The organism is Arthrobacter sp. AG1021, assembly GCF_003633665.1.
Classification (GTDB): Bacteria; Actinomycetota; Actinomycetes; order Actinomycetales; family Micrococcaceae; genus Glutamicibacter; species Glutamicibacter soli.
In genome coordinates this window covers 282197-1119656 of record NZ_RBLB01000006.1, presented here as the reverse complement: position 1 = coordinate 1119656, position 837460 = coordinate 282197, and the positions used below count along the sequence as shown (strand labels likewise).

The window sequence follows — 837460 nt, the reverse complement described above, 5'->3', positions numbered from 1 at the left end:
GTAGTCGTAGCCGGCGGTCAGGGCGGTGAGTTCTTCGATGGCGGCGGCGCAGTCGGCGGTGCTGCCGCATTCGAGGGTGCGGGCGAGCCCGGTGGCCAGGGCGGTGAGCACCGCGGTGCATTCGGTGTGGACCGGTGGTACGGGCGGGCGGTGGCGTTGCTGCATTGCTTCGTACATGTGTTAATTGTACGGCGTTTGATCGAATAAAGATTCGAATATTGCCTGTGAATCTCGAGTCCAGATTGCGAGGCCCTGCGGCTGGAAGGCACTCGGGCCCGGCACCCTGAGGGTGCCGGGCCCGGGAATCTACCGCTGCAGGTAGGAGGAGCAGACCGGGTCGACCGGGATGCCCCGGTGGAGCACCAGGATGCCCTGGTCCTCCGGGGCCACCGGCTTGAACCCCAGGTCGGTGGCGCGTTTCAGCGCCTGGTCCGGGGTCAGCGGATCCCATCCGCCCAGCTCCTCGACGTTGAAGTCGATGATCATCCAGCTGGAGAGGTCGTCGCCGATATCCCCGTGCAGCCCGACATAGGTGCGGGTGGTGAGGTGGGGGACGACGCTGTCGGCGGCCTCGATGCACACGCCGTCCGGGATCATCGCGACGGCCTTTTCCTTGGCGGCGATCAGTTCGGCCGGCGGCCAGCCCTGGCCGGTGACGGTTTTGCCCAGCGGGAAGACCATCGGGAAGAACAGGGTGGCGATGACCGAGATCGACAGCAGCCAGGCCGGGCCGATGAGGCGTGCGCGGCGCCAGTTGAAGCGCACGGCGAGCTTGCCCAGCACATGGACCGCGGACATGATCAGGATCGGGGCCATGATCGAGTCGTACTGGTAGACCGGGGCCCAGGTGTTCAGCCGGTCGTTGAACAGGCGAGAGAGGAACAGCGGGGCGCCGAGGATCACGTACGGCGAGGCGAAGGGCAGCAGCGCCAGCGGCACGAAGGTCAGCAGCCACAAAGCCCACTTGAGCTGGTGGTCGAACAGGATCGCGATCGACTGCAGCGGGTGGGTGACCAGGAAGAGCACTGCCGCGCCTGCGGTGGCGCCCAGGGCGGTGTACTGCCAGTAGGAGAATTCGCCCTCGGGGGAGAACAGCGGGATGAGGTAGCCGGTGACCGCCAGGTACCCGAGCAGGCCGAGCGCCGCAGTGAGCGCGGCCTTGAGCCACTGGCGGTGGAAGAGCAGCACGATTCCCACGGCCACCATGGTGATGCCCATGTCCTCGCGCACCAGCAGCAGGCTGGCGGAGAGCCCCGTAACCAGCCAGTAGCGGCCCTTGTCGAAGGCCCAGATGATCCACGCCATGATCGGCACGCCGAAGGCGATCTCGTGGAAGTCCCAGTTCACGATGGCCTGGAACGGCCACCACAGCAGCAGCGCGGCGCTGGTCAGCAGGGCGCCGAGGTGCCCGAAGCGCGGTCGGGTGAACAGGTACACCGGGATCGCGGTGGAAACCAGCAGCAGCGCCAGCACGATGCCCAGCATCCGCGGGTCGTTCCAGATCCAGTAGAAGGGCGCGAGCACCGCGAGGATGGGGTGGAAGTGGTCGCCCAGCAGGTTGAAGTCGACCCCCTTGACCGGCACGATCGGCGCCTTGAACATCGCGTACTGGCGCACCGCCTGGTCGAAGATGCCCAGGTCGTACCCGCGCGACTCGAAGCGCGCGAAACGCAGGGAGGAGTGGACGACGTACAGGATTCCTGCCGCGAGCATGACCAGGCCGAGCTGCAGCTTGTGGGCGCCGGTCATGGGCGCGGGGGACGGGGTAGACATGGACTACAGCTTATCGACTCGCCGCGGCAATGGGTGCATCGCCGGCCCGCCGCAGCCGGTGGCGCGGGCGGAGATTGCTCACGTTGCACCTGCCGGGGCGGGCAGAGTCCCCAGTCAATCCGCCGAAGCCATGGCGGAAATTCCCAGCGACCTTCCAGTGCCGGGGCGGCGCCCGGGGTGCGGCAGGAGGCCCGGGGTGCGGTTAGATGGAGATATGAACAGCATGATCTGGCCCGGAGCGGTTGCCATCCTCGGCAGCGTCCTCTTCCTGGGCGTCGCCGGCATCTTCCTGCTCGCCCTGCAGTACCGCCGCCACGGGCGCCTGTCCTGGCGCCGCACCATCACCACGGCGGCGGCAGCGCTCTACGGATTCGGCCTGTTCAGCTACACCATGCTGCCGCTGCCGGCCACGCGCGACGCGTTCTGCAGGCCCGGCGTCGCGGTCCCGCAGCTGACCCCGGGGCACTTCCTGAACGACTTCGCCGACGTCTACGCCCAGGTGGGCCTGCGCGGCCTGGCCACCAGCTTCACCCTGTGGCAGGTATTGTTCAACATCATCTTGTTCATGCCGCTGGGCATCCTGGCCGTGCGCTGGCTGCGCGGCAACATGTTCACCGGCATGGTGCTGGGCCTGGTCGCCAGCCTGGCCATCGAGCTGACCCAGTACACCGGCGTCTGGGGGCTGTACACCTGCGCCTACCGCGTGGCCGACGTCGACGACCTGATCATGAACACCTTCGGCGCGCTGCTCGGCGCGATCATCGCCTACCTGCCGGTCTTCGCCTTCCTGTCCTCCCCGCGCGAACCGCGGGCCGAGGATGCCCCGCCGCGCCCGGTCACCCGGACGCGGCGCGCGCTGGCCGACTTCTTCGATTCCTCCTTCACCGGCGCCGCGGTCTTCGTGATCGCCGCAGGCCTGAACCTGGTGGAGAAGCTCGGCGGCCCTGAGGTGGACCCGGGCCTGGTGAACATCTGGGTGCCGGCAGTTGTGGTGCTGTTCGTGTTCCTGCTGCCGAGCCTGGCCCCGGGGCGCGCGACGCTGGGCCAGCGCTGCGCCTGGATCCGCATCACCGGCGGCGACGGACGCGGCGCCGCGGCCTGGCGGGCCGGGCTGCGCACGATCCTGGGCTTCGGCGGCATCACCTTCGTCTTCCAGATCTCCACCAGCATCAACGACAATCCGGACCTGCTCTGGCTGAGCTCGGCGGTCATGCTCTACGCGGTGCTCAGCGCCCTGTGCTTCTGGCTGATCCCGCGCGCGCGGGCGCTGGCCGGGGTGCTCACGGGCACCGGATTCGCCGATCGCCGGGCCTGATCTGCGAAAGTGTGTGGACGAACACTGCGCACCCGGCGGGGTTAAACGCTAAAATGGATCCGGTGCCCGGTGTGCAAGCCATGCCGGCCGGCCCGACTCGCGTCAACTGAACGTCCCCGATAATGCGAAAGTACAGGTTCCAAGCGAAGCATGGAAGACAAGAAACCAGAAGTTCCGAACGAACCGCATAAGGCAGTGCTCGGAACCGCAGTCGGCGCCACCGTCCTGATCGCGATCGGCGCATTCGTGCTGTCCTTCGCGGCCCTGACCGATTTGGCCGAGCGCTCCGGCATCCAGTCGAATCTGGCCTGGATCTGGCCGATCATCATCGACGGCATGATCGTCGCCGCCACCGTGGCCATCGTGGCCCTGAACGGGTTCAACCGCCGCGCCATGATCTACCCCTGGTCCCTGCTGTTCTTCGGCGCGATCGTCTCGACCGCCGCGAACTCCACCCACGCCATCCTGACCGTCGACTCGATCGTGGACGGCGTGCCACCGCTGGTTTCCGCGCTGGTCGCAGCCATGCCGCCGATCGTGCTGCTGGCCATCACCCACCTGACCGTGCACATGTACCAGAAGAAGTCCGAGGCCGCGAAGCTGCGCGCCGAGCTGGAGTACGACGAGGAAAAGGAAAACGCCGAGAAGTACGGCGTGGCCTATGACGACGGCTACAACGCCGCGCTGACCGACGCGAAGACCGCCGAGGACGAGCGCTTCGCCCAGCTGGAGCAGGACCACCAGGACGACCTGGCCCGCGCCCGCGCCGAGGCGATCGCCGCGGCCCGCAACGACGCCAAGGTCACCCCGATCAAGCCCGCCGCGCCGGCCAACCAGACCGCCAAGTCCGCTCCGGCGGCCAACAGCGACGCCAAGGCCCCGTTGTACGAGGACATGGCCAAGCGCCTGACCCGTCCGTAACCAGGCATTCCCGCCACCTGCGGGAATCACCACCTCAAGTCATTCCCGAAGGGGCGCGGCCCGCGGGCTGCGCCCCTTCGGCTCTCCCCGTATAGGCCGCAGCGCCAGGTGTTCCAGGAGGCATCAGTGATGGATCCACAGCAGGAGACGACCGGCGACGGGTTCTCCGCGCAGATCGCCGCCGCGGTCGCGCAGTACGGCACCGTCAGCGGCGAGCTGCACTCGGTGCTCAACGCCATGAAGGCGAAGATCCGCCGATTGTTCGCGGGCAGCGAGGTGAAGCCGCTGTTCATCACCGGCCGGGTGAAGTCCACCGAGTCATTCCAGGCCAAGGCCTCGCGCCGGCTGCAGGAGAACGCCGACAGCGACCCGGTGCTCGAATTCCCCAACCCGCTGCGCGAGGTGCACGACATGGTCGGCATCCGCATCATCGTGATGCTGCCGCACGAGATCCAGCAGGTCGCCAGCCTGATCAAGTCGCACCGCGAGGCCTTCGACTGCCGCAGCGACCGCGAGAAGGACATCGGCTCGGTGGAATCAGGGACCTACGGCTACTCCTCCCGCCACCTGCTGCTCAAGACCCGCAACGAGCCCACCGTCCGCCGTTTCCAGGAGGCGCTGGGCAAAACCGTGGTGCCCAGCGGCAACTTCATCTTCGAGGTGCAGATCCGCACCATCCTGCAGCACGCCTGGAGCGAGATGGAGCACGACATCCGCTTCAAGCACCCCGGCGAGGCGGCCTGGAACCCGCAGATCGACCGCCACTTCACCGCCACCGCGGCGATGCTGGAAACCGTGGAGAACTACTTCACCGACATCGACGAGCTCTACCACCGGCTCAACGGCTACCACGACAAGAACGGGCTGGGCGCCGCGAAGCTGACCGGCGAGAAGATCGGCGAGATCTGGCAGACCCTGCTGCCGCACGTGGACCGCAAGCGCGACGACGACTGGTCCTGGGCCGCGGAGCTGCTCGGCGCCCACGGCATCGACGCGACCTGGCAGTTGGTCGGGCTGCTGGATGCGGAGGTGGTGCGCGAGGTGCGTGCCGCGCTGGACCACCGCTATTCGCCGGGTCCGGATCGGCTGCTGGACGACGTGCTGCTCTGGCGCTTCGGCAAGGCACACATCGAGAAGACCAGCGGATCAGACCTGCGCCGCGAGGCGTCGCTGAGCCGCCGGCTGATCCAGATGAACGACTACCGCTCGTCGCTGAACGGCTGAGGCCCGGGCTCGGGGCCGGCCGGGTTCCAGGCGTAGAGGACACCTGCCACCGGCAGGAACGCCAGCGCCGGCACCCACGCGAATACCGCCAGCGCGATCAGCGCGGCCGCCAGGACCACCAGTGCCGCCAGGTTCGTGCTCATGGTGCGCCTTCCTCTCAAGGTGGTGCAGATCATACCCCATGCGGCGGCCAAACGCCGGGGTGCGGCTGTCGAATCAAACACAGTTCGCCCCACCAGGGCCGTTGCACGGCTAAACTAGTTAAGTTGCCCTGTTGACGGGGCGCCAAAGTTTTTGCCGGACCCGCTGAAAGGCCCACCCTATGATTTCCGTAGCCAACCTCGAGCTACGCGTCGGCGCCCGCCTGCTGATGGACGAAGTGAACTTCCGCATCGACAAGGGCGACAAGATCGGGCTGGTGGGCCGCAACGGCGCCGGAAAGACCACGATGACCAAGGTGCTGGCCGGCGAATCGCAGCCCACCATCGGCGAAGTCACCCACAAGGGCTCCATCGGCTACCTGCCGCAGGACCCGAAGACCCCCGACATGGAGCAGCTGGCCCGCGACCGCATCCTCGGCGCCCGCGGCCTGGACATCGTGCTGAACAAGCTGGCCCGCACCCGCGAGGAAATGGCCAGCGAGGACGCCGCCGTCTCCGCCAAGGCGATGCGCCGCTACGACCGCTTGGAGGCCGAGTTCATCGCCGCCGGCGGCTACGCCGCGGAATCCGAGGCCGCGGCGATCTGCGCCAACCTGGATCTGCCCGAGCGCATCCTGAACCAGCCGCTGCGCACCCTCTCCGGTGGCCAGCGCCGCCGCGTGGAGCTGGCCCGCATCCTCTACTCGGATGCCGAAACCCTGCTGCTCGACGAGCCCACCAACCACCTGGACGTTGACTCCATCGTGTGGCTGCGCGACTTCATCAAGAACTACGCCGGCGGCGTGCTGATGATCAGCCACGACACCGGGCTGCTGGACGAGACCGTGAACAAGGTGCTCTACCTGGATGCCAACCGAGCCACCGTGGACGTCTACAACATGAATTGGAAGCGCTACCAGGTGCAGCGCGAGACCGACGAGCGCGCCCGCAAGCGCGAGCGCGGCAACATCGAGAAGAAGGCCTCGGTGCTGCTGGCCCAGGCCAACAAGATGAAGGCCCGCGCCTCGGGCGCTTCGGCGGCGCAGTCCATGCTCAAGCGCGTGGACCGCATGCTCGCCGGCCTGGAAGAGGTCCGCGCCCACGACAAGGTTGCCGCCCTGCGCTTCCCGGATCCGGCCCCCTGCGGCAAGACCCCGCTCATGGCCGAGGGCCTGTCCAAGGCCTACGGCTCGCTGGAGATCTTCACCGACGTCTCGCTGGCCATCGACCGCGGCTCCAAGGTCGTCATCCTGGGCCTGAACGGCGCCGGCAAGACCACGCTGCTGCGGATGCTGGCCGGCGTGTCCGAACCCGACTCCGGAAGCATCGTGCCAGGCCACGGCCTGAAGATCGGCTACTTCGCGCAGGAGCACGACACCCTGGACCCGGAGGCGACGGTGCTGGAGAACATGCGCCGCAACGCCCCGGAGCACCTGGGCGACGCCGACGTGCGCTCGATCCTGGGCTCCTTCATGTTCGTGGGCGACGACGTGTCCAAGCCTGCCGGGGTGCTCTCCGGCGGCGAGAAGACCCGCCTGGCCCTGGCCACCATCGTGGCCTCCAGCGCGAACGTGCTGCTGCTCGACGAGCCGACCAACAACCTCGACCCGGCCTCCCGCGCCGAGGTGCTCGGCGCGCTGTCCACCTTCCCGGGCGCCGTGGTCATGGTCAGCCACGACGAGGGCGCCGTGATGGCGCTGAAGCCCGAGCGCGTGGTCATCCTGCCGGACGGCGACGAGGACCTGTTCAGCGAGGACTATCTGGAACTGGTCACCCTGACCTAGTAGCATGGCCGCATGACGGCCTCTCGCAGCGCAAGCGGCGCCGCCGGGATCCTCTTGGCGGCGCTGTTGTCTTCCGGGTGCTCCGCGGCGGAGGTTCCGGCCGAGGAACCCAACGCGAACTGGTCGCTGCTGGGGGGAAAGTCCCCGACGCCTCAGGACACCACCTTGGAGCTGGGTGTCGTGCGCGCGGCCTGCGCCGGAGGCGAAACCGGCGACGTGGCGTCCACGGACATCGAATTCGGCACCGAGCAGGTGGTGGTCACCGTCTACGTCCAGCCGCTGCCCGAGGGCGCCTACGACTGCCCGATGAACGACACCGTGCCCTATATCCTGGACCTGGGCCAGCCGCTGGGGGAGCGCGCGCTGGTGGACGGGGCCTGCCGGGATGCGGCGCTGTCCGGCACCCCCGCCTGCAGCCAGGACGGGCTGCGCTGGAAACCGTAGGCCGATACCTTATTAACGCCGAAACCGGCGGGAAGAAGCTTCTTCCCGCCGGTTTCGCGCGTTCAGCGTGCGTCGGTGGCATCCTGCTGGTCGAGCAGCGCGTCCTCGATGGCCTCGTCGGTCAGCGAGCCGTCGCGGCGATGGACCTTGGGGCCCTTGGCCCGGACCTTGCGCACCGTATGCACCGGCTCGTCGTAGCCCAGCGCCTGGGCCTCGGCCAGCTCGGCGGCTTCCTCCGCGTTGATCTTCTTCTGGGTGCGCGCCGCGTACCAGAAGCCGACGAACGCCAGTACACCGAAGATGTACCACTGGATCTCGTAGGACAGGTGCGGGCCCTCGTCCATGTCCGGCGGGTCCAGCTGCTGCGGGGCGCTGGCCGGGGCCGGGCTTTCCTCGTACATGATGCCGTAGGAGCCCTGCGCCAGCGGGTAGCCCAGGGCCGCCGAGTAGTCCTCCAGCTGGATGGTGGCCAGCTGGCCCTCCGGGGCGCCGCGGTCGAGCCGGATCTCGCCGGGCTTCAGCCGCGCCTTCACGGTGACTTCGCCGGCCGGTGGGGCCGGGATTGCGTCCGGGTGGCCGTTTTCCTGGTTGCCGATGGGCAGGAAGCCGCGGTCGATCACCACGACCTCGCCGGAGGTGGTCTTGAAGGGCACCAGCACCTCGTAGCCCGGGGCGCCGGCCTTGATGCGGTTGCGCACGATCCGGGTGTCCTCGGCCAAGTAGCTGCCGGTCAGCTCGACGGTGCTCCAGATCTTGTCCTCGGGCAGCGCCTCGAAGTAGTCCAGGGCGGCCTGGCCGGTCAGCGGTTCGGCGAAGTAGTTCTTGTTCACCCGCTCGATGCCGGTGAGCACCTCCTGGCGCCGGTCGGCCTGCCAGTTGCCCAGGGACACGCAGGCCACGGCGAAGACGGCGACCAGCAGCAGCCAGCCGATCCAGCGTGAGCTGGCCAGAAAACGATACATCTAGTGCTGTGCTCCTTCGGCGTCGTGCAGCGGCAGGGTTTCCTTGTACAGCAGCCGGTCCTTGAGGTAGGACTCCAGCCACTGGCGGTGCTCCGCGCAGGCCAGCCAGGTCTTGCGGCGTTCGGGGGTATGGATCTTCGGGTTGTTCCACAGCAGGCGGTACTCGGCGTCCTGGCGGCAGCCCTTGCGGGAGCACTTCACCGGAGCCTGGGCCTGCTGGCCCGACAGCGATCCGAGCAGGTCCATCAGTTCTCCTTGCCGTTCGCGGTATCGTCCCCCGGATCCCGTGGCGGCTGCTCATCCTCGACCAGCGTGCCGTCGATGATCTCGGCGCCTTCCGGAGCCGGGGCGACGTTTGCGTGCCCGCCCTCCAGGGCCTCGGGACCGGTGGGCTCGTAGAACTCGGCCGGCGGCTGGCGGCGGGTAATATCCGCGCCGCCGTTGGCGATCACCACTGCCACGTAGGGCAGGAAGATCGCGCCGATCAGGAAGAACCAGCGCAGCCAATCCGTGGTGAAGAACGCCAGGACGAAGCAGACCACGCGCACCGTCATCGTGATCGTGTATTTGCGCACACGGGTATCCTGCTCGACGGTGTGGGATTCGCGGGCTTCGGTAATGCGATGCACGTGGGGCTCGTCCGAGCCGTGGTGCGCGTGCTGGTGCGACATTGAGTGGAACTTCACTTCATCGGGGCTGGGGTCGTTCCATTGTCTCACTCACGGCTGCGAGAATCGAATTTCTACCGTACGTCGAAGCGGTAAAACCAGCTGGTAACTAATAGGATTGAATTCAGAAGCAGCTACTTACCTAGGCACAGCGCACACCACGGGTCCGTCCGGCGGCAGCCGGAACGGCATTTCGGCGTGCGTGAACGGAGATATACATTGACTACTGAACCAGAAACTGGCCGCAGCGTCCTGGTGACCGGCGGAAACCGTGGAATCGGCTTGGCCATCGCCCGCGCCTTCGAAGCCAACGGCGACAAGGTCGCCATCACCTACCGCAGCGGCGAGGTCCCTGCCGGGCTGCTGGGTGTGAAGGCCGACGTGACCGACGCCGAGTCCATCGACGCCGCGTTCAAGGAAGTTGAAGCGGCCCACGGCCCAGTTGAGGTTCTCGTCGCCAACGCGGGCGTCACCAAGGACACCCTGCTGCTGCGCATGAGCGAAGACGACTTCACCTCGGTGATCGACACCAACCTGACCGGCGCCTTCCGCGTGGTCAAGCGCGCCGCCAAGGGCATGATCCGGCTCAAGCGCGGCCGCGTCGTGCTGATCTCCTCCGTGGTGGGCCTGTACGGCTCCCCGGGCCAGATCAACTACGCGGCCTCCAAGTCCGGTCTGGTGGGCATCGCCCGCTCGCTGACCCGCGAGCTTGGTTCGCGCGGCATCACCGCCAACGTGGTCGCCCCGGGCTTCATCAACACCGAGATGACCTCGGTGCTGCCGGAGGAGACCCAGAAGGGCTACCTGGCCAGCATCCCGGCCAACCGCTTCGCAGAGCCGGAGGAAGTTGCCAACGTCGTGCGCTGGATCGCCAGCGACGAGGCCGGCTACATTTCCGGCGCGGTCATTCCGGTTGACGGCGGCCTGGGCATGGGCCACTAGCCCGTAGCCCCCGAATTTTTCCCCATTTTAAGGAGTATGTGAAGTTGAGCGAATACAAGGGTGCAATCGTCACCGGTTCTTCCCGCGGCATCGGCGCTGTCACCGCGCAGCTGCTGGCCGAGCAGGGTGTCGGCGTGGTGGTCAACTACCGCGCCAAGGCTCCGCGCGCGAACAAGATCGTCGCCGCCATTGAGGAGAAGGGCGGCCAGGCCGTCGCCGTCGGTGCTGACCTGACCACCGTCGAGGGCCGGCAGGCGCTGGTTGACGCGGCGGTGGAGAACTTCGGCTCGCTGGATGTCTTGGTGCTCAACGCCTCCGGCGGCATGGAGACCTCGATGGGCGAGAACTACGCGCTGCGCCTGAACCGAGACGCGCAGGTCGAAATGCTGCAGGCCGCGCTGCCCAAGCTCAGCGAGGGCGGCCGCGTGGTCTTCGTGACCAGCCACCAGGCGCACTTCATCAACGAGGTCTCCACCATGGACGCCTACGACGCCGTGGCCAAGTCCAAGCGCGCCGGCGAGGACGCGCTGCGCGAGCTGATCCCGCTGCTGTCCCAAAAGGGCATCACCTTCGTGGTCGTCTCCGGCGACATGATCGAGGGCACCATTACCGCGACCCTGCTCAACCGCATGGAGCCGGGAGCCATCGAGGCCCGCCGCGAGCAGGCCGGCAAGCTGTACTCCGTGGAGGAGTTCGGCGCAGAGGTCGCCAAGATGGTCTTCGCCGACGTCGAAACCGGCCACACCGAGCTGGTCGGCGGCGCCGAGGATTTCCTGAAGCAGTCCGGCAAGTAGCCCGAGATGCCCTTGGCCACGGGGCGTCCGACCGTCACGGCCGGACGCCCCGTGGCCATTTAATGCGGCTCTACTGCGGCCTGTTGGTCAGCCGTGCGAGAACCTGCAAGTCGCGCCGCAGACGGTCGTAACGGGCCGAACCCAGAGCCTGGCGCCATTCGCGGTCGATCCGCTGGATTTCCGCGGCCGCCACCTTGCCGGCCGCCAGGCCGCGCTCGTCGGCAATGACCAGGCTGGCCCGCGCGTCCACGGGATCGGGCACACGCCGCACATAGCCGTTGCGTTCCATGGAGCTGACCAGCACGCTGGCGGTCTGCTTTGTGATGTAGACGCGGCTGGCCAGCTCGGTGATGCGCGAGCCCTCGGCGGAGATCCGCTGGAACAGCCGTGCCTGGGGCAGGGTGATGTCGGTGTAGCCGGCGTCCTGCACCGCAGCGAACACCCTTTCCTCCAGTTCCCGGTAGGGAATGAAAAGCAGCAGTCCGACGTTGAATGGCCCCGGATCCGTGGATTTTTCCCCTTGCATGTGGTCAGTGTAACGAACTAATATTAGTCAGTAAAGCTGACCTTAAAGCTAGTGAAACGGGTGCCGCGATGCAACGGAATCGGATGTGGGAGCTGGTCGCCGAGCAACGCCTGCTGCTGGCTGGGCTGCTCGAAGGCCTGGACGAGGAGCAATGGAACGCCGATTCGCTGTGCCCCGGATGGCGGGTGCGCGACGTGGCGGCCCATGCGATCGCGCCGGCCACCACCGGCCTCGGCACGGTCCTGCGAGAGATGAGCCGGACCCGCGGCGATTTCAACAGCATGGTCTTTTTCGACGGTAGGCGCCGCGGCGACGCGCCGGTGGAGCAGATCGCGGCGGACTACCGGCGATTCGCCACGTCGCAGCGCCGTGCTCCCGGCGCGGTTGGCGCCACCCCGCTGATGGACATCATGGTCCATGCTAGGGATATTTCCATCGCGCTGGACGCGGACTACCCGTCCATGCCGGTGGCGGGCGCGCAGGCCGGCGCCGAATTGGTGTGGAGGCTGCCATTCCCCTTCTACGCGCGTCGCAAGCTGGCCGGATATCGGCTGCAGGCGAGCGACGCCTCGTGGTCGGCGGGGGAGGGAGCCTTGGTTGAGGGGCCGATGGAGGCCCTGCTGCTGCTCCTGACGGGCAGGCATGCCTGGCTGGGCCGGTTGGATGGCCCGGGCGCGGAGCGCTTGCGATTGGAGTCATGAGGCCAGGGAGACGGCCATGGAAACACTAAATGTTGCGGGGCAGCTTGCGGCCCTCGTCAGCGCGCTGATCCTGATCGTGGTCGCGCCGCTGGAAATGTTCTTCTACGGGCGGCCCAAGGTGGCCAAGTTCCTGAGCGTCGATCCGGAACATGCCGATTCGGTGAAGCTGTGGTCCTTCTGCATCGGGGCGCGCAACTTGCTCTCGGCCCTGGGAGCGATCGCAGGCCTGGCGATGATCCGCTGGGGCGACCCGCTGGTGGGCACCGTGGTGGTGCTGTGCTTCTGCTGGTACATGCTGTTGGCCAGCCTGGCCATGGCCGCCGCGGACGCGATGGGCTACTGGAAGCCGCGCGGCGGCAGCCTCAATGGCACCGTTTCATCCAGCGTGCTGCCGCTGGTAGTGGTCGTGTCGCCGCTGTTCGCCTGAGAACGCTCGACGCGCAGCAGGGGCCGCGATTCCCGCCGATGTGGCGGAAGTCGCGGCCCCTGCACGATGGTGCCTAGTCGCAGACGATCTTGTTCCATGGGCTGTAGGTCCAGGACTTGGTCTCCGCCGGCAGCTTCTTGGAACCGTCGACGGTTTCCCGGTAGCGGGTGATGTCGATGCTGAAACCCTTGCGTCCGCCCGATTCGGGGATGCACTTCTCGGCCTTGTTGTGCACGGTCTTCGGGTCGGTCTGGTTGTACTTGCCGGAGCTGTCCTGGGTGACCTTCCAGTACTTGGTGGACCACAGGCGGGTGTGCACCGCGTCCCCGGAAACCCAGGCTTCGATCATCACGCCGTAGGGAGTGTTGTTTTCCCAGATCATGTCGACCTGTCCCTCCCACAGGGTGGCTTCGCGGCCGGCCGGGTAGCGGTCGAACCAGCGCGAGTGCGGCTTGTGGGTGATGTCGTCGTAGCCGGCCAGGAAGCCGACGTTGTACATCTGGGTGGAGATCTGCGACAGGCCGCCGCCCACCGCTTCGGAACTGAAGCCGTTCTCCACCACGCCGGAGCTGTAGTAGCCGTTGGCGGTGGTGATCGGGCCCAGCGCCTGCAGCAGCGAGAAGCGTTCGCCCGGCTTCACGATGGTTCCGGTGATGCGCGCAGAACCCGCCTTCAGGTTCTTGGTGCGCACGGTGTCCGAGGCGGGATAGGGGGTGGAGAACTCGACGATCTCCTCCTTGATGCCCAGCTTTTCGGCGTCGGCGGTGGTGAAGTCCGCATCGCTTTCGGCCATCGCGACCTCGGCCTTTCGCGTTTCGGTCTGGCTCGCGGCCAGCACCTTTGCGCCCAGGTCCTTGGTTTCCAGCGAGATGCCCTTCACGGACTTCACGATGGTCGGCTTGCCGCCCTTGAGCACGATCTTCGCATCCTTGGCGGTGCTGGAGAGATCCGAGTTCTTGGTGGCCGCGAGGTAGAGCTTCTCGTCGTCCAGCGCCAGCTGCGGCTCGCCGTCCTTGGCCGAGTAGCTCGCGGCGGCGGCCATGGAGGCCGGGGAGATGGCGGTGCTCTTGTCCCCGGAAACCAGGGTGACGTCCTTCTTCAGCAGGGAGGCGACCTGCGTGTCGTAGAAGGCTTGCAGCTTCTGCGCGGAGACCTCCGGGCTGGTGACCTCGGCCGGCAGCTCCATGGCCGGACCGGCGATTTCCCAGTCGGTGGCGATCTTCTCGGCGGACTTCTCGACGTCCAGGGCGACCCCGTCCACGGGCTTGGACAGTGTTGCCTGGGCGTCCTTGAAGGTGATGGTGCCCTCGGTGACCTTGGCGTCGGCCTTGGCCGCCAGCTTCCCAAGCTGGGCCGTCAGCTTGTCCTGGTCCACGTCGATGACCGCCTCGGCGGAGAAGTCTCCGGTCAGCCGTTCATAGAGCTTCACGGGGTTGGCTTCGAAATCGGTCAGGTCCGCAATGGTCTGCTCGACATCCAGGCTCAATCCGGCCTTGGCGGGGTCGAGTTCGTAGCCCTTGCCGTTGACGGTGGTCTCGATCGGCTCCTGCGCCAGCGGCACCACCTGGTTCTCCAGGGCGGTACGCGCTTCGTCCTGGTTCAGCGAACCGATGTTGACGCCAGCGATCGTGGCGTTCGCCGGAACCTGGGAACTGATGAAGGCCGCCGCGCCGAAGTAGGCGGCGGTCGCCGCGACAACACACGAACCGGCAATGATCCACGGTTTGGCCGTGCTCTTCCGCTTGCCGTCCTTGGGGTTTCCGGCAGGCGTGGCCGGCTGGACGACGTTGGATGAATTCTCCGGTGTTGGGGTCTGCACTGGTCTATTGGCTCTTTCGAAAAGCGGTCAGATTACGGCACATACCCCGACAAGCTGCCTGGGTCAAGGGTTGCGTCACCTGAAATACTATCGGCTGGAACAACCAACAAGCCGATAACCAGCGTTTTCCGGGCTAATCGTTATCGACTTGTTGGATTTGGCCTAGTTCAGATCGTCCAGAACCAGGTCGGCGATGACGTCCAGGCGCGAGAAGTTGATCTGGGCCCCGGCCTTTTCCTTCAGGGCCGGCTTCGCGTTGAAAGCGACACCCAGGCCTGCGGCCGTCACCATGTCCAGGTCGTTGGCGCCGTCGCCGGCGGCGATCGTGGCGGCCATGTCGATGCCGTGCCCGGCCGCCCAGGAACGCAGCATCTCCTCCTTGGCGGCGCGGTCCACGATCTTTCCGTGCACGGTGCCGTCCAGCACCGCGCCCTCGATGCCCAGGGTGTTGGCCAGCGCGTGGTCCAACTGCAGTTCCTCGGCCAGCGGGTCCAGGATCTGCTGGAAGCCGCCGGAGACGACGCCGACCTTGTGCCCCGCGGCGTGGAAGCGCTTGACCAGTTCCCGGGCGCCGTCGGAGAAGATGATGCGTTCGCCCACCTCGCCGAGCACGGTGGCCGGCAGGTCCTTCAGCGTGGCCACGCGCTGGATCAGCGACTGCGCGAAGTCCAGCTCGCCGCGCATGGCGGCCTCGGTGACCGCGGCGACTTCCTTTTCGCGTCCTGCATGGGCGGCCAGCAGTTCGATGACTTCCTGCTTGATCAGGGTCGAATCGACATCCATGACCAGCAGCAGCTGCGTGGCCCCGGTCAGGGCCGCGTCGACGACGGCGAGGCACACGTCGGACTCGGCCACGGTTCCGGCGGCCACCTGAGCGGCAAGGTACTCTGCGGCTGCCTGCCGCGCCCCAGCGCTCCGGGACTCGTCCAGCGCCACCTTGGCGACCAGGCGCTCGGAACTGGTGCGGATCGAGACTTCAGCGCCGGCGGGGACCAGCCCGGCGGCGCGGGCGCCGTCCAGCAGCCTGTCGAAGACGTTGCGGGGCAGCAAGGGGCGGGAGACGAAAACAAGGGTAGAGGCCATGGTTCCATTTTCGTCGGCGTGCGCCGTGCGACCAAAAATGACGTCTCGAGCCCGGGCACCCTCTGGTGTAGCCAACGTCATAGTCGGGCATGGCCGCGGCCGGCCCCGGGCTCGCACGGCGTTAAAGACGAAGCTAATTAGTGATTCGCGGGGTCGGAAGTCTAGGCTTAAATACCATGAGCGAAGTGCTAAGTTTCAATGATGTCAGCGTGGTGCGCGGGCGTAAAGACCTGCTCAAGGACGTTTCCTGGCAGGTCAACGAGGGCGAGCGGTGGATCGTGCTCGGCCCGAACGGCGCCGGCAAGTCCACCCTGATGAACATTGCCTCCACCCGGATGCACCCCACCCGGGGCACCGCGGGCATCCTGGGCGAGACCCTGGGCCGGGTGGACGTCTTCGAGCTGCGGCCGCTGATCGGCCTGAGCTCGGCCCTGGTCGCCAACTCGATCCCCGGCAGGGAGACCGCGTTGAATGTGGTGCTGACCGCCGCCTACGGCATGACCGGGCGCTGGCGCGAGAAGTACGAGAAGCTCGACGAGCGCCGCGCCTTCGGCCTGCTGCACGACTGGGGCATGTCCACCTTCATGAACCAGTCCTTCTCCAAGCTCTCCGAGGGCGAACGCAAGCGCGTGCTGATCGCCCGCGCCCTGATGACCGACCCGGAGCTGCTGATCCTCGACGAGCCTGCCGCCGGCCTGGACCTTGCTGGGCGCGAGAACCTGGTCGCCAAGCTCGGCGAGCTTGCAGCCGACGAGTACGCCCCGGCCCTGGTGCTGGTGACCCACCACCTGGAAGAAATCCCCGAGGGGTTCACGCACATCCTGATGATGCGCGAAGGCCAGGTGGTCGCCGCCGGCGAGATCGAGGCAACGCTGACCGAGGAGAACCTCGAAGCCACCTATTCCATGCCGTTGGCCCTGCGCCGCGAGGGCGGCCGCTTCTCGGCGTTCGCGCGCCGCTAAGAGACACCGCACCTAAGGGGAGTACCGCACCATGATCGAATTCTGGCGTGAAGCCCTGGTCTTCTTCGGAGGGCTGTGGGCCGGAACCATCAATACCGTCGTGGGTTCGGGCACCCTGGTGACCTTCCCGATCCTCGTGGCGCTGGGCATCGCCCCGGTCAACGCGGTGGTCTCCAACGCCATGGGCCTGGTCGCCGGGGGATTCTCCGGCGCCTGGGGCTACCGTCGCGAGGCGGCCAGCGTCAAGGGCACGCTGCTGAAACTGGTTCCGGTCTCCCTGGTCGGCGGCCTGATCGGCTCGCTGCTGCTGCTGAACCTGCCCGAATCGGTGTTCGGCGTGGTCGCCCCGATCCTGCTGGTGTGCGCCCTGGTGCTGGTGATTTTCCAGCCGCGGCTGGCCGCCTGGGCCAAAACCCGGCAGGCCGCGCAGGGCGGCACCGACCCGGACGCGGCGGACAAGGCGAAGATCCCGCTGATCCTGTACATCCTGGTGTTCGTCATCGGCGTGTACGGCGGCTACTTCACCGCCGCGCAGGGTGTGCTGCTCATGGCGGTGTTCGGCGTCTTCCTGCAGGCCTCGCTGCAGCAGTCCAACGCGATCAAGGTGATCCTCTCGCTGATCGTGAACCTGGTCGCAGCGCTCATGTACCTGGTCATCGCGCCCGAGCGCATCCACTGGATCATCGTGCTGCTCATCGCCGTCGGCTCGCTGATCGGCGGGTTCATCGGCGCCAAGGTCGGACGCAAGCTCTCCCCGGGCTGGCTGCGCACCGTCATCGTCATCCTGGGCCTGGTGGCCCTGGCGAACATGGTCTACAAGCTGGTGGCCGGTGCCTGAGTTCCCCGCAGAAATCCTGAACCCCGAGCGGATCCTGCACGTCGCGGACCTGCAGGACGAGCGGCTGGACGAGTACCTTCGCCTGTCCGAGGCGCACCTGCGCATGCGCACCGACGTGGAAAACGGCCTGTACATCGCCGAGAGCACCAAGGTCGTGCAGCGCGCGATCAACGCCGGGCACAGCCCGCGCAGTTTCCTGCTCGCGCAGAAGCACCTGGGCCAGCTCGTGGCGGAGTTCAACCGCTTCCCTGACGCGCCGATCTTCATCGGCGACGACGCGCAGCTGCAGGACCTGGTCGGCTTCCACCTGCACCGCGGCGCCATGGCCTCGATGAACCGCCCGGCTCCGCTGGACCTCGATGAGGTGCTGGCCGCCAGCTCCCGGGTGGCGATCCTGGAGGACATCGCGGACCACACGAACCTCGGGGCGATCATCCGTTCGGCCTCGGGCCTGGGCATCGACGCGGTGCTGCTCACCCCCAAATGCGTTGATCCCTGGTACCGGCGCAGCGCCCGCGTCTCCATGGGCACCGTGTTCGACCTGCCCTGGGTCCGCTTGGAATCCTGGCCGCGGGATATCGAGCGGCTGCGCGCCCACGGCTACCGGATGCTCGCCATGGAGCTGACCGAAAACGCCGTGCCGCTGAACGAGATCCAGCTGTCAGCGGGCGAGAAGGCAGCGATGATCCTGGGCAACGAAGGCCGCGGAGTGACCGACGAGGCGTTGGCGGCGGTCGACACGACAGTGATCATTCCGATGCACCGCGCGGTGGATTCGCTGAACGTCGGCGCCGCCAGCGCCATCGCCTTCTGGCATTTGTGCTCTTCGCCACGCTGAGCGGTTTTTGCCCAGCCCGGTGCGTGAGCTAAGATGGAATGTCTGTGTGTTTCGATCCACCCGGTGGGCCGTGCGCAGGCGCAATTTTCCGAGTAATCAGCTGCTGGCAAAATCCAGTGGCCACAAACAAAAAGGTGTATAGCTATGAAGGCTGATATCCATCCGCAGTACGGCCCAGTTGTCTTCAACGACCTGGCTTCCGGCGAAAAGATCTTGACCCGTTCGACCGCTACCTCGAACAAGACCATCGAGTGGGAAGACGGCAACACCTACCCGGTCATCGACGTCGAAATCTCGGCAGCTTCGCACCCGTTCTACACCGGCAAGCAGCGCATCATGGACACCGCCGGTCGTGTCGAGCGCTTCAACGCCCGCTTCAAGGGCTTCGGCGGCAAGAAGTAATTCTTCGCCCCTCGCAGGCTTTCACGGCGTGTTTCCAGATTTTCTGGAAGCACGCCGTTGCTGCTTTAACCGCAGATGCCCGCATTCTCCAAGGCGTCCCGGGATTAGCCGCATGCTCGCCGGGCAATCAGCCGGGGAGGTTGCCCGGGGCAACGGCCATTGGCTAGAGTCGTCGTATCGTGGTGCTTGCCGGACTTATCGGCTCTGGGCCACCGTTGGATGCTTGGGCGCGACAGGGCCCGGATAACCACACGATCCATGCACCGACCGGGTAGCAAGTCAACAGGAGTGGAACATGCGCGCACTGCTCATCGAGTCCAAGGGCGCCGCGGCGCATCTCACGGATGCCGATCCGGGCCTTCTTGCCGGCCCCGTCGAACTAGACGTGCTGTACTCCAGCCTGAACTACAAGGACGGGCTCGCCCTGACCGGGCAGGGCATTGCGCGCTCCTGGCCTTTGATCCCTGGAATCGATATTGTCGGACGTGTCACCCGGTCGGAAAGTCCCGAGTGGAACTCCGGCGACACCGTCATCCTCAACGGGTCCGGGATTGGCGAAAGCACCCATGGCGGGTATGCAGAGCAAGCGCGGGTCGCACCCGACTTCCTCGTCAGGCTTCCCGGCACGCTCGCCGCGCATCAAGCCGCGGCGATTGGCACGGCCGGGTTCGAGGCCGCGATCGCCGTGCAGAAAATCCTCGACTCGGCAGTGGCTCCCAGCGACGGCGAGGTCCTGGTCACCGGCGCAGCCGGCGGCGTGGGCTCGATCGCCTGCGCGCTGCTTGCCCGCCATGGCTACCAGGTGGTCGCCTCCAGCGGGCGCGGCGACGAGGAAGCAGCGTACCTTAAGGAGCTCGGTGCGCAACGGATCATCGACCGCGCGACGCTGGCCGGCGACGCTGGCGGCCCACTTCAAAAACAGCTCTGGGCCGCCGCGATCGACGTGGCCGGGGGCACCACCCTGGCCAACGTGCTGGCCCAAACCTCGTACGGGGGACTGGTGGTCGCTTGCGGCATGGCCCAAAGCGCGGAGCTGTCCATTACCGTCTTCCCGCACATTCTGCGCGATGTCACCCTGGCCGGGGCCGACACCGTCAGCGCGCCGCTGGCCACCCGGACCCGGGCTTGGGAGCTGCTGGCCGAGGATCTCGATCTCAGCTTGCTTGCAGGGATGAGCACCACCATCGAACTCGAGCAGGTGCTGGACCGGGCCGAAGAGATCCTCGCAGGCCGCGTGCGCGGACGCACCGCGGTGCGCCTCACCGCGTGAGCGCCAAGGCCCAACCGCTCGTCGAGCTGGTGGTCAGGGATAGAATAGCTGCATGATGCATCACGGTGAATACAAGGTAGTCGGCGGCAAACTGGTCGTTGTGGATCTGGATACCGCGGATGAGGTGATCACCGCCGCTTCGCTGAACGGGGACTTCTTCCTTGAGCCCGATGACGCGTTGGAAGACCTGAATGCAGCTCTCACCGGGTTGCGCACCGATGCCAGCCACTCCACCATCCGCGACGCGGTCACCGCAAGACTGCGCGAGGGCGCGGTGATGTTCGGTTTTGATGCCGATGCAGTGGCCCGGGTGGTGCGCCGCGCGCTGGGCCACGCCACCAAGTGGGAAGACCATGACTGGCAGATCCTGGGCCCGGAGATCATACCGGTGGCCGAGCAGGTCGCCCTGGACGAGGTGCTGACCCGGCAGATCGCCAAGGGGGAGCGCAAGCCCACCATCCGGTTCTGGGACTGGGACGAATCCGCCGTGGTCATCGGCTCGTTCCAGTCGCTGCGCAACGAGGTCGACAGCCAGCAGGCCGAACATCACGGCATCAAGGTGGTGCGCCGCATTTCCGGCGGCGGGGCCATGTTCATGGAGGCCGGCAACTGCATCACCTATTCGCTCTACGCCCCGGAATCACTCGTGGACGGCATGAGCTTCGCGGACTCCTACCCGTTCCTGGATTCGTGGGTCATGGAAGCGCTGGCGAAGATCGGCATCACCGCGCACTACAAGCCGCTGAACGACATCGCGACGGCGGCGGGAAAGATCGGCGGCGCCGCGCAGAAGCGCCTGGCCAACGGGGCCATGCTGCACCACGTGACGATGAGCTATGACATCGACGCCGAGAAGATGACCCAGGTGCTGCGCATCGGGCGCGAGAAGATCTCCGACAAGGGCATCACCTCCGCGGTCAAGCGCGTGGACCCGCTGAAGTCGCAGACGCAGCTGACCCGTGGGAAAATCATCGAGGTCATGATGGACACCTTCGCGCAGCGCACCGGCGCGGTGCGCGCCGAACTGGACGAGAAGTCCCGCCAGGCAGCCCGCGAACTGGCCGCGACGAAGTTCGACACCGAGCAGTGGACGGCCAGGGTTCCGTAACCCGGACGCGACGCCGGGCGCGGTATTCGCTGGCGAGCCATTGGGCATCGAGCCGCCCTGTACTCCCGCATTTTGTGATTTGTGGGAATGTAGGCGAAGTTCATTCTCAGATCTTGGAAGGTGCCTAGCCAATGGTCCGTTCACCGCGGCCCGGAATCCAGGGTGAAATGCCGTCCCACATGGCCAGCTCTTGCCTTTGAGGAGATCGCGTGGCTGGTAGCTGCGGATGCGACGCATTGGCCCGGTAGCGACTGTGCGCCCGCGGCCCCCTCTAGGGCCGCAGTTGTTCCGCAGATCGCGGATTGCGACCCGCGGGTTTCAGGGCGAACCTCTGCGCTGGTCGAAGAAGCCACGATCGAGACCGTTCGCTTCGACCGTGATCTGGGTGATGCCGCCGCACCGTTTGCCGCACTGCTGCTCCGAAGCGAGTCTGCAGCCAGCTCGCAGATTGAGAACTTGACCGTTGGCGCGCGGCGCCTGGCCTTCGCTCAATTGGGGGACCGCTCCAGCGTCTATGCTGCCTTGGTCGCTTCCAATATTTCCGCCAGGTCGGCGGCAATCGACCTCGCGGAAAACCTCTGCAGCGAGAACATCCTGGCCATGCACCGCGGGCTGCTTGAGAGCTTCGAGCCCCAGCTAGCTGGACGCTACCGCGCTGAAGCGGTGTGGATTGGCCGGAATTCCCCGCATTCAGCCATGCTTGATCCTCCGCACAAGGACAGGGTCGGCCCGGGCATCGCCGATTTGGTGCGGTTCATGCAGCGTGATGATATTCCCGCGCTGACGCAGACGGCCATTTCCCATGCGCAGTTCGAGACCATCCATCCCTTCCCGGAGGGCAACGGTCGAACCGGCCGCGCGCTGGTCGGGTCGATGCTGAGGAATAAGGGAGTTACCGAAAAGGTCACGATTCCGGTGTCATCCGGCTTGCTCACCGATACCGCGGCATATTTCGATGCACTCGGAGCCTACCGCGAGGGCGACATCGAACCCATCGTGGATATGTCCGCTAAGTCCACTTTGAGGGCGACTGGCAACGGCAGGAAGCTGGCCGCGGACATCCGAAATGACCGCGAACAGGTTCTTGCGGGGTTCCTTCGGCCACCCGGCGAAAGCTTGAAGCAGGCAACGGAACTGATATTCCGCGAACCGGCCATGACCGCCCAGCTGCTCATGCACGCCACCGGCCAATCCTCCAGTACCGCCTACCGGAATATCGAACGCATTGAGCAGGCAGGTGCATTGAAGGCCGCGGGCCATGTCAACGGGCAGAGGGCGTGGATCGCACCCAAAGTGATCGCTGCGCTTGACGACTTCGCAGCCAGGGCTGGTCGGCGCGTGCGCGGATGAAATTGACGGCAGCCCCCGGGCCATTGGCGCCGAGTGCTCAGCGCAAGGCCCGGAGGCTGGCGGGTCGCTACCGGCTGGTGCGGCTGAAGGCCTGGGCGTTCAGCGCGCGCTGCAGCGCATCGCGCTCCTCGATGAGGATGCGGCGCAGGGCCTTGGGGGCTGAGTCGTGGCGTTCAAGCCATGCGGTGGCGTCGGCCAGCGCGGTGTTCTGCTCGATCGCGCCCTCCAGGTCCTGGTTCATCGGGTACAGGCCCTCGATGACGCGGGTGGCGAACTCCATGCTCATGGTCTCGAAGACCGGCTGGATCGCCGCCCAGTAGCGCTGCTCGAACGGGGCCAGCAGCGAGGCCGAACCCATCGAGAAGCCCAGGGCCACCGCCGAGAGCGCGTCGTTGGACAGCGCGCCGTCCTCGTCGCGGGCCATCAGCACGGTGTCGAAGGCGTGCTCCTTGACCTGGGCGTCCGGGCGGGCGGCCAGCGCGGTGCGCACCGCGTTCAGCGCCACGCTGGTCGGGTTGGCCTTCGCGGCGGCGTGCATACGCTGCTCGGCGGCCTCGTCCAGCCGGCCGGAGGCCGCCAGCGCCACGTAGGAGTCCCAGAGCAGCTGCTCGTCCACGGGAACCGCGTACTGGTTTTCGCCCTCTGCGAGGAATGCGTCGACGACTTCGCCGGCCACCCCTGCACGGGCCAGCTTGACCAGGGTGCGGGCGGTGGTCATCTGCTGGTCGCTGCCTGCCTCGAACCGGGTGAGCCAGCCGGTCAGCACGGCGGCGGCGCGGTCGCGCAGCCCGGCGCGCAGTTCCGGCGCGGCGTAGTGGGAGATCGTGGACACCAGCTGGTCGGTGAGCACGCCGAACACGCCGGCGTCGGCGACGGTGTGCGCGTGGTCCAGGATCGCGCCGGCGTAGCTCTGCGCGTCCAGGGTGGCCGAGCGCACCGCATCCCACAGCGAGGCCCAGCAGGTGGCGCGCGGCAGCGAATCGGTCAGGCCGGAGAGGTTCGCCAGCAGCGTGGCCCTGGAGGCGGGATCGAACTCTATCAGCGCGTAGGTCTCGTCCCCGTCGTTGGGCAGGACCAAGGCCGGAGCCGGCTGGCCGACCAGGAAGTCCAGCGGCGCGCTGGCGCCGGTAAGCTCCACCGACTGCACCGCGCTGCGGGTCAGCGCGCCCTCGGCGAGGGCGTAGGCGCCGACGGTCAGCACGTGCGGTCGGCGGATCGGCTCGCCGCTGATCGGGTCGGTGCCGAACTGCACTAGGGTCGCCTCGGTGACCAGCCCGGCTTCGTCCACCGCGTAGTCCACGCGCAGCTTGGGCACGCCGCTGGTCTTCAGCCAGGCATCGGCCCACTGGCCCATGTCGCGGCCGCTGGCCGATTCAAGAGCCTGCAGGAAGTCATCCAGCGAGGTGTTGGAGTAGGCGTGGGCGCGGAAGTAGCTGCGCGCGGCGTCGCGGAAGGCGTCCGCGCCGACGAAGGCCGCCAGCTGCTTGAGCACGGAGGCGCCCTTGGCGTAGGTGATGCCGTCGAAGTTCTGGTCGGCTGCCAGCAGGTCGGGAATGTCGGCGACGATCGGGTGGGTGGTCGGCATCTGGTCGGCCACGTAGGCCCAGGCCTTGCGGCGGGCGGCGAAAGTGGTCCACGCGGTGGTGAAGTCGGTGGCCGCATCGTTGGCCAGGGTGCCGATGTAGTCCGCGAAGGACTCCTTGAGCCACAAGTCGTCCCACCACTTCATGGTGACCAGGTCGCCGAACCACATGTGCGCCATCTCGTGCATGACGGTGTTCGCGCGCTGCTCGTGCTGGCCCTCGGTGGCGTGCGAGGTGAAGACGTAGCGTTCGGTGAAGGTGACCAGGCCGGGGTTTTCCATGGCGCCCAGGTTGTACTCGGGCACGAAGGCCGAGTCGTACTTGCCCCACGGGTAGGGGTAGTCGAACAGCTCGTGGAAGTAGGCCAGCCCGCGGCTGGTCAGCTCCAGGATCTCTTCGCCGTCGAAGTGCTCGGCCAGCGAGGCGCGGCAGGTGGCCGCCATCTCGATGACCAGTTCCTCGCCGTCGGCCAGCTGCTGGACGTGCTCGTCGCGCACCACGTGGTACGGGCCGGCCAGCACGGCGGTGATGTAGGAGGAGATTTTCGGGGTGGGGGAGCAGGCGACGGTTTTGGTGCCGTTCTCGTGGAAGACCTCGTCCACGATCGGCTGGTTGCTTGCCAGATGCCAGGCCGAGGGGCCGGTCAGGGTGAAGCGGTAGCTGGTCTTCAAATCCGGCTGCTCGAAGCAGGCGAAGACGCGGCGGGCCTCGGAGGGTTCGAACTGGGTGTAGAGGTAGGTTTCGCCGTCCTGCGGGTCAACGAAGCGGTGCAGGCCCTCGCCGGAGCGCGAGTAGATGGCCTTGCCGGTGATCTTCACGGTGTTCGGCGCGTCGGTGCGCAGCCCTGACAGGTAGATGCGGGCGTCGAGCACTGCGTCGTCCAGGTCGATCGGATTGCCGTTGACCAGGACCTCCTGCACGGACTCGTGGATGAAGTCCACAAAGGTCTCGCCGCTGGCGGTGTCGAAGTTCAGCGTCGTGACCGACTGGTAGCTGGTGGCGGCCGGGTCGACCGCGTTGGAAAGATCCAGCTGGACCTCGGCGAAGTGCCAGGTGATGTCGGCGGCGCGCAGCGCGGCCTCGTCCCGGCGGAGGTTTTCATTCGGTGCATAGCGTTCTAGTGTGTCCACCACACCAGCTTAGCTGTGAAACAAGTGTTTGAGACTACTTGCACGGCAGAATTTTGGCCGGCCGCTTCAGCCTACCGCATGCCGCGGGGCGTGCAAGGCGCTGATTCGCCACCGATTCGGGGGTCGAATAGGGTTAAGCCAGAGAACGCAGGACAAGCAGGAACGGGAGTACCAGTGGACACCTTTATCAAGGGACCCTCCAAGCGCGACGTGGCAGGCATGAAGGCCGCCTTCGGCACGGTGTCGGCGGGCGACGTCGTCTCGGTGCTCTACAAGACCGCGCGCTTCGGCAACTTCCTGATCAGCGGACAAGCCCACGCCACGGTGCTGGACGACCTGATGGTCGGCGGGCTGAACGCCGCCGCGGCCAAGAAGACCGCCAAGGGGTCGGACGGCGAGGAGAGCGCGGTACGCCAGCCGGACAAGGATGTGCGCGCGTTCCCCGCGGAATTCGACGGCAGCTTCGAGCCGCAGGCCGTCGAGGCGGCGGATCTGACGCACGGCGACCTGGTGGTTGCCTCCTTCAGCCAGGAACCCTACGGCGACTTCGTGGTCACCGGCGTGGTCACCGAGGCGGAAAACGACCACTCCTACCTGATGGTCGGTCCGTGGATCCTGCACACCGCGGAAGGCAACGCCCCGCGCCTGCTTGAGGTCCAGCTGGTCTCGACCGCCGGCACCCACGTGGCACCGGTGCCGACCCGCCGCGGGCTGGTCGAGGTCGCCGAACTCGACGGATAGTCCGACACCGCAACCGGGAGGCGCCACCGATGAAACTCCACCACGTGCAGCTGTCGATGCAGCCCGGTAGCGAGCAGCTCGCCCGCGAGTTCTACGCCGGCGCGTTGGAATTCACCGAGGTGCCCAAACCGGAGGCTCTGCGCGGCCGTGGCGGGTGCTGGTTCCGCGCCTTCGACGGCGGCGCGGTCAGCGCCGAACTGCACCTGGGTGTCGACCCGGGGTTCGAGCCGCCTGCAAAGGCGCACCCGGCACTGCTGGTGGCCGGCCGCGCGGAGCTGGAGGCCCTGGCCGACCGCATCCGCGCGCTGGGCTGCCCGGTGGATTTCAGCGAGCGCACCAGCTTTGAAGGCTATGAGCGCTTCCATACGCGCGACCCCTTCGGCAACCGGCTTGAATTCCTCGCGCCGCTGCCTGCGGACCGGGTGAAAGGGGAATCGTAGTGGCCAAGTGGGACCTGCGCGGCTACGACCGCTCCTGGGGCTGGGGGACCGTTGCCGGCACCGCCCTGGTCTCCGCAGGGATCAGCCTGTGGTCGGTGATGTCCGCCGAACGGCTGCCGGAGGAACTGGCCACGCAGTGGAACGAGCAGAATATCGCCGGCGGCTTCGAACCGCTGTTCGGGATCAACCTGCTGCTTTCAGCCACTGCCATCGTGTTGTGCGCCCTGGTCTGCGGACTGGCCATGGCCCGCCAGGCAGCCTCCGCGCTGCTGGCCAGGGTCGGGGTAGGCCTCGGGGTGTTCTTCTCGCTGGGCGTCAACGCGATGCACCTGACGCTGATCGCCTCCCAGCTGCATGTTCCGGACCCGACGCGCGTGATCATGGATCCTGCGCTGATGGCCCCCACCCTGGGACTGGCGGCCCTGGCCGGGCTGCTCGCCTTCGTCTTCTATCGGCCGCAGCCTGCTACTTAGCGGCTGAATTGCTCAGGCGGCGCGCTGCTTGCGGCCGAACAGAGCCAACGCTGCGCCGAGCGTGGCCCCGAACATCACCAGCACCGAGAAAAGGTAGAAGAACGTCGTATTCGCGGCGATGAACTGGGTTGCCCGCGGCCCGGTCTCCGGCATGTAGTCGGCGTAGGGCGCAGGCGTGGAAACCGCCAGCAGCAGCACGAAGCGCAGCACAAACGAGGCGGCGGCGATACCCAGCAGCACGATCAGCGCCTTGCGGGAAGGCAATCCCTTGGCGCCGGTGTCTGCGGGGAGCCGTTGGGCGGACATGATGAACAGAATGGCGCCCAGGGTCAGGCAGATGAACTGCAGGACTGCCGAGCTCGTGGTGAACATGGAAAGCAGTGCCGCCCCGACGCCGAGCCAAGCCAGCTGCCGCGAACGAACCATTTCCGGTTGGGGATTCATGGGGAGCCTCTTCGTTGTCGAACCACGCGGGTGACCACCGCGGCTGTCGAGGTCAGCCTACGTGGGTTCGGCCGCGAGGCGAAGCTGGACCAGCGTCATGCTGTGGTTGCGGTTCACAATCTCGAAACCTTCGGCCCGGAAGCTGCTGAGCACGCCGGTGAACAGCCCGGCGCTGTTTTTCGCATTGATCGCCGTGTCGGTGGGGCGGGCGCGCAGGAACTCGGCCCCGGCATCCCGCGCATGCCCGATCGCCGCGCGCAGCAGTTCGCGGGCAACCCCGCGTTTCCGGTAGCCGTCGCGGACCACGAAGCAGGTCAGCGCCCAGATTGAGTGCGCCGCCTGGTGGCCCCGCGGCTTGAATCGGGGATAGCGCGTGCTCGGCCCGACCTGCACCCAACCGGCGGGCTCGCCGTCCGCGTAGGCCACCAGACCGGCCGGGACCTCCTGGGTGCAGACCTGCGTCTGCAGCGCCAAGTCGTTGGCATCGGCGCCCTGGTTCCAGTTCTCGTCGATAAAGTACTGGCACTTGCACCAGGAAGGATCGCCGGTCATGCCGAAAATCTGCCGGATGTCGTTCAACGGCTCGGCATCCGCCGGAAAGATCTCGATGCTCATTCTGCCTGCCTGTTTCTCGTCTGGGAGCCGCCGAATCTGCTTGGACCCGTCGCACCGCGGGCGTAGCATGAGGCGCAATAACCTGCGCCTAAAGTACCGGAAACCCCGTGGAGAGGGAAGAGCCATGAGCCATGCACCAATGCCCCAGATCAAGAGGTTCGACCATGTCGGCGTCACGGTGTCGAACCTGGAAGCGGTGACCGAGTTCTTCGTGGAGCTGGGCCTGGAGGTCCAGGGAAGCCAGGAAGGCATGGAGGGGGAGTTCCTCGACACCGTCTGCGGCATCCCGGATTCGCGCACCAATATCGTGATGCTCGCGGTGCCAGGAACCGAAGTCTGCATCGAGCTGTCCAGCTTCGACCGCCCGGCGCCGGGGCCCGGGCAGCCTCGGGCGATGGCCAACGAACTGGGTCTGCGCAGCCTGGCCTTCGAAGTGGAGGACCTGCCCCTGCTGGTGGGCCGGCTGCAGGAACGCGGCTACGGGCTGATCGGGGGCATCGGCGAATACGAGGGCATCTGGTCCATGGCCTACATCCGTGGTCCCGAGGGGTTGATCATCGCGTTGGCGCAACGACTATCGTAGGGCGACGTCCTATGCGGTGAATATCTTTTCAAAGACTACTTCGGGATTGCCCGAGCTGCAGTTAACAAGCTTCAACAATTCAAAGCATCGAGGCTCTGCTCCTCGACGCGTTGGCGTGGCATTGCCGCCTTTCCTTGGGCGGCAGCAATCAACAGCCGACCTGCTGTGGTGGAAGTTCGCTTTCTGGTATTTCTGGATCTCAGTGGAAGCACAGTCCCTTTTGGGCATCACCCGCGATGGTCCAAAGAACTACCATGTATCGCACTCAGGAAGCCTGGATCATTCGTCCAATCAACGGCCTAGATACGGTCCAGCAATAGCACCTCCTGGAGACGGTTCCTGTTGAGCCGCCTAAGATATAGCGTGCTCAGCGGATTAGCGCTTCTGCTTTCCGGTATTTGTGGTCGATATTCCCATTAGCGATGCGCGGGATGATAAATTTCTGGCCCAATCTCGTTACACCGATATGCAGACAAATTCTAGGTTCCATGGAATACGGTATTGCCATGGACTCGGCTATCGCTGCAACTTTGGCAGTACAGCCGACAGTGCGGATTCATCCTGAGAATGATTAGAAGCGTCCCCCAGCACTTCGGTCGGGTTAAGAGAATTCCATTCGTCCTGTCTTTGCTGGCTTTCATTTTTTGGTTTTGCCCTGGCAAGGTAGCTGCCGCCATTTGTTCTGGATGATTCTTTCTGGCGGTCATTTTGGTCTGGGCCGCCAGCTGCAGGCATCTTCGCAGTGGCGGCCGCGAGTGTCGCGTACGCGGCAACGGTTTACTGCTCCAGTGTCACGAAGGCAACAGCGGCGGAAGAAAGCGCCAGAAAACAAGTTGAATGGGCAATCGACATGGCTGTGTCGGATTCGAGCGCCAAGCGCATAGTCGGACTTAGCTTCATCGACGTGCTGCTTGGGAAGCATGGTCCTGTCTTGGAAGAGTTAATGTACCAAGTGGTCCTGCAAGGTTCGGGATCGGTTGTAGACGATGAAGAGGCAGCAGGCGATAATGAACGTGAGGCAGATGATGACTATGCGATCTAGCGAAATAGGCTTTCTGAGCCAGCGAATTCAGTCAGGTCAGGCCGAACCGATTTCGGATTTCGAAAAAGAGCTGGCAGAAAAGATCATGCTCAAATACGAAGACAAGTACGGCCAAAAGAAGACTGCGGGATTCGTCGATCGTGAACGCCGTCAGGTTTTGCATCGAGCCAGCTAGTACTACGTCAACCGGTTTCGAGCCGCAATTCCACGAGCTGTCCTAGTTTGAGGGGTCTCGCTTCCTCATCCAGGAGCCATGGCGCAAAGAGCCGAGAGGAATTCTTTCCGGAGTTAGCGCCTCGACAGGCATATTGGATATCGGTCTTCTTTCTGCCCGCCTAATACCTGCTTGAAGTAACGTCCGACGTCGGTTGGCTGCTTGGCAGGCGCTACACGTACCCCTAAGCACTTGCGGGCCCCGCCATCCGGGAGGACGGCGGGGCCCGCAGGCATTCACGCGGTTCGGCGGTTCAGGCTAGGCCTTGGCGCCGCTCTTGCGCAGGGACTTCTCGCTGACCGGGGCGTTGTCGCTGGCGCGCAGGCGGCGGAAGTATTCCATCGCTTCGTCCTGGCGCTGGGCCTCGATTCCGGAGGAGATCTCCGCGCGCAGGTGCTCCTGGGTGTAGCCGAAAGCGTCGACCAGGTCCTGGGCGTGCGGGCGCAGTCGGGCGAGCAGCCGGTTGACGTACTCGGGCAGGGTGCGGGCACGCTGCATGGACAGGCGCCCGTTGGCCAGGAACCAGCCCAGGTCGTCCTCGATCACGGTCAGCGCGAAGACGTCGCGCAGCCAGGTCAGCACCTCCTTGGTGGCCGGATCCTGGATCTTGGCCAGGGCGGCGGTGAAGGCCTCCCAGCGCAGCAGCTGTCCGTGGTCGCGGGCTGCGGAGATGAGCAGGTCCTGGTTCTCGTTGAAGGCATTGGCCGCCTTCACCGGGTCCTTGCCCGCGGCGCGCAGCGCGCCGGCGACCTCGACGACCTTGGCGTTGATGCGCTCGGTGAGCAGCGCGCGCTGGTTGGCGGGGTCCTTGAAGAAGTTCGCGCTCTTGCGCTCGTCGCTCACGTCGGCGAAGGACTGGCCCACGCCGCGCAGCCCGAAGCGGTGCAGGGCGGTGCTGCCGACCTGTTTGGCCACGTAGCGGGCCACCGCGCCGGTATCCAGCTTGCGGAACTCCGAGGCGTAGTCGGTGAGCAGGCGCTTGCCCACCAGCTGCAGCAGCACGTTGTTGTCGCCCTCGAAGGTGACGTAGATGTCCAGGTCGTTGTAGAGCTGGTTGAAGCGGTTCTTGGCCATGTAGCCCGAGCCGCCGCAGGCCTCGCGCGATTCCTGGATGGTGTCCAGCGCGTCCCAGGTGCTCAGCGGCTTCAGCGCCGCGGCCAGGGTCTCCAGGTCCTGCCGGTCCTCGTCGGTGTCCTCGCGGCCGGAGAAGACCGCGTCGAACTTGTCCAGCAGGTCGTCGTGCGCGAAGGAGGAGGCATAGGTGCGGGCCACACGCGTGAGCAGGCGGCGCTGGTGGCGCTGGTAGTCGAGCAGCGTGGTCTCCTCGGTGTCCGAGGTGGAGTTGAACTGGCGGCGCTGGTTCGCGTAGGTCACCGCGATCTGCAGGGCGATCTTCGAGGCGCTGGTGGCGGCGCCGTCCAGCGAGACGCGGCCCTGGACCAGGGTGCCGAGCATGGTGAAGAAGCGGCGGCCCGGGGAGGCGATCGGGGAGCTGTAGCTGCCGTCGGCGGCGACGTCGCCGTAGCGGTTGAGCAGGTTGGTGCGCGGCACACGCACGTTGGTGAAGTGCAGCCGGCCGTTGTCGATGCCGTTCAGCCCGCCCTTCAGGCCGTCGTCCTCGCCGCCGACGCCGTCCAGGAACTGCCCGTCCTGATCGCGGATCGGCACATAGAAGCAATGCACGCCGTGGTTCACGCCCTTGGTGATCAGCTGGGCGAAGACGGTGGCTGCCTTGCCGTGCAGCGCCGCGTTGCCCAGGAATTCCTTCCAGGCGGCCTTGAACGGGGTGTGGATGACGAATTCCTCGGTGTCCTCGTCATAGGTGGCGGTGGTGGCGACGGCTGCGACGTCCGAGCCGTGGCCGATCTCGGTCATCGCGAAGGCGCCGGGGGTCTTCAGGCTCATGGCGTCCGGCAGCCACTTGGCGTGGTGCTCCGCGGTGCCCAGGTGCAGGATCGCCCCCGCGAACAGGCCCCACTGCACGCCTGCCTTGATCTGCAGCGACGGGTCGGCGGCAACCAGTTCCTCGAAAGAGGCCAGCGAGCCGCCGTGGTCGTCGTGGCCGCCGAACTGTGCCGGGAAGGCGCGCTGCACCGCCTGCTCCTGGACCAGGATGCCCAGCTGCTGAAGCACGCGGGCGCGGTGCGCGTCCATCGGCAGCGAGGGGTCGCGCTGCAGCTCGGGGCGGGCGGCGCGGGCGCGCGAGGCCTTGCGGACCTCGGCGTAGGGGCCGAGCAGCTGCTCGGCCAGGGCCTTGACGTCGATGCGGGTCTCACTCATGTCGGTACCTTTCGTTCACTGCACAATGTTGACGGGTTGGGTGTCGGGATGGTTGCTAGCGGGCGGCGATGCCGTGGACCAGCCAGCGGCTCAGTTCGTCGGCCAGTGCGGCCAAGCTGGGTTTGCCGCCGCTCTCGGGCAGGCGCAGCCACTGCTCGCCGGCGGCGCGCACCATGCCCAGCGCCGCGCGTGGCCAGAGGCTGATCGCGGTGGCGCCGGCGGCGGCCGGCAGTCCGGTCAGCCGCTGGGCGATCAGCGAGCTGATCTCCTCGAAGAAGTCGTTCAGCGCGCCGGAGGCGTCGTCGGTGGCACCGGAGTCCCGGGGGACTGCGGTGACGAAGAAGTAGAGGTTGGGGGAGTTCGCCGCCAGTTCCAGGTAGGCGGTGACCATCGCGTGCAGCGCGCTGGCCTCGTCCTGCTTGGCCAGGCCCGCGGCGATCACCCGCTGGCGGAAGTCGTTGATGACCATCGCGCCCAGCGCCTGGCGCAGCCCTTCCTTGTCCCCGAAGTAGCGGTAGTAGACCGGCTTGGAGGTCTTGGCGTGGTTTGCGATCTCCTGGATGGAAACCTGCGGGCCGAGCTGGTGCACCGCCTTGCGGGCGAGCTTGAGCAGCTCCTCGTGGCGGGCGGTGCGGTGGGCCTCCCAGCGGGAGGCGCGGCCGTCGGCTGCCGGGTCGAATACTTCGGTGATCTTGTTCACGTTACTCACAGTATCATGTACTCTTGGTTACAGTAATACCTGTCACATCAAATTCCCTTTAGGAGTTCAACCCAGATGAGCCAGCCCTCAGTGCGCAATGCCGTGATCATCGGTGGCAACCGCATCCCGTTCGCCCGGTCAAACACCGCCTACGTCAACGCCTCCAACCAGGACATGTTCACCGCCGCGCTGGAAGGCCTGGTGGCGCGCTTCGGGCTGCAGGGGCAGCGCCTCGGCGCCGTCGCCGCCGGCGCGGTGCTCAAGCACTCCAAGGACTTCAACCTGGTCCGCGAATCCGTGCTGGGCAGCTCGCTGGACCCTGCCACCCCTGCCTACGACGTGCAGATGGCCTGCGCCACCGGCATGGAGGCCATCGGTTCGCTGGCGAACAAGATCAAGCTGGGCCAGATCGAATCCGGCATCGGCGGCGGCGTGGACACCACCTCCGATGCGCCGATCGCGGTCTCCGAATCGCTGCGCGGCATCCTGTTGGAGCTCTCCCGCGCCAGGTCCACCAAGGCCAAGCTGGCGGCGCTGGCCAAGATCCGCCCCTCGCACCTGGCGCCCAGCGCCCCGGGCACCGGCGAGCCGCGCACCGGGTTGTCCATGGGCGACCACCAGGCGTTGACCACCAAGGCCTGGAACATCACCCGCGAAGCCCAGGACGAGCTGGCGCTGGCAAGCCACCTGAACCTGGCCGCCGCCTACGATCGCGGCTTCTTCAACGACCTGCTGACCCCGTTCAAGGGGCTTTCGCGCGACAACAACCTGCGCGCCGACTCCACCCTTGAGAAGCTGGCCAAGCTCAAGCCCGCCTTCGGCAAGAACCTGGGCGAGGCGGCCACCATGACCGCCGGCAACTCCACCCCGCTGACCGACGGCGCCTCCACGGTGCTGCTGGGCAGCGAGGAATTCGCCGCCGCGCACGATCTGCCGATGCTGGCGAACTTCGTGGACTTCGAGGCCGCCGCGGTGGACTTCGTGCACGGCGCCGAGGGCCTGCTCATGGCCCCTGCCTACGCCACCGCCCGACTGCTGGAGCGCAACAACCTGGCCCTGCAGGACTTCGACTTCTACGAGATCCACGAGGCCTTCGCCGGCACCGTGCTCGCCACGCTGGCCGCCTGGGAGGACGATACGTTCTGCCGTGAGAAGCTGGGACTGGATGCGCCGCTGGGGGCCATCGACCGGGGCAAGCTGAACGTGAACGGCTCCTCGCTGGCGGCCGGGCACCCGTTCGCCGCCACCGGCGGGCGCATCATCGCCAGCACCGCCAAGATGCTGGCAGAAAAGGGCAGCGGCCGCGCACTGGTTTCCGTGTGCGCCGCCGGAGGCCAGGGAGTCGTCGCGATCGTGGAGGCACGCAAGTAATGGCAGACAAGTACATGGAACTGGTCAACACCGGCATGACCAAGAAGCTCGCGAAGCTGCTGGGCCTGCCGCGCCCGCCGCGGCTGCGCCGCTACGGGGAAACCACCCCGCTGCTGCCCGGCCCGGTGCTGGTGCTGGGCAGCTCGGCCCGGGCCCAGGAACTGAGCGACACGCTGATGGGCTGGGACCTGGACGTGCGCCGCCACGACGCCGGGGACGCGAAGCTGGGCGGGCTGGTGCTGCTGCTGGACGAGCTCACCCACCCCGAGCAGCTCTCGCCGCTCATGCTCGCCGCCGGCGCGGCGCTGCGCAAGCTGGTGCCCGGGGCCCGCGTGGTCTCGATTTCCCGCCCGGCGCTGGACACCGACGCCCCGGCCCTGGCTGCGGTGCGCCAGGGCATCGACGGCGCCATGCGCTCCTTGGGCCGCGAAATGCGCGGCGGGGCCACCGCCAACGGCATCGTGCTCACCGAGGGCACCGACCTGCTCAGCCCCGGAACCCTGGGCGCGCTGCGCTTCTTCTTCTCCGGACGCAGCGCCTACGTGGACGGGCAGTTCCTCACCGTGCGCAGCACCGACGGCGAGCTGCCTGCCGACTTCCGCAAGCCGCTGGCCGGCAAGGTCGCCGTGGTCACCGGCGCCGCGCGCGGCATCGGCGCCTCGATCGCCCGCACCCTGGCCCGCGACGGCGCCCAGCTGGTGGTGGTGGACATGCCCGCCGCCGGCGAGGCGCTGGCCGCGGTAGCCAACCAGATCGGCGCGACCACCCTGCAGCTGGACGTCACCGCGAAGGACGCCGCGCAGCAGATCATGGACCACGCCATCGGCCGCCACGGTTCGCTGGACATCGTCGTGCACAACGCAGGCATCACCCGCGACAAGCTGCTGGCCAACATGGACGCGGCCCGCTGGGATTCGGTGATCGCGGTGAACATCGCCTCGCAGCTGCGCATGAACGAGGCGTTCCTCGCCGCCAAGCTGCCGGGGCTGCGCGTGGTCTCGCTGGCCTCCACCTCCGGCATCGCCGGAAACCGCGGGCAGACCAACTACGCCGCCTCCAAGGGCGGGGTGATCGGCATGGTGCGCTCCAGCGCCAAGCTGTTCGCCGAGCAGGGCGGCTCCATCGCCGCGGTGGCCCCGGGCTTCATCGAAACCGAGATGACCGCCAAGATCCCGCTGGGCACCCGCACCGTGGCGCGCATGGTGCTGCCCTCGCTGATGCAGGGCGGGCTGCCGCAGGACGTCGCCGAGGCGATCTCCTTCCTCAGCTCGGACGCCGCCGCCGGCCTGAACGGCCAGGTGCTGCGCGTGTGCGGGCAGTCGCTGGTGGGTGCCTAGATGGGCGCCGAACTGGTCGAGCAGATCCCGTCCATGGGCTCGGTATACGCCAAGGCGGTGAAGACCTTGGGCCGCAAGGGGCGCAATCCGGTGCTGCCCTCCACGGTGCTGGTCCACCGCTCGGCCGCGGCCGACCCCGGCGGCCTGGATGCGTTCCGCCGCGCGGTCGGCGCCCCGGCCAACGGGGTGCTGCCCAGCCTCTACGTGCATTCGCTGGCCTTCCCGCTGGCCATGTCGCTGATGCTGCGAGGCGACTTCCCGCTGCCGCTGCTGGGCATGATCCACCTGCGCAACCAGGTGGCAGTGCGCCGGCCGCTGGCCGAGGACGAGGCCTTCGACGTGGAGGTGCGCAGCGAGAACCTGGCCGCCCATCCCAAGGGCGCGGCCTTCGACCTGGTGGTGCGCATCGTGGTGGACGGGCAACAGCGGATGGAGCTGCGCAGCACCTTCCTGGCCAAGGGCGTGAAGCTCGAAGGCGCCGTGCCGGAGAAATCGGTGCATGCTGCCTTCGTTCCGCCGCAGCGCACCGCGTCCTGGACGCTGGATGCCGGGACCGGGCGGCGCTGGGCGGCGGTGGCGGGGGACTACAACCCGATCCACCTTTCCGCGCTGAGCGCCAAGGCGCTGGGCATGCCGCGGGCCATCGCCCACGGCATCTACCTGGCCGCCCGCGCGCTGTCCGGCATCGAGCCGGCGGCGGGCGAGTACCGCTGGAGCATCGAGTTCAAGACCCCGGTGGTGCTGCCGGCCAGCGTCGATCTGGCCTTCACCCGCACCGAGGCGGGCTTCGAGGTGGCGGCGTGGAGCCCCCGCAAGGGCAAACCGCACTTCGAGCTCACGCTACAAACGCAGGCCTAAGACAAGCAGCGTTGGCGCAGGACCTCTACGGTCCTGCGCCAACGCTGCTTGTGCGGGGGCTCAGCCGATCAGGGCGCTTTGCGCCATGCGGTAGCTGGCCAGCGAGGCCACCGCGGCCCGCTCCCAGGTGAACTCGCCCGAATGCTCCAGCGCGTCGTGCCCGGCCTGGGTGACCATCCGCGGATTCTCGGCCAGCTCGACGAGCTTCTGCGCCCACAGCTGCGGGTCCGGTTCAGGCATGAGCCATCCGGAGTAGCCGTCGCGCACCGCGTAGCCCAGCCCGCCAACCGCGTTGGCCAGCACCGGGGTGCCGCAGGCCTGGGCCTCGGCGGCGACCAGGCCGAAGGTCTCAGACAGCGAGGGCACGGCGACCACGTCGGCATTGGCGAAGACCGCCGCCAGCTGCTGTGGCTTCAGCGGACCGAAGAAGCGCACCAGGTCGTCCAGGCCCTCTCGCTGCACCAGCGCCTGCAGGTCGTAGTCGGCGCTGCCGGAGCGCGCCCCGAACAGCGAGGCGGTGATGCGCAGCTGCGGATGGCTGCGCCGGGCCCGGCCCATCGCCTCCAGCATCACGTGCGCGCCCTTGAGCGGCTGCAGGCGTCCGGCGTAGACCAGGTGCAGGTCGTCGGGGCCCAGCGGGCGGCAGAGCTTGTCCTGCTCGGGGTGGAAGATGCGGTGGTTCACCCCGGGCAGCACCACGTCCAGCTTCTGCCGGTCCACCTCATAGAAGCGGGCCAGCTGGCGGGCCTCCACCGGGGTGTTGGCGATGACGCGCGAGGCCTCGGCCAGCAGCTGCTTCTCGGCCTCCTTGCGCGGCCCGGGCTCCTCGATGCCGGATTCGAATTCCTTTGCGGCGGCCGAGGTGTGCATCGAGACGATCAGCGGGGCGGAGAACTCGCGGGCCAGCTGCAGCCCCACCATGCCCGAGAGCCAGTAGTGGGCGTGGATGATGTCGATGTCCAGGCCGTGCAGGTGCGCGGAGATTGCGGTCGCGGCCGGGTCGATGATCTGCGGCAGGTCTTCCTTGTCCAGCTGCTGGTGCGCGGCGATCTGCACCTGGTGCATCCACACGCCCTCGGCGACCTGCCGGGATTCGGAGTCCGCGGCGGTGCGCGTGATCATGTGCACCTCGTGTCCTAGCGCGCCCAGCGCGAAGGACAGATTCTGGATGTACACGTTCATGCCGCCGGCATCGCCCGACCCGGGTTGCTGCATGGGGGAGGTGTGCAAGGAGAGCATGGCAATGCGCATCGGAGGGCTCCGGATTTTCTAATGAACGAACAGGCCGCGGCAGCGGCCCACCCTTGATGCTATCAACTGAGCCGATCGAGCATCGTGTTGTTGGCGGACTCCCAGTGAGCCGTCATCTGCTCCCCGCCGTGCCCGTCGTGCTCGCAGATCACCAGCTGCGAGCCGGGCCAGCGCCGGTGCAGCTCCCACGCGGTGCGCAGCGGGCCTGACACGTCCTGCCTGCCGTGGACCAGGATCCCCGGGAGGTGCTCGATGCGGTCCATCCGCTCCAGCAGTGGCGGGTCGTTGAATCCCGCGTGCGACCAGAAATGCGTGGTGAGCCTGGCGAAGGCCTGGCGGAAGCGGGCATCGTCCCAGCGCGGGTCGCGCACCACCGGATCCCGGCCCAGGGAAACATGCGTATCCTCCCACAGCGCCCAGGCTTGCGAAGCCGCGTCGCGCAGCTGCCCGTCGGGTGAGGCCAGCAGGTCGGCGTAGGCCTTGACGATGCGGCCGGAGCCGCGGGTGTAGGAGGGATGGTGGATTTCGGCGAAGCTCGCGAACTCGTCCCAGGCCTCGGGAAAGACCGCACCGACCGTCTCGGTGATCCAGCGGACTTCAGCCTCGCTGGTGGAAGTGACCGCGAAAAGCACGAGGCCCGACACCCGTTCGGGATGGGCCTGCGCGTAGGACAGCGCGAGGGTGGATCCCCACGAGACGCCGTTGAGTACCCATTGCTTGATGCCCAACGACCTGCGCAGCCTTTCGATGTCGCTGATGAGCTTCGCCATGGTGAAGTCCAAGAGCGGCACCAGGGGATTGGCGGCGGAGGGAGTTGACCTGCCGCAGCCGCGTTGCTCGAAAGCGACGAGCCGGGTTCGTCCCAGGTCCCAGCGGTGGCGATAGCCGCTCGCGCCCAGCGTTCCGCCCGGGCCGCCGTGGAGGTACATCACCGGTTGGCCGTCGGGATTGCCCCATTGCTCCCAATACATCTGGTGCCCATCGTCCAGGGGGAGCATGCCCGAGACATCGGGCATGGCTGGCTTGTCGTGGTGACCGCTCATGTCGCTCGCTCCTGGGCCCAAGTGTGGTGGATTGCCGGAATCGCTGCCAGCTTACGTCCGCAGGAGCGGAAAACTGTTAATTCCGGCCAAAATGTTGTGACCCTTGACACGAATTTGCGCCGCGATCGCTGAAACTGCCTACTCAACCCCGTTTATTCCGCGAAATTCCGGGAGTTTCGGCCTCTTCGGGCCGGCTGGCGCCCGATTGGAATTCATGCGAAAGCGGTGGTAAAGTTTTACTTCGTTGCCAGCGATAACAACGCGAACAACAGACAACCTGCGCGGGTGGCGGAATAGGTAGACGCGCCAGCTTGAGGTGCTGGTCCTCGAATAGAGGGTAGGGGTTCAAGTCCCCTTTCGCGCACAGGTAAATCCCCGGTTGACTTCGGTCAACCGGGGATTTTTTATATGCCCCGAACGGGGCTTATAGGCAAGAAACGGTGTCTGGCCCGGGCGCGTTCCCGGGCCGGACGTGCTTCAGAAGCGATGGTGCCACGCGGGGTGCAAACCCGATTCGCGAACTTCTCAAGAATCAGGCCTTGCCGCCCTGGGCGGCCGCCAATTCATTCTGAACGCTCGTTTCCTGGGCCGCGCTGATTCCGGCGCGGCGGCCGAAGAAGCTTCCATCGCCCAGGCTCGTGCCACTGGCGTAGCCTCCGGCGCAGACTCCCGAGGTGCAACGACCCGCCGCGAAAAGTCCCGGGATCGGTGCGCCCGAAACGTGCAGGACCCGTGAGTCGGCATCGGTCTGCAGCCCACCCAGGGTGAATCCTCCGGTGCGGCCGCGCAGGTCGATCGCGGCCAGTGCGCCCTGCAGCGGCTTGACCCACTTCTGGTTCTTGCCCAGCAGGGGATCAGTGCCCTGCACTGCGAACCGGTTGTACTGCTCGATGGTGGCCTGCAGGCTGCCCGCGGGCAGTCCCATCTCGGCTTCCAGCTCAGCGGCGGACTCGGCCACCCAGCTCGGCTGCATCAGCAGCTCCGGGCTGGAGGTCTCGCTGGCTGAGCCTTCCTCGAAGGCGGCCTCGTCGATGACCAGGAACGCCTGGTTCTCCTGGTGGAACAGCGTCGCCTGGCCGATCCGGCCCGGGTAGGTGTCCTCGGTGATGTAGCGCTGGCCTCGGCCGTTGACCAGGATGCCGCGCACCAGCAGCTGCGGATCGCAGAAGAACGCCACCTCGGTGGCGTCCATGTGGGCGGTGGCGGCGCCGATCGACTGGCCCATCGCGATGGCGCGCCCGTCGTGCGCCTCGATGGATGCGGCCGGGCGGCCAAGGATGCGCGGGGCGTTGGCGCGGACCATCTGATCGTTGTAGACGAAGCTGCCCATCGCCAGGACCACGCCTTGGCGAGCCAACACGAAGACGTCCTCGCCGTAGCGCTTGGCCCCGACGCCCACCACGCGCCCGTCCTGATCGATGACCAGGCACTGGACGCGCAGATCGTATTCGGCGCGCACGCCCAGGGCCTGCGCGGTGTCGACCAGCGGCTTCATGAGCATGTAGCCGCCGCCCTGCTCGCCGGTCTTCTTGCCGGACATCTGCGGCACGTGCCCGCGCGGGGCCGGGGGAATCGTGGAACTGAACGGGGCGGCGTTCTCGCCCCCGGAGTACATCAGCCCGTCGTCGTAGGGCGGCTCCCAGCCCGGCTGGCCCCAGAAGGACTCCTTGAAGACGACGCCCGCGTCCACCAGCCAGTTGTAGTGCTCCACGCTGCCTTCGCAGTAGGCGTCGATCTTGGCATCGTCGGTCCCCGGGCCCAGCGCTGCCTTCATGAAGGCCTTCATGTTCTCTGTCGTGTCCTCGAAGCCCAGGGCCTGCTGCAGGGGAGTGCCGCCGCCGAGGTAGATGAAGCCGCCGGCCATGGACGCGGCGCCGCCCCAGCCGCCTGAACGCTCAAGCACCAGCACCTCGGATCCGGCGCGGGCGGCCTCGATGGCGGCGCTCACCCCGGCGATGCCGTAGCCGGCGACGACCACGTCGGCCTCGAAATCCCAGCTGTCGATGCTGCTGGCTGAAATGTTAAACGTGCTGGTGTCGGACATGCGTGGGCATCCTCTCGAAACGGACCAAAAGTAACCAGAAGATTAGCTGTGCGCGTTCGACTCAGCGGGACCCAGTCCCGCTGGATGGAACCGTCTTGTCCGAGCAGCTGGGTTACCCGTCGGCCCCGACCAGCCGGCGCAGGCTCTCGGCGTCCAGCACCTCGTTGAAGACCGGGCCCTGCGGTTCCAGCATGCGTCCGGCGGCCAGGTTCTTGAGGATCACCGGCGCGAAGCCGAGCTTGCGGACCAGCTGCGCCACCGCTTCGGCGGCTTCGGCATCGTCCGAGGCGACCCCCAGGGCGCGCTGGGCGCTGCGCCGGGAGGCCTTGTCCGCATCCAGGTCCCAGTGGCTGATGTGGTTCAGCGCCTTGACCACGCGGCAGCCCGCGAAACGGGCGGCGATGACCTCGCTGCTGGTAAGCCCGGATTCCAGTCCATGCTCGAACCACTGCGGCAGCGGTTCGTCCTCCCAGCGGTTGGTGGCATCCACCAGGATGGTTCCGGCCAGCGTCTTCGGGTCGACGTCCTCCAGCTCCTCCTGGGGCACCATGAGCACCACGAGGTCCACACCTTGCGCCACGTCCTCGGCGGAAACTGCCCGGGCCTTGGTGGCGTACTGCGCCAGGTGGTATTTCATCGCGCTCGGCGTTCGGGTGGAGGCGATCTGGACCTCAAGGCCTTGCGCCGCGGCGACCCGCGCCAACGCGGTGCCGGCCCGGCCGGCCCCCAGAATTCCGAAATGCTTGATATCCATGGGATCCATTCTGGGTGTTTCACGGCCCGCCGGCCCAATCGCGCGCCCGTCGATTAAGACAGAAGGCTGCCGAACCATGCTTGGGGGCACATGGTTCGGCAGCCTGGGGAAACTGGAAGCTAGCCGCCGAAGAGCGGCGAGAGAGACTTCCAGAGCTGCTGTCCACCCAGGATGATGAACAGGATCGCGGTCACGGCCAGCGCGCCGTTGGTGTGCCAGCGGTTGGCCCATTCCTTGGGCACGCGCTTGCCGTTGAGCAGGCCGAGCAGGGTCACGGCCAGGAACGGCATGAACAGGGCGCCGAGCACGCCGTAGGCCAGGATCAAGGCGATCGGCTTGTCCAGCAGGAACAGCACCATCGGCGGGAAGGTCAGCCAGAGCACGTAGAACTTGAAGTACTTGCCGCCGGTCATGGTGTCCGGGTGGTTCGCTGGCTTCTTGCGCATGTGGCCCCAGAAGTCCGCGAACATCAGCGAGACGCCGTTCCACACGCCGATGATCGAGGAGAAGGACGCGGCCCAGAAGCCGACCAGGAAGCCGTTGCCCACCACAACGCCGTAGCGCTCGCGCAGCACGTCGGCCAGTTCCAGCAGGCCCTCGTCGCCGCCGGAGATGGCGACGCCCGCGGCGCGCAGCACCTCGGCCCCGACGATCAGCATGGCGATTACGAAGATGCCGGTCATGACATAGGCCATGGTGTTGTCGATGCGCATCACGCGCATCCACTTCGGGGTGTACCAGCCCTTTTCACGCAGCCAGTAGCCGTAGGCGGCCAGGGTGATGGTGCCGCCGACGCCGCCGGCCAGCGCCAGGGTGTAGACGATGCCGCCCTCGGGGATCATCGGGATCAGGCCGGAGAACATCTCAGGGATGTTCGGCGCGGCGATGACGGCCAGTCCGACCACGGTGACGAACATGATGCCCACCAGCACCGCGGTGACCTTCTCGAAGAAGTTGTACTTGCCGAACCAGACCATGGCGAAACCTGCCAGGCCCATCAGCACCGACCAGATCTTCAGGTCGATGGCGGGGAACAGCGCCGCCAGCGGCATCGCCGCCGAGCTCATCGCGGTGGCGCCGTAGACGAAGCCCCAGATGATGATGTAGGGGCCGAAGTACCAGGTGGTCCAGCGTCCCAGCGTGCGCCAGCCCTCGAAGATGGTTTTGCCGGTGGCCAGCGTGTAGCGTCCGGCGCCCTCGACCAGCACGATCTTCAGGATCACGCCCAGGATGACCGCCCAGAGCAGCGCGTAGCCGTACTGGCTGCCGGCCACGAGGGTGGCGACCATGTCGGCCGCGCCCACGCCGGTGGCGGCGACCACCAGGCCGGGGCCGACGATTTTCCATTTCGGCGGTGAACCGCCGTCGAGATCCGCATTCAGCGATCGCGTGCTTTCTGACATGTGAGCCAGTCCTTTACGAATGTCGATCATTGCCGGACCGCAGCCCGGCACCTCGGTCAGCCGCTGCGGCAGGAGTTCACCATTGAATGGCCGCGGGCTGGAAGAACATCTCCAAATCTAGGAGTGATGCCGGTTACGGCCAAGCTGGACGCGAAGAACTAACACTTCCTTAGGAAAGGACGTGACGCAAAGTACACGCAGGCCCCCGGCTGATAGAATTGACCAATTCAGAGCCCACTTATCCGAGGAACCACCGTGCACCTAATGGTCGTCGAAGATGACGATGCCGTCGCGCTGGCGCTGATCGATGCCGTGAACGCCGCCGGCCACGAGGCGTTCCGGGCGGCCCGCGGTGCCGACGCGCTGCTGCGGCATCAGCAGGCGCAGCTGATCCTGCTGGATCTGGGCCTGCCGGACATGGATGGGCTGGAGGTCCTGCGCAAGCTGCGCCAGGTTACCGAGGTGCCCATCGTGATCCTCACCGCCCGCAACGACGAACGCAGCGTGGTCCGCGGCCTGCGCCAGGGTGCCGACGACTACCTCGTCAAGCCGATCGGGCTGGCCGTCCTGCTGGCGCGCATCGAGGCTGTCGCCCGCCGCTCCCGGGTTCAAGCGCCCGACGCGGGTGTCCTGGCCGTCGGGGACCTGCAGGTGGACACCGGCAAGCGCGAAGCGGCCCTGGCCGGGCGCGAGCTGTCGCTGACCGCCAAGGAATTCGACCTGCTGGCGCTGCTGGCCCAGCATGCAGGATCCGTGGTCACCCGCGAGCAGATCCTGGATTCGCTGTGGGGCGACGCGTTCATGGCGGTCTCCCGTTCCCTGGACGTCCACCTGACCGGGCTGCGCTCCAAGCTGGACCGGCCGGGCATGATCGTCAACGTGCGCGGGGTCGGCTACCGCATCGAGGCCGTGGACGCGTGAGGCTGCGGGTTCTGGGGGTGCTCGGCTCGCTGCTGTGCCTGATCGCCGTCATCCTGGGCACGTTGATGCTGCAGAGCATCAGCCGGAACACCACCCAGGACGTCCAGCTCAGCCGGCTGGCTTCGGTGAACCGCTTTGTCGAGCTGGGCACCCACGCGCAGGATGCCACCGACCACGAGGAACTGCAGCTGGAAATGGACGCGTATTCGCAGCTGTTCGACGAGGGCCTGCTGATCAGCCTGGGCGGGCTGCAGTTCACTTCCGGCGGCGTCGACCCGCTGGATCCGCAGGTCGACGCAGTGCGGCGCCGTGCCGCCCTGAACCTCGACCAGACCGGGATTCCCCAAATCAGCCCGTTCTCCGAGGAACCTGCCCTGATCGCCCGGCCGTTCGGGAACTCGACCCAGGTGCTGGGCTCGGTGGTCATGGAGGTCAACCTGGACGATGCCCGGCAGGCGATCCTGCAGAGCTGGGGAGCAGTGGTGCTGGTGTCGCTGAGCGTCTGCGCAGGCATGCTGCTGCTCGCCGAGCGGCTGACCGCCTGGGTGCTGCGGCCGGTGCACCGGCTGAGCGACGCGGTGGCCGAGCTGGCCAGCACGCAGATCCCCGCCCCGCTGCAGGAAGCAGGCCCGCCGGAACTGCGGGCGCTGTCCCGCTCGTTTGAGAACATGGCGCAGATCGTCACCGACAGCCTGGCCCAGCAACGCGAGCTGATCGCCGAAACCTCCCACCAGCTGCGCAACCCGATCGCCGCGCTGCGGCTGCGCGTGGACCTGCTGAAAATGCGGCTGGGGGAGAAGGCCGACCCGGATGGAGTCGCCGCTGTGGAACGCGAACTTGAACGTGTTGAAATGCTGCTGGACGGGGTGCTGCGCCTGGCCAGCGCCGAGCACCGGCTCTCCGAGCGCAGCGCCGGCGGGGCAGTCCCTGCCGGCGCCGACGCCGGGACCGTGATCCCGGCCAGGCTGCTGACCGAGGAGGTCGAACGCCAAAGCGCGGCGGCCCGGGAACGCGGAATGCTGCTGCGGCTGGACCTGGATGCTCCCGGCAGCCGGACGGCCCGCGCGTTGTGCAACGGATTCGAGCTGCAGCAGATGATCGCCGAGGTGCTGGAAAACTGCTTCAAGTACGCCTCCGGGAGCCAGGTTGACCTCTCGGTGGCGGCCCGCGGGAGCGTCGTTGACGTGGTCATCCGCGACCACGGGCCGGGCCTGCCGGCCGCCGAGCTGGAGGCCGCGACCGAGCGCTTCTGGCGGGCCGAGACCTCCCGGCAGTCCCCGGGCACCGGGCTGGGCATGGCGATCGTCGACCGGCTGGTCCGGGCCAATGGCGGCGAGCTGCTTCTGGAAATTGCGGCGGGCGGGGGACTGCAGGTGACGCTGCGGCTGGCCGGGACCCAAGACGATGCTGGAGCGCAGGAGGCTTGAGATGAGCGGAATTCCCACCCGGCGCGCGGTGCTGGGCTACGCGCTGGCCGCCCCGGCCGCCGCGTTGCTTGCAGGGTGCACTCCGGGACCGCGCCATGACCGGCTGGACATCGCCGCCGGCGAAAGCGGCGGAATGTACTTCGAATTCGCCACGCTGCTTTCGCAGGCGCTGGTACGCTCCAACATCGCCGAGCACTCGTCCGCGCTGCAGACCGAGGCCAGCGCGCAGAACCTGCACCTGCTGGCCGAGCACGAGGCTTCGCTCTCGCTGGCACTGGCCGACACCGTGGCGCAGTACCGCGCTGCCGCCAATGAGGGCAATCCGCTGGCGCTGGGCCGCGTGTACCAGAACTACTTCCACTGCATCGTGCGGGCCGACGCTCCCATCCGCACCCTGCCCGACCTGGCCGGGCGCCGGCTGGGAACTGGCGCGGCTGGATCAGGGACCTGGGTGACCGGGCAGCGCATCTTGGAAGAAGCCGGGCTGAAGTCGGGCGGAAATGCGCCGAGGGAAACCAAGCTTGGCTACGGCGACGGGCTTGCGGCGCTGGAATCCGGCCGGATCGATGCGCTGTTCCTCTTCGGCGGCATGCCCGTGGGTGCCGTGTCGGAGCTGGCCGCGCGGGTGGAGCTGCGGCTCATCGGCCTGTCCTCCGTGCTGCCCGGGCTGCGGTCGCGGTATCCCGGCCTCTACGACCGGGTGATGATCCCGGCCGGAACCTATCCCGGCGTTGGACAGGCGCAGAGCCTGGGCGTCGCGAACCTGCTGATGGCGCCGGCCAGCTTTCCCGCGCAGACCGCGGGGCAGGTGGTCATGCTGCTGGTTGAACGCGCCCAGGAGCTGATTCCGCCAGGCAGCGCCGGCATCCAATACCTGACCCCGCAGACGCTGATCAGCACCGCAGGGCAGCCGCTGCACCCCGGGGCCATCCAGGCCTATCGGGAACTTCATGGCTAGGCTGACGTGGTGTCATTTGTTGCGCGTATCGTTTAGCGCACTAGTGTTGAATCCACAAGCACCCGTTCGCGAGAGGAAGGCCTTCCATGCCGAAGCCTGCAGCTGTAGAACTCATGGAGAACGAAGCGGTCGACTTCTGCCGCCGACTGATCCAGATCGACACCACGAACTACGGCGGCAACAAGGGGGCCGGCGAACTGGAGGCGGCGCGCTACGTTGTCTCGCTGCTCGAAGAGGTCGGGCTGCGGCCGGAACTTTATGAATCCGCGCCTGGACGCGCGAATGTGGTGGTGCGCCTCAAGGGCTCGGATTCCTCGCTTCCGGCGCTGGTTGTGCACGGGCACCTGGATGTGGTCCCGGCGATCGCCGAGGACTGGAGCGTGGACCCGTTCGGCGCCGAGCTCATCAACGGCATGATCTGGGGCCGCGGGGCGGTGGACATGAAGAACATGGACGCCATGATCATCGCCGCCGTCCGCCACCTGTGCCGGGAGCGGATCGTCCCGCAGCGGGACCTGGTCATCGCGTTTTTCGCCGATGAGGAAGCCGGCGGCGACTACGGGGCCGGATGGATGGTCCAGAACCACCCGGAGCTCTTCGACGGCGCCACCGAAGCCATCAGCGAGGTCGGCGGCTTCTCCGTGGAGATCAATGGCCGCCGCGCCTACATGCTGCAGACCGCCGAGAAAGGCATCGCCTGGCTGAAGCTCACCGCGCACGGCACCGCGGGTCACGGTTCGCAGATCAATACCGAGAACCCGGTGACGCGCCTGGCCGACGCGGTTTCGCGCATCGGAGGCCACCAGTGGCCGCTGTCCTATACGAAAACCACCCGGGCGCTGATGGAAAACGTCGCCGAGCTCGCGGGCCTGGAATTCACCGAGGAGGACCCGGCCCCGCTGCTCGAAGCGATGGGCAACGTCTCCCGGTTCGTCGGCGCGACGCTGCAGAACACCGCCAACCCCTCGGCGCTGGAGGCCGGCTACAAGCACAATGTGATCCCCGGCCATGCCGAAGCGCTGGTCGACTGCCGTACCCTGCCCGACGAGCACGAGCAGGCGGTCGCGAAAATCAAGGAGCTCGCCGGGGAGCACGTCGAGCTGTCCATGGTGCACGAGCAGGATTCGCTGGAGGTCCCCTTCGCCGGTTCGCTGGTGGACTCCATGGTCGAATCGCTGCTGGCGGAGGACCCGGACGCGGTGGTGCTGCCGTACATGCTCTCCGGCGGAACGGACAACAAATGGCTGGCAAAGCTGGGGATCACCGGCTACGGGTTCGCGCCGCTGCAGCTTCCGGCCGAACTCGATTTCACCGGCATGTTCCACGGGGTCGACGAACGGGTTCCGGTCGACTCGGTCAAGTTCGGCGTGCGTGTGCTTGAAAGCCTGCTGCGCAGCTACTGACACCCAGATTTCCAGACCACCGGATTCACAGGAGGAATACCTTGTCTATTGAAACCGTGCTCAGCGACGAGCTGCTTGAGCGTTTCCGCCAGCGTGCGGCCGGCTACGACACCGAGAACAGCTTCGCGGAGGAGGACTTCCAGGAGCTGGCCGCGGCGGGATACCTGCGGGCGCTGGTTCCGGTCGAACGCGGCGGGCTCGGCTGGGATTTCCAGCAGCTGGCCCTGGCGCAGAGGCGGCTGGCCTCGGCCGCCCCGGCCACCGCGCTGGCGGTGAACATGCACCAGGTCTGGGCCGGGGTGGCCCACCTGCTCGCGGCCCGGGGCGACCGCCGCCTGGACATGGTGATCGACTGGGTGGCCAAGGGCGAGGTCATGGCGTTCGGCATTTCGGAGCCGGGCAACGACGCGGTGCTCTTCGATTCCAAAACCAGTGCGGTGACCCATTCCGACGGCTCGGTGTCATTCACGGGAACCAAGATCTTCACCTCGCTGTCGCCGGCGTTCACGCGTCTGGGGATTTTCGGCAAGGACACCGTCTCCGGCGAGCTGGTCCACGCGTTCGTCGAGCGCGGGGCCGGCGTGCGCTCGCTCGGGGACTGGGACACGCTTGGCATGCGCGCGAGCCAGTCGCACACCACCAAGCTGGAGTCGGCCACCGCTCCGGAGGCCTGGGTGCATTCCCGGCTGCCGGTGGGCCCGAACCCGGATCTGCTGGTTTTCGGCATCTTCGCGTCCTTCCTGACCCTGACCGCCAGCGTGTATGTCGGCATCGCCGAGCGCGCGGTGCAGCTCGCCACGGACTCCCTGGGCAAGCGGGTGCACCATGACGGCGTGAAGTATTCGCAGGACGTGCGGGCCCGGGGAATCCTGGCCGACGCCGCGATGCGGTCGCTGGCCCTCGACGCGTTGCAGCGATCCGTGGCCGGAGATCTGGAATCCGGTGTCGACCACGGTGCGGCCTGGTTCCCCAAGCTGGTCACGCTGCGCACCCTGGCTGGGCAGACTGCCCGGGAAAACGTCCAGGACGCCGGGCAATTGCTCGGCGGCGGCGCGTACTTCCGGGGCAGCGAATTCGAGCGGCTGTACCGCGACGTGCAGGCCAGCTGGTACCACCCGTCGAATGCGGCATCCGCGGCCAATACCGTGGCCAGCTGGCTGGTCGGGCCGCTGGAGTCATGACGCGCGGCAGTCGGCAAAACGGCGCTGATGCGGCTAGGGGAGCGGGGGCAGGGTGCTCTGGATCCGCATGACCCGGCGGCGCAGCCAGTACTTGTAGGCACCGCCCTCGTAGCGGCAGGTGCGCATCAGTTCCCACTTGCCGTTGTCAGCATGCTCGCGCAGCGCAGCGCGCGCGACGTGCTTGGACTCGCCGGGAAAAGCGGTGATCACCATGTATTCGTAGCGAGAATCGTTTTCCTGGTGCAGCGGCGCCTTAATGACTTCCTGAAGCATCGAACCCCCTATCGGAATAAATGATTGCGTTGTAGCGTGATGCCATGAGTACTGATCCGAGCTACGCACTGCAGGCGCTCATCGCGCATTTGGAGCAACACCTGGCTGTGGTTTCCCAAAGCAGGGGATCGGCCGATGCCGCCATTGATACGGCTTTCGGGTCGCTCGCCGATGCTTTCGAAGACTACGAAGATGCGCTATACGAACAGTATTCCGAACTTCTGCCGTTCACGATACCTTCGGATGACCAGTGAGCACGACCACGGTATGAATTTTTCCCGCTCAGGTGTTTCCAGTGCGCTGCGCGCCGGGCAGGTGAAGTAATGTCGAGGGGTGAATTGGTTTGAAGCAGCTTTCCTTGGACTCATCCAGGGCCTGACAGAGTTCCTCCCGATCTCGTCCTCAGCCCACCTGCGCATCGTCGGCGAAATCCTTCCCAACGCCCAGGATCCCGGCGCCGCCTTTACCGCGATCACCCAGCTGGGCACGGAGACCGCCGTGGTGGTTTTCTTCTGGCGGGACATCGTGCGCATCATCGGCGCCTGGGGCAAGGCGCTGGTCGGCAAGGTCCCGCACTCGGATCCCGACGCGAAGATGGGCTGGCTGATCATCGTCGGCTCGATCCCGATCGCGGTGCTCGGCCTGCTGCTGGAAGACTACATCGACACCAACTTCCGTTCGCTGTGGATCGTTGCGACCACGCTGGTGGTCTTCGGCCTGATCCTGGCCATCGCCGATCACTACGGCCGCCAGACGCGAACCCTTGACACGCTGACCCCGAAGCACGGCATCCTGTTCGGCTTAGCGCAGGCGCTGGCCCTGATCCCCGGCGTCTCCCGCTCGGGCGGCACCATCACCGCCGGCCTGCTGATGGGCTACACCCGCGAGGCCGCGGCGCGCTATTCGTTCCTGCTGGCCATCCCCGCGGTGTTCGCCTCGGGCCTGTACAAGCTGGCCAAGTCCTTCGACGAGCCCGGCGTCTACACCCTGGCGCAGACCGGCCTGGCCACCTTGGTGGCCTTCGTGGTCGGCTTCCTGATCGTGGGCTGGTTCCTGAAGTTCGTCTCGCACCACTCCTACCGCGTCTTCGTCTGGTACCGCATCCTGCTGGGCCTGGGCTTGTACGTCGTGCTGGGAATGGGCCTGATCAACGCCTAGAATCCGCCAGCCGCAGGTGTCCGTGAAGCGATTCACGGACACTTCGCAGTTAACGGGAATAAACCCAACTCTGCTTGACTTGGACTTAAAGAACTCAATCGTCGCATCTGCGAAAGGACGTACAACAGTGCACGCGTGGAAATCCCCGGAAGTACCGCACATCGTGGGCTCCGCCCCGATCCTGGAGGTCTTCGACACCTCATCCGGTACCCTCCGGGCCACCGCCGAGGCGGCCAAGGCCAACGAGCCGGCCAGCCTGTATGTCTGCGGCATCACCCCCTACGACGCCACCCACATGGGGCATGCGGCAACCTATGTCACCTTCGACCTGCTGCACCGCACCTGGCTGGATAACGGCCGGACCGTGACCTACACGCAGAACATCACCGACGTGGACGACCCGCTGCTCGAGCGCGCCGAGGCCACCGGGGTGGACTGGCGCGAGCTGGCGGCCTCGCAGATCGAGCTGTTCCGCAGGGACATGGAAGCGCTGAACGTGATCCCGCCGCACCACTACGTGGGCGCCGTGGAATCCATCGACTGGCTGGTGCCGGTGGTCGAGCAGCTGCTGGACGCCGGACTGGCCTACACCGTGCCGGCCGGGGCCGACGGCGTCGAGGGAGACGTGTACTTCGACTCCATCGCCGCGCAGAACGACGCCTGGAAGCTGGGCACCGTCTCGGGCTACGACCGCGAAACCATGCTGGGCTTCTTCGCCGAACGCGGCGGCGATCCAGACCGCGCCGGCAAGCGCGACGCGCTGGATCCGCTGCTGTGGCGCGCGGCCCGCGAAGGCGAGCCGTCGTGGGAGGGCGGCAGGCTGGGCGCAGGCCGGCCGGGCTGGCATATCGAATGCTCCGTGATCGCCCGCCGCACGCTGCCCGCGCCGTTCACGGTGCAGGGCGGCGGCTCGGACTTGATCTTCCCGCACCACGAATTCTCCGCAGGGCACGCCGCAGCCGTCGACGGCAAGGCGCTGGCCCAGGCCTACCTGCACACCGGCATGGTGGGCCTGGATGGCGAGAAGATGAGCAAGTCGCTGGGCAACCTGGTGCTGGTCTCCAAGCTGCGCGCCGCAGGCGTGGAGCCGGTGGCCATCCGCGCCGTGCTGCTCTCCCAGCACTACCGCTCGGACTGGTTCTGGACCGACGAGCTGCTGGCGCAGGCCACGGAGCGCATCTCCGCCTGGCGTGAGCGTCTGGCCGGCACCGGGTTGGCCGAAGCCACCGCCCTGCTGACCCGCATCCGCGCGCGCATGGCCGAGGACCTGAACGCGCCGGCCGCGCTTCAGGCCATCGACCAGTGGGCCGCCACTGCGCCGGAAGGCGACGGCGAAGGCGAAGCGCTGCTGGTGGACGGGCTGGACGCGCTGCTGGGCCTGAAGCTCAAGTAGCCAAAGCGCACCGCCACGGGGCCCGGCTCCGGGATCCTAGATCTCGAAGTCGGGCCCCGAGCCGTCGGTGCGGTAGCGGCCGCGGCGGCGCAGGTAGCGTTCGAACTCGCGGGCGATGGTCTCCCCGCTGGCCTCGGGCAGCTCGCTGGCGTCGGTGGCCGCCTCCAGCTGCTGCACGTACTTGGAGACCTCCGGGTCCGAAGCGGCAAGCTCGTCCACCCCGAGCTTCCAGGCCACGGCGTCCTCGCGCAGCTGCTGGGCCGGGATCGACACCGGCAGCAGCTCTTCGAGCAGCTCCACCAGCGCCAGCTGCACCCGCGGGCTGGGCGCCTGCGCCACGTAGTGGGACAGCTGCGCCCACAGCGACATCGTCGGGATCCCGCTGCGCTGCAGCTCGATGCCCAGCACCGAGGGGATGCCGGTGGGCCCGGCGTAGCTGGAGGCGGTGATGTTGAAATGCTCCTGCAGCCCGGGATCGTCGCTGGCCATGGAGGTCGGCACCGGGCGGGTGTGCGGCACGTCGGCCAGCAGCGCGCCCAGGGTCAGCGCCGCGCGCACGTTCTGCGCGGCGGCGTGCTCCAGGATCCGGGCGCAGAATCCCTGCCAGCGGAAGGTCGGCTCCACCCCGAGCACCACCACCAGGTCCGCGTCGGCCCCCGGCTGCGCGATGCGGTAGATGTCCGTCTGCGGCCACTGCACCTCGCGGCCGCGCTCGGTCAGCTTCGAGGTGGGCCGGGTGAACTGGTAGTCGTAGTAGTCGTCCAGGCCGATGGTTGCCACATGCTCCGCGGCGCTGGTGTCAAGGATGCTGCGCAGCGCATCGCTGGCGGCCGAGCCTGCGTCGTTCCAGCCTTCGAAGGCGGCGACCAGCACCGCCGGGCGGCGCTCGTGATCGCCACCCGCGATGAAACCGTTGAGCGTCGGTACGTGGTATTGATCGGTCAACCGGGACTCCTTTGCGGGTTTCCTGTGAGGTTTCGGGCTTTCCCGGCGGGGGTGCCGAAACGGCTTAGCCCCACTCTTCCATCTAGAATGGACTCATGCCAAGCACCAGTTTTGCCTTTGACACAAATCTGCCGCCCGAAGGCCCGCACGCCGTGCTGTGGGACATGGACGGCACCCTGATCGACACCGAACCGTACTGGATCGCCGCCGAAGGGGAACTGGTGGCCGCCCACGGCGGCACCTGGGGCGGGGAGCAGGCCCACGCCCTGGTCGGCAGCGCGCTGCCGGACGCCGCCCGGGTGCTGCAGGCCGCCGGGGTAGACCTGCCGGTGCGCGAGATCATCGACACCCTCAGCGCCCGCGTGGCCGCCGGCATCCGCGAGCAGCTGCCGTGGCGCCCCGGGGCCCGCGAACTGCTCACCGCGCTGCACGCCGCCGGGGTGCCGCAGGCGCTGGTGACCATGTCGGAGCGCAGCATCGTCGCGGACCTGCTGCCGCTGCTGCCCGAGGGCATCTTCCAGGCGAGCGTGACCGGCGAGGAAGTCGCCCAGGGCAAACCGCACCCCGAACCCTACCTGCGCGGGCTGCAGCTGCTCTCCGAGCTGGCCGGCGCGCCGCTGGATCCTGCCCGCTGCATCGGCTTCGAGGACTCGGCCCCCGGCATCACCGCCGCCAGCGCCGCCGGCCTGCACGCGGTGCTCATCCCCAACGCCACCGACCCCGGGCACGGGCCGTGGCGCCGGATCGACTCGCTGGCGGGCCTGGATCTGCAGACCATGGCCTCCTGGCTGGCCCAGGTGAACGCATGAGCGAAGAAACCCGCAAGGCGCCGGGCCTCAAGCTCGGCAAGATCGGCGGCGTGCCGGTCTACCTGTCCTCCTCTTGGTTCATCATCACCGCGGTGATCACCGTCTCCATGGGCGTGCAGCTCTCGCAGACCGCGCTGATCCCGGCGGCCGGCGCCTACCTGCTGGGTTTCGCCTGCGCGGTGGCTATCGCGCTGGCGGTGCTGGTGCACGAGGTCGCCCACGCCATGGTGGCGCGCGCCTTCAAGTGGCCCGACGCGCACATCGTGCTCACCCTGATGGGCGGGCACACCCAGTTCGGCTCCTTCAAGGCCAGCCCCGGGGCCTCGCTCTGGGTGGCGCTGGCCGGGCCGCTGTCCAACTTCGCGCTGGCTGGCCTGGGGTGGGGGATCGGCCAGCTGGTCGAGCTGAACATCTACCTGCAGCTGCTGCTCGACTTCGGCGTGTACGCGAACCTGCTGCTGGGCGCCTTCAACGCGCTGCCCGGGCTGCCGCTGGACGGCGGCCGGCTGGTCGAGTCGATCGTCTGGAAGGCCACCGGATCCCAGTACAAGGGCACCATCGCCTCGGCCTGGGCGGGCCGGGCGATCGCCGTCGCGGTGGTCTTCTTCTTCGTGGCCTGGCCGTTTCTGCGCGGCCAGCAGGTGCAGATCATCACCGCAGTGGTGGGCCTGATGGTGGCCGTGTTCATGTGGCAGGCGACCACCGCGCTGATCGGGCATTCGAAGCTGATGCTGAACCTGCCCACCGTGATCGCCTCCGATCTGATGCAGCCGGCCAGCGCCATGGCCTCGGCCGCGTCCGTGGCCGACGTGCACCTGCGCCGGGCCCAGCGCGGCGGCCAGGTCATCCTGGTCGACCCGCGCGGCATGCCCGTGGGTGTGGTCGACGAGGCGGCGCTGGCCCGGGTCGATCCGGCGCACGCCGCGCAGGCGCCCGCGCTGGCGGTCTCCCGGGCGCTGGGCGAAGGCGCCGTGGTGGCCGAGGACTCCGACGGCCGCGAACTGATCGACTACCTGGCCAGCGTGCCCACCGCCGAATACGCGGTGATCTCCAGCCGCGGCGTCGTGGTCGGGCTGCTGCACCAGACCGACATCGTCAACGCGGTCACCGGCCGCAGGAAATAACCCCATTAAACTTCCAAGCACCAACCAATGAAGGACAACACCGTGAGCCAGAGTTCCGAGCAGCCCCAGCCAGCCGCCGCCCCGCACGGCGCGCACGCCCGCCGCGGCCCGTTCCGCGTGGGCGACCGCGTGCAGCTGACCGATGAAAAGCGCCGCATCAACACCATCACCCTGCAGCCCGGCGGGGAGTTCCACACCCACAAGGGCGTGCTGCCGCACGAGGACATCATCGGGCTGCCCGAGGGCTCGGTCATCGAGAACGTGGACGGCTTCCGCTACCAGGCGCTGCGCCCGCTGGCCAAGGACTTCGTGCTCTCCATGCCGCGCGGGGCCACCGTGGTCTACCCGAAGGACGCCGCGCAGATCGTGCAGTTCGGCGACATCTACCCCGGAGCCCGCGTGGTGGAGGCCGGCGTGGGCTCCGGCGCGCTGTCCATCTCGCTGCTGCGCGCGGTGGGGGATGGCGGCTACCTGCACTCCTTCGAACGCCGCGAGGAATTCGCGGACATCGCCCGCGGCAACGTCTCCACCGTCTTCGGCGGGGAGCACCCGGCCTGGCAGATCTCCATCGGCGACTTCCAGGACCGCGTGGTTCAGCTGGAGGAGCCGGGCAGCATCGACCGCGTGGTGCTTGACATGCTCAGCCCCTGGGAGTGCCTGGATGCGGTGGCCACCGTGCTGGCCCCGGGCGGGGTGTGGACCAACTACGTCTCCTCGGTGACCCAGATGTCGCGTGTGGTGGAGGCCATCCGCGAATCCGGCCAGTTCACCGAGCCCGAGTGCTTCGAGACCCTGCTGCGCGGCTGGCACGTGGACGGCCTGGCCGTGCGCCCGGACCACCGCATGGTCGCGCACACCGCGTTCCTGATCACCACCCGCCGGCTGGCCGACGCCGCGGACGGCATCCCGAAGGCCAAGCGCATCAAGGAGCACTCCTACTCGGCCGAGGACCTGAGCGCCTGGACCCGCGACCACTCCGAGGAGGAGTGGACCGCGCAGGCCCTGGGCGAGCGCGGCCTGTCGGACAAGAAGCTGCGCCGCGCGGCGCGCGATGCGAACCAGGCGGTGCGGGTGCGCGCCGCCCACGCCGAGGACGCCGCGGTGGCCGCCGCGGAGCAGGACTAGCCGGTGAGCGGTCCGTCATCTGAGACGTTGCGTCTCAGATGGTGAATCAACGGCCCCGGGTGCGCTGAACCCGGGGCCGTTGTCCGTACGATGGAGATAGCCGCACGCGGCGCGAACGAGTGTAGGGAGAAGTAACGTGAGCGAAAGCCTTGAGGCGCAGCAACTGGCGCAGCGCCTGCAGATGACCGAACGCCAGGTCAACGTGCTGCGGGACAAGAACCGCGCGCTGGACAAGCAGCTGGCCGGGATCGGCGGCAACAACCAGCGCCTGGTCGCGCTGCTGGAAACCACGCGCGAGCAGATCATCAACCTCAAGGCAGCCCTGGAACGCGACGGCGACGCCCCGTTCAGCTACGGCACCATCACCGCCAAGCACCCGCGCCGCCACCCCGAACCGGGGCTGGGCATCGAATCCACCGCGATCCAGGCCGTGGACGTCATGTACTCCGGGCGCAAGATGCGGGTGACTATCTCCCCGCTGCTCGACTTCGAGAAGCTGCACGTGGGCCAGCAGGTGCTGCTCAACGAGGCGCTGGTGGTCATCGCCGGGCTGGGCTACGAGCAGACCGGCGAGCTGGTCACCATCAAGGAGCTGCTGGAGGACCACCAGGCGGTGGTCATGGCCCGGGCCGACGACCAGCGGGTGATCACCCTGGCCCAGCCGCTGCGCGAGCAGCACCTGCGTGTGGGCGACCAGCTCACCCTCGACCCGCGCACCGGGCTGGCCATGAGCCGCGTGCAGCTGACCGACATGCAGTCCCTGGTGCTGGAGGAAGTCCCGGACATCGCCTACTCGGACATCGGCGGGCTGAACTCGCAGATCGAGGCGATCCAGGATTCGGTCGAGCTTCCCTTCTCCCACCCGGAGCTCTACCGCGAGCACGGGCTGAGCGCCCCCAAGGGCATCCTGCTCTACGGCCCTCCGGGCTGCGGCAAGACCCTGATCGCCAAGGCCGTGGCGCACTCGCTGGCCCAGCGCGCCGCCGAGCGCAACGGCGAAGGCGCCACGCGCAGCTACTTCCTGAACATCAAGGGCCCGGAGCTGCTGGACAAGTACGTGGGCGAAACCGAACGCCACATCCGGCTGATCTTCGCCCGCGCCCGCGAGAAGGCGCTGCACGGCGACCCGGTCGTGGTGTTCTTCGACGAGATGGAATCGCTGTTCCGCACCCGCGGCACCGGCGTCTCCTCGGACGTGGAAACCACCATCGTGCCGCAGCTGCTGGCGGAGATCGACGGCGTGGAGCGGCTGGACAACGTGATCGTGATCGGCGCCTCGAACCGCGAGGACATGATCGACCCGGCCATCCTGCGCCCCGGGCGGCTGGATGTGAAGATCAAGATCCGCCGCCCGGACGCCGAGGGCGCCGCGGAGATCTTCGGCAAGTACCTCACGACCGACCTGCCCATCCACCCCGAGGAGCTGGCCGCCGACGCCGACGCGCAGGCCACCATCGAGCGCATGATCCGCGGCACCGTCGAGGCCATGTATTCCACCGCTCCGATCAACGAGTTCCTGGAGGTCACCTACGTGACCGGCGCCTCGGAGATCCTCTACTTCAAGGACTTCGCCTCCGGCGCCGTCATCCACAACGTGGTGGACCGGGCGAAGAAGCACGCCATCAAGGCGCTGATCACCGGCGGCGAGCGCGGGCTGAAGATGGAGTACCTGCTGCGCGCGGTGCGCGAGGAGTTCGCCGAGCACGAGGACATGCCCAACACCACCAACCCCGACGACTGGGCCCGGATCTCCGGGCGCAAGGGGGAGCGGATCAGCAACATCCGCTCGCTGGTGAACCAGCGGGGCGCCAAGTGAGCGCCCGCCGGCTGGTCGGGCTGGAGACCGAATACGGCATCATCCGCCCCGGCATGCCCAAGGCTAACGCCACGGTGCTTTCCGCGCAGATCGTCGACTCCTACGCCCAGCTGGTGGCCCAGGGGGATGCGCGGGTGCAGGGTGCGCGCTGGGACTACGCCGACGAATCCCCGCTGCAGGATGCCCGCGGCTTCGCCATCAACCGCGCCGACGCCCATCCCAGCCAGCTCACCGATGTGGAGCCGGATCAGCAGGAGGGCATCTGGACCGCGGAGTCCATCGCGCTGTCGGGCAATGACGCGCGCATCGGCTCCACCCTGTACCAGGAGAAGGACACCACCGACGTGGTGATGAACATGGTGCTGGGCAACGGCGCGCGCCTGTACGTGGACCATGCGCACCCGGAGTACTCCAGCCCCGAATCCACCTCGCCGCGCGCCGCGGTGCTCTGGGACCAGGCCGGCGACGAGGTGATGCGCCGCGCCGCGGACTCCGCGCAGCGCTTGGGCGGCGGGCAGCTGCTGCTCTACAAGAACAACACCGACAACAAGTCGGTCTCCTACGGCGCGCACGAAAACTACCTGGTGCCCCGCGCGGTGGAGTTCTCCGCACTGGTTTCCGGGCTCACCCCGTTTTTCGCCACCCGGCAGATTTTCTGCGGCGCCGGGCGCGTGGGCCGGGGCATGCTGGGCGAGCGCGCCGAATTCCAAATCTCGCAGCGCGCGGACTTCTTCGAGGCGGAGGTGGGGCTGGAAACCACCATCAACCGCCCGATCATCAACACCCGCGACGAGCCGCACGCGGTCTGGGACAAGTACCGCCGGCTGCACGTGATCATCGGCGACGCGAACCTGGGGCAGATCTCCACGCTGCTGCGCGTGGGCACCACCAACCTGGTGCTTAGCCTCATCGAGGCGGGCCTCGCGCCCGCGCTGGAGCTTGAGGACCCGGTGGCGGCGCTGCAGCAGATCAGCCACGACCCGAGCCTGGCAACCGCGGTGCGGCTGCGCGGCGGGCGGCGCCTGAGCGCCATTCAGATCCAGCGCGAATACCTGCTGGCGGCCCAGGGGTACTGCGCCTCCCGGGGGATCGAGGACGCCGACACCGCCGAGATCCTGCAGCGCTGGGAGGCCGTCCTGGATCTGCTGGAGCGCGATCCGCTGCTGGCCGCGGACCAGGTCGACTGGATCGCCAAGTACAAGCTGGTCACCACCTTCGCGCAGCGCCACGGTTTGGGCCTGGATGACCCGCGGATCGGGCTGATGGACCTGCAGTGGGCGGACCTGCGCCAGGACAAGGGCCTGTACTACCGGCTCGCCGCGCGCGGGGCCATGCAGAGCCTGTTCAGCCAGGAGCAGATCAACCAGGCGGTCGCCGCCCCGCCGGAGGACACCCGGGCCTACCTGCGCGGCATGACCCTGCAGCGCTACGCCCCCTATGTGGTCGCGGCCAACTGGGACGCGCTGACCTTCGCGGTGCCCGGGGCGCGCCGGGTGAACCGGGTGTTCCTTTCCGAGCCGCTGGGCGGCTCGCGCAAGGACGTGGGCCGGCTGTTCGAGGCGAACCTGGAGATCGACGAGTTCATCAATAAATTGGCGCCGCGCGCCTAGAGCGAGCAGAATAAGAATCACTGCCGGTGCGTAATTCGCGGCAGCGCAGTTTCAAGCAGAAGGAGAGGGCCATGACCCAGGAAAGCTTTTCGTCCCGCCGGCAGAGCGAGACCCAGGAGCACGCCGAGCAGATCCAGGTCAACACCACCGGCCAGTCCGCCGGCGTCGACGACCTGCTCGACGAGATCGACTCGGTCCTGGAATCCAACGCCGAGGAATTCGTCCGCGGCTTCGTGCAGAAGGGCGGCCAGTAGCCTTCCGGGCTGCCGCCACCATCCATAGGCGCCGGACCAGGCGCCGCAGCTGAAGGGAAGTACTTTCGAGTGGATCGCAGAATCTTCGGGCTGGAAACCGAATTCGGGCTCAACTACGTGCCGTCCGACGGACGCCGGCTGACCCCGGAGGACGCCGCCAGGCACCTGTTCCGCCCGATCGTGGCCTGGGGCCGCAGCTCGAACGTCTTCCTGGAGAACGGCTCCCGGCTCTATCTGGACGTGGGATCCCACCCGGAGTACGCCACGGCCGAATGCGACCAGCTGCTGCAGCTGATCGCCCACGACCGCGCCGGCGAGGCGCTGATGCTCGACCTGGTGGACCAGGCCGAGGACCACCTGGCCGAAGAGGGGCATGAGGGCAAGATCTTCATGTTCAAGAACAACGTGGACTCCGCCGGGAACTCCTACGGCTGCCACGAGAACTACCTGATCCCGCGCAAGATCGAATTCAGGCGCCTGGCCGACATGCTCATCCCGTTCCTGGTCACCCGCCAGCTGCTGTGCGGCGCGGGCAACCTGGTGCAGGTGGACGACGAGACCAGGTACGTCTTCTCGCAGCGCGCGGACCACATGTGGGAGGGCGTCTCCTCGGCGACCACCCGTTCGCGCCCGATCATCAACACCCGCGACGAGCCGCACGCGGACGCCGAATACCACCGCCGGCTGCACGTGATCGTGGGCGACTCCACGATGAGCGAAACCACCCAGCTGTTGAAGATCGGCGCCACCGACCTGGTGCTGCGGCTGATCGAATCCGGGGAGATCTACCACGATCTGCGCCTGGAGAACCCGATCCGCTCCATCCGCCAGGTCTCGCACGACTTCACCGGGCAGACCGTGGTGCGCCTGATGGGCGGGGACGAGCCGACGGCGCTGCAGATCCAGTGGGTGCTCTTCGAAGCTGTCAAGGAATTCGTGGAGCGCCACGGCGCCCACCACGACCGCGTCGAGCAGATCCTGGAACTCTGGGAGCGGGTGCTTACCGCCATCGAGTCGCAGGACTTCTCCGCCATCGACAGCGACATCGACTGGGCCATCAAGCGTAAGCTGCTGCTCGGGTACGCGCAGAAGAACTCGCTGGAGCTCTCCTCGCACCGGCTGGCCCAGCTGAACCTGACCTACCACGACATCGACCCCGCCCGCGGGCTGTTCCACCTGCTGGCCAAGCGCGGGCTGGCCACCTCCGTGGTGTCAGACGAGCAGATCCGCGACGCCGTGGTGAATCCGCCGTCCACCACCCGCGCAGCGCTGCGCGCCAAGTTCATCCGCGCGGCCCGCGCCACCGGCCGGCGCTACAGCGCCGACTGGGTGCACATGAAATACGAGGAAGGCGCCGGCGGCATCGTGCTGGCCAAGGACCCGTTCGCGACCAGCAACCCGCAGGTCGACGAGCTGATCCAGATCATGAGCCAGCCTGTCTAGGGAGCTGGTGGAAAGACTTTTCACAGCAAGCCGAACTAGGCTTGCAAGCGAGCGCGTTCCGCTGACACGCAGGTTCGCCGCGCAATTTTTGAAATACCGGAAGAACGAAAGTAGATTCGTGCGCAAAGTTTTGGCAGCAGCCGCCACCGCTTCAATCCTCGCCCTGGCCGCCTGCGGCTCCTCGAGCAGCAGCGAACTGGCCGACATCAAGGTCACCCCGGCCAAGGACGCCAGCACCGCTCCAGAGGTCAGCATCGACGCCCCCTTCCTGACCGAGAAGGACGAGGCGGTCAACGTGGTCAAGGGCGAGGGCGCCGAGATCAACCCGGGTGACACCATCCAGGTGAAGTCCGGGCTCTACAAGACCATCGACGGCAAGCTGACCAACGAGAACTTCACTGGCCAGGCCGCCCCGATGGTGCTGGACGACCAGTTCAAGCAGACCATGCCCTCGCTCTACAACGTGCTGATCGACGGCCACGTCGGCGACTGGGTCGCCTACTCGGCGATCGAGAGCGTCGACGCCAATGGCGCGCAGAAGACCCCGGAGCCGGGCAGCCGCGCCGAGCGCATCATCGTGATGACCATCGAGGGCACCACCCCGGCCAGCTCCAAGCTCTCCGAGGAGGAGACCGCGAAGCTGAAGAAGGAAGGCAAGCTGCCGACCGTCAGCTTCAAGGACAAGCAGCCCACCATTAACATCCCGAAGGATGTCGAGGCGCCCAAGGGCCTGGTCGTGGACGTGCTGGAGCAGGGCACCAAGGGCGAAGCAGCCACCGAGACCTCCACGGTCAAGGCCAAGTACCTGGGCGTCACCTACGCCGACGGCAAGAAGTTCGACGGCAACTTCGACGCCGACGCCACCCAGTTCGGCCTGAACCAGGTCATCAAGGGCTGGACCCAGGGCCTGACCGGCCTGAAGGCGGGCTCCAAGGTCATGCTGACCATCCCCGCCGATCTGGCCTACGGTGATTCCTCTACCGGCGGATCGCCCACCGGAACCCTGGTGTTCTACGTAGAATTGACCGAGGTATCCGCCGCGGCCGGCTAACAGCCAGCCGGACAACGAATATAGAAAGGCCGTGAACATGTCGTTCGGAGAACGCAACTACGACCGCACCAAGCCGGAAATCGACTTCCCGGGCACCGATGCACCCACCGAGCTGGTCATCACCGACCTGATCGAGGGCACCGGCGCCGAGGTCACCCCCGGCACCACCGTCCAGGCCCACTACGTGGGCGTCGCCTGGTCCACCGGCGAGGAATTCGACTCCTCCTGGGGCCGCGGCTCGACCCTCGACTTCCCGGTCGGCGTCGGCATGGTCATCCAGGGCTGGGACCAGGGCCTGCTGGGCATGAAGGTCGGCGGCCGCCGTCGCCTGGAAATCCCTTCGCACCTGGCCTACGGCGAACGCGGCGCCCCGGGCGCCATCGCCCCGAACGAAGCGCTGATCTTCGTGGTTGACCTGATGGGCACCAAGTAGCCAGACCGCTTGACGCAAAAAGCTGTGGCCCCGACATCTTCGGGGCCACAGCCGTCTTAAAAGTCTGCGGTCAACGCCAAAAATCGCTAGGGTTATCTCGTGAGCACAAAGCAATCTTCAGGACCGAGCAAGGCCGAGCGCCTGACCAGCCTCATCTACGCGTTGGCCACCACTCCGCGGAAATTCACCACCGCGATGATCGGGGAATACCTCACCCCCGAGGGAAGCGACTCCGCCCGCGAAAAATCAGTGGAACGGCTGCGCGAAGAGATCCGCAACGACTTCGGCCTGCGCCTGATCGCCGACGACGTCGACGGCGAGATGCGCTACAGCATCGACACCAGCGACTGGTTCCTTCCCGAGGTCAGCTTCACCCCGGCCGAATCGGCGATGATCTCCCTGGCCGCGAGCCTGTGGAAGGACTCCAAGCTGCAGGCCCTGGGCCTGAAGGCCGCCGCGCGGATCACCGGTTCCAGCGCCCCCGCGCCGGTCGCCCCGTTCGCAGGCTCGCTGCTGCCCCGGCTCTCGCTGGACGAGCCGAACTTCCGCGAATGCGCCCTGGCAGTGTTCAACCGCAAAACCGTCAAGTTCAACTACGTCACCGCCGGCAACGTCGAATCGGTGCGCGAGGTGGACATGTGGGGGATCGGCCAGCGCTTCGGCAACTGGTACTTCACCGGCTTCGACCACACCCGCGACGCCCAGCGCGTCTTCCGTCTCTCGCGCGTGGTGGGCAACTTCAAGACCACCATTCGGCGCGGCGGCACCAGCAGCGCCGGCTACCGGCCGCGTCCGGCGGACTTCAGCATGTCCCAGGTGCTGCTGGACTTCGACCTGCGCAATCCCGGGCACCTGGCCACCGTTGAAATCCGCGACGACGCCGCCACCCCGCTGCGCGTGCGAGCCCTGAACGGCGCCTCCAGCCAGAACCCGCTGCACATCGCCTATGCCGACCCCGAGTCCTTCGCCTCCGAGCTGGCCGCCTACGGCCCCGCGGTGAAGGTGCTCGAGCCCGCGCCGCTGGCCGAGCAGGTCGCCGCCACGCTGCGCGCCGCCCGCGACGCCCAGGTGCAGCTGGCCGGGGACCCGCGCATGCACAATGCCTCCTTCAGGGCGCAGCGCGCCGCCGGGCGCGGAACCACCGCCACCCAGGTGCTGCGCAACATCGACATGATCCAGTACGTGGTCTCCCACGGGGTGGTCGAGATCAAGGAGCTCGCCGATCGCTACCAGATGCCGGTGGACAAGGTCCGCGAGGAACTGGCGATGATCATGATGTGCGGCGTACCGGGAGGCCAGCACGACGAGCTGATCAACGTCAACGACGGGGACCTGGAGGCTGACACCGTCACCATCTCCAACGCCGCGCTGCTGGCCGAGCCGCAGAAGCTCGCCCCGCTGGAAGCCGTCGCCGTGCTCGGCGGGCTGAACGCGCTGGCCAGCATCCCCAAGTTCGAGCACCGCGAGGTGCTGGCCTCGGCGCTGGAGAAGATCAACGCTGCGGTGGCCCGCTTCGACGGCTGGAACGGCTCGCTGGGCTTCGCCCTGTCCCAGGTGCGCGAGCACGACATCCCCGCCCAGCTGGTGGATGCGGTGCTCGGCTCCCAGGTGCTCTCCATCGACTACTACTCCGCCCACTCGCAGGCGCACCAGCGCCGCGAGGTGGAGCCGGTGCGGCTGGTGGAGGACGGCGCGACCCAGTACCTGCGCGCCTGGTGCCGCACCCGCGAAGACCTGCTGACCTTCCGCGTGGACCGCATCCTGGATGCCGAGACCACCGGAGAGGTCTTCGAGCGCGGGCCGCGCCACCGTGACGACGAGGAACTGGACATGCGCTACCGCGGCTCGGCCGAGGACCTGCAGGCGGTGCTCTACGTGGACGACGAGGAGCTGCCGGCAGTGGAGTCCTTCCAGCCTTCGGAATGGTCGAGCTCGAAAATCGGCAACGGCTACCTGGCCAAGGTGCGGATCTCCTACGATCTGGTGCCTGCGCCGCTGGTGGCCCGCCACGGCGGTAAGATTGCAGTGATCTCTCCCGACGCTACGCGCGAACGCGTGCGCGAGTGGTTGGACGAAGCTATCCGGATGTATGAGGATAAATAAATGCTCCCTTGGTGGTTCTGGACCTTGCTGTGGACGGTACTCGTCCTGGCGACCCTGCTCTGCGCGGTGCTGGCCGGCTTCCGGCTGTTCCGCCAGGGCGTGAAGGTGTTCGACACCCTGGGGGAGGCCTCCGAGCAGCTGGGCGCCGAATTCGCCAAGCCCGGCACCGTCGTGGAGTATGCCGCGGTGGGCCGCCGCTACCCGCACGGTACCGCGGCAACCCACGCTGACCCGAAGAAGATCAAAAAGCTTTTGCGCAAGGGCAAGGCAGAACGCATCGAAGCGCGACGGGTGCGCCGCGTGGCGCGTCGCGCCAAGCGAGGCCAGGCACAGAACATGCGGGACTTGGGCCTGTTCTAACGTAGACTTGAACTTGAGAGAAGGGAATCCACATGGGTGGCTTGCAGGGATGGCACTTGGTCATCATTATCGTTTTGGCGCTGCTGCTTTTCGGCGCGCCGAAGCTTCCAGGACTGGCGCGTTCAATGGGCCAGTCGCTGCGCATTTTCAAGTCGGAAGTCCGCCAGATGAAGGACGACGACCCTAAATCGGAGACCATTGACGGAACCGTCAATGACTCGAATCCCAACGAAAAGAACAACTCGTAGACCTTTTCAGTGGGAACTAACGCTAAGAAACCCCCGCGGACGAAGAAGAAGCGGGTCAAAAACGACGAAGGGCGGATGTCTCTCAAAGAGCATCTCGTCGAGGCACGCAACCGGCTGTTCAAGTCGCTGATCGCTCTGGCGCTCGGCACCATCGCCGGCTTCTTCCTCTACGACCAGCTGCTGGCGTTGATCATCGCCCCGGTGAACGCCGCGGGTGGCGCGGTCAACTTCACGGCAGTCATGTCGCCGTTCGACATCATGATTAAGGTCGCGCTGTTCGTCGGCCTGGTGATCTCCTCGCCGGTCTGGATCTACCAGATCTGGGCGTTCATCGTCCCGGGGCTGAAGAAGAAGGAACGCCGCATGTCGATGGCCTTCGCGGCCGTCGCGGTTCCGCTGTTCCTCTTCGGCGTGTCCATGGCGTACTTCATCCTGCCGTTCGCGCTGCACTTCTTCATCGGCCTGACCCCGGTAAACTCCGAGATCCTGGTCACCGTCGACAGCTACCTGCCATTCGTCTTCCGGCTGCTGCTGGCCTTCGGCCTGGCCATGCTGGTGCCGGTACTCATGGTGGGCCTGAACATGGTCGGCGTGCTGTCTTCCAAGGTGATCCTGAAGAACTGGCGCATCACGGTATTCCTGATAGCCCTGGTCGCCGCGATGGCGGCCCCGGGCGGCGACGCAATCACGATGTTCGCGCTGGCCGGCCCGCTGTTCATCACCTTCGCCGCAGCCACCTTGTTCTGCTACATCAATGACAAGAAGCGCGCCAAGAAGCAGAAGATCCAGGACGCGGAGAACGAACGCCTCGCCTCCGGCGCGGTATCGGACATCGACGCACCAAGCACCATCGAGGAACCGAACTCCAAGCTGTAGCCTCCGCTGCGGCGCACACCACCACCTCGTGTTTTCGGAAGCGGGTGACACCGTTTCCAGAAAGTGAACGGCCCCTGTGACTTCCCCCGCGGAACGCTACGCGAATTCCAAGGCGCGCCAGGTCGAATTCGGCACCAGCCTGCCGGACTTCCGGGCAACCCTCTCCTTCGATCTGGATCCGTTCCAGGCCGAGGCCTGCCGCAAGGTCGCCGAGGGACACGGCGTCCTGGTGGCAGCTCCGACCGGAGCCGGCAAAACGGTGGTGGGGGAGTTCGCGATCTTCCAGGCCATGGCCGAGAACCGCAAGGCCTTCTACACCACGCCCATCAAGGCGCTGAGCAACCAGAAGTTCACCGAGCTGGTCAAGGTCTACGGCCCGGAGAAGGTGGGCCTGCTCACCGGCGACACCTCCATCAACTCCGAGGCGCAGATCGTGGTGATGACCACCGAGGTGCTGCGCAACATGCTCTACGCGGACTCGCAGACCCTGGACGGGCTGGGCTACGTCATCATGGACGAGGTCCACTACCTGGCGGACAAGTTCCGCGGCGCGGTCTGGGAAGAAGTGATCATCCACCTTCCCTCCAACGTGCAGATCATCTCGCTGTCCGCCACCGTCTCCAATGCCGAGGAATTCGGCGGCTGGCTGGACACCGTGCGCGGGGACACCGACATCATCGTCTCCGAGGTGCGTCCGGTGCCGCTGTTCCAGCACGTCATGGTCGGCCCGAACCTGGTGGACCTGTTCGCCGAGGACGTCGCGTTCGACAAGGTCGCCGAGGGCGACATCAAGGCCAGCGTCAACCCCGAACTGCGCAAGCTCGTGCGCAGCCACAGCCCCGGCGGGCGTGTGCAGCGCGGACGCGGCCGGGGACCGGCCCGCGGGCTGCAGCGCGCGCCTGGGCTCAGCCAGCGCGTCTCGCGCTCCTCGGTCATCGCCAGGCTTGACCGCGCCGGGCTGCTGCCGGCCATCTTCTTCATCTTCTCCCGCAAGGGCTGCGACATGGCGGTGCAGCAGTGCGCCATGGCGGATCTGCGCCTGACCACCAACGAGGAAGCCGCCGAAATCGCGCAGGCGCTTGACGAGGTGGCCTACCGGATCCCCAACGAGGACCTGGACGTGCTCGAATTCTGGAGCTGGCGCGACGGGCTGGTGCGCGGCTTCGCCTCCCACCACGCCGGCCTGCTGCCGATCTTCAAGGAAATTGTCGAGGACCTGTTCGCCCGCAACCTGGTCAAGGTAGTGTTCGCCACCGAAACCCTGGCCCTGGGCGTGAACATGCCGGCCCGCTCGGTGGTGCTGGAAAAGCTGGTCAAGTTCAACGGCGAATCCCACGTGCAGATTTCCTCGGGGGAGTACACCCAGCTCACCGGGCGCGCCGGACGGCGCGGCATCGACGTGGAGGGCCACTCCATCGTGCTGTGGAACCCCGACATGGAACCCGAGGCGCTGGCCGGCCTGGCCTCGCGGCGCACCTACCCGCTGAACTCCTCGTTCCGCCCGACCTACAACATGTCCACGAACCTGTTGGCGCAGTTCGGCCGCGAGCAGACCCGCCAGATCCTGGAAAGCTCCTTCGCCCAGTACCAAGCGGACCGCTCGGTGGTGGGCATGGCCCGGCAGGTGCGCTCCAAGGAAGAGTCCCTGGCCGGCTATGCCAAGTCCATGGAATGCCACTTGGGCGACTTCACCGAATACCTGAAGCTGCAGCGCGAGCTGGCGGCGCTGGAGAAGACCGCCGCGAAGTCGCGGCGGCACGAGAGGCGCTCGGCGGCCGAGCGCTCCTTGCAGGCCGTGATCCGCGGCGACGTGGTGGACCTGCCCGGCGGGCGCCGCTTCGGCCGCGCGGTGATCGTCGCGCTGGATGAGGCCATGTACAACCCGAGACACACCGTGCTGACCGAGGAAGGCCAGCTGCGCCGGCTCTCCTCCGAAGACCTGAACGGGCCGCTGCAGATCGTCTCGCGCATCCGCATCCCCAAGGGATTCACCGGCAAGAGCCCCAAGGAGCGCCGCGACCTGGCCTCCTCGCTGCGCAACGCGATCTACGATCACCGCCCGCCGCGCCAGGACGCGCAGAGCTTCGACTTCGACGGCTCGGATTCCTTCGAGCGCGAGATCGAGAAGCTGCGCCTGGAACTGCGCGACCACCCGTGCCACGCCTGCTCCGAGCGCGAGGACCACATGCGCTGGGCCGACCGCTACTGGAAGCTGAAGAAGGACACCGACAAGGCCCGGCGCAACATCCGCGGCCGCACCAATACGATTGCCACCCAGTTCGACAAGGTCTGCAAGGTCCTGGAACAGTTCGGCTACCTGGTCCCGAGCTCCGGCGGGGAGGACTTCAGCATCACCGACGCCGGCCGGCGCCTGCGCCGCATCTACGGCGAACGCGACCTGCTCACCAGCCAGGTGCTGGAAACCGGCAAGCTGACCGGGCTGAAAGCCGAGGAGCTGTGCGCCGTGGTCGCCTTCCTGGTCTACCAGGGCCGGCGCGACTACGACAGGCCGGACCCGAAGATGCCCACCGAGAAGATCGCCGACATCTTCACCCAGACCATCAACATCTGGGGCCCGCTCTCGGACGCCGAGGAGGCGCTGGGCCTGGAGCCCACCGCCCCGCCGGAGTCCGGGCTGATCTGGCCGATGTACAAGTGGGCTCGCGGCTCCAGCCTGAACAGCGCGCTGCGCGGCACCGACCTGGCCCCGGGCGACTTCGTGCGCTGGGCCAAGCAGGTCATCGACACCCTTGACCAGTTCGCCAAGAACACCGACCTGCCTCCTCAGCTGGTGCGCGGCGCCTACCAGGCAGCGGACAGCATCAAGCGCGGCGTCGTCGCCTATTCGAACGTGCTGGACTAGCGCGCCGCACCCGCAGATTTTTCGCGCCGGGCCCGCCCCGGCGGCTTGCAATGAAAAGGAAGTTAGCTCATGGCAAAAACCCTGTACCGCAATGGTTCGGTGTACTCGGCCGCTGACCCGTTCGCGACCTCGATGGTCGTGGACGGCGACACCGTGGCCTGGATCGGCGGTGAAGAGGCCGCGGACCGCCACGCGGAGACCGTGGACGAGGTCATCGACCTGTACGGCGCGCTGATCACCCCCGCCTTCGTGGAGTCGCACACCCACCTTGCCGCGCTGGGCCGCACCCTGGCCGGAGCCGACCTTGGCACCGCCGACAGCGCCGCCGCGCTGCTGGCGCTGGTTTCCGAACGCGCCCGCGCCTCGGCCTCGCTGGTGCTGGCCCAGGGCTGGGACAACTCCTCGTGGGCCCAGCCGGAGCTGCCGGGCGAGGCGGAGCTGACTGCCGCCGCCGACGGGCGCGGCTATTACCTGGTGCGCCGCGACGTGCACAGCGCCCTGGTCAACCGGAAGCTGCTCGACGAGCTGGACCTGGGCGACATCGCCTCGGGTGTGGTGCGCGGCGCCGAGCACGACGCGGTGCGCGAGGCCCTGGCCGGCACCGCCGCCGACGCCGACTACCAGCGCCTGGCCCTGGAGCACTACGCCTCGCGCGGCTTCGGCACCGTGGTGGAAATGGCGGCCCCGCACCTGGAAGGCCGCGCCGCGCTGGATGAGCTGCTGGCGCTGGACAACGGCGAACTTCCTGCTGTCTACGCATTCTGGGGCGAACTGGTCTCCGACGCCGAGCGCGCCGACGAGCTGATGCGCGGCTTCCCGGCCGGCCGCGTGCTGGGCCTGGGCGGCGACCTGCGGGTCGACGGCTCGCTGGGCAGCCACACCGCCTACCTGCGCGAGGAGTACTCCGATGCTCCGGGCACCCGCGGCACCCTCTACCTGGAGCGCGAGCAGATTGCCGCCCACTTGGTCGCCTGCAGCCAGCGCGGCATCCAGGCCGCATTCCACGTGATCGGCGACGGCGCGCTGGACACCCTGCTGGACGCCTTCGACCTGTCCGCCGAGCAGATCGGCACCGCCAAGCTGCAGATGTGCCGCCACCGCATCGAGCACGCCGAGATGGTGGACGACACCGCCCGCCAGCGCCTGCTGCAGTACTCGATCATGGTCTCCATGCAGCCTGCCTTCGACGCCACATGGGCCGGCGAGGGCGGCATGTACCAGGCTCGTCTGGGTCAGCGCGCGCAGGGCATGAACAACCTCTCCGCGATGCTCTCTTCCGGCGTGCCGCTGGTGCTGGGCTCTGACGCCCCGGTCACCGAGGTGGACGGCTGGAAGATCGTGCGCGCCGCGATGAACATGGCGGACGCCGAGTCCCGCATCTCCGCCCGCGCCGCCTTCCTGGCCCAGACCCGCTCCACCTACCGCGCCATGGGGGAGAACAACCCGCTGGCCGGCCAGCTGGTCATCGGCGCCCCGGCGACCTTCGCCGTGTGGAGCGCCTCGGAGCTGGCAGTGCAGACCCCGGACGTGCGCATCAGCTCCTGGAGCACCGACGCCCGCGCCGGCACCCCGATGCTCCCGGTCGTCGATGAGCAGATCCCCGCCTGCCTGCGCACCGTGCGCGCCGGGCGGATCCTGTTCGACCAGCTGGAAGCCGCGGCGGGAGCCTCGCTGTAGCCGCTGCGGCGGGTCTGCGGAAAATTCGCAATATTTTGTCTGACTTGAAGATATTGGACGAAGATTCTGGTCACCAGTCGGTTGACAGCCTGGGTGGGTCACCCATTAGGCTGTACTAAGCGCCTCTTCGTGATGCACCCAGCATTGTGTTCGAAATGACGCAATTTGAATAGCGATCCCCGGTGACCTTAGATAACATTTCCCAAGTTTTCCAACCTGTGAAATAGGGCCGAAGTCACTGGGGATCGTTGCGTTTTCCTGTGTCTGGGGCGATGCCCGCCGTGCCGGGTGAGTATACTTTGAATTTGGATCAGCCCTCATACCGCAGTATTCCGGGCATGCCCCCATGCCCCGTGAGGGCTCATTGCAGCCGTTTACCAAGAAAGGTGCCGCCGAGTGCGCGTCATTACGATCATTCCGACCTACAACGAACTGGAATCCCTCCCGCTGACGGTCGGAAGGCTCCGGAGTGCTGTTCCTGACTCGGACGTACTGATCGTCGACGACAACTCGCCCGACGGCACCGGCGAACTGGCCGACAAGATGGCCGCCGAGGACAGCAACATCCACGTGCTGCACCGCACCGGCAAGGACGGCCTGGGCGCCGCCTACATCGCAGGCTTCGAGTGGGCTCTGGCCCGCGACTACGACGTGCTGGTTGAGATGGACGCCGACGGCTCGCACATGCCCGAGCAGCTTCCGCGCCTGCTGGAAGCCAGCGCCGCCGGAGCGGACCTGGTCATCGGATCGCGCTGGGTCAAGGGCGGCGAGGTCGTGAACTGGCCGCTGCTGCGCAAGATCATTTCCCGCGGCGGCTCCTTCTACTCGCGCACCATGCTCGGCCTGCCGCTGCGCGACATCACCGCCGGCTACCGTGCCTTCAAGCGCCAGACCCTGGAGGAAATCGACTTCGACGCGGTCGAGTCGCGTGGCTACGGATTCCAGGTGGACATGACCTTCCGCGTGGCCATGATGCGCAAGCGCATCGTCGAGGTCCCGGTGACCTTCGTGGAGCGCGAACTGGGCGCGTCGAAGATGAGCGGCAACATCGTTTTCGAAGCGATGTGGAACGTGACCCGCTGGGGTCTTGGCGCCCGCTGGAAGAAGCTGACTTCCCGCAAGTAGCATCCCCTCCCAAACCACTCGCGGCGGCCGCGAAGCCCAGGCTTCGCGGCCGTCGCATTGTTGCGCCCGGCCATGCCGGGCATTAAAAGACTGCGGGCCGGTTCCCCTTCCGAATCGGAAGGGGAACCGGCCCGCAGTGCCGCTGCTGCCTAGACGGCTTCGCCGCGCGAGGTGCGCAGCTGGGTCAGGCGGTCGGCCAGAATCTTCTCAAGTTCTTCTTCGCTGCGGCGTTCCAGCAGCATGTCCCAGTGCGTACGCACAGGCTTCTCGTTGCTGGCTTCCTCGGCCTTGGCCTCGCCGTGCACCAGCTTGGCTTCCTTGCCGGTCTTGGTGGTCCAAGTTGCCGGGATCTCTGCCTCGGCGGCAAAGACGATGAAGACGGTTTCACCCTCTTCGGTACGGTATTCGACGCGCTGACGGGCAGCCGGCTCCACACCTGCCTCAGATTCCATGCTCTGTGCACCCAGGCGCATGCCTCGTAGGCTGCGATCGCTCATGTTTTCCCTCCGCGATGTCTAAAAAATTCGCTACACGTACCAACGTTTGGCGCGCTGAAATAATTCCATCCCAAGTGGGGGAAGATAAATTTTCGCACCAAAACATCCATTATACGCGTCTGCGGCGAGGTGCAAGCTTCGCACCTCGCCGCTGCGTGGTTATTGATCTGTTCGGATCACCCGGGGAATCAGATTCCCTCGGTGGTACCCGGAGCGGTCGGGCTCTTGTCAGCACCCGTTCCGCCCAGTGCTCCGCCGATGCCCTTGAGCGCTTCGGTCAGCTCGCTAGGGATCACCCACAGGGTGTTCGAGGTGCCTTCGGCCAGCTTCGGCAGGGTCTGCAGGTACTGGTAGGCCAGCAGTTCCTGGTCCGGGCGGCCGGCGTGGATTGCGTCGAACACCTTCTGGATGGCCTGGGCCTCGCCGTCGGCGCGCAGGATCGAGGCCTGCGCGTCGCCCTCGGCCTTGAGGATGGCCGCCTGGCGCTCACCCTCGGCCGTCAGGATGTCGGACTGCTTGGTGCCTTCTGCCGTCAGGATCGCGGCGCGGCGGTCACGCTCGGCGCGCATCTGCTTCTCCATGGAGTCCTGGATCGACAGGGGCGGATCGATTGCCTTCAGCTCGACGCGCGAGACGCGGATGCCCCACTTGCCGGTGGCCTCGTCCAGCACGCCGCGCAGCTGGCCGTTGATCTGGTCGCGGCTGGTCAGGGCCTCTTCCAGGTTCAGGCCGCCGACGACGTTACGCAGCGTCGTGGTGGTCAGCTGCTCAACTGCCTGGATGTAGTTGGCGATTTCGTAGGTGGCCGCACGCGGCTCGGTGATCTGGAAGTACACCACGGTGTCGATGGAGACGACGAGGTTGTCTTCGGTGATCACCGGCTGGGGCGGGAAGGACACAACCTGCTCGCGCAGATCCAGCAGCGGGAGCAGCCGGTCCACGAAGGGAATCAGGAGGGTCAGACCCGGATTGAGGGTGCGGTTGTACTTGCCGAGGCGTTCCACAATGCCCGCTCGTGCCTGGGGCACGATACGCACACTGCGTAGTAGCACGACGATCACGAAGATCGCCAGAACGACAAGGACGATGGTCAAGCCAAAGCCATTACCGGACATGGTTTGTACTCTCTTTCCTTGTGCTTGAGTGATAAATCATGGGGCGGAAAGCCGCTATGGAGGGTCAGCTTTCCGGGGCCTGGGGCGCGGGCTCCAGAAAAGCGGTGGCGCCCTGGACGCGCCGGACCACCGCGTAGGTGCCGGGCATCATGGTGGGCGAGTTCGCCTCGGAGCGGGCCGTCCAGATTTCTCCGTGGATCTTTGCCGAGCCGGACAGGCGCGAGGTTGGCTCCAGGATCAAGGCGTCCTCGCCGATCAGGCGTTCGATATTGGTCCGGAAACCGTCCGGGGACTTTTTCAGGTGTCTCACGGCAATGGGTCGGACCAGCAGGATCATCAGCAGGGAGATACCGCAGAAGACGACGACCTGAAGCCACATGGGGCCGCCCAAGAGCGCGACCGCGACACCGCCAAGGGCCCCGACGCCGAGCATGATGAAGTACAAGTCGAGCGAAAGCATCTCGATGATCGCCAGCAGCAGGAACACCGCGAGCCAGATGACCCATGCGTTGCTGACGATCCATTCCGCCGTTGTCATGGCTTCCACCTTTGCTCAAATAGATCAAGGGCCAATTGCGAGTGGCCTTTTCTCCATTCTGCCGTAATCAGCAGGGGAAAGGTGTAGTCATTTTGGGGTATTTTCTAGCCCTGCGGGACGAATAAATGTACGTCGAAGGATGCTGTGACGGTGCGACTTCCGAGGGATGCGGCCTTGGCGCGCAGCACCTCGGGGGACAGGTGGTGCCCGGCTGGTCCCATGAAGGCCAGATTGAACAGGTCCTCCGGATCAAGTTCCATGGCGTAGCTCAGGTTTCGGGATCCCAGATGGGCCAGCTGCTCCGTGCCGAACTTCTCGACCAGTGCCTCCTGCTTGCCGCCAGCAATCGACAGCATGTCCAGCGGCTCACGGACTTCTTCCAGATGGTCAGCGGCTCCGGTGACGACAAGGCACAGCCCTTGCGGGCGCAGGACGCGGCGGAACTGCGCCGGGTTGTGCGGCGCGAAGCAGTTGAGCACGACGTCGCGGGACTCATCCCGGCTGGGGATCTCGCGCCAGACATCCCAGACGACGGCCAGCGTGTCCGGCAGCTTGGCGGCCCGGCGCATGGCGAAGCGGGAGATGTCCATGGCCAGCGCGTCCTTGCGCGTGGCCGGATGGCGGTCCAGGATTTCTCCCAGGTAGTAGCCGGTGCCGGCGCCGGCGTCGATGATATCCAGCTGGTCTGCGGGATGGTGCGCTGCGACCAGGGCTGCGAGTTCGGCGGCCAGCGGCGCGTAGTGCCCCCGGTGCTGGAAGGCCTCGCGAGCCAGCACCATCGGTGAGGTGTCTTCGAGGAAGTTCGTGCCCTTGCCGGTCAGGAAGTTGAAGTAGCCCTGCTTGGCCGCGTCATAGCGGTGGCCGGCGGGGCAGGCCAGTGTGCGGCGGGGTGCGATGGACAGCTCCAGCGCTCCGCGGCAAAGGGGGCAGAGCAGCGTGGTGGCGTCCTGCATCAGAATCCCAGGGTTTCCCTGGCGGAGGCCACCGAGAGCCCTTGGTGGCGCCACAGTTCGGTTTCATTGATGAGCGAACGGGTGGCCGCCTTGTCGATGTAGACGGTCCCGTACAGGTGGTCGGTTTCGTGCTGCACGATCCGCGCCTGCCAGCCGGAGAAGTCGCGGACTACCTGTTTCCCGTCGCGGTCCTCGTAGTTGGCCCGGATGTCGGCTGGCCGGGTCACGACTGCCTGGAATCCATCGAAGGACAGGCAGCCTTCGTAGAACTCGGCCGTGCGTGCGCCGCGCGCCTCGTAGCTCGGATTGAAGATCTCGAAGTATTCCAGCGGCTCTCGCTCGCGTTCGGCGGCCATGTCTTCTGGCAGGTTGTAGAGGTCTTCGAGCACGGCAATCTTCAGGGGGATGCCGATCTGCGGGGCGGCCAGGCCAACGCCGGGGGCGTCGTACATGGTGTCGCGCATGACGGCCAGCAGCTCGTCGAGCAGTTCCTTGGGCAGCTGCCCGGTGTAGCTGACGGCCGGCTGGCGGAGGACGGGGTGTCCCAGCTGGACGATCGGCACCACATTGTCTTCGGCCTGGCTGAGCACCTCGACGACCAGGTTTTCGAGTTCTTCGGGGGAGTAGGTGATGCTCATGGTTACAGGCCCATCCGTTCAAGTTCAATAAGTTTCAGCTGCGCCAGGCGTGAGGCCAGCCGGTCGCGTTCGGTGTCGTGGAGCATCGAGCCCAGGTGTTCGAGCCGGTCAGCGGTGTACAGGTGCAGCTCGATGTCGCGGTCGTAGAAGATGTCCAGGACGTTCGCCAGCCGGCGCTCCTCGTCCATGGGCAGGCCCAGGCTGGCCGGGATTCCCGTGATGTGCCAGCGGGTGAATCGCTGGATCAGCTCGAGGTAGTCCGCCGTGTTGCGCCGGGTGCCGCACAACTGGGCGAAGCTGATCCAGATGGTTTCACCCACCACGCAGGCAGGGCCGATCTCGTCGTAGCCGATCCGGATCAACTCGCGCAGCTCGGAGCCCGGTTCGGCGTTGATTCCCACCGACAGGGTTCCCGCACGGTATCCGTGCTTAAATTCCTGATCATCAGAATCCAGCGTGCGGTAGTCGACGGCTCCATTGAGTTCGAAGACCGCAAAGTTCTCGCGGATCGCTGCGATGGTGGGCTGCACCAGGTGGTGGAAGGCGTCGTCGTCGAGCAGCTTTTCCGGTTCGTAGTTCGAGGTGGCAACCAGGAAGATCGAATGTTCCGCGCAGTATTTGACCAACCGCACCATCAGCATCGCGTCGCCGGGTTCGGTGCAGTGGAACTCGTCGAAGACCAGGATCTGCAGCCCCTTGAGCTCACGCGCCAAGCCTTGGCTGAAGATCGCGCCCAGGCGCTGGCCTGGCACACGGTTTTTGGGGGAGTTCAGGTTCTGGAAGAACTCGTGGAAGTGGAACCTCGCTGTAGTTTGCGGCGGCAACGAGGCAACCAGCGCATTGATGATCAGCGTCTTTCCACGCCCCGGCGGGCCGTAGATATAGGCGCCGTGTAGGTCGCCCGAGAATCCGCTGGCCGCGGTAGAGCTGAGAGTGCCGATCAACCGCAGCTGCTGTGCGTCCGGGGACAGCTGATGGCCTTCGATACTTTGTAGAATCCGGGCCTCGAGCTCTCTGGCCGGTGCTGTTTTCGGGGGCATGGAGGGCATATATAAATCTTCCCATCTGGCGCGAGGTTGGCCAATTTACGTGCTCCGTGCCACGCCGATCGAAACCTAGAACACCCAAAGAACGTCAAGAGCGCAGAAACGCAGTCGTCAGAGTCGTATTACGTTAATTCGAACAAGAAGATTTATTTAGGGGAGTAGGTGCGGGAGAGCTGAATACAGTGACGGTTCCTAAGATCTCTGCCTTGAACCTATCGCTTTATCCGCTTGCGTGACCATAATGGACTCACTTGCGAACGGGAAGCATGTATCGGCTCCGGGAAGGTCTCGGTGCCATTTGGATGATTGGGAGCGCGCGTCATGACCAGTGAATCTGTGGCTGAACCGATGCGCGACCAAATTATCGACAGCGACCTGCTGGATATGTCCGTGCTGGTGCTCAAGACGCTTTCCGATCCGGCGCGGCTGCAGATCCTGTGGGCGCTATGCCACGAGGACCGTACGTTGTCCGAATTGGCCCAGCAGGTTGGCGTGACGCCGTCGACCGTCAGCCAGCTGCTGACACGTCTGCGGACGGCTGGAGTCTTGCAAGCCCGCAAGTCCGGGCGTCACATGATCTATTCGATGCGTGACGAGCGTGCACGAGAGTTCATCCGCCAGACTTTGGACTTTGCGCGGTACCGCATGGAGCAGCAGGCAGATGGTGAAGCTTCGTAGCGCGTATTCATTCACGTTGCTGAAACGCGACAAAATCAGGGGATGTAGTGGCTTCTACGGACATTGCCGATAAGCCGATAATCTACATTATGTAAAGTAGTGGAAATCTGACGCTCCCCAACCGACCAGGTACTGCCGGTTTAACCGTGCATGCGAGCATCGATTGGCGACGGCCTCAGGTCAGTGGATTCCTGCGCATAGTGATTGATCGGCAGCGACGATCCAGCGCTGTCGCCAGGCAGCCGTGCCGCTGTGATCCTGGGCCGCACAGTTCACCATCCCGGAACAAGAACTGCGTCCTGCGTTCAGGAATTCACAGATCGCTGGTAGGTCAAGATGGCGACGCCAGCTGGTGAAATCAGCGAGCCTGACAAGATAAAGTCCGTGCGGTGGCGGTCAACGCCGAAAAGTCGTTTGCCGGATCCGAGGACGATCGGGTACTGAAGTAACGTGTATTCATCGATCAGGTCGTTTTTCGCCAGGGCCTGCACCAGTTGGCCCGAACCGAAGACGACCAGCCTACCTTCGGTTGATTCCCGGACCTCGCGGACTCCAGAGGCCAGGTCTCCCCCGAGCCGCCGGCTGTTGGCCCATGCAAGCCGGTCGGTGTTCCGGGTGACGACATACTTGGGCATTCGATTCATTGCCGCGATGGAAGGGTCGGCGGCATCCGCCTGAGACCAAGCCTCGGTGAAGATGTCATAGGTCCTTCGGCCCAACAGCATGCCAGCTGCGGAGGTCGTCAGCTTGCGCATGACGGCGTCCACGGTGTCGTCACCTGCGGCTGCGGCCCAGCCTCCAGCAGTGAACCCACCGTCACGGTCTTCCTCTGCCGACAATGGCGCTTGCATGACCTCGTCGATACTGACGAAATTCACGGCGACTATGCGACCTATGCGAAGCTCCTTGTACGGTGAGTTGGATTACAGGCTTCCAGATGCCTTGAAGCCCCGCCAGAAGACGCCCAGTAACTCGCGTCCACGTACCGACCGGGGCCAGAAAGCAACCATGAACGTGTGGCAGTTGCGAATTGCCGGATGCGGGTTTCCAGGATGCCGCGACAACCGGTCCATGCGCTCAACCCGCAAACCGGTACCTACCCATCGTCACTCCCCCGTCGAAGACTCGGGTTTCCACGAGTTCGAGGTGTATATACCGGTCGATCAAGGCGAAGAACGGGGTGCCGCCTCCGACAAGCACCGGATGCGTGACCAGGGTGTATTCATCGATCAGGCCCGCGCGCATGGCAGCGGAGGCAAGCGATGCACCGCCGATGCGGATGGAGCCGATGAACTGTTTCTTGAGCCTTCGGATTTCCGCTACTGCATCACCGGTAAACAGCCTCGTATTCCAATCAAGCGGAAGGCTGTCGGAAGCGAACACCATTTTGGGAGTGTCCCGCCAGTTGCGGGCATATTCAACCTGGTCTGGCCGGGCATCGGGGGCCTGGTCCCCCGTGGGCCAATACGAGCTCATGGTTTCCCACAGTTTGCGCCCGTATAGCATGAGGCTCATCGACTGTTCTTCCTCAAGCCACCATCTGAATAGCTCCTCGGTGGAAACGCCCCATGAAATATCCCCGTCGGCATCGGCGATGTAGCCGTCCAGACTCACATTCATGCCGTAGATCAGGCGGCCCATGGCTGGTACTCCCCTCTGATTGGTCTGCCCAGTCTAGACCCGTCGGACGGGTATTCAGCCAGGGCGGCTGGATCCGCCGAGGGCGGTCAGGAATTCGATGAACTGCCCAGACCGAGCTTCTCTGGAATCAGTCGAGGCACCACCTTGACATAGATCAGCATTCCGAGAAGCTCGATGATCGTCTGTGCCACTACAACGGCAGGCACCAGGGCAAATGGCTCAGGCATGGCCAGGGCCAACGGCAGGACGACCAGCGAATTCCGCGTGGCACCGGAGAAGACTAGTGCACGCCGAGCTGGCACTGCGAGCTTGAAGATGCGTGAGATTCCCTTTCCCAAGGGCAGCATGATGACCAGGAAAAGCACGTAGAGAGGCACGACCGCCAACAGACGGGAGAAATCGGCCTTGACCGAACTGACCTGTGAAGCCACCACCAGGAACAGTACGAGGATCATCAGCGGCACCATGAGCAAATCCATCAGATCCTCGAGAACCTCGGCCGATCTAAACCTGCGGGCCAAAAGCTGCACCAGCATGGCTGAAACCAGCGGAACTGCTATCAGCCACGTGAATGCATGGACGAACGGTTCGGGGGTGACGACCTCACCCAATGCTCCGCCGGCAAACCAGGACAGATAGACGGGCAGTAGGACCACCTGGAGCAGCATCAATACAGGCGTGGCCGCCAGCAGCTGGTGGCCCGCTCCCCCGGCGATCCGGGTGAACACAATGACGTAGTCGACACACGGTGCGAGCAACACCAGCAGCAAGCCGATCAGCAATTCGGCATCTGCGGCAACCACGCGGCTCAGCAGCCAGCCAACCAGCGGAACCGCAAGAAAGTTCAGGATCACCACGGCCAGGAGGAACCGGATGTTGCGCAAAGCTCCGACGAGCCGGGTCAGCGGAATGGCGAGAAAGGTCGCGAAGAGCAACAGGCCGAGAACCGGATTGATTCCTGAATCCAGCTCGGCGGCCGCCTGAGGTCGCATCAGGCCGAACGCCGCGGCGGCCGCCACCGCAAGCAGGTACAAGGGCACCTGCCACTTTTGAAAAGTACGATTGGTGCGCTCCAACACTCGGGGATCCGCCTCTCTTGCCTGTGCCGTGATTCCGGCCTCTGCCGCCGCACCGCAACACCGTCCGGGCAATCAATTGATTCGTTGTTGCTGGAAGAAGAACCTAGGATAATTTCATGGCTCAAAAAATCCGTCAGTGGCCCGCTTGGGTTGCCATTGACCTTGTACTGATCGTTATCTTCGCCCTGCTCGGCCGCCGCGAACATGAGCACGGGCTCTCGCTTGGCGGGATCTTATGGACGGCACTTCCATTCTTAATCGGCTACGCGATCGTGACCCTGGCCTCGCGCCCGTGGAAAACCATTAACAACCTATGGCCCAGCGGAATCCTCATATGGATTGGAACCGTGGCTTTGGGCATCGCGTTGCGACTTGCGTTCAACGACACGGCTGCCGTGGCCTTCATTATCGTTGCCACGCTGGTACTCGGACTGTTCCTGCTGGGCAGGCGCCTAGTCACAGGGCTGATCGCCAAGCGCTCAGCTAAGCAACAGGCCTAATCCGTAAGCGCCGGCCGCTACAAGCCCGCTGGCGAAAGTCCCGAGGATGAACTGTTCGGCAGCTTGGTGGTTTTTCAGTTCAGCGAATCGGCCAAGCCCCTTGACGGCCAGGACGACCGCAGTCCCCTCGGGCCAGCCGGCCCAGAGCGTCCCCACGATCGCCGCACGTTCAAGAAGTCCGATCCACAACCCGCCACGCAGCGGCGACGGATCGGACTTTTCTTGTGCCGAGGGATCGGGATTTCGAGAGGCCAAGGTGAAAACCAATTCGGTGAACGGACCGCCGAAGGCCAAGGCAAAGAGCACACTCAGCGAAATCGCCAGGGTGGCCGGTACTGGCTGGTTGCCGTCGACCGCATGACCCATGAGCCCGAAGACCAGCGCAGCCAGCACGAGTATTGCGGCGGCGATGCTAAGCCAAGTTCGGATCGAAGCGCGGCGTCCTTTTGCGTAGCTGAGAAAACTCGCCGCAACAGACAGGCCGGTGGCAGCGATCAAAATGACCCAGGCAGTCCAGAACACGTGCGCTACTCCCCTATCCGCTTTAATTGGCGGCCAAGCGACTTGGCCGCCTCATCCATCATGCGGTTCGCCTCGAACCACAGGGCTGCTGACAGCCTAGACGAAACGGCCTGCTGCGTGATGCCAAGACGTGCGGCGATCTGTTGCTGGGTCATGCCTTCATCAGCCAGCGTTCCAGCCTCCCACGCCGTGGCGCGACGCTTGGATACGACCGCAGCTGTCAATTGCAACTCCGCTTCCAACCGAGTCGCTTCATTGGTTGGCCCATGCACTGCTAGATGCGCATTGGTGTTCTTGGCCCGCTCAACTGCCACCCTGGCGAATTCGAAAGCGGGACCGCGACCTGCGCGCGTTTCGGCAGGCAAGGGCGTTTCAACCTGACCGAAGCCGATGCCAACGCTCCAGTCCCCCGAAGCCGCCATCATCACCGCAAGACGAATCGCTTCCGAAGCATCATCCATCACGGCTTGGATTTCGTCGCCGGCGGTTCGCTGGAACGGGCGGACCACCGATACGGTAGCATTGGCCTGTTTGACCAGTGCTTCAACCTTGTCGTCAGAGGAACGCGAACGCCTCTGATCAATAGTCAAGACAATCATGGAACAATGTTAAAACATTGTCTTTTATTTCACAAATCTTAAAACTTGTACCTCGGTAATTCTGGTCGTACTCGAAAAGCTGGAGTCTGACCCAACGTCGACTAAGGTTGAGTCAAGAGGATGGCCCAAAAGTAGGCGGGTCACGAGCTTTGAGAGGTATCAATGGTTACCGCATTCGTAATGATTCAGACGGCTACCGACAGCATTCCTGAGTCCGCCCAGCAGATTTCGGAAATCGAAGGCATTCGCGAGGTCTACTCCGTTGCCGGCGATTGGGACCTGATCGCGATCGCACACGTGCACAAGCATGAAGACCTGGCTGAGGTTATCGCGAACAAGCTTTCTAAGATCCCTGGGATCAAAGCGACCCAGACGCATATTGCGTTCCGCGCGTACTCCACGCACGACCTGGATGCTGCGTTCTCCCTGGACTTGGGCGACTAAGCGCACCATCCAAAAGAGGCCTTGGTTCAACGCTTGTAATGCGTTGAACCAAGGCCTCGATTTGTTTTCCGCGGTATGTGGCTACCTACCGACTATCGCAGTGGTGGTTTGGGACCAAGTGGTTAGCACCTTGGCCGCGGCACCAGAGTCGATTGACCGCTTGGCCATGTCCAGGGCGGCTGCCATTCGGTCTTCGAAGCTACCCTCGGCCTGTTCATTGAACGCTACGATGCCAGCGGCCGCGTTCACAAGAACCGCGTCGCGCACCGGACCCGTGGAACCGTTGACGATGTCGCGTACAACCTGAGCATTATGTTGAGCGTCGCCACCGCGAAGATCCTCGAGCGTCGCTGGAGCGATGCCAATATCCTGAACATCGAAAGTGAACTCGTTGACCTGCCCATCGCGGACTTCCCAAACGCGATTCAGCGCGGTGGTGGTCATTTCGTCTAGCCCGTCCTCGCCCCGGAATACCAGGCCTCGAACACCGCGACTAGCCAAGACGCCTGCCATGATCGGTGCCATTAGAAGGTCTGAACAACCAATCGCTGAAGCACTGGGGAGCGCTGGGTTGGTGAGCGGCCCCATGAAGTTGAAGGCTGTCGGGATCCGGAGCTGACTCCGCGCGTTCGCCACATGCCGCATCGAAGGATGGAAGATATTGGCAAAGCAGAACGCAATCCCAACTTTGTCGTAAACCTCCACAAGCCGCTCGATTGGTACATCAAGTCGCACGTCGAGGGCTTCGAGCACGTCAGCGGAACCGGAGGATGACGACGAGGCGCGGTTGCCATGCTTAACGATATTGACCCCGGCGCCAGCGCAGACGAGCGTCGCCATGGTTGAAATGTTGACCGTATTCTGTCGATCACCACCAGTTCCAACAATGTCCAGAGTTGGTGCTTTGATGCTCAATGGGCGTGCATTTGCCACCATGGAGTCGACCAAACCAGTCAATTCGCCCACTGTTTCGCCCTTGGCGCGCAGTGCGACTAAAAAGCCAGCGATTTGTACGTCGCTTGCTTCGCCGTTCATGATTTCGTTCATTGCCCAGCCGGCTTCATCACGGCTGAGATCGCCGCCTGAAATCAGTGTGGACAGCAGATTTGGCCACGTTGGGAACTTTTCGTTTACAAGGCTCGTTGACACGTATGTAAGCCTAACGAGAAGCACGGAAATCGTTCTACTTCATGTCTTAAGAAGTTGTGTCTCCGGCCTCTGAAAACGGCACTTTGCAGGGAAAAATTACGCAACACAGGTGTTGCATAAGTAAATGTTTCGTGTGACTCGCCGAATCAAGCTCTACGAATTGTAGAAAGAGTTTGATTCGAACTTCCGCGTGTTTCCGCGGTTGTTGCGCTGATGTGGTGGAAGAAACCACTGTCAGACCCTTTTTGTATTGGTATCTGAGGGCCGTTTAGAGACATAATGTCAGTGTGACAACTGCGACTCATGCCCCAAATACGACGGCGCCACATGCGCCGAACCGCCCAAACATGGTGTCGGTGGGAACGATGGTGTGGCTCTCCAGCGAGCTCATGTTCTTCGCCGCCCTCTTCGCCATGTACTTCAGCCTCCGTGCTGCCGCGCCCGATCTCTGGGCGACTGAAACTGCCAAGCTGAACGTACCGTTCGCGCTGGTAAACACCTTGATTCTGGTGTCCAGCTCGTTCACGTGCCAGATTGGTGTTTTCAAGGCCGAGGCATTTAAGCCTCGCCGCACCGGCGGAGTGTTCAACCTCAAGGAATGGGGAATGATCGAATGGTTCATTCTCACCTTCATCCTTGGGGCTATCTTCGTTTCGGTCCAGGCCTACGAATACGCCGTCCTCGTTCATGAGGGCGTTGCTCTGAACTCGAACGGCTATGCTTCGGCGTTCTACATGACTACCGGCTTCCACGGCATTCACGTTGCCGGTGGCCTGATTGCATTCCTGCTGATCATTGGTCGTGCGATGCTCGCGAAGAAGTTTGGCCACTTCGAAGCAACCGGCGCCATCGTCGTGTCCTACTACTGGCACTTCGTTGACGTTGTCTGGATTGCTCTGTTCGCGATCATCTACTTCTTGAAGTAGGCAACTAACAATTCATCAGTTGCCTCCACAGAAGTACGGCAACACCACACCAAGAAATTAAGTGAGGAATCAGCAAGTGAAGGCTCTTTCGAAAAAGCGCCGCCACCCGCTCGCCGCTGTGGCCCTGCTGTTATTCGGATTGCTGATTACCGGCAGTCTCTACACTGCAGCGGGAAGCATCAGCGAAGCGAAGGCTGCGGACACCACCACTGCCTCGCAGTCGGATGTAGATGAAGGCGGAAAGCTTTTCGTCGCCAACTGCGCGACCTGCCACGGTATGAACGCTGAAGGAACCAACTCGGGTCCGTCGCTGATCGGCGTCGGCGCCGCATCGGTCGACTTCCAGGTTGGTACCGGCCGCATGCCGATGCAGATGCAGGGCCCGCAGGCCCAGGCGAAGCCAGTGCAGTTCACCGATGAGCAGATCTCGCAGCTGGCAGCATTCGTTGCCAGCCTCGGCGCAGGACCGGCAATCCCGGATGAGGAAAGCTTGGATACCACCAAGGGCGACGCCGCTCACGGTGGAACCGTGTTCCGCGTCAACTGCGCAATGTGCCACAACGCCGCTGCTGCCGGTGGCGCCCTGACCCGCGGTAAGTTTGCTCCGACCCTGGCTGGTGTCAGCGAGAAGCACATTTACGAAGCAATGGTTACCGGCCCACAGAACATGCCTGTGTTCAACGATTCGAACATCACCCCGGACGAGAAGCGTGACGTAGTCACCTTCCTGAAGACCATTGAAGCTAATGGTTCGGCCGGCGGCGTTGCTCTCGGTTCGCTTGGCCCAGTGGCTGAAGGCCTGTTCGTCTGGACCGCTGGTCTGGGTATCATCATCGCCTTCACCATTTGGTTGACCTCGCGTCCTTCCTAAGGCACTCGCGGCGTAGCGCCGCAAACATCACTACGTACAAAAATTCCTAACAGAAGGATGAGAGAGAAACATGGGCGACCATAGTCACGGCAGTCCCGAAAACTCGGGCACCGTTGCTAAGGCTGACGATGTGGCTCAGGACCGGTTCCCGGATCCAGGACTACCTCCGCACCGTCCGCGTCTCGCAGACCGCGATCCGCGCGCAGCCAAGCGACACGAGCGCCAAGTAGCGCTCCTATTTACCATCTCCATCATCGGCACGCTGTTCTTCTTCGTGTCCTACTTCGTCCTGGGCCACCTGGGCGACATGACTTTCGCTGAACTTCGTGTTCAGAACGCAGCTCTGGGCCTCGGCACCGCATTCGCGATGCTGGGTATCGGTGTCGGCATCGTTCACTGGGCCAAGACCCTGATGCCGGACCACGAACTGGTCGAGAGCCGCCACGAGATTCGCACCGAAGCAGATCGCCAGGATGCAGTCGAAATCGTTGACACCATCATCGAAGAGTCTGGCATCAAGCGCCGTCCGCTGATCCGCAACAGCCTGATTGGCGCCATTGCACTGGCTCCGATCCCTGCGATCTTCATGTTCCGCGACCTTGAGCGTTCCGGAAAGACCGCTGGCGAAATGGTCGAACAGCTGCGTCACACCATGTGGGACACCGGCGTTCGTTTGACCCGCGACCCATCGGGTACCCCGATCAAGGCTTCGGACGTACAGATCGGCTCGGCTTTCCACGTCATTCCCGAGGGTCTGAACGAGGCCGAGGACGTACTGAACGAAAAGGCCAAGGCCGTTGTTCTGCTGATGCGTATGGATCCACAGGAGATGAACATCTCCGAAGGCCGCGAAGACTGGAATGTCGACGGCATCGTCGCCTATTCCAAGATTTGCACCCACGTGGGTTGCCCCATTGCTCTGTACGAGCAGCACACCCACCACCTGCTGTGCCCTTGCCACCAGTCCACCTTTGACCTCGCCAACGAGTGCAAGGTTGTCTTCGGTCCGGCAGGTCACGCACTTCCGCAGTTGCCAATCATGGTTGACGCCGAAGGCTACCTGGTAGCCCGCAGCGACTTCCACGAACCGGTTGGCCCGGCTTACTGGGAGCGTGGTCAGTAATCATGGCGACTACTAACGAATACACTCCGTCGACCGCGACCGGCCGCTTGGCCAACTTCGTCGACACCCGCGTCGGAGCTTCGACCATCGTCAAGGAATTCGGTCGCAAGATCTTCCCTGACCACTGGTCCTTCATGTTCGGTGAAGTTGCGCTGTACACCTTCGTACTGCTGCTGCTTTCCGGCACCTTCCTGACCTTCTTCTTCGATCCTTCGATGGCCCACGTGGTCTACGAAGGCTCGTACGTACCGCTGAAGGGTATCGGCATGTCAACCGCAATGGCGTCGACGCTCGATATCTCCTTCGACGTGCGTGGCGGTCTGTTCATGCGCCAGGTACACCACTGGTCCGCACTGCTGTTCGTTGCTTCCCTGTCCGTGCACATGCTGCGCGTGTTCTTCACCGGTGCGTTCCGTCGCCCGCGTGAGCTGAACTGGGTCGTCGGCGGCGTGCTGCTGATCATGGGCCTGGCTGCTGGCTTCACCGGCTACTCCCTGCCAGATGATCTGCTGTCCGGTAACGGTCTGCGCATCATCGACGGCGTGATGAAGGCCCTGCCTGTTGTGGGCACCTACCTGTCGATGTTCTTCTTCGGCGGAGAGTTCCCTGGCGAGCACGTGATCCCGCGTCTGTACTCGCTGCACATCATGATCGTGCCTGCGGTCATTATCCTGCTGCTGGTTATCCACCTGTTCATGGTTGTGACCCACAAGCACACCCAGTACCCTGGTCCGGGTCGCACCAATGACAACGTTGTTGGCTTCCCAGTGGGTCCTGTGTACGCGGCCAAGGCTGGCGGCTTCTTCTTCATCGTCTTCGGCATCGTTGCTTTCATTTCGGGTATCTTCCAGATCAACCCGGTCTGGAACTATGGTCCGTACGACCCGTCGCCGGTGTCCGCTGGTACCCAGCCTGACTGGTACATCGGATTCGTTGACGGCGCGCTGCGCCTGATGCCGGGTGTCCTGGGCGACTTCAGCTTCGTGTGGAACATTCCGTTCCCATGGGGCGACAACTCCCTGGTCCTCTCGGTGCTGCTGCCAGCCCTGGTTCCTGCAGGTGCCCTGTTCACGGTCATGTTCGCATGGCCATGGATCGAACGCTGGGTTACCAAGGACAACCGCGAGCACCACTTGCTCGACCGTCCGCGCAACGCACCGTTCCGCACCGCAATGGGCGCCGCTGGTGTTGTCTTCTACTGCGTGATGTGGGCAGCTGCCTCGTCCGACTTGATTGCAACCCACTTCCACGTCGCACTGAACGATGTCACTTACTGGCTGCGCGCGCTGTTCTTCGTCGGCCCACTGGTGGCCTTCTGGCTGACTCGCCGCATCTGCCTGTCGCTGCAGCGCAAGGATCGCGAGATCGTGCTGCACGGCCGCGAAGCCGGCATCATCCAGATGTCGCCGGAAGGTGGCTTCTCGGAGAAGCACGAGGAAGTAGATGTCTACAAGCGTTACCTCCTGACCAACTTCAACGACAACCAGTACATCCCGGCCCAGCCGGATGCTGCCGGGCACATCTCCCGCAAGGAGAAGCGTCGTGCGAAGATCTCGAAGTTCTTCTTCGAAGATCGCGTCGCCCCAGTAACCCCGTCGGAGCTCGCAGCTGCCAAGGCAGCCCACGGCCACCACGAGGTTGAAGGCGAGAAGCAGGACTCGATCGAGAAGTAATCTCGACTCGCGTTAGTCACAAAACGAGGGACATACCGAAAGGTATGTCCCTCGTTTCGTTAACCCGCAACCCTGCAGGCCGCAGAATGACCGCTGAGGGCCTCAACAGTAGCCAAGTGGGTTCCTCGTCGGCCGGCGGCGTTCTGACCCTGCTACACGGGCACCAGGAGCTGTTGGCCATGGCAAGCGTTGACCGGACTGCCGACATCGTCGAGTCCGAGCTGAGGGCTCAGCGCGGGCCTCCCCCCGCCGTAAAGTGCAAAACTGGGACTTCGGCTCTCATCGGCAGGATACCCACCGCTGATCTGCTAGTGGCCAGGAATCGCCACGCTCCGGATGTATCGACAGGACTGATCTGGTCCCGCGCTGCTGGGGTTCCCGCACCTCGCGCTAATCGGAGGTTTGTAGATGCTCCGGGAGAACTTTCCAAGCGGAGGCTCCTGCGCAAGGGACGGTACAGCACCCAGAGTCGGATGGAGCACTCTCCCCGCCCGTGCGCCTGTCCATCAGGGTCCGCGACTAGACCGTGTCGGTATAACGCGGTGTGCCGGTTCCGAGGCGCTGCAGCGGCACGAACAGCTTGTAGCGGTCCGAACGGTACAAGGAGATCGAGTAGTCGGCCAGGCGTTCGCCGATGTAGGCGTAGCGGGTGATCTGCAGCAGGGGGAAACCGGGTTCCACGCCCAGCAGCTGCGCCTGTCGCTTGCTGGCGGCGGTGCTTTCGACCTGGTCCTCGCCCCACTCCAGAAGGATGCCATAGCGTTCGTGCAGGGCTTGGTAGAGCTTCGAAGGAGGCTCGCCGTCGACGAATCCGGGCACCAGATCGGCTGGCATGTAGTTTTCATCCAAGCTCATGGGGGTGCCGTCGGCCAGCAGGAGGCGCTTGAACTGCACGACACCGGTTCCCTCCTCGACCATGAGCTGGGATGCGAGGTTGGGGTTGGCCTTGATTTCGGAGAATTCCAGTACGTGGGCGTCTGGCACCATGCCTCGGCGCATCATGTCTTCCGAATAGGAGTGCAGACGTACGCGCAGGTCGAGCTTCTCAGGCACAACGAATGTTCCGATACCCACAACACGCTTGAGCACCTGTTCATCGACCAGCGCGTCGATTGCCTGCCGGATGGTCTTGCGGGCCACTCCGAAGTGTTCTGCGAGCACACGTTCTGGCGGGAGGCGGTAGCCGGGCTTGCAATCCTCGCGGGCATGGTTCTTGAGGATTTCTCTGATCTGTCGGTATTTGCTGACCTTGCTGTCCGGATCAAGAACTGCCTGCACGATCGGCTGCGGAGCATGGCGCACCGGGAACTCCCCCTCATCAACGCGCCTGGATATCAAGCGGGTAGGAATACTGCTGTTAAAAGACTAACGGGGTGACAAGCAATATTGCTTGTCACCCCGTTAGGGTTAGTGCCTAGTGTGCGTGGTCACCGCGGCTGTATTCGTAAACCCAACCAACCAGTGCGATCACTGCCAGGCCTGCGCCTACGAAGAACACCCACCATCCAACGGCAATGCCGAGGAAGCCGATGGCTGCAGCGCCGGCGAGTACCAGTGGCCACCAGCTCCATGGGGAGAAGTGTCCAATGTCGCCTGCGTTCTCGTGGATCTCACCGTCGACGCGGTCCTCTGGACGAGGGCCGACACGGCGGGCGGTGAAGTACAGGTACCAGCCGACCATGCCGCACAGGCCGCCGGTCAGCAGCAGTGCAGGGAACCCGACTAGTTCCTGCCAGTTGGTCATGTAACCGTAAACGAAAGCCACTGGGATGAAGAAGAAAATTCCTCCCAGGAACATCCATGCTTCAACTTTCATCTTTACAGGTCCTTCTGATCAGCGGGGCCAAAGATCTTCGCTACCGGAGACTCTGGGGTGACGCGGCCGCTCAATTCCGGGTGGTGCAGATCCAGAGCTGGACGCTCCGAACGGATGCGAGGAATCGAGTGGAAGTTGTGACGTGGTGGAGGGCAAGAGGTTGCCCACTCCAGCGAAGCGCCGAAGCCCCATGGATCATCAACTTCAACCTTCTTGGCATTGCGGTGGGTGATCCAGACGTTCCAGAAGAATGGAATCATCGAAGCGCCCAGGATGAATGCGAAGACGGTGGAGACCTGGTTCATGGCAGTGAAGTTGTCTTCAGGCATGTAGTCGGCGTAGCGACGTGGCATACCCATGACACCCAGCCAGTGCTGGATGAGGAAGGTTCCGTGGAAGCCAACGAACAGCAACCAGAAGTGGATCTTGCCCAGACGCTCGTTGAGCATGTGCCCGGTCCACTTTGGCCACCAGAAGTAGAATCCAGCGAACATTGCGAAGACAACGGTACCGAAGACCACGTAGTGGAAGTGAGCCACAACGAAGTAGGTATCGGAAACGTGGAAGTCCAGAGCCGGAGCCGACAGGATAATACCGGTCAGGCCACCGAACAGGAAGGTGATCATGAAGCCGATGCTCCAGAGCATCGGGGTTTCAAAGGTGATCGAGCCGCGCCATAGCGTGCCGATCCAGTTGAAGAACTTCACACCGGTCGGAACCGCGATCAGCATGGTCATGAAGCCGAAGAACGGCAGTGCAACCGAGCCGGTGACGTACATGTGGTGTGCCCACACGGAAATCGACAGGGCAGCAATCGAGATGGTCGCGAAGACCAGGCCCTTGTAGCCGAAGATCGGCTTGCGGGAGAAGACCGGGAAGATCTCTGAAACGATGCCGAAGAACGGCAGCGCGATGATGTACACCTCAGGGTGGCCGAAGAACCAGAACAGGTGCTGCCAAAGAATGGCACCGCCCGTTTCCGGATCGAAGATATGCGCGCCGAAGCGGCGGTCAGCACCCAGTGCGAACAGAGCAGCTGCCAGCGGCGGGAAAGCCATCAGGATCAGCAGCGAAGTGATCAGGGTGTTCCACGAGAAGATCGACATACGCCACATGGTCATACCTGGTGCACGCAGGCAGATGATGGTGGTAATGAAGTTCACTGCACCAAGGATGGTGCCGAAGCCCGACAGAGCCAGACCGAAGACCCACAGGTCTCCGCCGATGCCCGGCGAGAACGTGGTGTTCGACAGCGGTGCATAAGCGAACCAGCCGAAGCTGGCTGCACCCTGCGGGGTGAGGTAGCCGGCCAGCGCTACGGTCGAACCGAAGGCGAAGAACCAGAAAGCTAGTGCGTTCAAACGTGGGAAGGCCACGTCCGGCGAGCCGATCTGCAGCGGCATCATGACGTTGGCGAAACCTGCGAACAGCGGGGTTGCGAACATCAGGAGCATGACGGTGCCGTGCATGGTGAACAGCTGGTTGTACTGTTCCTTGGTCTGCAGGATCTGCATACCTGGTTCGAAAAGCTCTGCACGGATCAGCAGCGCCATAACGCCACCGATGCAGAAGAATACGAACGACATGATCAGGTACATGTACCCGATCTTCTTGTGGTCGGTCGAAGTAATGAAGTCGACGAAGAGGCGACCCTTGGACTTCGGCACAACGGCTGGGGCAATCGACTTCACGTCGTCAGTTGCATATTCAAACGTAGTCATAGCGATTACTCTCCTTCCCCTTCGTGCTTAACGATCACGCTGTTCACGGTGTCCGGACTGCGATCGTATTCTTCACCAATGTGTCCATCTTCCAGCTTGGCCATCTGAGCCTTGAACTCTGCCTCGCTGACAACCTTCAAGTTGAAGAGCATCTCGGAGTGGTACTCGCCGCAAAGCTCGGCGCACTTACCGTCGAAGGTACCTTCAACCTGTGGGGTCAGGTAGATGTGATTGGTCTTACCTGGGATCATGTCCAGCTTCTGAAGGAAGGCCGGAACCCAGAACGAGTGGATGACATCGCGGCTGTTGAGCTGGAACTCTACCGACTTGCCAACTGGCAGGTACAGGGTTGGCAGAGTTTCCTGAATGCCCTCGGAGCCATCTTCGTTCAGGTGAGCCTGAATGCCGGCGTAGTGCTTCTCCTGGCCACCATCGAAGGTGTAGTTGAAGTCCCAAGCCCACTGCTTGGCGCGAACGTCGACGACGATCTCCGAGTCAACAGGCTTGTTGATGCTGTTAACCAGGTTGTTGTTGAAGCTAAAGAAGACCAGAACAAGGACCAATGGAATGGCCGTGTAGAAGATCTCCAATGGCAGGTTGTAGCTCAGCTGACGTGGGTAGCCAGTATCGTTCTTGCGGCGACGGTAGGCGATGATGCACCACAGCATCAAGCCCCAGGTCAAAACACCGATGACAACCACTGCAATCCACGAGTTAACCCAGAAGTCCTGGATTGCTGCAGTGTGGTTGGTGGTGTCGCGGTCCACGTTCGGAAGCCAACCGCGTTGAACTTCCGCTGAACATCCCGTCAACAGCAATGCGCTGGTGCCGACCAAGGCCAATACTTTGGCCTTGGCTTTACCGCGACTGCCGGTTCGGTCTTGCGAACTCACAGACGGCCCTTCCTCTTTGTTGGTGCAGAATGTGGTCTCCATAAGTCACCTCGCGAATTACTGCTTGCACGGTGAGGCGGCTTATGAAGCGAAACATAGTTTTACTACTTAACGTAGAGCTTACCCTCTCAGGGCCCAGAATACCGAAAAACGCCGCTGTTCAAACGAGAAATTTCTTCAACGTTTGAACAGCGGCGTTAGTTCCCTAGGGCCTAGTGGAAGGAATCTCCACAGGCGCAGGAGCCGGAGGCTGCGGGGTTGTCGATGGTGAAGCCCTGCTTGGAGATGGTGTCTTCGAAATCGATGGAGGCGCCGGCAAGGTACGGAACGCTCATCTTGTCGACGATAACTTCCACGCCGTCAAAGTCGCGGACCGCATCGCCATCGAGCATGCGCTCATCGAAGTAGAGCTGGTAGATGAGGCCCGAGCAGCCGCCTGGCTGAACGGCGATGCGCAGGCGCAGGTCATCGCGGCCTTCCTGCTCCAGGAGCGAGCGAACCTTGGCTGCTGCGACATCTGAAATATTGACGTCGTGAGTTGGGACCTCGGTTGGATCACCCTTGGTCTGGTCTACGGCTGCAGTCATCATTTCCTCCCAAACTGCTTGGTTAGGCGCCAGGGTTCATCATTGTGACGGGCACCTGAGGCCTTTGTTCTTAGTTCTATCCTACGTCGGGGACCCAAATAAAGCTCCCCCATGAACTGCGTCTATGACGCGGCTCATAGACCTTCGGAGTCAATCCGTGCCAGAAGCAGCGCCTCCGCCTCAATTGCATGCTGGAAATCTCCCAAGTGCAACGACTCGTTTGCCGAGTGGGCTCGCGAGTCCGGATCTTCCACGCCGGTCACCAGAATCTGAGCTTCCGGGAAAACGTCCGAAAGGTCGGCGATGAACGGAATGGATCCGCCCAGCCCCATGTGAACCGGTACAACTCCCCAGGCTTGTTCCAGGGCCCACGAAGCGGTGCCATTGGCTGAGGCAGCCAGATCCGCCAGATAGGCATTGCCGGCTTCAACCGCCTTGAACTCCACTTCGGCTCCCCTGAGGTCCACATTCATGACGTGTTCCTCGAAGGCTTCCAGGGCCTTGGCTGGATCCTGCCCGGGTGCCAACCGCATTGAAACCTTGAAGCGCGCCTGCGGAATCAGGGTGTTCGAGGAGTGGTCGACACTCGGCATATCCATACCAATGACACTGAGCGCTGGTTTATTCCACAGGCGATCGGTGATCTTTCCCGTTCCAGCCAGCGAATAGGAATCGAGCGCACCGGAATCCCGGCGGAATTCAGCTTCATCGAAGTCGACATCCGCCGCGTCGTTGGACACGAGGCCCGCGATGGACACGGCACCGTCCTCGTTGTGGAAGGTGGAGATGAGTTTCGCCGCCAGGATCGGGGCGTCGAGTATCGGACCGCCGAACATGCCGGAATGCACCGCATGGCGAAGCGAGCGCACGGTGATCTCCGCAGCACACATACCACGAAGGGAGCTTGTAAGCGCCGGGGTTCCTACGGCCCAGTTGCTGGAATCGGCGACGATGATGACGTCTGCCGCCAGTTTGTCCTGGTGGGCTTCGAGGAAGTTTCGGAAGGACGGCGAACCGGCTTCTTCCTCGCCTTCGAAGAAGTACGTCACACCGACGCCGAAGTCCGCCACCGAGTCCAGGACGGCGCGCAGGGCGGCGATATGGACCATGATGCCGGCCTTGTCGTCTGCGGCTCCCCGGCCGAAGAGCCGGTCTCCCACTCGGGTGGCCTCGAACACCGGCGTGTTCCAGTCCGCTTCATCGCCTGGGGGCTGTACATCGTGGTGGGCGTACAGCAGAACGGTTGGTTTGCCGGGCGCCGCCGGGCGGCGGGCGACAACTGCAGGAGCTCCCATGGCGCCCGAATCGGTGGGTTCGCGCAGGATCTCAACGCTTGGCATGCCGGCGTCCTTGGCCAGAGCCGCGACCGCTTCGGCAGATTTTTCGAGGTTCGCTGGGTCGAAGGATTCCCACGCGATGCTGGGGATGGCAACCAACGAGGTCAACTCTTCGAGGATCTGCTCGAAGTTCGACTGGATGTGGTTCTTGAGGCTAGCTACGTCCACACCATGTGCGGAGGCCTCAGGCATTGAATTTGATGACATGCTTTCAGCCTAGCAATTCTTGTGGTTGCGAATGTCACCTGATGATTCAATCCCCGCTAGGATAGAGGGGTGTTTGGACGTAAGAAGGATGAATCTCAATCCCAAGTAAATGTGGAGCCTGTTGAGCAGGCTTCTGAATCGACTGACGGTCGTAAGGCTGGCCCGACGCCCAAGCGCAACGCGCAGCAGGCGAATCGCCAACGTCCGTTGGTCCCGACCGACCGCAAGGCCGCGAAGGAAGCTGAGCGCCAACAGCGCATCGAGGCCCAGAATCGCCTGCGTGTTGCCAACGAAACCGGTGATGAACGCTACCTCATGGCTCGCGACAAGGGCCCGCAGAAGCGCTATGCACGCAACTTCATCGACTCGCGGTGGATGGTAGGCGAATTCATGATGTTTTTCATCCTCGCCTTCCTCGTTGTTTCGCTGACTTTCAGCGGTAATCTGGCCGTACAGATGTACGTCCAGGGCGCCCTCTGGGTCCTGATTGCCGTGATCATCATCGAGGCAATCGTCACGACTTCGATCTTGAAGCGTCGTCTCGTCGCCAAGTTCGGCTCGCTGGATCGCGGTGTTCGCATGTATGCCACGATGCGCGGAATGCAGTTCCGCAAGCTGCGCCTGCCTAAACCGCAGGTCAAGCGCGGAGCATCGATCGACTAATCGATCCCGACAACTTCAAAGGGCGGATTCCACTCGGAATCCGCCCTTTTCTCTTGACCGAAATCGACATATTCCGCACGCGGCGCAACCTTTGGAGGGCCTCCCTGAGGATGATTTCACCAGCTTTAAAGTTTGTCCTGTCACCCTTTCGCAGGCAGGCTGGCGACCATTTACAAGGTCAGGGCTTTGATGGAGGCTGGAAATTCGTGAGCGCTATCAACGTCAGGCGCGCTTGGCCAGAGCTGACGGAGTCTGACGACGCGAAGTGCGCGAAAATTGCTGGTTCGGCGCAATTTTCTTGTACCCGTGGTTACAAGTTCTCGTGCGCACGTTTGAACAGAAATCGGCAAACAAGCTTTCAATCTTGTTTATTGGAAGACAAGACCCTTCGCGTGTCGATACTCCCCCGCATCCATGCAGCGTGGCCACATCGCCCAGGAGTGAACCAGCGGCGTTCAGTCTCCACGCTCTATAAAACGACGTAGCTTCGAACCAATTCGGTTCGAAGCTACGTTGTAGTGTTTGGCTGTGCCTTGGTTAGAGCATTTGCTCCAAAGCACGGTTGATCGAGCGCGCCCAGAAAGGCCCCTCGTAGAGGAATGCGGTGTAGCCCTGCACAAGGTTTGCACCTGCATCCAAGCGGGCTTTCACGTCTTTCGCGTCGGTCACGCCGCCAACGGCGATGATTGCCATCTCGGATGGAACCAAGGCTCGAAGCTGGCGCAGGACTTCCAGGGAACGCTGCTTCAGCGGGGCGCCGGACAGGCCTCCGGCCCCGATCTTCTCGACCATCGCCGCGGAACTCTTCAGCCCTTCGCGTCCGATGGTGGTGTTGGTGGCGATGATGCCGTCGAGTTCCAGCTCGGTGGCGAGCTTTGCTACATCGGCGATGTCTTCGTCGCTCAGATCCGGTGCGATTTTGACGAGCAGCGGTACGTGCCGGCCTGCAACATGGTCGGCGAGTTCGCCGACCTCGGTCAACAGGGGACGCAGCGTTTCAACACTCTGTAGCAGACGCAGCCCCGGGGTGTTCGGGCTGGAGACGTTCACGACCAGGTAGTCGGCGTGGATGGCCAGCTGTCGGGTTGAAGCGAGGTAATCCCCCACCGCGTCGCCAAGCTCGACGACCTTGGTCTTGCCGATGTTGACGCCCACCACCGGACGATTTGCCGCGTAGTCCGACTTCAACTGCTGGCGAGCCTGCGCCACCCGCGCGGCAACAACCTCGGCGCCTTCGTTGTTGAATCCCATGCGGTTGATGACCGCGCGGTCTTCAACCAGACGGAACAAGCGAGGCTGCGGGTTTCCTGGCTGGGCTTGTCCGGTCACTGTGCCGATCTCGACATGGCCGAAACCAATGTCGCTCAAGGCCATGATGCCGGTAGCGCCCTTGTCAAAACCTGCGGCCAGGCCGAAGGGCGAGGGGAAATCGATCCCCATCACGGTACGCTTCAGCTTCGGAGCGGGAGCGAAGAATTTGCGGGCTGCCTTGGTCAATCCAACGCGCTGGGCGATCTTGATCGCATCGAAAGCGAAGTGATGGGCCTTTTCAGGATCCATCTTGGCGAAAACGTGCTTGAAGACCAAAGGATAAATGCGCATGGTTCCAATCTTCCCGTGAAATGGGGTCTGTAGACAACTTGAGGTCGGTAAGCTGATTTCATGACGGTCGCAGAACTTCTTCCCGCAGCGAGATGGCCTGAATTCCTGCCGTCCACACCGCCGGGTGTCTGGGTGCCCGATCCGCTGGGACCGGGCTACGAGTACCAGACCTTGGACTTCGGGTCCGACGCCGAGGGGCCGCTAGTCGCGACACTGGTGCGGTATGCGCCCTCCGGCTGGTTCCGGAAACTGGGCCGCCGGGCCAAGGGCGTGGTGTTGTCGGTTCACGGCTGGAGCGATTATTTCTACAACCGCGAACTTGCCGAGTTCTGGCACCACCGGGGCTACCACTTCTACGCCCTGGATCTGCGCCACCACGGTCGCAGCCTTCGCAAGGAGCACGAGCTTCCCGGATACATTTCGGCCCTGGAAGACCTCGACCTCGAGCTGGACGCGAGCCTTGGCATCTTGCAGCGCGAACATCCCGAACTGCCGGTGGTGGCGCAGGGGCATTCCATGGGCGGTCTCATCCTGAGCTTGTGGATCTCGCGCACTTCGCCGAACATCAAGGGCCTGGTGCTCAACGCGCCGTGGCTGGAGTTCCAGGGCACGGCGTTCCTGCGCGTGCCGATCAACGGGCTGATGGAAGCGATGTCGCGCAGCAATCCGCGGCGCAAGGTGTTGGCCAACCAGTTCGACCACTACTGGCAGTCGCTCAGCGACCAGGCCAGCGGCCAGTGGGATATCCATCCCATCTGGCGCCCCACCTTGGCCTTTCCCACCACTGCTGGCTGGCTGCACACGATCCTCAAAGGCCACGCCCAAGTGGCCCGGGGACTGAACCTGAGCCTTCCGATCCTGATGCTGACCTCGAAGACCTCGCATTTCAGCACCTCGTATTCCGAGCAGATGCAGCATACCGATTCGGTCATCGACGTCACCCAGACGCGCCTGCGCGCGCTGAAACTCGGCAGCTTCGTGACGCTCTCGGAACTCGACGGTGCCATGCACGACGTCTTCACCTCGGCGGAGCCTGCCCGCGCCACCGCGTTCAGGGATCTGAACCTGTGGCTGAAGATGCTTGACTGCTAGGCGCCGGGCTTGTCGATCGCGCCGCCGTAGCGGCGGTCGCGCTTGGCGTACTCTTCCACCGCGGTGAACAGGGTGCGGCGGTCGACGTCGGGCCACAACTGGTCAAGGAACACCATCTCTGCATAGGCGGACTGCCACAGCAGGAAGTTGCTGGTGCGCTGTTCGCCGCTGGTGCGCAGGAACAAATCGACGTCAGGCAGCTCCGGGGCGTGAAGGTACTTGCCGATGGTCTTCTCCCCGACCGAGGAGGCGCGCAGCTTGCCCGCGGCGACGTCCTTGGCGATGGCCGCCATGGCATCGCCGAGCTCGGCCCGGCCCCCGTAGTTCACGCACATGGTCAGCTGGCAGCCGGTGTTCTCGCGGGTCAGCTCCTCGGCTTCGCGCAGCTCGTTGATCACCGACTTCCACAGCTTCGGCTCGCGGCCGGACCAGCGGATGCGCACGCCCCAGGAATTCAGGGTGTCGCGCTGGCGGCGCAGCACGTCGCGGGAAAAGCCCATGAGGAAGCGGACTTCCTCCGGGCTGCGCTTCCAGTTCTCGGTGGAGAACGCGTACACGGAGACGTATTTGATGCCCATTTCCACGGCGCCCGCCATGACGTCCAGCAGCGCGGCTTCCCCGGCACGGTGCCCCTCGGTGCGCGGCAGGCCGCGCTGGTTGGCCCAGCGGCCGTTGCCGTCCATCACGATGGCGACGTGCTCCGGGATCAACTCCGTCGGGATCTGCGGCATGACCGGGTTCTGGGGGTGCGCGAAAGGTGCGACCGGACCGCGGCGGCCGGTGATCTTGGGCAGCTTCTTCATGATCTCTCCACATGGCGTAGGGACTTGACGGCACGCTCCAGGTGCCATTGCAGATAATTGGCGGTGATCTCCGCCGCTTGCTTGCGGGCGCGCGGCCCGGCCAGGGCGACGGTGTCCCAGTCCCCCTCCAGCAGCGCCTGCAGGTACTGGATGGTCACCGGGTGCGGCGAGAGCGACCCCGGCGGGCGGCAGTCGGAGCAGACCACGCCGCCAAGCTGCACATGCAGCGCCTCGTGCGGGCCGGGCTTCCCGCAGCGCACGCAGTTGGTGAAGGACGGGGCCCAGCCGGCGATGGACAGGGCACGCAGGATATAGGAGTCCAGCACGGCGCCGGGCTCCGCCAGGTGCTTGGACAGCAGCGCGATCGCCCCGTGCAGCAGCCGGTACTGGCGCAAGTTCGAGTCGCTGTCGGCTTCCAGCAGCTTTTCGGCGATCTCCACCATGGCGGTGGCCACGGTGTAGCTCGGGTAGTCGGCGACCAGCAGCTGGCCATAGGCGTGGCGCAGCTGCGCCTGGGAGACGATGTCCAGGTTGCGCCCCATCACCAGCTGGGCTTCGACCTCCATGAACGGTTCGAGGGTGGCCCCGAGCCGCGAGGAGGTGCGCCGCACGCCCTTGGCCACCGCGCGCACGATCCCGTTGGGGGTCAGCAGCGTGATGATGCGGTCGGCCTCCCCCAGCTTGTGGGTGCGCAGAACGATGCCGCGGGTGCGGTAGCTCTTGGAGGCGAAACCTGATCTTGACACGTGCTCAATTCTCCCACCTGGCCACCGACAGAATGCCCAACGCCACGGCCAGCGAGGATGTGCCGGCCGTGGCGTTGATGACGTGCGCTTGCGGTAGCGGCGGCTACTTCGCGTCGCGGATCGCGCGGTTGACCGCGGAAACCACTGCCTTCAGCGCCGCGATGTTGGTGTTGGTGTCCAGGCCGACGCCCCACAGGATGCGGTCGCCCACGGCGCACTCGACGAACGCGGCGGCGCGGGCGTTTCCGCCCTCGCTCATGGCGTGCTCGGAGTAGTCGAGCACCCGCAGGTCCACGCCGTCCTCGTTGAGCATGTGCACCAGCGCGGAGACCGGGCCGTTGCCGCCGGCGGAGCGCTCATGCGGCGCGCCGTCGATGACCAGCTTGGCGTCCAGCTGGAAGCTGCCGTCCTCGTCGGAGGTCGCGGTGGCCGAGGCGATGCGGTAGTGGCCCCAGGTCTTCTGGTCCGAGCCTTCCTCGGCCGGCAGGTACTCGTCCTGGAAGACGTTCCAGATGGTCGAGGAGGAGACCTCCCCGCCCTCGGTGTCGGTCATCTTCTGGATCACGCTGGAGAACTCGATCTGCGCGCGGCGCGGCAAGTCCAGGTTGTAGTCGTTCTTCAGCAGGTAGGCCACGCCGCCCTTGCCGGACTGCGAGTTCACGCGGATCACTGCCTCGTAGGAGCGGCCGATGTCCTTCGGGTCCACCGGCAGGTACGGCACGGCCCAGACCAGTTCGTTCAGATCCTTGCCCTGCTCGCCGGCCTTGGCCTCCATGGCCTCCAGGCCCTTCTTGATCGCGTCCTGGTGGGAGCCGGAGAACGCGGTGAAGACCAGGTCGCCGCCGTATGGGCTGCGTTCCGGGACCGGGAGCTGGTTGCAGTACTCGACGGTGCGGCGGATGTGGTCCATGTCGGAGAAGTCGATCTGCGGGTCCACACCCTGGCCGAACATGTTCATGCCCAGGGTCACCAGGTCCACGTTGCCGGTGCGTTCGCCGTTGCCGAACAGGCAGCCCTCGATGCGGTCGGCGCCTGCCAGGTAGCCCAGCTCCGCGGCGGCCACGCCGGTGCCGCGGTCGTTGTGCGGGTGCAGCGAAAGGATGATCGAATCGCGGTTGGCCAGGTTGCGGTGCATCCACTCGATCGAGTCGGCGTACACGTTCGGGGTGGCCATCTCCACGGTGGCCGGCAGGTTCAGGATCATCTTGTTCTCCGGGCTGGCCTCCAGCACCTCGGCCACGGCCTCGGAGATGCGCTTGGCGAACTCCAGCTCGGTGCCGGTGTAGGACTCCGGGGAGTACTCGTAGGTGATCTTGGTGCCGGTCATCTGCTCTTCGTACTTCTTGCACAGGCGCGCGCCCTGCACGGCGATGTCGACGATGCCGTCCTGGTCCTGGCGGAAGACGACTTCGCGCTGCAGGATCGAGGTCGAGTTGTACAGGTGCACGATGGCCTGCTTGGCGCCTTCCAGCGCCTGGTAGGTGCGCTCGATCAGGTGCTCGCGGGACTGGGTGAGGACCTGGATGGTGACGTCCTCGGGGATGCGGTTGCCCTCGATGAGCTGGCGCACGAAGTCGAAGTCGGTCTGCGAGGCGGACGGGAAGCCGACCTCGATCTCCTTGAAGCCCATCTGCACCAGCAGGTCGAACATCTTGTGCTTGCGCTCGGGGCTCATCGGGTCGATCAGCGCCTGGTTGCCGTCGCGCAGGTCGACCGCGCACCAGCGCGGCGCGGTGGTGATGTACTTGTCTGGCCAGGTGCGATCGGGAAGGTTGACTTCGATCTGGTCCTGGAACGGAACATACTTGTGGATCGGCATGTTCGAAGGCTGTTGCATGTTCTGCATTTCGGTTGTCCCCTAGACAAAAATTGGTGCTTAGTTGTGTGGGGCCAGACAAGAGCTTACTCCGCAACGAGGGGTCGGCCGAGGGACCACTAGCGGTCCGTTGGATCCTCGCAGCGGCTGAGTAGTAGTAGAAGCTCGAAATGCACGTGTTGAGCATAACACCGGCCCGCTGCGCGCACTGAAACTGTTGCGCGGTTGTGTCACATTATGGACACGGGGCCGGAGACGCACGCCTGTTGCCGGGCGGGCGCAGCTGGCATGCTGGTGGGTGTGAAGACCCGGCAGGCCGATCCGCGGCGCACCGCGCTGGGCGTGAGAACCGTCCCGGCCGCCGCGCTGCTGGACCGCGAGCTGGCCCGGCATCTGGGGCTGGCAGCGCTCGGGCTGGTTGCGGTCGGCGCGTTCCTCTGGGAGATCGGCTACCAGGCCCGGGGCCCGGCGCTGGCCTTCCCCTTCGCCCTGCTGCAGGCTGCACCTTCAAGCTCACCGATTCGCTGACCTACGTGGTGAGCGTGCACCTGATCTTCGACGCGGTGCTGTTCCTCGCGCTGGTGCACGCGCACAACCCGCAGTGGCTGCCGGTGTTCCTGCACTGAGCAGCGTCCAGCTGGCTGAGCGTCGACTAAACGGCGGATCCGCCCGGCCCGACGCAGGGTCGGAGCGGGCGGATCGGAACGTGGCGCGGGGCTCGGCGGGCTAGAAGCCCAGGCGCCCAAGCTGCTTCGGGTCGCGCTGCCAGTCCTTGGCGACCTTCACGTGCAGGTCCAGGTATACCTTGGTGCCCAGCAGCTTCTCGATGCCCTTGCGGGCGTTGGTGCCGACCTCGCGCAGCCGGGAGCCGCCGCGGCCGATCACGATGGCCTTCTGGCTGGAGCGCTCCACGTACAGCGAGACGTGGATGTCCACCAGCGGGTTGTTCTCGCTGCGTCCCTCGCGCGGGACCATCTCCTCCACGACCACTGCCAGCGAGTGCGGCAGCTCGTCGCGCACGCCTTCCAGCGCCGCCTCGCGGACCAGCTCGGCGATCATCTTCGCCTCGGGCTCGTCGGTCAGCTCGCCGTCCGGGTATAGCGGCGGTCCGGCCGGCATCTGCTGCACGAGCACGTCGGCGACCTCCTGCACCTGGAACTCCTTGACCGCGGAGACCGGGACGATCGCGGCGAAGCCGTTCGGGCCGAAGTTCTGGTTGCCCAGCTCGGTCACGGCGATCAGCTGCGCGGCCAGCGCCTCGCGGTCCACCAGGTCGGCCTTGGTCACGATCGCGACGATCGGCTTGCGCTGCAGCTGCGCCAGCTGGGTGGCGATGAAGCGGTCGCCGGGGCCGATCTTCTCGTTGGCCGGCAGGCAGAAGCCGATCGCGTCCACCTCGGAGAGGGTCTCGGCGACCAGGTCGTTCAGGCGCTGGCCCAGCAGCGTGCGCGGGCGGTGCAGCCCCGGGGTGTCGACAAGCACCAGCTGCGCATCCTCGCGGTGCACGATGCCGCGGATGGTGTGGCGGGTGGTCTGCGGCTTCGCGGAGGTGATCGCCACCTTCTGGCCCACCAGGGCGTTGGTCAGGGTGGACTTGCCGGCGTTCGGGCGGCCCACGAAGGACGTGAAGCCGGAGCGGAAGCCATCGGGCCATTCGCCCAGGGCGCGCGGGGTGTGGTTATCGCTCATCAGAGGATTCCTCGTCGTTCTCGATATGGTCTAAAGCGTCCTTGGCCAGACGCTCTACATGGATCTTGCCGATGCGGTTGCGGCGCCCCGCCAGGGCGACCACGGTCAGGCGCAGGCCGTTCACATCCGCGGTGGAGCCGAGCACGGGCACGGACTCCAGCGCCTTGGACAGCAGCCCGCCCACGGTGTCCACGTCCTCCTCGTCGATGAGCAGGTCAAAATGGTCTGCCACGTCGTCGATGGAGGCGCTGGCCACCGCGAACAGCGAGCCGTCCGGGTTTTCCACAAGCTCGGTGCGGCTGCGGTCGTATTCGTCGTCGATCTCGCCGACGATCTCCTCGATCAGGTCCTCCAGGGTGACCAGCCCGGCGGTGCCGCCGTACTCGTCGACCACGATCGCGAAGTGGATGGACTCCTGCTGCAGCTCCTGCAGCAGCTCCGCGGCGGACTTGGACTCCGGCACGAAGCGCACCGGGCGGGCCAGCTCGAGCAGGTCCTTGGCCTGCTGCAGGCCGTGGATCTCCCCGATCAGGTCCTTGAGGTAGATGATGCCGCGGATATCGTCGGAGTCCTCGCCGATCAGCGGGATGCGCGAGTAGCCCGAGGCCATGAACAGGTCCAGCGCGCTGTGGAAGGTGTGGTCGGAATCCAGCACCACCATGTCGGTGCGCGGCACCATGACCGCGCGCACGTTGGTTTCCTCCAGGTCGATGACCCCGGAGATCAGCTCCGCGGATTCCTCGTCCAGGTCCTCGCCCTCGCTGGCCCGGTCCACCAGGTCGCGCAGGCGCTCCTTGCCCAGGTAGCCGTCCTCGTCGGTGCCTCCGGGGCTCAGCGCCTTGGCGATGTTCGCCAGCCAGTTCGCCACCGGGCCCAGGGCGCGGCGCAGCAGGCGGACCATCGGGGCGGTGGCCTGCACCACGCGCTGCGCGTTGGAGCGGCCGTAGCGCCGCGGCGACATGCTCACCAGCACGAAGCCCAGGGCGGCCATGGCGATCGTGGCGATCAGCCCGGCGAGCCAGATGTTCTGAACCCGGGTGGACACCAGCAGCGCCACGGACACCGCGGAGGCGGTCTCGAACCAGACGCGCCAGAACTTGATGGCCTGGGCGTGGGATTCGGTGTCGTCCAGGATGGCGCTGAGCGCCTTGGATTCGGAATCCGCCCGCAGCCGTTCGGCGGCGTGGCGGGAAAGTGCGTAGAAGGCCGAGTCCGCGGCCGTGAGCACCGCCGAGCAGGCGATGAAGACGACGGCGAGAATCAGCAGGAGTATACCCACGGCGGTTATTCCACCGTTTCCTTCGGCGCCGGGCGCCCGGTGTAGGACTCCAGCAGGCGGCGCTGCAGGGAGAACATCTCTTCCTTCTCCTCGGGCTCCATGTGGTCGAAGCCCATCAGGTGCAGCAGGCCGTGCGTGGCCAGCAGCAGGATCTCGTCATGGGTGCTGTGCCCGCCGGCTTCGGCCTGCGCCTGCGCGACGCTCGGGCAGATCACGATGTCGCCCAAAATCCCCGCCTCCGAGGGGGCGTGCTCGCGCCCGGGGCGCAGCTCGTCCATCGGGAAGCTCATCACGTCGGTGGGGCCCTCCAGGTCCATCCACTCCACATGCAGCGCGCTCATCGCGTCCTCATCCAGGAAGACGATGGACACCTCGGTCTCCGGGTGCAGGTACATGGCGCTCATCACCGACTGCGCCAGCTTGTTCACGTCGGCCAAATCGACGTCGAGCTCGGTTTCGTTGTTGACTTCAATGCTCATTGCTTCGCTGCTCACTTCGTATGTCGCGGCCGTTGGCGGCCCTTGCGGCGGTCGTCGTCCCAGCGGTCGTAGGCGGAGACGATGTCAGCGATCAGCCGGTGGCGCACCACGTCGCTGGCGTCCAGCCGGCAGATCGAGATGTCCTCGATGCCTTCCAGCACCTCGCTGGCCATGCGCAGCCCGGAGACCGCGTTGCCCGGCAGGTCGACCTGGGTGACGTCCCCGGTGACCACCATCTTGGAGCCGAAGCCCAGGCGGGTCAGGAACATCTTCATCTGCTCGCTGGTGGTGTTCTGCGCCTCGTCGAGGATGACGAAGGCGTCGTTCAGGGTGCGCCCGCGCATGTAGGCCAGCGGGGCGACCTCGATGGTGCCCGCCTCCAGCAGCCGCGGGATCGAATCCGGATCCACCATGTCGTGCAGCGCATCGTAGAGCGGACGCAGGTAGGGGTCGATCTTCTCGCTCAGGGTGCCGGGCAGGAAACCCAGCTTCTCCCCCGCCTCGACCGCCGGACGGGTCAGGATGATGCGGTTGACCTGCTTGTCCTGCAGCGCCGCGACGGCCATGGCCATGGCCAGGAAGGTCTTGCCGGTGCCTGCCGGGCCGATGCCGAAGGTCACCGTGGAGTCCTCGATGGCATCCACGTAGGATTTCTGGTTCACCGTCTTGGGCCGGATGGAGCGCCCGCGGCCGGAGAGGATCTTCAGCCCCAGCACGTCGGTGGGGGCGTCCCGGTTCCCGGCGCTGAGCATCTTGATGATCTGCTCGATGGTTTCCGCGCTCATCCGCGAGCCGCGCTGCGCCAGCGACCTGGCTTCCTCGGTCACCCGCTGCGCCTTGCGCACCTGGACCGGATCGCCCAGGAGGCTCAGTGTCGACCCGTTGGGGCGGAACTGCACGTCCGGGTAGGCGCCGGTGAGGATGCGCAGCAACTCGTCGTTCGGGCCCAGGGTTGCGATCATCAGCTCGGGAGTCTCGAACGTGATGGCCAGCGTCGCCGGCCCGGTCTCGGATTGCCTCTGGTTCTGTTCAACCTGCATGCAGTGCTTCGTGCCCCTTTTGAGCTCGGAAAATAAAAAAACTTGCGCAAGTCCAGTCTAGCTAGTCCCCGGCTCCCAACGCGATACGTAGCGCTCCGCCGAGCGCTGAAAATTCTGAAACTAGTATGAAATGAATCTAATCCGAGCAGGTCGCAAAGGTATAGATTTGGTTACGGATTGGTAGGTTTGGCGAATTTCGGCCTCATCGCACACCTTGATGTGGCACGCTAGATGAGCGCGCGGAACCACGTTCTCGTTCCGGGCGCCCAAGAATCCCCGCAGAACAGATGGACTGGTCCCAACGTGCAGCAGTGGTACAAGCGCCGAATCCCGCGACGTTTCGCGGCGACCGGCGTCATCGCAGCGGTGGCCCTGGTGGTCGGCTGCGGACTTGCCGCGCGCGACGACAGCTTCGAGATGCCTGCAAACTCCGCCGCCGCGGCGGAGGGTGTCCCGCAGGCCACCGACTCGATGGAACAGGCTTTCCCCGGGCAAAAGATGCCGGTCTACTGGCTGGAGAACACCGACTCGGGGGTCTACCTCTACCGCGAATACGCCACCGACACCCGCCACCAGGAGCCGATAGGCGACGCGATCGCCTACCTGCTCGCCGGGAAGCCGGCCGACCCGGCCTGGTACACGCACCTGAAGTCCACCGACGACGTCGGGGTCTCCATCGACAACCAGAACCTGATCACGCTGGACCTTCCGGCCAAGGTCTTCAGCGCCACGCTCGACGAGGGCCTGTCCGAGCGCGCCATCCAGCAGCTGGTGTTCACCGCGACCGCCGCGGCCTCCAACGCGGGCATCCTGGTCGGCGACACCCCTGCCAGCGTGCGCATCCTGGTCGACGGGAAGCAGAACGCCACCGTCTTCGGCGGATACCGCCTGCAGGACGTCTACCAGCGCGACGCGAAGTACATGGCCCCGATCTGGATCATCGACCCGCAGTTCGGCACCACCACCGCGGCGGGCGCCGTGAAGTTCCACGGCCGCACCTCCAGCTTCGACGGCGGCACCTTCTACTCCCTGCAGGCCAAGGCCGCCGACGGCCAGTCCAAGGTCATTACCGCCGCCAACCGGATCAACGACGAGAGCGTGGAGCCCGACGGATCCTTCACGCTGACCACCCGGCTGCCCGCCGGCAGCTACGCGCTGAGCGTCTGGGGCGAGGAAGCCGGCAGCAAGGCCAAGGTCGGCGAGATCAGCTCCGAGTTCACCGTGCGCTGAGCGCCGGCGCCCGCCCACCACCGAATAAACAGCGAATGCCGCAAACCCCTCGGGGTTCGCGGCATTCGCTGATTAATCCGGCTAGAGCTCGCCGAGCAGGTGGCGCACCAGGACCAGCGCGGCAGGGCCGGCGGTGGAGGCGCGCAGCACATGGCGTCCGAGCAGCGCCGGATGCGCTCCGGCGGCCACGAACGCGTCGAGCTCTGCATCGCTGATGCCGCCCTCGGGGCCGACGACCAGCACCACGCCGGTACCCGGCGCCGCCTCGGGCAGCCAGCCGGACACGGCTTGGGCCACCGAATCCCGCGCCTGCTCGTGCAGCACCAGCACCAGGTCGCCGGCGGCCGCGTGCGCGGAAATCGCCGCGGCCAGCGACTTGCTGGAGACCAGCTCCTTCACCTCGGGTTCGAAGCTGCGCCGGGACTGCTTCTGCGCCGAGCGCACCTGGGCGCGCCACTTGGCAAGCGCCTTGTCCGCCTTCGCCGCGTTCCAGCGCACGATCGAGCGCTCGGCCTGCCACGGGCGGACGGTGAAGACGCCCAGCTCGACGGCGGATTCCACGGCCTGCAGGTCGCGGTCCCCCTTGGACAGCGCCTGGATGAGCGTGGCTGGATGCTCCGGGGGCTGCTCCTGCAGCCGTTCAAGCACGGTCACCGTGAGCAGCTCCTTGGAGGCGGCTGCCACCTCGACCACCAGGCGCAGCCCGGTGCCGTCGAGCAGGTCCAGCTGCTCGCCGGCCTGGGTGCGTTTGACCGCCACCGCGTGGTGCGCCTCCGGCCCGGTCAGCGCCAGGGTGTCGCCCACGCGGGCCTCGGCCCCCTGCTGCGGGTCGATCACGAAACTGTGGTTGCTCATGGCCTAGCGCTGGTTCAGCTTGTCCCGCAGGCGCGAGAACATGCCGCCTGAATGCTCGACGCGTCCGGCGCTCAGCTCTTCGCCGCGCAGCGTGGCCAGCTGCTCGAGCAGCTCGCGCTGGGCGGCGTCCAGCTTGGTCGGGGTCTCCACCTGCAGGTGCACGATGATGTCCCCGCGCTTGCCGCCGCGCAGGCGCGGCACACCCAGGGCCGGCAGGGTCAGGGTGTCCCCGTCCTGGGCCCCCGGCTCCACGTTCAGGGTCTGCTCGCCGTCGAAGGTCTCCAGCTTCAGCTCGCAGCCCAGGGCCGCGGCGGTCATCGGGATGGTCATCTTGGCGTGCAGGTCGTTGCCGGAGCGCTCGAACACCTTGTGGCGGCGCACGTCGACCTCGACGAACAGGTTGCCGTTCGGACCGCCGCCCGGGCCTGCCTCGCCCTGGCCGCGCAGCTGGATGCGGGTGCCCGAATCCACGCCGGCCGGCACGTTCAGCGATTTGGAGACGTGTTCGCGTACGCGGCCCTCGCCGTTGCACTCGATGCAGGGATCCGGGATGGTGGTGCCGAAGCCGTGGCAGGCGGCGCAGGTTTCCACCGTCATCATCTGGCCCAGGAAGGAGCGCACCGGGCGCTGGACCTGGCCAGCGCCGTGGCAGATGGTGCAGGTGACCGGGCTGGTGCCCTCGCGGGTACCGTCGCCGTGGCAGGTCTTGCAGGTGACGGCGGTTTCCATCTCCAGCGGGTAGACGGTGCCCTTGACGGCGTCTTCCAGGTCGATGGTGATGGTGATCAGCGCGTCGCGGCCCGGCTGGGTGCGGGACATCGGCCCCTGCGCCTGGCCGCCGCCGAAGAACTGCTCGAAGATGTCGCCGAAGCCGCCGAATCCGGCGCCCCCGCCGAAGCCCGGCTGGCCGTTGCCGTTCTCGTCGCCGGTGGCGTCGTAGTTGGCGCGCTTCTTCTCGTCGGAAAGAACCTCGTAGGCGCGGGTGACCAGCTTGAACTGCTCGGCCGCGTCCTCGCTGGGATTCACGTCCGGGTGGAGTTTGCGCGCCAGCTTGCGGTAGGCGCTTTTGATTTCCTGCGGGGTCGCGTCCTTGGCGACACCCAGGGTCTCGTAATGCGAGCTCACGATCTTCGCCGTGTCCTTTCCTTTAAAATTTCACTTCTCAAGTTGTGCTGCGAACCGGCCGCGCGGCTAGTTCGCCAAAATCTTCGACAGGTAGCGGGCCACCGCGCGCACCGAGGCCATGGAGGAGGAATAGTTCATCCTGGTCGGGCCGAGCACGCCGAGCTTGCTGCGCTGGTCGGTGCTGTAGGTGGTGGCGATGACCGCCGCGTCGGTCAGCTGCCCGTAGTGGTTCTCGGTGCCGATGGCCACGGCCAGGCCGCGCGAATCCGCCTCCAGTTCGGAGAACAGCTTCAGCAACACCACCTGCTCCTCCAGCGCCTCGAGCACCGGGGTGATGCTCAGCGGGAAGTCCCCCTCGACGCGGGCCAGGTTCGCGGTGCCGGCCATGACGATGCGCTGCACGTTCGCCGCCTGCGCCATTTCCTCCAGCGACCGCAGCACGCTGCCCACCAGCGGCGTCTCGTGCTGCGCCGGAACCACTGCCTCGTTGCTCAGCGGGCCGACGAGGTCCGCCAGCCGGTGGCCGCCGAAGGAAGTCAGCAGCCACTGCTTGAGGTTGTCCAGCTCCTCGTCCGAGTACGGCCGGGTCACCGCGATCATGCGCTGGTCCACGGTGCCGTTGGAGGCGATCATCACCATTAGCACCTGGCCCGAGCCCAGGCCCACCAGGTCGAGGTTGCGCAGCTCCGCGGTGTCGTAGTGCGGCACCTGGATCATGGCAACCTGGTTGGTCAGCCGGGCCAGCAGGCGCACGGTGCTGTGCAGCATCTCGTCGAGGTCCTGCGAGCTGTCCAGGATCTTGTTGATCGCCTCGCGCTCGGCGCGCGACAGCGGCTTGAGCTCGCCGATCTCGTCCACGAAGCGGCGGTAGCCCTTCTCCGTGGGGATGCGCCCCGAGGAGGTGTGCGGGGCGGCGATCAAGCCCTCCTCTTCGAGCAGGGCCATGTCATTGCGGATGGTGGCGGCGCTGACCCCGAGGTTGTGCCGTTCGCGCAGCGCCTTGGAACCCACGGGCTCGCGGGACTGGACATAGTCCTCCACGATGGCGCGCAACACGTCAAGACGTCGTACTTCGCTCACGAAAACACCTCCCGGGAAACCACGCCCGCACAATTGGCACTCTAACCTGTCAAGTGCCAAGTCTAATACCTTCGGCAGTTGCTAGCATTGGATTTCGAGCGTATTCGATCACAGCGAAAGGCAGTCCGTGTCCAATTTCTCCTGGGGACCGCAAGACCTGAGTGCTCCGGCACCCAAAAAACTCCGCCAGGTGCCCGTTGAACGCGGCATGATCCTGGAAGATGCGGTCTCCGGCTGGGTCGGCGAGGTCGTCAAGACCGAGAAGTCCGGCGGCATGCGCGTGATCGTGCTGGAGGACCGCCACCGCAAGACCCGTTCCTTCCAGGCCGGCTTCGGCTTCCTGCTGGAGGGCGAACCGGTGGAGATCGTCGAACCTGTCGCGAAGGCCAAGGCGCCGAGCACCATGATCTCCGCCTCCGGCTCGCGCGCGGTGGCAGACCTCAAGGCCCGTACCGCCCGCGCCAGCCGCATCTGGGTCGAAGGCAAGCACGACGCGGAACTGGTCGAGAAGGTCTGGGGCCACGACCTGCGCGTGGAGGGCATCGTCGTCGAACCGCTGCATGGCGTCGACGACCTGGCCGGGGCCATCCGCCAATTCAACCCCTCGCCGACCCGCCGCCTGGGCATCCTGGTCGACCACCTGATTTCCGGAACCAAGGAAGAGCGCATCGTCGCCGAGGCCATGAAGGTCCCCGGGGCTGCGGGCAACGTGCTAATCCTCGGCCACCCGTACGTGGATGTCTGGCAGGCGATCAAGCCGAACACGCTGGGCATTAAGGCCTGGCCGGTCATCCCCCGCGGGACCGACTGGAAAACCGGCGTGCTGCGCGCCTTCGGCTGGCCGCATGCAACCGCCGAGGATATCGGCATCGGCTGGCAGCGGATCCTGTCCACGGTCAAGCACTACGGACAGCTGGAACCGGCGCTATTGGGTAAAGTTGAGGAACTAATCGATTTCCTTACCACGGAAGATTACGGTTTCCTAACAATTGACTAAGATTTGGACTTTCAGGGTGCCATTGGGCGGGGCGTCAGCGGAAGCTCGATATCATGGTGGAGAAGCCGCACCGTAAGACAAGGACATTTCCGTGACATCTCGCCAGGTACCATCATCTGAGAATTCGCGTTTCGAGGGATCAAACGTGTCCGCGCTGCCGCTCTCCCCGTCGGAAGACCGCCAGTGGGCCATGATGGCGCATTTCGGCGCGATCCTCGGCTGCATTCCCTCGGCCATCATCTTCGCCGTCTACCGCGACCGCGGCCCCTTCACCGCCCAGGAATCCAAGGAAGCGTTCAACTTCACCTTCCCGCTGACCATTCTGGCGATCGTGCTGAACATCCTGAACCTGCTGCCGGGCATCGGCTGGCTCTTCGCGGTCATCGCCGTGTGCCTGTGGGTCTTCATGACCCTGATGGGCGCGTATGCCGCGATCCAGGCAAACAAGGGACGCCCCTACCGCTACCCGATCAACCTGCGGTTGATGAAGTAGCGGCAGGGACGCCAGTGCTTGCGAACGTCCTAGAAATCCAGCAGTTCACGCACCACGAGGTCGGCCAGGAGCCGGCCTCTTTGCGTTAGCACGATGCGTCCGGCGAACGCTGCCTTGGCATCGATCAGCTCGTCGGCGATCAACCCGGCGACCTTGGTGCGGCCGGCGGATTCCAGTTCGCTGATCTGCATGCCGGAGCTGAGCCGGGTGAGCAGCATGGTGCGTTCGAGCTGAACTGCCTGCGCGTCGGGGAACTCGCGGCCGTGTCCGGGCGAGATGCCGCCGTCGATGCGCTGCTGGTAGGCGGCCGGGTGCTTGACGTTCCACCAGCGCAGCCCGCCGACATGCGAGTGCGCGCCGGGGCCTGCGCCCCACCAGTCCCCGCCCTGCCAGTAGGCGATGTTGTGGCGGCAGGCATGCCCTTCGCCGCGCGCCCAGTTGCTCACCTCGTACCACTGCAGGCCGGCGGCCTCGAACAGCTGATCGGCCAGCTGGTACTTCTCCGCGTGGTCGTCGTCGTCAATGTCCGGAACCTCGCCGCGGCGGATCTGCGCGGCCAGCTTGGTGCCGTCCTCGATGATCAGCGCATAAGCGGAGATATGGTCCGGCTCGTAGCTCAGCGCGGCCTCGATGCTGGTACGCCAATCCGCCAGCGACTCCCCCGGGGTGCCGTAGATCAGATCGACGCTGACATCCAGCCCTGCTTCGCGGGCCCAGGCCACGGCCTGCGGCACGCGCGCCGGGTCATGGGTGCGCTCGAGCACCTTCAGCACATGCGGCACGGCTGACTGCATGCCGAAGGACACGCGCGTGAACCCGCCGTCGGCCAGCTGACGCAGGCTTTCGCGGCTCACCGAGTCCGGGTTGGCTTCGGTGGTGATTTCAGCGCCGGGCTTGATGCCGAACTCGTCGCGGATCCGGCCGAGCACCGAAACCAGGTCCGAGGCGGGCAGCAGGGTCGGGGTGCCGCCGCCGAAGAAGACCGTGTCGATTTCGCGGTGCGGTACCCCGGAACGGTCAAGCACGCCGCGGGCGAAGCCGATCTCCTGGCCCACCGTGGCAGCGTAGGTGGACTGGCTGGAGCCATTGCCCAGCTCGGTTGCGGTATACGTGTTGAAATCGCAGTAGCCGCAGCGCACCGTGCAGAACGGAATGTGGACATAAAAGGACATGGTCCGCTCCGCCGCACCGTGCGCGCACGCTGCGGGGAGCAGACCATCGGCCGGAGCCGGATCGCCGTCAGGCAATACTGAGGGCATCTAGCTACTTCTTCTTCGGCTCATCGGTGGACAGCGCGGCGATGAACGCCTCCTGCGGGACCTCCACGCGGCCAACCATCTTCATGCGCTTCTTGCCTTCTTTCTGCTTTTCCAGCAGCTTGCGCTTGCGGCTGATGTCGCCGCCGTAGCACTTGGCAAGCACGTCCTTGCGGATCGCGCGGATGTTCTCGCGGGCGATGATGCGCGAACCGATCGCGGCCTGGATCGGCACCTCGAACTGCTGGCGCGGGATCAGCTCGCGCAGCTTCGAGGTCATCATGGTGCCGTAGCTGTAGGCCTTGTCGCGGTGGGTGATCGCGGAGAACGCGTCGACCGTATCGCCCTGCAGCAGGATGTCGACCTTGACCAGGTCCGCGACCTGCTCGCCGTCGGCCTTCCAGTCCAGCGAGGCGTAGCCGCGGGTGCGGGACTTGAGCTGGTCGAAGAAGTCGAACACGATCTCGGCCAGCGGCAGGTGGTAGCGCATTTCCACGCGGTCCTCGGAGAGGTAGTCCATGCCGCGCATGGTGCCGCGGCGGGACTGGCACAACTCCATGACGGCGCCGATGAACTCGCTCGGGGCCAGGATGGTCGCGGCGACCATCGGCTCGTGCACCTCGAGGATCTTCCCGTCCGGGAATTCCGAGGGGTTGGTCACCGTGATCAGCTGCTTGTCCTCGCCCATGACCTCGTACACCACGTTCGGGGCGGTGGAAATCAGGTCGAGGTTGAATTCGCTTTCAAGGCGCTGGCGGGTGATTTCCAGGTGCAGCAGGCCCAGGAAGCCCACACGGAAGCCGAAGCCCAGGGCCACGGAGGTTTCCGGTTCGTAGATCAGCGCGGCGTCGTTCAGCTGCAGCTTGTCCAACGCGTCGCGCAGCGCCGGGTAGTCGGTGCCGTCCAGCGGGTACAGGCCGGAGAACACCATCGGCTTGGGCTCTTCGTAGCCGCCCAGGGAATCGGTGGCGGGCTTCAGCGAGTTGGTGACGGTATCGCCGACCTTCGACTGGCGCACGTCCTTCACGCCGGTGATCAGGTAGCCCACCTCGCCCACTCCCAGGCCCTTGGACGGGATCGGATTCGGGGAGGAGACACCGATTTCCAGCAGTTCGTGGGTGGTGCCGGTGGACATCATCTGGATGCGCTCGCGCGGTTCCAGCTTGCCGTCGACCACGCGAACGTAGGTGACCACGCCGCGGTAGGTGTCGTAGACCGAGTCGAAGATCATCGCGCGGGCCGGGGCGTCGGCCTCGCCGACCGGGGCAGGCAGCTGCTTGATGACTTCGTCAAGCAGCGCCTCGACGCCTTCGCCGGTCTTGCCGGAGACCTTCAGCACTTCCTCAGGCTCGCAGCCGATCAGGTTCGCCAGTTCGGCCGCGTACTTCTCAGGCTGCGCGTTGGGCAGATCGATCTTGTTCAGCACCGGGATGATCGTCAGGTCGCCCTCGATCGCCAGATACAGGTTCGCCAGCGTCTGGGCTTCGATGCCCTGGGCGGCGTCCACCAGCAGGATCGCGCCTTCGCAGGCGGCCAGCGAGCGGGACACCTCGTAGGTGAAGTCCACGTGGCCCGGGGTGTCGATCATGTTCAGGGCGTAGGCCGTGCCGTCGGCCTCCCATGGCATGCGAACCGCCTGGGACTTGATGGTGATGCCGCGCTCGCGCTCGATATCCATGCGGTCCAGGTACTGCGCTTTCATTTCGCGCGCAGAAACCACGCCGGTCAGCTGCAGCATGCGGTCGGCCAGGGTGGACTTGCCATGGTCGATATGCGCGATGATGCAGAAGTTACGGATAAGCGACGGATCGGTCGCGGCAGGCACCGGAGCGGTGCGGGCCAATGGAGACACCTAAACAGACCTCACTAGCAATGAGCAGACATGATTGAATTACGCCTATTCTGTCATGATTTGCGGGTGAGGACATATTCCCCGCGGCGCGCACTGATAGTTTGTGGTGCATGGCTTTGAATGCACAGAAGATATTCGACTTCATCCTCCGCGCGGTCAAGGAACTGAGTTCCTCCAGCACCAAGAGCACCAAATCGGGCGGTGCCAAGCCGCAGCGAAGCGGCGCCTCGACCTCCCATCGTCCCGCCGCGCAAAGCGCTCGACCCGCCCACCACGGCCATCGACCCGCCCCGGCGGCGGGCACCAGCACGGACTACCCCGGGGACTTCACCGGAACCGTCCGCTACGAGTACAACCCCAGCATGGACGGGGATGCAGACCCGGGAGAGATCGTCTGGGGCTGGGTTCCCTACGAGGAGGACCACTCCCAGGGCAAGGACCGGCCGGTGCTGGTCATCGGGCGCGAGGGCGGATGGCTGCTGGGCCTGATGCTCACCAGCAAGGACAAGAACAACTCGCAGCACCACAACCCGAACTACCTGGACATCGGCACCGGCTCCTGGGATCGCGAACGGCGCCCCAGCGAGGTGAAGCTCGACCGCATCATCCGGCTGTCCCAGGACGCGGTGCGGCGAGAAGGCGCAATCCTCGACGAAGACCGCTTCCGCAATGTGGTGAAGGTCCTAAACAACCGCCGCTGACCGGTCGCCGTTGGGGGCCCGTTCTGCTAGAGTTAACTCTTGTGTGTCGCGCAGGTTGGGCGACACGCCCCCTTCGGGTCGCCATAGGTGCCCCACACCGCTCAGTCGATGGCCTGAAGGATGAACCCTCTACCGACCGTATAAGACGATAAACGAGAGAGTTTATTAAGTGGCAAACATCAAGTCCCAGAAGAAGCGCATCCTCACCAACGAGAAGGCACGCCTGCGTAACGTAGCTGTCCGCTCCGAGGTCAAGACCGTTATCCGCAGCGTGAACGAAGCTGTGGTTGCCGGTGACAAGGACAAGGCAACCGACGCACTGCGTCTGGCCGGCAAGAAGCTGGACAAGGCTGTTAGCAAGGGTGTTCTGCACAAGAACAACGCCGCTAACCGCAAGTCGGCCCTGGCCAAGAAGGTTAACGCCCTCTAAGCGCAGCTAGACTTTGCAACTCCCCCGGAACTTCGGTTCCGGGGGTTTTGTTTTGCCCTCTGTGTGCTGCACTCCGGGCAACCTGCAGCCGCTGCAGCTGTTCAGCCGGACTACGACGAAGGCGCCGCCAGTTTCTGGCAGCGCCTTGGTGCGTTCAGGCTAGTGGCGCGGGGCCTTGCCCGCGATGAACAGGATCGCGCGTTCCAGCGCGTAGCCCGGCGACCGTCCCCCGCCCTTGACCATGCGGTCGGTCTGCGCGATCGTCTCCACGCAGGCCGCCAGATCCGAGCGCTTCCAGCCCCGGGCCTGCTGCTGCGCCTGCTGCACCTGCCACGGGGCCATGCCCAGCTGGGAAGCCAGCACTGCGGCGGGTTCATTCACGCCCAGCACCTTGGCCAGCTGGCGCACCTTCATGGCCAGCGTGGCGACGATCGGGATCGGGTCGGTTCCGGTGCTCAGCGCGTGGCGCAGCGTGCGCAGCGCAACCTGGGCGTTGCCGGCGATCGCGGCGTCGGCGACCTTGAAGGCAGTGGCTTCCACGCGGCCGCCGTAGTACTTGTCGACCACGTCCTGGTCGATGGTGCCGGTGGTGTCCTGGATCAGCTGCGAGCAGCTGGAGCCGAGCTCGGCCAGCGAATTGCCGACCGCGGCGACCAGGGCCTTGACCGCGTCGTTGGTGATGCGGCGCTTGGCGGCCTTGAACTCGGCGGTGACGAACTCGATCTTCTCCGCGTCCTTCTTCACCGGCTGGCAATTCACGATCACCGCGCCGGCGGCCTTGATGGCGTCCAGCAGCTTCTTGCCGCGGGTGCCGCCCGAGTGGTGCATGATCAGCACGTTCTCCGGCGCCGGGCTCTTCAGGTACGCCAGCGCGTCCTTCAGGAAGTACTCGTTCATGCTCGCCAGGTCGTGGATCTCGACCAGGTTCGCGATGGAGAACAGCGAGGCGCTGGTGGCCAGCAGCAGCTCACCGGGCTCGTAGCTCTGCGCGTTCAGCCGGGTGTGCGCGATGTCCTCGCGGGAGGCGGCTTGGGCGCGCAGCAGTTCGAAGGCCCGGGAGGCGAGGTACTGCTCCGAGCCGGAGAGCAGGATCAGCGGCTGCGGGGTGAGGTCTCGCCAAGAGATCCCGGGATTGGCCTGGGCGCGTGCCATCGAACTCCTTAGTGCTGGGGCAATACTTCGATCCTACCGAACCGGCGCCCCCAGCGAGGCCGCGTGCACGCCGTCGGCATCCAATGTGAGCAGAACGGTGCCCAGCTGGTCGGTGCGCAGCACCTGGGCGCCCAGGCGCTGCGCGGTGTCGATGATGCCCTGGTTGGGGTGCCCGTAGGTGTTCTCCGCGCCGACCGAGACCAGGAACACCCGGGGCCGGGCGGCCTCGATCAGCTCCTGCCCGCCGTTGCGGGCGCCGTGGTGCGAAGCCTTGAGGATCGTGGCGTTCCCCTGCGGGCTGGCGGCGAGCAGCCGGTGCATGGCCTGCTCCTCCATGTCCCCGGCGGTGAGGAAGTCGATCTGCCGGTCCCCGCGGGTGAAGCTCAAGCGCAGCACCAGCGAGATGTCGTTCGGCTCGGCCCCCGGCACCAGGGCGGGATCCGGCCCGATGACCCGGTAGGACACGCCGTGCCCCTGCCCGGTGTCCCCCGGAACCAGCACCCGGTGCGGCTGCCAGAGCGCCTCGGGGAAGCCGGCGGAGACCAGGCGCTCCCCCAGCGTGATGCCCGAGGACTCCAGCTCCGGCACGCCGCCGAAGTGGTCGGCGTCCTGGTGGGTCATGAACACCTTGCTCAGCGTGGTGATGCCCAGCTGACGCAGGCAGCCGGAGAGCCCGCCGCCCGGCGGCCCGGCGTCGATGAGCCAGCCGGAGGATTCGCCGTCGCGGACCACCAGCGCGTCGCCCTGCCCGACGTCGCACATGGCGATGGTCCACGGATCGTGCAGCGGGGGCTTCCAGAACAGCGTCGCCGGCAGCACCAGCGCGGCCAGGAACACCGCCAGCACCCCGAGCAGCGTCAGGCAGGTGCGGCGCACGCGCAGCCGCTCGGTCTGGCTGCCGGCGATGAGCAGCACGCAGAAGACCACCGCGATGCCCGCAGCGATGACGATGCCCGGCAGCCCCTCGGGCCACGGGCGGCTGGCCCCGGGAAGCCGCACTGCCAGGTGGGCGAGCTGCCCGATCGCCTCGGCCGGCCAGCCGATCAGCCAGGCCAGGACGTGCGCTGCGCCGGGAATCACGGTGCACAGCAGCAGCGCGGCCACCCCGAGCGCCGTGATCACCGGCAGCAGCGGGGCCGCGAGCAGGTTCGCCGGCAGCGAGTAGAGGCTGAAGTCGGCGTTCAGCGCGATCACCACCGGCAGGCAGGTGAACTGGGCTGCGACGCAGATGGCCGTGGGTTCGGCCAGCAGCGCGGGCAGGATGCGTGCTGCCAGTTCGGCCAGCGGCGGGGCAAGCATGATGATGCCGGCGGTGGCAAGCACCGACAACGCGAACGCCGGCTCGGCGGCCAGCGATCGGTCCACGAGCAGCAGCACGGCGGCGCTGAGCCCCAGGATGCCCAGCGAGCCCTGGCCGCGCCCGGAGAGCAGCGAGAACACCGCGATCGCGCCCATCAGGCCGGCGCGCAGCACGCTGGGATCGGGCCCCACGAAGGCGACGAACAGCCCCAGCCCGGCAGCCATCAGCACCCCGGCCAGCACCCGGGGCACGGCGAACAGCCGCAGCAGCACCATCAGCATCGAGCCGACCAGGGCGATGTTCGACCCGCTGACCGCTGTCAGGTGGCTCAGCCCGCTGCCCTTCATCGCCTCGCCCAGGGCCTGGTCCTGCCCGGAGCGGTCCCCGTAGAGCATGCCAGGCAGCAGCGCCCTGGCGTTCGGCGGCAGCCCGACCAGCTGCGCGGCGAAGCGCTCCTTGAGATTCGAGGCGGGGGTGGGCAGCTGCCAGCTGGTGACCTTCGGCTCGCTGTCGGCCCGGGCCCACCAGGTGAAGCTGCCGGAGTCCTGCGCCGGCTGCAGCGAGGCGATCACGGTGAACTCCCGCGCGTGGCCCGGCAGCGGGGCGGCCAGGGCCAGGTGGATCGGGATCGGGCACCGCTGCCAGTGCCCGCGGTGCTGGTAGCCGGTCAGCAGGGCGGCGCCGGCGACCCCGCCGCCGTCGGCGGGCCGCGGCGGGTCCTCGAAGTGCGCGGTGATGCGGCGCTGCTGGTCCCCTGGTTCGGGCAGGGTGCATTCGGCGGCGCCGAGGTTCGTGCAGAGCACCGCCAGCGCGCCGAGCAGCAGCACCAGCGGGCCGGTGAACCACGGGGCCGCATGCGGCGCGTCGTGCCGGGCGCGCAGCAGCAGCGCGAACAGCCCGGCGAAGGCGCCCAGCAGGGCCAGCACCGCCCACCCCGGGGGCTGCAGCAGCGCGGCGAGCCAGGCCCCGGCAAGCAGCCACAGCCCGCGGAAGTCGGTGCGCACTACAAGCACCTCATGGCTGCACCAGCTCGCGCAGGTTGCCCAGCACCGCCGGGCCGATGCCGGAGACCGCGTCCAGCTCCTCCACGGAGGCGAACGGCCCATGGGCTTCGCGGAAGTCGATGATGCGTTGGGCCAGCGCGGGCCCGATCCCCGGCAATTCCTGCAGCTGCTGCGCGTCGGCGCTGTTCAGCGAGATTTTCCCGCCGGCGGCGCCGCCGTCCGTGCCATCCACCGGAGCGCTGGAGCCGGCGGCGGAGGGCGGGGCTGCCTGGGCGTCCGCGCTGCCGGGCAGCACGATCTGCTGGCCGTCGGCCAGCCGGGCGGCGAGATTGAGCAGTTCGGGGCGGGCGGTGCGCCGCATGCCGCCGGCCGCCTCCAGCGCGTCGACGATGCGCGCCCCGGCGGGCAGGGTGTACACCCCGGGCTTCTTCACCGCACCCACCACGTGCACGGTCACCGCGCCCTCGGAGTTCCCCGGCGCGGCGGTGCCCGAAGGCAGGGCGCCAGCAGCCGCCGTGCTCGGCGTTGCGGCGCCGGGCGGCGGCGAGGGGTCGGAGACCAGCGGCACGGTCTCAAGCTGCGTGGTGGTCGGCGGCGGGGCCAGCAGGATGGATAGCCCGATCCAGGCCAGCACCACCAGCACCAGCACGAGCACCGCCACGCGGCTCACGGCAAAACGCAGCCGCGAGGCACGTGGCGCGTACCTGCTGAAGAAGTCATGGCGCCCCATGGACCCCAGTCTGGGCTAGCCGGAGGCCGCAGGCCCCTGGTGCGGCGCGGGCTGTGGATACAGCGGGGCCACTGCCACGCCGAGCACCCCCATGCCGGTGTGCGCGGCCAGCACCGCCGGCAGCGACTCGATGAGCACCTCGCCCTCGCAGTAGGGGTTCAGCTCGGTGGCGATCTCGGTGGCAAGTTCCGCGGCGCCGAAGTGCATCACGCCCAGCCGCACCGGGCCCGTCGCCGCGGCGGCGTCGCGCTGGGCCAGGGCCACCAGCCGCGCCTGGGCGCGAGCGAAGGAGCGCGGCTTCTCCAGCGGGGCGATCACCCCGCCGGCGATGCCCAGGATCGGCTTGACGTTCAGCAGGTTGCCGAACACCGAGGACACCGCGCTGATCCGCCCGCCGCGGCGCAGCTGCTCCAGGGAGGGCACCGCGAAGTACACGCGGTTCACCGCCGCGCCGGAGGCGATCTGCTCCAGCAGGCCCAGCCCGGCGCCGGCGTCGCGCGCGGCGAGCACGTCGGCCACCGCGAAGCCCTGGGCCATGGCCACGGTGCGCGAATCGATCACGCTCACCGGCACCGGCGCCTCGGAGGCGGCCAGCCGGGCGGCGTCGACGGTTCCGGACAGCCCCGCCGAGAGGTGGATGGAGATGACCGCCTGGCAGCCGGCCTCGGCCAGCTGGCGGTAGGCGCGGGCGAACTCGCCGGGGGCCGGGCGCGAGGTCTTCACCGCCTGCCCCATGGCAAGGCCCATCATCAGCGCGGTCGTGTCCTCGCCGTGCACATGGTCGTCCACGATGATCGGGATGCCCAGCTGGATGAAGTCCGGGGCCTGCAGCAGGGCCGGCGGCAGGCAGGAGGCCGAATCGGTCACCACCCCGATCCGGGTGCCAGAAAGCCCACGCGGGGCCAGCAGCTTGTGCAGCCAGCCCGTGCGTGGGCTCTTGGATCGCTCAGTCATGTCTTGAGCTTACGGTACGCGTCGGGCCGGACCTACGGCGCCGGGACCACGTTCACGAGCTTCGGGGCGCGCACGATCACCTTCAGCGGCGCCTTCCCGTCGAGCATGCGCACGACGGCCTCGTGGGCCAGCGCCTGCTCGCGCAGCGCGTCCTCGGAGATGTCCACCGGGACCTCAAGGCGCGCGCGCACCTTGCCCTTGATCTGCACCACGGCGGTGACGGTGTCGTCCACCAGCAGCGACTCGTCGACCGTCGGCCAGGCGCTGGTCACGACGCTCGGGGCGTAGCCCAGCGCCTGCCACATGTCCTCCGCGGTGTACGGGGCGAACAGGCTCAGCAGCTGCGCGATAACGGTGGCCGCCTCGCGCACCGCGGGATCCGCGGCGCCGGCGCCCGAGTCGATGGCCTTGCGGGTGGCGTTGACCAGTTCCATGGTCTTGGCGATCACCACGTTGAACTTGCCCGAGTCCAGCAGCGCGGCGGACTCGTGCACGGTGCGGTGGGTGACCTGGCGCAGCGCCTTGTCCCCTGCCGCGTAGTCCGCGTCCGGCCCGCTGGCCACGTCCTGGGCGACGCGCCAGGCGCGGGCCAGGAACTTCTGCGAACCGTACGGCGAGACGTCGGCCCAGTCCACGTCGTCCTCCGGCGGGGAGGCGAAGACCATGGTCAGGCGCACGGCGTCGACGCCGAACTTGTCAAGCTGCTGGCCCAGGTCCACGCCGTTGCCCAGCGACTTGCTCATGGCCTTGCCCCCGTTGAGCACCTGGCCCTGGTTCAGCAGCGCGCTGAACGGCTCCTGCACGTCGATCAGCCCCAGGTCGTAGATGACCTTGGTGAAGAAGCGGGAGTACAGCAGGTGCAGGATCGCGTGCTCGACGCCGCCGACGTACTGCCCGACCGGCATCCAGTCGCGCACGGCCTTCGGGTCGAAGGGGCCCTCGGTGTAGTTCGGGGAGACGAAACGCAGGAAGTACCAGGAGGAGTCCACGAAGGTGTCCATGGTGTCGGTGTCGCGCTTTGCGGCGCCGCCGCAGGTCGGGCAGGACACGTTGACCCAGTGATCGGCGGCCGCCAGCGGGCTGGTGCCCTTCGGGGCCAGCTGCTCGCCGCGCAGGTCATCGGGCAGGCGCACCGGCAGCTGGTCCTCGGGAACCGGCACCTCGCCGCAGGCCTCGCAGTGGATGATCGGGATCGGTGTGCCCCAGAAGCGCTGCCGGGACAGCAGCCAGTCGCGCAGGCGGAAGTTCACGGTGTGCTCGCCGGTGCCGGCGGCCTGGACGATCTCGATGGCCTTGGCGATCGCGTCGGCCTTCTCCAGGCCGTCCAGCTCACCGGAGTTCACCAGCTTGCCCTCGCCGGCGGTGGCGATGCCGGTCTCGTTCGGGTCTTCCAGCCCGGTTTCGACGACCACGCGCACCGGCAGGTCGAAGGTGCGGGCGAAGTCCAGGTCGCGCTGGTCGTGCGCGGGCACTGCCATGATCGCGCCGGTGCCGTAGTCGGCCAGCACATAGTCGGCTGCCCAGATCGGCAGCTTTTCCCCCGAGAGCGGGTTGATGCCAAAGCGCCCGGTGAACACGCCGGTCTTCTCGCGCTCGGTGGACTGGCGCTCGATCTCGGACAGCGCCTTGACCTGCTCCTGGTAGGCTTCCAGGGCTTCGCGGTGCTCGTCGGTGACCAGTTCTCCGGCCAGGTCCGCGTCCGCGGCGACCACCATGAAGGTCGCGCCGTACAGGGTATCCGGGCGGGTGGTGAAGACCGGGATCTTCACCGCAGGCTTCTCATCGTGCGCCTCGATCTCGAAGGTCACCTCGGCGCCCTCGGAGCGGCCGATCCAGTTCTTCTGCATCAGCAGCACGCGCTCGGGCCAGTGGCCCTTGAGCTGCTCCATGTCCTCCAGCAGGCGGTCGGCGTAGTCGGTGATCTTGAAGTACCACTGGTTCAGCGACTTCTTGGTCACCTGCGTGCCGCAGCGTTCGCAGGCGCCGTTGACGACCTGCTCGTTGGCCAGCACGGTCTGGTCCTTCGGGCACCAGTTCACCGGGTGGTCCTTGCGGTAGGCCAGGCCCTTCTCGTAGAACTTGGTGAACAGCCACTGGGTCCAGCGGTAGTACTCCGGATCCGAGGTGTGCAGGCGGCGGTCCCAGTCGGCGGAGATGGCGTAGCGCTTGAAGCTGGCGGCCTGGGTGTCGATGTTGGTGTAGGTCCAGTCCGAGGGGTGCGCGTTGTTCTTGATCGCTGCGTTTTCCGCGGGCAGGCCGAAGGAGTCCCAGCCGATCGGGTGCATGACATCGTAGCCGCGCAAGCGCCAGTACCGAGCCACGACGTCGCCCATGGCGAAGGCCTCGGCGTGGCCCATGTGCAGGTCGCCCGAGGGGTAGGGGAACATGTCCAGGACGTAACGGCGTTCACGCGTGCCGTCGTCGGCCGGCTTGAACACCTCTAGCTCGTCCCAAACCGGTAGCCACTTGGACTCAATGTCCTTGAAGTCGTAGGTTCTGGTCTCGTTCGTCGATGATGTCACTGAGCTCTTCTCACAGATTCGCGGAAAAATTTCCTGACGGAAAACTGGTTTCTGCTTCCAGACACAACAAAAGCCCCCAAATTTCCACTCGGGGGTACGGCCGTCAGGCCGCTCTTAGACTAGGTCGCGCTGGGAATACATAGGGTGATTCTATCGCACCCCGGGCGGTGCATGCCGCATCGATGAAGCGCAAGCTTGCCCACAGTCCGCGCCGCGGCGCCTTCGCGCCTGAAACATCGATGCGGTCGATCGCGCCATCGGCCACAATGGGCTCATGATCCCATGCTTCCCGCGCCGTGCGCGCCGCGTCCTCGCCCCGGGCCTGCTGCTGCCCGTCGGCGCGCTCCTGCTCTCGGGCTGCGCCATGCTCGGCACCTACGAAGGGCACACCTGCGACGGCAGGAAACCTGTCGCCTCCCTGGAGCAAGCCGGCCGCCAGCTGGTCCAGGCCGCGTACGACCAGGACGTGGAAGCCGCCTGCCGGGTGGCAACCCCCTACGCCGGCGTCGAGCTGGAGCCGAGCATGCTCGGCAGGACCCGGGAGCTGCTGGCAGGCGCCGGGGTCACCCCGCAGAATGTGCAGGTGCTGGTCGGCGAGCAGATGGGCAGCTCCTATTCCGTGCTGCTGGGCAGCACCGAGGGAGAGGGCCGGGTCGCCGTCACCGGCCACGCGGTGTGGGACGCCGGCTTCACCATCTCGCTGCCCGACGACGCCTATCCGGAGCTGCCGCCGGCGCCTGGGGACCCTGCCTCGCCACCCTCCTCCGCGGCGCCCTAGGCCGCAGCCGGAAAATCGGCTGGCCGGGTTATCCACACTGCGCAGGCGCCTGCCCCCGCGCCGCCGGCTTCGGCCCGAGGCTGGATTCATGACCACCGAAGCCCTGCTCACCGCGCTGCACACCTTGTGCACCTCCCCGAAGCATCTGGGGACCCAGCTCACCGCTGGCATGCTGGTGCGCCTGGGCGCGCTGTGCCTGGCACTGTTCACCGCGCTCGGCCGGCTGGTCCACGAGACGCGCGATCCCCGCCTGGTCCTCTCCCATGCGCAGCTGGTGGAGCAGTTCGCCCAGCAGGTGCACCGCGAGCAGCTGGCCGGCGCGCTGGAGGCCGAGGTCACCGGCGCGGCCGGGCTCAGCCTGGCCACCTACGATGCGTTGCGCGCCGGAACCTGCGATCTGGAGGTCGAACCCGAGTTCGCCACCGGGCGGGCTAGCTACAAGACCGCCGGCGATCTGCTCGCCGCATGGCTGGGCATCACCTATTTCGAGGCGCAACGCCGGATCGACGACGCGCACCTGCTCATCGGCCGGCGCACCGCCCAGGGCACCATCTGCGCGCCGCGCTTCGAGCACCTGGCCAGCATCTACGCCCAGGGCCAGGCCGACCGCCGCGCCATCGCCGGCACCGCCCGCAGCCTGGAGAAGCTCGAAAAACCGGACACCACCTTCGACGGGGTGCCCTGTTCGCTCACCGCCCGCGCGGCCGACGGCAGGCTGCTGGAGGAGCATGCAGCCGACGCGCTGCGCGAGCTCGGCCCGATCGAGGCGCGCAAGCAGATCGGCACGCAGATCAAGACCTACAAGGAGCTGCACGAGGAAAAGCTCCCGCCGGACCTGGGCCTGTTCATCGGGCCAGTCGTCCGGGGTGTGCACACCTTCACCCTGCGCACCCTGGCCGCCCACGCGGAGTACCTGCGCTCGGTAGCGGCCCAGTCCGGCAGCAAACGCACCAAGGCCGGCAAGCACGCGCGCAAGCCCGACGCGGATCAGGCCGTTTCGCCCGAGCCCCCGGACTCCCCCGCACAACAGGAATCCCCCGCAGCGGAGAATGAGGGCACCGCGTCCGGCGATCAGCGGCCGACGCCTGACTGGCTCCAGCCCGAGGGGCCGATGCCCGACTGGGCCGCGGAAGACCCGGAGCCCTCCAGCAGCGCGGACCAGCAGCCCGATCAGGAGTCCCCAGCGGGCGCCGCAGCGGATGATGACGGCCCGAAGCCCGATCCCGACGCCGAACCACATGAAAACGACACCGAGGAGCCGGCCGCCGAGGAGCCGAACGCCCCGCTGCGCCGGCTGAACGCGCTGATGGCCATCCTCACCACGTCGTTCACGGGGAGCGCCGCGAAGCCGATCGTGCCGAAGATCCTGGTCTACCTGCGGCTCAAGGACCTGCAGAACCTGGCCGAGGCCCATGGCATCAGCGCCCACGGGGTGGACATCCCGCCGGGCGAGCTGAGAAAACTACTGGTCACAGCCCGGGTGATCCCGCTGGTGCTGGGCGGCAACAGCCAACCGCTGGACGTCGGACGCTCCAGGCGCTTCCACCAGGGATACATCAAGATGGCGGTGATGGCCCGTGATCGCGGGTGCATTGTGCCCGAATGCACGACGCCCCCGGACCTGGTGGAGATCGACCACTACAAGAAGCCATGGGCGGAAGGCGGCACCACCAGCGTCGACTCCGGGGCGGCGATGTGCTCCAACGAGCACCACGGCCGCCACTCCGGCCAGCTCAAAGTGGTCGACGTCAACGGGCTGCCGCATGTGCTGCTGCCGCCGCACCTTGATCCCGAGCAGAAGCCCCGGCGCAATACCTACTGGGGCGCCCTGCAGCTCGACGACGACCCGCCCGGCGGCGCTGGGCCCCCGGCCACGGATCCTCCCGCGGACCGGCGCGGGTGAACGAAAAAGGATCCCGGCCAACCTGGTGGTTGACCGGGATCAGTGGTCGGCCGACTGCTGGGCCTTCGGGAAAACGCTAGGCCTTGGTGTCTTCGTCGACCCAGTCGAAGGTGCGGGTGACGGCCTTCTTCCACAGCCGCAGGCTGCGTTCGCGCTCTTCGGCACCCATCACAGGCTCCCAGCGCTTGTCCTCTGACCAGTTCGCCTCCAGCTCGCCCAGGTCCTTCCAGAACCCGACGGCCAGGCCGGCCGCGTAGGCGGCGCCCAGCGCGGTGGTCTCGGTGACCTTCGGGCGGACCACGGGCACGCCGAGGATGTCGGCTTGGAACTGCATCAGGTGCTCGTTGGCGACCATGCCGCCATCCACCTTCAGCTCGGTCAGCGGCACCTCGGCGTCGGCGTTGACCGCGTCCAGCACCTCGCGGGTCTGGAACGCGGTGGACTCCAGGGCCGCGCGGGCGATGTGGTGCTTGTCCGCGAAGCGGGTCAGCCCGACGATCGCGCCGCGCGCGTCCGAACGCCAGTACGGGGCGAACAGTCCGGAGAACGCCGGCACGATGTACACCCCACCGTTGTCCTCGACGTGGCTGGCCAGTTCCTCGATCTCCGGGGCGCTGGCGATCATGCCGATGTTGTCGCGCAGCCACTGCACCAGCGACCCGGCGACCGCGATCGAGCCCTCCAGCGCGTACACCGGGGCGGCGTCGCCCAGCTTGTAGGCCAGCGTAGTGATCAGCCCGTTGCTCGAGGAGACGATCTCCTGCCCGGTGTTGAAGATCAGGAAGCAGCCGGTGCCGTAGGTGTTCTTCGCGGTGCCCGCGCCGAAGGCGGCCTGCCCAAAGGTTGCCGCCTGCTGGTCGCCCAGGATGCCGGCGACCGGCACCTCGCGCAGCAGCTGGTTGGAGGCGACCGTGCCGTACACCTCGGAGGAGGACTTGATCGCTGGCAGCATCGAGGCGGGAACCCCGAAGTCGGCCAGGATCTGCTCGTCCCACTGCAGGGTTTCAAGGTTCATGAACAGGGTGCGCGAGGCGTTGGTGACGTCGGTGGTGTGCACGCCGCCCTCCGGCCCGCCGGTCAGATTCCACAGCACCCACGTGTCGGTGGTGCCGAACAGCAGGTCGCCGGCCTCGGCACGTTCGCGCGCCCCGTCGACGTTCTCCAGGATCCACTTGATCTTGGTGCCGGCGAAGTAGGTCGCCAGCGGCAGCCCGACACGGTCCTTGTAGCGCTCGATCCCGCCCTCGGCGGACAGCGCGTCGACGATGTCCTGGGTGCGGGTGTCCTGCCAGACGATCGCGTTGTATACCGGCTCACCGGTGTGCTTGTCCCACACCACGGTGGTTTCGCGCTGGTTGGTGATGCCGACGACCTCGATGTCGTGGCGAGTCAGGTTCTCCTTGGCCAGCGCGGTGCCGATGACCTCGCGCACGTTGTCCCAGATCTCGATCGGGTTGTGCTCCACCCATCCGGCGGCCGGGAAAATCTGCTCGTGCTCCTTCTGCCCCACGGAGACGACCTCTCCGGCGTGGTCGAAGACGATGGCGCGGGAGCTGGTGGTTCCCTGGTCAATGGCGATGACGTACTTGTTGCTCACTGTCGATCAACTTTCTCTAGTGGGTGCGGCATTACAGCAGGACGGCGACGGCCAGGCCGCCCAAGGCTCCGCCGGCCAGCGGACCGAAGACGGGAACCCACGAGTAGGCCCAGTCCGAGGACCCCTTGCCGGGGATCGGCAGCACCGCATGCGCAAGACGCGGGGCGAGGTCACGTGCTGGATTGATAGCGTATCCGGTTGCTCCGCCGAGGGATAGGCCGATCGCGACGACCAGCAGGCCGACCGCCAGCGGGCCGAGCCCGTGCGGCGTCCCGCCGAAGCCGCCGATCACGAACACCAGCACGAAGGTGCCGATGGCTTCGGAGACCACGTTCCACCCGTAGGAGCGGATGGCCGGGCCGGTGGCGAACACTCCGAGCACCTTGCCCTGGTTGGCCGGCTCGTCGAAGTGCTTCTTGTAGGCCAGCCAGGCGGTGACGGCGCCCAGGAAAGCGCCGATGAACTGCGCGGCCACGTAGACCAGCGCGGTCGCTGCCGACTTCGGGATGCCTGGGGCCAGCTCGGTTGCTTCGGGGTTCACCATCAATCCCAGGGTGACCGCGGGATTCAGGTGGGCGCCGGACGGGGCCGAAACCCAGACACCGGAGAAGACGGCCAGGCCCCAGCCGAAGCTGATGGCGACCCACCCTGCGGCGCTGCCCAGGGTGCCCTTCAGCGAGACGTTGGCGCAGACGCCGGCGCCCATGAGAACGAGGATAAAAGTACCGGTGAATTCGGAAATGAACACTTGCATGGGCATCTTTGACCTTTGAGGTGATATCACATCCTGCCGGCGGCGATCTGCCGCCGGCAGCAACGGCAGGCTCAGTCCAGGTCGACCCCGTGGCTGCCTGCCAGGACCGAGATCGTATGGGCGATCTCGGCCTGGGTCTGGGTGTCATCCCAGCCCATCGGCCCAGCCAGGCAGCGTGCCGCCTCGCTGACCAGATCCTTGGTGACCAGGCCTCGGAAGGCCAGGTTGGTGCGGCGGATGAAGACGTCGATCAGGCGGCCTACCTGCTCGTGGGCGGCCATGTAGGCCAGCTCCTGGCAGGACAGCTCGTCGGAGTGCTGCAGCGCGGTGTCCTCGCCAAGCTGGGCCAGCACCGCGTCCGCTCCGGTGCCGTAGCGCTCGAGCAGCACCCGCAGGCGGTCGCGCCCGGCGGCGTTCTCGCGCGCGGCGTACCAGGCGGCCAGCTCGCCCTCGTTCATCGGGAAGTCCTTGCCGCCGCCGATCGGCACGCCGGCGGTGGAGCGGATCTCGCGCTCCCCCAGGAATTCCAGCGCCTTGCCGCCCAGGTTCTCGCTCAGTGCCCGGAACGTCGTCCACTTGCCGCCGATCAGCGAGAGCATCGTGGTGGTGTCGGTGAGCCGGGTTTCGCGCACCTGGTAGTCGCGGGAGACGAAGCCGGGGGCGGTGTCGTCGTGGTTCGGCAGCGGGCGCACGCCGGAGAACTTGTAGACGATCTGCTCGCGGCGCACGGTGATGCGCGGGAAGACGTGGTGGACCAGCTCGAAGAAGTAGTCGACCTCTTCCTCGGTGCACACCGCCGGCTCGGCCATGTCGTGCTCCAGGTCGGTGGTGCCCACCAGCACGCGCCCGAGCATCGGGTAGATCAGCACGATGCGCCCGTCCTCGTGCTCGAAGAAGATCTCGCGTCCGCCGGTGGCCGCGAGCAGCTCGGGGTGGTCCAGCACGATGTGCGAGCCCTTGGTGCCGCCGGTCCACTTGGTCTTCCGGCCCAGCTGCTCATTGGTCACGTCGACCCAGGCGCCGGTCGCGTTGATGATGACCTCGGCGTCGAAGTCGAAGCTCTGCCCGGTCAGCACGTCGCGCAGCTGCGCGGTGCCCCCGTCGACCCCTGCCAGTTCCACGTAGTTGCTGGCGCGGGCGTCCGGGTTGGCGCGCAGGCCTTCCTGCAGCACGTCCAGGGTCAGGCGCTCAGGGTTGTGCACCGAGGCGTCGAAGTAGGTCGCGGTGTACTTCACGTCGTCGCGCAGGGCCGGCAGGTCCTTGCGGGCCGCGGCGCCGGCCTTGAAGTTGTGCCACGGGGTGTTGCGCCCGCCGACTCCGGCGAACACGTCGTACATCACCAATCCGGCCTTGATCAGGGCGGCGCCGCGTTCGGTCGGCTTGCCGGATTTGTGGGTCACAAAGCGCATCGGAGCGGAGAGGATCCCGGAGAAGGTGGAGAAGATCGGGATGGTGGTCTGCAGCGGCTTGACGTAGTGCGGGGCGATCTCCAGCAGCGAATTGCGCTCCTGCACCGACTCGTGCACCAGACGGAACTCGCCGTTTTCCAGGTAGCGGATGCCGCCGTGGATCATGTGCGAGCTGGCGCCCGACGCGCCTTGGCAGTAGTCTCCGCGTTCGACCAGCGCGACGTCGATGCCCTGCATGGCAAGGTAGCGGAAGGTGGCGACACCGTTGATGCCGCCGCCGACGACCAGAACCCGTGCCTGGGGCCGTTCGCGCAGTTTGGCCAGCTGTTCCCGATTCACGACGTGTTGCCCCTTTGTAACGATTGAGTAGTTCTACGGGTTAGTGTTGTCGGTAGTTTGCAAAGCGGTCAAATGAATTGCACAAACGTGCAGAAATGGTCAGATTGATGCAGAAACCACCCCCTGCAGGGCCCTACCGGCGCCCTGCGCATGACACATCCGTGCAGTACGGCACCCGTGAGAAGGACGCGCTGCGCGCCGCCCAGCTGTATTACCTGCAGGATTTGAAGATGGAGGTCATCGCCCGCGAGCTGGGCACCTCCCGTTCCACCGTCTCGCGGCTGCTCACCCACGCCAAGCGCACCGGCATGGTCTCGATCAGCATCTCCCCCAGCGCCGGAATGTCAGCCCAGCTCTCCGGCCGGCTGGCCGAGCGCTTCGGCATCAACGTGCAGGTGGTGCCCACCGACGGCTCCATGGACGACGCGGAACTGCTCTCCCGCGTCGCCGCGCACGCGGCGCACCAGCTAGGTGCGATGGTCTCCTCCTCGATGACGATCGGGGTGGCCTGGGGTTCGACCATGCAGGCGGTGTCCACCGCGCTCAGCTCCCACCCCACCCACGACACCGTGATCGTGCAGCTGAACGGCGCGGCGAACCCTGTCACGAGCGGCGTGCGCTACGCCAGCGAGATCCTCACCCGCTTCGGCGAGGCGTTCACCGCGCGTACCGAGCAGTTCCCGGTGCCGGCGTTTTTCGACCGCGCGTCCACGCGCCGGGCGATGTGGCAGGAAACCTCGGTCAAGCGCGTGCTCAAGGTGCAGTCGGAGATGAACCTGGCGGTGTTCTCGCTGGGCGCGGCCGGGTCGGATGTCACCTCGCAGGTCTACCGCGGCGGCTACCTGAGTAAGCAGGAGACCGCGCAGCTGGCGAAGATCGGTGTGGTGGGCGACGTGGCGACGGTGTTCTTCGACCGGCACGGGCACAGCTCCGGGATCGGGATCAACGCCCGCTCCACCGGGCCCGCGCTCGATACCCTGCGCCGGGTGCCGCAGCGCTTCTGCGTGGTGGCCGGCCGGGGCAAGATCGATGCCGTGCGCGGGGCGCTGAACGGCGGGCTGATCACCGATTTGGTGATCGACGAGGGCGCGGCCCTGGCGCTGCTGGACGGGTAGGATTTGAGGCATGAGCCCACGCACGCAACTTGTCAGCACGCACCGCCTCTTCGGCTCCGCCACCAAGGTCTTCACCTACCGGGCCGTGCCTGCCGAATCGCGCGGCGTGCTCTTCGCGGTGCACGGCTTCCGCGGCGACCACCACGGGCTGGACCGCATCATCGCCCAGCTTCCCGGCTACACCGTGGTGGTGCCCGACCTGCCCGGCTTCGGCAGCTCCAGCTCCATGACCCAGGCCCCGCACGACGTCGAGGGCTACGCCCGGATGCTCGACGTGCTGGCCGACGAGCTGCAGCTGGGCCCGGCCACCCACCTGCTCGGGCACTCCTTCGGGTCCATCATCGCCGCCAGGCTGGCCGGCGGGCGCGACTTCGCCTCGTTGACCCTGCTCAATCCGATCTCCGAACCGGCGCTGGAATCCTCCCAGGCGCTGCTGGCGCAGCTGACCAGCGGCTACTACGCCCTGTGCGCGGCGCTGCCGGCCGGCATCGGCGAGCCGCTGCTGCGATCGCGGCTGTTCACCGACGGCATGTCGCTGGTGATGACCAAGAGCCGCAACCCGCAGATGCGCCGCTACGTGCGCGACCAGCACCGCGCGTACTTCGGCGGGTTCCACTCCCGCGACACCCTGGCCGAAGCCTACCTGGCCTCGATCAGCCACACCGTGGGCGAATACTCCCGGGGCATCGGCATCCCGACGCTGATGGTCGGCGGGCAGCAGGACGAGCTGGGTTCCCCGGCCACCCAGGAGGCGCTGCGCGCCACGTTCGCCGACGCGCGGCTGCTGATGCTGCCCGACGTCGGCCACCTGATCCACTATGAGAAGGCGCCCCAGGCTGCGGCCGCGGTGCGGCGCTTCCTGGAGGGGCTCGGCGGTTAAACACGCAGCTGGGGCGGCGCCTGTCCGCGGCCCTCGTCATGAAGGTGTGACCCGCCCCGCCAGGCGCTAGAGTACCAGGCCGGCCCGCTATCTGCGTTCGCGGGTTTGGCCGGGGAAATGGGGGCGCATGGCATAGGGGGAATTAGCTGGGTCGCTGCGGCGGTGCCTGGGCCTGGTCCGCGCGCGGCTTTCACAACGCGGCATCCGAGCGTCGGACACCGGTCCCACGGCCAGCTCCGGCAGCGCGCGCGTCGCGGTCATCGTCCCGGTCTTCAACGCGATGCCCTACCTGGGCGAACTGCTCGACAGCCTGGTGGCGCAGGACCTGGATCCGGAGCACTTCGAGCTCATCCTGGTCGACGACGGCTCCACCGACGGCGGGCCGCAGCTCATGGACCGATTCGCCGCCGCGCACCCGCGCACCCGGGTGATCCGCCAGCGCAACAGCGGGTGGCCGGGCCAGCCGCGCAACCGCGGGCTGGCGGCCACCGAGGCGGACTACGTCTTCTTCGCCGATGCCGGCGACATGCTGGCCAGCCACGCCCTGCGCAGCATGCTGGACTACGCGCAGCTGCACCAGGCGGACATGGTGCTCCCGCGCATCGCCGGGCTCAACGGCCGCCCGGTGAACCGCACGCTGCTGGCCAAGAACAACCCCAAGGCCGAGCTGCGCGAGGTTTTCGCCACCCTCGCCCCGCAGAAACTCATCCGCCGCGCGCTGATCGAGCGCCTGGAGCTGCGTTTCCCCGAGGGGCGGGTGCGGCTGGAAGACGGCATCTTCATCACCGCCTGCTATCTGGCCGCCGAGCGCACCGCGGTACTGGCGGACGACGACTACTACTTCCTGCGCGCCCGCCAGGACGCCAACAACATCAGCGCCCGCAAGGCCGACCCGGAGGGCTGCACCCGGTCGGTGGCGCGCATCGCCGAGCAGGTCCGCGCCGCGCGGCTTCCGGCCGATCTGGAACAGGGCATGGTGCTCGACCTCTACCGGCGCAAGATTCTGCGCACCTACCGGCCCGGACGCTGGCTGGGGATGGGCCGGTGGCGGCGGCGCAGCTGGCTGCGCGCCCACGCGGGCTTCGTCGCACGCTTCATCCCAGCGCAGCAGGAATCGCGGCTTGGCTTCCCGCACCGGCAGCGCTCGGCGGCGCTGCGCACCGGGGATGCCCGGCAGATGCAGGCGTGGGCGCTGCTCGAGCAGCTGCTGGCCGCGCACTGGAATGTGCGGCAGGACAGGCAGGGCGGGCAAGCCGCAGGAGTCCCGCACTTCGTTCCTGCCGGCCCGCCGCCGCAGCTGGCCGAGCTGATCCTGCGCCCACGCCACGGCGGCGCGGACGCGGCCCTGCCCCTGCGCCCCGCGGCGGACGCGTTCGCGCTGCACGGCGGACAGGAGCTGCAGCCCTTGACCCCGGACATCTACGACGTGTACGTGCAGGCCAGCCACCGCCAGGTGCAGGGCGAACCGCGGCGCGTCCGGGTGGGCCGGCGCGACTGGGCGGGACACCGCTTCTACGCGACGGTCAACGGCTACCTGAGCCTGGACGCCCGGCCGCGGGATGGGCAGGCCGTGGCCTAGAGGACCTCGTCGGGATCGACCGCGATGGTCGCTACCGGTTCCTTGGCCGCTGACATGCGGGCGCGCAGGGCGCGCAGCGCTTCTGTGACCGCCTGGCCGTGCGCGTAGCTGAAGAACAGCACGTAGCGGTGCTCCACGGGCGGTCCGTCGATGATGCTCGGCCCGTGGATCGCGACCAGCGCCCGGATGTCATCGTCCAGCGCGGCGACCAGCCGTTCGGCACCGGGCCCGGAGACCAGGGCGCTGCGCACGGCCGGCGGCAGCCCGACCTCGCGGCGTTCGGCCAGCTCGCGGTCGGCGAATCCGGCGGCATCCCAGCGCACCAGCGCGGCGCCGGCCGGGCTCGGGCTGCCGGTGAGCACCACGACCCCGCTGCTGCGGGCCAGGCAGGCGGCGGTGAACCAGCGTGCGAGCACCTCCTCGGTGTTGCGCAGCGAATCGTAGGCGAGCATCTTGTCGGCATCCAGCAGCAGCACCGCGGCGTACCCGCCCTCCACGACGGGCTCGACGCCAGGGGTGGCGACCACCAGCGCCGGCTTGTCGCCCAGGCTCGCCAGCGGCTTGGCCCCGGTGGAGGAGAGCACCTTCACCTTGGGGAAGGCCAGGCCAAGCTCCTCGGCGGTGCGGTCGGCGCCGATGCTGGCGGCGCGCACGCGCGGCGAGCCGCACTGCCCGCAGCGGTAGTCGTGGAACTGCTCCCCGCACCAGCGGCAGCCCACATGCGACTGCTTCCCGGCTAGCTGCAGCGGTCCCTGGCACAGCCGGCAGCGCGCCGGAGCCCGGCAGTCCTGGCAGGCCAGCGCCGGCATGAATCCGGTGCGGGCGACCTGCACCAGCACCGGGCCGGTTTCCAGCGCCTTGGTGGCTTCGCGCCAGGCCAGCGACGGGATGCGCACCCGCGCCAGCAGCGGGTCGCGCCCCAGCTCGAAGTCGTTGGTGGTGGCCACCACACGAGGGGTGTGGGCACGCAGCGTGTCGCGCGGCAGCTTCAGCTCGCTGGCCCAGCCGGTGGCCACCAGCCGCTGGGCCTCCACGGAGCGCGACGGGGAAGCCAGCAGCAGCGAGATCCCCGCCTGCTGGCTGCGCAGCAGCGCGACCTCGCGGCTGTGCTGGTAGGGGGCGCGCAATTCGCGGTGCGAGCGGTCGGCGTCCTGCCAGATGATCATCAGTTCCAGGTCCGGCACGTGGCACAGGGCGGCGGAGCGGGTACCGACCACCAGCTGCACGTGCCCGCCGATGGCGCGCAGGAAGTTGCGGTAGCGCGGGGTCGGGCCGTCGTCGGCCTGCAGCCGCGCGTAGGACTGGGCGCCGAGCTGCTCGTCCAGGTGCGCGCACAAGAGGTCAAGGTCGCGCGCGTCGGGCACCACGATGAGCACCCGCGCCCCGCGCTGAAGCACCGGCCGCGCGGCATCCAGCAGGAACCCGGGCCAGGAGCCGTGGAAATTCGGCGCCCAGCTCGCCACCGCGCGCCGGGTGGCCCCGTCGGCCCAGTCCTGCAGCACCGCAGAACCCTGCTCGTAGTGCTCCAGCTGGTTCGGGGCGTCCCCCAACGCCAGCGCCGGGGCGGTCACCAGCTCCTCGGCCTCGACCTTGGCCGCGCGGGTGGGCACTGCCAGGCGCACCACGTCCCACAGGGTCCCGGCGTAACGCGCGGCGACCAGCGAGGCGGCGGCCAGGACGTCCGGGTGCAGCACCACCCTCTCGGAGATGATTTTCGACAGCGGGCGCAGCTTCATCGCCGGCTGGTGGTCCTCCAGCAGCTCGACGATGAACCCGGCCAGCTGCTGCGGGCCGAAGGGCACCTTTACGCGCACCCCGACCTGGGCTGCCGCGTGCATGGACTCGGGCACCTCGTAGTCGAAGAGGCGGTCCAGGTGCGGGACCGAGGAATCAATCAGCACCCGGGCGACCCGCTTGAGGCGGGCCTGGCCGGGTGCTGAGATGAGGGCGTCTTGCTCCACTGCTGCTAGGCGTTGAACCAGCTGCGCAGAGCGTCGACGCGGTCCAGCTTCTCCCAGGTGAAGTCGTTGTCGTCGCGGCCGAAGTGGCCGTGCGCGGCGGTCTTGCGGTAGATCGGGCGCTTGAGGTCAAGGTCCTCGATGATGCCCAGCGGGCGCAGGTCGAACACCTCGTTGATCGCGGCGGTGATTTTCGCCGGGTCCACGGTCTCGGTGCCGAAGGTCTCCACGTACAGGCCCACCGGACGCGCGACGCCGATCGCGTAGGCCACCTGGACCTCGGCGCGGCTTGCCAGCCCAGCGGCCACGACGTTCTTCGCGACCCAGCGCATGGCGTAGGCGGCCGAGCGGTCGACCTTCGACGGGTCCTTGCCGGAGAAGGCGCCGCCGCCGTGGCGGGCGAAGCCGCCGTAGGTGTCCACGATGATCTTGCGGCCGGTCAGGCCCGCGTCGCCCACCGGGCCGCCGATGATGAACGGTCCCGAGGGGTTCAGGATCACCTTGGTGCTGGAGATGTCCAGCTCCGAGCGCTCCAGGATCGGGGTCACGACCTCCTCGAGCAGGTCGGCCTTCAGGGTGTTCAGCTCGTATTCGGAGGCATGCTGGCTGGAGACCACCACGGTGTCCACGGAGACCGGCGTGTCGCCGTCGTAGCCGATGGTGACCTGGGTCTTGCCGTCCGGGCGCAGCAGCGGCATGCGGCCGTTCTTGCGCATCTGGGTCAGGCGTTCGGACAGGCGGTGCGCCAGGAAGATCGGGGTCGGCATCAGCGAGGCGGTCTCGTTCGAGGCGTAGCCGAACATCAGGCCCTGGTCGCCGGCGCCCTGCATGTCGCGCGGGTCCTTGGCGATGCCTTCGCGGGACTCCAACGAGTTGAACACGCCGTCGTGGATCTCCTGGGACTGCTGGCCGATCGAGACCGACACGCCGCAGCGCGCCCCGTCGAAGCCGTTGGCCGAGGAGTCGTAGCCGATGTCCAGGATGGTGCGGCGCACGATCTCCGGGATCTCGACGTAGCCGTTGGTGGTTACCTCGCCCGCCACGTGCACCAGGCCGGTGGTGGTCAGGGTTTCGACGGCGACCTTGGAATCCGGGTCCTGCGCCAGCATGGCGTCGAGGATCGCGTCGGAGATCTGGTCGCAGATCTTGTCCGGGTGGCCCTCGGTAACGGATTCCGAGGTGAAAAGACGTAGTTCAGGGGTTGTTGAAGTCACCTTTGTACTCTATCTGGTCGTATCGACCGGTTGGCAGAACTTGCTGCGTTCGTGACCAAGCGCTATATGGCGCGGCTCACTTTGCGTCGGCAACATGTCCGTTTATTTCGGCGGCGAGCTGCCCGATGACGACGCGGGCCACCTCGATTTTGCTTCCGGCGGCGCCCACAGCAGGCTTCCCGTCGGCGAACAGCACCTGCACGGTGTTGCTGTCGGTCCCGAAGGTCAAGTTGGCGCCGACCTCGTTGACCACCAGCAGCTCGCAGCCCTTGCGCGCGAGCTTCGCCTTGCCGTAGTCCAGCACGCTGCCCTGGTCGTCGCCGGTTTCCGCGGCGAAGCCGACGATCACCGGCGGCAGCTGGTCGTTCGCGCCGCGGGCGCAGACGATCTCTGCCAGGATGTCGGGGTTGCGCACCAGTTCGATGACCGGGGCGGAATGCTCGTCGCGCTTCTTGATCTTCGAGCCCTCGATAGTCGCCGGGCGGAAGTCGGCGACGGCGGCGTTCATGATCAGCGCGTCCTGCCCCTCGGCGTGGGCGAAGACCGCCTCGCGCAGCTCCAGCGCGCTGGAGGCGTGCACCAGCTCCACCCCGTGCGGGGCCGGCACCTCCAGGTGCGTGGCGATGAGCGTGACCTGGGCGCCGGCGTCACGGGCGGCCTGCGCCAGCGCCACGCCCTGGCGCCCCGAGGAGCGGTTGCCCAGGAAGCGCACCGGATCCAGCGGCTCGCGGGTGCCGCCGGCGGTGATCAGCACCTTGCGACCGGCCAGGATCGGCTCGGAGAGCAGGTCCTGGATGGACTCGAAGATCTGATCGGGCTCGGGCAGGCGGCCGGGGCCGCTGTCCTTGCCGGTCAGCCGTCCCGAGGCCGGTTCGATCACGCGCACCCCGCGCTCGCGCAGCACGGCGGTGTTCGCCACGGTGGCCGGGTGCTGCCACATCTCGGTGTGCATGGCCGGGGCCATGACCACCGGCGCGCGGGTGGCCAGCAAAGTGCCGGTGAGCAGGTCGTCGGCCAGCCCGGAGGCGGCGCGGGCGAGGATGTCGGCGGTGGCCGGCACCACGAGCACCAGATCGGCCTGCTGGCCCAGGCGCACGTGGTTCACGGTATCGACGGCGTCGAAGACGTTGGAGGTCACCGGATTGCCGGAGAGCGCCTCCCAGGTGGCGTTGCCGACGAAGTTGGCGACGTTCCCGGTGGGGATGACGTCGACGTGGTGTCCGGCCTCGCGCAGCAGGCGCAGCAGGAGCACGGATTTGTAGGCGGCGATCCCTGCTGAGACGCCTAAGACGATTCGCTTCACGCAGCTCTTCCTTGGATGGTTGGGCGGTCGCAGTGATTTTCACCGCACCGCGGAGCATCGACCCGTTGCGGGCGTGTTTTTTGGTGCTTAACGAAAAAGAAGGCGCCCACTAATGGGGCGCCACCTTTTCGACTAGTCCTCGGTGACCTCGGCCGGAGTCACCTTCAGGAGGTTCTCATCCAGCTCGCGCAGGGCGATGGTCAGAGGCTTCTCGTTCAGCTTGGTTTCCACCAGCGGACCGACGTACTCGAACAGGCCTTCGTTAAGCTGTGCGTAGTAGGCGTTAATCTGGCGGGCACGCTTGGCCGAATTCAGCACGATCGCGTACTTCGAGTCGTTCGTCTCAAGCAACGAGTCGATCGATGGGTTGATGATTCCCTCTAGGTTGGACACAAGACTCCCTTTAGTCATTCTTCAGCCCCATGAGGGCCACAAGCTCTTCGGCGGCACGTGCGACATCGTCGTTGACGATGGTCACGTCGAATTCTGATTCCGCCGCAAGTTCTAGTTTAGCGGTTTCCAGCCGACGCTGCTGTTCTTCGGGCGTTTCGGTGCCGCGGCCAATCAGGCGGCGGACCAATTCGTCCCATGACGGCGGGGCCAGGAAGACGAATTTTGCCTCGGGCATCGACTCCTTGACCTGGCGGGCACCCTGAAGATCGATCTCCAGCAGCACCTTCTTGCCCTCGGCTACCGCGTCTTCCACCGTTGAGCGGATGGTGCCATAGCTATTCTGGCCGTGGACCACGGCCCACTCCAGCATCTGGCCCTCGTCGACGAGCTGGTGGAACTTCTCGGGGCCCACAAAGAAGTAGTGGACTCCGTCGGTTTCACCGGGTCGTGGATCGCGTGTCGTTGCCGACACCGAAAGCCAGACGTCTGGATAGTTATCTCGGATGTAGGTGGACACGGTGCCCTTACCTACAGCCGTGGGGCCGGCTAGAACAGTTACCGACGCAACGGTCATTGACTACACTTTCGTTTTTGGCGGGCTTTGCTTGAAGTGCTCGGTAATTGCGGTGCGTTGCTTGCGTCCCAGTCCGCGCAGCCGGCGGGATGGGGAAATGCCAAGTCGCTCCAGCAAATTCGCCGCGCGTACTTCACCAACGCCCGGTACCGATTCCAGAAGGTCCATGACACGCATGCGTCCCACGGCCTCATCTTCGTATACCAAGTCTAGTACCTCGGTGATGGAAATTTTGCCGGCACTGAACTGGGCCTTGATTTCAGCACGACGGGTGCGGGCAGCAAGTGCTTTGGCGCGTGCCCGGATGCGGTCTTCGTCAGAGAGTTCTCGCAGAACCATCGTTCAGCCATCCTTAATGTGTAGTGGACTAAGGCTATGAACCGAACATAGCTTTCCAACACGCGTTTGGCAAGACTAATCGCGTTGTGGCCAGTAGAAACTCTATCGGCCACAACGCGATTGGGTCGCATATTTAGTTGTCGCTACTTCGCTGCGAGCAGTTCGTCGCGCACGCTGCGCGCCTTGTCTCGAAGCTCGTTCACGTCCGGGCCTGCCTTCAGGATGTCGCGGCTGCTGGTCCCCAGTACCTGGCGGTAGCTGGAGGCGAACGCCGTTGCGATGTCCTGCGCCGTCGCCCCCTGGGCGCCGAGGCCCGGGGTAAGCAGCGGAGCCTTGGAAGCGCTCAGGTCAATGCCAAGTTTCGCGGGTGCGTCGCCGATGGTCGCACCGACCACCAAGCCGACATGCCCCAAATCTTCGGCATCTGCATTTTCCACGCTGACCTGCTCGATGATTGATTTAGCAACTGACTTATCACCGCCGACATGCTGCACCGAAGGGCCCTCCGGGTTGGAGGTCAGCCCCAGCACGAACACTCCCCTGCCGGTGGCCGCAGCCAGGTCGATGGCGGGGCGCAGTGACTCGTAGCCCAGGTACGGGCTCAGGGTCACGGCGTCCGAGGCCAGCGGCGAGGAATCGTCCAGCCAGGCGGTCGCGTAGGCTGCCATGGTGGAGCCGATGTCCCCGCGCTTGGCGTCGGCCAGCGTCAGCAGGTTGGCAGCCTTCGCGGCCTGGAGGGTCTCCTCCAACGCCGCGAAGCCGGCCGAACCGAAGCGCTCGTACAAGGCCACCTGCGGTTTCAGGATGGCGGCCACGCCGGTCATCGCCTCCACCACAGTGAGCGAAAACACGCGCACGCCCTCGGCCGTGTTCGGCAGTCCCCAGGCCTCCAGCAGCCCCGGGTGCGGGTCGATGCCCACGCACAGCGGTCCGCTGGAGTCCATGGCCGCCCGAAGGCGGGTCCCGAATGGCACCGGACTAGGCATTGCGCGCTGCTTCCAGTGCGGTTTCGTGCTCCTGCAGGCTGGTGACGTCCCAGGCGTATTCGCGCAGGGCGTCGATGGCCTGGACGGCCGCGCCGAACTCCGCCACGGTGGTGATCACCGGGGTGCCGACGCTGGTGGCTGCAGCGCGGATCTCGTATCCGTCGCCGCGGGCATCGGAACCCGACGGGGTGTTCAGGATCAGCCCGATCTCGCCAGCCTGGATGAGGTCGACGATCGACTCACCGCCCTCGTGCAGCTTGCCCACGATCTGGGTCGGGATGCCGTTGCGGCGCAGCACCTCGGCGGTGCCGCCGGTGGAGATGATCTCGAAACCGCGGTCGGCCAGGTGCTTGACCGGCATCACGATCGAGCGCTTGTCGCGGTTGGTGACCGAGACGAAGACCTTGCCGCTGGTCGGCAGCGGGTTGTTCGCCGCGGCCTGCGACTTGGCGAAGGCGGTGTCGAAGTACTTGTCGATGCCCATGACCTCGCCGGTGGAGCGCATCTCAGGGCCGAGCAGCGAGTCGACGACCTTGCCCTCCGGGGTGCGGAAGCGGGCGAACGGCATGACCGCTTCCTTGACCGCGATTGGTGCCGAGTCCGGCAGGTTCGCACCGTCGCCCTCGGCAGGCAGGTAGCTGCCGCGCAGGTCGGCCAGGGTCTTGCCCACGCCGATCAGCGCCGCGACCTTGGCCAGCTGCACGCCCGTGGCCTTGGAGGTGAACGGCACGGTGCGCGAGGCGCGCGGGTTCGCCTCGATCACGTAGAGGATGTCGGAGGCCAGCGCGAACTGGATGTTGATCAGGCCGCGCACGCCCACGCCCTCGGCGATGGCGCGGGTTGCTTCCTTCACGCGGGCGCGCACGTCAGGGCCCAGGGTGATCGGAGGCAGGGTGCAGGCCGAGTCGCCCGAGTGGATGCCGGCCTCCTCGATGTGCTCCATGATGCCGCCGACGTAGAGGTCGGTGCCGTCGAACAGGGCGTCGACGTCGATCTCGATGGCGTCTTCCAGGAAGCGGTCGACCAGGACCGGGTGGTCCACGGTGATCTCGGTGGCGTTGGCGATGTAGCGCTCCAGCGAGGCCTCGTCGTAGACGATTTCCATGCCGCGGCCGCCCAGCACGTAGCTCGGGCGCACCAGGACCGGGTAGCCGATCGAGTCCGCGATGGCCTTGGCCTCAGGGAAGGACACTGCGGTGCCGTTCTTGGGGGCGATCAGCCCGGAGTTGTCCAGCACGCGCTGGAAGGCGCCGCGGTGCTCGGCCAGGTCGATGGCTTCCGGGGAGGTGCCCAGGATGTTCACGCCGGCCTCCTTCAGCTCTGCTGCCAGCTTCAGCGGGGTCTGCCCGCCCAGCTGCACGAACACGCCCAGCACGCCGCCGGTCTCCTCTTCCGCGTGGATGATCTCCAGCACGTCTTCCAGCGTCAGCGGCTCGAAGTACAGGCGGTCGGAGATGTCGTAGTCGGTGGAGACGGTTTCCGGGTTGCAGTTGACCATGACGGTCTCGTAGCCCTCGGCACGCAGCGCCATCACCGCGTGGACGCAGGAGTAGTCGAACTCGATGCCTTGGCCGATGCGGTTCGGGCCGGAGCCCAGGATGATCACGGACTTCTTCTCGTGCGCGACCAGCTCGGTCTCCTCGTCGTAGGAGGAGTACATGTAGGGGGTGAAGGCCTCGAACTCGGCGGCGCAGGTGTCGACGGTCTTGTAGACCGGGCGCACGCCCAGCGCATGGCGCACGCCGCGCACCACTGCCTCGGACTTGCCGGTGAGCTTGGCGATCTGCGCGTCGGAGAAGCCGTGGCGCTTGGCCTCGCGCAGCACGTCCTCGCCCAGGTCCTTGTTCTGCGCGATCATCGCGGCGGTCTCGTTGATCAGCGCCAGCTGGTCCAGGTACCACGGGTCGATGCCGGTGGCCTCGAACAGCTCCTCGACGCTCTTGCCCGACAGCAGCGCGCGCTGCACCAGGGACATGCGCTCGGTGGAGCCCTTCTCGATGTGCTTCATGACCGAGTCAAGCTCGTCGGCGTCGATCGGCTCGAAGGACAGCTCGCTGCCCTTCTGCTCCAGGGAGCGCAGGGCCTTCTGCAGCGCCTCGGTGAAGTTGCGGCCCAGGGCCATGGCCTCGCCGACGGACTTCATGGTGGTGGTCAGGGTGGCGTCGGCGGCCGGGAACTTCTCGAACGCGAAGCGCGGCACCTTGACGACGACGTAGTCCAGCGCCGGCTCGAAGGAGGCCGGGGTCTTCTGGGTGATGTCGTTCGGGATCTCGTCCAGGGTGTAGCCCAGGGAGAGCTTGGTGGCGATCTTCGCGATGGCGAAGCCGGTGGCCTTGGAGGCCAGCGCGGAGGAACGCGACACACGCGGGTTCATCTCGATGACCACCACGCGTCCGGTGTCGGGCTCGATGGCGAACTGGATGTTGCAGCCGCCGGTGTCCACGCCCACCTCGCGGATCACGGCGATGGAGATGTCGCGCAGGTTCTGGTACTCGCGGTCGGTCAGGGTCATCGCAGGGGCCACGGTGATGGAGTCGCCGGTGTGCACGCCGACGGGATCGAAGTTCTCGATGGAGCAGACGACCACGACGTTGTCGTTCTTGTCGCGCATCATCTCCAGCTCGTACTCCTTCCAGCCGAGGATCGACTCCTCCAGGAGCACCTCGGTGGTCGGCGAGTACTGCAGGCCGGCGCCGGCGATGCGGGTCAGGTCCTCGGCGTTGTACGCCATGCCCGAGCCCAGGCCGCCCATGGTGAAGGACGGGCGCACGACGACCGGGTAGTTCAGCTCCTCGACGGCGGCGAAGGCCTCGTCAAGGGTGTGCACGATAACCGAGCGGGCCGATTCGGCGCCGCAGCGCTCAACGACGCCCTTGAACTTCTCGCGGTCCTCGCCCAGCTCGATGGCTTCGATGTTCGCGCCGATCAGCTCGACGTTGTACTTCTCCAAGGCGCCGGACTTGTCCAGCGCGATGGCGGTGTTCAGCGCGGTCTGCCCGCCCAGGGTCGGCAGGATCGCGTCGGGGCGCTCCTTGGCGATGATCTTCTCAACGACCTCCGGGGTGATCGGCTCGACGTAGGTGGCGTCGGCGAATTCCGGGTCGGTCATGATGGTGGCGGGGTTGGAGTTGACCAGGATGACCCGCAGGCCCTCCTCCTTCAGCACGCGCAGCGCCTGGGTGCCGGAGTAGTCGAACTCGGCGGCCTGGCCAATGACGATTGGACCCGAACCGATGACGAGAACTGAGTTGAGATCGGTGCGCTTAGGCATTACTTGGCGTCCTTTTCTGCGGCGGAATCCATGGCGGAGACGAAACGGTCAAAGAGGTAGGCGGCATCGTGCGGGCCGGAGGCTGCCTCTGGGTGGTACTGCACGGAGAACGCAGGGATGTCGAGGCAGCTCAGGCCCTCGACGACCTGGTCGTTCAGGGAGAAGTGGGAGACCTCGACCTTGCCGTAGCGCTCGATCGGGGCGGTGAAGCTGCCTTCGATCGGGGCGTCGACGGCGAAGCCGTGGTTCTGGCTGGTGATTTCCACGCGGCCGGTGGCCTTGTCCATCACCGGCTGGTTGATGCCGCGGTGGCCGAAGCGCAGCTTGTAGGTTTCCAGGCCCAGCGCGCGGCCGAGCATCTGGTTGCCGAAGCAGATGCCGAAGTACGGGATGCCCGCGTCGAGCACCGAGCGCACCAGCTCGACCTGCGCGGCGGCCGCGGCGGGGTCGCCCGGGCCGTTGGAGAAGAACACGCCGGTGGCCCCGGTGGCCTTGATGTCCTCGAGGGTGGCGTTGTACGGCAGCACGTGCACGCGCAGGCCGCGCTCGGCCAGGCGGTGCGGGGTCATCGACTTCATGCCCAGGTCGATGGCGGCGACGGTGTGCTTGGCCTGGCCCTCATAGCCGTGGTCGGCCGGTTCGACGACGTAGGCCTCATCGGTGGAAACCTCGGCGGAGATGTTGCGCCCTGCCATCGGCGGCTGCGCGGTGACCTGCGCGATGAGGTCGGCCTCGGATGCCGCGGCCGCGTCGCCGGAGAAGATGCCGGACTTCATGGCGCCGGCGTCACGCAGGTGGCGGGTCAGCGCACGAGTGTCGACCCCGCGGATGCCGACGATCCCGTTGCTGAGCAGGTCGTCTTCCAGGGTGCGCTCCGAGCGCCAGTTGCTCGGGCGTCGGCTGGCCTCGCGGACCACGTAGCCGGCGGCCCACATGCGCTTGGACTCGTTGTCCTCGTCGTTCACCCCGGTGTTTCCCACGTGCGGGAAGGTCTGGGTGATGATCTGGTGCGCGTAGGACGGGTCGGTCAGCGTCTCCTGGTAGCCGGTCATGCCGGTGGTGAACACTGCCTCGCCCAGCGCGGTGCCGATCTTGCCGTAGCTGCGGCCGCGGAAGATGCGGCCATCTTCGAGGACCAGCACTGCGGGTAGGTTGCTCAGGGAATTCACTTGTTTGTCTCCTGCTCGGCTGCGCCGCGGTGGTGCGACGCCAGCAACTGATAAATCTTGGGGGTGTCCTCGGCGAACCGGGGGCGGAAGCCGGTGTCGAAGGCGAAGCCGTCCTTCTCCCAGCTGATCACGATCAGGCCGTTCTTCTCGACGAACTTCCCGATCATGCCGGAGGAACGGCTGACCTTCTCGAAGGCGCTCCACGGGACGTGGAGGTCCCGGGTGCCGGGGCGGACCAGGTGCAGGCCCGCGGCGCCGAGCTGCAGCTGCGCATTGCTGCGGACCCCCAGATCGTGCACCGCGATGCGCTCCAGCCAGTCCTCGTACTTCGTGGTGGCCACGTACATCCCGGAGAACTCGTGGTCGACCTTGTCGGCGAAGGGCTCGAAGGGCTCGGGCACGTTCGCCTGCCGGGCTTTGAGGTTGCGCCAACCGAGAAGGATCAGCGCGCAGGCGCCGACGATGACCAGCACCGTGATGAGCACCGGCACGATGGCTTCCCTAGGCATCGGCAGGCCTCGGGGTGGCCAGCTGGCCGTCGAGCACCGTGGGGTGGCCGTGGAAGAAGGTCGCGCGCACGCTGCCAGGCAGTTCCATGCCGGCGAACGGCGAGTTGCGGCCCTTGGTGGCCATCGCGTACGGATCCACGATCCAGCGCGCGGCCGGATCCACGAGCACCAGGTTTGCAGGCTCGCCCACGGCGATCGGGCGGCCCTGGTCCGCGACGCGGCCGATCTGCGCCGGGGTGGTCGAGGTGATGCGGGCGACGTCTGCCCAGGACAGCAGCCCGGTGTCAACCAGGGCGTGCTGCACGATGGACAGCGCGGTCTCCAGCCCGGTCATGCCCATGGCGGCCGCTGCCCACTCGCATTCCTTGGATTCGGCAGGGTGCGGCGCGTGGTCGGTGCCGATCACGTCGATGGTGCCGTCGGCGACCGCTGCGCGTAGCGCCATCACGTCTTCCTCGCGGCGCAGCGGCGGGTTGACCTTGAAGACCGGGTCGAAGGTGCGCACCTTCTCGTCGGTGAGCAGCAGATGGTGGGGGGTGACCTCGGCGGTGACCTGGATGCCGCGCGCCTTGGCCCAGCGGATGATCTCCACCGAGCCGGCGGTGGACACGTGGCACACGTGCAGGCGGGCGCCGACGTGCTCGGCCAGCAGCACGTCGCGGGCGATGATCGACTCCTCCGCCACGGCAGGCCAGCCGGGCAGGCCCAGCACCGAGGAGACTTCGCCCTCGTTCATCTGGGCGCCGTCGGTCAGGCGGGGCTCCTGGGCATGCTGGGCGATGACGCCGTCGAAGGCCTTCACGTACTCCAGCGCGCGGCGCATCAGCAGCGGGTCCGAGACGCAGATGCCGTCGTCGGAGAACATCTTGACCTGGGCGCGGGAATCGGCCATGGCGCCGATCTCGCTCAGCTGCTTGCCTTCCAGCCCGACGGTGACAGCGCCCACCGGGCGCACGTCCACCCAGCCGGCCTTGCGGCCCAGCTCGTAGACCTGCTCGACGACGCCGGCGGTGTCGGCCACTGGGGTCGAGTTGGCCATCGCATGCACCGCGGTGTAGCCGCCCTTGGCGGCGGCGCGGGTGCCGGTTTCCACGGTCTCGGCGTCTTCGCGGCCGGGTTCGCGCAGGTGGGTGTGCGGGTCGACCATGCCGGGTAGCAGCACCAGACCGCGGCCGTCGACGACCTGCACGCAGTCCGCCGGCGCGATGGAGCCGAGCTGGGCGATGCGCCCGTCGGCGATGAGCACGTCCTGGGGCTCGCCGCCCAGGATGGAGGCCTGTTGAATGAGGTAGTTCATGGGTTCTTCCTTAGATCAGGTCGCCGGAGAGGAGCATGTAGAGGCTTGCCATGCGCACGGCCACACCGTTGGTGACCTGATCGAGCACGGTGGAGCGGGGGGAATCGGCCGCCGCGGAGGAGATCTCCAAGCCGCGGTTCATCGGGCCCGGGTGCATGATCAGCGTTTCGGCGCCGGCCGCGTCCAGCGTGCCCAGGCGGGCGTCGTCCAGCCCCCAGTAGCGCGAGTATTCGCGCGGGTTCGGGAAGTAGGCGGCCCTCATGCGCTCGCCCTGCACACGCAGCATCATCAGCGCGTCAACACCCTCGGCGATGACCTGGTCCAGGTCGTAGCTGATGGTGCACGGCCAGGACTCGGCGCCCACGGGCAGCAGGGTCGGCGGGGCGACCATGGTCACCGAGGCGCCCAGGGTGTTCAGCAGCCAGAGGTTCGAGCGGGCCACGCGGCTATGCAGGATGTCTCCGACGATCGCGACCTTCAGCCCGTCCAGGCCGAGCCCGGTGGCGGAGACCCCGCCGCGCAGGGCCAGCTGGCGGCGCAGCGTGAACGCGTCCAGCAGCGCCTGGGTCGGGTGCTCGTGGGTGCCGTCGCCGGCGTTGATGATCGGCAGGTCGATCCAGTCGGTGGCGGCCAGGCGGGCCGGGGCTCCGGAGTCCGGGTGGCGGATGACCACGGCGTCGGCGCCGATGGCCAGCAGCGTCTGCGCGGTGTCCTTCAGCGACTCGCCCTTGGACACCGAGGAGCCCTTGGCGGAGAAGTTGATGACGTCCGCGCTCAGCCGCTTGGCGGCCGCCTCGAAGGAGATGCGGGTGCGGGTGGAGTCCTCGAAAAACAGGTTCACCACAGTGCGCCCGCGCAGGGCCGGGAGCTTCTTGACCACGCGGGTTCCGGCTTCGCGCATCTCGCCGGCGATGTCGAGGATCTTGACCGCTTCCTCGCGCGAGAGGTCGGCGGTCGATAGCAGGTGTTTCATTCAGCAGCCTCGATCATCACTTCATTGGTTCCGTCGATCTCTTCCAGGTGCACGCGCACCTTCTCGCTCTTCGCGGTGGGCAGGTTCTTGCCCACGTGGTCGGCGCGGATGGGAAGTTCGCGGTGTCCGCGGTCCACCAGCACGGCCAGGCGCACGATGCGCGGGCGGCCCCAGTCGGACAGGGCGTCCAGGGCGGCGCGGATGGTCCGGCCGGAGTAGAGCACGTCGTCCACCAGCACCACGACCTTGCCGTCGATGCCGCCGGCGGGCAGCTTCGTGGGCTCTGGGGTGCGGGTGGTTGAATGACGCAGGTCATCGCGGTACAGGGTGATGTCGAGCTGTCCGACCAAGGATGCCGGATCGATGGGGGTGTCGGCGGAAGCCGCGATGCGGGCCGCCAGGCGCTGGGCTAACGGGAAGCCGCGGCGCGGGATGCCTAGGAGAACGAGGTCCTCGATGCCTTTGTTGGCCTCGATGATCTCGAAGGCCACGCGGGTCAGTACACGTTCGATGTCGTCCCCGGTAAGAACCGTACGGGCACCGTCCGACGCTGAATTTTCATTCATGCTGTGCACCTCTCCCTTCTCCGCCTCACGGGACGGTCTTAAAGGAATATTGCTACTTCAAATTATCACGGGTGAAGACCGATTCTCGAGCGCAAGGGTATGCATGAGGGTGAATACGGCGTGAATTGCGCCACGGCGTCGCAAGGCGGCGCCGCCAACCCTCGCGCAATCCCGGGCAACCTGCAGGATTCAGCGCAGTGCCGGGGGCTGTTGTCGCATTCACCACATGCCCGGCGGTGCGTTCCAGCGCTGCCGTGCGCTAGCGTCCAGGCAGCGACAGGGCATGAAAAAGCCGCAGCCCGAACCCCCGGGAACGGGGGTTCAGGCTGCGGCGTGAAGACGTGCGGAGTGCTAGTCGATCAGGGTGTCCTTGACGCTCTGGATGCGGCCCAGAACGCCGTTGACGAATTCAGGCGACTCGTCGGTGGACAGCTCGCGAACGTTGATGACCGCCTCGGACACGGCAACCGCGTCGGGCACGTCGTCGTTGTAAAGCAGTTCCCAGACGCCGATGCGCAGGGCCGCACGGTCGACGGCGGGCATGCGGTCGATGGTCCAGTCCTTGACATAGCTTTCCAGCACCTCGTCAATGCGGTCCAGATGCGCCATGACCCCTTCAAGCAGGGTCATCGAGTACTCGTTCAGGCTGATGTCGGAGTTCTCGCGGCGTGCGATGGCCACCTTGATGGGGTCAACATCGCGCGCCTCGGCCTCAAAGAGGAATTCGAGGGCGCGGCGTCGGGCTTTGGCTCGGGCTCGCACTAGTTGACACGACCCAGGTAGTCGCCGGTGCGGGTGTCGACCTTGACCTTGGTGTTCTGCTCGACGAACAGCGGCACCTGGATCTCCTTGCCGGTTTCCAGGGTGGCTGGCTTGGTGCCGGCCGAGGAGCGGTCGCCCTGCAGGCCCGGCTCGGTGTAGGTGATCTCCAGGACCACGGAGGCAGGCAGTTCCAGGTACAGCGGGCTGCCGTCGTGCATGGCGATGGTCAGTTCCTGGTTTTCCAGCATGTAGCCTGCGGCGTCGCCCACGGTGGCGCCGGCGACGGTGATCTGGTCGTAGTCGTCCAGGTTCATGAAGACGAAGTCTTCGCCGTCCTGGTAGAGGTACTGGTAGTCGCGGCGGTCGACGGTGGCCAGCTCGATCTTGGTGCCGGCATTGTAGGTCTTGTCCAGAACCTTGCCCGAGATGACGTTGCGCATCTTGGTGCGGACGAACGCGCCGCCCTTGCCCGGCTTCACGTGCTGGAAGTCGATGATGGTCCACAGCTGGCCGTCGATCTTGATGACCTGGCCGTTTTTGATGTCGGTTGTATCCGCCACGGTTCCTCAATCCTCTATTTTCGCCTGCGCAGGGCCGGCATTGTCAAAAATCCATTGACCAGTTTACCCCATCAGGGGCCCGCTGGCGTGTGTTCGTGCGGTGGCGCGCATTACGCGCGACCGCGCAGCGCCCGTTCGGGGCACTGGCGGCTACGCTGCGGCGCGTTCCTCGGCGATCTGCAGGCAGGTGCTCGAGGCGTTGACCAGGTAGGCGTCGTCGTTCATGGCGATGCGCTGCTCCATGGCCTTGCGGAAACGGGTCGCGGCGGCCTTGTAGTCGCCCTTCGCGAAGAAGCTGAAACCGAGGTGCTGGTGCATCAGCGGCTCGTAGAAGGTGCCGGCGAACTCCTCGGCCAGCTTGCGCAGACGGTTGATCGCGCGGTCGAAGTTGCCCTGCATGCGGGTCAGCTCGGTGTCCAGCACACGCAAATGGGCGTTCGTCGGATCCAGCAGGCGCGATTCGGCGATCAGCTCGCCGGCCGCGGCTAGTTCGCCGCGGGCCAGCAGGATGACGACCCGGTCGGTCGGCGAACCGACCTGCATCTGCTGCTCGGCGGCTTCCGCGTCGGCGATGTACGGCTTGAGAGTTTCAGGATCGATCAACACGCCGTTGATCGAGGTGCCGACGCCCTCGCGGTTCACCGATGCGACGTCGATGGCGTATGCGGTGTAGTCGCCCATGCTTATTCCCCGATTTCCTGGTAGGCCGCGAAGAGCAGCGAACTGTCCGGCACTTCGTAGATGCGTGGACGGCCGATGTCCTCCAGCACCACGAAGCGCAGCTGGCTGCCGCGCGCCTTCTTGTCGCGCTTCATGCCGTCCAGCAGCGAAGCCCAGCGGTCGTTGCGGTAGGTGGTCGGCAGCCCCAGGGATTTCAGTATGCTCTGGTGGCGGTCGGCGACCGCGTCGGAGGTGTAGCCCACCGAGCGGCCCAGCTCCGCGGCGAAGCACAGGCCGATGGAGACCGCTGCGCCATGGCGCATCTGGTAGCGCTCGGCCAGCTCGATGGCGTGGGCCAGGGTGTGGCCGTAGTTCAGGAATTCGCGGTCGCCCGATTCCTTCAGGTCGCGGGAGACCACCTCGGCCTTCACCGCGATGGTGCGTTCGATCAGCTCGCGCAGGCGCTCGCTGGAAGGGTCGATCGCGTCCTGGGGGTCCTCTTCGATGAGTTCCAGGATGCGCTCGTCGGCGATGAAGCCGGTCTTCACGATCTCGGCCATGCCGGTGACAAGTTCGTTCTTCGGCAAGGTGGCCAGCGCATCCAGATCGGCCAGCACGGCGGCCGGCGGATGGAAGGCGCCGACGAGGTTCTTGCCCTCGGCGGTGTTGATGCCGGTCTTGCCGCCCACGGCGGCGTCGACCATGGCCAGCAGCGAGGTCGGGATGTGGACGACCTTCACGCCGCGCAGCCAGGTGGCTGCCACGAAGCCGGCGACGTCGGTGACGGCGCCGCCGCCTACCGAGACGATGGCGTCGGAGCGGGTGAAGTCGTTCTTGCCCAGGACTTCCCAGCAGAAGGAGGCGACCTGGATGTGCTTGCCCTCTTCGGCATCCGGGATCTCCGCGGTCAGCGCTTCGAGGCCGGCCTTGGCCAGGTCGTCACGCACCACGTCGCCGGTGGCCCGAAGCGCGCGGGGGTGGATCACCAGGACCTTCTTGACTGCGGGCCCGAGCAGCTCGGGCAGCTGGGCCAGCAATCCGGTGCCGACCAGGACGGGATAGGATTCCGCCGGGGTGGTTCCGGTGACCTGCAGTGTGGTTGGTGCTAAAGGCATCAGTTTAAAACCTCCTGATGGTGCTGATTTTTCAAGCGTAGCCCTGCACACGGGCAGATATGCCATCTCGTGGCACTAATCACATACGCCCAAGTCGGGCCGCGATCTCTTCGACAATTTGTAGAACTGGCTTGCCGTCGACCAATACGCGCACGTCAGCGATTGATTCGTAAATGTCCTTGCGGGCCGCCAGCAGCGTCTTCCAGGCGTTGAGTGCCTGATCACCTGCCAGAAGCGGACGGGTGGAGTCGCCCTTGATGCGCGCGGCGGCGCCGTCGGCGGTCATCTCCAGGTAGACCACGGTGCCGCCGGCCAGGACCTTGCGGTTCGACTCGCGCAGCACCGCGCCTCCCCCGGTGGCGATGACGCCCTCGGGGACGCCCGCCAGGGTTTCCTCTTCCAGGTCGCGGAAGCGCTGCTCGCCGTGGGCGGCGAAGATGGAGGCGATGGAGCCGTGGGCGGCGACGATGAGCTCGTCGGTGTCCACGAAGGGCAGCGACAGCGCGGCGGCCAGCGACTTGCCCACGGTGGACTTGCCGCTGGCCATCGGGCCAATGAGGTAGATCATGCGGTTGTTGTTCCTCGGGCGCGCCTAGACGCCAGTCGATTCCAGGCTGTCCGGGATGCTGGCCAGGTAGGTGTCGATGTTGCGCTTGGTCTCGGTCACCGAATCGCCGCCGAACTTCTCCAGCAGCGACTGGGCCAGCACCAGGGCGACCATGGCCTCGGCGACGACACCGGCGGCCGGCACGGCGCAGACGTCCGAACGCTGGTGGTGCGCGGTGGCGTCCTCGCCGGTGGCGGTGTCCACGGTGCGCAGGGCGCGCGGGACGGTGGCGATCGGTTTCATGGCCGCGCGCACGCGCAGCACCTCGCCGATGCTCATGCCGCCCTCGATGCCGCCGGCGCGGTTCGAGGCGCGCCGGATGGTGCCGTCGTCGCCGCGCACGATCTCATCGTGGGCCGCGGAGCCGCGCCGGGCAGCGGTGGCGAAGCCGTCGCCGACTTCCACGCCCTTGATGGCCTGGATGCCCATCAGGGCCCCGGCCAGGCGCGCGTCCAAGCGGCGGTCCCAGTGCACGTAGGAGCCGATGCCCGGGGGCAGGTGGTAGGCGAGCACCTCGACCACGCCGCCGAGGGTCTCCCCCGCCTTGTGCGCGTCGTCGACCTCGGCCACCATCGCGGCGGAGGTCTCCTTATCGAAGCAGCGCAGCGGATCGTCGTCCAGGGCCGCGACGTCCGCGGCGGTGGGCAGGGCAGCGTCCTGCGGTGCGGACACCGCGCCGACGGCGGTGGTGTGGGAGACGAGCTGGATGCCCAGGTCGGCCAGGAAGCGGGAGGCCACCTCACCCAGGGCGACGCGGGCCGCGGTTTCGCGGGCGCTGGCGCGCTCGAGCACCGGGCGGGCGTCGTCGAAGCCGTACTTCTGCATGCCGGTGAAATCGGCGTGCCCCGGGCGCGGGCGGGTCAGCGGCGCGTTGCGGGCCATCGAAGCCAGCTCGTCCAGGTCGACCGGATCGGCGCTCATCACCTTCTGCCACTTGGGCCATTCGGTGTTGCCGATCTCGATCGCGATCGGGCCGCCCTGGGTCTTGCCGTGGCGCACGCCGCCGAGGAAGGTGACCTGGTCCTTTTCAAACTTCATCCGGGCGCCGCGGCCATAGCCGAGGCGCCGGCGCGCGAGGGCATCGCGCACTGCTTCACTGTCCACCGAGACTCCGGCGGGCAGACCTTCAAGAATTCCTACAAGGGCGGGGCCATGAGATTCGCCCGCGGTCAACCAACGCAACATGTCCACCATTTTGCCATGACCTGCACGCATTAACCGTGTCGATGAAGCCCCAGGGAGTCATACATCGCATTTGTGACGTTCTCGCGCTGCGCCTGATCGAAGTCGATGCGGCTGAAGGCCCGGGCCTGCTCGACCGCCTGGTGCACCAGCATGTGCAGCCCGGAAATGATGGTTCCGCCCCAGGACGAGGCGAGTGCCGAGGGCCACGGATCATAGGCGACATCCAGCAGGATGCCGGCGCCGGGGCCGAGCTTGTGAATCCAGCCGTCCGCGGCGCGCGGAGGCAGGGTGCTGAACACCAGCTCGTCCTGCTCGACCGCCTGGCCGTCCAGTGCGGAGATCTCCAGCACCTGCGGCTCGATGCCCAGCGAGCTGGCCAGGGCGGTGGCGCGGTTCGCTCGGGAGGCGTCGCGCACGATCAGCTTCAGCCGCCGGGCGCCGAGCTCGGCGCAGGCCTCGATGGCGGCCAGCGCGGTATTGCCCGACCCGAGGATCGTGGGCTGCTCGCAGCGCGTGAGCCCGAAGTCCGCCAGCGCGAGCACCAGCCCGTCCACGTCGGTGTTCTGCCCGAACAGGGTCCCGTCCTCGCGCACGACGATGGTGTTCAGCGCGCCGAGCCGGGCCACGCGGTCGGAGAGCTCGTCCATGTAGGGCACGAACACGTCCTTCAGCGGCATGGTCACCGAGCAGCCGGCCCATCCCCCGGCGCGCACGCGGGCGATGTGCTCGGCGGCCTGCGCGGGGTCCAGCTCGATCGCCTCGTAGCGCACGGGCGCGCCGAGCAGCTCATAGGCCGCGCGGTGCAGCACCGGCGACTTGGAATGCCCGATGGGTTTGCCCAGCACGGCTGCCTGCAGCGGCTGGATCGGCTGGTTGTCCTGCGGCTTGTCCTGCGGCGGCTGCGCTGGGTGCACCATGGCGTGTCCCGGATCTTTCTGCCCCGGGCCCGGTGCGCGCGGGGGCGCGGCGGGCAGCGGGGCCGCTTGGAGGGGTTATTGGCAGACGTCGGCGTTCGCGGCGCACCAGGCGCGGAATTCGGCCTGGTTCTGCTGGTGCTCGGCGTAGGTGGCGGCGAACTTGGTTTCGCCGGTCTGCGTATTGACCGTGACCCAGTAGTAGTAGTCGTTCGGCGCGGGGTTCACCGCGGCCTTGATCGCGTCGTTGCTGGGCGAGCCGATGGGGGTGGGCGGCAGCCCGGGGTGCACGTAGGTGTTGTACGCGTTGGACTTGTCCGCGCGCTCCTCGGCGCTGAACTGCAGGGTGTAGCGGTCCAGCCCGTAGATCACCGCGGAGTCGACCTGCAGCAGCCCGTGGGTTTCGGTGTTGTCCTTGTGCAGGCGGTTCTCGATCGCGCCGGCGACGGCTGGGTAGTCGTTTACGGTGGCCTCGGCCTGCATGATCGAGGCGACCTTCAGGGCGCGGTAGCCCTTGGACAGGTCGGGCTCACCGGCGGCCTTCAGCGACTTCTTGGTCGCGTCGACCAGCGACTGCAGCACCTTCTGCGCGCTGGTGTCCAGCGCGAAGCGGTATTCGCCCGGGTGCAGCCAGCCTTCGAGGTTCTTCACCTCGGCGGGCAGGCCGAACTTCTGGGGCTGCGCGGCGAGCTTGGTCAGCTCGGCCAGTTCCAGGCCCGAGCCCTTGGCGATCTCCTCCAGCGCCGCCGGCATCCGAAGGTTCGCCTTCAGCGCGACGTAGAAGACCTTGTCCGGCTTGTTGTTGATGAGCTCGCCGGCGGCGTCCGCGGCGCGCATCTGCTTCTTGAGCAGGTAGTTGCCCGGGTGGATGACCTTGCTGGGCGCGGTGGACTGCTCCACGGCCTGGGCGAAGAGCTTGTCGCTGGAGACGACGTCCAGCTCCTCGAGCTTGCGGGAGATGACCTGCACACCCCAGCCGTCCTCGACGGTGAATTCAACCGCTTCCCCGCCGGGGCCGGGGTAGTCGTCCGGGTTGAACTGCTTGAGCACTGACTTCACGGTCAGCACCGAGCCGGCGACTACCAGCGCGAACACCAGCACCACGGCGAGCATCACCAAGTTGCGGCGGCGTTTGGTGCGCTTGCGGCGCTGCTTCTTGCCGGCCTCGGCCTGCGCGTCCAGCGGTTCCCCGACCAGGTCCGCGGCGGGCGCCGAACCCCCGGCGTAGTCGTCGTAGGACTGCTCGTTGCGCGGCTGCTGTTCGGGGTCTGCCGCCTGGCCCTCGGCGGGCGCGGCGACTGGAATGTACTCGGTGGCCGGCTGGGCGCCGGAGGCACCCGCGGTGCCGGAAGTTTCCGGGTCGACCGGCTGCAGCTGGTAGTAGCCCAGCCCGGTCAGCTCCGGCGCGGAGGGGGCGGCGAGAGGGTCCGGATGCGAGGACGAGCCCGCGGCGAAACGCTCGTACAGCGCCCGTTGGGTGGCGCGCTGCCGTTCGGCGCGGGTCGTCTCTCGCATCAACTCTCTTTTCTCCGGTGGGTTCCCGGGTTGCCGGGTTCGGGCGCTACTTCAGCACCACGCGGCTTGCCTGCACACGCACGCTGTTGCGTCGCATGTCCAGCACCTGCTGCAGGATCTCGATCGCGGCGGCCTGGTCGACGACCTCGCGGTGCGAAGCCATCTTCTTGCCTGAGGCATGCAGCGCACGGTGGGCGCTGACGCTGCTCAGGCGCTCGTCGACCAGGAAAACCTCAACCTCGATGCTAGCCGCATTTGCCTCTTCGACCAAGGCAATGGCGTAGTCACGTGCCATTTTGGTGGATTCCGTGGCGTTCCCGGACAGGGCCTTGGGTTCGCCGATGTAGACCTCGGACACACCGCGGTCCACGATCATGCGCAGCAGCAGGCGGCGGTCGGAGTTCTTCTTCGCGTCGCGGCGCAGCGTCATCACCGGGGTGGCGAGCAAGCCCGAGGGGTCGGAGACGGCGACGCCGACGCGGGCCAGGCCCACGTCGACGCCGAGCGCGATGCTAGCCATTGGCCAGCGCCGCGCGGATCGCGTCCAGGGCGTCGTCGATGCGCGAAGCATCCTGCCCGCCGCCCTGGGCCATGTCGTCCTTGCCGCCGCCGCCGCCGCCGAGCACGCCGGTGGCGGTGCGCACCAGCGCGCCGGCCTTGAAGCCGTTGGCGCGGGCTTCCTCGTTGGTCACCGCGAGCACCAGCGGGCGACCGTTGGACACGCCGATCAGCACGATCACCGCGGCGTCCGAACCCAGCTTGCCGCGCAGGTCAAGGGCCATGGTGCGCAGTGCATCGGCCGAATCGACCGCGCCGGCGTTGTGCGCCAGCAGGCGGGTGGCGCCGATGGTGACGACCTTCTCCAGCAGCTGCGCGGACTGCGCGAGCATCGCGGCGCTCTTGAGCTCCGCAATCTGCTTCTCCGCTGCCTTCAGCTTGGCCACGGTCTCGTTCACGCGCTCGGAGACCTGGTTGCTCGGCACGCGGAACAGGCCCGAGAGCTCGGAGACCAGGGCGCGCTCGGCGGCACCGTGGCGGAACGCCTCCATGCCCACCAGCGCCTCGACGCGGCGGTTGCCCGAGCCCACGGAGGCCTCGGAGAGCAGGGTCAGCTGGCCGATGCGGGCGGTGGAGTCCACGTGGGTGCCGCCGCACAGCTCGCGCGACCAGGCGCCGTTCATCTCCACCACGCGCACGTCGTTGGAGTACTTCTCGCCGAACAGGCTCATCGCCCCCAGCTTCTTCGCCTCGGCCAGCGCCATCTCGTTGGTGACGACCTGGTGGTTGGCGGCGATCGCCAGGTTCACGACCTCTTCGACCTCGCTGCGGGCGGACGTCGACAGGGCCTCGGCCCAGGAGAAGTCGAAGCGCAGGTAGCCTGCCTTGTTGAAGGAACCGGCCTGGGTGGCGGTGTCCCCCAGCAGCTGGCGCAACGCGGCGTGCACCAGGTGGGTGGCCGAGTGCGCCTGCTCGCCGGAGTGGCGGCGGATCGCGTCGACCTGGGTGCGCACCAGCGCCTCGGCGGGCAGCTCGCCCTCGCGCACGATCACCTTGTGCACGTTCAGGCCCTTGACCGGGGCCTGCACGTCGGTGACCTCCAGCACGAAGCCGTCGCCGGTGATCAGGCCGACATCTCCGGCCTGGCCGCCGGACTCGGCGTAGAACGGGGTCTCCTCCAGCACCAGGTCGATTTCCTGGCCCTGCTCGGCGAACGGCACCACGGCGCCGTCGCGGATGATGCCGCGGATCTTCGACTCGCCGGCCAGGGTGTCGTAGCCGGTGAAGTGCACATGGCCGGCCTCGGCCAGCGCGGTGTACACCGACAGGTCGGCGTGGCCCGACTTCTTGGCCTTGGCGTCCTTCTGGGCGCGGGTGCGCTGCTCGTTCATGAGCTCGCGGAAGCGCGCCTCGTCGACCGCCAGGCCCGCCTCGGAGGCGATCTCCAAGGTCAGGTCGATCGGGAAGCCGTAGGTGTCGTGCAGCGCGAACGCGTCGTCGCCCGAGAGGTCGTGGCCCTCTGCCTTGGCATGGGTCAGCGCTTCGTCCAGACGGGTGGTGCCCGAGGCGATGGTGCGGCGGAAAGCGCGCTCCTCGGCGTAGGCGATGCGGGCGATGCGCTCGAAGTCCTCTTCAACGATCGGGTAGACGCCCTTCATGGCGTCGCGGGAGACCGGCAGCAGCTCGGGAAGCACCTCGGTGTCCACGCCCATCAGGCGCATGGCGCGCACGGCGCGGCGGATCAGGCGGCGCAGCACGTAGCCGCGGCCTTCGTTGCCCGGGGTGACGCCGTCGGAGATCAGCATCAGCGAGGAGCGGATGTGGTCGGCGATCATGCGCAGGCGCACGTCGTTGGCGTGGTTCGGATCCTCGGGATCCTCGGTGGAGGTGTAAGTGATCGCGGCGAGTTCCGCGGCCTTGTCCAGCACCGGGCGGACCTGGTCGGTCTCGTACATGTTCTCGACGCCCTGCAGGATCATCGCCAGGCGCTCCAGGCCCAGGCCGGTGTCGATGTTGCGCTTGGGCAGTTCGCCGGCCACGTCGAAGTCGGTCTTCGAGCGCACCGCCGAGAGCTGGTACTGCATGAACACGAGGTTCCAGATCTCGATGTAGCGGGTCTCGTCGACCGCCGGGCCGCCCTCCTGGCCGTACTCGGCGCCGCGGTCGTAGTAGATCTCCGAGCAGGGGCCGCCGGGGCCGGGCTGGCCGGTGTTCCAGTAGTTGTCTTCCTTGCCGGTGCCGACGACGCGCTCGCGCGGCAGGCCGATTTCCTCTTCCCAGATGCGGCGGGCCTCGAGGTCCTTCTCGTCGCCGTCCTCGTAGACGGTGACCCACAGGCGGTCCTTCTCCAGGCCGTAGCCGCCGTCCTCGAGGCTGTTGGTCAGCAGCTCCCAGGCGAAGTGGATGGCTTCCTTCTTGAAGTAGTCGCCGAAGGAGAAGTTGCCGCACATCTGGAAGAAGGTGCCGTGGCGCACGGTCTTGCCGACTTCTTCGATGTCACCGGTGCGGATGCACTTCTGCACCGAGGTGGCGCGAGTGTACGGCGGCTCTTCGCGCGCGGTCAGGTAAGGGATGAACGGGACCATGCCGGCCACCGTGAACAGCAAGGACGGGTCGGCCGAGACCAGCGAGGCGCTGGGCACGGCGGTGTGGCCCTTGGAGACGAAAAAGTCGACCCATCGACGGGCAATTTCCTGCGTTTTCATCGTGTTACGGATGATCCCTTCATTTAGCTGAGTCCACGCCGAGGGCGGAACGTAATTCTTCTTCGCGTGCATGCATTGCGGTGCTGAATGCCTGCGCGATCTCCGAGACGCGGTCGGCGTACTTGCCGACCTGGCGGTTCAGGGCCGCCCCGGAGGAAACTTCGGTGTATTTTTTGGACGCCAGCACGCCAATGCCGACGCCGATCGAAACCCACAAGAGCTTTTTCATTCTAGTCTCCTTGCCTGAGAGGCAGTTGGTCGTCTGCGGTTAGCGGCTGCGGCGGGCCTTGCCTGAGGGCTTGGAGTTCATCGCGGCCTTGACGCCCTCGGTGAAGGCGGCGACCTTGATCAGCGGTTTGCCGACGGTGGCGGCGACCAGGGAGGACAGCGCCGAGACGTTGGCGGTGGCGTCGGAGACGTTGGAGGTGATCGCGTCGACCTTCTTGAGCTGGTCGTTCGTGGTCGCGACGGTGTTGGTGACCTCGCCGATCAACGGGGTGGTTCCGTCTGCCAGGTCCTTGATCGAGTTGCGCAGCTCGTCGAACACCTTGCCCAACTTGATGATCGGCACCGCGAGGATTGCCACCAATATGACGAACGCTCCAGCGGCGATGAGCCCTGCGATATCCGAACCCGACATGTGCTTCCTCTTCTGCTTGGGTTTTTGCTGCCAGTCCACCTTATCGAAGTGTGAGCCTGAACAGGTAGTTAAGCGGATGGCCCGCAACCGGAAATCGGTTGCGGGCCATCTGGCGCACGGGTTTAGCGTGCGTAGTACTCGACCACGAGGTTCTCTTCGCAGGTCACCGGGATCTCGGCGCGCTCAGGAGCGCGCAGGAAGGTGGCCTGGAGGGATTCCAGCTTGACGTCCAGGTAGGCAGGAACGGCTGGCAGCACCTGTGCGTGCTCGCCGGCTGCGGCCATCTGGAACGGAACCATCTTCTCGCTCTTCTCGTGAACGTGGATCAGCTGACCCGGCTTCACGCGGAACGATGGGCGGTCCACGCGCTGGCCGTTGACCAGGATGTGGCGGTGCACTACCAGCTGGCGGGCCTGCTGGATGGTGCGGGCGAAGCCGGCACGCAGAACGAGGGCATCCAGGCGGGACTCGAGCAGAGCCAGCAGGTTGTCACCGGTCTGGCCGCCGAGGCGCTTGGCTTCCTTGAAGGCGTTGAGCATCTGTACTTCGCGGATGCCGTACTGGGCGCGCAGACGCTGCTTCTCGCGCAGACGCACTGCGTAGTCGCTGTCCTGCTTCTTGCGGGCGCGGCCATGCTGACCTGGACCGTACGGACGACGCTCCATGTACTTTTCAGCTTTAGGGGTCAGGGCAAGGCCGAGGGCGCGCGAGAGGCGCACGGTACGGCGGGCACGGGCATTAGCCATTGATGTGTCCTTTTCATTTAAGCGACGGAGTCTACTGGCCTCCCGGACGGAGAGTGCTTGGGCGTCGCGTCCCGATGAAACACTGCAACCGCATAGGCCCCGGTCGCCCGGGGAGAATGCGGCTTGCCAGCCAAAGTTCAAGTTTACACGAATGAGCCTGCGCCCGCGGTGAGGTTTGCCCCACATCCGCGGCCGGGCGGAGCTCAGCGTTTGCGGCGCGGGTCCTTGGCCCGGATGATCTCGCGCAGCCGGGACAGCCTGGCGCCGATGGTCTTCTCCGCCCCGTTGGCGGTGGGCGTGTAGTAGTTGGTGCCAAGCAGGTCGTCGGGCAGGTACTGCTGGGAGGCGATCGAATGCGGGGCGTCGTGGGCGTAGAGGTAGCCGGTGCCGTGGCCCAGCGCCGTGGCGCCCGGATAGTGGGCGTCGCGCAGATGGTCGGGGACCAGCGAGCCGCGGCCCTCGTTCACGTCGGCCAGCGCGGCGTTGATCGCGTTGTACGAGGCGTTGGACTTCGGAGCGGTGGCCAGGTGCACGGTGGCTTGGCCGAGCATGATGCGCGCCTCTGGCATGCCGGTCAGCGCCACGGACTGGGCGGTGGCCACCGCCAGCGGCAGCGCGGTGGGATCGGCCATGCCGACGTCCTCGCTGGCGGAGATCATTAGGCGGCGGGCGATGAAGCGCGGGTCCTCCCCCGCGGCCAGCATGCGCGCCAGGTAGTGCAGGGCCGCGTCCACGTCCGAGCCGCGGATCGACTTGATGAACGCGGAGATGATGTCGTAGTGCTGGTCGCCGTCCTTGTCGTACCGCTGCACGGCCTGGTCCATGGCCAGGTGCACGTGGGAAGCCTCGACCTGCACCGGCGGCGCCACGTCCTTGCCCGCGGCGTTCCAGGCGACGGCGCCGGCGGCCTCCAGCACGGTGAGCACGCGCCGGGCATCGCCCTGGGCCAGCCGGACGATCGCCTCGCGCTGCTCGGGATCCAGTGCGACCTGGCCGTCGAAACCGCGCTCGTCGGACACGGCCCGGTCCACCAGCTCGGCCAGGTCCGCGTCGGTCAGCGGGCGCAGGGTCAGCAGCAGCGAGCGCGAGAGCAGCGGGGAGATGACGGAGAAGGAGGGATTTTCGGTGGTGGCGGCGACCAGCACGACCACGCGGTTCTCCACCCCGGGCAGCAAGGCGTCCTGCTGGGCCTTGTTGAAGCGGTGGATCTCGTCGAGGAACAGCACCGTGGTGACCCCGCGCAAATCGCGGTCGTCCTTGGCCTGCTCGATGACCCGGCGCACGTCCTTGACCCCTGCGGTGATCGCGGAGAGCTCGACGAACTTGCGATCGGTGGCGCGGGCGATCACGTGGGCGATGGTGGTTTTGCCGATGCCCGGCGGGCCGTAGAGGATCACGCTGGCGGGCCCTGCCGGTCCGGTTTCCGGGTGCTCGGCCAGCTGGCGCAGCGGCGAGCCGGGGCCGAGCAGGTGCTGCTGGCCGACCAGCTCGTCCAGGGTGCGCGGGCGCATGCGCACCGCCAGCGGCGGACGCGGCCGATTGATTGCGCCTTCGCTGCGCGCGGCGGCAAAGTCATCGTCATCCAGGGCATCGAACAAATCGCTCACCCACCCAGCCTAGCGATACTCTGGAGGCTGCGCCCGCACGCCGGGCGCCGCCACCCCGCCGCTTTGGAAAGGATCACATGCGCGCCGTCATCCAGGTCGCCAGCACCGCCCACGTCGAGGTCGAGGAATCGATCGTCGGCGAACTGCCCTCCCCGGGGCTGGTGGTCCTGCTCGGGGTCACCCACGAGGACGACGAGGCGACCGCGCGCAAGGTCGCGGAGAAGATCTGGCGCCTGCGCATCCTCCAGGACGAGGCCAGCGCCGAGTCGACGAACGCGCCGCTGCTGGTGATCAGCCAGTTCACGCTGTACGCCTCGGTGCGCAAGGGCCGGCGCCCCTCGTGGTCCGCCGCCGCGCCGGGAGCGGTGAGCGAACCGCTGTACGAGTACTTCGTAGGCTGCCTGCGCCAGCTCGGGGCGCATGTGGAAACGGGGCGCTTCGGGGAAATGATGAACGTGTCGCTGGTGAACTCCGGGCCGATGACGATCATCGTGGATTCGGTGGACTTGGCGTAGTTCTCAGTTTTCACCCACGACAAGCTTGGCGAAGTCCGCAAAGAGCCGCAGCTGCCGGGCGAGCTGTTCCCGCCCTGCCGGTGTCAGCTCGTAGACCTTGCGTCCAGGTCCGCCCTGGCCTTCTTCCCACGTCGTGCTCACTGCTCCGGAAGCTTCGAGTTTTGCCAGCGCGGGATAGAGCGCTGCACCCTTGGGCGGGTCGAATCCCCCGGCGGCCAATGCCTTGGCAATTGCATAGCCATGGGCGGGACCGTTCTCGAGCTGGGTCAGCAGCAGCGTTGGCAGCACGGCTCGCTGCCAACCGGCAGGAAAATGTGAATTGCTTGTCATGCCCGGCCTGTTCTGGCGCGACCGTTGCTGCTTGTAAAGGGTTCTACAAACACTAGATATTGTCCTGGCGTTCGCTGACGGCATCGGCTGCCTGTTGCAGGGCTCGCAGCTTCGCCTGAACATGCTCTCCACGCTGCGAGGGAAGCAGTCTGGTAGCGAAGTAGGCCAGCAGCAGCATGCACAAAAAGGCGAGGAAGGCAGTCCACCACGAGATTCCGTTGGTGGATATTTCGCCTATATTACCGGACAGGTAGTAGCCGAATAGCAGCAGCAGCGCGCAATTCTTGAGCATCCAGCGACGATGCACCGCGGCTGCATTGCCCGGCGCCGCCTGGATGGCGAATTCGTTGGGTGTGCCCAGATCGTTGACGATGTCCGTGGTGTTCGCGTCCTGGGAGTTCTCGTGCCAGCCCTGCCTGGCTTCTTCCAGCACAGAGGCAGCTTCCCGCCGGGTGAATCCGTAGCGGCCGCGAAGGATTCTCCTGGTCTGAGCAAACCATAGACCTGGATCCAGATTCAGGGCCGCCTCGTCGGCTGGGGAATGCGGCTTCGCGCTCGCCTCTGGCAGGAAGAAGACGCCCACTGCGAGCAGCAGGCCAAGCATCGGGACAACGGCATTGGGTGCTGGGATCGCCGCATCCTCCCCGGCCATCATGAACAGCGGCACTGCCACCAGGACGGTCGTGGGAAGCCCTACGGACAACAACAGCCATGCCGCCTTGAAACGCGAAGCGAGACGCAGGTAGGCGAAGCCCGTTCCAATGAGGGCTAGGGAGCCTCCCGCGATGAAGCAACCCAGCTGCCAGTACGTCCAACTCCAGGCGAGCCAGCCGTCCCTGAATGCGATCCAGAGGCCGAAGCCGACGGCCATGGCACCGATGGTGAGGCCGAATCCCAGAACGAGCGTGCGGAAGCTGTCAACGGGCAGTTCATTCTGGCCAAGCTGTTGGGGGGATTTGATTTCGCGCACTCGATGCTTGCCAAAAATCCAGCCGTTGCCCAGGAGCTGCTCGGCGGATTCGCCACTGGCATGGATCCACTCGCGCTGGGCGAGCAGCTCTTCTTCGCACTGCGCCGGCGTGGCATCGGCGATGACCATGGCCGCATGGAATTGCTCGGCCCATTCGCGGTCGCCCGCTGGGTAGGAGTTGATGATTTTCGCGGTTGTGCTGAGTTCTGGATTGCTGCCCATCGCCGCCTCGCCGAAGTCGTCCTACTAGATCAGTTTTCAACCTAGTGCAGTTTTTTTCCCATGGCAAGCGCCAGCACGGGCCCGGCTTAACGGCAACGGGGCCGGGAGGATCCATGCGGATTCTCCCGGCCCCGTCCAGGCAGCTTGGGCCAAGGCTATTTGGCTTCTGCCTCAGCCTTCGACTCGGCGTCGGCCTTCTTCTTCTCGGGCTTGAAGTCGATGCCGGCCTCCTTGCGCTGCTGCGTGGTGATCGGCGCCGGAGCTTGGGTCAGCGGGTCGAAGCCGCCGCCAGTCTTCGGGAAGGCGATGACGTCGCGGATGGACTCCGAACCGGTGAGCAGCTGCAGCACGCGGTCCCAGCCCAGGGCGATGCCGCCATGCGGCGGGGCGCCGTACTTGAAGCCCTCGAGCAGGAAGCCGAACTGGGTCTGCGCCTGCTCCTCGCTCACGCCCATCAGCTTGAAGACGCGTTCCTGCACGTCGCGCTGGTGGATACGGATCGAGCCGCCGCCGATTTCGTTGCCGTTGCAGACGATGTCGTAGGCGTAGGACAGGGCCGAGGCAGGGTCGGTGTCGAAGGTGTCCAGGAACTCTGGCTTCGGGCTGGTGAACGCGTGGTGCACGGCGGTCCAGGCACCGGCGCCCACTGCCACGTCGCCCGAGGCGACCGCGGCGGAGGCAGGTTCGAACATCGGCGCGTCAACAACCCACACGAAGGCCCAGTCGCCGTCCTTGATCAATCCGGTGCGGTGGCCGATCTCCACACGGACCGAGCCGAGCAGGGCGCGGGATTCGGCCTTGTCGCCGGCGGAGAAGAAGATGCAGTCCCCCGGCTTGGCGCCGGTGGCGGCGGCCAGGCCCGCCTTCTCCTCCTCGGAGAGGTTCTTGGCCACCGGGCCGGCCAGCTCGCCGTCTTCCTTGAGCAGCACGTAGGCAAGGCCCTTCGCGCCGCGCTGCTTGGCGAATTCCTGCCAGGCATCCAGGGTGCGGCGGGGCTGCGAGGCGCCGCCGGGCATGACCACGGCGCCGACGTAGGCCGACTGGAACACCTTGAAGGAGGTGTTCGCGAAGTACTCGGTCATCTCGGTCAGCTCGAGGCCGAAGCGCAGGTCCGGCTTGTCCGAACCGTACTTCTCCATGGCCTCGGCGTAGGTCATGCGGCGGATCGGGGTCGGGATCTCAACGTCGATCAGCGCCCAGATGGCTTTGACCAGCTTCTCGCCCAGGGCGATGATGTCGTCTTCCTCGACGAACGAGGCCTCGATGTCCAGCTGGGTGAACTCCGGCTGGCGATCGGCGCGGAAGTCCTCGTCGCGGTAGCAGCGCGCGATCTGGTAGTACTTCTCGAAGCCGCCGACCTGCAGCAGCTGCTTGAACAGCTGCGGGGACTGCGGCAGCGCGTACCAGCTGCCCGGGGACAGTCGGGCGGGAACGACGAAGTCGCGGGCGCCTTCCGGGGTGGAGCGGGTCAGCGTCGGGGTCTCGATCTCCACGAAGCCCTCGTCGTGCAGCAGGTTGCGGGCCACGCGGTTGACCTCGGAACGCAGGCGCAGGTTGCGGGTCGGGGTCGGGCGGCGCAGGTCAAGGTAGCGGTGGCGCAGGCGCGCCTCCTCGCCGACCTCGACGTGCTCATCAACCTGGAACGGCAGCGGCGCGGCGGTGTTCAGCACGATCACCTCGTCGGCGATCACCTCGATTTCGCCGGTGGGCAGGTTCGGGTTCTCGTTGCCTTCCGGGCGGCGCTCGACGGTGCCCTTGATCTGCAGCACGAACTCATTGCGCAGCGGGTGGAAGTCCTCCTCGTCGCGCACCACGACCTGGGCCACGCCCGAGGCGTCGCGCAGATCCAGGAACGCCACTCCACCGTGGTCACGGCGGCGGGCGACCCAGCCGGTGAGGGTGACCTGCTGTCCAATGTGCTCGGCGTTTAGCACGCCCAGCTGATGAGTGCGTAGCACTACGATCCTTTCGGTCGATTCGACAAAGTGCGAAGTTCTTCTTCGCAAGAGTTTAGTGCACCCGGTGCGGGTGCAGGGCGGCCGGAGCCTAGCCGACGGTGTTGTACAGGTCCTGCGCCGGCGGGGCCCAGACGGCCGGGTCGGCGGAAACCTGCTCGCCGGAACGGATGTCCTTGACCTCGTGGGTGCCGTCCGCGTGGGTGAACCAGACGAACGGAATCCCGCGGCGATCTGCGTACTTGATCTGCTTGCCGAACTTCTCCGCGCTGGAGGCCACCTCGCAGGCGATCCCCCGTCCGCGCAGCGCGGCGGCGACGTCCTGCGCCTCGTGCCAGGAGTCGTCGTGGGCGAGGGTGACATACACCACCGAGGGCACCGAACGCGCGGCCTTCACCGTTTCCTCGGCGAGGATGCGGGAGATCAGGCGGGTGACGCCGATGGACAGGCCAACACCCGGGTAGGTCTTCTTGCCCTTGGAGGCCAGCGACTCGTAACGTCCGCCCGAGCAGATCGAGCCCAGCGATTCGTGGCCCACCAGCACGGTCTCGTAGACGGTGCCGGTGTAGTAGTCCAGGCCGCGGGCGATGGACAAGTCGGCCATGACCTTGCCCGGGGCGCGCTTGGAGGCGGCGGCGATGACCTGCGAGAGCTCGTCCAGACCGGTGTCCAGCAGCTCGTGCTCGACGCCCAGGGCGCGGACCTGCTCGACGAAGGAGGTGTCCATGGTACGGATCTTGGCCAGCGCCAGCGCGGCGGCCGCCTGCTCGGCGGTGGCGCCGACGTCCTCGATGAGGATCTTGGCCACGGCGTCGTCGCCGATCTTCTCCAGCTTGTCGATGGCGCGCAGCACCGCGTCCGGGTCGTCGAGTCCCAGGCCGCGGTAGAAGCCCTCGGCGAGCTTGCGGTTGTTCACGCGCAGCCGGAAGTCGCCGATCGGCAGGGCGGAGAGGGCGTCGGCGATGGTCAGCGCCAGCTCGACGTCGTAGCTGAAGGGCAAGGTGCCCTCGCCGACCACGTCGATGTCGGCCTGGGTGAATTCGCGGAAGCGGCCGTCCTGCGGGCGTTCGCCGCGCCAGACCTTCTGCATCTGGTAGCGGCGGAACGGGAAGGCCAGGTGGCCGGCGTTCTCCACCACGTAGCGGGCGAAGGGCACGGTCAGATCGAAGTGCAGGGCCAGCGCGTTCGGATCGTCCTTGTCGTCCTCGGCGGCCAGGCGGGAAAGGCCGTAGACCTCCTTGTCGATCTCGCCCTTGCGCAGCAGCTGCGCCCGGGTTTCCACGGCGCGGGTCTCGATGTTCGCGAAGCCGTGCAGCTCGAAGGTGCGGCGCAAGGTATCGAGCACATGCTGCTCGACCACCCGCTCGGCCGGAAGCCATTCGGGGAAACCTGATAGGGAGGCCTTGCGTGCCATGAAACTCCTTGGTGCATCGTGCTGTAGGCAAAAACTGCGCGCAAACCGCCGTGCGAACGCGCCACCTACCCATCTTATAGCGCCAACACGAAGAAACCTGCGCACGTCGGCTTACTAAGAAGCGGAGGTCACAGGTAGAGTTGGCTGAGCAAGTACAGCGCAAAAAGTGAAAGAGTTTCAGCGGTGACCACCAGTCAGCAATCCGACGACAGCCAGAAGACCCCCGTGCCGCAGGCCGTAAAGCCTGCCGCGAAGCCGGTCGTAGCCCAGCCAGTCGTGCATTCCACGCCCCTTGACGAAGCGGCCAAGTTCGCCCGCGTCGCCGAGGACGGCCACGTATTCGTCATCATCGACGGCGCCGAGCACCCGGTCGGCCAGTACCCGGACGCGACCGCCGAGGAGGCCCTGGCCTACTTTGTGCGCAAATATGACGACGTCTTCTCCCAGCTGATGCTGCTCGAGCAGCGTGTGGCAGCCAAGGCCCCGGCCGGCGAGATGGGCAAGACCATCGACGCGCTGGCCGCCGCCGTGGCCGAGCGCCACATGGTCGGCGACATCGCGCTGCTGGAATCCCGGCTGGAAACCGTGCGCGTGGCGGTGCAGGAGCTGTCCGCCGCCCAGCGCCAGGCCAACGAGGCCGCCCGCGCCGAGCAGCTGGCCGTGCGCGAGGGCATCGTCGAGCAGGCCGAAGCCATGGCCGCCAAGCGCCCTGAGCAGATCCAGTGGAAGACCGCCTCGGCGGCCATGAACGAGCTGTTCGAGAACTGGAAGGCGACCCAGCGCTCCTCGGTACGCCTGCCGCGCGCCACCGAAGACGCCCTGTGGAAGCGCTTCCGCGCCGCCCGCACGACCTTCGACCGCCACCGCCGCGCCTACTTCTCGCAGCTGGATTCCACCAACGCCGCCGCGAAGGCAGTCAAGGAGGAGCTGATCGCGCGCGCCGAGGCGCTGCAGAACTCCACCGACTGGGCCGCTACCGCCGCAGAGTACCGCAAGCTCATGGACGAGTGGAAGAAGTCGCGCCGCGCCTCGCGCAAGGACGACGACCAGCTCTGGGGCCGCTTCCGCGCCGCCCAGGACGTGTTCTTCCAGGCCCGCGCCGAGGCCAACGCCGCTGTGGACGCCGAATTCGCCGCCAACCTCGTGGTGAAGGAAGCCCTGCTGGAGGAAGCCCGCGCGCTGCTGCCGATCAACGACCTGGCCGCCGCCAAGGCCAAGCTGGATTCAATCCGCGGCCGCTGGGAAGACGCCGGAAAGGTGCCGCGCGGGGACCTGCAGCGCATCGAGTCGGCGCTGCGCCAGGTGGAGGACGCCGTGAAGAGCGCCGAGGAAGAGCAGTGGCGCCGGTCCAACCCGGAGACCAAGGCCCGCTCGAACTCCATGCTCTCGCAGCTGCAGGAGACCATTGCCGCACTGGAGGCCGACCTGGCCGCCGCGCAGGCGAAGGGCAACGCCAAGCAGATCGCTTCGGCCCAGGAAGCCCTGGACGCCCGCCGCATGTGGCTGAGCACCCTGGAGAAGTCGGCAGCCGACTTCGAGTAATAATCCACAGTTCGCACGAGCACCGCCAACGCGGCGGCGTCACCTGCTTCAGTAGCCCTATGGAGAATCTACATCCCACGGCTTCTGGACGGTGCGCCGCCGCGTTGCGCATTCCGGAGGATCTGCTGATTGCCGGCGAGCTGTTCAGCCGCAATGAACTCGGGGCCATGGCCGGGCGCGGCCTGGTGCGCGAGGCGATGGGCAACTGCTTCGTGCCCATGTTCTTCAGGTACGACGCCGGGGTGCGGGCGCGGATCGCCGCGTTCGTCTCCGGGCGCCAGCTGCAGCGCCACGACGTGATCTGCCGCGAGACCGCCGCCTGGGTGCACGGGCTGCTGCCCTACACCTTCGCGCTGCGGATCAATTCGCCCGGCTACCGGCGGCCCTATCGCCCGGGCAACGGGCTGCAGGTGAGCTTCTCGCAGCTCGAGCTGGCCGAGGAGGAGATCATCTTCCGCCAGCGGGTGAAGGTCACCAGCCTGCTGCGCACGGTGTGCGACTGCGCGGCCTACGATCCGCTGCCCAGCGCCACCAGGGTGCTGGCGGAGGTGGTGCGGCTTCAGGACAAGTTCCTGCATCTGGATGCGGTGGCGCAGCGGCTGGCGCAGTATCCCGCGCAGCCCGAGGTGTCCCGGGCGCTGCGGCTGGTCGAGTCCTTCGCCCCGGAGCGCCAGCTGGACGGGGACCGGCCGGCCGCGGCCTAGCTACCGCCGGGAGCCTGCGGTGGTGCGGTAGACGTCGTACACGCCGTCGATCCGGCGCACCTGGTTCAGCACGTGGCTCAGGAACTTCGGGTCGCCCATCTCGAAGGAGAAGCGGGAAATCGCCACACGTTCCCTGCTGGTCTGCACCGAGGCGGAGAGGATGTTCAGGTGGTTCTCGGAGAGGATCCGGGTCACGTCTGAAAGCAGCGACTTGCGGTCCAGCGCCTCGACCTGGATTTCCACCAGGAAGACTCCGTTGTGCTTCGAAGCCCAGGAGACGTTCACGATGCGGTCCGGCTCCCCGGCCAGCTGCGCAAGGTTCAGGCAGTCGGTGCGGTGCACCGAGACGCCGGCACCGCGGGTGACGAAGCCCTGGATCTCATCCGGCGGCACCGGGGTGCAGCAGCGGGCCAGCTTGACCAGCACGTCGCCCACGCCTTCCACGATCACGCCGGCGTCGTTCCCGGTCCGCTTGGTGGGGGCGTTGACCTTGACGTCGGCTTCTTCGTCGACCTGCTCGGCCTCCGGAGGGCCGATGAGCGCGGTGAGGTGCTCGATGACGTTCTGCGCGCTGGTGTGCCCGTCGCCGACCGACTGGTAGAGCGCGGAGATGTCCGAGTGGTGCAGTTCGCTGGCCACCGCGGAGAGCAGGTCGTGCGTCATCAGCTTCTGCAGCGGCAGCTGGTTGCGGCGCAGCTCCTTGGTGAGCAGCTCCTTGCCCTTCTCGATCGCCTCCTCACGGCGCTCCTTGGAGAAGTAGCCGCGGATCTTGGCCTTGGCGCGCGGGGACTTGACGAAGTTCTGCCAGTCCTGGGAGGGCCCGGCGCCCTCGGCCTTGGAGGTGAAGACCTCCACCACGTCGCCCTGCTTGAGCTCGGTGTGCAATGGGACCAGCTTGCCGTTCACGCGGGAGCCAATGGTGCGGTGCCCGACGTCGGTGTGGATGGAATAGGCGAAGTCCACCGGGGTGGCGCCCACCGGCAGCGACATGATGTCGCCCTTCGGGGTGAAGACGTAGACTTCTGCGGAGCTGATGGTGTAGCGCAGCCCGTCCAGGAACTCCTCGGAGTCCTCGGTGTCGGCCTGCCATTCCATCAGGGAGCGCAGCCAGTCCATGTTCTGCTCCGGGGAGAGCATGGAGTTCGCGTTCTGCCCGTGCTTGTACTGGAAGTGCGCGGCCACGCCGTATTCGGCGCGCACGTGCATGTCGTGGGTGCGGATCTGGATCTCCACCGGCTTGCCCTCGGGGCCCATCACGGTGGTGTGCAGCGACTGGTACAGGTTCAGCTTCGGGATCGCGATGTAGTCCTTGAAGCGGTTCGGCAGCGGGTTCCACTGCGCGTGCACCACGCCCAGGGCGCCGTAGCAGTCCTTGACGTTGTCCACCAGGATGCGCACGCCCATCAGGTCGTGGATGTCGTCGAAGTCCTTGCCGCGCACGATCATCTTCTGGTAGATCGAGTAGTAGTGCTTCGGGCGGCCGGAGACCGACGCGTGGATCGCCACTTCGCCGAGATCCTTGTCCAGCGTCTGGCGGATGTTGGCCAGGTACTTCTCGCGTTCGGGGGTGCGGTCCCCCACCATGCGCACGATCTCCTGGTAGACCAGCGGGTGCAGCGCGGCGAAGGACAGGTCCTCCAGCTCCCACTTGACGGTGTTCATGCCCAGGCGGTGGGCCAGCGGCGCGAAGATCTCCAGGGTTTCCTTGGCCTTGCGCGAGCTGGATTCGGGCGAGACGTAGCGCCAGGTGCGGGCGTTGTGCAGTCGGTCGGCCAGCTTGATCAGCAGCACCCGGATGTCGCGGGACATCGCCACCACCATCTTGCGCACCGTCTCGGCCGGGGCCGCGTCGCCGTAGGTGACCTTGTCCAGCTTCGTGACGCCGTCCACCAGCATCGCGATCTCCTCGGAGAATTCCTTCTTGACCGACTCCAGGGAGTACTCGGTGTCCTCCACGGTGTCGTGCAGCAGGGCGGCGGCGAGGATCGAGCCGGTCATGCCCATTTCGGCCAGGATCGTGGCCACTGCCACCGGGTGGGTGATGTAGGGGTCCCCGCTCTTGCGCTTCTGCCCCTCGTGGTACTTCTCGGCGACCTCGTAGGCGTGGACCAGCAGGTCCAGGTCCGCCTTGGGGTGCTTGGACTTCACGGTGCGCAGCAGCGGTTCCAGCGTCGGCGAGGTGCTCGGGGTGCTGCCGCGGCCTGCGAAGCGCACCAAACGTGAGATCGAGCGTCGTTTCCCATTGTTCAGGTTAGGCGTGTTGGCCATGCCCCGCTCCTTCCACGTTGCACCGGTCAAACAGAGACGGCGTCGCGCACGGCGAGATGATCGCCAGGTGCCGACGCCACTGCCTGCGTTCGGTCGAGATCAGTGCCGCCACGGGGGTTACCGCGGCTACCAGTAAAAACACGTTCTCCAGTTTATTCGTTATAGCACGTGAACCCGGTGTCCACGAATTCCGCGGTGTCACGGGTTAAGAAAATCGGCACCCCGCCACACAGGTGGCGGGTGCCGATTTTCTTCGGGCCGGGGGCCGGCGGACTAGGCCGCGGCGGCTTCCAGCTTCTTGGTGTGCGCGACGACCTCGGGGTCGTTGCGGCGCAGCCACGCGTACAGCGGGGCCTGGACGAAGATCGTGGACAGGGTGCCCACGATGATGCCGACGAACAGGGCCAGCGACAGGTCCTTGAGCGTACCGGCGCCCAACAGGTAGGAACCGATGAAAAGGATCGAGGCGACCGGCAGGACCGCCACCACGGAGGTGTTGATCGAGCGCACCAGGGTCTGGTTGATCGCCAGGTTCACCTGCTGCTCGAAGGTGCGTTCATTGCGCTTGGAGAAGTCCTTGGTGTTTTCGCGGATCTTGTCGAACACCACGACGGTGTCGTACAGCGAGTAGCTCAGGATCGTCAGGAAGCCGATGATCGCGCTCGGGGTGATCTCGAAACCGGTCAGCGAGTAGATGCCGCCGGTCACGATGATCACCGTGAACAGGCCGATGATGGCGGCCAGCGACATCTTCCAGGTGCGGAAGTACGCGGCCATCAGCAGGCCCACCAGCACCACGAAGACCAGCAGGCCGACCAGGGCCTGGCGGGAGACGTCCTGTCCCCAGGTCGGGCCGATGAAGTTGCTGGTGACCTCGTCGGCGCTCACGCCGTAGCCGGCGGCCAGGTCCTTGGCGATGGCCAGGGTCTGGTCGTCGGACAGGCGCTCGGTCTGGATGCGCATGGTGCCCGGGGCGATGTTGGTGACGGTCGCCTCGGCCTCCGGCGCGACGGCCTTGACTGCCTCCTCGCCGATGCCCTGCTCGGTGTGGGTCGTGTTCGACACGGTGAACTCCGAGCCGCCGCGGAAGTCGATGCCAAGGTTGAAGCCGCCCTTGACGACGGGCAACAGTATGGACAAGACCACCAGGACCGCCGCGATGCTGAACCACAGGCGGTGCTTGGAGGTGAACGGGTAGGAGCGTTTGCCCGTGTAGAGCTCGTTGCCCCACGTGACCAGCTTATTCATTGTTCTCCTCCTGCGCCTGGTCCTTGGCGGCCTTCGCCTTGGTGGAGGCGGAGACCGCTTCGGCGCGGCGGCGTTCGGCGATGGTCATGCGCTTGGCGGCCTCTGCGCCCGCCTTCTGGTTCTTCTTCCCGCGGTTCGCATCGACGTTGTCGGTGAAGCGGCGGATCTGGCCCGCGCCCTTGTACAGCGGCTCGGCGCCGAGCAGCGAGGGGTCCAGGCCGGAGAAGCGGTGGCCCTCGGCGAAGAACTTCGTGCGTGCCAGCAGCACCAGCGTCGGGTGGGTCATGCCGTACACGACCACGAGGTCGATGATGGCGGTCAAGCCCAGGGTGAAGGCGAAGCCTCGCACGTTGCCCACGGCCACGATGTACAGCACCACGGCCGCCAGCACGTTGACCGCCTTGGAGGCCAGGATGGTGCGCTCGGCGCGCTTCCAGCCGATGGCCACGGCGCTTGCCAGCGGACGCCCGTCGCGCAGCTCATCGCGCACGCGTTCGAAGTACACGATGAACGAGTCGGCGATCAGGCCGATGGCCACGATCAGGCCTGCCACGCCGGCCAGCGACAGGCGGTAGTTCATGCCCCAGCCCAGCAGCACCAGCGCCAGGTAGGTCAGCACGCCGGAGGCGATCAGCGACGCAATGGTCACGAAGCCCAGCGCGCGGTACTGGAAGATCGAGTAGATGAACACCGCGAACAGGCCGATGATGCCGGCGATCAGGCCGGCCTTGAGCTGGTCGGCGCCGAGGGTGGCGGAGACCTGCTGCTCGGACTGGATGTCGAAGCTGATCGGCAGGGCGCCGTACTTCAGCTGCTCGGCCAGCGCCTGGCTGGTCTCTTGGGTGAAGCCGCCGGAAATCTGCGGGCGGCCGTCGGAGATCACGGCGTTGGTCGTCGGGGCGGAGATCGTGTTGCCGTCGAGCACGATGGCGAACTGGTTGCGCGAACCGGTCAGCGAGATCAGCCGCTGGGTGGTGTCGGCGAAGGTCTTGGTGCCTTCGGAGTTGAACTCGATGACCACAACCCATTCGCCGGTGACCGAGCCGTTCACGCCGCGCGCCAGCTGGGCGTAGGCGTCGGCAATCTGGTCGCCGGGGATCTCCTGCGGGCCGAGGATGTACTTCACGCCCATGCGCTCATCGCACGAGATCATCGGCTTGGCAGGATCGTGCGTGGTGGTGCTGGCTTCCTTCAGCTCGGTCGGGCAGTCGTAGGCCTCGAACTGCTTGTACAGGTCTGCGCTGATCCAGTTGGTATCCGAAGGGTTCTCCGGTTTGCCGGTCGGCTTCGGCAGGTCCTTGGCAGGGGTGCGGTCGGCCTCCGGGGTGGCGGTGAACGCGCCGGTGATCAGCACCGGGCGGAACTCCATGTTCGCCGAGGCCTGGATCAGGTCGCGGGTCTCCTGGCTCGGAACACCCGGCATCGAGACGACGACGTTGCGTCCGGACTGGGTGGTGATTTCCGATTCGGTCACGCCGGCGCCGTCAACGCGCTGGCGGATGATCTCCACCGCCTGGTCCAGCTGCTCCTGGCTGATTGCCTGGTCGCCCTGGACACGCGGGGCCAGGATCATCTGGGTGCCGCCCTCCAGGTCCAGCGCGAGCTTCGGTGCGAAGCTCGTCTTGCCGCTGAGCACGCCGCCCACCAGCACGCCGGAGGCGATGAGGAAGACCACCAGCAGCCACAGCAAGGCTTTGCGTGCCTGCTTCACAGGTCTAATTGATGACATCTAATGTGCTTTCTCGTCTAGGCGGACCGATGCGGACCGCCGCGAATCGGCCTGGCTAGGCGTTGCGCTCATCCTTGCCTTCGTCGTTCAGGCGACGAAGGGACTCCTCCGGGGTTTCCACGGTGGACGACGGGGCATCGGCCTCGGCCACAGCAGGGGCGGCCGCCGCGGCAGCAGCGTCGTTGTCCAGGAAGGTTGCAATGGCCTGGCGGTGCAGGGTCAGCACCACGCCGTTGGCGACTTCGACCTGCACGCGGTCCTCGGCGTCGATACCGACGACGGTGCCGAAGATGCCCGAATTGGTCATGACCTTCGCACCCGGGACGGTGTTGTTCTTCAGTTTCTCCTGCTGGGCTGCCTGCTTCTTGCGCCCGCGGAACATCATGAAAATCAGCACTGCGAACAGCGCGATCATCAGGATCATCGAGGGGTTGAAGCCGCCGCCGGCGGCTTGGGCGATCACCAGAGAGTTCACGTAAATTACCTGCTAACGATTCGTTGCGAATGCTGAAAATTCGGGATGCTGCGGGCGTCAGCGACGCGCAAAACAGCAAAGACGCCCCACCCAGGCCCTGTCGAGGGCATAGGTCAGGCGTCTTTAGTCTAATGGGTGCGCGACTACGGGCGAACCATTTACGCGTCCGGTGAAGCGATGCTGGTCTAATCCTCATCGTTTTCATAGCTTTGGGCGCTGGCGAAAATGGCGTCCTTGGGCATGGCGATCCCCAGATGCTGCCAGGCGCTGGGCATTGCGATTCGCCCGCGCGGGGTGCGTCCCATCAAGCCCTCGCGCACGAGGTATGGCTCGGCGACGGTCTCCACGGTTTCGGTTTCCTCACCGACCGCAATGGCCAGGGTGGACAGGCCCACCGGTCCCCCGCCGAACTTCAGGCACAGCGCCTCGAGCACCGACCGGTCAAGTCGGTCCAATCCCCTGGAGTCGACCTCGTACATGTCCAGCGCGGCTGCCGCGGATTGGGCGTCGATCTCCTCGAGCTTGTGCACCAGCGCCCAGTCGCGCACGCGGCGCAGCAGGCGGTTGGCGATGCGCGGGGTCCCGCGGGAGCGTCCGGCGATTTCGGAGAAGGCTGCCGAGGTAACCCGCAGGTCCAGCATCATGGCCGAGCGGCGCAGCACCAGCTCAAGCTCCTCGACGGCGTAGAACTCCAGATGGCCGGTGAAGCCGAAGCGGTCGCGCAGCGGGCCGGGCAGCAGGCCTGCGCGGGTGGTGGCACCCACCAAGGTGAACGGCGGCAAATCCAGCGGGATGGCGGTCGCGCCGGCGCCCTTGCCCACGACGATGTCGACGCGGAAGTCCTCCATCGCCATGTAGAGCATTTCCTCGGCCGGCCGCGACATGCGGTGGATCTCGTCCAGGAACAGCACTTCGCCTTCGGTCAGCGAGGACAGGATGGCGGCCAGGTCGCCGGCATGCTGGATGGCAGGTCCCGAGGAGATGCGCAGCGGCGCGTTCATTTCCGCGGCGATGATCATCGACAAGGTGGTCTTGCCCAGCCCCGGAGGGCCTGAAAGCAGCACGTGGTCGGCGCTGCGTTCGCGGATCTTGGCCGCTTCGAGCACCAGGGAAAGCTGCTGGCGCACGCGGGACTGGCCCACGAAGTCGTCCAGGTTGCGCGGGCGCAGCGCGGCTTCCAGCGCATGCTCCTCCGGTTCGCTTCCGGCGTGGGTCAGCGGTTTGGAATCAGACACGGGGTAATCCTATCGGGCGCGGTTGGCGCTGGACATGCTGCGCAGGGCCGCGCGCAGGATGTCGGCCACGTTGCCGGTGGCGACGATGTCGGGATCCGCCTTGGACAGCGCCTTGAGCGTGGCGGTGGCATCCTTCTCGCTCCAGCCCAGCCCGGTGAGCGCCTCGATGACCTGCGGTTCCCAGACCGAGGCGGAACCGGCAGCTGCGGATCCGGAGGGCACCGGGGCGCCGGTGGGAACGAGCTTGCCGTTCAGCTCCAGCACGATGCGGCTGGCGCCCTTGGGGCCGATGCCGGAGACCTTGGTGAAGGCGGCGGTGTCCTTGGTGTTGGCGGCGATGCGCACTTCTTCGGGGGTGTGCACGGCGAGGATGGCCAGGCCGGTACGCGGCCCGATGCCGGAAACGCCGATCAGCACCTCGAAGACGTCGCGTTCCTCGGTGGTGGCGAAGCCGAACAGGGTCATCGAGTCCTCGCGCACCACCATGGAGGTGTGCACGGTGGCCTCGCGTCCCTGGTGCAGGGTGGACAGCGTGCCGGGGGTGGCATTGACCAACATGCCAAAGCCGTTCACGTTGAGCACGGCGGTGTTCAGGGACACCGCTTGGACGGTGCCGGTCAATGAGCTGATCATGCCACTCCTTGGGATATATGTTCGATCCCAGACAGTTTATCGAAGATACCTACGAAGCGCGACGTCTGCCTGTCGCGGGTGAGTCTCAGCGCCGAGCGGCGCGGTGCTTGGCCGAAGCCTCGGCGGCGATCCAGGCGCGTTGGGCGGTGGTGAGCTGCCGGGACCCGGAGGAGCTGGCAGCGGAGGCGGAGGCATTGGAGCCGGCGGCCGCGCCGCGCCATGCGTGGGCGATCGCCAGGGCGACCGCGTCGGCGGCGTCAGCTGGTTTGGGTGGCTCGTCCAGGCGGCAGATCTTGGCAACCATCTTGCCGATGGCGGCCTTGGTGGCCTGCCCGGAGCCGGTGACCGCGGCCTTGACCTCGGTCGGGGTATGCAACGCCACGGGGATGCCGCGGCGGGCGGCGGCGGTGATGACGATGCCGGTCACCTGCGCGGTGCCGATCACCGTTGAGACGTTGACCTGGGCGAAAACCCGTTCGATGGCCAGCACGTCCGGCTTGTGGGTATCCAGCCAGGCGTCGATCGCGTTCGCGATGGCCAGCAGGCGGGCATCCAGCGGGGTGCCCGGCGGCGTGCCCGCGACGGTGACGTCGACGAGTTCTACTTGTCGGCTTGCAGAAACGTCGACCACGGCCAACCCGCAGCGGGTCAGGCCGGGGTCGACGCCCACGACTCGAAGGGACAAACCCCTAGTTCTCCTCGTCCAGCGCTGCGCGAACCTCGTCGGACAGGTCGGCGTTGGTGTAGACGTTCTGCACATCGTCCAGCTCTTCCAACGCGTCGAACAGCTTCAGGAACTTGCGGGCCCCGTCCACGTCCAGGTCCACCTTCATGGACGGCAGGAATTCCATTTCGTCGGACTCGTAGGCGATTTCGGCCTCATCCAGCGCAGCTGCCACGGCGCGCAGGTCGCTTGGCTCGCAGACGATGGCGAAGCTGTCGTCCTCGTCCAGGATCTCGTCGGCACCCGCGTCCAGGACAACCATCAGCAGGTCGTCTTCGGTCAGCTCGCCCTTCGGCAGGCGGACAACGCCCTTGCGGGCGAACAGGTAGCTCACGGAGCCCGGGTCGGCGATGGAGCCGCCGTTGCGGGTGATGCCCACGCGGACCTCGGAGGCCGCACGGTTCTTGTTGTCGGTGAGGCACTCGATCAGCAGTGCGGAGCCCTGCGGACCGCGCGCTTCGTAGATGATTTCGGTGTAGTCGACGACCTCGCCGGTCAGGCCCGCACCACGCTTGACGGCGCGGTCGATGTTGTTGATCGGCACGGAGTTCTTCTTGGCCTTGCTGATCGCAAGTTCAAGAGCAGGGTTGCCGGCCATATCGGCACCGCCGGCACGGGCTGCTACTTCAATGCCCTTGATGAATTTCGCGAAGGCCTTGGCGCGCTTGGCGTCAATGGCTGCCTTCTTGTGCTTGGTTGTTGCCCATTTGGAGTGGCCTGACATGCTTTAAGCGTCTCCTCGCGTAATTTTGATGAAGAATTCATGGATGGCAGCGCTTCCGGATACCTCCGGATGAAAGCTGGTTGCCAACAGATTTCCCTGACGTACTGCAACGATTCTACCTTGTGACGACGGATCCGCTCCGGGTACGGTGCTGATCACTTCAACGTCCGGGCCAACCTGCACCGCTTCAGGGGCTCGGATGAACACCGCTTCGAGGTTGACGCCGTTGAAATCCAGTCGGTTCTCGAACGAATCGACCTGCCGTCCGAAAGCGTTGCGACGAACCGTCATGTCGATCCCGCCGAAAGTCTCCTGGACCGCGCCATTGCTGGCAACGGCGGGATTTTCCAGACGATCAGCCAGCATGATCATTCCTGCGCAAGAACCATAGGCCGGCATGCCGTCGGCAATACGTCGGCGAATCGGATCAGCGAGACCATAAATGCGCGACAGGCGGTCAATCACCGACGACTCGCCGCCAGGAATAACTAGCGCGTCGATCCGCCCCAGATCTTCGACAGTGCGCACGGGCACAGCGACTTCACCAAGTTCTGTCAACGAAGCCAGGTGTTCACGAAAATCACCCTGCAGGGCAAGGACACCGAAGAGCGGCATGGTTCTACCTTCATAATTGAATCGATCCCCCACGGACTCGACGCTCAAAAAACGGAATCCATCGGGACAGCGCGCAGGCAATCCAGCAAGCGCCGGATCAACGTTATTCCTCCCCCACTGCTCATACAGGTTTTATTACCAGGCGTGTCGCGATTCTTTCGCATCTCCAGAAGCGCTCGAAACAACTATCTGCGTTGCCCACTTCCGCACTTGACTACCACTAGTGGGCTCGCGGTCTGAATTGCATACCAGCAGCTTTGAGTAGATTCCGGAATTTTCAAGTAAGCACGACTGCATCGCTTTGCGCCAGTTATCCACAGATTTGAGCAAAACTCTCCCAATCTTTGAGCGCCGGGCATAGGATGACGCTCACTACGGCATCCTAGTGACTACGGAGAGTTCCTATGAGCGCTCGGAAAATTGCATGTGTAGCGCTGCTTGCAGCCAGCTCGATCGCACTCGCAGCATGCGAGTCCGGCCCCGAAACGCCGCCTACTCCAACACCAGCCCAGAGTCAGGAAAAACCGAACAGCAGTGCAGCCCCAACCCAGTCATCATCCAGCTCACCAAAAGAGACGGAAGAATATAAACCCGCCTCAGCAAAAGGTCCTGCTGAAAACGTGCCGATTCCGAAAATGCCAGCACAGGCAAGTGAAAACACTGCTGAAGGTGCCGCACATTTCGCCGAATACTACTTTGAATTAATTAACTATCTTGTTGAATCGAATGACTCAACGCCCCTAAAGAGAGTCACTTCGCGAGCTTGTGAACTCTGCGGCGAATACTTGATCGACCCTGCAGCGAGAGCGCAGGTCTCAGGCAAATGGCAAGTAGGGGGGAAACACAAATTCAGAGTTACAGATTCATATATGTCGGCGAAGAATAAGGCTGCCGTATCAATGGCCTATTCGATTGATGAAGCAGAATTTTATTTCATACCAAACGAGTTGGACTCCACTGAGAAATCCACTGATTCGATGAGGTTGACTCTGGCTATCGAATACGCCAATGGATGGAAAGTTCAGAAGATCATAATTATTGAGGATCGTAAGTCATGATCACGAGACTACTTTCCACAACCGCAATTGCGGTAACTTTTCTAACCTTCAATGTTGGGGCATCCCCAGCACTGGAACTGCCAGATTGCGAGCGTGACAAAGTGTCGATGAAGGGAGAAGATGCAAGCCATATTTGCGATGAGACTAAAATGATTCAAATTGATGAGTGGCACATCGAATCTCCCGAGGATAAATACAAACCGATTGATGGGCCTAGATACAAAATAAGGGACTATGATCCTTGCGTTCTTGGGCGACAAGAAATTCTCGGATGCGACGCCAACCCAGACTTACCGCAATGCGATGATGGCTCATATCCAATTAGTCGTCAAATATTTGACTTAGATGGAAATCTGTTACGTGACCTAAGCTACTGCCCGGGAGATCCGCCTGCAATTAGGATTCCTGATGATCAAATCATAAAGGAAATAATAATCTCACCCAATAAGTTTCGAACCTTTCCGATTAAAGCTTCTAAATTGAGCAGTGACCCGAACGGCTTTACACTGCGCAACGGAAACACACATTTCTGGGCAAGCCATGATTCTCAAGAGTTCAACTCGAACTTATCTGGTGCAGATGTCAAGATCAGAGCAATCCCTGTCCAATGGAATTGGAACTACGGAGACGGAACTACCCGAAAGCTGCATTCATCTGGGCAACCGAGTCCAGAACACACATTGCATGATGAGACGCCTACAAGTCACATCTTCGAAGAAACGGGGAAGTTCAGCGTCGGTGTCACCACACTATATCGCGGTGAATTCAGCGTGGATGGGGGTCCGTGGCAAAGTATTCCAGGACAAGCGGCCGTACCCAGCACTCCAATAACGATCGACGTTTGGAGAACCAAGAAAGAATTGATCGCAAATGAATAAGGGAGCGGAAGCCCACTAAGGCAGGGTCCACTCCTCCAATCCATCATCAACGGCTCCGTAGGCATCAACGGTCTTCAGCGTCCGTTGAAGTGACGCATTAGCATCCGCATCGGATACGCATGTTTCTGTGGTGGCGACCTGGCACCATGCCACCGGCGCTTTGCTTAGCTGGTGCGGAACCCACTGAAGTTTTGACACGTCCCAGTTCTCGCCGTCGCGAGCAAAAGTTGCCTTTACACTGATCCCCTCACGATTCAGGATCGTAGGGGTGGCATGCTTTGCGACCGAGTTCCCAAGACCGTACACGATCCACGTTCCCTTGTACTTCTCGATCGGCAGGACCGAGTGCGTATGGTGCATGTAGACGAAATCGAACTCCCCCGAGCTGGCCAATGCTCGGCCGAGTTTTCGCTGGGACTCAGTTGGCGCACTCGTGTACTCCGCGCCGTCGTGCACCGCAGCCACCACAATGTCAGCCCCGGCCTTACGTGCAGATTTCGCACGATCAATGAGTTTCGATGAGTTGACCCCCGTGTCGACTCTCCAATCAGAATCAGCGCGCATCCCGTTCAACGAGTACGTTGTGGCAACAACACCGAGCTTCACGCCACTGATGTCCATAATGGGTGGCTGCTCGGAGTCCTTCTTGCTCTTATAGCTTCCTGTCGAGAACATTTCATTCATTGCCAGAGTGTCAAGGGTTCGGATGACTCCTTTGGTGCCCGCGTCCACGGTGTGATTCGTCGCGGTGGTGCACCCGTCATAGCCGATAGCGGCGAGATCGGAGACGATTTGCGAGGGAACAGTGAATAGCGGGTATCCGGAATAAGGAGGGGTGCCGATCGGCGTCTCCAGATTGCACAGGGCTACATCTGCGTCCTGAACGTATGGCTTGAGGCCAGCCAAGAGTGGCTCGAAGTCGAAGTCCTTGCCATTGCCGTCGGATTTCCCGGCAGCGGTTTCTGCTTCATCTAGCAACTGCGGGTGGAGCAGCACATCCCCGGTCACCATGAGGGACAACTCCTCGGGTCGATCCATTGGTGTTTCCTTCGGGCCATCCTGGTCCTTTGCTGGCTGCGAAGCTTCAACGGTCGGTGCGGCAGATGTCGATGTGAGCGCGCCTGATTGTGTTTGCGGCGCAACGCTGCATCCAGATGCCAGGGCCGCAGGAAGTGCAATTGATACGGTCAGCGCAGCGAAGCGAATGGGCAAGGGAAAGCTCATACGCCACAGCATACCGGTGGATCGCAGTTCGCCCTTGGCATGACATTGGCGTCAATGCAAGCTGGGTCACGTTCAATATGGGAACCTTAGGGCATGTCGAATCAGCTCCTTTCTCCTAGCCAAAATCCTTATCAATGGCCCGAATTCCAGTCGCTTACCGCGGAAGACTATGTTGTTGCAGCGCGCCAGGGCGCCGCATTGCAGCATGAGGAGCTGGAGGCGATTACGTCCAATAATGAACCTGCGACATTCGATAACACGCTGGTAGCTCTCGAAGCCTCAGGTCAGGTGCTTCGTCGGACGCTGATGACATACTTCACCGTGCTCTCCGCCCACGGAACCGAGGACCTGCGTGCGATCCAAAGCGAGATGTCGAGCATCATGACACGCCAGCAGGACGCCATTCACCTGAACGAAACTTTGTTTTCTCGTTTACAAGCTTTAAACCTTGATTCTCTGGTAGGTGAGGATGCTCGACTGGCCGAACAGACCCTCAGGGAATTTGAACAGGCAGGAGCGGCCTTGGGATCAGAGGCCAAGGACAAGCTCTCGAAGCTGAACGAACAAATTTCGGAGCTTTCCAGCCAGTTCTCGAATCTGGCATTGGAAAACCAGAATAAGCATGCGGTGCATTTCGCCGACGCAGCGGAGCTTGAAGGATTGGGCGACGCGGCAATAGCTGCGGCGGCCAAGGCTGCTCTTGACGCCGGGTATCCAGACGGCTTCTTGCTGCCTCTGGTTTCGCCTTCGCAGCAGCCTGTGCTTTCCCAACTGGCTCGCTCGGAATCCCGCCGCAAGGTTCACGAGGCGTCGCTATCCCGCGGCCTGAAGTCGACCTTGGAACTCGCGGCACAAATGGCATCCCTGCGTGCAGAACGAGCCTCGGTACTCGGCTTCGCGAATCACGCCGAGACGGTGCTCGCCGATGCAACGGCGCCGAGCACCGCAGCCGTAGCCGAACGACTCGCGGAGCTGACAGCCCCAGCCGTGCGCAATGCAAACGCCGAGGCTGGGATACTTTCCGGCCTTGCCGGCGGCCCGATCAATGCATGGGACTGGCGCTACTATTCGGAGAAGGTGCTTCAGGAGAAGTTCTCGGTAGATACGTCGGCGCTTCGCGAGTACTTCGAGCTTGAGCGGGTCCTGGTTCAGGGCGTCTTTGCCACCGCGACCCGATTGTACGGAATCACCTTCACCGAGCGATTCGATCTACCGGGCTACCATCCTGATGTACGTGTCTGGGAGGTCTTCGACGCCGATGGCAGCGCACTGGCGTTGTACAGCGGAGATTTCCTGGCTCGGCCCACCAAGAAGGGTGGCGCATGGATGACGACGCTGCGCGACGGCGCATCGTTCCTCAATGAGCGCCCCATCGTCACCAACACCTTGAACATCGCCCCGCCAGCGGACGGAGAACCGGTACTGCTGACGCTGGACGAGACCAACACGCTGTTCCACGAGTTCGGGCACGCCTTGCACGGGATGTTCGCGAATGGGAAGTACGCCTCGCTCTCCGGAACTTCGGTGCCACGGGACTTCGTGGAATTCCCTTCCCAGGTCAACGAGATGTGGGCGCTGCATGAAGACGTGGTCGGCGGATATGCCAAGCACTACGCGACCGACGAGCCGTTGGATCCATCCGTGCTGGAAAGCTTGCGGGCCTCGGAATTGTGGGGGCAGGGCTTCGCGACGACCGAATACCTGGCCGCGAGCGTTCTCGACTGGGCCTGGCATACCATCGAGCCGGGAACCGTCATCGCCGATCCGGAAGCGTTCGAACAGCAGGTGCTGGTGGAGGCCGGATTCGATCCGCAGATGATCGCGCCGCGCTACCGCACCGGTTACTTCCAGCATATCTTCGCCAACGGCTACTCGGCCGGGTACTACTCCTACATCTGGAGTGAGGTGCTCGATGCCGACACTGTGCAGTGGTTCGCGGAAAATGGTGGCCTAATGCGGGAAAATGGTAATCGGTTCCGTGAGGAGCTGCTGTCGCGCGGCAATACGCGCGATCCCCTTGAGTCCTACAGATTGTTCCGCGGACGCAATGCAGAGGTCGAACCGCTGCTGCGCCGTCGAGGATTGGTGAACGCAGAATAATGACGACGATTGCCTCCGCACAGGAAGCGTTGAGCCACTGGCATCAGGCGCTGGCCGTTGCCACTGGCGGCAAGATTTTTACCACCCACGGCTGCTCATGGGCTTGGCAGCCGGTGCGCCGACGCCTGGTACTGCTCTTCCCGGAAAACCCGGAACCTGCAGGCCTGCGCCCCGCCCTGGCCGAAGGCATGCGGCTCGGCGCCCGACGGGTGGAAGCCTGGGTGAATTCGGGCGCGGATGCCACGCAGCTGAAGGCCGCCGGGTTCAGCGATAACGCCCAGGTCTCCTGGCATGCGGGGCCGCTGGCCATTCCGATGGACCGCTGGGACGGAAAGATCCGCCTTGGCAACAATGTTCCGGAAGCCACCGGAGCCGACGCCGCTGAACTGGCAGTCACGAATCTGTGGAGGGAAGCCTCACCCCAGCTTTCCAGCGGCCACCCGGCGTTGCGCCGGGTAGAGCATGCGGTTGCCCGCACCGAGGAAGGCAACATTGTCGGCCGCGGTTTCGCCCAGCAGGGTCTCGGCGGACAGTTGATGGTCCATGCGCTGGCCGTCGGCAGCGATTTCCGCCGTCAGGGCATCGGCACTGCACTGCTGCACGGCCTGTCGCGTTCGATGATCAACCCGCTGGCTCCCGTCGAAGACGAGGGCCCGACCGAATTGCTCGCAGCGGCCACTCCGTCCAGCGCCGATTTCTTCACAGCCAACGGCCTGAAGCTCCTTGGGCGAGGCCGTCATATGGTGCTGCGTTCTTGGGCCTAGAAGCTGCTTGAGACCTTGTAGATCGGCAAGGGCCGGAATCGGTGTCGATCCCGCCGCTTTGCATCCCTTGACGCAGCTGCGGCCGAACTTCATTCCCTTTTGAGCACCCGGTACCGCAGCCTCGCGAACGGTCCGGCTTGCCGTGCTTCCACGAGCTTGAGACGGTCGCTGCCTATCGCACGAGGCAGCAGTGACGCACCGGCAGCAACGGTTGCCGGTGCGATCGTTAGCGCCAGCTCGTCGAGCTCGTCGATGTCAAGGAACTGCCCGAGAAGCTCTCCGCCGCCCAGCACCCAGATATTGCCGGTGCCTGCGGCATTGCGGATGTGGTCCAGATGCTGGGCTACCGCACCACGCAGCAGCCGGACATCTGCCCCCTGCGGGATTGGCAAGTCGCGATGCGTAAAGACGTACGTGGGCCGGTCCCCGTAATAGGTGTGCCATTTGGCGGGGTGCTCCATGAATTTCTCATGCTCAAGCACCCAGAGGTACGTGTTGGCCCCTTCAACATGTACGGACACGTCCCGCGGCAACAGATCCGGGTCTGGTTGTTCATCCCCTCCGACGTCGAATAGCCATTGGAGGCTGTGGTCGGCATCGGCCAGATAGCCATTGAGCGTGGTTGCGGCATCAAAGATTATTTCACCCATGGACCAAGTCTAAACACGCTGCCGGCTCCGGGCGGGCCCCTCAGGAGTCGAGGTTGATCGGCATAAAGCGCGCAGGCTGGCCGGTTTCCAGGATCCCGATCGACGCGCTGGGAACTTCCCGCCATGTATGCCTGCTCCAGTGCAGTTCGAGGGGCTCGGAAACCACCAGCTGTGCATTTTCAGGCAAACGATCATTTTGGCCATCGACCGTCAGCAACATGGTGGGGCCAGTTGCGTGGTAGAGCGACGGGGCTTGGACGCCCTGCGCATCCGGGCTGACCCAGCGCAGGACTATCAATTTCTGCCCGTTGGATACGCACATGGTAGCGGTGAACGGATCGGCGATCCCGTGCTCGTTGCGTGCTCGTTCCACCCGTGCCACCATGCGCGACATGCCCGCCACAGGATCCTGATCCAGTCCATAGGTCAACGCTAGGAAAAAGCAAACCTCGGTGTCTGCATTGCCAAGGATGGAGGGGTAGAGCGCCGGGTCGACGTCGAAGGTGAGCTCGCGTTTGAGTGTGGCGAATTCCGGGATCGTTCCATTATGCTGAAACATCCAGCTGTCGTGGACGAATGGGTGGCAGTTCTGCTCGGCGATCGTACCGCCGGGCGCGGCCCGGACATGAGCAAGAACGCAGTTGGATTGAATCTGCTGTGCCAGATGGCGCAGGTTCTGGCTGTCCCATGCCGGGCCGATCTGCCGATACCGCCCCAGCGTTCCCCGCAACCCGGCCCACGCCATGCCGAATCCATCCCCGTTCGTGGGGAACGCATGAGCTGCAAAGCCCTCGGCTAGCCGGTAGTGGGGCAGGTACAGTTCGCGCGCGTGCAGGCTCTGGTCGATCAGCGAGTGATTGGGGCGCAGCAGGATGTCTGCGATGTCTATTGGCGAACCGAGATAAGCGAGCCAACGGCACATGGTCCCCCCTTGAAACGTCCGATGGACTTTACGATATCGTTGCCAGTCTGAGTGGACAAGGAATCGCAACCACAGCAATCGTTCGTGCGGAGAGCAGGCACACCCGCGTTCAAGGCACACCGCTATTCAGGAGACGACGAAACCCCCAAGGTGGCCTTGGGGGTTTCAATCAGATAGAGCAGGTGTTTACCAACCGCGCTCAGCCAAACGGTGAGGCACAGGAACATCGGCGACGTTGATGCCGACCATGGCTTCGCCCAGGCCGCGCGAGATCTTGGCCAGTTCGTCCGGGTTGTCGAAGAAGGTGGTGGCCTTCACGATGGCTTCGGCGCGCTGCACCGGGTTGCCGGACTTGAAGATGCCCGAGCCCACGAACACGCCGTCGGCACCCAGCTGCATCATCATGGCAGCGTCGGCAGGGGTGGCGATACCGCCCGCGGTGAACAGCACTACCGGGAGCTTGCCGGTGGCCGCAACTTCCTTGACCAGCTCGTATGGAGCCTGCAGTTCCTTGGCGGCAACGTACAGCTCGTCTTCCGGCAGGGCCGAGAGCTTTGCGATTTCCGCGCGGATCTTGCGCATGTGGCCGGTGGCGTTGGAAACGTCGCCGGTGCCTGCCTCGCCCTTCGAGCGGATCATCGCGGCACCTTCGTTGATGCGGCGCAGAGCTTCGCCGAGGTTGGTGGCACCGCAGACGAACGGCACGGTGAACGGTTGCTTGTCGATGTGGTTCTCGTAGTCGGCTGGCGAGAGGACCTCGGACTCATCGATGTAGTCGACACCCAGCGACTGGAGGATCTGGGCCTCGACGAAGTGGCCAATGCGGGCCTTGGCCATCACCGGGATGGAGACCTCGTTGATGATGCCGTCGATCATGTCCGGATCGCTCATGCGGGATACGCCGCCCTGGGCGCGGATATCGGCAGGAACCCGCTCCAGCGCCATGACAGCGACCGCGCCTGCATCTTCAGCGATACGTGCCTGCTCCGGGGTGACAACGTCCATGATGACGCCGCCCTTGAGCATTTCAGCCATGCCGCGCTTAACGCGGTCCGAACCGATAACTGGGTTCTGGGAGTTCGAAGACATGGGGAGAACTGGTTCCTTTCAATACTGCATAAAAATGTCGCTTGGCGCCCGAGATCCTACCGTGGAATGCGGGGAGCGACGAGGTAGTACCCATTCATCGTAGGATCAGCGAAGTTCATTACCTTGAGTGTTGCGTAACATTGTTACGTTAGGAGATTTATCCCTTAGATCAGGTTTCCGACGTAACAATTGGTTCTCCGCGTTACCTCTGGTCAAAGGGTATTTTCACGAGTTTGTTACGACATTTCCGGACGCTAGATGAGTTGTCATAGGGCAAAACCGCAGTGTCACATTCTGGGCTCCAATGCCACGCGGGCCGATGCTGCGTTTCGGGCATCCAAGACTCTCAGCAGCAGTCTTGGTAGCTTCCGACATTCGGCGGCAAATTTTCACTGCCCAGTCAGTGCAACCCTGTTGATGACCAGCTTTCGACAACGTCGTCTGCCGGGCTCGCGGGTCGTGTTCGTTTCTGGTTTCGCAAGTTTTTAGCGCGGGCCGATGCGTCGGTCCACGCACGTTTCGTGCGCATTGCATATATGCAGAAGGCACCGCCATTCGGTGAGCGTGAGCTTCGGAATGACGGTGCCATGGATCTGCTGGTTATGCAGGAATCTCGGCCACGATGTCGGCTATCCATGTTTTGGCGGCTGCCGGATCATCGGCGCATACCGCGGCGGCTCCGATGGCCAGCGCCCGACGCACGTCGTCCGGACCGCGAAGCGGCCAGAGAGTAGGCAGGTATCCCCTACGGTGGAGCTCCTGCACCGCGGCATCGCGCACGGCGTTGACGTTCAGGTGAACAAAGCTCGCTTGGTTTTCGTCGAGCAATCCGAACAGCGCGTCAACATCGTCGGTCAGGGTGGTGGTGCCTCCGAGGATGAATCCCCGCGAAACCTGCGGGCACAATGTCTTGATCTGCACCAGAGCCTCATGGTTGAAGCTCGTGAACTGCAGCCGCTCGAAGTCCTGCGGCCTGGCGTTGACGATCGCAGCAGCTGCCGGGACGACACGGGGATCCTTGATCTCGATCTGGATGGCGGTGGTCGTGGCGTCCAGTGCCTCGGTGAGCGTAGGAATACCCAGCCACTCCCCCAGATCGACACCTCGAAGTTCTTCCAGGGTCAGGGTAGCTACATTGATGCCGGCGAGGGCACCCGGTGTGGGGGCAACCCGGTCAATCGTCTCGTCATGCAGGATGAACACCTCGCCGTCGGCAGACAGCCTGATATCCAGCTCGATCTCGGCAACACCCAGCTCTTCGGCATAGCGGTAGGATTCCAGCGTATTTTCCGGGCGATGGGCCATGGCGCCGCGGTGCCCGACAAGTCGCATTCCATTCATCTGGCTCATGGTTAGGCAACCTTCTCTTCGTAGGTGGCGCGGATCTTGTCCGCTTCGGCGCGCAGCTTCGCAGCTACCGGCTTCACCAGCTCCTCCGGCTTGACGTTGGAGGTGTAGTTCTTCTGCACCATCTGCTTGAGCTCCGAAATGGCGGAGGTGACGTAGCGGCGCACATCGTCCGGACCCGAGGCGATCTGCAGCTGGTCCACGGCGACCTGGTAGTTCGGATTCTTGCCCATCAGGTCGGTGACGAGCTTGGAGCTGGTTGCCCCCTTGGTCACCGGAAGGTACCCGGTGCCGACGGTCCACTGCGAGGAGATTTCGTCGCTGGCCAGGAAGCGCAGGACCTCGACCGCATCGGCCTTGCGCTCGTCGCTGATCTGACGCAGGACGGACAGGCCGCCGCCTCCGGTAGGAGTTCCCGTCCCGGCAGGTCCCTTGGGCATGAAGCCGGTGCCGACCTCGAACTTGGCTGCCTTGGTGACGCTGGTCAGCCCGCCGGTGGACTGGGTGACGGTGGCGCATTGGCCGTTGCTGAAGTCGTTGACGAAGCTCTGCGCCAGGTACATGCTCTTGTCCTCGTGGACCAGCTGGCGTTCGAAGTCCACGGCGGCCAGCGACTCGGCGCTGTGCAGACGCACGTCCAGCCCGTTGGAGATCGCGCCTCCGAAGGCCCAGAGCAGTCCGCTGAAGTACCAGTCGTCGGCGCCGGTCAGGGCGCGCATTTTCATGGTGTTGCCCTTGAACTTCACACCGGTGACTTCCTTGCCCCAGCTGCGGAATTCATCCCATGTTCCCGGGGCTCGATCGGGCAGGCCTACGCTGGCGAAGAGGTTCCGGTTGTAGTAGAACAGCGGAGTCGAACGGGCGAAGGGAACCCAGTAGGACTCGTCGCGCACGGTGCCTTCCCTGTAGAAGTTCTCCGTGTATACCGATGGGCCGAAACTGGAGTCGTGGTACTTGTTCAGTGGCTCCAGCGCGTCGGAGAGGAAGTAGCGGTTCCAGTGGATGTCGGAGAGCACCGCGAGATCCGGAACCTGCTTGGCCCGCAGGCCTGCAGTGAGCTTCTCGCCCACTCCGTCATAGCCGTCGAACTGCTGGACCTCGGCATAGATCGCAGTCTGCGACTCGTTGAACTTCTTGATCAGGTCGGCGAACATCTTGCCGTTGTCGCCTCCCCAGGAGCTCCAGATCACGACGTTGCGGCGGCCGGCGAAGCCGGCGGGCACCTTTGTGGCCGGCTGCGCGAAGGTTGCGGTGGAGGAGTTCCCGCAGGCCGCCAGTGCCGGAATGGCCAGGGCGGTGAGGCCGAGGGCGCCAAGGAAGCTGCGGCGCGACGATGATTTCTCCAGTGTGCTGGCAAGCGGGTTGTTCTGCATGGTTGGGTCCTTTGTGATTGCGGTGAAATGCGGGTGGTTTGCGGATTTCGAGGTTTACGGCCTAGCGGCGCACTGCGGCGCCGGCCATGCCGTTGATGATGTACTTCTGGGCGAAGAGGAAGAGCAGCAGCATGGGCAGGACAATCATCAGCGTCGCGGCCATGATCATGCCCCAGTCGTCCAGTCCCTCGGATTGCTTCAGGAACATCAGGCCGATGGGCATCGTGCGCATGTCGAGGGTGTTCGTGACCAGCAGCGGCCAGATGAAGTCGTTCCATTCGTCGATGACCGCGATCAGCGCCACGGTGATGACCGCCGGCTTGGACATCGGCAGCACGAAGGACCACAGCTTGCGCAGGTGGCCGGCCCCGTCGAGTTCGGCCGCTTCCAGCACTTCCTTGGGCAGGCCCATGAAATGCTGGCGCAGCAGGAAGGTTCCGAAGGCGGAGCCGAGCCCCGGCAGGATGATGCCGGCATAGGTGTTGATCAGCCCGAGGTTGCTGATCGTCGAGTAGTTCAGCAGCAAGGTGACATGGCCCGGAACCATGAGCGCGCCGAGCACTCCCAGGAACAGCCATTTCTTGCCGGGGAAGGGCAGAAATGCGAAGGCGTAGGCGGTGAGGGCCGCGAGCGCCACTTTCACCGTGGCGCCGACGGTGGTGACCAGCAGCGAATTCATGAAGAACTGGTCGAATGGCGCGGCGGCCAACGCCGCCGAGAAATTCTCGGTGGTTGGCTCACTGGGCCACGGCGTGAATGGCCACTGGTAGATTTCGTCGTTGGGCTTGATCGCCGCCAAGACCATCCAATAGGCCGGCACCAGGAAAACCAGTGCGATCAGGCCCAGCATCAGGTAGCTGGCGAGATGGGGCTTCCGGCGCTTGGCCGGTGGACGACCGCCGGCCGCGGTTGTCGTCTCACGTGTAGGGGATGCCAGGGCGCTCACGAGTAGTGCACCTTTCGTTCTGCGAATCGCATCTGCACCGCGGTGACCACGAGCAGGATGATGAACATGAAAACCGAGGAGGCTGCCGCGGATCCGATATTGAATTCCTGGAATCCTTGCTCGTAGATGTACCAGCTCAGCGTCGTGGTTGAACCTGCCGGCCCGCCGCTGGTCATCATGGCGATCAGGTCGAATGCCTGGAAGGCGCCAATGATCTGGGTGACGCACAGGAAAAAGGTTGTCGGCGTCAACAACGGCCAGACGATTTTGCTGAAGGTCTTCCATCGGCCAGCGCCGTCCAATTGCGCCGCTTCAATGACGTCACGTGGAATCGACTGCAATGCGGCCAGGTAGACGATGGCCACGAAGCCCGCACCCTTCCACACTGCAACGATGATCAGCGCGGATAGCGCCATGTCCGGATCGGTTGTCCAGTGAGGCGAGTCCATGCCGATGGCGTTGAACAACAGCCGCGACAGACCGTAGTTGGGGTCGAAGACGAACAGCCAGACCGCCGCCACCGCAGCACCGGAAATAACGTGTGGCGTGAAAGCCAAGGTGGACACGGCCTTGGTGCCCTTGGCACCGCCGTTGAACAGCAGCGCCATACCCAGACCAAAAACGAGGCTGGCTCCGACCACTGCCACGACCCAGATCAGTGTCCGCCGCATGACGTCGACGAAGCCGGGGTCCGAGAAGAGCGTGGTGTAGTTGTCCAGGCCGACGAAATTCGGGAACGGGGAGATCATGTCCCAGTCGGTGAGGCTCAAGAGCAGATTTCCCAGGATCGGCCAATAGGCGAAAACTGCAATCAGCAGCAGGTTGGGAAATGCGAAGAGCGCAAACAATAGGTATTTCCGGCCGTTCCTTGTTTGCGGTTCCGCGGGAGTCTCTATCGGGGACTCGGTATGAAGGTCTTTGGTTGCGCCAGCGGTGGGCGACGTTCGGTCGGTTTCGAGAACCGTCATTCTCATGCCTCTCAAATTTCACATGACTTCTTGAGATTTCACGTACTCGAGAACGATAGTTTCACTCGGCCCACAGGCGGTCAACTCACCCATTCCATGCGATTCAGATCACAAATGCATTTACTCAAATTGCAGGAATTCGCATATTTACAGGGCAGTCTTACATTTTTGTTCAACATCGCGCCCGTCGGTCAATCTGCACGACATGAAGGTGACAAGCCAATTTCAGGCGAAGTTCATTTAGGGTTCATAACTATTTTTAAGTGAAATCACTGGATGGGGTAAGTTGTTATAAACCCCTGAAAGGCAGGCCATGAGCACACCTAAGACCGGAACCCGGCCACAGCGGCTTGAAGAAATTCTCCAGTTGCTACTGGACGATGAAAAGAGCTCGGCGCAATCCCTCGCGGCTCGTTTCGACGTTTCCGTCATGACCATCCACCGCGACCTCGACGAGCTGCAACGCCGCGGGATGGTGCGCAAATTCCACGGCGGCGTCTCCGTTGCCCGCACGGGGAACCATGAGATCGCCGCCTCGCTGCGGCGCAACATCGCGACCGAGAGCAAGCAGCGTCTGGCGCAGTGCGCGGCTGGTTTGCTCACTCCGGGGCAGTCGCTTTTCCTTGACGACTCGACCACCGTGGCATTCATGGCGCCGGCAGTCGCCAACATCGACGGGCTTGGCATTTCGACGAACTACCTGCCATTGCTCAACACGCTGGCCGCGGCCGGTGCCGCTGAGGTGCGGGCCATCGGCGGAACCTATGACCACAGCCACGAGTCGTTCCTGGGGCTGGCTGCGGTGCGTGCAGTGCAGGAGCTGCGCGTCGACATGGCCTTCGTTTCCACCAGCACCGCCGATGCCGATGGCTTCTACCACCAGGAGGAGGCGATCGTCGAGTTGAAGATGGCGATGCTGCGCTCGGCGCGGCGCAGGGTGTTGCTCATGGATTCGAGCAAGCTCGGCCAGAGCTCCATGCACCGCCTTGGCGGGTGGGACAACGTCGACGACCTGATCACCGATGCGCTGGCGCCGGCGGACTTCCTGGGCCAGCTGAAAACACTGGGCGTCCGGGTGCACGTGGCCCCCGACGCGATGGAGGGAATCACCGAATGAACCAGGAACTTCCACGCGCGGTGCTGTGGGACATGGACGGGACGCTGGTCGACACCGAACCCTACTGGTTCCTGGCGCAGTGCGAACTGCTCGGCCGCTACTCGATTGCGTGGACCCAGGAGCAGGCGCATGCGCTGGTCGGCAGCGCACTGCCGGATTCGGCCGCGTTTTTCCAGCAGCTCGGAGTTCCGCTGCCTGCCGACGAGCTGATCGGTACGCTGATCGGCGAGGTGGCGGCCCGCACCCGGGCCGAAATCCCGTGGCGGCCGGGCGCCAGACGGCTGTTGCAGGAGCTGGACTCCTTGGGTGTCCCCTGCGCGCTGGTCACGATGAGCCGCGGCCCGCTGGCCAAGGTGCTGCTCGATGCGCTGCCGCCGGATACCTTCGACGTGGTGGTGACCGGCGAAATGGTGCGGCGCGGCAAACCCGATCCGGAACCGTACCTGCTGGCAGTGCAGCAGCTGTGCCGGAGGCACGAGCTGCCGCAGGAGGCAGCCCGTGCCATGGTCGCCGTCGAGGATTCGCCGCCCGGAGTGCGCTCCGCCCTGGCGGCTGGGCTGTGCACCGTCGGAGTGCCCAACATGGTGCCACTGGAAGCGCTGCCCGGACTGGTGCGGTGGGACAGCTTGGCGGGCCGGTCGGCCGCCCAGCTCGGTGCACTGGTGGGCCGGCCGGTCCCGGCAGGCTAGTTCGTCAGCACGTCGCGGCGGTTGAATCGGGCCATGCCCGCAGCTCCGAGTGCCAGTGAAATCAGCAGCAGCACCGCCGGCGGGGTCCAGCTGAAGTCCTCTGCCGGAACCCTCGGGATGGCACCGAACGGCGTGGCGCGGATGACGTCTTCCGACAGCGAGAATAGCCCGCCGAACATCGCCGCCATCACCGAAATGCCGTAGACGGCCCAGGTGATCGCGGTGGTGGATCGCGGCAGGTAGCCGAAGGTCAGCAGCTGCAGTCCCAGCATGGAGAGCACCGCCGGCCAGAAAGCCAGGGCTGCGCCCGCGAGCTGTCCGGGATCGGCCGACCCCTGCGAGGCTGCGCCGGTAAGGTATCCACCCAGCACCAGCATGAACCCGGAGCCGAGCACGGCGATCAGCAGGTGCGCGCCGAGCCAGGTACCGCGGGACAGGGAGCCTGCCAGCTGCTGCTCCAGCCGTCCGCCTTCCTCCTCGCTGCGCGCCGCGCCCAGGCACTGGATGGCGAAGGCTCCGGCCAGCAGGGCGTTGAAGAGCACGAAGATGCCCAGCACGCCGTCGAGCATGCTGTGCCCGGTGCCCACGAAGTTGCGGGCGAACGGGTTCTGCGGATCCAGCAGCGAGCTCATGGCCTGCGCCACGGAGCCGAAAAACAGGCCCGAGACGGCTGCTCCGATGAACCAGCCGACCAGCGAGGAGCGCTGCAGGCGCAGCGCCAGTCCCAGCGCGGTAGTGGTGAAGTTGCCGGCCGCGGCGGGACCCCGGCGTTCGGGCAGCAGTCCGGCGCCCAGGTCGCGGGTGCTTTCAAGGCGCAGGGCGAACAGGCATCCGGCCAGGCCCAGGCCGACCAGGGCGAGCAGCGGCCACCAGTTGTCCTCGCCGAAGGCGCGCATGTTCTGCGCCCAGCCGACGGGCGAGAACCAGCTCAGTGCGGTGGGGTCGACCCCGTCGGCCTGCAGGTCGGCGGCGGCGCGGATGAAGTAGAACAGCCCGATCAACGCCACGCCCAGCGAGTTCGCCCCACGGCTGGTGGAGGCCAGCTGGCCGCAGATCGCGCCCAGGCCGATGAAAGCAAGGCCGGTGCCGGCGATGGACGCTCCCATGATCCAGCTGCCGTTTGTCGGCAGCGCCACCGACAGGCACAGCAGGCTGATCAGCAGGCCCGTGACCGCACACAGTCCCGCGGCAACCAGATAGTTTGCCGTCGGGTAGGCATGGCGCCCCAGCGCGGTGGAGCGCAGCAGTTCGGTGCGCCCGGCTTCCTCATCGGCCCGGCCGTTGCGGGTGACCAGGAAAACCACGGCGAAGCCCAGTGCCACCGCGAGCGTCATCCAGATCTTGATGACTAGGATGCCTCCCAGCGAACCAGCCGCATAGGGCAGGCCGGTCATGGCGGCCACCGCAGGGGTGTTGGCCACCTGCGCGTAGGCGTCGCGCGCGGCCTGCGTGGGGAACGCCTGCTGCTGCGAGTCGTAGACCACCGGGATCATCGAGGCCAGCACCAGCGCCCAGATGGCCAGGCGAAGCCAGTTGCGGCGCAGGATGAACAGCGCCGCGGTGCCGGCCCCGGTCAGGGTGCCGGTGCCGCGCCTCGAGGCGGTCGGGTGCACCAGGTGCTCGGCCGGCGCATGGCGCCCGCGGGCGGTTCCGGTGCTCATCACCGCTCGCCTCCCCGGGCAGCGGCCGGCTGGGCCGGCGCGTCGGAGTAGTGGCGCAGGAACAGGTCCTCCAGCGAGGGCGGGGCGCTGACGAGGTTGCGCGGCGAATGCGCCGCCAGTGCCGCCAGCACACCCGGAAGCTGCGCCGGATCCACGCTGAAGTTGGCGGTGGCGCCGGCCAGCTGCAGCTCCTCGATGCCCGGCACCGCGGCCAGCTCGGCGGGGTTGCCGGAGATCTCCACGCTGACCTGGGTGCGCTGCAGGTGGCGCAGGTCGGACAGGCGGCCGGCTTCCACGGTCTGCCCGTCGCGGATGATCGTGACGGTGTCGCAGAGCTTTTCCACCTCGGCGAAGATGTGGCTGGAAAGCAGCACGCTGCGTCCCTCGGCGGCCGCTTCGCGGATGCAGGAGGTGAAAACCTGCTCCATCAGCGGATCCAGCCCCGAGGTCGGCTCGTCCAACAGCAGCAGCTCCGCGTCGGAGGACAGCGCGGCGACCAGGGCGACCTTCTGGCGGTTGCCCTTGGAGTAGCTGCGGGCCTTCTTCGTGGGGTCCAGATCGAAGCGCTCGAGCAGTTCGGCGCGGCGGCGCTCATCACTCTGGCCGTGCAGCTTGGACAGGATGCTGATGGCCTGCCCGCCGGTGAGGTTGGGCCAGAGGTTCACTTCGCCGGGGACATAGGCCACCCGGCGGTGCAGGGCGACCGCATCTTTCCAGGGGTCTGCGCCGAGCATGCGTGCTTCTCCCCCATCGGCCTTCAGCAGGCCGAGCAGGATGCGGATGGTGGTGGACTTTCCCGAACCGTTCGGCCCGAGGAATCCAGCGACCTGGCCTGTTTCTACTCGCAGGTCCAGGCCCGTCAGGGCGGCGGTGCGCCCGTAGTTCTTTGTCAGTCCGCTCACTTCAATGGCCGGGATGGTGGTGGCCATGGTGTGCTCCTTACCGGGATACGGTGTCTCCCGCGGATCCCGCGGGCGGGATATGCGCTGCGTCGGAGGCCAGGTACTCGTTGAGGTATCCCGGGTCGGCGAACAGCCCTTCGGTGTACAGCTCCAGCGTGGGCAGGGCGATTTGTCCGTAGTAGTCCTTGACCACGGTGGAAAAGTCTTCCGGATCCTTCGGCGGGTACAGCGCAAAGTAGAGCACCAGCGCTCCCAGCGACTGCAGGATCAGGTAACGTGCCCGGGCCGGCTCGTTGCGGCTCGGGACGATCAGGCCGCTGGATACGGCTTGGTCCAGCAGGGCGAGAGCCTCGTTGATCAGCTGTTCGGTGAACTGCCTTCCGGCCTGCGCGCCCTCGCGCGCGGAGCGCAAGATGTACAGCAACAGAACCCCGCTCTCCCGCGAGGTAGGCAGGTGGTTGAGCACCTGGCCGGGATTGACGCGCAGGGACTCTTCCTTCAGCCGGCGGTAGCGTTCGAGTACCGTGGCATCGCACTCGGCGCGCAATGCCTGTTTGGACCCGAAGTGGTGCCGCACCAGCCCGGCGGTGACCTGTGCGCGGGCGGCGATGGCCCGCAGGGATTCGTCGAATCCCTGCGCGGCGAAGGCCTCGATTGCGGCGTCGCGCAACCTGGCCCGTGCGGTCAGATCATCCTGGGCTGTACTCACGTATAGGAGGCTACTCCGGTGTATAGGAGTTGGCAATGGGTTTTTCCTACGGGTTTCAGTCCCTTGTTTCGCCCCGGTTCAACCGGTCTCAGCGAACCGCCGCGGCACGCAGCTGGGTGAGCGCCATTCCCGCGAAGAGCAGGGATTTTCCTGTGTCACCTGCGACCAGGCCGGAGGGCATCGCTCCGGCCCAGTGCCAGCCGTGCCGTGCCGCCAGCTGTTGCAGGTTCTCCAGGTTGCTCCGGTGCAGGACGGTCGGCTGCGCGGGGTAGCTTCCCAGCAGCAGGGTACCGGAGGCGAATCCGCGGTTCACGGCCGCCTCCAGGGTCAGTGCGGTGTGGTTCAGGGTTCCGAGGTCCGGGCGCGAGACCACCACCAGCGCGGCCCCGAGCGCTCGGGCCAGATCCGCGATGTTCTCCCCTGCCGCGGTGAGTTCCACCAGCAAACCGCCTGCGCCTTCGACCAGCACGGTGTCGTAGTCCGCGGCCAGCTGGGTGATGCGTGCCAGATGGTCGGCCAGCACCGGAAGCTTCGCCACGGCGGCGGACCCGCCCTCGACCAGCGCTGCGTCCACCGGCGCCATGGGCTCGCGCAGCCGGATGCCTTCGGCAACCACCAGGCCGGTCGGATGCCCGAGCCAGGCGGCGATGTTCTGGGCATCGCCGGCCTCCCCTGGCTGTACCCCGGTCTGGGTGGGTTTGTAGACCGCGACGCGGCGTCCGGCGGCAAGCTCCCGGGCGGCCAGGGCGGCGGTGGCGACGGTTTTGCCCACATCGGTGTCGGTTCCGGTGATGACGTGGATCATGGCTGGGTCCTTTCGAAAGTGGCGCGGCGAACGCGGACTGTAGTCGGTGATTGGAAGGAAACCAGATGGCCCCAGGGTTGGTTGCTGTCGACGAGTTCCAGTTTGGGCCATGCTTCGGCGGCGGTGCGCAGCACCACCTCGGTTTCCATGCGGGCCAGTCCAGCGCCCAAGCAGCGGTGCAGCCCGAAGCCGAAGACCAGGGAATCGTCCCCCAACTCGGCCAGTTGGCCGCCGGACAGGCGCAGCACCAGTTCATCGCCCGGGGCGAAGCGTTCACCGTCCAGCTCCGTATCGACCCGGGTGATGCGGCGCCAGGTGGGGACCGAGCTCGCTTCCAGGAGCACCCGCTGCACTACCCTGGCACTGACGGAGTCGCCGGTGGCCGGATCGGCGCAGTCGGCCCAGTCGCCGTCGTGCAGGGCGCAGAACAGCGCGCTTTGGATGAGCATTGCGGTAGTTTCTTGCCCGGCGATGCCCAGGAAGTAGGCCAGCGAGACGATGCGTTTGGCGTCCACCCCGGCCCGGTGCAGCGCGGCGTAGAGGTTTTCGTCGTCTCGCGCCAAGGCATCGGCCACCGTGCCGCGCAGCCAAGCGTGGTATTCGACGGCGCTGCGGGCCAGCTCCTGCTGGCGCTGCGCATCAGGCCAGCCCCAGAACAGTTCCAGCGAGTCCCGGCTCCATCGTTTGAGCTTCTCAACCGGCGGCACCGGAGTTCCGGTCAAGCGGGCCATGACCTCCGGCGGGATGACGGCGGCCAGCTCGACGGCCAAATCCAGCTCCGCTCCGGCATCGAGCTCTTCGCGCAGCTGCCGGCACAGCTGCCCGGTGCGTGAGGTGATGAACTGAGTCTGCGCGGCGACCTTGGCGGGGCTGAAGAAGCCGGCGACCACCCGGCGCACGGCCAGGTGTTCGGGGCCGGTGGCGCTGGCGAGCACCGGCGGCAGCGCGAAGCGTCCGCGGGCCAGGATGCGCAGCGTGGCAGGAGCCAGTTCGACCGCTGCATGCAGCGCGTTGGCCGGGGTGAAGTCCTCTGCGCGGCGCAGGATTTCGCGGACCGTCGCAGGGTCTTCGATGCTGCGGTAGCGTCCGGTTACCGCATTCGGCAAGACCTCCTGCAGCGGCCGGGCCAGGGGTGCGCCGGACGCTGCCGACAGGGTTCCGGCGTAGGGGCAGCTCATGCTTCAACCTCCAGGATGGCGCCGATGACGCTGCGCAGCGCGGCGGCCAGGGTGTCGGGATGGTGGTGCGCGTGGGCGGTCAGCCGCAGCCGGGACACGCCGTCGGGCACGCTGGGCGGGCGGAAGCAGTTCACTGCGTAGCCGCGGTCGCGCAGCAGCGCCGCGGCGGCCGCGGCCTGCGCGGGAGTGTTCATGCGCACCGACTGCACGGGGCCCGCCGAGGCTTCAATACGGTCGGCCAGCCGCGGCTCGGCGGACAGGGTGTCGCGGATCAGCCGGGTGTTGGCCGCCAGTTGCGCGATCCGCTCGTCGGTGGCCAGGCCCAGCGCGGCCAGCGCCGCGCCCGCGGCGGCCGGGGCCAGCGCGGTGTCGAAGATGAAGGTGCGGGCGGTGTTCAGCAGGTGCTCGCGCCACAGTTCGGCGTCGTCTCCGCCGAGCAGCACCGCGCCGCCCTGGGCGCCCAGCGCCTTGGACAAGGTGGCGGTGGCCAGCACGTGTCCGGTCTGCTCCAGTCCCGCCGCGCGCACGGCGGATCCACCGGGCACCGTCGCCAGCGAATGCGCCTCGTCGACCAGCAGCACCGCCCCGTACTCGGCGCACAACGCGGCAGCCTGCTCCAGCGGTGCGGCGTCGCCGAGCACCGAGTAGAGCGATTCGAGAACGAGCACCACGCGCGGCTTGGGGGCCGCGGCGTCGCGGTTGGCGCGCAGCAGCTGCTCGGCGGCGTCCAGGTTGTTGTGCTCGAAGCTGTGCCAGGCGGCGCCGGAGAGCTTGGACCCGTCGAGAAGGCTGGCGTGGGCGTGGGCGTCGAGCAGGAACAGGCTGCCCGGTCCGCCCAGCGCGCCGAGCACCCCGAGGTTCGCGGTGTAGCCGCTGGAGAACACCAGCGCCTGCGAACGGCCGGTGTAGCTGCACAGGGCGGTTTCCAGCTCGCGGTGGATTTCCCAAGTGCCGGAGGCGACCCGGCTGGCCGAAGCGCCGGCGCCAGCGATGCACAGCGCGTTGATGGCCCCGGTGCGCACCACCGGGTGCGCACCCAGGCCCAGGTAGTCGTTGGAGGCCAGGTCGTAGCGGGTGGAGCGTGCGCTGTCGGTGCGTCGCATGTCCCGCTTGGCGCGCACCGCTGAGCGTCCGCGCAGCCAGCCTTCCCAGGCCGTGGTCGCAGGAGCGAGCGTCAGTTCAGCCACCGTGGACCTCCGATACCGCGCCGGTCAGGGCCGTGCCCAGGGTCTGCAGCTGCCCGTCGGTGCAGATGTACGGCGGCATCACGTAGACCAGGTCGCGGAACGGGCGCACCCAGGCGCCGCATGCAACGGCGGCGCGGGTCACCTCCGCGACCTTGACCGGTTCGTGCAGCTGGATCACCCCGACCCCGCCGAGTACCCGCACCTGCCGCACGGCCGGCAGCTTCCGGGCGCCGGCCAGCGAGCTGTTCAGCCCGCGTTCAAGCCGGGCCACCTGGGCCTGCCACGGCGCAGGTTCGGAATCGGCCGCGCCGGGGCCGGCGAGCAGGTCCAGCGAGGCGCAGGCCACGGCGCAGGCCAGCGGGTTTCCCATGAAGGTGGGACCGTGCAGCAGCGCGGATCCGGCGGTGGCTCCGCCCGAGGCCAGCGCCCGGGCGATCTTGTTGGTGCAGAGCATCGCGGCCAGGGACAGGTAGCCGCCGGTCAGCGCCTTGCCCACGCACATGATGTCCGGCTCGATGCCTGCGTGCTCCACGGCGAAGAGCTTGCCGGTGCGCCCGAAGCCGGTGGCGATCTCGTCAACGATCAGCAGCATCCGGTGCTCGTCGGCGATCTCGCGCAGCACCTGCAGCACCCGCGGCGGGTAGATGAACATGCCGCCGGCGCCCTGCAGCAGAGGTTCGCAGATGATGCCGGCCAGCTCTGCGGCGTGTTCGGCGGCCAGCCGGCGGGCCCGGGCTGCCCAGAGCTCCAGTTCGTCCTCGTCGCAGAGCCAGTCCCCGGCGATGGTGCGCTCGGCGGCGGGCGGGCGCGGCAGGAACAGCTGCTCGCTCGCCAGCGGGGCGAAGGCGGCGTGCATGCCGTCGACCGGGTCGCACACGCTCATGGCGGCGAAGGTGTCTCCGTGGTAGCCCCCGCGCAGGGCCAGGAAGCGGCGGCGTTCGGGCCGTCCGCAAGCGTCCTGGTACTGCAGGGTGAGCTTGAGCGCTACCTCGACGCTGATGGATCCGGAGTCGGCCAGGAACACGTGGCGCAGTCCTTCCGGAGCGAGCCCGACCAGCCGTTCGGCCAGCTCGATGGCGGGTTCATGGGTCAGCCCGCCGAACATCACGTGGCTGAATGTATCGATCTGCGCATGCGCGGCGGCGTCCAGCACCGGGTTGCGGTAGCCGTGCACCATGGACCACCAGGAGGCCATGCCGTCGATGACCCGATGTTCGGCGCCGCGGGCATCGCGCAGCGTGAGCTCGGCCCCGCCGGCCTCGCTCACCGCGTAGAGCGCTCCGGCATGCAGCGGCGCGTAGGGGTGCCAGAGCAGCCCGGCGTCCCTGCTCAGCAGGCCGGTTGCGGTGCTCATGCGTTCGGTCCCTGCTGGGTTCCGGCGCCGCGGCGGCGCAGCACCGGTTCGCGCGCGGCGCTCGGTCCGCAGCCGGTGGCGGCACTGCCGCATCCGGTGCCGCAGCCGCTGGCGCAACCGCCGGCCGGGGCTTCGTGGGCGGAGGCCGCGTGGGCCGCGTGCTGCAGGCGGCGAGCCACCTCGGCCGGGCTGGAGGCCTCCTGGCCCAGGACCACGAAGCCGGCGTCGGCGATCATGTCCAGGTCCTTGGCCGCGCCCTGGCCTTCGCTGGTGAGGTAGTCGCCCAGGAAAATCGAGTTGGCGACCTCCAGCGCGGTGGACTGCAGCGAGCGCAGGTGCATTTCGCGGCCGCCGGCGATGCGCAGCTCCTTGTCGGGGCAGGTCAGGCGCACCAGGGCCAGGATCCGCAGGCAGGCCAGCGGGGTCAGCAGCCAGGTTCCCTCCATCGGGGTGCCGTCGAAGGGCATCAGGAAGTTGACCGGGATGGAATCCGAGCCCAGCTCGCGCAGTGCGAACACCGCCTCGACGAGCTGCTCCGGGGTTTCGCCGAGGCCCACGATGAGCCCGGAGCAGGAGGACAGCCCGGCGGACTGCGCCTGCTGCACGGTGTCCACCCGGTCCTGGTAGCTGTGCGAGGTGCAGATCTCCGGGTAGAGCGATTCGGAGGTGTTCAGGTTGTGGTTGTAGGCGTCCGCCCCGGCGTCCTTGAGCCGCGCGGCCTGCCCGTCCTTCAGGATGCCCAGGCAGGCGCAGACCTCGACCTGCGGGTGCTCTTCCTTGAGCTGCTCGACCATGGTGGCCACGCGGTCCACGTCGCGGTCGGTGGGGCCCTTGCCAGAGGCGACCATGCAGACGCGGGAGGCGCCGCCGGCGATGCCGTAGCCGGCCTGGGCGACTGCCTCGTCGGGCTTGAGCCAGGTGTACTTCAGGATTTCGGCCTTCGAGCCCAGTCGCTGGGAGCAGTAGGTGCAGTCTTCCGGGCACAGGCCCGACTTCAGGTTGACCAGGTAGTTGACCTTGACGGTGTTGCCGAAGTGCTTGCGGCGCAGGGTGCCGGCGGCGCCGACCAGCGGCAGCGTGGCGAAGTCGGGGGTGGCCAGCACCGCCAGCGCCTCGGCCTCGGTGAGGCGGTGCCCGGCGGCGATGCGGGCGGCGAGCTGGTCTGCGTCGAGCGCCGCCGGTGCGGCGGTATCTGCGGCTGCGGTGTTCAAGGTCATGGCGGTGCCTTTCGATCGCGAACCCGTTCCGGAGCGCTGCGGGGGCGCGAGTTTTTACCCGCCACAGCTTCCTTGAACGGTGTTCAATGTGTATTGATTACACACCGTACACCCATGCCGGAGTTTTCTTGAACACCGTTCAACTGTGTGTCGTGAAGATCCGAAACCACGCGGACTTTCGCAGCTGGCCCGGATCACCCGGGGCGCAAGAGCGCGGCAGACGCTACGCGGTGAGGTCATTTTCCCTTGATTTTGGCGGAATTCGACGGTTCGCCGGCGCGCTTCCCAGTCCCTGCAGGATGCGCCGCCCCGTGGATCCGCCAAGCCCCAGGGCTCGCCGCGTCCACGCACCGACTTGCCGAACTCGATCACCCCTCCATCCGGCGTCGATCACTCGCGCCCCGGTTGTCGGGCAGCAAAAAGCGCGCCGCGGTCCGAGGGATTTCACTCTCGGGCCGCGGCGCGCTCATTCAACGTTGCAGGCCTGCTTGCAGCCGGCCTTCGGCCTATTCGACCTCCAGCCAGGCGGCGGCGATGGCTTCGCGCACCTCGCCGAGGGTCTGCGGGATCGCCTTGGTGCGGGCGATGATCGGGAAGAAGTTCCCGTCGCCGTTCCAGCGCGGCACCACGTGCTGGTGCAGGTGCGCGGCGATGCCAGCTCCCCCTGCCTCGCCCTGGTTCATGCCCAGGTTGAAGCCGGCCGGGTTGGACACCGCGCGCAGCACACGCATCGACTTCTGCGCCAGGGCCGCCATTTCAGCGGTCTCCTCCAGCGTGATGTCGGTGTAGTTCGGCACGTGGCGGTACGGGCAGATCAGCAGGTGGCCCGGGTTGTACGGGAACAGGTTCAGGATCACGAAGCAGGTTTCCCCACGGTGCACGATCAGCGCCTCGCTGTCGGTGCGGTGCGGACCAGCGCAGAAGGGGCAGCTCGCCTCGTCCTTGACCTGGTCCTGGCCGCCCTTGATGTAGGCCATCCGGTAGGGAGTCCACAAGCGTTGGAACGAGTCGGGCACGCCGGCGAGTTCGAAGTCGTCGGTGACCTGTGCGTCCTGCGGATACTGCATGCTGGTGGACTCCCTATTCCGGTGTGCTTAGTTGTTGTTGTCGCGGCTCTTGATGGCTTCGACGATGCGGGCAACCGCCTCGTCAACAGGAACCTGGTTGTCCTGGCTGCCGTCGCGGAAGCGGAAGGAGACCGCGTTGGCTTCGGCATCCTCGCCGCCAGCGATGAGCACGAACGGGATCTTTTCCTTGGACGCGTTGCGGATCTTCTTCGGGAAGCGGTCCGAGGAGTCATCCAGCTCCACACGCACACCCTGAGCCTTGAGCTTCGCGACGACCTCGGCGAGGTAGTCGTTGAAGGCCTCGGCAACCGGGATGGCGCGAACCTGCACCGGGGCAAGCCAGGCCGGGAAGGCGCCGGCGTAGTGCTCGGTGAGCACACCCAGGAAGCGTTCGATCGAGCCGAACTTGGCGGCGTGGATCATCACCGGCTCCTGGCGGGAGCCGTCGGCTGCCTGGTACTCCAAGCCGAAGCGTGCCGGTTGATTGAAGTCGTACTGCACGGTGCCCATCTGCCAGGTGCGGCCGATGGCGTCCTTGGCCTGGACCGAGATCTTCGGGCCGTAGAACGCGGCGCCGCCCGGATCGGCGACCAGTTCGACGCCGGTTTCGGTGGCAACGCGCTCCAGCACCGCGGTGGCTTCCTCCCACTGCTCGTCGGAGCCGATGAACTTGTCCGACTCGGGATCGCGGGTGGACAGCTCCAGGTAGAAGTCGTCCATGCCGAAGTCCTTGAGCAGGGACAGCATGAAGTTCAGCAGGTGCTCGACCTCGGAGGGGGCCTGCTCCTTGGTGACGTAGGAGTGCGAGTCGTCCTGAGCGAAACCGCGCACGCGGGTCAGGCCATGGACCACACCGGACTTCTCGTAGCGGTAGACGTGGCCGAACTCGAACAGGCGCAGCGGCAGTTCGCGGTAGGAACGTCCGCGGCCGCGGAAGATCAGGTTGTGCATCGGGCAGTTCATGGCCTTCAGGCGGTATTCCTGGCCCTGCTTGGTGATGTTGCCGTCTTCATCGCGCTCTTCATCGATGTGCAGCGCCGGGAACATGGTGTCCGCGTAGTACGGCAGGTGGCCCGAGGTGTGGAACAGCCCGTCCTTGGAGATGTGCGGGGTGCCCACGTACTGGAAGCCCTCTTCCACGTGGCGGTCGCGCACGTAGTCTTCCATCTCGCGCTTGATGATGCCGCCCTTGGGGTGGAACACCGGCAGGCCGGAGCCCAGCTCGTCAGGGAAGGAGAACAGATCCAGCTCGGCGCCCAGCTTGCGGTGGTCGCGGCGCTCGGCCTCGGCCAGGCGCTCCTGGTAGGCCTTGAGGTCCTCCTTGGTCGGCCAGGCGGTGCCGTAGATGCGCTGCAGCTGCTTGTTCTTTTCACTGCCCAGCCAGTAGGCGGCGGCCGAACGGGTCAGCGAGAAGGCGTTCTTGATCAGCTTGGTGTTCGGCAGGTGCGGGCCCCGGCACAGGTCCTTCCAGAGCGTTTCGCCGGACTTGCGGTCCACATTGTCGTAGATGGTGGTTTCGCCGGCGGCGACCTCGACGGTCACGCCCTCGCCGGAGGTGTCGGCCGAATCAGCCTTGGCCAGCAGCTCGCACTTGTACGGCTCGTTGGCCATCTCGGCCTTGGCCTCCTCCGGGGAAACCTCGCGGCGGGAGAAGAGCTGGTTCTGGTTGACGATCTTGAGCATCATCTTTTCCAGCTGCTTCAGATCTTCGGGAGTGAACGGCTCAGCGACATCGAAGTCGAAGTAGAAGCCGTCGGTGATGTACGGGCCGATGCCGAGCTTGGCATCGGGACGCAGCTGCTGCACCGCCTGGGCCATCACGTGGGCGGTCGAGTGGCGCAACACCTCCAGACCCTCAGGATCGGCGATGGTTACCTGGGTGACAGTGGTTCCGGCTTCGAGTTCGCGGGACAGGTCTCGCAGTACGCCGTCGACGTGCATGACTACAACGTCTTTGTCCTTGGCGAAGAACTGCAAACCAGTCGTTCCCGCGTCCACCTGTACCTGCTCGCCGTCGATGGTGAGAGTCAGCTGCTCGCTCATGAGATCGGGTTCTACCTTTCAATCTGTGATGGCTTCATAGCTTGTGGCATACCTTGGCCACAGCCAGCCAGAACCCAGTTTAGTTCAGCATTGCGCTGCGCAACCGGTTCACTTCGGCTTTTGTGCCGTTTGTCCGCCCGAGTGTGACCCGTTCAACAGCTCATCGGCCGACAACAGCCCCGAATAGTGCCACAGCTTGCGCTCGGAGGCCGGCTGCGAGCTGGCGATCTTCCCGTTCTTCTGGTCCTCGCGGAAAGCCGGGATCACCGCATCCAACCGGCGCTGCAGCTCCTGGCGCTCGTCCTCAGTGAGCATCAGGTTGCTGGTGCTCAGCTGCGCCAGGTCAGCCCTGGCCTCGCCGCTGTCGTACCAGCGCTGGGCGTGGGCCAAGGTGGCTTCGAGGCGGCGCTGCTCGTCATGGATGACCTGCCCGAGGTAGGCGTTCATGGCGGTAGCCGAGCCATCCTCGGTGCGGTCGGCGGGCTGGCCGGTGGTGTAGCCGGTGGCGGCCGGGCGCCAGACGCGGTCGCGCTTGTCGCGCGCCAGCTCGGGAGCCTCCTCGATCATCTCGGCCTTGGCCAGCTCGCGCAGGTGGAAACTGACCTTGTTCGGGGCAAGGCCCAGCAGCTCGCCGATATCCGAGGCGCGCCCGGTGCGCATGGCCGCCAGCGCATCGAAAATCTGCCGGCGCAGCGGGTTGGCCATGGCCTTGAGCATGGGCGTGGTGAACGTGACGTTCGACTGAGCTTGAGTCATGGATTCAGCATAGCAATTGCTCAAATAAAATTGCGCAAGTTCTATTGCGCAACTTTATTTGCAGGTCTATGGTTGGTGCATGACCACGGACCAGACTCCCCTGCTTCAGTCGCAGACGGCCGACGCCGGCGCACAGCGGCTGCCGGCGTTGCGCCACCAGCGCAGCTACCGCATCTGGTGGGTCGCCGACACCACGGCCCTGCTGGCCGGCGGCATCTACGCCTTCGTGCTGCCGCTGATCCTGCTGGCGCTGACTGGTTCGCCGGTGCAGGCGGGCACGCTGGCCGCCGTGGGTCTGGCCGCGCGGGCCAGCCTGACGCTGCTCGGCGGCTCCGTGGCCGACCGTTCCGACCGGGCGCGCATGATGCTCCTCGGAGGGATTTGCGGTGCGGCGCTCACCTCGGCACTGGCAGTGGCCAGCATCAGCGGGTCACTGAGCGTCGCGGTGCTGTGCGTCGCCCACTTGCTCATGGAACTGCGCGGAGGCTACTTCGGCACGGTCACGAATGCTGCGCTGAAGGACGTGGTCCATCCCAAGCAACTGGGACGAGCCATGGCCTCAAACCAGGGGCGCGATTCGGTGCTCATGCTGGGAGCCGCCCCGCTGGGCGGACTCCTGCTCGGACTGGGCGCGGCATTTGCCCTGCTTGCCGTCAGTTTCCTGCAGCTACTCGCCGCCGCCTCGGGGTTCGCACTGCGCGGGCCGTTGCGCGCGGCAGAGGCCGACTCCAAGCCCGTGGAAAATTCGCCTGCCGGCAGCGCACCGGTCTCCCCCGGCATCGCGGCAGGCATGCGGTGGTGTTTCGCCAGGCCGCAGCTGCGCAGCCTGCTGATCCTGATCACCGTCATCAATATCGGAACCAACGGGCTGAACACGACGTTGATCTACGGATTGCAGCAACGCGGCGAAACCCCCTGGGTGATCGGCTTGGTATCCACCTCCATGGGGCTGGGCATGTTCGCCGGCTCGCTGTTCGCCGGATGCCTGATCGAGAAGTTCCGGAGCGGGGTGCTTGCCTGCAGCTGCTTGAGCGTTCTGGGCGGCGCGATGCTGCTCATGGGATTCAACACCAACCTGATCTGGCTGGGCGCCATGCTGCTGATCGCCTACCTGAGTGTTCCGGCGCTAAACGCGTCGGTCGGAGGCTATTTCATGGCAGTGGTGCCGCGGGAGATGGCAGGACGCGCCAACTCCCTGATCTTGTTCATGGCCCTGTCGGCTTTGCCGCTGGCGCCGTTTTTCACCGGGCTCGGCCTGCAATGGCTGGGCATGGGGCCGACGCTGGTGTTCTTCAGCTCCCTGGTGATCGTTGCAACCGTCGCCGCCTGGTGCTCACGGCATGTGCGCGGCATCCCGCACCCGGATCGCTGGATCAGCGAACCGGCGAGCGCAAATTCTCAGATCGAAGCGGCGGCGAGGGAATCTGCGGACGTGGTGTCTGCAGAGGGCGAGCTGCCGCAGGCTCAAGGAGAACCGAGCATGAAAAACCATCCAGCATCAAGGTCGTCAGTTTCTGCCGGGAGGCTTGGCTTGCGCCGCATCCCCAGCAGTGAACAGCGCAACCATCACACGCCGCGCAGTATCGATCAAGAGTTCCGTGCCCAGCGTGAGCGCGATCTGTCTTCGCCGCGCAATGAGCAGTGGATCTACCTGTAGCGGGTCGATAAACTTTCTGCGATTCCAGATGAATCACCGACCAAACGAAGCATGCCAGCGACCAACCCAGCGGTTTCATGTCGGTCACGTCAATAACAGCCACTAAATCGAAAAGGCGAGCCGGACTTTGGACAATAGGAGTGTCTAAGCTTCTAATCAACCTTATTCAAGGAGCATCTTTTCGATAATCTATCCTACGCTGGGTTACCCCGTGCCACGAGTAGAACTCACCGGTCAGCAGCTGATCCCGCGCGCCGGGCTGTCCACCATCGGCAACTTGCTTAACGCACTGGACGTCCGGGCCTTGCGCGAATTCCAGTTCTCCTAGTTCGCCCCCGAACGCAGAGACGCATCCGCCTGATGCTCTTGCTGGCCGACGGCTGCGAGATAGACATCTGACGCATCAGCGCAGGCGTGTCTCCGACCCGCTATCTCCGAAGCCACTGTCAGCCAGCTCATGGGACGGTTCAAAACCATGCCCGAGGCCTTCGCCTACGGATACCAAACGATGAGCAAACCTTGCGCACGAAGCTCTGGAACGCTGTAGGCAAGCAGAATCCCGCCAAACGCGCCATCCGGCTTAAGCCACTGATCATCGAGATCGACGCAACGCTGCTCCAATACCACTTAGAGAAACAAGCGGCAGCCGGAAATTTCAAAGGAGGATATGGCTTCGCGCCGATGGTTGACAGTCTGGATTACAGCCGAATCTGCGGCACTGGCGAAATCTTGGCAGCGCTCCTGCACCTGGGTAACAAAGGCGCGAACTCGGCGAAAGTTCATATCGAGGTCCTCTGGTGGATTTTGGCAGTCTTGCCGGATGATCTCGCCCAAGAGGACAGAACACTGCAATGTGAATTGGTCCTGGTGCATTTCTGAAGCCTGCGGTGCTTCATGAGAATTCCTCAACCTTCTCTACTCGCTAGAAATTCAGTTCAGCACCTCGTATTCCTTGACTGTCATCGAAGAACAGGAACTCGGGTAGATGAGCGCGAAGAAGTACTGGGAACCAGCGACTTATCGACGAGGCAAGCTGCTACCGGATGTGTCGGTGGTGTATGCCACCGCAATGCTGAAGCTGAATGATTACCCACCGAGTACCAGAGCCTACGTACGAGCCCAGTCCCTGCACTCCGGCGCGAAAGACACGTTGTTTGATTATGACGAGCACAGGATCACCGCGCGCTTGACGATTTCTCCGTATTACGTGATTCCGGAGTTGGAACGCCGGCTTCAGGCCCGGGTGCGGTGCGAGAACAGTATCAATTCCCCGAGGCATTCGGGATTCAATAAGTTGCCGTATTGGGAATACGCTGCGAATCAGGCTCGGACACTGCTGGCAGCGTTGGCCATGATTCTGCTTGCCTGGATGCAACTGGTTGCGATGCCCCTGGGTACGAGGCAGGAGGCTCAAGCGATGGTGGTACTGACTGTTCAGCATCGCCGGGAAACTGGTGCGCAGCGGCACGCAAACACGGTCGCTGGTCTCTGAACATGCTTTGAAATCTGAGTTGTTCACCGTAATTGACGATGCCTGCCTTGCCTTGCATCTGCGGTGGCACCAAGGAGTCGCCACAGCCTGAACAGAAGGGCTGTTTCTGACCGAGGTGAATTCGGGGACCGTCAATTTTTCGAGGACGTGGACCTCGACGTCTGCAGGCTGTCGCACCAAGCCAGCTTCATCACGTTCAATACGTGAAGGCCCACCGAGCCTCGAAGAAATCCTGAGTCTCAGCGGCCTGTACATTCAAGATGAAAGCGCCGGGCTAGTGCGTTGATTTTCCAGGCTGTTTCATAAAACATCAAGGTTAATTCAATATTTGGACCAGCACTCGCGGCCAACACGTACCGAACAAGAGCTATACTCGACATTGCAGCCGCTGTTTAGAAATCAATGATTTAGTGATTTTGCCCCTCCGAAGCGCATTATTTTGAATAAAGCGGGAATGGAATCGAACCCACAATGGCGGTACATAGCTTCAAGCTGCACGTTCTTCGATAACTTAGAATTTGTTTTATGTGTAGCTAAGTCGAGAGTTGATACGCATGAAACCAGACGGTACGTCTAACTATGAGAAAATGATCGCACGACATTGCACAGAATCATCGTCTTCATCCTTGGCTGGAACTCCAAGAGTTATGCTCTCGTTGTCACGAATCGTAGAAGGCAGTTGAGCGATGGATGAACGTCAGAGACGAGTTTTAGATACGCTCATAAACCGGGGTCCAAAATTAGCAGGCATGTACAGAATGGCTTTGGTCATGATTGCCCAAGAAGCCATCTCTGGCTGCGAGTCCGCACGAATCTCAACGGTTTGTCATTGCATGCGCGAGTTGATGGCCGGTCTCCCAGCCGTAATGTCGGACATTTCAATTCCCCGGCCGAATCCATCGTCAAGTTCTTTGTTGAAGCTACTTCCTGGACTGCTCGCGGCTCATCCCGATGCCGACTTAGGTGTTGAACAAGATCTCGTGCCAGTTCCTCGCGCGGTTGCCCGAGTGCTTGAAAGTCTCGTCAGTACGGTTATCAAAGAGGAGGGCCGTAACCGCGCTAATACTGCGGCACTAATGACCGGAGACGTAGATGCGAAACATCCGGCGATCACCCAGTGGATAGATGTCTACCAGTTTTTCTTAAGCTGGACCCACCTTGATCGTAATTACGATCATGACAGAGTGCTCCCAAGCAACAACGAGCTCCTAGCAAAGGTTCGGATTGTTGAGGATGTCATCGAAGTGAGAGGCGCCTTCTTCTTTGAAAACCTGCGTGCAATCGAGGACTTACTGTCTGTGATCAACAATATCGATGAGGGAAGCTAACAATGGCAGAGTATAAGAAACCCACTCCTGAACAGGTAAATGAGGTTCTGCGCCGTATCCCGACGCCTTCACTACGTCGGGCGTTCTTCGAAGGTCTTAAGAATCCGCTATGGGTGGAGCCGCTCGCAAAAGTTGGCATGTTCAGCGATCCGCCAGAGCCAGAAAAGACAAATGATGGTTTTTTAAAAGACCATTATTGGCCGGAAATCGATTATCTTATTCGTGTTGCATCAGCTTCACCCAAGCCGGTTGTAGATGTTCTACTTAAGCTTGCTGATAGCAACAACGCCTGGGTACGGAGAGCTGTATTCGCAATTGGCGCAACCATCCAGACAACCGAAGCGGTACGCCTCTTTCCGATGGTGAAGTCTTGGAAAGAAGGTGGTTTCGGTTGGCGGGTAGACCCGCGCGATATGGTTGGTTTCGTTGTCAACTTACTGCAGGGTGGCGAGCTAAAGGCAGGTAAGGCGATGGCTAATTTCTTGTTCCGCCCCGTAGAATCGGAAAACCCTCACAAACCAGCGTTCGGGCTTGACGAATATTGGTACCAGGATGGCCTGCCACGCGTTGTTGAGGCTTTGGGAGACGAAGGCCTAAAGACTGTTCTGCCATGGTTGGAAGAGTTCGAACGTCATACGAAACGTTTTACCGATACGTACGATATTACAGACATTTCGCGCGAGTCGATCCGTGAAAGGGGTGACCACTATCCGTCTATTGAGCATTCTCTAATCGACGCAGTGCGAGATCTAGCTTCTAGCGCGATGATACGAAATCCGAGAGCTACAGTCGTTGTGCTCGCTAAGAGCCCCATGATTTTGTCCTGCAAGATCACCCTTCATGCAACTATGGATGCGCTTCGAAATTTGAGTTCTGTACCCAGCGCTGAAACCAATCACTTAATCGCCGTTGCCGCGTTGCTTGTGGCCGACAGGAAGTTTCAAAATGACTCGTTTCGAATTGAATTCGCAGAGCTTGCACGTGAAGTAGCACTGCACAGACCTGCTGCCCTAGAGTCACTCACTGAGTTCATACTTTCTGGTCCTCCTGGCAACCGGGAACAACTGCGAGATCGTCTGCGGTCAGATGAGAGCGAAACCCTCGAAGATCTTGACACACGAGTTGAAGAAGTGGTTGACACTTGGAGGCATCGATGGCTTTCTGCTATTGGCAGCGAATCTATACCATCCACTCTCAAGCCTCTACTGCAAGAACTTGACACAAAGCGAGGAGTCATCGAATCACCTCTTACTCCTATGACGAGAGTGACTAGTTGGAGCGGACCGAACAGCCCAATTTCTCAGGACGAGATGTCTGTCATGAGCTCTGCTGAACTTGTGGCGCATCTTTCAACTTGGCATGATACTGGTGAGGAGTGGGGGCCGAGACCGTCTCATGAAGGCCAAGGACGGGAACTCTCCTCACTCATTACAACGAACCCGAGGGCCATCAACGGAGTCGACGATCTCGTGAATAGATTGCGACCCACCTACCTTCGAGCGATCCTCCAGGGCTGGGAAGCCGCCATAAAAGCCGGCATCTCTCTCGAATGGCATTACGCAGCGAACCTTATCTGCAAGATACTGATTCACAGCAACGCATCGCCGTTCCCCCCGGAAGGCCGGGATTTCGACGACGATGTTGACCTACTTGGTGCAAAAAGAGCCGCTGTGAATCTTCTCGAAGAACTTGCCCAGAAACGCGAGAATCTCGAAATCCCGACTGAGGCGCAACAACTCTTTGCTGATTTGCTGATAAATGAGGCAGATAGTGATAGTGCTTGGGATAAATACGACGCTGATGAGTCCAGTAGTAGCATGGATCCACTTACCATCTCACTTAATTGGCAGTGGCCGACTCGTGTACGAGGACTGCTCAACTTAGTCCTCCATGGTCAAGATACGAGCTGGTACAACAGTTCAAAGCTAGCTCTTGAACGCGAATTGGAGCGAGTGGATAGGCGAGGCGCTTCGAGAGCGATCATTGGCCAAGAATTAGGGCGATTATTGACAATCGACCCCGACTGGATAAAGCCTAGAATTGAAGATTATTTCGGGTCGGCCAATGGTATTTCATCATCTCAGCAAATCGCATTGACCACTGCAATAATGATTCATCATTATCACATAGAATTATATGAGCTTCTAGCCCCGGCCATGCTTGCGGCTATCAGCTTGCGCGAGCCGCTCATATCAGGCTGGAAGGGGCAGTCTGACCCGATGCAGCACATTGGCGAGTGGGCGGTTTCCGCTTTCATTCGCGGTCATAAGAATTCTAACGATCCAGTATGTGAAGCATTCTTTAGTTTAGCGGAGCCCAAAGTTCGAGGGGCAGCCATTGGTCGCATAGCTTGGTCATTCATGAACGCCGAGTCTGTCGAGCAAAGCATACGGGACCGGTTCGCAGATTTTTGGGATTCTCGAGTGCAACATGTCCAAGTACATCCCAAGGACAAGAACGAACTCGACGAGTTCTATTGGTTTGTGAAGAGCGAAAAATTTAGGATTTCGTGGTGGCTCCCTCGACTAAAAGAAGCCATAGTGCTCGATTCCGACCTGGCGAGTGGGCGCTGCCTGCTAGGTAAACAACTTGCAGATGCTGCTGACGTTGATCCGCAAGGAGCATTGGAAGTGACGCAGCTGCTCATCGAAAAAAATGAAGATGATGATAGGTATAGTTGGGATCTCGCTCGAAACGCTGTGCCGATTGTTATCGCTAGATCGATAGCCTCTGGTAATGAACAGCTCAAGCAGGCTGCGATCTATTTCATGAATAAGCTAGGCGAGAATGGTAATCAGAATCTTGAGAGAGAGGTTCAAGAAGTGCTGGACGGCAAGATCACACAAGACGATATAAGCGACTAGTTAGGTCTTTCTTTAGGAAATATCATAGTCTAATTAATTGAACTTTTGAAAGTGGATTTTTCGACCTTAAAAACCATATATGAAAAATATTCAGCCAGCCTAGATATTTCAGGAAACTGTCTGAAAGTACCGCACTAACCTCCTCAGAGGGATAAATCGTGAGCAGCGTCCCCACAAAGAAGGCGCGGCGAGATATCCGTCCCTCAGGTTGTGCTCCCCCATCGTGTTTTCCACTGAACACAGTGATACCTTATGCTTGGGTCTTTCAATCTCCAAGCGGGCTGGCAGGGGCTCCAACCCGCCGGGTTCACGTTCGCAACGGTGATCTGGCTCTGCCAAGGCTTGAACATTCGGAGCTTTGGGGCCACTAAAATTCCGAGTGCGAGCCATCCGATATTGCAGTTCAGAAACTCCTAATTTTTCGTTCAGAGCCATCATCCGCCCGGGCATGCTTCACGGTCTTCGCAGCGATCGCAAACAGCCAGCCCGCAGCTTCATAGGCTCCCGCCGCGCCGCTTGACGCCCATGAAGGCCAAGTAAATTGCGGCCACGCAGTGACCCAACCGGCAAGAAAAGTGCCCCAGATCCACCACGGATTCTTCGCCCACTGCTGGTACGGGAAATTGTGCAGTCCAGTGTCTTTTGCGTTGCGGATTCATTCCTCACTCCGCGCCTCGTCCGGCGCCTCTGATCCAGCACGGCCGTGTTGGAGTGTTGCTGATTCGTTAGGAACAACGCGTATCGGAAACTGCCATCCACCGCAGTGGTGAACAGCGTGTACTCATCGTGCAGCTGTTTCGGGCATGCTGGGGTCCGGGATGCGACGGCTCGCGCCGGACGAACAAATCTTGAGCCTTAAGTAGTGCGGTGAAGCCAATGGTTTCGTTCATGCTGATTTTAGACCTATCATTCGAGGTCAACGCCCCCTAGGCTGGTCATATGAACAAGTCGGCCCCGCCGACCATCAGCGCGATCACCCTCGGCGTGCGTGATGTCGGTGTTTCAACCAGGTTCTATACCGAGGGACTGGGTTTCGAGCTGGTGCAGCCAGCCCATCCGGAGATTGCCTTTGTCCGCGCCGGGCATTCCTTGATGCTGGCCTTGTGGGACATTACGCAGATGCCCAACGAGTATGGCGACATCGGGCACGGCGAGAAGGCTCCCCCTGTTTCGCTGGGGCACAATGTGCACACCGATGCGGAAGTTGAACAGCTCTACCGGCGAGCGCTCGACGCCGGGGCCCAGTCCATTACGGCTCCTACCGTGCAGCCGTGGGGCGGGATGAGCGCCTGCGTTGCCGATCCGGACGGGTTCCGCTGGGATTTTGTGCACAATCCGTCATTTGTCATTGATGCGGACGGCCACGTGTCCTCGGTGTAGCGGGTTCACGTTTACCTGGTTCTTCCCAGCGCGGGGGAAGATGAACCTATGCCCCCGCACGTTTATTTTGATTTCTTTGGCACCTTGGTGCGTTATGACCCGTCGGTCCTGCCGAGCGCGTTCAACGCGCCGCTGGAATTTGCGCTCAGGGCTTCGGTTCGGGTGGGCCAGGCAGAGGCCGATACGTTGTGGACTCGCGCATGGGATGAGCTGGATTCGGCGGCGTACCGCTCCGGGCGTGAGTGTTCGATGCTTCAGATCGCCCGGCGCTATTGGGAGCTGCTGGGTTCTCCTCCCGTAGCCGAGAATGAGCTTGTCCGTCTGGTGCGGGAGTATCTTGCCGTATGGAGCGCTCAGGTTGCCCCCGCCGCTGATGTCCGGACGTGCTTGCAGGATCTCTGCGCAGATCATGTGCTGAGCGTGGTGAGCAATACCCATGATGCGGCGTTGGTGCCACGGTTGCTGCGCGAGCTGCAGTTGGACGCGTACTTCGACCGGGTCTTCACCTCCATAGAGCTGGGATGGCGCAAACCGCACCGGCAGATCTTCGAGTTGGTGTTGGACGCGCACGGGATTCCCGCGCAGGATGCGGTGTTCGTGGGAGATAACTGGGATTCGGACATCCAGGGTCCGCAAGCGGTCGGGATGCGCGCGTTCTATGTCGGCGCCCCGGGACTTGGCCGGGAACCGGTTGCGCTCGCGCTGTTGCCCGGCATGGTACGCGGAGCCTGACGCGCTGATCCCCCGTATTCGAGGCTCCCCCTACATGTTTTGCGCTCCGCGCTGGTCCAGGCCTTCGGCGTTCATGCGGCGGGCGAGTTCTCCGACGGTTTCGGTGGGGCTCTGTCCGAGCTTGGGCCGGCAGCTGGGGCGCGGGCGGGCTGCGGAGTCCAGGTATCCGGCGGCGGGCAGGGTTTCGGGCTGGTGCAGGTCCCAGGCGTTCAGCGCCTGCAGCGAGATGCCGCGGGGTCCGGTGCGCCGGGTGATGCCGTGGATGAGCAGCATGCGGGTGGAGAACAGCAGCGGTCCGGTGCGTTGCTGGGTGTCGTCGAAGAAGGTGGCGTCGATGCAGCCGGTGCCGTCGTCCACGGAGATGAACACGACGCGTTTGCCTCCGCGCATGGGCGGGGTCTGGGTGGCCACGCGGACCCCGGCGACCAGCACCTCGGTGCCGTTGCGCAGGTGCAGCAGCTCGATGGCCTGGGTGATCGGCAGGTGGGCCAGGCATTGCCGGTAGGAGGTGATGAGGTGTCCGCTGGCGTCCAGGTGCATGAGGTCCAGTTCGGTGCGGATGATCTCGGCCGGTTCCAGCTGCGCCCCGGTGTTGGTGATGTGTTCGATCTGCCCGAGGTCGAGGGTGAGCTGCCCGGGGCCGGGCCGGTATTTGGCCGGCAGGCTGGTGCGGGCCATGGATTGGGTGTGGGCGATGGTGTCCGCCCGGCTGGTGCCGGTGAGTAGGGAGTCGAAGACACCCAGGGCCGCGAGGTTCTGGTAGGTGCGCCGGGACAGGCCGGCGCGGTCGCGCACGTCGGCCAGGTGCTCGTAGGGCTGCCCGGCGACCAGGCGTTCGACCTCGCGTTCGCTCATCTGGTGGATGTCGCGGAAGGCCAGGCGGACACCATAGCGTCCGGGGCGCAGGGTTCCGGGCGCGCGGGGCACGGCGGGGGCCGCGGCAGGAGCGTATTCGAAGATTCGTTCGACTCGGTAGTGCCCGGTGGAGCGGTTGATGTCCAGCGGCAGGATGGGGATGCCCATGCGCCGGGCCTCGGAGACCAGCAGCCGCTTGGGGTACATGCCCGGGTCGTGCTCCCAGATGCCGGCGAGGAAGGCTTCGGGGTGGTGGGCCTTGAGCCAGGCCGAGTGGTAGGTGGGTACGGCGAAGGCGGCCCCGTGGGCCTTGCAGAAGCCGAAGGAGCCGAAGCCCGCCAGCACCGTCCAGACCTTGTCGATGGTTTCCGGGGTGTAGCCCTTGGCGGCGGCGCTGGCGCGGAAGTATTTTTCGACCGCCGGTTCCTGGGCGGGGTTGCCCAGGTGGCGGCGGTAGACATCCGCCATGCCCAGACCGCAGCCGGTCATGGTGTCCAGGATGCGCAGCACCTGTTCGTGGAAGACCACTACCCCGTGGGTTTCGGCCAGCGCGGGCTTGAGTTCCTGGTGCAGGTACTGTTCGGGGGCGAAGCCGTGGCGGTGCTCCAGGTAGGGCTTGACCATGTTGGACTGCATGGGGCCGGGGCGGAACAGCGAGATATCAATGATCAGGTCGTTGAATTCGGCGGGGGCGAGCTTGCCGATCAGCTCGCGCTGGCCCGGGGATTCGATCTGGAAGCAGCCCAGGGTGTGGGTGGAGCGGATCAGTTCGAAGGTGGGGGCGTCATCCAGCGGGACCCGGGCCAGGTCGATATGCCCGGCCGGGTCGATATAGCTGGTGGTGGCGTGTCCCCCGGCGCGGGCGACCGCGGCCGCATCGGGGTGCAGGCGCGCGATCTCCTGAAGGGTGTAGGCGATGGCCGACTGCATGCGCACCCCGAGCACGTCGAGCTTGATCAGCCCCATGAGGTCCATGTCGTGCTTGTCGAACTGGCTCATCGGCAGGGCGATGCCCGAGGGCTGGACCGGGGTGCGGTCCAGCAGCGAGGCGTCGGAGAGGATGACGCCGCACGGGTGCATGGAGATGTGCCGCGGCAGCCGGTCCAGGCGTTCGGTGGCGTCGATCAGGATGTCCAGCTGGGAGTCCTCGGTGAGGCGTTCGGCCAGTTCGCCCAGCTCCGGCTTCTCGGCGAGCGCTTCGCGGAAGGAGGAGGCGGAAAAGCGCCACAGCTGCTTGGCGATGCCGTCCACCTGTCCGTCCTCCAGGCCCAGGGCGGCTCCGGCATCGCGGACCGCTCCGCGGGCCCGGTAGGCGTTCTGCATGCTCATCAGGCTCACGCGTTCTTCGCCGAAGCTGGCGAAGATCTTGCGGTAGATCTCGTGGCGGCGGGCTGATTCCACGTCGATGTCGATGTCCGGCAGGGTGGTGCGGGTGTCGGAGAGGAAGCGTTCGAAGACCAGGTCGTGGGCCAGCGGGTTGACCTGGCTGATGCCCAGCAGGTAGTTGACCAGCGAGGAGGCGCCGGAGCCGCGGGCCGCCACGCGCACCCCCAGCCCGGTGATGAGCTTGACGGTTTCGGCGACGGTGAGGAAGTAGCCGGCGAAGTCCAGCCGGTTGATGACCCCGAGCTCCAGGGACAGCCGCTGCTCGACGGTGTGCTTCGTCTCGTTGGGCAGCAGCCGGGGCACGGCGGCGTAGACGCGTTCGGTCAGCTCCTGCATGGCCGGGCGGTGCAGGCCCAGCACCGAGGCTTCGGGGATGACAGGTTTTTTCCAGCCCAGGTCGCCGGCGGGGTTCAGGGCGGCGAAGCTGGCGACTGCCTCGGTTTCCCGCAGCAGCTTGCGCATCCAGCCGCGTTCGGTGGCGCGGGCGATTTCGGAGGCCAGCTGGCGCATCTCCTGCGGGGACTTGAGCCAGCCCTGCCCGTTGGGCTGGCAGGAGTCCATTTCACTCAGGCTGTTCAGGGTGCGGGCGGAGTCCAGCAGGTCGGCGGTGACCGCGCCGTCGGGGTCGGCGTAGCGCACGGCGTTGCTCAGCACCGCCTTTAGGCCCAGTTCCTCGGCGTAGCGCAGCATCCTGCCGGCTTCCCCGAGGTTGTAGCGGGATCCGGGGGTGGACAGATGGGTGGTGATTTCCACGCGCAGCATGGGGCCTGCCAGCTTTTTCCAGTCGGCCAGCAGTGCGCGGGCCTTGGCGTACTGCCCGCGGGCCAGCGCCCGGGCCACGTCGGATTCCCCGCCGACCAGCAGCATGAGGTTTCCGGAGGCCACCCGGTGGGCGAGCTGGCGCCGGGTCAACCCGGGAATGCCGCGGGGCGCCTGGTGGGCTTGGCTGATGCTGCGGCATAGGGCCGCGTAGCCTGCTCCGTTGCTGTGCCCGCGGGCCAGCAGGATGACCCGGCCAGCTGCATGGCCCGGGGTGTCGAGCAGTGCCAGGTTCACGCCCAGCAAGGGTTGTAGCCCGTGTTCCATGCAGGCGGCTACGTGCTTGACCGCCCCGTAGAGCCCGTCGCGGTCGGTGAGGGCCAGCGCTTCGGCGCCCATGGCGTGCGCGGCGGCCGCCAGCTGGGGCGGGGTGGAGACCCCGTAGTGGGCGCTGTAGGAGGAAGCGACATTCAGGTGCGTGAAGCTCATGCCATCGCCTCGAACATGTATTCGAGTGGCGCCTCAGGCGCTGCGGGCATGCTGCTCGTGCAGGCGGACCAGGCGCCAGCGGGTGCTCTGCGCATCGAAGCTGACATCGATGCTGAACGGCTCCGAACGGCCCGAGGAGTCGGCCAGTTGCAGTCGCCACATCTCATAATCGGCCACTCCCGCCCCTAGTCCACGCGGGATTCTCATGTTCTCCTCCCACCACTTGCGGCGTTCGAACCAACGTTCGGGTTCAGCCACCAGGCGGTAGTCTTTCCCTCGCCAGGTAACGCGCAGCGGTATTCCGTTCGCTGCGCGGGTGACCTCAATCGGCTCGGTGAACATGCCCACGTGTGCGCTCCTTACTCAACAAATTCATTCTATTCGAACATGTGTTCGATCGGTAGCTACACTAGTCAGCCCGGCCGACAGTTTGGCGCGGGCCCGGTTTCGTGAACAATTTTTTTGATCAGTTCACCGCTTGTGGCGATGCTGCGGAAGGCACGGCAAAGGCCCGGAGCCCGAGCGGATGATCCGCTCGGCCTCCGGGCCTTCGACGGGCGCCGCTAGGGTGCCGGAACCTCCAGGAACTCGCCCTCGGTGATCTGCGCGCTCTCATCAAGCGCGCGGGTCATCGACCAGGTGTCGGTGAAGCGGCAGGCGGACATCTTCCACTGGCCGTCCACCAGCACGTATTCGTCGTCGTATTCGCCGGTCTTCAGGTACTCGGTGCGTTCGGCCAGGTTGATCTGGCGGAAGCGCAGCGTCCAGCGTCCCCGGGCGGTGGTGGGGCTAATCAGCGTGATGTCCGGGTGCATGCCGTGGTGCATGTCGAAGATCACGTGCTTCCCGTCGACCTTCGCCAGCGCCACCTGGGTAAAGATCTCGGCCATCGGCTCCACGTCGTCGAAGGCGCCCATGGGGCCGTAGTCGATGATCGCGCCGCGTTTGATGAAGCAGTCGCGGAATCCCTGCGGGTCTTTCCCGTCACAGGCGCGCCAGTAGCGGTGCTTGAGCGCCTTGATCTCTTCGATCGCTTCCAGCGCGGCAAGGCGTTGTTCCAAATCCATGGATTGTTCTCCTGAAAAAGTCGTGTCGAGCGGATAGTCCGTTGGCGAATTAGCCGATGACTGCGTCGGAAAACACCGGCGGGTTTCCAAGCATGGGGCGGTGGGAGACCGGCTGCGCACCGTTCACGTCCTGCACCCCCAGTTCCGCGGCCACTTCCGCGGCGATCAGCACCTGGCCGCTGCGCTGCATCAATTGCGGGTCGCGGTGCAGTGCGTCGATGACCCGGCCGGGGAATTCCGGGGATTCGGCGGTGGCTTCCAGGTCCCCGTACTGCTCGGGGCTCTTCGCCAGCTCGGCCAGGGTGCGCTCGGTCTTCAGCATCCCCATCCACAGGGAGATGACGGCAACGCCGTGCGGCTTGAAGTCCACGGCCATGTCGCTGGCCATCTTGTCCACGGCCGCTTTGCCGGCCCCGTAGGCCGGTCCGTGCATGTAGCAGGTTCCGCCGAAGGAGGAGGTGTTCACCACCAGCCCGCCGCCGGCGATCAGCAGCGGCGCGGCGTAGTAGCTGGCGACGTAGCTGGAGCGCAGTCCGACGTTGAACACCTCAAGCAGGTCCAAGGACTTCTCCCAGAACGCTCCGGAAAGCGTCAGCTCCGCCGGGACCGCGTAGGCGTTGTTGACCAGGATGTCGATGGCCCCGTCTTCGGCGGCGATGCGTTCGAAGAGCGCCTTCACCTGGGTGTCGTCGGTGTGGTCGAGCACCACCGGCACGCCGATCCCGCCGCGGGCGGTGATTTCCCCGGCGGTGGCGAAAACGGTTCCCGGCAGCGGAGCCTCGCCTTCGGTGGTGGTGCGCCCGGTGACGTAGACCTTGGTCCCGGCTTCGCCCAGCGCCAGCGCGATCCCCTTGCCCGCCCCGCGGCTGGCTCCAGTGACAACTGCGACGCGTCGGGTTTTCTGGGTCATCGATTTCCTCCCGTGATTCTGGCGCGCTCGAGGTCCCGGGCGCGCGTGGCTCGATTACATCCCGCCCGCGCGCCGCCGAAATCCGCCCGTCCCGCTGAACGGGACGGGCCGCCGCGCCGCCCCGGCGGCACGAAGGCCCGGAACCAGCCGGTCGACGACCAGCGGATTCCGGGCCCTTGGCAGGAGACCGAGGTTCTACTCCACCCGGTTGCCCAGCTCGTGCAGCGGGGTCTTGAAGGTTTCGCGGGCCCAGATGGCTCCGATGGCCGCCACGATGGAGGATCCGGCAACGATCCAGGCCGCCGGGCCGTAGTTGGCAGGGATCCCGCCGACCAGCACGGTGGCGATCATCGGGGTGAACCCGGCGCACAGGATGCCCACCTGCAGGCCGATGGCGACACCCGAGTAGCGGACCTTGACGTGGAACAGCTCGGAGAACCAGGCCGGGTAGATCGCGTTGGACACCGCGTAGCTGCCGGCGGTGATCGCGATGCTCAGCAGGAAGACCAGCGCGATGTTGGAGGTGGAGATCGCCCAGAAGTACACCCAGATCAGCACGCCGGAAGACAGGATGCCCGTGATGAAGATCGGGCGGCGGCCGAAGCGGTCCGAGAGGTAGGCGCTCAGCGGCTGAGTGAAGATCGCCAGCACGTTGCCCACGATGCTGACCACCAGCATGGTGGCCGCGGGGATGCCCACGCTGACCGCGTAGGCCAGGCCGAAGGCCTGCATCAGGGTGTTGGTGACGCATTGGAAGGACATCAGCGAGACCTGGAAGAACTGCGCCGGGTGGGTCTTGAGCATCAGCAGGAACGGCAGCTTCTCCTTGGCGTCGCCGGTCTGCGCCTTGACCTCGTCCTCGAAGACTTCAGGCTCCTCGAGCGAGCGGCGCACCAGCATGGCCACGATCATGACGACCACCGAGAGCAGGAAGGGAACACGCCAGCCCCACGACATCCTGGCGGTTTCCTCCATCGCGGCGACCGGGATGAATGCCAGCGAGGCCAGCACGATGCCCGCCGAGATCCCGCTCATGGCGAAGGACGGGAAGAACCCGCGCCGCCCCACCGGGGATTCCTCCATGGTCAGGGTCGAGGACCCCGCCGTCTCTGCGCCGGCGGACAGGCCCTGGAGCAGCCGCAGGGACACCAGCAGGGCCGGAGCCAGGTAGCCGGCCTGCGCGAAGTTCGGCAGCAGGCCGATCGCGAAGGTCGACCCTCCCATCAGCATCAGGGTCAGCACCAGCGTGTTCTTACGCCCCAGTCGGTCGCCCAGGTGGCCGAACACGATGGCCCCGAATGGGCGGGCCACGTAGGCGACGCCGAAGGTGGCGAACGAGGCCATGAGGGTAATCGTGGGATCCCCCGCCGGGAAGAAGATATGCGAGAAGATCAGCGACGCGGCGGTCGCATAGATGAAGAAGTCGTAGTACTCCAGCATGCCTCCGAGGAACGCGGCCAGCGCCGCTTTCTTCGCCCGCTTCATCCGGTAGCTCTGCTCGACACGCGAGAGATCTGTACCGACAACTGCGCTGCTCTGGTCAATCGCCATGGGGAACCTCCAAGTAACAAGAACCGATGTGCACGCTATCCGAACAGTGGTACGTTTTGCGCACACTTGAGTGTACTCCTGCGTGATCCGCAACACCTAGGGAAATTTCAAAGAAAATTCGCCGATCCGAAAATCTCCCGCAGGCGCTCGGCGCCTTGCAGGTCAACGGCGATTTGCCGTGTGCAGGCCCCCGTTAACGCGGCAAAGGGCCGCCCCGAGGGGCGGCCCTGGTCTGCGCGAGGGAGGTTAGTGGCCGAAGAAATCCGCATCCAGGCGCGGGCCGGCACCGGTATCCAGCGCATCGATCGCCGCCAGCTGCTGCCCGGTCAGGGAGAAGTCGAAAACATCAAGGTTCTCGCGCTGCCGCACATCGCTGGCGGACTTGGGCACCGCGATACGCTCCGAGTCCAAATGCCAGCGCAGCACCACCTGCGCCGGGGTCTTGCCGTACTGCTCTGCCGGAGCGGTAATCGCCGGATGCGACAGGAAATCCCCCGCGCGGCCCAGCGGGCTGTAGGCGGCGGTGACGAGCTGGCGCTGGGCATGGGCCTGAAGCTGCCCGCGCTGCAGGTGTTCGGGGTCGACCTGCACCTGGTTCAGCGCCGGGCGCAGCCCCGCGTCGTAGACCGCCTGCAGGTGCGCCGGCTTGAAGTTGGACACGCCCCAGGCGCGCAGCTTGCCTGCCTGCACCAGTTCCTCCAGCCCGTGGCAGGCCTCGACATAGGCACCCTGCTGCGGGTTGGGCCAGTGCACCAGATACAAGTCCAGGTAATCCAGCCCCATCAGCTCGCAGGCGCGCTCGTAGGCGGCGGCCACGCCGTCGCGCGAGTGGTCCTCCTTGTTGAACTTGCTGGTCACCCACAGCGTCTCGCGCCGCACCCCGGCCCGCGCGATGCCCTCGCCGACCGCCTGCTCGTTGCCGTAGTTCGCCGCGGTGTCCACGTGGCGGTAGCCGTTGCCCAGCGCCCGGGCCACCGCATCAGCCGCTTCCTCGCCGGTCAGCGGCCAGGTGCCCAGCCCGATGGCCGGAATCCGCAACCCCGGCGCCAACTCGATCGTGTGCTGTTCCTGCATTCCTGCTCCCTCGTTCCTGACCTGCGCTTATCGTCTTGGCTAATCCATTCAAGTATTAAGCGGCCCCCGCGCAAAAGTCCACGACCAAACACGTCAGCGACTATGTAGGATTCCGGGACAATCGGCGAATCGGCCGCACAGCGCATCCATCCCGCGCCACACTTGGTCATTTGGCGCGCGGCTCCTAGATTCCCGTCTGCCGCACCGATAGCATCGGGTCAGAAGCACAATCCACCACAAGGAGCTCACTGACATGTCCCACAAGGTCAAAGCGGTCATTTCCCGCGCCAAAGACGCCCCGGTCGAGGTTGTCGACATCATCGTTCCGGATCCGGGACCGGGAGAGGTCGTGGTCGACGTGCTGACCACCGGCGTGTGCCATACCGACCTGCACTACAAGCTCGGCGGCATTGGTGACGACTACCCCTACCTGCTGGGCCACGAGTCCACTGCGGTGGTCAGCCAGATCGGCGAGAACGTCACCAACGTCAAGGTCGGCGACCGCGTCATCCTGAACTGGCGCGCGGTCTGTGGCCAGTGCCGCGCCTGCGCCAAGGGCGAGCCGAAGTACTGCTTCAACACCTTCAACGCCACCCAGAAGATGACCCTGGAAGACGGCACCGAACTGTCCCCTGCGCTGGGCATCGGATCCTTCGCCGAAAAGACCCTGGTCCACTCCGGGCAGTGCACCATCGTGGACGAGGACGCTGATCCGGCGGCCGTGGGCCTGCTGGGCTGCGGCATCATGGCCGGTATCGGCGCGGCCATCAACACCGGAGAGATCAAGCGCGGGGAATCCGTAGCGGTCATCGGCTGCGGCGGCGTGGGCTCGGCGGCCATCGCCGGCGCCCAGCTGGCCGGGGCGACCACCATCATCGCGGTGGACGTCAACCAGGACAAGCTGGAAACCGCCAAGCGCTTCGGCGCCACCCACACCGTGAACTCCGCCCAGGTGGACGCGGTCACTGCGATCCAGGAGCTCACCGGCGGCTTCGGCGCCGACGTGGTCATCGACGCGGTGGGCCGCCCGGAAACCTACAAGCAGGCCTTCTACGCCCGCGACCTGGCCGGACGCGTGGTGCTGGTGGGCGTGCCGACCCCGGAGATGACCCTTGAGCTGCCGCTGCTGGACGTCTTCGGCCGCGGCGGTTCGCTGAAGAGCTCCTGGTACGGCGACTGCCTGCCGAGCCACGACTTCCCGATGCTGGTCCAGCAGTACAAGCTCGGCCGCCTGGACCTGGATTCCTTCGTCACCGAGCGCATCGGCATCAACGACGTCGAGGCGGCCTTCGACAAGATGCACGAGGGCACCGTACTGCGATCGGTGGTGGAAATCTAGTGGCCGCGCGCATCGAGAACATCGTCACCTCCGGCACCTTCAGCCTGGACGGCGGCACCTGGGAAGTGGACAACAACGTCTGGCTCATCGGGGACGACGCCGAGGTCATCGTGATCGACCCGGCCCACGACCCGCAGGCCATCCGCGAGGCCATCGGCAAGCGCGAGGTGATGGCGGTGCTGCTCACCCACGGGCACGACGACCACATCCGCGCCGCCGCGCAGTTCTCCGACGAGGTCGACGCCCCGCTGTTCCTGAACCCCAAAGACCAGATGCTCTGGGACGCGGTGTACCCGGAGCGCGATATCGACGCGGAAATCCACGAAGGCGACAGCTTCACCGTCGCCGGGACCACCTTGACAGCCCTGCACACCCCGGGGCACTCACCGGGATCCACCTGCTTCTACTCGGAGGACCTGGGGGTGCTGTTCAGCGGCGACACCCTGTTCAATGGCGGGCCCGGCGCCACCGGGCGCAGCTACTCGAGCTTCGAGACGATCATCGACTCGATCCGCTCCAAGCTGCTGACCCTGCCGGCGGAAACCGTGGTCAACACCGGCCACGGCGCCGCCACCACCATCGGCGACGAAGCGCCGAACCTGGATGAGTGGATCGCCCGCGGGCACTAGCCCCATAGCGGTGCGCAACGCTGAGCCCAAGCCGGGGTGGAATGAGCAATTCCATCCCGGCTTGGGCTTTCGTGTGGAATGATGAACCCATGCCTGAATCCTCTGCCCGCGTGCGCTCGGCGAAAATCCCCGGCTGGATCGGAACGCTGTCCATCCTGGCCGGCAGCGTGCTGCTCTGGCGCGACAGCCAAGCCGAGTACCTGCTGTATTCCGGCGGCACCGAACCTCAACCGGTCGACACGTTTTCCATCGGCCCCTCGTTGCTGCAGGTCTCCGGCGAGCTGCTGCTGGCCTTCGGTTTCGGGGCGCTGTGCCTGAGCCTGGGACTGATCCTGGCACGCCGCATGCTCAAAAGCAGGAAGCACACGCTCACCACGCGCATCATCTGGCTCGCCGGGCTGCTGGTGCTGGCCGGCGGAACCGGCCTGCTGATCTGGGATGCGGTGCAGGTCAAAAGCTTCGGCTGGTTCGCCTACGCGCCGCTGGACAACTCCACCTTCTCCCCCGCCCCCTGGGTGACAGGGACGCAGATTCTCGGCAAGCTGCTCAGCGCACTGGGCCTGGGGGCCATCGGCCTGGGCTTCGGGCTGCATGCGGGAGCGCGCTCCCGGAGCGCGGACTCCTAGAACAGCGAGCGATGCGGTTCGATCAGCTCCGGGCCGTCGTTGCGCACGTTTCCCACCGCTGGATCCACCTCGTGCATGGTCCAGGTCGAGGCCACGTCGAAGGCCTCGGACCGGATCTGCTCGATCAGCCCTTCGCCGTCCTCCTGCTCCGGATCCAGCCAGCGTGCCATCATTTCCCGATCCAGCGGAATCGGCAGGCGGTCGTGGAGCCCGGCCAACTCGCCGAGCACCCCCGGCTCTTCGCTCGATGGCGAATCCATGGTCATGATCGAGGTGGACAGGATCCAGCTTCCGTCCTTGTCCTTCCACCATTCGTACAGCCCTGCGAAGAAGATCAGCTTGCCGTCCTCGCGGTGCACGAAGAAGGGGCGCTTCTTGCTGCCTTCCTTCTTCCACTCGTAATAGCCCTGCACTGGCACCGCGGCCCTGCGCTTCTTGACCGCCGAACGGAACGTCGGCTTGGAGGAGGCGGTTTCGCTGCGCGCGTTGAAGGCGCGCACCCCCACCGACAGCTCCTTGGCCCAGCCGGGAACCAGGCCCCAGCGGGCCACATGGACCTGGCGGTGCAGCTGCCCGTCGATCATCCGCTCGAGCACCACCGGCACGTCGGTGGTCGGCGCGACGTTCCACGACTGGCGAAGCTCAAGGTTGGCGTCCGCCTCCGCTTCCGCCTCGGCAACCAGGTCGCCGATGGCCTTGGCCATGACGTAGCGTCCGCACATGATGAACCCCCGCAGATTTGTTCGAATTTTGTTCCCAGTGTAGTCCGACGAGCGGCGGAAAACAGTGGTGGCAGCCGGGTCAGGCGGAACAAACGGGCAGGTCGCGTGGTTACATGAAGTATGAGCAACGAATTGAACCTTGAGAAGTACGTTCCTGCCGCCGGCGGAGTCACCATGTTCACCACCAGCTGGTGCGGCTACTGCCGCAACCTGAAGCGCCTGATGGACCAGAAGGGCGTGGCCTACACCGAGGTGAATATCGAAGAGGTCGAGGGCACCGCGCAGATCGTCGAGTCGTTCAACAACGGCAACCAGACCGTCCCGACCCTGATCTTCCCCGACGGCACCGCTGCAACCAACCCGCGCATCGAGGAAGTCGTCGAGCGCGTCGGAGCGTAGTTTCGCCTTAAATGCACAGTTCCCGGAACCTTGAGGGTTCCGGGAACATCGTGTTTAACCGGCCGTCTGCTCCGGGACGGCGACATGCTCCCGGTATTCGGCCAGCAGCGCCTCGATGAAGGTTTCGGTCGTGAGCCCTGGCGCCAGGTCGTCACCGGCACCCACCGTCGCGGGATTCATCGGGACTTCCATGGCCTGGTAGACGGCATCCAGCACGCGTCGCAGAGGCTCGGAATTCTCCACCACGAAAACGCTGGAGAACAGCCAAGCTCCGGAAATCACCCGCTGCGCGGTGCCCACCAGCTTGACCGCATGCCCGATCGCGGAGCCAGCCCCAGGCACTCCGTGCACCGAATGGTCCCCGACGCAGTACTCGCCGTCGATCGGCCCTACCTCGGCTTGAACCCCGGCCCTGCGGAATGCATCGGCATAGAGCCGGGCGAAAATCTCGAACCGCTGCTGCTGGTGCATGATCGCTTCGGCCTGCGGCTCGATATGGTCGACGATCAAGGTGCCACGGTGGTAGGCGGCTGCCCGGCCGCCCGCCTTGCGCACCAACGGTGCAAATCCCTGGTTCGCGGCCGCCCGGCTGGCCAGCTCGAAGCCCGGGAGGCGAACATCACGCTGGCCGAACGCCAAGGTGGGGTCCGGCCGGTACAGGCGCAGCAGCGGCCCGCGCTCACCGGACTGGACTTCGCGCAACAGCTGCACCCCGCGCTCCAGATCAGCACCGGGATCTCCGCTGGGTTCCTCGCGCAGCAAGGTCAACGGAGCATCAGATTGGCGATTCCACAAGGTCATGGTCATGAGTCTAATTCAGCCGGCGAAGCCGCTTCGAACGTATGACGCCCAGTCACCGGCTGGGTGAGGTGAGGGTGAAAATTACTGGGCGTTGGACGCAGTAGGACATAATTGGTCGTGTGCCTTCTTCATCTACACCAGTAATTCTCATCGGCGGACCCTCAGGCTCAGGCAAGTCATACCTTGCAGCTCGGTTCGGAAATCCGCATCTTCCACTCGATGAGTTCTACCGCCAGCTTTCCGAAGACGGGCACCCCGAGGCATTCCCCCGCACTCCCTACGGAGAAGTCGACTGGGACCACCCGGGCACCTGGAACATGGACGCAGCGTTGAAGGCAGTCAACGAGCTATTGGAATCGGGCAGCACCATGGTGCCGAACTACTCCATCTCCACCTCAAGCTACGACGGGCATCGAAAGATCTGCGGCAATGGCGGCCCCATCATCGCGGAAGGGATCTTCCTCTCGGAAATCCTCGAGCCGCTACGCGCCCAGGGAATCGATGTCCAGGCCTACTACGTCGACGAGCCGGCGCTGCTGACGACGATCCGCCGCTTCGTCAGGGACGTCTCCCAGCGCCGCAAGCCGCTGCTGTTCCTCATCAAGCGAGGCTATGCGCTCTTCAAGTCGCATGCCTCCGACAGGGAAAACTACCGGGCCAAGGGATTCACGATCATGCCGAAGCCCCAGCTGAAGAAGCTGCTGGCAAACCTCAGCCCGGTTTCCTAGCGCGAGCGGACCGTTAGGATCTGCTCTGCTCGTCCGAACGGCCCGCTTTCATCGTGCAGAACCGTCGAGGTCAGCCCAATGCCATCGGTGCCGTAGCTTTGCTGTGCCTCCAGCCCCAGCCATTCTCCCGCCGGGGCACGGTACATGTGGATCTGCAGATCGAGGTTCGGGAACATCCACTCGCCGGCGCCGGGTTCCACCCGCGGAGCGACACCATTGGCGGTGTCGACAAGCCCAATCAGGCGGGACATCGACGAGGCATTGTGGACGTCCACCAGATCGTAGGGAGTGCGCAGCCAGGCAAGCCCCTTTCCCTTGCGGCGACCCTCAGCGGCACGCATTTCAACGGACTTGATGTATCCCCCGGGCCAGAGCTTTGAAATCTCCAACGCTTCGCAGTCCTGCGGCCCAACCACCGGTGCATCCTCAACACCCGCAACAGCCGAGGAGTCCCCGGTAATCACGCGCCAAGCCTGCGCAACAATGCTCGTCAGGCCCTTGGCCTTCATTTCGGCTTCGATCAATTCGATCGTCCGGCCCGGGCGCACCATGCGCGTGGTGATCTCGAATTCGCCGGCATGGATCAGGCCATGGATTTCAAAGCTCAGTCGCGCAATGCGCATGTCGCTTCGAGGCTGGAACTGCTCCAGTTCATGCGCCATGATCCCCGAAGCCGGCGCCATGTGCTGCTCGTGCGCATTCCACGCACCCTGGGCATGCCACGAAGAACGGTAGCGCCCCTCGCCCAGCGACTCGAAGTAGAAGTCCCCCGACGCAAGAATCTTGTCCAGGTCCTCGGTGAGCTGATGCGTCATTGCTGCCCTCCAGGCATGTTCGCGCGGATGTGTCGTTGATCCCAGCGTATCCAATGGGTGAGCCAAACCACTAAATCATCCACCACGCCGGATCAGCTCGGTCGATCACCGTGATGCGCTCGCCGGCCTTCGTGATCCATGATGCTGAGAATTTCAGCAACCCCGTTCACTGCCCAGATGACGTGCGGGGTCAACGTGTCGAATTGGGCCGCTTGCCCGGCGACGACGTGGTAGGTTCTTTCGCCGAGCTTCAACTGCACTTCGCCGGAGAGCACAGTGAACCATTCCTTGCCCTGATGGATCCTAGCCTCGCTGGGCGCCGGGGCGGTCGCGGAGTCATAGCGGATTTTCGACACAGTCACGCCGTTGACCGCATCCTCATTCGTCAGTTTCCAAATGGTCATTCCCGGCAGGTCAACTGGCTCGGGCCTGATGACGACGTCTTCCCCGGCCGTCGCCACCAATTCGTCAAGCGTGGTGCCCAGGGCGCGGGCGATGGGCACCAGCTGGTCCAAGGCGATACGCCGAGAGCCGGTTTCGATGCGGCTCAGTGTTGAGACGCTGAGCTTCGCCTTGGTTGCCAAGGACTCCAAGGACCAGCCCCGGCTTTGCCGCAGCGCGCGAATCCGCTGGCGAATCGTGCTGTCCACATCAAGTTCTTGCGTCATACGCAAAACAATACTCCTAGGAAGCAATTTCTCTCTACGGTAGTTCTCACAACCACCCGAAAGGACACAGCAATGGAACACTACGACGCAATCATCATCGGTGGTGGCGGCGCTGGACTTGCAGCGGCGGTAGCGTTGGGGCGTTCTCGCCGGACGGTTTTAGTCATCGACACGAACCAGCCGCGAAACGCTCGCGCATCACACGCCCATAACGTCTTGGGCCAAGAAGGAAACAGCCCGCAGCATCTCTTGGAGCTCGGGCGAAGCGAAGCCGAACACTACGGCGCACGGATCGTCCACGAGGAGGCGGAGCGCCTGACCGGATCCGTCGAGGACGGATTCACCGTCAAAACCGGCGCCAGCGAGTACTCCGCCTCGCGCATCGTGCTGGCCACCGGACTCACCGACAACCTTGCAGAGATCCCAGGGTTGCGCGAAGCCTGGGGCATCTCCGCCATCCACTGCGCGTACTGCCACGGATGGGAGGTGCGGGATCAGGCAGTCGCCGTTTTGGGGGTCGGTCCCATGAGCACCCACCAGGCCCTACTGTTCGCACAACTCAGCAGCCACGTGGTATTCATCAACCACCAGCCAGATGTTCTTTCCGAGGAAAACCGGGCAACACTTGAAAAGCTGGGTGTGCCAATCCTGGAGCGCAGGATTGCGAAGCTTCGAGTGGACGGCGACGGGCAGCTCAAAGGCGTTGAGCTGAGCAACGGCGATCTGGTTAAGGCCCAAGCAGCCGTTGTAGCCAGCAGAATGAATGCCAATGCAGACCTATACCAGCAGCTCGGCGGCAGGTTGCAAGAGCATCCTCTGGGCACGTTTATCCAGGTAAGCGAAATGGGGCTAACGGGTATTCCCGGGGTCTACGCAGCTGGCAACGCAGTGAACTTGGGCGCCATGGTCATGGCCGCGGCTGCATCTGGCACCATCGCTGGAGCGGCACTCAACGCAGACCTTGCCATGGCGAGCATTAGTTCGGAGCCGACCAAAATACACTCCTAACGGCTACAGGTCTTGCGGTGGTTACACTCAGAGCAACCATCGCGAGGCCTTTGACGATCGAGTTGCTCGACGAAAAGTCGTGGAAATCGCCGAGTCCGCTCATGGCTCCTTCTTCCAACAAGTAATCTCTGAAGTTGCCGGGCACTTCACCAAATCTCATTACGAGCGGTCAATCGAGATCGCAGCCAGAACAGGCCTTGACACCCGCCCGTAACCGCCAGCAACCACACTCTGCTCCGGTCCCAGCGGTCCGTTAGGAAGGTCACGAAGACATCCTCGGCTCCAGATGGTAGAGTTATTGAGTTACCTCGGCGCTTGATGGTGTGACTCACCCGCCAGCAAGCGTTAGCAGTATGGATTTGTAGCACAGCCAACAAATCGTCTGTGCAGCACATATCGGCTGGTCAGATCCTGGATCAGATCAGCTCCTAACCGAAACGAATTCTTCATCTTCTCTTCTTCACTGCAAACTGGTTATCCAGACGCATCAGTGCGTCCGATGACAAACGATTCCGTGTTCTACTTCGATCGGACTGGTTCATCACCGTCCGTCTCCCGGAATCTCGCGGATAACTAATCCAGTGCAGCGACATCCGTTTTTGGCCGATACCGGCAAAATCAGTAATCGATCCCCCGTATCGACGGCAGGCGAATCGTTTCGGATGGCACTGCCCGAGGTAACCTCAAAAATTTCCGATTCGAATCTCCGGATCGGCACTCAGGCCACGCTGTGGCCAACCAATAATAAGGAAATAACACTATGGCCACTGGCACCGTGAAATGGTTCAACGCTGAAAAGGGCTTCGGCTTCATCGCTCCTTCGGATGGATCGGCTGATGTCTTCGCACACTACAGCGCTATCCAGAGCTTCGGATTCCGCAGCCTCGAAGAAGGCCAGACCGTTGAGTACACCCTGGAAGCCGGTCCAAAGGGCCCACAGGCAACCAACATTCAGGCCCGCTAAGAGTCTTTGAAATAACGGCGTGGACTTCATCATTTGATGAAGTCCACGCCGTTATTGTTTTCAGGCCCGTCCCCCCGGCTCAGCGGGCCGGAGGCTTCGCACCAGTCTAGAGAGCCACGCGTTGGCTCGACTTCAGTGCATCGCGATTGGCAAAAATCACGACTACTGCCAGAGCCAACAGCAGCAGCGCCAACCCGTGGAACCCGAAGAGCGCCAGCAGAGGCCCCGCGCTGAGGCCACCCAGTGCACCGGCGAGGTTCATCAGCAGGTCGCTGGTGCCCTGGAGACTGGTGCGTTCGTGAATCGGCGCAGCTGCCGAAACCATGGTCGAGCCCGCCACCGTAGAGGCGGACCAGCCCAGGCCCAGCAACGCCAAGGCAACAGTCACCACGACGTGGTCCTCCGGGTTGAACCAGACGAAGAGGCTCGACCCGATCAGCAGGACTTGCCCCATCAGTGCAACACGAGACCCGCCGAGCCGGTCAGTGAGCCAGCCGAAGAGCGGCGACAGCGCGTACATGCCCAGCACGTGAAGCGAAATGGTGAATCCGATGAGCGTCAGCGTTGCCCCATGGTGCTGCATGTGCACGGGGGTCATGGACATGAGCGCCACCATGTAGGCATGGCTCAGCGCAACGGTCACCACGGCCCGACGAGCCGCAGGCCTCTCACGCAGGAGATGGAAACCCCCGCCACGGCGCGCGACAGCCGGTACGCTACCGCTGTTTTGCTGCAGGGCGACCTTCATCGGGTCCGGCCGCAGCCCAAGGAGGTAAATGCTCATGCCAGCCAGCTGCGCCGCCATCGCAATCAAGAATCCTCCGGTATAGGCGGGCAGTCCCAATGCGGTGGACACTACTTCGCCTGGCGCGAAGAGGTTCGGACCGATCACGGCACCGATGGTTGTCGTCCACACCACCAAGGACAAATCCCGGCCCCTGGTCTTCTCGTCCGACAGGTCGGTCGCAGCGAAACGCGATTGCAGGTTCATCGCCGAAGCGGTTCCCAGCACCAGCATTCCGAGGAATAGCAGCGGCACCAAATCAAGCATCGCCGAGGTGACGATCAGCAGCGAGCCGAGAACCGCGATCAAGGCGCCGGTGGAAAGCGAGATCCGGCGCCCAAAGCGGCGCGCCAGCATCGCCAATGGGATCGCCATGATCGCCGCACCGAGGGTGTTCATGGTCGCGGCCATGCCGGCCAGCGAGTCGAGGCCCGAAACATCAACGATGAGCAGGGAACCCAGTGTTATCGTCGCGCCGCCGCCGAGCCCTCCCAGTATCTGCCCCAGAGCGAGCACTGAAATAGACCGCCGGCGAATTGCGCGGATCTGAGGCTCGCTCAACTGCTCGGCTCTGGCATCTGACTTTGTAATGATTTCTCCTTGGTACGTCGCCCAGCTGGGTTCACCGTATTCTATAGCTTCGGGTGCATCGCCATGGCTGAGCGATTAGCTCGCGTGAGGCTCCCCGGGTTTCAGGGTCCACAGCGGTAAGGCGATCTGATCAACTAGTTCAACAATGAACCGGTCGGTAACCTTCCCAAAACTGATGAAACGCTGCTTGAACAGTTCGGTGGGGACCCGAAGCAGCAGTTCGGACGGGATCTCCGCCAGTTCCCCGCGCGCCTGAGCACGTTCAGCAACCAGATGCATCATGTTGGGGCCCATCCCCCACGACATGTCTGCCATGCTCGGCGCTTGTTCCGACAAACTCGCGATGACCAAGCCCCGCAACAGCTCGCCAATCGGTTCGTCGATCTGCGCTGCCATCGAGCGCAGCACCAGGAGCAAGTCTTGGCGAAGTGTTGCAGCCTGTTCCGGCAGGACCGGCATGACGGCTTTATGCGCCGCGACGGCCCGCACCAATTCAATCTTGTTCGGCCACCGCCGGTAGATGGACACCTTGGACGCAGAGGCCCGACGTGCCACTGCTTCAACGCTCAGGGCGGCGAATCCGGACTGCGCCAGCTCCAACGCCGCGGCATCGAGTATTGCAGTGACAAGTTGCTCCCCGCGCCGTCGTGGGCCTGATCGATAATCTTTCTGGTCAGCCATGTTCTGGCTCCAACACGAGACCACGGTCGCCGTCAACGATGATTTGCTGGCCATCGGCCAATACGGTGGTGGCGTTAGCGCATCCCATGACCGCTGGGATCCGGTATTCACGGGCAACGATAGCTGCGTGGGAGACGGCAGAACCGTGATTGACCACCACCGCCGCGGCCCGGGAGAACAACGGAGTCCACGACGGGTTGGTAGCAGGACAGACCAGGACTTCTCCGGGCAGCAGCTTTTCGAACTCTTCTGGAGAATTGATTATGCGAACGCTTCCGCTGGCCCTGCCTCCGCCGGAACCGGTGCCGTGCAGTAATGCCCCTGGCACCGGTGACAGATCGTAGAGGGTGGCTGGAGAAATCATCGGTGCACCGCCCAGCTCATCATGGCGCCGTCGACGGCCGGCCGCAATCTGGGCAAGTTGGCCACCGCTGAGTGCAGCGGCACCGGGCGCGCGGCGCAGGAGGTCATAGTTCACGAACCAGATATCTCCTGGGTCTTCCAAGGCCGAGGCATCGTGCAGTCGGCGCCCCATTTCATTGATGGCGGAGCGTACTGCCGGCATGGTCCGGGTGATTTCGAAATGCGTGTCTTCGCGCACGGAGATGAATCCACGCAGCCCCTTGACCCATCGTCTGATTCGCGGTTCCAGCCACCGGCTGCCAAGCAGCGGGTGGGATATCAGATTTTCCAAGGCGTCTATTTCCCCTCCTTCTGCGCCAGTTCCATCGATCAGCATGCGCAGCAGGTTGATTACCGGGGATGGGTCGGCTCCCCAGGTCGCTGCTCGCGGCAGCAGCAAGCTGGCTGATTCCCTGTGGCCGTAGCGAGCAAGAAATTCATCGATCTGGTCAGCGATTTCGTCCATGTGCGGTTGCGAGCGCAGCGCCTGGATTGTTGATTCTGGCTCCGTATCCCGCAGAAGCTGGGTGCCTCCGGGCATCTCGGCGATCAGTTTAGCAATACGTTGCAGATCGTCGTTGATTCGGTGGGTCTCGGTATCAGCAGTCACGCTCAGCGGCGCAAACTGCGACAGCTTTCCGGTTAACGCCAGTACCAGGATCAGCTTGATTCCCGCAGGGATCGCCTGGCGTAGGTATTTCACTCGCAGCTCAGTCACAAGTTGCATGCTGGTGGTGGCCCTGCTTGGAATCTCCGACAGTTCCTTCCAGGACAGATCCGCCACTTGGAGTTCGTTGAGCTGTTGGCAGTTGCGCAGGTACTCGTCATACAAGGGATCTTTTCGCCACGATCCGGTCGGAGCTTTCTGCGTAAAGGCTTGAACGATTTTCCGCGGCGTTGCCGCTGATGGTTTCGGCGTGACGGGAATGAATTCGGTGACGACCCCGTTCTCGCGCTTCAACCATGCGGAGTAGTCCACACGAACCCCGGCGATTCCGTGCAGCATACCCGCGACCAATGGGGCGATGCCGGCATCGATCCATGCTTCGGTTTCCAAAATAGTGGGGCGCTGCGGCAGCAACTCGTAGAGCATCGGTGCGATTTTCCGTGCCAGCGGGCCGATATTGCGCGGGGCTGGAGGCAAGGCTGTCATCGGCCTGGCCTGCAAGATCAGGAGATCGCCATTGGCTACAGCCCATTCGATGTCCATGGGTCGGCCGAAACCTTCGCGGATGCGAACGCCGGCTTCCGCAATCTCGCGCAGTGTCTCCTCGGGAACCTGCTGGTTTTCCTCGGGAGTCTCATTTCTGGTTCCACCGTCGGAGTTCAGCTTGATGACAGGGCCGGCCAGCCCGGCTCGGCGCTCGATGATCCTCCCCTTGGAATCAATGACCGCCCGATCTGCGGTCACCATTCCCGAAACCACTGCTTCGCCCAAGCCCGGGTTAGATTCCACCACGATGTGGTCCCTGCCCCCGGTCACCGGATCAGCGGTGAACATCACCCCGGCGAAGTCTGCATCCACCATTGACTGAACCACGACGCCCATCGACATCACCGATTCATCGATCTTTCGCTCACTTCGATACGCTCGGGCGCGGTCGGAGTACAAGGAAGCCCAACAGTCTTCAACAGCCCGGAACAGCTGCCTCTCGCCCGAGATGCCCAGGTATGTCTCCTGTTGTCCGGCGAAAGCGGAACCCGGAAGGTCTTCTGCCGTCGCGCTGGAACGGACGGCAACCAAAGGGCTTCCTAGTTCTCGGTAAGCTGCTCCGATCACTTCGGCCAGTTTTGTTCCGCTGAGCGCGGTGGAGGAACCAGCCGACCGGAATTCTTCGTAGGCATCCGTCGTCACGACAAATCCCGGAGGCACGTTTTCCCCCAGCTTGATCAGTTCGCCCAAACCTGCGGCCTTGCCTCCGACGACATTCAGGTTGTCTTGGGAAGCTAATGCCAAAGGCAGGATCTGCGGTTTTTCCATGAGGCCATGCTACAGATTAGAGAACGATCCGTACACTACTTTTTAAGCTGAAGCTGTCGACAGAAATTTCTAAGCAAACTTACAAGGGAAGCCATGCAGCGTCTCGGGACCACAAGACGACAAAACCCGAACCCACGAAACGCGGGTTCGGGTTTTGGATTTGGCTAGCTATCCGTGAATTGGGGAAAGCTTAGAAATCCCAGTCTTCGTCTTCGGTATTCACTGCCTTGCCGATGACATACGAGGAGCCGGAGCCGGAGAAGAAGTCGTGGTTCTCATCGGCGTTCGGGCTCAGCGCTGCCAGAATGGCTGGCGACACATCTGTCACGGTGGACGGGAACATGGCCTCGTAGCCCAAGTTCATCAGCGCCTTGTTGGCGTTGTAGTGCAGGAACTTCTTGACGTCCTCAGCCAAGCCCACTGGATCGTACAGATCATGGGTGTACTGAACTTCGTTCTCGTACAGCTCGAACAGCAGCTCGAAGGTGTAGTCCTTCAGTTCCTGCTTGCGCTCTTCACTCAGGCCTTCAAGACCCTTCTGGAACTTGTAGCCGATGTAGTAGCCGTGAACGGCTTCGTCACGGATGATCAGGCGGATCAGGTCAGCGGTGTTGGTCAGCTTGGCGTGCGAGGACCAGTGCATCGGCAGGTAAAAGCCGGAGTAGAACAGGAACGATTCGAGCAGGGTCGAAGCGATCTTGCGCTTGAGCGGGTCGTCGCCGTAGTAGTAGCTCTCGATGATCTGCGCCTTCTTCTGAAGGTTCACGTTCTCAGTCGACCAGCGGAAGGCCTCGTCGATTTCCTTGGTGGAAGCCAGGGTGGAGAAGATCGAGGAGTAGCTCTTGGCGTGCACCGACTCCATGAAGGCAATGTTGGTGTACACGGCCTCTTCGTGAGGGGTGATCGCATCCGGGATCAGCGACACTGCGCCAACGGTGCCCTGCAGGGTGTCGAGCAGGGTCAGGCCGGTGAAGACGCGCATGGTCAGCAGCTTTTCGTCTTCGGTCAGGGTTCCCCACGACTGGATGTCGTTGGACAGCGGCACCTTCTCCGGCAGCCAGAAGTTATTGACGAGTCGGTTCCAGACCTCCACGTCCTTGTCATCCTGGATACGGTTCCAGTTGATCGCTTCAACCTTATTGGCGAGCTTAAGCTTCTCGGTCATTGCCCCTCATCGATTCGAGACTGAATTATGGTTAGTCGCTTAAATCCTACCGCCACCGGAGCGCAAAACATAATAACTTGACCAACGACACCATCAACTATTTTCCGCTCTGACTAGGCATTTAACGACAACAAGCTGTCGAACCCGCGAGGGTTCGACAGCTTGTTTCGAGTTGCAGTATTGCACTGGTCAGCACCGCATTTCAGGCATTAAAGCATGCAGGAGACGCAGCCCTCCACCTCAGTGCCTTCAAGGGCCAGTTGGCGCAGGCGGATGTAGTACAAGGTCTTGATGCCCTTGCGCCATGCGTAGATCTGGGCCTTGTTGATGTCACGGGTGGTTACGGTGTCCTTGAAGAACAGGGTCAGCGACAGGCCTTGGTCGACGTGCTGGGTAGCAGCGGCGTAGGTGTCGATGATCTTCTCGTAGCCAATTTCGTACGCGTCCTCGTAGAACTCGATGTTCTCGTTGGTCATGTACGGGGCCGGGTAGTAGACGCGGCCGATCTTGCCTTCCTTGCGGATTTCGACCTTCGCAGCAACAGGGTGGATCGACGAGGTCGAGTTGTTGATGTAGGAGATCGAACCGGTTGGCGGCACTGCCTGCAGGTTCTGGTTGTAGATACCGTGTTCCATGACCGACTTCTTCAGCGCGATCCAGTCTTCCTGGGTTGGAATGTGGATGCCGTCGAACAGTTCGCGCACACGCTGGGTGGCTGGAGCCCATTCCACGTCGATGTACTTGTCGAAGAATTCACCCGATGCGTACTTGGAGTTCTCGAAGTTGTCGAAGACCTCGCCGCGTTCAATCGCGATCTTGTTCGACGCGGTCAGCGCGTGGAACAGAATCGAGTAGAAGTAGATGTTGGTGAAGTCGATGCCTTCTTCGGAACCGTAGTAGATGCGCTCACGAGCCAGGAAGCCGTGCAGGTTCATCTGGCCCAGGCCGATGGCGTGCGACTTCCGGTTTCCGTCCGCAACCGAAGGAACGGAGTCGATGTAGGACATGTCGGAGACTGCGGACAGCGCGCGGATGGCGATGTCCACGGACTTGGCCAAGTTCTTGCCATCCATGGCCTTGGCGATGTTCATCGAACCCAGGTTGCAGGAGATGTCCTTGCCCACGGTCTTGTAGCTCAGGTCGTCGTTGTACTCCGACGGCGAGGAGACCTGCAGGATTTCCGAGCAGAGGTTCGACATGGAGACGCGGCCCTCGATCGGGTTGGCCTTGTTCACCGTGTCTTCAAACATGATGTACGGGTAGCCGGACTCGAACTGGATCTCCGCCAGGGTCTGGAAGAACTCGCGGGCGTTGATCTTGGTCTTCTTGATGCGCGAATCATCAACCATCTCGGTGTACTTCTCGGTGACCGAGATTTCGCTGAACGGCTTGCCGTAGACGCGCTCGACGTCGTACGGGCTGAACAGGTACATGTCCTCGTTCTTGCGAGCGAGTTCGAAGGTGACGTCAGGAATGACAACACCCAGCGACAGGGTCTTGATACGGATCTTCTCGTCGGCGTTTTCGCGCTTGGTGTCGAGGAAGCGGTAGATGTCCGGGTGGTGGGCGTTCAAGTAGACCGCGCCGGCACCCTGGCGTGCGCCAAGCTGGTTGGCGTAGGAGAAGGAGTCTTCCAGAAGCTTCATGACAGGGATGACGCCGGAGGACTGGTTCTCGATCTGCTTGATCGGTGCACCGTGCTCGCGCAGGTTGGTCAGGGCCAGGGCCACGCCGCCGCCGCGCTTGGACAGCTGCAGCGAGGAGTTCACGGCACGGGCGATCGATTCCATGTTGTCTTCGATGCGAAGCAGGAAGCAGGAGACCAATTCGCCGCGCTGGGCCTTGCCAGCGTTGAGGAAGGTCGGGGTAGCAGGCTGGAAACGGCCTTCGATGATTTCGTCGACGAGCTGGGTGGCCAGTTCTTCGTTGCCGCGAGCCAGGTGCAGGGCAACCATGCAGACACGGTCCTCGTAGCGCTCCAGGTAACGCTTGCCGTCAAAAGTCTTCAGGGTGTACGAGGTGTAGAACTTGAAGGCGCCCAAGAAGGTTTCGAAACGGAACTTCTTGGAGAAGGCGTGCTTGAACAGGTCGCGGATGAAGTTCATCGAGTACTGGTCGAGGGTTTCACGCTCGTAGTATTCGTGCTTGACCAGGTATTCGAGCTTCTCATCCAGATCGTGGAAGAACACGGTGTTGTTGTTCACGTGATCCAGGAAGTACTGGCGAGCCGCGTAGCGATCCACCTCGAACTGGATCTTGCCGTCTGGACCGTAGAGGTTCAGCATGGCATTGAGGTCGTTGTAGCTCAACCCCTGGAACTGCGCGGGGAGCTCTTTCGAGTCCTTCATCGTTCCTGCTGCTTCTGCGACGCTGGTTTCCAAAAGGTTTCAAGCCCTTCTTTGACTTTGAGAACATCTTCCTGCGTTCCCATGAGTTCGAATGTATAAAGCACGGGCACATCGCATTTGGCCGCGATTCGCTTGGCCGCAATGCAGTAGTACTCGCCGAAGTTTGTATTCCCTGCTCCGATGACACCGCGTAGGTTCTTGCGGTTCTCTTCATACCCGAGAAATTTCATGATCTGCGGCAGGATTGATCGTTTGCCGCCGTCTCCCCCATAGGTGGGAATCAGCAGGACGTACGGAGCTGTGGTGATGAGTTTCGGCTCGTACCCGTAAAGCGGAATCCGGGCCGAATCCATCTGAAGTTTTTCGACGAACCGCCGGGTGTACTCCGATATCGAAGAAAAGTAGATCAACTTCGAATCGGTGTACACCACTGGTTCGTGCGCCTCAGCGTGTTGCCTGTCGGCAAGAGCTGTCGGTGGCATGGTATTTCGCCTCCACTACAAAAGAGCGGATTTAGTACCGAATGGGCTCGGTATCTGGTTAGTTTGCCGGAGCCAGCAGAGCGATCTTGTCCGGGCGGAAGCCCGACCAGTGATCGTTGTCGGTCACGACAACCGGTGCCTGCATGTATCCAAGGCCACGCACGTGCTCCAAGGCATTAGCATCCTGAGAGATATCGACCTTGTTGTACTCGACACCCTTCTTGTCCAACGCGCGGTAGGTGGCGTTGCACTGTACGCAGGAAGGCTTCGTGTAAACCGTGATGGACATAGTCCCTGATCCCCTTTAAAAAGTCCTAGTTTCGGTCCGTCTTCTCACCGTTTTCACGGCGGTGCGGACCAACCTCTCGGATGCCCCAAAGTTCACCTTCGGGGTGTTTTCGGCGTTTATCGCGCCATCGGATTCAATACTACATCTTGTGTCTGGCCGGTCAAGCGGCCACAAGATGATGTATTACAGCTATGTGATTCCCCCACAAGGGAGTCCACAGGAATTGTGGATACCGGCCCCTGATTAAACCCCGATTTCTCGCGGTACAGCCTGGTTTGTCCACAGCTTGGGATATCGAACTTGTGGGTTAAAAATACTTGGTGTGAGAAGTTCCTCGGCGTGTTTCCCCTCCGTCGACTTGTGCCATGGCTGAAGTGTCTGTACCTACATGTAGTATCCGCCAGGGAACCGACACTTTAGGACGGTTCAAGGCAGGGTGTGGACACACCCGTGGAATGGATACAAAGGCGCGCTACACCGACGACGTCCCACACCGCCGCTGCCAGGCTTGCAAGCATCCAGGAATGCCTAGGCGGGGTACTGGCGGGCCCCGAAGATCCCCTGGCCCACACGGACGACCGTGGCGCCTTCCTGGATGGCGATCTCGAAGTCGCCGCTCATGCCCATGGACAGCTGCGCGAATTCCTCCGGGGCTCCGGCGGCCTGCAGCTCGGCGAGCGTCTCGCGCAGCAGGGTGAAGCTGGCGCGGATGGAGGACTCGTTGCTGGTATTCGCCGCCATGGTCATCAGGCCGACGGGCTTCAGGCGGTCCAGCGGCTTCAGCGCGGCCAGCAGGTCGGCGGCTTCTGCCGCTTCGATGCCGGACTTCGATTCCTCCCCGGAGGTGTTCACCTGGATGAAGACATCCAGGTGGCGGCCTTCGGCTTCCAGCCGGCTCTGCAGGGTTTCGGCGAGCCGGAGCGAATCCAGGGCATGGAACTCGTCGGCGAACTGCGCCACGAACTTCGCCTTGTTGCGCTGCAGCGGACCGATCACCGAGTAGCGCAGATGCGGGTAGTCCTGCTTGAACTCCTCGTGCTTGGCTTGCGCCTCCTGGACCTTGTTCTCCCCCAGCGTGTCCACGCCGGCGGCAATGGCCAGGCGCAGCCGCTCGGCCGGGATGGTCTTGGTGACCGGCAGCAGGCGCACCGCTTCCGGGTCCCGGCCCACCGAGCGGGCCGCGCGGGCGATCCGCTCGCGCACCGCAGCCAGATTGTGGGAGAAGTCCTCGGTGGTTGCCGCGTGGGCCGCGGCAGGTTGCGAAGTCAAAGCGCCTACGCCTCTTTCTGAAGTTCACATGCAAAATGCCGGCGCCGCATTCACGGCACCGGCATTAAGCATAGGCAATTAATTCCTAGAACATCTGCCGCCAGTTGGTCTTGGCCAGATCCAGCAGCTCGTCGCCGCGCCCGGACATGACCGTGCGGATCGCGTAGAGCGCGAAACCCTTGGCCTGTTCCAGCTTGATCGACGGCGGCATGGACATCTCCTGGCGGTCGGTCACCACGTCCAGCACCGCCGGTCCGTCGTGGGCCAGGAATTCCTTGATGGTGTCCTCCAACTGGGAGGAGTCCGTCACGCGGTAGCCCTTCAGCCCCGCGGCGTTGGCCAGCGCGCCGAAGTCGGGATTCTGCAGGTCGGTGGCGTAGGTGACGAATCCGGCGGCCTTCATTTCAAGTTCCACGAAGTTCAGCGAGGAATTGTTGAAGACCACCACCTTGATCGGCAGCTTGTTCTGCGTGGCGGTGAGCAGCTCGCCGAGCATCATGGCCAGCCCGCCGTCGCCGGCGAAGGCGATCACCTGGCGGGAGCGGTCGATGGCCTGGGCGCCCAGCGCGTGGCACAGTGCGTTGGCCATGGAGCCGTGGTTGAAGGAACCCAGCACCCGGCGCTTGCCGGTCATGCTCAGGTAGCGGGCCGCCCAGATCACCGGGGAACCCACATCCGCGGTGAAGATCGTGTCCTCGTCGGCCGCCTGGTCGATCAGCCGGGCCAGGTACTGCGGATGGATCGCGGTGCCCGGCTTGGACCCGGTGGCCAGCTCGTCGAGCTTGGTCCGGGTCTTGCGGTAGTGCTCCAGCGCAGTGTCCAGGTGCTTGCGGTGCGTCTGCACCGGCAGCAGCGCCGCCAGCGCGGCGGCGGTATCCTTCACGGTGCCCACCAGGGGCACATCCACCCGGGTGCGCCGGCCGATCTGCTCGCCGCGGATGTCCACCTGGATGATGGTCGCCTGCTGCGGGTAGAACTGCTGGTACGGGAAGTCGGTGCCCAGCATCAGCAGCACCTCGCATTCGGCGATGGCCTTGGCGCCCGAGGCGAAGCCGAGCAGGCCGGTCATGCCCACGTCGAAGGGGTTGTCGTATTCGATGTGCTCCTTGCCGCGCAGCGCGTGCACGATCGGGGCGCCCAGCTTGTCCGCCAGGGCGATGACCTCGTCGTGGGCGCCGGCGGTGCCGGCCCCGGCGAGGATGGTGACCTTGCGCGAGGATTCAAGGATCTCCGCGGCGCGCTCCAGCTCCTGCTCGTCGGGCAGGATGCGCGGGTTGGTTTTCACGATCTGGTGGGTTTCGCTGCGCTCCATGCTCGACAGGGCCACGTCCCCGGAGACCACCAGCACTGCCACGCCGCGTTTCTCGATGGCCTCGCGCATCGCGATGCGCAGCATGCGCGGCATCTGCTTGGGGTCCGAGACCTGTTCAGCGTACACCGAGCAGCCGCGGAGGACTTCCACGGGATGGGTTTCCTGGAAGTAGTTGGAACCGATTTCCTCGGTGGGGATGTGCGCGGCGATGGCCAGCACCGGAACCCGTGAGCGCTGCGCGTCGTACAGCCCGTTGATCAGGTGTAGGTTGCCCGGCCCGCAGGATCCGGCGCAGACGGCCAGCTCCCCGGTGATTTCAGCCTCCGCCGCGGCGGCGAACGCCGCGGCTTCCTCGTGGCGGTGGTGGATCCATTCGATGCGGCCGTTGACCCGCAGCGCGTCGGTCAGGCCATTGAGCGAATCGCCGGGAATGCCGTAGATCCGGCGGACCCCCTGGGCGTCGAGCTGGTCGATAAGGTGTTCGGCAACGGTAGGCAAGACAGCTCCTTTGGAACAGTGACGGTGTCACTTTCACCCTACTGCGCCAGCGCCCTGCGGGCTAAGTGTTTTTGCAGATACCCCGCTGCCTCTCAGGTCACAGGCGTGTCGGCCGGGGCTCAGCCGGCGAATCCGGGCCAGTAGTGCGAGTCCGGCAGCGCGCGGGCCCCGAAGATGCCCTGCCCCACGCGCACCACTGTGGCGCCCTCGGCGATGGCCAGCTCGAAGTCGCCGCTCATGCCCATGGACAGTTCCGCGATCCGCTCGTCGGCCTCGCGCACGGTGTCACGCACGGCCCGCAGCTTCTGGAAGCAGCGGCGCACCGCCACCTGGTCGGTGGAGAAGATCGCCAGGGTCATCAGGCCCTTGACGTGCAGACGGTCGAAGGCCGGCAGCTGCTTGACGAAGCCGGGCGCCGCTTCCGGCGGCATGCCGAACTTGGATTCCTCGCCGGAGGTGTTCACCTGCACGAATACGTCCAGGGTGCGGTCCTCCAGCTCCAGGCGGCGCTGCAGCGCCTCGGCCTGGCGCAGGTTGTCCAGCGCCTGGAACTCGTGGGCGAAGCGCGCCACGTACTTGGACTTGTTGGTCTGCAGGTGCCCGATCACCGAGTACTTCAGCTGCGGCAGGTCCGCCAGCTCCTCGGATTTCTGCAGCGCTTCCTGCACCTTGTTCTCCCCCAGCCAGTCCACCCCGGCGGCGATCGCCAGGCGCAGCCGCTGCGAGGGCACGGTCTTGGTGACCGGCAGCAGGCGCACGCTGCCCGGCGCGCGGCCCGCGGATGCTTCCGCGCGGGCGATCCGCTCCCGCACCGAGGCGAGGTTCGCGGCGAAGTCCGCCTGGGTCTGGGCGTGGGCTGCTGCGGAGGGGTGTTCACTCATGATTCCATCCTACGACCGCGTCCACGGTGCGCGGTTATGCTGGGTGCACAGATGACATCCGCGCACCGGCCCGAATTCCGGCGCTGAACAGGAGCTCCCGATGACCAGCATGCCCCCGGTCCCGCGCCGCATGGCCAACACCGCAGAGCTCGCCGCCCAGGCGGACGGCCGCAACGGGGCGCTGTGGAAACTTGAACCGGGCCGGCGGGACCTGGACGCGAACGTGATCGCGCTGGCACCGGGAGCCGAAATCGGCGAGCACGTGGGCCCGGAGCTGGACGTGCTGCTGCACGTGGTCGCCGGCTCCGGCCTGCTGCACGGCGAGGGAACCACCGTGCAGCTGGGTGCCGGGGACATCATCTACCTGCCGGCCAGGGCCCGGCGACACTTCGTCGCCGGCGAGCAGGGGCTGTCCTACTTCTCTGTGCACCAGCGCAAGAAGACCGCCGGGCTGATGCCCGCGCACCGGCCCAGCGAGACCTAGTCCTCCCAGATCCCCTCGGCCAGGAAGCGCTCCAGCACCGCGGTGTGCGGGGCCAGGTCAAGGCCCTGGTCTGCCAGCCAGTCGTCGTTGTAATAGGTGTTGGCGTAGCGCTCGCCGGAGTCGCAGATCAGCGTGACGATGCTGCCGTGCTCACCGCGCTGGAGCATGCCGGCGATGATCTGGAATGCGGCGTAGAGGTTGGTGCCGGTGGAGCCGCCGGCGAAATAGCGGGTCTTGGCCCGCAGCAGGCGCATGGCGGCCAGCGAGCCGGCGTCGGGGACCTGGATCATCTCGTCGATGACCCCGGGCACGAAGGACGGCTCGACGCTCGGGCGGCCGATGCCCTCGATCCGCGAGCCCACGCCGGTGGAGTAGCCCATGTTCCCGGTGCGCCAGCCCTCGTAGAAGGAGGAGCCTTCGGGGTCCGCCACGGCGACCTTCGTGTCGTGGCGCTTGTAGCGCACGAAGCGGCCGAAGGTCGCGCTGGTGCCGCCGGTGCCGGCGCCCACCACGATCCAGCTCGGGATCGGGTAGCGCTCGGCGCTCATCTGTGCGAACACCGATTCGGCGATGTTGTTGTTGCCGCGCCAGTCGGTGGCCCGCTCGGCGAAGGTGAACTGGTCCAGGTAGTAGCCGCCGGGGCCGGCGGCCAGCTCGCGGGCCGCCGCGTCGACCTGCCCGGCCTGGTCCACCAGGTGGCAGCGCCCGCCGTAGAACTCGATGAGCTCGATCTTCTCGGTGCTCGTGGACTTAGGGACCACGGCGATGAATTCAAGTCCCAGCATGCGGGCGAAGTACGCTTCGGAGACTGCGGTGGAGCCGCTGGAGGCCTCCACCAGCGTGGTGCCCTCCTGGATCTTGCCGTTCACCAGGCCGTAGAGGATCAGCGACCGCGCCAGACGGTGCTTGAGCGATCCAGTGGGGTGCACCGATTCGTCCTTCAGATACAGCTCGATCCCCCATTGCTTGGGCAGTTCGAAGCGGTGCAGATGCGTATCGGCGCTGCGGTTTGCATCGGCGTCAAGCAGGGAGATGGCCTCGCGGACCCACTGGGTTGATTGCGTCATCAAACCAGCTTATCGCCACCTGTCGCGCCATCAAGCAATCTCCGTACAGCCGTGGTAGTTTCAGACTCGAGACGAAGTATCGGATAAGGGATGCCATGGCCAAGGCCCGCCAAAATGCGACACCACTAGTGTCGATCTGCTACGCACTGGTCATTTTCGCGGCCTTGAACTGGGCGGTGTTCGGCACGGGCTCGATCCGCGGATCGCACCTGGGCCAGATCGCCGGCGGCTGGCTGGAACCCGACGCCACGGTGATGGCGGTCCCGCTGGTGGCCCAGCTGCCGTGGTTCGCCCTGATGGCAGGCTTGGGCATCTACGCGGTGTGGCAATGCATGCCCACCGCCCGGCACACGGACCTGCACGGCAAGCTGCGGCCTTGGGTGCTCGCGCTGGTCCTGTTCAATGCCTTGTGGCTGCAATTGCTGCAGCGCGACCGGATGGGCTACAGCCTGCTGTTCGCGCTGCTCATGCTCCTGGTGCTGACGCGGATCACCGTGATGATCGACCGCACCATGCTGCGCAACAACATGGACCGCTGGATCACCCGGTCCAGTTTCGGCTTGTTCACCGGTTGGCTGGTCATCATCGTGCTCGGCGAGGCGGCGGCCTGGCTGGCGGCCTTGGGTGTGGATTCGAACCGGCTGATGTTCAAGGGAATCGCGGCCCTGGTGCTGCTACTGGTCAGCCTCGCCCTGTGCACGCTGACCTTCAAGAAACCCATCGGGCTCTACATGAATGCCGGGGCCCTGTGGGTCGTTTTCTGGATCACCATCGACCGCTACACATGGCAGGCCTCCTCGCCCTTGTTCGCCGGGGTGGCGAGCGTCGCCACGCTGTTGCTGCTGCTGTGCCTTGCCAGCGCGCTGCGAACTCGGCTGCGCCAGCTGCGGCGGCCTGGGGAGCCTGCGGATGGCGAGCCCGCTGCGTAAGCTGCGCCCGTGAAGTCTCTGGGAGTTCGCACTGAGCGCAACCAACGGTGCTTGAGCGGGTTATCGGTGCTGGCTAGGCTGGAGACGTGACCGCACGGCGTCCCATCCATGGGCGCGGGCCAACCGAGAGGAAGTTATGTCGAAGACCGCCAAGAATTTCAAAGAAGTAGAGAAGTCGCTGGCCAAGCTCGCCAAGTCCGCCAAGGAAGAGCTGCCTGACGAGTTGCGCGAAACGTGGAACAACGCGATTTCCGGCGTGAACGTCGAAGCGATCAGCCATGCAGGTGCGAATCTGGTTGAGAGCGTGACCGGCAAGTCCAAGGCGGCCAAGCGCACCCGTGCCTCGGTGGAGAATGCAGTAAAGAGCGCGCAGAAGTCGCTGGCTCCGAAACAGAGCCACAAGGGCCGCAATTTCCTGATCATTTCGCTGATCGTTGCCGCGGTGGCCGCAGTGGTCCTGAAGAAGAAGACTGCCTAAGGCTTGAGAGCTGAAGGGCATCTGGGGTGCACCCGGATGCCCTTTTGCATGTCTGCAATGTGGCCTGGACCCCAGCGGCTCGTTCTTCGCCTCACAGAACGTTGCAGCTGGCCCACGGGTGTCGCCCAATGAAGTTACCAGTCAGTAACTTACTGGTTGGCGGCACGGCGGCCGTAGCGCCGAAAACCATTGCCGGCCCCGGCCGGCGGAAACGGGGCGTTCCCATGATCCTCACCAACACAACAGTTCTGGGCACCGGAGTGCTGGGAGCGCAAATCATCTTCCAGACCGCCTACCACGGCCTGCCCGTCGTGGGATACGACATCACCGAACAGGCACTGGAGGCCGCCAACCACCGTCTGGATTCACTGGTGCAGACCTACGCGGATTTCTTCGACGCAGGAGACCGCTCCAAGGCCCAGGCAGCGCGCGAATCCATCCGGCTGACAACGGATCTGGCCGATGCGGTCAAGGACGCAGGCTTCGTCATCGAGGCAGTCCCGGAATCCCTTGCCATCAAGCAGAACACCTATGAAGCACTGGCATCCGTGGCTCCGGAGCGTACCGTCTTCGCCACCAATTCCTCCACCCTGCTACCGTCGGCCATCGCTCCGCACACCGGGCGTCCGGAGAAGTTCCTTGCCTTGCACTACGCCAACCACGTCTGGCAGAACAACACCGGCGAAGTCATGGGCACCGCGCTTACCGGCAGCGAAGCCTACGAAGCAGTGGTCGACTTCGCCGAACGCACCGGCCTGGTTGCCATTCGCGTCCTCAAGGAGCAGCCGGGCTATCTGCTCAACTCCCTGCTGGTCCCGTTCCTCCAAGCCGCAAGCCACCTGCTGGTCAACGGCGTGGCCGACGCTCCGACCATCGACAAGACGTGGAAGCTGGGCACCGGTGCCCCGAAGGGGCCCTTCGAGATCTACGACATCGTGGGACTGAACACCGCCTACAACATTTCCAGCATGGGTGATGAGACCAGCAAGAAGTTTGCCGCCCTGCTCAAGAGCGAGTACATCGAAAAGGGCAAGCTGGGCGCAGCGACCGGCGAAGGCTTCTACAAGTACAACTAGCCGCGCGGCCAGCTGAACAGTTCGGGTAGCTGCTGGCCGTGCTCGATCTGCAGATCGACTTCGATGCCATCGCTGTCATAGTCCACCCCAGCGGGCAGCGCGGACAGCGAACGCCAGAGGCGGTGCACAGGCGTGCCATCCGCCCGCGATGGATGGATCACCAGCTCGCGGATCGCCACCACTGAACCGAGGACCCTGCGGGTCTTCGCACCGTGGTAGGAGAACTGCTCGTGCGAATCACGCATGTAGTAGGGCTGGCCGCCGCGCGTGGCGTAGGCGAGCATCCATTCGACGCGCTGGCCGAGGCTTAGCATCCCGCCGCAGCAGGCTTGCTCGGCGGGATCGAGGAGTATGGTGATCTGCATGCTGCCAGTATAAAAGCCTGCAGCACGGGGACCGGGGCGGCTGCCGTTGGTGGCCGCGGTGAGGCCTTCAAGTTTTTCCTGGGTCCGCCGTTGGTCCGTTCCAGCACCGGAAGGAGGTCCACCGCCAGCCGCTTCTGAACCAGCTGCACCGCATCGCCCTTCGCAGTGGCCGCGGCTTCGGGCACCACGAACTGGCACACCGCTTTCAGCTTGGCGTGCTCCCCCTACGCGTGTCGCGCTCAATCACCGCAAAGTTGCCATCCGAGGGACGGGTGATCTCCGAGTCCCCGGTCCAGCTCCCGTCATCCGCGGCATCTTCCGGCTGGTAGCGGCGCCAAGAGAATTCGCCGCTGGTCGGCTGGTCGAAACGCAGCGTCCAATACGGATGAAATCCTCGTCTGGCACCCCGCGTTGCAGGGTGAACCCCACTTCTTCCTGGCCCCTTCACCATGAGCGGCGATCCGTCCAGTCCGCGGCCCTTCAGCATCCCCACAAGGCCCAGGGGCAGCTGATACTACAGCAGGCAAGCAGCAGCTAAGCCCAGGGGTTGAACGCGCCGTTTCGAGCCAACCGGTCTCCGACGGGACCGATGATCGAGAAGGATTCCTGCGCGGCAATTCCCTGCGCCGTGTCCCGCTGGGTCAGGGTGGAGCCATCGGTCAATTCGATGCTCATTTCAAGGACCAGGCAGGCGCCCATCGCCCGCTGCCTTTCGCGGACCCGTCCGGCCGCGACCGCCTCCACCATCTGCTCCAGCTGCCTTATGGACGCAGTATCCGGCAGATAGGTGAATTCGACACCGGCAATCTCCACTACCAGCTGTACCGGGGTGTCGGTGAAATCCAGCCGCCACTGCACGTCGCCAGCGCCCCTTGCCCGCGGCAGCAACGAGGCCTGTCCAAGAACATCGGATCGCACCTTAGCCAGGTGGCCGTAGCGCCGGGCCAATTCCTCCGCGAGTTCCCGCAATTGGGCCGCTGCGCCGCTGAGCGCGAATTCCTCACGGGCGGCGGCTTCGCGTATTCCCGTCTCCGCAGGGCAATCCAGCTGCGGATCCCAGTCGCAGATGTCCGGCAGCTGCCCGGGGTCCTGCAGCTGCAGGGTGGCATGGATCAGATCGTGGTCGAAGTCCGTGCCCGCCGGAACGCTGGACGTCGGAGTCATCCGGGCAGGCTCCCCCGTCGGCAGCAGGTGGCGAGCAGCACCCATGGCCGGCTCGTAGTGGTGATCGATGTAGTGGATTTCGGTAACCGTGCCGTCCACCGCCGCCACCGGCACCCCGGATGCACTGAGCGTGCCATGGTCGTCCAGCTCGTAGACCACGGTGCCATCCGGATGGCGCAGCCGGGCGATCTCCCACTGCACCTGCTGGCCCACCTCGAAGCCAGGGTGGCAGCAGGCGTGAAGCGCCCCGTAGATTTCCAGCTCGATCTGCATGGCACCACGCTAACTCAACCGGATCACCGGCGACGGGAGCGAACCGTCCAAAGCCCGATAAGATTGCCAGGTGGCTCATATTGACGTGACTGACATCCAGTATTTCCTTTCCGACGGCACCCAGCTGCTGGGCGGGGTGACCTTCAAGGTCACCGCCGGTTCCAAGACGGCGTTGATCGGACCCAACGGCACCGGCAAGACAACCTTGTTCAAGATCATCGCAGGCGACCTGAAAGCCGATGAAGGCTCCATCAACCGCACTGGAACTTTGGGCATCATGCGCCAGTTCGTCGGGCAGGTGCGCGACGAGTCCACGGTGAAGGACCTGCTGCTGTCCACTGCCGCCCCTGCGCTGGCCCAAGCCGCCGCGAAGGTCGCCGAGTACGAGGAAAAGATGCTCACTAGCGAGGACGAGAAAGTCCATATGCGCTATGCCGAAGCGATCATCGAGTGGGGCGACGCCGGAGGCTACGAGCTGGAAACCACCTGGGACAAGGTTTGCATGGCGGCACTGGGCATCGGCTTCGACAAGGCCGGCGACCGACTGGCCCGCACACTCTCCGGCGGAGAGCAGAAGCGGCTGGTTCTCGAAGCGCTCTTCGAGGGCAATGACGAACTGCTGCTGCTCGACGAGCCGGACAACTACCTGGACGTGCCCGGCAAGCGCTGGCTTGAGGACACGATGTCCCGCTCCAACAAGACCGTGCTGTTCATCAGCCACGACCGCGAGCTGCTGAACAACGCCGCCACCCGCATCGTGACCCTGGAACCAGGCCACGGCGGCGCCACCGCCTGGGTGCACGGCGGCGCGTTCGGCTCCTACGTGGAAGCCCGCAAGGAGCGCAACGAACGTTTCGAGGAGCTGCGCAAGCGCTGGGACGAGGAGCACGCCAAGCTCAAGGAGCTGGTGAACATGTACAAAACCAAGGCGGCGTTCCGCTCCGACATGGCCAACCGCTACCAGGCGGCGACCACCCGGCTGGAGAAGTTCCTGCAGGCCGGCCCTCCGCAGGCCATCCCGCTGGAGCAGAACGTGAACATGCGACTGAAGGGCGGGCGCACCGCCAAGCGCGCAGTGGTCGCGGAGAAGCTTGAGCTGACCAACCTGATGAAGCCCTTTTCCACCGAGATCTGGTTCGGCGACCGCGTGGGTGTGCTCGGCTCCAACGGCTCGGGCAAGTCGCACTTCCTGCGCCTGCTGGCCTCCGGCGGCACGGATCCGGAGCGCGAGCACCTGCCGGTGTCCGACGTGGTCATCGAGCCGGTTCAGCATGCCGGCACGGTGAAGCTCGGCGCCCGCATCCGCCCGGGCTACTTCGCCCAGACGCACTCGCGCCCGGATCTGTTCGGCCGCACCCTGCTGGACATCCTGCACCGCGGCGACGAGCACCGTTCCGGCCTGCCGCGCGAGGCGGCCGCCGGCGCGCTGGACAGCTACGGGCTGGCAGGCCAGTCGGAGCAGAAGTTCGATTCGCTCTCCGGCGGCCAGCAGGCGCGCTTCCAGATCCTGCTGCTGCAGCTCTCCGGCGCCACCCTGCTGCTGCTCGACGAGCCCACCGACAACCTCGACCTGCATTCGGGCGAGGCACTGGAGCGCGCCATCGACGCGTTCGAGGGCACGGTGCTGGCAGTCACCCACGACCGCTGGTTCGCCCGCGGATTCGACCGCTTCCTGGTCTTCGGCTCGGACGGCAAGGTCTACGAATCCGACACCCCGGTGTGGGACGAGACCCGGGTGCAACGCGACCGCTAAACCCGGGCCACCGCTCAAGGGCATGGGTTCGGCACATCAGCGTGCCGGGCCCATGCCCTTTGTTGCAACCTCTGCATTCTCCGGCACCGATGCGGGCCGGACTAGTGCTCGGGGTGCAGGTGCGAGTGCGGCGCCTTGATCTGGTGCAGCAGCTGGTGCACGCCGGGGTGCACCAGCTCCCAGCGCCGGTACTTCCCATCGCGCTGCACCTGCACCATTCCGGCTTTGTGCAGCGTGGCCAGCGACTGGGTCACGGTGTTCGGCGAGAGCTGCGCGGCGGCTGCCAGCTGGGTCACCGAGGACTGCGGGGCCGCGTGCATGGCGATCAGGATCTTTATCCGGGTCGCGTCCGCGCAGAGCGCGAAAACGTCGATCCATTCCTGCAAAGATTCCTGCACTTCTTCCAGCGCGCTGGCGGCCACTTGGCCGCGTTCGGACTCAGGCATGATCCACCCCGCGCGGGACCGAATCCATGTTCATGACACGCCCCTCATCTGTTTGGCCAAACACCTGTATCCTGTGAACATCTGCTACTTGCTCCCATGTCCCGCGAAAGGATTTTCTCCCCGTGCACAGCTATGCCCGGCGTACCGCGACGCTGTTGATACTGCCCATGATACTGGCCAGCGTCGGATGCCAGGATGCCACCGAGCGCACCGCGGGAAGCCAGTCCTCCGACGTGGTGCTGCTGACCCCCGCGTTGCCCGAAACCCTGAATCCGCTGGCGGGCTTTGACAACAACGGCACGGGCAAAATCAACGAATCGCTGTACACCCTGGACGGGGCGCCCGACAGCCTACCGGATCTGGTGCCGCTGCTGGCCGACGGGGAACCGCAGATCTCCGAGGACGGGCTGCGCTGGAAAATCACGCTGAACCGCGGCATCAGCTTCAGCGACGGCAGCAGCTTCGACGCCGGTGACGTGGCCGCCAGCTACCGGGCCATCCTGGACCCCGCCAGCGCCTCGCCCATCGCCGGGGTGCTGGAGAACCTCGAATCAGTCACCTCACTGGATGAGCACACCGTTGAATTCACGCTGAAGGAACCGCAGGTCTCCTTCAAGACCGCTCTGCTGATCGGCATCGCCCCCGAAGAGCTGATCCACGAGTCAGAACCGGTCAGCGCCTCCAGCCTGAACCGCACCCCGGTGGGCACCGGCCCCTACACGGCTCAGAAGTTCGATTCCTCCCAGCTGGTTCTGACCGCCAACCCCGACTACCGTTCCGGGGCACCGGAGGTTTCCCGGGTGGTCTACGAACAGTCAGCCGATGACAACGCCCGCTCGCAGGCACTGGCCGGCGGCGGCTACACCGGCACGGTGCTGCCCCCGCGGCTGGCGGCCAGCTTCGCGGACCGCGAGGGTTTCGAGGTCGTCACCGCGACCTCCGCGGACTGGCGCGGCATCTCGCTGCCCGCCGACCACCCGTTCACCTCGGATCCTTCCGTGCGCCTGGCGCTGAACCTGCTGGTGGACCGCCAGGCGCTGATCGACGGAGTGCTGGCAGGTTCCGGGCGCCCCGCCTACACCTTCGTGCCGGCCCAGTACGGTAAGGCCTACAACCCCGACGCCGTCTTCGCCCACGACCCGCAGCAGGCCGATGAGCTGTTGGAGAAGGCAGGCTGGATTTCGGACGGCGCGGTGCGCTCCAAGGACGGCCAGGCGGCCGCGTTCACCATCATGTACAACCCGGGCGACACGCTGCGCAGGGACCTGTCGCTGGCGCTGGCCGCCCAGCTCAAGGAGCACGGCATCGCCGTCGAGGTCCTGCCTGCCACCTTCGACGAGGCCGAGCCGCGCATCGGCACGGACGCGCTGATGCTCGGCGGCGGCGACACCCCCTACGACGTGGATACCCAGCTGTACAAGATGCTGCATTCAAGTTATCCGGAAGACGGCGCCTACTACGACAACCCCAGCCGCTACGCGGATGCGGCGATGGACCGGCAGCTGCACATCGGGCGGACCAGCACCGACCCGGCGGCGCGCGACGCGGCCTACCGCAAGGTCCAGGAACTCTACGTCAAGCAGCCCTCGATGCTGCTGCTGGCCTTCACCGACCACAACTACGTGCAGCGCAGCGACGTCCACCAGATGTGGAACACCGCCGGAACCCTGCTCGAACCGCATGACCACGGCACGGCGTGGGGCCCGTGGGTGAAAATCGGCCAGTGGACCGGAAAGTGAGCCAGCTCGTCCTGCACCAGCGGCGCGCACCGCGGCTGCGCAGCGCCGGCCTGCTGCTACTCCGGCGGATGCTGCTGGCCGTCCCGCTGACCGCGGGGCTGACCGCCGTGGTGTTCTTCCTGGCGTCCATCGCCCCGTTTAATCCGCTGGCCGCCTACCTGGGCAGCCGCTACGAGCACACCGGCGCCGAGGAGCGCGCGGCCCTGCGCGCCGAACTGGGCCTGGACGACTCCTGGTTCAGTTCCTGGGTCGACTGGCTGGGCTCGGCCCTGCACGGCGACTTGGGCACCTCGCGCATGCTGGCTCGGCCGGTCACCGAGGTGCTCGCCGAGCGCCTGCCATATACCCTGCTGCTCATGGGCGCCGGGCTGCTGCTCGCGGTGGTGCTCTCGCTGCTGCTGGCCTGCGCCGCGGGCCTGCACCGCGGCGGGTTCGCGGACCGCGCCACCACCTGGATCGCCCAGCTGGCCCAGGCCATCCCGCCCTTCGTGCTGGCGCTGGTGTTCATCGCGGTGTTCTCCCTGCGGCTCGGGCTTCCCACCGGCGGCGTGGCGCCGCCAGGGCAGGAACCGACCGCCGGGTCGCTGGCCGTGCACCTGCTGCTGCCGGCCACGGTGATGGCCATCAGCCTGCTGCCCTGGCTCGTGCTGAACCTGCGGGCATCAGTGCTCGACATGCTGGACTCGGACGCGGTGCTCGCGGCCCGGGGCCGCGGCGACAGCGCCTTGCGGATCATGGCGTTCGAGGTGCTGCCCGGGGCCCTGCTACCATTCATCACTGTCATCGGATCCCGCCTGGGCGAATTGATCACCGGCGCGCTGCTGGTCGAAACGGTGTTCGCCTGGCCAGGGATCGCCTCCGCGGTGATCGACTCCGCGGTGTCCGCTGACTTTGCGCTGCTGGCCGCGGTGACCGCCTGCTCGGCACTGGCGGTGTTCCTGGGCAACGCGCTGGCCGATGCCGGCTACCTGCTGCTTGATCCGCGGGTGGACGATGTCTAGATTCATCCGCCCATCCCGACTGCTGCCGCTGGGCATCATCCTCCTGGCCTCGGTTTATGCGGCGCTCGTCCCGTTCTTCTCCCCCGAGGCCGTGGACCATATCGATCTGGCCGCCGTGTACCTGCCGCCGGGGGCCGAGCACTTCTTCGGCACCGACCAGCTCGGACGCGATGTGTGGGTGCGGGCCGCGGCCGCGCTGCGCCTGTCGATGCTGCTCGCCGTCGCCTCGGCGCTGTCCTCCACGCTGCTGGGGGTGCTGGCCGGAACGCTGGCCGCCACCGCCGGCGGCCTGGTGGACCGTTTCATCACCCGGCTGGTCGACAGCGTCAACGCGATCCCGCATCTGCTGCTGGGTGTGGTGGTTCTGGCGCTGTGGCCCGGACAGGGGTGGGCGATCATCCTGTCCATCGCGCTGACCCACTGGACCCAGGTGGCGCGGATCGTGCGGGCCAGGCTGCTGGCCGAGCGGGAGGCAGGCTACGTCAAGCTGGCCCTGGCTTCCGGCGCCCGGCCACTAGCGCTGTGGTGCACGCACCTGATTCCAGCGGTGCTGCCGCAGGCGGGCATCGCCCTGGTCCTGCAGCTGCCCCATGCCATCTGGCACGAATCCGCGTTGTCCTTCCTGGGTGTTGGCCTGCCGCCGCAGTCAGCGTCGCTGGGTTTGCTGCTGGAGGACGCCCGCGCCGGCATCCTGGTCGGCGCCTGGTGGATGCTGGTGTTCCCGGCCGGCCTGCTGGTGCTGCTCAGCTGGTCCTTTGCTTCCCTGGCGCACCCGCAACCGCAACGCCGCCGTCCCGCAGGGCGCCGCGTTTCCCGTTCTCCGCAGCAACAGGGTGGCCCCGCAGGACGCGTAGACGGGCAGCCTGTTCCACAGAGTGCAGGCTTGGTCGTGCAGGGACTGTCGGTATGGAGCGAGGATGGTGCCGGAGAACGCACCATGCTGCTGGACAATATCAACTTCACCGCCACCGCTGGCGCGGTCAACGTGGTCATGGGTGCCTCGGGCGCAGGAAAGACCATGCTGCTGCGCGCGGCCGCCGGACTGCTTCCCGAGTCGCTGGACTCCACCGGCAGCGTGCTCGTGCCGGGAACCACCGGAGGGTCCTGCCATGCTCCCAAGCTGGGCGAAGATCTGGTGTTCATTCCCGGGTCGGCGGCCACGGCGCTGAACCCGGTGCTCCGCGTGGGCACCGCCCTGCGCCGCGTACGCCGGCGCCACGGGCTGGACAGCTCGGCGGCCACGCTGGCGGCGGTGTTCAAGGAATTCGAGCTGGCTCCCGAATTACTCCGCCGCTACCCGCACGAGCTGTCCGGGGGCCAGGCCCAGCGTGTGGTGCTGGCCCTGGGCTTGGCAGCCCGGGCCGGCTGCGTGGTGCTGGACGAGCCCACCAGCGCCCTGGATGCGGATACCGCGGCGGCCATCGCCCGGATCCTGCGCCGCGTGGCGGACACCGGGTGCACCATCGTGATGGTCACCCACGACGCTGATCTGGCCGCAGAACTGGCCGACACGCTGACCGTGGTCAGCGACGGACAGGTGCTCGACGACGCCGCCAGTGCCGGGCAGTTCATCCCGGAATTGGAGGGCAGCGCCCCATGAGCCTTGAACTGTCTGCGGTGAGCCACAGCTATGCCAAGGACGCCCCGAAGATTCTGGATCGAGTGGACCTGGAGGTGCCGTCCGGCTCGGCGATCGGCCTGGTCGGCCCCTCGGGTGCCGGGAAGTCCACCCTGCTGGCCATTGCCTCGCTGCTGCTGGCCCCATCCGAGGGCAAACTGCGCATCGACGGCCAACCGGTGCCTGCACGAGGGCGCGTCCCGGCCACACTGCGCCAGCGCATCGGCATCCTGCCGCAAAACCCGCGCAGCTTCGCCAATCCCCGGCTCACCCTGGGCGCGACCATGGCCGAGCCGCTGGCCCTGCGCGACGGACTGGTGCTCCCCCGCCCGGGCCGCTATCGCCGCGAGCTTGAGGAACTGGCCCGGGAGGCGAGCCTCGATCCGGAGCTGCTGGCGCGGAAGCCCGCGCAGGTTTCCGACGGGCAGCTGCAACGAGCCCTGCTGGGCCGGGCGTTGGCATTGGACCCGGCGCTGCTGGTGTGCGACGAGCCGACGGCGGCGCTGGATCCCGGCACCACAGCGCAGATCTTCACGGTGCTGCGCGAGCGGGCCAGCGCCGGGGCGGCGGTGCTCATCGCCTCGCACGACCGCGCCTCACTGGCCGAACACTGCGATAAGATTCACCAGCTGTCGGCGCTGCAGCGCGCAGACGAGGCGTCACTACCTGGGCTGCCCGCCCAGATGCCAAGCGATGATGTCGAGCGCACGTAGCGGTGCAATCGGCACGTCGGGCTGTTCCAACTGGGTCACTTCCAGCCGGAATTCGTAGTGGCGCTGCAGATCAGCCTGCGCACTTGGCGCTCAAAGAGCGGAATCAGCTCTGGAGTCTTCCGCTGCACCATCTTGGCCAGGGTGGTCGGATTGACTTGCGGGGTCCGGTGCTCGTCAAGGGGGCCAAAAAGATCAGCAATAGCGTCAATCTGCGGTTGGCCCGCTTCGCCCCGTTTTCCGGCCGGGCGCGGCTCAGCATTTGCTGGCGATTCACCTCGGCGCACCACCGCACTGCGGCCTCGCCGCGATGCGAAACGGCCGCCGAAATCCCCTGTGGGAGGAACTTAGGCGGCCGTCGGACCCAAGCTGGAAACCGGGTCAGTACTTGCGCAGGTTCACCGGCTGCTGTCCGCGCAGCTCGATGCGCAGCTGGTTGACGATGGCGTACAGCACCGCGTTCGCCGATTCGGTGGAGCCGCCCAAAGTGCGCACGGCGAGGCCTGGCACCGGGGCCTGGGAGATGCCCACCGTCATCTGGTCGGGTTGCTGCCCGGCGATCTCATAGGCAAGTTCGCGCAGGCGCGTGACCATTGCCGCGTCGATGCGCGGGTCGATGGCTAGCATCATGCCCACGTGGGTTGACTCCTGCAAATAGAGCAGCGAGTCGATGGAATCCGAGGCCGGCTTCACCCACAGGTTGTCCAGCGCTCCAAGCCGCCCATCCACGTGCACCTCGGTGCGCAGGCGCAGCTGCTCGTAGCTGAATCGGCTGCCGTCCGGGCTCCAGCCCGGGGTGAGCACCTCGCACAACACCAGCGACGCGTCGGCGGCCATGTGCACCTCGGTGCGCTGGAAGTAGCTGGCGTCCTTGTAGGCGATGAGCTGGTCCGGCAGGTATTCGAGCAGCGCGCCGGAGCCCAGGGTAATGAGCATGTCCTGCTGAGCCGGGCCCTGCGGGGTGCGGTAGACCTTGGTGGCGGACTGGGTGGTCAGCAGCAGGCTGCTGCCCTCGGCCACGCGGATCTCGATCCCGTATTCGTCGGCGCCCAGGTAGCCGCCGCCGGGGTTCACAATGGTGTAGCAGACCTGGGCCGTGTCATCGAGGTAGTGCGGGCGCAGCACGCGCAGCGCCCCCTGGTGGTACTGCCTGACCGCGATGTCCTTCCCGGCCCGCGAGCCTACGTGCAGGCGAAGCTCGCCGACCAGATCGCCATTGAACGGGCTGGGCTCCAGTCCGGACAGCAGGCCCGGGCCCGAAGCGGCCACTAGGCCAGGTCCGTCATCAGCACATCGTGCTTGAGCCAGGCGATGACGTGTTCCAGGCCCTCGTCGGTCTTCAGGTTGGTGAAGCAGAACGGCTTGTCGCCGCGGAACTGCTTGGAATCCGATTCCATCACGGACAAATCCGCGCCCACGTAGGGGGCCAGGTCGGTTTTGTTGATGATGAACAGGTCGGACTTGATCATGCCCTGGCCGGCCTTGCGCGGGATCTTCTCGCCCTGGGCCACGTCGATGATGTAGATGGAGAAGTCGACTAGTTCCGGGGAGAAGGTCGCCGAGAGGTTGTCTCCCCCTGACTCGACGAAGATGACTTCCAGGTCCGGGTGCTTGGCCTTCAGGTCCTCGATCGCGGCCGAGTTCATCGAGGTGTCCTCGCGGATCGCGGTGTGCGGGCAGCCGCCGGTCTCGATGCCGACGATCCGGTCCAGCGGCAGCACGCCGTTGGCGGCCAGGATCTTGGCGTCCTCGATGGTGTAGATGTCGTTGGTGATCGCGGCCATGGAGATTTCCCCGTCCAGCGCGCGGGTGATGCGTTCGACCAGCTGGGTCTTGCCGGCGCCCACCGGGCCGCCGACACCAATGCGAATAGGTTCCATCGGGTGTACTCCTTCATGCCGCGCCAGAGCGCGGCGGTTGGATCGGATGTGGATTCTCAGGACATGAACATGCGGGCGCGCAGGTGCTCGTGGCGCATCTGGGCGATCTCCAGTCCCGGCGCCGCGGCGCCCAGGTCCTGCTCGTGAAGCGCGTAGATCTGCGCGGTGGCCTGCGCGACCGGCTCGTGCATCAGGCTCAGCACCCGCTGCCCGGCGTTCTGTCCCAGCGGGATGGCGCGGATGGCGTTCTGCGTCAGGCTGGTGACCGTGGAGAACAGGTAGGCCGCGACCGCGTCGGGTCCCGGCGCCCCGGCGGCCCGGGCGCCCAGGGCGAAGGCGATGCCCGGGTGCCCGGTGCACTGCCCGGAGCCGACCAGCTGCGCATAGTCCTCCAGCTGCTGCGTGGGGCGCACCGTCTGGGCGACCGCGAGCATGCGGGCGCCCATCTTGGCGGCGGCGTCGCGCAGCTGGCGCGGCAGCGCGGAGGCATGGATCAGCTGGTCGATCCGGGTGATCCGCTCCATCGAGTCGGCTTCGTGGGCCAGGCGCACCACCAGGCCGTCGGTGTAGGCCAGCGACTGGGACAGGAACAGCTGCAGCCAGGCTGCGAAGCTGTGTTCGTCGTGCACGTGTCCGGTGTCCAGGTAGCTTTCCATCCCGAAGGAATGGCTGAACGCGCCGGTGGGCAGGGCCGAGTCGGAGAGCTGCAGCAGCGCCAGCAGGTGGCTAGTGGCTGTGTTCTGCATGGCGGAAAGGCACCGGCATCACACGTTCCTGCCGGCTGTAGGGGGTGCGCTGCGACTCCAGGTAGCTGACCACGGTGTGGTCGTACTGGACCACCATGACCTCGGCCTGGTAGTCGGAGTCAGCATCGAAGAACTGGGCCTGCAGGTGGCGGTTGCCCAGCGCGTGGGCGACCTGGCCCATTTCGAAGATGGTGCGCGGGGCGATCACCAGCACGTCGGTGGCCAGCACCGACACGGTGATCAGCTCGGTGTCCGAGAGGTACAGGATGTCCCCGTCGCGCAGGTCGGGGCCGGGGGCCAGCCGGATGCCCAGCTGCCGGTCGTGGTCGCTGGTGACCCGCTGGATGCGCTTGACCAGCGCGGCGCTGGGCAGCACCACCTTTTCGTGGTGGCGCCCGGCGTAGGCGTCGGCGGGCAGGTCGTGGATGTTGCCCGCCAGGGTCTCGATGATCATTGATCTCCTAGTGAAGTCGGCCGTGCGGGGCACGGCGGCGGCCGGTGCGAACCGGCGGCTAGAACAGGAAGTAGCGCTGGGCCATGGGCAGCTCGGCGGAGGGTTCGCAGGTGGCCAGCTCACCGTCGACGAATACCTGGTAGGTCTGCGGGTCCACAGTGATCTGCGGGGTTTCGCCGTTGTGCTTCAGATCCCCCTTGGTCAGCTCGCGGATGCCGTGGCAGGGCCGAATGAGCTTGCGCAGGCGCAGGCGTTCGGGCACGCCCTCCTCGATGGCGGCCTTGGACAGGAAGGTGATGGAGCTTGACTGCACGGCGCTGCCCAGCGCCCCGAAGTTCAGCCGCAGGGTGCGCGGCTGCGGGGTCGGGATGGAGCCGTTGGCATCACCCATGAGCGACTGGATGATCTGTCCGCCCTTGATCACCATTTCCGGCTTGACGCCGAAGAACGCAGGGTCCCAGAGCACCAGGTCGGCGAACTTGCCTTCCTCGACGCTGCCGATGGAGTCAGCGATGCCGTGGGCGATGGCCGGGTTGATGGTGTACTTGGCCACGTAGCGCTTGAGCCGGGCGTTGTCACCGACCTGAGGGTCGCCGTCCAATTTGCCGCGCTGGCGCTTCATCGCGTCGGCCACCTGCCAGGTGCGCAGCACGACCTCGCCCACGCGGCCCATGGCCTGCGAGTCCGAGGAGGTGATGGAGAAGACGCCCATGTCGTGCAGGACGTCCTCGGCCGCGATGGACTCGGGGCGGATGCGCGAGTCGGCGAAGGCCACGTCCTCCGGGATGTCCGGGTTCAGGTGGTGGGCCACCATCAGCATGTCCAGGTGCTCGTCCACGGTGTTCGTGGTGTACGGCAGGGTCGGGTTGGTGGAGGCGGGCATGACGTTGGGCAGCGCGGCCATGCGGATGATGTCCGGGGCGTGCCCGCCGCCGGCGCCTTCGGTGTGGAAGGTGTGGATCACGCGCCCGGCGATGGACTCGATGGTGTCCTCCACGAAGCCGCACTCGTTGAGGGTGTCGGAGTGGATGGCCACCTGGATGTCGAATTCGTCGGCGACCTTCAGCGAGTTGTCGATCGAGGAGTGGGTGGCGCCCCAGTCCTCATGGATCTTCAGCCCGATGGCCCCGGCGCGGATCTGCTCCGCCAGCGGGGCGCGGTCGCTGGCGTGTCCCTTGCCCAGCAGCCCGATATTGATCGGCAGGTCCTCCACCGCCTGCAGCATGCGGGAGATGTGCCACGGGCCCGGGGTCAGGCTGGTGGCCTTGGAACCGTCCGAGGGCCCGGCGCCGCCGCCGATCAGCGTGGTGGTGCCACCGGCCAGGGCCACTGGCACCTGATCCGGGGAGACGAAGTGGATGTGGGTGTCGATGGCCCCGGCGGTGAGGATCTTGTGCTCGCCTGCGATGATGTCGGTGGCGGCGCCGATGACGATGTCCACGCCGTCGGAGATGTCCGGGTTGCCTGCCTTGCCGATCTTGAAGATGTGCCCGTCGCGCAGCGCCACGTCGGCCTTGTAGATGCCGGTGTAGTCCAGCACCACGACGTTGGTGATCACGGTGTCCGGCACGTCCTGGTCGCGGGTCAGCCGGCCGTTCTGGCCCATGCCGTCGCGGATGACCTTGCCGCCGCCGAAGACAACCTCTTCGCCGTAGGTGGTGTAGTCGTGCTCGATTTCCGCCAGCAGCTCGGTGTCCGCAAGCCGGATGGCGTCTCCGGTGGTGGGGCCGTACATTTCCGCATACTGCTTGCGGCTGAGTTCAAATCCCACCGTCTACTCCTTGGTCTCTGGGTCGTTTGTGCCGGTTTCGGCGGAGTCCGCCTCTGCTTCGGCGGCGCGGCGCGCCTCGTGCGGCTGCGGGGGCAGCGATTCGTCCACCGGATCCACGCCGAAGCTGGTGCTGAAACCTACCTCGTCCTCGCCGCGGTTGGGCAGGTCGATGTCGTAGTCTTCCACGAGCTCCGGTTCACGCTGCGGGTCGATGCCGGCGGTGCCGCCGATGGCCTCGGTTTCCACCACCGGAACCGGCTTGCCCAGCGGGCCGTTGACGCGGCCCTGGAAGCCGTGCACCTCGCGTGCGCCGGCAAATTCGACCAGGTGCACGGTGCGGGCGTCGCCCGGCTCGAAGCGCACCGCGGTGCCGGAGGGAATGTCCAGGCGGAAGCCGCGGGCGGCCACGCGGTCGAATTCAAGGTCGTTGTTGACCTCCGCAAAATGGTAATGCGATCCGACCTGCACCGGGCGGTCCCCGCGGTTCACAAGGTTCAGGATGCGGGTCTGCTGCTGCTGGTTGCAGGCAATCGGTTCCTGCCGCAGCAGGTACTCACCGGGAATCATGCTCACTCCTCTTAGGACTCGTGCGGGTTCAGCGGATCGGGTTGTGGACGGTGACCAGCTTGGTGCCGTCGAGGAAGGTCGCTTCGACCTGGACCTGGTGGACCATTTCGGGGATGCCTTCCATGACGTCCTCGCGGGTGAGGATCGTGGTGCCGTAGCTCATCAGTTCCGCCACCGTGCGCCCGTCGCGGGCTCCTTCGATCAGCTCGTAGGTGATCAGTGCGACCGCCTCGGGAAAGTTCAGTTTCAGCCCCCGTTCCCGGCGTCGGCGCGCCAGGTCTGCGGCGACGACAATCATGAGCTTTTCCTGCTCGCGCGGCGTTAAATGCATCGACAGTCCCCTTTAAAATTTTTGCGTCGTTGGGTGCCCACATCGATCTTGACAACCGGCCAGAAAATTACCGGGAAGCTGTGGCTATGGCTATGATAGCAGAGTGTTCAGGGCCACTTTGCACTTCCTCGGAACCCGCTAAAAGCGCTTGACGTTCCGGCGTTTCCGGCCCGCCTTTTTCCGGTGGCACAAGGCCCCCGCACACCGGGTGTGCGGGGGCCGAAATGCTGCGTTCCTACTCGACGAGTTTTCCTTCCTGGGAGACCTCGGTGATCAGTTCCGCGATCTGCGCCGGAACTTCGGGAATCGGTTCGCGGGTGATCCCGGTGCTCGGCGACCAGACGAGGTTCACCTGCAGCGCCGGGTCCATGGCCGGGTAGTCGCTGCGGTTGTGGCAGCCTCGGGTTTCGCGGCGTTCCAGCGCCGCTTCCAGCGTGGCGCGGGCGGCCAGCGCCGAGGACTGCAGGTCGAAGGCGTGGGCCAGGTCCTGGTAGCCGGCGATGTCCGGGTGGATTCCCACGTTGGCCATGCGCTGCTCGATGGCCTGAAGCTTCGCCAGGCCTTCCAGCAGCCCGGCCTCGTCGCGCACCACCCCGGCGTGCTCGGTCATCAGGTCGCGGATGGCGCGCTGCAAGTTGCGCACGTTTTCCTGTCCGCGGGATCCGAGCAGCTCGGCGATGTGGGCGCGGGCGGCGGCGATGGCCTGCGCCGAGCGCGGCTGGGAGGCCAGCGACGCGGAGTACTGCGCCGCGTGCTGTCCCACGATGCGTCCGAAGACCAGCAGCTCGATCAGCGAGTTGCCGCCCAGCCGGTTGGCCCCGTGCAGCCCGGAGGAGGCCTCGCCGATGGCGTAGAGTCCGGGAACTTCGGTGGCATGGGTCAGCGGGTCCACCCAGACCCCGCCCATGGAGTAGTGCGCGGTCGGGGCGATCTCCATCTTCTGCGAGGTGATGTCCAGCATCTGCAGTTCCATCATGGTCTGGTAGACCCGCGGCAGGCGCTTCATGACGACCTCGCGGTCAAGGTGCGAGACGTCCAGCCACACCCCGCCGTTCTCGGTGCCGCGTCCTTCGCGGATTTCGGTGTAGGCGGCCAGCGCGACCCGGTCGCGGGTGGACAGCTCCATGCGCTTGGCGTCGTAGCGGGCCATGAAGCGTTCGCCCAGCGCATTGGTCAGGATGCCGCCTTCGCCGCGCGCGGCCTCGGAGACCAGGGTTCCGGCGTCGCTTTCCGGTTCGATGATGCCCGAGGGGTGGAACTGCACCAGCTCGGGGTCGCGCAGCCGGGCGCCGGCCTGGACGGCCAGGCGGAACGAGTCGCCGGTGTTCTCATCGCGGCGCGAGCTGCTGCGGCGCCAGATGCGGTTGTGCCCGCCAGCGGCCAGGATCACCGCATCGGCGTGGATGAGATAGCCGGTGCCGTGGTTCACGTCGAAGCCGTAGGCGCCGAAGATCTGCCCTTCGGCGGTGAGCAGCTCGGTGATGTACACGGTGTCGAGGATCGGCACCTGCAGCTGCTCGGCCCGCTTGATCAGCGTGCGCTGGATCTCCAGACCGGTGTAGTCCCCGGCAAAGGCTGTACGGCGGAAGGTGTGGGCGCCGAAGAAGCGCTGCGAGATGCGGCCGTCCACCTCGCGGGCGAAGTTCATCCCGTAGCGTTCAAGGTCCTCGATGCCGCGGGCGGCGCCCTGGGCGACCACCTGCACGGTGCGCGGGTCGGCCAGGAAGTAGCTTTCCTTGATGGTGTCGGCCGCGTGCTGCTGCCAGCTGTCTTCCTCGTCCATGGTGCCCAGCGCCGCATTGATGCCGCCGGCGGCCAGGGAGGTGTGCGCGTCGTGGCGCGGGCGCTTGCCCACCGCCAGCACGTCGACGCCCTGCTCGGCCAATTCGATCGCGGCGCGCAGGCCGGATCCTCCGGTGCCGATGACGAGGACTGACGTGGAAATCTGCTGTTCTGGTTTCATGCTTTCCAGCATCTGCCCGGCTCAACGATACGTCCAATGAATTATCCTCATCATTTCCATAGCGGTAGGCTATGCACCATGAATCTAGAGCAACTTCGTGGGTTCGCCACCATTGCCCGCGTGGGGCACTTCACACGCGCGGCCGAGGCCCTGCACCTCTCCCAGCCGTCGCTGAGCCGGCAGATCTCCACGCTGGAGCACGATCTGGGCACCACGCTGGTCAACCGCACGCGCGGCAACCTCACGCTGACCGCCGCGGGGCGCGCTCTGCTTCCGCTGGCTACCCGGATGCTGGCAGATGCGGAGTCGATTCGCGTGGAGATGGCCGAACTGGCCGGATTGCGCCGCGGCCGGGTGCGCTTGGGCGCGCCGCCGACGCTATGCGTGTCGCTGGTGGCAGAGGTGCTGGAAACCTATCGCGCGACGTATCCCGGCATCGAGTTGCAGATCTCCGAGGCAGGTTCCCGGACGCTGCTGGAGCAGCTCACCGGCGGCCAGCTCGACTTGGCGCTGATCGTCACCAGCGAGCACGCGGTGACCGAGCCAAGCCTGGCGCACACCGAAGTGCTGGTGGAGCAGCTGGTGGTGGCCGATTCGATGCAGCATCCTCGACTGGGCCAGGGTCCGGTGGAATTGCGGGACCTTGCAACGGTGCCGCAGATCGCCTTCTCCCCCAGCTACGACCTGCGGGCGGCGACACAGAGCGCCTACCGCACGCTGGGGCTGAGCCCCAACGTGGTCATTGACGGCGGTGAAATGGACGCAGTGCTGCGCTTCGTCCAGGTCGGACTGGGCGTGGCCATCGTGCCGGCCACGGCCCTGGTCGGACGGAGCCAGCTGCACGGCAGGGCGCTACGCAGCACTCCGCGCAAGGACACGGATCTTTCCCAGCCAAACCTTGAACGCACCATCGGGCTGGCGCATCGCCGCGACACCCCTCCCGGGGCAGCGGCCATCGCGATGCGCGAGCTGCTGTTGCAGACCGCGGGCCAGTTGGCCCAGCGCCACCCGCAGATCAGCCTGCGATCTTGATACCCAGATGGTCGGCCAGCTGCGGCGCCAGCGACATGAGCTGCAGCTGCGTGACCTGCGCGCCGCGCAGCCCGGTCACCCCGTCGACCATATCGAATTCAAGGCCCGTCAGGTCCACCGAACTCAGCTTCGCCTGATGGGCCGCCAGCACCTTGGTCCGCGAACTGGTGAAGCGCACCCGTTGCAGGGTGCCCAAATCCAGTTCGTCGAACTGGCAATCGCGGAACTCCACATCGCGCAGCGTGGCGCCGCGCAGGTTCAGCCAGCCGAACTTGCAGTTCTCCACCAGCAGCGAGTCGACGCTGGACTCGGCCAGGTCGGCCGAGCCAAAGCGGCTGTGCGAGATGCGCACCTCGTCCAGGCGCACGCCGGCGGCGGCCAGCACCGGCGCGGAGACCCGGTTCAGCTCGCTCTGCAACACCCGGGCATTGCACAGCGCGAAGCGGTCGGCGTTCAGTCCGGAGAATTCGCACTGCTCGAACCGCACGTCGTCGGCCGCGATCTCCCCGTCCAGCCCGGCAAAGCGCAGCTGGTCGAGGTAGCCTCCGGCGTCCAGATCCCCCGCGTAGCCCTCGGCCAGCTCGGGCAGGATGAACGGACGGATCTTGGGGGCTGGCATGGTGCTCCTGGCGTGCGGCGTAAATGGTACTGACACCCCACTGTACGCGCCCGATCCCCTAGAACTCGTCGATCACCAGCTTCTTCATGCCCATCATGTGCTCAAAGGCATTTGGCCTGGACATGAGCTCACCCAAGTTGGCGGGAACAATTTGCCAGCTGACCCCGAACTTGTCCGCGAGCCAGCCGCACTGCTCCGCTTCGGGCACCGCGCTCATGGCATCCCACACCCGGTCCAGCTCCTCCTGCCCGTCGCAGGGCCACTCCAGCGAGACGCCGGGAGTGAAGGAGAAGTCCTGTTCGACACCGGAGTCCATGGCGGTCACCCAGTCGTCGTCCAACGCGAAGTCGGAGAACATCACCGATCCGGCGGCCGCCGGCCCGGTGGGCTCGGGATAGGTGACGAACATGCCCTCGCGGGCGCCGAACACTTCCTTGTAGTGGGCCACCGCTTCCGCCGCGCGGTTCTGGGCCGCTCCGCCGAAGAGCAGGCTGGGCATCACGAAGGGACGCGGATCACCCTCTGGGCCGCTCAGGATCAGCTGCCAGGACACGTTGTACTTGTCCTGCACCCAGCCGTAGCGGGGGCTGTAGGGGTATTCGCCCAGCTCCATCAGCACCTGCCCGCCGGCCGACAGCTTGGCCCAAGTGGCGTCCAGGTCGGCCCGGGCCGCGTCGACGCTGCCCTCGTAGTCCGCCGGGTCGAAATTCAGCATCAGCGAGATCGAGGGGTTGGGGGTGAAATCGGGGCCGGCATTGACCAGGGTGATCCGCTGGCCGCGCACGTACACCGCAACCGTCAGGGCTTGGCCTGCCAGCGGCTGCTGGAAGTCCAGCAGGCCCTCTGTGGGGTAGCGCGATTCCACCTCCATGGAGCTCCCGGGCAGGGCATCGGCATAGAAGTTTCCGGCTTCCTCGCCGGTGCCGTTCATCCACAAATTGACTCTGAGCTTCTGCATGACTGGTCCTCACGAATGTGCGCTCTTGCGATGCCGATCTGCCCACCGGCATGCCGGGGTATGGCCAGGTCGCGCGGCCGCGGCGGATGCCGTCCGCGCACCTGATGCTACCTGCTGCGCAGCGCGCGCGGAATACTTCGAGACCGATTCCCAGTTCGGGTTTGCCAGCCCTACACCGCGCTGTTGCCCGGGGTTTGCGCCGGACGCCCAGCCACCGGCGCCCGTCCGGAAAATTCGTCCATGGAGTGGTAGATGCCCAGCACCTTTTCGGCCAGCAAATCCCAGGCTGCCCGCGGCAGCACCCCGCGCAGCGCCTGCCCCAGCTTGCTGGTCCACGGCAGCAGCACCATGGGGGTGGCACGCAGCATCGCATCCCACGCGCGGTCCGCCACCTGCTGCTTCTGTAGCATCGGGGTGAAGAGCATACGCCGGGCCCCGGCGAACATTCCGGTATCCACGTAGGTCGGGCAGAAGGTGGTCACCGCCAGGTTTCTTCCCGGCTCCCGCTCGAGCTCGAGGCGCAGCGAGTCGCTGAAGCTGGCGGCAGCGGCCTTGGACGCCGCGTACACACTCATGTTCGGGTTCGATACCAGCGCCGCGGCCGAGGCGATGGTCAGGATGCGGCCCGGCCGCCGCACTCCCAGCTGCGGCAGCAGCGCATGGGTCAGGTACATCGGCGCCAGCGCATTGACCGCCATGGCGGAGTGGATCTGCCCGGTGCTGTGCTGGGCGAAGGGCTTGCCGGTCACCACCCCGGCGTTGTTGACCAGGATGTCGATGCCGCCGGCCGCCAGCGCCTGCGCTGCGCCCTCGGCGATCTGCGCGGGTTCGGCCAGGTCCACCACCCGGGTCTCGATGGCGGTCTGCGGGAATGCCGCGCGCAGGGCATCGGCGGCCTGTTCCAGCAGCAGCTCGTTGAGGTCCCAGAGGACCACCCGCGCCGCCTTGTCGACGCAGGCCCGGCGTGCGAACAGCTCCCCCATGCCCTGGGCCGCTCCGGTGACCAGCACCGCCAGTCCGTCGACCGATTCCAAAACCTGCCTGCGCGCCATGATGCACCTTTCCCCGGGGGTCTGAAAAGGCCAGAATATCTTGTGAGATGCCCCATAGCCGCGAGGCTGTCCCGGGACCCCGGGCAGGCGGCGCGCCGCGCTAGCCTTGAATCTGCGGGATCGCTCCGCAGCCTATGCAGCCGAAGACGAAGTGAGGACCGAATGCGCATCGACCAACTGGATGCAGACCTGATTGAGCTGCTCACCGACTCCCCCATGCTGCCGGTCATGGAATGCGCCCGCCGCCTCGGGGTGGCCCGCGGCACCGTCAGCAGCCGGCTGGCGCGGCTCCACGAGGCGGGGGTGATCCGCGGCATCGTGCCGCGCATCGAGCCTGCGGGATTCGGCTACACGCTGGTGGCCTTCTGCTCGGTGGAGATCATCCAGAAGTACGGGCACGATCCGGTGGCCACCGCCTTGGAGGAAGCGATCCCGGAGATCGTGGACATGTACACCGTCACCGGCGCCTCGGATCTGCAGCTGCGCGTAGTGGCCAGGACTCCCGAGGACCTGCAGGACATCTTCAACCGGATCAACACCGTGCCCGGGGTTGCCCGCACCTCCTCGTCCTTCGCCCTGCACGAGCATTTCCAGGGACGCACCCTTCCCCTGGTAGAAGCCTGTGCGAAAGCTGGTTCGGGAACTGTGCAGACTGACCAGTAAAATGGGGTGTTGACCAATTTACGCTATGCAGGTTGCATAGCGGTGCGCGCGGCGATTGAAACGGCCTGATCTGCCACTCTAGAGTCGAAGCTTGTGAATCGCGACACGCGAGGATATGAGCGGGGCCACCCGCACCCCCATTTGTGCCCATGGTCTTCAGAGAGGAACCCATGACCCTTCACCAGCGCCCTTCCTTGCAGGCAGTCCCCGCTTACAAGCAGGGAAAGCCCGCCGCCGCTGGAGCCTCGAAGCTCTCGTCCAACGAGTCGCCGCACGAGCCGCTGCCGTCGGTGCTCGACGCCATCCGCGACGGGATCCAGAGCATCCACCGCTACCCGAGCATCGCCGCCCCGCAGGTCACTGCGGAACTGGCCGCGCTGCACAACGTGGATCCGGCGCACCTGACCCTGGGCGCAGGCTCCGTCGAGGTGGCCGCGCAGCTGATCCATGCGGTCGCCGCCGAGGGCGATGAGGTCATGTACGCATGGCGCTCCTTCGAGGCCTACCCGTCGCTGGTGCGCATCGCCGGGGCAACCCCGGTCGAGGTGCCGCTGGACGCCGACGCCAAGCACGACTTGGATGCCATGCTGGCCGCGGTCACCGAGAAGACCCGTCTGATTTTCATCTGCAACCCGAACAACCCGACCGGCACCGTGGTGGAAGCCGAGGCGCTGGAGCGCTTCATCGCTGCCGTGCCGCGCGATGTGCTGATCGTGATCGACGAGGCCTACGTGCACTTCGACCGCTCGGCAGTGCGCGCCGACGGCGTGGAGCTGTTCAAGAAGAACCCAAACGTCGCGGTGCTGCACACCTTTTCCAAGGCCTACGGCCTGGCCGGCCTGCGCATCGGCTACGCCATCAGCCCGCTCGAGGTGGCCGAGAACCTGCGCAAGGTCGCCATCCCGTTCGGCGTCTCGGATCTGGCCCAGCGCGCGGCAGTCGCCTCGCTGCAAGCCGCCGATGAGCTGGCCGTGCGCATCAACGAGGTCGTCGCGCAGCGCGAGCGCATGTACGCGGGCCTGGCCGCCGCCGGCTACCCGGTCGTCGCGTCTGAAGCCAACTTCGTATGGATCGCCGCCGGCGACGCCACCGCTGACATCGAGGCCCGACTTGAGGCCGGCGGCGTGGTCGCCCGGGCCTTCCCGGGCGAGGGCCTGCGCATCTCCTCCGGTTCCGAGCTGGACGTGGACCGCGTGCTGGCAGCGCTGGGCGCCGATTCCGCCGCCGTGGCCGCAGTCGAAGGTGCCATCGCGTGAGCGCGGCATTGAAGGACCAGTCGCAGCAGCATCTGCATGCGGGGCTGACCCGCCGCCAGATCTCCATGATGGGCCTGGGCGGCGCGATCGGCGCCGGCCTGTTCGTCGGCTCCGGCCAGGCGATCTCCATCGCCGGCCCGGCCGTGCTGGTCTCCTACCTGCTGGCCGGCACCGTCATCATCGTCATCATGGCGATGCTGGCCGAGATGGTCGCCGCCAACCCGTCCTCCGGCGCGTTCAGCACCTTCGCCCACAAGGCGATGGGACGATCGGCCGGCAGCACCTTGGGCTGGCTGTACTGGATCCAGCTGGTTGTGGTGGTGGCCGCCGAGGCCACCGGCGCCGCGGCCATCGTCGCCGGATGGTTCCCCAGCGTCCCGCAATGGGGCTGGGTCCTGCTCTTCGTGATCGCCCTGTCCGGCGCAAATCTGCTGGGCGTGCGCAACTACGGGCGCTTCGAATACTGGTTCGCGGTCATCAAGGTCGCGGCGATCATCGCCTTCCTGGTGCTCGGCGCTCTGGTGCTCAGCTACATCATCCCGACCGATCAGCCGGTGGGCCTGGGCAATCTGGCCGCGCACGGCGGTTTCGCCCCGGGCGGCATGGCAGGCATCGCCGCCGCAGTGCTGATCGTGATCTTCTCCTTCGGCGGCACCGAAGTGGTTGCCATCGCCGCGGCCGAGTCCAACAACCCGGCTGACAACATCAAGCGCGTGGTGCGCTCGGTGATGGCTCGAATCCTGGTCTTCTACCTGGGCTCCATCCTGGTCATCGTCGCCGTGGTGCCGTGGAATGATCCGGCCATCGTGACCGGGCCGTTCGCCGCGGTGCTCAGCGTGCTGAACGTCCCGGGTGTCGAGGTCGTCATGAACGCCGTAGTGGTCATCGCGCTGCTCTCGGCCATGAACGCCAACATCTACGGCTCCTCGCGCATGCTGTATTCGCTGGGCAAGCGCAAGCTGGCCCCGGTGGCAGTAACCCACGTGACCGGCAAGGGCGTTCCCGCCAAGGCCGTGATCAGCTCCGTTGCCTTCTCCTTCCTGGCCGTTGGCCTGAACTGGATCTGGCCGGAGAAGGTCATGCCGATCCTGCTGAACGTGGTCGGCTCCACGATCATCGTGATCTGGTCATTCATCGCTGTCACGCAGTACATCCTGCGCCGCCGCGCCGACCGGAACGGCGAGCACCTGCCGGTGCGCCTGTGGGGATTCCCGTACCTGTCCATCGCGACCATGGTGGTCCTGGCAGGCATCATCGGTGTCTCCATGACCGATGCGGCGGCCCGCACCCAGCTGCTGCTGACCGCGGGGCTGACCGCAGTGATCTGGATCGTTTCCAAGATTGCGCTGCGCAACGTACCTGAGGTGATCGACGTGGAGCACGTCGACGAGGTCGCCTAGGCCCCCTGGCCAATGGCTCCGATCCGCACTGCGGGTCGGAGCCATTGTCGCTTTCAAGGTGGTTTTCACTTGGCGCAATGCCCGATTTCGCGTTCCCGGAATTGTGTTCTATGATTATCAAGTTGCCTCATCAGGTAGCAATCCTCACGGGGGTATGGCGCAGTTGGTAGCGCGTCTGCATGGCATGCAGAAGGTCAGGGGTTCGAATCCCCTTACCTCCACGAAAATTAATCTCAGGATGCACCAGCATCCTGAGATTTTTCTTTACCCGGATTCAAAAACCTACCGCAACGGCAGATTCATTCAAGCTGCAGACATTTCGAGCTCGACTCGTTACCCTTGGCTCTACAGCTCTCACCGAGGTTCCGAGTTCAGCGCGAACAAGCACGGAGAGAACCCATATGGCTCGCAACAGCGATCATCACCGAGGAGCCGGCATGAGAACACCGAAACCCACCGGGCGCGTGGAGAAAAATGCGAACGGAATCGACCTTGTCCTGACACGAATGCTTCCTGTTGGACTTCAGGAGGCATGGACGGCACTCACCGAGCCCGAAAGCACAGCTCGATGGATCGGACGGTGGGAAGGAACCGGGGCCCAGGGGCAGACCATCAAGCTTCAGATGGGCTTCGAAGAAGGCAGTTCCTGGTCAGACGTCGTCATCGCCGAATGCCGGGCCCCGAATTTCCTGCGGGTCCAGACCATCGATGAATCCGGCTCATGGGATCTGTCCATCGAGTTGACCGCAGCAGCCCACGCGACCGAGCTGCGTTTTGTGCACCATGGTCTCCTGCCAGGAGCAGTCGGGGACATTGGACCGGGCTGGGAGTACTACCTCGACCAGTTGCTCGCTTCAATCACGGGTGGGCCGCTTCCCGTCTGGGATGACTACTACCCCGCCCAACGGAATTACTTCCAAGGCCAGGAACGCTGAGTGATTCCATTGACGCCCTGGGCGCCGTAGTCGGCTTCGCATTTGCGGCTGGCGGGCTCAGGAACCTGAATCATGGGCGCGCCCGGTTTTGCGTTGAAAGCCCATCGGAGTAGTGTTTACCCAGTAGGGGGCTATAGCTCAGTTGGTAGAGTGCTTCGTTCGCAATGAAGAGGTCAGGGGTTCGAATCCCCTTAGCTCCACGGATTCCCAGCCGGGTTCATGAATCATGAGCCCGGCTGTTTTCGTATCATGCGCTTCCACAATCAGACGTCGGCAGGTTCGATAGAGAACCCAGCAAAGAGAGTGGGGTCTCGTCCCTTGGCAGGTAGTCTCCCCCGCCGGTCGCCGAAGCACCGCACGCCAAGCCGCGTGCCGGCCATCTTCCGTTTCATCCAAGATGGAGCGATCGTTGAAGCTCCCAAGGATGCCGATATCGCGTCGGTGCTGGAATTCTCCCAGCCGGAGGCAAATCGGGTTGGCCTGGGAATCTACCCGGTCCCCGCTCGCGAAGACATCCACGAGTTGGCTCGGGCTTGGCAGCTGCACCCAGTTTTAGTTGACGACCTGCTCCATGCCGGGCAGCGCCCAAAGCTCGAACGCTACGGGGACGTGACTTTGCTGGTCGTCCGATCTGCGTTGTACCTTGACGAGGCCGAAGAAGTCGAGCTTTCGGAATTCCATGTGCTGCTTCGACCCGGCGCGCTGGCGATCCTGTGCCAGGATAACCGCTGGATTGATGGGACCCCGGGGCGCGACTGGGCCGAGGACATAGGCGGCAGCCAGGCGGTTCTGGACAAGCAGCTTCTGGCAAACCAGGCGTTGTTGAAGTTGGGGGCCGAAGCGATTCTCTACCGGCTGTTGGACGAAATTGTCGACGGTTACGTCCCTGCCCTGCAGGGACTCGGCATCGACAAGGAGCAAATCGAGCTGCAGGTATTCGGCGGCGATGCCACGGTCACCGAGCGCATCTACCGGCTCAGCCAGGAAGTCATCGACATGCAGCATGCGACCTCCTCTCTCAGCGAGGTCGTCCGTTCGCTGGCTTCCGGCTTCGAGAAGTACAACGTGCCCGGCGAACTGCAGACCTACCTCCAGGATGTCTCGGACCACCTGACCCGCGCCCACACCCAAACGCAGGAGTACCGGGACGCGCTGTCCCAGATCCTCAACGTGAACTCCACGCTGGTGGCCCAGCGCCAGAACGAGGACATGAAGAAGATCTCCGGTTGGGCGGCAATCTTGTTCGCTCCGACGCTCATTGCCGCCATCTACGGCATGAACTTCGACAACATGCCGGAGTTGCATTGGGCGCTGGGGTACCCCGTGGCGATCGGGGGCATGGTGCTGTTTGCCGCCGGGCTTTATGGTGTCTTCAAATGGAGAAAGTGGTTCTGATGGACAAGATCGATTTCAAGAAGACCGATTCCTATCATGCGCCCAAGACGTTCCAGTCCATCGATGTGCCGCAGATGCAGTATCTCATGATTGATGGACATGGTGACCCGAACACCTCACAGGCTTACCAGGACGCACTGAAGACCCTCTACCCGGTGGCCTACAAACTGAAGTTCGCCAGCAAGCTGGCGGGTCGGGACTATGTGATGCCGCCATTGGAAGGTCTCTGGTGGGCCGAGCAGATGGAATCGTTCACGGTGGCGCGGGACAAGTCCCAGTGGGACTGGACGATGATGCTGATGGTTCCCGAATGGCTTGGCCCGGATGACGTCGCGCAGGCGTTGGACACCGCACAGTCCTCGGGCGAACTTCCCGCCGGAGACAAGATCCGGCTTGGATGCCTTTCCGAAGGCAGTTGTGTCCAGGTGCTGCACATCGGCTCCTATGACGAAGAAGCACCCGTATTGGCTCGAATGCATGAATTCATCAATGAGCAAGGCATGGACCTGAGCGGGAAGCAGCACGAGATCTACCTCTCCGACCCTCGTCGAGTTCAACCAGAGAAGCTTCGTACCATACTTCGCCAGCCGGTGGTCCTGGCCTCGCGCAAATAACCCAAGGAAACTCAAGGAGCAAGTCATGAGCACTGTCCTGACGCCGCAGAGCACGGTGGCCGAGGTTCAAACGGCTCTCGCCGAGTTGGACGACCCGCGCATGCGTGCAGTCAATGAAAAGCATGGTGATGACCTCGGCGTGAATCTCACCAAGCTTCGCGGCCTGGCGAAAGCCCTGAAAAGCAATCAGGAATTGGCGGAGCAGCTCTGGGCAACCCGTGAGACGGCCACCCGACTGGTCGCCATCCTGATCTGCAAGCCGCGCGTATTCACCCTTGATGATTTGGAGCGATGGCTCCGTGAAGCCAGGACTCCGAAGGTCCAAGGCTGGTTCGTGAATTACGTGGTGAAGAAAAGCAAGCATCTGGAAGACCTCCGTAGGATGCTCGTTGAGGACGCGGACCCAATTGTTGCCAGTGCCGGCTGGGAATTGACCGCGCATCAGGTCGTCAAGGCACCGGAGAATCTGGAGCTTACGAATTTGCTGGACACTGTCGAAGCCGAAATGAAGACAGCACCCGAACGCTTGCAGTGGGCGATGAACAACACCTTGGCCCAAATCGGTATCGAACATGAGCCATTGCGGTCGCGCGCCCTGCAAATCGGCGAGGATCTGCAGGTCCTGGCCGATTATCCAACACCTCCGGGATGCACCTCGCCTTTCGCACCCATCTGGATCACTGAGATGGTCAGCCGCAAATCTGCCTCGTAGGACTAGTCTCCGAAACGGCGCTGCGCGCCCGGGAATTCACGACCGCAGCCCCCAGGCTCGGAAGGCTGAACGGGTTACCGACCGGCCGGTGGAATTCTACGCCAAGCGGCCACGATGGAGTGTGGTTGACGCAAGCCAGAAAATTGTCTGGGCGGCCACTACGGTCACGGCGCCCATCGCAACGGTTCCGATGGTCCAGGCGCCCCACACCGTACCGAGTCCTATCAATCCAACGGTCGCCGTTGCCACGACAACGGCGGCCAACAGAATGAGTCGCTTAGCGGTTTCCAAGTTCTCCGCACCATGCTTCCACCCTGCAAACAGCTCTGTGGCCTGTACCAGCGCAACACCGATGCCCGAACCAGTTGCGAACGCAATGACGCCAGGGTCCGGCGCGGCAGTTTGAATCGAGACAATCACTACTGCTGCAATAACCAAGATCGCAACAGCATCGATAACGGATGCGATTACCCGCCACCTCCCTGCTCCCTCGTTGAGTTGGCGCTTGCGCGGGATGTAATCCCACGCTCGAGCAATAAACCAACGGCTTGAGAGCAAGCCGATGGCCAGGGATCCAGCGGGTGCGACTAGGGCCGCAAACAGATCGTTCGTGGCGACCCATACGACTGCCCCAATGGCGACAAGCACCGGTACTGAATTCAATCGTGCAAACCACCATCCACGCAAGTAAAGTGCGCGTGCCTCCGCCACGTCGAGGGGATGCAAGAACTTTTTCTTCGAGAAATCTGGCAGATCTACAGCTTCGTTCATCTCATTCATTTCGAGCTCCACGGCGTGGTTTTTATGAAGTCGGTGCCTACACTGCCTTTGGCGAGTTCGTAGACTTTCTGCCTGGCCACACCCAGAGAGCTGGCCACGGTGACTGCGCTGTATTCCTCCAGCAACGCTTCAATGCTGGCTGCACGTATGCCCGCCGCGCGAGCGACTAGATGTGAAGCAAGTGCGCTAACTTCCGCAGCGATAAGAGCGACTACGCGGTCTCCCCCAAATTCAGCGGCCCACGAAACCCGTCCGGAAGCAGCGGCCGCGTAGAGTCGATCCCCGGCATCCTGGAGATGGGACTCAACACTTCCTGGGGTGACACCGGCCGCGCGAAATCGCTCAATTACAGCTTCCAGGACAGCAACTGGTTCGCGCTGGCGATGTGCGAGCACACGTAACCATTCCGGATCAGCACGAACATCGAAACTGTCCAGAGATATGTCACCCCCGGGATTACACTTCATGTATTGAATGATCAACTCCGTCAGCTGCGCTGTCAATAGGTGTTGGCCCACGGATCTTCCAGCAATGCCAAAGTCTCTCGTGGCAAACGGCTGGACAGGAAATGTTGTTGACATGATTCACGCAAGTCGGTGTCGAAGTCGATTTCAGAGAATATTATTGGGAGCCACTGCATCACGGAAACATTGCATCCGCATCCACACTTTCGAGCAGGGAGCGTCTCATGAAGTAGGACAGCGCCTACAACATCGTGCAGGACTACCACCGTGCGTGGACCAGCGGCAATGTGGATTTGGCGATGAGCTACGTCTCCGATGACATCACCTGCCGATCCCCCGGGGCGGATTTCCAGGGCAAAGACGCCTACAGGAGCTTTATCGCCGGTTTTGCTCCGACGCTCGTCGGCATTGGGGAGATCGCGGAGTTCGTCGACGGGGACCGCGTGGCGCTGTTCTATTACCCCCAGACTGCTGCGACTTCCACAGCACCCGCAGCAGAATTATTCACCATCACTGACGGCAAAATTGTAGAGAACATTCTGATCTTCGATCGGCTCTCCTACGGTCCTCCCAAGCGGATTTAGCCGAGGTAGACGAGATGACGCCCGAGCAGACTGTGATCGTCCAGCGCATCCGTACCCTGCTGGCCGACGAACCGGAACTTCGCGAAGTATCGATGTTTGGAGGCAGGTCAATCATGGTGAATGGCAAGATGGTCGTGAGCGTTCGAAAAGGCGGGACCCTGCTTGTACGCGTCAATACCGATCAGCTCGAAGAGTATCTGGAACGGCCGGAGGCAACAAAAGCACTCATGGGATCTGGTCGCGAAATGGCGCCGGGGTGGATCGAAATCGCAGCGGACGCATTGAGCGAAGGTGGTCCACTGTCTTTCTGGGTCGGTGCCGCGATGGACTACAACCGATTCGTGGCGCGCGGAAAACCCTGAATCAGATCGATGTGACCCGCAACCGCGAGTTCCGGAACTGCCACAACCACATCGACAAGGACGGGAAAGTGACCCTGAGACACGACGGGAAACTGCGCCACCTGGGGGTCCGCAATATCCACGGACGCAAGAAAGTGGTGATGCTGATCGACACCGAAGAAGTCACCGTGCTGGACCCGCAGACCTCGGAAATCCTCAGCCGGCACCTGATCGACCCGGCCCGGAACTACTGGCCGGATAAGCAGAAATCCCCCGGCCGATGGCCGGGGGATTCTGATCAAATTTTGTCAAGGTTCTCTCGACTCTTCACATTTGTGGAGGTAAGGGGATTCGAACCCCTGACCTTCTGCATGCCATGCAGACGCGCTACCAACTGCGCCATACCCCCGTGAGGATCGCTACCTGATCAGGCAACTCATCTATCATAAATGAATGTCTGAACAGGATGCAAATCCATCTCGACTAGTTCTTTTTGCCGTCGGCAGCAGGCAGCTCGATCACCGGGCAATCGGACCACAAGCGCTCCAGCGCGTAGAAGACCCGGTCTTCCTGGTGCTGTACGTGAACTACCACGTCTCCGTAGTCGAGCAGCACCCAGCGGCCGAGGCCGAAGCCTTCACGGCGAACGGGGCGCAGGTCGAACTTCTCGATCACCTTGGCCTGGATCTCGTCCACAATGGCATTGACCTGAGGCTCGGAACCGCCGGAGACGATCAGGAAGGCATCGGTGATGCCCAAACGTTCGGCCACGTCGAGTGCGACCATATCCTCGGCAAGTTTTTCTGCGGCGGCCAGTGCCGCGGTATGCACGAGGGCAATTGAGTCTGCGTGTGCGCCCATGAAGTTGGGTGCCTCCTTTAGGAAGGGGTGGATCAAGGACTTAATTGTCCTATAAAAACTAGTTGGTCAACAACATGATCAGGCCGGCCACTAGGGCCGCGCCGCCAACGCCCAAGGCCACGATCATGGCGATAAGCATGTTATTGGCACGGCGTACACCGTGAGTCTGCACGTCAAGCGGCTGTAGACCTTGGGCATCAACTGCCTCGATACGAGGTAGTTCGACGACCTTGTTTTCGGACGCTGATGCCGGCGCGGGCTTGGCCGCGACAGGGGCCTTGGCAACCGGTGTCGGCTTCGCGGCCGGACCCGGCTTTGGAGCCGGTTTCGCAGCAGGCTTTTGCTCTGGCTTTGCAGCTGGTTTGGCTGCCGCCGGTTTCGGTGCAGGTTTGGCAGGAGCTTTCGCTGCAGGCTTCGGCGCAGGCTTGGCGGCGGGCTTCACGGGAGGCTTGGAAGCGATCTTCCCCTGGGCATCCAACGACAGCGAAACGCTTTCGGTTTTCGGCCCGGAGATACCAGTTTTGGCGATCCGCTCTTCGACTTCGCGAATGTTGCCCATCGCGCCAGTGAATGGGTCGGAAGCAACTTCTTCCTTGCCCTGCTTGGAATTTTCCACGCGCAGGCGCTCACGCTCGGCAGCACGGCGCGAAATAATTGCGGCACGCGCAGCCATTTCGCGCTGATGGGCCAGAACTTCAAGATCGATTTCGGAGTCGTCTTCGCCCAGCAGGATCGGTTCGACCGGAGATTTCGGGTCGTGTGCACGTCGTGCGGCCAACGCGTCCTCGACGCTCATGACAGTTGTATCAGGCGCGCCCTCCGCTCCTGGCTGCTTTGCAGGCTTGGCAGCCTGGACAGGTTTGGCCGCAGCGGCTCCCTTGTTCTGGTCGGCCAATGCCTGCAAGCGCAGCTGCCGGCGGGTCAGCGGCTTCGGATCATCGGCAGGCTCCACGGTTGGGACATGGCTTGTCAGCGAGCCGACTTCTTCCTGAAGGCGGCGGCGCTCACGCAAGGCTTCGCGGTCACGGGCGCGACGCAATGAGGCGCGCTCCCCCAATGCTTCAGGCTTCTGCGCTGCGGGAGTAGATGCAGCTGCCTTGGAAGCGGCAGTCTCGCTCTCTTCGGGCTTGGACTGCGCCGGCTTGTCCGGTGCGCTCTTGACCGGTGCTGATTTGGCTTCAGCGGGCTTAGGTGCCGCAGGCTTGGAGGCTGCCGTCTTGGCCGGCTGGGGTTTGGGCGCAGATTTGGCGGCCGGGGTTTTCTCGGCAGGCTTCGCGGGAGCCTTCGGGGTACCGGAATTGGCTGCCGGTTTCTTGGCAGCAGTTGCCGGCTTGGCGGCAGGCTTGGATTCCGTTGTCTTGGCAGGCGCAGGCTTGGAATCAGCAGGCTTCGATGCAGATGGTACGGGTTTAGCCGGAGCAGAAGAGCTCTTGGAATCGGTCTTGGCGGATTCAGCCTTGGCCTTCTTGTCCGCCTGTTCCTTGGCGGCCTGTTCAGCCTTGCTATTGGCGAGCAGCGCCTCCATTTCGGCGCGTCGCTTTTCACGCAATGCCCGCCTACTGGAAACTGGCTGCGAGTTATCGCTCATCTGGTGCTACTCCCGACCGCATAGACAAATACCGTCACCTTAATCGATTATGCCGTGTATTACGGCTCAATGTGAGGTTACGACTCGGTATAGAGCCCATATTTTGCAATGTACTGCACCACACCATCGGGTACCAGGTACCAGACGGGCTTGTCCTCGGCGACGCGTTCGCGGCAGTCGGTGGAGGAAATCGCCAGTGCAGGAATCTCCAGCTGGGAGACGTTGTCCCGGCCCAAATCGGAAATCACGTACCCCGGACGGCTAACGCCTACGAAATGCGCGAGGTCCCAGACCTGGTCGATGTCCCGCCAGCTCATGATCTGGCTCATGGCGTCGGCACCGGTGATGAAGAACAGCTCGGCGTCGGGGCGCTGGGCGCGCAGGTCGAGCAGCGTATCACGGGTGTAGGTGGCGCCCTCGCGGTCGATATCCACGCGGCTGACGGTGAAGCGCGGGTTCGACGCCGTGGCGATAACGGTCATCAGGTACCGGTGCTCGGCATCGGTGACGCTGCGGTCGGCCTTCTGCCAAGGTTCGCCCGTGGGCACGAAAACCACTTCGTCCAGGTCGTATTCCGCGGCGACCTCGCTCGCGGCAACCAGGTGGCCGTTGTGAATGGGGTCAAAAGTACCGCCCATCACGCCGAGGCGCAATGGGCGGTTCTTGACTTGTTCGTCCGCCAAGATCAGTGGTGCTCAGCGTGGGTCTTGAACTGGCGGTGCTCGTCGAAATCGTCAGGCTTGATTTCGTGGCGCAGGCCTACGTTGGTGTAAGAAACGGTGACCAGCAGCAACAGCATAAATGCCAGGAAGATGCCGCCGCCAATGATCAGGGCCCAGGTATGCGAATCCAACCCAGTGGTGCTTGCGGCTGCGGAAGCCATAATCAGCGCGTTCAAGATATTTCTCCAGTTGTTTTCCTCGTTGCCTGCCGCGTCGGGGGCTAGCCCGGGCAGTGGCCCGAAAGGTCACGGTAGCGTTCTTCTACATGGTACCGAATTAGGCGGTCAGAAACTATTTACGGACATGTCCGTCGCCTTGGACGATCCACTTGGTCGTGGTCAGTTCGGCCAGTCCCATGGGTCCCCGGGCGTGCATCTTCTGGGTGGAGATGCCAACTTCGGCGCCCAGGCCAAGCTGGCCGCCATCGGTGAAGCGGGTCGATGCGTTGACGATGACCGCGGCGGAGTCGATTTCAGCGATGAAGCGCTCTGAATTGCGCAGCGAGGAGGTGATGATCGCCTCGGTGTGGCCGGTGGAGTAGGCGCGGATGTGCTCCAGCGCCTGGTCCATGTCGTCCACCACCTTCACCGCGATGTCAAGGTCGAGGTACTCGTTGGCCCAGTCGTCCTCCCCCGCCTGCACCGTGGCAATCTCCGGCACCAGCTGGGCGGCGCGTTCCTCGGCGTGCAGGGTGACCCCGGCGGCCGACAAGGCCTGCAGCACGCCGGCGGCGGCCGCGGCATTCTGGTGGATCAACAGGGTTTCCACGGTATTGCAGACGCTCGGACGCTGGGTCTTGGCATTGAGCAGGATGTCGGTGGCCATTTCCAGGTCGGCGCTCTCATCCAGGTAGATGTGCACGTTGCCCTCGCCTGTTTCGATGACCGGCACCTTGGCGGTGGTGACCACCCGCTGGATCAGCTCGCGCCCACCGCGCGGGATGAGCACGTCGATCTTGCCGCGGGCCCCCATCATGGCGTCGGCGCCTTCGCGGCCGTATTCGTCCACGGAGATGACCAGGTCGCGGGGCAGCGACACGGATTCCAGGGCGTCGCGGATGAAGCCGACCAGCGCCAGGTTGGAGTTCAGGGCCGCCGAGCCGCCGCGCAGCAAGACCGCGTTGCCGCTCTTCAGCGACAAACCGGCGATGTCCACGGTGACGTTGGGACGGGCTTCGTAGATGGTGCCGATGACTCCCATGGGCACGTTGACCTGGCGCATGCGCAGGCCGTTGGGCAGGGTTTCGCCGCGCACGACGCGGCCCACCGGATCGGGCAGGCCGGCCAGTTCGTGCAGGGCGGAGATCAGCGAATCGATGCGCGGAGCATCCAGCTTCAGGCGGTCCAGCATCGCCGCCGAGGTCCCGTTGGCCTTGCCGGCCTGAAGGTCCTTGGCATTCGCGGCGATGATCCCTGCGCGGTTGGCGTCGATGGACGCCGCAATGGCGCGCAGGGCCTTGTCCTTCCAGTCGCGGTTGGCGCGGGCCAGCACGCGCGAGGCGCGGCGGGCCCGGTCGGCCAGCTTGTGGACGGCTGCATCGGTCTCGGAAACGGTGAGGGTCATGCACCCATTGTAGGTTCCGGAACCTAGATCAGCGCCAAGTCATCGACATGTACTACCGGTTTTTCGTAACCTTCGCCGAGGTCGGCCAGCAGCGTGGAGGTGGAGCGGCCGAACATTGCCGGCAGTTCCAGCGCGGCGTAGTTCACCAGGCCGCGGGCCACCACGGTTCCTGAGGCGTCGCAGATCTCCACCGCGTCCCCGGCTTCGAAGTCCCCGGTAGCCGAGGTGATGCCTGCGGCCAGCAGCGACTTCTCGCCGCTGCGGATGGCGCGCACCGCGCCGGCGTCCAGCATCAGCCGGCCGTGGGCCACCGCGAGGTGGGCCAGCCAGACGTCGCGGGCCGAGCGGCGGGTGTTGCGCGCGGCGAACCAGGTTCCCACGTCCTCGCCGGCCAGCGCGCGGGCGGCGTTGGCGGTGGAGGTGACCAGGGCCGGGATACCGGCCGAAGCGCTGAGCGTGGCGGCCTGCACCTTGGTGATCATGCCTCCGGTGCCCACCGAGGAACCCGAGGTGCCCAGGTCGATGGCGCTGATCTCGTCCGGGTGGCCGACCAGCGGAATGCGGCTGCCGCCCTGGGCGGGATGCGCATCGTAGACGGAGTCCACGTCGGAGAACAGCAGCAGCGCATCGGCCTTGACCAGGTGGGCCACCAGCGAGGCCAGGCGGTCGTTGTCGCCGAAGCGGATCTCGTGGGTGGCGACCGTGTCGTTCTCGTTGACGATCGGCAGCACCCCGAGGTTCAGCAGCCGCACCAGCGCGCGCAGCGCATTGGTGTAGGTGGTGCGGCGCATCAGGTCATCGGCCGTGAGCAGCACCTGGGCGACGGTGATCCCCTGCTGCGCGAACTGCGCGGTGTACTGCGCCAGCAGCAGGCCCTGCCCCACCGAGGCGGCCGCCTGCTGGGTGGCCAGGTCCTTGGGGCGCTTGGCCAGCGCCAGCGGAGCCAGGCCGGCGGCGATGGCGCCCGAGGACACCAGCACCACCTCGGTGCCCGCGGCCACCGTGCGCGAGAGCGTATCCACCAGGAAGTCGAGCCGCTCCTGGGAGATGCCGCCTTCCACGGTGGTCAGCGAGCTGGAGCCCACCTTAACGACCAGGCGCTTGGCCTGGGGCAGCTGGGCGCGGGAGGACACCGCGGAGAGGGTCTTGGTGGTGTTCACTGGTCTTCCTGGGCGCGCTGCTTGGCCTTGCGCTCAGCGGCCTTCGCATGCACGGACTCGGTCCAGATGCCTGCGCGGCGCTCTGCCTCCAGCTCGTCGCGGGCAGCGGCCTTGGCCGCCTTGCGGTCCTCGTGCTCGGCGCGCTTCTCCTCGCGGGTCTTGCGGGCGCCGCGGTCCTCCAGGCGCACGTCCTCGCCGCGGCGGCTGCCCAGCAGCTCCGCACCGGCGGCCATGGTCGGCTCCCAGTCGAAGACCACGGAGTTCTCCTCCACGCCGATGACCACCGCGTCGCCCGGCTTGGCGCCGGCCTTGAACAGCTGGGTCTCCACGCCGAGCTTGGCCAAGCGGTCGGCCAGGTAGCCGACGGCCTCGTCGTTGCGGAAGTCGGTCTGCATGATCCAGCGCTCCGGCTTCTCGCCGATGACGCGCCACAATGGTTCGAGGTTCTGCTCTTCGCGGCGGATGTAGAATTCCCGCTTGTTGACCGAGCGCGGGCGGATCACCGGCACCTCGACCACAGGGGTTTCCACGACACGCGAGGCGCGGGCCTCCTCCACCAGCTTGGCCATCGCGAAGGACAAATCGCGCAGGCCGTCGCGGGCCAGCGCGGAGATCTCGAAGACCTGGTAGCCGCGGCTCTCCAGCTCCGGGCGCACGAAGTCGGCCATGTCCTTGCCGTCCGGCATGTCGACCTTGTTCAGGGCCACCAGCTTGGGGCGCTCGACCAGCGGGACGATGGTGCCGTCGGTGCCGGCGAAAGTGGAGTCGGCCTCGTAGCTGGCCAGCTCGGCTTCGATGGTCTCCAGATCGGTGATCGGGTCGCGGTCGGATTCCAGCGAGGCGCAGTCCAGCACGTGCACGATGGCCGCGCAACGCTCGACGTGGCGCAGGAACTCGTGGCCCAAGCCCTTGCCCTCGGAGGCGCCAGGGATCAGGCCCGGCACGTCGGCCACGGTGAAGCGGACCTCGCCGGCCTGCACGACGCCAAGATTCGGCACCAGAGTGGTGAAAGGGTAGTCGGCGATCTTAGGGCGCGCGGCGGAAACCGCGGCGATCAGCGAGGACTTGCCGGCCGAAGGATAGCCCACCAGCGCGATGTCGGCCACGGACTTGAGCTCCATGACGACGTCCTGCTCCTGACCGGGAATACCCAGCAGCGCGAAGCCCGGGGCCTTGCGCTTGTCGGAGGCGATCGCGGCGTTGCCCAGCCCGCCCTGGCCGCCGGCGGCGGCGAGGAATTCATCGCCCACGTTGACCAGGTCGGCGAGGATGTCGCCGTCGCGGGTCTTGATGACGGTGCCTGCAGGCACACCCAGGATCAGGTCCTGGCCCTGCTTGCCCGGGCGCAGGCCGCCCTTGCCCGGCTCGCCGTTGCCGGCCTTGCGGTGCGGCAGGTGGTGGAAGTCAAGCAGCGTGGTGACCTGCGGGTCGACACGCAGGATGATGTCGCCGCCGTTGCCGCCGTTGCCGCCGTCGGGGCCGCCCAGCGGCTTGAACTTCTCACGCTTGATGGACACACAACCGTGACCACCGTTGCCTGCGGTGGCATGAAGGGTAACGCGATCAACGAATGCAGCCACGGGGCCATCTACTCCTAGAAAAGGGGTGCGAACTTTTGCTCGCTTAAAAGTCTATCTACGCACGCAAGGGGCGGACCGGAATCGGCCCACCCCTTGTGTACTAAAAATGCTGTTGCGTGCCTGAGTTAGGCAGCAGCCACAATGTTCACCACGCGGCGACCACGACGGGTGCCGAACTCGACTGCACCGGCAGCCAGAGCGAACAGGGTGTCGTCCTTGCCGCGGCCTACGCCGGCGCCTGGGTGGAAGTGGGTGCCACGCTGGCGAACGATGATTTCGCCTGCCTTGACTTCCTGACCACCGAAGCGCTTTACGCCCAGGTACTGTGCGTTGGAATCGCGACCGTTGCGAGTGGAACTCGCACCTTTCTTATGTGCCATGATTTAGCCTCTTTCGCTACAAAAAATGGATAGTACGAGCGCCTAATTAGGCGATCGAGGTGACCTTGACCTTGGTCAGAGCAGCACGGAAACCCTGGCGCTTCTTGTAACCGGTCTTGTTCTTGTACTTCTGGATAACGATCTTCTGACCGCGGAGGTTTTCAACGACCTCGGCGGTGACCTTGACCTTAGCCAGGTCGGCAGCGGCGGAAGTTACCTTCTCGCCGTCCACCAGCAGCAAGGCAGGAAGCTCAATGGAGCTACCTGGGGCAGCCTGAAGACGGTCAACGGTGATCAGGTCTCCAACGGAAACCTTTTCCTGGTGGCCGCCTGCGCGGACAATTGCGTACACCACGTGGGTACTCACTTCTACTCGACGTTTATTGTCTTACCGGCGCAGAAATCAACCCGCAAACCTTGTTCAGGTCCGTTACGCAGGGATCTCATGCGCTTGTGCCTTGACGCCGAGCGGACCAAAAGTCCGTGATCTTGGCGTTTAGCACCGATCAACTAGATTACGCTAGTCCACGCCACTGGGGCAAATACAAACTGCCCCAGTGGGTGAACCGTGACCAAGTTCATCTATTTCAGTTCGCGAACCGGAACTCCGACACCGAACATGACCGGAGCACCGGCCGGTTCGGCAGGCTTTTCAGCCCGTGAACTGGCGGTATCCATCTGGACTACCGAACCGGTAGCAGCGGATACCTCGACCACTTCCACCGCCGCGTTCGCATCGCCCTGGACCGAGGTGGCCCGACGGCTGCGTCGCTTTGGTTTGGTGGAACTCTGTGGGGCCGCCGAAGCGGCGGCGGCAGGCGCAGCAGGTGCTGCGGTCTGCTCGGCAACGGGGGCCTGGGAAGCCGGCAGGGCCAGGCCGGTCAGGACCGGCTGCTCCCCCGAGGAGGCCTCCTGCGGACGCGAGGCGCGGCGCGAACGGCTGCGGGCAGGCTTCGAGGAAACCTGTTCTGCTGCGTTCTCCGGCTCGGCGGCAGCCTGCTGCTCTTCGGCCTGAGACTCGGCCCCCTGCTGCTCGTCCTGGCCGCGGTTGCGGCCGCGGGAACGGGAGCGGCGCCGTGGCTTGCGCCCGGAGTCGGACTGCTCGCCCTGTCCTTCGCCTTCCGGCAGCGCTGCTTCCAGCGATTCCAGGGTGAGGGACGAGTCGGCGGAGCCGGTCTCGACGTGCTTCGGCATCGGAACCTCGTCGTCGCCGATCTTCACGGCATGCTCGGCCGGGTGATCCAGGTGCGAGGCCGCGGCGATGTTGGCCAGGGCATGGCGCGTGGCTTCGGTCTTCTCCTCGACGACCTCGGTGTGCTCCTGCTCTACCGGCTTGCTCTCGTCCTTGTCCCCGCCGCGGCGGCGGCGGTTGCGCGAAGGCTTCTCGGCGTACTTCTTCGAATGGCTCTCGCCATGCGAGTTGAAGGACTTGCGGGATTCAACAGGCTCCTCGTGGGTGATGACACCCGCGCCGGCGCAGTGCTCGCACTCCTCGCCGAAGACTTCCAGCAGGCCGGTGCCCATGCGCTTGCGCGTCATCTGCACCAGGCCCAGGCTGGTCACCTCGGCCACCTGGTGCTTGGTGCGGTCGCGGCCCAGGCACTCGACCAGTCGGCGCAGCACCAGGTCGCGGTTCGATTCAAGGACCATGTCGATGAAGTCGATGACGATGATGCCGCCGATGTCGCGCAGGCGCAGCTGGCGCACGACTTCCTCGGCCGCTTCCAGGTTGTTCTTGGTGACGGTCTCTTCGAGGTTGCCGCCCGAACCGGTGAACTTGCCGGTGTTCACGTCGATCACCGTCATGGCTTCGGTGCGGTCGATGACCAGAGAACCGCCCGAAGGCAGGAAGACCTTGCGGTCCAGCGCCTTGGCGATCTGCTCGTCCACGCGGTAGTTGGCGAAGATGTCCTCGTCCTGCTCCCACTTCTCCAGGCGGCCCATCAGATCCGGCGCCACGTACATGACGTAGGCCTCGATGGTGTCCCAGGCCTGCTCGCCGGAGACGATCAGCTTGGTGAAGTCCTCGTTGAAGACGTCGCGGACGACCTTGATGGTCAGATCAGGCTCGGAGTACAGCAGCTCAGGGGCCAGGGTCTTGGTCGAGGTCGACTGCTCCTCGATGCCTTCCCACTGGGCACGCAGGCGGTTGATGTCATTGGTCAGCTCCTCTTCCGAGGCGCCTTCCGCTGCGGTGCGCACGATCACGCCGGCGTTCTCCGGCAGGTGGTCCTTCAGGATCTTCTTCAGGCGCTGGCGCTCGACGTCGGGCAGCTTGCGGGAGATGCCGGTCATGGAGCCGCCCGGCACGTACACCAGGTAGCGGCCCGGCAGGGAGACCTGGCTGGTCAGGCGGGCGCCCTTGTGGCCCACCGGGTCCTTGGTGACCTGCACCAGGACCGAGTCGCCGGCCTTCAGGGCGTTCTCGATGCGGCGCGGCTGGCCTTCGAGGCCTGCCACGTCCCAGTTGACCTCGCCGGCGTACAGCACGGCGTTGCGCCCGCGTCCGATGTCCACGAAGGCGGCCTCCATGGACGGCAGCACGTTCTGCACCTTGCCCAGGTAGACGTTGCCGATCAGCGAATCCTGCTGGGTCTTGGACACGAAGTGCTCGGCAAGCACGCCGTCTTCCAGCACGCCGATCTGGATGCGGTCCTCGCGCTGGCGCACAATCATCTTGCGCTCAACCGACTCGCGGCGCGCCAGGAACTCGGCCTCGGTGATCACCTGGCGGCGGCGGCCGGTCTCGCGGGATTCGCGGCGGCGCTGGCGCTTGGCTTCCAGGCGGGTGGAACCGCGCACCGAGGCGACCTTGTTGTTCACGCTGGCGTGGCTTTCGATGCCGGCGCGCGGGGCGCGGACACGGGTGACGGTGTTCGGCGGATCGTCCTGCGAGCCGCCTTCGAGTTCCAGGTCCACGTCTCCGCGGCGGCGGCGACGACGGCGGCGCGAGGTGACGTCTTCGCCCTCGGACTGCTCGTCGGCTTCAGGGCGCGGCGTGGTGCGGGTCTTCTTCGCGACGGCCTGGGCCAGCACCGAGTGGGCCGATTCAGGGATCGCAAACGGGTTCATGATCATGGTGTTGCCGTGCTCGGCCAGCAACGCGCCGGTGCGGTCTTCGGGCTCGTCGTGCGCCTCGGCCTCGATGGCTGCTTGGGCGATGGCCTCGACGGTTTCCAGCGAAGCTGCCGGTGCGGCCGCCTCGACGGTTTCGGCGGCCGAATCCTGCGGCTGCTCGGAAGCGGCGGCCTCGGCTGCCTGCTGCTTGGCAGCCTGCTCGTTCACTGCCTCGTCGGCGGCTGCGCTGCGCGCGCCCTGGGCGCGGCGGTCAGCCTGGCGGCTGGCGCGCTTGCTGGAGTCAGGGGTGGACACCTGGGTGCGGCGGGTGGCCCGCCAGCGGTACTGGGTATCCTCGACGCCGGCAGCGGCGTTCAGCTCTGCCAAGGTCATGGCACGGCGCAAAGGACGGGCCGGAGTGGTGGACACCTGGGTGCGGCGGGCGCGCGTCGAACGATTGCCTCGCTTGTTTCCCTGCGCCCCACCCTTTCGCTGATTTGATGCGCTCATTTAATTTCGCGTACTCCTACTAATGTCCAACGTCGGCATCCTCCACAGACGGCGCCTTGGCTGAATCTACAATCATGACGTGCGGCTCGGCCTTCTTCTATGAGTCGGCCGGACGCAAAAGCTCTATATATTCCGCAGCTATCCACGCCGCGGGTCCGGTTTACCGATCCCGACGCAGCAACTGCGGCTCAACGCGGCCCTTTCAAACCAGCTGCTTTCCTTTGCAGCCCTTCGATCCGCGGTATTCCCTCGGGAGGCGCACATATTGGGCACTCAACCGAAGCGATGCATCGCCTGACGATCTGTCGTTTCGAAAGTCTCTCGTTGGGTTGAAAGCAGACTGTGGATCCGCGAACAACCATTCCCATTCTCTCATATTTCGTTCACATCGCGTTCACGGGCACATATCCGTTGCACAGAAAATCTTTCTAGGATGAGAACGCACACGGCGGAGACATCCGCTTTCCTAGGAACATATGGAATAGTCAAAGCATGGTTTCATCACTTGAAAATCAACAGGCCCCGGGCGTGTTGCCCTGGTGGGCGAGGGATCGCGGGTTCGGCCTGTTCACCATCATCACCGGCTTCATCGCTTGGGTCGCGGCCGGAATCCTGGTTCTGGAGCGGATCGAACTCTACAAGAATCCCGACTACGTCACCAGCTGCGACGTCAATCCATGGATTTCCTGCGGCACGGTCATGAAGACCGAGCAGGCCGGCATCTTCGGGTTCCCCAACCCGTTCTTCGGCATCGTCTGCTTCGCCGTCGTGGTGACCATCGGCTTCACGCTGCTGGCAGGGGCCACCAAGCTGCAGCGCTGGTTCTGGATCTGCTTCCAGCTGGGCATCACCGCGGCGTTGGGCCTGGTCATCTGGTTCTGGTACCAGGCACTGTACGAAATCAACGCCCTGTGCCTCTACTGCATGGTCGTGTGGACCATGGTCATCCCGCTCTTTGTCTTCACCACCGGACGCAACGTGCTCAACGGCGTGATCCCCGCCGGCGACGGAGTCAAGAAGCTGTTCCGCGAATGGAGCTGGATCATCACCGCCATCCTGTGGCTGCTGGTCGCTGCGACCGTCATCCTGCGTTTCCCCAACGCCTTCTTCGGATAAGCATGGGCAGTGTTTCCGCACGCCGACTGACCTTGGGGATCATCGCCATCGCGATGGTCCCCGTTGGTTTAAGCGCAAGATACCTGGCCGACGGGCTGGCCGCAGACCTCTCCGGCGGGGTGCTGTACGCAGCATTGTTCTACGTGTTGCTCGCCTTCATCTTCGTCAGGCGTTCCCCGTGGCTACCAGCCTCCCTGGCTTTCCTGTGGTGCTTCGGGATCGAATTCCTGCAGCTCACCGGCCTGCCAGCGCTGATGGCTTCCATGCTCCCGGCAGCCCATCTGGTGTTCGGCTCCGGATTCGCTGCGCTGGATCTCGCGGCCTATGCGCTGGGGATCCTGCTGTCTGCAGCGCTGGATTTCTGGCTGGGCAAACACTCGAAGTCCGCGCCCAAGCCCCGGTGAGCGACTCCGGCGTGTCCAGCGCATCCCACCGAAGCAATTCTTTAGCTTAACTCCTAGCCAAACCAGCTTTTCCGTTGCGTATACGTTGATCCAGCCGCAGCTCGTTTCCAGGAACGTGAAATACGCAACAGGGTAGATTGGATGCATGGCCAGTGACATATGGAACACAGAGAACGCCCAGGACTACGGAATCAATCTGCTGATTTCGGAGCACATCCGACTGCGCGAACTGCAGGACGATGACCTGCCAATCCTTACCCAGTGGTGGAATAGCCCGGAGTTCATGGCGCTGCAGGGCTCCCTGGTGCTCCCGCATCCGGGAACCGAAGCCGCCGAGCTCTTCAAGGGCCGCAGCCTGAACCGGGGCACCACCGACGGGGTGGGCTTGTGCATCACGCTGCCCGACGACACCCTGATCGGCCACACGGCGCTGTACAACTACAACGCCCCGGCCCGCTCGGCCGAGCTGATGATCATGATCGGCGGCTCCAACGTGGGCCAGGGCTACGGCACCATGGCAACCAAGATGATTATCGATTTCGGCTTCCGCGAAATGGGGCTTAACCGCATCGGACTGAGCGTCTGGGCCTACAATGAGCGTGCGCTGCGCACCTTCAACCGGGCAGGATTCCGCGAAGAAGGACGCGAACGCCAGGCTGGCTTCCATGATGGCCAGTTCCACGATCGGATCATCATGGGACTGCTGGCCAGCGAATACTTCGGACCGCGTTCCTAGCCCCGATCATCCACCCAGAGCACGAGCAAGTCATCACTGAGCTGGCAAAAGATCATCCTCACGGTGTTGATCAACCAGCTATTCATTTCGCTAGCCTATTGTTGGAGCTATCACAAACGGCATAGAGGAGCGAGTATGAGTTTGTTTCGCAGGGCGAAACCCTCGACGAAGGAGAGGGCGCCAAAGGTGAAGGCCGACGCGGCGTTGGGCTTGAGCGCCGAGCAGCCGCCGGAATTCACCGTCAGCGGGCTGTGGACCGACCTGCTTGGACGCATGGGAATCCGCAGCGCGCAGATCCTGGTTGTCGGCGCGTTGGCCGGGTTCATCATCGTCGGCATGCTCAGGCTCACCACGATCGTCATCCCGACATTGCTGGCAATCATCATCGCCTGCGCGTTGTGGCCACTGGTTGTCAAGCTGCGCAAGGTCTTCAACGCCTTGCTTTCGGCGTGGATCGTTTTCCTCGGTTCCCTGCTCGTGCTCGGCGGCATCGGCACCGGGTTGGTGTTCTCCGTAACCAACGAATGGTCGACGCTCGTCGACAAGGCGGTCCAGGGCTTCAACCAGCTCAACGAGATTGTCCAGAAAATGCTGGTCGACATTCCGTTCACCATCGACCAGGAGCAGATCGACAAGGCAGTCCAAACCGTCACTGGATTCCTGACCAGTTCCCAGTTCGGCACCGGGGCGCTGAATACGATCAGTGCCGCCGGCAGCTTCATCACCGGGCTGATCCTGCTGCTGGTCATCCTGTTCTTCTTCTTGAAGGACGGCGACCGCATTTGGGCCTTCGCGGTCTCCTGGACCCCGAAGCACTACCGCAACAAGTGGATCCTGTCCGGCGACCGCGCGCTGCACACCTTCGGCGGCTACATCCGCGGCACCTCGATCGTGGCGGCAGTCGACTCGATCGGCATCACCGTCACCTTGCTGGTCCTGCAGGTTCCGCTGGCCATCCCGCTGGGTGTCATCGTCTTCTTGGGTTCCTTCGTGCCAATGGTCGGCGCGACGGTAGCAGGCGTGCTGGCCACCCTTGTCGCCCTCGTCACCAACGGGCCGGTGGTTGCCCTGATCGTGCTGGCCGCGGTCATCATCGTGAACCAGCTGGAAGGCAACTTCCTGCAGCCGGTCGTCATGGCCAACGCCCTGAGCCTGCATGCGCTGGTCGTCTTGATGGCGCTGACCGCCGGCACCGTGCTGGCCGGCATCATCGGAGCGGTACTCGCCGTGCCCCTGACGGCCGCTGCATGGGCCGTGATCAAGGTCTGGACAGGACGCGAGAAGAAGGATCCAGCGGTCGAGGCGAAACAGGACATCCTCGCGGAGGTCGCGCTCGATGAGGAGGAATCCGCACTCGAACGCCTCGACGCCAAGGAGAAGGCCGCCAAGGAGCGGGCGCCTCAGGACAAGGCGGAAGCAGCCAAGCCTGCTCATCCGGCCTCCGACGAGGTGAAGGACACCGCCGAGTAGTTCAATACCGCGCACTGCCCGCTATGTACGTCCAAGGGGTCCAGCTTCCATCATCCGGAAGCTGGACCCCTTGTTTTCTCCCGCCTGCGCCATACCCTGCTACTCACCCGTGAAAGGGAAACCGAACACCGCATGGAACCGCTCAGAGAACACCTGTTGCCCAATGGCGGCCGCCTTGCCCTGCGCAGCTTCACCCTGCGGGACATCGATGCCGTACATGCCTATGCCTCGGATCCACTGGTCTGCCGGTACGTCGACTTGGGCCCGAACTCCCGCCCCGACACCGAGGCGTTCATCAACGAGGCCATGGCCTCCGCCGCCGGCGCGTTGAACCTTGCGGTGACGCTGGACAACGAGGCCATCGGCGCTGGCGCGGTATCGACCGCGAGCGGGCAGCATGCATGCGGAGAACTGGGCTATGCCATGAACAGCACGTGCTGGGGCCGGGGGTACGCAACGGTCGTGGCGGGATTCCTGCTCGACTTTGGTTTCAGCGACCTAGGACTGCAGCGCATCGAGGCCACCTGCGCGCCGGAGAACACCGCCTCGCGCAGGGTGCTTGAAAAATCCGGGTTCAGCTACGAGGGGCTTTTACGAGCCCACAAGCGCACGGCAACGGGTCGCCGCGACTCGCTGCTCTTCGCCAGGCTCGCCACGGACTAGTCCCATCGGTTCACGCTGCGTCAGGGGCAGCGTCCTGCGGATCTTGGAACCTTGCCACCGCGGCGGCATCGATACCGCCAGCGGCAATCCACGGATTCATCAATTCGTGTCACAAAATAATGCTGAAGATTGTATTGCCCGATGTTTGTGTGTTTAATGTGACTCATGTGAATTACCTGGAGCGATGCAGAGAACATACTCCCCGGACGGCCACTTGGCCGTTTAGTACCGTGGCCTTCATCCACGGTGCAGGCATCGCCCCATCCTCGACGCTTTGAGCACATGACACCAGGAGGAATCTGCATGCTGAATTTCAGCTATGAAGAAGCCCTACAGAATTTTCCGCACCTGCTGGACAACGTGGCGACCGGCCACGAGGTCATCACCGTCCAAGGTGCTAACCATGAATCGGTGGTCCTGATCTCCAAGGACGACTTCGATTCGATCAGCACCGGCGGCCTCCCGGCCCCCACGCTGGCAGCCCCTCCTCCCGGAACCAACAACAACCTCGATGGCTGGTTGTAGGCATCCCCTTTAAACACGCAATCCCAGGGACCCCGAAGGGTCCCTGGGATTGCGTGTTTCATCGGCTAGTTGCCGAACCAGATGCCGATCTCGCGTGCTGCAGACTCTTCCGAGTCCGAGCCGTGAACCAGATTCTGCTGGACCTTCAGGCCCCAGTCGCGGCCCAGGTCGCCGCGGATGGTGCCCGGAGCGGCGGTGGTCGGGTCGGTGGTGCCGGCCAGCGAACGGAAGCCGGTGATCACGTTGTGGCCCTCGGCCACAATCGCGACAACCGGGCCGGAGAGCATGAACTCTACCAGCGGCTCGTAGAACGGCTTGCCTTCGTGCTCGGCGTAGTGCTGGGCCAGCACTTCGCGGGTCGCGGTGACCTGCTTCAGCTCGGCGATGGTGTAGCCCTTGGCTTCGATGCGGGCGATGATCTGGCCGGTCAAGCCGCGCTTGACGCCATCCGGCTTGACCAGGATCAGGGTACGTTCAGTCATGTGACTACCTCTTCGTATCGGTGGTTGAAACTTCGTGGTCGAACGGGCCTAGGCCTGTTCGGGGTGGGCCTTGTCCCAGGCTTCCTGGGCGGCGGCGCGCTGGGTGTTCTCGCGGTCCATGCTTTCGCCCTTGGACAGCGCGTACCACCAGCACAGGGTGAATGCGCTGGCCAGGTAGAACATGTCCACCAGGATGAAACCGCTGAGGAAGAACACCACCTGCAGGGCCCAGCCGATGATGAAACCGATCTTCTTGGTCAGCAGCGCGCAGGTCACGATGCACAGCACCGCGACCGCGGCGCCCAGGCTGAGGATCACCGCCGGCTCGCCGCGCTTGAGCCCGAAGGCCGCCAGCGTGACGAATACCGCCAGCAGGGCCTCGCAGACCAGCACGGTGGAGGCGAACATCGTTTTAACCGAGCGCTGCTTTTTCTGCATGCCCGGGCGCCACTCGCGCTGGGCGCGGGTCAGCTTGGCCATGACTAGGCTCCTCCCTTGAGCAGGGTCGTAATCTCGCCCACCAGTGTAATCGAGCCGGTCACCAGCACGCCGCCGGACAGGTCGTTGCCTGCCTCGGCGCGGCCGACGGACCACTCGATGGCGTCTTCCAGGTCTTCGGTGACGTGGATGTCTTCTTCAGGCCAGCCGGCGGCCAGCGCCATGTTTGCCAGTTCCCCGGCCGGGATGGCCCGCGGCGAGGAGGACTGGGTGATGCACAGGTCCTCCACCAGGTCGCCGTACTCCTCGCGCATGGTGTAGAGCATGGCTTCGGCGTCCTTCTCCTGCAGGATGCCCACCATGAGCACCAGCCGGGAGAAGCCGAAGGATTCGCGGATCGCCTCGGCCGAGACGCGGATGCCGTCCGGGTTGTGCCCGGCATCCACCAGGATGCTCGGCGCGGTGCGCACCAGTTCCAGGCGTCCGGGGCTGGAGGTCTCGGCGAAGCCCTCGCGGACCAGGTCCGCATTCAGCTCGCGCTCTCCCCCGCCCAGGAACGCTTCCACGGCGGCCAGCGCCACCGCGGCGTTCTGCGCCTGGTGGGCGCCGAACAGCGGCAGGAAGATCTCGTCGTAGGTCGCGGCCTGGCCCTGGATGCTCAGCAGCTGGCCGCCCACGGCGACCTGGCGGTCCAGCAGCTTGAAGTCCAGGGACTCGAAGGCCGTGGGGACCTCCAGCTCGCGGGCGCGGGCCAGCAGCACGTCGGCGGCGTCCACCGGCTGCACCGAGGAGACGAGGTAGCCGCCGGGCTTCAGGATGCCCACCTTCTCCTGGGCGATCAGCTCGGTGGTGTCGCCCAGCAGGTCGGTGTGGTCCAGCGAGATCGGGGTGATGACCGAGACGTTGCCGTCGGCCACGTTGGTGGCGTCGGTGATGCCGCCCAGGCCCACCTCCAGGACCACCACGTCCACCGGCACCTCCGCGAAGATCGCGAAGGCCAGGATGGTGACTGCCTCGAAGTAGGTCAGGCGGGTTTCCCCGCGCTCGTCCAGCTCGGCGTCGACGATCTCCAGGAACGGGCTGATCTCGTCCCAGACGCGCACGAAGGTTTCCTCCGATACCGGTTCGCCGTCCACGCTGATGCGCTCGGTCACGGAGACCAGATGCGGCGAGGAGTAGCGGCCGGTGCGCAGGTCGTGCGCGCGCAGCAGGGACTCGATCATGCGAGCGGTCGAGGTCTTGCCGTTGGTGCCGGTGATGTGGATGACCGGGCAGGCCTTCTGCGGCTCGCCCAGGATCTCCATGGCGCGGAACATCGGGTCCATGCGCGGTTCCATCTTGTTTTCCGGCGCACGGTCCAGCAGTTCGCGGTAGACGCGGCTCAGTTCGCTCACTTGGCCGCGTCCTGCATCACGACGACGGTGACCTGCTCGGATTCGACCGAGTCGTCGACCAGCAGCTCCAGCTGCGCGGTCAGCGTCTCGCCGGCCACCAGCTCGCGGTTGGCTTCCAGCGCCGCGATGGTTTCCGCCTTAGCGGTGACCACGGTGCGGATGCGGTCCGAGACCTGCAGGTCCGCGTCCTTGCGGGCGGACTGGATGGAGCGGATCATGTCACGGGCGGTGCCTTCGGCGGCCAGCTCGGCGGTGACCTCGGTGTCCAGCACCAGGAAGCCTCCGTCGATGACCGCTGCGGCGATGTCCGCTGCGTCGTCCACCACGGTGTCCAGCGTGTACTCGCCCTCGGCCAGTTCCAGGCCGCCGGCGGTGACCACGCCGTCGGTGACCGACCAGTCGCCGGACTTGGCGCCCTTGATGGCCTGCTGCACGTTCTTGCCCAGGCGCGGGCCGGCGGCGCGGGCGTTGACGACCAGCTGCTGGCTGATGCCGTAGCTGGCGGAGTCCACTCCGGCCGCATCGATCAGGGTGACCGACTTCAGGTTCAGCTCCTCGGCGATGATCGACTCGTAGGTGCCGGCCAGGCGGGCGGCGTCGGTGAGCACGATCTTCAGCTCTGCCAGCGGCAGGCGCACCCGCAGGTTCTTGGCCTTGCGCAGCGAGGAGCCCACCGAGCAGATCTTGCGGGTGGTTTCCATGGCTTCCAGGGCCGTGGCGTCGGTCGGGAAGTCGTTGGCGTCCGGCCAGTCGGTCAGGTGCACCGAGCGCTGACCGGTCAGGCCGCGGTAGATCTCCTCGCTGGCCAGCGGCAGTAGCGAGGCGGTCACCTTCACCAGGGTTTCCAGCGCGGTGTACAGGGTGTCGAAGGCCTGGGTGTCCTCGTCGAAGAAGCGCTGGCGCGAACGGCGCACGTACCAGTTGGTCAGCGTGTCCATGTAGCGGCGCACTGCCTCGGTGGCGTCGGAGACCTCGTAGGAATCCAGCGCTTGCGTGACCTCGCGCACCAGCTGGCCGGTGGCGGCCAGCATGTACGTATCCAACGGGTCGGTGGAGGCGGTGGAGAACTTGGCCTCGTAGCCGGCGCCGTTGTTCGCGGCGTTGGTGTAGAGGTTGAAGAAGTGCCACACGTTCCACAGCGGCAGCAGGACCTGGCGCACGCCCTCGCGGATGCCCTGTTCGGTGACGATCAGGTTGCCGCCGCGCAGGATCGGGCTGGCCATCAGGAACCAGCGCATCGCGTCGGAGCCGTCGCGGTCCAGGACCTCGGTGACGTTCGGGTAGTTCTGCAGGGACTTGGACATCTTCTGCCCGTCCGAGCCCAGCACGATGCCGTGGGAGATCACGTTGGTGTAGGCAGGGCGGTCGAACAGCGCGGTGGCCAGGATGTGCATGGTGTAGAACCAGCCGCGGGTCTGGCCGATGTACTCCACGATGAAGTCCGCAGGATTGTGCCCGCCGTCGAACCATTCCTGGTTCTCGAACGGGTAGTGCACCTGGGCGTAGGGCATCGAGCCGGAGTCGAACCAGACATCCAGCACGTCCTCGACGCGGCGCAGGGTGCCGCCGGCGGCGCAGCCGGCATGGGCGGCGGTCAGCTCGTCGATGAACGGGCGGTGCAGATCCGGCTGGCCGTCGTGGTTCACCGGCAGGCGTCCGAAGAAGTTCTTCAGTTCGTCCAGCGAGCCGAAGACCTCGCGGTGCTCGCACTCCACGCCGTCGCATTCCCAGACCGGGATCGGGGAGCCCCAGAAGCGGTTGCGGGAGATCGACCAGTCGCGGGCGTTCTCCAGCCACTTGCCGAACTGGCCGTGCTTGACGTTGCCCGGGATCCAGTTGATCTGCTCGTTCAGCTCCAGCATGCGGTCCTTGATCTTGGTGACCTCGACATACCAGGAGGAGATCGCACGGTAGATCAGCGGGGTGCGGCAGCGCCAGCAATGCGGGTAGGAGTGCTCGTAGGAGGCCTGCTTGACCAGTCGGCCGTCGGCCTTGAGCACGTTGGTGATGGTCTTGTTGGCCTCGAAGACCTGCACGCCTGCGATGTCGTTCAGCGGGCCGCCGGTGAAGACCGGCAGGAACTTGGCGCCCTCGTCCACGGAGAGGATCACCGGGATGCCGTTGGACTCGCAGACCTTCTGGTCTTCCTCGCCGTAGGCGGGAGCCTGGTGGACCAGGCCGGTGCCGTCCGCGGTGGTGACGTAGTCGGCGGTGAGGATCTGCCAGGCGTTTTCGGTGCCGTACTTCTCGGTGTCGGTGTAGGTGTCCCACAGCGGAGCATAGCGCACGCCGGCCAGCTGGGCGCCGGTGTAGCTGGCGGTGATGGCAGCGGCGGCGGCCTTGGCGTCCTTGTAGCCCAGGTCCTTGGCGTAGGAGCCCAGCAGGTCCTTGGCCAGCAGGAACGGTCCGGCGGCCTCGGAGGCCTTCACGCCGTTCTCTCCCGCGGGCACCACCACGTATTCGACGTCCGGGTGCACGGCCAGGGCTTCGTTGGTCGGAAGGGTCCACGGGGTGGTCGTCCAGGCCAGGGCCTGCACGCCGGCCAGCTCGGCCGAGACCGGGTTCTCGCCGGCGAGGATGGTGAAGCCCACGGTGACGGTCTGGTCCTGGCGGTCCTTGTAGACGTCGTCGTCCATGCGCAGCTCGTGGTTGGACAGCGGGGTCTCGTCCTTCCAGCAGTACGGGAGCACGCGGAAGCCCTGATAGGTCAGGCCCTTGTCGCTCAGCTGCTTGAAGGCCCAGATGACCGATTCCATGTATTCGACGTTCAGGGTCTTGTAGTCGTTCTCGAAGTCGACCCAGCGCGCCTGGCGGGTGACGTAGTCCTGCCATTCGTCGGCGTACTTCATCACCGAGGTGCGGCAGGCGTCGTTGAACTTGTCGATGCCCATCTCAAGGATGTGCTGCTTGTCGTTCATGCCCAGCTGCTTCATGGCTTCCAGCTCGGCTGGCAGGCCGTGGGTGTCCCAGCCGAAGCGGCGCTCAACGCGCTTTCCGCGCTGGGTCTGGTAGCGGGCGACCAGGTCCTTGACGTAGCCGGTCAGAAGGTGGCCGTAGTGCGGCAGGCCGTTGGCGAATGGAGGGCCGTCGTAGAAGACGAATTCTTCGCCCTTGCGCTGGTCGATGGAGGCCTGGAAAGTGTTGTCGTTCTTCCAGTAGTCGAGTACGCGCTTCTCAATTTCTGGGAAACGCGGCGAAGCCGGGGTCGAACCGGTTGGGTCAGTAGTGACCTTCGGGTAGAAGCTCATCGCTTTGGCCGTCCTTCAAGCGTAGGGTCGATAAATCCTTGCCTACGAGGACGACGCATGCGCCGCGGTACCACCCCGCTTATCCCCCTCCTGGTGCTGTGGGCACTGGCGGAAAATCGCTTCTCTTCAGCTGTGACGGGCTGGACCCGGTCGGTTCTACTTGGCGTTCGGCGAACTTGATCGAAGAACGCTGTTCTTCCGACGACTCCCCGGTGATGGCCGGTTCAAAGTCATGGTTCATCTATCCTATCGCGACTTGGGCACTGTGAAAATTCCCGGCACCCAACAATCTGCCGAGTGAGCGCACTGTCACATTTCGGACACGATTGCATCTGGATCGATGTCTCGCGTTACTTCTGCGACTAGTTTCCAGTCAGTGGCGCCACGAATAATATGCGACAGCTCGGATGCAGACAACGGTATACGGCTCTGACCCGGTCCAGGAAAAGGCAGGACGAGGATACCCGCATATTGGCCCCTGTTATTGAAAGCTTGCCGAGTGTCTGGACGCGGGTGCTCGTCTTGTCGCATGGTCGGATATACGAGGAATGCCGGAACGCCCCACAAGTTGGCGTATGCGTAAATCTGGTATTGGTCACTCATTTGCGCAGATCCAAGCAAACCCGGAGACGGTTTGTATTTGGCGTCCAGCACCAATACCGTCCTGGATGCATCCGTAGAGTTCTCCTCCTCGCTATTAGGGAGCGATACAGCGATATCAACACTCTTGCGTTGACCTCCATGGAATAGACTCCGGCCTAATTCAGGCTTGGCGGCGCAGAAGTCACTAGTGCCCGCGATTGCCTGGATAATCAGGTCTTCCCACAAATCGCTGCTGGCAATTTTGAAAGTGAAGATCAGTCCGTCAAAAATCTCCCCAATTGGTTCGGCCAGCAGCACTTCACTCCTTAAAATACTCAGCGCCATGCGGTATAGCTTCTGCAAATCACGGTCGTGAATCGCGGGGTCGACCATCGGTTCCAACCTGAGTATCTCGTGGACCGGTTCCATTGACACGTCGCTCAATCTGGCGTCGATCTCCACCGCCAACTCAAGCACATCGGGAACACCGACCACCTCGTGAGAGCAATGAGCCACCGCTGCCCTTAAGGCCTGCCAGACACGAGTGTTGGCGTCCAGCGAATCGAATTCGCACCAGATTGCCACGCTGCGTCGCATCGCCCGTTCGACAAGCGAGTCAACTACTATCCGCCCCCTGACCGCATTCAAAGGTTCGCGTGTCGATAAAAAGTGCGGTCTACGACGAGCTACCTGCTCACCAAATAATCTGAGAAAAAGCTCCAGAAACAGTTTGCGGGCTGACGGTTCGTGCAGCATCAGTCGAGCGCCTGGAGGCGGATCCGAAATCAGCGGCACGACGCGTTCTCGAACCAGCTGCCAAAAACCGTCGACTGATTCGCGGCTACCGACCGGTTGCAAAGACATTGGGAAATCGCCACCGGAGTTCAAGGGAGAGACAATTTCCGCCCATAGCATGTCGCTGGCACCGGTGGAATGGTCCGTGTCGCCCCACGTTTCCCCGTTAGTCGGAGATGATTGCGGTGGTACGGGACTGAAGTCCTTCTCGTTGGAGAACGTCGCGCTACGCAGGCCTGCAGCCCATGTGGAAGGCACCCCGAGAGCGTCGCGCTCGAACAACACAAGAGTCACGCGCGGGTCAGGGAGGTCAGACTCGATCAGGGTGTACCTGCTGCAGGTTTCTTGCGTTCTCGATACTTCACGCCAGAACTTGGGCAGAATGTATATGAAAAGCACCTGATGCATGTCATAAGCACCATTGAAGACGCGAATTGCGGTCAAGCCGATGCCGTTACCCCGTCCACTTGCCTGAAACCACACCAGATCGACAGGCGTGAGCGAATCATGCAGAGTTTCAGCCATCTGCTGCAACTTTCGCAGAGACGTTCATGAATCTCTTGCCAAGGCCACGCCCATGTTGGTGCAGTTTCAACCCCTTGGGCAGCGTCGGGGCTTGCTCTCCGAATAGCTTCTGAATTAGTTGCTCATCGAAGTTGAACGTATGCGCCACTTCCGCAAGCTGATTCACCAACGCTTCCGCTACATCTTCGGCTGAAGAGTTGGCGGAGAAGAAATACGAATGGCCCAACATGGCGTCGGGCCCCACGTTCTCTCTTAACACCCGATTTGCCGACGCATGCCACTCGATGACCGTGTGAAGTTGTTCAGCGCGGTGTGGTCCCAACAACTGAGCCAGCTGCTGGCCGTACAAGACCTCCGCCGTGATCCAGCTAAATCTGCGTCGCAATGCCAGATCGATGGTTCCCACTGATCGATCCGTAGTATTCATCGTTCCGAGAATATGCAGGTTGGAAGGGACGATCAGATGTTTTCTGCCACCCAAGGCTCCGGTCGGCCCGTCCAGCGCGGTTTGCAATTGAACGCTACTGATTCGCCCGCGCACAGCCAGTTCCTGATCCGTCAAAACTGAACTGAAGTCCTCGGGGCGCCAAGTCCAAAACGGTGACTCATCGTTTCTGACGTTGTCTTGCGAGGACGACAACGCTTGGACACGTTTAGAGCTTTCGATAACCATCAAGAGGTCCCCGAGGACGCGCGCAGTGTTGGCCCGGTTGATCTCATCAATAAAAATCAGGTAATCATGATTCGGATCGCGGGTGGCGCGTTCACACATTAGAAGAAAAGAACCAGGTACCGCCGAAAACTCTGCGCCGATCGGTCGCAGGCCAACAACGAAGTCTTCATAGGAAGTAGACGGATGAAAGACCAGAACCGAGACACGATCATGATAGTGAACTTTTAACGCGTCCAAACTGTGGGTTTTGCCGCTTCCGGCCACGCCTTCCAATATGACATTCTTGTGCTTGCCCAATTGAATGACCAGCTGTTCGACCAGAGCATTACGTTCATCCCCGCTTCCGACCATGCCCGAACTTTGATTCGCGGATTCCGAAGCTCCGCGTTCTCGCCAACTGTTAAAGAGCCAGGTGCACGTATCAACGTCTTCTGCTGTGCCTTGCAATGCCGTCGGCGCATGCTGCAGCCACATGTAGGATGCAGACGATGGCACTGAGCCTGTGTTCTTTTCCTTGAGATCTTCAATGATCGCACCGGCCGCCAGCAAGACCGGCAAGCTAATTGTTGCCAACTCCCATAATTCACTGATGTCCTTAGGAGACTTCCGGTGTGGAGCGTCCCACTCCCGATTCGGGTCTAGATAGCGAAAGAACGCGCTGAGGTCTCCTCGAAGAATGAATAGGCTGCGTAATTCGTTACGAGGGTCGGCAACAAATTCGGCACGTGCGGGAGGGTACTCTGTGCAACGTGCAATGAAGTCTGCTTTTTCGCGCCCATCAGCAAATTGAAGCAACAGGAATACTGAAGCCCTCAACTGTTCGCGGAGTCCACCCTCCACTGTCAGTTGTGCATAACGGTCTCTAAGTGATTTTTCGTCAAGATCCAGAATCTCCATTGCATTCCTCCCACGTATCGTTAGCTCGATACTATGCACCAGACGCAGTCGGTTCTGGGGACACGCGTAGGAAAATGCTCAACCCGAAGAAACCATTAGCAATGAAGGTCATCCAAGTTGAGTGCGGTCATCGGATGTTGAAGCTTCTTGTCATGGGTCTGGCCAAGTATTGTTTGGGTCTGACCTGAGGCTGCAAGGTCGGCTTTTGTTCATCCCAACCCCAAGTGAATCACCATGACGCATTACCGCCATGGGCATTCCGATTTGATGTTCAAAAAGCATCACCCAAGCAATGCCTATCGTGGATGATGAAGGACTGGCCTGGCGCGGTTAGCTGTTCTGTCGCTGCAGCAAAGACAACGATTGCCAGCGAATACAGTTCGAAATTCTTTCTTGTGGCGCTTTCGCGCCTTAGACGACGCTGACCGGAGCTGAAATCATTCCCCGCATTTTCAGAATAGCCCACTGATACCCCCTTGCCGCAAGGCCCCGGGCAGGGCGCATAATCGATGTTTGCCCCGCCAGTTTGATGCAATTCCAGGAGTTCTTGTATGCCCTATTCCCCTTCAGCCGCCAGCGCGCCACTACCCGAGTTTTTCGCGCTGTCTGACACGCAGGCCGGCCACGTGCCTGCAGGGTCGCTCGACGCGGACAATGAGCGACTGCAGGAAATTTGGCAGCGTGTGGAGCACCTTCGAACCCAAACCCGGCACCGGCTCATCGAGCGTGGGTCCGACAGGGCAGGGGTACTGCAGCAATCCCTGGAACGGGACGTGGAAGTCAGCGAGCTGGGCGACCGGCTGGCGCAACTGAACCGTGTCGGCCCGCAGGCATGTTTGGGATTCATGCAGACCTCTTCCGGCGAGCGCCTTTTCATCGGACGCCTGGGCCTGAGCGACGAGCAGGGCAACCAGTTGATGGTCGATTGGCGGGCACCGGCGGCGGAACCGTTTTTCGCTGCAACCCATGCGAACCCGATGGGATTGGCCATGCGCCGGAGGTACCGCTGGCGCAAGCAGTTGATTGCCGGCTACTTCGACGAGGTATTCGACCTGGACCATCTGGGCGACAGCACCTCGCTGGATTACCATTCGGCTTTCCTTGCTTCGTTGGGTGAGCAGCGCACCGGGAAGATGCAGGATGTCCTGGCCACGATCCAAGGCGACCAGGACGCGATCATCCGACGTCCCTCGGCCGGGGCCCTCGTGGTGGATGGGGGCCCGGGGACGGGCAAGACCGTAGTAGCACTGCATCGCGCCGCTTATCTGCTGTATTCGGACGCTCGGATGAAAAGCCGGGGCGGACGGGTGCTCGTGGTGAGTCCGCATGATTCCTACACGGCCTACGTTTCCGACGTCTTGCCGAACCTGGGAGAGGACGAGGTCCTGGTTTCAATACTTTCGAACATGGTTTCGAATGCAGGTGTTGTCGGCGTGGATCCCGACCCTCATATTGGCAGGATTAAGTCCGACGCCGCCATGGTCGACGCCGTGGAACGAGCCGTGCAGGTGTTCGAGCAGCCTCCCGTGCTGCCGCTCGTCGTTGAAACCCCGTGGGATGATCTCACGCTCTCCCCTGCCCATTGGGCGGCTGCGGTGGATTCGCTTGAATCGGGTTTGGACCATAACGCCGCGCGCTCCCAGTTGCGCGAGATACTTGTCGACCAGTTGGCTGCGAGGCTATCCGGCGACGAGGTCAGCGTTTCGGAAGCCAGGCATGCAGTTGCTACCAGCGACCAGCTGGATGCCTGTCTGGCAGAGTACTGGCCTGTCTTGGATCCGGAGCATCTCCTGCGGACCCTGTATTCGAACGCACACTTGCTGCGCTATTGTGCCCGGCAGCTGAGTTTGGAGGACATCGACGCGCTGCTGGAAGCAGGGGCCGGGACTGCGTGGACCGAGTCTGATGTGCCGTTGCTGGATGCGGCACGGGCGCTGGTTGGCGACCCGCACGGTGAACAAGTCCGTTTGCGGCGTGCTGCCAAGTTCGCCTCGGAGCGCAGGCTGATGCGACAGGTCATTGACGACCTGATCGCTTCCGCCGACGACAAGGAAGACCTGTCCTCGCAGCTGATGAATACCGACTTGCAGGATCGTTTGGTCAGGCACCAAGCCGTCGAGGAGCCGGCTGGCGATGCCTTGGCAGGGCCTTTCTCCCACGTGATTGTCGATGAAGCCCAGGATCTGACCGATGCCCAGTGGGCCATGGTGCGCAGGCGCTGTCCCTCGGGCAGCCTGACGATTGTCGGCGATCGGGCGCAGGCAACTGGAGGTTTCCGCGGGAGCTGGGCAGGGCGCCTGGCCCGGGCAGGGATACGGGACGTCCATGTGGCACAGTTGAACATCAATTACCGCACCACCGCCCAGGTTATGGACGCCGCGGCAAGTGTCATCCGCCAGCAAATGCCTGAGGCGAATGTTCCCGTGTCCATTCGCTCCGATGGCGCACCGGTACGTTATGTGCACCCCGATGAACTGGAGCCGATTCTCGATGTCTGGCTGGAAAACCACGCTGAAGGTATCGCCGCGGTCATTGGCCACAATACGTTCGCGCCGCGGCCGAGGGTGGCCGTGTTGAGCCCTGAGCAGGCCAAGGGGCTGGAATTCGACCTTGTCCTGCTCTACCGGCCCGAGCGCTTCGGCTCAGGAGTGGAAGGTGCCGTGCGACGCTATGTCTCCATGACCCGAGCCACCTCGCAGCTTGTGGTGCTGTGCGATGCTGCTGGAACAGGCACCCTATGAACCGACGAGGCATCGAGAGAAGGCCGGCGGATTGCGGGAAACGATGACGAATGGCAGAAAATTCCTACGGCTCGATATCTTCCCATTCGAATCGGGTGACGGTTCCGCTGGACCAGTCGTCACGCAGGATCGAGTAGGCGATCGAGGCCATGGGTCGACCATCCGTCGTTGGCCATCCCATTCGGTAATGCGCCTCCTTAAGAAATCCAGAGCGAATAAAGGTCTTGCGCATGGCGATGTTGTCTTCCCTCGTCTGTCCTTCGAAGCGAAGAGTCTTCGGCATGGATTCGAAAACCAAGTCACATAGGGCCCGCAGTACTTTCACCCCGATGCCTTGCCCTCTACACGATTCGGCCAGACGCAGATCGAACAGCGGAGATTCGGCGTCCTGCAAGTCCTCCAAGACAACCATGCCAAGGCGTTGTTCCCCTTGTCTTACCCAGTAGCCTTGCCGATCCTCATTCCAGTAATAGCTGCTTCCGATTCTTGCCCGCACGTCTTCTTCGCGAGGTGTCTGCTGGACATGGAACGGAAATTGATTGGCGGTCAGGAACGTGAGCAGGTCGTCGGCATCACTGGCCGACATCTGGACGAAGGTTATGCACATGTACTGAGCATAGTTGGAGGTGTTTTTCCTATGTCCCCTTTTGCCTTGCCCCATTCGGGCAGCAACTTTGCCGAGGTATCAGACATCGGATTGGAGCCAGTGAAATCGGCGAGCGCACATACCTTCCCTTCCTCAGAAGAGGGACACGGCCAACCAAGGTTGTTAGGTAGTCTCAAGACATGAGTCTTTACCCGTCTTCAGCACCATATCTGGAATCAGGACACCAGCTGATCACTTCGCCGGCGATCCTGCGCTGGGGCCAGCACGTGGTCACTGCCATCCTTCTCGCGGTGGTGGTGCTGCGCGGCCTTTCCACGGAAGCCAGCCTCTGGCCGGTGCTCTTGGCGGCCACGCTATTTGCCGGGTGGTACGTAGCCGGCTTCGTCCGCATGGCGATGCGCGGGGAAGCCAAGCTTCCTTCCTGGTGGATTGCCGTGCTCCTGGCCATCTGGGTGGGAAGCCTGTGGACGACCCCGGAGTTCATGTGGCTGGCGTTCAGTCTGTGGCTGCTGCTGGGGCACCAGCTGCCCTTGCTTCCGTCCATCTTGTGGTCTCTGGTGCTTTACGCCTTCACCATCATGACCCCGTACCTGCACAACGGTCAGTCCTCCTTGGCGTCCGTCGTAGGGCCTTTGGTTGGCGGATTATTCGCCTGGGGCATCTCCCGCGGCTACCTGCAGCTTGAACGCGATGCGGAGATCCGCAGCAAGCTGGTTGATTCGCTGATGCGCGCCCAGCAGGAAATGGCGGACCTCCAGGAAGAACTGGCCCGCTCGCAGCATGAGGCGGGTATCGCTGCCGAGCGCACCCGCTTGGCGCGGGAGATCCACGACACCGTGGCCCAGCAGCTTTCCTCGATCGGGCTCCATGCCAAGGCGGCCACCGCAGCCGCGGATCCGCAGGCTGCCCTTGACGCGTTGGCGCGCATTGATGAGCTCTCAGGCCAGTCGCTCAACGACTTGCGCCGGATCATCGCTGCACTGGCCCCGGCGGAACTGGACGCCCAGGCGCTCGCCGGAGCCTTGGAACGTGTTCTGGCGTCATTCGAAACTGATTCGAAAGTCGCGACTCGCTTGAACATCGAGGAAGGCATACCCGCGCTGGATCCGGGCATCCAGATTGCGTTGCTGCGTACGGCGCAGTCAGCACTGTCCAACGTCAGGCGCCACGCGCAGGCCACGCGGGTCAGCCTGAACCTTGGGGTGCTTGCCAACGAGGTGCGCATGGATATCGTTGATGACGGCATAGGATTTGATGTCGAGTCACCGCGACACGGGGCAACACCAGCCGGCGGCTTTGGTTTGACCGCAATGACCCAGCGATTGGGCGAGCTCGGTGGCGGTCTGGACATTGAAAGCTCACCAGGTGAAGGCACCGCCCTGTGCGCGCACCTGCCAATGACTCCTCGGAAGGATGCACAGTGATCAAAGTGCTGCTGGTTGATGACCATCCCATTGTCCGCACCGGACTGCGGGCGCTGCTGGCCAATTACCCGGAAATCTCAGTGCTCGGGGAGGCCTCCAGCGGCGAGGAAGCGGTCGCGATCACCCAGAAGGATCCGGCGGATGTGGTGCTGTGCGATCTGCGCCTGGGCGACGGCATGAACGGCGTGGCGACCACTGCTGCGTTGCGGGCGATGCCTAATCCCCCGCAGGTGCTCATTCTGACCACCTTCGACAAGGATGCCGAGATCATCCAGTGCATCGAGGCCGGAGCGGCAGGCTACCTGCTGAAGGACGTCTCGTCCCAGACCATCATCGACTCGATCCGCCAGGCTGCGGCAGGGCAGCTGGTTTTGGCACCTGAAATGACGCAGCGGGTGCTGGCTGGGATGCGCCGTCCCAAGGTGGAACTCACCCAGCGAGAGTCCGAAGTGCTGCAGCAGCTGGCGACCGGTGCCAGCAACAAGCAGATCGCCAAGACCCTCTTCGTCTCGGAAGCGACAGTCAAAACCCACTTGGTGCATATTTTCGACAAGCTCCAGGCAAGCTCCCGCACGGGGGCAATCCATGCAGCCAAGGACCTCGGCCTGCTCTAACCAGGCGGAAGCCATGGCGACTCGCCCGAGGCCGGCTCAACCGTTCGGTTGATCTTTGAATCAGCACAAGCCACGATGGCAGACACGGTTATTCCGAGTTGACTGGAAGTATGAAAGTTCCAGTCATTTCCCGCGTCGCCAGTTCGCTGACTTCCCGGCGTTCAGCCCGTTGGTGGACCGTGGCCCTGCTCGCCGTGGTCGTGTTGCTCTTTGGCGCTTTGAGTGGGGTGGATGCCCCCAAGCGCGCAGACAGTTCGCTCGTTGCCGGCTCAGATTCCGCCAAGGTCGCCGAACTGCTGGCACAGAACAGCGACAGCACCACAACCTCCGCCATCCTTGTCGCCAATGGTTCCACTGGGCAAGCGTTGAGCAGCAGCCAAATCGATCAGGTCACCAAGCTCGCCCCGCAGATGGCTTCCGACCTGGCGGTCAAGGCAGGTCCAGCTCTTCCCAGCGAGGACGCCAAGGCCGTGATGGTTCCAGTTTCCTGGGACACCGTCGACCTGGACGCCGACAAGCAGACCCTGACCGAGATCCGCGACTGGCTGGGCGCGCACGAGTTGTCCGGCGTCCAGCTGCAGATGACTGGTTCAACCGCTTTCGCCACTGACGTCAGCCAGGCTTTCGCCGGCGCCGACTTCACCCTGCTGGCAGTCACCGTCGGCATTGTGGCGGTGCTGCTAATCGCCACCTACCGCTCCCCCATTCTCTGGCTGATTCCGCTGGCCGTGGTGGCACTGGCCGACCGCAGCGCCTCGATGGTCGCCAACGTCCTTGGCAACGCCTGGGACCTGCATTTCGATCCCGGCGTGCTCAGCGTGCTGGTCTTCGGCGCGGGCACCAACTACGCGCTGCTGCTGATCTCCCGCTACCGCGATGAACTGCAGAAGAACGAGGACCACCGCAAGGCGCTGGCCAAGGCCTGGGCCGCCAGCTTCGAAGCAATCCTCACTTCCAACCTCACCGTAGTCCTGGCTCTGCTGACCTTGTCTCTTGCCGTCATGGAAGACACCCGCGGCTTGGGCATCGTCTGCGCCGCCGGCTTGCTCATCGCAGCCTTGTTCGTTTTCCTGCTGCTGCCGCCGGTCCTCGCACTGTGCGGACGCAAGGTGTTCTGGCCGCTGGTTCCCAAGCCGGGCCAGCCGAACACCCGCGGCAAGTACTTCGGCAAGGCCGCCACCGCGGTCATGCGCAAACCGAGGGCCAACCTCGCAGCCCTGGTTGTGCTGCTGCTGGTCTTGGCGGGCGCGCTGACCGGAACCCGTCTCGGTCTGGACCAGACCCAGCAGTTCCGTACCCCGACCGAATCGGCGAGCGCCATGACCGTGCTCTCCGAGCACTACCCGGCCGGCGAAGCACAGCCAATCACCGTGCTGGTTGATGGATCCGACACCACTGTCCTGCAGGAGCGGCTCAAGGGCCTCGGCGGGGTGCTGCGCGTCGGCGAAGCCCGCGAACTCGGGGATTCCTCCTGGCAGCAGTTCTCCGTGATCTCCTCGGATGATCCTTCCGGCTCCGAGGCCATGGATCTAGTCGCCCAGATCCGTTCGACCGCCGACGAGGCAAGCACTGCCACGGTCTTGGTGGGCGGGCAGAGCGCATCGCAGTACGACTCGCATCAGGGCCACCTACGCGACCTGTATGTCATCGCTCCGATGATCATGATCATCTGCTTCGCCATGCTCGGCTGGCTGACCCGTTCCTGGCGTACGGCCCTGTCTCTGGGTTTGGTCAACCTGCTCAGCGCCGCGGCGGCCGTGGGACTCGGCTCCTTGATCTCGTCGATGGTCTTCGATGTCTCGGCATTGGACGTCCAGGTTCCGCTGCTGGCCTTCGTGTTCCTGGTCGCTCTGGGTGTTGACTACACGATCTTCTTCACCCAGCGAGTCCGCCAGAACTCCGCCACGTCCTCGCTGACAGATGCCGTGGCCAATGCGGCACGCAGCACCGGCTCGGTAATCACCAGCGCCGGCCTGGTCCTTGCCGGAGTCTTCGCAGCCCTGTCCGCCCTGCCGCTGATGGTTCTGGGACAGCTGGGACTCATCGTGGGCCTCGGCGTCCTGTTGGATACCGTCGTGGTCCGCACCCTGCTGCTGCCGGCACTGTTCGCAGTCCTCGGTTCCAACAACAAGCCGGTCTTCGGCAAGGGTTCAGGCGTCCAGTATGCCGTTGAATCCGAAACTTCACCTTCGACAGAAAGCTCCATCAATGCGTAAGCTCGTCAATCTTTCGTTCATCTACATGGCCGTCGGTGTGGCCTCCGGCTTGTTCTACCGCGAATTCACCAAAATGAACGACTTCCCGGAAGGCGGCTGGACCCAGCTGTCAGTCGTCCACACCCACCTGCTGGTGCTCGGATTCATGGTCCTGCTCATGGTCCTGTTGCTGGAGAAGGCGTTCAACATCAGCGCCCATGCCAAGCTCTACGCATGGTTCATGTGGACCTACAACATCGGTGTCGTCCTGACCGCGGCCATGCTCACCGTGCACGGATCGCTGACCGTATTGGGCAAGGAATCCAGCGCCATGATTGCAGGTATCGCCGGGCTGGGGCACATCGCGCTGACGGTCGGCATGGTTCTGCTGTTCGTCATGCTGCGCCGCAGCGTTCCTGCCGCCAAGGCTTCGAAGGCTGTTGGCGCCTAAGGGCCTAGCACCCGCCGACTAAATAACGCCGCGGCCGTTCCCCCGATTCAGCCGGGAACGGCCGCGGCGTTTGTTCGGCTCAGGAAGACTTGCCCCATGCCATGGCGGCGGCATAATGCCTTCGGTAGGCAACCGCCCCGCGGATGGCTGCGCGGTCCCGGGCCGCCCGCTTCTTGAGCAGCACCTCCATCGCATCGCCGTCGTATCGTCCCAGCGGCTGCGGAGGCAAGCTGCCCGGTGCAAGCCATCTGCGAACTAGCAGCAGCACCAGCACAAAAACCAGGAGCAATTCAATGCCAAGGAAGAGCAGGTACGCCAGCGACGTTTGCCGATTCTCTTCGTTCATCCACAGCGCCGGCAGCGCGGCCATGGCCGCGGTGGCGAGGACCTTGGCGCCCATGGCCATGAGCGCGAAATACGTTTCCGGATGCGAAACCCATCTGCTGTGACGGCTCCCCCTGGTGTGCCGTATCGCCAGCAGCGTCATAAGGACCGCGTCGATGATCAAGAGGTTCACCACCGACGCGGCAGCGGACAGGAACAGCACCGTCGCCCAGTGGCGGGCCAAGCCCGCGGTTCCGTGGACAATCGCAATGTAGGCCACGAGCACACCCAGATGAACCAGCATCATCAGCGCGATGATCCAGAGCTTGCGGCGAACCAGCGAAGCCCGGGCGCGGACCCGTCCACCGGCTCTTGGCCTCCCCCATTGCTTGGCATACCACTGGTCGTAGGCCTGCAGCGGTTCTTCCCCCAGAAGTCCAAGCACGGCGTCGGCCTGCGCCGCGTTGACCTCGTCAAGATGGCCCAATTGCAGCAGCACAGCGCCAATGGCAACACAGACGATGTGTTCAAGGCGCTCAATGCCGGAAGTAAAGAGCATCCCGATCGCGCCCATACCGATCATGCTGCCCAGGAAGAGCCGGCAATTGTGCAGGATGCGGATCTTCACCGGCCGCTCCACAGGGTAGGGCGCCAGCGGCGCAGTGGCGGCCAGGCCCGGAGCTGCCAGGGCCAACGCGATCACGATGGCAACAATCACCGCATAGCCTGCCAGAATCAGCCCGGGACCCGGTACCGTCACGGCTTCAACCCACGCGGAAAAGCCGATCCAGACTCCCTCGCGCAGCAGCGGCAGGGTCAAGGGAAGGTAAATGCTCAGGGCGAGAATGGCCGCCATCTGCCCTGGTTGGTCCCGGCCATACAGCCGTGTCCCCTCGGCGAGGTGGCGCAGGGATGAAGGAAAAGCGTTGCGCATAAACGGTACACCATCCATTTCATGCCGAGGCCTGGGGCGTCGGGATCGACCTGAACGAAAAAGCGACTGTGAACTGATCATATGTGAACCCCAGGGTTTCAGCCACGCGCATCCGGTGGGCAGAATGGGAGTTACCGGATTCAGCCGGAGAAAAGTACAGGGGGAAATATGAAAATGGCCAGCGGAGTCTTCTCCGTCCTCGACACCGAGACCACCGGGCTGTTCCCCGGCGGACATGACCGGATCGCGGAGATCGCCATCGTGAGAATGAACCGCGACGGCGAAGTGCTGGACCGCTGGGAAACGCTGGTCAACCCGCAGCGGGACCTGGGCAAGCAGTCGCTGCATGGAATCCGCAGCTGTGATCTGCTCGGTGCCCCGACGTTCAGCGACCTGGCCGCAGAACTGGCATGGCGGCTGTCAGGCACCGTGCTGGTGGCCCACAACCTCTCCTTCGATGCACGGTTCCTGGACGCGGAGTTCCGCCGGGCCGGCATGCCGGTGCCGGGGCACTTTCTAGAGCATGGGCTGTGCACCATGCGCATGTCCCATCAGTACCTGCACGGCGCCGGGCGCTCGCTGCAGGACTGCTGCGATTCCTTCGGCATCGAGCTCCTGGAAGCCCACAGCGCGGCCGGGGACGCGGCCGCCACCGCAGTCCTGCTCTCGCGCTACATGGAACTCGATGAGCAGAATCCCGAATGGGATCTGCGCCTTGGCCGGGCGGCGCAATCGGCGTGGATCAAGGCGTCCCCGGGAGGGCGCATCATTCCTGTGCGACGGGCCGCCGCCGACGCCGAACCGGCCCGCCACTTCCTGAACCGGCTGACCACCCGCTTGCCCCAGTTCACCGGCACCGAAGCCCAGGACGACTACCTGGCGATCCTCGACCGGGCGCTGATGGACCGGTACTTGTCGGCCCACGAGGAACAGCAGCTGATCTCGCTGGCCGCGGAGCTGGGACTCGACCGGGCCGGGGCGCTGGAACTCCACGAGCTGTATTTCCAGCAGCTGGTGCGCGCAGCCTGGGCCGACGGCACGCTGACCGAGGAAGAACTTCTGGATCTCAAGACGGTCGCCGGCCTGCTCGGGCTTGGGCAGCAAAGCGTGCAGGGAGCGCTGAGACCGCCTGCGGATATCGTACTAGCCACGGCTGAGGCGGTGCCATCAGCCGGAAAACTCGCTCCCGGATCTCTGGTGGTGCTCACCGGGGACATGTCCCGGGCCCGCGCGCAGATCGAGGAGGACCTCCGGGCCGCTGGTTATGTTCCGCATGGCGCCATCACCAAGAAGGTGAGCCTGCTGGTGGCCGCGGATCCGGATTCCCTGTCAGGCAAGGCCAAGAAGGCCCGGGACTACGGCATTCCAGTGGTGTCGGAGGACTACCTCTGGGACACGCTGCTCGCCTGAACCGCCCTCAGGACCGGTTCACTGCACAAACACCAAGGGATGGCCCCGCCGGCAGTGCGGCGGGACCATCCCTGAGATGTCAGAGTCTGGGGTGGAGCTTACAGACTCTCAGCTAGTTTTTTTGCGCGGGAGAATTCCAACATGTCTTCGCGCTCGACAACCTTGATGCGGTCGCGGGTGATGTCGCCGAAGCGGGTGGCCACGGTGCCTTCGGCAGCGCCCAGCTCCTTCTCGTGCGCGTCTAGGGACTTCCAGCCATCCCAGTCGGAGAACTGCACACCGCGCTCGTCCAGCAGATCCGCGATGGACTGCTCGATGGACGGCTGGGCCAGGGAGCCCAGGTCCTCCAAGAGGTGGTTGATGGTCTCCAGGGCGTCGCCCTTGGTGTGGCCGATCAGGCCTACCGGGCCGCGCTTGATCCAGCCGGTGGCGTACAGGCCGGGCACGTGGGTGCCGGTTGCGTCCAGGACACGGCCCTCGACGTTCGGCAGCACACCCTTGGCGCCGTCGTATTCGATCTCGCCGACGGCCGAGCCGAAGTAGCCCACCGCGCGGTAGAGCGCCTGGATCGGGTACTCGATGAATTCGCCGGTGCCGCGGGCGCCGCCGTTGCCGTCCAGCTCGTTGCGCTCGACCTTCAGGCCGGACACCTTGCCGTCTTCGCCCAGCACCTCGACCGGGGACTGCAGGAAGTGCAGGTGCAGGCGGCGCGAGGCGCTTGGAGCTTCTTCGCGCTCTTCCTGCTCGATCAGCCAGTTGGTCAGCGTGGAGACCATGGTCTTGGTCTGGTTGTTGGTCTTCATGGCCTCATCCGAGGCCTTGTCGAATTCGAAGTCCTCCGGGTAGAGCACGATGTCCACGTCCTTGGAGTGGGACAGCTCGCGCAGTTCCAGCGGGGTGAACTTCACCTGGGCCGGGCCTCGGCGCCCGAACACGTGCACGTCGGTGACGGCGGAGTCGTTCAGCTGCGCGTAGATGTGGGCGGGGATTTCGGTTTCCAACAGCTGGTCGGCGTGCTTGGACAGGATGCGGGCCACGTCCAGCGCCACGTTGCCGTTGCCGATGACGGCGACTTCGCGGGCCGACAGGTCCCAGTCCTTGTCTGCATCCGGGTGGGCGTCGTACCAGGACACGAAGTCAGCGCCGCCGTAGGAACCGTCCAGGTCGATGCCTGGAATGTTCAGGTCCGCGTCCTTCTGGGCGCCAGTGGCGATGATGATCGCGTCGTAGCGGGCGCGCAGGTCCTCAAGGGTGATGTCACGGCCCAGTCCGACGTTTCCGTAGAAGTCGATCCAGTCGTTGTCCAGCACCTTGTGCAGGGCGGTGATGATGCCCTTGATACGCGGGTGGTCCGGGGACACGCCGTAGCGGATCAGGCCGAACGGGGTTGGCAGCTCGTCGAACAGGTCTACCTTCAGGCTCAGCGCGCCGGAGGAGACCGGCTGGCTCTTGTTGAGCAGATCAGCGGCATAGATGCCTGCCGGGCCGGCGCCGACAATTGCCACGCGCAGGGCGCGGGCCGAAAGGTGCTCGGGGACGATCAGTTCACTCATCAAACAACATCTCTTTCTTAGTCAACGAATGTGGCCGCCGCAGGGGCGTCGGCGTTCTCTAGCGGCAGGAGGCCTGCCAGGCTGTCGGAGGCTTCCGGGGCTAGCCGAACGACATCACCAATCACGATGACGGCCGGATTCGCCACTGCGGCCTTGCGGGCTCGCATTACAATCCCTTCTAGCGTACCGATAGTTGTCCGCTGCGTCTGTGAGTAACCTCGCTCAACTATCGCAATTGGCGTACTTGACGGTAAACCGCGGGTAAGCAATGTCTCAACAATTTTCGGCAAATTCGAGACTCCCATCAGCACGGCGAGGGTGTGGTCGCTGCGGATGGGCACGTCCGCCAGCTCGGTATGGCCGCTGACCACAGTGAAACCTGCGGCCACCCCGCGGTGGGTCACCGGGATGCCGGCGGCCGCCGGAACCGAAATGGAGCTGGTGATGCCGGGGATCACCCGGGTGGGGATGTTGAACTTGGCCGCATAGAGCAGCTCTTCGCCGCCGCGGCCCAGCACGAACGGGTCCCCGCCCTTCAGGCGCACCACGTTCTTTCCCTCCAAAGCGTATTTGACCAGCAATTCATTGATCTCGTCCTGGGTTTTCACGTGGCAGCCCGGGGCCTTGCCCACGTCCACCACGATCACGTCGTCAGCCAGGTCCGCAAGCAGTTCGGTCGGCCCGAGCCGGTCTGCCAGCACCACGTCCGCGGCGAGCAGGGCCTTGTAGCCGGCGACCGTGATCAGTTCCGGGTCGCCCGGTCCCCCGCCGATGAGGGTGATATGTCCGTTAGCCATGGTTTTCTCCAGTTCGAGTCATTCCGCGGTCGCGCAGCAGTTTGCGTTCCAGCGGGGCAAAACACAGTAGTTCGATCAGCACGCCCACCAGCAGGATCACCAGTATGACCAACATCACCAGGGGCAGGTCGGCCAGATCCCGGCCGCGCTGCAGCAGCGAGCCGACGCCCAGGGCGAGTGAGCCGCCCACCGCGATCAGTTCCGCCGCCATCAGCGAGCGCCAGGCGAAAGCCCAGCCCTGGCGCAGTCCGGCCACGTAGCCGGGCAGCGCCGCGGGAAGCTCGACATGCACGATATGCTGGCGCCTGCTGGCACCGAGCACCCGGGACAGGGCCGAGTACTGGGCGGGGATCATGTCGATGCCTGAGAGCAGTCCGTTGATGATCGAGGGAATCGCCCCGAGCAGCAGCACGGTGTAGATGGTCGCGTCGCTCAGCCCGAAGAGGATGATCGCCGCCGGCACCCAGGCGATGGAGGGCAGCACCTGCATGGCCGAGACCAGCGGGCCCAGGCCCTTGCGCAGCAGCGGCAGGTGGGCCAGCAGCAGGGCCGCCGGGGTGGCGACCAGCACCGCGATCGCGAAGCCCGACAGCGCCCGGAACAGCGAGGTGCCCACCGCGGAAAGCAGGGTCCCGTCGGCCAGCAGCTCGGGCAGCTTGGCGGCCACGGCCGCCGGGCCGGGGAACAGGTCCTCGCGCAGCGGCGAAGCCCAGGCGGCGATCTGCCACAGGCTGACCAGCACCACCAGGGTGATCAGCGGGGCGATAAGCGCATCGGCGCGCCCGCGGCGGCGCAGCACGGCGGCCGGGCGGAGCGCGGCGGCGGCCCTAGTTTGCGTCAGTGCGCTCATGCTTGCGCTGCTCCTTTCGCAGGATGGTGGTCAGTTCGTCGGCCAGGGCGGCCGACTGCGCCGGGTTGCGGCGCAGGTCCTCGGTGATTCTCCGGGTTTCCAGGATGCGTCCGGGATGGGAGGAGAGGACCAGGATGCGCCCGGAGAGGCGGATGGCCTCGCGCACGTTGTGCGTCACGAAGATGATGGTTTTGCCTGTCTGCTCCCACAGCGAGCGCAGTTCCTCGTGCAGCAGGTCGCGGGTGATGGCGTCCAGGGCCGCGAAGGGCTCGTCCATCAGCAGCACCTGCCGGTCCTGGGCCAGCGCCCGGGCCAGCGCCACACGCTGGCGCATGCCGCCGGAGAGCTCGTGCGGTTTCTTGTGCACCGCGTGCCCCAGCTGGACCAGCTCCAGCAGCTGGTCCACCCGTGCCTGCCGGGTGTCCTTCGGATGCCCGGCCAGCTTCAGCGCCAGCTCCACGTTGCGGCCCGCGCTCAGCCAGGGCAGCAGGTTCGAATCCTGGAACATGAACGCCGCCCCGTCGTCCGGGACGTCCAGCCAGCCCTCGGTGGGGGCCAGCAGCCCGGCGATCAGGTTCAGCAGCGAGGACTTGCCGCAGCCCGAGGCGCCGAGCACTGCGATGAATTCGCCGTCCTCGATGCGGGCGCTGAGCCTGTCGATGACCAGCCCCGTGCCCGGGTAGCTCAGGGACACCTCGTTCAGCTGCACTCCCATTACTTCCCCTCCCCGGCGGCGAAGGAGTCATCCACCAGACCCTGCGTGCTGCCCGGTTCCCCGATGCCCACCGCGGCCGCATGGGCCACCAGGGTGTCGAAGGTTCCGCTCAGCGGCGTTTGGTCGAAGCTGATCTGGTCCAGCGCCGCGGAGATCACCTCATCGGACAGGGTGCCGCCGCCGTGCGCGGCCAGGGCCTGCTGCACGGTGTGAAGCTTCTGCTGCTCGCCGGTGGTGTTCAGCCAGTTGATGGCCTGCGCGTTGGCCTGCACCAGCTCCCGCACGGTGTCCGGGTGCTTGGTGATGAACTCCTGCGAGGCCACCAGCACCGTGGTCGGGAACTTGCCTTCCGGCCACAACTGCGCCTCGTTGACCAGGCGGTGCGCCCCGTACTGCTTGACCAGCAGCGAGGCGTGCGGTTCGGGCAGCCAGGCCCCGTCGATGGAGCCGCGGGCGAACAGCTGCGGCACGGTGCCGTTGGTGCTCGGGGTGACGGTGACCGACTCATCCAGGCCCCGCTCCTTTAGGAAGCTGCGCAACGCCACGTCCTGGGTGCCGCCGTACTGCGGGGTGGCAAGTTCGGTGCCGGCCAGCTGGGACACCTCGGTGATGTCCTTGGAGACAACCAGGCTGGCCCCGCCGGAGGCGGCCCCGGCGATGACGCGCAGCGAGGTCCCCCCGCTGGACAGGTAGCTGTTCAGCGCAGGGCTGGGACCCAGGTAGGCAGCGTCGATGGCCCCGGAGTTCAGCGCCTCGATGGCCGCGGGGCCCGCGTTGAAGATTTGGGTTTCCACCGTGGTGCCGTCCGCGCCCACTGCCTTGTCCAGGATGCCCTTGGCTTCGGCCACCAGCGCCGGGGCGTGGGTGGCGTTCGCGAAGTAGCCCAGGCGCAAGGTGGCGGCCGGTCCCTGGTCGGCGGCCGTGCCGGCATTCTTGGCCGGGGCAGGGACGAAGGCGGTGAGCACCGCGGCCACCGCCAGCAGCCCCGCCGCGGCTGCCCCGAGGGCCCTACCGCGCCGGTTGGCGCGCGGGGCGTGCGCGGTCAGCCGGGTGCGTCCGGCGGCCGGCTGCTCAGGCGGCTGCATGCCCGGCTCCGATGATCCCGGCGGCCAGGGTGCGCCCGGTGGCCGGTTCGATGAGCAGGAAGCTGCCGCCGGTGCGCGAATCTCTGTATTCGGCAGGGCTCAGGGCCGCGGAGCTGCGCACCGTGAGCCGTCCCAGGTCGTTGAGCCCCAGGGTGTCGGCCTGCCGGCGCGAGTAGTCGGCTACGTCGAGCACGTGGCTGATCGGCCCGATCTTCGCGGCGGCGACCTTGGTGCCGTGCTTGAGCAGCACCCGCTGCCCCTCGGCCAGCGTGGCCGGGGCCAGGATGCACACCTCGGCGGCGAATTCGCGCACCGCCTGCGGCAGCTGACCTGCCACCACGGTGTCCCCGCGGGCGATGTCCACCTCGTCCTCAAGTTCAAGGACGATCGCATCCCCCGGCTGCGCGGTGCCCACCGGCCCGGCCGGGGTGCCGATGGCCTTGACCCGGCTGGTGGCCGGGTAGCCGTTGGACAGGATGCCCACCGTCTCTCCCACCGAGAGGCTGCCGTCGGCCAGGGTGCCTGCATAGCCGCGGAAGTCGCGGTACGCTTCCGGGTCCAGGCCTGGAGCCAGCGCTCCCTGCGGGCGGATCACGTACTGCACGTCCAGCCGGGCGGTCCCGGCGGGGCGCCCCGGAGCCAGCTCTTCGAGCAGCCCGAGCAGGGTGGGCCCGGCGTACCAGTGGCTGTGGGCGGAGGGATCCACCACGTTGTCCCCGTGCAGCGCGCTGACCGGGATGACGGTGGCGGCCTGCAGGCCCAGTTGCCCGGCCAGGTCCAGCACCTCGGTTTCGATGGCGCTGAAACGCTGCTCGTCCCAGTCGACCAGGTCCATCTTGTTGACCGCGAGCACCAGCTGCGGCACCCGCAGCAGGGCGAGCACCCCCAGGTGGCGGCGGGTCTGCTCAAGCACCCCGTGGCGGGCGTCCACCAGCACGATGGCGGCATCGGCGGTGGAGGCGCCGGTGACGGTGTTGCGGGTGTATTGCACGTGGCCCGGGCAGTCGGCCAGGATGAAGGATCGGCGGGCGGTGGAGAAGTAGCGGTAGGCCACGTCGATGGTGATGCCCTGTTCGCGTTCGGCGCGCAGCCCGTCGGTGACCAGCGCCAGGTCCAGGGCGCCGGCCTGTCCGCCGAAGCCGCGTTCGGCGCTGGTGCGGGCCAGGTCGTCCAGCGAGTCGGCGAGGATGGCCTTGGCGTCGTGCAGCAGCCGTCCCACGAGCGTGGACTTGCCGTCGTCCACGGATCCAGCGGTGGCGATGCGCAAAAGTGTGGTGGTCATCTTAGAAGTACCCTTCGGTCTTGCGGTCTTCCATGCCCGCGGCGGAAATTCTGTCGTCGGCGCGGGTGGCGCCGCGTTCGGTCAGCGTGGCCACGGCCAGCTCGTCCAGCACCTTCTCCACGGTGTCAGCGGCGGAAAGCACCGCGCCGGTGCAGCTGGCATCCCCCACGGTGCGGTAGCGCACCTGGCGGATAACGACCTGTTCGGCCGGTTCGGGCTGGCTGACCGCGGTGACCGCCCGCCACATGCCGTCGCGTTCGAAGACCTGGCGCTGGTGGGCGAAGTAGATGGAGGGAAGCGCGATGTTCTCGCGCTGGATGTAGGCCCAGATGTCCCGTTCGGTCCAGTTGGAGATCGGGAAGGCGCGCACGTGCCAGCCAGGCTCGTGGCGGCCGTTGTACAGGTTCCAGATTTCCGGGCGCTGGTTGCGCGGATCCCAGACGCCGAACTCGTCGCGCAGGGACAGGATGCGCTCCTTGGCGCGGGCCTTGTCCTCGTCGCGGCGGGCCCCGCCGAAGACCACGTCGAAGCCGTTGGATTCGATGGTGTCAAGCAGCACCCGGGTCTGCAGCCGGTTGCGGGTGCCGTCGGGCAGTTCGGCCAGCTCGCCGCGGTCGATGTACTCCTGCACGGAGCCGACCACCAGGTTCAGGCCGTATTTCTCGACCACGGCATCGCGGAAGTTCAGCACCTCGCCGAAGTTGTGGCCGGTGTCGATGTGCACCACGGGGATCGGCACGCGGCCCGGGTAGACGGCCTTGGCCAGCAGGTGCAGCACCACCACGGAGTCCTTGCCTCCGGAGAAGAGCAGTCCGGGCTTCTCGAATTCGGCGAGCACCTCGCGGATGATATGGATGGATTCGGCTTCCAGGGCGTCCAGGACGCTGCGCTGGGTGCCGGTCGGGGCGGTAGCGGTGAGGCTCATGGGGAGGTCCTTCAAAAGTTAGATGTGGATGCCGCATTCGGTTTTGGACAGGCCGGCCCAGCGTCCGGCGCGCGGGTCCTCTCCCTCGGCGACGGGCCGGGTGCAGGGCTCGCAGCCGATGGACGGGTAGCCGTGGGCCAGCAGCAGGTTCACCGGGACCTGGTGTTCGGTGGCGTAGCCGATCAGCTGATCGAAGCTCCAGGTCGCCACCGGGTTGAACTTGAGCAGCCCATGGGTTTCGTCGAAGGACACCAGCGGGGTGTTGCTGCGGGTGGGGGCCTCGTCGCGGCGGACCCCGGTGAACCAGGCGCCGTAGCCGGACAGGGCACGCTTTAGCGGGTCCATCTTGCGCAGCTTGCAGCAGGCGGCCGCGTCGCGGGCGAACAGGTCCTTGCCGTATTCTTCGTCCTGCTGCGCCACGGTGAGTTCGGGCAGCACGTCCACCACTCTGACCGGAAGCCTTTCGGCGACCTCGTCGCGGGTGATGCGTGTTTCAGTGAAGTGGTAGCCGGTGTCCAGGAAGAGCACGTCCACCCCGGGCAGCTGCCGGGCGACCAGGTGCGGCAGCACCGCGTCGGCCATGGAGCAGGCCACCGCGATCTCGGACACCTCCAGGTGGCGGGCGGCGAACTCGACCACCTGCGCGGCGCCGGCGTCCCAGCCCAGCTCCGTGGCTCCGAGCGCGGCGATGGCGCGCAGCTCGTCCTCGGTCTTCAGGGTTCGGGTGCTCATGACAGGTCCTCCTCGGCGGCCCGGTGCGCCCAGGCGGCGAAGGATTCGCCGTCTTCGGCCAGGGCGGAGTAGTTCTTCACCACGCGTTCGACGTAGTCGGGCAGCTCGTGGGCGGCGACCTTCAGGCCGCGCACGGTGCGGCCCAGGGTGGCTTCGCCGTTCTCGAACCCGGCCAGCGTGCCGCCCAGGTGCACCTGGAACCCGGAAACCTGTTCCCCGGCGTCGTTGGTGATCAGCTGGCCCTTGAAACCCAGGTCGGCGGTCTGCACCCGGGCGCAGGAGTTCGGGCAGCCGTTCACGTGCAGGGACAACGCCTTGGGCAGCTTGCCGTTGTGGTCGGCGAGCCGGGATTCGATCTCGCGCACCGCGTCGATGGTGGTGTTCTTGGTGTCCACGATGGCCAGCTTGCAGTATTCGATGCCGGTGCAGGCGATGGCCGAGCGGCGAAGCAGCCCCGGATAGGCTTCCAGGCCCAGCGTGCGGGCGCCGCCCACGAAGTCCTTGACCTGCTCCTCGGCGATGTCCAGGGCGATGACCTTCTGGTGCGGGGTGGTGCGCAGCCGGGTGGAGCCGTGGGCTTCGAGCAGGTCGGCCAGGGCGGTCAGCGTGGTGCCGGAGGAGCGTCCGGCTTCCGCGGTGAGCCCGATGAAGAACTTGCCGTCCTTCTGCGGGTGCACCCCCGAGTGGTCCCCGGCGGTGGCAGGCTGCGGGCCGGGTCCGATGTCCGGCAGCGCGTAGCCCAGGTATTCCTCCTCAAGGACCTGGCGGAACTTCTCGGTTCCCCAGTCGGCCAGCAGGAACTTCAGCCGGGCCCGGTTGCGCAGCCGGCGGTAGCCGTAGTCGCGGAAGATGGAGGTCACGCCCTCCCAGACGTCCGGGGCCTGCTCCTGGGTGACAAAGGCGCCCAGGCGTTCGCCCAGCCGCGGGTTGGAGGACAGTCCGCCGCCCACCCAGAGGTCGTAGCCCGGGCCCAGCTGCGGGTGCTCGATGCCGATCAGCGCGATGTCGTTGATTTCGTGCACGACGTCCTGGCTGGGGTGCCCGGAGATGGCGGTCTTGAACTTGCGCGGCAGATTCGCGAACTCCGGGTTGCCGATGTAGCGGCGGGAGATCTCGGCGATGACCGGGCTCGGGTCGATGATCTCCTCGGCGGCGATGCCCGCGACCGGGGAACCGAGGATGACGCGCGGCACGTCGCCGCAGGCCTCGGTGGTGTGCAGTCCGACGGATTCCAGCCGGCGCCAGATTTCCGGCACGTCCACCACGTCAACCCAGTGCAGCTGGATGTTCTGGCGGTCGGTGAAGTCTGCGGTGTCGCGGGCGAAGTCGGTGGAGATGCCCCCGATCACCCGCAGCTGCTGCGTGGTCAGCGCGCCGCCGTCGATGCGCACCCGCAGCATGAAGAAGCGGTCTTCGAGCTCTTCGGGGCTCAGCGTGGCGGTCTTTCCGCCCGGGATGCCCTGGGCGCGCTGGGTGTACAGGCCCCACCAGCGGAAGCGGCCGTGCAGGTCCTCGGGATCGATTGAATCGAAGCCCTGCACGGCGTAGATCTCTTCGATCCGCGCCCGGACGTTCAGGCCGTTGTCCGCGGCCTTCATTTCCTCGTTCGCGTTCAGCGGGGTGGTGCCGTCGATCTTCCATTGGCCATTGGGCTTGGCCGCCCGCTGGGGCCGGGCCGGTGTGGTTGTCTGCGTCATGTGATCCAGCGTAGAAAACCGCCCCCGGGCGCTGGCAACCGCCGGATGTCACATGAACACGCGAGGCCTAGAGAGGTCGAACTTCGTCATGCGGCGTCATGAAACCGGCGGTTTCAAGCGCAGATTTCAGTCGCACGAGGAAACATTCTGCGATCGTTACGTCCGGCAACAGCGGCCTTGTCACCACCGCGGCTCCCGTGCTAGCCAGCTTGTCCTGGAAGTAGCCGTCGGCCAGCAGGACGCTGAGCAGCAGCACCGGGCGGGTGCCCGCCTCGGCGACAGCCTGCAGGACGTTCGGCTGCGCCCCGGCGCAGTAGGCCACCTGGACTTCGCGCTCCAGCAGGTTCCCGAGCTGCCCGGCGAGCTCGACGACCTGCCGCTGGCCGACTTCCAGCCGGGTCCCGGCCGCGGCCAGGATCACCTGCGGGTTGTCATCCAGGTGACCCTGGGCGCGCTGTGCGAGCACCCGGGCGAGCTGCGGCAGCGGGCCCAGCGGCTTAGCGGCGACGGTGTGCTCCCGGGAGGCGACGGCCTGGGCGACATCCTGCGTGGTGTGCACGCCGTCGGCCACCAGCAGCGGCAGCACCACGGCAGGCTCGCCGGTGGGCAGGCCATCGAGGACCTCGGGCAGGGAAGGGCGCTGCACGTCCACATAGGCCTCGTGCCAGCGCAGCTCGGGCAGCCAGCCGGCGGCCAGCCCTTCGAGCTGGCCGCGCAGGTGGTTGATCAGCCGCTGGCCGTCGGGGTTGTCGGTTCCGTGGGAGGCGGCCACCACGTGGATGACCTCGGGAGTGCTGCTCATGGTGGCTCCTTGCCAGAAACGGCGGGCTGCTAGTTGCCCGTGCGGATCAGCTTGTGGTTGGCGGCCTGGGCCTGCGGACGGATGACGATCTGGTCCAGGTTCACGTGGGCCGGGGCGCTGACCGCGTAGCGGATCACCTCGGCCACGTCGTCGGCGGTGAGCGGCTGTTCGACCCCTGCATAGACGTTGTCCGCCGCCTGCTGGTTGCCCAGCCGGCGCAGCGAGAATTCCTCGGTCTGCACCAGGCCGGGAAGCACCTCGATGACGCGGATGCCGTGCTCTACCTCCTCCAGACGCAGGGCCTGGGTCATGGCGCTCTGCGCGGCCTTGGCCGCGTTGTAGCCGCTGCCGCCTTCATAGCTGGCCAGGGCTGCGGTGGAGGTCAGGTTCAGGACGGTGCCGTGCACCTTGCGCAGCGAGGGCAGCAGGGCGCGGGTCAGCCGCATGGTTCCCATGACATTTGACTGCAGCATGAACTCCCAGTCCTCGTCCACCGCGTCGGCCCAGTAGTCGGTGCCGCGGGCGCCGCCGGCCACGTTGATTAGGGTGTCAGCTCCCCCGTGCTCGGCCACGGCCAGAGCCAGCGAGTCGACGTCGGTCTGGTTGCTGACGTCTGCGGGAATGGCGATGGCGCCGGTTTCCTGGGCGAGCGCTTCCAGGCGTTCCGCGCGGCGGGCCACGGCGAAGACTGTCCATCCCTGCGCACGCAGTGCGCGGACGGTGGCCTGCCCGATGCCGGAGGATGCCCCGGTGACGACGGCCGAACGGTTGGACGAGGTGTTTTCCCAAATAGTCATGGGTTTAGTTTAGAACTTCGCGCCGAACCCGAGGTAAGCCGTGAATTTTTCTTTCCTCAGCCGGCCAGCGGCCGGGCGGCGAGTTCCTGGGCAGGATCGGCGAAACGGTAGCCGCCCTGGTACTCGTTGACCGTTGCGGGTTTCGTCATGGCATGGAACTGGGCCAGGAAGTCCTCCCCGCGGCTGAGCACGGCTGTTTCGACCAGGGATCGGTAGCTGTAGGGACGGTAGCTGGCCACCTGCGGGGTGTCCCGGCGGAATTCGTGGCGGCCCTGGAAGGCGAGGACCTTGGCACCGGGTGCCAGGGCCGGCTGGATCCGGGCGCCGACCTCGACGGCGTCGTATTGCGCCTCGCGGCGGCTGAGCATCTCCAGTTCCCCTTCGGTGACCGGGATCAGCACGCCGTTGACTGTCGCATCGGGCTGCGGGCTGATGTCCAGGAATTGGCCGTTGCAGGCGTGGCCGTCGTCGAAGACGATGGGCACCCTGATTTCCCAGTCGCGCGCGAAGCCATGCAGCAGTGCCAGCGGCATGTGCTGCTGCTGGATCTCGCGCCGGAGCGTGCGTGAAACCGAAGCGGATGAGACAAGCGATCCGTAGCCGAAGATGAACAGTTCGTGCCCAGACAGGCCGGTGAAAGGTGCCATACCCACATCATATGATCCGCGGACACCCGAATCACGCGGCTTGCGGCCGGTACGGGATTCAGCCGGCGATGCGCAACCGGTCGCGGCTGGCCAGCCAGATGAGGGTGGAAGGCAGCTGGATCCAGCGCGGGACGCGGTTCGTGTAGTCCGCATAGGCCTGGCCGAAGGTGGCCTGCAGCGCTTCCTCCTCGGCGGGGATCTGCAAGCGGTCCAGCCAGAGGGCGACGCCGACGGCAGGAAGCAGTGCGCGGAACGAACCGCGCCACAGCGCATGGGCTGTCACCGCGCCCACCATGCCCAGATACATCGGGTTGCGGCTGATGGAATTCGCGCCGGAGACGACCAGCGTGCTGCTCTTCTCGGGATGCAGGGGGTTGATGGAGGTCTTGGCGGCGCCGAACCCGAGATCCGCCCACACCGAAATGCCAGCGCTGGCGGCCAGCAGCACCCCGGCGGCCGTGGTGGACACCGGGCCGCCACGGCGTCGACCGGCCAACCGGCGCTGGGCCGCGAGGGCGGCGGCAACAACGACCGGCGGCGGAATCACGGGGGCGCGATGCTCGCTCATGGAACCGATGGTACGCCGTGCGCGCGGCGCTGCCTATGGGCATGCAGGCAAGCTTGTCGGTTCCCGCCCCTCGCCCGTCCGACGTGGGGCAAACCATGGACACGGATGAGCGCGGCCCGGATAAAACGTGAAAGAATGAAGCCATGGCAGAAGAAAACTTGGGCACAGACACGCCCGCAACGGTTTCCGTTCCTGACAAGCCGGCTTTGGAAGGCTTGGAAGAACGTCTCTCGTCCCGGTGGCGCACCGAGGGCACCTATCACTTCAACGAGGACACGACCCGCGAGGCCGTCTACTCCATCGACACTCCCCCGCCAACCGCGTCCGGTTCACTGCACGTAGGACACATGTTCTCCTACACGCAGACCGACGTGCTGGCCCGCTACCAGCGCATGAACGGCAAGAACGTTTTCTACCCGATGGGTTGGGACGACAACGGCTTGCCGACCGAGCGCCGCGTGCAGAACTACTTCGGCGTCCGCTGCGACCCGACCAAGCCGTACATCGAGGGCTACCGCCCGCCGGAGAAGCCGGCCAAGAACCAGCGCGACTGGGATGTCATCGGCCGCAAGAACTTCATCGAGATCTGCGAAGAGCTGGCCGTCGAGGACGAGAAGGTCTTCGAGCAGCTGTTCACCGCCCTGGGCCTGTCCGTTGACTGGCGCATGACCTACCGCACCATCGATGACAACTCGCGTGCGGTGTCGCAGCGCGGCTTCCTGGAGAACCTGGCCAAGGGCGACGCCTACATGGCCGAGGCCCCGACCCTGTGGGACGTCACCTTCCGCACCGCAGTGGCCCAGGCCGAGCTCGAGGACCGCGAGATGCCCGGCGCCTACTACCGCTACGGGTTCACCACCGAGTCCGGCGAGCAGGTCTTCATCGAGACCACCCGCCCCGAGCTGCTGGCGGCCTGCGCCGGCCTGGTCGCGCACCCTGATGACGAGCGCTACCAGCACCTGTTCGGCAAGACCGTCACCTCTCCGCTGTTCGGCGTTCCGGTCATCGTCTACCCGCACCCGCTGGCCCAGGCCGACAAGGGTTCGGGCATCGCGATGGTCTGCACCTTCGGCGACTTGACCGACGTGACCTGGTGGCGCGAGCTGCAGCTGCCGACCCGCCCGATCATCGGCCGCGACGGCCGCATCCTGGCCGACACCCCGGAATGGATCACCTCCGAGGCAGGCAAGGAAACCTACGCCAAGATCGCCGGCAAGACCTCGTTCTCCGCCAAGGAGGCCATGGTCGAGCTGCTGACCGAGGCGGGCCTGCTGGACGGCGAGCCGAAGAAGATCTCCCGCCCGGTGAACTTCTTCGAAAAGGGCGACAAGCCCCTGGAAATCGTCACCTCGCGCCAGTGGTACATCCGCAACGGCGGCCGCGACGAGGACCGCCGCGCCCGCATGATCGAGCGCGGCCAGCAGATCGACTTCCACCCGTCCTTCATGCGCTCGCGCTACGAGAACTGGGTTTCCGGCCTGAACGGCGACTGGCTGGTCTCCCGCCAGCGCTTCTTCGGCGTGCCGGTGCCGGTCTGGTACCCGGTCGACGAGCACGGCGAGCCGAACTACGACGCCCCGATCCTGCCCGAGGTCTCGCAGCTGCCGGTCGACCCGGCCGCCGACGCCCCGGCAGGCTACACCGAGGCGCAGCGCGGTCAGGCCAATGGCTTCATCGGCGACGCCGACGTGCTCGACACCTGGGCCACCAGCTCGCTGACCCCGCAGATTGTCGGCCGTTGGGGCCGCGACGACGAGTTCTTCTCGAAGGTCTACCCGTTCGACCTGCGCCCGCAGGGCCACGACATCATCCGCACCTGGCTGTTCTCCACCGCGGTCCGTGCCGATGCGCTGCACGGCGACATCCCGTGGAAGCACGCCGCGATCTCCGGCTGGATCCTGGATCCGGACCGCAAGAAGATGTCCAAGTCGAAGGGCAACGTGGTGGTCCCGAACGACGTGCTGGACAAGTTCGGCGCGGACGCCGTCCGCTACTGGGCCGCCAGCGCGAAGCTCGGCGCGGACACCGCGTATGAGATCAACCAGATGAAGATCGGCCGCCGCCTGGCCATCAAGATCCTGAACGCGTCGAAGTTCGTGCTGAACCTGGGCGCCACCGAGGCCAACGTGCTGACCGATGACGCCTCCGTGGTCATCAACGGCCTGGACCACTCGCTGCTGACCCGCCTGTCGACGGTGATCGGCGACGCCCAGCGTGCGTTCGAGAACTACGACTACGCCCGTGCCCTGGACATCACCGAGTCCTTCTTCTGGTCGTTCACCGACGACTACGTGGAACTGGTCAAGGACCGCGCCTACGGCGGACACGGCGAAGCGCAGCAGGCCAGCGTGCTGGCCACCTTGGCCACCACCTTGGATTCGGTGCTGCGTTTGTTCGCCCCGTTCCTGCCGTTCGCGACCGAAGAGGTCTGGGGCTGGTGGCGTGCCGGTTCGGTGCACCAGGCCCAGTGGCCGACCACCGGCCACCTGGCCGCGGCGATTGCCGATGCGGACGCAGAGGTGCTGCCGTTGGTGGGCACCGCCCTGTCAGGCATCCGCAAGGCCAAGTCGGACGCGAAGGTCAAGCAGCGCACCGAGGTGCTCTCCGGCGAGGTGCATGCTCCGGCTGCACAGATCGCTCAGCTGCGCGCAGGCTTCGAGGACCTGAAGTCCGCGGCCAACGCCCGCGAGCTGACCCTCGTGGAGGCCGACGGTGAACTGACCGTCGCCAACGTCGAGTTGGCGCCGGTCGAAGAAGCCTAGGCTCCGTAAGAATAAACGGCGGGCCGCCAGGAATTTTTCCCTGGCGGCCCGCCGTTTGTTTTGCCTGCTGTTACTGTCCGGCCAGGGTCCGGCTGACTTGCTCCCGCTGCGTCCCCTGCCGCCGGCGCAGGATCGTGGAGATCGGCCAGGAGGCCGCGCCCAGGATTCCCGCAACCACTGCAACTGTGGTCAGGGCGCCGGTCAGCGACCCGGTGGCCTGGTGGTAGATCAGGTCGGCGACCGCGGGGTCGAGATTCGAGAACAGGTGATCCCCCGTGTAGTCGGCAATCAGGGTCGCCATGGCCAGGGCGCTGACTCCGGTCACCAGCCCCAGGCCGATCAGCGCGCGGGTCACGTAGCGCGGATTCAGGATGACCGCGGCGATAAGCAAGCCCGCCGAAACGTAGACCAGCCAGGGCCCGTAGGTTTCGATGAGCGTATAGGCCCGTTGCACGGCCGGCAGCGCGTCGCTTTGGAAGATCTGCACATCCCACTCGAGATTCGTCGCCGCGCCGAGCCCCGGGATGCCCAGGTTCGTCAGCGAGGACACTACTTCGCCGAGCACGTCGCTGAGCTGGAAGGTCAGGGCGCCCGCGTCGTCAAGGGCCACGGAGGCGCTGTTGCCGGAGAGGATCGCCACGGTTTTCGCATGGCTTGCGCGCAGGGTGGATTCCCACAACGAGGCGAACTGATTGGATTGCACCAGGTTGTGCACGGCGCCGCCGACGATGCCGTCCACCTTTTCGGCGATCTGGCCGCTGGGCACCAGCTTCGAGATGAACCCGTCGCCGGTCAGCGAATCAATGCGTTCTTCAAGCTGCAGCTGGTTGGAAATCGCTTGGGAGATCTGTCCGGAGACATTCTCCTGCAGCTGCGGATTCTTGCCCAGCGGCGCCAGAGTCTGGGTGAAACCGTCGGTGTTGGTCACGTACTTGGTCGCCCACAAGCCGGCGATTGAGATCGGCGCGAGCACCAGGCCGATGATCAAGACTACGCCCGCGGCGACGGATCGCCAGCGGAAAATTGTTTCAGGCACGGTTTGTCCTTCCTGGAGCCGGCCAAAATCGGCCCTGACTACACCACCTTAGCAATCCTCTGTGTTTTCGCGTCGGGCATTGCCTGTGTGATCGGTATGGATCGGACGGGTTAAATGCTTCAGGGCCGTTCCGTAGCAGAACGTCCCTGAAGCAGCTGCATAAATTAGTCGAACACCGGGCTTTCGGTGCGCGAGCGCTTGAGTTCGAAGAAGTACGGGAAGGCGGCCAACTGGGCGGCCGCGTCGAACATCTTGCCGGCTTCTTCGCCCTTCGGAACCCGGGTGATGACAGGTCCGAAGAAGGCAACCCCGTCGACGGCGACGATCGGGGTTCCAACGTCCTGGCCGACCTTGCTGATGCCGACTTCATGGCTGGCGCGCAGCGCGTCGTCGTTCTGATCGGTGTGGGCTGCTGCAGCGAGCTCGGCCGGCAGGCCAGTCTGCTGCAGTGCCTTCGCAATGACTTCGTCGCGGTCGGTCAGGTTCTCGTAGTGGAAGAGCTCGCCCATGGCGGTGTAGAGCTGGTCCTTGACCTGGTCGCCGTGCTCCTGCGCGGCCTTCATGATGACCCGGACCGGGCCCCACGAGTCGTCCATCTTCGCGCGGTAGTCGGCAGGCAGGTCGCGTCCTTCGTTCAGCACCGAGAGACTCATGACATTCCAGAAAACCTCGATGTCGCGGACCTTTTCGACTTCCTTGATCCAGCGGCTCGTCGCCCAGGCGAACGGGCAGATTGGGTCAAACCAGAAATCGACATGCTGACGCGAAGCCATGAACTACCAACTTTCCTAGGGTGAACTGCCGGAACCCGGCAGGCTGATGATGGGCTGAACTATGCGGACTTCTTGTTGCGCTTGGCCACCACTGCGTGCGACAGCAGGGTTGGTTCGGCGCCGTCCATGACGGTTTCGCGGGTCACAACGACCTCGGCGACGTCCTCGCGGCTCGGCAGGTCGAACATGATCCCGGCCAGGGTTTCTTCCAGGATGGCGCGCAGGCCGCGCGCTCCGGTCTCGCGTTCGATGGCCAGTTCCGCGATGGCGTCGAGTGCCGGCTGTTCGAAGCTCAGCTGCACCCCGTCCATCTGGAACATCTTCTGGTACTGCTTGACCAGTGCGTTCTTCGGCTCGGTCAGCACGCGCACCAGCGCATCGCGGTCGAGGTGCTCGACGGTGGTGATGACCGGCAGGCGGCCGATAAACTCCGGAATCAGGCCGAATTTCAGCAGGTCTTCCGGCCGCACGTCGGAGTACGAGGCCACCTCGGACTTCAGCGCGGTCAACGGGGCGCCGAAGCCGATGCCCTTGCGACCTGCTCGCGAGGAGATGATCTCTTCCAGGCCCGCGAAGGCGCCGGCGACGATGAACAGGATGTTGGTGGTGTCCAGCTGCAGGAAATCCTGGTGCGGATGCTTGCGCCCGCCCTGCGGCGGTACCGCTGCGACCGTGCCTTCGAGGATCTTCAGCAGGGCCTGCTGCACGCCCTCGCCCGAGACGTCGCGGGTAATCGACGGGTTCTCGCTCTTGCGGGAGATCTTGTCGATTTCGTCGATGTAGATGATGCCGGTTTCGGCCTTCTTGACGTCGTAGTCCGCGGCCTGGATGAGCTTGAGCAGGATGTTCTCGACGTCTTCGCCCACATATCCGGCCTCGGTCAGGCTGGTGGCGTCGGCGACGGCGAACGGCACGTTAAGCTTCTTGGCCAGCGACTGGGCGAGGTAGGTCTTGCCGCAACCGGTAGGGCCGATGAGCATGATGTTGGACTTCGAGACCTCGACGTCGCCCAGCGGGTCGTCGTTGGTCAGGGCGGCTACCGGAGCAGGCTCCTGGTTGCCATGGATCCGCTTGTAGTGGTTGTATACGGCGACGGAGAGGGCGCGCTTGGCATTCTCCTGGCCGATCACGTATTCCTGCAGCGAATCGAAGATCTCACGCGGCTTGGGCAGGGAGAATTCCTCATTGACTTGCTCTTCGGCAAATTCTTCGGCAATGATCTCATTGCACAACTCAATGCACTCGGTGCAGATGTAGACGCCGTGCCCGGCAATCAGCTTCTTAACCTGCTTTTGACTCTTTCCGCAGAAAGAGCACTTCAACAGGTCCGAGCCCTCGCTCATACGTCCCATCGCACCATTCTCCCATTTGCCTTCAGTAGCTTTGGACTTACTTAATTCTAGGCTAGGTAGTCCCCGAAATAGCTGAACAAGGCGGCTTACCTGTCATGAGTCATTTTCGAGTGAAAGCCACATTTCAGGTAAACCGCCAGTATTCAACAATTATTCCCGGCTCGGACTAGTGCCCCAGCATCGCGCGGTTGATCTTGCGCGGGGTCAGGACCTCGTCCACGATGCCGTAGGCCTTCGCTTCTTCTGCCGTCATGAACAGGTCGCGCTCCACATCGTCGCGGACCTTCTCCACGGTCTGGCCCGAGTGCGATGCGATGGTGGTCTCCAGCCAGGAGCGCATGCGCATGACTTCTTCGGCCTGGATCTGCAGGTCGGTGGCGGTGCCACGCTCCCCGCCGCCCATGGCAGGCTGGTGGATCAGCACGCGGGCGTTCGGCAGGGCCAGGCGCTTGCCAGGGGTGCCGGCGGCCAGCAGCACGGCCGCGGCCGAGGCGGCCTGGCCGAGGCAGACGGTCTGCACCTCTGGGCGGATGAACTGGATGGTGTCGTAGATCGCGGTCATCGCGGTGAACGAACCGCCCGGGGAGTTGATGTACAGGGTGACATCGCGCTCCGGGTCCATCGATTCCAGGACGAGCAGCTGGGCCATCACGTCATCCGCGGAGGCGTCGTCGACCTGGGCGCCGAGGAAGATGATGCGGTCTTCGAACAGCTTGGCGTACGGGTCCTGGCGCTTGAAGCCGTATGGGGTACGCTCTTCGAACTGCGGCAGGATGTAGCGGGCCGAAGGCATCTGGCCGCTGGTGGCTTCAGGATTGAAGTGCATGGTGTTCTCCTAGGACAAGTCTGTGTGATTCAAGCAAGTGGGTGCGGCGCTTAGGATTCGACTCCGCCGCCACCGGTGACGGAACCGGCGTGCTTGGCGATCTTGTCGAAGAAGCCGTAGGCCAGCCCGTCCTCGGCGGTGAACCATTTGTCGCGCTGGTTGTCGATGAGGATCTGCTCCACGGTCTGGCCGGTCTGCTCGGCGGTCAGCTCGCTCATGACCTTCTTCATGTGCATGATCAGCTCAGCCTGGATCTTGATGTCCGAGGCAGTGCCGCCGATGCCGCCCGATGGCTGGTGCATCAGGATGCGGGCGTTCGGGGTGGCGAAGCGCTTGCCCGGGGTGCCGGAGGACAGCAGGAACTGGCCCATGGAGGCCGCCAGGCCGGTGGCCACGGTCACCACGTCGTTCGGGATGTACTGCATGGTGTCGTAGATCGCCATGCCCGCGGTGATGGAGCCGCCTGGCGAGTTGATGTACAGGTAGATGTCCTTCTCAGGGTCCTCCGCCGAGAGCAGCAGCAGCTGCGAGCAGATGGCGTTCGCATTGTCGTCGCGGACCTCGGAGCCCAGCCAGATGATGCGCTCCTTGAGGAGGCGGTTGTAAATGTAATCCTCACGGCCTGCCGGGTCAACGGTGGCCATGGTGGGAGTGCGCGAATCATTTGACATGTTCTCTACCTCTTCCAAACGTGTAGATCAGATTCTGGGATCCAAAGTCCGAATCCCAAAGCTGCAACTGGTTTACTTGCAGATTACTTACTTCAAGTCCTCGATGGGGCGATTCATGCCCCTGTTTCGCTCACGGCGCATGCTGCACGCCTGAAGCGAACAAAAATGGCCGTCAACCAGCGTGTTTGCACATGCTGGCCGACGGCCATCAATGATTTGGGTGAAGACTACTTGGCTTCGGTTACCTCGGACTCGGCCTCAGCCTCTGCTGCTTCGTCCTCGCCAGCTGGTTTCACGAAGGAGCTCAGATCCACAGCTGCACCGTTCGAGTCGGTGACCGTTGCGTACTCCAGGACCTTTGCCAGTGCCTTGCGGCGGCGAACCTCGCCCAGCAGCATTGGAACCTGGCCTGCGCCGTCCAGCATCTGAGCGAACTGGTTCGGCTCCATGCCGTACTGGCCTGCGGTCTGCACGATGTAGTCGATCAGCTCGGACTGCTCCACGCCAACCTCTTCGGCGTTGGCAACTGCGTCCAGGATGATTTCGTTCTTGAAGGCACGCTCGGTGTTCTCGCGAACTTCCGCACGGTGCTCTTCGGTGTCGTGGTCGTCCTCGGCGTTCGGCTGGTCGAAGTGCTGCTCGATCTGCTCGTTGATAACCGACTCAGGCACCGGAACCTCAACCAGTTCCAGCAGCTTGTCCAGGACCAGCTCGCGGGCCTCAACGCCCTGCTCGACGATCTTGCCTTCGGCGGCGGACTTGCTCAGGTCCTCGCGCAACTCGGCGATGGTGTCGAACTCGGAAGCCAGCTGCGCGAAATCATCGTTGGCTTCTGGCAGTTCGCGCTGCTTCACAGCGGTCACGACAACCTTGACGGTGGCAGGCTTGCCGGCGTACTCGCCGCCAGCCAGCTCGGTCTCGAAGGTTGCGTCTTCGCCAGCGGACAGGCCGGTGATGGCCTCGTCCATGCCCTCAAGCATGTTGCCCGAGCCGATCTGGTAGGACAGGCCCTGAGCCGAGTCGACCTCTTCGCCCTCGACCGAAGCGGTCAGGTCGATGGTGACGAAGGAATCGGCAGCTGCTGGAGCCTCGACGTCCTTCAGGGTGCCGAAGCGGCCGCGCAGGTCGTCAAGAGCCTTCTCGATGTCCTCGTCGGAAACTTCCTTGGCCTCAACGGAAACCTCGATGCCCTTGTAGTCAGGCAGCTCGACAGTCGGGCGGATGTCAACTTCCAGGGTGAAGACCAGCTGGCCTTCGCCTTCCTTCTCGATCGAAGGCAGCTCGGTGATGTCGACCTCTGGGCGCGACAGCGGGGTGAGCTCGTTCTCGACCATGGCGGCCTGGTAGTACTCGTTCAGACCCTCGTTCACCGCGGTCTCGATGACGTAGCCCCGGCCAACGCGCTGATCGATCAGGCGGGAAGGAACCTTGCCCTTGCGGAAGCCTGGGATCTGGATCTGCTGAGCGATAGTCTTGTACGCCTCATCGACGCGGGGCTTCAGCTCTGCGTAAGGAACTTCAACGGTCAGCTTAACCCGGGTCGGGTTGACGTTTTCGACGGCGCTCTTCACAGCGTTGTACTCCTGAGTTGTAATAATTAGGTCTAATCTGCAAAAAACCCCGCAACATGGTGGCGTTGCGGGGTTGTTCGACAGAGTCGGGGTGACAGGATTCGAACCTGCGACCTCACGCTCCCAAAGCGCGCGCTCTAGCCAAGCTGAGCTACACCCCGATTAGCAGTGATCAGTCTAACCGACGTTTTCCTGTATCCACTAATCGTTTGTGATGCAGTTCGGGTCTATTTCACTAGCATCCGAAGATCACAAGATCTAAATAATATTTAGCTCTCAAGTTTCATGTACATTCAGACCGGAATCCTTAGTTCATGAGTCGGGGTGACAGGATTCGAACCTGCGACCTCACGCTCCCAAAGCGCGCGCTCTAGCCAAGCTGAGCTACACCCCGTTGAATTCTTGTGAAAATCGCTTCTCACTTGAACCAACTCTTTGTGAATTCAGGTTTGGATTTGTTTATCCGCGCCTGACCACAAGAAATAAAGATACACGGGTTCGGGGTAAATGCAAAATCAGGATCCCTCTCCCAGCACCGCCGGGAAACCGCGTGTTTCCGGGGATTTTCCGAGAATTACCTTCGATTTTGACGCATATTCCACCCCGACGTGAGTTGAGTAACAGGAGATTTATTATTCGCGAGCCCCGGGAGGGCGACACCATAAGCCGTAGCCATCGACGCATCAACGGGCGAAAAGGCGCGGAATTCTCGACGCTAAAACTTCCCGTCGGGGCGTAGGGGCTGGAAACAACGGGAACCAGCGCAGGAAAGTTGACCGGCACACCTCAGCGGCTGGGGCCGTTCCCGGCGCCAGCGGCTCCGCGAACATCGCGGCTTCCCGCATTCGCAAGCCTTCCCCCTTGAACCCAACAGGCGGCAGCCCAAGCGCCAGCCACCGCCGCGGACTCTCCCATGACGCCCTGCGGCCACTGGGTCCGCGTTCCGGTGCAGTTCACTGCCAGCGGACCAGGCAGCATGCATCTTGCAGTGCCGTACTTCTCGTGGCATGACATCGTGCTGCTCGCGGAATCGGATTTCTGGGCACGCGACCCTGGCATCATCATCGCCCTCGGCCAGATTTTGCGGGCGACGCAGGTTTTCTCGATGCCAGGCAAGATCGAAGTCCCCTTGCCGGTCAGGCCGAATCAATGCGCGTGGGTTCCAGCGCAGAAATCCGATGCCCTACCGCGAAAGTCCTGGGAAGGCAGATGGCCAGCGATTCGGATTCCAGCCAGGGCCAGCAACGGGCGACACTTACTGGATAAACGAAAACCCCGCCGGAGCGGGGTTCCTCTGGAGGGGATGACGAGAATCGAACTCGCGTCATTAGTTTGGAAGACTAAGGCTTTACCATTAAGCTACATCCCCATTTCGAAGCTACTTCGCTTCGAACAAGTTCTAGTCTAGACCATAAAACTTGGGCATTGCAAATCGGGAAACCAGTCTCCGACTTGGGTGCATTCGCCTAGCACGGAGCGCCACCCAGAAAAGACAGTACACGCCGGGAATTTGAATTTAAAAGAATAAATCCGAATTCCCGGCGCAGCGCATGCTTATTTACCGGCGCGCTTGCGCGGCAGGCGCTGGCATTTGGGGCACCAGTACAGTTTCCTGGCGGCGACCTCAGCGAGGGAGATCGTCGCGGTGCATTTCCTGCATCCCATCCCCTGGCGCTGGTAAACGTAGTAGGCATTATCCGGCCAGAGAAGTCCTTCGGAATCACGGTCTTCGGGGCGGGTCGTGATGATCTTCCCGTCGCGCACGCCGTCCTCCATCGTCGCCACGATGTCGTTCCACAGTTTCTTGGCGGCCCGGGTCGAAAGCTCGTTGGCCGGAAGATCGGGAGAAATCCGGTTGCGGAACAGCGTTTCCGCGCGGTAGATATTTCCGACGCCGCTGATGAGGTTTTGGTTCATCAGCACGATGCCGATCGGCGACTTGGTGCGCAACAGGTTCGCGCGGAACAGCGCGTAGGCCTCATCCAGCCGTGCGTCCGCCTCGGCGGCATCCGCCTGGCCCTTGGCCGCCCGGAACCTGACGGCGGCACCGACTAACGGGTCCGGCCCCAATTTGGCCAACTGGGCCTGCACCTGTTCGTGGTCCAGCACCTCGCAGGCTGTTGGGCCGCGCAAGTCCGCCCAGCCGTGCTCGGACACGATGCGTGCGCGCACGGCGCCCACGGGAGCCGGCGGACCGGAGTACTCCCCCGCGTCCTGCGGCGAAGCGGTTTCGCGTTCACCGATCTTCCGCGGGGCGCCGATGGATGACGCGCCGGTGAAGTAGCTGTCTCCGCCGAAGCTGAAGGCTCCGTAGAGACCCAGGTGCACCCGCAGGTACAGGTCGTTGGAGAAATGGCAGAACAGCTGCTTGCCCTTGGCGAACGCGTATTCAAGTTCGCACCCGTCGATGCGCTGCGCGTCGACGGCGAAGCGGCCCTGCGGGGAAGAAACGTGGACCGTCTGGCCGCCGAATACGTCGTCGAATTGGCGGGCCAGACGGTGAAGGGAGTGTCCTTCGGGCACGGCTAGTCGATGACCTCGCCGGTGGTTTCATAGGTCGCGATCTTGCCGATGCGGCGAACGTGGCGCTCGGCTTCGCTGAACGGCTCGGCCAGGAATGCCTCGATCAGTTCGGCGGCTTCCTCCACAGTGTGCTGGCGGCCGCCCACGGCGATCACGTTGGCGTCGTTGTGCTCGCGGGCCAGCTTGGCGGTGTCCAGGTTCCAGGCCAGTGCGGCGCGGATGCCCTCGACCTTGTTGGCGGCGATCTGCTCGCCGTTGCCCGAACCGCCCAGTACGATGCCCAGCGCTTCGACGCCGGCACGCTGGTCGGCGACCACTGCCTTGGCCGCGTTGATGCAGAAGGCCGGGTAGTCGTCTTCCGCGTCATAGGCCTTCGGTCCATGGTTGACCATCTCGTAGCCCTTAGCGGTCAGGTGCTTGACCAAGTAGTCGCTGAGTTCAAGACCGGCATGGTCGGTGGCGATATGCACGCGCATCGTGTGGAGCCTCATTCATTGTGGACGGTTGTTGCTGTCTTTTCTAGCTTAGCGACCAACACGCGCGCCGCAGGCATTGCGTCGCGCTCCGGGTAATTGTGTGAAGTCACCGCCCGATTCGGGGAACTAAGAATGGTGACGCCGAAAAAACACGCGAAATATACGGATTCCCCCGGCCCGGGGGTTGCGGAGGGGCGGGTGGCGGGTGACACAATAGGCATAGATATTCAATATCCATTTCAGAACTTCGGGTGAGGTGATGCCTCACGAGAAATTGGAGCCCCCATGCCAGGAATGAACCTCACGCGCGCCGAGGCCGCCGAACGCGCCAGCGTGATCAACGTCGAGTCCTACGAGGTGAATCTCGACCTGACCCGCGGCGAGCGCGTGTTCACCTCGCAGACCACCGTGCGATTCACCGCGACCCCGGGAGCCGCGAGCTTCATCGACGCCGTGACCGACACCGTGCGTTCGGTGACCCTGAACGGCGTCGAGCTGGACCCGGCCGAGGTGGCCGACGGCATCCGCATCCAGTTGCCGAATCTGGCCGCTGAGAACGTCCTGGTGATCGACGCGGATGCGTTGTACATGAACACCGGCGAAGGCCTGCACCGCTTCGTGGACCCGGTGGATCAGGAGGTCTACCTCTACACCCAGTTCGAGGTCGCCGACTGCCGCCGCATGTTCGCCGTTTTCGAGCAGCCGGATTTGAAGGCCACCTTCCAGTTCTCGGTGACCGCGCCGAAGTACTGGAACGTCGTCTCCAACGCCCCGACCCCGCAACCGGTCGAGAAGGGCGAGGCCGCAACCTGGGACTTCGCGCCGACCCAGCGCATCTCCTGCTACATCACCGCGCTGATCGCCGGCCCCTACCAGGTGACCCGCGACTCGCTGGTCTCCTCCAGCGGCCGCACCGTGGAACTCGGCGTGTTCGCCCGCGCTTCGCTGATGGAGTACCTGGATGTCGAGAACATCGTGACCATCACCCGCCAGGGCTTCGAATTCTACGAGAAGAACTTCGGTACCCCGTACCCGTTCGAAAAGTACGACCAGCTGTTCGTGCCTGAGTTCAACGCCGGAGCGATGGAGAACGCGGGCGCGGTGACCTTCCTGGAAGAGTACGTCTTCCGCTCCCGGCCCACCGGCGCCATGGTTGAACGCCGCGCCATCACCATCCTGCACGAGCTGGCCCACATGTGGTTCGGCGACCTGGTCACCATGAAATGGTGGAACGACCTGTGGCTCAATGAATCCTTCGCCGAGTTCATGTCCACGCTGGCCGCCGCGCAGAACACCGAGTTCACCAGCGCCTGGACCACCTTCAACACACTGGAGAAGAACTGGGCCTACCGCCAGGACCAGCTGCCCTCCACCCACCCGATCGTGGCCCCGATCAACGACCTGGAAGACGTCGAGGTCAACTTCGACGGCATCACCTACGCCAAGGGCGCCTCGGTGCTCCGCCAGCTGGTGGCCTTCGTGGGCCAGGAGGAGTTCATGGCCGGCGTGCGCGAGTACTTTGCGAAGCATGCCTGGGGCAATACCGAGCTGCCCGACCTGCTGCGCGAGCTGGAAGCGGCCAGCGGCCGCGACCTGAGCCACTGGGGCGGATCCTGGCTGGAGACCGCCGGCGTGAACACCTTGACCGCCCAGATCTCCGAGGATGAGAACGGCGTGATCACCGACTTCGCCATCCACCAGAGCGCCGCCGCGGACTACCCGACCCTGCGCCAGCACCGCCTGGCCGTGGGCTTCTACTCGCTGGACGCCGGGGGCAAGTTGCAGCGTGTGCACCGCGAGGAGCTGGACATCGACGGCGAGCTCACCGAGGTGCCGGCGCTGGTCGGCCTGGCGCGCCCGGATCTGGTGCTGCTGAACGACGACGACCTGACCTACACCAAGATCCGCCTGGACGAGCGTTCGCTGGCCACCGCGACCGAGCACCTGAAGGACTTCGCGCAGTCGCTGCCGCGCACGCTGGTCTGGTCCGCCGCCTGGGATGCGGTCCGCGAAGCGGAGTCCCCGGCCCGCACCTACGTCCAGCTGCTGCTGAACAACATCGGCCACGAGGTCGATTCGACGGTGATCATGGTGCTGCTGCGCCAGCTGAACACCTCGCTGGATTCCTTCGTGGCCGCAGAGCACAGCCAGGAGCTCGGCATCCACGCCGCCGACCGGCTGTGGGAGCTGGCCACCGAGGCCGAAGCCGGATCCGACGCGCAGCTGCAGTTCGCCAAGGCCTTCGCCCACCGCTCGCGCACCGCCGCGCAGCTGGATACGGTGCAGGCGCTGTTCGACGGCTCCACCGCGCTCGACGGGCTAGCCGTCGATACCGATCTGCGCTGGGCGCTGGCCATCGCGCTGTCCGCCGGCGGCCGCATGGACGACGCGGGGCTGGACGCGGTGCTCGCCGCCGACGACACCGCCAAGGGCAAGGCCTCCTGGCACACCGCCCGCGCCGCGCGCCCCACTGCGGAAGCCAAGGCCGCCGCGTTCGCGGCCGCAACCAGCGGGGATTTGTCCAACGACCAGCAGAGCGCGGTCATCGCAGGCTTCAACACCACCCACGACTCCGAGCTGATTTCCGGATATGCGCAGCAGTACTTCGACCTGCTGGTCACCACGTGGGAGTCTTTCTCCCATGAAATGGCCAAGCAGATCGTGCTGGGCTTCTACCCCGGCTCGAACGTCTCCGAGCAGACGCTGGCGCAGACCGACAGCTTCCTGGCCTCGCTCGGCCAGAAGCACCCTGCCATGCGCCGACTGCTGGTGGAGTCCAAGGCAGACGTGGAGCGCGCCTTGGCCGCCCGCGCCGCTGACGCGCAGGCCTAGCCCATAACGATCCCGTGGTGTGCCACGCGCCGTGTGCGTGAAGGCACACCACGTTTCGTTTAAAGGGTGGGAGAATGGGGTCATGGACCTCTCGCAGCACCGATACCAGGTGAGCATCGACTGGACCGGCAACCGCGGGTCCGGCACCGAGGGATACCGCAGCTACGGCCGGGACCACATCGTCCGGGCGCCGGGCCTGCCCGATCTTCCCGGGACCGCCGACCCCACTTTCCATGGCGACAAGGACCGGTGGAATCCCGAGCAGCTGCTGCTGGCGGCGCTGACCCAATGCCACATGCTCTCCTACCTGCATGTGGCGGTGACCCACGGCGTCGTGGTCACCGGCTACAGCGACCAGTCAACCGGCACCCTACGCCTGAACCGCGACAACAGCGGAGAATTCACCCAGGTGGTGCTGCATCCCCGCGTGGAACTCGCCGACGAGTCCCAGCGGGAACTGGCCGACTCGCTGCACCACGAGGCCAACAAGGTTTGTTTTATCGCGCGGTCCGTGAATTTCCCGGTCCTGCACGAGCCAGTCACCTTCCAACCGACAGATACCCGAGGACTTAGCCAATGAGCGAACCACAGTTCCTTCCGCAGGTCGCCCGACGCGACCCCATGAGCAACCCATTGGTGATGGGGAAATCCTCGCAGGAATTCCTCGACCTGGCGCAGGAGCCGGTGGATATCTCGCAGTACGTAGGAACCTTCTACGAGGAAGTCGGCGGCCGACCGGTTTTCGCCCAGCTGACCAAGAACTTCTACGCCTCCGTGGCCGAGGACGAGGACTTCCGCCGGATGTACCCCGAGCAAGACCTGCACCCGGCCCAGGTGCGCCTGCAGTTGTTCCTGGAGCAGTACTGGGGCGGCCCCACGACCTTCTCCGAGCATCGAGGCCACCCGCGCCTGCGCATGCGCCACCACAACTACCCGATCAACTCGCACTACCGCGACGTCTGGCTGGGGCACATGAACAAGGCCATCGACCAGCTCGAGCTTCCGATGCTCCAGGCCGAGACGCTGCGCGACTACTTCGAGCGCGCCGCGCACTCGCTGCAGAACACCCCGGACACCATGTAGCCTGCCGCAGAGAGCGAATGGGCTGGAACTCCCCCGAAGGAGTTCCAGCCCATGGTTCGCTTAACGCCCCGCGCTGCCGCCTAGCCCAGCAGCGAGGACCTGCGCAGCACCACGTGCCCGCGGCCGTTGCTGATCCGCACCCAGCTCCCGTTGCGGAAGACCCGGCTTTCGCTTCCCGGTGCCAGGAATCCCAGGGCCTGCATCGCGAAGGCTGCCCCCATGGGAAGCTCGTGCTCGGCACCGGCAATCGGCGATGACCAGATCCGCTGGCGGATCTGGGCGACCACTGGCTTTCCGGGATTCTCGGGAAGGGCCTTGGCCACGGCATCGATACCCGTTTGGGCCGCGCTGCGCAGCACGTCGTCGGCGATGGCGCCGCTATCGATCCATCCCGAAACCGGTACCGAGATCCCGGCCCAGCGGGGGTTCTCCTGCACCGGAGGAAGCGAGAACTCGACGGAGCCGTCCGTCATGCGGGCCAGGCGGTCCTGCATCGAAGCCAGGGAGTAGCTGCGCGTCAGCTCCGCCGGCTGGGCCAACCGGTGCACCCGCATGGCGAGGATCGTGTATTCGCCCTGGCCCAGGTCTGCGGGAACCAGTACCGGGACGTAGACTGCCAGCGCGGCACCCCGGGCCATGAGCAGCGCCGCATCGTCTTCCACAGTTTTGGCGCGGCTGATGAAGTTCGCCAGATCCGCCACGGAGGTATTGTCGTCAAAAACTAATGCGCTGCTTGCCATGCATTCATGGTCTCACGACTCACGTTCGGCAAATCCCAGCTTCCGCTAATGGCGTCATGAACTGCCATGAAACGTATAGTTGGACGATGAGACTGTGGATGGAAGACGTCATGTTACTTTGCGGTACACGGCGTTGCCCTTCCTCCGCATTATGTACCTGAAGGAGTCGAGATCGTGTCCGAAGAACTAGGCACAACACAAATGCTGCTGGATCTGCTCAATCTGGATGGCGATGACCATGCGCGAACCGACGAGGACATCTTCGTCGGACATACGCCGTCGCACACCTTGGGGCGCGTCTTCGGCGGCCAGGTGCTGGCGCAGTCCGTCGTCGCGGCAACGCGCACGGTCGAACCCAGCCGCGCTGTGCATTCGCTTCACGGCTATTTCCTGCGCCCCGGGGACCCCACCCAGAACATCACCTTCGGCGTCCAGCGCCTGCGCGACGGACGCTCGTTCTCGGCACGGCGTGTGCACGCCTACCAGAACGGCGAGCCGATCCTGTCGATGATCACCTCGTTCCAGGAACCGGCCCAGGGCATCGAGCACTACGATCCGCTGCCGATCTCGGCCCCGGACCCCGAGACGCTGCCGACCACGGCCGAGCTGATCGGGCACATCGACCACCCGGTGGCCCGCGAGTGGGCCTACCAGAGGCCGTTCGACGTCCGGCATGTCACCGACGCCATCTACCTTCCGCACAAGTTCGAGAAGTCCCCCGAGGCCGTCGTCTGGCTGCGCACCACCGCCAAGCTGCCCGACGACCCGGCGCTGCATCGCGCCGCCCTGGCCTACGCCAGCGACTACATGCTGCTGGAACCGGTGCTCCGCGCCCACGGCAAGACTTGGGTCCACCCGGGCTTGAGCGTCGCAAGCCTGGACCATGCAATGTGGTGGCACCGGGATTTCCGCGCCGATGAATGGCTGCTGTACGTCTTGCATTCGCCGTCGGCCTCATCGGCCCGCGGGCTGGGGACCGGGCAGTTCTTCAACCGAGAGGGAACGCTCGTGGCGACGGTGGCTCAGGAAGGAATGGTCAGGCTGCCGGAGGACTCGCTGTAGCGAGCCCATCGGCGGGCCGGGTCAGGTTGGGCGCAAGTCCTCGTCGTCGGCGGCTTCCAGGCGGCGCGCGCCCGAGCCTTCCTGGGCCAGCGCGTCGTCCGGGTTCAGCAACGTGCAGGCCTGCATTGAGAGGCAGCCGCAGCCGATGCAGCCCATCAAGCGGTCTTCGAGTTCCTCGATGGCCCTTCGGCGTGCTTCCAGGACCCGTTTCCATTCGGCTGTCGCCCGCAGCCAGTCGGCTTCGGAGGGCATGGTGCTCATCGGCACCGGTTCAAGCGCACGTTTGATGTCACTCAACGGAATACCCAGCTTGCTGCCAACGGTGATCAGCGAGATACGCCGCAACATGTGCCGCGGATACCGGCGCTGGTTGCCCGCCGACCGAAGCGACGCAATGAGTCCCACGTCTTCGTAATAGTGCAGGGCCGAACGGGCGACCCCGGTTCGCTCGCTCACCGAGCCGATGCTCAGCAGTTCCTGCCCGGGCATCTCGCGAGGCAGCTCTTCGCCGCTCATTGTGTCCATGATCACCACACCTCCGCTTGACCTCAAGTTTACTTGAAGTCTTAGTGTGGGGCGTATAGATGGTTTAGATTCAGGGCCAGCATCGGCCCTGACCAACACTGGACTGCCCCATACAGCCCAGCAGAAGGATCAGTGAATATGTCGACTTTGTCTGATGATTTCCGTACCGCATTCCGTCATCACCCCGCCGGCGTCGCGCTCATCACCGCAACGGTCGACGGCATTCCCTACGGCCTGACGGTGTCATCGCTGGCCTCGCTGTCCATAGAACCCGTCGCTGTGTCCTTTTCCCTGGCCAAGGAGTCCGGAGCCGCAGGAGCGGTCTTGTCCGCATCGAGCTTCATGATCCACCTGCTGGGCGAAGACCATCACGAACTGGCAACGAACTTTGCCAAGCCGGGAGCTCCCCGCTTCACCGAGGAACAGGGATTCCAGTTCCTGCCCACCGGTGAACCGTATTTCCCGCATGCTCCGGTGGCGCTTCGCGCGAGCCTCCACTCCTCGATCAGCATCGGCGGTTCCCGGCTGATCGCCGCCGAGGTCCACGAGATCCTGCACGGCACCCACCAGCAGCACCTGCTCCACCAAGACCGCCAGTACCTCCGGCTGTCCGGGCTCATGGCCGCCTCGCCAAACACCTAGGCGCTCACAGGAGCCCGCGCCGGGGTACGAAAAAAGCCGCCACTTTCGTGGCGGCTTTTCCCTTACCCGGAATCTTTAGTCGCGGGTCAAGCGGCGGTGGGTGACGCGGTGCGGCTTCGCTGCATCCGGGCCCAGGCGCTCAATCTTGTTGGCTTCGTAGGACTCGAAGTTGCCCTCGAACCAGTACCAGTTCGACGGGTTCTCTTCGGTGCCCTCGTAGGCCAGGATGTGGGTGGCCACGCGGTCCAGGAACCAACGGTCGTGGGAGACGACCACTGCACAGCCCGGGAACTCCAGAAGCGCGTTTTCCAGCGAGGACAGCGTTTCAACATCGAGGTCGTTGGTAGGCTCATCGAGCAGCAACAGGTTGCCGCCCTGCTTGAGGGTCAGTGCCAGGTTCAGGCGGTTGCGCTCACCACCGGAGAGCACACCTGCCTTCTTCTGCTGGTCCGGGCCCTTGAAGCCGAACGCCGAAACATAGGCGCGCGAAGGCATTTCGACCTGGCCGACCTGGATGTAGTCCAGTCCGTCCGAAACAACTTCCCACAGGCTCTTGTTCGGATCGATGTTTTCGCGGTTCTGGTCAACGTAGGAGATCTTGACGGTTTCGCCGACCTTCAGGTTGCCGCCGTCCAGCTGCTCCATGCCCACGATGGTCTTGAACAAGGTCGACTTACCGACACCGTTCGGACCGATAACGCCAACGATGCCGTTGCGCGGCAGCGAGAACGATAGGCCGTCGATGAGGACGCGGTCGCCGAAGCCCTTCTTCAGGTCCGTGGCCTCGATAACTACCTGGCCCAGGCGCGGGCCTGGCGGGATCTGGATCTCTTCGAAGTCAAGCTTGCGGGTGCGCTCGGCTTCGGCTGCCATTTCCTCGTAACGTGCCAGACGGGCCTTGGACTTGGTCTGGCGTCCCTTGGCGTTGGAGCGAACCCATTCGAGTTCCTCGGCCAGGCGCTTTGCCAGCTTCTGGTCCTTCTTGCCCTGGACCTCCATGCGTTCGCGCTTCTTCTCCAGGTAGGTGGAGTAGTTGCCCTCGTATGGGTGCAGACGACCGCGGTCGACTTCACAGATCCATTCGGCGACGTGATCGAGGAAGTAACGGTCGTGGGTCACGGCCAGTACGGCGCCCGGGTAGGCCGACAGGTGCTGCTCCAGCCACAGGACCGACTCGGCGTCCAAGTGGTTGGTGGGCTCATCGAGCAGCAGCAGGTCCGGCTTCTGCAGAAGCAGCTTGCACAGTGCTACACGACGGCGCTCACCACCGGAGAGGTGGGTGACCATTTCGTCGCCCGGCGGGCAGCGCAGGGCATCCATGGCCTGTTCAAGCTGGTTGTCGATGTCCCAAGCGTCGGCAGCGTCAATCGCTTCCTGCAGCTTGCCCATCTCTTCCAGCAGGGCATCGAAGTCGGCGCCGTCTTGGGCCATTTCTTCGGAGATTTCGTTGAAGCGCTGGATCTTTTCGTAGATCTCGCCAACGCCTTCCTGGACGTTGCCCAGGACAGTCTTTTCTTCGTTCAGCGGCGGTTCCTGCAGGAGGATGCCGACCGAGTAGCCTGGTGAGAGTCGAGCCTCACCGTTCGACGGGGTATCAATCCCCGCCATGATCTTCAGGATTGTTGACTTACCAGCACCGTTAGGGCCCACGACACCAATTTTGGCGCCCGGATAGAACGACATGCTGACATCGTCAAGAATGACTTTGTCACCAACGGCCTTGCGAGCCTTGGTCATCGTATAAATGAATTCCGCCATACCCTTAAGGCTAGTCTGTCGCAGGCTCCAAAACCCAATCCATGGGGCAGAATCTTCCTCTCACGGTGCCCGGATTCACAAAGTCCGCCCGGGCACCGAAGGTTTTGCGGGTTTCAGGCCGCGTCGGTGTCCTCGCTGGCCCACATGTTCTCTCCCCGCACTTCGCCCGAAGATCGAGAATTCCCCGCGGCCGAGGTGTGCGTCACGCGTTCGGCTTCGCCGCCGTCACTGCGAACCTTGGCGAATAGCGACGTGCCGAACCTGAGATCATGGCCCAGCGAATATGCCTCGAGGTCGGCGCTCATCCCCCGGGTGCCGTCGGGCCGGTCAAACTGTCGAATCTGCAGTTTTCCGAAGATCACCAAATGGTCTCCTTGGGCAATCGACTCCATCGCGTTTTCTGCCAGGGCGCGAAATGCCGAGATGGAAAACCAGCTGGTTGCGCCATCGACCCACTGCCCGGTTTCGCCGTCGCGTTTGCGTTCATGAGTCGCAACACGGAACTTGAGTACCGCGAGCCCCTTCGGGGTAATGCTCAATTGCGGTTCCGTACCGACAATCCCCCGGATGGTCATCAAATCGGTCATGGCCTGTTCTCCTTTGAACGTGGAACCAGCGAATGCCGGCTTCCACTCCATGTTCAGCCATGCTCCTTTTATTCAGGACCGAATCGGACGATCTGTGGATAATCGCGGTGTTGCCGGTTCGCCGAAGGCGCGGACGGACAGCATGACAACAATCAGAATTGCAGGAAGGATCCACCCGGACCATCCGAGGATCGAGGCCTTTTGCGTATCAAGGATTACGCCCATCACCATGAATAGCGATACGAGTCCCGCACTGGCGTTGAAGATCGCGTGGGCGAGGGCGGCAGGCCAGACCGACTGGGAGAAGGTCCGCAACCAGGCGAAGAATGCGCCCACCACAACGCACATTCCACACATGGACACTACGCCCCATGCTCCGTCGGCCAACGGGTAGTTGTAGCCGAGAAGGATTCGTGGTGCATGCCAAATTCCCCACACGATTCCGGAAATCAGAATGGCGGGAAGTTGGCCCATCGGCTGCAGGCGGGGCCACAACCAGCCACGCCAACCGACTTCTTCACCCAGAGCAGGAAGCAGGTTCATCAGTCCCGCAACAAGGATCAAACCACCCTGATCTGCGAGGTAGTGGCCGATACCATCCTCGCCTGAAACGATTTTCAAGATCGTGAAGTTCTGCAGATCCCCGGGAAAGACGCCGAGCCAGGACCCGACGAAGACCGCCTGGAGGATCAAGAACACCGGAATCAGTATTCCGAGCAGCATGGCGGTGATGAACCGCCAAGGACGGCGCACTGGCCACATGCCGACGTGCTCAAAAAATTTACCGAGCTTCCCTTCGAGGGACGCTACGATAACAGCCGCAATGCTCGGAGTGATCATCATCGCCAGCGCGATCCACCTGAATGATGGATGGGCAAGTCCCCCGCCAAGCCATAGCGGCATGGCGACGATCCACGCAAGAATCATGCTCAAGAGACAGAACAGCACAGTTCCTTGAACTCTCCCGATTTTCCATCGCTGCACGTTAACCTCGCCTAATCAGCAACTGTAAAACCACTGCCAATCCCACCCTGTCCGTTTCGAATCGCGTTCCATGCGAACCATAGGCTAAACTATTTTGGGTTCTGCCTCCGTAGCTCAGCTGGATAGAGCAAGAGCCTTCTAATCTCTAGGTCGTGGGTTCGAATCCCGCCGGGGGCGCAAAATAGGAACCGCCGTTCACTTGGTCAAACAGGTGCACGGCGGTTCTTTTCTTCGGTCAGAAACCTCTAGTCCAGTCCGCCGCAATCCCCGGATGCCAACATTGACAAGGCTCTTGTCACTGCAGGCGGTCCCTGAACCGGGCTGATCGATCGCGACTGGCATTGTGAGCCAGCGCGAGGGCGTGCTGCGGACCGCGCTTTCTCCACCATTAGATGACCTGCGAGCAAATGGCTCGACCTGCTTGGCGACCGGTGAAGAGACAACCGCCCAGAAAAGTTCCCTCAAGAGCGTTGTATCCGTGCATACCCCCGCCGCCGAAGCCTGAGGCTTCCCCCACGGCGTAGAGTCCATTCAGAAGCCTGCCTTCCGGAGACAGCACACGCCCCGAGAGGTCGGTTTGCAATCCGCCAAGCGACTTGCGGGTCAGCACATGCAACTTCACGGCGATCAGCGGCCCGGCGGCAGGGTCGAGGATCCGATGCGGCGCGACGACGCGCATGAGCCTGTCGCCCAGATACCTGCGCGCATTCCGGATGCTTTGCATCTGCGAGTCCTTGCTGAAGGCGTTCTCCACTTGGAGATCTCGTGATTCTATTTGCCGGCGCAGGAGTTCCGTGTCCAACTGTGCCTCTGGCGCAATCGCGTTCATTTTCGCGACCAGGCCTTCGAGAGTATCGGATGACACGAAATCCGCCCCATGCTCCAGGAACGCCGCGACGGGAGCCGGGGCGCCTTTGCCGAAAAGCCGGTCTTTGACCACTGCCTTGCGATCATGGTTGGTGAGGTCCGGATTCTGCTCGGAGCCGGAGAGCGCGAATTCTTTCTCGATGATCCGCTGGTTCAAGACGAACCACGAATGGTCAAACGCGGAAGAGCTCGGATCGGTTCTCAGATGACGGAGGGTACCGATGGTGTCGTGCCCCGGCAGACCGGGCGCAGGCAGGCGGTTGCCGTTTGCATCGAACCACATTGATGTGGGACCCGGGAGTATCCGGATGCCATGCAGTGGCCAAATCGGGTCCCAGTTTCTGATTCCTTCGGTGTAATGCCACATGCGATCGCGGTTCACGACGTTTGCCCCCGCAGCTTCGCCAAGTTCCAGTCCGCTACCATCAACGTACGCAGGCACCCCCGAAATCATGTGGGCTGGCGCATTGCCAAGGCGGTCCGGCCAGTATTTCCTGACCAAATCATGGTTGCCCCCGATCCCGCCGGTGGCCACGACCACTGCCTGCGAATGGATCTCGAACTCGCATTCGACGACCCGAGAGGATCTGACGCCACGGGCACTGGCATCCGGCTCCAGGACGCTGCCGCGCACCCCGGTGACGGTCCCATCAGTCACGACGAGTTCGGTCACCCGATGCCTGAAGCAGAGATCTGCTTTGCCGTCCCGGTGCGCTTGAAGAACTTTCTCTGCGAAGGGGCCGCTAACGCCAGTACCCGTTCCCCATGAAATGTGGAAGCGTGGAACGGAGTTCCCGTGGCTTCCCGCGGCGCCGCTACCCCGCTCGGCCCAGCCGACAACCGGAGTCAGCTCGATGCCCTGTTCGCGAATCCACGAGCGTTTTTCCTCAGCGGCGAATTCAACATAGGCCTTGGCCCACTTCACAGCCCAGGCGTCCTGATCTTCCAGCCGATCAAACTGTGCGCTGTCCCGCCAGTCGCTCCAAGCAAGCTCGAAGGAGTCCTTGACACGGAGGTGCCGTTGCTCGGGCGAGTCAACGATAAACAGCCCGCCGAATGACCAATATGCCTGCCCGCCGAGATTGTTCGAGTTTTCCTGGTCCAGGACGGTTACGTGCAGCCCGGCGTCTATGACCTCGGCCGCCGTAACCAGTCCAGACAACCCGGATCCGATGATCACCACATCAGTTTTCAGTGCCTTGGCTCCCACTACCATATCCCCGCTTCGTTGGAAGAGCTTCAGATAATGCTCAGAGCCTACGTGGCATCGGCAAATCACACCAGCCTTGCATTTGTTTGACTTGGGCAATAATTACAGAGCCCGAGGATCTAATCTCGACTGGACCAATCAGGCTGAGGCGGGCGCATTATCCGATTCTGTGAATGGCATACGAGCAAGCGCAACACCGACACTGAAAATCGCTCTAACGAGGGCATCACGCAAGGAAACTAACGCGGAATGAGATAAACTTTTAAGCAGTTTCACGTTGAAGGGCGAAAGGGTAAATGACACAGGCCACCAGCACAGCTTCTCGGAGAGTTCTCACCGAGCGGACTAGCATTAATCTCATTTTTCTAGCTGCTGGCATCTCTTTCGCATCGTGGGCCGGTCGCCTGACCGTCATTGATGAGGTCTTCAATTTTTCGGGCCTGACGTTCGGTTCATTCCTGCTGTGCATGACCGCGGGAACCCTATTGGGCATTTCGATAATTCCGATAATTAGTAGAAAAATAAATACTCGAAAACTACTTTTCTACTTCCCAATTCTACTCGCTGCGTGCCTTGTCGCCCTTGGTATTTCAATTTCAATTACGCGCACACCAATAACTGCGTTTATCTTCCTTTTTATTAATGGGATATTTTTCGGATGCCTGGATATCATGATGAATGTCAGCGGCGCTCGTGTTGAACGGCATCAAGGGCGAAGCCTCATGCCGATATTCCATGGATTCTTCAGTCTCGGAACGCTACTCGGCGCGGGGATCGCGACGGCAACAATTAGCCTCCGGATGCTGACCATCTGGCATTTCTCGATTGTCGCCGCCATGCTGGTGGCTATCGCCGTTCTGGCACAGGTGGGGCTAGTTGGCTGGGAACAAGAAAACTACGGAACTCGATCCAAACCGTCGAACAGGAGCAATACCGCGTCGAACCAAAAGTTGGGCCTGCTGCTCTTGCTCGGGCTCATGGTGGCCGGCCTAAGCTTCGCCGAAGGCGCGGCCAATGACTGGATTGCTCTGGCAACCGTCAATGGCCATGGCTTGCCCCATCACACCGGCGCGCTCATGTTCACCCTTTTCGTGGCAGCCATGACGGCCGGGCGGTTTGCTGGTGGCAAGATCGTGGACAGCGTCGGACCACGGCGCACCCTGCTGCTCATGGGCTCGATAGGGTTGGCCGGCATCTGCATATTCCTGATCGGCCACGGCCCTATCGTCCTTGGAATCGCAGCGGTCATGTGGGGCCTGGGAAGTTCATTGGGCTTCCCGGTGGGCATGACCATCGCCGCCTCGCAGGGCAGCAGACTTGGCCCCAACGCTGTAAGCATCATCAGCGCCTTCGGATACGGCGCGATGCTTTCCGGCCCACCACTGATCGGATTCGCCGTCGATCATACCGGCCTGCCGGAAGCCCTGTGGATCGCTTTCGGGGTCATGTTGATGTCCTTGCTGCTGACACCACGCGTAACCCGCGTGCCGGCAAAGATTACGAGTGTCGGCTAGACCGGCAGGACCGCCCTGCCCTTGATGTTTCGCATGACAATGGTGCTGGTCAACTTTTCAACCGCCGGCAAGTTCACCAGCACCTCGTCATAGACCCGCTGGTAGTGCGGCAGATCCTTGGCGAATACCCGCAGCAGGAAGTCGGGTTCGCCGAACAGGCGCTGCGCCTCCACGATGAGCTCCTCCGATTCGACGGCTGCCTCGAATTCCTTCAAATGCGAACGGTCCCTGAGCGTGACGAACACCAGCGCCTCGAATCCGAGCCCCAGTTGCCTCGGATCGACCACGGCTTGGTATCCGGTGATCACACCGGACCGTTCCAGCTCGCGCATCCGTCGGTGACATGGCGCAACCGATAGTCCGACGCGGGCGGCAACAGCAGTGGCGCTCATTCGCCCGTCCTGCTGCAGTTCAGCGATGATGGCGCGATCCAATTTATCCATAGCTTGATAGTACTGCACAAATATTTTGCTTAAGTTCTGAGTAAGAATGATTTATATTGCTCATGTGGTCCGTCAAGGCAAAGATTCGGCAAGCACATTTCCCGTTTTTTCTCCTAACGTTGTTCCCAGGTCATCAGATACACACTGGAGGAACAATGGAAATCAGTCAGCTGACGGGTTTTTTGCTGGTTTCAATTACCCTTGCCTGCACCCCTGGCGCCGACTGGGCCTACATCATCTCCTCCGCGCTGGGAAAGACCAGCTACCGCCCGGCAGTCTGGGGCCTGCTCTCCGGATACCTGTTCCACACCGCACTTCTGGTCTGCGGCATGGCCGCCCTGGTGGCAAGCTCCCCCAATCTCTTGATGGGCCTGACCATGGCCGGTTCGCTCTACCTGCTCTGGCTTGGCATCTCGACGTTGCGCAGCTGGAAGAAAGCCAAGTTCTATGACGGTTCCGCCGGCCCGGGACTCCAGGAAGTCGCCACCGACCCTACACCGGACGCCCCGCAGGCGTCGGCTTCGGTTGCCCTGCTGCAAAAGGCCCCGACCGAGGTGAAGTCCGCCGGCGCATGGCGCGCCCCGTTCTTCAAGGGTCTGCTCACCAGCGGCACCAACCCCAAGGCCTTGCTTCTTTATGTCGCACTGATCCCCCAGTTCCTCGATAGCGCGCAGCCCATGCCGATGACGGTGCAAACGGCCATTCTCGGCCTCGGGCACTTCGTGGTATCGATCGCCGTGTACTTCTCCGTGGCCAAGGCCGCCCGGGTCCTGCTTCGCTCCAGGCCCGTGGCCGCCCGCATGGTGACCTTCAGCTCCGGAATCATCATGATCGGCCTCGCTCTGGGTTTGATTTACGAGCAGTTTTTCGTCGTATAGCTACTTTCTTGAACAGTGATCAAGAAAATTGAACGGTGATCAAGTATCCTCTTAATTGTGGCCACCCAAGCCATGAACTAAGAGCATGACTGATCGAACTGCACCCAGCAGATCTCATCGGCCTTGCATGAGTGACCTGCTGGAGCATTGTGAACTTACCTCAGATTCAACTGGAGAACGTGACGGTCAGCTACGACGACCGTGACGTGCTGACCAATCTCACGCTCGCACTCAACGAACAGCGCATCGGAATCATCGGTGCCAATGGTGCGGGAAAGAGCACCCTGTCCCGTCTGCTGAACGGATTGGTCCTGCCTACCACGGGCACCGTCCGCGTCGGCGAGCTCACCACGGCCAAGCATGCAAAGCAGATCCGGCGCGATGTGGGGTTCGTTTTCCAGAACCCTGCAAACCAGATCATCATGCCGCTGGTGGCCGAAGACATCGCCTTCGGATTGAAAAATCTCGGACTCGGAAAGCAGGAACGCCAGTTCCGCGTCGCCGACACCCTGGCGCAGCTGAACATCACGCATCTCGCGGAGCGTGAAAGCCACACCCTCTCCGGTGGAGAGCAACAGATGGTCGCGCTGGCCGCTGTCATCGCGATGCAGCCGCGAACGATTGTCTTCGACGAACCGACCACCATGCTGGACTTGAAGAACCGGCTGGCATTCCAACGAGAAATCGCCCGGCTGGACCAGCGGGCCATCGTGGTCACCCATGACTTGGAGATCCTCGAGGACTTCGACCGGGTCGTGGTGGTCACCGACGGCGGCATCGGATTCGACGGGGCTCCGGACCAGGCCATTGCCCACTACCGTCAGTGGAGCCACGCATGATCGCGGCGAAAAATACGTCGTGGCTGTCCAGAATCCCAGCGGGATGGAAGTTCGGAACCCTGCTGGCGATCAGCATCAGCCTGTATCTGATCTCCTTCTGGCAAGTGCTGCTGGCCTTGTTGCTCGTGAGCATCGCCACGCTGGTATCGGCCCGGGTGGACTTCAAGCAGCTTCGCATGCCGCTGGTAACGCTGTCCGCCATCCTCGCTGTGGTGCTGATCCTGCTGGGAATCCAAACAGGCTGGCTCAACGCAACCATCGCGGTGCTGCGCTTGCTCACCATGTGCATATTCGCCTATTCGGTCAGCCTGACCACGAGTTTCGACGCCATGCTGGAGCTGTTCCAGAAGGTCGCTTCTCCCCTGCGCGTTCTCGGCGCCAATCCGGCGCAGATCGCGTTGGCCCTGTCCATGGCCATCCGGTTCATCCCGGAGCTCAAACGCGTTTATCTTGAGGTCCGCGAGGCGCAGCACGCCCGCGGTCTGGGCAACAACCCGCTCGCGGTAAGCGTCCCGCTGGTCATTCGATCCCTGAAAATCGCGGACGAGACCGCCGAAGCGCTCGACGCCCGCGGCTATGATTCCGCACCGGCACGGCACCACCGGCTCTAGCCGCCCCACCACCCTTCATCGCCTTCACCCGTCTCTAGGAGTACCCATGTCCACCACCACCGCCCCCTCCCAAACACGCAATACCGTGTACGTCGCAGTCTTCGCGGCGATGATCGCCGCAATGGGACTGGTTCCGCCCATCACCCTGGGCGTCATCCCGGTGCCGATCACCCTGCAGACCCTGGGCGTCATGCTCGCCGGCGCCATGCTGGGCCCTTGGCGCGGTTCCTTGGCGTCGCTGGTCGTGATCGTGCTCTCCGTGGCCGGACTGCCGCTGCTGGCCGGAGGCCGCGGCGGGTTGGGTGTGCTGTTGGGCCCAACCGGCGGCTACCTGGTCGGATGGTTCTTCGGCTCGCTGGTCATCGGTGCGCTGTTCAAGTACTGGGTGATCCGCATGCAGTCCAAGCTCCTGCAGCTGGTGTCCGGCCTGGTTGCCACCATCCTCGGCGGCATCGTGGTGATCTACCTGTTCGGCGTCCCGTGGACCGCGGTTGTCACCGGTCTCGACCTGAAGACCTCGCTGGTCGGCTCCCTCGCATTCCTGCCCGGTGACCTGCTCAAGGCAGTGGTGGCCACGCTCGTCGCCCTGACCGTCCACCGCAGCTACCGCGGACTGCTGAAGTAACCTCGTGGATCTCTCGCTTGCCGTGGAGCATTGGGCTCGAAGCACGCCGGACCGGATCGCAGTGGCCTCCGCCAAGGAGGAACTGACCTTCGGCCAGCTGATGCTTCGGGCCCAAGGTCTATCCACGCGCCTTCGCCGGCACCCGGGCCTGCGCGTGGGCATCCATACCCAGGACCCGGTGGCCATGGCGGTCGGGTTCCATGCGGCGGTTCTGGCCGGAAAGTCGCTGGTTGTCCTCGATCCAGCCTGGCCGCAGGAACAGCTAGCAGCAACCGCCCGACGGCTCCGAGCCTCCTTGGTGGTCACCGCCCCGGAGCACGCAGCTGTGCTCCAAAACCTTGGTTTCTCCACCCATTCGGTTCCAGTTGACGGCGCAGGTCCCCTGCACCCGGTCCGGCCGGCCTCTGCAGAGCGCGAACTGCTGGTCATCTGCACCTCCGGATCCAGCGGCGAGCCCAAGGCGATCGTGCGCAGCCAGGGCTCATGGCAGCAGTCGCTGTCCTCGGGCGCCGCGATCCTCGGCGCAGTTCCCGCCGCGCTCACCCTATGCCCCGGGCCGATATCCCATGGGCTCGGACTGTACGCGCTGGTCGAATCGCTGCATACCGGTGGAACCCTGCTGGCCAGCGGACGCTGGAACACCGATACGGCCCGCACCCTGCTTGGAAGGTACGCCTGCACCCGCATCGTCTCGGTCCCGACGATCATCCAGCGGCTGCTCGATGCGTCCCCCGACGGCGCACTGGACTCGCTTAACACGGTGGTCAGCGGCGGTGAACCGCTGCCCGCCCCCACGGTGGAGACGATTTTCACCGATACCCCTGCGACGGCCTGCACCGAATACTACGGCAGCTCGGAGCACAGCCTGATTGCCTACCGCCACCGCGAACCAGGCGAAGAGCCCGCCGGAAACTTCATTGGCATTCCGTTCCCCGGGGTGAAGGTGCACATCCACCGTGAGGAGGGGGCTTCGCCCGGGGGCGCGATCTTCGTAGACAGCCCGTTCAACGCCGAAGGCTACGATTCTTCCGGCGCCGTGTGCATCAACCGGTGCGGAGCCTCCACCAGCGTCGGCGACCTCGGGCGGCTGCTCGACGATGGCCGATTGGAACTTCACGGACGCGGCGGAGCGATGCTCAACCTCAACGGCAATAACGTGCATCCGGGTGAAATCGCGCAGGCCTTCGCACGGCTTGGCCTGGCGGACGTGCGGATCCGCATGTCCTTGCGCGGCGGCAGCAAAACGCTGCTGGCCTACACCTGCACGGAACCGCAGCCGGGCCCGGAGCTTGCCGGCCGGCTGCGCGAGCTGCTGCCGAGCTACAAGATCCCCCGCGAACTGGTATTTCTTGAACGCTGGCCGATGACTTCCAGCGGAAAGATCGCCGACGCCGAACTTCCCGATTCGAGTATTCCCGACCTAGCGAAGGTGGCCCTGAGATGAATCACGCCTACATTATCGGCGCCGCGCGCACTCCGATTGTCCGCGCAGGCAAGGAGTTCACCCGGATCACCGCGGACAGGTTGCTCGGGACCGTGGTCGATGCGCTGCTGCAACGCACGGGCATTGCACCCCAGGCCGTGGACCATGTTTATGCCGGCAACGCCGCCGGACCGGGCGGGAACATTGCCCGGGTTGCGGCTCTCGCCTCGGCGCTGCCGCAGACGGTTCCGGCCACCAGCGTGGATGCGCAGTGCGCCAGCGGATTGGAATCCATCGCGGCGGCGGCGCGCATGATCCGCTGCGGCGAAGCGGACCTAGTGATTGCCGGAGGTGTTGAATCCGCGAGCACCGCGCCGTGGCGCGTGGAGAAGCAGACCGATCCCATGATGCAGCCGCGGCTCTATTCGCGGGCGCGCTTCACGCCAGTTCCCGATCCGGACCCGGACATGGGAGTCGCGGCGGAGAATATCGCGCAGCGCTACGGCATCAGCCGGCAGCGGCAGGACAAGTTCGCGTTGGACAGCCACCGCAAGGCGCTGCAGGCCATGGAATCCGGGGCATTCAGCGCCGAGCTGGTGGGCATCCCGACTTCAGACGGGCTGGTCGAGGCCGACACCTGCCCGCGCCCGGGGCTCACCCCGCGCAAGCTCGCAGCGCTCAAGCCGGCCTTCGTGCCTGGAGGCAGCGTCACAGCGGGCAACGCCTGCCCGATCAACGACGGCGCGGCCGCGGTCGTGCTGGCCAGCGAGCGGATGCTCGAACAGCTGGAACCTGACTTTGCCCTGCGCTACCTCGGCGCGGCCTCCGGAGCGAGCGATCCGGAAATCCTCGGCATGGCGGCGACGCCCGCCTACCGGAATCTGGTCCGCCTGCTCGGCGAGGATCCCACGCGCAGCGACGCGCTGATTGAATTCAATGAGGCGTTCGCGGTGCAGGCGCTGGCCTGCCTGGACGAATTGGGCATTGGCGAACACCGGGTGAACCGCCAAGGCGGAGCCTTGGCCCTCGGGCATCCCTACGGGGCCAGCGGAGCGGTCCTGGTCACCCGTTTATTCTGGCAGGCCCAGCAGGCCCGCACCCCGGGCCAGCGTGCCGTCGCGTTGATGGCCGCCGCAGGAGGCACCGGAAGCGCAGTCGCCTTCGAATCGATGCCCAGTAAGCAGGATTAGAGGTTGAAGCCCAGCGCGCGCATCTGGTCGCGGCCGTCTTCGGTGATGTGTTCGGGGCTCCATGGCGGCATCCAGACCCAGTTCAGGCGGTAGGCCTCGACGAGGCTCTGCAAGGCGTTTTCCACCTGGTCCTCGATGACCGGGGTCAGCGGGCAAGCCGCGCTGGTCAGCGTGATGTCGATGTCCAGGGCACCGTCCTCGGCGAAGCGCAACCCGTACACGAGGCCCAGGTCAACGATGTTCACACCGAGTTCCGGGTCAATGACATCCCGCAACGCTTCTTCAATGTCCTCAATGGGCTTGGCAACCAGCTTGGCGGTTGCGTGCGTCGTTTCTGTCACGATTCTCTCCCCTGTCGCACTCTATGTGAGCTAGCCCTCACTGGAATACAGGGAACTATACGCACGGCTTCGCGCCGCCTGCCACCGCCAGTCCCACTGAGTCGAAATGGGCAGAGATTTTGCCCCTGCAGCCGTACCGCGAGCCGACAGCAGATGGCAAAAGGCGCCGCACGAAACGAAATTCGTGCGGCGCCTTTGTGGCTCAGCCGTGACTAGATGTTGAACCCGAGGGCTCGCATCTGGTCGCGTCCGTCATCGGTGATCCGTTCAGGACCCCAAGGCGGCATCCAGACCCAGTTCAACCGGTGATCGTCGACGACGCTCTCCAGCGCGGAGGCTACCTGCTCCTCGATGATGTCGGTCAGCGGGCAGGCGGCGGTGGTCAGGGTGAGGTCCAGGACCAGCGCGCCGTCTTCGGCGTACTTCAATCCGTAGAGCAGCCCCAGGTCGACAATGTTGACTCCGAGTTCCGGGTCAATGACGTCCTTCAGTGCTTCTTCGACGTCCTCCAGCGGAGTAGTCGTGGAGCCCTTGCTCTGTTCCGTAGCTTCGCTCATGGGAACTTTCCTAACTAGGCGTTGACGTTCAGGTAACGGTCGTAGCCTTCTTCTTCCAGGCGGTCGGCAAGCTCCGGGCCGCCCTGTTCAGCGATCTTGCCATCCACGAACACGTGCACGAAGTCCGGCTTGATGTAGCGCAGGATGCGGGTGTAGTGGGTGATCAGCAGGGTGCCCATCTGGTTCTCCTCCTGGGCACGGTTGACGCCCTCGGAGACGATCTTCAGTGCGTCGACGTCCAGGCCGGAGTCGGTCTCGTCCAGCACGGCGAACTTCGGCTTGAACAGTTCCAGCTGCAGGATCTCGACGCGCTTCTTCTCGCCGCCCGAGAAGCCCTCGTTCACGTTGCGCTGTGCGAAGTCGGCATCGATCTTCAGCTTGCCCATGGCTTCCTTGACGTCCTTGGTCCAGGTACGCAGCTTCGGGGCTTCGCCGTCGATAGCGGTCTTGGCGGTGCGCAGGAAGTTGGTCATGGTCACGCCCGGAACCTCGACCGGGTACTGCATGGCCAGGAACAGGCCTGCCTTGGCGCGCTCGTCAACGCTCATCTCCAGCACGTCTTCGCCGTCCAGGGTGATCGAACCGCTGGTGACGTTGTAGCGCGGGTGACCGGCGATGGTCGACGCCAGGGTCGACTTGCCCGAACCGTTGGGGCCCATGATTGCGTGGGTCTCATTGGTGTTGATGGTCAGGGTAACACCCTTGAGGATTTCCTTGGAGCCCTGCTCGGTGTCGATCGAGACGTGCAGGTCCTTGATTTCCAGAGTAGACATACGTCGTTCCGTTTCTTTCTAAAAGCTGATGAAGACAGGCACTGACTAGTTGTCAGTTGCAGCCAGTTCGGATTCGATGGTCTCGGTCAGACGCTCCTGCAGAGCTTCGTCGCCGATCTGCTGAACGATTTCGTTCAGGAAGCCGCGAACCACCAGGCGGCGTGCGGTCTTCTCGTCGATGCCGCGGGCCATCAGGTAGAACAGGTGCTCGTCGTCGAAACGGCCGGTGGTCGATGCGTGTCCCGCACCGTCGATCAGGCCGGTTTCGATTTCCAGGTTCGGCACCGAGTCGGCGCGTGCGCCGTCGGTCAGCACCAGGTTGCGGTTCGCTTCGTAGGAGTCGGTGCCCACGGCGGCCTTCTGGATCAGCACGTCGCCGACCCATACGGTGTGCGCGTCCTTGCCCTGCAGCGCACCCTTGTAGAGCACGTTGGACTTGCAGTTGGCCACGGCGTGGTCAACGAACAGGCGGTGCTCCTGGTGCTGGCCGGCATCGGCGAAGTACAGGCCGTACAGCTCGATCTCGGCGCGTTCGCCGGTGAAGCGTGCCGACGGGTTCACGCGCACCAGGTCGCCACCGAAGGTGACGGCGATGTGCTTGAACGATGCACCGGCGGCAACCAGCGCCTGCTGCGAGGAAGCATGGACGGCGTCGTTCTCCCAGGCCTGCAGCGAGATCACGGTCAGGCGGGCGTCGGCACGGACATCGAATTCGATGTTCTGCGCCAGCACGGCGGAGCCGACGTGGTCCAGGATGATGGTTGCTTCGGTGTTCTCCTCGGCAACCACGATGATGTGCTGGGCGGCGGCATCCAGCGACTCGCCGGTGATGCGCAGGGTGGCCTGCACGCCTTCGGCGCCCTTCGGAACGGTGACGACCTGCGAGCTGGAAGCGTACTTCCAGGCGTTGGCCGAGACGCGGTCATCCGGGGTGTGGGCGATGCCGTTGAGCACGTCATCGGCGGCGACCTCGGTCAGCACGACTGCATCGCTGCCGGTCAGCTCGACCTTCGGGGCGGCACCGGTCAGCTCGTCGGTGTGCAGGCCCTTCAGGCGCTTGAGCGGGGTGAAGCGCCAGTCCTCTTCGCGGCCGGTCAGCTTGGCGAAGTCCTCGACGTTGTAGCTGGTCAGACGGCCTGCACGCGAGGAGTCCGGAACGCCTACGCCGCCGCCGTGGCTGTGCGCCTTCGATGAAGCGCCGCCCAGCGGGGAGCCGTTGGAGTCGTTGATCGGCGAAAGGTTTTCGCCCTCTTCGGTGAAACCGGGAATCGATGGTGCGCCGATGCGCGACTTCTCTTCCGGGATATGGGTGGTGGTCTCCGACATTCTTAGCCGACCGATCCTTCCATCTGAAGTTCAATAAGGCGGTTCAGTTCCAGCGCGTATTCCATTGGCAGTTCGCGCGCGATCGGCTCGACGAAGCCGCGCACGATCATTGCCATGGCCTCGTCCTCGGCCAGGCCGCGGGACTGCAGGTAGAACAGCTGTTCCTCGGAAACGCGGGAAACGGTTGCCTCATGGCCCATGGTCACGTCGTCCTCGCGGACGTCGATGTACGGGTAGGTATCCGAACGCGAAATCTGGTCAACCAGCAGCGCGTCGCAGACGACCGAGTTCTTGGTGCCCTTGGCGCCTTCCTGCACCTGGACCAGGCCGCGGTACGCCGAGCGGCCGCCGTTGCGGGCTACCGACTTGGCCACGATGGCGCTGGAGGTGTTCGGGGCGATGTGGACCATCTTCGAACCGGTGTCCTGGTGCTGGCCCTCGCCGGCGAAGGCGATGGACAGGGTCTCGCCCTTGGCGTGCTCGCCGACCAGATAGACGGCCGGGTACTTCATGGTGACCTTGGAACCGATGTTGCCATCGACCCATTCCATGGTGGCGCCCTCTTCGCAGACGGCGCGCTTGGTCACCAGGTTGTACACGTTGTTCGACCAGTTCTGGATCGTGGTGTAGCGAACGCGGGCGTTCTTCTTCACGACGATCTCGACCACTGCGGAGTGCAGCGAGTCGGACTGGTAGATCGGGGCGGTACAACCCTCGATGTAGTGGACGTAGGAGCCCTCGTCGGCGATGATCAGGGTGCGCTCGAACTGACCCATGTTTTCCGTGTTGATGCGGAAGTAGGCCTGCAGCGGGATCTCCACGTGGACGCCCTTCGGGACGTACACGAAGGAACCGCCCGACCAGGTCGCGGTGTTCAGCGAAGCGAACTTGTTGTCGCCAGCCGGAATAACCGAACCGAAGTACTCCTTGAAGATATCTTCGTGTTCCTTCAGGCCGGTGTCGGTGTCAAGGAAGATGACACCCTGGGCCTCAAGGTCCTCACGCAGCTGGTGGTAGACGACCTCGGACTCGTACTGCGCGGCAACACCAGAAACCAGACGCTGCTTCTCAGCCTCCGGGATACCCAGCTTGTCGTAGGTGTTCTTGATGTCCTCGGGCAGGTCGTCCCAGCTGGTGGCCTGCTTCTCGGTGGAACGCACGAAGTACTTGATGTTGTCGAAGTCGATGCCCGAGAGGTCTGGACCCCAGGTAGGCATCGGCTTGCGGTCGAAGTACTTCAGTGCCTTCTGGCGGAGGTTCAGCATCCATTCCGGCTCGTTCTTCAGAGCGGAGATGTTAGCTACTACATCCTTGTCGACACCGCGGCGCGCGTTGGCTCCGGCGTCATTCTTATCGGCCCAGCCGAATTCGTAATTACCGATTCCCTGGAGTTCAGGGTTCTTTTCCAGAATCTCGGAAATTACACCTGGGTCTGCAGACTCCTGTGCAATCTGATCCGTCATCGCGGCCTCTCCTGCTTCGTGAACTGAATTCGAGTTCTCTTCTCGGCGCGCATTGGCGCCTTTTCACGCCCCACAGGGATGTGGGTCGTGCACACGTGTCCGCCTCCGGCCAAGGTTGAGAGCCTACGCACATCAACCCCGATCAAGCGGGCGAACATTTCGGTTTCCATGTCGCAAAACACCGGAAACTCCCGTGCCAAGTCTTGTATTGGGCAGTGCCCCTGGCAAAGCTGGACGCTATGCATCAGGGCCGTAGCCACCTTGGTGTCGACCTTGCGGGTGTACCCGACAAAGCCGTCCGTGCTGAGCAGTTCGCTCAAAACGTCAGCCCGGGCTTCCAGGCCTTCCACGCCGGCCAGGGCCTTGGCGTAGCGGTCTTCCATCGCCGCAAACCGATCGCGGGCAAACTTGCGGATCGCATCCTCGCCGGCTGCCTCACCGAGCACCTTCAGTGCATCGGTGGCGATTTCCAAGTAATCGTTGCCAAGCTTGGCCTGCCCTCGGTGCGAGAGCACGTATCTGCGGGACGGGCGGCCAGCACCCGTCTTCTGGTTGGCCACGAGCTTTACCTCGACGAGCCCTGCCTTGGACAGGGCGTCAAGATGACGGCGGACCGCCGCGGGTGTGAAGCCAAGCTTGCTGCCAAGCTCGGCTGCACTGACCGGCCCATCTTCGAGAACAGCGTTCAGGACCCGGTCGCGCGTGCGTTCCTCTGTATCACCCGCAGCGCCGGCGACGACGCTGGTCGAGCTACTCACTGAGTTTGAATTAGATGAATACACAACACAATCATGCGTATATTTTCGCGATCAGTCTAGTAAGGAAGGACTTACTAAGGACGGGCTTTCCCGCCTAGAAGATACGCGGTTTTCGAACTGCTTCTAACATCTTCAATTCTCTCGCGTTGGCGCCGACAACTCGAGTGATGGTGACCAACCACTCAGGCTGGAGAGTTCGACATGACGTAGAATGCTGTGGTGTCTTCTGTAACCCCCAGCCTCGTCATTAATGAGCTGGCCAAAGATTTAGGTCCAGTTCCGGCCCTGGATAATCGCATGCTGCGAGTCCTGGAATCGGTCTCGCTCAAGGCCTACCCGGGGCAAATCACCACGCTGCTGGGCTCCAACGGCGCCGGCAAGTCCACGACCCTGGCCTGCGCCCAGGGACTGATGCGTCCGGATGGCGGTTCCATCGAACTGCTGGGCCAGGACCCCTACGGCGACAACCCGGAACTTCGGGCACGCGTCGGCGTCATGCTGCAGGACGGCGGGCTCCCCCCGTCGATGCGGCCGGTGCCGCTGCTGCGCCATGTCGCTTCGCTCTACCGGAACCCGGTGGACATCGACGCGTTGATCCAACGCCTGGATCTGGAATCCTTCGGATCGCGTAATATTCGCCGCCTCTCGGGCGGCCAGAAGCAGCGGGTGGCATTGGCTCTGGCCCTGGCCGGAGATCCGGAAGTGCTGTTCCTCGACGAACCGAGCGCCGGACTCGATCCGCAGTCCCGGCAAGTCGTTTTCGACCTGATCTCGGAGCTGCGCGACGCCGGCAAGGCGATCGTGCTGACCACGCACCTCATGGATGACGCGCAGCGCCTAAGCGATTACGTGTACATCATCGACAAGGGCTGCACCGTTGCGCAGGGCACCGTCTCGGAGCTCATCGCCAGGGCGGAAGAGGGCCACGATGCACGTCCGGTCTCATTCAGCGCCACTGCAGGGCTCGCACTCCCCCAACCACCGCTTGGCCTGTACCTTGCGGAGACCTCGGCCGGACAGTACCGCTTGGACGGCGTGACGACCCCCGAACACCTGAACTGGCTGACCAGCTGGTGGGCCAGGGAATCGATCCTGCCGACCCAATTGAACTTGCAGTCACGCAGCTTGGAAGATGTTTTCCTCGAGTTTGCGCAGAAGGAGGAACAGGCATGACCCAGGTCAGCACCGAGTCCAACGCGGTTTCACCGCTCAAGCGCATCCTGATCCAGGGCAAGTACGAAGCGCTCCAGATGCTCAGCAACGGCGAGCAGCTGATCCTGGCCGTGGTCATGCCGATGATCGCCCTCTTTGTCCTGACGTTCACGGATCTGATTTCGGATATCGCCGAGCGCACCATTGATGCAGCGGTGCCCGGAGTCCTGGCGTTGTGCGTCATTTCCACCGCATTCACCGGCCAGGGCATCGGCACCGGGTTCGACCGCCGCTACGGGGTGCTGAGAATGTTCTCCACCACCCCGCTGGGCAAAACAGGACTCATTTTCGGCAAGGTCATCGCCGTGCTGACCGTGCTGGTGATTCAGGCGGTCCTGATCAGCGCCGTGGCGCTGCTGATGGGCTGGCAGCCGAATCCCTGGGGCATTATTCCCGGGATCCTCTTCCTGCTCCTGGGCGCCGCGGCCTTCACCTCCCTGGGTTTGCTGATCGCCGGAACCGTCCGCCCGGAAGCGACGCTGGCCATCACCAACCTGGCCTGGATCCTGCTCGCAGGCGCCGGCGGCGTCCTCTATCCGCTGAGCATGGCCCCGGAATGGCTGCAGCCCACCTTGAGCGCACTGCCGTCGGCAGCTTTGGGCGATGCCATGCGCGATGCACTGATCAACGGGCACTTCAATTTTCCCGGACTGATCTTCCTGGTGCTGTGGGCCGCTGCCGGCTCATTCGCTGCTATCAAGAAGTTCAAATGGAACTAACCACCACACCAAGCCAAAAGGGATGATTCTCATGTCTTCAGACCTAGCCGCAAAGAGCTGGGCCGATAAGCTGCCGACGAAGGTAACCCGCCTCGTTCACGGTCTGGCGATCGCATCACTGATCTCCCAGATTGGCATCATCGTCACCGGTGGCGCAGTACGCCTGACCAAGTCAGGCTTGGGCTGCTCGCAGTGGCCGAACTGCGTGCCCGGTTCCATGACCCCGGTCCCAGAGATGGGTATCCACGGCCTGATCGAGTTCGGCAACCGACTGCTGACCTTTGTCCTTCTGGTCATTGCCATCGCTTTCCTGGTTTCGATCTGGAATATGCGCAAGACCCACTCCACCTTGTACAAGCTGGGACTGGTGCTGCTAATCGGCATTCCTGGCCAGGGTGTCATCGGCGGCATCACCGTGCTGACCGGCCTAAACCCGTGGGTTGTCTCGCTGCACTTCCTGCTCTCGGCATCGCTGGTCGCTTTGGCCACCATCCTGGTCAACCGCACCCGCCGCGAACTCAAGCGTGACGAAGCGCCGGCCACGACCAAGGCCATCGCGCAGGTCGGCACCCTGGTGCTGCTTCTGGCGAGCATCGCCATCATCATGGGCACCATCGTCACCGGCACCGGCCCGCACGCGGGGGACGCCGATGCACCGCGCCACCTGTTTGATCCGCGCATCGTCACCCCGCTGCATACCGGTCCGGTGTACCTGCTGATCCTCGCGACCATCGCCTTCATGGTGCTCGCCTACCGCACGTCCAACAATCCGAAGCTTCGTGCGGCCGGCTGGTGGATGGTTGTTGTCATCCTGGTCCAGGGAGCCATCGGCTACATCCAGCACTTCAACGGCCTGCCGGTCGTCCTGGTGCTGCTGCACATGCTCGGAGCCAGCATGCTCATGGTCGCAGCGACCAACGTCTGGGATCGTTCGAGCCTGATGCCGAAGTCCGCGCGCATCGACCAGGACTAGTTCCCTTCCCCTACGACGACGGGCGGCTCCCAACGTATTGTTGGGAGCCGCCCGTTGTTTATGCGCAACTTTTCCTAGGCCTTTGGCGCGGGTTGGAGCCGCAGCAACCCTGCCAGCCCAGCAAAGAAATAGATCGTCCCCGCGATCCAGAAGCCGAGCACCAGCATACCCATGTCGAAGACCGACGCGACCAGCAACAGCGCACCGCACGCCGCCAAGACCCAGTAGGCTGCGCGCAGGCCCAGAATCGCTCCCACGGCGGCCAGGACCAAAACCGCCAGCACTGCAATCCCCAGCACCCCGGTCTCCACGGTTCCGGTGGCCAGGCCGGCCAGCAGCGCCGCGGCAGGGACTCCCGCTGCTAGCCCGGCAGTCATCCGCAAGGGCAGGTGCCTGCGGCCCTGAGCCCGCTGTTGCCGAGGGTAGGATACTCCAACGATCATCCACGCGGCCACGATCAGCGGCAGGTAGAAGACTCCGAGGTTGAAGCCGATCACGAAGGGCAATGCCGTCACGATCACCGCAGCGACCGTCCTGCAGATGCGCGCAGCTGGAGATTTCATCATGGATCCCGCCGCAACCATGAGGCCTGGAAGCAGGAAGAGCAGCATCAAACCCGCTCCGAATCGGGTGCTCGCATCGTAGTTAATCGCGCTCGAATGCAACCAATCCGGCCAGAATTCATCAACATTCAAGGACGGGTAGATCCACGTGTCGACCACTGCGGCCAGCACTCCCGCCGCAAGTGCAATGAAGCCCAGAACCTTGCGCTTCGCGCGTTGCTCCATTTCCACGGCTCCATCGGCGAAGTCCGCCTGGACCTCGGCGGCGATGGCCTGAACCGGCCCGAGGCCGGCGATGATCTGGTCATCGCTGCGGCCGCGTTCCCTGGCTTCGTCGATATGCTCCGCAAGGTCGGCGACGACTGCTTCGCGCCGCGCTGGAGGAACCTTCCGCAACTCGTGGTCGAGCGCTTCCAGATACTTGCCTACAGCACCATGGTTCTCAGTCATGTTCATGTCGTCTCCCGAGTAGTTCGCCTACTTGCCCAGATATTTCGTTCCATACCGCATCGAATTGACGCAGGTGCGATGCTCCCCGATCGGTCATCGCGTAATACTTCCTCCGCCGGCCGGTATCGCTTTCCTCCCACCGAGTGGTCACCAGGTCCGCAGTTTTCATCCGCGCCAGCAAGGGATAGAGGCTTCCCTCGCTGGCCGTCAGATTGCGCTCTACCAGCTCATCGGCGAGCTCAAGGCCGTACTTGTCTCCTTGCGCCAGCAAAGCCAGCACGCAGTATTCCAAGACGCCCTTGCGGATATTCGTCGCAATCTTCTCGCCCTGTTCTTCCATGCTTGGAACCTTACCTTGCATAACAAGACTTGCATAGTAGGGCAAGGTTCGTTTCTGTTGCGAATCGGCGTTAAACAAGCATCCGGCACTGAATCAAATGATTCAGCACCGGATGCTTGAAGCGCGGGAGAAGTCCTAGTCGAAAAGCGGGCTTCCCACGAACGGGTCGATGGCCAAGGCCAGGAACACGATCGAAAGGTAGGTGATCGAGATGTGGAAGACCTTCATGGCCTTGCGGTTGACCTCGGCTGGCTTGTGGTCGCGCTGCGCCTCGCGGTAGAGCACATGGGATTCGTAGACGAACCACGCGCCGGCGCCGCCAGCGATCGCCGTGTAGACGATTCCCGCGTCACCCAGCGGCACGAGCAGCAGCGAGCACACCACGGTGGCCCATGCGTAGAGCACAACCTGAACGGAAACGCGGCGCGCATTGGCGATGGCACCCAGCATTGGAACCGATGCCGCGTTGTAGTCGTCCGCGTACTTCATGGACAGCGGCCAGTAGTGCGGCGGGGTCCACAGGAAGATCACCAGGAACAGGATGATCGCAGGCCATTCGATGGTTTCCTTGACGGCCGCCCAAGCGATGAGCACAGGCATGCACCCGGCAATACCGCCCCAGACGATGTTCTGCGCGGTGCGGCGCTTGAGAATCATGGTGTACAGAACGACGTACAGCAGGATCGCCGCAAGCCCCAGCGCGGTGGTCAGCGGGTTGGTTCCCACCCAGAGCACCACCAGCGAAGCGATAGCCAGGGTCCACGAGAAGATCAGCGCTTCCTTGGGCGTCAGGTCGCCGGTAACCAGCGGACGGCCCTTGGTTCGCTTCATGAGCTTGTCCATGTCGCGATCGATGTAGCAGTTGAATGCGCCCGAAGCGCCAGCGGCCATGGCACCGCCAACAATGGTGGAAACCATGAGCCAGACCGGAGGGAATCCGCGCTGGGCAAAGATCATGGTTGGAAGCGTGCTCACCAACAGCAACTCGATCACGCGAGGCTTGGTCAGTGCGAGGTAGGCACTGGCCTTGCGCTTCAGAAAGTCGCCGGTGGATTCATCAGGCTGGCGCGATGCGCGTGGCACTGACAAGTCGGCGACACTTTGAGTCTTCAATTAAACGCACTCAGTTCTTCGCAGGGTACAAGGACAGACACAACCATTCTACGTGTTATAGAAATTGAAAGAAACTCTCCCCAATCAGGGATTCGGCCGAAACAAGGTGATTTGAGTCAACATGGCGTCTCATGCAGGCCGAGCGCGCGCCCACTGGCACACGATCAACAGACCATCGCTGAACGCAAAGTCCATGCCGCAACATTGCTGGCGAACCCAAGCGCTTCAACAAATGGATTCGCCCCGCGCAACGGATCCGCCGCCGCGCGACGCCAAAGCAGGTCATGAAATCCGCCCATCGACATCATCCCGCCCGCACCCAGCCACCCGATGGGCCGGAAAATCATTGGAACCCGATCGCATTGGCCATTAACCAACAAAATTCAAACATAGTGGGCTGTTCACGCACAAATTATAGATCTTGTTCAAAGGTTCCCGTTCCTTGGTATGGAGACGATGCGGCACGCCGCTGCCGTACGCTGACCAAACCGCTCGCCACGTCTTCCCGGACACGATTCGTCCAGTCCGATCAGCCCGACGAGCCGCTCCTGAACTGCCGGCAACGGGCACAAAACGCGCCGGCAAACGCAACGAGTTGCTCGCGGTTACAAATCTTTGGGTGTCATCTTGCTTAACCCGCGCATCAAATGGGCGTTTCGCGATAGAGTTGAACCTGATTGCGCCGTCGCGACCAATGACCCCTCTAAGCTCGAACACCGGGTACATAGGACCGACGGCGTATTGCGTGTCAGCGGGAGTATTTCTCCCGTCCAAGCCTGAATGGAAGGAACGCCGCAGTGGCGACTGAATCCTTAGTAGAAGAGTTCTCCCTCACCGAGTTGGACCGTAAAGCCATTGACACCACCCGTGTCCTGGCGGCAGATGCTGTTGAAAAAGTAGGCAACGGCCACCCCGGCACCGCCATCAGCTTGGCCCCTGCTGCCTATCTGATCTTCCAGAAGCACCTGCGCCACGATCCAAAGGACCCGAACTGGATCGGCCGCGACCGCTTCATCCTTTCCCCAGGCCATACCTCGCTGACCCTGTACCTGCAGCTGTTCCTCTCCGGCTACGGCCTGGAAATGGAAGACATCGCCGCCCTGCGCACCTGGGGCGCCAAGACCCCCGGCCACCCGGAGTTCGGCTACACCGCCGGCGTCGAGATCACCACCGGCCCGCTGGGCCAGGGCCTTGCCTCCGCCGTGGGCTTCGCCTACTCCCAGCGCCGCATGCGCGGGTTGCTGGATCCCGACGCACCGGCCGGCACCAGCCCGTTCGACCACACCATCTACGTCATTGCCTCGGACGGCGACCTCCAGGAAGGCGTCACCTCCGAAGCCTCCTCGCTGGCAGGCCACCAGGAACTGGGCAACCTCGTCGTCATCTACGACGACAACAAGATCTCCATCGAAGACGACACCGACATCGCCTTCACCGAAGACGTCCTGGGCCGCTACGCAGCCTACGGCTGGCACACCCAGCGCGTGGACTGGACCGAAACCGGCGAATACGTCGAAGACGTCGCCGCCCTGGATGCAGCCATCCGCGCCGCCAAGGCAGAGACCGGCCGCCCGTCGATCATCTCGCTGCGCACCATCATCGGCTGGCCATCGCCGACCAAGCAGAACACCGGCGGAATCCACGGTTCCAAGCTCGGTGGCGAAGAAGTCGCCGGCCTGAAGAAGGCCCTGGGCTTCGACACCGAGAAGACCTTCGCCATCGAGGACGAGGTGCTGGCCCACGCGCGCCAGACCGTCGTCCGCGGCGCCGCCGCCCACGAAGCCTGGAACAAGGAATTCGACGCATGGAAGACAGCCAACCCGGAAAGCGCCGCGCTGCTGGCCCGCCTGGAATCCGGCCAGCTGCCTGAGGGCTGGACCGAGAAGCTGCCGGTCTTCGAACCCGGTTCCACCATGGCCACCCGCGCCGCCTCCGGCAAGGTCATCAACGCGATCGCCGATGAGCTGCCCGAGCTGTGGGGCGGCTCGGCCGACCTGGCCGGCTCGAACAACACCACCATCGACACCGCCAAGTCCTTCGCGCCCGAACGCCGCTCGACCGACTCCTGGTCGGCCAGCCCGTACGGCCGCGTGCTGCACTTCGGCATCCGCGAGCACGCCGCAGCGTCGATCGTCAATGGCATCGTGCTCTCCAGCCCAACCCGCGCGTTCTCCGGCACCTTCCTGATCTTCTCGGACTACCAGCGCCCGGCCATCCGCCTGGCCGCGCTGATGGGCGTCCCGTCGATCTTCGTATGGACCCACGACTCGATCGGCCTCGGCGAAGACGGCCCGACCCACCAGCCGGTGGAGCAGCTGGCCAGCCTGCGCGCCATCCCGAACTTCGACGTGATCCGCCCGGCGGACGCCAACGAGGTCGCCTACGCCTGGCGCGGCATGCTGGAGCTGACCGGCACCCCGTCCGGCATCGTGCTCTCCCGCCAGAACCTGCCGATCTACGACCGTTCGGCCGCCGGCTTCCGCTCCGCCGAAGGCACCCTGAAGGGCGGCTACGTGCTGGCCGAGGCGGTGCGCGACGGCGCCGAGGTCACCCCCGACGTCATCCTGATCGCCACCGGCTCCGAGGTCGAGCTGGCAGTGGAGGCCCGCGGGGAGCTGGCAGCCAAGAACATCGCCGCGCGCGTCGTCTCGCTGCCGAGCCACGAATGGTTCGCCAAGCAGGATGCCGCCTACCGCGAATCGGTGCTTCCCGCAGCCGTCGCCGCCCGCGTCTCGGTCGAGGCCGGCGTGGCCCAGGGCTGGCGCGAACTGGTCGGCGCCCACGGCGAAATCGTCTCGCTGGACCACTTCGGCGCCTCCGCCGACTACAAGAAGCTCTACTCGGAGTTCGGCATCACCACCGCAGCCGTGGTGGCCGCCGCCGAAACCTCCGTCCAGAACGCCGCCAACTAAGGAACTCAAGCACACATCATGAGCAACCCCAACACCCAGGCACTGTCCGACGCCGGAGTATCCATCTGGCTCGATGACCTGTCCCGCGAACGGCTCACCAGCGGATCGCTGGCTGCGCTGATCGAAGAGAAGAACGTCGTCGGCGTGACCACCAACCCCGCGATCTTCGCCGCCGCGCTGTCCAACGCCGAGGTCTACGGCGATGCCATCGCCGCGCAGCGCCACCACTCGGTGGAAGACGCGATCACCGAGATCACCAGCGACGACGTCGCCGCCGCCTGCGACCTGTTCAAGGGCGTCTACGAGTCGAGCAAGGGCTTCGACGGCCGCGTGTCCATCGAGGTGGACCCTCGCCTGGCCCACGAGACCGCACCGACCATCGCGCAGGCCAAGGCCCTGTACGAGCGCGTGGGCCGCGAGAACGTGCTGATCAAGATCCCCGCCACCGTTCAGGGCCTGGAAGCCATCAGTGAGACCATCGCCGAGGGCATCAGCGTGAACGTCACCCTGATCTTCTCGCTGGAACGCTACCGCGAGGTCATCAACGCCTACCTGATCGGCCTGGAGAAGGCCCACGCCAAGGGCCTGGACCTGTCCAAGATCCACTCGGTCGCCTCCTTCTTCGTCTCCCGCGTGGACACCGAGATCGACAAGCGCCTGGACGCCCTGGGCACCGAGGCCGCCGCGGCGGTCCGCGGCCAGGCCGGCGTGGCCAATGCCCGCCTGGCCTACCAGGTCTTCGAGGAATCCTTCACCTCGGCCCGCTACGAGGTGCTGGCCAACGCCGGCGCCAACGTGCAGCGCCCGCTGTGGGCCTCCACCGGCGTGAAGGACCCCGCCTACCCGTCCACCCTGTACGTCACCGAGCTGGTGGCGCCGCAGACCGTGAACACCATGCCGGAGAAGACCCTGGACGCCACCGCGGCCGAGGCCGAGGTGCGCGGCAACGCGATCGCCGGCACCTACGACGCCGCCAACCGCGTGCTGGACAAGCTCGCGGCCCTGGGCATCGACTACAACGAGATCGTGGACCTGCTGGAGGTCGAGGGCGTGAAGAAGTTCGAGGACGCCTGGAACGAGCTGCTCGAGGACATGTCGGTGGCCCTGAAGGGAGCAAAGTAGATGGAACTGGGTCTGGTCACCTCCGGCGACGCCCTGAAGTCAGTCGACGAGCTGCTTCCGCAGCTGATCGAGGCCCGCATCGGCAGCCGCATCGCGGCGCAGGAACCCACCATCTGGGGCCCGGCCGCGGAAGCCGAATCCGCCATCCGCCTGGGCTGGGTCAACCCCTTCGAGGCCGCCGAGCAGCTGCTCCCGGCCATCCTCCAGCTGCGCGAGCAGCTGCAGTCCGAGGGCCTGACCCGCATCGTGCTGTGCGGCATGGGCGGCTCCTCGCTGGCCCCCGAGGTCATCGCCGCGCACGACGAGGTGGACCTGGTCATCTGCGACACCACCGACCCGGCCATGCTGCGCCCGATCCTCGCAACTGACCTGGAGCGCACCGTGGTGGTCGTGGCCTCGAAGTCCGGCTCCACCGTGGAGACCGACTCGCAGCGTCGCGCCTTCACCGCCGCCTTCCAGGCCGCCGGCATCGACCCGGCAACCCGCCTGGTGCTGGTCACCGACCCGGGTTCCCCGATGGACAACCCCGAGGGTGTGCGCGCGGTCTTCAACGCCGACCCGAACGTGGGCGGGCGCTACTCCGCGCTGACCGCCTTCGGCCTGGTGCCTTCGGGCCTGGCCGGCGCCGACATCGAGGCGCTGATCGAGGAAGCCGGCCTGCTGCACGACGTGCTGGCAACCGACGACGAGGACAACCTGGCCCTGCACCTGGGCGCGGCCATGGCCACCGCCGGGCGCGACAAGCTGGTCATTGCCGGCGTGGGCGACGCGCTGCCGGGCTTCGGCGACTGGGCCGAGCAGCTCATCGCCGAATCCACCGGCAAGGACTCCAAGGGCGTGCTGCCGGTGGTGGCGCACCCCGGGGCCCCGGAGCTGCGCGAGCCGGCCGCCGACGTGCTGCCGCTCTACGTCTACGATCAGCTGCCCGAGGACATCGACGAGGAGGCCACTGCGGTGCACTTCAGCGCCCCGCTGGGCACCTCCTTCATGATCTTCGAGTATGCCACCGCCGTGGCCGGCTACCTGCTGGGCATCAGCCCCTTCGACCAGCCGGACGTGGAAGCCGCCAAGGTCGCCGCCCGTTCGCTGCTCGACGCCCCGGCCGCGTCCGCCCCGGATGCAGTGGACGGCTCCGTTGAGCTGTTCGGCACCTCGGCCGCCACCCTGGCCGGCGCGCTGGACGAGCTTACCGCCGCGCTGCCGGACGACGGCTACCTCGCGGTGCAGGCCTACCTCGACCGCAATGGCGACGCGGATCTCGAAGGCCTGCGCGACGCGCTGGCCGCCAAGACCGGCCGCCCGGTGACCTTCGGCTGGGGCCCGCGCTTCTTGCACTCCACCGGCCAGTACCACAAGGGCGGACCTGCCCAGGGCGTGTTCCTGCAGGTCACCGCGGACCACCACGAGGACCTGGAAATCCCGGGCCGCCCCTACAGCTTCGGCGGGCTTATCACCGCCCAGGCCAGCGGCGACGCCGGGGTGCTCTCCGATGCGGCGCACAACCGCCCGGTGCTGCGCGTGAACCTCACCGACCGCAAGGCCGGCATCGCGGCCCTGCTCGAGGCGGCGAAGTAGCCGCAGATGAACAATCCACTACGCGACGCCCGCGACCGGCGGCTTAACCGCATCGCCGGTCCGGGCGCGCTGGTGTTCTTCGGAATCACCGGCGACCTTGCCCGCAAGAAGCTGATGCCGGCGGTCTACGACCTCGCCAGCCGCGGCCTGCTGCCCCCGAACTTCGCCATCGTCGGCTTCGGCCGCCGCGACTGGTCCGCGCAGGACTTCGCCGCCCAGGCGCGCGAATGGATCCTGGCCAGCTCCCGCACCCCGTTCAACGAGACGGTGTTCGCGCAACTGGCCTCCGGCATGCGCTTCATCTCCGGCGCCTTCGACGACGACGACGCCTACGAGCAGCTCTCCGCCACCCTGGACGAGCTGGCAGAGACCCGCTCCACCGGACGCAACCACGCGTTCTACCTGTCCATCCCGCCCAGCTGGTTCGACGTGGTCTGCGAAAAGCTCTCCGAGCACAAGCTGGCCAACGACGCCAACGAGGGCTGGGAGCGCGTGGTCATCGAGAAGCCCTTCGGCCACGACCTGGCCAGCGCGCGCGAGCTGAACGAGATCGTCGAGTCGGTGTTCCCGCCGGACGCCGTATTCCGCATCGACCACTACCTGGGCAAGGAGACGGTGCAGAACCTGCTGGCGCTGCGCTTCGGCAACCAGATGTTCGAGCCTTTGTGGAACAACAAGTACGTGGACCACGTGCAGATCACCATGGCCGAGGACATCGGCATCGGCGGGCGCGCGAGCTACTACGACGGCGTGGGCGCGGCCCGCGACGTGATCCAGAACCACCTGTTGCAGCTGCTGGCGCTGACTGCGATGGAGGAGCCCATCAGCTTCGACGCGGACCACCTGCGCAGCGAGAAGGAAAAGGTGCTCGCAGCGGTCAAGCTGCCGCAGGACCTGGGCGCGGCTTCGGCGCGCGGCCAGTACACCTCCGGCTGGCAGGGCGGCGAGGAGGTTGTCGGCTTCCTTGACGAGGAGGGCTTCAATCCCAAGTCCAAGACCGAGACCTACGCGGCGATCAGGCTGAACATCAACACCCGCCGCTGGGACGGGGTGCCGTTCTACCTGCGCGCCGGCAAGCGCCTGGGACGGCGCGTCACCGAGATCGCGGTGGTGTTCAAGAAGGCCCCGAACCTGCTGTTCACCGACCACAAGGACGACGAGTTCGGGCAGAACGCGTTCGTGATCCGGGTGCAGCCAGACGAAGGCGCGACCATCCGCTTCTCCTCCAAGGTGCCCGGCACCCAGATGGAGATCCGCGACGTGACCATGGACTTCGGCTACGGCAACGCGTTCACCGAGTCTTCCCCGGAGGCCTACGAGCGCCTGATCCTGGACGTGTTGCTGGGCGAGCCTCCGCTGTTCCCGCGCCATGAAGAGGTCGAGCAGTCCTGGCGCATCCTGGATCCCTTCGAGGAGTATTGGGCGGCCCAGCCCGAGCAGCCGGACCCCTACGCCCCTGGTTCCTGGGGCCCCGCCAGCAGCGACGAACTGATGGCCAAGGATGGAAGGACGTGGCGACGCCCATGATGATCGAACTTCCCAACACGACCACTTCCAAGGTCGCCAAGAAGCTGATCTCCTCGCGCCGCACCCACGGCGTGGTGGCGCTCTCCCGCGTGCTGACCCTGGTGGTCATCACCCGCGAGGGCTTCGCGGAGAACGCCATCGAGGCCGCCAACCTCGCAAGCCGCGAGCACCCCTGCCGCATCATCGTGGTGGTGCGCGGCTCCGCGCAGGGCGAGAACCGCCTGGACGTGCAGATCCGCGTGGGCGGCGACGCCGGCGCCTCGGAGGTCATCGTGATGCGCACGCACGGCCCGGACATGGAGGCCGACGAGGCGCTGATCTCCGCGCTGCTGCTGCCCGACGCGCCGATCGTGGCCTGGTGGCCGCACGGTGTGCCGGTCGACCCGGCCGCCACCGCGCTGGGCAAGATCGCGCACCGCCGCATCACCGACTCCGGCGAGACGAAGGACCCCACCGCGGCGCTGTTCAGCCGCGTGGCGACCTACCGCGCCGGCGACACCGACCTGGCCTGGACCCGCCTGACCCTGTGGCGCGCCCAGCTGGCGAGCATCATCGATCTGGTGGGCACCGAGGGCCTGACCAGCATCACCGTGAAGGGTTCGGAGAACTCCCCCTCCACCACGCTGCTGGCAGCCTGGCTGACCATGTGCCTCGACGTGCCGGTCACCATCGCCGCTGACAAGTCCACCGCGGGCCTGTCCTCGGTGCGGCTCTCCCGCGAGGGCGGCGACGTGGAACTCTCCCGCCCCTCGGGTCCCGTGGCTCATCTGTACCTGCCGGGCTCCGCTCCGCAGCGCATCTCGCTGCCGCGCCGCTCGGTGGCCGAATGCCTGGCCGAGGAGATGCGCCGCCTGGATGCGGACGACGTCTTCGGCGAGGTCATCACCCGCGGCCTGGCCCTGACCAACCTGAGGAGCATCCGTTCAAGTGATCGCTAGACAGATCGTCATCCACGAGGACCTGGCAGCCACCGCGCACGGCATCGCCGCCCGGCTGGTCACCTCGATCGCCGACGCCATTGCCGCCCGCGGGGTGGCGCACGTGGTGCTGACCGGCGGCTCGCTGGGCATCGCCGCGCTGGCCGCCGTGGCGGAGAATCCCGCCCGCGTGAGCGTGGACTGGTCGAAGGTGCACTTCTGGTGGGGCGACGAGCGCTTTGTCCCCGCCGATTCGGCGGACCGCAATGCCGGACAGGCGGAGGTGCTGTTCGCGGCTCTTGACCAGCTGGGACTGGACCGCGAGACCGTGCACGCCATGGGCTCCACCGACCAGTACGACTGCGCCGAGGACGCGGCGGCCGCCTACACGGCCCTGCTGGCCCAGGAGGCTCCGGAAGGCGCCGCCAGCCCCGCCTTCGACGTGCTGATGCTGGGCATGGGCCCGGATTCGCACGTGGCATCCCTGTTCCCGAACCACACCAGGTCTGCCGAGCTGGGAGCGATTGCGATCCACGACTCCCCCAAGCCGCCGCCGCACCGCGTGTCGCTGACCATGGGCACCATCAACTCGGCCCGCGAGGTCTGGCTGCTGGTGGCCGGGGCGGAGAAGGCTCCGGCCTTGGCCGCCGCGCAGCACGAGGTCAACGAAGCCGCCGTGCCCGCCAGCGCGGTGCAGGGAACGCAGGCCACCCGCTGGCTTGTGGACCGCTCCGCCGCCACGCTGCTCTAAAACGCGTTATCCGCCGATGCCGCCAACACCAGCTGTTGGCGGCATCGGCCTTTGCTTTTCCCGAAAGGACTCCCCCATGCCCAGCACTGCCCTGAGCATCACCGTGATCGGCGCCGGCGTCATCGGCCTGTCCGCGGCCCACGAGCTGGCCGCCGCCGGGCACCAGGTCACCGTCGCCTACGACCAGGAACTGCACGAGTGCGTCTCCTCGGTCGCCGCGGCCATCTGGTTCCCCTACCACTCGGAGAACTCCCCGGCCGCCGACCAGCTGCTGGCGGATTCGCTGGCCCGCTTCGAGCAGCTCTCGGAAAACCCCGAGACCGGCATCGACTTGCGCCGCGGCCTGAACGTGGACCACTTGCCGGGCGCGGACCGCAGCTGGACCCGCATCGTCGCCGGCACCGAGGAAGCATCCCCAGCGGATCTGCCGGACGGTGCCCACGCGGGCGTCTGGGCGACGGTGCCGATCATCACCATGAGCACCTACCTCGGCTGGCTGCGCGGCCAGGTCGAAGCGCTGGGCGTGAAGTTCGAAAAGCGCACCGTTGGCGATCTGGCGGAGCTCAAGGACGAAGCGGATCTGGTGGTGCTGGCTGCGGGCCTGCGCGGCGGCGAGCTGCTGGGCGACGATGAGACCGTCTACCCGATCCGCGGGCAGGTGGTGCGCCTGGCCAACACGAAGAAATTGACGCAGTGGCTGTGCGACGACGACTACCCGCAAGGCGTCAGCTACATCATCCCCCGGCGCGAGGACATCATCGTCGGCGGCACCGACACCGCGAACGACTGGAACCGCGAGGTCGAGCCGCAGACCTCCGTCGACATCCTGGAGCGCGCTGCCAAGCTGGTGCCGGAGCTGGAAGGCCTGGAGGTCCTGGAGCACAAGGTCGGTCTGCGCCCGGCGCGAGAGACCATCCGGCTGGAGCACGTTGCAGACCACCCGCTGCCGGTGATCGCGGCCTACGGGCACGGCGGCGCCGGAGTCACGCTGTCCTGGGGCACCGCGCAGCGCGTCGTGGAGCTGGCCGAGGCGCTTCGCGCAGGCACGAACTAGCAGCTACCGCTGCTGCAGATCGGCAGGCGGCGCGGCGGCCATGTTCTTGGCCGCGGCATTCGCCCTGCTCGCAGAGAGCAAGGCCAGGCAGGTGACTGCAAAATAGCCGATGGCCGTCACGGCGAAGGCCCACCCGGCCAGCTGCAGCAGGCACAATGCTGCACCGGTGAGCAGCACCGCCCAGCCGCAGCGGGCAGCTGCCTTCAGCACCGGCGCGCCGGCTGCATGGCCGCGCAGCCACGCCGCATCGCTGGCGAGCGTATGCCTCGTCTTGATTCCGATCGCGGTGTTCCGCGGCAGTCGGCCCTCGCGCATCGAGGGCGCTAGAACGGCTGCAACCACGGTGACGACCAGGAGCCCCGCCATGAACGGGATGACGCTGATGAGTTCCACGTGGTCCTGTCTTGAAGTCCTAGAAGAGCCCGGGGATCTTGCGTGCAAAGAGCGACGAGGACATGACCAACGCCAGGCCGCTGAAAATAAGCAGCGGGGCGATGATGCTTGCCAGCAGCGGGCCCAAGGATTCGGTCCGGGTGGCGTTTGCAACAGCGAGCGTGCCGTCGGCCGTCAGGGAGTCCCGCTCCGTGAACAGCATCACCAAAGCCACCCCGAGCGCCATGGCGACGATTCCGAAACCGGCCATCCAGCCGGCGTTGGCGCGATCGGCGGGTTCGGTCTCCAGCTGCTGGTCCGAACTCATGCTGGTCCTCGGGCGATTAAAAAATCGGTAGGCATCTTCCACAAGTATGCGGAAGATGCCCACCGATTGCACGCGATGCGATGCCGAAGACTATGCCTCGATATTGAATCTCATCACCAGGGCCAAGCCAATGATGACTGCGCCCCAGATCAGGCCAAGGATGATGGTGATGCGGTTCAGGTTTCGCTCTGCGACCCCCGAAGAACCCATCGAACTGGTCATGCCGCCGCCGAACATGTCGGACATACCGCCACCCTTACCCTTGTGAAGGAGAATCAGGAGGGTCAGCAAGACACTGGTAATGCCCAGCAGGACCTGCAAAATGATCTTGATAATATCCAAGACGACGGTTCCTTAGTTAGATTCAGTCGGTAACGAGATGATGCTCGAACCGTACAATATTAGCAAATTCTTCGGCGTCGAGGCTGGCTCCGCCAACCAACACGCCGTCGACGTCGCGTTCACGCATGATCGCAGCCGCATTCGAGGCCTTGACGCTGCCGCCGTAGAGCAGTCGGGTCTTTTGCGCGATGTCCTCGCCGAAGCGCTCGGCCAGTGCCCCGCGGATCGCCGCGCACAGTTCCTGCGCGTCAGCCGGTCCCGCGACCTCGCCGGTGCCGATGGCCCAGACCGGCTCGTAGGCGATGACCAGGTTTTCGGCCTGCTCGGCGCTCACGCCCGCCAGGGATTCGTTCAGCTGCTCAAGGGTGAAGGCTACATGCTCTCCTGCCTTGCGGACTTCCAGGCCTTCGCCCACGCAGAGAACCGGGGTCACTTCGTGGCGGTAGGCCGCCGCGAGCTTCGAGGCGATGACCTCGTTGGTTTCGTTGTGGTACTCGCGTCGTTCCGAGTGGCCGACCAGCACGTAGGTGCAGCCCAGCTTCTTCAGGAACTGCCCGGAAATCTCGCCGGTGTAGGCGCCCGAATCGTGAGCGGACAGATCCTGCGCACCGTAGACAAGATCCAGCTTGTCGCCCAGGGTCAGGGTCTGCACACCGCGGATGTCGGTGAAGGGCGGGAAGACCGCAACCTCTGCACGATCGTAGTCGTGCTCGTGGTCCTTCAGCGTCCACGCCAGCTTCTGGACAAGGGTGATGCCCTGGACATGGTCCATGTTCATCTTCCAGTTGCCGGCGATCAGCGGCTGGCGCACAAAGGCGCCGTTCTGCGAAATGGTCATTAATTAGCCTTCCAGTGCGGCAACACCCGGGAGGGTCTTGCCTTCAAGGTACTCCAGGGAGGCGCCGCCGCCGGTGGAGATATGTCCGAAGTCGTCCTCGGAGAAGCCCAGCGCGCGCACGGCCGCGGCAGAGTCGCCGCCGCCTACCACGCTGAACGCCTCCGAACCGGCCAGTGCCTGCGCGACGGTACGGGTGCCCTCGGCGAACGCAGGGATCTCAAAGACACCCATCGGGCCGTTCCAGAACACGGTGTTGGCGCCGGTGATGTAGCTGGCGAACTTCTCCGCGGACTTCGGGCCGATGTCCAGGCCCAGGCCGTTGGAGCCGAAGCTGGCTTCCTCGATCTTGTCGGCGTCCAGCACCTCGTGGGCTGCGTCGGCGCCGAACTTGTCGGCCACCACGACGTCAACCGGGAGGATGATGTCGCAGACGAGCTTCTCGGCGCGCTGCAGGTACTCCTGGCACACGGCGATCTGGTCTTCTTCAAGCAGCGAGCCGCCGATGTTATGACCCTGGGCCTTAAGGAAGGTGAACGCCATGCCGCCGCCGATGAGCAGCTGGTCGGCTTTGCCGATCAGGTTGTCGATGACCGCCAGCTTGTCCGAGACCTTCGAACCGCCCAACACGACCACGTAGGGGCGCTTGGGTGCTTCGGTCAGGGTCTTGAGGACCTGGACCTCGGTCGCGACCAGGTCGCCCTGGTAGCTCGGCAGCAGTGCGGCGATGTCGTACACCGAAGCGTGCTTGCGGTGCACTGCACCGAAGGCGTCGTTGACGTAGGCGCCGTCGGGGCCGGTCAGCGCGGCCAGTTCCTTGGCCAGCTCGACACGCTCCGCGTCGATCTTGGAGGTCTCGCGGGCGTCGAAGCGGACGTTTTCCAGCACCAGGACCGAGCCGTCGGCCAGTCCGGCAGCCGCCTCGCGGGCCGAGGGGCCCACGACGTCGGATGCCACGGTGACGTCGAAGTCAGCCAGCTCGTTCAGGCGCTTGGCCGCCGGAGCGATGGAGTATTTCGGGTCGAACTGGCCCTTCGGACGGCCCAGGTGGGCCATCACGATGACCTTGGCGCCGGCATCGGCCAGCTTGGAAATGACCGGCAGCGAAGCGCGGACACGGCCGTCATCGGTCACGGTGGCTCCGTCGAGCGGTACGTTCAGGTCGCTGCGGACCAGTACGTAGCGTCCGCGGACACCGTTGTCAGCGAGCAATTCGTCGAGAGTATGTGAAGTCATGTCTCTAGGTTATCGACTAGAGGCTGGAACCCACGAATTCGACAAGGTCAACAAGGCGTGAGGTGTATCCCCACTCGTTGTCGTACCAAGCCACAACCTTCACGCTGTTGCCGATCACGGTGGTCAGCCCGGAATCGAAAATCGCCGAATGCGGGTTCGTCACAATGTCGGTGGAAACCAGCGGGTCGGTCGAGTATTCGAGGTACTTGGACAGCTTGCCCTCGCTGGCCGCCTTTTCGAAGGCCGCGTTGACCTCTTCCACGGTGGCGGTGCGGGCCAGGTTGACGGTCAGGTCGGTGGCCGAGCCGGTGGGAACCGGCACGCGCATGGCGTAGCCGTTGAGCTTGCCCTTCAGCTCCGGAAGCACCACGCCGATGGCCTTGGCGGCGCCGGTGGAGGTCGGGATCATGTTCAGCGCCGCGGCACGGGCGCGACGAGGGTCGCGGTGCGGGGCGTCCTGCAGCCGCTGGTCGGCGGTGTAGGCGTGGATGGTGGTCATCAAGCCGTCGACAATGCCGAATTCGTCGTTGAGCACCTTGGCCACCGGGGCCAGGCAGTTCGTGGTGCACGAAGCGTTCGAGATGATGGCGTGGCTGGCCGGATCGTACTTGTCCTGGTTGACACCCATCACGATGGTGATGTCCTCATGCTTGGCGGGGGCAGAGATGATGACCTTCTTGGCGCCGGCTTCGATGTGGTGGCGGGCGTCGTCGGCCTTGGTGAACAGGCCGGTGGACTCGATGACGATGTCTACGTTCAGGTCGCGCCATGGCAGGTTGCCTGGCTTGCGCTCGGACAGGACCTTGATGCGGCGTTCGCCGATGACGATCTCGTCGCCGTAGACGGAAACCGGCTCGCCCAGCGGGCCGAGGACGGAATCGAACTTCACCAGGTGAGCAAGCGAATCGATTGAACCAAGGTCGTTCACGGCGACGATATCGATGTCCGCCTTGTGGGCAAGGACCGCACGCAGGAAGTTGCGTCCGATACGACCGAAACCATTGATTCCAACACGGGTTGTCACGTGACTATCTCCTCTAAATGGGAAAATGATGCCACGACCGCAATCTTACGGAAGTGGCCTACTTTAAAGAGGACACTCCGTTGTGCCGTGCATGCGGATCCCGGCTGATGCCGGGATCCACCACACACTTAAACATCCTACGCCATCTCAGCGCTGAATGTGAGCTAACTTACCGAATAAGTCAGTTTACTTGCCTGGAACGATCAGCCCGGCGGCGCCGTTGCGGGCAGCCTCGAAGCGAGCCTGGACGTCGGCCCAGTTCACGATGTTCCAGAAGGCCTTGACGTAGTCGGCCTTGACGTTGACGTAGTCCAGGTAGAAGGCGTGCTCCCACATGTCCAGCATCAGCAGCGGGATGGTTGCCACTGGGACGTTGCCCTGCTGATCGTAGAGCTGCTCGATGACCAGCTGGCCGCCGATTGCATCGTATGCCAGGACTGCCCAGCCGGAGCCCTGCAGGCTCATGGCCGACGCGGTGAAGTGACCGCGGAATGCATCGAAGGAACCGAAGAAGTCGTCGATCGCGGCAGCCAGCTCGCCCTCAGGCTTGTCGCCGCCTTCTGGGGACAGGTTGTTCCAGAAGATCGAGTGGTTGGTGTGGCCGCCGAGGTGGAAGGCCAGATCCTTGGACAGCTTTGGGATGTTGCCGAACTCGCCCTTTTCGCGAGCCTCAGCCAGCTGCTGCAGTGCCGAGTTGGCGCCGGCAACGTAGGTTGCGTGGTGCTTCGAGTGGTGCAGCTCCATGATGCGAGCCGAGATGTTCGGCTCAAGGGCAGCGTAGTCGTACTGCAGTTCTGGCAGCGAATAGACAGCCATGATTCTCCTCAATCTGTTCAATTGGATGAATCTCCGCGGAAAGGATTACCGCGGGGACACTTTACTGTTCCAGTTCATCTACTGGAACGCTGGACTCGGTGCCGGGTATTCCCAGATCACTGGCTTTTTTATCGGCCATCGCCAAAAGGCGGCGGATCCGGCCGGCAATCGCGTCCTTGGTCATGGGTGGTTCAGCCATGCGGCCGAGCTCATCCAGCGACGCCTGTTTGTGCTCCAGGCGCAGCAGTCCGGCGTAACGCAGGTGCTCTGGCACCTCGTCACCCAGAATCTCGATGGCGCGCTCAACTCGCGCACCGGCGGCCACCGCGGCCTGCGCGCTGCGGCGCAGGTTGGCGTCGTCGAAGTTCGCCAGGCGGTTGGCCGTGGCGCGCACTTCCTTGCGCATGCGGCGCTCTTCCCAGACCATGAGCGCATCGTGCGCGCCCATGCGGGTCAGCAGCTGGGCGATGGCGTCGCCGTCGCGGATCACCACGCGGTCCACGCCGCGCACCTCGCGGGCCTTGACGGTCAGCCCCAGGCGGCGCGCCGCGCCCACTAGGGCCAGCGCTGCTTCGGGGCCCGGGCAGGTGATTTCCAGGGCGGAACTGCGTCCGGGTTCGGTGAGCGAACCGTGGGACAGGAACGCACCGCGCCACACGGCCTCGGCGTCTGCCGTCGAGCCGTTGACGATCACCGAGGGCAGGCCACGCACCGGGCGGCCGCGCTGGTCGAGCAAGCCGGTCTGGCGGGCCAGGACTTCGCCGTCCTTGGAAACGCGCACGATGTAGCGGCTGCCCTTGCGGATCCCCGATCCGGACACCATGACGATCTCGGCATCGTGGCCGTACAGCTCGCCAATGGCAATCTTCAAGCGGCGGGCGGTCGCAGCCAGGTCCACTTCAGCTTCGATGACAATTCGCCCGGAGACGATATGCAATCCTCCGCTGAAGCGCAGCATGGTAGAGACTTCGGCCTTGCGGACCGAAGGCTTGCGAATTTCCACCCGCGACAGCTCGTCTTTGACGGAAGCCGTCAATGCCATGAATCAAACTCCCTTACATGGATCCTTCCTAGGATCCGATTGCGGTAAACACCTCGTGATAGGCCGCCGCTAGACGCAACGGGTCGTGCACTGCACGACCGTCAGATACTCCTACTCTACTAAAAAAGGTCCGGGCACCGAGTTTTTGCGCTGCCAGCTCAAATCGCTCCTTGTTGTTCACCAGCGATTCGTCGGCCAGAATGGCGTCGAATTTCACCTCCGGGGCGTAGCGGCTGAGCACCTCCAGGTGCGCCGCGGCATCCAGTCCGGAAGTTTCGGCGGTTTCCAGGTCCAGGTTCATGGTCAGCAGCCGCTTGGCAGTGGTGCTGGCAATGGCCTGGCGCATGTCGGGAAGCAGCAGGTGCGGCAGCACCGAGGTGTACCAGGAGCCGGGGCCCAGGACCACCCAGTCGGCCAGTTCGATGGCTTCCAGGGCTTCGGCGCAGGCCGGCGCATCGGGCGGATCAAGGCTCACGTTGGTGACCAGTCCCCCGTGCCCCGCCTTGGCGATCTTCGCCTGGCCTTCGATGCGTCGGCGCACCAGCGTATCGGTGGCCGAGTCGGCCTCCAGCACCTCGCCGTGGATGGACAGCGGCACCGTGCTCATCGGCAGCACCTGGCCGCGAGCCCCGAGCAGGGCGCCAGCCCAACGCAGGCCCGCCACCGGGCTGTCCAGCAGCTCCCAGAGCGCCAGGATCAGCAGATTGCCCACGGCGTGGCCGTTGAGCGGCTCGTCAGCGTTCTCCAGCGACTCGAAGCGGTGCTGCATGACATCGCGCCAGGTGCGGCCCCAGTCGTTGTCGTCGCACAAGGCGGCCAGCGCCATGCGCAAGTCGCCCGGGGGCAGCACGTCGAAGGAATTGCGCAGGCGTCCGGAGCTGCCGCCGTCGTCGGCGACGGTCACCACGGCAGTGAGGTCGGTGGACAGCCGGCGCAGCGCGGACAACGACGCGGACAGGCCGTGTCCGCCGCCCAGGGCGACGACCGACGGGTTGCGGTAGTCGTCGCTGCGGTTCAGGCCCTGGATCGGGATGGGGCCGGTAGCGAAAGCCATAACCCCTACTCGCGTCCCAGGTCTCGGTGGCTGACGTTGACGCGGACGTTGGGCAGCTGGGCAAGCCGGCGGCCTAGCTCGATGCTGGTGGCCACCGAACGGTGCTTGCCGCCGGTGCAGCCCACGGCGATCGTCGCGTAGTGCTTGTTCTCACGGCGGTAGCCTTCGAAGACGGGCTCCAGCGCCTTGAGGTAGTTCTCGATGAATTCGCTGGTTCCGGTCTGCGAGAGCACGTAGTCCGAGACTTCCTTGTCGCGGCCGGTCTGCGGGCGCAGCTCCGGCACCCAGTGCGGGTTCGGGATGAAGCGCACGTCGGCCACGTAGTTGGCGTCGGTGGGCAGGCCGTACTTGAAGCCGAAGCTCATCACGTTGATACGCAGGATGATCGGTCCGGACTCGCTGAACAGCTCGTTGACCGAGCGGGCCAGGTCGTGCACCGACATGGAGGAGGAATCCAGGATGATCTCCGCGGCGTCGCGCAGCTCGCGGGTGATTTCGCGTTCGCGCTGGATGCCGTCGACGATGCGCCCGTCGCCCTGCAGCGGGTGCGGGCGTCGTCCCTGCTCGAAGCGGCGCACCAGCACCTCATCGCTGGCGTCGAGGTAGACCAGGCGGTACTTGACGCCGCTGGCCGTCAGATTGGCCAGCGCGTCGCGGATCTCCGGGAACATGTCCTTGGAGCGCACGTCCATCACCACGGCCATGCGCGGGATGGATCCCTGCGAGCGGCTCATCAGCTCGGTCAGGGGTCCGAGCATGGCCGGCGGCAGGTTCTCCACCACATACCAGTCCTGGTCCTCCAGGGCGTGGGCAACAGTCGTGCGACCGGCACCTGACATGCCGGTAACGATCACCAGCTCGGACTCCGGGGGCTTTACGGCTTCATACTCAGCGCTCATACTTCAAGGCTAGTCCAGAATTTCTCCGGTAGTCATGTTTACCGCGCCCGGTGACGCGCCTTGAAGCGAATCCTTGATGGTTTGCGCCAGCTTCGGGCCCACACCCGGCACTTCGAGCAGCTCCTCCACGCTGGCGGCGCGGATCTTCTTCATGGAGCCGAAATGCTTGCGCAGCGCTTCCTGCTTGGCCTTGCCCAGCCCCGGCACGGCATCCAGCTCGGATGCGAGCATCGACTTGCCGCGCTTGGCCCGGTGGAAGGTGATCGCGAAGCGGTGCGCCTCGTCGCGCAGCCGCTGCACCAGGTACAGGGCGGCGGAGGCACGCGGCAGGATCAGCGGGAACGGGTCATCCGGCAGCCACAGCTCTTCCAGGCGCTTGGCCAGGCCGACGACGGGGATGTCGTCGATGCCCAGGTCGTCCAGGGCCTTCTGGGCGGCGGCGACCTGGGGCGGGCCGCCGTCGACGATCACCAGCGAGGGCGGGTAGGCGAACTTCTTCACCTCGGCGGTGCCGGGCTCCACCTCGCCGCCGGCGAGCACCAGCGGGTCCACCTTTTCCTTCAGGTAGCGGCTGAAGCGGCGGTGGATCACGTCGTACATGCTGGCGGTATCGTCGCGCGCGGCTTCCCCGGTGATGGAGAACTTGCGGTATTCGCTCTTCTTGGGCAGTCCGTCCTCGAACACGACCATCGAGGCGACCACGTTGGTGCCCTGGGTGTGCGAGGCGTCGTAGCATTCGATGCGCAGCAGCGCCTGCTCGGCGCCCAGCGCGTCCTGCAGCTCCTGCATGGCCAGCGAGCGGGTGGTGATGTCGCCTGCGCGCTTGGACTTGTGCAGGCGCAGCGCCTGCTCGGCGTTTTCCACCACAGTGCCGGCCAGCGCGGCCTTGTCCCCGCGCTGGGCCACGCGCAGCGAGACCCGCGAGCCGCGCAGCTCGGAGAGCCACTGCGTGACGTCGTCCACGTCCTCGGGCAGCGTCGGCACCAGGATCTCGCGCGGGATGCGGTCGGCGTGGTCCGCGTAGACCTGGGTGAGCAGCTGCTCGACGAATTCCCCGTCGGTAGTGTCGGTGACCTTCTCCACGACCCAGCCGCGCTGGGAGCGGATGCGCCCGTCGCGCACGTGGAACACCTGCACCGCGGCTTCCAGCTCGTCCCCGTGGATGCCGAAGATGTCCGCGTCGGTGTTGTCCGCCAGCACCACCGCATTGCGCTCGAAGACCTTGTTCAGCGCCGCGATGTCGTCGCGGTAGCGGGCCGCCTGCTCGTATTCGAGCTGGGCTACGGCTTCCTGCATCTTGGCGGTCAGCGCCTTGGTGAAGCGGGTGGCCTCCCCGCCCATGAAGGTGCACAGGTCATCGGCCAGCGCCCGGTGGTCTTCCTCGCTGATGCGCCCTACGCAGGGCGCGGCGCACTTGTCGATGTATCCCAGCAGGCACGGGCGGCCCGAGGCCTGCGCGCGCTTGAACACCCCGGGGGCGCAGCTGCGCACCGGGAAGACGCGCAGCAGCGTGTCAAGGGTTTCGCGGATGGCCTTGGCCGGGTAGAACGGGCCGAAGTACTTCACGCCCTTGCGCTTGTCCCCGCGCATCACCAAGGCGCGCGGGAACTTCTCGTCCATGGTCACGGCCAGGTAGGGGTAGGACTTGTCGTCGCGGAAGACGATGTTGAAGCGCGGGTTGTACTCCTTGATCCAGGTGTACTCCAGCTGCAGCGCCTCCAGCTCCGAGCCCACCACGGTCCACTCGACGCTCGCGGCGGTGAACACCATGGTGCGGGTCTTGGGCGTGAGCCGCTCGGGCTTGGCGAAGTAGGACAGCAGCCGGCTGCGCAGGATCTTGGCCTTGCCCACGTAGATGACCCGGCCGTGCTCGTCGCGGAAGCGATACACGCCCGGCCTGGTGGGGATGTCCGAGGTTTTCGGACGGTAGCTGGCGGGATCGGCCATGGCTTACTTGGCGTCCGGGGGCAGCTGGTTGTAGGAGTCCACGCGGTCCTGGCCGGAAAGCTCGGCAATCGCGTCGACGATCCTATCGGTGGCCAGGCGGCGCTGCGGCAGCGGGTGCTTGCGTCCGAGCTTGTCGAAGTACAGCGGCTCGCCGTAGTGGATGTGGAACTTGGCCGGGCGGAAGCCCTTGGTGCCCGCGGGCTGCAGCTTCTCGGTGCCGATCAGCCCGACCGGGACCACCGGCACGCCGGTGGTCAGCGCCAGCCAACCCACCCCGGTGCGGCCGCGGTACAGCCTGCCGTCGCGCGAACGGGTGCCCTCCGGGTAGATGCCGATGCCGGAACCGCCCTCGATGATCTCCACCAGCGAATCCAGGGCCGCCACGGAGGCGGCCTGCTCGCCGCGCTGGACCGGGATGGATCCTACCGACTCGAAGAAGGACTTCATCAGCTTGCCCTTCACTCCGGGCGTGGTGAAGTATTCGGCCTTCGCGAAGAATGCGACATCGCGCGGCGTCAGCGCCTGGATGATCAGCGAGTCGAAGAAGGACAAGTGGTTGGAGGCGACGATGAAGCCGCCCTCCTTGGGCACGTTCTCCAGGCCGGTGACCTCGGCGCGGCAGATGCCGTGGATGATGCCGCGGATCGAGGATCGCGTCATGGTGTAGATGCTCATCTACCGTGCACCTTCCTGCATCAGTTCTTCAAAGTTCAATTCGGCCGCGCCGTCCCTGCCCAGCAGCAGCTGCGCCAGTTCGACCGCGGTGGAGACCCGGTAGTCGGCGGCGTCCAGCTCGTCGCCCTGGGCGAAGCCCCAGCGCACGCCGATGGACTTCACGCCGTTCGCGCGCGCGGCGTCCAGGTCGTAGTGCCGGTCCCCCACCACCACGCTACGCGACGGATCCAGATCCGCGTGCTTCAACGCGGCGGCCACGATGTGCGCCTTGCTCGATCCGTGGGATCCGCCTTCGCTGGTGTTCCCGTGCACCGCATCCAAGCTGCCGGCCAGGGACTGCGCCTCGATCAGCTCGCGGGCGATGGGCAGCGGCTTGGCGGTGGTGACCGCGGTGTGGATGCCGGCGGCGCGAAGCCCGTCCAGCAGCGTACGCATGCCCGGGTAGACCACCGACTGACGCATGCCGACCTCCGAGTATCGGGCCCGGTAGGCGGCGATCACCGAGTCGATATTCGCGTCGGTGACACCGTCCAGGGTGCGCAGCCCGATCTGCAGCGGCGGGCCGACCAACGCTTCGATTTTTTCCTCGCCGGGATCCGGAAGCCCATGGGCTACCAGGGCATGGCGGATTCCCGAGGTTATGGACCCTGCAGGGTCCACGAGGGTCCCGTCCAGATCAAAGAGCACGCTGGTTACCGACATATTCACTAGGACATCATCCCATGAAGCGGACGCGGGTAAATAATCCATAACTGAAATCGAATATACCCGCGCCCGTTCCCCCCGGGTTCGCCGCTCGCGGCGCCCCCGGGCTAGAGGATTTCGGCCAGGAACCGTCCGGTGTGCGATTCGGCGACCTTCGCGACCTTCTCCGGGGTGCCGGTGGCCATGATGGTGCCGCCGCCCGAACCGCCTTCCGGTCCCAGATCGATGACCCAGTCGGCGGACTTGATGACATCCAGGTTGTGCTCGATGGTCAGCACGGTGTTGCCCTTGTCCACCAGCCCCTGCAGCACCAGCAGCAGCTTGCGGATGTCCTCGAAGTGCAGGCCGGTGGTCGGCTCGTCCAGCACGTAGATGGAGCGGCCGTTGGAGCGTTTCTGCAGCTCCGCGGCAAGCTTCACGCGCTGCGCTTCGCCACCGGAGAGCGTGGTGGCCGGCTGGCCCAGGCGGACATAGCCCAGGCCCACGTCCACCAGGGTTTTCAGATGGCGGGCGATCGGGGTGAAGGCGCTGAAGAACTCGGCGCCCTCCGCAATCGGCATGTCCAGCACGTCCGCGATGTTCTTGCCCTTGTAGAGCACCTGCAGGGTTTCGCGGTTGTAGCGCGCCCCGTGGCAAACCTCGCAGGGCACGTAGACGTCCGGCAGGAAGTTCATCTCGATCTTCAGCGTGCCGTCGCCCGAGCAGGCCTCGCAGCGTCCGCCCTTGACGTTGAAGGAGAAGCGGCCCGGCTGGTAGCCGCGAAGCTTCGCCTCGTTGGTCTCCGCGAACAGCTTGCGGATGTTGTCGAACACGCCGGTGTAGGTGGCAGGGTTGGAGCGCGGGGTGCGGCCGATCGGCGACTGGTCCACGTGGACCACCTTGTCCAGGTGCTCCAAGCCCTGCACGCGGGTGTGCCGGCCGGGGACCTGCTTCGCGCCGTTGAGCTTGTTCGCCAGCACCTTGTAGAGGATGTCGTTGACCAGGGTCGACTTGCCCGAGCCGGACACGCCGGTCACCGCGGTCAGCACGCCCAGAGGGAACTCGACGCTGACGTTCTGCAGGTTGTTCTCGCTGGCGCCGACGACCTTGAGCTTGCGGTCCTTGTCCACCTTGCGGCGCTTGGACGGGATCTCGATCTGCTTGCGGCCCGAAAGGTAGTCGCCGGTCAGCGAACGGGTGTTCTCCTTCAGCCCCTCCACGGAGCCGGAGTGCACCACTTCGCCGCCGTGCTCGCCCGCGCCAGGGCCGATGTCAACGATCCAGTCCGCCTCGGCGATGGTGTCCTCGTCGTGCTCCACCACGATCAGGGTGTTGCCCAGCGAACGCAGGTGCAGCAGGGTCTCGATCAGCCGTCGGTTGTCGCGCTGGTGCAGGCCGATGGACGGCTCGTCGAGCACGTAGAGCACACCCACCAGGCCGGAGCCGATCTGGGTGGCCAGGCGGATGCGCTGGGCTTCGCCGCCGGACAGCGTGCCGGCCGCGCGTTCAAGGGTCAGGTATTCCAGGCCCACGTCCAGCAGGAACTTCATGCGGGCGCCGATTTCCTTGAGCACCTGCACCGCGATCTGCGCCTCGCGGTTGCTCAGTTCCAGGGTGGTCAGGAACTCGGCGGCGCTGCGCAGGTCCATGGCGGAGACCTCGGCGATGGACTTGCCGCCCACCAGCACCGACAGCGAGGCCGGGTTCAGCCGGGCGCCGCCGCAGGTCGGGCACGGGATCTGGCGCATGTACTGCTCGTAGCGGTCGCGTGCGTGGTCCGATTCGGTTTCCTGGTGCTTGCGGTGCACGTAGGAGATGACGCCCTCGAAGCCGGTCGAGTACTTGCGTTCGCGGCCGAAGCGGTTCTTGTACTGCACCACGACCTTGTGGTCCTTGCCGTTCAGGATGGCCTGGCGGGCTGCGGCGGGAAGGTCTTTCCAGCGGGTGTCCATGCTGAAGCCCAGGTCCTTGCCCAAGCCCTCGATCAGCCGGTTCCAGTACTCGGTGGTGGCCTTGCCCAGCGACCACGGGGCGATTGCGCCCTCACTGAGGGTCACCTCGTCGTCGGGGACGATCAGGTGCTCGTCCACCTCCAGCTTGGTGCCGATGCCGGAGCAGGCGGCGCAGGCGCCGAAGGGGTTGTTGAAGGAGAAGGTGCGCGGCTCGATCTCGTCGATGGCCAGCGGGTGCTCGTTCGGGCAGGCGAGGTTCTCGGAGAAAGAGCGGATGCGCTTCGGGTCGTCGTCCTCCAGGTCCACGAAGTCGGCCAGCACGCGGCCGTCGGCGATGCCCAGCGCGGTCTCGATGGAGTCGGTCAGCCGCTGGCGGACCTCCTCCTTCATGGCCAGGCGGTCGACAACCACCTCGATGGTGTGCTTGACCTGCTTGGCCAGCTTCGGCGGATCGGTCAGCTGGATGGTCTGCCCGTCCACGCGGGCGCGGGAGAAGCCCTTGGCTGACAGCTCCGCGAACAGGTCGACGAATTCGCCCTTGCGGGCGCGGACCACGGGAGCCAGGATCTGGAAGCGGGTTCGCTCGGGCAGCTCCATGAGCTGGTCCACGATCTGCTGCGGGGTCTGCTTGGAAATCGGCTCGCCGCATTCCGGGCAGTGCGGCCGGCCCACGCGCGCCCAGAGCAGACGCATGTAGTCGTAGACCTCGGTGATGGTGCCGACAGTGGAACGCGGGTTGCGGCTAGTGGACTTCTGGTCGATGGACACCGCCGGGGACAGGCCCTCGATGAAGTCCACGTCCGGCTTGTCGACCTGGCCCAGGAACATTCGCGCGTAGGCAGAGAGCGACTCGACATAACGTCGCTGGCCCTCGGCGAAGATGGTGTCGAACGCGAGGGAGGACTTGCCGGACCCGGACAGGCCGGTGAAGACAATCATCGCGTCGCGCGGCAGATCGATGTCCACGTTCTTCAGGTTGTGCTCGCGCGCGCCCTTCACGACCAGGCGCGTCAGATCAGTTTTCTTGCTCTCTGCAGTAATAGCCACGAAGCAATACTAATCGAAAATTGCTTCGAATGAGTGTGAACTCTGACGCAACTCACATGCAAATCGCCAAAGGCCGCACCGTCGACCGGCGAGCGCCGTGCGATCCCCCGCACCGGGCGGGCTCAGTGCCCGCCGGCCTGCTGGGCGATCCGCGCGGTTCCGGGCAGGCGACGGACAAGTCGCGGGAGGAAATTGAACACAACGAGGACCACCAGCATGCCCAGGCCAAGACCGAACAGCACGTCGTGCGGGTAGTGCGCGCCGACTCCCACCCGCGCCACAGCGATGAGCAGGGCCGTGGCGGCCAGGTACCAGCGCAGCCGCACGATGGCCAAGGCGCAGGCGGTCGCGAAGGCGGCGGCGAGCACCGAGTGGTTCGAAGGCCAGGACCAGTCCCCGTGCGGCGGGCAGGTTTCCGCAATGGCCACGTGAATGCTCTGGCAGGGCCGCGCCTCGGTCAGGATCAGCTTGAGCGTGCTGCTTGCGGCGTAGGCGAGGATCACTCCCAGGCCTCCCAGCACCAGCCTCGCGAACGCCGCCCGGTCCCTGAACCATGACCATACGGCCAGCCCGGCGGTGAACAAGACCAGCAGCAGCAACGCCGCGTCGGCGAAGAACACCGCCAGCAGGGTGAGTGCCGGGGAGGAACCGGCCGCCGCGGTGACCGCTGTGTACAGCTGTTCGCGGACTATAAATGCCGGCAGTGACAGCGCCATGAGGCCCAGGGCGATGAGCACTGGGATGGCAGGCCGCGTTGAGGCGACCCGAGCGGATTCTGTAGTCATGAGACGTGATTCTAGGCCTGGTTTCTGGGAGGGCATCCCAGCTGGCACAGGGTTTGCTCTCAGAAAAACGTCCCTCGGAGTTGGTCGCCCAGAGAACTATTCCTCGGGCATGCGGTACGCGACCATGCCCGTACGCTCCGGGAGCACCGCGATCCGCTGCTGGTCCTTGCCTGTGCGCTGGAACTCCGCATACAGCGGAAGGTCCTTCGTGGCCTTCTGCGTGTCACGGGTGCATGGTTGCCCGTCTGCGGCACCCCCAGGTAGGCCGTCTGCTCGTATCCGTCAATGCGCCTGACTTCCACCGAATCGCGGTCGCTGGTGCACAATACGGTGTCACCAAGGACGTGGGAGAGTTCGAGCTTTTCTCCGGTCGAGCTGTCCACGGCGGCGAATCCCGACGCCAGGGGGACGATCACGTATTTCTGGTCGCCGAGGATCCTGTTGTTGGCCTCGGCCAGTTCCACAGCTTTCTCGTATCCGGGCATGTCATACGCCCAGCGCTCCTTGCCGGTGGCCGCGTCGATGCCTGCAACGTCCCATTCGAGCCCAGTGAGCGCCCCGCGCTTGCCGGTGGACGGATGCACCGTGACCAACGCCTGGTGGAATCTGCAGGTGACAAAGGTGCTGCGCGTCTGGGCTTGGCGGGTCTCGACGATTCCGGAGCAGTCCTGATCCGCGCCGGGCACCGCCCACCGGCGTTTTCCGGTGGCTGGGTCGATCCCGACCATCATGGCGTCCTTGTTCCAATCCTGCACGTAGTCATCGCCTTCGGGGTGGTATTGGTAGTCCATCCGGGAACCATGGCCGACGAAGATCTGTTGCGGTTCCTCGAATGTAGTCCATTCCCACCCGTTGTCCGTGGAGTAGTACGAGTCGAAGACCTGTTCGTAGGGCACGCTCCACAGGATCTTGCCGTCCCGCGCGTAGCTGAGCATTTCCTCCCCGGGCCCGCGCTGCGACGACGACGAGAGGCCCTCGCCGACGAAGCGGTCGTCCGGATTCTCTTTCGGTGTGGGAAGGTCCTCCCGGTGAGCTGCTTCCAGCGGCCCTTCTCCATGTCGTAGCGCATGTTCACCGGTTCTCCGGATTTCCTGTCACCTTCGACGCACCAGGTCCCGTCGCATTCATCGGGTCGGTTAGCCATGAAGTCAACCTCAATACTCGCCGAGGTGTTCTTCCCGGTAGCGAGGTCAATGACCGCCAGCCGTTCGGATTTCCCCTTCACCGATTCAACAAACGCCGCCATCCGGAGTCCGTTGTGCTCGAACACCGGCAGCCTCATCCTCATGCCCCCGGGGTTGTGCCCCACCGATGCCTCGCGCTTCCAGCGCAACGAACCGTCCGCGAGCTCCCGGGCCACCAGCGTCAGCTGGCGCTGGCGTTCAACATAGGCGATGGCCAAACCAAGCTGCTCTTCGACCTGGATTTCCGAGACGACGTTCTCCTTGCTGCTCCAGGCGAGGGAGACCGGTTGCGCACTGCGGTCGACCGCCGGGGGCTCGGGCTGCGCAGGCGGTGCCGTGCAACCGGCCAGCAGGCCGACCAGCAGGTAGGCTGCGACGGCGGTGGGCAGTTTCAACCGGATTTCAGCAGTGTGGTTCATGGTGTGCTCCCGAATCTTCCGTTGGGTTGGTTCGCACAGCCTATGGGCTGCAGAAAATTCCGTGGAGGGTTTTCCACAGCCGGAAAACATTGGTGAGAGGTACCCAGTAATACGTGGGTAATGGACTGCCACGCATCATGAGTTCCAGGAGTGCCGCAGCAACTCCCGCGGATAGCGCTTTGCGCAGCCCGCCCACTTCGAAAACCAGGAGACTGCGATGGAACGACTGAACCGATCGGTATTGCTGGATGACAAAACCATCAGGGTGACGGTTCCCGCCACGGCGATGTACGACTTGGACCAGATGCAGAAAATCCAGCGCGAGGTGCTGGGACGGCTCGGCTGCCCCGCCTGCTGCTCGGGCTTCGACATCCGTTTCGATCTCGCCCGGAGGTTCATGGTCGATGAGGATCTTGTTGTCCGCCCGATGGACGAGCTGGCTTGATTCCGCTCACCGCTCTGCCCGAGCTCGGCGTCGGAGTGATCTACTGGCCTGCCCTCGACGGGGTGCTCTCCCGGACGGACAACGGCGTGGACGTGCTCGAACTGGAACCGCAGGCCTTCTGGTTCCAGCCCGGGCCCGACACGCATGGGTACATGCTGGATGAAGCGGTGTTCAGCCACCTCGCCGAGGCTCCGCAGACCTGCCTGGCCCACGGTGTCGGCTTCCCCGTCGGAGGAACCTGCCCACCGGACCCTGACCAGGTTGATGCATTCGTGCGCAGCATTATCCGATTGGGCGCCCCGTGGGCCAGCGAGCACCTGAGTTTCAATCGGCTGCGGCAAGCCGGCGGCGAGATCGACATGGGTTTCCTGCTTCCTCCGATCCAGTCCCCCGAGTCGGTGGCTTGCGCGGTGGACAACATCCGCTTCCTGAAGCGCCACCTGCCGGTGCCGCTCGCCGTCGAAACCGGGGTCAACTATCTCAAGCCCTTGCCCGGCGAAATGCCGGACGGCGAGTTCTTCCGCTCCGTCGCCGATCAGGCCGATTGCGGGATCCTCCTGGACCTGCACAATCTCTGGGCCAACGAACGCAATGGCCGCCAGCCCATCTGCGAGGTGGTCAACCAGCTGCCGCTGGAGCGGGTCATCGAAATGCACCTGGCAGGCGGACAGGAATACGGCGGGTACTGGGTCGACGCGCATAGCGGGCTCGTCGACCCGGAACTGATGGACATTGCCCGGCAGGTGGTGCCCCGGCTGCCGAATCTGAAGGCCATCACCTTCGAGATCATGCCCCAGTTTCTGCTGGCCTACGGCATCACCGATGATGCGCTGATCGACCAGTTCGCGCAATTGCGGAAACTGTGGCAGCTGCGCGGCACGGCGGTTTCCGAGGCACCGGTTCCGGGTCCGCGCCGAGCGGGAGCCCGTCCGGGCCCGGTGCTGCCTGCGCCCGGCCAATGGGAGGAAGCGCTGGCTTCGGTCCTGCTGCCGCACCAACACACCGCTCCGGGTTTCGCCGAATCACTGGCCGGGGATGACGGCGCCGGGGTCATCCGCAAGTTGATTTCCGCCGCCAGGGCCGGAAAGGTCGCCGACGCACTGCCCCTGACCACGCGCCTGCTGCTGCTCACGCTCGGCGCCGCCCGCGTGGATCAGGTGCTGGATGACTTCTGGGCATGCACCCCGTCGGAGCAGATGGCTTCGAATGAGGCGCGCAAATTCATCGAATGGGCGCTGTCCGGTTCGCTCGGGTCCGAGGTACCGCATCTTGCCCAGGTCTCGGCATTCGAGCTGGCCGCCAACCAGGCGATCATGACCGGCCGCGAGCAACTGGTCGACTTCACCATGGACCCCGTCGAGCTGCTCGGCGCGCTGCGTGCGGGACGGATGCCGTCGAAGCTTCCCGCAGGCAGATATTCGTTGACGGTGACTCCACCCGCAGCGCCATCCGCCTGAAGGGACCGGGCCGAGAATTCCGCGGCACTTCGCGGGTGCGGATTATTTGGGCAGCGAGCTGAAGGCGGCGCGCAGGTACTTCACCGCGGTCTCCTCGTCCACGTTCCACATCTGCGAGATCCGCGCCAGGTCGGCGGCGGCGTCGCTGACTTCCTGGTCCCCGCGGTCCTCCGCGGCCTGGACTACCGTCCCGTGCCTGCCGCGGGTGGCGACCGCACCCTGCAGCTCCAGCTCCTTGTAGACCTTGGCGACAGTGTTCACTGCAAGGCCCAGCGATCCGGCGAGCGCGCGCACCGAGGGAAGCTTGGTTCCCGGGGCGAGCCTGCCATCGGAGATGGCCGTCAGAATCTGCTCGCGCACCTGCTGATATGGAGCTACCGTTGATTTCTGGTCGAGGCTGACAAAATCCAGGTCGGTCATGCAACGCTCCGTTTCATAGATTGGATGTCGTATTCCGAGCCTATCGTGTACGCACCTGGTTTCCCCGTAGTCTGGGGACATGAATGAACTTCTTCTGGACGATGTAAGCATCCGCTGGATCTCCGTATCCGAGATGAGCAACAACGTGTACCTGATCACCGAGAGGGCCAGCGGCAAGCAGCTGCTGGTTGATGCGGCCGATGATTTCCCCGCCATTGAAGAGTTGATCTCCGCCGCGTCCGAGGACGGACCGGACACCGAGATCGTTGCCATCGCGACAACCCACCAGCATTGGGACCATGTGCGCGCGCTGGCCGCGGCGGTCGAGAAGTACCCGGTCACCACCTATGCGGGGGCCGACGACAGGCAGGGCATCGCCGACGAGTCGGGTGTGAAGATCAGCCATCCGCTCTCCCATGGAGAGAAGATCCAGCTGGGCGACGTGGTCATCGAGGCGATCCACCTGCGCGGCCACACCCCGGGATCCATCGCCTACGCGCTGGTGGATTCCTCGGGCCAGCCGGTGATCCTCAGCGGCGACAGCCTGTTCCCGGGCGGGGTGGGCAACACCTGGAAGGATCCGCAGCGCTTCAGCTCGCTGATCGCCGACGTCACCGAACGCATCTTCGACCGCTTCCCCGACGAGACCAAGGTCCTCCCCGGCCATGGCGGTACCACGGATCTGGGCACCGAGCGTCCGCACCTGGATGAATGGCGCGAACGCGGCTGGTAGGAACCCTGAGGCGGCTGCCGCAGGTTATCCGGCTGGCGGCAGCTCCTGGTAGTACAGCAGCATGCGCCACTCGCTGCCCGGCTCGCGATTGGCGAAGCCGTGGCGCTCATAAAAGCGCCGCGTTCCGGTGTCGTCCTCGTCCACGTTGATATGCAGCTCCAGGCTGCCGCGCCGCTTCAGTTCCTGGAGCAGGCAGCTGACCAGGGCTGACCCGATGCCCCGGCCGCGTAGGGCGGGTTGCACGTAGAGTTCGTCGAGCACCGCCAGCGGCCCGTCGAAATAGATGGTGGGCCGCAGGGTGAGCAGCGCGTGCCCCACGAGGCCGTGCCCATTTTGGGCGGCGACGGCGAAACACTGCGCGCTGGCCAGCATGGACTCCAGACGCCGCGCGAGCACCTCAACCGGCGGACACGGCGAATCGAACTCTCGATTGAAGTCGGCTTGCAGCCGGGCCAGATTCAGGCTGTGCTCCGGTGCCGCAAGAAAGGCATCGTACGCGTCCATGCACACAGTATGCTCCGCTTGGCCCGGTCGCGCCAGAGCCGGTGGCCTGCCGGGTGGCAGGACGCGCGTCGTCAGCCGAGCTTGCGGCCGATCATGAAGATGCGGCGGAACGGGAAGTTCGTGACTTTCGTTCCGTCAGGTCCGGCGAACGAGGGATAGTGTGCCGAGATCTGCACCCGGTAGTCATCCTCGAAGCGCTGGTAGTCCTCGGCGCTCAGCGCGGCCTTGATCGGCAGCAGCGCGGTGCCCCGCACCCAGTCGAGGATCGGGTCCTCGGCGATCATCACCTGCTGGTAGGTGGTCTCCCAGACGTTCGCCTGGAACCCAGCCTGCAGCAAGATGCGCTGGTACTCGTCAGGTTCCCCCACCACGTCGTCGTGGCGCAGCACCCCGGCCAGCTTGTCCGCCCAGGCGGCGCTGTCGGCGACCTGGCGCATCACCGCATGGGACGGGGAGCCGAAGTTCCCCGGCACCTGGATGGCCACATAGGCTCCGGGTTTCAGCTCATCGAGCCACACCCTGAGCAGCTCGCAGTGCCCGGGCAGCCACTGCAGCATGGCGTTGGAGAACAACAGGTCAGTGTCCGGGTCCGGATGCCAGTGCATGGCGTCGGCCAGCGCGAATCCCAGATTCGGCTCGTGCTCGCTGCCAGAGGCGCGCTGGATCATTTCCGGCGAGGAGTCCAGGCCCGTGACCTGCGCCTGCGGCCAGCGCTGGGCCAGCAGCCGGGTCATGTTTCCCGGCCCGCAGCCCAGGTCGACAACCTTCGCTGGGTCCAGCTCGCCCAGCTGGCCGAGCAGGTCCTTGTAGGGGCGGCCGCGGTAGTCGGCGAATTCGGTGTACTTTGTCGGGTCCCACTTCATATTCCAGAGCATATTCGCGCGGCGCGTCATCGCCTAGCCCGTGGTCACAGTTCGCAAAGGATAGGCTTGGAGCATCATGTTGCTCACCGATTACCTGCCTGCAGACGCGAAAAACGTATCCGACGACGAAATCTACGAGGCCTTCGGCCGCTGGGTGTCCACCCGCGGCATCGAGTTGTACCCGGCCCAGGACGAAGCGTCGATGGCCCTGGCCGGCGGCAGCAATGTCATCCTGGCCACGCCGACCGGCTCCGGGAAGTCGATGGTCGCGATCGCCGCGCACTTCTACGCCATGGCCCGCGACCAGATCAGCTTCTACACCGCGCCGATCAAGGCGCTGGTCTCGGAGAAGTTCTTCGATTTGTGCAAGATCTTCGGCGCGGAGAACGTCGGCATGGTCACCGGCGACTCGTCGGTGAATGCGGATGCCCCGATCATCTGCTGCACCGCGGAGATCCTGGCGAACATCGCGTTGCGCGAAGGCTCGCGGGCCGACGTGGGCTGCGTGATCATGGACGAATTCCACTTCTACGCCGACCCGCAGCGCGGCTGGGCCTGGCAGGTGCCGCTGATCGAGCTGCCGCAGGCGCAGTTCCTGCTGATGAGCGCGACCCTGGGCGACGTGTCCCGCTTCGAGAAGGAGCTTGAGGAGCGCACCGGCAAGACCACCGTCACCGTCGCGCACACCCAGCGTCCGATTCCGCTGCACTTCTACTACTCCATGGACCCGGTGCAGGAAGCCGTGGAGGAGCTGATCAAGACCCGCCAGGTGCCGATCTACATCGTGCACTTCTCCCAGCTGGACGCGATCGACCGCGCCACCGGGCTGATGAGCATCAACGTGGCCACCCGCGAGGAAAAGGACCGCATCGCGGAGCTGATAGCCGGGTTCCGCTTCGCCGCGGGCTTCGGCAAGACGCTGAACCGCCTGGTCCGCCACGGCATCGGCGTGCACCACGCAGGCATGCTGCCCAAGTACCGCCGCCTGGTCGAGCAGCTGGCGCAGGCAGGGCTGCTGAAGGTCATCTGCGGCACCGACACCCTTGGTGTGGGCATCAACGTGCCGATCCGCACCGTGGTGATCACCGCGCTGTCGAAGTTCGACGGCACCCGCACCCGCATCCTGAACGCCCGCGAATTCCACCAGATCGCGGGACGCGCCGGACGCGCAGGCTTCGATACCGCCGGCACCGTGCTGGTGCAGGCCCCGGAGCACGCGATCGAGAACCATAAGGCCATGGAAAAGGCCCTGAAGAAGCACGGCGAGGGCTCGACCAAGCTCAAGCAGATCCCCAAGAAGAAGCCGCCGCAGGGCTTCGTGACCTGGGGCGAGAAGACCTTCGAGAAGATCGTGGACGCCGCCCCCGAGACGCTGAAGTCCTCCTTCCAGGTCTCGCACTCGATGCTGCTGAACCTCCTGGAGCGCCAGGACAACGCCTTCGAGGCCGCCGTGCGCCTGCTCACCGAGAACCACGAGACCCCCTCCGCGCAGCGCAAGCTGAAGCTGCGCGCCATCGGCATCCTGCGTGAGCTGATCGCCACAGGCGTGGTGGTGCGCCGCGAGCAGCCCGATGAGTACGGCAACTACTATGAGCTGACCGTGCACCTGCAGCAGAACTTCGCGCTGAACCAGCCGCTGTCCCCGTTCGCGCTGGCGGCCCTGGAGCTGCTTGACCCCGACTCTGCCAGCTACGCGCTGGATGTGGTCTCCACCATCGAGGCCACCTTGGAAAAGCCGCGCCAGGTGCTCTCCGGGCAGGAGAAGAAGGCGCGCGGCGAGGCGATCGCCGCGATGAAGGCCGAGGGGATGGACTACGACGCGCGCATGACCGCGCTGGAAGAGGTCACCTACCCGATGCCGCTGGCCGAGAAGCTGGAGGCGGCGTTCGAGCAGTACCGTGCCGGCGCCCCGTGGCTAGCCGACTTCGAGCTGCAGCCCAAGTCCGTGGTGCGCGATATGTACGAACGCGCCATGGGCTTCTCCGACTTCGTGCAGTACTACCAGCTGGCCCGCTCCGAGGGCGTGCTGCTGCGCTACCTGACCGACGCCTACAAGGCGCTGCGCCAGAGTGTGCCGCAGGACGCGCTGCGCGAGGACCTGGAAGACTTGATCGAGTGGCTGGGCGAAATGATCCGCCAGATCGACTCCTCGCTGCTGGACGAGTGGGAGGAACTCTCCCGCGGCGAGCTGCACGACGAGTCCGAGGAGATCACTCCGCCGGCCCCGGAAAAGCTCACCAGCAACGTGCGCGCCTTCCGCGTGATGGTCCGCAACGAGATGTTCCGCCGCGTCAAGCTCTTCGCCGACGAGCAGGACAAGGCGCTGGGCGAGCTGGACGAGCACAACGGCTTCGACGCGGACACCTGGGCCGACGCCATGGACGACTACTTCGACGAGCACGAGGACATCGACGACGGCCCGACCGGGCGCAGCTCCAAGCTGTTCATCGTCACCGAGAAGCCCGGCCGGATCTGGGAGGTCCGGCAGATCTTCGCCGACCCGGAGGAAAACCACGACTGGGGCATCAACGCCACCATCTCGCTGGACGACTCCGACGCGGTGGGCGAGCCGGTGGTCACGGTCACCGCCGTGGGACGCCTGGACTCCTGAGTCCCTCCCACTGCCCCGCACCTGCGTGCTTTCTACGGCCCGCGGCAGCGCCAGCAGCTCTGGCCTTGCCGCGGGCCGTGTCGTAGGATTTGGCCATGAACGGTCCGCGGCTGCGCCTGTGCGGCGCATTGATCCTCCTGCCGACCCTGGTGCTGCTGCTCAGCGGCTGGTCGGTGCTGTTCTCCGCCGACGGCGCGGTGGTCACCATCGTGCAGTTCGCCCTGCTCGCCGCAGGCCTGGCCATGGTGTACCGGGGCGAGAATCCCCCGGCCAAAAAAGCCGACGGGTAATGCTCCGGTAACGCTACAGCGCCCATCCTTTGTCCCAACACCGCGTTCGCGGCACCGCAAAGGAGCACCCCATGACATTGCTGAGCCTGCAGCCGGCCGAACCGGCGACGCTGCATTCGCTGCCGCCCACCTTGGACCTGGAGGCCCTGCGCCCGCACCTGGTCAACCTCTCCAACGGGCAGTTCTCCGACGACGGCGCCCTGGTCACCAGCGCCGAGGACGTGGACGCGATCTTCGCCGAGCACCTGCCCCGCTACATGGAGCAGCACGAGGGTCCGCTGCGGCTGCTCTTCTGGGCGCACGGCGGGCTGGTCAGCGAGGCGCGCGGCATCATCGGCGCTTCCCGCCTGCTGCCGCACTGGCTGGAACACGGCATCTACCCTATCTTCTTCATCTGGGAGACCGGGCTGCTCGACGCCCTGTGCTCGCTGCTGCCGCGCAGCGGCGCCCGCGAGCTGCAGGAACAGGGCCGGGCCCGCAACCTCGTCGAGGACCTGTGGAGCGCCGGGGTGGAACGGGCAGTGCGCCCGCTGGGCCAGAAGGTCTGGGCGCAAATGAAGGTCGGCGCGGACCAGGCCGTGGCCGCGGACGGAGGCGCCGCCTACGTGGCGCAGCGGCTAGCCGAATTCACCGCCCGGAATCCCGGCGCCGTCCAGGTGCACGCGGCAGGGCATTCGGCCGGCGCGATCTTCCACTCACGCTTCCTGCCGCTGTACCTGCAGCACGGCTCGGGCACCGGCGTCAGTTCGCTGAACCTGCTGGCAGCGGCCCTTTCCATCGCCGACTTCAACCGGCTGCTGCGCCCGCTCGTCGGCTCGCCGCAGGGCATCGAACAGCTGCACCTGTTCGGCCTGCACCGGCAGCTGGAAGAAGACGACAGCGTGCTGTGGCTTTACCCGCGCTCGCTGCTCTGCCTGATCAGCTCCGCGCTGGAAGCCGAACGCGGCGTCGGCCTGCTCGGCCTGGAACGCTCGGTCGCCGCGGATGCGGACCTGACCGGCTTCCTGGGCACCGCCGCGGCGGACGCGACCTGGTCCAAGACCCAAGTCGGCGCCCCGGGCCGGCGCTGCCTGGCCTCCGCGCATGGCACCTTCGACGAGGACCCGGCCACCTTGAACAGCGTCGCCTACCGGGTGTCCACCGGATGATCCCGGCGCGTAACGCCGGGGTAATAACCGGGTAACGACGCTCCGGCTACGCTGGAGCCTCCACGCGGCCGACGCGCCCGAACCCGGGCGGCCGACCCGGTATCCACCGGCTACGGCACGGGCGTTGGCCTCAGCATGAGGGGGAAAAATCATGGCGGATATCAATGAGGGGACCGATCTGGTCTTCGACCGGCTGCTAGCGGCCCGGCGCGAAGAGGTCGTCGCCCTGCAGAAGGCGCAGGCCGACCGGCTGGCCGACGTCGAGACGCGCGGGCAGCGCAGCCTGGCCGCGCTGCAGGACTCGCTGCCGGAATCCCTGGCCTCGTACCTGGGCAGCGATTCCTCCGCAGAGGAAGCAGCGGCGAAGGACATGAAGTCCTGCGCGGCAACGCTGGCCGAGCAGGCGCCGCGCGAATCTACGGCGCTCTCCGCGGTCATGGGCAACGGGCCTTCCGCGGCGGCGGTGGGCTGGCTGACCCCGTACTACGGCACGCTACACGGTTCCAACGGGGCCATCGCCTGGCAGGGCTACAACCCCGGCAACATCGACGCGTCCTGCTGGGCCAGCGGCGCCGGCTCGGGGCTCTTCGGCACCGGCGCCGGCTCGTTCACCCTGTACATGGACTGGTGGTTCACCTTCCGCGCCCCGGAGAACCGCAACTATGCCCAGACCATCTACGTCCCGTTCAACGGCTTCTACATCGTGCGGGCGGACGACGGATGGTTCGACTCCAAGGAGGCGAAGGTCAACATCTCGATGACCGCCCGCGGCTACCAGTACAACTACAAGCCGGCCGGCAGCGTGAACGTGCTGTCGACCGGGGATGACAACATCAACGTCAACGACCGCTTCGACGGCTGGCGCACGATGTACTATTCGGACCTGCTCGGTGCCGACCAGGCCTACCTGCTGCTGTCCGTCGCGCTCTACGTCTACGCGCGCGGCGGAGGCTCCAACGCCCAGCTGAACTTCGCCGACGGCAACGCCAACTACCTCGGCGTTCCGCTCGTCTACGTCAGCTAGGCAGACCGCGCGCCGCACCGCACCCGGTGCGGCGCGCACCCTCGAAACTCCAGGAAACCTGAACCCAGGGAGCAGGATATGAGCAATGAAAACCGGCCGCTGTGCCTGACCAAGCCGATCGTCCAACGCGAGCTTCCGGCCGGTCTGCCGGACCTGCGGATGCGCCTCATACGGGTGCTGTCCAAGGTCTGGGTCAATGAGACCGAGCTGCACTACTTCTTCATCGACGGGCCCGAAGCGCAGCGCGAAGCCGTGCGCCAGGCCTTCGCCGAGTGGAAGGCCCTGCCGCTGGGCCTGAAGTTCACCGAGACCACCGACCGCGGATCCTCTGAAATCCGCATCGCCTTCGACCAGGCTGACGGATCCTGGTCCTATGTGGGACGCGACCTGCTGGGCATACCCGCCACCGAAACCACCATGAATTTCGGCTGGGACCTGACCGACGACTACGGGCACACCACCGCCTTGCATGAGATCGGGCACAGCCTGGGCCTGCCGCACGAGCACCAGAACCCGTTCTCCGGCATCGTGTGGGACGAGGACGCGGTCTACAAGTTCTTCACCGGGTCCCCGAACTTCTGGACGCGGGCGCAGACCGAGCAGAACGTGCTGCACAAGTTCAGCGCGCAGGAGGTGGACGGCTCCCCGTGGGATCCGAACTCTGTCATGGAGTACTGGTTCCCCGCAGGCCTGATCGTGCAGCCCGCCCAGTATTCCGGCGGCCTGGAACCTGCCGGAGGGCTCTCGGACCAGGACAAGGAGTGGGCCAAGAAGTTCTACCCGGCCACCACCGCCGCCGTCACCGAGCTGAAAGCCTTTGAATCCAAGGTGCTGCAGCTGTCCGCCGGGCAGCAGGCGGACTTCACCATCGTCCCGGACGCCTCGCAGGACTACACGATCGCCACGTTCGGCCAATCCGACATGGTGCTGGTGCTCTTCGAGGACGATAACGGCTCGCTGCGCTACCTGGGCGGCGACGACGACAGCGGCACCGGGCTGAACGCCCAGCTGAAGACCCGCCTGCTGGCCGGGCGCCGCTACGTGGTGCGGCTGCGCCTGTACTGGGCAGGCGGCAGCGGCAAGTCAAGCATCATGTACTGGTAGCCGCGCGCGGCATCGCGCCCCGGACCGTCGGATCCCGGACGGTCCGGGGCGCCCTTGCGCCCTGGGCTGTACACCTAGGCCGGACGGCCCGTCTGATCGGTCTTGAACGACTGGGTCTGGAACTTGTTCAGGAATCCCAGCAGACTCCCGTCTGGCTTGAGCACGATGGTGCCGCCATCCTGCCAGATCCAGTTCTCCGCATCGTGCCCGCCGCCCACCGGGTCGCCCTGGTTCTGGTGCACGTTGTGCACTCCCAGCCCGCTGGAGAACGGCTCGCCGAACACGAAGAACCGGGTGCCCGCATCAATCACGCTTTCCAGCTCGGTCAGCGCATGGAACCCTGTGCCGCTCTTCCACGGCGGGTTCCAGCGCAGCCAGGCCAGCAGCCGGTTCAGGCAGCTTGAAAAGCGCAGCAGGTGGACGATGACCGGCGGGTGCAGCACCGCGGCGCGGATGTAGTCCAGCGCCCCGGAGGACGGATCGGAGGCCAGCGGGTGCCAGCCGTCGGCTAGGGAAGACAGCGCCGCGAAGTCCAGCGCGCGCAGCCGCACGGTGCGCCACTGCACGCCGTCGGGCATGTTCTTCGGATCCACGTCGATGGCGCACTTGTAGTTGCCGGCCGGCGCGTGGATCACCAAGTTGCCGTGGTAGTAGCGCCCGAAGTCATCCGGCGGGTCCCGGTAGTAGTCGTGCAGGGTCCCGATCAGCACCCCGTACCCGTTCGCCAATGGCATGTCCTTGTCCTTTCCCCGACGCCGCTCATTCGTTCGGCGCTTCCACCACCTCGCCGACCTGGTCCTGCACGCGCTTGGCCTGCTGGTCGACCATCACGGTGAACAGCTGCTGGGCGGCGCCGAAAATCACCGCCCAGGCAAGGATCTGCGGGGCGCTGTCCAGGTCGGAAAGACCAGGGAAGAATCCGCCGCGGATCAGCAACAGCCCGAACACCGCGATCAGCGCCCCGAGCGGCAGCTTCAGCAGGGCCATGGCGATGGCCAGGTTGAACGGGGTCGCTGTGCCGCCGACGCTGCGGAAGGACCCGGCGGCCGACACCGCGGCCCCGGCCATGCCGACGAAGAGCAGCAGGGCGATATCGGTGGGCCGCACGGTGCCGGCGATGACCTCGTCGCGCCGCTGCTCGCCGGAGGACACCTGGGCGGAGTTCTCGGTGTTGTCCGCGCTGCCGGCCGGCGCCGCCGACTGTCCCGCGGCATAGGGGCTTTCTCGGGTCGGGCAGACCACGGTGCCCTGGCCCTGCGGGGTGAAGCAGATCGCCAGGTCGGTCGGGCGCACCGCGCCCCAGAAGGCCAGGCCGGCGGCCAGGACCAGCAGGATCACGGTCCACGCAGTCAGCCCGCGGTGGAAGCTGAGCATGCGCGCGTACTCGCGCCGGTACGCCATGTTCGCCGCGGTGCCGGCGTTGATGATCTCCTCGCGCACGTGGCCGGAGGCGATCACTTCGCGTTTGGCCGGCGCGTTGGCGCCAAGCTTGTCCAGATCCCGCATGAGTTGTTCGAAGCCGATACGCTGAGGGTCCTTGAGCCTCAGGTGGTTGCGCACGTCGGACTGGATCTTGGGCAGCTTGCCCATCAGGTAGTCGATGTCGCCGCGGCGCAGCATCAGCGATTCGGCGGCGTGCACGTGGGCCATGACGCTGCCGATCAGCGTGGTGCCCAGCATCATCTTGAACCGCGGTCTGGTCAGCCGTGCCTGCGCCGCGTCCAGATGGTGCTTGATGGCCTGGTCCAGCTCGTCAGCTGTCTGCTGCGTCCCATCGGGGTTTGCCGCGGTGGGCGGCAACTGGGCGAGGTAGCGCGCCTCGTCCTGCCAGGCAGTGAGGTCCGATACGGCGATAGGGAAACGGCGCTGGGCCATGTTGGCGGTGAATTGCGGATGCGCGTCGGCGTTCGCCATAGCTGATCCCTCGATTGCTGCCCGTGGTTCTGCGGAAAGAGAATCGGTACGGGCCGCCGGCAGCCCCGAACAGCGGGTCACCGGCGGGAAACAAGAAGCCTGCCAAGCTTGGTCTGGGCAGGCCCACGAGGCCCGGTCGGCCGGGGCGATGCGCCAGCACCCGGGTAGGCCAAGTATCCGCCGGCGCCCGTTACACGAGCATTACCAGGATCTGCCGCGTCCCCGGTCCTCCCGGCGCGGTCATGCGACGATCAGTGCGACCCCCACGTACACGGTGAGCAGCGAGGCCAGAGTCCATTCGGCGGCGGACCCGGTTGCGGCCAGAACCGGCACGGCAACCCGCCCGTTGGCCTTCCACACCGAGCCGATGACCGGCAGGCGCCGGAACCAGCGCGGGGAGCGGATCTTGATCGGCCAGATCAGGTTGCAGCCACCGATCGTGAGCATGTCCCCCAGCACGTGCGCCGCCACGCCGACGGCGACCGCCAGCAGGAACCACTGGTTCTCCTCGGGCGTATTCATGCCGACAAACGCCCCGGCCGCCAGCGCGATGACCCAGCACAGGGCCGGGGGCATGAACTTCACCGACTTCACGGCGAAGGAGATCAGCAACACCGCGAACAGCGCGGCGGCCGGATACACGATGCCCAGCGCTGCGGTCTGCACCGCCCAGCCGTTGGCCAGCCAGGCCAGCAGGATGAAAAACGCCATGCCTAGGATGGAATGGGTGCCATTGCGGTGTCCGCCGGAGACCTTGCCAATGATGCGGGTGAAGATGCTTGAAATGGGCGGCAGCGACCTGGCGATAGTGGCGCCGTGGTGGTCCGCGTCGGGCAGCAGCGCGGCGCCCGCGCACACGATCGCCCCAGCCAGCGTTTCCCACCGGTCCATCTGCAGCGCGCCGAAGCCGAGGTCTACGGAGCCAATGCTCACCGGAGTCGTAATTGCTAGCCATGCGGCAGCGCCGCTCATGGCGTGGTGTCCACCCATCATGGATTCAACCTTAAGACTGGTCACCGACGAATTGGCGGCGCGGCGGCGGTAAGCTTGAGCACATGAGTAATGTGCGCGAAGCAACACCGGCTGACTGCCCGCAGATTCTGGAGCTGATCCACGAACTTGCAGTGTACGAGAAGGAGCCGGACGCGGTGCGCAACACCGTGCAGGACCTGCAGAGCCACCTTTTCGGCGCGGACCCCAAGGTCTTCGCCCACGTGGCCGAGGACGAGTCCGGCACCGTGATCGGCGTGGCGATCTGGTTCCTGACCTACTCCACCTGGGAGGGCCGCCACGGCATCCACCTGGAAGACCTGTATGTGCGCTCCGCCCGGCGCGGATCGGGCACCGGCACCGCGCTGCTGCAAACGCTTGCGCAGATCTGCGTCGAGCGCGGCTACAAGCGCCTGGAATGGGCGGTGCTGGACTGGAACGAGCCGGCCATCAAGTTCTACGATTCGATCGGTTCGTCCTCCATGGACGGCTGGACCACCCGCCGCCTGGACGGCGACGCATTGACCGCCCTGGGCACCAAAGGAGCAGCACGATGAACCACTACCGCGGCATGGACGTCACCGAGCACCGCATCGAGGTCCCGCTGGACTACGCGCGCCCGGCCGGCGAGAAGATCAGCGTGTTCGCCCGCGAGATCAGCACCGATGCGACCCTGCCCTGGCTGCTGTTCCTGCAGGGCGGACCGGGCGGGAAGTCCCCGCGTCCCGGATCCCTGTCCGGTTGGCTGGCCGAGGCGGTCAAGCACTTCCGCGTGCTGCTGCTGGACCAGCGCGGCACCGGGTTGTCCACCCCTGCCACCCGGAAGTCCCTGCCGCTGCGCGGCGACTTCGCCGCCCAGGCCCGCTACCTGGAGCACTTCCGCGCGGACTCGATCGTGCGCGATGCCGAGGCGCTGCGCGAGCACCTGGGCATCGACATGTGGAGCACCCTGGGCCAGAGCTACGGCGGGTTCTGCACGCTCACCTACCTGTCGCTGTTCCCGCAGTCCCTCGAACGCTGCCTGGTCACCGGCGGCCTGGCCTCCCTGGATGCCGATCCGCGGGATGTCTACCGGGCGACCTACCAGCGCATGGCCGAACGCAATACCGAGTACTTCTCCTGGTATCCGCAGGACTTCGAGGTCCTGGGCCGGATCTACGAGCACGTGCGCCACGGCGGCGACGAGGTGCTGCCCAACGGGCAGCGCGTCACCGTGCCGCTGGTGCAGATGCTGGGCATGTACCTAGGTGGCAACAGCCGGGTGCACCTGCTGCACCATGTGTTCGAGGAAGCGTTCATCGACACCCCCGGCGGCCCGCGCCTGTCGGACACCTTCCTGGAGGCGCTCTACGCGCAGTCATCCTTCGCCGCCAACCCGCTGTATGCGCTGATGCACGAGAGCATCTACGCCCAGGGCTCGGCGACGAACTTCGCGGCCGAGGCGGTGCTGCCGGAGTTCCCGCAGTTCACCTCGCATGCGAAAACCCCGTTGCTGACCGGGGAGATGATCTTCCGCTGGCACTTCGCCGAGGACCCGGCCCTGCGCCCGCTGGAGGACGTGGCCCGGATCCTGGCCGAGCACGAGCACTTCGGCCCGCTCTACGACCTGGGTGTGCTGGCCGAGAACACCGTGCCGGTGGCCGCGGCGGTCTACCACGACGACGTCTACGTGGACCGCGAACTGTCGCTGGAAACCGCCTCGCGAGTCAAGGGCCTGCAGGCCTGGGTGACCGAGGACTTCCACCACGACGGGCTGGGCGACGAGGGTCCGGCGATCTTCCGCCGACTGCTGGCCATGACAAATGGCGAGGACCCGGAAGCCGCCGCGAAGGGCCTTTCCGGGTCCTAGGCCTGGCTGGCGCGTTCAGGCCGTTCAGCCGTCCAGCTGGGCGGCCAGTTCATCGCACAGCTTCTGCAGCAACGGCGCGGCGGTGCCCAGGATCTGCTGGTCGGCTTCGGGCAGCGTCTGGATGCCGCCGGCCAGCGCCGTGTAGGCGCGCAACCGGTAGGCTTCGACCTCGTTCCTGCCCTGCCCGGTCAATTCGACCAGGCTGGCGCGGCCGTCGTGGGGATCGGGACGGCGGGCGACCAGGCCGTCCTGTTCCAGCCTGATGACCAGTCCGGTCATGGTCGGCTGCGCGACGCGCTGCTGGAGCGCAAGATCCCCCACGCGCTGCGCCCCGTCCCGGTCCAGCCCGGAGAGCACGCGCCAGGCGGTGACGGATCGCCCCTGCCCGGCGGCATGCCCCAGCAGTCGGGAGAGGGTGCCGGAGGCCACCGCAATTCCTGCGGCGGTTTCGGTGACGGCGGACGGTGTGGTGCTCATGATGTGTACCCTAGCAGAATGCGTCAATGGTGGATTCCGGACAGCGAAAAGCCCGCCTGACCGGCCCTGGTCGGGCAGGCGGCGGGCAGTTCGCCTGACGTTGCTACTTGCCGTCGTTGGCCTCGGCCGCGGCCTTGGCTGCCGCGGAAATCGCCTCGGCTTCCTCGGCTTTTTCGGCGGCTCGGCGGCCCATCGGGGTCCACAGCGACAGCACGGTGGCGACGACAATCGCGCCGAGGATCACCAGCAGGGAGATGCCCACCGGAATGTCCAGCCAGGCGAACTGGTGCAGCGGCTCGCCGCCGTTGATGAATGGCACCTGGTTCTCATACAGGGCGTGGAAGACCAGCTTGACGCCAATGAACGCAAGGATGAAGCTCAGTGCGTGCTTCAGGAACACCAGTCGGTTCATCAGGCCGCCGAGCAGGAAGTACAGCTGGCGCAGGCCCATCAGGGCGAAGATGTTCGCGGTGAACACGATGAACGCCGACTGGGTCAGCCCGAAGATCGCGGGGATCGAGTCGAAGGCGAACAGCAGGTCGGTCATGCCGATGGTGATGAACACCATCACCATCGGGGTGAACAGCTTCTTGCCGTCGACCACGGTGCGCAGCCTGTTTCCGTCGAAGCTGTCGGAGATCGGCAGCTTGCTGGTCAGCTTCTTGACCAGGCCGCTTTCCTCGTCTTCGTCGCCCTCGTCCTTCAGCTGGTTCCATGCGGTCCACAGCAAGAAGGCTCCGAAGATGTAGAAGACCCACGACCACTGCTCGATGATGGCTGCGCCGGCCACGATGAAGATCGCGCGCAGGATCAGCGCGATGATGATGCCGAACATCAGCACTTCCTGCTGGTACTTTCGCGGTACCGAGAAGCGGGCCATGATGATGATGAACACGAACAGGTTGTCCACGGACAGTGCGTATTCGGTAACCCAGCCGGCGTAGAATTCCTGGCCGAGCTGCGGGCCTGCCTGCCACCAGAGCACGCCGCCGAAGGCCAGCGCCAGGCCGATGTAGATGACGACGAAGATGCCAGCTTCCTTCATGGAAGGAATGTGCGGACGCTTGGTCACATAAAGTAGATCGGCGACGAGCACCGCGCACAGCACGATCAGTGCGATGGTTTCAAATTGAAGTGTTAACCCGGAAATGCCCACGGAAGAGCGACCTTTCATTGCAGGGTATGGCTGATATTCGCAAGTCTCTCCGCCGGCCGCACCGCGATCCGGCGGTGCGAAATTCGGCTGCTGCGCCCGGCGAATCGCCGTTGATTCGCGTGCTGACGTTCACAGCATTTGGGATACTCCCCTACGTCCAATCAACCATTGTATCCCACAGCGAAATCACAGCCCCGGGTGGGGCGTCCTACGCCAAGTCAGACATCCGGGCGCGCGAAACCCCGTCCCGGCGGGGATTTTTGTCCGGACGGGGTTGACGTTTTCCCGAAGGCAGTGCCGCTCAGGCGTGGCCGGCGGCCTTCATCTGCCGCAGCTCCTTCTTCAGCTCCGCCACCTCGTCACGCAGCCGGGCCGCCAGCTCGAACTGCAGCTCGGCCGCCGCCGCGTGCATCTGTCCGGTCATCTCTTCGATCTGGCCCAGCAGGTCTTCGGCCGGCGCGGCGGCCAGGCCGTCCTTGCGCACTGTCGACGACGCCGAGGTGCGCTTGGCGCCCTTGGCCAACCGGTTGTTGTTCAGCAGCTCCTGGGTGTCGGCGTCCTCCCTGGCCAGCTGGTCGGTGATGTCCGCGATCTTCTTGCGCAGCGGCATCGGGTCGATGCCGTGCTTCTCGTTGTGCGCCCGCTGGATCTGCCGGCGGCGGTTGGTCTCCTCGATCGCCTGGCTCATGGCGTCGGTGATCTTGTCCGCGTACATGACCACCTGGCCGGACACGTTGCGGGCTGCGCGGCCGATGGTCTGGATCAGCGAAGTCGCCGAGCGCAGGAAGCCTTGCTTGTCGGCATCCAGGATCGCCACAAGCGACACCTCGGGCAGGTCAAGGCCCTCGCGCAGCAGGTTGATTCCCACCAGCACATCGAAGGAGCCCATGCGCAGTTCGCGCAGCAACTCCACGCGCCGGATCGTGTCCACGTCCGAGTGCAGGTACTGCACGCGCACCTGGTGCTCGGTCAGGTAGTCGGTCAGGTCTTCCGCCATGCGCTTGGTCAGGGTGGTGACCAGCACGCGTTCGTCGCGATCCACGCGGGTGCGGATCTCGTCCAGCAGGTCGTCGATCTGGCCCTTGGTCGGCTTGACGATGATTTCCGGGTCGATCAAGCCGGTAGGGCGGATGATCTGCTCCACGAAGCCGTCGGACTTGCCCAGCTCGTACTTTCCCGGGGTAGCCGACAGGTACACCGTCTGCCCGATGCGCTCCAGGAACTCATCCCATTTCAGCGGACGGTTGTCCATCGCGCTGGGCAGGCGGAACCCGTGCTCCACCAGCGTGCGCTTGCGCGACATGTCGCCCTCGTACATGGCTCCGATCTGCGGTACGGTCACGTGGGATTCGTCGATGACCAGCAGGAAGTCGTCTGGGAAGTAATCCAGCAGGCAGTGCGGGGCGGAACCCGGCGCACGACCGTCGATGTGCCGCGAATAGTTCTCGATGCCATTGCAGAAGCCCATCTGCTCCATCATTTCCAGGTCGTAGGTGGTGCGCATGCGCAGCCGCTGGGCCTCGACGAGCTTGTTCTGCGACTCCAGTTCCTTCAGCCGCGTTGCCAGCTCGTCCTCGATGGACTTGATCGCCTTGTGCATGCGCTCGGCTCCCGCCACGTAATGGCTGGCCGGGAAGATGTACATCTCGGTTTCCTCGCGGATCACCTCGCCGGTGACCGGATGCAGCGTGTAGATCGCTTCCACCTCGTCGCCGAAGAACTCGATGCGCACCGCCTGCTCCTCGTACATCGGGATGATCTCCACGGTGTCCCCGCGCACCCGGAAGGTGCCGCGGTGGAAGTCCATGTCGTTGCGGGTGTACTGCATGGCCACGAACTGGCGCAGCATCGCGTCGCGGTTCAGCTCCTCGCCTTGGCGCACCGTCACCATCCCGGCGACATACTCCTCCGGGGTGCCCAGGCCGTAGATGCAGGAGACCGTAGCGACCACGATGGTGTCGCGGCGGGTCAGCAGCGAGTTGGTGGCCGAGTGGCGCAGCCTTTCGACCTCCTCGTTGATCGAGGAGTCCTTCTCAATGAAGGTATCGGTCTGCGGCACGTAGGCCTCGGGCTGGTAGTAGTCGTAGTAGGACACGAAGTACTCGACCGCGTTGTTCGGCATCAGCTCGCGGAACTCGTTGGCCAACTGGGCGGCCAGGGTCTTGTTCTGCACCAGTACCAGGGTGGGGCGCTGCACCTGCTCGACCAGCCAGGCGGTGGTCGCGGATTTGCCGGTACCGGTCGCGCCGAGCAGCACGATGTCCTTCTCACCGGCCTGGATCCGCTGCGTCAGCTCCGCGATGGCCTGCGGCTGGTCGCCAGCAGGCTCGTATTCGCTGATGACCTCGAAGGGGGCGACAACTCGTTTGATGGGCTGTGCAAGACTCATACATCTAGGCTACGCCCTGGGTCCCGACTCTTTGCGCGCTGCTGGCGATTGGCTGAAAGAATCCAGCAATCGGTTAATCGCCTCGATGCGCTCGGGGTCTCGGGATGGGGCGGCGCGCCATGGCATCGGCCCAGTCGAAGTAGCGCTTTGCCCCATCAAGCACGGCGGGCATGAGAACCGGCGACCCGATGCGATCCGGTACCCCGCCCAGCGAAAACCCGCGGCGTACAGGTTCCCCGCAAGAGAGATTTCCGCGCAGAATGAGCCGCGGCCGGTGCCCATCGACATGGATCCTTCCAGCGCTTCAAACAGCGCAGGCCAGATTGCCACCGTGTCGCTCCGCAAACAGGGCAGCCCAAGTAGCCTGCCAACATGGTGTACCTGCACGATCGGCTCACCGCAGCAGGAGTTATTCCACGTGATCGGTGAGGCCACCAAGAATTCCATCCGTAGACCATCTTGTTCGACGGTGCCCAGTCCGCGTCGATTGGGTGCTTGGCCAATAGATGGCGGCCGGTAATCACTTCGTTCTGCCCTGCGGCCAAGGTTGATGCGAACCTCAGGATCGTGGCCCGCCGGGTTCCGGGCACATCGTCGATCATCACTGCGAGGGGCAGCTGCAGCAAGGGGTGACACGGCCGGAGGCTTCCTCCTGCTCCGTCCAGCAGGCTCGCGCGATCGAGACCTTGCTGGAACGGGACCAGGTATTCGCCGATGCCGCTTTTCGACGAGTTGAGCCTGATTGATTCGGGGGGGCAGATGTTGCTTGGGCGGCGGCAAGTACCGGGTACCTGCGTGAACCAGGGCCAAGGTTGCTACCGCCCAGACTCTCCACCCGGCCATAGAGCAACCACACCCCCGCAAAGACGCCGTATCCCGCTCTCGGGTGCTCCTCGCTCTGCTCCAAGCTGCGATCCGCCCTCCGTTTCGGGCATGGAACGATCGCCGTGGCCAACGGGGTGCCGCAGCGGTAATGCCGGGGTAACACCGCAGTAATTTCTCCGCGCGATAGTAGGGGCAGCACGTTCGCCGCCGGATCATCCGGGGACGGGCGAGTCCTGGGGCGAACCGGTGCATGTATTGCCGCCCGGTCCCCTTGGCCGTTGACACGCACACCCGGGGGCCGGCTTTCTCGAACCTCCCCTCGCTGTGCCCTTGCGGGTCCCGTCTGCCGCCGCTTCGCCGCGGCCGGCGCGGGATCCATTCCAATCCACGCCACCCAAGGGAGGAAGGCACCCGAATGCCAGTCCCATTCCAAGGCGAATTATTCACCTTTCAGAACCCCGACGGATCCGAGTTGACGCTCAAGGGCTGGGGCAACCAGTTCCACGCGGTCTTCGAAACCCTGGACGGCTACACCGTCGTCAAGGGCGAGGACGGCTTCTACCAGTACGCGGCGCTCGCCGAGAACGGCGAATCGTTGCAGCCCACCGGCGAGCGCGTAGACACCGCCGATCCGCAAACACTCAACCTGCCGCAGCATCTGCGCATCACCCGCGAATCCAGCGCCATGCAGGCCCGCGAGACGCGCGAATCCCTAGGGCCGGTGCCGCGCTGGATGCAGCGCCGCACCGGAGCCCAGGCGCAGCTGAAGGCGCAGTCGGCCTCCCCTGATGCGGCGCCGCCGGCGAACCCGACCACCGGAAATTTCCGGGGGCTGGTGCTGCTCATTGATTTCAGCGACTTCCCGGCCACGATCAGCCGGCAGGAGGTCGACGACTTCTGCAACTTGGCGGGCTACACCGGCTTCGGCAACAACGGATCGGCGTTCGACTACTTCCGCGACGTCTCGGACGGCAAGCTGTCCTACAAGAACCTCGTGGCCGCCTACTACCGGGCGGCGCATCCGCGCACCTATTACACGGACCCCGCCATCAGCTACGGCACCCGGGCCCAGGAGCTGATCCGCGAGGCGCTGGACAGCCTGGTCGCGGCCGGCTTCGACTTCTCCTCGCTGACGGCCGACGCGGGCGGCTACATCAAGGCGCTGAGCGTCTTCTACGCCGGGGTGCGCTCGAACGCGTGGAGCGAAGGGTTATGGCCGCACAGCTGGGCGCTGGCCTCGCCGTACGTGCTCAGCGCGACGCGCCGCTTCTCCGACTACCAGATCACGGATTTGGGCAACCAGCTCACGCTGCGCACGTTCTGCCACGAGAACGGGCACATGGTGTGCGACTTCCCGGACCTGTACGACTACGACAGCGTCGGGGTTGGCCTGGGCGTCGGGCATTATTCGCTGATGTGCTACGGCGGCAACGACAAGAACCCGACCCAGGTCGACGCCTACCTGAAGCATGCGGCGGGCTGGTCCTCGGCGGCCACCACCATGGCTTCCGGGCAGAGCTACACCATCGCGGCAGGGCGCAACGAGTTCCTGCTGCATCCGCGCAGCGCCACGGAGTACTTCATCGTGGAGAACCGCGAGCAGGCCGGCAGGGACGCCTCGCTGCCTGATTCGGGTGTGGCGATCTGGCATGTGGACACCACCGGCAACAACAGCAACCAGGAGATGACCCCGGCCAAGCACTACGAACTGTCATTGGAGCAGGCGGACAACCGCTTCGATCTGGAGCGGCGGGTGAACTACGGCGACGCCACCGACCTCTACGGAGGGTCGGGCTCCAGCTTCGGCCCTTCCTCGGCACCGAACAGCAACTGGTGGGACGGCAGCGGCTCGGGACTGGACATCGAGTCCGTCTCCGCCGTCGCCCATTCGATGACGGTGGCCACCCGGAACACCGGTCCGGCCACCTACTACAACATCTCGGTCAACCAGGTCTTCGCAACCGTCAATGCGCAGAACGCATGGGCGCACGTGGGAACCCTGGGATGGCGCAAGATCACCACCGGCGCCCCGGACGGCATCACCAACATGCTGGCCATGCTCGCGCTGGCGCAGGCCAAGGGCCTGAAGGTCACCGTCGTCGCCGACGCGTCAAACATCTCGCAGTGCTACCTGTGAAACCGTGAACGAGCAACGTGAAAGAAGGATCAACCATGTGGACCACCATCAACCAGATCTTCACCTCGAACCATTCGCAGAACGCCTGGGCCCATCTGGCCTCGGACAACGCCTGGCACAAGGTGCTGACCGGAGCGACCGACGGGGTGACCAACGTCCACCTGGTGCTCTCGGTGGCCAAGGCCACCGGCAAGCAGGTGTACATCGTGCTGGATGCGGCGAAGAACATCACCCAGGTCTACCTCTAGCACGACGGTCCAAGAAAGGGGTGCAAACGCACATGAGCAAGGACTACGAGATCAAGATCAGTGTTGCCGGCACCGGCGGGGACGGTTCCCGAGGCGGAGCGGATTCCTCGGCCCCGTCTCCGATGCCGCTGGAACAGCTGGCGGCTTCCGCAGCCGGACAGGGCGCAACGGGGTCGGCGCCCACGCCGATGGCGCTGGGCCAGATGGCCGCCGGAGGGCCGGACGCTGCGCCAGAACCCATGGTGCTGGACCGACTGCCCGATCCGGGCGGTTCCTGATCCGGTGCCCGATTCCGCACCGGGATAGTGCATGATGCGCGGCGGGCCACGTGGCCTGCCGCGCCTCGCTGCGTCTCAGGCTTCCTAGCGTCCACGCTTCATGCCGTAGCGGATGGAATTGCGCGCCACGGTGCGGCGGATGGCCCCTCCGAAGAACCCGACCGTTAGCCAGGTCGCGGCCACCAGCCCGAGAAGGGCCAGCCAGCCGCTGATATATACCACCGGCGAGTAGGGCCCGTCGGAGGCGACGAATTCGCTGCGCCCACCGAATCCCAGCCAGAGCACCAGCGCGGCGGCGAAGCTGGCGAGCATGATCCACTTGGCGGTTTTCAGCATCAGCGCACCAGCTCCTGCCGGTAGAGCTCCTCGACCCGGGCCAGCAGCTGTTCCCGGGTGCCGTCGTTGACCAGCAGGTAGTCGGCGATCTCGGCGCGCTGCTCGTCGGTGGCCTGCGCGGCCATGCGCGCCTCGGCGTCCTGCCGGGTCCAGCCGCGGTCCTCGACCATGCGGCGGATGCGCTCCTCGCGCGGGGCCTGCACGACGATGACCACGTCGTAGGCCCCGGCCTGCCCGGATTCGGCCAGCAGCGGCACGTCCTCGACCACCAGCGCCCCGGGGGCCGCGGCCTGGCGCAGGCGGGCGGCTTCCTCGCGGATCAGCGGGTGCACGATCGCGTTGAGTTTTTCGCGGGCGCCGTCGTCGGAGAACACCAGAGCGCCCAGCGCCGCGCGGTCCAGCGTCCCGTCGGCCTGCAGCATGTGCTCGCCGAAGGTTTCGCGGATCGCCGCCAGCCCGGGGGTGCCCGGCTCGACGACCACCCGCGCGAGCGCGTCGGCGTCGATCACCACCGCCCCGAGCTGTGCCAATTTCGCCGCCACTACTGATTTACCGGATGCCACCCCACCGGTCAGGCCCACATGCATCATGGGTTCCAGCCTAGTACGGGGCCGGCCTGCACCGGGTTTACGGCGCACCGCGGCCTGGCGCACCGTCCGTGCCGCGGCGGCCGGGCGGCTAGGCGGCCGGGCGGCTAGGCGGCTAGGCGGCTAGGCGGCTACGCGCCGCGCAGCTGGGTGAGTGTGTGCAGCAGCTCGGGACCCGGTTCCACCCCGAGTTCGGTCTTCAGCCGCCCGATGAATTGCAGCAGCCCCGCGGTGGCCGAGGCGTTGTTGCCCTGCCCGGATTCGGCGCGGGCGCATAGGCTCGCAGCCGATTCGCGCATCGGATCCAGCCGCAGCGCGCTCTGCGCCAGCTGCCAGGCCCGATGCTGCAGCCCCAGGTTCAGCAGCTGCGCCGACGCGGTCTCCAGCGCGCGCAGCTGCAGCTGGCGCAGCGCCTCCTGCTCCTCGAACAGCCACGGCTCGTCCCAGTCGGGCAGCAGCTGGCGGGTGTTCAGGAAAATGTCCTCCTGCAGGCTGTCGGCGTCCGGGGCCAGCAACAAGTGCTGCAGCCGGTGGCGTAGGGTGTGCAGGTCCACGGATACCGCAGGGTCGATTTCCACCCACCCGTCGTCGCAGCGGATCGCCCCGGGGCACTGCTGGTGGATGTGGCACAGGCTTACGCGCAGGCTGTCGGCCGCGCGCATTTCGGTGGTTTCAGGCCAGAGCATTCCGGCCATCCGGCGCCGCGAGACCGGTCCATGGACCGCCAGCAGGGTCAGCACCCGCTGTTCACGCAAACGCAGTTTAACCGGCTGGCAGTCAGCAATCAGACGCCATCGGTCAAGCAGCTCAATTTCATACGATGCAGCCATTGGCAACTCCCCCAGCAATGCAAAACCAGCCCCAGTAGATGCCCCATGTGGAGAATATTTTCCCACCCCCAAGGCCTAGCGTCAATGCTGAAACCACGGATAAATCAACCTGAAAAACCGTTGCGAGGTGCACACATCGTGTTAAATCGTGCAGCGCGGACTATTGCCGCGGCCCGGCTTCCGGACCGGCTTCCGGACCGCTTGGCGCGCCGCGCGATAAACTGGTGATAATGAACTCCACCGATTCTCGCGCGTCGGCCTACACCATCCTGAGCCGCGACAGCGTCCACGAGGTCGAGATCAAGCGCTCCCGCTTCATCACCTACCTCTTCCGGGTCGAATCCGAGGCGCAGGCCCGCGAGCACATCGCCGCGCTGCGCAAAACGCACTTCGACGCCCGCCACCACTGCAGCGCCTTCATCCTGGGCCCGGACCGGATGATCCAGCGCTCGAACGACGACGGCGAGCCCTCGGGCACCGCCGGCATCCCGATGCTCGAAGCCCTCGCCAAGCGCGACACCGGGCACGGCACCGACCTGTCCGACGTGCTGGCAGTGTGCGTGCGCTACTTCGGCGGCATCAAGCTCGGCGCCGGCGGCCTGGTCCGCGCCTACTCCGATTCGGTCTCACAGGCCCTGGAGCATTCGACCCTGCATGTGCGCCAGCGCCTGCGCATCTTCACGCTGCCCGCCCCGCACGCGCTGGCCGCGCGCTGGGAGAACGAGCTGCGTGCCGCCGGCTACCAGCTCGAACCCAGCGTCTGGGAAGCGGCGCACGCCGTGCTGCACATCGGGATCGACGACACCGAGCACGACGCCGGCCAACTGGCAGCCTTCACCGCCGCGCTGACTTCCGGCGCGGGCCGGCTGCAGCCCTTCGACACCAAATGGGTGGACCTTCCATGAGCACCGAGCATGACCCGGCCGGCATCCCGGCCCCCGCGCCGACCCCCGCCGACCCTGCCCGGGCCCTGCTCGCGCAGCTGAGCCGCTGGCCCGACGTGCAGGCGGAAAACCTGTTCGCGGTCGACGCCGCCGACCGGCTGGTGCTTGACACCTGCGCCGCAGCGCTGGCGCAGCTCGGCGCCCCCTGGCCCGGCACGCTCGCCGTGATCGGCGACCACTACGGGGCGCTCACCCTCGGGGCGCTGGCCCGCGGGGCCGGAACAGTGCATGTATTCACCGACGCGCTGACCTCCCGCCGCGCCATCGAGAACAACCTCGAATCCCTGGCCCCGCAGTGGGCCGAGCGGGTCGCGTTCACCTCGCTGGACGAGGCGGCCCGCGGCGCGCGCCTCGTGCTGATGAACCTGCCGCGCGGGCTGGACGTGCTGGCCGAGCAGGCCGACGCCATCGCCGCAACGGCGGACCCGGCGGTGCAGGTGTTCGCCGGCGGGCGCATCAAGCACATGAACCGCTCGATGAACCAGGTGCTCGACGAGCGCTTCTCGCGCGTCGACGTCTCGCTGGCCAGGCAGAAGTCCCGGGTGCTCACCGCCTGCGGGGTGCGCGAAACCCGCCCCGCCAGCCGTTTCCCGCAGCTTGCCGAGCACCAGGTCAACGGCACCGCCTTCACGCTGGCCGCGGGCGCCGCGACCTTCGGGGCAGCCCGGCTGGACCCGGGCACCCGGCTGCTGCTGGAGCACCTGCCCGACCTCTCCGCGCACCGGACGCTGGTGGACCTGGCCTGCGGCAACGGCTCCATCGGCATCTATGCGGCGCTCACCCACCCGCAGCTGCGCATCGCCGCCTGTGACCACTCGGCCTCCGCCGTCGCCTCCACGCTGGCCGCCGCTCGCGCCAACCAGCTGGCGGAGCGGATCGACGCGGTGCAGGACGACGCCCTGTCCCGGCTGCCGGAGGCCAGCGCCACGCTGATCACGCTGAACCCGCCGTTCCACATCGGCAATGCGGTCACCGCGGACATCGCCTTCAAGCTGATCGACGACGCCGCCCGCGTGCTGGCCGACGGCGGCGAGCTGCTCTGCGTGTTCAATTCGCACCTGCGCTACCGCGGCGAGCTGGCCCGGCGCATCGGCCCCACCCGCCAGCTCGCGCGCGACAAGACCTTCACCGTCACCGCCTCCACCCGCCGCCGGGGCTGACCCCGCAGGGCATCCCTCAAAAATAGTTATCCACATTTTCGCCGGCCCCTCACCGAGGCCGGCGGCGCGGGGGCATGCTGGGTCCATGAGCACACCACTGACGCAGGTCCTCGAGGACCTGTCCCGCAGGCTGGAGCAGCCGGATCTGGGCACCGGAGACGCGTTGGCCCTCGCCGCGCTCATCCCCGCGCTCCTGCGCCGGGTGCGCTCCGCCAGCGGCCCCTCGTCGTCCGCCGATCCGCGTTTCGCGCTGGCCCTGGCCGCCGCGGCGGAGGAAACCGCCGACGAATCCGTGCGCGCCCAGATCCACGCTGCGCACCTGATCGAGGCAAGCGCCGCCCATGGCCTGTCGGTGCTTGAGCTAGACGCCCTGCGCGAGACCGAACCCGACTTGGCGCTGCCGCCGCAGTTGTGCGAGGGCCGCCCCAGCTTCACCTCCCCCGAGGAACTGGCCGCCGCCTGGCTGGATGTGGACTTCTTCGAGGCGCGGCGCCGGATGGCCGACGCCCACCACGTCATCGCCCAGTTCGACTACCAGCACCAGCAGCACCCGCCGCAGTTCACCCGGCTGGCCGCCAGGTTCGCGGATCCCGGCCAGCACCCGCGCGAAATCCTCTCCGCCGCCCGCCGGCTGGAGAAGTTCGAGGAACCTGCCGCCGAATTCGCGGCCCCCCGCACCGCTTCCGCGCAGGATGCCTCCGGCGCGCTGCTGGAGCAGCTTATCGACGACGCCCTGGACGAACCGCAGTCGACCTCGCGGCAGCGGCGGGTGAACAAGATCTTCAAGCAGGCCCGCACCCAGACCGAAGAGGAGGATCCCGCCGCGTTGGCGGGCCTGTTCCGTCGCGGCACCCGCCACGGGTTGACCTGCATCGAGCTGCTGCTGGACCCGCTGGGCGCGGAGCTGTTCGACTCCATTGTCGCGCAGGCGGACAATCCGCGCACCCAAGCCGGCCAACAGGCGCGCGAAGGTCAGTCAAACGTCGTTTTCGGCACGTTCGGGCGTCAGGAATCCGCCGCCCCCATCCCCGAACACCCTGATTTCGTGACCGACGAGGAAGCCGCCTCCTGTACCGAGCCCGACCCGGTCCCCGAGCCCTCCGTGGCGCTGCGCCGGCTGAACGCCCTGCTCGGCTTCCTGCGCATCAATTCGCAGCGGCTGCGCAAGCTGGTGGAACCCGGCGGGCAGGACCCGCTGCCCGGGATCGGGGATACCGACGGGGCGCAGGGCGTGGCCACGGTGGCGCCGCAGGTCGTCGTCACCCTCACGCTGGCCGAGCTTGAGGAGCGTGCCGCCACCCACGGCATCACCCTGCACGGGCATCAGCTGTCCGCCGCGCAGCTGCGCCGCACACTGGCCGAGGCGAAAATCATCCCGCTGGTGCTCGGCGGCAAGAGCCAGGTCCTGGACCTGGGCCGGGCCGCGCGGTACCACACCGAGCCGATGCGCCTGGCGATCACGGTGCGCGACGGAGGCTGCATCGTGCCCGGGTGCACCCGCGATCCGGAGTCCTGCAACATCCACCACATCTGGCTTTGGTCCGAAGGTGGCGTGACCTCCGTATACTGGGGCGCAATGCTGTGCGAGAAGCACCACCACGATGTGCACGCGGGGTTGATCAAGGTCATTGCGAACGGCGGGGTGCCACAGGTGATCATGCCCCGCTTCATGGACCCGGACCAGCGTCCGGTGCGCAACACCGTCAACCAGCACCGCGCCGCCTAGCCTCGGCCCCGGCGCCGGAGTCGGTGCCGGGCTTACAGCCCTTCGAACCGGTCGGTCAACAACGGTGCGCCGGGTGGGCGCGGCGGCCAGGCGAGCACCGCTGGTTCCCGCCCCACGATGCGCTCCCACCCGGCTTCGCCGCCCGGGTAGGTCAGCACCGGGCGCTGGCCGCGTGTTCATGCAGCCCGGCGAGGATCCGTCCGGCGACCTGCGTGGTGTCCACCTCAATGTCGATCAGGCTGTCTGGCACCGGCCGCAGCTGGTATTCGACCGCCGGGTCGAAGGGCGGCAGCCCGCGACGTTCGCGCGAGGCGTTCCAGCGCTGGAAGGTCGATTCCCGCACCTCCCCGTGGAGCAGCCGGCGCAGCCCCGGCCCGGGGACCTCCCTGGCCTGGTGGAAGGCGTCGGCGATCAGTCCCGCCCCGCCATCGGTCGCGATCACCAGGATGAACTTGAAGCCGGGGTTGGTTTCGTGCAGGGCGCTCGATCCCGCACACCCATAGGCATCGTCGTCCGGGTGGGCGACGATCACGGCGATCGAATGCGGTTCGCTCATGCAAGCATGATAAATCCGCGCGGGATCACGATGCTAGGATCTCGCGGCGTCCCGTTCAGCCGGCATCCGGGCATCGGCCGCCTCGAAGCGGACCCGTTGGCCTGCTACGCGCACGGCATGCCCGCGCAGGCCCACCGGCGCCAGATTGATCCGGTCGATGACCTGTTCCGAAGCGGCATCGATCGCTTCCGGGGCCAGGGCGTTGCCCCTCGGATCCACCCACCTGATGCTGCGCGTGGCGCGGCGCAGCGGTTCGCGCGCCATGCCGGGCAGCAGATGCGCCCCGGTCTGGAGGCCGCCGCTGAAGAAGCTGCGAACGCCCAGCCGGACCGGCTTCGCGCCCCAGCCGTACAACCCGGAGATGACCATACGCCCGGTGCCCGCGCACGGCAGTGCCTCCACATTCGCTCCGTACACCCACGGATCCTGCGCGATCTCCAGGAATTGCCCTGCGGAAAGCTCGTTGACGGCGCGGATGCCGTGGACCGCGCACTGGTCGGACACCAGAAACCAGCCGGGATGCTTGAAGTCCTCGGCCTGGTTGTTGGCCTCATCCTGGGCGCAGGTGCACTGCGCGGGCTGTACCTGGGACGCCGGCAGCCCATTGCCCACGCCGCTGAAGCCCAGCGGCCCGGTTTCGGGTGCCACCGGGATCTCCAGCGCCATCAGCGGAACACTACGGGATTCGAACCACTTGAAGAGGCCGACCAACTGGACCAGGGCCATCACCCCGAGCCCCACGCCTAGTTCGTAGTACAGCTCAGAGTCAACCGCGGCGAAGTCCATGTCGGCGACGGTGAAGAATTTCCAGCCTGCCTTGAGCAGCGGCCAAACTACGATGGCACTGGTCAGGCCCCACATCCAAGTGGGGATCAGCTGGCTGTAGCCCAGCGGCTTGAGCGCGTTCGAGGGTACCTGCACGCTTCCATGCGCTTGCCGGTGCCAGGTCGTCAGCAATGCCGCAAATCTCAGCTGGCCGATCAGTCCCGTGATCGCCAGCAGGCCGAAGTAGCCCATGGCGGCATACAGCACCTGCTGCTCGGTTCCTGTCGGATCCAGCAGCGCATCGAACCAGATGGCGGCCGCCAGCCCGATCCACGCCGCGTGCCGGCCGGCCCCGCCGAGCAGCACGATGACCCCGATGAAAAACGAGTAACTCAGCAGGATTGGCGCCCAGCTGCCCAAAACCAGGGGCTGCGGCGCGAAGCGGATGAGGTAGAGCAGCAGGGCCCCCAGCGGGACCCAGACGCCGCCGCCCAGCCACAGGTCCGGGATGGTACGCGGTACCTGCGCCCACTCGTCCTCGCGCAGCGAACAGAACGGGGTGTCCTTGTGCGACGTGGACCCGGACGCGGCCTGGTTCTCCATCTGCATTTTGCGCACTCCTTCGGACCGGCGATCCGGCCGTTGCCGGAGTCGGGAAACCGCTCTTGGGTTTAGACTACCGAACGGATCTATTATCGGGAGTCCACCGCGGGAGCGATCTGGAAGTGCGCGGATCAGCACTAATGATGACGCGGTCTGGGCCGGCCGGGCGGAGCCGGCGGTTAAATGGGGCAAGGCCCAACCCGAAACGGGTTGGGCCTTGCACAGCAAACGCTTTCGTTCACCCCGCCGCAGCGGGAGAAGCGAAATTAGTTGCCGGTCAGCTTCTCGCGCAGAGCAGCCAGTGCTTCGTCGGAAGCCAGGGTGCCGGCGTCGGTGGCTGGAGCCTCCGACGAGTACGATGCTGGGGCAGCCTCGCCGGCAGCAGCAGGCTCTGCTTCTGCATCGGCGGTGATTGCGGCAGCAACCTGCTTCTTGTGAGCTTCCCAACGCTCCTGGGCAGCAGCGTACTGTGCTTCCCATGCAGCGCGCTGGGTCTCGAAACCTTCAAGCCATTCGTTCGACTCCGGGTCGAAGCCCTCTGGGTACTTGTAGTTGCCGGCCTCGTCGTACTCTGCAGCCATGCCGTAGAGTGCTGGGTCGAACTCGGTGCCCTCTGGGTCCACGCCTTCATTGGCCTGCTTGAGCGACAGCGAGATGCGGCGGCGCTCCAGGTCGATGTCGATGACCTTGACGAACAGCTCGTCTCCCACGGAGACAACCTGCTCGGCCAGCTCAACGTGGCGAACCGCCAGCTCGGAGATGTGAACCAGGCCTTCGATGCCGTCTTCGACGCGAACGAACGCACCGAATGGAACCAGCTTGGTGACCTTGCCCGGTACAACCTGACCCAGTGCGTGGGTGCGGGCGAAGGTCTGCCATGGATCTTCCTGGGTAGCCTTCAGCGACAGGGAAACGCGCTCGCGGTCCAGATCGACTTCCAGAACCTCGACGGTGACTTCCTGGCCAACCTCGACAACCTCGGATGGGTGGTCGATGTGCTTCCAGGACAGCTCGGAAACGTGTACCAGGCCGTCTACGCCGCCCAGGTCCACGAACGCACCGAAGTTGACGATGGAGGAAACGACGCCCGGACGAACCTGGCCCTTTTCCAGCTTGTTGAGGAAGGTCGAGCGGACCTCGGACTGGGTCTGCTCGAGCCATGCACGACGGGACAGCACAACGTTGTTGCGGTTCTTGTCCAGCTCGATGATCTTGGCTTCGATTTCCTGGCCGATGTATGGGGCCAGGTCGCGAACGCGACGCATCTCGACCAGCGACGCAGGCAGGAAGCCGCGCAGGCCGATGTCCAGGATGAGGCCACCCTTGACAACCTCGATGACGGTACCGGTAACGACGCCGTCCTCTTCCTTGATCTTTTCGATGTCGCCCCAAGCGCGCTCGTACTGTGCACGCTTCTTGGACAGGATCAGGCGGCCTTCCTTGTCTTCCTTGGTCAGGACCAAGGCCTCGACGTTGTCACCAACGGTGACAACGTCACCCGGGTCAACATCGTGCTTGATGGAAAGCTCGCGGGAAGGGATGACACCTTCGGTCTTGTAACCGATGTCGAGCAGAACTTCGTCGTGGTCAACCTTGACGACGGTGCCTTCGACGAGGTCACCATCGTTGAAGTACTTGATGGTGGCATCGACTGCGGCCAAGAAGTCCTCAGCGGATCCAATGTCGTTGATTGCGACGACTGGTGCGCTGTTGTTCTCGTTCGAGGTGATGGTCATGTAGTAGGGACTCCGATGTGGATAGATTTGATCAGTCGAAACCCCGGAAGTCCCGGAATTTCGAGCGGGTAAAACAATTTGCGGACATGGCATGGCCACGGCACGCTGTTCAAGTCTACGCGCTGGGCTTTGCCGAGGCAAAGCAGATCACCCCAACATCCGCAGCTCTGCTTTGTGAGGTTCGCTACATTTGGGTTCCTCGGGCGGGGCCCGAGCAGCCGTTCACCAGCCCTGGGAAAGCCGTACGAGCTCGACTCCGGCATCCTGCAAGGTTTTGAGCCCTTGGCGAACCCCGGCGGCCGTGCCGGAATCCGGGCGGTTGAAATGGCCGATCCCGACGTCGCCGGCGCGCAGGCCGCCGACCTGCGCCGCGACGGTGGAGGCCGGGAAGGTCGCCCCGGCATCCAGATTGACCGTGAAGTTCATCGGCACGAGCCCCAGGTCGCGGCACAGCGCGGCGCCGACCTGGTCCATGTGGGCGGTGCCGGATCGGAAGAACTTCGCGGTGAGGCCGAATTCCTCCTGCAGGTAGCGCTGGTTGCCCATGATCTCGTCGTAGGCCTGCCCCACCGACGCGGTGCCCGGGATGCCATAGGCCATCTGCCCGGCGGTGCCCAGCGGCGCATGGCTGGTTCCGTGATTGGCAATCTCGAACAAAGGATCGGCGGCAAGCTCCGCGGCCAGGGACCGGTTGGCCCGCGCCCAGCGCTGGTTTACGAACAGCGTGGCCGGCGCCTCGGCGTCGCGCAGCGCCGTGATCAGCGCCGGGTCGAAAAACGCTCCGCCCGGTCCCCCGCAGGCATCGAAGGTCAGCGCCGCGGTTTTGCTCCCGCGGGGCAGCCCGAGCTGGATCCCCGGGACGTCCAGTCCGAACGTGCCGGGCTTCCGTCCGTGGTACTTCGCGACCGCCTCGGCGCGCGACATGACCGCCGCGGCTCTTGGCTGCGGCGTCGCGGATGGGCCGGCGGAGGCGCTTCGCGAGGGTTCGGGCGCGGGTGGGGCGTCCGTCCCGCTGGGACCGCCGCGGGTCGGGTCCGGTGCTTCGGGATTGGGTGCGCACCCGGTGAGTGCGGCGATTGCAAGTGTTCCCAGACCCAGCGCACCGCGCAGGACCCCGCGCCGGGTGGGAGCGGGTGATCGTTCGAAGGTCGGCATCGGGTCTAGAAGTCCGCCTGGCAGTACGGGGTGCGCGGACCGGTGAACATCGCATCCAGGTCATCGAGGGCGCCGGCCCGGTGCTCGGCGAGCAGCCCGGCGCCAGCCAGATGGGTGGCGCTGCGCGTGCCCAGGTAGAGCGTGGCCAGATCCCGGGCGTCCAGCCGGGCGTCGGCGGCGGGCCCGTCCGCGCGCTGCACCGACATCACTCCCCCGGCAGTTTCCAGCACCCAGGTGCCCGCGGCGTAGCCCAGATCGTCGTCGACCTGCAGGACCACGCGCGCATCACGCTGGTAGCTCCGGGCGCCCAGCGCTGCGGGCACGTCAAGGATGCGCACCCACAGGTGGTCCCCGCGCGCGGTGGTTTTGTAGTCGCGGGTATTGCGCAGCGCGGTGGGCAGCACGTCGTCCACCGGGCCGCGCCCGGTGACGCGTTCGATCAGGTCGTGGTCGCACAGGTAGGCGACAAGTTCGCGGCGCGCGGTCTCGTTCACCGTGCACAGGGTGCCGATGGACATCGCCGGCTCCTCTTGCTTCCACCCCTCGAAGGTGTAGGTGATGAACCCGTCCAGGGTGCCATTCGCGTCGTAGTGCAGGGCGCCGCGCAGTTTCGCGGCCGGCTTGAGGTTGTCGTAGCTTTCCCAACGGCCGGTGGCCCTGCCCAGGTCGAAGGAGTTGTTACTCACCGAGCCGAGCGTGGCCAGGTGGTGCTCGCGGTAGAGCTGCGCCACCTGCTCGGCCATCGCCGAGGGGGCCACGGCCTGCACGGTGCCGGAGGCCGGGGCGCGGAACTGCGCGCCCTGCCCGGACTTCAGCTCGAAGCGGCAGCGTTCGGCGGCCACCCCGAATCCGAAGCGGCCATAGATGGTGGCTTCCGAGGCGGTCAGCACCGCCACCGGGACGCCGTCGGCCGCGGCGCGGTCCAGGTGGGTGGTGATCATCGAGCGCAGGATGCCGCGGCGGCGGTGGGTCGGGCTGACGGTGACCGAGGTGATCTCGTGCACCTCCAGCAGCTGCGGCCCGCCGACGTTCAGCGTGCCGGCAAAATACGAATAGGTGCCTACGGGATCGGCGGCATGCAGGCTGGGCGCGGCCGCCGTGCGGTCAAAGGCGAGGATGGACTGCACTTCGTCCTGCTCGTCAAGCTCCGCCAGGATCTTGCGGCCATCGGCGTCCGCGCTGGATTCATGGAAGCCGCGGGCGATGGCGCGTTCGAGCAGCAGCCAGGACGCGGAGGGCTGGCCGTCGACGAGGCCGGACCCGATGAATTCCAGTTCGATCCCTTCGGGGGTTGCAGGGTTCATGGTGTCGGGCCTTTCGCTGGTGGACGTTTTGTGGGCTGGTGCCGAAACCGCCGGGCCGCACCGGTGGAAGGTGCGGCCCGGCGGACCGGAATCGGGTGGCGGCCGGGGGCTAGTGCGCCGCCTCGTGCCAGGTGGCGCCGACGCCGGGCTGGACGTCCAGCGGGACCAGCAGGTCCGCGGCGCGGCCCATTTCCAGGGTCACCAATTCGCGTACCGCATCCAGCTCGCCCGGGGCGATTTCCAGCACGAGTTCATCGTGCACCTGCAGCAGCATGCGCGAGGCGTAGCCGCCGGAGGCCAGGCCGTCGGCGATCTTGAGCATCGCGACCTTCACCAGGTCGGCGGCCGAACCCTGGATCGGGGCGTTGAGCGCGGCGCGTTCGGCGATGTCGCGCAGGCGGCGGTCGGAGCTGTTCAGCTCAGGCAGGTAGCGGCGGCGCCCGAAGATGGTCTCGGTGTAGCCGTCCTTGCGCGCCTGCTCGACGACCGAACGCAGGTAGGTGCGCACGGCGCCGAAGCGGTCGAAGTAGTCCTTCATGAGCTTGCGGGCCTCGTCGACGCCGATCTTCAGCTGCTTGGACAGCCCGAAGCTGCTCAGCCCGTAGGCCAGGCCGTAGCTCATCGCCTTCACCTTGGAGCGCATCTCGGAAGTGACCTCGGCCGGTTCGACGTTGAACACACGTGAGCCGACGTAGCGGTGCAGGTCCTCACCGTTGCGGTAGGCCTCGATCAGGCCCTCGTCCTCGGAGAGGTGCGCCATGATGCGCATTTCGATCTGCGAGTAGTCAACGGTCAGCAGGGTGTCGTAGCCCTCCCCGACGGTGAAGACGTCGCGGACGCGCCGCCCCTCCTCCGAACGCACCGGGATGTTCTGCAGGTTCGGGTTCAGGCTGGACAGGCGGCCGGTGGCGGCGACGGTCTGCGCGTAGGTGGTGTGGATGCGGCCGTCCGGCTGCACGGACTTCAGCAGCCCGTCCACGGTCTGGCGCAGCTTGATCGCGTCGCGGTAGGCCATCAGCGCAACCAGGAATGGGTGCCCGGTCTTGACCAGCAGGTCCTGCAGCGACTCGGCATCGGTGGTGTAGCCGGTCTTGATCTTCTTCGTCCGCGGCAGGTCCAGCTCCTCGAAGAGCACCACCTGCAGCTGCTTGGGGCTGGAGAGGTTGACCTCATGGCCGATCGCGGCGAACGCCTCATTGGTCGCCTGGTCCACCTGGGTGGTGAAGTGGGCGCGCAGCTCATCGAGGCGGGCGCGGTTCACCGCCACGCCGGCGCGCTCCATCGCGAAGAGCACCGGGATCAGCGGCAGCTCCATGTCGCGGGCGAGCTTGTCCGCATGCTTCTCCACCAGCTTGGTGTCCAGGTAGGCCGACAGGTCGAAGATCGCCTGCGCCTGGGCCAGGGTCGGTTCGGCCAGTTCTCCGGCCAGCCCCAGATCCAGTTCGCCCTTCTTCGCCTGGTACACCGGCACCTGGTACTTCATGTGGTACTGCACCAGGTCGACCAGTTCGTGGCTGCGCCGGTCCGGCTGGATCAGGTAGGCGCTGATCAGGGTGTCATCGGCGATCCCGTCCACGCCCAGCCCGCGCTCGGCCAGCAGGTGCATGGCGGCCTTCGCGTCGTGGAAGATCTTCGGGGCGTCGGCATCCTTCAGGAAGTCCGCTAGCACGGTTTCGGTGGCCTCGTCCAGGGAGGAGAGCTCCACCCAGGCGGCTTCGTTGCCGCGGAACAGGCCCAGGCCCACGGCTTCGCCGTTGGCGACGCCGGGCTGCACTGCGACCGGCGCACCTTCTCCGGCGGCCAGGAATGCTGCCAGCGATTCGGCGTTGTCGGTGATCACGCGCGCGAACTCGGCGACCTCCGGAGCGGTGTCCTCCTCCTGCGCGGCGAACAGGTCGAACAGGCGCTTGCGCAGCGTGTTGAATTCCAGCGCGTCGAAGAGGTTCTCGATCTCCTCGCGGTTCGGAGCCACCAGCTCCATCTCGTCCAGCGTCACCGGCAGGTCCAGGTCGTGGCGCAGCTGGTTCAGGCGGCGGTTGCGGGTCACGTTGTCCACGTGGGCGCGCAGCGATTCGCCGACCTTGCCCTTGATCTCGTGGACGTGCTCCAGGATGCCGGCCAGGTCGCCGTACTGGTTGATCCATTTGGCCGCGGTCTTGGGGCCGACCCCGGGCACGCCGGGCAGGTTGTCGGCGGATTCGCCGACCAGTGCGGCCAAATCCGAGTAGCGCTCGGGGCGCACGAAGTACTTGGCTTCCACCGCGTCGGCGTCCATCGGCGGGATGTCACTGATGCCCTTTTTCGGGTACAAAACCAGGGTCTTGTCGGTGATCAGCTGGAAGGCGTCGCGGTCGCCGGAAACAACCAGGACCTTGAAGCCGGCTTCCTCGCCCCGCGTGGACAGGGTGGCCAGGACATCGTCGGCTTCGAACGGGTCGAGGCTCACCGTGGGGATGTTCATCCCGTGCATGACCTGCTGGATCAGCTCGATCTGCCCGTAGAACTCTTCGGGGGTCTTGTTGCGTCCGCCCTTGTATTCGCTGTATTCCTGCACGCGGAAGGTCGGGGTGTCCAAGTCGAAGGCCACCGCGACATGGGTGGGCTTCTGCTGGCGGATCATCGTCAGCAGCATCGAGACGAAGCCGTGCACGGCGTTGGTGTGCTGACCGGTGCTCGTGGCGAAGTTCTCCGCGGGCAGCGCGTAGAACGCGCGGAAGGCCATGGAGTGTCCGTCGATGATCAGCAGGGTCTTGTCCGACGTGGGCGTCGGTTTGGTAGTTTCGCTCACACCTGAAAGCCTAGTTGGCATGAGCGACAATTTCACTTCCAGAACCGCGCAATCTTCAGCACACCCGTTTGCCCAGCAGCTGGCCGCCCACGGGGTCCCCGAATCAATGTGGCCTTTCCTGTCCCGCCATGGGGTGGGCACCCTGGTGGAAAAGCTGGGCATTGTATTCACCGAGTTCTCGGTGGACCGGCTCTGCGCCACCATGCCGGTGGAGGGCAACACCCAGGTGATGGGTATCCTGCACGGCGGCGCGTCGGCGGCGCTGGCCGAAACCCTGGGTTCTTTCGCCGCGGCCCTGCACGGGGCAGGCAAGGCCAACCCGGTAGGTGTGGACCTGAACATCACCCATCACCGCGCCGGGCGCGCCGGGCTGGTCAGCGCCGGCTGCACCCCGCTGCACTTGGGCCGGCGCAGCACCACGCATGAGATCGTGATCAGCGACGCGGACGGCAAACGGGTGGCCACCGCGCGCATCACCAACATGCTGCTGCCCATCGAGCCCTAAGTCACGTCCCGGTCAGAAAAAAGCGCCCGTCCCGGATGGACCCGGGGCGGGCGTTGTCATGCCGCAGGAAGTCAGCCTGGCGCGGGCGGATCAGGTGATGGCGTAGCGCGAGGCGAAGACGTTGCCGCCCAGGTCCTTGAGCTCCAGCCCGTCCAGCTCCATGTTCACGCCGCGGCCGAAGATGTTCGCCCCGCCGCCCAGCAGCACCGGCACGGTGATCAGCAGCAGCTCGTCAAGCATGCCCGCTTCGACGAAGCCGCCGGCCAGGTCGGCGCCGCCGACCACCCAGACGTCCCCCACCGAGGCGCTGCGCGCGATGTCGCGGCTCCAGAAGCCGATTTCTCCGCGGATGAAGGTCAGGTCCGCCCCCGGCACCGTCGGCAGCTCATGGTGCGTGAACACCCACACCGGCTTGTCGCCGTAGACCCATTCCAGCTTGCCCTCGGCCACATCGCGGGCGATGTTCTCATAGGTTTTGCCGCCGATCACGATGGCGCCGACGCCGGCGAAGAATTCGTCAAAATGCTCGCGGACTCCGGCCAGCTTGGAGAAGGGCTGGAGCCAATGCGCATCCCCGGCGCGATCTGCGATGAAACCGTCGATGGAGGCACCCACGTAGTACTTGAAGCTTGTCATGGCTCTAGTCTATGGGTGCCTCCGTCGAAGGCAATATTCAGTTGTCCGCCGGGCCCCGGCACGTCAGGCCGGTGGCCCTAGGAGATCCCCAGGATCGCCTCGCTCAGCTGCGGCACGATCAGGACCACGCCGAAGGCGACGATCAGCCCGCACAGCGTGAAGCAGGCGTAGGCGCCGGACTTGTTCAGTCCCACGTTGGCGCCCTTGTCCTTGGCCACGGCCAGCAATCGCACACCCATCGAGTATGCGGCCACGATCAGCAGGGCGGCGGCCCAGGTGACGACGGCAACGATCAGAAATGCTGTCCAGTCGATCATGCTTTGTCAACTTTCTCTTCTTCAGCTTCCTCGCGTTCGGCCTTGGCGCGCAAGGCAGCCTGCTTCGCCTTGGCTTCGGCCTTGGCCTTCGCGCGGCGTTCCTTCTTGCTCAGGATGTTCACTGCGGCGCCCGAGTTGTCGATGTCGGACATCGCCGTCTCGTGGGTGTGCGGATTCTTGCGCGACAGCACCCAGATGGCGAGCATCGAAACCAAACCGGCAACTGCGACGATGATGACTCCGACGGTGCCCGCGTGGGTGATCCACGCGGCCAGGCCGCCGACGATTGCCGCTGCCGGCAGGGTGAACAGCCAGCCCAGGGCGATACGCCCGGCGGTGCCCCAGCGGACCTCGGCGCCCTTGCGCCCGAGTCCCGAACCGATGACGGAGCCGGAAGCGACCTGGGTGGTCGACAGGGCGAAGCCCAGGTGCGAGGAGGTCAGGATGGCCGACGCGGTCGACATCTCGGCCGCGAAGCCCTGTGCGGGCTTGACGTCGGTCAGGCCCGAGCCCATGGTCTGGATAATGCGCCAGCCTCCGGTGTAGGTACCCAGCGCGATCGCGAACGCACAGGCCGCGACAACCCAGAAGTGCACCGGAGTGCCGGCGTCCTGCAGGCCGGAGGCCACCAGGGTCAGGGTGATGACGCCCATGGTCTTCTGCGCATCATTGGTACCGTGCGACAGCGCGACCAGCGAGGAGGAGAAGATCTGGCCGTAGCGGAAACCGCCGCGCTTGGGCGAGGTTCCCGACTGGCGCTTGGTGATCGCATAGGCCAGCTTGGTGCAAAGGTACGCGGAGATACCCGCGATCAACGGGGCCACGATGGCCGGCAGCAGCACCTTGGACAGCAATACGCCGTAGTTCACGGCGCCGAATCCGGCGCCGACGATTGCCGCGCCCACCAGGCCGCCGAACAACGCGTGGGAGGAGCTGGATGGCAGGCCGAGCAGCCAGGTCAGCAGGTTCCAGATCACCGCACCCATCAGACCAGCGAAAATCATGGCCGGGCCGATGGCGACCCCGGTCGTGGGGTCCTCGTTGATGATGCCTCCGGAGATCGTTTTGGCGACCTCGGTGGAAAGGAACGCGCCGACGAGGTTCAAAATTGCGGCGAGGGCTACTGCTTTTTTGGGCGAGATTGCCCCGGTTGCGATTGGGGTGGCCATCGCATTGGCCGTGTCATGGAAACCGTTGGTGAAGTCGAAAAACAACGCCAAGGCAATGACCAGGACGACGATAAGCGTCAAATCCATTGAATACCAGCCTGAGGGGTCGAACGGCAAGGAAAATTACGTGGACCGCGGACGATCCGTGTTGCGAGTTTGAGGGCGCGCCAAACCAAGGGTCAGCGCGTAATTTCAATCTTATGCCCATGTAATGGTTCGTCAACATGTCCACCATGGCAACGCAAGGTTAACGGAAGGTGAACAACCGGCAACTTCCTGTGCAAACACCGGAATCGAGAATTCCGCGGCTGACGCGGAAAATAAAAAATGTGCGTCAAACCACAGGTGGTCTGACACACATTTCGATGGTTTATGGGCCTACGGCCGGTTACTTCACCTGATCGATGACGGTTTCGGCGACCTGACGCATGCTCAGGCGGCGGTCCATGGAGGTCTTCTGGATCCAGCGGAAGGCCTCGGGCTCGCTCAATCCCATCTTGGTGATCAGCAGGCTCTTGGCGCGGTCCACGAGCTTGCGGGTTTCGAACTGCTCGGCCAGGCTGGAAACTTCTTCCTCCAGCGCGCGCAGCTCGTCGTTGCGGGAGATGGCGATTTCGATCGCGGGGGTCAGATCGGCCGGGGTGAACGGCTTGACCACATAGGCCATGGCACCGGCCTCGCGGGCGCGCTCCACGAGCTCCTTCTGGCTGAATGCGGTCAGCAGTACCACCGGGGCGATACGCTCCTTCACGATGGCTTCGGCCGCGGTGATGCCATCCATGACCGGCATCTTGACATCCATCAGCACCAGATCAGGCTTCAGCTCGCGGGCTTTCTCCAACGCGCTCTGGCCGTTGTCCGCCTCGGCGACGACGTCGTAGCCTTCGGAACGCAGAATTTCGACGATGTCCAGGCGAATCAGGGTCTCGTCTTCGGCCACGATGACGCGGCGCGGCGCGCTGCTCGCCTCGGAGGGGATTCTGGTGATTTCTGGTAGCTCGCTCATTCGGCGCCGTCCTTCGTATTAAGAATGCCTGCCATCATGATCGGCAGATGTCGGTGGTTTCAGTACGTGAAGCCCCGTTGCCTCAGTGTCACCTCTAAGCCTACTGGTTTGCGCACGGAACAGGGCTGATATCGACCACGAACTCAATTAGGAATTCCGCGAACGCTCAAGTAGGATATTCTTTGTGCTCGCCCAAGTGGCGGAATCGGTAGACGCGCCGCACTCAAAATGCGGTATCGAAAGATGTGTGGGTTCGAGTCCCACCTTGGGCACCAAAGCAGATCCGCTGGCAGCAGTTTTCCAACTGCCGCCAGCGGATTTTTTGCGTCACCGCCCACCAAGGCAGCTGCGCTCATCTTCGCCGGACGACACCCGGTGGAGGAAGGCGAAGGACCCATCCGCTCTTCGATGGAGATCGAAGCGCGGACGGGTCCTTGGGTTTCAGCCTGCCAGCCGAGGCCGAAGCGCTAGAGCGACTTGGGCACCGAGACGTTTTCCTCGGCCCACGGCCCGACCTTCTCGCGGGCCGGCATCGGCTTGCCGTTGACCAGCTGGCCGGCGTCGGCGAGGTCTCCGACCTTGTGCACGCGCAGCGAGTTGGTCGAGCCTGCCTGCCCCGGAGGGGAACCGGCGGCGATGCAAACGATGTCGTTCAGCTCGGCCAGCCCCTCGGAGAGCAGTGCCTCGTCGACTTGGGCGGTCATCTTGTCGGTGTGGTCCGCGTAGGCGACCAGGCGGGCCTGCACGCCCCACATCAGGGTCATGATGTTGTAGGTCTGCTGCAGCGGGGTGAAAGCCAGCACCGGCTTCTTCGGCCGCAGGCGCGATAAGCGCCGGGCCGAGTCGCCGGACTGGGTGAAGGCCACGATGTACTTCGCGTCGAGCTGGTCGGCGATCTCCACCGCGGCACGGGTGATCGCGCCGCCGCGGGTCTTGGGCTTGGAGCCCAGGCGCGGGATGCGGTCCAGGCCGTGCTGCTCGGTGGAGGCGATGATGCGGGACATGGTCTCCACGGTCTCCACCGGGTAGGCGCCCACCGAGGTCTCCCCCGAGAGCATGACCGCATCAGCGCCGTCGAGCACCGCGTTGGCGCAGTCCGAGGCCTCGGCGCGGGTCGGGGTCGGCGATTCGATCATGGATTCGAGCACCTGGGTGGCGACGATGACCGGCTTCGCCCAGCGGCGGGCCAGCTCCACGGCGCGCTTCTGCACCACGGGCACGTCTTCCAGCGGCAGTTCCACACCCAGGTCGCCGCGGGCGACCATGATGGCGTCGAACGCGTTGATGATTTCCTCCAGCGCGTCCACTGCCTGCGGCTTCTCGATCTTGGCGATGACCGGCACGCGGCGGCCTTCCTCGTCCATGATCTCGTGCACGCGCTCGATGTCGCTGGCATTGCGCACGAAGGACAGCGCGACCATGTCGATGCCGGCGCGCAGCGCCCACCGCAGGTCGTCTTCATCCTTGTCGCTCAGCGCAGGCACGTTCACGGCTACGCCGGGCAGGTTGATGCCCTTGTTGTTGGACACCTCGCCTCCGACGACGACCTCCGAGCGCACCTCGGTGTCGGTGACCTCGACGGCCTTGAGCTTGACCTTGCCGTCGTTGACCAGCAGGAAGTCGCCCACCTGCACATCGGAGGGCAGTCCCTTGAAGGTGGTGCCGCACAGGTTGCGGGTGCCTTCGACCTCCTCGATGGTGATGGTGAATTCCTCGCCGGCCTCCAGGATGTACTTCGCGTTGTCCTTGAAGCGGCCCAGGCGGATCTTCGGGCCCTGCAGGTCGGCGAAGACGCCGACCGCGCGGCCGATCTCGGCCGCCGCGTTGCGCACGTTCGCCAGGGATTGCGCGTGCATCGAGTGGTCCCCGTGGCTCATGTTCAGGCGGGCCACGTCGACGCCCGCCTTCAGTACCGCTACGGTGTTTTCATAGCTCGCCAGGGAGGGGCCCCAGGTAGCAACAATCTTTGCGCGTCTCATTCCGTCAGCCATATGCCTTTCATGTAAACCGTAGGCAAAATGCGGCCCACCCCGGGCGGGGTGTGCCGCATTCAAGCCTGTGACTCTCAAATGATGCTGATGGCCCTATCGGTTGGAGCTACGGGCGCGGGAAGCGTGGTCGAGCCCATGAGGAACTTGTCCACCGAGGCTGCGCAGGCACGCCCTTCGGCGATTGCCCACACGATCAGCGACTGCCCCCGACCGGAGTCTCCGGCGGCGAACACCCCGTCGGCGTTCGTCATGTAGTAGCCATCTCGGGCGACGTTGCCCCGGTTGTCGAATTCGGTACTGACCTGTTCGACCAACCCGGAATCTTCCGGACCGGTGAACCCGAGGGCAAGCAAAACCAGATCCGCCTTGATGACGCGTTCGGTTCCAGGCTTCGGGAGGCGCTTGCCAGCAACAAATTCTGTCTCTGCCACTGTAACACCGATCACGGTGTTCTGCTTACTTCCCTCGCCGCCGACGAAGTTGACGGTCGATGCCAGGTAGGTGCGTTCGCCGCCCTCCTCGTGGGAGGACTGCACCTCGAAGAGCACCGGCATCATCGGCCACGGGTGGTTCTCGCTGCGTTCGGTGCCCGGCTGCTTGCCGATGGCCAGCGTGGTGACGCTGGCCGCGCCCTGGCGCAGCGCGGTGCCGATGCAGTCCGAGCCGGTGTCGCCGCCGCCGAGCACGATCACATGCTTGCCCGCCGCGTCGATGCCGCGCTCGGACTTCAGGCCGGCGACCACGCGGTTGTTCTCCGTGAGGAATTCCATCGCGTGGTGCACCCCGCCCAGCTCGCGCCCCGGTACCGGCAGCTCGCGCGGCACGGTGGCGCCGGTGGCGACGATGACCGCGTCGTAGTCGCGGCGCAGCTGGGTCCAGGTGATGTCCTTGCCGATCTCGATGCCGGTGCGGAAGATCGTGCCCTCGGCGCGCATCTGCTCCAGCCGGCGGTCGATCACGTGCTTTTCGAGCTTGAAGTCGGGGATGCCGAAGCGCAGCAGCCCGCCGATGGCCTCGTCGCGCTCGTAGACGGCCACGGTGTGCCCGGCGCGGGTCAGCTGCTGGGCGGCGGCCAGGCCGGCCGGGCCGGAGCCGACGATCGCCACGCGGAACTCGGTGTGGCGCGCCGGCGGGGCGGGGGTGAAGTCCCCGCCGTCCATCAGGTGCTCGGCCAGCTCGGCCTCCACCTGCTTGATGGTCACCGCCGGCTGGTTGATGCCCAGCACGCAGGAGGCCTCGCAGGGGGCCGGGCACAGCTTCCCGGTGAGCTCCGGGAAGTTGTTGGTGCTCAGCAGCCGGGCGGCGGCGTCGTCCATCCGGTCCTTGTAGACCAGGTCGTTGAACTCCGGAATGAGGTTGCCCAGCGGGCAGCCGTTGTGGCAGAACGGCACACCGCAGTCCATGCAGCGCCCGGCCTGCGACTTCAGGGTGCCGGCCGCCTGGCGTTCGGTCACTTCCTTGTAGTCCATGAGCCGGATCGGCACCGGCCGCTTGGGCTGGGTGACCCGTTCGGTCACCGTCAAGAATCCGCGTGGATCAGCCACGGGTCACCTCCAGAATTTTGGTCCAGACCTCCGGCGAGTCGGGGTTGTCCCCGGCCGCGACGGCGTCGGTTCGCAGTTGCTGCACGGCCGCGAAGCCGCGCGGGATGATGCTGGTGAACCGGGCGCGGGTGCGCTCCCAGTCCAGCACCAGGCGCTGGGCCAGCGGCGAGGCGGTCAGCGCGATGTGCTCGGTGAGCAGCTCGAAGATGCGCTGGGCTTCCTCGTCGTCGATCCCGCGGATCAGCAGGTCGCCGTCCGCGGCGGCCAGCGGGTTCAGCGTGGCCGCATCGAAGTCCAGCACCCAGGCGGTGCCTCCGGAGAAGCCGGCGCCGAAGTTGCGCCCGGTGGGACCCAGGATGAGCACCTGGCCGCCGGTCATGTACTCGCAGCCGTGCTCGCCGATGCCCTCCACGAGCAGGGTCGCCCCGGAGTTGCGCACCGCGAAGCGTTCGCCCACGCAGCCGTTGATGAACAGCTGCCCGCTGGTGGCGCCGTAGCCCACCACGTTGCCGGCGATGACCTGCTCCTCCGGCGCGGATTCGGTGCGCTGCGGCGGGTGGATGGCGATCCGCCCTCCAGACAGGCCCTTGCCGACGTAGTCGTTCGCGTCCCCGGCCAGCGCGAGGGTGATGCCGGCGGGCAGGAACGCGCCCAGCGACTGCCCGGCGCGGCCGGACAGGTTCACCTTGATGGTGTCCGCATCCAGCTCGTCCAGCCCGAAGGTCTTGGTCACATGGTGGCCCAGCAGCGTGCCCACCGACCGGTCGGTGTTCACGATGTCCGCCTCGATGGACACCGGCAGCCGGTCGGCCAGGGCCGGCTGCGCGGCGGCCAGCAGGCGCTGGTCCAGGTGCGCTTCCAGCCCGTGGTCCTGACAGATCCGGCGGCTGCGGGCGGCCAGCGGCACCTCGGGCACGTGGGTGATGGCCTCCAGCGCCAGGCCGGCGACCTTCTGGTGCGCGGCCAGCTGCTGCTGGCTGACCTTGAGCAGCTCGACGCGGCCGACGACCTCGGCCAGGGTGCGTGCCCCGAGGCTGGCGAGCAGCTCGCGCACCTCCTGGGCCAGGAACTCGAAGAAGTTCACTACGAACTCGGCCTTGCCGGAGAAGCGCTCGCGCAGCACCGGGTTCTGCGTGGCCACGCCCACCGGGCAGGTGTCCAGGTGGCACACGCGCATCATGATGCAGCCCGAGACCACCAGCGGGGCGGTCGCGAAACCGAACTCCTCGGCCCCCAGCAGGGCACCGATCAGCACGTCGCGCCCGGTCTTCAGCTGGCCGTCGACCTGCACGGTCACGCGGTCGCGCAGCCCGTTGAGGATCAGCGTCTGCTGCGCCTCGGCCAGGCCCAGCTCCCAGGGGGTGCCGGCGTGCTTGAGCGAGTTGATCGGCGAGGCGCCGGTGCCGCCGTCGTGCCCGGAGACCAGCACCACGTCGGCCTTCGCCTTGGCCACGCCGGCCGCGACGGTGCCGATGCCGGACTCGGAGACCAGCTTCACGTGCACGCGGGCTGACGGGTTGGCGCACTTGGCGTCGTGGATCAGCTGGGCCAGGTCCTCGATCGAGTAGATGTCGTGGTGCGGCGGCGGGGAGATCAGGCCCACGCCCGGGGTGGAGTGCCGGGTCTTGGCGATCCACGGGTAGAGCTTCTGGCTCATCAGCTGGCCGCCCTCGCCGGGCTTGGCGCCCTGGGCCATCTTGATCTGGATGTCGTCAGCGTTGGTCAGGTACAGGCTGGTCACGCCGAAGCGCCCGGAGGCGATCTGCTTGACCGCGCTGCGCCGCTCGGGGTCCAGCAGGCGCTCGGGGTCCTCGCCGCCCTCGCCGGTGTTGGACTTGGCGCCCAGCCGGTTCATCGCGATGGCAAGGGTCTCGTGAGCCTCGGCGGAGATCGAGCCGTAGCTCATCGCGCCGGTGGCGAACCGCTTGACGATTTCGCTCACCGGCTCAACCTCGTCGATGTCGATCGGGGTGATGCCGGCGGTGTCGAATTCCAGCAGCCCGCGCAGGGTCTTCAGCTCCTTGGCCTGGTCGTCGACGGCCTTGGTGTACTCCTTGAACACGTCGTAGCGGCGGGTGCGGGTGGAGTGCTGCAGCCGGAAGACGGTTTCCGGGTTGAACAGGTGCGGCGGGCCTTCGCGGCGCCACTGGTACTCTCCCCCGGTCTCCAGCTCGGCCGGCTGCGCGCCGCCGTCGATCTGCGGGTAGGCGCGGGAGTGCCGGGCGGCGGCTTCGGCGGCCACCACGTCCAGCTCGATGCCCGAGAGCTTGGTGGCGGTGCCGGTGAAGTACTGGTCCACCACACGCTGGGACAGTCCGACGGCCTCGAAGGTCTGCGCCCCGCAGTAGGAGGAAACCGTGGAGATGCCCATCTTGCTCATGATCTTCAGCAGCCCCTTGCCCAGGGCCTTGATCAGGTTGGCGCTGGCCTTCCCCGGGCCGACGCCGGGCAGCTCGCCGTGCTCCGCCATCTGCTCCACCGACTCCAGGGCCAGGTAGGGGTTGATGGCGCTGGCGCCGTAGCCGACCAGCGCGGCGATGTGGTGCACCTCGCGGGCGTCGCCGGATTCGATGATCAGCGACACGCGGGTGCGGGTGGAGCTCTTGAGCAGGTGGTGGTGCACCGCGGAGGTGAGCAGCAGCGATGGGATCGGCGCCCAGGCGGCCGAGGAGTCGCGGTCGGAGAGCACGATGTAGCGCACACCGCGGTTCACGGCGGCGGAGACCTTCTCGCAGATTTCCTGCAGCCGGGCGCGCAGCTCGGACTCGCCGCCGGTGGGGCGGTAGAGCCCGCGGACCTTCAGCGAGTACTTGGCGCCGGATTCGTCGCGCAGGTTCACGATCTTGGCCAGCTGGTCGTTGGAGAGCACCGGGTAGTCCAGCGCCAGCTGGGTCTGCGGCACCCGTCCGGTGGCCAGCAGGTTGCCGTCGGGCCCGATGGAGGTGCCCAGCGAGGTGACCAGCTCCTCGCGGATGGCGTCCAGCGGCGGGTTGGTGACCTGGGCGAAGGACTGGGTGAAGTAGTCGAACAGCAGGCGCGGGCGGTCGGCCAGCGCGGCGATCGGGGTGTCAGTGCCCATGGCGGCCAGCGGCTCGGCGCCGTTCGCGGCCATCGGGGCCAGGATGATGCGCAGCTCCTCGGTGGTGTAGCCGAAGGTCAGCTGGCGCTGCAGCACGGAGGCCGAGTTGTGGCGCACATGCTCCAGATCCGGGAAGTCGTCCAGCGACTTCAGGTTCTGCGACACCCACTCGCGCCACGGCTTGGCGGCGGCGACCTGCGCCTTGATCTCGTGATCCTGCACGATGCGCCCGGCGTCCAGGTCGATCGCGAACATCTTGCCCGGGGCGACGCGCCCCTTGGCCAGGATGTGCTCCTCGGCGACGTCGATCACGCCGACCTCGCTGGCCAGCACCACCAGGTCGTCGTCGGTGACCCACCAGCGGGCAGGACGCAGGCCGTTGCGGTCCAGCACGGCGCCTGCCATCTTCCCGTCGGTGAAGCACACGGCGGCCGGGCCGTCCCACGGCTCGATGAGCATCGAGTGGTACTGGTAGAAGGCGCGCAGGTCCGCGTCCATGGCGGTGTCGTTCTCCCACGGCTGCGGAATCATCATCATGATCGCCTCGGCGACGTCGCGACCGGAGAGCATGAGCATCTCGGCGACCTCGTCGAAGGAGGCGGAGTCCGAGGCGCCGGCGGTGCAGATCGGGAACAGCTCCTCGGGCACTTCGCCGAGCAGGTCGGAGGCCAGCGTGGACTGCCGGGCGCGCATCCAGTTGCGGTTGCCCTTGACCGTGTTGATCTCGCCGTTGTGCGCGATGGTGCGGAAGGGCTGGGCCAGCGGCCAGGAGGGGAAGGTGTTGGTGGAGAAGCGCGAGTGCACGATCGCGCAGCGGCTGGCGAAGCCGGCGTCGGACAGATCCGGGTAGAACGGCTCGAGCTGGGCGGTGGAGACCATGCCCTTGTAGACGATGCTCTGCGAGGAGAACGAGGCGAAGTACACACCCAGCTTGTTGTGGGCGCGGCGGCGGATGCGCCAGGCGGCGGCGTCCAGCTCGCGCGAGGCGGCGGCGGACGCGGCGCCGCTGCGGGCGGCGACGAAGAACTGGGTGATGTGCGGCATCACGGCGCGGGCCGAGGCGCCCAGCACTGAGGCGTCCACTGGCACGTCGCGCCAGCCGAGCACGGTGAGGTTTTCCTCTTCGGCCAGGGCTTCGAGCTCTTCGCGGGCCAGCTGCAGTTCGGCGGCCTGGGCGGGCAGGAAGCCCATGCCGACGGCGTAGCTGCCGGGGGCGGGGAGGGCGAATTCGGCGACGCTGCGCAGGAAGGCGTCGGGCAGGTGGAGCAGGATGCCGGCGCCGTCGCCGGTGCCTTCGTCGGCGCCGATCGCGCCGCGGTGCTCCAGGCGGCGCAGGGCGGTCAGCGCGTGGGAGACGATCTGGTGGGATGCGGAATTCTTGAGCGATGCGATCATCGCCAGGCCGCAGGCGTCTTTCTCTGCGGCGGGGTCGTACAGGCCTTGCGCGGGTGGCACGGCGGAGAATCGGGTATAGGGCGAGGGGCGTCCCCCGCCAAAGCCTGGCGAGGCGTTCAACTGGACTCCGGTCATGCTCATGAGCGTGCCTTTCTATGGTTCAAGCAGGAAAGGCGGTCGGGCTGGCGAGGCTGCGCTGCGCGGCAGCAATGCTCGGTGCAGGGATCCATCGGCTGCCGGCCACCTGTGTTTCATCATCGTTCCCCAACACATCGAACGGGGAGCGCCGGTGGGCTCTACGGTCGAGGTCATGAGGGACGAACGGTTCCCACCTCGTTGTGGTTCACGCGCCGCCGGGCCTCCGCGGGGTGGGGAGGCTTGCAGTGCGGTGCGTGGGATCCAGACTACGCACGGTTTGTTTCTTTCGTGCGCACGGTTGTGTTTCCGGAATGTTAAAAGCACCTATGAACTTTCTGCGCTCCCCTGCCCGCTTCGCCGCCGAGGCTGGGCGCGAACCCCGCCGTTCTGCCCGAAACCGGCAGCCGCGCCATGTTTCGAAAATGTTGCGCGCGCAACGCCGCCGCGTTCGGCGCGCGGGCGAATGTTTCGCCCGATTGCGGGTTTTTGACGCGGGGTTTCGAGCAGGACGCGCGTTGTCGACGATTCGGGCCCTGCTGGCGGGCATGTCAAAGGGGGCCATCCTTGATGGATGGCCCCCTTGCCGGAGTTGCTTGATGCGGTGCGCTCAGCCCTTGGCCTCGGGGCCCTCGGGGCCCTCGGGCGAGCCCGAGTCGGCAGGCTTGTCGAAGTCGGCAGGCGTGTTCGAGGCGGAGGCGTCGTCGGCCCTCGCGTCCTGGCCCGCGTCCACGGCCGCCGGTTCGCGGCCCGGCAGGAAGATCGAGTCCTGGTGCTGCGGGCGCAGCTTGGCCAGCACGTAGATCAGCGCGACGGTGCCCAGCACGATCAGGCCGATGGCCAGCCACTGGTGGATGCGCAGGGACAGCGGGCCGATGGTGATGACTTCGGCCGGGTCCAGGCGCAGCGACTCGGTGAAGGTGCGGCCGATGCCATACCAGATCACGTAGCACCAGAACAGCGCGCCGCGGCGCAGCTGGAACTTGCGGTCCAGCCCGATCAGCACGAAGAAGCCCAGCAGGTTCCAGACCGATTCGTACAGGAAGGTCGGGTGGAACAGCGTGTCCGCCGGCAGCCCGGGCGGGAAGTTGTGGTTGCCCGGGTCGATCTCCAGGCCCCAGGGCAGGGTGGTCGGGGCGCCGAAGAGCTCCTGGTTGAACCAGTTGCCCCAGCGTCCGGCCATCTGCGCGAGCAGCACGCCCGGGGCGGCCGCGTCGGCGAACGCCGAGAGCCGGATCCCGGTGCGGCGGCAGCCGATCAGCGCGCCGACCGCGCCGAGCGAGATCGCGCCCATGATGCCCAGCCCGCCCAGCCACAGCTGCGGGATCTCAGCCCAGTGGGACTGCTGCCCGCCCAGGCCGAAGTAGTAGCCGGGGTCGGTGATCAGCACGTGGTAGAGCCGCCCGCCGACGATGCCGAACGGGATCGCCCAGATGACGATGTCCCAGAGCATGTCCGAATTGCCGCCGCGCGCCGTCAGCCGGCGGTTGGTCACCCACAGGGCGATCAGGATGCCGGCCAGGATGCACAGCGCGTAGGCGTGGATGGTCAGCGGGCCGATGGAGAACTTGGAGAACTCCGGCGGCGGGGACGGGATGGAGGCGGGCAGGGCCAGGGCAAGCTGTGCGGACAGGTTCATCCTAGGCGTGCTCCTTGGCGGCCGCGCCGCTCAGCTCCGCGGCCAGCGCTGCGACCGCTGCGACTCCCCCGTCGCGCAGCGCGGCAACCAGGGCGGTGCCCACGATCACCCCGTCCGCGTAGGCGCCGATTTCCTGCACGTGCTCGCGGCGCGAGACGCCCAGGCCCACGCAGGCGTTTTCCGCGCCGGCGGCATGGGCCGCGTCGACCACTGCCTGCGCCGCGGAGGACACCTCGGCGCGGGCGCCGGTAACGCCCATCAGCGAAACGCAGTAGATGAAGCCGGAGGAGGCGTCGACGGTGCGCTGCACACGCTGGGCCGTGGAGGACGGCGCGATCAGGAACACGCGCTCCAGCTCGTGCTTTTCGCTGGCCTCGATCCATTCGGCCGCTTCCTCCGGCACCAGGTCCGGGGTGATCAGCCCGGAGCCTCCGGCTTGCGCGAAGCGGCGGGCGAACTCGTCCACGCCCATGCGCAGCACCGGATTCCAGTAGGTCATGACCATCACCGCGGCGTCGGTGCGCGAGGTGATGCCGCGCACGATCTCGAACACGTCGGCCACGCGGAAGCCATTGGCCAGCGCCTGCACGGTGGCGGCCTGGATGACCTCGCCGTCCATCACGGGGTCCGAATACGGAATGCCGATCTCGATGATGTCCACGCCATTCTCGGCCAGCGCGACGGCAGCCTCGATGCTGGTGGGCACGTCGGGGAAGCCTGCGGGCAAATAGCCGATCAGGGCAGGGCGCCCCTCGGCGCGGGCCGCGGCGATCTTCTGGGCGCTGGTCACGCGGGTCATTTACTTCTCCTCGTCATCCGCTGCGGAGCGCTCGGCGGCCGCCGCGGCGCCGCTGATTTCCGCGTCTGCGTCTTTTTCGTCGATCATGTTGAACCAGGCGGCGGCGGTGCCCACGTCCTTGTCACCGCGGCCGGAGAGGTTCACGATGATGATGGTCTCTTCCGGCGTCGCGCCGTCGGCGACCAGCTTCTTGGCCAGCCGCATGGTGCCGGCCAGCGCATGGGAGGACTCGATCGCCGGCAGGATGCCCTCGGTGCGGCACAGCGCCTTGAACGCGTCCATCGCCTCGGTGTCGGTGACCGGTTCGTAGTTCACGCGGCCGATGTCCGCCAGGAAGGCGTGCTCGGGACCGACCCCCGGGTAGTCCAGGCCGGCGGAGATCGAGTGCGACTCGATGGTCTGCCCGTCCTCGTCCTGCATCAGGTAGCTCTTCGCGCCGTGCAGCACCCCCGGGCGGCCCAGGGTGATGGTCGCGGCGTGGCGGTCGGTGTCCACGCCGTCGCCGCCGGCCTCGAAGCCGTACAACGCCACGTCCTTGTCATCGAGGAAGCCGTGGAAGATGCCGATGGCGTTCGAGCCGCCGCCGATGCACGCGGTGACCGCGTCGGGCAGGCGTCCGGCCTGGGCCAGGATCTGCTCGCGGGCCTCCTCGCCGATGACCTCGTGGAAGTAGCGGACCATCGCCGGGAAAGGTGCGCCGCCGGCGGCGGTGCCCAGCAGGTAGTGGGTGGTCTGAACGTTGGCGACCCAGTCGCGCAGCGCCTCGTTGATCGCGTCTTTCAGCGTCTGGGAGCCGACGGTCACCGGGATCACGGTGGCGCCCAGCAGGCGCATGCGCGCGACGTTCAGCGCCTGGCGGCGGCAGTCCTCGGCGCCCATGTAGACCACGCACTCCAGACCCATCAGAGCCGCGGCGGTGGCCGAGGCGACGCCGTGCTGGCCCGCTCCGGTCTCCGCGATGATGCGGGTCTTGCCCATGCGCTTGGCCAGCAGGGCCTGGCCGAGCACGTTGTTGATCTTGTGACTGCCGGTATGGTTCAGGTCCTCGCGCTTGAGGAAGATGCGCACGCCGTCGCAGTACTGCTGTGAGAAGCGCTTGGCCTCGGTCAGCAGCGAGGGGCGCCCGGAGTAGTTGGTGTTCAAGTCGCGTACCTGGGCGACGAACTCGGGGTCGTTCTTGGCCGCTTCGAAGGTCTCGTTCAGCTCGTCCATGGCGGCCATGAGGGATTCTGGCATCCATCGTCCGCCGTAGGCACCGAAGTACGGGCCGCTGGCGTGCTTAAGCGACTGCTGGTCGATCGAGTCGGCGTGCTCGGAGTGCTCCGGTGTGCTCATCGATTCCCTCTTTCCTTCAACGAAACGTCAATCGTGGTAGATTTCGTGCCCCGCCGGAAGCTTCCTGCGGGGCACGATCAGTTTGGTGGGCTGCGCCGTGGTCGGGGTCGTCCGCCTCAGCGCTGCGGCTTGGCCGCGGTTCCTGCCTGGATGAACTCCTGCACCGAGGTGCGCGGGTCGGCGTGCTTGACCAGCGCCTCGCCGACCAGGATGGCGTCGGCGCCGTCCGCGGCGTACTGGCGCACCTGCACGGTGGACTCCACGCCGGATTCGGCGACGATGACCGCGTCGGCCGGCAGCAGGTGGGCGAGCTTGCCGAAGTTCGCCGGATCAACGTCCAGCGTCTTCAGGTTGCGCACGTTCACGCCGATGATCTTCGCGCCCGCGGCGATCGCGCGCGCGATCTCCTCTTCGGTGTGCGTCTCCACCAGCGCGTTCATTCCCAAGTCATGGGTCAATTCTAGAAAGGTTCGCAGTCTCTGGTCATCCAGCGCCGCAACAATGAGCAACACGAGGTCGGCGCCGTGGGCGCGGGCCTCGTAGATCTGGTACTCGTCGACAGTGAAGTCCTTGCGCAGCACCGGGATGCTCACGGCCTGGCGCACGGCGTCCAGATCGTCCAGCGAGCCGCCGAAGCGCCGGGCCTCGGTCAGCACGGAGATCACCGAGGCGCCGCCGGCCTCGTACTCGCCGGCCAGCACTGCCGGCTCCGGGATGTCGGCCAGCGCGCCCTTGGACGGGGACTTGCGCTTGACCTCGGAGATCACCCGCAGGACGGTGTCGCGCTGCGCGGGGTCGGCATGGCCCCCCAGGGCGGCGTAGGCGTCGAGCGCCGCCGGGGCCTGCGCGGCGCGCTGCTTGACCACGTCAAGGCTCTGAAGCGCGCGACGGGCGTCCAGGTCTTCCCGGACGCCCGCGATGATGTCATCAAGAACAGTCAACTTAGTGCGCTGCTCCGCTGCGCGAACCGCCCACGCCGAAGCCCGCGGCCTTCAGCACGCCGCCGAGGACCAGGCCCAGGACGACGACGCCCATGGAGATCCAGAAGAAGGTCCAGTTCAGGTTCGCGAAGGCGATGCCGCCGGCAATCGCGCCGACCATCATGGTCAGGACGCAAGCCCAGGCTGCGACGGAGTTACCGTGGCCAATCTGCTCGGTGTATACCGGATCGATCTCGGTTTTCTGCGACATTGCTCGATGTCTCCTTGGTTGTTGTGGTGCGTGCGCCTGCCCGGTAGCCGGGCCTGCACGGTGATCTGCTTGCTTCCATTCTGCCATCTGAGTTCGCTTCAGTCCTATTCCTGCGGCGAACGTGTCGACCAGGTGGCCGGAATCACGTTCAGCGCGGGTCCTCGGTGGGGTCTTCGCCGTCGGAAAGCTGCTCCCAGCTGGAGATGTTCCGCGAGGAGGCGTCCTTGGGTTCAGCCGCGGTTTTCCCCGCCGACCGGGAATACTTGTCCGCCTTGACCGCCCAGCTGCGGGCGACGGCCAGCACCAGCACCGCCTGCACGCAGATCAGCGCACCGCCGGCGATGGCCACCGCCGGCCAGGCGCTCACGGAGTACTCGGCGGCGTTCTGCGCCAGGCCGGTCGCGGTGGACACCGCGGTGAAGGCGGCGGCCTGCGGATCGGCCAGCGTGGCCACGCCGGCGGAGATGATCGCGAGGCCTGCCAGCAGGCAGATGGCGGCGATGATGTAGCGGGAGATCTTGCCGGCGATCAGCACGGCCAGTGAGCCGGCGAGCACCGCGATGGACAGCGCGGTGGTGGCGGACGCCGCGGCGGCGCCGTCGACCACGATCTGCGGGATCTGCACGGTGCCGGACTGCACATCGACGGTGATCCAGGTGCGGGTGGCGGACCACAGCACGATCACGGCGCCCAGCGCACCGAGGAAGGCCAGATTGCGGGCAGTCAGTTTCTGCTTCACTTGCTCTCATCCGATTCGGTGGTGGTGTGCGCGGCATGCATGGACTGCGCGGCCCAGACGGCCCGCAGCGGCGCGGCCGCCTTGTTCACGGTTTCCAGGGCCTCGTCGGCGAACCTCGAGTCGTTCACGATGCCGCCGCCTGCCTGCACGTAGGCGCGCCCGCCCTTGAGCAGGGCGGAGCGGATGGCAATGGCCATGTCCATGTCCCCGGCGAAGTCCAGGTAGCCCACGACGCCGCCGTAGATGCCGCGGCGGTAGGGCTCGTACTGATCCAGCAGCTGCAGGGCGCGCGGCTTGGGCGCCCCGGACAGCGTGCCGGCAGGGAAGGTCGCGGCGAGCACGTCGTACGCGTCCACGTCCTCGCGCGCCTTGCCCACGACGTTTGAGACCAGGTGCATGATGTGGCTGAAGCGCTCGACCTCCATGAACTGGGTGACCTCCACGCTGCCGGCCTGGCAGACCTTCGAGAGGTCGTTGCGCGAGAGGTCCACCAGCATCAGGTGCTCGGCGCGTTCCTTCTGGTCGTTGACCAGCGACTTCTCATGCAGCTGGTCTTCCTCGTAGTTCGCCCCGCGCGGCCGGGAGCCGGCGATCGGGTGGGTGACGACGTGGCCGTCGTTGACGGTGACCAGCGCTTCCGGGGAGGAGCCGACGATCTGGAATGGCTCGCCGTGCTCGTTCACGAAGTTGAACAGGTACATGTAGGGGCTGGGGTTGGTGGCGCGCAGCACGCGGTAGACGTCCAGCGCGTCGGCCTGGGTTTCCAGCTCGAAGCGGCGCGAGACCACGATCTGGAAGACCTCCCCGTCCACGATCGCCGTCTTGGACTTGGCCAGCGCATCCAGGTAGCCGGATTCCTCCCAGGAGTGCGTGACGGAGGACATCAGCTGCTGAGCGGGCACGTCGGTGCCGGACAGCGCCGCGGCGGTGCCCGGCAGCGGGGCGTCGAGCTTTTCAAGCATGCCCTGCAGGCGCGTCACGGCGGCGTCGTAGGCCGCCTCGGCGCGTTCGTCGCTGTCATCGAAGTTGATGGCGTTGGCGATCAGCGTCAGCGTGCCCTCGGTGGCGTCGTGCACCGCCATGTCGCCGACCAGGTTCATGCTCAGCTCGGGCAGGTTCAGGTCGTCGGCCGGCGGGTGGGGCAGCTTCTCCCAGTGGCGCACGCAGTCCCAGCCGATGAAGCCGACCATGCCGCCGGTCAGCGGGGGCATGCCGGGGATCGGCTCGGTGTGCAGGGCGCGCACGGTGTCGCGCAGCACCTCGACGCCGACGCCGCCGGTGGGCAGGCCGGCCGGGGCGTTGCCCTGCCAGTAGGCCTGGCCGCCGCGGGTGCTCAGGGTGGCAGGCGAGTTCACGCCGATGAAGGAGTAGCGGCTCCAGACGCCGCCGGCCGCGGCCGACTCCATCAGGAAGGTGCCCGGGCGGCCGCCGGCCAGGGTGCGGTACAGGCCGATCGGGGTGAGCGAGTCGGCCAGCACCGAGACCGTCACCGGGATGACGCGGCGGGTGGCGGCCATGGCGAGGAATGCCTCGCGGGTGGGGGTAATCGTGCCGAGGGTTTTCATCTGTTTCTTCTTCTACGCGCTGATCGATGCTCTGGTCGTCCGGCCCGTGCGCGGGCCTTGGTGCGGGCGATGCCTGGGCAGTGCGGCCGGATCCGGTGCGGCCTAGGCCGGGCGGTGGCCGACGACGGCCGGCAGCTCGCGGCCGGTGAAGCAGGATTCGGTGCCGGTGTGGCATGCGGCGCCCACCTGGTCGACCTGCAGCAGCAGCGCATCGCCGTCGCAGTCCAGCGCCGCGGACTTGAGGAACTGGAAATGTCCGGAGGTATCGCCCTTGCGCCAGTACTCCTGGCGGGAGCGGGAGAAGAAGGTCACCCGGCCGGTGCCCAGCGTGCGGCGCAGGGCCTCGTCGTCCATCCAGCCGAGCATCAGCACCTTGCCGGTGTCGTGCTGCTGCACGATGGCGGCGAACAGGCCGTTGGCATCGCGCTTGAGACGCTGCGCGATCGCAGGGTCGAGTTCCGGGGATTCGGGGTCCGGGCGCGGACCCTCATGAGAAGTAGCCATCCCCTACAGCATACTGCGTGCGCGCCCGATCCCGTGCCCCGTGACCTGCGGGTTGACGCCGGCCGGGCCCGGAGGTGCCCGACACCCGCCGCGCATTGCGCGCACGGCACCGCGAAGCGTGCTAGTTTCAGAGGTGATGCACTTAGTTCACGCTTCCCGATTGGCGTTGGCCGAGACGCTGCTGGCCGCAGGTCCCACCGCCGAAACCCTGTGCGCCGGCTGGCAGACCCGCCACCTGGCCGCGCACCTCGTCCTGCGCGAGAATTCGTTGCTCTCCGCCGGCACGGTGTTCAAGCCGCTGTCCGGGAAACTGGAAGAGAAGCTGCGGCAGACCGCCGCCGAGGCGCAATCCCCCGAGCGCTACGCCGCGCTGGTGCGCCGCTTCCGCTCGGGGCCGGCGAAGTACTCGCCGTTCGCCATCGACAAGGTCGACCAGGCCGCGAACCTGAGCGAATACTTCGTCCACACCGAGGACGTGCGCCGCGCCCGCGGGCAGTGGGCCCCGCGCGTGCTGGACAAGGAGTACACCGAGATGCTCTGGCAGTCGCTGACCCGGATGTCCCGGCTGCTGTTCCGCAAGGCCCCGGTCGGCATCATCCTCACCCGCCCGGACGGCCAGCGCCACGTGGCGAAGAAGGCCCGCAACGCGGTGTCGATCAGCGGCCCGGTGCCGGAGCTGATGCTCTATGCGTTCGGGCGCACCGAGCACTGCCTGGTCACCTTCGAGGGCGGGGACACCGCGCTGGAAATCATCAAGCGCTACAAGCCCTCGCTCTAGTCCCCGCCGCCTGGACCCTCAGTCCGCAGGCGTTCGCGACGGCGCAAAAAGTGCCGGCCCCCTGGCGGAAGGGGCCGGCGCTTTTCTGCCTGCGGCGTTAGCGGACCGGGTAGCCGGCCTCGCGGATCTTCTGCTTGACGCGGGCGATCATGTCGATCGGGCCGAAGTGGAAGATCGAGGCGGCCAGCACCGCGTCGGCGCCCGCCTCGATGGCCGGCGGGAAGTCCTCCGGGCGCCCGGCACCGCCAGAGGCGATCAGCGGGACGCTGACCTCGGCGCGCACGGCGCGGATCATTTCCAGGTCGAAGCCGTCCTTGGTGCCGTCGGCGTCGATGGAGTTCAGCAGGATCTCCCCCACGCCCCGCTCGGCCGCTTCCTTCGCCCAGGCCACCGCGCACATGCCGGTGCCCTGGCGGCCGCCGTGGGTGGTCACCTCGTAGCCGGAGGCGATCGACGGGTCGGTGGTGCGGCGCGCGTCCAGGGACAGCACCAGCACCTGCGAGCCGAAGCGCTCGGTGATCTCGTTGATCACCTCGGGTCGGGAGACGGCGGCGGTGTTGATCGAGGCCTTGTCGGCGCCGTTGCGCAGCAGCCGGTCCACGTCTTCCACTGCGCGCACGCCGCCGCCGACGGTCAGCGGGATGAACACCTCTTCGGCGGTCTGGCGGACCACCTCGTAGGTGGTTTCGCGGTCCGAGCTGGACGCGGTGACGTCCAGGAAGGTCAGCTCGTCGGCGCCGGCCAGGTTGTAGCGGCGGGCGAGCTCCACCGGGTCCCCGGCGTCGCGCAGGCCTTCGAAATTCACGCCCTTGACCACGCGGCCGGCATCGACGTCGAGGCAGGGAATCACTCGAATTGCAACGCTCATCGCGTATTGCTCCTTGGGTGCGGGCCGGCTAGATGCGGCAGGCGTGGATCTGGCTGACCAGGATGGCGCGGGCGCCCACGTCGTACAGCTCGTCCATGATGTTGTTGGTCTGCGACTTCTTGACCATGGCGCGCACCGCGCACCATTCGGAGTTCGCCAAATCAGAGACGGTCGGCGACTCCAGGCCCGGGGTGAGCGCGCAGGCCTGCTCCACCAGGTCGCGGCGCACGTCGTAGTCCAGCATCACGTACTGGCGGGCGACGAGCACGCCGCTCAGGCGCCGGGTGAGCACGTCTAGGCCAGCAGGTTGGTGGCCGATGCGGCCGATCAGCACGGCCTCGGAGGCCAGCAGCGTCTCGCCGAAGATCTCCATGCCGGCGGCCTTGATGGTGTTGCCGGTTTCCACCACGTCGGCGATCGCGTCGGCCACGCCCAGGCGGACCGAGGACTCGACGGCGCCGTCCAGGCGGACGACGGAGGCGTCGATGCCCGACTTCTCAAGGTAGTGGCGCAGCAGCACGTCGTAGCTAGTGGCGATGCGCTTGCCGTTCAGCTGGCTGGCGTCGGTGTAGGCGCCGACCGGGGCGGCGAAGCGGAACGCCGACTTGCCGATGCCCAGCGGGATCAGCTCCTCGACGTCGTCGTCGACATCCGCGTCCAGGTACAGGTCGCGGCCGGTGATGCCGACGTCCAGGATGCCGCGGCCGACGTAGACGGCGATGTCGCGGGGACGCAGGTAGAAGAATTCAACGTGGTTATCCTCGTCCACCATGACCAGTTCGCGCGAATCGCGGCGCTGGAGGTAGCCGGCCTCCTTGAACATGGTGGAGGCGATATCGGACAGGGCACCCTTGTTGGGCAGGGCTACGCGGAGCATAAGGTGACTCGTTTCAGGAGTGTGGCGCTGCGGCGTGGTGCCAAGAACAAGCGCCAAGGAGTGGTTTCGTTGGCCGTTGCTACTGCCGCCGTGCGTAGGCGCGGTGCGGATCGCCGGACAGGGATCCGACCGCGGCCCGCGCGACGGCTAGAGATGCTTGTAAACGTCGGCCAGGGACATTCCCTTGGCGATCATGAGGACCTGCACGTGGTAGAGCAGCTGCGAGATTTCCTCGGCGGCTTCCTGGTCCGATTCGTACTCGGCGGCCATCCACACTTCGGCGGCTTCCTCGACGATTTTCTTGCCGATGCCGTGGACACCGGAGTCGAGTTCGGTGACGGTACGAGAGCCTTCCGGGCGGGTTTGGGCCTTGAGCGACAGTTCGCTGAAGAGCTCCTCAAAAGTTTTCACATCCACCAGTCTAGCGTTTCGCGCGGTCGGGGCCGAACTCGGGGCCTGCTTTGTGACGGCTCGGCCCCGGGCCCGGACCCGGCCGCGCGGCGGTGCTCCGGCCGGCGGCTCAGGCCAGCGCCGCGACGGTCATGACCGCGGCGCTGTAGGCCTCGTAGCCCTTGTCTTCGCTGGAGTTCTCCAGTCCCGCGCGGTCCAGGCCCTGCTGCTCGGTGTCGCAGGTCAACACGCCGAACCCGATCGGGGTCTTGGTGTCCACGCTCACATTGGTTAAGCCGTTGGTCGCGGCCAGGCAGACGTAGTCGAAGTGCGGGGTGCCGCCGCGGATGACCACGCCCAGGGCGATGACCGCGTCGTAGTCCCCGGCCAGGGCGGCGGCGGCGACCGGCAGCTCGAAGGTGCCCGGGACGCGGATCAGCGTGGTGGACGCTTCAAGCCCGGCGTCCTTCGCTGCGCGCTGGGCGCCGTCGATCAGCCCGTTCATGATGACCTCGTGCCAGCTGGCCGCGAGGATGGCGACCTTCAGCTGGGAGAAGGCGTCGCCGGCGGCCAGCGCCTTCAACTCCTCGGCGACGTTGGCGGGTGCTCCGTGCTTGCTCATGGTGGGATGTCCTTTGTTCGTGTCGGTGTCGGCGCTCAGGCGCCGTGGTAGGTTTGCGCCTGCGCCTCGTCCTGGGCGGAGTCCTGCGGCAGGCCCAGCTGGTGGCCGAAGCGGGACTGCTTGGTGCGCAGGTAGGCTTCGTTCTCGCGGCGCGGCGGCACCAGGCTGGGCACCAGCTCGGCGACCTGGATGCCGGCCTCGGTGAGCTTGTCCCGCTTGTCCGGGTTGTTGCTCAGCAGCCGGATGGATTGCAGGCCCAGCTTGGCCAGGATCGCGGCGACCGCGAAGTACTCGCGCGCGTCGGCCGGGAAGCCAAGGTGCAGGTTCGCATCCAGCGTGTCCAGCCCGCGCTCCTGCAGCGCGTAGGCGCGCAGCTTGTTGACCAGCCCGATGCCGCGGCCCTCGTGGCCGCGGATGTAGACCAGATGCCCGCCCTCGGCGGCGATCCGGGTCATCGCGGCCTGCAGCTGCTCGCCGCAGTCGCAGCGGTAGGAGCCGAGCACGTCGCCGGTGAGGCACTCGGAATGGATGCGCACCAGGTTGCCGGGCTCGGCGCCGTCCGGGCCCGGATGGCTGAGCACCAGGTGCTCGTGGCCCTCGACCAGCGCGGCGCGGGCGGTGAATTCGCCGAAGCCGGTGGGCAGCGCGACCGGGTCGGTGAGCTCGATTGCGTCGTTGATGCGGCGCCAGCGGGCCAGGTCGTCGATCGTGATCAGCGGCAGGCTGTGCTCGGCGGCGAAGACGCGCAGCGCGTCCAGCCGCATCATTTCGCCGTTGTCGTGGGTGATTTCGCCGATCACGCCCACCGGGGACAGGCCTGCGGCGCGGCACAGGTCCACGGCGGCTTCGGTGTGGCCGCGGCGCTCGAGCACCCCGCCGGCGGCGGCGCGCAGCGGGAAGATGTGCCCGGGGCGGTGCAGCTGCTCCGGGACGGTGTCCGGGTCGGCGAGCAGCCGGCTGGTCAGCGCGCGGTCGGCGGCGCTGATGCCGGTGCTGATGCCGCTGGCGGCGTCGCAGCTGACGGTGAAGGCGGTGCCCTTGGCGTCCTGGTTGATGCCGACCATCGGGGCCAGGCGCAGCGCGTCGGCGCGTTCGGCATCCAGCGGAACGCAGATGACCCCGGAGGTGTAGCGGATGGTGAAGGCCATCAGCTGCGCGGTGGCGTGCTCGGCGGCGAAGATGATGTCGCCCTCGTTTTCGCGGTCTTCGTCGTCGACGACCACTACGGCGCGGCCGGCGGCCAGCGCGGCCAGGGCGGCGGGGATGGAATCAAAGGATGCGGCAGCCATTAGTTTCGACCTCCAAAAGCGTTCAGGCGGGCGACGTACTTGGCCAGGACGTCGACCTCGATGTTGATGCGGTCCCCGACCTGGCGGGAGCCCATGGTGGTTTCGGCCAGGGTGATGGGGATGATGCCGACCTCCACCCAGTGCCCGCCGGCAGGCGTATCGGCCGGGGAGACGGCGGTGAGCGTCAGCGAGATCCCGTCCAGCGCGATCGAGCCCTTTTCCGCGGTCAGCGGGGCGTACTGATCGGGCACCGAGACGCGGAAGGTGGTCCACTGCCCGTGGTCCTCGCGGGCCAGCACGGCGCCGACCGCGTCGACGTGGCCCTGCACGACGTGGCCGTCGAGCCGGGCCCCGGCCGGGGTGCAGCGTTCGAGGTTCACGATGGAGCCCTCGGCCAGCTGGCCGGTGGTGGTGCGGTTCAGCGTTTCGCCCATGACGTCGACGCTGAGCGTGTCCCCGTCCAGCGCGGTGGCGGTCAGGCAGACGCCATTGACTGCCAGCGAGCCGCCCAGGCCCAGGTCCTCGGTGTGCCCGGGGGCCTTCAGGGTGAGGACCGCAAGGTCCTTGCGCGGATCGGTGGTGATGCCGGTGATGGTGCCGGTTCCGGTGACGATTCCGGTGAACATGGTTGGTGGTTTCCTTAGTCTGAAGTGCGTGGGACCGCTGGTTTTCGGGTGCGGCAAAGCCGCCGCTCGGGCCGCGGTGGTGGTGCGGGAGTGCTGGATGGCGCCTAGTTGTCCGGCAGCGGTTCCAGGTGCAGCATGATGTCGGGGCCGAGCCGGGCCAGCGTTTCGCCGCTGAAGGCGTCGATCCGGTAGGCGCGCGCGTCACTCAAGGTGCGGGTGGCGGCGATGTTCACCGAACAGTCCCCGGCGCCGATGATGACCGGTGCCTGGTAGCAGTAGATCTCGTCCGCGAGGTCGGCGGCGATGAAGGCCGAGGCGACGGTGGCGCCGCCCTCGATCAGCAGGTGCCCGTAGCCCAGCTCGCTCGCGCGGGCGATCAGCTCGTGCACCTCGCGGGTGCGCACCTGTTCCCAGTGCTCGTCGTAGGCCAGGGCCAGGGTTCCGGGCAGTTCACGGCGGCCCATGACCAGACGGTGCGGCTGGCGCGGCAGCGCGGTGCCGTCGGCGGCGCGGGCGTTCAGCCGCGGGTCGTCGTGCACCACGGTGTTGGTGCCGACCACGATCGCGTCCACCCGGGCGCGCAGCGCGTGGGCGTGCGCCCGGGACTGCGCTGAGGTGATCCACTGGCTGGTGCCGTCCGGAGCGTTGATGCGCCCGTCCAGGGACTGGGCGGTCTTGACCGTGATGAACGGGCGGCCCTGTTCCTTGGCGCGGATCCAGCGGTGGTTCAGCTCGCGGATCGCGGAGGCCTCGCGCGCCTGGCTGACCTTCACGCCGGCGGCGGAAAGGTAGTCCGCTCCCCCGCTGGCGGCGGTGTCGTCGGCCTGCCCGTAGTGCACCGCGCCGAGGCCCGCCTGGGCGATGGCCGCCGCGCAGGGACCGGTGCGCCCGGTGTGGTTGCACGGCTCCAGGGTGACGACCATGGTCAGCGTGGCGGCGCGTTCGCGGGAGATCCGGCCCAGGCGGCGCAGCGCGTCGATCTCCGCGTGCGGGCTGCCGGCGCCCTGGTGGTAGCCGGTGGCGATCAGCGAACCGTTCTCGTCCAGGATGCAGGCGCCGACCAGCGGGTTGGCGCCGCGGTGTCCCCGGCGGGCGGTTTCCAGCGCGGTTTCAAGTGCCGCGTCGAGCTGCTGTTCGGTGGCCATGGCGGTTACCGCTTGGACTGCAGGGTCGGGTCGGGCAGCTCGGTTTCCACCGCCGGCTTGTCGCCCTTCTTGGCCCGGGCCCAGACGAAGAAGCCGATCAGCGTGAAGGCGCCGTAGAACAGGTACATGAACGCGCTGGCGTAGTAGCCGGCGGAGAACAGCAGCGGCACGCCGACCGCGTCGACCGCGACCCAGATCAGCCAGAACTCGACCCAGCCCTTGGCCATGCCGAAGGTCGCCAGCAGCGATCCGACGAAGGTCCACGCGTCGGCCCAGACCGGCTCGTAGGAGCCGAGGATGCGGAACAGCGGGGTGAGCGCCACGGTGCCCAGCACCAGCGTGGCGGCCAGGCCAAGGCGGATCTTGTTCGAGGCCCAGACGGGGGTGACGGCGCTGCCGCTGCCGTCGCGGGCCTGCTTCCAGCGGTACCAGCCGAAGATCGAGACCGAGATGAACATGATCTGGCGGCCAGCCTGGCCCCAGAGGTTCGCGGCGTAGTCGGTGTCGAACAGGCTGCCGAGGAATACTGTCAGCAGCAGCAGGTTGCCGACGATGCCGACCGGCCAGGCCCAGACCTTGCGGCGCATGCCGCCCACGGCGCTGGCCAAGCCGAAGATGTTGCCGACAACCTCGCGCACCAGCAGTGCCGAGGAACCTACCGCAATTTGTGAATTAAAAGCTTCAATGAGCCACCGCAGGAAATCCATCTTTCCACCCTTCTCGAAGCGGCGGCTCCGGGGGGGGTGTGCATTTGATGGACCTGCGGCATGGGCCGAAGAATACGGCTCCGCTCAGGGAACCGCCGGCACTACCGCAAGGCAAATCAAATTCGTGCTTCTCCCATCCAGACTTTAACTGTCGGTACCGGAATTCCACCGGCTCAACCGCTTCCTCGGCTTGTGGCCTTGGACGCGGGTCGCGGACTATCACCGCCGGTTCGGACTTTCACCGACCCCGGAGCACGTATTTACGTTTACATTCGTTATTGTTGCATACTTTGTGGCGCTTCAGTGCGCACCCAGCGCAAGATTGCGTAATACGTCGATTTCCACCGACGGCTCCGGCGAAGCGTACACCGCGGACCCGGCGACGAACACGTCGGCCCCGGCTTCCGCGGCGCGCAGGATGGTGTCGCGCGAGACGCCGCCGTCGATCTGCAGGGCGATGGGTTTACCGGAGCCGTCGATGGCGGCGCGGGCGCGGCGGATCTTGGGCAGCACCAGGTCCAGGAACTTCTGGCCGCCGAAACCCGGTTCGACGGTCATCAGCAGCAGCATGTCCAGCTCGCCGAGCATGTCCAGGTAGGGCTCGATCGACGTGGCCGGGCGCAGCGCCATGGCGGCCTTGGAACCGGCGGCGCGCAGCTCGCGGGCCAGCCGGATCGGCGCAGCGGAGGCCTCCACGTGGAAGGTCACCGAGTCAACACCCAGCTGAGCGTATTCCGGGGCCCAGCGGTCGGCGTCCTCGATCATCAGGTGCACGTCGATGGGCAGCTCGCTGACCTTGTGCAGCGCCTCGACCACCGGCTTGCCCAGGGTCAGGTTGGGCACGAAGTGGTTGTCCATGACATCCACGTGCACGCCGTCGGCGGTGTGGATGCGCTGCAGCTCGCGCTCCAGGTTGGCGAAGTCGGCGGAGAGGATCGAGGGGTGGATGCGCGCGGTGCTCAACGGTGGCTCCTTGGGTTCGGGCAGGGGCTGGATACTTCTCAAGCCAATACTGCCAGCGTCCGGGCGGACGCTGGCAGTTGGTGACGCGGCGCGGCCTTATTCGGCCGGGGCGGCCTTGGTCAGCAGCGCCATGAACATCGCGTCGGTGCCGTGCAGGTGCGGCCACAGCTGCGCGGTGGAGCCCTCGCCCAGCGCGTGGCCGGCGGCCGGTGCGTCCTGGTACATCACCTTGGCGACCTCGGCGCCGGTGTCCAGCAGCTTGGCCTGCGGGGTGCGCTTGAGGAAGTCCTCCACCACCAGGCGGGTTTCGGCCTGGTGCGGCGAGCAGGTCACGAAGCCGACTACCCCGCCCACGCGCACGGCGCGGAAGGCGGCGTCCAGCAGCTCGCCCTGCAGGGCGGTGAGCTCCGGGATATCGCGCGGGGCCTTGCGCCAGCGCGATTCGGGGCGGCGGCGCAGCGCGCCCAGGCCGGAGCAGGGGGCGTCGACCATGATGCGGTCGTAGTCCCCGGCGTAGTCTTCCCCGCCGTAGGCGCGGCCGTCCTGCTGGGTGACCATCCAGTAGTCGTGCGGCACCGCGTCCATGGAGTTCTCCACCAGGCGGGCTCGGTGGGCGGTGGGCTCGTTGGCGGTCAGCCGGGCGTCGCGCTGCACGGCCAGCGCGCCGAGCAGGGCCGCCTTGCCGCCGGGGCCGGCGCACAGATCCAGCCAGTAGCGGTCGTCGCCGGCTTCCGGCAGCTCCACGTTGGCCAGGGCGCGGGCCATGACCTGGCTTCCGGCGTCCTGCACGCGCACGGTGCCTTCGCGCACCCCGGGGACCCGGGCCACGTCGCCGTGCTTGTAGGTGGCCGAATCGGCCAGCAGGGTGCCGGGTTCCGCGCCGGATTCCAGCGCGCCGGACAGGTCGCCGAGCCCAGGCAGGGCCACCAGGTTGACCACCGGGGCGGCGTTGTCGGCTTCCAGCAGCGCTGCCAGCTCGCCGGCGTCGCGGCCGTGGGCGATCAGCGCGCCGCGCAGCGCGCGCACGATCCAGTCCGGGTGGGAGTGCTCGATGGCCAGCTTCGCGGCGTCGCCCTCCGCGGCGGCGGTGAGCTGCTCGATCCATTCGCCGGCCTCGCGTTCGCTCACGCGGCGCAGCACGGCGTTGATCAGCCCCGAGGGGCCGGCGCCGATCTGCGCGCGGGCCAGGGACACGGTCTCGTCCAGGGCGGCGTGCTTCGGCACGCGCATGGCAAGCAGCTGGTGGGCGCCCAGGCGCAGCGCGTCCAGGATCGCCGGGTCCAGCTCGGCCAGCGGGCGGTCGACCAGCGTGGTGAGGATCGCGTCGTACAGCCCCTGGCCGCGCAGCGCGCCGTAAGCCAGTTCGGTGGCGAAGCCCGCGTCGCGGCGGTCCAGCTGGTATTCGCGGATCAGCTTGGGCAGCACCAGGTTGGCGTAGGCATCCGCGCCGGACACCTCGCGCAGGGTCTTGAAAGCGACCAGGCGGGCCGGGTCGGCGCTGCGCTTGCGCTGGCCGGGGGCGGCTTGCGAGTACTGGCGCGGGCGCCCGCCCTGGCCGCGGTTGCGGGTGCGCCCGGCCTCGTTGCGGCGCTGGCCGTCGCCGTGCTCCGCGCCGCGGCGCCCTGGGCGGGAATTCCCGCGCTGTTCGTTCGCGCTCATGCGAAGCTCACTTCCGTTCCCTGGGTCAGCATGCCGCGGGCCCAGTCTGAGGCGTTCATCATCTTCTTGCCCGGGGGCTGGATCATTGTCGGTTCAAGGGCCCAGGTGGCGGTGCCGATGAGCACTGTGGGCTGCTTGCCCGGTTCGATGCGCAGCTGCCCGGGAGCCAGGCCGGCCACGTCGCGGCGTTCGCGCAGCGGGCCGAACTTGTAGCGCTGGCCCCCCACCGCGCACCAGGCGCCGGGGAACGGGGTGGTGCCGTGGGCGCGGCGGCGGATCTCGGTGGCCGGGCGGGTGAAGTCCAGCTGCGCGTCCTCGTCGGTGATCTTCGGCGCGTAGGTGTGCGACCCGGTCTGAGGGACCGCGACTGCCTGGCCGGCGTCCAGCGCCTGCAGGGTCTGCACCAGCAGCATCGAGCCGGAGGCGCTGAGCCGTTCCAGCATCACTCCGGCGGTATCCAGCTCGTTGACCACCTCGGTGACCTGGCCGAAGACCGGGCCGGTGTCCAGCCCGGTTTCCAGCTGGAAGGTCACCGCGCCGATGATGTCGTCGCCGTTGATGATGGAGTGCTGCACCGGGGCGGCGCCGCGCCAGTTCGGCAGCAGCGAGAAGTGCAGGTTGATCCAGCCGTGGCGCGGGACCAAGAGCGCGGCTTCCGGGACCAGCCCGCCGAAGGCGACGATGGCGGCGGCGTCCAGATCCAGGCCCTGCAGCTGCTCGGTGACCTCGGCGGTGATCTTGGAGGCCTTGATGACCGGCAGGCCGAGCTCCGCGGCGCGGGCGGCAACCGGCGAAGGGGTCAGCACGCGCTTGCGGCCCAGCGGGGCGTCGGGGCGGGTGAGCACGGCGGCGATGTCGAATCCTGCCGCGTGCAGCGAGTCAAGGGAGGTGACGGCGACCTGCGGGGTGCCGGCGAAGAGGATGCGCACGGGCTACTTCCCCAATCCTGCGCCGAAGCTGGAGCCCAGCGATCCGGAGCGCTTGGCGATGGTCTGGTTGGCGGTCTGCGAGTAGCTGGTGGCGCGCAGCTTGCGCCAGGCCGCCTTCTTCTCGTCGGCGGGCAGGCGGTCAAGGAAGAGGATGCCGTCCAGGTGGTCGGTTTCGTGCTGCACGCAGCGCGAGAGCATGCCTTCGCCTTCGAGCACCAGCGGGGTGCCGAACTTGTCGAAGCCGGTGGCGCGCACATGGCGGCGGCGCGGGACCGGGGCAGCGATGCCGGGGATGGACAGGCAGCCTTCGACCTGGTCCTCCTGGAAGTCATCGCTCAGCTCGAGCACCGGGTTGATGATGTGCCCGCGCTCCTCGCCGATCTGGTAGGTGAAGACGCGCAGCGATACGCCGACCTGCGGCGCGGCCAGGCCGGCGCCGTCGACGTTTTCCATGGTCTGGTCCATGTCCTCGACCAGCTTTTGGATTTCCGGTCCGAACTCGGTCACCTCCTGCGCTGGGGTGCGAAGGACGGGATCACCGATGATCCGAATTCCCAAAATTGCCATAGTTCTTCAAACTGCCTTCTGTTGTTTTCAGCGGATCGCCCGGTCCAGCCGCGCCAGACCCAAGCCCATCCAGTCTACGCGGTCGATCACGGCTGGCGCTGAGGTGGTGGAGTGATTTCCACCAGCGTGGCCCGTGACCTGGCGATCCTGTAGGACGCCTCCCAGTTGCGGCGCAGCGCGTAGAACTTGGCCCAGTAGTCGGGCATGGCGGCCGCAGGCGCCATGAAGGTGCGGCTGCCGGTGGGGCCCAGGGCCACCGCCAGCAGCATGGTGTCAGCACCATACGGCCACGGCTCCCACTGCCCGGCCTCCGCGTCGGCGACCCGCTCCTCGGCCTTGCAGGCGGCGGCAAGCTGCATGATCACCTTGTCGTCGGGCCGCTTGACGAAGCCGTCGCGGTCGCTGGTCTTTGTTTTGTAGTCGACCAGGCAGTCCCTTCCGCCGATCTTCGCGACCAGGTCGATGGTCCCGGCGTAGCCGATGCTCTCGTTCCACACGGTCACCTCCGCGGCCACCGGCTCCACCCGGTAGTCGCGCCACCAGGATTCAAAGTGGGCGGCGTAGTCCTGTTCGCCATGGGCCTGCAGCAGTTGGCGCGCCGAATCCAGTTCGTGCGGCTGGCCTAGTTCCGCCAGCGCCCACTGCTCTGCATAGTTGTGCACCCGGTCGCCACGTGCGGCCGCCGCATCACGGTAGGACTCCGCCGCGGTAGCCGAATCACGCACGAGCGACCTCATACGGCCGAGCTCGGAGATGGACGCGGCAAGCCGGGCATCCTCGGATAAGGACTTGGCTGCCATGTAGCCCGCCCAACCGGTGAGGTCGACATGGTCCATACCAATGATTGTCGTAATCGATGGAACCGTTGCCTCGCCGCCGACCCGGCGGCTGTACATGCGGCCATGATCGGTCTGAATCGCTAGTTTCGGTGACGTCATATACACGATGATTGCACCGCAGGTGGACACTTCGCCCCTAGTCGCCGCGCGTTTAGGAATTATTCCCCGTAATTCCGCGGGTTTTGGGCTTTGTGAACCAGATCTCAGCCTTTCGATTTGGAAGCTTGGGAAAACTCGTATAGAGTTTTTACTCGTTGGAAAGAACGAAAACGTTCCAACAACAACCATTTTGCGGACATAGCTCAGCTGGTAGAGCGCAACCTTGCCAAGGTTGAGGTCGCGAGTTCGAACCTCGTTGTCCGCTCGCAAAAAGATGCACCGACTAGGTAAAACTAGTGACCTGGCTTCGGCCGGATTTGGTGGGGTGGCCGAGAGGCGAGGCAGCGGCCTGCAAAGCCGTATACGCGGGTTCGAATCCCGTCCCCACCTCGCAATGAAGATTGCTCATCTTTTTTGCGCGATTGGCGCAGCGGTAGCGCGCTTCCCTGACACGGAAGAGGTCACTGGTTCGATCCCAGTATCGCGCACGGAACTCGTAGTCCACCAGATTACGGATTTCATAACTAAATATATGCGGTCATAGCTCAGCTGGTAGAGCGCAACCTTGCCAAGGTTGAGGTCGCGAGTTCGAACCTCGTTGACCGCTCCAAGAATTCATCGGTAAAATGATAATTCTGTCGGGATTCTTCATTGAATCTTCGGCGCGATTGGCGCAGCGGTAGCGCGCTTCCCTGACACGGAAGAGGTCACTGGTTCGATCCCAGTATCGCGCACTGGATACAGTTCAGTGTCCATGCGGTCATAGCTCAGCTGGTAGAGCGCAACCTTGCCAAGGTTGAGGTCGCGAGTTCGAACCTCGTTGACCGCTCCATAACTTCATATAGATCCTGCGGTCATAGCTCAGCTGGTAGAGCGCAACCTTGCCAAGGTTGAGGTCGCGAGTTCGAACCTCGTTGACCGCTCCGAAAAACTTGGGACCCACACATCAGTGTGGGTCCCAAGTTTCTTTCTCAGCTAAAACTGTTAGTAGTTTCCTGCTCAGCGGGCACTTCCGTGGCTTCGATCTGGCCCTGAAACATATTTGTTCGCCGTGTGAACTACCCAACGCGAAGGCTGCACCCTATGATGGGACGCAGGAGTTGAGGGCAAGAGGCCCTCCGTGTTGAAGGGAGGTGTCCATTGGCAGGTTTTAACGAGCTAAAGGGCAAGGTCGAAGGACTGGCACTGAAAGCCGGAGAATTCGCGAGCCAGAACTCTGACAAGATTTCAGACGGCATCGACAAGGCCGGGGACTTCATCGACCGCAAGACCGGCGGCAAGTACGCCGACAAGGTCGATGGCGTTCAGGATGGAGCCAAGAACTTCCTGGGCAACCTCGGAAACAAGGATCAGGCCTAACGTCCAGTCGTTAGAGCTTTGGCCTTACCCTAGGCACGTAGGAAAGCGCCACCCCAGCGGGTGGCGCTTTTCTACGTTTCCGGGCAGGTTGCCCGCTCCTGCCGATCCCACATCTTGGTCGGCGGATCGCCGCAATTTCCCACCCGGCTCGCGAACCGATAGAAACTAAGCATGGAAAGCAACATCATCAGCCGTCCGCGTCTGCCACGCGAAGCCGTGCTCGCCGGGTTCATCACCACCATGGTCGGGTTCACGTCGTCTTTCGCAGTGGTCATCACCGGGCTGCTGCAGGCGGGAGCAAGCCCCTCACAGGCATCCTCCGGCCTGCTCGCGCTGACTTTCCTAGTGGGAGTAGCCTCTCTGGTACTGTCCCTGAAGCACCGGCTGCCGATCACCGTTGCCTGGTCCACACCGGGCGCGGCGCTGCTGGCAAGCCTGGCTGCGGGCAGTTTCAGTTTCGCCGAATCCGTCGGCGCATTCATTATCAGCGGCGTGCTGATCATGCTCACCGGGCTCATCCCGGTGCTGCACCGGCTGCTGACTTCGATTCCCGTGCCGATCGCCCAGGGAATGCTGGCCGGCGTGCTGATTCCGCTGTGCCTCAAGCCCTTCACCGCGCTGGGCAGCATCCCGGTGGCGGCGGTGCTGATCCTGGCGGTGTTCCTGGCGGGGCTGCGTTTCCTGCCGCGTTATGCGGTGGCCCTGAGCATGCTCGGCGCTGTGGGGTGCGGACTGTTCTCGATCGGCGCTTCCCATTCCTGGGCGCAGATCGAGGTACTTCCGACGCTGGAATTCGTGGCGCCGGAGTTTTCCTGGCAGGCGGTGGCGAGCATCAGCCTGCCGCTGTTCATCGTGACCATGGCCTCGCAGAACATCCCGGGCGTGGCAGTGATGTCGTCCTTCGGGTTCCGCACCCCGTGGCGTTCGAGCATGCTGTCCACCGGGTTCGGGAGCGCCGCCGGCGCCTTCTTCGGCGGCCATGCGATTAATCTGGCGGCGATTTCCGCCGCCCTGTCCGCCGGCGAGTCCGGTGGCAAGGATCCCGGGCAGCGGTGGAAGGCCTCGGCCTCCTCCGGGGTGTTCTACCTGGTGTTCGCGCTGGGATCGGCGCTGGTCGCCTCGCTGGCGACGCTCTCCCCCGCCGGGTTGTTCGAGGCCGCTGCGGGCCTGGCCCTGCTGGCGACCTTGGCCAATGCGATGCTCGGGGCCATGAAGGAGCCTCGCTGGCAGCTCAGCGCCCTGGCCACGATGCTCGTGGCCGCGGCGAACGTGACGCTGTTCGGTATCGGCGGGGCGTTCTGGGCGTTGGTGATCGGCCTGTTAATACACGTCATCGCCGAGCAGGTGACTGCCCGGCGATGAGCTGGAAGTGCGGGGCGCGGTTTAGAGCGCCGCTTCGCCGATCTGGCCTTCGCGGGCCAGCGCGGTGAGGCGCGAGACAGCGCGGAAGTACTTCTTCTGGTAGCCGCCGGCCATCATTTCCGGGGTGAACAGCTCGCTGAACGGCTTGCCCGAGGCAACGATCGGCACATCCTTGTCGTAGAGGCGGTCGGCGAGCACCACGAAGCGCAGCGCGATGGCCTGGTCCGTGATGGTGTCGACGTTGTGCAGCACCAGCACGTCGGTTTCCGAGAGCAGCTGCCGGTAGCGCGAGGGGTGGACCTTGGACAGGTGGGCCACCAGGTCCGCGAAGTTGTCCACGGCCAGGGTCTTATCCGGGTAGCGTTCGGCGGCGAAGGATTCGATGGCGGAGTCCTCCAGCGGCTGCGGGGCTTCGGGCAGGCCGCGGTGGCGGAAGTCCTCGCCCTCCACGCGGTGCACGTCGAACTGCTCGGAGAGGGTCTTGATTTCGCGCTGGAAGTCCACCGCGGCGAAGCGGCCCTCGCCCAGCGCGCCGGGCAGGGTGTTGGAGGTCGCGGCAAGCTTCACCCCGGCGTCGGACAGCTCGCGCATGAGGCGGGACATCAGCACGGTGTCCCCCGGGTCGTCAAGCTCGAATTCGTCGATGCAGACCAGCGAGTACTGGCTGAGCACGTCGACTGTCTGGCGGAAGGACAGCGCGCCGACCAGGTTGGTGTACTCCACGAAGGTGCCGAAGGCCTTGCGGCCGGGAGCGGCGTGCCACAGCGAGGCGAGCAGGTGGGTCTTGCCCACGCCGAAGCCGCCGTCGAGGTAGATGCCGTTCTTGGTTTCCTTCTTCTTCCCGAACAGCTTGCCCAGGAAGGAGCCCGAGGAGCTCTTGCCCACCGATTCGGCGAAGCTGGTGAGCTTGTGGACCGCCTCGGTCTGCGAAGGCTGGTTCGGGTCCGGGCGGTAGGTATTGAAGGACACCTCACCGAAGCGGTATGACGGATGGAATCCGGCGAGCAGCTCGTCGATCGACAGCTGCGGGATGGTTTCGCTCAGGTGGGTGATCGTCGCCATGGGCTTCGGGGATCCTTCGGTTGAATGCGGTGATGTGCGGGCGGCCCGCGGGCGGCCCGTCGGCCAGTTTACCTTGAATGACCCGCAGAAACGGTGAAATGTCGCACCCCACACAGTGCCGGGGCGCTCGGAGCACTAGGCTAGAAGCAGAGCAAGCGATCGGCGGGGGTCTCCCGCCGCCCCGATACCGTCAAGGAACGTGATAGAAAATGCCTTTGCCCGTTGAGTCCAACGAGAAGTATGCAGCGTATGCCCATCCTGAACGGCTGGTCTCCACGCAGTGGGTCGCGGACAACCTGGGCGCCGAGAACCTGGTGGTGCTGGAGTCCGACGAGGACATCCTGCTGTACTCCACCGGGCATGTGCCGGGCGCGCTGAAGATCGACTGGCACACCGAGCTGAATGACGAGGTCACCCGCGACTACGTCGACGGCGAGGGCTTCGCGGCGCTGATGCAGGCCAAGGGCATCAGCCGTGAGAGCACCGTGGTGATCTACGGCGACAAGTCGAACTGGTGGGCTGCCTACGCGCTGTGGGTCTTCACCCTGTTCGGCCACGAAGATGTGCGCCTGATGGACGGCGGACGCGACAAGTGGATCGCCGAGGGCCGCGAGCTGAGCACGCAGAAGCCGACGGTCTCCCCGTCGCAGTACCCGGTGATCGAGCGTTCGGACGAGGCAATCCGCGCCTTCCTGCCGCAGGTGCTGGAGCACCTGGGCAACCCGCTGATCGACGTGCGCTCCGCCGAGGAGTACACCGGCGAACGCACCCACATGCCGAACTACCCGGAGGAGGGCGCGCTGCGCGGCGGGCACATCCCGAGCGCCGCGTCGGTGCCGTGGGCCCGCGCCGCCGCCGAGGACGGCACCTTCCGCTCCCGCGCCGAGCTCGAAGCGATCTACCTGGACGAGGCCGGGCTGAAGCCGGGCGACGACGTGGTGGCGTACTGCCGCATCGGCGAACGCTCAAGCCACACCTGGTTCGTGCTCAAGCACCTGCTGGGCTTCGAGTCCGTGCGCAACTACGACGGCTCGTGGACCGAATGGGGCAACGCCGTGGGCGTGCCGATCGTCCGCGGCGCCGAGCAGGGCGAGGTTCCAGCCAAGCGCGGGGTGCGCGCATGAGCACGATTCCCGCAGAACTGGCCGAAATCATCGAGGAATTCACCGAGGTGCCCGAGGCCGACCGTCTGGAGCTGCTGCTGGAGTACTCCCGCGAGCTGCCCGAGCTGCCCGAGCGCCTGGTCGAGCACCCGGAGCTGTTCGAGCAGGTGGTCGAATGCCAGTCGCCGCTGTTCCTGGTGGTGGAGGTATCCGCCGCGGACGCGAACCCGGTGAGCCTGTTCTTCTCCGCTCCTCCCGAGGCGCCGACCACCCGTGGTTTCGCCTCGGTGCTGGCCGCCGGGCTGGACGGCAAGGACGCCGCCGCGATCCTGGCGGTGCCCGACGACATGCCGCAGCAGCTGGGACTGACCCGCGCGCTCTCGCCGCTGCGCATGCGCGGCATGACCGCCATGCTGGGCCGCATCAAGCGCCAGATCGCCGAACAGCTCGCCGCCTAGGCGCGGCGCAACATACCGCGCAGGAAGGTTCAAACGCCCGTGGGCAAGAAGAAACACGCCGCCTCCACCCCGGCCACCGCGGCCCTGGATGCCGCCGGGATCGGCTACGTGGCGCACAGCTACACGCACAGCGACTCGGCAGAAAGCTACGGCGGCGAAGCGGCCGAACAGCTCGGGGTGCCCGGCGCCCGGGTGTTCAAGACGCTGATGGTCGCCACCGGCGCCACCGCGGCCCAGGACCTGGCCGTCGCGGTGGTGCCGGTGGACAGCATGCTGGATCTCAAGGCGGTCGGCGCGGCGCTGGGCACCAAGAAGGTGCAGATGGCCGACAAGGCCGCCGCCCAGCGGCGCAGCGGCTATGTGCTGGGCGGGATCTCCCCGTTCGGGCAGCGCCAGCACTCCAGCACCGTGATCGACGACAGCGCACTGCAGTTCGAGACGGTGTTCATCTCCGGCGGGCGCCGCGGCTTCAGCCTGGAGATCGCCCCGCAGGATGCCGCGAAGGCCACCGGCGCCATCTGGGCGTCGATCGCCGCCGGCTAGGCGGTCCGGCGCGGCGGTCGGCTACCTCGCCGTATATGCGTTGATCCGCGCGGCGAGGAAGTCACTGACCGCTTGCGTGAATCCGTCCGGATCCACGTTCGGCTCCCTGGTATGCCCGGCCAGGGTGAAGGTCTTCAGGCTGACCAGGTCCGGGCGCAGCGCGGCGAGCTTCAGGCTCGGCCCGTTGGGCACGAACTGGTCGTCCCTGCTATGCATGAGCAGGATCGGGTGGGACAGCTCCTCGGCCCGGTCCACCCAATTCAGCCGCTTCAGGTTCACCGGGGCGGCCTGGCCGGTGATCCAGCGCCCGGCCTCGTTGGACAGCAGCCACTGGCCGAAGCGCCCGACCGACTGCGGGATCTTGTTCGCCCGCGCCTGGTGGGAGAGCACGTCGACCCAGTTGATCACCGGGCCTACCAGCATCAGCGAATCCACCCGGTCGGCCAAGTCCGAGCGGTCGGCCATCTGCAGACTGATCGCCCCGCCCATCGACCAGCCCAGCAAGATGACCTGCCGCGCGCCGCGCGAGGTCGCGAAGTGGACCGCGGCTTCGACATCCAGCCATTCGGTGTCTCCCAGCCCGTAGCGCCCATCGGGGGCGGTCGGTGCCAGTCCGTCGTTGCGGTAGCTCATCAACAAGGTGCTCACCCCGGCCTTGGCCAGAGCGGGCAGCGCGCGGATGGATTCGGTGCGGCGGGCCCCGCGCCCGTGCACCCCGATCACCCAGACGTCCTGGTGGCTGGTCCCGGGCACCAGCCAGGCCGGTCCGTCGCCCACGTCGAGGCTGACGCTCACGTCCTCGGCCTCGAAGCCCAGGTCCGAGGGGTGCTCGTACATCGCCCCGGAGAGGTAGCCGCGCTTGACCCCGTCCAGGGTGCCGCGGTAGACCTGCTCGATCTGCCGGGCCACGATCTTCGGTTTGCCCGCGACATCCTGCGGAGCCGACAAACGCACCGCGCAGGCATCGAATTCGGCCAGGAAGGTGCACCCGCCGGGTTCGGCGGTCTCCGCGTCGCGGGCCAGATGCATCCACAATTTGCCCTGCGCGTCGGTGGTAATCTCGCGGATGACCGCGTTCGAGGCGCGCCGCTCCTCCGGGGTGACCACGCGCCGGGCGAAGTACCCGGCCAGCGCGGAAACGCTGGCGGCCACCAGCGAACCTGCCGCGACTCCCAGACCGGCGCCGATCAGGGTCGCGGGAACTGTCTTGCGTGGTTCGAGCTTGTCGACGATTTTCCGAGCCATGTTTTCATCTTTGCAGATGGCGTGTTGGGAATCATCACGCCCCGGAGGTAGTTTCCTAAGTATGAACGAAAACCAGAACACCGAAGACCGGAACCCCGCCGAGATCGATTGGCGCCAGGTTCTCTCCCCCGAAGAATTCCACGTCCTGCGGCAGGCCGGCACCGAACGCCCGTTCACCGGCGAATACTGGGACACGACGACCGAGGGCGTGTATTCCTGCCGTGCCTGCGGCTCCGAACTGTTCGCCAGCACCACCAAGTTCGACGCCGGCTGCGGCTGGCCCTCGTTCTTCGCACCGCTGGCCGAAGACCGCGTCCGCTACATCACCGACGAGTCGATGGGGATGAAGCGTGTGGAGGTGCGCTGCGCCAACTGCGATTCGCACATGGGCCACGTGTTCGAGGGCGAGGGCTTCGGAACCCCGACCGACCTGCGGTACTGCATGAATTCGCTGAGCTTGAAGCTGCGCGAAACGCAGGGCTAAACAGTGCTCAGCGTGAAGCAACGCAAGTCACCCCAAGAATAAGCATTACTTATTCACCGAGGAGTCAGGATTACTTTTCCTTTCGATGGGCGTAGCGTTCTAGTCAAGCAACTGAACGCTGCCCTACCGAAGAAGAAGGTGTATCTCAATGACCCAGATTTCCGCAGAACCACGGCCAACCAGCCCCTCCGACGCCCGCCGCATCGCCGAGTCCGACGCATGGCTTGGACTCAAGGCCGCCGCCAGTGAATTCCAGGGTCTGCAGCTCAAGGACGGCTCCGTGGCCGAGCCCGAGCAGCGCGTCCGCGCCGGCGAGCTGGTCGACACGATCGTCGACTCCATCCAGACCCTGCGCGGCTTCTTCGCCCACGAGGCCGACTACCTGGACAAGCTCGTCGCAGACCTGAGGCGCTGGGCCGAGCAGGGCTTCGGCGTGCCGGACTTCCTCGATTCGCTCATGGAATTCCAGCCGCAGACCCAGCGCGTGGACGGGCTGATGCACCTGGTGCTCTTCCCGATGTACACCCAGAACGGATCCACCAACCGCCACCTCGAAGCGGTGCTGGTCCAGGTGATCTGGCCCGAGTTCATTTCGCAGCTCGAGGCCGGCGAGTACTCGAACAAGCTGTTCGTGCCGCTGCGCTTCATCGACTTCACCGCCGGCTACGACACCAACTCCGCGGTGCTCTTCCCGGAGTCGGTCGCGATCCGCGAGACCCCGTCGTTCACCTGGGGCGCGATCTTCCAGGACCGCGAGGCCGCGCGCTTCCGCAAGGTACTCAAGGCCGCCGCGCAGATCACCAACCTCGAACTGCCGGACGACGCCGCGGCGCTGCTCGAAGACCAGCAGCTGGCCGAAGAGGCGTTCATCATGTGGGACCTGATCCACGACCGCACCCACATGCGCGGGGACCTGCCCTTCGACCCGTTCATGATCAAGCAGCGCATGCCATTCTTCCTGTACTCGCTCGAGGAGCTGCGCTGCGATTTGACCGCGTTCCGCGAATGCATGAAGATCGCCGCCGATCCGAAGGCGGACGACAAGACCGCGAAGATGGCCAAGCTGGTGCAATACGCGGTGATCTTCGACCGGATCTTCCGCTTCGCGATCACCGGTTCGCGCGTGCGCAACTACGACGGCCTGGGCGGCCAGCTGCTGTTCGCCTGGATGCACCAGCACCACGTGCTGCATTGGACCGATACCAAGCTGCGCATCGACTGGGCCGAGGTGCCCGCGGTGGTCGCCGCGCTGGGCGACTCGATCGACGAACTGTACTGGAAGTCCATCGACCGCCCGAAGCTGGCCCACTGGCTGGCCGCCTACGAGCTGGTGTCCGCCACCGTCACCCCGCACCCGGCCTCGGTCTGGGCCAAGGGCCCTCAGGCGCTGCCGCTGACCGCGCCGCTGCGCGAGATCACCGACCAGGTGATGGACGACGAGTTCCCGCTGTCCATGTTCTACGAGGCGCTGTCCAAGAAGATGACCGCGGTCATCGAGTCCACTCGCGGCATGACCGGCGCTGACCGCATCTAGTCGGCCCTTTTCAGGCCCGCTTGATTTAGGCTAGGTACGTGAGCGAACAAACATTGGACCAGAAGCAGCAAGGCCGCAAGGCCCCGGTGGTTCTCATCGCCGGGGCCACCTCGGCATCCGGCATCGCCTGCGCGAAAGCGCTGATGGAGGCGGGAGCCAAGGTGCTGGCCATCGGCAGCGATGCGGATCGGCTGGTGGAGCGCATGCCGCGCGGCGTGCTGCGCTACCAGTGCGATCTTGCCTACCACCCGGCGGTCGAGCACCTGCGCGACACCATCCACGGCCTGCACGGCCCGATCGACGTGCTGCTGCACCTGGTCGGCGGCTGGCGCGGCGGCAAGTCGATCGCCGGGCAGAGCGACGAGGACTGGGATTTCCTGCACGAGTCGGTCATGACCACGCTGCGCAACACGAGCCGCGTGTTCGTCGACGACCTGGTGGCCTCCGAGGCCGGCCGGCTGGCGATCGTCAGCTCCGAATCGGTGCTGAACCCGACCCCCTCCAACGCGAACTACGGCGCCGTCAAGGCCGCCGCGGAGCACTGGGTCAACGCCGTGGCCCGGCTGTTCACCAAGCAGGCTCCGCAGGCCGCGGCCTTCAGCTGGGTGGTCAAGGCGCTCAGCGACAAACCGGCCGACCAGGCGCCCGAGGGGCACACCCCGGTCGAATTCCTGGCCAAGGCCGCGGTGGACGCGCTGCGGACAGACGCCGCGAAGCTCAACGGCACCCGCGTCGCGCTGCCCAAGGCCGGCGCGAAGGCCACGCCTGCGGCGCCCGAGGCCTAGCCCGCGCACGCCTGCCCGCAACCGCTCCCGGCGACGGGCAGGCGTCGTGCCGCCACCGGCGCGGAACACGGCCCACCGGCCGATGCGCCGCGCCCACCATTTTCCCCGGCCCACCGGCCGGCCCCGACCTGCAAAGGACCTCACCCATCATGACCTTCAGCCACGACACGGCACTGCGCGGATTCGCCTCGGACAACTACTCGGGCGTGCACCCGCGGATCCTGGCGGCCATCGAGCGCGCCAACGGCGGCCACCAGATCTCCTACGGCGAGGACCAGTACACCGAGCAGCTCGATGCGCTGGCGCGCGAATTGTTCGGCGAGCAGGCGGCGATCTTCCCTGTGTTCAACGGCACCGGCGCCAATGTCACCGCGCTGCAGTCGCTGCTGCCGCGCTGGGGTGCTGTCATCTGCGCCTCCAGCGCCCACATCAACGTGGACGAGAACGGCGCCCCGGAACGCGTGGGCGGCTTCAAGCTGCTGCAGGTGGACACCCCGGACGGCAAGCTGACCCCTGAATTGATCGACCAGCAGGCCTGGGGCTGGGGCGACGAGCACCGCGCGCAGCCGCTGGCCGTGTCGATCACCCAGGCCACCGAGCTGGGCACGCTGTACACCCCCGAAGAGCTCAAGGCGATCACCGCGCATGCGCACCAGCTGGGCATGAAGGTGCACCTGGACGGCTCGCGGCTGTCCAACGCCGCCGCCTCGCTGGGCGTCCAGCTGCGCGAGCTGACCACCGACGCCGGGGTGGACATCGTCTCGCTGGGCGGCACCAAGAACGGCATGCTGCTGGGCGAGGGCATCCTGACGCTGCGCAGCGAGCTGGCCGCCGACATGAAGTACCTGCGCAAGATGAACATGCAGCTGGGCAGCAAGATGCGCTTCATCTCCGCGCAGCTGATCGAGCTCTACGGCACCGGGCTGTGGCGCGAGCTGGCCGGGCATTCGAACGCCATGGCCGCAAAGCTGGCCGCCGCAGTGCAGCGCATCGACGGCGTGGAACTGGTCTACCCGACCCAGGCCAACGGCGTGTTCGCGCAGCTGCCCACATTGGTCAGCGACGAGCTGCGCCAGCACTTCCGCTTCTACGACTGGGACCGCGCCGCCGGGCAGGTGCGCTGGATGTGCTCCTTCGACACCACCGAGGCCGACGTGGACGCCTTCACCGCGAAGCTCGAAGAACTGATGGGCCAGTTCGCGACCGCCTAGCTTCGAACTCCAGTTGGCCGCGGGCCGACCGGCGCGCCGTACCGCACCAGCGGTGCGGCGCGTTTTAGACTCTGACTGTGACCAATGAACGCCCTGCCGCCGCCACCCCGCCGGCCTTCGCCAAGGCCCTGGACGAGTTGTCCCGCGCCACGGTGCGCAAAGAGCTTCAGTTCACCGAAATCCCGGCCCCCGGACGCCTCGCGCCCTTCGCCCTGGCCCTGAGCGGGGACGTGCTGGAGCACGCCGGCCCCAGCCACGGTCGCCTCGGCAAGGAATTGGGCCGCACCCCGTTCCTGCAGCCGGCCGAGCAGCTGGCCACCGGCCGCTTCATCCTGCTCTACGACCCTGCCGGGCAGCAGCTGTGGAACGGCAAGTTCCGCATCGTCACCTACATCCGCGCCCGGCTCGAGAACGACATGGGGCAGGACTCCATGCTCGCCTCGGTCGCCTGGAGCTGGCTGGAGGACGCGTTGTGCGAACGCGGCGCGGCCTATCATTCGGCCGGCGGCACCGCCACGCGCGTGATCTCCGAATCCTTCGGCAACATGGCCGGGGAGCAGGACCACATCGACATCGAGCTGCGCGCCTCCTGGTCCCCCGAATCCGAAGACCTGGGGGTGCACCTGAGCGCCTGGGCGGACATGGTCTGCACCTTCGCCGGGCTGCCTCCGCTGCCCGAGGGCGTGCAGCAGCTGCCGCGCCGCCGCCTGAGCTAGCGCCGAAGTTCCCCGCGCGGTCTTAGAATGGAATCACCATGAGCAATTCCCAGCCGACCGCACCGTTATCCGCCTCCGACGACTCGCAGCCTTCCGCGCCGCCGCTGATCCCGCTCACCGCGCCGCGCGACGGCGTGCCCGAAGTCATCGACACCCCGCCGGCGCTGCGCCGCGCGGTGCGCGCCCTGCGCGCGGGAACCGGAGACCTGGCGGTGGACACCGAACGCGCCAGCGGCTTCCGCTACGGCCAGCGCGCCTTCCTGATCCAGATCCGCCGCGAAGGCGCCGGCACCTGGTTGATCGATCCGGAAACCCTGGAGGACCTGTCCCCGCTGGTCGAGTTCGCCAACGAGCAGCCATGGATCCTGCACGCCGCCACCCAGGACCTGCCCTGCCTGAACGAGCTGGGCCTGGCCCCGGCCTCGCTGTTCGACACCGAGCTGGCCGGGCGCCTGGCCGGATTCCCGCGCGTCTCGCTGGGCACCATGGTTGCCGAGCTGCTGGGCCTGGCGCTGGCCAAGGAGCACTCCGCCGCCGACTGGTCCACGCGCCCGCTGCCCGAATCCTGGCTGACCTACGCGGCGCTGGACGTCGAGGTGCTCGAAGAGCTGCGCCAGGAGGTCACCGGCGTGCTCGAGGAGCAGGGCAAGCTGGAGTTCGCCCGGCAGGAATTCGCCTTCGAGCTGATTCCGCCGCAGGTCGCCGAGGTGGCCGAGCCGTGGCGCAAGCTCTCGGGCATCCACAAGATCAAGAGCAAACGCAACCTGGCAGTGGCCCGCGAGCTGTGGCTTTCGCGCGAATCGCTGGCCAAGAGCCGCGATGTCGCCCCGGGCAGGCTGCTGCCGGACCGCGCCATCATGGCGGCGATCGAGCACCGGGCCAACTCGGTGCCGGCGCTGCTGCAGATCCCCGGTTTCCACGGGCGCAGCGTGAAGCGCGACGCCCCGCGCTGGCTGGATGCGGTGCGGCGCGGCCGCAGCACCCGCGACCTGCCCGAGCTGCGCACTGATAAGACCGGGCTGCCCAACCCGCGCGCCTGGAGCGAGAAGAACCCGAAGGCCGCGGACCGGCTGGCCGCCGCCAAGCTGGTGGTGACCGAGGTCAGCGAGGCCTGGAACATCCCCGCCGAAAACCTGCTGACCCCCAAGTTCCTGCGCGAACTGTGCTGGACTCCCCCGGAGGTGCTCAGCGAGGGCTCCATCGACGAGGCCCTGAGCGCGCTGGGCGCCCGCCCGTGGCAGCGCGAGCTGCTGGCCGGCAAGCTGGCCGCCGCGATGAAGGCCTAGCCGAAATTCGGGTTCACCTTCGCCCGGCCTGTGAACCGCACCGTTGCATACCGCTGCCGCATGCAGCACCCTGCCGCCGAGCCCTCGGCGCGGGTGCCGCATGCGGCTTTTGCGTCCCCTGCGGCCCCGATGCCGGCCAGCCGGCGGGATCTCCACTTGCGCTAAAAGTTACTCATGAGTAACGTATGAGGCAGGTCACTGTGACGGTGGCCACTGCCGGGCCCCTCCGGCAGGCAGAACCTACCCCGCAAGGAGCCCGCCGGTGAGTGCCAACACCACGACCGAGCACGAGAACGCAAGCAGAATGCTCGATGACCGCGACGTCGTCTTCATCGACGGGGTCCGCACCCCGTTCGGCCGCGCCGGCGAGAAGGGCATCTACCACGGCACCCGCGCCGACGACCTGGCAGTGAAGGCCGTGCGCGGCCTGCTGGAGCGCAACCCGCAGGTGCCGGCCGAGAAGATCGACGAGGTCTCGCTGGCGGCCACCACGCAGACCGGCGACCAGGGCCTGACCATCGGGCGCACCGTGGCGCTGCTCTCCGGCATCCCGCAGTCGGTGCCCGGCTACGCGATCGACCGCATGTGCGCCGGCGCGATGACCGCGGTGACCTCCACGGCCGGCGGCATCGCCTTCGGTGCCTACGACCTGGTCATCGCCGGCGGCGTGGAGCACATGGGCAACCACCCGATGGGCGCCGGGGCCGATCCGAACCCGCGCTTCGTATCCGAGCGCATCGTCGACCCGCAGGCGCTGAACATGGGCAACACCGCGGAGAACCTCCACGACCGCTTCCCCGCGATCACCAAGGAACGCGCCGACCGCTACGCGGTGGCCTCGCAGGCCAAGCTCGCCGCCGCCTACCAGAACCAGCAGATCCAGCCTGACCTGGTCTCCGTGGCCGCCAAGCGCCCGGGCGAAGGCTGGGCGGTGCACCGCGTGGACGAGCCGCCGCGCCCGGGAACCACCATGGAATCGCTGAGCGAACTGCGCACCCCCTTCCGCGCCCACGGCCGGGTCACCGCCGGCAATGCGGCAGGCCTGAACGACGGCGCCACCGCCGCGCTGCTGGCCAGCGGCCAAGCCGTGCGCGAGCTGGGGCTGGCCCCGAAGATGCGCCTGGTCTCCTTCGCCTTCGCCGGCGTCGCGCCGGACGTGATGGGCTACGGCCCGGTCCCCGCCACCGAGAAGGCACTGGCCAAGGCCGGGCTGGAGATTCAGGACATCGGATTATTCGAGATCAACGAGGCCTTCGCCGTGCAGGTGCTCTCCTTCCTTGACTACTACGGCATCGACCAGGAGGACCCGCGGGTGAACCGCTACGGCGGCGCCATCGCCGTCGGCCACCCGCTGGCCTCCTCCGGGGTGCGGCTGATGACCCAGCTGGCCCGCCAGTTCTCCGAGGACCACTCGGTACGCTACGGGATCACCACCATGTGCATCGGCCTGGGCATGGGCGGCACCGTCATCTGGGAAAACCCGAACCACCCCGACTTCGGCAGCAAGGCCTAAAGGAGCAGAACCATGACCGCAGCAACTTCACAGAACTTCTCGGACGTCGCCGAGCTCATGCGCGACGAGACCGTCACCCACTCGCTGGTCTCCGACGTCCTGCTGCCCAGCGGCAAGGTGCTGGCCCTGCTGACCCTGGACAACGGGCTGGACCACCGCAAGCCGACCACGCTGGGCCCCAACGGGCTGATCGAGCTGCGCGCCGCGCTGGAAACCCAGGCCGAGCGCGCCAAGGCCGGGGCGATCCACGCGCTGGCCATCACCGGCAAGCCGCACTTCCTGATCGCCGGCGCGGATTTGTCCGCGGTCACCCGGCTGCGCTCCCCCGAGCAGGGCAGCGCCATGGCCTCCCTGGGCCACCACGCCTACGACCTGCTAGCCGACCTGGGTGTGCCGACCTTCGCCTTCGTCAACGGACTGGCCCTGGGCGGAGGCCTGGAGATTGCGCTGGCCTGCACCTACCGCACCGTCAGCACCGCCGCCGGCGCGCTGGGCCTGCCCGAGGCGTTCCTCGGACTGATTCCGGGCTGGGCCGGCGTCTACCGCCTGCCGCGCCTGGTGGGCCCGGAGAACGCACTGAAGGTCATGATCGAGAACCCGCTGAACAACAACAAGACCCTCTCCGGGCCTGCCGCCTACAAGATGGGTGTAGCCGATGCCCTGTTCGAGCCGGCGGACTTCATCGAGCATTCGGTCGCGTTCGTCGACAGCGTGCTCACCGGAGAGAGCGAGGTGCGACGCCCCAACGCGGTGGACCCGCGCGATCCCGAGGTGGCCCGTCGCTGGCTGGAGGCCGCGGATGCCGCACAGGCGTTCGTCGACGCGAAGCTGCACGGCGCCGCCCCCGCCCCGTCCAAGGTGCTGGAGGTCTTCCGCCAGGGCCTGACCCTGACCCAGCCCGAATCGGCGCAGCTGGAAATCCAGGCGCTGACCGAGCTGATGGGCAGCAGGCAGTTCCAGAACACCGTCTACGCCTTCTTCGACCTGGTGCAGAAGCGCGGCAAGCGCCCGGCCGGAGCGCCCGACGCCAAGCTGGCCCGCCCGGTGACCAAGGTCGGCATCGTCGGAGCCGGGCTGATGGCCAGCCAGCTGGCGCTGCTGTTCGTGCGCCGGCTGAACGTGCCGGTGGTCATCACCGACCTTGACCATTCGCGCATCGACAAGGGACTGGGCTACATCCACGGCGAGATCGACAAGCTGCATGCCAAGGGCCGGATGAGCCAGGACGCGGTCAACCGCGCCAAGGCGCTGGTCTCCGGCTCGGTCTCCAAGGAGGGCTTCGCCGACGCGGACTTCGTCATCGAGGCGGTCTTCGAGGAGCTGGGCGTGAAGAAGCAGGTCTTCGCCGAGGTCGAGGCGGTCGTCTCCCCCGAGTGCGTGCTGGCCACCAATACCTCCTCGCTCTCGGTCACCGAGATGGGCCGGGACCTGATGCACCCCGAACGCCTGGTGGGCTTCCACTTCTTCAACCCGGTGGCTCTCATGCCGCTGCTGGAGATCGCCGCCACCGAATGGACCAGCGACACCGCGCTGTCCACCGCGTTCGTGCTGGGCAAGGCGCTGAGGAAAACCACCGTGCTCGCCCAGGATGCGGCGGCGTTTGTGGTCAACCGCGTGCTGCTGCGCCTGCTCAGCGAGGTCCAGGCGGCCTTTGACGAAGGCACAGACGCCAAGACCGCGGACAACGCCCTGTCCAGCATGGGCCTGCCGATGACCCCGTTCACCCTGCTGTCGATGGTCGGGCTGCCTGTGGCCCAGCATGTCACCGAATCCCTGCACGCCGCCTTCGGCGACCGTTTCGCGGTGTCGCAGAACCTGCAGAAGCTGATCGACGCGAAGGTCACCTCGCTGTGGGTCTCCGACGAGCAGGGCGGCCAGGTGCTGAACCCGGCAGCGGCGCAGGTCATCATGCAAGGAAGCAACCCGTCAAGTGCGGAGCAGATCCTGGCTCGGGTCCAGGACGCGCTGGCCCAGGAGATCGGCTTGCTGATCTCCGAGGGTGTGGTGGCCGAAGCGGCCGACGTGGACCTGTGCATGATCACCGGCGCGGGCTGGCCGATGCACCTGGGCGGCATCACTCCGTACCTCGACCAGGTCGGCGCCTCCGAACGCGTCAACGGAGCAAAGTTCAACAACTGACCAGGCGCATCACGGCGGGGTCCTCGGCGGCGGCATGCGCCGGCCGAGGGCCCCGCCGTCGTGTTCTGCAACTGGAGGGAAGCGCTAGGCCCGCTCGTACTGCGCCAGCACGACCCCGGATTCGAAGGCCTGCACGGAGGTGCTGCGCCAGGGCTGCGGCTGGTAGGAGCGGTCGCCGAACAGCCGGATGCCGCCGCCGAAGGTCACCGGGTTGATCTTCAGCGCCAGCTGGTCGATCTCCTCGGCCAGTGCGGCGGCCAGCGAGCCGCCGCCGCACAGCCAGATGTCCTTGCCGTCTTCCTTTTTCAGTTCGCGCACCAGCTGCACCGGATCCCGGTCCGTGAACAGCACGTCCTGGCTGCCTTCCGGGCCCTGCCGTCCGTGCGTGAACACGACCTGGCGAAGGTGGGCGTAGGGGCTGGCCAGATGCTGGTCGGGCATCCCGACCGCGTAGGTGTTCCATCCCATCAGCACGGTGTCGAAGGGCCCGTCCTGGATTGGGATACCCACGGCTTCGGCCAGGACGGTGGGCACGGTGCCGCGGAACTGCTCGCCGATGGCTTGCATGTGGTCCCCCTCGGCGAGGAACGCGTCGAATTCCCCTGCCGGTCCGGCGATGAATCCATCCAGGCTTACCGCCACGTAGTAGGTCAAGGTGCGCATGGGTTCTCCTCGGCTCGGGGTCCTTCTCCGCTGGCATTGGCGAATTCGCCCACTCTACAGAGATACGGCGTCCGGAAACAGGGTATGGTGCGCCTTCTTGGCGACGTCACAGATAATTCTGCAACAATGAAGCCATGACTGACTTCGCCCGACCAGCCCGCCGCACGTTCATGTGCGCCTCCGCCGCGATCGGTTCGGCAGCCCTGCTGACCGCCTGCGGCAACGGAGAATCAGCGGTTGAAACCCCAGAGGCCAATTCCATCCCCGAACCGAGCGGCGAAGGCCAGGTGCTGATGCCGGTCTCGGACCTGCCGGTCGGCTCGCGCGCCTCGGCGCCGGCCACCTACCCGGACGGCAGCGCGACCGCGGTCATGGTGTTCCGCCCGGATGAGAAGACCGTGCTGGCCTACTCGAACAAGTGCACCCACCAGGGCTGCGCGCTGACGCCGAAGTCGCAGGACGAGAACTTCTACTGCGGCTGCCATGGCTCGAAGTTCGCCCCGAAAGACGGCACCGTGGTGGCCGGCCCGGCCAAGGCGGCGCTGCCGCGCTACGCCGCGGAAATCAAGGACAAGAACATCGTCGTCTACGTCACCGCCGACGCATAGATCCCTGCTGGTTTGCTGTCGCTTAAAGCGCCATGCGGCGGACTCCCCGATTCAGGGGTTCCGCCGCATGGTGTTTTTAAGCTCCGTTTAGAACGGCGCGATCTTCTCCGGGGCCGGGAAGATCTCGTCCAGCTCCGCGCGCTCGGCCGGGGTCGGCACCCAGCTGACTGCCTGCGCGTTGGCCGTGATCTGCTCGGGACGGGTGGCTCCGGCGATCACCGAGGCGACCGGTTGCTGGGCCGCCAGCCAGGAGAAGGCCAGCTGGATCTCGGCGAGCCCGCGCGCTGCGGCGAAGTCGGCGAACTTCTGCAGCTGCTCGAAGTTGCTGGATTCCACCAGGTACTGCCGTGAATGCGTCAGGCGGCTTCCTTCGGGCGCGTGGCCCTTGGAGTACTTGCCGGTGAGCAGCCCGTTGGCCAGCGGGAAGTAGGGAAGCACGCCGAGCCCGAATTCCCTCGCAGCCGGAAGCACCTCCAGCTCTGCGCGGCGGTCGATGAGGTTGTAGTGGTTCTGGGCGGAGATGAAGCGTTCGGTGCCAAGCTCCCGGGCCACGTACTCGGCCTGCGCGATCTGCCAGCCGGACCGGTTTGAATGCCCGATGTAGCGGACCTTCCCGCTGGCCACCAGGTCGTCCAGCACCCGCAGGGTCTCCTCGATCGGGGTATTCGGATCCGGGGTGTGGAACTGGAACAGGTCGATGTAGTCGGTGCCCAGACGCTTCAGCGAGGCCTCGACCGCCTTGACGACATAGCGGCGCGATCCGCGCGCCGAGAAGTCTGGCCCATTGACCCCGCGCATGTCCATGCCGAATTTGGTGGCGAGGATGATGTCCCCGCGGGCGCTGCCCAGCGCGGCGCCCAGGCGGATTTCGGAAAGGCCCGGTTCACGCCCGTAGGTGTCGGCCACGTCGAACAGCGTGATTCCTGCCTTCAGCGCGGCGTGGACGACCGCGTTGGTCCCCTCCTGGGACTCGGTGGCGGTACCGGTCCGCCCCAGGTTGTTGCAGCCCAGACCGACGACGGAAACACTCAGGCCGCTGCGGCCAAGTTGGCGGAATTCCATGGACACCTCTTCACTTCATAGTTGTGCTCCGCTTCACTGGAGCGTCGTATACCCATAGGCTATCTGCTAGGTCTCCGCGCCCCGGCATTCAGTCTCAATTCACTACAATGCATATTTATCCATTAGGATGGAAACATGTCTAAAGTTCTTACCAATCTCCCAGTAGGCGAGCGCGTCGGTATCGCGTTCTCCGGTGGCCTCGACACCTCCGTTGCCGTCGCCTGGATGCGCCACAACGGCGCCATCCCGTACACCTACACCGGCGATCTCGGCCAGTACGACGAGCCGGACATCGACGCCGTTCCGGGCCGTGCCCTGGAGTACGGTGCCGAGGCTTCGCGCCTGGTCGACTGCAAGCCGGGCCTGGTCGAAGAGGGATTCGCCGCCCTGGCCTGCGGCGCCTTCCACATCCGCTCGGGCGGAAAGTCGTACTTCAACACGACCCCGCTGGGCCGCGTGGTCACCGGCACCCTGCTGGTGCGCGCCATGCGCGAGGACGGCGTGGACGTCTGGGGCGATGGTTCGACCTACAAGGGCAACGACATCGAGCGCTTCTACCGCTACGGCCTGATGGCCAACCCGAAGCTGCGCATCTACAAGCCGTGGCTCGACCCGCAGTTCGTCGCTGAACTGGGCGGTCGCCAGGAGATGAGCGAGTGGATGGTCGCCCACGGCTTCCCCTACCGCGACTCGGCTGAGAAGGCCTACTCCACCGACGCCAACATCTGGGGCGCCACCCACGAGGCGAAGACCCTGGAGCTGCTGAACAGCTCGATCGAGAACGTCGAGCCGATCATGGGCGTGAAGTACTGGGACGAAAGCGTTGAGATCACCTCGGAAGATGTTTCCGTCACCTTCTCCGCCGGCCGCCCGGTCGCCATCAACGGCAAGGAATACGTCGACCCGGTAGCCCTGGTCAACGAGGCGAACATCATCGGCGGACGCCACGGCCTGGGCATGAGCGACCAGATCGAGAACCGCATCATCGAAGCCAAGTCCCGCGGCATCTACGAGGCTCCGGGCATGGCGCTGCTGTTCATCGCCTACGAGCGCCTGGTCAACGCGATCCACAACGAAGACACCGTGGCCAGCTACCACAACGAAGGCCGCCGTCTGGGCCGCCTGATGTACGAAGGCCGCTGGCTGGATCCGCAGGCCCTGATGCTGCGCGAGTCCCTGCAGCGCTGGGTCGGCTCGGCCATCACCGGCACCGTGACCATCCGCCTGCGCCGCGGCGACGACTACACCATCGTCGACACCACCGGCGAGAACCTGAGCTACCACCCGGACAAGCTGTCCATGGAGCGCGTGGGCGACGCCGCCTTCGGCCCGGTGGACCGCATCGGCCAGCTGACCATGCGCAACCTGGACATCGCCGATTCCCGCGGCCGCCTGGAGCAGTACGCTGCCATGGGCCTGGTCGGCGGCACCACCGCCAAGCTGGTGGGCTCGCTAGAGGCCGGCGGCGCCGACGCGATCGTCGACGCCACCCCGGTGGACAGCGACGAGCTGGCTACCGACCGCGCCAACGAGCTGGCCGCCTTCGATTCAGGCACCGACTAGGCTCCGACGCCCCGGCGTTGAACGCTAAGAGCTCGGGCGGATGCTTCCTTGATTGGAAGCATCCGCCCGAGCTTTTTTGTTGCCTGGACCGCTGCGCGGCCTGCGCGCAGGGTTGCAGCGCGGCGGGGTTTAGGAGGTCAGCCCGTTGAGCGCCGCCAGGGACTGCAGGGCCATGATGAATCCGACCAGCGCGAGGAACCTGAGGGTGCCGTGCAAGGCCGCCCCGAGCCGGGTGTCCTTCGCCGGGAGCGTGACCGCTTCGTCCGCCAGCCAGGTGACCAGCGTGATCACGGTGCCGATCAACGCGATCTGCTCCTCGGGAAGCGACATCGTCTTGGCCAGCGCGAGCCCCGCGGAAAAGCCGACCAGCACCTGGGCGGCCGGCCACAGCATCGCTTTCAGGGTGCGGCGGGGCTTGGCCCGCTCGACGGCCACAGCTAGGCTTCGATCAGCTGCAGCAGCGGGCTGACCGCGATGGTGAAGCCGACCAGCGAGACGATGCGCAGCACCAGCCGGATGCGGGCGCCGGAGGTGGTGTTGGGTTCCGGAAGGCGGAATCCCTGCTCGACGATCCAGGCGGCGATCACCACGATCACGCCGGCCAGCGCCAGCTGCGCGTGGTCGACGCCGGAGAACAGCGAGGTGATGCCGATGCCGATGATGACGCCCACGCAGGCCTGGAACACCAGATGCAGCGGCACCCGGGTGGCCCCCAGGTGGGTTGGCTTGCGCTTGGCGCCGGCGGTGTCGTCCCGGTCTTCTTGAGGAATCATGAGTCCCTACTTCTGCTTGTCGTTGTGCGCGCCGTCGCCGGGCGCGAAATCTTGAAGTGTCCGGCACAGCAGCACTCCGGCTCCCCCGGTGAAGTGGACCGTGCCGAATCCGGCGGCCCGCGCCCCGAGGGTGAATCCCAGCGAACGCTGCAGCGCCAGCGAGGCGGTGTTCCGCGCATTCACCACGCACCAGGCGGCATCCGCCCGCTGCGCCACCCAGCTCAGCCTGGCCAGGCCCAAGGCCGTGGCCACTCCGCGGCGCTGCCAGCCGGGGTCGATCTCGACCCCGCCCAGGTAGTAGCCCGCCGGGGCCACCGGGTCCTGCGGATCCCACCACTGCGCCTTGGCCCAGCCGACCAGGCGCCCGTCCTCGGACATGGCGGCCAGCAGGCACCCGCCGGGAGCGAAGCGCTCCGGGGCGCTGGTGCGGCCCAGGCTGCGCGACAGCTCGCGCACGGCGCGGTAGTCCTGCGGAACCAGGGGCCGGATGCCCACCATGGATGCGCGCCGCGGAGCCTAGTCGAGGCTGAACGGCTTGGGCGGCATCGGGTAGGCCATGCGCGCCTGATCCAGGCCGTCGTACGGGGCGGTGGCGATGACCATCTTAGTGAAGTCCAGCTTGGCTTCGCGGATGCAGACCTTGATGGCGTTGACCGCGAGCTTCGGGGCTGGCGAGAGGATGCGGATGTTCAGCTTGCGGTTGCCGAAGTCGCTGGATTCCACGGTGCCCAGGCCGCGCCAGGCCAGGTGACCGGCCAGCGCCTCGGTGGCCTTGTTCTGCAGGTACTTGTCGCGCGCGGTGCCCTCGGCGGTCTTCAGCGCGTACTGCACGATGACCCAGGACTGCTCCTGGTCGGAGAGCTCCTTGTAGCCCTCGGCGGCGCAGGCCTCGACGAAACCGGCGAACAGCTCGTCGGCGCGGTCGGCGGTGACGTCCTGCACCTCGCTGGTCTGCGACATGTGGCCCACCGGACCGTGGTTGACCACGAACTGGCCCAGCTCTTCGTCCTCGAACTGCTGGAACCACGCTTCGCGGAACTGCAGTTCGTTCTTCTCGTTCATCCGGTAGGTGCGAATGATCGCCATCGGTCTCCCCCAGGGGTTGGTTTCTCGGTGTTTTGTCTCAAAGTGCGTGGTGTTGCCGGCTCAGCCGACGTGCTGCAGGCTGCGGGCCCGGACCAGCCAGCGCCTCCGGTGCTCGGCGTTGAATGGTGCCGCGTCAGCGCGGACCGCATCGAGCAGCACCTTGCTTTCGGCGCGGATCGAGCGCTGCAGGGCCTCGGGATAGCCCATGCTCAGGCGGTGCTGGTCGAACTCGTCCTCGTCGTCCAGGAAGGTGCCGCGGCTGTGCGAGCGGATCACATCGAGGTCCAGGTCGATGGAGTTCACTTCCCAGGCCCCGCGCTTCATCCGCCGCCAGCCGATGCTGCCGGCCAGGTCGATGTAGATGTCGAAGTCCTCGTCCGGATCGTCGTACAGCGTGGCGATCCACTGGCCTTCGGAGGGGAACAGGCACAGCGCGTCGCAGGCGGCCAGGTGCGCGGTTCCCGGACGGGAGACCAGCGATCCGGCCGGCTGGTGCACCCAGTGGCCGTACTCGTCGGAGCCGAGGTAGAAGCCGGGCACCACCCAGTGCGGGCTGGCGTCGTACTTCCAGGCGCGGGCCACCACCAGCGCGCCGGCGGCGACGCTCGCAGGGTTGCGGGGCAGCCCTTCGGGGCAGCCGGGCTGGGCGCTCACAGCTTGGGGATCTGTCCGGTGGGCAGGTCCTGGCCGGGCAGCGGCCGGGCGAAGGGGACCTTGGTGCCCAGCACCTGGGCCAGCGTGTCCCGGGCGACCTGCTGGGCGGTCAGGCCGACGCGCTCCAGCACCTCGGCACGGGTGCCGTGGGCCAGGAACTTGGTGGGCAGGCCCACTTCGTTCAGCGCGGTGTCCACCCCGGCGGCGCGCATCTCGGTGCGCAGGCGCGAACCGACGCCGCCGGCGCGCACCCCGTCCTCGATGCAGACCACGATGCGGTGGCGGGCGGCCAGCGAAATCACGGAGGACGGCATGGGCAGCACCCAGCGGGGGTCGACCACCGTCACCGAGACGCCCTGGCTGTTCAGCCGCTGGGCCACGTCCAGGGACAGCTCGCTCATCGCTCCGACGGAGACGATCAGCACGTCCGGCGCGGCGCGGTCGCCCAGCCGGGCCAGCACGTCCACGCCGTCGGGCAGCCGGTCGATGGACTCGACCTCTTCGCCCACGGAGCCCTTGGAGAAGCGCACCACGCTCGGGGCGTCGTTGATGTCCATGGCTTCGCGCAGTTCCTCGCGCAGGCGGGTGGCGTCGCGCGGGGCCGCCAGGTGCAGGTTCGGGATGATCTGGGTCAGCGCCATGTCCCACATGCCATGGTGGCTGGCGCCGTCCGGGCCGGTCACGCCGGCGCGGTCAAGCACGATGGTGACCCCTGCCTTGTGCAGCGCGACGTCCATCAGCAGCTGGTCGAAGGCGCGGTTCAGGAAGGTTGCGTAGACGCACACCACCGGGTGCAGGCCGCCGAAGGCCAGGCCGGCCGCGGTGGTCATCGCATGCTGCTCGGCGATGCCCACGTCCAGCACGCGGTCCGGGTGGGCGTCGGACATCTTTTTCAGGCCCACCGGCAGCAGCATGGCGCCGGTGATCGCCACAACGTCCTCGCGCTCGTCGGCGATCTTGGCGATCTCGTCGCCGAAGACGCTGGTCCAGCTCTGCGCGCTGGGCTTGGCGACCGGGGCGCCGGTGGCAGGGTCGATGACGCCCACCGCGTGGAACTGGTCGGCCTCGTCGGCCAAGGCCGGCGCGTAGCCGTGGCCCTTCTCGGTCAGCGCGTGCACCAGCACGGGGCCGCCGTACTGCTTGGCCTGCTGGAGCGCTTCCTCCACTGCGGCGAGATTGTGGCCGTCGATCGGGCCGATGTACTTCAGGCCAAGGTCCTCGAAGAGCCCCTGCGGGGCCCACCAGTCCTTGATGCCCTTCTTGGTGGCATGCAGCGACTTGTAGGTGAAGCTGCCGACCGGGCCGGAATCCTTCAGCCGGCCCTTGAGCTTGTCCATGGCGGACTCGTAGGCGGGGTGGGTGCGGAACTTGTCCAGCTGCTGGCGCAGTCCCGCGAGCTGGTCGGCCAAGCCGCCGATGGTTGGGGCGTAGGAGCGGCCGTTATCGTTGACCACGATCACCGCCTTGCGTTCCTTGTCAGCGGCGATGTTGTTCACCGCTTCCCAGACCATGCCGCCGGTCAGCGCGCCGTCGCCCACCAGGCCCACGGCATAGCTTTCGGTGCGGCCGGTCAGCTTATTGGCCCGGGAGATGCCGTCGATCCAGGACAGCGAGGACGAGGCGTGGGAGGACTCGACGATGTCGTGCTCGGATTCGCCGCGGTCGGGGTATCCTGACAGGCCGCCCTGCTGGCGCAGCGTTTCGAAGTTCTGGCGCCCGGTGAGCAGCTTGTGCACGTAGGACTGGTGGCCGGTGTCGAACACGATGGAATCGGTCGGCGAATCGAACACGCGGTGCATGGCGATGGTCAGTTCCACCACGCCGAGGTTCGGCCCCAGGTGGCCGCCGGTGCGGGCGACGTTGTCGATGAGGAAGGCGCGGATCTCCTGCGCAAGTTGGGTGAGCTGATCCAGGGTAAGCGCCCGCAGGTCGCTTGGTTTTTTAATGGTCTCGAGTAAAGACACAGTCATCCCCTTCACATTTCTGCCCATGCGGGCACCGCAAGTCCGTGCGAAACAACTAGTCTATCGCGCACTTGACTGCTCCCATTATCCGCCACCTTTTGGGCTGGAACCAATTTTTTGATGATGATGTTGGCTACGCCCAGCTTGGCCGCGGTCGCGACGACGGAAAAGAAACTAGAAGCTGTCGAATTTCCCTCTTTCCACCCTCGCGCCGCGTAGGTAAAATGAGCCTAATTCTGGACACGGGGCTTTCCACCTCGCGAATCTGCTAAGTCTTCCCAGGAGGGGGACATGGGGGAAATTCGTGCCGGCCAAGTGCCGACGGAATATGTAGATGCAGTTGTGGTCGGTTCGGGGTTCGGCGGTTCGGTGGCAACCTACCGCCTGGCCGACGCCGGCAAGCAAGTGGTCCTGATGGAACGCGGCCGGTCATACGGGCCCGGCGATTTCGCCCGCTCTCCGTCGGAGCTGTCCACCGCCTTCTGGGATCCCAGCGAAAAACTCTACGGACTGTTCGACGCGTGGACCCTGCGGGGCCTGGAGGGGCTGGTCTCCAGCGGCCTGGGCGGCGGCTCGCTGATCTACGCCAACGTGCTGCTGCGCAAGGACGAAAAGTGGTTCGTCAACGAATCCCCGCTGCCCGGCGGCGGGTACGAATCCTGGCCCATCGGATACCGCGATCTCGAACAGCACTACCAGCGCGTCGAGGACATGATCGGGGTGGACCGCTACCCCTACCAGGACACCGCCAAAACCAACGCCTTCGAGCAGGCCGCCCAGGCCGGCGGCCACACGGTGTTCCGTCCCCCGCTGGCGGTGAGCTTCTCCACCGATGCGGACTCCCCCGCCCAGCCGGGCCGGATGCTGCCCTTGGCGGACTACGGCAACCTCCACGGCAAGCCGCGCACCACCTGCACGCTGTGCGGCGAATGCGATCTGGGCTGCAACTCGGGCGCCAAGAACACCCTTGACCACAACTACCTCTCAGCTGCGGCGGCCACCGGCAACGCCGACATCCGCACGCTGCACGAGGTGCGCGGCTTCTCCCGCGCGTCGGACGGCAGCTGGCTGGTGCGCTACGTGATCCACGACCCTCAGCACCCCTCCTCAACCGGCGACCTTCCCGAACGGCTGATCCGCTGCGCCAAGCTGCTGCTGGCCGCCGGCACCTTCGGCACCAGCTACCTGCTGCTGCGCAACCGGATGACCTTGCCCGGGATCAGCCCGGCGCTGGGCACCCGCTTCAGCAGCAACGGAGACCTGCTCGGACTGCTGTTCAATGCCAGCGAGCAGGTCGAAGGGCGCACCGTGCCGCGCCAGCTGTACGGGAACCGCGGTCCGGTCATCACCAGCACCGTGCGCGTCGCGGACGCGCTGGACGGCAACGGCGCCACCGGCCGCGGCTACTACCTGCAGGACGCCGGCTATCCGGCGTTCTTCAACTGGCTCATGGAACTCTCGCAGTTCCGCGAGGCTCTGCCCCGGGCCGGCAAGGTAGCCGCCAAGATCATCGAGAACCGGCTGTTCCAGCGAAATCGCAGCAGCATATCTGCCGATCTGGCCATGGCGCTGGGCCCTGGACGCTTTTCCAGCACGGCGCTGCCCCTGCTGGGCATGGGCCGGGACGTGCCCGACGGGCGCATGTACCTGCGCGAGGGCCGGCTGGCAGCCGACTGGACGCTGTCCACCTCGCAGGAGTTCTTCGAATCCGTGCGCGGTGCCATGCGCGGCATCGGCGACCAACTGGGTGCTGCTTTCAACGACAACCCGCTGTGGAAGGCCCAGCGTGTGGTCACGGTGCATCCGCTGGGCGGGGCGCCGATCGGCGCCAACGACCAGGTCGGCGTCTGCGACCCGTGGTCGGAGGTGTACGGCCAGCCGGGCCTGTACGTGGTGGACGGCGCCGCCATGCCCGGCCCGGTCGGCCCGAATCCGTCGCTGACCATCGCCGCGATGGCGGACCGGGCCTGCGAGCACCTGCTCGAGCAGTCGTGGGCCTCCCCCGTCGTCGCGGCCGGCTCTTCCCTAGCCGGTGCGGCGCCGGAGGGCGGACCTGTTGACGCGCATACCGCGCAGGACCCGGCCGCCCCGGTCGAGCCACTGAATCCCCGGGCCACCTCGGTGGCGTTCACCGAAACCATGCGCGGGCATTTCACGCTGGGCGTGGGCGAGCCGGCCTCGGGCCTGGCACAGGCCTCGCTGCGCCACGAACGCATGATGTTCACCCTGACCATCACGGCCAAGGACATCGACCGCTTCACCGCCGATCCGCGCCACCCGGCGAGCGCCGAGGGCTTCCTCGACGCGGATGTGCTCGGCGGGCACTGCCCGGTGCTACGCGGCTGGTTCAACCTGTTCGTGCCGGATGAACAGGAACGCCGGCTGATGCTCTACCGCCTGCATGTCCAGTCCCCGGGCGGGCGGCAGCTGACCCTGGTGGGTTTCAAGGACATCCATGACGGGCCGGGCGTGGACCTCTGGCCGGATACCACAACCCTGTTCGTGCAGCTGCTGGAAGGCCACGTCTTCCCGCCGGCACCGGAACACCCTGCGGCCTCCGGGCTGCTGGCGGCCGAGGACCCGGCGGTGCTGGGATCCGGCATCCTGTATATCGAGCCGCTGGACTTCGCGCGCCAGCTCACGACCTTCAGGGCGCAGGGGCCGCGCAAGGTCCAGGCGCTGTCGGCCTTTGGCGGGCTGTTCCTGGGGTCGCTGTACCGCAGCTACCTTGCGCCGCGCCGTGTCCGGAAGAACGATCATGAACCAGCATGAGTTGGAGCAGTTCGAGCATGAACTGGGGTTCCGCCCGCGGCCGGCGGCGCGCTGGCTGTCCCCGCCCGAGCTGGTGCGCACCGGAATCAAGGCGCTGGCCGCCCAGGTCTTCCTGGGGTTCATGGACAACCGGGAGATGCAGAGCATTTTCCCGCAGCGAGCCATGGACCTGGCCGAATTCCCGCCGCAGGAGCAGGGCCGCTGGATCGACTTCATCGCGGATCTCGGCGATGGTTTCGACGCGACCTACACCATGGCCTGGGCGCTGGCCCAGCCCGAGCTGCAGGTCCAGGCCGCGCAGCCCGGCCAGCCGCCGGTAAGGCTGCCCAAGTCGCAGCTGCTGGTCATGGGCGGGGACGAGGTCTACCCGGCGGCCTCCGAACGCGCCTACGAGGACCGGCTGGTGCGACCCTACCGTGCCGCTTCGCTTCCGGGGCCGGCGGCCGCGCTGCTGGCCCTGCCCGGGAACCACGACTGGTACGACGGGCTGACGGCCTTCGAACGCATCTTCTGCCAGCAGGCGAAGATCGGCGGGTGGCAGACCCTGCAGTCCCGTGGCTACTTCGCCGCGCGGCTGACCAACCTGGAAGCCAACACGGTGCTGAAGACCTGGTGGCTGGTCGCGCTGGACAGCGAGCTGGGCAGCTACATCGACCGGCCGCAGCTGCAGTACTTCGAGGCGGAGGTGACGCGGCACCTGAAGCCGGGCGATGCGATCATCCTGTGCGCCTCCTCCCCCACTTGGGAGGTCACCGGCACGTTGCCGGACGGCGACCCGAACGCGAACAACGCGTTGCGCTACTTCGAGAACCACTACCTGCTGCAGTGCACGGACCCGGCGACCGGGGAATCGACGCCTACCGGGGCGCAGATCCGGGTGCGGCTGAGCGGGGACAAGCACCACTACGCACGCTACGCCCAGCTGCACGAGCAGGCCGGACCCGAGGACCCGCGCCGCGAGCAGCTGCTGACCTGCGGCCTGGGTGGCGCCTTCCTTTCGGGTGCCCGGCACCTGTCGCCCGAGCTGCTGTTGCCGCCCACCGGTTCGCGGGAGATGGTGAATCCGGCTGAGCGCCAGCGGTATGCGCTGGCCGAGACCGTGTTCCCGACCCCGACGCAGGAGCGGGCGCTGCACTGGCAGCTGGCCAACCCGTTCAGCGCGTTTTTCCTGCCTTGGCGCAACCCCTGGTTCAGTACCGGGCTGGGCGTGGTGCACCTGGCCTGCTTCATGTTCTTGTGCACCGTCTTCTCCGGAATCACCGGCGACTCGTATCCCGAGGCGCTGGGTTCGGGCGACTGGGTCCACGCCGTGGGCATCGTGGTGTTCCTGTTCGTGGTGCCGCTGCTGATCGCCCTGCTGCTGTGGCTGGCGCGCAATGCCCGGGGGCTGTTCCAGGACGGGTCTGAGGCCTCCGGGAAATCCAATCCGATGGTGCAGCCGCTGCTGATCGTGGGCCTGCAGCTGTTGTTGGCCTCGGCCATTTTCACCGGGCTCATCGCCCTGCCCTGGCAGCGGAACTGGAGCGCAGGGTGGATCACCGTGCTGCTGGCGGCGGTCTACGCCACGGTGCTGGGCGCCGCCGTAGGCACGATGGTCTTCGCCCTGCACCTGGTGTTCGCCCCGCCCGGGGCTGTGGGCAGGTTGAAAATGACGGCGCTGGCCTACGAGGACGGCAAGGGCTTCTTGCGGATGCACCTGCGCGACGACGGCACCTTGGTGATCTACCCGGTGATTGCCGATACCGTCGTCCACGACTGGGATACCGGACCCAGCACCCAGAACCAGATGCGCCCGGTGCCCGCCGACGGGCTGCCGCCGCTGCGGCTACTGGAAAACCCGATCACCGTGAGCATCAACGGCTTCAGCACCCCGGGAGGTGTCCAATGACCACCATGCAGACTACCCGCGCCGATCATGCGACCGAGGTGGTGCAGTTCCGCGCCGACGACGGGCTGCCGCTGACACTGGTGCATGTCGCCTCGCTGCGCCGCCCGGACGCCCCGCGCGGGCCGGTGCTGCTGGTGCACGGGGCCGGGGTGCGCGCCGAGCTGTTCCGCCCGCCGATCGCGCGCACCCTGGTGGACGCCCTGCTGGATGAGGGCTGGGACGTGTGGATGCTGAACTGGCGTGCGTCCATCGACCTGCCGCCGGTGGCCTGGACGCTGGACGACGCGGCGGTGTTCGACCATCCTGCGGCGGTGCGCGAGGTGCTGGCGCGCACCGGGGCGGATTCGCTGGCCGCGTTCGTGCACTGCCAGGGCTCGACCTCCTTCACCATGGCCGCGGTGGCAGGGCTGCTACCGCAGGTGCGCACCATCGTCTCCAACGCCTGTTCGCTGTTCGTGGATGTCCCGTGGGTATCCCGGCAGAAAATCACCCACCTGCTGCCGCTGCTGGGCGGGTTCACCCCGATGCTCTCCCCGCGCTGGGGCTACAAGTCCCAGGGCTACTTCTCGCGCATCGTGCGTTCGGGGGTGAAGCTGACCCACCACGAATGCGACAACACCGTGTGCCGGCTGGTGTCCTTCACCTACGGGGCGGGGCACCCGGCCCTGTGGTCCCACGCGAACCTGGACGATGCCACGCACCGCTGGATCATCGGGGAGTTCGCCGGCGCCCCGCTGTCTTTCTTCCGCCAGATGGCCGGGTGCGTGAAGGCCGGATACCTGGTGCCCACCGGGCAGCACAGCCAGCTTCCCGACTCGCTGGTGGACGGGCCGCCGCGCACCGAGGCACGGTTCTCCTTTATCGCCGGGGCGGACAACCGGTGCTTCCTGCCGCAGGGGCAACGGCGCACCTACGAATTCTTCGACTATTACGCCCCCGGGGAGCACTCGCTGCACGTGATTCCCGGCTACGGACATCTGGATCTTATTTTCGGCAGGGATGCCTGGCGCGACAGCTATCCCTTGATCCTTCAGGAGCTTGCATCATGAATCTTCTACCCCCGCTGCGCTCGGCGCTGCGCCTGCTGCCCTCGGCACTGCCGGCTCGGCAGCGGCAACTGTCCGGGCAGAAGGCCACCGTGGACGGCATCAGCTACGTGCTGCCGGTCAATTCCGAACCCTCGCCGGTGCTGATGACCGCGTTTCCCATTGACGCCCGTGCCGCCGCGAAGCTGATCCCGGGCGAAGAGCTGCATCCGTTCAGGCTGCCAGGCGGACGCTCGCTGCTGGTGGTCACCGTGATCAACTACCTTGCCACGGACATCGGCGCCTACATCGAATACTCGCTGGCGCTGGCTGTCACCCGTGGCATGCGCCCGGCACCGCCGCTGCTGCCCATGCTGTTCCAGAAAACCCTGAACCTGGGGCAGTACGTGGTGGATTTGCCGGTGAGCACTGAAATTTCGGTCAAGGGCGGCAAGGGCATCTGGGGCATGCCGAAGCACCAGGCCAGCTTGGACTTCAAGGTGACGGATCGGACGGTGTCCAGCGCCTATGAGCTGGACGGGGTGAAGGGCGCGCTGGTGGAGATCGACCGCCCGGCGCCCACCGCGCTGCCGCTCAAGGTCGGTGCGGTGAACTATTGCTCGTTCCGCGGCATGCTCTACAAGTCGAGCATCTACTTCCAGGGCACCGCCGACGTGTCGATCGGCAGGCAAGCCAAGGCGCGGCTGGAGTTCGGAGACCTGCCGCAGGTGGCCGGGCTGGCGGGACTGGATTTCGACCCGCAGCCGGTGTTCACCCTGTATATTCCCGATTCCCACGGGGTGCTCGATGACCACTACGAGGCGTGGTTCCAGTACGGCCGGGACCGCGCCCCCTACGGCGGGGACGGCATGGATTCGGTGGTCGGGCTGGGACTGGGCGAAGAATGGCCCGATCCGCCGCGGCGGGGCGAAAGCCGCGTCCAATGAGTACTGCCCTGGCTTGGACCGCACTGATTTCGGCACTGGTGACGGTCTTCGGCGCATCGTTGTATCTCGGATTCATGACGGTGGCGCAGTTCTTCCTGCGCCCGGTATTCCTCGGCTTGCGGCTCGATGAGCTGTCAACGGTCTTCGCCGTGCCCATCACTGCAATCACCCGCTTTCTGGGGATCATGTTCCTTCCCTTGTTGGTCGCCCCGCTGATCCAAATATGGCTGGGACGCACCCACGTGTGGACGCTGGTATTCTCTATCGCCGCCGCCGCGTCGTACATTTTCCTGGCCTTGTGGTACGCACTGTCCATGCGTCCGGTTAACCAGCAGCTGCTCACTGGAGCGGTGTCCGAAGAGCCGGAGTTGCGTGCCAAGATGCACCAGTGGGTCTCGCGCAACTGGGCGAGATTCTATGCAGCACTGATTTACTGGGCGGCCGCGGTCGGCTATCTGCTGGCAGGCCATGAACTGTGGGAGACACTGCCATGAAACGCACACACGTCGAATCCGGCCCCGCGTCCATGCTGGCTCGCGCGGCACTGGGGATCGGAGCGTTGACAGTGGTGTCCGGCGCAAGCCAGGCAGCAGCTCCGGGACTCGTGCTGAAGCTCGTGGGAGCCGAGAATTCGCCGGCGACCCGCCAGCTGTTCGGAACGGTCGGGATGTTCATGACGATCACCGGCGGGCTGTTGACCCATTCGATGCTTTGCCGCAAGTCGATGCGCCTGACGCTGTTCTGGTCCGTGGTCCAGAAGGCCGGCGCGGTCGGCGCGGTGGCGATCGGGGTGCACCGCGGCGTGTTCGCCCGCCGGGCGCTGGCCGTCGCGGCGTTCGACCTGCTCTCGGCCGCGGTGCTGGCTGCTGGCTTGGGCGCGACGATGCTCCCGAAGCATGAACGGACGCAGCAGTGAAACGCTCGCTGGTGCTCGCCGGGGGCGGCATGCGCGTGGCCTGGCAAGCCGGCGTATTGAAGGCCCTTGAGGAAGCGGGCCTGGAATTCACCCACGTGGACGGGACTTCCGGCGGAATCCTGAACACCGCCATGATGCTCTCCGGCCAGGATGCCGAGCAGATCATGAAGCACTGGGCCTCGGTCAAGGTCTCCAACTTCTCCTCGCCGCTGCCGCTCCGAGACTACCTGCGAGGGCCTTGGAACCTGCCGGCGTTTTCCAGCCCCGAGGCCATGATCACCAAGCTCTTCCCTTCCATGGGGGTGGATGTGGACGCCATCCGGAAAAGCAGGATCCCGGGAACGTTCAACATCGCGAACTTCACCGAGAAGCGTAGCATCGCGGTCTCATCCAAAGACGTGGACCCGCAGCTGCTGGCGGCGGGCATGAGCTTGCCGATTTTCACCGCGCCGCTGCATCGCGACGGGGCCACCTGGACCGATGCGGCGTGGATCCGGGATGCGAATATCACCGCTGCGCTGGATCATGGCGCCAGGGAAATCTGGCTGCTCTGGTGCGTGGGCAACTCCCCGTACTGGGGCAAAGGCCCGCTGGAACAGTATGTGCACATGATCGAGATGAGCGCCACCGGCGGATTGCTCGCTGATTTCGAGCAGGCCAAGGCCGCCGGACGTGAATTCGTCCTGCATGTCATCAAACCGGAGCATCCGCTGCCGCTGGACCCGGTCTTCTATCTGGGGCGGATCAGCGCGTCCACGCTGATGTCCATGGGCTACCGGGACGCGGTCGCCTATCTTGAGCGGTCTCGGCCGGAAGGGGTTCGGGCCGATTACCGATGCACCGCCATGACCGATGGGCCGGTTGGCGTCAGTTGGAGCGAGCGCCTTTCCGGGCATGGGTTCGGGCTGAACTTGACCGTGTGGCTGCCGCTGGATGATGCGGTACCCGGAGCAGTCACCGGTTTCCTCGCCAAGCGGCGCGTGAAACACCTGGTTCCGTTGGCCGACGGCAGCATCGTGCGCACCGCCAGCAGCTGGGAGTACCGGGCGCGGGCCCGGATCGATGGCGACTGGGTGCCAGTGGCCATCCGCCGCGAAGTTCCTGCCGGGGAATCGATCTTCGACCAGCTCCCCCGGGCCGAGGCCGACATCGGCACCCAGCATCCGAACCTGCGGATGGGATTGTGCGGACGGATCCGCATGCTCATCTCGCTGGAGCCCTTCGGTGCCCACGGACTTCGACAGCGCATCTTCGCCGCCAGGGACGTCTTGAAGATGCTGCGCACCGCACGTTCCGGCTAGGGCTGCCGCCGCAGCGGAAGTCCGGAGAGAGACCTGAACCAGTCCAGGGTCTTCAGCACCCGGCGAGCTGCAAGGCCCGGCCGAGCATACGATGGCCCTGGGCTTCGAAGTCCTCGGCGCCGAGGCGGTAGGCATAGATGACCGTGCCGATGGCTTCATGCAGGCATTCGATCGGCCAGCTGCGTGCCTGCCGCGGGTCTCCGCCGTAACCCTGCAGGAAGGCCGATTCAAGTTCGGGATGCCCCAGCCATTGCTGGTTGGCCAGCCGCGCCAGGTCCGTGGACGGTGCACGGTAGTCGAAACGGCCGAAATCGATGACCTTCAATTTTCCATGGTCGCTTAACCAGTTGCGCGGCTGCCAGTCTCCGTGGGTTGGTACCAGCCGGACCGGCCGTGGCTGATAGGCCCGCAGGACCTCGTACGCCCGGCGCTCGTTCTCCGGATCGATCCGGTGCTCTTGGCTGAGCCGTTTAAGGCTCATCGCCAGCAGCTTGGATTCATATGATGAGTCAAGATGCCCCTCGCCCTGATGCAGGGTTCGCAGGGCGTCTCCAGCTTGCCGGTGGAATTCCGGGTCCAGTTCCCGTGCGGTGTGCTCGCTGAGGCCTCCGGGAAGATATTCAAGGATCATGAGCCTGGCCGAGGAATCGGCGAAAAGCAGCGCAGCGCCGTACCCCGACTCGACCAATGCCGCCGTCGGCCCTTGGTGAGCTGCAAGTTCACGCTCGAAATGATGGTTCGAAGATCCGGCGCTTTTCAGGATGTAGTCGCTACCCGCCGTGCGCAGGTGCAGGACCAGGGTATCGGTTTCGTGCCAGGAAAGGTCGGCGGTCATGGTGCAGCCCGGAAGCCAGCGTTCGACAGCATCGAGTTGTGCGGGATCAAGGAATTGATCAAGAAGGAGTTTTCGAGTCGTCATCTCGCGCATCGCTGTTTTCATCATGGCAGGGCTGGTTGGCGGTCCGGGTGGATCCGGGCAGCTACTTGGTGCCCGAACATTCTTGCACGATTAAAACGTGAGACCCAAGGCCGGGGCCTTGGGTCTCACGGTGTTCCGGTGATGCGGAACTACCTAGGGTTCACGTCGATCAGTGATCTAAGCAGAGTCCTTAGTTGGCGGCTGCGATCTGGCGCAGCACGTACTGCAGGATGCCACCGTTGCGGTAGTAGTCTGCTTCACCCGGGGTGTCGATACGCAGGACTGCGTCGAACTCGACGACCTTGCCGTCTTCAGCGGTTGCGGTGACCTTCAGGGTCTTCGGGGTGACACCGTTGTTCAGTTCGGTGACGCCGGAGACTGCGAAGGTTTCGGTACCGGTCAGGCCCAGCGAGTCAGCCGACTCGCCTTCTGGGAACTGCAGCGGCAGAACGCCCATGCCGATCAGGTTCGAGCGGTGGATGCGCTCGAAGGACTCGGTGATGACGGCCTTGACACCCAGCAGCGCGGTGCCCTTGGCAGCCCAGTCACGCGAGGAGCCCGAACCGTATTCCTTGCCGCCCAGAACGACCAGCGGGGTGCCGGCAGCCTTGTAGTTCTCTGCAGCGTCGTACACGTACGACTGCGGAGCGCCTTCCTGGGTGAAGTCGCGGGTGAAGCCACCCTCGACGCCGTCCAGCAGCTGGTTCTTGATGCGGATGTTCGCGAAGGTACCGCGGATCATGACTTCGTGGTTGCCACGGCGCGAGCCGTAGGAGTTGAAGTCCTTGCGATCCACGCCGTTCTCGATCAGGTAGCGACCAGCCGGGGTGTCCGACTTGAAGGAACCTGCAGGCGAGATGTGGTCGGTGGTGACCGAGTCGCCCAGCTTCAACAGCACGCGAGCGCCCTCGATGTCCTGGACCGGCTGCGGCTCGGCGGTCATGCCCTCGAAGTATGGCGCCTTGCGGGCATAGGTCGACTTCTCGTCCCATGCGAAGGTGTCGCCCTCAGGGGTGTCCAGTGCCTTCCAGCGGGCGTCGCCCTCGAAGACTCCGTCGTAGCCCTTGGCGAACATGTCCTTGTCGATCGACGAGTCGATGATCTGCTGGACCTCGACAGGCGATGGCCAGATGTCCTTCAGGAAGACGTCGTTGCCCTCGGTGTCCTTGCCCAGCGAATCGGTCTCGAAGTCGAAGTCCATGGTGCCGGCCAGGGCGTAGGCGATGACCAGTGGCGGGGAAGCCAGGTAGTTCATCTTCACGTCCGGGTTGATGCGGCCTTCGAAGTTGCGGTTGCCCGAGAGCACCGCGGTGGCGGCGAGGTCGTTGGCCTGAATGGCCTCGGAGATCTCGGTATCCAGCGGACCGGAGTTGCCGATGCAGGTGGCGCAGCCGTAGCCGACCACGAAGAAGCCGAGCTTCTCCAGGTATGGCAGCAGGCCGGAAGCCTCGTAGTATTCGGTGACGACCTTCGAGCCCGGTGCGACCGAAGTCTTGACCCATGGCTTGGAGGACAGGCCCTTTTCGGCGGCGTTGCGAGCGAGCACTGCTGCTGCAAGCATCACCGAAGGGTTGGAGGTATTGGTGCACGAGGTGATCGATGCGATCGAGACCATGCCGTGGTCGATGGTGAACTTCTGTCCATCTTCCTTGGTGACCTCGACGGCTACCGATGGACGGCCGACGCCCTGGGTGTCCTCGGTGACCGACACGTAGTTGTGCAGGTCCTTGCGGAACTGCTCCTTCGAGCTCGACAGCTCGATGCGGTCCTGTGGACGCTTCGGGCCGGCGATCGATGGAACCACGGTGGACAGGTCCAGTTCCATGTACTCCGAAAAACGGATCTCGCGGCTTGGATCGTGCCACATGCCCTGTTCCTTGGCATAAGCCTCGACCAGTGCGATGTTCTCTTCGCTGCGGCCGGTCAGGCGCAGGTAGTCGAGGGTGACATCGTCGATCGGGAACATGGCGGCGGTCGAACCGAACTCAGGGGACATGTTGCCGATGGTTGCACGGTTGGCCAGCGGCACTGCTGCCACGCCCTCGCCGTAGAACTCAACGAACTTGCCCACAACACCGTGCTTGCGCAGCATTTCGGTGATGGTCAGCACCACGTCGGTTGCGGTTGCTCCGGCAGGGATCGAGCCGGAAAGCTTGAAGCCGACAACGCGTGGGATCAGCATGGAGACAGGCTGGCCGAGCATTGCTGCCTCGGCCTCGATGCCGCCAACGCCCCAACCCAGCACGCCCAGGCCGTTGACCATGGTGGTGTGCGAGTCGGTGCCGACGCAGGTGTCAGGGTAGGCACGCAGCACGCCGTCGACCTCGCGGGTCATGATGGTGCGCGCCAGGTACTCGATGTTGACCTGGTGCACGATGCCGGTTCCCGGCGGGACGACCTTGAAGTCGTCAAACGCGGTCTGGCCCCAGCGCAGGAACTGGTAGCGCTCGCCGTTGCGCTGGTACTCGATCTCCATGTTGCGCTCGACGGCGCCTTCGAAACCGAAGGTGTCGATCTGCACCGAGTGGTCGATGACCATTTCGGCAGGAGCCAGTGGGTTCACACGGGTTGGGTCGCCGCCCAGTTCCTTGACGGCCTCGCGCATGGTGGCAAGGTCGACGACACATGGAACGCCGGTGAAGTCCTGCATGATCACACGGGCCGGGGTGAACTGGATTTCGGTGTTCGGCTGTGCCGAAGCATCCCACTGTCCCAGCGCCTTGATGTGCTCGCCGGTAACGTTCGCACCATCTTCGGTGCGAAGCAGGTTCTCCAGAAGAACCTTAAGGCTGTAAGGAAGGCTTTCTGCGCCTTCGACCGTATTCAGTCGGTAAATTTCGTATTCGGTTCCATTGACGTCAAGTACGCCCTTGGCACCGAAGCTGTCCACATTGCTCACGTGGGACTCCTCTCGCCAGACACTCATTCTGTTGCACGCACACACTCGCATTCCAGTTAGGAGTTCCTAACTGAGATTCTCATGCTTGTATCGTTGCAGAGCTAAAAACAGTCTATCGCCAACTAGGACAAAAAGAATGAACGGGGATAATTTTCCGCCAAATTCGTGTCCAAACGGCAATATTCGATGGTCTAACGGCGCACGAAGAGCCCAATCGACTCCATATGGTGGGTGTGCGGGTACAAATCGTGAATCTCCATGTGCGCTAATTCGTAGCCGCGCGAGGTCAAACGAGCGGTGTCCCGGGCGAAAGATGCGGGGTCGCAGGAGACGTAACAAATGCGCGAAACGCCGCTGGAACCCAATTCGGCGGCCACCTGCTTGTCGATTCCGGCCCGCGGCGGGTCGAGCACCACCGCATCGAGCTGGGCGTCGCGCGCGACCTGGCGCAGCACGCGCTCCACGCGTCCGCGGATGACGCTGGCCTGGCGCAGCTCGCGCAGGTTCTTCTTGGCATCCGCGTGGGTGCCGGGGGCGCCCTCGATGGAGAACACGCGCCCCTCAGGGCCCACCGCCTTCGCCAGCGGCAGCGAGAACAGGCCCGCCCCGGCGTACAGGTCCGCGATTTGCTCGCCGCGCGCCGGCTCGGTCAGCTCCATGACCCGCTCGCTGAGCACGGTGGCCGCCGCGCGGTGCACCTGCCAGAAGCCTTCGCCGGTGATCCGGAAGCTCTCCCCCAGCACCGACTCCTGCAGCCAGCTGCGCCCGGTCAGGGCCTGCAGCTCGCCGCGGCCGTCGGCGGCCGAGCCGCCCTGCTGGCTGAAGGCCGCCACGTTCACGCCCTCGGGGAACTGGCGGGCCGCCTTGCGGGCGGCGCCGGGGCGGGATTCGGCCAACAGGATCAGCACCGTGGAATCGTCGCTGCTGGAAACCGCGGCCTCCACCCGCTCGATGCCGGAGAAGTCCATCGTGTACAACCCGGTGCGCTCGATGGCCGGGTGGGCCAACGGCATGGAGTCGATAGCTGTGAGCGTATTGCTGCGGAAGCCGCTCATGGCCAGTTTGCCTTCGGCGTCCACCGAGTAGGACATGCGGGTGCGCCAGCCCAGGCCGTCGTCCTGTCCGGCCACCGCCTGCACGGCCGGGAAGTTGCAGTCCTCGGCCTTCATCCCACCCAGCCGGGTCAGCTGCTCGGCGGCCACCGCGGCCTTCAGCTCGCGCTGGTGCTCCAGAGTGATGTGGCCGAATTCTGCGCCGCCCACCGGGTCGCGGTGGCGCAATGCGTCGGCCGCCTCCCAGAAATGCGGCACGCGGTGCTCACTGGCCTCGTGCACCTCGACGACATCCGCGCGCCAGAACTTCGCGTTCTCGCCGCTGTCGGTCAGCCGGACTGTGACCAGCTCGCCGGGGATGCCGTGGCGGACGAAGATGACCCGCCCCTCGTGGCGGGCCACGGTGTGTCCGCCGTGGGCGATGGCGCCCAGACGCAGTTTCAGGGTGGGTGATTCGGTCACGACGGTTAGTCCTTCGGCAGGGGGTTCGATTCGCGGTGGGCCGAGGATTCCTCGGTCGGCCCTCCGCCCAGGGCGTTCTTGGCGCTCAGCAGGCGCCAGGGCACGGAGGCGATGAGCACTCCGGGTTCGTAGTGCAGCCGGTTCTTCACCCGCAGGGCGGTCTGGTTGTGCACCAGCTGCTCCCACCAGTGGCCGACCACGTATTCGGGAATGTAGACCACGATCAGATCCCGCGGGGATTCGCGCTTGATCGAGCGGATGTGCTCGATCAGCGCCCCGGGGATGTCGCGGTAGGGCGAGGCCAGCGCCGTGATGGGCACCGGGATGCGCAGCCGCTCCCAGTCCTCCAAGGTGCGCTGGGTCTTCTGCGGCTCCACGTCCACGATGATCGCCTCGAGCTTCGAGGGACGGCTGGCCCGGGCGAAGGCCAGGGCGCGCAGCACCGGCTTGCGGACCGTGGAAACCAGCACCAGGGCGTGCACTCGCGCCGGCAGCGCGGTGGCCTGGCCGCCGTCCTCGATGGACAGCTCGGCATCCACCTGCTGGTAGTGGCGGTGCAGCGAATTCATGACGAGCATCAGCAACACGATGCCCAGCACCGCGATCCACGCGCCGTGCACAAAGCGGGTGGCCAGCACGATCAGCAGCACCAGCCCGGAGAGCACCAGGCCCACCAGGTTCAGCAGGCGCTGGCGTTTTATCGCGGCGCGGATGCGCCGGTCCGCGACCGGCACCAGTTCGCGGTGCCAGTGCTTGAGCATGCCAAGCTGGCTGAGCGTGAAGGAGACGAACACTCCCACCACGTACAGCTGGATCAGGATGGTGACATCGCCTTGGAACACCAGGACCAGCAGCACCGCGGCGACGCCCAGTGACAGGATGCCGTTGGAGAAGCCCAGCCGGTCGCCGCGCGTGCGCAGCTGGCGCGGCAGGTAGCCGTCCGTGGCCAGGTGGCTGGCCAGCGACGGGAAGGAGTTGAAGGCCTGGTTGCCTGCCAGCAGCAGCACCAGGATGGTCAGCACCGAGACGACCACGGTGCCCAGCATGAAGTTGCCGAACACCGCCTGCGCCAACTGGCCGAGCACCGGCACCTGGACGTAGTCTGCGGAAACCGGCTGCCCGTCCAGCAGCAGGGACTTCTGCGGGTCGGCGACAATCTTCAGGCCGCTGGCCCGTGCCAGCATCAGCGTGCCCAGGGTCAGCACGCCCGAAAGCAAGCCGACCACCAGCAGGATGCGTCCGGCGTTGCGGGCGCGCGGCTTGGTCAGGTACTGGACGTTGGAGATCGGCACCTCGATGCCGGTCAGCACCGCGGAGCCGGTGGAGAAGGCGCGCAGGATCAGCAGCGCGCCCACCACGCCGTGCAACCCGTTGGAGAACTGCTCCTCGGGCACGATGGTGAACTCGGCGCTGGGCGCCAGTCCCAGGTTGCCGGTGGCCGCAAGCAGCCCGCCGATCGCGATCAGCGCCAGCATGCCGAAGACGAACAGGTACACCGGCACGGCCAGCGTCCAGCGGCTCTGCCCGCGCCCGCGCAGGTTCGCCACCACTAGGAAGACCACGATGCCCGCCGCCACCAGGCCGCGGTGCTCCCCCAGCGCAGGGACGATGCCGCTGAGGTACTGGGCGGCCGAGGAACTGGAGACCGCGACGGTGAGCACGAAGTCCACCAGCAGGGCCGCGGCCACCGCGGTGCCCGGCCGGGCGCCGAGGTTCTTGCGGACGATCTCATAGTCGCCGCCGCCGGAAGGGTAGGCCTTGATGGACTGCCGGTAGGACAGCACCAGCACCACGAGCACCACCAGCACTGCCACGCCCACCGCCGGGGAGAGCATGGTCGCCGCCACACCGGCCATGGCCAGGGTCAGCAGGATTTCGTCCGGGGCGTAGGCCAGCGAGGACAGGGCGCTGGAGGAGAAAATCGGCAGCGCAATTTTCGGTGGGAGCGGCTTCTTTTTCAGCTGTTCGGTGCTGAAGGGCCGGCCCACGAGGATCCGTTTCAGACCATCAAATAAAGCAGGCACGAGACAACGTTATCGCAGGCTCCGCGCGGCATGCCGCCTTCGTTGGACCCAACGCGGGCCCGATCAGCGCTATTGTTGCATTCGTGGCACCAGCAGCGGTGCCGCGGCGAAGTTCATCCGGACGCTGGACCCCGAGGAGTTTTTGGTGGCGCACTTTGTGATCATGGGCTGCGGTCGAGTGGGGGTGGCGCTGGCCCATACGCTGGATTCCGCCGGGCATTCGGTGGCGGTCATCGACCAGAACCCGGAGGCCTTCCGCCGGCTCAGCGCCGACTTCTCCGGCAGCACCGTCACCGGCCTGGGTTTCGACAAGGACACCTTGGAGCAGGCGAAGATCGATCAGGCCTACGCCTTCGCGGCCGTCTCCAGCGGTGATAATTCCAACATTCTGGCCACCCGCGTCGCCCGCGAAACCTACAACGTGCCGCATGTGGTCGCCCGGATCTACGACCCGGGCCGCGCCGAGATCTACCAGCGGCTGGGCATCCCCACGGTCGCTGCGGTGCGCTGGAGCACCGACCAGGTGCTGCGCCGCATCCTGCCGGACTACTCGATGCGCGGGGACTTCCGCGAGCCCTCGGGACGCCTGGTGCTGACCGAGGTGGCGCTGCACCGCGAATGGTACGGCCGCCTGGTCAAGGACCTGGAGGCCGCCGCCGGGGTGCGCGTGGCCTACCTGACCCGCTTTGGCGAGGGAACCATTCCGGAAAACCGCACCAGGCTGCAGGGCGGGGACCTGATCCACGTCATGATGCACCTGGACCGCAGCCAGGAAGTGGAAAAGATCCTGGCCAGCGCCCCCAAGCCAGCCCCCGCAGACTAAGCGAAAGGCCTGTTAATGAAGGTAATGATCGCCGGAGCCGGCTCGGTCGGGTCCTCCATCGCCCGCGAGCTGGTGGCCAACCACCACGAGGTGCTGCTCGTGGACCTCAAGGCCGAAATGGAGCAGCGCGCCGACCTTGAAGGCGTCAAGTGGCTGATCGGCGACGCCTGCGAGCTCGCCGTGCTGCAGCGCGTGCAGCTGGAGGACTACGACGTGGTCGTCTCCGCCACGGGTGACGACAAGGTCAACCTGGTGGTCTCGCTGCTGGCCAAGAGCGAGTTCGGGGTGCGCCGCACCGTGGGCCGCGTGAACAACCCGAAAAACGAGTGGATGTTCGACGACGCCTGGGGCGTGGACGTCGCGGTGAGCACCCCGCGCCTGATGACCGCGCTGGTCGAGGAGGCCGTGGAGGTCGGCGACCTGGTGCGCCTGCTGACGCTGAAGGCCGGCGAGGTCTACATGGTGGAGTTCACCGTGCCGCATGACTCGGGCATGATCGGGCGCACCATCGGGCGCGTGCCCTGGCCGGAGGAAACCACGCTCATGGCCGTGGTGCGCGACAAGACCCCGTTCCCGCCCAGCGACGACGACGTCATCGAGGGCGGCGACGAGATCTTCTTCATCACCACCCCGCAGGCCGAACCGCTGCTGCGCCGGGTGCTGCAGGCAGCCACCCGGTAGCCGGCAGCCCCGCCCCGGGCAGCGAAAACCCTGGCATCGCGCAATTGGGATGCCAGGGTTTTTTCGCGTACGGGGCCGCTGCGCGCGGCTAGGAGGCCAGGTCCTCGGGCGTCGGGGCGTGCCCGGCGGTGGCGGGGCGGGAGACCAGCCAGGCGAACCACAGGCCAGCCGCGTAGAGCGGCACACCCATCAGCGCGCGGGCGATGCCCAGCGAGACCACCTGGTCGGTGAAGTACATCGGCAGCTGCACCGCCAGGCGCAATGCGAACACCGCGCAGATGATCCAGGTCGCGATGCCGTAGCGGCGCAACCGGTCCGGCTGCTGGCGCCAGGCCACGCCCTCGTTGCGGATGAAGCCGAAGAGCAGGCCGATCAGCGGCCATTTCACGAAGATCGAAATTATCAATCCCAGCAGGTAGCCGCCGCTGATCAGGAAGCCGGGCACGTAGTAGTCGCGGGCGTTGCCCGAGGTGCGGGCCACCAGCGCGCAGATCAGGATGCCGACCAGGCCGCTGGCCGACTGCACCAGCGTTGACTTGTTCAGCAGCCGCAGCACCATGAAAACCACACCCAGCCCGATCGAGGACAGCAGCGCCCAGGACAGCTCGTTGGTCAGCGCGTAGACCAGCACGAACACGAAGCCCGGGACCACGGTTTCCAGGATGCCGCGCACCCCGCCCACGGTGGAGAGCACGTCGATGCCGCCGTCGGCGTTCTGCGCGACCTTGGCGCTGGAGCCGATCGCCTCGGCCAGGCTCGGCTTCTTCTCCGGCTTAGGCTGCTCGCCGGCTGGTGGATTCTCGTTCACGGTATTCTCGCTTCTGCCCGGTGCGGGCTCATCCGGCAGGCGCTGCGGCCGGCGGCGTTCGGCGTTCACCCGCGGGGAACGGGAACGATGACGTAACGCGGATTATAGATGGTGGGGATCTGGTCGACAGGCGCGACCATTCCCGCGTATTGGATCTTCACCCCGGGCTTGATGCCCGGGACGTTCTTCTGGCCCATGAACCGCAGCCGCACGTGCGGCACGGTGCCCCGGCGCGGAGCCCCGGTTCCCAGCCGGTCGACCACCACCGCGGTCAGCAGCGGCGCCTGGTGGGGCGCCGAATAGCTGACCGACTGGATGTAGCCGGTGTGCTCCACCCTGCCCTTGGCCGGCAGCTGCGCCAGCGACTTCAGCCGGGTGAAGCTGCGCGCCGCTTGCGTGCCCTCGATTTTCGGGGTGACCGGCTTGGATTCGAGGGGCATCCGGCTAGCCGATCTGGGTGATTTCCGGTCCGCGTTCCGGACGCTGCGGCGCCTGGCCGGCGGCCTCGGTCTCGCCCTGCGCCTCGGCGTCCGGGCGCGTCTGGGCGTTGCGCGGGACGTTCAGCGGCAGCAATTCCTGCGGAGGCAGCGGCTTGTCGCCGCGGTTCACCACGACGCCTCGCACCAGGTCGTCGATGGCCTTGGAGGCCTCCTCGTCGCCGATGGCGGCGCCCCCGATGACGGCGCGCAGGAACCAGCGCGGACCGTCGATGCCCACGAAGCGCAGCGCAACATGCCCGGCGCGGCCGTCGGGCAGCTGCTGCGGAACCTGGGCCAGCAGCTCCTGGCCGTATTCGCCGTCGCGCTGGTAGATCTCGCCGTTCTGGCTGGCGATGTCCTCGCGGATCTTGTCGCTGATGCCCGGCCACAGCGAGGTGGACTTGGAGGCGGAGAATGCCATCAGCTGGACGCGAGACTCGGCCAGTTCCAGGGAGACGGCGATGACGCGCTGGTTGGACTGTTCGACGTCCATGCGCACCTTCAGTCCGGCGACCGGCTTGACCAGGATGGAGCCGAAGTCGAGGTATTCGTCGGTGTTCTCGATGTCCGCGTAGTCGAACGGGCCGTTGAGCACCGGCTTCTTGGCTGGTTGCTGCTCGGCGGAAGTCCCGGTCGCCTGCTCGGTGGGGGTTTCGGCCACCGGTTCGGTGGCGCCGGCAGCCTGCTCGGCTGCTGGCTCGGCGTTCGCCTTCTTGCGCTTGAAAATCATGATGTCCTTAGAGAGTTTCGCTTGGCGCCAAGCGTGCTTAGTTGGCGCTGAATCCACCGGTCGAGCCGAAGCCGCCGGTTCCGCGGGCCGAGTCCTCCAGGGAGTCAACCTGAACGAATGCCGCCTGTTCGACCTTCTGGATCACCAGCTGCGCGATGCGGTCGCCTCGGGTGATTTCGAATGCCTGGTCCCTGTCGGTATTCAGCAGGGTGACCATGATCTCACCACGATATCCGGCATCGACGGTTCCCGGGGCATTAACGATGGTGATGCCGTGCTTGGTGGCCAAGCCGCTGCGCGGGTGCACCAGCCCGACATAGCCGTGCGGCAACGCCAGGGCGATGCCGGTCGGCACCAGGGCGCGCTGGCCCGGTTCGAGCACCAGCGAGGTGCGTGCATGCAGGTCAGCACCCGCATCCGAAGGATGGGCATAGCTTGGAACGGGCAGTTCGCTATCGAGCATCTTGATGGAGATTGAGATCGTAGGCTCGCTCATCGTGGTTTGGTCATCCCCCGGAACTCTAGGAAGTTGCAGCTGGTCTGCATTTACCTGCACAACTCTATCGCGCCCGGCCCGTCTGCGGACCCACAGCCGACCCACAGCCGGCCGTTCGGCGCCTACCGAAAGATTGCCTAGACTAGGACTCATGAGTAATACCAGCCCAGAGGCTTCCAACGTCCTGTTCCGCGAAAAGATCTGGCCATCGTTCGGATCATGGATGTGGCCGCTGCTGATTGCCATCACCGCTGGTATCGCCGTGGCCCCGATCAATATCGCTGCGGGCTACGCCACCGGCATCATCGTGCTGCTGGCTCTGGCAGTCATCATGCTCTTGCGTGTGCCGGTCATCGAAGTCACTGACAAGACCCTCACCGTCGGCCGCGCCACCATCGAGCGCCGCTACATCGGGCAGGTTGTCGGCTACCGCGGTGAGGAAGCGTTCAAGCAGCGCGGGCAGAAGCTGCACGGGATGGCCTTCATGCTGCTGCGCGGCTACCTCGACGCAGTGGTCCGCATGGAGGTCACCGACGAGCGCGACGCCACCCCGTACTGGTTGGCTTCGACCCGACGCCCCGAGGAACTGACCGCCGCGCTGGGCGGCATCATGTACGAGTTCACCGATGAAGGCCGCCAGGCGACTGCCGAGGCGGACGAGGAGCACCCCCAGGAGCCCTAGTCTCCTCCGGAACGAATCAAACCCCGGAACCTGCCGCACGGCGGGTTCCGGGGTTCTTTCATGCGCTGCAGGTTGCGGCGCCCAGGGGGCAGAGCCCGGCCGGTCAGCCTTCGCATTCGGCGCAGAACTTCTGCCCGCCCGCTTCGCGCACCAGCTGGGTGCGGTGGCGCACCATGAAGCAGGAGGCGCAGGTGAATTCGTCGGCCTGCTCCGGCACGAAGTCGACGCTGGCCTCTTCGGCCTGGGCTTCTCCCCCGGGCAGGATGAACAGCTCGGCCAGCTCGGATTCCGACTCATCGATCAGGTTCGCCATTGCCGCGGTTTTCCCGGCTTTGAGCGCGGCGATTTCCCGGGCTCGGGCCTTCTCGGCTTCGCTCGGGTGGACGGCGGCAGACTGTGTGGCCATGGTGGTTGTCAGCTCTTTTCTGCAGGCGATGAAGTGGGTGGAAATCCGCGCAGGGGATTTTCATTCCGGCATAGAAGTATAACGTCCGGCGGACCCGGATTCTGCCCGAGCCCGGCGCGCTATGCCCACGGCGGAAGCCCGAAGGCAACTTTCTGGGTGAGCTTGACGACTAATCTTGCGCCACGCCCCGCCCGGTGGTAGGAAAATCGGGCGACAAGTGGCAAAGTTTTATTCAGTAAATGAACCGTGTGGAGGGTAGTAATGCGTCAGCTGAGACTGGTAGGAATTCATGAAAATGGTTCCAGTCTGCAGGTCAGCAGCGACGACGGGATGAGCTTCGAGCTGCCCGTTGACGATGCCCTGCGCAGTGCCATGGCCGAAATCGCGCGCTCCCGCGCGCCGCGCAACCGCGACGAGTCCTCGGTTCACACTCCCCGGGAGATCCAGGCCCGCGTGCGCGCCGGTGCTTCAGCCTACGATTTGGCGCTGGAGTGGGACGTCCCGGTCGAGTCGATCGTCAAGTACGAGGGGCCAGTGCTGGCCGAGCGCGAGCACATCGCCGAGCTCGCCCGCCGCGTAGAGGTCTCCGGACCGCAGACCGACGCCGAGTACCGCGAAGTCTTCGGCGAGGAACCCGCAGACCTGGGCTCGATGGTCGCCCACCGCCTGCACCAGCTGAACATCGATCCGCTCACGGCCCGCTGGAACTCGTGGAAGGATCCCGAGGGCCAGTGGATCGTCACCGTCGAATTCGATTCGCCACTGCCGGCCGAGAACGTGGAAAAGCTGGACAGCTCCCTGCCGCAGCCGGATAACGTGGCCCGTTGGTCCTTCTCCCCGGCCCGCAAGACCCTGAGCAACCTGAACCGCTGGGCGCAGACGCTCAGCGAGCAGGTCGCGCCCGAATACTTCCGACCAGTCTCGGCCATCTCGCAGGTTGAGGAACCTGCGGCCCCGGCCGCCCCGGAACCCGATGAGACCGAAGAACTGGTCTCCCTGCTGAACGCACGCCGCGGCCAGCGTCCCCAGGACCAGGATCCGGATCGCGAGGCCCGCTACAACGAGATCATCGAGCGCGGCATGAGCAAGTACGACGCCGAAGAGGACGAGTCGCTGCCGCATCTGCCGCAAGGCATCTCGCCGCGCACCTCGCAGCTGGTGGTCGTCACCGATGCCGAGAAGTCCTCCGGCACCTCCGCGAAGCCTGCCGACGAGCCCGCCGAGGACGGCTCCGGCCGCAAGGCCAAGCGCTCCTCCGTGCCGAGCTGGGACGACATCATGTTCGGCAAGCGCAAAAAGGACACCGACTCCTAATCCAGCCTCCGAACGGAACTTGATCAAAAAATCCGGGGGCAGCCAGCTGGCTGCCCCCGGATTTTCTGCTTGCGGCTGCGCGCTAGGCGGTGCGGTGCACGAACAGCGGCACGAAACGCTCCGCCGCGGTAAGCGAGCCGTGCTGCCCTACCATCTCGAAGGCCATGGGCTTGACCCGGCGGCCGTCGTAGAACGCGATGGCCTCGGCGGCCAGGATCATCAGATCACCAAGCCGCGGCAGGAATTCGGGACGGACCGCACCGAAGTAGCCGAGCTCCACGGCTTCCTCGCGGCTCAGGATCCACGCCTTGGACCCGTAGGCGCGCTGCCAGGCTTCGCGGACCTTGGCCCGCTGGGCCGCATCGGTGCCCTCGGCGAAGGTCAGCTGCACACCGCGCGGCTCGCCACTGGTCAGTTCAACCCCCTCGATGAGTTCGGGCTGCAGGCTGTAGTCGATGCGCTGCGAGGCGGGCACGTCCACCATGCCGTGATCACCGGTGATCAGGACCGTGGTCTGCTCCGGAAGGCGCGAGACCAGGGTCTTGATGACGTAGTCAAGCTCTTCGAGCGTGTCCCGCCACTGCGGGGAATCGACGCCGAACTTGTGCCCGGCCTTGTCCAGCTCGTTGAAGTAGGTGTAGACCAGCGCGTTGCGCTGCGCGGCGAACACCTCGGCGGTGGCGCGGGCGCGGGCCGCCGGCTGGCGCGCGGCGACGAACTTCGGTCCGCGCAGCGCCGCGCGGGTCAGCGAGGAGTCGGAGAACTGGGCGATGGACACCGTCGCGGTGTGGATGCCGTGCTCCGCGGCCTTCTCGAAGACCGTGGGCAGCGGCTGCCACGAGAGCGGGTCCAGGTCGCCGGGCCATCCGCCCAGCTGGTTGACCACGCGCCGGCGGGCGGGGTCGATGACGTCGTAGCCGAGCATCCCGTGCTCGCCAGGCGCCGCGCCAATGGCGAGGCTGGACAGCGAGGTCGCGGTGGTGGACGGGAAGCCGGTGCCCAGCTTCTGCGCGCGCTCGAACAGCGGGCGCAGGAACGGCGCGTGCCCGAGGTGGGATTTGAGCTGGTTCCAGCCCAGGCCGTCGACCATGATCACGGCGACGCGCTTGGTTGGCGCCAGGCCCAGCGGGTTCGCGTAGCCGGGGATCCCCAGCGCGTGGGCCGCCGAGGGTAGGATCTCGGACAGGGTGGCCGCTCCGTAGGCCGGCGCGGCGGGGATTTTCTGGCTGGGGACGGGCAGCGAAGAGTCAGTCACGTTGGCTTGGCGTCCCTAGGCGATCGTCGCCAGGCGCAGGCGCACCGCGAATTCGCGGGCCTTGTCCACCGCTCGCTGGCCGTCGGCCTCGGAGCTGACGCGCAGCACCAGGTCCTCGGGCTGCGAGGTGCCGTTCAGGCCGTGGTCGGCGTCGCACTGCGGGTCGGCACATTCGGCCGGGGCCAGGTCGATGCGCTTGGTGCCGTCCCAGGACATGCCGAAGGTCAGCTCGCGCACCAGATCGGTGCCGCTGTAGTGCTGCGGCTGGTGGTAGACGTAGCTGGTGGCCACCGACTCGATCCGCGCCAGGCTGACCATTTCCACCGAAACCTGGGCCATCACGTCGTGGCCGTGGTCGTCCAGCTGCTGGTCGTCGACGTGCACGATGAACAGCACCTTCTCGCTGCGGACCATGACGGTGATGTGGCGGTGGACCTCGGTGTGGTCGAAATGGGTCTCCAGATGCAGGAAGTGGTCAACTACCGGCAGATCCAGCATCGCTTCGGCCAGCACGTCCTGGACCATTTGCGGGTAGAATCCCGCGCGGACCAGGTCATGCTGGAGGTCGGCACCGGCAGTCGTCGAATACGTTGCAGAGCTCATGATCCAATTCTACCCAGTGCGCCGCCGTCTTTCAGGTTTCGTGTCCTTGGGCTCAGCCGCGCAGCGCCCGGCGGATGCTGTCGGTGCGCCGTTCGGCATTGCCGATGCTCAGCTTGACCCCGAGCACGCTGAGCGAATCGGTGGACACCGACACCGGGGCGAACTGCGCAATGGTGACTTCCGGGTGGTTGTCCTTGAACAGCGAGACCCGGGTGATGAAGTCCCGCAACGCGTCCAGGTCCACCGCCGGCAGTCCCTGGTAGCCGAAGAGCCGTGCGCTGCTGCGCGGCCGGTGCATCAGCCGGGCCAGGTCCGTGGCGGAGAACGGGGCGACCCCGTGCGCCCAGTCGTCGAGCAGGTTCACCGCGTCCCCGCTGAGCCCGAAGGAGACCACCGGGCCCAGCAGCGGGTCCTCCATGGCCTTCACCACGCAGGCCTGCCCGGCCGAAGCCATGGACTGCACCTCCAGCGAGTTGACGCCGTACTGCCGCATCAGCGCGCTCATGTGGGTGAAGTCAGCGCGCAGGGATTCGGCATCGGGGATGTTCAGGCGCACCCCGCCCAGGTCCAGGCGTTGGCGCAGGTCCGGGTCGTTGGCCTTGAGCACCACCGGCCAGCCCAGCTCGTCGGCGGCGTCGACCGCCTCCTGCGCGGTATGCACCACCTGGGAGGGGAAGATGTTGATGCCGTAGAAGCCCAGCAGCTTCGTGGTCTGCTCGGTGCTCAGCTGGCGCAGCTCCGTGCCGGGGATCCCGGCGGAGAGCTCGTGCAGGTAGTCCGCGGCGGCCTCGACCTGCAGCCCCTCGGGCTCGACCAGCGGCTCGAAGGGGATGTCGAGCCATTGGCGATAGCCGTGGGCCTTGCCCAGCGCCCCGGCGGCGGAGGTCGGCGAGGTGTAGACCGGCACCCCGTGGTGCACTCCCCCGGCGATCTTCCGGTCGATCTGCCCAGGCAGCACGGTGATGACCGGCTTGGGCTGGGTGGAGAATTCCCTGAGCACCTCAAGCACCGCGTCGGTGGAGATGCCCGAGTAGGACAGGTGGGCGAGGATCACCGAGTGCACGTCGGGATTCGCGACCAATTCGGCGACCCGTTCGCGCAGCTTCGGCAGCACCCGCGACTGGCCCAGCGTGTAGTCCAGTTCCCGGGGTTCGGCGGTGGCATTCAAATTGCAGGCCTCCGCGACGTCGCAGACCACCTCGGCCAAGGTCAGCGAGTTGGAGAGCACCGCGACATTCGGCCCGGCCGGTGCCTTGTAGACCGAGAGCAGGCCGGCCACGTCCATGAGCTCTTCCACCGACTGCACGCGAATCACCCCGGATTGGCGCAGCATCGCGTTCAGGGCGCCAGGCGGAGCCTGGCCCACGCGCACCGAGTGCCCCGGCGGCAGGCGGCGGCCCAGCAGGTCCGACTTGGCCACGATGACCGGCTTGCTGCGGGCCAGGCGACGGGCGATGCGGGCGAACTTGCGCGGGTTGCCGAAGGATTCAAGGTGCATGGCGACCAGGTCGGTGCGCGGGTCGTCCTCGAAGTACTGCATGGCGTCGTTGCCGGAGACATCGGCGCGCAGCCCGGCTGAGATGGAGCTGCTCACGCCCACTCCGTGCTGCACGCTGACCCCCTGGAGGATCGCGCCCATGGAGGCGGACTGGCTGAACAGGCCCACGTTGCCGGCGGTGGGCTGCACCGTGGTGCCGGTGATGGCCATGCGGACCTCGGGGGCCGTGTTTATCAGGCCCAGCGAGGCCGGGCCCACCACACGCATGCCGTTGGCGCGCGCCAGCGAAACCAGCTCGCGCTGGGCGGCCAGCCCGTCGGCGTTCTCGTAGCCTGCGGTCATCAGCACCAGGCCCTTGACCCCGTGGGCGCCGCAGTCCTCGATGACGCCGGTGACCTGGTCGCGCGGCACGCAGATGACGGCCAGGTCCACCGGACCGGGGATCTCGCTGACCTTGCCGTAGGCCATGTGCCCGCCGACTTCCAGCGCGGCGTCGTTCACCGCGTAGGTGGCCCCGGTGTAGCCGCCCTCGACCAGGCGGTCCAGCACGCTGTGCCCCAGCTTGCCCCAGGTCCGGCTGGCGCCGACCACCGCGATGGACTTCGGGGCCAGCAGGCCTGCCACCGAGCTGGCCTCGGCGCGGTGCTCGCGGGCCTCGGTCACCTCCCGGGAGCGTTCGGTCGGGTTGATCGGGAATTCGAGCATGACCACGCCGTCTTCGAAGTGGCGGGCCACCGCGTAGCCGGCCTCGGAGAAGACCGTAAGCATCTTGCGGTTCTCCGGGAGCACCTCGGCGGTGAAGCGGGTGATGTCGTTCTCGCGGGCCGCTGCGGCCAGGTGCTCAAGCAGGATCGATCCGATGCCGGTGCCTTGGTAGGCGTCGGACACGTTGAACGCGACTTCGGCTTCGGTGGGGTCGTCGAGCCGGTCGTAGCGGCCCACGCCGATGATGTTGCTGCCGCGGAAAACCGTGAAGGCGACGCGGTTCACATGGTCGACATTCGTGAACCGCTCAAGCTCTTTCGCGGTGAGCGCTGACTTGTACGTAAAATAGCGTAGGTAAACCGAGGTTTCGGATTGCTTTTGATGCATGTCCTGCAAGGCCTGCGCATCAGCCGGGGTTATGGGCCGAAGATGTGCCGTAGTGCCATCCCGGAGCACCACGTCTGCTTCCCAATGGGCCGGATATGCCACCGAAAGTTTACGATCCACCATAGGCTTAGGATAGTCGCGACTTCGACGTTGTGCCCAGCAGGAACACGAACAGCCGGCGACTTAAGCAAAAAGTTATGCAGATGAAGGAATTACAGGTTCATGGCTCGAAAGAAGTCTGAAGATCTCCCCGCGGATTTCGTGGAGAACATTGTCGACATCGATGTCACCAGCGAAATGGAATCCTCGTTCCTGGAGTACGCCTACTCCGTCATCTATTCGCGCGCGCTGCCCGATGCCCGCGACGGCCTGAAGCCGGTGCAGCGGCGCATCCTGTTCCAGATGGCGCAGATGGGCCTGCGCCCGGAAAAGGGCCACGTGAAGTCGGCCCGCGTGGTCGGCGAAGTGATGGGCAAGCTGCACCCGCACGGCGACACCGCCATCTACGACGCGATGGTGCGCCTGTCCCAGGACTTCGCCCTGCGTCTGCCGCTGATCGACGGCCACGGCAACTTCGGTTCGCTGGATGACGGTCCGGCCGCGGCCCGCTACACCGAGGCCCGGCTGGCAGCCTCCGCCGTGGCCATGACGGCGAACCTCGACGAGGACGTGGTCAACTTCGTCCCCAACTACGACAACCAGTTCATGCAGCCCGAGGTGCTCCCCGCGGCTTTCCCGAACCTGCTGGTCAACGGCACCACCGGCATCGCCGTGGGCATGGCCACCAACATGGCCCCGCACAACCTGGGCGAGGTCGTCGCCGCGGCGCAGCACCTGCTGGTGCAGCCGGACGCCACCGTCGAGGACCTGATGAAGTTCGTGCCCGGCCCGGATTTGCCCTCCGGCGGCACCATCGTGGGCCTGGACGGCATCAAGGACGCCTACCGCACCGGCCGCGGCCTATTCCGCACCCGTGCCACCGTGGCCTTGGAGAAGGTCTCCGCGCGCAAGTCCGCGCTGGTGGTCACCGAGCTTCCCTACGGCGTGGGCCCGGAGAAGATCATCGAGAAGATCAAGGACGGGGTCAACAACAAGAAGATCTCCGGCATCTCCGACGTCGTGGACCTGACCGACCGCCACAACGGCCTGAAGCTGGTCATCGAGCTGAAGAACGGCTTCAACCCGAACGCGGTGCTCGCCAGCCTCTACAAGCACACCCCGCTGGAGGACTCCTTCGGCATCAACAACGTGGCGTTGGTCAACGGGCAGCCGCAGACCCTGGGCCTGCGCGAACTGCTGACGGTCTACGTGGACCACCGCGTGGACGTGGTCCGCCGCCGCACCGCCTTCCGCCTGGCCAAGCGCGAGGACCGCCTGCACCTGGTCGAAGGCCTGCTGATCGCGATCGTGGACATCGACGACGTCATTGCGATCATCCGCTCCTCCGAGCAGACCGCCGAGGCGCGCGAACGGCTGATGACGGTCTTCGACCTCTCCGAGCCCCAAGCCAACCACATCCTGGAGCTGCGCCTGCGCCAGCTGACCAAGTACTCCCGCCTGGAGCTGGAGACCGAGGCCGAGCAGTTGCGCAAGGAGATCGAGGAACTGCGCGCCATCCTAGAATCGGAAACGCTGCTGCGCGAACTGGTGTCCAGCGAGCTGGGCGAGATGGCCGAGACCTTCGGCACTCCGCGCCGCACCAAGCTGTCCAAGAGCGCCCAGCTGCAGCCGCTGAAGGGCACCGCCCTGCCGGAGGCCGTCGGGTCGGGCAAGAAGGCCACCTTGGCCATGGAAGTGGCCGACAGCCCCTGCTGGGTCCTGCTCTCGGCCACCGGGCAGATCGCCCGCACCCACGACCGCACCGCGCTGGACTTCTCCGCGGCCCGCATCAAGCACGACGTGCTGGTCTCCCAGGTCGCCTCCAGCGCGCGCGGCGAGATCGGCGCGCTGACCTCCACCGGCCGGATGATCCGCATCTCGTTGATCGACGTGCCGGTGCTGCCCGAGATGCACGGCTTCCCACAGCTGGCCCAGGGCGTGGCCGTGGCCGACTTCCTGAAGCTGCCCAAGGGCGAGGAGGCGGTGGCGCTGCTGCCGTTGAACAAGGTCATCGCCATCGGCACCGAGCGGGGTGTGGTCAAGCGCGTCACCCCTGACTACCCGCTGAACCGCGACGAATTCGAGGCCATCACCTTGAAGGACGGGGACAAGGTCATTGCCGCGGCCCCGGCCGAGGACGAGGACGAATTGGTATTCCTCACCCGCCAGGCGCAGCTGCTGCACTTCGGCGCCTCCGCCGTGCGCGCGCAGGGCCGCACCGGCCGAGGCATGGCGGGCATCAAGCTCGGTGCCGAGGACAAGGTCATCTACTTCGGCGTGGTGCGCGCCGGCGTGCAGGACGCGGTGGTGGCAACCATCGCCGCCGGTTCGCAGACGCTGCCGGGCACTTCCGGCCAGTCGGTGAAGCTGACCGAGTTCAGCGAATTCCCGGCCAAGGGCCGTGCCACCGCCGGCGTGCGTGCCCACCGCTTCGTCAAGGGCGAGGACTACCTGGTGCTTGGCTACGCCGGGCAGGGTCCGGCCCGCGCCAGCTCGGCGGCCGGCGTGGTGCGCGCCCTGCCGACCGAATTCGGCAAGCGCGACGGCTCCGGCGCCCCGCTGGCGCAGAGCATCAACATCCTCGGCGGCTCGCTGAGCGTCGCTACCGGCACCGGCGAAGCCCCGGCCCGCACGGCCTCCGCGGCCACGGCAGGCGCGGAGCTTCCCCCGGTGGTTCCGTCCTCCCGCCCGTCGGTGCAGCCAGGCGAGGACACCTTGCCGTTCGACGACGGCGGGGTCGTGCTCTAGCAGTTTCCGCCGGCCAACTGCGGTTGGCCCCCGGCAGCAGTCAAGCCCGGGACCAGTTCGCACTGAACCGGTCCCGGGCTTGTCCGCGTTGTGGCTGGCCACTCGGAGCCGCGAGCCGTCAGCTGGCGGGAGCCAGCTTGGCCTGCAGCCGGATCTGTCCTTGGCATTCGCGGGCGAGCTGCTCGTCATGAGTGATCAGCACGACGGTGCGCCCTTCGAGCGCGCCGCGCAGGGTCTGCATCAATTCCACGGATTCGTCTTGGCCCAGGTGCGCGGTGGGCTCGTCCAGCAGGATCACCTGGTGCCCGCCCACCAGAGCGCGGGCCACGGCGAGCTTGCAGCGCTGGCCGCCGGAAAGCCGGTGGCCCCCGGAGCCGATACGCGTGTCCAGTCCCCCGGGCTGCTCGGCAAGCCAGCCGCCCAGGCCCACCTGCTGCAGCACGTCCTGGAGCTGGTCGTCGGAAACCTGCACCTCGTCCGCGGCGCCCAAGAGCAGGTTGCGGCGCAGCGTGGAGTCGAACAGGTGCGCTTCCTGCGGGCACCAGGCCACCGAATCCAGGTTCGCCGCGGCGAACTGGTGTTCCCGGCCGTCCGCATCCAGCGCGGCCAGGCGCCCGCCCTCCAGCGGCAGCGCCCCGAGCAGCGCGGTTAGCACCGTGGACTTGCCCGAGCCGGACGGCCCGGTCAGCGCGGTCCACTGGCCCGGTTCGATGCGGGCGGTCAGCTGCTCGATCACCGGGGCCTGCGGCCCGTAACCGAGCGACACGTCCTCCAGCACGAAACCGCGGACAGCTGGCGCGCCGGCCGGGGAGGTCTCCCGCAGCCCGGCCTGGCCTTCGGCTGTGCTGCCCCCGACTCCGCGCGAGGCGAGGGTCGTGGTCAGTTCCTTCAGCGCCCTGCCCTGCTGCACGGCGCTCAGCGCGGCGGTGGCGGATTCGCCCAGGGCCAGGGCCATGAGCACGGCGAGCGCGGTGAAGGAGGCCGAGCTGGTGGATAGCTCCGCGAAGGCGACGGCCAGCGCGCCGGTCAGCAGCGCACCCAGGGCCGGGGCGAGGCCCTGGCCGAGCGCGTGGCGCCGGGCAGCCGAGGTGTTCTCGGATTCGGCGATGGCAAGCTTGTCCAGCACCCGGGCCAGCGACCCATAGGCGCGAAGCGCGCCCTGGTTGCGCAGGATGCCCAGCACGGCTTGGTTCACATTCAGCCGGTGGGCCAGCTGCCGGGCCAGGTGCAGGCCTTCGACTCGGCGCACGAGCCAGCGGCCTGGGAAGGCCAGCAGCAGTCCGGCGGCCAGCGCGGCCCAGCCGAAGGCGGGCTGGATGTAGAACAGCACGGCGATGCCGGCGGCCCAGACGGCGACGGCCTGGATCGGCGGGAAGAGCACGCGGGCCAGCAGGTCGCGCAGCTCGTCGACCTCAGCCAGCAGGAAGCGCAGCACCACCGAGGAGCGGCTTACCAGTCCCCAGCGGGCGGGGTTGGCGACCATGGAGGTCCAGATCTTCTCACGCAGCGCCCCGGCGTAGCCGAGCACGGCGTCGTGGATGGCCAGCTGTTCCAGGTAGCGGAAGGCGGCGCGGCCGATGCCCAGGGTGCGGACCATGACGAAGGCGACGGTCAAGTGCAAGATGGCCGGCTGGTAGCTGGATTCGACGATCAGCCATCCACTCAGTGCGGACAGGGCCACGGCGCACAGGATGCCGAGGGTGCCGTAGACCGCCGCCTTGCGGGCCGGGACGTAGCCGGAGAACAGCTCGCGCAGCGGGTTGAAGCGCGGCGCGGGGCCGGCTGAAGCCGTTGGCGCAGCGGACGCCTGGGCTGACGGGGCCGCAGCATGCCGGCTCGCGAAGTCCCGGGCAGGCTGCGAAGCCTGCGGCGCGCCCTTCTCGCCGGCCTGCGACGGATTGGCGGCCAGCAGCGGGTCGTGGCTGGCAACCAGCACGGCGGTGCCGGCCGGAAGCTCGGCCAGCACCTGGCGTACGGCAGCGGCGTTGGCCATATCCAGATGGGCGGTGGGCTCGTCGGCCAGCAGCAGGCGGCAGTCTGGCACGCTGTGCAGGCGCAGCACGGCGCGCAGCACCTCCAGCCGGCGCAGCTCGCCCGGCGAGTATTCGCCGATCTGCCGCGGCAGCATGGTCTCCAGTTCCAGCCGGGCCGCCAGCTCGGCGACCAGCCGCTCCTCGGCGTCCGGGACGTCCTGGGCCAGCTGGGCCTCGCCGGTGGCGGCGTTGAACTGCGGGTGCTGGCTGATGACTGCCAGCTGGCTGCCCACATAGACCTGGCCGCTGACGCGGGCCGCATCGAAGCTGTTGTCGCTAGTGGAGGCCTCGGCGACCAGGCGCAGCACGGTGGTCTTGCCGGTGCCGCTGGCGGTGGACAGCAGCTTGCGCTCCCCCGGCATCAGGGTGAGGTCCAGGTGCTCGTGCACCGGTTCTCCCGCGCGGTAGCCGATGGACACGTCGCGCAGTTCCAGCAGGCTGCCCGGGGTCGCGGGGACCAGCGAGAGGATCTGGTGGTTTTCCTGTTCGGCGGTGATGGCCTGGTAGCGCTGGTAGGAGGCCAGCCCGTCGTCGGCGGCGTGGTAGGCGGAGCCGACCTCGCGCAGCGCGGAAAACAGCTCCGGGGCGAGGATCAGGATGATCAGGCCCGGAGCCAGGTCCATGCTGCCGCCGACCAGGCGCACGCCGATCATCACTGCCAGCACCGCCACTGACAGGGTGGAGATCAGTTCCAGCCAGAAGCTGGAGAGGAACACGGTTTTGAGATTGGCCATGGTGGCCTGGCGGTACTTTTCGCTGACCGCGGCGATGGCGTTGCCGTGGCGGCGGGCGCGGCCCAGGCCCAGCAGGGCGGGCAGGCCCTGGGCCAGCTCGTACATCTGGTGGGCCAGCGCGTCGAGCTTGGACTGCGAGGCGGCCAGGGTGTCCTGGGTGTGCAGGCCGATCAGGGCCATGAACACCGGGACCAGCGGGATGGTCAGCAGCAGCACCACCGCGCTGATCCAGTCCAGGGACAGGATGTAGATGCCCAGCAGCGCCGGGAGCACCATGGCTCCGATGAGCGCCGGGATGAATTTGGTGAAGTAGTCGTCGAGCTTGTCGATGCCGTGGCTTGCCAGGGTTGCGGTGACCGGCACCGAGTGGTCGGCCGAGTCGGCCGGGACGATGCCCGGCCGGCTCGCCGCGGTGCGCACCAAGGTGGCGCGCATCCGCTCCTTGGCACCCAGCCCCATGCGCCGCGCCCCGGTGTTCAGGCCCCATACCCCGGCGGCGCGGCCCAGCACGCCGGCGGCGGCCAGGACCAGCAGCGCCGGGGTATTGCCGGTTCCGGAGGCCATGTTCGCGATCCACTGGCCCAGGCCGTACGCGGCGAGCACCAGTCCGGCGGTCTTGAGCACCGAGAACACGGTGAGGACCACGATCTGGCGTGGAGCGATCAGCTCTCGGGGCAGGAAGCGCGGTGTGCGCATGGGGTGCGTTCCTTTCGGTCGCCGCGGTGGGGTGTGCTACTTGACGATCGGTTCCGGGTGGTGCGCCTCGGGGATGTGCTCCTCCTTGACGCGCTTGCGGAAGACCCAGTAGCTCCAGGACTGGTAGGCCAGCACCAGCGGGACGCCGAAGGCCGCCACGATGCTCATCAGCTTCAGCGTGTAGGCCGAGCTGGAGGCCGTGTAGATCGTCAGGTCGAAGGCCGGGTCCAGGGTGGAGGGCAGCACGACGGGGAACGCCGCAGTGAAGATCGCCGCCACCCCGGCGGCGAGCATCACGCCCAAGGCGATGAACGAGACGCCTTCGCGTCCGGCGCGGGCGGTGACGATGCTGACGACCAGGGCTAGCGCCGCGGCGGCCAGCAGGGCCCAAGCCACTGCCGAGTCATTGTCCAGCAGCACCATCAATACCCAGGCCACCAGCGGCAGCACGGCCAGCGGCAGCCAGCGGGTGAACAGCCTGCCGGCGCGTTCGCGGACCGGGCCGTCGGTCTTCAGCCGGACGAAGGCCAGCGCGTGGATCCAGCAGAAGGCCACGACCGCCACGCCGCCGAGCACTGCGTACCAGGTCAACCACGCGAACGGTCCGCCCACGCGGTCGCCGTTCTCGTTCAGCGGCAGGCCCAGGGTGGTCAGCGCCAGCATGGCGCCCACGCCGAAGGCCGCGACCAGCGAGCCGTAGCCCAGGGCTGCGTCCCACAGCTTGCGCGAGCGTTCGGTCTTCGCCTTGCCGCGGTACTCGATGGACACGGCGCGGAAGATCAGCGCCACGAGCACGAGCGTCAGCGGGATGTACAGCGCCGAGAACAGCGAGGCGTACCAGTGAGGGAAGGCAGCGAAGGTGGCGCCGCCGGCGGTGAGCAGCCAGACTTCGTTGCCGTCCCAGACCGGGCCGATGGTGTTCAGCAGGACGCGCTTGCGCTTCTCGCTGTTCCTGCCCAGGCCGATGAGCATGCCCACGCCCAGGTCGAAGCCTTCCAGGAAGAGGTAGCCGCACCAGAGCACAGCGATGAGGATGAACCAGAGAGCTGGTAGCCAATCCATGGTGTTTCTCCTATGTTCTGTGCGGGTCTAGTAGGCGAAGGCGAGCACGTCGCCGTCGTCGTTCTTGTCGTGTCCCGGGCCGTCGGCGTCATCCTTGTCAGAGGCCGCGTTCAGCTCCGGCATGGCCGAGCCGATGCCGCCCCGGATGTACCGGGTGAGCAGGACCAGTTCAACTACCAGCAGCACGCCGTAGACGAGGGTCAGGGTGATCAGCGAGAAGAGCATCTCCCCGGCGCTGACCGTCGGCGAAACCGAGGCCGCGGTGTACATGAAGACCTGGTCGATGCCGCCCATCTGCGGGTTCGGCGCCACGGTGAAGGGCTGGCGTCCCATTTCGGTGAAGATCCAGCCTGCCGAGTTCGCACCGAACGGGGCCGCGATGCTCAGCAGCGCCAGGCGGGAGAGCCACTTGCTCTGCGGCACGGTGCCCTTGCGGGTCAGCCACAGGGCCAGAGCCGCGGTGAGCGCGGACAGACCGCCCAGGGTGATCATCAGACGGAAGCCCCAGTAGGTGACTTCCATGACCGGCAGGTAGTTGATCTCCTGGCCTGCGTACGGGCCGAAGTTCGGGTCCTCCGGATAGTACTTGCCGTATTTCTCCTGGTATTCGGGGATCAGGGTGTTCACGCCCTTGACCTCAGTGGTGAAGTCGCCGTTGGCCAGGAAGGACAGCAGGCCAGGCAGTTCAAAGGTGGCCACGATGTCTGCACAGTTGGTGGAGCCCGGAGAGGTGATATCTCCCAGGGTGAGCACCGAGAAGCCGGTGCCGTCATGGCAGGCTGCTTCGGCGGAAGCCATCTTCATTGGCTGCTGCTCGAACATGAGCTTGGCCTGTTCGTGGCCGGTCAGTGCCACGCCGAGGAACGAGACCATGGCGACGACGGCGCCGATGCGCAGCGACTTGATCCACACGTGGTAGTCGGTCTTGTCGCGGCTCTTGCCCTTGCTCAGGTCCTGCCCGACGACAACGCGCCCCTGGGAGTCGACGGAATCGATGCCTTCCTTGCGGCGGCGGTAGAGGTGGAACCAGGAGATGCCCAGCAGGAAACCGCCGGCGACGGCGAATGCGCCGAAGAGCGTGTGCGGGAAGGTGATCAGCGCGGTGTTGTTGGTGAAGACCGCCCAGGCGTCGGTCATGACGGCCTTGCCGTCGATGATCTCAGCGCCGACCGGGTGCTGCATCCACGAGTTGGCGACCAGGATGAAGTAGGCCGAGAGCAGCGAAGCCAGCGCCGCGGCCCAGATCGTGGCAAGGTGGGCCAGCTTGGGAAGCTTCTTCCAGCCGAAGATCCATAACCCGAGGAAGGTCGATTCGACGAAGAAAGCCAGCAGGGCTTCCATGGCCAGCGGAGCGCCGAACACGTCGCCGACATAGCGGCTGTATTCGCTCCAGGCCATGCCGAACTGGAATTCCTGGACGATGCCGGTGGCAACGCCCATGATGAAGTTGATCAGGAACAGCTTGCCCCAGAACTTGGTCATGCGCAGCCACTGCTCGTTGCCCGTGCGGTACCAGACGGTTTGAAGCACCGCCACGGTCAAGCCCAGGCCCAGCGTCAAGGGCACCATCAAGAAGTGGTACACGGTTGTAATGCCAAATTGCCACCGGGCAATCTCTAATGCATCCATCGGGTCCTCTGTATATATGTGTCGCGAGTTGGTTGATTGCCAACTTCTACGCCCCGTAGAAATTAGCTCCCGTGATCACCATAGTTCAATTTCGACAACATGTAGAAATCGCGTCGGCCATGTCACTCGCGCGGCCCGGAAATCTGGGAAGCAGCCCTTAAAAATCAGGTTCGGGCGATTCTAAACCCGTAAACCGTTTCACGTCCACGGAAATTAAATTCCCCAAGTCAGCAAAAAGTACCCTTCATAACTTCAGCCGGAACGCCGCAAATAGGAAACGGCGTGCTCACAGAGCTCTTTTACGGTACGTAGAAATATTGGTCAAATGCCGCTACAATGAGATTTCCAAGCACCAGATTTCACGTCGTTACGACGGGAGGCCTGGTGCGCAGCAACTAAAGCAAGTGAGGTACTACCTAGTGGCCAGCCTTGGCGATCTGGAACGCTCCGTCATGGACCTGCTGTGGGATTCCGCAGAACCACTCACCGCAAACGACCTCCGGGACGATCTTGCGGCACTTGGTACCGATGCAAAGGAACTCGCAGTCACCACGGTTCTCACCGTGTTGGCACGACTGGAGAAGAAGGGCCTCGTGATACGCGAACGTACCACCCGCCCTCACCGTTACACCGCGTCCTCCACCCGCGAGGATCACACTGTGGGATTGCTCAACGACGCCCTGGGGACCGCCCAGGACCGCGAAGCAGTTCTCGCCCGCTTTATCGGCGGCATTTCAGCAGATGAAGCAGCATCCCTTCGTGCTATCTTGGACACTGTAAAGTCCGCCTAATTTACACGAACTTCGGGGACTGAGTGCTTCTCACCTCATATTTCCTAGCGGCGTTGGCTATCGCATTGGCGTGGCCAACGCCGCTGGCGTTGTCCAAGGCAAAATGGACCTCCCGTGCTCCCGTGCAAGCTGTCCTGCTCTGGCAGGCCATCGCACTTGGCGGTGGCTTGTCCATGATCGGCTCCATGCTGGTCTGGGGCCTGGCGCCACTGGGGAACGACCTGATCTCGGCGCTGATTGCCGGCTGGGGCTTGATCACCGGCGAACCCGGTGTCGCCTATCCCGGCGTCGTGCACCTTTTCGCCTTGAGCACCGCCCTGCTGTTCGGCTTCCATCTGGTGCTCACCCTGGCCCGCGCCGCATGGCGCACCACCAGACAGCGCGCCAAGCATCGGCAGCTGCTCCGCCTGCTAAGCAACCCTTCCGAGACCCGGCCCAATACCCTGGTGCTGGATCACGACATGCCGGTCGCCTATTGCGTACCGGGGATCGCCCAATCCGTCACCGTGCTCTCCCGCGGGCTGCTCACCAAGCTCTCCCCCGAGGAACAGGCTGCGGTGATCGCCCATGAAAGCTCGCATCTGGACCAGCGGCACGATCTGCTGATCCTGGCGTTCACCGCATGGAACGAGGCGCTGCCCTGGCTTCCGACGTCCCGACTGTCGCTGGACGCGGTGCGCCAGCTGATCGAGATGCTGGCCGATGACAAGGCTCTGGAACAGGTCAGACGCCAAACCCTGCTCAAGGCCATCGTGACCGTCGCGGCGGCCGCCGCCCCCGAGGCTCCGGGCTCCGCCGCCGCAGGTTCATCCAACGCGCAGCAGGTAGGGATGCCCGGCGGCGAAGTCTCCTCCCGTCGCCTGCAACGGCTGCTCACCCCCGAGGAACCGCTGGCTAAACCGCAGCGCGGCCTGGTCCTTGCCTGCACCGTGCTGCTCATGGTGTGCCCGACCGTCCTGCTGATCGCTCCGCGCCTGCTGGCTTGGTAGCCGCCGGCCCCGCCAACAACGAAGTCCGCCACCGCCAGCCCACGATACGTGGGCTGGCGGCGGCGGACTCGGTTTTCGCTGGTTTTACACGTCGATGCGTTCGCGCTCCAGGTCTTCGGCTCCGGCGATGATGAAGCTTTTGCGCGGCGCGACGTCCGAACCCATCAGCAGGTCGAAGATCTCCTCTGCCTGCTGGGCGTGCTCGATGTTCACGCGGCGCAGCATGCGGTGGCGCGGATCCATGGTGGTTTCGGCCAACTGGTCCGCATCCATCTCACCCAGGCCCTTATAGCGCTGGATCGGTTCCTTGTAGCGCCGCCCCTCGGCTTCGATCTTGGCCAGCAGGCGCTGCATCTCGGCTTCGGAATAGGTGTACACCACTTCGTTCTGCTTGGATCCGGGGTTGATGATCTCGATGCGGTGCAGCGGGGGAACCGCCGCGTACACGCGCCCGTGCTCGATCATCGGCCGCATGTAGCGGTAGAACAAGGTCAGCAGCAGGGTTCGGATGTGCGCGCCGTCGACGTCGGCATCGGTCATCAGGATGATCTTGCCGTAGCGGGCCTGCTCGATGTCGAAGCTGCGGCCCGACCCTGCGCCGATCACCTGGATCATCGCCGCGCATTCGGCGTTCGAGAGCATGTCGGAGACCGAGGCCTTCTGCACGTTCAGGATCTTGCCGCGGATCGGCAGCAGCGCCTGGAATTCGCTGGAGCGAGCCAAGCGGGCGGTGCCCAGGGCGCTATCGCCCTCGACGATGAACATTTCGGAACGGCCGACTTCCTTGCTGCGGCAGTCCAGCAGCTTGGTTGGCAGCGACGAGGATTCCAGCGCGGTCTTGCGCCGTTGGGTTTCCTTGTGCATGCGGGCCGAGACGCGGGATTTCATCTCGTTGACGACCTTCTCCAGCAAGGAGGAGGCCTCGGCCTTCTCACTGCGCTTGCTGGAGCCGAGGCGTTCGTTCATGGCCTTTTCCAGAACCTTGGAAACCACCTGGCGCACCTGGGGCGTGCCCAGGATTTCCTTGGTCTGGCCCTCGAACTGCGGCTCGGCCAGGCGCACGGTGAGCACTGCGGTCATGCCGGCCAGGACGTCATCCTTCTCCAGCTTGTCCTTCTGGCCGAACTTCAGCTTGCGGGCGTTGGCCTCGACGTTCTTGCGGAACGACTTCAGCAGGGCCTGCTCGAAACCGGTCGTATGGGTTCCGCCCTTGGGGGTGGCGATGATGTTGACGAAGCTGCGCAGCGTGGTGTCGTAGCCAATCCCCCAGCGCAGCGCGACGTCGACTTCGCACACGCGCTGCACGTCCTCGATGTGGCTGCGGCCGTTCTCGTCGATCACCGGGACCTTCTCGTGGAAGGAGCCGCTGCCGTGGAAACGCCAGATATCAGTCACCGGCGAATCGCTGCTCAAGAAGTCGACGAACTCGCTGATGCCGCCGTCATGCTGGAAGACCTCTTCGTGAGGCCCTTCGGCCCCGGGGGTGCCGGGCAGGCCGCGCTCGTCGCGCAGGGTGATGCGCAGTCCTGGAACCAGGAACGACGTCTGGCGCGCCCGGTCCTGGAGGTCGGTATAGGAAAATTTCGCGTCCGGAGTGAAAATGTAGTTATCCGCCCAGTAGCGAATGCGCGTTCCGGTGACTCCGCGTTTAGCCTTGCCGATGACCTCCGGCGGGGTGGCCTTTTCGTGCGGGATGAATTCCGCATCGAACTTCTTGCGGCCCTTGTCCACGAAGGCTCCAGGCTCGCCACGGCGGAACTGCATGGCGTAGGTCTTGCCGCCGCGGTCCACTTCGACATCGAGCCGGGAGGATAGCGCGTTGACCACCGAGGCGCCCACGCCGTGCAGGCCGCCGGAGGCGCTGTAGGAACCGCCGCCGAACTTGCCACCGGCGTGCAGCTTGGTGAAAACGACCTCTAGGCCGCTCAATCCGGTTTTTGGTTCAACGTCTACCGGAATGCCTCGGCCGTCATCCTGGACCTCGACCGATCCGTCGCTATGCAGGATCACGTTGATCGATTGGCCGAAGCCGCCCAGGGCTTCGTCAACCGAGTTGTCGATGATTTCCCACAGGCAATGCATCAGGCCGCGGGAATCGGTGGAACCGATGTACATACCCGGCCGCTTGCGCACGGCCTCCAGGCCTTCAAGAACCGAGAGGTGGCGGGCGTTGTAATTTTCGGATGAGGCCACTGGGCTGCTGTCTCCTACTGACGCGAGAAAAGAACTACTTTGCATTCCATTCTAATCGTTACTTTGTTCGAATTGGCGGCATTTGGCGGTAATGCGGTTGCCGGTCCGGCCGTGAGAGCTTATCCACACTCGCTACGCGGTGAGCGAAAGCGCGGCCCTTTCGGGATAAAGTCAGGGGCAAAGCTGGTTGTATAGAGTAACCATCTATTTAGGGAGGCTGGCGATGACTACTACAACACCTAGTCGTGAACTCAACGCCCTCGACCGGTGCGACCGCTGCGGTGCACAGGCCTACGTACGGGCTGTGCTGGCTTCTACCGGCGGCGAGCTGCTCTTCTGCGCTCACCATGCACGGGACGTGGAACCAAAACTGCGCCCACAGACTTCCGTGTGGCATGACGAGTCCTCGCGGCTCCACGAAAAGCCGAAGGTCGACATCAACGACTGATCGTAACTTGTCCCGCGAGGGATGCACCGCAGGCGGTCCCATCACTGGATGGGACCGCCTGCGGTTTTTTGTGCCGCCAAGCTGCCGGCGGAGCCAGTCGCGCTGGCCGCGCTTGGGTGATTAAGCAGCTGTGGCCGGGACGATCCTTGCGGATCGGCCCGGCCACAGCTCACTAAAGACTTAGTCGAGGTAGTCCCGAAGCACCTGTGAACGCGACGGGTGGCGCAGCTTCGACATGGTCTTCGACTCGATCTGGCGGATACGCTCACGGGTCACGCCGTAGACCTTGCCGATTTCGTCCAGGGTCTTGGGCTGTCCGTCGGTCAGGCCGAAGCGCATGGCGACAACGCCGGCCTCGCGCTCAGATAGGGTGTCGAGCACCGAGTGCAGCTGCTCCTGCAGCAGGGTGAAGGAAACCGCATCGGCTGGCACGACGGCCTCGGAGTCTTCGATCAGGTCGCCGAACTCGGAATCGCCGTCCTCGCCCAACGGGGTGTGCAGCGAAATCGGTTCGCGGCCGTACTTCTGGACCTCGACCACCTTTTCCGGGGTCATGTCCAGTTCCTTGGCCAGCTCTTCCGGGGTTGGTTCGCGGCCCAGGTCCTGCAGCATCTGGCGCTGGACGCGTGCCAGCTTGTTGATCACTTCAACCATGTGGACCGGGATGCGAATGGTACGCGCCTGGTCAGCCATGGCACGGGTAATCGCCTGGCGGATCCACCAGGTCGCGTAGGTGGAGAACTTGAAGCCCTTGGTGTAGTCGAACTTCTCCACGGCGCGGATCAGGCCCAAGTTGCCTTCCTGGATCAGGTCCAGGAAAAGCATGCCGCGGCCGGTGTAGCGCTTGGCCAGCGAGACCACAAGGCGGAGGTTGGCCTCCAAAAGGTGGTTCTTGGCGATCTTGCCGTCGTGGATGATCTGCTCGTAGTCCCAGCGCAGTCGCTGGTCGATGCCTTCGCTGTGGTGATCCAGCTTGTCCTGCGCGAACAGGCCGGCTTCGATACGCAGCGCGAGATCGACTTCCTGTTCCGCGTTCAGCAGGGCAACCTTGCCAATCTGCTTCAGGTAGTCCTTAACCGGGTCCGCGGTAGCGCCGGCAACCATGACCTGTTGCTGCGGGGCGTCGTCGTCGGTGGTCGAGAGGGTGAAGCCCTTGGACTCTTCCTCTGGCTTCTCGCCGGCCTTTGCTTCGGCGTTTGCCTCGGCATCGTCGTCGAGTTCCTCGGGCTCGGTGGCCTCTTCGGTCTGATCTACGGAGTCGGCTGCTGCCTTCTTGGTACGGGCCTTGGTAGCGCGCTTCTTCGCTACAGGCTTGGATACCGATTCCTCGGCGACGTCGACCTCAGCCTCGGTTGCCTTGCGATTAGCGTTCGTCTCAGAAGATGACACGAATAACCTTTCTAACGATGCGTTCCGGATGCACCTGCCGGTAACACCACTATGACCCTGTCAAGTCCGATAGCAATTCGTACACGACGAATCACCGTAAGTTGGCGCATCCTTTACAACGCACCAGCTCCGCCAAATGTTCCCAAAATCAGTGACTTTGAGGCATAGGCGCTTTCGAACCTAACCGGGTCTGTGGAACCATTATCCATGAATTGATGCCCGGACACCACTTGGAGGGCGCAAAGGCGCATCGTGTCATGCGAAATGGGCCCTCCAAGCCCTCAGCTGGTCGGTGGCCCAATGCGGCATGATGCCCTGATTGAGCATTTCCTTCAGCAGCTTCGCCAGATTGTAGTCCGGGCATTCGCGAAACACCTGGTCCAACAGCGTCATGGCCAGGGATCCCCTTCCCTTGGCCCATTCAATCCAGCCGAGCACACACATCAGCGCGTAGCGCTGGTGGTTCTGCGCAATGCCCAGCAGATCGCGGGCCAGGTACCACAACCTCTCGGTGCGCTCCCAATCGGGACTGCGCCACCCTTGGCCCAGCAGGAACTGGCCCAGTTCCGGCACTTCCTCCCCCGGTTCGCGTTCGGACAACTTGACCAGAACATCAACCGTTTCCCCATGGCTGGTACCGGCAAGATAGGGAAGGATGTCGCGCACGACTTTCCAACGCAACGAGTCGATCAGTTCGGCCGCGCAGGTTGGGTCCTCATGGATTTCCCGGGCAGCAAGTTCCGGCGGCAACTCCAGTAGCTTCGCCCAGCGGGCGATTCCTTCGACAGAATTCCCTCTGAGCGCGTCCGCCAGCTCCCTGACGTTCTCCGCGTTGGGCCATGGCTCCATGCCGCACCCGTCCCAGGGCTTGTCCAGCGGCGCCGATCCTGCCAGCACCATCGACAGGTGCGTCTCGTTTCCGTCGGTCTCCGGCCTTGGCAGCCAGGCCTCGACGCTTTCCGCATGGTAGTCCCAGATGCACCGGGGCCCCAGGCACCAGGCATGGCGCAGCTCGATGCCCCGCAGCTGCAGCCGGTCGCGGAGTTTCTCGTGCATCGCCCGGTAGGGAATTTCGCGGCAACTTCCGAGCCCTGACGGCGCGTAGACCACGGCGACAACACTGCGCACTTCGGGCATCCGGCGCAGGAGGTTTGTCACCTGCAACACCCAGGCATTCAGCCCTTCCTCCGGTTGCATGGCGGGCAGGTCGACGCGCAGCGTTGCTTCCAGCCGTTGTTCCTGGACCAGCAGGAGCACCACCGAATCGACGGGGTGGAATCCCAAAGCGTGCGGGATGTAGGCGAGGATGTCTTCAACATCCGCGAGGGACAGCGGGTGGCGTTCAGGTGTAGTAGTCATGAACCCACGGTGAAGCACCGGGCCTGTGTCCTTTCCCGATGCCTGGCGAACTGTGGAGAACCAAAGGGGCAGGCCGGCGAAGGACGCGGAGCTAGCCGTTTTCGGCCAGGAATCGCCTGGCCTTACCCCGTTCAATCAGCATGAAGGACACCCCGATGACCATCATGACGAACTGGAAGGACAGCGCGACGCGGAATGCCGGGAGGTTGTAGAGCTCCCCGGTCGAGCCGCCGGCTTTGTAGGCCCAGTCCATGATGAATCCGATGACGTAGATCGTGATGAAGGCGCCGATGAAGCCGCCGGTGTTCACCACGCCGGTTGCGGTTCCCTGCAGGTGGGGCGGATTGAACGTGCGGGCGAAGTCGAAGCCGATCACCGACGCCGGGCCACCGGCGGCGACTGCAACCATGAGGATGATCAGCACCCACATCGGCGCCTGTCCCGGCCACAGCAGCACGATAGCCCACATCACGACCATCCCGGCGATGATTCCCAGCGCGAAGAAGGAGCGCTTGCCCGGATGCCGAGATGTCAAGGCGCCAAGCAGCGGACCGACCAGCACTGCGACCACGACGAACACCGACATCAGGCTCGAAGCCAGTGCGCTGTCGATCCCTTGGCCTTGGACCAGGAACGGGTAGCCCCAGGTCATCATGAACGTATTGATCATGAATGCGGTGGAGAAGTGGGTCCAGAATCCGAGCCTGGTGCCGGGCTGCCGCAAGGCCGCCAGTAGGCGCGATCCCTGGTGCGTTCCGGCGCCCTGCTTGGCGTGCGCCCAGCTGTCGCCGTTGCGGACAAAGGCGATGGTGGTAATCAGCGTCGCGAAGGCAAAGGCCGAGAGGACCGAGAAGGCGGGAGTCCATCCGCGGGCCACGAGGATCATGTGGAACGGGAAGATGCTGATCAGCTGCCCCAACTGGCCGAACGTTCCCGTCAGCTGGGTCAGGATGGGGATCCGCGATCCGGAGAACCACAGCGGCAGCAGCTTCAGCACCGAGACGAAAACCATGGCATCACCCATGCCGACCATGACACGGCCGACAAGTCCCATGGGGACGTTGGCTGAAATGGCGAGGAACGCTTGGCCGGCGGTCATCAGCATCGCGCCGGTGGTAATCAGGATGCGCGGGCCGAAACGGTCCAAGAGCAACCCGACCGGGACTTGCGCCCCGGCATAGACCACCAGCTGGACCACCGAGAAGGTGGCCATGATCTGCGCGTTGGCGTCGAAGCGCTCGGTGGCTTCAAGTCCGGCCACGCCGAAGCTGGTGCGCTGCGCAATGGCCGAAATGTAGGTAAGTATTGCGAAACCGTAGACGAGCCACGATTTTTTCGAGTTCAGGTGGGAAGTGCTCACTGTTCCGTTTCACCCGGGAACGGGTCATTCTCGGAATTGTTCAGCCAGTCCTGCGTGTCTTCGATCGTCGCCAGGAAGTCTTCAACGCGGGTGCCCAGTTCCTCGGCATCCGGCATGTCTTCCCCCTCGTCGAGCAGCAGCGAACGGCGCTCGTGCTCCTGGGCGTGCGCGTCGAATCGCTGTTCGAAGCCGTCGACCATCTGGCGCACGTCGGTGCTGCTTTCGAGCTGCTCGGCCAGTTGCGTGTCGACCAGCCGGCCCGCTTCGCGCAGGTTGTCCGTCGGCAGGGCGAGCTTCAGCGCGGCGCCGACATGCTCCAAGGCGGCCACCGCCACCGCCGGGTACTCAGATTCGGCGAGGTAGTGCGGGGTGTGCAGCGAATAGCCGACCACGTCGCGCCCTGCGTCGTTGAGGCGGATCTCCATCAGCGAGGTCAGTCCCGCCGGGGATTCCACGGTGGGGCTCCAGGTCGAGATGTTTTCGATCAGGTCCTTGCGGTTGCCGTGGGCGGTGACCCCGACCGGGCGGGTGTGCGGCACCGGCATCGGCAGGGACGCGGTGCTGACCACGAGGCAGATGTTGAACGCCTCGATGAAGCCGAGCAGCTCGGCAACCAGCCGCTCCCATTTCAGGTCCGGTTCCACGCCGGTCAGCAGCCAGAACTTGCGTTCAAGCTCGTCGGTCATGAGATACATCTCCAAGCGCGGGGCCTGGTAGCCGGCGAAATGGTCGCCCAGGAAGGTCACCCGCGGCCGCTGGGAGGTGTAGGCCACCAACTCGTCGGCGTCGAAGGTCGCGAACAACTCGGAGTCCAGGCGGCCGAACAGCTCGTTGGCCACCTGCGAGTGGGCATGGCCTGCATCTGACATTCCGCGCAGCGCCACGTACATGCCCAGGCCCTGAAGTCGGGCGTCGTCCACCTCGGACGCGACCAACGTCATCAACGGTTCCCTGGACATGTCCACCTCTCTACTGACCACACTGGAAAGAATTCCTGCCCCGCCACGATGCTCCTGGCACACGGCATCCGGACACAGCTCAATCATCAATCCTAGCGCGTGCGGGCTTTCGCTCGCTGTGAAGTATCGCACGCCGACGCCGGACCTCGGATAACATCGTCTATGGGAGATACGCAGCCCACCGGCATCACCGTTTCCGGCATTGAACTCTGGGCTGTCTCGTCCTTAGACCCTACAAAGGCATAGAAGGAATGATTTTGTGATCAACTCCAGTGATCTCACACTGACTGCCATCGGCACCGACATCAAGCGCAAGAGCGCCGATACCCTGGTGCTGGGCGTACTGAAGAACGGCGACAAGGTGTCAATTGCCGCGTCCCCGTTCTCCGCGGACGTCACCACCGAACTTGAGAAGTCGCTGACCCTGATCGGCGTCGGCGGCAAGGCCGACGAGGTGGCGCTGCTGCCAGCCGTCGAGGAGACCAAGGCCAAGGTCCTGATGTTCATCGGCCTAGGCGTCAAACAACTGTCGGAGCTGGATGCAGAGACCCTGCGCCGCGCCGCCGGTTCGGCCGCCCGCCAGATGTCCAACGCCAAGAGCGCGATCTACGCGCTGCCTGCCGACACCACCGAACGCGTCGCGGCGATCGCCGAGGGCATCGCCCTGGGCTCCTACCGCTACGAGAACCTGCGCACCGCCGCCAACGACAAGCCGGTGCTCGCCGAAGCCATGGTCGCCACCGACGCAGCGACCTCCAAGGACTTGCCGGATGCCCTCAAGCGCGCCGCGATCCTCGGCCGCGCCGTGCGCGCTACCCGCGATTTGATCAACACCCCGGCGAACCTGCTTTACCCGGAGTCCTTCGCCCAGGCGGTCAAGGACTACACCAAGCCGCTGCCGCTGAAGGTCACCGTCATGGACGAGAAGCGCCTGGCCAAGGACGGCTTCGGCGGCCTGATCGGCGTGGGCGGCGGCTCAGCCCGCCAGCCGCGCATGGTCAAGGTGGAGTACTCGCCGGCCAAGGCCCCGAAGCACCTGGCGCTGATCGGCAAGGGCATCACCTTCGACACCGGCGGCATCTCGCTGAAGCCGCCTGCAGGCATGCACGCCATGAAGTCGGACATGTCCGGCGCCGCCGCGATGTTCCAGACCATCTGCGCCGTGGCCGAGCTGGGCCTGGACCTGAAGGTCACCGCATGGCTGTGCCTGGCCGAGAACATGCCAGGCGGGGCCTCGACCCGTCCGGGCGACGTCATCACCATGTTCGGCGGCAAGACCGTCGAGGTGCTGAACACCGACGCCGAGGGCCGCCTGGTGATGGCCGACGGCCTGGCCGCAGCCAGCGAGGAAAAGCCTGACGTGATGATCGACATGGCCACCCTGACCGGCGCGCAGATGCTGGCACTTGGCCTGCGCACCGCCGGCATCATGGGCAACGAGCAGGTCCGCGACGACCTGGTCGCCGCGTCCGACGAAGCCGGCGAGCTGGCCTGGGCCATGCCGCTGCCCGAGGAGCTGCGCCCGAGCATCGACTCGCAGGTGGCAGACCTGGCGAACATCGGCGAACGCATGGGCGGCATGATGACCGCCGCCGTCTTCCTGGAGGAGTTCGTCGGAGAGGTCGACGGCGCCAAGATCCCTTGGGCCCACATCGACTTCGCCGGTCCCGCCTTCAACGAGGGCAAGGCCTGGGGCTACACCCCGAAGAACGGCACCGGCTCGCAGGTCCGCACGCTGGTTGCCTACGCTGAAAAGCTGGCCGGCACCCGCTAGGACTATCCGTGGCGCATGGAATTTATCAATTTCATGCGCCACGGCCGGTTCAGGGCAACGAGACATACCCTACTTTTGGGCGCGCGAAGGTGACTGCACCGCGCCGACGGTACTAAGGTAAGTTTTGAAACATCACTGCGGATTGCTGGCGCGCGCCTACCAGCACAAACCATCGATCCGCGACCCGATCCCCTGGCCGACCAAAGTCGGCCTCACTAAGCTAATAACGAGGGAGCGTTCACGTGGCCGATTCGGCAGCAACGCAAGAATTTGATGTCCTCATCCTCGGCGGTGGATCCGCTGGATACTCGGCAGCATTGCGCGCCATCCAGCTGGGCTACACCGTCGGTCTGATCGAGAAGGAGAAGCTGGGCGGCACCTGCCTGCACACCGGCTGCATCCCGACCAAGGCTTACCTGCATGCCGCAGAACTTGCCGAGAACGCACGTGAGGGTGCCAAGTACGGTATCAACTCCTCGCTGCAGTCGATCGACCTGGCTGGCGTCCGCACCTACAAGGACGGCATCGTCGCCGGCAAGCATAAGGGCCTGCAGGGCCTGCTGAAGATGAAGAAGGTCAACGTTATCACCGGTAACGGCCGCCTCGTCTCGCAGGATTCCATCGATGTTGATGGCACCGTTTACAAGGGCAAGTACATCGTGCTCGCCACCGGTTCCGAGTCCAAGACCTTCGGCCTGGAAATCGGCGGCCGCGTCCTGACCAGCACCGAAGCCCTGAACATGGAAGACCTGCCGAAGAGCGCCATCGTCCTTGGCGGCGGCGTCATCGGCGTCGAGTTCGCCTCGGTCTGGAAGTCCTTCGGCGTGGACGTCACCATCGTCGAGGGCCTGCCGTCGCTGGTTCCGAACGAGGATCCTGCCATCATCAAGAACCTGGAGCGCGCATTCAAGAAGCGCGGCATCAAGTTCAACACCGGTGTCTTCTTCGAAAAGGTCGAGCAGGATGCCAACGGCGTCAAGGTCTCCCTGGCCGACGGCAAGACCCTGGAAGCAGAAATCGTCCTGGTTGCAGTAGGCCGCGGTCCGGTCACCGCGAACCTGGGCTACGAGGAGCAGGGCATCACCATCGATCGCGGTTTCGTGATCACCGATGAGCGCCTGCACACCGGCGTTGGAAACATCTACGCCATCGGCGATATCGTGCCAGGCCTCCAGCTGGCGCACCGCGGCTACCAGCATGGCCGCTTCGTCGCCGAGGAAATCGCCGGCAAGAAGCCGACCATCATCGAGGACATCAACATCCCGAAGGTGACCTACTGCGAGCCAGAGATCGCCTCCGTCGGCTACACGGAGCCCAAGGCCAAGGAGAAGTTCGGCGCCGATTCGATCGAGACCACCGAGTACAACCTGGCCGGCAACGGCAAGTCCTCGATCCTGGGCACCAGCGGCATCATCAAGATGGTCCGTGTCAAGAACGGCCCTATCGTCGGCGTGCACGGCATCGGTGGCCGCATTGGCGAGCAGATCGGCGAAGCACAGCTCATCGTGAACTGGGAAGCCTACCCAGAGGACGTTGCACAGCTGATCCACGCGCACCCGACCCAGAACGAAGCCCTGGGCGAAGCCGCAATGGCTCTGGCCGGCGCTCCTCTGCACGGCTAACAGCGCATCAAGTCATGCGGGCGGCGCAGGTTTCGGCCGCGCCGCCCGCATGGTCTAGGCTCGGAGGCAACGCCTCCTACAAAATTCAAGTTTTATAAACGAGGAGATACGGGAAGATGTCTGAAACCGTAAACCTGCCCGCACTGGGTGAAAGTGTTACCGAAGGTACGGTAACCCGCTGGCTGAAGCAGGTCGGCGACCGCGTAGAGGTCGACGAGCCATTGGTGGAAGTTTCCACCGACAAGGTTGATACCGAGGTTCCTTCGCCTGTTGCCGGAGTCATCGAGGAAATTTTTGTCGCCGAGGACGAGGAAGCCGAAGTCGGCGCTCCCCTGGTCCGCATTGGCGACGGATCGGGTGCCGGCGAGTCTGCTGCCCCTGCTGCTCCTGCCGCCGAAGAGGCATCCGCAGAGGCGCCTGCCGCTGAAGAAGCACCAGCACCTGCCGAGTCTGCTCCTGCGGCTCCTGCCGCTGGCTCCGCTTCCGGCACCGAGGTCACCCTGCCTGCCCTGGGCGAGTCGGTCACCGAGGGTACCGTCACCCGCTGGCTGAAGGAAGTCGGCGAGGAAGTCGCCGTCGACGAGCCGCTGCTGGAAGTTTCCACCGACAAGGTCGACACCGAGGTTCCGTCCCCAGTGGCCGGCACCCTGCTGGAAATCCGCGTTCCGGAAGACGAGACCGCTGAGGTCGGCGCAGTCCTGGCCGTCATCGGTTCGGCAGATGCAGCTCCTGCTGCTCCAGCCGAGCCAGCTCCGGAAGCCAAGGAAGAAGCTCCGGCCACCAAGGAGGAAGCACCGGCTGCCAAGGAAGAAGCTCCGGCCCCCGCTCCTGCAGCCCCGGCCGCTCCGGCACCTGCTGCCGCTCCGGCTCCGGCCGCACCAGCTGCTCCAGCCGCCGAGTCGAACGATTCGGGTTATGTCACCCCACTGGTTCGCCGCCTGGCTAACCAGCACGGCATCGACATCGCCTCGGTCAAGGGCACCGGTGTTGGCGGACGCATCCGCAAGCAGGACGTGCTTGACGCAGTTGCCGCCAAGGAAGCAGCTGCTCCAGCCGCTGCCGCCGCTCCTGCTGCCGCCAAGCCAGCCGCCCCGGCAGTGGAGGCTTCGAGCCTGCGCGGCACCACCGAGAAGGCTCCGCGCATCCGCCAGGTCATCGCCCGCCGCATGCGCGAATCGCTGGACGTTTCGACTCAGCTGACCCAGGTCCACGAGATCGACATGACCCGCATCGTGAAGCTGCGCGGCTCGGCCAAGAGCAACTTCAAGGCAGTCAACGGTGTGAACCTGACCTACCTGCCGTTCATCGCCAAGGCTGTTGCCGAGGCTCTGAAGGCCCACCCGAAGCTGAACGCCGAGTACAACGAAGAGACTCAGCAGATCACCTACCACAATGCCGAGCACCTGGCATTCGCGGTGGATACCGACAAGGGACTGCTGGTTCCTGTGGTTTCCAACGCTGGCGATCTGAACCTTGCTGGTCTGGCCAACAAGATCGCTGATGTCGCTGCCCGTACCCGCAGCAACAAGATCGGTCCGGACGAGCTGTCCGGTGGCACCTTCTCGATCACTAACATCGGTTCGGTTGGCGCCCTGTTCGACACCCCGATCATCAACCAGCCACAGGTTGCCATCCTCGGCACCGGTGCAATCGTCAAGCGCCCAATGGTCGTCACCGACGCCGAGGGTAATGACTCGATTGCGATCCGCCACATGATGTACCTGTGCCTGACCTACGATCACCGTCTGGTAGACGGTGCCGATGCCGGTCGCTTCCTGCAGACCGTCAAGGCACGTCTTGAAGGCGGCGCATTCGAGGGCGATCTGGGCCTGTAAGGCCGGGACGCTTCAGCGCTTCTAGCAAGGGGAAGCTTTCACGTTGGTTCGCCGGCGGTGGAAGCTTCCCCTTGTCGTTTCTACAATGCGTCGAACCTCGACTACTCTGGAGATATGACTTTTGCAATCTCTTTCCTCGTATTCCTGCACATCCTGGGTGCGGCAGCGATCTTCGGCGGCTGGCTGGCCAACTTCAAGACCCCTACTGTCAACGTGTGGCAGTGGTACGGCGCGCTGCTGCAGGTGATCACCGGCCTGGCTCTGGTAGGCATCTACGAAGCGCAGGACGCTGACGTCAACCACATCAAGATCGGTGTGAAGGTCGTCATCGCCCTGGGCATCGCCGTGGCCGCCTTCATCGGCCGCAAAAAGGTCAAGGCAGGCCAAGAAGTCTCCACCGGCATCGCCCACGCAGTCGGTGGGCTGGCACTGGTCAACATTGCCGTCGCAGTGCTCTGGAGCTAATCGCCCAACACGCTGTTGCGTCCGCTCACCGGCCGTTCTCCCTGATTCCTGGGAGAACGGCCGTTTGCAGTTTAACGGGCGCTGATTCTCAGTCGCTGCGACTGAGCACCGTCCCGAGGAACCACTGGCCGTCAACAAGCTCGACCTCGACCTGGATCCGTTCGGGGTCGCCCGCGGCCACCTGGTGCCGCAACGTGCCGGCTGCATCAACGTAGGTATAGGAACTGTGCGTCGAAAGGGCCTGAAGGATCACGGTGTCTGCGGAGCCGCGAGCCTGGATCGAGACATCCTCCAATTTCGTTTCGAGGCCATTGAACCGCAATTTCAGCTTGCGCATCGAGTCCAGGGTTTCACGGTCCCTCTGCAGTTGCTCCGAGTCCTCGACGTAGATTTTTCGCAGCGCCGAGGAATCGCCTGAGTTCATGGCCCGGTCACGCGCGGCGGACAGTGCCAGGAAGCTTGCAATGACTGTATCGGCTTCGAAGGAGCAGGCTGGGACCTCCCCGACGTCCAGGATCCGGCAGCCTGGCGTCTCGCCCGGTACTGCGCCCTGTGCCGCCGGGTCCGGCGGTTGGCCGGGCAACAGGTATTTCACCCCTAGGAAGCTGGCCGCAATCGCGATGCCTCCGATCGCGAGCGCGGCAACGACCTTCGCGCCTCCGGGGGTGCGGCGTAGACGGTGCCCGTGCCAGCTGCCACTATCTCCCGGAATGACGGTGCTGGTCTTTCCTGCTTTCCGACGTGACCCGGCTCGACGGTGTTGCGTCCGTGCCGCCACGTCAGGGTGGATCGTATCCATCAGCTGGTTGCTGTCAGTGTCGATGAACCCTTCCCAGTGGATCGGCGCGGCCGGAATGCTGGAGAACAGCGTCCGGGCGAATTGGTCCGCGGTGGGGCGCTGCAGCGGATCTTCGTCCAACGAGTCGGCCAGGAGCTCCTGGATGATCTCGGGAACGCCGGGAAACTGGACCCTGACCGGCGGGCGGTAATGCGGCTCGTCCGGTGGTTCGCCGTCCAGAAGGTACCAGAGGCAGCTTCCCAGCGCGAAGACGTCCCGGGCGCCGAGCTCCTCCTCCCCTGCGCCTGTGAACGTCTCGGGTGCGATGAATCCGGGCGTCCCGGCGACTTCAGCCGCATCCTGGCTCAAAGAGGCTTCCTGGAAGTCGATGATCTTCGGCATGCCCTGTGCCGTGAGCATGATGTTGGACGGCGAAATGTCCCCGTGCCGCATCCCTGCTGCATGAAGTCCCGCAATGGCCTGGGCGATGGGGGCCAGAGCTGTCACGCATTCGGCGAGCGTGAAGTTCGAGCGCCGAGCCATGAGCGCAGCGAGGCTGCCACCCGGGCAGTACTCCATCAGCAACCCGTCGCCTAGCTGGGTGCTGAGCATGCCGTAAGAATCGACGACATATTTCCTCGCGGCATTGACATTGTGAAGCCTCTGCGATGCCACATTTTCCATAGTCAGACTAAGTTTCAGCACCATATATTGCTGGTCCGACTCTCGTCGAATGAGCCAAACTTTGCATGGTGACTTGGTACTTAAGGGTTTCACTGTCATGTAACCGGGGCACGTTGGCCAGGCCAGCACATTCGTTGATTCATCCATGGTTCCGTTCTACCGAATAATCCCGAATTGCAAATTCGTTATCCACATGTACAGCGGGTGGTGGCGAATTAGCGACCGCCGGTTCAACGGCGTAGGGTAACCCCCATGGCGATCGAATTCGAAAGAGTCGGACTCGGCACAGAATACATTCCGTACATGCAGGCTTGGGACTACCAGATCCAGCTGCATGATGCGGTGGCCGCGGACGAACAAACCCCAAAAGTCCTCTTCCTCGAACATGCAGCCGTTTACACGGCTGGCAAACGAACTGAACCCGAAGATCTTCCCCTCGACGGCACCCCCGTTGTTGACGTTGACCGCGGAGGCAAACTCACCTGGCACGGCCCAGGACAACTCATTGGCTATCCCATCGTCAAGCTGCGCAAGATCAGCGCAATCAGGCTATACGTGGAAACCCTCGAACAAGCGCTGATCAACGTGGTCGACGAGTACGGCATCCCCACCGCGCAGGTGAAGGGACGCTCCGGGGTGTGGGTTCCAGGTGCGGAGGGCGAGCAGGACCGCAAGATCGCCGCCATCGGAATTCGAATCAACCACGGCGTGACCATGCACGGTTTCGCCTTGAATTGCTCGAATGATCTCAACGCCTATGACCAGATCATCCCGTGCGGCATCACGGATGCCGGCGTCACCACGATTTCCAAGGAACTGGGCCGCGAAATCTCCCCCAGCGACGTGGTCGATCGCGTCCAGCAGGAGCTTGAGCGTCTCCTCACCCCTCAAGTCGTCTAGACAACCACTCCCTTCCTTTAGAAAGAGCAGTCAATGAGCATCGAGCCAGAAGGCCGTCGACTACTGCGCGTTGAAAAGCGCAACGCCGCCGTACCCGTGGAGCGCAAGCCCGAGTGGATCAAGGCGAAACTCAACATCGGTCCTGAATACGTGGGGCTGAAAAACCTGGTGCAGTCCGAGGGACTGCACACCGTCTGCGAAGAAGCCGGCTGCCCGAACATCTTCGAGTGCTGGGAAGACCGCGAGGCCTCATTCCTCATCGGCGGTTCCGAGTGCACCCGCCGCTGCGACTTCTGCCAGATCGACACAGGCAAGCCGGCGGCGCTGGACCGCTCCGAGCCGTTCAAGGTCGCCATGAGCGTGAAGAAGATGGACCTGCGCTACGCCACCGTGACTGGAGTCGCCCGCGACGATCTCGAAGACGAGGGTGTCTGGCTGTACGCGGAAACCGTGCGCCGCATCCACCAATTCAACGAAAACACCGGCGTGGAACTGCTGATCCCGGACTTCTCCGGCAAGCCGGAGAACCTGGACGCGATCTGCGACTCTGCTCCGGAGGTCTTCGCGCACAACGTGGAAACCGTGCCGCGCATCTTCAAGCGCATCCGCCCGGCGTTCCGCTACGAGCGCTCTCTGGGCGTCATCACCCATGGCCACCAGCGCGGCATGATCACCAAGTCGAACCTGATCCTGGGCATGGGCGAGACCCGCGAGGAAATCTCGGAGGCCATGCGCGACCTGCACGAGGCTGGCTGCGACCTGCTGACCATTACCCAGTATCTGCGCCCGACCGAACGTCACCTGCCTGTTGACCGCTGGGTGAAGCCGCAGGAATTCCTGGAGCTGCAGCAGGAAGCCGAAGAGCTCGGCTTCGCCGGGGTCATGTCCGGGCCGCTGGTGCGCTCGTCGTACCGGGCCGGGCGACTGTGGGCAGGAGCCATGCGCAAGAAGGGCCGCGAGATCCCCGAGGCGCTCGCGCACATCGAATCCTCCGGCGACACCCGTCAGGAAGCTGCCTCGCTGATCGGAAGCTAGGCAACGCCGCCGGAAATGTCCCGGCCCGAATGGTACACTCCGGACCATTCGGGCCGGGACATCGTGCGTTGGCCCTCCCCCGCAGCCGTACGGGACTGGCAATTTCCCGCACTGGATTAGATCTCATAGATTCATCGCGTAGAATTGAGGCACTATGGCCAAAAACTCCGACAACGACGCTGCCTCGCAATCAAAGCGTGGGCTTTTTTCGCGTAAACCAAAAGCTGAGAAGCAGAACAAAGAGCCCGGTCGCCTAAAGCAGATCGGCCAGGTCTTCCAGATGACCCGCCGCCACGACCCGATGGTCGTCTGGTGGATGGCTCTGGCTGCCTTGGGAATCATCGCCGTGGGCCTGGTCATCGGCTTGCTGATCCGCAACTGGGTCACCATGCTGATCATCTCGATCCCGCTGGCCCTGCTCGCTGCTATGTACATCATGTCCCGCCGCGCCGAGAAGGCCGCCTTCTCGCAGCTGGTCGGACGACCGGGTGCTGTCGGCGCAGCGATGAGCGTACTGCGTCGCGGTTGGATCCTGAAAGAGGAACCGGTTGCCTACAACCGCCACCAGGACCTCGTGTTCATGGCCATTGGCCGCGCCGGCGTGGTGCTGGTCTCCGAAGGCCCCAAGTCCCGCGTGCGCGATCTGGTGATCTCCGAGCGCAAACGAGTCGGCCGCGTACTGCCGAACGTTCCGATCCACGTGATCAACGCCGGCCAGGACGAAGACCAGGTGGCCTTGGAAGACGTCGCCAAGAAGATGAAGAAGCTTCCGAAGTCGATCACCAAGCTTGAGGTCAGCGCAGTCGAGAAGCGTCTGAGCACCCTGACCGCGAATCGCCTGCCGATCCCCAAGGGCATCGACCCGAACCGCGTTCGCCCGAACCGCCGCGCCATGCGAGGCTAGGACCGGATAAAAAGAAACCGCATCGTTCGATGCGGTTTCTTTTTTGTCTTGATTCTGTGCAGCGCCAGGGACCTCGTGCCCGGGCCGAGGGAGCCTGCTCTTGCTAGCGGATGTTGACTAGGATGCTCTTGGCCAGTCGGTCGTGCAGTCCGCGCTGGTCCTTGTCGGCAATCAGTACCGGGATGAAAAGGCAGAGCAGCACCGAGCGAATCAGTCCCTGCAACGGCGTAACCGCAGTGCCGTCCATCGACTGGACCTGCATCCTGAAGACCCGATGGCCGATGGTATGCCCGGTGATGCCTACTCCGATGATCTGGCCCAGACCGAACAGCGCCAACGTTGCCCAGTCGTTCAGGTCGAAAAGCCACCAGCTGAGCAGCATCGACAGCCCCCAGTCGATGCTGATTGCCCCGAGCCGGCGCGGCAGGCGCCCAATCGAGCCGGGGCCCTTCTCCGGACGGCCCATGTGCTCCCCCGGCCAATGCTGGGAATTAAGCTGGGGCGGGCCTTCAAGCCACGAACTAAAGTCTTTGCGTTCCACCCCTCTAGTCTATCCGCGCACCCTGTGTAAACATTTTTCACTGATTTTCCGCACGGATTTGTTTGTTACACCCGTGCTTTCACACTGATCAGAGACGTACGACACGCCCTAACATGTTGTTTGTAACGCGGACGAAACAATAGAGACACCAATAAGAAACGGATCCTAGGTAAGCTTGATGGGTAAGCAAGAGAACAGCTCAGATCATTTCGTGTGATCGTTCCGTTTACCAAACCTAAATCTCACCAGGGAGTAACCTGCACATGTTTAAGAGTCCAGAAGAAGCTTTGGCCTACATTGCCGAAGAGGACGTCAAGTTCGTCGACATTCGATTCACTGACCTTCCAGGTGTCCAGCAGCACTTCAATGTTCCAGCCAAGTCGGTCGACGCGGACTTCTTCGTCAACGGCCAGCTCTTCGATGGTTCCTCCATTCGCGGATTCGCAGGTGTCTCTGATTCCGACATGCAGCTTATCCCGGATGTCAGCACCGCGTTCATCGATCCATTCCGTATCGAGAAGACCCTGGCCATGAACTTCTCGATCATCAACCCCCGCACCGGCGAGCCGTACCACCGCGATCCGCGTGGCGTGGCCGAGCGTGCCGAGGCCTACCTGGAATCGACCGGCATCGCCGACACCGCATTCTTCGCTCCGGAAGCAGAATTCTTCATCTTCGAAGACGTCCGCTACGAGTCCAAGCCGCAGGGTGCGTTCTACAAGATCGACTCTGACGAAGCGCCATGGAACACCGGTCGCAAGGAAGAGGGCGGAAACCAGGGTTACAAGACCCCGTTCAAGGGCGGCTATTTCCCTGTCTCCCCAACCGACAAGCAGGCTGACCTGCGCGATGCCATCTGCGTCGAGCTGGATGCAGCAGGCTTAGAAGTCGAGCGCAGCCACCACGAGGTTGGCGCTGCCGGCCAGGCTGAAATCAACTACAAGTTCAACACCATGGTGCATGCCGCCGATGAACTGATGCTGTTCAAGTACATCGTGAAGAACGTGGCCGATGCCTGGGGCAAGTCCGCAACCTTCATGCCGAAGCCGGTCTTCGGCGACAATGGCTCGGGCATGCACGTGCACCAGTCGCTGTGGAGCAACGGCGATCCGCTGTTCTACGACGAGAAGGGCTACGCCGGCCTGTCCGACACCGCCCGCTGGTACATCGGCGGCCTGCTGAAGCACGCAGATGCGGTGCTTGCCTTCACCAACCCGACCGTGAACTCCTACCGCCGCCTGGTCAAGGGCTTCGAGGCACCGGTCAACATGGTGTACTCGCAGGGCAACCGCTCGGCCGGTATCCGCATCCCGATCACCGGTTCGAACCCGAAGGCAAAGCGCATCGAGTTCCGCGCTCCAGACGCTTCCTCGAACCCGTACCTGGCCTTCGCAGCCCAGCTGATGGCTGGCCTGGATGGCATCAAGAACCGCATCGAGCCTGCAGACCCGATCGACAAGGACCTCTACGAGCTTCCTGCCGAAGAGGCCAAGGACATCCAGCGCGCCCCTGAAACCCTTGAGGAGGCGCTCAAGGCCTTGGAAGCCGACCATGAGTTCCTGCTCGAGGGCGGCGTGTTCACCGAGGACCTGATCCAGACCTGGATCGAGTACAAGCGCGAATACGAAATCAAGCCACTGAGCCTGCGCCCGAACCCATACGAGTTCGAGCTGTACTACGGCTGCTAATCCCCGCCCTGCGGGGTGACAGCACTACGCCGGGTTCCACCAACGGGTGGAACCCGGCGTTGTTTCGTTCCGGGGTACGCTGGCGTCATGGACTTTTCCACCCGGGTCGGCGTGCAGCGCGAAGACGGCGAAACCGTGGGTCATCTCGACCCTGCGGATCCCGACTACAAACTGGTGACCCCGCGCAACGTCCTGGGCCACGCACTGGCGGATGCCTGCGGATACGTGGACGGCGAGCAGCTGCTGGTGGATCGCGGCATCAGCGAGGTGATGACCACCTGGGTGCTGGATGCCGGCTCCCGCGATGCCGCCGAGGTGCTGAACATACTGGAAGTCTCACCCCACGGCATCGTCCTGGCCAATGCGCTGCGCACCAAGGCCCTGCAGCCCACCGAACGCTTCCGCGTGGCTTGGCCGGTCGTGGAACACCGCTAGGCGCCAAGCCAACCCTGAATCAGCGGCGGCTAGTATTCCTGCTTGTCTACCTTGGCGGTCCACGCTTCGAAGGCCCCCAGAGCCGAGGCCAGCTCGACCTTGGTGAACGGGATGCGCCGTTCGCTCATGGGAAGCTCCAGTTCGGTGTAGATGAAGTTGTCGTCGAAGCCGATGTTCGCCGCGTCCTGCCGGTCGTTCGCGTAGTAGACGTGCTTGAATCGCGCCCAGTAGATGGCGCCGAGGCACATGGGGCACGGCTCGCAGCTGGTGTAGAGCTCGCACTGTGACAGGTCGAAGGTTCCCAGAGCCTGTCCGGCCTTGCGGATCACGTTGACCTCCGCGTGGGCCGTCGGATCGGAATCATGCACCACGGTGTTGTATCCGGTGGCAATGACCTTGCCGTCCAGTACCACCACCGCCCCGAACGGGCCGCTGTCGTTGCTTTCCAGCGCCAGTACCGACTGGTCGACCGCTGCCTGCATTAACTGCGGATCCATGTCCTTTTCCCCCTCAAACCATCGGCGCTGCCGGGCAATCCGGGGGCGCCGAACCGAAATTTGGAACTGCCTGCCCAGCCTATCGTCTGATGAGGCGCGGGTGCGAGGGTCGAAATGAAATTCATGGTCTTGCCGCCGTCCCGCCGATGCAGATGCAGGTCAGGACGTGCGCTGGCGCATCACCCGCAGATAGCGCCACCGGATGAACCGCTGCGCTCCGAGCAGCAGCCAGAAGACCGAACGCCAGATCCTGCGGTCCGAAGCGGCCGTGAGCGAGCGGATCTCCAGGAACACCGCTGGCCCCATCCGGCGCAGGATGAAGGCTTCCTCGCCGCAGACCGGGTGTCCCGGCAGGGTCCGATAGGCGAATCCGGCCAGGTTGCCGCATTCAACGACATCCACCACCTCGACGGGTTCGTGGATTGACACCGGTCCCACGGGGACGATGATTAGCGGCTTGGCGCCGCTGCAGACTTTGTCCTGCGTGCTGATGCGAAATCCGCTGCGGGTTTTCACTTCCCAACGCAGCAGCGCTGCCGCCGACTGCTCCCAGAACGCGTTGCCCGAGCCGAGGTAGACTTGGCGCCTCCACACACGCCAGCCTCCGGGCTCCGGGCTCCAGCGCTCCTCGCGGATCTGCGTCCGGGACATCAAGGCTAGTCTTCGAAGCCGTAGAACAGCTGCTCGAACAACGCCCGGGAGTGCCGGGTGGCGCGCAGGTAGTCTTCTTCCAGTTCCATGCCGGTGTTCGCCTCGTAGCCGCACCAGCGGGCCACGGCTTCCATGTCCCTCGCGGAACCGGGCAGCACGTCGCTGGAACGACCCGAGGTGATGATCTCGGCGGAACGGATGCGGGTGGCCAGGCGCCAGGCGATGTCCAGCACCTCGGCCTGCTCTTCCGTGATGATTTCCAAGGCCGCCAGCTGGTCCAGCGCGACGAGCGTGGACGGCGTGCGCAGCTCATGGTGTTTCCAGGCGTAGCGCAGCTGATAGAACTGCACCAGCCATTCGACGTCGGACAGCGATCCCCGGCCGAGTTTCAGATGCCGGTTCGGATCCGCTCCGCGCGGCAGCCGTTCTGCCTCTACGCGCGCCTTGATCTTGCGGATCTCCTTGATCTCCGCCTCGTCCAGGCCGCGGCCGTAGCGGATCGGCTCGATCAGCTCCATGAAGTCCTGACCCAGCTGCTCGTCGCCGGCGAACGGCCGGGCGCGCTGCAGCGCCTGCCGTTCCCAGACTTCCACCCAGCGCTCATAATAGGCGGCATAGGAATCGAAGGAGCGCACCAGAGCGCCCTGGCGCCCCTCGGGGCGCAGGTCCGAGTCGATCTTCAACTTCACCTCGGCCGGGATGGCCGGCTTCAACGGCTTGGAGCTCCACGACATCAGCTCGGTGACCACACGCGAGGCCTGCTCCTGGGCCTGCTGGTCGGTCGCGCCTGCAACCGGGCGCTGGACATAGAGCACGTCCGCGTCGGAGCCGTAGCCGATCTCCTGCCCGCCTTGGCGGCCCATGGCGATCACCGCGATGCGCGCCTGCTCCCCGTGAACCGCCTGGTCGGCGGCCAGCAGCACGGTGAGGATCCCGTCGATCATGACCCCGTCGATGTCCGACAGGGCCCGGCCCACCTGGTCCACCCGCAGCAGGCCCGCGCCGTCGGCGAGCGCGACGCGCAGGATCTCGCGGCGGCGCACGAGCCTGATCTGCCGGATGGCGGCTTCGGGTGCCTTGGTGCGCTGGATGATGGAGGTGTTCTGCTGCGCCAGGCTTTCTCGGCTCAGCGGCATCAACGAGCTGTCGGTGCCCAGCCAGGCGGCGGCGGCCGGCTCATTGGCCAGCAGGTCGGTGAGGAAGCGCGTATTGGACAGCAGGTGGCTCAGGCGCTCGGCGGCGGCGTTGGTGTCGCGCAGCATGCCCAGGAACCAGTGGGTCTTGCCCAGGGACTCGCTGAGGCGGCGGAAGCCGAGCAGCCCGGCGTCCGGGTCGACGCCGCGGGCGAACCAGTCAAGCAACACCGGCAGCAGCTGGCGTTGCAGGGCCGCGCGGCGGGAGACTCCCCCGGTAAGCGCCTCGATGTGGCGCATCGCGGCCTTGGGGTCCAGATAGCCCAGGGCGCGCAGCCGGGCCTGCGCGGATTCCGCGGTGAGCCGGACGTCGTCCGCCGAGAGATTGGAGCTGCTGACGAGCAGCGGGCGGTAGAAGATGCGTTCGTGCAGCGAGCGGACCAGGCGCTTGGTTTCGTTCCAGCGGCGCAGCAGCTTTTCCGGGCTGGTGGCTTGCAGGTCCCCGGCGCCGCGGATGGCGCGGGCCAGCACGCGCTGGGCGTTTTCGTTGCGCGGCATCAGGTGCGTGCGGCGCAGCTGGCTGAGCTGGATGCGGTGCTCCAGCAGGCGCAGGAAACGGTAGGAGCCATCGAAGTTGGTTGCGTCCTCGCGGCCGATGTAGCCGGTCTCGCTCATCGCGTGGATGGCCTGGGTGGTGGTGGGCACCTGGATGGAAGGCTCCACCCGTCCGTGGACCAGCTGCAGCAGCTGCACGGTGAACTCCACGTCGCGCAGCCCGCCCGGGCCCAGCTTGATCTGCCAGGGCACGTCGTCCTTGGAGATGTTGTCGCTCACCCGCCGGCGCATGGCCTGCACGGATTCCACGAATCCGTCGCGTTCGGAGCTGGACCAGACCATGGGCGAGACCATGCGCTCGTAGGCTGCGCCCAGGTCCTTGTCGCCGGCGATGGCGCGGGCCTTGAGCAGCGCCTGGAACTCCCATGAGTGCGCCCAGCGCCGGTAATAGGCCTCATGCGAGGACAGGGTGCGGGTCAGCGCGCCGTCCTTGCCTTCGGGGCGAAGGTTGGCGTCCACTTCCCAGAGCATCGGCTCGGGGCCGGGAACCATCAGCGCGCGGGCGGCGTTGCCGCACAGCACCGTGGCGACGGCGCCGGCCAGATCTTCCTCGATGCCCGGCAGCGAACCATGCACGTAGATCACGTCCACGTCGGAGATGTAGTTCAGCTCGCGGGCGCCGCACTTGCCCATACCGATCACGGCCAGCTTCACCTGGTCGACCTGTTCGGGGGTGTACTGTTCGCCGGCTTCGGCGCGGGCCACGGCCAGGGCGCCTTCCAGGGCTGCCGCGGCCATGTCAGCCAGTTCGGCGGCGACCTGCGGCATGACCCATTGCGGCTGGGCCGATCCCAGATCGCGGTAGGCCAGCGAGAGCAACGCCAGCCGGTAGCTGACGCGCAGCTTCTGACGCGCCTCGGCCCCCGTGCACGAGGCGACCCAGTGGCCGTTCGGAGTCTGCACCGCGCCGACCGCTGCAAGCATGTCGTTGCGCAGCTGGTCTGCGGGCACATTGGTGAAGCTGGTGGACGGTGCCTGCGCAACGACCTGCAGCGCCTCCTCGCATCGGATCAGGAATTCGCCCAGTGCCGCGGAACTGCCCAGCAGCCGGATCAGCGCCTGGCAGCTCTCGGCCTGCAGGAAGATCTCCGCCGCCTGCGGGTGGCGGTCCACCAAGCGCAGGGCAAGCAGCAGGGCTTGGTCGGGGTCCGGCGCGTGCGCCATCATCTTCACGATCAGTTCCGGGTCCAAGGTGGACAGTTCCGTGGAATCGAGGAACTTCTTGGCCCGTTCAACGTCGGAGAACCCGGCGTTGATCAGGGATCGCGAGGAAATTTCTGTCATGGCGTGAACGTCGGCTCCTGACTGTGTGACGCGCGTCGGCGCGCCGGGGTCCTCCTAGAGGATCCCCAGGTATTTATCCAGCTCGTACGGGGTGATGATCTGTCGGTACTCTTCCCATTCGGCGCGCTTGTTGGCCAAGAACGAGTTGAACACCTGCTCGCCGAGGATCTCGGCCATGAGCTCGGACTCCTCCATGGCGCGCAGGGCGTCATGCAGGCTGCCCGGCAACGGCACGTGGCCCGAAGCCCGGCGCTCGGCGGTGGACAGGCTCCAGACGTCGTCCTCGGTCGGGTCTTCCAGCTCGTAGCCTTCGCGAATGCCCTTCAGGCCGGCGCCCAGCAGGCAGGCGTAGGCGAGGTACGGGTTGGCGGCTGAATCGATGCCGCGGTACTCCACACGCGCGCTTTGGCCCTTGCCCGGCTTGTACAGCGGCACGCGCACCAGGGCGGAGCGGTTGTTGTGCCCCCATGACCGGTGGCTCGGGGCTTCTCCCCCGCCCCACAGGCGCTTGTAGGAGTTCACGAACTGGTTGGTGATCGCGGTCATTTCCTGCGCATGGTGCAGGATGCCGGCAATGAACGACCTGGCGACGTCGGAGAGCTGGTACTCGCGGCCGGCCTCGAAGAATGCGTTGACATCGCCTTCGAACAAGGAGAAGTGGGTGTGCATGCCGCTGCCCGGATGCTCGGCGAAGGGCTTGGGCATGAAGGTGGCGTGGATGCCCTTCTGCATGGCCATTTCCTTGATGACGGTGCGGAAGGTCATGATGTTGTCCGCAGTCTGCAGGGCATCGGCGTAGCGCAGGTCGATTTCGTTCTGGCCCGGTCCGGTCTCGTGGTGGGAGAACTCCACCGAGATGCCCAGGGCTTCGAGCGTGGTGACCGAGGCGCGGCGGAAGTCCTGGCCGACGCCGTCCGGCACATGGTCGAAGTACCCGCCGTTGTCAATCGGCTGCGGACGCCCTTCGGCATCCAGCTCGGAGTTCTTCAACAGGTAGAACTCGATCTCCGGGTGGGTGTAGCAGGTGAAGCCCATATTGGCCGCTTCGGTGAGCTGGCGCTTGAGCACCTGGCGCGGGTCGGCGTTCGAGGGCTGGCCTTCGGGGGTGAGGATGTCGCAGAACATGCGGGAGGTCGGCTCGACCTCACCGCGCCACGGAAGCAGCTGGAAGGTGGCCGGATCGGGTTGCAGGAGCATGTCTGATTCGGAGATCCGGGACAGGCCGTCGATCGAGGAACCGTCGAAGCCAAGACCTTCTTCAAAGGCGTCCTCGACTTCTGCGGGTGCCAGCGCCACAGATTTCAGTGAACCAACCACATCGGTAAACCACATGCGCACAAATCGAACGTCACGTTCTTCAATGGTGCGCAGCACGAATTCCTGCTGACGATCCATATTCCACCGCCTTATAAATGCTAGAGTCCGGCGCCCATCAGGCCCGTAGTTATGTTGACCTGTTGCAAGACTATAACGTTTCGACCTCTTTAGCCGTGCAAGCACCGCCTGCGCCAAGTGCGATAAAGTCGTTTCATGCCTCAACCATACGTAGCGAACCCTGAAAAAGGCCCGTCCCGCATCCGGGTTCACCATCTACAGCAAGCCAAAGAACAAGGCGAAAAATTCGCCATGTTAACCGCATATGACGTCATGATGGCCGAAATTTTCGATGAAGCGGGAATCGAGGTCCTGCTCGTGGGCGATTCAGCCGCCAACACCGTCATCGGTTACGAATCCACGCTTCCCATCAGCATCGATGAAATGATCATCTTCACCAAGGCCGTTGCCAACGGAAGCAAGCGCGCCATGGTTGTCGCCGACCTCCCGTTCGGCAGCTACGAGCAGTCCCCTGCCCAGGCCGTGGACACCGCTGTCCGTCTGATGAAGGAGGGACATGCGCACGCCGTGAAGATGGAAGGCACCGCCGCCTACGCCGACCACGTGCGCGCCATGGTCCTGGCCGGGGTTCCGGTCATCGGGCACATCGGCTTCACCCCGCAGTCCGAGCACGCCCTGGGCGGCTACCGCATCCAGGGCCGCGGCGACGCCGTGGAGGGCATGAAAGCCGATGCGCTGGCCCTGCAGGACGCCGGCGCGTTCTGCATCCTGATGGAAATGGTTCCGAGCCCTGCCGCCAAGCTGATCGACGAGGCACTGGTGGTGCCGACCATCGGCATCGGCGCCGGGGCCTCGACCACCGGCCAGGTGCTGGTCTGGCAGGATATGCTGGGACTGGGGGGACGCCGCACCCCGAAGTTCGTCAAGAAGTACGCCGATTTGCGCACGACGGTCTCCGAGGCGGTCAGCGCCTACCACCAGGACGTCTTGGCCGGCACCTTCCCGTCGGCCGAGTACGAGTTCGACAAGTAGCGTTTCGTCGGCCCACGCCGCGGCAAAGAGGAAACCGGTGCCAGCGGCCCCGTGCAGGGGCTGCTCGCACCGGTTTTCTTGTGCGCGGACGCAGGAGAACTAGTCGTCTTCTTCGTCTTCCGCATCCCAGGCGTCGTTGCGCGCCTGCACTTTTTCCAGCGCGGTGCGGGCTTCAGCCTCGGTGTCGTACGGGCCCAGCAGCTGGGACCAGTCCGACTGCGCGCCCTTCTCGATGCTCTTCGTGTTCACGTTGTACCAGTACTTCCCCTCACCGGGGGTTCCTTCTGAGCTCATCGCCTGCTCCTTCAGATGGTTCTATGGCTGCCTAGCTCAACGCTAGCGCACCGGGATAGTTTTCGGTGTGAAATGCGTTCGGCTCTCAGCTCATCCACAAATCCGGGGGCCAGCCGGGCGATAGAATATCTTCATGGCTACTGTTGCAACTGCACCAATCGGAAATCTCACCGCGGGCGTGGTCTCCCCCCAGCTCCCGGTGCCCAAGAACATTGAACGTCCGGAGTACGTGGGCAAGCGCGAACCGGCCAAGAACACCGCATCCGAGGTCAAGAGCCCCGAGGTCATCGAACGCATCCGCATTGCCTCACGCATCGCGGCGCAGGCGCTGGCCGAAGTCGGCAAGGCCTGCCAGCCAGGGATCACCACCGACGAGCTGGACCGCATCGGCCACGAGTTCCTCCTGGACCACAACGCCTACCCGTCCACCCTGGGCTACCGCGGCTTCCCGAAGTCGTTGTGCACCTCGCTGAACGAAGTGATCTGCCACGGCATCCCCGACTCCACGGTCCTGCAGGACGGGGACATCATCAACATCGACATCACCGCCTTCATCGGAGGGGTGCACGGCGACAACAACGCCACCTTCCTGGTGGGCGACGTGGACGAGGAATCCCGCCTGCTGGTCGAGCGCACCGAGAACTCGCTCAAGCGCGCTATCAAGGCGGTCATGCCGGGCCGCGAGATCAACGTCATCGGCCGCACCATCGAAAGCTACGCCAAGCGCTTCGGCTACGGCGTGGTCCGCGACTTCACCGGCCACGGCGTGGGCGAGGCCTTCCACTCGGGCTTGATCATCCCCCACTACGATGCGGCGCCGGGCTACAACACGCTGATCCAGACGGGCATGGTCTTCACCATCGAGCCGATGCTCACCCTGGGCACCGTTGAATGGGACATGTGGGCCGACGACTGGACTGTCACCACGCGGGACAAGAAGCGCACCGCGCAGTTCGAGCACACTTTGCTGGTCACCGACTCGGGCGCCGAGATCCTCACCCTGCCATAGGGCGCGGCGCCGACGCGGCGCGCAAAAACCAGAGGCGTTGGCCTGGTCCCTGAAAAGAGCCGGGCCAACGCCTCTGGTGTATCCCGAAGGGTCAGTCTGCGGTCAGTGGTCGTTGGGTCCCCTGCGGAGCCTTGCCGCGCTGTTCGCGCAGCTTCTCCATCGCCGCCTCGAAATCCTGCAGCGACTGGAAATTGTGGTAGACACTGGCAAAACGCAAGTATGCCACCTCGTCCAGGCGCGAGAGCGGGTCGAGGATTGCCAGTCCCACCTGGTGCGCCGGGATCTCCGCGGCGCCCGAGGTACGCACGGCTTCCTCGACTTCCTGCGCCAGAATAGCCAGGTCGTGGTCTGTGACCGGCCGTCCCTGGCAGGCCTTGCGCACGCCGTTGATCACCTTGTTGCGGGAGAACGGTTCAACCGCACCGGACTGCTTCAAGACGCTCAGGCTTGCGGTTTCGATCGTCGTGAAACGACGGGAGCACGCGGTGCACTGCCGGCGCCGGCGGATGGAGACGCCATCATCAGCAACTCGGCTATCGACCACACGCGAATCGGGGTTGCGGCAATAAGGGCAGTTCATGACACCTCCAACTCAGTGCTAAAACTGGATTCCACAAAGCGTACCTTCCGAAATCCACACATGTCATGTATTAGTTTAGCGCTTTGTGCGCCTTTCGCACGGCGACCGCGTCGCCGTGGGCCGGAAGGTCCTCGGCAGTCGCCAGATTAATCACGTGCGCCGCGACATCGCCCAACGCCGACTTGTCGTAGCTGATGACCTGCACGGCCTTCAGGAACGTGTTCACGTTCAGCCCCGAGGCGTGCAACGCGGTGCCGCTGGTCGGCAGCACGTGGTTGGACCCGGCGCAGTAGTCGCCAAGCGACACCGGGGCATAGTCGCCCACGAAAATCGCGCCGGCGGCGGTGATGCGGGCGGCGTCCTGCGCGGCGTTGCCGGTCATGATTTCCAGGTGCTCCGCCGCATAGGCGTTGCAGACATCCACGCCCTGGTCCAGGTCCTTGACCAGGATGATCGCGGACTGGCTGCCGCTCAGCGCCTCGCGGACGCGTTCGCTGTGCTTGGTGGCCGCGACCTGGACGTCCAGCTGCTCGCGCACGGCCTGAGCCAGTGCCGGCGAGTCGGTGACCAGCACCGCGGCGGCGTTGGCATCATGCTCGGCCTGCGAGATCATGTCGGCGGCCACGAAGTCCGCCTTTGCCGTGCTGTCGGCCAGGATCGCGATCTCGGTGGGCCCTGCCTCGGCGTCGATGCCCACGACGCCCTTGACCAGCCGCTTGGCGGTAGCGACGAAGACGTTGCCCGGACCGGAGATCACGTCCACCGGCTCGATGCCGCCGCGCGAGTCCCCCGGCACGTCCACGCCATAGGCGAAGGCCGCCACGGCCTGGGCGCCGCCCATGGCGTGCACCTCCTCGATGCCCAGCAGCTTCGCGGCAGCCAGGATGGTGGGGTGCGGCAGTCCGCCGAACTCCTTCTGCGGCGGGCTGGCCAAGGCCAGGGACTTCACGCCCGCGGCCTGGGCCGGGACGGTGTTCATGATGACCGAGGACGGGTAGACGGCCAGTCCACCAGGCACGTAGAGGCCCACGCGGCGCACCGGCACCCAGCGCTGGGTGACGGATCCGCCGTTGCTGTAGTCGACCACGGCGTCGGCCGGCACCTGGGCGGCGGCGAAGAGCCGAGCGCGGGAGATCGATTCCTCCAGCGCCAAGCGGACCGCGGGATCAAGTTCGGCCAGCGCCTTGTCCAGTTCCGCCTGCGCAACCCTTGTATGATCCAGCTCCACCTGGTCGAATCGCTGGGCCAGGTCCTTGAGCGTGCCCATGCCGTGGGCACGCACATCATCGATAATCTGCTGCACGGTTTCAGCGGCGGTCTGCGAGTTCATGGCAGGGCGCGGCAGGTTGGCCTTGAGCTGGGCGTAGCTGAAGTCCTCGGCGCGCCAGTCGAGGGTTGCGAGTTCGGAAAAGACGGTTACTGGATTGGAAGTCACGTACCCATTTTAACGCCGAAGACCGGGTGCGGCACCCATTGGTTACCTCACCCGGTCATCTGCGGCTGCGCCGCAATGCTCCGGAGCGCTACACGTCCAGGCAATTGGGGCCGAGCAGGACCTTCAGGTCGCCGAACAAGGCGGGGTTAGGGTTCACCCGGAAGTTCATGCCCAGGCGTAGCAGCGAGGTGCCGCGGCTGCCGGTGAGCTTCACCCGGACCTCGGTGTTGCCGCTGTGGGTGCGCAGCACGTCGCCGAGTTTCTGCACCAGGGATTCGGTGGCCTTGTGAGTCGGGATGCCGATGACCACCGGGCCGCCGTTGGCGTCCTCGGACAATTCGGGGATCATCATTTCCTGGGCGTTCAGGGTGATGGACCCGTCGTCGCGGCGCTGTACGCGCCCCTTGATGACCACGATCAGGTCGTCGGCCAGCACCTCGGCGATCGGCTGGTAGGCCTGTCCGAAGAACATGACCTCCATGGAACCGGAGAGGTCCTCCACCTCGCAGCGCGCGTACGGGTTGCCGCTCTTCTTGGCGATGCGCCGCTGCAACCCGGAGATCATGCCTGCGATGGAGATGATATGCCCGTCCTGCGGCCCGTCGTCGGACAGCACATGGGTCACGGACATGTCGGCATACTGCTCCAGCGCGGAACCCAGGCCCTGCAGCGGGTGGTCGGAAACGTACAGCCCGAGCATGTCCCGCTCGTAGGCCAGCTTTTCCTTCTTGTCCCAGTCCGGGAGGTCCGGGATGGCCACGGTCATGGCATCCGAGGCCTCGGAGGGATCCAGGGCGCTGAACAGGTCGAACTGGTTGGCCGCCTCGTTGCGCTTGAGCTGGATGACCGAGTCCACGGCTTCTTCGTGGATCGCGACCAGCGCGCGGCGGGGGTGGCCCATGGAGTCGAAGGCTCCGGCCTTGATCAGCGATTCGATGGTGCGCTTGTTGCAGACCACCGCGGGGACCTTGTTCAGGAAGTCGCTGAAGTCGGTGTAGGCACCCTTTTCCTGGCGCGCCTGCACCATGCCGTCCACGACGTTGGAGCCGACGTTGCGGATGGCGCCCATGCCGAAGCGGATATCGTTGCCCACAGGGGTGAAGGTCAGGGCCGATTCGTTGACGTCCGGAGGCAGCACGGTGATGCCCAGGTGGCGGCACTCGTTGAGGTACAGCGCGAGCTTGTCCTTGTCGTCGCCCACCGAGGTGAGCAGCGCGGCCATGTACTCGGCCGTGTAGTGCTCCTTGAGGTAGGCGGTCCAGTAGGACACCACGCCGTAGGCCGCCGAGTGGGCCTTGTTGAACGCGTAGTCGGAGAAGGGCAGCAGGATGTCCCAGAGGGCCTGCACGGCTTCCATCGTGAAGCCGTTGTCCATCATGCCCTTGGAGAAGCCGGCGAACTGCTTGTCCAGCTCGGACTTCTTCTTCTTGCCCATGGCGCGGCGCAGGATGTCCGCCTGGCCCAGCGAGAAGCCTGCAAGCTTCTGCGCGATGGACATGACCTGTTCCTGGTACACGATCAGGCCGAAGGTCCCCCCGAGGATCTCCCGCAGCGGCTCTTCCAGTGTCGGGTGGATCGGGGTTTCTTCCTGCAGCTTATTCTTGCGCAACGCGTAGTTGGTGTGCGAGTTCGCGCCCATGGGGCCCGGGCGGTAGAGCGCGAGCACCGCGGAAATGTCTTCGAAGTTATCCGGGCGCATCATCTTCAGCAGCGAGCGCATCGGACCGCCATCGAGCTGGAATACGCCCAGCGTGTCGCCGCGGGCCAGCAGCTGGTAGGTTGCCGCGTCGTCCAGCGGCAGGGTCTCCAGGTCCAGCTCCACGCCCTTGTTGGCCTTCACATTGGCCAGGGCGTCGGAGATGATGGTGAGGTTTCGCAGACCGAGGAAGTCCATCTTGATCAGCCCCAGGCCTTCACAGGTCGGGTAGTCGAACTGGGTGATGACCTGCCCGTCCTGGATGCGCCGCATGATCGGCACGACATCGATGATCGGGTCCGAGCTCATGATCACGCCGGCGGCGTGCACGCCCCACTGGCGCTTCAAGCCTTCGAGCCCCTTGGCGGTTTCGAAGACACGCTTGGCCTCGGGGTCGTTAGCCACGAGGTTGCGGAAGTCCCCGGCCTCCGAGTAGCGCTTGGACTCCGGGTTCTCGATGTCGTTGAGCGGGATGTCCTTGGCCATGACTGCCGGCGGCAGCGCCTTGGTGAGGGACTCGCCCATGGAGAAGGGGTAGCCCAGCACGCGTGAGGAGTCCTTCAGCGCCTGCTTCGTCTTGATCGATCCATAGGTAACGATCATTGCCACACGCTCATCGCCGTACTTCTCGGTGACGTAGTGGATCACTTCGGAGCGGCGGCGATCATCGAAGTCGACGTCGAAGTCGGGCATGGAAACACGTTCCGGGTTCAGGAAGCGCTCGAAGATCAGGCCATGAACCAGCGGGTCCAGGTCGGTAATGCGCATGGCGTAGGCAACCATGGAGCCTGCGCCGGAACCGCGGCCCGGGCCGACGCGGATGCCGTGGTCCTTGGACCAGTTGATGAAGTCCGCCACGACTAGGAAGTAGCCGGGGAAACCCATCTTGATGATGACGTCCAGCTCGAAGTCCGCCTGCTTGCGCGAAGCCTCCGGGATGCCGTTCGGGTAGCGGTAGTGCAGACCCTTGTCGACTTCCTTGATCAGCCAGCTCGTCTCGTCCTCGCCGGGAGGGCAGGGGAACTTCGGCATGTAGTTGGCGCTGGTGTCGAAGGTGAGGTCCACGCGGTCCGCAATATGCAGCGTGTTGTCGCAGGCCTCGGGGAGTTCCTTGAACAACTCGCGCATTTCGCGCGAGCTCTTCAGGTAGTAGCCGGTGCCGCTGAAGGCGAAGCGGCTGCCGCCCTGGTCGTAGGTCGGCTCATCCAGCGTGGAGCCCGAGTTGATGGCCAGCAGCGCTTCGTGGGCCTTGGCATCGGCCTCGTGGGTGTAGTGCAGGTCATTGGTGGCGACCAGCGGAATGGCAAGTTCCTTGGCCAGCCGCAGCAGGTCCTTGGTGATTCGGCGTTCGATTTCCAGGCCGTGGTCCATGATTTCGCAGAAGTAGTTCTCCTTGCCGAACAGGTCCTGGAATTCGGCGGCTGCGGCCTTCGCGGCATCGTACTGCCCCAAGCGCAGCTTGGTCTGCACCTCGCCCGAGGGGCAGCCGGTGGTGGCGATCAGGCCCTCGTGGTGGTCGTTGAGCAGCTCGCGGTCCCAGCGCGGGTACTTGCCGAACACGGAGTCCAGCGAGGCGCGCGAGGAGCCCTTGAAGAGGTTGTCCATGCCCTTGTTGTTGTAGGACAACAGGGTCATGTGGTTGTACAGGCCGCCGCCCGAGACGTCGTCGCCCTTCTGGCGTTCCTCGGTGCGCCACTTGACGCGGGTCTTGTCGGTGCGGTGGGTACCCGGGGTGACATAGGCTTCCACGCCGATGATCGGCTTGATGCCGGCACCGGTGGCTTGGCGCCAGAAGTCGAAGGCTCCGAAGAGGTAGCCATGGTCGGTGATCGCCATGGCTTCCATGCCCTGCCGGTTGGCCTCGGCGAACAGTTCGCCTAGCCGGGCCGCCCCGTCCAGCATGGAGTATTCGGTGTGTGTATGAAGATGGACAAATCCGTCACGTGTCGCGCTCACCAAACCAGTCTAGCGACAGCCGGCACGGAAGTCCTCGAGCCTGAACCAGGTGTGGGAAGAGATACAGCCGCCCGGAAAATTTCCGGGCCGCGCCGGCGCTTACAGGTGCACCCCGTTCCATGGTGTTCCTAGAAGGTTCCCTCGCGCAGCAGCTCCAGCGCGCCGGACAGGTCCGAGGGGTATTCGCTCTCGTATTCCATCCACTGCCCGGTGACCGGGTGTTCGAAGCCCAGGCGCTTGGCGTGCAGCCACTGCCTGGTCAGCCCAAGCGCGGCCCCCAGCTTCGGGTCGGCGCCGTAGGTCTGGTCGCCGGCACAGGGATGGCCGAATGCGGAGAAGTGCACGCGGATCTGGTGGGTGCGCCCGGTTTCCAGGTGCACCTCCACCAAGCTGGCGCGGCCGAAGGCCTCGATGACCTTGTAGTGGGTGACCGAGTTTCGTCCGCCGTCCAGCACGGCGAATTTCCAGTCGTGCCCTGGATGCCTGCCGATGGGTGCGTCGATGGTGCCTTCCAGCGGATCGGGCAGGCCTTGGACGACTGCGTGGTAGATCTTCTTCGGAGTGCGTTCCTTGAAGGCGCGCTTCAGGGCGGTGTAGGCGCGTTCGGACTTCGCCACCACCATCAGTCCGCTGGTGCCCACGTCGAGCCGGTGCACGATGCCCTGACGCTCGGAAGCTCCGGAGGTGGAGATCGTGTAGCCTTCGGCCATCAGCGCCCCGACCACGGTCGGACCGACCCAGCCCGGCGACGGGTGGGCGGCGACGCCCACGGGCTTGTCGATGACAACGTAGTCGTCATCGTCGGCGATGATCTTCAGGTCTTTCACGGCTTCCACCCTGATTTCCAGCGGGTCGGCTTGGGCCGGTATGGTCACCGACAGCCTGTCCCCCGCTTTGAGCTTTAGTGACTTGGCAATAGTTTTCCCGTTGACCTGCACCTGTGAGTCCTTGCACAGGCTGGAGGCCAGGGTGCGGGGAATCTGCAGTACGCGCGCCAGGTAAGCATCCAGCCGGGATCCGGCGTCGGCCTCGTCGACCGAGAGGGCATGGTGCGATGCGTCCATCAGGGGGCTCATGAAGCAGGCTTCTGCGGGTCGTCGCCCTGGGCTGCGGAGCCGCTGTCCTTCGGCTTGTCCCCGACGGTGCCGTCCAGATTGATGCCGCGGATGAGCATGTAGGCGACCACGATCATGGAGCACACGATGAACGAATCGGCGACGTTGAAGATCGCGAAGTTCGTCACCGAGAACATGTCGACCACGTGGCCGAAACCGAAGGCAGGTTCGCGGAACAATCGGTCGCCCAGGTTGCCGAGCACGCCGCCCAGCAGGCAGCCGAGGACAATGGACCAACTGCGGATCTTGACCCGGCGGAACAACAGGTAGGTGACGACCACGGCCACCGTGGCCTGCAGGATGGTGAACACAACGGTGAAGTTCTCGCCCATGGAGAACGCGGCGCCCGGGTTCAGGATGTAGTGGATGTCGAAGAACCCCGGGATCACCTCGAAGGACTCTCCCAGCTCCATGCTGTTTTCGACCCAGAGCTTCACGCCCTGGTCAAGGACCAGGGCAATCAGGGCGATGATCAGGCCGAGTCCGGTGTAGCGTTTGGCCTTCGCGGCGGCGCTGCCCGCTTGTGGTTCACTCACGGTGTTACCCATTAATTCCTTTTAAACGTCATCGGTGGTGCCGGAAAGAATCCGTGCACCACCGATGATCTTACTTTATGACCAGTTCAAGCGTTGAACCGCAGGCAGCTAGTTGGCCTTGCCTGCTGCGCCATCGATCGAACCCTGCGACTCGAGGTCGCGCAGCTGTCCTTCGATGTAGGTCTTCAGGCGAGCACGGTAGTCGCGCTCGAAGCCGCGCAGCTGCTCGAGCTTGCGTTCGAGGACGGACTTCTGCTGCTCCAGGGCAGACAGGGTCTTGCGGCTCTTCTCTTCTGCCGAGGTGACCAAGGAGTTTGCCTCGGTCTTGGCATCGGAGATGATCTTGTCGCGCTGCTCAACACCGGATGCGACGTATTCGTCGTGCAGGCGCTGGGCCATGGCAAGAACGTTGGCAGCCGATTCGGCGGAAGGAGCGACGGCCGGTGCTGCTGCAGGAGCTGCTTCGACCTTCTTCTCGGCAGGCTTGGCAGCCGGAGCTGGCTCGGCCTTCTTCTCTTCTGCCGGCTTGGCAGCTGGAGCCGGAGCAGCCTTGGCTTCTTCGGCAGGCTTGGTTTCAGCCTTCTTATCCTCGGCTGGCTTGGCAGCCGGAGCAGCGGATACTGGAGCCGGAACAGCCTGTTCCTTGGCTACAACGTTTGCGTCTTCGCCAAGTTCGCTCAGACGGCGGCGGAGAGTCTCGTTTTCACCGGTTAGGCGACGCAGCTCCACCACGATCTCGTCGAGGAAGTCATCTACCTCGTCCTGGTCGTAGCCTTCACGGAACTTGGTCGGCTGAAAGCGCTTATTGACTACGTCTTCTGGCGTCAAAGCCATTGGGTCACCTCAATGCTGGGATCATTTCCGCAAGGCCTTTGGTTGCCCTGCGAAACACTTACCGTTCTTCAGTGTCGCGACCGGTGAAGTCGGAGCACTATTTCCTAAAGGATATAACGATTTGGACACTAAATACGAAATCGGGTCTTCACCCGAGTCTCTTTTTCTTTGAATCTACCTTGTAGGCGCTATGCCTACAATCCCCTAGCTGGAGGAGAAACTCCTACTCAGATACCTGTGCTCGCCCCCAGATTGCCGACGATGACCTTCGCGATCATGACGACGATGAAGAAAATCAAAAAGGACAGGTCAAGGCGGATTCCGCCGAGATCCAGGGGTTTGATTTTCCCGCGGAGCCACCGCAGCGGCGGATCGGTGATCGACACGACAAACGACGCTACGACCAGCGCGATGCCCTTGGGACGCCAGTGGCGGGCAAAGTTTTCAGTTATATCCAGCACAATTCGCATCAGAAGCAGAATTTGCAGGATCGCTAAGGCGAGATAAATAATCCCGAACACCATTTTTGTGCGCTCGCTCCTGGCGTCTTAGCTCTGGTTGAAGAAGGTTGCCTGGGCTTCGGACTGCTTGCGGTCCTCGCCCAGCACCTCGACGGTGGACGGCGAGAGCAGGAACACCTTGTTGGTGACTCGCTCAATCGATCCGTGCAGCGCGAAGACGAGGCCAGCGGAGAAGTCCACCAAACGCTTGGCGTCGGTTTCACCCATGTCGGTGACGTTCATAATCACCGGAATGCCGTCACGGAAGTTCTCACCGATGATTTTGGCATCGTTGTAAGAACGAGGGTGCACGGTTGTAATCTGACGCAATTCGGAATCCTCATCCCTCACTGAAGGGGCACGCTTGATGGGGGTTACCGGTGCACGGTATTCGGCATCCGGTTCTGTGGCTGTTGGTTGCGGAGCGGCCGCGCGAACGACTGGCTGCGGGCGCGGGGATTCGGCGGGACGCTTCGGAGCAGGGTCTTCGACGACGCGAACCGGAGGTTTCGGTTCTGCCTTATCTACCACAGCCTCTTCGTGCTCGACGGCGTCCGCCAAGCCGAGATAGACCATTGCTTTGCGCAGTCCGTCAGCCACGATAATTCTCCTAATTTGTCCCGTTCATGCACCCCATGCATGATTCCGCTACTTCGACGCTACCGCACAGAATTCAGGTAGCAATGTTCATTCGAGATTTTCTCACCGGTGTGTCGCACACGGGTGTTACTCGCGCCAAATAAGTCCTGCAAGTCGGCCCGAGTCAGTAGATCTGCGGTATGAAAAAAATCGTTCATCTTCCAAGGTGCAGAGATCGCTGGGCTGGACTTGGACGTCCAGTTCCGCCAGCTCCCGGGCCGCGGAGGCCGGAAGATCCAGCGCCTCGGTTCCCCAGGAAGTCCGGGTGCGGATTCCCGGACGAAGCTGCTCGGATTCCTCGGCCATCTGCTGCGGCACTTCGTAGCAGTTGCCGCAGATCGAAGGGCCGATGACGGCCTCGATCTGCACCGCGCCGTGGGAACGCAGCTGGTGTACGGTCTTGGACAGTATTCCGTCCAGCAGTCCGCGGCGTCCGGCGTGGGCAGCGGCCGTGAGGCTGCCGCCGGATTCCGGATTGCGCCCCACGAAAAGCACCGGCAGGCAGTCCGCGACCATGACCGCCAGCGGTTCAAGCCCTGAGGGGTCGACCAGCGCATCGCAGGTCGGCGCCTCCGGGTCGCTCCACGAGGTGCGTTGCGCACCGTCGACCGCATGGATCAGCGTGGAGTGGATCTGGTTCATGAAATTAAGGGAAAAACGTCGAACCCCGATCGAGTCCTCCAGCCTGGTACGATTCTCCGCCACGAGGCGGGGATCGTCATTCACATGCAGGGCGAGGTTTCCCTCGGCCTGCGTCGTGAAGGCCAGCTGGATGCTCGGATCGAGGTTCGACGCGAAATGTAGCACTGCTCAGCTTCCTGCTGTTCTTACTTCAGGAAGTCCGGGACGTCGAGGTCGTCGTTGGAGCCGTTCAGGTCCGAATCGACAACGTCTGGCAGGTCCTGGAAAGGGTTCTGCTCTGCGGCAGGCTTCTCTGCAGGTGCCGGGGCGGCCGGCGGGACAACGGCGGGAGCAGCAGGCGCGGCAGGTGCAGCTGGCTCTGCTGCACGGCTGACGGCTGGCTTGGACACGGCCGGTGCGGACATCGGCTTGCTGGTCACGTCCGGCTCGTCGAAGCCGGCGGCGATCACGGTCACGCGGGCTTCATCACCCAGTGCGTCGTCGATGACGGCGCCGAAGATGATATTTGCTTCCGGGTGGGCGACTTCCTGGACCAGGCGGGCGGCTTCGTTGATCTCGAACAGGCCGAGATCCGAACCACCCTGGATGGACAGCAGCACACCGTGCGCGCCGTCGATGGAGGCTTCCAGCAGCGGCGAGGCGATGGCCAGTTCGGCCGCCTTCACCGCGCGGTCCTCGCCGCGGGCCGAGCCGATGCCCATCAGTGCGGAGCCAGCGCCCTGCATGACGGACTTCACGTCGGCGAAGTCGAGGTTGATCAAGCCCGAGGTGGTGATCAGGTCGGTGATGCCCTGGACACCGGAGAGCAGGACCTGGTCGGCCTGGCGGAATGCGTCCAGAACGGACACGTTGCGGTCCGAAATGGACAGCAGACGATCGTTAGGGATGACGATCAGGGTGTCGACCTCGTCGCGCAGCGCCTCGATGCCGGACTCTGCCGAGTTGGCACGGCGGCGGCCTTCGAAGGTGAACGGGCGGGTGACCACACCAATGGTCAGCGCGCCCAGGGAGCGTGCGATGCGGGCAACGACAGGGGCGCCACCGGTACCGGTGCCGCCGCCTTCGCCTGCGGTGACGAAGACCATGTCGGCGCCGCGCAGGACGTCCTCGATCTCCTCGACGTGGTCCTCGGCTGCCTGGCGTCCAACTTCAGGGTTGGCGCCTGCACCCAGACCGCGAGTCAGCTCACGTCCAACATCCAACTTGACGTCGGCGTCGCTCATGAGCAGTGCCTGAGCGTCGGTGTTGATGGCGATAAATTCAACGCCCTTCAAACCGACTTCGATCATACGATTGACTGCGTTTACACCGCCACCGCCGATACCGACGACTTTAATGACCGCGAGGTAGTTCTGTGGAGCTGCCACGTCCCGCTTCCCTTGTTAGATGTGCTACATGAATCCGACCCATGCCGAAACCTTCACCCTTAGCCTGAAGGTCAGGTTTCTGTCAAGCGATCGTTATTAAGAACGCTATGAGTCGTATGGTCTTTGTGCAACGACCGCCTAGGCGTGTCGCTACTTCAAACCTATCTTTCCAGAATTTTGGCTCAGAATGTTCATCCCGCGCCCAAGTCTGACGTACTTAATAGGTCACCGGATTTTCCGGATTGGAGACGTCGATGGTCTTCTTCGCCTCCGCGCTGTCCTTTGAATTATTCAGGAAAATCTGTGTCACCTGATTTTTCAACGCCGCCTTCTCCCCGTTGCCCCAAATCAGTGTACGCTTCTGCGGCAAAGCAAGTTCCATGAATCCCGCTTCGGTCAACGAAGCGGTGGAAACCTGCTCCAGCACCTTGGCGTCGACCCCGCTGAGAATCGAGGTCAGCAACTTGAACTGCTCTGGATCCTTGGTGGCATCCGAGGCCTTGATCTTCGGCAACTTGGTTTTGTCCTTGGCGCCGAGCTTCTTCAGCTTGGCGCCGGTGTCGGACACCAGGAAGTTGGATTTGCCGTCCACCAGGATCGCCACCGGAACCTCCTCATGGATCTCCACCACCAGGGTGTTGGGCATCTGGGCCCGAACCACGACGCTGTCGATCGCCGGCTGCTCACCGAGCAGCTCTTCGACCTTGGCTTCGGAAATCCGCGGAAGCGGCGTGCCTTCCAAGGGCGCCAGCGACTCGAGCAGCTGCTTTTCGCTCAGCAGCTTGGTCCCGGTCACCTCGATCTTCTTGGCTGCCAGCACCGGGGAAAAACTCAGCACCAAGACCACGACCAGGCTGAGCACCACGATGGCGGCTGCGCCGATGAGCATGATCTTGCGCCGCCTCTTCTCCGGGCTGGGCGGAAGTTCAACGACCTTGGCTTTTTCGTCCATTGGTTCCTAGGGTTGCGTTCGTCGAGCGGGTCTCAGGACAAAGCGTCGAGCAGCCGGCCGCCGAGGTAGGTGACGTCTCCTGCTCCCACGGTCATGATCACGTCGCCGGGCTCGGCGTTTTCCACCACATGGGCCACCGCGGCCTCCGGCGCGAACACATGGGCCGGCACTTCGACGCGTTCGGCGATCAGCTCGCTGGCGACACCCTCGATGGGCTCCTCGCGGGCGGGATAGATCTCCAGCAGGGTCACCGTGTCCGCGAGCGAGAGCGCGCTGGCGAACTGGCGGTAGAACTCCTTGGTGCGGGAGAACAGGTGCGGCTGGAAGAGCACGTGCAGCTTGCCCTCCCCCGCCATCACGCGGCCGGCCTTCAGCGCGGCGGTGACTTCGGTGGGATGGTGGGCGTAGTCGTCGTACACCCGCACACCGTCGGCTTCGCCCTTGAACTCGAAGCGGCGGGCCGCGCCGGTGAAGCCGGCCAGGGCTTCGAGCGCGTCGTCCACGTCCACGCCGGCGTCGATGCCCACCGAGAGCGCCGCGGCGGCGTTAAGCAGGTTGTGCTGGCCGGGCACCGCGAGGTTCAGGATGTGCTCCTGTCCGCTGCCCCATTCGATGGTGGCGGCAAAGCGGCCGTTGTCCAGGGCGCGGGCATCGCTCAGCCGGCGGTCTGCATGATCGGAGAAACCGTAGGTCTGCACCCGCAGGTCGCTGCGGCTCTGGCGCATCTTGTGCGCGAGCTCGTTGGCGCCGGGATCGTCGGCGCAGCAGATCAGCAGCCCGTCCTCGGGCAGCAGCTGGGCGAAGTCGACGAAGGCCTGGTGCACTGCTTCGGCGGTGCCGTAGTGATCAAGGTGGTCCGCCTCGACGTTGGTCACGATGATGACGTCCGGGCGGTAGTTCAGGAACGATGCGTCGGATTCGTCGGCCTCGGCCACGAAGTAGCCTCCGTTGCCCAGTTCCGCGTTGGTGCCCAGGCTCGGGATGTTGGCGCCCACCGCGAAGCTCGGCACGGCCCCGACGGACTTGAGCATGTGGGCGGTCAGCGAGGTGGTGGTGGTCTTGCCGTGGGTTCCGGCGATCGCCACGACGCGGTCATGGCCGCGCATGGTCGCTTCAAGCCCCTGGGAGCGGTGCAGGATGCGCAGTCCGCGGCGCACTGCCTCGTCGTATTCGGGATTGCCCGGCTTGATGATCGAGGAGATCACCACGGTGTCCGCGTCGCCCAGGTTCTCCGGCGCATAGCCGACATGAACGCGGGCCCCGCGTTCGCGCAACCCGTCCATCACCGGCAGGTCCTTGGCGTCGGATCCCGAAACGCTCAGCCCGTAGTCCAGCATGAGCCGGGCCACGGCCGAGACTCCGACACCGCCAACACCCATGAGGTGTACCTTGCCCAATTCGGCCTTGAGCTCGTCGGCTCGCTTCGACATGTTCTAGCCTTCCTGTCCCGGCAGTGCCCGGGATGAAACTTCGGTGATGATCTTCCGTGCCATGATCTGCGCGGCGTCGCGCCGTCCCAGTGAGGAGGCGGCCTGCGACATCCCTTCCAGTTTATGCCGATCGCCCAGCAATGGGATGACATGCTCGGCGATGTAGCCGGCGGAGAAGTCCTTGTCCTCGACCAGCAGCGCGCCGCCGGCCTGGACCAGTTCGCGGGCGTTGAGCTTCTGCTCGCCGTTGCCGATCGGCAGCGGGACCAGCACCGAGGGGGTGCCTGCCACTTCGAGTTCGCAGACGGTTCCGGCGCCCGAGCGGCAGACCATCAGGTCCGCCGCGGCGTAGGCGTAGTCCATGCGGTCAACGTATTCGACCTGGGTATAGCCCTCGTGGGCCAGCAGCGCGCCGGAGTCGTCGGTGAGCTGCTTGCCGCGGCCGGTGATATGCACGGTGCGGATGCCGGCGGCGTTCAGCTGCTGGAGGGACTGGGCGACGGCGTTGTTCAGGCTCAGCGCGCCCGAGGAGCCGCCGGTGACCAGCAGCACCGGGCGGTCGTCGGTCAGCCCGAAGTGGGCCCGGGCCTCGTCGCGCAGCGCGGCGCGGTCCATGGTGGCCACGTTGGAGCGCATGGGCATGCCGACCTGTTCCTCGCCGGGCAGCCCGGTGCCGGCGAAGGTGGTACCCACGGCGGCAGCGTGCTTGGCGCCGAGCTTGTTGGCCATGCCGGCCTTCGAGTTCGCTTCGTGCACGAAGATCGGGACACCGAGCTTCCTGGCGGCCAGGTAGGCCGGGGTGCAGACGTAGCCGCCAACTCCCAGCAGCGCCTGCGCGTTGCTCCGGCGCAGCACCGCCTTGGCCTGGTTCACTGCCTTGGCGAAGCGGAAGGGGAACTTCAGCAGGTCGAGATTGATGCTGCGCGGCATCGGGGCCTTGGGAATCAGTTCCAGCGGGTAGCCGGCTTCCGGCACCAGCCGGGTTTCCAGTCCCCCGGGCGAGCCCAGCGCGGTGATCTGCGCGGCCGGGTTTTCGTCCTTCACCGCGTCGGCGATCGCCAGCATGGGCGAGATGTGCCCGGCCGTGCCGCCGCCGGCGACTACCAGTCGAATCGGTTCGCTCATGGTGCTGGTGTACTCCTTGGGTTGGTCGGCAGCGGGTGCCGTTGGTAATTCTGTGGTGCGCTCGGTGAGAACCGTCCGCGGGGGTGCCGGGCCCGGTCCGTGGGCTCAGCGCTTGGGCTTGGGTTTGGCCGCCGGCTTGGTGGAAGGAACGACGGAGACCACTTGGTCTTGCTTCTGCTGGCGGGCCGAGGAGAGCACGAAGCCCATGGCAAGCATGACCGCGAGCATCGCGGAACCGCCGGAGGAAATGAAAGGCAGCGGCACGCCGATGACCGGCAGCACGCCGGAAACGGTGCCCAGGTTCACGAAGGTCTGGCCGATGATCCAGGACATCAGGCAGCCCATGAGGACGCGGGTGTACAGGTCGGTGGCGCGCATGGCGATGCGGTACATGGCCAGGGCGAGGATGGCGAACAAGGCGAGCACGAAGATCACGCCGATGAAGCCGAACTCTTCACCGAGGATGGAGAAGATGAAGTCGTTCTGCGCTTCGGGTACGTAGGACCATTTCATGCGGGACTGGCCTGGGCCGACGCCGAACCAGCCGCCGGAGGCGAAGGCGTGCATACCCATGTTCGACTGGTAGCACTGGTCTCCGCTGCCGCAGTCGATGCCCAGCCATGCCTTGATGCGTCCGCGGCGGTTGGCCGAGGCCATGACCAGGACGGTCAGCAGCGCGAACCCTGCGGCGCCCAAGCCCAGCAGCCATTTCATGCGCAGGCCGCCCAGGAACATCGCGGTGGCCAGGATCATGATGAGCACCAGGGCGGTGCCCACGTCCTTGCCGAGCACCACAAGCAAAAGAATGATGGCGCCGACCGGTGCCAGGATCGGAATCATCAGGTGCTTCATGTCGCCCAGCAGGTGCTGCTTCTTCTCGAGCATGAAGGCGGAGAACACCGCCAAGGCGAGCTTGGCGAATTCGCTGGGCTGCAGGCCGAATCCACCGATCTTGATCCAGTTGCGGTTGCCGAGGACTTCATGTCCCAGCGGCGTGAACGCCACCAGGAACAGCAGCGCCATCGCGGCACCCACGGCGATCCACGCGAGGCGTTTGAGCTTGGAGGGGTGGATGAACTGCATGATCAGCATGCAGACGATGCCGACCCCTGCGAACATCGCCTGGGACAGGGCCACGGTGAAACCGTTGCGTCCGGCCGCGATTGCTTCGACGGAGGCGGAGGACTGCACCATGATGACGCCGAACACCGACAGGAAGATCGAGGTCACCAGCACCAGCCAGTAGTCGGTCGAGGCCAGGCGTGCGCTGGCCTTCTCGACTCCGCTGAAGATCCCGCCCTGCGGGCGCAGGCCGGGCTTCTTGCCGGAGGCGGCGGTCTTCCCGGTTTCGGCCTTGGCGCCCTGCGGCTGCTTGCGCTCCTTGGTCACCACCAATGCCCCCGTCTGTTGTTGCTTTCCGGCACTGGCCGGGTTCTCTTGCGTGCTGCTAGTCGTCGGAATTCTGTTCCGTGGAACCACTATCCATCAGATCACTGACCGCGCTGATAAAGGCGTTGCCACGCTGGGCGTAGGAACTGAACTGGTCCATGGACGCGGCGGCCGGTGCCATCAGCACCGTGTCCCCCGCCTGGGCAAGTTTCCCTGCGGTGTGCACGGCGCGGGCCATGACCTGGGCGCCGCTGGGCAGGGTGCCGGTTTCATCGTGCACCGCGGCGGTGATGTCGATGACCTCGACCTTCGGCGCGTGCTCGGCCAGCGCTTCGCGCAGCCCCTGGATGTCGGTGCCGATCAGCAGCACGGTGCGCAGCCGGGCCGCGTGCTTGGCCACCAGCTCGTGGTAGTCCACGCCCTTGGACAGGCCGCCGGCAATCCAGACGACCTTGGTGAAGGCCGCCAGGGAGGCGTCGGCCGCGTGCGGGTTGGTGGCCTTGGAGTCGTTGATCCACAGGATGTCGTCGCGGCGGGCGACAGCCTGGATTCGGTGGGCGCCGGCGTCGAAGCCGCTCAGGCCGCGGTGCACGGCTTCCGGCTGAACGCCGAAGGCGCGGGTCAGCGCGGCGGCGGCCGCTGCGTTCGCAGCGGTGTGGCGCGGGACGATCTCGCCGATGTCCTTCAACGCGATCAGTTCCACCGCATTGGTGCGGCGGTCCTCGATGAATGCGCGGTCCACCAGCAGGTCCTCGACCACTCCGACCATGGACACCGACGGGGTGTTGGTGGTGAAGCCGATGGCGCGGCAGCCCTCGATGACCTCTGCGTTCTCCACCATGTCGAGGGTGACCTCGTCGGCGACGTTGAAGATCGCGGCAATCTGCGTGCGCTCGTAGATCTTGGCCTTGTCGGCCTTGTAGTTCTCGAACCCATCATGCCAGTCCACGTGGTCCTCGGCGATGTTCAGCACCACGGAAGCGACCGGGGAAATGCTGTGGGTGTAGTGCAGCTGGAAGCTGGACAGCTCCACGGCGAACACGTCGTAGTCCACCGGCTCGCGCACGGCGTCCAGGATCGGGGTGCCGACGTTGCCCACGGCGATGGCCTTCAGGCCAGCGGCCTGCAGGATCGCTTCGGTCATGCCCACGGTGGTGGTCTTGCCGTTGGTGCCGGTGATGGCCAGCCACTTCGGCGCCGTGCGCCCCGCGCGGTTCTGCACGCGCCAAGCCAGCTCGATGTCGCTCCAGACCGGGATGCCTGCCTCGGTGGCTTCGGCGATGACCGGGTGGCGCGGGTTCCAGCCTGGCGAGGCGAGCACCAGCTGCGGCTGCTGGTCCTGCACCTGCGGCAGGTGCGTGACGTGCTCGGCGCCCAGCAGCACCTGGTGCGCGCCGACGATCATCAGGGTTTCCCCGCGCTGCTGGTTCAGCTCGTCGTCGCGGCCGTCCAGGACGGTGACGACGGCTCCGAGCTCGATTAGCGTGTCGGCGGCGGAGAAGCCAGACAGGCCCAGGCCCGCCACGAGAACGCGCAGGCCTTTCCAGTTCGAATCCCAGCTTGTCAGTTCGGCCAGTGCGGCATTGGCGTTTGCGCTCACAGTGCGACAACCCATTCAGAGTAGAAGATGCCCAGACCTGCGGCCACGAACAGGCCTGCCAGGATCCAGAAGCGGATGACGACGTTTTCCTCGGACCAACCCGACAGCTCGAAGTGGTGCTGCAGCGGGGCCATCTTGAACACGCGCTTGCCGCCGGAGATCTTGAAGTAGCCCACCTGGATGATCACGGACAGCGAGATGATGACGAACAGGCCGGCGATGATGACCAGCAGCAACTGGGTGCGGGAGAGGATCGCGAAGGCCGCGACGGCGCCGCCGATGGCCAGCGAGCCGGTGTCGCCCATGAAGATCTTGGCCGGCTTGGCGTTGAACCACAGGAAGCCGATCAGCGCGCCGGAGAGGATGGCGCCGAGCATGGCCAGGTCCTGCGGGTCGCGCACCGAATAGCACACGTCCAGCGCGTTCGCGTTGCTGCAGGCCTGGTTCTGCTGCCAGATGCCCATCAGCGTGTAGGCGCCGAAGACCATGATGGAGGCGCCGGTGGCCAGGCCGTCCAGGCCGTCGGTGAGGTTCACGCCGTTGGTGGTGCCGGTGACGATGAAGTTGGCCCAGAGGACGAACAGGATCAGGCCGACCATCGGTCCGGCGAAGGCCAAGTCGATGTTGGTGTCGCGCAGGAAGGAGATCGCGGTGGAGCCAGGGGTCAGCCCCTGGTCATTGGGGAACTGCAGCGCCAGCACGGCGAAGCTGATGCCCACCACTGCCTGCAGCACGATCTTCTGCCAGGCGCGCAGGCCCAGCGAACGCTTCTTGAAGATCTTGATGAAGTCGTCCAGGAAGCCGACCAGGCCCATGCCGCCGAAGAGCAGCAGCACCAGCAGGCCGCTGGCCGTGATGCCCGCGCTGACCCGGCCCATCATGCCCAGGATGGCGTGGGTCAGGAAGTAGGCGATGAAGACCGCCAGCACGAAGACCACGCCGCCCATGGTGGGCGTTCCGGACTTCACCGCGTGGGACATCGGCCCGTCGTCGCGGACCACCTGTCCGTACTGCTTCTTCGTGAGCAGCTTGATGTACAGCGGCATGAACACCACGGTCAGCAGCAGGGCGATGCCCGCTCCTACGATTAATGCGATCATGCGTTCTCGCCTTCCTTCACGAATGCTGCGATGTCATCACCCAGATGGCGCAGGCCGGCGCCGTTGGAGGACTTGAACAGGACGATGTCCCCCGGCTCCAGCTGCTCCTGCAGCAGGGTGCGGGCTTCGTCCACGTTCTCCACGAAAAACGCCTCGTCGCCCCAGCTGCCTTCCAGCACCGCGGAGTTGTAGGCCGCCTTCGCGCCGCGGCCGACGACCACGAGCTTCTTGATGTTCATCCGCACCGCCAGGCGGCCCAGCAGGTCGTGCTGGTGGATTGACTCGTCGCCCAGCTCCAGCATTTCACCGAGCACCGCCCAGGTGCGCCGCCCCGGAGTCTCGCCGCTGGGCAGGCCCAGCTCGGCCAGGGTCACCAGTGCGGCGCGCATGGATTCGGGATTCGCGTTGTAGGCGTCGTTGATGATGCTCACGCCGTCGGCGCGCTCGACGCGCTCCATGCGCCAGCGGCTTCCTGCCTTCCGACCGTTGAGCACGCGGGCAATCAGCGCGGGATCGATGTCCAGGGCGTAGGCGGCGTTGGCAGCTGCCAGGATGTTCGCCACGTGGTGGCGGCCGAGCAGGCCGGAGGTGATGCGCTGGGAGTAGCCGTCGGGGAACTGCAGGGTCATTTCGGGCTGGCCCTGGGAGTTGACCTCCACGTCGGCGCCCCAGACCCCGGCGCCCTCCACCGGCTTGCTCCCGGTGCCGAAGAAGCGGACCGCTCCCCCGGAGCGCGAGGCCATGCGCGCCACGCGCGGGTCCTCGGCGTTCAGGATGGCGATGCCGTCGGCGTCCAGCGCCTCGACCAGCTCGCCCTTGGCCTTCTCGATGTTCTCCACGCCGCCGAATTCGCCGGCGTGCGCGGTGCCCACGCAGAGCACCACGCCGATCTTCGGGTGGACCATGTCGGTCAGGTAGGTCAGGTGACCGATACCGGTGGCACCCATCTCGATCACGAAGTACTTGGTGTCCTCGGTGGCATTGAAGACGGTCAGCGGCACGCCGACCTCGCCGTTGTAGGAGCCGATTGGCGAGACGGTCGGCGCGACCTCGGAGAGGATTGCCGCCAGCAGGTCCTTGGTGGTGGTCTTGCCGGCCGAGCCGGTGATGCCCACAACCACCGCATCGTTCTTCTGCTTCAGGTAGGCGACGATGTGGGCCGCGATCTTGCCCATGGCTTCCACGGCATCCGGGACGATGACCGCCGGGTGCTCGCGGCGCTGCTCGTCGAGCGTGACACGCTCGGCCAGCGCCAGTACGGCCCCGGAGGACAGCGCGGCGTCGATGAAGGCGTGGCCGTCGGAGAACTCTCCGGGCTTGGCGACAAAAAGCGAGCCTGGTACGACGTCGCGGGAATCGGTGGTCGCCGAGGTCACCACGGTGCCGGGGGCGACGGTATTCGTCGCTTTCCCTCCGGTGATGCTCAGCAGGTCGGTCAAAGACAGTTCAATCATGGCAATAAGGACTTTACACTCGGGCGATGACGTTGGTGGACTTGGGCGTGCTAGGGAATGGTCACAAAACCATGAAGTTTCAGGGCATTGGCCAGTTCCACTCGATCGTCAAGTTCGACGTCCATTCCCGCGACGTCTTGGCTGACTTCGTGCCCGCGGCCTGCCACGAGGATCGCGTCGTTGGCTCCCGCCAAACTCACAGCAAACTCCACGGCTTTGGCGCGTGGCGCGATGTTGTGCAGCTGCACCTCGGGGCGTTCGGCCTCGATGGCGCGGGCGGCGCCGGCGGCCACCTGCTCGCGGATCGGGGCCGGGTCTTCCCCGTGCGGGTCGTCGTCGGTGACGATCACGATATCCGCGTGGCGTACCGCCACCGCGCCCATGTCCGGGCGCTTGGTGGTGTCGCGGTCGCCGGTAGCACCGAAGACGATGATGCGCCGTCCCCCGGGGCCCGGGCGCACCGAGTCCAGGGCCTTGGCCAGCGCGTCCGAATTGTGCGCGAAGTCAACCACTGCCACCGGCGACTCGCCGACCACCTGCATGCGTCCGGGCACCGCGACCGACAGCGGGTCGCTGGCGTCCAGCGCCTGCTGCAGCGCGTGAAGCGGCACCCCGCTGGCCAGCACCATCAGCGCCGCCAGCGCCGCGTTGGCCACGTTGAACATGCCAGGCAGCCCGGTGCGGGTGCTCAGGGTGCGTCCGTCGCGGTGGGTGATGTTGAAGCTGTGGCCCAGGCCCGAGTGCTCCAGGTTCTCCACACGCCAGTCGGCGCCCGGGTGACCGGCATCCAGGCTCAGCGATTCCGTGGGGACCAGCGCGCGGTCGGCCAGCTGCTGGCCGTACGCGTCGTCGACCATCACCACGGCGCGTCGGCTTCGCTCGGGGGTGAACAGCTGGGCCTTGGTCTCGAAGTACTCCTGCATGGTCCCGTGCAGGTCCAGGTGGTCCTGGGTGAGGTTGGTGTAGCCGGCGACCGCGAAGGACAGGGCGTCCACCCGACCGTAGCTCAGCGAGTGGCTGGAGACCTCCATGGCCACCGCGTCGACCTGCTGCTCGGCCATGCTGGCCAGCACCCCGTGCAGCTGGGTGGATTCCGGGGTGGTGAGCACGCTGGGAATGATCTGCCCGCGCGCGGACATCTCGATGGTGCCGACCAGACCGGTCTCCGTGCCCAAGGCCTCCAGGATGGAGCGGATCATGAAGGTGGTGGTGGTCTTGCCGTTGGTGCCGGTCACGCCGAACAGCTGCGGGCAGCGGGTGGCGGTGCCGTAGATGCGCTGGGCCGCGGCGGCGGCGACGGCCCGCACGTTCTCCACGGTCGCCACCGGCAGCTGGAAGTCCGCCGGCAGATGGGCCAGGCCCTGGGCGTCGGTGATCAGTGCAAGTGCCCCGTTGGCCACCGCGGTGGCGGCGAACTCCGCCCCATGGCGGCGCGCGCCGGAGATCGCCAGGAAGACATCCCCGGGCTGCACCACCTGCGGGTTCAGGCTGACCCCGCGAACCAAGGGGTTCGCCGCCGGGTTCAGCGAACCGCGCACGGCGCCGAGCGCCGCGCACAGTTCCTCGAAGCTGGTTTCCGCAACTGACTGCGGACGCAAATGACGTTCCAGCGCGCGCGGCGTGCCGGGTTCCTGGACTACCAAGGTTTCTTTTGTTCCTCACCTACAAAGACGTCGTACGCCTCTGAATCGCTTGTGCTCGGTGGCACGTTGTACGTATTCAACGTATGGCTCATCACTTCGGTGAACGTGTCCGCCACCGTGAAGTTGCGCCAATTGCCCTGCGGCCGGTACATCGTGGCTACGACCACGTACTGCGGGTCGTCCAGCGGGGCGACGCCGGCGAAGGAGTACGTGTAACCGTCATAGCCCTTCGCGCTGGCGGCCTGGCCGGTTCCGGACTTACCGCCAACGCGGTAGCCCGGTATCTTCATTTTAGTACCGGTTCCCGACTCAACGACCGATTCCATGAGTTTGAGCATCTCGGATGATGTTGATTCCTTCACAACCCGGGTTTCCTTGCGCTCGGCCGGTTCGGAGATCGAGCCGTCCTCGTTGCGGTACCCGTCGATCAGGCTGGGCTGGATGCGCACGCCCCCGTTGGCCAACGTCTGGAAGATGGATGCGGTGTGCAGGGCGGTCTGCGAGTAGCCCTGCCCGAACATCGTGGTGTACTGCTGGCGGCGGTCCCAGGTTTCCGGGGCGGCCAGCTGTCCGGCGCTAGCGCCGTTCAGTCCGACGTCGATCGGGGTTCCCAGGCCGAAGGCACGCATGTAGTCGTAGCGGGTCTGCTTGCTGACCTGATTGCCCACCATCACCGTGCCGGTGTTGTAGGAGCGGGCGAAGATGCCAGCCGCCGTCATGTCGTAGGTGGCGTGCGGCAGCGAGTCGTTGATGGTCTCCTTGGTGAACGTCTTCTTGTTCGGGACCTTGAACTCGTCCAGGGGCTTGACCTTGCCCTGGTCGATGGCCGCGGCGAAGATCGCCGCCTTGCCCGTGGAGCCCGGCTCGAAGGCGCGGGTGATGGAGACCGAGCGGCGGAATTCAGGTTCGGTGGCGCCCGGGTTGTTGGGGTCCAGCTCTGCCGAGTCGCCGATGGCCAGCAGCTTGCCGGTCTTGACCTCCTGCACGATGACGGTGGCCCACTCGGCGTTGAACTGCTTCTGCTTGGCTTCCGCGGCGCGCTGGGCCACGTACTGGATGTCGTTGTCGATGCTCAGCAGCACGTCCTGGCCGTTGACTGCGGGGGTCTCTTCCAGTTCGGTGGTCGGGATGCGCACGCCGTCGGCGCTGACCTCGAACTTGCGTTTGCCGGCGGTGCCGGCGAGATGGTCTTCCTGGCTCAGTTCAAGGCCTTCGGCGCCGACGACGCCCTTCTGGTCCTCGGAGTTCCGTACGAAGCCCAGCAGCGGGCCGGCGATGACGCCCTGCGGGTACTGGCGTTCGCTGCGCAGCACCGAGTTCAGTCGCGGAATGCCGATTTCCATGACCTCGTTGCGAACCTCGGGGGTGACGCTCTTGGCGATCATGACGTAGCCCTTGGGCTTTGCGCCGTCCTGCGGGCGGATGGCCTTGGTCAGCTCGTCGACATCCTGGTCGAGCACCTCGGCCAGTTCCTTGATTGCTTGTTCCCAGGAAATCCGCTCGCGGGAGTTGGAGCCGTCGCGCGCCTTGCGCCGGATGGTGTCCTTCTGGTCCCGCTGGTCGACAACCAGGTCGTAGCGGTCCACCGACACGGCGAGGACGTTGCCGTTCTTGTCCAGGATGGATCCGCGGGTGGGCGCGATGGTCTCCACGCGGTTGCGCGTATCGGCCGCTTCCTTGGCCGCCGCCGCGGGGTTGATGCCCTGCACCCAGAAGAGTCGACCGGCGATGATGACCAGCAGCAGGATGGACAGCAGCAAGACGAAGCGCATGCGTTTCTTCGCGGTATCAGCGACAGTCGAACTCACGGTGAACCCAACTTTCCTTCATCGTGGATTGGTGACAGCCAACTTGCCGCCCTGTGTTCAAGCTTAGGAAGCGAACCTTAGTCCGTCGGGGATTTCATGGTCGGCGCCGGAATCGTGCCGCCGTTGAGCTCGCCTTCGGTGAATACGGGGCGTCCGTCGTCCCCGACCTTGCGTTCGACCGTCTCCGGCTTGGTCTCTGCTGCCGCGGCCTTCTCAGGCTTTTCGGAAGTCTGCTTGCCAACCGTGGTTTCGGGCGTCGTGGACTTCGCTTTCTCTTCAGCGGCCTTGGCCTTCTTGCTGCCGTTGATGCTTTCGCCCGGTAGCGGCAGAGTGTCGTAATTCGTCGCGTTCTTGTCGCCCTTGACCGCTTCTTCAGCTGGCTGGGTGATCTTTCCCTCAGAGAGGTCAATCAGTCCGGGCGCACCCGGGGCGACGAGTCCGAGGTCGGAAGCCTTGCGAGCCAGTGCCTGCGGTGCCGAGAGCGACTGGGCGTCCTTGAGCAACGCCTGGTTCTCCTGGGAGAGGGCGCGTTCCTGATTGCGCAGGGAAACGATGTCGTACTGGCGCTGGGCCACCGAGGTGTTCATCAGGACCAGGGCCACGATGACCGCGACGAATAACATGACCATGACCACCGAGGTGACGACCATGGATCGCTTGTTCGTCTCGTTGATCCGTGGGACCAACGAAAGAGTCACGCGCTGAGGCGTGTCAGCAAACTTGAGATCGCTAGCGGAAACGGGCTCGGGGCGCACGGCGCGGGCAGCACTGCCGTCAACAACTGGTTGGGCAGTCATGGCTGCGTTCTTTTGCACTCGGCGCTGGGCTCGTTGGCTCATACTAGCTCCTCTTCAGAACTCGTTCCACGGCCCGCAGGCGGGCTGAGGCGGCACGTGAATTTTCTGCAATTTCAGCTTCGCTGGGCTTTTCGGTTCCCTTGGTGAGAACCTTGAACTCAGCTTTGTGTTCCTCCAGCTCAACCGGGAATCCCGGAGGGGCCGAGGAGGTCGATCCCTGGACGAAGTGTCGTTTGGTGATCTTGTCTTCCAGCGAGTGGTAGCTCATGACCACCACTCGGCCTCCGATGTTCAGTGCGCCCATGGCGGCCGGGATGGCTCGCTCCAGGACGTCCAGTTCTTCGTTCACGGCGATGCGCAGTGCCTGGAAGGTTCGCTTGGCCGGATGCCCGTGGTTGCGGGCCGCCGCGGCGGGAACAACGGATCGAATGACGTCCACCAGCTGGGCGGTGGTGGTGATCCGTGCCTTGGCCCGGGCTTCGACAATCGCAGTGGAGATCCTGCCGGCGAATTTCTCTTCGCCCCATTGGCGGATGATCCGCAGCAGTTCCTCGCGTTCAAGGTCGTTGACCAGATCTTCAGCGGTAGGTCGGGCCGAGGTATCCATACGCATGTCCAGCGGAGCATCATAGGAGTAGGCGAACCCCCGTTCACGCTCATCTAGCTGGAGGGAGGAGACGCCGAGGTCGAACAGCACGCCGTCGACGCCGGGGAAACCGAGATCGGCTACAACGTCGGCGATCTCGTCGTAGACCGCGTGGACGAGGTCGATGCGGTCCTCGAAGGGACGCAGACGGGCCCCGGCAAGCTCGTGGGCTTGCTCGTCGCGGTCCAGGCCGATCAGGTGGAGATTCTCGAACCGCTGGAGGATGGCCTCCGAATGGCCGCCCATGCCCAGGGTGCAGTCGACGACGATTGCCCGACGTCCCTCTGCATTGGCTCGTTCAATACCCGGAGCCAGCAGATTGACGCAACGATCCAGAAGTACCGGAACATGTCGTTCTGATGCTGGTCGCTGGGAATCCTGATTCGTCACTGCGCCCCCTTTCGCGTTCAAATCGGTGCTGAGATCAGATCCCCCTCCAACCGTTGACGGCGAGACATTCTGGCTCCGGGGAAGTGAAGCCAGAAGATTTCGCCTTCAAGGTGGCTGGAGATCTCATCCCAGCTGCTTGGTTGACCTGAGTGGCCGCCCCTGATCGGACGACTAATCCTCGTCGGTCTCGGAAAACACTTCTTCCTGTTCCTGCAGGTACTGCTGCCACGCTGCGGAATCCCAGATCTCGATGCGGTTACCCGCACCAATCACCGTTACCTCGCGGTCGAGACCGCCATAGGTGCGAAGCACCTGCGGGATTGTGACTCGCCCCTGCTTGTCGGGAACTTCATCAGACGCACCGGAAAGGAACACGCGGGCATAGTCTCTGGCCTTGCGGGACGTCAGCGAAGCCTGAGCAAGTTGCTCATGTTGCTTCTCGAACTCTCGTTGGCTGAAGACATAGATACAGCGTTCCTGTCCCCGGGTCAAGACCAGCCCATAAGCTAACTCGTCACGGTATTTGGCAGGCAGAATCAGGCGCCCCTTTTCGTCGAGTCGCGGCGTGTAAGTTCCAAGGAACATGCACACCGCCTTTCTCCGCGAAGTGGTCAGAATCCCCGATTCCCTCTACTGCACTCCACTTTACTCCACAACCCTCCACTGTCAACGCACCTACCTGGGTTTGCCGAAGGTTTAGACATAAAAAATAGCTTATTTCCGCGTGTTTAAAGGAGAAAATGCAGTGGAGGCTCCAGGGGCACCTGTGGACCGAAAGGTGCGGAAGAATCCCTATAAGGCGCGAAAATGCCCGTGTTTTCGGGATTTGGGCCCTCAGTGGTGGAAGGTGGAGGGGCTTGGGGAGGGAAGTGGAGTCGGTGGTTCGACAACCGGAAATGGTTCCCTAGGAAATTGCCGAGAATCGCAATCCCGGCCATGTCGGCGGCGAGGCACCGCGCGGGACCTTCCGGCCGCCCAAAGCGCCATCATGCCGCACGGCTTGTGGAATGGCCCAAAAGACAATTTAAAAAACAAAGAGGTGCAACCCTCGGGTTACACCTCTAAATGCGATCAGCTCTAGCCGTCAGACTGGTCCCGCTTGCGCTGGTTCCACTTTTCTTCGAGTCCACTCATGAACTGAGAATTGTTCTTGGCATTGGATCCTGCGCGGGGCTTGGCGCCCTGGCCGATTTTTCCTGCTGCCGACTTCTTCAACGCCAACATGACTCCACCGAACATCACCGCGAATCCGATGACACCAACAACGATGATCTGCTGGGAGATACCGAAAATCAAACCGGCCAGCCCGAGAATGACCAAGAGGATACCCAGCGCGATGTTGCGGGTTGAAAGCCGCCCCGTGCTTGATGGGGCTTTCATGTTGGAGGCAAAGCGACGGTCTTCGTGCAGCTGCTTTTCCAACTGCTCCAACAGACGCTGCTCGTGTTCCGATAGCGGCATCGCCTTCTCCTTCCAATGACTTTCAGACGATCATGCACCGTCTACAGGTTCAACGCCTCATGCTCGGGAAAAGTTCCCAGTCATAATTCGAACCCACTTCTAGGATAGTCTCTTTTGACGTCGCCCTGCTAGTTGATCTTAACCACTGTTAACTTAGGCATTGGTAGGCAAAACATGCTCTTTACTCCTTGGGTCGCAGAAAACGCGCCGGACCGGTGGAGGACGTCGGGAATTTCTGGCTGATCAGGTCGGCGATCCGCTCGGCCTCCCGTGTTTTTTCGTCTTTGGGATCCAGGCTCAGCTGAATCCCCTGTGCCGAGTCTTCAAGCCGTTCGGCTCTGACCCCAAGCAGCCTGATGGGCTGGGCCAGCGGCCACAGGTTGCGGAACAGGCTAATCGCTTCGGAACTGATCATCGAAGATGAATCTGTTGCGGCGGCGAGGGTCTTGGACCTGTTGATCCCACTGAAATCCTGGTACTTCAACTTGATTCCCACGCCGCGAGCCACTTTGTCCTGGGCGCGCAACCGCTGGCCGACCCGGTGCCCGAGCCTCAGCAGTTCGCGCTCCAGTACGTCCTTGTCCCGGATATCCGTGGAAAATGTATATTCGGCGGAAAGGCTCTTCTCCTCCCGCACGGGTTGCACCGGGCGGTTATCTATGCCCTGGGACAGCAAATACAGAGCCCGGCCATGCTCCCCGAATTTCTGCACGAGCCGCGATTCAGGTTCGGTCGCGAGCTGGGCCACGGTGTCGATGCCCAGCGAGTGGAGCTGGTCTGCCGTTCGTTTGCCCACTCCCCACATCTTGGTGACCGGAAGCTGATGCAGGAATTCCAGGGTGCGTTCCGGCGCGACGACCGTCATCCCGTTCGGCTTGGCATACGTCGAAGCCAACTTGGCCACGAACTTGTTGCGGGCGATGCCAACGCTGGAAGGCAGGCCGAATTCGCTCTGGATGTGCTCTCGAATTCGCCGGCCGATGGCAACCGGCCCTCCGAGCATCCTCATGCTCCCGGTAACGTCGAGGAATGCCTCATCGACGCTGACCTGTTCCACCACCGGGGTCACGGTGTGCAGGTAAGCCATGATCCGTTCGGAAATGGCGTTGTACTTGCCGTGGACCGGCTCAACAATGTTTGCTTCGGGCATCAGCGCAATCGCCTGGCTCATCGGCATGGCCGAATGAACTCCCCTGGCCCGGCAGTCGTAGGAGGCCGACAGGACCACACTGCGCCCACCCGGGAATCCGACAATCACTGGCTCGCCGAGAAGTTCGGGATGGTCGATAAGTTCCACCGAGACGAAAAAGGCATCCATGTCCACGTGCAGGATCGCGCGATGCTCTTTGTCATTCATGACAGCTATATTAGTGCGCGCTCCCGACAGTGCGCTGGCGGCCGAACACCCCGGAACTGCATTTGCACTTGCCCATGGCATCCGGGAAATTTCCTCCCGGATTCCCGGTAGAGTTGATCCTAGCCATCTGCCCCTTCACGCGGAGAATTGATTTTGCATGTCGTTGCCTGAAACCGTCTCGGCCTTTGAGCCTGAAGTCCAGGAGCTGAGCCGGAGCTATACGGACGCCGTTGCCGCAAAGCTTGAGGACTTCCTTTCCGACAAGAATGATGAAGTCTCGTCAATTACCACCAGCGCAACTGAAATCGTCAACGCGATTCGGGATCTGACACGGGGCGGCAAGCGGCTCCGTCCGCTATTCGCCTACTGGGGATTCCTGGGCGCAGGCGGCGCCAGGGATTCTGCAGAGGTCATCCAGCTGGGCGCCGCGCTGGAGCTTTTCCAAGCCGCGGCGTTGATCCACGACGACATCATCGACAATTCGGATACCCGCCGCGGGCGTCCGAGTGTGCACAAGCACTTTGAAGCGCAGCACAAGTCGCTGGGCTTGTCCGGCAGCGCCGCGAACTACGGCATGGCCAGCGCCATCCTGACCGGCGATTTGTGCCTTTCATTGAGTGAAGAGCTTTTCGCGGCGATTCCAAGCGTTGACGCCGCTACGCGCACCATCTTCAATCGCATGCGGACCCAGGTCATGGCCGGGCAGTATCTCGACGTACTCGAAGAGTCGGCCGGCCCCGCCTACGATCCGGCCGAAGCCGTGAAGCGCGCCCGGACCATCGTCCGCTACAAGTCGGCCAAGTACTCCGCCGAGAATCCGATTCTGCTCGGCGGTGCGCTCGGCCGCGCGAACGTTGAGCTGCTCGATAGCTACAGCGCGTTCGCACTGCCCTTGGGCGAGGCATTCCAGCTTCGAGACGACGTGCTGGGAGTCTTCGGCGATCCCGAGATCACCGGCAAGCCGGCCGGGGACGACCTGCGTGAAGGCAAGCGGACCGAACTCATCGCCCACGCACTGCTGCTGACGTCCCCTGAGGAACAGGACTTCATCCAGAACAGGCTCGGCGCCCTGGACTTGTCCGACGCTGAAGTGCAGAAGCTCAGTACTATCCTGCAGGGCAGCGGTGCGTTGCAGGAGACCGAACGCAGCATCAGCGAACTAACTGTCCAGTCCTTGCAGGCTCTGGGAGAAATCCAGACCCACGACCTCGCGCTGGCCGGCATGAAGTTCCTCAGCGATGCAGTCACCAAACGCAGTAGCTAGCCCTGCGCAACATCACCGATAGATAACAATAGGTCTCGACTTTCCTTCCAAATAAAGGAATGTCGAGACCTATTCTTTATACAAAGCTTTGTGTATCTACCAAGCCAATGCTTGCGCGCGACGGCGAATCTCGGTCTTGCGGCCCGAGCGCAGCGCGTTCATCGGGGTGCCCGGAAGCGACTCGTCCTCGGTGAAGAGCCACTTGACGCTCTCTTCATCGGAGTAGCCCGAGTCCTTCAACACCGACAAGGTACCCTTGAGGCTCTCGACAACCGTGCCATCCTGAACGAATTCCGCAGGAACCGAACGAACCTTGCGCTCGCCGATGCGTAGAGCCACGATCGCACGCTCATCAAGCATGCGATGCACGCGGCGAATATCAATGTCTAGTTCTTCGGCCAGATCGGGCAGGGTCAGCCACTGGCCAACAAGTTCTTGAATGTCATTCACCCCTTAAGGTTCCCATAAATTGCGATTCACCGCAGAAACTTTGTTCAAACCAGTCACAGCTGTTTCCATGCGTCACACAAGTAGTGTAAATTTTCATGTATCACTTTGATAACAATTGCAACACAAACAACTCCTGAAGCAGCCGGTTCAGGTGCACTTGTGACTGTTCGCGATTATCGCAACCGTACAAATGAGGAATGACTCTATGCCCCACAAAGCGACCCATGTCTCCACGCATGCGCTAGGTGTTGTCGCAGGTGCAGCGATCCCCGCTGCTGTCATCGGCAGCCTCGCCTTGGCCCCGGCTGCGTACGCAGCGCCAGCAGTATCGGTAAACACCCCAGGCTCGGCCGCGAAGTCGGTAACACCCGAAAACATCAAGATCGCTGAAGATCAGATCAAGGCACACCTGATTGCTTCCCGCGTGCCTTCCCTGGGCCTGCCTGCCAAGGCCAGCACCAAGGAAATCAAGATCCCGGCAGGCGCCAGCTTGTCCAGCTTGGCGGTGGAGTACAAGACCACCGTTTCCAAGCTGAAAGACCTGAACGACCTCAAGAGCGACTTCATCGTCGCTGGCAAGACCTTGAAGGTGCCAGGCCACGGTTCCTCGTCGTCGAAGTCCTCGAAGTCTTCGAACACATCCGCAACCAGCAGCTACACCGTAAAGTCCGGCGACACGCTCAGCGCGATCGCGGCCAAGCACAAGATGAGCCTGTCCGACCTGCTGAAGAAAAACGACATCTCCTCCAGCACGAGGATCTTCCCGGGCGACAAGGTCAAGGTCGATGGCGGATCAGCCGAAAGCTCCAGCAAGCGGTCATCGTCGAGCAAGTCCTCGTCGACCAGTTCCGGCTCGGCCAGCTACACTGTGAAGGCCGGAGACACCCTCGGCGGCATTGCCATCAAGCACAACATGAGCCTCTCGGCTCTGCTGAGCAAGAACGGCATCTCGGCCAGCAAGCCGATCTTCCCGGGCGACAAGCTCACCATCAACGGCTCGGCCAACCCCTCCAGCTCCTCGGGCAAGTCCTCGTCTTCCTCGAAGCCTTCCGGCGGAGCGAGCTACACCGTGAAGTCGGGCGACACCCTCAGCGGCATCGCGTCCAAGAACGGCATGAAGCTGGGCACCCTGTTGAGCCTGAACGGCATTTCGGCTTCCAAGCCGATCTTCCCGGGCGACAAGATCAAGGTCTCGGGCAGCGCTTCGTCGTCCTCTTCGTCCTCCTCGTCGTCCAAGCCTTCGGGCGGATCGTCCAAGGCTTCGAGCTACGCGGTGAAGTCCGGCGACACCCTCGGCGGCATTGCGGCCAAGCACGGAATGAAGCTGTCAGACCTGCTGGACAAGAACCCGCAGCTGAGCACCTCGACCCCGCTGCAGATCGGGACCAAGGTCAAGGTCAGCGGCTCCTCGGTGTCCTCGACCTCCACCGGTGGATCCAAGAAGAAGATCGGCAATACCTTCCTCGGCCGCACCTATGCCGACCACGTGGTCAGCAGCGCGAACGAGAACAAGGACTACCTGGACTCGATCTCGGTGCCGAGCCGCAGCGAGATGCAAAGCATTATCGTGTCCACCGCCAACCGCATGGGCGTTGACCCGGCGCTGGCGCTGGCGCACTCCATGCAGGAGTCGGGATTCAACATGCGTGCGGTCTCCCCCGCCAACGCCCTGGGCGCCATGCAGGTGATCCCGAGCACCGGCGAATGGATGTCCTCCCGCCTGGGCAAGAAGCTGAACCTGCTCAACCCGCAGGACAACGTGACCGCAGGTGTTGCAGTCATCCGCTACAACCTCGACAACACCGACAACCTGGACGATGCCATCGCCGCGTACTACCAGGGCCTCGGCGGCGTGAGGAAGTACGGCATGTACGACGACACCAAACGCTACGTGGCCAGCGTAAAGTCGTTGATGAAGCAGTACCGCTAAATACTGCGCAAGGGGCGGCCCGGAGAAGTTTCCACTTCTCCGGGCCGCCCCTTGCTTTGCGTCCGGCGTGCGCGCACCAGCTGGACGTTTCGCGGTCCTGCGGCGCTAGGCCCGCCGATCCAGGGTCAGCGGCATTTCGATGACTACCCGCGTTCCCCCCTCGTCACCGGGCAGCCAGCGGATTTCCCCAGACAGCTCGCTGGTCACCAGGGTGCGCACGATCTGCAGGCCGAGACCTTCACGGCGCTCCCCTTCCGGCAGCCCGTGGCCGTCGTCCTCGATGGTCACCCTGAGCCAGTCCTTGGAGTCGGTGCCGAGATAGCGTTCGGCGATCAGTGCCACCTGTCCGTCGCGGTTGGCCAAGCCGTGCTCCACGGCATTGGTCACCAGTTCATTGATCACCAACGACAGCGGGGTGGCCAAGTCGGCGTCGAGCATGCCGAACTCCCCTTCGCGGCACGTGGAGATCTTCTGCCCCGGCGAAGCGATTTCAACGATCAGGCGGAACTGGCGGTCCATCAGGTCGTCAAACTTCACGGTTTCGTTCAGTCCCTTGGACAGGAACTCGTGGACCGAAGCAATCGTGGATACCCGGCGCATGGCCTGTTCCAGACCCTGTTTGCCCTCGTCCGAGCTCATGCGCCGCGACTGCATGCGCAACAGCGCCGCCACGGTCTGCAGGTTGTTCTTCACCCGGTGGTGGATCTCGCGAATGGTCGCGTCCTTGGTCACCAGCTCCTTTTCACGCCGGCGCAGTTCCGAGACGTCCCGGCACAGGACCAGTGCGCCCCAGCGCTTGGATTCATCGCGCAGCGGGATGGCGCGCAGGGAGAGGGTGACGCCGCGGTACTCGACTTCAGTGCGCCACGGCATCTTGCCCTGGAGGACCAATGGGAGGGTTTCATCGACCACACGGCGGTCGCGAACCAGCGCCATGGTCAGGTCGGCCAGCGGCTGGCCCTGCAGCACGTCGGCGGCGCCGAGGCGGCGGAAAGCCGAGACCGCGTTGGGGCTGGCGAATTCCACCGTCCCTTCCACACTCAAGCGGATGAAGCCGTCGCCCACGCGGGGCGCACCGCGGCGCGAGCCGGTGGGGCTGGCGAAGTCGGGCCACAGCCCCTTGGTGCCCATAGCCAGCAAGTCGTCTGCGCTTTGCCGGTAGACGAGCTCCAAGTTCGAGGGGGTGCGCGACTGGTTGCGGTCGAAGTGCGAGGTGATCACCGCGACGGTCCGGTTCTGGCGAACCAGCGGGACAGCCTGAACGGTGGTCAGTCCAGGAATCAAATCGGCGCCGGGATGCTCGGCCGAACGCTGGATGGTTCGGCTGTCCCAGGCGCGGTCCACCATGATGCGCAGATCCTTGCGGATGCGCTCACCGACGAAGTCGGTGTGGAAGGTCGTGTGCGAGGTGGACGGGCGCACATGCGCCAAGGCGACATAGGATCCATCGCCGGTGGGGAACCAGAGCACCAGGTCTGCGAACGCGAGGTCCGCGACCAGCTGCCAGTCCCCCACCAGCAGGTGGAGCCAGTCCTCATCACCGGGGCCGAGGTCGGCTTTTCGACGTAGATCTTCGGTGATGAGGGCCATTAGGGGTGATTACCTCCGGACGATGGAACGCAGCAGGCGAAGGGCCACGGACAGCGATGCCATGTCATCGCGTTCCAGGCTGTTCACTTCAGCGAACATTGCCTTCGCACGATCCAGATTAGCCGCGTTTGCCTCTTCCCACGCCGCAACACGCTCTGCCACGTCGGTGATCTGGCCCGAGGATTCCAGAACGTCGTTGGTCAGGTCGATGATCGTGCTGTACAGGTCATCTCGCATGGCCGCGCGGGCCAGCGCCTGCCAGCGGTCGGATCGCGGCAGGTTGGTGATGCGGTTCAGCAGCGTGTCGACGTTGAACAGGTTGTAGAGCATGAAGTAGGTCTGCGAGACCTTCTCCACGTCCTCCTGGGTGCGGTGCACCAGATCCGCCACGTCCAGCAGCGCGAAGGATTCGAACTGCGAGGCCCACATGCTGGCGCGGCGTTCGCCGATGCCGTTGGCCAACGCATCCGCATGCCACTGCTGGAAACGTTCCTGGTCGTCGCCGCGCAGCAGCTGCGGCAGCTCTTCGCGCAGCTGGGTCACGATCGACTCGTAGCGCTCCACCGCCTGGCCGACCAGCAGTTCCTGGTCGACGCGGTTGATGAACCAGCGGGTGGCCCGGTCCAGCAGGCGGCGCATGTCGTGGTGCTGGCGTCCCCAATAGTCCACGTCGGTGCCGGCAGGCTGGGAGTTGATCGCGTCGAATTGAGCGTCGAAGCGGTAGACCTCGCGCAGGGCGCAGAAGACCTTGGCGATGTGCACTTCGCTGGCGCTGGTTTCCTCCATCGCGCGGAACACATAGGTGATGCCGCCGATGTTCACCATGTCGTTGGCGATCACCGTGGCGATGATCTCCTTGCGCAGCGGATGGGACTGCAGCTGGTCTCCGAATCGCTCCACCAGGTGCTCCGGGAAGTACCGGCGCATGGTCTGCGCGAAGTACGGGTCATCGGCCAGGTCGGATTCGGACAAGGCGTGGGCCAGCTGGATCTTCGCGTAGGCGGCCAGCACCGACAGCTCCGGTGCGGTCATGACGCCGCCGGCGGCACGGCGCGCTTCCAGCTCCTCGGAGCTGGGCAGGAACTCCAATTCCCGGTTCAGGTCCGCGTGCACCTCGAGCCACTGCATCAGGCGCTCGTAGGCCGGAGCCCAGGTCTGCGCGGCATGCTTTTCGTTCAGCAGCAGCACGTTCTGGTTGAAGTTGGTCTGCAGCACCAGGTCGCCCACGTTGTCGGTCATCGACAGCAGGAATTCCTTGCGCTCGGCTGGATCGATGTTGCCGGCCTTGATCTGGCGGTCAACGAAGATCTTGATGTTCACCTCGCGGTCGGAGGTGTCCACGCCGGCCGAGTTGTCAATGGCATCGGTGTTCAGGATGACCCCGTTCAGCGCCGCCTCGATGCGGCCCAGCTGGGTCATGCCCAAGTTGCCGCCTTCGCCGACGACCTTCACCCGCAGGTCCGCACCGTCCACGCGGATCGAGTCGTTGGCGCGGTCGCCGACCTGGCCGTGGCTCTCCGCGGAGGACTTCACGTAGGTGCCGATGCCGCCGTTGTACAGCAGGTCGACCGGGGCCGAGAGGATGGCCTTGAGCAGCTCGTTCGGCGACATGGCCGTGACCGAGGCGTCCAGACCCAGGACCTCGCGGACCTCCGGGCTGACCGGCACCGACTTCAGGCTGCGCGAGTAGACGCCACCGCCGGCGGAGATCAGCTCGCGGTTGTAGTCCGCCCAGCTGGAACGCGGCAAGTGGTAGAGGCGCTCGCGCTCCTCGAAGGCTGCTTCCGGGTTCGGGGTCGGGTCCAGGAAGATGTCGCGGTGGTCGAATGCGGCGACCAGCTTGATCGTCTTGGTGCGTCGCAGGCCGTTGCCGAACACGTCACCGGACATGTCGCCCACGCCCACCGCGGTGAACTCCTGGGTCTGGGTGTCGATGCCCAGCTCGAAGAAGTGGCGCTTGACCGATTCCCAGGCGCCGCGGGCGGTGATGCCCATGCCCTTGTGGTCGTAGCCCACCGAGCCGCCGGACGCGAAGGCGTCGCCCAGCCAGTGGCCCTTTTCCTCGGAGATCTCGTTCGCGGTATCGGAGAAGCTCGCGGTTCCCTTGTCGGCGGCGACCACCAGGTAGGTATCGTCCCCGTCTCGGCGCACCACGTTCGGCGGGGCCACGACGTGCTCGCCGTTCTCGTCGGACACCAGGTTGTCGGTCAGCTCCAGCAGGGTGCGGATGAAGACGCGGTACGCGCCCTTGCCTTCCTCCATCCAGGCGCCGCGGTCAACGGCCGGGTTGGGCAGCTGCTTGGCGTAGAAGCCGCCCTTCGCGCCGGTCGGCACGATCACGGAGTTCTTCACCATCTGCGCCTTGACCAGCCCCAGCACCTCGGTGCGGAAATCCTCTCGGCGATCCGACCAGCGCAGGCCGCCGCGGGCGACGGCGCCGAAGCGGAAGTGGGTTCCTTCAACACGCGGCGAGTAGACCCACAGCTCGTGCTTCGGACGCGGGAACGGAGCGAAGTCGATTTCCTCCGGAGCCAGCTTGAAGGCCAGCGCCTGCTGGTTCTCGGCGTAGTAATTGGTGCGCTTGGTGGCCTCGATGACCTTGACGAAACGGCGCAGCAGGGTGTCGGCGTCCAGCGTCGGCACGGCCTCCAGGGCTTCGGTGATCTTCTCATGGGCGGAGGCGCGCAGCGCCTGCGACTGCTCGGCGCTCAGCTTCGGGTCGAAGGTGGCGTGGAACAGTTCCACGATGCCGTGGGTGACTGCGGCGTTGCTGACCAAGGCGTTGGCGATGAAGCCGGTCGAGTTCGGCACACCCAGCTGCAGCAGGTAGTGGGCGTAGCCGCGCAGCATCGCGACTTCCTGCCAGTCCAGGCCTTCGCGCAGCACCAGGGCGTTGAGGCTGTCGGATTCGGCGTCGTTGCGGACCACCGCGGCGTAGGCGGCGGCCAGCTTGTCCTGGATGGCGGAGAAGTCGACGGACTCGTCGACCTTCAGGCCCATGTCGTAGATGAAGCGCTGGCCGATGCCCTCCGGGTTCAGCTCGTACGGACGCTCGTCAACGACGTCCAGGCCGAGGTCCTGCAGCACCGGCAGGATGCGCGAAAGCAGCAGCGGGCGGTCGACGTAGATCTTCATGCGCTTGGTGACCAGCGCGTCTTCGTCGTCGGTCTTCGGGTCGTAGAAGGAGACGACCGGGCCGGCGGCGGCCGCAGGCTCCTGCAGCTCGGCGAGCAGCTCGATGTCGTTCAGCGCGTCGTCGATTTCGAACTGGACCTTGTAGGAGGCGGGGAACGCCTCGGCCCAGGTGTTGGACAGCTGGTTGGCCACGCCGGCTTCCAGGCTGTCGCGGGCGGCGTCGACGATGGCGTCGGACCAGGAGCGCACTGCCATGGCGATGCGGTTCTCCAGGGCCTTGCGGTCGACGACCGGGGCCAGGCCGTGGCGCTGCAGGCGCAGGCGGTAGAACAGGCGCACCAGCGCGCCGGAACCCAGCTGGGCCTCGTATTCCACGGAGTCGGCGTTGAAGGAGGTCTGCAGTTCATGCTCCACGCGGTGGCGGACCATGGTGGAGAAGCGGTCGCGCGGAATGTAGACCATGGCGGTGACGAAGCGGCCGTAGTCGTCGGTGCGGATGAATACCGAGGTGCGGCGGCGCTCCTGCAGGCGCAGGATGCCCAGGGCGGTGGAGGTCAGGTCTTCCACGGAGATTTGGAACATCTCATCGCGCGGGTAGGTCTCCAGGATGGTGGTGATGTCCTTGCCCGAATGCGAGTTGCGGGCGAATCCGGTATTCTTCAGCACGGCCTTGACCTTTTCGCGCACGACCGGGACGGACTTCACGCTGGAGGTGTACATGCTGGAGGAGAACAGGCCGATAAAGCGGCGTTCGCCGTTGACCTCGCCGTTGGCGTCGAAGCTCTTGACGCCCACGTAGTCCAGGTAGACGCCGCGGTGCACGGTCGAGCGGGCATTGGCCTTGGTGACGATCAGCGCGCGCTTGTCGCGGGCGGTGATGCGGCCTCGCTTGGTCAGGTGCTGCGGGCCCTGGTTTTCCAGTTCGCGCATCAGGCCCAGGCCGGTGCCGGGGCGGGCCACCAGGACGTCTTCGCCGTTCACGGTGTCCAGGTCGTATTCGCGGTAGCCCAGGAAGGTGAACTTGTCGTCAGCCATCCAGTTCAGCAGCTCCACGGCTTGCTCCAGCTCGGCGATCTGGCCGGCGTTGGTGGTCTGCGGCAGGCTCTCGGCGATGGCCTTGGCCTGGTCCAGCATGGCCGGCCAGTCCTTCACGGCGACGCGCACGTCACCCAGGACGTGGTAGAGGTCGGTGATGATGGCTTCGGCCTGCTCGTCGCTCAGCTCGCGGGCAAGCTCCACCGAGATCCACGATTCGATCTTGGTCAGCGAGTCGGAGGAGACCAATGTGCTCAAATCCGACAGCGCAGCGGTGTCGCCGCTGGCCATGTGCTGGGTGCCGGTGTGGCGTAGGTTCTGGATCTGACCGTTGGTGCGGTCGCGGGAAACCACGAAGGTCGGGTGGACCACAAGCTGGATGGGTGCTTCTCGTTTGACGAGCGCCGCGGTGACCGAGTCCACCAGGAACGGCATGTCGTCGGTGACGATGTTGACCACCGAGATGCCCGCATTGCGGGTGATGGCGACGTTGGCGTGATCAGCTTCGCGCTGATAGCCGATTTCCAGATGGGCGGCAACACGCGATTCGAGTTCGTTGGGCCTGTAGGCCGCAACATCCTCTTTCGCGATCTGGCCGTAGTACTCGCTCACCAGGGTTGGGGTGAGAGTCTCCTCCATGAATGATTCAGTCATGCTGGAATCCGACGAGTTCAAGTGAACGCCTCCAAGAACGGTTCGATTGGTCCGCGCCTTTGCGGACCCGTAGTTTTACCCACATTACATGTTTCCAGCGCTTCGGGCTCACAGGTTCTTTGCCAATCGACGAGTCTTCCCCTTAGCCGGGGAATCCGAAGATTTAATGCCAGCCAACGACCGGATTTCTGAACGTAATGAACTTTTGGGAGCTATTTCCACTAATGGGCTTCCAGCCAAGATTGCAGCATGGCAATTTGGGTTGTCATTGGGCAGAAATCCAACGACGGGGTGCGTTGGTCCAAAACGCTCCCAGGCCTCCAGAATACGGCGCTTGGGTCCGTGTCCGGAATTACCCGAGGATACTTTGTTGAAGATGATTTTCACCTCGATTCCCGGGACTTTTTCCTCGAGTTCGTCAATGGCCCGCAATGCCCGGGGAATGCCCAGGCTGTCGGCGGCGACCACCATAAAAACTTCATCGGCGCACTGCAGCATTTCCACGGTGACCGCGTTGCGCTGGGGCGCCTGGGTGTCGAAGCTGAGTTGCTCGTCCAGCTCGATGTAGGGCGCCACGTCGAGCACCACCAGATCATGGTGGGCGCGAAGGGTCAGCGCGGCCCTGCGCAGGGCCGCGGCACGGACCTCGGGCCAGCGGCTGGCCCGAGGGATGCCGGTGGCGACCATCAGCGTGGATTCTGCGACCTCGACGGCCAGGCAGGCGGAGCGGAGGCGGGCCGGGTCGCGGGAGCCTGAGTCGACCACACGGCACATCTGGGCGATCGAGGCCGATTCGTCCATCAGGCCGAGCTGGATTGCCAGGGAGGCGGCATAGGTGTCGGCGTCCAGGAGCACCACAGAGAGCCCGGCCACCGCGGCTTCGACCGCGTAGTTCAGCGCGACGGTGCTGCGCCCCGGGGAGCCCGGGGAGCCCCAGAAGCAGACGATGCTGCCCTCGCGTCCCGCCCCGCTGCCCTGAGCTGTCGTGGATCCGGGTTCCCGCTCCGTTGCCTCCTGGCTAAGGCCGACCAGTGCCTGGGTGATGAGCGCTTCAAGCTCGACCATGCCGACGGTGTCCTGGATTTCCACAAGTCCCGGGACGGCGGCGGTGCGCTCGGGTTTCGGATCCAGCAGCGCAACCATGGTGCGCTGTACGGTCAGCTGGTCGACTTGCTCCATCGGCGGCATGAGAGCCCGCTCGGAAACCAGCAAGACATCGACCGCACCGGCGGTGCAGGCAGCGATGGCCTCCGCCGCGTCGTCGCAGACCCTGACCACGATCAGCTCTCCGCGATACCCCTCGATCTGGCGCACCAGATGCTCGTCGCGCCCGAGCACCACTACCGAAATGCTCATTGCTGCCCGCCTGCAGGGTTGTAGATCACGGTGATCCGCGCATCGTTGGCCAGAGCCTGCAGGAAAGCCTCCAGCTTGTCGGATTCAACCAGCAGCTCCAGGTTCGTTCCGTTGTTACCGACCAGCCCGCCGGCGTGGGCGACGCGGGCCGAGACCTCGACCATTACCGCCAGCTGTTCGGGCACGCCGTAGCTGGTGCCGCCTGCTTCGCGCCGGGCGACCCAGACATCCACGAAGCTTCCAGGCGTAATCGCATCGCTCAGGTCTGCCGGCAGCTCCAGGTTCACTGGGCGGCGCGAACCGAGCTCGCTGCTGGTGATCGATGACAGCGGGATGAGCTCGCCGGCGCCGATGAAGGTGTTGGCCCGCGCATTGCCCAGATCCAGGGTGTCTTCTTCCAGGTACTTGGCCAGCGAATCGCCGAGCTGGACTTCCTGCGGCTTGAGGTTGCGGCTGGTGAGCTGCTCGCCCAGGGTGATATTCGCACCGGCCACGTACACGGTGGTCGTTTCGTTCATGCCGCGCACCAGGTAGACCGTGCCGATGACCGATGCGGTCACCAGCACCGCGCCGAGAGCCAACCGGGGATCCTTCCAGCTGGGCCGCTTGATCCTCGCCGCGGCGGCAGGATGGGACTCGTTCGCACGTCGTTCTGCTGGCACGGCACGCACCTCCAACACATGGATATATGTGAGCCGAGCCTACGACAAGTTGGTGGAGCGCGAAAGGCCGAAGTTGAAAACTGTGGATTAGTAACCCCGGGGAATCGAGATCCACCCGATGGCGGCAAGAGGCACGATCGAATGTTCAGTAATGCTGGATTCCCGGGGGAACTCGTCTCGCGGATGGGCGGCGATCACCAAGAAGTCCTGGCCGATTTGGGTGGGTGTGCCTTCGGCCAGCAGCTCGCCATGCCCGTCGTGGATCCGCATCCGACTCCGGTCTCGCAGCAGCCCGCGCAATAGAGCCGGCAGCTTGACGGGCGAGGGCTCGGGTCTTGGCAGGGCCGTGGGCCTTGACGAGCGGGGCACGGTGATCCGCCGGATGGCTCGCAGGGTGACGAGCAGGTTGGAGGCCTCGGCGTCCACGCAGAGGTAGTCCTCCCCCATCGGCCCTACCGTACCCACTGCTTCGACAGAGCCTGGCAGCTGCAGCTGCACGGTGCTACCGGTCAACGCCCTGAGTTTTCCCGCCAGGTTTTCGGTAGCGCGTTCAATGCGGATGTTTTCGGCGACCTCGTCGCGGAATTGCGCCTCAAGCTGCGCTTGAAGCTGTGATTCGAGGTCCTCGAAAAGTGAATCCCAACGCATGTGCCCACTGTACGAGCGAAAACTTGTTGGCGAAACCCTCTTCACAAAATAGATCCAAGCTGTCATCATGTGAGTCAAACTTCATCAAATCGCGTCAAATGAGATGAAAAGAGTTCTAACTATGGATGGCTTGCGACGAATGATTCTCCTGACGCTGCTGGCGTTGGGGAGCGGCATCATCCTGGCAGGACTTGCGTTCTGGATCTGGCAAGAACGCCCGGTCTTCGATTCCGCGAACCCGGGTCCAGGCACCGTCGCCCTCCCCGCGCTCTACGCCGCGGCGCTTTTCCTAGGGCTCTACACCCTGCGCACCGTCACGGCCCGCGCCATCACCTGGGCCGCGGCCCGGCAGCATCAACGCACCCTGCGGCTGTTGCAACGGGTGGCCCCTCGGCTGGCGCGCAGCGTGCTGGGCACGGCCTTGGGCGCGTCGCTGACGTTGTCCTCCACGGCTGTTGCCGCCGCTTGGGCAGCTCCGGATCCCGCCCAACACGCCCTCGCGGCCTCGCAGTCCGCGGCGTCGTCAGGCGCGCGCACCAGCATGACCTCCGAGCCAGGCACCCCCGTTGACCGACTGCCCTCGCCGCGCTGGTCCGCCGAACCCGTCAATGTGCCCATGGCCCGGATCGTCGGCGGGCAGAAGCAATCCTCTGAGCCGCCCCGGGACGCGCGGCAGAAGGTGGTGGTCGCCGAGGGGCAGACGCTGTGGAGCATCGCCGGGCACATGCTCGGTCGGCAGGCGACCATCGCGGAAATCTCCGCCTTGTGGCCCCGCATCTACGAGCTGAACCGCACGGTCATCGGCGCGGACCCGGACCTGCTCCAGGTCGGAGCGGTTCTCGTGCTTCCACCCCTGCAGTGAACCGGGCGGCGCATCCTGCCGCCGCACGTCATCCAGCACACAACGAGGAGTCCCCCATGAGCATCGATACTGGCTTCCAGGACCTGGCGTACACGGTCAGGGAAAGCGAAGCACGCAGAGAAGTCCTGAACCAGCACAAGAGTTCCCGCGGCCGCTGCCAGCTGCCGTTGGCGTCAGCCGAAGGCAGAACCCCTTCAGCCATCGCGGTGCCGATGGACCACATTTTCCACCGCGGTCCCGGCTTTCCTCGCGAACGAATCGACGTGGTCAGGCTCTCGCATGCGGTGTCCCGAGCGGTCTTCGAGATCATTGCCGGCTATCGCACGGTCTCTCAACTGAACTTCGTGATGAACCCGGACTGCATCCGCAAGCTCCGGGACCAGGCGCTCATCGAGACCGACGGCTACAAGACCGCCCCTGAACCGGGCACCAGCCATGGGCAGGTGCAGTCCATGCGGCTGCGCAGCACCCTGGGCGGCGGATGGGAATGTACGGTGATCCTGGGCTTTAAATACCGCGTCCGCGCCGTGGCTCTTCGTGTAGAGCCATGGCACGGACGGTGGCAGGTCACAAGCGTGGAAATGCTTTAGCGCCTGTTCTTGGTCTTCTTCTTGTTGGCCTTCTTCTCCGACTTGCCTTCGGCCTTGGCGGCCTGGGCACGGGTCGTGCTCGCATGGCCTTCCTCATCCGGGCCGGTGAACTGCAGGTTCGTCGGCTGGTTCGCCGGCTCCCCCTGCGCTTGGCTGGATTCCTCGGAACCGCTCGGGATCTCCAGGTTGAACAGGGTGCCGATGCTTTCCTCGCGGATGGATTCCATCATGGTCAGGAACATGGTGTAGCCCTCGCGCTGGTATTCAACCAGCGGGTCGCGCTGCGCCATCGCCCGCAGGCCGATGCCTTCCTTGAGGTAGTCCATCTCGTACAGGTGTTCCTGCCACTTGCGGCCGATGGTCGACAGCACTACGCGGCGCTCCAGATCGCGCATGACCCCGGAGCCCACGCGATTCTCGCGCAGCTCGTACTGGTACTGCGCGTCGGAGAGGATCTCGCGTTCAAGGAACTGGGCGGAGAGGCGGCCCAAGCCGCCGGCTTCCTCGATGACCTCGGTCATGGTGATGCCGATCGGGTACAGCTGCTTCAGGTTGGTCCACAGCTGCTTCAGATCCCAGTCGTCCGCGTCGCCGACCTGGGTGGCCTCGGTGACCATGGCCTTCACGACGTCTTCCAGGAAGTGGCCGACCTTCTCTTGGAGGTCGTCTCCTTCCAGGATGGCGCGGCGGTCGGTGTAGATGGCCTCGCGCTGGCGGTTCATGACGTCGTCGTACTTCAGCACGTTCTTGCGCTGCTCGGCGTTGACGCCTTCCACCTGGGCCTGCGCGGATTCGATGGCGCGGGATACGATCTTGGATTCCAGGGCCACGTCATCGGGCATCGACGGGTTGTTCATGATGCGCTCGGCCATGCCGGAGTTGAAGCGGCGCATTAGGTCGTCGGTCATCGACAGGTAGAAACGGGATTCGCCCGGGTCGCCCTGGCGACCGGCACGGCCGCGCAGCTGGTTGTCGATGCGGCGCGATTCGTGGCGTTCGGTGCCCAGCACGTACAGGCCGCCGAGCTTGGTGACTTCCTCGGCTTCGGCGGCTACGGTCTTCTTGGCCGCTTCGAAGACGTCGTCCCACTGCTTGTTGTATTCGTCGGCGTGGTTTTCCGGATCCAGGCCGCGGCGTTCCATTTCCGCCACCGCGAGGAATTCGGCGTTGCCGCCGAGCATGATGTCGGTACCGCGGCCGGCCATGTTGGTCGAGACGGTCACGGCGTTCTTGCGGCCGGCCATGGCGACCACGGCGGCTTCACGAGCGTGTTGCTTGGCGTTCAGCACTTCGTGGCGGATGCCCTTCTTGGCCAGCAGCCGGGAGAGGTATTCGCTCTTCTCCACGCTGGTGGTGCCCACGAGGATCGGCTGGCCGGTCTTGTGGCGCTCTTCGATGTCTTCGACAACCGCGTTGAACTTGGAAATCTCGTTCTTGTAGATCAGATCCGGCTGGTCCTGGCGGATCGCCGGCTTGTTGGTCGGGATCTCCACGACGCCAAGCTTGTAGGTTCCGTAGAACTCCGCGGCTTCGGTCTGGGCGGTACCGGTCATGCCCGAGATCTTCTCGTACATGCGGAAGTAGTTCTGCAAGGTGACGGTGGCGAGGGTCTGGTTCTCGGCCTTGATTTCCACGCTTTCCTTGGCCTCGATGGCCTGGTGCATGCCCTCGGAGTAGCGGCGACCCTGCAGCGCACGGCCGGTGTGCTCGTCGACGATCATGACTTCGCCGTTGACCACAACGTAGTCCTTGTCCTTCTTGAACAGCTCCTTGGCCTTGATGGCGTTGTTCAGGAAGCCGATCAGCGGGGTGTTGTTGGACTCGTAGAGGTTGTCGATGCCCAGGTAGTCTTCGACCTTCTCGATGCCGCTCTCAAGCACGCCGATGGTGCGCTTCTTTTCGTCGACCTCGTAGTCGTCCTCGCGGGTCAGTCGGGCCACGATCTTGGAGAACTCGACATACCAGCGGTTCACGTCGCCCGAGGCCTGCCCGGAGATGATCAGCGGGGTACGGGCTTCGTCGATGAGAATCGAGTCGACCTCATCGACGATAACGAAGTGGTGGCCGCGCTGGACGAGCTCGTCCTTGCTCCAGGCCATGTTGTCGCGCAGGTAGTCGAAACCGAATTCGTTGTTGGTTCCGTACGTGATGTCGGCGGCGTACTGCTTGCGGCGGGTGGCCGGATCCATGTTCGCCAGGATGCAGCCGCAACTCAGACCAAGGAAGCGGAATACGCGGCCCATCAGGTCGGACTGGTACTGCGCGAGGAAGTCGTTGGTGGTCACCACGTGCACACCCTTGCCGGTCAGGGCATTGAGGTAGGCCGGTGCGGTCGCGACCAAGGTCTTGCCTTCACCGGTGCGCATTTCGGCGATATTGCCCATATGCAGCGCAGCGCCGCCCATGAGCTGGACGTCGAAGTGGCGCATGCCCAGCACGCGGTCCGCGGCTTCGCGCACGACGGCGAATGCTTCGGGAAGCAGGGCGTCCAGCGATTCACCATCTGCCAGTCGGGCCCGGAACTTTTCGGTCTCCCGCTGGAGTTCTTCATCCGAAAGTTCGCGAATCTCGTCTTCCAACGTATTGATCGTGTCGGCGTACTTACGAAGGACCTTGAGGGTCTTCTTGTCGCCGGTACGCAAAATACGTTCTAGCAATGATGCCACGTGGTAGCTCCCAATATCTCAAGCACAGTAAATCTGGCGTAATTAGTCTACGTGAGGAAAACGTCGTCAAACGCTATTTCGATAGTCTCTGCGGTGTTCTTATGGTGAACGGCAACGCACCAAACAGGCAGTTCACAGTCAACGTTCAACCGCGGCCAACCCGAGCCACCGCGCCATTCGCCCCAGTTCGCGATCCAGCTCGCCCGAAACTTCCGGGCAAACTCCGGGTTCGTAATGCACCGACTTGGCTTGCAGCACTCCGTTTTTCCGGTCGGCTTTCAGGTCCACCCTGCCAACGAAGTCCTCGCCGTAGAGCATCGGAAAAACGTAGTACCCGTAGCGCCGCTTGGCCTGCGGAACATAGATTTCCACCCGGTATTCGAAGCCGAAGAAGCGCTCCAGCCTGCGTCTGTTGAAGACCATCGAGTCGAAGGGCGAGAGCAGGCGCAGATCGGGTTGGACGCTGCGCGGAATGACGGTTCCGGGCAGCTGGTAACAGTTTTCGGCGAGGCCGGCGACCTCAACTTGCTCAATCAGCCGCTCTGCGGCCAGTTCGCGCAGAAGTGCGGCGACCTGGGTGGCGGGCAGCCGGAAGTATTCGGCGATGCAGTGGGCGGTGCCCACGCCCAGTGCGCGCATCGCCCGCAGCACCAGCCGGCGAAGGGCGGACCGCTTGTCGCCCGGGACAGGAGCCCGTTGCAGGTCGATCACGTCCTCGGCCAGCGCGAAGCGGCGTTCGAACTGGCTGCTGCGGCCCAGCGCAAGGATCCGGCCCTGGGCAAACAGCGCTTCGGTGACGAACTTCGTATCGTTCCAGTTCCAGCCCCAGTGCTGCTTCTCCCCGACCGGCTGGATGTCCAGCGCGGCGCTGAGCTCGCGGGCGGTGGTGCCCGGATGCGTGGCGAGATAGGACAGCACGTTGTCGGTCAGTTCGCGGTGCTCACTGGTGAACAGGTCCGAACGGTCGATCCAGCCGCGCCGCTGCCAGGTGATCAGGTCCGCGACGAGCTCGCTGCGCACATAGCTGGCTTCGTGCGCCCAGTATTCGGTCATCGGGCCGCGTTTGCGCGCCACCAGCCTGTCCAGCGCACCGATGTCGTAGGCACCAAGCCGCGCGAAAAGCGGCATGTAGTGGGCTCGTTGGACAACGTTGATCGAATCGATCTGCAGCTGGGCGATGGACTCCAGCGTCGAGTTCATCCGCCGGAGAGTCACGGGCTTGTCCGGGCGGGCCCGGGACAAGCCTTGGGCGGCCAGCGCAACCCGTCGAGCCTGTGACAGGCTCAGGGTGCGCCGACCGCCCTTGTTTGCTGGATCGCTAATGGCTAACCCTCGGTCGCCATTGCCTTGTCGCGGTAGCCGCGAGTCTCGGTGGTCGACTCGGTTTCGTCACTGAGCGAAGCATCCAGGGTGATGACACCGTACTGGTATTGGGTGCGGCCGTAGACCACGGAGTGCTCGCCGGTGGCTTCATCGACGAAGAGGTAGAACGGGTGCCCCACCAGCTCCATGCGGTCCACTGCGTCGTCAACGCTCATGACTTCGGCAGGGAAGGACTTCCGGCGGATCACGACCGGCGAGTACTCGGCGTTCGCTTCAGCTTCTTCCGCTTCGGCGGCGGCCTGGGCTGCGAGAGTTTCCTCAACGAGGGACTTGTCCGTCGGAACAACCGGCAGCGCGCTGGTGGCCTGATGGACTGCCACCGGGGCATGGTTTCCGCGATGCACCTTGCGCTTGTCGCGGGCCTTGCGCAGACGCTCAAGCAGCTTGGCGAATGCGACATCGAAGGCTGCAAACTTGTCAGCCCCACGGGCTTCTGCACGGATTGCCGGTCCCCGACCGACAACCGTCAGTTCCACGGAGAGTGCGGTGCTCTGGTCACGGGCGTGAGTTTCCTTGACGACCTTGACGTCAATGCGCTGGATCTTGGTGGCCAGCTGGTCGACCTTGGTGATTTTCTCATCAACATACTCCCGGAAACGGTCCGAGATGGTGATGTTGCGTCCGCTGTAGTTCAGCTCCATGGTGTCCTCCAAAATAGAGTCGGGTGACACAACAGTTCGGAAGTTTGATCTCTTCGAACTGAAGATGGGCTTCGCTGCATCTGTGTGATGCAACCCATACTTCACCTTAGGCCACGGCGGCCCAGATTCAAGTACCGAACGCGGACATTTCCTATCGCGGTCAGCGTAATTGTCCACCCCGGTCATCGCCCGGCGGTCGAGTGAGTGCCAGCACTACCCCTCCGAGCACGTCGTATCCCGCGTTATTACAGGTAATTGCGGCATTTCGAAGGGTGGAACCGGTGGTCATCACGTCATCGACAAGCAGGATCGGCTGTTGGCGAACACGCGGGATCTCGGCAATCAGCTGCGCGCGCTGCCCGCGCCGGTCCGAGCCGGATTTGCGCTTCTGGGCCCCGCTGAACACCTGGCCCATCCGGTAGTGCAGCACCGGTGACAGTTCCAGCCCTGCGTCGAGCAGTCCGAGGCGCTCGGCCGACTGTAGCATGGCTTCCACCGGCCGGTATCCCCTGCGCGCAATCGCCTTCAGCGAGGTGGGCATGGGAACGACCAGTGTGCGCCGGGCGCGGGACTGCGGAACAAGCGAGGCATTCAGGGCGGCGGCGAGGTAGGGCGAAAACAGCTCTTTCAGGAAATACCGCTGGTGGTCCTTGTAGGACAGGATGGCTCGGGCCAGCTCGTTGCCGTAGACGCCGCAAGCCGCCACGGGGATCTGTCCGGCCAGCGCCGGCAGTTCAAGGTAGCGGCTCTGGCTGTCGGGAAGCGGCGGGAGGCAGAGCTGGCGGCGCACCGCGCCGCGGCAGGTGGGGCACAGCCGGTCATCGGCCCTGCCGCAGACCGCACAGCTGGCAGGCAGCAGGAAGTTGGCAGTTTCGCGCAGCGCGAAGCGCACCCATTGCGGAACCCGCTGGCCATACAGCTGGTCCAGGTCCCGCAGGATTTCCCGGTCGTTGGAGCCCATGCTCCAAGATGGGCGCGGCCGCGGCATGGCCGCCGGCGCTGGACGCCGATTGTGGATGCCGCGGTGCGCTCCGGTCAGCCCGGGTAGGAGATGTCCTTGGCGTAGTCGTCCAGCACATGCCAGGAGTTGCCCACCAGGCTGAACAGCTGGTCCTGGGATTCGGCGTAGACTTCCCGCTGCTTTCCGGTGCCGGCGGCGATGCCCACCATGCCCAGCAGCACCTGCAGGTGCTTACTGCCACCTTGGAAGGTGATCTGCTCGGCCAGCACCGGCTCGGTAAGGCTCAGCTCGGCGACGATGATCGAACGATCGGATTCCCAGACCGCGGTGTTCACCGGGACGTCGGGGTAGATCTTCATCGGCGTCTTGCTCAGGCCTCGCGGCACCCCGTCGGAATCGCGGATCACTCCGGAGACGTACACGGTGGTTGCCGAGTCCTTGGTGGCGACGATCAGCGCCCGGGCCCCGTCGCGGGAAATGCGCAGCGAGCTGACGCTGGAGCCTTCCAGCCACGGCACGCTGATCGTGCGGGCTTCGCCCTTGCCCGCGATGCTGTCGGGCACCGCGCGCAGCGGGTTCTTGTCGTGGTTGTCCGCCGTCCAGGTCCAGCCGGCCAAGTCCATGGACGGCTGGATCAGTGATTCGCCTTCAAGGCCCAGGTCCAGCGAGCCGTCCTCGCCGATGGTCCACAGCTGCTTGCGCGATCCGTTCAGGAAGGCGTAGCGGTTGCCGATGGGCGACATGGCGGGTTCGCGCGGATTGTAGCGCGAGATATCCGGCAGCCCGCCGACGGGGATGACCGAGAGCCCCTTGACGTAGACCAGCGACTTGTCCGCGATGCCGATCAGCGTATCCGGGGTGCTGGGGTCCACCTGCGCCGGCTCGATGGTGATGCTCTGGTCGGCCAGCGTGATCTCGGTTTCCTCCTGCAGCATCTGCACTTTCGTCACGCTGCTCAAGGGGATCAAGGTGGCTTCCAGCTGCTGGTCCATGAGCAGCAGCATCTGGTCGGTGGCGTCCTGGAAGGTCGCCTTGCTCAGGTCGACGGTCGCGGTGCCGTCGCGCACCGGGACCGCGGAGCGCACCAGGGATCCGGCGGAGCTGAAAGCGGAGACCACGGCATTTTCCAGGTACGGCGCTGGGCCCTCCAGCAGCGCTTCGACCATCGAGGTTGCGGTGCCGCTGCCGGTGGCGAACCAGCGGATGTCAGGCACCAGATAGCGGTAGGTGGCGTTGTAGAAGTACAGGGTCTGGGCGGAGAAGATCTTGTTGAAGGTGGAGGCTTCCAGCATCACGCCGTTGGGCGCGTCGGAGATGCGCCACTGGTCGTCGACCTTGGACACGGCGACGTCCACCGCGCGGGTTGAATGGTCGGGGTACATGGTGCGCACGCCCTGGGCATCCACCGCCCCGATGATCTCCAGCTGGATCGTGTACTGGTTGGTCTCGGCGCCGTTGACCACGTTGACAGCCTCGTAGATCAGCGTGCTGGTGTCCCCGCGCCACTGCCGGCTCAGCTCCGGGGTGAGGAACTCGCGGGCGACTGCGTAGTCCTCCGCCACCGAACGGCCGGCGGCCACGAAACCGTCGACGATCGCCCTGGCATCCGCGCCGTCGGCGGGCCCGTCCGCGGCGTAGCTGTAGGACTCCGACTCGGAGTCCTCCGAATGCGCCTCGATCTGCTTGACCGGGGAGGAGCGCGGGATGGAGGCGCAGCCGGTGGCGGTGAGCGCCACTCCCAGCAGCATGGCCAGCAGCGAAATCAGCGTGCGTCGCATTATTTCTCCTCCGACGAGGCGGGCGGAATCGGCGCGCCCGGATCGGCGATGTCGTCGTCCAGATCGTCGTCCTCGGGCAGCACCAGCGGGGTGTAGCCGATCTTGGGGACTTCGCCGGTCAGCGGGAAGCTGTCACCCTGCGGCTCGTCCAGGGTCTGCACGGCGGCCGGTTCCAGCGGCAGCGGCGAGGAGTCGATGGTGTCCGCGGCGGTGCGCGGCAGGGTGACGCGGAAGACCGAGCCGATGCCCAGTTCGCCCCAGGCCTCCAGCCGGCCCTCGTGCAGCCTGATGTCCTCCATCGCGATGGACAGGCCCAGGCCCGAGCCTCCGGTGGTGCGGGCGCGAGCCGGGTCGGCGCGCCAGAAGCGGTCGAAGACGTGCTTGCAGGATTCCTCGGACATGCCGATGCCGTAGTCGCGCACGGTGACCGCCACGGCTGATTCGTTGGCGCCGATGGTCACGTCGATCGGCTGCGCCTCGCCGTGCTCCACGGCGTTGAGCACCAGGTTGCGGATGACGCGTTCCAGGCGGCGCGGGTCGACTTCCGCCACGCATCCCTCGGGCGGGGAGTTCAGCCGGATGACGGTGCCGTATTCGTCGGCCACCGGGGTGGCGGTGACGATGACCTTCCCGACAATCACGTTCAGGTCGGTGGATTCGCGGTCCAGCACTGCCACGCCGGCGTCGAAGCGCGAGACCTCCAGCAGGTCGTTGAGCAGGTTCTGGAAGCGCTCGATCTGGTTGTACATCAGCTCGGCGGAGCGCGCGGTCAGCGGGTCGAAGTTCTCGCGGGCGTCGTGGATCAGCTCGGCGGCCATGCGCACGGTGGTCAGCGGGGTGCGCAGCTCGTGGGAGACGTCGGAGACGAAACGCTGCTGCATGGCCGAGAGGTTGTTCAGGGCGGTGATCTGCTCCTGCAGGGAGGCGGCCATGTGGTTGAAGGCGGTGCCCAGGCGCGCCACCTCGTCGCGGCCGGAGACCTTCATGCGGCGGTCCAGATCGCCGGCGGCGATGCGCTCGGACACGTAGGCGGCGTCGGCCACCGGGCGCACCACGGTGCGGGCCACGGACCAGGCGACGAAGCCAACCACTGCCAGCAGCACCAGCCCGGTGAAGGTCATGGCGCGGTTGATGAAGGCCAGGGTGTCCTGCACGCTGGACAGGTCGTAGACCAGGTAGAGACCGTATTCTCGGCCCGGCGGGATCAGCACCTTGGTTCCGATGATCAGCCCGGGATACTGGTCGCCCTCGACGCCCAGCTCGATGGAACGCCAATAGATGCCCTGTTCCCCCGCCACGCTTTCGGCGAGGTCCTCGGGCACCACGCGGGTAGTCAGCGAACCGGAGGCCATGGGGCCGACGTAGAGGTTCTCGTCCCCGGCGATGGGCATCAGCACGAAGTCTCGGATGACGGTGGCGCCGTCGCCCTCCAGGGTGGCCAAGGTGGAGTTCACCAGGGCCTGGGTGGAGGCGCGGTCGGTGGTGGCGGCGGATTCGAGGATGGAGCGCGCCTGCGTCAGGCCGCGCTCGGATTCCTTCTCGATCTGGTTGAAGCGTTCCTGGAACAGCGTGGAGGCGATCTGGTTGGAGAGGAACGCGCCGGCGGCCAGCAGCGCCAGCGAGGTGAACAGCAGCGTGGAGATCACGGTGCGGAACAGCAGATGGCGCTGCCAGCGGTTGCGCACCGCTTCCACGGGACGGCGGATCCAGTGCTTCAGCCGGTAGAACCGCGGGGCCTGGGGAATGCCATGGACACGCACATCGACCGGGACAAGTTCTTTTCCGGTCGGCGCGTGCGTGTTCAACTTGCCGATCCAGCCTTGTATCCGACACCGCGCACGGTCTGGATGATCTGCGGCTTCTCGGGGTCGACCTCGATCTTGGAGCGCAGGCGCTGCACGTGCACGTTCACCAGCCGGGTATCGGCCGCGTGTCGGTAGCCCCAGACCGCTTCGAGCAGCTGCTCGCGGCTGAAGACCTGCCACGGCTTGCGCGCCATGGTCACCAGCAGGTCGAATTCCAGCGGGGTCAGCGACACCACGGTGCCGCCGCGGGTCACCCGGTGGCCGGCCACGTCGATGGCGACCTCGCCGACCTGCAGGGTCTCGGCCGCATGGGTTTCGTTCGGGCGCAGGCGGGCGCGCACGCGGGCCACCAGCTCGGCTGGCTTGAAGGGCTTGGGGACGTAGTCGTCCGCGCCGGACTCCAGGCCGCGGACCACGTCGGCGGTGTCCGACTTGGCGGTGAGCATGACCACCGGGACGTCGGATTCGGCGCGGATCTGCTTGCAGACCTCGATTCCGTCGATGCCCGGAAGCATCAGGTCCAGCAGCACCAGATCGGGGTTTGACTCGCGGAAGGCTTCCAGCGCCCCGGAACCGTCATAGCAGAAGGAGGCCTCGAAGCCGTCGTTCTGCAGGACGATGCCGATCATTTCCGACAACGCCTCGTCATCGTCGACAACAAGAATTCGTGCCTTCATCCAATTTCCCCCTGAAATGCTAGGACAGCCGCGGGCGGCCTGCCGGCAGGGGCAGGACTGCACGGCCCCGCCCAACCGGCTGGTCACCAGTGCGCAGCTAAGCTACCGCCATTGTTTCTAAGATACATGACCAGCCCCCGATTCAGCCGGTTGACTGGCGCAAAGCCCCGCCATTGGAGGCAGATCCCCCAGCTAGGCGTCGACCCGGGTCTGTTCCAGGGCTTGGGCGTAGCCGGTCAGGTGCCCCAGGCAGTCCACGACCTCGGCCGCGCTGCTGGAGGCGAAGGAACCGGCGGGCATCAGCGTCAGGGCCGAAAGGCTGGACAGCGGCAGGCCCAACTGCCGCCAGGGGCGCAGGATGGTTTTCACGCCCTGCACCACACCCGGGGCGCGGCCGCCGGGCTGCAGCAGCTGCAGGAACAGCTGGGCGCCGGTTTCGACCAGGCCCGCAGCGCGTTCCCAATGCCGGTGGCCCATCGCGGCCGGGTCCAGCAGCCATCCGTCGATGCCCGCCTGGTGCAGCAGGTCGACCCGCTCAATCCACGAGACGTCGGCCGTGGGAAGGTTCACCGTCACGCGCAGCGGCGAGGGGTCCTGCCCGCCGGACAGCACGGCCAGGAAGCCGGAATAGCTGGTGCGCACCTCGCTGCGCGGGATGGAGCGCAAGGTGCGGTAGCCGCTGGCGGTGGGCACGGTGCCGTCCAGTGCGGCGGGAAGCTGCGGCTCGTCGAGCTGCAGGGTGAACCCGGTAATGCCGGTGGCGCGGGTGATCCGATCCAGGTGCTCGCGCACCCCGTGGGCGTAGGCCTCGATGACGTCGCGCCGCGCCCCGTGGTCGGACAGCACCTTTTCGCCGCTGGCCAGGTGCAGGCCGGCGGCAAGGCTCCAGGGCCCGAGCACATCGACCAGCAGCCGGGTCGGGCGCTTCTTCTCGGCACCTGCCACGTCGGCCAGCAGGTTCTCATCGCTGCGCAGCAGGCTGCGGGCGCGCCGGGCATCCATGCCATCGGGCACCCCGATGCGCCAGCCGTGCGGCTGCAGATCGAAACCCAGCTCGGCGGCCATGGTGGCGCTGCGGCCCAGGGCGTCGGCCCCGACGCCGCGGTCAGGCAGCTGCGGCAGCACGGCGAGGTTCGGTTCGCCCAGCTCCCCGCGGATGACCCGGTGGATCTCCAGCGGATCGGTGCCCGGGAATTGGCAGAAGGAGGTGACGTGGACATCCTGGCGGCGTGCCGGAACGGCCGAGAGGTCCTGCGTTTCAGGCATCGGCGGCGGGGCCCCGGTGGTTGTCGGAGATGTGCTGGTGGTGGCGGATGACCTCGGAAATGATGAAATTCATGAATTTCTCGGCGAATTCCGGATCCAGGTGCGCCTCGTGGGCCAGCCGGCGCAAGCGCTCGATCTGGGCCTTTTCCCGGTTGGGGTCGCTGGCGGGCAGCTGATGCGTGGCCTTCAGGTGCCCCACGCGCTGGGTCGCCTTGAAGCGTTCGGCCAGCAGGTAAACCAGCTGGGCGTCGAAGTTGTCGATGCTCCCGCGGATCGCATACAGCTCGTCCAGCACCTCCTGCTGGACTTCGCCCTGCAGGGAACTCGCGTGCGGGTCGAAGGAGTTCTTCTCTTCGGTCAGGTTCGGCTCGCTCATGATTTTCAGTTTACGTGGTCACCGAGCGCTTCACCCAGAAGGTGACGCCGGACACCGGCGAACGCCGAACGCCCGCGCAGCGCACGCTCCCGGGACGGGGAGGCGCGCTGCGCGGGCGTTCAGGCGGGGCCGGAAGCCGGCTCAGCCCTTGGCGTTCAGCTCCTCGATGCGGGCGCGGCGCTGGGCCTGCTCGCGCGGGTCGGGAACCGGCAGCGAGGCGATCAGTCGCTGGGTGTAGTCGTTGCGCGGGTTGGCCAGCACCTGCGAGCCCAGACCTTCCTCCAGCAGCGTGCCGCGGAACAGCACGCCCACCCAGGTCGCCAACTGGTCCACCACCGCCAGGTCGTGGGAGACGAACAGGGCGGCGAAGCCCAGCTCGGCCTGCAGCTCGCGGAACAGCTGAAGCACCTTGGCCTGCACCGAGACGTCCAGCGCGCTGGTCGGTTCGTCGGCGATCAGCAGCTTGGGCTCCAGCGCCAGGGCGCGGGCCAGCGAGGCGCGCTGGCGCTGGCCGCCGGACAGCTCATGCGGGTAGCGGTTGGCGAAGCCTGAGGGCAGCTGCACCGCTTCAAGCAGCTGGGCCACCTTGGCGCGGGTGGCCGAGGCGCCGAGTTCGCGGTGCACCATCAGCGGTTCGGCGACGCATTCGCCGATGGTCAGGTGCGGGTTGAAGCTGGCGGCCGGGTCCTGGAACACGAAGCCGATCTGCTCGCGCAGCGGCTTGAAGCTGCGTTCCTTGAACTGCGCCATTTCATAGCCCAGCACCTTCAGCGAGCCGGAGGTCATCCGGTTCAGGCCGGCGATGGTTCGCCCGATGGTGGTCTTGCCGGAGCCGGACTCGCCGACCAGGCCGTAGACTTCCCCGGCGTGGATCTTCAAATCGACCTTGTCCACGGCGGTGAAGCCGGGGGTGCCGAGGCGTCCCGGGAAGTGGACGACCAGGTCCTTGGCCTCGACCAGTACCTCGGCGCCGGCGACCGGGCGTTCGGCCATGCCTTCGGAGGCGCTTTCGCGGCCCAGGTGCGGCACGGCGGCAAGCAGCGAGCGGGTGTACTCCTCCTGCGGGGCCTCGAAGAGGGTCAGCGCTTCGGCTTCCTCCACGATCTTGCCCTGGTTCATCACGATGACCCGATCCGCAATGTCGGCGACCACCCCCATGTTGTGGGTGATGATCACGATGGCGGTGCCCAGCTCGCTGCGCAGCTCGCGCAGCAGCGACAGGATTTCCGCCTGCACGGTGACGTCCAGTGCCGTGGTCGGCTCGTCGGCCACGATCAGCCCGGGCTTCAGCGCCAGCGCGGCGGCGATCACCACACGCTGCTTCTGGCCTCCGGAGAACTGATGCGGGTAGTAGTCCACCCGCTGTTCGGGGTCCGGGATGCCGACCTGGCGCATGGCCTCGATGGCGCGCGACTTCGCTTCCTTCTTGGAGATTTTGTTGTGGGCGCGGATGCCCTCCATGATCTGCCAGCCCACGGTGTAGACCGGATTCAACGCGGTCGAGGGCTCTTGGAAGACCATGGCCACGTCCCGGCCGCGGGCGGCGCGCAGGTCCGCCCCGTGCAGGGTCAGCATGTCCTTGCCGTTGAGGTATACAGCTCCGCTGGCGGCTCCGTTCTCCGCCATGATGCCCAGCGCGGTGCGCGCGGTCACTGACTTGCCGGACCCGGATTCGCCCACGATGGCCAGGATCTCCCCGGCTTTGACCGTGAAGTCCACGCCGCGCACGGCGGGAACCGCACCTGCGTCGGTGACGAAGTCGATGTTCAAGCCCTCGACGCGCAGCACGGCGCCGCGGTCCTCGGTGATGGTTGGCGCTGCGTGGCTCATGCTCCGGCTCCTGCTTGGGTGATGCGCTTGGCCTTCTTGCGGCTGAAGCGGCGCAGGCGCGGGTCATTCAAATCGTTCATGGACTCGCCGACCAGGGTCATGCCCAGCACGGTGATCACGATGGCCAGGCCCGGGAACAGGCCGGTCCACCAGATGCCGCTGGTGGCGTCCGACATCGCGCGGTTCAGGTCGTAGCCCCATTCCGATGCGCTGGTCGGCTCGATGCCGAAGCCCAGGAAGCCCAGGCCCGCCAGGGTCAGCAGCGCCTCGGTGGCGTTCAGCGTGAAGATCAGCGGCAGGGTGCGGGTGGCGTTGCGCAGCAGGTGGGTGAACATGACCCGCCACGGGCTGGCGCCGATGACCTGTGCGGATTCCACGAACGGTTCGGCCTTCAGGCGCATCACCTCGGCGCGCACCACGCGGAAGTACTGCGGGATGAACACCACGGTGATGGAAATGGCCGCGGCCATGACGCCGCCGAACACTGTTGACTGGCCTTGGGAGATCACGATGGACATCACGATGGCCAGCAGCAGCGACGGGAAGGCGTAGATGGCGTCGGCGAGGACCACCATGATGCGGTCGAACCAGCCGCCCAGGTAGCCGGAGACCAGGCCCAGCAGCACGCCGAGGAACAGCGACATCACCACGGCGGCGATGATCACGAAGATCGCGGTCTGCGCGCCGAAGACGGTGCGGGAGAACACGTCGTAGCCGCCGGAGGTGGTGCCCCAGATGAATTCCCCGCCCGGCGCGGCCTGGCGCGGGAAGTCGCCGTTGGCGTCGCCCGACTGGGCGAAGCCAAACGGTGCGATCAGCGGCGCGAAGATCGCGGTGATCAGGAACAGGCTCGTGAGAATCAGGCCGCTGACCAGCATGCCGCGCTGGAGCCCGGAGGACATCTTCAGGTGGGAGATGATCGGGAGCTTCTGGACCCACGACTTGTTCGAGGCGGGAAGAGTAGCGGTGCTCATGATTAGTACCTGACTCTCGGGTCGATCAGTGCGGCCAGGACGTCGACGATGAAGTTGGTGAAGGCGACGATGATCGCCAGCAGCACCACGATGCCCTGCACTGCCACGAAGTCGCGCGCGGTGAGGTACTCGGCGAGCTTGAAGCCCAGGCCCTTCCATTCGAAGGTCGTTTCGGTTAGCACCGCGCCGCCGAGCAGCAGCGCAATCTGCATGCCCATTACGGTGATGATCGGGATCAGCGCCGGACGGTAGGCGTGCTTGGTGGTGAGGCGGAATTCGCTGACGCCGCGCGAGCGCCCGGCCTCCACGTATTCACGGCCCAGGGTGCCGATGGCATTGGTGCGCACCAGGCGCAGGAACACCCCGCCGGTGAGCAGGCCCAGCGCGATGGCAGGCAGGATGGCATGCTGGGTGACGTTCACGAACGCCTCCATGTTGCCGCTGCGCAGCGCGTCGAGCCAGTAGATGCCGGTGGGCGCCTGCAGCGTGGTCAGCTGCAGTTCGGTCTGCCAGTCGGCGCGGCCGGCGATCGGCAGCCAGTGCAGCCAGACGCCGAAGATCAGCTTGAGCAGCAGGCCGGCGAAGAAGACCGGGGTGGCGTAGGCCAGGATGGCCAGCACACGCAGGATGGCGTCCGGGTAGCGGTCGCGGAACTTCGCGGCGACCAGACCCAGCGGGATGCCCACGATCAGCGCCACGAGCACGGCATTGATGGCCAGTTCCAGGGTGGCGGCGCCGTAGGTGGTGAGGATGTCGGTAACCGCAGTGTTGTCGGTCAAGGTGCGGCCCAGGTTGCCGGTGAAGATCTGCCCCAGGTACTCGAAGTACTGGATGAACAGCGGCCGGTCGTACCCGGCCTCGTGGATACGGGCGGCGAGCTGGTCCGGGGTCAGTCGCCCGCCCAGCGCGGCGGTGATCGGGTCGCCGGTCACGCGCATCAGGAAGAAGACCACCGTGATGAGGATGAAGACGGTGGGGATGATCAGCAGGAAGCGCGTGATCACGTAACGGAGGAATCCCCCGCCCTTCTGCTTGGCTGGCTTGGGTGCCGCCAGCGGGCTGGGAACTTGTCCCGGTGGAGACGTGATGGTCATCGTCAATCCTTTGGAAATCGCAAAATACGTGCGTTGCGCCGGGAGATCCCCGGGCGCAGATTTAGGGGATCCGCCGCGCGGGATCCCATGGATTCCGCGCGGCGAACCCCCTGGGGTTCAAATCAAGCCGGTGCGCTGATGATTACTTGCTCAGAACGCCCATGCGGAACTTGAACGATGGGTCCAGGGTCTTCTCGACGCCCTGCACGTCCTTGCCCGCCACGGCGACCTGCGCGCCCTGCAGCAGCGGCAGGGTGGAGAGGTCCTCGGCGACCATGGTCTGCAGGTCCTCGATGGCCTTCGTGCGTGCGGCTGCGTCGGCCATGCCGCGCTGCTCGGAGATCAGCTTGTCGACCTCAGGGTTGTCGTAGTTGTTCGACAGGAAGTTGTCCTTGGCGAAGAACGGCGACAGGAAGTTGTCGGCATCCGAGTAATCGGGGAACCAGCCCAGCTGGTAGGCCGGGTAGTCGGTGACGCGCTGTTTCTGGTAGGTGACCCACTCTGTGGACTTCAGGTCCACCTTGAACAGGCCGTCGGCTTCCAGCTGCTTCTTCACCAGGGCGTACTCGTCGCCCGAGCTCGGGCCGTAGTGATCCGGGTTGTACTGCAGCGGCAGGCTGACCGGGATGTCCACTCCGGCGTCCTCCAGCACCTTCTTGGCCTTGGCCGCATCCGGCTTGCCGTCGGTGCCGTACAGGTCCTTCAGCGGCTCGATGGCGCCGGTGAAGCCCTGCGGAACGTAGGAGTAGGCAGGGGTGTAGGTGTCCTTGTAGACCTCGGTGGCGATGGCCTGGCGATCGATCAGGTTCGCGGCGGCCTGGCGCACGGCCAGCGACTTGGCGGCATCGGCGTTCGCGGTCTTGGCGCCGTACGGCATGGTGTCGAAGTTGAACACGATGTAGCGCAGCTCGCCGCCCGGTCCCTTGTGGACGGTCAGGCTTTCTTCCTTGCCCAGGTCCTCGACGTCGGTCGGGGTCAGCGAGCGCCAGGCGACATCGATGTTGCCCTGCTGGATATCCAGCTTCAGGTTGTTCGAGTCGGCGTAGTACTTAATGGCCGCCGACTTGTTGGCCGGTGCGCCGAGCACGCCGGCGTAGGCGTCGTTGGCGGACATCGAGATCAGGGAGTTCTTGTTGTACGAGTCGATCACGTACTGGCCGCCGAAGGCCTTGCCTGCGATGATCTCCTCGTCGGCGAGGACCTTGTCGGCTGGGAAGACTTCGTCATCCACGATCGGGCCGACCGGCGAGGTGAGCACCTGCGGGAAGGTCTGGTCGTTGGCGACCTTCAGCTTGAAGACCACGGTGGTGGCATCCGGTGCGGTGATGGACTCGACGTTGCCCAGCAGCGAAGACGGGCCGTTCGGATCGGCGATCTTCAGCTGGCGGTCGAAGGTGAACTTCACGTCCTTGGAGTCCAGGTCGTTGCCGTTGGCCCACTTCAGTGCCGGCTTGAGCTTGACGGTGAATTCGTTGTCCGAGGTGTACTCGGCGGACTCGGCCAGATCGTTGGACGGTTCGGGGCTGCCCGGCTCGGAGTTGAGCAGGAACGGGAAGATCTGGTTCATGACCATGAATGACCCGTTGTCGTAGGAGCCGGCCGGGTCCAGCGAGGTGACCTTGTCGGTGGTTCCCAGGGTGATCGGCGCGCCCGATGCGTCGCCTCCCGGTGCGCCCGAGGCGTCGCCTTCGTTGGTGGCGGAAGAGGTGCAGCCGGTCAGGGCGAGGGCGGAGATTCCCAAAGCGGCCGCGGCGAGTCGCAGCCCGTTCTTCTTGCGAGTCATGAAGAGATCCTTAATCTGTGCGCATGTTTGCGGTGATTGAAAACACATGCTTCACATAGACTAAGTGATACAGGCCACCTATGACCAATGACACAGTGATCCAGGCCTTAAATTTTTTGATTCCGGATGAAAAATTGGTGGATTCGCTCACAGCTTCCGTTGCTGACGTCAGGTTTTTCGCTTCACTTGGGAGCGCGGCTGCGCCGGTAGATTAGGCTTGTAGGCAATGATGACACGTAGAGACGCCGCCATTGCGTTGGATATCCCCCTTGAAATGGCCAAGAAGCACGGCATCCCCTCGAAGATGAGCGAAGCCGAGTTCCGCGAACTGAATTCGAATCCGCCAGCATGGCTGGCCCAGTCCCGCGCGAATCGGACCGGCAAGCGTCCGGTTTGGGTACACCTGGTCTGCGAAGTGTGCGGCACCGAGGATTACGAACGACCAAAGAAATGGTGGCCGACCTTTGACTTCGTGCACTGCTCTCACCACTCCCCCGCCCAGCTGCCGAAACTGGAAGCCGGCAAGACACGGGTCGAGTACCCGGATATCTCTGCGCGCATGTACGGCATCGTCGACGAGGACTAGATAAAAGCGGCCAGCGCCTTCCAATGACTGTGCCGAAAGCCGAGAATCCCGCGGCACCAGCAGATTTGCCTCTGCAGGTGCCGCGGGATTTTCAGATTCCTGATGCCGTTGGCACGGGACCGAGCCCGGAGCGCGCCCGGTTTGAAGCTACTTCCATCCGATGTCCTTGACGACTTTCGTAATGTTGGTCATCACATGCTCGTTGTATTCCACGCCCAGCTGGTTCGGCAGGGCGAAGAGCAGGTAGTCGGCTTCGGACATGGCCGCGTCGCGGGTGAACAGCTCGGCCAGCTCGTCCAGGGAACCCGCATAGGTAGGGCCGGAGCGCGCCCGCATGCCCTCGATCTGCCCGACGGAGTCGCCGCGTTCGCGGCGCCCGAAGTACAGGTCGTCGGTATCGGTGATCACCGGGAAGGCGCTGCGCGTCACCGCGGTCTGCCCGCCGGTGGTGTGACCGCTGGCGTTGTAGGAATCCAGGTAGCGGCGGATCTGGTCGCGCTGCGCGATGTGGAAGGGACGTCCGTCGTCCTCCAGCAGCAGGGTCGAGGACAGCAGGTTCATGCCTTCGCGGCCGGCCCACTCTGCCGTCTCGAACCCCGCCGCTCCCCACCAGATGCGGTTTTCCAAGCCCGGGGAGACCGGGGTGATCGGCAGCAGCTGGCCGCCGTGCTGCTCGGGATGCACCGGGCGGGCGATCGGCGTGCCGGCAATGGCCTCGCGGAAGGTGGCTGCGCGTTCGCGGGTCACGCTGGACCAGCTCTCGCCCTCGCCCAGCGTGTAGCCGAACAGCTCCTGGCCGTTGGCTGCGGGCTCGGGTGAACCGCGGCTGATGCCCAGCTGCATGCGGCCACGGGCGATGGCATCAGTCACCGCGGCTTCTTCGGCCATGTACAGGGGGTTCTCGTAGCGCATGTCGATCACGCCGGTGCCGACTTCAAGTGTGGTTGTCGAGGCGGCCATGGCCGCCAGCAGAGGGAACGGAGCGGACAGCGAACGGTCGAAGTGGTGCACCCGCAGCCAGGCTCCGTCGAAGCCGCTGCGTTCGGCGGCCTGCGCTAGATCCACCATCTGCCTCACCGCGGCGGCGCCCGTGGGAACCGCGGAGTTTGCAGTGCCCGACCAGTGGCCGAAGGTCAGGAAACCAATTTTCTTTGGCATGTCATCTCCGTTTGAACAAAGTCGGTGGTCTTTTCACCTACCAGACACAATAGTAATTGACGCGTCAATATTCCAGTTATGAGTACGCTCACAACATGCCCCTGTCCGCAGGCCGATCCCCCCAAGGAGGCCCCTGCATTCGCCCGTTGCAGTGCCAATAATTGCGAGCAACTAGCCAAACCGAGGAAAAGCGGCGCAATGAATGCACTTGTCCATGAGACCATCACGCTGAGCAGGCGCATCCCCTTTCCCTGTGCCGAGGTCTGGGATGCCTATGCCGACCCCGCGCGCCGCTGCGTGTGGGGCGTACCGGCAGGGGAAGGCATCGAGTACGCCGCCGAGCACTTCCGCGAAGGCGGACGTGAGAGCTACCGCTGCGGCCCGCTGGGTTCCCTAGATTTCCTCGTCGAGGCGCAGTACCTCCGCGTGGTCGAGCAGCAGCTAATCGTCTATGCGGAAACCGTATGGACCAACGAGACACCGCTGTCCTCCGCACTGGTCTCCTGGATCTTGGAGCCGTTGGGCGGCGCGACGCAGGTGGCTGTCACCAGCCAGGTGACCTCTTTCGTCGGAGCGGGCATGATCGAGGGCAGCCGTTCCGGTCACCACATCGTGCTGGCGCAGCTCGGCAGGTTCCTTGCCGACGCTGCCGCTGACGCTCCGGACCCGGGCGGCATGGAAGGACCCGGGGGCTACGGCGAGCGCTAGTTAGGATCAGAAACCCTGATCATGCCGTGCGCCCCCTTCTCGCCGTCCGACATGTAGTGCGTGACGAACGGGTAGTTCCCGGCCTCGGGCAGCGCCAGCTCCACGAATCCTCCCTGCGCGGGGGCCAAGGCCAGGGATTGGGAACCCCCGCCGGTTCGATCGCGGGCGTCCAGCTGGTAGGCGCCTTCGAAGTACACGGTGTCGAACTGGCCGCCGATCACGTGGAAGCTGCTGGGCCTGTTGGGGCCCGCGGCGAGTACCCAGATGCGGATGCGTTCACCGGTGGCAACCTGCAGCGGGTCGAAGGAGTATTGATTTGCATAGCCGTTGAACACCACCAGGTCGGGGTTCCCTCCTGCAGTCTTGTCCACGTCCACCGGTTGCCCTTCCGCGCCGAGGTAGTACTCGGACTGCACCATCACATACGACTTGTCCACCGCGGGCAGGTCCTCGGGTTCGATGATGACCGCTCCGTACATGCCGTTGGCGATGTGTGCGCTCATGGGTGCGGTGGCGCAGTGGTACATCCAGATCCCTGACTTGGTGGCGGTGAACGTGTAGGTCAGTTCCTCGCCAGGGGCGATGGTTCGCATCGGTTTGTCCGGGGCCAGGGACCCGGCGTGGAAGTCGATGGAGTGGCCCATGGTGCCGTCGTTGTAGAGCGTGATTTCGAATTTGTCGCCGATCCGTCCGTGCAGGACCGGACCCGGGGCGGTGCCGTTGAAGGTCCACAGGTTCTGTGTGAACCCCGGCGACACTTCGGCCTGCAGCTCGCTGACCGTGAAGCGTTGCTTGTGCAGCGCCGGCTTGCCGGTGTCCGCAGGCAGTGGATCCAGTACCGGGTTGCGTGCGGTGAATCCGTCCGCGGGCTGGGCCTGCAGGTCGGGTCCCGCGGCCGCGGGCGGCTGGCCAGCATCCTGCAGGTGTCCGTGGGACGTCTCTGGTGCCGTGTCGCCGGGTGCGGCGGCGGCGCCGGTCACCACGATCCGCATCACCATGCCCATCTGCTTGTGCCCGACGATGGAGCACCAGCCCTCCATGTCTGCGGTGATGACCCCGGCGTCCACGGTGGCGCTCTGGCCCGGTGCCAGGCGCCCGGAGTCGCTCCCGTTGGCCAGCACCAGGTCGTGGACCTGCGTGGCATCGGTGTTGGCCAATTCGATGACCAGCCGTGTTCCTGCTTCCACCTCGATGGTGGAGGGTGTGAACCGCATGTCCTTGGCGGTCATCTGCACGGTCTTGACCGGTGCGTTGGCAGGGTCGACCGGCTGCTGCGCGGTGGAAGCGGCCGGCGGGCGGATCCCGGCGGCCGCGGGATCCAGTGCTACGCCGACGGCGATCACCAGCACAACCGACATAAGACCTGCGGCCGCCTGGCCCAGGCGTTGGCCGGGCGGGCGGGCGCCTTCGGGTTCCACCGGGCCGCGCTCGCGGGCCCTCGGCTGGCCTGCGGATTCCGCGGCTTCTTTCTTGGCCAAGCGATGGGCCTTCAAGGCGGTGAAGAGCAAGGGGATGAAGCTGCCCATGGCGCCGAGGTAAAGCACCGAGCACAGCACACGCACCAGCGAGGAGATCGGCAGGGCGCAGGCCAGCAACGCTGCGTTGGCCATGCTCACCCGCCAGGCGGCTCCACGGTCGAAGGCCGTGGCCGCCGCGCGGACCGGGCGCGGCCCGCCGCCCAGCGCCACGGGCACCAGATAGGACAGCGCGCCCAGCAGGATCTGCGCGGCGAAGCCTGCGGCCAGGTACGGCACGATGGTGTCGAAGTGCCGGCCCATCTGCGTCCAGTCGCCGCTGGCAGCCAGGGCGTAGAGCGTCCACACCAGGGTGCCCGTCCACCAGCAGACCGCGGACAGGACCGACAAGGTGGCGAAGCTGCGCGGCGGCTTGGCCCTGGCGGCATGGATGAAAGGCGAGGCCGTCATTCCCAGCCCTGCCAGATAGCCGAGCACACCCAGGGCTGCCACCAGCAGCAGCCCCGCGGCCGCCCCGCCCGCGGCCACCAGCACCGAGGCTGCGAGTACCGGCAGCGCCCGGCGCAGGCGCACCGCGGCATGGGGCGCGATGCGGGTGCGCAGCATCGTGGGCCACAGCGTGATCAGGGTTCCGGCGACGGTCAGCCCGACCCAGCCCAGCAGGTTCACCAGTGCATGGGCCAAGGTCAGCCGCTCATGCAGCGGAGAAGCGAGCCCGGCGGAAATCCAGGTTCCCAGCCCGGCGCCGATCGGCAGGAAGCAGGCGGCGGCGATGTAGTAGCGCACGCTCGCGGCATAGGGCGAGGGCAGCGCGCCGCGCAGGCTGCGGTACAGCCAGGCTCCGTGCCATGCCGCGGCCACGGCGACCAGCAGCGCACCGGCCAGCGTCAACGGCCACAGTTCGGCAAGCACCCCGGCAACCACCACGGCGGCGCCGCCGTTCATCAGCCCCAGGCGCAGCGACTGCCGGCGGCGTTCCTGGACGGTCACCACGCGTTTGAGCAGCGCGGTGGCGAAGTACTGCGACCAGACCAGAATGGCGTGGGACAGCGCGCCGAGCAGCAGCAGGTGGATCAGCAGCCAGCGGGGCGCCGGCAGCTGGCGGTGGACCAGCGCGACGACAACCACCAGGATCAGCCACAGCGCCGTGGGCAGGTCGCGCAGAGGCCAGAAACCCCGGCCGGGGACCTTCGCTGCGGCGGGCCCGGTGCTCAACGGCAGGTTCATTTAACGGATTCCTTCCCGGAGGCAGGTGCGGACGTGAGCGCCAGCAACGCGCTGGCGAGGGCCACGAACACGAAAAGCAGCAGCGCGACGACGTTGAGAACACCACCGACCTGCCATGCCAGCTGCCCACCCAACCCGTTGCCGAGCCACAGGCGGATCACCAAGCCGGCATGCATGAGGATCACCGGCAGCCACATGGCCTGGCGGTAGGGAAGGTCGATGGCCAGTACGGCCGGCAGGATCGTGGGCGCATGGGCCATGATCATGGACATCACGAAGCCCAGGAAAAACGCGTGCACCGCAGTATCATAGGCGCCGGAGCCGGCCGAGTACCCCAGCATCCAGACGACGCCGGCAACCAGCAGCCAGAAGTAGCCGGCCAGCAGGCAGGCCGCCATGTAGCGCGGCGCGCCCTTCAACTTGACGGTGCGCCGCGCGACGTCGTTGACCGCCAGCCAGAGCACCAGTGCGCACAACACCAGGCCGAAGAGCACGGTCCCGGCTTGGACGAACAGCGTGGACGCCGCGGCGGACATGAGCAGCGCAACGTTGAGGACCACCGCCAGGGCTTGCGAGCGCGAGGTCAACTGGATGCGGGCCAGCTCAACCCGTTCCCCGGCGATGGTCATCACCAGGAACGCAGCCAGCCACGGCAGCAGCAAGGAGATCTCCACTCCGCCGGCGTACAGCACGGTGGCGCCCAGCCCGGCGCAGGCGCCGAGCATCTGGATCAGCACCGCGTCGGCACGCTGCCTGCGCCACAACGGGTAGTAGGTGGCCAGCAGGGCGGCCATGCCCAGGATCAGCAGCGTTCCGGTCAGCGCCCGGGGCGCGGCGAACAGCTGGCTGCCACCGCCTAGCGCCAGCAGGACGGGCGCCGCGTAGCCCGCGGCCCGCCACCAGGCCACCGCTCGCTCCAAGGCAATCATCGCTCCGACAAACCCGAAGACCATGGCCAGCGAATGCGCCGGCCCCCACGCGGCAATCTGCACCGGGGCGGGTACATCCAGCAGGATCAGCGCCGCATCCAGCCCGGCCAGCAGGCACAGGCCAGCCGGGAGCATCAGGGCCAGGCGCCACCGTCCCCGGCGTTTAGGCCTGGACGGCGCAGCATAGGAGGCCGGGCTCATCGTTGCCCCTCGCGCTGTGGCGATAGTTCAAGGCGGCAGCCGTGCTCCAGCGCGAACGGCAGGATCCGGCTTCCTGCAGGATCCCGTCCGTGGGACTGCAAGATCCCCCGCACGATCCCCAGATGCACGTTGCAGATGACCTGCGGGTTCTCCCGGGCCGCGCTGAGCAGCGGGCAGGAGAGCAGCGACACGCTGTGGTCGGCTTCGAGGCGGGGCGCAAAACCGAGCGCAGCCAGCGAGTCGATAACGGCGCCACGGGCATCGCCTTCCCGGGCGGCTTCTGGCAGCGTTGCGCCCCAGCGCTGGCCGGCCTCGATGCCGGCCCGGGCCGGGTTGTCGCTGAGCAGCGCCACCTGGTCGGCCAGTACGTTGGCCAGCGCGGCGAACGGCGAGGGGGTTGGCGCCGCGGCCCGCCAGATCCAAGCTGGCCGCCCGCGGCCGGCGGCGGGCGCGGACTCCCGCTGCACGTATCCGTCGGCGAGCAGCGCGTCCAGATGGCTCCGGACAGTGTTCTCATGCAGGCCCATGAACTCGGCCACCTGAGGCAGGCTCAGGCCCTCGCTCCGCATTTCGACCAGCGACAGTATCCGCTCGCGGGTCGACGAGTGAACGCGCCCGCCTCCGCTGCGCCGGGGCGCTCCGCCATCCGGTCCTTTGCCCATGATTCCGCGCCTCCTTGGAGCCAGCTCTTTCCCGCCCCGATATTTTCCACTAAGTTAAGTGTAATAAAATAAATCGAACCGCACCACGCGGACCGGCATGCGCCCCACGCGACGACGCCGGACCAGGGCAAGGGAGCAGATCATGACAGAACGCATCGAGATTTCCGGCAACAGGGAAGAAGCCCTGAAGCAGCAGGCACCGGGCGGCTGCGCCTGCGGCGGGCATGACGAGGACCTCCCCCAGCTCGATGTCCAGGCGATCCCCCATGCGGTCCGCCACGCGGCCATCTTCGGCGCGCTGGATTCATTGCGGCCCGGCGCAGGCCTGGTGCTGTCGGCCACGCATAATCCGCTGCCGCTGCTGGCCCAGCTGCGGCAGCGCGATGCGACGGCCTTCGAGGTCAGCTACCTCGAAGAAGGCCCGCAGCGGTGGAAGCTCAAGTTCGTGCGCAGCTAGCCGGTCGAAACAGCGATGGCCCCGGCCTGCGCGAAACCCGTTGAGGTTTCGCGCAGGCCGGGGCCATCGCTCGTGAAGCGCAATCCTTGGGGCGCGTTATCCGACCTTCGCCGGATCCCAGGCGCTGGAGCGGGCGGAGTCGATGGTCGCCTGGCCCAGCACTCGGCTGCCCTGGTAGACGACCATGGTCTGACCCGGGGCGACGCCGCGCATTCCTTCGGGCAGGTTGACCACCAGTTCGTCGCGGCCCTCGGCCGAACGTTCCATGTGGGCCACCGCGGCGACCGGGTCGCCGTGGGCGCGCACCTGCACCATGCAGTCGAATTCGGCGCCGCTGGCCACTTCCCCGATGGGCAGTCCGGCCCAGGAGATGCGGATGCCGCGCAGCTGGTCCACGGCCAGCAGGGCCTCCGGGCCGACGATGACCTTGTTTTCCTTCGGGCGGATCTCCAGCACGAAGCGCGGCTTACCGTCCGCAGCCGGGCGGCCCAGGCGCAGCCCCTTGCGCTGCCCGACGGTGAAGGCCTGGGCTCCGGCGTGCTCGCCGAGCTCGTTGCCCTCGTGGTCGACGATCGCGCCGGGCTTCATCTCGATGCGTTCGGCCAGCCAGCCGCGGGTGTCGCCGTCGGGGATGAAGCAGATGTCGTAGCTGTCCGGCTTGTTCGCCACGGTCAGGCCGCGGGCGGCCGCCTCGGCGCGCACCTCGGCCTTGGACGGGGTTTCGGCCAGCGGGAACATGCAGTGCTCCAGCTGCTCGTGGGTCAGCACACCCAGCACATAGGACTGGTCCTTGGCCCAGTCGGCGGCGCGGTGCAGTTCCGGATTGCCCTGCTCGTCGCGCAGCACCTTGGCGTAGTGGCCGGTGCAGACCGCGTCGAAGCCCAGGGCCAGCGCCTTTTCCAGCAGGGCGGCGAACTTGATCTTCTCATTGCAGCGCATGCACGGGTTCGGGGTGCGGCCTGCCTCGTACTCCGAAACGAAGTCGTCCACCACGTCCTCGGCGAAACGGTCGGAGAAATCCCACACGTAGAACGGGATGCCCAGCTTGTCGCAGGCGCGCCAGGCGTCGTTGGAGTCCTCCACCGTGCAGCAGCCGCGCGAGCCGGTGCGCAGGGTTCCGGGCATGCGCGAGAGGGCCAGGTGCACGCCGACCACGTCGTGGCCGGCCTCGACCGCACGGGCCGCGGCGACCGCCGAGTCCACGCCGCCGGACATTGCTGCTAGTACCTTCATCGCGTAAAACCCGTTCCTGCCGTGTGGATGCTGCTTTCATCGGCTGCCATTCCAGCCTTCCTTGCCCGCTCATAGGCCTGCGGCAAGGCTTCCAATAATGCGTCAACGTCTGCCCGGGTGGATCTATGCCCCAGTGTGAAACGTTGCACACTGCGCGCCGACCGGGCATCCCGGCCCATGGCCAGCAGCACATGGGAGGGCTGCGGGACCCCGGCTGTGCACGCCGATCCGGTGGAGGAGGCGATCCCCAGCATGTCCAGCACGAACAGCAGTGAATCCCCCTCGCATTCGGGGAAGGTGAAGTGCAGGTTCCCCGGTAGCCGGGCGCCCCGGTTCTCCGCGTCGCGCGGGCCGTTGAGCACCGCCTCGGGGACCAGCTGCGAAATCCGCTGCACCGCGTATTCGCGCAACCCGCTCAGCCGCGCGGCTTCCTCGGCGAGGTGGTCCGCGACTTCCGTGGCGGCCGCGGCGAAGCCTGCCGCCGCCGCCGCGTTCAGCGTTCCCGAACGCATTTTCCGTTCATGTCCTCCGCCATGCTGGACCGGCATCAGGGTCACGTCGCGGCGCACCAGCAGTCCGCCGATGCCCACCGGGCCGCCGATCTTGTGGGCGCTGATGGACATGGCCGCCAGCTTCGAGGCCGCGAAGTCGGTGGGCACCGCGCCGAAAGCCTGCACCGCGTCGCTGTGCGCGGGGATCCCGTACCCGGCCAGCAGGGCCGCGAATTCAGGGACCGGCTGCACGGTGCCGACCTCGTTGTTGGCCCACATGATGGTGCCCAGCGCGATGCGTTCGTGGTGCTCATCGAGCAGGGCGCGCACGCCGTCCAGGTCCAGCACGCCGTCGGCGTCCACCGGCATCCAGCACAGTTCGGCCTGCTCGTGCTCTGCCAGCCAGGTGACGGTGTCCAGCACCGCATGGTGCTCGATCCCGGATACCAGGATCATCCGCGCCGCGGGGTTGGAGTCCACGCGGTTCCAGAACAGGCCCTTGAGCGCCAGGTTGTCTGATTCGGTGCCGCCGGAGGTGAAGATCAGCTCGCTGGAATGCGCGCCGGCCGCGGCCGCGATCGCGATGCGCGCATCATCGACCACGCGGTTGGCGCGACGGCCAGCCGCATGCAGGGACGAGGGGTTGCCGGTGGCAGCAAACTGGGCGGTGATGGCGGCCAGCGCCGCCGGGGTCATGTCCGTGGTTGCCGCGTGGTCCAGGTATACGGCGGAAGTATTCATATCCCTTCCATGGTACGAGCTTCGCGCACCTAGTTTGAATGGCCGATCCGTGTGAATTGCCCGACCTCGATGGCTTCGAGGCCCGGATCCTTCAAGATCGCCTCGATCAGCGCGGACGGCCCGCCGACCAACGTGCAGTCATCATAGGGCTCGGTGGACAGCATCCAGGAACGGTCCTCCGGGAAGACCAGCGCGGGGCGCTGGCGCTGCTCCCCCGCCGCAGTCTTCGCCCACAGCGGGTCGCTCAGGAACGCCGCGTCGGTCTGGAACAGGTGGTAGTTGCGGTAGCCGCCGCCCAGGTCCAGCGGACCGGGGGCCAGGTCCTGAGCCGCGAAGGCCGGCTTCTGCGCCTCGGCGAGCGCCGCCGCATGGGCCGCCGCGTTCTGCTTGTCGCTCAGCGCAGGATCCGGTTCCATCTCGATCTGGATACGTTCCCCGCCCTCGATGAAGGCGTAGCCCGCCCACAGGCCCAGCACGAAGTCCTGCTTCCCGCTGGCCTGGATCAGCTGCAGGGCCAGGTCCTTCCACTGGTTCGCCGGCAGTTCGTCCAGCGGCAGGTCGGTATCCACCCAGGCGTCCTCGGCCACCGGGTTGCCCTGGGCGTCCAGTCCGGCAACCGTTTCAAACGAATCGGCGGCGGTCAGCACGTGGCCGCGGCTGGCGGCCACGGTGGACCAGCGCACCTGCCGGTCCTCCTCGTCCAGCGCCGGATGCAGGATGCGGGCATAGCGTTCATAGCCGACCGGCACCTGGGCGGTGACCGTCAGCGGGTCGGCATCGGCGCAGGCGTCGATGATCCATTGGCCGTATTCAGCGGATACATGGGAAAACTGCATGTCCTAAGACTACCGAGCCGAACGCCTGCCACCACGGGTTTTGCCCGGTGCAGTGATATGAATGATGAAGTAGGTCCGAACCCGTCAGCCAGCCACTTCAAGGGAGCCGCCACCGATGTACTTGCCAGATCTGCTGGTCCCGGTTCACCAGTTCGCCCGCCGGAGCATCGATTTCTCGCGCCGGATCGCGGTGATGGCGGTGATTAACCGCACTCCGGATTCCTTCTACGACGCCGGGTCGACGTTCGGGCTGGACGAGGCGGTGGCGGCGGCGCTGCGCGCGGTGGAGGCCGGGGCGGACTGGGTGGACATCGGCGGGGTGCCGTTTTCCCCGGGACCGGAACTGCCCTGGCGGGAGGAGGCGGAGCGCGTGGTCCCGGTCATCCGCGAGGTGCGCCGCCACAGCGACGTGGTGATTTCCGCCGACACCTTCCACCCTCTGGTCGCGCAGGCGGCCATCGACGCCGGCGCCGACGTCATCAACGACACCACCGGCCTGGCCTACCCCGAGCTGGCCAAGGTGGTGGCCGAGAACGACGTGCACCTGGTGCTGACCCATTCGCTGGCCAAGCCCCGCACCACCTACCCCCGCCCGCACTACGACGACGTGCTAGCCGAGGTGCGCCGCTACCTGCAGGACAAGGTTCAGCTGGCCAAGGACGTCGGCATCAAGGATTCGAAGCTCATCGTCGACCCCGGGCACGACCTGAACAAGAACACCCGCCATACCCTCGATCTGACCGCCGGTTTCCAGGCCATCGCGGAACTGGGCTACCCGGCTCTGGCGGCGGTGTCCAACAAGGACTTCATCGGGGAGACCCTGGACCTGCCGAAGTCCGAGCGCATGCTCGGTTCCATGGTCGCGGCCACGATGTGCGCCATGGGCGGGGCGCGGATCCTGCGGATGCACAACATCCCGGAATCCGTGCAGACCGTGCGCCTGATCGAAGCCGCCCTGGGCTGGCGCCAGCCGGTGCGGCAGATCCACAATATGGGAGACGTCAATCCCCCGGCGCATCCCGAACGCAAAGCCAGCGCCTAGAGCATCCGAGGAGATCCATGCGAGCCCTGCTGCCCCAGCCCATTGACCACGTCGACGACGAGTATCTGCTCTCCCGCTACGCCAGCACCCGGCGGCCGTTCGTCCGCTTCAACTTCGTCTCAAGCGTCGACGGCAGCGCGCAGCTCGGCGGGCTGTCGGCAGCGCTCGGCTCCGACGGGGACCAAAGGATCTTCAACCTCCTGCGCCGGCCGGCGCAGGTGGTGCTGGTCGGCTCCGGCACGGTCCACGCCGAGGGGTACGCCGGCCCGCTGGTGTCCGACGCGGACCAGGCCTGGCGCACCGCCCGCGGGCTGGGCGCCCACCCGGTGCTCGCCATCGTGTCCTACCATCTGTCCATCGCCCCGGACGCCGAGGTGCTGACGTCCTCGCCCGGGCCGGTGCTGCTCTACACCTGCGAGCAGGTCACCGGGCAGCAGCGCGACAGCTATCCGGAGCATGTCCAGCTGGTCCAGGTCGCGGACAACGGCCAGGGCCCGGACCCGGCGCAGATCGTCGCCGACCTCGATTCGCGGGGCCTGCAGGCCATCCATGCCGAAGGCGGACCACACATCTTCGGGCAATTCGTCGCCGCCGGCCAGGTCGATTCCCTGTGCGTGAGCTACTCCCCGGTCCTGGCCGCCGGCGCGGGGTCGCGCATCGCCCGCTCGCAGAGCGAGCAGCAGCGCAGCCTGACGCTGCATACCCTGCTGGAGGAAGACTCGATGCTGTTCGCGGAGTACCGCGCCGACCGCTAGCGCATCAGGTGCAGTGCGCCGGGAGCAACCCGCACGCTGAATGCTCCGCGGCCCAGCAGTTCACCGTCGGCGTAGCAGTCTTCCGAGGTCTCCACGCGGAATGCCTTCGCCCTGACGGCGACCCGGAACGGATGGTTTCTCCCGGCAAGTATCCGCGGTACATGCCTGAGCACCGGGGCGATCCGCTCGCCGCGCACCAGCGACAGGTCCGCCAGCCCGTCGTCGAATTCGGCCGAAGCGAACAACGTGATGCCGCCGCCCAGCGAACGGATATTGGCGATGCTCGCGGCCAACGCCGGTCCCCGGTACTCCAGCCCGCCGGTGTCGACCTCGGTGCAGAAGGCCTTGAGCTTCGGGATGCATAGCAGCAGCGCGGCGACATAGCGCAGCGAACCCAGCCGGCGCGGCAGCCGGTTGGCGCGGGCGTTGACCGTTGCCTCGAATCCCCAGGAGATCGCTCCGACAGTCAGCCGCACGATCTGCGGGGCCTCGTCGAATTCGACTTCCAACAGGTCGACCGGGTGCGCTGCAGCGCTCCCGGCGATGAATGCGGCGACCCGGTCCATCGACTGCGCCGGATTGGCGTCCCGGAGCATGCGCCAGGTATCGTTGCCGCTGCCCGCCGGGATGATCCCGAGCGGAATCCCGGTTCGTGCCAGGACCTGCACCACGTGGTGGATCAGCCCGTCACCGCCCACGACCACCACTGCGTCCGCGGACTTCAGCTGCGCGGCGATCCGCGCCGTCGGCTGGGAGGAGACGTCGAGCAGGTGCGCCACGGTGCCCGCATCCGCCAGCCGTCCGGCCAACTGCCTGGCGCGGCGCCATCCCAGTCCCCTGCCCGAGGCGGGGTGGAAAACGATCTGAAGGCGCTCGAAGCGTTGCTGGGTGGCCATGCCTATAGACAATACTCAGCGAACGTACAGTTTCGAAAAGCATTGGCCACAGGTCTTTCGATACCATAGAGAGGGTCGGCGACAATGCGCCGCCTCGAAAGGAACTTGCCTGACTATGAGCTCGCCGAGCCCCCATGAAATCCTTGGCGTATCCCGCACGGCAAGCATGGAAGAAATCAAGGTTGCCTACCGCAGGGCTGCCCGTGCCACGCATCCGGACTTGGGCGGGAGCGAAGACGCCTTCAAGGAAGTCCAGCGCGCGTTCCAGCAACTCAGCGACCAGCAGTCCGATGACTCCTTCGAGCGCAGCTTCCAGGCGCCGGGCCAGGCGCCGCGGGCAGGCTTCAGCGCCCGCCAGTACGACGAGCGGCTGCGCACCACGCCGCAGCAGCCCAAGGCCCAGCTGCCCACCGAGTACGTTCCGCCGCTGGACGATGTCAACTTCACCACCCTGGACTCCAAGCGATCCGCGCAGCGGATGCACGGGGAACCGCGCAAGCGTGGACTGTTCAGTTCCCGTTCGAGGCTGCAACGCGAAGCCACGACCATCAGTCTGCTGAGCAGAAACGTGCTCAACGTGCTCCCGGCGGCACGCCTGGTCAACGGGCTGCGCTCCCCCAACGGCGGCCACTACGACCACGTGCTGACCGCCGGATACCGGATGGCAGTGATCAACACGATGACCCTGCCTGAGGGCTACTACGCCTTCGACGGCTCGGTGCTGCGGCACGGCAACAAGATGACCCAGCCCCCGGAAATCCAGATCTCAGGCATGCAGCGGGCCTTCATGCAGATGAACGTCGCCGCCTACACGCTGGTCCTGGCTTCCAACGGGAACCACCACGAACCGGTGATCGAGTACCACCGCAATGCCCAGCCTTCGCTCGCCAGCTCCGCCAACGTGCTCAATGCGGCGGGTCTGGTGCGCGAGCTCAAGCTGTTCCTCGGCTCCGGGCCCTCTCCGAATGTCGTGGACCGCGAAGTCCTCGCCCGGCTGATCGGCGGCATGTACTAGGCCGATGAATCGATCTGCGCTCGCACCCCTTAAACTGGAAGTGTGTTTCGTATCGTTTTCAATGCCCCAGAAATTCCCGGCAACTCGGGCAATGCCATCCGACTATCTGCCATCACCGGTGCAGAACTGCATCTGGTCAAACCCCTAGGATTCAACTTCGAGGACGCGAACCTGCGTCGCGCCGGCCTGGACTACCACGATCTGGCGTTCGTGACCGTGCACGAAAATCTCGAGGCCGCCTTCCAAGCTCTCGGGGAAGGCAGGGTCTTCGCTTACACCTCCGAAGGCCAGACCATCTACAGCGATATCAGCTACGAGCCGAGCGACATCCTGCTCTTCGGCAAGGAATCGGTGGGCCTGAGCGCCGAGGACAAGAAGCATCCCCGCGTCACCGACCTGGTCAAGCTTCCCATGCTCCCGGGCCGCCGCTCGCTGAATCTAGCTAATGCTGCGTCCATCGTGGCCTTCGAGGCGTGGCGCCAGCACGGCTTTGCCGGAGCATAAAGTACCAGCGAAGTACGGCCACGTATACAGGTTTACCCAATCTTTATAAAGTAGGCTCGATATGTGCCTGCGGATCAGCAGGTATTGAACTTTGACCACAACCCCGGGAGAAACCAAGACAATGAACGGTAGCCATTCCCAGCACCGCGACGAGCCCCAGGACGACGACCTGGGTCTAGACCTGGTTGACCAAGTGGCCAGCAGTTCACGCGCCGAGAGGAGCTCCAAGCCGAAGCGCTGGATCCTCGGTGTTGTCGGCGTCGTGATCGTTGCGGTTCTCGCTCTCGTGGTCTTCTCGCTGCTCAACGGCGGCCCCAAGGCGTCCAAGGCTGCGAAGGCCGACGACGCGGTGACGCAGACCATCCAGCTCAAGAACGGCGGCCAGGCCGTCCTCAGCTCCTCCGAATCGGAAGACGCCATCGGCGTGGAACTGACCAGCCTGCCGGGTCTTGCCGACGGCCAGCAGTATGTCGTGTGGGCCGTCCATGAGGAAACCGGTGTTTCCGTTGTCGCCTCGTCCACCGGAGACGACGTCGATGCGGGATTGACCCCGGCCAGCGATGTCCTGGCCATACACATCACTGTCGAAGGATCCGCGATTCCTTCGGCTCCGTCGGAGGACACCGAGGCTTCGGTGGACCTGCCGCTGGATCCGGCCGCCTCCGAGGTTCCGGACGCCCAGGACAACGGCGCCGGCGGCGCCAACGCCCCGGGCGCGGACGACTAGACGCCGTCCAAGACCGCAAAACGCGAGGCGCGTTCCCTTTCGGGAACGCGCCTCGCGTTTTGTGCTGTGATATTCTCCGGCGCTAGAAGCCCGAAATCGTGTCGTCCGTGTTCACGGCGACCAGGTGGAAGGATTCGGCCAGCGCTTCGGCTGGCAGCCCCCCGCGTTCGGCATTCGTCCGGCACTGGTGCTCCACGAAGCGTTCCATGGAGGCGACGTCGGGGTGCTGGGTGAAATGAGCCCGCAGCGCATCCATCTTCTGCTCGAAGAACTTCGTGATGTCCACGAAACCGTTTTCCCTCTCGCGCGGAGCCCCGTAGAGCCACAGCCAAGGCACCTTGTACGCGTTCAGGCCCTCGTCGCTCACCAGTTCCGGGTAGGCGAAGGGGTTCTCCACAGCCGGGTAGATCGCCCGGGTGACCGCTTCGCCGCAGGCCAGGTGATCCGGATGCGAGCGCTGGATGCGGTCCCAGTTGCGTTCGGGGTGCATGGCCATCACGATGGTGGGGCGCACCTGGCGGATCAGGCGCACCACCTTGCGGATGACCTCATGGGTGGGCTCCAGAAAGCCGTCGCGCTCACCGAGGAAGTGCACGGTGCTCACGCCGACCTTCGAGGCTGCCACGGTCTGCTCCAGGTGGCGCAGGCGCGCGGTCTCCTGCGGGTCGCGTTCGTCGAATCCGCCGGCGTCCCCGTCGGTCATGATGCAGTACTGCACCTCGACACCGGCCGCAGTGAGCGCGGCGATGGTTCCGGCCGCACCGAAGTCCAGGTCGTCCGGGTGGGCGGCGAAGGCCAGAACCCGTTCGGTTTGGGCAGTGATGAATTGGGTTGTATCGATCATGCTCGGCGGCGCCTGATCTCCGCGGCGGCCTGCGGCAGCACCTTGGCCAGATCCCCGACGATCCCCAGATCCGCGATGTCGAAGACCGGCGCGTCGACGTCCTTGTTCACTGCGATGATGTACTTGCTGGTCTGCATTCCGGCCTTCTGCTGGATCGCCCCGGAGATTCCGGCAGAGATATACAGCTGCGGCGACACGGTGACGCCCGTCTGGCCCACCTGCGCATCATGGGAAATCCACCCGGCGTCGGTCGCGGCGCGCGAAGCTCCGATGGCGGCGCCCAGCGCGTCGGCAAGGTCTTCCAGGGGACCGAAGTCGCCGTCGACGCCGCGCCCGCCGGCAACCACCACGCGGGCTTCGCTCAGCGACGGACGTTCCGAGGCGACCTTCTCCTCCACGGCCACGATGCTCACCTTCGGCGCTGCCGCGTCGCCGAGGACCAGATCCGTGACCTGCACGGTGCCTGCGGAGCCTGCCGGTGCGTCCTCAATGCTGTTGGGCTTGACGGCGGCGATCAGCACGCCGGTGGTGGACTTCGCGCTGGCGGTGTAGCTTCCGGCGAGCTCATCCTTGGTGGCGATCAGTTCGGCGGATACGTCGATCACGTCGGTGACGATGGCGGCATTGCGGCGTACCGCGATGCGTGCGCCGAGTTCGCGGCTGAAGCTGTCGTTGCCCAGCAGCACCAGGTCCGCATCGGTGTGCTGCAGTGCGGCATCCAGCACTGCCAGCTCATGCTCGCCGAATCCCCGCCCCGGATTGGCCGCCTGCAAGGCGGTGCCGATGCCGTAGCCCGCGATGGCCTCGCGGGCCTCGGCGGAAATCTCGGTGGCGGCGGCCACCACAGCGGTCCCGAAGCGCGAGGCCAAGGTCAGCAGCTCGCGCTGCGCCTTGCCGGGTGCGGCGCTGAGGTCGGTGAAAAATACAAGTGCAGAAGACATGTTCAATAGGTCCTTAGATCAGCTTCTGTGCGGCCAGGAAGTCGACCAGGGCAATGCCTGCGTCGCCGCTGTCATGGATGATGGTGCCGGCTGGCCGGGCAGAGCGCTGCTCGGCGGCCAGCACCGAGGTGGTGGAGCCCTCAGCCCCGACTTCCTGCGCAGCCAGGCCGATACCGGCCAAATCGACTTCCTCGATGCTTTTCTTCTTCGCGGCCATGATGCCCTTGAAGTTCGGGTAGCGCGGGTCGTTGGCCTGATCGGTAACCGACAGTACGGCAGGAAGGCCTGCCTTGAGGGTCACACGCTGATTCAGGTGCTCGCGGTCGACGGTCAGCTCGCGGGCCGAGGCATCGAAGGCCACCGAGGCGGCATGGGTCAGCTGGGCGAAGCCGAGCAGTTCGGCGAGCTGCGCCGGAACCACCGAGGTTTCGGCGTCGGTGGATGCCATGCCGGTGACCACGAGATCCACATTGGGCACGTGGCGCACCAATGCCGCCAGGGCTTTGGAGGTAGCCACGGCGTCCGAACCGGCGAGCGCTGCGTCATTCAGGTGGAGCCCCGAGGAGGCGCCCATCTGCAGCGCCTTCTTGACCGAATTCACCGAGCTGCCTGCTCCCATGGTCGCCGCGATGACCTGGTGACCCGCCGCGAACCCTCCGTTGTCCTCTACGAGGGCCAGCGCCGCCTCGACGGCGTATTCGTCCAGTTCCGAAAGAACCGACTCGGACCGGTCCAGCCGCAGGGATTCCTGGTCGATATGCCGGTCAAACTGGACATCTGGGACATGTTTGACCAAGACCACGATGGTCAGTGGCGTAGTGCTCGCGTCGCTCATTCGCGCCTTCCTCGAAGTATAAGGAATCCGGCCGCGCAGGGCATCTGGCGCCGGAAGTTTTCATCTGCCTCTATCGTATCCACCAACGGCCACCCCGTTGCCGTTTATCGCTCAGAGAACAACACGTGACGCGGTTGGTTAATCACCAGACCGCGTCACGTGTCTCACAATGACAATATGACGACTCTTGGAGTCATATTTAGTTGCTGCTCAACGAACCCACAGTGGCCGTTGCGGTATTCTCCTGCCCGTTGCGCAGGTACGTGATCTTCGCTTCGCCACCGGCCGGCACCTCGCGGACCGCTGCCGTGACGGTCTGCGAGTCGCGGACCGCTCGGCCGTTGACCGAGGTGATCACGTCCCCGGACTTCAGCCCGGCCTTGTCCGCAGCCGAACCCTTGGTGACATCGACGATGGTCGCGCCTACCGAAAAGGAGGTGGTCGCGGCGCCGGATGAATCCTTGGCTCCTGCCGTAGCCTGGACGGTGGCCCCCAGCAAACCGTGGGTGGCGGTGCCGTTGGCGATCAGGTCGTTCGCGATGCGCTTGGCGTAATCGATCGGGATGGCGAAGCCCACGCCGATGGAACCGGAGTCCTCGGTGCCGCCGGCCGAGGCGATGGCGACATTGACGCCGATGATTTCGCCCTTGGAGTTGACCAGCGCACCACCCGAGTTGCCGTGGTTGATGGCCGCGTCGGTCTGGATGACGTTGACGTAGATGGTGCCGGCCGAGCGCTGCTGCTGTTCTTCGCCGGGGAACTGGAAGTTGAATTGGCTTCCGTTGTCGCCGTTGCTTTCAGGCGCGGTGTTCTCAGGCACTGCCGAGGATGCGATGGAAATCGTGCGGTTCAGTGTCGAGATGATGCCGTCGGTCACCGTGCCGCTCAATCCCAGAGGTGCGCCGATGGCCACCGAGGTGTCGCCGACGTTCAGGTCCGCGGAACTACCGAGGGTTGCCGGTACCAGGTTGCTGGCATCGATCTTGATCACGGCCAGATCCGACATCGGGTCGGTGCCGACGACCTTCGCGCTGTAGACCTGTCCGTCATTGGTCTGCACCGAAATGTCGGGGTCAGCCACCTTGCCGCCCAACGTCACCACGTGGGTGTTCGTGAGGATGTGGCCTTCATTGTCCAGGATGATGCCCGAACCCGATCCGCTGGAACCGCCACCGGAAACTTCGATGGTCACCACGCTGGGGCTGGCCTTGGCGGCTGCCGCAGTGACTTCGGTGACGGAGTTGGGATTGTTGATCACGACCCCCGCCTGCGGGGCTGGGGTGGTGGTGCCGTTGCCGCTTCCCGTGTCCGAGAGGAAGTAGGTCGTTCCCGCAGCGGCCAGGCCGCCGACCAGGGCCGCGGCGACCATGCCGGAAACCAGGGTGGTGCCGGCGAAGGTCTTCTTGCCCGATGGCTTGCGTTCAGGCGGCACCGGGTAGTTCACGTGCTGCGAGTCCGAGGCGGAGTACCCCGAACCATAGGCGGCGCTCGACGTGTTCTCCGAGGCATTCGAGTAGTTGTATGAGCTTCCTGCCCCGGCGTGCTGGTACTCCGAAGTTGCGTCCTCGCTGTGGTTGGAGCGCGGGTAGGCGGCGGTCGGCTGATCGGTGCCCTGGGGGTTCTGGCCGACCCGGGGAAGGTTGACTGTCGGCTCAGACGATGCCGGCACATTGACATCGGGATTGCTTCCCGAGTGTGCAGAGCCACCAGCAGTGTTGTCGCGTGGCTCGTTCGGGTTCTGGCTCATTGTTCCGTCTCTTTCGACTCTAGGATCTCTTGAATTCGATTATTCCGTTGCGTTCTGTGGCATGAAACTGCGCAAACTTAGCACGCCCTGTGAGTAACTATTCTGGAAGCGGAATGTCGTAGACGTGCTTCACTGGGGCAAATAGAATCAAATCGAAGTGTGAATACGGCTTCCTGTATTTACCAAATCGGGGTTTCACCCTTGGTTTTAGTTCGACATAGCAGTTCAGGTGGGGAAAGCATGAGTAGCAAAGCTCGGCGCATAGTGGCCGGAGCACTATTGGCCTCGGTGGCCGCGGTGGGTTTGACATCGCCGGCCATGGCGGAATCTCCGGTCACGATACCTCCCGGCGACTTCGTTGTTGACAATTCAAACGTACTTGGTTCAGATGTGTCGCAGCTGGAAGACCAGATTTCGCAGCTGCGCAAGGACACTGGTTACAGCCTATTCGCTATCTATGTCGATGAGTTCACTAATCCAGAGAATCCCCAAGACTGGGCTAAGGAAGTCTTCAACAAGAAGAACATGGGCACGAACGATGTCATCTTGGTGGTCGGCACCGAGTCACGCCAAGCATTCCTGGGTAGTTCCAACAACAGCCCGGTGAACGAGTACCGTCAAGAGATCTTCTCGAATGACGTTCTGCCTGCCTTGAGCGACGACGATTGGCTGGGTGCTGCAGAGGGCGCCATTGCGGGTATTGAGAATGTCGACAGCGGAGCCATCGCCGGAAGCGGTTCTTCCAATTCTTCCTCCGGCTTCAGCTTCTTCTGGGTCATGATCGTCATCGCCGGTGGCGCTGTCGTCGCCTTCATGGTGTTGAGCCGCCGCGGAAAGTCGAAGTCAGCGCAGCTACCAACAGGACAACGCCCCGGATCCTCCGGCGTACCGCAACAGCAGCTGGTTCCACTGGATCAGCTGCGCCGGCAAGCTGACCAGCTGCTCGTCGCTGCAGATGACTCAATCCGCTCCTCCGAACAGGAGCTGGGATTCGCCGAAGCCCAATACGGCAAAGAGTCCATCGAGGTGTTCACCCAGGACCTGGCCCAAGCCAAGCAGCACCTGTCCGAATCGTTCCGTCTTCAGCAGCAGCTGGATGACGACATCCCGGACACCGAACAAGACCAGCGTTCATGGCTCGGCGAAATTATCAATCGCTGCGGGCAGGTCAATGAGACGCTGCAGAAGCATGCCGAGGATTTCAAGAAACTGCGCCAGTTGGAGCAGAACGCAGAAACCCGGATCACCGAAGTTGCCGCCGAGCAGGAACCGCTGAATCAGCAGCTCTCTGCCCGGGTTGCGATCCTCGAACAGCTCACCGACAAGTACGACCAGTCCGCGGTTTCGCAAATCCTGGACAATGCCAAGCAGGCCTCTGACCGTTTGAGCTTCGCCGCCTCGGCGCTGAAACAGGCTTCCGAGCAGCTGGGCAGCGACCGCGCGAACGCCGCGCTGCTGATCCAGAACGCCGAGGAAGCTCAGGACCAGGCAGAAGTCCTGCTTGAAGCCATCAACAAGTCGGCGACGGCTCTAAGCCAGGCAGAATCGGATTTGGAATCCGCGGTAGCGCTCGCCTCGCGGGATGTAGCCCAGGCGCAGGCGTTGGTGAACAACGGTTCCCAGCCTGCTTTGGCCGGTCCCGTTGCCGGCGTGCTCAGCGCCTTGAACAACATCAAGCAGTCGATAGGTAGTAAGCACAACCCACTGGCCCTCATTGCCCAGCTTGATCAGGCAAGCAAGCCGCTGGCGACGTCGCTGGCCAATCTGCGCAACCAGGCAGAGCAGGAGCAAGCCGCACGCGAGCAGCTGCAGAGCCTGCTGCATACGGCCGAATCGCGGATCAACGGCACCGAGGACTACATTCGTGCCCGCCGCGGCGGCGTCCGCTCCTCGGCGCGCACCCGGCTTTCCGAAGCGCAGCGCGCCTACGACGACGCTCGTTCGCAGGCCAACCGTAATCCGTCCGCGGCAGTTGCGTCAGCACAGCGCGCGATCCAGCTGGCCGACCAGGCCGCAAGCATGGCTGAACAGGACGTCAACGGTTTCGGCGGCGGGGACGTCTTCGGCGGCGGCTACGGAGGCCGTGGCCGCGGACGCGGCGGAATGTTCGACGGCATCGGCGGTGCCGTGCTCGGTGGAATCCTCATTGATTCGATCCTCCACGGCGGCGGCAACAACGGCGACGGCGGCATGTTCGGTGGCGGTGGTTTCGGCGGCTTCGGTGGAGGCGGCGGAGGCTTCGGCGGAGGGGACGGCGGCGGCTTCGGCGGAAGCGGCGGCAGCTTCTAGCCCGTCGGCCAAGTGTTTTTCAAAGTGTGCACGACCCGATTTCATAATCATCAATCAGACAGGACGAGGCAACCATGACCAAACAGTCAATCTTCGGACGTATCTCCCAGCTGGCGAAGGCCAACATCAATGCACTGCTTGATTCCGCAGAAGATCCCCAGAAGATGATGGATCAGATGGTTCGGGACTATAACGACAACATCGCCGAAGCCGAACAGGCGATTGCCCAGACCATCGGCAACCTGCGGATGATCGAAGACGATTACAAGGAAGACCAGCAAGCCGCAGCAGACTGGGGCAACAAGGCCTTAGCTGCTTCCAACAAGGCTGATGAGTTCCGCAGCGCAGGAAACGCCGCCGATGCGGCCAAGTTCGACAACTTGGCCAAGGTGGCCATCCAGCGCCAGATGCAGTCTGAATCGGAGATGAAGACTGCTGAGCCGACGATCTCTTCCCAGCGTGAAATCGTCGAGAAGCTGAAGACCGGCCTGAACCAGATGAAGGAAAAGCGTACCGAGCTCTCCAGCAAGCGCGATGAGCTGGTCGCCCGTTCCAAGGCCGCTCACGCCCAGAACCAGGTCAATGAGGCGGTCAAGGCCGTCAACATCATGGATCCGTCCAGCGAGATCGGTCGCTTCGAAGAAAAGGTCCGTCGCGAAGAGGCTCGGGTCCGCGGTGCGGCAGAGCTAGCGTCCTCCAGCCTGGATGCACAGTTTGAGTCCTTGGAGGATCTCGGTGAGCAGACCGAGGTCGAGGCCCGCTTGGCAGCGTTGAAGGCCAAGCAGACCGGCCAGCTGGAAGGCTAGACGCCTGCCGGCGTGATCGCCGGAAAGGGGCTCGAGCCCTGGCAAGACATTGTCATTGTCTTGCCAGGCTCGAGCCCCTTTCCCGTTTTAGCCAACCGGCGCAGTGCGACCCTGCCGGCACGTGTCCGGTGAACTTTGCCGGGAAAACAAAATGGAGACCCTTTCGGATCTCCATTCGCCTTGGTGGCGGGGAGAGGATTTGAACCTCTGACCTCCGGGTTATGAGCCCGGCGAGCTACCGAACTGCTCCACCCCGCGTCGGTAAATACAACATTACCAATGCGTAACCATTTACGCGAATCCGGGACCCGTGTCGTCCATCACCATGCAACTCGGAGGACACTCCCCTGTGGAATATTCCAGGACATCGACTTCGGCCGGGTTCGATACCGCCAGCCCAGAAATGAAAAAAGACGGAAGCTTTCGCTTCCGTCTTTTGCCTTGGTGGCGGGGAGAGGATTTGAACCTCTGACCTCCGGGTTATGAGCCCGGCGAGCTACCGAACTGCTCCACCCCGCGTCGGTAAATACAACATTACCAACAGGGAAACCGAATCGCGAATCGAGCGACGGTGGCTTTCGTCACCCGACAGCCTTCAGGTGTCCATCGGGCTCACGCCGACAATATGATGTCGCAGATTCTGGCGGAAAAGTGTGCGGCGATACAACCAGTGACCCGGCCGCCGGCGGCCACTGTCCCTCCCGTCCATCATGGAAAACAGCCGGAGCGAGGCCATGAGTCGAGTCAACCGAAACCGTATGGCAAGGGCCGCTGTTGACAGAAGTCCTCGAAAAGGCCTCAGGGCAACTGTGAGCAGGACGTCGGGGCGCATTCCTCTGGTGGGCCTGATCACCCCTACGCCTCCGACCCCCTGACGCTGCTCCTTCGCCCTGCAGAACGGCGCCGGGGAGCCTCACGGCCGCCTCCGCACCCCGTAGCGCGCAGTCGGCCAAAGGCTGCGCTTGTGCGCTGCCAGTAAGTGATACCGCTACTCCCCTGCATTCCGGATGGAATTCATTGCGGAGTTCTTCCAGCTAGCCCCGGCCGCTCAATGGCTCGGCGGATAACAGCGTCTTACGTGGGAAATGAGCAGGGCGCGATTCGCGGTATGGATTGATTTGCTGAACCTTGCGCAGACTACTGAAAGCCGAAGCCGCATTGAACCCGATCCTAACCCGCCCGCCCTGGAGATGCACCGGGCCGGAAGACTGCGCTCCATTGGTATTGAGCTGCGCGAAGCGCCCCGAGCACGGCCACCGGCACCTCGGAAAAATCCGCCTCCTTGACGTGGGCATCGCGCGAACCCACCGCTCGGAAATGCAAAAAGACGGAAGCTTACGCTTCCGTCTTTTTGGCTTTCGTGGCGGGGAGAGGATTTGAACCTCTGACCTCCGGGTTATGAGCCCGGCGAGCTACCGAACTGCTCCACCCCGCGATGACTAGTCAATTATTGCATCATCGCGGAGTGAAACGCAAATCGGGCATTCGTGCCAACTGGATTAACCGTTGTTCCCGTCGGTAGGGGCAGGCGATTCAGTTCCCTGTTCGCTGCCCTGTTCCGGGGCCGGGGTCTCGGATTTCTCCGGGGTTCCGTTGATAGCTGCATCGGCCTCGATGGCCTTCTGCAGTGCGGCTTCCAGATCCTTCTGCGACTTGCCGTAGGCGGCGAAGTCGTTCTTGGCCAAGGCTTCTTGTCCGGCCTTGATCGCAGCGTTCGCGGCGTTCAGAGCATCAGAGAGCTTCTGGGCGTCGGTCTGCGTCGGCTTCGATCCATTGTCGCCGTCACTCGGCTTCTCACCAGGCTTGGCGCCGGTTTCACCGGTCACAGCGCCCGAGTCGCCACCGAACACCTGGTCAAGTGCTTCGGCAAGCGTATCGGCGAAGCCGACCTGGTCACCGAAGGCCACCAGCACCTTGCGCAGCGTCGGGTAACTCGTGGCACCCGAGGACTGGACGTAGACCGGCTGCACGTAGAGGATACCGCCGCCAACAGGCAGCGACAGCAGGTTGCCGTTCTTGACTTCCGAGGCACCCTGGCGAAGCAGGTTGAGCTCCTGGGTCACCTTGGTGTTCGTGTCGAAGTTCTGCTGGGCCTGGCCCGGACCCGGCACTGCCGTGTCCGTCGGAAGTTCCAGCAGCCTGAGCTTGCCGTAGTCCTCGGCCTTGACGCCCGCCTTGGTTCCAGCATCCGCATTGGCTGCGAGGAAGCCGAACATCACGTTGCGCTGCTGGCCGCTGGCCGAGCTGGCCGGGATGAACGTCGAAGTCAGCGAGAACGATGCCTCGTCCTGCGTTGGCATCTTCAGCGACATGTAGAACGGAGGCTGCTTGACCTTTGTGTTCGCGGTCGTCGGGTCGTCCGGGACGGCCCAGGCATCGTTGGCCTCGTAGAAGGTTCCGGGATCGTCAACGTGGTAGGTCGAAAGGACCTCGCGCTGCACCTTGAACATGTCCTCCGGATAGCGAACGTGCTCCATCAGTTCCGCAGACATGTCCGACATCGGGCTGATGGTGTTCGGGAAGACGCTCTGCCAGGACTTCAACAGCGGATCCTCGTCATCCCAGGCGTACAGCTTCACCGAGCCGTCGTAGGCGTCAACCGTGGCCTTGACCGAGTTGCGCAGGTAGTTCACGCGTCCGTTGAGCGCATCGATGTCCTGGGCGTTGGTCAGGGAATCCGTGACCGCGGAGGACAGCTGCTGCTGCTGGGAGTACGGGAAGTTGTTCGACGTGGTGTAGCCGTCGATGATCCACTGCACGCGACCGTCGACGATCGCCGGGTAGGCGTTCGAATCCAAGGTCAGGTACGGTGCGACCTTGCTGACGCGCTCACGCGGATCGCGGTCGTAGAGGATCTGCGAATCGGCGTTAACGTCCTGCGAAAGCAACAGGTCGGTAGAGGCGAACTTCAGCGAGTAGACGATGCGATTGAACATGTTGCCCACGTTCGGTCCGCCGTCGCCGGTGAAGGTGTAGCGGGTGTCTTGGGAGTCGCCGCTGGTGCTCGGGCGGTCCAGCTCGCGGTCGTCCCAGCCCTCGTCCGGGCCGCCGACGATCGAGTACTGCGGCGAGTTCTCGCCGAAGTAGATGCGGGGCTCGTAGTCCTTGTCGCTGGCCAGGGTGCCGCTGGTCGGGATGCCGCCGAGCATGAAGTCCGGGCGGCCGCCGGCCGCGACGCGGTTGCCGTAGGCGGCCACCAGGCCGTAGCCGTGGGTGTAGGAGATGTGCTGGTTGACCCAGGTGTCGGTCGGCGAAACGTTCACTTCGCGGGCCGCAATCACGGTGTCCTCCACTTTGCCGTCGACCTTGTAGCGGTCCACGTTCAGGGTGTCGGCGAAGGTGTAGTAGCCGCGGAACTGCTGCAGCTGCGCGAAGGCGGCGGACACCAGGTTCGGATCCAGCAGGCGGATATTCGCGGTGGTCGCGGTTTCCTCGGCCAGCGCGTTCTTCTCGGTGGTCACGGTCGCGTCGTACTGGGTGACCTCGATGTCGTCCAGGCCGTAGGCCTGTCGGGTCATCTCGATGTTGCGCTCGATGTACGGGCTTTCCAGCGCACGCTGGGAAGGCACGACCTGGAACTGCTGCACCATGTACGGGTAGACGCCGCTGGCGACGATCATGGTGATCACCAGCATGGCGGTGCCGATCAGCGGCAGGCGCCAGCGGCCGGTGATGGCGGCGATCACGAAGGTAATGGCAATCAGCACGGCGACGATCGCCAGGATCATCTGGGCCGGGATCACCGCATGCACGTCGCGGTACAGTGCACCGGCCACGCGGCCGGACTGGTCGGTCAGGGTTTCGTACTGCCCGATCCAGAAGTTCACGGCTTGCAGCAGCAGGAAGACCGCCACCACGATCGCGGTGTGCACACGCGCGGCCTTGCCGATGGTGATGCCGCCGCGTTCCTCAACGCGGATGCCGCCGTACAGGTAGTGGGTCAGCAGACCGGCCACACCGCTGAGCAGGACTACCGAAATCAGGAATCCGTTGAGCAGCGCGATGAACGGCAGCGAGAACATGAAGAAGGACAGATCCATGTTGAACTGTGGATCGGTGCTGCCCCACGGGGTGCGGTTGAGGAACAGCAGGATGGTCTTCCACTGGCCGGCGACAGCCACGGCGGCGAAGATGCCGACCACCAGCGGGATGCCGATCATCAGGAAACGGCGCACCGGCTCCAGCTGGCTCTGGTAGCGCGACATCGAGTCTGCGCGCCCGCCGTCCGGCGCGTACACCGGACGGTGCTTGTAGGCGCTGCGCATGGAGAACCACATCGGGACGGCCATGAGGAGCAGGGCGATCAGGAAGATCACCATCTTGGCGATGCGTTCGGTCCAATAGACCTCGGAGTAGCCCAGCTGATTGAACCACAGGATATCTGCGTAGAAATTGGACAGGAAAACGAACACCGCGACCAGGATGACCACCGCGAAGATGGTCAGAGTCAGCGGCGACACCTTCTTGCCCGAGGGCCTGGACGGTTGCTGCGGTTGGCGGGGCCGCGGTGGGCCCCCGGACGGTGTATCCGATCCGTATGACACTATTTATTCCTTACCTTGTGTCCCAGACGCTGCTTTCACGTCAGAACTCATGTACCTAATCCACGTGCGAGCGATACGCACCAGTCTTGCTGCCTACACCACATTCTTCCCGTGATGCGCAGCTAAATCTATTCGCAGGTCGCCATGCTGGCCGGATCTGCGCCGCCGGCGACCTTTTCAAGGACTTCGCGAGCTTCGTGCAACGTCGATACCTTGACAACATCTAAGCCGTCGGGAACTCGCCCGACGACTTCCGAGCAGTTCTCCGCCGGGGCCAGGAACACCGTCGCCCCTTCTTTCTTGGCGGAGACCATTTTCTGGGCGATGCCGCCGATGGGACCGACGTTGCCGGCCTGGTCGATGCTTCCCGTTCCGGAAATATGGTGGTCCCCGGCCAGGGATCCCTCGGTGAGCCGGTCGATGATCGCCAAGGCGAACATCATGCCGGCACTGGGGCCGCCGATGTTCTCGACTCCGAACTTCACGTCGATCGGGAAATCATGGGTGGTGTTCAGCAGCACGCCCAGCTGCCGGTTGCCCGTGTCCCCCAGCGTCGTGGAAACTTCAACGTCCATCTGCCTGGCATTGTCCTTGCCGCCGGGGCGCTGGATGGTCATCGTCGCCGGCGCCTCGCCGTGCTTGTCCAGGTCAGCCTTCAGCTGCTCAAGCGACGTGATGTCCTTGCCCTCGAACTTCAGCAGCCGGTCCCCTTCCTTGAGGACCGACTGGTTCGTCTCGGTGGCGAAGCCTGCAACATCCAGCCACGTCTTGAAGTCGTAGCCCAGCTCGGTCAGCGCAGCGGCCACCGACTGGTCCTGCGAGGAAACCATCTGCATGTCGTTCTGCTCAGACTGCTCATCGGTAGTCACGCCGCGCGGGATGACGGTTTCCTCGGGGGCGATGTCTTTCGTCGGGTTGAACAGCGCCTCAAGCACCACCGGGATGGTCACCCGGTTGGTGCCGCCGCCCTGGACGAACACCGTGAGCATGTCCAGTGTGCTTTCGGACTCATAGGACTTGGCGCCCTCGATGGTGATCAGTTCGGTGCCGTCGACTTCGCCAAGGGTGTTGAGCACCGGCCCCGGCGAGCGGATCACGAAGTTCGTGGGCAGGAACATCATCACGCCGATGAGCAGCAGGGCTACCATTCCGGCGCTGGTGCGTCGCACTCCCGGGGAACCCTTGCCAGGCGCGCCGGTGGGAGCCGGGTCGCTGGCTGAAATGACTGGTTCCTGTTCGTACACGTACCCTGCTCCTGACCGAAGTTTGATGCAGCAATGCCAAGAATGGCAAGGCTACTGTTAACCCTACTGAAGCGATGCTGTGAAATTCATGAGGAAGCGTGCATAATCTATGTGCCGAAAGCGAACTGGGGCCGTTCCGACTGCGAACTCCCAGCCGCAGGCGGTAGCTTTAAGTACATGGCACAGACCCCCCCGAATAACCGCCCCGACGGTAACGACGACGAAAACAACCCGCAGGATCCGTTCTCTGCGATGTTTGGTCAGCTCTTCGGCAGCGGATTCGACCCAAACAATCTTCCACCTCAGTTGAGGGACGCGCTGGGAGCCCAGGGCGACCCTGCGGCAATGCAGAAAATGATGCAGCAGGCGCAAGCCATGATGTCGGCCATGATGAGCAGCAATGCCTCATCCGGTCCGGTGAACTGGAAACTCGCCTCGGACACTGCCCTGCAGGCCTATGCCAGCGACGACCCCGAGGTGTCGGTCGCACGCCAGAGCGCGATCACCGATGCCTCCTACTTGGCAGACCTCTGGCTGAACAACGCCACCGCCTTCGAGACGGGTTCCGCCCCGATCGAGTCCTGGACCCGCAAGCGCTGGTACGACAAGACGCTGGGCACCTGGAAGAAGATCACCGAGCCGGTGGCGGAATCCGTGGCGCAGGCGATCACCAGCGCCATGAAGGACCAGATCCCCGAGGAGATGAAGGGCATGCTCGGCAACGCCGACGGCATGTTCCGCAACCTCGGCGCCAGCATGTTCGGCATGCAGCTCGGCTCCGCTCTGGGCGAGCTGGCCAAGGACGTGCTCGGCGGCACCGATATCGGCCTGCCGCTGGCCGGCACCACCCCGGGCATCGTGGCAACCAATGTCGCCGCGTTCGGCGACGGCTTGGAAATTCCAGAGCAGGAAGTGCTGCTCTACGCAGTGCTGCGCGAAAGCGCCCACGCCCGGTTGTTCAACCGCGTGCCCTGGCTGAGCTCCAAGCTCATCGGCGCAGTGGAGTCCTACGCCCGCGGCATCCACATCGACATGTCGCGTATCGAAGAAGCCGTTCGCGGCATCGACCCGTCGAACCCCGAGGCCCTGCAGTCCATGCTCGGCGAGGGTCTGTTCACCCCGCAGCGAACCCAGGCCCAGGACAAGGCCCTGGAAAACCTGGAGCTCACCTTGGCCCTGATCGAAGGCTGGGTCGACCATGTAGTCTCCGAAGCGGCCCAGAACCTGCCGTTCGCAGGCCACCTGCGCGAGACCATGCGCCGCCGCCGCGCTTCGGGCGGCCCGGCAGAGTCCACGTTCGCCGCACTGGTCGGCTTGGAGCTGCGCCCGCGCAAGCTGCGCGAGGCAGCCGCCTTGTGGGAGCACCTGTTCGAGGAACGCGGCATCGAAGGACGCGACGCGATCTGGGACCATCCTGACCTGATGCCTACCCAGACGGACCTGAGCGATCCCGCCGGATTCACCAAGCGCCGCGAAGAGGCAGCTGATGAATTCGACGAGTTCGACGTGGCCTTGGGCAAGCTGCTCGACGGCGAATTCGACGGCATCGACCCGCTCGCCGAGGCGCCGAAGGACGAGAAGGACAAGAACGACGAAGATCCGCAGGATCCCAAGGTATAACCGCCTGGCGGAGACCAGCTGACAGGTGCGGGCACCGAACTTCCCGGTTCGGTGCCCGCACTCTTTTTAGTGAGCCCCGGATTCGACGGGCGATCGTGCGGGAACGACTATTCGTCCTCGTCGCCGTCGAATCCCCCGGCCTCGGCTGCGCCCTGCCCGTTTTCTGCTGCGTGTGCCCGGAACCCTGCGCTGAATCCTGCCAGGAACTGGTCCGCCTCGGCGCGGCGCTCGAACCTGTCCAGCAGCGCCTGGAACTTGGCCCCGTGCCCGTCCTTGGGCGCCATCAGGTGCGCGAGTTCGTGCACCAGCACGTAGTCCTGCACCCACTGCGGGGTGTGCAGCAGCTTCGAGGACAGCCGAATTGTCTTTTGATACACGCTGGCCGAACCCCAGCGCTTGTTCTGGTTGTTTACCCAGCGCACCGAGACGGGCTGGGCCAAGCCGCCGAAATAGCGCCGATCCAGCTGCTCAGCCCGGGCTTCGAGACTCGCATCGCTGGTGGCTTCGGCCCGCTGCACACGATTCCGGCGATATTTCTTGACCATCTCATCGACCAGCATCTGTTCGGAGCGTTCATCCAGCGCCGCAGGCACCTGGACGACAAGACGGTCCTCCCTCCACTGGGACGAGATCGTCTTCCGTCGTTTGGCCGAACGCACGATGCGCACCGGAATCTCGTCCGGGGCGAGGAAGTCCACGGTTTTTGGCAAGGCTGGCATGGGTGCGTTCCCTTCAGAGCTGGGGCAGGAAACCGGGGCCCGGAATCGGGCCCCGGACTGCGGTTCAGGACAGGCTGCGGGTATCACGGCTGCGCCGTCGCCGGCGCGGGCTGTGCAGAGCCTAGCCGAGGTGGTCGGAGAGCACTTCCAGCACTGCCTGGCCGTAGCGCTCCAGCTTGGTGCGGCCCACGCCGGAGATCTTGCCCAGCGCCTGCTCGGAGGTCGGCCGGTGCTCGGAGATCGCCATCAGCGTCGCATCGGTGAAGATCACGAAGGCGGGAACCGAGTTCGTGCTGGCGACCTGCGAGCGCCACGCCCGAAGCGCTTCGAAGAGGGCTTCGTCGTAGGTGGCCGGGCACGAGGAGCAGCGCTTGAGCTTGCGCTCCTTGGCGCTGGTGAGGAATGAACCGCAGGTGCTGCACACCGCCGGGGTCACTTTCTGCTCGCGGCGCTTGACCGGGGCCTGCTGCCGGCTACTGGCCTGGCGGACCGACTTGATGCCGTCCAGGAACCTCGACGGGTAGCGGTGGGCCCGGCCGCCGGGGGTCCGGGCCAGCGACCAGGACAGGTACAAGCGGATCCGTGCACGGGTGATGCCGACATACAGCAACCGGCGCTCTTCGTCGTATCCGGCCTGGTCCTTGGCATAGGTGATCGGGACCAGTCCGTCGCTCAGACCGGCCAGGAACACCACATCCCATTCCAGGCCCTTGGCGGCATGGAAGGACGCAAGCGTCACGCCGTCAAGGGTCGGTGCGTGCTGGATCGCCGCCCGTTCTTCGAGCTCCCGGACCACATCGTGCAAGGTCGCCTTCTCCCCCTGCGCCTTGCGGCCCTCGACGAGTTCATCGGCCAGGCGCACCAGGGCCGACAGGGATTCCCAGCGCTGCCGCACGGCGCCGGTGCCGCCGCTGGGCGCGTTGGCTGAATAACCGTGGGAGGAAAGCACGTCGCGGACCAGCTGTGCCACGTCGTCACCCTGCGAGACGTTCAGCGCGGCGCGCAGGGCGAGCATTCCCTCCTTGACCTCGCGGCGTGAGAAGAAGCGTTCGGCTCCGCGCATGACGTACGGAATCGAGTGGGCGGTCAGCGCCTGCTCGAAGGCCTGCGACTGCCCGTTGGTGCGGTAGAGCACCGCGATCTCTGAGATGTCCTGGCCCTGCTTGACCAGCATCTTGATCCGCTGGGCGACCTCGTCGGCTTCGTTCTCGTCGTCGGTGGCCTCGAAGAACTCGGGGGCTGGCCCGTGGTCGCGCTGGGCAATGAGTTCCAGCGGCTCCGGCCAGGTGACGGTGCGGTCGGGCACCGCGGTCTCGATGCGGCGGGTGGCAAGCACCTTGTTGGCCAGGGACACGATTTCAGGGGTGGAACGGTAGTCGCGCACGAGCTTGACGACCTTGGCTTCCGGGAAGCGGGTGCCGAAGTTCAGCAGGTAGTCCGGGCGCGCTCCGGTGAAGGAGTAGATGGTCTGCGAGGCATCGCCGACCACGCACAGCTCGTCGCGCGCGCCGAGCCACAGGTCAAGCAGCCGTTGCTGCAGCGGCGAGACGTCCTGGTACTCGTCGACCACAAAGTGGCGGTATTGCAGGCGCACGCTCGCCGCGACTTTTTCGTCTTCTTCAAGGATGGCGCTGGTCAGCAGCAGCACGTCTTCGAAGTCGATGACGCTGCGGTCGTCCTTGAGTTCCTCGTAGGTCTGGAAGATCCTGGCCATGCTTACCGGGGCCAGGCCGTTGGGCATTTCGCGGCTTTCAACGATTTTGGCGTAGCTTTCCGGGGAATGCATGGACACTTTGGCCCATTCAACCTCGGCGGCCAGGTCGCGCACCATGGCCCGGTCGCTGGAGATGCGCAACCTGCGCGCGGCCTCGGCGATCAGCGGAGCCTTGTGCTCCACCAGGTTCGGCAGCGTTCCGCCGATGGACTGGGGCCAGAAGTACTGCAGCTGGCGCAGCGCGGCGGCGTGGAAAGTGCGTGCCTGGACCCCGGCGGCCCCGAGCTGGCGCAGCCGGGTGCGCATCTCCGAGGCGGCGCGCGTGGTGAAGGTCAGGGCCAGCACGCTAGTCGGGTTGTAGATGCCCGAATGGACGCCGTGGGCGATGCGGTGCGTGATGGCCCGGGTTTTTCCGGTGCCGGCACCAGCCAGGATGCACAGCGGCCCGCGCAGGGTTTCGGCGGCTTGCCGCTGTTCGGCGTCGAGGCCTGCCAGCAGGTCGTGCAGTGGAGGGTTGTCGTACGAGCTCACTACTTGGATGCCTCCGGAAGGTCCTCGCCGTACCAGGACTTGATCAGTGCATGGGCGATGGACGCACCGCGGGGAATCTGCAAGCTGCCGGCACGTAGCTCGGCGGCAAGCTGTTCACGGGTGAACCAGCGCAGGTCCTGGATTTCAGCGCCGTCCGGGACCAGTTCGGTGCTCAGCGCTTCACCGGTGAAGCCGAGCATGAGCGAACGCGGCAGCGGCCAGGGCTGGGAGCCGCGGTAGGCCACGTCCCCCACCTGGACGCCGGATTCCTCGAAGATTTCACGCCGTACCGCGGATTCCAGCGACTCTCCGGCTTCCACGAAACCTGCCAGCACCGAGTACATGTGCGTTCGAAACGCCGCGTTGGCCCCGAGCAGGATGCGGTCCTCGGCGTCGATGATTGCGGCGATGACCGCCGGATCGGTGCGCGGGAACAGCTCATGGTCGTTCGCCATGCAGCGCTGCCCCCAGCCGAAGGTGGCCGACCGGGTTTCCGACCCGCAGCGGGGGCAGAACTTCTCGGTACGGATCCAGTTCGCGATGGCCTGGGATTCGACGAAAAGCTCGGCCTCGATGTCGTCAAGGACCGTGAATGCCTCGCGCAGGCTAATCCACTGCGCGCGTTCAATCTGCGGGTAGTGCTCCGCCTGGACGATGGCCAGCACGTAGGTGCTCGTTCCGTGGGTTCCGAGGTACACCTGGCGGTCCTGGGCCTGCGGGGTATAGTCGGGGCCGTCGAGGAACAGCAGCCCGTCGCCGGTGACGGCGGCACCGGTTTCGGAAAGCAGCATGACCCGGGTTGATGCTTCGGCAAGCGCGCGGGGCAGCTTCTCCGGATCGTCCTGTTCGGTCAAAGGTCGTTGAATCTGTGACCGGGAAAAGCTCAAACCACTAATCGGTGAACGGTAAATGTCTGCCAGCGCCATACTTCTAACCTAGTGCACTTCGAGCAGCGGGGACCGCGGCAGCAATACGCTGTGGAAATAATTGACAATGATCTTCATCGCAACACCCGAATTTCGCTGGGAAACGGCCTATCTTCCGTGCGTCATTCAACGATGCAGAAAGGAATCTCGCATACGGTGGACATTGTGAAACGCTCTGCCATGGAACTCGCCGCTATTGCCACCGCTGCTGTACCCGGGTTGTCCCCGGTGGGCTTTGCCGCGCTATCCGATGATGCAGAAGATTTCGATTCAGCTCTGCTCATCGACGCACAGAAGCACCGTTGGCGCGTGCGTTCGCCGCGCCATGACGAAGCGAGCATGAGGCTTGAAGCCGAACTGTCGGCATTGCGCGCCTTCTCCGCGAAGGTCCGCGCTTCCCTGCCGTTCGCGCTGCCCAGCGTTGCCGGCACGGTGCGCCAGGGTTCGCTGCGCACCTTCGTCTACAAGGATCTCCCGGGCCGTGTCCCGAGCCTGGACGAACTGGTTGACGAGGGAAACCGCTTGGCGACGGCCCTGGGCCAGTGCATGGCGGCGATCCACCAGATCCCGGACGAGTCTGTAGAGATCGCGGGGCTTCCGACCTACACCGCCGACGAGGTGCGCCAGCGCAAGCTCAACGAGCTGGATACAGCCGCCGCTACCGGCAAGGTCCCCAGCCGGCTGCTGCGCCGCTGGGAACACGCCATGGAAGACGTTGCACTGTGGCGCTTCAACGCGGCGGTAGTGCACGGCGATTTCGATGAAGAGCAGATCCAGATTTCCCAGTCGCGCATTTCTGCGGTCAAGGGTTGGACCGACCTGCATGTGGGGGATCCCGCCGATGACTTCGCGTGGCTGTCAGCCATCGAGGACCAGAACTTCAGCGAGCGCGTATTCGCCGCCTATGTGGAGGCCCGTGGCAAGTCCGCCGACCCGCACATCATGCGCCGCGCCGCGCTGGCCGCCGAGTTCGCCTTGGCCCAGTGGCTGGTCAAGTCGCTGGACAGCAAGGATGCCGAGCGCATCGCCGAAGCCGAGGAGATGCTCCAGGAGCTGGACCGGAATATCGCCGAATACGGCGGGCAGCCGCTGTCCGTCGTCGAGGCCCCGCGTCCGCTCAGCACCCCGGCACCAACCCCGGCCGCAAGCCCGGCGCAGCCGACCCCTGCAACCGAACGTCCGGTCATGGTGCCGAAGTCTTCGGCGCCGACCATCAATTCGTCGAAGGTCACCGCATTGGGTGGCAATTCTCCTGCAGCCGCTCCTGCCGCAGGGCAGGACAGCTCCGACTCGAACGGCCCGGAGTCGAGCACCCTGGACAATTCCAAGGAGCAGTCCACCGCAGCGCCTGGCCCGAAGGACGAGGGACAGAAGCCCGCCGATGATTCCAAGACCGGCACCGCCGCGCAGGAAACCGGGAACCAGGCTGGTTCCGCGGCACCCGACGGCGCAGCTCCGGCGAAGGAATCGTCCCCCTCCGACACGGATGGAAACGACTCCGCCAAGTGACGCTTACGGGGTGCCGGCCGGCTCCCCTTCTTCCAGCTGCTCGAACGCAGTGGTGATCATTTCCTCGAGCTCCTGTTCGCCGGACAGGTGCTCCGCATGGATCGTCACGCCCGCGGCAACATAGTAGAACGCGGCCTTGATCTGGTCCAGCGGAATGCCGTGGAGCCTGGACCAGCCCAGCCGGTAAACGGCCAACTGGACCAGCTTGCTCTTCAAGTCCTTGCCCGAGGGCACCCGTCCGGTCTTCCAGTCGAGCATCAGCCAGGTTCCGTCCTCCAGGCGGAACACCGCGTCGATTCGGCCGCGCACTGCCACCGGGCCCACGCGCGTTTCCAGCGGCACTTCAACATAGGCAGGCTGAAGCTGCGCCCATTCGCTGGCGAGGAACGCCTCCTTCATGGTTGCCAAGTCCAGCGCGTCGTCCAGATAGCTGTCGGCCGGCTCCATGATGTCGCCCAAGTCCAGCATCGAGGTCTTCTCGTAGTACTCCTCGATCCAGGCATGGAACGCGGTGCCGCGGCGGGCCGCCAGGCCCGGGCGGCGAGGCACCGGCCGGCGCAGGTTCTCCAGCACCTCGACGGGGTCTTCGGCCAGTTCGACGAAGAGCGAGGCGCGCACGTGTTCCGGCGCTTCGATGCCGCGTTCCCGGTTGGCCAGGAATTCACGCTGGGCGAGAAGGCGCCGCGCTTCCTCGGCCCAGGCTCGACCCACGTCGGTGCTGATCTCGCGGCCGGTGCCCGGCGACAGGACGTCATCTGCAAGTTCCTGGAGCAACTCACGCCGCGAATACGGGTGCGGGCTCTTGGCCACGCCGCCGCGGATCTCGGGCCCGGCCAGCGGGTCATAGGGCCAATCGGCCTCCAGCGGCGTCATGCGGCTGGGGTTTTGCTCCGGCGCATCCTCGTCCTTCACCCACACGCCGATCTCAGCCCGCGGGTGCTCCCCCTCGGCCAGCGGCATCAGCGCGCTGAAGAACAACGATGGGTCGGTCGGCTTGGTCCGGCTGTTGGTCCAGATGCTGCTGCTGCAGATCAGCAGGGTCTTGGCGCGGGTCACCGCCACGTAGGCCAAGCGCCGTTCCTCGGCGATGTGGTGGTCTTCCACATCGGAGGTGAACATGGATTCGGCTTCGAGCAGCTCCTTGAGCGAGGACTGGTCGGTGTCCCATTGCGGCAGATCCCTGGCATCGCCGCGCAGCGGCCACGGGACCGCCTTGTCGCCGCTGGTCCAGCGGTCTGACTTCGATCCCGGGAACACCCCGTCGTTCATCGACATGACCGCCACGGTGTCCCATTCAAGGCCCTTGGAGGCATGCACGGTGAGCAGCTGCACCGCCTTCGGGTCTGCGTCCTCGCCCGGCAGCGGCAGGCCCTTTTCCTTTTCGGCTGCCTGTTCCAGCCACATCAGGAATCCGGCCAGTTCCACTCGCGGGGCGTTGCGGCAGTATTCGCGGACCACGTCAGCGAAGGCATCGAGGTTCGCCCGGGACTTGTCGCGGTCGACCCACGGACGGGCGGCGACCTCGATGTCCAGGTTCATGGATCGTTCGACCTCGCGGATCAGCGTGTCCAGGTCGTCGTTGGCCAGCAGCCGCAGCCCGGCCAGCTCCTCGCGCAGCCGGACCAGCCGGGCCCGGCCCTCGGCGCTGAGCTGGCGTCCGTCGCCGCTGGTCCAGTGCTCCGGCGGCAGGTAGTCCAGGGCTTCCACCAGGCTGGCGCCGTCGTTGAGCTCCGCGCGGACGGCTTCCAGCGCAGGCTCGGATTCCGTCCCCGTCTCGTTCTGGATCTCCTGCGGGTTCAGTCCGCGTGCCCGGCGGCGTTCAAGCTGCCGGGACCAGTCCGCGAAGGCAGTCAGGTCCGCGGGGCCCAGCCGCCAGCGCGCGCCGGCCAGCAGCCGCATGAGCTTGTCCGAGCGCAGCGGATCCACCAGCACGTGCAGGCAAGCGACCAAATCGGTCAGTTCCGGGGTGCTGAGCAGCCCGGAAAGGCCCACGAACTGGTAGGCGATGCCGCGCTCGTCGAGCACCTCGGCCATGGAGGCGAGCTGCCCGCGGTTGCGCGAAAGCACGGCGCTGGTGAGCACGGTGCCATCGGCGGCGACGAAGCCTTCGCCCTGGATCAGGTCGGCAATGGCTTCGGCTTCCTGGCGCACGGTGGCGCAGCGGTTGAGCACCACCCGCCCGGGCAGCGCGAAGGCCGAGGGCTCCAGCGGCTTCACTGCTACCGGCCCGGTGGACTGCTGCGCCCCGCCGCCGGTGATGGCGTTGGCGGCCTCCAGCACGTTGACAGTGTTGCGCCAGGCGATGGTCAGGTGGTTGACGTGGGCCAGTTCGCGGCCGTTGGAACGGTGGATCGGGAACTTCTCCGGGAAGCGGAACAGCTGCCCGGCGCTGGCTCCGCGGAAGCCGTAGATCGACTGGTTGGGGTCGCCCACCGCGGTCACCGGGTGGCCCTGGCCGTAGAGTTCGGAGAACAGCACCATTTGGGCGTGCGAGGTGTCCTGGAACTCGTCCAGCAGCACCACCTTGTGCGTCGTGCGTTCGGCGAGCGCCGCGGCGGGAACCTGCTGGGCGATGGTCGCTGCGTGGGCGACCAGGTCGCCGTAGTCCATGACGCCGAGCTTCTTCTTCTGCGCCGCGTAGTCCTCGGCCAGCTGCGCGATGGTGGCGCGGGAAGCCAGCTTGTCGATGAGCTTGAGGGCGGCCTGCGTGGGCGCCTTGTTCTTCTCCGGGTCCATCGGCAAGGTGCGCAGCCGGGCCACCAGGTCGTCGATCCAGCCGTGCGCCTCGGGCGCGGTGAGCAGGTGCTCGGCCGCTTCGGAGCTGAAGGACACGATGGCGTCGATCAGCGTGCTGGTGGCGCTGTTCAGGTGGCGGTAGTCCCCCGTATAGCTTTCAAGCACCGTGTGGGCCAGCTGCCAGGACTGCGCGGCGCCCAGCAGCACGGTGTCCTCCTCCAGTCCGAGGCGCAGCCCGTGGTCCTGGACCAGGGTGTTGGCGTAGGAGTGGTAGGTGGATACCGCGGGGTCCAGGAAGTCCCGGGTGGTTTCCTCGCTGAGCAGTCCGGTGGCCACCAGCTGGGCGATCTTTGCGCGGATGCGCACCGACAGCTCGCCGGCGGCCTTGCGGGTGAAGGTCACTCCGAGGATTTCCTCCGGGCGCACCAGCTGGTTGGCGACCAGCCAGACCACCTTGTCAGCCATGGTCTTGGTCTTGCCGGATCCGGCGCCGGCGATAACCAGCATGGGCTCCAGCGGGGCGCTGATGATCTGCGCCTGCTGCTTGGTGGGCGGGAACTTCTCCCCCAGCGCCTCGGAGAGCTCCTGCGGGGTGTACTTGATCATGCTCATGGTTCGGTGACCTGTCGTCCTTCGTGGCACAGCGGACAGATTTCGGGAAGGGTGCAGCTGCCCAGCAGGCCTGCGGATCCAGCCACATGCCGGGTGGTGAATTCGGTGTGGCCCATCAGCTCGGCGGCTTCCAGGATGAGTTTGCGGGCCCAGTCTTCTTGGCCCAGCGCCGGCTGGTCGCGCAATGCGGGGCTCTTGGCGGAGGTGCCCACGTAGACCAGGGTCGCCCCGGCGGGGTCGTCCGAGAGCCCAGCAGTCTGCTCGTGCTCCTGCAGGGCACCGAGCTGGATGGCGGTCTGGTAGACGCCCAGCTGGGCGTGCTCCAGCACGTCGTTCTTGCTCGGCGCCGAGGCGCCGGTCTTCAGGTCCACCACGGTGACCCTGCCGTTGGCATCGGCTTCGACGCGGTCGATGATGCCGCGGATCTGCACCGGATCCCCGCCGGTGGGGACCTCCACGTTGAAGGGCAGCTCGCGGGCCACGAGCCGGCGGCCTTCCTGGCGGGAGGCCACGCAATACTGGGCGAACTTCTTGAGCATCGAGTTGGCCCGGTCGAAGTCCCGCTGGCCTTCCCAGTTCTCCGGCTTCTCCAGCTCCGGCCAGCGCTCCTCCAGGATGCGCTCGTATTCCGAGCTGCTGGCCTCGGGGTGTTCCTCCGCGATGGAGTGGATCAGGGTTCCCAGGGAGGCTGCGAAGTCGTGGGCCGCGGTGCCTCCGGCGCTTTGCACAAACCAGTTCAGCGGCGACTTGACCAGGGTCTCGACCTTGGAGGGCGAGATCCTGCGCGGCTGGCCTTCCGGGATGACCGGCCCATGGCTGCTCAACGGCAGCATGCCCCACCAGGAGGAGGGGTGCGCCCCTCGGACGGTGCGCGGCTGCGCCGCCAGCCCGGAGAGCACCTGGGCTGCATCCCGGTACAGGTCGTCGGCGCTGACCTGCGGCGGTGGGGCGATCGCCCCGAGCTGCGCGGCCTTGGCGCGTTCTGCGGTATTGCGCAGCTCCGCCACCAGGGCGGGTAGCGCGCGGATGCGCGGCACCGGGGTCGGGGCGCGGCCCTCATCCCCCGGCGGATCCACCAGGTCCATGAAGGAGGAAGGCTGGGAGTCCTCGTTGTCCACGGCGGTGCAGATCAGCTGGGAGCTGGCGCGGGAGACCGCGTTGCTGAAGCTGCGCAGCTCGTCGCTGCGGATCTGGCGGACCAGATGTGTGGGGGTCCGGGTGGCCAGGAACCCGATGCCGTGCTCCACCACGTCGGCCAGCGCGTTCGAGCCCAGCAGTTCGCCGCGCAGCCGCAGGTTGGGCCAGGATCCTTCCTGCAGACCCGGGATGAAAACGATGGGCCACTGCTTGCCGGCGGCTGCCGCGGTGGTCAGCACCGTGACGTGCTGGCCTCCGGAGCCGCGACTGGCCAGCGAGTCCATGGGCAGCTCCTGGTGCAGGATGTGCTCGATGAACTGCTCCACGCTTGCTCCGGGCAGCTGGTCGACGAATCGCTCGGCTGCCTGGAACAGGGACAGCACCGCATCCAGGTCATGGTCGGCCCGGCGTGCGGTGGTTCCGGCCCCCAGGGCTTCCTCCCGCCAGGCCTTGGCGCGCCCGGAGGCTTCCCACATGACCCACAGGGCGGTTTCCGGGGTGGCGGTGCCGGAGGCAAGCTCCTCGCGCAGCGCGGTGTACATCTTCAGCAGACGCTGCAGCCCGAAGGCCGGCTTACCCAGGTCCGCGGCGAGCTCCGGCTCCGTGAGGCAGGCTTCGAGCAGCTCCTGGCTGGAGCGCCGACCGCCGCGGGACGACTCCTGCTGGCGCAGCAGCTGGCGCAGCCGGCGGATTTCCAGCGCGGTGCTCATGCCGTAGCGCGAGAGCAGCAGGTTCTGCATCAGCAGCGGATCCTCGCCCGCCCCGTCGGCGAACGCCAGGTCCAGCAGGTCCAGCAGCGGGCGGACCGCGGACTCGTCCTTGAGCGGGATTTCGGCCGGGGGCACCTGCACGGCGATGCCCTGGCCTTCCAGGAAGCGGCTGAGCGAACGCACTTGGGAACCGTTGCGCACCACGATGGCGATGTCCGAGAGGTCCTTGCCTTCGAAGAGGTTCAGCTGCACGATGCGCTGGGCGATGAAGCGCTCTTCCAGGGTGGAGTTCTCGAAGGTGAGCGCCTGCGCGGCCCCGGCGCCGGCGGCCGCCACCGGCTCCACGGCGCGGCCACGGGTTCCGGTGGCCACCGGGATGCGGCGCACGATGCGGCGCCAGGCCTCGGTGATTTCAGGGCCCATCCGGTAGCCGGTGCCCAGTTCGAGGATCTGTGCGTCGTCGGCGCTGGTGTAGCGGGCGGAGAAGCGGTGCAGCTGGTCTGCGCGGGCGCCGCGGAATCCCTGGACCACGCTGTCCGGCGCAGCGAAGGCCAGCAGCGGGCGGTCGCGGCCCAGCAGCGCCAGCAGCCGGTGCTGGGACAGGGTGGCTTCCTGCAGGTCGTCAACCAGGATCAGCGCCAGCCGGTCCTGCTCGGCGTGCAGGAAGTCGGGGTTCTCCTCCAGCAGCTGCGCGGCGCGGGTGATCAGCCCCGCCGGGTCGAAGGCTTCGGCGTTGCCCAAATCCAGCAGGTCGCGGTACTCCTGGTAGAACCGGGCGGCGGCAAGCCATTCCGGGCGGGCGGCGGCCTGCCCGTAGTCGGCGATGTCCGCCGGGTCCAGGCCCAGTTCCGAGACGCGGTCGAAGAATTCGCGCAGCTCCTTGCGGAAGCCCCGGGTTTCCACCGCCAGCTCCAGGTCGGCAGGCCAGCCAGGGCCCGGGGTCAGGCCCTGGGCGTGGCCTTCGAGCAGGTTGCCGATGAGGGTGTCCTGCTCGGGGCCCGAGAGCAGCCGCGGGGCGCGCTCGACGAAGGGCAGCAGCCCCTCGACCCGGGCCCGGCGGATCAGGTCGAACGCGTAGGCGGACCAGGTGCGGACCACCGGTTCGGTGAAGGTGCGCTGGGCGCGGCGGCTGAGCTCGTCGCGGATAGCCGCGGCGCTCAGCCGGGTGGGCGCGATGACCAGCAGCGAGAGCGGGTCCAGACCGTCGTCCAGGCGGGCCACCGCGGTGTCGATGAGCGCGGTGGTCTTGCCGGTGCCGGGGGCGCCGGCGACCAGCATGGGGGTTCGTGCGCCGGCCAGGGTTTCCAGCAGCGGGGCCGATTCCTCGGCGGGTACATCGTGCATACTCATAGTTGATCATCCGCCTCGGACATTTTCGGGTTGCCCAGCGCCGCGCGCAGCGCGTCGATGCGCTCCCACTGGGCGGGGTCGGGTTTCCACCGTTTACGGTTCATGTCGATCCGCCGGCCGGGAGACGCGAGCTCCTCTGCGGCCCAGTGCCCGGAGGCTTCGGCCATCAGCGCCCCGGTGATCGTTCCGTCGGAGCGCAGGATCCGCCACCACTGCGTGCCCTCCGGGGCGGCCCCCATGGCCTTGCCCGCCTGCCGGGCGGAGCCGCTGCCCAGCAGCTCGGCCACGTCCCCGTAGCTCAGGACCGCACCGCGCGGGACCAGCTGGGCCAGTTCGTGGACGGCATCGGGGTAGGCCAGTGATTCTTCGCGCTCGGCTGGGGTCATGACTCCATTGTGCCAAGCCGTCCGGCGTGCTCCACATCCGGTGCGTCCAAGACCCGACATGTCCGCGCCGGGCTGTAGCGTTGAACCATGACTGAATGGCAGAACGGCCTCGCCGTAGGCTTTGACTTGGAAACTACCGGCGTTGACACCGCCACCGCACGCATCGTCACCGCCTCGGTGGTGCTGCTCGATGCGCAGGAGAATATCGTCAACCAACGCGAGTGGCTGGTTGATCCGGGGATCGAGATCCCCGAGGCGGCCACCGCCGTGCACGGAATCTCTACCGAGAAGGCCCGCGCCGAGGGCATTCCGGCGGCGCAGGCGGTACGCGAGATCCTGGGCCTGCTCGCCTTCGCCTCCGAGCAGGCTCCGCTGATCGCCTTCAATGCCGCCTACGATTTCTCCGTCCTGCATGCCGAGGCGCTGCGCTACAACATGCCGCCGTTCATTCCCGGCAACGTGATCGATCCGTTCATCATCGACAAGCAGGTCGACAAATGGCGCAAAGGCAAGCGGACTCTGGGCGCCGCCTGCGAGCATTACGGCGTGGTGCTGGAAAACGCGCACACCTCATTCGCCGACGCCGTCGCCTGCGTGGCGGTGGCCAGGGCGATCGCGGAGAAATACCCGCAGCTCCAGGTCGACCCGCAGGTGCTCCACGGCTGGCAGATCGGCTGGGCGCGCGAACAGGCCGAAAGCTTCCAAACCTACCTGCGCAAGACCAAGCCCGAGGCGCTTGTCGACGGCGCATGGCCCATCAAGGATGATTAATACGCCCTGCCGCGGCCGAGTTGCGACGGCAAGGTAATGCACTTCACAGAGAGCTCGGGCTCGCTGGGCACGCTGTGAAACAGGGCATTCGTTCATTTATCGCGGCCATCGCGCGAAGTATATTCGACGCTGGGTCGCTGAATGCCGGATTTTAAGTACGATGACCCAATGCAGGGGGTTATTCGGGCGATTTTGTTCGATAGTGGTTGAATGGAGGGTACTCTCTACACCCTTTGAGAATCTGAAGGAACACGCCTAGTGATCACAGTTAGTGACCTGCGCAAGGTCTACCGCCAGGGAAGCAACGACGTTGTCGCCCTGGGCGGGGTCAGCCTTGAAGTCCCTACCGGGAAAATTCATGGCATCGTCGGACATTCCGGAGCTGGTAAATCCACCCTCGTCCGCTGCCTGACCTTGCTCGACCAGCCTACTTCCGGAACCGTGTCGGTAAACGGCAAGGAGCTGACCAACGTCAGCGCGGACGAGCTGCGCGATGCGCGCCGCCGGATCGGCATGGTTTTCCAGCACGCTAACCTCTTCGATTCCCGCACCACCGAGCAGAACGTCGGCTACCCGCTGGAGCTGACCGGCACTCCCAAGAAGGAGATCGCCGCCAAGGTCGCCGAGCTGCTGGAACTTGTGGGCCTGGCCAAGTTCGCCAAGGCTTATCCGTCGCAGCTCTCCGGCGGCCAGCGCCAGCGTGTGGGCATCGCCCGCGCCCTGGCCACCGATCCGGATGTCCTGCTGTGCGACGAGCCCACCAGCGCCCTGGATCCGAAGACCACCGACGAGATCCTGGAACTGGTCAAGAAGCTGCGCGACCGCCTGAACATCACGGTGCTGATCATCACCCATGAGATGCACGTCGTGAAGCAGGCCTGCGATTCGGTGTCGCTGCTTGAGGGCGGCTTCATTGTCGAGCACGGCGATATCGCCTCGGTGATCACCAACGCCGAGGGCCGCCTGGCCCACACGCTGCTGCCGCTGCCAGGGGACGCGCCGCGTTCGGCCGGCGCCGGCACGATCCTCGACCTCCTGTACACCGGAGACCAGGCCACCGAGCCGGTCATTTCAGCGGTTTCCCGCACCTTCAACATCGACGTCAACGTCCTGGCCGGTTCGGTTGAACAGCTCAGCGACCAGCAGTACGCGCACCTGCGCATCCAGCTGCCGGTCGACGCGGACGTCGAGGCGATCACCAATTATCTGAAGTCGAACGGCATTGCCGTCACCGTGAAGGGAACCAAGTAAGCCCATGGATTTCCTCACCCCTACCGTCCAGAAGGCCATGCTGACCGCGACCTGGGAAACCATCGAGATGGTGCTCATTTCCGGCGTCGTCACCGTGGTCATCGGCCTGCTGCTCGGCATCCTGCTGCACGTCACCGGCAAGGGCGGGCTGATGCCCGTGCGCTGGCTGAACGTCGTCCTTTCCGGGATCATCGTGAATATCACCCGCTCGATCCCGTTCGCCATCCTGATGGTGGCGCTGATTCCGTTCGCGGTCATCGTCGTGGGAACCTCGCTGGGCCCCATCGCGGCCTCGGTCTCGTTGACCATCGGCACCATCCCGTTCTTCGCCCGCCTGGTCGAGACCGCCCTGCGCGACGTCTCCTCCGGCAAGGTCGACGCCGCCCTGGTCATGGGCTCCACCAAGATGCAGGTCATCCGCAAGGTCATGGTGCCCGAGGCGATGCCCGGCATCGTCGCGGCCGTCACCACGACCGTGGTCACGCTGATCGGCTACTCGGCCATGGCCGGCCTGGTCGGCGGCGGTGGCTTGGGCCGCATGGCCTACACCTACGGCTATACCCGCTACAACCCTGAGATCATGCTCATGACGATCATCATCATCGTGGTCATGGTGCAGGTTGTCCAGATCATCGGCGATGTGATCGCCCGCAAGGTCGACCACCGCTAGAAACGTCCATCGGTCCATCCGACGGACGCCCGGAAGCCAGCGGCTTCTCCGGGCAAAAATCACTCGCACACGCCGTTCCCGGCACGTCAAACTAAGGAAACACGCAATGCGCAAAAAGCTCGCTCTTGCACTGACCGGTGTCGCAGCAATCTTCGCCCTCTCCGCCTGCGGCGGCAGCGATGCACCTGCCGCCGACGCCTCGGCACAGCCGCTGGATCCGGCGAACCCGGTAGTCCTCAAGGTCGGTGCCAGCCCGGTTCCGCAGGCCCAGATCCTGACCTACATCGACGAGAACCTGGCCAAGGACGCAGGCATCGACCTGGATGTCGTGGAAATCGACGACTACGTCACCCCGAACACTTCCCTGGACGATAAGTCGCTGGACGCCAACTACTTCCAGACCGAGAAGTACCTGGCCACCGAGGTTGCCGAGAAGGGCTATAAGTTCGCCCACGGCGCCGGCATCCACGTGGAGCCGATGACCGTCTTCTCGAAGAAGTTCGACAAGCCGGAAGACGTTACCGAGGGCGCCAGCGTGGTGCTGAACAACGACCCGGTCAACCAGCTGCGCGGCATGCGCGTGCTGGAGTCCGCAGGCCTGCTGGCCGGTCTGGAAGACACCGACTCGGTGCTGACCGTGCAGGACGACAAGGCCAAGAATCCCAAGGGCCTGAAGCTCGACGAGGTAAGCGCCGAGCAGGTTCCGCAGTACTACACCAAGGACAACTCGGTCGACATCGCCGTGATCAACGGCAACTTCATCGTCCAGGCCAAGCTGAACAAGGACGAAATTCTGGCCCAGGAATCCGGCGAGAACAACCCGAACGCCAACTTCCTGACCTGGCGTGAAGGCGAAGAGACCCCGGCCATCGCAAAGCTCGAAGAGCTGCTGCACTCGGACGAGGTCCGCACCTACATCAAGGACACCTGGACCGACGGAAGCGTCATCCCGGCCTTCTAGTCTCCACGGCACCGTATGAATTGCACGGCCGCCCATCCTCAGCGACTCACGTCATTGAACCGGATGGGCGGCCGTTCTTATTTTGCATCCGCTGATTCCCAGCCCGCCAGACCAGCCCCCTCGCAGTCGGTGACGGCACCGCGGCCGCGCTCCCCCGGGCATTTCCGTGACTGGGCCACGAAGCGGACACCAAAAGGCACAGGCGCCCAGAGGCTCCTCACGGATGCCAGCGCACCAACACAAAACACCGATGCATTCCTCCTCGCCTGGATCACAGGGACGGCGGAATGCATCGGTGCTTTCACAACTCCGAGGGGTCGGGCAATACCAGCGGCACGGCCAGCGGGTTACACGGCTACCGGGCTGATGCCGCCGAACTGTCTTCGAGTTCTGGCCCACCCTCGGCGGAGGCAGTGTTCTCGGCGACGTCCTCATCGTTCAGCCTCGAATGGCCTCGGCCGTAGGCGAAGTAGATGACCACGCCAATGACCAGCCACACGACAAAATACATCCAGGTTTCAATGGCCAAGTTGAGCATCAGGTAGGTGCACAGCAAAGCCGAAACGATCGGGATCACCGGGCCAAAGGGAACACGGAACGCGGGCTTCAGGTCCGGGCGCTTGCGGCGCAGCACCAGGATACCCAGGCTGACCATCACGAAGGCGGACAGCGTACCGATGTTGATCATCTCTTCAAGCACATCCACGCGCGTGAAGCCAGCGGCCAGGGCCACCAGGGTGCCGCAGACGACCGTGATGCGCACCGGGGTGCCGCGCTTGGCGCTGACCTTGGACAGCGAATGCGGCAGCAGCCCGTCGCGGCTGATGGCGAGCACCACACGCGTCAGGCCCATCAGCAGCACCATCACCACGGTGGTCAACCCGATGAGCGAGCCGACGGCGATGATGGAGGCCGCGCCGTCGTTGCCTACCGCTGCGAAGGCCGTGGCCAAGGTCGGATTCTCGACGGCTGCAAGATCCTTGTAGGAGACCATTCCGGTCAGCGCGAAGGACACGCCGATGTAGAGCAGGGTGGTGAGCGCAAGGCCCGCGAAGATGCCGCGCGGCAGCGTCTTGTTCGGGTTCTTGACCTCTTCGGCGCTGGTGGCGACGACATCGAAGCCGACGAAGGCGAAGAAGACCAAGGCGGCGCCTGCCAGCACTCCCGCCACGCCGTACTGGGCCGGTGCGGCTCCCGTGGCAAAGGAGAAGAGCGACTGCTGGAGCACGTCGGCGGTGCCGTTCCCGGCGGACGGAACTGCTTCGGGGACAAACGGGGTGATGTTGTCCGCGTTGAAGTAGAACAGCCCGGCGGCGATCACGAAGAGCACCACGGCGATCTTGATGACGGTGAACACGTTCCCCACGGTCGCCGACAACTTGGTCCCCAAAACGAGCAGCACCGTGAACAGCGCAACAATCAGCAACGGCCCCCAGCTCATGGTCACGGGACCCAGGTCGATGGTCGCAGAGAGATGGATCCCGGCGAACTGGAACACTTCAGTGAGGTAGATACCCCAATATTTGGCGATGACCGCTGCCGCGGTGAACAGTTCGAGGATCAGGTTCCATCCGATGATCCAGGCAATGAACTCGCCCATGGTGGCGTAGGAAAAGACATACGCGGAACCTGCGACGGGAATCGCCGTCGCGAATTCCGCGTAACACATGATCGCCATGGCACAGGTTAGTGCGGCGATGACAAAAGATACCGTGACGGCGGGGCCGGCAAAGTTGGCTGCCGCCCGCGCGCCCACGGAAAAGATTCCCGCACCTACGGATACTGCGACACCCATGATCATCAGATCCCAGATGTTCAGGGTCCTTTTCAGCTGACGCCCGGGCCCTGCGGCGTCCGCCAGGAAACTCTCAACTGGCTTGGTACGAAATAGGCTCACTTTGATCCCTTGTGAGATGAAATGCGAAAAACTTACCGCCCAAGCTTAGCTGTGCAACATGGGAGCCATTTTTCGCATTTTCCCAGATCAGAACGCAACAAGGCATCATCTTCAGCAGCCCGGGAGTTGTGAGGCCGCCGAACATTGTTCAACAATAACCGGGCTGACGTGGGTCGATTTCGCGGTCCACGCCGCTCGGAGCACTCAACGCCGGCGGGCAGGTCTGCGTCAAGCTCCGGCGCCTTGGAGCAAAGCCCTGTGACTCAGGACTCGCGGATTGGGAAGACGAAACCCACATTTAACGCAGCAGGCTCCCCGCCCATTGGCACGACACATGGTGTCGGGCAGATGTCCGGGGAGCCTGCGATGCCCGTTGCCGGGACGAATAACCTAGGCCGTGGCGGCCGCCGCGGCCTTGGCAGCTGCCGGCAGGGCCGAGACGATCTTTTCCAGCGCCGCGTCGTCGTGCGCGGCGGAGACGAACCAGGCTTCGAACACGCTTGGCGGCAGGTAGACGCCCGAGTCCAGCATGGAGTGGAAGAACGGCGCGTAGCGGAACGCTTCCTGCTTCTGGGCGTCGGCGTAGTTGTGCACGCCGGTGGCGGAGGTGCCGAAGGCGACCGAGAACAGGGTGCCGGCGCGCTGGATCGAGTGGTCCAGGCCCTCGGCGTTGAAGGCCGAGGTGATGGCGTCCTGCAGGGCGGCGGACTGCTTGGCCAGGAACGCGTAGACCTCGTCGGTGGCGTTCTCCAGCTGGGCGATGCCGGCGGCCATGGCCACCGGGTTGCCTGACAGGGTTCCGGCCTGGTAGACCGGGCCCAGCGGGGCCAGGTAGTCCATGACCTCGGCGCGGCCGCCCAGGGCGGCGGTCGGCAGGCCGCCGCCGATGACCTTGCCGAAGGTGTACAGGTCGGCGTTCCAGCCTTCCACGCGTCCGGTCAGGCCCCAGTAGCCGGCATCCGAGGCGCGGAAGCCGGTGAGCACCTCGTCCAGGATCAGCAGGGCGCCGTGCTGGGCGGTGGTGTCCTTGAGGAACTTGTTGAAGCCCTCCTCCGGGGTCACCACACCCATGTTGCACGGTGCGGATTCGGTGATCACCGCGGCGATGTTGCTTCCGTGCTCGGCGAAGGCGGCTTGAACGGCGGCGCGGTCGTTGTACGGCAGCACCAGGGTTTCGGCGGCGGTGGCGGCGGTGACGCCGGCGGATCCCGGCAGGGCCAGGGTGGCGACGCCCGAACCGGCATCGGCCAGCAGGCCGTCCAGGTGGCCGTGGTAGCAGCCGGAGAACTTGATGATCAGTTCGCGGCCGGTGAAGCCGCGGGCCAGGCGCACGGCGGTCATGGTGGCCTCGGTGCCGGTGGACACCATGCGCAGGCGCTCCACGCCGCCCATGCGGTTCTTGATCAGCTGGCCGAGCTTCGCCTCGTCCGGGGTGGAGGCGCCGAAGGACAGGCCGCGGTCCACCGCTGCGTGTACTGCCGCCTGGATCTGCGGGTGGGCGTGGCCCAGCAGCGCCGGACCCCACGAGCAGACCAGGTCCACGTATTCCTTGCCGTCCGCGTCGGTCAGGTAGGCGCCCTTGGCGCCGACCATGAACGGCGGGACGCCGCCGACCGAACCGAAGGCGCGCACCGGGGAGTTCACGCCGCCGGGCATGACCTCGCGGGCCTCGGCAAAAAGCTTTTCAGAGTTCGACATGCGTCTTACTTACCTTCCTTGAGCCAGCCGGCAACTTCGGCTGCGTAGTATGTGAGGATCTGTTCGGCGCCCGCACGCTTGATGGACAGCAGGGATTCGAGCACCGAGGCCCTGCGGTCGATCCAGCCGTTGGCGCTGGCGGCCTCGATCATCGAGTACTCGCCGGAAATCTGGTAGGCGGAGACCGGCACCGGGGAAATCTCCGCCACGTCGCGCACGATGTCCAGGTAGCTCATGGCCGGCTTGACCATGATCATGTCGGCGCCCTCGGCGATGTCCAGCTCGGCTTCCAGGATGGCTTCGCGGCGGTTGGCGGCGTCCATCTGGTAGGTGCGGCGGTCGCCCTTCAGCTGGGAGTCCACGGCTTCGCGGAAGGGGCCGTAGAAGGCGCTGGCGTACTTGGCGCTGTAGGCGAGGATTGCGGTGTCCAGGTGGCCTTCGGCGTCCAGGGCCTCGCGGATCGCGCCGATCTGGCCGTCCATCATGCCCGACGGGCCGAGCATGTGGGCGCCGGCCTGGGCCTGCGCGACAGCCATCTGGCCGTAGATCTCCAAGGTGGCGTCGTTGTCCACGGCGCCGTCGGCGTCCAGCACGCCGCAGTGGCCGTGCGAGGTGAACTCGTCCAGGCACACGTCGGACATGACCACCAGGTCGTCGCCGACCTCGGCGCGCACCGCGGCGATGCCGCGGTTCAGGATGCCCTGCGGGTCGATGCCCGCCGAGCCGTTCTCATCGCGTTCGGCCGGAATGCCGAAGAGCATGATGCCGCCCAGGCCCAGCTTGACCGCATCCGCCGCGGCGGCCTTGAGGCTGTCCATGGTGTGCTGGTAGACGCCGGGCATCGAGGTGATCTCGTTGGGCTCGCTCAGTCCCTCGCGCACGAACGCCGGCAGGATCAGCTGGCGTGCGGACAGCTCGTTTTCGGCAACCAGCGCGCGGATGGCCGGGTTCTGCCGCAGGCGGCGTGGTCGATGCTGAGGGAAACCCATGGCTTCGTATCTCCAGTTCTACTCTTGCTTCTTGAAAAGTCTTGCGCGGTCGTGCGCCGGCGCGGCCTAGCCGATTCCCAGCACGCTGCGCGCTGCCCTGGCCAGTCCGGCCGGTCCGGGGTCCTGCGCGGTGCCGTGCACCGGCAGCCCTGCGGCTTCCAGCGCGCGGGCGGTGGGCTGGCCGATGGCCAGCGTGTGGACGCGCGCAGGCAACCGGCCTCCGGCCAGCTGCGCGAAGCGCCGCACGATGCTCGGGGCGCTGAACACCACTAAATCCAGTTCTTCCAGTTTCGCACCGATAAGCGCTGGATCAAGGCATGTGACGTGTTCCGGCGCGGGCGGGCCGGGCACCGGGCGGCCCTGGGTGCCGGCATCCACGGTGCGGTAGGCGATGACCTCGTCCACCTGCACCGGCAGTCCGGCCAGGAAATCGCCCAGCGTGCTGCTGGCCAGATCCCCGTGCGGGTAGCAGATGCGCGCCCCGGCCGGCGGGGCCCACTGCGCGGCCATGCCCGCGGCGGACTGCACCTCGGGCTGGAAATCGGTCTCCAGGCCCAGCAGTTCGCTGGCCGATTGGGCCGTTTTCGCTCCGACGACCGCGAGCTTCAGGGATCGCGGCAACGGCCGCCCGTCCAGCAGCTCGCGCAGCACCGCCACGGTGGTGGCACTGGTGAGCACCAGCCAGTCGTAGGATCCGGCCCGCAGCGCCGCCGCCATGGACGACAGCGACGCGGTGTCCTGCGGCCAGATGGTGTCGATCAGCCGGGAGCACCAGGAGGTGATGCCCAGCTTCTCGAATTCCCGCACGGTGGCCGCGGCGCGGGCCGCATCGCGCAGGATCAGAGCCTGGTAGACCATGGGCCGGTCAGGCCAGCCCTGCGACGACCGCCGCGCCGTCGGCCAGCATGCCGTTGGCCAGCCCGCGGCCCAGCGCCTGGGCGGCGGCGACGTCGGCCAGCGGGGCCTTGGCGCTGCGGCGCATGACCTCGGAGCCGTCGGGGTTGCAGGCCACGGCGTCCAGCACCAGCTCGCCGTCCTGCACGCTGGCCAGCGCGCCGATCGGCGCGGCGCAGCCGGCCTCCAGCTGGTTGAGCAGTGCGCGTTCGGCTTCCACCTGCAAACGGGTGTGCAGGTCATCGAAGCGGGCCAGCGCCTGGTCCAGTTCCGCATGGCCGGTGCCCGCGGTGCGGGTCTCCAGCGCCAGCGCGCCCTGGCCGGGGGCCGGGAGCATGATGGACGGATCCAGGTACTCGGTGATGTGCTGCTCCAGGCCCAGGCGGCGCATGCCGGCAGCGGCAAGGATCACCGCATCCAGGTCGCCCTGGGTGGCCCGGCCCACGCTGCCGTCGTCGTGGGTGTCCCCCACGCCCTTGACCCGGCCGAGCCGGGTGGGCACGTTGCCGCGGATGTCCACGATCACCAGATCCTGGCGGTAGGCGCGCAGCTGCGCGGCGCGTCGCGGGGATCCGGTGCCGATCTTCGCGCCTTCGGGCAGCTGGTCGAGGGTCATTCCGTCGCGGCCGCACAGCGCGTCGCGCACGTCCTCGCGCGGCGGGATGGCGGCGAGCACCAGGCCCTCGGGCTGCACGGTGGGCAGGTCCTTGAGCGAGTGCACCGCCAGGTCGCAGCCGCCGTCCAGCAGGTGCTGGCGCAGCGCGGCGGCGAACACCCCGGTGCCGCCCAGGTTGGCCAGCGAACCGGTCACCACATCGCCCTCGGTCTTCACCAGCACGGTATCGACTTCAAGGCCGGACAGCTGCGCCAGCTGGTCGGCAGCCCATCCGGTCTGCGTGGTGGCCAGCGCGCTGCCCCGGGTTCCTACGCGGAAGGACTGGGTCATGGCTGCGGCACTCCTACCTCTGAATCCACCGCGCCGATGGTCGGGCGCAGGGTGCCGTCCATGGCAAGCTTTTCGCAGCAGCCAGGGCGGCAGACGTCGAACCAGGGGCCCAGCGCGGTTTCGGACAGGCGTCCTTCGCGCAGCGCCTTGCCGTCGGGGCCGGCCAGCCGCTCCTCGACCAGGTCCACCAGGCCCGAGACGAAGGCGCGGTGCGTGCCCGGGGTGGGCACGCGGGCGAAAGCCAGCCCCAGTTCGGCGCAGGTGTCCTTGGCCTCTGTGTCCAGGTCCCAGAGCACCTCCATGTGGTCGGAGATGAAGCCGATCGGCACCACCACCACGCCCGCCACGCCGGCTGCGGCGTCCTCTTCCAGCGCGTCGTTGATATCCGGTTCAAGCCACGGGGTGTGCGGGGATCCGGAGCGGGACTGGTAGACCAGGGAATGCTCCAGGCCGGCGGCCTCGGGCACGTTGGCCAGGATGTGCTCGGCCACTGCGCGGTGCTGGGCGGTGTACAGGTTCTCGTCCAGCGTGCTCCGGATGGCTTCGGGACCTGCGGCGTTCGCATCGCTCAGGGGGATCGAGTGCGTGACGAACACGATCTTGATCTTCCCCTCCGGTTTCCCGGCGGCGGCCAGCTGCTCGCGCACCGAGGCCAGAGAGCCGGGAAGCTCCTGGATGAATGGCTGCACAAAGGCCGGGGTGTCGAAGAACTGGCGCAGCTTGTCGACTTCCACCACCCCTTCAAGCCCGGTGGCGCGCAGGCCCATGCCCAAATCCTCGCGGTACTGGCGGCAGGCCGAGTAGCCCGAGTAGGCGCCGGTGCCCATGAGCAGCACGGTGCGGTGCCCGTCGGCGGCGATCTGCTCCAACGTGTCGTTCACGAACGGGTGCCAGTTGCGGTTGCCCCAGTAGATCGGCACGGTGATGCCGCGGGCGGCGAACTCGGCTTCGAGCGCGGCCTTCAGCGCGCGGTTCTGCGCGTTGATCGGCGAGACGCCGCCGTTAGTGCGGTAGTGCACCGCGACCTCTTCCAGGCGCTCGTCCGGGATGCCGCGCCCGCCGGTGACGTTGCGCAGGAACGGGATGACGTCGTCCTGTCCCTCTGGCCCGCCGAAGGAGGCGAGCAGCACCGCGTCATAGGCCTTCGGGATCATGCGCCCGTTCCGGTCGTAGCCGGTGCGCGGGTCGAAAGACTGGCTCACTGGAGCACCTCGAGGGCTTCGGCGGCCGAGATGCGGCGGCCGGTGTAGAACGGGGTTTCCTCGCGCACGTGGTGGCGGGCCTCGGTGTAGCGCAGGTGGCGCATCATGTCGACCAGGTCGATCATGTCGTCGGCTTCCAGGCAGATCTGCCACTCGTAGTCGCTGAATGCGAAGGCCGCCACGGTGTTGGCCAGCACGTCAGGGAATTCGCGGCCCAGGATGCCGTGGTCGCGCAGCATCTTGCCGCGGACCGCCGGGTCCATGGTGTACCAGTCGGTGGAGCGGACAAACGGGTAGACCGTCATCCATTCCTTGGCCGCCACGCCGCGGGCGAAGGCCGGCGAGTGGTCCTTGGCGAACTCCGCCTCGCGGTGCACCGCCATGGTGGAGTAGACGATCTCGGTGCCGGCCAGCAGCGCCGAGCGGCGGATCTTGCGCATCGAGGCCTGCAGCAGCGCCGCGGACGGGCCGTGGACCCAGATCATGATGTCCGCGTCTTCGCGCATGGCCGAGACGTCGTAGATGCCGCGCACGACGGCTCCCTCGGCGGCCAGCTGCTCGGTCAGCGCATCGAATTCGGCGGCCGCGGCGTCGGTGCGCTGGACTGCGTCCGAGCGCTTGAAGATGGTCCACAGGGTGTAGAAGAAGGTCGGGTTCTCCCCGGCGTTTTCGCGTTCGCGGATAACGGGCGAATTATGCTCCGGTGCGTTGCTCACTGGTGTTTCTCCTTGGATCTGCTGATCTGGGTTGGGTCTGCAAGTTTGTCGGCGCGCCGCCGGGCGGCGCGGGTCTTCGGCGCTGGTCGTCCGCTCCGGGGCTCAGCGGGCGCTGATGGCCACCGCGCGGCGGGCCTGGGCGATGACGCGGGCCAGGCCGGTGCCGGCCAGCCAGGCGCCCACCACGTCCACGCCGTCCAGGTCGTCAAGAGCCTGCTGGACCTGGGCGCGGCGCTGCGCCGCGGCGCCGCCCTGCAGCGGCACCATGTCGTTGAAGCGGGACACCGCGCTGCCGAGCACGTCTTCCTGCTGCAATTGAACACCGAGAATCTTTGAGGCGTCTTTGACCGCCTGCGCGATGAGCTGCGCGTCATCGCCGGATTCGACGATCGGCTCATGCTCGCCGATGCGGCCGAAGGACAGGCGCACCACATGCGTGCCCGGCCCTGCCTGCTCGGCCAGCCACGGCCACTTGGCGGTCGCGTGGGTCAGGGCCTTGGCCACCAGCGGGGCGCCGCGCGAGACCAGCACGCCGGATCCGCGCGGGGCCTCGTCCAGCTCCGGCTTGTCCACCACCAGGGTGGCCAGCGCGATGGCGTTGGCTTCGGACCGGCCCTCGATCTGCTGGTCGGCAGGAAGCAGCGGGTTCAGCAGGCCCAGGGCTGGTTCGGCAGGGGTCGCGATGACCACGCGGTCGGCCTTCAGCTCCTGGCCCAGGGTGTGCACGGTGTACGGCTGCTCGGCCTGCGGCTGGCGGCTGATCGCGGTGACCGGCGAGTTGCGCACCAGCGACACCCCGGCGGCCTGCAGCTGGCCGGCCAGCGCCTCGATCATGGTGTACATGCCGCCGTCCAGCCCTGCCACGCGGGATCCGGCCGGAGCCGAGGACTGCAGCTGGGCCACGGCGCGGGCCAGCGAACCGGTGGACTGCATGGCCGCGCGCAGGCCCGGTGCGGCCGCATCGATGTCGATCTGCGCCGGGTCGGTGGAGTAGACGCCGTTGACCACGGGAGCCACCAGCTCGTCGAGCACAGCTTGGCCCATGCGCGAGCGCACCACCTCGGCCAGCGACAGCGGCTCGGTGGCCCACTTCTTGCTCATCGGGGTGATCAGGTCCGCTGCGGCGCGCACGGTGGCGGCGCGGCCGATGAGGTGGCGCACCTCGTCGGTGCGCACGTGGCCGGGGATGCCCATCAGCGAGGTGGCAGGCAGCGGGTTGGCCAGGATCTTCTCCCCCTCGCCCTGGATCAGCCAGGCGCTGGCCCCGGAGGTGGCGGCGATGGAGCCGGACAGGTCCAGCTCGTCCAGGTAGGAGCCGACAGTCCCGCCGCGCACGGCGAAGGACTCGGCTCCGGCATCCAGCTGCAGCCCGGCGACCTCGGCGCGGCGCACGCACCCGCCGAAGCCGTCCGCGGCTTCCAGCACGGTGACACGGTGCCCGGTCTGGCGCAGGTCGCGCGCGGCCACCAGGCCGGCGACGCCGCCGCCGATGACCACCGCATGCGGGGCCGGGTCGGCCGCGTCCTTGGCGGCGCGCTTGTGGGCCTGCGCTTCGGTGGCGCTGCGCACCTTCTCCAGCAGCCGCAGCGCATGGGCGGCGGCGTCGGAGGCGATGACGCGGCGTGCCTTGGGCGTCTCAGCCCGGGTTGAAGCTTCTGCCACGTTCTCGCTGCGCTGATCCTTGCTCACGTACCGATGCACCTTCTGCCTTTGAATCGTTTGCTGCGGTGCGCGCGCCCGGGGTCGTCCCCCGAGGCGCCCGCCACCGCGATGACGCCTGTCATTCCCAGCTTAGTCCTGCCGGACTACAGGGAGTGGATGAGCTCCACCACACGGGTGAGCACACTCGGATCCGTGGTCGGCGGGACGCCGTGCCCCAGGTTCACCACGTGTCCGCGCGCCGCCTTGCCGCTGGCGACGACCTCGCGCACATGCGCTTCGAGGACTTCCCACGGGGCGGAGAGCAACGCCGGGTCGATGTTGCCCTGTACCGAGACATCCTGGCCCAGGCGCTCGATGGCGGTGGACAGCGGGATGCGGTAGTCGACGCCCACGGCGTCCACGCCGGCGTCGCGCATGGCGGTCAGCAGCTCGCCCGTGCCGGTGCCGAAGTGGATCAGCGGCACACCCAGATCGCGCACGAAGTCCAGCGACCGGGCGGAGTACGGTGCGGCGAACTTCTGGTAGTCCGGCAGCGACAGCGAACCGGCCCAGGAGTCGAACAGCTGGGCGGCGGAGGCTCCGGCCTCGACCTGCGCGCGCAGGAATTTGCCCGATGCGTCGGCGGCCCACTTCATCAGCGCGTCCCAGACCTCCGGCTCGGCGTGCATCATGGTGCGCGGGCCCAGGTGGTCGCGGCTCGGCTTGCCCTCGACCATGTAGGCTGCCACGGTGAACGGGGCGCCGGCGAAGCCGATCAGCGGGGTGCTGCCCAGCTCGGCGACGGTCAGGGCCACGGCCTGGCGGATGGGCTCCAGGGCTTCGTCGGTCAGCTCAGGCAGGGCCGCGACCTGCTCGGCGGTGCGGATCGGGGTGTCGAGCACCGGGCCGACACCCGGGACGATGTCCACGCCGATGCCTGCCAGACGCAGCGGGATGACGATGTCGGAGAAGAAGATTCCCGCGTCGACCTTGTGGCGACGCACCGGCTGGAGAGTAATCTCACTTGCCATCGCCGGGTCGAGGCACGAGTCCAGCATGCTCACGCCTTCGCGCAGCTTCAGATACTCGGGCAGCGAACGCCCTGCCTGGCGCATGAACCACACCGGGTGGTGCGAGGGCTCGCGGCCGGTCAAGGCCTGAATCAATGCGGAATCTTGGGTACGTCCATCGATCATCGGATGGTTCTGCGACAGAGTCATGCTTCAATTCTGCCAACTCTTGCCTTGAAATCCCATTTGGCCGGACACTTGCTCACTCTGCGCTGAAATTAAGCGCCTAACGGGGGATGGCCTTAGGTAGACCTGCGTTGTTTAACCGGCCCGTTGAGCTTAACCTAGGGACATTGTGGTTTTCTTATCTCTTGTCGCATCGCATTCGCAGCTCGACCTTGAGACCGTGGCACAAATCAGCGCCTCGGCCAGCGGGCTCGCTGCTGCCTCCGTCAACGGTTCGGCAGCTATCAACGGCGCCGTCGTGCTGGCCACCTGCAACCGCTTCGAGGTCTACGCGGACGTGGAGCACGTCGAGGATGCCACCGAGCACCTCGTTGCCCATCTCGCAGCCACCACCGAGCTCAGCGCCGACTTCCTGGCCCGCCAGCTGACCGCGCTGGAAGGCGACCCGGTCATCGAGCACCTCTTCTCCGTGGGCGCAGGCCTGGACTCCGCCGTCGTGGGCGAACGCGAAATCGCCGGACAGGTCCGCCGCGCGCTGGCCCAGGCGCAGCAGGAGAAAACCACCACCAGCAACCTCACCCGGCTGTTCCAGAACGCCACCCGCGCCGCCAAGGACGTCGGCAGCAACACCAATCTGGGCACCCAGGGCAAGTCAGTGGTCGCGGTCGCCCTGGACCTGGCCGAGGAACTCACCGACGAGGCAACCGCCTGGGCCGACCAGAACGTCGTGCTCTTCGGCACCGGCTCCTACGCCGGCGCCACCATGGCGCTGCTGAAGGAACGCGGCGTGGAACGCATCTCGGTGTACTCCAGCTCCGGACGCGCCGCCGAATTCACCGGCAAGCGCGGCGGCTTCCCGCTGACCGACGAGCTGCTCCCCCAGGCCCTGCGCGAAGCCGACATCATCGTCGGCTGCTCCGGCGGCGGACAGCGCCTGGACCGCGCGGCCCTGGAGGAAGTGCGCGTGAAGAACCACCCGCTGATCGCCATCGACATGGCGCTCACCCACGACTTCGATCCGGCGCTGGTCGAGATGGCCGACGTCGAGCTGATCACCCTGGAGTCGGTGCGCATGGCTGCCCCGACCGACCAGGCCCTGGCGGTGCACGCCGCCAGCCGCATCGTGAAGACCGCCGCCAGGGAATTCGCCGCCGCCCAGCGCGAGCGCGAAGCTGACTTCGCTATCGTGGCCCTGCGCCAGCACACCAAGGCGGTGCTCGACGCCGAGGTGGCCCGGGTCCGCGCCCAGCACGGCTGCACCGCCGCCGCGGATGAGGTCGAACTGGCCATGCGCCGCATGATGCGCCAGCTGCTGCACATTCCCACCGTCCGCGCCCGGGAGCTCGCCTCCGAGGGACGCACCGCGGACTACGTCACCGCGCTTCAGACGCTTTACGGCCTTGAACTGGGCGAACCCCAGGCGCAGGCCAGCGCCCCGGCGCCTGCCGTCTGCCCCGTGGAGACCTCCGCGCGCACCGCGTAGCCGCACCCTTAATTTTCTCGCGAAGTTACCTTTCCACCGCGATGCGTGGAATACTACTTGCAAGTAGGCTCCAGGGTCATCTGCAAAATCCACGATGACGTGGGCGGAGCCTTGCAGTAGCTGGAAAGGTCGAGGTCGACATGGCTGAAGTGGAATCGCTCAAGGGACATCGCACGCAGCGAATGCCAAGGGAAGCACGGCGACGCCAGCTCCTGCAGGCGGCCCACGAGGTCTTCGTCGGCAACGGGTACCACGGCGCCTCCATGGACGACATCGCCGACGTGGCCAAGGTTTCCAAACCCGTGTTGTACCAGCACTTCCCCGGCAAGCGCGAACTCTACCTGGCGCTGCTTGACTCGCATCTGGAGGACTTCAGCCGCCGGCTGGACGAGGCCATCCAGTCCACGGACGACAACCGGCAGCGCGTGTTCGCCACCATCAACACCTACTACCAGTACATCAAGAGCGAGTCCCAGGCCTACCGCCTGATCTTCGAATCCGACGTGCTCTCCGACCCGCTGATCGCCGCGCGCATCGAGGAATTCAACAACAACCTGGCCACCTCCATCTCCAAGGTCGTGGTCAAGGACACCGACCTGAACGAGGCCGAAGGGCTGCTCGCCGGGCGCGCGCTGGCCGGCCTGTCCCAGGTTTCGGCGCGCTACTGGGCCACCAGCGACGACTCGGTGGATCAGCAGACCGCCGTCGACCTGATCTCGCGTTTAGCTTGGCGCGGAATTTCCCAGTTCCCCAAGGAAAAGTAGCTAGATTAGTGGCTGAGGGACCCTTCTTGTAGGGGCACACATTTTTCGAGAGGATCAACGACAATCATGGAAATCCGGATTGGCATTCAGAACGTAGCCCGCGAAGTCGTACTCGAGTCGGAACTGAGCAATGCAGAAGTCAACGAGAAGGTTGCTGCGGCCATTGCCGGCGGTTCGGTGCTGTCCCTGACCGACCCCAAGGGCCGCGAGGTTCTCGTGCCGGCCGCAGGCATCGCCTACGTCGAGGTAGGCCCGGAGGAAGTCCGCCGCGTCGGCTTCGCCCAGTAATTGGCTTTCGGCGGCGCACCACGCCGCCAGCGCCTCGGCCGGCCCCCGCATCCCGCGGGGCCGGCCTTTGCGTTTAAACCCCCGGTCCTAGGTTCACCCCGGCTCCGGCGTGTAGGTTGAGGTAGTACCATCCCGGCAAAGCGTTCAACTTGGAACAGGCAGGCGGCGTACCGTGACCGATCAACGAATCCACGCACCGCGGCAGGTGGCCGCCAGCGACCTGAGCGACCTGCTGCTCGCACTGGAAAGCGAGTTCGAGGTCCCCGGCGAATTCGACGAGCAAACGCTGCAGGCCGCCCAGCAGGCAGTCGCCGATCTGCCGGAGCCCGACGCGGACGATACCGACCTGCCGTTCTTCACCATCGATCCCCCGGGCGCCACCGACCTGGACCAGGCCATGTACCTGGAACGCAAGGGCACCGGCTACCTGGTGCACTATGCCATCGCCGACGTGCCGGCGTTCGTCCGGCTCGGCGGCCTGCTCGACATGGTCTCCCGCGAGCGCGGGCAGACCTTCTACCTGCCGCAGCGCAAGATCACGCTGTACCCGCCGCTGATTTCCGAGGACCGCGGCTCGCTGCTGCCCGACGTGCCCCGGCCCGCCTTCCACTGGCGCATCGCCCTGGACGCCGACGGGGCCCTGGGCGAGGTGCAGCTGACCCGCTCGCAGATCCGCTCCCGCGCGCAGCTGGACTACGAAACCGCCCAGCGGCGCCTCGACTCGGGCGAGGACAACGGACAGCTGCAGCTGCTCGCGGAGATCGGCCAGGCCCGGCTGGTGCAGGAACGGCTGCGCGGAGGCGCCTCCCTGAACCTGCCCGACCAGGAAATCGTTCCGGAGGGCGGCGGGTACAAGCTGGTCAGCCGCACCCCGTTGCCGCTGGAGGAATTCAACGCGCAGATCTCGCTGCTCACTGGCATCGCCGCGGCCCGCCTGATGCTCAAGGCCGGCACCGGGATCCTGCGCACCATGCCGCCGCCTGACCCGCGGGACCTGAAGGCCTTCAGGCAGCAGACCCGGCTGCTGGGCAGCCCCTGGCCCGAGGACATCAGCTACGGCGAATACCTGCACACCCTTGATGTCAGCGACCCGCGCCAGCTGGTCATCATGCACCGCGCCGCCTCGCTCTTCCGCGGCGCCGACTACCAGGTCATCGCCGGCCAGCCGGAATCCGACCTGGTCCAGGCCGCCCTGGCCGCGCCCTACGCGCACACCACCGCCCCGCTGCGCCGCCTGGTGGATCGCTTCGTGCTGCTGACCTGCCATCTGCTCAGCACCGGGCAGCTGCTGCCCGATGAACTCGACCAGGCGCTGCCCTTGCTGCCGGAGCTGATGCGGACCAGCTCCGCGGCCGCCAACAAGGTGGCCCGGGCCGCGGTGGACCTGCTGGAGGCCAACACCCTGCAGCACCGCATCGGCGAACAGTTCCAGGCCATTGTGCTCACCGCCGCGCAGGGCGCGGCCAACGGGGAGAACAACAACGGCAAGCCGCGGCCCGGGCAGCTGCAGCTGGTCACCGAACCGGTCACCGGCAGCTTCAGCGGCAGCGCGGAAGCCGGCACGCTGGTGAGCGTGAAGCTGGTGGAAGCCGACCCGCGCACCCGCCGGATCCACTTCGAAACGGTGCCCCGCGGCTGACGAACCGCTGAAATCCGGCCAAACAAGTTATGCTGGTCAGTATTACTACTGAGGATGCCCGATCGCACAGCGCTGAAAGTACGACCAGTTACCTGATGACTTCCCAGCGGTCATCATTCCGCAGGACCCCCACGCGGGGCTCCCGCGTGTATCGAGCGATCGGCTCCGCTGGACCCGCCTCCCTTCGGGCGCACCCCCTGGATTTGCAGGGCAGGTCGACCCCGCCGGGAGGCCAACATGAAATGAGACTGAAGACATCGTGAGCGACACGACGCTAACGGCACCAGCTGCCGACACCCCCCAAGAGGACAGCACCCCCGAAGCGGCGAAGCAGAGCTTTGCCGAGCTGGACGTGCGCGAGGACATCGTCGCCTCGCTGCTCGAAGCGGGCATCGAATACCCCTTCCCCATCCAGGCGCTGACCCTTCCGGTGGCCCTGGGCGGCAATGACATCATCGGCCAGGCCAAGACCGGCACCGGCAAGACCTTGGGCTTCGGCATCCCCGCCCTGCAGCGTGTCATCCGCGAGGGCGACGCCGGCTACGGGGACCTGCAGTTCCCCGGCGCCCCGCAGGCCCTGATCGTGGCCCCGACCCGCGAACTGGCCATCCAGGTCGGCGCCGATTTGGCCCAGGCCTCCAAGCACTCGAACATCTCCATCACCACCATCTACGGCGGCCGCCCCTACGAGGAGCAGATCGCAGCCCTGAAGGCCGGCACCGACGTCGTCGTGGGCACCCCCGGACGCCTGATCGACCTGAACCGCCAGCGCGTGCTGAACCTGAAGCAGATCAAGACCGTGGTGCTGGACGAGGCCGACGAGATGCTCGACCTCGGATTCCTGCCCGACGTGGAGCGCATCCTCGCCGCCCTGCCGCCGGTACGCCAGGCAATGCTCTTCTCCGCCACCATGCCGGGCGCCGTGATCACCATGGCCCGCCGCTACATGTCCCGCCCGACGCACATCCGCGCCCAGGACCCGGACGACGACGGCTCGCTGACCAAGCGCAACATCCGCCAGCTGGTCTACCGCGCGCACAACCTGGACAAGGACGAGATGGTCGCGCGCCTGCTGCAGGCCGAGGGCCGCGGCAAAACCATCATCTTCACCCAGACCAAGCGCTCGGCTGCCAAGCTGGCCGACGAGCTGATCGACCGCGGCTTCAACGCCGGTTCGCTGCACGGCGACCTGGGCCAGGGCGCCCGCGAGCAGGCGCTGAAGGCCTTCCGCTCCGGCAAGGTGGAGATCCTGGTCGCCACCGACGTCGCCGCCCGCGGCATCGACGTGGACGACGTCACCCACGTCGTCAACCTGCAGTGCCCCGATGACGAGAACACCTACCTGCACCGCGTGGGCCGCACCGGCCGCGCCGGCAACACCGGTACCGCGGTGACCTTCGTGGATTGGGATTCGGTGCCGCGCTGGTCGCTGATCAACAAGGCCCTGGGCCTGAGCGTGCCCGAGCCGGTGGAAACCTACTCCTCCTCACCGCACTTCTTCACCGACCTGAACATCCCCAAGGGCACCAAGGGCCGGTTGCCGCGCGCCAAGAAGTCGGCCGCCGCCGAAGGCGACGGCTCTCCGCGCGAGTCCTCCCGCGAACCCCGAGAGAACCGCGAACGCACCCCGCGCCGCCGCAGCGGTTCGCGCACCCGCACCCGCACCGTGAACGGGCAGACCCAGGAGCGCGGCACGCGGCAGGATTCCGGCGCCGAGAACCAGGCCGGTGCACGCCACGGCCACTCCAAGGGCCGCCAGGACCGTCCGGGCCGCGAAGCCGAGCGCCATCGCGAATCCCGCGTCTCCGGTGAGGAAGGCGCAGCGCAGGGCACCTCGAAGCCCCGCCGCCGCCGTCCGCGCCGCCGCACCGGCGGAAGCAGCGAGGCAGGCTTGCAGGACTAGTCCTGCCAGCCCCCGCCCGCAGCACTCCGAAAGGATTCAGTACCCAGGTGCTCGCACAACCTGAAGATTCAACCCTGTCCGCGGCCGCGGCGCACTCCGGTTCCCCGGTGAGCGCCCCGGCCGCGGGCAACACCGTGTTCCACGGCGACAACATGTCGGTGCTGGCAACCATGCCCGATGAAAGCTTCACGCTGATCTACGTGGATCCGCCTTTCAACACCGGGCGCAAGCAGACCCGCGCCGAACGCACCATGGTCCGCGCCGACGAAGGCGAAGGCACCCACGTGGGGTTCAAGGGCCGCAGCTACACGGCGGAAATCGGCCAGTCGCGCTCCTACCACGACAGCTTCGAGGACTACCTCAGCTTCATCGAGCCGCGCCTGCTGGAGGCCTACCGGCTGCTGGCCGAGGACGGCACCCTCTACGTCCACCTGGACTACCGGGAAGTGCACTACGTCAAGGTGCTGCTGGATACGATCTTTGGCCGCGAGTGCTTCCTGAACGAACTGATCTGGGCCTACGATTACGGGGCCCGGGCCAAGAGCCGCTGGCCTGCCAAGCACGACACCATCCTGGTGTACGTGAAGAACCCGAAGAAGTACCACTTCGATTCGGCGGAAGTCGACCGCGAGCCCTATATGGCGCCCGGCCTGGTGACCCCGGAAAAGCGGGAGAAGGGCAAGCTGCCCACCGACGTGTGGTGGCATACCATCGTCTCCCCCACCGGCAAGGAGAAGACCGGCTACCCCACCCAGAAGCCCGAGGGCATCCTGCGGCGCATCGTCGCGGCCTCTTCGCGGCCCGGCGACTGGGTGCTTGACTTCTTCGCAGGCTCCGGCACCACCGGTGCGGTGGCCGCGAAGATGGAACGCCGCTTCGTGCTGATCGACCAGAACACTCAGGCGATCGAGGTCATGCACGCCCGGCTGCCCGAAAACACGGTGTTCGCCACCCTGGACGGCTCCCCGGCCCCGGTGCCGCGCCCCGTCGACTAGGACTGCAGCAGCGCGCTGGTTCCGGTGCCCTGCGCCAGGATGCGCTCCAGCATGGCCGGCTCGGTGAGATTCTCGCCGAGCCGGTTCAGTTTTCCGGTGCCGTGGTAGTCCGAGGATCCGGTGACAATCAAGTCGTGCTCCGACGCCAGCGCCAGCAGCTGCTCCTTGCCCTCGGCGCTGTTGTCCCGGTGGTAGACCTCCACCCCGCCCAGCCCGGCCTCGATCATTTCGTGGACCGTCGATTCGGGCACCACCCGTCCGCGCAGCGCTGCCTTCGGGTGGGCGAACACCGGCACGCCGCCGGCCTCGCGCACCAGGCGCACCGCCGCGGCGGGGTTGATGGCAGGATGCGACACGTAGTAGCGCGAGCGCGAGGACAGGATGTTGGCGAACGCCTCGTTCCGATGGGCCACCACCCCTGCGGTCACCAGCGCGTCGGCGATATGCGGTCGGCCCACCGTGGCCCCGGGCTGGCAATGCTCGGTGACCAGCTCCCAGCTGATCGGGTAGTCCTCGGCCAACCGTTCCACGATGCGCTGGGCGCGCACGATCCGCGAATTCAGCGACACGGCCAGCTCGTCGAGCAGCGGCTGGTAGGACGGGTCGTGCAGGTAGGACAGCAGGTGCACGCTGATCCCGTGCGAATCCTGGCACGTGATCTCCATGCCGGGAATGAACCCGATCCCCAGTTCCTGCGCGGTAACACGTGCCTGGTCCCACCCGCTGGTCTGGTCGTGGTCGGTCAGCGCCACCACGTCCAGCCCCGCCGCGGCCGCCGCGGTGATCAGCTCGGCCGGGGTTTCCGTGCCGTCGGAAACGTTGGAATGGGTGTGCAGGTCGATTCGCATACTCCCTAGAATATCGAAGTGCACACGTTCTTTGGTGGCGCATAGCTGATGGTGACACACTTGAAGTTATGACCAATCAAGTTTCATCGCCTTCGGGCAGCGACCAGCCATTGGAAGACCGCGTGAACAACCGTTCGCAGCGTCCGACCTCCGAATCCTTCAAGCAGTTCATGGCCTCGAACTGGGCCGCCGACACCTCGGCTCTGCCGGACGCCGATCCGTCCGCAGACTACGCGGCCGCCCGCCGCGCCAAGCTCTCCGCCGCCTTCCCGGGCGAGCGCCTGGTCATCCCCGCCGGCCCGCTGAAGGTCCGCTCGAATGACACCGACTACCGCTTCCGCCCGCACTCGGCCTTCGCCCACCTCACCGGCCTGGGCGTCGACCACGAGCCGGACGCAGTGCTGATCCTGGAGCCGACCGACGACGGCGCCGGCGACAACGGCAGCAACCACTCAGCCACCTTGTACTTCGCCCCGATGGCGGGCCGCGATTCCTCGGACTTCTACCTGGATTCGCGTTCCGGCGAGTTCTGGGTGGGCCCGCGCCCGACCCTGAGCACCATGTCCGCCCGCACCGGCATGCCCACCGATTCCCTGGAGCAGCTGGAACTGGCGATCACCAAGAACTCCGGCCCGCAGGCCATGGGCGGCATCCGCATCCGCCTGGTGCGCCAGGTGGACCTGAACGTCGAGGCGCTGGTGGACACCAGCCGCATCAACACCTCGCAGGATCTGGAAGCCTCCGACGCGCTGGACAACGAGCTGGCCGAGTTCCTCTCCGAGCTGCGCCTGGTCAAGGACGACTACGAGATCGCCGAACTGCGCAAGTCGGTGGCGGCGACCATCAATGGCTTCGAGGACGTGGTGCGCAACCTGGATTCGGCCATCGCCCACGAACGCGGCGAACGCATCGTCGAAGGCTCGTTCTTCGCCCGCGCCCGCCTGGAAGGCAACGACCTGGGCTACGACACCATCGCCGCCTGCGGCAACAACGCCACCATCCTGCACTGGATCCGCAACAACGGCGCCGTGAACGAGGGCGAGGTGCTGCTGCTGGACGCCGGAGTGGAAGCCGACTCGCTGTACACCGCGGACATCACCCGCTCCCTGCCGGTCTCCGGCAAGTACACGGACGTCCAGCGCCGCGTCTACGAGGCGGTGCTTGACGCCGCCGACGCCGCCTTCGCCGCGGTCAAGCCGGGCCTGAAGTTCCGCGACCTGCACCAGATCGCCACCCGCGTGCTGGCCGAGCGCCTGGCCGACTGGGGCATCCTGCCGGTCTCCGTGGACGAGGCCATGAGCCCCGAGGGGCAGCAGCACCGCCGCTGGATGCCGCATGGCACCAGCCACCACCTGGGACTGGACGTGCACGACTGCGCCCAAGCCCGCGCGGAACTGTACCTGGATGCCGAGCTGGAAGAGGGCATGGTCTTCACCATCGAGCCTGGCCTGTACTTCAAGAACGAGGACCTGGCGATCCCGCAGGAGTACCGCGGCATCGGCGTGCGCATCGAGGACGACATCCTGGTCACCGCCACCGGCGGCGAGTCGCTGAGCGCCGCGCTGCCGCGCACCGCCGACGACGTCGAGGCTTGGATGGCCAAGCTGCGCGGCTAAGCACCCCGGCTTAATGACGGCTGGCCTTCATCCGCCCCGAGGGGCTGGCTGAAGGCCAGCGGTCTTTCGTGTTGCCGCTTGCGGCTAGGAGTTCTTGTCCTGGCGGGTTTCCTCCGGCGCGTCCGCAGCAGAGTGCTGCTGCGCTGGCTCATCCGTGCCGTCCTGATCGGAGGCCTGGTCCTGGTCCTTGCCGCGGCCGATCTCAACCGTCGGCTCGACCTCGGACAGGTTCTGGGCCGGGGAGGCAGGCTGGGCCTGCTGGGTTGCTGCCGGCTGCCCGGTTGCCGGCGGGGTCGGCTGCACGCGTACGCCGTAGCGCGGGCGTCCATCCGGAAGGTCCGGGAACTGGCCGCTCGGGGCGTCGGCGGAAGCCGGGGCCGGCTGCTGGGCTGCGCCCGGAGCCTGCACGGTCGCCGGAGCCGCCGGCTGGACCGGGGCGGTCGGCTGCATTTGCTGCCCTGGAAGATTCGAGCCCGGGATGTTCGGGGCCGGAGCGTGCGGACGCATCGGCAGCTTGGAGGCGAGCTGGCGGGCGGCCTGCGCGTTCTCGAAGTCGACGACCACGTCGAAGCTGGTGGCCACGAACTGGCTGGAGGAGGCGAAGTCGCGCTTGCCGCGGCGGGTCGAGTAGCTGATCACCCCGGCGATCATCCAGATGGCCATGCCCAGGCCGATGGCGGACAGGATCTGGTAGATGCCGTTGCCGCCGCCGAACAGCGAGAGCAGCAGGCCCACGAACAGACCCATCATGGCACCCTGCGCGGCGCCGGCCAACGCGACCTTCGGGTAGGACAGCTTGGCGGTCACGCGCTCAACGGTGCGCACGTCGTTGCCCACGATGGTCACGGAGGCCACCGGGAAGTCGTTGTCGGCCAGGTAGTCCACGAGCTTCTGGGCGTCGAGATAGCTGGTGTAGCGCCCCAGCAGCTCGCCGCGCGGCAAGCCGTTGGTGCTGATCGAATTTACTCCTTGTGGCGAGGTCATATCTATATTGTGCACGGTGATGCTGTGTTTGCACCCAGTAGTGAAGCGGGGATCACTGAGGGCGAAAGAATCCGCGCCGCGGGTGTGTCACCGCGCACCGCGCGAAGGCACCGGGCACGATAACCTAGAAGGGTGAGCTCACAAGTGTCTAAAATCTTCGTCGCCCGGCTGCTCGGGCTGGACGTCTTCGACCCCCTGGGCGACCGCCTGGGACGCTTGCGAGACGTCGTCGTGGTCTCCCGCGGACCCAAGAAGCCGCCGGCCTGCGTCGGCGTCGTGGTCGAGGTCCCCGGCAAGCGCCGCGTCTTCGTGCCCATGACCCGCATCCAGTCCATGGAATCCACGCAGATCATCTGCTCGGGCCTGGTCAACATGCGCCGCTTCCAGCAGCGCGGCCAGGAGCTGCTGGTCGTGGCCGAGCTGTTCGACCGCACCATCACCTTCACCGACGGCTCAGGCCGCGGCGTCATCGAGGACATCGGCCTGGCCCAGACCCGCCGCGGCGACTGGGAAATCAACCAGTACTACGTGCAGCGCGGCGTGGCAGCGCCGGGACTGCTGGGGCTGCGCAGCCGCAAGCGCGACAAGGTGCTGGTCTCCTGGGAGGACATCAGCCACGGCAACCAGAGCGAGCCGCAGTCAGCCGACACCTTCGTGGCCACGCACGACGACATGAAGGCCGCCGACTTCGCCGACGCGCTGCATGAGATGAACGAGAAGCGCCGCCTGGAAATCGCCGCGCACCTGCAGGACGAGCGCCTGGCCGACGTGCTGCAGGAGCTGCCTGACCGCGAGCAGGTGGAGATCCTCTCCGCGCTGGGCCTGGAGCGCGCCGCCGACGTGCTGGAGGAAATGGACCCGGACGACGCCGCCGACCTGCTCTCCGAGGTCTCCGAGGAAACCAAGCACCAGCTGCTGGAGCTCATGAACGAGGAGGAGGCCAAGGACGTGCGCCGCCTGCTGGCCTACCCGGAAGGCACCGCCGGCTCGGTGATGACCCCGGTTCCGGTGATCCTCACTCCCGAATCCACCGTCGCCGAGGCGTTGGCCTCGGTGCGCATGGAGGAGCTCTCCCCCGCCCTGGCCTCCACCGTGTACGTGGTGCGCCCGCCGCTGGAGACCCCCACCGGCCGCTACCTGGGCCAGGTGCACATCCAGGCGCTGCTTCGCGCCGCCCCGCCCGAACCGCTGGGCGACATCCTGGACACCGAGCTGGAGCCGATGTCCGACCTGGCGAACATCTCAGAGGTCGTGCGCCACCTGGCCACCTACAACCTGACCAGCGTCGGGGTGACCAACAAGGAGGGCCGCCTGGTCGGGGCGATCACCGTGGACGACGTGCTCGACCACATCCTGCCCGACGACTGGCGTTCGCAGGACTAAGAACTTTGGAACCGGCTCGCCGGTTCACCCGGCCCGGCGCAGCCCGGAGCCGAACGACACAGATCAGTAGCAAAGGAGTTCACCACCATGGCTGAACAGCGCAAGACCAGTGGCCTGGACACTCCCCTTGCAGCCCGCAAACGCTTCTGGCCGAAGTTCTCCCCGGACCCCGACGCGTTCGGCTCCACGACGGAGAAGTTCGCGCGCTTCATGGGCACCCCGCAGTTCCTGCTCTACATGACGATCTTCTGCGCCTTCTGGCTGATCTGGAACTCCGTGGCCCCGGCGGCCTGGCGCTTCGACGACGCCTCCATCGGCTTCACCGCGCTGACCCTGATGCTCTCGCTGCAGGCCTCCTATGCCGCGCCGCTGCTACTGCTGGCGCAGAACCGCCAGGACGACCGCGACCGCGTGTCGCTGTCCGAGGACCGGGCGCGGGCCGAACGCAACCTCTACGACACCGAGTACCTCACCCGCGAGCTGGCCAGCCTGCGCCTGGCGCTGCGCGATGTCGCCACGCGCGACTACGTGCGCTCGGAGCTGCGCAACGTGCTGGAGGAGCTGCTGGAGACCGCCGACGGCGAAGAGCTGAACCTGCGCGCCAAGCGCAAGTCCAAGGGCGGCAACCCGCAGACCGGCCTCATCGACACGGTGCAGCCGGGCCAGAATTCCAACCGAAAGAACAACTAGTCGTGAGTTCGAACGAAGCACTGTTCACGGCGCTGGCCACGGTCATCGACCCGGAACTGCGCCGGCCCATCACCGAGCTGGGCATGGTGGGCGGCGCCCGGTTGGACGGCACCCGCGCCGAGGTTACCATCCTGCTGACCATCGCAGGCTGCCCGCTGCGCTCCACCATCGAGGCAGACGTGCGCGCGGCCCTGCTGCCGCTGCCGGGCGTGGACCAGGTCGAGGTGGTCCTGGACGTGATGGATCCGCAGCAGCGCGCGGCCCTGCGCGATCAGCTGGCCAGCCGCCGCACCCCGTTCTCCGATCCCGCCTCGCTGACCCGCGTCATCGCGGTGGCCAGCGGCAAGGGCGGGGTGGGCAAGTCCTCCATCACCGCCAACCTGTCCACCGCGCTGGCCGCCCGAGGCTTCAAGGTCGGGCTGATCGACGCCGACGTGCACGGCTTCTCCATCCCGTCGCTGATGGGCATCAACCAGAACCCCACGCGGGTGGATGACATGATCCTGCCGCCGGTGGCGCACGGGGTGAAGGTCATTTCCATCGGCATGTTCCTGGATTCGAACCAGCCGGTGATCTGGCGCGGGCCCATGCTGCACCGCGCGCTGGAGCAGTTCCTGTCCGACGTCTACTTCGGGGATCTGGACTTCCTGTTCCTGGACCTGCCGCCGGGCACCGGGGATATCGCGATCTCCGTGTCCCAGCTGCTGCCCAACAGCGAACTGCTGGTCGTCACCACCCCGCAGTCAACCGCCACCGAGGTGGCCGAGCGCGCCGGCACCATTGCCTTGCAGACCAAGCAGAAGGTCATCGGCGTGGTGGAGAACATGAGCCACCTGCAAATGCCCGACGGCAGCAGGATGGAAATCTTCGGCTCCGGCGGCGGCGCTAAGCTCAGCGAATCGCTGAGCGACCAGCTGGGCTACCCGGTGCCGCTGCTGGCGCAGCTGCCCCTGGAGGAAGCCCTGCGCGAAGGCTCGGACCAGGGCACCCCGGTGGTGCTCTCCGCCCCGCAATCCCAGAGCGCCATCGAGCTGTCCGCGCTGGCCGAATCATTGGGCCAGCGTCCCCGCGGCTTGGCCGGGCGCAGCCTGCCGATGTCAATCCAGTAGCGGCCGGGCAACATACCCGGGCGGTCCGCGCGAAACGCACCGGAAGCTGGCGAACGAGGCATAAAAAAGATCCCCGGCCCCGCAGTTTTCCAGCTGCAGGGCCGGGGATGTTTTGTCGCCTGTGGCGGATTCGCGCCTAGGTGGCTTCGTCGTCGAATGGGGCGCTCTCGTTCACGCCCAGCGGAGCCTGGGTGGCGGTGTGGGTGGCCACGGGGGTGCGCACCGGGGCTGCCTCGACCGAGGAAGGCTTGCCCTTGGCCACGTTGACCGCGTCGTCGAATTCGTCGATGAGCGCTTCCTTGATGATGCGCCGAGGGTCGTATTGGCGCGGATCCAGCTTGCGCCAGTCCATGTCGGCAACTTCGTCGCCGACTTCCTCGCGCAACTGCTCCTTGGCTCCGTTGGCCATGCGGCGAATTTCCTTGACGAGGTTCGCCAGCTTTTTGGCGTATTCAGGAAGCTTCTCGGGGCCGAGCACGACGACCGCGATAATGGCGAGAATAACGAACTCGCCGCCATTGATACCTAGAAAATCCACAACACCAAGATTACCTTGTCCGAGACCAACTCACTAAGCCACCGGCGTTGCGGCCGAAAGGTGTCCTAGCCCTGCGCCGCAGTGCGGCGGCCCAACGGAATGCGCGGCAACGACATGGTCTTGGCCGGCTTGTTGGACGGGTTGCGGTGCGCCAGGGCATCGCGCAGCATCGCTCGTCCGCGGTGGATGCGTGAACGCACGGTGCCAAGCTTCACGTCCAGGATGCGGGAAACTTCTTCGTACGAAAACCCTTCCATGTCACATAGGACGATTGCTGCCCTGAATTCCGGGCTCAGCGCCTTCAGCGCCGCCTGAACATCCACGTCGAGATTGTGGAATTCAAAGTAGCGCTCCGGGGAGAGCACCTCTCCTGGAAGTCGGTCCTCGGATCCTTCGGCAAACCGGTCAAAGCGAATCTTGCTCTTCCGACGTGCCTGATCGAGGAACAGGTTGGTGGTAATGCGGTGCAGCCAGCCGCCCATGGTGCCCGGGGTGTACTTGTCCAGAGCCTTGAACGCACGGACGAATGCCTCCTGCGACAGGTCCTCGGCATCCTGGCGGTTTCCGGTGAGCCTGTAGGCCAGCCGGAAGACGCGCTCTCCATGCTCGTGAACCATCTGGTCCCAGGACGGAACCTCAGTCTCGAGGACTGCCACGGTGGCTGCTGAGTCATTTTGTGCATCATTCACACTTAAAGTATGTGCGCCGAAGCTGAGCTACAGCTAAGAATCGCCTGCGCGGAGGATATCAAGTTCTTCGGGGCAATGCCGGTCGTGTGGGTAACATTGGTGTTGTCCCGATACGCACGATCCCTAGGACTTGCCCCCGATGCCTTCCATGAATCCAGAACTTCTTGCGAGCTGGAGCTATGCCCAGACCCAGGTCCACGAGAAGGAGCACGTGGCGCAGGTTCGCGAGCGCTCTGCCGATCTGGGCGTGCGTTGCATCGATCCGGCTGGCCGCTCGATGCTCCAGGTGATCTGCTCGCTGCGCCAGCCGCGCAACCTCGTGGAGATCGGCCCCGGCGTGGGCGTGGCGTCGCTGGCCATGCTCGAAGTCCTAGGCCCGGAGAGCACGCTGACAGCCATCGAATCCAATCTTGAGCACGCCAATGCGATGCGCCAGTCGCTGCGCGAGGCCGGAGTTCCGTCGGCCCACGCGCGCATCATCAACGAGCGGGCCGAGAACGTGCTCTCACGCCTGGCGGACCACGCCTACGACCTGGTGCTGATCGACGCAGGTGCCGAGCTGCTGCTGGAATACGTGGCCGAAGCCAAGCGGCTGGTCGGCCCGCGCGGGGTCATCATCATCAACAACGCGTTCGACGAGCACCGGCTGTCCAAGCCGGCCGTGCGCCGCCCGTCCACCGTAGCCACCCGCGACGCGCTGCGTATGCTGCGTGAGGACCCGAAGATCCAGACCCATTTGCTGCCCAGCGAGCAGGGGCTGTTCGTCGCTTCGGTGCTGCCGGCGGCCCGGGTGCGCTAGGAATCTTCCGCAACCACAAAAAGGACCGACAGATTGTCGGTCCTTACTTGTTTCGGCCGGCTTGCGAACCGGCGGCTCTAGCTATTCGGTGACATCAACCAGGCAGTTGCGCAGCTCAGTTGCTTCATCGTTGTTCAGCTCGACAACGAGGCGTCCACCGCCGTCAATAGGCAGCCGCAGGATCAGGCTTCGCCCCTCCTTGGTGACTTCCATCGGACCGTCACCGGTGCGTGGCTTCATCGCAGCCATGTAAGCAATTCCCTTCGTCCGTGGCTGGTACGGGGCGGCAAGTTCATTCGCCGTCCGCACAACCGCATGCCTGGCCCATCTTCAGGTGTAATTCATCTCTGATTAGGGGCCACTTGTCTCCTATTATTGCGAATTTTCCGCCGTGTCGCTAATCACACGCCGTGACTCGATGTCACGAATCACATTTTCCAGCCGGGTGATTTCCGCCGCGAGGACATCCAGGGTGTCGTCCACCTGGTCGCAGCGATAGCCGCGAAGACCCAGCGAGAAGCGCACCTTGTCGACATCGGTGGCCCGCGGATGCTCGGGCAGCAGCACCGGCGGCAGCGAGGCTTCCGGCTCCGCCAAACCCACGATGGGTTCGGGAACCGCTTCGAAATGACGCCCCGCATCGGCGGCCCGACGACGCCCGGAAAGCAACAGGGCGGTCCCGCCGACGACTAGCAGCGCAAGGAAAACCAGTACAAGCGGCATCCAGCTAGCTCCTGTCCATTGACGGGCGCTTGGATGCCGCACGCCCTGCGTTCAGCACGATCTGCACCGCCTCGTCCGGATCATCGGTCACCGTGAACAGGTCGAGGTCGGTTTCCGAAATGCAGCGCTCCCTGGCCACCGTGTCCTTGAGCCACTGCACCAGGCCGCCCCAGTACTCGGTGCCCAGCAGGACGATCGGGAAACTCGTGATCTTCTGCGTCTGGACCAGCGTGAGGGCCTCGAATAGTTCATCCAAGGTGCCGAAACCGCCAGGCAGGACGATGAAGCCCTGCGAGTACTTGACGAACATGGTCTTGCGCACGAAGAAGTAGCGGAAGTTGATGCCCTTGTTTACCCAAGCGTTCAGCCCGGTTTCAAAGGGCAGTTCGATTCCCAGACCGATGGAAATGCCTTCGGCGTCAGCCGAGCCCATATTCGCGGCTTCCATGGTTCCCGGACCGCCGCCGGTAATCGTGGTGACGCCGGCCTTCGCCAGCAGCTCCCCCACGCGGTAGGCCTGTTTGTAGTAAGGACTGTCGGGATCCGTGCGCGCCGAACCGAACACGGCAACGGCAGGGCCGGTGCTGGACAGGGTGCCGAAACCGCTAACGAACTCGGACTGGATGCGCAACACGCGCCACACATCGGTATGCGTTACATCCGGTTGCGGGCTCTCAAGCAGGTAGCGGTCAAGCTGCTCTTCGGACTTCTTGCCAGGCCAGCTCGCCTCGACGTGCCTCCGTCCGCCAGCACGAGCACTCTCTTCACTCTTACGCTTATGAACCATAGCTTCACTCTATCTGCTGCGTGTCGCGTTCCACGTCAACCTTGGGGACGGTATTTAAGAACAGTTTGATAACAACTTGGTGTGACCTGAACGAATAGTCGCGTAGGGTGCGTCACATCGAGTAATGTCGAGAACATGAAAAGCGATCATCAGGCTCAAGCTTCTTCTGATGGCCCCATTGTCCGTCTGGTTGGGGTCAATAAGCACTTCGGTGCGCTGCACGTCTTGAATGACATCAACCTGGATGTCGTGAAGGGCGAGGTTGTCGTGATCCTCGGCCCTTCGGGCTCCGGCAAGTCAACCCTGTGCCGCGCCATCAATCGTTTGGAGACGATCGACGACGGCACCATCACCATCGACGGGAAGAAGCTTCCCGAAGAAGGCAAGGCGCTGGCCCGGCTGCGGGCCGATGTCGGCATGGTGTTCCAGTCCTTCAACCTCTTCGCGCACAAGACCATCCTTGAGAACGTGACCCTCGGGCCGATCAAGGTCAAGGGCATGAAGAAATCCGCGGCGGACAAGCTGGCCATGCAGCTGCTCGAACGCGTCGGCGTCGCCAACCAGGCAGCCAAGCTGCCGGCTCAGCTCTCCGGCGGCCAGCAACAGCGTGTAGCCATCGCGCGCGCCTTGGCCATGCGGCCGAAGGTGATGCTGTTCGACGAACCGACCAGTGCGCTGGACCCGGAAATGATCAACGAGGTCCTGGACACCATGGTCTCGCTCGCCCGTGAAGGCATGACCATGCTGGTGGTGACCCACGAGATGGGTTTCGCCCGCAAGGCCGCGGACCGCGTGATTTTCATGGCAGACGGGCAGATCGTCGAACAGGCCACCCCGGAAGAATTCTTCACCAATCCCCAGAGTGCGCGAGCCAAGGACTTCCTCGGCAAGCTCATCACCAACCACTAGCTCTCATCACCCACTCACCAGGAGGAACAATGCGGAAAAATCGTTTTGGCGCAATTGCTGCAATGGCGGCCGTCGCGGCTCTGACCCTGACCGCCTGCGGCGGCTCTGACAACGCCGGCGACGAAGGCGGCGACAAGGTTCGCATCGGCATTAAGTTCGACCAGCCGGGCCTCGGCTTCCAGGACGGCAGCTCCTACACCGGCTTCGACGTCGATGTCGCCAAGTACGTGGCCAACGAGCTGGGCTACTCGGAAGACAAGATCGAATTCGTCTCGGCCCCGTCGGCCAACCGCGAAACCCTGCTGGAGACCAACCAGGTCGACATGATCTTCGCGACCTACACCATCAACGACAAGCGCAAGGAACGCGTCGCGTTCGCCGGCCCGTACTTCATCGCCGGCCAGGATCTGCTGGTCCGCGCCGATGACAGCTCGATCACCGGCAAGGACTCGCTGAACGGCAAGAAGCTGTGCTCGGTCACCGGCTCGACCTCGGCCGAGAACGTCAAGAAGGACGTACCCGGTGTGAGCTTGGTTGAGCAGCAGGGTTACGCAGACTGCTTGGGCCTGCTGGAGACCGGCAGCATCGACGCCATCACCACCGATGACATCATTCTCGCCGGCCTGGCAGCGACCTCCGCCAACAAGGGCAAGTTCAAGGTTGTCGGCAACCCATTCTCCGAGGAGCCGTACGGCGTGGGTCTGAACAAGACCAACGACAAGTGCGAGTCCATCAACACGGCGATCAAGAAGATGATCGATTCCGGCGAGTGGCAGAAGGCCTTGGACAAGAACACCGAGGGCACCGGCTACAAGGCCTCGGATCTGAACCCGCCAACCAAGTTCGAAGCCTGCAGCTAACTTCTTAGCTAGACCCCCGACCTGCGGTGCTGCACCGGACTGCGAAGCCCGGGTGCAGCACCGCAGGCAACCAGCTCATCCATCTACCAAGGAGAACAAGCCGTGCAAGGCTATTTGAGTCTTTGGGATGAATACGGTGCGCGCATCATGGAGTCCTTCTGGGCCAACCTGCAGCTCACCTTCTGGGCGTTTATTGCCTGCGCAATCCTGGGCACGATTCTCGCAATCATGCGAATTTCGCCAATCCCCAGCCTGCGAGCATTCGGCACCGCCTATGTAAACATCTTCCGAAACACCCCGCTGACCATCATCATGACCTTCGGCGTCCTGGTCTTGTTCGGCGTCTTCCAGCTCCAGCTGTCCGATGATTTCAATTTCAACTTCTTCCAGATCGCCATCATCGGCCTGACCATCTACCATGCGGCGTTCTTCTGCGAAGCCATCCGCTCGGGCGTGAACACCGTTCCGCTGGGCCAGGCCGAAGCCGCCCGCGCCATCGGCTTGGGCTTCCTGCCGGCCGCGCGGCTGGTCATTCTCCCGCAGGCATTCCGCGGGGCCATCGTTCCCATGGGCAACGTGCTCATCGCATTGATCAAGAACACCACGGTCGCCCTGGCAGGCTCCGTGGCCGAGATCTCGGGCCTCATGAAGACCATGATCGAGTACCGGGCCGATCAGGGCATCCTGATCTTCCTGACCATCGCCCTCATGTTCGTGGTCATCGTGGTGCCGATCGGCATACTGGTGACCTGGCTGTCCAAGAAGCTGGCGGTGGCACGATGAGCGCGGCAAAGCAGTCGGTCCTCTTCGACGCCCCGGGGCCCAAGGCCAAGCGGCGCATCCTGCTGATCAACATCCTCGGTGTGCTCGCCCTGCTGGGGTTGCTCGTCTATCTGGTCCTCGGCCTGAACTCCGCAGGACAACTGGCACCGGAGAAATGGAATGTCTTCCTCAAGGGCGGGGTCTGGAGCAACTTCATCCTGCCGGGTCTGCTCAAGACCCTGCAGGCGGCCGCGATCTCCATCGTGACCTCGTTGATCTTCGGCTTCATCTTCGGCATGGGGCGCCTGTCCCACAACAAGGTGATCGACTGGATCAGCACGATCGTCGTCGAGTTCTTCCGTGCGGTCCCGGTCCTGCTGATGATGCTGTTCCTGTGGATCATGCTCGCCCGCTCCGGCTGGGTGGAACCGCAGGATTCGCCGTTCTACGCGGTGGTCATCGGCCTGACACTGTACAACGGTTCCGTCATTGCCGAGCTGATCCGCTCGGGCGTGCATGGGCTGCCGCGGGGGCAGCGCGAGGCGGGCATCGCCATCGGCCTGACCCGCAGCCAGAGCTTGCGCCTGATCGAGATCCCGCAGGCGTTGACCGCCATGCTGCCGGCCTTGATCAGCCAGTTCATCGTGATCCTGAAGGACTCCGCGCTGGGCTACATCATCAATTTCAACGAGCTGCTGTTCAACGGCAAGCTGGTGGGTACCGGCAACTCGAACATGTTCCAGTCGCTGGTCATCGTTGCGGCGATCTTCATCATCCTGAACTTCGCCCTGTCCAAGCTGGCTTCCGTGGTGTCCTCGCGGCTCAGCTCGCGCGGCCAGCTCTGATTCCTCGCCGACAGCACAAAAACCTCGGGTCGCGTTCCCTTGCGGAACGTGACCCGAGGTCTTTAATCTTCGCGCCTAGCCGAGCCAAGAGCGCAGCGAGGACAGGCAGTCCCGGATCGCCTGCTGCGGCACGTGTTCGTCATCGGAGTGCGCCAGCAGCGCATCCCCGGGGCCGAAGTTCACCGCGGGAACGCCGAGGGCGGAGAAGCGGGCGACATCGGTCCAGCCGTACTTCGGCTTGGGCTCCTGGCCCAGGATGGAGATCAGCTCGGCGGCGATCTGTTGGTCCAGGCCTGGGCGGGCGCCGTTGGAGCCGTCGGTGCGTTCGATGTCGAAGCCGTCGAACAGCTCCAGCACCACGGCTTCGGCCTGCTCCAGGGTCTTGTCCGGGGCGAAGCGGTAGTTCACCTCCACCTCGCAGTGGTCCGGGATCACATTGCCGGCCACTCCCCCGGCGATGCGCACCGCGTTCATGCCCTCGCGGAATTCCAGGCCTTCGACGTTGATGGTCTGCGGCTGATACTCGGCCAGCCGGCGCAGCACCTGAGAGGCATCGTGGATCGCGTTGTGCCCCATCCAGGCGCGGGCCGAATGCGCGGCGGTGCCGTGGGTGCGGATCACGAAGCGGCTGGTGCCGTTGCATCCGCCTTCCACCGTGCCGTTGGTGGGCTCGAGCAGTATCGCAAAGTCGGCGGCCAGCAGCTGGGGGCTGTTGCGGGCCAGGCGTCCCAGGCCGGACTTGGATGCGGCGACTTCCTCGTGGTCGTAGAAGATGTAGGTGATGTCGTGCTTCGGCTCGGTGAGCTCGGCGGCCAGCGCCAGCTGCACTGCGACCCCGCCCTTCATGTCGGTGGCGCCCCGCCCGTAGAGCACCCCGTCGATCACCTGCGCCGGGACGGTGCCCCTGGCTCCGTCGGTGCGTGGCAAGGGCACGGTGTCCAGGTGTCCGGCCAACACGACGCGGCGGTCGCGGCCCAGGTTGGTGCGGGCGACGATCGAGTCCCCATCACGATGCACCTGGAGGTGGTCGAATTCCAGCAGCGCGGCGTGCACCTTGTCGGCCAGTTCCTGCTCATTGCCGGAGACCGAATTGATGTTCATGAGCTGCTCAGTCAGCACTGCAACGTCCTGCCGCAGGTCTAGGTCGTTCACGGTATTCATGGTCCTACAATCATCGCTTCACTAGCTTGTCATCTAACAACGTTACCTTTCCCATCAGCGATACGATCAGTGTATGACTTCAGAACCTGTGACCTCATCCAGCGAATCCTCCGTACGATTGGCATCAGGCCACGGCCTTGCCACCATCGCCGCCGACGGCACCGTCCTGGACGTGTGGTACCCGGCACCTACGCTCGGTGAACTCGCAGCAGCAGAACAGCTCGCCGGCGAACTGGCCGCCGCCGCGGCCGACGATGCCGCCCGCGGCACCACGCAGAAGGTCGTGTCCCTGACCATCAACCTGGACGTCGCCCCGGCGGATACCGCCGATGTGTGGCTGCGCCTACACCTGCTTTCGCACCGTTTGGTGCAGCCGAACACCATCAACCTGGACGGCATCTTCGGCCACCTGGCCAACGTGGCGTGGACCAACTTCGGCCCGTGCCAGGTCGAGAACTTCGAAATGACCCGGCTGAAGCTGCGCAGCCGCGGCAACGTCGACGTGTACGGCGTGGACAAGTTCCCACGCATGGTCGACTACGTCATGCCATCGGGTGTGCGCATCGCCGACGCTGACCGCGTCCGCCTCGGCGCGCATCTGGCCGCGGGCACCACCGTGATGCACGAGGGCTTCGTGAACTTCAATGCCGGAACCCTGGGCGCTTCCATGGTCGAGGGCCGCATTTCCGCCTCGGTCGTCGTGGGCGACGGCTCGGACGTGGGCGGCGGCGCGTCCATCATGGGCACACTCTCCGGCGGCGGCAAGGAGCGCATCGTCATCGGCGAACGTGTGCTGCTCGGAGCCAATGCAGGCGTGGGTATTTCCATCGGCGACGACTCGGTAGTGGAGGCCGGCCTGTACGTCACCGCCGGCACCCGTATCGCCCTCGGCGGGAAAACCGTCAAGGCCCTGGAGCTTTCCGGCGTGCCGAATCTGCTCTTCCGCCGCAACTCGATTTCCGGAGCCGTCGAGGCCCTGCCGCGCGCAGGCCAGACTGTGGAGCTGAACGACGCGCTGCACGCCAACTAGGCTGGCGCTGCACCGAATATCGAGGCCGGAGAACCCCACCATGCGGGTTCTCCGGCCTCTTTTCTCCTGCAGCGCATTCGGCTAAATCGGAAAGATGATGGTGACCATGGGCTGGAGAAAACCCTGAAATGCCGTTGAGTCGCGCAGGAGCGCCGAACTGGCCAGGATCGTGGATCCTCCGGTCAGCCAGGCCCTCGGCTCCTTCAGGGGCACCTCAATCACGTTGATCTGCTTTTCCTCCGCAACCGGCGCATGCTCGATGCCCCGTTCGATCAGCAGCTGTTCAATTTCGTCCATGCGGTCCGGGATGTAGTCCTGGCTGCGCCGCTCGAAGTCTTCGGCATGCTGGTGGGCGAACAACGTTGCCTGGCCGTAGTGCGGCCGGGCCAGCCGGGCTAGCTCGGGATACCCGTTGACCTCAAGCCACTCCAAGAGATTATCAGGAACCTGGACCGGAGTTTGCGGGGAGGTATCGCGAGTTGTCAGCGAATCCCACCATGAGCTCCATTCCTGCTTGATCTGCCCATGCTCTGAATGCGAACCGGTGCGTTCCTTCACGTCCGGTTCGAGTCTGCAGTTCGGACCTACCTCGGCGGGATTCACGCCTGCCAGCTCCCGCAGATACAGGGCCATCAGCAGATGAGGATCTGTATATATGCTCAGCGACCAGTTATTACCACGACGAAAATACATCCAAACCACCTGACATGCCGACGTGTCGAAAGCATCCCCATAACGACACAATACGCCTGATTCCGGGGTTAAAACAGCGTTGGGCCGGGACCCCATTGCGGATGGAGTCCCGGCCCAACGGCTGGGTACAGGCTACCTGGCGGTCTTAGACGCCCGGGTAGTTGCGGGCGGTTTCGCCCATATACAGCTGGCGCGGACGGCCGATCTTGGTTTCCGGATCGCTGATCATTTCGCGCCACTGGGCAATCCAGCCCGGCAGGCGGCCGATGGCGAACAGCACGGTGAACATCTTCTCCGGGAAGCCCATCGCGGTGTAGATCAACCCGGTGTAGAAGTCCACGTTCGGGTAGAGCTTGCGCGAGATGAAGTAATCGTCGTTCAGTGCCTTCTCTTCAAGGCTCATCGCGATATCGAGCAGCTCGTTGTTGCCCTGCTTGGCCAGCAGGTCGTGGGCGGTCTGCTTGATGATCTTCGCGCGCGGATCGTAGTTCTTGTACACGCGGTGGCCGAAGCCCATCAGGCGGACGCCGTCTTCCTTGTTCTTGACCTTCTCCATGAAGGTCTCAGGAGCGATGCCCTGGGCCTTGATGTCGCGCAGCATGCGCAGCACTGCCTCGTTGGCGCCGCCGTGGGCGGGGCCGGACAGAGCGTGGATGCCTGCGGACACCGAAGCGAACAGGTTGGCGTCCGAGGAGCCGACCAGGCGAACGGTGGAGGTAGAGCAGTTCTGCTCGTGGTCTGCGTGCAGGATCAGCAGCAGGTCAAGTGCCTTGACCATTTCCGGATCCAGCTCGTATGGCTCGGCGGCGGTGCCGAAGCACAGGCGCAGGAAGTTCTCGACCATGTTCATCGAGTTGTCCGGGTACAGCAGAGCCTGACCGATGGACTTCTTGTGGGCGTAGGCCGCCAGCACCGGCAGCTTGGCCAGCAGGCGCAGGGTCGAACGCTCAACCTGTTCGTTGTCCGATGGGTCCAGCGAATCCTGGTACCAGGTCGACAGGGCCGAAACGGCCGAGGACAGCACCGGCATCGGGTGTGCATCGCGCGGGAAGCCGCCGAAGAAGCCCTTGAGCTCTTCATGCAGCAGGGTGTGGCGGCGCAGGCTGCCATCGAAGTTCGCCAGCTGCTCAGGGGTCGGCAGTTCACCGTTGATCAGCAGGTAGGAGACCTCGGTGAAGCTGGAGTGCTCTGCCAGCTGCTCGATCGGGTATCCGCGGTAACGCAGGATGCCGGCATCGCCATCGATGTAAGTAATTGCGGACTTGGTAGCCGCGGTGTTCATGAAGCCAGGGTCGTAAGTGACGTTACCGGTGGTCTTCAAAAGTGGTGCTACGTTGAATCCATTGTTGCCCTCGGTAGCCGGGATAACCGGCAGTTCGAGATTGGACCCGTTGAATTGTAGCTGTGCAGACGTCGTGTCTGTCATTGCATCTCCTAACCGGAAAGCGTGTAGTTCCGAAAGGTCAGTCGTCATCCTAGAACATACCGTGATATGTCCCCATGGCGCTAATCAGGGTGTCATGTTCAGCGGTTGACGGAAGAATTCAAGCGCTCAACGGCAGCGGCGATCCTCTCATCGCTGGCCGTCAGTGCGATGCGTACGTGCTGCTCGCCGGCGGTACCGTAGAAAACACCGGGACCTGCGACAATTCCCAACTCAGCCAGGCGCTGGATGGTTTCGAAGCTTGGCCGTTGCTCGGTGCACCAGAGGTACAGGCCGGCGACCGAATCATCAATCTGCAGTCCGAAGTTCCGCAGCGCCGGCGCCAGCGCTTCGCGGCGCGCCCGATAGATATCGTATTGCACCCTGACATGCTCTTCATCGCCCAGGGCGACGACCATTGCGTGCTGGATCGGGCCCGGGACGATCATCCCGGTATGCTTGCGGCTGTTGACCAGCTCAGGCATGAGATTCGGCGCACCGGCGATGAAGGCCGCGCGGTAGCCGGCAAGATTCGACTGCTTGGACAGCGAGTACAGGGCGAACAGGTTATCGAGGTTTCCCCCATTGACGCGAGGGTCAAGGATGCTCGGCACCTGGCCGCGGACGTCGTCCCAGCCCAGTTCGGCGTAGCATTCGTCCGAGGCCACCACGGCGCCCAGCTCGCGGGCCTGCCGGACGATGTCGGCCAGGTCCTGCACATCGCGGACCTTGCCGGTCGGGTTGCCCGGGGAGTTCACCCAGATGAGCTTGACCTTGGCCAGCTGCTCGTCGGTCAGTTCAGACAGGTCGTCGGTCGCGACGGGGGTGGCGCCCACCAGCTGCGCGCCGATGTCGTAGGTCGGGTACGCGATCTTCGGACGCACCACGATGTCGCCGGCCCCGAGGCCTAGGAACAACGGCAGCCAGGCCACCATTTCCTTGGAGCCCACGGTGGGCATCACGTCGTCCAGTCCCAGCCCGGTCACGTTGCGGCGGCGGGCGAACCAGTCGACAATCGCCTGGCGGACTTCGGTGGTTCCGTGGGTCGTCGGGTAGCCGTGGGAATTCGCGGCCGAGGCCAGCGCGTCCTGGATGATCTGCGGCGTGTCGTCGATCGGCGTGCCGATGGACAGGTCCACGACCCCGCCTGGGTGTTGCGCCGCCAGCTCGCGGTATGGCGCGAGCTGGTTCCAGGGGTAATCGGGGAGCTGAAGCATGAAGCGAAACCTAGCCTTGGTTCTGTGGTGGCAAGGCGCCGATCAGCGGGTGATCGGTGCCGGTGTTTCCAATCTTAGCGGCGCCGCCCGGCGAGCCAAGCTCGTCGAAAAATTCGACGTTTGCCTTGTAATAGTCGGCCCACTCGTCCGGCACGTCGTCTTCGTAGTAGATGGCCTCCACCGGGCACACCGGCTCGCAGGCGCCGCAGTCCACGCATTCGTCCGGGTGGATGTAAAGCGAACGGTCGCCTTCGTAAATGCAATCAACCGGGCATTCTTCGACGCACGCCTTGTCTTTAACGTCGACGCACGGCTGAGCGATGATGTAAGTCACGGGAGCTGCGACCTTTCCTTGCACAAAGTGGTTTCAACAAAAGCCTGTTGGATCACAAGATGCTCATTGAATCCGGGACAAGCTCAAACTACAGTCTAGTCCTGTTGCCAAGACAACCAAGACCCCCTCGTTCACCTGTGACGTAACCGACGATTCACATTTCGGCTAGCATCGCGGTAGATGAATTCTTTTTACGGATCGTGACTTCAAAATGCTGAATTTCAACGAGTTGACCACCGACGATCGCATTGTGCTGCGCTACCGGCTCGCAACGCAGACCGATGCGGGAGAGTCGCTGACCGACGCCTTGGGAACGGTCCTGCAGGTCTCCGACACCCAGATCGTCCTGCAGACCCGCAGCGGCCCGGTCGCGGTGCGGCGTTCAGCCATCACGCACGCCAAGCGCATCCCGCCGGCTCCCGTGCGGCGCAGCCGCTCGCCCAGGACTCCCGGAGCCTAGCAACCCTCCGAGCTCCGCGGTACCCTGTGATTCCAGCGGGAGCCCGGCGCAGCGCCTCCAGCTCCTTCCCGCCATCCAGGATCCGGAGGCCGAAAGCAGAGCATGGCGCATATCCTCGTGGCGTCCTCGCCGTTCGCCGGACATGTCCGCCCCACCCTCGCAGTAGCCGAGGCGCTGCTCCTGCGCGGGCACCGGGTCACCGCCTATACCGGACGGCGCTACGCCCGGGACTTCGAAGCGCTGGGCTGCCGCATCCTGCCCTGGCAGGCGGCCACCGACTACGACGAACGCAACCTCGCCGCGTCCTTTCCCCAGCTGCCATCCACCGGCCGCAGAGCGGTGTTCGCCAATCTGGAGCACGTGTTCATCGGCAATGCCCCTGGCCAGCTCGACGATCTGCGACGGGCCCACGCCGCGCGCCCCTTCGACATCCTGGTCGGCGAGCAGATGATGCTGGGCGCCGGAATGCTGGCGGAACTCCAGTCCCTGCCGTGGGCCAGCCTCTCGGTACTTCCCCTGTCGCTGCCCAGCCGGAACCTGCCGCCGTCGGAGATGGGCTTGCAGCCGTTGCCCGGAGCCCTTGGCCATGCCAGGGATGCGCTCCTGCGCCGGGTCACCCGCCGGGTGATGCGCCCGTTGGACGCCGCCCTGGCCGAAGTGCGCAAGCAAGCCGGGCTGCCGGAGCACCAGCTGTTCGGACAGGCAGGATTCTCCACGCAGCTGACGATCGCCCATGGAGCGCCCGGCATCGAGTTCCCCCGCCCGGATCTTCCCGGGTACGTGCACTACGCGGGGCTGCTGGCCCGGCCGATAGTTCACGCCGGCCCCGAGCCGGACTGGCTGCGGGAAGTCCGGTCCTTCAAGGGGCCCGTGGTGCTGGTGACCCAGGGGACGCTGAACACCGACCCGCAAGAGCTGCTGCAACCGGCCCTGGACGCGCTGCGGGACGAGGACCTGCTGGTGGTGGCCAGTTCGGCGGGCCGGAGCGTGCAGCGGATCCCGCCGAACGCCCGGGTCCACGAGTTCCTGCCGTTCGGTGACCTGCTGCCGCTGGCATCCTGCGCCGTCACCAACGGCGGGTGGGGCGGGGTGCTGCAGATGGCCGCCGCGGGCGTGCCGATGGTGGTGGCCGGCGGCACCCTGGACAAGCCCGAGGTCGCAGCCCGCGTCGCCTGTGCTGGCCTGGGTCTCGACTTGCGCACCGGAACTCCCACGCCGCGGAAGATCCTGAGGGCGGTGCGCTCGATTCTCGCCGAACCAGGCTTCCGGACCAGGACCGCCGCCGTGGGCGACCAGCTGCATCGGCTGGGCGGGGCGCCGAGGGCCGCAGGGCTGATCGAGTCGCTCGCGCCGGGCGCATCCCCGCGGGTACCGTAGGCCGCAGGCTTGGCCCGCTGCGCGACATGTGATTTGAAACTGCCAATCACTGAGCGGTTTTCGCGTATGCTGGCATCATGCCAACCGATGAGCTTGTCCAGGCCCGTGCACGCGCGCTCAGTTCCCCGCTGAGACTGCGGATCCTGCGCCTGTGCCTGCACGAGTCGCGGACCAACAAGGAAATCGCGGACCTCCTCGAACTGAATCCGGCGACCTCGCTGCACCATGTGCGCACGCTGGTGAGCAACGGCTTCCTGGAAGCCGAGGAGCCGCGCAAGGGCAACCGCGGCGCCAAGGAAGTCCCCTACCGCAGCACCAAGCTTTCCTGGGGCACCCGCATCCCGGACGCGGCCCCGCTGCTGGTGGATACGTTCCTGCAGGAAATCAACGGCCTGACCCCGCAGGAGATGCAGGTGGTCCGCGTGGGGCTGAAGCTCGGCGAGAAGTCCCAGAAGGAAATGATGGCCCGGCTGCGCGCGGTCATCGAGGACTATGCGATGCGCGAGCCAGAAGAAGACGGCGTGCCCACCTCGCTCTTCCTGGCCCATCATCTGGATCTGACGGGCAACAGCCGCACCGAGAATTAGACGCGGATTAGCCGCCAAAAAGAAAAATGGTGTTCCTCCCGAGGGGAGGAACACCATTTTTCTATGCCTTGCGGTTGGCTTTGCGCAGCACCCGCAGCGCGCTCATCAGGGCGATGACCGCCGGGATGACCATGCCGTACATCCACAGCAGCGACGCGAGCGTCGGGCCCGGCAGGAACTTGAAGTATCCCGCGCTGAGCAGCATCTGGTCGTTGCCGACGTAGGAGATCACTCCCACCGTGACATAGCAGCCGATGAATGCCACCGCGCCGGCCCACATCTTGCCCGAGGCCACGACGGCCCAGTAGACCAGCAGCCCCAGCAGCAGCCAGGCCAGGCCGACACCCCAGATGATCGGGGTGTCGCCCGCGTAGAACAGCGAGGCCTGGATGCCGGTGCCGAACAAGCCGGCCGCGAGGGCGGCAACCACCGCGCGCCACAGCGCGCCGAGGCTGCCGCCAGTGGCAGGTCGCTTGCTAGGCGCGAGCGCGGGCACGGGATGCCTTGGCGCGATCGTTCGCGTTCAGCAGCACCTTGCGGATGCGGATGGCCTCCGGGGTGACCTCGACGCACTCGTCTTCGCGGGCGAATTCGAGCGACTCTTCCAGGGTCAGGGTCTGCGGCGGGGTCAGGTTCTCGAACGAGTCCGAGGAAGCCGCACGCATGTTGGTGAGCTTCTTTTCCTTGGTGATGTTCACGTCCATGTCATCGGCGCGCGAGTTCTCGCCCACGATCATGCCCTCGTAGACCTCTTCGGTCGGCTTCACGAAGAAGCTCATGCGCTCCTGCAGGTTGATCATGGCGAACGGAGTCACCACGCCGGCGCGGTCGGCGACGATCGAGCCGTTGATGCGGTACTCGATCGGGCCTGCCCATGGCTCATAGCCTTCGGCCAGGGAGGAGGCGATGCCTGCGCCGCGGGTTTCGGTCATGAAGCGGGTGCGGAAGCCGATCAGGCCGCGGGCTGGAACCATGAATTCCATGCGGACCCAGCCGGTGCCGTGGTTGGCCATGTTGGTCATGCGGCCCTTGCGCGAAGCCATCAGCTGGGTGATGGCGCCCAGGTACTCTTCCGGCACGTCGATGGTCATGTGCTCCATCGGCTCGTGGACCTTGCCGTCGATCATCTTGGTGACAACCTGCGGCTTGCCCACGGTCAGCTCGAAGCCTTCGCGGCGCATCTGCTCCACGAGGATGGCCAGGGCCAGTTCGCCACGGCCCTGGACTTCCCAGGCATCCGGACGCTCGGTCGGCAGGATGTTCAGCGATACGTTGCCGATCAGTTCCTTGTCGAGGCGGTCCTTGACCTGGCGAGCTGTGACCTTGGCGCCCTTGACCTTGCCGGCCAGCGGCGAGGTGTTGATACCGATGGTCATGGAGATTGCCGGCGGGTCGACGGTGATCAGCGGCAGCGGCTTCGGGTTCTCCAGATCGGTGAGGGTCTCGCCGATCATGATGTCCTCAATGCCGGCGACTGCGACGATCTCGCCCGGGCCGGCCGATTCGGCTGGAACGCGGGTCAGGCCCTTGGTGGCCAGCAGCTCGGTGATCTTGACCTGCTTCTGGGTGCCGTCCTGGCGGGCCCAGGCAACCTGCTGGCCCTTGCGCAGGGTGCCGTTGAAGATGCGCAGCAGTGCCAGGCGGCCGAGGAACGGCGAGGCGTCCAGGTTGGTCACGTGGGCCTGCAGCACTTCACCCTCGGTGTAGGTCGGGGCAGGAACGTGCTTGATGATGGTCTCGAACAATGGCTCGAGGTCCTCGTTGTCCGGCAGCGAGCCGTCGGCTGGCTGGTTCATCGAGGCGTAGCCGGCCTTGCCCGAGGCGAAGACGACTGGGACATTCAAGATGGCGTCCAGGTCCAGGTCAGGTGCTTCGTCGGCCAGGTCGGAGGCCAGGCCCAGCAGCAGGTCCATGGAGTCGGAGATGACGCCGTCGATGCGGGCATCCGGGCGGTCGGTCTTGTTGACCACGATGATCACCGGAAGATTCGCGGCCAGGGCCTTGCGCAGCACGAAGCGGGTCTGCGGCAGCGGGCCCTCGGAAGCGTCAACCAGCAGCACCACGCCGTCGACCATGGACAGGCCGCGCTCGACCTCGCCGCCGAAGTCGGCGTGGCCCGGGGTGTCGATGATGTTCATGGTCATCTGCTTGCCGTTGGCGGCCGGGCCGCTGTAGAACACGGTGGTGTTCTTGGCAAGGATGGTGATGCCCTTTTCGCGCTCCAGCTCGCCCGAGTCCATCACGCGGTCTTCGGTTTCACCGTGGCTGTCGAAAGCGCCGGTCTGCTGAAGCATTGCGTTGACCATGGTGGTCTTGCCGTGGTCGACGTGCGCAACGATTGCTACGTTGCGCAGTTCTTCGCGGCTCGTGATGTTATCTGACATGCGTGAAGGCTCACTTCTGCTCGAGTTAAGGGTCAATGGAGTCGGGGCCAAAGTCGACCCAGCTATTTATTCTACGCTCTCATGGCAAGCCAACCGGGGAGGTGTGTCAAAACATACAGAAAAAAGCACGCAACATCCGGGTGAACCCGCGGGTTCAGGCGATCGGCACCCAGAATCGCAGGTGGGCGGTTCCGTCCCCGTCAACGACTTGAGGGCGTTGCGCGTCGGGAACTCCCCCGCAGCGCAGGATGGTGGCGCGCGATCCGACGTTGCCGGCGGCGCAGGTGATCAGCGCCCTCTGGACCCCGGCAGCGCTCAGCTCGTCCAGCCCGAAACGGCACAGCGCCCCGGCGACTCCCTGCCGGCGCGCCTCGGGCAGCACCCCGTAGCCAAGGTGCCCGCCCAGATGCTGCAGGGAGGAGTTCAATGCGTAGCGCACCGACACCCGTCCCAGGAGCCAGCCGTCCTGGTCCACCGCGACGAACAGGGCCGAGCGGACCCAGCCCTCGGGAACGTGCTCCCCGCGCCGCCCGGCATTCATCCGGTACACGTAGTCCGCCCAGTTTCCCTTCTCCGTCCAGGAGGGCAGGAATTCAAAGTCGTCGGCCAGCAGCGCGTGGTGCGCGTCGATGGCCTGCTGCTCGTCGGCGTCGGTGAGTTCGCGAAACGCCAGTTCGCCCAATACGTCCATGGATCCAGTATCCCAGCCGGCCGCTGGCCCGCGTCGTCAATAGGCCAGCGCCTCGCCGCGCACCTGCTGGTACCACTCCAGGGTGCCGCCGGACAGGTTCAGCACCTGCGCCCCGGCCGGCTGCGGGCCCAGCGCCTGGGCGGCGCGCAGCGAACGGGCCCCGCTCTTGCAGGCGAGCACCACGTGGGTGGCGCCCTGGGCGGGGATCGCGTCCCAGCCGCGGGAGAGCACCTGATCCAGCGGCACGTGCACGCTGCCGGTGATGGCGGCGATCTGCCGTTCCCAGTCCTCGCGCACGTCGATGACCAGCACCCGGCCCGGCGCCGCTTGGCTGCCTCGCAGGGTTTCCAGCTCCGCCGCGCCCAACTGGCCAACGGCCGGGGCCAGGGCGCAGGATTCCTGCGCGTAGTTCCCCAGCTTGCGCACCCGGGCACGCTGCGGGTCGCGTTCGAAGGACAGGGTGCGCACCCCGGCGCTCAGCGCGTCGTAGAGCCAGAGTTTGCCGGAGAGGGTTTCACCGGTTCCGGTGATCAGCTTCAGCGCCTCGACGGCCATGATCGAGCCGACCACCCCGCACAGCGCGCCGAACACGCCGCCCTCGGCGCAGCTGGGTACCGAGTCCGCGTCCGGGATCTCCGGGAACAGGTCGCGCAGCATCGGCCCGGTGCGCGGGTCGAACACCGAGACCTGGCCGGAGAACTGGAACAGCGTGCCCCACACCAGCGGGGTTCCGGTCAGCTCGGCGGCGTCGTTTGACAGGTAGCGGGTGGCGAAGTTGTCGCTGCCGTCGATCACCAGGTCGTAGCCGGCGAACAGCTCCAGCGCGTTGTCCGGGGTCAGCCGCTGCCCCAGGGGAACCACCTGGACCTGGTCGTTCAGCTGCGCCGCCAGCCGGGGCACCGAGTCGACCTTGCGCGCCCCGACGTCCGACTGGCGGTGCATGATCTGGCGCTGCAGGTTGGACAGCTCCACGGTGTCGTCGTCCATGACCGCCAGCGTGCCCACCCCGGCGGCGATCAGGTAGCTGGAGATCGGGCTGCCCAGTCCCCCGGCGCCGATGACCAGCACGCGCGCGGCGGCGATGCGGCGCTGGCCTTCCTCCCCGACCCCGGGCAGGGTCAGGTGCCGGGAATAGCGGGCCAGCTGGGCAGGGTCCAGCGCGGTGCGCGGTGCGACCAGCGGTGCGCGGCCGCTCACGAGAAGTCCCCGATCAGCGCCTGCATCATTCCCTCGCCCGGGGAGGAGGCCAGCGCGGTGTCGCGCACCGGGATGCGCCCCGCCAGCCGGGCGGCGCGTCCGGCGCGCACGGCGTCGCGCATCGCGGCGGCCATCAGCGGGGCGTTGTGGGCGCGGGTCACGGCGCTGGCCAGCAGCACCGCGTCGCAGCCCAGCTCCATCGCCTTCGCGGCGTCGGAAGCGGTACCCACCCCGGCATCCAGGATCACCGGGACGGTGGCGCGGGAGACGATGGTGGCGATGTTGTGCGGGTTCAGGATGCCCAGCCCGGAGCCGATGGGCGCCCCGGCCGGCATGACCGCCGCGACCCCGGCGTCCTGCAGCCGGGCGGCCAGCGCAGGGTCGTCGTTGGTGTAGGCGAAGACCTCGAAGCCGTCGGCGACCAGCTGCTCGGCGGCGGCGAACAGCTCCAGCGGGTCGGGCAGCAGGGTGTGCTCGTCGGCGATCACCTCCAGCTTCACCCAGTTCGTTTCCAGCGCCTCGCGCGCCAGGTGGGCGGTGAGGATCGCGTCGCGGGCGGTGAAGCAGCCAGCGGTATTCGGCAGCGCGGCGATGCCGTGGCGCTGCAGCAGCTCGTACACGCTGGCCGAGCCGCCGGCCGAGTAGTGCCGGATGGACACCGTGGTCAATTCGGTGCCGGAGAGCGCGAGCGCCTGCTCCAGGGTGCTCAGCGAGGTGGCCCCGCCGGTGCCCAGGATCAGCCGGGAGCCGAAGCTGCGCCCTGCCACTTCGAAGGCGTCGTTGACGGCATCCAGCTCGGTGAGGTCCGCGGCGGTGGTGGTTTCAGTGGTGTTCTGCGTGCTGCTCTGCACTGGTTCAGCCTCCCTGGGCGGCGGTGACGAGTTCGACGGTGTGGCCGGCGGCCAATTCCCGCTGCGCCCAGGCGCTGCGCGGGACCACCGCGCCGTTCACGGCGACGGCCAGGCCCAGCTTGGTGCCGTCGGCGGCTTGGCCGTGTTCGTCAAGTTCGCGGCCCAGGTGCGCGGAGACCAGATCGCGCAGGGTGGAACCCTGCTGGATCGTGGTGGGGGTTGAGTTCAGCGTGATGTCGATGGTCATCGGTGCAGCTCCATTCGGGTCGGTGCAAGTCGTGAAGGGTCGGTGCGGGAAGTTTCAGCTCGGGAAAGTCCTGCCGGGTCCGGCGCACTCCCGCCGCTGAAGCGCGCGGGGTCCACGGCCCGGGCGTGCTCCGCGTGCGGCGGCTGGCCCAGGACCAGGTCCGCGGTCAGCGAGGAGCCGAACGGGGTGAGCAGCACCCCGTGGCGGGAATAGCCGGTGGAGAGCACCATTCCGTCATCCAGCCGCCCGATCAGCGGCCGGTCGTCGGGAGTGCCGGGCCTGGCGCGGGCGATGACCTCGTTCAGCGAGCAGTCGACGATCCCGGGCACCAGGCGGCGGGCGTTGTCCAGCAGCTTGTGCATCTGCCCGATGTTGACCGCCTCGTTGCCGTCCTCGCGGCTGCTGGCGCCCAGCACCAGCGAGCCGTCCGCGCGCGGCACCAGGTAGACCGGGTCGCGATGCACGATCCCGCGCACCGTGTGCGTGAGCAGCCGCGGGCCCGCAGGGCCCTGCAGCCGGAAGATGTCCCCGTAGACCGGGCGCAGCGGAAGTTCCGGCGTCCCGGCTACGGTGCCCAGGCCCGCGGCGAGCACCACCTGGTCCGCCTCGATGATCCGGCCGCTGCCGGTGCGCACCGCGTGGGTGGTCCCGGCACGCTGCAGCAGCTCGACGGCCGGTTCGCGGACCAGCTGGGCGTCCAGGTGCCCGGCCAGGATCGCCACCACGGAGCGCGGGTCGATCTGGTGGTCCCCGGCGCAGCGCACCGCGCCGGCGATGTTGCTGGCCAGCGCCGGTTCCAGCCGGCGGGCGGCGCTGGGCAGCAGGGTCTGCGCGCTGAAGCCCAGGGACGTCTGCAGCTGCACCAGCTCGTGCAGGGCGTCGCGGTCGGCCGGTTCGGCGGCGACCACCAGGGTCGCATTCTCCAGGTAGTCCGGGCGCCGTCCGGTGGCCTGCTCGATGCGCTGCACGAAATCCGGGTAGGCCTGGTTCGAGGCGCCGAGCAGTTCATGCAGGATTCCGTGGCCCCAGGTGGTTTCGGCGGCCGGGGCGAGCATGCCGGCGGCGGCGCGGCTTGCCCCCTGCCCGGAGTCCGGGTCGATGACGGTGACTTCGCAGCCGCGCCAACGCAGTTCGAAGGCGGTGGACAGGCCGATGATCCCGGCCCCGATGATGGCAACGTGCAACGAAGGCACTTCCTTCCTACGGCGGCATGACCCGCATCAGGTGTAGCGGTCGGCTCGGTGCCCTCTCAGCCTGGTCGGTTCAGGCTCCCGCGGAGTTGAAGCGATTATAGGCATGAGCTGCACCACAAATGCCAACTGTGCGCCGCGGGCGCGTCATCTTTGCGCGCGGCGGCGGCGGTCCGGGGGTCCTGGGCGCGTCGTTCCAAGGTGCCGGATGGGTAAATCCTCAAAGATCCATGAATTCATTTGCCCGCGCCCCGGCTCGTAGGGAAGCGTGGCGTGAAGGCGCCCGGAACCGGGCGGCACCGCAACCGGAAGGAGAACACAGTGCTGACACTGACCGATCAGGCCGATGCGATCGTGACCTCGCTGGTCACCAACCAGACGGAGGACACCGAGGCGGGGCTCCGCATCCAGCCCGCCGAGGAGACCGACGGCCAGCAGACCGAGCGTTTCGCCGTGCGGGTCGTCGACGGCCCGCAGCCGGCGGACCAGGTGATCCAGGGCGAGGGCAGCCCCGTCTTCCTCGACGAGCTGGTCACCGACGCCCTGGATGACAAGGTGCTCGACGCGAACGTGGATGCCGAGGGAACCATCACCTTCCAGGTCCTGGCCCAGCGTTAGGCTTGCGCCATCCGCAACCTGGGGCTGGTCCCCGGCGCGGCCGCGCACGCGCAACTGCCCGGGCAGCGCTCGTGCGGATCCGGTCTTCCCGAATCCGCATCCAGAGCCGCTGCACCGGGCAGTTGCATGTTGGCTATGTTGTGATGCGGCGTAGTGACGCGCCGGCTCCCTGCCGGCTTCCCGCCGCGGTTGGATGTCCGCTAGTCGACGATCTCGCTGGCGACCTTGGCCCCCAGCTCAACGGTGCGCGAGACCGTGCAGTACTTGTCATGGGAGAGCTTCACGATGCGCTCGACCATGCCGGCGGCCTTGCGGCCCTCGTCGGTGTCGGGGAACTTCAGGTCGAAAGACATCGTGATGTCGTCCATGCGCCCGGCGCCGTCCTCGTTCAGCTTGTAGCCGCTGGCGGCGACCTCGAACTTCTCCGGTTCGCTGCGCCGGGTGGTGGCCACGTCGACGTCGATGGCCGAGCAGCCGGCGATGGCCGCCAGCAGCAGCTCCACCGGGGTCAGCAGCCCCTCGCCCTGGCCGAACTCCAAACTGGCGCCGCTCTCGGCGCTGGTCGCCCGGTACTTCCTGGATTCGACTCGTTCGACTTTGACTTCACGCAGTTCACGGGTGTTTTCGCTCATGGATCTATCGTGACACGTCCGGGGCGGAAAGCTGGACATGGCGCAGCTGGATCCGGGCCAGCGGGTCGGTGTGCTCGGCTTCCTTTTCAACCTCGAAACCGTGGTCGAGGAAAAACGACAGGGTGCTCGCGTTCTGCCCATTGATCTGGATGCAGGTCGCCGGGCACAGCGTGAGGATGTCCTTCAGCAGCGCGCTGCCCACACCGTGGTGGCGGTCGTGGTGGCGCACCCATAAGAGCTCGATCTGCGTTTGGCTCCAGGCGGCGAAGCCGACGATCTCCTGGCCCAGCTGGGCGATCCTCACCGAGACGCGCTGGGAGTAGACCGCTTCGAGGGCGTTGGCGACGGCGTCCACATCGGCGGCCGAGAGGAAGTCGCGTCCTCCCTCCACCGAGTTGCGCCAAACATCCAGGAGTTCAGGGACTTCCTCCACGCTGGTCCAATTGCGAAGAACGAGCATCTCAGACATTGCCACTCCTCCCAGCTGCGGAATACTCCGCGTGTTGTCTCGTTATTTTCTCCTTGTGAGATGCCACAGAGAAGCACGGATAGGTAACAAGTAACGACTCATCTGCGCCGTAAAAGCGGGCCCGGGGATCTCGGACTGTCACAACTCACGACACAGCGAAGGCAGAAACCGCCTTGGCCCAGCCGGTAATTTCCTCTGCCACAATATCTGGTTGGTCAAGGTGCACGTTGTGCCCCGCCGCAGGAACAACAACGATTTCGGCCGATGGATACCTCGCCGCGAGCCTGCGCGGATCGGCGAAACCGGTGACGTGGTCATGTTTCCCGCACAGCATCAGCACCGGGCAGCGCAGCTGTCCGGTGCGCTCGACCGGCAGCTCGTCCAGGAAGTAGCGCTTGGACAGCTTGGCCAGCGAACGCAGGTTCACCGCGCGGATCCCGGGCAGTGCATGGGTGCGGAAGCGTTGCCAGTTCTCCACGGTCTGGAGCACCGACATCTGTTTGTAATGGTCGGCATCCTGCGCCGGCAGCCCAGCCAGCAGCTCGGGATCCTGCAGCAGGATTTCCCGCGGAGGCACGGTCCGCTGCGAATGCGCCAGATACACCAAGGGCGCCAGCATGGCGATGCCCATCACCTGGGCGCCGAAGCGGTCGCCCATCTCCTGGGCCAGCAGCGACCCGAGCGAGTTGCCGATCATCGCGAATGGCCGGTCCCCGCACTGCCGACGGATCAGCTGCTGAAGCCAATCGGCGATCTCCGGCAGGCCGGCGGCGCCATCCAGCGCAGCAGTGCCTCCCATGCCGGGAAGGTCAACGTAGATCCGCTGGAATATGCCGGTCGCCGCCAGCACCTCGTCCAGCGCCAGGAGAATCCGGTGGTCGACCCCGTGCCCGTGAACCAGCACCAACGGGATCCCGTGGCCGGCAACTTTCTGCACGCCGTCAATGTGGTGCTGGTTCATGCTCAGGGGCCATTCCTTCGAGGCTGGGGCGTCATCTCGGCGCGGGCCTCGAACGGATCATCGTCCGGCGGCTTGTTGCCTCGCGGCTCCGATGGCCGCGTTGTCCTTGTCCAAAATAGCGCTCACCAGCAGAAACTGTCCAAGAATGTAGGTGAGCATGATCCAGAAGTCCTGGGCCGGAACATCGATGTCGGTGAACGAGCGCAACGCGATCAGCGAGTCGGAGAAGAAGAAAATTGCCCCGCCCAGGCCGCCCTTCAACCCGGTCCCGGTCGAGAGCACCGCCATCGTCACCAGCGCCAGCCCGTAGACGATTACCGGCACCAGCAGCGCGTCGGCCGACGGGGCGCACAGCACCACCAGCCCAGCGAGCACCAGCAGATACGGCAGCAGCCAGACCGGGCGGCGGAGCACCGAGCTGCGCCACCACCGGCGCAGGAGCACGATATAGAAAACCTGCGCCATCAGGAAGGATCCGACCATGCTCAGGAATCCCGGATCTCCATGAAGCACCCGAGGGATCGAATCCCCAAGCCAGGAGAAGATCACCGCGACCAGCGCCAGCCTGACCAGGCTGCTCCGAGGAGCCGGCGTGCAGCCGAGAACGTACCCGCCGAGCATCGGCATCAGCAGAACCTGAGTGACCTCACCGAGCAGCTGCCCCGAGGCGAGCAGCTGCGACACCAGGTGGATCAGCGAAACCGCCAGCAGCAAGGCCAGGAACACCCGCGCCAATGGGCCGACGTGCGTGCCATGCCCCGGTCCCAGACGAACCCCGTCGATGCCCATCGCTCCCCCGCTCGTGAAACTGGTTTACGGACCGTCTGTTCACATGCCAAGCACGGCACCGGCCTTGGGGAAGACACTAGCCAGCATGGCTAACCGGAGCAATACCCGGGTTGCCGTCCGCGTGGGGCGTCAATCACTTTCTTCCTGCGCAGCGCCGGGAGCCGGTAGCACGCAGAACTCGTTGCCCGAGGGATCTTGGTAAATGCGCCACGGCAGCGAGCCCCACTGCGAAGGCAGTTCGCGGCCGCCGGCCGCGGCGATCCGTTCCGCAACAACCAGAGGGTCATCACCGGATTCCAGCCGAAGATCGAGGTGCACAGGGTTCTTCTCACCCTTGCCCTTGGCCTCGGATTCGGCAACGAATTCCAGTCGCGGGCCTTGGCCGGTGGGATGGCGCAGCGCCGTCAACTTGCCGGGCTGGTCGATCTGCCACCCGGACAGGCCCGCCCAGAATTGAGTGTCGCGCCCCGGATCGCTCGATTCCAGCCTGATAGTCCGCAGCTGCAGCGGCGCTTCCTGGATTTGCCTCGGGGACCCTCCAGCGAGGGTGAACGTGTTGCCTTCCGGATCACTGTGCACGGTGCCTTCCGCAGCATCACCGGAATCCGGCAGACCTGCAGCCACCAGGCCAAGGACCACACGCTGGCGCGAGCGCCGGACCGGCTCCACGCGCGGGAAACACAAATCGAACACCGGACCGCCGGGGACCGCCCACCTGGTCTCGAAGCCTTCCTCGGTGTCGGTGAGCTGCTCGCATCCCAACAAGTCCTGCCAGTACAGGCCTGCGGCCCTGGGGTCGGCGGCGTCGAAAACGATGTTCTCCAAAAACATGGGTATACCCTATCTGCCCGGCACCGGGCGGCGAGAGAAATCTGAACGAAATTTTTCGGCGGTTGGCGGTCCCGCGACCGGAGACCCAAAACGTCTGGGGATCATTCGGCAAGGGACAGGAAATTCTGAAGAATGTGGCCTTAGTCAATGGAAAACAAAGAAATTCCCCTAAATTTCGTTGACTTAGTCAAAGGTAAAACGGTAGTTCTGCAGGACGAAATGCACCCTGCTTATTTCCCTGAATCCGCGCGAACCATCGGCTGACTTGGATCCAAGCATAAAGCGCTGAATTTAATCCGTGTTTTTGGGGTCATTTTTCGGCTTCTGACATGCTTTTTCATGATTAATTCAGTCGTACGATACTTGCATGAGCACCAAGACATTTCCACACCTGATGTCAGAGGGCCGCATCGGTCCGATGACTACCCCGAACCGGATTGTTTTGCCAGCCATGGACATGAACGTGTCCGAGGGCGGCGAGATCGAACAGTCCGAAATCGATCACTACGCATCCCGCGCCGCTGGCGGCGCGGGCCTGATCATCACCGGTGCCTGCGCTATCGCCTTCCCTTACGGCGCCGCGTCGATGAAGGAGCCAGGCCTCTCGGATGACAAGTACATCCCGGGCATCAAGGCGCTGGCCGACGCGATCCACGCAGCCGGCTCCAAGCTGTGCATCCAGTCCACCCACCACGGCAAGGTCGCGCGCGTGGACACCGCCAACGACCGCCCGGTCTTCGCCCCGAACGAGCCGGACTACCGCTACTCCATGGACGCGCTGGCCGACTGTACCCCGGAGGAGCTCGCCAAGATGGGCGCGGCCACCGCGGGCAAGCAGATCAGCTACCACGAGATGACCAAGGAAGATATCGACTGGCTGATCACCTCCTGGGCCGACGCCGCCGAGCGCGTCGCCAAGGGCGGGGCCGACGCCATCGAGATCCACGTGGCCCACGGCTACATCCTGGGCGTTTTCCTGAACCAGCGCGATAACAAGCGCACCGACGAATACGGCGGCCCGCTGGAGAACCGCGCCCGCTTGGCCTGCGAGGTCATCGCCGCGGTCAAGGAACGCGTGGGCGACAAGATCGCCATCCTGGTCCGCGTGGCCGGCGAGGAATACGGGCAGGACGGCGCGCTGAGCCTTCCGGAGTCCATCGAAGCCTCCAAGATGTTCGAAGCAGCTGGCGCGGACGCCATCCACGTCACCGGCTGGGGTCGCAACCCGTTCGACAACTTCACCGACGGCCCGCTGCCGAACAAGGTCGGCGCCTACCTGGAAAACGCCGCCGAAATCAAGAAGCATGTGTCCATCCCTGTCATCGCCGTGGGCCGCATGCTTCCGGAGATCTCCGAGCAGGCCATCGCCTCCAACAAGGTCGACTTCGCCGCCATGGGCCGCCAGCTGCTGGCCGACCCGGAACTGCCGAACAAGCTGCGCGAAGGCAAGTTCGACCAGGTCCGCCCGTGCATCAACTGCTACCTGTGCGTGGGAGAGAACTTCTTCGACGACACCCCGTTCTGCGCAGTGAACCCTGCGCTGGGCAACGAGAAGCTGCTGCCGTTGAAGCCGGCCAGCGCCGCCAAGCACATCGTGGTTGTCGGCTCGGGCCCATCGGGCATGGAGTCGGCCCGCGTGCTGACCGAACGCGGCCACCGCGTCACCCTGATCGACAAGGCCGACCGCCTGGGCGGCACCATGTGGTTCTCCACCATGACCACACCGGACAACGAGCGCCTGCTGCGCTGGCTGAAGTCCGAGCTCAAGCGCCTGCATGTTGCCATCAAGCTGAACACCCCCGCCACCCTGGAAACCATCCGCGCGCTGAACCCGGACCACGTCATCGTCGCCACCGGCGCGGTGCGCCCGAAGCCCGACATGCCAGGCGGCGACCTGCCGAACGTGCAGACCGGCGACACCCTGCGCGCCATGATGCTGGGCACCGCCACCGCCGCCGAAGCCGGCCTGGTGCTGAGCACCATGGGCAAGATGGGCCGCCTGTCGGGTTTGACCAAGTCCCCTGAGTTCGTCCGCCAGTTCACCAAGTTCTGGCTGCCGATGGGCAAGAACGTTGTGGTCATCGGCGGTTCGCTGGTGGGCCTGGAGCTCGCAGAGTTCCTCGCCGAGCGCGGCCGCAAGGTCACCTTGGTCCATGAGAAGCAGGCGCTGGGCCTGCCGCTGGCCATGCCTCGCCGCTGGACCGCAGTCAAGGACAATCTGGCCCACGGCGTGAAGATCCACCGCAACGCCACCGTGGACCGCATCACCGAGAAGACCGTTGAGTTCACCGTCGCGGGCGAGGCCTTCAGCGCCCCGGCCGACATGGTGGTCTACGCGGACGGCACCACCTCTGCCGCACCGGTCGCTGACGAGCTGCGCGGCGCTGGTTTCAGCGTCGACGTGGTCGGCGATGCAGGCGCCGTGAACTACATCCATGGCGCCATGCACTCGGCCTGGGAAGCCACCGTTTCCCTCTAGGCCCGGCACCCGGAGCAGCACGCGAGAACCCGTCGCGGCAGATGCCGCGGCGGGTTTTCCCGTTCCCCCGGACCGGCCGGCGGCCGGCCGCGAGATCCCCCGCTGCGACCGGGTATACCAACCGACGGCACCCCGGCTCGCAAGCGCGGAATCCCTGCGCCATTTCCCCGCATCACCACAGGCCAGGAACGGGTTAAATGACCCTCTGGAGTCATTGGCGATGCGGGTTTAACCTGTAGCTACCACGTGCTGCAACAGCACCTGATACCCCGTGCAGGAGGAGACCATGGATGCCACCCAGACCCGCGCAAGCGCCGTTGCTTCGCGCTCGGGATTCAGCCGCACGTTCCTCGCCACGCGCATCGACTACCCGACAACGAAACCCGAGATCCCCGCTGATTCCGTCGAGGTCAACGGGTCTCCGGTCATCAATTACACGCACTTCTCGCTGACGCTGAGCGGCACGCAGAAACTTGCCCGCTGGGTCGCGTGGAATATCGACGGCACCAAGATCAAGCTGCTCTCGCGCACCGGGATCAGCTTCGCCAAGGACCCACGGGTCCCCGAGGAGTTCCAGGCCGGCAACGACCTGTATACGGACAACCACCTGGACCGCGGCCACCTCGCCCGGCGCGCCGACCTCACCTGGGGCACGAAGCGCGAAGCGACCCAGGCCAACAAGGACTCCTTCTACTTCACGAACATCACCCCGCAGATGGACGACTTCAACCAGTCGCGGCAGGCAGGGCTCTGGGGCCGGTTGGAGAACGCGCTCTACGAGGACGTCGAGCTGGACAAGCTGCGCTGCAGCGTATTCGGCGGCCCGGTCTTCGCCGCCACCGGCCAGCGCTACCGCGGCTACCAGATCCCCACCGAGTACTGGAAGCTGATCCTCTTCGAGCACGAGGGGCAGCTCAAGGCCAGGGCCTTCATGCTCACCCAGGACCTGGACCGGCTGCGCGTATTCATGGCGCTGGACGAATTCCGGGTCTACCAGATCTCCGTCGCCGAGCTGGAGGAGCGCACCGGGCTCGATTTCCCGGCCGCCGTGCACCAGGCCGACGACCTGGTCCTGGCGGAAGCTGAGCACCGGGCCCCGCTCGACTCGGTGTCCGGCATCCGGTGGTGACTTGCCCCGGGGGCTGGCACGGGGGCGGGTGCATCAAGCAGAATGGCGAGCATGAACATCAACGAGATCCTCACCGGCATGGCCCACCGTCCCATCGACGCCGCCCGCAGCCTGCCGGCGCTGAGCGTCGAGCAGCTGAACGCGCATCCCGGCGGCCACCCCAACTCGGTGGCCTGGCTGCTGTGGCACACCGGGCGCGAGGTGGACATCCAGCTGGCGGCGCTGTCGGGCAAGGAGCAGCTGTGGCACCGCTACCGCGACCGCTTCAACCTCGGCGAGGCCGGCGACGGCATGGGCTACGGCCACACCCCCGCCCAGGCGCAGGCCATCCGGGTGGATGACCAGGAGCTGCTGCTGGAATACGTGGACGCCTCGCTGACCGCGCTGGGCGACTACGCGGAGCACTTGGGCGCCGAGGAGCTCGACGAGATCGTGGACCGGCGCTGGACTCCGGAGGTCACCCGCGGGGTGCGGCTGGTGTCCATCGTGGACGACGCCATCGCCCACGTCGGGCAGGCGGCCTACGCGGCCGGTGCGCTCACCGCAGACCAAGCCTGACGCCGCGAGGCTTGACGGCACGAGGCTAGGCGGCGCGCCGGCTCCCGCGGATCCATACCAGCAGCAGGTGGCGGAGCATCGCGGTGAACACCAGCGCCCAGACGATCACCGCGACCGCCAGCGCGCCGTGCCCGATCGCCTCCACCATTGGCAGCTGGTCCACGCGGCCAAGGTTCAGCGAGGCCACCGCGAACATTCCCACCGGGAACACGATGGACCACAGCGCCGGCGTGTAGCCCAGCGGCACCTTGCGCACCAGGTGGCGCCAGACCCCGGCGCCGATCAGCATCGGGATCAGCCACAGGCAGAAGCTCCAGAACACCGCCACGGTGGAGGCGATCAGCACCCGGGTCGCGTCGATCATCGGGGTGGAGTCCATCTGCACGATCTTGGTGCCGGCCACCACCGCGATCGCCATCGCGCCCATGGCCACCCAGTAGGGCGGCTCGAACTGCTGCGGGGTGATGCCGAAGTGCACAATGCGCAGCAGCACCAGCACCGCGATCCCCGCGTACAGCGCCACGCCCACCGACCAGGACAGCACCGCCAGCAGCCCGACGACGTCCCCGGGCACCCCGGCGGCCGGTTCGACCACGCTCAGGCCGATCGCCAGCGACTGGCTGGCCACTGCCCAGATGAACCAGGTGCCGTTGGTGCGCGCCAGGATCGGCTCGCCGTCGCGGGTCATCAGCACCTGCCAGGGCAGCACGTAGCCGAACACGAACCACAGCGCCGCGGCGAAGAGCACCAGCGGAGCGGCGACCCGCAGCAGCCCCTCGGCGGCCAGCCGCACCGCCAGCACATCGGTGCCCGCCACCACGGTGAAGTAGGCGAAGGCCGCTTCGGGGCTGCGCAGATCGTGCAGCATGGCCGTGCGGCAGGCCGCCGCCCGCCAGATGTACAGCACCCAGAGCACCGCGTAGGATGCCGCGGCGATCACCAGCAGCACCAGCGACGGCACCCGGGCCCCGACCTCGTGCAGGCCGATCGAGACGATGCCGGTGCCCATGACCAGCGCGAAGTATCCCGGGGCGAGGTGCTCCAGCGCGCCGCCCGCACCCGGGGTCCGGGGCCGGTGCCTGGTCGATTCTGCCGCTGCGTCGGGGCTCATGAGCCCAACCTACGACGCGCACGCCCCGCGCAACAGAGCCTTTTCGCGGCCGCTAGCGCCGGTGCCACAGCGGCGCGGCGGAGAGCTCCTCCAGCCGCCCGGATGCGTGCTGCCGGGCGAGGTGGGCGGCGCGTTCCTCAGCCGTCGGCAGGGTGCCGCCTTTCGACTACGACATTCCGGGCCAGCGTCTTGAAGCGCGTGCCGTCCTCCTGGCGCACCGTGAGGGTGAGCGCACCGGTCTTGCTGGTGTTCAGGTCCTCCACGGTTCCGCTTTTTCCCTTGTGGGTTCCGGCCGCGACCCGGCACCGGTCGCCGTTGCCGGGCTGCGCGTCCCCTGCAGGGTGTGCATTCTCGCTCATGGGTGCCAGTTTAAGCCGGGGGCGCCAAGGAGGCGAGCCCCCGGCGGGCATCCGGGATGCGCTCCTAGCCGATCCGGGTGATCGCCGGGAACACGTAGTCCTGCTTCAGGATCCGCGGATCCGGCTCGTACATGCGCAACACCGGTCGGAAGGCGCCGGCCGGCGTCGGCAGCCAGTTGGCGCGATCCCTCGCATCGGCCGGCTCCCGGTGGGAGAGGTGGATGACCAGCGACCCGTCCGGCTCGAATTGCAGCCCTTCGGTGCGGTCGCCCAGCGAGTAGCGGTCGATGGGGTTTTCCACCAGGAAGTAGTTGGGCACGTCGTACATGGTCAGCGACCAGAAGGCGCCCACCGGCGGGGTCGGGTCCAGGTGCAGCCGGTAGCTGTGCGCACCTGTGAGCGGCTGCTCGTCCTGGTCCACGTAGGTGGCCGTGTAGGCGGCCTCGAAGGCCTGGTTGCCCCACAGCCCGCCCAACGCGGCTCCCGCGCGCTGGGCGATGCGGCGCTGCGGATCGGCGATCTTGTAGCGGTCCTCGTCCAGCGAACCGACTTCGAAGTAGTCAAGGTTATAGTCGAAGGAATGGTAGGCCAGGTTCCAGCCGTTGACCACCGCGTTTCCGCCCCCGGAGGCCAGCAGCTCATCCAGCGCGGCACGGCCGGCGGCGAAGGCCTGCTCCAGCTGCTCCTCCCCGGCCTCGGCCAGCTGCAGGGCGCCGCGCTGCAGCTGCCCATCGCGCGGCGCCGGGGCGAACTCCCGGCTCCAGGCGCGGAACTTCGCCCAGAAGTCCAGCGCCGGCGCACCGGTCTCGGGGACCGGGGGCAGCCCGGCCGGCACCGCGGCGGCATCCAGCGGCGTAAGCGTCGTGGCATTCTGCAGCGCATGCGCTGCGGGAAGATCCGCCTCGTTGTCCACCGCCCAGCGTCCGACGATGCTGGCGACGCGCGTGGGCACCCGCACCACCACCGCGTCGTCCGGGGCCTGGCCCTCCCAGCCCGGGGGCACCAGCAGGTAGCGCCCGGCGCCGGTTCCGGTGGCGCGGTGCCCGACATACGCGAAGTTGTCAGTCCAGGCGCTGACGAACTGCAGCACGTAGTAGCGGCCGGCGGCCTCCGGCACCTCAAGCAGGATCGGTCCGACGCCCAGGTCCAGCTGCGCCATGGAGTAGATCGTGTCGTTGTTGATGGTCACGAAGGTGTCCTCGGGACCGGCCAGCGACCGGGCGTGGCTGAAGGTGTTCCACGGCGCGGCGGGATTCTTGCCGACGCCGGTGGCCACATAGCGGGCCACCTGCTCCAGGTTGAAGACCAGCGGGAAAGCGTAAAGGTAGGAAGCGAGCAGTTCCTCACGGCGTGGGCTCATGGGAGCGGTCCTTTCAGGCGGCGCGCCGGACCCGCGGTCCGGCATCATTGCCCCCAGTCTGCCCCGCCGGGCGCCCGGGCGCATCCTCAATCGTTGATGATTGGCGGTGCTGCGCCCGGCTTTGCGGCTCGGCGGCGCATGCGCGCGACCAGGTCGTCCAGCCAAGCGCCCACGTTCCTCCGGGCCTGGCCGGTATCCGGGTAGCGGCAGCGCAGGTGCACCCCGGCCTCGTCCAGGATGAACCAAAGCATCACCGAGTCGGTGCGGATCGCGGCGCTGACATACTGCGGCTCCAGCACGGTGGCCGGCAGCTGCACCGGCAGCCTGCGCAGGTCCAGCCAGGACACCGCGAACATGCCCGGCGCCTGCGGCATCCCGCCGAAGGGTTCCATCAGCGGCGCCAGCGGCCAGGAGCCCAGCGCGATGGCCTCCTTCACCGCCGCGGCGCAGGCGCGCGGGTCCGGGTCCGCGGATTCAAGCACCGAGTTGGTGATGAACCAGCCCACCGCATCGAACCAGCGCGGCTCGGTGCGGCTGTGCACCGGGAACACCGCGCGCAGCGGTTCCCCGGCCAGCGCGGCGGTGGTCTCGGTCATCATCGCCACGCTGAGCGCCAGCGTTGACACCCCGGCTTCCTTGGCCTGCGCGGAGAAGTCGGCCAGGGCCGCGGTGCCGAGCACGTCGCGCACCTCCACGCGTTCGGGCTGCGGACTCGGATCCCCCAGCGGCAGCCCGAAGCGCGGCATGGCCCCGCCGCCGGCCTCGATCAGCTGCGCCCAGCGCCGGCGCACCCCGTCCGGGGCGGGGGCCTGCCGCGCCAGGGACCGGGTGTGGTCGGTGAAATCCGGGGCCGGTTCCACCCCGGGCTCCGCCCCCGCGCCGATGGCTTCCAGCGCGGCGACCAGGTCCCGTGCGAGCACGAGCATGGACCACATGTCCACGTGGGAGTGGTCCGATCCGATCACCAGCGCCGGGCCGTCCGCGGTCTCGATCAGGCACAACCGGTGCGCGGGCCGCTCGAAGGGCGCGCAGCTGGCATCCAGCACCCGCTGCACCGCTGCATGCATGGTTTCGCCGGGCTCCACCCGGTGCTCGATCCACGCGCCGGGCCCGAACCGCACCTGGTGCAGCTGCGCGCCGGCGGGATCGGCGTCTCCGCCGGGCCCGGGGGTGAAGACCGTGCGCAGCGTCCCGTGCCGGGCCACGACATGCTCCCAGGCGGCCGCGAGCTCGCCGCGCGGCACGGGTCCGGGCAGCCGGAAGGACAGCGCCATCCACGAGCCCGGCCGGTCGCCTTCCCCCACGTGCCGGGCCTGGTCGAAAGACACCGGCAGCCGGTCCCCCACCGCGCCCACGTCCAGGTCGTAGCTGAGCAGCGGGCCGAACGGCAGGCGCAGATACTGGATGTGGGTCAGTCGCATACCACGTATCATATTCGCAAAGCCACCGGAACAGAGCGGAGCCGCGGATGCATGAATTCCACGTGCCGAATGCGCGGATCGCCTGGGCGTTCAGCGACGAGGCCGGCCACCCTGTGGTGCAGCTGCACGGCCTGACCTCCAGCCGCTCCCATGACCGGCTGCTGAACCTGGATTTGGGCCGGGCCCTGTCCGGCACGCGGCTGCTGCGCTACGACGCCCGCGGCCACGGCCATTCCACCGGGCGCCCGGTGCCGGAGGACTACCTGTGGCCGGCGCTGGCCGATGACCTGCTGCGCCTGCTGGACTATTGGTTTCCCGACGAACAGGTCCACGGGGTCGGCCCCTCCATGGGCACCGGCACCCTGCTGCATGCGGCGGTGCGCCAACCGGAGCGCTTCAGCGGATTCACGCTGATGCTCCCGCCCACGGCCTGGCAGACCCGTCCCGCGCAGGCCGAATCCTACCGGCGCACGGCCGAGGGCATCGAGGCGCTGGGGCTGCAGGAGTATTTTGCGCGCGGCCCGGAATCCCCGCGGCCGCCGGCCGCGGCGGACAACCCGCAGGTGCTCCCCCACGTGCCCGAGGAGCTGCTGCCCTCGATCTACCGCGGCGCCGCCCTGAGCGACCTGCCGCCGGCCGCGCAGCTGGCGCGGGTCGCGGTCCCGACCACGATCCTGGCCTGGACCGGCGACCCGGGGCATCCGCTGTCCACCGCGCAGGCGCTGGCGGGCATCCTGCCCCATGCCGAGCTGCAGGTGGCCGCGACACCGCAACAGGTGGCGGACTGGCCGCAGCTGCTGGCGCGGGACGTCGCCCGGCGGGCCGGCTGAACGCCGGCGGGCCTGCCGCGTCGCACGGGTCCCGGATCAGCCTGCGCCGCGCCGTGTCCGGGCAAGCCAGTCAACCAGCAGCGCCCGCAGCAGCAGCGGCTGTTCATGGGGCAGGGCGTGCCCGGCCCCATCGAGAACCGCCAGCGTGGAGTTCGGAAAATCCGCGGCGGCGCGCATCGTGCCGGCGAACCCGACGGTCGAATCCTGCCGCCCGGCCACCAGCAACGTCGGCGGCTCGTAGGTGGAAGGCGCCGCAGCGGGCAGCTCCCAATGCCGTCCGATCCGTTCCATGGCCTGTGCATCGGCCAGTTGCGTTCCGGACGCCACGAAGCGCTCATAGCGTTCCAGCATGCCGCGGGTGTGGAGGACGAAATACTGCGTGAAACCCCGGTCTTCGCTCTGGACCCCGGGCACCAGGACCCGGTGCTCGGGAACCTCGGCATCGCCCGGCAGCAACAGGCAGACCAGAGCCAATCCAGCGACCCGCTGCGGCGCGGCCAACGCCATCGCCCGCGCGTAGTAGGCCCCGGCGGAATGGCCGGCCAGCAAGTAGGGCGCCCCGCCGCTGGCCCGGTCCGCGAAGTCGAGCAGGACCTCCAGCACATCCTCGGCGCCCCCGATTTCCGGCCCGGCTGCGGTTCGCCCCATCCCTGGCAGGTCAGGATAGATGCGCCGATACCCCGGCACGCCGTCGAAGGCCGGCTCGAAGCAGGCCTGCGGCTCGCGGTGGTCGACGCCGCCGCCGTGGAGAACGAGCACCGGCACCCCGGATCCGTGTTCGGCGTAGTGCACCACGGTGGTTCGCGTGGGAATATCCATTGGCCCATGGTGCGCCCGCCGGCCGCCGTGGACAACGGCCGTCCGCCGTTCTTCGGCCGCCGTCCAGCCTCCGGCCTTGGGCCAGCCGGAGGGAGCTGCCCGAAGGGAGCTGCCGCGGCCGCTTGCCGAAGGGCCCGACCCGCGTGCAAAATGTGACCATCAGCCACTTCGTTCAAAGGATCAGCGCATGTCGTTCCAGGCCTATTTGGACACCATCGAGAAAAAGACCGGGCTCACTCCCCGGCAGCTCGTCGAGCTCGCCGCGGCCAAGGGCCTGGACCAGCCGGGGGTGAAGGCCGGCGAGATCCTGGCGTGGCTCAAGGACGAGTACCAGCTGGGACGGGGCCACGGGATGGCGCTGGTCTACGTCATCCAGAACGGCCCGACGATCAGCGCCAAACACGTCGGCTCGGATTCGGTGCACCGCGACGACTCCGAGACGCTCTGGCTGGACGGCATCGCCACCAAGCCGGAAGGCTGACGGCCGCGCCGCCGCCGGCCCCGGCTAGGAACCCGACAGCTGCCGATACGCGTCGGCGGCGGCTTCCTTCAGGAATTCCTCCGGCCAGTAGCCGCGCAGGGCCTGGCCGAACTCGATCTCCTGCAGCGTCGCACCCGCGGCGTGCGCCTGCGACAACACCGCCGCCAATGCGCTGAATCTGCCGGCCTGGTCGACCAGGAATGCGCGGTCCACGGGAGCCCCGTGCCCGGGCACCAGCACCTCGGTGTCCTGGATGCGTTCGGCCAGAGATTCCAGCACCAGCGGCCAGCCCAAGGGATAGGATCCCGAGCCGAACATCGGCGGCCCGGATTCCTCGATGACGTCCCCCAGGAACCACACCCCGGCATCCGGAATGCGGATGGCAAGGTCGGTATCGGTATGCCCCGGGCCCAGCGGCAGCAGCTCCAGTTCGCGTCCCCCGGGACGCACGACCTGCGCGGAGTCCAGCAGCGCGGTGGGCGGGGTCAGTTCCACCTGGCTCCAGGACATCTCCGGCTCGAGGCCAGGCCGCTCGCGAACGAGGTCCAGCCGGGGCCCTTCAAACTGCTCGAAGTGCCGCGGAATCAGGTAGTGGCCGTAGATCGGGATGCCGGCCCGGGCGAAGACCTGGTTGCCGAAGGTGTGGTCGTAGTGCGCATGGGTGTTCACCACCGCCACGACCGGCTGCCCGAAGCGCCGCGCGACATCGTGAATGATTTCCCGCGCCTCGGCGGGATTGTTGCGGGTATCGATGATCGTCGCCCCGTGCGGCCCGAGGACCGCTCCCACCGAGACATCCAGCGGGTCGTAGCGCCGCTGGAAGACCCCGGGGCCGACCTCCCTCCAGCCATCGCCGCTCATGCTTCTTCGCTGAAGGCCAGTCCGGCAAGGCCCGGCCAGGGGTCGGTGGCCAATCGGCCGTAAGTGGCCACGTCGATGCGCCGCCCGCCGATGGGGAACTTGGCCCGTTCGGTTCCCTCGCGGATGAATCCGGCGGCCCGGGCCACGCCGCCGGAAGCCGGGTTGTCCACCCTATGGCCCAGCTCCAGCCGTTCAAGCTCCAGGGCGGTCAACGCCCAGTTCGCGACGGCCGCCGCGGCCCGGCTGGTCCACCCGCGGCCGCGTGTTTCGGAAGCCATCCAGTACCAGAACCAGCCGCTGCGATTGGCCGCATCGGCGTTCACGCACACCAGGCCCACCAGCCGGTCCTGGAGAACGACGGCCCACGGATGCCGGTTCGAGTCCGGTTCCAGCTGCGCCGCCACATAGCGCTCAGCTTCCCGGGGCGAGCCCACGGACCCCTGCCGTTCCATGCCCGTGCCCGCTGCGAAGGCACGCAGCACGTCCCCCGCGTCGGAGGCCCGCAGCCGCCGCAGGCTAGCCTGCGCCTCCCCCGCGGGATCCTGCCCGGCCCCGCCGCGTCCGCTGCCTGGCGCTTCTGCCTGCGGCGCCGCGGCCACCAGCACCGGCTCCGCGCCGGTCAGGTCCAGGATCGGCAGGTCCTCCCGCAGCACGTCGGCGTACATCAGCCGCAGGTCGTGCCGCAGTTCCTGCAAGGTTTCCCCGAACGGTCCCATGGCGTTGGCGGTGTACGCCGGAGGCTTGCCGGGGTCGGACTCGTACAGCTCGCGGACGTTCCAGCTGATGTTCCCCTCGCCGTCGGCATTCCGCGACGCCGCGTATCTCCACGAGTGCATGCTCATGGCCCCAGCCTACCGATGCCCCCGGCCCTTGTCTGCCGCCGCCCGGCGTGCCCTTCGGTGGCGCCACGGGATGCGGGCGGCAAGGATGGGACCATGACGATCACCTACGAATCCGGCCGGCTGCCGGCGCGCGATGAACTGCTGGCCCTGTACGACGCGGTCGGATGGACCGCCTACACGCAGGACCCGCAACGGCTCGAAGCGGCGATCGCCGCATCGCTGTCGGTGGTCGCCGCGCGCGCGGCGGGCCGCCTGGTCGGCCTGGCGCGCATCGTCGGCGACGGACTGACCATCGCCTACCTGCAGGACCTGCTGGTGGCTCCGGAGCACCAGCGCGCCGGGGTCGGCAGCGAGCTGTTCCGTCTGGCGTTCCTTCCCTACGACGAGGTCCGGCAGAAGGTCCTGATCACCGACGACGAACCGCGCCAGCTGGCTTTCTACCGGTCCATGGGCTTCAGTGAAATCCGCGACCTGGAACATCCCACCAGGGCGTTCGTCAGGTTCGGCTGACCGCCGGCGGCATGGCCGCGACAGCATTGCGTCGACAGCTGCGATGCGGCTGTGCTGTACTGGGCCATGGGCCTGCTTCGCCGGTACCGCTCCACGGGAGCCGATCCGCTGTTCGGACATCCCCTCCGTGCGCACCACGGTGTCGCGATGGAGGGCTATTTCTGGCGCATCACCGACCCGGACACCGGGCGCGTGGTCATCGCGCTGTGCGGAGCCAACCAGGGGCCCGACGGGCCGTGGGCCACCCTGGGCCTGGCGGCCTGGCCCAGCGGATTCCTGCGGACCGCCGCCGTCGACGGGGCCTGGACCGATCCGGACCGCTTGGGCGTCCGGGCCGGCGCTGGCCTGCGGGCCTTCGATGCCACCGGTCAGCGCCTGCACCTCGATCTGGGCCCCGGCGCCGGACTCGACATGGAGATCCGCGATCCGCTGCCCTGGCCGCACCGTGCGCTGGGCGGTTCCAGCGTATTCCAGATGGTGCCGGGCCTGAACCAGTACTGGCACCCGTGGCTGCTGGGCGGCAGGGCCTGCGGCACCGCGGCTCTGGGCGATTCCGTGTGGGAGTTCGAGAATGCGCAGGTGTACGCGGAGAAGAACTGGGGGCGCGAAGGCTTCCCGGACTCCTGGTGGTGGGGCCAGGCCCAGGGCTTCGCGGATCCGCTGGCCTGCGTCGCGTTCGCCGGAGGCCTGGTCACCGCCGGGCCGCTGCGCACCGAGGTCACCGGACTGGTTGTGCGCTTGCCCGATGCCGGGTCATCCGTCTGGGCAACCCGCTGATCAGCCCGGTGGCCACGCGCACCGGCGACGAGCAGTGGCGGTTGTCCGGCCGCGGCTACGGTTGGCGCATCGATATCGAAGCCTCCGCCCCGCTCGATGCGGCGTTCGTGCTGCCAGTTCCGCTGCCCAGCGAGCGCCGCAATGTCCCCGGAGACCTGGAGCATCTGGCCGGTGAGCTGAAAGTGACCGTGCGCCGTCATGGGCTGCTGGTCTGGGAAGGCCGCACCGCGCTGGCCGCGCTGGAACATGGCGGGCTGGCACGGGCCCGGCAGGAACTCCGCCGGCGCGGGCTTGGGGAAACGCTGGAATCTGCACCTCCGATGCGGCGGGAAAACTGACCCGCGCAACGCAGGCCGGCACACTTCGATCAGCCGAGTTCGGCCTGGATGGCGCGGATGGTGGCGCCCAGGATCCCGGTGCAGAGCAAGCCCGGTCCCAGCGGTCCAGACGAATCAGTCCCCAGCAACGGCAACTCGCGCAACGCCATCCGCTGCCGGTCACCCAGCTGCTGCACCTGCCACCGGATTTCTGCGGCGCTTGCCTTCGGCTCGTCCTCGCACGCCAAGTCCACGGCCTTCACCGCGTACGCCGCAGCGCCCAGCGCATGCGCTCCCATATGCGCGACCGACGCCGCTTGGGCCACCGATCTGGCCGCCGAGGCTCCGGCGGCGGTGCCAGCGGACTTCGCGGCTTTCCCCGCCGCGAAGCGCTTACGGATCTGATCGGCGGTGTCTGCCTTTCCCTCCCCGTAGGCGCGGGTCCGGGCCACGGCCTCCTGGATGACGCGGCGGCCGGCCTCATCGCCGTCGTACAGGGGAACCACCCGTTCGGCGCAGGCCAGCGCCCAGCGGGCGAGGATGCGTCGTTGCGTATCGCTCAGGGTCTGGATTGATGCCATGCACCAAGAGTCGCACACCGCATGCAGTGCTTGGTTCTCTGCCCCCGCCATTTCCACCACTTTAATCGGATCAGTTTCCCTGCAGTGGCCGCACCGTGCCGGTGGAGCCGCACGCTGGCGATGCGTGGCAAAACTTCTCGCCGGCATGTCAGCATCCACCGGCGCTTGTCCCGCAAGGTCGCTGAAAGCACAATACCGGCCTCGCTGACCGCCGTCCCGCCCGGCCTGGTTCAGCCGGCAGACCTGCCACAAAGGAACACCCGATAGGCTGTTGGCATGCCAGCATTTGAGGGCCGCCTAGCAGGCGACGAATTCACCCCCACCGAGAAGCAGCTTCTCGACCGGTTGTGCTCTGGCCTCGGCCCGGAATCTTTCAGCGCCCGCCGACAGCTTCAAACGGCGCGCTGGGGAGGGTACGAATACGAGGGCTGCAAGTGTTTCCTGATCCAGATCCCCGCCAGCTCCACGGCACCGCTCATCAACCACGACGGCGGGCCGTTCACGATGCTCGAAGTCTCCGCGGATTCGGAGTCTTTCGGCATGCTGGAGCTATGGGTCCTCGACGGGCTCCTGCACTCAGTGACCTACATGCCCTTCGGAGAGGATCATGTCGAGTTGCCCACTGCCGAATTCGAGCTGACCCTCATCGAATACCCCTGATCCTGCACCATGCCGGAAGCACGCAGCGATGAAGCAGGGTTCCGGCAAGGTGGCGACTGGCGATATCTTGGGCCTTGCAGTGGGCATCTTGCGCCGCCTCGCACTGGATCATCGGAACAACTCGTAGACTGGATACGCATCCAGGTGCCGCATTATTGCCGGCACGTCGCCAACGGGCTCAAGTACCGGTCAACCGCCTCTCGTGCACGGCATGAGCTTCGACAAGACGTTGGCAGGGCATTGGTGTGGTTCAGACAGAAAAGGAATACCCATGACATCGCACCCTGGTCTGGCTTCAGTGGCCGGCCTCATCGGCACGTGGCGGGGTGAGGGCGACGGCGAATATCCGACGATCGATTCTTTCCGGTACTCCGAGGAGATCGCGTTCACGGATGTCGGCAGGCCGTTCCTCCGCTACCTGCAGCGCACGTGGTCTCCTGCCGGCGCGCCGATGCACACGGAAACCGGGTATCTGCGGGTCGTCGACGGTTCCACAGCGGAGTTCGTGCTGGCCCAGCCTACGGGCCAGACCGAATTGGCGGAGGGCGCACTGGAAGCCACCGCCGAGGGATTCACCTGTTTTCTCGCATTACGAATCTTGAACTCGGCGAGCGCCAAGCACGTGGACTCCACGCAACGTCGCCTCGAATTGGCCGGGGATATCCTGACTACCCATTTCGCGATGGCTGCGGTGGGAGTCCAGATGACACACCACTTGAAATCGGTGCTGCGCAGGGTCTGAGATTGCCAGCCGCAACTGCGACGGGACCCTGGAACAGCATGCCATGATCCAGGTGCCCAGCTTCCCCGCGAAACCGGGACCCTGGCTCATGGTGCGTGGATGTTTACCCCTGCAGCACGTAGCGCAGGGTCTCCACGACTTGGTTGGTGGTCTTGCACCATCCCTGGGCACCGGCGTCGACCTCCTTGAGCGGGTGCACGATGTCTTCATCGTGCAAGGTCACATAGGGCTTGCCCAGCGCGGCGCAATACCCGGCGTCGAAGGCCGCGTTCCACTGCTTGTACTTGTCTCCGAAGCGCACCACCACGAAGTCGCTCTTCTCGATCAGGGTGCGGGTACGGATGGCGTTGATCTTGGATGACTGGTGGTCGCGCCAGAACTGGCTGGAGGTCTCCCCCAGGTGGTCGCCGGCGGCGTCGCTGGCCGGGTGGTCCGTGACCGGGGCGGTGAAAACGATGTCCAGGCCTGCGGCCTCGGCGCCGCGCTGGATCTCATCACGCCAATCGGTGTGGATCTCTCCCGACAGATAAACAGTGAAACTCATGGCCGACGGCTCCTTTGCTGGGACAGACGGACCCGGTTGGTCCTCGAATCCACCATCCTATGGGCCGCATCCGCTATTTCCGCTTCGGCGCCACAGCGCGCCTTAACAATCTCAGCGGCCCGGGCGGCGGCTGCCTTGGCCCTGCGCCGGCTACAGTCCCGAGGCCAGCAACTGCCGCCATCGCTGCGGCATGGGCGCGTCGATGGACAGCGTGGACCCGTCGGGCTTGGGAATGGTCATTGTCGCCGCATGCAGGTAGAGCCCGTTGCCGCCCGCTGCTGCGACCTTGCGGTTGAAGGCCTTGCTCCCGTAACGGTCATCCCCCGCGATCGGGTGTCCCGAATGCTGCAGGTGCACCCTGATCTGGTGCTTCCGACCCGTCAGCAACTGGACCTGGAGCAAGCTGGCGTTCCTGCCGATACGGCGTTGCACCTTCACCCGGGTCTCGGCCCGCTGGCCGGTCGGCGCCACAACCACCTTGTCCTCCCGGCGTTGCAGCGGCGCATAGATCACGGTGGCCTTGCTGTCCCAGCTGCCGGCGACGACGGCCAGGTAGTGCCGCTCAATCTCCGCTTCCCTGTCGCGCAACAAATCATGCAGGTAACGCAGCATACTCGGGGTCTTGGCCAGGACCAGCACCCCCGAGGTATCCCGATCCAGCCGGTGGCTCAGTTCAAGCTGCGGCAGCTCGGGGCGCAGCTGGCGGAAGGCCTCGATCACCCCGGCCGCGACGTCGGTGCCCTTGTGCACCGCTACGCCGGCTGGCTTGTCGACAACCAACAGGTCCCTGTCCTCGAACAGCACCGCATTGCCCAGGCTCTTGAGCAATGCGGCAGGAACCTGCGGCGCCCGGGCTTCTGCCGGCGCCGCGTCCAGGACCGGCATCTGGATGGTGTCTCCTTGGGCCAAGCGGTACGTCTGGTCGATCTTGCGTCCGTTGATACGCAACTTGCCGGTACGCAGCAGCTTGAACAGCTGGCCCGCGGGCACGTGCTTGAACTGGGAGCGGAGGTACTTGTCCAATCGTCGGCCAGCGTGCTCGCTGTCCACGACGATCCTCTGGTTCCCTGATCCGCGCGGTGTCATGAGTTGGGGCTGCAAAGCTGTCCCAGGCAAACAATCACTCCATATGCTGGTCCCGTTGGTTCTCGGGGCTCGGCGGTGCCGTTATCGGCGGGTCATTCGCTGGCGGCATCCGAGCAGTTGCGGCCATGCAGCAAGGCTCGAAAAGGCCAACTTTCATGGTACCGCGTTCAACTACGGACATCAGAATCCTCTGGTTCTCGAAGGCCGTGCTGGGTCCGCTGAAGCTGGTGCGCCACCCCGAGGCCCCGGCGACAGTTCCCCGTGTGCGGCCAGGCCCATCCACACCGATGACCGCAGGACCACTGCGTCCCGCCCATGACGCACCATTGGGGCTCGCCGTTGCGGTGAAGTTCACCGCTTCCGCCGTACCGCGCCGCCTGCCGTGGCCATCGCGCTCGGAGGGATAACGGCCACGGGATTCATGCTCTGGTGGCCTCGGGATGCAGCAGCGGGCAGCAAGCCAGCAGTGCTCCCCCGACCACGGAGCCCAAGCCGCCTACGGCCATGTCCGAGAGAGTGTCTTCATACGCGATATAGATCTCGTTGCTGGCGAGTTCGCGGCCTATCCATTCGATCATTTCCCAGAGGGCGCCGGCTGAAAGCCCCAGAGCGGTCACCAGCGTGACACCCATGCGCGGGGAAAATGCCGGCGAACGAGGATCGGGCAACACCTTGGCATGGGTCAACGCCAGATAGAGCATGACGGCAATTGATCCGTTGCCCAGAAAGTGCACGGCCAGATCCCACCACGCTATCCGCACATACAGGTCGAGCACGTTGCTCCACGCGGCGGCCTGCAGGATCACCACAATCGCGGCGTCGGCGATCGGCCGCATTCCAAGGAACCTCGGTGCCACGCATCCGGGCAGCGCGAAGGCCAGGATCGCCGCGTCGGTGGGTCCGTACACCACTGCCGCGACCACGACGCCCAGTGCAGCAAGGCACCTGAGGACATCAGCGCCCATGGCCGCCGGGCCATGGAGCCGGCGCAGGAAGTTCTCAATCATTCCACCGCTCCTGTTCCGGCAGCCGGAGCACCGCCTGCACGGGCAGGTGGTCCGACCCCCATCCCCCGTGGTAGCGCAGACCGTTGACGCCTGCCGCGTTGACCAGGATCCCGGGCGAGACAAGAATCCAATCCAGCTTGCGGCCCTCGGTCCGCGGAACACGATACGACCCCAGCGTCCCCCACGCCGCGCCCAGGGAGCTCCGTGCCCTGCCTGATGCGTCGAGCAGAGCGTAGGTGCGCGACAGCTCCTGCATTTCCGCGGCATCCAGCCCCGCATTAAAATCACCGGTCACCAAAACCGGAACCGGACTCTGCGCGACCAGCTGGCCGATGCAGTGCACGGAGCGCCGTCGCGAGCCCGACGACAAGTGGTCCAGGTGGGTGTTGACCATCTGGACGCAATGTCCAGTGCGCCGATCCCGGAAGCTCGCCCGAACGAGTATCCGCGGCAGGAGGTTTCCCCAGGAGATCGAGCCGGGACTGTCGGGGCGCGCCGACAGGGCACGTTGTTCCCAGCACAGCAGTTCCAGGCGCTGCGCATCGAAGATGATCGGGCAGCGTTCTCCGCGCCCCCGGCGGCCCCGTCCATAGCCCACCGACCGGTAGGCGGAGCCGAGCGCCGACAGGACGAAGTCCACCTGGGCAGGAAGGGCTTCCTGCAGGCCGAGCAGGCTCGGGCGCTCGGACTGCAGCAGGGACTTGATCCTAGGAGCCCTCACATCCCATCGATCCGCTGTCCGGCCCAGTGCATAACGGGTACGGCGCCTGATGTTCCAACTCATGACATGGATATCCGCCACACCGATCTCCCCGGCGAATGGCCTGCTGGCAGGGCGGGGCCCGGAGCCGCGTCCGCGCTCAGGCGACGCGGGAACCACTGGCGTTCCTCGTGTCCCGAGGGTGATTTCCACGGTCGACGCCGAGCAGCCTTTTCCAGCGTCGGGGCGGGAATTCATCGGGCCAATGCACTAGAACGGTTCGGAAGCCGCGGCGCAGGCGTTTTGCGAAGGCCCGGGCGTCGAAGAATGGGCGCATCGACACCCCCATCATCGACGACTTCACATAGCCGACTTTGTGGTTCGCTCCAAGATGGAAGGCAAGATCCAGATCGTCGTGAAGCTCGGGATCCCGGCGATGGGCCGCAGTGCGAATCTGCGCCCAGGCTTCCCGACGCAGCCCCATATTGGATCCGAACAGCGGACGATGGCCCAAGGCAGGTGCCGTGGCCAGCACGTACACCCCCAGGTAGACCGCGGCCAAGGGAGCGCGAAGCGCCCGGGGGCCGTCGGTGAAACGCGCGGGTCCGGTCAAGGCCGCGGTGCCCGGGTTCCGGGCAAATGCGTCCACCATGTCCTCCACCCAGGTCGCCGGAGGCACGCAGTCGGCATCCAGGCGCAGGATAATCTCGCAGCGGGCATGGTCATACCCCGCTGCGCTGGCCGCGGGGATACCGGGCTCTGGACACGCCACCACTGCTGCACCGGCGTCGCGCGCCACCTGCGCGGAATCATCGGTCGACGCGTTGTCCACGACGACGATCTCGTCGGCGGCGCGGGTCTGGGCCTTGAGTGCAGCAAGGCACCGGGCCAGCAGGGGGCCGTCGTTTTTCACGGGAATGACTATCGAGACCGTGGACCGCCCCGCCGGTCCGGCCTGGCGACCCGTGATCTCATAGTCCATATCCTGTGGCACCGTGTTCATGGAGCCTAGGCTATCGTCTCCGCGATCCGGCGCCGCCCAAACTGGATGCCAGCAGAAAAGGCAGACTGCGGCAATCCGGCCGGAAGCCTCGCGCCGACGCGCTGCACGGAAATTCCGTCGAAACCAGGCGTAGCGACGCCGGGATACTAGGCTGAAAGCATGGCAACCGTTATTCTCGTGCGGCACGGCCGCTCCACCGCAAATACCGCCGGCGTGCTGGCGGGCCGCGCCGACGGCGTCAGCCTGGACGAGGTGGGCCGAGAGCAGGCGTCGCTGGCCGGAGAACGGCTGGCCGCCGTCCCCCTGGTCGGGGTGGTCTCCAGCCCGCTGGAGCGCTGCCTGCAGACCGCCCAATTCATCATCGACCGCCAGCCCCAAGCGCCCTTCGCGCCCATGGACTCCGGCCTGGTCGAATGCGACTACGGCCAGTGGCAGGGCAAGACGCTCAAGGAGCTAGCCACCGAAGAGCTGTGGAAGGTGGTCCAGTCCCAGCCCTCCGCGGCCGCGTTCCCGGGCGGCGAATCCCTGGCGGCCATGCAGGCGCGCGCGGTGGCCGCCATCCGCCGCCGCGATGCGGCCTTCGAATCCGAGCACGGCCCCGGCGCAGTATGGGCGGCCGTCAGCCACGGCGATATCATCAAATCGATTCTCGCCGACGCGCTGGGCACCCACCTGGACATGTTCCAGCGCCTGAACGTCGGCCCCGCGTCGGTGTCGATCGTGCATTACGGGCCGCACCGTCCCAGCGTTTATGCGATCAACACCGAGGCCGGCGATTTGTCCTGGCTGGCCAAAGCCGCCCCTGCGGGCGACGCCCCGGTCGGCGGAGGCCCTGGACACCAGGCGCCGTGAAGGTCTTCGGCCTAGAATATTGACATGTCTACACGTGTTCACGAGTTTTCCTGGCCAGATCGTGTCGTCGTCGGCGTCATCGGCGATCCGGGATCGCGGGCGTTCTACCTGCAGGTGCGCGCCACCAAGCAGCTGGTGACGCTCGCCCTGGAGAAACAGCAATCGGCGGCGCTCGCCGAGAAAATCGACGAGGTGCTCGACCAGCTCGGCGCGGTCGAGGGCAATCCCTTCAGCGTCCCTGCCGGCACGCCCCTTGAACTGGTCGACAACGACCCGCTCGAACCGGTCGAGGTGCAGTTCCGCATCGGCGCGATCAGCCTGGGCTGGGATGCCACCACTTCGCAGATCGTCATCGAGCTCTATCCGCTGGGCGAAGACGACGACGAAGATGTCCCGGCCGATGCCGACGAGATGCTGCTCGTGCGGGTGCCAGTGGGCACCGCGCGGGCCTTCGCCAAGCGCACCCGCGAGATCGTGGCGGCCGGGCGGCCCCTGTGCCCGCTGTGCGGGTACCCGATGGATCCCGAGGGGCATGTCTGCACCCCTCCGGAGGACTGATGCCGGCGCCGGATCTCATGGCCGCCGAGCTGACCCTCACCGGCCGCATCACCACGGCGTCCAATGCCACCTTTCTGGGCAGCATCGGAGCCACGGAGGTCGTCTACAAGCCGATCGCCGGCGAAAGCCCGCTCTGGGATTTTCCCGACGGGCTTCTGGCCCACCGGGAGGTCGCCGCATACCTGGTCTCCCGGGCTTTCGGCTGGGATATCGTGCCGCAGACCTGGCTGCGCGAGGGACCGCTCGGCGAGGGCATGGTGCAGCTGTGGAAGGAACCGGATGCCGGGCAGAGTCCCGTGGACCTGGTCCCAGCGGACCAGGCGCCGTACACCGGCTGGAAACACGTCCTCAAGGGCCAGGATGAGAACGGACGCGTCGTCGAGCTCATCCACGAGGACACGCAGGCGCTGCGGCGCATGGCCGTGTTCGACGTGATCGTCAACAATGCCGACCGCAAGGGCAACCACATCCTCGCCATGCCCGATGGCCACCGCTACGGCGTGGACCACGGACTGACCTTCCACCGCGAGCACAAGCTGCGCACGGTGCTGTGGGGATGGCTGGGCCAAGCGCTGAACGACGACGAGCTCGAAGGCCTAGGCAAGGTCGCCGCGGGGCTGTCCGGCGAACTGGGGCGCAGCCTGGCGCAGCTGCTGACCGGCGAAGAAGTCGACGCCTTGGCCGCACGCTGCCAGCGGTTGCAGGCCACCGGGACATTCCCCGGACCCAGCGGCCAGATGCCGGCCGTCCCCTGGCCGCTGTTCTAGGGACTCCGGCCCCGCGTGGTTTCCCGCTTCCGTGGGGTAAAGCCGGCAATCTCGGTGGCTTGCTCTCCCGGCGCCGGCGCGGATCAGCGCGCAGCGTGTCCGTCCGCCTCTCCGAATGCCTGCGCCGGCTCAGAGCTTCCCGTCGAGGTAGAGCTCCAGAAGCACTTCCTGCATTCGCGGCGCGTACTCCAGGGATTCGAAGGCGCTGCCGGTGCGGGTGTCCTGCCGCTGGACGATTTCTGCTCCCAGCAGCTTAGCCAGCGCCGTCGGTTGCCACTCGCCGGGCCTGCCGGCCAGCACCCCGGCATCACGCAGGCGCTCGTTCATCCGCTGGGCCTTGAGCTGCGCGTCTTCGTCCCTCAGCTGCCCGGCACTGCGCCAGCGGTTCAGCAATGCGCTGGCAGTCAGCGTCCGGACGGGCGCCGGTTCTGCGTTGGCCGCCGGCATCCGCGGCGCCGGGGCGGGCTGCACAAGCACCGGTTCCGCTCCTTCGGCCGCCGGGCCGGCCGCAGCCTCGGGAGGATCCAGCGGGATCCTGGTCGCGTGGCGGCCCATGGTTTCGAAGGCCTGCCCGTTGTTCCAGCGGTTGGCCGCCGCGAACACCACAAACAGGTCCTTGGCCCGGGAGACCGCCACGTTGAGCAGCTCGTGGTTGGCCTCGATGAACCCGGCTTGGCCGCTGTTCTGCCCATAGGTTGCGGAGAACAAGACGATGGGCCGCTCCGCGCCCTGCAGCCGATGCGCGGTGCCGACGGCAACTTTCGAGGCAAGATCCGCCGGAAGGCCCAAGGAAACATCGGCTTGGCGGACTGCTTTCGCGATCTCCCGTTCGATGAGCCGCGCTTGGGCGCTGAAGGGGGTCACGACGCCGATGAGCTCGCCGCCGGCTGCTTTCTTGTTCAGTGAGGAATGCCGCGGGTTGTAGATCTCGAAATAGCGGGCATAGTTCTCCACGATCCACCGGGCAATGGCCTTCGCCTCGGCCTCGTTCCGGCGGCTGGAACCGGCCGGAGAGTCGAAGGAGCCAGGCACGTCGTGCCAGGCGAACGCCTCCTCCGCACCGTTGAGCGGGGAATTATCCGCTGGCCGGCGGGGTACCAGCAGGCCCTCGTAGAGCAGCTCGTTGCAGAACCCGATGATCTGCGGGTGGCAGCGGAAGTGCTCGCTGAGGAACAGTCCCGGATGCCCGTCCCCGTACTGCCACTTGGAGGCGTAGCTGGCGGCCTTCATCAGGCTGGACGGGGCGGAGCAGGTCAGCCCGCGCTCCCGCAGGCCGCCCCACCAGCCGGCGGTATCGATGCCCGCCGATGCGGCGACCTCCTCGTCGCTGAGCTCATCGATGTTCCACACCGGAGAGATCTGCTTGGTATCCCCCACAATGACCGCGCGCTGGGCCAAGGCCAGGGCCGGCAGTCCCAGCGGTGTGTCGACCTGCCCCGCCTCGTCGATGATCAACAGGTCGGCGCGTTCCAGGTCGAATTGATACGGTTCACCGGGCTTGATGTAGAGCTTGAAGTACTTCGGCATCTGGTAGAGCGTCATCACGAAGCACGGGGTCAAGGCCGCGGCCTGGCGCCAGTAGCGGTCCATGACGCGCCGCGTGTTCTTCTTGCGGTCCTCGGCATCCAGCAGGTCCTCGGCCAGCAGCCACTGCGCTTCGTAGTAGTGGACCGCCAACCAGAACTGGGCGTAGCGCAGGGTGAGGTCAAGCTTCTCGTCCAGTTCCTTCAGGTTCTGCGATCCCTTCACCTCGTCGATGCCCTCGATGAGGCGGCCGAAACGGGAGGATTCCACACCCGCGCACACCCGCTGGAATTCTTCCGAAGGGCCTTGGGACGCCATGACCTGCAGCAAGCGGATCCGTTCGTAGTCCAATTCCGACAGCGCGTCGTGGATCCAGTCGCACAGCCCTGCGATGTCGTTCGGTGCGCCGAAGTACCTTTGCGCGCTGTAGACGAAGTGGTCCCGCGCGCCGGCCCGGTAGACCTCGCCGCTGTAGGCGGCATAGGTCTCGCCCTTGTTGAGCTGCTCGACCAAGTATTGCCCTTTTGCTTCCTTGAGTTTTCCCGCGGCCGGGCAGTACACGGCCAGCGAACCCAGCGTGCTCCCGGCGAGCGCCAATCCGTCCTGTTCCTGCGGCAGCCAGCGGTAGTCCAGGATTCCCGGTTTGTCCTTGGCCACCGAGGCAAAGGAATTGATGATGTTGGTGACTGCCTGGTTGTTCGTCGAAGCCCCCACGATCACCGGTGGCGCGGCCTTCTCCAGCGCGCGGCGGGTGATCATGTTGGCGACGATGGCCTGCAGCATCGTGGTCTTGCCGGTCCCGGGCGGGCCGCTGACGGCGGTGACGTCGCCGCGGCCCGAGGCGAGGAACGCGTGGACGGCGCGGCGCTGCGAATCGGTCAGCGGATTGCCGTTGTCCATCGATCCGCAGGATTCCTTGGCGCTTCGGTAGAGCCCACCGGCATCATGGATCGAGAGTTCTGAACGGCGTTCGCCCACCCACCCGGTGGCCGTGCTGTCCAGGAGCGGCGGAAGGGACTCCTGTGCTGACAGGAAATCGTAGAGGTCCAGCAGCGGCTTCACGGCGGTGAAGCGTTCGTGTTCCTGGATATAGCAGTACTCGGTGGCGACGTCGAGTCCATCGGCTTGCCCTTTGAGGGCGAAATCTTCCGGAGTGGAGCCCGAAACCTTGGTGAACAGCGTGTCGGCCATGCCCACCGCATCGGCGAACGACTCGGCCTGGGAAATGGCGGCGTTGGCCTCGGTGCGCAGGTAGTGCCAGAACTTCTCTTGCGGGCCCGCCATGACTTCCAGCCCGTCGCTGGTATCCGATGCCAGCCGATCCGCAGGGATCCACGGCGAGGTGCCTTGGTCGAATTGCGGCAGCAAGCGGCCATCCCGATAAAGCTGGGCTGCAAGCAGCAGCAGTCCGCTGTGCCCGGATTCCTTGTACTCGGTGGAGAGCAGGGAGATGGCCACTGGCAGAGGCTTGTCCTGGTCGTCTGACCCGTGCCGTCCCGAATTCCTGTCGTGGGCTTCGAAGAGCCTGAGCGCTTCCTCAGGTGCGATGACGCCGGTGAGCAGCTCGGCGCGAGGCACGGCGATGAAGGTGGAGGATTTCTCGAAGACCACCGATTCCAGCTGGCCGCGCCGGAGCACTCGCGAGAAATAGTCTGCGATTGTTCGGGTATCGTGCACTTTGGCTCCCTGCGGTTCGCGGCAAGGCCATCCCCATCAACAGCTGGTGCGGACGAGTCGCCGTCCCCACTGCCTCACCGGACCGGCAAGCACAGCCCCCGGTTCCAGCTCCTGATGAGGCAAATAACTTCACCTCAGCGGACTTTTTCACAGACTAGCAGTCGGCGAGTGGAATCTACCGGTCATCGGCCACGTCGATCCGCGGCATCGGTGGCTCTGTCCGCGAGGGTCGAGACGAGGCTGTCCGTGCGTTCGACGCTCTGCGGCGCGTCATCAGGCCTGGCTGCGTCGTACGTCCATGCCTGATTCGGCGAGCAGCAAGCTTTCCTGGCTCTGCGGCCGGTAGTACTCTGCACGGAATGCCGTGAACTCTTTCAGGTGCGGGGAAACCAGCTCATCCATGGCATGCAGGTAGTCCGGCACGATGTCCCGCGGCAGCCGTAAGCCCATCGTCAGGTGCGGTGTCCAGCGCGGCCCCCTGCCCGCAGGATTCAGTGCGCTGATGCTCCGGGCTGCGATCTCCAACTCGTCGCTGGCCTCCAGCAGCCACGCCACGGTCTGCTTGCGTTTCGTCCCGAACACCACGGCGCCCACCCTGGTGAGCGTGGATGGAATGACCGCTGGCAGGAGCTCCGCTGCGCTGGCGACCACCTCCGGCGCCATGGCGGGGGCGAAGGTGATGGTGATGTGGGGTGTCTGCTGCTGCCGGGGAAAACCCCGCTGTTCCAGCTGCGCAAAGATCTCCCGGATCGACTGCTCTTGTGCCTCGGGCAGGCGCAAAAGGATGTTCTCCGGCGACCGGCTCATCAAGTTCCTCCCCTGCACAGGTGACATGTTCTGGGGCCCAACTTACCAAGCCCGAAAGTTCTCCGGCGATCGCCGCAGTGGATTGCCGGTCACCCTCGCAGTGACGCAGCCACTTCCAATACCCAGCGCTCTTGTGCAGACGTTTCAACAGCCCGGCGGTGGTAATGCTCCCGCACCCAAGCCACGGCATCCTCCGCCGGGATCCCGCTCATCACTGCCAAAACCGACAGGGCTGCCCCGGTACGGCCGAAGCCTGCGCCGCAGGCAATCTCCACCCGCTGTGTTGCAGAACGTTCGCGTGCCTCGCGCAGGGCCGCCACCACCTCATCGGTGGAATCGGGCAGCCGGAAATCCCGCCATCGCACCCATCGGTGCTCGATTACTCCCGCCTGGGGTCGACGACCGGTGAGGTATACGCCGAAGTCCGCGGCAGGCGCCGGGCGCCGCAACGAACGCAGCCCGCGGCCCCTGACCTTCCTGCCATCGGGGAATTCGACGATTCCCCGGCCTGGTTCCCACTGTGCCATGTATCCGCCTCCCGCTTCTTCGTGCAGCGCCAAGAAGCCCAGCTCCCCCGCCTACTCATCATGGCTCAACAGTGGCCTGCCCCTGCGTCGATCACAAGCACCGGCAATTCACTTGGCGCCGTCGGTGCAGCGCTCTTGCCCACCACCCGTGCAAGAGACTAGCGTGGCCAGCAAGGCCTCACCCGGTCACGCCGACCGCCTCAAGGGCGGTAGCCTCCTTGTGGACGGGCAGCCACGCAATTCCTTCGGGCCTGCATTCGAGAAAATCTGCAGGTCCAGAATGTCGCAGCTGACGCAGTCCAACTTCCATCATCTATCGGCTCTCCGACGACGTGTTCCGCGAATTAGCCGCTACTGGGGCCTTCGATCAACGCCGCCCCGTCTTGACAACGAACTCACGGAAGCATGCGTACAGCCGGAATAAGCATCGTACTTGTGGAACAAAACCGAGGTTGCGATCGATAATCGGCCAGATGTTAAGAAACAGCCCCAGATGTGCGAATACCCCGGATTCCAAAAGGAAACCGGGGCATTCACAGTGTTCAGGAATCAGACGTTGAAGCGGAACTCCACCACATTCCGGCACGTAGCAACGTCTCACCGATCACCACGAGCGGCCGGCTGAATCATCCTTCTTCCGGTATTTATCCAGCAGTTCCGCCGGAAGGTGACAGGAATCCTCGGGACAACGTGCGAGCCGGTCCTGGTGTTCCTCGGCGCTTCGCACATAGTTGGCCAGCGGCAACACCTCAACGGCGATTCGGCGAGCGTCGTCTCTCGCAGCAATGAAAACTCGAGCCTGATCGAGATGGGCCTGCTTGTTGGAGTAAACACCAGTGCGATACTTCGGACCGAGCTCCGGCCCCTGCTGGTTGACACTGTAGGGATCGATGATCTCGAAGAGGTAGGCCATCAGCTGCCCGACACCCATAACCGACGGATCAAATCGTGTGCGCACGCATTCTGCGTACCCGTCGTAGTCGCTGTCGATACACTCGCTGGTTCCGTTGGCCCTTCCGGCCTCGGTGAACGTCACCCCGGGCAGTGTCGCGATGAAGGCTTGCACGCCCCAGAGGCAGCCGCCTGCCAAATAAATCTCTTCAACTACTTGCTCGGCTTCCATGTACCGATACTACTGCTACCTGCGCGGCGATCGTTCTGAGGGGAAAGGAACAACCCGAATACAACGGCTGTCCCGAGTCCAGGAGAGGTTGCCACGGGCTACCCGATACACGCAACAACAGATACGGCCCGCTTGAGCTGACCCCTACGCATCTCTAGACTTCCGTCCGAAGCCGGAGTTGCCACGCCGTTTCGTTTGCGCCGAACTTGGCCTCAGATTTAACTCGGCCGATTCGCCAGCAATGGGGTCGAGGTTTTACTGGGTCGCGATCCACCAAATGGCGCCCGAAGGGTCCATCACCCCGCCGCGCAGGTCGTCGTCCTGGTTCTTGCGGGCAGGCGCTTGGACGGCGGTCGCTCCCGCATCGATTGCCCGCGCAAAGGCGGATTCGGCGTCCCTCACATACAAATGCACATGTGCAGGAGCCGAGTCTGTCTCGGTCGCACCGCCACCAATCATCACAACGCTGTCATCAATCCTGACCTCGGCATGCATCAACGACCCGTCAGGGCGGTCAAAACGGCGCAGCAGGATCCCGTCAAAGGCAGCCTCAAGGAACGCGATTACTTCTTCCGCATTGCAGCAGATCAAATAGGGGCTAACCGACGGGTACGCAACAGGCTTCCATTCGTGCATGCCGTCAGGCTATGCCAAAAACTCAGCGATGTCAGCCCCGATGGCCCGATTCATGCTGCGACCGAGGCCTACATCGGCATCGTCTTCATGGCCGGCATCTTCCTGGAACGATCTCGGCACATGGCTCGTGCGTGACCATCGACTTTGTAGGAGACCTCGTCTCCGATTGGTGGCATACATGCGTACCAGGCGCGGGATGCACCGCACCAGCAAAGACTAGGTGCTGGCTCAGAAGCACGAGCGTTTCGTCTCGCTGTGCTCGTTCAACGATCGAGCAGTTTCACACGCTAAACCGGAACCCCACCGAGTACCGGTACTTAGAACCAACAACGACGTCGCCCTAGTTGGAACCTTCAGAAATCTGCAGGTCCGGAGCACTACACTCTCACCACCGGTGAACTAGATGCCCGTCAGACACATATACGGCAAAGCCGCTCACGCGCCCTTCAACGGAGTGATTGAAGCAATCTGTTCCCCCACGAAACCCTCGGCACAATCAAGTTCATAGTGGCTCTGCAAATAGATTCAAAACTCCGCCGATGTGCCGAAGTACTACTCCAGCCGCAGTTCGGTATTCGCGGTCATGCCCCGCTTGCCGTGCACGATCTAGTTGATCCGCCAAGGGGACGCCGATGAACACGGCGAGCTTGTTCTGAGTGATCCCGAGTTCTTCGATGAAGTCCGCCATAAGACCCTCACCCGGGTGGATTGGGCGATCAGCTCGACCTCGGTGGTAGTCGGTCAATTCGACATCTTCCATGCCTCCATCTCTTCAGACCAGGCATAGCCACCACCGCGCGATCACGCGAACGCAGTACTTCCTGCGACGATTACCGTCCAAAACGCACCAGCGGGTTCCCCGCCACACGATCCGGCCAACACGATTGATTTGATGCTAGACAATAAACACACACCGATCGGCCCATAGACCATACAATCGGTTCGGAGGCCGATCGGGTGTCCCTAATGCGGTGAATCGAAATTTCCACCACGTTACTCCAGATACCAACCTTTGAGGCTAATGCGCTAAAGGCTGACGATTCACGCGCTCTTCATTAGCCAATCGCAGTTGCAGGGCCACGAGTTCGATGATTTCCCAGGGGTCGTTTGTTGCACCCTGACCGTCGTGCTCGAGAACCTCAGCGACGTGTTCCGGTTTCTTAGAACTCGAATACACGAGTACCCGAGTCTTGTCGCCCCACGAACGCAACCCATCGAGGAGTTCATACCCCGCGCGTCTGCTATCAGGTCGCCCCATATCAGTCACGATGACATCGAAGTCGTTATCGGCTATGAGTCGATATGCGTCGTCGGTCGTCGTTACACACACTGATCGAATACCGACCTCTGACAAGGCTGCACGCTCCCACGCGACCGACTCGGGTTCATCATCCACCCACAACACCAGTCCAGAACCAGCTTCACGTAGTTCGCTGTAGAGCCGGGGTATCTTCGTTGGCAGGTTGGATGGGTACTCTTGTGCGCGTGACTTGTACGCTTCCCCGAGTACCTCGATCAAGCGAGCAACCCCTTGATTCGCGCCAGCCGCGCTTGCCGCCGCATCCTCGCTCGTGCTCTCTATGCGCCCCCACAACTTGAGATATCGGCTCTCTTGGAGAGTTCCTTGCTCTTCCTGAAGCGCAAAGATGCGTAGAGACACGTACAGCGCGAGGAAAGTAATCGCAAGTGCGAAGCACGCCAGGGGGTTCACCCCGGCATAGAACCAATCCTGCAGAACGAGAGACACGACAGTACCGACAAAGCACACACACGACGCGCTAAATGCGAGGGCACGGCCACATTTCCCGAGCAGGACCCGAGCAGATGCGCTGGCGAGTGATGCACCCTCTTCCACTGTGCCCCTTTGATTGTCGAAACGCGATTAGACGTTGAAGCGGAACTCCACGACGTCGCCGTCCTGCATGATGTAATCCTTGCCTTCGATGCGGGCCTTGCCGGCGGCCTTCGCATTGGCTACCGACCCGGCGGCGACCAGGTCGTCGAAGCCGATGACCTCGGCCTTGATGAAGCCGCGCTGGAAGTCGGTGTGGATCACGCCGGCCGCCTCAGGCGCGGTGGCGCCCTTGCGGACGGTCCACGCGCGGGTTTCCTTCGGACCGGCGGTCAGGTAGGTCTGCAGGCCCAGGGTGTCGAAGCCGACGCGGGCCAGCTTGCCCAGACCGGACTCGACGATGCCGGCGTCTTCCATCATTTCTTCAGCTTCGTCTTCTTCCAGTTCGGCCAGCTCGGCCTCGAACTGGGCGTCCAGGAAGATCGCCTCGGCCGGAGCCACGAGCGCGGAGAGCTTTTCCTGCATCTCGGTGTCGGCCAGACCTGCCTCATCGGTGTTGAACACGTAGATGAACGGCTTGGTGGTCATCAGCTGCATCGGCGCGAGCTCGACGAGGTCCACGCCGTCGGTCTTGCTGGCCGAGTAGAGGGTGCGGCCCTCTTCCAGGATCTTCTGCGCTGCCAGCACTGCGTCCAGGAAGGACTTCTCGATCTTCTTGCTGCGCAGCTCCTTCTCAAGGCGCGGCAGCTGGTTCTCGATGGTCTGCAGGTCGGCCAGGATCAGCTCGGTGGCGATGGTCTCGATGTCCGAAGCCGGGTCCACCTTGCCGTTCACGTGGATCACGTCGTCGTTCACGAACGCGCGGGTGACCTGGCAGATTGCGTCGGCCTCGCGGATGGTGGCGAGGAACTTGTTGCCCAGGCCTTCGCCTTCCGAGGCGCCTTTCACGATGCCGGCGATGTCCACGAAGGACACGGTGGCCGGCAGGATGCGCTCCGAGTTGAAGATCCCGGAGAGGACCTTCAGGCGCGAGTCAGGCAGCGGCACGACACCCACGTTGGGTTCGATGGTCGCGAACGGGTAGTTGGCTGCCAGCACCTGGGCACGGGTCAGCGCGTTGAACATGGTGGACTTGCCGACGTTGGGCAGTCCGACGATTCCGATAGTAAGAGCCACGGGAGGAAATTCTACCTTTTACTAGTATTGTGCGCCCAGTTCTGTGCGGGCGCGTGAAATTTGCGGGGGCTAGCGGGACTCGGGACGGTGGCCGCGCCCGCCCAGGGCGCGCTCCTCGTCGCCGGATTCCTTCAGCTTGCTGCGGATCTCCTTGGGCAGCGAGAAGATGATGTCCTCTTCAGCCGTGGTGACCTCGGCGACGTCGTTGAAGCCGTACTCGGCCAGCAGCGAGACGACCTCGCGCACCAGCACCTCGGGCACCGAGGCGCCGGAGGTGACGCCCACGGTGGAGACGCCTTCGAACCAGGTCTCGTCGACCTCGTTGGCGAAGTCCACGCGGTAGGCGGCCTTGGCGCCGTGATCCAGTGCGACCTCGACCAGGCGCACCGAGTTGGAGGAGTTCGCCGAACCCACGACGATCACCAGGTCCGCCTGCGGGGCGATGTTCTTGATGGCCGCCTGGCGGTTGGTGGTCGCGTAGCAGATGTCGTCGCTGGGCGGATCCTGCAGGTTCGGGAAGCGCTTGCGCAGACGGCGCACGATCTCCATGGTCTCTTCCACGCTCAGGGTGGTCTGCGAGAGCCAGATCAGCTTGTCAGGGTCCTTGACCTGGACAGTGTCGGCTTCCTCCGGGTTGTTCACGATGGTCGTGACCTCGGGGGCCTCGCCGTAGGTGCCTTCGACCTCCTCATGGCCTTCGTGGCCGATGAGCAGGATCTCGTAGTCGTTCTTGGCGAAGCGCACTGCCTCGCGGTGCACCTTGGTCACCAGCGGGCAGGTGGCGTCGATGGTCTGCAGGCCGCGCTCCGCGGCCGACTGCACCACTGCCGGGGAGACGCCGTGGGCGGAGAACACCACCAGCGCGCCCTCAGGCACCTCGTCGTTCTCCTCCACGAAGATCGCCCCGCGGGATTCCAGCTCGGAGACCACGTGGACGTTGTGCACGATCTGCTTGCGCACGTATACCGGCGGGCCGTAGTGCTCCAGCGCCTTCTCCACCGCCACCACCGCGCGGTCCACGCCGGCGCAGTATCCGCGCGGAGCGGCCAGCAGCACCTTGCGCTCGGTCACCAGCGGGGACGCCGCCAGGATCTCCTGGGGAGAACGGCGGGTGCGCGGAATACGGGGAACCGGCAGGGATACCGGGACAGAAGTGGAAGTAGCCATGCCTCTAGTCTACGAAGTCGGCGCAAGTTAGCGCATGCTCATATGAGCCGAACCACCCTGCCGGGGCTGTGAGTTCCGCCTCTGCCTGCGATACTGCGGTGTCTGCGCGGCCGCCGGCCGGGGCAAATCCGCGCAGATGTCGGGCCGGTGGTGTAGCGTCGAATGCGCGCCACAGGTGCGCCACACCGCAAAAGGAGCCGTGAGCAGATGCAGTCATCGCCGCCAGCCGGCGCGCCGACCGGCGTGCCCGCCACCGCTGCGCAGACGAGCCCGGAAAACCCGTGGCCGCTGCGGGTGCTGTCGGAAAAGCTGAAGATCCACATCGAGAATTCCCCCTACACCTGGGTGGAGGGGCAGCTGCTGGAGGCGAACGTGCGCAACGGCCACGCCTACCTGACGCTGCGCGACGTCGACGTGGACAATTCGTTCTCCGTGACCGTCTGGTCCTCGGTGATGCGCAAGCTGGAAACCACGCCGACCGTGGGCTCGCGCGTGGTCGCCCGGGTCAAGCCCAGCCTGTATGCCAAAACCGGCCGGTTGTCGCTGAACGCCACCGACCTGCGCCCCGTGGGCCTGGGCGAGCTGCTGGTGCGCCTTGAACGGCTGCGCCAGGCGCTGGGCGCCGAAGGACTGTTCGACCCGTCCCGCAAGCGCCGACTGCCGGTGCTGCCCGGACGCATCGGGCTGATCACCGGGCGCGACTCGGACGCTGAAAAGGACGTGGTGCGCAACGCGACGCTGCGCTGGCCTGCCGTGCAGTTCTCCGTTATCAACACCGCGGTGCAGGGCGTGGACGCGGTCCCGCAGGTCATCGCCGCGCTGCAGAAGCTGGATACGGACCCGCAGATCGACGTCATCGTGATCGCCCGAGGCGGCGGCGCGCTGGAGGACCTGCTGCCGTTCTCCAACGAGGACCTGGTCCGCGCGGTGGCAGCCGCCTCCACCCCGGTGGTCTCCGCGATCGGCCACGAGGCCGACCGTCCGATCCTGGACGACGTCGCCGACCTGCGCGCCTCCACTCCCACCGATGCAGCCAAGCGCATCGTGCCGGATCTGAACGAGGAATTCGCCGGGCTCGACGCCGCCCGCCAGCGCCTTGAGCGGTCCATCGATTCAATGCTGCAGCGCGAGGCCCAGCTGGTCTCCTCGCTGCGCGCCCGCCCGGTGCTGGCCAGCCCGCAGGTCATGGTCGAATCGCGCGCCGAGGACCTGCAGCGCTGGGTGCAGCGCTCCACCGCGCTGATCGGCCACCGCGTGCAGCGCGCCCAGGACGAGGTCGCCCACCTGCGCGCCCAGGTCCGGGCCCTGTCCCCGCAGCAGACCCTTGACCGGGGCTATTCGGTCACCCAGACGGCCGACGGCAGCGTGCTGCGCGATGCCTCGACCGCCAACCCGCAGGACCTGCTGCGCATCAGGGTCGCCGCAGGCCAGCTCACCGCCACCGTCCAGGATATCTTCCCCGCCGCCGAGGCGGCCCACTAGTTTGGAGCACCATCACATGAACGAGCAGATCCCGACCGACATCGCCGCGCTGTCCTACGAGAAGGCCCGCGACGAGCTGATCGCCGTGGTCAACCAGCTGGAGACCGGTGGCGCGCCGCTGGAGGCCTCGCTGGCCCTGTGGGAGCGCGGCGAAGCGCTGGCGGCCCACTGCGAGAACTGGCTCAACGGCGTCTCGCAGCGCCTGGAGGCAGCCCGCGCCCGCCATCTGGAGAACACCGAGGACTAGTTCGGCGCACGCCGGGCTCGGACGCTTCGAACCGGGCAAGTCATCAGCGAAAGCACACGGCCTGCGCACCATGCGACGCCGTCCAGCTGTTCCACGTTGGCGGTGGGATATCTTGGGTGGGTGCAATTCACAATGCTTGAGGCCTACGCGGCTTCCGTGTCGGCGCCCATCGCGGTAATTCCCGAAGCGCAGAACAGCGACTACGAGTCCGGCCTCGCCCAGATCGACGGCGAAGCATGGCATATTCGTACGGCGCGCAACACTCCGACAAAGGCTGGCGCTTTCGTCGCATTCTGGCGGCGGGCCGTTGACGGGACGACCGAACCATTCCGCGACGACGACACGGCCGCAGGCCTGCTCGTCTTCGTGGAGCAGCAGGGGCGACGCGGCGTATTCCGGTTCACCGGTGCGCATCTGTCCGAACTGAAAATCACCTCGGGCAGATGGCCAGGCAAACGCGGGTTCCGGGTCTATCCAAGCTGGTGCAAGAACTTGAACGGCCAGGCGACAGCCGCGCAGCGGGCCCAGGCCTGCGCGTTCCACGAATTCTGAGTCCGGGCACCGCAAGCTGTGCAGGCCGAGCTCTGGGGAGCGCCATGGGAAAGCCGGATCAGCGTGTCGCGTCCAGCCGGGCCTTTTCCGCGGCGACGTCGAACTTCGCCGGCGGCCACTGCGGGTCGATGCGCCGCAGCACCTGCAGCAGCAGCTCGGCCACGCACAGCCGCGCACGCCACTTCTGGTCGGCAGGGATGACGAACCACGGGGCGGCGGCGCTGTCGGTGCGGTTGATCGCCACCTGGTAGGCCTGCTGGTAGTCATCCCAGCGCAACCGGTCTTCCACGTCGCCGACCGCATATTTCCAGAACTTGTCCGGGCGTTGAAGCCGTTCCGAGAGCCGCTGGTACTGCTCGTCGCGGCTGATGTGCAGCATCACCTTGATCGGGTGGATGCTCAGCTCCCCCAGCCGCTTCTCGAACGCGGTGATCTTCGCATAGCGCTTCTCCACCTGCTCGGCGGTGCTCAGCTGCTGCACTCGGTGGATCAGCACGTCCTCGTAGTGCGAGCGGTCGAAAACGCCGATGATGCCCCGGCGCGGCAACCGCTTCTCCACGCGCCACAAGAAGTCGTGCGCCAATTCCTCCGGGGTCGGGGTCTTGAACGCGAAATGGTCGACGCCCTGCGGGTCCAGCAGGCCCACCACATGGCGTACGATCCCGCCCTTGCCGGAAGTGTCCATTCCCTGCAGGATCAGCAGCACCGAGTCCTCGGACTCCTGCTGCAGCGCGGAGGCGAACAGCCGCTCCTGCAGCGAGGACAGCTCCTCGCCCAGCTCCTTCATCCGCTGCGCGGCTTCCTTCTTGTCCTGCGGGGCATCCGCCGGCCACCAGTCCGGGTCTCCGGTCGCTCGTTGGGACAAATCCAGGCCGGGTTCGACGCGCAGCGCGCTGATCAAGTTCTCCGGGTAGGCCATCATTGAGCACCTCCTAGATTTCATGTCATTCACGAATTTCTAAATTTGAGCCAACATTACTTGCAATCCTCTTCGGGCAGGAGGCGATTCACCTAATTGCAATACGGTGTGTCTCCGCGGCATTCCGAGCTCATACCACCTCGTCCAGAGCTAAATGATGTCGCTTAGACTCGGTTCGTCACCGCTGCAAACCGCCCGCATGAAATTTTCGATGGCCACGGCCCGGCACTCCAAGAAACGGTCGAAGTCGTGCCTAACTGCCGCGAAAAGTTCTTCGCTCGACCCGAATTCATACGGTCCAGCGTCTTTTAAAGCCTGATACGGGACAAGGTGTGTTCGCAAGCGCCGTTCGATGTCCTGCTCGTTGGGTGCACGTTGTGCTCGCTCTTCCAGGTACTTGATGGGGGCGCTACGGGCTATGGTGCGATTAGTTTTCCAGGTAATCAACGCGCAATTGAGCGCCAGCATCGATTCGATGCGGGCATCCTTCAGGAGCTTATCCGGAAAAATATGGTGGTACTCGCGGGACGAGATGTTCTCATCGTTCAGCTTGGTATCATCGGCGAAATCTCTAGCGCCAAAATATGTAGACGCCGCAAGAATCGCCCTAGAGAGAGAACGTTTCGCCTTTGGCCATCCAGCACTCTTGAGATCTTTGCGGCTCGGCAAGGAGTACCATTCATCATCAAGAATTGGCACGGCCGACGATGAGCTTACCTCATCCATAACATCCTTGAGTGCCCTGTAGTCAACGAATGCACGGGTCGCAGCTGCCGAATCGTATCGGCTGGTGAAGAATGAACGCCAGAGATATTGGCGCATCAACTTGTCGACTGCAGCTCGCTCGTCGCCGTTTTCGGGTTCATTCGCTATCAATGCTGCAACAACAGGAATTGGGATAGCGGTAGGAAGCCTCTCGCCGTCAAGAATGCGAAGCGACTTAACGAGTTGGATCGACCGGACAAGTCCGCGGGACATGACATCCCAGTTCTCAACGAACACTTCGTGATTCATCTCGAAGAAGCCTCGCTGGCCTGGAATCTTGTTCTGGAGAAGCGCCGACGTTTGAAGGACTGCACTTTCCATGTTGAAGTATTTCTTCAAGTATGGATGCCGGCGCTCAAGCTCGTCTTCCATCTCTTTCAGACGCCTGCCCGTTATGCTTTCTAGCTCTGCTACGAATATGTCATGAGCCTTAAGCGGTTTGGCGTTGGTGTTCATCTTGACGAATACATCAAGTGCAGTCGATTTGCTGGTTTGTGCAGGAAGTGACAGGTAAGGGAGATTGAAGTGCTTGAGAGTTTCGCGTTTCTCTGAAATTAGGGATTTGGCCCGGCTTCGGTATTCGCTCGCCCTCATGAATGCAGCTTTGAATTCAGCCAGCTCCACTATGTCGGCACCAGGTTCGAGTACTTTGGTGGCTTCGCTCAGCCAATCGTCTAATCTGTCGAAAGTAGGATCGAGAAGTCGAACTGGGACCATTCCCCGGCTCAGGCATTCCGACGGCGAATCAACCCACATCGGGAATTTCGTACCAGAGGCATTGGTCCATCGGGCTACCTTGCGAACGGCAACATCATGGTCGTCGTTGCCAGGGTTTTGGTCGAGAACTGGGAAATGAACGAAGTATGTAATTTGTGGATCGTTGTCACGAAGCGCGCGATATAGAGCTGTCAGCCGCTGCTGTCCATCCAACAGGTGCTCGGTGACTTGTTCGCTTGTTTCTGGAGCAGATTCCAGGGACCGGGAGATGAACTGTTCCTTGTCTCCCACATTGAGGACCAGCGCAATTCCGAGCGGCAAGTCATCAATGATGGTGTCGAGCAAGGATACAACTCGATTTGAATCCCAAGCGACTCCCCGCTGAAAGCTAGGCAATCGCAGTTGACCGGAATCGACGCGGGCCAACCAGTCTTGAACTTTGCGATTCTGTGCTTCGCTTCCGGTCCCCATGCCATACCACCTGTTCAAACACCATCTGAAAACTATTTGAGTGCCAGCATAAGCAAAACGCCGGTGCAGGCCAATGATTTTTGGCTTGCACCGACGTGTTGTCGAGAGATAGTTATGCGCGGGCGCGCCAGTCCTCAAGGAAAGTACCGATGCGGCCGACCGCATCGGTCAGGTCGCGCACGTTCGGAAGCGTGACCAGGCGGAAGTGGTCAGGGCGCACCCAGTTGAACGCGGTGCCCTGGGAGATCAGGATCTTCTGCGCCTTGAGCAGCTCCAGAGCGAACTTCTCGTCGTCGTGGATCGGGTAGACCTCGGGATCCAGCTTCGGGAACATGTACAGCGCACCCTTGGCCTTCTGCACGCTCACGCCGGGGATGGCGGTGAGCAGGTTGTAGGCCGCGTCGCGCTGTTCCAGCAGGCGGCCGCCGGGCAGGATCAGGTCGTTGATCGACTGGTAGCCGCCCAGCGCGGTCTGGATCGCATGCTGCGCCGGCACATTGGCGCACAGGCGCATGTTGGTCAGCAGGTTGATGCCCTCGATGTAGTCCGCTGCCAGGTGGCGCGGACCGGAAATGGCCATCCAGCCGGCGCGGAAGCCGCAGACCCGGTAGGCCTTGGACAGCCCGGAGAAGGTGATGACCAGCACGTCGTCGGCCAGGCCGGCGGTGTTGATGTGCTCGGCGTCGTCGTAGAGGATCTTCTCGTAGATCTCGTCGGAGAAGACGATCAGATCGTGCTTGCGGGCCAGTTCCAGGATCCCCTCCAGGGTCTCCATCGGGTAGACGGCGCCGGTGGGGTTGTTCGGGTTGATGATCACGATGCCCTTGGTGCGGTCGGTGATCTTCGCTTCCATGTCCTCCAGGTCCGGAAGCCAGCCCTCCTCCTCCACGTTGAGGTAGTGCACCGGGGTGCCGCCGGCCAGCGAGACCGAGGCGGTCCACAGCGGGTAGTCGGGAGCCGGGATCAGCACCTCGTCGCCGTTGTTCAGCAGCGCGTTCAGGCTCAGGGTGATCAGCTCGGAGACGCCGTTGCCCAGGTAGATGTCGTCCACGCCGATGGTCTGGATGCCGCGGGTCTGGTAGTACTGCGAGACCGCGGTCCGGGCGGAGAGGATGCCGCGCGAGTCGGAGTAGCCCTGGGCGTTGGGCAGGTTGCGAATCATGTCGACGAGCACCGCGTCGGGCGCCTCAAAGCCGAACGGCGCGGGATTGCCGATGTTCAGCTTCAGGATGCGGTGGCCCTCGGCCTCCATGCGGGTGGCGTGCTCCAGCAGCGGCCCGCGGATGTCGTAGAGGACGTTGTGCAGTTTCGTCGATTGTTTGAATTCGGCCATGGGTACACTTTCTCACGTCAGGCGCGCGCGGCGCGCCTTGTTACTCAACCGTTGCACCCGGCCGGGATCATCGGCCGGGTGACGGGCTGCTAGTTGTCGATGATCCAGCGCCAGCGCTGCGCGGCGTCGTCGGGCGCTATCGCATCGGGGCCGGAGACCATCCGGTTCAGGCCGACCAGGGCCTGCTGGTTCACTTGGCGGGTGACCTGGTTCAGGCCGTCGACCGCGTCCTGGTCCACCGCCTCGCCGGCCAGCGCCAGGTAGGGTGCGGCGTCGAAGAGCTTGGCGCTGCCGTCGACCATGGTGAACGCCTCGTCCCCGATCACCGCGTCGTGCTGCTGCAGCACCACCACGCGGGACACCGCGGCGCGCAGCTCGTCGTGCAAGGTGGCGGCGTCGACGGTGCGGAACACCGGCTTGGCGCAACCTGCATCTTCCAGCGCGTTCTCCAGCCCGGCGGTGGGCGCCGCGGCGGAGATGAAGGTCAGCTCGCTGCAGGCGGCGGCCAGCGAAGCCACCGAGGTGACGGAGTATTCGGTCGCCTCCGCGCCGGAAAGCACCATCACCGCTCCTGCATCGCCCTGTGTCAGCGGCAACGCGGTGAATCCCAGCTCGGCGTCGTTGAGCAGCCCCACGAGCTTCTTGGCCTCGTCGCCGGCCAGCAGCTGGTCCTCGCCGCGCGGGTCCTGCTCCGCCGGGAGCAGCCCGATAGCCTCAGGGGCGGTGTCGATCGCGATGTCCGCTGCACCCTCGGCCAGTTGGCGGTAGGGATCTTGCGAGGGCTTGGTGAAACTGATGGTGTAGCCCAGCTGCTCCAGCGCGTCGCCGTAGACGTGGGCCAGCGCCTGCCCGGTGGGATCCTCGGTCGGCGCGATGCGCAGCGTGACATCGCGGCTGGGCTCGGTTCCAGCATCCTGCGGAGGGGTGGTGCAGCCGGCCAGCGGCAGGGCCAGGGCGCAGGCGGCCAGGGCCAGCGTGCGGGCGGGGGTGGCGTGTGGGAACTTCATGTCCCTACCGATTTTAGGCCAGCACGGCCCGGATCAGCGGTTGCGCGCGCCGGGATCGGTCATCCGCAGCATCACATCCACCCTTTCGATCCTGTTCAGCTGGCGAATTTCCTCGCGGGTGAACCAGCCGGCCTGGCTGGTGGAGCCGTTCTGCTCGGCGCGCAGCTCCCCGCCGGCCAGCTGCGCGGTGTAGGTGACCGCGACGGTCTGCATGGGGTGGCCCTCCCCCGAGTAGCGCTTGGCACCGGGGATGATGCCGGTGGTGACGTCCAGCAGCGCCAGGGTGTCGACGTGGTAGCCGGTTTCCTCGAAGACCTCGCGGATCACGCCGTCCGACGTCTGCTCGCCCAGGTCGATGCCGCCGCCGGGCAGCGTCCAGCGCGGGATGAAGCGCGGATCGCGGTGGCGCATGTCCCACAAGGTCAGCAGCACCTTTCCGTCGTTCTCCACCAGCGCGTAGGCGGCCAATCGGGTGTCGTACAGTTCTCCGGTCTGCTCGGATGCTCGTGTCATGACACTAATATATCCGCCGGTGCCGGACGTTCCGGACAGCTGAGCCGCGGCCCGGCGGAGGCACGGCACGCACCTGGCGCATCGAAGCAGTGCTCGATTGAGCCCAAGTATGGTGAAATATTCTTATGTCATCGCAATCAGAGCAGACCCACGGTACCGATCTCGACGAGATTGATCGAATCATCATCGACGAGCTGGTCGCCAATGCGCGCATCTCCAATGCGACGCTGGCCCAGCGCGCGGGCATCGCCCCGTCGACGGCGCTGCTGCGCACCCGCTCGCTGGTGGAGCGCGGCATCCTGACCGGCTACCACGCCGAGGTCTCGCTGCGCAGCGTGGGCCGCACCGTGCAGGCGCTGATCTCCGTGAAGCTGCGGGTGCACGATCGCGAGAAGATCGACACCTTCGTCGACCGCATCCCGCAGCTGCCAGAGGTGCTGTCCATGTTCCATGTTTCCGGCGGCACCGACTACCTGCTGCATATTGCCGTCAGCTCCACCGAGGCGCTGCGCGACTGGGTGCTGGACAACCTGGCCACCGACGAGTCCGTGGGGCACACCGAGACCACGCTGGTCTTCGCACACCACATGGGCCACCGCGGCCCGCTGCCCTCCGAGGACGCGAACCTCTAGGCTCGGGGCCTTGGTGCTTCCGGCGCGAAGACCCCGAAACGGCAAAAAACCTGCGATCCACACGGATCGCAGGTTTTTTGCTGGTCTCTGGTGCGCTAGGCGCGGCGGCGCTGCATGACGGCGTCCAGGTTCAGTCGCGCTTTGGAAGCTGCCGTCTTGTCCTGGGTCGGCGCCTCGGTGCGCGGGGCGGCGGTTTCGGTGCCGGTGGCCTCGACCGCTGGCTTCACCGCAGCGGCAGGGGCCTGGGTTGCGGCGTCCTTCGCGGCAGGAGCCAGCTTGGCCGGAACGCTGGCCACGGCGGCCTGGTCCTTGGCGGAGACTTCCGAGGCGATGCGCTTGGCGTCCTCGGAGGCCTTGAGGCTGATCTGCTTGCTCGGGCGCAGCGGCTCGGAGACCGGCAACGGTTCCGGGCGCACACGCGCGGCGATCTCGCGCTGGGTGGCTTCGCGCACCTGGACATAGGTCGGGCGCGGCACGTTGGTCGGCTCCCAGGTGTCCGGCTGCTTCACGCCGCCGAAACCGTGGGCGACACGCAGCGCCTCGGCGCGCAACTCGTCGGCGGTGATGGCCGGGGCGCGGCGGGAGGAACCGGGGCGGGCGTCGAAGACCTCGTCGTCGGTGTCCTGCTTGCGGACCAGCACCTGGTTGGCGCCGTCCTCCATGGCGGGAGTCTGCATCGCGCGCTGGCGGGTGGCCTCTAGGGTGGCCAGCAGCTTGCGGTTGCGGTCGCGCACGGCGAGCATGCGCAGCGAAGCGAAGGAGCCCAGTCCGACCAGGAAGAAGATGCCGACCCAGCCGAAGGTCAGCGCGGTGAACGGTGCGAGCATCAGTCCGACCAGGGTGGCCACGACGGCCAGCAAACCCAGCAAGGCAAGAGACAACCGGCCGTAGCGCACGCGAATCCTAAATTCAGAGACAGCCTTCGCCTGCGAAGCGCTCTGTGACGTGCCGGCCATGTGGTTCCTCCATCACCGATAGGTTCGGTCAAATCCTGCGGGAAACCGGATACGGCTTCTCGACTCAACACTATGCAACCGATGAACCGGTCACCCGCACTTGCGTAGGCGTGTTGCAAAGTTTTCGTGCACGATGTGCCACCTCAGAAGCACATTTGCGGATTCCGCCTGGAATTGGCGGATTTATTCGTAGATGCGTTCGATCATGGGTGTTGCCAGTTCCTCGCGGTTCAGGGCGAAGGTGCGGTGGTCGCGCCACTGCCCGTCGATGTGCAGGTAGCCGCGACGCAGGCCCTCGTCGCGGAACTTCAGCTTGTCCACCACCCGCAGGCTCGCGGCGTTTTCCGGGCGGATGTTGATTTCCAGCCGGTGCAAGCCCAGCGCGCCGAAACAGTGGTCGATGACCAGCGCGCAGGCCTCCGGCATCAGCCCGAACCCCGCATGGGACTGGTCGATCCAGTAGCCGATGGACGCGGTGCGCGCGGCGCCCCACTGCACCCCGCTGACCGATACCTGGCCGATGATCGGCGGGTTCGCGCTGTGCAACTGCGGCAGCGTGAGCACCCAGGCGTAGCCGGTGCCCTCCCGGGCGGCGTTGTGCTTCAGCCCGATCATCTCGCGGTAGGTCATCGCCTCGGGCGGGCCGGAGGGGTTGGTCGGGTCCCACGGCTTGAGCCATTTCGCGTTCGCATGGCGTAGCGCGGACCACTCGGCGGCGTCGGACAGCTTCAGCTGGCGCAGCGCCAAACGCTGCGACACCAGATCCGGGACCGCGGCCTTGCCGCGCCAAAAGCCTTTCATGCCTTTATGGTATCCGCCGCGCGGCCCCGGCGGCGGCCGCCGCGTGTCACACGGAGTCCGGCGCGGGCCGCGCAGTGAGTACAGTTGGTGCCATGGATGCACAGAGCTCACCCTCCGCCGTTCCGGCCGATTCCGCCGCCGCGTCCGCAGGTGCCTTCGCCGAGTCGAAAAAGGCCCTGCGCGCGCAGATCCGCGCGGCGCGGCGCGCGCTGCCTGCCGAGGTCCGGGCGCAGCGCTCCGCGGCCATGGCCGATGCGGTGCGCCGCTACCTGGAGGACCTGGCCCCGGTGGTGCGCACGGTCGCCGCCTACTGCTCCGCCCCGGACGAGCCGGACACCGAACCGCTGCTGGCGGCGCTGGTCGCCGACGGCATCCAGGTCTACGTCCCGGTGTGCGAACCGCAGTACCAGCTGTCCTGGGTGCAGTGGTTCCCGGGTGTCGAAGTGGTCCGCAGCCCGCGCGCGCCGGTCATGGAACCGGTGGGCCCGCGCCTGGGACTTGAATTGTTCGACGAGGTCGCCACCGTATTCATCCCGGCGCTGGCGATCGACACCGACGGGCTGCGCCTGGGCCAGGGCGGCGGCTACTACGACCGCTTCCTGCCGCAGATCGAGCAGTTCCCGGTGCAGGTGGCCGCAATGGTGTACGACGAGGAGGTCGTGGCCTCCGGGACCTTCTCCGTCGCGCCGCACGACATGCCGGTGGACCTGGTCATCACCCCCGGCGGCGCCCGCCACTTCCTGGGCTAGGGTTTCGCCCCGGCGTTTTCCCCACTCCGTCCTCGTTCCCGGCGCCCGTCGGCCGGCCGGGTGTGCACTGGGTGCATGAAGAGTCCCGCCACACGCCGCGCCCCGGTGATCCCCCGGCCCAAGGTGCGCCCGGTGCGCACCCGCCACGAGGCGCTGCGCCGCTACCGCCGCCCACTGGCCATCGCCTGCCTGCTGCTGGCCGCCGCCGCGGCCCTGAACGAGCTCTCCTCCGGCCAGCTGGCCCAGCGCGAGGTCGTTGTGGCGGTCTCCGATCTGGCCGCCGGGGCCGTGATCTCCCCCGCCGACGTGCAGCTGCAGCGCATCCCGGCGGACCCCGACGACCACCGGCTGCTGACCGACCCGCAGGAGCTGGTGGGCCAGCGGCTGGCCATCGCGGTGCCGGCGGGCACGGCCCTGCGCAGCTACCTGCTGGTGGGCCCGCAGCTGCTGGCAGGCAGCGCCCCTGGCACCGTCGCAGTCCCCATCCGGCTGAGCGATCCGGCCGCCGTGGGCCTGCTGAATCCCGGGCAGCTGGTGGACATCGTGCTCACCACCGGCGACGGGTTCGAGCGGCAGATCCGCTCGGAGACCATCGCACAGGGTGTGGCGGTGCTCTGGGTGCCGGCGGCCGACCGCGGCGAGTTCGGCATGCTCTCCGGGAGCCCGGCCGAAGGCGAGGGCATCATCGTGGTGGCCGCCGCGGCCAGCCTCTCCGACGACCTGGCCGGGGCGGTGTCCCGCGGCAAGGTCTCCGCGGTGCTGGTGAATTAGCCCCTTGCCCCGGGCAGCGCAAAGCCCGCCGCTCCCCTGCGTGCTGCAAGCGGTCGGCGGGCTGTTTAGCACTTGGCCCGGGCTACCCCCAGTGCGGGGGTTTTTCGCGTTTCATGGCCTCGGCCAGGTCCTCGGGCGCGTCTCCCCACTGGCGGGGGTCGTCGTCCTTGGCGCGCAGTCCGGCCAGCGGATCCCGGGTGGTTTTCGCGGGGCTGGCGGCCTGCGCGATGGAGTTGGCCGGACGCGAGTTCGCGGAGGACTCGTCCACCGAGGAGGTGTGCGGAACCGGGGTGTAGGAACCAGTCAGCTGCACGCGGGCCTGCAGGTGCTGCGGCGGGGCGATGACCCGCGCGCGCTTCTTGCGGGGCGCCGGCTGCGGATCCCGGCGCTGCTCCCCCGCCGCGGGCAGGGGCTCAGCACCAGGTTCGGATTCATCCATCTACTTCGAGCGCTCCGTATCCGTCGGCTGGGTGCTGGCAGGTACCGGCTTCGGGGTGGCGCCGTCTGCGTCGGCCTTGGCGGCTGGAGATTCGTCCTTGGCCTGAGCGGTCTTGGACTCGGCGTCCTTGGAACCCGATTCCTGGGAGCCTGTCTTCTTGGCCCCGGCCTCCGTGGCCGCTGGCGCCTGGTCCTTCGGTGCGCTTGCTGAGGCGTCCTGGTCGGACTTCGGCTGCGCTGCGGCCTCGGTCTTTGCACCGGTCTTCGCATCCGCCTTGGCGTCCGGCGTGGCTTCCGCGGCAGTCCCGGAGGTGACCTGGCTGGCGCGCACCGGCGGGGCCGCGGCCAGCGAGGCGCGCGACTGCTCGGAGGGCGCCGGAGCGGAGGCAGGCTTCAGCTGCAGGTAGCGGGCCAGTCGGTCGGTGACCGCCCCGGGATCGGTGAACACGTCGATGGTCCACAGCGGCACGTAGCGCCAGCCGTGGTTCTCGAAGAAGTCCGGACGCAGGCGGCTGCGCTCGCGCACGGTCAGCCCGGCGTAGTGCTCGGTGCCGTCGTACACCACTGCCAGCGGGCGGATGTCCTGCCCGTCGACGTCGAAGGCATGCGCGGCCAGATCCAGCACACCGCGGTAGTCCTCCGAGACGATCGCGCCGCGTTCGCGCAGGCGGCGGGCCAAGTCGGAGACCAACGCGTCGAAACGCGGGTGCGCCCAGCTGGCGATCGCCGAGTCGCCGGCCTGCACGCGGGTGAACAGGTCGAAGAACGCGCCGGCGCCGTGGTGCAGGCGGGAGGCTTCCAGCTCCTCGGGCTGCAGGCTGGAGACCAGGGTCAGCCGGGTGCGCGAGCGGGTGACCGCCGCGACGAACAGCTGCTCGCCGCCTGGGCGGGAGAGCTCGCCGAATTCGTGCAGGGTCTTGCCGTGCGGGGTGCGGCCGTAGCCCCAGGCGAAGATCACCGCGTCGCGGCGCAGCCCGATCAGCCGGTTCACGGTGGTGACCACAAACGGCTCGTGCTTGGCGCGCAGGTGCTCCATCGCGTACTTGTGGTTCGGCAGCTGCACGCGGATGGCCTCCGCGATGGCCGACGCGTGGGTGCGGTTGGTTGCGATGACCGCCAGCGACTCGCCGGGGCGGGTGGAAAAGTGCTCGAAGACCAGGTCCACGATGCGCGCGACCTCCGCCACGGTGGTCTGCACGCCGTCGTCGCTGCTGGCCAGGGTGCCGGTGGCGTCGGGCACGTACAGCGCGCTGAGCTTGCCCGAGTGCTCCGCGGTGGCCATGGCCTGCGGCAGCCGCGAGATCGCCGAATCGTAGTAGGTGGCGGACAGCTGCTGCACCAGGCCCTCGTCGATGCCGCGGTACACGGTGGACAGGGTGCCGGTGACCAGCACCTTGTTCAGCGCCGACAGCGCGGAGACCCCGGCGTCGCGCGAGCCGATGCGGGCGGTGGGGTCCACGGAGACCTCGAAGGGCTTGGGGCCGCCGAGCATCTCGTCGCCGATGGCGATGACCTGCCGGGAGCGGCGCACCGCGTCGAGCACCTCGCGCAGGGTCAGGTAGTTGGCCTCCAGCAGGATGACGGCGTCGAACTCGGCGTCGTCGGGCAGCGCGGTGCCCAGCAGCAGCGGGGCGGAAACGAAGACCGGGGTCAGCGAATTGACCAGCGATTCGCCCAGCGAGAGCACCTTGGCGATGGAGACGGTATTATCCTTGAGCATCTCGCGCAGGGCGCGGGAGGCGGCGCGGTGGTCGGCCAGGGCGGCCTTCCAATTGCGGGCCAGCTGCCAGCGGATGCGCTCGGGCCCGGCGGCGATGTGCGCGCCGTCGGCCAGCCGGTACTCGGCCTCCAGCCGCTCCAGCTTCGCGCCGTCGTTCATGGCCAGGAAGTCGTCGCCGGAGATCATCGCATCCAGCACGGACTGCCACCAGGACAGCTCCAGCTCCGCGTCCACCGCGTCGGCGTCGATCTGGCGCTCGGCGAAGTCGTCGAGCAGGTCGCCCAGGCCGGCTTCGGAGAGCTGCTCGGCGATCAGCGTGCGCTCGGGCAGCTCGGCGAGGTCCTCCTTGTGGTCCACCAGCGCGGCGATCAAATCCAGCAGCTGGGTGATCGGCATTTCACGCAGGTTCCCGCCGGTGCGGGCCGGCAGCATCGCGGAGAGCTTGTCGATGCGCGCCCCGGCGTCGTGGTAGCCGGCCTCCACGTCCAGCAGCCCGCCGGGAACCTGCGGGTTGCGCTGGGATGTGGCGTAGGCGCGCCAGGCCTCGCGCTGCACGGCCACCGCCTGCAAGGCAGCCTGCAGGTCAGGCACGTGCATGCCCGGGCGGACGTATTCCTTGGCGATCTTGCGCAGGCGGGAGCGCACCAGCGAGCCCATCTCCACGCCGTGCTCGCGACGCCACGCGCTGGTGGCGGTGGCGGCGATCAGATCGTCGATGTCGCCCTCGAAGATGTCGGACTCGAACTTGTCCAGCGAGCCGCGCACGGCGACCAGCAGGGCCAGCTGGTCGCCCCACTTGTCGTAGCTGTCATCCAGCCGGATCTGGCTGCGTTCGGCGATCTTGAGCATGTGCTCGTGCAGGATCGGCAGGTCGCGGCCCAGGCCGCTGGCCAGGCTCAGCGCCTGCGCGGTGGCTTCCTGGTTGCGCAGCGGGGCGCCGTGCCAGGGGCTGGTGGTGTGCTCGCGGGAGAACGCGCCGAGCTGGGCGGCGCGCTTGAGCTGCGCCGCGACGTGGCCGCGCTGGCCCATGGAGTCCAGCACCGAGCGCTTCAGCCGCACCGTGGTGGACGGGGCGGGGTTCAGCGCGGAGAGCCGGGCAAGCTCCTGCATCGACTGGTACGGCGAGCAGCCCCAGCGGCTGCGCACCGAATGCAGCGACTTCACGTGCTCGTGCAGCGCGTGGCGCGAGTCGCGCAGGCGCTTGAACAGGTTGCCCAGCTGCGGCTCGGTGGCGCGCTCGTTGCGCAGGATGGCGCGGGTCAGCTGCTTGCGGACCGCGTCCGGGTCCTCGTTCGGCTCCAGCAGCAGGCTGGCGGCGTCCAGCTTCGCGTTGAAGCGCTCGACGAATTCCTCCGCGGCGGTGCGCTGCTCGGCGATGACCAGCACGCGCTTGCCCTGGGCTGCCAGCACCGCGGCGGCATTCAGCGCAGTCTGCGTGGCGCCGGTGCCGGCGGCGGCGTTGATCGCCACGGATTCCCCGGCGGCGATGTATTCGAGCATGCGCGACTGTGACTCGTCGGCGTCCAGCAGGTAGAGCTCGTCCTCGGGGTCGCGCTCGTCGGAGGACTTGGCCAAGGTGGTGTCCCCGGTGTGGACCTTGCGGTTCGCGCCCGGGACCGGCTTGCCGGCGGGGCGGATGACCGGTTCGTGCGGACGGCGCGGGCGGGCCGAATCCTTGATCAGGTTCTTGACCCGGCGCAGCCGCGAACCGGTGTCCTCCGGCTCCTCGGCCTTCGCGTCGTCCTTGGCCTTGGCCTTGGCATCCTGCTTTGCGCCGGATGTGGCATCGTCGGTTTCGCTCCCGGCGGCGTCGGGGGTGGCGTTCTTCGCGGCGACCATGTTAGCCAGCGCGGTCGAGCCCTTGGTGGCTTCGGCGACCTTGGCGGCGCGTTCGGCCAGCTTCTCGTTCTCGGAGTGCTGGATCAGCGCCTCGATGACCGGGTGCGGGCCGTTGAGCTTGGCCGGGTCGGCCGGGTCGATGAGGTCGGAGAAGGTGGACAGCAGCAGGCGGTGGCCCACGACCACACCCGGCACCTCGGAGACCAGATGGCGCAGGGCGTCCATTCCGCGCACCGGGTCGAAGCGGGCGATCGAGTAGGCGGCGGCGTCCACCGCGGAGACGTCGATCGTCGCGTGGTGGTCGGCCTCGAACTGGCGCACGAACGCCGGGGAGATGGTGGCGCGGCCGACCAGCTGGACGTCGTAGTCGTCGGTGTCCACGTGCTTGGACAGGGTGATGCGCCCGAGCATGATCGGGGCGGAGACCGGTTCGCTCTTGCCCTCGTGCACGGCGCGCCAGTTGGCCACGCCGGCGGCCAGGTAGCCCACGTCGATGCCGCGTTCGTCCCATAGCTCGCTGATCTTGGAGGCCAAGGCGCGGGCGGTGCGCTTGGCGGCGGCGTACTGCTCGGCGTCGTGCAGCAGGGTGGATAGACGGGTGCGTCGGCCGGCCAGGAATTGAGCCAGCCCCGAAGGGTTGGCGTGCGTGATGTCGATGCTGTTGGACGTCGACGGAGCGAACCTCAAGGTGGTGTCGGCCCCGGCGCTTTGCCCCAAGGATTTCACCCAGGCGGCTACTCGATCCGCAGCAGCATTCTGAGCACTGGTCACGACAGTCATTCCCTTCACTGAACCGGCCTAGCGGCGGCGCGCGCCCGCGCGCGACACCTCTATCTAACGTAGTGCACGCGCGCGGCAGAACACCGGCGCGAAACACGTTTTAAGCGTGTGAAGCGGAACCCGGGCGGTGGGCCGGGGCGCATGACGCGCCGCGGCCCACCGCATGGATTCCGCTTCGGGTGTCCGGGCCGCGCCTGGCGGCGGGCCCGGGACCGGCACAGCTAGCTGCCGGTTACTCCCATTCGATGGTTCCCGGTGGCTTGCTGGTGACGTCCAGCACCACGCGGTTGACCCCGTCCACCTCGTTGGTGATGCGGTTCGAGATCTTGGAGAGCAGGGTGTACGGCAGGTGCGACCAGTCTGCGGTCATGGCGTCCTCGGAGGACACCGGGCGCAGCACGATCGGGTGGCCGTAGGTGCGGTGGTCGCCCTGGACTCCCACGGAGCGCACGTCGGCGAGCAGCACCACCGGCATCTGCCAGACTTCGTCGTCCAGGCCGGCTGCGGTCAGCTCGGCACGGGCGATGGCGTCGGCCTTGCGCAGGATCGAGAGGCGTTCCTCGTTCACGGCGCCGATGATGCGGATGCCCAGGCCCGGACCGGGGAACGGCTGGCGTCCCACGATTTCCTCGGGCAGGCCGAGCTCGCGGCCCACGGCGCGAACTTCGTCCTTGAACAGGGTGCGCAGCGGCTCGACGAGTTCGAACTGCAGGTCCTCCGGCAGGCCGCCCACGTTGTGGTGGCTCTTGATGTTGGAGGTGCCTTCGCCGCCGCCGGACTCGACGATGTCGGGGTACAGGGTGCCCTGGACCAGGAACTTCACCGGCTCGCCCTCGGAGGCTTCCTTGGCGATGATCGCCGCCTCGGCGGCCTCGAACGCGCGGATGAACTCGCGGCCGATGATCTTGCGCTTGGTCTCCGGGTCGGTGACGCCGTCCAGCGCGGTCAGGAAGCGCTCGCGCTCGTCGGCGATGTACAGCTTGGCGCCGGTGGAAGCGACGAAATCCTTCTCCACCTGCTCGGCTTCGCCTTCGCGCAGCAGGCCGTGGTTGACGAACACGCAGGTCAGCTGGTCGCCGATGGCGCGCTGCACCAGAGCGGCGGCCACGGCGGAGTCGACGCCGCCGGACAGGCCGCAGATGGCCTTGCCGGAGCCGACCTGGGCGCGGATGCGCTCGATCTGCTCGTCGGCGATGTTGTCAGCGGTCCAGTCGCCCTTCAGGCCGGCGCCGTTGTACAGGAAGTTCTCCAGGACGTCCTGGCCGAACTCGCAGTGCTTGACCTCCGGGTGCCACTGCACGCCGTAGAGGCGCTTGGCCTCGTTGGCGAAGGCTGCCACGGGGGCGCCTGCGGTGGTGGCCAGGACCTCGAAGCCCTCGGGGGCTTCCGACACGGCGTCGCCGTGGCTCATCCATACGGTCGGGGCGTTTTCCGCGCCGGCCAGGATGGAGCGTGCCTCGCCGGCGAATTCGGTCGCGGTGCGGCCGTATTCGCGCAGGCCGGTTTCGGCAACGGTGCCGCCCAGGGCGCTGGCCATGGCCTGGAATCCGTAGCAGATGCCGAGCACCGGCACGCCGGCGTCGAACAGGTCGGCCCCGACGGAGGGGGCGCCATCGGCGTAGACGCTGGAGGGACCACCGGAGAGGATGATCGCTGCAGGGTTCTTGGCCAAGATGGCTTCGGTGGACAGGGTGTGCGGAACGATCTCCGAGTACACACGAGCCTCACGTACGCGGCGAGCAATCAGCTGCGCGTATTGGGCCCCGTAGTCGACGACCAGAACCGGCTTATGTTCTGGATTGAGGGGAGCAGTAGTCACTCCCCCAGTCTACTGGGTTCGCCGGGCGCGAAACAGCGCGGGCACTGTCATCAACGTCACCACCGGGTCACATTCGGGCCGGTTTCCGGGCGCGCTCGCTGCCCCCTGGCCGGTTCCGGGCGCGGAATACGGCGCCGCCGCCCGCCGGCCCGGGGTGGAAACGACGTCGGCGGGCCGCCTCCCTGCAAGGGGAAGCGGCCCGCCGGACGTCTGCGACAGCGTGTGCCGCTAGTAGCGCTTGGCTGCCTTCGGGTGGTTTTCCATCTCCGTCATGACTTCCTTGTGCACCTTGCGCTCGGTGATGAACGACAGGAACGGCACCACGCCGCCCAGGGCGATGGTGATGAAGCGGGAGAACGGCCAGCGCATCAGCGACCAGAGGCGGAAGTCCGCGAACAGGTACACCACGTAGAGCCAGCCGTGGGCGATCAGGATGCCCAGGGAGGCGTTGAAGCCGCCGGCGACTTCCGCGCGGTTGTGCATGCCGATGGTGTTGGCGGTGCCGTCAAGCAGCTGGCCGCCGATGAACAGCTCCAGCTGCCAGAAGTACTTGAAAACCATTTCCAGCACGAGCAGCAGCAGCATCACGCCGGTGACATAGGCGAACACCCGGAAGAAGGCAGCCGCGGAGCGGATCTGCGCCGGGGTGCCGCCGAACTTGCGGGGGCGGGGTGCGGGGGTGGTGCTGGACATGGTCGGGCGGTCCTTCCGTGGGAGGTCAGTCATTCAGGTATGCGAAGGCGCGTCAGCTGCTCGCTGGGCCGTCGTCGTCGCGGGGGTCATTCTGGTGGGCTTCGGCGGCGCGCTCGGCGATCTCTTCCATGCCGCGCTGGTAGTCGTCACGCACCATGCGGTACCAGAGGAACAGCGCGAAGCCGGCGAACACCACCCATTCGATGCCGTAGAAGACGTTGAGCCAGTTGACCTGGGCTTCCTGCGGCTGCGGACCGACGTAGACGCGGGACAGGCCAGGCTGCTCGGCCGCGGCGCCTTCTGCGGTCTTGATCTCGTGGGCGGTCACGAAGCCTTCGTACAAGGTGGTGTCCCAGAGGTTGGACAGCTGCGAGGAGGCCAGGGTCTCCAGCGCGGGGCTGCGCACGTCGTGGGCCAGCTCCGGGCCCTCGGAAGGCAGCAGGCGTCCGGTGATTTCCAGCTCGCCCTCGGGAGCGGGGCTGGGCGCCGAGGAATCGGGCTGCCAGCCGCGGACCACCGCGATGGCCGCATCCTTCGGCGCGCCGTCGACCTTGAACTCGGTGACGACCCAGGCGCCCTTGACTCCGTCGTGCAGGCGCGGGGCGACCAGCTCGTCGCTGCCCTCGACGAATTCGCCGCTGAAGGTGACGATCTGGTCCGCCACGGTGCCCAGCAGTTCAGTGCCGACCTGGTGGTGCTCGGTCAGCGGGACGGCGACCTCGGTCTTGTCGGCCTTGACCAGCGGCTCGGTTTCGGAGGATCCGAACTGCCAGCCGGACAGGGCGACGAAGCCGGTGGCCAGCGCCAGGGCGGCCAGCAGCGCGAGGAGCCATTGGGGTTTGAGGGCGGTTTTCAGCACCCTACCACCGTACTTCGATTGGCTGTAGAAGTAGAAATGCGCGGGGCGTGAGATTGGCCTTGGACACCTCCGCAGCCCGCGCGGGAACCTTCCGCGGCGCTAGTTCGTTGGGGTGCCGGCGTGCGGCCAAACGGCGGCGGCCCGCCGCCTGCCCGGTGAAGGCGCAGGTGGCGGGCCGCGGAAGCCTGCGGGCGCGAGGCGCCCGGAGTGCCTAAAAGCGGTCGGACTCGTACGGGGAGAGCACGACGTCCACGCGCTGGAATTCCTTGAGCGTGGAGTATCCGGTGGTGGCCATCGAGCGGCGCAGCGCGCCCACCAGGTTGGAGGTGCCGTTGGTTTCGCGGGATGGGCCGTAGAGCACGTTCTCCAGCGAGCCGACGGTGCCCACGCGGGCGCGGTCGCCACGGGGGCTGACCTCGTGGACTGCTTCCATGCCCCAGTGGTAGCCGGCGCCCGGCGCCTCATCGGCGCGGGCCAGTGCGGTGCCGAGCATGACAGCGTCGGCGCCCATGGCGATGGCCTTGACGATGTCGCCGGAGTTGCCCAGGCCGCCGTCGGCGATCACGTGCACGTAGCGTCCGCCGGATTCCTCGATGTAGTCGCGGCGGGCCGCGGCGACATCGGCGATGGCGGTGGCCATCGGGGCGTGGATGCCCAGAGTGCGGCGGGTAGTCGAGGACGCGCCTCCGCCGAAGCCGACGAGCACGCCGGCCGCGCCGGTGCGCATCAGGTGCATGGCCGGGGTGTAGCCCGCGGCGCCGCCCACGATGACCGGCACGTCGAGCTCGTAGATGAACTGCTTCAGGTTCAGCGGTTCGGTGGTCTTGGAGACATGCTCCGCGGACACGGTGGTGCCGCGGATGACGAAGATGTCCACGCCGGCAGCCACCACGGTGCGGTAGAACTCCTGGGTGCGCTGCGGGGTCAGCGAGCCGGCGACGACCACGCCGGATTCGCGGATTTCAGCCAGGCGGGAGGTGATCAGTTCGGCCTGGATCGGGGCCGAGTACAGTTCCTGCAGCTTGGCGGTGATCTTCGGGTCGTTGCGGGTGGCCGCTTCGTGGTTCAGGCCGGCGATGTCCTCAAGCACCTTGGCCGGATCCTCGTAGCGGGTCCATAGGCCCTCGAGGTTCAGTACGCCCAGGCCGCCCAGCTTGCCCAGCGCGATGGCGGTGGCCGGGGAGGTCACCGAGTCCATGGGTGCGCCGATGAACGGGGTCTCGAACTGGAAGGCATCGATCTGCCAGGAGACCGACACGTCCTTCGGGTCACGGGTGCGGCGATTCGGTACGATCGCTACGTCGTCCAGGGAATATGCCTTAGTGGCCCGCTTGCCGCGGCCGATCTCAATCTCATTACTCACGACCCTAGGTTATCAAGAGTGCGGCCGATTCCCGCCTTTGACCACCGCCAGATTGCGCCGGACTGCGCGTCTAGTGCGCCACACCCGCCACCGTGCGCAGCGTGGCCGCGGTGTCGGCCAGGGCCTGCGCGGCCTCCTGCTCGGCATCGGCAATCTGGTCCATGACCTGTGCCATCTTGTCGAACAGCGGCTGGCGCTGGTCGATGTCCACCGGCTCTTCGAGCAGCTGGGCGAAGTCGATCCAGAAGGCCGCCAGCTGGGCGTAGGCAGCGGAGTGCTCCCCCAGTTCGGACAGGCCCGGAAGGTCCGCGGCTTCGTCAAGGAAGTCCGCATACAGCCCGCGCAGGCCGCCGATTCCGCCGAAACGAGTGTCGGACAGGAAGCCTGCCAGCTGCGAGAGCCCAATTTCCAGCTGTTCGGCGTCGGCAAACATCTGGTTCCAGCCGGTTTTGCCTTCGGTGTCGCGCAGGCGGGCCGCGAAGTTGCGCATGCCGACGATGCCGAAGTTCTTGGCGAAGTGCACCGGGATGCCGCGCAGCTCGCTGGTGCCCAGCAGCCGGGCCGTGGTCTCCTGGACCGCGTCCAGCACATTGGAGGCCAGGGCCTCGGGCTTGGGCGAGCGGCGCGAGGTGACCCAGGCCTGCCAGAACTTCTCGCGCTTCCGGCGGGCGCGGGCAGCGGTCAGGTCCTCGGGGCTGACGGGGTTCAGCGAGCCGGAACCGTCGTCCACCAGCAGGTCGTCGTCGAGTTCTCCAACCACTGCCAGATCGATGGTGTCCGACTCGTCGACTTCGCCCTCCTCGATCCACGGCAGGGCGTTGACCGCGACGCGGACCACGACGGCGCGTCCGGCGTCCAGCCCGGTGTCGAGGTATTCGGCGGCGCGCACGGCCGAACCGGTGGTGCGCTCGTTGATCTTGGCGCCGCAGCGGGTCAACAGGTTCTGGGTATATGGCTCAGGATGGGCGCGGGTCACCAGGGTGACGCTGACGGCGTCCTCGTCCTGGAAGCTGTGCTGCATGAAGCCGACGCCGCCGGCCAGGCCCGCGAGCATGGCCTCGGAGTACGGCTGCCCGGTGACGGGGTTGGTCACGCCGGCCTGGGTGAGCACGCGATGCCAGAGCGCCGCGTCGTACTGCACCACGTTCTCCGGGGCCGGGTATTCGGGCAGTTCGTCCAAGTTGGCCGGTGCCTTGGCTGGCTGTTCCGGGCGCTTTGGTTTGGCGGACTTGGCCTTGCCGGAGCCCTGCTTTCCGGATTTGCCCTGTGAGGCGTAGTTGCGCGCTTCGGCGGCGCGGGCGGCCCGGGGGCTTTCGGGCTTGTTGGTGAGGATGTTCTTGCGGGCGGTCGTATAGCTCTCGCCGGTGCGCTCCATGCGCTCGCGGGCAAGTTTCTTCAGGTTCGCTGGCTGAGCCACGTGAATCGGTTTCCTTCCGTCCTGCGGCGCCGTGGCGGGAGGGACCCCGCACGCGCACCTCGCGCCGCCATCGAATAATTCTACGTGTCAGATCGGGTTTGGCGACCGGTCGGGGCACGTGGGATTGGCAACTGCGCGCGGAAAGAAAACCGAATGCTCGTCAATCCGGTAGCGGGATGCTGGTCGGGACGCCCGGTGGACTGTAATTCCTGCGCAACCGCTGCGCCGGATCCCGATCCTTGGGCAGCAGCACCCACGGCAGGCCCTTCACCCACACGATCTTGATCACCTCATGGTCGAACTCGATGTGGTGGTTCTTGCACCCCGGAGCGATCTTGTCCAAGTTCGTTTCCCCGCCCAAGGCGTACGGGTCGGTGTGGTGGAATTCCAGCTGCTCCACCGTCGCGGTGCACCCGGGCACCAGGCAGTACCGGTCCCTGGCCAGCACCGCACGCTGCAGCACCTCGGGCACGAAGCGTTTGGTCCGCCCGAAGTCCAGCAGCACCCCGTCCGTATTGAACACCGCCGGGATCAGATCCGCCTGGCACAGCAGCTGCCGCAACGCCGCCGGCGGCAGATCCACCCCGTGCGCGGTCTGCGCCGTCGAGGACGCCAAGTGTTGCAGGTCGTTCAGCTGCAGGTGGGCGATGACCACCGGCCGCAACCGCTTGCGCTTGCGCTGCGGCGGGGATCTGTCGGGCTCCCCGGCGAAGCACTCCTCCCCGTCCTCGGCCCAGCCGGCCTTGCCGGCGCTGCCGTCGTCGGCGTTCGCGGGGTCGGAATCGAAGAGGGATCCCTGGCCCGGGCCGCCGTCCCCGAAGGCGGCCCCGGGCGGGTCCTCGCCGGTGGCGTCCAGCAGGATCTCCAGCAGCGCGTTCAACGCGCGTTCGGGCGGGGTCGCTTCGGGGATGAACAACTCGTCATCGTCCCAGCGCAGCTGCTCGGATCCTTCGGGCAGCAGGTCCTGGATCGACCAGCCGCCTTCCTGGCCGGGGCCGGCCCCGGTAACTCCGGTAGCCCCGGCGCTGGTGGCTTCGGTCCCGGTGGTTTCGCTCTCGGTGGCGGCATCCGCCTGCGGCTGCGGGTCCTGCCCCGTGGGCTGGTTCGGATTATCGGCAGGGTCCTTGAAAAACGACGCCCCCGCCACCGGCCCGCCTGAGCCTGGCCCCCGGTTCGGGTTCGCCGAGGCCGGGTTCCTCCGCGCGGCCTGCCCGGCCTGCGTGCTGGCCTTGTTCGCCGCCGCGATCAACGCATCCACCCACGCCCCCTCCGCCGTGGAAGTCCGCACCAAAAACTCGCGGAAGTGCGGGCTGCGGATCGGCAACGGGAACACGCCACGGCGCAGCGAGGCCGGCGGGATTGGCCCGGACCGGTTGATGGCCTCCAGGATCAGGCAGGCGATCTTCTTCACCGCCGCGAACGGGATGAACTCCTCGGCCAGGACTTGGGCGGCGTGTTCCTCCACGGTGCGCCCATCGGCATGCAACAGGGTCGGGCTGGTGGCGGTGCCTTCGAAGGTGCGGTCTTCGGGTTCGACCTTGGCCAGTTTCCGGCTGGCCTGCCGCACCACCGTCGGATCCACCCCGGCCTGGAAGAGCAGGGCGGCCAGGTGCTCGAACCGTGGGGCAACCCGGGCCCCGGTAAAGTCCTTGCGCGCCACCAGGTCCATGGAATCCAGGATGAGGCGGTGGGTGTGCCAGTAGGGGGTGCGGGTCCAGGAGGCCAGCAGTTCTTCGGGGTCGCGGTAGCAGGCCCGCCCGGTAGCCCGGGCCGGGGTGCTGGTGGTGTCGGCGGGGTGCTCGCGCAGGGCGTCCAGTTCGCTTTGGGCCAGGGTGTGGGCGGCGGTGGCGGCAGTGCGTTCGGCGGCGACCAAATCCATGCGGGTCGCTTCGAAGCCGAGCTGCTGGGCGGTGGTCGCCAGTTCCAGGGCCAGGCGGGGATCGGTGGTATCGGAGAGGGTTTCGCGCAGGGCGGCGAAGGTGTCCAGCAGGCTGGTGCGCAAATCCCGCAGCTGGGTGCCTGATAGTTCGGGCAGGGCGGCACCGGGCGCGGGACGTACCTGGGCCAGTACGTGGTGCAGGCTGGTGAGGCCTTGGGCCAGTGCGGTGGTGTTCATGGCTCCAGTGAACGCCCGGGTGAGCTGGCTGGTGGTGGGTGGGGTGCGGATTGTGGAGAAGTGCCGGAAAAGAATTCTTTGGGCCAGGGGAAGGTCGGACGTCGACGTCGCTCCTTAGTCGCCGCGAAACACAGGCAGTCACTGGCGATACACGCGTGCCGGTCATGCAGGTCTTGCGGTCTCGAACCAGACTAAAATTGCGGACAGATGCGTTTGCGCAACTTCTTGGGGGTAGTTGGAGTGAAGAACCGTTCGGCCCGGTGGGCCTTGGTCGCAGCGGTGGCTTACGCCATAGCGCTGGTGCTGGTGGCATTCTGGCCGACACCCGTGGATGCCGAAGCGGGGCCGTGGCTGTTCGCGTTCATCGAGCAGCTGCACCGGATCGGCGTGCCGCAGTGGTTCGGCTACGGCGAGATCGAATTCGGCGCGAATATCCTGTACTTCATGCCGTTGGGCCTGCTGGCCTCGTGGTGGCTGCGCTGGCCGTGGCTGGCGGTGCTCTGCGGACTCGCGGTCTCCGTGATGATCGAAACCGGGCAGCTGCTCCTGCTCCCTGACCGGGTGCCCTCGGCAAGGGATCTGGTGGCCAATACCTTCGGCACCGGGCTGGGGGCGCTGGTCTTCATGCTGTGCCGCGGCTGGCTGCGCCGTCGCGCGAGGCAGGGCGCCGCACGCTGATCCCCGGGCGCATCCGTCCCGGGGAAGCAGCGCCGCTCCCCCGGTACGGATGGCCGCACTGAGCGCGCTATTCCGGCTTGCGCGAGATGAGCAGCGTCGGGGTGACCTGCCGGTCGCGGACCGCTTCGATGGAATGCTGCCGTCGCAGCACCACGTCCTCGCCCAGGATCAACGCTCCGGAGAGCGGGGCGCCGCCCTGCTGCAGCATCAACGCGGCGCGGGCGAGCACCTCGTCGCGGTGCTCCATGCTGCGCTGCACGTCGAACCCTGTGCCTTCCAAGTAGCCGCGGTAGGCGGCTTCGGATTCCACGTGGGACGATTCCTTGGTGATGGACCAGGGCATCGGGAAGGTCAGCTCGTTGGTGCCCATCAGGTCGTAGACGCCGAAAACGCCGCCGGGGCGCAGCAGCCGGAAGACCTCGGCGAACACCGGGGCCTTGTCGGCGATGTTCATGCCCACGTGCAGCATCAGCGCGGCATCGAAGGAGCCCTCGGGCAGCCCGGTGTCCTGGCCGGAGCGGTTGAGCATGGTGACGGCGCCGTCGAGCCCGCAGGCGCGGTTCAGTTCGGTGGCCAGATCGACGAACTCCGCGGTGACATCCACCCCGGTGACGGTCGCGCCGCGGCCGGCTAAGTAGCGAGCCGGCCCGCCCATGCCGCTGCCGACATCCAGCAGGCGCGCGCCGTCGTCGAGCGCCAGGGTGTCGGCGATCCAGGCGGTGGTGTGCTTCCCGCCCAGGTGGAGGTGGTCGGCCTCGTTGGTGTCCTCGGCCCGCAGCCGGGCCGGGTCGTGTCCGGCGGCGCGCAGCGCGGCGAACATGGCCTCGCGCACGTTTCCGGAGGCGTAGTGGACGATGGTTTCCTCGGTGTCGCTCATGGCGCACCCTCCACTTTCTGCGGGCCGGGGTCGGGGTTTCGGGGCGGAACCGGCAGTAGGCCAGGGCGTCGTGCATCCCATGATAAGTCCGTGCGCGGCATGTGGACCCGTGCGTTGGCCGCGAATCCGGCGGCGGCGCCCGGGCACGGGAAAACCCCGCCCCTGCGCGCCGGATGGGCGGGCTGGGACGGGGTTTGGCCTGGGGATTCTAGCGTGAACGGTAGTTCGGGGCCTCGACGGTCATCATGATGTCGTGCGGGTGCGATTCCTTCAGGCCGGCGGCGGTGATGCGGACGAACTTGCCGCGCGCCTTCAGCTCCTCGATGGTCGGGCCGCCCACGTAGAACATGGTCTGGCGCAGTCCGCCGACCAGCTGGTGCACCACGGCGGACAGCGGGCCGCGGTACGGAACCTGGCCTTCGATGCCTTCCGGGATCAGCTTCTCGTTGGACGGCACGTCCGACTGGAAGTAGCGGTCCTTGGAGTAGGAAGTGTTCTTGCCGCGGGTTTCCATGGCGCCCAGCGAGCCCATGCCGCGGTAGGCCTTGAACTGCTTGCCACCCATGAAGACCAGGTCGCCCGGGGACTCTGCGGTGCCTGCCAGCAGGGAACCGAGCATGACCGAGTCGGCGCCGGCCACCAGCGCCTTGCCGATGTCGCCCGAGTGCTGCAGGCCGCCGTCGGCGATCAGCGGCACGCCGGCCGGGATGGCGGCCTTGGCAGCTTCGTAGATGGCGGTGACCTGCGGGACGCCCACGCCGGCGACGATGCGGGTGGTGCAGATGGAGCCCGGGCCCACGCCGACCTTGATGGCGTCGGCGCCGGCGTCGATCAGCGCCTTGGCGCCCTCGAAGGTGGCAGCCTGGCCGCCGATGACGTCGACGTGCGCCGCGGCGGGGTCCTTCTTCAGGCGGGCGATCATTTCCAGCACGCCCTTGGAGTGGCCGTTGGCGGTGTCCACGACCAGCGCGTCGACGCCGGCGTCGATCAGGGTCATGGCGCGCTCGTAGCCTTCGCCGAAGAAGCCCACGGCGGCGGCTACGCGCAGGCGGCCGTCCTCGTCCTTGGTGGCCAGCGGGTACTGCTCGGCCTTGTCGAAGTCCTTGACGGTGATCAGGCCGGTCAGCTTGCCTTCGTCGTCGACCAGCGGGAGCTTCTCGATGCGGTTCTTGGAGAGCAGCTCGATGACGGTCTCGCGGGAGACGCCGTCCTTGGCGGTGATCAGCGGCATGCCGGTCATCACCTCGTAGACCTTGGTGGTCAGGTACTGCTCGCGCGGCACGAAGCGGGTGTCGCGGTTGGTGATGATGCCCAGCAGCTTGTTGTTCTCGTCAACCACCGGCAGGCCGGAGACGCGGTACTGCGCGCACAGGTCATCCCAGTCGGCCAGGGTGGCGCCCGGGTGCACGGTGACCGGGTCGGTGATCATGCCCGACTCGGAGCGCTTGACCTGGTCGACCTGCTTGGCCTGGTCCGCGATGGAAAGGTTGCGGTGGATCACGCCGATGCCGCCCTGGCGGGCCAACGCGATTGCCATCGGAGCCTCGGTGACGGTGTCCATGGCGGCCGAGCTGATCGGCACCTGGATGTTGATGCGCTTGGTGAAGCGGGTGGTGGTGTCGGCGTTGGACGGGATCACATCCGTTGGGCCAGGCAGCAGCAGCACGTCGTCGTAGGTGAGTCCTTCAAAGGCAAAGGGGTTGAACTCAGTCACGTATGAACCTTTCGGGGCGAAAGCGGAGGTTGCTTATATGTTAGAACCCTTTTGCCCTTTGCGTGATTCCCGCTCGCGCCACTGTGTCCAAGCTCATGCCGCGGTGGCGTCATAAGCGCAGATCAGCACCGAAGTGTGTCGAATGCCGGGCCGCGACTAGTTTTTGAATCCGGTGGCCGCGCGGAAGGCGGCGGCGAACTCGTCCGCGGCGCTGTCCACGAACATCTTGGACAGGTGCGAGTTGTCCAGATAGGTCAGCACGTTGCCGATGACCGCCTTGCACACGCCCTGAGGGCAGAGCACCGGGGTCAGGTCCAGTGAGATCACCGTGTTGCCGTAGTCGGCGGAGTCCAGCCACTTCTCCACCGGGTTGGTCTCGTTCAGCAGCTCGGAGGCCAGCCCATCGCAGCGCGAGGAGTCCGACTTGGCCGCGTCCACGCATTCCGGGATGAGGTATTCGTAGCGCGGGGTGTCGCGCACCGCGACCACCTTGCTGCCCGCGGCAAGGAACGGGAAGATCGCCTGGTCGAACCCGTCAACCAGGGCTTCCTGCTCCCCCGGGGTGCGCAGGTCCTCGTCGTAGCCCTGCACTGTCATGCTGGCGTTGGCCATAACCCAGGTGGGGGCCAGCGCGGTGACGTATTCCTGGGCCGCGTCCTGGAAGGAAGCGCACTCGGGTTCGGAGCGCGCCGTCTCGGAGCCGTAGCGGCAGCCCGGGTGGTGCAGCAGGATCCAGCTGCCGCCGGAGCCCTCCATCATCCGTGCTCCGGCCTCGGACCAGTGCTGCATGTGCGAATCACCCAGCATCACCAGCACCGGCTCCCCCGCGCCGAAGTTGCCGCCCTGCCGGCAGAAGGTGATGCGCGGGTCCTCGGGATCCTGCGCCCCGGAGCACTCCTGCCCCGGGTTCTGCCATTCGCCGTCCAGGTCGGTGGCCAGCGGCAGGGTCAGCGCCGCCGGCGACGGATCCCAGTCCTCGCTGGCGGTGGCCCCGGGCGTCTCCTCAGGGGCCTGCGCGGCGGCCACGGTGCGGCGGTACTCGACGTTGCCTTCCCAGGCGAGCACCGGGACGCTGACGATGCCCACCCCGATCACCGCAACCAGCACGCCGGAGGCCAGCTGGGCTTGGCGTCCTGCGAGCAGGCCGCCGAAGTCCGCGGCCACCTGCCGCGCGGACAGCGGCTTCTCCACCCAGCGTGTGGTGCACCAGGACATGGCGATGGACGCGATGATCAGCAGCGCTCCGGGAAGGATGCCCGCGCGGCTCGAGCCGCTGAGCGTCAGGTAGAACACCAGCAGCGGCCAGTGCCACAGGTACATGCCGTAGGACAGGTCCCCCAGCTTGCGCAGCGGAGGCAGCGACAGCAGCCCCGAGGGGTTGGACCAACTTCGGGCGGAAGGGGCCATGATGACCAGCGCCGCACCCAAGGTCGGGACCAGCGCGATGTAGCCGGGGAATTGGCCCTGCACGTCCAGCAGTGCGCCGCAGGAGATGATCGTGGACAGGCCCGTCCAGCCGCCAATCCGGCGCAGCTTCTCCGGCAGCGCGGAAAGCCACGGCAGGGCGAGCGCCAGCAGGGATCCCAGCGCGAATTCCCACAGCCGGGCGCCGGTATGGAAGTAGGCAACCTGCTGGTTGGCGGCGGTCAGGTGGATCGAGAAGGCCAGGGATCCGGCGAAGATGAGCCCGAAGGCGGTGCCGGCGACCCAGGCGAAGTTTCGCCTCGAGAAGAACAGCTTCCAGACAAGAGCGCAGGCCGCGAGGATCAGCGGCCAGAGGATGAAGACCTGCCCTTGGACGGACAGCGACCAGAAGTGCTGCAGCGGCGAGGAGGCCGCTGTGTTGAAGGCGTAGTAGTCGACCTGATTCTCGGCCAGGTACCAGTTCTGCTTGTAGAACAGCGAGGCGAAAGACTGGTCGATCAGCTGCGGCCAGCGGTTGCTGGGCAGCAGCACCCATGAACCGATCACCACCGCGAGCACCACTACGGCGGCCTGCGGCACGAGCCGGGAGAAGCGGTGGGCCCATTGGTTCAGCACCCGGGGCCGTTCACCGCGGCTGATCCGTTTGGAAACCGAGGCGGTGAGGAAGAAGGCCGAGAGCATCAGGAAGATGTCCACTCCCCCGGAAACCCGGGAGAACCAGATGTGGTAGACCATCACGAGCAGCACCGCCAGGGCGCGCAGTCCCTGCAGGTCGGTCCTGAATCCGGGTTTGGATTCAGCTTTCCCGGCGGGGGTGATCGTCAACGACACGAAGTGGTGCTTTCCTCGGGGACAGGGCGGGTCCGGTTCTGCGGCCTCAGCCCTTTCCGAACATCATTCGATCCTAGCAATCAGGAATTTGTATTCCATTTGAACTGATTCCTCAAGCTTGCGTTGCACGACAAATTGGTAGTCCCTTCACTAGCTCCTTTCATCCGACTACAGCGACCGAGACGCGGGCCGCAGAGACGAAATGCCTAGGATGCCGCAGGCTGCCGCCGGGTTAGATCCATCTGGTAACACCCGATTAATTCATCGTTGGGGCTTGGCATCGCAGGGTTGCGCCTGGCTTAGTCGGCTGGCGAAAACCGTGGCTGGTTCGTCTAGAACGTGTTCCGTTAGGACGTGTGAAGGAACCTGATTCTCCGCTGTCTTCGAAGCTCGGCACCATGAACTTGTTGGACAACGTTGAAGACAGCCAATTGGTCAATCAGTACCTTCGGCACCATTTTTGCTATGGCAAGATTTATTTTGACGATGGGTACGCTTCCGTACAGAAGGGTGTTCAATGCCGTCTCTCACCAAGCTTGTAGCAAGGCTCAAGATGCTTCATGTCCCGGATTCCCGGGACAAATCGAAGGTCTATGTCGTCTACGCTAAGCAACGCAGCCCGTTTGCGTCTCTGGAGTACATAGAACCAATCATTGCGGTCATGGCCAACGAGCGTAACTGCTATGCACTTCAAGAGATGTATCCGGACGCTGAAGTCAGTTGGGAAGCGCGAAGGGTACAGGATGCTGGCGATAGCGCCGTGACAGAAGCCGAGATCCTGTATCTTACCCATACCACTTTGTTGCCGTATGACATGGATGCCAACGGAAATCCCATCTACGGAGTCATGGAGTCGCCGATTCCCGAAGCTCTTTATTGCAGTCGGGAAACCGCAGAGCGAGAAGCGCCGGATCGCTACTTGCACGTAGTCCGTGTCGGGCAAGTAAACCTTCTCGGTGTCGGCGAAATTTTGGAATAGGTTTCCGCAACTGTACGTCGCTGCTTGAAGCTGCAGGACGAGAAGAGGGAGCACCCTTGCCAAGCGGGGAACCTGCCATTTTGCTTGGTTGTAGACGTTGGTTCGGCTCTCACACGGGCATGAACTTTTCGCTCAGAGTGGGTGAGTCTGGTCATCCTCATCCAATTGAACCGGCTCGAATGCGGAGAATGGACTCCTGCTGGCAAGAACCCTGAAGGCAAGGCCCATTAGAAGAGCGCCGGGGAAAAAGGCAAACAGCATATTACCCAGTCGAGCTCCCGACGAGTTGTCGGGACCCTGCGCGAAATCAACAGGGATGGCAATGTCCTTGTATCTGGGATCGATGACTACGAGCAGCTCATCACCCAGTTCCATGGATTTCTGCCCTACCGTGTTCCAGCTCAGTGCCATCCGCCGGTCGCCCACGTCAACCTTGGCCGGCTCTCCGGAGCGCCCGGTGATCTCGTGGGCTGCCAGCGTCGCGGTGATGTGCGGTTGCGTGCTGACGGCGTCTTGCGCGGCGCGCGCGTCCTGCGCATCGCTCACGATGAACGCCGCCGCTGAGGCAACGGACACCACCAGGCACACCAGGATCAGCGTGTAGCGGGCCTTGCGCGGCGCATGCTGCAAAGCCAATACCAGGCGTTCGAAACGGCCCGGGGCCGGTTTGACGCCCAGTTGGCGTAGCACGTGGGCAGGTCGGTCTGGTTTGAGCATGAACTGGTAGCCGATAGCCCACGTGCCTCCGGCCAGCATGAGCACGAAGAAAGCTCCGAGCATCCAGTCGGTTTCCGCGTCTTCTTCCAATTGCATAGGTGAGCTGTATAGGTGGTAGTAATACGGGTCAGCTGCCGGCATCCGCGGATCGGCAACGAGCTGGACCTCGGACCCCGGCTTGTACAGCTGATCCGTGCAGCTGGTTTGCGCGGTGTGTTCGCCGCCGTTGAGTTTCACCTGCACTGAGCAGTCGTCCACGTCCTGGGACAGTACCGTTGCACTCACCGTTGTTGAGTGCTTCATGAGGCCCGCGAGGTACAGGTTGTCCTGGTGGAAGGCTGCCGCGATTCCGGCGACCAGCAACGCCATGCCGAACACCATTGCGGCGACAATCCACTTGCGGGCCGCGCGTGTGGTGTTGAACCGCCGCAGCCGGGGTGGGCCGGGCTCTTCATTGCGGTGGTGCCGCATATGGCGGGCGCTCCCATCGCTTAGTCGGGGTATGTGGTCGAAGTATGTGTTCCATTAATGCACGAATGCCGCCGCGGATCCGAGTCGAGACTCGGTTCCGCGGCGGCATCAGCTGCCAGGCAGAAGCCTAGTGGCTGTGTGCTGCTTCCTCTTCCTCGGCTGGCTTGTCAGCCACGAGGGTTTCGGTGGTCAGCACCAGGGCTGCGATCGAAGCTGCGTTGCGCAGCGCCGAGCGGGTGACCTTGACCGGGTCGATGACGCCTGCGGAAAGCAGGTTCTCGTAGACGCCGGTCTTGGCGTTGAAGCCCTCGTTGGCGCCGGATTCGGCGACCTTGGAGGCCACCACAGAGCCGTCGAAGCCGGCGTTGGTGGCGATCCAGAACAGCGGCTGCACCAGTGCGCGGCGGACGATGGCCACGCCTGCTGCCACGTCGCCTTCGGCGGCGGTGGCGCGGGCATCCTCATCCAGTGCGGACAGGGCGTCGACCAGGGCGGTACCGCCGCCGGCCACGATGCCCTCCTCCAGCGCTGCACGGGTGGAGGACACGGCGTCCTCGATGCGGTGCTTGCGTTCCTTCAGTTCCACCTCGGTCGACGCGCCGACCTTGATGACGCCGATGCCGCCGGCCAGCTTGGCCAAGCGCTCGGAGAGCTTCTCGCGGTCCCATTCCGAATCGGTGCGGGACAGTTCGGCCTTCAGCTGGGCCACGCGGTCCTGGACGTCTTCCTCGGTTCCGGCACCGTCAACGATGGTGGTCGAATCCTTGGTGATGGTCACGCGGCGGGCCGAGCCGAGCACCTCGGTGCCGACCTGGTCCAACGACAGACCCAGCTCAGGGGTAACCACCTGGGCACCGGTGAGGATCGCCAGATCCTGCATCATGGCCTTGCGGCGGTCGCCGAAGCCCGGAGCCTTGACGGCTACCACGTTCAGCAGGCCGCGCAGCTTGTTGACCACCAGGGTGGACAGGGCTTCGCCCTCGACGTCCTCGGCGATAATCAGCAGCGGCTTCTTGGCTTCCAGGACCTTTTCCAGCAGCGGCAGGAATTCCGCCACGGTGGAGATCTTGCCCGGGTTGATCAGCACCAGTGCGTCTTCCAGGACAGCTTCCTGGCGCTCTGCATCGGTGATGAACTGCGGGGACAGGTAGCCCTTGTCGAACTGCATGCCCTCGGTGAGGACCAGCTCGGTGGCGGTGGTGGAGGATTCCTCGATCGTGATGACACCGTCGGTGCCCACGGTCTTGAAGGCCTCGGCCAGCAGGTCGCCGATTTCATCCGACTGCGCGGAGATGGCCGCCACGTTGGCGACCTTGTCCTCCACGGCCACGGCGTTGGCGGCCAGGCGCTCGGAGACGATCTCGGTGGCCAGCTCGATGCCCTTGCGGACATCGCCAGGCGCGGCCCCGGCGGCCACGTTCTTCAGGCCTTCCTTGACCAGTGCCTGGGCCAGGACGGTGGCGGTGGTGGTGCCATCGCCTGCAACGTCGTTGGTCTTGGTGGCGACTTCCTTGGCCAGCTGTGCGCCGAGGTTCTCGTATGGATCTTCCAGATCGATGTCACGGGCAATGGTGACACCGTCGTTGGTGATGGTCGGGGCGCCCCAGGTTTTGGCGAGCACCACGTTGCGGCCGCGTGGGCCGAGGGTGACCTTCACGGTGTTTGCGAGCTTGTCGATGCCCGCTTCGAGGGCACGGCGTGCTTCCTCGTTGAATGCTAGCTGCTTAGCCATGCATTGACTCCTGAAAGTTCGGCTGCATCCGCGTAGCTTCTCCCCCACGTCCGGCGAGCGCCGTGACGGTGGATGGCTAGTGGATGCCGCGAGGTTGGCGTTACTTTACGACGACTGCCAGAACGTCGCGAGCCGAGAGCACCAGGTACTCCTCGTTGCCGACCTTGACCTCGGTTCCGCCGTACTTCGAGTACAGGACTACGTCGCCTTCGGCTACGTCCAGCGGAATGCGGTTGCCGTTGTCGTCGATGCGGCCTGGGCCTACTGCGACAACGGTGCCTTCCTGCGGCTTTTCCTTGGCGGAGTCCGGAATAACCAGGCCCGAAGCGGTGGTGGTCACGGCTTCGACCTGCTTGATGACAATGCGGTCTTCGAGCGGCTTGATGGAGACAGACATGGTCTCTCCTTTTCGTGTATGAACCAATGGTGTAGGGGTGCGCCCTACTGGCATTGGACCAACCGTCGTCGCGGTGCCAGTTGGTGGTATCCAGTCAGGCGGTGTGACATGCCAACGGCATGCCACCCACACATGACTTTAGGACGATTATTAGCACTCGGTCAAGGCGAGTGCTAACGAGCGCACTAGTTCCCCGCCACGGTTCGCGCAGAGCGCACCTTGGCCGATTCCTCGATGTCTTCCGGAGCGGACAGATCCATCTTCATCAATGGGACGACGCTTGATTTGGTCACGAGCCTGTGGATCAGCCAGAGCCCCAGGAAGAGCGGCAGGCCGATGTAGGCGGAGAGCACTTCCAGGCCGCGTCCGGCGAGCACCGCCTCGTAGTTCTGTCCCGCAATGACGGCAATGAGCATGATAAAGGCGAGCAACGGTCCCAGGGGGAAAAACGGAGCGCGGTACGGCAGGTCCGAGACATCGTATCCCTGTGCCAGATAGCCACGGCGGAAGCGGTAGTGGGACACCGCGATGCCCACCCAGACGATGAACCCGCACAGGCCCGAGACGTTGAGCAGCCAGGCATAGGCGGCGCCCTGGCCGATCAGCGCGGTGAGGAATCCGAAGAGTCCCACACCTGCGGTGGCGAACAATGCGGCCATTGGCACACCGCGCGAGTTAGTGCGGCCGAAGATCTTCGGGGCCTTGCCGTCGTGGGCCATGGCGTAGAGCATGCGGGTCGAGGCGTAGAGTCCGGAGTTTCCGGCGGAGAGGATTGCGGTGAGGATGACGGCGTTCATCGCGGCTGCCGCGAAGGCGATACCGGCACGCTCGAAGACCATGGTGAATGGCGAGGACGCCACGTCAGCTTCGCCGCTGGAGAGCAGGCTCGGATCGGTGAACGGGATCAGGCAGCCGATGATGAAGATGGCGCCGATGTAGAAGAGCATGATGCGCCAGAACACGCTGCGGATGGCTTTCGGGATTTCACGGCGGGGATCCTTGGCTTCGCCGGCCGCGACACCGACCAGCTCAGTGCCCTGGAAGGAGAACCCTGCGATCATGAACACGGCCATGATGGAGATCCATCCCCCATGGAAGACGTCTTGGCCTTCCCGCCAATTGGCGAGCGGGTCGGTATGGTCGCCGAGGATGCCGAAGATCATCAGGACGCCAGCCACCAGGAATGCGATGACGGTAACGACCTTGATCAGCGCGAGCCAGAACTCGCCTTCACCGAAGGCCTTGGCGGACAGGGCGTTCAGCGCGGTCAGCACGAAGAGGAACCCTCCGGCCCAGACCCAGCCTGGGACGTCAGGCAGCCAGAAGCTCATGACGATTCCTGCTGCCACCAACTCGGCCGCCACGGTGATGGCCCAGTTGAACCAGTAGTTCCAGCCGATGGCGAACCCGAAGGACGGCGAGACGAAACGGGTGGCATAGGTCTGGAAGGAACCTGCCACCGGGATCTTTGCGGTCATCTCCCCCAGCGACTGCATGAGCAGGTACACCATGAGTCCCACGGCGGCATAGGCGACGAGCGCCCCTCCCGGCCCCGCTTGGGCGATGGTGCCGCCGGAGGCCACGAACAGCCCGGTGCCGATGGAGCCGCCAATGGCGATCATCTGCAGGTGCCGGCTGCTGAGCTGTCGCTTGAGCTTGTGATCCGTTGCGTTGCCTGCTGTTTCCGGAGCGGGGACGGTGCTTCGTTGCGCCGTCGGCTGCCGTGTCGTTGTCTGCCTTAGTTTCATCACAGGTGACATACAACACCAAGAGGCACCTGTCGTGCGACGTGGATCACTCGACAATTTCCCTGCCGCGAAACTCGCAACCTTGATCCTCAGAAAATGAAAACCCCGAGAAGGCTCCCGCAGCCCGCGCACCGTAAACCACATCATTGCCCAATTCGAAGATTGCCGTTGAAGCGACGCCAAGGATTAGCCTTTGCAACTCATTCAATGCTAGTGAATCAGAAAAACTTATTCTAGGCTTGGGTACTTTCTCGGCTGATTGTCCGTTCTGCGCAACGTGCGGGAGCCTGACACCGGCTTGATACCCCAGTTCGGGGAGATCCAGAAAAAATATCTGCAGGGCTGAATATGACGTAAATATGACGTGAAGTCGATATGCGGAAAGCCTCGCTCCGGCCCAAGCCCTTGGTGCATGCGTTCAGATGTCGATCCGCCCGGGCCTCGCAGGAATGGCTTTGTACGGAAACCTGCCGTCGCCCGACCGTGGGCGATCCGCACAAATTCGCCGCCACTCCCCCAATCAGCGGAACAAATACAGTGCTCTCGGCCGGTGGCCACGTAAACTTCACTGCAACAGCCATGGTCAGTGATTGACCTGCGGATCATTCGTCTAGGTGGAGGAACATGGAATGTCGACTCACCGGCGAACGTTGGCAGGACTCATGGCGGGAGGATGCCTGATTCTGACTGCATGCGCACCTACGGGAGCCCATTTGTCGACCCAAACCGATGCATCGTCGATGGTTTGCACTCCTTCGGACGGGCAAGGCCAAATCGCCATCGCTCAGGTGCACATCCATGCGGGCGGTTCCCGCCCTGTTCTCATACGTGAAGTGAATCCCAAGAAATCCGACAACGTCCAAATTGAAAGTTTCGGCGTCATTCCGGACGGCGAGGACGGTTTCCGCGGCGTCTCGTTGCCTTCAGATCCCGATGCGCAGATTTCGACCAATCATGAAGCGGCAGCTGGCGAACATGCAACAGTTCAGCTCGTTGTGGCGCTCGTGAGCCCCCTCAAATCAGGGGTAGTTGAATCAGTGGAGCTGGAGTACGACGATCTTGGGCGGACGGGGAGCGAGACGGTCACAGCAGGGCTCCGAGCGCAGGTATTTCCGGCAGGTGAAGCCGTGCCGGATGACAGCATGTGCACGATGTCAGGCGAGTAGTCCCTGCTCCCTAACGGGCAAATCGTCCCCGCTACGCCCAGCAACTCGCACTGCCTGGCCCAAGCACGCAACCATGAAGACAACAAATCCCAGATACTCTTAAAGCATGGCGCAGGCTTCAAATGACTCAACACTGAACGAACAATTTGCCGCACTCCTGTCAGCTGACGGCTGGAGTCTTCTCTCGACTATCGACCCGTCCATGGTGGCCACCAAAGACGCGGCCTGGACGCTGAATGAGAAACTGCGCAAGGACGGGCATGACGCGCAGGTGATCCGGGCGGTGATTGCCCAGGCGGAACTTCGCTACCGGGCGCGAGTGAAATTCGGTCCCTTCGCCGATTCCTTGGTCTTCACTCCGGCTGGACTGGAACAGGCTACGCGGCTGACCATCGCTGGACTTCACGCGCGCCGCTTCACTTCGGCAGGCTGCACCCACGTAGCCGACCTCGGTTGCGGAATCGGCACCGATGCAATTGCCTTGGCAAGCGCGGGCCTGCAAGTCACCGCGGTGGAAAAAGATGAAACGACCGCGGCTGCCACCACGCTTAACCTGATGCCATTCGAGAACGCCAAGGTTGTCCACGGCAGCGCCGAGGAAACCGACCTCACCGGAATCGACGGCGTCTGGCTGGACCCGGCCCGCCGCACCGATCAGGCAGGGAACACTCGTCGACTCTTCGACCCCGAAGCTTTCTCCCCTCCCCTGTCCTTTGTCGAGAAGCTCGTCGACGAAGGCAAGGACGTCGGGGTCAAGCTCGGCCCGGGCCTGCCTCATGACGCCATTCCGGATACCGCCGAAGCAGTTTGGATCTCCGACCACGGCTCCGTCATCGAAGCGTGCCTTTGGTTCGGCCGGCTCAGACGCGAAGGCATTGCCCGAGCCGCACTGGTGATCGACAAAGACGGCGCGCACGAACTGACCAGTCCGGTAACAGCGCAGGCTGACGTTCCAGCACCAGTGGGTGAGCTCCAGGAGCACGTCTATGAACCCGATGGCGCCGTGATTCGCTCGCACCTGATTTCCACGTTGCTGGAGTCCACCGGCGGGCACCTGCTAGACGAGCACATCGCCTACTTCACCCATGCGCAGCAGATCTCCACTCCATTCGCGCGCGGATACAAAGTCGTGGCAGTCCACGACTACAACGTGAAGAAGCTGCGCAGCTGGGTCAAGACCAATGGCATCGGCACCCTGGATATCAAAAAACGCGGGGTGGACGTGACTCCTGAAGAGCTGCGACGGATTCTGCTTGCCGGATCGCCCAAGAGCGCCAAGAACAAAGCGACGCTGATGCTGGCACGTATTGGCGACAAGCGCGTAGCGATCGAGGTTCAGCCCCACTGAGCACGTGTTTGTTACGCGTAACCTGCAGACATTGGTGCAATGGACTGACAAACCCCACGCACCAAATACAATGGTTACGGTTATCCTCCAATGGCTGTGGGGTACACCGGTTTATATACATGCCGGTTCAGGCCCCGTCTGGATCGACCTTGCAATGAAGGAGTCCCGTGCAGAAGATCAAATTTGCAGACTCATCCCAGTCCACCATCGGTGTCGAATGGGAAATTGCACTCGTTGACCATGAAACTGCCGATCTATGCTCTGTCGCCGAGAGGGTCCTGTGCAAGCTCAAGGATGATGCCGGGATCTCCCACGAGGAAGAGCACCCGACCATCAAGCCCGAGCTTCTGATGAACACCGTGGAGGTCGTCACCGGCGTTCACCACACCGTTGCCGAAGCCGCGGCGGAACTGCGAGAGAACGTCCGTACCCTCAGCGAAGTCACGACCCCGATGGGTGTGGATCTGTACTGCGCGGGATCCCACCCCTTCGCTGCGCCCACTTCGCAGCCGGTAACCGATAAGGATCGTTACGCAAACCTGATCGACCGCACCCAGTGGTGGGGACGCCAGATGGTGATCTACGGGGTGCACGTCCATGTAGGTTTGAACGACCGCGAAAAGGCTCTTCCTATCACCGATGGCCTGATCAACTACCAGCCGCACTTCCAAGCGCTCAGCGCGTCGAGCCCATATTGGGGCGGCGAGGATACAGGCTACGCATCGCAGCGAGCGCTGATGTTCCAGCAGCTGCCCACCGCCGGCATCCCGTTCCATTTCAATACCTGGTCCGAGTATGAAGCTTACGTTGCCGACATGCTCTACACGGGCGTCATTGACGACATTTCGGAGATCCGCTGGGACGTTCGTCCGGTGGCACGTCTCGGTACCGTAGAAATGCGCATCTGCGACGGCATGAGCTCGCTGGAAGACATCAGTGCCATCACGGCGTTGACCCAATGCCTGGTGCACGACATGTCGCTGAGTCTCGAAGCAGGCAACAAGATCCCCGTTATGCCTGACTGGTATCGCGTCGAGAACAAATGGCGCGCAGCACGCTACGGTCTAGATGCAATCATCATTCTCAACGCCCAAGGCGATGAAATGCTGGTTACTGACCACCTACGTAGCGAGGTAAAGAGATTGACGCCAATATCCGAACAGCTGGGCTGCGCGGACGAGCTACAAGGCATCATCCGATTAATCGAGCGGGGTGCAGAGTACCAGCTGCAGCGCGAGGTGTTCGCTGCTTCGGGTGGCGATTTCCGCGAAATCGTCAGGAATAACGTTAGCCGAATGCTCACACAAGCCAACTGACCGCTTCAGCTAGGGAGCTGTACTCCCAACTACTGCTGCGCTGATATACGCACAAATAAGTTTCAGCAGGCAAACAATGAGGCAATACTCAAGATATGAAGGTGCCATGCTCGTTCAGAGCATGGCACCTTCAACGGTTCGGATCTGGCTTTCTGAAAAGCCGGACCCTAGCAATCCTGATGTGTTACTGCTTAGCGGGACAGCACGATCTGCGTCACCGGTTGCGATGAATCAGTAGCAAAGTCCAGTCCTGAAGGTTCAACACCGTCAGCAACTAATTGCGCACCAAGACCAGCAACCATTCCACCGTTGTCCGTGCATAGGCTAAATGGCGGTACAACCAACGCGATGCCAGCGGATGCGCACCGGGCCGCCAGCAGTTCACGCAGTCGCGTATTTGCAGCCACTCCCCCGCCCAGCAGCACCGTAGTGAGGTTGTTTTCCTTCATGGCACGCACTGCCTTGGCGGTGATCACGTCCACCACAGCTTCTTGGAAAGAAGCGGCGATGTCAGCGACCGGGATCGGCTCCCCTGCGGCTTCAAAGTGCTCCACACAACGTGCTACCGCGGTCTTGAGTCCGGAGAACGAGAAGTTGTTGCGGTGCTTGCCTGGATTCTCGGCGCTGCCGACGAACTTCGGCAGCGAGAGGCCGCGTGGGAATCGGAATGCCTTGCGGTCGCCGTCCTTGGCGGCCTTGTCGATGGCCGGACCACCTGGATAGCCGAGGCCTAGCAATCGGGCGACCTTGTCATAGGCTTCACCGGCGGCGTCGTCAATGGTCGAGCCCAGCAGGTGCACGTCGTTGGTCAGCGAGGTGACTTTCAGGATCTCGGTATGGCCTCCGGATACCAGCAGTGCGCCAAAGGTAGGGGGCAATACGGTGCCTTCTAGCACGCCGACACCTACGTGGGCGACCAAGTGGTTGATGCCATACAGCGGCTTGCCCGTGGCCAGCGCCAACGCCTTGGCGGCAGAGACGCCGACCATGAGAGCTCCGGCGAGCCCGGGACCGCTCGTGACGGCGATTGCGTCGATGTCATCCAGCGTCAGCTCCGCGGCGTCCAGCGCCTGTTGCAGGGTAGGTACGAAGGCTTCCAGATGGGCGCGGGCGGCGATCTCCGGGATCACGCCGCCGAAGCGCACGTGTTCGTCCATGGAGCTGGAGACGGCGTTGGCCAGCAGCTGGGTGCCGCGCACAATTCCGACGCCGGTTTCATCGCAGGAGGATTCGATTCCCAGTACTACCGGTTCTTTCGTGCTCATGCGGTGGGTTCCTCGTTTTTCTGCGTACGTTTTTCCTGCAGGGCATCCAGCTGCAGTCTCATGATCAGTGCGTCCACGCCGCCCTTGTAGTAGCGCTCTCGCCGGTGGATGGTGGTGAATCCCAGGGATTCATACAGTGCAATGGCGGTGGGGTTGTCGAAGCGGACTTCCAGCATGACATCCAGCGCCTTGGACTCCCGAGCTGTGTCGATCAACAGGTTCATGAGCTTCCTGCCCAGTCCCTGTCCCTGGTACGCCGGATCAATGCCGATGGTCTGCACATCGCTGATGGGCAGCACGGTGCACAATCCCGCGTAGCCGATGATCCGGCCTTGGTCTTCGTAAACCCAGTAGTTGCGGGTTTCGTGCTGAGCCAGCTCGGATTCGAAGGCGGCGACCGGCCAGGCATCCTCGGGAAACAGCCGGGTTTCCAGCTGGTGCACCGCGGGGATGTCGGCGCTGGTCATGGAGCGCAAGTTCACGCTCATGCCGTGGCTTCCTTGGCCTCGGCCTGCTTCATGAATGCCGGCACCTGGGCATCGGATTCGCGCAGGTACTGCGGCGCGGTGTTGGAAAGGTCCTTCCCGGCTGCCAGTTCCTTAAGCCCATGCTTAGCCAGGTACGCGGACTCGGCGATCCATTCGAAGGACTCGGGCTGCGGGGCGGCGCCGGCTTCTCGCAGGGCGTCTTCGTAGATTCCAGCGCCCACGCCGTACACCGGCAATGCGGGCAGGGTGGCTGCCGCGGCCACGTGCGGGCCATCCGTCAAGGCGCCCTGGCGGTTGTACCTGGCCCAGTACACTTCCTTGCGGCGGGCGTCCGAGGCGACGATAAACTCGTCGGGCACCTCGTCCAGTTCCAGCACCCGTTCGGCGAGCGCATGCAGCGACATGACACCGTGCACCGGGACCTGCCAGACGAAGCCGAAGGTGCGCGCGGCGACCAGCCCTACGCGCAGGCCGGTGAACGGGCCCGGTCCGACGCCCACGATGATGCCTGCCAATTCGGGGCCCTGCTGGTCGTGGCCGGCCATCAGGTCGCGGACGTAGCCGGCCAGGGTTTCGGTCTGGTCGTTGCCCTTGGGCGAGGTGCGGGTGGCGATGACGGCTCCGGTGTCGGCATCGATCAGTGCGACCGAGGCGTGGGCGGAGGTGTCGATGGACAGGTAGTTAGGCATGTAGTTCTCCGGTGTGCACGGCGTTTAGCAGCGTGCTCTTCAGATGTTCGAAAGCTGGTTCGCCCCAGCGCGGGCCGATGGCCTTGAGGGTGAACAGACGTGGTTCGTCCAGGTCCGCTTCTTCTTCCCACGGATTCACGGTCTGCTCTTCAGTTGCGGCGAGCGTTTCGCGGTCCAGCTGCAGTTCCAGTCGGGAGTCGGTCAGGTGCTCGACCTTACCCAGTCCCCACTCGACCACGGTGACCGATTCGGGCAGCGTGGATTCCAGGTCAAGAGTGTCCACGTCATTCTGGTCCTTGAGCCGGTAGGCGTCTACGTGGATCAGCCCGGGGCCTTCGACCAGTGAGGGATGCCGGCGGGCAAGCACGAAGGTCGGGGAGATGATTCCCTCGCGGACTTTCAAGCCCACCCCCAGCGATTGGGTCAGGGTGGTTTTTCCCGCGCCCAGTGCGCCGGTGAGGATGACCAGGTCCCCTGCCTGCAACTGGGTGCCCAGTGCGGTGCCCAGCGCCTCGGTGGCGTCGAGGTTGTTCAACTGTACGGTGAATTCCTTGGTCGTCTCACTCACCGGCTTCTCCCCAGCTGCCCTGGATGTAGTAGCGCGGCACGCGCGGCGAGATGCGGGTGACCACCTCATAGTTGATGGTGTTCGCGGCGTAGGCCCAGGTGTTGACGCTCTGGCCACCCTCGCCGAAGATCACTGCCTCGACGCCCAGGAAGTCCGCCGGGTCCACGTCCGGGCCCAGGTCGATGACGCACTGGTCCATGGCGATGCGGCCGCGCACCGGGTAGCTCTTGCCGTTGATGGTCACCGGCGCTCCGGTAGCGATGCGCGGTAGGCCATCGGCGTAGCCGAGCGGGATCAGGCCCAGATAGGTTTCCGCGGTGGTGTGGTAGCTCAGCCCGTAGGAGACGCCTTGGTTGAGGGGGACCTTCTTGACGTTGGCCACGCGGGTCACCAGCTTCATGGCAGGGCGTAGGCCGAAGGAGCCAGGAGTTTCATTCTCGAAGGGACTCAGGCCGTAGAGGCCCAGACCGAGTCGCACCAGCTCGTGGTGCGAGTCCGGGCGGGAGAGGATGCCCGGGGTGTTGGCGATGTGGCGCACTTCCAGGTCGAAGCCCGCGGCTTCCACCAGCGCGATGGCTTCGTCGAAGACGGCCAGCTGCATGTCGGTTTCTGGGCGCTCTGGTTCATCGGCCACGGCCAGGTGGGAGAAGATGCCGACCACGCGCAGCAGTCCGGCTTCCTGGTATTCGCTGGCACGCTGCAGCAGGCCCGGGAGGTCTGCCATGGTGGAGCCGTTGCGGCCGAGCCCGGTGTCCACCTTCAGGTGAATGCGTGCGGGGGCCTGAAGTCGTTGGGCGGCCGCGGCGATGGCGTCCAGATCCCAGCCTGAGACTCCGAGGTCGATGCCGGCCGCGATGGCGTCGTCGAAGGGTGTGTCGTGGGTGTGGAGCCAAGCGAGCATCGGTGCTTCAATCCCGGCTTTCCGCAGTGCTAAAGCTTCGGTGACGTGAGCGCAGCCAACCCAGCCGGCGCCGGCTTCCAGCGCCGCGGTAGCGACCTGCAGTGCGCCATGCCCATAACCGTCCGCCTTGACTACGGCCATAACCGCGGCCGGGGCGACGAGGTCGACTACCTGCTTGACGTTGTTGCGGATTGCGGAGAGGTCAATGACTGCCCGGCGTTCCCACGGGGAGAAAGCAGGAGTCGCCAGTCCGGCAGAATTGTTGCTTTGCTCAAGTGCTTCAGAGTTCACCCTTCCATCTTCCCACTTTTCGGCCTCTCATGCCGTCACCTCCCCTGCGCGCTCCGCCACAGCAGCCTGTGGCGTTAAATTCGTGGGGCGGGCCGGTTGACCCGGAGGTCTGGCGGCCCGCCCCTGAAAGCGAGTGATGATGATAAAGCTGGAGTTGTTAGCGCAGAGACTTGATCTCGTCGCGGATCTGCTCCAGCAGGGCCAGCTGCGGATCCGGCTCGGCTTCTTCCTCTTCCTCGGTGATGCCGCGGCGGCGGTTGAGCATCTCGGTGGCCTTGTTCATTGGCATGACCAGCGCGAAGTAGACTGCGGCGGCGATCAGCAGGAAGTTGACCAAGGCGGTAATGAATACACCGAGCTTGATTTCGACACCATTAATGGTGAAGAGCAGGAAGGCGTCGAAGTTCGGGGAGCCGACCAGAGCTGCGATCAACGGCATCAGCACGTTGTCGACCAGCGCGGTCACTACGGCGCCGAATGCGGCACCGATCACCACGGCAACGGCCAGATCGACAACGTTGCCTTTCATAATAAAATCGCGGAAACCCTTAAGCATGGTTCGAGCTTACACAGCAATTTCCCAGTACAACAGGATTTCGGACACCCGAATTCGACCTGTTCGACAAAATCACACGTACTGTTTAGGGTTCATTAGATCTTTCGCAACAGCATTCGGCGTACCGAATGATCGGCCGCCTTGCGCAGCACCAGCTGGGCTCGGCCCCGGGTGGGCAGCACGTTTTCCTTGAGGTTCGGAGCATTGATCCGGGACCAGATGTCATGGGCGGTGGCGCGCGCTTCTTCATCGGTCAGCTTCGCGTACCGGTGGAAGTAGGATGCCGGATCCGAGAAGGCGCCCGAGCGCAGCTTCATGAAGCGGCGGATGTACCATTCCTCGATGTACTGGGTCTTGGCATCCACGTAGACACTGAAGTCGAAGAAGTCGCTCAGCGCCAAACCCACAGTTCCATCGGAACGGGTCCGTGCCGGCTGGAGCACGTTCAGGCCTTCCACAATCAACACCTGCGGCGAGCGCACGTACTGGCGCTGGCCGGGAATGATGTCATAGGTCAGATGCGAGTACACCGGTGCGCTGACTTCCGGGACCCCGGATTTCACCGCGGAGACGAAACGCAGCAGTGCGCGGCGGTCGTAGGATTCCGGGAAGCCCTTGCGCTGCATGATGCCGCGGCGCTCAAGCTCCGCATTGGAATACAGGAAACCGTCGGTGGTGATCAACTGGACGTCAGGGGTCTCGGGCCAGCGGCGCAGCATCTCGCGCAGCACGCGCGCGGTGGTCGACTTTCCTACCGCCACGGAACCGGCCACTCCGATCACGAACGGGGTCTGGCGGGTTTGTTCCCCCAAGAAGGTCGTGGTGGCCCGATGGGTTGCACCAGCCCCTTCTACATATAAGGAAAGCAGGCGACTGAGTGGAAGGTATACGTCACGCACTTCCTGCAGGTCCAGGGTGTCGCCCAGGCCGCGCAGGCGCTCGATGTCGTCCTGGTTCAGCGGCTGTTCCATCTGGTTGGAAAGCCGCGCCCAAGTTTCACGTTCGAGGTCTACGAAAGGCGTAACTGTTGATTCGAGTGTGTCGTGTGGTTCCACGAGGACAAATTCTGCCAACAAGTAGTGCCACAACCCAAATAACTCCGATTTAACACTCAGTCTTGCTTGGCCAAAACAACGCGCGCAGGTGACCTATCGCACAGTGTTTTTTGAGTGCTCTGCCACGATTAGTTCCATCGTTTGGCCGTGAGCCGGTAGTCTTTTTTCCATGTGCGGAATTGTAGGATATGCAGGAACCTCAAGCGCGAACGCCGACCACGGCGCCCTTGACGTTCTGATTGAAGGCTTGCGCCGATTGGAATACCGAGGTTACGACTCGGCCGGTGTGGCAGTCGTTGCTGACGGCGCTATTCATTCCAGGAAGAAAGCCGGCAAGCTGGTCAACCTGGAGAACGAAATTGCTCAGGCACCACTACCGGAGTCTGTGACCGGCATCGGCCACACCCGTTGGGCCACCCACGGCGGTCCAAGCGACGGAAACGCCCACCCACACCTCGCCGACGGCGGCAAGCTGGCAATGATCCACAACGGCATCATTGAGAACTTCGCCGGCATCAAGGCCGAGCTCCTCGCCGACGGCGTCGAGTTCCTTTCCGAGACCGATACCGAAGTTGCAGCAGCCCTGCTGGGCAAGATGTACTCCAACGGTGCCGACGGCGATTTGACCAAGGCCATGCAGCTTGCAGTACAGCGCCTCGAAGGCGCCTTCACCCTGCTGGCAGTCCACCAGGACCACCCGGGTGTTGTCGTGGCGGCACGCCGCAACTCCCCGCTGGTGCTGGGCCTGGGCGACGGCGAGAACTTCCTGGGATCCGACGTTTCCGGCTTCATCGACTTCACCCGTCGTGCGGTGGAACTGGGCCAGGACCAGATCGTGACCATCACCCCGGAGAGCCACTCCATCACCGACTTCGACGGCAATCCTGCCGAAGGCAAGGAATTCACCGTCGACTGGGACGCAGCCAGCGCAGAGAAGGGCGGCTTCCCATCCTTCATGGAGAAGGAAATCTTCGACCAGCCTGCCGCCGTGGCAGACACCCTGCTGGGCCGCTCCGACGCCGAGGGCCGCCTGACCCTGGACGAGCTGCGCATCGACGCCGAAGACCTGACCAAGATCAACAAGATCGTGGTGCTTGCCTGCGGTACCAGCGCCTACGCCGGCCAGGTCGCCAAGTACGCCATCGAGTCCTGGTGCCGTATCCCGGTGGAGGTGGAGCTCTCCCACGAGTTCCGCTACCGCGAGCCAATCGTGGACAAGAAGACCCTGATCGTTTCGATCTCCCAGTCGGGCGAAACCATGGACACCCTGATGGCGGTGCGCTACGCCAAGGAGCAGGGCGCCAAGACCATGTCCATCTGCAACACCAACGGATCCACCATCCCGCGTGAATCCGATGCGGTGCTGTACACCCACGCAGGTCCCGAGATCGCGGTGGCTTCCACCAAGGCGTTCCTGGCTCAGATCACCGCCACCTACCTGCTGGGCCTGTACCTGGCGCAGCTGCGCGGCAACCTGTTCTCCGGCCAGATCAAGGACATCCTGGCAGACCTGGGCAAGATCCCGGCCAAGATCCAGGACATCCTGGACCGCAGCGGCGAGATCAAGGAACTAGCCCGCTCCATGGCCGATGCGTCCTCCGTGCTGTTCTTGGGCCGCCACGTCGGCTACCCGGTCGCCATGGAAGGCGCGCTGAAGCTCAAGGAGATCGCGTACATCCACGCCGAGGGCTTCGCCGCCGGCGAGCTGAAGCACGGCCCGATCGCCCTGATCGACGACGGCCAGCCGGTCTTCGTGGTGGTTCCGTCCCCACGCGGCCGCGACTCGCTGCACTCCAAGGTTGTTTCCAACATCCAGGAAGTCCGCGCCCGAGGCGCCAAGACCCTGGTCATCGCGGAAGACGGCGACGACGCGGTCAAGGACTTCTCCGAGTTCGTGTTCTATGTTCCGGAGACCCCGACCCTGCTGATGCCGCTGCTGGCCACCGTGCCGCTGCAGATCTTCGCCTGCGAGCTGGCTACCGCCAAGGGCTTCGATGTCGACCAGCCACGCAACCTGGCCAAGTCGGTGACCGTGGAGTAATCCACCGGTTTCCATGCCATTAACTGCGGGTGTCCTCATGATGGGAGGGCGCCCGCAGTTTTATTGCCTCGCCGACGGACTGGATAAACTGGAAGGCATGATTGCTGGAATTGGCGTAGACATTGTCGACGTGCCGCGCTTCGGGCGGCAGCTGGAAAAGACACCACGACTGCACGACCGGCTGTTCACCGAGGTTGAGCGAGGGCTCCCGCTGCGCTCCCTGGCCGCACGCTTCGCAGCCAAAGAAGCCGTCGCCAAGGCCCTCGGGGCTCCAGCGGGAATGAACTGGCAGGACTGCAGCATCCTCAAGGACGAAGCCGGCGATCCGCAGATCCACGTCACCGGCACCGTGGCGGAAGCCAGCAGGCACCGGGGCATCACCTCATGGCATCTGACCATGTCCCACGACGGAGACATGGCCATTGCCATGGTTGTCGCCGAACGCGCATAACCCGCTTTACGACACGAAGGCGAATAAAACCAGCGTTGCAGGTAAAGGATGAGTATTGTTTGACTTATGATCCCCGTCTACAGTCTTGCCCAGGTTCGTTCGGTAGAAGCGCAGGAGATTTCACGTCGGTCTGACACCGCCTTGATGAAACAGGCAGCGAGCGCGCTGGCGGCCGAAGCCGTGGACATGCTCGGCGAGCAGCCGGTCGCTCCTGGCACTCTGGTGGTCGGCCTGATTGGCCCGGGCAACAACGGCGGAGACGGACTCTATGCCCTGTCCCAGCTGGAAGACCAAGGTTATGCAACTGCCGCGCTGCAGTGCGCCTCGTCGGTGCATTCCGAAGCACTGTCCGTCTACGAATCGGCTGGCGGACGGATCCAGCCGCTTTCCAAGGGCACCGAGACTCTCAGCAAGGCAACCCTGATCATCGACGCGCTGTACGGACTTGGCTACCGTTCCGGGGCGGAACTGCCTCTGATTCCACGGAATTCACGTGTGCTGGCCTGCGATCTGCCTTCCGGCCTGGACCCTGAAACCGGCGTCGCGGATGACAAGGTGCTGCTGGCCGAACGGACCGTCACTTTCGGTGCGATGAAGTCGGGCCTGCTGACCGGCGACGGGCCGCTGGCCACAGGGGACATTACCGTGGTTCCGCTGGATTTCGATTTCACCGGCCAAGCGCCCCAGACGAACCTCGTCGACAATCAAGCGGCCTTGGAGCTGCTTGACGCCCACCGCTCTTGGCGTGATGCCGGGCGCCACAAGTACCAGCGGGGCGTGCTCGGCCTGATCGCAGGCTCGTCGCTGTATCCGGGAGCCGCGCAGCTGACCGCCCGGGCAGCGGTGAATTGCGGCATCGGTCTGCTGCGCACCCATGTGCCCGAAGACGTCGCGGCCCTGCTGGCCGTGGCAGTTCCCGAAACCGTTCCGCTGGACGATGACCAGATCCGGGAAGCGCTCTCCTCGGCCCGCCGGTACGTGCACGGGCGCGGTGCCAAGATCTCGGCTTGGGCCATCGGGCCCGGCCTGGACAGCCGCACTCCCCCGACCGGCGCGATCGCCGAGGTCTTCGCCAGCCGCCAGCCAGCCGTCATCGACGCTTCGGGTCTGGAGCTCGTGCCCGCTGGCCCCAGCGAACAGCCACGTGTGCTGACTCCGCACGCCAAGGAACTGCGGATGCTGCTGCGCCGGGCCGGCGTGACCGTCACCATCGAGGAGATCGCGGCGGCTCCAATCCGCTGGACTCGCTGGGCGGCGCTGGCCTACAACGCAGTTGTCCTGCTCAAGGGGCCGACCAACTACATTGTGGCTCCGGACGGCAGCAGCTTGGTGGTCAGCCATACCGCCCCGCAGCTCGCCACAGCTGGCAGCGGCGACGTGCTAACCGGCATCCTGGGCTACTTGCTCTCGGACAGCTCGCTGACCGGCGTGAACGGCGTGCAGACCGTCTCCAACCGCCGCATGATGGAACTGGCCGCGTGCGCTGCCGTCATCCACGGAGAGGCCGGCCGGGCCGCGGCTGCCTGTGGAACCGTCAACGCGTCGCGCCTCATCGAGCTGCTGCCCGGAGTCATGAAGCGTTTCGGGTTCTAGCTTCCCGATGTCCTGCTACCGTCCGGACGCGGTTTGCCCTTGGCGTGCCTCCGGTTCCGTAGGCTGACCGACCCCGCGGGAACCCATCAGGGATCGGTAGAGCCGCAGGTGGGCTTCGGCCAGGGCCTCGCGTTGCTCACGGCGTCCTTGTGCGTCCATCCCCGGAACGTACGGCAGGGAAAGCTGGCGTTGGAGCGCGTGGCGCAATGAGTCCGCGTCTGCCTGCTCGCCGTCCCAGCGGTAGCTGGCCACGGAGGCGTCCTGATCCGAGTAGTAGCCGCAGTCAGGGGCGATGACTGCCGTGCCCGCGTCCAGTGCGGCTTCAAGCCATCCGGAGTGCGTGCCGTAGCGGTACGGCAGGACATTCACGTCGAGACTGCCGAAATAGTCGAACAATTCAGTTTCGCTAAAGTACTCGTGCGCCACGAGATCCCAGCGCCCAGCGTCATGACCTGCCGCGAGGAACTCGGCGAGCGCTGGGAGGTATTCCTTGTTCTGCGGGTCCACCACTTGCCGGTGGATGTTGACCTGCAGCTTGCAGCCGGGCAGGTCCTCCACGATCTGCGCCAACGGCTCGATCACCTGCTCCGACAAGTTGCGACGCATCTCCTTTAGGTGCACCCCGATCCTGCGGCCCCGCTGGCTATCGCCGCGTGACTGCGCCCGCTGCTCCCGAAGCCGGTCCATGGTCGAGAAGTCGATCACGTGCGGATGCGGCAAGACGTAGCAGCTGCGCCCCCAGCGTTGCGAGATCTCGTCCGCCGCGCCTTGGGTCAAGGTGATCAGTGCATCGGCCGCCGGGATCAGCACCTCCAGCAGCGCCTCATGCGCGTTGGGATCCGGCTGGTGGGGGTTGATCAGGTCATGCACGGTGTACACCAGAGGCTTGCCGGCAGCTCGAAGCTCGGCTACCGTCTGCCGGAGCGTTTGCGGATCCAGGGCATCGAAACCGAAATGCACGTGCATCAGATCAAAGCTGCCGCTGTTCTTCCGGATCCAGTCCGGTTCGAGCATGCGCGGCGGCCACCAGGCGGATTGCTGGCTTCGCGGTCCCCCAGCGGGTTCCGGATCCTGCAAGCGCCGCACCAAGCCAGCCCCCTCCGCGTCGGGCAGCTCGAGATGGCGGATGTAGACCTGGCTGTAGGGCACGGAGGCTACGCGGATCCGCGTGGGGATCTTCTGTGAACTCACGGTTTCTCCTGCGGGGATCGTGGTGGGACGGCTACGTTGGAAGGCGGAAGCATCACGTGAGCGCGCTGCCCCGCCAGCGTGGAAAGGTTGGAAGATGGCTCTGGATTTCTCGGTTCTGGTAATTGCCCACCAACGGCACGGGCACCTGCAACGCCTGCTTGACGGGGTGAATCGCAGCGCCCTTCAGCCGGCGGAAATCATCGTCGCCTACATGGACGAGCCCGACCCGGAACCCGTTGAATCCGCAGTGCCGGTGACCTCCGTGCACGTGGCGTCGTATCCTGGGGAACAGGGACTGCCGTTGGCGCGAGCCCGGAACCATGCCGCCAAGCACGCGCACAGCCGGTACCTTGTGTTTCTGGACGTGGACTGCATTCCTGCCCCTGGCACCTTCGGAATCCTGCTTGACTGGCTCCGCCGGCAACCAGTGCTCGCCATGGCCGAGCCGCGATACCTCGCCCAGCCCCTGGACCCCGGGCCTACCCCGGACGCCGAGGAGCTGACCCGGCGTTCCACACCGCACCATTTGCGGGCCGAACTGCCCATGGATACGCCCTGCGAGCGCCATGAAATGTTCTGGTCGCTGGGATTCGGGATCCGCGCCGAGGACTTCATTCGCCTGGACGGTTTCTCGACCGGTTATGCCGGCTACGGTGCGGAGGACACGGATTTCGGCTTCAAAGCCAGTGCTTTGGGCTTGCCGGTGGTATTCACGCCGGGTACCGTATTCCACCAGCATCATGGGGTGGTCAAGCCCCCGCTGAACCATTTCGCCGACATCATCCAGAATGCACGCACTTTCCGAGCTACCTGGCATGGCTGGCCGATGTCCGGTTGGCTCCGGGCTTTCGAAGAGCGCGGCCTGGTCGCTTGGGATCCCCAGGGCGAAGACCTGACGATTCTGCGCCACCCGAGTGCTGAAGAGATCCGCGCCGCGCACAGCATGGATGCCTACTAGCCAGGTCATGACTCGCACAGACTGGAGAACATGCGCCGCAACCCTGCGGTGAACTCGTCCTGGCTGACAAGCAGCGTCCGAGCCAGGGCTGATCCGTCCCTGCCTGCGACCTTGGCCAGTGTCCCCTCCCAGTCCACCGGTTCGTCCCAGGACTCCAGCATGGCGCATCCCCCGGCTTCATGCAGCATGCGGGCAAAAACTGCCTGCTCCGCATGAGGCCGTTCTTCGGGGATCAGCATGGTGGGCCGCTTGCTGGCGGCCGCCGCGGCGACGGCATTGTGGCCCGAGGAGGAAATGACCACGTCTGCGGCATCCAGCCATTGCTCCGGATGCTCGACCGTGCCGTGCAGCCGCAGGTTCTCCGGCAATCTGTCAGTTGCCCCGTGGACGGATCCAATGACCTCCCAACTCCAGCTCGGGCTGCGGACCGCGGCCTTCACGAGCCTTGAGGAGTCCACCGAGGCGGCCAGCGAGGTCTGGACGACTACACGCCGTGTGCCCTCGCAGTCTTGGGCGGGAGCTCGGACCGAAGCCCGGGTTGCGACGGGTCGAGCAGCATGCGGCGCAGGAGTACCCAGATAGAAGCTCTTCTGCGCGTAGGAATCACGGTGCAAGGGCTCCTCGAGGTGCTGCGGATAATACGCAAAGAGGGCATCTGCGAGATCGTAGGCCATGCGATGCGGGCGGTCCGTACGGACCCCGGGCATCCTGCGCAGCGCCACGCGATACCCGCTCAGCCGGGCGAAGAGCGCCACTTCGACCGATACGTCCACCATCACCAGATCGGGTCCAAAGGCTTTCCATCCCGCGTTCAGCGCGGCGAAGCGTTCCACGATTGGCTTTCCGGTCGGGGCATAGTGCAAATGGCCGCTGGTTGGGGCAAAGTGCAGCTGGCTTGATCCCTCGTCCGCTTCCAGCGGCACGTACTGCACGTTGTCCGCGAAGAGTTTTCGGGATGCAGTCCCGGTGCTGGCCACTTGCAGCTCCGCGAGCCCGGTGGCGGCCAACCGCTGGGCATGGCGCAAATGTCCGGATCCCATGTGGTGCGCATAGTAGGAAATTCGTGGTTTGCGGTTCATTGCACCCGTCCCAGGCTCTGGGCCGCGTGGAGGTCGTAGAGGGCTTCCTCGTAGGAACGGATCATCTGGTCCCGGGAGAACTGGGCGGCACGCTGCAGCACGTCGGTGCGGCGCAAGCCCACTGCCTGGCGGATAGCGTTCGCGAGTCCTGCCTCGTCCGCCGTGCACGCCACGACCCCACCGGACGCGCCGATCAGCTCGGCCATCGCACCGTTCGGAGTCGCCGCTACCGGGGTGCCGCAGGCCATGGCCTCCAGTGTTGTCAGGCCGAAGGGCTCCTCCCACAGCGGCGACGAGATGAAGACCTGAGCGGAGGCGATGACCTCCCTCAGTTGGTCCTGGCCGAGGTGTCCCATGTAGCGGACCTTGTCATCCAAGGACGGGCGGATGAGCGATTCGTAGTACTCGGGGTCCTGGATGGGTCCGGCAAGGCGCAGCCGCAGGCCATTGGCCCGGGCAGCAGCGATGGCCAGATGGGTACCTTTCTCAGGCGTGATGCGACCAGTCCATGCCGCGGTGCCGGGGACTATGCGGTCCTTCCTGCCCGGCTCCCATCTGCGCAGGTCAATGCCGTTCGGGATTACGGCCAGATCAGGGATCCATGCTCTCCAGGCGCGTGCGTTACTGTGCGACACAGTGGCATAGCGATGGCCGTGGGGCCGCTCGGGGCGGGTGGCCAACACCGCAGTGATGCGCGGCAAGGGAGGAGTATGGAGCAGATGCAACGTGGGGATCCCGTCAAGCTGCTCATGGGGAATGGGGCTCAGGGAATTATTGATCACCACATCAAAGGCTCCAGCACGGACAGCTGAAATCGCCGAGGACATGGCCCCGTCGAGCCGCCGGTGCTGTTCGTCCCGATGGTCCTCGTCCGGATAGCCCCGCACCTGGTAATCCGCCGGAAGCACCGCCTGCACGCGGCCGCGTGAATTGCGTCCGAAGTGCGCACTGCCTGCCTTGGCGAATAGCGTCACCTCGTGGCCCCGAGCGCACAGGTCGGCCACCACATGGGAAGTATGCGCTTCCATCCCGCCCGCGAACGGAGGCCTTATCGGATGGTGCAGGTGGGCAAGCACCGCGATCCGCAATGGATCCATCGAGGGCCGCGTTTCGAAACGTTCGTACATTGAGGCCTTCCAGGGGGCTAGCGACGAGTGATGGTTATCAACCGCACCGTAACCCTTTGGAAGCGAACCGCACCGTGGGTTGAGTGAATTTCACAGCTGGCACCGAGATTCACCCCGTGCCCGCGAAGCCGATCCAGGGTTTTCCCGGAGATCTCGCGAATCCTCGAATAGTTTCCTGAAGAGCCGTCCTGGCGTTCCCAGGCCTCCTGGACGCAGCTGGGTCTTGGCGTCCATATCCAGTCCGGCAGTTGCGCCGCCTTTCCATGCTCACCGAAGGGTCGGTCTGCCACCGCTGCCGGACGTGCCCAGAAATCGGGCCATCTATCTGGCCATCCGGACACGAAAATGGCCGCCCCTACGGGACGGCCGTATTCGGAAAGGCTACGCCGGGTGGGAGACCTGGAGCGGTAGTTGCGCGGTACCGGGCGCCAAGTTCACCACCTCGAAATGCTCCCCCGGACCGGTGATGGTCCAGCCCGCTGCGCGCCAGGCCTGGCGGTCCAGCACATTACGTCCATCGATCAGCGCTCGGGTGGACACCACCTCTCCCAGTTCCGTTGGATCCAGATCCCGGAACTCCTGCCATTCGGTGAGCAGCAGCACGATATCGGTGTCCTTGGCGGCTTCCTGCCAGGAGTCCACGTAGTGCAGGCGCGGAAAGCGTCCGGCGGCGTTCTTGTTGCCCTGCGGGTCGTAGACCGAGACGTCGGCGCCGGCATTGTAGAGGCGCACGGCGATGTCCAAGGCCGGTGAATCGCGCACGTCGTCGCTGTCCGGCTTGAAGGTCACGCCCAGCACGCAGATGTGCTTGCCCGCCAGCTCGTTGCCCAGCATGCTGGATGCCAGAGACACCACGCGGTCGCGGCGGCGCAGGTTGATCTGGTCCACTTCGGCGAGGAAGCCCATGGTGTGGCTCAGGCCGAGCTCGGAGACGCGCGCCTGCAGCGCGCGGATATCCTTGGGCAGGCAGCCGCCGCCGAAGCCCACACCGGCATTCAGGAACCGGCGCCCGATGCGGCTGTCGTGGCCGATGGCATCGGCCAGGGTCTTGATGTCCCCGCCCACGGTTTCGGTCACTTCCGCGAAGGCGTTGATGAAGGAGATCTTGGTGGCGAGAAATGCGTTGGCGGCGACCTTGACCAGTTCGGCGGTCTCGAGGTCCGTCACGATCTCGGGGGTGCCCAGCTCCAGGATCGGGGCATAGACCTCGCGGATCTTGCGCAGTCCGAATCCGTGAGGTTCCGTGTCGCTCAGGCCGTAGACCAGACGGTCGGGAGTCAAGGTGTCCTTGACTGCGAAGCCCTCGCGGAGAAACTCAGGGTTCCATGCCAGGGTGATCTCGCTGCCGGGCAATGCGTTGGCCGCGATGCGCTCCGTCAGGCGGCGTGCCGTGCCGACGGGGACCGTGGATTTGCCGACGATCAGCGCCTGACCGGTGATGTGCTCCAGCAGGCTGTCCACCGCCCCGTCAACGTAGCTCATGTCCGCTGACTGGGAATCGGCGCGCTGCGGTGTTCCCACGGTGATGAAGTGGATGTCCGCAGCGGCCGCGGCCTCAGCGTAGGAATCGGTGAAGCGCAGCCGGCCGCTGGCCACATGCTTGCGCAGCAGCTCCGGAAGGCCCGGTTCATGGAAGGGGAGGATCCCGGAGGCCAGGGCCGTGAGCTTGGACGCGTCGACGTCGAGGCCGATGACTTCATATCCAAGTTCAGCCATGCAGGCCGCGTGGGTGGCTCCCAGATAACCGGTACCGATAACGCTGATGCGTAGAGTCACGACTCCCCTTCTTTCGTCCATGGCTCAAAGCCAGGCGGGGCCTGGCATTGAATTCTCTTTTCAGCATGCCACATCCCCGCAGTGTGTGCCCTTGGGGCACACGCTACGGGGATGTGAGAATTTACTGCAGATTTACTTGGGGCTTGGCCAAATCAGCCGAGTATTAACCGAGTGACAGGTGTTCGGAAACTGAAGCTGCCAGTGCCTCAGCTTCGGCCTGCGCCTGCTCATGTGTGGCGGCCTCGACCATTACGCGGACTACCGGCTCGGTACCCGAGGGACGAAGCAGCACACGGCCGGTGGAGCCCAGGCGGGCTTCGGCGGCTTCGATGTCCATCTGCAGCGGCTCGCAGTCCGGCACTCCGGCCTTGTCCACGCCGCGCACGTTGATGAGCACCTGCGGCAGCACGGTCAGCACCGAGGCGAGTTCCTTCAGGGACTTGCCGGTGGCCTTGATCCGGGCCGCGATGTTCAGGCCGGTCAGCACGCCGTCACCGGTGGTGGCGTACTTGCTGAAGATCACGTGGCCGGACTGCTCGCCGCCCAGCGAGTAGTCGCCTTCCTGCATGCCTTCCAGCACGTAGCGGTCGCCCACGCCGGTCTGCTTCACGGTGATGCCTGCGGCCTCCATGGCCAGCTTCAGGCCGAGGTTGCTCATCACTGTGGCGACCAGGGTGTCGTCCTTCAGCTCGCCGCGTTCCTTAAGCGCAATGGCCATGATGGCCATGATCTGGTCGCCGTCGACAATGGTGCCTTCGTGGTCCACTGCCAGGCAGCGGTCCGCGTCGCCGTCGTGTGCGATGCCCAGGTCTGCGTTGTTTTCCAGCACGGCGGCCTGCAGCTTATCCAAGTGGGTGGAGCCGTAGCCGTCGTTGATGTTGATGCCGTCCGGCTCTGCGCCGATCACGATAACCTGGGCGCCAGCAGCCTTAAAAACCTCCGGCGAGCAACCGGACGCTGCGCCGTGGGCGCAGTCCAGGACGACCTTCAGGCCGTCCAGGCGGTTAGGCAGGGACTGCAGCAGATGGACGATGTAGCGGTCCTCGGCGTCGGCGAAGCGCGAGACGCGTCCGACTTCGCCGCCGACAGGACGCGGCTTGGGCATCTTCAGGCACGCCTCGATAGCGTCTTCCAGGGAGTCGTCGAGCTTCTTGCCGCCACGGGCCAGGAACTTGATGCCGTTGTCCGGAGCGGCGTTGTGGGATGCAGAGATCATCACGCCGAAGTCTGCGTCCAGGTCGCCGACCAGGAAGGCGGCGGCCGGGGTGGGAAGCGTGCCTGCGTCCTTGACGTCGACGCCGGAGGCGGCCAGACCCGCTTCGATTGCGGCAGAGAGGAAGTCGCCGCTGATACGCGGATCCTTCGCTACCACAGCGACTGGTTTGTGCCCGTCCTCAGGCTGGCTCAAACCCAAAACCACCGAAGCCGCCTGCGCGAGTTCCATCGCCAGCTCGGGGGTTAACAATTCGTTTGCTTTTCCTCGGACCCCATCGGTCCCAAATAACCTTGCCATCGTTATCAATCATAGGCCCTGCGCTTCGATTTACCGGTCTTGCAAGGTGCCCTGGCAGGCACCAATTGCGAAGAATTGGCGCAATGAGGCACTGTTCACCTGTTGCTTAAAGGCCAACGGCCCCACAATCCCCGAAGGGTTGTGGAGCCGTTGGATAAACCTCGAAGTAAGGTTTAGCGCTTCGAGAACTGCGAAGCCTTGCGGGCCTTCTTCAGACCAGCCTTCTTGCGCTCGATGACGCGTGCGTCGCGGGTCAGGTAACCGGCCTTCTTCAGGGTTGGGCGGTTAGCGTCGCGGTCGATCTCGTTCAGTGCACGGGCGATGCCCAGGCGCAGTGCGCCAGCCTGACCGGAAATGCCGCCGCCGTGGATGCGGGCGATAACGTCGTATGCGCCTTCCAGACCCAGAACCTTGAAAGGCTCGTTGACATCCTGCTGGTGCAGCTTGTTCGGGAAGAAGTCGTCCAGTTCGCGACCGTTGACGGTCCACTTGCCGGAGCCTGGAATCAGGCGGACGCGGGCGATGGCCTGCTTGCGACGGCCAACTGCTCCACCTGGAACGGTCAGCGGAGCACGCTCGGTCTCGGCCACAACGGTCGAGGCAGCGGTCTCGGTGGTGTAAGACGAAGGGGTCTCGCCTTCGAATTCAGTGGTTTCTTCAGCGTTCTGAGCCACGATAATCTCCTATTAAGTGTTTGTTGTCGGGGCCAGGACTACTGAGCGACCTGGGTGATTTCCAGTGCCTTTGGAGCCTGAGCAGCGTGTGGGTGCTCGGCGCCGCGGTAAACCTTCAGCTTGGACATCTGAACAGCAGACAGCTTGTTCTTAGGGATCATGCCGCGAACGGCCTTCTCAACAGCCAGCACTGGGTTCTTTTCCAGCAGGTCGGCGTAGTTCATGCTCTTCAGGCCGCCCGGGAAGCCCGAGTGGCGGTAAGCGCGCTTGTTCTGCAGCTTCTTGCCGGTCAGAGCAACCTTTTCGGCGTTGATGATGATGACGTGGTCGCCCATGTCCATGTGTGGAGCATAGGTTGGCTTATGCTTGCCGCGCAGCAGGGTTGCGGTCTGAACGGCGAGGCGGCCGAGCACTACATCGGTGGCGTCGATGACGTACCACTGACGAGTCTGATCAGCCGGCTTTGGGGTGTACGTACGCACAGTAATTGCCTTACGTTGATTCGTTTCTGGTCAAACAGTCGCTTGGCCGAAGGCGGTGAGATCCCCCGGTGACGAGCACTGTCGTGTTGTTCTTGTGTTTGGACCAGTACGTCAGGTGAGGACTGATATAGACCGGCCGTCCAGAGATGTTCGCGCGCCCAGCAGACCAGCGACTATGCAACTAAGCCGTCACGCTTGGGCGTGTAGTGTCGAACGTGGACATACACAACTCATAAGAGTTTATCTGATTAAAGCCTTTCCGGCCAAAAATGTTCAGTGCGGGTGAGTAAGAACACCCTTAATCGGCGCGGTTTTCGGGGCTTTGGCTCACTGCTGCGCCCAGCGTATCCACGTCGTGGTCTTCGCGCTTGGCACGGGTCTGCAGCGCCCGCGCAGCCAACTGGTCGGCGTTCGGGTAGTAGACCTCTTCAAGCACCAGCGCCCGGGGGTGAGCCAGCTTGGTTTTTGAATCGCGGACCATCTCTTCGAGACGGCTTGCCAGGAAGCCCGGTTGCTCCCGCCCATCGCCCACCATCATGGCAGCGCCGATCAGGGCCCTGACCATGTTGTGGCAGAAGGCGTCTGCCTTAAGGTGGGCGAGGATGACTCCGTCCTCGGTACGGGTGAAACTGAATTCCTGCAGCGTGCGGATGGTTGTCGCATCGGGGCGGGGTTTGCAGTAGGTCAGGAAGTCGTGGCGTCCCAGCACGGTCTGCGCCTCGCGGTTCATCGCTTCGACATCCAACGGTTCGCGATGCCAGGTCGTCAGGTGGCGGGTCAGCGGATCCCAGCGCTCGATACCATCGGCAATCCGGTAGGAATAGCGGCGGGCCAGCGCGGAGAACCGGGCGTCGAAGCCGTCCGGGGCAACTTCGGCCTCATGCACCCACACGGCACCATCCTGGCGACCCAGAATGCCATTGATGCGGCGCACCAGCGCAGGTCCAGGGGCCAAGGGAGAGCGGCGCGGCAGGCCGTCGAATTCTTCCTGGGTCAGGTCCAGGTGGACCACCTGGCGCCGGGCATGCACCCCTGCGTCGGTGCGGCCGGCAACTACCACGCGAACGCGCCGGCGAATCAGCGTCTCAAGCGCTTCTTCAACAAGCTGCTGGACGCCGGTGACATTGGGCTGGCGAGCCCACCCGTTGTAGGCGGCGCCGTCATATCCGAGGACCATGCGCATCCGGATCCACGCCGGGGTGCGGGTCTCCCCCACGGCCACGGTTCCCAATGGGTCAATGATTTCAGACTGCGCACTCATGAATACCATTATGCGCAGTGGCTTTTCATCTCGCCGAATCCGGTGGCCGGACTCACCCAACTCCTCGTGTGCGCGTGCAAGTGATCCTCAACGTCCGTCCCACAACGGAGCGCACCGCTTGACGACGAAATACTATAATGAAAGTTTTTATCACCTGTAGATTAATTAGGTAATGAGAGCTCAACCCTCGGCCGGGCTCTTTATCCCCATCACTACGCGAGGAAACCACATGCTGAAGAAGATCGCTGCTTGCGCCGCAGTTCTAGCCGTTTCAATCACTGCATTAACCGGCTGCAGCGGAAAGCTCTCTACCGAGGAAACCTGCACCTACCTCAACGACAAGGCCGCCGAGCAGAACCTGAATCAGAAGATGAAGGAAGTAAGCACCGCGCTAATCAGCGGCGACACGGCCAAGTTCAAGGACACCACCACCGAAGCGGCTTCCCTCCTGCAAGATGTCGCGGACAGGACATCAGACGACAAGCTTGCTGACGCCCTGAAGCTCTCGGCAGACATGACCCATAAAATGGCGGAGGCCATGGCAGCCGACGGCCTCAGCCTGATGGACATGGCCGACAGGCTGGAAGAATTCGATACCCCGGAGCTGACAGCGGCAGAGGAGTACATGAATACTGCCTGCCCGAGCATGCCAGCCTTGGACTAATGGCAATCCATTCATCTCATAAACCTTCAGAGAGCTACCCCGGGATCCAGTTTCGAATAACCGTACTGCGCGCGAGCTGACCAGCTGTCGAGAATAAAGAAAAATCCCCGGAATACCGATCAGGTATTCCGGGGATTCTTGACGCTTCAAGCGCCGAAGATGCTAAGCGCTAGGGCTTAGGCCTCTTCGGTAGCTTCAGCAGCCTTCTCGGTAGCCTTAGTGGCTTCCTTGACGACAGCCTGCTTTGGCGAAACTGGCTCCATCACGAGCTCGATAACAGCCATAGGAGCGTTGTCGCCCTTGCGGTTACCGATCTTGGTGATGCGGGTGTAGCCACCGTTGCGGTCGGCCATGGCTGGTGCGATGTTCTCGAACAGTTCGTGAACGATCGACTTGTTGGTGCGCGAACGCGAAGCGATCACGGACTGGACGCGACGACGCGAAGCCAGGTCTCCGCGCTTTGCGAAGGTGATCAGGCGCTCTGCGTGTGGACGCAGACGCTTGGCGCGGGTCAGGGTGGTGGTGATCTTCTTGTTCTCGAAGAGCTGTGCCGACATGTTAGCGAAGATCAGTCGCTCATGTGCTGCACTGCCGCCGAGACGCGGACCCTTGGTAGGGGTAGGCATTGTGGTTCTCCTAGATGAATAACCCGTTCCGTACGATTAGGCCGTATGGACGGATGAAGTAGTGTGTCGCGAGACTCAGGTCTTTACAGACCCTCGTCGTAGTCGTCGCCATCATCGATGGCGCTACGAGCGGCCAGATCGAAGCCTGGAGGGGAATCCTTCAGGGCCAGACCCAGTTCAACAAGCTTGGCCTTGACTTCGTCAATGGACTTCGCACCGAAGTTACGGATATCCATCAGGTCAGCCTCGGAGCGAGTGACAAGTTCACCCACAGAGTGGATGCCCTCACGCTTCAAGCAGTTGTACGAACGAACGGTGAGTTCCAGATCCTCAATCGGCAGTGCCATGTCGGCAGCCAGGGCTGCGTCGGTTGGCGATGGGCCGATTTCGATACCCTCGGCTGCAGTGTTCAGTTCGCGGAACAAACCGAACAGTTCAACCAGGGTGGTTCCTGCGGATGCAACTGCATCGCGCGGGGTGATCGATTCCTTGGTCTCCACGTCGACGATCAAGCGATCGAAGTCGGTGCGCTGCTCAACACGGGTAGCTTCCACGCGGAAGGTCACCTTCAGCACCGGGGAGTAGATCGAATCCACAGGGATACGACCGATCTCGCCATCAGCGCTCTTGTTCTGCGAGGCAGACACGTAACCGCGGCCGCGCTCAATGGTCAGTTCCATGTCGAACTTGCCATTGGCGTTTAGGGTCGCGATGTGCAGATCAGGGTTGTGGAACTCCACACCGGCTGGCGGGGTGATGTCCGCTGCGGTGACGACGCCTGGTCCCTGCTTGCGCAGGTAGGCGACGACTGGCTCGTCGTGCTCGGAAGACACGGATAGGTTCTTGATGTTCAGAACCAGTTCGGTGACGTCTTCCTTGACACCGGCTACGGTGGTGAACTCGTGCAGCACGCCGTCGATACGAATGCTGGTGACGGATGCACCAGGAATCGAGGACAGCAGGGTGCGGCGGAGCGAGTTACCAAGGGTGTAACCAAAGCCTGGCTCCAGCGGTTCGATAACGAAACGGGAGCGGTTTTCGGCAACTACTTCTTCGGTCAGGGTTGGGCGCTGCGTAATGAGCACTTACATTTCCTTTCAGCGAGCGTCCGCTATATGACGCCTCACGGGGGTGGAAACGACGGTAGCCTGAGGTGGCCGTTCGTCTTTTTGCAGGCTTATAAGTCCAAGATAGTCACCGGAGCACTCAGACGAATGCTTCGGTGACTTCTCAGGCTTAGCCTAGCGAATCAATTAGACGCGGCGACGCTTCGATGGGCGGCAACCGTTGTGTGCGCTTGGGGAAACATCCTGGATGGATCCAACCTCAAGGCCAGCAGCCTGCAGCGAACGGATCGCGGTTTCGCGTCCCGAGCCCGGGCCCTTGACGAAAACGTCAACCTTGCGCATGCCGTGCTCCTGCGCACGCTTGGCAGCGGCTTCAGCAGCCATCTGGGCAGCGTACGGGGTCGACTTACGCGAGCCCTTCATGCCTACCTCGCCGGCCGAAGCCCACGAGATCACAGCGCCAGTCGGATCGGTGATCGAAACGATGGTGTTGTTGAAGGTGCTCTTGATATGCGCCTGTCCCTGGGCGATATTCTTTTTGTCCTTGCGACGCGGCTTACGTACCGCTCCACGAGTCTTTGGGGGCATTTCTTCTCCTACGAAAAAGGTTTTTGAACTAGACCGCTAAGATTTAGCGAGTCTTCTTCTTACCGGCTACGGTGCGCTTCGGGCCCTTGCGGGTACGAGCGTTGGTCTTGGTGCGCTGACCGCGGACCGGCAGGCCCTTACGGTGACGAAGACCTTCGTAGGATCCGATTTCAACCTTGCGGCGGATGTCAGCCTGAACCTCTCGGCGCAGGTCACCTTCCACCTTGTAGGTGCCTTCGATGAAGTCACGAAGCTGAACGAGCTCAGCGTCGGTGAGATCCTTCACGCGGGTATCCGGGGAGATCCCGGTTGCTGCGATGGTCTCTTCTGCACGGGTCTTGCCCACGCCGTAGATGTAAGTCAGCGCGATGATTACGCGCTTCTCGCGTGGGATGTCCACGCCTGCTAAACGAGCCAAGTGGCTACCTTTCAACCAACGGAGGTCTGGAGCAGCACCTTCCGCGAGTGTCCTCGCGGCCCCGGCCTCCGAATCCGGGGGTGTACGGCAACCTGGGTTGCCGCGGTACTGCCTATATGACTACGCGTGGGAAATCCCGAAAAACGGAATTAGCCCTGACGCTGCTTGTGGCGTGGGTTCTCGCAGATCACCATGACGCGACCATTGCGGCGAATCACCTTGCACTTGTCGCAGATCGGCTTCACGCTAGGGTTAACCTTCAAGGGTTTACTCCTCTTGCGGTTGCAGTTAAATGTGGAGCAGTAAAAAGCTTATCCAAGAACATTGCTCTAGCGGGCGCTTTGCGATGAATCGCACAACGTCCGCCAGGAAAGTCCAAGAGTGCTGTTTACTTGTAGCGGTAAACGATACGGCCTCGGTTGAGGTCGTATGGGCTCATTTCAACCTGCACTCGGTCCTCTGGGAGGATTCGAATGTAGTGCTGACGCATCTTACCCGAGATAGTGGCGAGCACCACGTGTCCATTCGGCAGCTCCACGCGGAACATCGCGTTCGGCAGCGCTTCGGTCACAGTGCCCTCTACCTGGATGACACCTTCCTTCTTGCCCATTTTCCCCGCTAACTTTGGTTGCCTTGGTTTCCCTCGGCAAGTAATTGGTTCTGGTTCGCGACCGGTGCAACCCCAACCTAAGGTTTTGGGCGCACTTAAATAACGAACCAACAGACAACACTACGCCATCACCACGGCCTTCGCCAATTCGGACCGTGTTTTAAACTGTTAGATCCAGCACTCCGCGTGGACGCGGAGTGCTGGATCTTCAGTGGACAGGTACCCTATGGGCGGATTGGCGACGGGGTCACGCCGAACGGCGCCAGGCCGGCCTCTCCCCCGTCATGGGCCGAGAGTACCCAGACGCCGCCCATGGTGAAGGCGACGGTGTGCTCCCACTGCGAGGCGTTGGACTTGTCGTTGGTGACCACGGTCCAGTCGTCCTCAAGCACCGAGGTCTCGATGCCGCCGCGCACCAGCATCGGCTCGATGGCTAGGGCCATGCCCGGCTTGATGCGCGGACCACGGTGGCCGGAGTTGTAGTTCAGTACGTCCGGAGCCATGTGCATCTCGGAGCCGATGCCGTGGCCGCAGTAGTCTTCCAAGATGCCCAGCTCGTCGCCCGGCTGGCTGGTCACGAAGTCGTCGATGGCGGTGCCAATCTGGCCGATGAAGCGGGCCTTGGCCGCGGCGGCGATGCCTGCCCACATGGCCTGCTCGGTGATGTCGCTCAGGCGCTGGTCTGCCGGGTCGATGTTCTTGCCCACCAGCACGGTGCGCGCCGAGTCCGAATGCCAGCCGTCCACAATGGCGCCGCCGTCGATCTTCAGCACGTCACCGTCCTTCAGCTCGTAGTCCGACGGGAAGCCGTGCACGACCTCGTGGTTGACCGAGGCGCAGATATTGGCCGGGAACCCGTGGTAGCCGAGGAAGTTGCTGGTGGCTCCGTGGCGCTCCAGCACCTTGGCGAAGACCTTGTCAACGGCGGCGGTGGTGATGCCCGGGCGTGCCATGGCGACGGCCTCATCCAGCGCCTCGGCCAGCACCAGGCCGGCTTCGCGCATCTTCAGGATTTCCGAGTTGGATTTGTACTCAATTCGCGGCTGTCCAAGTGCCAAGGTAACTCCCCTAGGTGTTCACGGGTTGCTCGCCGCCGGCGGTTGCCGGCGTCGGTGCGAGCCTTCAGTCTGTAAAATCACGCAGGGACCGTGCCGCTCGCCCGAAGGCTTGCCGTGCACGGTCCCTGCGCGTGAGAACGCTTGCGCTTAGGCGTTGACGTTCAATGCGGCCATGACGCGGTCGGTGACCTCGTCGATGGCGCCGATGCCGTCGACCTTGCGCACGATGCCACGTTCTTCGTAGCGGTCGACCACGATCTTGGTCTCTGCGTTGTACAGGCCCAGGCGGTGGCGGATGACCTCTTCGGTGTCGTCCGCGCGGCCTTCGATCTCTGCACGCTTCAGCAGCCGGGCGACCAGCTCGTCGTCGTCGGCGGTCAGCTGCAGCACGGCGTCCAGGGCGATGCCCTTGGCTTCCAGCATTGCATCCAGCGCGTCGACCTGTGCGCTGGTGCGCGGGTAGCCGTCCAGCAGGAAGCCGGTGGCCACATCGTCCTGGTTCAGGCGGTCTTCGACCATGTTGTTGGTGACCGAATCAGGTACAAAGTCGCCATTGTCGATGTACTTGCTGGCTTCGATACCCAGCGGGGTGCCGCCCTTGACGTTCGCGCGGAAGATGTCGCCGGTGGAGATCGCGGGGATCTCCAGGCGCTCGGAGATCTTCACGGCCTGGGTTCCTTTACCGGCGCCCGGCGGTCCAATGATAAGCAGTCGACTCATCGCAGTAGCCCTTCGTAGTTTCGTTGCTGCATTTGAGCATTGATTTGTTTGACGGTCTCAAGACCAACACCAACCATGATGATGATCGAGGTGCCGCCGAATGGGAAACTCTGATCTGCGTTGATCAACACGAAGGCAATCAATGGAATCAACGCGACGAATGCCAAGTACAGCGAACCCGGGAACGTGATCCGCGAGATCACGTACTGCAGGTACTCGGCGGTCGGACGGCCGGCCCGGATGCCCGGGATGAAGCCGCCGTACTTCTTCATGTTGTCCGCCACCTCAACCGGGTTGAAGGTGATGGCTACGTAGAAGTAGGTGAAGCCGATGGTCAGCAAGGTGTACACCAGCATGTACCACGGCGAGGAGGTCGAGGAGTGCGTCTGCAGCCACAGCGCCCAGTCCGGCAGCGTGCCGTCCGGGTTCTGGTTGAACTGCACGATCATCTGCGGCAGGGCCAGGATCGAGCTGGCGAAGATCACCGGGATCACGTTAGCCATGTTCAGCTTAAGCGGGATGTAAGTGGAGGTCCCGCCCACGGTGCGCCGACCGATGGTCCGCTTGGCGTACTGCACCGGCACGCGGCGCTGGGACTGTTCCACGAACACAACCAGGCCGATGATGACCAGGCCGATGGCGATGACGCCGACGAAGGTCAGCCAGCCCTGGGTCTGCAGGATCGCGCCCATGGAGGCTGGGAAGCCCGAAGCGATCGAGGTGAAGATCAGGATCGACATGCCGTTGCCGATGCCGCGTTCGGTGATCAGCTCGCCCATCCACATGATCAGGCCGGTGCCTGCCGTGAGTGTGATGATCATCAGCAAGATGACGATCAGGCTGTCGTCCGGCACCAGCGGGAGGCTGCAGCTCGGGAACAGGTTGCCTGTGCGGGCCAAGGTCACCAAGGTGGTGCCCTGCAGCAACGCCAAGGCGATGGTGAGGTAACGCGTGTACTGGGTCAGCTTGCCCTGGCCGGCCTGGCCTTCCTTGTGCAGGGTCTCGAAGTGCGGGATGACCACACGCAGCAGCTGCACGATGATGGCCGCCGTAATGTACGGCATGATGCCCATCGCGAAGATCGAAACCTGCAACAGGGCGCCGCCACTGAACAGATTCACAAATGAATAAAGTCCACCGGTGGTTTCACCCATTGCCAGACACTGCTGAACGTTGCTGTAATCAATACCCGGGGTCGGGATGAATACGCCGACACGGTAGATCGCGAGGATCCCCAGCGTGAACAGCAACTTGTTGCGCAGATCAGGCGTCCGAAAAACTCGGGCTATGGCGCTGAACAAGCGTCCTCCTGAAGTATGTTCCTGAGTCGTTGAGCCAGATACGACTACGACCTAATGATTCTAGCTGTCCTAGGTAGCTCCGCGCCAAATACGAGACACGGAAAATGCCCGGAATTTTCTCATTTGTAATAAGAACAGCCAGATCACCGAAGCTATTTCCGGCGATCAGCCGAAAATCTTTGAGAAATGGAAAGCCCCCGTTCACCTTGAAAACTCAACGTGAACGGGGGCTTGGCCTTGGCTTGACCCTAGCTTAGAGGGTGTTTGCCGAGCCGCCGGCAGCAGCGATCTTCTCAGCAGCGGAAGTCGAGAAGGCATCAACCTTCACGTCGACCTTGACCGAGATCTCGCCGGTGCCCAGCACCTTGACGGGCTGGTTCTTGCGAACGGCGCCCTTGGCAACGAGTGCCTCGACGGTGACTTCGCCACCCTCTGGGAACAGCTCCGAGATCTTGTCCAGGTTTACAACCTGGAACTCGACGCGGAACGGGTTCTTGAAGCCGCGCAGCTTCGGCAGACGCATGTGCAGCGGAAGCTGTCCGCCTGCGAAGCCTGCCTTCACCTGGTAACGAGCCTTGGTACCCTTGGTACCGCGACCGGCGGTCTTACCCTTCGATGCCTCACCACGACCAACACGGGTCTTGGCGGTCTTGGCACCTTCAGCTGGACGCAGGTGGTGTACCTTAAGTGCGTTTTCCTTCTGAGCCATCTTTACTTCGCCTCCTCAACCTTCAGCAGGTGTGGGACCTTGTTGACCATGCCGACAGTCACAGGGTCAGCGGAGCGGACAACGGTGTGTCCGATGCGCTTCAGGCCCAGCGAGCGAACAACGTCGCGCTGTACCTGGTTACCACCGATGATGGACTTGATCTGGGTGATTTCCAGCTGGGCGTCGCTTGGAACAATGTTCTTAGCCATTGAAATTAAGCACCTGCCTTCTGGGACTGGATGTGACGCAGCATTGCTGCCGGTGCAACCTCGTCCAGCGGAAGACCGCGGCGAGCTGCAACAGCCTGAGGCTCTTCCAGAGCCTTCAGTGCGGCAATGGTGCCCTGAACGATGTTGATCTGGTTCTGCGAACCCATCGACTTCGACAGGATGTCGTGGATGCCTGCGCACTCCAGCACGGCGCGCACCGGACCGCCGGCGATAACGCCGGTACCCGGAGCGGCTGGGCGGAGCAAGACAACGCCAGCGGCGGCCTCGCCCTTGACCAGGTGCGGGATGGTGGTGCCAACGCGTGGAACGCGGAAGAAGGACTTCTTGGCCTCTTCAACGCCCTTGGCGATAGCGGCAGGAACTTCCTTAGCCTTGCCGTAGCCAACGCCGACCATGCCGTTGCCGTCACCGACGACTACCAGAGCGGTGAAGCTGAAGCGACGACCACCCTTGACGACCTTGGAGACGCGGTTGATAGCTACAACGCGCTCAAGGAACTTGTCCTTGTCTTCGTTGCGGTTATCCTTCTGATCGCGACCGCGGCCACGACCTTCACCACGACCGCGGCCTTCGCCACGACCGCGACCCTCGCCACGGCGGGATCCGGTGTTCTCGGTAGCGGGAGCAGCTGCAGTCTCGACTGCCTCAGTAGCTTCAGACACCTGAGTTTCCTTCTTGTTGGTTGCTTCGCTCACAGTGCCAGCCCACCTTCACGTGCGCCGTCAGCAACAGCAGCCACGCGACCGTGGTACTTGTTGCCGCCGCGGTCGAATACAACAGCCTCAATGCCGGCAGCCTTGGCACGCTCTGCAACGAGCTCGCCAACGCGCTTGGACTTTGCGGTCTTGTCTGCATCGCTTGCGCGAAGATCTGCTTCCATGGTCGAAGCGCTGGCCAGGGTCAGACCCTTCGAGTCGTCCACGATCTGAACGAACATGTGACGAGCCGAGCGGTTGATGACCAGGCGTGGACGAGCCTCGGTACCGACGATGCGCTTGCGCACACGCAGGTGACGGCGACCGCGCTGAGCGGACTTGCTCTTGCCCTTGATTCCGATAGCCATGATTACTTACCAGCCTTTCCAGCCTTGCGCAGGATACGCTCGCCGGCGTAGCGGATGCCCTTGCCCTTGTAAGGCTCGGTCTTGCGCAGCTTGCGGATGTTAGCGGCAACCTCACCGACGTGCTGCTTGTCGATGCCAGCAACGGTGATCTTGTTGTTGCCCTCCACGGACAGGGTGATGCCCTCAGGGGCTTCAACGCTGATCGGGTGGGAGTAACCCAGAGCAAGCTCAAGGGTGTTGCCCTTGGCCTGAACGCGGTAGCCGGTACCGTGGATTTCGAGCTTCTTCTCGTAACCCTCGGTGACACCAATGATCAGGTTGTTGATCAGGGTACGGGTCAGACCGTGCAGCGAACGGGCCTCGCGGCCGTCGTTCGGACGGGAGACGGTAACGGTGTTCTCGTCCTTGGCAACGGTGATCGGAGCCGAAACGGTCAGCGAAAGCTCACCCTTCGGGCCCTTGACGGTGACCAGCTGGCCATCGATGTTCAGTTCAACGTTGGCAGGAACGGTGATCGGAAGACGTCCAATACGTGACATAGTGTTTTCCTTCCCTTCCCGTTACCAGACGTAGGCGAGGACTTCCCCACCCACGCCCTTCTTTGCAGCCTGACGGTCGGTAAGCAGACCGGAGGAGGTGGACAGGATCGCGATACCAAGACCACCGAGCACGTGAGGCAGGTTGGTGGACTTTGCGTAAACGCGCAGGCCTGGCTTGGAGATACGACGTACGCCGGCGATCGAACGCTCGCGCGATGGGCCGTACTTCAAAGTGATGGTCAGCTTCTTGCCGACTTCGGCAGCCTCTTCCTCGAAGGAGGCAATGTAGCCCTGTTCCTTCAGGATGTTGGCAATGCGCAGCTTGAGCTTGCTCGACGGCATCGACACAGTGTCGTGGTAAGCCGAGTTGGCGTTGCGCAGACGAGTCAGCATATCTGCGACTGGATCTGTCATAGACATGTGGGCTTCAGCCCTTCCTCGTTACGGTTTCCTTTGCGGACCTGTAACGTAGTGAGATTAGTTGTTGGTCTTGAACGGGAAGCCCAGAGCCTTGAGCAAGGCGCGGCCTTCGTCGTCAGTCTTGGCGGTGGTCACCACAGTGATGTCCATACCGCGCACGCGATCGATCTTGTCCTGATCGATTTCATGGAACATCGACTGTTCGGTCAGACCGAAAGTGTAGTTGCCATTGCCATCGAACTGGCGGTCGCTCAGGCCGCGGAAGTCGCGGATACGAGGCAGTGCCAGGGTGATCAGGCGATCAACGAATTCCCACATGCGATCGTTACGCAGGGTGGTGTGGGTACCGATCGGCATGCCTTCGCGCAGCTTGAACTGTGCGATCGACTTGCGGGCACGGGTAACCACTGGCTTCTGACCGGTAATTGCGGTCAAATCGCGCACGGCGCCTTCAATGAGCTTGGAATCCTTGGCTGCTTCGCCAACACCCATGTTCACTACAACCTTGGTCAGGTTAGGAACCTGCATCGGGTTGGCGTAGTTGAACTGCTCCTGCAGGGCAGGGCGGATGTCAGCTGCGTACTTAGCGCGCAGACGTGGCTGGATCTTGTTGGCTGCTTCAGTCATTACAGATCCTTTCCGGAAGCCTTGGCGTAACGAACGCGTACAGTCTTGGACACGCCGTTCTTTTCTACGGTTTCCTCGCGGAAACCAACGCGGGTTGGCTTCTTGGTTTCTGGATCAACAACAGCAACGTTCGAAACGTGTACTGGAGCTTCAACAACCTCGATGCCGCCAGTCTGGGTGCCGCGCTCGGTCTGGCCAGCCTTGGTGTGCTTGGTGACGCGGTTAACGCCCTCAACCAGCACGCGGTTGGTCTCGGTGATGACCTTCAGGACCTTGCCCTGCTTGCCACGTTCCTTACCGGCGATGACCTGAACTAGGTCACCCTTCTTGATCTTTGCGCCCATGCTTACAGCACCTCCGGAGCCAGGGAAACGATCTTCATGAACTTCTTGTCGCGAAGTTCACGACCCACTGGGCCGAAGATACGAGTTCCACGAGGATCGGCAGCGTCACCCTTGAGGATCACTGCAGCGTTCTCGTCGAACTTGATGTAGGAACCGTCGGCGCGACGGATTTCCTTCTTGGTGCGAACGACGACAGCCTTGACGACGTCGCCCTTCTTTACGTTGCCGCCAGGGATTGCATCCTTGACGGTTGCGACAATGGTGTCGCCGATGCTTGCGTAGCGACGCTTCGAGCCACCCAGAACACGAATGGTAAGGATTTCCTTAGCACCGGTGTTATCGGCAACCTTGAGTCGCGACTCCTGCTGAATCACTTCTTACTCCTGTCGTCTCGCTGGTTCTCATAAATGAGCCTTGCGGAACGGATATGGTCTCCACGATACGATCGCTTACCCCCACCGACGCGGGCGCACCGAATGCTGATCCCAATTGGCGGCAGGGCCGAGGCGTAAAATATCGAGGCTGTGTGTGCGGCGAATATGATTTCCGACCGCACTGCATCAGGCCGAAGGTGGATAGTCCCCGAACAAGATGCGCACAGATTCTTAAGTTTAGCCTAGAGTGGCGCGAAACCGAAATGGTGTGGTAGGGCGAAAAGACGCGTTGTTGGTCACATCGGCAACGGAAAAGAACCGCGGAAATTCAAGGATCCACCATCAGCTCGGCCACCACACCCAGATGGTCCGAACCGCCAATGCTCTGCGTTTGGAAGTCCGCCACGTGTGCCTGGCTGGCCAGAATATGGTCGATTTCGACCAGCGGAGGGAATCTCCTGCCCGCCGGCCACGAGACGTCGGGCCACCGACCGGAGGATTCAAGGAAACCGGCCGTCGCACTTCGGTACTGCGGGTGGGCGCGTACCGAGTTGAAGTCCCCTGCCAAGATCACCGGGCCCCCGCGGTGGCTTTGCGCCCAGTCTTCCAGCGCGGCCAGTCCCTGGGCCCACCGCGCGGCGTTGTTCAGCGGCGGGTAGATGTGGATGCCGGCGACTGTGACGGGCCCCTGCGGCGTCTGCACTTCGGCGACCGGCAGCGAATACCACCCGGTGTCCTTCGCGCTCAGCTCCTCGGTCCGCTCCGTGAGCCGGTAGCGCGAGAAGATCACGGTATCACGCTCTCCCCCGGCCGGGGCCTGCGCGGTCCGGTATCCCAGGTCATTCATGGCGCCGCGCTGGGCCAGGGCCGCATGCAGCGGTTCGCTAGTTTCCACCAGCACCAGAATATCGGGGTCGCGCTGCCGGATCGCCTCGGCCAGTTCGTCGGGTTCCGCGCCCGCCTTGAGCGTATTGAAGGACATCACCGTCAACGATTCGCCACTTGCCCCGGCGGTCGAGCACGGCATCGCGGGGTTGAAGCTGGCAGCTACTCCTGACAGCAGGCAGCCGAGCAGCAACGCTGCGAGAACCCATCGGCGCCTCAGCAGCGCGACCAGGCATGCTGCGGCCGGCAGCACGAGCATCCACAGCGCAAAGGCCTGCAGCTTCGGAACCCAGCCGGCGCCGAGCCATGGGAGCCATCCCAGCAATCCGATGAGAATGCCGGCCAGCAGCACGAGCGGCCACGCCCACGGATGTGTCGTCGTCGCCCGTGTGCTCATCATGTCTTGAGCCTACGCGGTGAGGTCCATGCGGAAGCCGATTGACGGCGTGTTCCTACTGTTCAGATGCCCATTGGGCCACCCGTTGCGCGCTTTCTTCCTCGGACAGGTCTTCCACCCGGCTCAAGATGGACCAGCGGATGCCGAAAGGGTCGATGATGGATGCGAATCGGTCACCGGAGACGAAGTTCGTGGCCGGTTCGCGAATCGTCGCGCCGGCTTCGACGGCCTTGGCAAGCACCGCATCGACGTCCTGGCAGTACAGCCCCATGGAATAGCAGGCGTTCGGGGCGGCGGGCGGCGGAACGAGCCCGTAGTCCGGGCTTGGTTCACCGATCTGCAGGTGACCCTGGCCGAAGTCGATCTCTGCATGCGCAATAACCCCGCCCATCACGGTGGTGTCGATGATGCGCGCGCCGAACACGTCGCGGTAGAATTCCAGCGCGCCGGCGGCATTGGCGATCGACAGGAACGGGGTCAGGCTGCTCACGCCATGCGGTACGCCGTCGGTGGTGTATTTGCCGGAGACGCCGCGGGTTGATTCATTCTCTGTTTTCATGCCACAACGGTATTCCCCTGTGGCACCCTTGGACTTGTAGAAACACGACAACTTCAAGGCGGTGGCCGGTGGCAGATGAACGCGATCGCCGAGGTGTCCTGTATCCCGCGCGGCTCCCGCAGTTCGAGCGTATTCTCCCGCCACCCGAGCTGAAGGCCCTGGTCGGCTGGTTCTGGCTCGTGCACTGGGATATCGATGCCGGCAGGACCTCGCGGCAACAGCTGCTTCCGTTCCCGTTGATGAACCTCGTGGTGCAGGAAGAAGGCGTGACGGTGTCCGGCCCGGCCTCCGCGGCATCCCACCGGGATCTATCCGGCAACGGGTGGGCTGTGGCCGCCTTGCTCCGGCCCGCTGCGGCGGACGTCCTGGAGCTGTCCCCCGCCGAGCTGGTTGACCGCGAAGTCGAATTCAACGCCCCGGATCTGCTGGAGGCGGTCACCTGCATCCTGGGCAAGGGCGCGGGCCCTTCGGGCAATCATGAAAGCGCCGCTGCGCTGGGAGCGTGGTTTACGTGTACGTGTCCTGTCCCTGAGTCGCAGGGGCTTGTGGCCAACGAATTCATCGACTACGTCGCCGCGACCCGCAGCGCAGTCAGTGTCGAGCAGGCGGCCGCAACACTGGGATTGGGCGTCAGGAGCCTTCAGCGGCTTTCGCTGCGGTATCTCGGGTTGCCGCCCTTGGCGGTCATCCGCCGCTACCGGCTGCAGGAAGCAGCCGCACGGGTACGGGAGAACCCGTCAACCTCCATCGCCCAGATCGCCGCCGAACTCAGGTACGCGGACCAGGCGCACCTGGCTTCGGACTTCCGGAGAATTCTCGGATTCAGTCCCAGCTCGTACCGCGAACAGAATGTTCCTGAACGCTAGCCACCCCGAGGACTTCAGGGCACGATGGCGGCGATCGCGCTGATCTCGATCAACGCGCCGGGCAATCCCAGGGCGGCGACCATGCTGGCCACGACCAAGGGCGGTTCGTCCCTGGCGAGCCGTGGAGCGATCGCCCCGTAGGCGGCATTGACATCGCTGCCCTGGACCATGACGACGGTCCATTGCACCACGTCGTCGAGGCTCGCTCCGGCGGCTGCCAGTGCCGCCACCGCGTTGTCCAAGGCCTTGGACGCCTGCGCGGCGATGTCCCCCTCGCCTTCCAGCCGGCCTTGCGCGTCGACAGCGTCCTGCCCTCCAAGATAGACCGTGGCCATGCCCGGCGGGACCACCGCCGCGTGGCTGAAGGCCGGTGAGTGGACGAGCCCCTCGGGGCGGAAAAACTGAATCTGTGCCATGAAGCATGGTTGCACAGAATTCTCGGCCAGGCCACGGCAGCCACGTTGTTCCGTATGCGCAAAAACGCCCCGAACTCTTCTTTCGAAGTGTTCGGGGCGTTTTGTGCAATTCACGTAATCCGTGAAATCACCAAGAAAGCTTACTTAGCCTTCTCGACGATCTCGACCAGACGCCAGTGCTTGTCAGCAGACAGCGGGCGGGTCTCAGCGATTACAACCAAGTCACCGATGCCGGCCTCGTTGTTCTCGTCGTGAGCCTTCACGTTCTTGTTACGACGCATGACCTTGCCGTAGAGGGCGTGCTTCACACGGTCCTCAACGTCAACGACGATGGTCTTCTGCATCTTGTCGGAAACCACGTAACCACGGAGGGTCTTGCGGTCGTTGCGCTCGGTTGCGTCAGCCACACCGTTCTCCTTCTCGCTCATTACTTGGAGTCCTTCTTGGTCTCTTCAACCGGAACAACGACATCCTGACGAATACCCAGCTCGCGTTCGCGCAGCACCGTGTAGATGCGGGCGATGTCGCGCTTGATGGCCTTCAGGTTACCGTGGGTCTCCAGCTGGCCGGTGGCCGACTGGAAACGCAGGTTGAACAGTTCTGCCTTGGCCTTCTTCAATTCCTCGTTCAAACGAGCAGTATCGAAGCCGTCCAGGGACTCAATGCTAAGGTCCTTAGAACCGATAGACATCCCTATTCACCACCTTCACGACGCACGATGCGTGCCTTCATCGGCAGCTTGTGAATCGCGAGACGCAGGGCCTCGCGAGCTACCTCTTCACTGACGCCACCGAGTTCAAACATGACTCGTCCTGGCTTGACGTTGGCGACCCACCACTCCGGCGAACCCTTACCGGAACCCATGCGGGTTTCGGCTGGCTTCTTGGTCAGCGGACGGTCTGGGTAGATGTTGATCCACACCTTACCGCCACGCTTGATGTAACGGGTCATGGCGATACGAGCGGCCTCGATCTGACGGTTGGTCACGTAGGCCGGGGTCAGCGCCTGAATACCGAAATCACCGAATGCTACGGTGGTGCCGCCCTTGGCAGCACCCGAACGCTTCGGGTGGTGCTGCTTGCGGAACTTTACTCGACGTGGGATAAGCATTTAAGCCTCTCCTCCTTCCGCAGCCGGAGCTGCAGCGCCCTTGTTGCGGTCGTTACGACGACGACGCTCTCCACCACGTGGACGATCGTTGCCGCCGCGGCCGCCGCGAGCTGGAGCAGCAGCAGCCTGCTGTGCAGCCAGTTCCTTGGCGGTGACGTCACCCTTGTAGATCCAGACCTTCACGCCGATGCGGCCGAAGGTGGTCTTGGCTTCGAACTTGCCGAAGTCGATGTTCGCGCGCAGGGTGTGCAGCGGCACACGGCCTTCGCGGTAGAACTCCTTGCGGGACATTTCTGCACCGCCCAGGCGACCGGAGCACTGAACGCGGATGCCCTTGGCACCAGCGCGCATTGCCGACTGCATTGCCTTCTTCATCGCACGGCGGAAAGCCACGCGGGAAGCAAGCTGCTCGGCGATGCCCTGGGCGACCAGCTGGGCCTCCATGTCAGGGTTCTTGACCTCGAGGATGTTCAGCTGAACCTGCTTCTTGGTGAGCTTTTCCAGCTCGCCGCGAATGCGGTCGGCTTCGGCGCCGCGGCGACCGATCACGATGCCCGGACGAGCGGTGTGGATGTCCACACGCACACGGTCACGGGTACGCTCGATCTCAACGCGGGCGATGCCGGCGCGGTCCATGCCGTCGGACAGGAGCGCACGGATCTGTACGTCTTCCTTCACGTAATCCTTGTAGCGCTGACCTGGCTTGCTGGAATCAGCGAACCAGTGCGACACGTGGTCAGTGGTGATGCCGAGACGGAAACCGTTCGGGTTTACCTTCTGTCCCATTTAGTTCTCCCCACCCTTCTTAGGGGTTGAAACAACCACAGTCACGTGGCTGGTGCGCTTCTTGATCTGGAATGCGCGACCCTGAGCTCGCGGCTGGAACCGCTTCATGGTCGGACCCTCGTCAACAAACGCCTCGCTGATAATCAGCTCGTCCTCATTGAATGCTTCACCTGCGCGGTCCGCGGCGGCACGGGCGTTAGCCACTGCCGATGCGACAACCTTGTATACCGGCTCCGAAGCTGCCTGTGGGGCGAACTTCAGAATGGCCAGTGCCTCGTTGGTCTGCAGACCACGAACAAGGTTGACGACGCGCCGGGCCTTCATAGGCGTTACGCGGATATGGCGCGCAATTGCCTTGGCTTCCATTGCTATCCTTCTCTCGTCTATCGAAGAAGTGCTAAGCGATCACTAGTTCCCTTGCGGGGCCTAGCGGCGCTTGCCCTTCTTGTCGTCCTTTACGTGGCCACGGAACGTGCGCGTTGGGGCAAACTCTCCGAGCTTGTGACCAACCATGGATTCGGTAACGAACACAGGAATGTGCTTGCGACCGTCGTGCACGGCGATGGTGTGTCCCAGCATGTCCGGGATGATCATCGAACGGCGGGACCACGTCTTGATGACGTTCTTGGTGCCCTTTTCGTTTTCAGCAACGACCTTCAGGAACAGGTGCTGATCGACGAAGGGGCCTTTCTTCAGGCTGCGTGGCATGTTTCCAGGCTCCTATCGCTTGTTCTTGCCGGTCTTGCGACGACGCACAATGAGCTTGTCGCTTTCCTTGTTCGGACGACGGGTGCGTCCTTCACGCTTACCGTTGGGGTTGACCGGGTGGCGACCACCGGAGGTCTTGCCCTCACCGCCACCGTGTGGGTGGTCGACTGGGTTCATGACAACACCACGCACGGTTGGGCGAACGCCCTTCCAGCGCATGCGGCCGGCCTTGCCCCAGTTGATGTTGATCTGCTCGGCGTTGCCAACTTCGCCGATGGTTGCGCGGCAGCGCACATCGACGTTGCGGATTTCGCCGGAAGGCAGACGCAGCTGAGCGAAGCGACCCTCACGGGCTACCAGCTGGATCGAAGCGCCAGCGGAACGAGCCATCTTGGCGCCGCCGCCTGGGCGGAGCTCCACAGCGTGAATCACGGAACCAACCGGGATGTTACGCAGCGGCAGGTTGTTGCCTGGCTTGATGTCAGCGTTCGGACCGGCCTCAACGGTGTCACCCTGGTTGAGGTTGTTCGGTGCGATGATGTAGCGCTTGGTGCCGTCCACGTAGTGGAGCAGTGCGATACGAGCGGTGCGGTTCGGGTCGTACTCGATGTGAGCAACCTTTGCCGGAACGCCGTCCTTGTCGTGACGACGGAAGTCGATCACGCGGTATGCGCGCTTGTGTCCGCCACCCTTGTGTCGGGTGGTGATCTTACCGGAGTTGTTACGGCCGCCGCTCTTGGTGAGTGGGCGAACCAGCGACTTTTCCGGAGTCGATCGGGTGATTTCTGCGAAGTCGGCTACCGACGAGCCGCGCAGGCCCGGGGTAGTCGGCTTGAACTTACGAATTCCCATTTATTCTATTCCTCGTTAAAGTGGTCTCCGCTTAGGAAAGCGGACCGCCGAAGATGTCAATCGAACCATCCTTGAGGGTGATGATTGCACGCTTGGTAGCCTTGCGTGCGCCCCACCCGAACTTGGTACGCTTGCGCTTACCTGGACGGTTGATGGTGTTCACGGAATCAACCTTGACGTTGAAGATAGCTTCAACGGCATTCTTGATTTCCGACTTGTTCGAACGTGGGTCGACCAGGAAGGTGTACTTACCTTCGTCGATCAGACCGTAGCTCTTTTCCGATACGACTGGTGCGATGACCACGTCGTGTGGAGCCTTGGAGAAGGTGCTCACTTGGCTTCCTCCTTCTGGACCAGGGCATCGAATGCAGCCTTGGTGAAGACTACGTCATCCGAAACCAGAACATCGTAGGTGTTCAGCTGGTCGACGTACAGAACGTGCACAGCGGCGAGGTTGCGCACGGACAGTGCAGCAACATCGTTGGCGCGATCGATGACGACAAGCAGGTTCTTGCGCTCGGTCAGCGAACGCAGGGTTGCCAGTGCTTCCTTGGTCGACGGGGTCTCACCGGCGACCAGGTTCTCAATGACGTGGACGCGATCGAAGCGTGCGCGATCAGACAGGGCGCCGCGCAGTGCAGCAGCCTTCATCTTCTTCGGGGTACGCTGCGAGTAGTCGCGCGGGGTTGGGCCGTGGACAATGCCGCCGCCGGTCATGTGAGGAGCGCGGATCGAACCCTGACGGGCGCGGCCGGTACCCTTCTGCTTGAACGGCTTGCGACCTGCACCCGAAACCTCGGAGCGGTCCTTGACCTTGTGGGTACCCTGGCGGGCAGCAGCCAGCTGTGCAACGACAACCTGGTGCAGCAGCGGGACGTTGGTCTGTACGTCGAAGATCTCTGCAGGCAGTTCGACGTTAAGTGCCTTAGTCATTTACTTATGCTCCCTTCACGGCGGTGCGTACGAGGACGACGCGGCCGCGGGCGCCTGGAACGGCACCCTTGATCAGCAGGAGGTTCTTCTCAGCGTCGATGGCGTGGATGGTCAGGTTCTGAGTGGTAACACGCTCAGCGCCCATGCGACCAGCCATCTTCTGTCCACGGAAAACGCGACCTGGGGTCGATGCGCCGCCGATGGAACCTGGCTTACGGTGGTTCTTGTGAGCACCGTGCGAAGCGCCAACACCGGAGAAGTTGTGACGCTTCATGGTACCGGCGAAGCCCTTGCCCTTGGAGGTGCCAACGACGTCGACCTTCTGGCCGGCTTCGAAGAGTTCCACAGACAGTTCCTGGCCAGCTGCGTACTCGGCAGCGTCTGCGGTGCGCAGTTCTACCAGGTGACGACGTGGGGTCACGCCTGCAGCTTCGAAGTGACCTGCCAGTGGCTTGGTCACCTTGCGCGGATCGATCTGGCCGTAGCCGATCTGAACTGCGGTGTAGCCATCGCGGTCAGCGTTGCGAAGCTGGGTGACAACGTTGCTATCAGCCTGCACGACGGTGACAGGGATCAGGTTGTTGTTCTCGTCCCAAACCTGGGTCATGCCGAGCTTCGTGCCCAACAGGCCCTTAACATTGCGGGTTGCGGTCATAGTTTTCTCGCCACCTCCCCTTAAAGCTTGATTTCGATGTTGACGTCCGCCGGCAGGTCGAGACGCATCAGCGAATCAACAGCCTTCGGGGTCGGATCGACGATGTCGATCAGACGCTTGTGCGTGCGCATTTCGAAGTGCTCACGGCTGTCCTTGTACTTGTGTGGCGAACGGATAACGCAGTACACGTTCTTTTCCGTTGGCAGCGGCACTGGGCCGACTACGGTTGCGCCTGCGCGCGTGACCGTCTCAACGATCTTCCGGGCTGAAACGTCAATGACCTCGTGGTCATACGACTTCAGCCGGATGCGGATTTTCTGTCCCGCCATGGCGTCATGCCTCTTTCTGATAGCACTATTTACAAGTTCTGTGCCTAATACGGGCTCTTGCGAGCCGGCACGCCTTACGCTGTGGCTGAATCCGGATGAATCCGGGTTCCTCAACCCCAGGAGGCTCCGACCCCCGAACTCGGGCGTGTCGCGTAAATTTTAGTCACGACAGTCCGCAAAAGTTTTCACTTTCATCGGAGGCCTTATAGTTTGAAGCAGTTGTATCGATCCCGAACCCCAGGCATTATCCTGCGTGAGAGTCGATCCCGGTCGTTCAAACCAGCCGATTACCCCGGCAAACGGGGATCGGGTTGCACCGAAGCAACTTATCTAGTCTGACAGGTCGGCGGGAATCGCGCAAATCTTTTGGGCGCATCCGGGCGCGTGATCTTGACCTCACGCGCCGCCAAGGGCTACCTGGGCTGCCCGGAATCCGGCTGGTCCTCGCCGGCATCGGGGCGATTGGACGGCGGCCACGGCGCTCCGGGCACCGGGTGCTGGCCCGGCTGGGGGCTCCCGGACGGAATGGACCCGGCAGGTCCCCCGCCCTGCTTCAAGCTGTCCACCCGGGAAAGCTTGATCACCGCCGCGGCAATCAGGCCCACGCCGAGGATTACCAGCCAGAGGAAGGCCAGCGACCTCAAGGACCAGAGCACTGCCAGGGTAATGGTTGCGGCGCCCCACCAGATGTAGAGGCGGCGGCCCTGCTTCAGTCCGTAGGCGATCAGCGCCGCGAAGAAAATGAGCGCGTAGATCCTGGTCGCCGGTTTGGCATCGACAAGGTTCGCCAGCATCGCCAGGTTCGCCATCACGCCGGCGACAACCAGGTACCGGTTGGCCAGCACCGGCTTTTTTTGCAGGTTGCGCCAGACGACGAGCAGCACGAAGACCAAGCTGGAGTAACAGGCGAGGATGCTTGCTTCCGGCAGGTGCTCCAGGATCGTGTAGCTGCTGATACCCAGGTAGGCGGCCAATGGCAGCAGCAGATCCAGGGTGTACGGCTTGAGCTGTTGAGGGCATTCGAAGATGCGCACGGCCACTGCCACCGCGAAGACCAGCGCCGCGCCGCCCAGTACCGGGCCGGGTTCCCGGTTGCCCAGGTGGGCCAACGCGCCGGCTCCGAAGGCGCAGGCAAGGCCCATCAGCAGGTACAACCGCGAGGCGGATCCCCTGGCGTCCGCTGCCCGGTAGGCCTCGGCGGGATAGCTGGGGCGCGCCGCGGCGAAACGTCCATGGGTCGCGGCCATGACGTAGAAGACGAAGGTGGCGGCCAGCAGGGCCCAGACCACGTCCAGGGTCTGCAACCGGCTGAGAACCTGCACATTTCGCCACAGCCGTACCGAGTAGAGCAGCGCGGCGCAGGCGGCGAGGCCGGAGCCCAGGGCGAACCAGGCGACAGACCGGGTGTGCACCATCAAGGCGAAGTACACCGCGGTCAGGGCGGCGCTGGCAAGCACCCATCCATCACCGGGGATCCGGGCATTGAGCACCAGCAGCGGCAGGAACATTCCCGCACCGACGGCCACGCCCACATCCGGCCGGCGTCGGAAGATCCACTCCGCGGCCGCGGCCGCGCCGGAAAGAACCAGCAGCAGCCCGAAGGCCACCGGGGTGTCCCACCACGAGTTCCTGACCCATCCGCTCTGCGTGGACAGGTCCAACGCGGGGATCTGGATGAGGGCGAGCACGGACAGCAGCGGGGCGAAGAGATAAGCCTGGCGCCACCGGCCGGCTGAGTGCTCTGCCATGAACAACGCCGTGCCGTAAAGTCCAAACAACAGGCTTTGCAGCAGCAGCACTCCCCTGTCGGCATCGAGGCCCACGCTGGAATAGCCCAGCGTGGACACCGGGATGAACACCAGCATGCCCCAGGCGATGATACGCAGCTCAAGGCGCAGTTCACGGCGCTGGCGCCAGGCGGAACCGAGCCGGACTAGCTGCGGCAGCACCACCGAGACGCTGAACAGGGCGAACTGTCCGTGGCCGTCGAAGTTCATGTGCCCCGTGAACCACCAGACGGCGCTGGAGAAAGTAAGCTGGGCGGCGCCTGCGTAGATCATCTTCCAGCCGGCAATCCGGACCCGGCGGGCCTCAGCCAGGAAATAGGCCAGCAGCACCAGGGCGATGGCCAACCCCGGCTGCCACAGGCTCGCGCCCAGGCTCAGCAGGTAGACCAGGGCCAGCACTGCGGCGGCGGTTCCGCGCACTGCGTGCTCTTTCGTCAGGCTTCGAGGTGCGGCGCGCAGCGCGGCCAGTATCGTCAGCGCGAGGGTGGGCACTGCGCCGGCATTGAACCACCCCACAGGCTCCAACCCGTAGTAGGCCTCGGCATCCGCAAAGTCCAGACTGGTGAGCAGGGCGAGGCTCGCCAACGCCAAGGCGGCGCTGCAGGCCAAGCGCAGCTGGCGCAGGTCGATGCCCCGATAGATCAGGGTTTTGCTCCCGCTGGCAACAGCGTCCATGGCCCACAAGGCGAAAAGCGGCACCCACAGACCCAGGACGCTGGCCACGCTGAGCGCGGCGGGCTGCGCAGGGTATCCCAGATCGCCTGCCGCGGCGCCGGCGGTCACGCCGAGGGCAAGGCAGAGCGCCCAGCCGATCACCCGGTAGGCTACGGACCACGGAGCTGGCATCTTCGTCCGCAGTGCCAGAACCACGAGCAGCGCCAAGCCCAGCGCGGGTAGCAGGCGCCAGGGTTCAGCAGCGTTGTCCATGCCGGGAAGAACGGCGAACGCCAGCAAGGCTGCGAGCTCGATCTTTGCCTGTCGCCACAGCCCGGGAACTGCGGCGAGCACGAGCACAGGCACCGCCACGAAGCTAATCAGCCCGGTATCGGCGCCGAACGCCGAAGCCTGATAGGCGGTGACCACAGACAGCAGCGCCAGCATCCACAAGGTGGCGCGCTCGATGCGCCACAGCCTGGCGTCGACCGCGAAGATGGCGCGGTAGCTGTCGCCGGCCAGCACCACGGCCAGGGCCTGCGCGGCAAGCAGCACCGCGACGACCAGCGCGATGGATCGCACCGGCAGCTCCAGCAGCGCGCAGCCTGCAATAACCGTGAGCATGGCGGTGGCGCGCGCGGAGAGGAAACGCAGGTGTCGAGCCCGCTCGAACAGCCTGACCGAGAGCAGCAGCTGGGCTGTCAGCAGGAAGAAGACCCAGAGGTAGTTCCGCGCGGTCAGCGCCGGGGACAGGATTACCGCGAGGGCCAGCACCAGCGCGGGGATCATCTGGGCGGTGGTCTTCAGCGCCTGGAAGAAGATCGAGTCGCGAACGGTCCGGCTGCGAGTGGCCGCCAGCAGCAGGATGATCGAGAGGACCAGCAGGACGAGCAGGTAATAGAATACTCCGCGCTGCATGGTCGCGGCCGAGGCCATGGCGGTGCTCACCAGAATGAGCACCGCCAGCCAGGCGAGCACCCGTGAACGGAAGCGCACCGTGGCGTAGCCGACAGCCACCGTGGCGATCGCCGAGAAAACCAGCCAGACGGTCGGTCCGCTCAGGTCCACGGTGTTGTAGGTGGCGATGGCGCACAACGGCAGCAGGGCCAGCCCGGTGCCGGCGAACGCGGCCGCCGCAGGCCTCAGGGATTCACGGGTGGCATGGACTGCCAGTCCCCCGCCGTAGAAGGCGGCAGCCAGTGCGAAGAGCGCCACCAGCTTGGCCAGCGGCAACAGCGCGAAGCTGAGGAACAGCGCCCCAGCGGCCACGATCATCAAGGCCGCGACGTACAGGGTGACGTTGATATTGCGCAGTTCGCGTTCGCGCTTGCTCAGGACCTTAACCGGGGCTGCGGGCGCCGGAGGCTGCGCAGCCGTGCGGTTGCCTCCCGTCTGCAGGATGCGCGGACGGTCCTGCCAGGCGCCGGACGCGCCTGGGACGGCCGGGATGTCCGCGGCTGCATCCGCGAGATACGGCTGCCCCGCCGGCGGCGGTACGGCGTCCGGCTGCGGGGCGGCCTGCGGCTCCGTCGTTTGGAATGCGGCGGGCCTGGGGATGCCGGCAGCCGGCAGGTGCTTGTCCTGTTCCGGCCCTGACTCGACTGCATCGGGGAGCTCGGGGCTGGGGCCGGGTTCCCTGCGCAGCTCGCCGAGGAACCGGACCGCGGCCTCGTAGCCTTCCTGCCACGCGGTTTCCCGGGCTTGGCGCAGGACCTGCGCGTCACTGGAGGGCGCCTTGCGGCCCGCGTTGCGGCCGACAATAAATGCCGCCGCGATGAATACCAGTGCTACGAGTACTTCCATTGCCCCGGCACTCCCCTCGCTGATGATTCGTCAATCCGACGGGAATATCCCGCCCCTCTAATTAGACCACCTTTTAGAGTTACTCACCACATCGGGTAGCGTTTAAGACAGAAATCCCCGCCACTCGTAATGAGTGGCGGGGATTGCCGATAGACCGCTAGCGATCTAGATCGTCAAGCAGAGACTACTTGGTGATCTTGGTGACCTTGCCCGAACCAACGGTGCGGCCGCCTTCGCGGATTGCGAAGCCGAGGCCCTCTTCCATAGCGATTGGCTGGATCAGCTCAACCGACATTTCGGTGTTGTCGCCTGGCATAACCATTTCGGTGCCCTCTGGGAGGGTGATAACGCCGGTAACGTCGGTGGTGCGGAAGTAGAACTGCGGACGGTAGTTCGAGTAGAACGGGTTGTGACGTCCGCCTTCGTCCTTCGACAGGATGTAGACGTTGGCTTCGAAGTTGGTGTGCGGGGTGATCGAGCCTGGGGCTACGACAACCTGACCGCGCTCAACATCGTCGCGCTTCAGACCGCGAAGCAGCAGACCACAGTTCTCGCCTGCCCATGCTTCGTCGAGCTGCTTGTGGAACATCTCGATACCGGTAACGGTGGTCTTCTGGATCGGGCGGATGCCAACGATCTCAACTTCCGAGTTGATGGCCAGGGTGCCACGCTCGGCGCGACCGGTCACCACGGTACCGCGACCGGTGATGGTGAAGACGTCCTCGATCGGCATCAGGAATGGCTTGTCGCGGTCGCGAACTGGATCCGGGATGAAGGTGTCAGCAGCGTCCATCAGTTCCTCAACAGCTGCAACCCACTTTGGATCGCCTTCGAGGGCCTTCAGAGCCGAAACCTTGATGACTGGTGCGTCGTCGCCATCGAAGCCCTGCGAGGACAGAAGTTCGCGAACTTCCATCTCCACGAGCTCGAGCAGCTCTTCGTCGTCAACCATGTCGGACTTGTTCAGTGCGACCATCAGGGTAGGAACACCAACCTGGCGGGCCAGCAGAACGTGCTCGCGGGTCTGAGCCATTGGGCCGTCAGTTGCGGCAACAACCAGGATCGCGCCGTCCATCTGAGCAGCACCGGTGATCATGTTCTTGACGTAGTCAGCGTGGCCTGGAGCATCAACGTGTGCGTAGTGACGCTTCTCGGTCTGGTACTCGATGTGCGAGATGTTGATGGTAATACCGCGCTGGCGCTCTTCCGGAGCCGAGTCAATGTTAGCGAAGTCGCGCTGCTCGTTCAGGTCCGGGTACTTGTCAGCCAGAACCTTGGAGATTGCTGCGGTCAGAGTGGTCTTACCGTGGTCGACGTGACCGATGGTACCAATGTTGACGTGCGGCTTGCTGCGCTCGAACTTTGCCTTTGCCACAAGTTCCTCCTAGAAACATTTACAGAAGACTTTTTTCGTCTGCGCGGTTCGCAAACGAACTTCAAATAGTCTACTGGGGGCATGGATAAATATGGAAATTTCGGTCCTCTGCGGGCCCTGCATGTGATGCAAATCCCTCGTTGGCCGTTTGCAAGGCCGGCGTCGACGGATCTCCGCCGACCTCGCGATCGGCCACTTCCCCACTCGGGGGTCACGGCCAAGTTTTGGTTCCGAGGCGATTACTCGCCGCGGGACTTCTGGATGATCTCGTCGGCAACTGCCTTCGGGACCTCAGAGTAGCTGTCGAAGGTCATCGAGTAAACTGCACGACCCTGGGTCTTCGAACGCAGGTCACCAATGTAACCGAACATCTCAGACAGCGGAACAGCTGCGCGGATGACCTTGACGCCTGCGGCGTCGGACATCTCCTGGATCGAGCCACGGCGGGAGTTCAGGTCGCCGATAACGTCGCCCATGTACTCTTCCGGGGTACGAACTTCAACGGCCATCAGCGGTTCGAGCAGAACAGGGTTGGCGCGGCGTGCACCTTCCTTGAAGACCTGCGAACCGGCGATCTTGAACGCCATTTCCGAGGAGTCGACGTCGTGGTAGGCACCATCGATGAGGGTAGCCTTCACGCCGACCAGCGGGTAGCCGGCGAGGATGCCGTACTGCATAGCGTCCTGGATACCAGCGTCAACCGACGGGATGTACTCACGAGGCACGCGACCGCCGGTGACGGCGTTCTTGAACTCGTAGGTTACGCCGTCCACAACTTCCAGAGGCTCGAACGTGACCTGGACCTTTGCGAACTGGCCCGAACCACCGGTCTGCTTCTTGTGGGTGAAGTCGACCTTCTCCACAGCCTTCTTGATGGTTTCGCGGTATGCAACCTGCGGCTTGCCGACGTTGGCCTCCACGCGGAATTCACGCTTCATGCGGTCCACCAGGATGTCCAGGTGGAGTTCGCCCATGCCGCCGATTTCGGTCTGGCCGGTGTCTTCGTTCAGCGAAACGGTGAAGGTTGGATCCTCCGCCGACAGCTTCTGAATAGCGGTCGACAGCTTCTCCTGGTCGCCCTTGGTCTTAGGCTCGATGGCCACGAAGATCACTGGATCCGGGAAGGTCATCGACTCGAGGACGATTGGGTTCTGTGGATCGCACAGGGTGTCACCGGTAGTGGTGTCCTTCAGGCCGATGACAGCGTAGATGTGACCTGCGTGGATCTCGTCTACCGGCTGCTCCTTGTTGGCGTGCATCTGGAAGAGCTTGCCAACGCGTTCCTTCTTCTGCTTGGTCGAGTTCAGCAGCTGTGCGCCGGACTCGGCCTTGCCGGAGTAAACGCGGACGAAGTTGAGCTGACCGAAGAACGGGTGAGCAGCGATCTTGAAAGCCAGTGCCGAGAATGGTGCATCCTCGGAAGGCTCGCGGGTGAGCTCGATTTCCTCGTTCTTTGGATCGTGACCCACCATGGCGCCCACGTCCAGAGGACTTGGCAGGAAGTCGATCACGGCGTCCAGCATCGGCTGAACACCACGGTTCTTGAACGCCGAACCACAGAAGACCGGGTAGGCTTCCGAGTTCACGGTCAGCTTGCGGATGCCGGCCTTCAGCTCGTCCAGCGAGATCTCTTCGCCTTCGAGGTACTTCTCCATGAGCTCTTCGGATGCCTCAGCGACATCTTCGACCAGCTTGGCGCGGTACTCTTCGGCCTTTTCCTGCAGGTCTGCAGGAATTTCGCGAGTCTCGTAAGCAGCGCCCATGGTGACGTCGCCCTTGGCGTCGCCTTCCCAGACGAATGCCTTCATGGTCAGCAGGTCCACCACGCCGGTGAACTCCGACTCGGAGCCGATTGGCAGCTGCATGACCAGCGGCTTGGCACCCAGGCGGTTGATGATGGTGTCCACGGTGAAGTAGAAGTCAGCACCGAGCTTGTCCATCTTGTTCACGAAGCAGATACGTGGAACGTTGTACTTGTCAGCCTGACGCCAAACGGTCTCGGACTGAGGCTCAACGCCTTCCTTGCCGTCGAACACGGCAACGGCGCCATCGAGCACGCGCAGCGAGCGCTCCACCTCAACGGTGAAGTCAACGTGGCCCGGGGTATCGATGATGTTGATCTGGTTCTTGTTCCAGAAGCAAGTCACGGCCGCGGAGGTAATGGTGATACCGCGTTCCTTTTCCTGCTCCATCCAGTCGGTGGTTGCGCCACCGTCGTGGGTCTCACCGAGCTTGTGGTTTACACCCGTGTAGAACAGGATGCGCTCAGTAGTAGTGGTCTTACCGGCATCGATGTGAGCCATGATGCCGATGTTGCGGACCTTGTTCAGGTCAGTCAGCACGTCCTGTGCCACGTTGTCTCCCTAAGAGGTGATGCTGGATTTGCTGGGCGCCGGTAGACGCCCAGCAAATCCAAGCGGTTCTTACCAGCGGTAATGGGCGAATGCCTTGTTGGACTCAGCCATCTTGTGAGTGTCTTCGCGACGCTTCACAGCTGCGCCCAGACCGTTCGAAGCGTCCAGGATCTCGTTCATCAGACGCTCGATCATGGTCTTCTCGCGGCGAGCCTTCGAGTAGCCAACCAGCCAGCGCAGAGCCAGTGCGGTTGCACGGCCTGGCTTGACCTCGACAGGAACCTGGTAGGTCGCGCCACCAACACGGCGGGAACGAACCTCAAGGGCCGGGCGGATGTTATCCATGGCCTTCTTGAGGGTCGACACTGCGTCGGTGCCGGACTTTGCAGCTGCACCTTCGAGTGCACCGTAAACAATGCGCTCTGCGGTGGACTTCTTGCCGTCTACGAGAACCTTGTTGATCAGCTGGGTGACCAGTGGGGAATCGTAAACTGGATCAGAAACTAGTGGGCGCTTTGGCGCCGGACCCTTACGAGGCATTACTTACCATCCTTCTTTGCACCGTAGCGGGAACGAGCCTGCTTACGATCCTTCACACCCTGGGTATCCAGAGCACCACGAACAATCTTGTAGCGGACACCTGGCAAGTCCTTCACACGACCACCGCGAACGAGCACGATGGAGTGTTCCTGCAGGTTGTGACCGACACCTGGAATGTAAGCGGTGACCTCAATACCACCGGCAAGGCGCACACGTGCGACCTTACGCAGTGCCGAGTTCGGCTTCTTCGGGGTGGTGGTGTACACACGGGTGCACACGCCACGGCGCATTGGGTTGCCCTTCAGGGCAGGAGCCTTGGTCTTTACGACCTTAGGCGAGCGGCCCTTGCGGACCAGCTGCTGAATAGTAGGCACTTTCGTGTCCTTCCATTGTCTAAGTTCTTCGGCACGGCATCGGAGCGGGCGGGCCCTTGCGGGCTCACACTGTTCTTCTGCAGCACTAACTGCTTGCTTTACCGCCCATCCAGGATCAGAATGTCCCTAGGCGTGCGAAAGTGTGGCATTCGTTGCGCAACCTACCCGCAACCCGGACCGTGTCCATTTTGCCACACATAAAACAATTGCCTTAACTCTAGCATTAATCGGCCCCTGCACCATGAACAGTAAGCTATCTCACCGCGTCGGCACCGTGCGATTACTGCTTGATGCCGCCGACCGGCGAGGAATCTGGCTCCAACCTATCCCCCGCCCGTGAACGCGCGAGCGCCGCGAGGTAACGGCCCACTGAACAGCGAGGCGGAGGATCCGGTGGAATCTCTAGTAGCAATATCTGCCAGGAGATAAATCTACTTGCTGACTGTCTGCTTTTCTCCGGCCGGTTCCCCGATCTGCATCAGCCGCTGGGCGTTGGCCTGGTAGGCCTTGACCACATTGCGGTTGTGCAGTTCCAAGATGGCCTCGTCATTGCGGCGCAGACTGGTGGAATTGTAATTGTGGCTCCCCGTGAAGACGAAGGAGGCATCCCCGCGGTTGCCTTCGGGAGAGGCTGAATCGCGCATTCCGGACACGACGAAGTACTTCGAGTGCACGCGTCCAGTAGTAGATGTATCCTCTACTACGCGGCGTTCGATGCCCGCGGCATCCAGCACGGCGGCGACCTGCCCGTCAACCGGTCCAGCGGCCACGGTGACCTCGCAGCCTTCGGCCTTCAGACGCCCGAGTTCTTCCGCGACGGCGGCGCGCGTATCGTCCCACTCGCTCATGGTGACAGCCACCGAGCTGTTCTTGTTTTTGCACTGCAGCTCCGAAAGCCGTTGCGCCACCGGGTCCGCAGTTGCCGCCGGGAAGAAGCGGACGACCGACACACCGGCCGACCCGCGTGAGGTCTCGGTGCGGTGGTAATCCGGAGTCTGCTCCATACGAGCCATGTCCGCATGGTAGGAACGGTATGCACGGTACAGCCCGTCATCGCCGGTCACGGTAAGTGCGTTGTTCCAGTAGCTCACATGGTTCACATCCGTGACGTTGGCCGAGGACTGCACCACTACGTCCTGCTGCCCGGACACCGAGGAGAACAGCGCGAACTTGTTGTGCATGCCCTTGGTCCCCTGGCAGGAGCTGGTGTTCCCCTCCGGCGAGGTATTCGAGCAGACCGCCACCCAGGATCCGGCGGTCGTGTCGGTCCCCAGGGCCTTAATCAGCCGCGCCGACGGCGCCTTGGAAATCTGCCACCCGTCCATGACCACCTGGATCTTCACCCCGCGTTCGTGCGCGGCCAGCAACTGGTCGACGTAGTCTTCGCCGCTCTGTCCCGAAATCACGAATGCCGCCAGCGAAATGGTGGACCCCGCATCGGCCTGCTTGAAGTAGGAGCACAACCGTTCGGCAACTGCTCCGGCCCGGTCCTGCAACGGGTCGGAGAAGACCGCGCCGGTTTCA

At 65.2% G+C, this 837460-nt stretch carries 778 protein-coding genes, 19 tRNA genes, 3 pseudogenes and 2 riboswitches (1 of these 802 only partly in view); of the genes and pseudogenes, 288 read left to right on the top strand and 512 right to left on the bottom strand.

What is annotated here, in order from left to right; all coding sequences use genetic code 11:
* Positions 1 to 306: 306 nt before the first annotated feature.
* Positions 307 to 1773: a DUF2079 domain-containing protein gene (locus DFO58_RS05470; RefSeq protein ID WP_120989490.1), complete on the bottom strand. Its 1467-nt coding sequence runs from the start codon at positions 1771 to 1773 to the stop codon at positions 307 to 309.
* Between the two features lie 214 nt (positions 1774 to 1987).
* Between DFO58_RS05470 and DFO58_RS18150 the strand changes: the two genes are divergently transcribed.
* The 3 genes from DFO58_RS18150 to DFO58_RS05450 all read left to right on the top strand — a co-directional run bounded on the left by DFO58_RS18150 (position 1988) and on the right by DFO58_RS05450 (position 5233).
* A complete protein-coding gene (locus DFO58_RS18150) occupies positions 1988 to 3088 on the top strand; it encodes a VanZ family protein (RefSeq protein WP_183043104.1) in 1101 nt (366 codons plus the stop codon).
* A gap of 150 nt (positions 3089 to 3238) precedes the next feature.
* Complete coding sequence (locus DFO58_RS05455; RefSeq protein WP_053798028.1) at positions 3239 to 4009, top strand: DUF2637 domain-containing protein; 771 nt, start codon at positions 3239 to 3241, stop codon at positions 4007 to 4009.
* A gap of 129 nt (positions 4010 to 4138) precedes the next feature.
* The gene (locus DFO58_RS05450) at positions 4139 to 5233 is read left to right on the top strand and encodes a RelA/SpoT domain-containing protein (RefSeq protein WP_047119046.1); all 1095 of its coding nucleotides are present in this window, start codon (positions 4139 to 4141) and stop codon (positions 5231 to 5233) included.
* Here DFO58_RS05450 and DFO58_RS18390 read toward each other — a convergent pair.
* Complete coding sequence (locus DFO58_RS18390; RefSeq protein ID WP_161448287.1) at positions 5209 to 5376, bottom strand: hypothetical protein; 168 nt, start codon at positions 5374 to 5376, stop codon at positions 5209 to 5211. The genes DFO58_RS05450 and DFO58_RS18390 overlap by 25 nt on opposite strands.
* 179 nt (positions 5377 to 5555) lie before the next feature.
* On the opposite strand from DFO58_RS18390, the gene abc-f reads away from it, so the two are divergent.
* Positions 5556 to 7157, top strand: a complete 1602-nt coding sequence (abc-f, locus tag DFO58_RS05445; RefSeq protein ID WP_047119047.1) for a ribosomal protection-like ABC-F family protein — start codon at positions 5556 to 5558, stop codon at positions 7155 to 7157.
* A gap of 12 nt (positions 7158 to 7169) precedes the next feature.
* Positions 7170 to 7601 carry a hypothetical protein gene (locus tag DFO58_RS18145; RefSeq protein WP_147407190.1) on the top strand — a complete coding sequence of 144 codons (432 nt, stop codon included), beginning with the start codon at positions 7170 to 7172 and terminating at the stop codon, positions 7599 to 7601.
* A 62-nt stretch (positions 7602 to 7663) separates the two neighbouring features.
* Here DFO58_RS18145 and DFO58_RS05435 read toward each other — a convergent pair whose 3' ends face one another.
* Genes DFO58_RS05435 through DFO58_RS05425 form a run of 3 tightly spaced genes read right to left on the bottom strand, consistent with a single transcriptional unit; the run spans position 7664 to position 9234 of the window.
* Entirely contained in the window at positions 7664 to 8563 is a 900-nt protein-coding gene (locus tag DFO58_RS05435) for an SURF1 family protein (protein ID WP_120989484.1), read from the bottom strand.
* On the bottom strand, positions 8564 to 8809 hold the full coding sequence (locus DFO58_RS05430; protein WP_047119050.1) for a hypothetical protein: 246 nt from the start codon (positions 8807 to 8809) through the stop codon (positions 8564 to 8566).
* Positions 8809 to 9234, bottom strand: coding sequence for a DUF3099 domain-containing protein (locus DFO58_RS05425; RefSeq protein ID WP_047119051.1), 426 nt, complete (start codon positions 9232 to 9234; stop codon positions 8809 to 8811). The genes DFO58_RS05430 and DFO58_RS05425 overlap by 1 nt, the downstream gene beginning before the upstream one ends.
* Before the next feature lie 216 nt (positions 9235 to 9450).
* Between DFO58_RS05425 and DFO58_RS05420 the strand changes: the two genes are divergently transcribed.
* Entirely contained in the window at positions 9451 to 10173 is a 723-nt protein-coding gene (locus tag DFO58_RS05420; RefSeq protein WP_047119052.1) for a beta-ketoacyl-ACP reductase, read from the top strand.
* A 38-nt stretch (positions 10174 to 10211) separates the two neighbouring features.
* On the top strand, positions 10212 to 10967 hold the full coding sequence (locus DFO58_RS05415) for an SDR family oxidoreductase (protein ID WP_047119053.1): 756 nt from the start codon (positions 10212 to 10214) through the stop codon (positions 10965 to 10967).
* Between the two features lie 70 nt (positions 10968 to 11037).
* Here DFO58_RS05415 and DFO58_RS05410 read toward each other — a convergent pair whose 3' ends face one another.
* Entirely contained in the window at positions 11038 to 11493 is a 456-nt protein-coding gene (locus tag DFO58_RS05410; protein WP_120989482.1) for a MarR family transcriptional regulator, read from the bottom strand.
* A gap of 83 nt (positions 11494 to 11576) precedes the next feature.
* Here DFO58_RS05410 and DFO58_RS05405 point away from each other — a divergent pair, with 83 nt between their 5' ends.
* Positions 11577 to 12194, top strand: a complete 618-nt coding sequence (locus tag DFO58_RS05405) for a maleylpyruvate isomerase family mycothiol-dependent enzyme (protein WP_183043103.1) — start codon at positions 11577 to 11579, stop codon at positions 12192 to 12194.
* A gap of 16 nt (positions 12195 to 12210) precedes the next feature.
* Positions 12211 to 12621, top strand: a complete 411-nt coding sequence (locus DFO58_RS05400) for a DUF1304 family protein (RefSeq protein ID WP_120989478.1) — start codon at positions 12211 to 12213, stop codon at positions 12619 to 12621.
* 73 nt (positions 12622 to 12694) lie between these two features.
* Here the strand turns inward: DFO58_RS05400 and DFO58_RS05395 are convergent, their stop codons facing one another.
* The gene (locus DFO58_RS05395; protein ID WP_113606213.1) at positions 12695 to 14440 is read right to left on the bottom strand and encodes a VanW family protein; all 1746 of its coding nucleotides are present in this window, start codon (positions 14438 to 14440) and stop codon (positions 12695 to 12697) included.
* A gap of 162 nt (positions 14441 to 14602) precedes the next feature.
* Positions 14603 to 15523, bottom strand: a complete 921-nt coding sequence (gene serB / locus DFO58_RS05390; protein ID WP_120989476.1) for a phosphoserine phosphatase SerB — start codon at positions 15521 to 15523, stop codon at positions 14603 to 14605.
* A gap of 176 nt (positions 15524 to 15699) precedes the next feature.
* Between serB and DFO58_RS05385 the strand changes: the two genes are divergently transcribed.
* The 7 genes from DFO58_RS05385 to DFO58_RS05355 all read left to right on the top strand — a co-directional run bounded on the left by DFO58_RS05385 (position 15700) and on the right by DFO58_RS05355 (position 22291).
* On the top strand, positions 15700 to 16485 hold the full coding sequence (locus tag DFO58_RS05385) for an ABC transporter ATP-binding protein (RefSeq protein WP_120989474.1): 786 nt from the start codon (positions 15700 to 15702) through the stop codon (positions 16483 to 16485).
* Between the two features lie 31 nt (positions 16486 to 16516).
* On the top strand, positions 16517 to 17323 hold the full coding sequence (locus DFO58_RS05380; RefSeq protein ID WP_120989472.1) for a sulfite exporter TauE/SafE family protein: 807 nt from the start codon (positions 16517 to 16519) through the stop codon (positions 17321 to 17323).
* A gap of 31 nt (positions 17324 to 17354) precedes the next feature.
* Positions 17355 to 18161, top strand: a complete 807-nt coding sequence (locus DFO58_RS05375; RefSeq protein WP_286163495.1) for an RNA methyltransferase — start codon at positions 17355 to 17357, stop codon at positions 18159 to 18161.
* 144 nt (positions 18162 to 18305) lie between these two features.
* On the top strand, positions 18306 to 18563 hold the full coding sequence (locus tag DFO58_RS05370; RefSeq protein ID WP_047119068.1) for a type B 50S ribosomal protein L31: 258 nt from the start codon (positions 18306 to 18308) through the stop codon (positions 18561 to 18563).
* Between the two features lie 295 nt (positions 18564 to 18858).
* Positions 18859 to 19833: an MDR family oxidoreductase gene (locus tag DFO58_RS05365; RefSeq protein WP_047119069.1), complete on the top strand. Its 975-nt coding sequence runs from the start codon at positions 18859 to 18861 to the stop codon at positions 19831 to 19833.
* Between the two features lie 52 nt (positions 19834 to 19885).
* Positions 19886 to 20941 carry a lipoate--protein ligase family protein gene (locus DFO58_RS05360; RefSeq protein ID WP_120989470.1) on the top strand — a complete coding sequence of 352 codons (1056 nt, stop codon included), beginning with the start codon at positions 19886 to 19888 and terminating at the stop codon, positions 20939 to 20941.
* 162 nt (positions 20942 to 21103) lie between these two features.
* Positions 21104 to 22291, top strand: a complete 1188-nt coding sequence (locus DFO58_RS05355) for a Fic family protein (RefSeq protein ID WP_286163489.1) — start codon at positions 21104 to 21106, stop codon at positions 22289 to 22291.
* 67 nt (positions 22292 to 22358) lie between these two features.
* Here DFO58_RS05355 and pepN (DFO58_RS05350) read toward each other — a convergent pair whose 3' ends face one another.
* Positions 22359 to 25004, bottom strand: a complete 2646-nt coding sequence (gene pepN / locus DFO58_RS05350) for an aminopeptidase N (RefSeq protein ID WP_120989565.1) — start codon at positions 25002 to 25004, stop codon at positions 22359 to 22361.
* Positions 25005 to 25178: 174 nt separating this feature from the next.
* Here pepN (DFO58_RS05350) and DFO58_RS05345 point away from each other — a divergent pair, with 174 nt between their 5' ends.
* The 3 genes from DFO58_RS05345 to DFO58_RS05335 are packed head-to-tail and all read left to right on the top strand — an operon-like array spanning position 25179 to position 26658.
* Complete coding sequence (locus DFO58_RS05345) at positions 25179 to 25745, top strand: hypothetical protein (protein ID WP_120989466.1); 567 nt, start codon at positions 25179 to 25181, stop codon at positions 25743 to 25745.
* 29 nt (positions 25746 to 25774) lie between these two features.
* A complete protein-coding gene (locus DFO58_RS05340; protein WP_120989464.1) occupies positions 25775 to 26185 on the top strand; it encodes a VOC family protein in 411 nt (136 codons plus the stop codon).
* Complete coding sequence (locus DFO58_RS05335) at positions 26185 to 26658, top strand: hypothetical protein (RefSeq protein ID WP_120989463.1); 474 nt, start codon at positions 26185 to 26187, stop codon at positions 26656 to 26658. Before DFO58_RS05340 ends, DFO58_RS05335 begins: the two co-directional genes overlap by 1 nt.
* Before the next feature lie 12 nt (positions 26659 to 26670).
* On the opposite strand, the gene DFO58_RS05330 is transcribed toward DFO58_RS05335, so the two are convergent.
* The gene (locus DFO58_RS05330; RefSeq protein WP_120989461.1) at positions 26671 to 27102 is read right to left on the bottom strand and encodes a hypothetical protein; all 432 of its coding nucleotides are present in this window, start codon (positions 27100 to 27102) and stop codon (positions 26671 to 26673) included.
* 57 nt (positions 27103 to 27159) lie between these two features.
* Entirely contained in the window at positions 27160 to 27717 is a 558-nt protein-coding gene (locus DFO58_RS05325; RefSeq protein ID WP_183043102.1) for a GNAT family N-acetyltransferase, read from the bottom strand.
* A gap of 124 nt (positions 27718 to 27841) precedes the next feature.
* On the opposite strand from DFO58_RS05325, the gene DFO58_RS05320 reads away from it, so the two are divergent.
* Positions 27842 to 28300 (top strand): VOC family protein, encoded by a 459-nt coding sequence (locus DFO58_RS05320; RefSeq protein WP_244910768.1) that lies wholly within the window; start codon positions 27842 to 27844, stop codon positions 28298 to 28300.
* 516 nt (positions 28301 to 28816) lie between these two features.
* On the opposite strand, the gene DFO58_RS18140 is transcribed toward DFO58_RS05320, so the two are convergent.
* Positions 28817 to 29035, bottom strand: coding sequence for a hypothetical protein (locus tag DFO58_RS18140; protein WP_146955786.1), 219 nt, complete (start codon positions 29033 to 29035; stop codon positions 28817 to 28819).
* Positions 29036 to 29042: 7 nt separating this feature from the next.
* Here DFO58_RS18140 and DFO58_RS18135 point away from each other — a divergent pair, with 7 nt between their 5' ends.
* Positions 29043 to 29342: a hypothetical protein gene (locus DFO58_RS18135; RefSeq protein ID WP_147407189.1), complete on the top strand. Its 300-nt coding sequence runs from the start codon at positions 29043 to 29045 to the stop codon at positions 29340 to 29342.
* The gene (locus tag DFO58_RS05315; protein ID WP_147407188.1) at positions 29314 to 29517 is read left to right on the top strand and encodes a hypothetical protein; all 204 of its coding nucleotides are present in this window, start codon (positions 29314 to 29316) and stop codon (positions 29515 to 29517) included. Before DFO58_RS18135 ends, DFO58_RS05315 begins: the two co-directional genes overlap by 29 nt.
* Positions 29518 to 29814: 297 nt before the next feature.
* On the opposite strand, the gene DFO58_RS05310 is transcribed toward DFO58_RS05315, so the two are convergent.
* Together DFO58_RS05310 and DFO58_RS05305 are read right to left on the bottom strand one after the other, a co-directional pair.
* Complete coding sequence (locus DFO58_RS05310) at positions 29815 to 31836, bottom strand: acyl-CoA dehydrogenase (protein WP_120989457.1); 2022 nt, start codon at positions 31834 to 31836, stop codon at positions 29815 to 29817.
* Between the two features lie 55 nt (positions 31837 to 31891).
* Positions 31892 to 32545, bottom strand: a complete 654-nt coding sequence (locus DFO58_RS05305) for a TetR/AcrR family transcriptional regulator (RefSeq protein ID WP_286163487.1) — start codon at positions 32543 to 32545, stop codon at positions 31892 to 31894.
* Positions 32546 to 32611: 66 nt separating this feature from the next.
* Here DFO58_RS05305 and DFO58_RS05300 point away from each other — a divergent pair, with 66 nt between their 5' ends.
* The 3 genes from DFO58_RS05300 to DFO58_RS05290 are packed head-to-tail and all read left to right on the top strand — an operon-like array spanning position 32612 to position 36102.
* Positions 32612 to 33907 (top strand): acetyl-CoA C-acetyltransferase, encoded by a 1296-nt coding sequence (locus tag DFO58_RS05300; RefSeq protein WP_120989453.1) that lies wholly within the window; start codon positions 32612 to 32614, stop codon positions 33905 to 33907.
* Complete coding sequence (locus tag DFO58_RS05295) at positions 33907 to 35244, top strand: 3-oxoacyl-ACP reductase (RefSeq protein ID WP_047119081.1); 1338 nt, start codon at positions 33907 to 33909, stop codon at positions 35242 to 35244. The genes DFO58_RS05300 and DFO58_RS05295 overlap by 1 nt, the downstream gene beginning before the upstream one ends.
* The gene (locus DFO58_RS05290) at positions 35245 to 36102 is read left to right on the top strand and encodes a MaoC/PaaZ C-terminal domain-containing protein (protein WP_120989451.1); all 858 of its coding nucleotides are present in this window, start codon (positions 35245 to 35247) and stop codon (positions 36100 to 36102) included.
* Positions 36103 to 36162: 60 nt separating this feature from the next.
* Here DFO58_RS05290 and DFO58_RS05285 read toward each other — a convergent pair whose 3' ends face one another.
* On the bottom strand, positions 36163 to 37353 hold the full coding sequence (locus DFO58_RS05285; protein WP_120989449.1) for a glycosyltransferase: 1191 nt from the start codon (positions 37351 to 37353) through the stop codon (positions 36163 to 36165).
* Between the two features lie 62 nt (positions 37354 to 37415).
* The gene (gene pip / locus DFO58_RS05280; protein ID WP_286163486.1) at positions 37416 to 38396 is read right to left on the bottom strand and encodes a prolyl aminopeptidase; all 981 of its coding nucleotides are present in this window, start codon (positions 38394 to 38396) and stop codon (positions 37416 to 37418) included.
* Positions 38397 to 38675: 279 nt separating this feature from the next.
* Between pip and DFO58_RS05275 the strand changes: the two genes are divergently transcribed.
* A tRNA-Leu gene (locus DFO58_RS05275) sits at positions 38676 to 38760 on the top strand.
* A gap of 168 nt (positions 38761 to 38928) precedes the next feature.
* Here DFO58_RS05275 and DFO58_RS05270 read toward each other — a convergent pair.
* From DFO58_RS05270 to DFO58_RS05260, 3 genes are all read right to left on the bottom strand, one after another.
* Positions 38929 to 40440 (bottom strand): FAD-dependent oxidoreductase, encoded by a 1512-nt coding sequence (locus DFO58_RS05270; RefSeq protein WP_120989447.1) that lies wholly within the window; start codon positions 40438 to 40440, stop codon positions 38929 to 38931.
* A 112-nt stretch (positions 40441 to 40552) separates the two neighbouring features.
* Entirely contained in the window at positions 40553 to 41194 is a 642-nt protein-coding gene (locus tag DFO58_RS05265; RefSeq protein WP_120989445.1) for an NAD(P)-binding domain-containing protein, read from the bottom strand.
* A gap of 119 nt (positions 41195 to 41313) precedes the next feature.
* Entirely contained in the window at positions 41314 to 42597 is a 1284-nt protein-coding gene (locus DFO58_RS05260) for an Nramp family divalent metal transporter (RefSeq protein ID WP_053798056.1), read from the bottom strand.
* A gap of 255 nt (positions 42598 to 42852) precedes the next feature.
* Between DFO58_RS05260 and DFO58_RS05255 the strand changes: the two genes are divergently transcribed.
* From DFO58_RS05255 to DFO58_RS05235, 5 genes are all read left to right on the top strand, one after another.
* Positions 42853 to 43518, top strand: a complete 666-nt coding sequence (locus DFO58_RS05255; protein WP_047119088.1) for a response regulator transcription factor — start codon at positions 42853 to 42855, stop codon at positions 43516 to 43518.
* Positions 43515 to 44945 carry a HAMP domain-containing sensor histidine kinase gene (locus tag DFO58_RS05250; RefSeq protein ID WP_120989444.1) on the top strand — a complete coding sequence of 477 codons (1431 nt, stop codon included), beginning with the start codon at positions 43515 to 43517 and terminating at the stop codon, positions 44943 to 44945. Before DFO58_RS05255 ends, DFO58_RS05250 begins: the two co-directional genes overlap by 4 nt.
* Before the next feature lies 1 nt (position 44946).
* Positions 44947 to 45903, top strand: coding sequence for a TAXI family TRAP transporter solute-binding subunit (locus tag DFO58_RS05245; RefSeq protein ID WP_183043101.1), 957 nt, complete (start codon positions 44947 to 44949; stop codon positions 45901 to 45903).
* A gap of 86 nt (positions 45904 to 45989) precedes the next feature.
* On the top strand, positions 45990 to 47306 hold the full coding sequence (locus tag DFO58_RS05240; protein ID WP_120989442.1) for a M20/M25/M40 family metallo-hydrolase: 1317 nt from the start codon (positions 45990 to 45992) through the stop codon (positions 47304 to 47306).
* A gap of 41 nt (positions 47307 to 47347) precedes the next feature.
* Entirely contained in the window at positions 47348 to 48487 is a 1140-nt protein-coding gene (locus DFO58_RS05235) for an acyl-CoA dehydrogenase family protein (RefSeq protein ID WP_047119092.1), read from the top strand.
* Between the two features lie 33 nt (positions 48488 to 48520).
* On the opposite strand, the gene DFO58_RS05230 is transcribed toward DFO58_RS05235, so the two are convergent.
* Positions 48521 to 48760, bottom strand: coding sequence for a DUF5703 family protein (locus DFO58_RS05230; RefSeq protein ID WP_047119093.1), 240 nt, complete (start codon positions 48758 to 48760; stop codon positions 48521 to 48523).
* Positions 48761 to 48804: 44 nt separating this feature from the next.
* Between DFO58_RS05230 and DFO58_RS05225 the strand changes: the two genes are divergently transcribed.
* The 3 genes from DFO58_RS05225 (at position 48805) to mshC (ending at position 51311) form a co-directional block, all read left to right on the top strand.
* Positions 48805 to 49014 (top strand): hypothetical protein, encoded by a 210-nt coding sequence (locus DFO58_RS05225; RefSeq protein ID WP_047119094.1) that lies wholly within the window; start codon positions 48805 to 48807, stop codon positions 49012 to 49014.
* Positions 49015 to 49093: 79 nt separating this feature from the next.
* Entirely contained in the window at positions 49094 to 49918 is an 825-nt protein-coding gene (locus DFO58_RS05220; protein WP_113606235.1) for an undecaprenyl-diphosphate phosphatase, read from the top strand.
* A gap of 127 nt (positions 49919 to 50045) precedes the next feature.
* On the top strand, positions 50046 to 51311 hold the full coding sequence (mshC, locus tag DFO58_RS05215) for a cysteine--1-D-myo-inosityl 2-amino-2-deoxy-alpha-D-glucopyranoside ligase (protein WP_053798062.1): 1266 nt from the start codon (positions 50046 to 50048) through the stop codon (positions 51309 to 51311).
* A 36-nt stretch (positions 51312 to 51347) separates the two neighbouring features.
* On the opposite strand, the gene DFO58_RS05210 is transcribed toward mshC, so the two are convergent.
* On the bottom strand, positions 51348 to 52256 hold the full coding sequence (locus DFO58_RS05210; protein WP_120989441.1) for a PAC2 family protein: 909 nt from the start codon (positions 52254 to 52256) through the stop codon (positions 51348 to 51350).
* Positions 52257 to 52351: 95 nt separating this feature from the next.
* Here DFO58_RS05210 and DFO58_RS05205 point away from each other — a divergent pair, with 95 nt between their 5' ends.
* The 16 genes from DFO58_RS05205 to DFO58_RS05130 all read left to right on the top strand — a co-directional run bounded on the left by DFO58_RS05205 (position 52352) and on the right by DFO58_RS05130 (position 71173).
* The gene (locus DFO58_RS05205) at positions 52352 to 53065 is read left to right on the top strand and encodes an HAD family phosphatase (protein WP_047119098.1); all 714 of its coding nucleotides are present in this window, start codon (positions 52352 to 52354) and stop codon (positions 53063 to 53065) included.
* Entirely contained in the window at positions 53062 to 54189 is a 1128-nt protein-coding gene (locus DFO58_RS05200; protein WP_120989440.1) for a site-2 protease family protein, read from the top strand. The genes DFO58_RS05205 and DFO58_RS05200 overlap by 4 nt, the downstream gene beginning before the upstream one ends.
* A gap of 42 nt (positions 54190 to 54231) precedes the next feature.
* A complete protein-coding gene (locus DFO58_RS05195) occupies positions 54232 to 55314 on the top strand; it encodes a tRNA (adenine-N1)-methyltransferase (protein WP_231735950.1) in 1083 nt (360 codons plus the stop codon).
* Positions 55315 to 55495: 181 nt separating this feature from the next.
* Positions 55496 to 57130, top strand: a complete 1635-nt coding sequence (gene arc, locus DFO58_RS05190) for a proteasome ATPase (RefSeq protein WP_120989559.1) — start codon at positions 55496 to 55498, stop codon at positions 57128 to 57130.
* Positions 57127 to 58740 carry a depupylase/deamidase Dop gene (gene dop, locus DFO58_RS05185; protein ID WP_052772363.1) on the top strand — a complete coding sequence of 538 codons (1614 nt, stop codon included), beginning with the start codon at positions 57127 to 57129 and terminating at the stop codon, positions 58738 to 58740. The genes arc and dop overlap by 4 nt, the downstream gene beginning before the upstream one ends.
* 71 nt (positions 58741 to 58811) lie before the next feature.
* Positions 58812 to 58994, top strand: a complete 183-nt coding sequence (locus DFO58_RS05180) for a ubiquitin-like protein Pup (protein WP_047119102.1) — start codon at positions 58812 to 58814, stop codon at positions 58992 to 58994.
* A 69-nt stretch (positions 58995 to 59063) separates the two neighbouring features.
* The gene (gene pafA, locus DFO58_RS05175; RefSeq protein WP_053798068.1) at positions 59064 to 60437 is read left to right on the top strand and encodes a Pup--protein ligase; all 1374 of its coding nucleotides are present in this window, start codon (positions 59064 to 59066) and stop codon (positions 60435 to 60437) included.
* A 118-nt stretch (positions 60438 to 60555) separates the two neighbouring features.
* Positions 60556 to 61488 carry an FKBP-type peptidyl-prolyl cis-trans isomerase gene (locus tag DFO58_RS05170; RefSeq protein WP_120989439.1) on the top strand — a complete coding sequence of 311 codons (933 nt, stop codon included), beginning with the start codon at positions 60556 to 60558 and terminating at the stop codon, positions 61486 to 61488.
* Positions 61489 to 61525: 37 nt separating this feature from the next.
* A complete protein-coding gene (locus DFO58_RS05165) occupies positions 61526 to 61921 on the top strand; it encodes an FKBP-type peptidyl-prolyl cis-trans isomerase (protein ID WP_053799402.1) in 396 nt (131 codons plus the stop codon).
* Between the two features lie 99 nt (positions 61922 to 62020).
* Positions 62021 to 64024 carry a WYL domain-containing protein gene (locus DFO58_RS05160; protein WP_120989438.1) on the top strand — a complete coding sequence of 668 codons (2004 nt, stop codon included), beginning with the start codon at positions 62021 to 62023 and terminating at the stop codon, positions 64022 to 64024.
* Positions 64025 to 64384: a hypothetical protein gene (locus DFO58_RS05155; RefSeq protein ID WP_047119105.1), complete on the top strand. Its 360-nt coding sequence runs from the start codon at positions 64025 to 64027 to the stop codon at positions 64382 to 64384.
* A 32-nt stretch (positions 64385 to 64416) separates the two neighbouring features.
* Positions 64417 to 64632: a Sec-independent protein translocase subunit TatA gene (tatA, locus tag DFO58_RS05150; protein WP_047119106.1), complete on the top strand. Its 216-nt coding sequence runs from the start codon at positions 64417 to 64419 to the stop codon at positions 64630 to 64632.
* Between the two features lie 75 nt (positions 64633 to 64707).
* Positions 64708 to 65508 (top strand): twin-arginine translocase subunit TatC, encoded by an 801-nt coding sequence (gene tatC, locus DFO58_RS05145; protein ID WP_082344748.1) that lies wholly within the window; start codon positions 64708 to 64710, stop codon positions 65506 to 65508.
* Positions 65509 to 65584: 76 nt separating this feature from the next.
* Positions 65585 to 68371 (top strand): DEAD/DEAH box helicase, encoded by a 2787-nt coding sequence (locus DFO58_RS05140; protein WP_053798072.1) that lies wholly within the window; start codon positions 65585 to 65587, stop codon positions 68369 to 68371.
* A 69-nt stretch (positions 68372 to 68440) separates the two neighbouring features.
* A complete protein-coding gene (locus DFO58_RS05135; protein WP_120989437.1) occupies positions 68441 to 70048 on the top strand; it encodes an amidohydrolase family protein in 1608 nt (535 codons plus the stop codon).
* 396 nt (positions 70049 to 70444) lie between these two features.
* Positions 70445 to 71173: a polyprenol monophosphomannose synthase gene (locus DFO58_RS05130; RefSeq protein ID WP_047119110.1), complete on the top strand. Its 729-nt coding sequence runs from the start codon at positions 70445 to 70447 to the stop codon at positions 71171 to 71173.
* Between the two features lie 149 nt (positions 71174 to 71322).
* On the opposite strand, the gene DFO58_RS05125 is transcribed toward DFO58_RS05130, so the two are convergent.
* The 6 genes from DFO58_RS05125 to zapE (DFO58_RS05100) form a co-directional block, all read right to left on the bottom strand.
* The gene (locus DFO58_RS05125; protein WP_047119111.1) at positions 71323 to 71670 is read right to left on the bottom strand and encodes an RNA polymerase-binding protein RbpA; all 348 of its coding nucleotides are present in this window, start codon (positions 71668 to 71670) and stop codon (positions 71323 to 71325) included.
* A gap of 188 nt (positions 71671 to 71858) precedes the next feature.
* On the bottom strand, positions 71859 to 72785 hold the full coding sequence (locus DFO58_RS05120; protein ID WP_113606244.1) for an SPFH domain-containing protein: 927 nt from the start codon (positions 72783 to 72785) through the stop codon (positions 71859 to 71861).
* Positions 72786 to 72849: 64 nt separating this feature from the next.
* Positions 72850 to 73323: an NfeD family protein gene (locus DFO58_RS05115; RefSeq protein ID WP_120989436.1), complete on the bottom strand. Its 474-nt coding sequence runs from the start codon at positions 73321 to 73323 to the stop codon at positions 72850 to 72852.
* 104 nt (positions 73324 to 73427) lie between these two features.
* Complete coding sequence (locus DFO58_RS05110; RefSeq protein ID WP_113606245.1) at positions 73428 to 74276, bottom strand: putative RNA methyltransferase; 849 nt, start codon at positions 74274 to 74276, stop codon at positions 73428 to 73430.
* Positions 74276 to 74914, bottom strand: a complete 639-nt coding sequence (locus tag DFO58_RS05105) for a peptide deformylase (protein ID WP_120989435.1) — start codon at positions 74912 to 74914, stop codon at positions 74276 to 74278. Before DFO58_RS05105 ends, DFO58_RS05110 begins: the two co-directional genes overlap by 1 nt.
* Positions 74915 to 74916: 2 nt before the next feature.
* Positions 74917 to 75954, bottom strand: coding sequence for an AFG1/ZapE family ATPase (gene zapE / locus DFO58_RS05100; RefSeq protein WP_220668529.1), 1038 nt, complete (start codon positions 75952 to 75954; stop codon positions 74917 to 74919).
* 327 nt (positions 75955 to 76281) lie between these two features.
* On the opposite strand from zapE (DFO58_RS05100), the gene DFO58_RS05095 reads away from it, so the two are divergent.
* On the top strand, positions 76282 to 76638 hold the full coding sequence (locus DFO58_RS05095; protein WP_060617011.1) for a metalloregulator ArsR/SmtB family transcription factor: 357 nt from the start codon (positions 76282 to 76284) through the stop codon (positions 76636 to 76638).
* A 305-nt stretch (positions 76639 to 76943) separates the two neighbouring features.
* Here the strand turns inward: DFO58_RS05095 and DFO58_RS05090 are convergent, their stop codons facing one another.
* From DFO58_RS05090 to DFO58_RS05080, 3 genes are all read right to left on the bottom strand, one after another.
* Complete coding sequence (locus DFO58_RS05090; RefSeq protein WP_220668528.1) at positions 76944 to 77516, bottom strand: dihydrofolate reductase family protein; 573 nt, start codon at positions 77514 to 77516, stop codon at positions 76944 to 76946.
* Positions 77517 to 77715: 199 nt separating this feature from the next.
* Complete coding sequence (locus DFO58_RS05085) at positions 77716 to 78279, bottom strand: dihydrofolate reductase family protein (protein WP_120989432.1); 564 nt, start codon at positions 78277 to 78279, stop codon at positions 77716 to 77718.
* Positions 78280 to 78365: 86 nt separating this feature from the next.
* On the bottom strand, positions 78366 to 79358 hold the full coding sequence (locus tag DFO58_RS05080; RefSeq protein ID WP_047119120.1) for a bile acid:sodium symporter: 993 nt from the start codon (positions 79356 to 79358) through the stop codon (positions 78366 to 78368).
* Between the two features lie 116 nt (positions 79359 to 79474).
* On the opposite strand from DFO58_RS05080, the gene DFO58_RS05075 reads away from it, so the two are divergent.
* Positions 79475 to 79858 carry a DUF3054 domain-containing protein gene (locus DFO58_RS05075; protein WP_053798079.1) on the top strand — a complete coding sequence of 128 codons (384 nt, stop codon included), beginning with the start codon at positions 79475 to 79477 and terminating at the stop codon, positions 79856 to 79858.
* Here the strand turns inward: DFO58_RS05075 and DFO58_RS18385 are convergent.
* Both DFO58_RS18385 and DFO58_RS05065 read right to left on the bottom strand, forming a co-directional pair.
* Positions 79838 to 80380 (bottom strand): hypothetical protein, encoded by a 543-nt coding sequence (locus DFO58_RS18385; RefSeq protein WP_183043100.1) that lies wholly within the window; start codon positions 80378 to 80380, stop codon positions 79838 to 79840. The two genes, DFO58_RS05075 and DFO58_RS18385, sit on opposite strands and share 21 nt — an antisense overlap.
* A 5-nt stretch (positions 80381 to 80385) precedes the next feature.
* Complete coding sequence (locus DFO58_RS05065; RefSeq protein ID WP_053798081.1) at positions 80386 to 80979, bottom strand: sigma factor-like helix-turn-helix DNA-binding protein; 594 nt, start codon at positions 80977 to 80979, stop codon at positions 80386 to 80388.
* A 162-nt stretch (positions 80980 to 81141) separates the two neighbouring features.
* Here DFO58_RS05065 and DFO58_RS05060 point away from each other — a divergent pair, with 162 nt between their 5' ends.
* Positions 81142 to 81423 carry an Lrp/AsnC ligand binding domain-containing protein gene (locus DFO58_RS05060; protein ID WP_047119123.1) on the top strand — a complete coding sequence of 94 codons (282 nt, stop codon included), beginning with the start codon at positions 81142 to 81144 and terminating at the stop codon, positions 81421 to 81423.
* An 81-nt stretch (positions 81424 to 81504) separates the two neighbouring features.
* Here the strand turns inward: DFO58_RS05060 and trpD are convergent, their stop codons facing one another.
* Positions 81505 to 82572: an anthranilate phosphoribosyltransferase gene (gene trpD / locus DFO58_RS05055; protein WP_053799403.1), complete on the bottom strand. Its 1068-nt coding sequence runs from the start codon at positions 82570 to 82572 to the stop codon at positions 81505 to 81507.
* Between the two features lie 287 nt (positions 82573 to 82859).
* Between trpD and DFO58_RS05050 the strand changes: the two genes are divergently transcribed.
* From DFO58_RS05050 to DFO58_RS05035, 4 genes are all read left to right on the top strand, one after another.
* The gene (locus DFO58_RS05050) at positions 82860 to 83498 is read left to right on the top strand and encodes a heme-copper oxidase subunit III (protein WP_082123897.1); all 639 of its coding nucleotides are present in this window, start codon (positions 82860 to 82862) and stop codon (positions 83496 to 83498) included.
* Between the two features lie 76 nt (positions 83499 to 83574).
* Entirely contained in the window at positions 83575 to 84369 is a 795-nt protein-coding gene (locus DFO58_RS05045; RefSeq protein ID WP_047119124.1) for a c-type cytochrome, read from the top strand.
* A gap of 70 nt (positions 84370 to 84439) precedes the next feature.
* A complete protein-coding gene (locus DFO58_RS05040) occupies positions 84440 to 85492 on the top strand; it encodes a Rieske 2Fe-2S domain-containing protein (RefSeq protein ID WP_047119125.1) in 1053 nt (350 codons plus the stop codon).
* 2 nt (positions 85493 to 85494) lie between these two features.
* Positions 85495 to 87165, top strand: coding sequence for a ubiquinol-cytochrome c reductase cytochrome b subunit (locus DFO58_RS05035; protein ID WP_047119126.1), 1671 nt, complete (start codon positions 85495 to 85497; stop codon positions 87163 to 87165).
* A 519-nt stretch (positions 87166 to 87684) separates the two neighbouring features.
* Here DFO58_RS05035 and DFO58_RS05030 read toward each other — a convergent pair.
* The 6 genes from DFO58_RS05030 to DFO58_RS05005 form a co-directional block, all read right to left on the bottom strand.
* Positions 87685 to 88467 (bottom strand): GntR family transcriptional regulator, encoded by a 783-nt coding sequence (locus DFO58_RS05030; RefSeq protein ID WP_082123898.1) that lies wholly within the window; start codon positions 88465 to 88467, stop codon positions 87685 to 87687.
* 112 nt (positions 88468 to 88579) lie between these two features.
* Positions 88580 to 88981, bottom strand: coding sequence for a cytochrome c oxidase subunit 4 (locus DFO58_RS05025; protein ID WP_047119128.1), 402 nt, complete (start codon positions 88979 to 88981; stop codon positions 88580 to 88582).
* A gap of 2 nt (positions 88982 to 88983) precedes the next feature.
* Positions 88984 to 90702 (bottom strand): cytochrome c oxidase subunit I, encoded by a 1719-nt coding sequence (ctaD, locus tag DFO58_RS05020; protein WP_047119129.1) that lies wholly within the window; start codon positions 90700 to 90702, stop codon positions 88984 to 88986.
* Positions 90703 to 90707: 5 nt separating this feature from the next.
* Positions 90708 to 91637, bottom strand: coding sequence for a cytochrome c oxidase subunit II (gene coxB / locus DFO58_RS05015; protein WP_181727997.1), 930 nt, complete (start codon positions 91635 to 91637; stop codon positions 90708 to 90710).
* Positions 91638 to 91807: 170 nt separating this feature from the next.
* Complete coding sequence (locus DFO58_RS05010; RefSeq protein ID WP_047119131.1) at positions 91808 to 92182, bottom strand: iron-sulfur cluster assembly accessory protein; 375 nt, start codon at positions 92180 to 92182, stop codon at positions 91808 to 91810.
* Positions 92183 to 92316: 134 nt separating this feature from the next.
* Positions 92317 to 93726: a dipeptidase gene (locus DFO58_RS05005; RefSeq protein ID WP_120989431.1), complete on the bottom strand. Its 1410-nt coding sequence runs from the start codon at positions 93724 to 93726 to the stop codon at positions 92317 to 92319.
* Between the two features lie 69 nt (positions 93727 to 93795).
* Between DFO58_RS05005 and DFO58_RS05000 the strand changes: the two genes are divergently transcribed.
* The gene (locus tag DFO58_RS05000; protein ID WP_047119133.1) at positions 93796 to 94389 is read left to right on the top strand and encodes a DUF3043 domain-containing protein; all 594 of its coding nucleotides are present in this window, start codon (positions 93796 to 93798) and stop codon (positions 94387 to 94389) included.
* A 537-nt stretch (positions 94390 to 94926) separates the two neighbouring features.
* Here DFO58_RS05000 and DFO58_RS04995 read toward each other — a convergent pair.
* A complete protein-coding gene (locus tag DFO58_RS04995) occupies positions 94927 to 95991 on the bottom strand; it encodes a quinone-dependent dihydroorotate dehydrogenase (RefSeq protein ID WP_120989430.1) in 1065 nt (354 codons plus the stop codon).
* A 60-nt stretch (positions 95992 to 96051) separates the two neighbouring features.
* Between DFO58_RS04995 and DFO58_RS04990 the strand changes: the two genes are divergently transcribed.
* Positions 96052 to 97083: an alpha/beta hydrolase gene (locus tag DFO58_RS04990; RefSeq protein ID WP_120989429.1), complete on the top strand. Its 1032-nt coding sequence runs from the start codon at positions 96052 to 96054 to the stop codon at positions 97081 to 97083.
* Here the strand turns inward: DFO58_RS04990 and DFO58_RS04985 are convergent.
* The 3 genes from DFO58_RS04985 to leuA all read right to left on the bottom strand — a co-directional run bounded on the left by DFO58_RS04985 (position 97080) and on the right by leuA (position 100478).
* Positions 97080 to 97886: an isoprenyl transferase gene (locus tag DFO58_RS04985; protein WP_047119136.1), complete on the bottom strand. Its 807-nt coding sequence runs from the start codon at positions 97884 to 97886 to the stop codon at positions 97080 to 97082. The genes DFO58_RS04990 and DFO58_RS04985 overlap by 4 nt on opposite strands.
* Entirely contained in the window at positions 97883 to 98632 is a 750-nt protein-coding gene (recO, locus tag DFO58_RS04980) for a DNA repair protein RecO (RefSeq protein WP_120989428.1), read from the bottom strand. The genes DFO58_RS04985 and recO overlap by 4 nt, the downstream gene beginning before the upstream one ends.
* A gap of 103 nt (positions 98633 to 98735) precedes the next feature.
* A complete protein-coding gene (leuA, locus tag DFO58_RS04975; protein ID WP_120989427.1) occupies positions 98736 to 100478 on the bottom strand; it encodes a 2-isopropylmalate synthase in 1743 nt (580 codons plus the stop codon).
* A gap of 399 nt (positions 100479 to 100877) precedes the next feature.
* Here leuA and DFO58_RS04970 point away from each other — a divergent pair.
* Positions 100878 to 101074 (top strand): annotated as a pseudogene (locus DFO58_RS04970) (CPBP family intramembrane glutamate endopeptidase); the annotation flags it as partial.
* Between the two features lie 100 nt (positions 101075 to 101174).
* Here DFO58_RS04970 and era read toward each other — a convergent pair.
* Genes era through DFO58_RS04950 form a run of 4 tightly spaced genes read right to left on the bottom strand, consistent with a single transcriptional unit; the run spans position 101175 to position 104935 of the window.
* Entirely contained in the window at positions 101175 to 102137 is a 963-nt protein-coding gene (gene era, locus DFO58_RS04965; RefSeq protein WP_120989426.1) for a GTPase Era, read from the bottom strand.
* Positions 102127 to 103416: a hemolysin family protein gene (locus tag DFO58_RS04960; protein WP_047119141.1), complete on the bottom strand. Its 1290-nt coding sequence runs from the start codon at positions 103414 to 103416 to the stop codon at positions 102127 to 102129. Before DFO58_RS04960 ends, era begins: the two co-directional genes overlap by 11 nt.
* 5 nt (positions 103417 to 103421) lie before the next feature.
* Positions 103422 to 103895 carry an rRNA maturation RNase YbeY gene (ybeY, locus tag DFO58_RS04955; protein WP_120989425.1) on the bottom strand — a complete coding sequence of 158 codons (474 nt, stop codon included), beginning with the start codon at positions 103893 to 103895 and terminating at the stop codon, positions 103422 to 103424.
* Positions 103896 to 103906: 11 nt separating this feature from the next.
* Positions 103907 to 104935, bottom strand: coding sequence for a PhoH family protein (locus tag DFO58_RS04950; RefSeq protein WP_047119143.1), 1029 nt, complete (start codon positions 104933 to 104935; stop codon positions 103907 to 103909).
* A 231-nt stretch (positions 104936 to 105166) separates the two neighbouring features.
* Between DFO58_RS04950 and DFO58_RS04945 the strand changes: the two genes are divergently transcribed.
* Entirely contained in the window at positions 105167 to 106165 is a 999-nt protein-coding gene (locus DFO58_RS04945) for a GerMN domain-containing protein (protein WP_120989424.1), read from the top strand.
* 81 nt (positions 106166 to 106246) lie between these two features.
* On the opposite strand, the gene DFO58_RS04940 is transcribed toward DFO58_RS04945, so the two are convergent.
* The 3 genes from DFO58_RS04940 to hrcA all read right to left on the bottom strand — a co-directional run bounded on the left by DFO58_RS04940 (position 106247) and on the right by hrcA (position 109225).
* A complete protein-coding gene (locus tag DFO58_RS04940) occupies positions 106247 to 107020 on the bottom strand; it encodes a 16S rRNA (uracil(1498)-N(3))-methyltransferase (protein ID WP_047119144.1) in 774 nt (257 codons plus the stop codon).
* A gap of 3 nt (positions 107021 to 107023) precedes the next feature.
* The gene (gene dnaJ / locus DFO58_RS04935) at positions 107024 to 108145 is read right to left on the bottom strand and encodes a molecular chaperone DnaJ (RefSeq protein ID WP_053798093.1); all 1122 of its coding nucleotides are present in this window, start codon (positions 108143 to 108145) and stop codon (positions 107024 to 107026) included.
* Between the two features lie 66 nt (positions 108146 to 108211).
* The gene (gene hrcA, locus DFO58_RS04930) at positions 108212 to 109225 is read right to left on the bottom strand and encodes a heat-inducible transcriptional repressor HrcA (protein ID WP_047119146.1); all 1014 of its coding nucleotides are present in this window, start codon (positions 109223 to 109225) and stop codon (positions 108212 to 108214) included.
* A gap of 127 nt (positions 109226 to 109352) precedes the next feature.
* Here hrcA and DFO58_RS04925 point away from each other — a divergent pair, with 127 nt between their 5' ends.
* Positions 109353 to 110222: a DUF3097 domain-containing protein gene (locus tag DFO58_RS04925; protein WP_120989423.1), complete on the top strand. Its 870-nt coding sequence runs from the start codon at positions 109353 to 109355 to the stop codon at positions 110220 to 110222.
* A gap of 145 nt (positions 110223 to 110367) precedes the next feature.
* Positions 110368 to 110715, top strand: a complete 348-nt coding sequence (locus DFO58_RS04920) for a DUF4870 domain-containing protein (RefSeq protein WP_231735948.1) — start codon at positions 110368 to 110370, stop codon at positions 110713 to 110715.
* 29 nt (positions 110716 to 110744) lie between these two features.
* Here the strand turns inward: DFO58_RS04920 and hemW are convergent, their stop codons facing one another.
* Complete coding sequence (hemW, locus tag DFO58_RS04915) at positions 110745 to 111974, bottom strand: radical SAM family heme chaperone HemW (RefSeq protein ID WP_120989422.1); 1230 nt, start codon at positions 111972 to 111974, stop codon at positions 110745 to 110747.
* Between the two features lie 4 nt (positions 111975 to 111978).
* Positions 111979 to 113823 (bottom strand): translation elongation factor 4, encoded by a 1845-nt coding sequence (gene lepA, locus DFO58_RS04910; RefSeq protein WP_047119150.1) that lies wholly within the window; start codon positions 113821 to 113823, stop codon positions 111979 to 111981.
* A 110-nt stretch (positions 113824 to 113933) separates the two neighbouring features.
* On the opposite strand from lepA, the gene DFO58_RS04905 reads away from it, so the two are divergent.
* Together DFO58_RS04905 and rpsT are read left to right on the top strand one after the other, a co-directional pair.
* Positions 113934 to 114524 carry a type II toxin-antitoxin system PemK/MazF family toxin gene (locus DFO58_RS04905; protein WP_113606266.1) on the top strand — a complete coding sequence of 197 codons (591 nt, stop codon included), beginning with the start codon at positions 113934 to 113936 and terminating at the stop codon, positions 114522 to 114524.
* 169 nt (positions 114525 to 114693) lie between these two features.
* Positions 114694 to 114954: a 30S ribosomal protein S20 gene (gene rpsT / locus DFO58_RS04900; RefSeq protein WP_047119152.1), complete on the top strand. Its 261-nt coding sequence runs from the start codon at positions 114694 to 114696 to the stop codon at positions 114952 to 114954.
* Positions 114955 to 115113: 159 nt separating this feature from the next.
* On the opposite strand, the gene holA is transcribed toward rpsT, so the two are convergent.
* From holA to leuS, 5 genes are read right to left on the bottom strand one after another with little or no spacing between them, the layout of a single operon-like run.
* A complete protein-coding gene (holA, locus tag DFO58_RS04895) occupies positions 115114 to 116106 on the bottom strand; it encodes a DNA polymerase III subunit delta (protein ID WP_120989421.1) in 993 nt (330 codons plus the stop codon).
* 33 nt (positions 116107 to 116139) lie between these two features.
* A complete protein-coding gene (locus DFO58_RS04890; protein WP_120989420.1) occupies positions 116140 to 118410 on the bottom strand; it encodes a ComEC/Rec2 family competence protein in 2271 nt (756 codons plus the stop codon).
* Between the two features lie 10 nt (positions 118411 to 118420).
* Positions 118421 to 119140, bottom strand: a complete 720-nt coding sequence (locus DFO58_RS04885; RefSeq protein WP_120989419.1) for a ComEA family DNA-binding protein — start codon at positions 119138 to 119140, stop codon at positions 118421 to 118423.
* A gap of 15 nt (positions 119141 to 119155) precedes the next feature.
* Positions 119156 to 120094 (bottom strand): DegV family protein, encoded by a 939-nt coding sequence (locus tag DFO58_RS04880; RefSeq protein ID WP_047119156.1) that lies wholly within the window; start codon positions 120092 to 120094, stop codon positions 119156 to 119158.
* Positions 120095 to 120126: 32 nt separating this feature from the next.
* Positions 120127 to 122616 (bottom strand): leucine--tRNA ligase, encoded by a 2490-nt coding sequence (gene leuS, locus DFO58_RS04875; protein WP_183043099.1) that lies wholly within the window; start codon positions 122614 to 122616, stop codon positions 120127 to 120129.
* Positions 122617 to 122890: 274 nt separating this feature from the next.
* Between leuS and DFO58_RS04870 the strand changes: the two genes are divergently transcribed.
* Both DFO58_RS04870 and DFO58_RS04865 read left to right on the top strand, forming a co-directional pair.
* Complete coding sequence (locus DFO58_RS04870; protein ID WP_120989417.1) at positions 122891 to 123394, top strand: hypothetical protein; 504 nt, start codon at positions 122891 to 122893, stop codon at positions 123392 to 123394.
* 88 nt (positions 123395 to 123482) lie between these two features.
* Complete coding sequence (locus DFO58_RS04865) at positions 123483 to 125297, top strand: HNH endonuclease signature motif containing protein (protein WP_120989416.1); 1815 nt, start codon at positions 123483 to 123485, stop codon at positions 125295 to 125297.
* A 76-nt stretch (positions 125298 to 125373) separates the two neighbouring features.
* Here the strand turns inward: DFO58_RS04865 and glpK are convergent, their stop codons facing one another.
* From glpK to DFO58_RS04850, 3 genes are all read right to left on the bottom strand, one after another.
* A complete protein-coding gene (gene glpK, locus DFO58_RS04860) occupies positions 125374 to 126894 on the bottom strand; it encodes a glycerol kinase GlpK (RefSeq protein WP_047119160.1) in 1521 nt (506 codons plus the stop codon).
* Between the two features lie 31 nt (positions 126895 to 126925).
* Positions 126926 to 127654 carry an MIP/aquaporin family protein gene (locus tag DFO58_RS04855; protein WP_053798103.1) on the bottom strand — a complete coding sequence of 243 codons (729 nt, stop codon included), beginning with the start codon at positions 127652 to 127654 and terminating at the stop codon, positions 126926 to 126928.
* A 65-nt stretch (positions 127655 to 127719) separates the two neighbouring features.
* Positions 127720 to 129396, bottom strand: coding sequence for a glycerol-3-phosphate dehydrogenase/oxidase (locus DFO58_RS04850; RefSeq protein WP_082344755.1), 1677 nt, complete (start codon positions 129394 to 129396; stop codon positions 127720 to 127722).
* 107 nt (positions 129397 to 129503) lie between these two features.
* Here DFO58_RS04850 and DFO58_RS04845 point away from each other — a divergent pair, with 107 nt between their 5' ends.
* The 3 genes from DFO58_RS04845 to DFO58_RS04835 all read left to right on the top strand — a co-directional run bounded on the left by DFO58_RS04845 (position 129504) and on the right by DFO58_RS04835 (position 132970).
* A complete protein-coding gene (locus tag DFO58_RS04845; RefSeq protein WP_353616376.1) occupies positions 129504 to 130511 on the top strand; it encodes a sugar-binding domain-containing protein in 1008 nt (335 codons plus the stop codon).
* Positions 130512 to 130521: 10 nt separating this feature from the next.
* Positions 130522 to 131391, top strand: a complete 870-nt coding sequence (locus DFO58_RS04840; protein WP_120989415.1) for an alpha/beta hydrolase — start codon at positions 130522 to 130524, stop codon at positions 131389 to 131391.
* Between the two features lie 154 nt (positions 131392 to 131545).
* Positions 131546 to 132970, top strand: coding sequence for a glycosyltransferase family A protein (locus DFO58_RS04835; protein ID WP_353616377.1), 1425 nt, complete (start codon positions 131546 to 131548; stop codon positions 132968 to 132970).
* On the opposite strand, the gene DFO58_RS04830 is transcribed toward DFO58_RS04835, so the two are convergent.
* The 27 genes from DFO58_RS04830 to DFO58_RS04700 all read right to left on the bottom strand — a co-directional run bounded on the left by DFO58_RS04830 (position 132967) and on the right by DFO58_RS04700 (position 161015).
* On the bottom strand, positions 132967 to 134931 hold the full coding sequence (locus tag DFO58_RS04830; RefSeq protein ID WP_113606275.1) for a primosomal protein PriA: 1965 nt from the start codon (positions 134929 to 134931) through the stop codon (positions 132967 to 132969). The genes DFO58_RS04835 and DFO58_RS04830 overlap by 4 nt on opposite strands.
* Before the next feature lie 5 nt (positions 134932 to 134936).
* On the bottom strand, positions 134937 to 136142 hold the full coding sequence (metK, locus tag DFO58_RS04825; protein ID WP_047119167.1) for a methionine adenosyltransferase: 1206 nt from the start codon (positions 136140 to 136142) through the stop codon (positions 134937 to 134939).
* A 76-nt stretch (positions 136143 to 136218) separates the two neighbouring features.
* Complete coding sequence (gene coaBC, locus DFO58_RS04820) at positions 136219 to 137445, bottom strand: bifunctional phosphopantothenoylcysteine decarboxylase/phosphopantothenate--cysteine ligase CoaBC (RefSeq protein WP_053798109.1); 1227 nt, start codon at positions 137443 to 137445, stop codon at positions 136219 to 136221.
* A 132-nt stretch (positions 137446 to 137577) separates the two neighbouring features.
* Positions 137578 to 137856, bottom strand: a complete 279-nt coding sequence (gene rpoZ / locus DFO58_RS04815; protein ID WP_047119169.1) for a DNA-directed RNA polymerase subunit omega — start codon at positions 137854 to 137856, stop codon at positions 137578 to 137580.
* Positions 137849 to 138412 carry a guanylate kinase gene (gene gmk / locus DFO58_RS04810; RefSeq protein ID WP_047119170.1) on the bottom strand — a complete coding sequence of 188 codons (564 nt, stop codon included), beginning with the start codon at positions 138410 to 138412 and terminating at the stop codon, positions 137849 to 137851. Before gmk ends, rpoZ begins: the two co-directional genes overlap by 8 nt.
* Before the next feature lie 3 nt (positions 138413 to 138415).
* A complete protein-coding gene (gene mihF / locus DFO58_RS04805) occupies positions 138416 to 138751 on the bottom strand; it encodes an integration host factor, actinobacterial type (RefSeq protein ID WP_047119171.1) in 336 nt (111 codons plus the stop codon).
* A 143-nt stretch (positions 138752 to 138894) separates the two neighbouring features.
* Entirely contained in the window at positions 138895 to 139737 is an 843-nt protein-coding gene (gene pyrF, locus DFO58_RS04800; protein ID WP_120989413.1) for an orotidine-5'-phosphate decarboxylase, read from the bottom strand.
* On the bottom strand, positions 139730 to 143008 hold the full coding sequence (gene carB, locus DFO58_RS04795) for a carbamoyl-phosphate synthase large subunit (protein ID WP_053798110.1): 3279 nt from the start codon (positions 143006 to 143008) through the stop codon (positions 139730 to 139732). The genes pyrF and carB overlap by 8 nt, the downstream gene beginning before the upstream one ends.
* Entirely contained in the window at positions 143008 to 144177 is a 1170-nt protein-coding gene (gene carA / locus DFO58_RS04790) for a glutamine-hydrolyzing carbamoyl-phosphate synthase small subunit (protein WP_047119174.1), read from the bottom strand. The genes carB and carA overlap by 1 nt, the downstream gene beginning before the upstream one ends.
* Positions 144174 to 144686 (bottom strand): hypothetical protein, encoded by a 513-nt coding sequence (locus tag DFO58_RS04785; protein ID WP_047119175.1) that lies wholly within the window; start codon positions 144684 to 144686, stop codon positions 144174 to 144176. Before DFO58_RS04785 ends, carA begins: the two co-directional genes overlap by 4 nt.
* A complete protein-coding gene (locus DFO58_RS04780) occupies positions 144679 to 145983 on the bottom strand; it encodes a dihydroorotase (protein ID WP_120989412.1) in 1305 nt (434 codons plus the stop codon). The genes DFO58_RS04785 and DFO58_RS04780 overlap by 8 nt, the downstream gene beginning before the upstream one ends.
* Positions 145984 to 145993: 10 nt before the next feature.
* Positions 145994 to 146956 carry an aspartate carbamoyltransferase catalytic subunit gene (locus tag DFO58_RS04775; protein ID WP_053798114.1) on the bottom strand — a complete coding sequence of 321 codons (963 nt, stop codon included), beginning with the start codon at positions 146954 to 146956 and terminating at the stop codon, positions 145994 to 145996.
* Entirely contained in the window at positions 146953 to 147522 is a 570-nt protein-coding gene (pyrR, locus tag DFO58_RS04770) for a bifunctional pyr operon transcriptional regulator/uracil phosphoribosyltransferase PyrR (RefSeq protein WP_047119178.1), read from the bottom strand. Before pyrR ends, DFO58_RS04775 begins: the two co-directional genes overlap by 4 nt.
* 351 nt (positions 147523 to 147873) lie before the next feature.
* Positions 147874 to 148284 carry a transcription antitermination factor NusB gene (gene nusB, locus DFO58_RS04765; RefSeq protein WP_047119179.1) on the bottom strand — a complete coding sequence of 137 codons (411 nt, stop codon included), beginning with the start codon at positions 148282 to 148284 and terminating at the stop codon, positions 147874 to 147876.
* Positions 148284 to 148844, bottom strand: coding sequence for an elongation factor P (gene efp, locus DFO58_RS04760; protein WP_047119180.1), 561 nt, complete (start codon positions 148842 to 148844; stop codon positions 148284 to 148286). Before efp ends, nusB begins: the two co-directional genes overlap by 1 nt.
* 150 nt (positions 148845 to 148994) lie before the next feature.
* Entirely contained in the window at positions 148995 to 149525 is a 531-nt protein-coding gene (locus DFO58_RS04755; RefSeq protein WP_113606281.1) for a hypothetical protein, read from the bottom strand.
* Positions 149526 to 149527: 2 nt separating this feature from the next.
* Positions 149528 to 150619, bottom strand: a complete 1092-nt coding sequence (aroB, locus tag DFO58_RS04750) for a 3-dehydroquinate synthase (protein WP_120989411.1) — start codon at positions 150617 to 150619, stop codon at positions 149528 to 149530.
* Between the two features lie 79 nt (positions 150620 to 150698).
* Positions 150699 to 151187: a shikimate kinase gene (locus DFO58_RS04745; RefSeq protein WP_053798115.1), complete on the bottom strand. Its 489-nt coding sequence runs from the start codon at positions 151185 to 151187 to the stop codon at positions 150699 to 150701.
* A gap of 24 nt (positions 151188 to 151211) precedes the next feature.
* On the bottom strand, positions 151212 to 152411 hold the full coding sequence (aroC, locus tag DFO58_RS04740; protein WP_120989554.1) for a chorismate synthase: 1200 nt from the start codon (positions 152409 to 152411) through the stop codon (positions 151212 to 151214).
* 29 nt (positions 152412 to 152440) lie between these two features.
* Entirely contained in the window at positions 152441 to 153328 is an 888-nt protein-coding gene (locus DFO58_RS04735; protein WP_052772374.1) for a shikimate dehydrogenase, read from the bottom strand.
* Positions 153329 to 153403: 75 nt separating this feature from the next.
* Positions 153404 to 154840, bottom strand: coding sequence for an endolytic transglycosylase MltG (gene mltG / locus DFO58_RS04730; protein ID WP_053798116.1), 1437 nt, complete (start codon positions 154838 to 154840; stop codon positions 153404 to 153406).
* A 46-nt stretch (positions 154841 to 154886) separates the two neighbouring features.
* On the bottom strand, positions 154887 to 155360 hold the full coding sequence (ruvX, locus tag DFO58_RS04725) for a Holliday junction resolvase RuvX (protein WP_047119183.1): 474 nt from the start codon (positions 155358 to 155360) through the stop codon (positions 154887 to 154889).
* A complete protein-coding gene (gene alaS, locus DFO58_RS04720; protein WP_047119184.1) occupies positions 155353 to 158043 on the bottom strand; it encodes an alanine--tRNA ligase in 2691 nt (896 codons plus the stop codon). Before alaS ends, ruvX begins: the two co-directional genes overlap by 8 nt.
* 19 nt (positions 158044 to 158062) lie before the next feature.
* Entirely contained in the window at positions 158063 to 158272 is a 210-nt protein-coding gene (locus DFO58_RS04715) for a hypothetical protein (protein ID WP_047119185.1), read from the bottom strand.
* Positions 158273 to 158311: 39 nt separating this feature from the next.
* Positions 158312 to 158683: a DUF948 domain-containing protein gene (locus tag DFO58_RS04710; RefSeq protein WP_047119186.1), complete on the bottom strand. Its 372-nt coding sequence runs from the start codon at positions 158681 to 158683 to the stop codon at positions 158312 to 158314.
* A gap of 122 nt (positions 158684 to 158805) precedes the next feature.
* On the bottom strand, positions 158806 to 159429 hold the full coding sequence (gene rpsD, locus DFO58_RS04705) for a 30S ribosomal protein S4 (protein ID WP_047119187.1): 624 nt from the start codon (positions 159427 to 159429) through the stop codon (positions 158806 to 158808).
* A gap of 203 nt (positions 159430 to 159632) precedes the next feature.
* Complete coding sequence (locus tag DFO58_RS04700; protein ID WP_053799407.1) at positions 159633 to 161015, bottom strand: replication-associated recombination protein A; 1383 nt, start codon at positions 161013 to 161015, stop codon at positions 159633 to 159635.
* 98 nt (positions 161016 to 161113) lie between these two features.
* On the opposite strand from DFO58_RS04700, the gene dtd reads away from it, so the two are divergent.
* Entirely contained in the window at positions 161114 to 161551 is a 438-nt protein-coding gene (dtd, locus tag DFO58_RS04695) for a D-aminoacyl-tRNA deacylase (protein ID WP_120989410.1), read from the top strand.
* A gap of 3 nt (positions 161552 to 161554) precedes the next feature.
* Here the strand turns inward: dtd and DFO58_RS04690 are convergent, their stop codons facing one another.
* The 4 genes from DFO58_RS04690 to hisS form a co-directional block, all read right to left on the bottom strand.
* Complete coding sequence (locus DFO58_RS04690) at positions 161555 to 161881, bottom strand: PadR family transcriptional regulator (RefSeq protein ID WP_047119190.1); 327 nt, start codon at positions 161879 to 161881, stop codon at positions 161555 to 161557.
* 52 nt (positions 161882 to 161933) lie between these two features.
* The gene (locus DFO58_RS04685) at positions 161934 to 162980 is read right to left on the bottom strand and encodes a hypothetical protein (protein WP_147407187.1); all 1047 of its coding nucleotides are present in this window, start codon (positions 162978 to 162980) and stop codon (positions 161934 to 161936) included.
* A gap of 248 nt (positions 162981 to 163228) precedes the next feature.
* Complete coding sequence (aspS, locus tag DFO58_RS04680; RefSeq protein ID WP_120989408.1) at positions 163229 to 165031, bottom strand: aspartate--tRNA ligase; 1803 nt, start codon at positions 165029 to 165031, stop codon at positions 163229 to 163231.
* A gap of 88 nt (positions 165032 to 165119) precedes the next feature.
* Positions 165120 to 166442, bottom strand: coding sequence for a histidine--tRNA ligase (hisS, locus tag DFO58_RS04675; RefSeq protein WP_047119193.1), 1323 nt, complete (start codon positions 166440 to 166442; stop codon positions 165120 to 165122).
* A gap of 183 nt (positions 166443 to 166625) precedes the next feature.
* Here hisS and DFO58_RS04670 point away from each other — a divergent pair, with 183 nt between their 5' ends.
* Both DFO58_RS04670 and DFO58_RS04665 read left to right on the top strand, forming a co-directional pair.
* Positions 166626 to 167984 (top strand): DUF349 domain-containing protein, encoded by a 1359-nt coding sequence (locus tag DFO58_RS04670; RefSeq protein WP_047119194.1) that lies wholly within the window; start codon positions 166626 to 166628, stop codon positions 167982 to 167984.
* A gap of 59 nt (positions 167985 to 168043) precedes the next feature.
* The gene (locus DFO58_RS04665) at positions 168044 to 168688 is read left to right on the top strand and encodes a hypothetical protein (protein ID WP_146955793.1); all 645 of its coding nucleotides are present in this window, start codon (positions 168044 to 168046) and stop codon (positions 168686 to 168688) included.
* Here DFO58_RS04665 and DFO58_RS04660 read toward each other — a convergent pair whose 3' ends face one another.
* The 9 genes from DFO58_RS04660 to pdxT all read right to left on the bottom strand — a co-directional run bounded on the left by DFO58_RS04660 (position 168689) and on the right by pdxT (position 178339).
* A complete protein-coding gene (locus DFO58_RS04660) occupies positions 168689 to 170956 on the bottom strand; it encodes a bifunctional (p)ppGpp synthetase/guanosine-3',5'-bis(diphosphate) 3'-pyrophosphohydrolase (protein ID WP_120989407.1) in 2268 nt (755 codons plus the stop codon).
* Between the two features lie 273 nt (positions 170957 to 171229).
* Positions 171230 to 172204, bottom strand: coding sequence for a protein translocase subunit SecF (secF, locus tag DFO58_RS04655; protein ID WP_047119197.1), 975 nt, complete (start codon positions 172202 to 172204; stop codon positions 171230 to 171232).
* Positions 172197 to 173933: a protein translocase subunit SecD gene (secD, locus tag DFO58_RS04650; RefSeq protein ID WP_120989406.1), complete on the bottom strand. Its 1737-nt coding sequence runs from the start codon at positions 173931 to 173933 to the stop codon at positions 172197 to 172199. Before secD ends, secF begins: the two co-directional genes overlap by 8 nt.
* Positions 173934 to 173988: 55 nt before the next feature.
* Entirely contained in the window at positions 173989 to 174408 is a 420-nt protein-coding gene (yajC, locus tag DFO58_RS04645) for a preprotein translocase subunit YajC (protein WP_113606288.1), read from the bottom strand.
* A gap of 185 nt (positions 174409 to 174593) precedes the next feature.
* Positions 174594 to 175643, bottom strand: coding sequence for a Holliday junction branch migration DNA helicase RuvB (ruvB, locus tag DFO58_RS04640; protein ID WP_082344761.1), 1050 nt, complete (start codon positions 175641 to 175643; stop codon positions 174594 to 174596).
* A 9-nt stretch (positions 175644 to 175652) separates the two neighbouring features.
* Positions 175653 to 176276, bottom strand: coding sequence for a Holliday junction branch migration protein RuvA (gene ruvA, locus DFO58_RS04635; protein ID WP_047119199.1), 624 nt, complete (start codon positions 176274 to 176276; stop codon positions 175653 to 175655).
* 85 nt (positions 176277 to 176361) lie between these two features.
* Positions 176362 to 176961 carry a crossover junction endodeoxyribonuclease RuvC gene (gene ruvC, locus DFO58_RS04630; protein WP_120989405.1) on the bottom strand — a complete coding sequence of 200 codons (600 nt, stop codon included), beginning with the start codon at positions 176959 to 176961 and terminating at the stop codon, positions 176362 to 176364.
* Positions 176962 to 176965: 4 nt separating this feature from the next.
* Positions 176966 to 177724 (bottom strand): YebC/PmpR family DNA-binding transcriptional regulator, encoded by a 759-nt coding sequence (locus DFO58_RS04625; protein WP_120989404.1) that lies wholly within the window; start codon positions 177722 to 177724, stop codon positions 176966 to 176968.
* A 3-nt stretch (positions 177725 to 177727) separates the two neighbouring features.
* On the bottom strand, positions 177728 to 178339 hold the full coding sequence (gene pdxT / locus DFO58_RS04620) for a pyridoxal 5'-phosphate synthase glutaminase subunit PdxT (protein ID WP_120989403.1): 612 nt from the start codon (positions 178337 to 178339) through the stop codon (positions 177728 to 177730).
* Positions 178340 to 178743: 404 nt separating this feature from the next.
* Here pdxT and DFO58_RS18130 point away from each other — a divergent pair, with 404 nt between their 5' ends.
* Positions 178744 to 179397 (top strand): DUF6318 family protein, encoded by a 654-nt coding sequence (locus DFO58_RS18130; protein WP_147407186.1) that lies wholly within the window; start codon positions 178744 to 178746, stop codon positions 179395 to 179397.
* Complete coding sequence (locus tag DFO58_RS18125) at positions 179394 to 180275, top strand: hypothetical protein (protein ID WP_147407185.1); 882 nt, start codon at positions 179394 to 179396, stop codon at positions 180273 to 180275. The genes DFO58_RS18130 and DFO58_RS18125 overlap by 4 nt, the downstream gene beginning before the upstream one ends.
* A gap of 15 nt (positions 180276 to 180290) precedes the next feature.
* Here the strand turns inward: DFO58_RS18125 and DFO58_RS04615 are convergent, their stop codons facing one another.
* A complete protein-coding gene (locus DFO58_RS04615) occupies positions 180291 to 181499 on the bottom strand; it encodes a CapA family protein (RefSeq protein WP_120989552.1) in 1209 nt (402 codons plus the stop codon).
* A 93-nt stretch (positions 181500 to 181592) separates the two neighbouring features.
* Here DFO58_RS04615 and DFO58_RS04610 point away from each other — a divergent pair, with 93 nt between their 5' ends.
* Complete coding sequence (locus tag DFO58_RS04610) at positions 181593 to 183599, top strand: M3 family metallopeptidase (RefSeq protein WP_120989402.1); 2007 nt, start codon at positions 181593 to 181595, stop codon at positions 183597 to 183599.
* On the top strand, positions 183599 to 184363 hold the full coding sequence (locus DFO58_RS04605) for a GNAT family N-acetyltransferase (RefSeq protein ID WP_047119205.1): 765 nt from the start codon (positions 183599 to 183601) through the stop codon (positions 184361 to 184363). Before DFO58_RS04610 ends, DFO58_RS04605 begins: the two co-directional genes overlap by 1 nt.
* Positions 184364 to 184452: 89 nt before the next feature.
* On the opposite strand, the gene DFO58_RS04600 is transcribed toward DFO58_RS04605, so the two are convergent.
* The 7 genes from DFO58_RS04600 to DFO58_RS04570 form a co-directional block, all read right to left on the bottom strand.
* Positions 184453 to 185013 (bottom strand): dihydrofolate reductase family protein, encoded by a 561-nt coding sequence (locus tag DFO58_RS04600; protein WP_120989401.1) that lies wholly within the window; start codon positions 185011 to 185013, stop codon positions 184453 to 184455.
* 40 nt (positions 185014 to 185053) lie between these two features.
* On the bottom strand, positions 185054 to 185935 hold the full coding sequence (locus DFO58_RS04595) for a class II glutamine amidotransferase (RefSeq protein WP_120989550.1): 882 nt from the start codon (positions 185933 to 185935) through the stop codon (positions 185054 to 185056).
* 186 nt (positions 185936 to 186121) lie between these two features.
* The gene (pdxS, locus tag DFO58_RS04590; RefSeq protein WP_047119207.1) at positions 186122 to 187024 is read right to left on the bottom strand and encodes a pyridoxal 5'-phosphate synthase lyase subunit PdxS; all 903 of its coding nucleotides are present in this window, start codon (positions 187022 to 187024) and stop codon (positions 186122 to 186124) included.
* Between the two features lie 600 nt (positions 187025 to 187624).
* Positions 187625 to 188374 carry a glycerophosphodiester phosphodiesterase family protein gene (locus DFO58_RS04585; RefSeq protein ID WP_120989400.1) on the bottom strand — a complete coding sequence of 250 codons (750 nt, stop codon included), beginning with the start codon at positions 188372 to 188374 and terminating at the stop codon, positions 187625 to 187627.
* A gap of 2 nt (positions 188375 to 188376) precedes the next feature.
* Positions 188377 to 189744: an ABC transporter substrate-binding protein gene (locus DFO58_RS04580; protein WP_120989399.1), complete on the bottom strand. Its 1368-nt coding sequence runs from the start codon at positions 189742 to 189744 to the stop codon at positions 188377 to 188379.
* Between the two features lie 61 nt (positions 189745 to 189805).
* Positions 189806 to 190690, bottom strand: coding sequence for a carbohydrate ABC transporter permease (locus tag DFO58_RS04575; protein ID WP_220668527.1), 885 nt, complete (start codon positions 190688 to 190690; stop codon positions 189806 to 189808).
* On the bottom strand, positions 190687 to 191538 hold the full coding sequence (locus DFO58_RS04570) for a sugar ABC transporter permease (RefSeq protein WP_220668526.1): 852 nt from the start codon (positions 191536 to 191538) through the stop codon (positions 190687 to 190689). The genes DFO58_RS04575 and DFO58_RS04570 overlap by 4 nt, the downstream gene beginning before the upstream one ends.
* 433 nt (positions 191539 to 191971) lie before the next feature.
* Here DFO58_RS04570 and DFO58_RS04565 point away from each other — a divergent pair, with 433 nt between their 5' ends.
* The gene (locus tag DFO58_RS04565) at positions 191972 to 192775 is read left to right on the top strand and encodes a DeoR/GlpR family DNA-binding transcription regulator (protein WP_120989397.1); all 804 of its coding nucleotides are present in this window, start codon (positions 191972 to 191974) and stop codon (positions 192773 to 192775) included.
* Positions 192772 to 193464 carry an HAD family phosphatase gene (locus tag DFO58_RS04560; RefSeq protein WP_120989396.1) on the top strand — a complete coding sequence of 231 codons (693 nt, stop codon included), beginning with the start codon at positions 192772 to 192774 and terminating at the stop codon, positions 193462 to 193464. The genes DFO58_RS04565 and DFO58_RS04560 overlap by 4 nt, the downstream gene beginning before the upstream one ends.
* Here the strand turns inward: DFO58_RS04560 and DFO58_RS04555 are convergent.
* From DFO58_RS04555 to DFO58_RS04505, 11 genes are all read right to left on the bottom strand, one after another.
* Positions 193461 to 195125 (bottom strand): ABC transporter permease, encoded by a 1665-nt coding sequence (locus DFO58_RS04555; RefSeq protein ID WP_120989395.1) that lies wholly within the window; start codon positions 195123 to 195125, stop codon positions 193461 to 193463. The genes DFO58_RS04560 and DFO58_RS04555 overlap by 4 nt on opposite strands.
* Positions 195125 to 196054, bottom strand: a complete 930-nt coding sequence (locus tag DFO58_RS04550; protein WP_113606300.1) for an ABC transporter ATP-binding protein — start codon at positions 196052 to 196054, stop codon at positions 195125 to 195127. The genes DFO58_RS04555 and DFO58_RS04550 overlap by 1 nt, the downstream gene beginning before the upstream one ends.
* A 10-nt stretch (positions 196055 to 196064) precedes the next feature.
* The gene (locus DFO58_RS04545) at positions 196065 to 196736 is read right to left on the bottom strand and encodes a TetR family transcriptional regulator (protein ID WP_160309083.1); all 672 of its coding nucleotides are present in this window, start codon (positions 196734 to 196736) and stop codon (positions 196065 to 196067) included.
* Positions 196737 to 196824: 88 nt separating this feature from the next.
* A complete protein-coding gene (bioD, locus tag DFO58_RS04540) occupies positions 196825 to 197541 on the bottom strand; it encodes a dethiobiotin synthase (protein WP_120989394.1) in 717 nt (238 codons plus the stop codon).
* Positions 197538 to 198719 carry a cytochrome P450 gene (locus DFO58_RS04535; protein ID WP_047119213.1) on the bottom strand — a complete coding sequence of 394 codons (1182 nt, stop codon included), beginning with the start codon at positions 198717 to 198719 and terminating at the stop codon, positions 197538 to 197540. The genes bioD and DFO58_RS04535 overlap by 4 nt, the downstream gene beginning before the upstream one ends.
* The gene (locus DFO58_RS04530; protein WP_286163483.1) at positions 198716 to 199906 is read right to left on the bottom strand and encodes an aminotransferase class I/II-fold pyridoxal phosphate-dependent enzyme; all 1191 of its coding nucleotides are present in this window, start codon (positions 199904 to 199906) and stop codon (positions 198716 to 198718) included. The genes DFO58_RS04535 and DFO58_RS04530 overlap by 4 nt, the downstream gene beginning before the upstream one ends.
* Positions 199899 to 201260, bottom strand: a complete 1362-nt coding sequence (bioA, locus tag DFO58_RS04525) for an adenosylmethionine--8-amino-7-oxononanoate transaminase (protein ID WP_120989393.1) — start codon at positions 201258 to 201260, stop codon at positions 199899 to 199901. The genes DFO58_RS04530 and bioA overlap by 8 nt, the downstream gene beginning before the upstream one ends.
* Positions 201257 to 202477 (bottom strand): biotin synthase BioB, encoded by a 1221-nt coding sequence (bioB, locus tag DFO58_RS04520; protein WP_120989392.1) that lies wholly within the window; start codon positions 202475 to 202477, stop codon positions 201257 to 201259. Before bioB ends, bioA begins: the two co-directional genes overlap by 4 nt.
* Positions 202478 to 202983: 506 nt before the next feature.
* Positions 202984 to 203544 (bottom strand): HIT domain-containing protein, encoded by a 561-nt coding sequence (locus tag DFO58_RS04515; protein WP_053798199.1) that lies wholly within the window; start codon positions 203542 to 203544, stop codon positions 202984 to 202986.
* Positions 203545 to 203571: 27 nt separating this feature from the next.
* Positions 203572 to 205587, bottom strand: coding sequence for a threonine--tRNA ligase (gene thrS / locus DFO58_RS04510; protein ID WP_120989391.1), 2016 nt, complete (start codon positions 205585 to 205587; stop codon positions 203572 to 203574).
* Positions 205588 to 205695: 108 nt separating this feature from the next.
* Positions 205696 to 206343, bottom strand: a complete 648-nt coding sequence (locus DFO58_RS04505) for a helix-turn-helix domain-containing protein (RefSeq protein ID WP_120989390.1) — start codon at positions 206341 to 206343, stop codon at positions 205696 to 205698.
* Between the two features lie 79 nt (positions 206344 to 206422).
* Here DFO58_RS04505 and DFO58_RS04500 point away from each other — a divergent pair, with 79 nt between their 5' ends.
* The 7 genes from DFO58_RS04500 (at position 206423) to DFO58_RS04470 (ending at position 215796) form a co-directional block, all read left to right on the top strand.
* Positions 206423 to 208000 carry an MFS transporter gene (locus tag DFO58_RS04500; RefSeq protein WP_120989389.1) on the top strand — a complete coding sequence of 526 codons (1578 nt, stop codon included), beginning with the start codon at positions 206423 to 206425 and terminating at the stop codon, positions 207998 to 208000.
* Between the two features lie 519 nt (positions 208001 to 208519).
* Complete coding sequence (locus DFO58_RS04495) at positions 208520 to 208879, top strand: hypothetical protein (RefSeq protein ID WP_120989388.1); 360 nt, start codon at positions 208520 to 208522, stop codon at positions 208877 to 208879.
* A gap of 106 nt (positions 208880 to 208985) precedes the next feature.
* Complete coding sequence (locus DFO58_RS04490) at positions 208986 to 209492, top strand: transposase (RefSeq protein WP_120989387.1); 507 nt, start codon at positions 208986 to 208988, stop codon at positions 209490 to 209492.
* Positions 209493 to 210178: 686 nt separating this feature from the next.
* Positions 210179 to 210820: a hypothetical protein gene (locus DFO58_RS18120; protein ID WP_147407184.1), complete on the top strand. Its 642-nt coding sequence runs from the start codon at positions 210179 to 210181 to the stop codon at positions 210818 to 210820.
* 2 nt (positions 210821 to 210822) lie between these two features.
* Positions 210823 to 213684 (top strand): hypothetical protein, encoded by a 2862-nt coding sequence (locus tag DFO58_RS18115; RefSeq protein WP_147407183.1) that lies wholly within the window; start codon positions 210823 to 210825, stop codon positions 213682 to 213684.
* Positions 213685 to 214623: 939 nt separating this feature from the next.
* The gene (locus DFO58_RS04475; RefSeq protein WP_047119220.1) at positions 214624 to 215064 is read left to right on the top strand and encodes a VOC family protein; all 441 of its coding nucleotides are present in this window, start codon (positions 214624 to 214626) and stop codon (positions 215062 to 215064) included.
* Positions 215065 to 215112: 48 nt separating this feature from the next.
* Positions 215113 to 215796, top strand: a complete 684-nt coding sequence (locus DFO58_RS04470) for an HAD family hydrolase (protein WP_120989384.1) — start codon at positions 215113 to 215115, stop codon at positions 215794 to 215796.
* Between the two features lie 30 nt (positions 215797 to 215826).
* On the opposite strand, the gene dnaE (DFO58_RS04465) is transcribed toward DFO58_RS04470, so the two are convergent.
* The 6 genes from dnaE (DFO58_RS04465) to DFO58_RS04440 form a co-directional block, all read right to left on the bottom strand.
* Positions 215827 to 219285: a DNA polymerase III subunit alpha gene (gene dnaE / locus DFO58_RS04465; RefSeq protein ID WP_120989383.1), complete on the bottom strand. Its 3459-nt coding sequence runs from the start codon at positions 219283 to 219285 to the stop codon at positions 215827 to 215829.
* 33 nt (positions 219286 to 219318) lie between these two features.
* Positions 219319 to 219627 carry a DUF6504 family protein gene (locus DFO58_RS04460; RefSeq protein ID WP_202605475.1) on the bottom strand — a complete coding sequence of 103 codons (309 nt, stop codon included), beginning with the start codon at positions 219625 to 219627 and terminating at the stop codon, positions 219319 to 219321.
* 221 nt (positions 219628 to 219848) lie between these two features.
* Positions 219849 to 220352, bottom strand: a complete 504-nt coding sequence (locus tag DFO58_RS04455) for a nuclear transport factor 2 family protein (RefSeq protein WP_120989382.1) — start codon at positions 220350 to 220352, stop codon at positions 219849 to 219851.
* A 49-nt stretch (positions 220353 to 220401) separates the two neighbouring features.
* Entirely contained in the window at positions 220402 to 221262 is an 861-nt protein-coding gene (locus DFO58_RS04450) for an SDR family NAD(P)-dependent oxidoreductase (RefSeq protein WP_120989381.1), read from the bottom strand.
* Between the two features lie 195 nt (positions 221263 to 221457).
* Positions 221458 to 222813 carry an MFS transporter gene (locus DFO58_RS04445; RefSeq protein WP_120989380.1) on the bottom strand — a complete coding sequence of 452 codons (1356 nt, stop codon included), beginning with the start codon at positions 222811 to 222813 and terminating at the stop codon, positions 221458 to 221460.
* Between the two features lie 246 nt (positions 222814 to 223059).
* Entirely contained in the window at positions 223060 to 223887 is an 828-nt protein-coding gene (locus DFO58_RS04440; RefSeq protein WP_120989379.1) for an aldo/keto reductase, read from the bottom strand.
* 253 nt (positions 223888 to 224140) lie between these two features.
* Here DFO58_RS04440 and DFO58_RS04435 point away from each other — a divergent pair, with 253 nt between their 5' ends.
* The 3 genes from DFO58_RS04435 to DFO58_RS04425 all read left to right on the top strand — a co-directional run bounded on the left by DFO58_RS04435 (position 224141) and on the right by DFO58_RS04425 (position 226481).
* On the top strand, positions 224141 to 225226 hold the full coding sequence (locus DFO58_RS04435; RefSeq protein WP_047119228.1) for an S-(hydroxymethyl)mycothiol dehydrogenase: 1086 nt from the start codon (positions 224141 to 224143) through the stop codon (positions 225224 to 225226).
* Positions 225226 to 225855, top strand: coding sequence for an MBL fold metallo-hydrolase (locus DFO58_RS04430; protein WP_120989378.1), 630 nt, complete (start codon positions 225226 to 225228; stop codon positions 225853 to 225855). Before DFO58_RS04435 ends, DFO58_RS04430 begins: the two co-directional genes overlap by 1 nt.
* Before the next feature lie 89 nt (positions 225856 to 225944).
* Positions 225945 to 226481 carry a hypothetical protein gene (locus DFO58_RS04425; RefSeq protein WP_120989377.1) on the top strand — a complete coding sequence of 179 codons (537 nt, stop codon included), beginning with the start codon at positions 225945 to 225947 and terminating at the stop codon, positions 226479 to 226481.
* Here the strand turns inward: DFO58_RS04425 and DFO58_RS04420 are convergent.
* Positions 226478 to 227203 carry an SOS response-associated peptidase gene (locus tag DFO58_RS04420; RefSeq protein ID WP_047119231.1) on the bottom strand — a complete coding sequence of 242 codons (726 nt, stop codon included), beginning with the start codon at positions 227201 to 227203 and terminating at the stop codon, positions 226478 to 226480. The two genes, DFO58_RS04425 and DFO58_RS04420, sit on opposite strands and share 4 nt — an antisense overlap.
* 120 nt (positions 227204 to 227323) lie before the next feature.
* On the opposite strand from DFO58_RS04420, the gene DFO58_RS04415 reads away from it, so the two are divergent.
* The gene (locus DFO58_RS04415; protein WP_047119232.1) at positions 227324 to 227602 is read left to right on the top strand and encodes a mycoredoxin; all 279 of its coding nucleotides are present in this window, start codon (positions 227324 to 227326) and stop codon (positions 227600 to 227602) included.
* Between the two features lie 54 nt (positions 227603 to 227656).
* On the opposite strand, the gene DFO58_RS04410 is transcribed toward DFO58_RS04415, so the two are convergent.
* Positions 227657 to 228403, bottom strand: coding sequence for a lipoate--protein ligase family protein (locus DFO58_RS04410; RefSeq protein ID WP_183043098.1), 747 nt, complete (start codon positions 228401 to 228403; stop codon positions 227657 to 227659).
* Positions 228404 to 228522: 119 nt separating this feature from the next.
* Here DFO58_RS04410 and DFO58_RS04405 point away from each other — a divergent pair, with 119 nt between their 5' ends.
* Positions 228523 to 229131, top strand: a complete 609-nt coding sequence (locus DFO58_RS04405; RefSeq protein ID WP_082344770.1) for a uridine kinase — start codon at positions 228523 to 228525, stop codon at positions 229129 to 229131.
* On the opposite strand, the gene DFO58_RS04400 is transcribed toward DFO58_RS04405, so the two are convergent.
* A complete protein-coding gene (locus DFO58_RS04400; RefSeq protein ID WP_120989376.1) occupies positions 229128 to 229946 on the bottom strand; it encodes a thioesterase family protein in 819 nt (272 codons plus the stop codon). The two genes, DFO58_RS04405 and DFO58_RS04400, sit on opposite strands and share 4 nt — an antisense overlap.
* A gap of 92 nt (positions 229947 to 230038) precedes the next feature.
* On the bottom strand, positions 230039 to 230614 hold the full coding sequence (locus DFO58_RS04395; RefSeq protein WP_053798213.1) for a helix-turn-helix transcriptional regulator: 576 nt from the start codon (positions 230612 to 230614) through the stop codon (positions 230039 to 230041).
* Between the two features lie 72 nt (positions 230615 to 230686).
* Between DFO58_RS04395 and DFO58_RS04390 the strand changes: the two genes are divergently transcribed.
* Both DFO58_RS04390 and DFO58_RS04385 read left to right on the top strand, forming a co-directional pair.
* A complete protein-coding gene (locus tag DFO58_RS04390; protein ID WP_082344771.1) occupies positions 230687 to 231622 on the top strand; it encodes an NAD(P)/FAD-dependent oxidoreductase in 936 nt (311 codons plus the stop codon).
* Between the two features lie 760 nt (positions 231623 to 232382).
* A complete protein-coding gene (locus DFO58_RS04385) occupies positions 232383 to 232586 on the top strand; it encodes a cold-shock protein (RefSeq protein WP_013349123.1) in 204 nt (67 codons plus the stop codon).
* Positions 232587 to 232692: 106 nt separating this feature from the next.
* Here DFO58_RS04385 and DFO58_RS04380 read toward each other — a convergent pair whose 3' ends face one another.
* From DFO58_RS04380 to DFO58_RS04335, 10 genes are all read right to left on the bottom strand, one after another.
* Complete coding sequence (locus DFO58_RS04380) at positions 232693 to 233931, bottom strand: MFS transporter (RefSeq protein ID WP_231735947.1); 1239 nt, start codon at positions 233929 to 233931, stop codon at positions 232693 to 232695.
* Positions 233932 to 234036: 105 nt separating this feature from the next.
* Positions 234037 to 234642: a TetR/AcrR family transcriptional regulator gene (locus DFO58_RS04375; RefSeq protein ID WP_047119239.1), complete on the bottom strand. Its 606-nt coding sequence runs from the start codon at positions 234640 to 234642 to the stop codon at positions 234037 to 234039.
* On the bottom strand, positions 234635 to 237025 hold the full coding sequence (locus tag DFO58_RS04370; RefSeq protein ID WP_047119240.1) for a PEP/pyruvate-binding domain-containing protein: 2391 nt from the start codon (positions 237023 to 237025) through the stop codon (positions 234635 to 234637). The genes DFO58_RS04375 and DFO58_RS04370 overlap by 8 nt, the downstream gene beginning before the upstream one ends.
* Positions 237026 to 237215: 190 nt before the next feature.
* Complete coding sequence (nrdF, locus tag DFO58_RS04365) at positions 237216 to 238190, bottom strand: class 1b ribonucleoside-diphosphate reductase subunit beta (RefSeq protein ID WP_047119241.1); 975 nt, start codon at positions 238188 to 238190, stop codon at positions 237216 to 237218.
* A 209-nt stretch (positions 238191 to 238399) separates the two neighbouring features.
* A complete protein-coding gene (gene nrdE / locus DFO58_RS04360; RefSeq protein WP_047119242.1) occupies positions 238400 to 240538 on the bottom strand; it encodes a class 1b ribonucleoside-diphosphate reductase subunit alpha in 2139 nt (712 codons plus the stop codon).
* Complete coding sequence (nrdI, locus tag DFO58_RS04355) at positions 240535 to 241020, bottom strand: class Ib ribonucleoside-diphosphate reductase assembly flavoprotein NrdI (RefSeq protein WP_047119243.1); 486 nt, start codon at positions 241018 to 241020, stop codon at positions 240535 to 240537. Before nrdI ends, nrdE begins: the two co-directional genes overlap by 4 nt.
* A gap of 58 nt (positions 241021 to 241078) precedes the next feature.
* On the bottom strand, positions 241079 to 241309 hold the full coding sequence (gene nrdH, locus DFO58_RS04350) for a glutaredoxin-like protein NrdH (RefSeq protein ID WP_047119244.1): 231 nt from the start codon (positions 241307 to 241309) through the stop codon (positions 241079 to 241081).
* Between the two features lie 528 nt (positions 241310 to 241837).
* Positions 241838 to 242578 (bottom strand): YggS family pyridoxal phosphate-dependent enzyme, encoded by a 741-nt coding sequence (locus DFO58_RS04345; RefSeq protein ID WP_053798217.1) that lies wholly within the window; start codon positions 242576 to 242578, stop codon positions 241838 to 241840.
* A gap of 85 nt (positions 242579 to 242663) precedes the next feature.
* The gene (gene poxB, locus DFO58_RS04340) at positions 242664 to 244388 is read right to left on the bottom strand and encodes a ubiquinone-dependent pyruvate dehydrogenase (RefSeq protein WP_120989375.1); all 1725 of its coding nucleotides are present in this window, start codon (positions 244386 to 244388) and stop codon (positions 242664 to 242666) included.
* A 119-nt stretch (positions 244389 to 244507) separates the two neighbouring features.
* Entirely contained in the window at positions 244508 to 245269 is a 762-nt protein-coding gene (locus DFO58_RS04335) for a YggS family pyridoxal phosphate-dependent enzyme (RefSeq protein WP_120989374.1), read from the bottom strand.
* Positions 245270 to 245369: 100 nt separating this feature from the next.
* On the opposite strand from DFO58_RS04335, the gene DFO58_RS04330 reads away from it, so the two are divergent.
* Positions 245370 to 245753 (top strand): cupin domain-containing protein, encoded by a 384-nt coding sequence (locus DFO58_RS04330; protein WP_237562246.1) that lies wholly within the window; start codon positions 245370 to 245372, stop codon positions 245751 to 245753.
* Here the strand turns inward: DFO58_RS04330 and DFO58_RS04325 are convergent.
* Positions 245750 to 246820, bottom strand: a complete 1071-nt coding sequence (locus tag DFO58_RS04325; RefSeq protein ID WP_120989373.1) for a PLP-dependent cysteine synthase family protein — start codon at positions 246818 to 246820, stop codon at positions 245750 to 245752. The genes DFO58_RS04330 and DFO58_RS04325 overlap by 4 nt on opposite strands.
* Positions 246821 to 246915: 95 nt before the next feature.
* Here DFO58_RS04325 and DFO58_RS04320 point away from each other — a divergent pair, with 95 nt between their 5' ends.
* From DFO58_RS04320 to DFO58_RS04310, 3 genes are all read left to right on the top strand, one after another.
* Entirely contained in the window at positions 246916 to 247749 is an 834-nt protein-coding gene (locus DFO58_RS04320; RefSeq protein WP_147407182.1) for a hypothetical protein, read from the top strand.
* A 136-nt stretch (positions 247750 to 247885) separates the two neighbouring features.
* Positions 247886 to 248227 carry a hypothetical protein gene (locus DFO58_RS04315; protein ID WP_120989371.1) on the top strand — a complete coding sequence of 114 codons (342 nt, stop codon included), beginning with the start codon at positions 247886 to 247888 and terminating at the stop codon, positions 248225 to 248227.
* Positions 248228 to 248451: 224 nt separating this feature from the next.
* Positions 248452 to 249303 (top strand): 3-hydroxyacyl-CoA dehydrogenase, encoded by an 852-nt coding sequence (locus tag DFO58_RS04310; RefSeq protein WP_120989370.1) that lies wholly within the window; start codon positions 248452 to 248454, stop codon positions 249301 to 249303.
* On the opposite strand, the gene DFO58_RS04305 is transcribed toward DFO58_RS04310, so the two are convergent.
* Together DFO58_RS04305 and DFO58_RS04300 are read right to left on the bottom strand one after the other, a co-directional pair.
* Entirely contained in the window at positions 249300 to 249668 is a 369-nt protein-coding gene (locus DFO58_RS04305; protein ID WP_120989369.1) for a DUF6578 domain-containing protein, read from the bottom strand. The genes DFO58_RS04310 and DFO58_RS04305 overlap by 4 nt on opposite strands.
* A 534-nt stretch (positions 249669 to 250202) precedes the next feature.
* Entirely contained in the window at positions 250203 to 251105 is a 903-nt protein-coding gene (locus DFO58_RS04300) for a hypothetical protein (protein WP_120989368.1), read from the bottom strand.
* 70 nt (positions 251106 to 251175) lie between these two features.
* Between DFO58_RS04300 and DFO58_RS04295 the strand changes: the two genes are divergently transcribed.
* Positions 251176 to 252858 carry an ATP-binding cassette domain-containing protein gene (locus tag DFO58_RS04295; RefSeq protein ID WP_120989367.1) on the top strand — a complete coding sequence of 561 codons (1683 nt, stop codon included), beginning with the start codon at positions 251176 to 251178 and terminating at the stop codon, positions 252856 to 252858.
* Positions 252859 to 252959: 101 nt separating this feature from the next.
* Here the strand turns inward: DFO58_RS04295 and DFO58_RS04290 are convergent, their stop codons facing one another.
* Positions 252960 to 253304: an ArsR family transcriptional regulator gene (locus tag DFO58_RS04290; protein WP_120989366.1), complete on the bottom strand. Its 345-nt coding sequence runs from the start codon at positions 253302 to 253304 to the stop codon at positions 252960 to 252962.
* Between the two features lie 167 nt (positions 253305 to 253471).
* Between DFO58_RS04290 and DFO58_RS04285 the strand changes: the two genes are divergently transcribed.
* Genes DFO58_RS04285 through DFO58_RS04270 form a run of 4 tightly spaced genes read left to right on the top strand, consistent with a single transcriptional unit; the run spans position 253472 to position 258375 of the window.
* The gene (locus DFO58_RS04285; protein WP_120989365.1) at positions 253472 to 255043 is read left to right on the top strand and encodes an ABC transporter substrate-binding protein; all 1572 of its coding nucleotides are present in this window, start codon (positions 253472 to 253474) and stop codon (positions 255041 to 255043) included.
* Positions 255040 to 256044: an ABC transporter permease gene (locus tag DFO58_RS04280; RefSeq protein WP_286163481.1), complete on the top strand. Its 1005-nt coding sequence runs from the start codon at positions 255040 to 255042 to the stop codon at positions 256042 to 256044. Before DFO58_RS04285 ends, DFO58_RS04280 begins: the two co-directional genes overlap by 4 nt.
* Entirely contained in the window at positions 256037 to 257644 is a 1608-nt protein-coding gene (locus DFO58_RS04275; RefSeq protein ID WP_286163480.1) for an ABC transporter permease subunit, read from the top strand. Before DFO58_RS04280 ends, DFO58_RS04275 begins: the two co-directional genes overlap by 8 nt.
* Entirely contained in the window at positions 257641 to 258375 is a 735-nt protein-coding gene (locus DFO58_RS04270) for an ATP-binding cassette domain-containing protein (protein WP_120989363.1), read from the top strand. The genes DFO58_RS04275 and DFO58_RS04270 overlap by 4 nt, the downstream gene beginning before the upstream one ends.
* A 35-nt stretch (positions 258376 to 258410) precedes the next feature.
* Here DFO58_RS04270 and DFO58_RS18860 read toward each other — a convergent pair whose 3' ends face one another.
* The 9 genes from DFO58_RS18860 to DFO58_RS04230 form a co-directional block, all read right to left on the bottom strand.
* Entirely contained in the window at positions 258411 to 258659 is a 249-nt protein-coding gene (locus DFO58_RS18860) for a DUF6308 family protein (RefSeq protein WP_220668525.1), read from the bottom strand.
* Positions 258660 to 258753: 94 nt separating this feature from the next.
* On the bottom strand, positions 258754 to 259641 hold the full coding sequence (locus tag DFO58_RS04265) for an urease accessory protein UreD (RefSeq protein ID WP_286163479.1): 888 nt from the start codon (positions 259639 to 259641) through the stop codon (positions 258754 to 258756).
* The gene (gene ureG / locus DFO58_RS04260) at positions 259641 to 260252 is read right to left on the bottom strand and encodes an urease accessory protein UreG (protein ID WP_120989362.1); all 612 of its coding nucleotides are present in this window, start codon (positions 260250 to 260252) and stop codon (positions 259641 to 259643) included. The genes DFO58_RS04265 and ureG overlap by 1 nt, the downstream gene beginning before the upstream one ends.
* Positions 260253 to 260308: 56 nt before the next feature.
* Entirely contained in the window at positions 260309 to 260998 is a 690-nt protein-coding gene (locus DFO58_RS04255) for an urease accessory protein UreF (protein WP_120989361.1), read from the bottom strand.
* Positions 260979 to 261452, bottom strand: coding sequence for an urease accessory protein UreE (ureE, locus tag DFO58_RS04250; RefSeq protein ID WP_120989360.1), 474 nt, complete (start codon positions 261450 to 261452; stop codon positions 260979 to 260981). Before ureE ends, DFO58_RS04255 begins: the two co-directional genes overlap by 20 nt.
* Before the next feature lie 58 nt (positions 261453 to 261510).
* Positions 261511 to 263223 (bottom strand): urease subunit alpha, encoded by a 1713-nt coding sequence (gene ureC, locus DFO58_RS04245; protein ID WP_120989359.1) that lies wholly within the window; start codon positions 263221 to 263223, stop codon positions 261511 to 261513.
* A gap of 3 nt (positions 263224 to 263226) precedes the next feature.
* Positions 263227 to 263790, bottom strand: a complete 564-nt coding sequence (locus DFO58_RS04240; protein ID WP_120989358.1) for an urease subunit beta — start codon at positions 263788 to 263790, stop codon at positions 263227 to 263229.
* 28 nt (positions 263791 to 263818) lie between these two features.
* On the bottom strand, positions 263819 to 264121 hold the full coding sequence (locus DFO58_RS04235; protein ID WP_120989357.1) for an urease subunit gamma: 303 nt from the start codon (positions 264119 to 264121) through the stop codon (positions 263819 to 263821).
* Between the two features lie 235 nt (positions 264122 to 264356).
* Positions 264357 to 266084 (bottom strand): FAD-dependent oxidoreductase, encoded by a 1728-nt coding sequence (locus tag DFO58_RS04230; protein WP_120989541.1) that lies wholly within the window; start codon positions 266082 to 266084, stop codon positions 264357 to 264359.
* A 78-nt stretch (positions 266085 to 266162) separates the two neighbouring features.
* On the opposite strand from DFO58_RS04230, the gene DFO58_RS04225 reads away from it, so the two are divergent.
* Complete coding sequence (locus DFO58_RS04225; protein WP_120989356.1) at positions 266163 to 267116, top strand: LysR family transcriptional regulator; 954 nt, start codon at positions 266163 to 266165, stop codon at positions 267114 to 267116.
* On the opposite strand, the gene DFO58_RS04220 is transcribed toward DFO58_RS04225, so the two are convergent.
* From DFO58_RS04220 to DFO58_RS04210, 3 genes are all read right to left on the bottom strand, one after another.
* Positions 267100 to 267735, bottom strand: a complete 636-nt coding sequence (locus tag DFO58_RS04220) for a hypothetical protein (RefSeq protein ID WP_120989355.1) — start codon at positions 267733 to 267735, stop codon at positions 267100 to 267102. The genes DFO58_RS04225 and DFO58_RS04220 overlap by 17 nt on opposite strands.
* A 58-nt stretch (positions 267736 to 267793) precedes the next feature.
* Positions 267794 to 268693: a VOC family protein gene (locus tag DFO58_RS04215; RefSeq protein WP_047119259.1), complete on the bottom strand. Its 900-nt coding sequence runs from the start codon at positions 268691 to 268693 to the stop codon at positions 267794 to 267796.
* A gap of 170 nt (positions 268694 to 268863) precedes the next feature.
* On the bottom strand, positions 268864 to 269745 hold the full coding sequence (locus DFO58_RS04210) for an SDR family NAD(P)-dependent oxidoreductase (RefSeq protein ID WP_120989354.1): 882 nt from the start codon (positions 269743 to 269745) through the stop codon (positions 268864 to 268866).
* 162 nt (positions 269746 to 269907) lie between these two features.
* Here DFO58_RS04210 and DFO58_RS04205 point away from each other — a divergent pair, with 162 nt between their 5' ends.
* The 9 genes from DFO58_RS04205 to DFO58_RS04165 all read left to right on the top strand — a co-directional run bounded on the left by DFO58_RS04205 (position 269908) and on the right by DFO58_RS04165 (position 276720).
* Positions 269908 to 270408, top strand: a complete 501-nt coding sequence (locus DFO58_RS04205) for an Lrp/AsnC family transcriptional regulator (RefSeq protein WP_120989353.1) — start codon at positions 269908 to 269910, stop codon at positions 270406 to 270408.
* Between the two features lie 170 nt (positions 270409 to 270578).
* Positions 270579 to 271664, top strand: a complete 1086-nt coding sequence (gene hisC, locus DFO58_RS04200; protein ID WP_120989352.1) for a histidinol-phosphate transaminase — start codon at positions 270579 to 270581, stop codon at positions 271662 to 271664.
* Positions 271661 to 273064, top strand: a complete 1404-nt coding sequence (locus DFO58_RS04195; RefSeq protein WP_244910775.1) for an amino acid permease — start codon at positions 271661 to 271663, stop codon at positions 273062 to 273064. The genes hisC and DFO58_RS04195 overlap by 4 nt, the downstream gene beginning before the upstream one ends.
* Before the next feature lie 148 nt (positions 273065 to 273212).
* A tRNA-Ala gene (locus DFO58_RS04190) sits at positions 273213 to 273285 on the top strand.
* Positions 273286 to 273465: 180 nt separating this feature from the next.
* Positions 273466 to 273999, top strand: a complete 534-nt coding sequence (locus DFO58_RS04185) for an SRPBCC domain-containing protein (RefSeq protein WP_220668524.1) — start codon at positions 273466 to 273468, stop codon at positions 273997 to 273999.
* Between the two features lie 127 nt (positions 274000 to 274126).
* A tRNA-Ala gene (locus DFO58_RS04180) sits at positions 274127 to 274199 on the top strand.
* Between the two features lie 169 nt (positions 274200 to 274368).
* Complete coding sequence (locus DFO58_RS04175; protein WP_286163478.1) at positions 274369 to 275394, top strand: magnesium and cobalt transport protein CorA; 1026 nt, start codon at positions 274369 to 274371, stop codon at positions 275392 to 275394.
* A complete protein-coding gene (locus tag DFO58_RS04170; protein ID WP_286163477.1) occupies positions 275394 to 276008 on the top strand; it encodes a GyrI-like domain-containing protein in 615 nt (204 codons plus the stop codon). The genes DFO58_RS04175 and DFO58_RS04170 overlap by 1 nt, the downstream gene beginning before the upstream one ends.
* Positions 276009 to 276033: 25 nt before the next feature.
* Complete coding sequence (locus tag DFO58_RS04165) at positions 276034 to 276720, top strand: DNA alkylation repair protein (protein ID WP_120989348.1); 687 nt, start codon at positions 276034 to 276036, stop codon at positions 276718 to 276720.
* 96 nt (positions 276721 to 276816) lie between these two features.
* On the opposite strand, the gene DFO58_RS04160 is transcribed toward DFO58_RS04165, so the two are convergent.
* Both DFO58_RS04160 and DFO58_RS18110 read right to left on the bottom strand, forming a co-directional pair.
* Positions 276817 to 277500 carry a hypothetical protein gene (locus DFO58_RS04160; RefSeq protein ID WP_047119267.1) on the bottom strand — a complete coding sequence of 228 codons (684 nt, stop codon included), beginning with the start codon at positions 277498 to 277500 and terminating at the stop codon, positions 276817 to 276819.
* A complete protein-coding gene (locus tag DFO58_RS18110; protein WP_147407181.1) occupies positions 277497 to 278018 on the bottom strand; it encodes a hypothetical protein in 522 nt (173 codons plus the stop codon). Before DFO58_RS18110 ends, DFO58_RS04160 begins: the two co-directional genes overlap by 4 nt.
* 197 nt (positions 278019 to 278215) lie before the next feature.
* On the opposite strand from DFO58_RS18110, the gene DFO58_RS04155 reads away from it, so the two are divergent.
* The gene (locus tag DFO58_RS04155) at positions 278216 to 278548 is read left to right on the top strand and encodes a nuclear transport factor 2 family protein (RefSeq protein ID WP_286163476.1); all 333 of its coding nucleotides are present in this window, start codon (positions 278216 to 278218) and stop codon (positions 278546 to 278548) included.
* Positions 278549 to 278562: 14 nt separating this feature from the next.
* Positions 278563 to 278910 (top strand): TfoX/Sxy family protein, encoded by a 348-nt coding sequence (locus DFO58_RS04150; RefSeq protein ID WP_120989345.1) that lies wholly within the window; start codon positions 278563 to 278565, stop codon positions 278908 to 278910.
* Positions 278911 to 279225: 315 nt separating this feature from the next.
* On the opposite strand, the gene DFO58_RS04145 is transcribed toward DFO58_RS04150, so the two are convergent.
* The 11 genes from DFO58_RS04145 to DFO58_RS04090 all read right to left on the bottom strand — a co-directional run bounded on the left by DFO58_RS04145 (position 279226) and on the right by DFO58_RS04090 (position 290310).
* Positions 279226 to 279298: transfer RNA gene (locus DFO58_RS04145), tRNA-Ala, on the bottom strand.
* Positions 279299 to 279372: 74 nt separating this feature from the next.
* Entirely contained in the window at positions 279373 to 279750 is a 378-nt protein-coding gene (gene rsfS / locus DFO58_RS04140; RefSeq protein ID WP_047119269.1) for a ribosome silencing factor, read from the bottom strand.
* A 58-nt stretch (positions 279751 to 279808) separates the two neighbouring features.
* A complete protein-coding gene (locus tag DFO58_RS18380) occupies positions 279809 to 281299 on the bottom strand; it encodes a hypothetical protein (RefSeq protein WP_183043097.1) in 1491 nt (496 codons plus the stop codon).
* A gap of 116 nt (positions 281300 to 281415) precedes the next feature.
* Entirely contained in the window at positions 281416 to 282021 is a 606-nt protein-coding gene (gene nadD / locus DFO58_RS04125) for a nicotinate-nucleotide adenylyltransferase (protein ID WP_082123911.1), read from the bottom strand.
* 2 nt (positions 282022 to 282023) lie between these two features.
* Positions 282024 to 282236 carry a hypothetical protein gene (locus DFO58_RS04120; RefSeq protein WP_047119270.1) on the bottom strand — a complete coding sequence of 71 codons (213 nt, stop codon included), beginning with the start codon at positions 282234 to 282236 and terminating at the stop codon, positions 282024 to 282026.
* Positions 282237 to 282351: 115 nt separating this feature from the next.
* Entirely contained in the window at positions 282352 to 283623 is a 1272-nt protein-coding gene (locus DFO58_RS04115) for a glutamate-5-semialdehyde dehydrogenase (protein ID WP_047119271.1), read from the bottom strand.
* A gap of 23 nt (positions 283624 to 283646) precedes the next feature.
* The gene (proB, locus tag DFO58_RS04110; RefSeq protein WP_113606343.1) at positions 283647 to 284783 is read right to left on the bottom strand and encodes a glutamate 5-kinase; all 1137 of its coding nucleotides are present in this window, start codon (positions 284781 to 284783) and stop codon (positions 283647 to 283649) included.
* A complete protein-coding gene (gene obgE / locus DFO58_RS04105) occupies positions 284780 to 286363 on the bottom strand; it encodes a GTPase ObgE (protein WP_113606344.1) in 1584 nt (527 codons plus the stop codon). Before obgE ends, proB begins: the two co-directional genes overlap by 4 nt.
* Before the next feature lie 125 nt (positions 286364 to 286488).
* Positions 286489 to 286743 (bottom strand): 50S ribosomal protein L27, encoded by a 255-nt coding sequence (gene rpmA, locus DFO58_RS04100; RefSeq protein WP_022875303.1) that lies wholly within the window; start codon positions 286741 to 286743, stop codon positions 286489 to 286491.
* Between the two features lie 46 nt (positions 286744 to 286789).
* Positions 286790 to 287098 carry a 50S ribosomal protein L21 gene (rplU, locus tag DFO58_RS04095; RefSeq protein WP_047119274.1) on the bottom strand — a complete coding sequence of 103 codons (309 nt, stop codon included), beginning with the start codon at positions 287096 to 287098 and terminating at the stop codon, positions 286790 to 286792.
* A gap of 227 nt (positions 287099 to 287325) precedes the next feature.
* A complete protein-coding gene (locus DFO58_RS04090) occupies positions 287326 to 290310 on the bottom strand; it encodes an Rne/Rng family ribonuclease (RefSeq protein WP_286163475.1) in 2985 nt (994 codons plus the stop codon).
* Between the two features lie 492 nt (positions 290311 to 290802).
* On the opposite strand from DFO58_RS04090, the gene DFO58_RS04085 reads away from it, so the two are divergent.
* From DFO58_RS04085 to DFO58_RS04060, 6 genes are all read left to right on the top strand, one after another.
* Entirely contained in the window at positions 290803 to 291426 is a 624-nt protein-coding gene (locus DFO58_RS04085) for a vitamin K epoxide reductase family protein (RefSeq protein WP_120989342.1), read from the top strand.
* 2 nt (positions 291427 to 291428) lie between these two features.
* Complete coding sequence (locus DFO58_RS04080) at positions 291429 to 291830, top strand: DUF2809 domain-containing protein (RefSeq protein ID WP_183043096.1); 402 nt, start codon at positions 291429 to 291431, stop codon at positions 291828 to 291830.
* 145 nt (positions 291831 to 291975) lie between these two features.
* Positions 291976 to 292566, top strand: coding sequence for a GNAT family protein (locus DFO58_RS04075; protein ID WP_047119278.1), 591 nt, complete (start codon positions 291976 to 291978; stop codon positions 292564 to 292566).
* 186 nt (positions 292567 to 292752) lie between these two features.
* Positions 292753 to 294036 carry an AI-2E family transporter gene (locus tag DFO58_RS04070; RefSeq protein WP_286163474.1) on the top strand — a complete coding sequence of 428 codons (1284 nt, stop codon included), beginning with the start codon at positions 292753 to 292755 and terminating at the stop codon, positions 294034 to 294036.
* Positions 294037 to 294168: 132 nt separating this feature from the next.
* Positions 294169 to 294699 carry a GNAT family N-acetyltransferase gene (locus DFO58_RS04065; RefSeq protein ID WP_120989339.1) on the top strand — a complete coding sequence of 177 codons (531 nt, stop codon included), beginning with the start codon at positions 294169 to 294171 and terminating at the stop codon, positions 294697 to 294699.
* 303 nt (positions 294700 to 295002) lie between these two features.
* Entirely contained in the window at positions 295003 to 295224 is a 222-nt protein-coding gene (locus DFO58_RS04060; RefSeq protein ID WP_053798249.1) for a type II toxin-antitoxin system Phd/YefM family antitoxin, read from the top strand.
* A gap of 65 nt (positions 295225 to 295289) precedes the next feature.
* On the opposite strand, the gene ndk is transcribed toward DFO58_RS04060, so the two are convergent.
* The 7 genes from ndk to DFO58_RS18105 all read right to left on the bottom strand — a co-directional run bounded on the left by ndk (position 295290) and on the right by DFO58_RS18105 (position 304724).
* Complete coding sequence (gene ndk, locus DFO58_RS04055; protein WP_047119281.1) at positions 295290 to 295706, bottom strand: nucleoside-diphosphate kinase; 417 nt, start codon at positions 295704 to 295706, stop codon at positions 295290 to 295292.
* Between the two features lie 48 nt (positions 295707 to 295754).
* On the bottom strand, positions 295755 to 296186 hold the full coding sequence (locus DFO58_RS04050; protein ID WP_113606350.1) for a DUF4233 domain-containing protein: 432 nt from the start codon (positions 296184 to 296186) through the stop codon (positions 295755 to 295757).
* A gap of 2 nt (positions 296187 to 296188) precedes the next feature.
* Positions 296189 to 297481, bottom strand: a complete 1293-nt coding sequence (locus DFO58_RS04045; RefSeq protein WP_120989539.1) for a Mur ligase family protein — start codon at positions 297479 to 297481, stop codon at positions 296189 to 296191.
* Between the two features lie 53 nt (positions 297482 to 297534).
* Positions 297535 to 300786 carry an isoleucine--tRNA ligase gene (gene ileS / locus DFO58_RS04040; protein WP_120989338.1) on the bottom strand — a complete coding sequence of 1084 codons (3252 nt, stop codon included), beginning with the start codon at positions 300784 to 300786 and terminating at the stop codon, positions 297535 to 297537.
* A 309-nt stretch (positions 300787 to 301095) separates the two neighbouring features.
* Entirely contained in the window at positions 301096 to 302688 is a 1593-nt protein-coding gene (locus DFO58_RS04035) for a hypothetical protein (RefSeq protein WP_147407180.1), read from the bottom strand.
* Positions 302681 to 304258, bottom strand: a complete 1578-nt coding sequence (locus DFO58_RS04030) for an AAA family ATPase (protein WP_120989336.1) — start codon at positions 304256 to 304258, stop codon at positions 302681 to 302683. The genes DFO58_RS04035 and DFO58_RS04030 overlap by 8 nt, the downstream gene beginning before the upstream one ends.
* A 271-nt stretch (positions 304259 to 304529) precedes the next feature.
* Positions 304530 to 304724 carry a hypothetical protein gene (locus tag DFO58_RS18105; protein WP_147407179.1) on the bottom strand — a complete coding sequence of 65 codons (195 nt, stop codon included), beginning with the start codon at positions 304722 to 304724 and terminating at the stop codon, positions 304530 to 304532.
* Between the two features lie 85 nt (positions 304725 to 304809).
* On the opposite strand from DFO58_RS18105, the gene helR reads away from it, so the two are divergent.
* The gene (gene helR, locus DFO58_RS04025) at positions 304810 to 306999 is read left to right on the top strand and encodes an RNA polymerase recycling motor ATPase HelR (protein WP_120989335.1); all 2190 of its coding nucleotides are present in this window, start codon (positions 304810 to 304812) and stop codon (positions 306997 to 306999) included.
* Between the two features lie 64 nt (positions 307000 to 307063).
* Here helR and DFO58_RS04020 read toward each other — a convergent pair whose 3' ends face one another.
* Positions 307064 to 307606, bottom strand: coding sequence for a GNAT family protein (locus DFO58_RS04020; protein ID WP_120989334.1), 543 nt, complete (start codon positions 307604 to 307606; stop codon positions 307064 to 307066).
* Positions 307607 to 307785: 179 nt separating this feature from the next.
* Between DFO58_RS04020 and DFO58_RS04015 the strand changes: the two genes are divergently transcribed.
* The 4 genes from DFO58_RS04015 (at position 307786) to DFO58_RS04000 (ending at position 312290) form a co-directional block, all read left to right on the top strand.
* Positions 307786 to 309030 carry a sensor histidine kinase gene (locus DFO58_RS04015; RefSeq protein WP_120989333.1) on the top strand — a complete coding sequence of 415 codons (1245 nt, stop codon included), beginning with the start codon at positions 307786 to 307788 and terminating at the stop codon, positions 309028 to 309030.
* The gene (locus tag DFO58_RS04010) at positions 309027 to 309644 is read left to right on the top strand and encodes a response regulator transcription factor (protein ID WP_120989332.1); all 618 of its coding nucleotides are present in this window, start codon (positions 309027 to 309029) and stop codon (positions 309642 to 309644) included. The genes DFO58_RS04015 and DFO58_RS04010 overlap by 4 nt, the downstream gene beginning before the upstream one ends.
* 110 nt (positions 309645 to 309754) lie before the next feature.
* Positions 309755 to 311860, top strand: a complete 2106-nt coding sequence (locus DFO58_RS04005) for an MMPL family transporter (RefSeq protein WP_120989331.1) — start codon at positions 309755 to 309757, stop codon at positions 311858 to 311860.
* Positions 311853 to 312290 (top strand): DUF2871 domain-containing protein, encoded by a 438-nt coding sequence (locus tag DFO58_RS04000; protein WP_120989330.1) that lies wholly within the window; start codon positions 311853 to 311855, stop codon positions 312288 to 312290. The genes DFO58_RS04005 and DFO58_RS04000 overlap by 8 nt, the downstream gene beginning before the upstream one ends.
* 79 nt (positions 312291 to 312369) lie before the next feature.
* Here DFO58_RS04000 and DFO58_RS03995 read toward each other — a convergent pair whose 3' ends face one another.
* Positions 312370 to 313548: a hypothetical protein gene (locus tag DFO58_RS03995; protein WP_120989329.1), complete on the bottom strand. Its 1179-nt coding sequence runs from the start codon at positions 313546 to 313548 to the stop codon at positions 312370 to 312372.
* Between the two features lie 168 nt (positions 313549 to 313716).
* On the opposite strand from DFO58_RS03995, the gene DFO58_RS03990 reads away from it, so the two are divergent.
* Complete coding sequence (locus DFO58_RS03990) at positions 313717 to 314958, top strand: exonuclease domain-containing protein (RefSeq protein WP_286163473.1); 1242 nt, start codon at positions 313717 to 313719, stop codon at positions 314956 to 314958.
* A 98-nt stretch (positions 314959 to 315056) separates the two neighbouring features.
* On the opposite strand, the gene DFO58_RS03985 is transcribed toward DFO58_RS03990, so the two are convergent.
* The 13 genes from DFO58_RS03985 to DFO58_RS03925 form a co-directional block, all read right to left on the bottom strand.
* On the bottom strand, positions 315057 to 316511 hold the full coding sequence (locus DFO58_RS03985; protein ID WP_120989327.1) for an FAD-dependent oxidoreductase: 1455 nt from the start codon (positions 316509 to 316511) through the stop codon (positions 315057 to 315059).
* Positions 316512 to 316528: 17 nt separating this feature from the next.
* On the bottom strand, positions 316529 to 317308 hold the full coding sequence (gene cobA, locus DFO58_RS03980; RefSeq protein WP_120989326.1) for a uroporphyrinogen-III C-methyltransferase: 780 nt from the start codon (positions 317306 to 317308) through the stop codon (positions 316529 to 316531).
* Positions 317301 to 318158 carry an ABC transporter permease gene (locus DFO58_RS03975; RefSeq protein ID WP_120989325.1) on the bottom strand — a complete coding sequence of 286 codons (858 nt, stop codon included), beginning with the start codon at positions 318156 to 318158 and terminating at the stop codon, positions 317301 to 317303. The genes cobA and DFO58_RS03975 overlap by 8 nt, the downstream gene beginning before the upstream one ends.
* Complete coding sequence (locus tag DFO58_RS03970; protein WP_047119293.1) at positions 318136 to 318873, bottom strand: ABC transporter ATP-binding protein; 738 nt, start codon at positions 318871 to 318873, stop codon at positions 318136 to 318138. The genes DFO58_RS03975 and DFO58_RS03970 overlap by 23 nt, the downstream gene beginning before the upstream one ends.
* Positions 318873 to 319958 (bottom strand): ABC transporter substrate-binding protein, encoded by a 1086-nt coding sequence (locus DFO58_RS03965; RefSeq protein WP_120989324.1) that lies wholly within the window; start codon positions 319956 to 319958, stop codon positions 318873 to 318875. The genes DFO58_RS03970 and DFO58_RS03965 overlap by 1 nt, the downstream gene beginning before the upstream one ends.
* Positions 319945 to 321240: a GTP-binding protein gene (locus tag DFO58_RS03960; protein WP_120989323.1), complete on the bottom strand. Its 1296-nt coding sequence runs from the start codon at positions 321238 to 321240 to the stop codon at positions 319945 to 319947. The genes DFO58_RS03965 and DFO58_RS03960 overlap by 14 nt, the downstream gene beginning before the upstream one ends.
* A gap of 1 nt (position 321241) precedes the next feature.
* Entirely contained in the window at positions 321242 to 322165 is a 924-nt protein-coding gene (gene cysD, locus DFO58_RS03955; protein ID WP_120989322.1) for a sulfate adenylyltransferase subunit CysD, read from the bottom strand.
* A gap of 18 nt (positions 322166 to 322183) precedes the next feature.
* The gene (locus tag DFO58_RS03950) at positions 322184 to 322897 is read right to left on the bottom strand and encodes a phosphoadenylyl-sulfate reductase (RefSeq protein ID WP_120989321.1); all 714 of its coding nucleotides are present in this window, start codon (positions 322895 to 322897) and stop codon (positions 322184 to 322186) included.
* Complete coding sequence (locus tag DFO58_RS03945) at positions 322894 to 324594, bottom strand: nitrite/sulfite reductase (protein ID WP_120989320.1); 1701 nt, start codon at positions 324592 to 324594, stop codon at positions 322894 to 322896. Before DFO58_RS03945 ends, DFO58_RS03950 begins: the two co-directional genes overlap by 4 nt.
* A 67-nt stretch (positions 324595 to 324661) precedes the next feature.
* Positions 324662 to 325396 carry a CbiX/SirB N-terminal domain-containing protein gene (locus DFO58_RS03940; protein WP_120989319.1) on the bottom strand — a complete coding sequence of 245 codons (735 nt, stop codon included), beginning with the start codon at positions 325394 to 325396 and terminating at the stop codon, positions 324662 to 324664.
* A gap of 29 nt (positions 325397 to 325425) precedes the next feature.
* Positions 325426 to 326193, bottom strand: coding sequence for an SDR family oxidoreductase (locus DFO58_RS03935; RefSeq protein ID WP_047119299.1), 768 nt, complete (start codon positions 326191 to 326193; stop codon positions 325426 to 325428).
* Between the two features lie 56 nt (positions 326194 to 326249).
* Complete coding sequence (locus DFO58_RS03930; protein WP_113606365.1) at positions 326250 to 326840, bottom strand: gamma-glutamylcyclotransferase family protein; 591 nt, start codon at positions 326838 to 326840, stop codon at positions 326250 to 326252.
* Positions 326841 to 326898: 58 nt separating this feature from the next.
* Complete coding sequence (locus DFO58_RS03925; RefSeq protein ID WP_120989318.1) at positions 326899 to 327408, bottom strand: isoprenylcysteine carboxylmethyltransferase family protein; 510 nt, start codon at positions 327406 to 327408, stop codon at positions 326899 to 326901.
* A 143-nt stretch (positions 327409 to 327551) separates the two neighbouring features.
* On the opposite strand from DFO58_RS03925, the gene valS reads away from it, so the two are divergent.
* Positions 327552 to 330170 carry a valine--tRNA ligase gene (valS, locus tag DFO58_RS03920; RefSeq protein ID WP_120989317.1) on the top strand — a complete coding sequence of 873 codons (2619 nt, stop codon included), beginning with the start codon at positions 327552 to 327554 and terminating at the stop codon, positions 330168 to 330170.
* Between the two features lie 70 nt (positions 330171 to 330240).
* Here valS and DFO58_RS03915 read toward each other — a convergent pair whose 3' ends face one another.
* The 11 genes from DFO58_RS03915 to DFO58_RS03865 form a co-directional block, all read right to left on the bottom strand.
* Positions 330241 to 331206: a hypothetical protein gene (locus DFO58_RS03915; RefSeq protein WP_120989316.1), complete on the bottom strand. Its 966-nt coding sequence runs from the start codon at positions 331204 to 331206 to the stop codon at positions 330241 to 330243.
* Between the two features lie 164 nt (positions 331207 to 331370).
* Positions 331371 to 331979, bottom strand: coding sequence for a DsbA family protein (locus DFO58_RS03910; protein WP_120989315.1), 609 nt, complete (start codon positions 331977 to 331979; stop codon positions 331371 to 331373).
* Between the two features lie 59 nt (positions 331980 to 332038).
* On the bottom strand, positions 332039 to 333331 hold the full coding sequence (clpX, locus tag DFO58_RS03905) for an ATP-dependent Clp protease ATP-binding subunit ClpX (protein ID WP_047119305.1): 1293 nt from the start codon (positions 333329 to 333331) through the stop codon (positions 332039 to 332041).
* 166 nt (positions 333332 to 333497) lie between these two features.
* On the bottom strand, positions 333498 to 334157 hold the full coding sequence (locus DFO58_RS03900; protein ID WP_047119306.1) for an ATP-dependent Clp protease proteolytic subunit: 660 nt from the start codon (positions 334155 to 334157) through the stop codon (positions 333498 to 333500).
* Positions 334158 to 334207: 50 nt separating this feature from the next.
* Positions 334208 to 334801 (bottom strand): ATP-dependent Clp protease proteolytic subunit, encoded by a 594-nt coding sequence (locus DFO58_RS03895; protein ID WP_047120760.1) that lies wholly within the window; start codon positions 334799 to 334801, stop codon positions 334208 to 334210.
* Positions 334802 to 335055: 254 nt separating this feature from the next.
* Positions 335056 to 336399, bottom strand: coding sequence for a trigger factor (gene tig / locus DFO58_RS03890; protein ID WP_120989314.1), 1344 nt, complete (start codon positions 336397 to 336399; stop codon positions 335056 to 335058).
* Between the two features lie 86 nt (positions 336400 to 336485).
* Positions 336486 to 336560: transfer RNA gene (locus tag DFO58_RS03885), tRNA-Pro, on the bottom strand.
* 158 nt (positions 336561 to 336718) lie between these two features.
* Positions 336719 to 336793 (bottom strand) — tRNA-Pro (locus DFO58_RS03880).
* A 901-nt stretch (positions 336794 to 337694) separates the two neighbouring features.
* Positions 337695 to 337768, bottom strand: a tRNA-Gly gene (locus DFO58_RS03875).
* A 185-nt stretch (positions 337769 to 337953) separates the two neighbouring features.
* Positions 337954 to 338922: a DNA glycosylase gene (locus DFO58_RS03870; RefSeq protein WP_113606369.1), complete on the bottom strand. Its 969-nt coding sequence runs from the start codon at positions 338920 to 338922 to the stop codon at positions 337954 to 337956.
* Positions 338923 to 338924: 2 nt separating this feature from the next.
* Positions 338925 to 339398, bottom strand: coding sequence for a ribose-5-phosphate isomerase (locus DFO58_RS03865; protein WP_047119309.1), 474 nt, complete (start codon positions 339396 to 339398; stop codon positions 338925 to 338927).
* Positions 339399 to 339683: 285 nt separating this feature from the next.
* Between DFO58_RS03865 and pepN (DFO58_RS03860) the strand changes: the two genes are divergently transcribed.
* The 3 genes from pepN (DFO58_RS03860) to DFO58_RS03850 all read left to right on the top strand — a co-directional run bounded on the left by pepN (DFO58_RS03860) (position 339684) and on the right by DFO58_RS03850 (position 343313).
* On the top strand, positions 339684 to 342230 hold the full coding sequence (gene pepN, locus DFO58_RS03860; protein ID WP_120989313.1) for an aminopeptidase N: 2547 nt from the start codon (positions 339684 to 339686) through the stop codon (positions 342228 to 342230).
* Between the two features lie 82 nt (positions 342231 to 342312).
* Positions 342313 to 342810, top strand: coding sequence for an OsmC family protein (locus DFO58_RS03855; RefSeq protein WP_047119311.1), 498 nt, complete (start codon positions 342313 to 342315; stop codon positions 342808 to 342810).
* Entirely contained in the window at positions 342807 to 343313 is a 507-nt protein-coding gene (locus DFO58_RS03850) for a globin (RefSeq protein ID WP_286163472.1), read from the top strand. The genes DFO58_RS03855 and DFO58_RS03850 overlap by 4 nt, the downstream gene beginning before the upstream one ends.
* 80 nt (positions 343314 to 343393) lie before the next feature.
* Here the strand turns inward: DFO58_RS03850 and DFO58_RS03845 are convergent, their stop codons facing one another.
* Positions 343394 to 344053 carry a hypothetical protein gene (locus tag DFO58_RS03845; protein WP_113606371.1) on the bottom strand — a complete coding sequence of 220 codons (660 nt, stop codon included), beginning with the start codon at positions 344051 to 344053 and terminating at the stop codon, positions 343394 to 343396.
* A 201-nt stretch (positions 344054 to 344254) separates the two neighbouring features.
* Here DFO58_RS03845 and DFO58_RS03840 point away from each other — a divergent pair, with 201 nt between their 5' ends.
* Positions 344255 to 345115: an acyl-CoA thioesterase II gene (locus tag DFO58_RS03840; RefSeq protein ID WP_113606372.1), complete on the top strand. Its 861-nt coding sequence runs from the start codon at positions 344255 to 344257 to the stop codon at positions 345113 to 345115.
* Between the two features lie 21 nt (positions 345116 to 345136).
* Here DFO58_RS03840 and soxR read toward each other — a convergent pair whose 3' ends face one another.
* Entirely contained in the window at positions 345137 to 345640 is a 504-nt protein-coding gene (gene soxR, locus DFO58_RS03835; RefSeq protein WP_244910781.1) for a redox-sensitive transcriptional activator SoxR, read from the bottom strand.
* A 138-nt stretch (positions 345641 to 345778) separates the two neighbouring features.
* Here soxR and DFO58_RS03830 point away from each other — a divergent pair, with 138 nt between their 5' ends.
* A complete protein-coding gene (locus DFO58_RS03830) occupies positions 345779 to 346282 on the top strand; it encodes a flavin reductase family protein (RefSeq protein ID WP_120989312.1) in 504 nt (167 codons plus the stop codon).
* Between the two features lie 75 nt (positions 346283 to 346357).
* Here the strand turns inward: DFO58_RS03830 and ettA are convergent, their stop codons facing one another.
* The 3 genes from ettA to DFO58_RS03815 all read right to left on the bottom strand — a co-directional run bounded on the left by ettA (position 346358) and on the right by DFO58_RS03815 (position 349575).
* Positions 346358 to 348040, bottom strand: coding sequence for an energy-dependent translational throttle protein EttA (gene ettA, locus DFO58_RS03825; protein ID WP_053798281.1), 1683 nt, complete (start codon positions 348038 to 348040; stop codon positions 346358 to 346360).
* Positions 348041 to 348153: 113 nt separating this feature from the next.
* Positions 348154 to 348627 (bottom strand): single-stranded DNA-binding protein, encoded by a 474-nt coding sequence (locus DFO58_RS03820; protein WP_183043095.1) that lies wholly within the window; start codon positions 348625 to 348627, stop codon positions 348154 to 348156.
* Positions 348628 to 348699: 72 nt separating this feature from the next.
* Positions 348700 to 349575, bottom strand: coding sequence for a CPBP family intramembrane glutamic endopeptidase (locus DFO58_RS03815; protein WP_120989310.1), 876 nt, complete (start codon positions 349573 to 349575; stop codon positions 348700 to 348702).
* A gap of 139 nt (positions 349576 to 349714) precedes the next feature.
* On the opposite strand from DFO58_RS03815, the gene DFO58_RS03810 reads away from it, so the two are divergent.
* Positions 349715 to 349788, top strand: a tRNA-Arg gene (locus tag DFO58_RS03810).
* 211 nt (positions 349789 to 349999) lie between these two features.
* On the opposite strand, the gene DFO58_RS03805 is transcribed toward DFO58_RS03810, so the two are convergent.
* The gene (locus tag DFO58_RS03805) at positions 350000 to 351673 is read right to left on the bottom strand and encodes an FAD-binding dehydrogenase (RefSeq protein WP_120989535.1); all 1674 of its coding nucleotides are present in this window, start codon (positions 351671 to 351673) and stop codon (positions 350000 to 350002) included.
* A gap of 311 nt (positions 351674 to 351984) precedes the next feature.
* On the opposite strand from DFO58_RS03805, the gene DFO58_RS03800 reads away from it, so the two are divergent.
* Complete coding sequence (locus DFO58_RS03800) at positions 351985 to 353202, top strand: MFS transporter (protein WP_113606374.1); 1218 nt, start codon at positions 351985 to 351987, stop codon at positions 353200 to 353202.
* Here DFO58_RS03800 and DFO58_RS03795 read toward each other — a convergent pair.
* Positions 353199 to 353645, bottom strand: coding sequence for an Lrp/AsnC family transcriptional regulator (locus DFO58_RS03795; RefSeq protein ID WP_047119318.1), 447 nt, complete (start codon positions 353643 to 353645; stop codon positions 353199 to 353201). The genes DFO58_RS03800 and DFO58_RS03795 overlap by 4 nt on opposite strands.
* 155 nt (positions 353646 to 353800) lie before the next feature.
* On the opposite strand from DFO58_RS03795, the gene DFO58_RS03790 reads away from it, so the two are divergent.
* The 6 genes from DFO58_RS03790 to DFO58_RS03765 all read left to right on the top strand — a co-directional run bounded on the left by DFO58_RS03790 (position 353801) and on the right by DFO58_RS03765 (position 359211).
* Positions 353801 to 354523 (top strand): LysE family translocator, encoded by a 723-nt coding sequence (locus DFO58_RS03790; protein ID WP_047119319.1) that lies wholly within the window; start codon positions 353801 to 353803, stop codon positions 354521 to 354523.
* Between the two features lie 149 nt (positions 354524 to 354672).
* The gene (locus tag DFO58_RS03785; protein ID WP_082344783.1) at positions 354673 to 355362 is read left to right on the top strand and encodes an ABC transporter ATP-binding protein; all 690 of its coding nucleotides are present in this window, start codon (positions 354673 to 354675) and stop codon (positions 355360 to 355362) included.
* A complete protein-coding gene (locus DFO58_RS03780) occupies positions 355359 to 355973 on the top strand; it encodes an energy-coupling factor transporter transmembrane component T (protein WP_120989309.1) in 615 nt (204 codons plus the stop codon). Before DFO58_RS03785 ends, DFO58_RS03780 begins: the two co-directional genes overlap by 4 nt.
* Before the next feature lie 46 nt (positions 355974 to 356019).
* Positions 356020 to 356598 (top strand): BioY family transporter, encoded by a 579-nt coding sequence (locus DFO58_RS03775; RefSeq protein ID WP_047119321.1) that lies wholly within the window; start codon positions 356020 to 356022, stop codon positions 356596 to 356598.
* 4 nt (positions 356599 to 356602) lie between these two features.
* A complete protein-coding gene (locus tag DFO58_RS03770; protein ID WP_120989308.1) occupies positions 356603 to 358042 on the top strand; it encodes a class I adenylate-forming enzyme family protein in 1440 nt (479 codons plus the stop codon).
* Entirely contained in the window at positions 358039 to 359211 is a 1173-nt protein-coding gene (locus DFO58_RS03765) for a thiolase family protein (RefSeq protein WP_047119323.1), read from the top strand. Before DFO58_RS03770 ends, DFO58_RS03765 begins: the two co-directional genes overlap by 4 nt.
* Here the strand turns inward: DFO58_RS03765 and DFO58_RS03760 are convergent.
* The 6 genes from DFO58_RS03760 to DFO58_RS03735 all read right to left on the bottom strand — a co-directional run bounded on the left by DFO58_RS03760 (position 359208) and on the right by DFO58_RS03735 (position 364429).
* Positions 359208 to 359552 carry a metal-sulfur cluster assembly factor gene (locus DFO58_RS03760; RefSeq protein WP_047119324.1) on the bottom strand — a complete coding sequence of 115 codons (345 nt, stop codon included), beginning with the start codon at positions 359550 to 359552 and terminating at the stop codon, positions 359208 to 359210. The two genes, DFO58_RS03765 and DFO58_RS03760, sit on opposite strands and share 4 nt — an antisense overlap.
* Positions 359553 to 359764: 212 nt before the next feature.
* On the bottom strand, positions 359765 to 360109 hold the full coding sequence (locus tag DFO58_RS03755) for a metal-sulfur cluster assembly factor (RefSeq protein ID WP_047119325.1): 345 nt from the start codon (positions 360107 to 360109) through the stop codon (positions 359765 to 359767).
* A gap of 14 nt (positions 360110 to 360123) precedes the next feature.
* On the bottom strand, positions 360124 to 360882 hold the full coding sequence (sufC, locus tag DFO58_RS03750) for a Fe-S cluster assembly ATPase SufC (protein ID WP_047119326.1): 759 nt from the start codon (positions 360880 to 360882) through the stop codon (positions 360124 to 360126).
* 45 nt (positions 360883 to 360927) lie between these two features.
* The gene (sufD, locus tag DFO58_RS03745; protein ID WP_047119327.1) at positions 360928 to 362208 is read right to left on the bottom strand and encodes a Fe-S cluster assembly protein SufD; all 1281 of its coding nucleotides are present in this window, start codon (positions 362206 to 362208) and stop codon (positions 360928 to 360930) included.
* Between the two features lie 2 nt (positions 362209 to 362210).
* Positions 362211 to 363671 (bottom strand): Fe-S cluster assembly protein SufB, encoded by a 1461-nt coding sequence (sufB, locus tag DFO58_RS03740; protein ID WP_047119328.1) that lies wholly within the window; start codon positions 363669 to 363671, stop codon positions 362211 to 362213.
* Positions 363668 to 364429: a metalloregulator ArsR/SmtB family transcription factor gene (locus tag DFO58_RS03735; protein WP_244910782.1), complete on the bottom strand. Its 762-nt coding sequence runs from the start codon at positions 364427 to 364429 to the stop codon at positions 363668 to 363670. The genes sufB and DFO58_RS03735 overlap by 4 nt, the downstream gene beginning before the upstream one ends.
* A 216-nt stretch (positions 364430 to 364645) precedes the next feature.
* On the opposite strand from DFO58_RS03735, the gene DFO58_RS03730 reads away from it, so the two are divergent.
* Genes DFO58_RS03730 through DFO58_RS03720 form a run of 3 tightly spaced genes read left to right on the top strand, consistent with a single transcriptional unit; the run spans position 364646 to position 367333 of the window.
* Positions 364646 to 365602: an ABC transporter ATP-binding protein gene (locus DFO58_RS03730; RefSeq protein ID WP_053798290.1), complete on the top strand. Its 957-nt coding sequence runs from the start codon at positions 364646 to 364648 to the stop codon at positions 365600 to 365602.
* A complete protein-coding gene (locus tag DFO58_RS03725) occupies positions 365599 to 366360 on the top strand; it encodes an ABC transporter permease (RefSeq protein ID WP_120989307.1) in 762 nt (253 codons plus the stop codon). The genes DFO58_RS03730 and DFO58_RS03725 overlap by 4 nt, the downstream gene beginning before the upstream one ends.
* A gap of 31 nt (positions 366361 to 366391) precedes the next feature.
* Positions 366392 to 367333: a COX15/CtaA family protein gene (locus DFO58_RS03720; RefSeq protein ID WP_113606553.1), complete on the top strand. Its 942-nt coding sequence runs from the start codon at positions 366392 to 366394 to the stop codon at positions 367331 to 367333.
* 74 nt (positions 367334 to 367407) lie between these two features.
* Here the strand turns inward: DFO58_RS03720 and DFO58_RS03715 are convergent, their stop codons facing one another.
* The 3 genes from DFO58_RS03715 to DFO58_RS03705 all read right to left on the bottom strand — a co-directional run bounded on the left by DFO58_RS03715 (position 367408) and on the right by DFO58_RS03705 (position 369775).
* Positions 367408 to 368346 carry a DUF1700 domain-containing protein gene (locus DFO58_RS03715; RefSeq protein ID WP_183043094.1) on the bottom strand — a complete coding sequence of 313 codons (939 nt, stop codon included), beginning with the start codon at positions 368344 to 368346 and terminating at the stop codon, positions 367408 to 367410.
* Positions 368339 to 368686: a PadR family transcriptional regulator gene (locus DFO58_RS03710; RefSeq protein ID WP_047120766.1), complete on the bottom strand. Its 348-nt coding sequence runs from the start codon at positions 368684 to 368686 to the stop codon at positions 368339 to 368341. Before DFO58_RS03710 ends, DFO58_RS03715 begins: the two co-directional genes overlap by 8 nt.
* Before the next feature lie 135 nt (positions 368687 to 368821).
* Positions 368822 to 369775, bottom strand: a complete 954-nt coding sequence (locus DFO58_RS03705; protein WP_183043093.1) for a heme o synthase — start codon at positions 369773 to 369775, stop codon at positions 368822 to 368824.
* Positions 369776 to 370596: 821 nt separating this feature from the next.
* On the opposite strand from DFO58_RS03705, the gene tkt reads away from it, so the two are divergent.
* From tkt to DFO58_RS03670, 7 genes are all read left to right on the top strand, one after another.
* Positions 370597 to 372711 (top strand): transketolase, encoded by a 2115-nt coding sequence (gene tkt, locus DFO58_RS03700; RefSeq protein ID WP_120989304.1) that lies wholly within the window; start codon positions 370597 to 370599, stop codon positions 372709 to 372711.
* Positions 372712 to 372729: 18 nt separating this feature from the next.
* Entirely contained in the window at positions 372730 to 373833 is a 1104-nt protein-coding gene (gene tal, locus DFO58_RS03695) for a transaldolase (protein ID WP_120989303.1), read from the top strand.
* Positions 373834 to 375408, top strand: a complete 1575-nt coding sequence (locus tag DFO58_RS03690; protein ID WP_120989302.1) for a glucose-6-phosphate isomerase — start codon at positions 373834 to 373836, stop codon at positions 375406 to 375408.
* Between the two features lie 6 nt (positions 375409 to 375414).
* Positions 375415 to 376935, top strand: a complete 1521-nt coding sequence (gene zwf / locus DFO58_RS03685; protein ID WP_120989301.1) for a glucose-6-phosphate dehydrogenase — start codon at positions 375415 to 375417, stop codon at positions 376933 to 376935.
* The gene (locus DFO58_RS03680) at positions 376932 to 377873 is read left to right on the top strand and encodes a glucose-6-phosphate dehydrogenase assembly protein OpcA (RefSeq protein WP_047119339.1); all 942 of its coding nucleotides are present in this window, start codon (positions 376932 to 376934) and stop codon (positions 377871 to 377873) included. The genes zwf and DFO58_RS03680 overlap by 4 nt, the downstream gene beginning before the upstream one ends.
* Positions 377863 to 378603, top strand: coding sequence for a 6-phosphogluconolactonase (gene pgl, locus DFO58_RS03675; protein WP_120989300.1), 741 nt, complete (start codon positions 377863 to 377865; stop codon positions 378601 to 378603). The genes DFO58_RS03680 and pgl overlap by 11 nt, the downstream gene beginning before the upstream one ends.
* 76 nt (positions 378604 to 378679) lie before the next feature.
* Positions 378680 to 379657 (top strand): FAD-dependent oxidoreductase, encoded by a 978-nt coding sequence (locus tag DFO58_RS03670; RefSeq protein ID WP_120989299.1) that lies wholly within the window; start codon positions 378680 to 378682, stop codon positions 379655 to 379657.
* A gap of 3 nt (positions 379658 to 379660) precedes the next feature.
* Here the strand turns inward: DFO58_RS03670 and DFO58_RS03665 are convergent, their stop codons facing one another.
* The 16 genes from DFO58_RS03665 to DFO58_RS03590 form a co-directional block, all read right to left on the bottom strand.
* Complete coding sequence (locus tag DFO58_RS03665; RefSeq protein WP_120989298.1) at positions 379661 to 380050, bottom strand: SdpI family protein; 390 nt, start codon at positions 380048 to 380050, stop codon at positions 379661 to 379663.
* Between the two features lie 19 nt (positions 380051 to 380069).
* A complete protein-coding gene (locus DFO58_RS03660; protein WP_053798300.1) occupies positions 380070 to 380357 on the bottom strand; it encodes a hypothetical protein in 288 nt (95 codons plus the stop codon).
* A 90-nt stretch (positions 380358 to 380447) separates the two neighbouring features.
* Positions 380448 to 380699, bottom strand: coding sequence for a preprotein translocase subunit SecG (gene secG / locus DFO58_RS03655; protein WP_047119343.1), 252 nt, complete (start codon positions 380697 to 380699; stop codon positions 380448 to 380450).
* Positions 380700 to 380721: 22 nt separating this feature from the next.
* Positions 380722 to 381537, bottom strand: a complete 816-nt coding sequence (gene tpiA / locus DFO58_RS03650; RefSeq protein WP_047119344.1) for a triose-phosphate isomerase — start codon at positions 381535 to 381537, stop codon at positions 380722 to 380724.
* 3 nt (positions 381538 to 381540) lie between these two features.
* On the bottom strand, positions 381541 to 382770 hold the full coding sequence (locus tag DFO58_RS03645) for a phosphoglycerate kinase (protein ID WP_047119345.1): 1230 nt from the start codon (positions 382768 to 382770) through the stop codon (positions 381541 to 381543).
* 16 nt (positions 382771 to 382786) lie between these two features.
* Positions 382787 to 383794 (bottom strand): type I glyceraldehyde-3-phosphate dehydrogenase, encoded by a 1008-nt coding sequence (gap, locus tag DFO58_RS03640; RefSeq protein WP_053798301.1) that lies wholly within the window; start codon positions 383792 to 383794, stop codon positions 382787 to 382789.
* Positions 383795 to 383980: 186 nt separating this feature from the next.
* Positions 383981 to 384610 (bottom strand): superoxide dismutase, encoded by a 630-nt coding sequence (locus DFO58_RS03635; RefSeq protein WP_120989297.1) that lies wholly within the window; start codon positions 384608 to 384610, stop codon positions 383981 to 383983.
* A gap of 61 nt (positions 384611 to 384671) precedes the next feature.
* A complete protein-coding gene (gene whiA, locus DFO58_RS03630; RefSeq protein WP_047119348.1) occupies positions 384672 to 385652 on the bottom strand; it encodes a DNA-binding protein WhiA in 981 nt (326 codons plus the stop codon).
* Between the two features lie 28 nt (positions 385653 to 385680).
* The gene (yvcK, locus tag DFO58_RS03625; protein ID WP_047119349.1) at positions 385681 to 386706 is read right to left on the bottom strand and encodes a uridine diphosphate-N-acetylglucosamine-binding protein YvcK; all 1026 of its coding nucleotides are present in this window, start codon (positions 386704 to 386706) and stop codon (positions 385681 to 385683) included.
* A gap of 5 nt (positions 386707 to 386711) precedes the next feature.
* Entirely contained in the window at positions 386712 to 387605 is an 894-nt protein-coding gene (gene rapZ / locus DFO58_RS03620; protein ID WP_047119350.1) for an RNase adapter RapZ, read from the bottom strand.
* Between the two features lie 9 nt (positions 387606 to 387614).
* The gene (uvrC, locus tag DFO58_RS03615) at positions 387615 to 389552 is read right to left on the bottom strand and encodes an excinuclease ABC subunit UvrC (protein ID WP_047119351.1); all 1938 of its coding nucleotides are present in this window, start codon (positions 389550 to 389552) and stop codon (positions 387615 to 387617) included.
* A 3-nt stretch (positions 389553 to 389555) separates the two neighbouring features.
* On the bottom strand, positions 389556 to 390227 hold the full coding sequence (locus DFO58_RS03610; RefSeq protein ID WP_047119352.1) for a lysophospholipid acyltransferase family protein: 672 nt from the start codon (positions 390225 to 390227) through the stop codon (positions 389556 to 389558).
* The gene (locus DFO58_RS03605; RefSeq protein ID WP_047119353.1) at positions 390228 to 390929 is read right to left on the bottom strand and encodes an HAD hydrolase-like protein; all 702 of its coding nucleotides are present in this window, start codon (positions 390927 to 390929) and stop codon (positions 390228 to 390230) included.
* A gap of 110 nt (positions 390930 to 391039) precedes the next feature.
* Complete coding sequence (gene uvrA, locus DFO58_RS03600) at positions 391040 to 393910, bottom strand: excinuclease ABC subunit UvrA (protein ID WP_047119354.1); 2871 nt, start codon at positions 393908 to 393910, stop codon at positions 391040 to 391042.
* A gap of 122 nt (positions 393911 to 394032) precedes the next feature.
* Positions 394033 to 394695, bottom strand: a complete 663-nt coding sequence (locus tag DFO58_RS03595; RefSeq protein ID WP_183043092.1) for a phosphatase PAP2 family protein — start codon at positions 394693 to 394695, stop codon at positions 394033 to 394035.
* 59 nt (positions 394696 to 394754) lie between these two features.
* On the bottom strand, positions 394755 to 395630 hold the full coding sequence (locus tag DFO58_RS03590; protein WP_120989295.1) for a PQQ-binding-like beta-propeller repeat protein: 876 nt from the start codon (positions 395628 to 395630) through the stop codon (positions 394755 to 394757).
* Between the two features lie 207 nt (positions 395631 to 395837).
* Here DFO58_RS03590 and DFO58_RS18100 point away from each other — a divergent pair, with 207 nt between their 5' ends.
* The 3 genes from DFO58_RS18100 (at position 395838) to DFO58_RS03575 (ending at position 398200) form a co-directional block, all read left to right on the top strand.
* Positions 395838 to 396086, top strand: coding sequence for a hypothetical protein (locus DFO58_RS18100; protein ID WP_147407178.1), 249 nt, complete (start codon positions 395838 to 395840; stop codon positions 396084 to 396086).
* A gap of 429 nt (positions 396087 to 396515) precedes the next feature.
* Positions 396516 to 396743, top strand: coding sequence for a hypothetical protein (locus DFO58_RS03580; protein WP_047119356.1), 228 nt, complete (start codon positions 396516 to 396518; stop codon positions 396741 to 396743).
* Positions 396740 to 398200 (top strand): DUF692 family multinuclear iron-containing protein, encoded by a 1461-nt coding sequence (locus DFO58_RS03575; protein WP_120989293.1) that lies wholly within the window; start codon positions 396740 to 396742, stop codon positions 398198 to 398200. Before DFO58_RS03580 ends, DFO58_RS03575 begins: the two co-directional genes overlap by 4 nt.
* A 42-nt stretch (positions 398201 to 398242) precedes the next feature.
* On the opposite strand, the gene DFO58_RS03570 is transcribed toward DFO58_RS03575, so the two are convergent.
* Positions 398243 to 398620 (bottom strand): GntR family transcriptional regulator, encoded by a 378-nt coding sequence (locus tag DFO58_RS03570; RefSeq protein ID WP_047119357.1) that lies wholly within the window; start codon positions 398618 to 398620, stop codon positions 398243 to 398245.
* A 79-nt stretch (positions 398621 to 398699) separates the two neighbouring features.
* Between DFO58_RS03570 and DFO58_RS03565 the strand changes: the two genes are divergently transcribed.
* A complete protein-coding gene (locus tag DFO58_RS03565; RefSeq protein ID WP_047119358.1) occupies positions 398700 to 399353 on the top strand; it encodes an MBL fold metallo-hydrolase in 654 nt (217 codons plus the stop codon).
* Between the two features lie 24 nt (positions 399354 to 399377).
* On the opposite strand, the gene DFO58_RS03560 is transcribed toward DFO58_RS03565, so the two are convergent.
* Both DFO58_RS03560 and DFO58_RS03555 read right to left on the bottom strand, forming a co-directional pair.
* Positions 399378 to 399857, bottom strand: coding sequence for a GNAT family N-acetyltransferase (locus DFO58_RS03560; RefSeq protein WP_120989292.1), 480 nt, complete (start codon positions 399855 to 399857; stop codon positions 399378 to 399380).
* Positions 399858 to 399928: 71 nt separating this feature from the next.
* Positions 399929 to 400720, bottom strand: coding sequence for a trans-aconitate 2-methyltransferase (locus DFO58_RS03555; protein WP_120989291.1), 792 nt, complete (start codon positions 400718 to 400720; stop codon positions 399929 to 399931).
* Positions 400721 to 400796: 76 nt separating this feature from the next.
* Between DFO58_RS03555 and DFO58_RS03550 the strand changes: the two genes are divergently transcribed.
* The 5 genes from DFO58_RS03550 (at position 400797) to DFO58_RS03530 (ending at position 406897) form a co-directional block, all read left to right on the top strand.
* The gene (locus DFO58_RS03550) at positions 400797 to 403331 is read left to right on the top strand and encodes a DEAD/DEAH box helicase (protein ID WP_120989290.1); all 2535 of its coding nucleotides are present in this window, start codon (positions 400797 to 400799) and stop codon (positions 403329 to 403331) included.
* A gap of 95 nt (positions 403332 to 403426) precedes the next feature.
* Positions 403427 to 403621: a hypothetical protein gene (locus DFO58_RS03545; RefSeq protein ID WP_120989289.1), complete on the top strand. Its 195-nt coding sequence runs from the start codon at positions 403427 to 403429 to the stop codon at positions 403619 to 403621.
* A 71-nt stretch (positions 403622 to 403692) separates the two neighbouring features.
* Entirely contained in the window at positions 403693 to 404769 is a 1077-nt protein-coding gene (locus tag DFO58_RS03540) for a hypothetical protein (RefSeq protein WP_047119363.1), read from the top strand.
* A 151-nt stretch (positions 404770 to 404920) separates the two neighbouring features.
* Positions 404921 to 405793 (top strand): hypothetical protein, encoded by an 873-nt coding sequence (locus tag DFO58_RS03535; protein WP_047119364.1) that lies wholly within the window; start codon positions 404921 to 404923, stop codon positions 405791 to 405793.
* 78 nt (positions 405794 to 405871) lie between these two features.
* Positions 405872 to 406897 (top strand): M12 family metallopeptidase, encoded by a 1026-nt coding sequence (locus tag DFO58_RS03530; protein ID WP_047119365.1) that lies wholly within the window; start codon positions 405872 to 405874, stop codon positions 406895 to 406897.
* A gap of 74 nt (positions 406898 to 406971) precedes the next feature.
* Here the strand turns inward: DFO58_RS03530 and DFO58_RS03525 are convergent, their stop codons facing one another.
* From DFO58_RS03525 to DFO58_RS03515, 3 genes are all read right to left on the bottom strand, one after another.
* Positions 406972 to 407631: a DUF2278 family protein gene (locus tag DFO58_RS03525; protein ID WP_120989288.1), complete on the bottom strand. Its 660-nt coding sequence runs from the start codon at positions 407629 to 407631 to the stop codon at positions 406972 to 406974.
* 25 nt (positions 407632 to 407656) lie between these two features.
* Positions 407657 to 408811, bottom strand: a complete 1155-nt coding sequence (locus DFO58_RS03520; RefSeq protein WP_120989287.1) for a hypothetical protein — start codon at positions 408809 to 408811, stop codon at positions 407657 to 407659.
* A gap of 240 nt (positions 408812 to 409051) precedes the next feature.
* A complete protein-coding gene (locus DFO58_RS03515) occupies positions 409052 to 409828 on the bottom strand; it encodes a metal-dependent hydrolase (RefSeq protein WP_231735939.1) in 777 nt (258 codons plus the stop codon).
* A 38-nt stretch (positions 409829 to 409866) separates the two neighbouring features.
* Here DFO58_RS03515 and DFO58_RS03510 point away from each other — a divergent pair, with 38 nt between their 5' ends.
* Positions 409867 to 410358: a GNAT family N-acetyltransferase gene (locus DFO58_RS03510; protein WP_047119368.1), complete on the top strand. Its 492-nt coding sequence runs from the start codon at positions 409867 to 409869 to the stop codon at positions 410356 to 410358.
* Positions 410355 to 411650 carry an alpha/beta fold hydrolase gene (locus tag DFO58_RS03505; RefSeq protein ID WP_053798312.1) on the top strand — a complete coding sequence of 432 codons (1296 nt, stop codon included), beginning with the start codon at positions 410355 to 410357 and terminating at the stop codon, positions 411648 to 411650. Before DFO58_RS03510 ends, DFO58_RS03505 begins: the two co-directional genes overlap by 4 nt.
* 24 nt (positions 411651 to 411674) lie before the next feature.
* On the opposite strand, the gene DFO58_RS03500 is transcribed toward DFO58_RS03505, so the two are convergent.
* The 3 genes from DFO58_RS03500 to uvrB form a co-directional block, all read right to left on the bottom strand.
* Positions 411675 to 412127, bottom strand: coding sequence for a MarR family transcriptional regulator (locus tag DFO58_RS03500; RefSeq protein WP_053798313.1), 453 nt, complete (start codon positions 412125 to 412127; stop codon positions 411675 to 411677).
* A 103-nt stretch (positions 412128 to 412230) separates the two neighbouring features.
* A complete protein-coding gene (locus DFO58_RS03495) occupies positions 412231 to 413301 on the bottom strand; it encodes a TerC/Alx family metal homeostasis membrane protein (RefSeq protein ID WP_053798314.1) in 1071 nt (356 codons plus the stop codon).
* A gap of 283 nt (positions 413302 to 413584) precedes the next feature.
* The gene (gene uvrB / locus DFO58_RS03490; protein WP_047119372.1) at positions 413585 to 415672 is read right to left on the bottom strand and encodes an excinuclease ABC subunit UvrB; all 2088 of its coding nucleotides are present in this window, start codon (positions 415670 to 415672) and stop codon (positions 413585 to 413587) included.
* A gap of 1240 nt (positions 415673 to 416912) precedes the next feature.
* Between uvrB and DFO58_RS03485 the strand changes: the two genes are divergently transcribed.
* Genes DFO58_RS03485 through DFO58_RS03475 form a run of 3 tightly spaced genes read left to right on the top strand, consistent with a single transcriptional unit; the run spans position 416913 to position 419160 of the window.
* A complete protein-coding gene (locus tag DFO58_RS03485) occupies positions 416913 to 418634 on the top strand; it encodes a M6 family metalloprotease domain-containing protein (protein ID WP_047119373.1) in 1722 nt (573 codons plus the stop codon).
* 35 nt (positions 418635 to 418669) lie between these two features.
* The gene (locus DFO58_RS03480) at positions 418670 to 418882 is read left to right on the top strand and encodes a hypothetical protein (RefSeq protein WP_047119374.1); all 213 of its coding nucleotides are present in this window, start codon (positions 418670 to 418672) and stop codon (positions 418880 to 418882) included.
* Positions 418883 to 418914: 32 nt separating this feature from the next.
* Entirely contained in the window at positions 418915 to 419160 is a 246-nt protein-coding gene (locus DFO58_RS03475; protein ID WP_120989286.1) for a hypothetical protein, read from the top strand.
* 84 nt (positions 419161 to 419244) lie between these two features.
* Here the strand turns inward: DFO58_RS03475 and DFO58_RS03470 are convergent, their stop codons facing one another.
* The 3 genes from DFO58_RS03470 to DFO58_RS03460 form a co-directional block, all read right to left on the bottom strand.
* A complete protein-coding gene (locus tag DFO58_RS03470) occupies positions 419245 to 419496 on the bottom strand; it encodes a hypothetical protein (RefSeq protein ID WP_113606403.1) in 252 nt (83 codons plus the stop codon).
* Positions 419496 to 420086: a dephospho-CoA kinase gene (gene coaE / locus DFO58_RS03465; RefSeq protein ID WP_047119377.1), complete on the bottom strand. Its 591-nt coding sequence runs from the start codon at positions 420084 to 420086 to the stop codon at positions 419496 to 419498. Before coaE ends, DFO58_RS03470 begins: the two co-directional genes overlap by 1 nt.
* Positions 420087 to 420214: 128 nt before the next feature.
* A complete protein-coding gene (locus DFO58_RS03460) occupies positions 420215 to 420913 on the bottom strand; it encodes a BTAD domain-containing putative transcriptional regulator (protein WP_047119378.1) in 699 nt (232 codons plus the stop codon).
* 230 nt (positions 420914 to 421143) lie between these two features.
* On the opposite strand from DFO58_RS03460, the gene DFO58_RS03455 reads away from it, so the two are divergent.
* The 3 genes from DFO58_RS03455 to DFO58_RS03445 all read left to right on the top strand — a co-directional run bounded on the left by DFO58_RS03455 (position 421144) and on the right by DFO58_RS03445 (position 424743).
* Positions 421144 to 421818: a YigZ family protein gene (locus DFO58_RS03455; RefSeq protein ID WP_120989285.1), complete on the top strand. Its 675-nt coding sequence runs from the start codon at positions 421144 to 421146 to the stop codon at positions 421816 to 421818.
* Positions 421815 to 423017, top strand: coding sequence for a methyltransferase (locus DFO58_RS03450; RefSeq protein WP_120989284.1), 1203 nt, complete (start codon positions 421815 to 421817; stop codon positions 423015 to 423017). Before DFO58_RS03455 ends, DFO58_RS03450 begins: the two co-directional genes overlap by 4 nt.
* 85 nt (positions 423018 to 423102) lie before the next feature.
* The gene (locus DFO58_RS03445; protein ID WP_120989283.1) at positions 423103 to 424743 is read left to right on the top strand and encodes an HNH endonuclease signature motif containing protein; all 1641 of its coding nucleotides are present in this window, start codon (positions 423103 to 423105) and stop codon (positions 424741 to 424743) included.
* Positions 424744 to 424894: 151 nt separating this feature from the next.
* Here the strand turns inward: DFO58_RS03445 and DFO58_RS03440 are convergent, their stop codons facing one another.
* The 6 genes from DFO58_RS03440 to polA form a co-directional block, all read right to left on the bottom strand.
* Positions 424895 to 425299, bottom strand: coding sequence for a PIG-L family deacetylase (locus tag DFO58_RS03440; RefSeq protein WP_053798321.1), 405 nt, complete (start codon positions 425297 to 425299; stop codon positions 424895 to 424897).
* Between the two features lie 33 nt (positions 425300 to 425332).
* On the bottom strand, positions 425333 to 426673 hold the full coding sequence (locus DFO58_RS03435; RefSeq protein WP_120989282.1) for a hypothetical protein: 1341 nt from the start codon (positions 426671 to 426673) through the stop codon (positions 425333 to 425335).
* Positions 426674 to 426933: 260 nt separating this feature from the next.
* Positions 426934 to 428403: a 30S ribosomal protein S1 gene (rpsA, locus tag DFO58_RS03430; protein WP_047119382.1), complete on the bottom strand. Its 1470-nt coding sequence runs from the start codon at positions 428401 to 428403 to the stop codon at positions 426934 to 426936.
* Between the two features lie 222 nt (positions 428404 to 428625).
* Positions 428626 to 429327 (bottom strand): polysaccharide deacetylase family protein, encoded by a 702-nt coding sequence (locus DFO58_RS03425; RefSeq protein ID WP_286163471.1) that lies wholly within the window; start codon positions 429325 to 429327, stop codon positions 428626 to 428628.
* 236 nt (positions 429328 to 429563) lie between these two features.
* On the bottom strand, positions 429564 to 430862 hold the full coding sequence (locus DFO58_RS03420; protein ID WP_120989281.1) for a GNAT family N-acetyltransferase: 1299 nt from the start codon (positions 430860 to 430862) through the stop codon (positions 429564 to 429566).
* Between the two features lie 109 nt (positions 430863 to 430971).
* Complete coding sequence (gene polA, locus DFO58_RS03415; RefSeq protein WP_286163469.1) at positions 430972 to 433650, bottom strand: DNA polymerase I; 2679 nt, start codon at positions 433648 to 433650, stop codon at positions 430972 to 430974.
* Between the two features lie 19 nt (positions 433651 to 433669).
* Between polA and DFO58_RS03410 the strand changes: the two genes are divergently transcribed.
* A complete protein-coding gene (locus DFO58_RS03410; RefSeq protein ID WP_120989279.1) occupies positions 433670 to 434155 on the top strand; it encodes a hotdog fold thioesterase in 486 nt (161 codons plus the stop codon).
* Positions 434156 to 434245: 90 nt separating this feature from the next.
* Here the strand turns inward: DFO58_RS03410 and DFO58_RS03405 are convergent, their stop codons facing one another.
* The 4 genes from DFO58_RS03405 to DFO58_RS03390 all read right to left on the bottom strand — a co-directional run bounded on the left by DFO58_RS03405 (position 434246) and on the right by DFO58_RS03390 (position 437283).
* Positions 434246 to 434791 (bottom strand): dihydrofolate reductase family protein, encoded by a 546-nt coding sequence (locus DFO58_RS03405; RefSeq protein ID WP_053798324.1) that lies wholly within the window; start codon positions 434789 to 434791, stop codon positions 434246 to 434248.
* Positions 434792 to 434868: 77 nt separating this feature from the next.
* On the bottom strand, positions 434869 to 435108 hold the full coding sequence (locus DFO58_RS03400; protein ID WP_047119386.1) for a hypothetical protein: 240 nt from the start codon (positions 435106 to 435108) through the stop codon (positions 434869 to 434871).
* On the bottom strand, positions 435105 to 436364 hold the full coding sequence (locus DFO58_RS03395) for an inorganic phosphate transporter (protein WP_113606414.1): 1260 nt from the start codon (positions 436362 to 436364) through the stop codon (positions 435105 to 435107). Before DFO58_RS03395 ends, DFO58_RS03400 begins: the two co-directional genes overlap by 4 nt.
* Before the next feature lie 301 nt (positions 436365 to 436665).
* Positions 436666 to 437283: a response regulator gene (locus tag DFO58_RS03390; RefSeq protein WP_047119388.1), complete on the bottom strand. Its 618-nt coding sequence runs from the start codon at positions 437281 to 437283 to the stop codon at positions 436666 to 436668.
* Positions 437284 to 437473: 190 nt separating this feature from the next.
* On the opposite strand from DFO58_RS03390, the gene DFO58_RS03385 reads away from it, so the two are divergent.
* Positions 437474 to 437558: transfer RNA gene (locus DFO58_RS03385), tRNA-Leu, on the top strand.
* A 192-nt stretch (positions 437559 to 437750) separates the two neighbouring features.
* On the opposite strand, the gene pyk is transcribed toward DFO58_RS03385, so the two are convergent.
* The 11 genes from pyk to hisI form a co-directional block, all read right to left on the bottom strand.
* Complete coding sequence (pyk, locus tag DFO58_RS03380; RefSeq protein WP_047120774.1) at positions 437751 to 439262, bottom strand: pyruvate kinase; 1512 nt, start codon at positions 439260 to 439262, stop codon at positions 437751 to 437753.
* Positions 439263 to 439348: 86 nt separating this feature from the next.
* Positions 439349 to 440818 carry a glutamate synthase subunit beta gene (locus DFO58_RS03375; protein WP_047119389.1) on the bottom strand — a complete coding sequence of 490 codons (1470 nt, stop codon included), beginning with the start codon at positions 440816 to 440818 and terminating at the stop codon, positions 439349 to 439351.
* Positions 440811 to 445427: a glutamate synthase large subunit gene (gene gltB, locus DFO58_RS03370; RefSeq protein ID WP_113606556.1), complete on the bottom strand. Its 4617-nt coding sequence runs from the start codon at positions 445425 to 445427 to the stop codon at positions 440811 to 440813. The genes DFO58_RS03375 and gltB overlap by 8 nt, the downstream gene beginning before the upstream one ends.
* 610 nt (positions 445428 to 446037) lie before the next feature.
* Positions 446038 to 447066 carry a prolipoprotein diacylglyceryl transferase gene (gene lgt / locus DFO58_RS03365; RefSeq protein ID WP_053798327.1) on the bottom strand — a complete coding sequence of 343 codons (1029 nt, stop codon included), beginning with the start codon at positions 447064 to 447066 and terminating at the stop codon, positions 446038 to 446040.
* A 1-nt stretch (position 447067) separates the two neighbouring features.
* Positions 447068 to 447865 carry a tryptophan synthase subunit alpha gene (trpA, locus tag DFO58_RS03360; protein WP_047119391.1) on the bottom strand — a complete coding sequence of 266 codons (798 nt, stop codon included), beginning with the start codon at positions 447863 to 447865 and terminating at the stop codon, positions 447068 to 447070.
* Complete coding sequence (gene trpB / locus DFO58_RS03355; RefSeq protein ID WP_047119392.1) at positions 447866 to 449200, bottom strand: tryptophan synthase subunit beta; 1335 nt, start codon at positions 449198 to 449200, stop codon at positions 447866 to 447868.
* Between the two features lie 116 nt (positions 449201 to 449316).
* The gene (trpC, locus tag DFO58_RS03350; RefSeq protein WP_120989278.1) at positions 449317 to 450141 is read right to left on the bottom strand and encodes an indole-3-glycerol phosphate synthase TrpC; all 825 of its coding nucleotides are present in this window, start codon (positions 450139 to 450141) and stop codon (positions 449317 to 449319) included.
* Between the two features lies 1 nt (position 450142).
* Positions 450143 to 450391, bottom strand: a complete 249-nt coding sequence (locus DFO58_RS03345) for an HGxxPAAW family protein (protein ID WP_047119394.1) — start codon at positions 450389 to 450391, stop codon at positions 450143 to 450145.
* Positions 450392 to 450539: 148 nt separating this feature from the next.
* Positions 450540 to 451130 (bottom strand): Trp biosynthesis-associated membrane protein, encoded by a 591-nt coding sequence (locus DFO58_RS03340; RefSeq protein WP_120989277.1) that lies wholly within the window; start codon positions 451128 to 451130, stop codon positions 450540 to 450542.
* Positions 451127 to 452695, bottom strand: coding sequence for an anthranilate synthase component I (locus DFO58_RS03335; RefSeq protein WP_047119396.1), 1569 nt, complete (start codon positions 452693 to 452695; stop codon positions 451127 to 451129). Before DFO58_RS03335 ends, DFO58_RS03340 begins: the two co-directional genes overlap by 4 nt.
* Before the next feature lie 102 nt (positions 452696 to 452797).
* Entirely contained in the window at positions 452798 to 453199 is a 402-nt protein-coding gene (gene hisI, locus DFO58_RS03330; RefSeq protein ID WP_047119397.1) for a phosphoribosyl-AMP cyclohydrolase, read from the bottom strand.
* Between the two features lie 136 nt (positions 453200 to 453335).
* Between hisI and DFO58_RS03325 the strand changes: the two genes are divergently transcribed.
* The gene (locus tag DFO58_RS03325) at positions 453336 to 453977 is read left to right on the top strand and encodes a TIGR03085 family metal-binding protein (protein ID WP_202605367.1); all 642 of its coding nucleotides are present in this window, start codon (positions 453336 to 453338) and stop codon (positions 453975 to 453977) included.
* A 97-nt stretch (positions 453978 to 454074) separates the two neighbouring features.
* On the opposite strand, the gene hisF is transcribed toward DFO58_RS03325, so the two are convergent.
* The 13 genes from hisF to DFO58_RS03260 form a co-directional block, all read right to left on the bottom strand.
* On the bottom strand, positions 454075 to 454845 hold the full coding sequence (gene hisF, locus DFO58_RS03320; protein WP_047119399.1) for an imidazole glycerol phosphate synthase subunit HisF: 771 nt from the start codon (positions 454843 to 454845) through the stop codon (positions 454075 to 454077).
* A 28-nt stretch (positions 454846 to 454873) separates the two neighbouring features.
* The gene (hisG, locus tag DFO58_RS03315; protein WP_047119400.1) at positions 454874 to 455722 is read right to left on the bottom strand and encodes an ATP phosphoribosyltransferase; all 849 of its coding nucleotides are present in this window, start codon (positions 455720 to 455722) and stop codon (positions 454874 to 454876) included.
* A gap of 147 nt (positions 455723 to 455869) precedes the next feature.
* Positions 455870 to 456133 (bottom strand): phosphoribosyl-ATP diphosphatase, encoded by a 264-nt coding sequence (locus DFO58_RS03310; RefSeq protein ID WP_047120776.1) that lies wholly within the window; start codon positions 456131 to 456133, stop codon positions 455870 to 455872.
* Between the two features lie 109 nt (positions 456134 to 456242).
* Positions 456243 to 456734 carry a 6,7-dimethyl-8-ribityllumazine synthase gene (gene ribH / locus DFO58_RS03305; protein ID WP_120989275.1) on the bottom strand — a complete coding sequence of 164 codons (492 nt, stop codon included), beginning with the start codon at positions 456732 to 456734 and terminating at the stop codon, positions 456243 to 456245.
* Positions 456735 to 456769: 35 nt separating this feature from the next.
* Positions 456770 to 458023: a 3,4-dihydroxy-2-butanone-4-phosphate synthase gene (ribB, locus tag DFO58_RS03300; protein ID WP_120989274.1), complete on the bottom strand. Its 1254-nt coding sequence runs from the start codon at positions 458021 to 458023 to the stop codon at positions 456770 to 456772.
* Complete coding sequence (locus DFO58_RS03295; protein ID WP_047119403.1) at positions 458023 to 458649, bottom strand: riboflavin synthase; 627 nt, start codon at positions 458647 to 458649, stop codon at positions 458023 to 458025. The genes ribB and DFO58_RS03295 overlap by 1 nt, the downstream gene beginning before the upstream one ends.
* A 104-nt stretch (positions 458650 to 458753) precedes the next feature.
* On the bottom strand, positions 458754 to 459794 hold the full coding sequence (gene ribD / locus DFO58_RS03290) for a bifunctional diaminohydroxyphosphoribosylaminopyrimidine deaminase/5-amino-6-(5-phosphoribosylamino)uracil reductase RibD (RefSeq protein ID WP_120989273.1): 1041 nt from the start codon (positions 459792 to 459794) through the stop codon (positions 458754 to 458756).
* A gap of 5 nt (positions 459795 to 459799) precedes the next feature.
* Positions 459800 to 460501: a nicotinamide riboside transporter PnuC gene (gene pnuC / locus DFO58_RS03285; RefSeq protein ID WP_047119405.1), complete on the bottom strand. Its 702-nt coding sequence runs from the start codon at positions 460499 to 460501 to the stop codon at positions 459800 to 459802.
* A 121-nt stretch (positions 460502 to 460622) separates the two neighbouring features.
* A riboswitch (FMN riboswitch) is annotated at positions 460623 to 460760 on the bottom strand.
* Between the two features lie 41 nt (positions 460761 to 460801).
* Complete coding sequence (rpe, locus tag DFO58_RS03280; protein WP_053798341.1) at positions 460802 to 461464, bottom strand: ribulose-phosphate 3-epimerase; 663 nt, start codon at positions 461462 to 461464, stop codon at positions 460802 to 460804.
* 96 nt (positions 461465 to 461560) lie between these two features.
* Positions 461561 to 463123: a transcription antitermination factor NusB gene (locus DFO58_RS03275; protein ID WP_047119407.1), complete on the bottom strand. Its 1563-nt coding sequence runs from the start codon at positions 463121 to 463123 to the stop codon at positions 461561 to 461563.
* The gene (gene fmt / locus DFO58_RS03270) at positions 463120 to 464052 is read right to left on the bottom strand and encodes a methionyl-tRNA formyltransferase (protein WP_047119408.1); all 933 of its coding nucleotides are present in this window, start codon (positions 464050 to 464052) and stop codon (positions 463120 to 463122) included. The genes DFO58_RS03275 and fmt overlap by 4 nt, the downstream gene beginning before the upstream one ends.
* Positions 464053 to 464055: 3 nt before the next feature.
* Positions 464056 to 464619 (bottom strand): peptide deformylase, encoded by a 564-nt coding sequence (def, locus tag DFO58_RS03265; protein WP_047119409.1) that lies wholly within the window; start codon positions 464617 to 464619, stop codon positions 464056 to 464058.
* An 86-nt stretch (positions 464620 to 464705) separates the two neighbouring features.
* Positions 464706 to 465455, bottom strand: a complete 750-nt coding sequence (locus DFO58_RS03260) for a cytochrome (protein ID WP_286163464.1) — start codon at positions 465453 to 465455, stop codon at positions 464706 to 464708.
* Positions 465456 to 465749: 294 nt separating this feature from the next.
* On the opposite strand from DFO58_RS03260, the gene DFO58_RS03255 reads away from it, so the two are divergent.
* The 9 genes from DFO58_RS03255 to DFO58_RS03215 all read left to right on the top strand — a co-directional run bounded on the left by DFO58_RS03255 (position 465750) and on the right by DFO58_RS03215 (position 468278).
* Positions 465750 to 465822: transfer RNA gene (locus DFO58_RS03255), tRNA-Gly, on the top strand.
* A gap of 54 nt (positions 465823 to 465876) precedes the next feature.
* Positions 465877 to 465947, top strand: a tRNA-Cys gene (locus DFO58_RS03250).
* 26 nt (positions 465948 to 465973) lie between these two features.
* Positions 465974 to 466045: transfer RNA gene (locus DFO58_RS03245), tRNA-Val, on the top strand.
* Positions 466046 to 466091: 46 nt separating this feature from the next.
* Positions 466092 to 466167, top strand: a tRNA-Gly gene (locus DFO58_RS03240).
* 52 nt (positions 466168 to 466219) lie between these two features.
* Positions 466220 to 466291, top strand: a tRNA-Val gene (locus tag DFO58_RS03235).
* A gap of 22 nt (positions 466292 to 466313) precedes the next feature.
* Positions 466314 to 466389, top strand: a tRNA-Gly gene (locus DFO58_RS03230).
* An 18-nt stretch (positions 466390 to 466407) separates the two neighbouring features.
* Positions 466408 to 466480: transfer RNA gene (locus DFO58_RS03225), tRNA-Gly, on the top strand.
* A gap of 217 nt (positions 466481 to 466697) precedes the next feature.
* On the top strand, positions 466698 to 466916 hold the full coding sequence (locus tag DFO58_RS03220; RefSeq protein ID WP_047119410.1) for an antitoxin: 219 nt from the start codon (positions 466698 to 466700) through the stop codon (positions 466914 to 466916).
* Positions 466917 to 467087: 171 nt separating this feature from the next.
* The gene (locus DFO58_RS03215; RefSeq protein ID WP_120989271.1) at positions 467088 to 468278 is read left to right on the top strand and encodes a benzoate/H(+) symporter BenE family transporter; all 1191 of its coding nucleotides are present in this window, start codon (positions 467088 to 467090) and stop codon (positions 468276 to 468278) included.
* Positions 468279 to 468299: 21 nt separating this feature from the next.
* On the opposite strand, the gene zapE (DFO58_RS03210) is transcribed toward DFO58_RS03215, so the two are convergent.
* Entirely contained in the window at positions 468300 to 469340 is a 1041-nt protein-coding gene (gene zapE / locus DFO58_RS03210; RefSeq protein ID WP_120989270.1) for a cell division protein ZapE, read from the bottom strand.
* A gap of 209 nt (positions 469341 to 469549) precedes the next feature.
* Between zapE (DFO58_RS03210) and DFO58_RS03205 the strand changes: the two genes are divergently transcribed.
* Genes DFO58_RS03205 through ybaK form a run of 3 tightly spaced genes read left to right on the top strand, consistent with a single transcriptional unit; the run spans position 469550 to position 471444 of the window.
* A complete protein-coding gene (locus DFO58_RS03205) occupies positions 469550 to 470464 on the top strand; it encodes a sulfurtransferase (protein ID WP_120989269.1) in 915 nt (304 codons plus the stop codon).
* The gene (locus DFO58_RS03200; protein ID WP_120989268.1) at positions 470461 to 470901 is read left to right on the top strand and encodes a SufE family protein; all 441 of its coding nucleotides are present in this window, start codon (positions 470461 to 470463) and stop codon (positions 470899 to 470901) included. The genes DFO58_RS03205 and DFO58_RS03200 overlap by 4 nt, the downstream gene beginning before the upstream one ends.
* 39 nt (positions 470902 to 470940) lie before the next feature.
* Positions 470941 to 471444 carry a Cys-tRNA(Pro) deacylase gene (gene ybaK, locus DFO58_RS03195; RefSeq protein ID WP_047119415.1) on the top strand — a complete coding sequence of 168 codons (504 nt, stop codon included), beginning with the start codon at positions 470941 to 470943 and terminating at the stop codon, positions 471442 to 471444.
* Positions 471445 to 471465: 21 nt separating this feature from the next.
* Here ybaK and DFO58_RS03190 read toward each other — a convergent pair whose 3' ends face one another.
* Positions 471466 to 472689 (bottom strand): alpha/beta fold hydrolase, encoded by a 1224-nt coding sequence (locus DFO58_RS03190; RefSeq protein ID WP_047119416.1) that lies wholly within the window; start codon positions 472687 to 472689, stop codon positions 471466 to 471468.
* Positions 472690 to 472750: 61 nt separating this feature from the next.
* On the opposite strand from DFO58_RS03190, the gene msrB reads away from it, so the two are divergent.
* The 8 genes from msrB (at position 472751) to DFO58_RS03150 (ending at position 482357) form a co-directional block, all read left to right on the top strand.
* On the top strand, positions 472751 to 473173 hold the full coding sequence (gene msrB, locus DFO58_RS03185; protein ID WP_047119417.1) for a peptide-methionine (R)-S-oxide reductase MsrB: 423 nt from the start codon (positions 472751 to 472753) through the stop codon (positions 473171 to 473173).
* A 148-nt stretch (positions 473174 to 473321) separates the two neighbouring features.
* Entirely contained in the window at positions 473322 to 474707 is a 1386-nt protein-coding gene (locus tag DFO58_RS03180; RefSeq protein WP_047119418.1) for a DUF6421 family protein, read from the top strand.
* Positions 474708 to 474745: 38 nt separating this feature from the next.
* Positions 474746 to 475492 (top strand): SDR family oxidoreductase, encoded by a 747-nt coding sequence (locus DFO58_RS03175; protein ID WP_082344788.1) that lies wholly within the window; start codon positions 474746 to 474748, stop codon positions 475490 to 475492.
* A gap of 149 nt (positions 475493 to 475641) precedes the next feature.
* On the top strand, positions 475642 to 476703 hold the full coding sequence (locus DFO58_RS03170) for a low specificity L-threonine aldolase (protein WP_047119420.1): 1062 nt from the start codon (positions 475642 to 475644) through the stop codon (positions 476701 to 476703).
* A gap of 77 nt (positions 476704 to 476780) precedes the next feature.
* Positions 476781 to 477419, top strand: coding sequence for a DUF3000 domain-containing protein (locus DFO58_RS03165; protein WP_047119421.1), 639 nt, complete (start codon positions 476781 to 476783; stop codon positions 477417 to 477419).
* A gap of 38 nt (positions 477420 to 477457) precedes the next feature.
* Complete coding sequence (locus DFO58_RS03160; RefSeq protein WP_120989267.1) at positions 477458 to 478705, top strand: HRDC domain-containing protein; 1248 nt, start codon at positions 477458 to 477460, stop codon at positions 478703 to 478705.
* A 304-nt stretch (positions 478706 to 479009) separates the two neighbouring features.
* Positions 479010 to 480218, top strand: coding sequence for an acetyl-CoA C-acyltransferase (locus DFO58_RS03155; protein ID WP_047120778.1), 1209 nt, complete (start codon positions 479010 to 479012; stop codon positions 480216 to 480218).
* Between the two features lie 12 nt (positions 480219 to 480230).
* A complete protein-coding gene (locus tag DFO58_RS03150; RefSeq protein ID WP_120989266.1) occupies positions 480231 to 482357 on the top strand; it encodes a 3-hydroxyacyl-CoA dehydrogenase NAD-binding domain-containing protein in 2127 nt (708 codons plus the stop codon).
* 84 nt (positions 482358 to 482441) lie between these two features.
* Here the strand turns inward: DFO58_RS03150 and DFO58_RS03145 are convergent, their stop codons facing one another.
* The gene (locus tag DFO58_RS03145; protein WP_120989265.1) at positions 482442 to 483020 is read right to left on the bottom strand and encodes a dihydrofolate reductase family protein; all 579 of its coding nucleotides are present in this window, start codon (positions 483018 to 483020) and stop codon (positions 482442 to 482444) included.
* A 134-nt stretch (positions 483021 to 483154) separates the two neighbouring features.
* Between DFO58_RS03145 and DFO58_RS03140 the strand changes: the two genes are divergently transcribed.
* On the top strand, positions 483155 to 483628 hold the full coding sequence (locus tag DFO58_RS03140; RefSeq protein WP_120989264.1) for a Rieske (2Fe-2S) protein: 474 nt from the start codon (positions 483155 to 483157) through the stop codon (positions 483626 to 483628).
* Between the two features lie 87 nt (positions 483629 to 483715).
* Here the strand turns inward: DFO58_RS03140 and DFO58_RS03135 are convergent, their stop codons facing one another.
* The gene (locus DFO58_RS03135; protein ID WP_120989533.1) at positions 483716 to 484690 is read right to left on the bottom strand and encodes an aldo/keto reductase; all 975 of its coding nucleotides are present in this window, start codon (positions 484688 to 484690) and stop codon (positions 483716 to 483718) included.
* Between the two features lie 135 nt (positions 484691 to 484825).
* On the opposite strand from DFO58_RS03135, the gene argG reads away from it, so the two are divergent.
* On the top strand, positions 484826 to 486253 hold the full coding sequence (gene argG / locus DFO58_RS03130) for an argininosuccinate synthase (protein WP_053798351.1): 1428 nt from the start codon (positions 484826 to 484828) through the stop codon (positions 486251 to 486253).
* A 129-nt stretch (positions 486254 to 486382) separates the two neighbouring features.
* On the opposite strand, the gene DFO58_RS03125 is transcribed toward argG, so the two are convergent.
* From DFO58_RS03125 to dxs, 6 genes are read right to left on the bottom strand one after another with little or no spacing between them, the layout of a single operon-like run.
* Positions 486383 to 486646, bottom strand: a complete 264-nt coding sequence (locus DFO58_RS03125) for a hypothetical protein (protein WP_146955824.1) — start codon at positions 486644 to 486646, stop codon at positions 486383 to 486385.
* A 44-nt stretch (positions 486647 to 486690) separates the two neighbouring features.
* Positions 486691 to 487026, bottom strand: coding sequence for a hypothetical protein (locus DFO58_RS03120; protein ID WP_120989263.1), 336 nt, complete (start codon positions 487024 to 487026; stop codon positions 486691 to 486693).
* Between the two features lie 6 nt (positions 487027 to 487032).
* Entirely contained in the window at positions 487033 to 487524 is a 492-nt protein-coding gene (locus DFO58_RS03115) for a GNAT family N-acetyltransferase (protein ID WP_120989262.1), read from the bottom strand.
* An 18-nt stretch (positions 487525 to 487542) separates the two neighbouring features.
* On the bottom strand, positions 487543 to 488112 hold the full coding sequence (locus DFO58_RS03110; protein WP_120989261.1) for a hypothetical protein: 570 nt from the start codon (positions 488110 to 488112) through the stop codon (positions 487543 to 487545).
* 60 nt (positions 488113 to 488172) lie between these two features.
* Positions 488173 to 488766 (bottom strand): DUF402 domain-containing protein, encoded by a 594-nt coding sequence (locus DFO58_RS03105; protein WP_047119432.1) that lies wholly within the window; start codon positions 488764 to 488766, stop codon positions 488173 to 488175.
* Positions 488763 to 490730 (bottom strand): 1-deoxy-D-xylulose-5-phosphate synthase, encoded by a 1968-nt coding sequence (gene dxs, locus DFO58_RS03100; protein WP_053799427.1) that lies wholly within the window; start codon positions 490728 to 490730, stop codon positions 488763 to 488765. The genes DFO58_RS03105 and dxs overlap by 4 nt, the downstream gene beginning before the upstream one ends.
* Before the next feature lie 291 nt (positions 490731 to 491021).
* Here dxs and DFO58_RS03095 point away from each other — a divergent pair, with 291 nt between their 5' ends.
* The 7 genes from DFO58_RS03095 to DFO58_RS03065 are packed head-to-tail and all read left to right on the top strand — an operon-like array spanning position 491022 to position 499579.
* Positions 491022 to 493502, top strand: a complete 2481-nt coding sequence (locus DFO58_RS03095; RefSeq protein ID WP_120989260.1) for a GMC oxidoreductase — start codon at positions 491022 to 491024, stop codon at positions 493500 to 493502.
* Positions 493489 to 495390, top strand: coding sequence for a hypothetical protein (locus DFO58_RS03090; RefSeq protein ID WP_120989259.1), 1902 nt, complete (start codon positions 493489 to 493491; stop codon positions 495388 to 495390). The genes DFO58_RS03095 and DFO58_RS03090 overlap by 14 nt, the downstream gene beginning before the upstream one ends.
* Complete coding sequence (locus DFO58_RS03085) at positions 495387 to 496439, top strand: alpha/beta fold hydrolase (protein ID WP_286163462.1); 1053 nt, start codon at positions 495387 to 495389, stop codon at positions 496437 to 496439. The genes DFO58_RS03090 and DFO58_RS03085 overlap by 4 nt, the downstream gene beginning before the upstream one ends.
* The gene (locus DFO58_RS03080; protein WP_120989258.1) at positions 496436 to 497362 is read left to right on the top strand and encodes an acetoacetate decarboxylase family protein; all 927 of its coding nucleotides are present in this window, start codon (positions 496436 to 496438) and stop codon (positions 497360 to 497362) included. Before DFO58_RS03085 ends, DFO58_RS03080 begins: the two co-directional genes overlap by 4 nt.
* A complete protein-coding gene (locus DFO58_RS03075; RefSeq protein WP_147407177.1) occupies positions 497359 to 497856 on the top strand; it encodes a hypothetical protein in 498 nt (165 codons plus the stop codon). The genes DFO58_RS03080 and DFO58_RS03075 overlap by 4 nt, the downstream gene beginning before the upstream one ends.
* Positions 497853 to 498278, top strand: a complete 426-nt coding sequence (locus DFO58_RS03070) for a hypothetical protein (protein ID WP_120989256.1) — start codon at positions 497853 to 497855, stop codon at positions 498276 to 498278. The genes DFO58_RS03075 and DFO58_RS03070 overlap by 4 nt, the downstream gene beginning before the upstream one ends.
* Positions 498275 to 499579: a patatin-like phospholipase family protein gene (locus DFO58_RS03065; RefSeq protein ID WP_120989255.1), complete on the top strand. Its 1305-nt coding sequence runs from the start codon at positions 498275 to 498277 to the stop codon at positions 499577 to 499579. Before DFO58_RS03070 ends, DFO58_RS03065 begins: the two co-directional genes overlap by 4 nt.
* 52 nt (positions 499580 to 499631) lie before the next feature.
* Here DFO58_RS03065 and DFO58_RS03060 read toward each other — a convergent pair whose 3' ends face one another.
* The 4 genes from DFO58_RS03060 to DFO58_RS03045 all read right to left on the bottom strand — a co-directional run bounded on the left by DFO58_RS03060 (position 499632) and on the right by DFO58_RS03045 (position 506935).
* Positions 499632 to 500414 carry an aminoglycoside phosphotransferase family protein gene (locus DFO58_RS03060; protein ID WP_183043091.1) on the bottom strand — a complete coding sequence of 261 codons (783 nt, stop codon included), beginning with the start codon at positions 500412 to 500414 and terminating at the stop codon, positions 499632 to 499634.
* Between the two features lie 274 nt (positions 500415 to 500688).
* Positions 500689 to 503424 (bottom strand): aconitate hydratase AcnA, encoded by a 2736-nt coding sequence (gene acnA, locus DFO58_RS03055; RefSeq protein ID WP_183043090.1) that lies wholly within the window; start codon positions 503422 to 503424, stop codon positions 500689 to 500691.
* Positions 503425 to 503588: 164 nt separating this feature from the next.
* Positions 503589 to 504911 (bottom strand): class I SAM-dependent RNA methyltransferase, encoded by a 1323-nt coding sequence (locus DFO58_RS03050; protein WP_120989252.1) that lies wholly within the window; start codon positions 504909 to 504911, stop codon positions 503589 to 503591.
* Positions 504912 to 504916: 5 nt separating this feature from the next.
* On the bottom strand, positions 504917 to 506935 hold the full coding sequence (locus DFO58_RS03045; protein ID WP_181728012.1) for an APC family permease: 2019 nt from the start codon (positions 506933 to 506935) through the stop codon (positions 504917 to 504919).
* 145 nt (positions 506936 to 507080) lie between these two features.
* Here DFO58_RS03045 and DFO58_RS03040 point away from each other — a divergent pair, with 145 nt between their 5' ends.
* On the top strand, positions 507081 to 507758 hold the full coding sequence (locus tag DFO58_RS03040; protein ID WP_053798363.1) for a TrkA family potassium uptake protein: 678 nt from the start codon (positions 507081 to 507083) through the stop codon (positions 507756 to 507758).
* Positions 507759 to 507773: 15 nt separating this feature from the next.
* Complete coding sequence (locus tag DFO58_RS03035; protein WP_113606440.1) at positions 507774 to 508439, top strand: TrkA family potassium uptake protein; 666 nt, start codon at positions 507774 to 507776, stop codon at positions 508437 to 508439.
* A gap of 88 nt (positions 508440 to 508527) precedes the next feature.
* Here DFO58_RS03035 and DFO58_RS03030 read toward each other — a convergent pair whose 3' ends face one another.
* From DFO58_RS03030 to dut, 4 genes are all read right to left on the bottom strand, one after another.
* Positions 508528 to 509247: a DUF3159 domain-containing protein gene (locus DFO58_RS03030; RefSeq protein WP_053799429.1), complete on the bottom strand. Its 720-nt coding sequence runs from the start codon at positions 509245 to 509247 to the stop codon at positions 508528 to 508530.
* A gap of 65 nt (positions 509248 to 509312) precedes the next feature.
* On the bottom strand, positions 509313 to 509687 hold the full coding sequence (locus tag DFO58_RS03025) for a hypothetical protein (protein WP_047119442.1): 375 nt from the start codon (positions 509685 to 509687) through the stop codon (positions 509313 to 509315).
* A 4-nt stretch (positions 509688 to 509691) separates the two neighbouring features.
* Positions 509692 to 510456, bottom strand: a complete 765-nt coding sequence (locus DFO58_RS03020; protein WP_047119443.1) for a DUF3710 domain-containing protein — start codon at positions 510454 to 510456, stop codon at positions 509692 to 509694.
* A gap of 37 nt (positions 510457 to 510493) precedes the next feature.
* On the bottom strand, positions 510494 to 510952 hold the full coding sequence (gene dut / locus DFO58_RS03015) for a dUTP diphosphatase (protein WP_047119444.1): 459 nt from the start codon (positions 510950 to 510952) through the stop codon (positions 510494 to 510496).
* 151 nt (positions 510953 to 511103) lie between these two features.
* Between dut and DFO58_RS03010 the strand changes: the two genes are divergently transcribed.
* Entirely contained in the window at positions 511104 to 511634 is a 531-nt protein-coding gene (locus DFO58_RS03010) for a DUF3093 domain-containing protein (protein WP_053798364.1), read from the top strand.
* A 103-nt stretch (positions 511635 to 511737) separates the two neighbouring features.
* On the opposite strand, the gene DFO58_RS03005 is transcribed toward DFO58_RS03010, so the two are convergent.
* Complete coding sequence (locus DFO58_RS03005; protein ID WP_047119446.1) at positions 511738 to 512040, bottom strand: DUF4193 family protein; 303 nt, start codon at positions 512038 to 512040, stop codon at positions 511738 to 511740.
* A 261-nt stretch (positions 512041 to 512301) separates the two neighbouring features.
* Here DFO58_RS03005 and sepH point away from each other — a divergent pair, with 261 nt between their 5' ends.
* On the top strand, positions 512302 to 513354 hold the full coding sequence (gene sepH, locus DFO58_RS03000) for a septation protein SepH (protein ID WP_053798365.1): 1053 nt from the start codon (positions 512302 to 512304) through the stop codon (positions 513352 to 513354).
* An 82-nt stretch (positions 513355 to 513436) separates the two neighbouring features.
* Here sepH and DFO58_RS02995 read toward each other — a convergent pair whose 3' ends face one another.
* From DFO58_RS02995 to DFO58_RS02985, 3 genes are read right to left on the bottom strand one after another with little or no spacing between them, the layout of a single operon-like run.
* Positions 513437 to 514609, bottom strand: a complete 1173-nt coding sequence (locus DFO58_RS02995) for a nucleotide pyrophosphatase/phosphodiesterase family protein (RefSeq protein WP_231735937.1) — start codon at positions 514607 to 514609, stop codon at positions 513437 to 513439.
* Between the two features lie 15 nt (positions 514610 to 514624).
* Entirely contained in the window at positions 514625 to 515212 is a 588-nt protein-coding gene (locus tag DFO58_RS02990) for a DUF5998 family protein (protein ID WP_047119447.1), read from the bottom strand.
* A gap of 52 nt (positions 515213 to 515264) precedes the next feature.
* Positions 515265 to 517925 carry a GNAT family N-acetyltransferase gene (locus tag DFO58_RS02985; RefSeq protein WP_120989251.1) on the bottom strand — a complete coding sequence of 887 codons (2661 nt, stop codon included), beginning with the start codon at positions 517923 to 517925 and terminating at the stop codon, positions 515265 to 515267.
* A gap of 99 nt (positions 517926 to 518024) precedes the next feature.
* Between DFO58_RS02985 and DFO58_RS02980 the strand changes: the two genes are divergently transcribed.
* Complete coding sequence (locus DFO58_RS02980) at positions 518025 to 520649, top strand: DNA topoisomerase IV subunit A (RefSeq protein ID WP_120989250.1); 2625 nt, start codon at positions 518025 to 518027, stop codon at positions 520647 to 520649.
* A gap of 118 nt (positions 520650 to 520767) precedes the next feature.
* Here DFO58_RS02980 and cydC read toward each other — a convergent pair whose 3' ends face one another.
* Genes cydC through DFO58_RS02965 form a run of 3 tightly spaced genes read right to left on the bottom strand, consistent with a single transcriptional unit; the run spans position 520768 to position 526803 of the window.
* Positions 520768 to 524112: a thiol reductant ABC exporter subunit CydC gene (gene cydC, locus DFO58_RS02975; protein ID WP_120989249.1), complete on the bottom strand. Its 3345-nt coding sequence runs from the start codon at positions 524110 to 524112 to the stop codon at positions 520768 to 520770.
* Between the two features lie 36 nt (positions 524113 to 524148).
* Positions 524149 to 525174, bottom strand: coding sequence for a cytochrome d ubiquinol oxidase subunit II (gene cydB, locus DFO58_RS02970; RefSeq protein WP_047119451.1), 1026 nt, complete (start codon positions 525172 to 525174; stop codon positions 524149 to 524151).
* Between the two features lie 27 nt (positions 525175 to 525201).
* A complete protein-coding gene (locus DFO58_RS02965) occupies positions 525202 to 526803 on the bottom strand; it encodes a cytochrome ubiquinol oxidase subunit I (RefSeq protein ID WP_047119452.1) in 1602 nt (533 codons plus the stop codon).
* Positions 526804 to 527222: 419 nt separating this feature from the next.
* Here DFO58_RS02965 and DFO58_RS02960 point away from each other — a divergent pair, with 419 nt between their 5' ends.
* Both DFO58_RS02960 and DFO58_RS02955 read left to right on the top strand, forming a co-directional pair.
* Positions 527223 to 527594: a BlaI/MecI/CopY family transcriptional regulator gene (locus tag DFO58_RS02960; protein ID WP_047120787.1), complete on the top strand. Its 372-nt coding sequence runs from the start codon at positions 527223 to 527225 to the stop codon at positions 527592 to 527594.
* Between the two features lie 23 nt (positions 527595 to 527617).
* Positions 527618 to 528583, top strand: a complete 966-nt coding sequence (locus DFO58_RS02955) for a M56 family metallopeptidase (RefSeq protein ID WP_113606446.1) — start codon at positions 527618 to 527620, stop codon at positions 528581 to 528583.
* A gap of 84 nt (positions 528584 to 528667) precedes the next feature.
* Here DFO58_RS02955 and DFO58_RS02950 read toward each other — a convergent pair whose 3' ends face one another.
* Positions 528668 to 530776, bottom strand: coding sequence for a DNA topoisomerase IV subunit B (locus DFO58_RS02950; RefSeq protein WP_047119454.1), 2109 nt, complete (start codon positions 530774 to 530776; stop codon positions 528668 to 528670).
* Between the two features lie 223 nt (positions 530777 to 530999).
* Here DFO58_RS02950 and DFO58_RS02945 point away from each other — a divergent pair, with 223 nt between their 5' ends.
* Complete coding sequence (locus tag DFO58_RS02945) at positions 531000 to 531224, top strand: hypothetical protein (RefSeq protein ID WP_047119455.1); 225 nt, start codon at positions 531000 to 531002, stop codon at positions 531222 to 531224.
* A 180-nt stretch (positions 531225 to 531404) separates the two neighbouring features.
* Here the strand turns inward: DFO58_RS02945 and DFO58_RS02940 are convergent, their stop codons facing one another.
* From DFO58_RS02940 to DFO58_RS02925, 4 genes are all read right to left on the bottom strand, one after another.
* A complete protein-coding gene (locus tag DFO58_RS02940) occupies positions 531405 to 532613 on the bottom strand; it encodes an RNA polymerase sigma factor (RefSeq protein ID WP_120989248.1) in 1209 nt (402 codons plus the stop codon).
* A gap of 255 nt (positions 532614 to 532868) precedes the next feature.
* Positions 532869 to 533972 carry a DUF4192 domain-containing protein gene (locus DFO58_RS02935; RefSeq protein WP_120989247.1) on the bottom strand — a complete coding sequence of 368 codons (1104 nt, stop codon included), beginning with the start codon at positions 533970 to 533972 and terminating at the stop codon, positions 532869 to 532871.
* A 91-nt stretch (positions 533973 to 534063) separates the two neighbouring features.
* Entirely contained in the window at positions 534064 to 535332 is a 1269-nt protein-coding gene (locus DFO58_RS02930) for an MFS transporter (RefSeq protein ID WP_120989246.1), read from the bottom strand.
* Positions 535329 to 536273, bottom strand: coding sequence for a PAC2 family protein (locus DFO58_RS02925; protein WP_231735936.1), 945 nt, complete (start codon positions 536271 to 536273; stop codon positions 535329 to 535331). The genes DFO58_RS02930 and DFO58_RS02925 overlap by 4 nt, the downstream gene beginning before the upstream one ends.
* Positions 536274 to 536550: 277 nt before the next feature.
* Here DFO58_RS02925 and DFO58_RS02920 point away from each other — a divergent pair, with 277 nt between their 5' ends.
* The 4 genes from DFO58_RS02920 to DFO58_RS02905 all read left to right on the top strand — a co-directional run bounded on the left by DFO58_RS02920 (position 536551) and on the right by DFO58_RS02905 (position 541987).
* Complete coding sequence (locus tag DFO58_RS02920; protein ID WP_120989245.1) at positions 536551 to 538065, top strand: leucyl aminopeptidase; 1515 nt, start codon at positions 536551 to 536553, stop codon at positions 538063 to 538065.
* Between the two features lie 242 nt (positions 538066 to 538307).
* Complete coding sequence (gene lpdA / locus DFO58_RS02915) at positions 538308 to 539687, top strand: dihydrolipoyl dehydrogenase (RefSeq protein ID WP_047119460.1); 1380 nt, start codon at positions 538308 to 538310, stop codon at positions 539685 to 539687.
* 116 nt (positions 539688 to 539803) lie between these two features.
* Positions 539804 to 541522 carry a 2-oxoglutarate dehydrogenase, E2 component, dihydrolipoamide succinyltransferase gene (gene sucB, locus DFO58_RS02910; protein ID WP_047119461.1) on the top strand — a complete coding sequence of 573 codons (1719 nt, stop codon included), beginning with the start codon at positions 539804 to 539806 and terminating at the stop codon, positions 541520 to 541522.
* Positions 541523 to 541636: 114 nt separating this feature from the next.
* The gene (locus tag DFO58_RS02905) at positions 541637 to 541987 is read left to right on the top strand and encodes a hypothetical protein (RefSeq protein WP_047119462.1); all 351 of its coding nucleotides are present in this window, start codon (positions 541637 to 541639) and stop codon (positions 541985 to 541987) included.
* Between the two features lie 88 nt (positions 541988 to 542075).
* Here the strand turns inward: DFO58_RS02905 and DFO58_RS02900 are convergent, their stop codons facing one another.
* Entirely contained in the window at positions 542076 to 543449 is a 1374-nt protein-coding gene (locus tag DFO58_RS02900; protein WP_286163493.1) for a protein kinase, read from the bottom strand.
* A 249-nt stretch (positions 543450 to 543698) separates the two neighbouring features.
* Between DFO58_RS02900 and lipB the strand changes: the two are divergent.
* From lipB to DFO58_RS02885, 3 genes and pseudogenes are all read left to right on the top strand, one after another.
* Positions 543699 to 544349: pseudogene (lipB, locus tag DFO58_RS02895) on the top strand (lipoyl(octanoyl) transferase LipB); the annotation flags it as partial.
* A gap of 33 nt (positions 544350 to 544382) precedes the next feature.
* Entirely contained in the window at positions 544383 to 545384 is a 1002-nt protein-coding gene (gene lipA / locus DFO58_RS02890; protein ID WP_053798379.1) for a lipoyl synthase, read from the top strand.
* Between the two features lie 154 nt (positions 545385 to 545538).
* Positions 545539 to 546288, top strand: a complete 750-nt coding sequence (locus DFO58_RS02885; RefSeq protein ID WP_047119467.1) for a DUF4191 domain-containing protein — start codon at positions 545539 to 545541, stop codon at positions 546286 to 546288.
* Positions 546289 to 546391: 103 nt separating this feature from the next.
* On the opposite strand, the gene DFO58_RS02880 is transcribed toward DFO58_RS02885, so the two are convergent.
* Entirely contained in the window at positions 546392 to 546829 is a 438-nt protein-coding gene (locus DFO58_RS02880; RefSeq protein ID WP_047119468.1) for an RDD family protein, read from the bottom strand.
* Positions 546830 to 547092: 263 nt separating this feature from the next.
* Here DFO58_RS02880 and glnA (DFO58_RS02875) point away from each other — a divergent pair, with 263 nt between their 5' ends.
* Complete coding sequence (gene glnA, locus DFO58_RS02875) at positions 547093 to 548517, top strand: type I glutamate--ammonia ligase (protein ID WP_047119469.1); 1425 nt, start codon at positions 547093 to 547095, stop codon at positions 548515 to 548517.
* 87 nt (positions 548518 to 548604) lie between these two features.
* A complete protein-coding gene (locus DFO58_RS02870) occupies positions 548605 to 548952 on the top strand; it encodes a hypothetical protein (RefSeq protein WP_120989242.1) in 348 nt (115 codons plus the stop codon).
* 29 nt (positions 548953 to 548981) lie between these two features.
* Here DFO58_RS02870 and DFO58_RS02865 read toward each other — a convergent pair whose 3' ends face one another.
* From DFO58_RS02865 to glnA (DFO58_RS02850), 4 genes are all read right to left on the bottom strand, one after another.
* On the bottom strand, positions 548982 to 549449 hold the full coding sequence (locus tag DFO58_RS02865) for a nucleoside deaminase (RefSeq protein ID WP_047119471.1): 468 nt from the start codon (positions 549447 to 549449) through the stop codon (positions 548982 to 548984).
* Between the two features lie 159 nt (positions 549450 to 549608).
* Positions 549609 to 550100, bottom strand: a complete 492-nt coding sequence (locus DFO58_RS02860; RefSeq protein ID WP_120989529.1) for a DUF1990 family protein — start codon at positions 550098 to 550100, stop codon at positions 549609 to 549611.
* Between the two features lie 5 nt (positions 550101 to 550105).
* Entirely contained in the window at positions 550106 to 553132 is a 3027-nt protein-coding gene (locus DFO58_RS02855) for a bifunctional [glutamine synthetase] adenylyltransferase/[glutamine synthetase]-adenylyl-L-tyrosine phosphorylase (protein WP_120989241.1), read from the bottom strand.
* 54 nt (positions 553133 to 553186) lie between these two features.
* Positions 553187 to 554527, bottom strand: coding sequence for a type I glutamate--ammonia ligase (gene glnA / locus DFO58_RS02850; RefSeq protein WP_053798385.1), 1341 nt, complete (start codon positions 554525 to 554527; stop codon positions 553187 to 553189).
* Between the two features lie 135 nt (positions 554528 to 554662).
* On the opposite strand from glnA (DFO58_RS02850), the gene panB reads away from it, so the two are divergent.
* Positions 554663 to 555499, top strand: coding sequence for a 3-methyl-2-oxobutanoate hydroxymethyltransferase (panB, locus tag DFO58_RS02845; RefSeq protein ID WP_120989240.1), 837 nt, complete (start codon positions 554663 to 554665; stop codon positions 555497 to 555499).
* A gap of 99 nt (positions 555500 to 555598) precedes the next feature.
* Here the strand turns inward: panB and DFO58_RS02840 are convergent, their stop codons facing one another.
* Positions 555599 to 555793 carry a hypothetical protein gene (locus DFO58_RS02840; RefSeq protein ID WP_047119475.1) on the bottom strand — a complete coding sequence of 65 codons (195 nt, stop codon included), beginning with the start codon at positions 555791 to 555793 and terminating at the stop codon, positions 555599 to 555601.
* A gap of 133 nt (positions 555794 to 555926) precedes the next feature.
* On the opposite strand from DFO58_RS02840, the gene map (DFO58_RS02835) reads away from it, so the two are divergent.
* Positions 555927 to 556802, top strand: a complete 876-nt coding sequence (map, locus tag DFO58_RS02835) for a type I methionyl aminopeptidase (RefSeq protein WP_120989239.1) — start codon at positions 555927 to 555929, stop codon at positions 556800 to 556802.
* A gap of 91 nt (positions 556803 to 556893) precedes the next feature.
* Here the strand turns inward: map (DFO58_RS02835) and nrdR are convergent, their stop codons facing one another.
* From nrdR to dinB, 24 genes are all read right to left on the bottom strand, one after another.
* Positions 556894 to 557382 (bottom strand): transcriptional regulator NrdR, encoded by a 489-nt coding sequence (gene nrdR / locus DFO58_RS02830; RefSeq protein WP_047119477.1) that lies wholly within the window; start codon positions 557380 to 557382, stop codon positions 556894 to 556896.
* Between the two features lie 70 nt (positions 557383 to 557452).
* Positions 557453 to 558817: a histidinol dehydrogenase gene (gene hisD, locus DFO58_RS02825; protein ID WP_120989238.1), complete on the bottom strand. Its 1365-nt coding sequence runs from the start codon at positions 558815 to 558817 to the stop codon at positions 557453 to 557455.
* A gap of 88 nt (positions 558818 to 558905) precedes the next feature.
* The gene (dnaE, locus tag DFO58_RS02820) at positions 558906 to 562469 is read right to left on the bottom strand and encodes a DNA polymerase III subunit alpha (RefSeq protein ID WP_047120790.1); all 3564 of its coding nucleotides are present in this window, start codon (positions 562467 to 562469) and stop codon (positions 558906 to 558908) included.
* A gap of 128 nt (positions 562470 to 562597) precedes the next feature.
* Positions 562598 to 563545 (bottom strand): RluA family pseudouridine synthase, encoded by a 948-nt coding sequence (locus DFO58_RS02815; RefSeq protein WP_231735934.1) that lies wholly within the window; start codon positions 563543 to 563545, stop codon positions 562598 to 562600.
* Positions 563542 to 564120 carry a signal peptidase II gene (gene lspA, locus DFO58_RS02810; RefSeq protein WP_286163457.1) on the bottom strand — a complete coding sequence of 193 codons (579 nt, stop codon included), beginning with the start codon at positions 564118 to 564120 and terminating at the stop codon, positions 563542 to 563544. Before lspA ends, DFO58_RS02815 begins: the two co-directional genes overlap by 4 nt.
* 108 nt (positions 564121 to 564228) lie before the next feature.
* The gene (locus DFO58_RS02805) at positions 564229 to 564954 is read right to left on the bottom strand and encodes a DivIVA domain-containing protein (RefSeq protein WP_113606456.1); all 726 of its coding nucleotides are present in this window, start codon (positions 564952 to 564954) and stop codon (positions 564229 to 564231) included.
* Between the two features lie 227 nt (positions 564955 to 565181).
* Complete coding sequence (locus tag DFO58_RS02800; protein WP_047119481.1) at positions 565182 to 565478, bottom strand: YggT family protein; 297 nt, start codon at positions 565476 to 565478, stop codon at positions 565182 to 565184.
* A gap of 24 nt (positions 565479 to 565502) precedes the next feature.
* The gene (gene sepF, locus DFO58_RS02795; RefSeq protein WP_047119482.1) at positions 565503 to 566054 is read right to left on the bottom strand and encodes a cell division protein SepF; all 552 of its coding nucleotides are present in this window, start codon (positions 566052 to 566054) and stop codon (positions 565503 to 565505) included.
* Positions 566055 to 566180: 126 nt separating this feature from the next.
* The gene (locus tag DFO58_RS02790) at positions 566181 to 566900 is read right to left on the bottom strand and encodes a polyphenol oxidase family protein (protein WP_120989236.1); all 720 of its coding nucleotides are present in this window, start codon (positions 566898 to 566900) and stop codon (positions 566181 to 566183) included.
* A gap of 20 nt (positions 566901 to 566920) precedes the next feature.
* Positions 566921 to 568102: a cell division protein FtsZ gene (gene ftsZ, locus DFO58_RS02785; protein ID WP_113606458.1), complete on the bottom strand. Its 1182-nt coding sequence runs from the start codon at positions 568100 to 568102 to the stop codon at positions 566921 to 566923.
* A gap of 217 nt (positions 568103 to 568319) precedes the next feature.
* A complete protein-coding gene (locus tag DFO58_RS02780) occupies positions 568320 to 569054 on the bottom strand; it encodes an FtsQ-type POTRA domain-containing protein (RefSeq protein ID WP_047119485.1) in 735 nt (244 codons plus the stop codon).
* Positions 569055 to 569086: 32 nt separating this feature from the next.
* Positions 569087 to 570484: a UDP-N-acetylmuramate--L-alanine ligase gene (murC, locus tag DFO58_RS02775; RefSeq protein ID WP_120989235.1), complete on the bottom strand. Its 1398-nt coding sequence runs from the start codon at positions 570482 to 570484 to the stop codon at positions 569087 to 569089.
* A gap of 3 nt (positions 570485 to 570487) precedes the next feature.
* Positions 570488 to 571609: an undecaprenyldiphospho-muramoylpentapeptide beta-N-acetylglucosaminyltransferase gene (gene murG, locus DFO58_RS02770; protein ID WP_120989234.1), complete on the bottom strand. Its 1122-nt coding sequence runs from the start codon at positions 571607 to 571609 to the stop codon at positions 570488 to 570490.
* A 105-nt stretch (positions 571610 to 571714) separates the two neighbouring features.
* On the bottom strand, positions 571715 to 573001 hold the full coding sequence (gene ftsW / locus DFO58_RS02765) for a putative lipid II flippase FtsW (protein ID WP_244910801.1): 1287 nt from the start codon (positions 572999 to 573001) through the stop codon (positions 571715 to 571717).
* Positions 573002 to 573056: 55 nt separating this feature from the next.
* Positions 573057 to 574613: a UDP-N-acetylmuramoyl-L-alanine--D-glutamate ligase gene (gene murD / locus DFO58_RS02760; RefSeq protein ID WP_120989233.1), complete on the bottom strand. Its 1557-nt coding sequence runs from the start codon at positions 574611 to 574613 to the stop codon at positions 573057 to 573059.
* A complete protein-coding gene (mraY, locus tag DFO58_RS02755; protein ID WP_120989232.1) occupies positions 574595 to 575698 on the bottom strand; it encodes a phospho-N-acetylmuramoyl-pentapeptide-transferase in 1104 nt (367 codons plus the stop codon). The genes murD and mraY overlap by 19 nt, the downstream gene beginning before the upstream one ends.
* A complete protein-coding gene (gene murF, locus DFO58_RS02750) occupies positions 575695 to 577152 on the bottom strand; it encodes a UDP-N-acetylmuramoyl-tripeptide--D-alanyl-D-alanine ligase (protein WP_047119491.1) in 1458 nt (485 codons plus the stop codon). The genes mraY and murF overlap by 4 nt, the downstream gene beginning before the upstream one ends.
* Before the next feature lie 50 nt (positions 577153 to 577202).
* Positions 577203 to 578795: a UDP-N-acetylmuramoyl-L-alanyl-D-glutamate--2,6-diaminopimelate ligase gene (locus DFO58_RS02745; RefSeq protein WP_120989231.1), complete on the bottom strand. Its 1593-nt coding sequence runs from the start codon at positions 578793 to 578795 to the stop codon at positions 577203 to 577205.
* On the bottom strand, positions 578789 to 580603 hold the full coding sequence (locus tag DFO58_RS02740; RefSeq protein ID WP_047119493.1) for a penicillin-binding protein 2: 1815 nt from the start codon (positions 580601 to 580603) through the stop codon (positions 578789 to 578791). Before DFO58_RS02740 ends, DFO58_RS02745 begins: the two co-directional genes overlap by 7 nt.
* A gap of 77 nt (positions 580604 to 580680) precedes the next feature.
* Positions 580681 to 581301, bottom strand: a complete 621-nt coding sequence (locus DFO58_RS02735) for a hypothetical protein (RefSeq protein ID WP_147407176.1) — start codon at positions 581299 to 581301, stop codon at positions 580681 to 580683.
* Positions 581302 to 581443: 142 nt separating this feature from the next.
* Positions 581444 to 582436, bottom strand: a complete 993-nt coding sequence (gene rsmH / locus DFO58_RS02730) for a 16S rRNA (cytosine(1402)-N(4))-methyltransferase RsmH (protein WP_053798401.1) — start codon at positions 582434 to 582436, stop codon at positions 581444 to 581446.
* Between the two features lie 171 nt (positions 582437 to 582607).
* Positions 582608 to 583021, bottom strand: a complete 414-nt coding sequence (gene mraZ, locus DFO58_RS02725; RefSeq protein ID WP_047119495.1) for a division/cell wall cluster transcriptional repressor MraZ — start codon at positions 583019 to 583021, stop codon at positions 582608 to 582610.
* A 492-nt stretch (positions 583022 to 583513) separates the two neighbouring features.
* A complete protein-coding gene (locus DFO58_RS02720) occupies positions 583514 to 583897 on the bottom strand; it encodes a DUF3040 domain-containing protein (protein WP_047119496.1) in 384 nt (127 codons plus the stop codon).
* Between the two features lie 181 nt (positions 583898 to 584078).
* Positions 584079 to 585254, bottom strand: a complete 1176-nt coding sequence (dinB, locus tag DFO58_RS02715; protein ID WP_120989230.1) for a DNA polymerase IV — start codon at positions 585252 to 585254, stop codon at positions 584079 to 584081.
* Positions 585255 to 585411: 157 nt separating this feature from the next.
* Between dinB and DFO58_RS02710 the strand changes: the two genes are divergently transcribed.
* Complete coding sequence (locus DFO58_RS02710; protein ID WP_082344792.1) at positions 585412 to 586518, top strand: polyprenyl synthetase family protein; 1107 nt, start codon at positions 585412 to 585414, stop codon at positions 586516 to 586518.
* A gap of 96 nt (positions 586519 to 586614) precedes the next feature.
* Here the strand turns inward: DFO58_RS02710 and DFO58_RS02705 are convergent, their stop codons facing one another.
* Entirely contained in the window at positions 586615 to 586968 is a 354-nt protein-coding gene (locus DFO58_RS02705) for an Rv2175c family DNA-binding protein (RefSeq protein WP_053798404.1), read from the bottom strand.
* Between the two features lie 205 nt (positions 586969 to 587173).
* Here DFO58_RS02705 and DFO58_RS02700 point away from each other — a divergent pair, with 205 nt between their 5' ends.
* Positions 587174 to 588898, top strand: coding sequence for a lytic transglycosylase domain-containing protein (locus tag DFO58_RS02700; RefSeq protein WP_053798405.1), 1725 nt, complete (start codon positions 587174 to 587176; stop codon positions 588896 to 588898).
* A 105-nt stretch (positions 588899 to 589003) separates the two neighbouring features.
* On the opposite strand, the gene DFO58_RS02695 is transcribed toward DFO58_RS02700, so the two are convergent.
* From DFO58_RS02695 to DFO58_RS02675, 5 genes are all read right to left on the bottom strand, one after another.
* Positions 589004 to 590488: a PAS domain-containing sensor histidine kinase gene (locus tag DFO58_RS02695; protein WP_053798406.1), complete on the bottom strand. Its 1485-nt coding sequence runs from the start codon at positions 590486 to 590488 to the stop codon at positions 589004 to 589006.
* 9 nt (positions 590489 to 590497) lie between these two features.
* Positions 590498 to 595312: an NAD-glutamate dehydrogenase gene (locus tag DFO58_RS02690; RefSeq protein ID WP_286163453.1), complete on the bottom strand. Its 4815-nt coding sequence runs from the start codon at positions 595310 to 595312 to the stop codon at positions 590498 to 590500.
* Positions 595313 to 595420: 108 nt separating this feature from the next.
* On the bottom strand, positions 595421 to 596668 hold the full coding sequence (locus DFO58_RS02685; protein ID WP_120989229.1) for a chromosome partitioning protein: 1248 nt from the start codon (positions 596666 to 596668) through the stop codon (positions 595421 to 595423).
* Positions 596665 to 597330: a hypothetical protein gene (locus tag DFO58_RS02680; RefSeq protein WP_146955835.1), complete on the bottom strand. Its 666-nt coding sequence runs from the start codon at positions 597328 to 597330 to the stop codon at positions 596665 to 596667. The genes DFO58_RS02685 and DFO58_RS02680 overlap by 4 nt, the downstream gene beginning before the upstream one ends.
* A gap of 87 nt (positions 597331 to 597417) precedes the next feature.
* Complete coding sequence (locus DFO58_RS02675; protein ID WP_147407175.1) at positions 597418 to 597978, bottom strand: hypothetical protein; 561 nt, start codon at positions 597976 to 597978, stop codon at positions 597418 to 597420.
* 139 nt (positions 597979 to 598117) lie between these two features.
* Between DFO58_RS02675 and DFO58_RS02670 the strand changes: the two genes are divergently transcribed.
* On the top strand, positions 598118 to 598840 hold the full coding sequence (locus tag DFO58_RS02670) for a LysM peptidoglycan-binding domain-containing protein (protein ID WP_120989227.1): 723 nt from the start codon (positions 598118 to 598120) through the stop codon (positions 598838 to 598840).
* Positions 598841 to 598896: 56 nt separating this feature from the next.
* Positions 598897 to 599430: an Rv3235 family protein gene (locus DFO58_RS02665; RefSeq protein WP_047119503.1), complete on the top strand. Its 534-nt coding sequence runs from the start codon at positions 598897 to 598899 to the stop codon at positions 599428 to 599430.
* On the opposite strand, the gene secA is transcribed toward DFO58_RS02665, so the two are convergent.
* The 13 genes from secA to DFO58_RS02600 all read right to left on the bottom strand — a co-directional run bounded on the left by secA (position 599427) and on the right by DFO58_RS02600 (position 616664).
* Positions 599427 to 602096 carry a preprotein translocase subunit SecA gene (secA, locus tag DFO58_RS02660; protein WP_053798409.1) on the bottom strand — a complete coding sequence of 890 codons (2670 nt, stop codon included), beginning with the start codon at positions 602094 to 602096 and terminating at the stop codon, positions 599427 to 599429. The genes DFO58_RS02665 and secA overlap by 4 nt on opposite strands.
* A gap of 138 nt (positions 602097 to 602234) precedes the next feature.
* Positions 602235 to 603296 (bottom strand): crosslink repair DNA glycosylase YcaQ family protein, encoded by a 1062-nt coding sequence (locus tag DFO58_RS02655; protein WP_052772408.1) that lies wholly within the window; start codon positions 603294 to 603296, stop codon positions 602235 to 602237.
* Between the two features lie 125 nt (positions 603297 to 603421).
* Positions 603422 to 604120: a ribosome-associated translation inhibitor RaiA gene (gene raiA, locus DFO58_RS02650; protein ID WP_047119506.1), complete on the bottom strand. Its 699-nt coding sequence runs from the start codon at positions 604118 to 604120 to the stop codon at positions 603422 to 603424.
* A gap of 160 nt (positions 604121 to 604280) precedes the next feature.
* Positions 604281 to 605081: a phosphoribosyltransferase family protein gene (locus DFO58_RS02645; protein WP_183043089.1), complete on the bottom strand. Its 801-nt coding sequence runs from the start codon at positions 605079 to 605081 to the stop codon at positions 604281 to 604283.
* Positions 605082 to 605155: 74 nt separating this feature from the next.
* On the bottom strand, positions 605156 to 606859 hold the full coding sequence (locus DFO58_RS02640) for an LpqB family beta-propeller domain-containing protein (RefSeq protein WP_047119508.1): 1704 nt from the start codon (positions 606857 to 606859) through the stop codon (positions 605156 to 605158).
* On the bottom strand, positions 606859 to 608664 hold the full coding sequence (mtrB, locus tag DFO58_RS02635) for an MtrAB system histidine kinase MtrB (RefSeq protein WP_053798411.1): 1806 nt from the start codon (positions 608662 to 608664) through the stop codon (positions 606859 to 606861). The genes DFO58_RS02640 and mtrB overlap by 1 nt, the downstream gene beginning before the upstream one ends.
* Positions 608661 to 609341, bottom strand: a complete 681-nt coding sequence (gene mtrA, locus DFO58_RS02630) for an MtrAB system response regulator MtrA (protein ID WP_047119509.1) — start codon at positions 609339 to 609341, stop codon at positions 608661 to 608663. The genes mtrB and mtrA overlap by 4 nt, the downstream gene beginning before the upstream one ends.
* Positions 609342 to 609533: 192 nt before the next feature.
* Positions 609534 to 610607: a hypothetical protein gene (locus tag DFO58_RS02625; protein ID WP_113606469.1), complete on the bottom strand. Its 1074-nt coding sequence runs from the start codon at positions 610605 to 610607 to the stop codon at positions 609534 to 609536.
* Positions 610600 to 610983, bottom strand: a complete 384-nt coding sequence (locus DFO58_RS02620) for a chorismate mutase (RefSeq protein WP_120989225.1) — start codon at positions 610981 to 610983, stop codon at positions 610600 to 610602. The genes DFO58_RS02625 and DFO58_RS02620 overlap by 8 nt, the downstream gene beginning before the upstream one ends.
* A gap of 141 nt (positions 610984 to 611124) precedes the next feature.
* The gene (locus DFO58_RS02615) at positions 611125 to 612813 is read right to left on the bottom strand and encodes an ABC transporter ATP-binding protein (RefSeq protein WP_120989224.1); all 1689 of its coding nucleotides are present in this window, start codon (positions 612811 to 612813) and stop codon (positions 611125 to 611127) included.
* Entirely contained in the window at positions 612810 to 613787 is a 978-nt protein-coding gene (locus DFO58_RS02610; RefSeq protein WP_047119513.1) for an ABC transporter permease, read from the bottom strand. The genes DFO58_RS02615 and DFO58_RS02610 overlap by 4 nt, the downstream gene beginning before the upstream one ends.
* Before the next feature lie 2 nt (positions 613788 to 613789).
* Entirely contained in the window at positions 613790 to 614881 is a 1092-nt protein-coding gene (locus DFO58_RS02605) for an ABC transporter permease (RefSeq protein ID WP_120989223.1), read from the bottom strand.
* A gap of 142 nt (positions 614882 to 615023) precedes the next feature.
* Positions 615024 to 616664 carry an ABC transporter substrate-binding protein gene (locus tag DFO58_RS02600; protein ID WP_120989222.1) on the bottom strand — a complete coding sequence of 547 codons (1641 nt, stop codon included), beginning with the start codon at positions 616662 to 616664 and terminating at the stop codon, positions 615024 to 615026.
* A 226-nt stretch (positions 616665 to 616890) separates the two neighbouring features.
* Between DFO58_RS02600 and DFO58_RS02595 the strand changes: the two genes are divergently transcribed.
* On the top strand, positions 616891 to 617250 hold the full coding sequence (locus tag DFO58_RS02595) for a hypothetical protein (protein WP_120989221.1): 360 nt from the start codon (positions 616891 to 616893) through the stop codon (positions 617248 to 617250).
* Between the two features lie 147 nt (positions 617251 to 617397).
* Here the strand turns inward: DFO58_RS02595 and DFO58_RS02590 are convergent, their stop codons facing one another.
* Entirely contained in the window at positions 617398 to 618408 is a 1011-nt protein-coding gene (locus tag DFO58_RS02590; protein WP_120989220.1) for an LLM class flavin-dependent oxidoreductase, read from the bottom strand.
* Positions 618409 to 618606: 198 nt separating this feature from the next.
* Between DFO58_RS02590 and DFO58_RS02585 the strand changes: the two genes are divergently transcribed.
* Positions 618607 to 619116 (top strand): SRPBCC domain-containing protein, encoded by a 510-nt coding sequence (locus DFO58_RS02585; RefSeq protein ID WP_183043088.1) that lies wholly within the window; start codon positions 618607 to 618609, stop codon positions 619114 to 619116.
* On the opposite strand, the gene DFO58_RS02580 is transcribed toward DFO58_RS02585, so the two are convergent.
* From DFO58_RS02580 to DFO58_RS02570, 3 genes are read right to left on the bottom strand one after another with little or no spacing between them, the layout of a single operon-like run.
* Positions 619113 to 621818: a multicopper oxidase domain-containing protein gene (locus DFO58_RS02580; protein ID WP_120989218.1), complete on the bottom strand. Its 2706-nt coding sequence runs from the start codon at positions 621816 to 621818 to the stop codon at positions 619113 to 619115. The two genes, DFO58_RS02585 and DFO58_RS02580, sit on opposite strands and share 4 nt — an antisense overlap.
* Positions 621815 to 622948 (bottom strand): hypothetical protein, encoded by a 1134-nt coding sequence (locus DFO58_RS18095; protein ID WP_147407174.1) that lies wholly within the window; start codon positions 622946 to 622948, stop codon positions 621815 to 621817. Before DFO58_RS18095 ends, DFO58_RS02580 begins: the two co-directional genes overlap by 4 nt.
* Positions 622945 to 623610: a helix-turn-helix domain-containing protein gene (locus tag DFO58_RS02570; protein ID WP_053798421.1), complete on the bottom strand. Its 666-nt coding sequence runs from the start codon at positions 623608 to 623610 to the stop codon at positions 622945 to 622947. Before DFO58_RS02570 ends, DFO58_RS18095 begins: the two co-directional genes overlap by 4 nt.
* A gap of 142 nt (positions 623611 to 623752) precedes the next feature.
* Here DFO58_RS02570 and DFO58_RS02565 point away from each other — a divergent pair, with 142 nt between their 5' ends.
* Entirely contained in the window at positions 623753 to 624067 is a 315-nt protein-coding gene (locus DFO58_RS02565) for a DUF2249 domain-containing protein (RefSeq protein ID WP_120989216.1), read from the top strand.
* Positions 624068 to 624163: 96 nt separating this feature from the next.
* Here the strand turns inward: DFO58_RS02565 and mnmA are convergent, their stop codons facing one another.
* From mnmA to DFO58_RS02550, 3 genes are read right to left on the bottom strand one after another with little or no spacing between them, the layout of a single operon-like run.
* Positions 624164 to 625300 carry a tRNA 2-thiouridine(34) synthase MnmA gene (gene mnmA, locus DFO58_RS02560; protein WP_113606479.1) on the bottom strand — a complete coding sequence of 379 codons (1137 nt, stop codon included), beginning with the start codon at positions 625298 to 625300 and terminating at the stop codon, positions 624164 to 624166.
* Positions 625297 to 626532 carry a cysteine desulfurase family protein gene (locus tag DFO58_RS02555; protein WP_120989215.1) on the bottom strand — a complete coding sequence of 412 codons (1236 nt, stop codon included), beginning with the start codon at positions 626530 to 626532 and terminating at the stop codon, positions 625297 to 625299. The genes mnmA and DFO58_RS02555 overlap by 4 nt, the downstream gene beginning before the upstream one ends.
* 29 nt (positions 626533 to 626561) lie before the next feature.
* Positions 626562 to 627368 carry a hypothetical protein gene (locus tag DFO58_RS02550; protein ID WP_120989214.1) on the bottom strand — a complete coding sequence of 269 codons (807 nt, stop codon included), beginning with the start codon at positions 627366 to 627368 and terminating at the stop codon, positions 626562 to 626564.
* Positions 627369 to 627483: 115 nt separating this feature from the next.
* Here DFO58_RS02550 and folP point away from each other — a divergent pair, with 115 nt between their 5' ends.
* Both folP and DFO58_RS02540 read left to right on the top strand, forming a co-directional pair.
* Positions 627484 to 628410 (top strand): dihydropteroate synthase, encoded by a 927-nt coding sequence (gene folP, locus DFO58_RS02545; RefSeq protein WP_120989213.1) that lies wholly within the window; start codon positions 627484 to 627486, stop codon positions 628408 to 628410.
* A 17-nt stretch (positions 628411 to 628427) separates the two neighbouring features.
* Positions 628428 to 629165, top strand: coding sequence for a dihydrofolate reductase family protein (locus DFO58_RS02540; protein ID WP_053798426.1), 738 nt, complete (start codon positions 628428 to 628430; stop codon positions 629163 to 629165).
* On the opposite strand, the gene DFO58_RS02535 is transcribed toward DFO58_RS02540, so the two are convergent.
* A complete protein-coding gene (locus tag DFO58_RS02535) occupies positions 629162 to 630061 on the bottom strand; it encodes a diacylglycerol kinase family protein (RefSeq protein ID WP_113606480.1) in 900 nt (299 codons plus the stop codon). The two genes, DFO58_RS02540 and DFO58_RS02535, sit on opposite strands and share 4 nt — an antisense overlap.
* 115 nt (positions 630062 to 630176) lie before the next feature.
* Here DFO58_RS02535 and DFO58_RS02530 point away from each other — a divergent pair, with 115 nt between their 5' ends.
* The 3 genes from DFO58_RS02530 (at position 630177) to DFO58_RS02520 (ending at position 632307) form a co-directional block, all read left to right on the top strand.
* A complete protein-coding gene (locus DFO58_RS02530; RefSeq protein WP_160309085.1) occupies positions 630177 to 631076 on the top strand; it encodes a J domain-containing protein in 900 nt (299 codons plus the stop codon).
* Between the two features lie 42 nt (positions 631077 to 631118).
* Positions 631119 to 631580, top strand: coding sequence for a tRNA (cytidine(34)-2'-O)-methyltransferase (locus DFO58_RS02525; protein ID WP_120989211.1), 462 nt, complete (start codon positions 631119 to 631121; stop codon positions 631578 to 631580).
* 121 nt (positions 631581 to 631701) lie between these two features.
* On the top strand, positions 631702 to 632307 hold the full coding sequence (locus DFO58_RS02520; protein ID WP_047119527.1) for an anti-sigma factor: 606 nt from the start codon (positions 631702 to 631704) through the stop codon (positions 632305 to 632307).
* A gap of 82 nt (positions 632308 to 632389) precedes the next feature.
* On the opposite strand, the gene DFO58_RS02515 is transcribed toward DFO58_RS02520, so the two are convergent.
* The 4 genes from DFO58_RS02515 to DFO58_RS02500 form a co-directional block, all read right to left on the bottom strand.
* Complete coding sequence (locus DFO58_RS02515) at positions 632390 to 633151, bottom strand: PIG-L deacetylase family protein (protein WP_120989210.1); 762 nt, start codon at positions 633149 to 633151, stop codon at positions 632390 to 632392.
* Positions 633148 to 634092, bottom strand: coding sequence for an electron transfer flavoprotein subunit alpha/FixB family protein (locus DFO58_RS02510; RefSeq protein ID WP_047119529.1), 945 nt, complete (start codon positions 634090 to 634092; stop codon positions 633148 to 633150). Before DFO58_RS02510 ends, DFO58_RS02515 begins: the two co-directional genes overlap by 4 nt.
* A gap of 13 nt (positions 634093 to 634105) precedes the next feature.
* Complete coding sequence (locus tag DFO58_RS02505) at positions 634106 to 634927, bottom strand: electron transfer flavoprotein subunit beta/FixA family protein (protein ID WP_120989209.1); 822 nt, start codon at positions 634925 to 634927, stop codon at positions 634106 to 634108.
* A 199-nt stretch (positions 634928 to 635126) separates the two neighbouring features.
* Positions 635127 to 636674, bottom strand: coding sequence for a trypsin-like peptidase domain-containing protein (locus tag DFO58_RS02500; RefSeq protein WP_047119530.1), 1548 nt, complete (start codon positions 636672 to 636674; stop codon positions 635127 to 635129).
* A gap of 240 nt (positions 636675 to 636914) precedes the next feature.
* Here DFO58_RS02500 and DFO58_RS02495 point away from each other — a divergent pair, with 240 nt between their 5' ends.
* Positions 636915 to 638963, top strand: coding sequence for a TPM domain-containing protein (locus DFO58_RS02495; RefSeq protein WP_113606485.1), 2049 nt, complete (start codon positions 636915 to 636917; stop codon positions 638961 to 638963).
* Between the two features lie 74 nt (positions 638964 to 639037).
* On the top strand, positions 639038 to 639769 hold the full coding sequence (locus DFO58_RS02490; protein WP_047119532.1) for a PspA/IM30 family protein: 732 nt from the start codon (positions 639038 to 639040) through the stop codon (positions 639767 to 639769).
* 181 nt (positions 639770 to 639950) lie between these two features.
* On the opposite strand, the gene DFO58_RS02485 is transcribed toward DFO58_RS02490, so the two are convergent.
* The 5 genes from DFO58_RS02485 to DFO58_RS02465 all read right to left on the bottom strand — a co-directional run bounded on the left by DFO58_RS02485 (position 639951) and on the right by DFO58_RS02465 (position 645557).
* Positions 639951 to 640027, bottom strand: a tRNA-Met gene (locus DFO58_RS02485).
* Positions 640028 to 640211: 184 nt separating this feature from the next.
* A tRNA-Met gene (locus DFO58_RS02480) sits at positions 640212 to 640288 on the bottom strand.
* Between the two features lie 842 nt (positions 640289 to 641130).
* Positions 641131 to 641204: transfer RNA gene (locus tag DFO58_RS02475), tRNA-Met, on the bottom strand.
* A gap of 64 nt (positions 641205 to 641268) precedes the next feature.
* Entirely contained in the window at positions 641269 to 644229 is a 2961-nt protein-coding gene (locus DFO58_RS02470) for a UPF0182 family protein (RefSeq protein WP_286163447.1), read from the bottom strand.
* A 212-nt stretch (positions 644230 to 644441) separates the two neighbouring features.
* Positions 644442 to 645557: a S16 family serine protease gene (locus tag DFO58_RS02465; RefSeq protein WP_120989207.1), complete on the bottom strand. Its 1116-nt coding sequence runs from the start codon at positions 645555 to 645557 to the stop codon at positions 644442 to 644444.
* Between the two features lie 177 nt (positions 645558 to 645734).
* Between DFO58_RS02465 and DFO58_RS02460 the strand changes: the two genes are divergently transcribed.
* Positions 645735 to 647177, top strand: coding sequence for a zinc-dependent metalloprotease (locus tag DFO58_RS02460; protein ID WP_120989206.1), 1443 nt, complete (start codon positions 645735 to 645737; stop codon positions 647175 to 647177).
* A gap of 107 nt (positions 647178 to 647284) precedes the next feature.
* Here the strand turns inward: DFO58_RS02460 and DFO58_RS02455 are convergent, their stop codons facing one another.
* The 3 genes from DFO58_RS02455 to nudC all read right to left on the bottom strand — a co-directional run bounded on the left by DFO58_RS02455 (position 647285) and on the right by nudC (position 650995).
* Positions 647285 to 647896: a M48 family metallopeptidase gene (locus tag DFO58_RS02455; RefSeq protein ID WP_113606486.1), complete on the bottom strand. Its 612-nt coding sequence runs from the start codon at positions 647894 to 647896 to the stop codon at positions 647285 to 647287.
* A 121-nt stretch (positions 647897 to 648017) separates the two neighbouring features.
* The gene (locus DFO58_RS02450) at positions 648018 to 650141 is read right to left on the bottom strand and encodes an ATP-dependent DNA helicase UvrD2 (RefSeq protein WP_047119536.1); all 2124 of its coding nucleotides are present in this window, start codon (positions 650139 to 650141) and stop codon (positions 648018 to 648020) included.
* The gene (gene nudC / locus DFO58_RS02445; protein WP_052772419.1) at positions 650141 to 650995 is read right to left on the bottom strand and encodes an NAD(+) diphosphatase; all 855 of its coding nucleotides are present in this window, start codon (positions 650993 to 650995) and stop codon (positions 650141 to 650143) included. Before nudC ends, DFO58_RS02450 begins: the two co-directional genes overlap by 1 nt.
* 228 nt (positions 650996 to 651223) lie before the next feature.
* Here nudC and DFO58_RS02440 point away from each other — a divergent pair, with 228 nt between their 5' ends.
* Positions 651224 to 652576, top strand: a complete 1353-nt coding sequence (locus tag DFO58_RS02440) for a phosphotransferase (protein ID WP_286163446.1) — start codon at positions 651224 to 651226, stop codon at positions 652574 to 652576.
* Positions 652577 to 652579: 3 nt separating this feature from the next.
* Here DFO58_RS02440 and DFO58_RS02435 read toward each other — a convergent pair whose 3' ends face one another.
* The 3 genes from DFO58_RS02435 to DFO58_RS02425 are packed head-to-tail and all read right to left on the bottom strand — an operon-like array spanning position 652580 to position 659507.
* Complete coding sequence (locus DFO58_RS02435) at positions 652580 to 655924, bottom strand: ATP-dependent DNA helicase (protein ID WP_120989205.1); 3345 nt, start codon at positions 655922 to 655924, stop codon at positions 652580 to 652582.
* Complete coding sequence (locus tag DFO58_RS02430) at positions 655921 to 659115, bottom strand: ATP-dependent DNA helicase (RefSeq protein WP_286163445.1); 3195 nt, start codon at positions 659113 to 659115, stop codon at positions 655921 to 655923. The genes DFO58_RS02435 and DFO58_RS02430 overlap by 4 nt, the downstream gene beginning before the upstream one ends.
* 2 nt (positions 659116 to 659117) lie before the next feature.
* The gene (locus tag DFO58_RS02425; RefSeq protein ID WP_183043087.1) at positions 659118 to 659507 is read right to left on the bottom strand and encodes an MGMT family protein; all 390 of its coding nucleotides are present in this window, start codon (positions 659505 to 659507) and stop codon (positions 659118 to 659120) included.
* Between the two features lie 87 nt (positions 659508 to 659594).
* Between DFO58_RS02425 and DFO58_RS02420 the strand changes: the two genes are divergently transcribed.
* The 4 genes from DFO58_RS02420 to DFO58_RS02405 all read left to right on the top strand — a co-directional run bounded on the left by DFO58_RS02420 (position 659595) and on the right by DFO58_RS02405 (position 663160).
* Entirely contained in the window at positions 659595 to 660278 is a 684-nt protein-coding gene (locus DFO58_RS02420) for a 3'-5' exonuclease (protein WP_047119540.1), read from the top strand.
* Between the two features lie 258 nt (positions 660279 to 660536).
* A complete protein-coding gene (locus DFO58_RS02415) occupies positions 660537 to 661529 on the top strand; it encodes an ATP-binding cassette domain-containing protein (protein WP_120989202.1) in 993 nt (330 codons plus the stop codon).
* Between the two features lie 4 nt (positions 661530 to 661533).
* Positions 661534 to 662199: a methionine ABC transporter permease gene (locus DFO58_RS02410; protein WP_047119542.1), complete on the top strand. Its 666-nt coding sequence runs from the start codon at positions 661534 to 661536 to the stop codon at positions 662197 to 662199.
* Between the two features lie 106 nt (positions 662200 to 662305).
* Complete coding sequence (locus DFO58_RS02405; RefSeq protein WP_047119543.1) at positions 662306 to 663160, top strand: MetQ/NlpA family ABC transporter substrate-binding protein; 855 nt, start codon at positions 662306 to 662308, stop codon at positions 663158 to 663160.
* Between the two features lie 355 nt (positions 663161 to 663515).
* On the opposite strand, the gene DFO58_RS02400 is transcribed toward DFO58_RS02405, so the two are convergent.
* From DFO58_RS02400 to hemE, 9 genes are all read right to left on the bottom strand, one after another.
* On the bottom strand, positions 663516 to 665057 hold the full coding sequence (locus tag DFO58_RS02400) for an amino acid permease (protein WP_120989201.1): 1542 nt from the start codon (positions 665055 to 665057) through the stop codon (positions 663516 to 663518).
* A gap of 390 nt (positions 665058 to 665447) precedes the next feature.
* Complete coding sequence (hemL, locus tag DFO58_RS02395; protein ID WP_120989200.1) at positions 665448 to 666755, bottom strand: glutamate-1-semialdehyde 2,1-aminomutase; 1308 nt, start codon at positions 666753 to 666755, stop codon at positions 665448 to 665450.
* Positions 666756 to 666760: 5 nt separating this feature from the next.
* A complete protein-coding gene (gene hemB, locus DFO58_RS02390) occupies positions 666761 to 667744 on the bottom strand; it encodes a porphobilinogen synthase (protein ID WP_047119546.1) in 984 nt (327 codons plus the stop codon).
* A 66-nt stretch (positions 667745 to 667810) separates the two neighbouring features.
* Positions 667811 to 668602, bottom strand: coding sequence for a uroporphyrinogen-III synthase (locus DFO58_RS02385; protein ID WP_047119547.1), 792 nt, complete (start codon positions 668600 to 668602; stop codon positions 667811 to 667813).
* A gap of 7 nt (positions 668603 to 668609) precedes the next feature.
* Positions 668610 to 669584 (bottom strand): hydroxymethylbilane synthase, encoded by a 975-nt coding sequence (gene hemC, locus DFO58_RS02380; protein ID WP_047119548.1) that lies wholly within the window; start codon positions 669582 to 669584, stop codon positions 668610 to 668612.
* Positions 669581 to 670786 carry a ferrochelatase gene (locus DFO58_RS02375; RefSeq protein WP_286163440.1) on the bottom strand — a complete coding sequence of 402 codons (1206 nt, stop codon included), beginning with the start codon at positions 670784 to 670786 and terminating at the stop codon, positions 669581 to 669583. Before DFO58_RS02375 ends, hemC begins: the two co-directional genes overlap by 4 nt.
* Positions 670783 to 671469, bottom strand: a complete 687-nt coding sequence (hemQ, locus tag DFO58_RS02370) for a hydrogen peroxide-dependent heme synthase (RefSeq protein WP_047120809.1) — start codon at positions 671467 to 671469, stop codon at positions 670783 to 670785. Before hemQ ends, DFO58_RS02375 begins: the two co-directional genes overlap by 4 nt.
* A 135-nt stretch (positions 671470 to 671604) precedes the next feature.
* Positions 671605 to 673191: a protoporphyrinogen oxidase gene (gene hemG, locus DFO58_RS02365; protein ID WP_181728015.1), complete on the bottom strand. Its 1587-nt coding sequence runs from the start codon at positions 673189 to 673191 to the stop codon at positions 671605 to 671607.
* 116 nt (positions 673192 to 673307) lie between these two features.
* Positions 673308 to 674363: a uroporphyrinogen decarboxylase gene (gene hemE, locus DFO58_RS02360; RefSeq protein ID WP_120989199.1), complete on the bottom strand. Its 1056-nt coding sequence runs from the start codon at positions 674361 to 674363 to the stop codon at positions 673308 to 673310.
* 145 nt (positions 674364 to 674508) lie between these two features.
* Between hemE and DFO58_RS02355 the strand changes: the two genes are divergently transcribed.
* The 6 genes from DFO58_RS02355 to DFO58_RS02330 all read left to right on the top strand — a co-directional run bounded on the left by DFO58_RS02355 (position 674509) and on the right by DFO58_RS02330 (position 681411).
* The gene (locus DFO58_RS02355) at positions 674509 to 675822 is read left to right on the top strand and encodes a glutamyl-tRNA reductase (RefSeq protein ID WP_047119550.1); all 1314 of its coding nucleotides are present in this window, start codon (positions 674509 to 674511) and stop codon (positions 675820 to 675822) included.
* Positions 675823 to 676004: 182 nt separating this feature from the next.
* Complete coding sequence (locus DFO58_RS02350) at positions 676005 to 676586, top strand: TetR/AcrR family transcriptional regulator (RefSeq protein ID WP_286163439.1); 582 nt, start codon at positions 676005 to 676007, stop codon at positions 676584 to 676586.
* 66 nt (positions 676587 to 676652) lie between these two features.
* Positions 676653 to 676874: a DUF3107 domain-containing protein gene (locus DFO58_RS02345; protein WP_053798445.1), complete on the top strand. Its 222-nt coding sequence runs from the start codon at positions 676653 to 676655 to the stop codon at positions 676872 to 676874.
* Between the two features lie 172 nt (positions 676875 to 677046).
* Complete coding sequence (locus DFO58_RS02340) at positions 677047 to 678513, top strand: RNB domain-containing ribonuclease (RefSeq protein WP_147407173.1); 1467 nt, start codon at positions 677047 to 677049, stop codon at positions 678511 to 678513.
* A gap of 259 nt (positions 678514 to 678772) precedes the next feature.
* Positions 678773 to 680416 (top strand): DEAD/DEAH box helicase, encoded by a 1644-nt coding sequence (locus DFO58_RS02335; RefSeq protein WP_120989198.1) that lies wholly within the window; start codon positions 678773 to 678775, stop codon positions 680414 to 680416.
* A 152-nt stretch (positions 680417 to 680568) separates the two neighbouring features.
* A complete protein-coding gene (locus tag DFO58_RS02330) occupies positions 680569 to 681411 on the top strand; it encodes a site-specific DNA-methyltransferase (protein WP_120989519.1) in 843 nt (280 codons plus the stop codon).
* On the opposite strand, the gene DFO58_RS02325 is transcribed toward DFO58_RS02330, so the two are convergent.
* Positions 681408 to 682259: a PHP domain-containing protein gene (locus DFO58_RS02325; protein ID WP_120989197.1), complete on the bottom strand. Its 852-nt coding sequence runs from the start codon at positions 682257 to 682259 to the stop codon at positions 681408 to 681410. The genes DFO58_RS02330 and DFO58_RS02325 overlap by 4 nt on opposite strands.
* A gap of 68 nt (positions 682260 to 682327) precedes the next feature.
* Between DFO58_RS02325 and DFO58_RS02320 the strand changes: the two genes are divergently transcribed.
* Positions 682328 to 683875 carry an aminopeptidase P family protein gene (locus DFO58_RS02320; protein ID WP_113606493.1) on the top strand — a complete coding sequence of 516 codons (1548 nt, stop codon included), beginning with the start codon at positions 682328 to 682330 and terminating at the stop codon, positions 683873 to 683875.
* An 84-nt stretch (positions 683876 to 683959) separates the two neighbouring features.
* Here DFO58_RS02320 and DFO58_RS02315 read toward each other — a convergent pair whose 3' ends face one another.
* Positions 683960 to 684859, bottom strand: coding sequence for a general stress protein (locus DFO58_RS02315; protein WP_147407172.1), 900 nt, complete (start codon positions 684857 to 684859; stop codon positions 683960 to 683962).
* Positions 684860 to 684991: 132 nt separating this feature from the next.
* On the opposite strand from DFO58_RS02315, the gene DFO58_RS02310 reads away from it, so the two are divergent.
* From DFO58_RS02310 to DFO58_RS02300, 3 genes are all read left to right on the top strand, one after another.
* Complete coding sequence (locus tag DFO58_RS02310) at positions 684992 to 686242, top strand: CBS domain-containing protein (protein WP_047119557.1); 1251 nt, start codon at positions 684992 to 684994, stop codon at positions 686240 to 686242.
* Between the two features lie 87 nt (positions 686243 to 686329).
* Positions 686330 to 686932 (top strand): DUF1003 domain-containing protein, encoded by a 603-nt coding sequence (locus DFO58_RS02305; RefSeq protein ID WP_113606494.1) that lies wholly within the window; start codon positions 686330 to 686332, stop codon positions 686930 to 686932.
* A 2-nt stretch (positions 686933 to 686934) separates the two neighbouring features.
* Positions 686935 to 688041, top strand: coding sequence for an Mrp/NBP35 family ATP-binding protein (locus DFO58_RS02300; protein WP_120989195.1), 1107 nt, complete (start codon positions 686935 to 686937; stop codon positions 688039 to 688041).
* Between the two features lie 136 nt (positions 688042 to 688177).
* Here DFO58_RS02300 and DFO58_RS02295 read toward each other — a convergent pair whose 3' ends face one another.
* Positions 688178 to 688579: a sec-independent translocase gene (locus DFO58_RS02295; RefSeq protein ID WP_047119560.1), complete on the bottom strand. Its 402-nt coding sequence runs from the start codon at positions 688577 to 688579 to the stop codon at positions 688178 to 688180.
* A 65-nt stretch (positions 688580 to 688644) separates the two neighbouring features.
* Positions 688645 to 689268, bottom strand: a complete 624-nt coding sequence (gene sigE / locus DFO58_RS02290) for an RNA polymerase sigma factor SigE (RefSeq protein WP_120989194.1) — start codon at positions 689266 to 689268, stop codon at positions 688645 to 688647.
* Between the two features lie 148 nt (positions 689269 to 689416).
* Here sigE and DFO58_RS02285 point away from each other — a divergent pair, with 148 nt between their 5' ends.
* Positions 689417 to 690067: a class I SAM-dependent methyltransferase gene (locus tag DFO58_RS02285; protein WP_183043086.1), complete on the top strand. Its 651-nt coding sequence runs from the start codon at positions 689417 to 689419 to the stop codon at positions 690065 to 690067.
* 81 nt (positions 690068 to 690148) lie between these two features.
* Here DFO58_RS02285 and DFO58_RS02280 read toward each other — a convergent pair whose 3' ends face one another.
* The 3 genes from DFO58_RS02280 to DFO58_RS02270 form a co-directional block, all read right to left on the bottom strand.
* Positions 690149 to 690316 (bottom strand): DUF3117 domain-containing protein, encoded by a 168-nt coding sequence (locus tag DFO58_RS02280; protein WP_082123932.1) that lies wholly within the window; start codon positions 690314 to 690316, stop codon positions 690149 to 690151.
* Positions 690317 to 690439: 123 nt separating this feature from the next.
* Positions 690440 to 690790, bottom strand: a complete 351-nt coding sequence (locus tag DFO58_RS02275) for a DivIVA domain-containing protein (RefSeq protein ID WP_053798454.1) — start codon at positions 690788 to 690790, stop codon at positions 690440 to 690442.
* Between the two features lie 4 nt (positions 690791 to 690794).
* Complete coding sequence (locus DFO58_RS02270; RefSeq protein WP_053798455.1) at positions 690795 to 691577, bottom strand: TIGR00730 family Rossman fold protein; 783 nt, start codon at positions 691575 to 691577, stop codon at positions 690795 to 690797.
* Positions 691578 to 691754: 177 nt separating this feature from the next.
* Between DFO58_RS02270 and DFO58_RS02265 the strand changes: the two genes are divergently transcribed.
* The 4 genes from DFO58_RS02265 to DFO58_RS02250 all read left to right on the top strand — a co-directional run bounded on the left by DFO58_RS02265 (position 691755) and on the right by DFO58_RS02250 (position 694953).
* A complete protein-coding gene (locus tag DFO58_RS02265) occupies positions 691755 to 692486 on the top strand; it encodes an amino acid ABC transporter ATP-binding protein (protein ID WP_183043108.1) in 732 nt (243 codons plus the stop codon).
* A 29-nt stretch (positions 692487 to 692515) separates the two neighbouring features.
* Entirely contained in the window at positions 692516 to 693346 is an 831-nt protein-coding gene (locus DFO58_RS02260) for a glutamate ABC transporter substrate-binding protein (RefSeq protein ID WP_047119565.1), read from the top strand.
* 102 nt (positions 693347 to 693448) lie between these two features.
* Entirely contained in the window at positions 693449 to 694129 is a 681-nt protein-coding gene (locus DFO58_RS02255) for an amino acid ABC transporter permease (protein ID WP_047119566.1), read from the top strand.
* A complete protein-coding gene (locus tag DFO58_RS02250; RefSeq protein ID WP_053798457.1) occupies positions 694126 to 694953 on the top strand; it encodes an amino acid ABC transporter permease in 828 nt (275 codons plus the stop codon). Before DFO58_RS02255 ends, DFO58_RS02250 begins: the two co-directional genes overlap by 4 nt.
* A 75-nt stretch (positions 694954 to 695028) precedes the next feature.
* Here DFO58_RS02250 and dapE read toward each other — a convergent pair whose 3' ends face one another.
* Positions 695029 to 696114 carry a succinyl-diaminopimelate desuccinylase gene (gene dapE, locus DFO58_RS02245; RefSeq protein ID WP_053798458.1) on the bottom strand — a complete coding sequence of 362 codons (1086 nt, stop codon included), beginning with the start codon at positions 696112 to 696114 and terminating at the stop codon, positions 695029 to 695031.
* A 73-nt stretch (positions 696115 to 696187) separates the two neighbouring features.
* Here dapE and dapD point away from each other — a divergent pair, with 73 nt between their 5' ends.
* Entirely contained in the window at positions 696188 to 697144 is a 957-nt protein-coding gene (gene dapD, locus DFO58_RS02240) for a 2,3,4,5-tetrahydropyridine-2,6-dicarboxylate N-succinyltransferase (RefSeq protein WP_047119569.1), read from the top strand.
* Between the two features lie 81 nt (positions 697145 to 697225).
* Here dapD and DFO58_RS02235 read toward each other — a convergent pair whose 3' ends face one another.
* The 4 genes from DFO58_RS02235 to fdxA form a co-directional block, all read right to left on the bottom strand.
* A complete protein-coding gene (locus DFO58_RS02235; protein ID WP_047119570.1) occupies positions 697226 to 697777 on the bottom strand; it encodes a hypothetical protein in 552 nt (183 codons plus the stop codon).
* Between the two features lie 205 nt (positions 697778 to 697982).
* Positions 697983 to 699263 carry a citrate synthase gene (locus DFO58_RS02230; RefSeq protein WP_047119571.1) on the bottom strand — a complete coding sequence of 427 codons (1281 nt, stop codon included), beginning with the start codon at positions 699261 to 699263 and terminating at the stop codon, positions 697983 to 697985.
* A 98-nt stretch (positions 699264 to 699361) separates the two neighbouring features.
* A complete protein-coding gene (gene dapC, locus DFO58_RS02225; RefSeq protein WP_053798459.1) occupies positions 699362 to 700477 on the bottom strand; it encodes a succinyldiaminopimelate transaminase in 1116 nt (371 codons plus the stop codon).
* A 10-nt stretch (positions 700478 to 700487) separates the two neighbouring features.
* Positions 700488 to 700811: a ferredoxin gene (fdxA, locus tag DFO58_RS02220; protein ID WP_047119573.1), complete on the bottom strand. Its 324-nt coding sequence runs from the start codon at positions 700809 to 700811 to the stop codon at positions 700488 to 700490.
* 211 nt (positions 700812 to 701022) lie between these two features.
* Here fdxA and DFO58_RS02215 point away from each other — a divergent pair, with 211 nt between their 5' ends.
* From DFO58_RS02215 to DFO58_RS02205, 3 genes are all read left to right on the top strand, one after another.
* Positions 701023 to 701271, top strand: coding sequence for a hypothetical protein (locus tag DFO58_RS02215; RefSeq protein ID WP_047119574.1), 249 nt, complete (start codon positions 701023 to 701025; stop codon positions 701269 to 701271).
* A gap of 102 nt (positions 701272 to 701373) precedes the next feature.
* Positions 701374 to 702648 (top strand): glycosyltransferase, encoded by a 1275-nt coding sequence (locus DFO58_RS02210; protein ID WP_053798460.1) that lies wholly within the window; start codon positions 701374 to 701376, stop codon positions 702646 to 702648.
* 77 nt (positions 702649 to 702725) lie between these two features.
* Positions 702726 to 703235, top strand: coding sequence for a helix-turn-helix domain-containing protein (locus DFO58_RS02205; protein ID WP_053798461.1), 510 nt, complete (start codon positions 702726 to 702728; stop codon positions 703233 to 703235).
* A 61-nt stretch (positions 703236 to 703296) separates the two neighbouring features.
* Here DFO58_RS02205 and DFO58_RS02200 read toward each other — a convergent pair whose 3' ends face one another.
* From DFO58_RS02200 to thiO, 7 genes are all read right to left on the bottom strand, one after another.
* Positions 703297 to 703731 carry a hypothetical protein gene (locus DFO58_RS02200; RefSeq protein ID WP_120989192.1) on the bottom strand — a complete coding sequence of 145 codons (435 nt, stop codon included), beginning with the start codon at positions 703729 to 703731 and terminating at the stop codon, positions 703297 to 703299.
* A complete protein-coding gene (gene typA / locus DFO58_RS02195; RefSeq protein ID WP_047119578.1) occupies positions 703712 to 705619 on the bottom strand; it encodes a translational GTPase TypA in 1908 nt (635 codons plus the stop codon). The genes DFO58_RS02200 and typA overlap by 20 nt, the downstream gene beginning before the upstream one ends.
* A 154-nt stretch (positions 705620 to 705773) precedes the next feature.
* Entirely contained in the window at positions 705774 to 706310 is a 537-nt protein-coding gene (locus DFO58_RS02190) for a GNAT family N-acetyltransferase (RefSeq protein ID WP_120989191.1), read from the bottom strand.
* A 36-nt stretch (positions 706311 to 706346) separates the two neighbouring features.
* Positions 706347 to 707507: a ThiF family adenylyltransferase gene (locus DFO58_RS02185; RefSeq protein WP_113606504.1), complete on the bottom strand. Its 1161-nt coding sequence runs from the start codon at positions 707505 to 707507 to the stop codon at positions 706347 to 706349.
* The gene (locus DFO58_RS02180; RefSeq protein ID WP_047120814.1) at positions 707504 to 708301 is read right to left on the bottom strand and encodes a thiazole synthase; all 798 of its coding nucleotides are present in this window, start codon (positions 708299 to 708301) and stop codon (positions 707504 to 707506) included. The genes DFO58_RS02185 and DFO58_RS02180 overlap by 4 nt, the downstream gene beginning before the upstream one ends.
* A gap of 61 nt (positions 708302 to 708362) precedes the next feature.
* A complete protein-coding gene (thiS, locus tag DFO58_RS02175) occupies positions 708363 to 708605 on the bottom strand; it encodes a sulfur carrier protein ThiS (RefSeq protein ID WP_120989189.1) in 243 nt (80 codons plus the stop codon).
* On the bottom strand, positions 708602 to 709798 hold the full coding sequence (thiO, locus tag DFO58_RS02170; protein WP_286163436.1) for a glycine oxidase ThiO: 1197 nt from the start codon (positions 709796 to 709798) through the stop codon (positions 708602 to 708604). Before thiO ends, thiS begins: the two co-directional genes overlap by 4 nt.
* Positions 709786 to 709890, bottom strand: a riboswitch (TPP riboswitch). Its footprint overlaps the gene before it by 13 nt.
* Before the next feature lie 226 nt (positions 709891 to 710116).
* Between thiO and DFO58_RS02165 the strand changes: the two genes are divergently transcribed.
* Positions 710117 to 710413 carry a Fe-S cluster assembly protein HesB gene (locus DFO58_RS02165; RefSeq protein WP_120989515.1) on the top strand — a complete coding sequence of 99 codons (297 nt, stop codon included), beginning with the start codon at positions 710117 to 710119 and terminating at the stop codon, positions 710411 to 710413.
* Between the two features lie 200 nt (positions 710414 to 710613).
* Here DFO58_RS02165 and DFO58_RS02160 read toward each other — a convergent pair whose 3' ends face one another.
* The 5 genes from DFO58_RS02160 to DFO58_RS02140 all read right to left on the bottom strand — a co-directional run bounded on the left by DFO58_RS02160 (position 710614) and on the right by DFO58_RS02140 (position 714095).
* Positions 710614 to 711045: an OsmC family protein gene (locus DFO58_RS02160; protein ID WP_120989188.1), complete on the bottom strand. Its 432-nt coding sequence runs from the start codon at positions 711043 to 711045 to the stop codon at positions 710614 to 710616.
* 4 nt (positions 711046 to 711049) lie between these two features.
* On the bottom strand, positions 711050 to 711514 hold the full coding sequence (locus DFO58_RS02155; protein ID WP_120989187.1) for a GNAT family N-acetyltransferase: 465 nt from the start codon (positions 711512 to 711514) through the stop codon (positions 711050 to 711052).
* A 145-nt stretch (positions 711515 to 711659) separates the two neighbouring features.
* Positions 711660 to 712475, bottom strand: a complete 816-nt coding sequence (locus DFO58_RS02150; RefSeq protein ID WP_120989186.1) for an alpha/beta hydrolase — start codon at positions 712473 to 712475, stop codon at positions 711660 to 711662.
* Between the two features lie 57 nt (positions 712476 to 712532).
* A complete protein-coding gene (locus DFO58_RS02145) occupies positions 712533 to 713264 on the bottom strand; it encodes a lysoplasmalogenase (protein ID WP_120989185.1) in 732 nt (243 codons plus the stop codon).
* Positions 713265 to 713393: 129 nt separating this feature from the next.
* Complete coding sequence (locus tag DFO58_RS02140) at positions 713394 to 714095, bottom strand: VOC family protein (RefSeq protein WP_120989184.1); 702 nt, start codon at positions 714093 to 714095, stop codon at positions 713394 to 713396.
* A gap of 367 nt (positions 714096 to 714462) precedes the next feature.
* On the opposite strand from DFO58_RS02140, the gene DFO58_RS02135 reads away from it, so the two are divergent.
* From DFO58_RS02135 to DFO58_RS02125, 3 genes are all read left to right on the top strand, one after another.
* Positions 714463 to 716574: an FAD-dependent oxidoreductase gene (locus tag DFO58_RS02135; RefSeq protein ID WP_220668521.1), complete on the top strand. Its 2112-nt coding sequence runs from the start codon at positions 714463 to 714465 to the stop codon at positions 716572 to 716574.
* A 286-nt stretch (positions 716575 to 716860) separates the two neighbouring features.
* A complete protein-coding gene (locus tag DFO58_RS02130; protein WP_053798471.1) occupies positions 716861 to 717703 on the top strand; it encodes a DNA/RNA non-specific endonuclease in 843 nt (280 codons plus the stop codon).
* A 51-nt stretch (positions 717704 to 717754) separates the two neighbouring features.
* Positions 717755 to 718261: a DinB family protein gene (locus DFO58_RS02125; protein ID WP_053798472.1), complete on the top strand. Its 507-nt coding sequence runs from the start codon at positions 717755 to 717757 to the stop codon at positions 718259 to 718261.
* Positions 718262 to 718286: 25 nt separating this feature from the next.
* Here the strand turns inward: DFO58_RS02125 and DFO58_RS02120 are convergent, their stop codons facing one another.
* The 4 genes from DFO58_RS02120 to DFO58_RS02105 form a co-directional block, all read right to left on the bottom strand.
* A complete protein-coding gene (locus DFO58_RS02120; protein ID WP_120989183.1) occupies positions 718287 to 719372 on the bottom strand; it encodes a tellurite resistance/C4-dicarboxylate transporter family protein in 1086 nt (361 codons plus the stop codon).
* 137 nt (positions 719373 to 719509) lie between these two features.
* Positions 719510 to 719731, bottom strand: a complete 222-nt coding sequence (locus DFO58_RS02115; RefSeq protein WP_113606508.1) for a KOW motif-containing protein — start codon at positions 719729 to 719731, stop codon at positions 719510 to 719512.
* Positions 719732 to 719795: 64 nt separating this feature from the next.
* Positions 719796 to 721091: a DUF1254 domain-containing protein gene (locus tag DFO58_RS02110; RefSeq protein WP_120989182.1), complete on the bottom strand. Its 1296-nt coding sequence runs from the start codon at positions 721089 to 721091 to the stop codon at positions 719796 to 719798.
* 86 nt (positions 721092 to 721177) lie between these two features.
* The gene (locus tag DFO58_RS02105; RefSeq protein ID WP_120989181.1) at positions 721178 to 722512 is read right to left on the bottom strand and encodes a condensation domain-containing protein; all 1335 of its coding nucleotides are present in this window, start codon (positions 722510 to 722512) and stop codon (positions 721178 to 721180) included.
* A 47-nt stretch (positions 722513 to 722559) separates the two neighbouring features.
* Between DFO58_RS02105 and DFO58_RS02100 the strand changes: the two genes are divergently transcribed.
* Positions 722560 to 723342: an alpha/beta hydrolase gene (locus DFO58_RS02100; RefSeq protein ID WP_120989180.1), complete on the top strand. Its 783-nt coding sequence runs from the start codon at positions 722560 to 722562 to the stop codon at positions 723340 to 723342.
* A 36-nt stretch (positions 723343 to 723378) separates the two neighbouring features.
* Here the strand turns inward: DFO58_RS02100 and DFO58_RS02095 are convergent, their stop codons facing one another.
* Complete coding sequence (locus DFO58_RS02095) at positions 723379 to 724161, bottom strand: alpha/beta hydrolase (RefSeq protein ID WP_120989179.1); 783 nt, start codon at positions 724159 to 724161, stop codon at positions 723379 to 723381.
* Positions 724162 to 724348: 187 nt separating this feature from the next.
* Between DFO58_RS02095 and DFO58_RS02090 the strand changes: the two genes are divergently transcribed.
* Positions 724349 to 724642, top strand: coding sequence for a DUF4287 domain-containing protein (locus tag DFO58_RS02090; protein ID WP_120989178.1), 294 nt, complete (start codon positions 724349 to 724351; stop codon positions 724640 to 724642).
* A 24-nt stretch (positions 724643 to 724666) separates the two neighbouring features.
* On the opposite strand, the gene DFO58_RS02085 is transcribed toward DFO58_RS02090, so the two are convergent.
* Positions 724667 to 725503, bottom strand: a complete 837-nt coding sequence (locus tag DFO58_RS02085) for an MBL fold metallo-hydrolase (RefSeq protein ID WP_120989177.1) — start codon at positions 725501 to 725503, stop codon at positions 724667 to 724669.
* Positions 725500 to 726345, bottom strand: coding sequence for a GNAT family protein (locus tag DFO58_RS02080; protein WP_286163429.1), 846 nt, complete (start codon positions 726343 to 726345; stop codon positions 725500 to 725502). Before DFO58_RS02080 ends, DFO58_RS02085 begins: the two co-directional genes overlap by 4 nt.
* Positions 726346 to 726438: 93 nt before the next feature.
* Here DFO58_RS02080 and DFO58_RS02075 point away from each other — a divergent pair, with 93 nt between their 5' ends.
* From DFO58_RS02075 to DFO58_RS18715, 3 genes are all read left to right on the top strand, one after another.
* The gene (locus DFO58_RS02075; protein WP_120989176.1) at positions 726439 to 726855 is read left to right on the top strand and encodes a GNAT family N-acetyltransferase; all 417 of its coding nucleotides are present in this window, start codon (positions 726439 to 726441) and stop codon (positions 726853 to 726855) included.
* 147 nt (positions 726856 to 727002) lie between these two features.
* Complete coding sequence (locus DFO58_RS18720) at positions 727003 to 727632, top strand: tocopherol cyclase family protein (protein ID WP_286163428.1); 630 nt, start codon at positions 727003 to 727005, stop codon at positions 727630 to 727632.
* Positions 727633 to 727640: 8 nt separating this feature from the next.
* Entirely contained in the window at positions 727641 to 727970 is a 330-nt protein-coding gene (locus DFO58_RS18715; protein WP_286163426.1) for a hypothetical protein, read from the top strand.
* A 29-nt stretch (positions 727971 to 727999) separates the two neighbouring features.
* On the opposite strand, the gene DFO58_RS02065 is transcribed toward DFO58_RS18715, so the two are convergent.
* Entirely contained in the window at positions 728000 to 728530 is a 531-nt protein-coding gene (locus DFO58_RS02065) for a putative immunity protein (protein WP_183043085.1), read from the bottom strand.
* Positions 728531 to 728806: 276 nt separating this feature from the next.
* Here DFO58_RS02065 and DFO58_RS02060 point away from each other — a divergent pair, with 276 nt between their 5' ends.
* Positions 728807 to 729190, top strand: a complete 384-nt coding sequence (locus tag DFO58_RS02060) for a hypothetical protein (protein WP_120989175.1) — start codon at positions 728807 to 728809, stop codon at positions 729188 to 729190.
* Between the two features lie 271 nt (positions 729191 to 729461).
* On the top strand, positions 729462 to 729932 hold the full coding sequence (locus DFO58_RS02055; protein ID WP_120989174.1) for an FABP family protein: 471 nt from the start codon (positions 729462 to 729464) through the stop codon (positions 729930 to 729932).
* 103 nt (positions 729933 to 730035) lie between these two features.
* Here the strand turns inward: DFO58_RS02055 and DFO58_RS02050 are convergent, their stop codons facing one another.
* From DFO58_RS02050 to DFO58_RS02030, 5 genes are all read right to left on the bottom strand, one after another.
* On the bottom strand, positions 730036 to 730476 hold the full coding sequence (locus DFO58_RS02050) for a YtoQ family protein (protein WP_120989173.1): 441 nt from the start codon (positions 730474 to 730476) through the stop codon (positions 730036 to 730038).
* A 150-nt stretch (positions 730477 to 730626) separates the two neighbouring features.
* Positions 730627 to 731526, bottom strand: a complete 900-nt coding sequence (locus DFO58_RS02045) for an RluA family pseudouridine synthase (protein WP_286163424.1) — start codon at positions 731524 to 731526, stop codon at positions 730627 to 730629.
* Positions 731527 to 731981: 455 nt separating this feature from the next.
* Entirely contained in the window at positions 731982 to 732569 is a 588-nt protein-coding gene (locus DFO58_RS02040; RefSeq protein ID WP_120989171.1) for a hypothetical protein, read from the bottom strand.
* Positions 732562 to 733353 carry an endonuclease/exonuclease/phosphatase family protein gene (locus DFO58_RS02035; protein ID WP_120989507.1) on the bottom strand — a complete coding sequence of 264 codons (792 nt, stop codon included), beginning with the start codon at positions 733351 to 733353 and terminating at the stop codon, positions 732562 to 732564. The genes DFO58_RS02040 and DFO58_RS02035 overlap by 8 nt, the downstream gene beginning before the upstream one ends.
* Before the next feature lie 76 nt (positions 733354 to 733429).
* The gene (locus DFO58_RS02030; protein WP_237562418.1) at positions 733430 to 734272 is read right to left on the bottom strand and encodes a glycosyltransferase family 2 protein; all 843 of its coding nucleotides are present in this window, start codon (positions 734270 to 734272) and stop codon (positions 733430 to 733432) included.
* Positions 734273 to 734431: 159 nt separating this feature from the next.
* Between DFO58_RS02030 and DFO58_RS02025 the strand changes: the two genes are divergently transcribed.
* From DFO58_RS02025 to DFO58_RS02015, 3 genes are read left to right on the top strand one after another with little or no spacing between them, the layout of a single operon-like run.
* Positions 734432 to 735124 (top strand): MSMEG_4193 family putative phosphomutase, encoded by a 693-nt coding sequence (locus tag DFO58_RS02025; RefSeq protein ID WP_113606519.1) that lies wholly within the window; start codon positions 734432 to 734434, stop codon positions 735122 to 735124.
* Between the two features lie 24 nt (positions 735125 to 735148).
* On the top strand, positions 735149 to 735682 hold the full coding sequence (locus DFO58_RS02020; protein WP_120989170.1) for a DUF3090 domain-containing protein: 534 nt from the start codon (positions 735149 to 735151) through the stop codon (positions 735680 to 735682).
* Positions 735682 to 736449: an SCO1664 family protein gene (locus DFO58_RS02015; RefSeq protein ID WP_120989169.1), complete on the top strand. Its 768-nt coding sequence runs from the start codon at positions 735682 to 735684 to the stop codon at positions 736447 to 736449. Before DFO58_RS02020 ends, DFO58_RS02015 begins: the two co-directional genes overlap by 1 nt.
* Before the next feature lie 129 nt (positions 736450 to 736578).
* Here the strand turns inward: DFO58_RS02015 and DFO58_RS02010 are convergent, their stop codons facing one another.
* The 9 genes from DFO58_RS02010 to DFO58_RS01970 all read right to left on the bottom strand — a co-directional run bounded on the left by DFO58_RS02010 (position 736579) and on the right by DFO58_RS01970 (position 746878).
* On the bottom strand, positions 736579 to 739650 hold the full coding sequence (locus DFO58_RS02010; RefSeq protein WP_147407171.1) for an AAA domain-containing protein: 3072 nt from the start codon (positions 739648 to 739650) through the stop codon (positions 736579 to 736581).
* Positions 739651 to 739923: 273 nt separating this feature from the next.
* Entirely contained in the window at positions 739924 to 740457 is a 534-nt protein-coding gene (locus DFO58_RS02005; protein WP_120989167.1) for a 2'-5' RNA ligase family protein, read from the bottom strand.
* Between the two features lie 89 nt (positions 740458 to 740546).
* Positions 740547 to 741017 (bottom strand): protein-tyrosine phosphatase family protein, encoded by a 471-nt coding sequence (locus tag DFO58_RS02000; RefSeq protein WP_286163422.1) that lies wholly within the window; start codon positions 741015 to 741017, stop codon positions 740547 to 740549.
* Between the two features lie 571 nt (positions 741018 to 741588).
* Positions 741589 to 742107, bottom strand: coding sequence for a peptide-methionine (S)-S-oxide reductase (locus DFO58_RS01995; protein WP_120989165.1), 519 nt, complete (start codon positions 742105 to 742107; stop codon positions 741589 to 741591).
* Positions 742108 to 742362: 255 nt separating this feature from the next.
* Entirely contained in the window at positions 742363 to 742743 is a 381-nt protein-coding gene (locus DFO58_RS01990; RefSeq protein WP_120989164.1) for a VOC family protein, read from the bottom strand.
* A gap of 502 nt (positions 742744 to 743245) precedes the next feature.
* Positions 743246 to 743503, bottom strand: a complete 258-nt coding sequence (locus tag DFO58_RS01985) for a hypothetical protein (RefSeq protein WP_353616375.1) — start codon at positions 743501 to 743503, stop codon at positions 743246 to 743248.
* Between the two features lie 258 nt (positions 743504 to 743761).
* Positions 743762 to 744490, bottom strand: a complete 729-nt coding sequence (locus tag DFO58_RS01980) for a response regulator (RefSeq protein ID WP_183043084.1) — start codon at positions 744488 to 744490, stop codon at positions 743762 to 743764.
* 135 nt (positions 744491 to 744625) lie between these two features.
* A complete protein-coding gene (gene ychF / locus DFO58_RS01975) occupies positions 744626 to 745711 on the bottom strand; it encodes a redox-regulated ATPase YchF (protein WP_053798493.1) in 1086 nt (361 codons plus the stop codon).
* 69 nt (positions 745712 to 745780) lie between these two features.
* Positions 745781 to 746878 carry a 4-hydroxy-3-methylbut-2-enyl diphosphate reductase gene (locus tag DFO58_RS01970; protein WP_120989162.1) on the bottom strand — a complete coding sequence of 366 codons (1098 nt, stop codon included), beginning with the start codon at positions 746876 to 746878 and terminating at the stop codon, positions 745781 to 745783.
* A 207-nt stretch (positions 746879 to 747085) separates the two neighbouring features.
* On the opposite strand from DFO58_RS01970, the gene xseA reads away from it, so the two are divergent.
* The 3 genes from xseA (at position 747086) to DFO58_RS01955 (ending at position 749159) form a co-directional block, all read left to right on the top strand.
* Positions 747086 to 748360: an exodeoxyribonuclease VII large subunit gene (gene xseA / locus DFO58_RS01965; protein WP_120989161.1), complete on the top strand. Its 1275-nt coding sequence runs from the start codon at positions 747086 to 747088 to the stop codon at positions 748358 to 748360.
* Between the two features lie 16 nt (positions 748361 to 748376).
* Positions 748377 to 748607 (top strand): exodeoxyribonuclease VII small subunit, encoded by a 231-nt coding sequence (locus DFO58_RS01960; RefSeq protein ID WP_047119612.1) that lies wholly within the window; start codon positions 748377 to 748379, stop codon positions 748605 to 748607.
* 132 nt (positions 748608 to 748739) lie between these two features.
* On the top strand, positions 748740 to 749159 hold the full coding sequence (locus DFO58_RS01955; RefSeq protein ID WP_053798495.1) for a MepB family protein: 420 nt from the start codon (positions 748740 to 748742) through the stop codon (positions 749157 to 749159).
* Positions 749160 to 749217: 58 nt separating this feature from the next.
* Here DFO58_RS01955 and DFO58_RS01950 read toward each other — a convergent pair whose 3' ends face one another.
* The 5 genes from DFO58_RS01950 to DFO58_RS01930 all read right to left on the bottom strand — a co-directional run bounded on the left by DFO58_RS01950 (position 749218) and on the right by DFO58_RS01930 (position 754884).
* The gene (locus DFO58_RS01950) at positions 749218 to 750081 is read right to left on the bottom strand and encodes a PPK2 family polyphosphate kinase (protein WP_120989160.1); all 864 of its coding nucleotides are present in this window, start codon (positions 750079 to 750081) and stop codon (positions 749218 to 749220) included.
* 147 nt (positions 750082 to 750228) lie between these two features.
* Complete coding sequence (locus DFO58_RS01945; RefSeq protein ID WP_183043083.1) at positions 750229 to 752031, bottom strand: DUF262 domain-containing protein; 1803 nt, start codon at positions 752029 to 752031, stop codon at positions 750229 to 750231.
* Between the two features lie 112 nt (positions 752032 to 752143).
* Positions 752144 to 753364: a pyridoxal phosphate-dependent aminotransferase gene (locus DFO58_RS01940; protein WP_120989158.1), complete on the bottom strand. Its 1221-nt coding sequence runs from the start codon at positions 753362 to 753364 to the stop codon at positions 752144 to 752146.
* Positions 753365 to 753453: 89 nt separating this feature from the next.
* Positions 753454 to 754371: a glycine betaine ABC transporter substrate-binding protein gene (locus tag DFO58_RS01935; protein ID WP_113606530.1), complete on the bottom strand. Its 918-nt coding sequence runs from the start codon at positions 754369 to 754371 to the stop codon at positions 753454 to 753456.
* Between the two features lie 33 nt (positions 754372 to 754404).
* A complete protein-coding gene (locus tag DFO58_RS01930; protein WP_053798499.1) occupies positions 754405 to 754884 on the bottom strand; it encodes an NUDIX domain-containing protein in 480 nt (159 codons plus the stop codon).
* 125 nt (positions 754885 to 755009) lie between these two features.
* Between DFO58_RS01930 and DFO58_RS01925 the strand changes: the two genes are divergently transcribed.
* Positions 755010 to 755516, top strand: a complete 507-nt coding sequence (locus tag DFO58_RS01925; protein WP_053798500.1) for an Lrp/AsnC family transcriptional regulator — start codon at positions 755010 to 755012, stop codon at positions 755514 to 755516.
* Between the two features lie 95 nt (positions 755517 to 755611).
* Here the strand turns inward: DFO58_RS01925 and DFO58_RS01920 are convergent, their stop codons facing one another.
* Positions 755612 to 756472: a hypothetical protein gene (locus tag DFO58_RS01920; RefSeq protein ID WP_147407170.1), complete on the bottom strand. Its 861-nt coding sequence runs from the start codon at positions 756470 to 756472 to the stop codon at positions 755612 to 755614.
* A gap of 183 nt (positions 756473 to 756655) precedes the next feature.
* Positions 756656 to 757273, bottom strand: a complete 618-nt coding sequence (locus DFO58_RS01915; protein WP_047119619.1) for a GNAT family protein — start codon at positions 757271 to 757273, stop codon at positions 756656 to 756658.
* A gap of 92 nt (positions 757274 to 757365) precedes the next feature.
* Here DFO58_RS01915 and DFO58_RS01910 point away from each other — a divergent pair, with 92 nt between their 5' ends.
* Positions 757366 to 758022: a 5-formyltetrahydrofolate cyclo-ligase gene (locus tag DFO58_RS01910; RefSeq protein WP_052772427.1), complete on the top strand. Its 657-nt coding sequence runs from the start codon at positions 757366 to 757368 to the stop codon at positions 758020 to 758022.
* 75 nt (positions 758023 to 758097) lie between these two features.
* Positions 758098 to 758793, top strand: a complete 696-nt coding sequence (locus DFO58_RS01905; protein ID WP_120989156.1) for an RcpC/CpaB family pilus assembly protein — start codon at positions 758098 to 758100, stop codon at positions 758791 to 758793.
* An 82-nt stretch (positions 758794 to 758875) separates the two neighbouring features.
* On the opposite strand, the gene DFO58_RS01900 is transcribed toward DFO58_RS01905, so the two are convergent.
* The 8 genes from DFO58_RS01900 to DFO58_RS01865 form a co-directional block, all read right to left on the bottom strand.
* Positions 758876 to 759232: a hypothetical protein gene (locus DFO58_RS01900; protein WP_120989155.1), complete on the bottom strand. Its 357-nt coding sequence runs from the start codon at positions 759230 to 759232 to the stop codon at positions 758876 to 758878.
* Positions 759233 to 763570, bottom strand: a complete 4338-nt coding sequence (locus DFO58_RS01895) for a DNA helicase (protein ID WP_286163419.1) — start codon at positions 763568 to 763570, stop codon at positions 759233 to 759235.
* A gap of 232 nt (positions 763571 to 763802) precedes the next feature.
* Positions 763803 to 765389: a glutamine-hydrolyzing GMP synthase gene (guaA, locus tag DFO58_RS01890; RefSeq protein ID WP_047119622.1), complete on the bottom strand. Its 1587-nt coding sequence runs from the start codon at positions 765387 to 765389 to the stop codon at positions 763803 to 763805.
* Between the two features lie 228 nt (positions 765390 to 765617).
* Positions 765618 to 766082: a DUF3817 domain-containing protein gene (locus DFO58_RS01885; RefSeq protein ID WP_120989154.1), complete on the bottom strand. Its 465-nt coding sequence runs from the start codon at positions 766080 to 766082 to the stop codon at positions 765618 to 765620.
* Between the two features lie 52 nt (positions 766083 to 766134).
* Positions 766135 to 766941 (bottom strand): SURF1 family cytochrome oxidase biogenesis protein, encoded by an 807-nt coding sequence (locus tag DFO58_RS01880; protein WP_047119624.1) that lies wholly within the window; start codon positions 766939 to 766941, stop codon positions 766135 to 766137.
* 211 nt (positions 766942 to 767152) lie between these two features.
* Complete coding sequence (locus tag DFO58_RS01875; protein ID WP_047119625.1) at positions 767153 to 768304, bottom strand: GuaB3 family IMP dehydrogenase-related protein; 1152 nt, start codon at positions 768302 to 768304, stop codon at positions 767153 to 767155.
* A gap of 70 nt (positions 768305 to 768374) precedes the next feature.
* Positions 768375 to 769721 (bottom strand): DUF4872 domain-containing protein, encoded by a 1347-nt coding sequence (locus DFO58_RS01870; protein WP_120989153.1) that lies wholly within the window; start codon positions 769719 to 769721, stop codon positions 768375 to 768377.
* A 160-nt stretch (positions 769722 to 769881) separates the two neighbouring features.
* The gene (locus DFO58_RS01865; RefSeq protein ID WP_120989152.1) at positions 769882 to 771837 is read right to left on the bottom strand and encodes an HNH endonuclease signature motif containing protein; all 1956 of its coding nucleotides are present in this window, start codon (positions 771835 to 771837) and stop codon (positions 769882 to 769884) included.
* Positions 771838 to 772044: 207 nt separating this feature from the next.
* Between DFO58_RS01865 and DFO58_RS01860 the strand changes: the two genes are divergently transcribed.
* A complete protein-coding gene (locus tag DFO58_RS01860; protein ID WP_120989151.1) occupies positions 772045 to 772515 on the top strand; it encodes a VanZ family protein in 471 nt (156 codons plus the stop codon).
* Between the two features lie 67 nt (positions 772516 to 772582).
* Here DFO58_RS01860 and DFO58_RS01855 read toward each other — a convergent pair whose 3' ends face one another.
* The 3 genes from DFO58_RS01855 to DFO58_RS01845 form a co-directional block, all read right to left on the bottom strand.
* Complete coding sequence (locus DFO58_RS01855; RefSeq protein WP_183043081.1) at positions 772583 to 773392, bottom strand: class I SAM-dependent methyltransferase; 810 nt, start codon at positions 773390 to 773392, stop codon at positions 772583 to 772585.
* 208 nt (positions 773393 to 773600) lie between these two features.
* Positions 773601 to 775106, bottom strand: coding sequence for an IMP dehydrogenase (guaB, locus tag DFO58_RS01850; RefSeq protein ID WP_047119630.1), 1506 nt, complete (start codon positions 775104 to 775106; stop codon positions 773601 to 773603).
* A gap of 156 nt (positions 775107 to 775262) precedes the next feature.
* Positions 775263 to 777362 carry an acyltransferase family protein gene (locus tag DFO58_RS01845; RefSeq protein ID WP_147407169.1) on the bottom strand — a complete coding sequence of 700 codons (2100 nt, stop codon included), beginning with the start codon at positions 777360 to 777362 and terminating at the stop codon, positions 775263 to 775265.
* A 517-nt stretch (positions 777363 to 777879) separates the two neighbouring features.
* Between DFO58_RS01845 and DFO58_RS01840 the strand changes: the two genes are divergently transcribed.
* Positions 777880 to 778341 (top strand): hypothetical protein, encoded by a 462-nt coding sequence (locus tag DFO58_RS01840; protein WP_120989148.1) that lies wholly within the window; start codon positions 777880 to 777882, stop codon positions 778339 to 778341.
* 132 nt (positions 778342 to 778473) lie between these two features.
* On the opposite strand, the gene DFO58_RS01835 is transcribed toward DFO58_RS01840, so the two are convergent.
* The 4 genes from DFO58_RS01835 to DFO58_RS01820 all read right to left on the bottom strand — a co-directional run bounded on the left by DFO58_RS01835 (position 778474) and on the right by DFO58_RS01820 (position 783418).
* A complete protein-coding gene (locus DFO58_RS01835; RefSeq protein WP_147407168.1) occupies positions 778474 to 779529 on the bottom strand; it encodes a hypothetical protein in 1056 nt (351 codons plus the stop codon).
* Positions 779530 to 779656: 127 nt separating this feature from the next.
* Positions 779657 to 781261 carry a chaperonin GroEL gene (groL, locus tag DFO58_RS01830; protein WP_047119634.1) on the bottom strand — a complete coding sequence of 535 codons (1605 nt, stop codon included), beginning with the start codon at positions 781259 to 781261 and terminating at the stop codon, positions 779657 to 779659.
* Positions 781262 to 781361: 100 nt separating this feature from the next.
* Entirely contained in the window at positions 781362 to 781658 is a 297-nt protein-coding gene (gene groES, locus DFO58_RS01825; protein ID WP_013349608.1) for a co-chaperone GroES, read from the bottom strand.
* Positions 781659 to 781843: 185 nt separating this feature from the next.
* On the bottom strand, positions 781844 to 783418 hold the full coding sequence (locus DFO58_RS01820; protein WP_286163414.1) for an amino acid permease: 1575 nt from the start codon (positions 783416 to 783418) through the stop codon (positions 781844 to 781846).
* A 701-nt stretch (positions 783419 to 784119) separates the two neighbouring features.
* Here DFO58_RS01820 and DFO58_RS01815 point away from each other — a divergent pair.
* From DFO58_RS01815 to DFO58_RS01805, 3 genes are all read left to right on the top strand, one after another.
* Positions 784120 to 784572 carry a hypothetical protein gene (locus DFO58_RS01815; RefSeq protein WP_147407167.1) on the top strand — a complete coding sequence of 151 codons (453 nt, stop codon included), beginning with the start codon at positions 784120 to 784122 and terminating at the stop codon, positions 784570 to 784572.
* A gap of 106 nt (positions 784573 to 784678) precedes the next feature.
* The gene (locus DFO58_RS01810) at positions 784679 to 785920 is read left to right on the top strand and encodes a class I SAM-dependent methyltransferase (RefSeq protein ID WP_120989144.1); all 1242 of its coding nucleotides are present in this window, start codon (positions 784679 to 784681) and stop codon (positions 785918 to 785920) included.
* A gap of 167 nt (positions 785921 to 786087) precedes the next feature.
* Complete coding sequence (locus DFO58_RS01805; RefSeq protein WP_120989143.1) at positions 786088 to 787236, top strand: glutamate--cysteine ligase; 1149 nt, start codon at positions 786088 to 786090, stop codon at positions 787234 to 787236.
* A gap of 191 nt (positions 787237 to 787427) precedes the next feature.
* Here the strand turns inward: DFO58_RS01805 and tsaD are convergent, their stop codons facing one another.
* From tsaD to coaA, 7 genes are all read right to left on the bottom strand, one after another.
* Positions 787428 to 788501: a tRNA (adenosine(37)-N6)-threonylcarbamoyltransferase complex transferase subunit TsaD gene (gene tsaD, locus DFO58_RS01800; RefSeq protein ID WP_120989142.1), complete on the bottom strand. Its 1074-nt coding sequence runs from the start codon at positions 788499 to 788501 to the stop codon at positions 787428 to 787430.
* On the bottom strand, positions 788498 to 788989 hold the full coding sequence (gene rimI / locus DFO58_RS01795; protein ID WP_047119640.1) for a ribosomal protein S18-alanine N-acetyltransferase: 492 nt from the start codon (positions 788987 to 788989) through the stop codon (positions 788498 to 788500). Before rimI ends, tsaD begins: the two co-directional genes overlap by 4 nt.
* The gene (gene tsaB, locus DFO58_RS01790) at positions 788986 to 789678 is read right to left on the bottom strand and encodes a tRNA (adenosine(37)-N6)-threonylcarbamoyltransferase complex dimerization subunit type 1 TsaB (RefSeq protein WP_113607423.1); all 693 of its coding nucleotides are present in this window, start codon (positions 789676 to 789678) and stop codon (positions 788986 to 788988) included. Before tsaB ends, rimI begins: the two co-directional genes overlap by 4 nt.
* Positions 789671 to 790246, bottom strand: coding sequence for a tRNA (adenosine(37)-N6)-threonylcarbamoyltransferase complex ATPase subunit type 1 TsaE (tsaE, locus tag DFO58_RS01785; protein ID WP_120989141.1), 576 nt, complete (start codon positions 790244 to 790246; stop codon positions 789671 to 789673). The genes tsaB and tsaE overlap by 8 nt, the downstream gene beginning before the upstream one ends.
* Positions 790239 to 791396 (bottom strand): alanine racemase, encoded by a 1158-nt coding sequence (gene alr / locus DFO58_RS01780; protein ID WP_286163492.1) that lies wholly within the window; start codon positions 791394 to 791396, stop codon positions 790239 to 790241. The genes tsaE and alr overlap by 8 nt, the downstream gene beginning before the upstream one ends.
* Before the next feature lie 199 nt (positions 791397 to 791595).
* Complete coding sequence (mscL, locus tag DFO58_RS01775; RefSeq protein WP_047119643.1) at positions 791596 to 791994, bottom strand: large conductance mechanosensitive channel protein MscL; 399 nt, start codon at positions 791992 to 791994, stop codon at positions 791596 to 791598.
* A 95-nt stretch (positions 791995 to 792089) separates the two neighbouring features.
* Complete coding sequence (gene coaA, locus DFO58_RS01770; RefSeq protein ID WP_082124065.1) at positions 792090 to 793049, bottom strand: type I pantothenate kinase; 960 nt, start codon at positions 793047 to 793049, stop codon at positions 792090 to 792092.
* Positions 793050 to 793218: 169 nt separating this feature from the next.
* Here coaA and glmS point away from each other — a divergent pair, with 169 nt between their 5' ends.
* The 3 genes from glmS (at position 793219) to DFO58_RS01755 (ending at position 797134) form a co-directional block, all read left to right on the top strand.
* Entirely contained in the window at positions 793219 to 795090 is a 1872-nt protein-coding gene (gene glmS / locus DFO58_RS01765) for a glutamine--fructose-6-phosphate transaminase (isomerizing) (protein WP_047119644.1), read from the top strand.
* A 97-nt stretch (positions 795091 to 795187) separates the two neighbouring features.
* On the top strand, positions 795188 to 795541 hold the full coding sequence (locus tag DFO58_RS01760) for a holo-ACP synthase (RefSeq protein WP_120989139.1): 354 nt from the start codon (positions 795188 to 795190) through the stop codon (positions 795539 to 795541).
* Positions 795542 to 795685: 144 nt separating this feature from the next.
* Positions 795686 to 797134 carry an NAD(P)H-hydrate dehydratase gene (locus tag DFO58_RS01755; RefSeq protein WP_183043080.1) on the top strand — a complete coding sequence of 483 codons (1449 nt, stop codon included), beginning with the start codon at positions 795686 to 795688 and terminating at the stop codon, positions 797132 to 797134.
* Between the two features lie 15 nt (positions 797135 to 797149).
* Here the strand turns inward: DFO58_RS01755 and DFO58_RS01750 are convergent, their stop codons facing one another.
* Complete coding sequence (locus tag DFO58_RS01750; protein WP_220668519.1) at positions 797150 to 798325, bottom strand: glycosyltransferase; 1176 nt, start codon at positions 798323 to 798325, stop codon at positions 797150 to 797152.
* 94 nt (positions 798326 to 798419) lie between these two features.
* On the opposite strand from DFO58_RS01750, the gene DFO58_RS01745 reads away from it, so the two are divergent.
* Positions 798420 to 799283, top strand: coding sequence for a glycosyltransferase (locus tag DFO58_RS01745; protein ID WP_120989137.1), 864 nt, complete (start codon positions 798420 to 798422; stop codon positions 799281 to 799283).
* A gap of 5 nt (positions 799284 to 799288) precedes the next feature.
* Here the strand turns inward: DFO58_RS01745 and DFO58_RS01740 are convergent, their stop codons facing one another.
* The 7 genes from DFO58_RS01740 to truA all read right to left on the bottom strand — a co-directional run bounded on the left by DFO58_RS01740 (position 799289) and on the right by truA (position 807117).
* Complete coding sequence (locus DFO58_RS01740; RefSeq protein ID WP_120989136.1) at positions 799289 to 800362, bottom strand: glycosyltransferase; 1074 nt, start codon at positions 800360 to 800362, stop codon at positions 799289 to 799291.
* The gene (locus DFO58_RS01735) at positions 800359 to 801489 is read right to left on the bottom strand and encodes a glycosyltransferase (RefSeq protein WP_052772432.1); all 1131 of its coding nucleotides are present in this window, start codon (positions 801487 to 801489) and stop codon (positions 800359 to 800361) included. The genes DFO58_RS01740 and DFO58_RS01735 overlap by 4 nt, the downstream gene beginning before the upstream one ends.
* Before the next feature lie 381 nt (positions 801490 to 801870).
* Positions 801871 to 803265 carry a UDP-glucose/GDP-mannose dehydrogenase family protein gene (locus DFO58_RS01730; protein ID WP_286163412.1) on the bottom strand — a complete coding sequence of 465 codons (1395 nt, stop codon included), beginning with the start codon at positions 803263 to 803265 and terminating at the stop codon, positions 801871 to 801873.
* A 163-nt stretch (positions 803266 to 803428) separates the two neighbouring features.
* Positions 803429 to 804778: a phosphoglucosamine mutase gene (gene glmM / locus DFO58_RS01725; RefSeq protein WP_120989134.1), complete on the bottom strand. Its 1350-nt coding sequence runs from the start codon at positions 804776 to 804778 to the stop codon at positions 803429 to 803431.
* 173 nt (positions 804779 to 804951) lie between these two features.
* The gene (gene rpsI, locus DFO58_RS01720; RefSeq protein ID WP_047119652.1) at positions 804952 to 805452 is read right to left on the bottom strand and encodes a 30S ribosomal protein S9; all 501 of its coding nucleotides are present in this window, start codon (positions 805450 to 805452) and stop codon (positions 804952 to 804954) included.
* Between the two features lie 38 nt (positions 805453 to 805490).
* Complete coding sequence (rplM, locus tag DFO58_RS01715; protein WP_047119653.1) at positions 805491 to 805934, bottom strand: 50S ribosomal protein L13; 444 nt, start codon at positions 805932 to 805934, stop codon at positions 805491 to 805493.
* A 298-nt stretch (positions 805935 to 806232) separates the two neighbouring features.
* Complete coding sequence (truA, locus tag DFO58_RS01710) at positions 806233 to 807117, bottom strand: tRNA pseudouridine(38-40) synthase TruA (RefSeq protein WP_286163491.1); 885 nt, start codon at positions 807115 to 807117, stop codon at positions 806233 to 806235.
* A gap of 307 nt (positions 807118 to 807424) precedes the next feature.
* Between truA and DFO58_RS01705 the strand changes: the two genes are divergently transcribed.
* Positions 807425 to 807859, top strand: coding sequence for a hypothetical protein (locus tag DFO58_RS01705; RefSeq protein ID WP_120989133.1), 435 nt, complete (start codon positions 807425 to 807427; stop codon positions 807857 to 807859).
* A gap of 197 nt (positions 807860 to 808056) precedes the next feature.
* Here DFO58_RS01705 and rplQ read toward each other — a convergent pair.
* The 20 genes and pseudogenes from rplQ to DFO58_RS01605 form a co-directional block, all read right to left on the bottom strand.
* A pseudogene (rplQ, locus tag DFO58_RS01700) lies at positions 808057 to 808485 on the bottom strand (50S ribosomal protein L17); the annotation flags it as partial.
* Between the two features lie 83 nt (positions 808486 to 808568).
* Positions 808569 to 809570, bottom strand: a complete 1002-nt coding sequence (locus DFO58_RS01695) for a DNA-directed RNA polymerase subunit alpha (RefSeq protein ID WP_047119656.1) — start codon at positions 809568 to 809570, stop codon at positions 808569 to 808571.
* A gap of 168 nt (positions 809571 to 809738) precedes the next feature.
* Complete coding sequence (gene rpsK / locus DFO58_RS01690; RefSeq protein WP_022874114.1) at positions 809739 to 810140, bottom strand: 30S ribosomal protein S11; 402 nt, start codon at positions 810138 to 810140, stop codon at positions 809739 to 809741.
* A 43-nt stretch (positions 810141 to 810183) separates the two neighbouring features.
* The gene (gene rpsM / locus DFO58_RS01685) at positions 810184 to 810558 is read right to left on the bottom strand and encodes a 30S ribosomal protein S13 (protein WP_047119657.1); all 375 of its coding nucleotides are present in this window, start codon (positions 810556 to 810558) and stop codon (positions 810184 to 810186) included.
* Positions 810559 to 810707: 149 nt separating this feature from the next.
* A complete protein-coding gene (gene rpmJ / locus DFO58_RS01680; RefSeq protein WP_071894985.1) occupies positions 810708 to 810821 on the bottom strand; it encodes a 50S ribosomal protein L36 in 114 nt (37 codons plus the stop codon).
* Between the two features lie 125 nt (positions 810822 to 810946).
* Positions 810947 to 811168, bottom strand: coding sequence for a translation initiation factor IF-1 (gene infA, locus DFO58_RS01675; RefSeq protein WP_047119658.1), 222 nt, complete (start codon positions 811166 to 811168; stop codon positions 810947 to 810949).
* Between the two features lie 224 nt (positions 811169 to 811392).
* Positions 811393 to 812226, bottom strand: coding sequence for a type I methionyl aminopeptidase (gene map / locus DFO58_RS01670; protein ID WP_047119659.1), 834 nt, complete (start codon positions 812224 to 812226; stop codon positions 811393 to 811395).
* Between the two features lie 147 nt (positions 812227 to 812373).
* A complete protein-coding gene (locus tag DFO58_RS01665) occupies positions 812374 to 812946 on the bottom strand; it encodes an adenylate kinase (RefSeq protein WP_047119660.1) in 573 nt (190 codons plus the stop codon).
* Positions 812943 to 814247, bottom strand: a complete 1305-nt coding sequence (gene secY, locus DFO58_RS01660; protein WP_047119661.1) for a preprotein translocase subunit SecY — start codon at positions 814245 to 814247, stop codon at positions 812943 to 812945. Before secY ends, DFO58_RS01665 begins: the two co-directional genes overlap by 4 nt.
* 253 nt (positions 814248 to 814500) lie before the next feature.
* Positions 814501 to 814956, bottom strand: coding sequence for a 50S ribosomal protein L15 (gene rplO / locus DFO58_RS01655; RefSeq protein WP_047119662.1), 456 nt, complete (start codon positions 814954 to 814956; stop codon positions 814501 to 814503).
* A gap of 2 nt (positions 814957 to 814958) precedes the next feature.
* Positions 814959 to 815165, bottom strand: a complete 207-nt coding sequence (rpmD, locus tag DFO58_RS01650; protein WP_047119663.1) for a 50S ribosomal protein L30 — start codon at positions 815163 to 815165, stop codon at positions 814959 to 814961.
* 5 nt (positions 815166 to 815170) lie between these two features.
* The gene (rpsE, locus tag DFO58_RS01645) at positions 815171 to 815848 is read right to left on the bottom strand and encodes a 30S ribosomal protein S5 (protein WP_181728114.1); all 678 of its coding nucleotides are present in this window, start codon (positions 815846 to 815848) and stop codon (positions 815171 to 815173) included.
* A gap of 29 nt (positions 815849 to 815877) precedes the next feature.
* Entirely contained in the window at positions 815878 to 816249 is a 372-nt protein-coding gene (rplR, locus tag DFO58_RS01640; protein WP_047119665.1) for a 50S ribosomal protein L18, read from the bottom strand.
* 2 nt (positions 816250 to 816251) lie between these two features.
* A complete protein-coding gene (rplF, locus tag DFO58_RS01635; protein WP_047119666.1) occupies positions 816252 to 816788 on the bottom strand; it encodes a 50S ribosomal protein L6 in 537 nt (178 codons plus the stop codon).
* Positions 816789 to 816809: 21 nt separating this feature from the next.
* Positions 816810 to 817208, bottom strand: a complete 399-nt coding sequence (gene rpsH, locus DFO58_RS01630) for a 30S ribosomal protein S8 (RefSeq protein WP_047119667.1) — start codon at positions 817206 to 817208, stop codon at positions 816810 to 816812.
* Between the two features lie 57 nt (positions 817209 to 817265).
* Complete coding sequence (rplE, locus tag DFO58_RS01625) at positions 817266 to 817835, bottom strand: 50S ribosomal protein L5 (protein WP_047119668.1); 570 nt, start codon at positions 817833 to 817835, stop codon at positions 817266 to 817268.
* Entirely contained in the window at positions 817835 to 818179 is a 345-nt protein-coding gene (gene rplX / locus DFO58_RS01620) for a 50S ribosomal protein L24 (RefSeq protein WP_047119669.1), read from the bottom strand. Before rplX ends, rplE begins: the two co-directional genes overlap by 1 nt.
* A 2-nt stretch (positions 818180 to 818181) precedes the next feature.
* Positions 818182 to 818553 (bottom strand): 50S ribosomal protein L14, encoded by a 372-nt coding sequence (gene rplN / locus DFO58_RS01615; RefSeq protein WP_013349674.1) that lies wholly within the window; start codon positions 818551 to 818553, stop codon positions 818182 to 818184.
* Positions 818554 to 818881: 328 nt separating this feature from the next.
* Positions 818882 to 819838 carry an endonuclease/exonuclease/phosphatase family protein gene (locus tag DFO58_RS01610; protein WP_113607434.1) on the bottom strand — a complete coding sequence of 319 codons (957 nt, stop codon included), beginning with the start codon at positions 819836 to 819838 and terminating at the stop codon, positions 818882 to 818884.
* A 52-nt stretch (positions 819839 to 819890) separates the two neighbouring features.
* The gene (locus tag DFO58_RS01605; RefSeq protein ID WP_047119671.1) at positions 819891 to 820394 is read right to left on the bottom strand and encodes a VOC family protein; all 504 of its coding nucleotides are present in this window, start codon (positions 820392 to 820394) and stop codon (positions 819891 to 819893) included.
* Positions 820395 to 820462: 68 nt separating this feature from the next.
* On the opposite strand from DFO58_RS01605, the gene DFO58_RS01600 reads away from it, so the two are divergent.
* Positions 820463 to 821260, top strand: a complete 798-nt coding sequence (locus DFO58_RS01600) for a helix-turn-helix domain-containing protein (RefSeq protein WP_120989132.1) — start codon at positions 820463 to 820465, stop codon at positions 821258 to 821260.
* A 14-nt stretch (positions 821261 to 821274) separates the two neighbouring features.
* On the opposite strand, the gene DFO58_RS01595 is transcribed toward DFO58_RS01600, so the two are convergent.
* From DFO58_RS01595 to DFO58_RS01510, 18 genes are all read right to left on the bottom strand, one after another.
* A complete protein-coding gene (locus DFO58_RS01595; RefSeq protein ID WP_120989131.1) occupies positions 821275 to 821676 on the bottom strand; it encodes a Rid family hydrolase in 402 nt (133 codons plus the stop codon).
* Positions 821677 to 821816: 140 nt separating this feature from the next.
* Positions 821817 to 822104: a 30S ribosomal protein S17 gene (rpsQ, locus tag DFO58_RS01590; RefSeq protein ID WP_047119673.1), complete on the bottom strand. Its 288-nt coding sequence runs from the start codon at positions 822102 to 822104 to the stop codon at positions 821817 to 821819.
* Positions 822104 to 822367 (bottom strand): 50S ribosomal protein L29, encoded by a 264-nt coding sequence (rpmC, locus tag DFO58_RS01585; RefSeq protein WP_047119674.1) that lies wholly within the window; start codon positions 822365 to 822367, stop codon positions 822104 to 822106. The genes rpsQ and rpmC overlap by 1 nt, the downstream gene beginning before the upstream one ends.
* A 2-nt stretch (positions 822368 to 822369) precedes the next feature.
* Positions 822370 to 822786, bottom strand: coding sequence for a 50S ribosomal protein L16 (gene rplP / locus DFO58_RS01580; protein WP_047119675.1), 417 nt, complete (start codon positions 822784 to 822786; stop codon positions 822370 to 822372).
* Complete coding sequence (gene rpsC, locus DFO58_RS01575) at positions 822787 to 823572, bottom strand: 30S ribosomal protein S3 (protein WP_047119676.1); 786 nt, start codon at positions 823570 to 823572, stop codon at positions 822787 to 822789.
* Positions 823573 to 823938: a 50S ribosomal protein L22 gene (gene rplV, locus DFO58_RS01570; RefSeq protein WP_047119677.1), complete on the bottom strand. Its 366-nt coding sequence runs from the start codon at positions 823936 to 823938 to the stop codon at positions 823573 to 823575.
* Between the two features lie 60 nt (positions 823939 to 823998).
* Complete coding sequence (gene rpsS, locus DFO58_RS01565; protein ID WP_022874134.1) at positions 823999 to 824280, bottom strand: 30S ribosomal protein S19; 282 nt, start codon at positions 824278 to 824280, stop codon at positions 823999 to 824001.
* Positions 824281 to 824292: 12 nt separating this feature from the next.
* Positions 824293 to 825132, bottom strand: a complete 840-nt coding sequence (gene rplB / locus DFO58_RS01560) for a 50S ribosomal protein L2 (RefSeq protein WP_047119678.1) — start codon at positions 825130 to 825132, stop codon at positions 824293 to 824295.
* A 31-nt stretch (positions 825133 to 825163) separates the two neighbouring features.
* On the bottom strand, positions 825164 to 825466 hold the full coding sequence (gene rplW / locus DFO58_RS01555) for a 50S ribosomal protein L23 (protein WP_047119679.1): 303 nt from the start codon (positions 825464 to 825466) through the stop codon (positions 825164 to 825166).
* Positions 825463 to 826065, bottom strand: coding sequence for a 50S ribosomal protein L4 (gene rplD / locus DFO58_RS01550; RefSeq protein WP_047119680.1), 603 nt, complete (start codon positions 826063 to 826065; stop codon positions 825463 to 825465). The genes rplW and rplD overlap by 4 nt, the downstream gene beginning before the upstream one ends.
* 4 nt (positions 826066 to 826069) lie before the next feature.
* Positions 826070 to 826720, bottom strand: a complete 651-nt coding sequence (gene rplC / locus DFO58_RS01545) for a 50S ribosomal protein L3 (RefSeq protein ID WP_047119681.1) — start codon at positions 826718 to 826720, stop codon at positions 826070 to 826072.
* A gap of 20 nt (positions 826721 to 826740) precedes the next feature.
* A complete protein-coding gene (gene rpsJ, locus DFO58_RS01540; protein ID WP_013349689.1) occupies positions 826741 to 827049 on the bottom strand; it encodes a 30S ribosomal protein S10 in 309 nt (102 codons plus the stop codon).
* A gap of 413 nt (positions 827050 to 827462) precedes the next feature.
* Entirely contained in the window at positions 827463 to 831293 is a 3831-nt protein-coding gene (locus DFO58_RS01535) for a hypothetical protein (protein WP_120989130.1), read from the bottom strand.
* Between the two features lie 184 nt (positions 831294 to 831477).
* On the bottom strand, positions 831478 to 832668 hold the full coding sequence (gene tuf, locus DFO58_RS01530; RefSeq protein WP_113607438.1) for an elongation factor Tu: 1191 nt from the start codon (positions 832666 to 832668) through the stop codon (positions 831478 to 831480).
* 239 nt (positions 832669 to 832907) lie between these two features.
* Complete coding sequence (fusA, locus tag DFO58_RS01525; protein ID WP_047119683.1) at positions 832908 to 835022, bottom strand: elongation factor G; 2115 nt, start codon at positions 835020 to 835022, stop codon at positions 832908 to 832910.
* A gap of 69 nt (positions 835023 to 835091) precedes the next feature.
* Positions 835092 to 835562 (bottom strand): 30S ribosomal protein S7, encoded by a 471-nt coding sequence (gene rpsG, locus DFO58_RS01520; RefSeq protein WP_047119684.1) that lies wholly within the window; start codon positions 835560 to 835562, stop codon positions 835092 to 835094.
* A complete protein-coding gene (gene rpsL / locus DFO58_RS01515) occupies positions 835562 to 835936 on the bottom strand; it encodes a 30S ribosomal protein S12 (protein WP_047119685.1) in 375 nt (124 codons plus the stop codon). Before rpsL ends, rpsG begins: the two co-directional genes overlap by 1 nt.
* A gap of 431 nt (positions 835937 to 836367) precedes the next feature.
* Positions 836368 to 837460: the 3' portion of a phospholipase D-like domain-containing protein gene (locus tag DFO58_RS01510; protein ID WP_120989129.1), read on the bottom strand. Its footprint extends 143 nt past the window's final position; 1093 of the gene's 1236 nt are visible here — the last part of the coding sequence; the start codon falls outside the window, past its right edge; it ends in the stop codon at positions 836368 to 836370.

What these genes read in the sequence shown, in the direction of transcription:
- panB (WP_120989240.1), top strand. Translation starts at nt 554,663, where the DNA reads ATGCCTCAACCATACGTAGCGAACCCTGAAAAAGGCCCGTCCCGCATC.
- DFO58_RS03200 (WP_120989268.1), top strand. Translation starts at nt 470,461, where the DNA reads ATGAGCACGATTCCCGCAGAACTGGCCGAAATCATCGAGGAATTCACC.
- ureG (WP_120989362.1), bottom strand. Translation starts at nt 260,252, where the DNA reads ATGGAACCTATTCGCATTGGTGTCGGCGGCCCGGTGGGCGCCGGCAAG.
- DFO58_RS04500 (WP_120989389.1), top strand. Translation starts at nt 206,423, where the DNA reads ATGACCACGGACCAGACTCCCCTGCTTCAGTCGCAGACGGCCGACGCC.
- DFO58_RS03075 (WP_147407177.1), top strand. Translation starts at nt 497,359, where the DNA reads ATGAGTACTGCCCTGGCTTGGACCGCACTGATTTCGGCACTGGTGACG.
- DFO58_RS04950 (WP_047119143.1), bottom strand. Translation starts at nt 104,935, where the DNA reads ATGCAGGTTGAACAGAACCAGAGGCAATCCGAGACCGGGCCGGCGACG.
- DFO58_RS04775 (WP_053798114.1), bottom strand. Translation starts at nt 146,956, where the DNA reads ATGAAACACCTGCTATCGACCGCCGACCTCTCGCGCGAGGAAGCGGTC.
- DFO58_RS03965 (WP_120989324.1), bottom strand. Translation starts at nt 319,958, where the DNA reads ATGCAGCCGCCTGAGCAGCCGGCCGCCGGACGCACCCGGCTGACCGCG.
- DFO58_RS02320 (WP_113606493.1), top strand. Translation starts at nt 682,328, where the DNA reads ATGACCAATCAAGTTTCATCGCCTTCGGGCAGCGACCAGCCATTGGAA.
- cysD (WP_120989322.1), bottom strand. Translation starts at nt 322,165, where the DNA reads ATGAGCCTCACCGCTACCGCCCCGACCGGCACCCAGCGCAGCGTCCTG.
- sepH (WP_053798365.1), top strand. Translation starts at nt 512,302, where the DNA reads ATGCGTCAGCTGAGACTGGTAGGAATTCATGAAAATGGTTCCAGTCTG.
- DFO58_RS05240 (WP_120989442.1), top strand. Translation starts at nt 45,990, where the DNA reads ATGCCGAAGCCTGCAGCTGTAGAACTCATGGAGAACGAAGCGGTCGAC.
- DFO58_RS01595 (WP_120989131.1), bottom strand. Translation starts at nt 821,676, where the DNA reads ATGGCACAGATTCAGTTTTTCCGCCCCGAGGGGCTCGTCCACTCACCG.
- DFO58_RS04600 (WP_120989401.1), bottom strand. Translation starts at nt 185,013, where the DNA reads ATGGGTGAAATAATCTTTGATGCCGCAACCACGCTCAATGGCTATCTG.
- DFO58_RS02595 (WP_120989221.1), top strand. Translation starts at nt 616,891, where the DNA reads ATGATGACACGTAGAGACGCCGCCATTGCGTTGGATATCCCCCTTGAA.
- serB (WP_120989476.1), bottom strand. Translation starts at nt 15,523, where the DNA reads ATGGCCTCTACCCTTGTTTTCGTCTCCCGCCCCTTGCTGCCCCGCAAC.
- soxR (WP_244910781.1), bottom strand. Translation starts at nt 345,640, where the DNA reads ATGGACACAATGAGCGGCGAAGAGCTGCCTCGCGAGATGCCCGGGCAG.
- DFO58_RS04660 (WP_120989407.1), bottom strand. Translation starts at nt 170,956, where the DNA reads ATGGCCAACACGCCTAACCTGAACAATGGGAAACGACGCTCGATCTCA.
- DFO58_RS02115 (WP_113606508.1), bottom strand. Translation starts at nt 719,731, where the DNA reads ATGAGCGAGAATGCACACCCTGCAGGGGACGCGCAGCCCGGCAACGGC.
- xseA (WP_120989161.1), top strand. Translation starts at nt 747,086, where the DNA reads ATGCAGTCATCGCCGCCAGCCGGCGCGCCGACCGGCGTGCCCGCCACC.
- holA (WP_120989421.1), bottom strand. Translation starts at nt 116,106, where the DNA reads ATGGCACGCGCCCAGGCCAATCCCGGGATCTCTTGGCGAGACCTCACC.
- DFO58_RS02655 (WP_052772408.1), bottom strand. Translation starts at nt 603,296, where the DNA reads ATGAACTCGACGCTGGAGTCCATCGCCCAGCTGCAGATCGATTCGATC.
- DFO58_RS03025 (WP_047119442.1), bottom strand. Translation starts at nt 509,687, where the DNA reads ATGCCCCTCGAATCCAAGCCGGTCACCCCGAAAATCGAGGGCACGCAA.
- DFO58_RS03170 (WP_047119420.1), top strand. Translation starts at nt 475,642, where the DNA reads ATGACCTTCAGCCACGACACGGCACTGCGCGGATTCGCCTCGGACAAC.
- DFO58_RS02135 (WP_220668521.1), top strand. Translation starts at nt 714,463, where the DNA reads ATGAGCACCAAGACATTTCCACACCTGATGTCAGAGGGCCGCATCGGT.
- DFO58_RS04285 (WP_120989365.1), top strand. Translation starts at nt 253,472, where the DNA reads ATGATACTGGCCAGCGTCGGATGCCAGGATGCCACCGAGCGCACCGCG.
- DFO58_RS04945 (WP_120989424.1), top strand. Translation starts at nt 105,167, where the DNA reads ATGAGCGCGCGGAACCACGTTCTCGTTCCGGGCGCCCAAGAATCCCCG.
- DFO58_RS03420 (WP_120989281.1), bottom strand. Translation starts at nt 430,862, where the DNA reads ATGAACCCTGCAACCCCCGAAGGGATCGAACTGGAATTCATCGGGTCC.
- DFO58_RS04375 (WP_047119239.1), bottom strand. Translation starts at nt 234,642, where the DNA reads ATGGCTGACCAGAAAGATTATCGATCAGGCCCACGACGGCGCGGGGAG.
- DFO58_RS03725 (WP_120989307.1), top strand. Translation starts at nt 365,599, where the DNA reads ATGACCCAGGTCAGCACCGAGTCCAACGCGGTTTCACCGCTCAAGCGC.
- DFO58_RS03790 (WP_047119319.1), top strand. Translation starts at nt 353,801, where the DNA reads ATGGAAATCAGTCAGCTGACGGGTTTTTTGCTGGTTTCAATTACCCTT.
- nrdF (WP_047119241.1), bottom strand. Translation starts at nt 238,190, where the DNA reads ATGACCGAGAAGCTTAAGCTCGCCAATAAGGTTGAAGCGATCAACTGG.
- ybeY (WP_120989425.1), bottom strand. Translation starts at nt 103,895, where the DNA reads ATGAGCATTGAAGTCAACAACGAAACCGAGCTCGACGTCGATTTGGCC.
- rplX (WP_047119669.1), bottom strand. Translation starts at nt 818,179, where the DNA reads ATGGGCGCAAAGATCAAGAAGGGTGACCTAGTTCAGGTCATCGCCGGT.
- DFO58_RS04400 (WP_120989376.1), bottom strand. Translation starts at nt 229,946, where the DNA reads ATGACGCATCAGCTCACCGAGGACCTGGACAAGATTCTTGCGTCGGGG.
- DFO58_RS03120 (WP_120989263.1), bottom strand. Translation starts at nt 487,026, where the DNA reads ATGATTCCTCAAGAAGACCGGGACGACACCGCCGGCGCCAAGCGCAAG.
- DFO58_RS03395 (WP_113606414.1), bottom strand. Translation starts at nt 436,364, where the DNA reads ATGGATTTGACGCTTATCGTCGTCCTGGTCATTGCCTTGGCGTTGTTT.
- ettA (WP_053798281.1), bottom strand. Translation starts at nt 348,040, where the DNA reads ATGGCGGAATTCATTTATACGATGACCAAGGCTCGCAAGGCCGTTGGT.
- gltB (WP_113606556.1), bottom strand. Translation starts at nt 445,427, where the DNA reads ATGACCGGAGTCCAGTTGAACGCCTCGCCAGGCTTTGGCGGGGGACGC.
- glmM (WP_120989134.1), bottom strand. Translation starts at nt 804,778, where the DNA reads ATGGCAAGGTTATTTGGGACCGATGGGGTCCGAGGAAAAGCAAACGAA.
- pepN (WP_120989313.1), top strand. Translation starts at nt 339,684, where the DNA reads ATGCCAGGAATGAACCTCACGCGCGCCGAGGCCGCCGAACGCGCCAGC.
- DFO58_RS01990 (WP_120989164.1), bottom strand. Translation starts at nt 742,743, where the DNA reads ATGCACGAATGGAAGCCTGTTGCGTACCCGTCGGTTAGCCCCTATTTG.
- DFO58_RS02075 (WP_120989176.1), top strand. Translation starts at nt 726,439, where the DNA reads ATGACGATCACCTACGAATCCGGCCGGCTGCCGGCGCGCGATGAACTG.
- DFO58_RS03755 (WP_047119325.1), bottom strand. Translation starts at nt 360,109, where the DNA reads ATGAGCGAAGCTACGGAACAGAGCAAGGGCTCCACGACTACTCCGCTG.
- DFO58_RS04235 (WP_120989357.1), bottom strand. Translation starts at nt 264,121, where the DNA reads ATGCATTTAACGCCGCGCGAGCAGGAAAAGCTCATGATTGTCGTCGCC.
- DFO58_RS04460 (WP_202605475.1), bottom strand. Translation starts at nt 219,627, where the DNA reads ATGTTCACCGAGCCGATTGAGGTCACCCGCGCAGCGAACGGAATACCG.
- ileS (WP_120989338.1), bottom strand. Translation starts at nt 300,786, where the DNA reads ATGAGCTTCTACCCGAAGGTCACTACTGACCCAACCGGTTCGACCCCG.
- DFO58_RS03495 (WP_053798314.1), bottom strand. Translation starts at nt 413,301, where the DNA reads ATGAAAGGTCGCTCTTCCGTGGGCATTTCCGGGTTAACACTTCAATTT.
- DFO58_RS02125 (WP_053798472.1), top strand. Translation starts at nt 717,755, where the DNA reads ATGAACATCAACGAGATCCTCACCGGCATGGCCCACCGTCCCATCGAC.
- DFO58_RS02460 (WP_120989206.1), top strand. Translation starts at nt 645,735, where the DNA reads ATGGCACAGACCCCCCCGAATAACCGCCCCGACGGTAACGACGACGAA.
- DFO58_RS05125 (WP_047119111.1), bottom strand. Translation starts at nt 71,670, where the DNA reads ATGAGCGATCGCAGCCTACGAGGCATGCGCCTGGGTGCACAGAGCATG.
- rpmA (WP_022875303.1), bottom strand. Translation starts at nt 286,743, where the DNA reads ATGGCACATAAGAAAGGTGCGAGTTCCACTCGCAACGGTCGCGATTCC.
- DFO58_RS05260 (WP_053798056.1), bottom strand. Translation starts at nt 42,597, where the DNA reads ATGTCAGAAAGCACGCGATCGCTGAATGCGGATCTCGACGGCGGTTCA.
- DFO58_RS02160 (WP_120989188.1), bottom strand. Translation starts at nt 711,045, where the DNA reads ATGAGCGAAAACACCCGTGAACTGCGTGAAGTCAAAGTCGAACGAGTC.
- DFO58_RS05010 (WP_047119131.1), bottom strand. Translation starts at nt 92,182, where the DNA reads ATGACTGCAGCCGTAGACCAGACCAAGGGTGATCCAACCGAGGTCCCA.
- DFO58_RS04325 (WP_120989373.1), bottom strand. Translation starts at nt 246,820, where the DNA reads ATGACGCAATCAACCCAGTGGGTCCGCGAGGCCATCTCCCTGCTTGAC.
- DFO58_RS01985 (WP_353616375.1), bottom strand. Translation starts at nt 743,503, where the DNA reads ATGGAAGATGTCGAATTGACCGACTACCACCGAGGTCGAGCTGATCGC.
- DFO58_RS04060 (WP_053798249.1), top strand. Translation starts at nt 295,003, where the DNA reads ATGCTGAATTTCAGCTATGAAGAAGCCCTACAGAATTTTCCGCACCTG.
- DFO58_RS02870 (WP_120989242.1), top strand. Translation starts at nt 548,605, where the DNA reads ATGGACTTTTCCACCCGGGTCGGCGTGCAGCGCGAAGACGGCGAAACC.
- DFO58_RS04005 (WP_120989331.1), top strand. Translation starts at nt 309,755, where the DNA reads ATGAAAGTTCCAGTCATTTCCCGCGTCGCCAGTTCGCTGACTTCCCGG.
- rplR (WP_047119665.1), bottom strand. Translation starts at nt 816,249, where the DNA reads ATGGCTATCGGAATCAAGGGCAAGAGCAAGTCCGCTCAGCGCGGTCGC.
- DFO58_RS02280 (WP_082123932.1), bottom strand. Translation starts at nt 690,316, where the DNA reads ATGGCTGCGATGAAGCCACGCACCGGTGACGGTCCGATGGAAGTCACC.
- DFO58_RS04370 (WP_047119240.1), bottom strand. Translation starts at nt 237,025, where the DNA reads ATGGAAAAACCGCAGATCCTGCCTTTGGCATTAGCTTCCCAAGACAAC.
- DFO58_RS02490 (WP_047119532.1), top strand. Translation starts at nt 639,038, where the DNA reads ATGACCAAACAGTCAATCTTCGGACGTATCTCCCAGCTGGCGAAGGCC.
- DFO58_RS03680 (WP_047119339.1), top strand. Translation starts at nt 376,932, where the DNA reads ATGATGATCGAACTTCCCAACACGACCACTTCCAAGGTCGCCAAGAAG.
- DFO58_RS05135 (WP_120989437.1), top strand. Translation starts at nt 68,441, where the DNA reads ATGGCAAAAACCCTGTACCGCAATGGTTCGGTGTACTCGGCCGCTGAC.
- DFO58_RS05105 (WP_120989435.1), bottom strand. Translation starts at nt 74,914, where the DNA reads ATGAGCATCACCTACTCCCCCGAAGAACTCGAAAACCTGGTCGTCGAG.
- DFO58_RS02965 (WP_047119452.1), bottom strand. Translation starts at nt 526,803, where the DNA reads ATGGATGCATTAGAGATTGCCCGGTGGCAATTTGGCATTACAACCGTG.
- DFO58_RS05115 (WP_120989436.1), bottom strand. Translation starts at nt 73,323, where the DNA reads ATGACAACGGCGGAATGGATCGTCAGCAACGCATGGGTCATCTGGCTC.
- DFO58_RS02685 (WP_120989229.1), bottom strand. Translation starts at nt 596,668, where the DNA reads ATGAGCATTTCGGTAGTGGTGCTCGGGCGCGACGAGCATCTGGTGCGC.
- DFO58_RS03590 (WP_120989295.1), bottom strand. Translation starts at nt 395,630, where the DNA reads ATGCTCAGCTACGCGCGGGACGGCAAGATCCTGTGGAGCGTGCCCTAC.
- ribH (WP_120989275.1), bottom strand. Translation starts at nt 456,734, where the DNA reads ATGAGCAAGCACGGAGCACCCGCCAACGTCGCCGAGGAGTTGAAGGCG.
- DFO58_RS01955 (WP_053798495.1), top strand. Translation starts at nt 748,740, where the DNA reads ATGCTTGAGGCCTACGCGGCTTCCGTGTCGGCGCCCATCGCGGTAATT.
- DFO58_RS03840 (WP_113606372.1), top strand. Translation starts at nt 344,255, where the DNA reads ATGCTGCTGGATCTGCTCAATCTGGATGGCGATGACCATGCGCGAACC.
- hisF (WP_047119399.1), bottom strand. Translation starts at nt 454,845, where the DNA reads ATGAGCGTTGCAATTCGAGTGATTCCCTGCCTCGACGTCGATGCCGGC.
- DFO58_RS02675 (WP_147407175.1), bottom strand. Translation starts at nt 597,978, where the DNA reads ATGCGTTGGGATTCACTTTTCGAGGACCTCGAATCACAGCTTCAAGCG.
- DFO58_RS02620 (WP_120989225.1), bottom strand. Translation starts at nt 610,983, where the DNA reads ATGAGCGAGCCGAACCTGACCGAAGAGAAGAACTCCTTCGACCCGCAC.
- DFO58_RS02405 (WP_047119543.1), top strand. Translation starts at nt 662,306, where the DNA reads ATGCGCAAAAAGCTCGCTCTTGCACTGACCGGTGTCGCAGCAATCTTC.
- rplE (WP_047119668.1), bottom strand. Translation starts at nt 817,835, where the DNA reads ATGACTGAAGCAGCCAACAAGATCCAGCCACGTCTGCGCGCTAAGTAC.
- secD (WP_120989406.1), bottom strand. Translation starts at nt 173,933, where the DNA reads ATGTCATCAATTAGACCTGTGAAGCAGGCACGCAAAGCCTTGCTGTGG.
- DFO58_RS02345 (WP_053798445.1), top strand. Translation starts at nt 676,653, where the DNA reads ATGGAAATCCGGATTGGCATTCAGAACGTAGCCCGCGAAGTCGTACTC.
- DFO58_RS01910 (WP_052772427.1), top strand. Translation starts at nt 757,366, where the DNA reads ATGGATGCACAGAGCTCACCCTCCGCCGTTCCGGCCGATTCCGCCGCC.
- DFO58_RS04425 (WP_120989377.1), top strand. Translation starts at nt 225,945, where the DNA reads ATGCCTGAATCCTCTGCCCGCGTGCGCTCGGCGAAAATCCCCGGCTGG.
- DFO58_RS02270 (WP_053798455.1), bottom strand. Translation starts at nt 691,577, where the DNA reads ATGGTTCATAAGCGTAAGAGTGAAGAGAGTGCTCGTGCTGGCGGACGG.
- DFO58_RS02905 (WP_047119462.1), top strand. Translation starts at nt 541,637, where the DNA reads ATGACTTTTGCAATCTCTTTCCTCGTATTCCTGCACATCCTGGGTGCG.
- DFO58_RS02150 (WP_120989186.1), bottom strand. Translation starts at nt 712,475, where the DNA reads ATGAACCAGCACCACATTGACGGCGTGCAGAAAGTTGCCGGCCACGGG.
- mraY (WP_120989232.1), bottom strand. Translation starts at nt 575,698, where the DNA reads ATGATCGCATTAATCGTAGGAGCGGGCATCGCCCTGCTGCTGACCGTG.
- DFO58_RS02860 (WP_120989529.1), bottom strand. Translation starts at nt 550,100, where the DNA reads ATGTCCCGGACGCAGATCCGCGAGGAGCGCTGGAGCCCGGAGCCCGGA.
- DFO58_RS02325 (WP_120989197.1), bottom strand. Translation starts at nt 682,259, where the DNA reads ATGCGAATCGACCTGCACACCCATTCCAACGTTTCCGACGGCACGGAA.
- dut (WP_047119444.1), bottom strand. Translation starts at nt 510,952, where the DNA reads ATGAGCGAGCCTACGATCTCAATCTCCATCAAGATGCTCGATAGCGAA.
- DFO58_RS05025 (WP_047119128.1), bottom strand. Translation starts at nt 88,981, where the DNA reads ATGAAAGTTGAAGCATGGATGTTCCTGGGAGGAATTTTCTTCTTCATC.
- DFO58_RS03145 (WP_120989265.1), bottom strand. Translation starts at nt 483,020, where the DNA reads ATGCGCACCTTGACCTACTACGTGGCGGTAAGCCTGGATGGATTCATC.
- rpsQ (WP_047119673.1), bottom strand. Translation starts at nt 822,104, where the DNA reads ATGAGCGAGAAGGAGAACGGTGTGGCTGACGCAACCGAGCGCAACGAC.
- DFO58_RS03925 (WP_120989318.1), bottom strand. Translation starts at nt 327,408, where the DNA reads ATGAGCGAGCATCGCGCCCCCGTGATTCCGCCGCCGGTCGTTGTTGCC.
- DFO58_RS02455 (WP_113606486.1), bottom strand. Translation starts at nt 647,896, where the DNA reads ATGCCAGCCTTGCCAAAAACCGTGGACTTCCTCGCCCCGGACGAGATT.
- alaS (WP_047119184.1), bottom strand. Translation starts at nt 158,043, where the DNA reads ATGAAAACGCAGGAAATTGCCCGTCGATGGGTCGACTTTTTCGTCTCC.
- zapE (WP_120989270.1), bottom strand. Translation starts at nt 469,340, where the DNA reads ATGGCGACGATCACCCACCTGAGCGAAACCATCCCGCAGCTGTCGATC.
- DFO58_RS02015 (WP_120989169.1), top strand. Translation starts at nt 735,682, where the DNA reads ATGCCGGCGCCGGATCTCATGGCCGCCGAGCTGACCCTCACCGGCCGC.
- DFO58_RS02925 (WP_231735936.1), bottom strand. Translation starts at nt 536,273, where the DNA reads ATGACGTTGGTCGCGTCCGAGGTGGACGACGCCCGACTTCAGGGCCTG.
- DFO58_RS02425 (WP_183043087.1), bottom strand. Translation starts at nt 659,507, where the DNA reads ATGACCCCAGCCGAGCGCGAAGAATCACTGGCCTACCCCGATGCCGTC.
- DFO58_RS02900 (WP_286163493.1), bottom strand. Translation starts at nt 543,449, where the DNA reads ATGGAAAATGTGGCATCGCAGAGGCTTCACAATGTCAATGCCGCGAGG.
- DFO58_RS03020 (WP_047119443.1), bottom strand. Translation starts at nt 510,456, where the DNA reads ATGATTTTCAAGCGCAAGAAGGCGAACGCCGAGCCAGCAGCCGAGCAG.
- raiA (WP_047119506.1), bottom strand. Translation starts at nt 604,120, where the DNA reads ATGGAGCTGAACTACAGCGGACGCAACATCACCATCTCGGACCGTTTC.
- mltG (WP_053798116.1), bottom strand. Translation starts at nt 154,840, where the DNA reads ATGCGAGAGACGACCCGCGCCGAACGGCAGCGCGCCACCCAACGGGCG.
- DFO58_RS03710 (WP_047120766.1), bottom strand. Translation starts at nt 368,686, where the DNA reads ATGGAAGAACAGGGCGAGAAGATTGCGACGAATATCCGCAAGGGCGTC.
- DFO58_RS05060 (WP_047119123.1), top strand. Translation starts at nt 81,142, where the DNA reads ATGGTTACCGCATTCGTAATGATTCAGACGGCTACCGACAGCATTCCT.
- DFO58_RS03060 (WP_183043091.1), bottom strand. Translation starts at nt 500,414, where the DNA reads ATGACCGCCGACCTTTCCTGGCACGAAACCGATACCCTGGTCCTGCAC.
- DFO58_RS03855 (WP_047119311.1), top strand. Translation starts at nt 342,313, where the DNA reads ATGGACCTCTCGCAGCACCGATACCAGGTGAGCATCGACTGGACCGGC.
- mnmA (WP_113606479.1), bottom strand. Translation starts at nt 625,300, where the DNA reads ATGAAGGTACTAGCAGCAATGTCCGGCGGCGTGGACTCGGCGGTCGCC.
- DFO58_RS03205 (WP_120989269.1), top strand. Translation starts at nt 469,550, where the DNA reads ATGCCTTTGCCCGTTGAGTCCAACGAGAAGTATGCAGCGTATGCCCAT.
- DFO58_RS04625 (WP_120989404.1), bottom strand. Translation starts at nt 177,724, where the DNA reads ATGTCAGGCCACTCCAAATGGGCAACAACCAAGCACAAGAAGGCAGCC.
- DFO58_RS04395 (WP_053798213.1), bottom strand. Translation starts at nt 230,614, where the DNA reads ATGACGCAAGAACTTGATGTGGACAGCACGATTCGCCAGCGGATTCGC.
- DFO58_RS01895 (WP_286163419.1), bottom strand. Translation starts at nt 763,570, where the DNA reads ATGACTGTCGTGACCAGTGCTCAGAATGCTGCTGCGGATCGAGTAGCC.
- DFO58_RS04715 (WP_047119185.1), bottom strand. Translation starts at nt 158,272, where the DNA reads ATGAAAAAGCTCTTGTGGGTTTCGATCGGCGTCGGCATTGGCGTGCTG.
- DFO58_RS03095 (WP_120989260.1), top strand. Translation starts at nt 491,022, where the DNA reads ATGGGGGAAATTCGTGCCGGCCAAGTGCCGACGGAATATGTAGATGCA.
- rpsA (WP_047119382.1), bottom strand. Translation starts at nt 428,403, where the DNA reads ATGACCATCACCTCGAACGAGAACAACAGCGCACCAGTCGTCGCAATC.
- DFO58_RS04475 (WP_047119220.1), top strand. Translation starts at nt 214,624, where the DNA reads ATGAACAAGTCGGCCCCGCCGACCATCAGCGCGATCACCCTCGGCGTG.
- DFO58_RS02590 (WP_120989220.1), bottom strand. Translation starts at nt 618,408, where the DNA reads ATGCCAAAGAAAATTGGTTTCCTGACCTTCGGCCACTGGTCGGGCACT.
- DFO58_RS03985 (WP_120989327.1), bottom strand. Translation starts at nt 316,511, where the DNA reads ATGAGTGAACTGATCGTCCCCGAGCACCTTTCGGCCCGCGCCCTGCGC.
- DFO58_RS02305 (WP_113606494.1), top strand. Translation starts at nt 686,330, where the DNA reads ATGGCTGAACAGCGCAAGACCAGTGGCCTGGACACTCCCCTTGCAGCC.
- thrS (WP_120989391.1), bottom strand. Translation starts at nt 205,587, where the DNA reads ATGAGCGAGCAGCTGACTCTCACCATCGACGGCGAGCAGGTACAGGTG.
- mraZ (WP_047119495.1), bottom strand. Translation starts at nt 583,021, where the DNA reads ATGTTCCTTGGAACTTACACGCCGCGACTCGACGAAAAGGGGCGCCTG.
- cydC (WP_120989249.1), bottom strand. Translation starts at nt 524,112, where the DNA reads ATGCGCACACCGCGCTTCCTGCCCCGAGAGCTGATCGCTCCACGCCAG.
- nrdR (WP_047119477.1), bottom strand. Translation starts at nt 557,382, where the DNA reads ATGAACTGCCCTTATTGCCGCAACCCCGATTCGCGTGTGGTCGATAGC.
- dtd (WP_120989410.1), top strand. Translation starts at nt 161,114, where the DNA reads ATGCGCGCCGTCATCCAGGTCGCCAGCACCGCCCACGTCGAGGTCGAG.
- DFO58_RS05300 (WP_120989453.1), top strand. Translation starts at nt 32,612, where the DNA reads ATGAGCCAGCCCTCAGTGCGCAATGCCGTGATCATCGGTGGCAACCGC.
- rpsJ (WP_013349689.1), bottom strand. Translation starts at nt 827,049, where the DNA reads ATGGCGGGACAGAAAATCCGCATCCGGCTGAAGTCGTATGACCACGAG.
- rpsH (WP_047119667.1), bottom strand. Translation starts at nt 817,208, where the DNA reads ATGTCTATGACAGATCCAGTCGCAGATATGCTGACTCGTCTGCGCAAC.
- DFO58_RS02625 (WP_113606469.1), bottom strand. Translation starts at nt 610,607, where the DNA reads ATGCCTGAAACGCAGGACCTCTCGGCCGTTCCGGCACGCCGCCAGGAT.
- DFO58_RS04080 (WP_183043096.1), top strand. Translation starts at nt 291,429, where the DNA reads ATGGGCAGTGTTTCCGCACGCCGACTGACCTTGGGGATCATCGCCATC.
- DFO58_RS04780 (WP_120989412.1), bottom strand. Translation starts at nt 145,983, where the DNA reads ATGAACTACCTCATTCAACAGGCCTCCATCCTGGGCGGCGAGCCCCAG.
- DFO58_RS03930 (WP_113606365.1), bottom strand. Translation starts at nt 326,840, where the DNA reads ATGGCACCTTTCACCGGCCTGTCTGGGCACGAACTGTTCATCTTCGGC.
- DFO58_RS01535 (WP_120989130.1), bottom strand. Translation starts at nt 831,293, where the DNA reads ATGGAAGTACTCGTAGCACTGGTATTCATCGCGGCGGCATTTATTGTC.
- DFO58_RS05320 (WP_244910768.1), top strand. Translation starts at nt 27,842, where the DNA reads ATGAGCCATGCACCAATGCCCCAGATCAAGAGGTTCGACCATGTCGGC.
- DFO58_RS03935 (WP_047119299.1), bottom strand. Translation starts at nt 326,193, where the DNA reads ATGACTATTTGGGAAAACACCTCGTCCAACCGTTCGGCCGTCGTCACC.
- valS (WP_120989317.1), top strand. Translation starts at nt 327,552, where the DNA reads ATGGCAGAAGAAAACTTGGGCACAGACACGCCCGCAACGGTTTCCGTT.
- DFO58_RS03720 (WP_113606553.1), top strand. Translation starts at nt 366,392, where the DNA reads ATGTCTTCAGACCTAGCCGCAAAGAGCTGGGCCGATAAGCTGCCGACG.
- uvrB (WP_047119372.1), bottom strand. Translation starts at nt 415,672, where the DNA reads ATGAGTCTTGCACAGCCCATCAAACGAGTTGTCGCCCCCTTCGAGGTC.
- DFO58_RS04305 (WP_120989369.1), bottom strand. Translation starts at nt 249,668, where the DNA reads ATGCAGATCACCATACTCCTCGATCCCGCCGAGCAAGCCTGCTGCGGC.
- coxB (WP_181727997.1), bottom strand. Translation starts at nt 91,637, where the DNA reads ATGGAGACCACATTCTGCACCAACAAAGAGGAAGGGCCGTCTGTGAGT.
- glmS (WP_047119644.1), top strand. Translation starts at nt 793,219, where the DNA reads ATGTGCGGAATTGTAGGATATGCAGGAACCTCAAGCGCGAACGCCGAC.
- murD (WP_120989233.1), bottom strand. Translation starts at nt 574,613, where the DNA reads ATGGGTTGTCGCACTGTGAGCGCAAACGCCAATGCCGCACTGGCCGAA.
- tatC (WP_082344748.1), top strand. Translation starts at nt 64,708, where the DNA reads ATGTCTCTCAAAGAGCATCTCGTCGAGGCACGCAACCGGCTGTTCAAG.
- DFO58_RS01820 (WP_286163414.1), bottom strand. Translation starts at nt 783,418, where the DNA reads ATGTCACCTGTGATGAAACTAAGGCAGACAACGACACGGCAGCCGACG.
- DFO58_RS02210 (WP_053798460.1), top strand. Translation starts at nt 701,374, where the DNA reads ATGGCGCATATCCTCGTGGCGTCCTCGCCGTTCGCCGGACATGTCCGC.
- DFO58_RS03775 (WP_047119321.1), top strand. Translation starts at nt 356,020, where the DNA reads ATGTCCACCACCACCGCCCCCTCCCAAACACGCAATACCGTGTACGTC.
- ribD (WP_120989273.1), bottom strand. Translation starts at nt 459,794, where the DNA reads ATGGCCACCGAACAGCAGCTCGACGCGGCACTTGAAACCGCGCTGGAA.
- leuA (WP_120989427.1), bottom strand. Translation starts at nt 100,478, where the DNA reads ATGCAGAACATGCAACAGCCTTCGAACATGCCGATCCACAAGTATGTT.
- DFO58_RS01755 (WP_183043080.1), top strand. Translation starts at nt 795,686, where the DNA reads ATGAAACAGGCAGCGAGCGCGCTGGCGGCCGAAGCCGTGGACATGCTC.
- DFO58_RS02670 (WP_120989227.1), top strand. Translation starts at nt 598,118, where the DNA reads ATGATTCTCCTGACGCTGCTGGCGTTGGGGAGCGGCATCATCCTGGCA.
- DFO58_RS04995 (WP_120989430.1), bottom strand. Translation starts at nt 95,991, where the DNA reads ATGCGCATTTATCCTTTGGTCTTCAAGCACGTTTTCGCCAAGATGGAT.
- uvrC (WP_047119351.1), bottom strand. Translation starts at nt 389,552, where the DNA reads ATGGCCGATCCCGCCAGCTACCGTCCGAAAACCTCGGACATCCCCACC.
- murF (WP_047119491.1), bottom strand. Translation starts at nt 577,152, where the DNA reads ATGATTGAACTGTCTTTGACCGACCTGCTGAGCATCACCGGAGGGAAA.
- DFO58_RS02700 (WP_053798405.1), top strand. Translation starts at nt 587,174, where the DNA reads ATGCCCCACAAAGCGACCCATGTCTCCACGCATGCGCTAGGTGTTGTC.
- DFO58_RS04300 (WP_120989368.1), bottom strand. Translation starts at nt 251,105, where the DNA reads ATGCAGATCGAGCTGGAAATCTACGGGGCGCTTCACGCCTGCTGCCAC.
- hisI (WP_047119397.1), bottom strand. Translation starts at nt 453,199, where the DNA reads ATGGCTACTTCTCATGAGGGTCCGCGCCCGGACCCCGAATCCCCGGAA.
- DFO58_RS05290 (WP_120989451.1), top strand. Translation starts at nt 35,245, where the DNA reads ATGGGCGCCGAACTGGTCGAGCAGATCCCGTCCATGGGCTCGGTATAC.
- DFO58_RS04745 (WP_053798115.1), bottom strand. Translation starts at nt 151,187, where the DNA reads ATGATCTACCTCATTGGCCCGATGGCCAGCGGCAAGTCCACCGTGGGC.
- DFO58_RS03115 (WP_120989262.1), bottom strand. Translation starts at nt 487,524, where the DNA reads ATGGTGGGCATCCGGCCCCTGGTTCCGCAGGACTACCGCGCCGTGCGC.
- DFO58_RS04870 (WP_120989417.1), top strand. Translation starts at nt 122,891, where the DNA reads ATGATCCCATGCTTCCCGCGCCGTGCGCGCCGCGTCCTCGCCCCGGGC.
- DFO58_RS03850 (WP_286163472.1), top strand. Translation starts at nt 342,807, where the DNA reads ATGAGCGAACCACAGTTCCTTCCGCAGGTCGCCCGACGCGACCCCATG.
- DFO58_RS02035 (WP_120989507.1), bottom strand. Translation starts at nt 733,353, where the DNA reads ATGAGTTGGAACATCAGGCGCCGTACCCGTTATGCACTGGGCCGGACA.
- DFO58_RS04230 (WP_120989541.1), bottom strand. Translation starts at nt 266,084, where the DNA reads ATGAAACCAGAACAGCAGATTTCCACGTCAGTCCTCGTCATCGGCACC.
- DFO58_RS04150 (WP_120989345.1), top strand. Translation starts at nt 278,563, where the DNA reads ATGACGCCCGAGCAGACTGTGATCGTCCAGCGCATCCGTACCCTGCTG.
- DFO58_RS02410 (WP_047119542.1), top strand. Translation starts at nt 661,534, where the DNA reads ATGGATTTCCTCACCCCTACCGTCCAGAAGGCCATGCTGACCGCGACC.
- DFO58_RS03215 (WP_120989271.1), top strand. Translation starts at nt 467,088, where the DNA reads ATGGAAAGCAACATCATCAGCCGTCCGCGTCTGCCACGCGAAGCCGTG.
- DFO58_RS02645 (WP_183043089.1), bottom strand. Translation starts at nt 605,081, where the DNA reads ATGGGCTCCAACGACCGGGAAATCCTGCGGGACCTGGACCAGCTGTAT.
- DFO58_RS05110 (WP_113606245.1), bottom strand. Translation starts at nt 74,276, where the DNA reads ATGCAGGACGCCACCACGCTGCTCTGCCCCCTTTGCCGCGGAGCGCTG.
- DFO58_RS02500 (WP_047119530.1), bottom strand. Translation starts at nt 636,674, where the DNA reads ATGAGCCAGAACCCGAACGAGCCACGCGACAACACTGCTGGTGGCTCT.
- DFO58_RS03470 (WP_113606403.1), bottom strand. Translation starts at nt 419,496, where the DNA reads ATGCTGAAAACCGCCAAGTGGATCATGCTCGCCAGCTTCGCCGCCGCG.
- DFO58_RS03410 (WP_120989279.1), top strand. Translation starts at nt 433,670, where the DNA reads ATGAGCGACAATTTCACTTCCAGAACCGCGCAATCTTCAGCACACCCG.
- DFO58_RS02080 (WP_286163429.1), bottom strand. Translation starts at nt 726,345, where the DNA reads ATGAGCATGCACTCGTGGAGATACGCGGCGTCGCGGAATGCCGACGGC.
- DFO58_RS04240 (WP_120989358.1), bottom strand. Translation starts at nt 263,790, where the DNA reads ATGATTCCCGGTGAGTACCTGCTGCGGCAGGAACCGATTGCCTGCAAC.
- DFO58_RS04845 (WP_353616376.1), top strand. Translation starts at nt 129,504, where the DNA reads ATGCAGAAACCACCCCCTGCAGGGCCCTACCGGCGCCCTGCGCATGAC.
- DFO58_RS01950 (WP_120989160.1), bottom strand. Translation starts at nt 750,081, where the DNA reads ATGATGGCCTACCCGGAGAACTTGATCAGCGCGCTGCGCGTCGAACCC.
- DFO58_RS02555 (WP_120989215.1), bottom strand. Translation starts at nt 626,532, where the DNA reads ATGAATACTTCCGCCGTATACCTGGACCACGCGGCAACCACGGACATG.
- DFO58_RS02250 (WP_053798457.1), top strand. Translation starts at nt 694,126, where the DNA reads ATGAGCGCGGCAAAGCAGTCGGTCCTCTTCGACGCCCCGGGGCCCAAG.
- DFO58_RS05085 (WP_120989432.1), bottom strand. Translation starts at nt 78,279, where the DNA reads ATGGGCCGCCTGATCTACGGCATGAATGTGAGTCTGGACGGCTACATC.
- DFO58_RS18390 (WP_161448287.1), bottom strand. Translation starts at nt 5,376, where the DNA reads ATGAGCACGAACCTGGCGGCACTGGTGGTCCTGGCGGCCGCGCTGATC.
- DFO58_RS04595 (WP_120989550.1), bottom strand. Translation starts at nt 185,935, where the DNA reads ATGTGCCGTTGGCTCGCTTATCTCGGTTCGCCAATAGACATCGCAGAC.
- dapC (WP_053798459.1), bottom strand. Translation starts at nt 700,477, where the DNA reads ATGCTTCAGCTCCCCGATTACCCCTGGAACCAGCTCGCGCCATACCGC.
- DFO58_RS04170 (WP_286163477.1), top strand. Translation starts at nt 275,394, where the DNA reads ATGGACAAGATCGATTTCAAGAAGACCGATTCCTATCATGCGCCCAAG.
- DFO58_RS02060 (WP_120989175.1), top strand. Translation starts at nt 728,807, where the DNA reads ATGCCAGCATTTGAGGGCCGCCTAGCAGGCGACGAATTCACCCCCACC.
- lgt (WP_053798327.1), bottom strand. Translation starts at nt 447,066, where the DNA reads ATGAACCTGTCCGCACAGCTTGCCCTGGCCCTGCCCGCCTCCATCCCG.
- DFO58_RS02140 (WP_120989184.1), bottom strand. Translation starts at nt 714,095, where the DNA reads ATGTTTTTGGAGAACATCGTTTTCGACGCCGCCGACCCCAGGGCCGCA.
- DFO58_RS02530 (WP_160309085.1), top strand. Translation starts at nt 630,177, where the DNA reads ATGAGCTCGCCGAGCCCCCATGAAATCCTTGGCGTATCCCGCACGGCA.
- DFO58_RS04985 (WP_047119136.1), bottom strand. Translation starts at nt 97,886, where the DNA reads ATGAAGAAGCTGCCCAAGATCACCGGCCGCCGCGGTCCGGTCGCACCT.
- rpsC (WP_047119676.1), bottom strand. Translation starts at nt 823,572, where the DNA reads ATGGGACAGAAGGTAAACCCGAACGGTTTCCGTCTCGGCATCACCACT.
- DFO58_RS04490 (WP_120989387.1), top strand. Translation starts at nt 208,986, where the DNA reads ATGAGCGCGAAGAAGTACTGGGAACCAGCGACTTATCGACGAGGCAAG.
- DFO58_RS04685 (WP_147407187.1), bottom strand. Translation starts at nt 162,980, where the DNA reads ATGGTCATCGCCGATGCCACGCCGGCGCAGTGCGAAGAAGAGCTGCTC.
- DFO58_RS04905 (WP_113606266.1), top strand. Translation starts at nt 113,934, where the DNA reads ATGGCTTTGAATGCACAGAAGATATTCGACTTCATCCTCCGCGCGGTC.
- DFO58_RS03560 (WP_120989292.1), bottom strand. Translation starts at nt 399,857, where the DNA reads ATGGACGCGTACGATGCCTTTCTTGCGGCACCGGAGCACAGCCTGAAT.
- DFO58_RS04610 (WP_120989402.1), top strand. Translation starts at nt 181,593, where the DNA reads ATGTCGAATCAGCTCCTTTCTCCTAGCCAAAATCCTTATCAATGGCCC.
- bioB (WP_120989392.1), bottom strand. Translation starts at nt 202,477, where the DNA reads ATGACCTTGAACACCGCAGCCGCAGATACCGCCGCACCGGCGGCGCTC.
- hemL (WP_120989200.1), bottom strand. Translation starts at nt 666,755, where the DNA reads ATGTCGAACTCTGAAAAGCTTTTTGCCGAGGCCCGCGAGGTCATGCCC.
- DFO58_RS03155 (WP_047120778.1), top strand. Translation starts at nt 479,010, where the DNA reads ATGCTCGATGACCGCGACGTCGTCTTCATCGACGGGGTCCGCACCCCG.
- DFO58_RS02055 (WP_120989174.1), top strand. Translation starts at nt 729,462, where the DNA reads ATGACATCGCACCCTGGTCTGGCTTCAGTGGCCGGCCTCATCGGCACG.
- DFO58_RS03275 (WP_047119407.1), bottom strand. Translation starts at nt 463,123, where the DNA reads ATGAGCGCGAACGAACAGCGCGGGAATTCCCGCCCAGGGCGCCGCGGC.
- pip (WP_286163486.1), bottom strand. Translation starts at nt 38,396, where the DNA reads ATGAGCGGTCACCACGACAAGCCAGCCATGCCCGATGTCTCGGGCATG.
- DFO58_RS05065 (WP_053798081.1), bottom strand. Translation starts at nt 80,979, where the DNA reads ATGATTGTCTTGACTATTGATCAGAGGCGTTCGCGTTCCTCTGACGAC.
- DFO58_RS01605 (WP_047119671.1), bottom strand. Translation starts at nt 820,394, where the DNA reads ATGAAAACAGAGAATGAATCAACCCGCGGCGTCTCCGGCAAATACACC.
- DFO58_RS04735 (WP_052772374.1), bottom strand. Translation starts at nt 153,328, where the DNA reads ATGGTGCACCCAGCGCAGCCGCCGCAGGACAAGCCGCAGGACAACCAG.
- bioA (WP_120989393.1), bottom strand. Translation starts at nt 201,260, where the DNA reads ATGAGCACCGCAACCGGCCTGCTGAGCAGGGACGCCGGGCTGCTCTGG.
- DFO58_RS02805 (WP_113606456.1), bottom strand. Translation starts at nt 564,954, where the DNA reads ATGGCTTTGACGCCAGAAGACGTAGTCAATAAGCGCTTTCAGCCGACC.
- DFO58_RS05385 (WP_120989474.1), top strand. Translation starts at nt 15,700, where the DNA reads ATGAGCGAAGTGCTAAGTTTCAATGATGTCAGCGTGGTGCGCGGGCGT.
- DFO58_RS04580 (WP_120989399.1), bottom strand. Translation starts at nt 189,744, where the DNA reads ATGCAGAACAACCCGCTTGCCAGCACACTGGAGAAATCATCGTCGCGC.
- DFO58_RS04535 (WP_047119213.1), bottom strand. Translation starts at nt 198,719, where the DNA reads ATGAGCTGCCCCTACGCCGGAACCCTGTCGGCAGCGTCCGGCGCACCC.
- DFO58_RS01915 (WP_047119619.1), bottom strand. Translation starts at nt 757,273, where the DNA reads ATGAAAGGCTTTTGGCGCGGCAAGGCCGCGGTCCCGGATCTGGTGTCG.
- DFO58_RS01925 (WP_053798500.1), top strand. Translation starts at nt 755,010, where the DNA reads ATGTCATCGCAATCAGAGCAGACCCACGGTACCGATCTCGACGAGATT.
- folP (WP_120989213.1), top strand. Translation starts at nt 627,484, where the DNA reads ATGTACTTGCCAGATCTGCTGGTCCCGGTTCACCAGTTCGCCCGCCGG.
- DFO58_RS03845 (WP_113606371.1), bottom strand. Translation starts at nt 344,053, where the DNA reads ATGGCAAGCAGCGCATTAGTTTTTGACGACAATACCTCCGTGGCGGAT.
- DFO58_RS18720 (WP_286163428.1), top strand. Translation starts at nt 727,003, where the DNA reads ATGGAGGGCTATTTCTGGCGCATCACCGACCCGGACACCGGGCGCGTG.
- DFO58_RS02665 (WP_047119503.1), top strand. Translation starts at nt 598,897, where the DNA reads ATGAGCATCGATACTGGCTTCCAGGACCTGGCGTACACGGTCAGGGAA.
- DFO58_RS05330 (WP_120989461.1), bottom strand. Translation starts at nt 27,102, where the DNA reads ATGAATCCCCAACCGGAAATGGTTCGTTCGCGGCAGCTGGCTTGGCTC.
- DFO58_RS04450 (WP_120989381.1), bottom strand. Translation starts at nt 221,262, where the DNA reads ATGACCCAGAAAACCCGACGCGTCGCAGTTGTCACTGGAGCCAGCCGC.
- DFO58_RS03125 (WP_146955824.1), bottom strand. Translation starts at nt 486,646, where the DNA reads ATGCTGTGGCCGGCCGCCCAGGTGCTGGTCGGCTTTTCCGCGGGGCTC.
- DFO58_RS02020 (WP_120989170.1), top strand. Translation starts at nt 735,149, where the DNA reads ATGTCTACACGTGTTCACGAGTTTTCCTGGCCAGATCGTGTCGTCGTC.
- DFO58_RS05180 (WP_047119102.1), top strand. Translation starts at nt 58,812, where the DNA reads ATGACCCAGGAAAGCTTTTCGTCCCGCCGGCAGAGCGAGACCCAGGAG.
- DFO58_RS05040 (WP_047119125.1), top strand. Translation starts at nt 84,440, where the DNA reads ATGGGCGACCATAGTCACGGCAGTCCCGAAAACTCGGGCACCGTTGCT.
- DFO58_RS04290 (WP_120989366.1), bottom strand. Translation starts at nt 253,304, where the DNA reads ATGCCTGAGTCCGAACGCGGCCAAGTGGCCGCCAGCGCGCTGGAAGAA.
- DFO58_RS18125 (WP_147407185.1), top strand. Translation starts at nt 179,394, where the DNA reads ATGATCACGAGACTACTTTCCACAACCGCAATTGCGGTAACTTTTCTA.
- hisC (WP_120989352.1), top strand. Translation starts at nt 270,579, where the DNA reads ATGACCCTTCACCAGCGCCCTTCCTTGCAGGCAGTCCCCGCTTACAAG.
- DFO58_RS03715 (WP_183043094.1), bottom strand. Translation starts at nt 368,346, where the DNA reads ATGACTGAGAACCATGGTGCTGTAGGCAAGTATCTGGAAGCGCTCGAC.
- hisG (WP_047119400.1), bottom strand. Translation starts at nt 455,722, where the DNA reads ATGCTCCGCGTAGCCCTGCCCAACAAGGGTGCCCTGTCCGATATCGCC.
- msrB (WP_047119417.1), top strand. Translation starts at nt 472,751, where the DNA reads ATGAACGAAAACCAGAACACCGAAGACCGGAACCCCGCCGAGATCGAT.
- coaE (WP_047119377.1), bottom strand. Translation starts at nt 420,086, where the DNA reads ATGATGCATGTGGGCCTGACCGGTGGGGTGGCATCCGGTAAATCAGTA.
- DFO58_RS01960 (WP_047119612.1), top strand. Translation starts at nt 748,377, where the DNA reads ATGAACGAGCAGATCCCGACCGACATCGCCGCGCTGTCCTACGAGAAG.
- DFO58_RS04050 (WP_113606350.1), bottom strand. Translation starts at nt 296,186, where the DNA reads ATGGCCAAGCTGACCCGCGCCCAGCGCGAGTGGCGCCCGGGCATGCAG.
- DFO58_RS01970 (WP_120989162.1), bottom strand. Translation starts at nt 746,878, where the DNA reads ATGGCTACTTCCACTTCTGTCCCGGTATCCCTGCCGGTTCCCCGTATT.
- infA (WP_047119658.1), bottom strand. Translation starts at nt 811,168, where the DNA reads ATGGGCAAGAAGGAAGGTGTCATCCAGGTAGAGGGCACTGTGACCGAA.
- DFO58_RS02215 (WP_047119574.1), top strand. Translation starts at nt 701,023, where the DNA reads ATGCTGAATTTCAACGAGTTGACCACCGACGATCGCATTGTGCTGCGC.
- DFO58_RS03260 (WP_286163464.1), bottom strand. Translation starts at nt 465,455, where the DNA reads ATGGACCATGTCGACCTCACCGGTTGGGCGGGCTACATGGCAGCCAAG.
- DFO58_RS01840 (WP_120989148.1), top strand. Translation starts at nt 777,880, where the DNA reads ATGCCGTCTCTCACCAAGCTTGTAGCAAGGCTCAAGATGCTTCATGTC.
- DFO58_RS05455 (WP_053798028.1), top strand. Translation starts at nt 3,239, where the DNA reads ATGGAAGACAAGAAACCAGAAGTTCCGAACGAACCGCATAAGGCAGTG.
- DFO58_RS03535 (WP_047119364.1), top strand. Translation starts at nt 404,921, where the DNA reads ATGGCGGATATCAATGAGGGGACCGATCTGGTCTTCGACCGGCTGCTA.
- DFO58_RS04710 (WP_047119186.1), bottom strand. Translation starts at nt 158,683, where the DNA reads ATGTCGGGTTCGGATATCGCAGGGCTCATCGCCGCTGGAGCGTTCGTC.
- DFO58_RS01900 (WP_120989155.1), bottom strand. Translation starts at nt 759,232, where the DNA reads ATGGATGAATCCGAACCTGGTGCTGAGCCCCTGCCCGCGGCGGGGGAG.
- DFO58_RS03475 (WP_120989286.1), top strand. Translation starts at nt 418,915, where the DNA reads ATGAGCAAGGACTACGAGATCAAGATCAGTGTTGCCGGCACCGGCGGG.
- pdxS (WP_047119207.1), bottom strand. Translation starts at nt 187,024, where the DNA reads ATGTCTTCGAACTCCCAGAACCCAGTTATCGGTTCGGACCGCGTTAAG.
- DFO58_RS02495 (WP_113606485.1), top strand. Translation starts at nt 636,915, where the DNA reads ATGAGTAGCAAAGCTCGGCGCATAGTGGCCGGAGCACTATTGGCCTCG.
- DFO58_RS05435 (WP_120989484.1), bottom strand. Translation starts at nt 8,563, where the DNA reads ATGTATCGTTTTCTGGCCAGCTCACGCTGGATCGGCTGGCTGCTGCTG.
- rpsD (WP_047119187.1), bottom strand. Translation starts at nt 159,429, where the DNA reads ATGGCTAATGCCCGTGCCCGCCGTACCGTGCGCCTCTCGCGCGCCCTC.
- DFO58_RS04560 (WP_120989396.1), top strand. Translation starts at nt 192,772, where the DNA reads ATGAACCAGGAACTTCCACGCGCGGTGCTGTGGGACATGGACGGGACG.
- DFO58_RS03335 (WP_047119396.1), bottom strand. Translation starts at nt 452,695, where the DNA reads ATGAAAACCCTCGGCACGATTACCCCCACCCGCGAGGCATTCCTCGCC.
- DFO58_RS03080 (WP_120989258.1), top strand. Translation starts at nt 496,436, where the DNA reads ATGAATCTTCTACCCCCGCTGCGCTCGGCGCTGCGCCTGCTGCCCTCG.
- DFO58_RS03940 (WP_120989319.1), bottom strand. Translation starts at nt 325,396, where the DNA reads ATGAGCAGCACTCCCGAGGTCATCCACGTGGTGGCCGCCTCCCACGGA.
- DFO58_RS03400 (WP_047119386.1), bottom strand. Translation starts at nt 435,108, where the DNA reads ATGATCGACTGGACAGCATTTCTGATCGTTGCCGTCGTCACCTGGGCC.
- DFO58_RS05310 (WP_120989457.1), bottom strand. Translation starts at nt 31,836, where the DNA reads ATGAGTGAGACCCGCATCGACGTCAAGGCCCTGGCCGAGCAGCTGCTC.
- DFO58_RS01930 (WP_053798499.1), bottom strand. Translation starts at nt 754,884, where the DNA reads ATGACACGAGCATCCGAGCAGACCGGAGAACTGTACGACACCCGATTG.
- DFO58_RS05075 (WP_053798079.1), top strand. Translation starts at nt 79,475, where the DNA reads ATGGCTCAAAAAATCCGTCAGTGGCCCGCTTGGGTTGCCATTGACCTT.
- DFO58_RS01940 (WP_120989158.1), bottom strand. Translation starts at nt 753,364, where the DNA reads ATGGCCGAATTCAAACAATCGACGAAACTGCACAACGTCCTCTACGAC.
- DFO58_RS03565 (WP_047119358.1), top strand. Translation starts at nt 398,700, where the DNA reads ATGAATGAACTTCTTCTGGACGATGTAAGCATCCGCTGGATCTCCGTA.
- DFO58_RS04225 (WP_120989356.1), top strand. Translation starts at nt 266,163, where the DNA reads ATGAATCTAGAGCAACTTCGTGGGTTCGCCACCATTGCCCGCGTGGGG.
- DFO58_RS03485 (WP_047119373.1), top strand. Translation starts at nt 416,913, where the DNA reads ATGCCAGTCCCATTCCAAGGCGAATTATTCACCTTTCAGAACCCCGAC.
- groES (WP_013349608.1), bottom strand. Translation starts at nt 781,658, where the DNA reads ATGTCTGTCTCCATCAAGCCGCTCGAAGACCGCATTGTCATCAAGCAG.
- DFO58_RS04075 (WP_047119278.1), top strand. Translation starts at nt 291,976, where the DNA reads ATGGCCAGTGACATATGGAACACAGAGAACGCCCAGGACTACGGAATC.
- rsfS (WP_047119269.1), bottom strand. Translation starts at nt 279,750, where the DNA reads ATGGGCGCACACGCAGACTCAATTGCCCTCGTGCATACCGCGGCACTG.
- DFO58_RS04185 (WP_220668524.1), top strand. Translation starts at nt 273,466, where the DNA reads ATGGCTCGCAACAGCGATCATCACCGAGGAGCCGGCATGAGAACACCG.
- DFO58_RS02085 (WP_120989177.1), bottom strand. Translation starts at nt 725,503, where the DNA reads ATGAGCGGCGATGGCTGGAGGGAGGTCGGCCCCGGGGTCTTCCAGCGG.
- DFO58_RS03580 (WP_047119356.1), top strand. Translation starts at nt 396,516, where the DNA reads ATGGAACGACTGAACCGATCGGTATTGCTGGATGACAAAACCATCAGG.
- typA (WP_047119578.1), bottom strand. Translation starts at nt 705,619, where the DNA reads ATGTCAGATAACATCACGAGCCGCGAAGAACTGCGCAACGTAGCAATC.
- pyrF (WP_120989413.1), bottom strand. Translation starts at nt 139,737, where the DNA reads ATGCCTAGTCCGGTGCCATTCGGGACCCGCCTTCGGGCGGCCATGGAC.
- DFO58_RS02695 (WP_053798406.1), bottom strand. Translation starts at nt 590,488, where the DNA reads ATGGCCCTCATCACCGAAGATCTACGTCGAAAAGCCGACCTCGGCCCC.
- DFO58_RS01610 (WP_113607434.1), bottom strand. Translation starts at nt 819,838, where the DNA reads ATGATGAGCACACGGGCGACGACGACACATCCGTGGGCGTGGCCGCTC.
- DFO58_RS05450 (WP_047119046.1), top strand. Translation starts at nt 4,139, where the DNA reads ATGGATCCACAGCAGGAGACGACCGGCGACGGGTTCTCCGCGCAGATC.
- aroB (WP_120989411.1), bottom strand. Translation starts at nt 150,619, where the DNA reads ATGCCTTTAGCACCAACCACACTGCAGGTCACCGGAACCACCCCGGCG.
- DFO58_RS05245 (WP_183043101.1), top strand. Translation starts at nt 44,947, where the DNA reads ATGAGCGGAATTCCCACCCGGCGCGCGGTGCTGGGCTACGCGCTGGCC.
- DFO58_RS05400 (WP_120989478.1), top strand. Translation starts at nt 12,211, where the DNA reads ATGGAAACACTAAATGTTGCGGGGCAGCTTGCGGCCCTCGTCAGCGCG.
- DFO58_RS02985 (WP_120989251.1), bottom strand. Translation starts at nt 517,925, where the DNA reads ATGGTGGATCGTAAACTTTCGGTGGCATATCCGGCCCATTGGGAAGCA.
- DFO58_RS02120 (WP_120989183.1), bottom strand. Translation starts at nt 719,372, where the DNA reads ATGAGCCCCGACGCAGCGGCAGAATCGACCAGGCACCGGCCCCGGACC.
- glnA (WP_053798385.1), bottom strand. Translation starts at nt 554,527, where the DNA reads ATGGATCGTCAGCAGGAATTCGTGCTGCGCACCATTGAAGAACGTGAC.
- DFO58_RS02050 (WP_120989173.1), bottom strand. Translation starts at nt 730,476, where the DNA reads ATGAGTTTCACTGTTTATCTGTCGGGAGAGATCCACACCGATTGGCGT.
- DFO58_RS04270 (WP_120989363.1), top strand. Translation starts at nt 257,641, where the DNA reads ATGAGCCTTGAACTGTCTGCGGTGAGCCACAGCTATGCCAAGGACGCC.
- DFO58_RS01935 (WP_113606530.1), bottom strand. Translation starts at nt 754,371, where the DNA reads ATGAAGTTCCCACACGCCACCCCCGCCCGCACGCTGGCCCTGGCCGCC.
- rplD (WP_047119680.1), bottom strand. Translation starts at nt 826,065, where the DNA reads ATGACTAAGGCACTTAACGTCGAACTGCCTGCAGAGATCTTCGACGTA.
- DFO58_RS04045 (WP_120989539.1), bottom strand. Translation starts at nt 297,481, where the DNA reads ATGGAACCGCGCATGGACCCGATGTTCCGCGCCATGGAGATCCTGGGC.
- dapE (WP_053798458.1), bottom strand. Translation starts at nt 696,114, where the DNA reads ATGAATACCGTGAACGACCTAGACCTGCGGCAGGACGTTGCAGTGCTG.
- DFO58_RS01740 (WP_120989136.1), bottom strand. Translation starts at nt 800,362, where the DNA reads ATGAACCGCAAACCACGAATTTCCTACTATGCGCACCACATGGGATCC.
- DFO58_RS05165 (WP_053799402.1), top strand. Translation starts at nt 61,526, where the DNA reads ATGTCGTTCGGAGAACGCAACTACGACCGCACCAAGCCGGAAATCGAC.
- rplO (WP_047119662.1), bottom strand. Translation starts at nt 814,956, where the DNA reads ATGGCTCAGAAGGAAAACGCACTTAAGGTACACCACCTGCGTCCAGCT.
- DFO58_RS05340 (WP_120989464.1), top strand. Translation starts at nt 25,775, where the DNA reads ATGAAACTCCACCACGTGCAGCTGTCGATGCAGCCCGGTAGCGAGCAG.
- DFO58_RS03135 (WP_120989533.1), bottom strand. Translation starts at nt 484,690, where the DNA reads ATGGAATTCCGCCAACTTGGCCGCAGCGGCCTGAGTGTTTCCGTCGTC.
- DFO58_RS02030 (WP_237562418.1), bottom strand. Translation starts at nt 734,272, where the DNA reads ATGAACACGGTGCCACAGGATATGGACTATGAGATCACGGGTCGCCAG.
- arc (WP_120989559.1), top strand. Translation starts at nt 55,496, where the DNA reads ATGACCGAACGCCAGGTCAACGTGCTGCGGGACAAGAACCGCGCGCTG.
- DFO58_RS02315 (WP_147407172.1), bottom strand. Translation starts at nt 684,859, where the DNA reads ATGACCTCGCCACAAGGAGTAAATTCGATCAGCACCAACGGCTTGCCG.
- dinB (WP_120989230.1), bottom strand. Translation starts at nt 585,254, where the DNA reads ATGAATGACAAAGAGCATCGCGCGATCCTGCACGTGGACATGGATGCC.
- DFO58_RS18120 (WP_147407184.1), top strand. Translation starts at nt 210,179, where the DNA reads ATGGATGAACGTCAGAGACGAGTTTTAGATACGCTCATAAACCGGGGT.
- DFO58_RS04165 (WP_120989348.1), top strand. Translation starts at nt 276,034, where the DNA reads ATGAGCACTGTCCTGACGCCGCAGAGCACGGTGGCCGAGGTTCAAACG.
- DFO58_RS04665 (WP_146955793.1), top strand. Translation starts at nt 168,044, where the DNA reads ATGGAGAATCTACATCCCACGGCTTCTGGACGGTGCGCCGCCGCGTTG.
- DFO58_RS03090 (WP_120989259.1), top strand. Translation starts at nt 493,489, where the DNA reads ATGAACCAGCATGAGTTGGAGCAGTTCGAGCATGAACTGGGGTTCCGC.
- trpA (WP_047119391.1), bottom strand. Translation starts at nt 447,865, where the DNA reads ATGACCCGCGTGACCAGCGCCCAGAAGATCGCCGCGGCCCGCGCCGAG.
- DFO58_RS03190 (WP_047119416.1), bottom strand. Translation starts at nt 472,689, where the DNA reads ATGGCTCGGAAAATCGTCGACAAGCTCGAACCACGCAAGACAGTTCCC.
- DFO58_RS02710 (WP_082344792.1), top strand. Translation starts at nt 585,412, where the DNA reads ATGTCGTTGCCTGAAACCGTCTCGGCCTTTGAGCCTGAAGTCCAGGAG.
- DFO58_RS18130 (WP_147407186.1), top strand. Translation starts at nt 178,744, where the DNA reads ATGAGCGCTCGGAAAATTGCATGTGTAGCGCTGCTTGCAGCCAGCTCG.
- DFO58_RS02865 (WP_047119471.1), bottom strand. Translation starts at nt 549,449, where the DNA reads ATGGATCCGCAGTTAATGCAGGCAGCGGTCGACCAGTCGGTACTGGCG.
- DFO58_RS04085 (WP_120989342.1), top strand. Translation starts at nt 290,803, where the DNA reads ATGGTTTCATCACTTGAAAATCAACAGGCCCCGGGCGTGTTGCCCTGG.
- pdxT (WP_120989403.1), bottom strand. Translation starts at nt 178,339, where the DNA reads ATGCCGCTCTTCGGTGTCCTTGCCCTGCAGGGTGATTTTCGTGAACAC.
- DFO58_RS03295 (WP_047119403.1), bottom strand. Translation starts at nt 458,649, where the DNA reads ATGTTCACCGGAATCGTCACCGGAACCGGCACCATCACCGGCATCACC.
- DFO58_RS05430 (WP_047119050.1), bottom strand. Translation starts at nt 8,809, where the DNA reads ATGGACCTGCTCGGATCGCTGTCGGGCCAGCAGGCCCAGGCTCCGGTG.
- DFO58_RS03450 (WP_120989284.1), top strand. Translation starts at nt 421,815, where the DNA reads ATGAGCACCGAGCATGACCCGGCCGGCATCCCGGCCCCCGCGCCGACC.
- DFO58_RS02565 (WP_120989216.1), top strand. Translation starts at nt 623,753, where the DNA reads ATGACAGAACGCATCGAGATTTCCGGCAACAGGGAAGAAGCCCTGAAG.
- DFO58_RS02385 (WP_047119547.1), bottom strand. Translation starts at nt 668,602, where the DNA reads ATGGTCTACCAGGCTCTGATCCTGCGCGATGCGGCCCGCGCCGCGGCC.
- DFO58_RS04020 (WP_120989334.1), bottom strand. Translation starts at nt 307,606, where the DNA reads ATGTGCATAACCTTCGTCCAGATGTCGGCCAGTGATGCCGACGACCTG.
- DFO58_RS02230 (WP_047119571.1), bottom strand. Translation starts at nt 699,263, where the DNA reads ATGACAGACACGACGTCTGCACAGCTACAATTCAACGGGTCCAATCTC.
- DFO58_RS03990 (WP_286163473.1), top strand. Translation starts at nt 313,717, where the DNA reads ATGAAAATGGCCAGCGGAGTCTTCTCCGTCCTCGACACCGAGACCACC.
- hemB (WP_047119546.1), bottom strand. Translation starts at nt 667,744, where the DNA reads ATGGGTTTCCCTCAGCATCGACCACGCCGCCTGCGGCAGAACCCGGCC.
- dapD (WP_047119569.1), top strand. Translation starts at nt 696,188, where the DNA reads ATGACTTCAGAACCTGTGACCTCATCCAGCGAATCCTCCGTACGATTG.
- argG (WP_053798351.1), top strand. Translation starts at nt 484,826, where the DNA reads ATGTCTAAAGTTCTTACCAATCTCCCAGTAGGCGAGCGCGTCGGTATC.
- DFO58_RS03070 (WP_120989256.1), top strand. Translation starts at nt 497,853, where the DNA reads ATGAAACGCACACACGTCGAATCCGGCCCCGCGTCCATGCTGGCTCGC.
- ureE (WP_120989360.1), bottom strand. Translation starts at nt 261,452, where the DNA reads ATGATCATCGAGACCCTGGCGGGCAACATCCACGACCTGCCCGCCGAC.
- DFO58_RS02190 (WP_120989191.1), bottom strand. Translation starts at nt 706,310, where the DNA reads ATGGACGTATTGGGCGAACTGGCGTTTCGCGAACTCACCGACGCCGAC.
- DFO58_RS04335 (WP_120989374.1), bottom strand. Translation starts at nt 245,269, where the DNA reads ATGAGTGAACACCCCTCCGCAGCAGCCCACGCCCAGACCCAGGCGGAC.
- DFO58_RS01835 (WP_147407168.1), bottom strand. Translation starts at nt 779,529, where the DNA reads ATGCGGCACCACCGCAATGAAGAGCCCGGCCCACCCCGGCTGCGGCGG.
- DFO58_RS04550 (WP_113606300.1), bottom strand. Translation starts at nt 196,054, where the DNA reads ATGGCCACCACCATCCCGGCCATTGAAGTGAGCGGACTGACAAAGAAC.
- DFO58_RS02285 (WP_183043086.1), top strand. Translation starts at nt 689,417, where the DNA reads ATGAATCCAGAACTTCTTGCGAGCTGGAGCTATGCCCAGACCCAGGTC.
- DFO58_RS02885 (WP_047119467.1), top strand. Translation starts at nt 545,539, where the DNA reads ATGGCCAAAAACTCCGACAACGACGCTGCCTCGCAATCAAAGCGTGGG.
- DFO58_RS04160 (WP_047119267.1), bottom strand. Translation starts at nt 277,500, where the DNA reads ATGAATGAGATGAACGAAGCTGTAGATCTGCCAGATTTCTCGAAGAAA.
- DFO58_RS18150 (WP_183043104.1), top strand. Translation starts at nt 1,988, where the DNA reads ATGAACAGCATGATCTGGCCCGGAGCGGTTGCCATCCTCGGCAGCGTC.
- DFO58_RS02640 (WP_047119508.1), bottom strand. Translation starts at nt 606,859, where the DNA reads ATGCGACGCACGCTGATTTCGCTGCTGGCCATGCTGCTGGGAGTGGCG.
- DFO58_RS01865 (WP_120989152.1), bottom strand. Translation starts at nt 771,837, where the DNA reads ATGAACACCACCGCACTGGCCCAAGGCCTCACCAGCCTGCACCACGTA.
- DFO58_RS03670 (WP_120989299.1), top strand. Translation starts at nt 378,680, where the DNA reads ATGCCCAGCACTGCCCTGAGCATCACCGTGATCGGCGCCGGCGTCATC.
- DFO58_RS04065 (WP_120989339.1), top strand. Translation starts at nt 294,169, where the DNA reads ATGGAACCGCTCAGAGAACACCTGTTGCCCAATGGCGGCCGCCTTGCC.
- DFO58_RS04615 (WP_120989552.1), bottom strand. Translation starts at nt 181,499, where the DNA reads ATGAGCTTTCCCTTGCCCATTCGCTTCGCTGCGCTGACCGTATCAATT.
- ruvA (WP_047119199.1), bottom strand. Translation starts at nt 176,276, where the DNA reads ATGATCAGCTCATTGACCGGCACCGTCCAAGCGGTGTCCCTGAACACC.
- ctaD (WP_047119129.1), bottom strand. Translation starts at nt 90,702, where the DNA reads ATGACTACGTTTGAATATGCAACTGACGACGTGAAGTCGATTGCCCCA.
- DFO58_RS04320 (WP_147407182.1), top strand. Translation starts at nt 246,916, where the DNA reads ATGGCCAAGGCCCGCCAAAATGCGACACCACTAGTGTCGATCTGCTAC.
- DFO58_RS02720 (WP_047119496.1), bottom strand. Translation starts at nt 583,897, where the DNA reads ATGCCGCTATCGGAACACGAGCAGCGTCTGTTGGAGCAGTTGGAAAAG.
- groL (WP_047119634.1), bottom strand. Translation starts at nt 781,261, where the DNA reads ATGGCTAAGCAGCTAGCATTCAACGAGGAAGCACGCCGTGCCCTCGAA.
- ruvX (WP_047119183.1), bottom strand. Translation starts at nt 155,360, where the DNA reads ATGGCTAGCATCGCGCTCGGCGTCGACGTGGGCCTGGCCCGCGTCGGC.
- sufC (WP_047119326.1), bottom strand. Translation starts at nt 360,882, where the DNA reads ATGTCTACTCTGGAAATCAAGGACCTGCACGTCTCGATCGACACCGAG.
- DFO58_RS04015 (WP_120989333.1), top strand. Translation starts at nt 307,786, where the DNA reads ATGAGTCTTTACCCGTCTTCAGCACCATATCTGGAATCAGGACACCAG.
- gmk (WP_047119170.1), bottom strand. Translation starts at nt 138,412, where the DNA reads ATGACCGTTGCGTCGGTAACTGTTCTAGCCGGCCCCACGGCTGTAGGT.
- DFO58_RS05370 (WP_047119068.1), top strand. Translation starts at nt 18,306, where the DNA reads ATGAAGGCTGATATCCATCCGCAGTACGGCCCAGTTGTCTTCAACGAC.
- DFO58_RS01760 (WP_120989139.1), top strand. Translation starts at nt 795,188, where the DNA reads ATGATTGCTGGAATTGGCGTAGACATTGTCGACGTGCCGCGCTTCGGG.
- DFO58_RS01885 (WP_120989154.1), bottom strand. Translation starts at nt 766,082, where the DNA reads ATGTCCAGCACCACCCCCGCACCCCGCCCCCGCAAGTTCGGCGGCACC.
- DFO58_RS04840 (WP_120989415.1), top strand. Translation starts at nt 130,522, where the DNA reads ATGAGCCCACGCACGCAACTTGTCAGCACGCACCGCCTCTTCGGCTCC.
- DFO58_RS03455 (WP_120989285.1), top strand. Translation starts at nt 421,144, where the DNA reads ATGAACTCCACCGATTCTCGCGCGTCGGCCTACACCATCCTGAGCCGC.
- DFO58_RS02155 (WP_120989187.1), bottom strand. Translation starts at nt 711,514, where the DNA reads ATGTCTGAGATGCTCGTTCTTCGCAATTGGACCAGCGTGGAGGAAGTC.
- DFO58_RS03945 (WP_120989320.1), bottom strand. Translation starts at nt 324,594, where the DNA reads ATGACGCAGACAACCACACCGGCCCGGCCCCAGCGGGCGGCCAAGCCC.
- DFO58_RS05410 (WP_120989482.1), bottom strand. Translation starts at nt 11,493, where the DNA reads ATGCAAGGGGAAAAATCCACGGATCCGGGGCCATTCAACGTCGGACTG.
- yvcK (WP_047119349.1), bottom strand. Translation starts at nt 386,706, where the DNA reads ATGGCTTTCGCTACCGGCCCCATCCCGATCCAGGGCCTGAACCGCAGC.
- DFO58_RS02615 (WP_120989224.1), bottom strand. Translation starts at nt 612,813, where the DNA reads ATGAGCCACGCAGCGCCAACCATCACCGAGGACCGCGGCGCCGTGCTG.
- DFO58_RS03035 (WP_113606440.1), top strand. Translation starts at nt 507,774, where the DNA reads ATGAAGGTAATGATCGCCGGAGCCGGCTCGGTCGGGTCCTCCATCGCC.
- ndk (WP_047119281.1), bottom strand. Translation starts at nt 295,706, where the DNA reads ATGACTGAACGTACCCTGATCCTGGTCAAGCCGGATGGCGTCAAGCGC.
- acnA (WP_183043090.1), bottom strand. Translation starts at nt 503,424, where the DNA reads ATGAGTGTCTGGCGAGAGGAGTCCCACGTGAGCAATGTGGACAGCTTC.
- DFO58_RS04435 (WP_047119228.1), top strand. Translation starts at nt 224,141, where the DNA reads ATGTCCCACAAGGTCAAAGCGGTCATTTCCCGCGCCAAAGACGCCCCG.
- DFO58_RS02605 (WP_120989223.1), bottom strand. Translation starts at nt 614,881, where the DNA reads ATGACCATCACGTCTCCACCGGGACAAGTTCCCAGCCCGCTGGCGGCA.
- DFO58_RS04855 (WP_053798103.1), bottom strand. Translation starts at nt 127,654, where the DNA reads ATGCCCATGCAAGTGTTCATTTCCGAATTCACCGGTACTTTTATCCTC.
- DFO58_RS01905 (WP_120989156.1), top strand. Translation starts at nt 758,098, where the DNA reads ATGAAGAGTCCCGCCACACGCCGCGCCCCGGTGATCCCCCGGCCCAAG.
- DFO58_RS02585 (WP_183043088.1), top strand. Translation starts at nt 618,607, where the DNA reads ATGAATGCACTTGTCCATGAGACCATCACGCTGAGCAGGCGCATCCCC.
- pyk (WP_047120774.1), bottom strand. Translation starts at nt 439,262, where the DNA reads ATGAGACGCGCAAAGATTGTTGCTACCTGGGGCCCCTCCCTGGCGAGC.
- DFO58_RS02840 (WP_047119475.1), bottom strand. Translation starts at nt 555,793, where the DNA reads ATGAGCTCAGAAGGAACCCCCGGTGAGGGGAAGTACTGGTACAACGTG.
- DFO58_RS04330 (WP_237562246.1), top strand. Translation starts at nt 245,370, where the DNA reads ATGACCAGCATGCCCCCGGTCCCGCGCCGCATGGCCAACACCGCAGAG.
- DFO58_RS05005 (WP_120989431.1), bottom strand. Translation starts at nt 93,726, where the DNA reads ATGTCATCAAATTCAATGCCTGAGGCCTCCGCACATGGTGTGGACGTA.
- DFO58_RS03150 (WP_120989266.1), top strand. Translation starts at nt 480,231, where the DNA reads ATGACCGCAGCAACTTCACAGAACTTCTCGGACGTCGCCGAGCTCATG.
- DFO58_RS02330 (WP_120989519.1), top strand. Translation starts at nt 680,569, where the DNA reads ATGTCGGTGCTGGCAACCATGCCCGATGAAAGCTTCACGCTGATCTAC.
- DFO58_RS05285 (WP_120989449.1), bottom strand. Translation starts at nt 37,353, where the DNA reads ATGCGCATTGCCATGCTCTCCTTGCACACCTCCCCCATGCAGCAACCC.
- DFO58_RS03005 (WP_047119446.1), bottom strand. Translation starts at nt 512,040, where the DNA reads ATGGCCACACAGTCTGCCGCCGTCCACCCGAGCGAAGCCGAGAAGGCC.
- DFO58_RS03830 (WP_120989312.1), top strand. Translation starts at nt 345,779, where the DNA reads ATGTCGACTTTGTCTGATGATTTCCGTACCGCATTCCGTCATCACCCC.
- DFO58_RS03765 (WP_047119323.1), top strand. Translation starts at nt 358,039, where the DNA reads ATGAATCACGCCTACATTATCGGCGCCGCGCGCACTCCGATTGTCCGC.
- DFO58_RS01665 (WP_047119660.1), bottom strand. Translation starts at nt 812,946, where the DNA reads ATGAGTCGACTGCTTATCATTGGACCGCCGGGCGCCGGTAAAGGAACC.
- DFO58_RS02980 (WP_120989250.1), top strand. Translation starts at nt 518,025, where the DNA reads ATGGCTCGAAAGAAGTCTGAAGATCTCCCCGCGGATTTCGTGGAGAAC.
- DFO58_RS03180 (WP_047119418.1), top strand. Translation starts at nt 473,322, where the DNA reads ATGACCCAGATTTCCGCAGAACCACGGCCAACCAGCCCCTCCGACGCC.
- DFO58_RS04555 (WP_120989395.1), bottom strand. Translation starts at nt 195,125, where the DNA reads ATGAGCACCGGAACCGCCCGCGGGCGCCATGCGCCGGCCGAGCACCTG.
- DFO58_RS04455 (WP_120989382.1), bottom strand. Translation starts at nt 220,352, where the DNA reads ATGGATTTGGAACAACGCCTTGCCGCGCTGGAAGCGATCGAAGAGATC.
- DFO58_RS05295 (WP_047119081.1), top strand. Translation starts at nt 33,907, where the DNA reads ATGGCAGACAAGTACATGGAACTGGTCAACACCGGCATGACCAAGAAG.
- DFO58_RS02350 (WP_286163439.1), top strand. Translation starts at nt 676,005, where the DNA reads ATGCCAAGGGAAGCACGGCGACGCCAGCTCCTGCAGGCGGCCCACGAG.
- DFO58_RS02510 (WP_047119529.1), bottom strand. Translation starts at nt 634,092, where the DNA reads ATGTCTTCTGCACTTGTATTTTTCACCGACCTCAGCGCCGCACCCGGC.
- aroC (WP_120989554.1), bottom strand. Translation starts at nt 152,411, where the DNA reads ATGTTGCGTTGGTTGACCGCGGGCGAATCTCATGGCCCCGCCCTTGTA.
- zwf (WP_120989301.1), top strand. Translation starts at nt 375,415, where the DNA reads ATGAACAATCCACTACGCGACGCCCGCGACCGGCGGCTTAACCGCATC.
- rplF (WP_047119666.1), bottom strand. Translation starts at nt 816,788, where the DNA reads ATGTCACGTATTGGACGTCTTCCGATCACCGTTCCTGCCAACGTTGAA.
- era (WP_120989426.1), bottom strand. Translation starts at nt 102,137, where the DNA reads ATGAGCGATAACCACACCCCGCGCGCCCTGGGCGAATGGCCCGATGGC.
- nrdH (WP_047119244.1), bottom strand. Translation starts at nt 241,309, where the DNA reads ATGTCCATCACGGTTTACACGAAGCCTTCCTGCGTACAGTGCAACGCC.
- rpoZ (WP_047119169.1), bottom strand. Translation starts at nt 137,856, where the DNA reads ATGACTAAAGGGAGTCTTGTGTCCAACCTAGAGGGAATCATCAACCCA.
- DFO58_RS05470 (WP_120989490.1), bottom strand. Translation starts at nt 1,773, where the DNA reads ATGTCTACCCCGTCCCCCGCGCCCATGACCGGCGCCCACAAGCTGCAG.
- helR (WP_120989335.1), top strand. Translation starts at nt 304,810, where the DNA reads ATGCCCTATTCCCCTTCAGCCGCCAGCGCGCCACTACCCGAGTTTTTC.
- DFO58_RS18115 (WP_147407183.1), top strand. Translation starts at nt 210,823, where the DNA reads ATGGCAGAGTATAAGAAACCCACTCCTGAACAGGTAAATGAGGTTCTG.
- DFO58_RS03445 (WP_120989283.1), top strand. Translation starts at nt 423,103, where the DNA reads ATGAGCACACCACTGACGCAGGTCCTCGAGGACCTGTCCCGCAGGCTG.
- DFO58_RS04315 (WP_120989371.1), top strand. Translation starts at nt 247,886, where the DNA reads ATGTCGAAGACCGCCAAGAATTTCAAAGAAGTAGAGAAGTCGCTGGCC.
- def (WP_047119409.1), bottom strand. Translation starts at nt 464,619, where the DNA reads ATGGCAATTTTGGGAATTCGGATCATCGGTGATCCCGTCCTTCGCACC.
- rimI (WP_047119640.1), bottom strand. Translation starts at nt 788,989, where the DNA reads ATGAGCGTGAACTTGCGCTCCATGACCAGCGCCGACATCCCCGCGGTG.
- DFO58_RS02800 (WP_047119481.1), bottom strand. Translation starts at nt 565,478, where the DNA reads ATGGTGTTCGGGATTATTTATCTCGCCTTAGCGATCCTGCAAATTCTG.
- DFO58_RS04445 (WP_120989380.1), bottom strand. Translation starts at nt 222,813, where the DNA reads ATGGCGATTGACCAGAGCAGCGCAGTTGTCGGTACAGATCTCTCGCGT.
- DFO58_RS03500 (WP_053798313.1), bottom strand. Translation starts at nt 412,127, where the DNA reads ATGAGCACCACACCGTCCGCCGTCACCGAAACCGCCGCAGGAATTGCG.
- DFO58_RS05265 (WP_120989445.1), bottom strand. Translation starts at nt 41,194, where the DNA reads ATGGATATCAAGCATTTCGGAATTCTGGGGGCCGGCCGGGCCGGCACC.
- DFO58_RS03780 (WP_120989309.1), top strand. Translation starts at nt 355,359, where the DNA reads ATGATCGCGGCGAAAAATACGTCGTGGCTGTCCAGAATCCCAGCGGGA.
- DFO58_RS02145 (WP_120989185.1), bottom strand. Translation starts at nt 713,264, where the DNA reads ATGGGCATCGACGGGGTTCGTCTGGGACCGGGGCATGGCACGCACGTC.
- mtrA (WP_047119509.1), bottom strand. Translation starts at nt 609,341, where the DNA reads ATGAAGGCACGAATTCTTGTTGTCGACGATGACGAGGCGTTGTCGGAA.
- DFO58_RS04115 (WP_047119271.1), bottom strand. Translation starts at nt 283,623, where the DNA reads ATGACCCTCACCGTTTCCGAGACCGATGCAGCCGTCCACAAGCTGGCC.
- DFO58_RS02600 (WP_120989222.1), bottom strand. Translation starts at nt 616,664, where the DNA reads ATGACTCGCAAGAAGAACGGGCTGCGACTCGCCGCGGCCGCTTTGGGA.
- hemW (WP_120989422.1), bottom strand. Translation starts at nt 111,974, where the DNA reads ATGCCCTCAGTATTGCCTGACGGCGATCCGGCTCCGGCCGATGGTCTG.
- DFO58_RS01920 (WP_147407170.1), bottom strand. Translation starts at nt 756,472, where the DNA reads ATGGCCGGCACGTCACAGAGCGCTTCGCAGGCGAAGGCTGTCTCTGAA.
- rplP (WP_047119675.1), bottom strand. Translation starts at nt 822,786, where the DNA reads ATGCTTATCCCACGTCGAGTAAAGTTCCGCAAGCAGCACCACCCGAAG.
- rpsG (WP_047119684.1), bottom strand. Translation starts at nt 835,562, where the DNA reads ATGCCTCGTAAGGGTCCGGCGCCAAAGCGCCCACTAGTTTCTGATCCA.
- DFO58_RS03480 (WP_047119374.1), top strand. Translation starts at nt 418,670, where the DNA reads ATGTGGACCACCATCAACCAGATCTTCACCTCGAACCATTCGCAGAAC.
- tsaB (WP_113607423.1), bottom strand. Translation starts at nt 789,678, where the DNA reads ATGCCTAACTACCTGTCCATCGACACCTCCGCCCACGCCTCGGTCGCA.
- rpsK (WP_022874114.1), bottom strand. Translation starts at nt 810,140, where the DNA reads ATGCCCCCAAAGACTCGTGGAGCGGTACGTAAGCCGCGTCGCAAGGAC.
- DFO58_RS05120 (WP_113606244.1), bottom strand. Translation starts at nt 72,785, where the DNA reads ATGTCCGGTAATGGCTTTGGCTTGACCATCGTCCTTGTCGTTCTGGCG.
- DFO58_RS05360 (WP_120989470.1), top strand. Translation starts at nt 19,886, where the DNA reads ATGATGCATCACGGTGAATACAAGGTAGTCGGCGGCAAACTGGTCGTT.
- DFO58_RS02025 (WP_113606519.1), top strand. Translation starts at nt 734,432, where the DNA reads ATGGCAACCGTTATTCTCGTGCGGCACGGCCGCTCCACCGCAAATACC.
- DFO58_RS02990 (WP_047119447.1), bottom strand. Translation starts at nt 515,212, where the DNA reads ATGAGCTCTGCAACGTATTCGACGACTGCCGGTGCCGACCTCCAGCAT.
- DFO58_RS02540 (WP_053798426.1), top strand. Translation starts at nt 628,428, where the DNA reads ATGCGAGCCCTGCTGCCCCAGCCCATTGACCACGTCGACGACGAGTAT.
- rpsS (WP_022874134.1), bottom strand. Translation starts at nt 824,280, where the DNA reads ATGCCACGCAGCCTGAAGAAAGGCCCCTTCGTCGATCAGCACCTGTTC.
- nrdI (WP_047119243.1), bottom strand. Translation starts at nt 241,020, where the DNA reads ATGCCACCGACAGCTCTTGCCGACAGGCAACACGCTGAGGCGCACGAA.
- DFO58_RS04420 (WP_047119231.1), bottom strand. Translation starts at nt 227,203, where the DNA reads ATGTGCGGACGCTACGTCATGGCCAAGGCCATCGGCGACCTGGTTGCC.
- DFO58_RS05230 (WP_047119093.1), bottom strand. Translation starts at nt 48,760, where the DNA reads ATGCTTCAGGAAGTCATTAAGGCGCCGCTGCACCAGGAAAACGATTCT.
- DFO58_RS01860 (WP_120989151.1), top strand. Translation starts at nt 772,045, where the DNA reads ATGCGTTTGCGCAACTTCTTGGGGGTAGTTGGAGTGAAGAACCGTTCG.
- DFO58_RS02105 (WP_120989181.1), bottom strand. Translation starts at nt 722,512, where the DNA reads ATGCGACTGACCCACATCCAGTATCTGCGCCTGCCGTTCGGCCCGCTG.
- DFO58_RS02040 (WP_120989171.1), bottom strand. Translation starts at nt 732,569, where the DNA reads ATGATTGAGAACTTCCTGCGCCGGCTCCATGGCCCGGCGGCCATGGGC.
- DFO58_RS05365 (WP_047119069.1), top strand. Translation starts at nt 18,859, where the DNA reads ATGCGCGCACTGCTCATCGAGTCCAAGGGCGCCGCGGCGCATCTCACG.
- secF (WP_047119197.1), bottom strand. Translation starts at nt 172,204, where the DNA reads ATGAATAAGCTGGTCACGTGGGGCAACGAGCTCTACACGGGCAAACGC.
- DFO58_RS05270 (WP_120989447.1), bottom strand. Translation starts at nt 40,440, where the DNA reads ATGTCCGACACCAGCACGTTTAACATTTCAGCCAGCAGCATCGACAGC.
- DFO58_RS04470 (WP_120989384.1), top strand. Translation starts at nt 215,113, where the DNA reads ATGCCCCCGCACGTTTATTTTGATTTCTTTGGCACCTTGGTGCGTTAT.
- abc-f (WP_047119047.1), top strand. Translation starts at nt 5,556, where the DNA reads ATGATTTCCGTAGCCAACCTCGAGCTACGCGTCGGCGCCCGCCTGCTG.
- DFO58_RS04515 (WP_053798199.1), bottom strand. Translation starts at nt 203,544, where the DNA reads ATGCAGTATCCGCAGGACGCACAGGTCACCGACGACTTCGAACTCGCC.
- DFO58_RS01855 (WP_183043081.1), bottom strand. Translation starts at nt 773,392, where the DNA reads ATGAGCGACACCGAGGAAACCATCGTCCACTACGCCTCCGGAAACGTG.
- lipA (WP_053798379.1), top strand. Translation starts at nt 544,383, where the DNA reads ATGAGCATCGAGCCAGAAGGCCGTCGACTACTGCGCGTTGAAAAGCGC.
- DFO58_RS04940 (WP_047119144.1), bottom strand. Translation starts at nt 107,020, where the DNA reads ATGAGCAACCACAGTTTCGTGATCGACCCGCAGCAGGGGGCCGAGGCC.
- DFO58_RS03540 (WP_047119363.1), top strand. Translation starts at nt 403,693, where the DNA reads ATGACATTGCTGAGCCTGCAGCCGGCCGAACCGGCGACGCTGCATTCG.
- DFO58_RS02855 (WP_120989241.1), bottom strand. Translation starts at nt 553,132, where the DNA reads ATGACAGAAATTTCCTCGCGATCCCTGATCAACGCCGGGTTCTCCGAC.
- tal (WP_120989303.1), top strand. Translation starts at nt 372,730, where the DNA reads ATGAGCAACCCCAACACCCAGGCACTGTCCGACGCCGGAGTATCCATC.
- pnuC (WP_047119405.1), bottom strand. Translation starts at nt 460,501, where the DNA reads ATGGATTTCCTGCGGTGGCTCATTGAAGCTTTTAATTCACAAATTGCG.
- rpmC (WP_047119674.1), bottom strand. Translation starts at nt 822,367, where the DNA reads ATGTCTATCGGTTCTAAGGACCTTAGCATTGAGTCCCTGGACGGCTTC.
- DFO58_RS04030 (WP_120989336.1), bottom strand. Translation starts at nt 304,258, where the DNA reads ATGGAGATTCTGGATCTTGACGAAAAATCACTTAGAGACCGTTATGCA.
- DFO58_RS03435 (WP_120989282.1), bottom strand. Translation starts at nt 426,673, where the DNA reads ATGCAGATGGAGAACCAGGCCGCGTCCGGGTCCACGTCGCACAAGGAC.
- DFO58_RS04000 (WP_120989330.1), top strand. Translation starts at nt 311,853, where the DNA reads ATGCGTAAGCTCGTCAATCTTTCGTTCATCTACATGGCCGTCGGTGTG.
- sucB (WP_047119461.1), top strand. Translation starts at nt 539,804, where the DNA reads ATGTCTGAAACCGTAAACCTGCCCGCACTGGGTGAAAGTGTTACCGAA.
- mihF (WP_047119171.1), bottom strand. Translation starts at nt 138,751, where the DNA reads ATGGTTCTGCGAGAACTCTCTGACGAAGACCGCATCCGGGCACGCGCC.
- DFO58_RS04990 (WP_120989429.1), top strand. Translation starts at nt 96,052, where the DNA reads ATGACGGTCGCAGAACTTCTTCCCGCAGCGAGATGGCCTGAATTCCTG.
- DFO58_RS01995 (WP_120989165.1), bottom strand. Translation starts at nt 742,107, where the DNA reads ATGGAAGCCGAGCAAGTAGTTGAAGAGATTTATTTGGCAGGCGGCTGC.
- DFO58_RS03820 (WP_183043095.1), bottom strand. Translation starts at nt 348,627, where the DNA reads ATGACCGATTTGATGACCATCCGGGGGATTGTCGGTACGGAACCGCAA.
- DFO58_RS04220 (WP_120989355.1), bottom strand. Translation starts at nt 267,735, where the DNA reads ATGCCAGCCCCCAAGATCCGTCCGTTCATCCTGCCCGAGCTGGCCGAG.
- DFO58_RS03900 (WP_047119306.1), bottom strand. Translation starts at nt 334,157, where the DNA reads ATGCACTTCAATCCTGAAGCCACCAGCGGCCAGATGCCTTCGGCCCGC.
- DFO58_RS02100 (WP_120989180.1), top strand. Translation starts at nt 722,560, where the DNA reads ATGCATGAATTCCACGTGCCGAATGCGCGGATCGCCTGGGCGTTCAGC.
- DFO58_RS04755 (WP_113606281.1), bottom strand. Translation starts at nt 149,525, where the DNA reads ATGGGCGACTACACCGCATACGCCATCGACGTCGCATCGGTGAACCGC.
- truA (WP_286163491.1), bottom strand. Translation starts at nt 807,117, where the DNA reads ATGCGCATGGTCCTCGGATATGACGGCGCCGCCTACAACGGGTGGGCT.
- DFO58_RS04035 (WP_147407180.1), bottom strand. Translation starts at nt 302,688, where the DNA reads ATGGCTGAAACTCTGCATGATTCGCTCACGCCTGTCGATCTGGTGTGG.
- ribB (WP_120989274.1), bottom strand. Translation starts at nt 458,023, where the DNA reads ATGGCTGCCGCATCCTTTGATTCCATCCCCGCCGCCCTGGCCGCGCTG.
- DFO58_RS04885 (WP_120989419.1), bottom strand. Translation starts at nt 119,140, where the DNA reads ATGGGGCGCCATGACTTCTTCAGCAGGTACGCGCCACGTGCCTCGCGG.
- carB (WP_053798110.1), bottom strand. Translation starts at nt 143,008, where the DNA reads ATGCCTAAGCGCACCGATCTCAACTCAGTTCTCGTCATCGGTTCGGGT.
- DFO58_RS03160 (WP_120989267.1), top strand. Translation starts at nt 477,458, where the DNA reads ATGAGCAATTCCCAGCCGACCGCACCGTTATCCGCCTCCGACGACTCG.
- tpiA (WP_047119344.1), bottom strand. Translation starts at nt 381,537, where the DNA reads ATGACCATTTCGCAGAACGGCGCCTTTGTGCGCCAGCCGCTGATCGCC.
- DFO58_RS04415 (WP_047119232.1), top strand. Translation starts at nt 227,324, where the DNA reads ATGAGCAACGAATTGAACCTTGAGAAGTACGTTCCTGCCGCCGGCGGA.
- DFO58_RS02110 (WP_120989182.1), bottom strand. Translation starts at nt 721,091, where the DNA reads ATGAGCCCACGCCGTGAGGAACTGCTCGCTTCCTACCTTTACGCTTTC.
- DFO58_RS02430 (WP_286163445.1), bottom strand. Translation starts at nt 659,115, where the DNA reads ATGCACGATGTACCCGCCGAGGAATCGGCCCCGCTGCTGGAAACCCTG.
- DFO58_RS04275 (WP_286163480.1), top strand. Translation starts at nt 256,037, where the DNA reads ATGTCTAGATTCATCCGCCCATCCCGACTGCTGCCGCTGGGCATCATC.
- DFO58_RS18100 (WP_147407178.1), top strand. Translation starts at nt 395,838, where the DNA reads ATGAAGTCAACCTCAATACTCGCCGAGGTGTTCTTCCCGGTAGCGAGG.
- map (WP_120989239.1), top strand. Translation starts at nt 555,927, where the DNA reads ATGGCTACTGTTGCAACTGCACCAATCGGAAATCTCACCGCGGGCGTG.
- cobA (WP_120989326.1), bottom strand. Translation starts at nt 317,308, where the DNA reads ATGGCTAACGGACATATCACCCTCATCGGCGGGGGACCGGGCGACCCG.
- DFO58_RS04410 (WP_183043098.1), bottom strand. Translation starts at nt 228,403, where the DNA reads ATGACCTTGTGGAATCGCCAATCTGATGCTCCGTTGACCTTGCTGCGC.
- DFO58_RS03555 (WP_120989291.1), bottom strand. Translation starts at nt 400,720, where the DNA reads ATGAAGTGGGACCCGACAAAGTACACCGAATTCGCCGACTACCGCGGC.
- DFO58_RS02435 (WP_120989205.1), bottom strand. Translation starts at nt 655,924, where the DNA reads ATGAGCATGATCAAGTACACCCCGCAGGAGCTCTCCGAGGCGCTGGGG.
- rplB (WP_047119678.1), bottom strand. Translation starts at nt 825,132, where the DNA reads ATGGGAATTCGTAAGTTCAAGCCGACTACCCCGGGCCTGCGCGGCTCG.
- tatA (WP_047119106.1), top strand. Translation starts at nt 64,417, where the DNA reads ATGGGTGGCTTGCAGGGATGGCACTTGGTCATCATTATCGTTTTGGCG.
- DFO58_RS05225 (WP_047119094.1), top strand. Translation starts at nt 48,805, where the DNA reads ATGAGTACTGATCCGAGCTACGCACTGCAGGCGCTCATCGCGCATTTG.
- DFO58_RS02935 (WP_120989247.1), bottom strand. Translation starts at nt 533,972, where the DNA reads ATGACTACTACACCTGAACGCCACCCGCTGTCCCTCGCGGATGTTGAA.
- DFO58_RS05380 (WP_120989472.1), top strand. Translation starts at nt 16,517, where the DNA reads ATGATCGAATTCTGGCGTGAAGCCCTGGTCTTCTTCGGAGGGCTGTGG.
- DFO58_RS05200 (WP_120989440.1), top strand. Translation starts at nt 53,062, where the DNA reads ATGAGCGAAGAAACCCGCAAGGCGCCGGGCCTCAAGCTCGGCAAGATC.
- DFO58_RS03010 (WP_053798364.1), top strand. Translation starts at nt 511,104, where the DNA reads ATGAGTAATACCAGCCCAGAGGCTTCCAACGTCCTGTTCCGCGAAAAG.
- DFO58_RS03405 (WP_053798324.1), bottom strand. Translation starts at nt 434,791, where the DNA reads ATGACAAGCTTCAAGTACTACGTGGGTGCCTCCATCGACGGTTTCATC.
- DFO58_RS01945 (WP_183043083.1), bottom strand. Translation starts at nt 752,031, where the DNA reads ATGGGGACCGGAAGCGAAGCACAGAATCGCAAAGTTCAAGACTGGTTG.
- sufB (WP_047119328.1), bottom strand. Translation starts at nt 363,671, where the DNA reads ATGACGGATCAGATTGCACAGGAGTCTGCAGACCCAGGTGTAATTTCC.
- hemE (WP_120989199.1), bottom strand. Translation starts at nt 674,363, where the DNA reads ATGACTCTGTCGCAGAACCATCCGATGATCGATGGACGTACCCAAGAT.
- DFO58_RS03660 (WP_053798300.1), bottom strand. Translation starts at nt 380,357, where the DNA reads ATGAGTTCGGACCAGCAGCTGGAGACCGAACCCGCCGATCGCGCCAAC.
- DFO58_RS02515 (WP_120989210.1), bottom strand. Translation starts at nt 633,151, where the DNA reads ATGATCGATACAACCCAATTCATCACTGCCCAAACCGAACGGGTTCTG.
- DFO58_RS03975 (WP_120989325.1), bottom strand. Translation starts at nt 318,158, where the DNA reads ATGAGCGCACTGACGCAAACTAGGGCCGCCGCCGCGCTCCGCCCGGCC.
- murC (WP_120989235.1), bottom strand. Translation starts at nt 570,484, where the DNA reads ATGTCGAAGCGAGCCGACGAGCTCAAGGCCGAATTGGGCAAGGTACAC.
- DFO58_RS01745 (WP_120989137.1), top strand. Translation starts at nt 798,420, where the DNA reads ATGGCTCTGGATTTCTCGGTTCTGGTAATTGCCCACCAACGGCACGGG.
- DFO58_RS05095 (WP_060617011.1), top strand. Translation starts at nt 76,282, where the DNA reads ATGACCAGTGAATCTGTGGCTGAACCGATGCGCGACCAAATTATCGAC.
- rplV (WP_047119677.1), bottom strand. Translation starts at nt 823,938, where the DNA reads ATGGAAGCCAAGGCAATTGCGCGCCATATCCGCGTAACGCCTATGAAG.
- rplC (WP_047119681.1), bottom strand. Translation starts at nt 826,720, where the DNA reads ATGACCGCAACCCGCAATGTTAAGGGCCTGTTGGGCACGAAGCTCGGC.
- clpX (WP_047119305.1), bottom strand. Translation starts at nt 333,331, where the DNA reads ATGGGACGTATGAGCGAGGGCTCGGACCTGTTGAAGTGCTCTTTCTGC.
- DFO58_RS03865 (WP_047119309.1), bottom strand. Translation starts at nt 339,398, where the DNA reads ATGCGCGTGCATATCGCCACCGACCATGCCGGTCTTGAACTCAGCGAC.
- DFO58_RS03110 (WP_120989261.1), bottom strand. Translation starts at nt 488,112, where the DNA reads ATGGCGATCATTCGCACCTACCGGATGAACGAGAAGAACGAACTGCAG.
- whiA (WP_047119348.1), bottom strand. Translation starts at nt 385,652, where the DNA reads ATGGCATTGACGGCTTCCGTCAAAGACGAGCTGTCGCGGGTGGAAATT.
- DFO58_RS04785 (WP_047119175.1), bottom strand. Translation starts at nt 144,686, where the DNA reads ATGCCTAGGGAAGCCATCGTGCCGGTGCTCATCACGGTGCTGGTCATC.
- DFO58_RS02065 (WP_183043085.1), bottom strand. Translation starts at nt 728,530, where the DNA reads ATGGCATCAATCCAGACCCTGAGCGATACGCAACGACGCATCCTCGCC.
- mscL (WP_047119643.1), bottom strand. Translation starts at nt 791,994, where the DNA reads ATGCTTAAGGGTTTCCGCGATTTTATTATGAAAGGCAACGTTGTCGAT.
- nrdE (WP_047119242.1), bottom strand. Translation starts at nt 240,538, where the DNA reads ATGAAGGACTCGAAAGAGCTCCCCGCGCAGTTCCAGGGGTTGAGCTAC.
- murG (WP_120989234.1), bottom strand. Translation starts at nt 571,609, where the DNA reads ATGAGCGAACCGATTCGACTGGTAGTCGCCGGCGGCGGCACGGCCGGG.
- zapE (WP_220668529.1), bottom strand. Translation starts at nt 75,954, where the DNA reads ATGCCCCCGAAAACAGCACCGGCCAGAGAGCTCGAGGCCCGGATTCTA.
- sufD (WP_047119327.1), bottom strand. Translation starts at nt 362,208, where the DNA reads ATGTCGGAGACCACCACCCATATCCCGGAAGAGAAGTCGCGCATCGGC.
- DFO58_RS05035 (WP_047119126.1), top strand. Translation starts at nt 85,495, where the DNA reads ATGGCGACTACTAACGAATACACTCCGTCGACCGCGACCGGCCGCTTG.
- DFO58_RS02090 (WP_120989178.1), top strand. Translation starts at nt 724,349, where the DNA reads ATGTCGTTCCAGGCCTATTTGGACACCATCGAGAAAAAGACCGGGCTC.
- DFO58_RS03085 (WP_286163462.1), top strand. Translation starts at nt 495,387, where the DNA reads ATGACCACCATGCAGACTACCCGCGCCGATCATGCGACCGAGGTGGTG.
- DFO58_RS02535 (WP_113606480.1), bottom strand. Translation starts at nt 630,061, where the DNA reads ATGGCCACCCAGCAACGCTTCGAGCGCCTTCAGATCGTTTTCCACCCC.
- bioD (WP_120989394.1), bottom strand. Translation starts at nt 197,541, where the DNA reads ATGATCCACGTCATCACCGGAACCGACACCGATGTGGGCAAAACCGTC.
- DFO58_RS03570 (WP_047119357.1), bottom strand. Translation starts at nt 398,620, where the DNA reads ATGACCGACCTGGATTTTGTCAGCCTCGACCAGAAATCAACGGTAGCT.
- DFO58_RS04690 (WP_047119190.1), bottom strand. Translation starts at nt 161,881, where the DNA reads ATGACAAGCAATTCACATTTTCCTGCCGGTTGGCAGCGAGCCGTGCTG.
- thiS (WP_120989189.1), bottom strand. Translation starts at nt 708,605, where the DNA reads ATGACCATCGACATCACGCTGAACTCAACCCCCACCACGATCCAGCAG.
- DFO58_RS03545 (WP_120989289.1), top strand. Translation starts at nt 403,427, where the DNA reads ATGAACGGTCCGCGGCTGCGCCTGTGCGGCGCATTGATCCTCCTGCCG.
- DFO58_RS03795 (WP_047119318.1), bottom strand. Translation starts at nt 353,645, where the DNA reads ATGGATAAATTGGATCGCGCCATCATCGCTGAACTGCAGCAGGACGGG.
- DFO58_RS01735 (WP_052772432.1), bottom strand. Translation starts at nt 801,489, where the DNA reads ATGTACGAACGTTTCGAAACGCGGCCCTCGATGGATCCATTGCGGATC.
- DFO58_RS04585 (WP_120989400.1), bottom strand. Translation starts at nt 188,374, where the DNA reads ATGAGCCAGATGAATGGAATGCGACTTGTCGGGCACCGCGGCGCCATG.
- DFO58_RS05425 (WP_047119051.1), bottom strand. Translation starts at nt 9,234, where the DNA reads ATGTCGCACCAGCACGCGCACCACGGCTCGGACGAGCCCCACGTGCAT.
- cydB (WP_047119451.1), bottom strand. Translation starts at nt 525,174, where the DNA reads ATGGATTGGCTACCAGCTCTCTGGTTCATCCTCATCGCTGTGCTCTGG.
- DFO58_RS03610 (WP_047119352.1), bottom strand. Translation starts at nt 390,227, where the DNA reads ATGAGCATCTACACCATGACGCGATCCTCGATCCGCGGCATCATCCAC.
- DFO58_RS02420 (WP_047119540.1), top strand. Translation starts at nt 659,595, where the DNA reads ATGACTGAATGGCAGAACGGCCTCGCCGTAGGCTTTGACTTGGAAACT.
- DFO58_RS02570 (WP_053798421.1), bottom strand. Translation starts at nt 623,610, where the DNA reads ATGGGCAAAGGACCGGATGGCGGAGCGCCCCGGCGCAGCGGAGGCGGG.
- DFO58_RS18145 (WP_147407190.1), top strand. Translation starts at nt 7,170, where the DNA reads ATGACGGCCTCTCGCAGCGCAAGCGGCGCCGCCGGGATCCTCTTGGCG.
- DFO58_RS05155 (WP_047119105.1), top strand. Translation starts at nt 64,025, where the DNA reads ATGCTCCCTTGGTGGTTCTGGACCTTGCTGTGGACGGTACTCGTCCTG.
- DFO58_RS03510 (WP_047119368.1), top strand. Translation starts at nt 409,867, where the DNA reads ATGAGTAATGTGCGCGAAGCAACACCGGCTGACTGCCCGCAGATTCTG.
- DFO58_RS03520 (WP_120989287.1), bottom strand. Translation starts at nt 408,811, where the DNA reads ATGGCGAACGCCGACGCGCATCCGCAATTCACCGCCAACATGGCCCAG.
- DFO58_RS03800 (WP_113606374.1), top strand. Translation starts at nt 351,985, where the DNA reads ATGACACAGGCCACCAGCACAGCTTCTCGGAGAGTTCTCACCGAGCGG.
- DFO58_RS01705 (WP_120989133.1), top strand. Translation starts at nt 807,425, where the DNA reads ATGCTGAAGAAGATCGCTGCTTGCGCCGCAGTTCTAGCCGTTTCAATC.
- DFO58_RS04865 (WP_120989416.1), top strand. Translation starts at nt 123,483, where the DNA reads ATGACCACCGAAGCCCTGCTCACCGCGCTGCACACCTTGTGCACCTCC.
- DFO58_RS03605 (WP_047119353.1), bottom strand. Translation starts at nt 390,929, where the DNA reads ATGTCGGTAACCAGCGTGCTCTTTGATCTGGACGGGACCCTCGTGGAC.
- dnaE (WP_120989383.1), bottom strand. Translation starts at nt 219,285, where the DNA reads ATGAGCTTCACGCACCTGAATGTCGCTTCCTCCTACAGCGCCCACTAC.
- DFO58_RS03895 (WP_047120760.1), bottom strand. Translation starts at nt 334,801, where the DNA reads ATGGCCACCGTTGACCCGGCAGGCCGTGAGGATTACATTTACAACCGC.
- DFO58_RS02005 (WP_120989167.1), bottom strand. Translation starts at nt 740,457, where the DNA reads ATGAGCCGGTCGCCGGAGAACATCCTTTTGCGCCTGCCCGAGGCACAA.
- DFO58_RS02580 (WP_120989218.1), bottom strand. Translation starts at nt 621,818, where the DNA reads ATGAACCTGCCGTTGAGCACCGGGCCCGCCGCAGCGAAGGTCCCCGGC.
- DFO58_RS03525 (WP_120989288.1), bottom strand. Translation starts at nt 407,631, where the DNA reads ATGCCATTGGCGAACGGGTACGGGGTGCTGATCGGGACCCTGCACGAC.
- DFO58_RS03390 (WP_047119388.1), bottom strand. Translation starts at nt 437,283, where the DNA reads ATGAGCGAGCTACCAGAAATCACCAGAATCCCCTCCGAGGCGAGCAGC.
- DFO58_RS03460 (WP_047119378.1), bottom strand. Translation starts at nt 420,913, where the DNA reads ATGGCTGCATCGTATGAAATTGAGCTGCTTGACCGATGGCGTCTGATT.
- DFO58_RS03635 (WP_120989297.1), bottom strand. Translation starts at nt 384,610, where the DNA reads ATGGCTGTCTATTCGCTGCCAGAACTGCAGTACGACTACGCTGCCCTT.
- DFO58_RS04210 (WP_120989354.1), bottom strand. Translation starts at nt 269,745, where the DNA reads ATGGCGCGCAGGCAGGTTTTGGAATCGGTCGACGGACTGGCGGTGCTG.
- DFO58_RS04310 (WP_120989370.1), top strand. Translation starts at nt 248,452, where the DNA reads ATGATCCTCACCAACACAACAGTTCTGGGCACCGGAGTGCTGGGAGCG.
- DFO58_RS04385 (WP_013349123.1), top strand. Translation starts at nt 232,383, where the DNA reads ATGGCCACTGGCACCGTGAAATGGTTCAACGCTGAAAAGGGCTTCGGC.
- DFO58_RS02780 (WP_047119485.1), bottom strand. Translation starts at nt 569,054, where the DNA reads ATGGACGAAAAAGCCAAGGTCGTTGAACTTCCGCCCAGCCCGGAGAAG.
- DFO58_RS03960 (WP_120989323.1), bottom strand. Translation starts at nt 321,240, where the DNA reads ATGACCACCACACTTTTGCGCATCGCCACCGCTGGATCCGTGGACGAC.
- DFO58_RS05405 (WP_183043103.1), top strand. Translation starts at nt 11,577, where the DNA reads ATGTGGGAGCTGGTCGCCGAGCAACGCCTGCTGCTGGCTGGGCTGCTC.
- DFO58_RS03345 (WP_047119394.1), bottom strand. Translation starts at nt 450,391, where the DNA reads ATGTCGCAGAAAACCGAGATCGATCCGGTATACACCGAGCAGATTGGC.
- DFO58_RS03530 (WP_047119365.1), top strand. Translation starts at nt 405,872, where the DNA reads ATGAGCAATGAAAACCGGCCGCTGTGCCTGACCAAGCCGATCGTCCAA.
- DFO58_RS02275 (WP_053798454.1), bottom strand. Translation starts at nt 690,790, where the DNA reads ATGCCGCTTGTACTGGTTTTCCTTGCGCTGCTAGTCGTCGGCGGGACC.
- DFO58_RS04505 (WP_120989390.1), bottom strand. Translation starts at nt 206,343, where the DNA reads ATGACTCAAGCTCAGTCGAACGTCACGTTCACCACGCCCATGCTCAAG.
- DFO58_RS03440 (WP_053798321.1), bottom strand. Translation starts at nt 425,299, where the DNA reads ATGAGCGAACCGCATTCGATCGCCGTGATCGTCGCCCACCCGGACGAC.
- DFO58_RS02205 (WP_053798461.1), top strand. Translation starts at nt 702,726, where the DNA reads ATGCCAACCGATGAGCTTGTCCAGGCCCGTGCACGCGCGCTCAGTTCC.
- DFO58_RS02945 (WP_047119455.1), top strand. Translation starts at nt 531,000, where the DNA reads ATGACTACTACAACACCTAGTCGTGAACTCAACGCCCTCGACCGGTGC.
- DFO58_RS04880 (WP_047119156.1), bottom strand. Translation starts at nt 120,094, where the DNA reads ATGACTGAGCGATCCAAGAGCCCACGCACGGGCTGGCTGCACAAGCTG.
- DFO58_RS02610 (WP_047119513.1), bottom strand. Translation starts at nt 613,787, where the DNA reads ATGAGCACCGCTACTCTTCCCGCCTCGAACAAGTCGTGGGTCCAGAAG.
- hisS (WP_047119193.1), bottom strand. Translation starts at nt 166,442, where the DNA reads ATGGCACGCAAGGCCTCCCTATCAGGTTTCCCCGAATGGCTTCCGGCC.
- DFO58_RS04215 (WP_047119259.1), bottom strand. Translation starts at nt 268,693, where the DNA reads ATGCAGAAGCTCAGAGTCAATTTGTGGATGAACGGCACCGGCGAGGAA.
- DFO58_RS02690 (WP_286163453.1), bottom strand. Translation starts at nt 595,312, where the DNA reads ATGACTGAATCATTCATGGAGGAGACTCTCACCCCAACCCTGGTGAGC.
- DFO58_RS18095 (WP_147407174.1), bottom strand. Translation starts at nt 622,948, where the DNA reads ATGAGCCCGGCCTCCTATGCTGCGCCGTCCAGGCCTAAACGCCGGGGA.
- DFO58_RS05205 (WP_047119098.1), top strand. Translation starts at nt 52,352, where the DNA reads ATGCCAAGCACCAGTTTTGCCTTTGACACAAATCTGCCGCCCGAAGGC.
- DFO58_RS03690 (WP_120989302.1), top strand. Translation starts at nt 373,834, where the DNA reads ATGGAACTGGGTCTGGTCACCTCCGGCGACGCCCTGAAGTCAGTCGAC.
- DFO58_RS03970 (WP_047119293.1), bottom strand. Translation starts at nt 318,873, where the DNA reads ATGGGAGTGCAGCTGAACGAGGTGTCCCTGAGCTACCCGGGCACGGGG.
- DFO58_RS03910 (WP_120989315.1), bottom strand. Translation starts at nt 331,979, where the DNA reads ATGGCTTCGCGTCAGCATGTCGATTTCTGGTTTGACCCAATCTGCCCG.
- DFO58_RS04440 (WP_120989379.1), bottom strand. Translation starts at nt 223,887, where the DNA reads ATGCAGGAACAGCACACGATCGAGTTGGCGCCGGGGTTGCGGATTCCG.
- rpmD (WP_047119663.1), bottom strand. Translation starts at nt 815,165, where the DNA reads ATGGCTAAGAACATTGTTCCAAGCGACGCCCAGCTGGAAATCACCCAG.
- DFO58_RS02815 (WP_231735934.1), bottom strand. Translation starts at nt 563,545, where the DNA reads ATGAGCCCCCTGATGGACGCATCGCACCATGCCCTCTCGGTCGACGAG.
- glnA (WP_047119469.1), top strand. Translation starts at nt 547,093, where the DNA reads ATGTTTAAGAGTCCAGAAGAAGCTTTGGCCTACATTGCCGAAGAGGAC.
- DFO58_RS03325 (WP_202605367.1), top strand. Translation starts at nt 453,336, where the DNA reads ATGCACTTAGTTCACGCTTCCCGATTGGCGTTGGCCGAGACGCTGCTG.
- DFO58_RS04090 (WP_286163475.1), bottom strand. Translation starts at nt 290,310, where the DNA reads ATGAGCGCATCAAATCAGCGAAAGGGTGGGGCGCAGGGAAACAAGCGA.
- DFO58_RS04565 (WP_120989397.1), top strand. Translation starts at nt 191,972, where the DNA reads ATGAGCACACCTAAGACCGGAACCCGGCCACAGCGGCTTGAAGAAATT.
- DFO58_RS03595 (WP_183043092.1), bottom strand. Translation starts at nt 394,695, where the DNA reads ATGACTACAGAATCCGCTCGGGTCGCCTCAACGCGGCCTGCCATCCCA.
- pyrR (WP_047119178.1), bottom strand. Translation starts at nt 147,522, where the DNA reads ATGAATGAAAATTCAGCGTCGGACGGTGCCCGTACGGTTCTTACCGGG.
- DFO58_RS01810 (WP_120989144.1), top strand. Translation starts at nt 784,679, where the DNA reads ATGGCGCAGGCTTCAAATGACTCAACACTGAACGAACAATTTGCCGCA.
- DFO58_RS02095 (WP_120989179.1), bottom strand. Translation starts at nt 724,161, where the DNA reads ATGGATATTCCCACGCGAACCACCGTGGTGCACTACGCCGAACACGGA.
- DFO58_RS03550 (WP_120989290.1), top strand. Translation starts at nt 400,797, where the DNA reads ATGTTGCTCACCGATTACCTGCCTGCAGACGCGAAAAACGTATCCGAC.
- DFO58_RS03505 (WP_053798312.1), top strand. Translation starts at nt 410,355, where the DNA reads ATGAACCACTACCGCGGCATGGACGTCACCGAGCACCGCATCGAGGTC.
- DFO58_RS03645 (WP_047119345.1), bottom strand. Translation starts at nt 382,770, where the DNA reads ATGACTTCACATACTCTCGACGAATTGCTCGCTGACAACGGTGTCCGC.
- tsaD (WP_120989142.1), bottom strand. Translation starts at nt 788,501, where the DNA reads ATGAGCACGAAAGAACCGGTAGTACTGGGAATCGAATCCTCCTGCGAT.
- DFO58_RS04390 (WP_082344771.1), top strand. Translation starts at nt 230,687, where the DNA reads ATGGAACACTACGACGCAATCATCATCGGTGGTGGCGGCGCTGGACTT.
- DFO58_RS02520 (WP_047119527.1), top strand. Translation starts at nt 631,702, where the DNA reads ATGAACGGTAGCCATTCCCAGCACCGCGACGAGCCCCAGGACGACGAC.
- hemC (WP_047119548.1), bottom strand. Translation starts at nt 669,584, where the DNA reads ATGACCCAGTCCTTCCGCGTAGGAACCCGGGGCAGCGCGCTGGCCACC.
- DFO58_RS03950 (WP_120989321.1), bottom strand. Translation starts at nt 322,897, where the DNA reads ATGAGCACCCGAACCCTGAAGACCGAGGACGAGCTGCGCGCCATCGCC.
- DFO58_RS02235 (WP_047119570.1), bottom strand. Translation starts at nt 697,777, where the DNA reads ATGGCCCTGTATCTGCGGGAGCTGGCAGGCGTGAATCCCGCCGAGGTA.
- DFO58_RS02550 (WP_120989214.1), bottom strand. Translation starts at nt 627,368, where the DNA reads ATGCAGTTTTCCCATGTATCCGCTGAATACGGCCAATGGATCATCGAC.
- DFO58_RS04255 (WP_120989361.1), bottom strand. Translation starts at nt 260,998, where the DNA reads ATGCAGAACACAGCCACTAGCCACCTGCTGGCGCTGCTGCAGCTCTCC.
- rapZ (WP_047119350.1), bottom strand. Translation starts at nt 387,605, where the DNA reads ATGAGCGCTGAGTATGAAGCCGTAAAGCCCCCGGAGTCCGAGCTGGTG.
- DFO58_RS03425 (WP_286163471.1), bottom strand. Translation starts at nt 429,327, where the DNA reads ATGTCGCGCGCCGAGGCGGTCGCGAAGTACCACGGACGGAAGCCCGGC.
- DFO58_RS02130 (WP_053798471.1), top strand. Translation starts at nt 716,861, where the DNA reads ATGGATGCCACCCAGACCCGCGCAAGCGCCGTTGCTTCGCGCTCGGGA.
- DFO58_RS03995 (WP_120989329.1), bottom strand. Translation starts at nt 313,548, where the DNA reads ATGCGCAACGCTTTTCCTTCATCCCTGCGCCACCTCGCCGAGGGGACA.
- DFO58_RS04605 (WP_047119205.1), top strand. Translation starts at nt 183,599, where the DNA reads ATGACGACGATTGCCTCCGCACAGGAAGCGTTGAGCCACTGGCATCAG.
- DFO58_RS03140 (WP_120989264.1), top strand. Translation starts at nt 483,155, where the DNA reads ATGACTGACTTCGCCCGACCAGCCCGCCGCACGTTCATGTGCGCCTCC.
- DFO58_RS02260 (WP_047119565.1), top strand. Translation starts at nt 692,516, where the DNA reads ATGCGGAAAAATCGTTTTGGCGCAATTGCTGCAATGGCGGCCGTCGCG.
- DFO58_RS04205 (WP_120989353.1), top strand. Translation starts at nt 269,908, where the DNA reads ATGCGCATCGACCAACTGGATGCAGACCTGATTGAGCTGCTCACCGAC.
- DFO58_RS02505 (WP_120989209.1), bottom strand. Translation starts at nt 634,927, where the DNA reads ATGAGCGACGCGAGCACTACGCCACTGACCATCGTGGTCTTGGTCAAA.
- DFO58_RS18140 (WP_146955786.1), bottom strand. Translation starts at nt 29,035, where the DNA reads ATGCCTGCAGCTGGCGGCCCAGACCAAAATGACCGCCAGAAAGAATCA.
- trpB (WP_047119392.1), bottom strand. Translation starts at nt 449,200, where the DNA reads ATGAGCACACCGGAGCACTCCGAGCACGCCGACTCGATCGACCAGCAG.
- DFO58_RS05325 (WP_183043102.1), bottom strand. Translation starts at nt 27,717, where the DNA reads ATGAGCATCGAGATCTTTCCGGCGGATGCCGAGCCGTTGAACGACATC.